Origin of the sequence: Leptotrichia sp. oral taxon 223 (genome assembly GCF_013394795.1) — a bacterium.
Taxonomy (GTDB): Bacteria; Fusobacteriota; Fusobacteriia; order Fusobacteriales; family Leptotrichiaceae; genus Leptotrichia.
In genome coordinates this window covers 922742-1845487 of record NZ_JABXYU010000001.1, presented here as the reverse complement: position 1 = coordinate 1845487, position 922746 = coordinate 922742, and the positions used below count along the sequence as shown (strand labels likewise).

Sequence of the window (922746 nt, the reverse complement as noted above, 5' to 3'; positions counted from 1 at the left end):
TTCCACTATTATCAACTGTCAAATTTTCTTTTCCATTTGATGAAGAATTTTTAGCATATATTCCAACTGATTCTTTCATACCGACATTTACCGCTGAACCAGCTGAATTTGTAATAACAAGTGTTTTTGTCGCTTTAGATTCTAATTCACCATAAATCCCTGCACTTCCTTTTTCAGAACTGCTTGTTGCTAAAGTAATTGTTCCATAATTTGTAATTGTATGATCTTTATCATTCTTAAATTTACCATAAATTCCTGCTGATTCACTTTTATTTACAGTAAGTGTCTTATTTGCATTATTTACAACATCACTGTCACTTATATAAATTCCTGCTGACTTCTTATCTTTTGCAATAATATCTGCATTGTTAGTAACATAAGAATTATCAATTGCATAAATTCCTGCTGATTCTTCTTTTTCTAAATTAATTGTCCCGTCATTTTGAACAGTTGCTGTGTCTGCCATTATTCCTACTGATTTAGACTTTTCTACATTGATTGTTCCTGTATCTTTATTATTCATTACAGCTTTTGTTCTATCATCTAACTCATTTTTTATATACATTCCTACTGAAGATTCATCTTTTAAATCAATAGTTCCGCTGTTATTCATTGTAGTTATTCCTGGTATAACAGCTGGTGTATTTTTATCTTTAACAACATTCGCATACATTCCAATGCTGCTATCTTTTTCAGCAGTAATAGTTCCTGAATTAGAAAGGGTATAGTTGTTTGCAGAAGTATTCTGTGCATAAATTCCAGCAGATTTATCTTCTTTTAAACTAATCTGACCATTATTCTTAACATTACTATTTTGCGTGTAAATTCCTGCTGAACCTGTTTTTTCCATTGTAATCGTTCCAGCTGCATCGTTTATTATTTCAGCATCATTTATTCCCATCATTCCAGCTGAACTTCCACCTGACATTTTTATAGTCTTTTTATTAGTTGCTTTTCCGCCATCTGACAATATTCCTACTGAAGCTGAAGCAGTACTAAGTGGTGGAGTTAAACTCTCAACATCGGTATTTGTAGCTAAAATATCTCCGTTATTTTCAATTTCAGAATCAGTTTTACCAAATATTCCTACAGATCCTTTTCCTTCTATTTTAATATTTCCAGTAGATTCATTTGTTACTTTCGCTGTTTCAGCTAAAATACCCACTGAGGAATCCTTTTTCATTGTAATTTTATTTTTGTTAGTTACTTCAAGATTTTCTTTAGAAGTTGTTTCATTCTTCCCGTAGATCCCTACTGATTTTGCTGTTTCAACTTCAATTTTTCCAGTTGTATCATTTGTTACCTTTAATTTACCAGTTGCAGTATTTTTTAACTCCGCATAAATTCCAGCACTTTCTTCTTTTCCTGCAGCACCAGTAATTTTAATATCTCCTAAATTTTTAACAGTCTTGTCAGAAGTCGAGGTAGATTTTGAAAATATTCCAGCTGATTTTTCATCCTCTGTAGTTATTGTTCCACTATTTGTTACATTACTATTTTCAGCGTATATTCCAGCTGATGAACCTTTTTCAACCGTAATTTCACCACCTGATGCATTTGTTAATTCAGAATCTGCTAACCCTAATATACCAACAGAACTAGCATCTTTCATTATTATTTTACCAGTAGCTTCATTTTTACCATTACTTGCATTAGCATAAATACCTACTCCAGAAGCTCTTGAAGATTCCAAAGTTCCTGCATTTTCAGCTGTAGAAGCTGTATCCGTTGTATTTTCTCCTTTTGTCGCAACCAATCCAACTTGAGTATTTGTAACTAATTTCACACCACTGTCAATTCCAACTGTTGAACCATTGTTAGCTGATAAAACTGAAGTAGAAGCATTTCCACCATTAGTAATAGTGTAATCTCCATCTAAAAATGCTTTTCCTTGAGTTGCTGCAAAAAAGATAGTTGCACCTGCACCAAAATTTGTTATATTTATTTTATCTGTTGAACCATTATTTAAATATTTTTTCAATGAAGGACTTGTAGAATTTCCACTTAAAAATCCAAATGTTGAATTTTCACCAAGTGATACATCTAATTTTTCTCCAGCTTTTATTCTAAATGTGTTATTAAATTTTCCTGAATCTGATGAATAAAGTCCAACTGCTCCTTTTCCAATTGTTAATAATGAATTTGTTCCAAAATTAACTTCTGCATCTCCATCTGAATAAAATCCAATTGTAGTTCCAGCATCTGCTCCAGTTCCACTTTCTTCTAATGTGATTGGAGCATTAATATTTACCTTCCCTGTAGCACTTTTCACATAAAATCCTGTAGCATTTTTTCCAACTATTATATTAGCATTTGTACCACTATGATTAAACTCATATTTACCTTCCGCATAGATTCCTGTATTTGTGTTACCTATTAAATTCGTATTTGAATTTTGATTAGCATTTACATATATCTTACCAGTATTATTAAATGTAATTTTATTTGTCTTACCATTTAACGCAACAGCTGTGTTTCCTGTATCTTTTGCTGCTGTCACTTCAATAGTTCCTGAATTTGCAAATTCATCCTGTTCCCCATAAAATCCAACAGAATTTGTGGAATCTGCTTTTACATTGATTGTACCACTATTTGAAGATATCCCTCCTTTTATCAATGCAAAGCCTACAGATCTCACTCCCTCTACATTAATTTTCCCTTCATTTACACCTCTACCATATTTTGATTTATCTGTACCTTGTTGCATATCGTCCAATGCACCAGAAAAATTAGAATAATTAGAGAAGTTGTTAACAACAAATCCATAATTAGTTGTACCTTTAACTGTAATAATAGAAGTAGATTCGGCTTTTATATCTCCTGATCTTAAATAATTACGAGTTGTCTCATTATTACCATTTACTTTCCCACCATTTAATTCAACCGAAGTCTCTCCAACATAGGCTCCTACAGCGTTTACAGCCGTATCGTTTATATTTATTTTCCCTTTCAATTCAACAAAATTAGGCGTAGATAATGTTGGAAGCCCGACAGGAACACCAGTAAATACTCCTACTCCTTTGTTTGAATTTATATTTATTACTCCATCAATTTTAGCTTCTTGAATATCATGTAGCAATCCAATAGCAATACTGTTTTTTCCATTTATGTTTATCTCACCTGTACTCTTATTATAAACTCCACTTTCAAATCCAGAAACAGTAGTATTCCCAAATTCCCCACCCGGTCTGACACGTGCTGTAAGAGCTGTCCCATTCATTTGATCAGTAAGTTCTATTTCTGAATTCAAATTTTTGTATATACTTTTGTTATTAAAAAAATCTTTTGGAAGTCCTTCATTATATACTGTTGTAATCCCAAAACTATCATTACCTTCTATATTTATTGTCTTTTCATTAATCGCTTTCATAGCAACTTTTCCACGTCTAGGATCTTCTTTTTTATAATCAATTTTTGTAGGTGCTGCATTCCAGTTATTTGGATTCCAGTTACGTGGATCTTCGGGTTTCAATTGAAAAGCTGCACTTTTATCTGCATTTAATGTAATTTCCCCTCTATTTATCATTTCAGTTAAAGTTTTATTATCCGAAGCATCTGGGTTATTAAATCCAAAAGCAACTTGATTTATTGTATTACCCGTTGTTTTCATACCTATAATTTTACCTTCATTAATTGCTTGAAGGGTTTTTCCATTTCCATGTGTACCTTGAATATCAATAGCAACATTTTGACTTCCTTTAAGGTTTATAGTTGCTTTATTCGTAAATACCTGTCCTCCATTAGCTTCATCTAAGACAAAAGCTCTATTATTATCAACTGTCACATTAAAAGTATATTTTTTATCTACATCTGCACCAGTAATATGCCCTGAACTTAATGTTATATAATCTCTATTTGCTAAGTTGGTAATATCATGTGTAGTTTTACCTCCAGTAGCCCAATCTTTCCATCCGCCATCTTTATACCTTGCATTTCCTGTAGGATCAATAGAAAACTTAATCGGTGATATCACAGGAGCATTTATTGTTGGTAATTCGACTTCATTTGGCTTAACAATCGTTAACGGTTTAATATCTGGCGGAGTTACACTAATATTAATATTTGGTGTTGCTGGTGAATTAATTTTTAATTTAACAGTTGGTTCTCCCAATGTAATATTTATATTTGGCGCTCCAATTACCGTTGGTTCACTTGGGGCAGTTGGGTTTTTTATATCAATATTAATCGGCTTAACATTTGGAAATTTTATACTTGGTGCTGTTATCGGTGTAGTCACACTCAAATTAATCGCAGGACGCACCACTTCTCTTGGCATATCAATTTGCGGATTGATTGAGATTTCTTCCTTTGTAACAGATTTTGGACGCACGTTTGCCATTATTTGAATTTCTACTTCCGGCTCCTGAACATGAAGCAAGGAAGCCAGCCCATAAGTTCTTGAATCAACATTTGAAAAATTTAACGGCGAACTTCCAAATCCTCTACGTCTAGTTGACAAAATTCCATTATCTGCCCAGTTTCCACGGGTAAAAATTCCATTAAACGGATATTTTTCAGCTTTATCCCCTCTGCCTTTATAAGCTCCATTGCTGCTTGACATAAAAGTATTTGCCCCAAATTGCCACGAAGCCCATTTTGATTTTACAACCTGATCCCCTTGTTCCATCAGTTGAATCAATTCTAAATTTAAATCTTCTATTGTTTCCTCATTCGCTTTTTTCCTTTTCTTAATCGCAGTACGTGTCTTGTCAGCTGACATTACCAGCTCTTTGTTCATACGCTCATAAAGTACATTTGAAGATGTGTTCAAACCAATTGAAAACGTTACCATCCCTGTTATTAAATATGAAAACAGCAGTGATTCCGTATACTTTACATTTTTTGCCCTTTTTGCAAAGGCTTTCAAATCTTTTTTTGCTTGTCTTAAATTGTTGCTCATGTTTTCTCCTTTTATTTTAATTTTTTTAGCCATTTGTAAAAGTATAAAAATTCCAATAAACACAGCATTTTTAAATTTTTAGTTCTATTATTTTTCTCCACTCTCTGACAAAGGAATTAAATTTTTTTATATAAACACTGTTATTATCATTTTTTAATTTTGAATCTTTATTACTCTGTAACAATTACAATTTATTTTTTTTACATAATTATAGCCAATCATGTTTAAATTATTTAACAATATATTTAAATTTATTCAAACTGATTGACTTTTTAAATTATATTATTTTAATTTTTAATTATATTTCAAATCCAAATCTAATTTTTTTAGTTTTCGTATTATTATAGCACTTTTTTATTTGTATTACAACAAAAAAATCTCTCTTTTTATATAAATTTTAGAGAGATTTCTTTAATATTATTATTTTTTAATTGTTTTTTGCATTATTTTTCCATTATAAAACTTTATTTTATAATTAATGTACTTCCATCCATTTCAGCCGGTTTTTCCAATCCTAATAAATCAAGCATTGTTGGAGTAATGTCAGCTAGTTTTCCATCTGTTCTCAATTTTGCATCTTTCATATCGTTTGTAATTAAAATGAATGGAACTGGATTTACAGTGTGCGCTGTATGAGGTTCGCCAGTTTCAGGATTTACCAGCAAATCAGCATTTCCATGATCCGCAGTAATTAATACCGCACCATCAAGTTCAAGCACTTTTCTTACAATTTGACCTGTACAGTTATCTACCGCCTGACAAGCTTGAATAACAGCATCAACATTTCCTGTATGTCCAACCATATCAGGATTTGCAAAGTTTAATACAACTGTATCAACTTTTCCAGTATTTAATTCTTCAAGCAATCTTTCCTTAACCTTGTAAGCACTCATTTCAGGCTGCAAGTCATAAGTTGCAACTTTCGGTGAATCAGACAATAATCTGATTTCTCCTGGGTAAGGCTCTTCCTTTCCGCCATTGAAGAAGAATGTAACGTGCGCATATTTTTCAGTTTCTGCAGTTCTTACTTGAATCAATCCAGCTCTTGATACAATTTCTCCAAATCCGTTTATAATTGTTTCAGGCGGATATGCCACAGGTAAACTAAATGTAGCATCATATTGAGCTATTGTTACAAAGTTTACTTTAGGATAAACTTTTCTCTCAAATCCTTTAAACTCAGGATCAATAAATGTTCTAGTCAACTGTCTAGCTCTGTCTGGTCTAAAGTTTGCAAAAATTACGCCATCCCCGTCTTTAATCAATCCATTGTCTTTTGAACCAATTTTTACAGGTTTTACAAATTCATCTGTAATTCCTTCTGCATAAGAATTTCTGATTGCTTCCTCAGCAGTTGCTGCCAAGTTTCCTTCTCCAGAAGTCAAGGCATTGTAGGCAAGTTCCACTCTGTCCCAGTTGTTATCCCTATCCATTGCATAATATCTTCCAACAACTGTAGCGATTTTTCCTACACCAAGTTCATCCAATGCTTTTTGTAATTGTGCCAAGTATTCCACTCCACTTTCAGGAGCAGTATCTCTTCCATCCATAATCGCATGAACATAAACTTCTGTCAATCCTTTTTTCTTAGCCATATCAACTAATCCGATTAAATGCTCAATGTGACAATGAACTCCGCCGTCAGAAGTCAATCCTGTAATATGTAAAGCTTTTCCGTTCGCTTTTGTAGTTTCCATAATATCTGATAGCACTTTATTTTCTAAAATTGTACCTTCTTTAATAGCTTTTGAAATTTTTGGCAACATTTGGTAAACTACTCTTCCTGCACCAATATTTGTATGCCCAACTTCCGAATTTCCAAACTGTCCTTCAGGCAGCCCAACAAACTCTCCATCCGCTCTCAGTTCAGTATGAGGATACTCTTTAAGATAATTGTTAAAATTAACTGGATGAGCCAATTTTACTCCATCAACTTCATTATCATGATGGTTCATCCCCCATCCATCCAAAATTATTAAAACTACTGGTCTTTTCTTCATAAGCATTCTTCCTTCCATTTTTTAAATAACTTTCTTTTTCTATATCTATTATACAGATTTTTTCTAAATTTATCAAGGAATTTGAATAAAAAATTACTTAAAAAACTCTTTTCTAAATTTATTATGTTATAAATTATTTTGATTAATCATTATTTTTTTATATTTTTAATTTATTTTAACGTAAGGGCATCAAACGCCATGCCCTTACAACCCCGCTTTACGCAAAACTTTCTTATAAAGAAAAAATAAAACTCGATTTTGAATAAAGATTATTTTAACACAATTAACTAAATATATCACAGGTTTCATTCCAAAATCTTAAACAGTTGTTTTTTCTTTAACGAAATTTTACTTATTTTAAAATTTACAGAATCTTTTTTTTAATTATAATTTTTAATCAAAATAGTTGTTTATGATTAAATTAAAAATGTCGTGATTTTTTTGGAATGAAAACTACTGTTTGAGCTTTTTCAAAACATTTAAAAAGATAAATATCTAAAGAGTTGGTATAACTTTTATTAAAAAGTGAGTTTAGTTTTCATTTCAAAAAAATGCTTAGACGAGCTGGGTTTGCAAAGGGGATAGCGATTGTTCCCCTTTGCTTTATAAAAAAAGAAAAAACATATAAACAACAAAAAAATATTTATTGATTAAAATAACCTAATATCAAGATAATAGAAAAAAATTTATTCTTTATAGCTTGATTTTTGTTGAAAAAAATGATAATATATTGTGTAATTTGCATATATTAAATTATATAGCATTTTATTTCATAAGTAAAAATTATTGAAAGGAGAAATAAATGGCACACTCAAAATCATCTAAAAAAAGAGTTTTTATCGGTGAAAGAAATGCAGCTAGAAACAAAGCTATTAGAAGCAGAACTAAAACTTTCGTAAAAAAAGTGCTTGCTGCTGTTGAAGCTAAAAATGTCGACGAAGCTAAATCAGCATTAAGCGTAGCATATAAAGAATTAGATAAAGCTGTAACAAAAGGTGTTCTTAAGAAAAACACTGCATCAAGAAAAAAATCTAGATTGACATTAAAAGTTAATTCATTGGCAAATTAATTTTTTTTTGCCACTGATTGATTTTAAAAAAATTTTTTTAAGATTAACAATTACACAGAAAAGACTGTCCTAATATTTTAAGATAGTCTTTTTTATTTTATATTTTAAAATTATTAACTATAAAGTGTTTATTTTTCAATTTTCAACTGTTTTTTCATAATATACTTAAATCCTTTAATATTAAACTGACAAAATTAAATAATCTTGAAATTTGAGCAGAATAATCATAACTTTTACATCTTATTTTCAAATAATTTCATAATATGTTCCCTATGCTTTATCCCCCATTCATGAAGTGCGTCAATAATCGGTTCCAGCTCTTTTCCGTGTTCTGTCAACGAATACTCTACTTTTGGCGGAATTGTCGGATAGGAAAAACGGCTTATCAAATCGTCTTCTTCTAATTCTCTCAGATTTTTCGTGAGCATTTTTTGGGTAATTGCTGGAATTGCACGGGTTAAGTCTGAAAAACGCATTGTTCCATTTTTCATAATGTGCAGTAAAATTGGTAATTTCCATTTTCCTGTTATCGTATCAAGTCCATCGTCTATTTTACATAAATTTGGCTCTATTTTTTCAATTTTTTCCATGTTCAAAACCTCTCTTTTAAATTTCTATACTTTTGTATATTATAGCACTTTTTTGTACGTACTTGTATACTAAAATAACTCGTGTTATAATTCATTCATAAAAATAAAAAAGAAAAAATATAAAATCGAAAAGAGGTTATTAAAATGAAAAATACAGGAATACATCACGTTTCAGTATTAGGAAGCGATATTAGAAAAGCATATAATTTTTATCATAATATTTTAGGATTAAAATTGATTTTGAAAACTGTCAATCAGGATGATTCAAATATGTATCATCTGTTCTTTGGGGATAAAACGGGGCGTGAAGGTACAGAATTTACAGTTTTTGAAATGAAGGGGGCAAGAGAAAATAAATTTGGGACAAATGCGATTGAAAGAACTATGTTTTTGGTTCCGTCTGAAGAATCTTTGTACTTTTGGGAAAAAAGGCTGGATGAGTTCGATGTGCTTCATTATGGAATCGAAGAATACAATAATCAGAAAATTCTGAGATTTGAAGATGAAGATGGACAAAAGCTGGGGTTTGTTTACAGAAATGAAAAAATTGGGGAAATGAATCCTTTTGTTAAGGAAGGAATACCGAAAGAACATGCTATCTTAGGAATTGGAGATGTTTATTTGCGTGTAAGATACACAGAGCCGACTCAAAAAATACTTGAAGATTATTATGGATTCAAAAAATATGGCAAAACAAAATTTTACGACTGGAAAATAAGTCTTTTTAAATCTGAAAACAGTCCATTCAAACATGAAATACATATTATCGAAGATAAGAATTCCGCTGTGGAAAGAAATGGTGTTGGTGGTATTCATCACATTGCGTTCGGTGTGGAAAGTGTGGATGATTTGGAAGAATTACAGCAAAAAATTGACGAAAAAAATTATTTAAATTCAGGAATAAAAAACAGGGAATTTATGGTTTCAAGTTATTTCAGGGAATCAAACCATCTTCTATTTGAAACTGCGACTCCACTTGACAGAAGTTCAAAGGATTTGCCTGAACAAGGACAGGACTTCGATGAAATTCCATTATTTTTACCGGAATTTTTGGAAAGAAAAAGAGAAAGAATTGAAAAAAATCTAAGCCTTAAATTTGAATAAAATTTAAAAAAAAGAAGAAAAGGAGTATTTAAAATGGAACATTTATTAATAAACGGAACAGACAATTTATTTGTCCTATTTCACGGAACTGGCGGAAACGAAAGCAACTTGCTATTTTTGACTGGCGAACTGGACTCCCATGCAAGTGTAATCAGCTTTTTGGGGAATGTGGGGACTGGAAAAAATAGAAGATTCTTTAATCCGCTTGTAAACGGAAAAGTCGATAAAAAGGATTATTCAGAAAGAATCGACGAATTTCTAAAAAACTGGGATTCAATGGATATTTCAAAATATAAAAATATAACATTCATCGGATATTCCAACGGAGCAAACTTTACTCTCGGACTTTTGGAAAAACGCCCGGATATTGCCAATACAACTATACTCTTACATCCATCAAATTTCGATTGGCAATTTACGAAAAAGCCTGAAAAAAATAAAATTATTGCTACAACAGGCGCTTTAGATTTAATGGCTCCAGCCGCAGATGTAGTAAAATTAAAAAATCAGCTTTTAAATATTGGATACGATAATTTTGAAATAATCCTGCTTGACAGCGGACACGAATTAACAGAAATTGAAGTTGAAAAACTAAAAGAAATTTATAAAAAATAAAATATGAAATAAAACAAAAAAAGGAAGTGAATTAATATGTTAGAATTAGAAATTAGCTCATTTGGGGAAACTACACCGCTTGAAGGAAGCCAAAAAGTAATTTCTCACGGCGAACGTATAAGAAATGTGATTGAAGAAATTGAACTTTCTGATAAATTGGGATTAGATATTTATGCAATTGGAGAACATCATCGTCCTGACTTTGCTATATCAGCTCCAGAAATAGTACTTGCCGCAGGAGCAGTCAACACAAAGCACATAAAACTTTCAAGTGCCACAACAAATATTTCCTCCAACGATCCGATAAGAGTTTTTCAAAACTTTGCAACAATAGACGCCATCTCAAACGGACGTGCTGAAATTATGCTTGGAAGAGGCTCTTTTACAGAATCATTCCCGTTATTTGGCTATAATCTTGAGGATTATGAAGAATTATTTGAAGAAAAAAAGGAAATGCTCCTTGAAATAAACGAAAATGAAATTTTGAACTGGAAAGGTGAAAAATTTACCCACGATGTTGATAACAAAGGTGTTTACCCACGCCCTGTCAATGAAAAACTGCCAATTTGGGTAGCAACTGGCGGAAGCATAGATTCCACATTAAAAATCGCCGAAAGGGGACTTCCTATTGTATATGCAATTATCGGAGGAAATCCATTGGCATTCAAAAAATTAATCGAACTTTACAGAACATTCGGAAAGGAAATCGGACATAGTTCTGAAAAATTAAAAGTTGCAGCACATTTTTGGGGATTTGTGTGGGATACAACTGAAGAAGCCATAGAAAAATATTTCTGGCCTACAAAAACTCTTGTGGATCAAATCTCAAAGGAACGTCCACATTGGACTCCATTAAGCAAGGAAAGATACCTAAATTCAGTAGGTCCTGATGGTGCAATGTTCGTAGGCTCTCCAGAAGATGTTGCAAATAAAATGATTAAAGTAATCAAAGAGCTGGGATTAGACAGATTTATGCTACATTTGCCTGTTGGTTCAATGCCTCACGAAGAAGTGCTGAAATCAATAAAACTTTATGGAGAAAAAGTTGTTCCGATTGTTAGGGAATATTTTGAGAAAAAAGAAAAATAATAAAATATATTTAAAAGCCTTCTGGAGAAAAATTTTCAGAAGGTTTTTCTAAAAAGTTCCCTTATTCTCAAATTATTCTTTCTGGCTTTTAAAATCCATGAAATTGAGCCTTGAAAAAAGTATAGACTTTTTAACCAGTTCGGATTTATATAAATATCCTCATCACTTTTTAGAGTTAGAATATTAGTAGAAAATTTATCTAATACCTTACCTAAATTTTTGAGTGGTCCTTGCCCCAGTTTATATTTTTTTAAATACGGCAACAGTTCTCCTGCACCCACACCAATTCCTTGTCCCCAGTTTGCCTTAACTTTCTCGCACCAATTTTTTATCTGCAAAATTGCCAACCGATTTTGTTTACCTTCATAAAATCCATTATTCGCTATGCAATAAATTTTAGTCCCAGATTTTATAACTTTTTCCCTTTCAAATTCTATAAGTAATTTTAACAGATTGGATGGAATCCCATCAACATACAAGGGAAAAAGAAATATTAAAATATCACTGCTATGAATTTCATTTTTAATTTTATCATCTAATTTAACAGAAATTGAATAATATTTTTTTATTTTATTTCCTTTAAGCAAGGATAAGAGATAATTTCCTAATATTTCAGAATTACTTTTGCCTACTTTCGGACTTCCATTTATTATGCTAATTTTCATATTTCATCATTCTCCTAATCTTCTAAAAAAGAAACCTTAAAATTTTTTACGTCTAAATTCACACTGTTAGCCTTTACTATTTCTTTAGCAGCTATCTTTTCATTTTGTGACAAATTTTTTCCATAAAAATATACATTTAAGTCAAATTTTGTTTTATTTCGTGTGATATGGTGCATCTCTTTATTTTTAAACTTGAAAAATGGCAATAAATATGGAATTGTCCTATCTAGCACATTTTTTATAAATGGACTGTAAGAACCATAAACACATCGACTTATAATCACAACTTTGTCCGCTTTTGAATATAATTTTGCTAAATTTTCATATCCATCCCTAATTTTACATTTTCCTGGAGTTTTAATCCAGCATTCAAAACATCCCATGCAGCTTTTAATTTTATTATTATCACAAATTATAGATATATCTTCATCATCGATTATTTTCTTTTGATCTATGCTCTCTTTTATTTTATCCATAATTTTTTCCTTTTTTTCAATTTCCCACTTTAAATTTTCCAATTTTTCATTATCTAAATCGTGTATAATTAATTCCATATTTCTCACCTTCCATAGATATATTAAAATCTATCTAAAATTTAACTGCTAAATGTTAATCAAATTTAAGATTCAAACTCATACAACAACTAGCAACTTTTCAATTCTCTTTTAAGATTACTTTGCTATACAAACTGATTTTATTATCTCCTCTATTTTCTCTTCCCAGCTTTCAGAATACTTTATATCATTTGTAATCATTATTGTTGTTAATCCTTGTACCAACGCCCACATTGCCACAATTTTATCTTGTATAGCCTGATTTGGTACTCCCATTTTTTCAAGTATTTTCATTGCCTCAATTTTTAATATACTAAATGCTTTTTCATTATTATTTTCTATTTTTGAAAACTTTGAGAATAAATCTATTTTCATATTTTTTCTTGAAATTATAAAATGATAATATCTATGATTTCCACAAAAAAACATAACATATGTTTTTCCTAATTTTACCAATAAATCCTCTTGATTTTCATATCTTTTCCTTGTTTTATCCAGTTCCGCTGCCAATATTCCCCAGATATAATCACTCATTGCGTAAAGTAAATCACTTTTTTTCTTAAAATATGTATACGGTGCCGCATTACTTACCCCACACATTTTAGCCACTTTTCTTAAAGATAATTTTTCTTCCCCTACTTCATTTATCATCTCTATCCCTTTTTCAATCAATTCTTCCCGTAAATTTCCATGATGATAACTTTTTTTAGTTTTTTCCATATTTAAATTCCCCCTAACTTTCACTATCTTATCACTGTAAAGATTATACACCCAAATCTTACCACTGTCAAGTTTATTTTAAAATTTTATTACTACTTTTTTACTAGAATTATTATAAATGAATATTTTTATAAAATTTATTGGATAAAAAATTGTTTTAAAAACTCAAATTATATGCAATATAAAAAAAATAACCGCTGTCTTTTACAACAATGGTTATCTAAAAATTCTAACTGTCTTCTTTCAGGTTATATTTCTTTACATAGTCTTCCATCATTTTCACTGCTATCAGTCTATTAGATCTTCTCGCAAATTCAATTACTGTTAATCCCCATTTGTCCTTTGCTAGAAGAGGAAGTCCTGGTTGAGAAAATATCAGTTGATATAGTGGTAACATTTCCATTTCAGGAGTACCGATGTTAAACAACATTTTGAATGAAACTGTTTTCTCTTTCTTATGCATTACTGTTATATCTGCTCCTTTTTCCAATAACGTTTTACATAAAATTGTAGTTTTTACTATATCTTGTCGTCCATAAGAAAATAAAGGAAAAAACATGCTCATTCCATCTTCTGTTATTATTTTAACATCTGCTCCTTTATTTATTAGAAAATTTGCTATTTTATATCTTTCTTTTGATTTTGTATTACATAATGCTGTGAAAAGTAAACTTCGTCCTGATGGACTTATTTCATTTTGATCTCCTTCTTTAAATATTTTTAAAAATTCTTCATATGTTCCTAACATTGCTGCTGTTGATGCCGTTCTGTATTCTGACATTTTGATATCTCCTTCCTATTATTTTGTAGGTATTTTCATTTGTTGTTTTTGAATTATATTTTCTATATTATTTATATAATCTGGCTTATATTCTAATAATGGTACTGTTTTATATTCTTTTCTACACCTTGCTTTAAACCTCCATTTATAAGCAACTTTCACTTTTTCTGTTCAGATTATTAAATATTTCTATAACTATATTTTAACAGACAGATTTCTTTTTAGCCATAACAAAAACCTCCAAATATTATACAGTTATTTTACCATATATTATTTAGAGGTTTACACAAAAATTTTTACACACCCATTCTAATATATACTTTTATAACAATGATTATTAAGTACTCTAATTTTCTTCTTGCAAATTATATTTTTTTACATAATCTTCCATCATTTGTACTGCTATTGGTCTATTAAACCTTCTCGCAAATTCAATTACTGTTAGTCCCCATTTATCTTTTACTAAAAGAGGAAGTCCTGGTTGAGAAAATATCAGTTGGTATAACGGTAACATTTCTATTTCAGGGGTGCCGATATTAAATAATCCTTTGAATGAAACCGTTTTCTCTTTCTTATATATTGTTGTTATATCTGCACCTTTTTCCAATAATGTTTTACACAATATTGTCATTTTTATTATATCTCGTCGTCCGTAATAAAATAATGGAAAGAACAAACTCATCCCATCTTCTGTTACTACTTTAACATCAGCTCCTTTATTTATTAAAAAATTAGTAATTTCATAACGTGCAATGCTATTAGTATTTGCTAATGCATGAAATAATATACTATCTCCTGATGCATCTCCAATTTTTTCATCTCCTTTTTTGAATATTTCTATAACATCTTTTAATGTTCCAAATCTTACTGCTGCCCATATTGTTTTATATTTTGACATTTTGATATCCCCTTCCTATTATTTTATAGGTATTTTCATTTGTTGTTTTTGAATTATATTTTGTATATTATTTATATAATCTGGCTTATATTCTAATAATGGTACTGTTTTGTATTCTAATAGAGGTATTGCTGGCGAATTAAATTGAGGTAATAACGGAGTTGTTATGTTTTCATATGCATGACTTCTATTAGTGTGCGATGTTTCAAATCTATAATTTTTAGGATCATTATACCAGTCTCTAAATTCTTTAGGCGTCATTTTCTCGTTTAGGTGTTCGCTTACTTGTACTGTTACAAATCCAGGATTATAAACAGTAATCGGATATTTTGGTGTTAATACAGACGATTGATTTAATATTGTATTAAAACAATTAGTTGTACTTAATGCTGTTGCATAATGCGTATGATTTTCAATATTTTATGGTAAAGCAGCCTCAGGTTAGTGAAGCCGCTTTGCTATGAAATACTGAAGACAGTTAGCAGAAAACTCAAATTTCTCATAGGTTAGTACAAGAAATTTGAGCTTATCTCTTACTTTAAGTTTTATATCATCTATATTCTATTTGTCAGGACGCCAAGTATTAACTACTTTAGTCAGTTCATTTTGATATTTAGGCAATCCTTCTTGAGAAATATAATAAATATTTCCATTATCCTCGATATAATTTACTATTAACACTCTTCCATCTGGAATTTTTATAGTTACTTGTTTCCCTTTATAGCCATTTATTTCTATATTTTTTTCACTTATATTTTCTAATGATATTCCAAGATTCAAATATCTTTTTTTAGTTAGTAACACTGCTTTCTCAACCGTTGAATTTCCATTCACTCCAACAATATCTAGTGTTATAATATTTACAGGATCTATTGAAAGCTGAACAGCATTTACTGATGAATCTGGATCTTCAAATTCCATCCAATCATTTGGTTTTGTGACATAACCTACCAAATTGCTTCCATATCTGTTCTCTGTACTTTTTTCAGTATTTTCAACATTTTTCTGATTTTCTTCCTGCTTATTTTCTTCTGATTTTGTTTTATTTCCGCAAGATAATAAATATAATCCTAGAAATAAAATGAATAAAATTCTTTTTAAATTCATATACTGCTCTCTTTCTTAAGTTTTCTGTTTTTTACCAAATATAATAAATTCCATAGTCTTTATTTTTTCCATATAATGCTATGATAAAATCTTTTTTATTATAGTATTTAGTAATTTTATTTCTTATTTTTTCTGCATCTTCTCTTGTTAAATTTTCAGGTAAACTAAATACTAATATTGGAGTTATATTATTAAACTTCATAAATTCAAGCCAATCTATTTTCTCCAAATATCTTTCTTGGCTAAAATATTCTTTAAATTTTTTACCATACTTCTCTACTTCTTCTAAAGAATATTTTTCATTATCAGGTTTAGGATTTTTTTCTTCTATGATACATTTTCTATCTTGAACATATATAAAACTTACAGTTTTTTCAATATTTTCATTTTTATCTAAATCCCAGAATCCACATTCCCATTGATTATTTATAGCACTATACCCTATGTCTCGATATTTATCAAATATTTTTTCTATTTTTTCAAAATCATTTCCTTTTGATTTATCATAGATTAAATTATTTAATATATATGGCCTAAGTCCAAGATAATCTATTATCTTAAAGAAATTATAACTGTATTTTTTATTAAAAAAAGGAATCTCAGATCTTTTATCATCATTTTCAAGAGGAAATGTGAATATTCTCATAGTTTCTTCATTCCACAAAGATAAATCCCAATCCTTACCTTCATTTACCCATTCTAAATTTGTAATATTTTTAAAATATTTTGACTTATATTCTATAGATTTTTTTGGTTTCAGAAGAAAAGCTCTACCTTTTGAAAAAGGCTTATAGTAGACTTCCATATTTATATCAAAATCTTCTTTGCTCAATATCAAGTTATATTCTGACTTAAAAAAATTATGTATCCGATTAAATTCTTTTTCTTTTAGATCTTTGTCACTCCTAAGATCAATACAGGAAAGGAGCAGGGAAAAAATGGAAAATACAAAAATAATTTTTGATATTTTCATTACTGAACTATACCAAAAATTTTGAACTACTTTTAAAAACATAAATTATCCTTTCTTAAATATTTTTTACATTCATTTGTACTCATAATATTTAACTTGCTATATATTTTTTTTATTATACCATATTTCTCTATAATTGTATATTTCTGCTTTATGTTTCTAGATTTTCAAACCTTTACTGAAACAGCAATGAGCAATCCTGTGAAAGTAAAAAAGAAAAAATATTTATTAATCAATTATCAAACAACCTTATTATAAAAAATTATTCCTATTTTTAAACGAGATTTAGTATCAAAATTCCTATAAAATGAAAAAGAGAGTGTCTAAATATACCCTCTTTCATTATTTTCTTACAATAATCAGTTTATATTAAAACTTAATTTTACAAAAAACTTTATTTTTTTACTTTTTCCACATCATCTTTTTCTTTAAATCCTTATCTTTTTCCTGTTTTACTCCCCAGGCTTCAGGCTTAGGCACACAAATCGGACGTCCTTCTGGCAGCATATCCCATATTTTTTTTAATATTCCCATTAGAAATACACCTCTTTTATGTTCACTTTTAAATTTTACTCGTATTCTTTAATTTTATTTTGTTGAAATTCTGCCGTATTTTTCATGGAATTGCAGTTAAATCAGCTTTTAAACAATCTAATTATGAATCAATTATTTAAGTATCTCGGTTCAATGTTTAGATTCGTTCATATTTTACAATTTCTCAAATCATTTTTTTCTAAATAATGAGCAAATTTCCATAATTAACATTTCCACTCCTGTTTCCATTTCTATTTTACCAGTCTTTATATCCTTTTCTATTTCCCAGCATCTAAAAACTAATTTTTTTAAACTGGTATTTGTGTAGTTTTGTTCGAGTTCTATTTTTTGAAAATCACATAGGAATTTGGGATTCTGTTATTGGATTTAAAAATTTCCTTTATTTCTTCAAATTCTATTTTAAAAGTGTTGTAATTTTTACTGAATTTTCGCCCTTTCATTTTTAACGAGCTTATTTTGTATATTATTTCGAGTTCATTGTAAAGAGAATACAAGATTCCCATATATTCTTTTTTTTGCTCCAAGTATCTCGTTACATCTGCTGGGTTGTTTAACAATATGTTTCGGGTCATTTCATAAATTTGATAATCTTTTTCAATAGACACAATATTTTTAATTTTTTCAATATCAAACTTTTCTCCATCCAGAAAAATCTTAATTTTTGCAACTTCATTTCTGACCTTAAACGGATTGTTTCCTATCATTTCAAGAAGCATTGCCACATCCCTTGCGTTTATATTCAGTTCATTTACAACATAAGCCCGTATTTCCTCTTCTGTTTCCTTCTGAAATAAAAAAACTTCCATTTGCTTATTTTTACTAAATTCATCCAGCAACTTTTTTAATTTTACTCCAAATTTCCCATCTTCCTTGTCATAATCAATAATAATTTCCTTATTTACTATCTCAAGATTTGCTATGTATTTCAAAATTTCCTCAATATTTTTGAGCTTTTCTGCTCTTTTCAACACAACCAGTTCCTGACTTGAAAATATGGAATTAATATTTATTTTTTCCAAAAATTTTTCATTTTCCTTTAAATCCACATCAAAAAAACTTTCACTAATTCCAATATTTTCTTTCCGAATTTTCTCCAAAAGTTCAAAATACTTAAATTCTCTTTGCTTTTTTCCTCCAATAAAATAAATCATTTATTTCCTCACGTCTATAATTATTTTTTATTTCTTGAGAAAATTATATCAAATTTTTTGTATAATTTGAACTTTAAAACCAAAAACAAATAAAATTTGTAAAAATTATATTCTATATTTTTCTCTTATTTGATTTTTATATGTTTCAGCTTGAGTTCCATATACTACTTGAATTCCTTTTCCAGAACGAATTACACCTTTTGCCTGCAATTCTCTCCATTTTGCATCATCAGCAACTATTGAAGCATCTTTTACAGTAACTCTAAGTCTTGTAATGCAGGCATCTATATTTTCTATATTTTCTGCTCCTCCCAATGAAACCACTATATCATCTATGAGTTCTGTATTTCCTTTAGCTTCGTTATAATCTTTTCTTGTATAAAGTTTATTTTCAGAATCTCCTCTACCTGGTGTAGGAATATTAAATTTCAGAATTAATGTTTTGAATACAAAATAGTACACAAGTGCGTATACAGGCCCTAATATTAATATCCAAAAGTATGAAGTCTTCGCATTTCCTTGTAAAAGTCCAAAGAAAGTAAAATCTATAATTCCTCTTGAGAATGTAATTCCTACTGCTACATTAAGCACATACATCAGCATATACGCTAGTCCTTCAAGCAATGCGTGAATTACATATAGTGCAGGTGCTACAAATAAGAAAGTGAATTCTATTGGTTCAGTTATTCCTGTAAGGAATGATGTCAATGCAGCTGACAATAATATTCCTTTTATAGCCGCCTTATTTTTATCATCTGCAGTTCTGTACATTGCAAGCGCTGCCGCAGGTAATCCAAACATCATAGGTAAAAATCCGCCTGTCATTGTTTTTGTAGCTGTTGCACTAAAATGTTTCACTGTTGGATCTGCAAGCTGTGCAAAGAATATATTTTGCCCTCCTGCTACCATCTGTCCTGCCACTTCCTGATAACCTCCAAGCTGAGTATACCAGAACAGAGGATATATAGCATGGTGTAATCCAAATACATTTAACAATCTCATTGTAAATCCATAAAAGAATGTTCCTATCGCTCCTGTTGCCGCAAACATTTCTCCAGCTTTTACAATTCCCATAAAAATTGTAGGCCAAATAAACGGAAATATTGCCGCCAAAGGAATAAATAAAATTATCGTCATAACTGGCACAAATCTGTTTCCGCTGAAAAATGCCAAATAATCAGGTAATTTTTTATCTGAAAACTTGTTTGTAATTGCCGAAGCCACAATACCACACACGATACCACCAAACACACCTGTCTGTAATGTAAATATTCCAAGTTCCTTCGCATATAATGCTGCTGTTCCTCTTGCCGCAGCTTCACTCAAGCCTTTTCCAACAAGAGCATCATAAGTTACTGAATCAGCAGTTATACCTTGAAAACTCAAAATTGTCCCTATTATAGTGTGAAATAGCAAAAATCCCAAAACAGCTGATAAAGCAGCAGTTTCTTTATTTTTATTTGCAAGCCCTATAGCTACACCAACTGCAAACAGTAAGGGTAAATTTGCAAAAACAAACAATCCTACATTAGAAAACAACTGCATAAGATAATTTAACGGAGTTCCTGGTTCAAGAAAAGTTAAATTATACGTTTTTATAAGGACGGGATTTGTAAAAGAACCTCCCACTCCTAAAAGTATCCCCGCCATTGGCAAAACTGCGATAGGGAGCATAAAAGCCCTACCTATTTTTTGTAATACTGCAAAAATTCCATTGTTTTTCATAGCATGCACCATATTGAAACTATTTAAAGTATGTGATTCTTCCCCCTTCTTATGTTATAAAACAGTTTCAATAATTTCCTTTCTATAATAATATTTATTTTAATTATTGATTTTTTATAATTTTAAAAATTTAATATCACTTTCATATTTTTGAATATTTTTTATTTTATTATAAATTAAAATTTATTTCTCCATTTCCCTAACAAATCTCTGAGCAATCTCAAGAGGCCTAGTTATCGCACCCCCGACAACTACTGCAAACGCACCTAATTCCAGCATTTTTTTCGCCTGTTTTGGCTCATGTATTTTCCCTTCGGCTATTACTGGAATATGAAGCGTTTTAGCAAGATTTTCTACTAATTCAAAGTCAGGACCTTCTGATTTTTTACTGTAGGGAGTATATCCACTAAGCGTTGTTCCTACGAAATCTACACCCACTTTCTCAGCATTTACTCCTTCTTCAAACGTTGAAATATCTGCCATTAATAGCACATCAGGATATTTTTCCTTGATTTTTTTTATAAATTCATTTATTGTTTTTGCTTCAGGACGTTCTCTCATTGTACAGTCCAGTGCAATTATATCAGCTTTAGCTTTTACTAAATCATCTATTTCCTTCATCGTTACAGTTATATGCTGAGGAAATCCTTCATATTGTTTTTTGATTAGTCCTATAACAGGTAAATCTAAATTTTTTTTAATTTCTTCAATATCTCTTACTCCATTAGTTCTTATTCCAGCTGCTCCAGCCTGTGCCGCTGCATTAGCCATAAGATGCATTATAGTCCCATTTTCTATATAAAGAGGCTCTCCCGGTAATGCCTGACATGAAACAATCAGTTTCCCTTTTAATTTTTCCAATAATTTTTCTTTACTCATAATTACACCTTTTTTTACCTTTCAATTAATGTTTCTTACATTCCTATGTTACCCCATTTTTTCAATTTGTCAATAGAAAAGAGGGGTAATTTTTTATTATAAAAAAAATTTATTTTAATCTTTTTTAAATTATAGTCAATCTACTTAAAAATTGAAATAAAAATAACAAATTATACTAAACCCCGTTTAAAAATTAGAATAAATTTTTATAATAGGGTTGTTTAATAGTTAATTCATAATTATTCAATTAAATTGTTTTTTATTATTTTTTAGATATTTTGATTAATAAATATTTTTTCATATTACTATGTTTTTTCTTTTTTGTTTTCGTAGGATTGCTCATTGCCGCAAATCCTACAACCTATGGCTAGTCTACGACATTTTTCTGCACTGACAAAAAACTCGCTATGCTCAAACAGTTTTGCCAGCACAGAAAAATGCTCCGACGGATTAGTTTATAATAAATCCGTTATTTAAATGGGGTTAGTATTAGCTATTTTTACCTCTTAGTTTTATTGCATTTCTATTAAAAATTTTCAAAAAAAAAGACTGAACATCTCGTCCAGTCCCATATAATCTATTTTTGTTCCACATCTTTATCTTTTTTAGCAAGTTCCGAAAATGCTGTAACCATTCCAGCCAGATTTTGCAGCTCGCTTGGAATAATGATTTTTGTTGATTTTCCGTCTGCCACTTTTTCAAATGTTTCCATTCCTTTTAGTGACAATACTGCTTTTGTCGGTGCAGCTTCATTTAATAATTTTAATGCTTCCGCTTGTGCTTTTTGAATTGATAGGATTGCTTCCGCACGTCCTTCTGCTTCTTTTATCTGCTGTTCTTTTTTAGCTTCTGCTCTTAAAATTGCAGCCTGTTTTTCTCCTTCTGCAACCAAGATTGCCGCTTCTCTTTTTGCTTGTGCTTCCAGAATGTTTGCCCTTTTTTCACGTTCTGCCTTCATTTCCTTTTCCATTGCTACACGAATATCAGCTGGTGGCAAGATACTTTTTAATTCCACACGATTTACTTTTATTCCCCAAGGATCTGTGGCATCATCCAATTCTTGACGCATTTTTGTGTTGATAATATCTCTTGAAGTCAATGTCTGATCGACTGTCATATCTCCAATAATATTTCTCAAGGTTGTTGCTGTCAAATTTTCAATTGCTGAAAGTGGACGTTCCACTCCATAAGTGTACAGCTTTGGATCAGTTATCTGAAAATAGACAACTGTATCAATTTGCATTGTGGCGTTATCCTTTGTAATAACAGGCTGAGGCGGAAAATCCACAACTTGTTCCTTTAACGATACACTTCTTGCAACTCTGTCAAAAAACGGATTCAGAAAGCTAAGCCCTGAACTTAGGGATCTGTCATATTTCCCCAATTTTTCAATAATAAGTACACGTGATTCTGGCACAATCTTCACTGATTTAAAAATGTAAATTAATGCAATCACAATTAGAACAACTATCAATGGTAGAGTCCAAAACATAATAATATTACCTCCTATTTTTTATTTTAAAGTTATTATTTTCTTTCCAAAATTATCTTGTTGCCCTTAAAGCCTTTAATTTTAACTATTTCCCCATTTGACAATATTTCATCGCTTACACCTGTCCAAATGGAGCCTTTGAATTTTACTTCATATTCCTTTTCAGTCTTTTTAGTATCCACTACCTTTTCAATTTTTACATCAGTCCCTTTCATGCTCGCATCAAAATTTGTCTTTCTTTGTAATTCAATGTATCTTCTCAAGACTGGACGTGTAAAAATTAGGAAAATTATCGTAAGTACAGCAAATATTAAAAACTGTATTAGTGAATCTTCTATAAAATTTGCAAGAAACATTACAATTAAAGCTGAAAGTGCAAACCAGATTGTTACAAGTCCCGGAATAATTATTTCCAGAATTGCTGCTGTTCCTGACAAAATTGCCCAAAATAATGCTCCCATTTTTCTCTCTCCTTTTTTATCTTATAAAACTTTAACTGCAAAATCCTAAAGTCCTGAAAAACCTACGCCGACATTAATCGAATTTGTTCCTTTTCCCGTACCTGTACTGCTGCAAGCTGTCATCGCAAATAAAATTACAGCTAAAATAGCCAATTTTTTCATTTTACTTCTCACCTCTTTTTCAAAATTTTTTTATTTAAACGGCTTGGAATTTAAAAATACACTCCAACTCCACCGTGCACTCCGCCCGATCCAACACCTACATTGGCTGATACGCACGCACACAAAGCTAAAGCCAGCAAAACCAATATTAGCAACTTTTTCATATTTCCTCCATTTTAAATTTATTTTACTTAATATATTTTACAACATAATTTTAATTTTGCAAATTTTTTTATTCACTAAACTTTTTTATAATTTAAATTTTAATATTATCTATACAAATTCATTGATTCCCTAAACTTGGCAATTTTATTTTCAAGCTCCTCCTTTATTCTTCTTTCTTTTTCCACAGCTTCAGGTTTCGCCTTGTTTACAAAATTTTCATTAGATAATTTTTTTACTACCTTATCCAGTTCAACTTGAGTTTTTTCAATGTTTTTCTCCAATTTTTCAATTTCCTTGTCCAAGTCAATTAATTCTGCCAGTGGAACATAAATCTCAGTTGTGTCAACTAGTCTAAATCCAACAAGTTTTGGAATTTCCACATTAAATTCATATTTTTCAACATTTGCCAGTTTATCTAATATTTTGGCATTATTTTGTAAAATATTCCTTGCATTTTCATCGGCTGTCTTGAAAATAACTTCAATTTTCTTAGATGGCGACACATTTGCTTCTCCACGAATATTTCTAATTGCTGAAATAATTTCCTTCAGATAGTCAAATTCCTTTTCAGCTTCAATATTTACAAACTCTTTTTCTTCTTTTGGAAAGTCTGATAACATAATTGTTTCTTCGCCAGTCTGCAATTTTTGCCAAATTTCCTCAGTAATAAATGGCATAAACGGATGTAGCATTTTCAGCCCTTTGTCAAGAACGTGTCTTAAAACCCACTGTGCCACAACTTTATCGCTGCCTTCCTGTCCATAGACACGTGTTTTGGCAATTTCCACATACCAGTCACAGAAATCCCCTCTGAAAAATTCATAGGCCAATTTTGCAGCAGCGTCCAATTCGTATTTTTCCATATTTTCATTAATTAATTTTGAAGCAGTCTGTAATTTGGATAAAATCCATTTATCTTCCAACTTAAACTCCAAGTTATCCACAGTTGTTGAAATATCAAAATCTTCCAGATTTGACAACACAAATCTTGACGCATTCCACACTTTATTTGCAAAAGCTGAACCCATTTCAAGCAGTTTTTCTGAAAAATGGATGTCCTGCCCTTGTGAAGTATTGTATAAAAAGCTGAATCTTATTGCATCTGCACCGTATTTTGCTATTAAGTCAAGTGGATCAGGTGAATTTCCTAGAGATTTACTCATCTTTCTACCTTTTTCATCTCTTATAATTCCGTGCAAATAAACATAATTAAATGGAATTTCATCTTTTATGTAAAGGCTCATCATTATCATTCTTGCTACCCAGAAGAATAATATGTCCGCCCCTGTAACAAGTGCATCTGTTGGAAAAAATTTTTTCAAGTCCTCAGTTTCGTTTGGCCAGCCCAATGTTGAAAACGGCCACAATGCTGATGAAAACCAAGTATCAAGCACATCCGTTTCTTCCGTCAAGTTCACATCTTTTCCAAATTTTTCACGTGCCTGCGCTTTTGCCTCTTCTAGGCTCTTTGCCACAAAAACTGTTCCGTCTTCTGAATAATAGGCAGGTATTCTATGCCCCCACCAGATTTGACGTGAAATTGTCCAGTCCCTTATGTTTTCCAACCAGTTATAATAAACTTTTTCCCATCTTTTCGGCGTAATTTGAATTTTTCCATTTTTTACAACTTCCAGAGCTCTTTTTGCAAGCGGCTCCATTTTTACAAACCATTGTGTAGAAACTCTTGGCTCAATAACTGAATTACATCTGTAGCAATGCCCCACAGCATTTTTATGATCTTTTACTCCAACTAGCAGTCCCTGCTCTTCCAAATCGGCAAGTATCGCCTTTCTAGCCGCAAATCTTTCTAGCCCCTGATATTTCCCACCATTTTCATTTACATGTGCATCTTCTGTAAAAATATTTAAAAATGCAAGTCCAGTTCTTTTTGCCACTTCAAAGTCGTTAGGATCGTGTGACGGAGTCATTTTAACTACCCCAGTTCCAAATTCCATATCCACATATTCATCTGCCACAATTGGAATTTCCCTGTTCATAAGCGGCAAAATGACAGTTTTTCCAATTAAGTGCTTGTATCTTTCATCATTTGGATTCACTGCAACTCCTGTATCTCCGAGCATTGTTTCAGGACGAGTTGTTGCAATTATCAATTCCTCGTCACTATCCTTGATTGGGTATCTAATTTCCCAGATTTTTCCATTTTTATCCTCATGATTTACCTCGTCATCAGCAAGTGCTGTTTTGTCATGCGGACACCAGTTTACAATGTATTCTCCACGATAAATGAGCCCGTCATTGTAAAGCTTGATGAACACTTCCTTTACAGCTTCTGAAAGCCCTTCATCCATAGTAAATCTTTCTCTTGACCAGTCTAGTGAGACTCCCAATTTTCTAAGCTGCTTTGTAATCAGCCCGCCATGTTTTTCCTTCCATTCCCAAGTTCTTCTCAAAAACTCATCATATCCAATTTCCTCTTTAGAAGTCCCTTCATCAGCCAGCATTCTCTCAACCTTATTTTGCGTAGCAATTCCAGCATGATCCATCCCTGGAATCCAAAGCGTATCAAACCCGCTCATTCTTTTATATCTAATAATCGCATCCTGTATCGAGTTATTAAGCATATGCCCCATATGCAGAATTCCTGTAACATTTGGTGGCGGAATCGCAATTGAATATCCTGGCTTTTCTGCATTGTGCTGTGCATTAAAATATCCTTTTTCTTCCCATATTTTATACCATTTGTCTTCTATCTCATTTGGTGAATAAACTTTGTTCAGTTCATTTGGCATTATTTTTTCCTCCTGTTTTAATTATATATATTTTTATTTAATTTTTTTCATTTCATAAATTATATTGTATATTTTATCACAAAGCTGACTTTTTTTCTACTTTTATAAAAAAATTAACAAAAAAAGCTCACTAAAATGACTAATCATCATTCAAATGAACTTTTTACAATAAATCTTTAAAATTAAACTATTTAAAATGCTGTAATTGTTGCAAGCAGACCAAAGATTACTCCCGGCAAGTTTGCTGCTGACAAGGGATAGTCCTTTTTTTCTTTTAAAAGTCCGTAACTTGTCCATATTGTACAGTTAATCGTCGCTGCCAGCGGCTGCAGGAAAAATGTTTTATTTCCATGCAAATTTCCCATTATTTGTGGAACATAAGACACATACATTATTACAGAAAGTAATGTTCCAAGCCATCCTAAAATTTTTAAATTTTTTTCACTCATTTTGTTCTCTCCCTTCTTTTAAGTTCAATTAACTTGTATGATTTAGTATATCACAAAATTTTAGAAAATCAATACTTAAATTAAAATTTTTTTACCTTAACTACAAATCAAAAACTTATCTTCTCATGCTTCATTCTTAATTTCTTCCGGTAAAATCCAAGCCCAATGTGGATAATTTCCTTAACTCCACGATTTTTCAGCTCTATATCATATTCCTTCTCTTTTATCTGCTCAAATCCTTCTTTTGCATAATTTTCCATTTCCTCTTCATTACCTGCCACTTTAAATTCAAAAATATATGCTGGATTTCCCTTATTTTTAGGCTCAAGTACCAAATCAGCCCTTCCATAACCACTTTCCCTTTCAGAAAGCCTGATATAGTCATTTCCCAGAACTATGAAAATCCCTATTAAAAATACTTTGTAATATTTCTCGTCCTTATCTGTATCAAAATAACTTAGCGACGATAATATCTCATCTTGAAGCCCTTTTGCAAATTCTTCTATTTCCCCCTTTTTCAAGTCTTTTATAATATTTGTAAATTTTTGAGTTTTTCTAATAAATCTGGCAATAAACCTGTTCTCAAAAAACTCCAGTATTTCGTTATTTGGTATCCTTATAGGATACTCATTATCTACTTTTTCCCCACCAATCGTCAAATAGCCCGCATACAGAAATAATTGCCATATATCATCCATATCAAAAGTAAATTCAGAATAATCATTTATTTCCTTATAAATTTTTTCCTTATTAAATAATTTCCCCAAATCATCAAATATTTCCTTATTCCCTTCATCAAGCATTTCATCTATCAATTTATTCCCTGAAACACCAATCCAGTAAGGACGTAATTGCCCAGCTGACAAAAAATTAATAATCGACCAAGGATTATAGATTTCACTATCTCCAAACTGATACCCGTCATACCATTTCTTAACTTCCTCCAGTTCATATTCAAGCTCATAATATTTCACAGCTCTTATGACTTCATTTTCTGTAAGTCCAAAAAACTCAGAATATTTTTCACTAAATATTGTATTTACTTTCAAATTGTTAAGCCCTGAAAAAATTCCCTCTTTTGCAATCCGTAAAATTCCTGTCATAATACCAAATTGCAAATATTCATTATCCTTCAAGGCTTCCCCATAAAATCTTTTGAAAAACGAAATTGCCTTTTTATAGTACCCTGCCTGATATGACTGAATTATCGGAGTATCGTATTCATCAATCAAAACGACAACTTTCTTTTTCCCATAATAATCATACAGATATTTTGTCAAAATTTTTAAAGAATTTTTCCAATCTGCCTCTTTCTGTTTCAGCCATATCTTGTCAAATTCCATTAATTCACTCTGATTCAAGTTTTTTCTTATAAATTCAAAGTCATTATACAATTTATTTATCAAGTTTTTTATTTCAAAATAGCAGTCTTCCCACTCATTTTCCTCAATATTCTTGAAACTCACGAATATTACTGGATATTTCCCCTGTTCACTTGCATATTCACTTTCTGAGATATTAAGATTGTCAAATAATTTTTTATTTTCTTCCCTATTTTCAAAATCAAAAAAATATCTTAACATCGACATATTAAGCGTTTTCCCAAATCTTCTTGGACGAGTGAATAGATTTACATTTGCTCCATCTTTTAAAATGCTGCTAATCAATCCTGTTTTATCAACATAATAGTAACTTTCTTCTATTATTCTTTTAAAATCAGATATTCCTATTGGTAATCGCTTTTTATTTTCCATTTTTCATCCCCTTTCCTTTCTTCATATTTTTTTAATTTAATAATATTTGTTATCATAGTCAATCCACTTAAAATTTGGAGTAAAAATATGTAAAAAACAACGTATTTGCTATAGATACGACTCTTCTACCTTTATTTTAAACCAGGATTGCTACATAAATTTTTAAAATTAATATTTTCTACCAATATTATAAACTAAAAAAGATTACTTTACAATAAGAAAAAAGCCAGTATTTCTACCAGCTTCCTCCACCTCCCCCGCCGGAACCTCCGCCAGAGAAACCGCCTCCACTAAAGAAGCCGCCTCCGCCTGAGCCACTCTTGGATGAACTAAATTTTTCACTCATTATTTGCGATTTTCCACTACTGTAACTTCTTGAAAATGCGTTCGTAAAACTGTAGTTACTATAAGCATACATATGAGTGTGGCTATTTATATAAGATTCATTTATATCAAAGTTATATAATTTTATTGTTTTTTTCATTAATTTTATTGTCTCATTTTTTACTCCAAGCGCTACTGCAAAAGGCAAAATTCCATTAAAATATTCGATTAATTCCTTTACATTGTCAAATTTTCTTATCTGATTCTCTTCCGCTGTTTTTATATACATTTTCATACCTTTCAGGTATTCTTTTTTTCTCAGCCCTTCATTTGTATATTTTCCAATTAATTTTGCATAAATAATAAATAATGCTACAAAATATGTTACAAAAACAAAAATCTCAATTCCCTGATAAAAAGATATACCTAAAATCGCTATAATTATTAGTCCTGTTAACAGTTTTTTACTAACAGTTATCCAAATTCTATGAAAAAATGATCCTAACGCTATAAATACATACAATATTATAAAAGGATTGAAAATCTCAAAATTTGTCTGTGAAAATATAAAAATCATAAAAATAGGAATTGCAAAATAAAATGGAACTAAAAAACTGCCATTGTTTTTATAAATTAATCTATGATATTTTTCCTTCAAAATTTTAATAATACTATTTCCAGTATTATAAAGCTGTTTTTCATTATCAAAAATATTATTCTTTTTTGAAGAAAGAGCATCAAATAGCATTCTTTCCTCTTCCGACAGTTCTGTTTTCTGTGTATACACTGTCTTAGATTCCTTGTTATATTTAATTTCACCATTAATTTTTTTGGCTACTATAAAACCTTTTGACAGTAATGTAAATATTCCTGCATTTAATATTTCCGCTATGTCCCTTTCACCATTTATATATGCTGCAAACATCGGAGAAATGTCTTTCGGCAAATTAAATTCTGGAATTATAGATTTTCCTTGCGGATCCCTTCCAAAAAGATTCCACGTTATGATTGAATAAATTGTAAGAAATAATAACAAAAATGGCAAAATTATTACTGCAGGATTGGAAAGATATACAATTTGCAGCTTATCTGCCAAAGTCGGACTTATCTTATCTGTTTTTAAATTTAGCATAAATGTAAGTCCATTATTAGCCTCCAATTCTCTAGTTCCAATATTTATTTCCCCGTTATTTTCTGAAACGCCGTAATTTTCGCCTTTTTCTCCATAACTTCCAGTATAAACTTCCAATTTTTCAATTTCATTTTTTTTGATTTCCTGTCCATCAGGAAACCTTATAGTAACGTTTGCCTCTTCAATCGGAACATTCCAGAACTGTCCAATTGCATTGTAGTAAATCTGATAAATTCCATCCTTTTCAAACACAGCATTATAAATATCGTAATTCAGCTCATATCTACTCCCAATCCTGTCCAAATTTACAAGCTTTGTTTTGGAACCTATTCTGTACCTTATCCCTTCATAGAAATGATTTTTCGTGTACTCTTCGTCCTCTCCGTCCCTTTTTATCCAATTCATTTTCACAAAAGACTTATGGACATCAAATCCGCCTATTTTTGAGCGCAGAGGAATATCTCTATAAATTCCGTGCTTAGGCTCTTCGCCAAACTGGTAATCAATCACTTCATTTACAGTCAGCGTCCCATTTCTATTAATTTGCACTGTAACTTCATAATTTCTTATTTTTTCACTATGCAATATTACTGCAGCAAGCCTGCTCGAATTTAATAAAAATACCATTAGAAATACAAATAATATTGAAATTTTTTTATTTTGAAAACATGTCATATTTCATCTATCCTTATTTTTAAGTTATTCTCAAACCCCTTTAATAACAAACACATAAAATTTGGTTAGAAATCGGAAAAAGCTGATATTTCTACCAGCTTCCTCCACCTCCCCCGCCGGAACCTCCGCCAGAGAAACCGCCTCCACTTGAGAAGCCTCCGCCGCCAAAACCACTTCCACTTGAACTTCCAGAATCATTCCTCAAGGTACTAAATCTTTCTTCTCTTATTTTATTATACGCATTATTGTATACTCTTGAAACTGTATTTGCCAAAATAAAACTATCGTATGTATTGAAATGCACTCCTCTATTTATATAAGAATATGTGCTTTCATCAAAATTATAGAGCTTTATTGTATTCTTCATAAGTTTTATCGCTTCATTTTTTACTCCAAGAGCTACTGCATACGGTAGTATCCCTTTAAAATAGGCTACTAGCTCGTCTACATCATTAAATTTCATAATTTGATTAGCTTCGGCAGTCTTTATGTACATTTTCATTCCATCCAGATATTCTTTTTTTCTCATCCCGTCAGCTGTATATCTTCCAATTACTTTTGAATAAATAGTGTACATTGCCATAATTATGCCAATTACAATGAAATTTAAAACTCCATATATTGCTGACATAAATAATACTACTAGCCACTTAACAACTTTTAAAAACGTACTTTTACTTCCATAAATATTCTTTAAAACTAAAAATACTCTGTTTAAAATTATTCCAAAAACACAGCCAATCATAACTAAATAAGCCACTTCAAAATTGTTGTCAGCTAAGCCTTCTGTTCCACTATTTGCATTTGTCGAAATTATAAAAACTATGACTATACCGATAATAAATGCAACATTAAAAATACTGTTATCCCTGTAAACTTTCCTTTTATATTCGTTTTCAAACAATTTCAATATTTTATTTGAAGCTTTATAAAGGCTTTTTTCATTTTTGAATATGTTTCCTGTATCAGAAAGCGCATTAAAGACTATCTTTTCTTCCTCTGCTAATTTAGGCTTGCTTCTTTTACTGTCAGACAATGTATATTTTACATTTTTCCCATCGCCTTTTTTGTCGTCAGCTTCAACATAACCTTTAGAAAGTAAAGAGAGCACTCCAATTGTCAATATTTCCTTAGGTTCCCTTACGCCTTTAATGTACGCCGCATACATGGCTGAAATATCCTTAGGTATGTTAAATTCAGGAACAATTGCCTTTTTACCCACATCTCTTCCAAATATATACCATGTTACAAAGCCATAAATTGCTAGAAATATTATTATAACAGGCCCTGCAGCAAGTAAAGGGTGAGCATAATAAAGTGTCTGAAGTTTATCTAAAAATGTTGGACTTATATTATTCGTCTTTAAATTTAAACGGAAACTTAATCCGTTATATGATTGTAAAACCTTGTTTGTTTTAATTTCAATAGTTCCATTATTCAAATTTTCAATATAATCTTTTCCATTTTGACCGTATTCACCTGTAAAAATATCTAGTTTATTAATTTCATTTTCTGTCACAGGCTTCCCATTTCCAAATTTTATATTCACTGTGGCTTTTTCAATAGGAACTTTCCAAAACTGCCCAATCGCATTAAAATATACCTGATAAATTCCATCTTTTTCAAATACTGCGTTATATATCACATAGTTAAACTCATATCTGTTTACGCCATTTTCCACAAATCTGTCTGCAGAACCTACTCTGTATCTTACTCCTTCATTAAAATTTTTCGTTGAATACTCTTCTGAAAGCCCATTTCTCTTTATCGAATTCATTTTTATGTAACATTTGTAAATATCTACCCCATTTTTCTTTGAACGTAACGGAATATCCCTATAAATTCCATGCTTTGCCGCACCGTCAAATTCATAGTCAATTACTTCATTTACTGTCAAAGTCCCATTTTTATTTATCTGAACTGTAACGTCATAATTTGTTATTTTTTCAGCAATTAACGATTTTGTATTTAAGAAAAATAACGTGAAAAATACAAAAATTATTGAAAAAATACTGTTTAATTTTTGTTTGTTAAAACTTTTCATAACAATCCCCCTTCTAAAAATCCATTTAAACAAATTAAAATTTAACTTCTGGAACTTTTTCCGCCTCTTCCACAGCATTAAAGAACTCAGCTTTTTTAAATCCAAAAATTCCTCCAAAAATATTATTTGGAAAAGTTTCCACAAAAGTATTTCTGTCTCTTGCTGTTCCATTGTAATATTTTCTTGAACTTTGAATTTCTGTTTCTATTTGAGTCAATTGAGATTGTAAGTTCAAAAAGTTTTCATTTGCCTTCAAGTCTGGGTAATTTTCCTGTAACATCATTATTGATCTTAATGTTTTTGTCATTTCATTTTCAAGTTTTTGAATTTTTTCAATATTATCAATATCCTTTGTATCAATTGACATCATCTGACTTCTCAATTTTACCACATTTTCCAGAGTTTCCTTTTCATGTGTCGCATACCCTTTAACTGTATTCACAAGATTAGGTATCAAATCCAGTCTTTTTTGCAAATAAACACCTATTCCACTCCAACCTTCCTCATTCAAATTCTTCAATTTGATATATTTATTGTAAATCCCCATTGCCATCAGAACCAAAATTACCAAAATTCCTATAAAAACAAACACAATATTCATAATTCATTCTCCTCTTCTATTTTTTATTTTTATTTATTTTATTTAACATAAATCCAATTAATATTACCACAACAGCTCCTATAAAAACATTATAATAAACCGTGTAATCCCTTGGCTTTGAAACTTTCTTTCCATCTGCTTTTTCCAATTTTCCTACCAAAACTTCATCCCGTTCCTTTATTGAATCGACAAATTCTGCAATATCGTACTCAGGCTTATCTAAACTTTCATCTCCAAAGGTTATTTTATAATCTTCCCCTTCTGTAGCCCTAAACACAATTCTGTCTGGAACATAATTTCCTGTTACCCCTTTTATTTTGAGCGGTGAATTATCTCCATTCCTTATTTCAACGATTATTTCAGACAATTTTGGCACATTTTCTAAATTTATCATCAAATTTGACTTTTCTCCAACTTTAGAAATTATCCCTTCCGCATAAAAATCATCTCCGCTTCTCACAGCATAATTTCTCTGAAATTCATCTTCCACATCCAGAACAATATTTTTTAACGGCAAAAACTTGCTCTTGATTTTCAGAATTGTACTTTTCCCTTCCTGCTCAACTTTATAATCCAATTTTGTCCCTACAGTTTTAAGTTTTCCAGCCTCATTATTTGACAATTTCAAAATTGCTTCACTAAAGATATTTCCTTTATCTAAAGGCGTTACAACTTTATAAAATTCATATCTTTTTTCTGAAAATTCTATTGTCAAGTTTGACTTATCAGGTGTCTTATAAATTTCTCCCGAAGTTATCTGTTCCCAATCTGTACCGTTATTACTTCCAAACAAAATATATTCGGTGTAAAAATTTTTGGAAGAAATCAGCGCAAGCCTGTTTCCAATTATATCCTTTAACGAACTGTCGGAATTAAATTTCACAATAAATTCCATTTTATCCTTTTTCGTCAACACTTCATCTATTTTTGCCCTTGCCACAACTTTTTCGCTGTGCTTTTCCTGCTCTTTTCCAGTTTCGATAACATAAGGAACTTCTTTCCCATTCTTATCAATTATCCGTATATCTCCAAGATTATTTTTACTGTTCTCATAAATATCCTCTGTCAAAAAAAATTGCTTGTATGCCGACTTTCCTGTTATTTTTATAGTTTTAAAATACTGGCTGGAAAAAAGTTGAATAACTGTTATTAAAAATAAAAACAATATTATTTTATTTATTTTCTTCATCTTTCTCACCTTTTCCAAAATCCTTATCCCTCAAACTCTCTTTCACTTCCTGCTCCAATTTCTTCAAAGCTGTCTGATAAATATAGGAAGTTCCAATCAAAATAGCCCCCATACTAAAGTAAGCAATCAACTTATAGGAATTATCAAATCGTAAGAAATCCCATAAAAAACTTTTTGCCACAAAAAATATTCCTATTCCAAGCCCAATTCTTCTAACATTTCTATTTGGCACTTTAAACCCTTTCCAGACTAAATATCCACATAATAGCAGTCCAACTATATCCAAAGCTAGTCCAGCTCCTAAAAACAGCATATTTGACTGTTCGTATATTCGTAAAATAATATTTGCTACAAAAAGAAAATATATTGATTCTCCGAGTATCCACAATGGTTTTTTCTCATTTTTTTTGAAAAAGCATAAATGAATATCATTTTTTGAAACCATAAATAAATATATATTTACAAAAACTAGCAAAATTAGATATATCTGAAAGTTTATTGGCGGATATCTTGAATACAAATTTTCTTCTACCCATTCTCCGCTTCCAAAAATATATTTTACACAATTAAACATATTTATAAATAACAAATAAATTATTTCAATTATTACTAAAAATCTCAAGCTAAAACTGTCCTGCAATTTCTTTATTTTATACGTTACCGTTCTTAAAATAAAAAGTGAAAATAATACACCAAACAATACATCTTTACCATAATTTATCGTTTCAAATGAAGTAACAACATTAAAAACAACTTTATTTATAAAAAATATTGAATAAACAAAAATCAGATATTTAAATATTCCATTTAAAACCCGTACTTCTTTTTTGTAACTTTTCTGCTTAATCATAAAATAAAGTATAAATGAAAAAGATATTATCATCAAATCCTGAATATACACAAGCAAGTATTTTTCTTCCCGCACAATTAAATTACTTACCAGCGAAACTAGATAAATCGCAATTGTTCCATATCGCATTTCTTTGTTTTTATATTTTCTATAAAAGAAATATAATAGTGCAGTTTCAGCACCCCAGGCAACCACAACAAATTTTTCTGGCACAATTAACGGAATAATTAGGATAAAACTTCCTAATGCTACGATATAAAAGATTTTTGCAACTTTGTTGTCCTTGAGTCTGTCGCCAAAAAATCCATAAATTACTCCAACTGTTCCAACTAATACGGCTTTTAGCCAGCTTGGCGTTGTCTTGTCAAACAAGCTGTAAATCAATGAAAATTTTATGATTAGATTTAAACTTAGAAATATATAGTCGATTACGTTGCTTTGACGATTTTCTTTTTTGTGAGAATTTAGGAAAATGAAACTGTATGCCGTTGTAAAAATTACGATGTAGAAAAATGCCGTAATTTTGTCATGAATGCTGTAATTTAAATAATAAACTAGCCCCGTCATATTCACTACACCCGTAACAAATCCAAAAATCTTGCTGTATATCCAGTCCTTTTTCCAAGAAACTCCAAGCACAATTCCCTGCAAAATCAAAGAATATGCCAAAACGTAATAAATCTGGACATTGCTCTTATTCACCCAAATATATGCTCCGTAAGGCAAATATCCACCAATCAGCGACAATACTCCAATTATCTGGCTATCATATCGCAATGAAAGAATCACAACCAGCCCTGTCAGTATTACCGATATAAAAAGTCCCGCTGTCATTGGATAAAGTTTGAGATAAAGCGTAGAAAGAAGCGTAGTCAAATAAAGAATCCCAATTCCACCGCCAATCAGCCCAACTGCAAAATGCTTTTTATTTTTCTGATAAAATTTTTCTCCAGCAAAAAGAAAAAACATCCCAAGCAAATACGATGCCGAACTTTTTACATAATTATTTGTCAGAATTTTTGCAAACTGTGTCCGAAATACTAAAAAAACTCCCAAAAAGATTGATATTATCCCTAAAAAGTTAAAACCCTTCAAACCAATAAGTTTTTCAAATACAAATCTTTTTTTCTCTCTTTCAAAAAGAAATTCCCCTTCTTTCAAAGCCGTTTCTTCTTTTATCTTATTATGAAAAACCGAAGATTCCTCTTGGAGAAATACCTTATTTTCAAAAGTTTTCCTATTACTTTTCTCTAAAAAATCACCAATTTTCCCATTAATTTTTTTGAGTTCATCTCTTAATGAATCAGCTTCATCTGAAAATTCACAAGAAAGATTTCTTTCCAGCATTTTGACTTTTCTCTTCATTTCCTCTGCATAATTAGAAAGCCTTCTAGTCACTCCACTTTCCAATTCCACATTCATCTTCTCAGCCAAAATATTCTGAAACTTATCAATCTCACCATTTCTCCTAACCTTTTTAGCTTCCTTCAATTCCTCAATAAGCACTGCATTACTATTTTTAAGCCTTCCAATTTCTTCTTCCCTAACTTTCATCTTTTCATGAAATACCTTTAAATCCTTTGCCAGCCTTTCATTCTCTTCCAAAAGTTCCTTTTCCCTGCTTATTCCAGCCTCATTTTTTATATTTGTAATTATTGATTCTATCTCCGAATTTATTCTCCCAATTTCCTTATACTTATTCTCAAGATTCTCTAATTCTTTTAGTTTGTCAATCATTGTAAAACCACCTCAAAACTCGCAATATATTATACAATCTATGAAATGTATTTTTAATTTGCAAAATAATTTATAATTTTATACTATTCCCTATTTAAATAGTGAATATTTAATAAATTTTCAACTATTATAAGAATATTTTCTATTTTCTAATGAGATTCTGTATTAGATTATTTTGTTTAATAACAGTTTTTACTATTTTATTATTATATTTTTTATTTTCGTAGGATTACTCATTGCTGTAAATCCTTATCTTGCGTAAAAGTTCGTAACAAATTCTTATTTAAACGAAGTTTAATATAAATTGGATTTAGTATTAACTGTAATTTCTATCAAATTTAACTGCTACTTCTTTTCCAAAAAATGCTATCCCAATTTTCAATACATTCTCAACTCCAGAATTTTTTAATACAGAAGCATATTCTTTCTCTTCAATCTGCTGTAATGCAGTATCACACTCATTCTCCAATTTTTCAAAAATTTTATCTTCCCTCAAATTTTCCATTGCATTTACAACCTTCAATTCCAAAATAATCCCTTCTTTTCTTTTTTCCAGATTTTTAGGCTTCAAAATCAAATCATATCTGCCTTTCCCAGAAAAATTATTTGAAGTTATCTCATATTCATTTTTCAGAATCAAAATTATTCCAAGCATTAAGCCATGATAGAACTGCTCTTTATAAACTCCACTTACATCAAATATTCCAACATTTTCCAATAAAATTTTTCTTAATTCCTTCTTAAAAGTTTCAATATCTCCATTTTTCAAGGAATACACCATATTATAAAAGCTGTTATAATTCTCAAAATATACTTCTATAAACATTTTTGAAAACATTTTTAATATTTCTTCATTCGGAATTTTCAAATAAACTTGTTCCTCATCATCCTGAACTTCTTCTGCCAATGTCAAATAACCGCTGTGAAAAAACAAATTCCATATATTTTCTTCATAATTTGCTTCCAAGTCTGCAAAAGTCATATTCTCATCTATTCTTCTTAAAATAGATTTTTTATTCAAAAGTTTTGAAAAATCATCAAAAATCTCATTTTTCAGTTTTTTTAAATATAATTTTATCAATTCATTTCCACTCGTATTTACCCAGTACGGCTTTAATTTTTCATCATTCAGAAAATTAATAATCGACCACGGATTATAAACTTTTATATCTCCAAACAAATATCCATTGTACCAACGTTGGACATCTTTAAGTTCAAATTCTAAATCAAAATCCTTTAAAGCCTGCTTAACTTCACTTTCTGTAATCCCAAAATATTCTGTAAATCTATTGTCCAGAATTGTATGAACTCTTAGATTATTCAATCCAGAAAATATATTTTCCTTTGCAACTCTTAAAATCCCTGTCATAATTCCCATTTCCAGATAATTATTATCCTTTAGGACAACTCCATAAAATGTTTTAAAAAAGCTAATTGCTTCTTGATAATAGCCTTTCACGTATGAATCAATTATCGGCTGATCATACTCGTCTATTAGCACTACCACTTTTTGTCCATAATATTCATATAGATATTTTGTTAAATCCAGCAAGGATAATTTCCATGTTGCTTCAGTTGCTCTGTTAAATAAAATCGAATCATATTTTTCTTTTTTTCTCGCACTTAAATTTTCCTTTACAAATTCAAATTCATCATATAGATCTGAAATTGTATTTTTTATCATCTCAAACCCATTTTCCCAGTTACTTTCATCATAATTCCTAAATGAAATCGAAATAACTGGAGCGGTTCCCTGCTTTTCAAAATACTCATTTTCAGAAATTTTTAAATTCTCAAACAGCTTTTTATTTTTATCTTTATTTTCTATATCAAAAAAATATTTTATCATCGACATATTAAGTGTTTTTCCAAATCTTCTCGGACGTGTAAACAGCTTAACTTCGCCAGGTTCTCCTATAATGCTTTTTATCAATTCTGTTTTATCAAAATAATAGTAATTTCCGTCTATTATTTTTTTAAAATCTGATATTCCTATTGGCAGTTTTTTCTTCATTTAACATTCCTCCCTTTTTACTTGGTCAGTACCAAACTAGACTATTTATAAATAAACAGCAAAATTTCTCTAAGCAGTTTGCAAGCTAATGCCGTAGATTGCCCAGACTGATCGTATACAGGCGATAATTCATTCATGTCAAGCCCTACAATATTTAATTGTGAAATTTTTTCTATTGCCTCATGAAGTTCCACAAAAGTAACTCCTCCAGCTTCAGGTGTTCCAGTTCCAGGAAATTCCGATGGATCAAGTACATCTAGGTCCAATGTAAAATACACAGGTTTCCCCTTCAATCTTTCCACAGCTTCATCAAGTCCATCAAAATTAAATTTTGTTGTATGAAGATGTTCCTTTGCAAATTTCCATTCATCTCTTTCGCCACTTCTTATTCCAAACTGAAAAATTCTGTCATCTCCAACAATGTCCCAACATCTTCTAATTACAGAAGCATGTGAATAATACTGCCCTAAATACTCATCTCTCAAGTCTGTATGTGCATCAAACTGGATAATGTGCAAATCTGGATATTTCTCAGCAACCGCTCTTACAGCTCCCAATGTAACAGAATGCTCTCCACCAATCATAAACGGAATTTTCCCATCTTTCAAAATTTTCGCCGTTTCATCCTGAATATCCTGCAACGTACTTTCTGAATTTCCAAACGAAAGCTCCAAATCTCCTCCATCAAAAACCTTAATATCCTCCAAATCCTTATCTTGATAAGGGCTATAAGTTTCTATCCCAAAACTCTCATTTCTCATAACCGCCGAAGCAAATCTAGTCCCCGGCCTAAATGAAGTTGTACTGTCAAATGGAGCTCCAAAAATAGCAATTTTGCTCTCATTATATTCATTGTCGCACCCTATAAATGTATGTACATTTTTATTTTTCATATAAACTCTCCTTCTCGTTTTTTATTCTAATTATTTTATTAAATTTTTAACATAATTTGGCAATGCAAACGCCCCTTTATGCAATTCCGTATTATAATATCTCGTTTCTATCCCAAATTTATTCCATTCATCAGCCTTCAAATCTTTCACAGGATTATATTTTTTTGAAGCAAATCCGAACAACCAATGTCCTGATGGATATGTTGGTATATGTAACTGATAAACTGTTGCAAATGGGAAAACCGCCCTTAACTGTTTGTTTGCTCTTGCTGTTGCTTTAGCATCTGCCTCATAATATGGGCTTTCGTGCTGATTTACAAGAATTCCGTCTTCTTTTAATGCGTTAAAGCAATTTCCATAAAATTCCCTTGTGAATAAATCTTCTCCAGGCCCGAATGGATCTGTCGAATCCACAATTACAATATCATATTCATTTGTCTTGGAACGTACAAATTTCAATCCATCCTCATAATAAATATGAACCCTTTCGTCATCCAGTTTATTCGCTGTCCTAGGCAAATATTCACGGCAAAGATCAACAACCATCTTGTCAATTTCCACCATATCAATTCTCTCAATATGTCCATACTTTACAAGCTCACGGACAGTACCGCCATCTCCAGCACCAATCACCAATATTTTCTTAGCCTTCGGATTTACAGCCATAGGAACGTGAGTTATCATTTCATGGTAAATAAACTCATCCTTTTCTGTCAGCATCATAAATCCATCCAATGTCAAAAACCGCCCAAACTCTGGCGACTCAAAAATATCAATCCGCTGAAAATCACTTTTCGCACTAACCAATTGCTTATCAACCTTTATAGAAAATCGAACATTTTTTGTATGTTCTTCTGTGTACCATAATTCCATCTGCTACACTCCTTTCGATTTATATTACCTATTTTTTTATAAAAATCTTACAATAAAAAATATCTAGTATTTTATTTCAATGTTTTTTTCTTTGAAGTTTTTTTTATAAATTTCTCAAATTTTCTATTGTTTATAATTTTATTCTATTTTTTTACCTTAAATTATACATTTCTCAAATAATTTTCCTTAACCTTAACCCTATTTAACCATCCTGTCAAAAAATCATTCTGAGTAGCATCCCTTTTAGCAAGAGATTTATAGTATTCACGCTGCAAACTATGATAAACAGCCAAAAATTTAGCTGAATTAACTTCATTTAAGTATTTCAATGTCTGAGGCCCAATCGCCCCATCCACGCTCACAATATTTTTACCATAAACTTTATTCACAGCTTCCTGTGCTTTCTTAATTCCATATCTTCCAGCATTTACCGAAAAATCAAATATGCTGAGTGCCACTTTATCATTTTTCACTTTATCCAATTTTCTAGCCTTATAATATTTTTCCTCATAAATTTTCTGTGCCATTGCTTTTGTCAAATCTTTCATACTACCTTTGTATCCACATTCTCTGGCTCGTTCCTTAGTAATGCCATATTTAGTTTCTCCACCCTTATCATTCTTATCATTAGAGTAGCTTCCTTCAACTAGCAAAATATAATTAAAAAATTTCAAAAATCTACTATCAGCCATTTTTATTTCCTTCTTTCATTTATTTTATCTATTTTAAGTGGAATTCCGCAGACACTGTCTGCGCTTTTCATATTCAAAATTTTCACTCCAAAACAACATTTATCTTTTCAACATGCATATCTTCAGTTCCCGTAAGCAAACAACCCTTTTCTTTCGCATATTCAATATAACTTATAATTTCCTCTGTAATTCGCTCCCCTGGTGCTAATATCGGTATTCCTGGCGGATAAGCCATAACAAATTCCCCACTTATTTTACCAGCACTTTCCTTTATGGGAATCATTTCCTTTTCTGAGTAAAAGGCTTTTTGCGGTGGAAGCACAACATCAGGATTTATATATTCGTGATCAAACATTCCTGTTGAATCTTTTGAGTAAAGCCGTTTAATTTCTGCAAGCGAAGATATTAGTCTCTCTATTTCCAAGCCTCTGTCCCCCGCCGAAATTATAGCCAAGATATTTCCTAAATCTCCAAATTCAATCTGAATTTCATAATCATCCCGCAAAATATCATAAACTTCAATTCCCGCAAGCCCAATATCCTTTGTATACACAGATAATTTTGTCGTATCAAAGTCATAAACTGAATCCCCGTCAATCAGTTCCTTCCCATACGCATAATATCCACCTAATTTATTAATTTCATTTCTGGCATATTCCGCAAATTTAACCGTCTTTTCAAAAAGTTCTCTTCCATTTATTGCCAAATTTTTTCTTGCCACATCAAGTGAAGTCATAAGTAAATACGATGCACTCGTAGTTTGAGTCAAGTTTATAACTTGCCGTACATAATCAGCATTTATCCGATCTCCACTTAGTAAAATTGAACTTTGTGTAAGAGAACCACCTGTCTTATGCATACTGATTGCCGCCATATCTGCTCCAGCTTCCATCGCTGAAATTGGTAAATTTTCATCAAAATAAAAATGTGCCCCATGTGCCTCATCAACTAACACAAGCATATCATTCTCGTGTGCCAGTTTTACAATGGATTTCAAATCCGAACAAATTCCATAATAAGTGGGATTATTCACTAATATTGCTTTTGCATCAGGATTGCCCTGAATTGCCTTTTTTACATCATTAATTGACATCCCAAGTGATATTCCCAATTTTTTGTTAAGTCCAGGATTGATATAAACTGGAATTGCTCCACAAATTACCATCGCATTAATGGCACTTCTATGCACATTTCTTGGAATAATGATTTTATCCCCAGCCTTGCAAGTCGCCATAATCATAGCCTGCACAGCCCCAGTCGTCCCACTTACCATAAAATAAGCCTCTTTTGCCCCAAAAGCCTCCGCTGCTATATCCTGCGCCTCTTTAATAACCGAAGTCGGATGGCATAAATTATCAAGCGGCTTCATCGAATTAACATCCATCTGCATTGCATCCAGCCCAATAAAATCTCGAAATTCCTTATTTCCACGACCTCCCTTATGCCCTGGCACATCAAATCTCACAACCCTGTTGGAAAGATGATTTTTTAACGCATCAAAAAGAACAGTCTTATTCTGTTTATTTCTATTTATATTTTTCCCCATTTCTTCAACTCCTTCCATATTTTTTTATTTATTCATAATTTTAAATCCCCAAATTTTTTATTAAACATTTAGACAAGTTACATTTACATTTTGATTAGTAACTATTTTTTTATAATTTATATATTTTTTCTTTTTATTAAAGCAAAGGGGAACAATCGCCATCCCCTTTGCAATCCCCGCTCGTCTAAGCATTTTTTGAAAACAAAAATTAAACTCGCTTCGCTCAAACAGTAATTTTTATTTCCAAAAAATCACGACATTTCTGATTCAATTATAATAATTATTTTACTTATTATTTTCATGAATATAATAAAAAATTTTTTATAAATTTCCGAGATTTTAATTTTTCAGTAAAAGACAACATGTTTGAGCTTTTCTGTTATATTTAAATTAAATAACAACCTTATGAAATTAAAATAACTTTTGTTAAAAGCGAGTTTTGTCTTTTGCTGTAAAATTGAAATTCGAGAAGCGGGAGTGCAGAGGTATGGCGTTTGATACCTCTGCTTTAAAAAAATTAATATAAATAAAAATAAGAAAAAAAACTATTATTAATCAAAATACTTTAGAAACCAAAATATAAAAAATATTTTTTTTGATATTTAATTTAAGTGTAGAATGATTTTAATAGATATTCATTCCGCTATAAATTTCTATCATTTCCTTCCTAAGTCTGTCTGTAATTTCCAGCCTTTTTTTTGGTGCAATTTCATAGACATCCTGATTAAAAAGATAATTTTTCAGCTCAATTTCCTTTATAAGCATTTTTGTATGAAAAATATTTGACTGATATACATTTACATCAATAGCATCGTATATTTTCAGCTTTTCAGGATCAATATAGTCCTGAATTGAAGTTATGTTGTGATCTGTAAAAAATTTCTTTCCTGAAATATCTCTTGTAAATCCACGTATTCTGTAATCAATCGTAATTATATCCGAATCAAAGCTGTCTATCAGATAATTTAGTGTATTTAATGGTGAAATTTCCCCGCAAGTTGCAATGTCAATATCCACTCTGAAAGTCGAAATTGAATTATCTGGATGGTATTCTGGAAAAGTATGCACCGTTATATGGCTCTTATCCAAATGAGCGTGAACTGTATCAGTGTCCTGACTTGCACTTGTCTTTTTCATGCTGTGTTTATCCATCCCTATCTCTTTAAAAAATGGCTCTCCTCTATTACAAGATTTATCAATATTTTCTGGATTTATTCTTTCTTCTGCAATCAAAACATTTACAGAAGCTCCCTGCGGTTCATAATCCTGCTTTGAAATATTTAAAACTTGCGCCCCGATCATTTCTGCTACACGAATAAGTATTTTCGTAAGCCTTTCCGAATTATACTGCTCATCTATATACGCAATGTAGTCCTTCTGCTCCCTCTCTGTTTCCGCATAGCAAATATCATAAATATTGAAACTCAACGTTTTTGTCAAATTATTAAATCCATACAACTTAATTTTATTATTTTCCGACTCATTCATCTCTTCACTTCCTCTCCCGTTCCTTCACACTATACTTAAAACCCTTTTAAAAATTAAATAACCCTGTCATTTAGTTAGATTTTAAGGCATTATTACTTCAGTCTTAAAAATTTATTTATTTCTTCCATATTTTTTTCTATTTTTTTGACTTATTTTTTCGCCAAATTATAACATTTATACACAATTTTTACAATTAAAATTACAAAATGAATTTTCAAAAAAATTTAAATCCAAAAAAAAATCACAGCTAAATTAATAACTGCGATTAAATTAAAATATTTTAAACCATCCTATACTTCACTATCCTGTTCTCGCACCCCATTACATAAATCTCATCTTCAATCACACAAATTTTCACAATTCTTTCCTTCAATATTTTTTCCTGTTTTAAAATATTGAATTTCCCGTCTGTAATTACCAATTCTCCGTTTTCCAGACCAATAAAATATTTGCCTTCGAATTCTTCAATGTACGTTATTTTTTTGTTGGAAATTTTTATTGAATTGTAAAGCTCCTGATCTAGAATGTTCCATATTTCTATTTCTCCATCTTCTGTACCTGCGAAATATTGAAGCCCTACTATTTTTGAATAGGTATGATTATTTTCAGTTTTTACTTCAAATATTTTTTTTAATTTATTTTCAAAAATGCTTATGGTGTTTATATGTTTATAGTCTTCCCTGAACTTGATTATAACGTTTTCTCCGCTTGTGAAAATTTTATAATTTCCATTTTTCCTAGATCTTGTAAGCCTTGTGGAAATAAGTTCCTCTGTATCGACATCATAAGAAAAAAGGTAGTTTTTTTCAATATAGACAATCCTGCCGCTCGTTATAAAGTTCATTACTTTTATAGCATTGCTTATATCGAATACAAGTTCTACTATTCTCTTTTTATTTCCGTCACACTTGTATACTTTTCCATTCGGAGTAGAAACAAAAAATATGCTTGAAACAAATAACTGGTTTTTTTCCTTTATATATTTTATAATTTCACAGTTTTTTACTTTCCCGCCACTTTCCTTTTCAAATTTATTTTTGTTAAAATAAATCAGCTTTTCTCCAGTCGTTATAATCCGTTTGTTGACAGGTTCCACGCCAAAGTCGTTTATTCTCGTTTTATATACAATATCTTCTTCTAAAATTAATTCCATTTTTCCCCTTAATTAATATATAATATCTTCAGTCGGGCTGTATCCGCTGTCCTTCAATGTTTTCCGCATCTGTTCACTTGTTTTTGAGAAAATCTCATTATTATAATATGTTTTCCAGTCCCCGTCAATCTTATTTGTATCTAAAATATATTTAAACAGCATAAAAGTATCTTTTTTAGCCGCATCATAGACATAAAGCCTGAAAGTATAGTATCTTGGCTTCTTCTTTTCATCTTTTTTCGGAATATTTGTAGGAATCAATTTGGCAATATCATTTTCAAAATCAATTAATATTTTAAAAATATTTTCATAAGACAATTCCCTTCTTTCACGTATATTATAAACCAATCCTACTTCAAGATTGTCCAGTCCGAGATAATAAGTCATAAAATCACGTTCCACATCACAATAAACATTCCCTTTCAAACGTGAACGGCCTATCAGCTCAATTTCCTTAGTCACATATATATTCGGATCTTTTATCCAATTACAAGTTTTTGAAAATGAAATGCTTGACACCAATAAAATAAGTAGTATTATTAATTTTTTCACTTTTCCTCCTAATGTTTACAATTTTATATTATATTTAAACCTCTGGAAAATCAAGCTGGCAGCAAGCAACATTTTTTGAGTTTGATTTTAAAGAAGTTTGTTACATAAATATTTTATAAAAATATACTTATAAATTAATTTCAAAAAATATAGTTTTATGTTTTAAAATAATGTGTGAATGCTTTTAATATTATTTTTATAAGTTTTATTTTATCTTTTATTTTTATTAACGTATATCACTAATAAAAGTTTACCATATTTTTTTATTAATTTCAAGATATAACAAAAAATCAAGTTTTTACACAAAAAAGAAAATCAAATTAATGATTTTCCAGATTTATATATGTATAATATTTAAAATACTCATCAGAATAGGCACTACTAATATAAATAAAATTGTACTTGTTGTAACTACATTTGTAGAATATCCAATATCTCCATTAGTTTCATTAACCAAAATTGGTAATGCTGCAAACACTGGTGCCGCCGACTGTATCACAAACGTCTTTATTTCCAGGTCATTTAGCTGCACAAAATGTCCAGCAATTTTCAATAACACAATCATGACAATTGATGAAAATACAAATCTTCCAAGTAAAGCCAAGTTCGTATCCAAATCAAACCGGATACTGTGAAGTCCCGCATCTGCCAGCACTATTCCAATATAAAGCAATGCAAGAGGTGTTACAACGCTTCCAAGATATTTTGTAGTTTCCACAATCGGAGTTATTACTTTTATGCCTGACAAAAGTACAATAAAGGCTATTACAAAAGCAATAAGTGGAGGTGATAACAACTTTTTTAGATTAAACCCACTTTTCTCATCTTCATTACCTTCCAACGAATCACCTGCCAGAAGCATATACCCTAAAGTCCAGATTGACACAGTATTTGTAATGTAATACATTAAATAATATTTGGAAGCTGCTTCTCCAAAAAGTGCCATATTTAGCGGAAGTCCAATAAATATTGTATTTGCATTGACTACTGCATTATAAAAGACCCCACGTCGTCCTTCTCTCATCTTCACTAGCTTTATTACAAAAAAAGCTGCAACATATCCGATAATAACCGAAGCAAATGTAAAAATCAAACGGTTTGACACTTCCTTCAAAGCATCCATATTCAAATATTTCAAGACTGAATAGAATATTGAACAAGGCAAAGCCACATTTGTAATAAGTTTTGACACATTTTCACTAAATGTGTGATGAAACCAGTGCCTTTTTTTCAAAATATATCCAATCGCAATCATAACAATAATAGGGAAAATACTTCCCAGTGATTTCAAAAAAATCATTTCTAACATTCCTTTCTTTTACTATGCAATTCTTTAAGACAGACAAAGCAAGGACTTGTCAAAGTCCCTGCACTTTTATCAATATCAATACTATAACTTAAATAGCAAGTCAGTATAAGTCGGGAAACTCCAATATTCCTTATCAATAATTTTTTCCAAATTATCACAAGGAATTCTCAATGCCTCTAGTCCCGTTACTAATTTCTCTTTTGCCAAATCTGTCTGTTTTCCCAGATCTTTTTCATTTTTAACTCTGTTAATTCCCTTTTCAAGTGACTTTACTTCTTTTCTCAAAGTGATAATATTTGTCAGCACTTCCTTTAATATTTCTTCCTGTTCCTTTATAAAAGCCTTTCCATATTTTGAATTTTTTTCAATGTGATCAGCCAGTAAGTTTGCATATTTTAATCCAGATGGCAAAATACTTTTATTTGCAATGTTAATTAATGTTCTTGATTCAATATTTAACTGCGTTACGTATCTTTCTGCATAGGCATTGTATCTTGCGATGGATTCCTGTTCAGAAAGCATTCCAATTTCCTGAGTCAATTCCAGCACATCTTTATCTATCATCTTTCTAAGCGCCGTATTTGAAGCCACTTCGTTTGTAAGTCCTCGTTTTTTAGCCTCTTTTGCCCATTCGTCGCTGTATCCGTTTCCATTGAAAATTATTCTGTGATGTTTTTTATAGGCATTTGCAATGATTTCATTTGCTACTTTCGGCAATGATTTTTCAGTTGCTTTTTCCAATTTATCAGCATATTCAGATAACACTTTTCCTACCATGGCATTTAACACAGCGGCAGAAGTTGCAGGCGTGGAACTTGATCCCGGCATTCTAAATTCAAATTTATTCCCAGTAAATGCAAATGGTGAAGTTCTGTTCCTATCTCCCGCATCCATACTGAATGTCGGTAACACATCAACTGACAAATTTACTTTTGATGATTCTGACACAGGTGCGTCTTTTTTGTATGCAATATTATTAAAAATCGTTGTCAACTCATCACCTAAAAAGATTGAGATGATTGCTGGCGGCGCTTCATGCCCTCCAAGTCTGTGATCATTTGTTGCAGTTGCAGTTGCATATCTTAACATTGGGTAATATCTGTCAACGGCTTCGATTACTGATGCTACAAAAATTAAAAATTGCGTATTTGATTTCATGTCTTTTCCAGGACTGAAAAGATTTTTGCCGTCATCAGTTCCCAGTGACCAGTTATTATGTTTTCCTGAACCGTTTACCCCTGCGAATGGCTTTTCGTGAAGCAATGCTACCAAATCATGCCTTAATGCAGTTTTTTCAATAGTTTCCATTATTATCTGATTTTGATCTGAGGCCAAGTTTGCTACTGAAAATAGCGGCGCTACTTCAAACTGGTTCGGAGCAACTTCATTATGTCTTGTCTTTGATGGAATTCCTAATTTCCACAGCTCAACGTCGACATCACTCATAAAATTAATTACATTTTCCTTAATCTTTCCATAATAATGATCGCTTAATTCCTGTCCTTTCGGTGCAGGCGCTCCAAATAATGTTCTTCCTGTAAGCAGCAAATCGTTTCTTGCTTCAAACAGGTCCTTTTTCACCAGGAAATATTCCTGCTCCACTCCCAAAGTATTAAATACGTGATTAGCTGTAGTATTTCCCAGAGCCCGTAAAACTCTTAACGCTTGTTCACTTATGTATTTCATTGTTCTTAATAAAGGCACTTTTTTGTCCAACGCTTCGCCAGTAAATGAAATAAAGGCGGTAGGAATATATAACGTAACTCCATTTTTATTTTCTCTTATAAACGGATATGAGCTTGTATCCCAAATTGTGTAGCCTCTTGCCTCAAAGGTGCTACGCAGCCCTCCATTCGGAAATGAAGATGCATCAGATTCACCTTTTATCAAATTTTTTCCAGAAAACTTGTAAATAAGTTCCTCATTTTCAGTAGGTTCCAGAAATGATTCATGCTTTTCCGCTGTCAAGTCATTTAATGGCTGAAACCAGTGACAGTAGTGAGTTGCCCCTCTTTTAGTCGCCCAGTCCTTTATAGCATTTGCAATGACTTCAGCTGTTTCCTTCGACAATTCAGTCTTGCCCAGTTGTGACGCCTTAAACTCTTTAAAAACAGCCTTGGAAACTCTTTTTTTCAAATTACTGTCCCTAAAGACATTTTCTCCAAAGCTTTTCATAGCGTTTTCCATAAAATTTAACCTCTTTTCCGTATCAATTTCTTATGGAACAGTGTTTTTCCACTCTCCATTTTTTTAAATATATTTTATTATACAATGCGGGAAAATATAAGTCAAACAAAAATTTCCTCATTCTCTTTTTTTATTTTTATAAAAAAAATATATAATAATTCTAGTTTAAAATAAAAAGAGAAGGTTAGGCTATATCTAATTTTTACATATTTTTACTTCTATTTTAAGTGAACTGACTATACTCACAAAAAAGTATGTTATTCATATCAAATGAAATAAATGTTAAAATATCAATTAACAGGCAGATAAATAAAAACAAGGAGAAAAAATAAAGATGAAAGACTTAACAAAAGGAAACGAATTAAAAACTATAATTTATTTTTCTTTACCAATTTTAATAGGAAATTTATTTCAGCAGATTTATAATATTTCAGACACAATCATTGTGGGAAATTTTTTAGGAAAGGAAAGCCTTGCGGCTGTAGGCTCAAGTTATCAAATTAATGTACTTATAATAGCTGTTTCTATAGGTATTTCATTAGGGACAAGCATTCTAATTTCCCAATATTTTGGTGCAAAAGATATGGAAAATTTGAAAATCACGGCAAATACAGGATTTATTTTTTCCATAGTTTTATCTCTTATTGTTACAACATTAGGTTTTTTACTGTCAAGCAATATCTTAATTTTAATTAATGTCCCACAAAAATTGTTACTGGAGGCAAATATCTATTTAAAAATTATTTTTATTGGAGTTGTTCCAACTTTTGGTTATAACTCCCTCACAAATACGCTAAAAGGCGTAGGTGATTCAAAAACGCCGACTTACATCTTAATTACCGCAGTGATTTTAAATATTATCCTAGATATATTTTTTGTAGCAGTACTAAATTCTGGAGTTGCAGGAGCAGCAATTGCAACTGTTATTTCACAGTTTGTTTCTTTTTTTCTTTGCTTATTTTACATAAAATTTAAATATCCAAATTTAATTTTTCAAAAACATTATTTCAACTTAAATTTTAATATTTTAAAAGAAATACTGATTATTGGAATGCCAGCAATGTTACAGCAAGTTTTAATCAGCCTAGGATTTATTGTCATTCAAATTCTTGTAAATGGATTTGGAACAGACTGTATTGCAGCTTTTATTTCTGCTTCCCGAATTGATTCCTTCGCAGAATTGCCATCCATAAATTTAGGACAGGCGTTGATGACTTTTACAGCCCAAAATTATGGAGCCCAAAAAATAGATAGAATAATTAAAGGTGGAAAAGATAGCCTAATTTTAGGAATCTCATTTTCCATCATAATCTCAATTATTATTTTTATTTTTCCAGCATTCTTTATTTCAATATTTAACCGAAATCCCGAAGTGATTTTTATAGGAAATCAATATTTACGTATAATTTCAGCATTTTACGTAATTTTCTGCACAATGCAAATACTAAATGGATTGCTACTAGGCTATGGAAAATCCTTAGTTCCATTAATAGCCTCCATTACTTCGTTTTGTATGTTTCAAGTACCTCTAGCCATTTTACTTTCCAAAACATCGTTAGGCTACAACGGAATTTGGATTGCCGCACCGATAGGATGGACAGGAGGACTACTAATTCGAGTATGGTATTTTATAAAAATTTCTAAAAAAATATAGAAAAATTAAAAGAATTATAGTAAAATCAAGATTATTTGGTATTTTTTAAAATTTCAAATAATTTCATTGAAAGGAAAATTTATATGGAAGAAAAAATTTACACTTGTCCATTGGAACTAACTCAAAAAATATTATCAAAAAAATGGACAGTCATCATATTATGGCTTTTAAGACACGGAAAAGTCAGAACAAAAGATTTCAAAAATCAAATAAAAGGCAGTAACGAAAAAATGATTATCGAGCATTTAAACTATTTAATCAAAGAAAAACTTATAGAAAAACGGGAATACGATGTTTACCCAAAAAAGACAGAATATATCCTCTCAGAAAAAGGAAAAGATTTATTGCCTATTTTGGAACTTATGCAAAGTTATGGAGAAAAGTATTATGTTAAATAAATTTTTTACTCTCTAAAAAAATACAAAAAAATATGTTAAAATAAACTCACAAACAAAACTACCAAAGGAGTTGATTACCTATGAAAAAACTACTAATTTTTCTATTACTAACACTATCAATCCAGCTATTCTCAGCCAATTACAAAGTTGTCCTAAAAAAAGGCGTTACTTTATCACAGCAGGAAATTGCAAAAAATAACAGTGAAATTGAGATTGCAGCTAAAAGGGATTATGATTCAATTAAACGAGCAGTATCAATTGGGATGAAATCTATAATTTCCAGGATGTTGGATGAACAAATTCAATTACCCGCAATAAGTCAAAAAAATTCTCTTAAATTTCAGAAAAAAATGAACGAATTATATAATGATATGTTTGATTATATAATGGATAAAAACAAAATTGACGTTGAAAAGATAAGATATGTTACAAATGATATTGTTGAAGTAACATTAAATATAAAAACGCCAGATGTAACAACAAATTTACAAAAATATTCAGAATTAATGAATAACAACTTTCTAAACGAAAAAGAAATGAAAAATCTAAATAATTTTTCAGAAGACGAAATCTTTGATAAAATAATAACAAAAATGCTTAGTTCAATGAAACAAGCCTTCCAAAAAACCGATAAGTATGCTTCTATGAAAACAACAATTTATTTAGAAAAAGATAATGGAAAATGGGGAATTGCTGAACTTGATGAAAAACTAAAAAACTTTAGAGAAATATATAAATCTGTAAATTAATAAAAAATTATAAAAGGCTATCCATTTTCAGGTAGCCCTCTTTTTTACAATTATTTAGGTGACACTAAAATCTTAACTTGGCTCTTTTCTTTTACAAGTGCCTCAAATCCTTCATTTACAATGTCTTCTAATTTAATTCTTTTTGTTACTAATAAATCTTTTGAGAAGTATCCCTGTTTCATTAATTCTAGTGTTTTAGGGAATACGTCACGGTATGCAATAACTCCTTTTATTGTTCTTTCCTGAATTACCACTTCGTTAGGCTGAATTGGGGCTTCTGTTTCCCAGATGCTTACAACCATTAATTCTCCGTCTTTTTCAGCGGCTTCCAAAGATTGTTGCAATACAGCGGGTACTCCTGTCACTTCATAAGAAACATTTACTCCGCCATCTGTTTTTTCTTTTATAAATTCAACTGCATTTACTTTTGTAGGATCTACGATTATTGCTCCTAATTTTTTAGCGATTTCCTGTCTTTCAGGCGAAACTTCCACAGCGTAAATTTCTGTTGCTCCAGAAGCTCTCAATGCGTCGATGATAAGAAGCCCGATTGGCCCACAACCAAAGACTGCCGCTGTATCTCCTGTATTGAATTTACTTTGTCTAACTGCGTAAACTGCTACTGCTGCAGGTTCTGTCAATGCTCCCTGTTCGTAGTCAATTTCATCTGGCAATTTATGAGCCTGATCCTCATTTACAACTACAAACTCAGAGAATCCTCCACCTCCGCCAGCAAGTCCAATAAAATTCAAGTTAGGATCTAAGTTATATTTTCCAATCAACCCATTTTTTGCTAAAATTGGTTCAACTGTAACTCTATCTCCAGCTTTAAATTTTGTAATTCCAGTTCCTATTTCTACAACTTCTCCACAAAACTCGTGTCCCATTGTAATTGGAGCTTTTTCATTTGTATATGGATGCGGCTTGTCAGCAGGAATAAAAATTGGCCCTCCTAGATATTCGTGTAAATCACTGCCACAGATTCCTGCATATTTTACTGCAATTTTGATTTGATTTTCTCTCGTGATTTCTGGTACTTCAACTTCTTCCACTCTTACATCTTTTCTATTATGCCATCTTGCAGCTTTCATTGTTGCCATTTCTGCTACCTCCTAAATTAATTATTAATAATATTTTTAAAATTCTTGGTTAATACTTTAATAGTATACCCCATTTTTTCTTAAAATCAATATCTCCTTTTATTTTTTTTCAACTTTTCAGCGAAATTTTTTGAAATCAAATTTAAAGGTTATAGCTGTAATAAAAGCGTTTTAATACTAAACTCATTCAAAATTTAAATAATAAAAAAGGACTATCAATAGTTTATGATAATCCCAAAAATAAATGTTTAAAAATTTTTTATTCCTCAAAGAAATCTCCCATTTTTCTATATTTTTCATATCTTCTCTTTAACAGTTCACGAAGTGAATATTTATCTATTCTCTGAAATTCTTTTACAACTGCTTCTTTCAGGTTTTTGGCTGTTTCTTCAAAGTTTCTATGAGCTCCGCCTAACGGCTCTTTTATAATGTCATCTACTACTCCTAGGCTTTTTAGGCTGATTGCATCCATTTTCAGACTTTTTGCCGCTTCTGCAGCTTTTGTTGAGTCGTTAAACAGGATTGAGGCGCATCCTTCTGGAGAAATAACGGAATATACGCTGTTTTCAAGCATTAAAATTGAGTCTGCCACGCCGATTCCCAAGGCTCCTCCACTTCCACCTTCTCCAATTACAACTGTTACAATTGGCACTCGGAATCCAAACATTTCCGCCAGATTTTTAGCAATGGCTTCTCCTTGTCCCTTTTCTTCGGCTTCTATTCCAGGATATGCTCCAGCCGTATCAATTAATGTTAGAATTGGCAATTTAAACCGCTCTGCCATTCTCATCAGCCTTAATGCCTTTCTATATCCTTCAGGGCTTGCCATGCCAAAGTTTCTGTAAATATTTGACTCAATATCTCTTCCTTTCTGCTGTCCAATTATCATTATCTTATATCCGTCAATTGTCGCAAGTCCACCTACAATGGCATTGTCATCTTTTGAGAGCCTGTCCCCGTGCAGTTCCACAAAATCCTGTGTCAATGCATTTATATAATCCAAAGTGTATGGTCTTTTGGGATTTCTTGAAATTTGAATTCTGTTCCAGGCATCCATTTCATTTTCTTCAAAATCTTTATATTTATTTTCCAAATTTTTTTCCAGTTCCGTTATTTGAGCAGAAAAATCAATACTTCTTTCAGCTGAAAATCTTTTTAACTCGGCTATATTATCTTCCAATTCCTTAATTTCATCTTTTATACTCATAATTTTTATCCTTTCGTTTGAAAAATTTTTAAATTTACACCAATTTTTCCAATACTCTATAAATTGTTGTCTTCAAATCTTTTCTTTCTGAAATTATGTCAATCATTCCGTGTTCCAATAAAAATTCTGCTCTCTGGAACCCTTTTGGCAACTTCTGATTTACAGTCTGCTCAATAACTCTAGGCCCTGCAAAGGCAATCAGCGCATTCGGCTCTGTTATAATTACATCACCAAGCATAGCAAAAGAGGCAGTCACTCCACCAGTAGTAGGATCAACTGGAACCGAGATAAACGGTATTCTTGCTTCATTTAATTTTTTTACCGCTCCTGAAGTTTTTGCCATTTGCATAAGTGACAAAATTCCTTCCTGCATTCTCGCACCGCCAGAACTAGAAACAATTACAACTGGTATTTTCTTTTTAAGCCCCCGTTCCAAAGCCCTCGTAATTCTCTCGCCGACAACAGAACCCATACTTCCGCCCATAAAGTTAAACTCCATTGCCGCAATGCTCACTTCTATTCCATTAATTTTCCCTGTTCCGCTAATTACCCCATCCAGCATTCTGCTTTTTTCACGTGCAACTTCCAATTTTTCTTCATATTGAGGAAAATTTAATACATTTTTAGAATTAAGAGTCATATCCTCCTCCATAAATGTACCTTCATCAATTAAAAGCTCAATCCTCTCAAATGCCGTCAATCTAAAATAAGTCCCACATTTTGGACATATATTTAAATTGTTTTTCAAATCCTCATTATAAATAATTTCGTTACATTGATTACATTTTTTCCACTTGTTATCATCTACAATATCAACTGTCAATTTTGATTTAGATGTTAGCGTTACATATTTATTTTTCGATTTTCTACTTGAAAATAATCCCATTTTATTCACCTCGTGTTTAAAATTAAATAACAGATGTTACAATATTTTATATAATACCTCACTTCTATTAGAAATAACTTTGCTAATTATATACCTTTTAAAAAAATACCTTGTCAAAAATTGAAAACTTGTAATTATCAAAAGAAAGGAAGTAGCAGCAAAGGAAAAATCTGTCACTTCCATCTTTTTTCCCGTACTTTTTATCTCCCACGATAAAAAGCCCTTGATTTGCCAACTGTGCTCTTATCTGATGTTTTCTCCCTGTTATCAGTTCAATATCAAAAAGAGCAATATTTTTATTATTTTTTCCTAATAAATTTAATATTTGCTTTGAATTTTTTAATTTATTAAAATCCAGCTGCTTAAAATGCGTAATGCTTTTTCTTGATTCCTTTGAAACCGGTTTTTCTGAAACTGCCACTTTATTTTCCATCGTTGTCAAATAATTTTCAATCGTAAAATTTTTTAAACTAAAATTCTTATCACTTTCAATCTTATTTTTATTATGGACAATCGCAAAATATTTTTTATGAACCTCATTATCCCGTATCTTCTGAGATATATACCTCAAAAACTTTAAATTTTTACAGCCAATAACAAGCCCTGACGTTTCAAAATCCAGTCTATTTGCAAAATTAATATTTTCACTTGCATAAATTTCCTTAAAAACTTCCGCAAGTCCATATTTATGCCCTGTCCCCTTGTGCATTGGTACTTTTTCTTTTTTATTTACAATAAAAAAATCTTCATTTTCAAAAATAACCATTTTTTTATATTTTTCAAGTTCACTTTTTTGTATTTTAAATTTCCTTACTTTGTCCTTTGCCTTTTCCGTCTGCCCTGAACTTGACTGAAGCAGATTTTTGACAAGAATTTTATCATTTAGCACTAGTCTGTGGCTTTCCTTCGACTTTTTCCCGTTAACTCTTACATCTCCAGCCCTTATTGCTCCAAAAATCCTGCTAAGCGGTTCACCCTTAAAATTTTTTCTCAAATATCTGTCCAGCCGCATCCCTTCCAGCTCAGAATCTACAACAATTTCCTTTTTTTCCAAAAATTTTCTCCTGTTTCTAATTACTATGAATTTTTATGCTTTCTATTATTCCAACCATTATAAATGACGCTAAAAAGGAGCTTCCTCCATAACTCATAAACAAAAGCGGTTTTCCTGTAACAGGTACAAGCCCGATTGTCATTCCCACATTTACAATTACGTGCATAAAGAATACTCCCGAAAATCCATAAAGCATGAGTTTTCCAAAATCGTCCTGTATGATCCGGGCTATCCGCATTATTTCATAAATCAGACCGAAATAAAGAAGCAGCACCAGCGAAGATCCCACAAATCCCAATTCTTCAGATAATACTGAAAAAATAAAATCTGTCTGTGCTTCTGGAAGAAATTCCAATCTACTTTGGCTTCCTTGCAATACTCCTTTCCCCATTATTCCTCCTGCCCCAACAGAAATTTTTGACTGGATTACGTGCCATCCGCTTCCCTTTCTATCAGTTTCAGGATGCAAAAACGTTTCAACACGTGTTCTCTGGTAATCGCTCAGCACAAACCTGTAAACTGGATAAACAGATAGCATAACCACTATCGCTATTATCCAAATCGGCTTCATATTTGCGCCATACAAAAAAATCATAAATAAAAACGCACAAATTGTTATTAATGTTGTTCCCAGATCAGGCTGTATCAAAATTAACAGAATAAGCGGCAATGCAGGTAATATTGCGCCGACAATCTCTGCTAAATTATTAATGCCGCTTTTATATTTTATTACAATCCAATAGGCTATAATTATAATAATGGACACTTTTACAAATTCAGATGGCTGTAACTGAAATGGCCCCAGTGAAATCCATCGCTGTGCCCCTAACGTCTTTTTTCCCGCAAAACGCACAATTAGCAGCAAAGTTGCACCAATTCCATAAATATGCCAAATATATCTTTTTACAATTTTATAGTCAATAGATGCCAAAATAAGCACTAATATTGAACCTACCCCAATCCACAGGATATTTTTTATAACCATTCCATTCTGTCTTGTCGCACTGTAAACAAATACTGTACTGATTGCTACAAGGGCATACACTATTAATAAAATCATCTTATCCATCCGAAAAATACTATTTTTCATCCGTTCAATTAATTTTTGACTTTGAAACATTTTTTTCTCCTAATTTTTATTTTTTATTCAATATACTCAAGCCCCCTCACAGTCAAACTGATAAAAATTAAACAAATCAAGGAGCCAAGCAAAACAGCTGCAACTTCCAAGCTTGCTTTTAAGCAGTCTTACTGTAAGCCAATATTTCCCAGAACCGTAATATTTTCTGTTAAATATTTAGTTTTCGCAAATTCATTCACATCTTCCAGTTTTACTGCATTTACCTGATTTCTTACTTTTTCTGCATCCAGAATTTCATTTTTTCTAATATAGTAATTTCCCAAAATTCCCATTCTTGAACGTGGATTTTCCATTGCAAATGCAATTCTGCTCATATATTTATTTTTTGCCTTCTGAAGTTCAACTTCTGTTACTCCATTTTCCCGTAACTTCTTAAATTCCGAAAGTGTTATTTCTATCGCTTTTTCATAATTTTCCAGATTCGTTCCAATGTATGTCGATGTCAAGCCTCCTGACAAATAGTATTGATTGTATGTGTAAACAGAGTAGGCAAGTCCATTTTTCTCGCGAATTTCCTGAAAAAGCCTTGAACTCATTGAACCGCCAATAACATTTGCTAAAATATCTGTATATATCTTATTTTTACTGTTATAATCTTCACTTTGATGAGAAATACAGATATTAACCTGATTTATCTCCTTTGAAACAGTCTTTTTCCCACTATTGAACGAAAAATCAATTTTTTCATGCCTATTAACCTTTGTATCAGCCAATTTCCCAAAATACTCATTAATTTTCTGTAAAATTTTCTCTTTATCAAAATTTCCAGAAACAACAATCAAAATATTGTCCTTTGTATATCTTTCCTTGTAATATTTTCTGATTTTATCAGCAGTAAAACCTTTCACACTGGCTTCTGTCCCAATAATAGGCTTTCCATACTGCCCATTTATACTGTCTGCATAATTCATTTCAAAAACCAGATCATCCGGCGAGTCCTTATACATCTTGATTTCTTCCACAATTACATCTTTTTCCTTTTCCAGCTCCCTTTCATCAATCGTAGAATTTGTAACAATGTCAAACAAAATATCCACGGATTTTCCTAGAAACTGTGTCAAGGCGTTAATATAAAAAACCGTTTCCTCCTTAGTTGTATGTGCATTCATATTTGCCCCAAGATAGTCAATCTCATCAGAAATTTCAAAATAATTCCTATTAGGAGTCCCTTTAAAGATCATATGCTCCAGCACATGTGAAATACCTTCCTCCGTATCACTTTCATCCCTTGAGCCAGTTTTTACAAATACGCCAACCGAGCAGGTAGAAATGCTTTCAAGTCTGTCAAAAATGACTTCTATTCCGCTATCTGTCTTTATCTTCTCTATCATATCAATCCTTTCTAAATTTTGATATTTATTAATATTCAGAATCCCTAAATAATTTTATTCCAACTATCAAAAATATAATTAACGGAATAAAACAAGCTGCATAAATTGGAACTGTCCCAGTTACTGCCATTGAACGCAAAATCGTGCTGACACCGTAATAGGCATAACCAATTATTACGGACAATCCGATATTTACAGCCGCTCCTCCCCTTACATACCTACTCCCCAGCGAAAGCCCAATTAGGCACATTACGAAAGAAGCCAGTGCAAACGATATTCTGTAATAAAATTCAATTCTCAAATTTAAGGAATCTGCTCCAACTCTTGTAAAATAAACTACTTTTTCACGCAGCTCAGGCATTGTCAGATTTTTGGCCTTGACTGGACTTGCCAGAACATCTTCCATTTTTGCAGTAAACTTAAATTTTTTTGTATCAGCAGGTTTCATTAAATTAGTTTTTTCATCGTACTCCTTTAAGTCCTTAAAAGTCCACTCGTTTGTCTTAGGATTAATTTTTGCAAATGGAGAAGTGTATATTTTACTAATTTGTTTAAATCCCTTTTCAAATTTTAATATTTCGATGTACTCCATTGTTCCAGTTTTTTTATTTGCATATTCACTAAAAAGCACTGTTTTTTTGTCAATTTTTACAAAAATAAATTTTTTCTCCTCCTTGACTGGCTCCTTGTTATCAATTTTTAAAGATTTTAAATTTTCCTTTTTAGTGTTTGATTTTCCTAAAATATCATAATTTAACCAAAATACTCCCATACTTACAAGAAATGAAAAAATCATTGGAAACAGGGCTATTCTTGCGAAACTGATTCCACTTGTCTTCATTGCTGCAACTTCCAATTGCTTTGCCATCTTGCTTATACATAGAAGGCTTCCAAGCAGAACTCCAAGAGGAGCTGTATTTGTTATAATTTCAGGCGTTCCGTATCTCAGATATTTTATGGCATCATGTCCTTTCAGCTTTCCATCCATAATCCATCCTGTAAGACTAATACTTTCAGCTAGCAGAAATATTAGAAAAAACATCATCATTCCCAAAATAAAACTTTTTACATAATTTAGAATTATATATTTATCTAATTTATTCATACTCCTCCTTCCGCTAATTTCCTTTATATTTCTTTATTGAAAAATATATGCACAATATAAATAAAATAAAATTAGGAATCCACATTGCAATGTTTGCAGGCACATTATTTTTTAGCACCATAATTTTTGCATAACTTGCCATTCCTATATAACCAAATATAACGATTAAGCTTATTCCAAAGCTTATTCCTCTTCCGCTTCGTCTATGCCCTACCGAAAGCAATACTCCCAGCCAGCATAAAAACGTACTTGCAAGCGGCCCAATAAGCCTCTGGTAAATTTCCACCTGTGCCTTTAATGCCGTTTCCTTTTCTTCAGGATTTTTTATATTTTGTCTGTAAAATTCTTTTAATTCCTTTATGTTCATTTCCTTACGGCTTTTTTTCACTTCCTGCTTATTCTCCCTGAAAAAAGTAGTAATCGGTATTTCCTGCTCCTGATACTCAGCCGAAACTTGACTGTTACCATCCTTATCAAAGGCATATCCCTTTACTTTCCGTAATCTTATGATTCCTGGATCAAATTTTGCATTTTCTGCAAGAAAGATTATCGGATATTGATTATCTCCACGTTTATTTATAATTAGAAAGTTTTTAGCCGTAGCTTTTTCATTATTTACTTCGTCAATATAAAATCCAAATCCTTTTTCCTCGTTTGTCAAAAATACTTTTTCCTCCGACAGTGAATTTGGCTTTGAAGCTAGAATTTGCTTTGTCTGGGCATTTATATTTTTCAATGCACGCGGATTTACATAAAGCTCAAGTCCAAGCCCAATAAGAGTAAGTATTACTCCAAAAATAAATGCTGGACGAATTATTCTAAACAGCCCTATTCCAGAACCTTCCATCGCAACAATCTCATTTGTTTCAGAAAGCCCTCCATAAACAAGCATTACTCCCAGAAACGCTCCCATCGGAATTGTCTGGACAAGAACACCTGGCATCGCATAAAACAAATAGTCAATTATAGATATAAATGGCAAATCACTTGCAAACAGCCGCTCCATAACTTCCATTACCACATTTAGCATCATGATGAATGTAAATATGCTTATTCCAAACAATGACGGCAATATGAGCGAATTGTAAATATATCTGTCAATTATTTTCATTCTTATCAATTTTCCTTTTTTTATTTTTCCTTTATTCCAAAAACTTTTGAGTCTGATTTAAAATCAGTTTTTAGTAAATTTGTATATTAATTAATGATTTTATTTTTTTCAAATTCATCTGGCTTAAAGTTTTCATAGTTTTTCAATACATCATTAATTACCTGTTTTTCCCGCCTACTTATAACATATCCTTCCACATCGCTTTTTATAAAGTTTGGAAAGGAATCTGCAAATTTTAATGCGTATTTCGTCATAAACTGTATGGAAAAGCTTTTATCTCTTAACTCCCTTATTCTTCTGCTGTTTCCAGAACTTGTAATAATGATTATATACACAATAACTGCAACAAAAAATATCTTCATTATGCCAAACATCATTCCATAAAATTTGTCAAACTTCTTCATTTTTATGCTTTTTAAAAATTTTCCATTACTTATTAAAATAACAGAATAAATAACATATTGGATTACAACCATAATAATAAATATCTTTAATTGATTTTTGTGCTTAATTCTACCCGAGTTTAAAAAAAACTTATAAATATAATTTGTTATAAAAATAATAAAAATAAATTTAAACATATTAAAGAACTCTAAAGAAAATCCCCTTTTATAACCAAGAAGAATAAATATTACTAGCATAATTATAAATCCAATATCCAATATCATTTTTCCTACCTCTATTTTACATAAATTCTAGGCACTCTTTGACTTATTCCGCACATAATTTCATATGAAATCGTATTACACAGATTAGCAACTTCCACAACGCTTATATTTTCTCCAAAAAATTCCACAACATCGCCTTTTTTAGCAATATCCTTCAATTCATCAGGAAGCAAAATTATAAGCTGATCCATACAGACACGCCCTACAATTTCACATTTATGTCCCTTGTAGAAAACATAGCCTTTATTTGACAAATCACGTCTTACCCCGTCAGCATAGCCGATGGAAACAGTTGCGTAAGTTTTCCCGGCCTTTCCTAAATATGTATTCCCATAACTTATAAAACTGTCTTCCTTTAATGTCTTTATATAGCTGATTTTTGCCAGAAGGGACATTACTGGCTTAAATTTATAGGGAGCCGTCTCTTCGTCTGTAACTCCGCCATAAAGTATAATTCCCACTCTTACAAAATCTTCTATGCTGTCCTGAAATTTTAGAGTTCCGAAGCTGTTGTGCAGATGTCTGTATTTTATTGATGGTATCCCACTTGATATTTTTTCACACATTGCTTTAAATTTGCTTTCCTGCGATTTTGTATAGTCTTTGTCGCTGTCTGATGATGAAAAATGCGAGAAAATTCCTATTGGATTAATATGGCTGGAATTTTTAAGAATTTCATTCAGTTTTTCAGCTTCACTTTCCTGAAAGCCTACACGTCCCATTCCAGTATCTATTTTTATAAATACATCCGCAGTTTTCCCTTTTTCTTTCCCAGTTTTTTCCAAATATTCTATTTCCTCAAAATCCGTCACCATAAAATAAATATTTTTATCTGCAATTAAATCCATGTACTCATTTTCCACAGGTCCCAGTATAAGCACCATAATATCATCATGAAGCTCCTTAATTTTAAGCGCCTCATCGCTTGTCGCAACTGCAAAGCTCTTAATTCCTTTTTTTATCAAGGCATCACATATTTCAAGCATCCCATGTCCATAGGCATCTGCCTTTATAACCGCTATTATCTTGTTCTTCAGCACAATTTTTTCAATTTCATCAATATTGCTATATAAATTATTTATGTTTATTTCTGCCCAGCATCGCATTTTTCAATTCACCTTCTAAATTCATCGTTTTATTTGTTTTTTTATATATGTGTTTTCAAATACACCTTTTTCAATTAAACTAAGACTTTATCTCTTTCATCATATCCGTTTACTGTCTTACCAGAACTTTTTATAACATCTTTGGCTTTTGGCTCATTTTTACCTTTTTTCATTATATAAACCAGAGGGCTTGCTAAAAACACTGATGAATAAGTTCCGACAAGCATTCCTACAAACAGAGTCATGCTAAATGTCTTTAATGTGCTTCCACCAAGAATAAGCAGCACAATTACAGAAAACAGCGTAGTTACTGATGTATAAATTGATCTTGTAAATACTTGGTTTATGGATTTTTCTATTACTTCTCCAAACGGCAATGCAGTTTTATTTCTGATTTCCCTGTTCCTTTTAATATTTTCACGAATTCTGTCAAATACGACAATTGTATCGTTAATTGAATATCCTAAAATTGTAAGGATTGCCGCAATAAATGGTGTATTTATCTCATATTTAAGCATCGCAATGACTCCAAAAGCAATGATGACATCATGAACCAGCGCCACAATTCCTGCCACTGCATAAATAAACTCAAATCTTACTGTAATATAAATAATAATTAAAATACTTCCTATTAATAGCGCCTGAATGGCGTTTGCCGTCAATTCCTTCCCAATTACCGCACCTACGGTTTCATTTTTTACAACTTCATATTTTCCAGTTTTTTGACTTAATTTTGACATTATTTTTGTTTTTTGTGCATTGCTCAGCTGTTCAGTTCTTATAATGACTGTGTTATCCGTGTCTGAAAATTGAACTCTTTTCGCTTTCATCTGAGGAATTTCTCCAATTAAACTATTCAATGTGCTGTTTACCGAATTATGATCAATTTTCCCCCCATACTTTAATTGAATTAGTTCCCCACCTTTAAAATCCACTCCTAAATTTAGTTTTATTGAAAATAATGAAATTAATGAAATTACAACCATTGCTGCTGAAATTCCCAAATAAAGTTTTCTATTTTGTATTACTTTTAAATTAATCTTCATTCAAAGCTCCTTTCCAGAACAGATGCTCCCTTTTTATATTAAATGTCTTTATAAGTAATCTTAATATTACTTTTGAAACAAATACTCCTGTAATTACCGTAGCCACTACCCCAAGCGACAATGTTACAGCGAACCCTTTAATTGGCCCAGTTCCAAGAAAAAATAGCACAGCTGCCACAAGCAATGTTGTTATATTTCCATCAATTATCGCAGGAAAGGCATTTTCATATCCCCGTTCCACAGCATCATGCAGCGATTCCCCGAGCCGTAATTCTTCCTTTATTCTTTCATAAGTAATTACATTTGAATCAACTGCCATTCCTAACGTCAAGATAAATCCTGCAATCCCTGGAAGCGTCAAAGCTGCGCCAATACCACTAAGCAGTCCTAAAACTAGAATTCCGTTTATTAAAAGCGCTATGTCTGCAACAATTCCCGGTATCTTATAAATAGCAATCATAAATACTGAAATTACACCTAAGGCAATCAGCCCTGCTATTCCAGTCTGTCTTATCGAATCCACGCCAAGTGTTGCTCCAACTGTCCTATTTTCAACAATTTTAATTTCCACAGGCAATGCTCCTGATTTTAACAGATTTGCAAGATTGTTCGCTTCTTCCATTGAAAATCTTCCAGTTATAATTCCGCTTCCTCCATTAATCTCGCTATTAATTGTAGGAGCTGATTGTTCCTTGTTATCAAGCATTATTGCCAATTGCTTTCCAATATTTTCCCTTGTAATCTTGGCAAAAGTATTTGCTCCTTGTGAATTTAACTCAAAACTTACAGAAGGCATTCCAACCTGATCCCTGGAAACTCCTGCTGATTTTAATGCGGAACCCTCCAATAGAACAGGTCCGTAAGAACCATCCTTATTTTTTATCCTAAATTCCAGCTTTGCTGTCGTACCAATCAGTTCAACAGCCTTTTGAGGATCTTTTATCCCCGCAAGCTCCACTATCAGTTTATCATTTCCGCTAAGCTGAATAACAGGCTCAGCAACTCCAATGCTATTTACCCGTCTTTCAATAATATTTCTAACCTTGCTCATTGTATCAGGCTCAATTTTCCCCTGCGCCTGCAACACAACCGATGTTCCACCACGTAAATCAAGTCCCAGTTTTACTTTATTAAAGTACAAAATAAGGGCTGGAACAAAAATTACCAAAAGTAACCAAACATAATGTGATTTTTTATTCTGCATTTTTCAATCCTTTCTTTTTTATTTTCTATCTAAATTTTTTTCATAAATTTATTCTTTAATTATTTAGATTACTGATTTTTATTTAGTTATTAAAATTTAGTTTTATAAAAAATTTTTAAGCAAAATTTCGTTAAAAGAAATTATTATATAAATAAAAATAATTCTAAGCTAATGTATCTAGATATTTTTGCAAAATGATTGATGCTGCTACCATATCCACAACTTTTCTTCGCTCTTTCCCATTCTTTTTAGAATAATTTTTCAAATAATGTTCTGCTTCTGTCGTCGTATACCTTTCATCCACAAAAATAATCTGAATTCCAGATATTTCTTTTTTCAGATCTTCCACAAATTCTTCAACTTTTTCAACTTGTCTTTTTTTAGTTCCATCCAAACTTTTCGGAAGTCCAACAACGACTTTTTTTGTGCCTTCATCATCCAGTATTTCCTTTATTCTTTCAACGGGATTTGTCTTTGTCCTGTCGATTACTTCGAGAGCAGTCGCTAAAATTCCCAAAGGATCACATTTTGCAACTCCAATTCTGACATCTCCCACATCTAATCCAATAAATTTTTTCATTTTTTATTTCTCATTTCTTAAATATTCCACAGCAATTTTAAAATTCTGCAATTTAAAAATCAAATTTAACTACTATTGCAATTTTTCAGTCACAAACTCAAATGCCTTTTCAACAGCTTCTTTTACAGCACTTCCATTTTTCCCGCCAGCCTGTGCAAAGTCAGGACGTCCTCCACCGTTCCCGCCAGCAACCTGCGCTGCAACTTTTACTATTTCTCCAGCTTTTACTTTTGAAATCAGGTCTTTTGTAACTCCGACTACAAAAATTGCCTTTCCATTGTTATTTGTTCCCAAAATAATGATTCCAGACTGCATTTTTTCTTTTCCCCTGTCTACAATCTCTTTCAGCTCATCAACATTTTTATCTTCAAATGAAGTTTTTAACACTTTTACGTCATTTACTGCTTTAACGTTTTCAAGCATTTCATTAATTTCGTATTTTACAAGTTTTGTCTGCATTTCTTCATGCACTTTCACTGCGGCTCTCATATCTCCAATATATTTTTCTATAATGTCTACGACATTTTTTTCATCTGTTCTGAAAATATCAGATATTTCCTTTATCTTGTCTTCAAGCCTGTTTACATAATTTAAGCTCTTATGTCCAGTTGTGGCTGTAATTCTACGTGTTCCTGAAGCAATCCCGCTTTCAGATTCAATATTGAATAATCCGATTTCTCCAGTCGATTTAACGTGCGTTCCTCCGCAAAGTTCAATGGAATATCCGTCAATTTCAACAACACGGACTATATCTCCGTATTTATCCGAGAAAAGTGCCATTGCTCCTCTTGCTTTTGCATCTTCAATATTTTCATAATTAATTTTTACCTGTAAATTTGATAAAATAATGTCATTTACACCTTTTTCAATTTTTTCAATCATTTCTGGACTAATTGCCTCATAATGTGAAAAGTCAAATCTTAATTTTTCATCATCCACAAGCGATCCAGACTGCTCAACATGTGTTCCAAGATTTTCTCTTAAAACTTTGTGTAAAATATGTGTAGCCGTATGATTTCTCTGAATATCCTTTCTACGATTTACATCAATTTGCATTTTCACTTCCACGCCTACAGCTGGAGCAATTCCCCTTGTGATTTCAACCTGATGAATAAAGACATCGTGTTTTTTAACCACGTTTACAACTCTTCCTTCAAATTCTCCAGAAGTAATAATTCCCGTATCAGCAACTTGCCCTCCAGATTCAGCATAAAACGGCGTTTTGTCAAATATCATCTCATATCCTGAAATTCCTTCACTTTTGGCAATATGTAAAAGCGTGCTTTCTTCCTCAAAATTTTGCAAATATCCAGTAAATTCGGTTTTTCCGTGTTTTTCAAAAAATTCGTCTATAAATTCATCTTTTATCATATCAGAAATTGTTGTTCTGCTGTCCTTTGAACGTTGCACCTGCTCTGCCAGCTTTTTCTCAAATTCTTCTTCCGAGGCTTCAAATCCTTGATTTTCCAAAATCAATTTTGTAAGTTCAAATGGGAATCCAAAAGTGTCGTACAGCTTAAAAGTCAGTTCAGCTGGCAATTCCTTCTGATCTGTTACCTTTAAGTTCTGGATTTCCTCTTCCAGCATTTCAGTTCCATTTTTCAAAGTTGTTGCAAACCTTTCCTCTTCCAGCCTTATAACTTTTTCAATGTATTCCTGTTTTTCAGCCAGTTCTGGATATGCTTCATTCATTGTTTCAAGAACATAAGGCACTAATTTATAGAGAAATATGTCTTCTTTTTCAAAAACCTTCTGTTTTGCGGCACTTCCAGCTCCAAAAGCACGTCTTATAATTTTTCTTAAAATATATCCACGCCCTTCATTTGACGGCAATACTCCATCTCCAATCAAAAATACTGAGGCTCTTACGTGATCGGCAATAATTTTTATTGCTTCCTCATTTTCATTTCCTTGAATTTCAAGTACAGATTTTATCCCTTTTATAATATTTGTAAATAAATCAGTATCAAAGTTGTTATCCTTGTTTTGCACAACAGAAGCAATTCTTTCAAGTCCTGCCCCTGTGTCAATATTCTTTTCTGGAAGTGGCACAAGTGAACCATCTTCAAGTCTGTTCCATTCAGTAAATACCAGATTCCAGATTTCTAAAAATCTATCTCCATCGTCTCCCGGCTTTCTGTCAGCTTCTTCGTTATTTTTCCCCATATTCTGAGTATCGTAATAAATCTCGCTACAAGGCCCGCAAGATCCCACAGGTCCTGCTGCCCACCAGTTATCCTCTTCTCCAAGTTTAACAATTCTTTCTGCCGGCACTCCAATTTCCTTGTTCCAGATCTCATAAGCCTCATCATCTGTTTTATACACAGATACCCAAAGTCTGTCCTCTTCCAATTTCAATACTTTCGTTATATATTCCCAAGACCATTCGATAGCTTCCTTTTTAAAATAATCTCCAAATGAGAAATTACCTAACATTTCAAAAAACGTATGATGTCTAGGCGTTCTCCCAACATTTTCCAAGTCATTAGTCCTGATGCATTTCTGATAAGTGGTAATTCTTTTAAACGGCGCCTCTTTTTCTCCCAGAAAAAACGGCTTAAATGGAACCATCCCCGCTACAGTCAGCAATAAGCTCTTATCATCTGGTATAAGCGACGCACTTTCAAAATGCTTATGCTCCTTCGATTTAAAAAAATCCACAAAACTTTTTCTTATTTCATTTCCTGTCATTATTTATTTGAGATTGTTAAAACAATCCCGCTCCTTTCCTATTGTATCTTTACTTTAATATTGTAAAATTATTATTTTCAACTAATATTGCTTCTTTATTATTAATCAGTTTCAAATCCAATTTATCTTTATATAATTCAACAGTTTTTCTCGAACTTTCCACAAAAGGCTCTTCCTCAAAATGAGGAACTATGTAAAAATCTACTAAATTTAATCCTGCATAATCATCTAATTCTGTTGCTAATGTCTTATCATCAACTATAGAGGCATACTCTATATCAGGAGTAGCTATTACCGAACCTGCCGATTCTCCAATATAAATCAGTCCATCTTCTATTCTTTCTTTCAAATAAGATATTAAATTTTTCTTTTTTAATTCCTGTAATAAATAAAATGTATTTCCACCAGAAATAAAAACTATTTTCGCTTCTGATAATTTCTCTTTTACAATCTCTTCTGAAAAAATAGAAACATCAAAATTTTCCACTTCATAACCAAAATCTTCAAATGCCTTTTGGGTAAGATATATGTATTTTTTATATTCATCCACATTAGTTGCTGTTGGAATAAACAATATTTTCTTACTTTCAGTATTTTTATCTAAAAATTTTTTTACAAGTTCTATACTTTCGTATAAAGACGATGTTAAAATCATATTTTTCAAAAAAATCATCCTCTCTAATCAAGTTTGAAGTTATCCCCTAGATAAACTCTTCTAGCCGTTTCATCATTTGCAATCTGCTGTCCTGTTCCTGCAATCAGAATTGTGCCTTCCGCCATTATATATGCTCTTTCTGTAATTCTCAACGTTTCACGCACGTTATGATCGGTAATTAGTATTCCAAGTCCACGTTCCTTTAGCTGCATTATTATATTCTGGATATCCTCAACTGCAATCGGATCTACTCCCGCAAAAGGTTCATCCAGCAGTATAAAGTCTGGATTTGTAGAAATGGTTCTAGCAATTTCCACACGTCTGCGTTCCCCTCCAGAAAGTGCATATCCCAAGCTTTTTGCAACATGGGATAACTTGAATTCCTCGATTAAATTCTGCATCGTGGCAATTCTTTCTTTTTTGTTCACTCCCCGCATTTCCAGAACCGACACAATATTTTCCTCTACAGTCAAGTTCCTAAAGACAGAGGCCTCCTGCGGCAGATATCCAAGTCCAAGCCTAGCTCTCTTATACATAGGCAAAGTTGTAATTTCCTCTCCATTGTACATTACTCTTCCGTGATTTGGCCTTACAATCCCTGTAATCATATAAAAGGTAGTTGTCTTTCCTGCCCCGTTAGGCCCGAGCAGTCCCACAACTTCGCCCTTTTCCATTGCCAGGCTTACATTTTTTACAACTTCCCTGTTTTTATATATTTTTTTCAAGCTATCGGCTTCTATACTAATTTTTCTAGCCATATCTTCTCCTATTTTAACATTCTCATTCAAATAACCTTACTTTTCACAAGCTGTTACTTCGCTATATTATAAATCATTTTTGCTTTTTTTTCTACTTTTTTTTAAAATTTGCAAATTTCTTCAAATTATTATTTTATCTTTCTATCCATATATTCCACATTCAAATATATTATACAATGTAAAATTACAAAAAATATCATCATAAAAGTATTGAAAAACACTACAATGACTATACCAATTTTTGACGCCAAAAACAACATTTCAATATTCAATCCTTCAAAAATTGGAAATATTTGAATTAAAAAAAGAAACGCTGCCGAAAAATAAAAAAGAAAAAATACAACACCAGGAAATACCAGTTTTAAACGATTTCCTTTCATCAAATGCAAATTATAATCCCAAGATTCCTTTAAATTAAACGGCCTTGCAGAAAATAACGGAATAAAATAAAACATATACAGCCACAAAATTGCCAGCGCTATCAAATATACTGCGAGAAAAACTAAAAGAAATTCATCAAAAAACGCTAATAGATAAGGGAAAAAAGATTCCCCAATATAACTGACTATATAGTATATAAAATATAAAAAGAAAAATTTTGACGCCGGCTGCCCTAATCTTAAATAATTTTTTTCTTCTATTTTGAAAATCACTTTTTGATAAAACAAAAAAAGCGCCAAATAATAACAAAATTTAAAAATTGAAAATAAATTTAACATGGGAGAAAGTGCAGTATTTTGAAAAAGATACACTCCCGTAATTCTGACACAATCTATTAAAAAGAAAAATAATATCCACCACACATCATTCCTGTTCAAAATTAAACTTTTGAAAACAAAAAAACTATATTTTATTTGCTGAAAAATATTTAACTGCTTTTCTGTCAATTTTTCTTGTAATTCTTTCATATTCATACTATTTAATAAGCCCTTTCCTTTTCTAATTTTTTATATTAAAGAAAAGTGAGCATATTTTTACCCACTTTCCCACATTATCTTAAAACTGTTTCTGATAAGAGGCACCGCCGTATCTTAATGTTGCCACATTCCTATCTCCGTTTTTGCTCCATGAAATTGGTACATCTATTGTTCCCCTGCTCACATTTACTCTTACTGATGATGGTAAATTTCCGCCATCTTCTGAAACATAAATATTCTTTGCAGCTCTAACAAGCATTTCGTGCGCTGATTCTGTCGGAACGCTTACGTTAAAGGTTCTTTCGGCTGTGTCCACTCCAGCTTTAGCTATTGCAGTCAAGGTTACGCCTTTTGTTCCTCCACCGTAAAACTGCTTATTGATTCTTCCAGATACTGAAAATAGGCTTGAGTTTGAAGAACGCCATTTTATTGTAACTGGAACTCCATTTGAGGCTGTCATTGATTTTGGCAGGTTAATTCCGCCTCTTGTACTTACTTCCCCTTCTGGAATTGACAATCTGCCTATAACTTCCTGAGTTGCCGCAGCATTTTTAGGATCTGATTTCCCTTGCTCCTCGTTATTCTGGATTTCATATTGCATCTGAATATTTCCTTCATTTTCAAGAATTCTCTTATCCATATCATAAATTGCATTTTTAGACGAAATTTGCGTTTTCCCTTGATAAGTTACTACATTTCCATTTAATTTTATTTTTTTATCCTTCAAGTAAATTTTAGCCTTATCCGCACTTGTGTTAATCGCTCTGAACTGCGGCAATGTACTTACAATTTTTACATTGTTTCTGGCATACCCTTCCTGCTTGTTCATATCCATGTATAGATAATTTGCTGTCATCTTCGTGTTATTTTTAAAGTCAACCATAACCTTGTCCCTTGCAAGAATAAGGTTTCTTCCTGAATCCATTTCATTGTATTGGGAATCAAGCGTAACATCCTTATAAGTCATATGCACATTTTCCTTAATTTCACTCCGTGTAATACTCATATTGCTTCCGTTTTTATGTGAAACAAAATAAACTTTGGCAGTATTTCCAATAAAGTTTACTGCTTCTGATTCCACAAGCGGCCTTGGATCATTCACAAGATCTTTCACATTTCCACGAATTTTACCTTTAACATGTCCGTCAAACCTGAATTCCTTTTTCTCAAAACTTCCACGCCCTGTGTCGGATGTAATTCTATCTCCCTGAACACTCGTCATTTCCATTTTATTTGCAAAAATATCCTTTGAAATTGTGTTCATTGTTCCATTTGCACCATGTACATTGAAGTTTTGCTTTTTCACGTTAAATGGTCCGTTCATTGTGGCGTCTCCAGTTGGGAACACATACACAAGTCCAGTTCCATCCATTTTATAGTCATCATAATTTGCAGTATAATAGTCATTTGTTGTAAGTGTTTCGGTTTTTAAATCATAAACTCCACTTCTATACGTTCCTGTAGTTTTTCTTGGCAGATAGTTGTATGTCCCATTTCCATCACCATTTAATATTCTGGCAATTTCATCGTAGAATACGTGATCTCCTGTTACTATTAAAGTTGGGCTTGTATATTTTACATGTCCTCTTCCGTCAACTTGCTTTTTCTTTACAAAGTATGAAGCGGTATCTGCTGAAATCACGCTGTTTTTACCGGTATAGACAATATTTCCCTGCCCATCTATACGCTCATCCTTCATATAATAGTCAACTTTATTGCCGGTTAGTTTATTTTCAGGATCCGTATAAATTACGTTCCCTTCTGCATTTCCAATTTTATTTATGTCATCATAGCGCATTTTGTCTGCACGCAGTTCCCTTTTTGTCTGCTCTTCCTTGTAAACTGTATGTCCTTCTGCAAATGATACTTTCGTTGGATCATTATAAGTAATTTTATCTGCTGTCAAAGTTTTTTTATCTTTTTTATTATTATAGCTTGCATGCCCAATTGCCACAATTGTTTCAAATTTTGTCGTCGTTTCAACCCTGTCCGCTTCAGAAACTGTGTTGTCAACAGTATTTATCAACTTTGTCCTTACTGGTGAAATTAACGTATCTCCCTGCTTCTTATATTCCACACGTTCTGTGTAAATTTCCCATTTTTTGTCCTTCGTTGTCCCAACAACTTTTTTCATTAATGTAACATCAGATGTCTTGGTATTAACTTCCCCTTCTTTCCCAGAGATTATCATCTGCTTCTTTATCAAATCCACAATTACATTCTTGAATCTGATAACTTCATCTCCCTCAGATCCAATCTGCTCATCCGCATAAATAATCGCATCGTCCTTTAATCTGTACACAACTTTTTTTGCTTTCATATCCTTTTGCATCTGTTCCAGCGGTGTCGGAATTTTTTTAAAGAATACCGCATATATGAAATATATAAGTATTAATACAAGTCCTCCATAAGCTATTTTTTTCCACATCGTTTTTCTCCTATTTTACCAATTTTAATTTCCTTTTTTCATATTTTCCTTCAGTTCAAACAAAAATTTCATCGCATCCATCGGCGTAACATTATTCACATCATAATCTTCTATTTTATTCACAATTTCTTGCAAATTTTCCTTCTCTTCCTCAATTTGCGCTAATTTTTCCTCATAAAACTGATTATTTTCAGCATTTTCAAAATTATTTACAGTTTCATTTTCAAATTCTTCAAAATCACTCTCATCCGCAAATTCCAAATTTTCTCCAAAAAGCGAAAGCTGGTGAACATCCACAGTTTTTTCAATCAGCTCCTTTTTCTGCTCCAGCCGTTTCAGTATTTTCTTGCTTTCAACCAATATTTCCTTAGGAAGTCCAGCCAGTTTTGCCACTTCAATACCATACGACTTATCAGCCCCACCTTTTACAATATTCCGTAAAAACATCACTTTTCCCTGCTTTTCATCCACTTCTATCCGATAATTTACAATATGTGCAAATTTATTTTCCAAATCAGTAAGCTCGTGATAATGTGTTGCAAAAACTGTCTTAGCACCGATTTTATCATGAATATACATTGAAATGGCAGTCGCTATGGAAACTCCATCGGTTGTGGAAGTTCCACGTCCAACTTCATCCAGTATTATCAAGCTTTTCTCAGTTGCATTATTCAGAATGTTGGAAACCTCGCTCATTTCCACCATAAACGTACTCTGCCCAGTCAAAATATCATCAGAAGCCCCAATTCGTGTCAAATATTTATCTATAATCGACAAACTCGCCTTTCTGGCAGGCACGAACGAACCAATCTGAGCCATTATGGAAATTAATGCGATTTGCTTCATATACGTTGATTTTCCCGACATATTAGGCCCTGTCAGCACAACAAAGCTTGCCTTTTCAGTAAAAACTGTATCATTTGAAACATAATCCGTCCTTCCAATCAGTTTTTCCACAACTGGATGCCTTCCACCCTCAATTTCAAAGGAATATTCCTCATTGATTTCAGGCTTTGCATAATCATTTTCAATGGCACTTACAGCAAAAGATACCATTACATCAATGTATGCCAGTCTTTCCGCAAGTTCTGACAAAATTTTCCGATGTTCCTTGATTTTCCCACTAATTTCCTTAAACAAATGGTACTCCAAATCTTCGATTTTCGCTTTGGAATTTATTATTGTGTCCTCATATTTTTTCAGCTCAGGCGTAATATACCGCTCTGAATTTGAAAGCGTCTGCTTTCTTATATAATGCTCCGGCACCATATCCAGATTTGCTTTTGTAATTTCGATAAAATAGCCAAAAACCTTGTTAAACTTTATTTTTATATTTCGGATTCCAGTCGCTTCCCTTTCACGCTGTTCAATATCCAGCAAAAAGTCCTTCCCAGAATTCATGATATTTCTAATTTCATCCAGTTCCGCATTGTATCCAGATTTTATAATTCCACCTTCACGTACTGAAAATGGTGCATCTTCATTTATACTGTCGTCAATTATTTTATAACACTCAAACAAAATATTTGCATCAATATCCTTAAAAAAATCAGTATTTCTCAAAATTTTCATTATTTCAACAGCAGATTTTATCGTTTTTTTCAATGCTGTCAAATCTTTTCCATTTTCACTTCCAAAGATTATTTTCCCCAAAAGCCGCTCTAAATCGTAAATATCCTCAAGTTTTTCCCTCAAATCCTCACGAATCAAGATATTATCAATAAAATACTGTACATCTTCCTGTCTTTTCCGTATTTTTTCAATATTTAAAAGCGGATTATTTATAAATCTTTTTAAAAGTCGTGTTCCCATCGAAGTTTTACATTCGTCCAGCACCCACAAAAGCGAGCCATAAACAGTTTTTTCCCTCTGATTTTTCAAAAGTTCCAAGTTTCTGCTTGTAATCGCATTTATTTCAGCATAATTGGAAATATTCACAAACTCAATCTTCTCCACAGTCAGCTCATGCTCAACCTGCATAGTAGCCGCATAATCAAGTGCAATGGCTGCAGCTCCAATTATCGCCTTTTTATCCTTAATTCCATAACTTTCCAGCGACACAATCTCAAAATAATCCATAAGATACTTTGCACTATCCCGAACCTTATTTACAAAAGTTACAACCGAATCATTCTTTTGTAAAAAATCATCTAACTTTTCCTTTATTTCCCCGTAAAAATCCTCTGTAACAAGCACTTCCTTAGGCTCAATCTTATTAATCTCATTAAATAATTTTACAAAATCATCATCCTTTTCAATTTCCGTTACCTTAAACTCCCCAGTCGTTATATCAATATACGCAATTCCAAGTTTATTCTCAATTTTCAAAATACTCATCAAGTAATTATTGCTCTTGGCATCAAGTGCTTCCACATCCACAACCGTTCCAGGCGTTATAATCTTCACAACTTCTCGTTTTACAATTCCCTTTGCCATCTTCGGATCTTCTGTCTGTTCACAAATCGCAACCTTATACCCTTTTGAAACAAGTTTTGTAATATAGGAATCTGCCGAATGAAACGGAACCCCCGCAAGCGGTACATCTGCATTTTTTTCCTTATTTCTTGAAGTCAATGTGAGCCCCAGTTCTTTTGAAGCCTTCACCGCATCCTCAAAAAACATCTCATAAAAATCACCTAATCTAAAAAACAATATAGAATCCTCAAAATTTGATTTTATCTCCTTATATTGCTTCATAAGCGGTGTATCTGCCATCGTTATTTTACCTCTGTTCTCTTTATTTTTTCGTTTTTAAATTTTATCATAGTTTATTTTCTTTTTCAATTTTTTAAAAAATTAATAAAAATTTTTTCTTTTCCATTTTTATATCAATTTTTTTATTTAATAATTATTGTTATTTACACACTTTATAATCTTTTTTTAACGCAGAGGTATCAAACGCCATACCTCTGCACTCCCGCTCTCGAATTTTAATTTTACAGCAAAAGACAAAACTCGCTTTTAATAAAAGTTGTTTTAATTTCATGAAGTTGTTCTCAATTCAAATAAAATAGAAAAGCTCAAACAAGTTGTCTTTTACCGAAAAATTAAAATCTCGGAAATTTATAATAAATATTTTTTCTTTAACAAAATAAATTTTTTATTTTAAAAACCGACGGAGCTTTTATTTGTTCAACTACGACTGTTTGACGACTGAAAGGAGGAGTTTCGGAGTTGGGCAAATAAAAGTCGTAGTCTAGCCATAGGTTGCAGGATTTGCGGCAATGAGCAATCCTGCGAAAATAAATAAAGAAAAAACTTAATAATACAAAGAAAATGTTTATTAATAACAACATATGTTATAAATCCTTAATAAAAAAATCGAGTCTTAATTTATTCTTTTTGAAATTTCATCATAAACTCTTTTACAATTCTCCTTATCCACATACTTCAAAAACTTTTCTCTCAACTTATCAGACTTTTGCTTCATTTCCTTATCATAATGAAAATTATTTTCGGAGATTTCGATGATTTCTTCAACGCATTTTTCTACAGTTTTGGCTTGTCTTCCGAACAAGTCCTTGTCTAAGTCTACGTAAGAACCGACTTTTTCTTCGTATTCACGTTTATCGAACTGGAAGAAGATAATTGGCTTATTTAGATAATAGAAATCGTAGGCTACGCTTGAATAGTCTGTTATTAATAATTTTGATTTTTGAAGTTCTTCAGTTATGTTTATTTCTTTTGGAAGTATTTTTATATTTTTTCCAAGTTTTATATTTCCAAAGTTTTTTAGATAATCCTGCATTAACTGATGAATGTAAATGTTTAATTTAATGTCATTTTTTTCCAAATAGTTATTTAATTTCTTGTCTGTAATTAAATTGGCAATATTTTGGAAATATTTTGTATCTTCAAATTTTTGATTTTCTGAGTTTTCTGACTTTAGCCAGTTTCTCCATGTTGGCATGAAAAATATTTGTTTTTCAATAACTTGCAAGTTGTATAGTTTATCGTATCTTGGATAGCCTGTTATAACTGCTGTTTCTTTCGGAACTTCCCACCAAACTTCTGTTTTCACTTTTCTTTCAAATTCTGAATCGCAGATGTTTAAATCATAGGATTTTACAAGGGCTTCTGCAACTTTTGCCGTTTTTGGATTCATTGCCTGTCGGACTTTAAAGCCTACTGTTCCATGATTTAGGAATACTTTGAATACTTTTTTGTGAAATTTGTTTATTAATGGCACTACAAACAGGTATGGAACAATGTCTGCAGAAATTGAGTGGGAAAATAATGCAACTTTTGCATTCATAAAATAAAGGTAGCTTTTTACACTTCCTTTTATCAGTTTTTCTCCTGGGATTTTTTTTGCAATCTTGGCATTTCTGTTTATTACCCAGTACACTTCTTCCTGCTGTCTTGACCGTAAATACTCATACATCGCACGTCCATTATCCACAAAAAGCTCTCCTGCGTTTCCACCCACAAGCCATATATTTCTATTTTTAAATTTCCCTTTGTTAAATGGATAAATTAGATAAGCTATTATCATATTTATCAAGCATTTTATCTTATCCATATTCTTCTCCTATTTTTTAAATTTTATATTGTGTATATCCTATTTTTCTCCCCTTCATCACAACCCTATGATATGCCCTGTTTCTTGTAATAATCATTCCAATAAAGCTTCTGAATTGACGTTTCCAGTATTTCAGAATGTAAAATCTGTTTTTTCTGCCTTTTACTTCCTTTTTTACTAATGCTCCAAAACCTAGAGCGTATTTATAGGCACGTTCCAAATCGTTGTAGTTTCCCTTTTTGGCTGGATGATAAATTATATCGTTTGCAAAATATCTTCCCTTGTAGCCTTTGTGAAGCAATGTCAGCACATAGTCAGTTTCTTCGCCACTTCCAAAAGTTGCACCAACTCCTAAATTTTCATCAAATAAAATGATGTCGTCCTTGCCGTAATTCACAAAAAAAGTTATGGATTTCACAGTCGTATCCACACTATCCTTCGTTATTTCCGTGTCTTTTTTCTCCATAACGCCTGTTCCATAGGTTTTTCCTCGTTCAAGCGTGCGGCATGAATAAATCCGGTAATTTTTTTTTCTCTTAAAAAATGCAACGACTTTTTCCAGCGTATCAGGCTGATATTCGCAGTCGTCATCAGGAAATCCGGCAATTTCTCCCTGCATAAGCATAAGTCCCCTGTTTCTATTTAGACTTAGCCCTTTTTCATCACTTTTCACATATTTTATCTTAAATTCCTCTTCATAATCTTTCACAATTTCAAAAACTTCATTTCCTTCATTCTGATCCACCACAATCAGCTCAAAATCCTTATAAGTCTGTGCCTTCAGGCTTTTTAGAAACAAATCAAGTTCTGTTGTAACATTAATTGTTGGCATTACAAGGGAAATTTTCATACTTTACATCTCCTTCTTCTTTTATTTTATATCTAAAATTGTCATATACGGAAGATGATCCGACAGCTTTGTCCAGTCCTGCGTTGCATCATTAATAAAGTAGCTTGCCTTTACCTTCCATTTTTTCGACTGGCTTCCAAAAATATAGTCAATACGTGGATCCGAAAGCGTTCTTACGCCGCTGGCATTGGATTCCATGTAAGTATCTCTCCAGTCTTTTGTAATTTCTCCATAATATTTTGTTGTTGGCAAAAAATTAAAATCTCCGCTCAAAAATTTTATTTCGTCCTTATCAAAAAATTTCGTAAGCAAATCCAGCGATTCCATTTCCTCAGGCTTTATTTGTTGTTTAAAGTCCAAATGCGTATTCATAACAAGCACCTTTTTACCAAAAGTTTTTTTTGCCAGTTCCGCAACTACAAGCTGTCTTCTTTCCGCTCCTTCCGACGGCAACTCATAAGTATATATCTTCTCAAGCGGATATTTTGAAATAAATGAAATCCCGTATTCTCCGCCATCATAATCTCTTGATTTCTTAAAAAAATAATAATCATAACCAAGAACTTTCGCAATATCAGAAGTTATATCCCGAAAATTACTTCTTTTCGTATACTTGTCAACTTCTTGAAGCGACACAAAATCAGGTCCATACGGCTTAATGCTTTCCCCCAGTTTCTGTCCATTTGTAAGTCTTGCTCCATAAATATTATACGTCATTATCTTAAATTCCTTCGCCCAGCTGACAGTCGCTCCCATAATCATCAACGACAATAATATTTTTTTCAATTTACTCATTTTTCTGTTGTTTCTCCTAATCCTTTGTTTATTGTATAAAATTTTCATTCCATTATATCACTTTTTTAAATATCTACCAACTTTATTTTTTTCTCTCTTTTTATTTTTTCTTTTCCTTCAAATAATACCTCGCAATTACCCTCGCCTTTTTAACCAGTTTTTTTATCCCGCTCAAATGCTTAGTTTCCAAGAACAGCCTTGCCTTTAAGCTGCTCCAGCTGTCATTCCACCAATGAATTCCGTATGTTTCAGGTTTTATACAGTCATCTGTATATTTTTCATGAAATCCATAAGGATAAAAATATTCTTTTGGAAAAATAACTATCTCCCCATTTTTCAAAGCATTTTCCCTTTTCTCGCTCAAATTATATTTTTTCTCAAAAGTATACGTAAAAATTTTAGGAATTGTCCAAATCGGTTGTTTCCAAATGTCATTCTCGTAAAAATCTTTAATGTCCTTTAACACTTCATTATGCTTTGTTGTCCCAAAAATCCCAACACTTATGTGTTTTTCATCTTCATAGCCAATAAAAAAATTCATCTTCTCATTTTTAGAAAATTCATCTTTTCCTTCCAAAATCGGTGTCAAATCCTTAATTATTTCCATATCCGTATCCACATAAATTCCAGAATTTTCATACATAAAATGCACTCTCATATAATCTGAAACATACGCCCAAAGCCTTTTTTCATAACATTCACGAAAAAATCTATTTTTCGCAAGATGTTTTTCCATATCAAAATTTTTCTCATTTATCTCTATAATTTCAAAATCAGGCAGATTTTTCTTCCACGATTCCAGACATTTATAGAAAATATCAGGTTTTTTGGCATTTCCAATCCAGACATAATATATTTTTTTTTCTATCATCATTTTCACCTATTTTTCACCTTTTTTCATAATCATCATATACTTTTTCATCGGATTTTCAGTAACATTCACAACTTTAAATCCAACTTTCTCATACAATTTCTTTGCTCCCACATTATAATCGAACACATTTAACGTAATCGAATTCACGTTCTCATCTTGAAAAATTAAATTTATAAACTCTATCAAAGCCCTTTTTCCAAGCCCTTTTCCAGTAAGCTCAGGATTAACCAAAAACCGTCCAATATGAACATTCTCCGTTTCTTCACGTATTTTCTGAATAATCCCAATAAATTCATTTTCACAAAAAATCGAATAAATATTGCTCATATTGTCAATTTGGCTGACTGTAAGCGGAAAATCAAGACTTGCTCCAGCCCATTGCTCAAGAAAGTCCTTCCCTTTTTCATTAGTCCATTTGACTATATCATTTTTATTTTTATCATTTATTCCTTTTATTATTTTCATTTTCATACCAAACTCCTATTCATCGCAACTCGCTTTACGTTCTTTCATATATTTTTCAACTTCCTCAGAAGTCAACTTTCTTACTTCCGTTTTAGAATACTCTTTATATTCTAGTGCTGAAAAAATTGGTGCCATTTGTTTACAAATTTTATCTTTATTCTTTTTTAAAAATAATTTTAATTCTTCATTGTTTGCAAAAATTTTGTAAGATTTTCTCCCATTACTATTTTCTATTTCATAAATCCCGCAGCATTTCTTTACAGTATAATCCGCCGTTCTTAAGTACAATTTTGCAATTTCCAGCGATTTAAAAGGAAAATTCCACCTTTGCAGCTTCCTTTTTGAATCATGTTCAATACATATGCACCTTCCGCAAGTTCCACAAATATATTGGGTATGCTTTTCCAAACATTCCAATGGATTTAATAATGGAGTTGTCCTATTTTCATTTACATAGCATTCTATACACATTTGATGTCACCTTCTATTCAATTTATTTTCATTATGGTACATTTAAAAACTTTAAAAAAATTTAGTAACCTGCTTAGTAAAAATATAACTCAGCTCAAATAATGCTTCACATCCTAAAGCACACAAACTTTTTTTCCTCTTTCATAATATGTCAAAATATTGTCAAAGACTTCAATTTTTTTGTTAAAAACAAAAATAGATAAAATTAAAAATATCGTGATTGAAAGCAGAACAGTTAAAAAGCATTTAAAAAATATTTCATTTATTGAAAAATCCAAAGAAAATCTCCACCCCCAAAAAAACAATACTGGAATATAAATCAATTTAAATACCATTTTTAATTTCTCTACCCAATGAACTTTAAATACTTGTTCTTTCTCATTCAATTCCACTCAACTCCTAAAAAATCAAATCAATTCCTTCTTTTCCTCAATTTTCCTATACATATAGTCAAAACTGAAAATCATCACATAAACTGCTACTAGCATTGCCATATTTTTTATTAGCCCTTCCCCAAAGAATGAGCCTCTTGGAATATAAAATAAATTTGGTATGAAGTAATAGCTTGTTAATAATAAAAATCTATTTTTTACAACATATTTTTCGTATTTTATAATAAAAATTCCAAGTAAAATTGAAATTACAATTAGCCAGAAATAACCTAAATCGTACATTTCTGCAATGTAATTTGAGCCAATTCCCTCACCTTTCAGATAAGCAACCGAATCTAGGTAATACGTTAATTTGTCCGCAATGGAGTTGGTTGTGGCAAGTGTTTCCAGCGACTGTGGCTTAAAGCCGAATATTCCCTGCAAGATGTATGGATAGCTTCCGTTTCCGACAATGCCGTGCTTAAAATTGATTGTGTAGCCAAGTACAAGGTAGCTTACTCCTTGAGAAAATAGAAAATTAAAAATTGAGTTTATCAAATCCAGACTAAATATTTTTTTACTTCGTACAGACACCAGAATTTGTGAAAAAATCACGGTAAATCCTACCAATTTTACCATCGTCTTGGCTTTTATCCTAATTCCATAAACTTTTGCGTAATACCACATTATAAAAAGTAGCTGCGTCAAAAATATTGCTCTTGCCCCCTTGAACGAATCCAGCAGTTTTACCATAAGATAAAGTGAAGAAATTGTCAAAAATTTTCTTTTGGATGGAATTGAAATTAAAAATATCAGAAATCCGATTGTCATTACTGTACCAGAGCCTTTTGTAAATGCGGGATAGTCAACTCCCTTTAAAATTCCAGTATAATAAGCCTCGTATCCAGCCCGCAAAATAACCCTCAGCTGAATAAACATCTTGTAGGCCAAAGCAGGCAGCGAAATTATAAACAAAGCCATTCCAACATTCATAAATAGCCTTCTGCTTTCAAGCGTAACACTGCTTCTAATCTCACTAATCTTCTCATTTGAAATCGCAATGAAAAATCCTAGATGTGTAAACAGCAATACTAGCAGAAAAACATTTATTATCTCATTTCTCACATCATAAAAAAAATAAAAGTTAGCAAACTTCGTAGCCCATCCAAACTCCTTATAATTCACAATATCCAAAAATATCCTTGTAAAATTAAACAAAAACAGCGTATACAAAAAAATCATATACGAATTTAGCCATTCCAAATAAATTTTCGCTGTAAAAAACGTATAAATATAAACACCCATAAGCAGACATTCCAAAAATTTCATCTCCAGCGCCTCATTCTGAAAAGTAACTACACTTTTTAAAAACAGCACAAAAGCAATAAAAAATATATGAAATATCAAAAACCCAATTTTATCTTTTTTCATCAATTTACCTCTATTTTTCAATTTTTTCTTATTATTTCATCTAAAATTTTACCATATCACCATTAAAACTTCAATCAAAAATGTTGTGTCATTATTTAATTTTTTTATTTTGAAATAACTTGATAACTATAACTAATGGTTTTCATTTACTAAATAAAAAATTTTAAATCTAACAATTTTCTAATGAAATCAAAAAACTAACATGCAGTTGCCTTGATAAATTCAAAATAAATGTTGATAATAAGTTACATTTTTTGATATAATATGAGAAGATAAATTTTTAATTGCTAAAATTATATGTGATGAAAGGACAAATTAAGAATGATTAGTGTTTTAAAGGGAATGAAAGATAGATATTCTGACGATGTAAAAAAATACGACTTGATCGTTGATACAGCAAGGAATGTGTTTGAAAAATATGGATTTGAACGAATTATAACGCCTATTCTAGAAGAAACTGAGCTTTTTAGACGTGGTGTCGGGGATGAAACGGATGTTGTTTCAAAGGAAATGTATGAGTTTACAGATAAGGGAAACAGAAACGTTACAATGCGTCCAGAAGGTACTGCTGGAGTCGTACGTGCCTATTTGGAAGCAGGTTTTCACAAATCTTCCCCAATCGTAAAATGGTTCTACAATGGTCCAATGTACCGTTACGAAGCCCCGCAGAAAGGAAGACTCCGAGAATTTCACCAAATGGGAATTGAAATGTTTGGAGTTCGTTCTGCTTACCTTGACGCAGAAATTATCCAGATGGGATGTGAATTTCTTGAAAAGCTGGGAATTACTGGCTTAGTTGTGGAAATAAACAGTCTAGGAAATATTGAATCAAGAAAAAAATATATTGATGATTTAAAAGCATTTATGGAAAAAAGACTGGATAAACTTAGTGACGATTCAAAACGAAGATATAAAACTAATCCTTTAAGAGCATTGGATTCAAAGGATAAGGGTGATCAAGAACAATTTATCAACGCCCCAAAATTATACGACTATCTTGACGAAGAAAGTAAAAATTATTTTGAAGATACAAAGAAATATCTTGAATTAATGAATATTAATTATGTAGTAAACGACAAACTGGTGCGTGGACTTGACTACTATTCAGACACAGTTTTTGAAATAAAATCTAATAAATTAGGCTCACAGGCAACTGTGTTGGCTGGCGGACGTTACGACAGGCTTCTTGAAATACTGGGAAATGCAAAAGTACCAGGAATAGGCTTTGCCGCTGGAATGGAAAGAATCGCAATGCTTATGGATGAAAATTTGATTGCAAAAGAAGAAAAAAAGACTTACGTTATTTATTTTGACGAAACAAAAGAATATTTTGTAAAAATAGTAGAAGAACTACGAAAAAATGGAATAAAAGTCAACTTTGACTACAATCCAAAAAGTTTTGGAGCCCAAATGAAAAAAGCAAATCGTGAAAATGCAGAATATGTATTGATTTTAGGCGAAGATGAACAAAAAGAAAATGTAGTTACAATGAAAAAATTTAGTACAGGGGAACAAGAAAAATATAAATTAGAAGAAATTATTAAACTTTTAAAATAAAAAGAAAAATTGAAAGGAAAAATAAAAATGTACAGAAATTATAAATTAAATGAATTAAGAATGGAAAACGTCGGAGAAGAAGTTATTTTATCTGGATGGGTTTCAAAAGTTAGGGATTTGGGGCATTTCACATTCATTGATTTAAGGGATAGATATGGAATTACTCAAATTTTAGTAAATGAAGAAGTTTCAGGAAAAGAGCTTTTTGAGGAAGCTAGAAAATTGAAAAATGAATGGGTTATAAAAGTTACTGGAAAAGTTGCTGAAAGAAGTAGCAAAAATAAAAATATTCCTACTGGAGATATTGAAGTTGAAGCAAAAAATATTGAGATTTTGAGCCGTTCTAAGCAATTGCCATTTGAAATTGATGAAACAGGAAATCTTAATGAAAATATGCGGCTAACTTACAGATATCTTGATATAAGACGTCCAAGAATGTTAAATAACATTATAAAAAGAAATGATATGCTGTTTTCAATTAGAAAATTTATGAATGAAAGTGGATTTTTAGATATTGACACTCCTATTTTAGCGAAAGCCACTCCCGAAGGAGCAAGAGATTTTGTAGTTCCAAGCCGAATAAACAAAGGCGACTTTTACGCCTTGCCGCAATCTCCACAGCTATTTAAGCAAATACTTATGGTATCGGGTGTTGATAAATATTACCAGCTTGCAAAATGTTTTCGAGATGAGGATTTAAGAGCCGACAGACAGCCTGAATTTACTCAATTGGACTTGGAAATGTCGTTTATTGAGCAAGAAGATATTTTAAATGTGACAGAAGCACTTGCAAAACAAGTATTTAAAGATGTTACAGGCATTGAAATTACTGAAAATTTTGAAAGAATGAGTTATGATGACGCAATGAATCTTTATGGTTCAGACAAGCCTGATTTAAGATTTGACATGAAATTGATTGATTTATCCAAAGAAACAGAAAATTGTGGATTTGGAGTATTTGAAAATACAATAAAAGATGGGGGAAATGTAAAAGCGGTTGTCGCTCCAAATGCTGAAAAATTTTCAAGAAAATACATCAAAGATTTAGAAGACTTTGTAAAAACATATTTCAAGGCAAAAGGGCTGGCTTATATCAAAACTAACGAAAATGGTGAAATTAATTCTCCAATTGCAAAATTTTTTACCAAAGAAAAATTAACTGAAATTACTCAAAAATTAGGAATTAAAAATAATGAGATTGCTTTAATATTGGCTGATAAATACAAAATTGTGCATGATGGGCTAGGAGCATTGAGATTAAAACTGGGAGAAGAGCTGGAATTAATTGACAAAGATTCTTTCAAATTCCTATGGGTAGTTGATTTCCCAATGTTTGAATGGAGCGAAGAGGAAAATAGATACAAGGCTCAACATCATCCATTTACTTCAATAAAGCAGGAAGACAGAAAATATCTTGATTCAAATGAACTTGATAAAATAAAAACAGATTCCTACGATATGGTTCTAAACGGTTATGAAATCGGTGGAGGAAGTATCAGAATTCATGAAGAGGAATTACAGGAAAAAGTATTTGAAAAATTGGGGCTTAGCAAAGAAGAACAGCAGGAAAAATTTGGCTTCTTTCTGGAAGTGCTAAAATACGGAGTACCGCCACACGGAGGACTTGCCTTCGGAATCGACAGATGGCTTATGGCAATGCTAAAGGAAAATTCAATAAAAGAAGTAATCCCATTCCCTAAAACAAATAAAGGACAGGATTTAATGACTGGGGCTCCTGCTGAAATTGAAGAAAATGTACTTGCAGACGACTTAAGGCTAAAATTACTGGAAATTGAAAAAGAAGATTAATAATTTAACCTAAAAACTGAAAGGAGAACTACCTAAAATGATTATAATATTTGGAACAAAAAATAAAATAAAAAATCTAGGCATAGTAGGAAGATACGAATGTTCTCGATGTCACAATGTATCAGATTTAGAGTTTATAAGCACACAGCAATGGTTTACGCTTTTTTGGATACCTGTTTTTCCGATAAGCAAGAAGCAGGAATTTATGCAATGTCCAATTTGTCACCAAGCCTATGAAGTTCCTAAGTAATATTATTTAATAAACATATTTATTCAAAAGCTGTTTCAATGTTGTAAATGAAGCAGTTTTTTTGTTTAGCAAAACAAATTTTTTAGTTTTGATACTAAATCCCATTTAAAAAATAAAAGTAGAATTCTATAATAATTAATTTGATAACTCTGTTAAAAAAATCAAATTTAATTCTTAAGTATCCATCTTAAAGACTTTTATAATTTTATTTATAAATATCATGATTAATAATAGTTTTTTCTATTTTTTTGTCCAAATTAAAAACTCTCTAATTTTTTTCTGCTACATATAGAAGTAATTCAGAATAAAAGATTTTTTGTTTGGAGTAAAAATATATTAAAAGAACTGAAATTAAATAACTATACTTAAACATAAACAAAGGAAGGAGAACAACAAAAATTAGATGAATATTTATTTAATCCTTACAATTTAGAAACACATACAATGACACTTGAGGAAATATTCAATTTATTTAAAGAAGCTTAAAAATATTATTCAAAAGTCTAAAAATCATAATCTGAATACATCAAAAAAGGTAACCAACGCATAAGGTAAATGGTTATTTTCCCAACCTTTTAAAAAAATATAACAAAATATGGTAATGTTTAGCAGTTCAAAAAAATATCTCAAAATACCGTATTATTTGCCTTAGTAGAAAGAATGGCTATAAAAGCAAATAATACAGTATTTTGAAAATAATTACCTATGTAATCTGCGTTTAAACTCTTCCTTATAAGATTTATACGCATATCTTAGCATTATACTTAAAATAAATAATGGAATTGATGAAAATATGCTCCATGTCATTTTTTTACTTATAATTAGCTCCAGAATTAAAAGAAATATTCCAACAAAAAAAATAAAAAAATTCAATATCTTTAGCCTGTCGCTCTTATGCTTGTCCCAGGCATACGAAAAAATAAGACTAATAAGATAAAAGGCAAGGACAATGGGAATCCCAAGTCTTAGACTCCAAGTCAATTTTTTATCTCCAAAATCAAGCAGAAGAAAATAAAAAATTAAGCCGCTTAGCAGTAAAAACAGATTTGTCCTCATTCTGTACGAATCCAGAAAAACAAATAATCCCAGATCAAATATTAAAATAGACGGAATCGCATAGTATCCCCATTCCATTTTTCCATACATTATCAGATTTTGAAAAAGGACTTCCAAAATAGAAATTATTGAAATTGTAAAAAATGATAAAAATACAGCCTTTTTAACTTTCTTCATTTTCATTTCATACAAATTTATATTAATTATCGGATATTCCTTCACAAATTCCTTATCTTCCAGCCCCTTTAGCTCAGGAACAGGCGTTTCACACAGTGGACATCTTTCTGCTCCGTCTTCCAGCTCTACTCCACATTTTATACAATACATATTTATCTCCTTTTTTATAGTAATTCCATTTTAAAACTGAACTCAAAAGTCATGCTATTCTTTTCAAAATGTAATTTTTATCCATTTAATTTTTAAAAAATTCAATTAGACATTTAAAAATAATTTGTAATAATTTTGGATTTTATTCCCCTTTTTCTCAAATAAATAAAAAAATCCCTCTCAATATCATAATTTGCAGTTAGATTTCCAAAATTTACATAAACTTTGTTATAATCGCTTATAACTCCCATCTTAATTTTGCACCTTTTGCTCGGTGGCGGTAAGAATCGGAATCCTTTTAAATATTTTTCATATTTTTTATTAACTTTAAAAATTCCTAAATTTGAAAATCCTGTCGTATAGCCACGTTCTCCGTAATAATCGAATATAAATGGGAAAAATATACGTTTTATCAAATATGGAACGGACTTTATTATTATATTCTGTATTGGATTCATTGCCTTGTATATGCTTTTGTAAAATTCTTTTTTTGTGATTTTTAAGGCAAAATAGTTATCCAGATAAGTTATGATTTCAGAGAGGGAATATGCGCCAAGACTTGCATCCACACTAGGAGTTATGTTTATAAAAAAATTTCTGTATGTAGTTTCTTCAAAAATTTTTCGCAGATCAACCGGTACTCCAATAACAATCGGATTTTTCGCCTGCGAATACCTATCCAGCAGAACCTTGAAATATACGGAAAGAAGATATTTTCCGATAGTCGTCCCGTATTTTTTACTCTCCTCTTTCAGACTTTTTATATTAATTTCTCCAGTCGTAATGTGATACTGCCCCTTTTCCAATATTTTCATTGGTAAGTGAAATGCTGACTTTATCGTAGTTTCCTTGCTCACTTTCCGCATATATTTTTCATAAAGATCGACATACTCATTTTTTTGAGCATTTTTCAATCCACTATCATTTCCCAATATTTCCTTTGTCTTTTCAAAAAAGTTTTTTTCAATTTTTTTATTTTCAAAATCTTTTTCTTTCCCATTTTTATTTATCTTTTTTCCAAAATTGATTATTTTCTTTATTTTTTCAATTTTTACTTCCTTCTTTTTTTCAACCTCATTAGTTAAACTATCCATTTCATCTTTTTCGATATTTTCCAAAAAATACTTTTTCTCCAAATATTCTTCAATCAAATCTTGAAAAAATAACGCCGCACCTTTCCCGTCAGTTAAAAAATGTGCTATTTCTATCGATAATTTATTATTAAAATAAATGATTCTCAGCGGATTATCCTTCTGTATATCCGTACAAGGATAAGTTTTCTCCTCCTCAATCATAAAATGAGCCTTTTTCTGCTGCAAATAATTCCAGAAAATTCCCTTTTTCAGCTCCGAATTATAAAACGGATATTTCTTTTCAAGCGAAATCGCAACTTTTTTTAATATTTCCAAGTCAATATTTTCAGAAAACAATGCTGAAAGCCGAAAGCATGTGGTTCTTCCTTCACTAATTATTGAAGAATAAGTTTTTGCAAAAGCGTCCAGTTCATACCAGATTTTTTCATTTTTCACATTTATCCTCTTTTATTTTATTTATTTTTAACCTTTAAAGCATTATTTAAAAGAACTTGCTCAAAACTTGCTTTCTACAAGTTCAATTCTTATTTACAAATGCTCAAGAACAAGTAATCAAAAAATTATTACCCTTCCAAATATTTTTTCAAATTTTCATAATTTTTTTTCGCTGTTTCATAGCCAATATTGTACACTTCCAAAAGTTTCTTCTTATTTTTCTCAATTCTCCCAAGCGTTAGTTCCACTTCTGGACGAATCACAAAAATCTCCCCTTTTGCCTCCAGCTCATCAATGTAATCAAGCACTTTATTATATCGAATATATCTTGTATTCATAAGTTCTACAAATTTAGGAAACTTTTTATATCTTATCCCAGTAATTTTACCCAATGCACTTTGCTTCTTTCTATAACTTTTATCACGTGTCAAGACAACTACATTTTTTGTATTTCCATTTTCCATGGACTTTTTAATCGGTATTGAATCAGAAACTCCACCATCCAGATAAACATTTCCATTAATATTAACCATTCTGGCAAGTAATGGCAAAGAACTTGAAGCCCTTACATAAACTGTATCCTTGTCAAAATCTTTGACTTCAGGATATTCCGCCTCCCCAGTTTCACAATTTGTAATTACCACCTGAAATTTTGTCTTATTTTTCATAAATGTTTTGTTGTCAATCGGATTCAGTTTATTCGGAATCTCATTATAAACTAAATCCACATCAAATAAATCCCCTGTTTTAAGCAAGCTATAAAGCGTGCAGTATCTTTTGTCATCCAGATAGTCAACAGACACATTAAACGCCCTCTTATGCTGTTTCGCCAAATAGCTGCAGGCATGACAAGCTCCCGCAGACACCCCTATGCAATTATCAAATTCAATATTTTTTTCCAAAAAGAAATCCAGCACCCCTGCCGTAAATATCCCCCGAAGTCCTCCACCTTCCAATACTAACCCAGTTTTTTCCTTCATTAATTTCATCCCTTTCAAATTAATTTTTTGTTTTCTCCTATTATACACCCATTCCTTGTATTTTTCTACTTTTTTAATAAACTATTTCTATCTTTAAAATCAATTAAAAATTTGATATATTGCTGCTATGTCAAGAAAAAAAGAAGTTAAACAGAAGAATATGGTTTTTGAAACTCTATAACATAAAAAATTAAAGAGCGGAAAAATCTCTGCTCTTTTAAAAATACTTTATATTATTTTTATTTTTTCTGCACTTGACCTGACAATATGTCCTATTTTATAATTCAATTTATATTGCTTTCCTAAAAGGCTGCAAAAAAAAGAATACTGACTTTCTAAGATACATTTTTACCTAAGAAAGCCAGTACACTAAAATGAAAACGAAAAATTTAAGGAAGTCTTTATAAATGTTAATTTTGCCTTGTCTTTTTTACCTAATACAGCTTTTCATCCTTTTCTTTATAGTAATTATAAATTCCCTCAAATATCAGCTTGCCAACATAAGAACCTCCATCTATATGCCCTATTGTTTTTTCTCCATGGTATGCCGCTCTTCCATGAACTGCCGTCATATTTTTTGTTGCTTCACTTCCCTTTGACGCAGCATTACTTGCTTCTTTTAAAATTTCTAATACTGTTTTTTTCTCATCTGTATTTTTCTGAAAAGCTTTTGCGGCAGGAGACAATGAATCTAGGATTGTTTTCTCGTTTTCCTTTGAATTTGCTCTTTCCTTTAACTTGCTAATCCCATTTTCCAATGCTATTTTCATATCATTTTTATCCGCATTCTCTTTTCCTTTCAAGCTTCCACCTATTCCTAATAGCCAGAATGAAATAATCGTTCCCAATGACGAAGGAGCTGATTCATTAAAGATCATTCCCATCTTAAAAAATAATTTCCCTAAATCTTTTTCTTTAGAAGTTTCTAAATAATCTTTTAATCCGGAAAATCCTTGAACCATTGATATTCCCAAGTCTCCATCTCCAAATTGGCTGTCCAAATCAAGTAAATAATCTCTATTTTCCTTTACTAACTTGAGTACATTTTCTGTAATTAATTTTACATCATTTATATCCATAACTGCCTGTCCTTCCTGAAATTACTTATTCACATTAGTATAAAACGGTGTAATTGCTTCTTTCAATAATAATCTTTTAGTTTCCTCATTCAATTTAAAAATTGTTATTGATAATCCCGCCATTTCCATAGAAGTAGCAAATTCTCCTATATGTGGTTTTATTATTTTTACATTTTTTTCTTTTAAAATTTTATAAATTCTGTTATATACAATGTAAAGTTCTTCTAAAGGAGTTGCACCCAATCCATTTACAGTTACAGAAACTTCATCTTCTGATTTCAGTTCCAATTCTTCATTTATCTTGGAAAATATTAAATCTGCTATTTCATCTGCCTTTAGCATTTCCCTTACTTCGATACCTTGCTCTCCGTGTATTCCCATGCCTATTTCTATTTTATTGTCTTCTATACTAAAAGTAGGTTTTCCAACTTCAGGAACAATGCATGGGGAAAGAGCCACTCCCATTGTTTTTATATTTTCCAAAGCCTGCTGAGTGATTTGAGCAACCTCTTCCAAATCCAATCCTTCATCTGCAGCCGCTCCTGCGATTTTATAAGCATATAGCATTCCTGCTACGCCTCGTCTTGTATCTTTTTTTTCATAAGGCGCTGAAGCAACATCATCTTTAACTAATACGTTAGCAGTTTTTATATCTTCAAAATCAGCCAGTTCACATGCCATATTAAAATTCATCTTATCTCCGCCATAATTTCCATAAAGACACAAAACCCCTTTTCCAAAATCGCAAGCCTTTATCGTATCAAGCATTTTCTGTGACGAAGGTGAAGCAAATACATTTCCTATTGCACATCCATCAAGCATTCCTTCTCCTACATATCCTAAAAACGTTGGAAGATGTCCGCTACCTCCTGCGGTAACAATTCCCACTTTATTTTTTTTAGGATTATCCTTTCTTACCAGCACTCTAATATCATCATTTAATAACTGTATTTTATCACTATGAGCAGCTACTATTCCTTCTATCATTTCTTTTACAAAATTTTCAGGTTCATTTATTATTTTCTTCATAAGACAATCACCTTCCCTAGTTCTTTTCCAATTTTTCCGGGTATTTCCAATTTTCCAGTTCTTCTGGAGAAAAACTGTCTGGTTCATTGCCTTTATTTATTAATAAAGTGTAATAGTAAACTTCTGCCAGTTCTTCTACATACTGTGCTCTCAAAAAAGCTTCATACATATCTGTACCGCAGGCTACAACCCCATGTTTTTCAAGTAAAAATATATCTGCCCTTTTCACAGGTTCAATTACACTTTTAGCCAGTTCTACAGTTCCAGGCCTTGCATATGGCGCTACCGGCACAACAGCATCCTTTAGCCCAAATGTTGCAACCTCATATATAATCGCCGGTATAGGTTTATTTAATACTGCAAAGGAAGTTGCCATTTTTGAATGAGTGTGAGCAATTGCCATTATATCTTCCCTTGCTTTATATACTTCCAAATGCATCATTGTTTCACTTGATGGTTTTCTGTCATTTTTAACTTCAATTAATTCACCATCTACTGTTAATACACATATATCATCTGCAGTTAATTCCTCTCTGTTTACACCTGATGGAGTGACCACTACATATCCTGTTTTCTTATCCCTTATACTGAAATTTCCTGATTTATGTTTACATAAGTCTAATCTTTGTCCATCCTGCGCCGCTTTTATAACTTCCCTTTTCAAATTTTCCAACATTTACATCACCTCTATCAAAATTTTATTGCTGAATTTGCTTTTTCATATTTTTTATAAATATGTAGAATAATCCAAAAAATAATACTAATGCTATAATTCCTGATATTCTACCTGCTAGACCATTTGCTATAGCCCATCTGAAAAATGGAGCTTCTACGCCAAAATATGTTATCATTTGTCCTGCTGGTATTTCTATCGCTTTTGTCGTTTTTGCAAGCTGAGTAGCAAATGGCGCAAAGCTGCTGGAAACTAATAAATAAATTGGAGTGTACAGAATACTTAGAATTAGCATTTTTAATAAGTTCTTTTTAGAAACAATCATTGCTGGTACGACAACTATAACATTTACTATTCCTGCTAACGGCAACACATTGCTTATTCCCATCTTTGAAAACACGATAGCCAAAAGCAGTTCTATTGGAACTAACAATATTGCTACTACCCATAATTCAGATTGTCCTGCCATAAACGGCCAGTCTAATCCAATATAAATTTCTCTGTCTTTAAATTTATTTTTCATAAATTCTGATGCAGCATCTGCAATTGGAGCCAGAGCCTGCATAAATAATTTAGCCACCATAGGAAATAATACTAGAGCTGTTCCTACTTTTATAGCCACATTTAACGTATCTTTTACAGAATAACCTGCAAGAATCGCTATAAGCCCTCCTATAATGAATCCCATAACGCTGTTATCTCCAAAAATTCCTATTTTATCTTTTAATTTATCTGCATTTGCATTTTCTTTTTTAAATAAAGGAATATAATCCAATAATTTGTTTACAGGTTCCATTATTATACATTGGAGTGTCATATAATGAGTACAAGTAACCCCTGGTATTCCTGTTATTTCCTGAGTTCTTTTTTGAGTAGCTTCTCCTATTTTTAACTCCGCTATAACCTGAATTGCCGCTGCAACAAAACCTAATGCAACATTTCCTGTAATTGCCGCCACCATTGTTGCTGTAAAAATTTTCCCCCACACATTCCACAAATCTACATTTAATACATCTGTTTGTTTAAATATAAGCATTAAAAGATTAATTCCTATCTGTAAAGGAAACATAAACAAGGCATAAGGCCAAGCCCACGCAATCGCAGACATAGGTGACCACCCTACATCGATTATATTTAACTGAATACCCGTTTTTTCAACAAAAGCTGAAGCTACAGGACTTATAGTGTCAAACATAAAGCCTAGCACTACGTTCATTCCCGTAAAAGCAACTCCCAATGTAAGCCCTGAAATTATTGCTCTTTTGAATTTCATTTTTATTATCAATCCTATTATTATCATTATTATAGGTAAAAAGATTGCGGCTCCCAATCCTAAAATATAGTTTAAAATATTTCCAAACATTTTTGGTACCTCCTAAAGTTTATTACCAATATTATTTTAGCAGTTTTTTTAATTTTTCAAATTCTTCCGCCATTCCCATTCCTGTTAAAAATTTAATTCCATTTATCATTGGCTTGTCATAAGTTTGAGAACCTGGAACTATTGTTACATAAACATCAACTTGATCTATTATGCTTTCAAGCGATTTTATATCTACTGCTTCCACTGTTGCTCTTATTCCTTCATCTTCCAGCATACTGTTAATTTTTGAAGCAACTGTCTGTGATGTTGCTACTCCTGATCCACATGCTACAACTATTCTTTTCATATAAATTCCTCCTAATTTTAATATTTTTTATTCTCCAAAATTTGAGTAAAATAAACTTTCCAGTTCTTTTAACACTTCATTTTCGTCTTCTCCATCTATTTCTATTTCAACTTTTGTGCCATATTTAGCTCCTAACTTTAAAAAACCGAGGACGCTTTTATTTTCTACTTTGTTATCACCTACTCTAAATACAGTTTTTGATTTATATTTTGATATTGTCTTTATTATTTGCGAAATAGGCCTTGCATGTAACCCTGTTTTATTTTTAACTTCTAAAATTTTACTTATCACTATAATCACCTTGTCTAAAAATTTTCACTTAATATCTTTAGTATTTCTTTCTTATCTGATGCATTTTTTATGCTGTCATAAACTTCCTTCTGTTCCATTAAAGACATTAACTTTGTCAATAAATTCACTTGCTCTTCTCCCTTTTGTATCAATAGTACAAATATTACTGATACCTCCAAATCATTTTCATTTAATCCCATATCCCTAAAAATAATTGGTTTTTGGGGCTTAACAGCTATAATGCCCTCTTTATTAACAAATTCAGGATTCGTATGAGGTATTGCAATCTTATATTCACCAAAATCCAAACCTGTAGGATAATTTTTTTCTCTTTCAATAATTGAATCGGAAAATCCTTTATTTACATATTTTTTTTCAAATAAAATATTACCTATTTTAGAAAGAAAATCATTTCTGTCATTTGCTTCAAAATCCAAAAAAATATTTTCTTCTTTAAAATAATCTTTCATGCCTCATTCCTTTCTATGCATTTGTATTTTTTGAAAAATATTTTACTATTTTATCTTTATTTTTTGTTTTCATTATTTCAACCAGTTCATCTTTAAAAATTTTATTTATAATTTTACTTACTCTGTTCAATTCTTTTTCTTTATCCTTTATAGCAAAGGTAAAGATGTATTTTATAGTATTGCCATTAAGTTCAAAATTATTTTTTAATTCAAGTAAAATTCCTGAAGTTTTAAATACATTATTTTTATTTTTGGAATGTGGTAAAATTATTCCATTATGTATTATCATGTAGGATGTATGATTTCTCAATACATCTAGAATACTTTTAGTATATGAACTTGATATGTATCCTTTTTTCTCAAGAAGATTGCATGTGTATTCAACTGCCTCTTCAATATTTTTACCATCATAGTTAAAAATAATGCTTTCATCTGTAATTATATCCTTTTCTTCTTCCTCGTCTACGACATCATTTATAATCTTTCCTTTCATTTTATTTTCAAGTTTTTTTATCAATTTTTCTTTATTATGTATTTTTGCCTCCTTTTCTATAATTTGGATTAATTCTGATATTAAAACTTTTTTATTATTTGATACAAAACCAACATCTAACATTTTTTTCCTATCTTCTATTGTAAATACTGGATTTACCTTTAATATTGGTATGTCATATAAAATTTTATCTTCAATATCCATTGTTGTTATTATATAATCTATATTTTTATTATTAAGCAATGTTTCTTTCAGTTTAAAATAAGGAGTTACTGCAACTATTTCAACATTGAACAAGGAAGATATATTGTCTACCAATATTTGGGAAATGCCGTATCCTAGCGTACTGATAATTATTATTCTTTTTACTTTTATGTTATTATTCATAACTCTTTCTATTGAAGCTTGAAAATGAAGTGTCAGCAGAAATATTTCCTTATCAGGTATATCTTTTTTTAATATATTTGTCAAAATATTTAAAGAGTCCTTTATTAAATAGAATAAATTATTTTTTGTAAATTCTAAATCCTGTATAAATTTATCATTTAATGTATATTCATTTTTCACTCTATAGAAAAAAGGATTTAGATGCTGTCTCAAATATTCAAACAATAATTTATCCTTTGATATGTCCACATTTAATCTGCTATTTATATTTTCAATCAAATTTTTTACTAAAATATCTAAATCAATCCAATTTTCATAAAATTGAGAATCTTTATTATAAGAACTTATTTTTACTACTAAATCTGTTATAATAAATATATCCTGTTCTTTAAAAATTTCATTTAATCCATAATTTTTTACTTCTTTTTTTATTGTGTCATATTCATCCCATTCTTTTATTATCCCTCCATCAACACATATGAAATTATTAATTTCTTCATGAAAATTCTCGGATTGCAGTAAAATAATATAGGAAAGCAATGTTTTATAATTTTCATCAGTAGCTGAAAAATTTAACTTAGATAATATTTTTTTCAAAAAATCACTTAAAGTCTTTACTTCTTCTATACCTAAATTTTCTTTAAATATTTCTTCTATTTTTATTCCATAAATAGTCTTGTTTTTAGTATTTTTCAAATAATTCAGGCATTCTGATATTTTTTCAACTCTATATTTTATTAAATTTGATATTCTTCCTTCGAGTATTATCCCTTTTTTTGTACTTAATTTAATCTCCTTTTCTTCAAATTCTTTTTTTATCCTATTTAAATCACTATTAATTGTAATTCTTGATGTATCAAACTTTTCCATTAAATTGGATATATTAAGTTTTTTTACAGTTGTTATTAGCAAAAATTTTATTAAATTTCTTCTTTTTTCAATAGTCACAGGCTCTGCTTCTTTTACTATATCCTTTATTTTATTTATTTTGCTATCGCTATCCAACTTAAAAATCCCTGATTTATTTCTATATATAGGTTTAATATTAAATATCGACAAAACAAAATTAATTTTTTCAATATCATATCTCACCATTCTTTCAGAAATATCAAATTTTTCTTTTAGTTTCTTAATTGAAACTTCTTCGCCAGAAGAAAAAATATCCAACATTTTTATTTCTCTATTATTTAGCATATGCTCTCCTTAATTAAGGTTCTACTTAATATATAACCTATGATTTTAAGTATTTCAATATTAAGCTTCTGAAACTTTTATTGAAAGAAGCATGTTTAATTGGAAATAGGTTTTATCCATTATTTTATAGTACTTAGAAATACTTTGTAACAAAAAATGGAAAAGTTCTTTATTTTAAATAAATTACAAATTATATTACTCCAATTCTAAAATAATATAAAACTAATAACAATTTAGGTTTTAAAAACACATTAAGCCTGTTTAACACAAAATTACAATAATCAAATTAGTTTCTATAATTAAACTAAAAACTATAAATGAACACATAAACTATAAAACATAATTTTAAAAAAAACTATAAAAACGAAGAAGGAAAAAATATGTTGACAATTTATCTATATTTTGGTACAATAAATTTGTAATAAATACAAATATATATAAATTATAAACTGAGGAGTGATAAAAATGTCAAAAACAATTGAAAAATTAAATCTTTACTTAGCTAACTTGAATGTACTTTACAGAAAAGTTCAAAATTACCACTGGAACATTGTTGGTGCTGATTTCTTTACTGTACATGAAAAATTAGAAGAATATTATGATGCGATAAATAAACAGATTGACGATGTTGCAGAAAGAATTTTGTCAATAGGAGGACGTCCTTTAGGAACGCTAAAAGACTATCTGGAAGTTACAACTATTAAGGAAGCCGAAAATAAGGAAATTTCTATTCCAGAAGCGGTAGCTGATGTGAAAAAAGAATTTGAAGCAATGCTAAAATTAGCAAAAGAAGTAAAAGAAGCCGCTGATGAAGAAAATGACTACGGAACATCTGCATTAACTGATGAATATATCAGCACATACGAAAAAGATTTATGGATGTTAAATGCATATTTAAAATAATAGTCATTAAAATTACCTATTATATAAATTTAGGGAAAATCTGTAAAAAGATTTTCTCTTTTTTATTTACAAAATATATAAAAAATGTTATAATTAATTATTAATAAAAAATTAAAAGGGTGAGGTTATGGCAATAAGTTTATTTAGTTGCAGCTATATGGGTGTAGATACTTATGTTGTGGAAGTGGAAGTTGATTTATCCAGAGGGCTGCCTGTGTTTAATATAGTCGGAATGGGGGATCAAGCGATTTCCGAGAGCAAGGAACGGATTAGGAGCTGTTTTAAGAATGTGGGATTTGAGTTTCCTGTCAGACGTGTGCTGGTGAATTTGTCGCCTGCAAATATCAGAAAGAAAGGCAGTCATTTTGACTTGAGCATATTTTTAGGAATACTTGCTAATACAGGGCATATTTCAAATATAGAAATATTAAAAAAATATCTGATTTTAGGGGAAATTTCCCTAAATGGAAAGATAAAATCAATAAATGGAGCAATAAATGCTACAATTCTGGCAAAAGAAACAGATTTTAAAGGCGTTATCGTTCCAGCGGGAAATTATAATGAGGCAAAACTAATTTCAGGCGTGGAAATTATTCCTGTTGATGAAATAACGGAATTGCTGGATTTTCTGGAAGGAAAAACTGATGTGGAAACATTGTGTAAAAAAGCTATTGAAAAGAATACTTCAAAATTGGAAAAAGATGAAAATTTAGATGAAACTATTGATTTTTCAGATGTGAAAGGGCAGCTCCTTGCAAAAAGAGCTTTAGAAATTGCAGCAGCTGGCGGGCATAATGTATTTTTAATAGGCGATCCTGGCTCAGGCAAGTCAATGCTTGCCAAGAGATTTAACACAATTTTACCTGATATGCCTGAAGAAGAAATAATTGAAACAACCAAAATTTACAGCATTTCAGGAATGTTAAGCCAAAATGAGCCAATAATCCGCAAGCGTCCGTTTAGAGCACCCCATTATTCAGCTACACAAGTGGCTCTAGTAGGTGCGCAAACAGAGTCGGAGAAATTACATTAGCACTAAACGGCGTCTTCTTTCTAGATGAAATAGGGGAATTTGAGGGAAAAACTCTGGAAACGTTAAGACAGCCGCTGGAAGATGGAAAAATCGTTATTTCAAGAGCAAATTTCAGTGTAACTTATCCAGTAAAAAACATTACAATAACTGCTTCAAATCCTACTCCAAGCGGTTATTTCCCCGATAATCCATTATGCAACGACAGTTTGTACGAAATAAAGCGTTACCAGAAAAAATTTTCAGGCCCGCTTCTCGACAGAATGGATTTGTATGTGGAAATGCACCAGTTGAAAAAAGACGAAATTTTTGACGAAACTTTATCAGAAAAATCGAAAGATATTCAAGCAAGAGTAATAAAAGCCCGTGAAATTCAAAAACAACGTTTTAATTCAAATACCTTAAACAGGGATATGAACAAGAAGCAGCTGAACAAATATTGTAAAATAGACGAAGAAAGTGAAGAAATTATGAAATCTGCCATTGATAATTTAAAATTGTCAGTCAGAGTGTTTGACAAAATATTGAAAGTATCCAGAACGATAGCAGATCTGGATGGGGAAAAAAACATAAAAAAGGAGCATTTATTGGAGGCACTTAATTATCGAAGAAAATAATAATAAAAATGTGTAATCAGTCAATTTTATTTGATTAACTACACATTTTTTCATAAATTATTATTTTTCAGTAATTCTTTTTCCTATAAAATCCAATAATTCTTCTCTTCCCGTATTTTTTAATGAAGAATAAAAAAACACATCTTCATTTTTAAATACAAGTTTTTTCTTAATTTCCTTCAACTGCTTAAATTTTTCATTATTCGACAATTTATCAGACTTTGTAAAGATTATATAATATTCAATTTCAAAATGTTCCAGCCATTTTAACATTTCCATATCCTCATTTGAGGGGATTCTACGCAAATCAAGCAATAAAAATACTACTTTTTCACGTTTTGACATAAGATAGCTTTCTATCGTTTTTCCCCAGTTTCTTTTCACAGCCTCAGGCACTTTAGCAAACCCATATCCTGGCAAATCCACAAAATGAATTTTGTCATTTATTAAAAAATAATTGATTAGCTGTGTCCTTCCTGGTGTTTTACTTGTTCTTGCCAGATTTTTTCTTTTTGTGAGTGAATTTATAAGTGAAGATTTTCCCACATTTGATCTTCCGATAAAAGAAAATTCCACAATATTATTAAATTTTGGATAATCTTTTTCTAAAACTGCTGATTTCACAAATTCTGACTTGTTTATTTCCATGTTTCACCTCTTCTTTTTTTATTCTTTGCTTTTCTAATTTTTAAATTCTTCCTTTGCATCTTCCAGCGAAGCTTCATCAGGCATAAAATACCAGATTCCATTAATCATTTTTCCATCCCCCGTAATTTCATGCTGCTCAATATCTGAATGATGTATCAGAATTGCTGGTAATGCCGACAGGCTTCTAATGGGATTCACCGCTATGTCCATATGCTGCTTTGCATAACCGTAAACTTGCGGGATGTATTTCCAGCCAGATGGTGCGGCTATTTTCTTGACAATCCCTTGAATAACCTGTCTTTGACGCTCGTCACGCTTAAAGGCTGTGTCGCTTTTTCTATGTCTTGTATATGCAAGCGCCATTCTTCCTTGCAAATTGTAAACTTGCCCTTGATTAAAGTGGAACACCTCCTGATCAAAATAGTCCTGATTAAAAGTGTGGTTTGAAACAACGTCCACTCCGCCGATTAAAGTTGTCAGGTTCATAACATCTTCAAATCTGAATCGCACATGGTAATTAATTTTTGTATCAAGTAAATTCTCCACAGCGTCTATTGTGCATTGGACTCCACCAAAATGGTGGGAATGCGTAATTTTATCCTGTCTATAATTTTCACAAGGAATTTCAGCATAAGTGTCACGCGGTATCGAAATCATTTTTATCTGTGCCAAATACGGTATAACTCTTACAACAATAAGCCCGTCACTTCTCGATCCTTCCGTTGGCTGATTTGCATAGGCGTCTACTCCTATCACAAGAATGTTAAACGGTACAGAGAGCCATCCTATAAGCACTACCAAAAATATTCCCAGTATTATAAATATCTTTTTCATTTTTTCACCTCTAAATTCTTACATTTTTATATTTTTACCAATTTTTCCAAGCAATGTATTTCAAACAAGCTTTCATTATAATTTTTTAATAATATACAATAAATAATATCAGTGCATTGTCAAGTCATGCGCAACAAAAATTAATTTCTATTTTTACTTTCAAATACTATTTCTTTTAGGAACTTGTCAATTTTTTCTTCCAAATCCTGAATATTTCCATCATTTTCAATAATAAAATCACTTCTTTTCTTCTTTTCATCCAAGGACATCTGCGAATTAATAATATTCAAGGCTTCCTCATGCGTTCTGTTATCCCGCTTTAAAACACGCTGAATTTGTGTATCCATACTTGCACTGACTAACAGGATGTAATCAAATTCCTTCTCCCACTGGACTTCAAAAAGAAGCTGAATTTCCACAAAAATAATGCCGCTTTCTTCCTTAGACTCCAAAATTTTTCCCCGCATGAAATGTAAAATCTCTGGATGCATAATCGCATTTAAAGCAAGTCTTTTTTCCTTATTTTTAAAAATAACTTTCCCCAGCTTTTCACGTGAAACAGCATAATTTCCAAAATTATCCTTTTCCAGAACTTCCTTCCCAAAGTTTTCCGCAATTTTTTCTATAACCTGCGGAAATGTGATAACCTCGTGAGAAATCACGTCCAGATCAATAACCTTATATCCTTTTTCCCGTAAAATCTGACTAACCGTACTTTTTCCAGTCCCAATTCCACCCGTGAGTCCAATAACCATTTCTCTTTCTCTCAAACTTCCTTTCCACAGTAAAACCTTTTTCAAAATTTTTTAATGTTCTAAACTGTTTTTTTTACAAACTCGTTATTTCAAATTTCAAAACATAATGTATTTTATAACTTTTTTCATTTATTTGCAACAATTTTTATCTTGCCGTCTAAAATTGATTTTTTATGTTCACTTGCTTACTAAAAGATAAAATTTTGAAAAATTTTAAAGGAAATAATAAAATTTTAAAGGAAAATATGATATAATAAAGGTAAGATTTAAAAAAAGAAAAAATTGAAAAAATGCTTACAATATGATAAAATTACGTATACAAAAAAGATTTTTATAGTAACGAAAGATTTAATTTATAAAATAAAAATGAGGAGGGAACATGGAACTTAAGGATATCCAGGAATTAATGCAAGTTCTAAAAAAGGAAGATTTAGCAGAAATTAAAGTAAGATATGGAAAAGTAAAACTTACATTAACAAATTCTGAAACAGTAAATACTGTAAATAATCTGGCACCGGCAGCAAAAAAAGAAGAAAAAAAAGTTACAAAACCCGCATTACCAGTAGAAGAAATCATAAAATCACGCAATGTAGGTAAAATAAAGTTACTAAGCTCAAAAACAGGAACAGTTGTAAAAAAAGGGCAAATTCTTGCAAAGATTAACACAATGGGAATCGATAACGAGATAAAATCGACTGTAAACGGCATTTTAACAGAAATTCTTGTTGCAGACGGTTCAGCTGTGGATTTTGCAAAGGAATTATTTAAAATTGAAGTATAATTTACAGTTTTTCTGTTAAATACGAATCTAGTAATTCGTTCAGAATACTTTTGGGATTCGTTTTTAAAAAGTTTAACTGTAATATGTAAAATAGAAAATCTTTTAGGAGGATAGGTATTAATGTTCAAAAAAATATTAATAGCAAACAGAGGAGAAATCGCTGTTAGGATAATCAGAGCAGCGAGAGAGCTGGGAATAGCGACTGTTGCAGTCTATTCAGAAGCTGACAAGGAATCACTTCACGTAAAACTGGCTGATGAGGCTATCTGTATCGGAACTGCCAGCAGTGCGGACTCATACTTAAAAATACCCAATATTATTTCGGCGGCACAAATGACAGGAAGTGAAGCCATTCACCCTGGATACGGATTTTTGGCAGAAAATCAAAGATTTGCTGAAATATGTGACAAAAACGAGATTGTCTTTATTGGCCCAAAACCTGAATTAATCAATATGATGGGAGATAAGGCAACAGCAAGGGAAACTGCCATCAAGCATAAAGTTCCTATAACGAAAGGTTCAGACGGAATTGTGCCAAATGTGGAAGAAGCTAAAAAAGTTGCAGAATGGATAACTTATCCAGTTATGATAAAAGCCACTGCCGGCGGCGGCGGTAAAGGAATGAGAATCGCCCACGATGAAAAGGAACTTGTGGAAAATTACATCGCTGCGCAAAATGAAGCAAAGGCGGCATTCGGAAATCCAGATGTCTATATTGAAAAGTATGTGGAAGAACCAAGGCACGTGGAAATACAAGTTGTTGGAGATAAATTTGGAAATGTGGTTCATTTAGGTGAAAGAGACTGCTCCATTCAAAGACGGCATCAAAAATTAATAGAGGAATCGCCATCAGCGGGAATTGATGCCAAGACACGTGAAAAAATGGGAAAATTCGCCGCAAAACTGGCAAAAGGCATCGGTTACGACAGCGTTGGAACATTGGAATTTCTAGTTGATAAAAACATGAACTTTTATTTTATGGAAATGAATACAAGAATTCAGGTGGAACATACAGTAAGCGAGGAAATCACTGGAGTTGACCTGATAAAAGAGCAGATAAGAGTAGCCGCAGGAGAAAAATTAAGTGTTTCTCAAAAAGATATAAATATTAATGGACACGTAATAGAATGCAGAATTAACGCAGAAGATTCTGAAAATGGATTCCTGCCCTCGTCTGGAATACTGGAAAAATACATTCCATCTGGAGGGATTGGAGTAAGAATCGACTCACATTCTTATCAGAACTATGAAATCCCGCCTTATTATGACTCAATGATAGCAAAACTTATTGTAAAAGGCAAAAACAGGGAAGAAGCTATCACAAGAATGAAACGCGCCTTAAAGGAATTTATTATAGAAGGTGTTGACACAACTATACCATTTCACTTGAAGGTGCTTGATAATCAGGACTTTAAGAATGGAACTATCTATACAAACTTTATTGAAACACATTTTAAAGAAGCGCTTGGCAAGTAATTTAAAAAGCCAGTTAAAAATTTTATAAATCAATAAAAAATCAAATTATTAAATAATTTGGTTGATATTTGATAAAAACAAAAATTAGGAGGAATTAAAATGAACGAATTAGGAAATGTAAATATATCACAGGAAGTGGTAGCAACAATCGCAGAATCAGTAGTATCAGAAATCGAAGGAGTAAACAGCCTTGTTGGTGGAACTTCTAAAAATGAAATTGTCAAATTTTTCCAAAATGTATCTTCAGGCGGAAAAGGGATTGAAGTGGAAGTTGGAGAAACTGAATGCACGCTAGATTTATACATCGTGGCAAAAATGGGATACAAATTACCTGCATTGGCTGGAGAAATTCAAACAAGAGTAGTAAAGGCAATTACTGAAATGACAGGATTAAAGGTTCAGGAAGTTAATGTCTACATTCAAAAAATTGTAAAAGAAGATAAAAAAGAAGTTGTTCCAGCAACTGTAGCAGAAACAGCAGAAATTGAAGAATAATAAAAATCATAATATGCTCAGGCTCCGTTAATTTCAAATTTGTAAACAAATTCGGAGTTTGAGCACAATCTAAAAGAAAGGAGAAGCTGGCAAGAGCATACTATTTTTACTATTAATTCTCATATTAATAAAAATATGGTATATTTCTGACAGTACATATTAATGATTGCAATATTAGGATTTTTGGCAAAATTATCTATTATACTTGGATTTATTAGCATTGCATTTTCAAGCGTATCAGATATGCTGTTTAGGACTGACTATTTAGGGCAGCTCGACAGTTTTGTTGATTTAAACAGCCTAAATTTTAAAATTCTGGTTGGAATATTATCAATTATCTATTTAGTTATATTTTCACTTTCATACATTAATAAATTAACAAAATATTCTCAAAATAGAAAAGTTAAAAATAAAAATGGAGAAATTGAAGTTTCCATCAAAACAATAAATGAAACATCAAAAGACTTTTTAAGCGGGCTTGAAATTATAAAAAATTCAAAAGTAAAGTCATATCCAAGCGGAAAGGCTGTCGTCATAGAAGCCACTGTAGACACTTATAACGTCGATAACCTAAATGAAAAATTGGCAGATATTCAAAACAAATTATCTGACTACATTTTTCAGGCAACTGGAATTACCGTAAAAAAAAGTAAAGTAAAATTGAAAAAAGTTTTAGGTGAAACAATCATTGAAAAGAAAATCATTGATTCCCCAACTGTTCAAAAGGAAGAAAACAGTAATGGCGAAAATACAAATCTAAAAAACGAAAATGATGCACAAAACGATACTTCCCCATCTGGAAAGGAAAACTAATGACACGAAGAGGAATTAGAGAAGAAATATTTAAACTTCTTTTTGAATACGAATTAATTGACAACAATATTGACAAAAGAATAAATGATGTAATTAGTGAAGAAAATTTAAAAAAAGATGAAGAAATTGACTTTTTAAGAAGTTATGTTACAGAAATAATTGAAAATCAGAATATTCTAATTGAAAGAATACGGGAAGTGCTGGACGGTTGGACTTATGAGCGTTTGGGAACAATAGAAAAAGTTTTGCTGAAAATATCTTTTTATGAAATCACTATAAAAGATGTAGGATACGAAATAGCAATTAATGAAGTTCTTGAAATTGCAAAAAAATATTCCTACAATGATACAAAAGACTTTTTAAACGGAATTCTTGCAAAATTAGTACAAAATATTAAAGAAGAAAAAAAATAAATGGAAGAATATTCTAAACGAAACAAATAACAGACAAAAAGACTTCTATATTTACATATGGAAGTTTTTTTACATATAATTTTGGAGCAAAACCATTAAAACTAAACTAGAAAAGGAAACAAAACCAATGAAAAAAATAGGAATAATTATCGGAAAGTTTTTCCCGCTTCACATCGGACATGTAAACTTCATTCAAAGAGCCAGCGGAATTGTAGACAGATTATACGTCGTTATCTCATATTCTGATGATGCTGACGATTTGCTTACTTCCAATTCCCGTTTTGTAAAAGAAATCACACCAAAGGACAGACTGCGTTTCGTTAAACAGACATTTAAAAATCAGCCCAATATTTCATCCTTTTTACTGGATGAAAACAACTATTCCCAACAAGGCGACAACTGGGAAGAATGGGCGACAGCCTTAAGAAATGAAATCGAAAAAAGAGAAAAGCTGGAAAATAAAGAAGAAATAGACTGGAAAAATGATGTGATTTTCATAAGCAACCGAGATGGAGATAAGGAATACAATTTAAAGCATTTTGGTTCTGAAACGAAATCAATTGACAAAAACTATATTGAATACAACGTAAATTCAAAGCAGATACGGGAAAATCCAAGCAAATACTGGGAATTTCTGCCACGTGAAGTAAGGGAGCATCTAATCCCTATTATTACAATCTGCGGCGGGGAAAGCAGTGGAAAAAGCGTAATGATAGACAAACTTGCAAATGTTTTCAATACAACTTCCGCTTGGGAATACGGACGTGAATATGTTTTTGAAAAACTGGGCGGGGATGAAGAATCATTGCAATATTCTGACTATGAAAAAATCGTTTTTGGACATCAGTCAAATGTTCTGTATGCTGCGAGAAATGCCAATAAATTTGCATTAATTGATACAGACTATATAGCCACCCTAGCCTTTTGCCTAACTTATGAGAAGCGGGACAATCCTATAGTTCGTGAATTTGTGCAAAATTACAGATTTGACTTGACAATTTTACTTGAAAATAATGTTGCCTGGGTAAACGATGGGCTGCGTTCAATTGGGGATGATGACAGACGTGGAAAATTTCAGAATTTACTGAAGGAACTGTATAAGGAATACGGCATTCAATACATTACAGTAAAGTCAAGCAGCTATGAAAAAAGATATCTGGCTTGTAAACATATTATAAAGGCATATTTGGATGGCGCTGATAACTCTGAGCTTCAGAAAATAGCAGATACTTTTATATAAAAAAATAACCTATTGCTAAAGTTTATTTTAATTCTTAGTAAATAGGTTTTTTTCTTTTACTTTTGTCAATTTTAAAATTTTTTAGAGTTTTGAAAAAACAGCTAAATACTTTTATCATGCCCTCCTCAAATCGTGCATACTTAGCCATTTTTGAAAAACCACTTTATATTATATAATTGCCAAATTATACGCCTGCTTATTCTCTTGTTCCCATTTCCTTGTCTAATAAATATAATGTAGCACTATTATTATCAACATTAAGCGAAACAATTTTATCAATTAATTTTTGAACTTGTTCCTCCTCTTCTTCCTGTTCTTCGGCAAATTCATTCAAGAACACTTCTGCTCCATAATCTCCCAGTTCTCTTGCAAGTTTGTGAATGTTTTCGATAGAGGCTGTTACAGCTTCCTCATGTGCAAGAGCAGCTTCAAATACTTCCTTCACTGATGTAAAATCCATTTTAGGTTTATCCAGTCCAAAAAATTCAATTTTTCCATTTCTTTTTAAAACATAACTGTAAAATTTTCTTGAATGTTCAACTTCCTCTTTTGCCTGGTTATCCATCCATTTGGCAAATCCTTCCAATGCTCTGTCATCAAAATATGCAGCCATAGCCTGATATTGATACGATGCCGCTAGCTCCATATTTATTTGATTATTTAACAAGATTTCTAATTCTTTGTTTAGTTTCATATTCTCTTCACTTCCAAATTCTATTTTAATAATTATTTTCTAATCTTAGTTTTTCTTTTCTAAACATTTTTCACAAGTACCTTTTATGTAGAAATGTATTTCATCAATTTCCACATTGCCCAATTTTGACAAATCAAATTCTGATAAATTTACATCAAAGTCAATTATTTCTCCACAAGATTTACACTTGAAATGTCCATGATCCTCTGTAACTACATCATATCTCACTTCATTTTCCTCTATTATGATTTCTTGAATAATATTATTACTGACGAATATGTTTAATGTATTATATACTGTAGTTTTTGATAAAGTCGGCATTTCAGGAGATAAACTTTGGAAAATATCATCAACCGTTGGATGTGTATGATGATCTAGTAGATATTGAAATATCTTCATTCTTTGTACTGAAGGTTTTATTCCATTCTTCTTCAAATATTCACCAACGTTTTCTATATGCATTTTTCCTCCTAATTATCATTTATTATTTATATTTTAATTTCAATTGAACAGTAAAAATAAATATATTGCTTGAGTAAAATAATTAACTTTTACATTTACTTCTCTCTTTGTACCCATTATAATTTTATACCTTTTTCTAAATTTTGTCAATACATTTATTTATTTTTAATACCAAAATTTATTTTTTTGCTATATTTACTTTAAGATAACTCACCAAAAGGAATCAAAAAAGTAAAGACAGTTTGTACATCTGGCTTACTTGCCACCAAAATTTCAATGTTATGCCGTATCGCAATTTCCTTTGCAATTGCAAGTCCCAGTCCCATTCCATTTTTATTTTCCTCAGTATTTGACTTATGATAACGGTTAAAAATTTTGCCAATATTTTCAGGATTTATCCCCTTCCCGTTATCACAAATTTTAAGTTCATATCCTTTGTCCGCTTTCTTTAAAAAGATGTCAATTTTCTGATTTTCATTGGAAAATTTTATAGCGTTATCCAGCACAATTATTATCATTTGCCGAATTCTCTGATAATCTCCTGTAAAAAGATAACTTTCAGTTTCAGCACTATTCTTAGCCGTAAAATTAATTTTTATATTTTTTTTAGTCGAAATCTGCTTCATGCTCCTTACGGCATCATTTATAATTTCAAATAAATTTATTGTACTTTTGTCAATAGAAAAATCTGTATTCTGAAGTTTTGTCAAATCTATCAAGTCATTAACAAGCCTTTGCAAATGGATACTGTCTGACAAAATCTGCTTATTATACTCCTTTAATTGCTCAGGCTCGCTAATAATTCCATCACAAATCGCTTCCATCGAACCTCGGATTACAGTTATCGGCGTTCGCAGCTCATGAGAAATATTTGCAATAAAATTTTGACGCATTTTTTCAAAACGTTCACTTTCCTTGGAACTTTTATCCAACTGAAGTGCCAGTTTATCAATACTTTTTGCAAGCTCTCCAATTTCATCGCTCTGATTTACATTTGTCATTACTTCATAATTTCCCTTTGCCAATTCTGTTGTTGTATCACGAATTTTATTAAGTGGCTTTGTAAAGCTGATGGAAAGCCAGACGGCACTGATACTCGCAAGGATGAGAGCTGCTAGAATACTGAAAATGAGCGTATAAATTCCACTTTCAAGAGCCGATGACATATATTTTACTGGTGAATGCAGCAAAACCACTCCTTCAATTGTGTTCCCATTTTTTATTGGAACCGTTACTGTAATCGAATTTTCATTTAACAAATCATTAAAATTTTCTGTTGTAGTCGTTATCCCATTTAATGCCTTTTTTATTGTTTCTTCTGCATTTGGTGGCAATTTTAAATATGAAAATGGCTCCTCTTTGTCACTTCTTCCTTGCACAATATTTCCAGTCTTTGCATCCACAATCCATACTTCCCCCATTGCAATGTCTTCTATCATTCTCATACTTTTAAAAATTTTTATATTGTTATCTTTTTCATCAACTAGCCTATGTTTGTGAAAATGATTGTTTTCATTATTTTCGTTTTGATTTTTTTTATCTTCCCGTATATTTTCTATAATATTAGTTTCAAAAACTTTTCCATTTATATTTCCTATAATTTTAGCTGTTTCACGTCTAAATGGCTTATTGAGATTGGCTCCCTTTGGCGGGGGCATATCTTGTTTTCGCCTGTCTTTATTCTCAGAATTCCCATTTTCGTGTTCAAACCACATTTTTGAAAGAGTCGTTGAAATCTTGTAAGCCCTTTCCTCCAAGTTTTTCTTATGAAGGCTGACAGTATTCTGAATATAAATATATCCAAAAATACTTCCAATTACGATCGAAAACAAAAAAAGAGATGCTCCAAAATATGAAAGCAGTTTTATGAATATTTTATTTTTAATTTTTATACCTTTTATCCTCACACTATCTTCCTTCTGCTACAACTTTGTCCATCCATTTGAATAGTTCTGTCAAATCATAGTCTCCTGAATGTGGAGTTGCCCAAGGCGACGCAAAATCAACTTTTTTCCCAAGATTTTCCAATTTTATGGCAAGTATCGCAGGTATTGCAAGCGAAGTATCCTTATCAATTGCTCCGTGTCTTATTCTCCAGTATCTTACTTTTGAACTTGCAATATAATTCATCGGATTCATCATTTTTATTATTTTCTTATCCGCCATCGTTCCGTTCACTGTCGAATGTTCCAGCATATATTCTGTAAAATGCTTATTATTCGTAGTTTCATCTCCAAACTCATTATTTTCTCCTGTTGACAAATCCACATTATCAAAGGCTCCAGGCGTTTTTTGTCTACCCATATAGGCAATATATTTATCATAATCCAAATCTATGACTTTTCCATTTTTTATCGTCAAAAAATCAAATTTCGATAAATCAGTTCCTTTTTTCAAAGCCGCATTTGCTGAATCAATATAATACTGTTTAATCTGATTTTTAAAACTTCCATTTCCATCTTTATCCAATGTCAAAAGTTTACCATTTTTGTCCTTCAATTTCAAACTATTCACATAATCAGGAAACATTTTTTTCAAGTCATTTGAACGTGAAATTTCATCATCAGTCAATGTACCTTCAGTGTATTTTCTTTCCACATTGTAATCTAACATTGTAATATCAATTTTTTTATATGTTTTCACATCGTTAAACATCCATTCGTAAGCCGTATTTGCATTTTCTAAATTAGTTATTGGACAATAGGCTGAAACTGCGAAAATATCATCTCTAGCCTTCAATGCACCAATTTCCTTTAAATAAGGCTCGTAATCCTTGCTATTTCCAGTTGCACCTAACAGAGCTGAAACTGCTCCTCCAGCGCTTGTCCCATTAGAAATAATTCTGTCAGCTCTACCAGGCATTTTATTATCATTATAATGCAAATATCTTACAGCTGCTTTCAAATCTACAATTACAGCAGGTGCTTTTCCAATATATTTCCCATCCTTTTCCAAAGTTCTACCTCTAGCTCCAGGACTTGCCACAACATACCCATTTGACAGTGCAACTAATGAAGCATCAGGATTTCCGTCTCTCCCGTTTCCAGGAATTCCAGCGGCTCCAGGCATATATCCTCCAACTGTATTTGGGAAAAATATTGGTGCAGTTTTTGCATTGTATTTTCCAACTGATTTATTTTTAAAATATTCTTCTGGAATATAGATATTTATAGTTTGATACGCAATATCAATTGGTTTTGCTACATAAACTATATTTTCATAGGCACGATAAGTAACAGTTTTTCCATTAACAGTAGCTGTTTTTGTTGTATAATTTTTATTTGCATCAAAATTTAAGTTGTAACCATTTTCTGTTTTATTTGTTATCATATCTTCGGTTATTACTTTTTTATTCATAGGTACTCCCATTTGTGATTTTTTATCTTCATTCTTTTCTACACTTTTTTGAGTTTTGCTAAAATCTAAACTTTTCATAGTACATATCTCAGTAGCCATAACTGCTACTGAAATTAATAAACTCATTACAATCAATTTTTTCTTCATAATTTCTCCTTCTATTTTTTAAAAATATTGATAAGATTCTACAAATCTGATTAATTCTATATTTTTACTACATTTTATTTTTTAACAAAAATTTTATAATATTTCACATTAGAGTACTAGATTTATTATAAATCCTATTTAATAAGAAATTTTAACCCTTTGCCAGAAAATAAATAAAATATCTTTTCAACTTTTTAAATGAAAATTACTATAAACACAAAATAAAAAAAGGACATAAGTATAAAACCTATGCCTTTTAACTATTATAATTATTATACTAATTCAATAATTGCCAATTCAGCTGAATCTCCACGTCTTACAGCAGTTTTGATGATTCTTGTATAACCACCATTTCTTTCAGCATATTTAGGTGCAATTTCATTAAAGATTTTTGCAACTGCTCCTTCATTTCTTAAAAATGCAAAGGCTTGTCTTCTTAAATGTACTCTTCTTGCTGTATCAGTTGAATTATTATATTTTTTCCCTAAAGTAATTGCTTTTTCAGCAAATTTTCTTAATTCTTTAGCACGAGTTACTGTTGTTTCAATTTGCTCATGTTCTACTAAAGAAATTGTCATATTTTTAAGCATAGCTAATCTATGATCTGTTCTTCTACCCAGTTTTCTATATGATTTATTATGATTCATTTTCCCTCCTCGTTTGAGATTTTATTCTAAATTCTGGTTTAATTTTTTATATGATTACTCATCATTACTTGGATTATCACCTAAATCGTAACCAAGTTCCTTCATTTTATCGATAATTTCATTTAGTGATTTCTTTCCTAAATTCTTAATTTTCAATAATTCATTATATGTCATTGAAGTTAAATCTGAAATTGTATTTACTCCTGCTTTCTTCAAGCAATTATAAGAACGTACTGTAAAGTCAAGCTCTTCGATTTTCATATCTTCAATGTTATTTTCATTTTCAGCATCAGTTTCTGTCAATTCATCTTCGCTATCTCTATATTTGCTCATACCGTTTCCAATATTTGTAAATGGTTCCAAATGCCAAGTTAGTAATTCAACTGCATAAGACAAGGCATCTTTAATTTCAATGCTTCCATCTGTCGCAATTTCCAAAATTAACTTGTCATAATTTGTAACACGTCCAACCATAGTATCCTCAACACTATAATTTACTCTCTTGATAGGCGTATAAATCGCATCAACTGCCAAATATCCTATTGGCCATCCATCAGTATTAATTTCATCAGAAACTACAAACCCTTCTCCAGAATCCACAAGAAACTCTATGTCAATCTGTTTATCAGTTGTTACTGTCATAATAACCTGCTCAGGATTTATAACTCTTAATCCAGGTTCTACATGGATATCTGCCGCTGTAATTACAGCTGGTCCTTTCACAGAAAGTGTCATTTTCTTTTCACCAGGCTCATCAGCTTCAACTACTATTTCTTTTATATTCAAAATAATATCTGTGACTGCTTCTTTTACACCTTCAATTGTTGAAAATTCATTTAATACACCTTCAATTTTAATTCCTTTTATTGCAGTTCCTGGAATTGATGATAGCAATATTCTTCTAAGTGCATTTCCAATAGTATTTCCGTATCCTCTATACAGAGGCTCCAGTGTGTACTTTGCTGTATAATTATCTTCTTTTTCTTCAGTTAATCTTACATTTTTAGCTATTTTTTCAATATTTAACAAGCTAATTCATCTCCTCCGATTAAAATATTATTATCTAGAGTAGAACTCGATAATCATCGCTTCGTCAACCTCAAAGTCAACTGCGTCTCTTCCTGGATTTTCAAGCACTTGAGCTTTTAAAGTATTTTCTTCAAGTGATAACCACCCTGGAATTGCCTTTTGCCCAATAGATTCCTTAATTAAAGCTAATTCCTTAGAATCTTCCTTAACTGTAATTACATCACCTTGTTTTACTCTATATGATGCAATGTTTACTCTTTTTCCATTGATTAAAATATGCCCGTGACTTACGATTTGTCTTGCTTGTCTTCTTGTAGCACCAAATCCTAATCTGTAAATTACGTTATCTAATCTTCTTTCAAGATATTGAAGTAAAAGTTCCCCTGTTACTCCTTCTTTTCTTGTTGCTTCTTCATATAATTTATAAAATTGTTTTTCCATTACTCCGTAAACAAATTTTACTTTTTGTTTTTCTCTTTGTTGTGTTCCATATTCAGTTAATTTTCTATTTGCATTTGGTCTAATATTTCTATTTGATTTTTTGTTTACCCCTAAAACAATAGGATCTAAACCAAGATTTCTACATCTTTTTAACACAGGCTGTCTATCTCTTGCCATTTATCTTTTTCCTCCTTAGTTTATAAAATTACGGTCTTCTCTTTTTAGGTGGTCTTGCACCATTATGAGGTACTGGAGTTATGTCAACTATTCTTGTTACTTCTAATCCAGTAGCCTGTATTGATCTTATAGAAGCTTCTCTTCCAGATCCAGGTCCTTTTATTTTGATTTCAATTTGTTTCATCCCGTTTTCAATTGCTATTTGAGCCGCTTGTTCAGCTGCTATTTGAGCTGCAAACGGAGTTCCTTTTTTAGTTCCTTTGAACCCTGAAGTTCCTCCTGATTTCCAGATTACTACTTTACCTTCTGAATCTGTTATAGTAACAACAGTATTGTTGAAAGTAGAATGTATATATGCGATTCCGTTAGGAATATTTTTTAATTTTTTCTTTTTTGAAGTTGCTGGTCTTTTTGCCACTTATGGTTTCCTCCTTTAACTTAATAGTTTATTATTTTTTCTTAGCAATTGCCATTCTAACTGGCCCTTTTCTAGTTCTTGCATTTGTTTTAGTTTTTTGTCCTCTTACAGGCAATCCATTTCTATGTCTTAATCCTCTGTAGCTCTTAATGTCAAGCAGACGTTTGATGTTAAGTCTGATTTCTTTTCTTAACTCTCCTTCAATTTTGTACTCTTCCACAGCAGCTCTTATTTTTGCCACTTGTTCTTCTGTCAAGTCTTTCACTTTTGTATCTCTGTCGATACCAGTTGCTCCTAAAATTTTGTTTGAAGTGCTTCTACCGATTCCAAAAATATATGTTAAAGAAACTTCTACTCTTTTATTTCTTGGAATATCTACTCCTGCTATTCTAGCCAAATTTTTTCCTCCTCGTTTTGATATTTTTAATCTTCTTCAATATGCCCTCACATACACAATATAAGGAATAAGCCCTACAGCTAAACATACCTTTACAATCTTTATTTCAATATCCATAGTAATTTTGTTTTTTATTTAATCTATATATATTTTAATAAAAATGTTATTAGGTTTATTAATCTGTTTTTTAAAATAAAAAATATTTTAAAACTATCCTTGTATTTGTTTATGTTTAGGGTTTTCGCATATTACTCTTACTTTTCCGTGACGTTTAACAATTTTACATTTGTCACAAATAGGTTTTACTGAAGCTTTTACTTTCACTAAAAACCCTCCTTCCAACTGTTATTTTTTTCTATATACAATTCTACCTCTTGATAAGTCATACGGAGAAACTTCAACCGTAACCTTATCTCCTGGCAAAATTTTTATATAGTTCATTCTCATTTTTCCTGAGATATGTCCTAAAACTTCGTGTCCATTTTCGAGCCTTACTTGAAACATCGCATTTGGCAACGCCTCGATTATTTCGCCTTCCAGCTCAAGAACATCCTGTTTTGCCATAAATAATCACCTCGGATCCTTTCTATTATAACAAAAAAGTAAATAAATGTCCAGTTTTTTTACATTTATTTTTTGATATTTAATTTTACATAGAAATCAAAAAAATGACTGATATTTTTTATTTACCTTATCATAATACAGTATTTATCCCATTTTGTCAATTATTTTTATTTTACAACTTTTCTTACAGTTTTTTTCTATTTCTTAACACTTCTAAAAATTCTATACCCTGCATCAATTTCTAACGTTTCACAATTCCCAAAGACTTCTTCCAGCTTTTTCTGCGTACTTTTTGCTCCGTGCTTTGTCTGAATTACACAATAAAATTCCCCATTTTCATTCAAATGCTCAAAACTTTTTTCATAAATCTGAAAAATAGTCTGCTTTCCAGCCCGAATTGGCGGATTAGACAAAATCACATCAAACTTTTCAGAAATATTATCAAATGCAAAAGATTTTCTTACTCCAAACTCATCATTTTCATCCTTTACAACTTCATTTTTTAAAAGATTTTCTGCTGTAAGCTCCAAAGCCCTTTCATTCACATCTGAAGAAACAGTTTTAATTTTTTGGAAAAATGCTTTCATTACAACCGATACAACCCCGTATCCACAGCCAATATCAAGCACATCAAATTTTTGATTTTTTTTGTTCATATTTTCTCTCAAAAAAACTTTTAACATAACATCTGTTCCAAAATCCACCTTTATCTTTGAAAATACTCCATTATCTGTCACAAATTCAAATTTTTTATTTTCTATTTCGTATTTTATTATTTTCCTATCTGACTTCACTTCCTGCTTTTCTGAAAAGTAATGGCTCATTACCAGTTTCCTCCTAATTTTTCTATTTTTTATTTTAAGTTTATTTTATCACTGAATCTCAATTATTCATAATACTCCCCTGCTGTATTATCAAAATCACTTTTACCTTTCAATACTTTTACTATATCCAAGAATAAATCTGTAAACGATGAATCAGTATACTGTACATTTTCTCTTATATATCTTATTTTTATAACGCCATTTTTAATTTCATATACTCTTATTGGCTTATAATACGCATATCTATCAGTTATATAAATTCTTGTTGTCTTTTTTTCATCTCCAACCAACTTCAAATAATTTTTAACTTGTTTAACTAGACTGTTTAACCCTTCGCCGTTAACTGAATATTTTACTGAAATATCAATCACTTGATCAATTTCACCAGAAAATTCCTTTACATCAAAATCATCATCATACTGTTTTGGTTTTTTAAATTCTGTAATACTTACCGAATCTATCATAGGTAACTTTTTTATTATTTTTTTCATTTCTTCCTTATCTTTTATCTTGGAAAAATATGAACTATATACAATATTACGTGGTTCCCAGTAATAAATTGTCATAAAATTGACAAACTTTACAGATTGAAAAAATATTAATATCATAAAAAAAATAGATTTCCACTTTCTTCTTTTTATTTCCTGAAAAATTAGTATTGCCATCTGCACTGCTAACAATAAAATCAAATAAGTTATAACAGCTATATTAAATCTTTTATTCAAATCCCTATAACTCGAATATTTTATAAAAAACATCGTAAAACCGGCAATAAAACTTGTTATGTACTTATTGCCTTCCATTTTTATGCCATCTACGCAAATTAGAAAAAATATCCCTGTAATAATTACCAGCAGATATATTCCTGTAAGTTTTCCCGATTCCCCATTATTCAACAACATAAAGAGTTTTCCCATTAATAACAAATATCCCAAATACCAGTATGAAATACTTATTTTATTCATTATGAAATTCTCCCATTTTCTTCATTTTTACTATTATAACATATTTTTCACAATTACATATCCATTTTTTGTCTTACAAATATTTTTTCAAAATTATTGCATATACAAAATTTCTTGCATTCTTATAAATTTTTTTATATAATAAACTTAACACAAAACTATTAATTTAAAATTTTGTGTATAAATAAAAATAAAATTTTATGGAGGTTTTGAAATGATTAAAAAACTTGTTGAAATAGAAGGAATGCACTGCGAAAACTGTGCTAAAAAAGTAGAAGATGTTTTATACGGATTGCCAGAAGTGGAAAATGTGGAAGTAAATCTTTCTGACAAAAATGTAAAAGTTACTTTAAATGAAGAAGTTGACGATTTACTGATAGCGGATATAATTAATGGTGCTGGACATTATAAAGTGAAAGATGTTACAGAAATTTCTTAATCTTTTTATTAATTATTTATTTGCAAAAAATTAAAAAAAATATTTTAAATTAAGTTGAATTTTTTATTATAAAATGTTATAATAAGAATGTAAAAGAATAAAAATTCTCATTGTAATGTACAAATCAAAAGAGAGCTAACCGGGTAAGTAAGCTCTCTTTTTTAGTTATTTCCAAAATTCTTGAATTAAAATTATTACTATCTGTAATAAAATTACAATTAAGATTTTTATCAATAACATTCTCATCGTAATGCACCTCCTTTCTCAAGGATTGCTAAAATTATATCATTTTTTGAAATGTTTGTATATCTATTTTTTAATTTTTTTAATAAATTACAAATTTTTATAAATAAAAAAAGATGATATTGAACAATTTTACTGCTCTTTATCATCTCTTTTAAAAAATTATTCTCTAACCTGCCCTTCTCCTCTAATCACATACTTCGTCGTTGTCAACTCCCTAATTCCCATAGGCCCACGAGCATGCAGTTTTTGTGTGGAAATTCCAATTTCTCCACCAAAGCCGAATTCTCCTCCGTCAGAAAATCTTGTTGAGGCATTTAAATAAACGTTGGCTGAATCTACTTCGTTTAGGAATTTTTCAGCATTTTCGATGGATTTTGTCAGGATTGAATCAGAATGGTGTGTTCCGTGATTGTTTATATATTCAATTGCTTCATCTACGTTTTTTACCAGTTTTAATGACATAATCAAATCAAGGTATTCTGCTCCAAAATCTTCTTCTGTTGCTAATTTTACATCACTTCTGTTTCCAACAATTTCCAATGCTTCTTCGCTGTATCTTAACTCTACACCGTCTTTTAAAAGCATTTCTGTTAATTCTGGCAAGATTGCTTTTGCAATATTTTCGTGGATAAGTGTTGTTTCGATTGCGTTACATACACTTGGACGTTGGACTTTGGCATTTTCTATGATTGGTAATGCCTGTTTTATGTCAGCTGTTTCGTCCACAAAGATGTGACAGATTCCTGCACCTGTTTCTATCATTGGGATTGTTGCGTTTTCTACGATAAATCTTTTTAACCCTTTTCCTCCTCTTGGAATAATTACGTCAATATATTTGTCTGCACGGATTAAATCCCTTACAAGTTCCCTTTCTGGCTTTTCCACAAGCTGAACTGTATTTTTTGGCAATCCGTGAGCATCTGCAACTCTATTTAACAAATTATTCAAATAAATATTCGAATTTAGGGCGTCTTCTGACCCACGTAAAATTATCGCATTTGAAGATTTTATTGCAAGTCCTGCCGCATCTACTGTAACGTTTGGACGAGATTCGTAAATCATTCCGATTACTCCGAGCGGAACTCTTTTTTTAGCAATACTCATTCCATTTTTGTGATTCCAGCCTGTAACAACCTCTCCAATTGGATCTAGAAACATAGCCATTTCACGCAGACTTTGAGCCATCCCTTCGATTCTACTGTCTGTAAGCTCCATTCTATCTAATAAGGAAAATGCCATTCCATTTTTTTTACCATTTTCCATATCTATTCTGTTTGCAGCCTTTATTTCTTCTTTTTTATTTATCAGTTCATCCGCTATTGCCAATAATGCTTCATTTTTAGTTTTTGTACCTATTTTCAAAAGTTCCCTTGAAGCAGCTTTTGCTTTTTTCCCAAGTTCTTCTATATAATTCATATTTTCCCTCATTTTCTTTTTATCTTTAATTTTTATAAATATATCCTAAAACATTCAATTTCACAGTTTTATTTTCTTATGACAACATTATCAATATGAATCACAGCGTCATCATATTTGTACCCCAATACTTCCTCTATATTTTCACTTTTTACGCCTTTTATAAGATTTATTTCCTCTGATGAATAGTTTGAAATTCCTGTTGCAACAACTTTTCCTTCCAAATCCTCTATTTCGACAACTGCCCCTTTATCAAAATTTCCTTCAATAGATTTTATTCCAACTGACAATAAGCTGTTTCCACTTTTTAATGCCGCTTTTGCACCATTGTCAATTGTCAAGGCGCCTTCCTTATTAGGCCCATATGCAAGCCAGTATTTTCTTAGGCTGATTTTTTTATTTTTTTTCACAAAAAGCGTTCCTATATTTTCCTTTTCTACGATTCTAGTTATATTTTTCGGATCATCTCCGCTGGCAATTACAAGGCTTGTCCCGATTTTTGTTACCATTTCCGCAGCAATGATTTTTGTTATCATTCCGCCAGTTCCAAATTTTGAGCCTTCAGCACCCGCCATCTGCTTTATATCCTCATTAATATCCCCAACCATATGAATCAGGTTCGCATCCTCATATTTCCTAGGATTTTTATTATAAAGTCCATCAATATCTGATAAAATAATTAATAAATCAGCATCAATCAATCCCGAAACAAGCGCTGACATCGTATCATTGTCCCCAACCTTTATTTTCAGCGCATTAGACACGATTGCATCATTTTCATTTATAATCGGAATAATTTTCCTTTTCAGAAAGGCATTACAGACGTTTCTCATGTTCAAGTATCTTTTTCTATTTGAAAATTCCTCTTTTGTCAATAAGAGCTGCCCAATTATCTTATCGTGCTCCTTAAAAAGCGTCTGATAAATTTGCATAAGCGAAACCTGTCCAACTGCTGACAACATCTGCTTTTCCGCCAGAGTCTTAGGCTTTTCACTTATATTAAGAAGCCCCATTCCAGCACCAACCGCACCGGAACTCACAAGAATCACATCATATCCCTTATCCTGCAAATTGCTCAGCTCCAGCACAATTTCCTTTATTTTTTCAATATCCAGATGCCCGTTTTCAGTAGTAAGCGTAGAAGTTCCCACCTTTACAACTATCCTCTGTATATTTTCCAAAATTTCTTCTCTTGCGTTACTATTTCTCATATTTTTCCCATTCTCCTGTTTAACATTTTATGTATTTCAATTTTTTAACGTAAGGGCATAAAACCCTATGCCCCTACAATTTTGACTGTTTACTTTTTCAATTTATTACAAAGATTTGTATTCAAGCAGGTATATCCTCCAGCAACTGCTCCCGCTCCTAACGCTACTGCCGTACAAGAACTTAAACTCATCATTAATGCAATTATTGCTCCTGTAATTTTAATTTTTCTCATTTTTCTTACCTCTCAATCTGGTTTTTATCTAAATTAACCTAAAAAATTTTTCTATATTTTAACTTTTTAATTTTATTTATTCCTTTACAATAATAAATAATTTCGGTATTTTAATCTTAACTTTTACGTATCCATACAGAAATTTTTTCACCTTCAACCTTAAAACTGGCATTTCCTTCCTCGTCTACTGTAACATCTTCGTATCCGCTGCCTGTAACTTCCTGCCAAACCTGTCCAGCCCGTTCCTTTCCAACTTCCACTTGGATTTCACCTTCCTCGTCAGAATTTGAAAGCACAGCTACACAGCCAGTCCATTCATCTCGCCCAGTCCTTTGAATTGCAATTATATTTGGATTGTCCATATGATTTATCTGTTCACCATAAGCATGCACTCTTCTTACTTCTAAAAGTTTATCAATTATCCATTGATGCGGGCTTTTTTCTCCGCCTACTCCATAATAATCTCCATAAAATAGACATGGATAGCCGTCTTTTGACAATAATATTATAGCATATGAATGAGGAATAAACCAGCTGTCAACTTGTGATTCTAAAGCGCTTCCCTTCTGGGAATCATGATTGTCTACAAATGTTACGGCTGCCATCGGATTTGTTGCTACTATTGTATGTTCAAAAATTTCTCTTAAATCATAATCTTGTTTCTTTTTGGAAGCATCGTACATATTAAAGTGAAGTCCGACATCGAACAAATCAGTCTTATAACCGACATTATCCAGATATTCCTTCAATTTTTCCAAGTCGTTTCGCCAGTATTCACCGACAGAATAAAACTGTTCTCCATATACTGCTCTTACTTGTGTCAAGAATTCCGCTATAAATTCATCTTTTATATGTTTTACCGCATCCATCCTGAATCCATCAATTTTCAGTTCATTTACAACCCATTTTCCCCATCTGATTACTTCCTCTCTCACTTCAGGATGTGAAAAATCAACATCTGCATTCATCAGGTAGTCATAATTTCCAAGCTCCGAATCGACTCCCTCGTCCCAATCCTTATTTTCTCCGACAATTTTATAAATCGCCGTTCTACCAGTTTTATTGTCAAAATCTATACCGTCAAAAAAATTGTAATTCCACTTAAATGCAGAATATTTGTCATTTCTTCCTGGAAAGGTGAATTTTGTCCAGCCTTCTATTTCAAAAGGCTCTGATATTTCCACAGTCCTGTCTTCCGGATCAACTTCTATCGCCAAAAAATTCTCTGTTTCATCAGCTCCTCCCTTATGATTCAAAACTGCATCCAGATATACATTTATATTGTATTTATGAAGTTCCTCTATCGCTTCAATCAGTTCTTGCTTTGTCCCGTATTTCGTTCTGACAGTGCCCTTCTGATCAAATTCCCCCAAATCCCACAAATCATAGGCACCATATCCCACATCAAATTGTGAAGTTCCTTTATATGCTGGCGGAATCCACACTCCACTTACACCAATTTCACTTAGATGTTTTGCATCATCCTTTAATCTTTGCCAATGTTTCCCATCATTCGGCAAGTTCCATTCAAAATACTGTATCATTACTCCATTTTCCATAAAAATTTTCTCCTTTTTATAACATTTTTATTTATTCAATGTTATTCCATTTTCTGTTATAAATTTAACAACTTCCCTCAAATCCTCTTGTGTATCCACACCTATCACATTTGAATCAGTTTCCAAAACCTTTATTTTATAGCCATTTTCAATAAATCTAAGCTGCTCAAGCGACTCTATCTTTTCCAAAACGCCTTCCCTTAAACTTTTCAGTTCATTTAAAAACTTCGCTGTATAGCCATAAATTCCAACATGTTTAAAATACTTGATATTTCCACTGCTATTTTTATCACGCTCATACGGAATTACCGAACGGCTAAAATAAATGGCATTGTCATTAAAGTCTGTAACAACTTTTACATGATTTGGATTTTCAATTTCCTTTCGGGATTTCATTTCCTGCTTCAATGTAACGATTTCTGATTTTTCATTTCTGTAATTATTTGCCAGAATATTGATTGACTCAATGTCAATTAGCGGCTCATCTCCCTGAATATTTATTATAAAATCATAGTTTTTATACTCATCTTTATTTATAACTTCTATTATCCTGGAAGTTCCATTCTGATGATTTTCAGCCGTCATAACCACATTCCCGCCAAACTTTTTTACCACCTCAAAAATTCTCTTGTTATCAGTAGCCACGACAATCTCATCAATATCAGCATTTCTTGCCCTTTTATAAACCCACTCGATCATAGCATGTCCGCAAATATCCTTAAGCGGCTTTCCCTCAAACCTGCTGGACGCATATCTTGCCGGTATAACACCCAATATTTTCATAAATATATTTCTCCTCTTTTAACAATTTTAGCCATACAGATTCCAGTAATACCATTTAAAACTAAATTTAAAGGGTATGCTGCGCAAATCTAGATTCGCTTAATTTTTTTCCAGTTCAATTTTAAACTGATTCGTGTATATTCTACCATATTTTTATTTAAATTACATTATAATTATGTCAGATAAATAAAAAAAGAACCATTTAATTTTTCTAAACAGTTCAATTTTTTATTTTTATAAATTTCTATACCAGTCCAAAAGTTATAAATCTCAAAATTTTTCCAAACAGCGATAACTGCTTGTAATCATTTTGCGCTACAATATCAACTGTTCCTACGACTTTGTCATCATTTGACAGCACTTCCAGCTTGCCAATCACATCACCTTTGGCAATTCCTTCTTTTTCAGCGGTAACTTGTAAATCTTTTATCTTAAATTTATAATTTGTATTGTCCAGTTGATATACATTGCTTGATAAAACGCCTTTTATTTCTTTTTTCTCTGCATTTCTGACTTTAAATGTATTTCCGATTTCCTGCCCTTCTTTATAAACTGGTATCATTCGTTCTTCCAGCTTGGTAAATTCCTGTTTTTGATCTTCAGTTCTTGCATCATCGCTTTTATTTCCAAGTGTAACGGAAATAATTTCCAGATTCCCAATTTTACTTGAAACAATCATATTGTACCCAGCCTCTGCGTGAAATCCTGTCTTCAATCCATAAATTCCAAATTTATCAAGCAAATGGTTTCTGTTGTTATAAACCACATCTTCACCTTCTGAATTTTGCAATACAAGTTCAGATTCTTTCATCCATGCCCTCAATCTTTCATCCCTTATGGCTCTTCTTCCAAGCAGATACATATCATAAGCTGTTGAAATATCCATGTTCTTATGGGTCATCGAAGTTGGAAGTCCCGCTGGAGTATAATAATGCGTATCATTCATTCCAAGTTCTCTTGCCTTGTCGTTCATCAATTTTACAAAGTTATCCATATTCCCTTTTGAAATATGATGTGCCACCAGGTACGCCGCATTGTTTGCCGAATAAATAATCTCTGCACGAAGCAAGTCTTTTAATGTGTAGCAATCTCCCGCCTTGGCGTTTAGCCAACTTCCGCCCATATTTACTATTTCAGGCGTAAAACACACTTTGTCATCCAGCCTTGCATTTCCTCTGTCAACTTGATCGAGTGCCACAAGAATGTTCATAACTTTTGTAAGTGAGGCAATCGGATGTTTCTGTCTTGACATTTTATCCTTTAAAACTTTTCCGTCTGTAGTTGCAATAAACTTTATAACTTCGCCATAATAATGGGAAACTCCTTCATGTTCATGCTCCACTGCCTGTACAAGCTTTTTCTTTGGCGTTGCTTTATTATCTTTTTTTGCCGTCTTGTTTTTACTGTCGTCTTTTCCCTTAGGATTTTTTAAATCTGCCTGATTCCCAGCATTTTCACCATTTTCCTCAAACTGTGAATGTTTTCTTTTTTTACCATGTCTAGAATGCTTTTCATGTCCCCTTCTTGTCGCCTGCTCAATCTCATCATACCCGCTATTTTCTTTTGAAGCCGAACTTTTAGACTTTTCTTCCCTGACGGTAACATGACTTTCCTTCGGTGCGGCACCTGTTTCCTGCTCCCCTTCCGCATAAACTAAAGCTGCAAATAATGCCAGCACTCCCAAAACCAAAACTCTTTTTACTTTCTTATACATTTTTTTCCTTTCTATAATATTTATATTTTAAAAATTTATCGTAATTATTTTTATTAATTATTCATTCCCTTTTTTTTAAATTATCAAGATTATATTTACAATAATCCCGAATTTCACATATATCGCATTTAGGCCTTCTAGCAATACACTTATCCCGCCCATGCAAAATCATGTAATGCGAATATACAAACCAATGCTTTTTTGGAATCAGTTTCATTAATTCCCGCTCGATAATTTCAGGATTGTCATTTTTTACAAAACCTATCCTGTTTGATAATCTTTTGACATGCGTATCAACAACTATTCCTTCACGAATGTTCCAAAGCTCGCCTAGAACCACATTTGCCGTTTTTCGCCCTACTCCTGGCAGTTCTACCAGTTTTTCAAGCTCTTTCGGAATCACATCGCCATATTTTTCAAGCATCATTTCAGCATTCAATTTTATATTTTTGGCTTTATTTTTATAAAAACCTGTTGATTTTATGTACTTTTCCAGCGTTGCCAAATCCATTTTCCTAATGTCCTTCGGCTCTTTCACAACTTTAAACAGCTCCTTTGTAACAATGTTTACACGTGCATCAGTGCACTGAGCCGACAGAATCACCGCAACCATCAGCTGATAAGGCGTTTCAAACTCCAGTGCGGCTCTTGGAACCCCAAATTTTTTTTCTAATATTGGAAATACTTTTTTCAACCTTTCCTTTTTTGTCATTTTCCCTCTCCAAAAATTTATATAGTCAAACGTATCCTTCCACATTTAAAGTTATCATTTCTTTTCTAAAAAAAAATTTTATTATTCCTAAAATAAAAAAATGTACTGGATAAAACAAATAAAAAAAGTATTTCATACTTCTTCCCTTTTTTCCATTATACATAAAAATAAAAATCAATGAAATTAGTGAAAACATCTGCATATCAGGAACTTGAAAAACATTTGGAAAAATTATATCCAAAACATTTAATATAAGAAAATTCATTAATATTTTAAATTTATCATTTCTAAAAATATTAAAAATCATTATTAATAAAATCCCATAAGCGCCGTAGTCCATTTGAAACTTTTGAGCCAAATATAATACAGCTGCAGTTAAAATGGCCTTTATAATCTTCATGAAAGGCTCTTTTACCCAATTTTTTCTCAAATTCAAAATATAAATCGCAACAAGCCCAAGAGACAATGTAAAAAATACATTGACAGCATAGCCGTACCCAAATAGCGTAAAAAGCACTTGAATGCCCACCGCAAAACCAAATATCCTAAGAAAGTAATTTTTCAAATTCCGTGTATGAACATACCCTTCACTAAGCGTAAATGCAAATATTGGAAAGGCAATCCTTCCAATAACCCTCAATATCTCACTTCCACCAATTATAAACTGATAATGATCCAAAAACATTGTGATTAACCCAATTATTTTTAAAACAAATAAGCTCAATTTATCTCCTAAATCTAATCATATGTTTTTTATTTTTTAACTTTTAAAATTTATAAATTAACATTTTCCAAAAAAACGTTTTTTTATTATTTCTAAAAGTCTTTATTTAAACAAACTTTATATAATTTATTATATTTAATCATATCATTTTTTCAATTTAATTTCAAGGATTTTTTTGTATAAACTTTGATATTCTCTATTTTTTTATTTTATAATAAAACCGCTTTAAAACCAAACTAAAAAATTGCAGTTGTTCCGATTAAATCCTAAAATTATTTAATTTTTCCAAAAATTTGAATATGTAATATTTCTTATTTATTTTCGTAACACACATTACACTTTTATAATTTTTTTTATGCTATAATCTATTGCGCTGGACAATTTTACAAAACTTATTAAAAAGAGTCAGAAAATATTTTTATTTTCCCAAACAAGACTCTTTTTTTAATATTTAAGATCAAGGAGAAAAATTAATATGTTTAGTTTAGACGATACACTTTATGAAATTATAAATAAATATCCTGAAGCTTTGGATTTTTTTATTGCAAATGGATTTGAACAATTGAAAAATAAACAGATGCTTGAGGTTATGGGGAAAAATATTAAGTTAAGAATGGCACTTATGTCAAAAAAAATTAATCAGAAACTGTTTGTTGAAAAGCTGGAAACATTTTTAAAAAAAGATGCAGATATTGATGTTTCACTGGATGAAAGCAAAGCTGATGAAAATAGTGACTTGATAATTGAAGGAGTTCTGCCTTGCCCTATCAGAATACCACTTTTAGAAGGTATAAAAGACTGGGTAAATGAGCAAAATGAAAAAAATGATTATACTATTTCGTATACTCTGAAATCAGCAAATTTAGGACTCGACTGGGTTGTAGAAAAAGTTAAGACAGGTAATCCTGATAAAGTTTCGGATATATTGCTTTCGGCTGGATTTGAGCTGTTTTTTGATAAGAATTTGATGGGACAATATATGGAAAATGGTATTTTTGAAACACACCTTGAAAATATGAATAAAGATTTCTGCAACGAAACTATTGACTTGCGGGATCCTAAAAAGCGTTACGCAATAATGGGAGTCGTGCCAGCAATATTTTTAGTAAACAAAACTTCTTTAGGTGACAGAAAAGTACCAGAAACTTGGGCAGACTTGTTAAATGAAGAATTTGAAGACTCAGTTGCATTGCCAATGGCTGATTTGGACTTGTTTAATGCCCTTCTTGCAAATCTTTACAAAGATTTCGGAATGGATGGGATACATAAACTGGCACGTTCATACAAAAAGAGCCTGCATCCAGCTCAAATGGTAAAAGCCAGAACTCGAACACCAGAAGCCCCTGCTGTCAGCATTATTCCATACTTCTTTTCGCAGATGATTGACAGAACAGGAGATTTGGAGGCTGTATGGCCAAAAGATGGAGCTTTACTAAGCCCAATATTTATGATTACAAAAAAATCTAAGGCAGATAAAATCAAGCCATTTATGGACTTATTTATGTCAAATGAAATTGGAACAATTTTTTCTGCAAATGGAAAATTCCCGTCAACAAATCCAAATGTGGATAACCATTTAGAAGAACATCAGAATTTTAAATGGATTGGCTGGGATTATATCTATAGCCATGATATTGGGAAAATTATTCGTGAATGTGAAGAAGAATTTAATAATGATGTACAAAAAAGCCTTGCACAATAAAATTTAAAAGAATAAAAAAGGAGATCAACTATGAATTTAATAATATTTTCAGGCCCACCATCATCAGGAAAAACAAGCGTTATTCTAAAAACAGTAGAAGCCTTAAAATCACAAGGAATGTCAGTTGGAGTAGTAAAATTTGACTGTCTTTACACAGATGATGACAAATTGTACGCAAAAGCAGGAATCCCAGTAAAAAAAGGAATTTCAGGAGCTTTATGCCCAGACCATTTCTTCGTATCAAATATCGAGGAAGTCGTGCAATGGGGAAACAGCCTCGAGCTTTCAATTTTAATTACAGAATCGGCAGGACTTTGCAACAGATGTTCGCCATATATCAAGGACATTAAGGGAGTCTGTGTAATCGACAATTTATCAGGAATTAATACGCCTAAAAAGATTGGGCCATTATTAAAAGCCGCTGATATTGTGATTATTACAAAAGGAGATATTGTTTCACAAGCTGAACGTGAAGTTTTTGCCTCACGTGTGAACTCTGTAAATCCAAAAGCTGTAACAATGCACGTTAACGGGCTTACTGGACAGGGAGCGTACGAATTAAGTACACTTCTTTATGAGAAAGAACTGGAAATAGACAGCGTTCAAGGAATGGAACTTAGATTTCCAATGCCATCAGCCCTTTGTTCTTACTGCTTAGGAGAAAAGAGAATTGGTGAAAAATACCAAATGGGTAATGTTCGAAAAATGAATTTACAGCAATAAAAAAATAGATAAAAATAATAAAAAAAGGAAAAAATATGAAAAATAACGATTTAATAAATAAATTGACTATTAGTGAACTTAGCAATAAATATCCCTTTGCAGAAAACTTTTTTACTGAAAACCACTTGCCTGTGGAAACTTTTCAGGATAAGACATTTCACGAATTTATCGTAACTTTTGCAGAAGATAAAATCGAAGACTTTGCACTGGATGTGGAAAAAATTGAAGAAAGCCTTGTTGACTACATTGAACAGATGAAACTTTTTTTGGGAATGGAAGAGGAAAATTCGATTGATATGCTTACAATTGTCGCTGGGCAAGATAAATCTGGGAATAAAGAGGGATTTGAGCGACTTGATATTCATAAATCAGAAATTATTTCCATTGTTGGGCCTACAGGCTCTGGAAAATCAAGACTTCTTGCCGACATCGAATGGACTGCCCAGAAAGATACTCCAACACAGCGTCAAATACTTATAAACGGTGAACTTCCAGACAAAAAATGGCGTTATTCCTCAAACAACAAACTAGTTGCACAATTATCACAAAACATGAATTTCGTTATGGACTTATCAGTAAAGGAATTTCTGGAACTGCACGCTCAAAGCCGAATGATTGAAAACATTGACGAAACTGTGGAAAAAATCATTACTGCTGCAAACAATCTGGCTGGAGAGCAATTTGACTTAACTACTGCAATCACAGCCCTAAGCGGTGGACAATCCCGTGCTTTGATGATTGCCGACACAGCTATTTTAAGTTCATCTCCAATTGTCCTAATTGACGAAATCGAAAATGCAGGAATTGACAGGAAAAAAGCCTTGGAATTACTTGTTTCATCTGACAAAATCGTATTAATGGCAACACACGACCCAACATTGGCACTAATAGCAGACAAACGAATTATAATAAAAAATGGAGGAATCAGTAAAATTATTACAACAAGCCCTGAAGAAAAGAAAATTTTGAAAAAACTGGATGAAATGGATGATATTATTCAAAAAATGAGAAGTGATTTGAGAAAAGGGGAAATTTTAAAAAGTGATTTTTAATCAAGAAATTTGTTTTTAAAAATTAATAATAAAAGTAAATTAGGGAGAAATGTTATTAAACTTTTTAATTTTCTCCCAGTTTTATTTACTTATTAATCTCTTATTTTTCATATATCCAAAATAATCTATAATCTTTTTATCATAGTTAATATCTTGGTTACTATCTTAAATCAGTTGTACTAAAACCTTATATAAGAAGAACAAAATGACATCTATTGTTTTTCAAAAAAATAATCATACATACACAATATTAATTCTTTCATTTCTTTTTTACTTTCATTATTTTTAAAGTCTCCATTTTCTTTTAGTAATCCTTCTTTTGATCCTAAAGCTTCTAATCTTCTTCTTTTGTTCTCATCTTTTTCTGAATTAAATATTCCAAAAATTATTTCTATCTCTTTTTTTTTAAGCTTTCCTTTTTTATCTCTAATATCATCTTTTGAAATTGTTGTAAATCTATACTCAGGATATTCTTTTTTTAATTCTTCCATTTTGTCTTTTTTATCACCATCTAATATACAGAATATTTTTTTATACCCAAATTCTCTAAACATTTCTAACATATTTCTTGCATTTTCAGCACCTCCACAACCCCATCCAAAAAGAAAGTTCTTTACTTTTTCAGTTTTTTCTTTTAAATCATTTTCTGTATTTACATTTATAAACGTATCAAATATTTTTTTATAATAAACTACATCTTCTTGACCTTCTACTAAAATTATTTTATCTCCAGAGAAAAATATTTCTTTCGCTACCAATCCTAAAATATGTGGATTTGAAAAATTTTCCGTACTTTTTTTAAAAATCTCTACATTATTTAAACTATAACATTCTATTCCTTCCTCTTCTTTAACAATTCTAATTAATTTTGCACCATTGATAATTGCTTTACTATCAATAAAATAAGGAGAATGGGTTGAAATTATTATTTGTCTATCTTTAGAAAATTTCAATAATTTTTTTAAAACATTTTTCTGCAAACTAGGATGTAAAGATAGTTCTGGCTCATCTATAACTATTAAATCTCCCTTTTCAGACTCGAATAATTTTTCTGCTAAAAAAAATACATTTATAATACCATCTCCAATTCCTTCACTATTATGATTTTCTTTTTCATTTATTTTATATTTTATATAATTTTGTTCCGCATCATTGACTTCTAATACCCACTCTAATTTTTTCCCTATTATTGCATCAATTAATTCTGAATATTCTTTTTTCTTGTTCTTTTTTTCTATATCTTTTAATCTTGACCAAAACATCTCTCTTACCCTATTAGAATGACTATCTCTATCTAAACTATATTCTCTAATTTGTTTCTTACTTAAAGGACCATTACTAGTATAATCAAAAGTTGACATTTCACGTTTAGATTTTAAAGCGTATATGTTGTTTTTATTCATTTTTTCTTTTTCAAATTTTAATTTTGCACTTGGGGAATCATCTTCAGTTGTAAGAACTATTTCTTCTTCTTCTTCGGTTATCAAAGTTATTTTTACTGAACTTCCATTTATCCTATTCCTTTTCCCTTCAGATATTTCAATTTGGTTTCCATTACTTTTCGCAATGTCAATCATTCTTAGAGCTTCTAATATGCTTGTTTTACCACTATTATTTTCTCCCATCAGTATTGTTAATCCGCTTCCTTCTTCTTTTTCATTTGGAATTGCAAACTCTATTTTACCTTCTTGACTAAATCCTCTAAATCCCAATATTTTTAATTCTTTATAATAACTCATTTTTATATTTTCTCCTAAACTTTTTATTTCAATTCATAAATTTTATCTTTGTTCTGTGTTGTTAAAAATTTTCCTAATTTTATATAATTTCCTTGATTTCTAGAAATTATTAATTTATCTTTAGTCATGTCAAAATCATACATGTATATTTTATTATTTTCTATGTCACGCATCACTAAAAAATTATTACATTCTTCTATTTGTGTTTTATTCCAAAATATACTTTGTTTTATACCTAAAAACGAATTTTTAATTTTTTTATTATTTAAATTAATACTTACAATATCGATTCTTTTATTTATATAGAATATTAAATAAATAATATTTAAATATTCTCCTATTTTTAAAATTTTATATTTATTATTAAGCCAATCTTTTTTTTCAAATTCCAAAGAATAATCTTCCATAAATTCTGTTTCAATATTAAATCTTTTTAATTTCCATGTTTTATCATCTGCAGATAAAAAATATATATCTTTATTTTTTATTATAAAAAAATGGTTTTTTTCTATTGATTTACAAATATAATTTTCTTTATAATATTTCACATAATATTCTTTTGGACTTGAAATACCCGAAACAATGTTATTAGGATAACTAGATAGTATATCAAATTTTTCTATTCCCGCACATCCTACAAAAAAGGGAAGAGAATTAATTTTTTCAGTTATACTAAAATGTTTATAATACTTTCCTGTATCCATTAAAAATATATTTGAACAATTATTCAAGTAACATAAAATATTTTTATCAACTTTTATATTAAATTTTTTATACTTTGATTTTGGAAGTTCAATTTTACCAGTTTTGTTTTTAACTATATTATGAAAATGAACTTCGTTATTTTCAGCTATTATATACAGTATATCATTATATGAAGTTATCTTTTTATTTCTAAAAAGTTCATTAGTCATATACTGTTTTGATATTTCAAAATTTAACACAATATCTGTTTTTTCTTTTGTTTCTTTATTCAATGAAATTAATTTATCATTTTTAGGATAAACTATAAAATTTGTAGTTTCTACATATATATCATAACTTATAATTTCATAATATTTATTTTTTGCAGTATTATCATTGTAATCCTTTAAATATAATTCAAAAATTTCTTTTGTTATTTCTGTTTTTTCTTTTTCTTCTGTTTCTATGTAGTAATCTTTTATATTGATTTTTTCTTCAACTGAATTATTTTTTTTTGTATTTTCAAAATTATAACTATATTTTGAAAATTGCTGATACAAAATTTCTTTACCAAAAATAATAACTTTAAACTCAACTTCATTTTCTATATTTTTATTATCTGCAAATCCATATACAAATAATGATAAATATTCATCATATTTATTTCCATAATTATTAGTATTATTTTCTAAATATAAATATTCCTTTATAATTTTATACATTATTTTTTCTGATTTTTTGCTATCAATATTATCTATTGCTTTTTTAAAGTTATTTTCCTTTAACAAATCTTCAAAATTAATCTCAAAATAAAGTGTTAAATTTCTTAAAAATTCTTTTTGATTACTATTACTTCCATATCTTTTTGAAATATTTACTAAAATTTGTAATAATATTATTTTTTCTTCTTCTAAATCATTTGGACTTGATGTTTTCACTATGCCAAATAATTTTTCTATTTCTGAGTTTTCTAGACTTTTTATAACCTCTTCAAAGGTTTCCTTTAATTCTCTTGTATCTCCCGTTATATTTTTAAGTATTTCATACAGTTTGTTTATTGCTCTTGTATCTCTTTTAACAATTTCTTCTGAAAGTCTTATTCCACTTTTCATTCCTTCATTAAAACTTTTTTTATTTCCAAACATTACCTTATTCCTCCTCTAAAAAACTATAATTTTCTCCTAAAAATTTATCATATAATTTATTTTCCAAATACTCTCTTCTTATTTTTTCTTGTACCAAAGAACTTTTCACAATTTGATGAACTGCAACTATGTAACCTCCTAAATCGATTCTTTTTACTCCCTCTTTTATTGATGCAGGATTTCCTTTATACATTCCTATTCCTATATTAGCACCAACATATACTATATTTAGAGCTTTAGCGATTATGTTAGAAACTTTTACTATTTTCTGTGTTCTTACATTATATAAATCTCTTGAAGTATCATCATTTTCATCATATAACAAATTATGAAGTATACTAATTATAAAATTTATAACTATTGCTATAATTACTGAAGAAGTAACTTTTATTATATTTCCTGTATTTATATATCTTGTCAAATTTTCTGCATTTTTTTTAGATAAAACTAAATTAGCACCTGGAATTTGAATACCTTTTGGTGTATACAAATCTGTTCCTATGTGTATTATCTGTTTAATTACTGCTAAAGCCACTGCTATTTTATCTTCTTTTATTCTTTCTCCTACTTTTGAAAACATTAATATTGTTGAAGCCAATTCAGTAATTTGAGGATTTCCATATATCTCATTATATTTAATATGATATGTTGATATTAAAGGAATTTGAATAGTCGTTATAGTATTTGTTAATATATTTGCAGTTCCAAATATGTATCCTAAAATTGGATCATGGCCAAGCGTAGCAAATCTATGATTCGCTCCTTTAAAAATTTCAAATTTCCTCCCTCCTTTTGTAGCATCATATGGTACTTTGTCTGTTAAAATTTGTTTTAATGAAGCTCTATATTCTTGATTTATTTTATCGTTTTTATTTTCAAAATTTTTAAATATTTCTTTTTGAAAATTTTTTAAAGATTTTTCAAGTTTTCCTTCTCCCGCTTTTTCTATCTTAGTTATTTCGCTTATTATATAAATTCTTGATATATGTAAAGCAACTGCAGTCCATAAAAACATTTGATCTTTTTTGTTGAAAATTCCTGTTTTTTCAGCAAATTCTCTATCAATATCTTCTACAACTTTATCCAAATTTTCAAAATTATCAAGCATTTTATTATTTATTTCAATAAATTCTTCCATATTTTTACTAACTTCATCTGATTTACTAATTATATTTTCAAACTGTTTATTTACTTTTTCTTTTAATTTCTTATATTTTCTCATTTTTGCTCCTAGTCAATAATAAAAAATAATATTATTTTGAGATAACATTATGTATATTAAATTTACCTACTTATTTTACCATATTTTCAAAAAAATACAAATTTTTTTCTAAGTTTGTTTTGACCATTTTAATTAAGTTTTTTAAAATCAAAAATAATAAATATTGATTTTATTATAATTTTTATAATTTATAAAATAATCAAATTTAAAAAATACAATAGATTTTAAATTTTCAAATATATTATAATATTTTTACAATCTCTATCTTTTAAATAGTTTCTTTAAAATATTATCACAAGTGTCAGAATTGATAATATACAATAAATTAACAATAAAGTTATACTTGATATTTCAGTTAAAACTATACAAAAAAATTCTCTCATCAAAAAAAATATCCGACCATGTATGATTAACCTAGTCGCTATCCTAGTCGGTTACATTTTCTTTTTATTCATATTGCTTAATTTTTACTTGCAAATATCAGTTTATTAATTCTAAAAATTAAATACATAACCACAAAAATAACAACTGTAACATTTATCACAAATAAATTAACAACACTAATTTTTCTTAATAATAAGCTGGAAATAAATAACGTTCCGAATGAAAAAATCCTTGAAAAAAATGATTTTTTTTTCCTTTGACAGGATTTTATTAAAGTGAAATTCAAAATAATAGTTAATTATGAAAAAAATTGTACATAATATTAGGTATATCCCTGTAAATATTAGATTATTTTTTAATATTATTACAGTTATTGCCATTAAAAATATTAAAATTAACAATAAATACAATTTCTTCGTATTTATAAGCAGAATATTTGTATTGTATGCAATAATTACAATTATTTGAAACAGCACATACATTACAAAAAAATTCTTTTCTCCAATTCCTTTATCTAAAAAAAGTTTTTGCCACAATTGAAAATGGCTCTGGATAAAAATTTGTATAATTCCAAAAAATATAAAATAATATTTCATCACTTTTTTTTCTTTCAATTCAGAAATGCACTCGGCTATATGCCTTTTAAAAATTTGAAAGTTTATATTTTCATTTGCTTTTTTATTCTCAGCTGAAAAAAATAAGGCTATTAGAAACATATTGAAAAATATTAAAACAATGGAAATAAAATAAATATTTACACCTATCTTAAAATAAAGTAAAAATCCTATTCCTGAACCTAAAATAGAAGAAAAAGTCGAAATCTGCTTTTGATATTTTAAAAATTTTTGCAATCCAGTTTCATTATTTTTCAAACTATTTATTAAAACTACATCAATTGTTCCAGTTTCCAGTGCATTTGCCAATCCATATATTGTATATGCGACTGATAACCAAAACAGGCTTTTAGAAAATATAATTAGGAAAAAAGTTATAATCAATGTAAGCAATGATAAAATATAGACTTTTTTTCGTGAATATAAATCCGACATTACTCCACTTGGAATCTCAAAAATAATCATTGAAAGGTTAAAAAAAGACTGCATTAGCACAATCTGCGACATTAACAAGCCTTTTTTCAGAAAAAGTACAGTCAAAATAGAATGTGGCATTGTGGAAGCTAAAAATAGTAAAAAGGTGCTTATACAGTAAACTTTGGTATTTTTATCTATAAGATTCATTATTTTTACCGCCTTTCCAATCCCTTTTATCTTTTAATAATTTTTTCTGATTTCCTGTATTTCTGATTTTTACTGTTAGGTTTGTCGGGAATTGTCCTTTCAATCAATTTTGCCTCTAAGGCAGGATTTAAATAATTTTTTCTAAAAGTAGGTTTATGTACTAAATTTAATTTTTTCATAATTTCTGTTGCTGATAAAACATTATCTCCAAGGACACTAAGTAATTTTTCAACTGGATTTTTATCCTGGTCACTATCTTGTACGGTTACTTGGTCGTTATCTTGGTCGGTTATTCTTTCAGAAGTTTTAATTTCTTTTAAACTATCGTTTATAATTTTAAGCATGAACTCTACAAATATTGTACTCTCACCTTCTTTATCAGCTATTGCAAGAGTATCATAATATTCTTTCTGTTCTTTTTTTATCAATTCCTCTATTGGAAGCCAAAAAAATATTTTTTTCCATTTCCCAAGCAGTAAAGTATGCCACATTCTTCCAATACGACCATTTCCATCTGAAAATGGATGGATAAATTCAAATTCATAATGAAAAACAGCACCTTTAATCAATGGATGTACAGAAGAAGTCTTGTACCATGAAATTAAACTGCTTATATGCTTAGGCACTAAATCTGCTGGCGGAGCAATATGTACTACTTTTCTTCCAGCAAAAATACCAACCCCTTGAGAACGAAATTTACCGTTTTCCTTAACCAGCCCATTCATCATCAATCTGTGAGCATTCAATAAATCCTTTACTGAAAATGGATTTAACTTAGTTAATAGTTCATACGCTTCATAAGCATTCTTTACTTCTTTTATTTCATTAGGATTTCCTAAAACTCTTTTTCCGTCTAATATGGCTGTAACTTGTTCCAGCGAGAGAGAATTATGTTCAATAGCAAGTGAAGAATGAATTGTTTTTATTCTGTTTTCTCTCCTTAAATGTGGATTTGAAATTTTTTCCTGAAAAATAGACATTCTCCCTATTTCTTCACTTATTTCACCTATTAATACTGTCATTTTTTCAGTTATTTGAAAAGGCGGATTGTAATTATTCAATTTTAAATACCTCCTATTTTTCTAGAATTTTTTCCAATTAAATTACAACAACAAATCAAATCTTCTTACCCACAATATAAAATCTATGAATCCTTCCTTCCACTGCTCCATTTGACTCAATTATTTCCTGTACTTTATACAAATTGTCAAGATGACTTTCGACTGAAAAATTTGGAAATTCCCATTCGATAATTTTCGCAAACCATACAAGAGCTCCTGTATCAAAAAACTTTATTGGTTGAAATGTTTCCCCACTTTCTAATATTTCAAATCCTTGTTCAGAAATTTCCTGCTGTTTAATATTGAGATAATGCTCAGCGTACGGTAAATCTTTATATTTAGGTAGTAATATTTCAACAAGTTCCCTATCATTTTCTGCCCCTACCTGCTGTGTAATAAAAATTCCATCTTTTTTCAAGACTCTTTTTAATTCTGTAACATTATAAGCCCCATGCCGATTGGTAATTATGTCAAAATATTCATTTTCAAAAGGGAGTTTTTCATCTCCATCCGCTTCTTTAAAATCTATTCCCAATGGAAGCAATACTTTTTTACACAGTTCAACATTTGGCTGATAACCTTCAATTGCTGATGTGTTATGTTTTGGATGATTTAATGAAAGCAAAAACTCTCCACCGCCTGTTTCCATATCCAGCAATTTCATATTATCTTTCAAATACTTATTTATGATTGTTCTAAAATCCCAAGGTAAATTTTCCTCTTCTGAATAACGTCCATAAATATGAGAAAAATCCCAGCCGTGTATATGTGCCATTTTTTCTTCTTTCAGCCACTCTTCTTTTAATTTATTTTTATCCATATATTTCCTTTTAATAAATTTTCTAAATAGTTTCCTTAAACATTATCGCAAATACAAAAACTAATAAAATACAGCAAACTAGCAGAGAGGTTATTCCAAATATATTTACTAAAATTACGCAAAGTAATGATCCGATAAGGAAGAAGCCGTCTAATCCTAAATATATCCAGAAACTTTCTAAATGTGATTTGTCCTCAGTTTTGATATATTTAACTAAATTATCCATTCCGCTTCGCAAATTTCCTGTACACATTGTTGTCGCTCCTGCTAATCCTCTAATTTTTCTAAAGCACTGATATTGAATTGCAGCAATAAAGGACATAATTATATTTACAACGATGTTCCAGTTTCCGCTTGGAACAAAAGAAATAAAAAACATTATTATGATTTGATAAATTATTACAATTTGCTGCCATCTAAAAATTTTATGCTTTTCAAATCTTGTTTTGATAAGTTCAGTAAACAGTATTCCCAACGCAAAAAATAAAATTGGCATAAAATAATAGAAGGATTTTCCAAGCTCCCCTTTTCCTAAATTTATCGCTAAATAAACAATGTTCCCAGTCTGTGCATTAGCAAGGACTTTTCCACGGGTAATAAATGTGTATGCGTCCATAAATCCTCCAACCATGCACAGCATCATTCCCAACCGAAATGTTTCTGGCGGATACTCCTCTCCATTAAACAGAATTTTTCTAATTTTTTTACTCATCTAAAAAATTCACTCCCTTTTTTTATTTTTCCAAAATATCAAATTTGTAGCCAACTCCCCAAATTGTCTTAATATTCCAGTTCTCGTGCTTATAATTGTCCAGTTTTGCACGAAGCCTTTTTATATGTGTATCAACAGTACGGCTTTCTCCAAAATAGTCAAATCCCCAAATTAAATCCAGCAAATTTTCTCTTGTAAAAACTTTGTTCTGATTTGTTGCAAGAGTCCATAAAATCTCTATTTCTTTCTTAGTTAACGAAATTATTTCATCATTTATCTTTACCGTAAAATTATTTAAATCGATCTCAAGATTGTCAAATGTGAAAGTTTTTGCACTTTCATCATTTTTAGGTGTTATTCTACGTAAAATTGCATTTATTCTAGCTATAATCTCTCCTGGTGAAAACGGCTTCACAATGTAGTCATCTGCCCCTATTTCCAGCCCCATTATTTTCTCATAGTCCTCTCCCCGTGCCGTAATCATTATAATCGGAACATTTGAAAAAGTACGCACTTCCCTGCATACATCAAAACCGTCCTTTTTTGGCATCATTACATCCAGCAGCACTATATCAAACTCATTTTCCTTAATTTCCTTCAAAGCATCTTCCCCATTAAAAACAGTATTCACAATAAATTTATTTTTCTTGCAATATTCCGCCAGTATTGACGCAATTTGCTTATTATCGTCAGCAATTAATACTTTATACATATTTATTCTCCCTTTTTTCTATTATCATAAAATCTTTTTTAAATTAAAATTATATATTTTCCAATGTGCCTCGAATTTTAATAGCCTTAAATACATAATAAAATTTTATCACAATTTCTTTGAAATATAAATATAAATTTTATTTGACAAAATAATTTTTTATGGTATAATGTAACCAAGAAATATTTGTAATCATTTCAAATTAAAAATAATAATATTATTAAATTAGGAGGAAATTATGTCTTTAATAGGAAAAAAAATTGAAAATTTTACAGCTCAGGCTTATCAAAACAAAGAATTCAGAGAAGTGAACTTTGAAAAGGATATGTTAGGGAAATGGAATATTTTCGTATTTTATCCAGCTGATTTTACATTTGTGTGCCCAACTGAATTGGAAGATCTGGAAGATCACAGGGAAGAATTGGAAAAATTAGGATTTAACGTTTATTCAGTAAGTACAGATACTCATTTTACCCACAAAGCGTGGCACGATCACTCAGAAGCAATCGGAAAAGTTAAATACACAATGATTGGAGATCCAACAAAAGCTATTTCAAGAGAATTTGAAGTATTGAATGAAGAAAGCGGGCTAGCTTACAGAGGGACTTTCGTTGTAAATCCTGAAGGAAAAATTGTTGCTTACGAAGTAAATGACGAAGGAATCGGAAGAGATGCATCAGAATTAGTAAGAAGAGCAAAAGCTGCAAAATTCGTAGCTGACAATCCAGGATTAGTTTGTCCGGCAAAATGGAAAGAAGGAGAAGCTACTTTAAAACCAGGATTAGATTTAGTAGGTAAAATCTAATAATTTTAAACTTAATAAATCAGAAGGAGGGAAAATGGCTTTATTAGATAACAATATTGTAGAACAGTTAAAAGGTTATTTTGATAAAATTAATGGAAACATTGAATTAGTTGCATTTTTGAATAATAGCGAAAAATCAGCTGAATTAGATAGCTTTTTACAAGAAGTTGATGCAATTTCTGGAAAAGTGAACTATGTAAAAAAATCATTTGACAATGATAAGGCTGATTTGGAAAAAGCAAATCTTACTCGTCCAACATCTTTTACAATTTTAAAAGATGGAGAAAATACTGGAATTAATTTTTCAGGTATTCCTGGAGGACATGAATTTAACAGCTTTATTCTAGCAGTTTTAGGACTTGCGGGACTTGGAAAAAAACTGGAAGGGGAACAGCTTTCAAAAGTTGAATCAGTTAATAAGCCTGTAAATATCGAAACGTTTGTTTCGTTATCTTGCACACATTGTCCAGACGTAGTTCAAGCCTTAAATCTAATTTCAACAAATAATAAAAACATCACAGCAACAATGGTAGACAGTGCAGTATTTTTTGAAGAAGCAAAAGAAAAAGATATTCAGGCAGTACCAGTTGTATTTATAAATGGAGAGCAAAAATCAGTTGGTGCAAAAACTATTGAAGAATTAATAACGCTTGTTACCAACGCATAATTATGCAAAATATAAAAATAAAATAAAGAAACTTGATTTATCTAAAAATTTGAAAGAAAAAATAAAACTTGTGAATGAAGAAAAGAGAATATTTAGGAATTTGTCCTTTATACTCTCTTTTTTATTTAAAATACTGATTTTCTACTATAGTTTGTTACATCGCTGTTTAATTTTTCATATAATTCTTTAACAGTTGTCTCTTTATTTTGAATTGCTTTCAGTTCATTATCAGTTACTCCGATAAATTGTATAAATTCCACTTTTCCGTTAACTGTATCAATTATTCCAGCTTTTTCATCAGGAATAGTAATAAATCCTGTAATATTTGATTTTTTATTTACATCCATTCCTTCCGTTTGCCCTGTGTATAAATATTCATACGGTCTAAATATTTCTCCACTAGAAAATGTCGCTCTTGCAATTGTTTGCAAAATTCCACAAATTCCCTTTAATTCAGCTTCCTCATCAGCATAATTATCTTTTTTTAATTTTAATGTAAATTCCATTCCATAACCGCTATATTCTGCATTTTCACTTACTTTTTCATGCAGTTCAGACAATCCATAAGTAACAAAGTGCCAATAATCTCCTCCATCATAAATACTAATACCATCCAAAGGATCATTTCCACCAAATCTCCATTTTATCATTGCCGCATAATGCAATGGATTTTTCTGGTCTGGATAAAGTTTATTAAAAGTTTCTGTAATAGCATCCCAGCCATCTATATTTATTTCTTCAGAAACTGTTTCAGCATCATTCTCTTTTTCATTTTCTTTCTTAAATAATTTATTAAATAATTCCATAAAAATTTCCTCCTAAGTGTCATCATTGCTAATTAAAAAAATTATTTTTTTCTAATTTTCTTACTTTTTAAATTGCCAACTTTATTCATATTTTTTCCCATCTTACTTCCATCTGGATTCTCCTTTTTTTCTACAAATATGCTCTTATCTCTAAAGCCGGCATCATAGCCCTTTGTTTCAAACCACTCTGTTTTAGCCGCTTCAGTTTGAGCTTTTATCTCTTGTTTCGTCATTTTATCCCCATTTTTTATTTTAAAGTACATTTCTGGATCAACTCTGTTTATAAGTCCTTTTCCTCTCATTTCAAAAGCTATCTCAAAATGTAGATGAGGAGCATGTGTTCCACTTGCATTTCCAGTTGTACCTGATTTAGCTATTACTTGTCCAGCCTTTACTGTATCTCCGATTTTTACATTCACTTCACTTAAATGGCAATATCTGATGTATTTTATTTGCATTGTATTCGGATCATAATTTGGGCTGTATGCCCATTCTCTTGCACTTTCTTTAGGCTTGTAATTTTTTCTTTTTATTTTTTCAAGTTCCTTTGGATTAACTTCCAAGTAAAAATTTAATCCATACCCTGTTTTATCCACATACATATCCACAATTTTCCCATCCAGCACAGCATAAACATCCGTTCCTGGCAACGCAAAAATATCAATTCCTTGATGACCTCTCGCTCCATTGCTTCGAGTCAGCCCAAATTTAGCCCAGTCAGGATAAACTTCCCCACGAAAATTATAATAGGTAACTTGCGGATTCTTTATCGGATCAATCCTGAAAATCTTATCATCCTCTTCTTCATTCACGACATTATTTCCAGAATTAACATTTTTCCTGTTAAATATCATTCCAAAAATTATAATTCCTAAAATTAATAAAGCCGTTATCCCCAAAATTACCCCTGTTTTCTTGCCAGATTTTGGATTTTCCTTTCCTGCTTTTTCTTCTTTTTTTTCATCCAAAATCTCATCTACGTTTTTATTTTCATTTTCCATAATAATCAATTTGCTAAATTTGTATAGCCTCTCCTTCTTTTATTTATTTTTTTCTTCATCCAAAATATATTCTTCAATGTAAAAATTAGAAATATGTGAAGAAAATCCTTCTATTTTCTGATATTCCTTTATTTTCTTCCTAGCTTCTAATTTTGACAAACATACTGATAAAATTCGATGTTTTTCTTTTATTTTATCTTTATCAGTATAATAAAAATGAGAAAGTACATATAATTTTTGATTTTTTGAATTATCAATTTTTACCTCATCTTCTTTATAATAAGTAACATAACCACCTTCCCATCCAGTATATTTATCCAAATGATGCTTTTCTAGCCAGAACCCATCCAAATGTGAACAAAATCCTTTGATTTTTTTATATTTTTCCAGTGCTTTCAATCCTTCTTCCTTTGTATAATAGGCACCTAAAAACCTTGCTTCGTCATTCCACTTATATTTATCATAGACATCTCCATAATCATATCCATGTGATAAAATCCATATTTCCATAGTTTCTCCTAATTATTTAAGGCTTTTAGATTTAAACCCTTTTGTGTAGTAATCTTTCCCAATTATCATGGTTCTAATTTTAAATCCTTCAGGAAAATCCCTAAAACCTTTCATTTCTTTCCATTTATCAACAATTTCCAATGCCTTTTCCTTTGTTGAAAAAAATCCTATTAATTTATCGTCATCCTTTTCATCTCTATGATACAGCATGTATACTTTTTTTATCTTTTGTTTTTCAGATTTCATAATTTATTCTCCCTTTTACAAAATCAATGAACTTATAAAAATCAACACATTCATAATTTCAAAAAACTTTATCTCTTTTTCAACTCAAAAATAACTTCTCTCAAAATATCATAAGCCAGCTCCACCTTACTTTTCTGACTAATTTCCACCGAAGTCCTATCTTTTTTAATAATCTCAATCACATTTTCATCGCTGCCCATTACAGACGCATTATTTGCCACTATAATATCCAAATTTTTCTTTTCCAGCTTTTTCAAGGCATTTTCCCTTATATCGTTAGTTTCTGCCGCAAATCCAACTAATAGCTGTTTTTCCTTCTTCCTGCTCATCTCTAGCAAAATATCAGGGTTTCTAACTAATTCTATAACCAAATCTGAATCAGATTTCTTTATTTTTTCGTTTTTGTATCCCTTCGCTCTATAATCAGCAACTGCGGCACAAGCTATAAAAATATCAGTATCTTCAAAATATTCTTTCACTTTTTCATACATTTCAAGTGCTGATTCTACAGAAATAAAGTTTTCAAGCCCATTTGGAACTTTCAAATCCGTAGGCCCGCTAATTAATGTTACTTCTGCTCCTAAATCAGCAGCTGCCTGAGCAAGTGAATACCCCATTTTCCCACTTGAATTATTTGACAAATATCTGACAGGATCAATATTTTCCTTTGTTCGTCCGCTTGTTATAAGAATTTGTTTGCCTTTTAATGCAGTATCAAAATTTTCTATTTTTGAAAAAATACTGTATCTTTCTATTTCATCGACAATATCTTCTGGCTCGCTCATTCTCCCCTTCGCACTATAATTGCAGGCAAGCAAGCCTTCTTCTGCATCAATAAACCTATATCCAAAAGATTTCAGCTTATTAATATTTTCTTTTAAAATCGGATTTTCATACATATTCACATTCATTGCCAAAGCAAAAAATACTGGCTTTCTTACCGAAACAGCAGAAAGGATCGTCGTAAGCATATCATCTGCAATCCCATTTGCCACTTTCCCAATTATATTATAAGTCGCAGGTGCAATCAAAACCACATCCGCCCAATTCGCAAGTGAAATATGCTCCACCTCATAATGCGGATTACTATCCCACATATCCACATAAATCCTATTTCTTGATAAAGTTTCAAGAGTCAAAGGTCCAATGATTTTTGTAGCATTTTCAGTCATCACAACTTTCACATTATATCCTTTCTTTTTCAAAAGCGATACAATCCCAGCTGATTTATATGCCGCAATTCCCCCTGTAACTCCTACTAAAATATTTTTCATTTTTTCCCTCTTTTTAAATCAAAAATTACAATAAATTATAATCTGTACTTCCATCCTTATTATCCTTAATTTCTACCCCAAGTGCCTTCAATTCATCCCGAATTTCATCAGATAACTTGAAATTTTTCTCGCTTCTTGCCTCACTTCGTAATTTTATCAACAATTCAATTAATTTTTTTGTCAATTCCATATTCTCTCCATCTTCCTCCTTCACAGCATTTTCCGCTTCAAGTGCTATTCCAAATACATTTTCTATTTTCTTCTTCAAAGAATCGTAAGATTTTTTTATTTCATAATAAATTGTGGAAAACTCATTTTCATTTGTGGAAATAAATTTATTTGTTTCCCTAATCTGATCAAAAATAGTCGCTAGTGCTTGCGGTGTGTTCATATCCTCATCCATTGCCTCTTCAAATTTTTTATTAAATTCATCAATTCTTTGAGAAAATTCTGAAATTTTAACATTTTCTATTTTTTCATTTTTATATTTTTCAACAATATTCTCAAATTTATTCATTGATTTTATAATATTTTGCAACGCTTTTTTCGTATCCTCCATATTCTCAAATGAAAAGTTAATTGGCTTTCTGTAATGCGTACTTAGAATAAAAAGCCTTACTACATTCCCAGAGAATTTTTCAAGTATTTCACGAAGCAAAAAGAAATTTCCTAGCGATTTTGACATCTTGTCACCATTTATCTGAATAAATCCGTTGTGAAGCCAGTAATTTGCAAAGTTTCCGTGATAAGCACACTTGCTTTGGGCAATCTCATTTTCGTGATGCGGAAAAACTAAATCCTGTCCACCGCCGTGAATATCAAATGTATCCCCAAGATATTTTTTTGCCATGGCACTACATTCTATATGCCATCCAGGACGCCCCTGTCCCCAAGGCGATTCCCAAAACGGCTCTCCATCCTTCTTTTTCTTCCAAAGTGCAAAGTCTACTGGATTTTTCTTAATTTCTGACACATCAATCCTAGCCCCAAGTTCCAGCTCCTCAATTTTCTGATTTGACAATTTCCCATAATCCTTATATTTTTTCACCTCAAAATAAACATCCCCGTCTTTCTCATAAGCAAACCCATTATCAATTAATTTTTGAATAATCTCAATAATTTCTGCCATATTCTCAGTAACCTTAGGTCTTTTCACACTCTCAAGAATATTTAGCCTGTTAATATCTTCAAAAAAACACTTTATATATTTTTCTGAAACTTCACTTGCAGAAATTCCTTCTTCAATTGATTTATTTATAATCTTATCATCCACATCCGTAAAATTCTGTACGTAATTAACTTCCATCCCTTTATATTTAAAATATCGTGCCAACGTATCAAAAACCACAATCGGACGTGCATTTCCCAAATGTATGTAGTTATAAACCGTAGGCCCACAAACATACATTTTTACCTTATTTTCTTCTATTGTCTTAAATTCTTCGACTTTATTCGTCATTGTGTTGTAAAGTTTCATTTTTTATTCTCCCTACTTTTGAAAACTTTTAATTTATTTTGGTTCATTTAATTTTAGTTATTCCAATTTTTCTTTTATTAAACCACTAGGATAAAAAATAATAGCTGGATCAAATGTCATTATCAAATTTTTCCTTTTATATTTCTTACCTTTTCGCTCAAAAAAATATGCTCTTCTTATACCTTTTACATTTTTTAATATTAATTGAATATTATCTTTTTTCTCACCATAACTGACAATTAACGATATTTTTTTATTTTCCTTATAAAAATATCGATTTTTATAATAATTAATATATTCATCTTCTAAATAGCATTCTCTAAGAGTATCGTCATCTATTTCCCTAAACTCCCCATATCGTTCCCCATTTTCATCCAAATGCCCAATAAAAGACTGTCCATTTAATTCCCATCCAATTTTCCTTACTTTTTTATCAGGAATACATTCATATTTTTCATTTTTTTCGATAATTCGTATTATTTTTTCTTTTGGATAATTTGCTGAAAAAAGCAATGTTCCAAATAATAAAAATATTATAGTTACTTTTCCCATAATTAAACCTCGATTTTTACATTATTTAAAACTCTCAATTAAAAAATTTCTCAATGTTGGAAAATCTAAATCTTCAGATATTTCTCTCAATATTTCATCATCGTAAGTTTTTTGATAATTCTCAATCATTTTTATTACACTTTTTCTTCCCTTTAACAATCTTTTATCACCATTCAAATTCAATATTTTAATCGTGTACTCAACTTTTTCCAATTCTTTTTCTGAAATATCTTTTCTTGGAATTATTTCTCCCGTCATTCTGTTATATGAAAAATATTTCTCTGGATTGTCAATTACTGGATTTATAAACAAATCGCTCCATTTGTTGCTTTTCTTTGAGCCACAGCTCTCAATATTAAGACATCCTGTAATAAAATTTTTATAATCCAAAAATAATTCTGGAAATCTATCTTTAGGTTTAATATGTTCTATCTGACTATTTTTACTTGCAATTATTTTTCTTTCACAATAAGGACAATAACTATTATTTCCGATTTTCTGTTCATTTTCCAACATATAATTTTTTAATTCTTTTTTTATTTCAAAATCAAAATCTTTCCAATTTTTTGGTTTTTCTTTTTTCTTAAATTCTTTCAAAAAGTTTGGCTCTGAAGTTTTATTTATTTTTAACATTCTTCAACCCTTTCCTTCTGATTTGAATTTCCATATCTATAAGCATAATGTCCTCGTCCATTGTCCCCAATATTTCCTTTAAATCACCATATTCTTTTTTAAAATCATCAGTTTCATACTTATCCTCATTAACCATTTCTCTAATTTTTTCCAATTTATCAAATATTTCCTGATTTCTAGTTGTTTTAAGCCCCATTATATCTTCTAATATTCTCTCTGTCGGCTGTCCATAAGAATCATACAATTCATCCCCAGTTTTAACCACAATTTTCCCTTCATCATCCTTATCCAGCAACATAATATTTTCTTTTTTCACACTTCCTAAAATATGTGGCGAATGTGTTGCAATAATTATCTGATTGTTTTTTCCAATTTTTCTATAAACATCGACAATTCTTTGCTGCCATCTCGGATGCAATGAAAGTTCTGGCTCATCGATCAAAATAATTGAATTTTCAGGATTTAACATTTTTATAGCCAAAGTCCGTAAAAATAACTGTTTTTCACCAGACGATAATTCGTTTATATCAAATTCATCTCCTGAAGAATTTGTGAAAAGTGTAATATTTCTACCATCTTGTGAAATATCTTCAACTTTTACATCTATACTTAAATTTTCAAATATTTCATTTATTTCATTAAAAACTTTTTTTTGTACGTCTCCAACTTTTTCATTTTTATTTTTGAGCATTGCTGAAATCATTTTTGTAGCTATGTAAGACGGAATATCTTTTATTAAATTTGTATTCACAATATTAATAAATTTATATTCTTGAACTAAAGTAGTCGAAGCTACATTCATTTTTTGAAAATTTATTTCTGTTGGAACATAAATTATTTTAGGTAAAATATCTAATTTATTTTTTATTTCAATATGTATTTCATATAATGGATTATTAACTTCATGATAACTAAAATTTTTTAATCCGTAAAAAAAATTTTGAACATTACTTATACAATTTTTTTCTTTTTCTTCATAAAATATTCCTACTTCAATATTATTCTGTTTATAATCAAGATAATCTTGAAAATATTTTAAAATACTTTCCAAAACTCTAGTTTTTCCACTTCCATTTGAACCTGCTAAAACTAATAAATCTAACAGTTCATCATTTTTTTCAAAATTTATAGATATATCTCTCAATCCTTTAAATTCTTTTATATGAAGATTTTTTATTTTCATAAATTTTCATTCTCCTTTAAATCAAATGTCCTACTTCAAAGTAGCCACCGTACACCCAATTCCACCTTCATTCTGATTGGCATCCTTAAATTCTGTTACATATTTTGAAGTTCTTAAGTATTCGTGGATTTTTTTTCTTAGAACCATTGTTCCTTTTCCGTGAATTATGTAGATTTCGTGGTAGCCTGTGAGCATTGCTCTGTCCATGTATGTTTCAAGTTCAGCGATTGCTTCATCGGCGTTCATTCCACGCAAGTCGATTTCTCCTCGTACTTGGGAAGTTCGTTTTAATGAGGCGAAGTTTTTGAATTTATTTGTTTTTCTCTTCTGAATTTTTACAATATCGTCAGTTGATACAACCAGCTTTAATATTCCAGTTTGGACTTGGATACGGTTGTTTGACATTATTTTCAAAATTTTTCCATTTTGGTTCATTGTTTTTACAAGCACTTCTTCTCCAACGGAAAAATCCGTATTTTGAGTAACAACTTTCTTTTCCTTTACATTTTTCTTTTTATCCGTAATAAATGATTCACGTAGCATATTCAGGCTTCTTTGAGCATTTTTTGCATCTTCTTTCTTAGATTCCTCGCTGTTAATTTTGTCAATCAGGTTTTTGGCTTTTGCCTGCATATTTTTCAAGTAATTATCGGCTTCCTCGTAGGCACGTTTTATAATTTCATTTTTTTCATTTTCAAGTTTTATCATTTTTTCTTCATAAATAGTCTTTTGCTTGTCAAGTTCCGTTCTTGTTGCTTCCAATTGTGCCTGCATTGTTTCCAGCTCGTCATTTTTTTCCTTTATTGATTTTAGCATTTCTTCAACACGCTGATTGTCTTCACTTATGTAACTTTTTGCATTTTCAATTACTTCTTCACTAATCCCATATTTTCTTGCAATTATAAGGGCGTTACTTTCCCCTGGTATTCCTTCCAGCAGTCTGTACGTTGGAGATAACGTTTCTACGTTAAATTCCATTGAAGCACTTTTAATTCCTGTTGTATTAAAGGCGTATGCTTTTACTTCGCTGTAATGGGTTGTAATTATTGAAGTTACGTGCTTTTTATTTAGATAATCAATAATTGCCATTGCAAAAGCCGCTCCTTCCATCGGATCAGTTCCACTTCCTAATTCGTCCATTAATACAAGTGATTTACCGTTTGCATGTTCAATTATATCTTTTATCTTGCTAACATGCCCTGAAAATGAGGATAAATTTTGTTCCAGACTTTGTTCGTCCCCAATATCAGCCAATACATTGTGAAAATATCCAATTTCAGTTTTTTCATTCGCAGGAATTGGGATACCAGATAAAGCCATAATTGTAAGAAGTCCAGCCACTTTCAATGTTACCGTTTTCCCACCAGTATTAGGCCCTGTAATAAGCATTATATTCTCAGGATTCCCAAGTTCAAAGTTAATCGGCACAACCGCATTTTCATCAATCAATGGATGTCTTGCTTCAACCAGTTTCAAATATTCCTTGTTAATAATTTTTGGAACAATACATTTCTTATTAACCGAATAAGTCGTTTTCGCATCAATGAAGTCCAGTCTTTCCAAAATTTCCTTAATTTCCAGAATTTCTTCCTTTTTCGTTTTTACAAGTTCTGTAATTCTAAGCAGTATTTTTCTAATTTCCTCACGCTCACGAGCCTCATATTCACGTAATTTGTTATTTAATGAAACAACATTTAAAGGCTCAATGTAAACCGTACTTCCTGTTGCAGACCTGTCATGTTCTATTCCTTTTATAAGCCCTTTAAAATCAGTCTTTACAGCAATTACATATCTGTCATTTCTCTGAGTTATTATTCTTTCCTGAATGGCATTTTGCGTACTTTTATTAGAAATCAGCTCATCAAATTTCTCTTTAATATTTGCATTAATATTCTGCTTCTGCCTTCTCACATCTCTCAGTCCAATTGAAGCATCATCCTTTAACACTCCTTCATCGTTAATCGCTTCTGAAATAAAATTCTCAATATCCTTAACTTCTTCAACATCACTAAACAAATTCCAAATTGTTCTATATTTATCCCTGACATTCTTAGCTCTGCTCTTAGAAATCCTAAAAATTGTCAAATTTTTCTTCAAAACCGCCAAATCCTCAGCACTCAAATAAGATCCAATAATATCAATAGAATTCATCATCTTAGTAATATCCGCAAGCCCCACAAGTTCCAGTCCGTCATCATATTTATAAAAGTCAATCATCTCTTTCATGAGCATAAGCTCCCTGTCCAAAACCGACTTTTCCTTTATAATATCAATATCCAGAAACTTTTCTTTCGTCTTTTCCAATCTTGATAAATCAATAAGTTCGTTAATTATCTTATAAAATTCCAATACATCATAATTTTTTTCCATTTTCTTTCCCTCAACATTCTTTTTTTCTTTTATTTAATATTTTAAAAATCCTATATTCTTATTTAAATTATATGAAACAAATTATTGTTAATAAAGATTTTTCCTGATAATTTTATGCTTTTTCTTTTTTATAAAGCAAAGGGGAACAGTCGCCATCCCCTTTGCAATCCCCGCTCGTCTAAGCATTTTTTTGAAATAAAAATGAAACTCGCTACGTAAAACTTCGCTCAAACAATCATTTTCATTACAAAAAAATCACGACAATTTTAATTTAATTACAACAGTTAATTTAACTAAAACAAATAATAAGCAAAATTTCGTTAGAAGAAAAATAGCTGTTTGAGCTTCTAAAATAAATTTTGAATTATATATAGTTATTTATGATGAAATAATCTATATTCAAAAGCAAGTTCTATTTTTTCTATAAGAAAGTTTTACGTAAAGCGTGGGTAGTTCGTAGAACTTTCGCAAACATTATTAAGTGTTAACTAGTTAATTATGCTAAAATAACTGTTATTGCGAAACAGGAAAGATGGCATCTGATCTCCCTGCTTAAAATAATTTAAATAATAAAAATTAAAAAAATTCACTATGTAAATAAGTCCACTTTAAGTTAACTAAAATAAAAAATTTATTTTTAAAAAATATTTTTTGTAAATTTTTTATATTTTGTTAAAATTATAGCACATTTTGTAATAATTTAAAATCGCTATTTAATACGAAACGTTTTTGTGATATAATTTAAAAGGTAAAATACTTAAATAAATAATATAAACAATAAATACAATTACCATAAAAGAAAGAGAGCGTGAAATAAATGGATTTAAAAAATTTACCGATAACTCCCTTGCCGTCAGTGAAACTTGATGAGCATCAGGAGGATTTGCTCGTTCATAATGAACTTTTTGCAACTCTTCTGGGAGAAACAATTTTTAGATATGCGGGCTTACATATTTATGAGGTTACTGAAAAATTGAAGGCGGCTTCAAGCAAATATTATAAGACGCAAAAACAGGAAGCCAGAAAAAATTTATCGTCTTTCTGTTCAGAACTTACTGATGCGGAAATTCTACGTGTGATAAGAGGCTTTTCGATTTTTTCGGCACTTGCGAATATTGCTGAAGATGTGTATCAAACTCATGAGCAGCGATATGCAAAAATTTCAAACAAGCTGCAGATTGGATCTCTCGAAAAATCGTTAAAAAATTTAAAGAAAAAGGGAATTAGCCAGGAAAAAATATTGAAGGCTATGGAAAGGGTTTCAATTGTTCCAGTTTTGACAGCACATCCGACACAGGTTCAAAGAAAAAGTATTCTGGACTTGACAAAGAAATTAACTGATATTCTGGATAAATATGAAAATGTAAAATCTCATCAGATTGATGAAAACGAATGGCTGAATGACTTGAACCGCGGTATTCAGATCTGGTGGCAAACTGCAATGCTGCGGGCTGCAAAATTGCGTGTGACAGATGAAATTAGCAATGCCTTAAGTTACTATAACATTACATTTTTCAATGAAATCCCAAGACTTATGAATAAATTTCAGGAAATTTCAAAAACATTGGGAAATTCTGAATTAAAATCCCAGGCTCTGCTTCCGCTTACAATGGGAATGTGGATTGGTGGAGATAGGGACGGAAACCCTTATGTTACGGTAAATACGCTGGAGCAGTCGGCACAGGAGCAGGCTATAAAATTATTTCAGCACTATTTGGACGTAGTCCGTGAAATTTACAGGGACTTGTCAATGTCAATCTCTATGACAAACGTGACTGAGGAACTACAAAAACTGGCTGATGCCTCTGGAGAAGTTTCGCCGCACCGTACACATGAGCCATACCGCCGTGCATTGACAACAATAACAGACAGGCTACTTGCCACAGCCTACAATCTATGTGATTATAACCGTGATCTGCTGCCACCAAAAAGAAAAAATGGGATTGACATTCCCTACAAATCAGCCAGTGAATTTACATATGATCTTGTAATCGTGGCAGAATCTCTTAAAAAGAATAACAGCGAATTTCTGGCACAAGGAACATTAAACAATTTAATCAGTGCCACAAAAATATTTGGATTCCATCTTGCGACAATTGATTTAAGACAGGATTCCAGCGTTCATGAAGTATGTGTTGCAGAACTTCTGAAAAGTGCAAATATTCTAGGAGATTACCTGAGCCTGTCAGAAGATGCAAGATGTGAAATTTTACTGCGTGAACTGGAACATGATCCTAGAATTTTAAGCGATCCGACAATTCCACAAAGTGAAACATTAGCCTCAGAACTTGCAATTTACAGAAAGGCAAAATCTTTAAGGGAACGTTTTGGAGATAAAATTATTGAAAAAAATCTGATTTCTCACGCAACAAGCGTTTCAGATATGCTAGAAATAGCCATTTTACTAAAGGAAGCCAACCTTGCGAAAGGAAATGAAGGAAATGAATTCTGCGATCTGCAGATTGTGCCGCTTTTTGAAACGGTGGAAGATTTAATTGCAGCTCCTGATATTTTGAGAAAATGGTTTAACTTGCCATTAGTGAAAAAATGGATGGATAAAAAAGGGCGAAAACAGGAAGTTATGCTAGGATATTCAGACAGTAACAAAGACGGCGGATACCTAAGTTCAAGCTGGTCCTTATACAAGGCGCAAAAGGAGCTGACTGCAATAGGACGGGAATTTGACGTGGAAATTTCATTCTTCCATGGACGTGGCGGAACAGTCGGACGTGGTGGAGGGCCAAGCTATGAAGCCATTTTGGCACAGCCTGAAGGAAGTACAGACGGAACTATAAGGCTTACAGAGCAAGGGGAAGTAATCGGCGCTAAATACGGAAATCCAGATTTAGGGCTGAAAAACTTGGAAGCATTGGTTTCAGCGGCTCTTGAGTCGAGCGCATTGACAGTAGAAGATGTAAACTGGGAAGAATATGAAAAAATAATAGAAAGCGTTTCAGAATTAAGTTATTATGCCTACCGTAACTTAGTTTACAATACAGAGGGATTTTCAGACTTCTTCTTTGAAGTTACGCCAATAAACTTTATTGCAGGGCTAAATATCGGTTCAAGGCCATCTTCACGTAAAAAGACGCAGTCGCTGGAAAGCTTAAGAGCAATCCCGTGGGTATTCTCATGGTCTCAGGCCAGAATAATGCTGCCAGGCTGGTACGGTGTCGGAACAGCATTTACAAAATGGATTGACAATGACGGTAAAAAGCTTGAAATTCTGCAAAATATGTACAAGCAATGGCCATTCTTCCGTTCAACAATTTCAAATGTTGACATGGTTCTGTCAAAAACAGATTTATCAATTTTCGCTGAATATGTAAAACTGGCAAGCGATCAGGAAACAGCCCAGAAAATTTTTAACGAAATTGAAAAGGAATGGGTTTTAACAATTGATATTTTGAAAAAAATTACAGGAAGCAATGTCCTGCTGGCGGACAATCCAGAACTGGCAAGCAGCTTACGAAACCGTCTGCCGTATTTCGACTCAATGAACTATTTGCAAATTGAATTAATTAAACGTTCAAGAGCCGGAGATGATTCAGAAGAACTGAAAAAAGCCATTCATATTTCAATAAACGGACTGGCAACTGGACTTCGTAACAGTGGATAATATAAATTTAAAGGAATATTTCTAATTAAAATTAGGACTGTTCCTTTTTTTCTAAAAAATTTTTCTTCATTCATTTTATATTCATAAAACTGTTCTATAATGTATTCAAGATAAAGGATAACGAAAAATGAATATTAAAGGAGAAAAGCCATGAAAAAGAAAATTTTAAGTATCACACTATTATCAATTATGATACTAGGAGTATCAGCAAACGCAAAAAGCACACACAAACATGAACATAAACATAGCAGACACATTTCCTCGAACAGCTACATTGGCGTAAATAGGGCAAAGAACATTGCATTGAAAAAAGTTTCAGGAGCGAACAGTTCCCACGTGAAGGAAATCCACTTGGACAGAGAAAATGGAAGAATGGTTTATGAAGGAGAAATTTACTACAACGGATGGGAATACGAATTTGACATTGATGCTGTAACTGGCGCTATTGTAAAATGGAAAGCAGACAGAGATTAATAAAACTATGTTAAAAAATGTCTTTAGAGGGTTAATTGGAAATTTATTATTTTTCAGTTTACTCTCTTTTTTATTTATTAAATTTATGATATACTCAAAAAATACAGTTGAAAGGAATATTTAAAATGAAAATTTTGCTGGCAGAGGATGAGATAGACTTGAATAATATTGTTACAAAATATCTTAAAAAAAATGGTTACAGTGTAGACAGTGTTTTTGATGGAGAAGAAACCTTGGATTATTTAAAATACAGCGAATACGATCTGGTAATTCTGGATATTATGATGCCGAAAGTAAATGGCTTTGAAGTTATAAAAAAACTTAGAGATAAAGGAAATAATACCGCTATTCTTGTACTTACTGCGAGAAACAGCTCAGATGACAAGGTAACAGGGCTAGATTTGGGAGCGGACGACTATATTGTGAAACCATTTGACTTTAATGAGCTTATGGCAAGAATCAGAGCAGTTATGAGAAGAAAATACGGCAACAGTTCGAATAAACTTGTGACAGGAGATTTAGTTCTTGATATTTCTGAAAAGTCAGTAACAAGGGATGGAAAGCAGATAGAATTAACAGGAAAGGAATATGAGGTTCTGGAATATCTTATGCAGAATAAAAACAGGGTTTTGAGCAGGGAGCAGATTAAGCAGCATGTTTGGAGCTATGATTATGAAGGGGATTCTAATATAATTGACGTTCTGATAAAAAATATTAGAAAAAAAATAAATATAGCAGATGGAAAACAGATAATTTTTACAAAAAGAGGGCTTGGCTATGTTATAAAAGATGAAAATTAAATTTTAAAATGTTAAATGAAAGGAATAGCTGAAAACATTGAAAAATAAGACAAATAAAATTTGGGAAAATTTCCCTGTAACTGTAAAAATAACCCTCTGGTACACCGCTTTTATCGTAATTTTAATATCGGTTATGCTAGCCGTGTCTTTTACTATTGCAGACAAAATGACTGGGGACTTGAATCAAAGGGAGCTTATGGATTCAGTAGTTGAGATGGCTTCTGAGATGGTTTCCAATCCTGATGAGTTTGATGACTTTGATGACGGGATTTATTTTGTGAAGTATAATAGTGCCGGGATAGAAATGGCTGGAATGTCGCCAAGAGGCTTTGACTTGACGTTAAATTTTGCAGAAAACACAGTCAGAATTTATGAAAAAAATGGAGGGAAATACTATTATTTTGATAAAAAAATAAATGCTCCCGGAGGGGAATGGATCAGGGGAATTATCCCAGTAAGCAAGTTGACAAATGAAGTAAATAGAATGCTTTTAATAATTTTAATTTCAAGTCCGTTATTACTGCTAATAATAATTTATGGCGGATATAAAATTATAAAAAAAGCCTTAAATCCCGTAGCCAAAATATCAGATACAGCCTCAGAAATTCAAAAAAACGGCGATTTTTCCAAAAGAATTGAAATTGATGAAGGAAAAGATGAAATACACAAGATGGCAAATGCCTTTAATGAAATGCTAAACTCGCTTGAAAATTCCTACATACGTGAAAAACAGTTCAGTTCAGACGTTTCACATGAACTTCGGACACCTGTGAGCGTTATACTTACAGAAAGCCAATATTCGCTGGAATATGCAGATACTTTAGAAGAGGCAAAAGACTCTTTTTCTGTTATTCAGCGTCAAGCCAAAAGAATCTCAGAGCTAATAAATCAAATAATGGAACTTTCCAAAATAGAAAAGCAGACAGCAGTTGAATTACAAAAAATAAATTTTTCAGAAACAATGGAAAAAATACTGGAAGACTGTAAAAATCTGCTGGGTGAAAAAAATATAAAAATTTCAAAAGCTGTTGAACAAGACATATTTATAAACGCTGATAAAGTAATGATGGAAAGGCTGCTTGACAATTTGCTTAATAATGCAATGAAATTTACGAAGGACAAAATAAGTGTAAAGCTATATTCAGAAAATAAAAGCTGTATTTTGGAAATTGAAGACAACGGAATTGGAATGTCCGAAGATGATAAAAAACTTATCTGGGGCAGATTTTACCAAGTAAACAGCTCACGAAACAAAAAGATAAACAAAGGTTTTGGGCTAGGACTTTTCCTAGTTTCTAAAATTATTGAGCAGCATAACGCAAGTATTGAAGTTGAAAGTGAACTGAATGAAGGGACAAAATTTGTCGTTAAATTTATAAGAATTAATTAATTTTAAAAGGGATAATCTCTATTTTGAGAAAATCCCTTATTTTTTCACTTTATTTTATAGTAAAACTGTTTTAAACCCGAACTAAAAAGTTATGATTTTACTCAAACCCTAAATTTATATAATTTTTAGCAGTTTAATTTTAAATAGGTGAGTATATTTCAGAAACTTAGATTAAAAACCTAAAATTTTTGCCACTCTTTCCTTTTCATTTTCCCATTCTTTTCCATAGTAAGATTTCAAGTAAATTTCTCTTAATTCTTCCATTAGCGGATATCTTGGGTTAGCTGGCGTACATTGGTCATCGAAGGCATCTAGCGACATTTCGTCTACTGCTTCCAGGAAGTCTTTTTCAGGCACTCCCCATTCCTTAATGCTTGCTGGAATTCCAATTCTTCTATTTAATTCATTAATTCCCTTAATTAAATTTTCCACTTTTTCTTCCTTAGTGTTTCCGCCAAATCCTAGATAATCATTCATTTCAGCATATCTTTGCATTGCGTCAGGATATCTGTATTGAGGGAACAGTCCCATCTTTGTTGGCGCCTCAACTGCGTTGAAACGGATAACTTCTTCAAGAAGCATCGCATTTGCGATACCATGCGGAACGTGGAATTTTCCTCCAAGTTTATGTGCAAGCGAGTGATTTATTCCTAAGAATGCGTTTGCGAAAGCCATTCCTGCAAGACAAGAGGCATTTGCCATTTTTTCTTTTGCCTTGATTGCTTTTGAACCTAAATCTACTGAGTCTGGCAAATATTTAAATACAAGTCTTGCCGCTTCCTTTGAATATGGTTTTGTATATTCTGTTGCCATAATTGAAACATAAGATTCAAGCGCATGCGTAAATACGTCAATTCCAGATGCTATTGTAAGCCCTTTTGGCATTGTAAGCATAAGTTCAGGATCATTAATTGCCACGTGCGGCGTCAATGCGTAATCTGCAAGAGGATATTTAATTCCAGTTTCATCATCTGTAATTACAGAAAATGGCGTTACTTCCGAACCAGTTCCAGATGATGTCGCAACCGCAATAAATTTAGCCTTTTTACCCATTTCAGGAAATTCGACGATTCTCTTTCTGATATCCATAAATCTCATTGCCAAATCTCTAAATTTCAATTCAGGATGTTCATACAGAACCCACATAATTTTAGCGGCATCCATTGCAGATCCTCCACCAAGAGCGATAACAACGTCAGGATTGTATTCAAGCATTGCTTTTGCCCCAGCCTGAGCCGAACTCAATGTTGGATCTTCCTTTACTTCCGAGAATATTCTGTAATCAATATTTATATTCTCTAACACTTTTGTAATGTGTTCTGCATATCCTAATTCTGCCAACACTTTATCTGTCACAATAAACGCTTTTTTGTGGATTCCTTTTAACTCTTCTAAAGCTGTCGGAAGTGATCCGTATTTAAAATAAATTTTCCCAGGAACTTTGAACCATAACATATTTTCTCTTCTTTCTGCAATTGTTTTTACATTTAATAAATGTTTTACTCCTACATTTTCTGACACAGAATTTCCTCCCCATGAACCACATCCAAGTGTTAATGATGGCTCTAATTTAAAGTTAAATACATCTCCGATTGCCCCAAGCGATGCCGGCATATTGATTAGTGTACGTCCTGTTTTCATCAGTCTTCCAAATTTATCTATTTTTTCTTTTTCCGCTAAATTAATGTATAGTGATGAAGTATGTCCCAATCCTCCAAGTCTTACCAACTCATCAGCTTTTTTCAGTGCATCTTCAAAATTTTCAGCTTTGTACATTGCAAGCACTGGTGATAATTTTTCATGTGCAAAAGGTTCTTCTGTTCCAGTAGATTCCACTTCCCCGATTAACACTTTTGAACTTTTTGGAATTTCAAATCCTGCCATGCCTGCAATAACATATGCACTTTTTCCAACTACTTCAGCATTCAGGTTTCCATTTATAAACAATATTTCCCTTACCTTGTTTAATTCCTCTTCGTTAAGAATGTAAGCACCTCTATTTAAAAACTCATTTTTAACTCTGTCATAAATTTCCTTATCTATAATTACAGACTGCTCTGTTGCACAAATTACCCCATTGTCAAACGTTTTTGACATCAAAATATAGTTTGCAGTCATTTTTATATCTGCCGATTTGTCAATTACAACTGGCGTATTTCCAGCTCCAACCCCAATTGCAGGAGTTCCTGATGAATATGCAGCCTTAACCATTCCCGGCCCTCCTGTCGCAAGTATCAAGTCAGCGCTTGCCATAAGTTCTCTTGACAATTCCACACTCGGCTCGTCAATCCATCCGATTATGTCCTTTGGCGCTCCGTATTTTACCGCTGTTTCCAATGCAATTTTAGCTGTTTCAATTGTTGCCTGTTTTGCTCTTGGGTGTGGTGAAAATATTATTGCGTTTCTTGTTTTTAATGATATTAATGTTTTGAACATTGCTGTTGACGTTGGGTTTGTTGTTGGTACAATCCCTGCAATAATCCCAATTGGAGTTGCAATTTTTTTAACTCCATAAGATCTGTCGTCTTCCAGCACTCCACAAGTTTTTTCGTCTTTGTATTTATTGTAAATGTATTCAGAAGCAAAGTGATTTTTTATTACTTTATCTTCCACAATCCCCATTCCAGTTTCTGCCACTGCCAGATTTGCCAATGTAATTCTTTCATCATTCATTTTTTGAGCCACTTTTCTAAAAATCTTGTCGACTCTTTCCTGATCAAATGTCGCAAATTCTTCCTGAGCCTTTTTAACTCTTTGAATAAGTTCCTTCAAACTTTCCAAATCTTTAACTACTGCCATTTTTCCTCCTATAAATAAAGCATAATTTTGTTACATTCCTTACAAATTATATAATACTCTATTTTGTTAAAAAACTCAAGTTTTTTTTTTCACTTTCTCATTTTAATTTATATTTGTATAACAAAGTAAGATAATTTTTTATTTTAATTTCCATGCTGTTGGGGAAAATAATATTAACATCGGGAAAATTTCCAGCCTTCCTGCCAGCATTCCAAAACTTAAGATTACTTTTGAAAAATTGTTCAGTTCAGCAAAGCTGAATGCTGGACCTACTTTTCCTAGTCCTGGACCGATATTGTTGAATGTGGCTGCAACGGCACTGAATGCTGTCATAAAATCATCCACTGAATAGGAGATCATTAGTAAAATTCCTCCAAATACAAGCGCATATACTAAAAAATATACCGCGATGCTTTTTTGCATTTTCACATTTACTGCCTTATCGTCGTATTTTACTGTAACTACACGGTTTGGGCTTATCATTTGGACTATTTCTGCAAAGTAGATTTTTACCATCAGCACTACTCTTGATATTTTCAGCCCTCCAGCTGTAGAACCTGCACAGCCTCCAAAAAACATTAAAATTAGCAATATGGCTTGTGAAAATAACGGCCATTTTCCAAAGTCAGCTGTAGAATATCCCGTTGTCGTTATAACTGATGAAACAGAAAAAAATACATCTCTTATGCAGTTCCAGATTGAGCCATATGTTTGATATATATTAAAAACTATTAATGCAATTGCTCCAAAAACTATTAGCAAATAATATTTTAGTTCTTCATTTTTAAAGACATCTTTTACTTTTCCAATTAAAATAAAATAATAAATATTGAAGTTTACTCCAAAAACTAGCATTCCAATTCCTAAAACAATTTCAACATATGGATTATTGTATGGCAATATACTTCCATTTCTTACTCCAAAGCCACCTGTTCCAGCCGTACCAAATGCAAGAAGCGAAGATTCAAACAAATCCAGCCCTCCAAACATTAATAAAATTATTACAGCAATTGTCATTACAATATAAATTTTATAAAGCATTCTCGCCGTTGTTGATAATTTTGAGACCAATTTCCCAAATGTTGGCCCCGGGACTTCGGCTTTCATTACGTGAACTGAAGTCGCAGAGCTTGGGAAAATTGCAAGCGCCAGAACCAGCACCCCCATTCCTCCTACAAAATGGGTAAAACTCCGCCAAAATAAATTAGAATGGCTAATTTTGCTAAGATCTGTTATTATACTTGAACCTGTTGTTGTAAAGCCGCTTACAATCTCAAAAAAAGCATCTATAAATGAAGGTATTTCCTTTGTAATTACAAATGGCAATGCTCCAAACATGGACATCAGAATCCAGGACAATGAAACGATGATATAGCCTTCTCTCCCCTGAATACGTTCGTCTCTGGGAAGTTTCATTGAAAGCAGAAAACCAGTTGCCAAAAGAAGTAATATTACAGAACCATAAGCAATTTTATATTTTGTACTTTCATTGTATAAAAAACTTATGATTAGGGGTAAAACCATTAATCCAGCTTCAAGTATAAGTATTTTTCCAATTATGTAACCTATCATTTTTTTATTCATTTTTACTCCTTAAATTCGCTCAAGTATGTCGTCAAAATCTTCTATTGAAGGAATTGTTGAAACTATCATCACACTATCGCTAATTTTTATCATGTCATTTCCGCCTGGGAAAATCATTTTCCCATTTCTCAATATGCTTGCAATCAATGTTCCTTTTTTTATTTTCAATTCCTTTAGCGGCACATCAATGGCAGCGCTGTTTTCATTAATTTCAAAAGTGATAAATTCCACCTGATTTTCAAGCCTGTATAGCAAACTCATTGTAGAGCCTCGCATATCAGTCCTTGATCTTACAACGCTGATTATCATGTCAGAAATAACTTTTTTCGGCACGACGGTTGATGTACCAGTGCTTTTTTCCAATATTGGGAGCAGCAATGTCCTGTTCATCTTTGTAATCAGCTTGGCATCTGTTATGGAATTTGCAAACATTGAAATAACGGCATTCTCCTCATCACTGTCTGTAAGAACCACAACAGCGTCATAATTTTTTATGCCTTCCTGAATCAAAAATTCCTGATCCGCTTCATCCCCTTTTATTACAATGGCTTTTGAATATGCCTCGCTTAATTTTTCAGCCCGTTCCCATTCATTTTCAATAACCTTGACTTTATTTTTATTTTCCAGTAATTTTCCAATCAGATAATGAGTAATTGTTCCGCCGCCAATAAGCATTGTTGACTTTATTTTTAAATTACTTTGTTCAACTTTATCATAAAATTTACGTACTGCGTCAATAGATCCGGCAATATAGATAATATCATCTTCCAGGATTGTAAAATCTCCGCTTGGTATAAATATCTCCTTGCCTCTTTTAACAGTGCAGATTATTATTTTGTCCTGTGAATCAAATTCCAAATTTTTTAACTGTGTCCCATTCAAAAAACTATGTTTTTCGACTCTTATTGAAATAAAATTCGCTTTTTGCCCAAAAAAGTTTTCTACACTCAGTGCTACTGGAAACATCAGTTTATTTGCGATATTTTTCGCCGATTCAAATTCAGGATTCAGCATAAGCGAAATTCCCAGATCTTTCCTTACAAACTGCATATTTGAACTGTACTCAGGATTTCTTACCCTTGCTATCGTAAATTTTGCTCCAATTTTTTTTGCAATAATTGAGGAAATTATATTTAACTCATCCGACTCTGTTGCTGCAATAAAAATATCGGCACTGTCTGCGCCAGCTTCAAGCAAAGTTGCATACGAAGCCCCATTTCCAACCATTCCCGTTATATCATAGGTTTCCATAATCTTATTTAATACTTTTTCTTCCTTTTCAATTAAGATGACATCGTTCCCTTCTTCTGATAATTCACTGCAAAGCGATTCACCAACGACACCAGCTCCCGCTATAACTATTTTCATACTCTATACTCTCTCTTTTTTTATTTTTTATTTTTCCAGGTATTTCGCAACTTTTTTTGCATAATAAGTAATAATGGCATCCGCTCCAGCCCTTTTCATCGCATACATCTGTTCCATTACAATTTTCATTTCGTCAATCCAGCCGTTCTGAGCCGCCGCCTTTACCATCGAATACTCGCCTGAAACACTGTAAGCTACAATCGGAACTTCAAATTTATCACTTACCTTTTTTATTACATCAAGATATGCCATCGCAGGCTTTACAATTATAATATCTGCCCCTGTCGTAAATCTTCGGCAACTTCATCTATTGCGTCCTTTGAATACTGAAAGTTCATCTGATAAGATTTTCTGTCGCCAAACTGAGGAGCCGAGTCCGCTGCATCTCTGAAAGGCCCGTAAAATGCTGACGAATACTTTACTGAATACGCCATTACTGGAACAGTTTCAAAATTATTTTCAGCCAGAACTTCACAAATTTTTTCCACACGTCCGTCCATCATATCAGAAGGCGCCACAATGTCAGCTCCCGCTTCTGCATATGAAAGTGCTATTTTTGCCAAGACTTCCAATGTTTCATCATTTTTAACATATCCATTCTCGTCAAGTATTCCGCAGTGTCCGTGATTTGTGTACTCGCAGCAGCAAATATCGCAGATTACAAGAAAATTATCATAATTTTCCTTTATAAACCGGACTGCATTCTGAATCACACCATTCTCATTATACGCCTCTGTCGCACAGGCATCCTTGTTTTTCGGAATTCCAAAAAGTAAAATCGAATTTATCCCTAATTTTACCAGTTCATCTAATTCCTCTGAAAGCCTATCAATCGAATATCTAAAAATCCCCGGCATTGACGGAATTTCACTTTTAATATTTTCCCCTTCCTCAATAAAAATCGGATAAATCAAGTCCTCCTTTGTAACATACACATCTTTCACAAGATTTCTTATAACTTCATTTTTTCGTAAATTTCTATGTCTTTTAAACATTTTTCCTTCACCTTTTTTCATTTTATTATTTCCAGCTATCATTTCTAAATTTGAATACTTATTTTTCTATTTTATCAAGAATCTTCTGAATCTCACTTTTCATAGCACGTGAACGCTTGCAGTTTTTCCCGCCTGTAGAAACTGCAATCTGAAACTCATCATTTTTCACAATTCCTCCAAACATTGCATTCATCTTAATCTTTGAAGATACATTATTAATCAGTATCCCATTGGAATCACAGATTCTTGCCACATTTTCGTTCAATTCTTCATCGTCTGTAGCCGCAATCACCAAAAAATACCCCTTTACAAGTTTTTCAATTTTGCTTTTATCATTTTCGATTTTCCTATTACTTTCAATTTTAATATTTTCCAGCTGTAACAGCCCCTTTTCCGCAACATCCTCAGTCACAACCGTAATATCCGCTCCATATTCCAAAATTTTCCTGATTTTCTTGGCTGCAATTTTCCCTCCGCCAATTACAAGAACTTTTTTATTTTCCAAATTTATAAACAATGGAAACCACATTTTAATGCTCCTTTCACTTTCTGTCTGATGACAATAGAATACCATATTATAACTATAAAAACAAGAGATTTAAGACATAATATTTTTTTCGCTAAAAATATAAAAATTGCGTGATTTTTTTTTACAAAAATGATAAAATATAGAAAATTTTATAAAAAACAAAAAATGGAGAGCCTTATGAAATACATAAAAAATTTTTTTGAACAATTTATTATTCTAATCCAATTTATGACTCGTATCCCAATCCCACTAAAAGTTGACTACAGCGAAAAAAAATTGGGAAAATCAATTAAATTTTTCCCTCTTGTTGGATTGATTATTGGATTAATTCTATACTGTACACACGTTTTAATTGCAGCATATTTAAAAGACATTCTTTACAGCAAGACAATAATTGCTATATTCTTAACAATTGTAGAAATTCTGACTGTCGGAATAATTCATATTGACGGGCTAGCCGACACTTTTGACGGTCTTTTCAGCTATGCTAAGAAAGAAAGGATGCTGGAAATTATGAAAGATTCAAGAATCGGTGCAAACGGAACTGTCGCTCTAATTCTATATTTCATCACAAAAATCATGCTTATTTCAGAAATAATTACAGTAAACCCAAAATATCTCATAATTTCTCCAATTATCGCCAGACTTTCAACTTCCATAAACGCTGGACTTTCCGACTATGCCAGAAAATCTGGGATGAGCAACGACATAATTTCTGAAAATGGTATTTTTGAAGCAGTTTTTTCACTTGTTTTAACAAATATCCTAGTATTTCTTATAATTGGCGCAAAAGGAACCATCACTGTATTTATTGCGCTTCTATTTATAATTCTGCTTATGTTAAACGTACGGAAAAAAATTGGAGGGATAACTGGCGACACAATGGGAGCCTCTCTAGAATTAACTTCAATTTTAGTGCTGTTCCTAGGAATTATTCTGAGATAGCCAAATAAAATAAAACGAGACTTGAAACAAAAAGGAAAGGGTAAATAAATGACAGAAATTTTATTTATAAGGCACGGTGAGACAGATTGCAACAAAAAACATCTATACTACGGACATTTAAATCCAAGTTTAAATAAAACTGGAATAAGCCAGCTAAAAAATACGAAAAAAAAACTTGAAAAAATGAATGAAAAAATTGACATAGTATTTTCAAGCGACTTGAAAAGATGTCGGGAAAGTCTGGAACTTTTAGGAATTGACAAAAATATAAAACAGCATTTTTCTGAAAACCTGAGAGAACTGAATTTTGGGATACTTGAAGGAAAAACTTACAAAGAAATTGAAAACCAGTTTCCACATTATGTCAATGAAATGAAAAATAACTGGAGAAATTTTAAGGCAGAAGGTGGAGAAAGCCTTTCTGATTTGCAAAAACGAAGTGTAACAGAAATTAATAAAATAAAGAATGAACATAAAAATAAAAAAATACTTGTCGTAGTTCATGCTGGTGTTATTCAATCCTTAATCAGTTATTATTTATTCAATAATCTTGACGGCTATTGGCAATTCAAGCTGGATAATGGGAGCATTACAAAGATGACGGTTATGAGTGATGGCTTTATTTATTTTAATTATATTAATAAATAAAATATTGTTTTCATATATTTTTAATATTTATAATTTTTTATTAAAAATATATTTTAAATGATTAAAATTTATGTTATAATATATTATCCTTCAATGTTGGGAGGTGAAATTTAATGAGAGTAAGAGAAACTATCAAAATTCTTTTACTAATTTTACTGGAAGTATTAAGATACTTAATTGAAAAATTCCTGTAAAAGGAAAAGAGAGTGTAGCACCACTCTCTTTTTTTATCCCTCAATGTTAGTTAGTTTTACAAATTCATTATATCACATAACTTACTTTAAATCAACTAAATTTTTTTAATTAAAAAGTATGTTTAAATCCAATTGTTCCTCTGAATCCAGAACGTCTTGAATTACCAAACGACTGCTCATATCTTGTGTCGATGTATAAATTGCTTTTTTGTCCTAATGGCGCTTGTGCTCCCAAACCGATTTCTCCCCAGGTTGTGCCAAGTTTCTCAGTTACTTTGTCAGAACCTATGTTTGTGTATTTATTTTCATATTTTGTAAAGTCATGCCAGACATTTGCTACAGCATAATATGTATTTGTTCGCCCTTCATCTGAATTTCCATTATAAGAAAGTTTGATTCCTGTTCTTCCACGTAATCCATTTCTGTTATCCTGGCTTACCTTTCTCAACCCGTCATTAAATGATTTTGTGTTCAAATATTGATATATTAACTGTGCCTGCGGCTTAATTGCCAATGTCCCAGCTTTTCCAATTCCAATTGATTTTCCAATTTCCCCTGAAAATAATAGTCCATATCCTCTTTGTTTTGCATCATAGTCATCTCTTGATTTATATTTATTTTGTAAATATGAAACTTGTCCCACCAAATCATAATATGAACCATTTTCTGTGTATTTTGTTTTTGTGATTCCTAATGAGATGCTTTCCGCTTTTCCTTTCCCTGTATATTTATCATCGGAAATTCTTCCATTTTCCGCACGGTATCTGTCAAAAAAATCTGAACTTGCCCTGTTATATGAAATATATCCGCCTAATAAATGGTTGTTTCCATTTTTATCCTTATTTATTTTAAAGTCATGCCCCAGTTGCACTCCATAAAGATTACTTTCACGCTCAAATCTTTCCTTGCCTTTTTCATTCACACCGCTGCCATAAACTCTTGTCCACAACTGCCCTTTATCAGCCGTCATATTTTCCAGATCTAATATTCGATTCTCTCCTCTTCTTTCATGTAAAGTTCCAACAGAAGAATACCCCATTTCCATATTCACCTTCGGCATTAACACATAAGCTGACACCGGCTGTGCCATAATATAGATTGGATGACTCGAACCTGAACCACCAGCACCAACAGCGCTTCCAGCCCCGCCAATCACTCCAGCAGTGGCTCCAGATCTACCAAGAGGTGCAATAGTCCAATAATATTCCCAAATACCATTGACTTGTCTGCTGGTAAGTTGAGCCTCTGCCGCTCCAGCCGTTCTTGCAGTTCCAATAAATGTAGTCGGTGTAGAATTTCCAGCTACTTTTACAACTGGTACACTGTTTATCCTTTGTGATAATTGCTGTACATTTCCAGGAATATAATTTTCAAATTCATTTTCTTGTGGAGTATCGTCAATATAAAGTGGTACTACTTTTGTTGTTCCAGTTGCATTTCCTGTAATGTAAACTAAATCTGATTCTGAATTTGATCCATTTTCATCTCCTGGAGCATTCCAGACGGTATTCATTTCAATAGTACCGTTATTTCCATGATAATTTCCTTCTATAAATAAGTTTATCTTTACTGGAATCGTTTGTTAGCTGAATTAATCCACTGTTATTTAAAGTTCCATCATTAGTAATTCCGTCAGATGTCAATTTTATGTAATAAATTGAAGTTACTCCGTCACTTTCTGTCACATTATTTTCATCAAATGATATAAAGGACTTATTACCTATATTTAATGAATTAAGTGTTGTTCTTTGTTCAGAAAGTGAATTATTTTTACTTAATCCCCAGTATGCTCCGCCTATTAAATTTACATTTAAAACAGATTTTCCATGTTTTGTCATCAAACCTAATATTTGTGTTCCACCATCACCTTCAGTGCCATTATCTATTCCATTAACTGTTAATTCTGAATAAACGCCGTTTGTTTCATCGACTTCAACTTCAACTACCCATCCATTATTATTTGAATGAATTTGCGATTTAAAACCATTACTGCCAATTAAATTAAGTTCCGCATTTTTTATGCCGTGCCCATTTCTTGCTTCAACTTTCACAGTGGATTCTGCTGAATTTCTTGGTGCCCATATAAATACATCTTTTAAAGTTACTTTCTGATTTGCAGCACTGGAACTTGCACCAGTAATCGGATCTGTTACTGTATATAAAATTGCTTCTTTTGATGGAAGAACAGATATTTCAACGGAATCCCCTCCTAAACCTGTACCTGTTGCCTCAAATTCTGTATTTGAATTTGTAACTGTTATTGCAGTTCTAGGTGTAAACAATGGTGCCTGTGTCGTCGAATCAATATCTCCATATCCTTTTAAAGTAAATTTTTTACCTTCACTAATCCTAAATACTCCATGTGAATTGTATGAATTAGAAAAGTCTAAAATTTCTCCATCTCCTGTACCTGAATTTACAATGTATTCTCCATTTGCATTTGGGGTTATTGGCACTGCCATTCCCAGTCCACCTGTCATTAAAAATGTTATTAACAGCATTTTTGTATATTTGTATTTTTTCTTTAAGATTCTTTTTAAAAATCTTTCCGTTTCTTTAAACAGTATGCTCTCTCTCCTTATTTATTTTTTTTTGAAGTATTAAATTATGTTTATAAAATTTACAACATAATAACATTTTTTATTTTTTTTGTCAATTTTTACTTTCATAATATGTTAAAAATACTTACATATATTTCATAGTTTTTATTTGAATATAGTTAATAAACAACCTTCAAATATGAAAAAAATAAAATTAGTTGATTAAAAAAATTTAACATTTTTATTCAGCCAAATAACAAATAAACACTTCAAATTTTATTAAATTTATTATATAATATGCAAGGAAATATTTTTTAGAAAAAAAGGATTATGCGTTATCCCTTAATTAACGTAAATTTTGTGAAAGGAAAGGATAAAAACTTTAAAATAATGGAATTATTGACAATTAAATTAAAAAAATTGTTTTCAAAAAATATAAATAATATTTTTGGTGCTGATTATGCGCAAAAAGTTGATATTCAGAATTCCACGAAAAAGGAATTTGGAGATTTTCAGACGAATTTTGCGATGGTCAGTTCAAAATTAATTGGAAAAAATCCACGAGAGATTGCAAATACACTTGTAGATAATTTTGCAGAAAATGATATTATCGAAAAGCTGGAAATTGCAGGTCCAGGATTTATTAATATTTATTTGAAAAATAACTTTTTAAATGAAGAAATAAAAAAAGTGGAAAACGAAAAATATGATTTTTCCTTCTTGAATACAGATAAAACTGTAATTATCGACTATTCCTCTCCCAATATTGCCAAGAGAATGCACATTGGACATTTGAGGAGCACGATTATTGGGGATTCCATAAAAAGAATTTTACAGTTTTTGGGATTTCATACGCTTGCTGATAACCATATTGGGGATTGGGGGACGCAGTTTGGAAAGCTTATTGTGGCCTATAAGAATTGGCTGAACAAAAAAGCTTATGCAGAAGATCCGATTGGAGAACTGGAAAGAATTTATGTGCTGTTTTCTGAAGAATCGAAAAAAAATCCTGCTTTGGAGGATGAAGCACGTGAAGAGCTGAAAAAATTGCAGCTGGGAAATGAGCATAATCAAAAATTGTGGAAGGAATTTATTGATATTTCACTGAAGGAATATAATAAAATCTACAGCAGGCTTGGCGTGAACTTTGACTACTATTACGGCGAATCATTTTATAATAATCTGATGCCATCTGTACTGGAAGAATTAAAGAAAAAAGGTATTGCACGTGAAGATCAAGGAGCATTGGTTGTGTTTTTTGAAAATGACAAGCTGCCGCCTGCGATTGTGCAGAAAAAAGACGGAAGTTTCTTGTACACAACTTCTGATCTGGCTACAATGAAATTCAGAAGGGATGAATTAAATGTAGACGAAGCTGTTTATCTGACTGATGACAGGCAGCAGAATCACTTCAAGCAAATTTTTGAAATTGGAGAATTGCTGGGTGAACCTTATAATTACAAAAAAACTCACGTCGTGTTTGGAATTATGAGATTTGGTGACGGAATGATTTTTTCTTCCAGAAGCGGGAATATAATAAGGCTTGTTGACTTGCTGGATGAGGCAAAAACTCAAGTTAAAAAGGTAATCGATGAAAAAAATCCTGATATTCCTGAAGACGAAAAAGAAGAAATTGCTGAAATTGTGGGAAGTGGAGCTATAAAATACTTTGATTTGAGCCAGAACAGGACTTCTGATATAACGTTCACCTGGGACAAGGTACTTAGCTTTGAAGGCAACACAGGTCCCTACTTACAATATACTTACGTGCGGATTATGTCTATTTTCAGAAAATTAAAGAAAGAAAATATTAATGTGGAAAATAAAGACATTATTCTGGAAAATATGAACGGCATTGAGCGTGAACTGGCAGTTGAGCTTTTGAGATTTCCGCAGGCAGTAATAAAATCTTACGAAAGCTATCGTCCAAACATAATTGCCGATTATTTATTTGACACAGCCAAATTATTTAATAACTTCTATAATTCAAACTCTATTTTGAAGGAAGAAGATAAAAAAGTTATGGACGCACGAATTTTACTGGCGGAAAAAACTGCATTTATATTAAAGCAAGGGCTTGGACTTCTTGGAATAAATACGGTAGACAGGATGTAAAATTATAGTTTAACCCTTTAAAAATCAGAAATAAAACTATATTGACTAAAAAAGAGAAACAAATTAATCAAAAAACAATTTTGATTTAATGGTGGTTTAATGATTATAGTGTATACTATATTCAGATCGATTAAAAGATCTGAAACCTCAATTAACCCCCCCTTTTATGGCCCTCTTTTTTAAGAGGGCTTTTATATTTTATATCTTAATTTAAAAAAATGAATAAAATAAATTAGTAAATTTAAAAAAAATAAATTATAGAAAAGAGGAGAACAATGGCAAAGAAAGAACAACAATTTCTTTATGATCACAGAAATGATCATAGTGGTGAAAATGGCAAAAAATTAGCAAAAACTGCATTTATTCTGTTTATTATTTCGGCATTGCTTGTGGCGCTTTCACATTTTGTCCTAGTTGAAAAAAAGGCACAATTTGAAAAAAATATACCAGCGCTCAAGGAAAATAAACAAAAGCTGGAAAAGGAAGTGGATGCTCTTAACGGCAACATTAAACACAGCGAGGACACTTACAAAAAAACAGAAGCACTAGTAAACAAATACAAATAATAATAAATGAGAGGTAAAAAAATGAAAAAAGTATTATCAATTATCGGTATATTACTTGCTATGGCAGGATTTTTATACTCAGGAATACAAATTTTTGGAACAACTGCAAAATTTATGGAACATCACAGCTTGCAGTCAAGTATAAAAAAATTAACTGATGAAAAAACAAAAAAAACTGAAGGACTTGCTGCTCTTACGAAAAAGAATGCAGATATAAAAGCTCAATATGAAAAACTTAAAGCTGACAAGAAAATAAAAACAGTTTATTTAACATTTGATGACGGGCCTTCAGGACATACTGATCAAATTCTTGAAATTTTGAAAAAGAATAATATAAAAGCAACATTTTTTGTAATTGGAATCGGAAAAAATTATAACGACTATAAAAAAATAATTGATCATGGGCATGCGCTTGGGTTGCATACCTATTCACACATATATAAAGAAGTTTATGCAAACGAGGAAAGTTTCTTTAAAGATCTTTATAAAATAAGAGATGCTGTAAAATCGACAACAGGATTAGATGTAAAAATCACAAGATTTCCAGGCGGTTCAAGCAATGCGATAGCATCTAAGGCTTTAAAAACGGCTATAATTAACAGAATGACAAAAGAAGGATATGTGTATTTTGACTGGAACTGTGATTCTACTGACGCTTCCGGAAATAATGTGCCTGTGGAAAAACTGGTTAAATACGGCGTCTGCACAACTCACCCTGATATTAATGTCCTAATGCACGATACAAATGCCAAAAAAACAACAGTCCAAGCTTTACAAAGAATTATTGACGGATATAGAAAAGCTGGATATACATTTGAAACACTAGATGTAAATAGTCCAAAAATTCAACATGTTAAGCAGCCTGAACTGAAATAACTAAGTAAAAAATAAGCAATTAAACATTAAAAATATGCTATAATGTAGAAGTGTTTAAGCTTTCAAAATTAATCTTTTTAAGTGTAAACACCATAACAGAACTATTCAGTTCAGTTTTAATGTTATGAAAATTTTATTATTTAAGGAGAAAATTAATGAAAAAAATAGTTACTATGTTTGCAGGCTTGGTAGTATCGCTATCGTTAGTTGCAGAAAATACTAATAATATAATTTACATAAAAAATGAAATGATGAAAGCCGTTGATAGCGGGACTGACTTATATGTTGCAAAATCAAACAAAACTTCTACAAAAGAAAAAACTTCAAATTCAGGAAATTCTAAACATTCACAAAGCGGAGTGGCTTCATATTATGGCAAAGGATTGCACGGAAGCAGAACAGCCAGCGGAGAAAGACATAATAGGAATGAAATGGTAGCAGCGCACAGATCTCTTCCATTTGGTACAAAAGTAAAAGTTACAAATTTGAGCAATGGAAAGGAAGTTGTTGTAAAAATCAACGATAGAGGGCCTTTTACAAAAGGGCGTGTAATTGATTTAAGTTATGGAGCTTTTTCAAAAATTGAAAATCCTGGAAAAGGGATTACAAAAGTAAAACTTGAAGTTTTAAATTCTTTAAAATAATTATTTAATTGTTTTAGAATTATGATTATAAATTTTGAAATAAAAAAACGAAAGGTGGAAAATATAGTGTTAAACGGTAAAATTGCATTAATTACAGGCGGTTCAAGAGGTATCGGTAAGGAAATTGCGTTAAAATTTGCAGAAAATGGGGCTACAGTTATTTCTGGAGATTTGATTGATCCTGATTATAGCCACGCAAATATTTCACATGTAAAATTAAATGTTACTGATAGAGATAACATAAAGGAAATTGCGAGTGAAATCAAGGAAAAATACGGAAGATTGGATATTCTTGTAAATAATGCAGGAATTACAAGAGACTCATTGCTTCAAAGAATGAAGGAAGCTGACTGGGATTTAGTAATTGATATTAACTTAAAAGGTGTTTACAATGTAATGCAGGGATTCGTTTCACTACTGTTAAAAAGTAAAGCCTCAAGCGTAATTAATATGGCTTCTGTTGTAGGAATTGATGGAAATGCAGGGCAGACTAACTATGCCGCTACAAAAGGCGGGGTAATCGCCATGGCAAAAACTTGGGCAAAGGAATTTGGTAGAAAAAATCTTAGATCAAATGCAATTGCACCAGGATTCATTGAAACAAATATGACTCATGTGCTACCTGAAAAAGTTGTAGAAACTGTACTTGCAAACACTCCACTTAGAAAAATGGGAGATGCTCAAGATGTTGCAAATGCCGCATTGTATCTGGCAAGCGATATGTCTAAATTTGTTACAGGGCAAGTTTTAAGAGTTGACGGAGGATTAAACTTATAATTTAAAATGGCAAAAAATAAAAAATTCTATGCCTATTTCATTATAGATACAAATGAAAACGGAATACTTGAAAACTGGACGGATTGCCAAAAAAAAGTAAGCGGTAAAAAAGCCCGCTACAAATCATTTAAAACTCTTTTGCAAGCACAGGAATGGTTAAACTCTGGAGCAAATTATGAGAAAAAGGAAAAACTTGATTTGACTGAACTGTATTCCGAGCTGGAACGTGACGCAATTTACTTTGATGCGGGAACAGGACGTGGTAACGGCGTGGAAGTCAGATTAACTGATTTTGACGGTAATTCGCTGCTTTATAAAATTATGAATGAAAAAAATATAAATGAATTTGGAAATTATTATGTCGCTGACACCAGAACAAATAACTTTGGTGAATTAGTTGGGATTTACACAGCTTTTGTCTATGCTAAGAAATACGATACAAAGGTTATTTGTGGAGATAGTTCGCTAATTATTGAATACTGGTCAAAAGGACGATATAATAGTTCTAATTTGGAAAATGATACAATTGAACTTATAAAAAAAGTAACTTTAATGAGAAATGAATTTGAGAAAAAAGGTGGAGCCGTAAAGAAAATCTCTGGAGATGTCAATCCCGCTGATTTAGGTTTTCACAGATAATATTAAATAAAGGAGGATTTTTATGAAAAAAATATTATTAGTAATAATGATGTTAATAACGTCTGTTATTGGATTATCTAAATCTAAAATTACAGACAAAACTTTTAAAGGCGAATATGCAAGAGCAACAAATACATTTACCTATATAAAAGATAATTTGGTATTTCCAAACAAAACTCTTACTTTCACAGTGAAAGATAACTCTGGATTACTAGACAAAATTTATGATTTTATGGGAAAAAAATATGGTGTAGGTGATTCTGATATTGTCACTTTTGATGTTAAAGGAACTGTGTCTAAAAACGGCGTTTTGACAATAAGAAAAATAGTTAATTATCAAATACCTGAATATAGATTACATGCATCAGATTTTGGCACTACACCAGCAAGTACGAGCACGACTCAAGAAAATTCTGAAACAAACACTACTAACGATTCTTCAAATTTAAATAATCCTGGTACTTTCTTTAATCAAGAAACTGGAAATTAATTTTAATAAATTGTAAAAAATTAAAAGCAAGGGGCTAAAACAATTCACCTCTTGCTTATTTTTTACTAATAAATTTTTTACAGCTCCTCCTCAATTTCCTTTTTTAATATCTTAAAATGTTCTTTTGAAACCGAACATATAATTTTTTTATTATCGTAACATACAAGATAGCCTAACGCAAAAGGAATCGGGATAAAAAATACTGAAATCATCTTTGCACACACTCTTATTTTTTCATTATATACTGTAAAAGTTCTCACTGTGTAAAAGCCCGTTCCGCACCCATTAAGCCTGTAGGAAGAATATAAATTCTCATCGCCATTATCATATTCAATAAATCTTTTTAAAATCCGTTCTTTCTGGTAATCATCCAGCATCTTAAAACTTGGCAGAGTTCTCATAATTTTTACCGCAATAAGTATAACGATAGCAATAACAGCTATTATTAATGCAATAGTTTCAGCCAGAACACCTTTATATTCCATGCCATTATCATAAAACGTCTTTTTTAAAACTTTTCCATTTTCAGAATACTGAATATGATGCCCATTAATAACGCCATTGGTATAAGGTATTTCCTCTTTCAGCTTTCCATTTTCATAAAATTTCTGTACAATTCCAGTAAATGGCTCATTCTCCCCAGCAACATACAAAACTTCATTTTTCACTTCTGTCTGTTCAATATTAATATTCCTTACCGTAGCCGCTAAAACCACATTGGAAATAAAAAAGATAAAAAATAAAACGAATAAATTTTTTTTATACATATGAACTCCCTTAAATTAAATAGTTATTTTTATAATCCACGTTTTTTACTTTCCAAAACCCTATCCAAAATTACAATCGCCGTAGCCGCCTCCAGTACTGGCACCGCTCTCGGCACTATTATTGGATCATGTCTTCCATGAACTTCCAAAATATCATTTTTCTTAGTTTCAAGATTTACAGTTTTCTGAGCCTTTTCAATCGAAGCCGTCGGTTTTATCGCCACTTTAAATGAAATTGGCATTCCAGTCGTTATTCCGCCTATAATTCCACCATTATTATTTGTAAATGATTTTATTTCTCCATTTTCATCAAAATACATCTCATCATTTGCTTCATATCCAGTCATTTCTGTAATTCCAAAACCTGCCCCAAACTCTATTCCCTTTGTAGCCGGCACCGAGAAAATCATTCTCGAAAGCTCGCTTTCCATAGATTCAAAATACGGATCTCCTATTCCCGCAGGAAGTCCTGTAACCATAAGTTCTACAATTCCACCAAGTGAATTCTTTTCTTCCCTAGTTTTTTCCACAGCCTTTTCAATTTTTTCCACAATTTCCTCATTCAAGACAGGCAAAGTCATATTTCTAAGTTTCTCAATATTTTCCTCCGTAACATCGCTTTCCACAAAGTCCCTGTCTTCAATATTCTTTACCGATTTGATATGTGCTGCAATTAAAATCCCCTGCTCCTTCAAAATCTGTTTTGCAATCGCTCCAGCAAATACCAATGAAGCCGTTATTCTCCCAGAAAAATGTCCGCTTCCACGAATATCATTAAACCCGCTATATCTGTTAAATCCGCTCCAGTCTGCATGCCCTGGTCTTGGCTTTATTTTTAATTCGCTGTAATCCTTTGAACGCTGATTTGAATTTCTGATAATCATCGCAAGTGGCGTTCCAGTAGTTTTTCCATCAAAAAATCCGCTCAAAATCTCAAATTCGTCCTTCTCCACTCTAGGTGTTGTCAATTTTGATCTTCCAGGTGCTCTTCTTCTCATTTCCTGCGAAATAAACTCCAAATCTAGCTCCGTTCCTGCTGGAATTCCATCAATATTTACTCCCAATGCACTACCATGTGATTCACCAAAAATTGATATTTTATAGTTTTTTCCAAAATTTGCTGCCATTTTTTTTCCTTTCTATTTCCCCACATTTTTATTTATCAACATTTTTTACAACAAAATCTTTTCCATTTACAAAAACTGCCTCACTATTGCTTATTGGAAGCAAATTTAATTTATTTTCATAAATTTTTAGAGTTTCTTTTGTACTTTCGACAAATGGAAATTCATTATTATGTGGCAAAATATAAAAATCTGTAATATTCATTGCTTCATAATTATCTAAATCAGAAGCAATATCCTTATTATCCATTATCTGATTGTATTCTATATTTTTAGAAGTAATAATCGCTCCAGCTGATTCTCCTATATAAAGCATTCCATTTGAAATTTTGTCTTTAATAGTATCTAAAATTTTTTTACGTTTTAGCTCCTGCAATAGATAAAATGTATTCCCTCCTGATACATACAAAATTTTTGTATCCTTTAATATATTTTCTATTTCTTGTTTTTCTGTTTTTGAAATATCTAAAATATTTATTGAAAATCCCAATTCCAAAAATGCCTGCTTAGCTTCATCTACATATCTTTTATAATCTTCAGTATTTGAAGCAGTAGGAACAAACGTAATTTCTTTTTCTGGTACATCTTTTAAAAATTCTTTCACTAAATTTTTTGTTCCTGCTAAATATGATGTCAAAAATAATTTACTCATATAAATTCCCTTTCCTAACGGTTTTAACAATATTTAATTAAATTTCACATTCGCATATTCAATTAATTCTCTATTTCTATTTTAAAAAATTTTATTTTAAATTTTACCATTTTTAACTTATTTTTCTATTACAAATAACCTTTATCTTTCTAGAAAATCTTTTTAACAATCTTTCTCAATTTCTCCACCCATTTTCACAAAATCATCCCAAAAATGCGGATAAGATTTTCTAACACTTTCAGCCTCTTCCAGAATTATTTCCTTTTCGCATCTCGTTGAAGCGATTGCAAGCGACATTGCAATTCTATGGTCATTCCATGAATTTACTGTAACTCCACCTTTAAATCCTTCTACACCTTGAATTATTAAACTGTCCCCTTCCTCAGCCACATTCGCACCAAGTTTATTCAGTTCCGTCTTTATCGAAGTTATTCTATCCGACTCCTTTATTCTAAGCCTTTCTCCATTAATAATCCTAGTTTCCCCTTCACTCAAGGCTCCTAATACTGTCAAAATCGGCCCAATATCAGGACATTGCGAAATATCAATTACTGTTCCTTTAGTTTTAGATGGCTTAACAATCACATAATTATCGAAAATTTCAATATTTGCACCCATTCTTTCAACAATTTCTATTATTTCCCTGTCGCCCTGCAACGAGTTCTTATTCACATGCAGACATTTCACTTCATTATCACGATTTGCCGAAATTATCCCCGCAACAATCCAAAACGCCACTTGTGAATAATCCCCCTCAACAGTATAATCAAACGGCTTATAAATCTGATTTCCCCTTATATCAAAACTCTTATAGTCATTGTTCACAATTACAATTCCTGCCAGTTCCAATATTTCCAATGTCAAATCAATATATCCTTTAGATTCCAGATTCTTATTAATAGTCAGCTTTGAATCTCCGTCCAAGAGTGGCAAGGCATACAAAAGTCCCGTAATAAACTGTGAACTTATATTCCCGTCAATTTCATAATTTCCTGCCTTCAATTTTCCATTCACTGTAAGTGGCAATTTCCCATTCTCATTTTTATAAAAAATTCCCTGCTTATCAAAAATCCTATAATACGAGTCAAGCGGTCTGTCCACCAATTTACCTTTTCCGTCGAAAATCAGTTCATTTTCACTTGTAATCCCAATCGGTATCAAAAACCTGATTGTAGATCCCGACTCATTGCATTGCACATATTTATCTTTCGGAACAACTTTTCCGCCATTTCCAATAATTTCAAGAGAACTTTGCTCTCGATTGATTTTCGCTCCCCAGTTTTCCATAATATTTGTTGTTGTTGTAATATCCACAGAAAACTTTAAATTATCAATCGTTGACTTTTTCCCGCCTTCAGCTAATGCAGCCGCAATTACCGCCCTGTGTGAATAACTTTTTGATGGTGGTATTTCTATTGTACCGTTTAAGGTGCTTGGTTTTATTTTTATTTTCATACATCTTTCTCCTTTTTCTATTTATTTTTTTCTCTTCATTTTAGGTCTAAAAGAAGCCTTTAAATCAAAACCTTTACTCAGAATCTTATCCTTATCTGAAATCTCTAGGATAATTTCTTTTTCACTTCTCTTATTTGATAAAAATTCAACTAGACTTTGCCAGATAAAATCTTCATCAAGATATACTCCTAACTTTGATAAATATGGATTATAAGTAAATTTATAAATATAAACATATCGGTTATTGTGAAGTCTACCAATAAGTTCTATAAAAATCATTGGTTCATTTAATATAATATCCTCTTTATTTATATTAAGCTTCATAAATCTTTTGCTATTATAAGATAACAAATAGTCCCAATCATCTCCAAATCTACTGAAAATATTAAATGTCTTTCCATCTTTAAAAGTAAGTCTTTTTTTATATCCAAGCTTAGAAAACTTTCCCAAAATTTCTATATTCTTTATATCAAAATGAGTATATACACCATTTTCAGTAAAAAATAAATGTATTAGTTTTTCTCCAATAAAAAGAACTTTATGAATGTTTTTTTCATCAATAACTTTTATATCTTCTTTTAAATTTTTATTGAAATCATCTTCTGAAATTCTGTAATCTGTATCAATATTTATATTGTCTATATTCCCAATCAAAGCTTGAAAATATTCACAATAAGTTTTTCTATTAAAAACTAATTTTTCATCTACCCCATATTTTGACACTTTGTAATCATAAAAATCTTTAAATTTACTAATTATTTTCATATCTCTCCTTCAATCTTTTAGGAGATTTTAGTATGAAATTATTATTTTACTTTATCTCCTAATTTTTTCTGTAATTCCAAATTTTTTTCCTCTATATTTTTTATTATTTTTGTATAATTCATTTTTATCACTCCGATCTTTTAATTTCTGTATATCAAATTTTTTTCAACACCCAAAACTAAATTTATCCTACAATATCCGCTTCATAACTAAATTCTCCACTAACATTTCCCATAAGTTCAATTTCATGCCCCGCAAAAAACACTTCATCATCATAATAGTACACCGCAAAATCTCCATCAGAAGTTATATTCAAACCTTCAAGATAAATCCCATTTTTAAAAACTTCTTTTGAAACTTTTTGATCTTTTAACTCTTTCTTTTCTTTTTCAGTAAATTTAGAATTTGAATTTTTTTCAAGTACAGCTATCATTTCATCTAAATCTTCTTCATTTATAGATGCAAACCAATCTTCTGCCACTTCCATCAAATCTTCCACAATTCTATTTCTCATTCTTTCATCCCATTCTTTTTGATTGAAATACATAACCTTAAATTGTTCTATTGCCCCTTTAACTTCCTCTAGTTTTTTCTCTTCATTCCAATCATGTTCAATTCCACCATCAAAACTCACACTTATTTTTCTCCCAAGCCACTCAACTTCAGTTTCAAAATTTTTTATTTCTCCAAAAATTTCATCTTTTATAGCATTACTCATATTAGTCCTCCATTTTATTATTCTTCCTCAAGAATTTTAATAAATTCCTCTTTACTTGGCAAAACCGTCTTATACGTACTTGCAAAAATTCGCTCATTATCTTCTGGCAACGTGTACTCCACCAAAGACTGATTTTTTTCCTGACACAATACTATTCCAATTGTTTTATTTTCATCATCTAATTTCATTTCTCTGTCATAATAATTTACATACATCTGCATTTGTCCTATATCCTGATGTTTTAATTTCCCAATTTTCAAATCAATTAGGACAAAGCATTTCAAAAGTCTGTTATAAAAAACTAAATCAATGTAAAAATGCTGTTCATCAAAAGAAATTCGTTTTTGTCTACCTACAAATGTAAAGCCATTCCCAAGTTCCAACAAAAAATTTTCCAACTTATTTATTAACTTTTCCTCCAGCTCACTTTCTGAATAACTAGACTGTTCTGGCAATCCTATAAATTCAAGTATATAAGGATCCTTTATCAAATCCTTTGGTTTTTCTATAATCTGCCCTTTTTGTGATAATTCCAGAACTTTATCTTTATTCCTACTTAAACTCAATCTCGTATACAACGCACTATCAAACTGTCTTTCTAGTTCTCTTAAACTCCAATTATTTTTAACAGCCTCAATTTCATAAAATTTCCTTTCATCAGGATTTGAAATTCTACTTAATTTCACGTAATGCGACCAGCTCAGTTTGAATTGGTCAGACACTGTCTGACCTTTTTCAGAATAAACTAAATAAAAACTCCTTATTTGCTTCAAATTTGTTAATGAAAATCCTTTTTTATATTTTTCAGTCAACTTTTTAGATAATATTTTCAAAATTTTCTTTCCATATTCCGCCCTATTTTCACCTTTCTGCTCTTCCTCAACTATCATTCTTCCTATCTCAAAATACGTCAAAACCATCGTCTGATTAACAGTTGTAACAACTTTTTTCCTTGCATTTTCCAACAAATCAATTACATTTTTTACTATTTCCATATTTTCAATTTCTCTCTTTTTCATTATTTCTCCCCCTTTTATAAATCCCTTTTTAAATTCATCAGACACTGTCTGCTAAATTTCCAAGAAACTGTCTCAAAAATCTCGTTTTCCAGTTAATTCCCTTTACTCATCTGTTCCCTTTTCTCAGCTTTTATAAAAGCAACTACAGATACAATTGCAACTAAAATTATCCAAGCCCAATCCTTATATATTTCACTACTTATTTTAAAAACTCCCATCCACGAATAAGATAAACCTTCTAAAAATGGTAATTTTTCCTCTTTTTTCAAATAATAAGCTACCAAAACTACATCAACAAAGTATACTGCAATCATGGAAAAAATTGTAATTACAGGAATTCCTTTTGTAATATCCCTCATTGGCAAAGCTTCATATTTTGGATTTAGTAAATTTTCATTTTTAGCATTTGCTCCAAATTTACTTTGACGCACAGGTTTGGCAATATTTTTACTCTCTGTCTTTGTCTTTTTAATTTTTATTCCAAATATCCAGCCAAAAAAAACTATAAAAAATATAATTATAGAAATTATTTTATATCCTAAAAAAATCATCGAAAACCCTAAGCAAATCATAGCTGCAACAATAGAACTTAACCCTGCAAATAAAATTCCATTTAAATATCTCTTCATAAATAATCCCTTTCATTTAATTTTTATTCAGTTTTTTTATTAAAAAAACTAACAGATTTTCACAGAAAATCTCCATTTCATTTCCAAAAGCTAAGATAATAGCATCTTTTAAATCTTTCACATAAATTACACCATCTGTCACTCCAACCTTATAATTTTCCCATTCATAAACTTCATCATCAAATGTAATATTTTCTTTTGAAATTTTTATTTTCTTTAAATTCTCAAAATTCTCAATTTGCTTCTTGTCTGAGAAAAAACTGAAACTTAATTTATGTGATTTTCTAAATGGAAACTCCTCACTTCTTCCATTTTCAATCTTTTCTAACGCACTCGGGTAATTCTGTTTTACAAAATCTTCTTGAAATAAATCAAAAGCATCTTTTTTATACCCGCCTGCATTAATTTTTTCCCACTTTCCTTCGTTAGATTTGAAAAAGATGGCTGTAAATGTATTTCCCACCATGTATACTTCCTTTGAAAGAAAATATTGCAAATTTTTATAATAATTTTTTTCATTTTTTCCTACGCTAAAACCATCATCATAAAAATAAACATTTGGATATTTCTTTTTATAGTACGAAAACACAAAGAAATCCACTATACCTAGTATAATTAATAAAATTATAAAAATCACAACAGTAGAAACATAAAAATTTCTGCTAATTTCAACAGCAAATAATAAAACTACTCCTATATTTAATACCAGCAAAGAAATTAAGAATTTTGCAGAATTAAAAATTATTTTTAACCAGTTCGCCTTTTCCACTTTTTTTAAATTTTCCTGTAACATTTTTTCACTCCTTCACTATTTCAAATGATTCATACAGTATCTGAATTTTTTAATTACTCACAATCCCAAGTCTAAAACATATCTTCGCTCCTATTTTTCAAAATCATTTTCGTTTGCTCCAAATCCTCTTGTCGTGATTTCACATTATAGAATGATTTTATATCTTTTATTTTTTGCAAAATCTCTACTTTATCTTTATACGGAAAATTTGTCTGCATAAGTAAAAGTTTAATAGAAACTTCAAAACTTCTAACTGACTTTCTTGTAAATAATTTTTTTCTAAAAAATAGTGGATCTTTTATCATTTCATCAAAATCAATAATCACATATCTTTTATCACTTTTATTTTTATCAATCATTATATTTCCTAAATGAAAGTCCAAATAGTAGTATCCTTTTTTGATAAAATTTTTTTCCACTTCAGACCATCTGTTTATTGCATACAAAATTTTTTCCTTATCGCCTGACTTTGCAAGATAGTCAAAAAAATGTTCATAATGTCCATGATAAGTTTTATCTATATCTTCTGTTATTAATTTAGTTTTGATGCTCATAGGAGAAAATTCTATTTTTTCATAATCCAAAATTTTCATAAAATTTAATTTTGAAAAATCTTCTTTTATTATATTATAGACTTTGAAAGAATTTTCAGCCCTTTCTGTTTCAAATAAAAAAAATCTCTTCATTGCATCCATATTTTTATATTCATATATTTTTTCATAAATATGTTTTGATTCTATTTTTTTTACTTTCTTAGTTTTCATTGTTCAAACACTTCACTTTCTGCCATTTTAACAATTTCCACTTTCCCAATTTCTACCAAAAATACAAAATTAATCCCATCACTCGTACTTTTCTTATCTCTTTTCATAATTTCAGAAATCTTATCTTCTGGATATTTAATCTCAACTGGCAAATTCAACGCTTTTAACAATTTTTCAATTCGCACAAATTCATTCTTTTTAGTAATCCCTTTTCTTTCCCCAATTTTTGTAATATCTACCATTCCAGCAGAAATTGCTTCTCCATGTGAATATTTCTCATAATTTGTAAACTGTTCTATCGCATGCCCAATCGTATGCCCAAAATTCAATATCATTCTCAAATTGTTTTCCTTCTCATCTTTTTCCACAACTTCCTTTTTTATCTCACAGGAACGGTAAACAAGCTCATTCACATACTTCATCAGATGTTCACGTAATTTCTGTTTATAATTTTCATCAGTTTTTGAAAACCCAGCTGACTTTACAATATTTTCCAGCTTTTCAAAAAAATTCTTATCGTAAATGCAGCCATATTTTACAATTTCAGCAAATCCATCATAAAAATATCTGTTTGTCAATGTATTCAAAAAATAATTGTCAATTAAAACAAGTTTGGGCTGATGAAATGCCCCAATAAGATTTTTCCCTTCAGGCAAGTCAACTCCGACTTTTCCACCAACACTGCTGTCAACTTGTGAAACTATCGTTGTAGGAATTTGAATAAAATCAATGCCACGCATATAACTCGCCGCTGCAAATCCGGCAATATCTCCAACAACTCCGCCACCAAATGCAACAACCATATCCTTTCTCGTAAGCCCTGCATTTACCATCGCCGAATAAATCGCAGGCATTATCCCAATATGCTTATTTTTTTCTCCCGCTTTCAGCACATAAATTGTATAATTAAAGCCTTTAAACATCTTCTCGTACTCATTGTTATAAATCCTGTCTACATTAGAGTCTGTAATAACAAACAATTTTTTCCCGCCATAAACTTTTCTAATATATTCAGGAAATCTTTCAAAAAAATTCTCCCCAATGACAATATCATAAGAATTTCCCCCCAATCCAACATTCAATATTTCCATAGTTTTCTCCATCCTCTCTTCTGATAAATAATTACTAATCAAAATATATTAAATAAACTTTTAAAATAAGTTATTTGTATATTAAAATATAGCAAAACCATTAAATTTAAGCATTTAAAATGATTTTACTATAAATAAATTTTATTTCAAATTGTATCTTTTTTCAAGTTCTCTCTTTATATAAAACGACTGAAATTCTTCTTTTAACATGTCCATTATAATCACATCATAAGTTTTTCCCATAATCTCAACTGCTTTACGCAATCTTCCTGCTTCCTTAAATCCAGCTTTTTTGTACAAGTTATAAGCTGCCTCATTATATTCAAATACATTTAGTGATATATTTCTCAAATTTAAAAATGAAAAGCCATAATCAAGTATCAATTTTATAGCTTCCATTCCATAACCTTTTCGCTGATATTTCGGATTTCCAAGCATAATTCCCATTTCAGCTGTTCTATGTATATCTCCTATTGATTTAAAACCTACATTTCCCAAAAGTTCATCATTTTCCAATAATCTGACAGCAAATATTTTCTCTTTTTTGATTGAATTTAATAATTCTTTTTCACTTTCAAAGTCCATAATATTTGTATAAACAACACAGCCTAGTCCTGCTGAAACTTCTATATTATTCACCATTTCAGTATATTTGTCAACATCATCAAGAGAAATTGGCGAAAGATAAACATTATCGCCAGTCAATGTTTTTAAATATTTTTTCTTTTCAAAATTATTTTCCATTTTATTCCTCCTAAATTAATTTTCCTTAGTCAATTTTCTCTCGCCGTTTTGTTGAAATTATGAACTTTTCCTTTAAAGTTCCTAAATCATTATCATTCAATGCATCTTTAATTATATCCAGTTCCCGTTCAAACTGCTGTATCATTTTCAAAAGATTTTTTTTATTTCCCATAAAAAGTTCTGCCCACAAATCTTCATTTATCTTTGCAATTCTTGTCAAATCTCGGTAAGAATCCCCAATAAACCGGTTTGTATCGTACTTTTCACTATCGCTGTTTACGAGCGAAACTGCAATTGCGTGAGTAAGCTGGCTCGTAAATGCAATAATTTCATCATGTTCCTGTGCTGTAAGAAAACTGACTTTCTTAAAACCCATGCATTTCACAATTTGCGAAAGCAATTCCAAATTTTCTTTTTTATTTTTTTTATTCTTAATAATTATATAGTTTGCATCTTTAAACACTCTGTTGTCTGCAAAGTCAATTCCACGTTTTTCACGTCCAGCCATAGGGTGTCCAAAAATAAAATCAATATTTCTTCCGCTTTTTTCAATAATTGGATCAATGTCTTTGATAATTTTTTCTTTAATTCCAACAACATCAGTAATTATCGCATTTTCCTTAAAATAATCAATATTATTCACAAAAAACGACTTCATCAGGTTCGGATAAAGAGTAATCACCACAAAATCTGACTTTTCTAAAGGCTCCCTAGTCTCGAGAAATCCTTTATTTATCATATTTTTCTCTTCCGCCTTCTTTATCGTTTCCTCATCAATATCAATCCCGTAAACAGTCTTCATGCTCATTTCCTTAAAACTTTGTGCAAAAGCTGCTCCAATTACTCCTAGTCCTACTATTGTTACCGTTAAATTTTCTATTTTTTCCTTGAAATGATTACTTATCATCTTACCACTCTCTTTATCACTTTTTCAAATAAAAATTACTATTTAAAACTCTTCCCCAATACATTTGCAATCTTCTCCACATCCTGCATTAAATTATCAAACACTTCAAATTTCAATGACTGCGGCCCATCTGACAATGCCTTGTCTGGTTCAGGATGCACTTCTACCATAAGTCCATCTGCTCCAGCGGCAATTCCTGCCATCGCAAGAGGTTTTACCATCCAGTATTTTCCAGTTGCATGAGCTGAATCTACAATGATTGGCAAATGTGTCAATCTTTTAATCATCGGAACTGCGTTCAAGTCCAGTACATTTCTGTAAGCTGTTTCATAAGTTCTGATTCCTCTTTCACAAAGAACTACATTTTCATTTCCGCCAGCCAAAATGTATTCCGCCGACATCAGCCATTCTTCGATTGTTGCGCTCAATCCTCTTTTTAACAATACTGGAATATTTGTTTTCCCAACCTCTTTCAGCAAATCAAAATTCTGCATATTTCTCGCTCCAAGCTGAATCATATCAAGATGTGGCCCAAATTCGTGCAATTGAGCAATTGACATAACTTCACATATTATTGGAAGCCCTGTTTCCTCTTTCGCTTTCTTCATAAGTTCAATACCTTCCATTCCTAATCCTTGGAAAGCATAAGGCGATGTTCTCGGTTTTACAACTCCTCCTCTCAATATATTTGCTCCAGCGGCTTTTACAGCTCTTGCCGTATCAATTATCTGCTTCTCATTTTCCACAGAACAAGGCCCTGCCATCATCACAAGGCTATTTCCACCAATTTCCACATTTCCCACTTTTACAATAGTGTTTTCTGGCTTAAATTTTCTGCTCGCCCTCTTATAAGGCTCTTGCACCCTTTGCACATCCAGCACATAATCCAGCGCCTGAATATGCTTTATGTCAATTGTGCTAATATCCCCAACTAATCCCAAAATCGAATATTCTTTTCCAGCAATCAGTTTAACGCTTACGTTATTTTCCGTTTCCAGTCTATTTATCAATTTTTCCAATATTTTTTCATTTATTCCGCCATCTACTTTAATAATCATCATTTTTTCTCCTATTCCATTTTTATTACTTATTACAAAACGATTTCACTGTACAATTTCAAATTAACCTGTAACTACAGCCGTTCCGCTGCAAGTTACCATAAGCATCCCATTATCTGCTCCCAACACTTCATAATCCATTTTCACGCCAATAATAGCATTTGCTCCCAAAGCTGCAGCTCTCATCTTCATTTCCTCCAGAGCATTTGTTCTCGCTGTCAAAAGCTCATCTTCATAGCCTTTAGATCTTCCACCAAAGATATTTCTCAAGCTTGCCCCCATATCCTTAAACATATTTACTCCTGAAATAACCTCTCCAAATACAATGCCTTTGTATTCTATAACTTTTTTGTCTTGAATTTCATTTGTAGTTGTAATAATCATTTTTCTTACCTCTTTCCCTTATTTTCTTTCTTTAGATAAATTTTTGTAAAAAAAAACTCTCTTAAAATAATTTTAGGAGAGGATAAATCTAAATATTTACATATGACATTTATTTCTATATTTTACGATACTTTAATAGTTTATTTACTACAGCCAAAATTTATAAAATTTACCTAAACAAATTAAAATTACAAAAACACTTTTAATCATTATAAGCAATTATTATATTTCAAACCTCTACATCCAGCAATTACACTTAATCAACCTCAAATCTCTCATTTTTCAAAAATTATTCAAAATTAATTAACTATAAATCTCTATTCTTTTGTAAATCCTGCAAATCTTCAATACTACCAATTTCTAAACTACTAAACTACCATCTTTGTTTTTCAATAAAATCAAATTTCCTACTATCCTACTATCCTACTAATTATTTCATATATAATAACAAATATTGGATGTATTGTCAACTATTAAAATTAGGTTAATATAAAATTTAGTTAAATAAAAAACAGAGAATAAACCATCCCTGTTTCCAATATCTTCAAGATTATAAGTTGTATTTTTTCTTAAATTTGTCAACTCTTCCAGTTTCATCAACAAATTTAGATTTTCCAGTATAGAATGGGTGAGAAGTTGAACTTGTTGCAACTTTTATTACTGGATATTCTTTCCCTTCAAAAGTTGTTGTTTCTTTAGAAGTTTTAGTTGATTTTCCTAAGAATCTTTCTCCGTTACTTGTATCTTCAAATACTACAAATCCGTATGATGGATGTAAATCTTTTTTCATGTATCTATGCTCCTTTCTATTTATAACTATGATTATTTTCAATATTTCATATAATAATACCATATTTTTCTTTAATTTTCAAGTATCGATATAGTAAAAATTTAGAGGAAATATTAATATTCTATTTTTTTTATTTTGAATTCATTCAAATACATCTTCAAACATTTACATTACATCTTTTCAATTTCACAATTAATCAACTCTCTTCTATTTGTCCCAAAATAATTCATCTATTTTATTTTTTATCTCCATTATCTTGCTAATTTCTACCAAAACTTCCTTATTTTCTGGCAATATATCTTCATAAGGTAAACTTATCATTATATCATCCATCACTTTTTTACTCCCAAATTTTTCAAAAAATATATGAATATTTCCATCATCAAATAAATACTCCCCAAAAAATTTATCTTCTTCATATTCAAAATTCAAATTTTTATTGTTTCTTTTAAGATATTTCCTTATTTTAGGAAGAACTGTCTTTATTTCATCTCCCACTTTTATACTTTCCCGATTATTCAAATACAATTTTTCCATACAAAAAGTCAAAGATTGATTCTCTGGTTTTTTAAGATTTTCAACAAAAAAATATAACGAATAGTATATTTTCAATCCTTTATATATCAAATCTATTGATATTGTTATTTTATCATCACTCAATTTCATTTCTATTTCTTCAGGAACAGAAAAAATTTTCATTATTTCTTTTAAAGATATTTTTCCTAGCCCATTAATTCCATAAGTATTATTTAAAATATATTTTTGCTTTTCCATTAAAATTCTCTCCTATCAAACATTTTTTATTAATTATTTGTAAAAGTCTAAAACTTCTAATAAATACAATATTTTTATATTTTTATTTTTCTTACTTTTCTCTATCCTCTGCCAAAGAATCTTGACCTCTTATTATTATAAACACTTTTTTTATCGGAATTTTATAACTTTTACTTTTATATTAACTAACTTTTTTCAATGAGAAAATTCCAAATTTTACTATTTCGACATTTCTGCCAATATTATCCCCCCAGCCACAGATACATTCAGCGAGTTTATTTGCCCCTTCAAGTGTATTTTTATAATTTTATCACAATGCTCCTTGACTTTTTTTCGCATTCCATTTCCTTCACTTCCAAGCACAAGACATGCTTTTTCTGGATAATTTTCTTCATAATAGTAATTTTGCCCGTCAGCTTCTGCACCGTAAACTGTGTATCCATATTTTTTTAATTTGTCAATCGTATCAGAAATATTTGTAACTTTTACAATATCCACATGCTCAATTGCTCCTGTCGATGATTTTACAACTGTTTCCGTAACTTTCACACTATTTCTGTCCTGAATAATAATTCCGTCTACTCCAAAGCACTCCGCACTTCTTATAATCGCCCCAAAATTTCTCGGATCCTGAACCTGATCCAGCACAACAACTATAGATTTTTCCTTTTTCAAAAGTTTTTCCAAAAATGCAGTAAAATCAATATAATAATCAAATTTCGAAATAAGTGCCACGACTCCCTGTGAATTTTCAGTCCGTCTACCAGTATAAAAAATCTTTATATTCCTTCTGCTCGCCAAATTCAATATTTCCTTAATTGTTTCCTTCTTTATCTTCTTATAAACTTCCAGTTTCTCAATATTCTTATCCGATTTCAATACTTCAATCACTGGATTTATCCCTATTATCTTCTCCATTCTTTTTTCTCTCTCTTTCTATTATTAATATTAAAATAAATAATTTTTTCTAATATTGTTTTTCTATTTATTACTTTTTTATTTATTACTTTTTTATTTCAAAATTATTTTGATTAACAATTATTTTTCTTATTTGTATTTATATGTTTTTTCTTTAACGAAATTTTGCTTGATTTTTTGTACTTTTCAAAATACATTCTAATTTCATAAAACCGCTGTAAATTATAAAACTTAAAAAATTTGTCGTGATTTTTTTGGAATGAAAACTACTGTCTGAGCTTTTTCAAAATATTGAAATTGCTATTATTTAAAGAGTTGATAAAAACTCTTATTAAAAAGCGAGTTTAGTTTTTATTTCAAAAAAATGCTTAGACGAGCCAGGATTGTAAAGGGGATGGCAACTGATCCTCTTTACGTTAAAAAAAAAATATTTAAAATAAATAAAAAACAATTATTAACTAAAATAACCTAAGTAAATTTAAATAAAATAATTTAGATAAATATTTAAACTTTTGAATATATTTTATAATAATTTTCATTTAAAAGCAACAAACAAAAAATATTTACCAATTTAATTAATATTAAAAAGGAATGTTCTTATAAAAATTATAAAAAACACTCCTTAAGTTATATTAATTTTTATTACTTAAATTATAGCCAGTCACTTCTGTACATTCTATATTCGATTTCAGGGAAAATATTATCTCTGCTTTCAATTTCATTTAGCCAGCTTTCATCTAAATTGCCGTTTTTGAAGTCTTCGTAAATTTTGAATAATCTATGAACATGATCGCTTATTTTTTTATGAGCATATCCAACCATTGTTCCTGTGTACATTATAAATTCCCAACAAGATGTCTGTGCCATTAACAACTCTCTTGCGGCTTGATTTAATGCTCTGTATTCCAGTTCGTTGTATGGTTCTCTTCCGTTTGCCAATTCTATCATTTTTTGCGCAGCTTTATGTAAATGTCTGTATGCGTAATCATTTGAACCGTCTATCCAAACGTCGTAATAACCATTTGCTCCCCAGCTTGACATACTTACGTCAACTATTTGGTTTGTAGGGTATTTTTGTAAATATTTGTATGGTGTTATTGTAGAAAAATCAGATTCAGCTATTGCTCTGAATACCCATTCTAGGAATATAGGCCCTTCATACCACCAGTGTCCATATAATTCAGCATCGTAAGGCGATACTACGATAGGTTTTCTATATTTCATTTTTGAAGCAAGAAATTCAATTTGTTTTGAACGATTGAATACAAAGTTATACGCATGTTCTTTTGCCCTGTCTGCTGCTGCCTGTGGATTATAAACTGCTTTATAGCTTCCTTTCTTATCTGTTATTGCGTGATATTTTATTCCTATGTTTCTTCTTACTCCATCACTGTGCAAGTAAGGTTTTACAAGTTCATAGTCAAGTTCGTATCCTGCATCCTTATGGAATTCACGGTAAAGTCCATCTCCTGGATACCCTGATTCAGAACTCCAAACTTGTTCTGATGATTCCAAATCTCTGGCAAATGCAGCCACATAATTCTTAGTATAAACTGGTGAATAAATACCATAAACTGGACGTGGATCACTGTGCATAATTCCATGCGCATCAACTAGGAAATATCTTATTCCGTGTTTTTCCAAGAATTTATCTTGTCCTGGATAATAAGCACATTCAGCTAGCCAAATTCCCTTTGGATCCCTTCCAAAATTTTTAATATAATCTTTTTTTGCCATAAGCACTTGAGCGTTTACTGCTTCAGGATAATCTTTCATAACTGGTAAAAATCCATGTGTTGCTGTAACTGGAATGATTTCTAAGTTCCCCTGATCTTGAAATTTTCTAAATGCCCCCACTAAATCTTTGCTGTACTTTTCTTCAAATACTTGTCTTGCTCTCGTATTGAACCATAAATTATGTTTTGCAACATTTAGCATGTCAGGATATGGACTTAGTCTTTCCACTTCATTTTCACAGAATTCAATTAATTTATTTATATGACGAAGATATCTTTCACGCAATAAACCATCATTTAGCATATTTACAAGCGTTCCAGACATTGTAATAGTTATATTCCAAGGAATGTTATCTCTTGTTAAATTTTCAAACATTTCCAGTAAAGGGATATACGTTTCCGTAATCGCTTCATATAACCAATCTTCTTCTAAAAATTCTTCATACTCTGGATGTCTTACATACGGCAAATGTGCATGTAAAACAAGACTAAAATATCCATTCATAATTTTTCCTCCATACTTTATAAATTTTTATATACTATATTTATACCATATTTTCCACAAAATTCAAAATTTTTTTATGCAATGTTTACTGAAAATTTAAACTTTCTTTTTTTATTACTATCTAAGTATTAACCTATTTTACTTTTTTATATAAAAATATATAAAATCAATTTTTTAGATATTTTGAGTAATAATGTTTTTCTTTAAATTTATTTATAGCCAGAGTCTAGCCATAGGTATTGCGTAGCAATCTTGCCACAATTTTAATTATCAGGATAAATCTTTACTGCAAAATAAAGATTTGTAACAACGAGCAATCCTGCAAAAAAAGAAGCATAATCCAAAAAATTCCATTTCATTAAAACCTGCCAGCAAAGTTCAACTGGCAGGCAAAAGGTGAGGACAATAAGACAAGAATTCAATTGCTATTTTTGACTGCTAAAAATCAAAAACAATATGATTATAACTGTCAAAACAGTCAAATCCCAATTTGCCATTATTACCACCCCCTGTTCAAGAAAGTGTAATCAAGGTTGCGTTCCTTGACAGACAATTATATCACAAAAAAAAGCCCTATTCAATAAAGAATAAAGCCTTTTTCTCGCATTTTTAATTTTACACTAACCTGAACAGGTTTTTTATACTAAATTAGTATATCATTTTTTCTAAAAAAATTCAATCCCAAAATTTTCAAAAAATAAAAAGGAAACATAATTCCAAAAATTCCACTTCATTAAAACCTGCCAGCTAAATTCAACTGGCAGGCAAAAGGTGAGAACAATAAGACAAGAATTCAACTGCTATTTTTGACTGCTAAAAATCAAAAACAATATGATTATAACTGCCAAAACAGTCAAATCCCAGTTCATCATTGAGACCACCCCCAGTCTGTTTTATGTAGTTGTCAAGGTTGCGAGCCTTAACGGTTAAAATTATAACATAAAAAAAGATCCCATTCAATAAGAACAGAACCTCTTTTTCGCATTTTTACTACATAACCCAGACAGGTTTTTTATTCAAAATTATTATATCATTTTTTTTCAAAAAACTCAATCCCTAAATTTCTGAAAAATAAAAAAATCTTTAATTAAAGTTTTCTTATATTGCAAATTTTTTTAACAAAAAACTTTTAATTTTCCACTAATAAACTCAATTGCTACATCCATATTTTCCCCTTCTTCCCCATCGATACTTACGTCAATTTCTTCAGCAACTTTTTTTATTTCGCATTTTTTGGCTTGTAAAGTTCGGATGTAATCGTTGTTTGTTAGATTGCTATTCATTAAGTCGATTAGGATTTTTGGAATATCTAGTGGATTGTCAATGTTTTTTACGATTAGAATATCCATAAATCCGTCATTCATGCTAGCTTCATCAATTACATTTTCAAATCCGCCGACACTTTTTCCATTCAGAATTGCGTACAAAATAGCCTTTTTCTTCACTTTCTCATTTCCATCCAGCACAATATCCAAGTCAAAAGTCTTTATATTTGTAAGTTCTCCAAGTCCATTTATGTAATAGGCAACTTTTCCAAACGTCTTTTTCAGTGTCTTGTCCGTATTGTAGGAAATTTTGGTAAACAGCCCACCAGCATACGAAGACAAGAATACAGTTTTCCCATTAATTAACCCAAAATCAATATTTTTGGCAGTTTTATCTGTAATTTTCTCTATCCAGTTTTCGATGTTTTCTTCAATTTTCAATGCTTTTGCAAAGTCGTTTGATGTTCCTGTCGGAAATATTGCAACTTCTGGAAATTCGATATTTTTACAATAAAGCTCGCTTAAACAACGGCTTAACGTTCCATCTCCGCCTGATAAAATCAAAATATCATATTTTTCATTTTTTAAAATTTCTGTAAGCAAATCATAATTCTGATTTATGCTATAAAGTGTCAATGTAATCCCTTTTTCTAGCAGTTTTGTCGTGATTAAATCAAAATTGCTTAAAATTATATTGGCATTTCCAGATTTTGGATTGTAAACCAAAATAGCCTTTTTTAATTTTTCCATAAATTCTCCTATTTTTTTTATTCATTATTTGAAAGGATTCATAAAATCTTATTAATATTATATTTTTTATATTCTTGTCGCATAGATATTATCTCACATCACTTTTTTTCTAATTTTTTAACAACAAATCAAGATTTTTTGCTACTCAAATATTTATATCATTATTTACTTTTATAAAATCTCATTAATCGAATAATCAGAATAAATCTTTTCTCCATCAGTAAGCAACTTTTTCAATTTAATTTTTTCTTCAATCGGTAAATATTCTACAAAAATATTTTTTGCATTTTTTCTCTCCTTCTTCGTTGAATTTTCTAAAAATATTATATTTTCTGGCATTTTAATTTTCGTATCTATCTCTTCAATATTATTTTTGTCCAAATCATCTGTTTTTACCATAAAATCTTCAGAATTTATTATTATGCAAAATCTTTTCTCCACTTCCTGTTTTCCATTTTCACTTAACTTTTCAGTATTTTCCTGCTGTTTTTCCACAATATTCTCAGAGTTTTCCACATTTTCATTATTTTTAAACTCTATTTTTTCAACTTTTTTATACTCCAGTTGCTTTGAATCTTCGTTAATTTCACTTTCCATAGCGTTTTTATCTTCTGTATCATAAAAAATTTCATTTTGCATTGAAAAATCTGTTTTTATAATATTTTCCAGCTTTTCTGTATCCTTATAGTTATAAAACAATGTAAATGGATAGCCATTTTCAGAATATTTTTCATTTATGTCAAAATACGATTTTATAAAATTGTTAAAAGCTGGCTTTTTATCTGAACTTATTACAATTTGACTTTTTTTATCAGTCATTTTTTTATAATAAATTCCAACTGTCAGTAAAAAATTTTCAAAATTTGACATTTTGTATTTATATTTTTCATTTTCATCAAAAATATTTTTTATAATCAAGTTTTTGTTTTGCTTAAAAAACTGTGCCAGCAATTCTTTAGTCTGTGAATTATACTCCATTTTCCCAATCAAAAATTCTTTTATTTTCTTAAAAATACCAATTTGCGTGTGATCATAACATTTAAAATTATAATCTCTTTTTATCAGTATATTTACAATATTATGATTTGAAGCCTGCTTCACATCCTCCATTTTCACGATAAAATTCCAGTTATAATACTGATTTAAAAGTATTAATAAGTTAGAAATGCTGTAATCAAGCCGTCCGATGAACTTTCTTCCTTGAAAAAGCGAAACCTGATCAAATTCCATTTTCATTGTAATTTTCTTTTCCGTTTCCAGCTCAATATTTGTATAAAATACCGACTTCATCGGGAAAGATGTGTTAAAAAGCGAATGATAATAAGATAAAGTATCATCCTTCAACTGCGACACTTTCACATCCTCAATATACACTTTCGTATAATATCTCTCCTGAAACATTTCCGTCTTTAATTTATAAACAATATCGTAAAACAAGTTTTCGTTCAGTTCCTTAAAATACTCGCCAGAATTAAACCAGACAGCATTTCTATTAAAAAATCCCTTTTGCTTTATATCAAACATTATATGATTTTTATTTTCCCCAATGAACTTTATATTTTCAAAAAGTACGTTATTTGTCCTAAAAGTCGGCATTGGATTTCCAAAGCCAAATGGCTTTAACAGTTCTATTATTTGGAAAAATTCGTAGGAAACCTTTTGAATTGGGATTTGCTTGTCAATTTCTATTATTTTTACAAAATCCTCTTCCTTTAATTTTGTTTTTGCAAATTTATTTATTTTTTTCTTAAATAATTCCAAATTTTTTATTCCAATCGTAAATCCAGCTGCTCCAGAATGTCCCCCAAACTTCACAAAAAGCTCAGGCATCGACTGCAACGCCTCCAAAATATTAAAATTCCCAATACTTCGGCATGATCCAACCGCTATTCCTTCATCTTCCTTCACTTCAATGATAATCGCAGGCTTGTAATATTTATCCACAATTTTGGAAGCCGCTATACCAATTACACCGTGATGATATTCAGGCGAATAGTCCACAATCACATAATCTTCCTTCAAATCGCTTTCTTCAATATGTTTTTCTACTTTTTCCACGATTTCATTCTGCAATTCTTTCCGCTCAAAATTTTTATTAATCAATTCCTTTACGATTATCTCAATTTCCCTGTCATTATCCGAAATTAGTAATTTTACCACCATTTTTGCATCTTTAAGCCTTCCAGCCGCATTAAAGACAGGTGCTATGATAAAGCCCACATCATACGAATTATATTCAGTTTTCTCATTAAAATCCGAATTTTGCGTACTAAACAATTTATACAGTAAAAATCTAAGTCCCTTATTTTTAGAACGGCTAAGTTGCTCCAGCCCAAATTTTGTCAAAATCCTGTTTTCTTCCACCAGCGGCACAATATCGGCAACCGTACCAATTGCTACCAGATCGAGATACTTATATGCTTTTGCCTTTTTCCCAATTCTTTCATAAAGACAAAGAATTACCATAAAAATAGTTCCAACTCCCGCTAGAAACTCAAAGGAAAATTCATTTTCAGGACATTTGGGATTCACAACTGTGATAGCGTCTGGAACTTTATCCCCATGCAAATTGTGATGATCCGTAATAATTATCGGCAAGTCTATAGAATTTGCAAACTCTACTTCAGGAAATGCCGTGATTCCACAATCCACAGTAATTACCAAGTCCGCCCCAGATTCCTTTATTTTCTTCAATGCAGCATTATTCAGCCCATACCCTTCATCCCGAATCGGAATGTAATAATTCACATTTTCCGCCCCAAGCTCCTTTAACGCCATATACAAAATAGATGTCGAAGTAATTCCATCCACATCATAATCTCCATATATCCAAATATTCTTCTGTTCCTTTATCGCCTTTTCAATTTCCAAAACTGTCTTTTCCATATCCTGCAGTCCATAAGGATTCTGAATGTTTTCAAGTTTTGGATTCAAAAACTCCCTTACTTCTTTCTCTGTCGTTATCCCCCGTGAATAAAGTATTTTCAAAATATCATTATCAATTACCGAACTTAAATTCGTATTTTCAAAATTCTGTTTTTCAGTCTTACTTTTTTTCAATTTTTTTGTTTTTTCATCATTTTTCTGCTTGTTGTCTCTTTCAATGTATTCCCTCTCCTGTCGTGGATTAGGAATAGTTTTTGCAGCCCATTTAGTATTTCTCATAATTTTTCCCCTCTTAATTAAACTTTTTTGTAACTCTCCCCCAATATTCAAATAATTTATTTAAATATCTACATAATTTTACCACATTTTTTTATCAAAATAAATGCCAACTATTCTAATTTTTTTCTAAAAAACAAGAAAAACCCCTAAAATAAAGGGGAATTTCTTTTTATAAAAATTAAATTTTATTTTAATTTTAAATTATAATTCTATTCTTCTACTGAATAATCCATTGCTGCCATTCGTTTATAATAATTCCAGTTGTCTTTGGCATTCTTTAGGTTTGCTTCCAGTAATTCTTTTGCTTTTTCAGGGAACTCTGCAGCTAGAGTTGCATATCTTCGTTCTCCCAGCAGGAAATCTTCGTATTTGTCCCAAGCGGGATTTCGTGTATCTAACTGCAGTGGATTTTTCCCTTTTTCAGCGAGTCTTGGATCATATCTGAAAATTGGCCAGTATCCTACTTCTGTTGCCAGTTTTTCTTCTGTCTGGAATTTACCCATGCCAGCTTTTATTCCGTGTTCTATACAAGGTGAATAAGCGATTATTATTGATGGCCCTGGATAAGCCTCGGCTTCTCTTATTGCTTTTAGTGTCTGGTTCTGATTTGCACCCATTGACACTTTGGCAACATAGATATTTCCGTAAGTCATCAGTATTGCGGCTAAGTCTTTTTTCTTTGCTGGTTTTCCTGATGCTGCAAATTTTGCAACTGCTCCTAATCTCGAAGATTTTGAAGCCTGTCCTCCTGTATTTGAGTACACTTCGGTATCAAGTACAAGAATATTCACATCATCTCCAGAAGCCAGTACGTGATCAAGCCCTCCAAATCCAATGTCGTAAGCCCAACCATCTCCACCAAACATCCAGATAGATTTTTTGATTAGATACTGTTTCAATTCCAATATTTCAGCTATATTACTTTTTACTTTTTCGTTTGTATTCCCAGAATTTTCCTTTTCCATTAAAGCTACCAGTTCATCACGTATTTCTGTTGTTTTGTCCCCATCATCAAAGTTTTCTGCAAATAAAGTGAACAAATCAGAAAGCTCTATTGAAACATCAGATTTTATTTCATTCATTCTTTTTAAAATTCTGTGTCGAATTGTGTTTACAGCCTGAAACATCCCGTATCCATATTCAGCATTGTCTTCAAACAATGAAGAAGCCCATGCAGGCCCACAGCCATTTTCAGCAGTTGTATAAGGTGTCGATGGTGCAGAAGCTCCGTAAATAGAAGAACATCCTGTCGCATTTGCCACAATCATACGTTCCCCAAATAACTGTGTCACCAATTTAATATAAGGCGTTTCTCCACAGCCTGCACACGCTCCCGAAAATTCAAACAGTGGTTTTGCAAATTGTGAGCCTTTTACAGTATTTTTCCCTAAAATTTTATCTTTGTATGAAACATTGTTAAATAAGTAATCTGTGTATTCAATTTCATTTTTTTCAATTTGAGATTGAATTGGTTTCATAACAATGGCTTTTCCACGAGGAGCAGGACACACATCTACACAGGCACTACATCCTGTACAGTCCAGAGGCGACACCTGAATTTTATAGTTCAAGTCGTTCATTCCACGTCCCAATGCCTTTATTGTCGGCATTCCTTCTGGAGCTTTTGCCATTTCTTCCTCGTCAATCAAGAAAGGACGAATTACAGCGTGCGGGCACACATAAGCACATTGGTTACACTGAATACACATATCAGGCTGCCATTCCGGCACTTCATCCGCTATTCCTCTTTTTTCATAATTTGCCGTTCCATGTTCAAATGTTCCGTCTTCACGCCCTAAAAATGTAGAAACAGGCAATTCATTCCCCTTCATTTCATTAATTGGATCTGCAACTCTTTTTACAAATTCAGGCTTTGCATCATCTATAATTTTTTCATCGACTTCAAGATCTGCCCATTCAGGCAATACTTCCACTTCGTCCAACCCTTCAATTCCTCTGTCAATTGCATCCCAGTTTTTCTGAACAATATCCTGCCCTTTTCTTCCATAACTTTTTTTGGCATATTCCTTCATATATTCCTTTGCCTCTTCGTGAGGAATCACTTCCGAAAGATAGAAAAATGCCGACTGCATAATCGTGTTTGTCCTGTTTCCAAGTCCAATTTCCTTTGCAATTTCCGTTGCATTTATCAAGTAAAATCTGGCTTTTTTACGTGCAAGTGCTCTTTTTATCTCATTTGGAACATATTTTAGCATTTTTTCCTTATCCCAAATTGTATTCAGTAAAAATATTCCTCCTTCACGCAGTCCTGAAATCATATCGTATTTTCCCAGATAGGCAGGTGCAGAGCAAGCGACAAAACTGGGCTTTGTAACTAAGTACGTCGAACGAATCGGATTTTTGCTGAATCGTAAATGCGAACGTGTTACTCCGCCAGATTTTTTTGAATCATATGCAAAATATCCTTGTGCATACAAGTCTGTCTTATCTCCAATAATTTTTATCGAATTTTTATTCGCCCCAACCGTTCCATCCGAACCAAGCCCATAAAATAAACATGCTTTCACATCCTCATTTCCAGTAAACACTTCATCTTCCAGTGCCAGAGATGTAAATGTAACATCATCAATAATTCCGATTGTAAAGTTGTTTTTAGGTTCCTTTTGTGCAAGATTTTTGAATACTGCCACAATTTGTTCAGGCGTTGTATCCTTTGATGAAAGCCCGTATCTCCCGCCAACAATTTCAGGTGCATTTTCACGTCCATAGTAAAGTGCCTTCACATCCATATATAGCGGTTCTCCCAATGCCCCAGGCTCCTTTGTCCTGTCAAGCACAGCAATTTTTTTCACGTTTTTCGGCATTGCATCAAAAAAATACTTGCTGGAAAATGGACGATATAAATGAACATTCAATGCTCCCACATTTTCCCCATTTTTATTGAGATAATCCACAACTTCCTTAATCGTTTCGTTTACAGAACCCATCGCAATAATAACTCTTTCAGCATTTTCTGAGCCATAGTAAACAAAAGGAGCATAGTTCCGTCCAGTCTTTTCACTAATTTTTTTCATATAATCATTTACAATATCAGGCACAGCTTCATAAAATCTATTTTGAGCTTCCCTTGCCTGAAAATAAATATCATCATTCTGAGCCGTTCCTCTTGTTACAGGCTTTTCTGGATTTAACGCTCTTTCCCTAAATTCCTGCACAGCTTTTTTATCAAGCAGGCTTTCAAGAAATTCATAATCCATAACTTCTATTTTATTTATCTCATGCGAAGTCCTAAATCCATCAAAAAAGTGCATAACAGGCACTCTTGCCTTAATTGCCGTCAAATGTGCAATTCCAGCCAGATCCATAACTTCCTGAACCGAGCTTGTTACAAGCATTGCCCATCCTGTCATTCTAGCCGCATAAATATCCTGATGATCTCCAAATATTGATAACGCCTGTGCAGAAATAGCCCTTGCCGCAACGTGTATTACCCCTGGAAGCAATTCCCCAGCTATTTTATACATATTAGGTATTTTTAGCAACAATCCTTGAGAAGCAGTAAACGTCGTAGTCAAAGCCCCAGTCTGAAGCGATCCATGTACAATCCCCGCAGCCCCGGCTTCTGATTGCATTTCCACAACCTTTACTGGCATTCCAAATAAATTTTCCTTTCCGTATGATGCCCATTGGTCCACAAGCTCTGACATAGTTGACGACGGAGTAATCGGATAAATTCCGGCAACTTCCGTAAATGCGTAAGCTATGTGAGCTGCAGCCTGGTTACCATCCATTGTTTTCATATTTTTTGTCATTTTTCCCTCCAAGTTATGAAATCTTATAATTTTTTCATTTCATTATAAAATTTTCAATTACATATATATAATTATATATTTTCTAGCCCGATTTTGCAATTACTTTTTAATTTTTCTTACTATTCTTTTTTATTTTTATCTGCCTCCCTTCTTTTACATAAACTATTTTATACTCCAATTTAATATTTTTTCTTTATTATTAATTTCTTTTAACGCAAGGGCATTCAGAAAAAACTAAAATATATGGAGAAAAAAGTTTGATTATTTATCAAATATAGTATATAATATATTGAAAAAACTTCAAAATTGAGATTAGAAATAAAATTCAATTTTTTAGTAAAAAAATAAAAAACAAAATTTCTGAGGTGATTATAAAAATGAGAAAATTGACATTGCTTTTTATGACATTGATTTTATTTAATCTGTCATTTTCAAAAGAAAAAATTGACACAACTTTTACGTTTCAAGGATTCTCCCCAACATCTAAAAGTATTGTGAGAACTGCCCAAAGAACAAAAGTTTTAGGAAAATCAAGAATTTCCTATCCAACATTTTTAGGTGGAAATTCAGATGTTATTAAAAATATGAATGCAACTATGAACAAGTTTATTTCAGGCTATAAATCTACAAAACACATTAGCTATACTACCACTTATGAAGTTACAGCCAGCAACAGCACATACTTAAGCGTTTTATTCACAATCAATCTTACAGACACTGATACAGGGCAAAAATCAAGACTTTATAACGCAATTTCGTATAACTTAAAAAATGGAAAACCATTACAGCTTAAAGATTTATTCACAAATGGATTCAATGACGAATTAAAAGGAGTTATTAATAACAGATTCAAGCAATTTGGATTGCCGCAAGTGGATAACTTTGACGCTATTGCAAAAAATCAGAATTTCTATTTACAAAATGATTCTTTGGTTCTATTCTACAATAAAGGTGAGGCTTCAAATTTTGCCGATGGTGAAGTGTTTATTCCATTTCTGTTAACAGATTTAATTGGAATCTTAAAATAATTTAAGTCAAAAAATAATAATAAAAAATACACTAAAAAATAAATTTCACTTTATTAGATAGTGTATTTTTATTTTTCCTATTTTGTAGCCTTTTCTATCATAATCTCACGCTTGTAAGTATCCATTACTGCCTTTGCCCCAATCGGCACAGTAATAAATGGACGCACATGTCCAGATTTGAAATTTTTTACAATCGGAACATTTAATTTCCCAAAATTGTCATAAAAAACTTCATCAATTGTCATGTCTGTCGGATCAGACTGTTTTGGATTTTTAAAATCCCCCAGTATGATTCCTTGTAATTTATCAAATTTCCCAGCCAGCTTTAACTGCTTCAACATTCTGTCCACACGATAGCTTGCCTCATTTGTTTCTTCAAGAAACAGTATCTTTCCATCTGTATTAATTTCGTGATCCGTTCCAAGCGTTGCAACCACCAGCGATAAATTTCCACCAGTAATTTTCCCGCTCCCACGTCCGCTTTTCATAATCGTATAAGTATCATCAAATCCTAGCAGATTATATGACTCATTACTTGTAAAGGCTTTATTGAAAGCGTTTTCTGTAACTAACGGAATATCTTTTAAATTGTCTGCCATAGGTCCGTGAAAAGTTACAAGTCCTGTTTTTTCGTTAATTGCCAGTAATAATGTCGTGTTGTCACTAAATCCTGAAATAATTTTTGGATTTTTTTTGATTACATCATAGTTTAATTTATCTACAATTCTAATTCCACCGTACCCGCCACGCACAGCGAAAATTGCATTAATCTTTGGATTTGCAAACATATCATTTATGTCTTTTGCCCTGACACTGTCAGTCCCTCCAAATCCATACCATCTAGAATAAAATGACTGCCCATATACAACATTATATCCACGGCTTGTCAAATATTCGATTTCCGCATTGCTGTTCTCATTAGTATAATTTGCAGGTGCAATCAGTCCAATTGTATCTCCTGGTTTTAAGCCTTTTGGAATAATAATTTCATTTACTGTGCCAGTTTTTGTATTTTGAGTATTTGATGATTTTGCAGGAGTATTGGCTTTTACAGCTTCTCTTACTGTTTTATAAGTTGCCGCATTTACTGCTATACTGCTTATTATTAAGCCTAATAGTATTATTTTTTTATTTATTGTTCTCACTTCCTTTTTTTCATTTAATTTTTTTTTATACAGTTTCCAAAAAAATAGGCAATTTACCTTAACATTAAAAGTCAAGATTCCTTGCCTAATTATATCAAATAATTTTGTAGTTTACAATTTCTTATTTTATTTATTTCATTGCCTGAACTTGTTTCAAGATTTCTGATGCTCCGTTTACTTTGTTATTTACAGCTTCCTGTAAAATTTTAACTGCTTCAGCTTTTTTACCTTGTCCTGCATAAACTTGTCCTAAAATAACTTTTGCACTGTTATCTTTATCTTCAGTTATTGCTTTTTGCAGATATTTTTCAGATAATGCCGCTGCCCCTACGCTTCCAAAGTAAGTTCCAATTTGCTTATTGGCACCTTTTGGTATAGCTGATTTTATTTGGCTATAAATTGAGTTTACCTTTGCAGTGTTGTTTTGTACTTCATAAATTCCTAGCAATAAAATCTTTGCACTTATATTTTTAGGCTCTGCAGCCACTGTTTTTGATAAATATTCTTCTGCTTTTTTAGGGTTATTTTGCTGCAAGTAATAAGTTCCCAGCATTCCTAAGATTTGTCCATTTTTACCTTTTGCGGCTGTATTCATGTCTAGTAAATATTTTTCAGCTTCTGCTGGTTTTTTTTCATTTATAGCGATTTCTGCTAATAAAATTCCTGCTCCATTTACACGGTCAGTTGCTCCAGTGTATGCTTTTTGTAAATATGACTTAGCTTGGGATATATTATTTTTTGTTAAGTAGTATTGCCCAATGTTGTAATTTACTTCTGCTACGAAATCTTTATTTGCAGATTGCACTGCCTTATTGTATCTTGCAGTTCCTTTTGATTGTTCATTGTTATCAAAGTAGAAAATAATTAGACTTGATACGATGTCTGCATTTTTTCCGCCTGATTTTTCATCTGTCCAAAGAATGTATTTTTCAGCCTCTGCTTTATTTTTTTGTTGAATTCCTACTAAGTACAATAATCTAGCGGCTTCTACAGCTTCAGCACTTGTAGATTGTCCATTTCCCCACGCTGCTTGTAAATAAGGTTTTGCCTTAGTTATATTATTATTTTGTAAATAATATGCTCCTAATTCTAAGTTTGCTTTTTGCGCATATCCTGCATCATTGCTTTTTGCAACACCTTCCAGCACTTTTACAGCTTCTGTAACTTTCTTTTGCCCTGCTAATTTTACTGCATTTTCGTAATCTGATTTTGCATCAGCGAATGAAATTGCTCCCGTTACTAAAATTGCTCCTATTAGTAATAATTTCTTCATTTTTCCTCCTATAATTATTTTTTATAAACTACATCTAAAACAATAGTAAATTTCTTTAAAGCTGAATATTTTCAATTCTAAAATTAAAATTCAATTTTAAAGTCATATCATACAGATATTTATTATTTCAAAGTCATTTTACCACTTTCAAATTTGTTTTTGCTTATAAAGCTGTGTAAAAAAATTTAATAAAACCTTTTTTATATTTATTTTTCTAAAAAAATACTAAATATTTCTCAAGGCATCAACCAATTCTGTCTTTGAAGCAGTCTTCGCATCCACACCTTTTATGATTCTAGCAGGTGTTCCAGCCACAACTACACCTTCCGGCACATTTTCCGTAACAATAGCCCCAGCCGCAACAACTGAACCTTTTCCTACTCTCACGCCTTCCAGCACAACTGCATTTGCTCCAACAACGACATCATCTTCAATAACCACCGGATCCGATGAAGGCGGCTCAATAACTCCTGCAAGCACCGCTCCTGCTCCAATATGGCAATTTCTTCCGACTTTTGCACGTCCGCCAAGCACAACGTTCATATCAATCATTGTTCCTTCGCCAATTTCAGCACCAATATTTATAACTGCCCCCATCATAACGACAGCTCTGTCCCCGATGCTTACCTTATCACGTATAAAAACTCCTGGTTCAATTCTGGCATTAATATTTTTAATATCAAGCATAGGCACGCCGGAATTTCTTCTGTCATTTTTCAAATAATAATTTGACAAATTATTCTCATTAATAATTTTCTCAATTTCTTCCCAATCTCCAAAAACTGCCTTTAACCCTTCTTTTCCGATTACTTTACAAGAATAAGAATTTTTTATTTCTTCATCTGTGTAAAGCTCCACAGGCGTCGTCTTTTTGGCATCAGCAATGTATTGAATAATCGCCTTTGATTTTTCCAATTCTGTCATTCTGCTCCTCCGTTTTTATTTTAGTTTTATAACAAATTATCTATGTAGTTACAATGATTAGTTTATTTTTAGTATTTACTGAAATTAATCAGCATGCTTTTTGTATTTTATCATTTTTTTATAATTTTTACAACTATAACTTTAGTTTTTATCCGAAAAAAGAACTTTTATAATAAAAGTTCCCTAAATTAAAAAAATTTTCCTCAAAATTAAATAAAAAAATCCTCTTTTTTAATAATTCTCTGATTGCTGCTCCCTCTAAATTTCAGCTTCGGATCATACAGCTCCTTCACAAACCGCCCATCCACCAAGACATCCACATACTCAAGGCATTTTCTCCTAAGTTCATCTTCACGTACCTGTTCAAGTGTGTAGCCTGTATAAAGCCATATATTCTTTTTTGTCTTTTTCTTCAGGAATTTCAGCACTTTTAGCATATCCACTGGATTAAAAAGCGGATCTCCTCCACTTATCGTGATTCCGTCAAGCAATGTGTTTTCATTTATTTCCTTGGCAATTTCTTCTAATTTTTCATAAGTCAGCACATTTCCATGATTCGGATTCCATGAATATTCATTATGGCAGCCGGGGCAGGCATGAGAACAGCCGGCAAAATAAAGCGAATATCGAAGTCCGACACCATCAACGATTGTTTCTTTATAAGTCATTAATAGCCTTAATGTAAAATCATTTTTCAAATTTTTTTCTAGTGCCTTGACTTTGACTTTGTTCACTTTAATTTACCTCTTTCCCGCAAATCTCAAAATTATCCTATCTTATCCCGTGTTTTACTCTGTCATGCTCCTCAGCCTGCTTTGCACTGTTCCAGCTATCCAGATCTCCAGTTAGATAACCTGTTATTCTTCTGATTCTAGAAATATTATGGCTTCCGCAAATCGGGCATTTATCATAAATTATCGCTTCCGTTCCGCAATCCCTGCATCTGTCGACAGGGTGATTTATCGAACCGTAGCCAATTCCAGTATCTTTCATCACTTTTACAATTTTTAGCATAACGCCCATGTTTTTACGTGCTTCCCCGTCCAGTTCCACATAAGTGATATGACCACCTCTTGTTAATTTATGAAATGGCGCCTCTTTTCTTATTTTGTCAAAAAGACTGATTTCCTTTTTTACGTCAATATGGAATGAATTTACGTAATAATCCCTGTCCGTCACGTTTTTAATTACTCCAAACTCATTTTTATCTATACGTAAAAATCTTCCCGCCAGACTTTCTGCCGGAGTTGCCAAAATCGAATAGTTCAAATGATATTTGTCCCTAAACTCATCTGCAACTGTCCCCATCTTTTCAATTGTATCATAAAGCACCTTGTAAGCAACTTCGCTTGTTCCATGTTCTGCATCAAACAGAGCATACATTGCGTTTGCTCCACCTACAAAGCCTATCGAAAGCGAACCTGAATTTATCGCTTCCCCCACTTCCTCATTTCCATCTTTCGCACCAAGCCCTTTCCACAAGTTATTACTTCTCATAAATGGAAATTGCTTTGCCAAAGCTGTTTTTTGGAAATTATAGCGTTCATAAAGCTGTTCTCCTGCGAGATAAGTTAATTCCAGCACTCTTTTTTGAAATTCCTCTGTCAGCAGTTCAATTTTTTTATTATTTTTTTCTTCCTCATTTGCAAATTTACCAGCCTTTTCCATTTCCGCAATTTCATTTTCCACATTTTTTCTTGTTAGAATTGCAACTCTAGGAAAATTTATGCTCGTAAACGACAAATTTCCACGTCCGAGACTGCTTTTGTCACCATTTATATTTTCAAAGACACGTGTACGGCATCCCATTGTCGCAATTTCATATTTATATTTTTCAGGATCGTCCATTCTCCATTTTTCATGTTTATTAAATTCTGAATCTAAAAATACAAAGTTCGGAAACAGTCTTCTGCTCGAAGTTTCACAAGATAACAATAATAAATCAAAATTTGGCGCTTCAAACTTTATTTTTTTATCTTTCACTTCATTTTCATAAGAAATTTTTTGATTTTTTATACTTTCCAATGCCGCATCAAAATCGTTTTGAGCCAAATTATAGTCATTTTCAGTGTAATTAAGCCCTTCCTTCACTTTAAAAATCTGTATTGGGAAAATTGGAGTTTCATTTTTTCCAAGCCCGCTGGATGTTGCCTTTAGTAATTCACGAATTACCATTCGCCCTTCTTCTGAAGTGTCTGTTCCATAGTTTATGGAAGAAAATACGACTTGATTCCCTCCACGTGAGTGCATTGTGTTCAGATTGTGCAAAAATCCTTCCATTGCCTGATAAGTTTCATTTCTAGTGTCATCATATGCTTCCATCAGCAATTTTATCAAGTCATTCTTATTTATTTTAAAATGTTCTTCAAGCAAGTTTATTTCATTTTCATTACACTTAATTGATGAAATATTTTTCAGCAGAAATTCTTTTGCATTTTTGTCATATTCCTGTGTAATTTCCACTCCATTTTTAATTTCCACAAAACTCAAGATCCTTCTTCTCAGGTGCCGTCTAAATGATTTTAGCACACCCTTTGCCATATAAAAGTCAAATGCTGGTATTGCCTGTCCACCGTGCTGCTCGTTCTGGTTTGTCTGAAAAATAATGGTAGCAAGCGTCGCATAAGTGGAAATACTCTGTGCTTCCCGAATATATCCGTGCTTTGTATAAAATCCCTTTTCAAACATATCCGCCAAGTCATACTGCAGACAAGTCGTAGTCTTGCTGGAATAAAAATCCAAATCGTGAATATGAATAAAACCTTTTTCATGAGCCTCCTTAAATCTTGGCGACACCAAATTTTCCAAAGCGTAAATCTTTGACACTTCACTTGCAAACTTCATCATCTGTCCCGCCGGAGTCATTGAAGACATATTGGCATTCTCATTGCACGTATCATTGCTCTCAACATTCACTATCCCCGCTATTATATTTCTCAAATTTTCTGTCAATTGTGGTTGCATTTTTATTCCTCCCTCATTTTCTACACTCGTTCTCTCATTCCTAAAAATTTACAAACCATCAATCCCCCAGTTCCCTTCTCATTATCAATAATCCAAACATCATTTTAACAAAAAACACTATATATAGTTTCGATAACATAATGATAACACAATATTTTGTGTTTTTCAAGTTTCATAAAAAATATATATAATCCCATAAAAAGCCAATTTTACAAAATTTTTCCATTTTTTACCCCATTATTTTTGATAAAAAAAATTTATTTATTTTCCTTTAATCATATATTTTGTAAATTTTTCAATCCCAATCTTCCTGCTTTTTCAAATACAATCTAAAAATTAAACAAATTACCTAACTAAAATAATCTAATATTAAATTTTATAAAAATATATAGAAAAAACTCAAAAATAATGCTAAAATATTTACATAAAATTATGTTTTATGAAAAAAAAATTTAATAGATAGAGGTGGAAAGTGAAAGAAAAAATTATTATTATCGATTTTGGTTCACAATATAGCCAGTTAATTGCCCGAAGAATTAGAGAAATGGAAGTTTATTGTGAAATTATGCCTTTAATTGATATTGAAAAAATAAAAAATGGAGAAGAAAAGGTAAAAGGGATTATCTTTTCAGGAGGCCCTGCTTCAGTTTATGAAAAAGACGCTCCAACTGTGAATCGCGAAGTATTTAACTTAAACCTTCCTATTTTGGGAATTTGCTACGGAATGCAACTTATTACGCATTTAAACGGCGGAAAAGTTGAAAAGGCCGATTCAAGGGAATTTGGAAAAGCTGTATTAGAAATAGAAAATAACGATAATCCTTTGTTTGCAGGAATAAAAAAATCTTCCAACATCTGGATGAGCCACAACGATCACATCACAGAACTGCCAACAGATTTTGAAATAATCGCAAAAACAGATTCCTCAATCGCCGCAATTACAAACAACAACGGAATTTACGCACTGCAATTCCATCCAGAAGTAGTCCATTCAGAATGTGGAACACAAATTTTGGAAAACTTCGTATTTAACATCTGTAAATGCGAGAGAAACTGGAAAATTTCAAGCTTTATTGCTGAAAAAACAAAATTTATCAAAGAAACTGTCAAAAATGAACATGTACTGCTTGCCCTTTCTGGAGGAGTGGACTCATCAGTTGCCGCAGTTTTAATTAACAATGCAATCGGGCACCAACTTACTTGCATGTTTGTAGATACTGGACTTTTGAGAAAAGATGAAGGAAAAAAAGTTCTCGAATATTACAAGGAGCATTTTGACTTAAACATCGTTTTCGTTGACGCAAAAGACAGATTTCTAAACAAATTAAAAGGCGTAGACGAGCCTGAAGCCAAGAGAAAAATCATTGGAAACGAATTTATCGAAGTATTTAACGAGAAAATCAGAAAACTTAAAGGACAGGAAGGTGCAAAATTCCTGGCGCAAGGAACAATTTACCCAGATGTAATTGAATCCCAGTCCATAAAAGGCCCTTCACACACAATAAAATCTCACCATAACGTAGGAGGATTGCCAGAAGATTTACAATTTGAACTGTTAGAGCCTTTAAAAGAATTATTTAAAGATGAAGTAAGAAAAGTAGGACACGAACTTGGACTTCCCGACACAATTATAAAAAGACACCCATTCCCAGGACCAGGACTTGGAATCAGAGTAATTGGAGAAGTAACCCCTGACAAAGTGAAAATTCTTCAGGAAGCTGATGATATTTTCATTAATGAATTGATGGAAAAAGGACTTTACGATAAAGTAAACCAGGCATTCGTAACATTATTACCTGTAAAAACTGTCGGAGTTATGGGCGATCAAAGAACCTACGAATACGTAGCCGCCATCCGTTCAGTAAACACAATCGACTTCATGACAGCCACTTGGAGCAAACTTCCTTACGAATTTCTTGAAGAAGTGTCAAATAAGATTATAAACAAAGTAAATGGAATTAATAGAATTGTGTATGATATTTCTTCTAAGCCACCAGGAACAATTGAGTGGGAATAATGTAAATATATTCCTTCAATAAAAACTTTTGAAAAAGCAATGTTTCAGAGATTCACAGTGCAAAAACTCTTTGATAACACTATTTTGATATTAAAAAGTTGAAAAAGCTGATTTGAAAATGATATAAAGTTTCCTAATACGGCTACATATATTTGACTGATAATTTAGATGAATTTGTAATACGCATGAATAAAATATTACCATTTCATGCGTAGAAATATTACTTGGGATACCATGAAGAAAGTTCCATAGACGAGGATAAAATAATGTTTTTTAATTTTGGAGGTCATACGTATAAATTGGAGATTGGATATGAACATGAGCTGACATTTCAAAATAAAATGAATCAGACATAGCTTAGAGATTTTGCAAAAGCATTGTTTACTGATTTTGGAAAATATGCTGACTAATAAAATGATGTTAGAGGTGTAAGTATGAATAAACAGGAAATGGCAGAATGTATAGTTAATACATTTCAAAATTATAGAAAATATTATAAAGAACACATGACAGATTATGGAACTATTTTACCTCATGTTTTCGCAGCTGAAACCATAAATGATCCTATGAAAACTGAATTTGAACTTAATGCTAAGAGCAAACTTTTTAATAAGTATTGTAAATTTATTCAATATCTTTGGAAAAATGAGAATGAAGAAGTTAGAAATGTCGTTGATGTTACAATTCTTGAAGGAATTTCAGATAATCGTCTTATGTGGAAAGCTTTCGGTGAAAATATTTCGCTTAAATTTAAGGAATATATTAATAATGAGCTTTTGAAAGAAAATATAGCCATGAAGCATGTTGACAGATTAAATGAAAAAAATGATGAAGTGAGTCCCTATTCAGAAAAAGAAATTCAAATCGTAAAATCCGGTTCAGATGCTATACAATCTGTACTGCTTGGAAATGATACGGAGGCAAAACGACGTTTACTTTGTTGTCTCGATTGGTTTATGGATCCTTACTATGGGAATGATAATTTCATAATAAAGGATGATTTAAAAAACATATTGGAAACAGTAGTAATATCCGCAAATGAGTATGATGTCATTGATGAGGCATTAAGTCTTCTGGAATACACTGATTACCCATACTCTATACTTGAAACATATTTTAGCGAATTGAGTGAAAGAGTTAAACCAAGGGTGTGCTATCTGCTTAATCATGAATTAAACGAAGAGATAGAATTTCTTTATAACAGATATTGGGATGAAGAACTGTCTGAAGATGAGCAATATAAATTAGAGGATTTTGCTGAAAAAGTTACAGAAAAATATGACTGGGCTAAAGTACATCATGCTGCATATAATTATTTATGCACAAATTGTACAAGCCCTGAATTAGTAATAAATTTTGCACATCTTTATTGGGTATATGGCTGGTATAAATATCCACTTTCAAAGCCATATGAATTTCTCGCCTATTTCTACTTCCAAATTGATATGAATACTGTAAAATATGATGAAATGAATATTTTAGATAGCCTGGCAACAAGTATTCTGCCAAAGTCTGGTTATGCAGAAGCTGATTTATATAATAATCCGTATTATTGTCCCGAAACAGATCCCTTACTTCTAGATGCTGTTGAAGCGTATAAAACTCATCAGTAAAGCACTGCTGGAAATTCATTCTTTTCTTACAGCAGTTCTGCCTTATATCATATCTTATTCCATATACATGGCAGGCGCCAGAGATAAACTCCATTTTTTTATTTCTTTTCACCCCACGCTTGACAAGAAGTCTTAAAATAGAAAATAAAGAATATTAAGTTGCTGAACAAATCTAATAAATGGCAAAACATAGTCCTTGTATTTTCTATTTTAAGATAGCCTCATCTCTTTTTGATTATTATTTTATTAGTAAATAGCCCTGAATCCTATTCCACCTCTTACATTCTTACCTTTAGTGTCATAGCCTCCATTTACCGTCACTCCGAATCTTGTATTGTCAACTCCGATATTCAAGTCAAACTTGCCATTTCCTCGTCTATCTTCCTTTTCCCCTCTTATTCCAAACCAGTGCGCATCTGTAAATCTTACTCTTGCCCTGTTGTTTACATCTCCTGCTTTTCCCAGTTCATTTTCATAAGCGGCTGTAAACCCTACTGTCAAGTTTGTTCTTAATGCTAACGGCTGAACATATTTAAATTCCATTCCTGCTTCCGGCTTAACTGAAAAGTAATCATTTCCTTTTATTTCCAGTCTCATTTCTCCAGAATTCTCTTTTATGCCGTTAAATCTTCCATACTCCATTTTTAAAGCTCCGTATGGACGGAAATGTGTTCTCTCGCTCATTCTTATGTCATATCCCAAGTCTGTCTTTAATGCCGCTCCGTAAGAATGATAGTCAGATTTAGCCTGGAATATGTCATCTACAACCAGGTATCTACGTTTCATATCGTTAATACCTACGAATACATCTCCTCCAATTGTCCATTGTAATGCTCCATTGTAATCTTTCTTAGGTGACATTGTCTTAAAGATTCCTGCTTTAAGTATAGTCTGATTTTCTTTCGATTTTCCAATATCTTTAAACTTAAATCTGTTTGTTACGGCTCCAGCGTACCATCCGCTTGAATTGCCCATCTTGATTTTTTCATCTTCGTGAACGTAAGCCACACCGTAGGCGTTACTTGTATAGTCAATGATTCCTGCCGTATTTGTTCTGTATTCATTTTTCATACCAAATACTTTAATTTTGTTATTGTCTTTTGTAGGAGTTCTCCATTCATTACGCAAATGTTTGAATTCCTTATCCAGCAATCCTCCTGTTTCATTGATTCTCTGCTGTACATTTGCATACTGGTGTCCCATCATTTCATCAAAAGCTTGATACAGTAGCACTTCTTCATTGTTTCCAATGCTGTTTAATTTCTGAAATAATTGATTTTCTCTGCTTCCAAGTGCTTCCACTCCATATCTCTGTTCCAATCCATCTGCAAAATTATAAGTATCCGTTTTATTTACAGGTGTTTCATCTGATCCCGCCCATTGAGTATATGGAATTTTTGCCATATAGGCATTTTGTATTGTTCCATCTGTCTGATTTTGTGCAACGCTTGCTATCCAAGTTAGTGAACCTGAGTAAATACTCCACTTTTCTATTTGAGGATTAGTTAAAATCATCTGATTGTATGGTGCGAGTATTTGAGGACTTACTTGAATATATTTACCTGTTGTATTTTGAGCAGCCTCATTTCCTATAATTAAATCAGCCTTTCTCAATGAACTTAACTCACTTAACCCTGTTATAGGTTTTGTAAATCTTCTATTTGAAGTATCTATGTACATTCCAATTGTTGAAACTTCCATTTCTTTATATTCTTCTGCTGAACTTGTGGCTAATTCAGGAATTACTGGAGTTCCATTAACACTTATTGTAGCTGTGGATGCTCCTGCTGGTGCATGTATTTTTACACCACCCATATCTTTAGCTAAAGCCTGTCCTTCACTCGGAATTACCTTGTCTCTAGCTCCAACTCCTGTTATATTCAATGTCCCATAGTTTTTAATTATTCCTATATTTCTGCCTGCTGCATTTCCTTTAGCAACTAATCCTGCCGCTTCTTCTGCATTAATTTGAATAATTCCATTATTTTCTATTGTTGAACCATTTTTAACTACTACTCCTATGATTCTTTTTAATCCTGAACCACTTGACTGGATAGTTCCGTTATTTATTCCGTAAGCTCCATTATCAAGATACATTCCTACTGTGTTACTTGCACTAAGATTAATAACTCCATTATTTGTTACTGTTGTTCCGCTTTCTGTACCATACATTCCAATACTGTTTTCTCCAGTTACATTAATTGTTCCTGAATTTAATATATTTCCTGTATAAGCTGGTGATAAAGCATCTCCATAATATCCTGCCGCCATTCCTATCGCATAGTAATTGTCTGACGGATCAGGATTTCCAATACTCGAAGTTCCTACTGTTATTGATGCACCACTGCTATTTGAAGCAGTTCCTCCATTTATACTGTAAATTCCAACATTTCCTACTCCTGAACCATAATTAATATTACCGTTGTTTATTACAGTTCCTGCTGAGTAAAGTCCATAGTTTTTTGAACCTGTTGACGTTAACTGGCTATTGTTTATCACAGTTCCTGCCGCATCTTTTGAGAATACGAAAACAGTGTTATCTCCAACATTTGAAACAGTGGCATTACTTATTACTGTATTTCCAGTTCCTTCATTAATAAATCCATACGAACTGTTACCAATTGTCATTTGAGAACCTGCATCAGCTTTTATTAGATTACCTGTTCCTCTTGTATAAACACCAATAGCTTCATTTTCTCCCACTGTAATTACAGAAGTTCCTGTAAGAGTTACATCTCCACCTGTACTGAGTACTCCCTTACCTTTGTCTCCCATAGTCAATGTTCCACTATTAATAACATTTGCACCATCAGAATAAATTCCATAGGCTTTTCCACTTCTATCTGTTATTGTTCCTGTATTTGTAAGTGTTCCTCCTGTTGTGTAAATTCCAACTATTCCTTTATCACTGCTAGTATTTACTATATCTATATCAGTTATATTTGTAGCTGTGCTATCATAAAAAATACCTGCTCCAGATGCATTTGGTGAACCTGTATATTTTATTTCAAATTTATTCCCGTTCGGATTTATGACAGAACCGTTTGCAACATAAATTCCTACTCCTTTATCCTTGATTTCCACTCCAGTGTTTGAAGTGAAATTCACTTTACTTTGGGTTCCACTTGCATAAACTCCTATTCCATTAGTTCCTACTGTAATATCTGAACTTCCAGTTCCTCCAAGATTAACGATATTTCCAGCTCCCTCTGATACAATTCCAACAGCTTTATCTCCTGTCATTACTATTTTTCCATTATTTGTAATAACTCCATTTTCTGTTGTCAGCAGTCCTGTTCCTGCAAGATCATTTGGATTTCCATACAATCCGATAGAACCGTCCCCTGCAACTGTTACAGTACCGTTATTAGTTACTTCTAAAACTTTATCAGCTGTTGTCAATGTACCATTTGAAATTTTAGCATCTGTTCCATAAGTTTTTAACGCTGAAGCTGAGGCAAATCCTGCCATACCTACTCCGCTTGAAGTAATATTTATAGCACTATTATTTGTAAGACTACTTCCATTTATTCCATACGCTCCAATTCCTTTATCCACATTGATAGTTCCTTTATTATCAACATATCCAAAACTTGTAGACAATGCTGTTGTATTTGAAGGCGTACCTCCTGTTATATTAATTGTTCCGTTATTTGTGTATCCTGTAGTTGTGTTAGTTGTAACACCATCATGAGAAGCCATTGACAAACCTTTTCCAGTTGCAGAACTCACAGTAACTCCACTTGCTATTGTAAATTTTTCATTTGAAAGTCTTATTTTTGTGTTAAATTCATCTGTATTGTCATCTAAATCCTGATTAACATTAAGATTAAATATACCATCTGTATAATATATCTTATATTTTTTACCATTTGTATTCAAAGCAGCAAGTTTCATATCATTTTTTATAGCATTTGAACCTGCAGTTCCTCCTGTCCAGTTAGTTGTAGCTCCAGTGTATGTACGAAGTACCACATTATCCCCTGTCAAATTTACAGTCACATTATTCATTCCAAGATATTTAGCTGTAGCCGAAGTATTTCCACCGTCATAGTTAGTTGCATCTGTTCCTGGCATCAGTATTCCGTCTGCCATATTTATTGTAGTTGCCCCTTTAAATTCAATTTTTGAAGAATCGTCAGCATAAAATGGTGTAGATTTTGCATGGTTGACAGTTGTCGTCCCGGCTGCTACTACATCTGAACTCGTTGCTTTGTCTTCATGATAAATTGTTCCTCCGCTGAAGTTAACTTTTCCTCCATCAACTGCCGCCAATGCCCCATTTTCCCCAGTTTGAATCTTATTAGCCGTACCGTTGTTTACATTTACAACTGAACCAGTTCCAGAGGCAAATCCTGCCATACCGCTTATTTTAATACTTCCATCTTCTATATTAACAGTTCCACCTGATGCTCCTGCTGCTGTTTTTGTAGCCAGTCCTGCAATATTCTCAAACTTATTCTGAGTAGCATTTTTGTCTATTGCTTCAATATCTCCATGAATATTAACTACACCTTCATCTCTTGCAAATCCTATTATTGATTTGTAGTTTACTGCTGTTGTAGTTGTAGTATTTCCTGATGTTCCTGCATTTACAACCCCTTTATTATCACCCATATAGGCAATTCCTTCTTTTGAAGCCAGCACTACATTAGGATAAACATTTACTTCAGAAGGCAATCCCTGTAATTTTGCCGCTGTTGTAGCAGTTGCATCTGTTAATGCCTTTCTTGCTGCACCATTATTTATAGCAGTTGCATCTGCATCATTTTGAGCTATTCTTGTGTCATCATTTCCATATCTATGTTTTAATTGATCCCAAGTTCCTTCTGCATAAGCTACTATAGTTCCAGTTGAAGCATCTGCTTCAAGAGTATTAGCACCATTGATACCATCAGTTATATCTGAACTTGTTCCAGTAATATGAAGATTAGAAGTATTCTTTCCTACATCAATTACAGTTCCTTGCTTTGCTAGAACCATAATTCCATTTTTAGAATATTTTCCAAATCTAATATCAAGTTTTGCAACTTCTAAATTATGTATAGGGTCTTTTGAAAAATCATTAGCTAATGCATATCCATATGAACTTCCAACTTTTGTATAATCCACTGGCAATAATTCTTGAGTCCCTGGATTCCAAGGATGAAGAAACCATTTTTTATATTTTAGATCTGCTGCATTAGCTAATATTGTTGCTTGAGATGGTGGAGTTTCTTCCATTATATCTCCTCTTGCAACTATTCCAACTCTTTGACCACTTTCTGAGAAAATTCCTACAGCACCATCAACTGTTTCATTAGTATAGCCTACATTATTTAAATTTCCTTCAGTTGTTTGTTTATTTTGATTATCTATTGTTAATCTTTCCCCAATTTTTGCAGAAAAATCTATTTCTCCTTGATATATACCTATATGTGCTGCTTTATTATTAAAACCATATACTCCTTCTAATTCATTTCCCCATTCTCTATGTACTTTAGCAATATCTCCTTTGATTCTACTACCAAAATACATACCTATATTTTCATCCCCATACAGCTTAACATTTGCTAATTTTACTGTGTTTGTATACTTAGAATAGTCAACTGAAGCTGGATTTACAAGTTTAGATAAAGTTGGAGCATAAGAAAAACTTGAATATACTATATTTGAAGCTCCATCTGATTGTATCAAACCTTCATTTTCCCAATGTTTAATATATGACATTCCTGTTGTTAAGTAAACAGAATTATTTCTTCCATACATATTTACATTAGCTTTTCCAGAAAATCCTCCAACTGAAGTACGCCATTCTTTTCCAGCTCTGAAATATTTATAAGTATATCTAGCAATTGGCATATTATAGAATCCCATATTATCGCTATTATACATATTTACAGTTACATCATCAAAATCCAGTATTCCATGTCTCCATGTTTCATTTGTTACTGCTCCTGCTCTTCCATATAGATTAAATACTAAATGTTTAATATTTAAATCTCCCAATGCATGAACACCAACAACACCTTCATCTGGGATACCATTTCCATGAGCATCTTTATAGATTTTATGCCCATTATTAGATATTCCTAAATGTGCTCTAGTATTACTATCATCATAGGTATCAGTAGTGTAATGTCCTCTTAAATAGAAAGTACTATTAGCGATTTTATCTATATTAGCCTGACTATTTAAGTAGTAAGTATTAGTGTATCTGTTGTTTTCATTCCTTATAAGAGTTCCTTGAAATTCTCTACCGTTATATGAACCAGTCATTGCTGCTGGAGTAGGTTTTGTATTATTTATATTTCCTATTAAAGAATTAGGATCTATTCCTGAATAGATAGCAATATTATCTTTTAACTCTCTATGACTCCATGTTCCATCAAAATAATATCCTGTAAATGGTTCTGCATTAGGTTTTGCAATGCTGACTGTTTTAGTAGGAGTATTTGGTGTTGGTACTTTTATTGACGGCACTTCTATTCCATTAACCGTCATTACCTGTAATTGAGGTGCTCTTATTCCTAAATCTGGAATTTCTATCTGTACAGTCTTTGGTTTTATTGAAGCCTCAACATTTATTTCCAGAATTGATTCCTGTGCCCTAGTATTACTCGTAAGTCCATAATCTAATCCCAGTCCATTCCTTTCATTTGTTGCTGCTTTATTTACATTTTGACTTAATGCTAGAAGACTGTAATTTTTGCTTAACGGTGATGTGTATCTTTCGAATGTATTTGAGCTTCTTTCATAAATTCCTTCATAAGGATATTTCTCCTTTTTATCCCCTTTTCCTTTAAAAGTTCCATTCCAGCTGCTGTACATGTAGTTAGCCCCAAATTGCCAGCTGCTCCAAGGTGCTTTTACTACATGCTCCCCCTGTTCCATAAGCTGTATAAGTTCAAGATTTGCTTTCTTCAGCAGTTTGTCATTTTCTTTTCTTGTTTCCTTAACCAGAACATTAAAGTCTTTCATACTTGCAGAAATAATCTTTTTCTGATTTTCAATATTTCCATCTTTTTCAGCTGAAAACAGATTACTTGAAATACTTACTGCCCCTGTAATTAAAAATGTAATCAATGCCGAATCTGTGTATTTAAATTTCTTACATTTTTTTGCAAATGAACATAAGCTTTTTCTAATTTCCCTTAAATTATTTGTCATTTTCAGTTTCTCTCCTTTTCATAGACCTTAGAATCTTTAAACTTATATAGCTTAAGTGTCTCTGACAACTTTATTGTTATCCTATGTATTCTGTATTAAATATAATTTTAAAATTCTCTTAGTTTAATCATTCAATTTCTTTATAATTATAACTTAAAAATAAAAAATTTTCAAATATTATTATAAAAATTTAACCTTTAATAAAAAACATAACCTCCAAACTTAAATCCCCATTCCCAGTTTGTCAGATTATGTTTTTATTTTTTATTATGATGTTAATATATTATGTTAATTTTAATACAGAAAATTAGAAATTAGAAGCATAGTCGTAGAAATATTCCACAGCTCTACTGTTTCTGGCACCAGTCTGATTATATGTAACACAGTTTGATCTGTACCATGCCATTACATTTTCTTCAGCTGAATAGCCAGAATAACCACGATAGCCTGGATTTGCTTTTCCTATAAGGTTAAAAAGAGCTCGTGATAAATCTTGTCTTTTTCCGTCATAAATTTCTGGGAAATTGACATGGTTTCTTCCTATATTTTGACAAGCTTCTCTTTTTCCAAATAGAATTCTTAAATTATCTCTTATGTATACTCCCTGCTGCTTTGATACATCTATTCCTCTAGGATAGGCGTAAATTGTTGCACACGCACACATAAACATAAAAACCAATAACAATTTTTTCATAATAAATCCTCCCTTTAATATTATTTAATTAATTACAAATTTTAATATGTTATTAATACCTGTTATTATAATAATAACTCATTTAATGCGGTTGTCAAGTTGTTTTTAAATTTATTTTTAAATTTTTCAAATGAAATTATTAATATATTGTTTATTTTTTAATATTAAGTGTTTTTATTAAACAGTATTTTATTTACTGCTAAAAACTTCTTGACATATCTAAAAAAATATTATATAATCTTAATACAATAAAACGGAAATTCATTTACTTTAAAAATTTAAGATTTGGAGGGATTATATATGAAAAAAATTTTTCTGCTTATAACAATACTAGCTATGGGCGTACTATCTTGCGCAAATAACAGCAATGAAAATTCAGCTGCTGCATCTGAAAATAATACGCAAAATGTTCAAAATGTGGAACAGCCACAACAAACTGAAAATAAAAAAGCAGACGGCAATGAGAATTCAAGTTCAGAGGGAGAAGGCACTTATGCAAAAGGGAACGATGAGGAATATACGACGGATGGAAAATTGCATGAAGAAAAGTTTTTGAATAAAATATTTAGCTACACAGATACATCTGAGAGCTTTAAAATTCAAAAGGACAATAAAGGATATTTTTTGACAAGATATGTTGACGAATCTCCAGAACAGGATAATTCTGGTTCAAGAAGAGAAGAAATAGTAAGATTGAAACTGGAAAGAGGGACAATTCTTCAAGAAGTAAGCAATGAGCCTTTGGCTTATGCTTATGATACAAAATTAAAAAAAATGGTGTTTTTAAACCCAGAGAATGATTACAGAATAATACTCACAACTGATTAGATTGAAATTTTTCCCAAAGATTTTTTACTTAAAAAATTAATTAAAAAAAATTTGACAAAAGAAAAATAATGTCTTATAATGATGTGTTTAAAAGATTTTTTGATAAAAAAGTTTTTTAGACAAAAAATTATAGTAAAAAATACAAAAGGGAGAAAAATTATGAAAAAATTATTTTTTGTTTTAGTAATATTAGTTTTTGGTTCCGGAATTATTATCGCCAAAGAGATGTTTATTGGAAAAGTACCTGATAATATTGTGTTTGTTGGAGATTCGATAATGAATAGCAGCAAGCAGTACATTGCACCTAATTTTAAAAATCCTTATTTTGACACAAAAATATCACGTCAATTTTCAACACTTCCAGGGATTGTTACAAAATTAGTGGAAGATGGAAAATTAAAAACTGCATTAGTTGTGCATCTTGGAACAAATGGGAAATTTACAGATAAAGATTTTGATTATGTTATGGAAATGGCAAAAGGGAAAGATGTATTCTTTATGAACACTGCACACAAGGATCCCTGGGAACAGGAAGTAAACAGAAAATTAAAGGAAAAAGTTGCACAATATGACAATGCTTACCTGATTGACTGGTATTCTTATGCAAAAGGGAAAAATCAATATTTTTATAAAGATAGAACTCATTTGAACGATAAAGGGCAAAGATATTATGCAGACTTTATAACTAATGAAATTAAAAAACATTATCTTGGAGAAAATGAAAAAACTGAACCTGTAAAAGAAAAATCTTCAGATTCTTCCAGTACCAAAAATGTTCAATTGAATAAAATAACAAATTTAAATAAATAATTTTTATAAAAACTACTTTAATTTCAAACTAAAAAAGTTAAGCTATACCATAAAACATAGTATTTTATGCAATTTAAACAGTTTGTTTTGGAGTAGTTTTTTTTATTAAATTTTATCTTTAAATATTTTAAATAAGACAAATATTAAAATAAAATAAAAAATAATTATTAATAATCAAATAAAAATCTATAAAATTAAATTATCATATAAATATATTTTTAAAAGAAAGGAATTTTTTTATTTATGAAAAAGGAAAGAATACAAAGCCTTGACATACTTAGAACAGTTGCACTTGTTCTTATCTGTGTTTATCACTGGTTTTCCTACAGGGGAACTTACATCGGTGTTATTATATTTTTTGCATTAAGTGGCTATCTGGTTACGACTGGACTGCTTTCCAGAGATTTTTCAGTTTTTTCAGTCATTAACCGTAGGCTGAGAAAAGTTTATCCAAGCCTGCTAATTGTAATATTAATTTCAACCATTGCATTATATTTTGTAAACAACGGACTTGAAATGAAATACAAATACAGTGCATTATTTTCAATATTGGGACTAAACAATATTTATCAGATTTTTTCAAAAATGTCCTATTTTGACAATTTTGGAATTATCTTGCCCCTGACACATATTTGGGCGCTATCGTTTCTGATACAGATGTATATATTTTTCCCGCCTTTATTACAGGGGCTTAAAAAACTGAAATTAAAAAACAATGCCATCGGAATTATTTTTTTTGGAATTGGGATAATCTCTGCATTAATAATGGCTTATGTATTCTATATAACTTCAAAATCTCCAGAGGGAGCGGATTTTTCCAGAATATATTATGGAACTGACACAAGAGCTTTTGCATTTTTCTGCCCTGCCGCAATAGCGTGTTTTTATACAAATAGAGAAATAAAAAAAGATAGTGAGAAAAAAATTGTATACATTTTAGGAATTTTAGGGCTATTTTCATTAATTTTCTTTTGTTTTGGAATAGATTACAGAAGTGCCTATAATTACTATGGGCTGATGTTCTTATCAAGTGTTTTGATAGGATTTACACTTGTTTTATTTTCAAAACCTGAATTAAAAAAATTCGATCTTTCAAAATATCCCAAAATTTTTAACCCAATAATAAGATTAGGGCAACATCAATATCAATACTATTTGTGGCAATATCCGATTATGATATTCGCACGGGAATATTTTAAATGGACAAAACTTTCAAATATTCAGCAATTTTTTATTCAAATTATTGTTTTAGTGGCAATTTCAGAATTGAGTTACTTCTTATTTGAGAAAAAAAGTATAAAATACATAAGTTATCCTGTTTTAATTTCTATTTTTGTAATTTTAATATATTCTCCAATTTATGAAAATAAAGATTTGGAGGAAATGAAGGCAGCACAGGCAGCAGCGGCTAATGCAACCACAGAGGAACCTGAACCTACTCCTACCGCTACTCCAACAACAAATACACTAAATGGAAACTTGACAATGGACGAACTTCTCACAGCGATAAATTCTCCATCTAAAGGAATAGAAGAGGAAACAAAAATTCAAAATGAAATTCTGAAAAAATACCCAAATGATGAACGGAATATTTTGTTTATCGGAGATTCTGTGCTGGATATGACAAAAATTGACTTGAAGAAAAAATATCCAAATTCCATCATTGAAACAAAAGTTGGACGTCAATTTTATGAATTGCCAAATATGTTAAAAAATTATGCTCAGAATGGTAAATTAAGAAAAATTATCGTAATTGCACTTGGAACAAATGGAACAATTTACGAAAAGGATATGAAATCTGTTTTGGAAACATTGAAAGGACACGATATTTACTTTATAAATACAGTTATGCCTGATCCGTGGCAAGACAGTGTCAATGCGGAAATCAAGAAGGCAAGTGCCGAAAACCCAAATATAAAGGTAATCGACTGGTATTCATATTCCAAAGGTAAACAGGAATATTTCTATAAGGACGGAACACATCCAAAACCTCATGCAGCCAAAAGATACATTAACCTGCTATATTCTGTCCTAAGTAAAGACATTCTAAATTCAAATACCAATGCAGATACAAATAAATAATTTAACAAAAGCTATCTTGAAATATTTTTTGAGATAGTTTTTTTAAAAATTAATTATTCTTATTTTTAAACGGAGTTTAGCAAAAAGGAGATTGAATTGAATGTTATAACATAAGACAAAAAAAGCCAAATTAATAAATCTGGCTTTTCACAAATATATAAAATTTATAATGCATAGTAAAATTACTCTTTAATACTGAAAAGATTCGAATATATAACAAAATTACAGTTAGTCTCAAAAATTTGAGGAAATCTATATAATTTTCACTTCAAATTTATCAAAAATTTTTTTATAGCTTTCCAAAAAATCTTTTTTATCTTTTTCACAAATAAATACATCAAAATCTGACAAATTACTGAATTTATAATTTCCAAGAATACCTAATTTTCTGTATTCTGTTGCTAAAAATATTTTTTTTGAAATATTCATTATTTCTTTTTTTGTGTTTCCGTCATTTGCTTCAAAATTCATCACTTTTCCAGCTTCTAGGTCTATTCCAGCACTTCCGATAAAGGCTTTATCTACATTGTATTTTTTTATATAGTTAATCGCCTCTATTCCGACATTTCCACCAATTTCCTTATTGTACTCTCCACCTATCATAATAATGCTAACTTTTGAGCTTTTGTTAAAATGTGTGGTTATGCTGGGCATATTTGTAATAAGGGTTATTTCCTTTTGAGAATTTGCAAGATATTCTGCTGCGATGTAGTTTATACTTGTAATATCAAAAAATATTGTTTCTCCGCTTTCGATATTTTCTATTATTTTTCTTGCGATAATTTCCTTTGGCCTTGTCCTATTTATGACTCTTTCTTCAAGCGTGCTGGAATGTGCCAGCTCTTTTAGCAAAATTGCGCCTCCATGAGTTCTTTTCAGCTTTCCTTCCTGCTCCAGCCTTTTTAAGTTTTTTCTTATAATAACTTCCGAAACATTAAATTTTTCCGCTAAATCAGTAACTTTTACTTTTTTCTCATTTTTCAGAATTTCCAGTATTTTTTCCAGTCTTTCATCCAAAAACATATCAAATCTCCAATGCTTTTTTATAGTTACCTAGATTATACCAAAATTCATTTAATATTTCAAAATTTTATAAAAAAATTGAAAGAATAAAAATTATAACAAGTCAAGCAGTGTTTTTTTGCCATAAACTTTTTCCCAGTCAGAATTAAACGTATCCATGCTCCAGTCTGTGTAAGGATGATAAATTAATTTTTCAAAGACATCTGGAGCTACTGTTACAGATTTTGATCCAGCCAAAATTGTTTCGTGAACCTGTCTTACATTCTTAAACGAAGCACCTAATATTTTTGGCTCAAATATTCTTTTGTACCGTTCCAATTTTTCCTCATCAGTTTTTTTAGTCATTTCAAGAATTTTATAGGCATCCTTTACAATTTCAATCCCATTTTCGCCAATATTGTCAGAACGGTTAATGTATGGAGCCATATATTCTGCCCCTGCTTCTGCCGCCATAATTATCTGCTGTGGTGATAAAATACCTGTTGCAGTTATTTTATGACCATCTCTTGCCAAAATTTTTATGGCTTTTATCCCTTCAGGCGTTACAGGAATTTTTGTATAAAAATTTTCTCCAAAAGTGTCACGCAAAAGCTGTACTTCTTTTACCATTATTTCAGATGTACTCCCAACAGCCTGTGCATGCACAATCTTATCTTTTCCAATAATATCAAAAATATCGTTTATAACCTCTTTAAAATCCCTTTTTTCCTTCGCAATAATAGTAGGATTTGTAGTAACTCCCGCTATTGGAAAAATATCGCTAATTTTTTTTATACTCTCCAAATTCGCCGTATCAATAAAATATTGCATTCTTATCATCCTTTCTTTTTTTATTTTTTGAAATAATAATTCCATATTTTAATTAGTTTCGTTTTATTTCGATATTATTTTAATACATAATTTAAGAAAAGTCAATGCTTTTTTTCGACTTTTTCAAAAATTTTAATTGAATAATTACTTTCTTTATGTTATAATTAACATGTAAAGAAACAATCATAATATGAAAAAAACAACGACAAGGGCTAGTTCAAATTGAACTAGCTTTTTGTATTAAGTTTTGCTATAATATTTTTGGGTTCGTTACCTAATTCATATTATGATTGGGGGTGATGTCCAAATGGAACGGGATATAGTTTTTATATTAGTTCAACTTGTGGTTATTTACTACATCCTAAGTAGAAGATAACACCCCAAAATGAAAAAATAATTTTTTCCCTGCAATTATTATTTATTGCAGGTTTTTTTATAAATTTTTTTACAAAATTAAATAAAACTCTTGACAAATTTTCAAAAATAATGTAAAATCGAAATATAAAGAAACAAAATGAAACTTAATAAGTATTTTTCAAAAAGAAAAGAGGTGTAACGGATATGAGAGCTTTGGTTACAGATATTGAAAGAGGAGCCACATTTGATGGACCAGGGGTTAGGACAGTTGTTTATTTTAAAGGATGTCCGCTTAGATGCCTGTGGTGTTCTAACCCTGAAACCCAAAAAATTGAAAACCAATTTTACTGGGATTCAAGAAAATGTACAAAATGTGGAGACTGCACAAAGGTAGAAAACAGTTCCATCACTATAAATAAAGATAACTTCTGGAATTATAACCGTTTTTTATGTGAAGATTTTGATACTCCCTGCCGTGTATGTCCAGTTGCTGGTGCGTTAAAAAAAGTTGCACAGGATATGACGGTTGAAGATGTATTTAAAATTGTGATGAAGGATGAAAAATTTTATAGAAACTCTGGAGGAGGAGTTACATTAAGTGGCGGAGAAATACTTGTAAATGCAGCATTTGGAACAGAATTATTTGAAAGATTGAAAGATGAATACATAAATACTGCTATTGAAACAACTGGATTTGGAAGTTACAAGGAACTTGAAAGACTTGCAAAATTAACCGACACTGTATTATTTGATATAAAACATATGGACAGTGAAAAGCATAAACAATATACTTCCGTTACAAATGGACTAATTTTGGAAAATCTTACAAAACTTTCAAAATGGCATAAAAAGATTATTATGAGATTTCCCTTTATAAAAGGAATAAACGATGATGAGAAGAATATTCACGAAACAGCAAAATTTTTGAAAAAATTAAATTTACTGGAAGTAAATATACTGCCTTATCACACAATGGGACTTGAAAAATATAGAAAATTAAGAATGCCGTATCCGATGAAAACACTCGAAAAACATACACAAGAAGAACTCGATAATGCTTTACAAATAATGAAAGGTTATGGATTAAAGGCAAGATTGAATGGATAAAAAATTGAAAATAAAGATAGGATATTAAAATAAAAAATGGAGGAAAAAGCAATGAGAGAATTTGTTTTAAAAAGTGAAAGAGTAAAAAAATTAAGAGAATCGGCTTTATCAAAATTTCCTGGTGTCAGTGTCGAAAGAGGCAGACTTTTGACAAAAGCATACAAAGAACATGAAGGAAAATCAAAATACATTGTTCGTGCTTATGCAGTTAAAGAAATTTTAGAAAACATGACAATATACATAAAAGACGGAGAACTTATTGTAGGAAATCAGTCTGTTGACGAAAGAACAGCTCCGCTTTTTCCAGAATATGCAGTAGATTGGATTGTTGATGAAATCAAGGCAAAAGGAAACTTTGACCATAGAGATGGAGATAAATTCAGAATTCCTGAAGAAGAAATCCCAGAACTTTTGGAAATTTGTGAATGGTGGCGTGGAAAAACACTGAAAGACAAGGCTCATGCTCAAATGCCTCAGGAAATAAAAGAAGCTGGAACTGTAAAAATTATTCATGGTGAAGGAAATATGACTTCTGGTGACGGACATATTGTACCTGATTTTAAAAAGGTTTTGACAAAAGGACTAAAGGGAGTAATAGAAGAGGCTAAGGCTTCTATGGAAAAAGTGGATATTACAGTTTATGGCGGATACAATAAAATTGATTTTTTAAAGGCTGTACAAATTGTGGCACAGGCAACTATTGACTTTGCTCATAGATTTGCAAATTTGGCTAAAGAACTGGCTGAAAAGGAAACTGATCCTCAAAGAAAAGAAGAATTGCTTCGGATTCAGAAAAACTGTCTAAACGTACCTGAAAATCCTACTCAAACATTCTGGGAAGGAGTACAGGCAATCTGGTTCATTCATTTAGTAATTCAGATTGAAAGTAATGGACATTCGGCTTCTCTTGGAAGAGTGGATCAATATTTATACCCACTTTATAAAAAAGATGTTTTGGAAGGAAATTTAGACAGGGAATTTGCAAAGGAAATGCTGCAATGCCTATGGATAAAATTATATTCTGTAATAAAAGTCCGTTCAACTTCGCATTCTGGTTACGGCGCAGGTTATCCAACTTATCAGAATGTTACAATAGGAGGATCAACTCCAAGCGGAAAAGATTCTACAAATGAATTAAGCTATTTAATTCTGGAAAGTGTTGGAGAAAATAAGCTTACACAGCCAAATTTATCTGCAAGATTTCATATAAATTCTCCAGAAAAATTCATCAGAAAATGTGCAGAAGTGGCTGCGACAGGTTATGGAATGCCTGCAATGCATACAGATGAAATAATAGTTCCCGCATTGTTAAACAAAGGTGTAAAAATTGAAGATGCCTATAATTATTCAATGGTAGGATGTGTGGAAGTTGCTGTTCCTGGAAAATGGGGTTACAGATGTACAGGAATGACTTTTTTAAACTTTGTAAAAGCAACCGAGCTTGTGTTAAACGACGGTTATGATGCCAGAACTGGACTTCAATTACTAAAAGCAGGGAAACTGACTGACTATGAAACTTATGAGGATTTATGGGAAGCATGGAAAAAATATATGAAACACTATACAAAACTATCTGTTGCACTTGATGCATTGGCTGATACACATTTAGAAGAATTTCCTGACATCTTATTGTCAAGTCTTATTGATGACTGTATTGGAAGAGGACTTTCCGCAAAAGAAGGTGGAGCAGTTTATGATATTATTTCAGGACTTCAAGTGGGAATTGCAAATGCCGCAAATTCATTATATGCTTTAAAAACAACAGTTTTTGATAACAAAATTTTAACAAGGGAAGAAGTTTACAATGCCCTTCAAACAAACTATGAAGGCGAAAATGGAGAAAGAATCAGAAAAATATTGCTGGAAGTACCTAAATATGGAAATGATATCGATGAAGTGGATGAATTTGCTACAAACATCTACTGGACATATATTGATGAAATTCAAAAATATCACAATACAAGATATGGAAGAGGCCCAATTAACGGCGGTTATGGAGTTTCAACATCTGGAATTTCTTCAAATGTACCAATGGGAACAGTAAGTGGTGCCACTCCAGACGGAAGATACGCTTATACACCAGCAGCCGAAGGAGGTTCTCCAACTCAGGGAACTGACACAAACGGCCCGACAGCAGTATTAAATTCTGTAAATAAATTGCCAACTCTGATGATTACAGGTGGACAGTTGCTAAATCAAAAATATTCTCCTGAACTGGTAAATACTCCAGAACAATTCGAAAAATTTGTAAATGTAATAAAATCATTTATAAGTTCAAAAGGATGGCATATCCAATTTAACATTATTTCAGGAAAAACATTGAAACAGGCACAGGTTGAACCTGAAAAACATAGAGATATTATCGTAAGAGTAGCTGGATACTGTGCACAATTTGTTACACTTGACAGAACTACACAAAATGATATTATTTCAAGAACGGAACAAAGAATATAAATATTTATCCTTTTAGATAAACTTCTAAAATAAATTTTCTCTTTACTGCAAGGGGCTGGTAATTTTAAGCTCCTTGTATTTTTATAGTTTTTCAGTAGTTTCAAGACAAAAAAAGAGGCATTTGCCCCCTTCCTTGCTCAAATACATTCAATTCCTATTTTTTCATACTCTTCCAGTATCTCCGCTGATACACTCTTATCTGTTATAATAGTTGTAACATCTGTCATATCACACACTTTATAAGGCATTATTACATTAAATTTATTTGGTATAATTAACGTCACAACTCTGCTTGAAGACTTTATAAACTGACGTTTTACACTTACTTCCTTTTCATAAGGGCTTGTTATCCCCATTAACGGATGAATTGCATAAGCTCCCATAAAACAAATATCTGGATAATATTCTTTTACTTGCTCTACTGCCAAATTTCCCACATTAGTCATAATTTTTTGAAACAGATTTCCACCAACCATTATTATCTCTATATTTTTGTGATTGCAAAGCTCACTTGCTATAGCTAGGCTATTGGTAATTACCGTTAGTGACAAATTAACTGGAATAGCTTTTGCTAATTGAAGATTTGTTGTACTTCCGTCTATCGCAACTAACTGCCCATCCTTTAGTAAATTTACACCTTTTAATGCCAGTTCGTATTTTAGTTCAGGCTCAAAATTCTGTCTTTCCGTATAATTTAAAGCATATCTGTTTAAAGGCAATGCCCCACCAAAAACTCTTTTTAGAAGTCCCTTTGTATCCATTTCAGCGAGATCTCTTCTTATCGTATCTTCAGAAACGGACAAATCAATCGCAAGTTCTCCGACTACAACTTTACCTTTATTATTAAGTTTCATTAAAATTATATCCTGTCTTTCATTTTTAAGCATTTTTATCATATCCAATCTTTATATTATTTTTTTTATTCTATCGAATATTAGAAAAATTTTCAAGAAAAACTTTTTATAAATTCTAATTAATATCTATTAAAATTATTATATATTTTAATTTAATAATGTATATAAAAACCCCTATATAATTATAGAGGCTTTATTATGTTAATTATTTTTTTGTTATAAATATAATTGTTTCTTCCCCAGCTTCCACATTTCCAGTTTTTTCAACTTTTATACCATATTTTGCCTTGTCTACATTTAAGAAAGTTACAGGTGAAATTAACGAAATTCCTGCTTTTGTTATCGCATTTCTATCTAATGCACCAATTTTTTCGCCTTTTTTAACTGTATCTCCTATTTTCTTAAATAATTTTATACCTTCTCCATTTAATCCCGCTGTTCCAAGTCCAACGTGTATCAGAATATTATGTCCAAATTTATCCTGAATGATAAAGGCATGTTCTGTTGTATAAACATTTACTACTGTTCCGTCAGTTGGAGCAATTATTTCATCACCTTCAATTTCAATTGCAAAACCATCTCCAAGAACCTTTGTATTAAATATTTTATCACTAATGTTTTCAATATCGTAAATTTTACCTTTATACGGAGCAATTATCTGATTTATTGCCTCTAGCGATTCATAATTTTCATTTACACTATCTTCACTCAAGTTCAACACATTCAAATCTATATTTCTTGCTGGTTTTTCTTCTGCAAATGAGGCTTCCATGCCGTGTTCTTTTATTTTTTCGATATATTCTGTCAAGTTACTTTTAATAACTGACACAGTAGGCCCATATACAACTTGAATTCCACTTCCTTTTTTGATAACTCCCATTGCTCCTGTACGCTTTAATGCTGCTTCATTTACTAAATCCATATTATTTACACGCATTCTCAGTCTAGTTGCACAGCACGTAACATCACCAAAATTATCAAGTCCTCCAAGTCCATCTATAATTGCCTGTGAAACTGTATCTTCTGTTATTGCTCCCTGTTTTCTGCTATCTCTCATAGTATTGTAATCATCTTTTGTGTATAATTTTGTATCTTCATCATCATCTTCCCTTCCTGGAGTTTTCAAGTTCCATTTTTGTATAACAAATTTAAAGAAGAAATAGTAAAGTACAAAATATATTACAAATATTGGCAATAATCTAAGCCAATGTGTTTTTGAATTTCCTGGTAATATTCCGTATAATGTGAAATCTATCAGTCCACAAGAAAAAGTAGTTCCTATCGCTATATCAAGTATTCTCATAAGTGCAAATGAAATTCCTGCAAAAATACAGTGAACAACAAATACGAAAGGCGCTACGAATAAGAATGTAAATTCAATAGGCTCTGTAATCCCTGTAAGAAAACTTGTTAAAGCCGCCGAAAGTAACAATCCTCCAACTATTTTCTTTTTATTTGGTTTTGCACAATGATACATTGCAAGAGCTGCTCCTGGAAGTCCACCCATCATAAATGAATATTTTCCTGTCATAAATTTCGCCGCATCAATGCTAAAACGTGTAGTATTTGGCGATACTAATTCTGCAAAGAATATGTTTTGTGCCCCTGAAACCATTGTTCCGTCTATCATTGCACTTCCACCCAGTCCTGTTTGCCAGAATGGAATATACCAGATGTGATGAAGTCCAAAAGGTATCAATATTCTTTCCATAAATCCAAAAATAAATATTCCAATGTCCCCTGAACCTGTTACAACTCTTCCAATCGAGAATATTCCCTGTTGAATAACTGGCCAAATCGCAAAGGAAATAAATCCTACAACAATATAAGCAAACGTACATATAATTGGCACAAATCTAACTCCTGAAAAAAATGATATTGCCGCAGGAAGTTTTGTCTTGTAAAATCTATTATGCAAAAATGCAACTCCAAGTCCTACTATAATTCCCCCAAACACTCCCATTTCAAGCGTTTGTATACCAAGAACGGAACTTATCGCACCATCCAGCACTTTTTCAGAAACAGTCCCATCAGGTAAAATTTTTCCGCTAAATACCAATAACGTTTTAATAGTTGTATGCATTATTATAAACGAAAGTCCAGAAGACAGCACCGCAACCCCTTTTTCCTTTTTCGCCATTCCCAATGCTACCGCCATCGCAAATATCAAAGGCAAATTAGCAAATACTGCAAGTCCAACGTTATTCATTACAGTAAGGACATAATTCATAGGTGTCCCTTGTGCAAGTAATCCATCTAAATGATAAAATGCTATTGTCTTAGGATTTGTAAACGAAGCCCCTAAACCTAATAACAATCCAGCAACCGGCAAAATTGAAACTGGCAGGAAGAACGCCCTTCCTATTGTCTGCAACGTAAGAAAAATCTGATTTTCTTTTTTGTTCTTTTTCATAACATCCTCCAAATAAAATTATAATATTAAATTTTTTCAAACTGTCCTAAAATTTAATTTTTAAAAATTAGTCAACTCCTGCATTTTGAGCTGCACAATTAAAATTTTATATTTATAGTCAATCCACTAAAAAATTGGAGTAAAAATATGTAAAAATCAATGGATTGATTACAGATACAGCCTAACCTTCTACTCTCATTTTAAACTGGAATTGCTATATTTTAAAACAATTTGATTTTATTTCTAATTTAATCTTTATTTTCTAACTAAGTATTATTTTTAGTTTCACTTAGTTTCATATTATTCCTCTTTAATATTATAACTTTAATTTCTATAAAGTCAAGCGTTTTTTTGCATTTTTTTGCAAATATTTCATAAAAATAATAAAACATTTTAAATTTTAAATTATTTTATGCTGTTTTTTGCCATTTTAAAATTATTAAACTAAAAAAACATTCCTGCTTTGAAACGTATACTTTAAATTATATTTTAAATATAGTTTTAAAATTTAAAAAAATTAATGTGCATTTTTTTAAAATCAGGTTATAATATAGTAGTGATGTCATTTTAAAACTAAATTCAAAAGTTGTGAATATATTAATACAGAATTCTATTTTTGAATACGTTGAATATAGTTTTTAGTTTTTAGAATAAAAAGAAAGGATGGTTGTTTATGAAAAAAGTGGCAATATATTTATTTTTGATGATGAATATAATTTCGTTTGGAAATATAAAAGATCCCTTTAAAGATAAAAAATTTGATGATACTTTTAAAAACGTGCAGGAAATATTTCCGGGGGACTTTCGATGCAGATTTATTATAAAGCAGGTTTTGCTCCGTTCATTTCACGAAGATAACAAAAATATGGAAATGATAGATACATTTAATTCTTCTTTAAGCACTTATGGAAGAATAATACAGGAGGAAGGATTATTCGGGAATGAAAAAAATCCCGTAAATGTTACCACAAAATATTATTCCAAATACTGCACAATTCCAAAACAGGAATGGTTAAATAACTTTGGTTCCCCGTCATTAAATAAATATTTTGATTTAATAAAAGAAAATCGTTTGGATAAATAAATTACAATAAAACTACTTTAAAACAGAATTTAAAAGTTATGATTTACTCAAATTTTAAGTCTCTTTAATTTTTAATGATTTGATTTTAAAGAAGTTTAAGTATATTTGAAAAATATTAAATTATTCTTGATTTTTAAAAAAGTCAGGATATAATCATATTGAAAAAATAAAAACTTATAAGGAGGAAACATGAAAAAATTAATTTTATTGGGCTTAGCGGCAGCTATAAGCATATCAGCTATGGGAGCAACTAGAAAAAAAACAGCTTCAAAAAACAAACTTTCTGCTAAAACATTGGAGTTGAATTTAATCCACATTAACGATCACCATTCACATCTTGAAGAAGAAAAAATGGACTTAGTTCTTAATGGGAAAAAAGTTACTGTCAATGTTGGTGGAATGCCAAGAATGATTCAAAGAATAGCAGATTTAAAAAAATCTAGTAAAAATAATCTGGTATTGCATGCAGGAGATGCTCTTTCTGGAACATTGTATTACACTTTGTTTAAAGGAAAAGCTGATGCGGCACTTATGAATGTAGGACATTTTGACTTGTTCACTTTAGGAAATCATGAATTTGATGATGGTAATACTGTCTTAAAAAATTTCCTTGATGAATTAAAGATACCTGTAGTTTCAGCTAATGTTATTCCTGATAAGGGAAGTATTTTGGAGGGAAAATGGACTCCTTACGTAATTAAAAAAATAGATGGACAGGATGTTGCCATTGTGGGATTAGATGTAGTAGGAAAAACCATTGAATCTTCAAGTCCTGGAAAAGATATAAAATTTCACGATGAAGTTGAAACAGCCAAAAAAATGGTAGCAGAACTTCAGGCAAAAGGAATCAACAAGATAATTTTCCTATCACATGCAGGATATGAAAAAAATCTTGAAATCGCCGAAAAAGTTTCGGGAATAGACGTGATTATTACAGGAGATACTCACTATCTATTGGGAGAAAACTATAAAGAATATGGATTAAAACCTGTTGCAGAATATCCTAAAAAAATAATGTCACCAGCAGGAGAACCTGTGTATGTTGCAGAAGCATGGTGTTACTCACATATGGTTGGAAATATGAAAGTTAAATTTGATGATAAAGGTGTAATAACTGAACTAAAAGCAGAGCCTACAATAGTTATTGGTGACAGCTCATTTGAAGTTAAAAATGATAAAGGTGAAAAAAGCGAGCTTCAAGGAAAAGAAAGAGAAGATATTATCAAATATATAAACAGCCGTAAAGATATAAAATTTGTTAAGGAAGACCCTACTGCTCAAAAAGTGCTTGCAAGATATAAAGCAGAAAAAAATGAACTTGGTAAAAAGGAAATAGGAAATATAACACAGGAAATTCCTGGTGGATCAGCAAACAGAATACCTAATGATAAAAATCCTGAGGGATCACTTGCTACAACACTTGTATCTGAAACAGTTCTGCATATGCTTAAAAATATGGGAACAGGTAACGTTGACATGGTAATAATGAATTCAGGGGGAATCAGAATTTCATTGGTACCTGGAAAAATTTCATATGATGATGCCTATACATTGCTTCCGTTTACTTCAAATACAATCTATATTCTGAAAATGAATGGTGCAGAAATAAAACAGGTAATAGAAGATGCACTGAATTTTGCACTTGACGGAGGATCTTCAGGAGCATTCCCATATGGAGCAGGAATAAGATTTGAGGCAACTAAGGCAGGAACTCTTGGAACAAGAGTTAAAAAAGTGGAGGTGCTTGATGCAAAAACAAATAAATGGGTTCCAATTGATGCAGGAAAAACTTATACTGTAGGAACAAACTCATATATTGCTGCAGGAAAAGATGGATATGCAACGTTTGGTAAAATTACTTCAACTCCTGGAAGAGAAGGGGTAAATACACATTTAGGTGTTGAAACATCTTTTATAAACTACGTTAAAGAGAAAAAATCAGTTGGAAGACCTGAATCTTCAAATGTAAAATTCAAATATTAAAAAAATAGAGGCTGTCTCAAAAGTTTTTTGAAATAGTCTCTTTATTATTTTTACAATCAAACTCAAAAATTATCATATTTTTGCCAATCATAATAACTTTGATTCAGGCTGTAAGCATGAAATCCATTGTCATTCAAGAGTTTGGAAGCAAGATTTGCATAGGCGCAGTTCCGTCCTCTGCAATAAACGATTATTTCCTTATCTTTTGGTAATTTCTTTAAATTTTTTTCAAGATTTTTCATTGGAATATTTATTGCGTTTTCTATATGACTTGAATTAAATTCATCTTCCGGACGTAAATCTATTATTAAAGCTTCTCTGTCTTTTGCCATTTCGTAAGCCTGCTCCAAAGTAATTGGACGGATTTTCATGCAGCTATCATTAAACTCATTGTGTATTCGCTGAATATCTGCCAGTTGCTGCTCTCCTACCCCAATTAAAAGATACACCAAATCAATTATTTGCGTATTTGCGATTTCATAAACAACATAATTTCCCTTTTTTTCACTAATAACCAAATTTCCATCCTTTAAAACCTGCAAGTGCCTTGAAGTGTTGGCAATACTCATCCCTGTTTCATTTGAAATACTTTCCACAGTTTTTGAGCCCTGTACAAGTAAATCCAGTATTTCGATTCTTTTTTCGCTGGACAGGCATTTTCCAATTTTTGACAATCCTGAATACAGGCTATTTTTATAGTTTTCACATATTTTATCCATTTAATTAAGCTCCTTTCTATTTTCCACATCTATACTAAATCTCATTAAATTCAAAAGTTATGATTATTTTAAGCCCCAAGTTCATTTGACCTTAACCAATTTAATATTGAAGCAGTTTGAGCACATTTTTAAAATTTTGTAATAAAAATATTGACAATTTATTTTAAATATGATACTATTCAATTAGTTAATTGAATAGTTGATTTTCTAAAGATAGTATAACATAATTATTTTAAAAAATAAACTATAAATTACAAACTTAACAAAAATGACTAAAGAAAGAGGTTGATGTAAAATGGCATTAAGTTTAAATAAAGATAATTTTGAACAAAGCATTGCAAATGGGGTGGCTCTAGTGGATTTCTGGGCAGAATGGTGTGGACCTTGTAAAATGCAGCTTCCTATTATTGAAGAATTTTCAAGTGAAATGGAAGGAAAAGCTACAATTGGAAAAGTAAACGTGGACGAACAATTGGAACTAGCACAATCTTTTGGAATCCAAAGCATTCCTACATTAATTTTATTCAAGGATGGAAAGCCTGTTAAAAAATTAGTTGGTTTACACTCAAAAGAATCACTTTACGAAGAAATAAACCAAGTATTGTAAGATAAAAATACGTTATTTAAAGATATATTTATTTATAAAAGAAGTCTAGCGGTTGTTTTTTTCAATTTTGCTAGACTTTAATGTTAAAAAAGAAACTTTGTGATTATGATCTCTTATCATAATTTATAAAAATAAAAATCACTAAAAAAGGAATGATGAAAAAATATGTATGATTCAGTAATTATCGGTTCAGGGCCGGCAGGACTGACAGCCGCAATTTATTTAAGCCGTGCAGGATTAAAAAATATAATTATAAATGGAATGGAGCCAGGTGGGCAATTGACAACAACAACCGAAGTTGAAAACTTTCCAGGATTTCCACAGGGAATTTCAGGCCCGCAGCTAATAGAAGACATAAAGGCTCAATCCAAAAATTTTGGAACTGAATTTTTACAGGCTGTTGTAAAGGACATTGAAGATATTGAAAATAATGGGAAAAAAACATTTAAATTACATTTGGATAATGGAAATATTATAAAAACAAAAACGGTAATTTTATCAACAGGGGCAAGTGCAAAATATCTTGGAATTGAAAACGAAAAGGAAAATATCGGAAAAGGAGTTAGTGCATGTGCCACTTGTGATGGATTTTTCTACCGTGGAAAAGATGTCGTTGTAATCGGTGGTGGCGATACTGCGATGGAAGAAGCTGTCTTTTTAACAAAATTTGCCAACAAAGTTACAGTTATTCACAGAAGAGATACGTTACGTGCTTCAGCAATTATGCAAAAAAGAGCAAAAGACAACAGCAAAATCGAATGGAAACTAGACTACACTCCCAAAAAAGTGCTAGCCGATGAAAAAGTTACAGGAATAGAGCTCATAAATAACAAGACAGGCGAAACTGAAACTCTAGCAGCAGATGGAATTTTTGTAGCAATTGGAAGAACTCCAAACACAAAATTCCTTGAAGGAAAAATCGAAATTGACGACAGAGGCTACATTGTAACAAAAGGAAAATCCTCCAAAACAAGTGCTACTGGAATTTTCGCAGCAGGTGATGTTCAGGACAACAGATACCAGCAGGCAATAATTGCGGCAGGAAGCGGAGCAATTGCAGGACTTGACGTGGAAGAATATTTAAGGGAAAACAGCTTATAATTTTAAAGCTCTAAAAAAACAAAATATTAAGCAAAAAGAATATGTACCAATAAACTGGTTAATGAAAATTAAAAAGTTTTGAGGTGCATTTTTTATTTATATAATTTACCTTATTAAGAATGTATTTTAAAATCATCAAAATAATAAATTATGCAACTGTTTTGAATAAAGTTTATTAACTAAAAATCTAAAATTATAAAAAATTATTTAAAAATTTTTTTATTTTTCTGAAATAATATGACAAATATAAAAAAATATAGTATAATATAATAATGTAATAATTTTAAATTTAAACTCCAAACTTTGAATAATAAATTTGGAGAAAAAAAATAAATATTGAAAAACAGGAGGTTTATTTTATGGAAAATATCGAATTTGAAAGTTTCGATAATATGGAAAACGATAATTCAGGGCGATTGTATGAAATGGGAAAAAGTTACTATGACAGCGGTTCTGACATCTTGGCTGAAAAATATTTGAAGGAAGCGGCAAAAAGTGGAAGCAGAAAGGCTTTTCTCATACTTGCGGACATTTATCTTAAATATGATAAACTGAATCTGGCCGAAAAATACTTAAAAAAAATTGCTGACGGTGGAGATTTTGAACTGCAGGACAAACTCGGGACGGTTTACAAAAGAAAATCCAACTTTGAAATGGCAGAATATTATTACAAACTGGCAATAAATAATGGGAATCAGAAAGCTCAATATAATCTGGGAAAATTGTATTATCTATATAAAAAGAAAAATCTGGCAATAGATTATTTAAAACCTGTTGCTGATGAGAGAGACCAGGAAGCTCAGGTGCTGCTTGCCAAAATTTATTATGACAACGGACAGGTTGATCTGGCTGAAGAATATTTACATAAAGCCAAAGATAATGGTGAATCGTATTATTTACTTGGAAAACTGTATGGAGAAAAACAGGATATTGAAACTGCCGAAAGACATCTCAAAACAGCGGCGGATGATTTTGATAACAAAAGAGCGCAGGAAGTTCTTTCAAAACTCTATACCGACAAAAATAACATGACTCTTGCAAAACACTATTTGACATTGCTTGCAGACGAAAATCATTTGGAAGCCTTTGCACTGCTTGGAAATATATTTGCTGATGAAAAGAACTATAATCTTGCCTACACAAATTATAACCATTTTTTTGAAGGAAAAACACGTGAAAATGCAAAAGTTGATATGAGAAAAATTGACGACGCAAAACTTAAATTCAATTTTGGAAAATGCTGTATAAAACTTGGAAAATTCGATGTGGCTGAGCAAAACTTGAAAGGCAGCGAATATCTTAAAATTTCCGACAATGTCATCGAAGTTGCAAAACTTTACGAAGAAGCGGATCAGTTAAAATTAGCTATCCAATACTACAAGTCAGCTTTACATCTGTAATTTAAATAAAAATAAAATAATAAATTTTAGGAGGAAAAATGGCAACTACAAAAACACACATTGGCAACTTTGAATTTGAAAACTGCTTTATGAATGCGGCGGGAGTTTGCTGCTATGACAGAAATGAACTGGAACAAGTGATAAATTCACAGGCTGGAACATTTGTCACAAAAACTGCTACATTACAGCCACGTCCTGGAAATCCTGAGCCTAGATACCACGACACAGCTTTAGGAAGTATAAATTCAATGGGGCTTCCAAATTTGGGATTTGACTACTATCTAGATTATTTACTGGAATTACAGAAAACACATCCTAACAGAACTTTCTTTTTCTCATTAGTTGGAATGTCAACAGAAGATACTCACGCATTACTAAAAAAAGTTCAGGAAAGTAATTTTAACGGGATAACAGAACTTAACCTGTCTTGTCCAAATGTGCCAGGAAAACCACAAATTGCCTATGATCTGGAAACTACTGAAAAATTATTAACAGATATTTTTTCATATTTTAAAAAGCCGCTTGGAGTAAAATTGCCTCCTTACTTCGACATTGTCCACTTCGATCAGGCAGCCGCAGTATTCAATAAATTTCCATTGACATTCATAAACTGTGTAAACAGCATTGGAAACGGGCTTGTAATTGAAGATGAAAGCGTTGTAATAAAACCTAAAAATGGATTTGGAGGAATTGGCGGAAAATATATAAAACCAACCGCTCTTGCCAATGTTCACGCATTTTACAAAAGATTGAATCCATCTATTAAAATTATTGGAACAGGCGGAGTTCTTACAGGGCAGGATGCTTTTGAGCATATTCTATGTGGAGCTAGCATGGTTCAAATTGGTACAACTTTGCACAAGGAAGGGCCTGCTGCTTTTGAGAGAATAACTAACGAATTAAAAGCTATTATGGATAAAAAAGGATACAAAACTATTGAAGATTTTAGAGGAAAATTGAAATATTTATAATTTTTTTACAATAAATTTTTTAAAAAAGCCCTCTATTTCAATGGTGGGTTTAATAATAACAATAATAGAAAAATAAAGTAAAAAAAGCAAGGTGATAAAAATGGATAAAATAAGTTTACTTCAAAAAATAATTGATGAAAGCAAAAGAATCGTCTTTTTTGGAGGTGCAGGTGTTTCCACAGAATCTGGCATTCCTGATTTTAGAAGTGCAGACGGAGTCTACAATCTAAAACTTGATAGGAATTTTTCTCCAGAAGAACTTGTTTCCCACACAATGTACGAAAAATATCCAGAAGAATTTTATGACTTTTATAAAAAACATCTTGTTTATCCCGATGCAAAACCAAATTTTGCTCATAAATATTTGGCAGGGCTGGAACAAGATGGAAAATTGACGGCTGTTATTACTCAAAATATCGACTGTCTGCATGAAATGGCTGGAAGTAAAAATGTCTTGAAGCTGCACGGAACTGTTGACAGCAATACTTGTGTTATTTGCGGTAAAAAATACAATCTGGAAGAATTTTTAGAAATCTGTGACACTGAAAACATCCCTCATTGTTCAAAATGTGGCGGAATTATAAAACCAGATGTTACTTTGTATGAAGAAGTTCCTGATCCAGATACTTTTAGAAAAGCAATAAACGAAATATCCAAAGCTGATACGCTAATTATTGGCGGAACTTCCCTTATTGTGTATCCAGCTGCTTCCCTTATACATTATTTTCAAGGAAAAAATCTCGTGTTAATAAATAAATCTAAGACTGAACAAGACAATTTTGCAAATTTAGTTATACACGAAAACATAGGAGAAGTTTTTAAAAAATTAAAATAATTAGAATTAAAATAAATAAAGAGGTGAAAATGGTAAAAGTGTTATTTGTCTGTCTAGGCAATATATGCCGTTCCCCAATGGCAGAAGCAGTCTTTCGGGAAATGGTAAAAAAAGAAAGCCTTTCTGACAAAATCATTATTGATTCAGCAGCGACAAGTTCATGGGAACACGGAAATCCAGTCCATAATGGTACTAAAACCAGGCTTGCCAAAGAAGGAATTGATGTCGCAGGAATGTATTCGAGAATTTTGAATAATGATGACTTAAATGCCGATTATATTATTGGGATGGATAAAAGCAATATAGAAAGCATAAATTTTTTTGCAGACAATAAAAATAAAGGCGAAATAAAAATGCTGCTGGAATACGCAGGAGAAAAACGAGAAATTAAAGATCCTTGGTTTACTGGCGATTTTGATACAACTTATGATGATGTTGTGAAAGGTTGCAGTGCATTACTAGAGTTTATTAAAAAGAATGATTTGAATATTTAAATTTATAAATAAAAAGAGAGATGATTTTAATTAACCATCTCTCTTCCCAAATTTTACATTATTATTTAATTTCCCAAGAAACACCAATCTTGTTCTCATCTTTATGTGCCTTTCGGTAATTCTCAATTATTTTTCTTTCCCATCTTTCAATTATATTTTACTCTCAATTTTCTTCAAATACAAGTTTTTTTTTCAAATAATAAAAAAATTATTACTAATAATAAATTCTGCTTAAAGCTAATATTTATTCCGTTTTAAATAAGATTCAAATATAAAAAGTACACCTTCAATGCCTTTTTCAAACATTTCCGGTGCACTTCTATTTTATTCTACAATAAATAACCATTCAGAAGACAATTCATGTTCTCCATTGATTACTTTTTCATATTCTGATTTTAACAATTTATGAAATTTACCTGCTTTTGGTTTTGCATTAAAGTCCAGTTGCCCGATAGGACGTCTGTCTAATGTTTCTGCATAAGTAATTTTCATTGCTGTTCCTGTTACCAATAACTCATCAGCTGAGAAAACCATTGATCTGTCAATTTTTCCACGAGTTATTTTATATCCATTGTGTTCAAGCAATTCCAATGCTGATCTTACTGTAATTCCTTCAAGAGCCGCATTTCCAGTATCAGGAATTATTATCTGATCTCTGTAAACAAGGATTATATTTGCAACTGACACTTCTACCACATTTCCTGCATCATCAAACATCAATGCGTCATCATAACCATTTCTTTGAGCGTCACTTGTTGCAAGGAATGAGTTAATGTATGAACCTCCTGCTTTTGCCTTTGTAGGAATTGATGAATCATTGTACTTTCTGTAAGTTGAGCTCATCAGGTTCAATCCACCTTCTGAACTTACATAATCTGCAAGCGGCAACATGTAAATTGCCAAATCAAAGTCTAGCCCTGCCTTTTTAGGCGACAATCTAGGCTCCTTGCAGAAAACGAATGGACGCATGTAAAAATCTTCCTTTACATCATTTTTTTTAACTAATTCTGTAACAATATCCTTAAATTCATCCCAAGTAATGAAATATTCAAATCCTAGCATTTTTGATGCATTCATTAATCTAATGTAGTGATCTTTCAGTCTAAAAATTGCTACTTTCCCATTTCTGTAATATCCTCTGATTCCACCAAAACAAGTTGTTCCATATTGTAAACTATGTGTTGCAATACTAACTGTCGCTTTTTCAAATTCCACTATTTCCTTATCGAAATATGCAAATTTCATAAATTCTGTTTTTGCCATCTAACTTTACCTCCATATATTTCAGTATTCTAATATTTACTTTTATATTTTAGCACTTTTTTAAAATTATGTAAAATTTATTTTTTATACTCAGCTATATATATTATATATGTTTAAATGCTAAAATCACATTTTTTTATTTACTAATAAAATTAGACTCCATAAACTTTCATAAGTTCATCCATCTCTTTTTTCTCTGCCATTTCCTGAACTTTTTTTACAGACAATGCAATTGATTTTCTCTTTTCATTAATATCTGTAATTACAGCCTCAACTTTATCTCCAACTGAGAATTTTTCAGAAATATCCTTCAAAAATTCCTCTGTCAATTCACGTTTTGGTATAATTCCGTTAAATCTGTCTGTCAGTTTAACAAGCACAAAGTTTTCCTGAATTTCCACAATTTCAGTATTTACAGTATTTCCTTTCTTATATTGCTCAATTGCTTCCTTCCAAGGTGATTTTTGCAGCTGCTTAATACTTCCAGACAATTTTTTATCCAGTTTGTCAACCACGATTACCTTAAATTCCACTTCGTCGCCAACTTTGTATTCCTTATGTTCTTTTCTGTCCCATGAAAATTCATTTTTGTGAATAAATACTTCAATCCCTTTTTCCAGTTCTACAAAAATTCCATAATCCTGAACATTCATAACTTTTCCAGTAAAAGATTTATCAAAGTCATAAATTTCCTCAAGAACTTCCCATCTGTCATCAAGCAACGCCTTGGCACTCAACGTGATTCTATTTTTTTCATCATTAAAGTCAACTATTTTAAATTTAATCAAATCTCCTGCCTTATATTTTGAAGATAAATTCGCTTCTCTCTTGTAGGACAAGTCAGATACATGTAAAAGTCCATCAATGTCCTTTTCCAGTGAGATTAAAAATCCAAAATCAAACACTTCTGTTATCGGTTTTTCTATAATATCTCCAATATGGTATTTTTCCTTAACTGTGTCCCACGGATTTTCTGACAACTGTTTTACACTTAGCTTGACATTTTTCTTTCCATCTTCAACTTGAATAATTTTTGCAGAAAATTTATCCCCTTCCTTGTAATTTTTAAGTTCCTTAGCCCCATTATGCCAAGCAAGCTCTGAAACATGTACAAATCCAGAAATACCGTCAACAGTTACAACCAGCCCAAAATCAAGCACATCTTTTACAACCGCTTCCACTATATCTCCTACCTTATGACTTGCTGCAAATGGAATCCAAGGATCTTCCGACAATTGTTTTATGCTTAATTTTAATCTGTTTTTTTCAGCATCCTTTTCGATAATTTTTGCACTTATTTCATCACCAGCTTTGTATCTTTCAGTCAAATTATCAACTTGATTCCAAGAAACTTCCGATATATGAATAAATCCGCTAGTTGCCCCTAAGTCTAAAATAATTCCAAAATCAAATATTTCCTTAACTTTTCCAGTAACAACATCCCCAATATTTACATTTTCAAAATATTTTTCCTCTTCAATTTTTATTAAATCGCTTCTTGAAACTGTTATATTGCTTTTATTTTTTTCTTTTATTAAAAATTTAAATTTTTGCCCTGTATAGTCCTTATTTTTGTCAAATCTGGCAAGTGAAAATGGTAGAAATGCCTCATTTTTTCCAATTCTCACAGTATATCCACCTTTAATTTTCTTAATAATTTCTCCAGTTACAATGTCATCTACATTAAATGAAGCAAGTTCCTTTGCCTTATCTAATAAAAATTTTGAAACAATAATGTTCTCATCATCTTCCCTTAAAACTTTTACTTCAATTTTATCTCCTATTTCAAAATCTTTAACTTCGCTTGCATAAATTCTTCCTTCTTTTTTTGCATTCAAATCAAGAAATCCAAAATCCAGCTCTTTTCTAGTAATTATTCCTTCCACTACATCTCCAGATTTTTTTTCCTCTGGCAAATAATCTTCCAACAATACTTCAAATTCTTTTTCGTTCATTTTGCACTCCAGAACTGTCTATAAAAGTCAGTTCTTTCTCCCTTCTTTATATTTTGTTTATAAAATTATTTTTCAAAAAACTTATCAATTTCAATTATTTGTCTTAATTCCTCCAATAGTCTGTTTTCTTCCTCAATATTTTCCATATTTTCTGAAACTGCCCTAAGTTTTAATTTCTCTCCTTTCGCAGCTCCAAGAGTCATTATTCCAAACACATTTTTCCCATCGACAATTTCATTTTCCCCAACTTTCTCTATTTCCAAAGCTGCTTTGTATCGTTTTGCAATTTTCACAATTTGCCCTGCTGGACGTACATGAACTCCCTGCTCATTTTTTATTTCCACAATAATTTCCTTCATAATTGCCCTTCCTCAAATTATAACTCTGCTACTCAAACTGTAGATTTATTTAATTTTTACCAGTTTGATTTTAGACAGCCTCAAGTATATGTAAATAATATCATTTATTGCATTAAAAATCAATGTTTATATAAATTTTTTATAAACTTTTTAATAAAATTAATATAAACAAAAAAAGAGAAACATAATTAAATGTTTCTCTAAATACTTATAAATTTTTAGTTTAATTTATAAAGATTATTGGTTAATGAATCTTACGTTACTAAAGTCAACGTTTTGGAAGAATAATTCAACTCTTCTGTTATTGTATCTTCCTTGAACAGTGTCATTAGTATCAGCTGGGTTGCTTTCTCCTTGTCCAGTGATTGCTCCATAAGAAATAGAGTTCTTCAATCCATAATCTCTTAACAATCTAGCAACGTTTTGCGCTCTTGCTACTGATAATTTTTGGTTATAAGCATCTGATCCAGTTGAATCTGTATGTCCAACAAAGTCAATTGATCCACCATCAGCGAATTGGTTAATTACACCTGCGATAGTTCTCAAGTCAGCAGCTTCGTTTTCGTTAGGTACTCTACCGTCAACTTTAAATCCTCTAATTACACATTTCTTTTCTTCTACTGAACAGCTAAATGGTAATGTAGCAGTATTTGGTTGTTTAATATCATTAGTTGGTGCTGGTGCTGGTACTGGAGTTGGTACAGGTACTTCAACTGTTTGAGTTATGATTTTAGGAGATCTGTCATTTTTCAATTGTCCAAATCTATATCCTACTCTAACTCCTGCTGAATCAATATGATCTCTTTCTCTAAGATTTCCTAATTTATACTTAACATTTGATCTTTCATAAATAGCTTCTAATGAAACTGGCCCAAATTCAGTTCCTAATCCTGCTGCTACGTACAATCCACCTTTTAAATCTCCACTGAATTGTTTAGATTCTTTAGCAAAGTTGTACCCTGCTCTTCCTAATACGTATAAAGCATCATTTCCGCTGTTAGTAGTGATTAAGTTGAATTTACCTAAAGCATAAACTGGTGCACTTCTACCAATTTTTGTGTTTGTGTCTTTAACTTTTAATTTTCCAGAGTTAGCTGATAATTTGTATTCTGCTCCTAACCCCCATTCAAATTCACCTTGGTTGTCAACAATGTATTCTAAACCAGCTGTTGGTCCTTTTTTAACTGTAAAATCGTTACCAAGATCATTACTTCCATTTTTGTATTTTCTGTAGAAATCGTATCCACCTTTAATTTGGACTTCAGATGCTACAGCATTTAAAGCTAATAAAGCTGTTCCTAAAATAACTAATTTTTTCATTTCAATTCCTCCTGAATTTCATTTTGTTTTCTCTAACTTTTAAAATTAGTACTGCTTTCTCCTAATCCTCTTAATAAATTATACAATATTTTAGGTGAAAAATCAATACTTTAGCTTTTATATAAAAACATTCTTTAGCTAAAACTTTTTTGTTTTACAAACATATCATACCATTTTTTTAATAAAAAGTCAATAAAAAAATTCAAGTTATACTTTGCTTTAACCTTTATACCAAGCACTTTCTCTTGCGAAAAACGCCTAATTCCCTTGACTTGCCAGTCATTAAATAATTTTATTTTTTTTTAGTTTTTTCAATTTTTTTACATCTGGCAGAACTTCTTAATTCTAAGCTGAATTTTATATATTTATCATTTTATCAATCGAAAGTTCCAATTTTTTCAACAATGCAATTCTATTATTTTTTAATTTTTCATCATCTGTATTAATAATTACATTATCAAAAAACTGATTAATTGTAGCTGCATTATTCAGCAATGTTCCAATATAATTGGAAAAATCTGTATTTTCAATGCTTTCCAATTGACTAGCAAAATTATACAATGCCTTTTCTTCTTCTGATTCAAACAATGCAGCGTCAATACTTAAATTTTCAGTTTTTTCATCTTTCACAATATTTTTTACACGTTTTAAAAGATTTATCAAAATTTCAAAGTTTTCAGTTTGTGATAATTTCAGCAACTCAGATAATTTTTTATCAAGTTCCACAACATTGCTTTCAAGATTTATCTCATAGTTTATAAGATCTTTTTTATATTTTTCAGAAAGTACGTTAATTATTCTTTGCTTAAAGAATTCTGTCACATTCTTCACAACGTCTTTTTCCAGCACTTTTTTATCAGCCGAAAAAATTTCATAAGCCTTTTCAATTAATTTTTTGTAGTCAAAGGATAATTTTGAATTTAATATAACTTGGATAATTCCTTGTGTCGCACGTCTTAATGCGTAAGGATCTTTAGAACTTGTTGGTTTTAATCCAACTGAAAAACATCCAATTATTGTATCCATCTTATCAGCAATTCCAGCAATGGCACCTTCCACAGTTGTTGGCAGTTCATCTCCCTGATAACGTGGCAAGTAATGCTCAAAAATCCCAAGTGCTACATCCTTATCTTCTCCCTGCTTTTCAGCGTAAACCGAACCCATAAATCCTTGCAATTTTGTAAATTCCTTTTCTCCAATTACATTTGAAACAAGATCCGCTTTTGCCAAATCTACTGTTCTTATAATATTTTCTTTCTTATCAGTCAAATTTAACTCTGAAATCAGATATTCAGCAATTTTCTCACTTCTTTTAACTTTTTCAAAAATTGTTCCCATATCCTTTTGGAAAGTAACTTCTTTTAATTTTTCGATATTGTCTGCAAATTTATTTTTCAAATCTTCATCAAAGAAGAATTTTGCGTCAGCAAGCCTCGGCTCTACAACCTTTTCATTCCCTTTTTTTACAGTTTCCGAATATTCAGGTGCATTTCTTATAACAATAAATTTATTAGATAATTTACCGTCTTTATCTTTTACTGGAAAATATCTTTGGTGAGTTTCCAGTGTAATCGTAATAATATCTTCAGGAAGCTGCAAATAATCCTTGCTAAATTCACCTTTTATTGCATAAGGATACTCTACCACATTAACCACTTCATCCAATAAATATTTATTGATTATCGCTGTATCGCCATCTTTTTCACCATTTTCCTTTATACTTTTTAAAATTTCTTCTCTTCTTTTTTCACCATCTACGATAACAAAATTTTCAAGCAATATTTTTTCATAGTCAAGCGGATTATTAATCTCAATGTCCTGAGAAGCAAAATATCTCATTCCACGAGTCTTATTCCCGCCTTTTAACCCTTCAAACTCAAAAGGCAAAATTTCACCATTATCAAACAAAGTTACAAACCATTTAATCGGTCTTACAAATCTAAATGTTCTATCCGCCCATTTCATTGATTTTTCAAACTCTATTTTTTTTATCGCATTTTTCAATATTTCAGGCAAAATCTCCTTAGTATTCTTTCCTGCAATAAATTTTTCAATCGAAATATATTTTCCTTTTTCATTTTCAATAATCTTTATGTCATCAATCGTAGCACCTTGCGACTTCACAAACCCTTCTCCAGCTTTCGTAAGCTGCCCATCCTTATAAGCAATCTCAACCGAAGGCCCTACGCTTTTTTTATCCAAATCATCCTGTTTTTCAGCTAAATCCTTTATAATCGCAGTAACCCTTCTAGGCGTACTAAACGATTCAATTTCTGAAAACTTGATTCTTTCAGCCTTTAACTCATTTTCTATTATTTTTTTCAGATCTTTCTCCGCCTTATCCACATATCGTGCAGGCAATTCTTCCAATCCTATTTCAAAAAGAAAATTCATAATTAATTCTCTCCTTTACAAATTTACATTTTTATTTCTTTTAACTATTTTTTCTCTAAATAATATCTATAATATTACATTTTTTAAGAAATTCTTCTTTAGTAATTAAATATTTGTTTTACTGAAAAAATATTCCCCATTTATTTTTTATTCAACAATGGGAATCCCAATCTCTCCCTTGCCTCCACAAATTTCTCTGCACACTTCTTAGCCAAATCCCTGATTCTTAAAATATAGGACATTCTTTCTGTGGTACTGATTGCTCCTCTTGCGTCAAGATTATTGAATGTGTGCGAGCATTTTAGAACGTATTCGTAGGCTGGGAATACTAAGTCGTTGTTTAGGCAATTTTGAGCTTCTTTTTCGTACATATCAAAAAGTTGAAAGTGCATTGGAACGTCTGCCACTTCAAAGCTGTATTTTGATAATTCGTATTCAAACTGGAATCTTCTTTCTCCGTATTTTACGCCTTTTGTCCATTCCAAATCTTTTACATCGTCCTTATTTTGCAAGTAAAGTGCTATTCTTTCAAGTCCGTAAGTTATTTCTGATGGAACTATGTCAACTTCCAGTCCTCCAACCTGCTGGAAATATGTAAACTGTGTAATTTCCATTCCATCCAGCCAAACTTCCCATCCTAATCCCCACGCTCCAAGTGTAGGACTTTCCCAGTTATCTTCCACAAATCTTATGTCGTGTTCCTTAGGATTAATTCCTAATGCCACTAAACTTTCTAAGTAAAGTTCCTGAATATTTTCTGGCGATGGTTTCATAATTACCTGAAACTGATGATGTTGGTACACTCTGTTGGGATTTTCACCGTATCTTCCATCTTTTGGACGACGTGATGGCTCAACATAGGCAACATTCCAAGGCTCAGGACCTAACGACATTAAAAAAGTATCTGGATTAAACGTTCCCGCACCTGTTTCAATATCATACGGATTTGATATTATACACCCTTTATCTCCCCAGAACTTTTGAAGAGTTAATATAATTTCCTGAAAAGTCATTTCTCTCTATCCTTTCTTTATTTTTCCTATTTTTATATCTAAAATATCTTTAATAAATTAAATCTATGAATTACATAACAACTTTATATTTATCAAATTTATTAAATATTTTTCTTTTTCATATTTATTTTTAACGTAAGGGCATCAAACGCCATGCCCTTACAACCCCGCTTTACGCAAAACTTTCTTATAAAAGAAAAATAGAACTCGCTTTTGAATAAAAGTTATTTTAATCTAAACAACTTTGTCTAATTTAAAGTGTTTTCCAAAAGCTCAAACAACTATTTTTCTTCTAACGAAATTTTGCTTCGAAATTCATTTAACCAAATTGCTTTTGTATAATTAAATAAAAATTGTCGTGATTTTTTGGAAATGAAAACGATTGTTTGAGCGAAGTTTTACGTAGCGAGTTTCGTTTTTGTTTTCAAAAAATGCTTAGACAAGCCAGGGTTGCAAGGGAAATGGCGATTGATTTCCCTTGCTTTCAAAAAAATAAAAAATACAGAATAACATTTATTAACAAAATTCATTTTATAAAATTACTCTTTATTTTTTAAAATATTTTCTTACTAAATAATCAATTATAATAATATAAATACCAATATGTACATACATATCTGCTACATTGAATACGAAAGCCCAGATTCCTCGAAAATCTATCATGTCAATTACGTATCCACGAAGAATTCTGTCAATCATATTTCCTGTGGCTCCAGCGGCAATTACTGCTACTCCTATTTTTGTCCATTTGCTGTAGTTCTTAAAGTTTTCGTACTCTACAGCGATTACATATATAATTAGAACTGCACTTGCTATTGTAAATAAATTGATTTTTCCTTGCAATAGACCGAAAACTCCGCCGTGATTTTCAACATAAGTCAAATGAAAGAATTTATCTATTATTGGTATAGAAAAACCTTGAGCTCCACCTGATACATTGAACATCAGCTGCTTTGTAATCTGATCTAATGCAGCTAAAACCAAAATAATAATTATATAAGGCATTCTTTTCTCCTCACATTTTTTATTAACACATATTTGTAAAAAACGAACTAAATAAGTTATTTTTATTTACCTGTATTTAGTCCTCTTTTACAAAATAAATTTTATGTTACATTTTTTCCAGAACGCTTGCACATCTTGGGCATACATCTGGATGGTTGTGGTTGTGTCCAACTTCTTCGTCGTATTTCCAGCATCTTTCACACTTTTCTCCAGACGCTTTTTCCACAGCGATGTTGATTCCTTCGATTTCGCTTTCTGATAAATTATCATTTACAAATTTAACTTGTGATACGATAAACAAGTCAGAAACTTCATTTTCTGTATAATCTTTTATAAATGAATATTCATCATTAGCAATGTTTAAAAGGACTCTTGCATCAAGAGAATGCCCTATTAATCCAGTTTGTCTTTCTGCTTCCAGCTTTTTGTTCACTTCTCTTCTTAAACGTGCGAGTTTATCCCATTTTTGTGCTAATTCTTTATTTAAGTATTCAGGTCTTGCTTCAATCCATTTTGATAAATGTACACTTTCTTCTTCTTTTAATGCTTCTGGTATTCTTTCCCAAATTTCATCAGCTGTGAATGACAATACTGGGGAAATTATTCTTACTAGCACTTTCAGAACTTCTGTCAATACAGTTTGTGCACTTCTTCTTTCAATTGAAGTTGTTCCTTCACAGTAAAGCCTGTCTTTTACTATGTCCAGATAGAATGAAGACATTTCCATTGAGCAGAAATATGTAATTTCCTGGAATAGACTGTAAAATTCGTATTTATCGTAAAATTCTGTTGTTTTAGCTTTCAATTCTTCCAGTTTGTGCATTGCCCACTTGTCAATTTCAAACATATCATTGTAGTCAACTTTATCATTTGTATAATCAAAGTCATTTAAGTTACCCATCAAAAATCTGGCTGTATTTCTAATTCTTCTATAAGCATCAGACATTTGCTGCAAGATATTTTCCGAAATTCTTACATCTTCTCTATAATCCACTGAAGATACCCACAATCTTAAAATATCTGCTCCGTATTTTTCTGTAATATCTTTTGGAAGTATTGTGTTTCCTAAAGATTTAGACATTTTTCTTCCTTGACCGTCCATTGTGAATCCATGAGTTAGGATTCTCTTGTAAGGTGCATCTTTTGTACTTGCGATTGATGTCAATAATGAAGATTGGAACCAACCTCTATGCTGGTCACTTCCTTCAAGGTACAAGTCTGCTGGTCTTGGCAAGTTTCTTGGCACTAGCACACTTCTATGTGAAACTCCTGAGTCAAACCAGACGTCCATTATACTTCTTTCTTTTCTAATATCCACATCTTTCAAGTTATATTTTTCCAAAAGTTCATCCCCAATAATTTCTTTGGCTTCATATTTCCACCAAATGTCAGTCCCTTCTTTTTTAACCATTTCAATTACTCTGTCCATAATTTCTGGCTCATAAATAACTTCATCAGTCGCTCTGTTGTAAAACAATGGTATTGGTACTCCCCATACTCTTTGTCTTGAAATAGTCCAGTCTGGACGAGTTTCTAACATTGAACCAATTCTATTTTTACCCCAAGATGGTACAAATTCCACATCATCTAGTGCTTTTATCGCATTTTCCCTAATATCGCTTTCATCAACGCTAATGAACCATTGCTCAGTCGCTCTGAAAATTACAGGTTTTTTACTTCTCCAGTCATGCGGATATGAGTGAACAAATTTGCTGTGATGCAGTAAATGTCCACTTTCTGTCAAATCCTGCACAATTACATTGCTTGCTTTTGCATAAAACATTCCTTCGTATTTTCCAGCTTCCTTTGTCATATGCCCTCTGTCATCAACTGGCGACAATACTCCAAGTTCATATTTTCGTGAATAATTGTAATCGTCCGCTCCGTGTCCAGGTGCCGAGTGTACTGCTCCAGTCCCTGCATCAGCTGTAACATAATCTCCAAGCATTACCAGCCCTTCTCTATCCAAGAACGGATGTCTATAATGAGTTTTCTCAAGTTCAGTACCTTTAAACTCCTTCAATAATTCATAAGAAATTCCAAGTGTATTAAATACTGTTTCAGCCAATTCTTTTGCAACTACAAGATTACCTTTTTCTGTTTTGTATAATCCGTAGTCAAATTCAGGGTGTAAAAATACTCCCAAGTTTGCAGGCAATGTCCAAGGTGTTGTTGTCCAAATAAGAATACTTGCCTCTTCCACTCCTAATTTATCCAGTAAATCCTGCGTCCCTTCAAATTTTACATAAATTGAATGAGATTCTACATCTTTATACTCAATTTCCGCTTCAGCCAAAGCTGTTTCAGTCGTAGGTGACCAGTAAACTGGTTTTAAACCTTTATAAACATAACCGTTTTCATAAATTTCCTTAAATACTTTTAACTGTTCTGCTTCATACTCAGGCATTAAAGTAATATAGGGATTATCCCAGTTTCCTAAAATTCCAAGTCTTTTGAATCCCTCTTTTTGTTTTTCTATCCATTTTAAAGCATATTTTTTACATTCCTGCCTAATTTGCAGTGGCGTCATATTTTTTGCCTTTTCTCCAAGTTCTTCCATTATTTTCCACTCGATAGGAAGCCCATGCGTATCCCATCCTGGAATATATGGTGCATTATAACCTCTTAATCTTTTATATTTTAAGATAATATCCTTCAATATTTTATTTAACGCATGCCCAATGTGAATATCTCCATTTGCATACGGAGGCCCATCGTGCAGCACAAAAAATGGTGCCCCTTCATTCAATGATTTTTCATAAATTGCAGCTTTTTTCCAGTCCCTTAATGTTAAAGGTTCTTTTTGTGCCAAATTAGCTTTCATTTTAAAGCTCGTCTTTGGTAAATTTAGCGTCTTTGCATAATCTGCTTTTTCAACATTTTGATTTTCTGACATTACTTCCTCCTATTTTTTCTTTAAATTAGCTCTTTTTTATGTCTTTCATTATATCACAATTTTATACATTTTTAAATAACTCAGTCTTTGTATCCTCAAATATACAAATAAGGAGATACCAAAATTTACTAACTTCAGTATTCTCCTTTTCTTTAACTATTGCATTTAATTTCCTTGCATTTCATAATTTTTAGTTTTTAATATCAGCTACCCAAGCATTCCTGCTCCGATAAATGTTAAAATTCCTAAAATAGCCGCATAAGCTATCGAATATTTCACAGTAAATTTAAGCATATCTCCTTCTTTTCCCATCAATCCTACTGTTGAAGCGGCAATTGCGATATTTTGCGGAGAAATCATTTTTCCTCCTGTTGCTCCACCTGTACCAGCGCCGATATACAACGACTTCAAAGCCTCGTTCGCTCCTGCTATATTTACTTGAACTCCACCAAACAGCAAGTTAGATGCCAAGTCGCTTCCCGTTACAAATGTACCGATTGTTCCTAAGAATGGTGAAATAACCGGGAAGAATTTACCTGTTGCAGCAAACCCTTTTGCTATACTGTCAATCATTCCGCTATGCTTCATTACTACTGATAATGCTACAATTCCCATAATTACCACAACTGAAGGTAATTTGCTAAGGATTGTCTCTTTCAAAGTTTCCACCATAACGCCAGGTTTTACTCCTTGAATAAATCCTGCAATAACTGTTGCCGCAAATAATGGTGCAGCTGGCGCTAAAATCCACTTGAATATTACATTTGGATCTCCTTTATCTTTAAACCAGGCTGCCTCATGTCCTAAGGCAAAATTGAAATGTGTTGTTGTTGGTTCTAACGCCTTATGAACAGCTTCTACAACTGGACTTGTTCCAATTATTAAAATTATCATTAAAATATATGGAATCCAAGCTAAAAATGCATCTTTTCCAGTAACGGCCTGCCCTTTGTTCGCAGATTGACCTTGCTTGTCTTCTTTAATGAATATTTTAGTAGCTACAATCATCAAAATCATTGCAAATAGACTTGATAAAATTGTTGGCAATTCTGCACCCATCGCTTTTGCGATAAAAGGCTGAGTTAAATAACCTATGACTGAAGCAATAATTACAGGCATAATTCCTCTTCCAAAAGCTGCGTTTTTTCCACCGTCAATTTCTTTATTAGCCATTATTACTAATATAAATGGTATGATGCATGTCAATAATAATAATAATAATGATGTGAAGAATGCTGTTGTTCCTGCATCTAATTTAAAGTTTGAAATCATTGTTGTAACAGGCAGTCCTACTGTACCAAATGCTGTTGGCGTAGAGTTTGCAATCAAACAAATTAATGCAGCGCCTAAAGGAGAAAAACCAAGTGAAACCATTATTGCCGCCGGAATTGCAACTGCTGTCCCGTATCCTGCAATACCTTCTATAAATCCACCAAATCCCCAGGCTAATATCAATGCCTGAGCCCTTTTATCCGATGAAATGCTTCCTAACATTGATTTGATTGTTTCAATTCTACCAGTTTTTACTGATAAATCATAAGCAAACAGTGCTGCGAACACTACAAAACCAATAGGCATCCACGCTGTTGCAAATCCTTCAATAATTGAAGCAATAACTCCTTGGATTGGCATTTGCCATCCAGGCACAATAAAGTTTAAAATAATTGCCACCGCTAAACTGGCATACGCACTAAACATAGCTGATTTTTTCAAAAATGTCAGTAATATCAAAAATACAACTATTGGCACTAATCCGATTAAAAATAATCCCATTTCCGAACCTTCCTTCTCTTTTATATTTTTAAAAAAAGTTTAAAAAGAAAAATTTCTTTCAAAAATTAAAATAAATAGACTACTTTATTTTTCAAAATCAATTTAGTTTTTTAAAAATTCTTTAATTTTTTAGGTTAAAATTTATAATTTTAAAATAGCGCTTTATAAAAACCCAAACTTTCTTACTGTGTATATATTACCAAATTTTTCAAAAAAGTACAAATATTTTTTAAAAATTTTTATTTAATAGTATTTGCACTTTTTTTGATACCTCTTAAACTTTTCTTATAATCCTTTTCTCGTAAGCCCCACTCTTCCTCTTTCCTTATCCAGCGACAATATTTTAACTTTTATAATTTGTCCCACAGAAAGTTCCTTTGTAGGATCTGAAACAAATTTTTCTGCTATTTCAGAAATATGTATCAAAGCATCATTTTTTAACCCTATATCAACAAATGCCCCAAATTTTGCCACATTTCTTACAGTCCCTTCCAGAACCATCCCTTCCGTCAAATCATCCATGTTCAAAATATCTGAACGTAAAAGTGGCTTTTCAAATTCATCACGGGGATCACGTCTGTCCTTTAACAGCGCCTCATACACATCCTTCGCAGTTTCCCTTCCAAAATCATTTTCCTTAATAATTTTTTCCAAGTCTATTTTCTGCAATTTTTGCCTTACAACATCCAAGTCCTCTTTTAAGTCCTCAACTTTACAACCAGCTTCCTTCAAGATAATTTCTGCAATGTGATATGATTCCGGATGGATAATCGTGTTATCAAGCGGATTTTCACTGTCAGGCACAACAACAAATCCTGCCATCTGCTCAAACGCCTTATCTCCTAGCCCTTTTACCTTTTTAAGCTGTTTCCTGTCTTTAAAATCACCATTTTCGTGTCTATAGTCCACAAGATTTTTGGCTACATTCTTCTTAATTCCAGAAACAAAACTTAATAATGCCCACGAAGCTGTATTGATATTGACTCCTACGTTATTTACCACATGCTCAATTGTTTGTTCCAAAGTTTCATTTAATTTTTTCTGATTTACATCATGCTGATACATTCCCACTCCAATTGATTTTGGATCAATTTTTACAAGTTCTGCCATCGGATCCTGAATCCTTCTCGCAATGGAAATCGCACCTCTTGCCGTAACATCCAAATCAGGAAACTCCTCAATAGCAATTTTGGAAGCAGAATAAATTGAAGCCCCAGCCTCATTTGCAATCAGATATGAAACCTTTTTCTTAGAGTCCTTTATCACATCTGCAACGAAAGCCTCTGTTTCCCTCGAAGCTGTTCCATTTCCAATTGCAATAATATCCACGTCATATTTTGCGATATAGTCCAATATTTTTTTCTTTGCAGTCGCAAGCTGTCTTTCATTATGCACACCATCCACAAGGAAAAGTACGTCATTTGTTTCATAAAATCCGTCTTTATTGATAATTACCATCTTGCATCCCGTTCTGTATCCTGGATCCAGTCCCATAAGCGTTTTTTTCGATAAAGGCGGTTGTAGCAACAGTTTTTCCAGATTTTCAGAAAAAATATTGATTGCTTCTTCTTCCGCTTTTTCCGTATAAATATTTCTCACTTCATTTTTTATGGATGGATAAGCCAGTCTATCCAGCGAATCTTTTATAACTTCCTTAAAAAATTCAGTTAAATTTTTATTTTCAAAAGTATTCAGAATAAAGTTTGTTATAACTTCTTCTGTTTTTTCATCAATATCAATATCGACTTTCAATATTTTTTCCTTTTCTCCACGATTTAACGCAAGAATCCTATTTGAAGCACTTCTACCAATCTGCTCCGAATATTCATAATAATCCTGATAAACACCTTTTTCATCATTTTCTTTATTTTTCTCAATAACTTTAGAAGTCAAAATCCCAAATTTTGAAATTTTATCTCTTAAAAACTCTCTGATTTTAATATTTTCTGAAATATCTTGAGCAATAATCAAGTGAACTCCTTCAATTGCAGCCTTCACATCCGCTACTTCTTCTATAACATATTTCTCAGCTTCTTTTTCCAGCTGCTCCATCGTAGTCCCTTTGGCTAATGCAAACTCTGAAAGAGGCTCCAATCCTTGCTCTTTTGCAATATCCGCCTTTGTTTTTTTCTTTTTCTTATAAGGCAGGTACAAATCTTCCACTTCCTGCAGTTTCATCGCATTTACAATACTTTTGTGCAATTCCTCAGTCAGTTTTCCCTGCTCCTCAATCAGCCTTATAACTTCCTCTTTCCTCTTTTCCAAATTCCTGTAATACGTAATTTTCTCAATTACATCCCGAATCTGCTCCTCATCCAGATTCCCAGTAACTTCCTTCCGATACCTAGCAATAAACGGTACAGTCGCCCCTTCATCAAAAAGTTTTATCGTATTTTCCACTTGCGGCACTTTAAAGTTCAGTTCCTTTGCCACACTAGCTACAATATCCAATGTCTTTCCTCCATTTACAGTTTGATTTTTTTATTTAAATTTGTCAACATCTATTTTAGCATAATTTATAAAAAATAACCAGTTGAATAATTTTACCATTTGTGATATAATTTTTTTGTAAAATAAAGACAAAATTTAATGTCTGTATTAGTAAAAAATGGTGAAAAAAATACTCTATATCTTAAATTGATTAGGGTATTTTTTTATGTTATAATATTTTTGGGTTTCACCACCCTATACTGATACAGACTGGAGGTGAAATTATGATTCATCAGGATTTCATCATGTTTATCATCGCTGTTGTGATATTATATCTGATTTTCAGTAGATAAACATAAGACATAATTCCTCCAAATTTTGTTTTGCCCGCAGATTTATAGTGTCTGCGGGTTTTCAACTATAAAAAATTAATTTTAACAGTTAAACAAGAAATAATTTTATAAATTATACTAATCCCCATTTAAATAACAGATTTATTATAAACTTCTCTAATAAAGGATATAAACCCAATATTTTCAAATGATTTAAGATATAATTTTTATTTTTTAAACAGAATTTAGTATAAATTAATCCGTCGGAGAATTTTTCTGTGCCGGCAAAACTGTTTGAGCATAGCGAGTTTTTTGTCAGTGCAGGAAAATGTCGTAGACTAACCATAGGTTGTAGGATTTGCGGCAATGAACAATCCTACGAAAATAAAATAGAAAAAAATTGAATGATTATGAATTAACTATTGAAAATCCCATTATAAAAATTTATTCTCATTTTTAAACGGGGTTTAGTATTAGAAAGTAAGCTTATATTTTGTATAAAATTTTCTTTTTCTTTAAAAAAATCTCAAAATATGTATTGACTTACGGTAAATTATATTATATACTTATTTCAATTAAATTAAAAGGCAATATAAAAAAATTACTATTTTGAAAACAAATAAAAAGGAGAATTTATCATGAAGAAAAATTTTAAAAAATTATGTTTACTAATGGGAATATTAACAATGGGAGCAGTATCTTATGCAAATGGAAGTGTTGTTGCTGGAAATAATGCACAAAGCATTCAACAAAATGAAGAATTTCCAGGTGGATTAGCAAAAGGAATAGATCAAAAATTTACTACAGATGGAAAATTGCATGCAGAAAAGTTTTTGAATAAAACACTTAGTTATACAGACACAGCTGATACTTTTAAAATTCAAAAAGACAGCAAAGGGTATTTTTTGACAAAATACATCGACGAATCTGCAGAACAAGACGGTTCTGGTTCAATAAAAGAAGAAAAAGTAAGATTAAAATTAGAAAAGAAAGTATTTCTTAGAGAAGTAGCCAAAGATGGGGATTACGCTTATGCTTATGACACAAAACTTAAAAAAGTAGTAATAGTAAACCCATATAACAATTATAAAATAATGACTGTAGTTGATTAAAAATCTGATTTTGAGATTTTATTCAGAAATTTATAACTTAATTTAGTAAAAACAAGGAGAAAATTGATTTTAAAACAAATTTGTTTATAAAGTTGATTTTCTCTTTTTTTAGGTTGTTTTTTTCTTCAAAAGTTATTCTATCAATTTTAAAAATTTTTCAAGCATTATTTCTGCTTTAATTTTCCACTTTTAAAAAAATTATACAATATCCCTAAAATTACACTTATTCCAACTGTCATCACTGATTTGAAAACCATCTCATCGCTTATTTTTATTATGAAATGAAGCACAATAAGATGAATTAGAAATGCAAAATATGTGGAATTTGCAATTATTTTGGTAATGTCGTTTCTTTTGGTAAAATTAAATTTGCAACAGAATGCGAAAAAGGAAATTGTCATTATGAAAGTTCCAAGTGAATTTTTATCGAAAAAATCAGATACACGAATTCCTGTTGTGATTAAAACGTATTTTGTGGAGAAAAAACTTATGAAAAAACCTATAAAATAGATAATTATTATCCAGACAAATGAAAAGTCTTTTATTTTTTTATCATATTTTTTAACAAAATAGCCCAGAATGTAATAACCAATAAAGCCAGTTAACGGAAAATTTGAAAATGGGATTTCGGCAAGGTTGAAATATTGCAAGTAAGGATTTAAAATGTTACACAAAAACCAGAGGGAAACTACAAAAAATGTTTCTTTTTCAGCATATTTAAGAACCTTTTGAAGCCAAGGCGTAAGAAAATACAGCCCCAGAATCATATAAATATACCAAAAATGTGGTGCCGCAAACGCTTTTCCCTTTAAAATCGGCACAATCGGAACTTTAAAAAAATAAATATAAATCACGTTAAAAACAATAAAAAGCGGTAAAATGTTTAAAATTCTCTTTTTAAAAAATAATGCTGCATTTTCTGATTTATCCAACAGCAAATATCCGCTAATCATCACAAAAAGATTAACTCCGATTGAAATAACCGCATATCCTCCCATCCAGACATTTATCCCAAACTGCCTGTTCAATGTGTGCAAAAGCACAATAAAAATAAACGCAAAAATTCTTATAATATCAATAGCCATTAATTTTAAAACTCCTAACCTTTGTAATAATCATAGCTTAAAATTGCATTTTCCTAGTACTTCCTAGCAATTATCAGTAAAATTGCACAAGTTAGAAACAATATCGAAAATTCCATAATCATCAAATTTTGTCTAAAAATAAAAATTGCTGCAAATGAAATAGTTAAAATTCCTAAAATTTTTGAAAAATCCTTTTTGTTCAGACGCTTTTCTTTGCCCAGGTAAATACCATTTGCGAATAACATTAAGTAAAAACCTGTATATCCAAGAATGTAAAAAAATGCCAAAAAAGTTTTATTCGGTTCTTGCCCAATTAAATTCCAAGCAGAAATTATAATTCCTAAACTAATTAGCAGAAAAAAATGTGAATACATCAGTACCAGTCCTCGTGTTACCTGATGGTGATTTATCATTTTGTTTATCAAGCTTGTATATGTTCCAAATAGTGAAAATATTGCAATTAAAGCGATAAATGGATAAATTGTAAAACGCTTTATGTCAAAATATTTAATTTTGAGAAATAAGTCCCAAAGATTTTTCCATTTCAATTGTTCTGTCAACATCTTTTTTGTAAGTAACACCTAACTTATAGTAATGATTTTCTTTCATTTTCAAAAAACTCCATCCGTAATCTTTTTTCTCAATTACTAGATACTGTCCTTTATCATTGGATAAAATTGCCTTTATTTTAGGCTCTTCTATATTAGCTGTCCTCTTATAATCCCACAAAATCTCAAAATAATTTGTAGAATCCCAAATCCACTTTTTTACATCTTCTGTATTTTCAAGTTTTTTCCCATTTACATAAAGTTCCTTGCTATTTGAAATAATTTTCCTAATTTCTTTTAAATCCCTAACATAACTTGGCAACTGAAATATATTTATGCTAATTTCAATTATCACAATTAGACAAACTGATACACAGCCCATCTTTAAATAAAAAATTTTCTTTTTTAACTTCTTTATTTCGCAAAATTTCCTCAAAATCTCCAGTTTCTTCATCTTCTTTTTCATAATCATTTACAAAATCCTTTTTTGTTTCCAAATAAAACTTCAAAATTCCAAAAATAATTATTAACCAAATAGATATAATATTTTTATTAATTTCCAAAAATCCTATTATAATCGGAATAATTACATATATTAAGCTATTCATCAAAATAAATAGTCGTCTTTTTCTCTTTTCTTTTTCAATTTTCTGCTCATCATAAACATACATATTCTTTAACCTCTTAACATAAAAAATCGTCTTTTAAACATTTTACAATATTAACAAAATTTTTTCAAATTAATTGATAAAAAACTTTTTTTATGGTATAATTATTTTGTAAAAAGCAATCATGTGTATATTAAAAATTTGACGACAGAAGCCAGTTTGATTTAAGCTGGCTTTTTGTATTATAATTTGATATAATTATTTGGGTTTTCGTCAAAAACCTTAATATACCATGATTGGGGGTGAAACTGTCATGGAGTGTGATATAATTTATATCATAATTCAAATTGTAGTTGTCTACTATTTTTTAAGTAGAGGATAACACCCCAAAAATGAAAAAATATTTTTCCCCTGCAGACATTATTTGCAGGTTTTTTTGTAAAATTTCTTCATTATGTTATTGTAAAATTTAATTCAAAATGTTATCATAAAATAAAGAAATTATTGAAAATTAATTATATTAAATAAAGGAGAGATTTTTTATGTTATATCCAATGAAGTTTAAAAAATTTTTTGTGGAAAAAGTGTGGGGTGGACGTGAATTTGAAACAAAATTAGGAATGAAGCTGCCTGCAGGAAAAAAAATAGGAGAATCCTGGGAAGTGTCGGCACATCCTCATGGAATGGGTATTGTGGAAAATGGCGCTTTGGCTGGACAAAGGCTGGATGATATTTACAAGGAATATAAAGGGGAGCTTACAGGAAAAAAGGTTTATGAAAAATATCCAAATAAATTTCCGCTTCTTATAAAATATCTGGACGTAAACGATAGACTTTCTATTCAAGTGCATCCAAGCAATGAAGTCGCTTTAAAAAAACACAACGAATTTGGAAAAAGCGAATCTTGGTACATAATGGAAGCAAGTGATGACGCTACTTTGATTTTGGGAATGAAGCCTGGAATTACAAAGGAAATATTTTTGGAAAAGGTGAAAAAAAATGATTTTGATGGGCTGTTTGAAGAAAAAAAAGTAAAAAAAGGCGATTTTATTGATATCACACCAGGAACAGTCCACGCCTCGCTAAAAGGAAGCGTACTTTTTGCAGAAGTTCAGCAAAACTCGGATGTAACTTACAGAATCTATGATTTTGACAGAATTGATAAAAATGGTAAAAAAAGAGAACTGCACTTGCAGGATTCGGCTGATGTAATAGATTTTGGAAAAGAAGTGGAAATTAAAAATACTGATTTTGACGGCTCTGACAATGGAAAAGATATTTTGAGAAAACATATCATAGAAAAAGAATACTACTCAATCGATAAAATAAAATTCACTGATTCTTTTGAAGATGTAAACAATGAAAGCATGACAATTTATTCAATTCTGGAAGGAGAAGGAAAAATTGCATGGGGAAAAAACGAAGAGCTTTCAGTTAAAAAAGGCGAAACAGTTTTAATCCCTGTCGGAATTAACACAAAAACTACTGGAAGCTTTGAAATTTTAAGAACAATAATTTAAATAAATGCAGGCAATGATTCTAGTTTATTTTTTGGGCAAATTAGATGATTTGCCTTGTTTTTTTAGTGGGAATATGATATTCTAATGTTATACTAATATCGTTTTATAATCATATATTGTATAATATACCAAATTTTATAAAAATGTATTATTGTTAATAAATAAAAATAATCTAAAAAATTGAGAAGAATTACTAAATTTAAGTATTTAAAATTACAACACAAATTTTATAAAAAATAAAAAAAAGGAATAGGAATTAAGAAAAGTGAAAAAAAGGATTTTATTGATTGGAATAATGTTTGGGACTTCATCTTGTGGAATTATTGGTGGAGTTGGAAGTGTAGTCGGAGGGACTATAAAAGCTGCCGGTGGAGTTACCGGAGCGGTTATCGGGACAACAGGGAAACTGATTGGAGGTATTATTGGCGGAAAAGATGGAGAAATAAAAGCCAAAAATACAAAATATAAATTTGCAAATGCAGAAGTGGAAATAACTGGTGGAAAAACCATTGTTACAGGGATTTTGACACATAATGGAGTGGGAAAAAGAAATTTAACGATAGAGATTCCATGCTTTGATGAAAATGGAGCCAAAATTGGAGATGCCGTTGATAGTATAAGTTCACTTGGAAAAAATGAAAAATGGGAATTTCAGGCGGTTCTTAATACAAATGAAACAAAAACTTGTAAACTTAAGGACACTTATATTTACGAAGGAAGCGTAAATACTACTATCGAAAATGAAAATAATAACAGCAATATGGAAAATACTAATAATGAAAATACTAATAATAATATCGAAAGCGAAAAATAAAAACTGGAGGGAATAAATGATAGGAATTATTGGAGCAGTAGTTGAAGAAGCTGAAGCGATAAAAAAGGAAATAAAAGATATTAAAGAAAATGTGATAAACGGAATATCATTCTTTACTGGAAAATTTAACAATAAGGATGTTGTTTTTGTGCAATCTGGGATTGGAAAAGTAAATGCTGCAGTTACAGCCACTTTATTAATTGAGAAATTTGATGTGAATGAAGTAATTTTTTCGGGAGTGGCAGGTTCGCTTGATGAAAGATTAAAAGTTGGAGATGTTGTTATCGGGAGGGATGTTGTTCAGCACGATGTCGATGCCACAGCGTTCGGCTATAAGATGGGGCAGATTCCGCAAATGAAGGAATGGGCATTTGAGTCGGATAAAGGGCTGATTGAAAAAACTGGAAATATAACTGATTTTGAACATCAGATACTGCTCGGAAGAATTTTAACTGGAGATCAGTTTGTAAGCAAAAAAGATGTGAAAATTCAGCTTGGTAAGGATTTTGAGGCACTTTGCGTAGATATGGAAAGCGGGGCCGTGGCTCAGGTTTGCACAAGATTAGGTGTGAAATTTTTAATAATCCGTTCGATTTCAGATTCACTTACGGATGATTCTGGAATGGAGTACACAAGTTTTGTAAAACTTGCGGCAGAAAATTCTAAAAAAATATTAAAAGAAATTATTTAATAAAAATAAAAAAGTAAAAGAAGGGAGCAAAAATGAGTTTTCGATTAAATCCGTTTAAAGTGATGAGAGCTGTTGGAATTGTTGCAATTATTGTTTATGGCACAGTGCTGGTAACTGGATACAAAAAGTCAAAGCAGACTACAACAGAAAGCGTTACTAAGAACATGAAAGTACGAAATAAGGATTTTTATAATTCTAAAGATTACAAGAATAATCTGACATTGCCAAATCAGGTTGTGGAAAATAATAATGAAACGGTTGCACAGGAACTGGAACAAACAAAATCCGCACAAGCAATAGATTTACAAAAAGATCCTACGGCAAATGCCCAGCAGACGCAGCAGCAAAACGATCCAAAAGCAGCCATTGAAGCCAAGAAAAAAGAAGAACAGGAAAAACTAGAAGCAAAAAAAATGGAGCAGAAAAGACAGAAGGAAGAAAAAAAGCGGGCTGAACAAAAACGTCAGGAAGAGGCTAAAGCTGAAGCAAGACAGGCTGAAATAAGAAAACAGCAGCAGGAAGCAGCAGCTAGAAAAGAACAGGCGGCAGCACAGGCAAGGGCAGAAGCGGCTAGACAGCACGCAAGAGAAGAGGCGGCTAGAAAGGCTAAAGAGGACGCAGCTAGAAAAGCCAGGGAAGACGCCAAAAAACGTCAAGCTAAAGGCGGAACTAAAAAATACATTCAAGTAGCATCAGTAGGCACAGAAAGCGCAGCAAAGGAAATAGCAAAAAAACTGGGCGGAAATTTCTACTACAAAAAAACATCAGTAAACGGCAGAACAGTCTACGTAGTAATGTCAAATATGACTGATAACCCAAACACCTTAAAAGCAATGGAAAATCAGGCTAAAAAAGTTAGAAGCGGCTATATGATCCGTTCTGTTGGAAAATAGAAATAACAGTTGAAAATTAAAATTTAAGAATAGGAATAACAAAAATTTATGAATAAAAATTACAGGGGAAATATTCTTCCAGATGAAATAGCAGATAAAATAAAATCGTCTAAAAATATTGTCCTGACAGCGCATATTAATCCCGATGGAGATGCACTCGGCTCACTTTTGGCATTTTATTTTATGATAAATGAATACTGCAAAAAAAATAATACAAAAAAAATGGTAAAAATCATTGTTGATGATAAATTGCCTAAATATATGCGACATTTCAAAGATACAGAACTAATCTGGAGTTATGAAAAATTTAGTGAGGAATTTAAGCAAAATTTTCAAAATGATGAAAAGCTTGACTTGTTTATAAGTTTAGATTGCGCAAATGAGGAAAGATATGGAAAATCTATTAAAATAAAAAAAATGAGCAAGAAGTCAATAAATATCGATCATCATATCAGCAATACCGAACATGCGGATTTTAACTACGTGGAAGACATTTGCAGTACAGGGGAACTTTTGTATCAGTTTTTGAAGATTTTTGATATTGAACTGACAAAGAAAATTGCTGAATATATATATCTCGGGATAATTAATGATACTGGGAATTTCAGGCATGATAATGTTACACCGCACACATTTCTTGTATGTTCCAAATTAATTGAGGCGGGTGTGAATAATCACAAAATTGCCAATATTATTTTTGCAGTAAGTGAAAAACAAGTTGATTTTATCGGTGAAGTCTATAAAAATAAAAAAATTGATGAAAAGTATAAATTTGTCAGCTATTATCTAACACAGGAAAAAATGAAGGAACTAGGCATTGAAAAGGATGACACAAACAGTATATCAGAAATGCTTTTAAAAATTGAAGGAATGGAGATTTCACTTTTTGTACGGGAACAGGAAGACGGTTTATTAAAAGGGAGTTTCCGGGCAAATGATAAGTACAATGTAAATAAGATAGCCTCCATTTTTGGAGGCGGCGGGCATATAAAAGCCGCTGGATTCAAGACGGATTTATCTTTTGAGGAGATTTTAGAAAAAACGTATGAGGAACTAAAAAAATAAGTTTAATAAAATTTTTTAGCTGTAATTTAAAATTATGACTATTTTACTTAGATTCCAGATGCATTTAACTTTTGCCGGTTTGATATTAATGGAATCTGAGTATTATAGAAAGGGGAATTTTATGTTTGACACATTTAATATGTTTAATTATCTAAAAATGAAAGGGTTTTCAAATGCTGAACTAGCAAATAATTTTCAAAATATTGAAAAGGCAAATCAGAATATTAACGAAATTCTGGGCAATAATCCAAATGCCGTTTTAAGAAAAATAAAATACACGTATTTAGATAAGGAAAAAAAACATTTACAATTTGATATTAAGATAGAGGTAGTGAATAGTTAGTGGATAGAAAAATAAAAAAAATAATAATGATTTTATGCTTTGGAGCATTAATAGGCTGTTCATCTGTTGGAAAACGGGTTGTGCCAAATTCAGCAGTCGTATCAAGAGATGTTGTTATGAACAACAGCATTGCAGAAGTGAAAAGAAAATTTAATGAAGAAATAGGAACACAGCATGTTGGGCTATATAAAAAAGGTTTTAGAAACTGGAAAGTGATTTTGTATGGGGAACAGGCATACTACCAGGTAATTGTAACAGAAGACGGAAAGATATTCTCAAGTGAAAAACTTGAATACAAATAGAATAAAATTAAAAAAGGGAGTTTTTTCATTCTCCCTAAATTTTTTTATTCATCATCACTATTTTCATTTTTTTGATAGTTTTCCAAATCATCAAAAACATTAATTAAGCTGTCTGAATCAAGTTCGTAGTACATACTGTCATCAGCATCACTTTTTTCGTATTCAGAAGTCTGAATTTCTTCTGTTTTGCAATAATTTTTGGCAGTTTCATTATTTAAGCCATTTTGCGACGCTTCAGCATTATTCAGTTTATTAATACCTGATTTTCCGGCACCTGATTCAATGATTTCGCTTTGGATAGAATCAGGAATATATATTTTTCCCGTTTCAGAAGAGTCCTGTGCTGTTTCATTATCCTGAGTTTCTGCTTCTTTCTTGTCAACAAGTTTGAAAAGGCTATCAAAAAAGACAAAAAAGTCGTTAATTGCGGAACTTTCCTTTTCAGTTTTTAACATAAGAATAGTGCCTTCCAGCAAAGCTATTAAAAGTCTTGCTGTCGTTTCGGGAACAATGTCGTCATATTTTTCAGGAAAGGCGTATTTTAAAGTTGTTATAAAAAAAGAAAATCTAAGTTCTATTTTTTTATATGATTTTACAAGCTCTTCACGTATATTTCTATTTAAATCAGCCAGTTCCAGAGCCAAATTGCCAAGCGGGCTTCCACCGTGGAACTTGTTATTTTCAATATTTTCAAAATATTTTTCAAAAAAATAGTGAAATTTATGAATTGATAAATCGTCTACGTTATTATTAAAGAAATTTATCAGGTTTTCAGTATGATATTTGATTACAAAAATAAGCAGTTCTTCCTTGCTTGAAAAAAATTTATAAAAAATGTCATTGGGCATGTTACATGCCTTGAAAATGTCAGTTAATTCAGTATTTTTGTAGCCTTTATAATAAAAAAGTTTTGCACTTTGCTGAACTATAAAGTTTTTACTATATTCTTTAGTCATTAAATTTACCTCTTTAAAAGTATTTTGAATATATTTTATAATTTAATTTGAAGATTGTCAACAAAAAATAATTAAAAAACATAAATAAAAGGATGTGATTTTATGAAATACAATTTTGATGAAATTATTGACAGAAAAAATAATCATTCTGTGAAGTATAAAGAGCTAATGAGAAAATTTGGAGTGGATGACGTCATACCGCTTTGGATTGCCGATATGGATTTTAAGACAGCGCAGCCTATAATTGACGCTCTTGAAAAAAAAGTTCAGCATGGAATTTTTGGCTATGTATACCGTCCAGATGAGTATTTTGAGTCGGTTATAAACTGGCAGAAGAGAAGATTTGGCTGGGAGCCAAAAAAGGAACTGCTTAGCTTTAGCATTGGGATTGTGCCAAGTCTTGGGGCATTAGTGCAGATTTTCTCTGAAAAGGGTGACAAAGTATTGATTCAGACACCTGTTTATTCAGAATTTTACGATATTAACGAAGATAATGCGAGAGTTGTCATTGAAAACAGATTTATTGAAAAAAATGGAGAATACTCGCTTGATTTGGAAGACTTGGAAAATAAACTGAAGGAAAATCCAAAATTATTTATTTTGTGCAATCCCCACAATCCATTAGGGCATGTATGGACTCATAATGAATTGGAAGCAATCGGAAACTTATGCGTAAAATACAAAGTCCCTGTAATATCCGATGAAATTCACGCCGACTTGACGTTGTGGGACAATAAGCACATCCCAATGGCAAGCATTTCAGAAGAAATCAGACAAAATACCATAACTTGCACTTCCACTGGAAAAGCTTTTAATCTTGCAGGACTTCAAAGTGCAACAATTATTTTCAATAATTTAGAAGTGAAGAAAAAATTTGACAGATTTTGGAAAGATCTGGAAGTTCACAGAAACAATCCCTTTAATTTAGTTGCTACAATCGCCGCATATTCTGACGGTGGAGAAGAATACTTAAAACAGTTAAAGGAATATCTGGAAAACAATATTTTATTTTTAAGCAGCTTTTTCAAGGAATATATTCCAGAAATTACGCCAAACATTCCGCAGGCAACATATCTGGTATGGTTAGACTGCCGAAAACTATGCCAAAAATTTGGATTTAATCAGGAGAAGCTGGAAAAATTCATGCTTACAAAAGCAAAACTGGGATTGAATGAAGGACGTGTGTATCAAAAAGGGCTTGAAGGATTCATGAGGTTAAATGCTGCTTGTCCAAGAGCTGTCCTGGAAAAAGCTGTAAATCAGTTAAAAGAGGCTATTTTAAAAGAAAAGATTTAAAATATACTCAAATATTGAATTGAAAAAACCAAACGATACTGAAAGCATGGTATCTGCTGCCCTTACATTTTCAACTATATAAAAAACTTACAAAAAAATAATATAATTAAAAGAAATTGTTAAATAATTTCTATTTATAGATTTGTATAATAATAACATAAAATCATAAAGAATATGATTGAAAATTATACTTAAATAGTTACAAAAATAAATTGTTTAGAAGATTGTTATTATACAAAAGTGACAAGTATTGGAGTTTTGAAATTTAAATAAAATAATCATAATTATCTATATAAACTTTGTTTAAGTAAATTTTTAGTAGAAGTATAATTTTAAAGTTATAATAAAATTGCTTTGAAACGGACTTAAAAGTCATAACTAATCTACCCAAACCCTAGTTTTGCCTAATTTAATTCAGTTCGATTTTAAAAAAGCTCGAGTATATTAAAAAAATTAAAGGAGGTGTAATTTTATGGCAGATATTAAAGAAATTTATCTGGCTGGAGGATGTTTCTGGGGCGTCGAAAAGTTTTTTAAAATGGCTCCAGGCATTGTTGAAACAACAGTCGGCTATGCTAATGGACAAACTCTTGATACAAACTATGATATTTTGAAAATGACTGATCATGTCGAAACAGTACATATAAAATATGATAATGAGATAGTTTCTCTAAATAAACTTCTAGACTACTATTTTTCGATAATTGATCCTACAAGCATCAATAGGCAGGGGCTTGACGAAGGAAGACAGTATCGGACAGGAATTTATTATGTAGATAAAGATGAGATAGATATGATAAAATCAAGAATTGAAAATGAACAAAATAAATATTCACGGGAAATTCAAGTGGAAGTACGGCCGTTAAAACATTACATCAAGGCTGAAGACTACCATCAGAACTACTTGGATAAGAATCCTAATGGATACTGTCATATTGATCTAGACAGTGCAAAAAAAGTCTTCCAAAAATAATATAAAAATTAATAATTCATTAGAAAGTCGGGCAATTCCGACTTTTTTATTTATTAGCTTTAATCAACTATGCGAAACATAAAACTGCCCACTGTGAAGATGTGAAATGCAAGTTTTAAATAAAGGACATTTTGAAAAATGATTTTGACTATGTTACTCAAATATCATTTTCTCAAAATTTATTTATAAAATTTTTAAAAAACACTATGAAAATTAAAAAAAATATGTTACAATTAATAAAAGAAAGTATAATTTAAATATAATGGTAAAAAAAATAAATAAAAAAGGAAAGAGGTTAAAATATGGAGAAAAAATCAAAAATTACAGCAATGTTATCTGTATTATTAGTTTCTGCTCCGACTACAGCTAAAAAAATTACAACTTCAAACTTACGTGATAATGCAATGAGAACAACTGCAGTCGAAGTTGACGGAACAAATATAGAACAATTAGATATTGCTGAAGAAGAGAAAAGTGCTGACAATGCTGACATCATAGTATTGGATACAAACAAATTAAAATTTGACTTTAACAGTGCTACAATAAAAGAAGAGTACACTCCAATACTAGAGAAATTAAAAAACTACATAGAAGCTAAAAATGAAAAAATCTCAATTATTGGATATACCGATTCCAAAGGTACTAAAGAATACAATAAGGAATTATCTCTACGAAGAGCAGAAAGTCTGGAAGAAAAACTGATAGACTTAGGGCTTTCACCTGATAAAATTATTGAAACAAAAGGAAATGGAGATAATAACCCAATCGCTTCAAATGACACAGAAGAAGGAAGAGCAATAAATAGACGTATTGAAGTTCAATTTGTTCGGTAATAAAATAAATTAGAAAGCCAGATATATTAAATTTGGCTTTTTTGTTATCTATAAATTTCGTAAATAATCAGTCATTTCTTTTACCAGCCTTTCGTCTGCTTCTAAAATTTCAAACTCATTAAATTCTTTTAGTCCCATATTTACATCTTGTTTTTTGTATTCCATTTTACTTTGCTTTATTTTTTTGGCGGAAAAATGAAAATTGGTTGCCCCTGTAAAATTTATTATTTCACCAATATTTCCAATATTTAATCCTGCCCCGACAAGTATTTCAGTTTTACTTTTGTTATTTTTATTTGAAAGCTCAACTAATTCCTTCAATAATTTTTTGCCTTTTAAACAATTTTGCGCTTGCCCGGATGTTAATATATTTTGAATTCCCAGTTCCTGCAGCTGATAAAATGCCTCTATTGGATTTTTGCACACGTCAAAGGCTCTATGAAATGTTATTGGGGTATCTTGAGCTTCGTCTACAAATTTTTTCATATTATATAAATCGATTTCCCCATTTTTAGTCAAAATTCCTGCAACTATGCCATCTGTTCCCAATTCCTTAAACATTTTTATTTCATTTCTTATAATATTTACCTCATAATCTGAGTACAAAAAATCTCCAAACCGAGGACGTATTAATACGTTTACTGGTATATCCACATTTTTCTTTACTTCTTCAAATAGGCTTTTTGTAGGCGTAGTTCCTCCAATTATTAAGTTGCTGCATAATTCTAGCCTTGCAGCTCCGCCTCTTTGAGCATTTATTGCTGATTCCACGCTATCCACGCATATTTCGAGGATATAATTTCTCATTTTTCTCATCTCCTGTAATAATTCGTTTTTTTAGAATACTTGAATACGAAAAAACATTAGAAAATATCAGTTTCCTAATATCCCTAATGTTTGTTTCATTATTAATACTTTATAATCCTGCTCCAAATTCAAATCCTTTTCCAGAATATTTAAACTGTGCATTTTTTTCTGGGAATGGTGTTACTCCGAATTTTAATGAAACTACTGGATAGTAACCTAACTTTTTGCTGCTTGGCTTATCCCATTTCAGTCCTGCTCCAATTTCCCATTCCACATTTTCAAATCTATGAGTCAAAGTTGCCATTCCTAAAGTTAGTTTATTAACTTTTCTTGCATACCATGAACTTTCATAAATTTCTGGATCGGAAGATTTTGGCGCTCCATTTTGCACATACTGGATTTTACCGCCAATCCACCATGGCTTATCGGGATCATTTGAAAACATGTACTTTCCTTCAAATTCATGCTTTCTAAAGTCATATGTACTGTTACGGGTAGGATTTTTTCTATAGATTCTATCAGGCCGCTCCATTATAAAAGCATATCTGACAAACATTTTTTCCAAATATCCAGCCTCAACTTTGAATGTTAAATCATTAATTCTGGAAAACCCTTTCATTCCGCTTGGATTAACTGCATCGGAGCCATCTAGCTGCATGTCCATTCCAATTTGAAAATATTTTTTATGACTTCTTAGGTTTTGCAGTTTTGCATTAAAGTCATTTAGGCTAAATTTATTTTGACGATAATTTTCTTCTTCCACATAGCTCTTATACGCCTCTTCTTCTTCACTGCTTAAAAATAACCTGTCATCACTGTTTATCAGAATCTTGTCAATTGAAGATTTGCTAGCATTATTAATAGAAAATTCCTGAGTATTTGAATTTCTTACCATAGCTGTATTTGTTATTTGATTTTCAGTTGTATCAATTTCAGCTTCTCGAGCCTTTTCTTTTTCTTTTTTATCTAAATCAGCTGCGTATCTAGGTTTTGCATTATTTTCATATTTATATAGAAAGCCTATCGTTGTGTAGTCATTTCCACGAATATATTTGTCATCTGAAGTAACAATCGGAGTGCTGTTCAGATCCCTGTATATCTTTTTACCAAATCCAAAATTTATTCTAAAATAGTGATCTGATTCAAATTTTTTATTTTTCATTTTTGATGTATCATAAACAAATCCCAGTTTATGATAGTTAGTTTTTAACTTTAAGGCAGGTAATCCAAAGGTAGCTGTATTTCCATAAATATCATTGGTCTTATTTATTAGATTTGTATATTCAAATCCCCACTCATTGAAGTTAATTCCAAAAGTTCTTTCCTTCAAGGATTCCTTATAAACTTTCTGATTCCATCCAAGGCTTGTATTATATGGGAATAGCTGCTTATTCTTTTCATTAAACCTGTATAAAAAGTTATCTCCAGCGTCAGACAGGTATCCGTATTGAATTTCCCTGTTAAAATCCCTTTCAGATTTGAAGTTTTCAAATTCATACTGCTCGTTATTGGAAAAATCAAAACTTACAAATCTTTTATTGGCAATGTCAGCCTTAAAATAGTTTCTAATGTATCTATTCTTCAACCAGTCATCCTGAAAATGCCTGTCGTCTCTCATAGTTAAATTATAGTTAAACGTTACATTTCCAATTTGATATCTAAAATCATCTCTAAGCCCCAGTGCATTCGTTGGAATTTCCACAATGTCAAAACCGTTATACATTGCGCTTCCTGCTGTTGTCTTCTGGAAAGTGACGGTTGCATCATTTGTAACTTTTACATCATATTTATTATTCTTTTTCGATGTATTATCGAAAAACGTTGTAAATAATCTTGTATCAAGAGTGAAAATTCTCATTGATGGACTTTGCCGTATAATTTCTCCGCTTGCGTCCCTTGCCACTTTGTAGCCTGTTTCTGAAGAGGAGTCTTCCACTTTTCTTCCGTTTCTAAATTCAGGCACTCCTAAACTGCTGTAATCACGATTTTCAAAAGCCAAGTTATACCCGATAAATGAATTTTTTATAGGAATGTCAATTCTGTCGTTTCCTACGTTAAATCTTTGCGATCTATATTTTTCATAAATAATCTTTTTAGGACGGCGAATTGTTTCATTATCTTGAAACACTTTATAAATTCGGCTTTCATCAGTAGTTGCAGAATTTAAGAATAATGAGTTGTAATTTTCATTATCCCTTGTGTAGTCATATTCATATTCTTTTTTTTGGACATTAACTTGTTTCACCTGTGCTCCAAAATATAATGTATTTGTCAAATTCTGATATGCAGTTTTAGGCTTATACCCGAAGAAATCGCTTTCTCTGAACGGATAATAGTTCCCAAAAGTTAAGCCCCATTCCTTCCTTTTATCATACGCAATATTCTGTACCCAATGAATCGTCTTATCATCACCACGATCACGCATTCCAAGCAGTTCTCCATATTCATCCTTGTCAGAATTCAAATAGTCAAACTTTATTTTAGGCCCTCTAAAATCAATTCCATAACTTCGTTTCTTTCTGTAAGAGTTCAAATCGCCGACATATCCTGGATTTATATCACGAAAATCTTCATTGTCAACTGTTATTGCAACATTTGTATTTCCATTTGTATATTTTATGCTCTTATATAAATCAACATCAGTTCTACGTGGATCCAGATTGTCGTCTTCCATAATTTTATCATTTATTTCAGTCAAGGCTTTAAGGGCATGCTTATCTTGCGTCCAGTAATATTTTGCATTAAATTCGCCATTTTGCCCAAGTTCCTGATTAATATTAAAATCCCAGAATCCAATATGGCTATATTTGTCCACAAAATCTGTATAGTCATCTTTTAATTCATTTCCGTTAATGGCATACATCAGATTTGTTGTAATGTTTTGATAATTCAAGTTCCAGATTCCATAGCCGGCATCATAAAATTTTCTATCTTCCTTAGCTTTTTTAGGAATATTTTTAACCTTGTGATTCCATTTGAAGTCCCATTCTTTTTTATGATTTCCAATTGGAACGACAACCCTGTTTACAAATATATTTCCTGAATTGTTTCCCCAGAAAGCATAATCATTTGAGAATTTTAATGCCAACTTTTTCTTTGTGCTTAGCTCAAAATCCACAAATCCCTGTGCAAGAGGTCCTAAATCATAGTCAAACCCCATAATTCCAAAAAGTCCCCTGTCACTGTCCATCCCAACGTATGGAAATAATGTTGCCCTTTGTGACGCCGGCTTTAATGAAGTTACATAATACGGTAATTTAAACCAGGTTTTTCCTCCTGCAAAAAATCCTATGTTTCTTGCAATGGCTTTTCTGTTTGGATAAATTTCCAGCTCATCTGCATTTATTTTATAGCTTGGATTTTCATAAGGGCTGGTTGTAAACCATCCATTTTTTATAAAAATTAATTTATTTCCTTCAGCCAGCGTTTCTTCCCCGCCATAACGCAACTTCACATTTGAATCGTAGCTTTCTGAATTAAATATTTTTGCTAATTTTGTATCCATATCAAAAATAAGGTTATCAGCTTTTATAATTTGAGAACCTTGAATAAACTCAACATTTCCAGATCCTGAAAGAATGTTTTTATTGGCAATTTTCTTTAGTTTATCCGCATTTATTGTATAATCTCCGTATTTTACGGTAACATTACCTTCGGTATTTATTTCTTCTGTTTCCAGATTGATTGTAGATTTTTCTGTTTCCAGTTCTATAACTTGTCCAGCAGCGTTCATCTTGCCAAAAAGTATAATATAAAACAGTAAAATAAACAATACTTTATATCTCATTCTTTTCATTTTTTCAACCTTTTATTTTATTAGAGTTTTGCTAAATTATACCATACTTTTATACTTATAACAATTTATTTTACATTTGAAAGGCTTTAATTAAGCTTTTTATTATAAAACATATTTTTTTCCAAATAATGTCATTTTCTCTATGTTTGCGATAACTAACAGTACATTATTCTCTCTTATTATAGTATTTGGAAGCGGCATAATATTTAATTCTTTTTCATCTTTTATTCCAATAATATTCATTTCATATTTATTTCTCAAATTTAATTCTATAAGATTTTTTCCATTAAAATCCTTCGGCGCTTTTATTTCAAATACTCTATATTTTTCTGAAAATTTAAAATGTTCCGTTATATTGGGCCTTATTACCCCAAGTGCTGTTTCCTTGGCCATCGTTTCTTCTGGATAAACAACGGAAGTTGCACCAATCTTTTTTAAAATTTTCCCCTGTAATTCATTTTTTGCCTTACAAATGATAGTTTTTATTCCCATTTCCTTTAAAATCACAGTAACAAATACACTGGACTGGGTATTGTCTCCAATGCAGACAAAAGCAGTGTCAAAGTCATCATTTATCACTTTCTTGATTGAATTTTCATCTGTTACATCCAATGTGATTGCATCGCTTACGATTTCATCATCAATTACCTTTTGTACACGTTCATCCCTTTGATCTATTGCCAGAACCATTTTACCATTTTCATATAATGTCTGAGCTACACTTCTGCCGAATGTTCCAAGTCCGATTACTAAATATCCTGCCATTTTTCACCTCTTCCTTATCCTATCAGAATATCTTCTTTTGGATAAACATATCTGCCTTTCGTATTTTTACTTCTGGACAATGCCAGTGTTATTGTCAGAGGGCCAACTCTTCCAACAAACATTGTAATCATGATCAACAGTTTAGAAATGCTCGATAATTGCGGTGTTAAATCCCGTGACAGTCCCACCGTTCCAAAAGCAGACACCAGTTCAAATCCTAATTCTATCACCCTTCTGTCTTCCAGCCAGATTAATAGAAATAATATTACAACAACATACATAATTGATATAAAAACAATAACCATAGCCTTATTGTATATTTTCCAGCTAATTCTTCTCTTTTTGTATTCCAAATATTCTTTATTTTTAATAGTTGCAGCTATTCCCAAAAGTATCAGTCCAGCTGTAGTAGTCTTTATTCCACCACCTGTTGAGCCAGGTGAAGCTCCAATAAACATTAGCACTACAAACAAAAAAACTGTAGGTTCCCGCAATTCAGCTATGGAAATTGTATTGAAACCAGCTGTTCTTGTTGTTACGCTTTGAAAAAAGGCTGCTCCTATTTTTTCAAAAAATGGCAATGTACCTAATGTTTTACTGTTTGAATACTCTAGAATAAATGTTAGAACTGTCCCGAATATTATTAGAAAGATTGACATTTTTACAGCTATTCTTGTTGTTGCGGTAAGCCTTTTGTCTTTTTTTAGAAAATATTGATAAATATTAAGAATTGCTGCAAAACCTATTCCACCTAAAAAAATTAAGATAGGAATTACAGTGTTTATTATTATGCTGTTTTTAAAATCACTTAAATTATTTGAAAATAATGCAAACCCGGCATTACAAAATGCAGAAATAGAATGAAATATAGCATAATAAGCCGCTGTCTTATAATCAAATATTTTTATAAATTTTAAAAATAATATTGCAGCCCCGATAATTTCTATTATAAAAACTGTAATCAGGACTTTTTTTACAAATTTTTGTATTTCAAATGTTGTATTTGTATTTATGTCTTCCTGTATCAGCTTTTTAGCAAAATATCCAACTTTTTTTGAAATCATTGCTACAACTACTGTTGAGAACGTGATAATTCCAATCCCGCCAAGCTGAATTAATACCATAATAACTGTTTTGCCAAATAAATTATAAACCTTGCTTACGTCATTTACTGTAAGTCCTGTTACACAGACAGCCGATGTCGCTGTAAACATGCCTTCAAGTAAATTTGTCCTTTGTCCATTTTCTATTGCAATTGGCGAAGAAAGCAAAAAGCCGCCTATTAATATAATTATTATAAATGATACTAAGATTATGGTATAAGGGGAAATTTTCTTTCGTTTTACTAACATCAGAATCGCCTAACTTTCTGTTTATATAAAATTATTTTTAATTTTTAAATGATCCAAAAGTCAAAATCCTCACAAACTTGATCATATTTCTTATCTTTTCCTATTACGTCCGCAAACTCTTTAAAATCTTCTCCTGTTTTTCTCAAATATTCGTCATTTCCCACAATTTCTGCAATTTTTTCTGAAATTCCGTGCCATGCCTTATAAATGTCAGGTATAATTTTTAAACCTTCCTCAGTTATTTTTGTAAAGGAATTTTTCCCAGCCTTTTCCCTTTTTACATACCCTTTTGAAATTAATTTGTCGACAAACCTTGTAACTGTTGAAGGAGCTATTGCCAGAGTTTCTGATATTTCGTTTACTGTAAGCCCTTTTTTCTCCTCTTTCAGTATAATCATAAGAAACCCATGCGTTGGATAAATATCCATTTTTTCAAACGATTCTTCTGCTATTTTATTAACCATCCTAAACATTTTTGAAATTGTAAAGTAAATACATTTTTGAATTTCCATTTTCCCTTTATTCATATTTTTCACTTCCTTACTTTTTAAATTTGCTATTTATCTTTTGTTATATATTTTTCCCAGCAAAATAGCCATGTGAGTTTAATAATAATATACACAGGAATAGCGACAAAAGCACCTCCAATTCCAAATAACGCCCCTCCAACGAGAACTACCAGAAGAGTCGTAATCGGGTGCATTTCCACAGATTTTCCTGTAAGCCACGGTTTTACGATGTTTGCTTCTACCGTCTGTACAATGGTAATCATGACTACTATTAAAATCACAAGCTTGAACGACTTTGTAAAAGCATACAGTATCGCTGGAATCAGCCCAATAAAGGGCCCTATAAACGGAATCACGTTTCCAAACCCTACAATTACTGAAAAAAGAAGGCTGTAATCCATTTTCAGAAAATAAAAAATTATAAACGATACAACTCCAACTATCATACTGTCCAGAGCTGTTACAAGGATATATTTCCCAATAGTTTCATCCATATGCTTTATAAGGACTATCAAATCCTCCCTGTCCATATTCCGCAAAATCCGTTTAACCCCATTTTCAATGTTATCATAACTGAAAATCAGCATTATTGTGAAAATAGGTGTCATAAACAATAAGCTGAATGTGCTGCTTATTAATGAAAAACTTGAACCTAGCACTTTTATTACATTCGTTACAATTATGTCCTTAGAACTCATTATGGAACTTCTCAAATCAATGCTATTACTTTCAAGAAATCCAAAAAAGTTGTTTTGAAGTTTTTCCTGATTTTTTAGCAGAAAGTCGATAAGGCTTGATACCTGCTTTGTAAATATCGGCACAATTGTCAAGACTATATAAAGAAAAATCACAAAGAATATAGACAGTACAAGCAAAATTGCAAATGTGCGGTTCAGATAAAATCCTTTTTTCTTATCTTTATGTGAAATTTCATTAAACAGCTCTATTTTTTTTCTTCGTTCAGAATTACTTATGTTCATTTTTTCCACTCTTTCCAGCTCGTCAAGCTTGCTGCTCTTTAAAAAGCTCCTGTTTCTATCCTTTTCACTTATCATATCGATAAAAGGCATAAGGCAATACACAATTATAAACGAGAGAATAAATGGAAAAATGGTACTTGTCACAAGCCTTATGGGTTTTGCAAAATTGTCATAAACTCTAAAAAACAGCAAAATTGTCAAAAGCATCAGCACTGCCACAATTAAAATATTTCTTAATTTTAACAGCTTTTCCTCATCATAAAATTTCATTTGATTAATCTCCCTTTTTATATCTATTTTCTACTCTATCCAAAGGATTTTTCATTTTTCCTGTTAAACACAATATTAATCGGACATCCTTCAAATCCAAAATATTCCCTTAATTTATTTTCAATATATCTTTGGTAAGAAAAATGTATCAATTCTGGATTGTTGGCAAAAAATACAAATTTTGGCGGTGCCTGACTTACCTGCGTTGCATAGTTTATTTTTACTGCCCGCCCTTTTCTTGTAGGCACTGGATTCTGTGCTGTCATTTCTGCCAAAATCTGATTCAATAGTCCAGTTGTTATCTTTTTATGGTATTCCTCGTTAATAAATTTAGCCTGCTCCAGTATATTTAGTGTTCTTTTTCCAGTCAATGCGGAAATTGTAACAATCGGAGCGTAGTCCAGAAATGCCAAGTCCGCCTTTACTAGAGCCGTAAATTCCTTCACGCTGTTATTATTCTTTTCAATCAGATCCCATTTGTTCACAGCAATGATAATAGGCTTTCTTTCCTCATAAATCATTCCTGCGATTCTCTTATCCTGATCTGTTAAAAGTTCTGTTGCATCTAGCATCAGCACGCACACATCTGCTCTTTTTATCGCCTTTATCGCACGCAGCACGCTGTAATACTCAACATCGTCATCCACTTTTGATTTTCTACGTATTCCCGCTGTGTCAATTAATGTATAAGTTTCCCCGTTATATTTCAAGTTTGAATCAATCGTATCCCTAGTTGTTCCCGCAATATCGCTTACGATTGAACGCTCTTCATTCAGAAGTTTATTTACAAGCGAAGATTTCCCTGCGTTTGGCCTTCCAAGAATTGCAATGTTAAGCCCATTTTCAGTTTGCTTTATTTTCTTGTCCTCAAATTTATTAATTACAGCGTCCAGCAAATCCCCCAGATTTGTCTTATGTTCTCCAGAAATTCCAATAACTTCCTCAAATCCTAGTCCGTAAAACTCAAAAATATTTTCCTGATCACGCATATAATTGTCAATCTTGTTTACAGCCACGACAACCTTTTTATCCTGCCTTCTAAGCACCGTTGCCACATCCTCGTCAAGTCCAGTAATCCCAGCTTTTCCATCCACCAGAAATATAATTACGTCCGCCTCATCAATTGCAACCTGCGCCTGCTGCTTAATCTTTCCCATCATAAAATCTTCTGTTCTCGGCTCAAGTCCTCCTGTATCCACTAAGATGAACTCTTTTCCGCTCCACTCCATCTCACGGTATAGCCTGTCCCTTGTAACTCCTGGCTCATCCTTTACGATAGACAGCCTGTCGCCCACTAGCTTATTAAATAATGTTGATTTCCCTACATTAGGCCTACCAACAATTGCTACTGTATGTTTCATATTTTCCTCCGTTTTTATTTATTAAATTAGTCAGTTTTTTAACTGACTATATTATTTGCTGCTTTTATTTCAAAGACATGCAATATATTATTTTACCATACAACATTACAATATATTTTATCACATTTTTTGTATTTTTATTAGTCTTTTTTAATGATATTGCAGAAAAAGTGTAAATAAAACAAAGACTGGAGTATTATTTTATTTTTTTTATAAATATTTCAAAAAAAACACCTAAAACCTTCAAAATCCGATTCTCCAGTTTAGGCATCTCTTTAAAATCTAATCAAGCTTATGAAACTATTAATGGCAATAATAACGAAATAACAGCCATCAAAGCAGGTAATCCCTGCACTAAAAATATTTTTTTGGAAACTGTGACAGAACCGTAAATAGCCGCACAGATAATACAAATCAGGAAGAAAACTGCAATTTGAATTTGAAATTCTCCAGTTTCGATTAAACTCCATATTAATCCTGAGGCAAGAAAGCTGTTGTATAATCCTTGATTTGCCATCATTTTTTTTACACGTTCATCTTTTAAGAATTTTGAATCAAGTCCAAAATTTCGTTGTACAGTTTCGCTTTCATTGAAATACATTTCAAGAATTAATATGTAGTAATGCTCAATTGCCACGAATAATATTAATATGAATGCCAGTATGCTCAATATAATTCTCTCCCTTCTTTATATTTTTTATGTTCTTTATTTTTATCTTAATCCCTTACACTCAAGATTACAGGCTTCCCGTCAATAATGGCAAGGCTATGTTCATATTGTGCTGAACGTTTTCCATCTTTAGTAACCGCAGTCCACATATCAGATAAGATTTTAACTTTATAAGTTCCGACATTTACCATCGGTTCAACTGTAATTACCATTCCATCTTCGATTTTAGCCCCTGTTCCAGCTTTTCCATAATTTGGAATAATCGGATCTTCGTGCATTTCCTTTCCTACTCCATGTCCTGCAAAATCCCTTACAAGCGAGAATCCAAAACTTTCGACATATTCCTGAATGGCATGCCCAATATCACCAATTCTGTTTCCGGCATGTGCCGCCTCAATTCCTATATCTCTTGCCTTTTCAGTAACTTCCATCAATTTTTTAGAAGTTTCATCAATTTCCCCCACAGCATAAGTAATTGCTGCATCACCAAAATATCCGTCAAGCACTGTAACTGTATCGACTGTCAAAATATCCCCTTCTTTTAGTATTTGCTTTTTACTTGGAATGCCGTGTACTACGACTTCATTTACAGAGATACAAGTTGCAGCCGGGTAAGGAGGATACGGACGTCCTACATCGTAACCTTTTGTACCAGGGATGGCACCTTGGCTTCTAATGTAATCTTCAGCAATTTTATCCAGTTCGTATGTGCTAACTCCAGCTTTTACATGCTTTGGCAATACATCTTCAAAAAGTCTTGCAATTATTTCATTAGCTTTTTTTATTTTCTTTATTTCATCCAATGTTTTATAAATTATCATTTTTTGTACTTCTTCTTTCTAAATTTCTTCTTTTTTTATTTTTTATAGTGATAGCAATTTAAAATCATTTTATTGATCCAAATTCATTTCCTATTTTTCCAAAATATTAATTATATCTTTTGTAATTTCTTCCAGTTTTTTTGCACCGTCTACACTGTAAACTTTATTCTGTTTTTTGTAAAAGTCCAATACTGGCGCTGTCTGCTCGTTATAAACTGCCAAACGTTTTTTCACTGTTTCTTCATTATCGTCTGCCCTTTGCTCCAGATCTTCTGGATTTTCGTCAACTGGCGGATTGTATTTTATATGATAAATTTTACCAGTTTTTTTCGACACTCTTCTTCCTGTGATTCTTTCAATAATTTCTTCATCACTAACTTCAAGCGCAACAACTTTTTCAATTTTTCTGTTTGATTTTGCCAAAATTTTGTCAAGTTCCTCGGCTTGAGCCACAGTTCTTGGAAATCCATCCAGAATAAACCCTTTTTTACAGTCATCTTCCTGCAATCTTGCTTCCACAAGTCCATTTACGATGTCATCAGAAACTAATTTCCCTTCATCCATCAATTTTTTTGCTTCCAATCCTAGCGGAGTCTTATTTGTAATTGCCGCTCTTAAAATATCTCCTGTTGAAATTTGAGGAATTTTATATTTTTGAATCAATTCCTTTGCCTGAGTTCCTTTCCCTGCTCCCGGCGCTCCAAATAACACTATGTTCATAATTATTTATCCGATATTTAAAATTAAATACCGCTCCTTTCCAAATTTATTTTTTCATATCTAATTTTAACATTTTAACAGCCATTTTTCAATTTTCTTTTTCAAATTTTCAAAAAAATAACAAGAAAAGAAAAAAAACTGAATTGAATCCAGTTTTTTCTGCTAAAGAATTTTAGCTAATTTTAGTTAGAGCGGGTAATAAACCCTTCTATATTTTACCACATTTATATATTTTATCAATACCTTTTTTAAATTTTTTATTTTTTTTTAAATTTCCATTTTTTCATATTTTTTAAAATAATATTTCAATTCTTCTAAAATATCATTTCCCATTCCTTCTTTTTCCGTTTCTATATTAACGCACAAAAGTGGTTCATGCAGTGACAATCTGATTAAAAACCAGCTTTTCTGCCCCACATTTACTCTTACACCTTCATAGTTAGGCATTTCTAAGCTCCAACCTTCTTTTTTTCCAGCATATTCCCTAAAGTTTTCCACGATTTTTTCTCCACAAACTCTAAAATCTTTACCCTTTATAGGAATTCTTATTTCTATTTCCTCAGCAGGCTCAGACAGCTCATTTAGAACATCTGTAAATTCAATGCCTTTTTCTCTGCTCTCCACAAGCTGAATCAAAAGCCTTGCAGCCATGTATGCTCCGTCATCAAGAAAATAGTTTTCTTTAAATGCCGAATGTCCTGACGTTTCTATCGCAAGAGGGGAGTATTTCCCTTCGCCGTTCAGTCTTATGGCTTCATTTATAACGTTCTTATATCCTCTCTGGAATCTGTGGTGAATACCTCCACGGCTTTCTATAAACTCCTTTAGCCCTGCCGATGTAACCGAATCCGTCACAATTATCCCGCCGGAATGCTTTTTTAACAATATTTCACTAAGCAGCGCAATAAGCTTGTTTCTGTTAATTTCACGGCCATTCTTGTCTATAAAGGCGCTTCTGTCCCCATCCGCATCAAATATTATTCCAAAATCTGCATTGTTATCAAGAACAGCTTTTTTTATTGATTCTATCGCTTCTTTTGCTTCAGGATTTGGAATGTGATTTGGAAAGTCGCCATCAGGATTTAAAAACTGGCTTCCAGTCGTATCTCCGCCTAGAACCTCTATTACCTTTTCAGCAAAAAATCCCGCAGCCCCATTTCCTGCATCTATCACTATCCGTAAGTTTTTTAGAGGTTTATTCCCTTTCCCAATTTTATTTTTTATCAGTTCGCATATATATGAAGCATAGTCATCTGCCAAATTTTTTACAATTTCTACACCTTTTTCTTCTTTAATCAAAATTTTTTCTTGTTTTTCGGCCATTTCCAGAAATTCAGCAACATCGCTTTTTTGAAGTCCTCCGTTTTTTGTAAAGAATTTAATCCCGTTGTAGTAGCTTGGCAAATGGCTTGCAGTTATCATCATTGCGCCATCAGCTTTATAATCCTCAAATATCGTAGCCATAAAAAGCGACGGTGTTATCGACATTCCACAGTCGTATACATCAATTCCCATTTCCACCAAGGTTTTTCTTATAACTTCTGAAAATTTAGGTCCTGTATGCCTTGCATCGTATCCAACTGCCACTTTAACCTTTCTGTTTTCAGCCTTTGCGGTTTCATCGCATTTTTCAGTTATCCAAAGCCCAAACCCTTTTGCTATGAATTCAACTTCCTTTTCAGATAAATTGATGTCTTTGTCCTCATATTTTGAAACTATTCCCCGAATGTCAGTTCCGCTTATCATATTTTTCAAATCCATAAAAATACCTCTCCTTTCAAGTAAAGCCATACCTATTCTCCTCATTATGAAAATTAGTATGGCTTTTCTATCATTGCTCACTTATTTACTATTTTAAATTATTTAGTACTATTTCTATAATATCCTTCGCTCTAAGCCCATAATTCGTAAGCATAGTTTCTCCATCTGCACTTTGTCCAAAAATATCCTGTATTCCGTGTTTTATCACTTTTGTAGGGTGAACTTCTGACAAGTATTCTGAAACTGCGCTTCCAAGTCCTCCAATTACAGAATGTTCTTCACTTGTTACAATAAATTTACATTCTTTTGCAGCTTTTAGAACTGTTTCTTTATCTAGCGGCTTTATCGTAGAAACATTAACCACTCTTGCCTTTACACCTTTTTCTTCCAGTAATTTCGCCGCCTCAAGAGCTTCTGAAACCATAAGTCCTGTCGCTAAAATTGCCACATCGTTTCCTTCTGTCAAAGTTGCGGCTTTCCCTATTTCAAATTTATAGTTTTCATCAAATAATACTGGAATATTCAGTCTTCCCAATCTTACGTAAACAGGCCCTTTGTATTCGGCTGCTGCAAAAATCATTTTTTCTGTTTCAACCGCATCTGCTGGCGATAGCACCACCATTCCTGGAATTGCACGCATCAAAGCCATATCCTCAACTGACTGGTGCGAACCTCCATCCTCTCCCAGCGAAACTCCTGCATGAGTTGGACAAATCTTAACATTTAACTGCGGATATGCCACCGAGTTTCTAATCTGATCAAATGCACGTCCTGCCGCAAAATGTGCAAAAGTTGAGGCAAACGGTATTTTCCCAGTCGTTGCAATACCTGCCGCTGTTCCAATCATATCAGCTTCTGCAATCCCGACATTTATATGTCTTTCTGGAAACTCTTTTTTAAAATATGCAGTCATTGTTGACTTTGACAAGTCTGCTTCCAGCACTACCACATCTTTATTTACTTTTCCCAATTTAACTAACGCTTCTCCATAAGCTACTCTAGTTGATTTTTTTTCCATTCTCATATTCTCCTATTTTTATATTGATATTTGGTCTTTTCTAAAAGTTTATAATTCCTGTTTACACAGTAGACCTGTTCGATAACATGAGTTCTTTTATTTACACAAGGTGTCAAGACCCCTTGCTTCAGAACACTTATTTTATCAAATCTTAAATATGTATAGTTTCCGAGCAAGCCTAGTAATTTCAATCTTAGATCAACTCTTCCATTGCCTTATTGTATTCTTCATCACTTGGAGCGGCTCCATGGAATCCTGCATTATTTTCCATAAATGAAACACCTTTTCCTTTTACAGTGTTTGCAACTATTACTGTTGGCTGTCCTTTCACAGTTCTTGCTGTCTCAAAAGCATTTATGATTTCTTCATAATTGTGTCCATCAATCTCAATTACATTCCATTTGAAAGCCTTGAATTTTTCTCCAACTGGAGCGACATCCATTACATCCGAAACTTTTCCGTCAATCTGCAAGTTGTTATAGTCAACTATCGCAACTAAATTGTCAAGCTTGTAATGTGCAGCTGTCATAGCCGCTTCCCAAACTTGCCCTTCCTGCAATTCTCCATCTCCTAAGATTGTATAAACTCTGTAATCGTTATTGTAAATTTTTGCACTTAAAGCCATTCCGTTTGCTGCAGATAGTCCTTGTCCAAGTGAACCTGTTGACATTTCAACTCCAGCCAGCTTTTTCATATCAGGATGCCCCTGAAGCGGAGAGTGCCATTTTCTAAGTGTTGGAATAAGATTCTTTCCTTCATCTCCTAAAAATCCTTTTTCAATCAAAGCCGCATACAGTGCAGGAGCAGCATGCCCTTTACTAAGAACTAATCTATCCCTGTTTTCCATTTTTGGATTTTCTGGGTCAATGTTCATTTCCTTCCAGTAAAGCACAGCCAGAATATCAGCAATCGAAAGTGAACCTCCTGGATGTCCTGATTTTGCCCTGTAAATCATTTCAATAATGTCTTTTCTCAATGTTTTTGCCTTTTTTTTCAAATCTTCAATTCTCATAAAAGCCTCCTAAAATTAATATTAAAAAGAGAGCGGCCATAAAACTGGGAACTCTCTTTATTTTTAAAAAAAGCAGTATCTACTTGTTTAACAGTTCTATATACTGCTTAACTAACTCTATCTTTTCTGAACTCATCTCCATCAGATTTCTGATTATTTCTCCAATATTTATATCAGAAAACTCCTCGATTATCTCATTAGTCAGCTCTTTTTTCAAATCTGACATATCTTTATCTGTATAGCCTATTATTTTAAACAGTGTAAGATGATCTATCTTCAAAATTTTGGCAATTTTTTTGAGTAAAAGAGGGTTTGTCATATTATGTTTGCCTGATTCCAGATTGGATAAATAAGCCGGACTGATTTTTAGCATTTCTGCCATTTCTCTTAGTCCTATCTTTTTTTGCAGTCTTTTATTTTTTATATAGTATCCTAATGCTTCCACAAGATTGGAGTTAGTTTTTATACTGTCATTTTCAGCCATTTCTTCACCTTATTAATTTATTGTACATAATATAATATCATAATTTTATGATTTTGTGAACTGCTGAAACCTTACTGTATAATAAATGCAGTTTTATAGTTTATTTTTTCTTTTGTCCGTAATAGGCATTAGCCCCATGTTTTCTCAAAAAATGTTTGTCCAGTAATTCCTGTTGCATTGGTTTGATGTCTTTATTTACTATTTCAGTAAACATTGCCATTTTTGCAACTTCTTCCAGAACAACTGAATTGTAGACAGCTTCATCAGGGTTTTTCCCCCAAGTGAAAGGTCCGTGACTATTTACAAGAACTCCTGGAATATACTGAGGGTTTAGTTTCCTTTTTTCAAAAGTTTCTATAATCACTGTCCCTGTTTCCTTTTCATATTCGCCGGCAATTTCTTCAGGCGTCATTTTTCTTGTACAAGGTACTGAACCATAAAAATAGTCAGCATTTGTTGTTCCGTAGGCAGGTATGTCTCTTCTACTTTGAGCCCATATTGTGGCATTTGTTGAATGAGTATGAACAATTCCTCCTATTGAAGGAAACTTTTTATAAAGTTCAATATGTGTAGGAGTATCTGATGAAGGGTTTAAATCACCTTCCACAACATTTCCATCCAGATCCACCACTACCATATCTTCCACTTTCATTGTTTCATAGTCCACACCGCTAGGTTTTATAACAATTAGATTTTTTCCCCTGTCAATTCCGCTCACATTTCCCCAAGTAAATAATACTAGCCCTTTTTTTGGCAATTCTAAATTTGCCTTAAATACTTGCTCCTTTAATTTTTCCAGCATTAGATAAATCCACCTTCCTTCATTTTATCCAGCATCCATTGCTTTGCCTTTTTTACTTCCTCAATTGGATTATCCGATTTTTCAGTCCACATTTCTATCAAAAAAGGTCCTTTATAATTTAATTCCTTTAATTTTTTAAATACTTTTGGAAAATCTACACATCCTTCTCCAAAAGGCACTTCCTTAAATTTCCCTTCAAAAGTGTCAGTTACTGCTAAAGTGTCTTTCAAATGGATTCCTGTTATTTCTCCATTTTTTATTCCAAGTTCCAATTCTTTCAGCGTGTCATTTTCAGGCCATGCCGTCAAATTTCCTACATCAGGATAAACCTTTAACCATGGAGATTTAATTATATTGGCATATTCCATATATTTTGAAATGGAATTTATAAATGGATGATCCATAATTTCTATTGACAATGTTACATTATATGAAGAAGCCCATTCTACTGCTTTTTTCAAGTTTTCAGTAAAATATTTTTTAGTCTGCTCGTTGCCTGTTTCGTAATAAACATCGTATCCAGCCATCTGAATCGTTCTAATTCCCATTTTATCTGTAAAGATTATTGCCTTTTGCATAAGCTCCATAGCCTTTTCCCTAATCTTTTCATCCATGCTTCCCATTGGAAATCTTCTATGTCCACTAAAGCACATTGACGGAATTCTAACTCCTGTATCTATTAACGCCTTATGAATCCTGTTTATTTCATCATTAGTCCAGTCCAGCCTTGCAAGCCTTTCGTCAGTTTCATCTATCGAAATTTCCACAAAATCATAACCACATTCCTTAACCAGCTTTATTCTTTCCACCCAGTCAATATCCTTAGGAAGAGCCTTTTCATATATTCCCAAATTTAATTTGTTTAAATTTTTCATATTACTCCTCTATTTTATTTAAATTGTTCAGCAATCTTTAAAAACTCTACCCTCAAGTATCCAGATTAACCATTTCTATTTAAAATTTATAAAATGAATACTTAAGGGTAAAAATGTTTAATTTTAAAATTTTTCAAGATTATTTCCAATATTTATCAATTTCTGCTTTAAATGCTCTTGCCGCCGCTGCCGGATCATCCGCTTCAGTAATTCCACGTCCTGCAATAAATGTAAATACATCAACACCTTCAAATAATTTAAGCGTATCTGTATTTAACCCTCCTGTTACAGAAACCTTGAATCCCATTTCAATTAATTTCTTGACTTTAGTCAAGTCTTTTTCTCCCCAAGTTTCTCCAGCCAGCAAGGCATCTCTGCTTTGATGGTAAATAGCCTGATTAATTCCCGCATCTAGCCAAAGCTGAGCTTGTTCATAAGTCCAGTCGCCATACAGTTCCACTTGAATTTCTCCTCGTTCTCCACGCACTTCCTTTATAGCTTTTAACGCCGCTTTCATTGTAGGAATTGTAGCAGAACAGATACATGTCATCCAGTCCGCTCCACGAACTGCATTATTTTTAGCAACTGTTCCTCCTGCATCTGCGCATTTTGTATCTGCCACTATTATTTTTTCAGGAAACAAGTTTCTCAGTACTTCCACTAATTCGCTCCCAACTTGTAATAAACACACAGTTCCAGCTTCTATCACATCAACTTCTTTTCCAACTGATACTGCCGCTTTTATTGCACCTTTTAAGTCAGAATGATCTAATGCTACTTGTAATAATGGTTTTGCCATTTGTTTTCTCCTCCTATTTTATACTTTTTCTTCTATCAATTTATAAATGTCTTCCGGTTTTTTTGCTTTTCTAATTTTATCAAAAATTTCCTCGTCATCAAAAAGCATCACTATTTGAGGAATAGCTTCACCTGCGTGAACTTCTGCATTTTCAGCGGCCAGTCCAATTAATATGTCAACTTCCTGTCCATCTGGAAATGACACTGGTTCCTTTAATGTTATAAAACTGAAAGAACTCTTATTTACTCCCATTTCAGGTCTTTCATGCGGCATTGCTAATCCTGGTGCCAATATATAAAATGGCCCCAGTTCTTTTGTTCTTTCTATTATGCTTTCAATATATTTTTGTTCTATTGAATTATTTGCTGCAAGTGGAGCCATGCACGTTTTTATAGCCTCTTCCCAGCTATCTGCCTCCTGCTGCAGCACAACAGAATTATTTTCCTTCAAGGAATCCAATAAATTCATAAAAAGTTTTCCTCCTTATTTAATATACAGTTTTTCTTATGCAATTCCAGCTTCTTTTAATTTACTTTCAAGCTCTTTTTCATCAAGTAAATTTAAAAGTCCAACTATTTTTGTATTTGGTCCGCCTTTTAATTCAGGCGCAATATGAGTTGAGGCAATAACCAAGTCATAATTTGAAAGTCCTGATTTAGCTTCTCCCAGGCTGCATGAATTTACATCTGCCTGTACTCCCAATTTTTGCAATACTTTTCCAACTTTTAATTTCATAATCATACTTGTTCCCATTCCGCTTCCGCAAACTGCTAATACTTTAATCATTTATGATCACTTCTTTCTTTATTTTTATTTTTTTATTAAAATTCTTAATTTTCTTCCAAATCTACAGTTCCTTCATAATACTGCTCTTTATTTTTAGATTTTGCATATTGAATTTGAGGAATTATTAGCATTGTAACAATTACTAGCACATATCCTATTATTCCTAAATATTTCATTATAAATCCTTGTCCAAGCCACAGTGTACTTTGATCTATATTTCCATGCCATCCTCCAAAATCGGATAATCCGAACAATATTACTGCCGCCGCTCCTAAGAATACCTGCAATACTCCTGATAATGCTGATAAAATAAATGCCGCCCTTGCACCGCCACGTTTATCTGCAAATACTGCGATTGTCGCATTGTCAAAGAATACTGGAACGAATCCTGTTATAATGAATATTGGAGATTTAAATATCAGTAACAGCGCTATTGAAATAAATTGAGCCACTGTTCCTACTAAAAATCCAAACAATACCGCGCTTGGTGATCCGAATCCATATGTTGCCGCACAGTCAACCGCTGGGAATGATCCTGGTAAAATTTTATTTGAGATTCCTTGGAATGACACTGTAAGTTCTGATACGAACATTCTAACACCTGTTTTCAATATTGTTAAATAAACTGCAAATGACAATGTTGTCGATATGACGTAAGTTCCGAACCATAGTTTTTTAGGATCGTATGCGCTTACTATATCTCCACCTTTTATAGATGTAAAATGGTTAGGCCCTAAAACTAGCATTATTCCGCCAAAGAATATCATCATTATTAACCCTGTTGAAATAATATCGTCATGCAGCATTGAAAGCCAATTTGGCAATTTCAAATCATCTAAACGTTTTTTAGGATTTCCCAATTTTGGCGCCAATTTATCAGCTGCCCATACTGCGAACATTTGCTGATGCCCTATCGCAAATCCTGCATTTTCAGTCAATCTTTGAGTAGGCTCTACTGACAAGTTAGATCCTACAGCCCAGTAAATTCCAACAAATATACCGATTAACACTACTCCCGTAACATTTCTGAACTGCGGGAATAAAAAGAATAACATCCAAGTAGCTGTTTGTGCTTGCTGCTGCATAATATGCCCTGTTATGAATAATGTTCTGATTTTAGTTATTTTTCTAAACAATACTAGCAGTATATTTAAAATAAACCCTATTAATAAAGCCGTCATAACCGAAGCTGTTGTCTGCCCTATTGTTTTTAACGCCGCTTCTACTGCCTGCAATCCAAAATATGGATCAATAACCGCCGCTTTTAACTGAAATTCTTTTCCCAGCGCTTCCAGTATAGGTCTAAAAGTTACAACTAGCCCTTTAGCCCCTACATTTAATATCATATATCCAACTGTCGCTTTAATAAATCCTCCGATTGCTTCATAGATTTTTTTCCCCATGAACAAGTATCCGAAGAAAACTAACAAACCTACAAAAAACTCAGGCTTTGTCAAAATATTTTGTGCAAACCACTTTCCAATTAACATTAAGAACTCCATGATTTCCTTCTCCTTCTAAATTGTAATTTCTATATTTAAATATTAGTTTTTATGTGATATGATTTTTATATCATTATTATAAGAATGATTTAAATGGCAAATCAGGCTCTATTGTGAATGCGTCTTCAAATCCTCTTCTGTACATATATTCCATATCGTCTTTATTATCAGGGAATACAAATTTCCCTCCAGGCTGCCATATGTATGGCTTAAATTCATATTTCATTCTGTCTTTTCTGTAATTCCACAATAAAGTGATTTCTTTCGGATCAGCCATAAAATTAGACCAGATGTCATGGTGTAATGGAATAACTACTTGTGTCTTTAATTCTTCTGCCACTCTTAGCACATCTGAAGAAGTCAATTTATCTGTCATTCCTCTAGGGTTTTCTCCATACCCTACAAATGCCACGTCCACTTTGTTTTCATTTCCATGTTTTACAAAATAGTTTGAATGGTGCGAATCTCCTGCATTGTAAATATTTCCGCCAGTTGTTTCAACTAGATAGTTTACTGCCATTTCATCCATTTCAGGCGGTAAATTTCCTTTTAATGTTACATCTTCAGCAACTGTTAAAAGCATAGTTCTGTCAAATGATTCCAATGCTTTTATTTTCGCATCTTTGATTACTATTTCATCTCCTGGTTTCATTTGTACAAGTCTGTCTTCAGGCACTCCCCATTTTCTCCAAATTTCAATACATGTTTTTGGCCCTATGAATTTTGCTTCTGGACAATTTTTTACAACTGCCGCCGCAACATTTACATCTATATGATCACTGTGGGAATGTGTTGCAAGCAATGCATCCAGCCCTTCTATCGCAAAAGGATCTATAACACAAGGAGTAAGTCTTAAATTAGGCTGCAAAGCTACACATCCAACTGCTCTTTGATGTTGATGTTTAGGCTTCATAAGTTTATTCTTTTGACTTCTTTTACCTGTTGCTACCCAGATATCCATTGCAATATTTGCATTTCCTTCTGTCTTTATCCAAAGTCCCATGTTTCCAAGCCACCACATTGCTACAGTATTTGGTTTTACTACTGTTTCAGCTATTTCCTCATTTAACCAAGTTCCCCATTCAGGGAATGTTCCCAAAATCCAAGATTCTCTTGTAACTTCATCTACTTTTGACATAATTGTCCCTCCTAAAATTATTTTGTTATTAAATTGTTTAAAGTGTTTTCTTTTTGCTAACAATAGTATACCTTGTTTTTTTAAAAAGTCAATAGCATAAAAAAAGTTTTTTTGTCAAAAGCTCCTTTATACTAAATCCCATTTAAAAAATAGAAGTAAAGTTCTATAATAATTAATTTGATAACTTTGTTAAAAAAATCAAATTTAATTCTTAAGTATCCATCTTAAAGACTTTTATAATTTTATTTATAAATATTATGATTAATAATAGTTTTATCTATTTTTTTATAACGTAAGGGCATCAGACGCCATGCCCTTACAACCCCGCTTACGCAAAACTTTCTTATAAAGAAAAAATAAAACTCGCTTCGTAAAAACTACGCTCAGACAGTTATTTTTCCTTTAACGAAATTTTGCTTATTTAATATTTTTAAAATGTAAAAGCCTAAAACTTAAATATAATAATCTTTATAATTTAATATATAATGTCGTGATTTTTTTGGAATGAAAACGACTGTTTGAGCGTTAGCGAGTTTCGTTTTTATTTTAAAAAAATGCTTAGACAAGCCAGGGTTGCAAGGGAAATGGCGATTGATTTCCCTTGCTTTATAAAAAAAACATAAAAACTATAGGAAAGATATTTATTATAAGCAGTTTTTTTAAACAAAAATCCCTTATATGGATACTAAACGATTAAATTTAATTAAAGGATATTTTAATAGCTATAACTAGAAGTGCCTGTTTCAAAATTTATAGACAGTTCACTTAAAAATTGGGTAAAAATAAAAAACCATCTCAAAAAGCCAAAAAAACTTTTCAAGACAGTTTTCAAAAACAAATATTCTAATTTCTTAATTTTATCCTCCTAGATAAGCCTTCTTAATCTCAGGATTTGTAAGCAGTTCCTTTCCTGTTCCTTCCAGAATAATTTTTCCAGTTTCCAGAACATAGCCCCTGTCTGCAATTGAAAGCGCCATATTGGCATTTTGCTCTACTAACAGCACAGTTACGTTCTCTTCTTTATTAATTTTTACAATAATGTTGAAAATTTCCTGCACTAATAATGGTGCCAGTCCCATTGACGGCTCATCCAGTAATAGCAACGAAGGGCTTGACATCAAGGCTCTTGCCATTGCCAGCATTTGCTGTTCTCCTCCACTCATTGTTCCTGCCAGTTGTTTTTTACGTTCGGCAAGTCTTGGGAACAGCGAGAACATATGTTCCATGTCTTTTTTTATTTGCTCTGTATCATTTCTTGTGAATGCTCCCATTTCCAGGTTTTCCAGTACAGTCAGTTCTGTAAAGATTCTACGTCCTTCTGGCACGTGTGCCATTCCACGGCTGACAAGCTTGTACGCATCAATATTGGTTACATTTTCTCCATTTAAGGAAATTTCTCCCGATTTTATTGGTACAAGCCCTGAAATAGCGTGAAGTGTGGATGTTTTCCCCGCACCATTTGCACCAATTAGAGAAACGATTTCACCTTTTTTTATCTGAAATGAAATGCTTTTTATAGCGTGAATCCCGCCGTAATACACATTTAGATCATTTACATTTAAAATATTCACATTTCCTCCTTTTTGCTAATTTTATTAATTTTCCAAGTTAAATTTATTCTCCCAGATAAGCTGCAATAACTTCCTTATTATTCTGAATCTCATCAGGCAGCCCTGAAGCAATAATTTTTCCAAAATTTAGCACATAAAGTCTTTCACAAATTCCCATTACCAAGTCCATATCATGCTCGATTAGCAGGATTGCAATTTTAAATTTATTTCTTATAAAACTGATTGTGTTCATTAATTCCTTAGTTTCATTCGGGTTCATTCCCGCCGCAGGCTCATCCAGCAGCAATAATTTCGGATTTGTAGCCAAAGCCCTTGCTATCTCCAGTTTTCTCTGCTGCCCGTAAGACAAGTTTCCAGCTGTAATATTTGCCATTTCAGCCATATCAAAAATATCAAGTAAATCAAGTGCCTTATCTGTTATTTCCTTTTCTTCCTTCCAAAATCTGGGAAGCCTGAAAATTGCTTCAAAAGTGTTGTAGCTCATGCTACTGTTAAGTGCCATCTTTACATTGTCAAGCACCGTCAGTTCCTTAAACAGCCTTATATTCTGAAATGTTCTGGCAACTCCTAAAGCAACTATCTGTGGAGTAGTTTTTTTATTTATACTAATCTGATTTATAGAAATATCTCCGTCAGTAGGCTTGTAAACACCTGTCAGCAAATTAAATATTGTCGTTTTCCCAGCTCCATTTGGTCCAATTAGCCCAACCAGTTCACCTTCCTTTATTTCAATATTTACATCGTCAACGGCTCTTAGCCCGCCAAAAGATATTCCTAAATCTGTCGTTTTTAATAGTGACATATTTTTCTCCTATTTTACTTCTTTTTTATATTTTATTAAAAATTTGTTTTTAATCCTCTTTTTTTTCATTCTTGCTATTTCTATAATTTCTAATCCGATTAATTCTTCTCTTTGTTCCTGCAAATGTAAATTCCTTTGTTCCAAAAATCCCTTTTGGACGGAAAATCATTAACGAAATCAATATAATTGCATAAATTAGATATCTGAACTGCGAAACATCTCTTAACCTTTCATTTAGTAAAGTCAAAATCATCGCAGCAACAATCGCTCCTGTGATACTTCCAAGCCCTCCAAGCACCACCATAACAAGTATTTCTATCGAGAACAAAAAGCCAAATTTATCAGGTGTTAAAATTCCTACATTATGTGCAAATAATGATCCGCCCACTCCAGCAAAAAATGCTGAAAAAGCAAATCCATAAAGCTTTACACGATTTAACCCGATTCCAATATTTTCTGCCGCAATTTCATCTTCCCTTATTGACAAAATTTCTTTTCCTTTTCGTGAAGTCATTGCCATTGTAATTATAACAATAGAAATAATTACAATAAAATACGTATTTGAAAAATCTAGAATTGTCGGAATATTGTTAAGTCCAGTTGCTCCGCCTAAAAAATCCAGATTCTGAATGATGTATTTTATGATTTCCCCAAAGGCAAGCGTAATAATCGCAAGATAGTCTCCTCTTAGCCTAAGCGTGCTTCCGCCAACTAAAAATCCGAATACAGCCGCAACAAGCCCTCCAAATAATGATACTAAAACTAATTGTATAATTGGAGGCAAATTGTAATTTGCCAGTATTTTTGAAATAAATGCCGCTGAATATCCACCTATCGCTATAAATCCAGCCTGCCCCAGATTAAGCTGCCCCATAAGCCCTACTGTTATATTCAGGCTTACTGCAAATAATACATAAATTAATACGTTTATATAAATTCCTTTTGTATAGCTGAAAGCATCATTTGGATCAAAGGTAAAACTCAAAATAATATAAAGCGCAATTATTGAAATAAATGTGACTACATAATTTTTTACATTCAGCCTGTTAAAGTAATTTAAGCTCTGCCATTTATATTCTTTTGTTTCTTTATTATTGTTATTCTGTTCATTTTGCTTTTTTTCCGTACTGTTTACATTTTTTATTTTTATATCTTTATTATCTTTTTCCATATTTCCCATTTCCTCCTTTCCAATTATACTTTTTCCTTCATATTCTTTCCAAATAGTCCATTTGGTTTAAAAATCAATATCAATATTAACACGCCAAACACAATAGGATTTGCCCAAGTTGTAAGCGATGAACCTTTTACATACGCTTCAAGAAGCCCTAAGACATATCCTCCAACCATAGCTCCCGGAATACTTCCAATTCCTCCAAATACAGCCGCAATAAACGCCTTTAATCCTGGCAGCATTCCCATGTACGGCTCAATTTGCGGATAAACAATTGCATATAATGCTCCACCTAATGCACCAAGTCCAGATCCAATTGCAAATGTTATAGCAATAGTCCTGTTCACATTAATTCCCATAAGCTGTGCCGCCCCCGTATCCTGAGAAACCGCCCTTGTCGCTTTTCCTAGTTTTGTATTTTTAATAAACAGGTTTAAAGCAATCATGCAAATTGATGTAACCGCTATTACAAATATTGTAAGCATGCTGATATGCAAAAATCCTAGACTGATTTTATTATTATTTGATAAAAATGCCGGTATGTACTTCTGATCAATAACTTTTGGATTTGCGCCAAATATTATAAGCGCTAGACTTTCCAATAAAAAGCTCATTCCAATAGCTGTTATAAGTGCCGAAATTTTAGGTGCATTCCTAATCGGACGGTATGCAAAAAAGTCGATTACAACTCCCAGAATGGCACACAAAACAATTGACAAAATAATAGCCACAATTAGCGGCATCCCGTGTGACACGGCAATTAAAGTTGCATAAGCCCCCACCATAAGTATATCCCCATGTGCAAAATTTATAAGCTTAACGATACCGTAAACCATTGTATATCCCAACGCAATCAAGGCATAAATACTTCCAGTCTGCAGTCCGTTAATAGTCTGTTCAATAAAACTCTTTAACATATTTAAAAACTCCTCATACTTTTTTACTTAATACGCTCTATTTTTCATTCATATACTTAAGCAACTTTAAAATCATACTTTTTCCATATAATTAAATATAATCTTAAAGCTGCTTACATATATTTACCCAAATCAATTTCTTATTTCTAGACAAAAAAAGTTTCAGACTGTTAGAAGAAAAAAACTTTCTCCTAACAACCGAACTTTATTAAATAATTATCTTAAATTATTTGTTTATTTATTTTTAGAATTTTTCCTTCAATGCAAGTTTTCCATCTTTTACTTCAATAAACGTAACTTTTTTCTCAGGATTTCTTTCTGCGTCGTATTTTAACGAACCTGTAACCAAAGTCCCGTTAAAGTTTTTGATTGCTTCTTTTATTGCATCTTTTGAAGATAAATCAGAAACATTTTTTAATGCTGTTTCCAAAATAGTTCCTGTGTCATATCCTAAAGCGGCAAAGATGATTGGATCTATTTTATATTCATTTCTGTATGCGGCAATGAATTTCTGAACATTTGGATCAGGATCGTCTGGTGCAAACTGGCTTGCAAAAACTGCTCCATTTGCAACTTGTCCAAAGTTAGTCTGGATTCCATCCCATCCATCTCCACCCATAAATTGAGCGTTTATTCCAAGTTCTTTTGCCTGTGTCAAAATAAGTCCAATTGTATTGTAGTAATCTGGTACGAAAATTACGTCAGAATTGTATCCTTTTACTTTTGTAAGCAATGCTCTAAAGTCCTTGTCATCAGCAGTATACTGCCCTTCTTTCACTTGAATCCCTTCTTTTTTAGCCTGTTCCTTAAATGCGTTGGCAAGCCCGACAGAATAGTCGCTTCCTGTATTAGTTAAAACTGTAATATTTTTATAGCCTTTTGCTTTTGAATACTTTGCAACAACGACACCTTGATAAGGATCTGTAAATGTAGTTCTATAAACAAAATCTTTTCCCTTTGTGATGTCAAATGCAGTTCCAGTCGCTGTAATCATAGGAATTTTAGCCTGCTGTGCAAGCGGTGCAATTGCAAGAGATGGCCCAGATGTTACTTCTCCTACAAAAATGTCAATTTTATCCTGTGAAACCATTTTTTTAAAGGCATTAATAGCTTCCTGCACATCACCTTTACTGTCCGCTTCCACAATTTCAATTTTTTTACCGTTAATCCCACCAGCAGCGTTTATTTCCTTTACTTTCAATTTAAATCCGTTTATTGTACTTGTTCCATATTGTGCCACGTTTCCAGTCAATGCTCCTATAACACCAACTTTTATAACATTTTTGTCCTTAGATGCCTTTGCTCCGCAGCTTAATACGAACAATGCCAATAATGAAACTAAAAATAATATTTTTTTCATTGTTATTTTCTCCCTCACTATGTTTATTTTTTTTGTAGATATTTTTTTTATTAAAATTTTTCTTTCAATGTAAGCTTTCCGCCTTTTACTTCAATAAATGTAACCGCTTTTTCAGGGTTTCTATCAGCATCAAATTTTAATTTTCCAGTAATTAAATCAATACCGCTAACTCCATTCATAGCTTCCTTTATAGATGTCCCTGACAAATCTTTTGCAGATTTTAGCGCAGCTTCTATAATTTCCACTGTGTCATATCCAAGCGCAGCAAACATTATTGGTTCCTTATTAAATTTAGCTTGATAAGCCTTCATAAATTTCTGAACATTTTCAGCCTTATCCTCTGGAGAAAATTGGCTTGCGAAAATTGCACCTTCTGCAACTGCTCCAAAGTTAGTCTGAATTCCATCCCATCCATCTCCGCCAAAATACTGAGCATTGATTCCCAGATCTTTTGCCTGAGAAATAATCAATCCGATTGTATTGTAATAATCAGGTATAAAAATAGCCTGTGGATTTTGTCCTTTCACTTTTGTCAAAATCGCTTTAAAATCTTTGTCGTCATTTGTATACTTTTCTTCAGTAATAATTATTCCATCTTTTTTAGCCTGCTCCTTAAACGCATTTGCAATTCCTACAGAATAATCATTCGAAGAATTAGTCAAGATTGCAATTGACTTTACACCTTTAGATTTTGCATATTTTGCAGTGGAAGTCCCTTGATAAGGATCTGTAAATGTCGTTCTGAATACAAAATCTTTTCCTTTTGTAACATCAAGGCTTGTAGCAGTCGCTGAAATTAAAGGAACTTTTGCACTTTGAGCAAGCCCTGAAATAGCCTGTGAAGTAGAAGACATAACTTCTCCAATTACAACATTCACCTTATCTTGCGAAACCATTTTCTTAAACGCATTCACTGACTCCTGCACATCACCTTTACTATCCGCAATGACAAGCTCGATTTTTTTCCCATTAATCCCGCCTGCATTGTTAATAGCTTCAACTTTCAGTTCAACGCCTTCTTTTACAGCAGTCCCGTACTGTGCATAATTTCCTGTAAGCGGTGCAATAACACCTATTTTTATAACATTGCTGTTGGCAGCTTTTTTCCCGCAGCTAATAATAAAAACGGTGACTAGCAACATCATCATAAATAATTTTCTCATCTCGTTAACATCCTTTCCCTATTTTTAAATATCAAAGCATAACCAAAACCAAAACATGCTCAAACTTCTCAAAAATCAGATTTATAGGAACAAAATAAAACAAAATTTAATTGAAATATCCTAAACTTTTAAGTTTGGTTTTAAAATAATCTCATTATTATATCTCATAATTTTTTATTGATTAAATATAGGCTATAACTTTATTATATGTTTATTATTATACCATAAAAGGCTAAAGAAATGAAATTATTTTTAAAAAACTTCCAAAAAAAAACTACCACAAATGTGATAGTAAAAAATATTTTAATTATAAATATTTATTTTTTTATATCCGATTAAAAATCAACTTAATATTAGTATCCTAAATTGAAGTCATAACCTACACCAAGAGATACTCTTTTGTAGTTAGCATTATATTTAGATTTAACACCTAAAGGTCCTTCATAGTCATATTTACCTTTGTTTTCTTTGTACATAAGTTCTACGTTTACGTTGTTGAAGTTAACTCCTCCACCTACAGCGTAGTATGCTCCACCTTTAGCTTTATATTTTCCTAAAGTACCGTAATCATGATTTCCATTATTGAATGAATATCCTAAATCACCTTTAACATAAGGTTTAACAACTGTTTGTGTGTCAAAAGTATATTTTGCAGTTCCATACACAGGGAATGAATTATAATTTTTCAAATTTTGTCCAGAAACTTTATCTTTTAAGTCTTTATGGAATTGGAAAGCTGTACCTCCACCTAATTCTAATCCAGGTGTTACTTCGTATCTGTATTCAGCACCAATTTCTCCTGAACTGTTTTTAACTTTTTGATTTTTATAATTTTTTCCATAGTGATATTTTCCACCAAAATCTATTCCACCTTTGGCTTCAATTTTTCCAGCATCTGCAAATGAAGCTGCACCCAAAACTAAAAATAAACCAATTAATGTTTTTTTCATAATCAATCACCTTTCTTTTTTCAGAAATCTCCTTCGATTTTTATTTTTTTGTTTTTACACCAAAAAATACTTTCATTTCTGATGTTAATCAATTATACCTCATAGTTCTTATAAATCGATTTTTATAAATTTATATTTACCTTTGAATGAAAATAATTTTAAATCCAATTTTGTTTCTAAAATCTTTTCCTGCTGCATCATATCCTACATTTACTGCAATCTTGTTTTTTTATTCCTCTCAGCGCTTCCAAAAAATTTCACTATCAATTTCATCACAGTTCCCCTTTTCTTGCCTGCTTATCATAATATGAACTTTTTAAGTAAATGCCTGTACTTCCTGCTTCTCCACTTTTTATTCTAACATATAGGTATACTTTGTTTCCAGATTCATCTTATTTAGACTTATATCTAAACTTTTTTAGATTTCTTATTTTTTATCAATGAACATAAAAGTTGTATTTGTAAAAAGTATATTTTCTTCTATTTGTTCTTTTTCAAAAAAATTATTTCTATAATATAAATCTTTTAAATTTATTTTCTTATTTTTCTTTATATCAACCAATTCCAGCTCTGTATCATCTACATCAAATTCAATTTTTATAAATTTAGGAACTAGTTTCACAAACAAATATAAATCATCAGTTATTTTTTCTGGTTTTCCTCCTATTTTTATATCACTTCCAAGAGTATAAAGTTTCTCTTTTTGATTATTTTTTTCTGATATTTTAATTAAATTGTTTTGTTTATCCATATAATAAAGGTAATTATTATCATAGGCAAAAGGTTTTATTCCCTCACATAAATATTTTATTTCTTTTGTATTTTTATCAAAAATATATATTTTAGCGTCTTTAGAATAATATATTCTTTCTTTCATTATTAAAGGTAATCCTTCTCCATTATAGTTTAATATTTTTCTTATATTTTTAGTTTTTAAATTATATTCATATAACTCATTTTCTATTTCACTTCCTATAAAGTAAAAATCTTTTGAAAAATATAGATTATCATCTACTTTAATCATATTTTTTAAGCTATAATCAGTATTATGAAAAGGAAAACTATTAATTATTTTTTTATTTTTTAAATCATATTCAACAATCTCTCTTTTTGAAGTTCCAAATTCTTTATAATAAAAGATTTTTTTATCTTCAAACGATAAGATCGAATCTATTTTTTCTGTGTTTGCATAAACTTTTTTCTCTTTTCCATCGTAACCAATTATTTTATTTTTTCTTTTATCAGGATCTTTAATTTTTTCGTCTACTATTGTGATAAAATATTTTTTATCTAATTTTGAAAGAAAATACTGTTTTTGTAAAAATTTTTGAATTTTTAATATTCCTATTAATGATAAAAATATTATGCAAAATATTAATAATAATTTTTTCATAATTACCTCTATTTATTTTTTCTTTTTATGAGTTTTAATAATTTTTCTGATGTATGGCTATACTATGTTTCTAGTTGTATTTTTATTACTCTTTTCAGCATCATATCTTGTATTAAGATAACTTCTCAATTCAGCTGGAGATACCATAAGGAATATGTATATTTTTAGCTGAATCATTTAATGAAACTATAGTCATTGCTGTACAATTTCTCCCTTATTTCTCCTGAATTTGCTTCTCTATGTTCATGTATTGCACTGAATATTCCTAAAAAAATCAGTGGAGACAACAAAATTAAGTTAAAACCTATAAAAAGTAATAAAATAAAACCTATTTTTTTCATTTTATTTCACTGCTCCTTTGACATCATGAATGAATCCATTTCTTTATCATTTTTCCGTTTCAATTCATTATAATTTGGCTCATGACCAAATGAACCAGGTTCAGCACCTATATTATCGTATACTGCAAGTTTACCATTTGCTCCTTTTCCAACTCCTACAATATTAGGAACAATAGATGATAGGAATTCTTTTTGATTATTTTTTATTGGTAAATTTTTAATAAAATCTGTTCCTGGAGAAAATCTATATGCTTCTTTGCCATCTACTAGAATATTTTGATTCAATAACCCACATCCATACGGAACTACGAATATCCTGTTATTGTTTATATATGGGGCTAGATTGCTTGCAAGAACATAATCTACTGCTATCACTTGAAGATTTAAATGTGAACCAACATATTTTTTTGCCAGATTTTCACTGAAATATTTTCTTAACATCACTTTTTCCTCCAAATTATATTAAGTTCATTTCAACCGCAGTCGAAACACATTTTTCAATATTTTATGATAAAGCAGCCTTAGGTTATTAGTAAAGCTGCTTTGCTATGAAATATTGCAGAAAACTCAAATTTCTCATAGGTTAGTACAAGAAATTTGAGTCAATCTTTAACTTTAAATCTTAAATTATCAAAAGTTATTTTCTTATATGATTTAATAAATTATTATATCCAGTATTTTCTTATTATAATAAGGTTCTATCTCTTTTCGCAGCTTTTCCCTTTCTTCTTTTGTTCCATCAAAATAAAACTCTATTATCGGATATATTTCATGTATTTTCATATATTCTTCCCAGTTTATTGTTTCAAGACTTCTCGGAGTACTAAAATATTTTTCATATCTTTTCCCGTATTCTTCCATCACTTCTGAATTATAAGCATTGTAATACTCAGAACCTCCATACTTTTCTCTACAGTTTATATTATTTACATAGTTTAGATTATAAAATTGTTCAAACTGGCTTTCTATACCTCCACATTCCCAAATGTTACTTTTTATTTGATAAGTAATTTTCCCCTCATATTTTTTAAATATCTGCTCTATTTTTTCAAAATTATTTCCTTTCGTCTTATCATATATCAGAGTATTTAATATATATGGTTGTAATCCAAAATCAGCTACTATTTTCAATAGCCATCTTCCACGATCAAAACCTATTAATGTACCATAACCTGTTATTTCATAATACCTATCTTCCAATTCTTTAAAATACTCTGATTTATAACTTATTCCTTTTTTCTTTACGCCATAAATAGGAGGAGGGGATTTAAATACATAACCACCTTGATGTCCTATTACTTCAATTTCATAATCATTCTTATTCATAGTGAAATTGTACTTAGTTTTTGCTTCCTTTATTAAACTTATAAACTTTTTCTTTCCTTCTTCGGCTTCTTCCATTTGGCTTATAATGCTATATCCTAAAAACAAACCTATAATTAAAACAAAAAACGTAGATATTGATATAACTAATATTTTTACTGTCTTCATTACTTATTCCACCCCTCTGGTCTTACAAGCAGTTTATCTATAATCTCTATTTCTTCACATATCTTGTTAAAGTCTTTGCTCATTTTATGGCCTTTATTTTTATTTTCAACATCAAAAAAATATTTAATCATTGACATATTAAGTGTTTTTCCAAATCTTCTTGGTCTTGTAAAAAATGTTACAGGTGTCTGGTTTTCAAGTATTTCTTCTATTAATAACGATTTATCCACATAATAATGTCCATCTTTTATTATTTTTTCAAAATTTTCAATCCCTACAGTAATTGCTTTTTCATCCATAAAATTCCTTCCTTTCTTACAAACAAAAACTTTAATGATATGATTAAATAAAAAAAGATAATTAATAAAGAATATTGTAATATAGTATACAACAAAAAAAAGAAAAGGGCAACATCTGAAAAATGAATCATTTTCTGTGCTACTCTTACTCTAAAAATATAAATTTAAATATTTTTAATTACATTCAATTAGACATACATTCATAACTAAAATGCGACGTTTAAAAAATGAATCAGCTTCAAAAACAAAAAAAATTGTTGGACATAGGGAAAAAGACATTACAGACGGTGTATACACTCATTGGACTATCAAAGAATTAAGAGATGTTATAAATAAATTAGTCTAGTGAACTACTCCCGCTTTTAGAAGCGGGAGCTTCTTGGGAAGTATCTGCGTATGACTAGCCAAATATATTTACCAAGCTCTTCGGGTAGTTCCTACCCTGTCTTCTTTTATTTTCTTAATATTCCAACATTGCTTTTCCAATGTTTTTTATATTCAATGCCGCATTGTAATCTCTATCAATTTCAATTCCACAGCACTCACATTTATAACTTCTTTCTGATAATTTCAGCTCCTCTTTAATGTTTCCACATTTACTACAAGTTTTCGACGATGGAAACCACTTATCTATCTTCAAAAATTGTTTCCCTAAAAATATCAGTTTATACTCAAGCATTCTCAAAAACATTCCCCATCCATTATCTCCTACACTTTTCCCAAAATTTAATGCCTGGCTCATCCCTTTCATATTCAAATCCTCGATAATCACAGCATTATACATTTCAGATAATTTTTTTGATAATTTATGTAAAAAATCTCTTCGACAATTTTTAATATACTCATGTAATTTTGATATTTTTTCTTTTTGTTTATACCAATTTTTAGAAAATTTCACTTTTCTCGACAATGACTTTTGTAATTTTTTCAATTTTTTCTCCAACATCCTAAAATATCTTGGATAATCAGCTCTTTGGTTTTCAGAACTGACAAATAATTCAGACATTGAAAAATCAAGTCCAATCACTTTATCATTACTTGGTATTTTTTGAATTTCTTTTTCAAATTCTGTCAAAACAGAAACATAGTAATTTCCATTACTGTTTGTCAATGTTACTGACTTTATTTTATAATCCTTTGGTATTTCTCTATGATATTTCAATTTTACTCTTTTCAATTTTGGCAAAACCAAATATTTGTTTTCCTCTATTCGTATCGAATTGTTCACACAATTTGTCGTATAACTTTTAACATTATTCTTTTTAGATTTGAACCTTGGAAACTTTGCTCTCTTCTGGAAAAAATTCGTAAACGAGCGTTTTACATTTAATTGAGCATTTGAAAGTGCCAAACTATCTACTTCTTTCAAAAATTGATTTTCACTTTTCAAACTGGCAGGTGTAATTATTTTATTTTTTCCAGTTTCTTCATAAATTTTATTCGCAGTGTACAAAATTGTATTGTAAACAAAACGAACACATCCAAAAGTCTTGTTTATCAATAATTCTTGATCTTTATTTGGATAAATTCTGTATTTGAATGCTAAATTATATTTCATAAAATTACACCTACTTTTGATTTTGAGTATTATTTTTAATTATTCCTTTAGAAATTTATCATTAAGATTTCTCTTCAATATTTTATACAAAAATTGTATCATAGACGTATCCTTTTTTCAATTTTTTTACAAAAAAAGCAATTCATCTCCTACTTGTAGAAGTCGGAGACTTCTTGCTGTCTTTTTGTTAAAATAGTTGTCAATAAGTTGCCAGTAAGTTGCCAATAAATTTTTAATATATTGAAATAAATAGAAACAGATTAAGACAGGATAAAACCGCAAAGTACCATAAATAAAAGAAAAAAGTGCATTTCAGCATAAACACTGACTTGCACTATATATCACATTTTTAGCTATTCTAATGGTGCCCAGACGCGGAATCGAACCACGGACACAGGGATTTTCAGTCCCTTGCTCTACCGACTGAGCTATCTGGGCATACTATATATGGCGGGTGAACTGGGATTCGAACCCAGACATCTTGCGATTTCGCCGGTTTTCAAGACCGGTCCCTTAGCCGTTCGGACATCCACCCATAACTTTACTAAAATATTAAATACTATAAATTTTTTAAAAAAAATACCACAATTTCAAATTATGGTCCTAAAAAAATAAATGGTACGGCCTAGGGGGATCGAACCCCTGTTACCGGGATGAAAACCCGAGGTCCTAACCACTAGACGAAGGCCGCACAAGTTTTTCAATGGTGGATCCAGCTGGACTTGAACCAGCGACCGCTCGGTTATGAGCCGAGTGCTCTAACCAGCTGAGCTATGGATCCATATGGCGTGCCTGAAGAGATTCGAACTCCTGGCCCACGGCTTAGAAGGCCGTTGCTCTATCCAACTGAGCTACAGGCACATATGGTTATATTGAATGGTGAGCCATACTGGAATCGAACCAGTGACACCTTGATTAAAAGTCAAGTGCTCTACCGACTGAGCTAATGGCTCATATTTTGGAGCGGGAGACGAGGGTCGAACTCGCGACATTCAGCTTGGAAGGCTGACGCTCTACCAACTGAGCTACTCCCGCATAATATGATTTTTTATGGTGCCTCGGGCCGGACTTGAACCGGCACGGGATAAATTTCCCACAGGATTTTAAGTCCTGTGCGTCTACCGATTTCGCCACCAAGGCATTTGTAAATGTTCATTTTCTCAATTCACAACTACCCAATCAGTATATCATAATTAATTTTCATTGTCAACACTTTTTTTGAAAATTTTCTCAGTAGTAAATTGCAAGTGTAAATGTCACTTTTTATATCTATTGATGCAAGGGCATTTATAAATGTTATGCCCTTACAGTTCAGTTATTAATTTTCAACATATTTTCTTATAATGTTTTCTGCTTTTTGTGCAATTTCATCGTAGCTTCCTTCTGGCGAGAATTTTTCCAGCACTGCCACTTCGATTTTTTTCGGCTTTGGAAACTTCATGTATCTCGAATACGCTTCAAAACCTCCTTTTATTCCAAGACATTGAACATCTACGTTTAGTTCCTTTGCGATTATGGCAAACACTTTTTTAAACTGGGCAACCTTTCCATCCTTTGTTCTCGCTCCTTCTGGGAAAATTACTATACTTTTTCCGCCTTTTAGGTATCCAACGATTTCCTCGACGCTTTTTCTGATATTTTTATTAATGTCAATTAACACAACATTTCCATTTGAAACAAACAGTTTCATTACACCTTTTTTAAAATACCAGTCAATTGCCAGAAATAATGTATTAAAAATAATTTTTCTTGGAAATAATGAGCCTAAAATTAATGAATCTGCAAAACTTTGATGGTTTGACACAAAGATTTGCGGGTTATCTGTTAATTTTTTCCTGTCAACTTTTTTTACTCTGAAATATAAGTCAACTATCGGCTGGAATACTTTTAGCAATTTTGTTACCCATCGGTTCTTATTATCTTGTATAGGTTTTGTTTCACTAATAATCTGTTTCCAGTCCACATCGCTGTCTTCAAATTTTGTAGCTTTTTGATTGATATATTCTGATAGCAGTTTCAGGTTTGGCATTTCAGCAAATTTTTCTTCATCTAGATGAATTCCAAAGCTGTTTTCTATAAATGCAAAAAATTCCACAATATCAAGTGAATCCATTCCAATTTCAAGTTCCAGATTTTCTTCTGGCTGTGGCTCAATTCCTTTATTTTTCTTGACATATTCCTTTAATATTTTATATGCTTCGTCTGTTGGCTCGGGTGTTTTTTCTTTTTTTACGATTTCATTTTTTTCATATAAGTCCGGCAACATAAATCTACGGATTTTTCCAACCCGAGTTTTTGGCAGCTCTTCTTCAAACAGCTTGTAATCAAGCACTTTTTCATAGTTATGCGCCTTCAGGTTATAATCTTCCACAATATTTCTGATATAAGCCTTTATATTTGTAATTCCACGTTTTCTAAATTCCAGTAATTCAGGGACAATTATTGCAGCTAACTTATTCTTGTAATTAAAAATTCCAATTTCCTTGACTAATCCGCCACTTTGGGCAATTATTCTATTTTCAAGCGTTTCTGGATCAATATTCTTACCATTTGAAAGAACTATCATTGTATTTTTTCTTCCACGAATTGTAACATAGCCTTCTTCATCAATTGTCGCCAAATCCCCTGTCTTGAACCATCCGTCCTCAGTAATTACTTCCGCCGTCTTATCAGGCTTATTGTAATAGCCTTTCATAACAATTGGACCTTTAACCCATAATTCTTCATCCACAATCTTTATTTCAATGTTATGAAGCTTTTTCCCAACTGTTCCGATTTTTCTTTCTTTTTTTGAATTTACAGCGATAACTGGCGCAGTTTCGGTAAGCCCATAACCTTCAAGGGCGTAAAATCCCAATGTTTCATAGAACTTTGAAATTTCAGGATCCATTTTTGCTCCACCGACAACAATAAAGTCAAGGTGCCCACCAAATTTTTTATGAACTTTTGCAAAGACTTTTCTTTTTATTTTCAGTGATTTGACATTGCTCATCATTTTGTAAATAAACCGTGTAATGAATTTTGCGTCAATTTGCTGCTTTATTCCATCATAAAATAGTTTGAATACTCTTGGAACTCCTATTATTGCAGTTACTCTATTTTTTTCAAGTGCGTCAAATATTTCCTTGCTTGCAATTTTTTTTACAAATACAATTGAAGTCTGATATTTTAACATCAAAAGAACGCTCGCCGTCAAAGGTAGAACATGATGAAATGGCAGTATCGCCAAAATCTCATCCCTGTAATCGAATATCCCTTTTTCGTAAAGTCCTTCCATTTCAGTATTTAAATTATTGAAAGACAGCATTACACCTTTTGGACTGCCAGTTGTTCCTGAAGTATAAAGCATAGCCGCTGTTTCATCTCCAGTTGGATTTTCAAGCTCAAACTGCATATTTTTTATAACATTCATTTTTCCCTGTTCAACTGTAATTTTATCCACATTTATTACTTTTACAGTATTTTTTGAACTATATTTTTCAACTGCTTCCAAAATAGTTCCTTCTGTTTCATTTGAGCAGAAAATTACATTTGGATGAGAATCTTCCAGCACGTATAAAATCTCGCCAGAATTACTGTTGGCGTCAATGGCAATCACAGCCGATCTTTTATCCCATACAGAAAAAAAACTGTAAATCCACTCTGGACGATTTTCCATAACAATCAGCCCAAACTTCTCTTTTTCCATTTCAAGTACATACTCAGAAAAATACTTTATATTATTTATCAAATCAATATAATTAATATGCTTATTCTCAAAGTCAACTAATGCCAGCCGCTCCGTTCTCTCTAAAAACATATTTTTGCCTCCTTTTTTTTGCATATCCCAAATTTAATTAAGTATATCATAATCACAGACAAAATTCAATTTTACAATATTTTGCTCGTCTTATTTTGTGTATTAAAAATTTTCATTGCAAAATAGAATTTTAGAATAATAAAATTATTTTTATTATAGTTTTATTAACAAATTAAATCTTTTTATTGATTATTCTAAAATATATTGTACAATACTAGTATAGCGTGAAAAAAATAATTTGGGAAAGGAAAATAAATTTATGAACTCAATTTTTATTGTATCTACAACTTATACAAAATCGTTAGAAGAAGTAGGGAAATTTAGACAGGAACATTTTAAGTTTATTCAAAAAAATATTGATGCTGGAAAATTTATCGCAGGAGGACGGCAAAATCCTCCAACTGGCGGACTTATTTTGGCATATAGCGTAACAAAAGCAGAACTTGAGGAAATATTAAAAGATGATCCTTATTATAAAAATAATCTGATAGAAACTGTAATAACTGAATTTACACCTGCACTGCTTGATAAGGATTTTAAAAAATTACAAGAAAAATAATTATTATTTAGATAGTCAATCATAGAATTTAAATTATCTAAATACATTAATTTAATAAAAAAAAGAACCTGCTCTACAATTATTTAGTAAAAAATAGAAACAGGTTCTTTCTTTTTATATTTAACTTAAATCAAGAATTTAAAAAATTAATACCATCCTCTTAATTTCATTGCTTTTGAAATTCTTTCTATACTCTTCATGTAAGCGGCATTTCTTAAATCCACTTTGTATTCGTCTGCTAAAGCCCATACATCTTCAAATGCTCCTGACAACAGCGCATCTTCTTTTTGTTGAACTTCTTCAAATGACCAGTAGTAACTTTGCAGGTTTTGTACCCATTCAAAGTATGAAACTACAACTCCACCTGAATTTGCCAGAATGTCAGGGATAACTACGATTCCTTTTTTGAATAAGATTTCATCAGCTTCTGGAGTAGTTGGCCCGTTTGCTCCTTCTGCAACTACTTTTGCTTTAATTCTGTCAGCATTTTCAGAAGTAATTTGGTTTTCCAAGGCACATGGAGCCAGAACGTCAACTTCTAATTCCAATAATTCAGCATTTGTAATGTCTTTTCCGTAACCTTTGTTTTCTGTAATACGTCCATTTTCTTCAAAGTCTTTTATTACAGCTTCCATGTCAATTCCGTTTTCATTGTAAATTGCAACATCTGTATTTGAGAAAGCTATAATTTTTGCTCCGTCTTTATGTGCATAATATGCTGTGTAAAATCCAACATTTCCAAATCCCTGTACAGCATATGTTGCTCCTTTAACATCAATGTTTAATTTTGCCAATGCTTTTTTAGCTGTTAAATTAACTCCGTATCCAGTTGCTTCTGTTCTTGCAAGAGAGCCTCCAAATTCTAAAGGTTTTCCTGTAAATACACCTTTTGTTGATTTTCCTGCAACTTCTTCATAAGCGTCAACCATCCATGACATGATTTGTCCGTTTGTATTAACATCTGGAGCTGGTATGTCAACTTTTTCTCCAATAATTGGTGAAATCGCTTTTGCAAAACCTTTAGAGATTCTTTCTAATTCAGCTTTAGAATAATCTTTAGGGTTAATTGCCATTCCACCTTTTCCACCACCATAAGGGATTCCTGCTACTGAACATTTGAATGTCATCCAAGTTGATAATGCTTTTACTTCGTCTCTTGTTACATCTGGATGGAATCTAAGTCCACCTTTAAAAGGCCCTACTGCATTGTTATGTTGAGATCTGTATCCTGTAAATGTTTTAACTGTTCCGTTGTCCAGTTTTACCGGAAACGATACTTCCATCACTCTCATAGGATTTTTTAGGATTTCATAAACAGCCGGATCTGCGTTTAATTTATCACAAGCTGATTTGATTTGTTTTTGAGCAATCTCAAATGGATTTAATGTTTCTTTTGCCATCGTTTCTACCTCACTTTTCTCTAGTCTGTTCTGATTTTTAAACTTCCTGTTAAAAATCTTCTCTACCGTTACATCATACTACAATTTTATATAAAATTGCAAGCATTTTTTGCAGAACACCTGTTATTTTTTATTCGTTTTCTTCTGAAAATTCATCCATTGAAATACATTTTCAAATGTTTTTCCATTAACTTTAGCCTTTTCACTCCCGCCTTTTCCAGCGTTACTTGGCTCAAATCCGAAAGTTTCGGTGTCTTTGGAATTTTTTATTTTATCCCTGTTCTGCACACCTTCCACTTGATTATTCAAAAAATATATCCACGAAAAATGTCCAGGAAATCTTGAATTTGGCACATCTGTCCCAACTACATTTTCATAATATGAGTACCACGCATTGTCTGCTCCAGCCCTTAATAAATCCCTATACGTTGGAAGCGAGAATTTTTTCGGTGTAACAATCCCGTCATCTGCTGCGGCAATAAACCATACTGGCGTTTTTTTCATCTTCTGAATTTTTTCTTTTGTTACCCACAGTTTTTTAGTTTCCACAAATCTTGAAACCGCACTGTTTTTACCGCCTGCCGAAACTTCAATATTATTTGTCTTATAAGTTCCATCGCTATTTCTTGCATATTCGTGATAAGCATACGCCTCGCAAATTGGCACTGCCGCCGCAAAGTAATCTGGATAAGTAATTATCATATTTACAGTCATGTATCCGCCGTTTGAATCTCCAGCAAGGTAAATTCTGTTTGTATCAACATACGGATTATGTTTTACATATTCCTTGATTGTATCCATCAAAATTTGAGTGTATCTCGAATTTCCACTTCCATTTCCATTAGTTCCATCACCCTCATCCATCCAGTAAGTTGGTGACTGAACCGCTAGAACAAATGCTCCTTTTGTATCAGTTCCTCCTGCAATAAAATATTTCTGAATTTCCTCTTTCGCAAGTGCCGAAGTTTCTGTTCCCAAAATATCAATATCAGGATCCGTTCCACCTTCCCCTTGTCCGTGAAGCCAAACGATTAACGGTTTTTTCTCACCTTTTTTCAAATTTTCAGGCTCATACGCCGCCATTTCCAGTTTTAAATTTTCTATTTTTTTAGTAATTGGGTTTTTATAATTTCCACTAAATGAGTTTCTATAATTAAACAATTCTGTATCTGGCGAAACTCTATTATTAATCACATCTTCTTTTTTACTAACCAAATAATCTTTCCCATTAACTGTAACTTTCCCCTCAATTTCCACAACATATTCTTTTACCCATTCATTAAAAAACTTTTTAATGTTATACGAAAATGGAGTTCCTTCATATTTCAAAGTTTTCTGATTAAATACATTTTCTAATTCAATCGTAATAATACCCGTGTCAAAGGCTTTTTCCCCCTTATTATCTGAAATATACACATTAGTTACTTTTCTCTCAATTCCATTAGTCTTTACCTTCCAGTTATTTTTATCAAGTCCTGTAATTCGATAGTCATCCATTTGCAAAATAACTTTGCTCACAGCAGGCCCGCTCTCAAAACCTTGTACAAAAATACTAATTTTCTTTACTCCATCATAATTCGATAAACTCACAGCTTTCTCACTCACCTTCTCTTCATCATTTCTCGTCCTGTCTGGTTTCTTCCTATTTTTACGTACTGCTCCATTTACAATTACTCCAGCAATTAGCATAATAAACAAAATCATTACTATATTTTTTTTCATAATCCGTCACTCTCCTTATTTTTTTATTCTTCAAAAAAAGCAGGAGTTAAAAAAACCTGCTATTTTTATAATTTATAAATACACTTATTTGTTTTCCTTATTCAATTTTGTTTTTGAAAATACGAATGTTAAAACAAATGGAACTACAAACGCTACAATCGAAGCAATCCAAAAACCTAACTGATAAATTCCTCCATTAGTAAATTTAATTGATAGAAATGCTAATGCTAGTCCTCCTACACCAATTCCATTTGATAATACTCCAAATCCTGTTGAAATTAAAGCCGCTAGAACTGAACCACACAATGCTGCATAAAATGGATACATGAATTTCAAGTTTGCTCCAAATAATGCTGGTTCAGTAATTCCAAAACAAGCTGATACTGTTGAAGATAATGAAACTGATTCTTGTTTCTTATCTTTTTTATAAATAAAGTAAGTTGCAAATACTGCTCCTGACTGAGCAATATTAGATAGGGCAATTAATGGCCAAATAAATGTTCCTCCCAAAGTTGCCTGCAACTGAAAATCTATTGCCATGAATGTATGATGTAATCCTGTAATAACAAGAGGTGCATAAGTTGCTCCAAATATTATTGCTCCAAAATATTTTAATCCTGGTGTTTGGAATAAGAATTTAAACAATCCAGTTAATCCTTCTCCAATCATTCTTGCAAAAGGACCTATAAATAATATAGTCAAGAAACCAGTTACAACTAATGTTATAAATGGCACCCAAACTAATTTTAAAACTTCTGGAGTTCGTTTATTAAAGAATTTCTCTATATAACACATTGCAATTCCTGCAAACATTGCTGGTAATACCTGTGCTTGATATCCTATCATTAAAATCTTATAAAATCCTAAATCAATAACATATTCTCCTGCTTTTATTCCATATTCTGCAGATCCGTTAATCAACATTTCTCTTATATTATGCCCTTTTGCTACAATATCCCCATAAGTATAAGCATTTAACATTGTTCCTGCTAAAACTAGCATAAGCCCCAATACAATTCCTAGTGCTTCGTTACCTTTAAATTTACGAACTGTTGACCACGAAACTAAAACTGGCAACATTCCAAATACAGCTACCCCTATCCAATTTATAAATTTAGATAAATTAGCTGCTAAAGGATATAGTTGATTTAATGACTTATTATGTAAAAACGGCAACTCTGCCCCTAAGAAATTTGTTAACCCAAGCATAAGCCCTCCAGCTACCAATGCTGGAATTAATGGTACAAAAATTTCTGCCAGATGTGCGACCATTCTTTGTAATAATGGCTGTTTTTGCATAGCGGCTTTTTTTACATCTTCTTTTGAAGCTGTCTGAATGCCCGATACATTTATAAATTCCTTATAAAAATCTGCAACATCATTTCCTACGATTACTTGGAACTGTCCCGCATTAGTAAATGTTCCTTTAACAGAGTCAAGCTGTCCTATCTCTTTTGGATTTGCTTTTTTCTCATCTGCAAGAGAAAATCTCATTCTAGTCGCACAGTGAGTAACCGCCACAACATTTTCTTTTCCACCAACAAGTTCTAATAACTTAACAGCATCATCATGATACTTTTTCATAAAAAAATTCCTCCTAAAACAAATTACAATTCACAATTTTTTAAACAATAATGTTAATTATACAGTATTTTTTTTTAAAGTCAATACCGATTTGAAAAAAACTATAACCTTATTTGATTTACAACTGTATATTAATTTAAAAATTATTTCTTTTTAATTTTTCGTTGATTTTTAAGAAAATAAAAACTACCATATTATATAAATACGGCAGTTTTCTTAAATTATATTTTTAGTTCATTTCAAATTCGATGTAGACAGTTTTTGAAATATTTAATTTTTTTGGAGAAATTACGATGTTTCTTCTTGCGGATTCATCAAGAAGCTCCCTGTCGCTTTTTTTCACTTGCACTAAGTTAGTTGCGTAACTGGCTTCGTTGTAATAATTGTAGTTGTAATCGTAGTATGGTTGGATAACTCCATATGATTTATCTGTTATTGTAACAGGATTTTTTAGGTTTAAATCAGTTTTTCCAAGAATAACTTGCGCTTTTTTCAAGGCTTCCTTGTAGGCATTTTCGTAAAGTTCATTTTCCAGCTGCTGCTTATTGTCAATGTCGTATTCGATTTGTCCAGTTGTACCGATTCCTAATGCGCTTGCTACATTTATGATGTTTCCAAGATTTTTTAAATCTCTTGTTTCAACTTCTATTTGATGTGAAACGACTTGGATATTTTTTTTGTTGCTTGTTCTTTTTTCAAGGCTCACTTCCTTATTGTCGTATCCTGAAATTTTTACTGTACTTGCGGGAATTCCTGCTTTGCTCAATTTTTGCTGAATATCATTAAATTTTGACATTGCATTCTGGTATGCCTGTTTATTTGTCGCATTTTGGGATTCAATAGTAAAAATATATGTACCGTTTTTGCTTCTGTTCAACGAATAAATTTTTTCCACCGCAAGCACGCTCATAAAGTTTTTTAATGTATCAAGAGAAATTCTGTCAACTTCTACTGAAAGTTTTGTTTTATATTCCTTTTTTCCTTTGTTTTCAATTACCGTATCCCAGTTATATGTTTCATAAGTGGAATATCCTGTCGAATTAATCTTATTATATTTTGTCCCAGTCTGAGCAAGCAATCTTTTATATCTTTCTAAAATTTGTGAATTTTCCGCACTTGCCTTATCCAGACTTTCATTCTCAGTTTGAATCGTAAGAGCAATTTTTGCCGAATTTGGCATAATTTCTTTTTTTGAAACTCCTCTAACCTGTATTCTTTTTCCAGTAACTTCACCATCTGCAAATGATATTACCGAAAAAATCATTATAAGTAACGCTATTATTTTTTTCATTTTAAAATTCCTTTCTCAATTTCAATTTTTATAAAAATTAAAATATTACTTTTACTGGCTTTATAATTATTCACATATAAAGCTGAACATTTTTACCTTAAATTATTTCATTTCATACATAACTGATATATTTTGTACAAGTTTTAATGGTTTTGGAGTATAGTCAACTCTTGGCTTTTTGCTATCCATTCGTGAAGACGTTGATACTGAATAAGCTGAAACTTTAGCATTTGAATATTCTGCCATCGGTGCTGGTGCTGCTTCATATGTCACTTCCCAATCCTGATCAATCCTGTCAATCATCTTTTGCTGAAATTCCACATCTTCACTCACAATAATTGGTGTTCCCAATTTCATCTTACTAGAACGTAAAATGCTTTCTGCCTTCTGTTTTGTCTGATTGTAGGCATCTTTATACATTTCTGACTCGATTCTGTCTTTGTCTGACAAGTCAAAGTTAATTGATCCGTTTATATTTATTCCGTTATTATCAGCAATTGAAATTATAGTATTAAGTTCCTTTATATTTTTTGTCGTAAGCACAAACTCATTTGTAACATAGTAGACATCTTTTCTCGAATTTTTATTATCTGTTGTATAATTTTCTTTTATCGTATAATCACTCAAAATAATATCATTTTCAGGGATTCCAGCCGAAATCAACTTTCTTCTTGAAGTATTAAGTTTGTTAAATACTTTATTTAAAGCTTGATCAACAGTTGTTCCGTTTTCATTTATATTAAAAGCAAATGTATTTTCATCAAAATTTTTCTGAATGCTTTGTAAATTATTCCCATCTTCCAAGTCAATCAATGCTGAAATTTTGTTAAAATCTGTATTTTTTACTAGCATTGACATTTTTACATCATAAGAAGTTGGCTTTTTATCAGTCTTTTTGACAGTTTTATTTGGAACAGTTTTCACATCCAGAATATCTTCATCATTCTGATATTCGGTCCCTTTCCTATTGTAAAACGCTTTTGTTTCCAAATTCTCAAGCGATATTTTCCTAGCTCTCAATTCACTTTTAAACTTCTCAATCTTCTTGGTAACCTCATTAGTCGTCTGGCTTAAATTACTCCCCTTTTCCTCAATCTTAAAATTAATCTTCGCCAAATCAGGCATAACTTCCCTTTCTGCATTCCCCGTAACACTTATCTTTCTCACAATATTCTCATTCGCACCAAATGAAAGTATGCTCATCAAGGAAAATAGTGCAATCGCTATCTTTTTCATCTTTTTCCTCCATTTTTTATTTATTATTTTTAAAATTTTCTATCTTTTATATAAGTATAACATACGTATATTAAAAGTAAATGAGGGTTTTTATTTTTATTTTAAAATTCTTTTAATTTGCAGATTATCGGATATATTATGAAAAATTTATTAGATAATTCCTGTTAATAAATATTTCTCTGTAATTTTTAAATTTCTTATTTATTTTCGCAGGATTGCTCATTGCCGTCAATTTACAAAATAATAACTATTAATCAGAATAACTTAAAGTAGGAATTAAATAAAATATCTACCGTGTGTTTAAAAATAAATTTATATCATTTTTTCAATATTTATGATATTATATAAAGTAAAGAATTAACAATAAAAATAACGAGGTGAAAAATGGCCACAAAATATAAATTTAATTATGGTAAGTTTTTTAGAACTATTATTGTACTGCTTTGTTTAGTGGCATTAATAAGATTTGGGAAAGATGTTTTTGAACGTCACTTTTTTAACACTAGGCTTACAGTTATTCCTGATGTTATGAATCTTGACAAGAAGGATGCTGTAAAATATTTGAAAAAAGCCGGGTTAAAAGTCAAAGTTATTAATTCCAAGACAGAAAAAGTACCACTGGATACAGTTTACAATCAAGATCCACGTCCAGGAAAGGAAGTCAAGGTAAACAGAGTTATAAGAATCTGGGTAAATAATGGGGAAGATGTAAAAGTACCTAATATTATTGGACTGGAACTGCTTGAAGCAAGATCCCGGCTGAAAGGACAAAATATTCAGATTGAAACGATTGACTATTACCCATCCAATCAGAAATATAACACGATTTTGGGAGTTTATCCAAAACCAGGTACAAAACTTGAGATTAACCAGAAAATTTCAATACTGGTTTCTTCACAGCAAATGGTAGATCCATCAGTTATGCCTAATATAACAGGGCTTGACTTGAATGATGCGAGAGAATTGCTAAAACAGATTGGGCTTGATATTGGAAATATTTCACGTACAAGCGATCCAACATTGCCTGTAAATACAATTATTTCAACAAATCCTGCAGCTGGAACGAAAATTCAGAGAGGACAGAAGGTATCAATTGTATTAAATACTGGAGCCGCTCCGAAGAAACGTGAAAGATCGACTGAGGAAATTATTAATAAATCTCAGGAAGAGATAGATAATCAGGAAATTGAAAAGATCATTGACAACACTATCAACAAAATGGATCAGCAAGGTAACGAGCAGAAGAATAACGGAAACACACAATCTCCTCCACGTAACAACACACAAGGCGGTGGCGGAAATAATAATGATTCCAGCGGCGGAGATAATGATGGTGAATAGCTAAAATAGGAAAAAATTTAGAAAGGAGATGGGAGTTATTTTGAATTTTTATTTTAAAATTTCTCCCAAATATTTTTATCAAAGGAAAAGTTATTAGAAAAATAAAAGGATTTTACTATGTTTTGGATGAAAATTCCAAAACTTTAAATGAAGAAAATATTTATGAATGTAAACTACGTGGAACATTAAAAGTAAAAAATGATAAAATGAACTGTATTATCGGGGATATTGTAGAATTTGACGAAAAGGAAAAAATTATTGAAAAAATTGAAAAAAGAAAAAACTTTTTATATCGTCCACTTATTGCAAACATCGATTTTATCGGTATTCTATTTGCAATAAAAAGTCCAAATTTTGATTTTACAAATTTCCAGAAAATGCTGTTAAATGCAAATTCTCAAAATATTCCAGTTGTACTGATATTATCAAAAATTGACTTAGTTTCAAAAGAAGAGTTATCAGAATTTTTTAATAAATTTAAACAAATTTTTAAAGATACAATTTCCGTTTTTCCAATTTCTACGCAGACAAATACTGGACTTACCAAATTAAAGCAATACATAAACGAAAAGTCCGTTGTAGTTTCAGGGCCATCAGGAACTGGAAAATCCACGCTTATTAACACTCTAATTGGCGAAGAAGTATTAGCCACAAATGATGTCAGCCAAAAAACAAAAAAAGGACGGCATACAACAATAGAAAGCCGATTTTTTATGTCAGCGCCACATTCATACATAATAGACACTCCAGGATTTTCAACGCTTGATTTTCCGAAGCTGGAAGAAAAAAAGGAACTGGAAAAATTATTTCCAGAATTTCTGGAATTTATTCCCACCTGCAAATTTCGAGACTGCATTCACGTGAACGAGCCAAACTGTGCAATAAAGGAAAACGTGGAAAATAATAATATTTCACAAGAACGATATGATTTTTATCTATATTCATTACAAAATATAAAATTTAATAAATAATTTAAAAATAAAGAAAAGAGTTGATTTTTATGACTAAAGAAAAAAAAATAATAATTGCTCCTTCACTTCTAGCTGCAGATTTCAGCAAATTAAAGGAAGAAATTACGAAAGTGGAAAAACTGGGAGCGGAATATCTGCATTTAGACGTCATGGATGGAAACTTTGTACCAAACATCAGCTTTGGAGCTCCTGTTATTGCATCTTTACGAAAACATAGCAGCCTTGTATTTGATGTACATCTTATGGTAAACGAACCAGATTACTTAATAGAAGATTTTGCACAATTTTCAGACATAATCACAGTCCATGCTGAAGCTACAAAGCACTTGAACAGAACAATCCAGCTAATAAAATCTTTTGGAAAAAAAGCAGGAGTGGCATTAAACCCTTCTACTCCACTGGATGTCATAAAATATGATCTGAATAACATTGATATGGTGTTAATTATGACAGTAAATCCAGGGTTTGGGGGACAGAAATTCATTCCTGAAATGCTTCAGAAAATAAAAGACTTGCGAAAAATTAATGAAAATATTGATATTGAAGTGGACGGCGGAATCAACGCTGAAACTGCGAAACTGGTAAAAGAAGCCGGAGCAAATGTGCTAGTTGCGGGTTCATATATTTTCAGCGGAAACTATAAAGAAAAAATTGAATCTTTAAAATAATACATTTTGAAAAATAAGCAAAGTTATGAAAAAGTCTGAAATAAAGCGAGAAAGGAACAGTTAAAATGTATGAAAAAATAGAAACTCTATTAGACAAATTCTATAAAACATATTATAAAATTGAAGAAATAAATTTAAATCAGGTAATTAAATGTCTGACTACATCTGAACTTCATATTATTGAAGCGATTGGGGAAAATGAAATCACAATGAATGAACTATCTGACAAACTGGGCATTACAATGGGAACCGCCTCAGTCGCCGTAAACAAGCTGACTGACAAGCAATTTCTGGAACGCTCCCGGTCGGATATTGACAGACGTAAAGTTTTTGTAAAACTGACTCCAAAAGGAAAAGTCGCATTAAACTATCATGGAAATTTTCACTCAAATATTCTTGAAAAAATTACAGATAATATTCCACAAAAAAAACTGGACACATTCATCGAAGTTTTTGAAACAATCGTAAAAAATCTGGATAAAGTCAAAAAGGACATTCAGCCTGAATCAATACTAAACTTTGAAAAAGATGATTTAGTACAGGTTTCCTCAATAAAAGGAAGCGTTGCGATCAGAAAATATTTAAATGAAAAAGGCGTTATGATAAAATCTCTTATAAAAATCCTGAATATTGACAAATATTTGATAACTTTGCTTGTAGATGGGGATGAGAAAGTGTTGAATATTGAAGATGCGGAAAATATTATGGTGAGGAAAAATACGCTTTAAGAAAATCCACTATTACAAAATCATTAAATAAGATAATAATAAAACAACATAAGAACAATGGCAACTAAATATAGTAACTGTAATAAAATTTTTTGATTTTTTATTGACAATTTTATAAAAATAGAGTAAAATTAATTATATCAAACCCCCTGCAGTATTTTAAATAATACAAGGTTAGTATACCTACGCAGGGCTTTTTTTTAGGAGAATTTAAAATGATTATGGCAAGAGATGAATTTCTGACTTTTAAAGAACAAGTAAAACTCTTTAAAGATAGGGGAATGATTATCACTGATGAAGAAAAAGCTGAAAAAGTATTGCAATTTATAAATTACTATAAATTAAAAGAATGCTCGTTACCTTATTTTAAAAATGGACAATATATACAAGACATTACTTTTGATGAAATATTAACTAGATTTTATGAAAATAAGAATTTAAGAATTAATTTATTAAGATTAACTGAAAAAGTCGAAATTTCATTAAAAACTAAATTTTCTTATTTAATAGGTGAAAAATTTGGAGCTTATGGATACCTTGATTTTTATAAGTGGGTAGATAAAACAGAATATTGTAGACATTTCAGAGCATTTAAAGAAAAAGATTTTAAAAAAAGAATAGATAGAAGTTTGGGAAATAGTAAAAACGAATTGCTCGAAATGTATAAACAAAATCACAATAAAATACCAATATGGCTAGTAACAGATATTTTGACATTTGGGGAAATACTGGATTTATATAAATAAACTACTATATAAAAAATATCAGAATAAAATAGCTAAAGAACATAATTTATCTGGAATTATATATTTATCTTGGTTAGAAAATATCAATTTAATTAGAAACTTGTCAGCTCATAACTCAAATATTGTAGATATAAAATTTTCCACAAAGCCCAAGATATTAGATGAATTTAAAAACAAATTATATTTTATTAATGGTAAAATATCAGATAGGATAGCAGTATCAGTTTTAATATTAGAATCTTTAGTTTTTGTAATTAATTTAAAATATCCAGGTGGAGCCATTAGAAAAAGTTTAAAAAAGTTGTGTCGTAACAGAACAGATGAAGACGCTCAAAAATTAGGTTTTAAAGATTTTGAAACAATTAAAAATTTAAAGATATAATCACAGTTATTAGTTTAATTGTGATTTTTTTGATAAAAATAAAATATATCAAGGAGGGAATATGCTTTATTTAGATGGAATTGGAATTTCATTTTTGATAAAAGAGATAAAAGAAAAAATATTACGGTATAAATTGACAAAAATTTTTCAATATGACAGAGTTTCATTTTCACTTTTTTTTGGAAAGAATAACTTAATTTTTCAAGTAAAGGACAACTCAACGATTTTTTACTTAAAGGACGAAAAGGATCCGAATACTGATTTTCAGTCAAAATTTCTATTGTCATTAAAAAAGCATCTGCAAAATTCAATTTTGATAAATATTAGGCAGGAAGGTTTTGACAGGATTGTATATTTTGACTTTGAAAAGTTAAATCAGTTTGGGGATGTGGAAAAATATACGTTAATTATTGAAATTATGGGAAAAGCGAGCAATATTTTCTTGACTAGCAAAGATAAAATCCTCTCTGCACTTTATTTTGCTTCGATTGATGTTGGGAACCGTGTTATTATGACAGGTGCAAGATATACTTTGCCATTTGAGGAAAAAAAGATTTCGCCACTTTATCTGGAATCCGAAAATTTTCCATTTAAAACTGAAACTTTTATAGAAAAAATCGAAGGTGTGGGGCGTGCTTTTGCACTGGAGTGTTCACAAGATTATGATACTTTCAAAAAATATTTATCCAGCTATAAGCCAGTAATGTATGAAATCTTAAATCGTGGAAAAATCCAGAAAGTGCTAACTTACAATGAATTTTCCGAATTTAGTCAAAAGGAAAACAAACGTTTAGAAAATGGAAGAAAATATTTTGAAACCTTAAACGATGGCTTAAATACCTATTTTAAAGCAACTATTACTTCCAACGTTATTAGCGAAAAAAAGAAAAATTTATTAAAATATGTTGATTCACAAATAAAAAAATTCAAAAAAATTGAGAAAAATATAAAAGTTGACTTGAAGAAAAATGAAAACTTTGAAAAATATAAAAATATCGGGGATATTCTGGCGGCAAATATGCATCAGATAAAATATGGAATGAAAAAAATTACAGCTTTTGATTTTTACAATAATCAGGAAATTACGATAAATCTGGATCCGCTTTTATCTCCAAATGATAATTTGAATTTTTATTACAATAGGTATAACAAGGGAAAACGTACAATTTCAGCCTTAAATTCCAGATTTTTAGACATTCAGAATGAAATAAGATATTTTGAGGAAATAAAAATGTTTATTGAAAAGGAAAATGATTTTATTAGAATCGAGGAAATTGAAAACGAGCTGAACTTATCAAATAACGGAAATAAAATAAAAAATAAAATAAAATTGAACAAGTCAAAAAAACGTGAACTGCTGTCATTTGACTATAAAGGCTTTCAAATCTTTGTTGGAAGGAACAACAAGGAAAATGAGGAAATATCTTTTTCCAAAGGCCAGCCCAACGACATCTGGATGCACGTAAAAGACATTCCTGGAAGCCACGTCCTTATTCTACGAAATAATCAGGAAGTGCCTGATGACGTTCTGACACACGCCGCAAACCTTGCCTGCGAATACTCTAAAGCCAAAAAAGGCAATAAAGTTACCGTTGACTACTGTGAAAGAAAATTTGTAAAAAAAATTAAAAATAGTAAACCGGGAAACGTGATTTACAAAAATTTCCATTCCCTATTAATCGAAGTTCAGTAAAACTTTTTAAAAACAAAAAATATAATTTGATTGACTAACAGAAAAAATGTTTTTCACGCTTATTGACAAATATCAAAAACTGTTGTAAAATTAAGATAGAGATATAATTAAGGAGGATAAATAAATGGCAAGTAAAACAATTACTATGACAAATCCTACAGGATTACATACAAGACCAGGTGGAGTATTTGTTGCTAAAGCAAAAGAATTTGAAAGTTCAGTAGAAGTGGAAAATGAAGGGAAAAAAGTAAACGGAAAATCTTTATTGAAATTATTATCAATTGGAATTAAAAACGGTTCAAAAGTTACAGTTCATGCTGAAGGGCCTGATGCTGACCAAGCAGTTGAAGTATTAGGAGAATTATTAGCAACTATCAGAGACTAATAAATTGTAGTAATTAAGTGAAATAAAAATGTTGTTTTTTATAGATTTGTTATAGAAAATATGTTTTATTAAACTAAAAAATAAAAAGACTTTCTTATTTTTAAGATTGTCTTTTTTTAATTTACAAAAAAAGCAGAAAAACTCCTAATTAATAAACATTTTCCTGCTTAAATTATTTTTCAATTAATTTCTATTACTTTTCGCTTCGTTTCTTTAATGCCGCTTTTATCCAGCCTGTGAACAATGGATGTGGACGGTTTGGACGGCTTTTGAATTCTGGATGGTATTGTGTGGCTATGAAGTATGGGTGATTTTTTATTTCGATTACTTCCACGTAATTTCCGTCTGGAGATAATCCTACAATATCCATTCCAGCTTTTTCAAATTCTTCTCTGAAAGCGTTGTTAAATTCGTATCTATGTCTGTGTCTTTCAGCAATTTGAGTTCTTCCATAAACTCTTGCAGCCAAACTGTCGTCTTTTAATATACATGGATATGCCCCAAGACGCATCGTTCCTCCCATATCTTTCAGCCCTTTTTGCTCTTCCATAAGGCTTATAATTGGATATGGAGTGTCCTTTTCAAATTCTGTTGAAGTCGCATCTTTGTAGCCTAGTACATTTCTTGCAAACTCTACACACGCCATTTGCATTCCAAGGCAAATTCCAAAAAATGGGATGTTATTTTCCCTTGCAAATTTAATCGCTTCAACTTTTCCATCCACTCCTCTGTCACCAAATCCGCCTGGCACTAAAATTCCATCATAATCAGCCAGTTTTCTCACATCAAATTCCCCAGCTTTAAAATAGTCAATCTCAACTTTTGTATCAAGATTAAAACCTGCATGTTCTATCGATTCGTGAATACTGATATAGGCATCTTTTAATTCAACATATTTCCCGACAATTGCCACTTTTACAAGTTTTTTAGGATTTTTGAATTTTTCCACCATTTTAGTCCATTCTGTCAGTAACGGCTTTTCATTTTTTATTTTAAAATGCTTGCAAATTACATCGGCAAGTCCTAATTTTTCCATAGTTAACGGAATTTCATAAAGACTTTTTGCATCAAGCGATTCAATAACTGCCTCTTCATCAATATCGCAGAAAAGCGAGATTTTTTTCTTAATATTTTCATCAACAGGATGTTCACTTCTCACTACAATAACATCTGGCGAGATTCCAAGCCCCTGAAGCATTTTTACACTGTGCTGTGTAGGTTTAGTCTTAAGCTCTCCTGCAGCTTTCAAATACGGCAATAACGTTACGTGAATATAGGCAATGTTCTCTCTGCCAACTTCTCTTTTCAACTGACGAATCGCCTCGATAAACGGATCACTTTCAATATCCCCAATTGTCCCGCCAATCTCAGTAATTACAATATCCGAATTATTTTCCTCAGCCGCTTTTATAACATTGTACTTAATTTCATCTGTCATGTGAGGCACAGTTTGCACAGTTCCTCCTAAAAATTCCCCTCGACGCTCTTTCGCAATAATTTTTGACATAATTTTCCCAGTTGTCAAATTATTATACTTTGTCAGATTCTCATTGATAAATCTCTCATAATGCCCTAAATCCAAGTCAGTTTCTGCTCCATCCTCTGTAACAAAAACTTCTCCATGCTGATAAGGGCTCATAGTTCCTGGATCCACATTTATATACGGATCAAACTTCTGAATTGTAACTTTATAACCTCTCTCTTTTAGCAATCTTCCCAGTGAAGAAGCAACAATTCCTTTTCCAAGCGATGAAACAACTCCACCTGTAACAAATATATATTTTGTTGAATTATTATGTATATTCATTTTTCCTCCTATTTTCTATTCCTATTTATTCAATTTTAAATATTTTGGCAAATTTATAAAATATCACTTAATTTAATAGATTATTTCTTTAACTATTCAATCAAATCTTTTTTTCTGTTTTAGTTATTATGATTAACACTAATCCCCATTTAAATAACGAATTTATTATAAACTTTTCTAGTAAAGGATATAATCTAATATTTTCAAATAATTTAAGATATAATTTTCGTTTTTTAAACAGAATCTGGCATGAACTAATCCGTCGGAGCATTTTTCTGTGATGGCAAAACTGTCTGAGCATAGCGAGTTTTTTGTCAGTGCAGAAAAATGTCGTAGACTAGTCATAGGTTGTAGGATTTGCGGCAATGAGCAATCCTACGAAAATAAAAAAGAAAAAATTTGAATAATTATAAATTAGCTATTGAACAACCCTATTATAAAAATTTACTCTCATTTTTAAACGGGGTTTAGTATAATAACTATTTTTCTATTTATATTTTTAAATAATTATGTTGTTTTTTCCACAAAAAAAGAGGAAAAAAAAAATTTTCACCTCTTTCAAACAAATTTTATTTATGTAAAACTTAAAAGGAATATCCCAAGTTTCAAAATAAACTTGAGATAGTTCCAAATTTAATTTTCTTTTTTATTTGTTATTTTCTTGCAGCTCCAGCTTTGTAAGCTCCATTTGATCCGAATACGTTTCTGATTTTATCTTTGTAGTATTCTTTCATGTAGTCTTTTGCAGGACCTACATATTTTCTAGGATCAAATTCTCCTGGTTTTTTAGCGAATACTTCTCTGATTCCTGCTGTGAAAGCTAATCTTCCGTCAGTATCTACGTTAATTTTAGCTACTGCTGATTTAGCGGCTTTTCTTAATTCTGAATCAGGGATACCGATTGCATCTGCAATTTTTCCGCCGTATTGGTTAATCATTTCTACAAATTGTTTTGGTACAGCTGATGAACCGTGTAATACAATTGGGAATCCAGGTATTCTTTTTTCAATTTCTGCCAAAATGTCCAATCTTAATTTAGGATCATCCCCTGGTTTGAATTTATGAGCTCCGTGAGATGTTCCGATTGCGATTGCCAATGAATCAACTCCTGTTTTTGATACGAAGTCTTCAACTTCATCAGGTTGAGTGTAAACATGTTCTGCTGCTTCCACATCGTCTTCAATTCCAGCTAAAACTCCTAGTTCAGCTTCAACTGTAACATCGTGCTGATGAGCGAAATCAGCAACTTGTTTTGCTTCTGCAACATTTTCATCATAAGGGTTGTGAGATCCGTCATACATTACTGAAGAGAATCCATATTCGATACAGTCTTTTGCTTCAGCAAAATTTGGACCATGATCCAAGTGCAATGCTACTGGAATGTCAGATCCAGATGCTTCTACATAAGCTGTTGCAGCTTTTGCAAGCCAAGGCAGCATTTCCTTACCGATATACTTTCTTGCACCTGTTGAAACTTGAAGAATTACTGGTGAACCTTCTTCAACACATGCTTCAATAATTCCTTGTAATTGTTCCATGTTGTTAAAGTTAAAGGCAGGTACTGCATAACCTTCTTTGTTTGCTTTAGCAAACATTTCTTTAGTGTTTACTAATCCTAAATCTTTGTAATGATATTTCATTTTACGCCTCCTAATATTTATTAATTAGATTAACTTCTTTAATTATATGTTACCAAATTTTTGTATAAAAATCAATAGAAAACAAAAAATAATAGTTAAAAATAAAATATTTTTTTAAATATATCTTAAAGCCTTTTAATTAGCATTCAACTAAATAGCCGTATTTTTGTTTTTAAGTATATTTATTTAATTTATTTTACTTTGATTTATCAGCTCTTCCACCGTCATTCCTTTTCTAAGCACATTTTTATCCGTGAATCCTGGAATTCCCTCTATTCTGCCACGTTTTGACACTTGCCAAATTGCCCATCTGTCATCTTCTTCTATTTTGGGAAAATATTTGTAGTCTGTAATCCAAATTCTATTTTCAGGAAATTCACCTTTTATATATGCATTATAAGTTTTATAGTTCACATAGAAAATTACTCTTTTTCTGTAATGTTTTTCCAGCTTGTCAACCATATCTTTCAAATGCTTTATTACTTCCGTCTTTTTATATTTTTTTGTAGATATTTCCAGATCAATCATTGGCGGCAATGTCTTGTCGGAATCAGGGACTTTACTTATGTAAAAGTCAGCTTGTGCTTCCCCACTGCTAGTCATTGTGAAAAAATGATATGCTCCGACTACAAAGCCATTTAATCTGGCGTTATTCCAGTTATATAAAAAATCTGTATCAAGAAAATTCTGCCCTTCTGTCGCCTTCAAAATAATAAATTTATATTTTTTATCCACAAGAGTCCAGTTCACTTTTTCCTGATGATGTGAAATATCAAGTCCCTGAGTCTTGTAGCCTGCCAGCTGTGCCAAAATATCATTATGGTACAAATATCCGCTAAATTCAAGAACTCCCGCTATACCTGCAATAATTATCATAATTATAAAAAATTTTACAAATTTTTCCATATCCTCTCCATTCAGTTTATTTAATAACAAAATTATTTTCAAAATACTTAAAATTTTTTAAATAACTTATTTTTTATTGAACTTAATTTTTGAGCAGCTTTTGACAGTTTAGAAAAATCAGTAATATGATAATTAAGGTTACAGCGATTGTTATTTTATAACTGTCATTCCGCCCATATAAGGCACTAATACTTCTGGAACTTTTATAGTTCCGTCATCCTGCTGATAATTTTCCATAATGGCAAGCAATGTTCTTCCCACTGCCAGCCCTGATCCATTCAGAGTATGTACAAAATGGCTCTTTCCTGTTTCTTTTTCCCTGTATTTAATCATTGCACGTCTAGCCTGAAAGTCCTCTGTATTTGAGCAGGAAGAAATTTCCCTGTATTTCCCTTGACTTGGCACCCAGACTTCTAGATCATAAGTTTTTGCCGCACTAAATCCTAAATCTCCGCTGCAAAGTGCCAAAACTCTATATGGCAGCTCTAATTTCTGCAATATTTTCTCCGCACAGTTTACCATTTTTTCAAGTTCATCATAAGAAGTTTCGGGTTTTACAATTTTTACCATTTCCACTTTATTAAACTGGTGCTGTCTTATAAGCCCTTTTAAGTCACGTCCTCCAGAACCCGCTTCCTTTCTGAAACAAGCTGTATATCCGCAGTAATATTTAGGCAGTTCCTCTTCATCCAGAATTTCGCTATTATGTAAATTTGTAAGTGTAACTTCTGCCGTTGGAATCAAGTACATCTCTTCACCATCGATTTTATAGGCGTCATCGGCAAATTTTGGAAGCTGCCCTGTTCCCACCATCATTTCTCTTTTTACCAACTGCGGTGTAAAAATCTCCTCAAATCCATGTTCCCCAGTATGAACATCAATCATAAACGCAATCAATGCTCTTTCCAGTCTTGCCGCTGCATTTTTATAAACTGTAAACCTCGAACCACTAAGTTTTGCCCCTCTTTCAAAGTCCAAAATCCCAAGTTCCACTCCCAGTTCATCATGTGATTTTATTTCAAAGTCGAATTCTCTTGGAGTTCCCCATTTTCTAACTTCCACATTATCATCTTCATCTTTTCCAACTGGAGTCGTATCACTTAATTTGTTTGGAATCGTATAAGCAAGTTCCAGCTGCTTTTCATCAATTTCTGCTACCTTTTGATCAAGTTCCTTAATCTTTGCACTGACAGTCTGCATTCTCGCAAGCAATTCAGCAGGATCTTTTCCTTCCTGTTTATATTTTCCTATCAATGCACTTGACTCATTTCTTTCTTTCTTCAGCATTTCCACTTCCTGAAGTAAATTTCTTCTATCCTCATCAAATTTCAGCAATGAATTCAAATCAAAGTCACTATTTCTATTTTTTAAATATTCTCTGACTTTATCAGCATTTTCCCTTATGTATCTCATTTCCAACATAATTTTTTTATTTCCTTTCCTATATATATTTTTTATCTAAATTTATTGAATTATTAAAGTGTTTTAATTTATCATAAATTGTAATATTAATGAATATTTTTTCTTTTTTTTAGTTATAACAATTAATTTAACTAAAACAAAAAACATAAAAAAAGAGAAAAAACAATTATTAACTAAAATAAGTTAAAATAAAAATTAAATATTTTCAAGATATTTATACAATACTTTTTTACTTCCACTTAAATTTTTAAAATCATAATTTTTACTAAATTCTATTTTTTTCACATTTTGAATATTATACTTTTCCACAATTTTATCGTAATTTTCCACATAAATTTTTTTATAAAGTTCATCAGCTTGGTTTTCCACAAAATAGTTTAAGTTTTCCGCATTTTCAAAATTTAGGAAAGTTGAATCAGATTTTGTGAAGTAATTTATTATATTTTTTATTATCTCGTCTATTTTATCACGAATTTCGCTAAATTTCGAACCGTTTTCAGTTTCAATTTTTTCTATCATTTTTTCTGCAAAAAAAGTTTTTACAAGTTTATTTGTATCTGCTGAAATTAATGAATAGTTGTATAAAATTTCAAAAAATTTATTTTTATCCCGATACAGCAGTTCATTTCCCAATTTTACAGCATAAATTTTTTCTTTGTTAAAAATGCTTCTTCTAAATCCGTCTATTAATTTTGGAAGTTCAACCTTACTTAACCGTTCTATTTTTTTGTCTTTTTCTTTAAATGTTTCCAAAAATTGTTCATTTATGATTTGTTTTATATTTTCATTTTTTTCGTTTTCACTAAAATAAATGTATCCCAATTCTAGTATAAATGATGGTTCTTTAACTGTTATCTTAAAATTTTTGTCAAGCTGGAAATATTTTCGTTTTTCAAAATTATTTTTATATTTTAGAATAAATTGTGAAAAATTTTCTGTATTTAAAAATACGTTTTCACTTTCCAGCTTTTTATTTTCAGTCAAACTTTAATTCCTCCCTCCTGCTTTAGTTTTATTTGCACTTTATAAAAATATAACTCTATTTCATTTTCTCAATAATTTTAAATTCCATTTTCAAAATCATTAAATTTTCTATATTTTCATCAATTTTCACAATATCCTTTTCCGTTGTCAAAACATAATCATAACTTTTTGCTTTTTCCTTTATTTCCAAAATTTCTTCATTTGCGTAAACGTGATGATCTGTAAATTTTATTTCATCAATATTACTTGGATTTAATTTTTTTATTGTCTGATAAAATACAGCTGGATTTGCTATTGAAGAAAAAATTAGTACATTTTTATTTTTAATAGTTTCCAATGGAAATTTTTCATTCCCTATTTTGTTTTCATTATTTATTTTACCAAACTTTTTCCCATTTTCAAAATTTAATTTGTAAAAATAACTTTCCTCAAAAATAGCGACAGAAATCGGCTTTTCATATTTTTCCAGTCTTTCCTTAATTTTCGCAATTTCTTCTTCCGAAGCATAGTTACTTTTTGTAATAATAATTTCATCAGCCCGTTTCAAAGCGTCAAGTGATTCCCGCAATCGTCCCTTTGGCAAGTAATCGTCCATTCCAAAAGGATTTGTTGCATCAATTAGAATTATATTTTTATCTTTTTTCAGTTTTCTATGCTGAAAGCCATCATCCATAATAATTGTTTCCACATCGCATTTTTCCTTTAGAAAAGTTGCACCTTCGTAACGATTTTTACAAACTACGACAGGAATTTGAAAATTTAAGGCATGCAAATAGGCTTCATCTCCTGATTCCTTTGAAGTGGCATAAATCTTTTTTTCATCTCGTACAAGCAGTAAATCAGTTTCCCGTTTTCCCTTGTAGCCTCGACTCAGAATTCCAACTTTCTTATTTCTTTCTAAATATTTTTGCACAAAATACTGCACAGCTGGTGTTTTCCCTGTTCCACCTGCCACAATATTTCCAATGCAAATTATTTCCACTCCATCAACCTTTTTTTCTTTAAAAATATTCAAATCATAAAGTTTATTTCGTAAAAATACGATAAATCCATATATAATCGACAATAATTTCATTAATTTTTCCTCAGCTTAACTTTCTTAATTAGTTTTCTACCAGTCCTTTATAAATTGTTTCCAGCCGTCTAAATCGGTTTTTTATTCCAGATTTGGAAATTTCCATTAAGTCTGCCAGTTCCTGTAGGGACATTTCTTGATTTTCCAGTCGGACTCTTGCTGTTTCACTTAATACGTCTGTCAATTCTGAAAGCCCCATTTTTTCATCAATTACTTTTATCATGTGAATCTGCTTTTCAGAAGCGGACAGTTTTTTAGTTTCATTTGCTATTTCCCAGTTCATGTTTCTATTAATTTTATTCCGAATTTCCTTATTTATCGTAACTTCCTCAAATTCAAAAAACGAATTTATTCCGCCAATCAAAAAAATTATATCCAAAATGTCTTCTGAATTTCGTAAATAAACAAGGCTCTTATTTTTTTTCTCCGTCTGAAAAACCTTTTTCCCCATCTGTTTAAACAAGTAATACAAATAAGTGGCAGAATCTTCAGTATCCACAAAAAAATCCATCGCATAAGCTTTTTCTGGAGACTTTATATATCCGCAGCTAAGAAAAAAACCTCTAATTATGCCAGCTAGCTGTTTTTCATCTTCCACAACTGAAAAATTTTTGTGAAAATATATTTTTTTTAAAAATGATTTGTATTCCTGCTGGTTGTGCTGAGTGGGAAAAAGTATCACTTCATACATTTTGTGTGTTCCAAGGCGTTTACTAATAACGTATTTTAGCTGAATTGGGATATTTGTTACTGCCCGTAAATTTGAATAAATTCTTTTAGCAAGCGAGACATTTTCAGTGCTGAAATAAATTCCATGTTCTGTAATTACATTCTTTGCAATAAAAATTCCGAAAAGCTCTGCATAAACAGTATCCTTATCTGAATTTTCCAAATTGAAAATCTCTCTTTTTACATTTGCTGAATACGACATTTTCCCCCTCCTTTTTCACTACAATAAACTTCTAATAATTTACTTTTCTAGGATTTCCTGATTTATCATAATAAGTCCAAGTTCCTGTTCTTCTTCTGCCTCTAATACTTCCCTCAAATCCTAGGCTTCCATCTGTATGATATCCTCTTACAGTTCCAGTTTCCCCATTCATATTTGCTTCATACAAAGGTCTTCCACTTTCGTAGTAAACATTCATTTTCCCGTTTATTTCATCATTTACATAATTAATTTCAGATTTTTTACCTCCGTTAGTGTTCCATTCACTAAATAATCCATTTTTCTGTCCATTTGAATAGTTTCCTTGTGATTTTCTTGAGCCATTTTCATAATATTCAGTCCAAGTTCCTGTCATTTTTCCATTTTCATAGTTCCCAACTGTTTCCTGAGCCCCTGTTTTTCCATAATACGAAGAATAACGTCCATTTAACTGATCATCTTTATATTGATATTTTTTCCAGACTTTTCCATTTTCAGTATAAACCGTCCATTCTCCTTCCTTTTTACCATTTTTATAATTTCCTATTGTAAATCTATTTCCGTTTGCATAAAATTCATCATATTTCCCATTAAGCGTCCCATTGCTCAAATTAACAACAAGCCGTCTTCCGCCTTCTTCCATAATTCTGTACTCTCCACTTCCTGTCAATTCATAAGTATTAGAATCAATTCTTTTTACATCATCCATACTCGAAGAACTAAGTTTCGACAACCTAACCTTCCCAAAATTTGTTCCATAATTTGCAAACACATCTTTTCCGTATGCAACTGCTGATAATATCATCATTCCAGCGATAAAAAATATTTTTTTACTATTATTTCTTTTCATTTTCTCATCTCCTATTATTTTATAAAGTTTGTTTTTTTATTTTATCAATTCACCTTTTTACATTATAACAAATTTTTCTCATTTTTTAAACTAAATTATTGATTTTTCTCGTTCCAATTTACATTATAAGCAAACTAGGCTTGATCAACATTATTAATCCTAAAATTATCATTAAAATTCCACCAAACAAATTTACCCATTTTGAATATTTTGTAGTTAATTGCAGTTTATTTATGCTCATTAGGGCAAAACCGAAAACTATTATGTCGTCTACCATATATCCAATTATATAAATAAATGTATAAAATTGTCTTATCCAGAAAGGAACTTCATTTATTTGAAGAATTTTTGTATATGTTTGTGGTATTCCAATTGAGCAGGCAAACTCTATCACATTTACTGAAAGTGCCAAACCAATTATTCCAAGCGCTGTCAGCAATGTAAATGGTTTATTGGCTATATCTTTTACTTTTCTTGAAATTTTTGCCCTTTGCTCCAAATCTGTCACTTCACATTCTAGTGTGTCACCTTTTTTCAAATAATTTTTAATAAAGAAAATTCCGCCAGCAATTCCGACAATCCCGACAATTGGAGTTACCCATTTATCTAGCCCTACAAAATCCCATGTATAAATCCACGCATTTAAAATCAAAAAATACATAACAGCTTCGGCTAAAATAAACAGTCCTGCCACTCTAAACATTTTCACTTTATTTCCAACCGCAATCAGAGCTGTCAGAAATAAAACTAAAACCCACATAGCGCAAGGATTAAATCCGTCAATTGTTCCTAAAATTATTGACATCGTAAATAAAGAGTAATTTGTCAAGTCAATCGTTTTATTAATAATTGGAATATTTACAAGCACCTGATTTTTAACGCCTTTCGTAAGTCCCGGCACCTCACATACAGTATCTCCTGTACAAACTGCGCCATTACTGCTTACATTTCCGTTCTGCCCACTTTCCACGTATTCCTTCAAAGTCAAAATTTTATCTTTAGCCTTTGCTGAATTTATCAAACTTTCAATTTCTTTTCCAGTTGTATCTGCCGTATTAAAACCTTGAATAATATGTCCATCAATATAAATAATTGGAGTCCCTTTCACAAGTTTTAACTTTGATGTAGTTTCATCAAAAAATGCCTTGTTTTCCTCATTTTCATCAATTTTATGCTCCACATATTCAAAATCATCCCTTTTAGTCGACAGTTCCTTCAAAAATTTCTCCAGATTTGCACAATTTTTACAGTCTTTTCTCCCGAAATATTCAATTTTTACTTTCTTTCCCTGACTATTTCCAGCAGAATAATTAATCTGATTCACCAAAAACATACTAAAAATCAAAATTATCAATGCAAACACTCTACTTTTATCTAACCTAGCCTTAAAATCTTTTCTCCAAAACATCTTTTTTCCACCTTTCTTTTTTTATTTTTTATAAATAATTACCGTACTGACCGCATACTCCCTGCTATGTGAAATGCTAATCTGTATCGTAAGTCCCTGAACCTTTTCCTTTATTGCATTATAAAACACCACATAAGGCTTTCCCAGCTTATCATTCAAAATCTCAATATCACTTAGCGAAAACCCATGCACCCCAGTCCCAAACGCCTTGGAAACCGCCTCTTTCGCAGCAAATCTGCCCGCAAAGCTGGCATATGGATTCTTTTTTTTCTCAATATGCTCAATTTCTTTTTCAGTATAAACTTTCCTTTTAAAAAGGCTTGTCTGATTAATTGCCTTTTCAATTCGGGATATTTCAATAATATCTGTCCCGATACCGTATATTTCCATATTTCTCATCTTCCTTCATTTTCTATTTATTTAAAAACTAATTTTATGAATAATTATTTTTTTATTTATATAGCTATCTTTCTTTTTAATAAAATTATTTGTTATAATCAAATAAAAATGTCGTGATTTTTTGGAAATAAAATCGACTGTTTGAGCGAAGTTTTACGTAGCGAGTTTCGATTTTGTTTTCAAAAAATGCTTAGACAAGCGGGGATTAGTGCGTAGCACTTTCGCCAAAATCTTCAGATGTTATAATTTGAAGAAATTGAAATAACTAATATTGCGAAATAAAAGGGGATGGCGACTGTTCCCCTTTGCTTTATAAAAAAATAAAAGAATTAACTATTAATAACAAAAAATTTATGTTTTGCTATTGTTAGATTATACTACAAATTTTTAAAAATACAAAATTTATAATAAAACTCATTTAAAAATAGAAATTAATTCTTATAATAGCATTGTTTGATACCTAATTCAAAATTATTCAACTAAATTGTTTTTTATTATTTTTCGCTCATTTTGATTAATAAATATTTTTCCATATTACTATATTTTTTCTTTTTTATTTTTTAAAAGATGAAAATTATATCTTAAATTACTTGAAATATTAGGTTTTTATCCTTTACTATAAAAGTTTATAATAAATTCGTTATTTAAACAGAGTTTAGTATTAATATTTATTAAAAAAAAACTCTACATAAGAAAGAACTATTCCTAAATAGAGATTTTTTATTTTAAAATTTACTATTTCACTTTCACAATTTTCTTTTTCCCAGCCCTAATAATCATTCCGCTTTCGACATTTACATTTGCCTTAATATCTTTTATCGCCTCATCATTTATTTTAAATCCACCTTGTGAAATTAGCCTTCTTGCCTCACTTGTTCCTCCAAGTAATTTTGCTTCTTTTACAAGCAAGTCAATTACATTAATTTCTCCATAAGGAACTTCCACTTCTGGCAAATCTACGTCAAGATTTCTTTTACTGAATACGTTTTCAAACCAGTTTCTTGCTTCCTTAGCTGCTTCTTCACCGTAATAAATTTTTACAACTTCTGCTCCTAATTGTTTTTTGGCTTCCATCGGATGTAAACTTCCATTTGCGATTTGAGCTTTAATTTCGTTAATTCTTTCAAAAGGAACCTCTGTTATCATTGTGTAGTAATTTTCCATTAGTTCATCTGAAATTGACATAACCTTACCAAACATATCATTTGGAGTGTCTTTTACGCCAATGTAGTTTCCAAGTGATTTAGACATCTTTTCCACTCCGTCAAGCCCTACCAGAATTGGCATTATCATACAGACTTGCTGCTCCTGCCCAAAGTTTTTCTGTAAATCTCTTCCTCTTAGTAAATTAAATTTTTGTTCTGTTGCTCCCAATTCCACATCAGCTCTCAGCTCAACCGAATCATACCCTTGTAAAATTGGATACATAAACTCGATTAACGAAACTGGTTTGTTTTCAGCCAGTCTTTTTGAAAAATCCTCTCTAGAAATCATTTGCGACACAGTAAACTGCGATAGTAAATTTAAAGCATCCGAAAGCGATAATTTTTCAAACCAGTCAGCATTATAGACAACTTTTATTTTATCCAAGTCCAATATCAATTTTACTTGATCCAAGTATGTTTTGATATTCTCACTTACTTGCTCCTCCGACAACATCTTCCTAGTTTCAGATTTTCCAGTTGGATCCCCAATTCTCCCTGTAAAAGTTCCAATCAAAAACAGCACCTCATGTCCCAAATCTTGAAATTGCTTCAATTTTCTTAAAGGTACAGCATGTCCCAAATGCAGCTCCGAACCTGTCGGATCTATCCCCAATTTAACCCGTAGCGGAGTATTAGTTGAAATTGATTTTTCCAACTTTTTCTTAAATTCATTCTCATTAATTATTTCATCGCACCCACGGCTCAAAATATTAAATTGTCTTTCTACTTCGTTTTTTACTTCTGTTTCATTATTTCTATCTATGCTCATTTTTATTTTTTCTCCTTCTTCTGTTTTATTTTTTTATCTATTCAATAACTTGATTTTATAAATACGCTACGTATTTCATAAAATAATACACAATTGGCAATACAAATAATGCACTGTCAAATCTATCCAAAAATCCACCGTGTCCCAAAAGCAAATTCCCAGAATCCTTTACTCCCAATTCTCTTTTTATTTTTGATTCTACCAGATCTCCCAGTTCGGCAAAAATGCCTATTGCAAGTGCAAGGATAAAGGCTTTTAAGCCGCCAATGGCAACGTAATCGTAATTTACGGAACAGCTTTTTGAGAGAAATGAGATTCCGCATACAAAATTTGCTATAAATAAATATATTTTGTCAAATGATAAAATTACTAAAAATACTCCCAAAATCCCTGCTATCGCACCTTCAATTGATTTTTTAGGGCTGATTTTTGGTGCAAGCCTATGTTTGAATACTTTTCCACCGATGGCCATTCCGACAAGGTAGGCAGAAATGTCGCATGCCCAGATTAACATAAATGTCATTACAACTAGAATATTCCCATTTAAAAATTCGTATTTTATCAGCAAAATATGTGAAAATAAATATGAAACATAGATTATTCCAAACAATGTGTAGGAAATTTCTGCCATTGCATTTTGAATTTTTACCTTTAAAACCTGCCTTAGAGACAGAAGAATTATTGCAAATACGATAAATCCGCCCATATCAAAGTTTATCTGCTTGAAAAGGGCAAATTTGAAATATGAAAAAATATTTTTTGAATTTTCCTGAAAATATATTGCAACTGGCAAAAACAGTCCAAGCCCCATTCCAATCCTGCTTGCCACCTCAAAGCCCTTGTCCTTTAACATTTTATAAAATTCAAACAGCGACATTCCAATTATTACAAGCGTAAATACTAGAAACATCACATTTCCCTTTAAAAATATCCACAAAAGGAAAGGTACAAATAACAAAATAATAAATAATCTACTTAACATTCAGTCCTCCGTATCTTCTATCTCTTTTATTAAAGGATAAAATAGCTTTATCTAATTCTTTTTCATCAAAATCGGGCCAGTAAACATCTGTTATGTAAAACTCTGAATAGGCAACTTCCCAAAGCAGAAAATTACTTATTCTAAATTCTCCGCTTGTTCTAATTACAAGCTCTGGATCTGGAATTTCTGGACGGTACATAAATTTAGAAAACTCTTCTTCTGTAATCCTCAAATTTTCATTTTTATCCACAAATCCATTCAGCTCTTTTTCCGTAACATTCAGCCCGTTATTTTCATTATCAAACTGCCCTTCTGCTGTTCTGCCTGATTTGTCCATAAACTTAGTCTGCAAAACCTTGTTCACGGCATCAACAATTTCTCGGCGCCCGCCATAATTAAATGCTATATTAAAAATAATCTTATCACAATCTGCCAGATAATTTTCAGTTTCTTCAATTTTCTTTAATAATTTTTGTGAAATATTTTCCTTTGCCCCTGTAACAAGCAATCTAACGCCCTGTTTTTTCAAATTTTTCTTCTCTTTATCGAGATATTTCGCAAACAAGTCCATAAGCCCATTTACTTCCTTTTCAGGCCTCTTCCAGTTTTCAGTCGAAAACGCATACACAGTTAAATATTTCACGCCAATGTTCCCGGCATACTTTAATATCTTCTCAAGACTGCTAGCTCCAGCCCTATGCCCTTCCAGCCGAATCTTTCCACGCTCCTTAGCCCAGCGCCCGTTCCCATCCATAATAATGGCAATGTGCTCAGGAATCACCAATTCATCTCTATCCATATTATCCCTTTCAAGAATAAAAATATTATTGCTTTAATTATAACAGTCAAATCATTATTTTTCAAGGTGTTTGTAAAATTATTACATAAAAAAGAAGCAGAATCCAAAAAATCCCACTTCAAAATATACTCAAACCTATTTAAAATTAAACTATTAAAAATTATATAAATTTATGGTTTGAGTAAAATAGTCATAACTTTTGAGTTCAGTTTTAAAATAGTTTTACTATACATTAAGTTTTTTAAAAAAAATCACATCATATTTACAGGATCCACATCAATCGTTACCCTAACTTTCTTTTCCCTTTCCCGAAATTTGCCTGCACATTTTTTTATAATTTTCTTAATTTTCAAGATATTTTCTCTTTCAAATTTAAAAAATATCTGGTATCGGTATCTTCCGTTTATTTTGTAAATTGGGGATTTAAAAGCATCTGAGATAAAATCATTTTGAGTTAAATTCATAGCTGCATTTACATTTCTTATAATTTCTTCACGCAAAATTTTGGCTTTTTCCATTACCAAATTTTCTTCAGTTGCCGAAATTACCAAAATTATAATTCGTCCAAAAGGCGGATAATTTAACATTTTTCGCATAATCATCTCGTTTTTGTAATATCCTTCATAATCACTTTCGATTGTTTTTTTTATTACATCATTTTCACTATTAAAAGTCTGAATAATTACTTCTCCATCCTTTTCTCCACGTCCTGCACGCCCTGAAGCCTGTGTCAACAACTGAAAAGTCTTTTCTGAGGCTCGAAAGTCTGGAAAATTTAAGATTATATCAGCATTAATTATTCCAACTAATGTTACGTTTGAAAAATGCAGTCCCTTTGCGATAATCTGTGTTCCGAGCATTATGTCATATTTGTGATTTTTAAAATCATTGTAGGCTTTTTCATAATTTTGCTTTGTCTTTATGCTTTCAGAGTCCACTCTCACAATTCTCGCTGATGGAAATGCTATTGCCAGTTCCTCTTCAATTTTTTCCGTTCCAGCCCCAATTTGCCTCATTTTATGTCCGCCACATTCATCACACGTGTTGTCAAAACGTTTTTCATAGCCGCAGTAATGGCATTTGAGGCGATTGTCATATTTGTAATAGTTTAAGGAAATGCTGCAATTAGGACAAGTTGGAATATTTCCACAATCCTTGCATTTCAGCAAGTTTGAAAATGCCTTTCTGTTCAAAATCAAGATAACCTGCTCATTTTTTTGCAATGTCTGCGAAATCTTATCCAGCAGTTCTTCCGAAAAATTTTCCGTTGTTTCATTCAAATCCACAATTTCAAATTTTGGCAGTTTAGCATTTTTATACCGTTTTGTCAGCTCAATTAATTCAATATCGCCCTGCTGTGCCTGATAATACGTTTCAAAAGACGGTGTTGCCGAGCCTAGAATCACTTTTATCTTTTCGCTTTTTACAATTTCAGATTCTTCCAAATTATCGTTTTTCTCTAATTCACTATTTTTTTCAATTTTTTTATCTTTTTTTAAATTCTCATTTTGCAAAAATGCCCTTTTTATCGCCACATTTTTTACGTGATAACGTGGGTTATTCTCCTGCTTATACGTATTTTCGTGCTCCTCATCCACAATAATATATTTCAAGTTCTGAACAGGTGCAAAAACCGCCGATCTTGCCCCAATCACAATTTTCTTTTCGCCATTTCGTATGAAAGTCCACTCTTCCCGCTTTTCCCTGTCAGTAAGTTTGCTGTGAAGAATAGCCACTTCATTGTAAAATTCCTCCTCAAGCCTTTGTATCATCTGAACTGTAAGCGAAATTTCAGGCACTAGAAAGATACTCCCAAACCCTTGTTTTAAGGCTTCCTTTATCAAGTTAATATAAATTTCCGTTTTCCCTGAGCCAGTTATCCCCTTTAACAGAAAAATCTGTTTTTCACTATTTTTTATCGCATCCACAGCCTTCTGCTGCTCATCATTCAAAATAATTTCCTTTTCTACAATTTCACTTTTTTCCTTTTCGCTTTTTGAAATTTTAGAATTTAAAATCACTTTCTTTTCAATGGAAATAACCTTTTCATTTACCGCCTGTTCCACAATCTCGCTAGAAAAATTCTTTTTCAAAGTTGCGACGGTAACTTCCTGCCGTTTTTTCATATATTCATTAAATTTTTTCATTTCCTCAATTTTTTCCATTTCCAAAGTTTCATCATTTTCAGAAAATTCTTTTTGGAAAATGGCTTTTTTGGAATAATTTAACTTCAATGCTCCTGGATAAACCGCCTTTATTACGCTGTAATAATCACTTATGTAATAATTTTTTATCCATCTTATAAGCTGCATAATATCGGATGGAATGGACAAAACTGGGGCAACATCCTTAATTTTCTTCACTTTTGAAATATCAAACTGAATCTGATTTTCATTGGTAATTGCTACAATAAGCCCCATTTTATCCTTATTTATAAAATTAACAATGCACCATTGCCCAATTTCATATTTTTCTTCCGATTTATACGTGTATATTCCCTGATTATTCTCCACATAAATTTCATAATAATACATTTTTACCCCCTAAAATTGCTCCCTCAATTAATTTTATAAAAAATACTTTTATTCCAGCATTATCTGTATCTTTGTATGCTTATCAAGTTTAGTCCCTTTTTCAGGAAACTGCGACACAACCGCTCCACTTCCTGTAATCTCATACTGAGCAAACTTCCCTTGCGGATAAATCGACAAAAACTCCCTCAGACTGATTCCAGTTAAATCAGGCATAATATTTTTATCAAAATCCTGCTTTATCTTTCCTAAGTCCTTTTTCTTTTCTTCCTGCACAAATCCAATGTTCTTGTCAGGAGTTTTAACCTTTCCAATTGGCTGTATTCTCTTGTACTCAATTAATTTTTCCAATACTCTTTTTACTGATGGCAAGGCAACTTGAGCTCCATAATATTTCCCGCCTTTAGGTTCGCCAATAGTTATCAGTATAGCGTATTTAGGCTTATCTGCTGGAAAAAATGCAAAAAATGAACTGACATAGCTATTTTTATATCCATCCTTTCCTGCTTTCTGAGCAGTCCCTGTTTTCCCGCCGACACGGTAGCCAGGTATGTATGCCCCTTCACCAGTTCCACGATTTACGCTCGCTTCCATATACCTTCTATTTAGTCTTGACGCTTCATCACTAAACACTTTTTTTACCATAACAGGCTTATTCTGTTTCAATATGTTCCCCTTGCTGTCTTCTATCCTTTCCACCAGATAGGGCTTCATCAATTTACCATCATTAATAACTGTATTTAATGCCATTATCATTTGAATCTGCGTTATTGCAATTCCCTGTCCAAAAGCTATGTTGGCTCTTCTTACTTCATCTTTCAAAGTCTTAAACTCACGAAGCTTCTGCATTGATTCAAAATACGTATCTATGCCTGTTTTCCCGCTTAATCCAACATCAACTAAATAACGATAAAAAGTATTCTTGTTAATATCATTCTGTATCTTTACCATCGCTACATTTCCAGAATGTGCGACTATATCTGCTAAACCTAAACTTCCAGTCGTTGAGCTGTCGTGATCTCTTATTATTCTGTCATATACCCGGATTGAACCTGATGAATAAATTTTTGAATATTCATTAATTGCTTTTGAATCCAAACCTATAGCAACTGTTATAGGCTTAAATATTGACCCTGGTTCAAAAAAATCAGTAATTGGCCTGTTTTTTATGGTTGCCTTGTCTTCCGCCTTTGGATACGATGACATCGCCAATATTTTCCCGGTTTCCACTTCTATTAAAATTCCCATTGCCGAACTTGCGTTATTATCTACAAACGCCTTCTGCAACTCCTCATCAAGATTGTACTGCATAACACTGTCAAGTGTAAGTACAAGATTATTTCCTTCAACAGCAGTTTTTGCTTCATTTTTATTTTTCACTTTTACAATTTCCAAAAATGGCTTTGGTATTCTAAGCCGTGGCTCAACTCCCATTTCTCCTGCAAGCTGTTTATCATAATATTTTTCAATCCCGTAAACACCTTTATTTTCATTATTTACAAACCCAAGCGTTTCCTGAAAAGCATCATTTTGCACATAATTTCTTGTAAAAACCGTTTCAAAGACTATCCCTTTAAACCGTCTTTTATATTTTTCCTTTTTACGCTTCATTGCCTCATTTTTATCATTATCAATTTCCGACTCAATTTCAATTTTTGTTCTATACGAAATTTTATTATCTATCTTTAAATATTGACGGCCAGCCTTCTTTTTTTCCAGATATTCAAGTTTATATTTTTGAATATCCAAGGACTCAATATATCTTTTTAACATTTCCAGCAGTGTATCAATATTTTCCTCATCAATCAAAGTCGGATCAAGTATAACAAAATAGTCTTCATTGTCATATGCCAGAACTTGCCCGTCGCTCGTAGAAATTTTACCTCTTTTAGCTTTTTTATAGGTTTTGTAGGAATATTTTTTTTCTGAATCTTCCCTTATTTTTTCTCCACCTTTTGTCTGAAGATAGTAAACTCTTCCGATTAACGCTGCAAATCCTATAACTGTAAAAAGAAATATCAATACAAAACGCCCGTTAAATGTATTAAAATATTTAAACAACTTTTTTAAAATTTTTTTCAGCTTCTGTTTTTTTCTATTTTTTTCCATATTTGACTTTGCTCTGTCAATAATACTGCTTTTTTTATTACCCTTTTTCATTTTTCTCCTAATTTAACCAATATTAACCTTCAAGTCTTGCTAAAATCATTTCATTAATCATTTGCGGATTGGCCTTACCTTTAGAAAGCCTCATTGACTGTCCCATAAGATATTTTAGTGCATTGCTTTTTCCAGCCTTATAATCTTCCACAGATTGAGGATTTTCAACCAGTACCTGCTCTACAATCTTTTCAATTTCGCTGTTGTCTGTAATTTGCACAAGCCCTTTTTCCTTTACGATAATTTCAGGATCTTTATTTTCTGAAAGCAAAATTTCAAACACATCTTTTGCTATTTTTGAACTAATCGTATTCGCTTTTATCAATTTAATTAATTTTCCAATATTTTCAGGCTCAACAGAAAATTCCTCAATAGAGATATTTTTTTCTTTTAACACACGTAAAATTTCTGTTAATACCCAGTTTGCCGCAAGTCTTGCATCATCTGACACTTTTACAACTTGCTCATAATATTCAGCCAGTTCCTGCTCTGATGAAAGAGTCGCCGCTTCCATTTCATTCAATTTATACTCATTAATAAATCTTTTTGCCTTCTCATCTGCAAATTCAGGCATTTCATCTTTTACATTTGAAAGTCTTGATTCAGTAATGATAATCGCTGGCAAGTCAGGCTCTGGAAAATATCTGTAATCCATTGCTTCCTCTTTACTTCTCATCGGCTTTGTAACTGCATTTTCCTCATCCCAGAGTCTTGTTTCCTGAACTACACGCCCACCACTTTCAAGCACTTCAATTTGTCTGTTTGTTTCATACTCAATCGCCTTCACAACCGCCTTAAACGAGTTCAAATTCTTTGTTTCGGTTCTAGTCCCAAGTTTTGTTTCGCCTTTTTTTCTAACAGAAACATTAGCATCGCATCTAAGTGATCCAAGTTCCATACTTACATCACTGACTTTCGTATATTTCAGCCTATCCTTCAATGTATTCAAATAAGCATACGCTTCCTCAGCATTTTTTATCTCAGGCTTTGAAATAATCTCAATTAACGGCACAGAGGCTCTGTTATAATTCAGTAAAGTTTCAGAAGCCGTATGAATACTTTTCGCCGTATCTTCCTCAATCTGTATTCTTTCAATCCCGACACTTGCTTCCTTCCCACTATTTGTAGTAATTTTCAAAACTCCATTTTCAGCATAAGGCTTAAAAAACTGTGTTATTTGATAATTTTTTGGTGAATCAGGATAAAAATAATTTTTTCTATCAAAATAACTCTCCCTGTTTATCTCACACCCAAGTGCAAGTGCCGCCTTTATTGCATAATCCAATACTTTCTCATTCAACTTCGGCAAAGCCCCAGGCTGCCCTGTACAAATAGGACATACCGCAGTATTAGGCTCCTTATTATCATAATCCGCATCACAAGAACACCATACCTTCGTATTCGTTTTCAATTGACAATGCACTTCCAGTCCGATGACTGTTTCATATTCCATACTCATTTTTTATTTATTCCCTTTCTTTCATAAAATTTATTTTATCAAAATTCCTTTTCAAGACTTTTTTACAACTCAGGATATTCTATCTCTCCACGTTCCTTCTCAAATTTATTCGCCACATTGAACAGCAAGTCTTCCCTAAAGTAATTTCCAATCAGCTGTATTCCCACAGGAAGTCCATCTACAAAACCGCCTGGCACTGATATTGCAGGTAATCCAGCCATATTTATTGATACAGTAAAAATATCTCCCAAATACATCTGAACTGGATTAGTAACTTTTTCACCTTTTTTAAACGCTGTTGTTGGAGAAACTGGTGTCAAAATTAAATCAACTTCTGAAAGAACTCGCAAAAAATCATCTCTTATTAATCTTCTAACTTGCGAAGCCTTTTTATAATAAGCATCATAAAATCCAGAACTTAACACGTAATTTCCAATCATAATTCTACGTTTTACTTCATCTCCAAAACCTTCTGTTCGTGATTTTACATACATTTCTTCAATATTTTCATCACTTTTTCTAACTCCATATCTCACTCCGTCATATCTTGACAAGTTTGAAGCCGCCTCAGCCGATGAAATTATATAATAAGTGGAAATTGCGTATTTTGTGTAAGGCAACGATACTTCCTTCACTTCTGCTCCAAGTTTTTTCAATGTTTCCACAGTTTTATCCACAACTTCCTTTATTGATTTATCCAGTTCATCTGAAAAATATTCTTTTGGAAGCCCAATTTTTAATCCTTTTATATCTTTTTCAAGCAAAGATAAATAATCTGGCACTTCCACATCCGCAGTTGTCGGATCATTTTCATCATATCCTGAAATTATCTGCATAACTCTTGCCAAATCTTGCGAACTTTTTGCCAAAGCCCCAATCTGATCCAGCGAAGAACCAAATGCCATAAGCCCGTATCTTGAAACTCTTCCATAAGTTGGCTTTATCCCCACAGTTCCAGTCAAGCTCGCAGGCTGTCTAATACTTCCACCAGTATCTGTTCCCAAAGCAACAGGTATTTCACTAGCCGCAACCGCAGCAGCCGATCCTCCACTGCTTCCTCCTGGCACTCTTTCCAAATCCCAAGGATTAGATGCTGACTTTATAGACGAATTTTCATTTGAAGATCCCATCGCAAATTCATCCATATTAGCCTTTCCAACTAGTACTACTCCAGCTTCCTTCAACTTTTTCACAACAGTTGCATCATAAACTCCCACATAATTTTTCAAAATTTGCGAAGCCGCCGTTGTCAAATCCCCTTTTGAAACAATATTATCCTTCAACGCCACAGGCACTCCAAAAAGTCCTGTATTTTCATAATTTTTTCTTCCTTCTTCATTATTTTCTTCATCAATTTTTCGAGCCTGTTCCAATGCCTTCTCCTCAAAAATATTAGAAAAAGCCCCAATCTTATCTTCAACCGATTTTATCCTATCTAAAAAATTTCTTGTAACTTCTTCTGAAGTAATCTCTTTATTTTTTATCATTTCAGCCAGTTCACTAGCCGTTTTTTTGTATAAATTCATTTTTCCACCTTTCCAATTTTTCTAATTATCCGCATTTTCTCCAACAACTTTTGGCACAATTATAAATTCTTCATCCTTACTAGGCGAATTTTCTAAAATTTCCTTCTTAATTCCAGCATCCCTAACTTTATCTTCTCTCAATTTATCTTTTAAGTCCAACACATTAAAAAGTGGCTCTACATCAGTCGTATCAACACCATTCAACTCTTCCATATGCTCAAATATTTTATTCAAATCCACCCTAAATTTCTCAATTTCACTTTCTGAAAATTCCAATTTAGAAAGTGCTGCTATTTTTAAAACATCTTCTTTACTTAACATTTCTTCTCCTTATCTTAACTTAATTTATTGTATTTTCCATCCATTCTGGCAAATCATCTGATATTTTTATCACTTTTTTATCAATAATTCGCAATAATGTCCTAAATCTCACACTATTGTCATAAACTACAACATTATCAAATTTTTCCAGAATTTTCTCAAAATTCTTCAATGATTCCTCGTATCTTTTATCAACAACTTCATTTGGAATATGATGTCCGCCATCCGCCACTCTCTTTTTTATTCTCTCTTTTGAAATATCAGGACTTCCAACACCAACATAAAATAAATGCAACTTATAATTTTTTTCTCTTGCTTTATCAATCAACTTTAAAATTGTTTTACCAGTCAAAGTAGTTTCTTCATTAAAGGAATTTCCTTTTTCCATACATTCATTTCTCAGTCCAACCGCAATTTTAGCCGCCTTTACCTGATCAATTTCACTATTCCATTTACCAATTTCTCTTACAATTTCATCACTATTTATTCTGAATGATTTTTTTACATTTCCATTCATTGCGTTAAACAGCGTAGTTTTCCCCACCCCATTCACACCTGCAAACAAATAGAAACTTTTATTCTCCATCAAAACACACCCTTTTCAATCAATTCTTTCTGTTTTTCTTGTATCAGAAAATCTTGCAAGTTCACATAAAAATCAATATTTTTAGAATTTTCAGTGTTTTTCAGCAATTTATTAAAATCTTCATAATTTAGTGATTCAAGTAATTCTTTTAATTCCATATTGTCAATATTTTGATTTTTAAACAGTTCTTTTAATTTCATAAATACACCATTTCCTAATTTTAAAATATCAAATCTTCAAAATCAATATCTGAGACCCACCTGTTATCTTTTCTAACCATTGTAATATTTTTAGATATATTTTTTTTAGGTATTTTTGATATAGAAATTTTTGATATTTCTTTTACTCTGTCTTTTTCTTTGTTAGTAAATAAACGATTACTTTCCAGTCTATTCTCACCAAATTCTTTTACAAATATCTTTCCAAATTCATTAAATGCCTTTTCATTTTCTTCTTCATCTAAAAAGGTTAAATTTAATGTAACTTCTATTTTATCTTTTGTAATATAAGATACATTTTCAATCGTATATTTAAAATCCATTGCGGCTTCTTTACTAAAAATATACAAAGCCGTATAGTAATTATTTTTACTATTTTCCATTTCGTAAAAATCAATAATTTTTTCTCCTAATTCATCCAGAGATTTTTTCCTTTTACTTTCTATTTCCTGCATTATTAAATTTCTATCATTTTTTTGTTCAATTTCAGACACAGTTATATTTTTAGTTAAATTATTATCCAAACTTTTAGCAATTCCTAAATTAAAAATTATTATTGATAAAATTAGTATTTTTTTCATAAATTTTAACCACCTGTATTTGGTATTTCTAATATTTTTTAATAAGAAGTATTATTTCTCCACTCCAAAATCTCATTAAAATTCTCAAACTCAAAAAACTCAATTCCATTCTCTTTACAAAACTTAATCGCCCTAGTCCCTTTTCTCACAAAAGCAAAATCAGCCACTTCCAATGCCTTGTAATCAGATGGACCGTCGCCCACAAAATAAGTTATGTAACCCTGCTTCTGATAATTTTCCACAGCTTCCTTCTTATCAACACCGTAATAGCCTTCCCTGTCTAAAAATGGATTTTCCACAGTAATTTCGTTTTTATCAGCTCCGTTAAATTTTAAATCATTCGAGATAACTTCGCTGTCTGGCAAGTTTATTCCATATTTTGACAGAGTTCCCTGCACATTCAGCCTTGCACCTGCACTCACAATTTTAAATTTAATTCCACTTTTTGCAAAATTTATAAAAGTTTCGTCGATTGGCACATTTTCCTGCAAAGTCTTAATATACTGCTCTTTTGTAATATTTAGGGAACCTAGCCCATTTTTTATAAATTCTCTTATGGAAAACTCTCCGGCTCTGTATCTTTTTCGCAGTTCTTTTTTAAATTCAGGCTGGTGTGTTTCAAGTAAGACGTCTGTTGAGTCCTTTTTGCTGATTGTTATGTCAAAATCTATTAAAAATATTGATTTTTTATTACTTTCCAATTTTTTCCCTCCTGCCAGAAAATTTTATAAATTTTTCAGATATTTGATTTCATCTTCATTCAAGGCACGATATTCTCCCACTTGCAAATGTCCAAGCGTAAGTTCTCCCACTTTAATCCGTTTCAATGAATTAACCGTGTATCCTAATGTTTCCAGCATTTTTCTTATCTGTCTGTTTCTTCCCTCAAAAATCGCAATTCTAAGTTCCTTTTTATCAATTTTCTTAACTTTCGCAGGTGCAGTCCTTTTTCCATCAATCACAACTCCATACTGTAGTGCCTCAATATCCTTATCTTCAAGTTCACGACTCACTTTTGCAATATAGCTTTTGTATAATTTTTTTCGTGGGTGCATTACATGATTGTATATATCCCCATCATTACTGATTATGATTAACCCTTCCGTCATAAAGTCCAGCCTTCCATAAGTAAAAAGTCTGGCACGTGATTTTATAAAGTCCACTGCAAGTTTACGTCCGAATTTGTCCTCATTTGAACAAAGCACTCTTTTTGGCTTGTTTAAAATATAGTATTCATATCTTGTGTTAAGTCTTACTCTTTCTCCGTCAATTCTGACAACATCCTCAGGTTTCACATCCATCCCGATAATTGCTTCGTGCTTATTTACTGTAACTCTTCCTTCATTTATCAGCTCATCAGCCTTCCTACGTGAACAAAATCCCGTTTCAGCTATAAATTTATTTAATCTCATTCTATTTACCTCATATCTTTATTTTTTAATTTTTATTTCAGATTTATTCATTTAACTACTTTTTTTATTTGTTTTTATTCTAACGAAATTTTGCTTAATAACTCTTTATCAAAAAAACCATTACAATTAAATCCAAATTTACTCTTTATTTTCTGCCTTCTCATCTTCCCTGTAAAGCAGCTCAATTTTTTGAAACTGCTCACTTCCTGGCAGTTCCTGTTTCCCATGAATATTCAGATAACTGTAAAAATCATCTGTCACTTCGTATAAATTCGGTGTTCCAGCCGTCTTTTTCCGTCCAGAAATATAAATTAGTTTTCTTTCCAGCAGGTTTGACATGGTTGTATCCACACCGACACTTCGGATTTGCTCTATTTCAGCTTTTGTTATAGGCCCTTTGTATGCAATGATTGCCAATGTTTCCATTGCTGAACGGGATAGTTTCTTTAATTTCATTTCTGGATTAAAAAATTTTTTTACATCAAAGCCAAAAAGCGGATTTGACACTAGACATGCAATTCCATTTTCAATTTTTAAATTTATTCCAGTATTTTTTCTTTTTTCCCTTAAATTATTCAGCACTTCTTCCATCTCAAAGCTTTCCATCCCATAAAACTGCGCCAGTTCTTTAATTGTTATCATTTCCTTTGACAAAAAGATTATCGCTTCCACCTTTTCTTCAATATCAGCAATTTTATTTCCTACTTCAGGCACAGCTTCCTTATTTTTTTTTTCTTCAATTTCTTTATTTTCAAACTTTTCCATATTCTACCATTTATCTTTATTATTTTCTTTTTATTAATAAACTTGCTATTTTGCGTTAATAGGGGAATTCTCCTTTAACTGTAACTTCAGAAAATTCCCCTAAATTTCTATATTATTCAATTAATATTCGTATGTTGGTGAAATAATAATATTTTTATATTTGTTAAAATCAGTCAATACTTCAGCAATTCCTGTTACTACAGCATGAATCGCATCATCTCCAACTGTAACCTGTAATAATAGCTCCTCCTCTATTCTCTCTTTCAAGATTCTTATTCCAGCTCCACCACCAGATAGAAAAATTCCTGTTTCATAAATATCTGCTGCTACTTCAGGCTCAATTTCCTCTATTGTAAGTCTTACTTCATCAATAATCGCATCAATATGTCTTTTTATTGCTCCATCAATTTCAGATGCTTTTATTTTCAGACTTTTCGGTAATCCAACACCTAATTCACGCCCTCTGATTTCATACTCATAATCAGGATCATCCTGACTTATCGTATTCATTTTTAATTCTTCCGCTGTTCTCTCACCAATTAACAGATTATGTGCATCCTTTACATATTCCATAATATCTTCATTCAAATGATCTCCAGCAATTTTAATTGATTTTGATAATGCCGCTCCGCCAGATACAATAAATGCAATTTCCGTAGTTCCTCCACCTATATCGACAATCAGATGCCCTTTCGGTTCAAACAAGTCAATTCCAACACCAATTGCAGCCGCTATCGGTTCCTCAATCAAGTAAACCTCTTTTGCTCCTGCATCTTTTACAACTTCAATTACAGCTCTTCTTTCCACTTGTGTAACTCCACTTGGAACACAGATTATAACTCTTGAACTTTGAAACTTATCTTTTTTTATTCTATGTAAAAATTCTTCAAGCATTCTTTCAGTAACTTCATAATTTGAAATTACTCCATTTTTTAACGGACGGATAATTTCAGTATGTTTTGCAGTTCTTCCAATGATTTCCTTAGCTTTTTCACCAATATGCTCCAATTCTTCAGTTTTTTTGTTAATTGCAACATAAGTTGGCTCATCTACTTGGATTCCCTCACCTTTTACATATACAACCGTATTTGCCGTTCCCAGATCAATAGCTATATCTCGTGTAGCTTTTGGCGCTATGTTTGCCTTAAAAATATCAAAAAATTTCATCTATTCTATCTCCTTCATTTTATTTTTTACTTTAAAGTAGCTTTATTGAATTATTTTAATTTCATTATTAAATCTATTTTACCATTTTTTTCAAATATACTCAAGCAACTTTAATATCGAATTTTTATAATCTCAAATATTATTGTAAAATTTATTTATTTTTTAATCAAGTTCATCAATATTATCTCCTATTAACTGATTGTCATAATTGATAATCCCATGTTCCTTCAACTGGTCGTAAATTCGTGAAGCCCTGTTAAATCCTATCTTCAATTTACGCTGTAACATTGAAATAGATACTTTCTCCTCCTGTTTCACAATATTTACTGCATTTTCAAAAAATGGATCAATATCAATTGTTTCATCTTCAACTTCTTCCAGAATTTCATTTCTATATTTCACCTTTTTAGCAGATTTTAGCGTATCCGTCAAATTTTTAACTTCCTCATCTGAAATATATGCCCCCTGTATTCTCTGCAATTTTGATGAACCGTTAGCAAGAAGCAGCATATCTCCCTGTCCTAGCAGCTTTTCAGCTCCTGCGGTGTCAAGTATTGTTCTTGAGTCAACTTGCGATCTTAAGGCAAATGAAATTCTGCTTGGCAGGTTGGCCTTTATCATTCCTGTGATAACATCGGTGGATGGACGCTGTGTCGCTACAACCAGATGTATTCCAACGGCTCTTGCCTTTTGCGCAATTCTCGCTATGGATTCTTCCACGCTTCCAGACGCAACCATCATAAGATCTGCCAATTCATCAATTATTATGACAATATATGGCATTTTTTCTACATAACTCAGATTATTGTAACCTTTTATATTTCTCACGCCATTTTCCATAAGTTTCTTGTATCTGTTTTCCATCTCATTCACTGCCCATTTCAATGCTATTGCAGCTTGATGAGGATCTATAATTACAGGTACAAGCAAATGTGGAATGTCGTTATATGGCATAAGTTCCACCATTTTCGGATCCACCATTATAAATTTTACTTCATTTTCAGACTTTTTAGAAATCAATGTTGAAATCAGTGTATTTACAGCAACCGACTTCCCCGAACCTGTCTGTCCTGCAATCAGTAAATGCGGCATTTTCGCAATATCTATAAATTTATCCCGTCCAACAATATCTTTTCCTAATATTACCTTTAATTCTCCGCTGTCCAGTTCCTTATTCTTTATAATATTTGAAAAATGAACAGGCTCCTTTATTTTATTTGGAGTTTCAATCCCAATAGTATTTTTCCCTGGAATCGGTGCTTCTATACGAATGCTTTCCGCCGCCAGATTCATTGCTATGTCATCTGAAAGTCCAGTAACTTTACTTACCTTCACACCTTTTGGAATAATAATTTCATATCTCGTAATGGTAGGCCCGTATTCATAATTCACAACCTTCGCTTCCACTCCAAATTCCTTTAGCACATTTTCCAGATGACTCACATTTTCCCTTATACTTTTTTCAATCTGCTCCTTCTTTTTCAAATCCATCGGTTTTGATTTAAAAATTTCAGAAATTGATTTTTTCACAACATCATCATATCCTTGATTATTGTCAAACATAGCATTCACTTTTTTCAGCTCTTCCTCAAATCCCTTTTCTACAGCCTCCGTATTCTCAAATGCCTCAAGTTTTGGAAACTCCTGAAAGTTCGGATCCATATGTGCAGAATTAGCGGTCGCTTCCCGTCTTAACGGTGTCACGATTTCCAATTTAGGTTCCCTCTTGCCTTCTTTATTTTCTTTGTCCACTTCTTCTGTTCTTGCTTTTTCATCTTCAGCTTTTTCAGAATCTGATGATTTTACCTTTTGATTTTCTGAATTTTCAGGATTTTTTATATTTTCCGATTTAATTTCTAGTTCTTTTGCATCATCTTTCTGTTCATCTGAATTTTTTTTAGGATTTGAATTTTGTAAATTTTTCTGTTTTTCCCTTTCCTTTTCTTCAAAAAGTTCAATCCATTCCTTTTCCTTTTCAGCAAGCTCTTCCTTTGAATAAACTTCCGTTTTTTGCAAAAAATTGTCCTTCGGTTTTTTAGCAATTTCAAAACTTAATTTTTCATTTCTTGACTGTATGATTTTTGCCTTTAACATTTCCCGCTGATAACGCTTATAATCTGTTTTTTTTAAGTTTTCTGCATATTTTTTGGCTGCCAGTTTTCTCTTTTTCTCTTTATATTCATCGCTCTTATAATATTTTATAACTTCCTTTAAAAGTTCATATCCCAGCTCAATCACATCCTTGACTAGCAGGCCTAAGAAAACTATTACTAAAACTGTTAATCCTATCAGCATAGCCTGCAAATGCAAAACGCTGTAAAACGGCATTGACAGCAGCGCTCCAGGTATTCCGCCACTTTCACGGTTAAATCCTATTTCCAGCAGTTTTCTCCCCGCTTCAGTAAAAGTGTTTGCCAGTGGAGTTCCCTTAACAACGGAACCTCTTATCAAAATCACTGACCAGCTTAAAAATAATCCGATGAGTGCGGCTATTTTTCCTTGTGTAACATGAATTCCAATTTTTTCATAAAAAAATATTATTATTCCGTACAGCATTGAAGCTATCGCTATAAACCACGTCATTTTCCCAAAAAACAGCGTAATTCCACTCAATATAAGCGAAAAAATATTTTCCCCAGCATTATCATTTAACATGCTGGATTTATTTGCCAACAGCAAAACCAGTATAAATCCCACAATAAACCAAATTATGCCCTCGATTTTTCTTTTATCCATTTCGTCATCCTTTCTACAAATTTTTAGTTCCCTATTATACAGCCAACAAACTTAAGTTGCAGCTTTTATAATAAATTTCCATCAAAAGCCGAACTTCAAAAGCTATGATCAAACTCCAAACCTATTCAATTTTTAGTTTTATTTAAAGAAAGTTCAAGTATATCTATAAATTTTACCAAACCTTTTACACAATATCATACATTATACTATATTTTTTCAATTTTGTCATTTTTTTTGTAGCAATATCATTCAAAATAAAACTTATAAATTCTAACTATTTGACTCAATTTTCAGGTTTATTCTGTCCACATTCCCCTATTTTTAAGCATTTCAAACAACTTATCCAATTCTTCTAATTCGCTTAGAATTTTACTTGCTTTTACCTAAAATTTCTATTTTTAACAAAAATAAAAAGAGCTATCCTGAACTGAAATAACCCTTTTTTTATAATTTCCAAATTTTAATTAAATTTTCGTAATTCTGTCATAAATTTAGAATACGGACAATATCCTTCTTTATCAATTTTACAATTTTTCATTTCTAAAACTGTATGTTTAGGTGGATTTTCCCTTGTCAATTTTTGTGTTTCCCTTATTTGGCTCAATGTCTGATACAAATATTCAACTTTTACTTTTTTTTCTCCTGTTTTTTTATCTTTCCAAATTTCAAAGAATACTTTTCCACCAATTGGAGTTTTTTCAACTTGCTCTTCCAATTTATAATCTTTAAAACCTAAAGCGGCAAGCATGGCAACTATATTAGAATCATGCCCCACCAGCACTGTTACTTTGTGATTTGACGAATTTATATCGTTATAAATGTATTTTATCAACGGTGCAGCCACGTTTTTGGCTACTTTATCTGTTGCAAATAACAAATCTTCATATCCATTTTTTATATCTGTTATTTTTTGCCATTTTTCCCTTGTATTTATATTATTTCCAACAATTTTATCCAGCGGATATCCTTCATAATATTGCAATAACAGGGCATCTCCAAGCTGTGTTCCCAATTTTAACGGTCCATCTACTCCTGGTTCCTTATCTTTTTCAATTTTCAATGTCCCTTCCTCATTAAAAAATTTACATTTTCCTTCCTTTAAGCATTCTTCAGATTTCGTATAGTTAATTACATCACTTAACAAGGAATATGAACCTTTTAATTCCTGATTCTGTTTCTTCAAATTCATCCCTTTTAACGCTTCTTCCTTAAATCTGGCATTATCAGTTGTAATTACTGGATTAAACACAGGATCCATTTTCCCTATTTCCATTTTATGCTCTGTTTTAATATCACATCCTGGAAATATCCCAGTTGTAAGTGATTGCCCAGTTGCGATTGTTCTTTGCAGGCTATTTGTATAAATTTGAGCATTATCAGGACTCAGGCATTCTCCTCTTTTTATAACTTCATTTTGTATTAACCAGTCATTTATATACTGTCCAAAATAAGTTTCCAGAATAGCGCCTTTTTTTGTCAAATGACTTGCAGGCACATCCCAGTTCTCCCATTCATACGGAGTTACCTTCGACAATCTGCTCCCTGGCGACGTTAAAGGTGAACGCAGACCATGTCTGCTAAAAATCACAACCTTTTCCAGCTGCAAATTTTCACTGGAAAACATCATCAAACTACAAAAAACAAACATCAAAAATATCACAATTTTTCTTATTTTTGACATAATACCATCTCCCTATAAAAAATTTTCTTAATTAATTATAAATATTTACAACATTTTTTATTATCTTTAATTTTAATATTTGCTTAATTTCATTATTTATTATACCTTGAAATAGTGTTTTGTCAATTTTATATTTAAAAAAAATACAACCCATTATTTCTAACAGATTGCATCTATATATTATGAAAAGCATATTTAAAGCCAATTATGGTGCCCAGACGCGGAATCGAACCACGGACACAGGGATTTTCAGTCCCTTGCTCTACCGACTGAGCTATCTGGGCAAATGGCGGAAGTGACGAGACTTGAACTCGCGACATCTTGCGTGACAGGCAAGCACTCTAACCAGCTGAGCTACACCTCCATAAAAATGGTGGTCACAATTGGGCTCGAACCAATGACCCCCTGCTTGTAAGGCAGGTGCTCTCCCAACTGAGCTATGCGACCACGAAATTTTTTATTACTCAATAAGTATAGCACATTTTATTCAATATTTCAACTACTTTTTTCAAAAAAATTTCCTAAGCTATGAATTTTAATTTAAAATATCTCTTTATTATTTCAAGTTTACCAGTAAATTTCCCGTCCATATTTCCCAAATGCTGACAATATCCGTCCTTCATCGTTTGTTTTAATCTGATAAAATTCCACTCTTTTCTTGAATGTTCTGTTTACTTCCTTCACAAGCTCCCTAAAGTCAAGCCTGTTGTTCGCTGTAAAATAAAATATAAGTTTGCTTTCGTCAAATGTGTATTCTCCGATAACAAGGTTCATTTCCGGCAACAGATATTTTACTATTTTTTTACACTTGAAATAGGCTTCGTCTGCCTTTTTGTCCAGTTCCTTCAACTTTTCAATTTCCTTATTTGACAGTTTTCTTTTCACTTCCCTGATTTTCAAGTCATCCTGCTCGCCTTGCTCCTTATTTAAGGCAAGCCCCAGAACTATTCCAATCTGTTCACCACGAATTGTGTCCACAAGCACGTGATCTCCCTTTTTATAATCTTCCGTGTCGTTTATCATAAATGGATAAACTTTTTTTGTCTTTCTAAATTTAATATTTATTATTTTCATAAAATCCCACCTTCTAAAAAACTAAAATATCCCTTTTCACTTATTATTAAATGATCAATCAGGCGTATTTCCATATTTTCAAATACTTCCTTCACTTTTTTTGTCAATGTAATATCAGATTCTGACGGTTTTAACGAACCTGCTGGATGATTATGCACCAGAATTACGCCCTTTGCATTATATTCCAATATTTTTTTTATTAATTCCCGAATATAAACTGTACTTTTATCAATCGTTCCATAAAACAGTTCCTCTTCCTTGAGAAGCTCATTCTGCGTATTTAAAAATAGCACTTTAAACACTTCCACATCCCTTTTCAAAAGGGAATATTCCAAATAATTCAATAACTTGACATTGCTTGATATATTAATTTTTTTATTATGTATTTTTTTATAAAGTCCCTTTTCTATAATTTCAAACAGAAGTTTAAAAAAAACAACTGTTCTTTCCGTCACATACTTATTTTTCTGCAATTCTTCCTCAGGCTGCTGTAAAATCGTGTACAAATCACCATATTTCTTTAACAAATTTTTAGCAATTCCCCTGCAATTTTTCCTAATAATCGTATATGTCAGCAAAAGCTCTAAAAGTTCATAATCCAGAAAGCCTTTTACCCCCACAGACAAAAATCTCTGCCTTAGTCTTTCCCGATGCCCTTTTTCCTGCTCCTCAGCCAACTTTTGCTTAAAAGCCAATATTTCTCTATTATCCCCCATCATTTTCCCCCAAAAAATGTTTTCTTAAAATTTATGCAACCTAATAAAATCTCGTAAAAATCAAACCCCACAATTATTTAATTTCTCTTCTCTGATTTTAAAAAATTTGAACTGAGTATAGTTTATCACAAAATGAAAAAAATAACAATATTAAGAAAAACAAACTGGAACAGCAAATTTTACTTCCTAAATCTCCTGAAAATTAAAATTTAATCTCAATCTACCCTCCGTTAAAGTATATTCCTAAATAAATTAACTCTATTCCGTTATTTCTATCAAATTCCCCTCACAATCCTCCACAACGCTTTCATAATATCCATCTCCAGTCGTTCTAAGCCCGCTTAAACATCTAAATCCGTCATTTACAAGTCTTTTTGTCAATTTATCAGCATTCTCTTTGTTTCCAGTGCTAAAAGCAAAATGAATAAAGCCTTCATTCATTATTTTATCGTTTCTTTCTGAAAGTTCAAGACGTGCCGTTATTCCAAGCCTTCCATTTCCTTCTCAATTTGACTTTTTCCATCAACTAAATTCCATTTTTCATAAAGTTTTTCAATTCTTGGCATAAACATTCCAAGTAAAGGTCCAAATAGAACCATGCTAATTATTGTTCCTTCACGCAAACTCCATTCTATAGGAAATACAAGTGTCAGAACAATAACAAGCCCAACGCAGAAAAAATCTATCCATTGCCTAAATTTTGCAAACGGAATCCCAGTTTTTACATGAATCGCACTGCAAAAACCTTCCAAAGCAAATGTCGGCAATCCCAAAACTACTATCGCTCCCATTGTAAAAGCAACTGATACAAGTACTATAACATTAGTTGTTATTCTGAAAATATAGTTACTAAATGTCATATTTTTAAAAACTACATATACAAAAAAATTAATTGAATATCCCAGCAACATAGAAATAGGTATTTGTAAAAAATTTATCTTTTTAAATTCTTTTTTTAGTAAAATAATTTGCCCCAATACACATAAAAAATTACATATTATCGCTACTGTTCCCATTTTTATTCCTGTCAAAAACGAAAAAGATAATGCCATCGCATCCCAAGGCGCAACTCCTACGTTCATCTTTACCAAAAGTGCTAATTCCATCCCTGCCAATATTGTAAGTAATACAAGCAATCCATACGCTCTTATCATTCTATTCATTTTCTCTCCATTTCTCCATTCTAAATTCTTATTTTAAAATACATCCTCAACAACCCCAAAATATCAAATATCGCTCACATATCTTAAAAATCCATTTTCTGTTAACAAAGGATACATCAAAACCTTATTCACGTGATCAATTAACATTGATAAAAAAGCGATATATTTTAATTGTGCTCCTGAAAATACTCTTATCTTGTTCAAGTTATTATGCCTATAAGTTGTGCTCATAATAACAATTCTCCCTTTATATTTTTATTTTTTCTAAAATTCTGATTTTATTTAAGTTTCTCAGTTTCATTTTAAAAAGTTTCATACAAAAGTAAAGGGAATTCGCTATTTTAAAAATCCCCTTATTTTTTTACTAATTTTTTCAATAAATAATTTCAAATGCTAATCCAAAGCTTCCCCATTACTTGCGATAACCTTTTTATACCAGTCAAATGATTTTTTCTTACTTCTCTTTAACGTACCATTTCCATCGTTATCTCTATCTACATAGATAAATCCGTAACGTTTTTTCATTTCTCCAGTTCCCGCACTTACTAAGTCGATAGGCCCCCAAGTTGTATATCCTAAAAGTTCCACTCCATCCAGTTCAACCGCTTCCTTCATTGCCTTTATATGATCTCTCAAATAGTCAATTCTATAATCATCTTCCACGTATCCATCTGCATCTGGAACATCCACAGCTCCAAGCCCGTTTTCCACAACAAACAACGGTTTTTGGTATCTGTCATAAATTTCGTTTATTGTAGTTCTAAATCCTAACGGATCTAGCCCCCAGCCCCAGTCTGTCACTTCAATATACGGATTTCTCATTGTTTTTAATAAGTTTCCTTCTCCAAGTCTATCAGCTTCAGCAGAGATACAACGAGTTGTATAATATGAAAAACTAACAAAATCAACTGGATTTTCCCTCAAAATTTTCTCATCTTCACTTGTAATTCCAATATTTATATTTTCTCTTTCAAAAAATTTCTTAGCATAATTAGGATAATATCCACGAGCCTGTACATCTATGAAAAAATAATTTTCCCTGTCTTTTTCAAGTGCAGTCCATACATCTTCAGGCTTTGAAGTCAATGGATAAAATTTTCCAGCCGCAAGCATACATCCAATTTTGTTTTCTGGATCAATTTCATGCCCAATTTTTGTAGCCCAAGCACTTGCCACTAATTCGTTGTGTGCCGCAGTATACAAAACTTGATTTTTATTTTCCCCTTCTTCAAAAACGATTCCTGCTCCCATAAATGGTGCGTGTAATAAAATATTAATTTCATTAAATGTAAGCCAGTATTTTACAAGTCCTTTATATCTAGTGAAAATTACAGTACACAATCTTTTATAAAAATCAATAACTTTTCTGTTTCTCCATCCACCATATTCCTTGATTAAATGAATAGGAAAATCAAAGTGAGTTATTGTAACTAATGGCTCAATACCGTATTTTCTACATTCCTTAAATACATTTTCATAAAATTCAAGCCCTTTTTCATTCGGAGTTTCTTCATCTCCATTTGGGAAAATACGAGTCCATGCTATCGACATTCTATAAGTCTTAAATCCCATTTCAGCAAATAACGCAATATCTTCCTTGTATCTATGATAAAAATCAATCGCCCCTTTAGCAGGATAAAAATGCTCATCGTCAAATTCCAGCATTTTTCGCTCCCCAGTAATCACAGCAAGCCTATCTTCCCCAACTGGCGACAAATCTACATTGGCAAGCCCTCTTCCATCCACATTATAAGCTCCTTCAAGCTGATTTGCAGCAGTAGCTCCACCCCATAAAAAGTCTTTTCTAAATCCCATTTCCATCTCCTCCTAAAAAATTTTCGTATTTAATATTTTTTATAATTTCCTTTACATTAAAAATATAACACTAAAATCTTATAAAAACAAGAACATTTCTCAATTTTTTAATTTTACCCTTCCCATTATTCGTAAAATTTTCTTCCCTTTCAAGTTTACCAATATACATCCTTTATTTTTTTATTAAACAATGTTTTTTCTTTAGCAAAATTTTAACAATCTGAAAATAAAAAAGGCAAAACCAAAGGTGGGAAAACATTTATCAGAAGCATTTCCCGCCATTTCAGTTTTGTCTAATCCAAATAGTAATAACTTAAATTTATAAACTTCATATATTCTTTACATAACCATTATACCCTAACTTTCTTATTTGTCAATAGCAACTTATTTTTTATTTTTATTTTTTTGAATCGTAAAATTATTCTGTATAATCAAAATCTTCTATTATTTTTTCCAGATTCTCCATAGTGAAATTTTTTCTCAAATATTCAAGTTTCCCCTTCAATTCCTTTTCTTTTTCAAATATTCCAAGTTTACTCTCATATTCATCCAGCTTCTGGACACCTTTTTTTATATTGTCAAAAACTGCCTGTCTTGTAACTCCACATTGTTCCGCAATTTCTGAAAGAGAGCTATTTTCTTCCAGATAAAGTTCCAAATATTGCCTTTTCTTTTTGGGAAAAAGTTCGCCATAATATGAAAACAGCACCGAATATTTCAAAAAATCCTCTAGTTTATCCATAAATCTAACTTCCTTTTTATTTTTACTTTTAACCTTGCTTCTCAAATCAAATTGTATACAAAATTCAAAAATTATGACTATTCTACTCAAATCCTAGTTTTTTATAAGTTAAATTCTGAAAGAAATTTGAGTACATATTAAATAAAAATTTGTATATTTTTTAATTTTTCAATTTTTTCACAACCTGATTTTTCCACACATACTGCTCCATTCTATTTTTAGCGATTCTCTGTTTTGCAATTAAAATTTTTTCCAAAATACTTTGATAAATTTCACTTTCAATTCCAAAAGCGGCTTCACACAGTTTTTCGCATTTTTCCAGCAAAACAGCCGATTTTTTGTAGCTTTTGTTTTCAAAATAGACATTTGCCAAATTATGTAAAATGTTAAAATATAGATTACTATTTTCCCCCACTTCGTTTTGCAACGCTTCAAGTGCCATATTCATAGATTTTTCCGCCAATTTTTTTTCATCAATTTTTAAATACGAATTTACCATATTGCTTCGAATGATTGCTCCTTGTACTTTGCTATTTTCCAAATCTTCCAATATTTTCAGGCTTTTTTTCTGCCACTTTACTGAATCCTTATATCTCCCAGTTTCTTCAAAAAAAAGTCCCAGATTATTACATATTCCCGCAAATATATATCCGTCCCTAAAATTATTTTTTTTGTAAGTTTTTATCGCCTTAAAATATTTCTCCTCAACTTTTTCATATTTTTTCATAATTCTGTAAACTTCCGCTAAATTTGCATTGCAAGTCACAAAAGCCATCGTATTTTCTCCATAATTCTTTAACACAATTTTTTCCGCTTTGGTTAAAAGCCTTATCGACTCCTCAAATTTTCCAACATATTTCAAGGCATTCCCCAATTCAGTCAGCACTTTTACACTTTCGTCACTTTCCCCTCCATACAGCCTTCTAAACAGCACCTTTAGTTCTCGCAAAACCCCTATTTCCTTCTCAATTTCACCATTATTCACATATTCTTCCCTTTTTACAAGTAATTCTCGTATTCTCTTCTCTTTTACTTCCTTCTCTCTCCCAGTCATTTACAAATTTCCTCTTTTAAAAAATTTTATTTTTTAACCTATTATTTATTTATAATACCACAAATTCCTCAATAAATCTAATTTTTTTCAAAAAAAATCAGTCAAAATTCCATCATTCCTCTATTCTATAATTAATATATAGAAAAAATAATACAATAATGCTATAATAACAAAACAAAATTTACCAGCAAGGGAGGCAACATATTTTATGAAAGAACTATTTAAAAGCAAAATAGAAATTATCGAATTTTTCAAAAAATTTTTTATACAAAAAAGAAAAAAAGAACTGGAAAATGAACCAAAATTATTAAATGAACTAAATAAAAAATCAATCTTGCTAAACAATCAGCTAAAATTAAAAAATACAAATAAAACTAAAATAAATAAACAATTGGAAAAAATTCAAAATATAAAAAATGGCAAAATACAAATTATAAATGTAAACAGATATGTTTTAAGGTTTCTACTAATAGTCCTATTTTATATTTCATTTTTAAATCTTGCCTTAAATCTAAAAGGCTACAACTACTTTATATACGCTTCAGCTGTTATTATAATAATACTGTCATTTTTGTCAATGCTTATAACTTTTATTATAAAAAAGAAAATTTTTACTGCCTATTTTTACGACTATAATATTAAAAAAATTTTTCTAATGGCTGTAATTTTCTTTGGAGTAGGCTACTTCCTTAATTCTTACAAAAACGAACTTGAAATATTAAATAAAAAATCCATTCTAATAAAAAACGCAGAAATAAATTCAATAGACGAGTTAAAAAACAGCACTCTCGAAATTGTAAACAAAGATGGAAAAACAAAATGGAAAGTAGATAAAAATTTAAAAATTCTTACTTATGAAAACTCTCAAAAGGGAAATATAAACATCACAGACACAGTAATTGACGACAATAACAATGTAAATTTATCTTTTATAAATGAAAAAAATGAAACAATATGGCTAAAAGGAAAGATAATTTATTTCAACTGGGATACCGTAAAAATAAAACTAAAAAATAAAAAAATTATTGAAGGAGAAGTATATGGAAAAATAATTAAGCTGGAAACAGGTGAAACTTTAATATTAAACAATAATTTTGAATTACGGGATGAAAGTAAAAAAATTAGCGACTTTGGTGTGATGGGAACTAGTTTAAATATCAAAAAAATTATAAATAATTTTTTGTTTACATTTTTAATAATTTTTATTTTGATAGAATACGAATACTACAATTTCCCATTTGAAGAAAAAGAAAAAATAGTATCCAAATTAATGCTAAATGAAAAAAATACTCTAACAATAAAAAAATCTGTTTTTTCAATCCTCAGAACAATAAAACTGCTAATGTTCCCAATAGCTTTAATTCAAACGCTACTAATAAGAGATTTTATCTTTAGTCTATTTTTTGACAAAAATCTAAAAAAAGGTTACGACATAATAAACGTCCTCGTATCCTATTTTTCAAAATCCTACTTGCTAATTTTTATAATACTCCTGCTCCCGATACTCACAGAATTATTTAATATTCTAAAATTAATTAAACGCTACATAATATTAAATAAAATAGACAGATTTTCTTACGTAAAGAAAAAAAGAAATTATTCTCGAACAATGATTTATAATAGCAGAAAAAATAACAGCTATCTAAACTCTTTTATAAACAGAACTTCCAAAAAAAAGTAATTTTACTAAAAATTTTGCTATATTAAAATCTAAACCCGATTGTATAAATAATATACAAAATATAATTTGAAAATACGAATAAAATAAAGAAAAGAGATCAACTATGAATAAATTTTTTAAATTATTATTGTTATTTACTTTTATAATTGCTATTGGTCTATTTTATAAAAATCATTTAAAAAAAGCAAAAATAAATGTATCGGATTGTCTAAATAATCGCTATATGGCAAATAGAAAAGAATATTATGAAAAAAATTATAAGATTTTTAAAGAAAGGCAAATAAAATTTTATATAGATGATAAAAATGGAAAAATGCGAGAAATTGCTAATCAAGATGAATTTTTTGCTTCATTAAGAGAAGCTACAGATTATACTTATGAAATAGTTGGAAAAAAATGGTTCTGTACAAAAAGAAAGTTATTTGGAATAGCATTTGGAATTGATAAGGAAGCAAAAATAAAATATATTTCAGTACCAGAAAAAGAAAAGAAAAATATATTAAAAAATATAGACAAGTATCCTGAAAAGAATATAGAGAATAGATGTGTGCTAATAGAAGTGCTGAAAGGCAATTATTAAGAATACTAGAATAAAAATAAAAACAACTTTGCATTTTAAATATTTTTAAAAACAAAAATGAAGCATTAAAATAAAAAAAGGAGATGAAAATGTCAGAATATACAACAATATGGGAAGCAGTAAGATTTGGAACATTAAAGGATGTTATAGAAATATTCAAAAAAGGAGATGAAAAAATTGGAGATGCATCAGGAGATAGTATATTATTTGATGCATTATCAAATAATGATAGTACTGCACGTTATGAAATTGCTAATTTTTTAATAAATAAAGGGGCAGATGTTAAAATAGTAAGAGAAGACGGGATGAGTTTGTTCTTTCCATTATTTTATCATGGACGACGAGATATAATAAAAATGACAATATTGTGTAAAACATTATTGGAAAAAGGCGCAGATATAACAACAATATATAAGAAAGAGAAAACGGTTTCATTCAAAGGATTATTTAATATCGGCACTCCTGAAATAGAAATGTTACCACTATATCAACTGATATTTTCTCAACCAGGACTTCCTCTTTTAGTAAAAGATAAATGGGGACTAACAGTAATTGAATTTGCGAGAAGGTTTAATAGACCAATAGCAGTGAAAATGATGGAAGATTATGTAAAAAAAAATATAATTTGCAAGAAGAAAATTAGAATTTTTAGATAACCGTTGTTGCGAAAGACAGCGGTTATTTTTTAGAATTAATACTACTTCTCATTTAAATAGTAGAAATCAGAAAATTCATCGAATTAAAGCCTTTTGTACAAGATTGTACTATTTACAATCTATGTACTTATAAAATATCCTATAATTAAATTTAATCATTAAGTATTCGTCTTAAAGACTTTTGTAATTTTATTTATTAATAATAAGCAGTTTTTCAAAATCTGAATAAAAATCCCCTATACAAATACTTAAAAATTAGATTTGATTTTTTTTACAAGGCTATCAAACTAATCATTATAAAATTTTATTACTATTTTTTAAATAGGGTTTAGTATAAGTTACTTTATTTCAATATTTAAAAAATAGACTGTGTTTGAAAACTTAAAATCTATATTATTTTTAATATTTTTTTGATTTTAGAAATTGTACAAAGCACGATAAAATCAGTATTTATTATTTTTAATCTTAGAAAATTTGTTAAAAATTCATCATTTTACGAGTTTTCAGACATGCTCGAATCTAAATTCTAAATTTTAATCCTATAATCAGTTTAATAACCAAAAACTACATTTTAATTTCTTGTTAAAAATGTTTTTAATAAATTAATTATTTCAATAAAGTTTAGTAACAAGTATACTAAATACACTCTGTTTCAACACTTTCCAAAAGTCCTGAATTCATACTAAATTTCTATGCTAAGTACGTGTATTCTAAAACTTCATTCTTCTTTTCCCCCTTTACTTTTATCAGCAGACAAATTCTATTATCCCAAATCTTCATTTCTCCATAATATAAATCAGGACTACACAAATACTCTTTCTTCATCATAAATTCCCCATCACAAAATAGAAACTCAAATATCTTCTCATAATCACCATTTCTAAGCCTATAAAATCCAATATAATTTTCCTTAAATTCCCATAATTTTCTATCATTATACCGAATATCACTATCAAGAATAATTTCTTCAATAAAATACAACCTATCTCCTTCTTCTCTAACCACAACATTCCCCTTACCAACATAATTCCAACCTGTCGAAGACCCTTCCAAACTCTCCGCCTTAAAAGAAATCCTTCTAACATTTCTCATCATTTCATAAATACCCATAATCCTATCCATACTATTTCCACCCATAATTTTAAACATCTCTAAACACATTTACTACAGTATACCAAAAATAAAATACAAAATAAAGAAAACAAATACTATTTATCCATTTTTATAATAAAAATTATCACATCACAGGCATCAAATACTCTCTAAAACCCATATATAAAAATAAACAAATTTATTTTACAACTACTAGTACTATTTCCGCCTTTTAAATAGAAAATGTTTAATAAATTTTAAATTATTATATACTATACACAAACCTGCAAATAAAAAGCATAAATTTACTTTCCTGAAAACAAAAAAAGACAAAAAACCTTTTTAAACAAAGTTTTCTTGTCTAGTTAACAATATTCTTGCAGTAATTTACTATCTTGATATTTACAACAGTTCTATTCATTAATATACTACTGTACAATACTTTATGTCTTTTTTCTTTAAATCCTCATGGAATTTTCACAAAAAAAAGTGGCGTCCCCGGTTGGACTCGAACCAACGACCCTCTGATTAACAGTCAGATGCTCTAACCGGCTGAGCTACGGAGACACACAAAAGAAAAAAAGTTTGGCAACTGCCTATTTTCCCGGGACGAATCCAAGTATCGTAGGCGTAAGCAGACTTAACTGCCGGGTTCGAAATGTGACCGGGTGTATCCCTGCTGCTAGCATCACCAAACTTAATTAAATTGTCAAGTTAAGACAATGAGAAATAAATAGTAGCAGTAAAAGATCAACTAAAAAGCGGATGTAATATTAGTACCAGTCAGCTGAATGCATTGCTGCACTTACACCCCTGGCCTATCAGCCATGTGTTCTCCATGGATACTGCGAACACTCATCTCAAAGCCGGCTTCCCGCTTAGATGCTTTCAGCGGTTATCCGTTCCAGACGTGACTACCCAGCCATGCCACTGGCGTGACAACTGGTACATCAGAGGTCTGTCCAACCCGGTCCTCTCGTACTAAGGTCAGAACTTTTCAGTATTCAGGCGCCTGCAGTGGATAGGGACCGAACTGTCTCACGACGTTCTGAACCCAGCTCGCGTGCCTCTTTAATGGGCGAACAGCCCAACCCTTGGGACCTTCTCCAGCCCCAGGATGAGACGAGCCGACATCGAGGTGCCAAACACTTCCGTCGATATGGACTCTTGGGAAGTATCAGCCTGTTATCCCCGGGGTAGCTTTTATCCGTTGAGCGACGGTCCTTCCATACGGGACCGCCGGATCACTAACTCCCACTTTCGTGCCTGCTCGACCCGTCAGTCTTGCAGTCAAGCTCCCTTATGCGTTTGCACTCTTAGGCTGATTTCCATCCAGCCTGAGGGAACCTTTGAACGCCTCCGTTACTCTTTTGGAGGCGACCGCCCCAGTCAAACTGCCCATCTAGCACTGTCTCCGTCACCAGATTAGAATTCCGGCGGCATATGGTTGGTATTCCAACGGCGACTCAGCCAAGACTGACGCCTAGGCTTCACAGTCTCCCAACTATCCTATACACACACAGCCAGAACCCAATGCCAGACTACAGTAAAGCTCCACGGGGTCTTTCCGTCCTACTGCAGGTAGCCGGTATCTTCACCGGCATTACAACTTCACCAGGTCTCCAGCCAAGACAGCTCCCAAATCATTTCACCATTCGTGCAGGTCGGAACTTACCCGACAAGGAATTTCGCTACCTTAGGACCGTTATAGTTACGGCCGCCGTTCACCGGGGCTTCAAATCGGATCTCTCAATCCTCCTCTTAACCTTCCGGCACTGGGCAGGTGTCAGCCCATATACGTCGCCTTCCGGCTTAGCATAGACCTGTGTTTTTGGTAAACAGTTGCTTGGGACTCTTCACTGCGGCCTGTTTCCCCTTGAGGTGTTTCTCCCCTCAGGTATGTCAGGCACCCCTTCTCCCGAAGTTACGGGGCTATTTTGCAGAGTTCCTTAGCTAGAGTTATCCTGTCGGCCTCAAGTTTCTCACTCTGTCCACCTGTGTCGGTTTACAGTACGGGCACTATTTCTCATCGATAGAAGTTTTTCTCGGCAGTGTAGGATCTGTGGCTTATGCCAATGCACTTCCCCATCAGGTCTCACATTTAGACACGCGGATTTGCCTGCGTGTCCATGCTGCGCCCTTGGAAAGGCTATTCCGTCAGCCTTCCCACATACCTTCCTGCGTCACTCCGTCTCTCGGGCGATAATAGTGGTACAGGAATATTAACCTGTTTTCCATTCGCCATCACAGTTTTGCTTATGCTTAGGTCCCGACTTCCCCAGGGCGGACAAACCTTCCCCTGGAAACCTTGGACTTCCGGCCGGCGGGATTCTCGCCCGCCTTCTCGCTACTCATTCCTGCATTCTCGCTTCTGATGCCTCCAGGAAGCCTTGCGGCGTCCCTTCGACGGCCTACAGAACGCTCTCCTACCAGGCGTGTGGACACGCCTCCGCAGCTTCGGTTTATGTCTTAGCCCCGTTACATCTTCGGCGCAGATGCTCTCGACCAGTGAGCTGTTACGCACTCTTTCAAGGCATGGCTGCTTCTAAGCCAACCTCCTGGTTGTCTGTGAACATCCACCTCCTTTCCCACTTAGACATAATTAGGGACCTTAGCTGGCGGTCTGGGCTGTTCCCCTCTCGTCCATGGACCTTGTCATCCATGGACTCACTCCTGACGATCAATATACGGTATTCGAAGTTTGCTTGGTTTCGGTAAGCAGTACGCCCCCTAGACCATACAGTGCTCTACCCCCGCATATCTTGGCGTCAAGGCTACACCTAAATGCATTTCGGAGAGAACGAGCTATCTCCTAGTTCGATTGGCTTTTCACCCCTAGACCTGCCTCATCTCCCAACTTTTCAACGGCGGTGAGTTCGGCCCTCCACTGAGTCTTACCTCAGCTTCAGCCTGGACAGGCCTAGATCACTAGGTTTCGCGTCTATGACTGGCGACTTAACGCCCTATTGAGACTCGGTTTCCCTTCGGCTCCGCTTTATTAACCTTGCCACCAATCATAACTCGCAGGATGATTAACCAAAATCCACGCAGTCACACATAAAGTGCTCCTACCGTTTGTAGGCACACGGTTTCAAATTCTGTTTCACTCCCTTGCTCAGGGTTCTTTTCACCTTTCCCTCACGGTACTCTCCACTATCGGTCAACAGCAGTATTTAGCCTTGCGTGACATGGTCCACGCTGATTCACGCCAGATTCCTCGTGCCTGACGCTACTCGGGTGCTTCCAGTCGCCATATGCGCTTCACGCCCTACAGGACTTTCACCTTCTTTGGTTCAGCTTCCCAGCTGATTCCGCTTACATGCATATGGCTTAAACATTATGACAATCCGTTAATGGAAGTCCCACGACCCCGTGCCAGCAACGCTGTCCGCTTGGCGCTGGCACGGTTTAGGCTTCTCCCCGTTCGCTCGCCGCTACTCAGGGAATCGTTTTTACTTTCCTTTCCTCCCGCTACTTAGATGTTTCAGTTCGCGGGCTTACCGTTTTCACGCATATCCTCCAGATATGCAGGTTTGCCCATTCGGAAATCCGGGGATTAACGACTATGTGCGTCTACTCCCGGCTTATCGCAGCTTATCACGTCCTTCATCGGCTGCTGTTGCCTAGGCATCCTCCGTGTGCCCTTGTTAGCTTTTTCTCCAGAATAACTTTTACTCCAGTTCATTGTAATCTTTTACCTACTATTCATTTCCCATTGTCCTGAACAGAGACATAAGAAGAAGCAGCTAGTGAACTGGCTCCTTAGAAAGGAGGTGATCCATCCGCACCTTCCGGTACGGATACCTTGTTACGACTTCACCCCAATCACTGTCCACACCTTAGACGCCTTCCCCCTTGCGGTTGGACCGGCGGCTTCAGGTGCAGACAGCTCTCGTGGTGTGACGGGCGGTGTGTACAAGACCCGAGAACGTATTCACCGCAGCATTGCTGATCTGCGATTACTAGCGATTCCAGCTTCATGAAGCCGAGTTGCAGGCTTCAATCCGAACTTGGACCGGCTTTGCAGGTTCGCTTGGCGTCGCCGCCTCGCAGCTCTCTGTACCGGCCATTGTAGCACGTGTGTAGCCCAGATCATAAGGGGCATGATGACTTGACGTCATCCCCACCTTCCTCCTGCTCTTCGCAGGCAGTCTCGCCAGAGTCCCCAACCTAATGATGGCAACTGGCGATAGGGGTTGCGCTCGTTGCGGGACTTAACCCAACATCTCACGACACGAGCTGTCGACAGCCATGCACCACCTGTCTCTGCGTTCCCGAGGGCACTGCCCGCTCTCGCGGGCATCCGCAGGATGTCAAGATCTGGTAAGGTTCCTCGCGTTGCGTCGAATTAAACCACATGCTCCACCGCTTGTGCGGGTCCCCGTCAATTCCTTTGAGTTTCAGCCTTGCGGCCGTACTCCCCAGGCGGATTACTTATCGCATTAGCTTCGGCACGGACACTCTTCATGCCCACACCCAGTAATCATCGTTTACGGCCGGGACTACCAGGGTATCTAATCCTGTTCGCTCCCCCGGCTTTCGCACTTCAGCGTCAGTTGCCGTCCAGTGAACTATCTTCATCATCGGCATTCCTGCACATATCTACGAATTTCACCTCTACTCGTGCAGTTCCGTCCACCTCTCCAGCACTCTAGCCACGCAGTTTCCAGGGCAGGCCTGCGGTTGAGCCGCAGGTTTTCACCCCAGACTTGCCTGGCCGCCTAGATGCCCTTTATGCCCAATAATTCCGGATAACGCTTGCGACATACGTATTACCGCGGCTGCTGGCACGTATTTAGCCGTCGCTTCTTCTGCAGGTACCGTCACTTGCTTCTTCCCTGCTGAAAGCACTTTACAGCCCGAAAGCCTTCTTCGTGCACACAGAATTGCTGGATCAGGGTTGCCCCCATTGTCCAATATTCCCCACTGCTGCCTCCCGTAGGAGTAAGGGCCGTATCTCAGTCCCCTTGTGGCCGTTCACCCTCTCAGGCCGGCTACCTATCGTCGCCTTGGTGAGCCGTTACCTCACCAACAAGCTAATAGGACGCAAAGCTCTCCTGCAGCATCGCTTTTCATTGCCTGGCACATGCGTGCCGGCAACCGTATCAGGTGTTGTCAGTCGTTTCCGTCTGTTATCCCTGTCTGCAGGGCAAGTTCTTTACGCGCTACTCACCCGTCCGCCTTGGCTAGCCTGCGCAAGCGCAGATTCGCCAAAGACTTGCATGTGTTAAGCATTCTGTCAGCGTTCATCCTGAGCCAGGATCAAACTCTTCATTCAATATATCTTCATATATTTAATTTCACCTTTGTCTTGACGAGAATCTTATTTGCATAAGCATTCTTGACTTTTATCTATCTTTTACACATTGTTGCTTCTTCTATTCTTATCTCAATTGTCCTTCGACACAGTTTTGTATCGACAAGATATATATTATCATAATTGGATTTCTTTGTCAACTACTTTTTTCAAAAAAATTTCCTAGGTGTATTGTATAATCAAGTGCAGCACTAAAATATATAATAAAAACTCTAAGTTTTATACGAATCTAGAGTTTTTTTATTTATCTTAAAAATTATAATTCAATATCTTCTTTTCTTAAAGTTGGGAATAAAATAACGTCCCTTATTGAAGCAGAATTTGTCTGCAACATAACTAATCTGTCAATTCCTATTCCAAGCCCTCCTGCTGGTGGCATTCCGTATTCTAAGGCACGGATATAGTCTAAGTCCATCCCTTGGGCTTCATCATCTCCAGCTTCTTTTAATTTCACCTGTTCTTCAAATCTTTCCTTCTGATCTCTTGGATCATTTAATTCTGAATAGGCATTGGCAAATTCTCTTCCTGAAATGAATAACTCAAATCTGTCTACCCATTCAGTTTCACCTTTCTGATTTTTTGAAAGCGGAGAAATTTCTTTTGGATATTCAGTAATAAATGTTGGATTTAATAAAGTTTCCTCTACTTTTTCCTCAAATATCAAGTTTAAGATTCCATATTTTGTATAAGTTCTGTCCTTTTCTAGTGGAATATTCATTTCTTTAGCTTTACTTATTGCATCTTCATCACTGCTAACTGTGTCAAAATCAAATCCAGTTGTCTCTTTTACAATATCTTTCATTGTAACACGTCGCCAAGGTTTTGCCATGTTAATGTCCCTATCTTCGTATTCAATTTCATATTTACCGTGTAATTCAAATGTCAAACTCGAAATTAAATCTTCTGTCAAGTCCATCATATCGTTAAAATCAGCATAAGCCTGATACAGCTCCATCATTGTAAATTCTGGATTGTGCTTTATTGAAATTCCTTCATTCCTAAAACTTCTGTTTATTTCAAACACTTTTTCAAATCCACCTACAAGCAGCCTTTTTAAATACAATTCAGGCGCTATTCTTAAGAACAGATCCATATCAAGCGCATTATGATGTGTTACAAATGGTCTTGCTGTAGCTCCTCCAGCAACTGGGTGCATCATTGGAGTTTCCACTTCTGTAAATCCGTGCTTTTCAAGATAGTTTCTAAAAAATCTTATAATCTGGAATCTTTTTTTCATAGTTTCCATAACTTCCCTGTTCATTACAAGATCCACGTATCTTTGTCTGTAACGGGTTTCTATATTAGTCAGTCCATGGAACTTTTCTGGAAGCGGACGAATATTTTTTGACAGGACTTTAAACGAAATAACTCTTAGAGTCAATTCTCCAGTATTAGTTCTAAAAAGTTTCCCTTCAATCCCGATAAAATCTCCAAGTCCCATTTTTTTATAAATTTCATACTGTTCTTCTCCAACTTCATCTTTTTTTACATAGTATTGAATTTTTCCAGTTGGATCCTGAATTTGCCCAAATCCATTTTTCCCCATTCTTCTGAAGGCAACGATTCTTCCCGCTGTTTTGAATACTTTGTCACAAGTTTCATCATATTGATTTATTTCTGCAATATCATTTAATTTTTCATATTTTCGTCCATATGGCTCAATGCCTATTTCTTTTAGTTCTTCTACTTTTTTTAATTTTTCTTTTATAATACCATTGTCATTGCGGTTTTGATTACTCATTCACTTTTCCTTTCTGCTTTTTTAAATATCTATAAATTGTATTTCTAAATTTATGCTGTTTATTATTTCATTACGATGTATTATATCATATTCCAGCATTATTTTTCCATTTTCTTTTTCAAATTTTTTTGTAAAAATCTCATATTTTCCATGAAACTGCTTTGTAATATAGGTAAATAAAGTATTTTTATTGTTCTTGAATATTTGCTTGGAATTGATTTGTCCATAGCGATAAATCTCTATAGAATCATTTTTATCAATAATTTTGCAGTTTCCGTATTCATCTTTATAATGATATTCTTTTTTTTCTTCAAGATTTATTATTTTTTCCAGATTAAATAATTTTTCATAATTTTGTTTAAAGTTATCTAAACTCTTTATTTTTATTTTCATTTTATTCCTTTATTTTTTATTTATTCATCTTCATCATCAAAGAAATCATCTAGAAATTCTGATAAATCCTCGTCATCTTCGTCCTCATCATCAAAAAAATCAGTATTGTCATCGTCATCCAATGCGTCAAAGTTGCCTTCGTCATACTCTCCATCCGAATTTTCATCTTTATCGTATTCCCCAAAATCCTCATTCCAGTACATATAGTCTTTGTCAGCACCGTAATATTCGTCATTCCATATTTCCAGCACCTGATCTTCCTCATCTTCATCTAAATCATACAGTTCCTCTTCAATACTGTCATAATAAAATACTTTCTTTTCTCCAGTTTCATCATCACAAACCAAATATTCCTTATCTCCTACCGTAACATTGGAAAGGCAAGTATATCCTTCTACATCTCCTTCGTTATTAATTCTTTCAAATTCTTCCCCAGCAGAATACATATTTTTCCTCCATTATTTATGATATTTTATATTATTATTAATTGAAATCCATCTGTATATTTGCTCTGTCAAAATTAACCGCATAAGCTGATGCGGAAATGTCATTGGTGAAAAGCATAGCCTAAAGTCTACGATTTTTCGCAAGTTATCATTTACACCATTGGATCCGCCAATTATGAAACTAATTTCACTGCTTGTCATGGAAATTTTTTCGATTTTTTCTGCCATTTCTTCAGAAGTTAGCATTTTTCCATTTAAGTCAAGCAAAATATTGTATGAATAATTTCTTTTTGAAATAGCATTTATTATTCTCTCAGTTTCGGAATTTATTGCATTTTCAATTCCCTTGTTATCATCTTCTTCAGCCAGTTCAACTATATCCAATTTTACGTATTTTGACAACCTCTTTGAAAACTCTGCTATTCCCTCTTTTATGTATCTGTCTTTAATTTTTCCAATACATACTACATTAATTCTTATCATATTTTTTCCTTATTGTCAAAAGTTTTTTTGATTTTTCCTGTTTTTCCCCCTATTTTTTTCTGCCAAACATTTTGTCCAAGTCATTTTTACTCAATTTCACAATAATTGGACGCCCGTGCGGACACGTATATTTCCCCACTTCATGAATCCTTCGCACCATATTCTGCATTTCAAACATATCAAGCCTTTGTCCAGCCTTTACAGCCCCCTTACATGACATCGAAATAATAATATTTTCCCGTAAATCCTTTATTTCCACTTCATTTTTCAAATCCATGAGCAACTGTAAAAACACATTTTCAATGCTATCCCGAAAGTCAAATGCAGGCACAGCACGAATTACAATTTCATCTTCTGAAAACTCATCAATATCAAATCCAAAATCTCTAAAAATTTCGATATTCTCAAAAATAATATTTTTTTCAATTTGTGTAACTTCCATTTTTAGAGGCAATAATAAATGCTGCGATTCAATTTTCTTATTATAGAATTTATCCTTTAGCTCTTCATACAAAATTCTCTCGTGAATAATATGCTGATCATAAATTTCCAGTTCGTCATCTCTACGAACGAGAATATATGTGTCAAAAATCTGCCCTAGAATATCATAATAAAACTGCTTTCCAACATGCTTTTCAAACGTTCCGACTTTATAATGGGATTCATCTGTAGTATTTTCATTTATAATATCAAAATTTCTGTGTTCACCAGAATTTTTGTAATTTTCAAAATTGCTATTATGTTCCCATTTTTTTGTCTGAAATTTATCTTCAGTTTCAAAATTTTCCATATTATTTTCCACAATTTTATTTGAATTTTTATTCATTTTATTCCAAATTTCATCAAGTTTTGAGTTGTTTTCGTTTTTACTATTTACAAAATTTTCATCATTTGAAAAATTATTATATGTAATATTTTCAGAATTATCAAAAAACTCAGAATTTCTATCATTTTTATTAAAATCATCTGCTAAAAAATTATCTTTCTCATTTGAATTTTTAGTATTTTCTAAAATCTTTCCATCAAAAGTTTCCAAACTTACAACTTTTTGGTTTTCCCCTTTTAAAATATCGTCAGAAAACAAGTCATCGTTTTCCACAGCGACATTCTCATTAATGTTAATATTTTTCTTTATTAAGTCAATATTTGGCTGCCAGTTTTCCCTGTCGTTATAATAAAAAAAGTCATCAATTGCTGATTTTATTTCATTATAAACAATTCTATCATTTGAGAATTTTATTATTTTTTTGGATGGATGAACATTTACATCAATTTCCTTTGGATCAGTATTGTAAAAAATAATGGCAAACGGGTATTTCCCCTTCATTAATTTAGTATAATAGCCGTCTATAACAGCACGTTCAATAGTTGCTGACTTGACATATCGGTTATTTACAAAAGTAAACATAAAGTCCTTTGAACTTCGCAAAATTTCCACATTTCCTAAATATCCGTATTCAAATTTTTTCAAATTTTTCAAAACTGACTTTCCAAACAATTCAAGAATTGTGTTTTCAATACCTTTTCCACTTGTTTTTATCGTGCTTTTCCCATCCAGTTCCAGTGAAAATGCCACATTACTGTTTGAAAGTGCTTCCTTTAGTACAATATCCCTGATTTTACCATATTCTGTTGACATTTTTCGCAAAAATTTCCGTCTGGCAGGCGTATTGTAAAATAAATCCCTGACTTCCATTTCTGTCCCAACATTTCTCGAAACTTCCTCAAATTTTCTCACAACTCCGCCATAACAGCCAATTTTATATCCCACAAGGCTATTTTCAGAACGTGTAGTAATCGTAAGCTTAGACACCGCCGCAATAGATGATAAAGCCTCTCCACGAAAGCCATAAGTGTTTAAATTAAAAACATCTTCCTTTTCCTTAATTTTAGAAGTAGCATGCCGCTCCACTGACAAAAGCGTATCGTCCTTATCCATCCCAATTCCATTATCACTTACTTTAACATCCGTTCCAGCTTTAAAAACCTCAATTTTTATCATCGTAGCCTTTGCATCCAGCGAGTTCTCAATCATTTCCTTAATCATTGAAGCAGGATTTTCAACGACTTCCCCAGCAGCAATAATATTTGACACTTTTTCATCTAGTATTTTTATATATCCCACAATTTATCCTCCTTTTTCATCAGTTTTTCTTTTTTAAACAAAATACAACTATCACACAAATAATTAATCCAGTAACTGCAGGCTTTAACATTGACAATGCACTCTTGCCAGTTAAAAGGTAGCTGTTAAATATTTTAAGAATTGCAGTTGCTATTAAAATTAATAAAAGTAATTTCCAGTTTTTTGTCCAAGTTGAAACTATTATAAAAACAAAAAAAATTATAACAGTAAAAAGCAGGACAATTTTATCTATTGTCCATCCACTTTTCAAATAATTTGCTTCAAAATTTAAAAATTTTACAATTTCAGGATTAGTTGCATTTGGCTTCGGAAACCAGAACATACTCGTAAATAGACCAAAAATAGAAATTGAAATTCCTGAAAACATCTTTTTGTATGCACTCCAAATTATTGGAATAATAAATAGTGGTCTAATATACCAGCTTAGTATATTACGGTGTCGCTGAAATGCCCACATAAAAAATATGTTATTACTAAAAAATAAATAAATTAAAATTATTGTCGTAATTCCAAATAATATGCCTATAACTATGTCAAATTTTCTTAATTTATCCATTATTCAAAATCCTTTCCAAAATATATCTTAACTCTTTCAATATTAAACTGATAAAATCAAACAATTTTCGGAATTATCATAATTTTTTATTTTCAATTTCAAATTAATTTTCACAATTACAATTTCACAGTTTTACTCACAATAATCTTATACTTTTCTCCAAAAATCCCTGCTAATTTCTCCAAGTCCTCTTCCAAACAAAGTACCTTCACATTAGGCCCCGCATCCATCGTAAAATAGCATTTTTCCCCATTATTTCTCAAATTTTTTATAAAATCCATTGTTTCATAAGTTTTTTCATTAAAATATGAAAACGGGGGATTTGCAGTTTCAGTTGTCTTGTGCATTCTAAGAGCATTCTCTTCTGTCAAAGTTCCTACTTTTTCAAAATCATTTTCAGCAAGATATTTTTTCATATTTATAAAGTCAATTTCAGATTGTTTTACCCACTCATCAAAATATGTTGAAGTTTTGGCACAAAGCTCCATTCCATTTCGACTTGAAATTTTCTTTTTATTTTCATTCAGCACAAGCACAATCATCGCCAGTTTCAAATTTGTCTTTACCTCATAAATCTCTCCAGTATCCTTATCCCAAGCCGCAATTGGTCCAAAAAAACTTCTCGAAGATGAACCAGAACCAAATTTTGAAATCTGTGCAAGTTCAGATTGTGTATAGTTTTTTTCAAAAAGTTCATTGCAAGCCTTTATTACAGCCGATAAACCGCTCGAACTGGAAGAAAGTCCCGCAGCTGTTGGCATATTATTTGTTGTAGAAATCTTTACTTTCTGATTCCTATTTTCCCTGAACAAATCCACAACTTTGCTAATCTTTTCCGTATGCACACTATCCTGCAATTCTCCATTCAAATAAAACAAGTCTGTCATACCCAAAAATTTATCTTCACAATTTCTATTTTTTTTTATCTCTTTTTCAACTGCAATTTTAATATCCTCATCATTTATGAATTCCATCTCTGTTTCCGTAAACATATCGTTAAGAGTAAGGGAAATACTGCTTGTGGCAGGTATCATTTTTTCCGCATCTTTTTTCCCCCAGTATTTTACAATCGCAATATTAGCATAAGATTTGACTTTTACCATTTTTTCTCCTTCATTTTTTTATTAAATTTTCTCCACCCAAATATTCTCTGCTCCACATTTTATCAGTCCTTTTTTTATCTTTTCTACAATATCCAAATTTTTTGCAAGTGCAATTACACAGCCTCCTAATCCGCCACCAGAAATTTTTGCACCGCTTGCTCCTTTTTCAATCGCTGTTTTTACAAATAAATCTGTTTTTTCAATGGTTATATGCAAGTTTTCGAGTTCTGTGTTTGCCTTTGTCATAATTTTTCCTATTTTATCGACTTTTTCTTCTTTGGATTCAGCAGTTTCAGTTAAAATTTTAGCCGTTTCATCTGTCAATTCGCCTAATTTTTTTAAAAAAATATCAGCTTTGCTTCCTAAACTTTTTACATTCTGAATCGCTTCGCCAGTATTTCCATAAATACCTGTATCTGCAATTACAAGATACGCGTCAAGATTTAAGTCAATGTAGGAAAATCCCTTATTTTTTATAAATTTTATGGCTTTATCGCTAAGGCACGTTTTGGCGTCTAGCCCGCTTGGTGTGTTGTGAGCTACAATTTCTGCCGTGTGAACCAGTTTTTCCAGCAATTCATCTTCCAAACTTTTTCCAAAGTAATCAAATACAGCACGAATTGCCGCAATGCTCACAGCCGCTGAAGAACCCATTCCACGTTTTGGCGGAATTTGAGAGGTTACTTTATATTTTATTCTTGCGTTTTCTTTTTTTAAATGCTTTAATGCAGTAAAAACTGCAACCGAGAGAGTGTCCGTCTTGTTATGAAAAAAACTAGTTTTGGCTTCTTCTACTAGACATTCAATTTCAATCTTTTTTAGAGGAATAGCAATGGCAGGATAGCCATAAACGACAGAATGTTCTCCAATTAATATGATTTTACTATGTGATTTTCCGATACCTTTTTTCATTGAATTTTTCCTTTTTTATACTAGAATTATATAAATTTATTATACTAGAAAAGTTAAAATAATCCAATAATTTTTTATATATTTTCAAAACCCAAAAAATTAATAAAACATCATATTTATATAAAATAGTATAATTTTTTGACTTGTTTTTCTAAAAACAAAAAAACTCTAGGTTTCTAAAAAACTTAGAGTTTTTCTTACACACTTGTTAAAAAGATGATGAATTTTTAATAATCTCCTTAATATGCCTCATCAGGATCATCTTCAGAAGCAATAAGAATAGCTTTAGTTAAACGTAACCCTCTGTATCCGTTTCCTTCAAAATAAATTTTGTAAATAGATCCTTTTGAAATTGAAGATAGTTTACCACTTGTAAATTGGAATGTTTTTCCAGATTCCAAACTTTCACAAGTTGCTCTTCCTTTTGACTTACTGATAACTTGGCATTCATTTACAAATCTTGAAAATCCTAATGCTCCAAATGCTAAAAATCCTACTAAAATTAACTTTTTCATGCTGATCAGCTCCCTTTTTTATTTATATAATACCGTTTTCAATCATAGTATACCATATAATTTAAAAAAATCAAGTATTATTTTTGCTTTTTATTCAAAAGTTTTAAAATTTACAGTAAAATTATATAAAATCATTTTATATCCATACTAAACTTCATTTAAAAATAGAAATTAGATTTTATAATATTTACACTATATTCTGTAAAAAATGGTTTTATCCGATTTCTACTATTTAAATGGGAAATAGTATTATTTAAAAAATTTGAATATATTATGTGTGCTTAAAAAAGACAGAAGTAAGAATTTCCCTCTGCCTAAAAATTTTAAAAATTAAATCTAACTCCAGTCGTAAACACATTGTTATTCCCTTTACCTTTTCCACTGTCAATAGAGCCGTCATAGTTTACGTACCATCCAAATCCAGAATTTACTTCCGTCAATGCTCCAACTCCTACCCAAGTTTTATTTTTAGAAAGTCCTATACCTTTAACCTTGAATGTTGCTCCTGGCAGTCCAGTATATCTTGCGTCAAAGCTTAGGTCCTGATCATTGAAGGCTCTCTGATGTGTTACGTAACCTTGGAATGTAGTCTTGCTTCCACCGTTCCAGTTTACAGCTTTTCCAACTCTAAGCCCAAGTAATGCCGCTGTCTGATTGTAGTTCTTCTTATCAGCAGTCAGTCCAAACTGGCTCTTTTCTTCCGAGAATGAACCTCTTACAACTGTATCGTGAGTTAATCCCACAAATGGTGTTACAACAAAGTCGCCATTACCATTCTTAATATCATATCCTGTTTCCAAATATCCAGAATATACTTTGTCATTATGATTAATCTTTGCTCTTGTAAAGTCATTGTTACTTAAAATAATATCTCTTTCAACATCACTGTCAACAAATCCTATTCCAAAACGTCCTTGCAAGTAGAACGGAACATTTTTGTTTCCTAATCTTCCATATAGTGAAACTCCGAAGTTGTTTGCATCAGATTTTCCACCATATCTGTCAAATTTAACGTCAGCTTTTGAATAAGATAACGCAGTACCTAAAATCAAGTTTTCACCAAACTGCTTATCAACTCCAACTTGTCCACCAGCAACTTTAGTATCTCCTTTACCGTATCCATCCTGTTTTAACTTACCATTAGCGCCAAATCCAGAAATCCACAGTCCAAAATTATCTCCAACGTTGTCAAGTGTTCCCAGCATAACTAGTCTGTTTGACAAGTCCTTGTTTACAGTATGTGAGTGCTGGAATGTAAGTGCCTGTGCAGAAGCGTAAATTTGTCCAGATAGACTGTCCAAAACTGCTGCCCTGTTTGAAGAAGTAAGTGCTTGAAGTTTTGCGGCTTTTCTTTCAAATTGGGCTACATTTCCAGCAGTTCCATCTTCAATGTTTTGATCTAATTTTTGGAATGCAGTTTCCAAGTTTTCGGCAGTAGTTTTTTGCATTTCGTCAGATTCCGCTATTTTTTCCACATAATCCACCATATTTTTTCTGCTTAGTTTTACATTTACCTTATTCTCAGCAGTTTCCACATTCCCGTTTATCAATTCAGGAGTTTCCACTTTATTAAAACTTCCATTAATTCCCTTTTCAGCTTCAATTACAGTAGATGATACTGGTTTTGCTGTAACATATCTATTACTTAATGTTTGCAAAGTGTTATTTCCATTCAAATTCACAGTTCCATTAACTTTAAGTTTTGTTCCTATTTCTGCCTTTGTTACTGCTCCATTTCCTGCGATATAATCTCCTGTTATGACAGCACCCGAACCTCTATTTTCAAAAGTTCCACCATCATTTTGTACATTTACTTTTGAAATGGTTCCATTGCCATTTCTTAAACCAATCATTGTTGTTGGATAAGTTATCAATGTACCGTTTTGGCTTATATCAATATTTGAGCCATTTTCTCCATATATTTCCAAAGTTCCACCAATTATATCAGTACTTCCATGATAAGTATTATTTCCTGTCAAAACTAAAGTTCCGTTTCCAGATTTCTTTAATCCGCCTTCACCATCAATATCATTTTCAAATATAGAAGTCCCATCCGTAACATTTGCATTAAATTGTCCTCTTAATCCACCTAATGCAGCTCTTTCACCCACAAGCAATTCACTGCTAAATTTAGCAGGCCCTTTTAATGCCTTTGCTTCATCCAGAAGTCCCCATCCAAATATACTGTCTACTCCTGGTTGTCCTAAATCCTTTGCTGTTGTAAGTATTGTCTGTTTTAATTCATGTCCTGTCATCCAAGGGAATTTTTCCTTTACTTTAACTGCCGTTGCTGTTACTCTCGGTGCTGCAAAGGAAGAACCATAAGCCGAACATCTAGGTAATTCACAATCTCCACTTGCAGAAATTGTCCACCATTTTGCCTTTCCTGCTCTTGCAAGATGCACTGGATATTCCCTTCCATCAGGTTGTACTCCAACTACCGCAATCCACCCTCTATAAAGCTCAGGTATGTAATGAGGCATTCCAGCTTGAATTGTTGGTGCATTATATGTTTTTGTTCTACCATTTCTATCTGTTGTTGTATTTCCTGCAGCCCATACAAATAAAGAGCCATTATTTACTGCTTTTTTATAAAAATTATTTAACTCATCTATCCTTCTATCAAGAATTCTGCTATCATTAACCTGACTTTCTCTCATAACAGAGGGGTATAAATGTGGTTTATAATTTGAAAAGTTATAATCAGAAAATTCCAAAGCTGTACCAAAAGATTGGTTAAATATCCTTACTCCACGATTATACAAATCTTCATATTTTTCCTTATCTGTTATTAAATGGCCTCCTCTTTCCCCAAAACTAACCCCATACACAGAAGCTCCCTTTGCCCCTTTACCACTTTTTCCAGCTAAAATGGTAGCAACCATCAACCCATGATCATCTTCACTCAATGTACTGTAAGTGTCTAAAGTCTTTTGAATAGCAGTAAATCTATCTCCAAATTCTTCAGTTAATACCTTACCAAATTCTGTTCCCGAGTTGAGAAGTCCACCTCGATAAAAGCTATCTGTATAAGCATTGTTACTTAAAAAATCACTATCCAAAACTCCAACTTTAACACCCGCTCCAGTTATATTCCGTCTATCTGTAGGTTTCGGAAATCTAGTGTCTTTTTCTGATACCTGTGGTTTTATTTCTGGAATAGAAGGATTATTTGTTTTGTTTTCTTCTGTTGGCAATATTGGTTTTGGTAAATTTTGGTTATTTTCTCCAATTATATTGGTTGTCCCACTATTATTTTCCTTTTTTCCAGTTCCACCAGTTTCAGCTGTATTTCCCGGTAATGAAGGTACTGTTGGTGTTGGTGCCGTTCCTGCTGTCTGAGTAACAGAACTGCCACCGCCTCCACCTCCGCCACAGCTTGACAAAATCGCTATTAAACTTATTAATATTATTCCTTTTTTCATTCTTTCATCTTTCTCCTTTATTATCAAATTTAAAGCCCCATAATTAATTTTCCCAAACCCTAAGATTTTCTTATTAAGTTAATCAAGGGTTCGGGCGTGTTAAAAACCGAACTAAATATTAAAACTGCATTCTCAAAGTCAAAACACTTTTAATATTTATTATTCGATTTTGAGAGAGTTTGAGTATGCTTTGTTTCCTGCATTGATAATTTTATCATAACAAATGAGAAAAATCTTTCTAATATAATCATTTTTTATATCAATTTTATTATAAAAAAAAGAAAATTATATATTTTTTATAAAAAAATTAAGGAAAGAAAAAAAGACGCCCTAATGAACGTCTTTTTAATTTTTGGAGAGAAAATCAACTTGTGAAAATTGATTTATCTTAGTTATATTTAAAATATAGCTAAAATCATATTTAATTTGTCTTTTGTGAAAATTTTTTATTAATAAATTTGTTCACAGACATAGCTTTTTATTAAAATTCTTTTTTTATTTGCTCAACCCATGCGTCAATTCTTTCATCTGTCAATTCAGACTGATTAACTTCATCTAAGGCAAGTCCTAAAAATTCACCATTTTTTGCTGCTCTTGATTCGTTAAATTCGTATCCTTCTGTTGAAGTTTTTCCAATGATTGTCGCACCAGTTTTTTGGATTTCTTCATCAATGATGGCAATTCCATCCATAAATGTATCAGAGAATGTTCCCTGATCCCCACTTCCAAAATATCCTACTTTCTTACCGCTGAAGTCTTTGCCTGCCAAGTCGTCAACAACTGCCGCCCAGTCATCCTGCAAATCTCCAAATCCCCATGTAGAAGTTCCCAAAAGCAATACATCAAAATCTTCCAGCTTATCTTCATTCCCATCAATATTAAAAACTTCCGCCCCTTCAATCTTTTCTCCAATTTTATGAGCTATATCTTCTGTTACACCTGTTGTTGATCCGAAAAAAATTCCTACTTTTGCCATATTAAACCTCCACATTTATTTAATTATTTAATACAATAGATTCTCTTTTTATTAAATTTTTATACAGAGAATATACCATATTTTACTTTGATTGTCAAATTTTTTTGATTTTTGAGTCTATGCGGCTATTTTTCCAAAAAATTCTTGAAGCACAGCCATATATTTTTGCTAAATATACCACATGTAATAATCTTCTTCCGTTTTTGGAATAATTCTGGCAGGAATGCCCACCGCAACCGCTCCATCAGGCACGTCTCGTAAAACAACCGAATTTGCTCCAACTCTCACATTTTTTCCAATTACTATGTTTCCCAAAAGTTTTGCTCCAGTTCCAACTGTTACATTTTCCTTTAAAGTGGGGTGTCTTTTAGTTTTTGAGGCGCTTACCCCTCCAAGGGTTACGCCGTGGTAGATGACACAGTTATCCCCTATTTCCGCTGTTTCTCCAATTACAATTCCCATTCCATGATCAAAAAATATTTTATTTCCTAATTTTGCTCCTGGATGAATTTCTATTCCAGTAAAAAAACGGGAAATCTGTGAAATTAATCTTGCAAAAAAATATAATTTATGATTCTGAAAAAAATGTGCAATTTTATGATTAATAACCGCATGTAATGAGGGATAAAGGAAAACTTCCATTTTATACCTCACTGCCGGATCTTTTTCTGCGATATTATTTATTTCATTTCGTAACCATTTAAAAATAATAATCACACTCCTTAAAAATTATATCTTATTATATACTAAAACCATTTCAAAAACAACTTTTTTATACACATTAATGTAAGGAAATTTTTTAAGGATTATAAAAAGGCAATTCATCTTAAATATATTTAATATCAAAGAATTCTTGCCATATATTTTTTATAAACTATTTCTAAATGCTTCAACTGATAAGTATTTTTCACCGCCATCAGGTAAAATTGCTAAAACTTTTTTCCCTTTTCCTAACTTTTTAGCCACTTTGTAAGCTGCCGCAATTGCAGTTCCAGAAGAAATTCCAACAAACAGTCCATTTTCCTTTGAGGCTCTTGCCGCAAACTCAATAGCCTCATCATTTTCTATTTTTATAATTCCATCTACAATTTCAGGATCATAATTTCCAGGAATAAATCCGGCACCAAGCCCCTGCTGTGAATGTTTTCCAGGCTGCTCTCCAGATAGCACGGCAGATGTTGCAGGCTCTATCGCAAACACTTGTACTCCAGGACGTTCCTCCTTTAATCTTTTCCCAATTCCTGATAAAGTTCCCGCAGTTCCAACTCCTGAAACAAAGGCATCAATTTGTGGAAAATCATCCAAAATTTCTTTTGCAGTAGTTTCATAATGTTTTGCAGGATTTGCAGGGTTTTCAAATTGCTGAGGCAAGAAGTATCCGTTTTCAGCCGCCAGTTTTTCAGCTTCGGCAATTGCACCTTTCATTCCCTTTGCCCCTTCAGTTAAAATTAATTCAGCTCCATATGCTGCCAAAATGCTTCTTCTTTCCACACTCATCGAATCAGGCATAACAATTACCACTTTATATCCTTTTGCTTTCCCAATTAATGCCAACGCAATTCCAGTATTTCCCGAAGTAGGCTCAACAATTGTCCCTCCCGGTTTTAATTTCCCTTCTTTTCAGCCGCCTCTATCATTCCAAGTGCCGCTCTATCCTTTACACTTCCACCAATATTATATTTTTCCAGTTTTACATAAATATCAGCAATATTTTCTTCATTTAAAAATTTTAGTTTTACCACAGGTGTATTTCCAATTAAGTCTAAGATATTTTCATAAATCATTATAAATTACCTCCATATTTAGTGTATTGTTTTTTCTAAATTTGTATCTACAATTATTATATCACTAATTTTTTTCAAAATCAATAGAAAAACATAAATATTTTCAAATTTTTATTTTTACCCTGACTTAAATTATAAATTCATATCGTCAACACTATCCAAATATTCCTTAATTTTTGGAATTACAGCCGCCAATGTCCCTTCCTCAAATGGATTCTTGAGATTAGCAGACTTCATAAGCTCAAAGAACGATTTGCTTCCTCCAAGTTTACACAGATTCAAATAATCCTGCCATGCCTTTTCCCTGTCTTCCCTTGATTTTATCCAAAATTGGAAAGCACACACCTGAGCTAAAGTGTAATCAATGTAGTAAAATGGCGAGCTGAAAATATGCCCCTGTCTAAACCAGAAAATTCCATTTTTCAATTCTTCAATTTCTCCATAATCTCTAGTTGGCAAATATTTTTTTTCAATTTCAAGCCATTTTTCACGACGTTCTTGTGGTGTAACTTCTGGATTTTCATACACCCAGTGCTGAAATTCATCGACAGTTACTCCATAAGGAATGAATAAAAGAGCTTCTGACAAATGAATAAATTTGTACTTATCAGTATCATTTTCAAAGAATAATTTCATCCACGGCCAAGTCAAAAATTCCATGCTCATTGAATGAATCTCGCAGGCCTCATAAGTTGGCCACAGATATTCAGGCACATCAAAACCTCGGCTTTGGTAAACTTGAAAAGCATGCCCGGCTTCGTGTGTCAAGACATCAATATCATGTGATGTCCCATTAAAATTAGCAAAAATAAACGGTGCCTTGTATTCTGGAATATAAGTGCAGTATCCTCCGCTCACTTTCCCTTTTTTAGAAAGTAAGTCAAGCAAATTATTTTCAGTCATAAATGTAAAAAATTCATCAGTTTCCTTCGACAATTCCTTATACATTGTTTTCCCATGATTTAAAATCCACTCAGACGAACCGTGCGGATCAGCATTCCCAGAATTAAACTTTATAGCCTCGTCATAAAATCTAAGTTTTTCAACACTGAGCCTTTTTTCCTGTCTTTTACGAAGTTCAGTATGCAGTGGCACAATGTTTTCAAGTACCTGCTTTCTGTAACTTTCTACCATTTTGGCATCATATTCAAGTCTTGAAAGCTGTTTATATCCAAATTCAACATAATTTTTATATCCCATTTTCTGTGCCATTTTAGTTCTCACTTTTACAAGTGAATCATAAATATTATCAAATTCTTCCTGATTTTCAGCAAAAAATTGAGCTACTTTCCTTGCCGCTTCAATTCTCACATTTCTATCCTTAGATTGAGTATAAGGAACCATTTGCGATAAATTAAGCTCTTTTCCGTCAAAATCAATTTTTGCACTGGCAATCAGTTTTGAATACTTGCTTGATAATCTATTTTCCTCCTGTGCATCTGGAATAATCTCGTTCGAGAAAACTTTCAATGTATTTTCCGCTAGGTCAAACAGCAATTTCCCGTATTTCTTAATAAGTTCATTTTTAAATTTTGAATTGATAAGCGCTTTGTAAAAATCATTAGTAAATCCAAACAAAATCGGACTAATTTCATCCATATACTCATTTTCCTTATCATAAAACTCATCATTCGTATCAATGCTATGTCGAATCGAAACAAGCGTCTGCATAGTTTCAATATGATTTCTCAGCTTTATAATCTTATCAAACGCCTCAATCTGCCCCTCCACATTCTCTGCCTTTTCAAAACTATCTATCAGCTCTGAAAATTCTCCTTTTATTTTTTCCAAGTCCAAATGTTCATATTTGTAATCATTAAAATTCATAATTTTCTCCTTCCATTTTTTCATAATACACTCAAAACTAATTTGACAAAACTTATCAATTCAATTTTACTAAAGTTTTAGTATATTTTTTGATTTTAGTATATCAAATTTTGGATGAAATAACAATTTGAATATGAAATTTATAAATAAAGTCATAACTTTTTAATACAGTAATTATTTGCTGTATCAATAAAAAAATGGGAATTAAAGCATATTTTATACTCTTTCCCATTCTTTTGTTTCAAAATTATATTTTTTTATTACTTTTGCAGGATTTCCAACGGCAATGCTGTTTTCTGGCACATCTTTAGAAACAACAGCATTTGCGCCAATTATAGAATTTTTTCCAATAACTGTACCTGGCAAAACTGCAACATTTTCTCCCAGCCAGACATTCCTACAAATTTTCACTGGTTTTGTAAAAATCTTTCTCTCTTTCACAATCTCATTTGGATATGAATGTCCTAAATCCTTTAAAGACGAATAATTTCCATGATTTAAATCCGAAATATAAACCTTACTGGCAATCAATACATTATCTTCAATAATAACTGACTCTGCACAGGATAAATGAACGTAGTCATTAATTTGAACATTATTTCCAATAATTAATTGAGGATTTTTCCCACTTGAAATCCCATTATTAAAATTATAAGCCTCTATTCGGCATCCGGCACCCGTAGTAAAATTTCTTCCATATTTTATATATTTTTTCCCTCTTATATCAAACGGAAAACGAATTAATCTGGCTTTTGGAAAAAATATCTTTGTTTTAATCAAATTAATTCCCAATTTCCACAATTCATAAAATGACTTTTCCATACTTTACCTTTCTATATCTATTTGTTACATTTTTTCATAAACTTTTTCAAGAACTTCTACAGATTTTTTCCATTGGAAATTTTTTGCTTGTTCTAAACCTTTTTCTATCATCTCTTTTTGTAATTTTTTATCTGACAAAATTTGTTTATATGCTTCAAAAATTTCATTTTCATTAAAAGGATCTACCAATATTCCAGCATCTCCTGCAACTTCTGGCATTGACGAAATATTTGATGTAACTACTGGAGTTCCCGATGCCATAGCTTCCAAAACTGGCATTCCAAATCCTTCATACAAAGAAGGAAATACAAATATCTGTGCAAGTTTATAAATAGGGATTTTATCCTCTTCATCGATATATCCTGTAATTATAATATCTGTCCCCATTGATTCTATTAATTTCATAATATCGTCATATTTCCAGCCTTTTTTCCCCACAATTACAAGTTTTAAATCATCATTAACTTCTTTTTTATAGTTTTTAAAAGCTTTAACAATTCTTTCAATATTTTTTCGGGGTTCAATTGTCCCTAAGTATAAAATATAGCTTTTTGGCAAATCGTATTTTTTTCTAATATTTTCAAGTTCTATATCAGTATAATTATATGAATATTTCTGTAAGTCAATCCCTGGTGTTACAATCTGTATTTTTTTCTCATCTACATTAAAATGTTTAATAATATCTGATTTTGCACTTTCTGAAATAGTTATAATCAAATCTGATCTCTCAGCTGCATATTTATATTCACTAATAGCTTTCATATCACCCATGGTTTCTGGAGCTGAAAAAAATACAGTATCATAAATTGTAATTATTACTTTCCCCTTAATATTTTTAGGAATTGTAAAATTGAAAAAATGATAAATATCCGATTTTGTACCCATCAAAAAGTTATGACTTATTTTTAATTTTTGAGTTAAAATATTATAGACTTTATATGGAATAAATTTGTTTTGCTTTATTTTTATATCATAGTTGATTTGTTCCTTCACGTTATGTCTATTCATAAAATTTATAAATTCAGCAGTATAGTCATTTTTATTATTTTGAACTAACCCTTTTACAATATTAAAAATATACCATCCTACTCCTGTTTTTGGTCCTACGGCCCACTGAATTTCAAGAGAAATTTTTTTTCTTTTCATATTCCATATAACTCCTTTTTTAATTATATTCTAATAATTTTCAAGCATAATTCTGTTATACTTTGATTTTCAATAAACCTATTCGATAACTGTATAACTTTGAAAATATAATGAAAATAAGTATTACTCGTAAGGGGGTAAAACCCTTTGTTAAAGATAAAGAATATTCAGCTGCCAGACAAGTTCAATTTAAAAAACTGATTATACAATTCAATATACTTTTGTCTTATTACATCATTTCCAAAATTATCATAATAATATTTCTCAAAATTACAGCTCATCCCCCTCTTCAAATAATTCTGAATTTTATTTTCTAAATCCTTAACAGTATTATTTACCAAAAACTTTTTATCAATAATAATCTCAGGAATTGCTGAAACATTTGAAGCAAAAACGGGCTTGTTATGCAAATATCCTTCAATAATAGGAAGTCCAAATCCTTCACCATATTTAGCCAGAACTGTTACAATATCACAGCTATTATAATACTGCCTTATTTTCTCATCTTCAAGAAATCCCATTAATTCAATATTATCCAATTTCTTTTCTTTTATTTCTTTTCTATACTTTTCAAGTAAAGGCCCTTTTCCAGAAATTTTTATTTCAAGATTACTATTCTTTTGGGCAAGTTCAATAAGTAATTCTATATTTACCCGCTCCTCAATGCTTCTTACTGTAAATATTTTTACTTTTTTTGAACTCCAAAATTCTTTTTCAAATTTAAGTTTTATTTGTTCAAGTGGAGTAGTGTTATTAACAATAATAAAATTATTTTCATCATAAAGTGATTCTTTTTTTGAAAAATTTGATATAAAATGTACTAATTTACTTTTTCTATAAACAGCTTTTTCAATAAATTTAAAAACATTTTTAAACTTATGACTGGTTTGGGATGATAAATAAAAAAGTCCGTCATGAACAGTAAATACATCTGTTTTTCTCAAAAGAAAAAAACTCATTAGATAATTATGAGAATGAATAACACATTCAGCATTTTTATATAATTTATTTATAAGTTTATTTAATTTAACAAAACGAAATAAATTATGTCTTATTGATATACATTTTATGTCATTCCAAAAAAAATCCTCATCTTTTTCTCCAAAAAATACATAATATTTTTTTATATTCTGTGGCAATGCCCCAGACTGAGATAATATAACATTTTCTACTCCACGTTTATATATAATCGGATTATTAAACCCAAAATATATAACAATTTTATCTTTTCCCATATTTTTTTTAAACTTCTTTCTATTTTTATATTTCAAAATAACTTTTTGATAATTTAAATGTACTATTTATTATCTGAAAGCAAAATATCGAATAATTCTTTCCAATTCCTACAAAATGGTTTTTCAATAGTTTTCTCTATATTTCCATCAAATTTTACATTTTTCCCATTTATTAAAATTTCCATTTTCTTAGCTAATTCTTTAGCATCATCAGGTTCAAAAAATATTACATTTTCATAATTCCCTAACGTTTCATGAGCATATTCCAAATTTACTAAAAGTATATTTTTACCAAATGCTTTCGCTTCTGAGATTGGCAATCCCCAAGTTTCAAGTTTAGATGGGAAAATAATATTTTCTGAAATTCCATAATATTTCATAAGCTCATTTCTTTTTAGCAAACCTAAAAACTTTATATTCCTTAAATCTTTATACTTTTTAAATAATTTTTTTGAATATAGATTCTCACTGCCATCAACTGTTAGATAAACTGTAAAATCTGTAACATTCTTTTCTTCCAATATTTTCACAGCCTCACAAATAACCTCAAAATTTTTAAAAATTCTAGGAAATGCTGGATATAAAAAACTATTCCTTACTATTTTTATATTATTTTGTCTATTCTTTTCTAAATCCAAATCATCAATAGCAACATTAGGATGAGCTACAATTACATTCTTAATTTTAAAAATCTGTTTAAATCTTTTCCGAAGCCAATCCTGTTGCACCACAACAAAATCATTTTTTTGAATATTAATTCTATAAATATATTTATAAAACTTAGAAAATATAAACATTTTAAATTCATTAACTATATCCTTTTTATTCACATCATAAAAAATAATGGGATTATGGCAATAAACCGCTCTTTTAGCTGCAACTACATTAGGTGTCATATCATGCAACGAAAGCCATAAATATGGTTTCAATTCTTTCGACAGCTTCTTAAAATAAAAATATTCATAATACATTCTTTTTAAGTAACTTTTTTTAGAATCCTTAAATTCAATAAATTCTATTTTTGCTTCATACTCGGAAAATAAATTTCTATCGTGAACCAGTGCCACTATTCTATATTCTTCCAGAAAGTTTTCTTCAAGGTATTTAAGGCATTCTTTATAGATTGTTAAGGGACCGCCTTCATTAAAATTGATAGCAGATATTATTATTTTTTTTTTGTCCATGTTTTTTATTCTCACTTTTTATTATTTAAAATTATTTTCTATTTCTTCTATCAATGCAGTTATATTTTCACCTTCAATTTATTTCACCAACTTTTTCAAATACATTTCCAATGCTGACTCATTTAAATTTAATGGTGTAATATTATCTTCGCTGATAGCCTGTGATCTGATATATTTTTGCCGCAAATTTGTTGTTTTACTTACATTTTTTAAATAACTATAGTTTACTTTATCCTTTTCGATTGAAGTTATTTACTATGTTTTCCTTTTCTAATCTTTCCAGAGGTGATAAATTATGTGCAGTAAAGATTAATTGCCCTTTTGCAATTTCTGATATATTTTTTAAAATAATTGCCAGTAAATATTCAAATATATGTGTATTTAGTTCATCTATTACAACTAAGGCTTCTTCTTTAACATAATAAACTAGTACCGATAAAATTGAAATTATCTTTTTTATTCCTGATGATTCATTTTCAATATATATTTCTTTATCATCTATTTTTTTATATACAGATTTAATGCTTTTTCTTTTACTCCGTTTTCCCTTATTTTTTCTCCTTCTTCTTTACAATAAAGTTTTGAATCAGATACTACTGTTTCAAAAATACCGTTTACCTGTTCTATTGTATTTATAATTATATCTGCAATTTCTTCAGGATAGTAATTTGTTTCAGAATTTAAAAACATTGGTAATTCTCCATGTGCATTTTCTTCTTTATATACCACCTTATCCGCATGGATATTCATTTTTATTAAACTTCCTATATTAAACATTATCTGATTCTGAAAGGTAATCAAAAATATCTCGCAAATATAATTTCTTAATAAATTTATCTTTTTGAATATTTTTGTAAAATACTCAAGAACTTTATTTTTTCTCATTTCTAATTTTTGAACTTGATTCAACATTAAATTCAGATAGCTATTCATTCTGTATTTTCAGTGTACAATGTTTGCTTTTTTATATTCTGAGCTGCTAAAATTTCATTGATTATTTTATTGCATTCAGAATTTTTTCCCTTAAAAATTAATTGTGGTAATTCAGATTCTTGAGAATTATCGAATAAAATTAAACTTCTGTATTTTTTTCTATTATTATCTATTTCCTTTTCCTTAAATTCTTTCTACAATACGAATTTATCGAATACATCTCTTTCAAAAGAAACTGAAAATTGATATCTATATTTTTCTCCTTCCAGTTCAATCTGAATTGATAGTACATCCTCTCCTATTTTCATTACTTTTTTTATTTGCCTTATTAATTCTTTTTCTTCTAAAGGCTCTTTTTCTATTCTAAAATATCTTTGAAGTATTTGTAAAGATTCAACAATAGAAATTTTTCCAGTTCTATTAAGTCCGTATATTCCTGATAAATTATTACTTTTAAATTCTATTTTTAAATCACTTATATTTTTGAAATTCTTTAATTCTATAGACTTTAATTTCATATTTTATATTCCTATTTTTTATTTGCATTATACATTATTTTCAATACATATTCAATAAAAAATGTAAAAATGCGATAATATAATTTTTTATCGCATTTTTTTGAATTTTTCTATAAAAACTTAAGTATATCTTCTACGATTTGTTCTTTTGTAAGTCTATTATCTATAAAAAATTCATCATAAGGTACTTCGTTTGTAAATTCTTTTTTAGCTCCTACATTTAAAACTTTCATCTCAGAAGTTGAATAGAATGCAGATATTTTTTGTCCAAATCCACCTTCTTTTTGTCCACTTTCTAATGTTACAACAAGTTTATGATTTTCTTTTAAATCTTCTAACATTTTGTCATCAAGTCCTGTTATAAATCTTGGATTTATTAATGTTGCTTTTATTCCTGATTTTTCTTTCAAAAGCTCTTCTACTTCTTTTCCTAAATAGAAAAATTCTCCTAATGCTACTATTGCTACTTCACCACCATTTTCTTCTATTTTAAAAGTATTCAAATTTGAATAATCTTTATCTGGTTCTTTTTCAGAATGTCTTACTGTCCAACTTGGTACTTTAATTACTACTGGATTATCATTTTGTTCTATTCCCCAATCTAACATCGCTAAATACTCTTCTTTTGTAGTTGGAGCAAGATACACTACATTTGGAATATTAGAAATCATTGGTATATCAAAATATCCTAAATGTGTTATAGCATCCATTCCTTTTAATGAACCAGCAAAAACAAGTAGTACAGCAGGATTCTTATTAATTGCTAAATCATGCAAAATTTGATCATAAGTTCTCTGTAAAAATGTACTCATTACACAAAATACTGGTTTACCGCCATTTTTAGCTATTCCTGATGAAAATGTAGTAGCACATTCTTCTGCTATTCCTACATCAATATATTGTCTTTGTAAATTAAAACTTTTCAATTCTTCTCTTTGTAATTGCCCAAATCCTGCTGTTGAAGGTGTTCCAGCAGTGATAAAAAAAACCATCTTATCTTTTTTCATTTTTTCAACTAAATAATCATGAGTAATTGCTGCATAGTTTTCTGGTATAGGTGAAATTGACTTTGGTTTTCCTGTTTCTGGATTAAAATTCCCAAAAACATGCCAATTTTCAACATCTTTTTCTGCATAAGGAAGACCTTTTCCTTTTATAGTTTTTATATGTAAAACTATAGGGTGATCAATATCTTTAACACTTTCAAATAATTCTATAAGTTTTTTAATATCATGTCCTTCATCTAAATATTTATAATCCAATCCTAAAGATTTAAAATAGTTATTTTTAGCTTGTCCGTTATTTTCTCTAAGTTCTTTTAGATTTTTATAAAGCCCACCATGATTTTCTGCTATAGATTGATTATTATCATTTACTATTATAATTAAATTTGTACCCTGTTCTGCTACACTATTTAAACCTTCAAAGGCAAGTCCTCCACCTAAAGCTCCATCTCCAATAAGAGCAATTATATTTTCATTTTCTCCTTTTAAATCTCTTGCTCTAGCCATTCCAGCAGCAAGGCTTATGGAAGTTGAACTATGCCCTACTTTAAAAAAATCATGTTCACTTTCATCTTGATCAGTATATCCACCTATTGTTTTAAATTTTTCTTCATAAATAAAACCATCTTTTCTTCCCGTAAGTATTTTATGTGTATAGCACTGGTGAGATACATCAAATAAAATTTTATCAATAGGAGAATTAAAAACATAATGAAGAGCTATTGTTAATTCAACTACCCCCATATTAGAACCCACATGCCCTTTTTTAGAATAATTTGTCATTCTATTTAGTAATGCTTTTCTTATTTCTATTGCTAAAATTTCTAATTCTTCTTTTTTTAATTTTTTTAAATCCTTAGGATTATTTATTCGTTCTAATAACATTCTACCACTCTTTTCTTTTAAATTTATACTACTGTTTATTTTTGAATACCCAACATTTATTCATTAAATAATTTATAGGAGTTGTTATAAAAACATTTATAACTGGAGCTATTATATCAGAAATTCCTAACAGTTCAATCCATATATATAATAAAATAGCACTTAAAAGCCAAGTAGTTAAATAAGATAGATAAAATTTTATAATAGAAGAAAAACTTTTCGAAGAATTTTTAAATACCCATATTTTATTCCAAATATACCCATTTATAGTTCCTGTTATAAAACCTCCTATATTAGCAATTTGATAATTTACATGAAAATATACAAGGATATAGTAAGTCAATAAAGAAACAAATAAATTCCCAAATCCGACTATAGCAAATTTAAAAAAATTACTATACCTTTTTATATTTTTTTTGATTAATTCGAGCATTTTTTCCCCTTTTTATAATCTATATTTAAATTCAATTTTTCATAAATTTCTTTACTTAGTTTAGGCTCCATATCTTTACAACTATTTCCTATAGGTAAAGATATTTCCAGATCTATGTTTTCATCAACTATAAAATTAATAAATAATGGTTTTGTATAGTCACAATCTATTAATTTATTATCAATATCTTCTATTGATTCTACTTGAATATAGCTAAAATCATATACATTAGAAAGTTTTTCTAAATTAACTACACTATAACCTGTTTCTTCTGTTGTTAATAAAAATTCTGAATTATATCTTCTAATCTGTCTTGATTTAATCATTCCTGAAGAATTATTATTAATAACTACAATCCATATAGGTAATTTATTATTAGAAATAAACTGTAATTCTTGCGGATTCATTTGAAGTGCCTGATCACCTATAAAACAAACAATATTTTTTTTCAAAGAATAATATGCACCAATTGCTTTTCCAATTGAACATCCCATTGTTCCAAGCGATCTTGAAAACAATATCTTATTACTATTTTTAGAAAATTCATAAGCCCTTGATAACCAAAATTCATTATTTCCAACATCTCCAACAATAGCTCCTGTATCTCTAAGACTATCTAATAAATGCGCTATTTCGTTTACAGGCGTATTAGTATCACTATCCCAAAGAATTTCTTTTATTCTATTACAGGTATTTAACCATTCGGATATATTATTATTTTCTATATTTTTATTAAGAAGTTCTTTCAAAACATCTTTTACATTACATTGGAAGTTTTTACTATTTGGAATTTCTCGTATGAATTCATTTTCATCTATATCACATCTAATCAATTTACATTTATTAAAAATATCTAGAAAGCTTTTTGATTTTATAGGAAAAGATAATCTATTTCCAAGACTAATTAACAAGTCTGCTTCTGATAATATATAATTCGTATATCTAATGCCATGACTTCCTACATAACCAAAAGCCATCTTTGAACCTGACATAATATCTTGACACCCTCTACTATAGATAACTGGAATTTTATTTTTTTCAGAAAATTCAATAACTTCTTTTTCAATTCCTGCCTGCCTTATTCCATCACCTATAAGTAATAATGGTCTTTTTGATTCATTAAGATTTTTTTCAATTGATAAAACAGCATCTTCAAAAGTATTTTTGGAATCATTCACATTTTCTAAAACTTCTTTTTCTAATTCTGTTTCTAAAACTTCACTACTCCAAATTTTTGAAGATATATCAATTACAACTGGTCCTTTCCTTCCTGAATTAGCTAAATAGATAGATTTTTTCAATTCATCAATAAAAGAATCTGCATTATTTACTCTAACACAATACTTTGTAATAGATTCAAAAATAGGAATTATATTTATTTCCTGATCTTCAATAAATCTCATCTTATCACTCGTATCATCAAGTGAGTGTGCTGTTATAAACAACGAAGGAATAGAATCAGAATAAGCTTCTGCTATGGAACTTGTTAAATTTAAAATTCCAGGACCTTTTGTTCCAAACGCTACCCCCATCTTTTGAGTAGATTGTGCATATCCAAGAGCTGCAAAACCAGCATTTTGTTCATGATGTAAAAGGTGCGTTTTTATATTTTCTGTTCTTTTATTTAAAGCGTATACAAATTCAAGAACAACTCCGCCAGGTATACCAAAAACATCTGTAATTCCCATCTTTATTAGACTTCCAACTAAATAATCGGCAACTTTCATATTATTCGCCCTTCTTCAATAAATTCAAAAGTTTCTCTAAATTTTCCTGTGTATACCTGTGTCTTAAATTTTCTGGAATATTTTTTAATAAATAATTTATTTTTATATAAGATAAGCCATACCGTTCTCTTAAATTAATAGAATATTTGTACGCTACTTTATGAAGAGCCGGCAATAAAGTAGTTACGGTATAACCCCATAAAGGTTTTGGAGAAAATTTCTCAATTAATTCACAAATTTCCAATATCATTTCATAATTATAATTCTTATCATGATATCTATTTAAATAATCTGCAATAATCTCCGTTTGTAAATTTCCTGCTCCTTGCCCCATTCCTAATACGCAGGAATCTATTATAATATCTCTATTAGTTTCATAATTAATAAAAGCCTTTACATTTGAAAATGCTAAATTTAAATTATTATGACTATGAAATCCTATTTTTATTTTTGAATTTAAGCTACCGTCATATTTTTTTAAAAAATAAATTACATCTTGTTCAGTCATATATCCATAACTGTCTACAAAATATAAAACGTAGGCCTTCATCTCATTAGAGGCTTTGATAATTAAATCCAATTCTTCCTCAGTATATCTCATTGTAAGCATTGGCTGTACAAAAACTTTATAACCTTTTTTAGACAACGCTTTGCAGAAATCAAGAGATTTTTGTAATTCTGAATATCTAATAATAACTCTAATTCCTCTGCAATAATTTTCATTCCAATCTGGTATATTTTCAATAGGCGTATCTGGTCCTCTAAATAAGGCTACATACATCTGATTTTTAGAATGGTTTAATGGTATTTTTTGGGAAATATCTTCTATAGACTTATAAATGCAATATTTAGTCATGTCATTATTTGTTATTTCAATCGAACCTAATTCTATAATATCTAAATCAGTTTGGCTAAAAGATAAGATTACTTTATTAATTATATTTTTATCAAAAATCTCTGTTTTTATTCCTGTTTTATTAGCATCTTCTAAGCCTAGTCCACCATCTCTTAATGTACAATCAAGAATTTTTATCTTTTTCATCTAGTTCTCCTGTTCATCTTTTTTATTTTCGTCAAAATTTATTCTTTCTTCCTCGATTACCAGTGGTCTATTCATAATTCGCAAATTCATATTCATAATATATTCTCCAAGCAGTCCTATAAAAAACAATTGAAGTCCTCCTAAAAAAAATACACCTATCAATATAGGAGCTGTTCCTATAACAAATTTATTCCAGAACAAAATTTTTAAAACAAAGTATACTATAGAAATTAAAATACTGATTAAAGATACTGCAAATCCAAAAAAAGTTGCTATTCTAAGACCACTTTTGGTGTAGCTAGTAAAACTAAGCATCGCTAAGTCAAATAGAGTGAAAAAATTATTTGAACTTTTTCCACTCTTTCTAAGTTGGTGCTCATATTCTATTGATTTATGATCAGGAGCATACTCAGCTACTAATCCTCTTAAAAGAGGCATAGGTTCATTTAAATTTTTTAATATACTAATAAAGCTTTTATCGTATAATCCAAAACCAGTAAAATGTTCTATCATTTCTTCTTTACTCATTGCTTTAATTAGTTTGTAATATACCGTTCTCAAAAAATACATAAACTTATTTTCTTTAGTTCCTGTTCTTATTGTTGTAATAACTTTATGTCCTTTTTCCCATTCATGTACCATAACAGGTATCATTTCAATAGGATCTTGAAAATCAGCAGAACAAAATACTGTACAATCTCCTGAACTTTGAAATAATGCATAAAAAGGACTGTTGCTTTGTCCAAAATTCTTTATATTAAAAATAGCTTTTACACGTAAATCTTCTTTACACAATAAACGAAGTCTCTCTCTTGTGTTATCTTTTGATTTATTGTCTATAAATATTAATTCATATTCATATTTTGGGAGATCTTTGGCAAACATCTCCTTTAAAGCGTGACATATAGGTATCACATTATCTTCTTCATTATAACAGGGTATAACTATTGATATTTTCATATAAATAACCTCTATTTTCCTAATTTTTTATTTAACTTTCAATAAATTCCCTAATCTGTTTCACACATAACTCATAAACATCTTCAGTATTATATTTTTTATACCATTCAACTGTTTTCTCTATTGTTTTATCTATATTCCATCTAGATTTCCAGTTCAATCTGAATTTAGCTTTAGTAACATCTAAAGCAAGAAGCTGAGCTTCATGAATTTCATTTAGATTTGAAACATCTTTCAACGAACCTTTCCCATAATTTTCTATTATTTTTTTGCCTATTTCCCACACTGGAACAATCCCTTCAATATTTGGACCAAAATTCCATGCTTCTGAATATTTATTTGGTTCTTCATACATTTTTTGGCCTAATGACAGGTAACCATTCAATGGCTCTAAAACATGCTCCCATGGTCTTATAGCTTTTGGGTTTCTTATATTTATTGGTTCGCCTTTTTCAAGAGCTCTTATACAGTCAGGAATTACACGATCTAATGACCAGTCTCCACCACCAATAACATTTCCTGCCCTGACACTTGCAATAGACTTTCCATGCTTATCATAATCTTTTGGATTAAAGTAGGAACTTCTCCAGGAACCTATTGCTATTTCAGCTGCACCTTTTGAAGATGAATACGGATCATATCCACCTAAAGGATCTGTTTCTCTATACCCCCATATCTGTTCTTTATTTTCATAACATTTATCAGTTGTTATCATTATTCCTATTTTAACCTCTGGTGTTTCTCTAATACATTCCAATACATTTATAGTTCCCATAACATTTGTTTCGTATGTTTCAACAGGGTTGTCATAAGATAGCCTTACTAATGGTTGTGCAGCTAAATGAAATACAAATTCCGGCTTGTATTTATCGAAAACTTCTTTTAAATGTTTTTTATCTCTTATGTCTCCTCTAATGTCAACTATTTTATTTTCTAGACCCGAAAAAACAAAGTTATCTTTTTGAGTATACGGATCCAGTGCATACCCAATAACATTTGCCCCTAATTCCTTTAACCATATTGATAACCAAGAACCCTTAAAACCAGTATGTCCTGTTACTAAAACCATTTTTCCTTTATAGACTCCATTAAAATATTCCATATTTCCTCCTAAAATTATTCCCATACTTTCCATGGAGCTTCATTTTTGTCCCACATAGCATTTAATTCCTTGTTGTCTCTTAATATATCCATAGGTTTCCAAAATCCTGAATGTTTAAACGCATTCATATTACCGTCTTTGGCTAATTCTTCAAGAGGCCTTTTTTCAAAAACAGTTTGATCGCCGTCTTTTATATAATCAAATACTTCAGGTTGACAAACAAAATATCCTGCATTAATCCACATATTATCTCCTGCAGGTTTTTCAAGAAAACTTTTAACGTCATCTTTTTCATCTAAATCCAATGCTCCAAATCTTCCTTGTGGCTTATAAGCTGTCACAGTTAATAATTTACCAGTTTTTTCATGATATTCTACTAAATCTTTTATATTTACATCTGATACGCCATCACCGTAAGTCAATAAAAAAGGTTCATTTTCAACATATTTCTGAATTCTTTTTATACGTCCACCTGTCATTGTTTCTAAACCTGTATCCACAAGTGTTATTTTCCATGGTTCAGATTTTGTATTATGAACTTCAATATTATTATTTTTTATATCTATTGTGACATCGCTGGCATGCAAAAAATAATTGGCAAAATATTCTTTAATTACATACCCTTTATATCCACAACAAATGATAAATTCATTGAACCCATAATAGGAATATATTTTCATTATGTGCCATAATACAGGCCTACCTCCTATTTCCAACATAGGTTTAGGAATTGCATAAGTTTCTTCACTTAATCTAGTGCCGAATCCTCCCGCAAGTAAAACAACTTTCATTTTAAATAACCTCCTACTTCTTATTAGTCTATATTTTCTTTAATATTTTCAAATCTTAAGTACAGCTCTCTCGTATCAAGACCTGAATTTACACGTTTAGTATTAGTATAAAATTTTATTGTATTTTTCCCTTTTTTCATATTAAACGATAAATCTAATGTTTTTCCTTTATTATTGATTATATACTCTTCTTTTTTTCCATCAAATTCAATTATTAATTTTGAATTTTCAGGATACTCCGAAAAAACATCCACTTTTAAATTATAATTTACATCCGCAGATGTATTATTTTCTAATGTTATTATAGCTTTATTCTTCATCCATTTCCATTTTCTATTTTTTAACTGCTCATTTCCATAAAATCCCTCTGAGGCTATTAAAACTTTTAATACTTTGGTCTTTTCTTTTTCTAGCTGTTCTTTGGAATATTTATTTTTCAAGTTATTACTATAATTTGTTAAATTAAAAAAAACTAAATCTTTATTATTACTAATATATGCCTTTTCTTTTATGATACTACTTATTTCATTTTCTAACTTCATATATTCATCCTTAGTATAAGCCTTTCGATCAATATATATTCCATTAAATCCTGCTATTGAAATTTTTTCCAGCATTTCGTCAATGGATAAAGAAGTTATGTATCTATTCCATAAATCTGACTCACGTCCTCTATAACCTCCATAACTCCATTTTAAGTTTTCGGAAAATAAATATCCCTTAAACATTTCATAATCACCCAAGTTTTTAATATTTCCCATTTCAGGAAATTTATAATATGGAAGTTGAAAAACCATTCCATTTTTTCCTAATATTTTTTCTATTTGTAAAATAAAAATTTTATCACTATCAAATTTTTTTCTATATTTTTTCGTCGAATTAGAATAAGTTATTCCTGAACAGAATGGAATCTGCTCCCAAATCGAAAATAAAAATAATATTGACAATAATGGATACCAAAGTCTTTTATTTTTTCCTTTTATTAAATCATTTATTTTCATAGCTATTGCTAATATACAAAAATATGCAATAAATACAGATATTCTGTTATAAGCTCTTATTTGAGCTGATACAAGTATTGCAAAAATAGTACCAAATCCTGAGGCAACTGCCAATAATACTCCTGTTATATTCAATAATGCTAATAAATTTATTAGATTATTGTCTGTTTTTTCTTTTTTTAAAGTTATCCATAATAAATAAATGAATCCCATTATTGCTATTATTCCTAAGTATTCCATTCCTTCTGTGTCTTTAAAAAAATTAAAATAATTTATTATACCTTTTTGAATTTTTTCAAAATAACCTCCCTTTAAATAAAATATTTTCTGAGAAATAAATAATTTTGATATTCTAAAAGCATATAATTCTGTTTCATAAACATGTCTTTGAGGACTTTCTATGTTCGCTCCTACTTTTAATTTATATAATATTCCAGGAATATATGCTAAAAAACCTGTATTAAAAATCGTAATAAATATTAATCCGAATTTTTTAGAAATTTTAACTATATTATTTTTATTTATTTTTATCAAATAAATAACCATAAAAAAGAAACACGAAAAAAAAGCATAATATATACCTGATAAAGATAATAAAACTAGTAATATAATTGAAAATATGTTCTTTTTATTCTTAAAAAACCCTTTTTTTATCTCTAGTATATCACAATCTGTATATAACCAATAAAATAATAATGTTATAAGAGGAATCAAATAATACGTTGATAAAAATAAATGTGATGTTCCTCTTAAAAATCTATACTGTAAAAATGTAAAATACATCGAAGATAACATTGATATATAAAAATTTATTTTTAATTTTCTCATTGTGTAATGACTTGTTAACGCTGTAACTGGAAATAAAAATATATAGAAAGTATTAATTGCTTTTCCCCAGTTTTTAACAAACAATACTATTATTTTAAATATAAAAAAATTGAAACTATCAAAATAAAAAGCTGAAAAATCATATGTTGTACCTCCAAATGGAGCTCCTACTCTACTATTTTGAAACCACCATCCAGATTCCTTTATTGTCTCAACTAAATATGCTGTTGCTAGCCCATCTCCCTGATAAGACAATGGTATACTAAACTTCATATCCCAAATCTGTAAAATTATAAATGTAAGTAATAAAGTCACAATACTTACTACAATAAACTCTTTCCATATACCTTTTTTTATCATTTTAACTCCTTATATTATTTTTTTATATATCTTCAATAGCATTTTTTAATTTCTTCATTACAACATCCCATTTATAATTATTTCCAACATATTTTATTCCATTTTCTCCCATTTTTCTCATTATTTTAGAATGACTAATCATAAAATTCAGTGCTTCAATAAATTCATATTTGCTTTCAAAATATAATCCTGCATTACTTTGTATAGCATGCATTTTTAAAACTTCACATTTCCCATTTAATAAAACGGGAACTTTTAAATACATTGCTTCTAAAGTAGATAATGATAAACTTTCAAATTTTGAAGGTAACACCAATAATTTAGATTTTCTGATCAAATTAACTTTTTCTTCTTCAGATACAAAACCTAGAGCAATTATATCCTTATTTTTAGGTATTTTCATAACACCTTTACCTGCTAATATCAATTTTAAATTATTATTGTATATTTTTTTATATTCTAAAAAATCTTCAAACATTTCTTTACAACCTTTAGATTCATCAATTCTACCTATATAAACAATGTAATCATCTTTTATACCAAATACTTTTTCTAAATCTATATCTGCTGCATTTTCATCAATATCTACACCCAAACCGACTATATCACTTTTTATATAATCATTTTTAAATTTTTTATTTACAAAGTTTCTTTCTGCTGTAGTTGAATATAATATTGTGTTCGGCAAGTTAAAAGTATCGTTAAAAATACTGTAATATATCGGTGGTTCATCATGAGCTGTAGGAATTAATATACTCTTTTCTGGTGCAATTTGTAATCCAAAATAAGTTGTATAATACAAGTATGTAAGAAAAATAATAACGTCATAATTTTTTTTATAATCTTTAAGATATTTTATTAATTCTGATGAATGAGGACCTTGAGCTTTTTGCCATTCTATTCCTAAATCTTTATTCTCCTTATCATTATTTATTTTTTCAGATATTTTATTAAATTTATTTTGATTCCTTTCAAAATCAACTTTTTTTCTTATAACTTTTACACCATTTATATACTCTGTTCCCGCTTCATATTCATTTTTCCATGTAACATAATCTATTGCACAAGTAGTTAAAACTGATACATCATAATCCCCTATAAGCCTTTCAGCTAATTGTCTACAATGTAATTCTGCTCCACCATTAACTTCCAAACCATATCTTTGAACAACAAATAAAATTTTTTTTTTCATATTATCCACCTATTCGCTTGATAAATTCTAACAATTTTTTTTCTACTTTTTCCAACTGAAAATCCTCAAGTCTTTTATTTTGATTCTTTATAATTTCTTTTTTAATGTTTTCATCTGAAAGAATAAGATTCATCAATTCTGATATTAAAAAATAATCTTTTTTATTTACAATTATTCCACTATTTCCCAAAGTACCTTTTATTGCACTACTGTTATATGCTAAAATTGGAACTTCAAAAAACATGCTTTCTACCAATGGTACACAAAATCCTTCATGTTCACTCATACATAAAAATAAATCTGCCACTCTATAGAAAGCCAATATCTCTTCAAATTTTATATGTCCAGGAAACACAACATCACTTTCCAATCCCAATTCTTTAATTAATTTTTTCAATAAATCTGAATAGTTTTCAAATCCGCTGTCATTTCCAACTAAAATTAACCTTGAATCTTTATTTACATACTTTTTGTAGTAATAAAAAGATTTTATTATATCTTCTTGTGCCTTATTTGGAGTAATTCTTCCTACAAATAATATATTTTTTTTACTATCTGAATATTTTTTTATAACTTTTTTATCAGGTTCTTTCTTGTAGTCTTCAAAAGGAATTAATACAGGTAATGTCATTGTATTTTTATATCTTAATTCATCAAGTTCATTTTTATTATAATCTGAGACTGCCAAACTATAATTGAAATATTTGCTTGCATATTCTAAACCTTTTCTACCATATTCCACTAAATTATACAGATATTTATTATATTTCTCTAAATATTTTCCTGGGGTAATATTATGGTATCTCATTATCTTTTTACATTTGTATTTTTCCAGCCAAAAACTTAAATCTGTTCCAGTTGACTTATGATAAATTAAAATATCATTTTTATTTACTTTTTTTAATTTACTTATTTTAAAAACTTTATCTTTTAATTTTTTGTCTATATTTTCTGCATAAAGCTCTGTTTCATATCCATTTTTTTTTAAAATTTTATCAATATTTATTGCATCATTGCTAACTGCATCTCCATAGCTAATCGTTGGTAAAACTTGTATTATTTTAATTTTTCTCACCTACTAACTCTTTAAAGAAATCTATATATTTTTTTGTAACAATTTCTTTATCGAAATTTTTTAAAACATATTCTTTACCATTTTGTCCCATCTTATTTACTATATCTGGATTATTAATATAAAATTTTAAAATTTCTTCAAACTCAAAATAATTATTAAAATATAATCCACCATTTGATTCCATTGCAAAATTTTTTGTTACTTCACAATTATTATTTACAATCACTGGTCTTCCTGTCAGCCAAGATTCCATTATAACTATTGAAAAACTTTCATTTACTGATGGCTGAACAAGTGTTACTGCATTTGCATAGGCTTTATATTTATCTTCTATATTAATAAAGCCTAAATCATGAACACAACCTTTTATTTCTTTTGGAATTTCAAGTTGTCCACCTCCAATTAAAACCAAGTCTAAGTTGTCACTATTTTTTTCTTTAAATTTTTTAAAATATTCTATTAATAAGTCAATATTTTTACCCTTATCTTTTCTTCCTGCATATAAAACATACGGATTTTTTAAGTTGTACTTTTCTTTAAATCCACTAAAATCCTCTGAAATATTTATATCTAATCCGCCACCTATAACTTTCTTTTTAGTCCCTTTTAACCCAAATAATTTTTCTGCTAATTCTTTTTCAGGCTTAGCTAAAAAAATGCAGCCTAAAGATAATTTAAAAATTTCTTTTAAACTTTCCATATATGCATAGGCTTCATCATGTAAACAAGGAATTAACACAGATTTATTTTTCACTTTTTTCACACCCCAATATGTCGTTCCAAACATATATGGAATAAAACAAAATAATGAGTAACTATCTATATTTTTTTCAATATAATTCTCTAAATCTGTACTTCTAATCATTTCTTGAAAAAATATCTGTTCTTCTTCAAAATTTATTCTTTTTCCTTGCATAAGTAAAGCATTCACATTATCGAATTTCTTATTATCTCTTTTTCTAATTTTAAATCTTTTTATTTTTATTCCACTTTCTTCATAATTACCTTCTTTGTAATAATTTTTATTCCAATCCGAAGAAAACTTTTCTACACAAGTTGTAAGTATTTCTATTTCTATTCCTTTTTTAGTCAAATTTTTAACTATATTTCTCGTTTCAGTTTCAGCTCCACCTGGTATTTTATCTCCGTACCACGGAACTATAAATGCTATTTTTTTCATACCAATCACTTCCATGCAATTACCGCATAATCTTGATATCCAAATAATATTTCATGCATTCTTCTAATTTTTTCATTATATTTTTTTAATTCTTTTTGATCCATATCATTATCTTTAAGTACAGGAGCTTCTGTATCAACAGGAGAACTGTAAATAAATTCTACTTTTTTAAATCCATGTTCCTTTAACAGCATTTCAATTGTAAACGGATGAACATACTGTCTATGTGTCAAATCCAGTGTATATGCCATAGTTTGTGTCACCAATGCCATTGGATTTATTGTTTCAAGAATTAGAGGACTTCCTTCTTGAAGATTTTTATATGCTCCTTTTATTAATTTTACTATTTGTGATGGTTTCAAATGCTCTATAACTTGTGATGAAAATATTCCTCCTAAATTTAGATTATCATTGTCATATAAATAATTTACCCCATCTTTTAATTCAACTGATAACCCATCTTTTTTACATTTTTCAACCATTTGCGGATTAATATCCATACCAAAAACATATTGTTTTCCAGCATTTAGCAGAGTTTTCATAAACTCTCCTCTTCCACAACCTATATCCAGTATATTATCTTTTCCGACATATAACCTTACAAATTTTTCCTGTAATTTTTGTATACTTTCTTCAGAACCTCTATATTTATCTTCAAAAGCAAGATAATCCATATCAAAATTATTTTCTTTTTCTATTTTTTCTAATTTTTTTATTCTTTCATCTTTTTCATCTAATAATCTTTTTATTCCTTCATCCCTTTCGTTTAATAGCTTTATTATTTCTTCATTTTTCTTATCTAATTGCTTATTCAAATTATTTATAGCTCTAACAGCATATGAATTAAATGTTATTTGATCCTGTAGCATCGGAACTATATACCATCTTGTCAATTTTCTAATTACTTTTTTTAAAAATGAAAATAATTTATTCCTAGACAAAACTTCTCTTTCTAAATTAATATTCCAAACTTGGTTTAATATATCTAAATCATATCTAAAATTATCTTCTTCACTTATTTTAGGAGTGAAATCAAAATTATTTATTTTTTCTTCTTCCAAGTATCCTTTATCTTTTATATTTTGTCTTATTTTATTCATTATTTCTTCAACATTAATATTGTCTATATTTATTTCAAAGTCATTTTCTTTTATTTCCATACTTTTAATATATTCCTTTCTATAAGTGACTAAACTTATGATTTATTCTAAATATTCCAGTATCTTTTAAAATACTATATACGGTAAAAAAATTTGCTTTTCTTATATAGTCATATGGCTTTCCATATTCATCATGAAAAGCAATATCCAAATAATACTTACCCTCTAATAATTGAATACTTTCTATGTCTACTTCAACAATTCCTTCATCCTGAATTTTAATTTTCTCAAAATTATCAATAAACGTATTTGTACCATAACAATTCAGTCCATCATTCCTAAAAATTCCAAATCCGAAAACAGAATCTTTTAGTTTTTCATTATTCTTTTTATATTTAACTTTTATTTTTAATTTGTCTTCTGAATTATAAGTATCACTTACTTCATTTTTTTCATTCAATAACTTTATATTGATAATTTCAATATCTTTATTTCCAGTTCGATTTTTATCTTTTTTCTTTTTTTCTTCTTTTTCAATATTTTTTTCTTCGAATACCTCTTTCTTCTTTTCCTGATCATTTACTTTACTTTGATCTTTTATTTTAATTTTTTCATTCTTATCTTTATTCATAATGTCATCTAAATATTCTGCAACAATATCGTGCGGTATACCTTCATCTTTTATTTTGCCATTTTCAATCCATACAGCTCTATTGCACAATCTTTCTATAGAACCTAAATCATGTGACACTATTACAATTGTAATTCCTCTTTTTTTCAATTCCAGCATTTTATTAAAACATTTAGCCTGAAACCTAGCATCACCAACCGCCAAAATTTCATCAATCAATAAAATATCAGCATCAACATTTATCGCAACAGAAAAAGCTAATCTCATATACATTCCTGAAGAATATGTTCTAACTGGACTGTCTATAAACTCTTCTAACTCAGAAAATTCTATTATCTCATCTAGCCTGCCATCTATTTCCTTTTTAGTAAGCCCAAATATAGAAGCATTTGTATAAATATTTTCCCTTCCAGTCATATCGGGATGAAATCCTGCTCCTAGTTCCAAAAGACTTGAAATTTTCCCATTTATCTCTATTTTCCCCTTATCCGAGTATATTATCTTTGTCATTAATTTTAATAATGTACTTTTTCCACATCCATTATGTCCAACTAACCCTACAACTTCTCCTTTTTCTATTTCCAAAGTTACACCTTTTAAAACTTCATGTCTTGTATAGCTGTTTCTTTGTTTAAAAAAAAGTAACCTTTCTTTTAAGGTATGCCCTTTATCACTATATATTTTAAAACTTTTTTCTACATTTTTTACGCTTATTACAACATCTTTCGCCATTATAGTTCCTCCGCAAAGTTTTTCTGTAATTTTTCAAATACAAAATATCCAATGACAATCATAATTATTCCATAAATTAATATTCCACCAAATGAATTAAAACTTGGCATTCTTTTATAATATAAAATATTTCTATAAAAATTTATTATACCTGTCATTGGATTTAAATAAAACCAAAAACGATATTTTTCTGGTATCATTTCAATTTCATAAATTATCGGAGTTAAATAAAACCATATCATTACTATAATGTTTAGAATGTATTCCAAATCTCTAAAATATACATTTAAAGCTGAAAATATAAAAGTCATTCCTAATACTAAAATATATTGCATAATCATAGCGAGCGGTAAAAGTAATATATATTTACTAAATCCAATGCCACTGACTAATATTGTTAATAATACAACTATCATGCTGTAAAACATATTCATAAAAGCAGAATTTACTGTTGAAATAGGTAATATAATTCTTGGGAAATATATTTTTTTTATCAAATCTTTATTCATCAAAATACTTGTTGAACCAGCTTGAATGCAAGTAGCAAAAAATAGCCAAGGAATTAATCCTATGAATAAATAAATATAAAATTTATCTATATTTACTTTCATAATTGTAGAAAAGACTATCGTATAAACGACCAATTGTAAAAGAGGGTTCAGAAATGTCCACAAAAAACCCAATACTGAACCCTTGTATCTTACTTTTAAATCTTTTTTTACTAAATTTGAAAGCATTTCACGATAATCATATAATTCTTTTATAATTCTCATAATTTATTTCCATCTCCAATATTCTAAAACATCTTTCAATGTTTCATTAATAGAAATTTCTGGCTTCCATCCTGTATCTTTTTTAATCTTTGTATTGTCACATTGCACTACTGGTATATCAACTGGACGGAATTTTTCTTTATCTATTTCTATTTTTATTTCTTTATTTGATAAATTCACTAATTTTTCTAAAATTTCCTTTACCCTCACAACATTTCCTGAACCTATATTATATGATTCTCCTATTTTCCCATTCTCAAGTAACATTACATACCCTCTGACAATATCTCTTACATCAGTAAAATCTCTCAAAGTATCTAAATTCCCAACTTTTAATACTGGAATCGCACCTTTTTCAATTTTTACAATTTTACTTGCAAAATCAGGAACTACAAAATTTTCACCTTGTCCAGCACCAATGTGATTAAAGGCTCTTACAAATATAATATTCATCTTGTAGGCTTTTACATATAACTTGCCAAGTTCTTCTTGTGTTTTTTTGCTAATTCCATATGGGCTTTGAGGAATTTGCATTTGTGTTTCTTTTATTGGGCAATCCTCAGGTTTTATAATTCCATACTGGTCACTTGAGCCAATAATTAATATTTTAGGATTTATATTATTATTTTTCACAGCTTCTAATAAATTTAAAGTCCCATTTACATTGACATCTATTGTTAAAACCGGTTTTTGCCATGAAAGCCCTACTGCACTTTGTCCAGCCAAATGAAAAATCATATCTGGTTTTATATTTTTTATTACATTATTAACATTTTCTGCATTTAACAGATTCATTTTAAATATCTTTATCTTATCATTTTTATATGTTTCATTTATTGTTGTTCCGTAAACATCATAACCACTTTTTAAAAGATAATCATACAAATATCTTGCAACGAAACCATCAATTCCAGTTACCAATACTTTTTTCATTAAGAATCTCCCTCGTTTAAAGTGATTTTAATTTCATTTCCTTTTGAACTTTTTCCATATCATTTTTAACCATTCTTTCAACTAATTCTGTAAATGAAATTTCTCTTTTCCATCCTAATGTTTTTTCAGCTTTTGCAGGATTTCCAATTAAAATATCAACTTCTGCAGGTCTAAAGAACTCAGGATTTACTCTAACAACAATCTCCCCTGTTTTAGAATCCTTGCCTACTTCATTAACCTCTTTACCTTCCCAAACTATATCTATACCCACATATTTAAAAGCTTTTTCAACAAACTCTCTGACTGTTCTCGTTTCATTCGTTGCAACTACGTAGTCATCTGCTTTATCTTGCTGCAACATTAACCACATTGCCCTAACGTAATCCTTTGCATGTCCCCAATCACGTTTAACATCTAAATTCCCTAATTCTAAAACATCTTGAACACCTAATTTTATTCTCGCTACAGCATCTGTTATTTTTCTAGTAACAAATTCCTTTCCTCTTCTTTCAGATTCATGATTAAATAAAATTCCTGAGCATGCATATATATCATAGCTTTCTCTATAATTTTTTGTTATCCAATGTCCGTATAATTTTGCTACTCCATATGGACTTCTAGGATAAAAAGGTGTTTCCTCGCTTTGAGGTATCGCTTGAACCAATCCAAACATTTCACTCGTAGAAGCTTGATAAAATTTTGCTTTAGGCTTTACTGTTTTTATAGCTTCCAGCATATTCAAAACTCCAATTCCATCAATTTCCGCAGTTGTAACAGGTTGTTCCCACGATGTCCCAACAAATGACTGAGCTGCTAGATTATACACTTCATCTGCCTGAGAAATTTGCATTGCATTTATTAATGAAACTAAATCTGTCATATCAGCATATATAAATTTTATCTCATCTTTTCTATGTTCTATATTTCCAAAAGTAGTTACACTTTTTCTTCTCATAAGTCCATAAACTTCGTATCCTTTTTCTAATAACAATTCTGCTAGATATGAACCATCCTGACCATTTATCCCAGTAATTAAAGCTTTTTTCATTTATATTCTCCTATCTTTTTATTTTTATAAATATTCATTTCTATTACAAATTTTTAGATTGCTGATAATTTCCTTAACTTCCTGCGTATTGTCTTTATGACAAATCAATGTCACATCGTCAGTATCCACAATTACTATATCTTCTAATCCAATAGTTGCAATAAGTTTTTCATTACCTTGAATTATTGAATTTCTTGTTCTTATGCTTATAACATTTCCATTTATAACATTTCCATCTTGATTTGTTTTATTAATTCTTTCAAGTGACAGCCAGCTTCCTACATCATCCCAGCCGAAATTTCCTGGAATAACATAAATATTTTTGGCTTTTTCCATTATTCCATAATCTATGGATTCTGACGGAAGATTTGAAAATTCTTTTTTTAATACTTCTTCATATTTTTCTGTACCTATTGATTCTCCAATTTTTTGCAGACCTTCATAGATTTCTGGCAAATATTCCTTAAAATTTTTTAAAATAGTCGATGCCTTCCATACAAACATTCCACTATTCCATAAATATTGTCCACTTGTCAAGTATTCCTTAGCTTTTTCCAAATTTGGCTTTTCTACAAAACGTAAAACTTCATAAACATTTGCACTGTCTTTAAAACTTTCACCTTTTGTAAAATTAATATATCCGTATCCTGTTTCAGGGTAATTTGGCGTGATTCCTATTGTTACCAGATTATCGCCTTTTTCAACTACATCTAAAGCTGTTTTTAGTGTGTCAATAAAAATTTCATTAAATTTAATTAGATGATCAGACGGTAAAATTATCATTTTTGAATTTATATCCTTTTTGGCAATATGCATTGCAGCAAGTCCGATACAAGGTGCAGTATTTTTGGCAACTGGTTCGATGATAATATTCTCGTCCGGTATATCAGGAACATGTTCTAAAACCAAATTTTTATACATTTCATTTGTTACCACGTAAACATTTTCAATGTTTACTAAACTTTTTGCCCTTTCAACAGTGTGTTGTATCATAGATTTCCCGTCATCTGTTAAAGATAAAAATTGCTTTGGTAGATTTATTCGGCTTTTAGGCCAGAATCTTTCACCTTTTCCTCCAGCCATTATTACTATTGAAGTCAATGCAGCTCCTCCTTTTTTATTTAAAATTTTATTAGCGTGTTTTAAAATAAATAAAACAGCAACTATATATAAATTATTTTTTTAATAAACTTTCTAAATACTTTTTATAGTCACAAATTTTTAACTTATTTATTATTTCAATAAGCATTTCTTTATTTATCCATCCTTTTGTATAGGCAATTTCTTCAAGACAGGCAATATAAAAACCTTGTCTATTTTGCACAGCCTCTACAAAATTTGAGGCTTCCAGCAAACCTTTTGGTGTTCCCGTATCAAACCAGTTCATGCCTCGTCCAAGAGTTTTTACTTTCAATCTTTTTTCAAGTAAATAAAATTCATTAATTGAGGTTATTTCTAATTCCTTACGTTCTGACGGTTTTAATGCTTTAGCTTTTTTTATAACTGTATTATCATAAAAATACAATCCCGGAATTGCAAAATTTGATTTGGCTGCTTGCGGTTTTTCTTCTAGGGAAATAACATTTCCATGTTTATCAAATTCAACAACGCCATAATCGCTGGGATTTTTCACTGGATAGCCAAATATCATCGCACCATTGCTATTTAATTCATTTCCTTTACAATTTTCAAAATAGTTAACCGCATCTTCAAGAGTTTTCGAAAATCCATTTCCATAAAATATATTATCTCCTAAAATCAACGTAACATTATCACGATTAATAAAATCTTCTCCAATCAAAAAACATTCAGCAATCCCATTTGGTTTATTTTGAATCTTATATTCAATATTTATTCCCAATTGCTTCCCATTTCCAAGAAGCCCCTCAAATAAAAAAATGTCCCTTGGAGTGGAAATTATTAAGATGTCCTTTATATTTGCGAGCATAAGAACAGATATGGGATAATAAATCATAGGTTTGTCATAAACTGGCAATATTTGTTTGGAAATAGATTTTGTTAACGGAAAAAGCCTTGTACCAGAACCGCCAGCCAAAACAATTCCTTTCATTTAAATACCTGCTTTCATTTAATTATTTTTTTTCTTAAATCTAAAAACAACAAATTATCACTTATTATTTTCAGAATAACATAAACATTGGCATCATTTTCTCTTATAACTAACTTAGTTTCCAACCTTTATTTCAATTTCGTCTTTTAATTCTTTACTTAGTCTTTCTCTTACTTCTGCTGGCATTTCATCTGTTTCTTTCATTATTTTATCAAAAAAAATCAATGTTTTTTGCTTATTCATCTATAATCATCTTTTTCCTTGAATTATACAGGCGCTATTACATTATAAATAACTTTTAGTGTAGAACTCGATTTTATTTGTTATTTTTTATTTCCCTTTTCCAAATAAAACAGCCTTAGCCGTTTTTGCAACAATCAGTACATCCAGTATCAAGTCCTGATGTTTTAAATAATACAGATCATATTCAAGTTTTTTTCTTGCATCATCTAAACTTTCGCCATATGGGAACATTACTTGAGCCCATCCTGTTATTCCAGGCTTTATAAGATGTCTTAAGTTGTAATAATTTATTTGCTCTGCATATTCCTTAGCAAGTATATTCCATTCTGGCCGTGGGCCAACAAAACTCATTGTACCTTTTAAAATATTCCAGAGTTGCGGCAATTCGTCAATTCTTGTTTTTCTCATAAATTTTCCAAACTTTGTAACTCTTGCGTCATTATCTAAAGTGTATTTCGAATATTTGTTAGGATCATGCAGCCTCATACTTCTAAATTTATAGACTTTAAAAGGCTTCATATTTTCACCTATTCTTGTCTGTTTAAATATAACCGGTCCTTTAGATTCAAATTTAATAATTATTGCAGTAATTAGTGCCAGAGGAGAAAGAATAACCATCAAAATTAATGCCAGTATCAAGTCCATTCCCCGTTTTATATTTCTTTGCATTTCATTGTTTAGAATATCAAACCCGTTTGATTCCAAAAGCCATTCTTCATTTATTTGATTTATATCAATTTTTTTTTGGATATCTTCGTTGAATTCTTCATAAGTCATTATTTTTAGCCCGTTAATTTTTAAATCAAAAATACGCTTTAAATATTTTTTGAAATCAGGACTTTTTATATTTTTTACAATTACTAGAATATCAACATTATTTTTAGCAATGATTGTTTCCATTTCATCGTATCTTCCAATTAGATATTTTGTCGCCCTGCTTTTATTGTTTGAAATATATCCGATGTAATTGTAGTCAAGCGTGTTTATAATATCTTCCTGAATGTTGTTTTTTATATGATTTGAGCCAAATATTAATACATTTTGCTTTTTCATATAAATTGAACATACAATTTTTCTAAAAGCCACTTGAAATACAAATATCAATCCGAACATATAAAATACATCAAAACGTTTCCAAAAGGCATATAATATAACAGAAAAAGCAATGTCGATTCCCAAATTTATAAAAACATCCTTGAGCCTGAAACGTTCTGCGTAAAAGTCCAGCTGTCCAAATACAAATTTTACAAAAATAAATAAAATGAATATAAAACTTGTTAAATATTTTATTACATAGTCATATTTATCTAATAAAAGACTATAAATCATATACAAAATAAAAATATATAATATACGTATGCGTATATCTTTATTTAGTTTCATAATTATTCATCCTCACTTAACAAATCATTTATATGAACTTTAATATAAGAAATATTTATTAAAGTCTTTTATCTTAATTTTCTGCTAATTTTAAGCAAAGAATAATATTTTCTAAGACAAAAAATTATAACTTGTATTAAATAATTTCAAATGAGAAAAAAGATGAAAAAATTTATCTAAATTTTTGTGTAAATAGAAGCTTATTCTCGATTTTTTATAAATAATTACAATATGAGTATAACATATTTTATTTTGAAATTCAAGTGGCAATAAATCAAGAAAAATATGGCTTAGAACTAGTTTTGAAAGTTGTATTACTATACTTTAAAAATGATTTTTTGTTTATATTTTTTTTAATTTATTATTATTATTTGCAGCTATATCTGATATTTTACTAAAAATTATATTCATGCATTTTTTCTTATATTCTAAATTTGGATGTATGTACAAATTTAAGGTTGTATTAACAGAAGAATGTCCAAGTATTTCAGAAACAGTCTTGTAATCTATATTATTTTCTATTGCCTGAGTAGCAAAGGTATGCCTTAATGAATGAAATTTTAATTTTGATATATTTAAAACAGTTAATATTTTTTTAAAAAATTTTCGATATGTTCTAGGCTCAATATATTTTTTATTTCCAGAAATAACATAAAAATTTTTATCCATTTGGAATTTTTCTAGAAGCACAACCAAGCTGGATGCAATTGGAATTGTACGTCTGGAATTTTCCGTTTTTGGAGAAGAAATAATTATTCTGCTTTTCTTTACTGTGCTTGCGTAAATTCTCTGAATCGTGTGATTTATATTAACAAATCCATTTTTTAAATCTATATCTTCCCATTTTAATGCACATATTTCACCTATTCTAAGACCCGTACATAAACATATTAAGATTCCCAATGTTCGGCTGTTTAAATTATTTTCTATATACTTAAATATTTTCAATCTTTCTTCAGAGGTGAACACTTCTACTTTTTTTAATATTTTCTCCTGGGGAATTTTATAATCAAAATCTTTTCTTTTTATTATTTTTTGCTTCATTGCAAAATTTAGAACGGCTTTCAGGATAATTACCATATCTTTTACAGTTTTTCTTGACAAGCCTCCTTTCCCGTCTAGCCTTCCGTACTTCAATTTATTTAATATGAAAGACTCGAAATCCTTATTGGAAATTGTACCAGCTTTTCTATTCTTAAAATAAACTTTTAAATGTTTTTCAATAATTGTCAAATATAAGGCATAGGTGGATTCCTTTATATAGTTATGTTCGTTTTTTATCCAGATATCCATACATTTGGCTATAGTCATCTGTTTTTTATCCATTTTATTATCCTCCTGAATGTTAAATAAAATCTTTTTAGTCCCATGTATTAAACAACTTCATATTTTTTTATAATTTTAAAATTAAAATTTTATATTTGCAAGATAATTAATATTTTGATAAAATATTTAATAATACTAGTTTATTATATAAAAATTTAAGTTAAATATTACGATTTAAGGATAAAACAATGAAAATACTATTAACTGGCTCCAATGGCCAACTAGGACATGATTTCCAAAAGCTGTTTGACAATCTGAATATAAAATATATAGCAACTGATTATCAGGATTTAGATATAGCTGACAGTAAAAATTTGAAAAAATTTTTTGATAAGAACAACGACTTCACACACATAATAAACTGTGCCGCTTATAACGATGTAGACAAAGCTCAAAATGATGATAAAGTTTTTTTATTAAATGAACAGGCACCAAAAAAATTGGCAGAACTTTCTAAAAAATTAGGCGCAATTTTTATAACTTATTCAACTGATTTCGTATTTGATGGAAAAAAAGGAAAAAACTATACAGAAGATGATATTCCTGCTCCTTTATCTAATTATGGGCTTTCAAAAGCAAATGGGGAAAAATTGACTTTAAATGCTTATGAAAAATCTTTTGTAATACGAACCTCGTGGGTTTTTGGAAAAGCTAATAATAATTTTAATACGCAAGTCATCAACTGGAGTAAGACAAGAAATGAATTGAATATTGTTGATGATCAGGTTTCTGTACCTACATACTCAAAAGATTTGGCAGAATTTTCATGGAAATTGATACAGACAGGGAAATTTGGATTGTATCATATTACAAATAACGGGACTGCAAGCAAGTATGAGCAGGCAAAATATGTACTGGAAAAAATAGGATGGCAAGGAAAAATTAAACCTGCAAAAACAGAAGATTTTAACCTTTCAGCCAAAAGGCCTCATTTTTCAAAGTTATCTTCTAAAAAAATTGAAAAGCTGTTAGGGGAAAAAATTCCAGATTGGAAAAGCGGGATTGACAGATATTTGATAGAAATGGGGATAATAAAAAAATAGCACTAAAAAAGGAATATTACTCTATAGCTTAGAAATAAATATTCCTTTTATTTTTTTATACAATTTTAAATTCTAGTGAAGCAAATTTTAACTCATCTCTATCTCCTTTAGAAATCAGTGAAATTTTACCTTTTCTATCTACACGGAGAAATCTGTATTCCTTTTCTGAAAATTTTCCATTTCGCTGTTTTATTCTTATTTTTCTACCTTTTAAATAGTTATTTTCATTTATAACTTTTAATATATGTTCCCAATCTTTATTTAAGCTGTGAAATTGATTTTCAAAATTTGATACGACTTCTTCTATTATTTGCTGCACTGGATGAATTTTTCCAGTGATTTCCACAAGGGAAATGGCTTTTTTGCGAAACATTCCAAAATCGGTGTTGTTAATATTTATTCCGATTCCTATTATTATGTGCTTTCTTACCTTTTCGCATACAATTCCGCATATCTTTTTATCTTCGTAATAAATATCGTTTGGCCATTTGAAAGTCAGTTTATCCTGATTGCCTATATATTTTTTTAATACTTCATAGACAATGTAGCCTGTAAAAATTGTTATTTTCTCATCCAGCTCAGTATTATCTTCAACAGCAAAGGAGAACAGCGCCGCCCCCTCATTTGAAACCCATACGCTATCCCTCCTACCTTTTCCATCCGTTTGTTTTTTTGCAACTATAACTTCAAATTCTTCTAATTTCAATTGCCTTCTTAAATATGTATTTGTTGAATTTATTTCATCAAAAAATTTAAATTTCAAAGATGTACCTCTTTCTGCCTGATAACTTTAAAATAAAATTTAATTTCATCAATTCATTAACTTAATCTTGGAAATATGAATACTCCGTAAACAGGCCCTGTATGAGCCCCAATTACTGCTCCAATTTCTCTGTTTAATATTAGCGAATTTATTTTTGGATTATTTTCCACTTCTGAATAAATTCTCACTACATTTTCAAGCTCTGTTGGTGTTCCGCCCCAGCCGCTCATAAGAACGACGCTTTGTTTCTTGCTTTCACGCTCAATGTATTTTTCAATGTATTTTTGCGCATTACGTTCACCCAGAACTTTTTTCTCAACTGTAACTTCCCCCTGATTTACAGTTAGAATAGGTTTCATATTTAATGCCCCCGCTATTGTCGAACTTGCCTTTCCAATTCTTCCGCCTTTTTCAAGATACTTCAAATCTGGAATAATCATAAGCAGTTTGCCTTTTGTCCTAAAGTTGTTTACCCAGTTGATAATTTCTGTAAAACTTTCACCTCTTACTGATTTTCCTGCCGCTCCCAGCACAAGGAACCCTTGTGATAACGAAGCTCCTAAACTATCAATCAGCTCAATATCGTTTTCCCTGTTTGTCAAGCTTCTTCCAACTTTTGCAGCTTGTATTGTTCCACTTAGTTTTGATGATGGATGAATAGAAATTATTTTTTTGTATCCTTTTTCAAATAATTTATTGTAGGCATTCAAAAAGTCCTGTGGTGATGGCTGAGATGTTTTTATTGTCGCATCATTGTCAAGCATTTCATGCCAGAATTCTGATTTTGTAATTTCCACTCCATCTTTGTAAAGCTCTCCATTTATATCAATTCTTAAAGGTACTATTCTTATTGGAAGCCCTTCAATGTCTTCACTTGTCAAATCTGATACGGAATCAGTTAAAATAGCAACTTCAGGCATATTCGGATCTTTATTTTCAATGTATAAATAATAGTAGTAATTTTCTTGATTTCCGTTAATAATTGCAGTTTTCACTCCTGCCAATCTGTCTTCAATGGTTTTTTGCGAAGTTTCATCTTTTTCATTTCCACTTACAACAACTGCGGTTATCGTATTTTTAGTAACCAGATCTCTTAGCACAGCGTCTGCAATTTCTGTCAATGATTTTTTTGCATATTTTATTTTTCCATTCACAAGCCCGATAAAGTCATCTTTTTCTATTGACAGGTCTTCAACTTTTGTATCTCTTACAGCCTTTGTAATTTCCACAGAATAATTTCTTGCAGCGGCTTCCTTAAGTTCATCAATGTCAGCATCCTTATTTTTTAGAAAATAGTATCCATCAAGCATTGTTCTTGTATTCAGAACTACTACGGTTTTTTGAGATTTTTCGGCTGCCATTTTTGCTGTTGTAATAACATTTTTATTATTTGGAAGGATATAAATATCTTCTTTTTCAGTTTTTCCAATGGCATTCAATATTTCCTGAACGCTCGGATTTTTACTTTGCCCTCCCAGAATTACCACATCTGCGCCAAGTTTTAAAAACTCATCCTTTAAGTTTTCAGAGTCTGCCAAAATTACAAATGCTGATCTTGTCTTGTCAATTTTTTTGTTTGCAAAAATTTTTGCTTCGTCCTTTTCACTGAAAATTTGTAAATTGTCGTGCTGCAATCTCATATTTTCTATTTTCATTTTTTCAAGCGGCCCGTATTCCAAAGCAATTTCTATTGCCTTTCCAGGATGGTTTGTATGAATATGTGTCTTGAACTTTTTGGAAGTTTGGGCAAATACTGCTGAATCTCCCAGCTCAAGTACACGCTTTTTGTATTCTTCCATATCAAAATCCCCATTTAAAATGATATATTCTGTACAATATTGGAAATGTATGCTTTCAGGATCGTGATTAATATTTGCGATCGTCTTATCAAATTCATTTTCCTTTACTTGAGCCTTTTGCAGTTCAGCCAGCAGGTTCAGTTCCGTTGTAACTTTATAGAATCCCTCAAAAAAGAAAAACAGCCCTTTTCCGCCAGCGTCAACTACTCCAGCTTCCTTTAATTTCGGCAGCAGTTCAGGCGTTTCCTCCACCGCTTTTTCTCCAGCCTTAACAATTTCTCTCAGGAATTCAACTAAATCATCGAATTTATCTGCACATTCTTCAGCTTTTTCAGAAATCTTCCTGATAACTGTCAAAATTGTCCCCTCTATCGGCTCGCTTACAGCGCTGTAAGCAGTTTCCTTGGCACTTAAAAGAGCTTGGGCAACATCTTTTGGCAGAAGCTTAACTTTTTCACCAATACCTTTTAAAAATCCTGTAATCACTTGGGACAAAATTGTGCCAGAATTTCCTCTAGCACCCATTAATACAGCTTCCTCAACTACTTCTATTAATTCAGGCATTTTTATTTTATCGTCTGTTTTTTCTTCCAAATCATTTATCATCGAATTTAATGTCATTGACATATTGCTCCCAGTATCTCCATCAGGCACCGGGTAAACATTTAATTCATTTAATAGGTCCTCGTGTTTTGTAACCCATTTTCCTCCGCCAATGAATACCAATTTTAGCCTTTTGGCGTCTAAATATTTTATTGCCATTATTTCCTCCTAAAAAACAATTTTATATTTTTTTATTTTTTTTATTAATTTTTCATTTCTGTTATTTAACATTTGTCAAAAATTTTTGAAACAAGTTATCTTTTTTTAAGACAGCTTCTATAAATTCTCGCACCGCTCCTTCTCCGCCGTTTTTAGCGGAAATAAAGTCAGCAATTATTTTTACTTCATTTGCTCCATCTAGAGGCGTCCCAGAAAATCCTAATTTTTTCATGATTTTTATATCATTCAGATCATCGCCCATATAGGCAATTTCTTCCTTCTGTAAGCCGGTAATTCTCATTATTTCGTCTAAAATAACGATTTTTTCAGATATGCCCTGATACAGATACTTTATGTTCAGTTCATTTGCACGAGTTCTTACAAGTTCAGATTCCCTTCCTGTAATTATTCCAAATTCAATGCCCAATTTTTGTGCATTTACAATGGCATAGCCATCCTTTACGTTAAACTTTTTCAGTTCCTCACCATTATTCCCACGGTAAATTCCACCATCGGTAAGCGTTCCATCTACATCCAGTAAAATTAATTTTATCATTTTCTCTCCATTTTTTATTTACAGCTTATCATTATTATACCATAACATAGCCTTATTGTTCAAATTTATTTTATAATGAAGTTTTGAAAAAACTAAAAAATATGATATATTTTAGTAACACCGCTTAAAAATAAAATTGAAAAGTTGTAATTATTGCAGTCAAGCCTGGTATTTTCCTAGTTTTTACCAGTTCTCTTCTTGAATGGATAAGTGTGATATGAAATGCTTAAATATATTTAATTTTGAAAAAATGACAGCAATAAAAATAATTAATTAAATGAAATTCAAATAAAACTCATAAGGATAATAAATTTTTATTTTCTAAAATAAGTACAATCAAAAAATAGGAAGAATCGAGGTAATAGATATGAAAAAAATAAATTTAAAAAAGGGAAATAAAAAATTTGCTTTATTTTCAATGTTGTTCCTGCTTTTAAGCTGTTCCAATAAAACTGAAAATAATTCAGGCAATGCAAACAATACTGCAAATGTTGAGCAGCAAAAAAGCATTTCTCAGGAGGATTTGCAAAAATATACTAAAAATGCGGTACAAACGCAAGATGCCTTTGTGAGTGTGCATAACAGCGTTAAGGATTCAATTGTAAATATAAGGACTAAAAAGACTGTTACAGTAAATACTTACAATCCGCTGGAGGAACTGTTATATGGACGTTCTGGCGGGCAGGAAAAGCGTGAGTCAGGTTCACTTGGATCTGGATTTGTTGTTTCAAAGGATGGATATATTGTTACAAATAACCACGTTATTGACGGTGCAGATGAAATTTATGTAAAATTCTCAAATGGACGTGAATACCGCACAAAACTTGTGGGAACATCACCTGAAGTTGACATCGCTGTATTAAAAATTGACTCAAACGAAACTTTCAAACCACTGGAATTTGCAAACTCAGATCAAGTCCAAATCGGACAATGGTCAATCGCCTTTGGAAATCCATTAGGACTAAATGACTCAATGACAGTGGGAATTGTAAGTGCCGCTGGACGTAGCTCATTAGGAATTGAAGAAATAGAAAACTTTATCCAGACTGACGCCGCTATCAATCAGGGAAACAGCGGAGGTCCGCTAATTGACATAACAGGTAAAGTTATTGGGGTAAATACTGCGATTTATTCACAAAGTGGAGGAAGCGTAGGAATCGGATTTGCAATCCCGGCAAACTTGACAATGACTGTAAAAGATTCAATTATTGCAAACGGTAAATTTGAAAAACCATATATTGGTGTATATTTAAACAATTTAGACGAAAATAAAGTAAAAGCACTTAACCTAAAATCTTCAAACGGAGTGTTCATAGCCGATGTTGTGCCAAATGGCCCAGCCGCAGTGGCAGGAATAGCCAAAAATGACGTTATAACAGCCGTTGACGGAAAGGAAGTAAATTCTGCCGGTGCATTCGTTGGAGAAATTGCAGCGAAAAAAGTCGGACAAACTGTAAAATTGACTGTATATAGAAACGGAAAGCCGTCAGAAGTGACAACAACCCTTGTAAAAACTCCTAGCGCCATTGAACAGCAACGTATTATACAGCAAAGACAGCAACAGCTTGGAAGATAGGCTCTCGTTAATTTGTTATAAATTTTGAAAATACAAATATTTATATTGAAAATAAGAAAAATACTCTAAATTTATGTTAGGGTATTTTTATTTTTGAAATTTAGTATTAGGTTATTTTGTTTAATAGCAGTTTTTACTATTTTTATTATGTTTTTTCTTTTTATATTTTTGCAGGATTTCTCATTGCCGCAAATTATTATCTTGCAGTAAAGGTTTATCCTGATAATTAAAATTGAAATTCGAGAAGCGTGGGTGCAGGGAAATGGCGTCTAATCTCTCTATTTAAAATAAATTTTGAATATAAATAAAATTAAGAAAAAACAATTATTAAACAAAATAATCCAAAATATAAACTTAAAAGAATGATTTAATTAAATGATTAAATAATATTTATAAAATATGGGGTATAATTTATATTAATTGTGTAGAATGTTTAAATTTTTATCAAAATTAATTTGATTTTACTATAAAGAAAAAAGGAGTTTTTAGTGATGGAATGTAAGGTTTTTGCTGTAAAAGATATAAAAAATAATAATAATATTGTGGAAAATATGTTTTTACTTATGAAAAAACATTATGAAAATATGAAAAAAGATAAATTTTTAAAAGATTTGTATGATAAAAATGATGTCTTTCTGTTGTTTGAAAATAATGAATTAAAGGGATTTTCTACAATAAAAAAAATGGAGCTAAATATTGAGAATAAAAAAGAGGATGAGGAAAAAACAGTTAGCAAGAAAATAGTCGGATTTTTTTCTGGGGACACTATTATTGAAAAGGGATTTTCGTGGGGACTTGAATTTCAGAAGGAATGGATAAAATACTGTCTTCTGGAAAGTGAAAAAAATATGAGAAATGGTGTGAAAACTTATTGGTTCTTGATTTCTAAAGGGATAAAAACGTATATGTATTTACCGACATATTTTAAAAATTTTTGCCCAAAAGCGGATTATATTGAAAATGAGATGGAGAAAAAAATAAAAGATATTTATGCTGAAAAAATATACGGCAGCAGATACTGCAAGGAAAGCGGAATTGTAAAAAATGATGGAACAAATGACTTTTTGCGGGAAAATGTCGTTGTACTGTCAGAAAAACAGTTTAAAAATAAAAATATACAGTTTTTTTTAGAAAAAAATCCCAACTATCAGAAAGGCGATGAGCTGGTGTGCCTTGCCGAAATTTCTTTTGATAATTTAACAAATTTGGGAAAACGGGTTTTGAAGGAAATTTTTTAATTTTTGAAATTAAATAGTTTGATTGAAAAAGTAAAATTTGATTTTTTAAAAAAATAAATTTCAATGATTTTTATGATAAAATATTGGAAGCTAAATAAATAAAAAAGGTGAATTTTATGAAGATGTTGTTTGTTTATCCTGGATTTGGGAAGAAAAAGGGACAGAAATATATTTTTCAGTTGAGGACGTTTGAGCCGCTTACGTTTGCTTATTTGCGGGCATTGACTCCTTATGACATTGAGTGCGAGCTGATTGATGAGAGGATTGAGGCGATTGATTATGATAATGATGCAGATGTTGTTGTAATTACTTTGGAAACTTATACGGCACGGCACGGATATGAGATTGCTAAAAGATTTAGGGAAAAAGGAAAAAAGGTTATTGTTGGGGGAACACATGCTTCGCTTGTACCAGATGAGGCTATGAAGTATGCAGATTCTGTAGTTACAGGATATGCTGATGATATTTGGAGCAAAATTATTGAAGATTATAGGAATGGAACGGAAAAGGAACTGTATATTGGGGGACTTAGCAACAAATTTTTAATACCAGACAGAAGTATTTTTAAGAAAAAATATTTAATTTCAGTTGTGGAAACTGGGCGTGGGTGTCCTCATCACTGTGAATTTTGTGCAATTTCGGCAGTTAATAAGAAACGGTATGCTAAAAGACCCGTTGATAGTGTAATTGAGGAATTGAAGCATATAAAGTCAAAATATATATTTTTTGCTGATGATAACTTTGTTGCAGATCCGAAATATGCGTTGGAGCTTTGTGAGAAAATAAAGCCGTTAAAGAAAAAATGGATTTCGCAAGGGGCGATAACGATGGCAAAAAATGAGAAACTGCTTGCGACTATGCGAGATAGTGGATGTCTTTTTATTTTAATCGGATATGAGTCAATAAATAAAGAGGCTCTTGACAATATGAAAAAGGAATGGAGCTACAAGCTGGGAGATATTGAGGAATCAACACGGATTATACATAAATATAACATTGGAATTTATGCCACATTCGTTTTTGGGTTTGAGGAAAAAATCGGTACTACGTTTGAAGATACTGTAAAATTTGCACAGAAAAACCATCTGGAATTTGTCCAGTTTAACTATCTTGTACCTTTCCCAAATACCGAACTTTATTTTAAAATGGAAAAGGAAGGAAGGCTTTTGTACAAAAAGTGGTGGCTGGAGCCGCAAAAATATTCATATTTATTTTTTGAACCTTATGATATTTCTGCAAATGAGTTTCGTGACAGGTGTATTGCAGTAAGATATGCATATCATTCTGTAAAAAATATTTTGGGAAGAACTTTTGATGTGTTAAAAAGGACAAAAAATATACCATTTTCCATTATGTATTTGTTTTTGAGCTTTGGGCAGAAAGCTGTTATAAAGAAATTTCAGGATTTGCCAATTGGAGATAATTTAGATGAAAAAATTCGGTAAAAAAAGTAAATTTTATGAAGTAAAAAATTTAAAATATGTGATTTTGAATAAATTATTTATATTTTTTTGTAAAAAATCCTACAAAAATTTTGTTTCCAACATAAAAAGCAAAAGTAAAATTCGGGAAACGCAAGTAAAAATACTTTTGGAAATATTGAAAACTAATAAAAATACAGAATATTTAAAAATTTTTGAAACAGGAAGCCAAATTTTAAATGCAGAAAATGAAAAAGAATTAATAGAAAAGTTTCAGAATAAAATTCTGATTGTGAATTATGAGGATATTAAGGAGTTTGTGGAAAAGGAGAAAAGTGGGGAAAACAATGTTCTTTTGAGTGATAAAATCAAGCTATTTGAACTTACGAGCGGGAGTACATCCGATGTGAAATATATTCCATACACAGAGAAATTTTTGAAAAGCTATATGAATGGCGTTTTTGCATGGATTTACAATTTATATAAAAATAATAAAAGACTTTTTCTTGGAAGTTCCTACTGGTCTGTTTCTCCAATTTTAAAGCGAGAAGCTGTAACTAGTGGAGGAATCCGTGTGGGAATCGAAGATGATACTTCATATTTTGATAAAGTTTCTGCATTTTTTTTAAATAAACTGTTTACAGTTCCGAAAGAAATAAAAAATATCCAGAATATGGAGGATTTTTTGCTGATTACAGCGGTGTTTCTGCTTTTGTCAGAAAATCTTGCGATGATTTCTGTCTGGAGTCCATCGTTTCTTATGATTTTGCTTGATTTTATTGAAAAAAATCATAAAGTGATTTGTCAAATTGTAAAAAGCGAGGATTTAGGTGCTGAGTTTTTTGTTGATAAAAATTTGGGAAATAAAAAGTATTTTCAGATCATTAAGAAAAAATATAGGAAATTGTGGGAAAAAAATAGAAGTAAATTTTTGATAAATTATTTTGAGAAATATGAAAAAAATATTTTAAGTAAAAATGATAAAACTCAGAATTTGGAAATTACGGAAAAAAATAACGAGAATGAAATCGTAGCTGAAAATAAGAATTTGGAAACTAAATTAGGAAATAAAATTGTGGAAAACTTTGTGGATTACTCTATGATTTGGGAAAAGCTTTCGCTTGTGAGCTGCTGGGCGGATAGTGATTCCTATGAAATTTTTATAAAATTGAAGGAAAAATTGAATCCCAATAAAAAAAACATAAATTTGAAATTTCAGGGAAAAGGACTTATGTCAACAGAATGTATCGCAAGTTTTCCACTGGAAAATGTGAAAAATGGGAGCGTTGCTGCCCATAACTCATTTTTTTATGAATTTATTCAGGTTTCTGATGATAAGCTGGAAAACAGCAGTCCAAAACTTTTGGATGAATTGGAGATGGGAGAGCGTTATTGCGTTGTTGTTACGACAAATGCTGGGCTTTACAGGTATAATACGAATGATATTGTGGAAGTTACAGGATTTTATCATAAAATTCCAATTGTAAAATTTGTTGGAAGAATAAACAATTTTTCTGACATTGTGGGGGAAAAATTAAAAAATTCGTTTGTGGAAAAACAGGTTTTAACAACATTGGAAAAAAATAATATAGAGGGAGAATTTTTGCTGTTTGCACCAGTAAAAAATGAAACAGGGGAAATTTTTTATACTTTATTTTTAGAAATCAAAAAAGATGGCAGAAAATTTAATTGGAAACAAATTGAAAATGAAATTAATAGCAGTTTATGCAAGGCATTTCATTATGAATATGCGTATAAATTGGGGCAGTTGGGGAAAGTAAGAGTATTTTTAATAGAAAAGAATGGATTAAAGACTTATACGGCTGAAAAATCGAAAAAGCAGAAAATAGGCGATATAAAATATCGGCTGCTAGATAAAAATTTTGGCTGGGAAAATAAATTTGCAGGAGGATTTGGAGAATGAAAGTGGCATTACTGGCACCAGCAGGGGCAATGTACAGGTTTAACGGAACATTTAAGAAGGCGATTCACTATGCACCGCTCACATTATCGACACTTGCGGCATATATTCCAGAAGACATCGAAGTTGTAATTCATGATGAAACAATTGAAAAAATACCGCTTGAACTGGATGCGGATATTGTGGTTATGACTTCGATTACAGGAACCTCCGAAAGAGTATATAAATACGCAAGATACTTTAAAAGTAAAGGAAAAAAAGTAATTTTGGGAGGGCCTCATCCCACACTTTGTCCAGAAGAGGCGATACAGCATTGTGATTCTGTTGTAATTGGGCGTTCTGAATGGCTTTTTACGGAAATAATGGAAGATGCGAGAAATAACAGGTTAAAGAAATTTTATGTCCAGAAGGAAAATAGTCTTGAAAATTTAAAATTACCAAAAAGGGAACTTCTGAAAAAGGAAAGATATGTTTCGATAAACAGCATTGAGGCAACCAAAGGCTGCTCTTTTGACTGTTCTTTCTGCGTTGGAAAGGCTTTATATCCAACATTTTTAAAAAGACCGATTAATGAAATTATTGCGGAAATTGAGACTTTTAAAAAAAAGGAAGTTTTGTTTATAGACTTAAATTTGATTGCTGACAAAAATTATGCGAAAAAACTGTTTATTGAATTAACACCATTAAAAAAATGGTGGTTTGGACTGGCAACTTCCAACCTTGTTCACGATGACGAAATGATAAGGCTAATGGCAAAAAGTGGCTGTAAAGGCTTGCTTATTGGATTTGAAGCTGTTTCGAAGGAATCATTGCGGGCTATGAATAAAGGTGTAAATGTTATGGCTGATTACCATTTGCTTATGAAAAAGCTGCATCATTATGATATTGCTGTAAACGGAACTTTTACATTCGGTGCAGATGGCGATGACAAGGATATATTCAAGCGAACTGTGGAGGAAGTAATAAAAATGAAAGTTGACTTGCCAAGATATTCTATATTAACTCCATTTCCTAAAACAAAACTTTACAATGATTTGCAAAAGCAAGGCAGAATTTTTGAAAAAAACTGGACAATGTATGACGTTCAGCACGCTGTATTCCATCCCAAAAAAATGACAGCACAGGAACTTCAGGAAGGTGGAATTTACGCTTGGAGGGAAACTTATAAAGTAAGCTCAATTTTAAAAAGAATTGCAAGATTTAGCATTATTGCACCAATTCTTCTAAATACAAATTTGGGATACAGGCATTATGCCGATAAATTGGAGGAATTTACTTTTGAAAAAATGACAGATAATTCTGATATTCCAAATGTGGATTAATTAGTTAATTTTAAATAAATAATCATATAAATTATTTTTTTATTAAGAAATTTTGATTAATAATAGTTTTTTCATTTATATTTATGATATAAAGCAAAGGGGAACAGTCGCCATCCCCTTTGCAAACCCGGCTTGTCTAAGCATTTTTTGAAAACAAAAATTAAACTCGCTTCGCTCAGACAGTAATTTTTATTTCCAAAAAATCACGACATTTTAATTCAATAATACCAATTGTGATACAAAAAAAATAGTTAAAAAACTTTATATAAATAAGATTTTAAATTTAATTATAATGTTTAAGATAATAAATTAAATTATGATAAGGAGAAGAAAAATGAAAATAGCTTTTTTACGTCCAAATATGGGGGGAAAACGTTCCAATGATGCGATAGAGCCGCTTGCTTTTGCGGTGCTTTCGGGGCTTACGGATAAGACTAGACATGAGCTTATGCTGTTTGATGACAGGATTGAGGATATTCCGATGGATCTTGAGGTTGATTTAATTGTAATTTCTACGTTTACAATGACGGCTAGACGGGCTTATGAACTGGCGGATAATTATAGGAAACGTGGGGTTTATGTGATGATTGGAGGGTATCACGCTTCGCTTATGCCTGATGAGGTGCAGGAACATGCTGATACGGTTTGTGTGGGAAGTGGTGAGATTACCTGGAATGAATTTTTGCGTGATTTGGAAAATGGAGTAGCAAAAAAGAGATATGGGTGCACAAAGTTACCTGATATTAATGATGTTGTCTACGACAGAAGTATTTACAAGGGGAAAAAATATTCTTTTGTTGTGCCAGTTCAGTTTGGGCGAGGGTGTATGCATCAATGTGAATTTTGTACAATTGGAGCGGTTCACAAAGGAGATTTTCAGCATAGGAGCATTGAAAATGTGATAAACGAGGTAAAGGAAATCTTTAGAACGAATAAAAGGGCGAAAATTGTTTATTTTGTGGATGATAATATTTTTGCCAATAAGAAAAAGGCTTTGCAGCTGTTTGAAGATTTGAAGAAACTGAAAATAAAATGGGCTTGTCAAGGCAGCATTGATATTGCAAGAGATGAGAAATTGATAAAATTGATGTCAGAAGCGGGGTGCATTGAAATGCTTCTGGGATTTGAAAATATAAATATAAAAAATATTAAGAAGATGAAAAAGGTTGCAAATTATAAGTTTGACTATGAAAAAATCATTGATATCTATAAAAAATACAGGATACTTGTACACGCAAGCTATGTAATTGGGTATGATTATGATGATAAAAACTGCTTTGATGAGATTCTGGAATTTTCTAAAAAGCATAAATTTTTCCTTGCAGGCTTTAACCCGGCATTGCCGATACCAGGAACTCCTTTTTATGAAAGATTAAAAAAAGAAGGAAGACTTCTTTATGAAAGATGGTGGCTGGATGAGAACTTTCGTTATGGGAAAGCGTGCTTTGAGCCATATAATATGACGATTGAGGAATTTGAGGCGGGAATTTTGAAGTGCAAGGTGGAATATAACAGACATTCGAGTATCTGGAAAAGGCTGCTTGACGGTGCTGCCAATTTTAAACATGCCCTTGTATTTCTTGCTGTAAATTACATCAACCGAAAAGAAGTTTATAACAAAAAAGGAATAAAATTATGAGAATAATGCTTGTTTTAGCAAAGGATAACATTTACAAATACAACTCGATTCACAAAAGAAAATATTATCCGCAAATCACGTTAATAACGCTGGAATCACTAATTGACAGAAAGTATAACGCTGATGTTGTTATTGTCGACGAAGGTGTGGAAAAATGGGATGCTACTTCTAAAAAATATGAAAATGAAAAATTTGACTTAATTTGTATTTCTTCGGTAATTTCAGGATCGAAAAGGGCAAAAGAAATTGCCAAGTTTTGGAAAAGTAAAGGAGCGTATACATTAATTGGCGGGCATTATGCGACAGCTTTGAAAGAAGAGGCGTTACAATATTTTGACACAGTAATTACGGGAGCTGCTGAAATTTCATTTCCGATGTTTCTTGAAGATTTTACAAATGGAACTCCAAAAAGAGAATATTTTAACCTCGTTGGAAATGATTATGAACCGAAGCCATTAAACCGAAAACTTTTGAAAAATAAAAAATATTTCAAAAATTATGGCACAATCGTCGCAAACAACGGCTGTCCCAATAAATGCTCCTACTGCTCCATCACAAAGATGTATTCTGGAAAAAATCAGATAAAAAACATAGACTACGTGATAAATGAAATAAAAACGAATAAGCCCAAAAAATGGATATTCCTTGATCCAAACTTTTTAGGCAACAGAAATTACGCCATTCAGCTAATGGAAGAATTGAAAAAATTAAAAATAAAATGGACTGCTTCTGCAACAATAAATATTGGTAATGATAAAAAAATTTTGCAATTAATGAAAGAATCTGGCTGTATAGGCTTGGTTATTGGCTTAGAAAGTTTTGTTCAGGAAAATCTTGACGGAGTAAATAAAAAATTTAACAATGTCGCAGAATACAAAAAACTCGTAAAAACGATTCAATCTTATGGAATATCAGTCCTTTCCACACTTATGATAGGAATGGAAACTGACACAGTGGAGTCAATTCGCCAAATTCCTGATATTATTGAGGAAATTGGGGTAGATGTACCAAGATATAACATAATTACTCCGTATCCAGGAACACCTTTTTTTAATCAGTTAAAAGAAGAAGGCAGATTGCTTACAGAGGACTGGTATTACTACGACACCGAAACAGTTGTATTCAAGCCTAAAAATATGAGTTACGACACATTACAAAAGGAATTTTATAAATTGTGGCTTGATACTTTCACTTTCAAGCGAATTTTAAGAAGAGTGAAAACTTCTAGGAATAAGGGGCTGAAATTTATTTTGGAGGTGTTTTCTAGGCAGCATGCACGGAAATTTAGGAAGTATGGGAAGATTAAATTTGATAAATAGACGTTGAGAAAAAAGGAGAAAAACAGTGAAAATAACATTTATACTGCCTGCCATTGGGAAGAAAAAAGGGCAGAAATATATAAAAACATGGAAAAATATGGAGCCACTTATGATTGCAGTTTTAAAATCTTTAACTCCTGAGGATATTGAAACGAATTTTATGGATGACAGGAATGAGTTTATAAATTATGAGGAAAATACAGATTTGGTTGTGATTTCTGTGGAAACTTATACTGCCAAAAGAGCTTACGAAATAGCAAAAAAATTTCAGAAAAGAGGGATAAAGGTACTTGCAGGGGGGTATCATCCAACTGTAGAGCCTGACGAGTGTCTGGAACATTTTGATTCGATTATTTTGGGAAATGCGGAAAGCGTGTGGACAAAGATGTTGAACGATTTGAGCAAGAATAAGCTGGAAAAACGGTATTATGGTGTAACTACGTCTTTTGCAATGCCTGACAGGAGTATTTACAAAGATAGGAAATATTCACCGCTTGCACTGATTGAAACAGGGCGTGGGTGTAATTTTGGGTGTGATTTCTGTGCGATTCATTCCTATTATAAGAAAAAGTATTTTAGGCGTCCTATTGAGGAAATTGTGCAGGATATAAAAAATTCTGGGAAGAAGTATGTTTTTTTTATTGATGATAATTTTGTGGCGGATCATAAACATGCAATTGAGATTTGCAAAGCGATTGCTCCATTAAATATAAAATGGGTAACGCAAGGAGCTATTACCATTGCGAAAAATGATGAATTGCTTTACTGGATGAAAAAAAGCGGATGTAAAATGATTTTGATTGGGTACGAGTCGATGAATCCAAATATTTTAAAGGATATGGGGAAAGGCTGGAGAAGTGGCGTTGGGGAAATAAATGAACTGACGGAAAAAATTCATAGTTATGGAATCGGAATTTATGCTACTTTTGTATTCGGTTATGGAAATGATACGAAGGAAACTTTTGATGAAACGGTAAAATTTGCCAAAAAACATGGATTTTACTTTGCGGCCTTTAACCATCTCGTACCATTCCCAAAAACAGGCGTTTACAGAAAATTAAGAGAAGAAAAGCGGCTTCTTAGTGAAAAATGGTGGCTAGATGAAAATTATCCTTATGGACGGATTTCCTTTCTTCCAACCGATCAAACTCCCGATGAACTTTCCAAAAAATGTGCCAATGCAAGAAAAAGTTTTTTTGGATGGGCTTCAATATTTAAAAGGGGATTTATGCAGCTAAAACGAAACCATGATTTGGGAATGTTTGCAATATTTTTTGCACAAAACTTTAATTTAAAAAAAGAAGTTATGGGAAAATATGATTTGCCGTATGCACAAAACTTGGATGAAGCTCCAAAATAATTTTCAGTAAAATAAGTCGTAAGTATTGTGATAATTTCAAAGATACAGTAAAACTGCTTTAAAACCGAAATAAAAAGTTATAACTATTTTACTCAAATACTAAATTTATATAATTTTTAACAGTTTAGTTTTAAACGGGTTCGACTATATTTAGAATTTGATAAAACAAATGTTCTGAAGCAAGGGGTATTGACCCCTTGTGAAAATAAAAAAATCTTATTTTATTTAACAGATTCAGTAAGTTTATAAAAGATATATTGAAAATCAAGGACAGGAAAAATAAAAGTTAGATTCCATCCTGCCATCTGTCCTGAAACCAGAACCATTGTTCCGGCAGTTTTAAGATAATTTTTTCGTATTCAGCTAAAATAGATTTCATTATTTCGTGTCTATTTTTGTAATTTTCAGGATGGATAACTTTGTCTATAAAAATGTGGCAAATATTGTTTTTATCAACTTCATTGTGAATAATAACAATCGGAATATTCTCTTTCTTGGAAAAATAGGCAGGAAAGCCTGAATTAGTGGTAGGTAAGCCAAAAAATTTGATTTTATCGCCACCTGGTTTTCTTACATCACTTAAAAGCACAAAAACGCCCTTTGAATTTTTATTTTTCAAAAAAGACTTGTAGTTCTGCTCCGGAAAATAAGTCATATTGTTTCTAAAACGAATTTTATCCATATAGGATTCAATAAATTTATTTGGAATAATTCTAATTGGGATAAACATCCTATCATTTCCCGTTGGAAAAAGGCTGGCGTGAAAAAATCCAAAATGTGAAGTAACAAGAATAATCCGTTCATTTTCACTCTTTAATTTTTCCAGTAATTCAGAATTATATATTTTTGGCGGAAAATTCTCAAAATATTCATAAATCCAGAAGGGCAGTAAAAACGACTTTGCTGTATTTTTATAAGATTTTATCGCAATTGACTTGATTTCTTTTTTTGAGTAATTAAACCCATTTTGCTCATTTAAAATCAAATTTAAGTTACGATACGACAATTTTCTCCCTTTTGGAATGAGATAAAAAAGCAGAACTCCAATAAATTCAGATATTTTTAGACGAATTTTCGGTGGAAAAAAGTTAAAGATTTTTATAAAAATATAAAAAATTGAGAATATTATAAAATCTATGGTTGTTTTCATAAAATGCTCCTTTAAACATAATCTATTTAATAAATTATACCACAAAAAATAAAAAAATTAATTTTTAATATTGAAATTTATCTTTAGAAATGTTATAATATTTACGGATAAAAACCTAACGGTTATAATATGGCAAATTGTGAAAAAAAAAGTCTTGTTCATTATTGAATGGGGCTTTTTTTTATGTTATAATCATTTGTCAAGGCTTCACAAACCTTGATGCCATGTTATAAAGTTAGGAGGTGGTCTCAATGATGAACTGGGATTTGACTGTTTTAGCAGTTATAATCGCTGCTTTTTTATTTTTTAGCAGTCAAAAATAATTAAGTAAATTCCCATTGTTCTTCCCACCTTATGCCTGTCAGTTCTATTTACTGGACTGGCAGGTTTTTCATTAAAATATCAAGGAGCTTTCTAAAAATGATAGAAAAAATAAAAATTGGGTTAAATAATTTGTATTTATTTAAAAATAAAAATGATGAATATTTATTGCTAGATACGGGGGTACATGTAAAAAAGAAAAAAATTTTGAAGAGAATAATTCAGAAAATTGGAGAGGTAAAAAAGATAAAAGTGATAGTTCTAAGCCATTCTCACGCTGATCATGTGGGAAATTTGAAAATTCTTATTGATGCAATTGGAGATGTTAGAGTTATTGCACATAAAAATTCTGAAAATGTATTAGAAACAGGAAGAAGTGTTATTCCAAATGGATTTTATCCATTTACAGAAAAGGTTTCTAAAAAATTGAAAAGTAAAAAGAATTTTAGTAAAAATATCTTTCCAAAATTGGAGAAAACTGATATGGAAAAAGTGATTTTTATTGATTTTTTACAACAGAAAAGGATTTTGCTTTCAGAATGTGGTTTTGGAAATATGGAAATTATTGAAACAAAGGGACATTCAGATGATTCGGTTTCTCTTGCAGTTTTTGATGAAAAAAATAATGAGAAATATTTGTTTTGTGGGGATATGGTTCAGAACTTATGTTTTAAATTTCCATTAATTCCGCTATTTGGGGAGAATAAGGAAGAGTTGATTGAAAATTGGAAAAAGATTATTCTGAATGGCTATGATAAAATTTTTCCTGCGACGGGAAAAGAGATTATGGCACCAGATTTGATTAGGAGACTGGGGAAAGATGAAAAAAATAGAATTTAAAATTATTCAAAATAGTGATTACAGCGATGAAATAAGAAATATTCTGGATGAAGAGGAAATGGAATCGCTTATACAGGTAAAATATGAGAAAGTGCCGAATTTATTTGAATCATTGCAAAAAGATAGTGAAAAGACACCGATTATCGTGGTAGGAATTGATACTGAAAATGACAATCTTGTAGGTGTTGGAGCTTGTTCTATTTTTAAAAATAATATTGGGTATTTAAATTCATTTAGAATAAAAAAAGAATATAGAAATAAAGTCAATTTTGGCAAGGCTTACAAAATGTTAATAACAGAAGCCAAAAAATGTGGAGTAAAAACCGTAATTACGACTATTCTTGAAGAAAATAAAATAGCACAAAGAATCTTGACAAAAAGGCGAAAAAGTATGCCAATTTATGAATTTTATAAAAACATTGTATTTTTTAGTTTGAAAAATAATAGAAAAGGTGATTTGGCAGTAAACGATGAAGAAATTTTAAATTATGGAAATTTTGAAATTCACTTGAAAAATAAGGCCAATAAAAAATATGTTGTGATGGACTATAAAAAAATTTATAAATTTTTGTATAAATTTAGAAAAGTGATAGCATTTTTTGGATATCCAGAAATGCCTGAAATTAATAAAATTTCAAATTTTTTGTATGCAAATTTTGTTTTAAAGGATAAAAATGTAGATATGGAAAAAAATAAAAAAAAGTTTAGAAAAGCTGTAAAATTTATTCAAAATAAAGGTTATAGCTGTGATTTTTTTATGATTGGGAGTTATGAAAACTCGTTTTTGGAGAAAAATTTGAATAAAATGAAGGTTTTTAAGTACAAGAGCAAGATGTATAGGGTTTTTTATGAGAAAATTTGTAATTGTAAAAATAATGAAGAAACTAAGGATGAGGATTGGGAATTTTTGCTTTGGAATTTGTAATATGGATTTTATAATCAAAATGCAACACCTAAATATATTAAAATAATGTGCTTATTTTTTCAAATATAAAAATTTTATATTTATTAGTTCAATTTTTTAAAAATATTTTATTTATTTTTAATAATAAAGATTATTTTATATAAAATATTATAAATTTATCTGATAAAAGTGTTATAATTTTTTACAAAAATAATATTTTAGGAGGATTTTATGAAAAAATTAAATACAAATCAGTTGAAATATATTGCTTTATTTTTTATGTTTTTAGACTCAGTATTTTTTGCATTTTCAGGATTTTTACCATCTTGGATTCATTTAATCACAAGATTTGTGGCACCATTATTTGCATTTTTTACAGTGGAAGGCTTTTATCATACAAGAAATCGTAAAAAATATATGGCAAGATTGTGGATAGCCGCTATTTTGATGCAATTTGGAAATGTAATTTCATTTATTATACTAGGAGAAAGATATCAAATAGTAGATAATATTTTTTTAAGTCTTGCGATTGGATTTACAATAATTTATTTCTTGCAAAAAGGGAGAAGTAGTAAAAAAGTAATTTATAATATTTTAGGAATTTTTCTTTTTATTTTGGGATTGGCATTTTCTTTTGTTCCAATTGTGATTGGAAATTATATCATGGGGCTTGAAGGTGGAATACAGACTTTGTTTACAATGATTAGTTTTTGGGCATTTTATGGAAATAGAAAAAAGCAAGTAATAACATTTTTAATTTTGAATATGTTATACATTCCATTATTTACGCCATCGTTAAATCCTGCCAAATACCCTAATTTAAGAGCATGGTTTGATAGTTTTTGCTATAACAGCGACGGTTTAACATTTTTATTTTTACCATTCATATTTTTGTACAATGGAAAAAAAGGAAGCAAGGCACCAATTCACAAATGGTTTTTCTATATTTTTTACCCTTTACAATTTTGGATTTTGAATATTCTTGCATTCTTTTTGAAAATAAGAAGTTAAAGTTAAGTTACAATAATTTTTATTTATTTAGCTTTTATCGGCTTGACTTTGAAAAAGGGGAAGTCTATAAAATAAAGCAAGGAAAAAAATGTAAAAAATTCTTATTCCCTGCTTTTTATTTTTTTATTTTATAAAGAAGTTAAATAGTCAACCAGTTCCTTTTCAATTTGTGCATTAAATTTTCCAATTCTGAAATTGTACTTAATGTCTTCAAAATTTTCTGGATTTTTATCCATTTCATTTTTTACTACAGCTGGAAATTCATTCCAAAAAGTATTATATTTTCCATCAACATACGAAATTAATGTAGGTATTTTTATTTTTTCATCTATATTTGGAAAAAATTCTTTGGCAGTTTCTCTTGAACGGTAGTCGATTTTTATTTTATTATTCAAGTCGCTGAATTTTTTTAGGAAAGGGACAGTTGCACGGCAATCTGGACAATAAACTTGTGCTACGGCGATAATTGTAATATCCTTGTCTATACCTTTTATAGCCTTTTCAGTTTCTTCTGATAAAGAAATTTTTTCTATAATTCTTAGCTGCTTTTTGTCTTCTTGTGCTTCAGTCACTTCAAATTTTAAATAATCTTCAAATGTTCCCATTGCTTTCACCTCATAAATTTTATTTCTCTTTTTGATATTGTATCATTATTAGGCAAGTTTTTGCAAGTTTAAAAAATTTTTAATTCAAATTTTGGGGGTAATGTGCTAAAATCATTGTAGGAGGAAATTTTATGTATAAGGCTGTTGTAAGTGATCTGGACGGGACGCTTTTAAATGAAGAGCATAAAGTTAGTCCATTCACAAAGGAAACAATTGAATTGCTGCTAGAAAAAGGGATAAAATTTTATATTGCGACTGGACGGGGTTATGTTGGAGCAAAGGAAATAATGGACGAAATTGGATTGAAGATTCCTTTGATTACGTCAAACGGTGCCAGAATTGTAGATGAAAATGGAGTAGAAATTTACGTCAACAATATTGAGCAGAAATATGTGGATAAAATTTTTTCAATTAATTACAAATCATTCGATAAAGAAATAATTTTAAATGGATTCTCAGGTAATCATTGGTACGTAACAGAAGATGCCAGAGATTATTTTTATACACAAAAGCCAAACAGAAAGCAGTATCCGGAGCAAATTGAGTGGAATGACTTTGAAAAACTTGCTTTTACAAAAATATTTTTTCTGGGTGAACACGAAAAATTACTGGAAATAGAAAAGGAAGTCCGAAAAGTTACGAATGGAGAAGTTAATATCGTATTTGTAAATGAAAGAAGTCTGGAAATTTTTTCAAAAGACTGCGATAAGGCTGTGGCTGCAGGTTTTTTACTGCTAAGAGATGGACTTGCATTAAAAGATGCTGTTTCATTTGGAGATGGATTTAACGATTATGACTTAATAACTCAGACAGGACTTGGATTTGCAATGAAAAATTCGATTTACAGGTTGCTTGAAAAACTGACGGATACTGAAATTATCGAAAGTAATGCAAATGATGGGATGGCAAAGAAAGTGCGAGAACTATTTAATTTATAAAACCACTTTAAAACTAAACTTCAAAGCTATGACTATTTTACTTAAACTCTAATTTTGTTTAATTTAAATTAGTTCAATTTTGAAAGGGTTTGAGTATATTTAAAAAAATTAAATCTTTAAAATATAAATATTAGAAAGTGAAGGGAAATAATGAGTAAAATTGCATTGGTTGTAGACGATACGCCATATATTAGGGACGATATAAAGGACATTCTGGAAGATCAAGGATACAAGGTATATGAGGCAAGTGATGGCTTGGAGGCAGTGGAAATGTATAAAAAGGTAAAACCCACAATTGTTACAATGGACATAAATATGCCAAGAATGCACGGGCTAAAAGCCACACAAGTCATTACTGATTTTGACAAGGACGCTAAAATTATGATTTGCAGTACAATGGTTATGTTCCCAAACTATATGAAAATGGGAAAGGAAGCTGGAGCAAAGGCATTTTTATCAAAACCTTTTAATGAACAGGAATTTATGAATGAATTTTCAAAATTATTTTTATAAAAATTATCAAAACAGTAAAAGAAGGGGATAAATCAGATGTTTAAAGCTGTTGTAACTGATCTGGATGGCACACTTCTAAATGCAGAGCATAAAGTAAGTGAATTTACTAGGGAAACAGTGGAGCTATTATTGCAAAAGGGCATAAAATTTTATATTGCAACTGGAAGAAATTATTCAGGAGCAAAGGAGGCTATGAATGAGCTTGGCGTAAAAATCCCTTTAATTACATCAAATGGTGCCAGAATTATAGATGAAAATGGGAATGAAATTTTTTCAAACAACCTGAAAAGGGAATATTTGGATAAAATTCTAGATATTGATTACAAGTCATTTGGACAAAATATTATTATAACTGGATATTCTGGCTCAAACTGGTTTGTTACTGAAGATCTGAGAGAATATTTTTATAATAAGAAGCCTGACAGAACTAGATATCCGAAACAGATTACTTTTGAAGAGTTTAAGAGAAATGATTTTACAAAAATATTTTTTATTGGAGAAAAGCACGATGAATTGCTGAACTTGGAAAATGAAATAAAAAAAGCAGTCGGAGAGAAAAATATAAGTATTTTATTTGCAAGTGAAGGAAGTCTGGAAATTTTTCCTGTGGATTGCAGCAAAGTAAAGGCGGCAAAAATAGTACTGGAAAGAGATGGATTGACACTGAAGGAGGCTGTTTCATTTGGAGATGGATTGAATGACTATGGCTTGATAGCAGAAACTGGGCTTGGATTTGCAATGGGAAATTCGATTTATTTATTGCTTGAAAAATTGACAGATACGGAAGTTATTGACAGCAATGCAAATGATGGGATGGCAAAAAAAGTAAGAGAATTATTTGATTTATAAAAATAAAGGAACAGGAAAGGAAAAATTTATGTATAAAGCAGTTATCAGCGATTTGGACGGAACTTTGCTAAGCAGAGGGCATCACGTTACTAAATTTACTAAGAATGTAATAAAAAAAATAATAAAAAACGGAATAAAGTTTTATATCGCCTCAGGCAGAAGTTACGATCAGATTGGATACGTAACTGAGCAGCTTGAAGTAAAAATTCCGATTATAGCGGCAAATGGGGCAAGAATTTTTGATGCAGACGGAAATATGATTTATGAAAAAGGATTATCAAGCAAAGCGGCAAAAGCAATATTGGGACTGGATTACGAACATATTGCCGAAGGTTCACATCTAAACATTTTTTCAGGAAATGACTGGATTATCACAAAGGGAACGGCTCAAAAAGTGTATGACAGAATTCCAAGAGATGTAAAAGTCAATTTTAAGGAAGTTCCAAAAAATGAACTAAAAAATTTGGATATATTAAAAATATTTTATATCGGAGAGCATGAACAGCTTACAAACTTGGAAAAAGCCATCCTAAAAATAACAGACGATGTAAATGTCATCTTTGTCAGCGATTATTGTATGGAAGTTATGGCAAAAGGTGCAAACAAAGGAGCGGCGGCAAAATTCCTGCTAGAAAGGGAAGGCTTGGAATTAAAGGATGCAGTAGCCTTTGGCGATGGTGAAAATGACTTTGAAATGCTTACAATGGTTGGAAAAGGCTATGCAATGGGAAATTCCATCGACAGACTAAGAAAACTGCTGCCAAAAGATTTTGAATTTGTTGGAGAAAATACGGAAGATGGGGAAGCTGTGAAATTGCAGGAATTGTTTTTGGAAAGAGCAAAAAATATTTGATTTTTAAATGAGGTTGTTTCATAAGTCATGAATAACTTTACTTACGAAAATATTATATATTTTTAGAAATTTTATAAAGAAATATATAATATTTATGATTTGATAAACTTATTACTTTGTGACTACAACCTCTTTATTTTAATTATTTAAACATTTAATTTTTATTAACCATAAAGACAGTATATAAAATATTAGATATCTTAAATTTTTAGACATATCTTAAAATAAGATATAAAAATAGTTATTAATGCAATAATAAAAAATGTTAATGAAAATTTAAATAAAGTATATTTGTTAGTAGTTATTTTTGAATTTATTAATATTTCTTCTGAAAGATCAAAATTATATTTACTTATGTTATCTAAATTTTTACTAAGGAAATATTTTAACATAACAGCAGATAAATATTCTTCTTTAGTTGTAAAATTAGCTATATCTGAATAAAAACACAAATTATTATTTCTAGTATTCATTTGTAATTTAGGCATGAATCTAATTATGGGAAAAAAAGAAATTAATGAAATTATTAAGGATAAGCCTAACCCTATTATCACAAAATTATTATGAGGTATGTCTTTTAAACAAGAAATCAAAACTAATATTCCTCCAATTAAAACTCCATGTTTCGCTTCAGCAAATAATAACCAACTATTTATATTTTCAAATATTTTTTCTAATTTATTTGTCAATTTTTCGTCCATTATTCATTTTCTCCTTTCTTTTTTATGTAATCGAATCCTTTTTGTAATGAGTTTTTAAAATCTTTAACTTTTTTACCACTTATTGAATCTATCTCACTTTCTTTAACAAACTTAGCATCTGAAAATTTTGAATGATCATAATTAAAATCTTTATCATTTTTTATTTTTGCTATAAAAATTATCCCTTGATGATAATCTCCTCTTTTATTTACTGTGTATATTGTTAATGGTTTAGGTTGCTGATCTTCTCTATCAGTTTCAAGTTCTAGTTCTATGTCAATATTAAAATCCTTTTTGTACTCATCTTTAATTTTGTCACTCAATTTTTGTGTAATTTCTGCTTTAGCACATCCAAATTCCCATTTTTCAGGTTCGTATTCTCTATCCTTACTTCTTTTGGCTATTAAAATCTCAGGTTCTTCTTTATTTTTATAACACATAACTGCACAATGTAATTCTAACTTTGTTGGAGTATTAACCAATTCATTCTTTGGAGTGTCTATTATATTTTTTTCTATTTCGTTAATTTTTTTAGATAAATTGTTATCATTAATTATCTTTTCAAAAAAATAATCATTAATTGTAAACATTTCTTTTTTTATTCCATTTATAATTTTAGACTTTTCTAATTTATCTCGATTGTCTATAAATTCTTTTATTATTTCATTATTTAAATAATCGTTATAATGAAAATTTTCTTCAAGTTTTTCTGCTTTACCCTTATAATACCAAATTACAGGATATAATTTTTCATCCCAAATGCCTTTAAATTTTTTATACGTAATTACATGCATTAAATTATTATTTTCTTTAGTGATATCTTTTTCTAATTTTTGCTCACTTATATTTTTCATATATTTATATAAAAAGTAAGCGAGTTCAAAACTTATAACAAAATTCTGAGACGTAACAGCTTTAGATATCCTAAATCCTGCATCTATATCATTACCTAAAAACTCATAAATTTGATAATTTTCTCCTAATTTTTGGCTTTTATAAATTATTTCAATATTTCCATAGGGATGAGAAAAATAATCATTTTTTTTAGTTTGATCGATAATTAAACCTATCCAAGCAGCTGATTTCAATGAAAGAGTATTATTTAAATGCATTGATTTTTTTAAGTTTTCATTATTTATTATATCTAAATCTTTTTCAAAAAAATTTCCATTTTTCAAAGAATTTATAATAAAATCTTTTCTATCATTTATTATCTTTATATCATTCCACAATTCTTCTAAACTACTTACCTGCTTTATAAAAATTATTTCATCGCCTAAAATTCTCCATAATTGACATTCTTCTAAATTTTCTAATACTTCTCTTTCTATATATTTAAGAAGTCTATTAATTATTATTGGCCAGTATAGGTAATTCATAGTTTTATATTTTGATGAATCAGTAATGTCAAAAGAAAAAAATAAAACAGCACTTTGTTTCAAATTTTTTATTTCTTTTTGCTCTTTTTTAGTTTTTTCATATTCATTTATTAATTCTTCTGTAGCTTCATTTATTTTCATTACCATTTTAAATATCCTAACCATTTCCCTCTATTTGATGCAGCCTCTCTTGAAACTTCAAAATGTTCTGCAATTATACGAGTATCAATTATGTTATTATTATCTACATTTTTATACAAAATATTTCTATATTCTTCTTTAGGCATCAAAAAAGCAGCTGCAAATTGATTTGCTTCCATTTCTATTTCATCATAATTTCCATTTCTATTAAAAATTTTTCCAACTGGAGTATTTTCCCATCTTTCAGTACCAAATCCCATATGTAAAAATAAATGTCCTAATTCATGTGCAATTGTAAAATTTTCTCTTTCTAATGTTGCATTACCATTATAAAGTAAGATTCTAAAATTATTGTTTGGTAACTTTTCAATAGAGCCATCTGACAATTCAAATATATTACTTGTATCTAAAATTTCACCGCCAATATTCGTAATTAAATTTCTCATAGTCATTCCTCTATCTGGTCTAATTTGTTCTGCAATTGATTCTGCTATATCCCATATCAATTCTTTTTCCATTTATTAACACCTCTTTTATATAATTAAAACTACACTAATATTATAACATAATTTATTAGTTTATACTATAAATTAAAATTAAATATAGCTTATATTAATTTTTAGTAGAAATCGCATCCACATCATACTGTTTTCCCAGCTCAAGTTGAGAATTATTCTTTAAGTCATAATAAGCCGCAACGCCTATCATTGCTGCATTATCAGTGCAATATTCCATTTTTGGAAAATGAACTTTGATTTGTTCACCTTCATTAGTCTGAATATTTTTAAATTCTGAAAATTTCTCACGAAGCCGTCTGTTAGCAGAAACGCCACCTGCAACAAGTATCGTTTTCACATCCTTTTCCTTCACAGCCGTCAATATTTTATCATACAAAACATTTACAATAATTTCCTGAAGAGATTTTGCAATATCTTCTTTTGAAATAGCATTGCCTTTCATCTTTTGGTTATTTACATAATTAGTTATAAAAGTCTTTATCCCACTAAAACTGAAATTATAGCCGTCAACTTTTGGTTTTTTTATTTTTAAAATATCTTCTCCGTTTACTGATAGTCTATCAATATGTGGTCCTCCTGGATATTCCAGCCCCAATATTCTTGCAATTTTGTCATAAGTTTCTCCAACAGCATCATCCAATGTTTCGCCAAGCAAATCAGTTATTATTTTCCCATTTTCTTCATAAATATAATACAAGTTTGTATGTCCACCTGATACAACTAGCGATATTGCGGGTAATTTTACATCGTTATCAATGAAACTTGAGAAGATATGCCCATTAATGTGATTTACTGGAATTAATGGAATGTTGTTGGCATAACTCAAGGATTTTGCGAACATTAAGCCTACAAGCAGGGAACCGATAAGCCCAGGAGTATTTGTTACAGCGATATAATCAATATCGCTTAATTGACAGTTTGCTTTTTCCAGAGCTTCGGTAAATACTGGTAAAATGTTCTCAATGTGGTGCCGTGAGGCTATTTCAGGCACTACGCCGCCAAATTCCTTGTGAATGTCAATCTGAGTGGAAATAATATTGCTTAAAATCTTTTTCCCATCTTCAACAACTGCAACGGATGTTTCATCACAGGATGTTTCAAATGCAAGTATTTTCATAGTTTTTCTCTCTTTCTTCTTTTCGTTTTTCATTTTTTCTTTAATTTTTAATTGTCATATTCCTTAACAATTTTGTCAAATACAGTTTCTACCGAAATCCCAGTCATACAATCTGCATATTTCTTAGGAAATTTGTCTTCTCCATAAAGTGAATGTGGCGGACAGCTTGGATTATTTAGCAAAAATGTGCTTTTTTCAAAGGAAAATAATTTTGGATCAGTTGGTCCAAAAAATACAAAAGTTTTGGCTTTTACGGCTCTAGCTATATGGAAAGGGCCTGAATCATTTACAATTGCTGCTTTGGCATATTTTAGCAATATTCCGCTTTCCTTAAAAGATATTTTTCCACACAAATCAATTAATCGTCCATCTCCATCGGCTTTTACAACATTTGCATCTTCTTTTCCACCTATCACAAAAATTCTCAATTTTTCATTATTTTTTACAAACTTACTTTCATTTTCCAGAATTTTTTTTGCCAGTTCATCATAATAAGGCCATTTTTTCGTAAATTTGGAGGCTCCTGGAGCTAGCACAAAATAATTTCTATCTTTCAAATCATATTTTTGTACAAATTCTTCTTCCATTTCTTTATCAATATAAAATTCTAGATTATCTCCAAATCCATTTTTCATATTTTTATCAGAAAAACTTATTCCCAGTTTTTTCAATGCTGTAAAATAACTCTCAACAATTGTACAATCTGCATTATATGTAATAAGTTTCGCTTTTACAAGTATAGTTTTCCACCATTTTCTCTTTTTATACCGGAAATACTGAGTGTGTCTAGCTTCAAGACTTTTTCCAATAATTCTGGACAAAAATTTAGAATGTAAATCAATAACATAATCATAATTCTCTGTTTTCAGCCTATTTACCATATTTTTTATATAATTTCTATCCTTGCTCTTCTTTTTATCAAAAATTATCAAATTCCTAATTTCAGGATTCAATGAAATTGCCTCAGAAAAAGTATTGTAAACTATAAAATCTATCACAGCCTCTGGATACCTTTCCTTAATCGCTCTTATCACCGGAGTTGTAAGCACCACATCTCCAAATGAACTAAATCTTATTATTAATATCTTCATATTTTTCCTCTTCTAAAATAAAATCTCTTTTTTTGATAACAACACTTTAAAACCAAACTTAAAAATTTTGACTATTTTACTTAAACTTTATCTTTTTTTATTTTTATCAGTTCAATTTTATAAGAATTCAAACGTATTCTATAATTTAAAACTATTATAAGTCAAACACTTTGATTTATGAATAAAAAAGAGCATTCATAAAAATCCTGCCCTCTTTAAATCGTAACTAGCCTATTTTAACGCCGCTTTTGCCTTTTGGAATAAATCCTGTATAAATTCTCCCTTGTCAGTATCAGTTCCTGAAATTGTTACAGTTCCCGGTATCCCGCTTGTATAAGGATAGATGTTGTAAGTCCAGCCGTTTTTTGTGGTGATTTGACGAATATTCTTGTTTTCTGATGCGGCTACTTCTGTAACTTCCACCTGCCCTTTGTATTTATTTTTTTCAAATACTTTTAAAAGGCTCAAAAGTGCAGACTCATCGTGTTTTTCAATAATAAACTCAACTTTATTTGCATCTGAAAGATTTTTATACATCTGTTTTGCAAAATCTCCATCCTTTTTCAGCTTAGAAAGAAGATTTGCAAGCCCTCCACGATTTGCTGTTCCGCTTATTATCGGATTTTCATAATTGTCATTAACAACTCCGATTACAACTTTGTCTAAAGCTGAAAACGAAAGAGTTCCAAAAATAATAAATAATACTAAAATTAATTTTTTCATCTGTATTCCTCCTTTTTTATCTTTTACTATTTTCAAAAGTTTAAATTTTTTATTAATTACAATATTTTTAAAACTTTCATTCTTACTATTTTTCCAGTATTTACAAAAAATTATAATTAACTACAATATTAATTAATATATCCCTATCTTCTTCTTCCCTTCATAAATCCTCCACTAAGTCCTGGAATACCGCCACTGTTAAACATTTTCATCATTTGTTTCATTTGCTCAAACTGTTTTATCAATTTATTTACGTCATTTACCTGAACTCCGCTTCCTTTGGCAATTCTCATTTTACGGCTTCCATTTTTTAGAAGTTTCGGATCACGTCTTTCCTGAACTGTCATTGAAAAAATAATCGCTTCAACTTTTTTCATTTCCTTTTCAGCCATTCCCATGTCAATCATGCTTGTGTCAACTCCTGGTATCATTTTCATAATTCCCGCAATTGATCCCATTTTTCTTATCATTTTAAACTGCTTTAAAAAATCTTCAAAGTCAAACTGGTTTTTTCTAAATTTTTCCTCCATTTTCTTGGCTTCTTTTTCATCAATAGCTTCCTGCGCCTTTTCCACAAGTGAAACAACGTCCCCCATTCCAAGAATACGTGAAGCAAGCCTGTCAGGGTGAAATGGTGCTATATCGTCCAGTTTTTCCCCTTCACTTATGAATTTAATTGGCTTTCCTGCAACTTCCTTTACCGAAAGGGCAGCTCCTCCACGAGTATCCCCATCCAGCTTTGTAAGCACAACCCCAGTAATATCAAGCTGCTCATTAAACTCTTTTGCCACATTAACCGCATCCTGTCCAGTCATTCCATCAACCACAAGCAAAATCTCATTTGGATTAAAACTGTCCTTTATATCTTGAAGCTCCCCCATAAGCTGCTCATCGATATGCAGTCTTCCCGCCGTGTCAATAATCACATAAGTCGCATGTTCCACCTTTGAAGCCTCAATCCCCTGCTTTACAATTTCCAGCGGATCTGTGCTCTCGTCAATCGTAAACACTGGAACTTTCACTTGCTCTCCTAATACCTTCAATTGCTTTTTCGCAGCAGGCCTGTAAACATCCGCCCCAATCAGAAACGGCTTTTCCCCTTTCGATTTTAGATGCTTTGCCAATTTCCCGGCAAACGTAGTCTTCCCAGCCCCTTGAAGCCCAGAAAGCATTACAACAGTAGGATTTTTATCAGCCTTGACAATCGAAACATTTGAACCTCCAAGTACCTCCACCAGTTCATCATTTACAATCTTAACAAATTGCTGCGTAGGATTAACCCCGCTAATAACCTGCTCTCCCAACGCCTTTTCCCGAATCTTTGCCACAAAGTTCTTAGCCACGCTATAATTTACATCCGCCTCAAGCAGTGCCAGCCTCACTTCCCTCAAAGCATCCTTCATATTGCTCTCAGTCAATTTCCCCTGTCCACTGACTTTTTTAAATATATCCTTAAATCTGTCTCCTAAATTATTAAACATTATTGATTTTTCTCCTTATTTTATATATTTTTACTTGTATATTTTTTTAATTTTCGTGATTATAGGATAACATATTATGGGGGAAAAAACAAGATGATTGGAAAGATTTGGTTACCTGCCTTTAAGATTTTGGTAAATTAAGTCAAGACATTTACGTTTATGTTCGGTTTTGGGATGGACGTATAAATTTAAAGTGGTGTTTACGCTGGAATGCCCTAAAATTTCTGAAACAGTCTTGCAGTCGATTCCAAGTTCGATGGCTTGAGTGGCAAAAGTGTGGCGAAGGCTGTGAAATGTAAGTTTCGGGAGAGTCAGGAAATGGAGGAGTTTTTGATAATAATATCGATAACAGTGAGGTTTTAGATAATTTTTGCCGTTCGTTATAAAATAGTAATTTTCGTTTTGCTGAAATGATTTTATTAAATTTATAAATTCGTTACTAAGAGGGATTTGACGATTTGAATATTTAGTTTTTGGCGTGCTAATAATGACTTTTGAACAGGATTTATCTTTTTTCTTTATATAAATTTTTTGTAAAGTTCTGCAAACTGTCAGGGTACGCTTTTCAAAATCTATGTCCTTCCACTGTAACCCGCATATTTCCCCTAGCCGTAACCCTGTCTGCAAACAGAGTAAGATTCCTAGATTCTTTGAATTCTGATGGGAAATAAGATAATTAAAAAGTATTTTCTGTTCAGAATTAGTAAAAGTCTTTAAATATAATTTTGTGGAAGAAACAGGAAATTTATAGTGAAAATTCTGAAATGGTATTAATTTATTTTGAATTGCCGCATTTAAGGTGCTTTTTGCAAGCGACGCCATATCCTTGACCGTTTTTAGCGCAAGTCCTTTTTCTAAATCTTTTTTATTGGCATTTAATTTTAAAAGAATAAAATTTTGTAAATCTTCATTTGTAATATCACCAATTCTCCTTTTCCCAAATACAGGCTTTAAATGATTTTCAATAATATTTGTATAAGCCGCATAAGTTGACTCCTTAATAAAACTTTTTTCTCTTTCAAGCCAAACATCCAGCCATTCCCCGTACTTCAAATTCTTGTTTAAATGTTTTTTTGCAGTCATATTTTCCTCCTAAATTTAGTTTTTTATATTTTACTAAATTATTGGAAAAATGTTTAGTAAATTTAACAAAGTTTGTTACTTAATTCATAAAATTTATTTCACTAAGTATTATACCATAAAATCATATATTTTTGTTATTTTTTTCATACTATACAAATGAAATTAATAGTCTTTTCTACTAAATCTTATTTTTTATTGTTAATAAATATTCTTCCTATAATTTTTATATTTTTTCTTTTTTATAAAGTAAAGGGGATCAATCGCCATCCCCTTTACAATCCCCGCTTGTCTAAGCATTTTTTGAAAACAAAATTGAAACTCGCTACGTTAAACTTCGCTCAAACAGTCAATTTTATTTCCAAAAAATCACGACGTTCCTAAAAAATAATTTAATAAAAACAAATATTAAACAAAATTGTAAAAGTCTAGTAATTGAATATCCTTACATAAAGAATTAAGTAACAAACTTTGTTGAAAATTAATAATCTGAAAGGATAAAAATGAGAAAAAAAGAATATAGTGCAGGAATTGTAAGTAAGGGATTTTGGTTTTTGGAATTTAAGAAATTTTTGGAACTTTTGATAGAGGGAAAAAGCGAAAGTGAAATTAAAGAATTACAAGATGAAGAAAATATTTTTTCTGCACCGTCAAAAGATTATGGAAAAAGAATTATAAGCGAGATAAATAAAAGAATAAAAGTACTTCCAAAAGAAATAAAGGAACTATTTTTTGAAAGTGATACGGGAACTCAAAAAGTAATAAATCTTTTATCTATAATGGGAACTGATAAATTATTTTTTGAATATGTATACAATTCATACAGAAATGAACTGTTGCTTGGAACAAAGGAATATAATCCGGGTATCGTTATGAAGTTTCTGAAGGAAAAAGCAGAGCAAAATGAAGACGTAGCAAAGTTTAGTGAAAAAACACTGAAAAGAATGCAAGGCACATATGGAAATTATTTAAAAGAAGCAGGTTTACTTGAGGAAAAAAACAAAGAGATATTATATAGAAAAGTTTATTTGGATTATGAGCTGGAAAAATTATTAAGGGAAAATAATATGGAAATGTACATAAAAACATTAAAAGGAGAAGTGTAATGACAAAAACAGAAATAGATTTAGGGAAAATAGAAAGTGAAATAGGAAAGACTTCTTTTTTAAATGGTAAAGGACTTGGAAATGAAGTTGCATATTATGTTTTCGATTATGATCCTAAAGATGAAATTCTTGTAAGGGAATATATAGATAAGTTAGTAAAAAAGGATAAGGAATTTGGAGATGGATATAAACTGAAAGTTTATGATGTGTATGACCTGATGATTGAACTGCTGGAATCTGAATGCTATCTGGAAGACTGCTTTGAAATGGAAAAAAATGATGGAATGAACTATCTTTTGGAGTCTGTAAATGATTTACTTCGAATGAATGATGATAGCAATTACTTTGCAGAATATATAGAAGAAAATACACCTGAAAAAGCTATTGTCTTTTTAACAGGAGTTGGAAAAATATTTCCATTTGTGCGTTCGCATAAAATATTAAATAATCTGCATCAAATTTTTGACAGAGCTCCAGTAGTGATGTTTTATCCAGGAAAATATGATGGACAGTCACTGGAATTATTTGGAGAATTTAAAGATGATAATTATTACAGGGCTTTTCCATTGATAAAGTAATCTGAGAAAATAATTTAGGATAGGAAAATAGGTTGGGGGTTAAACAATTTTATAAAAATCATAAAACGATAATATATGAATAGAGAGGAGTGTATGGAGCTTTTTAAAATATAGCTTCAGAAGAGTTTATGAAAATAAGAGAGATGTTTAAAAAACCTATTGACAGAGATATTAAAGGAGTAATAAAAGTAGGACAGAAGGAAGAGGAAAATATAAAGCAGGAACTGGAAGAATATGTAGTAACAAATGAATTGCAGAAACATTTTAGGGATTTTTTTTCAGCATATGGTAAGGGAATTAGTGGAAATACAGATGATATGGGAGTTTGGATAAGCGGTTTTTTTGGAAGCGGGAAGTCACATTTGTTGAAAATACTATCTTATCTGCTTTCAAATAAAGAAATTAATGGGAAAAAAGCAATTGATTATTTTTTGGAAGATAATAAAGTAAAAGATGAAATGGTTATTGCAGATATGAAAAGAGCTTGTCAAACTTCGACAGACTCTATTTTATTTAATATTGATTCTAAAAGTGAAAGTACTGGAAATAAAGGGAAAGATGATATTCTGAAAGTATTTTTGAAAGTATTTAATGAAATGCAGGGATTCTCTCCAAAACCACATGTGGCAGATTTAGAGAGGGAACTGGTTTCAGCTGGAAAATATGAGGAGTTTAAAGAAAAATTTGAAGAAATTTCCAGAAAAAATTGGGAAGAGAGAAGAAATAATTTTAACTTTGAAACTTCCAAAGTTAAAAAAGCCTTGGCAGAAATAGGATTTATGACAGAAGAAGAAGCAAATAACTGGATTGAATCTTCTAGAAAGGACTATTCCATTTCGATAGAAGATTTTGCAAAAATGATTGATAAATATATTAAGAAAAAAGGAAATAATCATCATGTAATATTTTTTGTAGATGAAGTTGGACAGTATATAGGAGAAAATACTGATTTGATGCTGAATCTGCAAACTGTAACAGAAGATTTAGGAGTATATTGTAAAGGAAAAGCATGGGTAGTAGTAACATCTCAGCAGGCTATAGACTCTATTACAAAAGTAAAAGGAAATGATTTTTCTAAAATACAGGGTAGATTTAAAACTAGAATCAGCTTAACGTCTACAGATGTGTCAGAAGTTATAAAAAAGAGAATTTTAGAAAAAAATGAATATGCTGAAAAGGAACTTTCTTTAGTTTATTCTGAAAAGGAATCAGTAATAAGAAATCTTATTCTATTTGATGATACAGTTGAAAAGAAGATTTATTCAGATATAAAAGATTTTCAGAAAGTTTATCCTTTTATTCCTTATCAGTTTAAGATACTTTCACATGTTCTGACTTCTATTCGTGAACATAGCTCAAGCGGAAAACATTTATCTGAAGGAGAGCGTTCGATGCTTGCGATGTTTAAGGAAGGAGCAGAAAAATATAAGGAAGATGAAACAGGAGTACTTGTTTCCTTCGATAAATTTTATGATGGACTTCAAAGTTTTCTGGATCACTCACATTCGGTTATCATAACAGGAGCTATGAAAAACAGCTATATCAATTCTGAAAATAAAGAAAACTGCTTTAATGTGAATGTACTTAAAGTTCTTTTTATGATTAAGTATGTTAAGGAAATAAAGGGGACACTGGAAAATATTACTACATTAATGGTTGAAGATATAAATGAAGATAGAATAGTGTTAAAGGAAAAGGTTAAGGAAGCACTAGATGTACTTATAAAACAGACACTTGTACAAAAATCTGGAGATGTGTATATATTCCTGACAAATGAAGAGCAGGAAGTAGAGAAAATGATTGATAAAATTGATGTGGATATGAATGAAATATTGAGAAAAATTTCAGAAAAAATATTTGATAAATTCTATTCAGAGAAAAAATATCAGTCACCTAAATTTAAAGATTATACTTTCTCCTTTAATCAGAAAGTTGATGACAATGCAAGAGGGAAAGATACATATGATATAGGAATAAATATAGTTACTCCAAATTCTGATTACAGTGGAAATGAAAGTTCCCTGTTAATGAAAAGTACACAGGAAAATTCAGTATTTATTGATTTAGGAGAAAATAGTTTCTATATAAATGCAATAGAGATGGATATAAAAATAGAGAAATTCTTAAAATCAGGAGAGGCTGATGATTTACCGCAAGGAAGTATCATAAAGGAAAAAAAGAGTACAGAGCGTAAGGAACATATAGAACGTTCAGAAAGAATGCTGGAAGAGGCCCTTAGAAATGCGAAATACTATGTAGGAGGAAATAACCTCTCTCTTAATGCAAAGGACTATAAAACCAAGATAACAGAAGCATTAGGGAAATTAGTAAACAAAGTATATAACAAACTGGACTATATTACAAAGTCTATGGGAGAAAGCGATATAAGGGAAATTTTTGAAGATAGGGAAGATACGTTAATTACTGCTGAAAGAAAAAAAGATAATGTAAATGCAATACAGGAAGTTGTAAATCATATAAAACTTAAAAAGGACAAGGGACTGAAAATAAATATAAAGGAAGTAAAGGATTACTTTTCAAAAGCTCCTTTTGGTTGGAATGATAGAGACATTGAATGGATAGTTGCAAGAGCATTTAAAGATGGAGAAATAGAGCTTAAAAGAAATGGAAATAACTTAAGCCTGTTAAATGAAACTTCTGAGAATATTATAGAAAGTATTGTAAAAAAAGACAGTGGAGAAAGAGTTTATCTTGAAATAAAGGAAAAGATAGATAACAAGAGCATAAGAGCAATGAAAACTGTAGCAGATGAACTGTTTGGAAAAAGTATTGATTCAGAAGACACAGATAAAATGGTGAGGGATTTTAAAGAGCTGACAAGGGCAAAACTTACTGAAATAGAAGATTTGGAAAGAAATTATAAGAATAAAAATTATCCAGGCAAGGATGTATTGGAAAATGGAGAAAGACTTTTAAAAAGAATACTTGTATTGAAAGATACAAGAGAAATATTCGATGAGATTTTAGGTCATGAAGATGACTACTGTGATTATGTTGAAGATGTGGAACCTATAGATAAGTTTTTTGCCGGAGAACAGAAAAATATATGGGATGAGTCTGTTAAACTGTATGAAAAGTATACTGTTTCTAAAAATTATTTTTCAGATGAAGAGATTGAACAAATTGTAAGAGATATAAATAAAATATTGAATGATAAAAAGCCATACAATAAAATTAAGGATTTGAATGAATTAAATAAAAAATTTACTGAAAATTATAATCAGATTTTATCTGAAAGAAGAAATCCCATTTTAGAGAAAATAAAAGAGACAAAAGAAATAACATTGGATAGACTGTATACGGAAAATGAAGAATTAAAAGAAAAGTTTACTAAAAAAGTTGAAGAAAGCTTTTCTGAAATTTTGAGAAATGCTGAAAAGTCAGAAAATATAAGGGAAATAGAAACTTTTGACAAAGAAGCTTCAAATTTGAAAAGTAAACTTCTTGATGAATTTGAAAAACAGGAAGAGGAAATAAGAGTAAACTTAAAAACAGATGATGCAGTAGAAGAAAGTCCAGCAATTCCAATAAGAATAAAGAAACCAAAAGTAATAGGAATTGCTAAAATAAATAAAGATAGAGTATGGAAAATACAAAGCAAAGAAGATATAGAAAGTTATCTTGAAAAATTGAGAAAAAAACTGGAAAAAGAACTGGAAGAGAGTGAGATTGTGGAAGTGGAATTTTAGTTAAATAAGGTGGGGGGTTATTTTAATAAAGTGAACTTAGGCTAGCAGAGCTAGGGTTAGCAAGTAATGATATAGTATTTTTATGTACATTATTGTTTTTAATACTTATTGTAAAAGTTTTTGAATACTTTTTTCATAAGACAGGAGTGATGTGTATGGACAAAATAAAAGAAAAATATTTGGAAATAGTTATTGATTTAATAGTAGAAAAAACTATTCTGCTAACCTAAGTTCATTTTGAAAATAATAACAAGGAGGAAAAATTGTAGTTTTTTATTTTACTACAATATATAAAATATATGGACAAAGTCGCATTAAGAAATTTTGCAGTAAATGCAAAAGAAAAAATGGAAGATGATATAAAAAGAAAATTGGAATTGATGGGGATTACTGAAAAAGGGACAGGAGAAGAAACTGTAAAAGAAGACGACTATCTGAAGATTAATGGACAGGAATTTAATGAAAAGGAAGTCAAACAGAGGGAAAAAATAATTGAGGTATTAAAAGCAAGAGAGAAAGATGAAGATTTTAAGAAATGTTTTGATGAATTGGTTGAGGAAATAGCATATACCTGGTTTAACAGAATTATTGCTATTAGATTTATGGAAGTGAATGATTATATTCCTGATGGAATAAGAATTTTATCTTCTGACAGGGAAAATGACAGGGAACCTCAAATAATAAGGGAAGTATTTGATACAGACCTGGAATTTTCAAATGATGAAAAAAATTATGTATATAAGTTAAAAGAAGAGAACAAAATAGAAGAGCTTTTCAAATTTTTATTTATAAAAAAATGTAATAAACTTAATGAAATATTGCCTGAATTATTTGAAGAAACTGAAGATTATTCAGAGTTGCTTTTGCCAATTTCGATAAATGATGAAGAGGGGATTTTGAGAAAGTTAGTGGATGAAGTACCTGAAGAGAGCTTTGATGTGGAAAAAGAGGGACAGATTGAGGTTATTGGGTGGCTTTATCAGTATTATAATGAAGAAAAGAAAAAGGAAGTAGACCAAAAAACTAAAAAAGGAAAAAAAGTGGAACAGGATGATATCCCTGCAAAGACACAGTTATTTACACCAAAATGGATAGTAAAATATATGGTGGAAAATAGTTTAGGGAATTTATGGCTGGAAGGACATCCAAATGAAAATTTAGAGGAAAAATGGAAATTTCTTGTAAAAAGAGAAAAACAGGAAGAAGAAATTGAAAGTAAACTGGAAAAACTGAATGAAAATTATAAGAAAATGAAATTAGAAGAAATAAAAATAATAGATCCATGTATGGGAAGTGGACATATACTTGTCTACGCTTTTGATGTATTAATGGATATTTATTCAAATTTAGGTTATTCCAACAGAGATGCTGTTCAGTCAATACTGGAAAATAATATTTATGGTCTTGATATAGATAAAAGAGCATATCAGTTGGCATATTTTGCTTTAATGATGAAGGCAAGAGAATATTATAAAAGAATTTTTTCTAAAAAATTGGAATTAAATATCTGTTATACAAAAGAAAGTAAGGATATTAATAAAGAAATAATAGATTTTATTTCAAATGGAAATAATAAAATAAAAGAAGAACTTGATTTAATTTATAATTCATTTTTAGATGCAAGAGAATATGGGAGCTTAATAGAAGCACCAAAAATAGATTATAATGAAATAAAAAATAGATTATCAGAAATAGAAAATACAGATTTCTATAATTTATTTGATGAATTAAAAAAAGAAGAAATAAAAAATAAATTTTATTATGTAATAAAAACATCAGAAATACTATCAAAAAAATATGAAGTAGTTGCAACAAATCCACCATATATGGGGAGTTCAATAATGGACTCCAAGCTATCAAAGTATACAAAAAAGAATTATCCAGATAGTAAGATGGATATGTTTGCTGTGTTTATTGAGAAATGTAATAGTTTAACTGATAAAAATGGATTTTGTTCAATGATTACAATGCATGGGTGGATGTTTTTATCAAGTTATGAGAAACTAAGGGAAAAAATGACATTAATAGAAACACTGAATATGGTACATCTAGGAACAAGAGCTTTCGATGAAATAAGCGGTGAAGTAGTACAGACAACTATATGGATTCAAAGAAAAAATAAAATAAATAACTTCAAGGGAAGCTATATAAGATTAGTTGATTTTCCAGGAGAAAAAAATAAAAGAAATAAGTTTTTAGAAACGATAGAAAATAAAGATAAAAAATATTATTTTAGAAAAGCAAAAGAAAACTTTGAAAAAATACCAGGAATGCCAATAGGATATTGGGCTAGTGAAAATTTGTTGGAAGATTTTGAAAAAGGAATAAAAACTTCTGAACTAATAGAGCCAAAACAAGGATTAGCGACAGCAGATAATGATAGATTTTTAAGACAGTGGTATGAAGTGGAAGAAGAGAAAATAAGCTATAATACAAAATCAATAACTGAAACAGAAAATAATGAATATAAATGGTATCCATATAATAAAGGTGGAGAAAGACGACAATGGTATGGAAACTACGATTATTTAGTGAATTGGAAAAATAATGGTAATGAAATAAGGAATTTTAAGGATGGTAATGGGAAGTTAAGATCAAGACCACAAAATACAGAATATTATTTTAAAGAAGCAGTTACTTGGTCTGATATAACAAGTGGAGGATTTGCAATACGATACAGAGAAGAAGGAAGTATACATGATGTAACAGGAATGTCAGCATTTTCAGATAGTACTTTTAAACTAAAATATGTATTGGGATTATTGTCTACAAAAATTTCAGATTACATATTTAAAATTTTAAATCCAACTATTCATTTACAAATTGGTAATTTTTCTAATTTCCCAGTTATAGAAAACGAAAAAATAAAACCAAAAGTAATTTCAATAGTTGATGACTGTATCAAAATCTCAAAATATGACTGGAATACATTTGAGACGGCATGGGATTTTAAAGTAAGTCCATTGGTTAATATTGAAAGATATGTGGAAGAATTTGATAATGTAAAAATAGGAGAAAATGGGAATGTTGAAAATAAGAAAATTGATAAAACACAAATAACATTAATAGAAGAAGCATATAGTCAATATAAAGAATTTACAAATAATCAGTTTTTAAAATTGAAGGAAAATGAAGAGGAATTAAATAGAATTTTTATTGATATTTATAGACTGCAGGATGAACTGACTTCAGATGTAAGTGATAAAGATATAACAATAGCTAAAATATTTGATACAGATGATGAAATAAATGATGAAATTAAAGGGAATAACTATGTTCTGACAAAAGCAGATGTTGTAAAACAATTTATTTCCTATGCTTTTGGATGTATGTTCGGGCGTTATTCACCTGATGAGGAAGGACTTGCATTTGCAGGAGGAGAATTTGATAAAAATAAATATATCAAATTTATCCCTGATGAAGATAACTGTATTCCAATTACAGACAGTGAATATTTTAGTGATGATATTGTTACAAGATTTGTAGAATTTGTAAAAACAGTCTATGGAGAAGAAACGCTTGAAGAAAATCTTAAATTTATCGCACAGGCCTTGTCTAATAAAAATGATGTTCCAAAAGATATTATAAGAGAATATTTCTTGAAAAGTTTTTATGACGATCATCTGAAAAGATACAAAAAAAGACCAATTTACTGGCTTTATGATGCAGGGAAGAAAAATGGATTTAAGGCATTGATTTATATGCACCGTTATAATGAACAGACTACAGCAAAAGTTAGAATTGGATATTTACATGAGCTACAGAAACATTATGAAAGAAGGGCAAGTTTTCTGAAGGATGAAATTGAAAGTAATAACAACAGAAAAAAAGCTGAGCAGGAGCTGAAAAAGATAAAATTACAGCTTGATGAATGTAAACAATTTGATGAGAAGATGAATCACTTGTCTTCAGAATATATTTCGATTGATTTGGATGACGGAGTGAAGGTCAATTATGAAAAAGTGCAGACTGGCCGTGATGGGAAGAAGTATGAGATATTGGGGAAGGTAAAATAAAATTATAGGAGGATTAATAAATGACAGTAAGTGAAGCATTTGATAAATTCATGAAAGAAAAAGTTAATTTAGATTCTGAATTGGTAAAAAAAGCTAGAAAGAGTAGAGATAATTTATTGGATAATATACAAGAATTTAGTGGAAATAATTTTTTTGATTTATACAAAGATATAAATATACAATTCGGTTCTTTTGCAAGAAAAACGAAATGTAGAGAATTAGATGATATTGATTTAATGATAGGTTTAATGGGAGCAGGAGCAACTTATTATTCAAATGATAATTGGGATAATGTTAAAATAAATGCAAATATGTCTTATGAATATCAAAAAGAATGCAGTAATCTTGATGGAACTCTAAATAGTATAAAAGTTATAGAAAAATTTAAAACCAAATTAAAAGATGTTAGAGAGTATAAAAAATCAGAAATAAATAGACGTTCTGAAGCTGTAGTATTGAATTTAATATCGAAAGATTGGTCTTTTGATATAGTTCCATGTTTTATTACAGTAGAAGAAAGTAATGGAAAAAATTATTATTTAATTCCAAATGGAGGTGGAAATTGGAAAAAAACAGATCCAAGAAAAGATAAGGAAAAAGTTACGGAAGTTAATCAGAAGTTTAATGGGAAAGTTCTTGAATTAATAAGATTAGCTAAAAAATGGAATAAGGAAAATGGTCATAAAATATCCTCGTATCTTTTAGAAACTATGATTATTAATTTTTGTGAAAAACAAGGAAGATTAGAAGGTTTTGTTGATTTAGATTTTAGGAATTTGTTACAATATATTTCAAACAATATTTTTTTTATAGTTAAAGATATGAAAGAAATACAAGAAGATATAAATACTTTATCAAATGATGAAAAAGAGATAATTAAAGAGAAAACTTTAAAACATTATGAAAAAGCTACAGAAGCAATAGAATATGAACGGAATAAAGAATATGAAAAATCAATAAAAAAATGGAAAGAGATTTTTGGAGAGGATTTTCCTGATTATGAATAATAAAAGTATATATGAATTACAAAATGAAGGTGAAATATTAAAATGTTTGGTTAGACAAAGAGAGTTGTATGGTATATCAGAACAATGGGGAATGGTAAAATTTATATTTACAATCATACTTATTCCTTTATTTAGTATATTTAAAAATAATATAATTATGTTTAAACTATACGTTGTTTTGGTATTATCTATACCGCTTATTAATAGTTTTATAAATAATATGTCAAATAAATTAAAAAATAGAGCTGCAGAAATACAACAATATATTGATGTAAAATTATATAGTACTGTAACAAATGAGAATTTAAAAAAATGGGGAAAACTTTTAGGAAAAACTGAAATATCAAAAGAAATTAGTAAAATAGACAAAAAAAAAATCGAAAAAGAAAAAGTAAAAAATTGGTATAGTGATTATTCTAAAAAAGAGGCTATTTTACAAATATTTTATTCTCAAAAAGAAAATATTAGTTGGAATTTAGAGCAAATAAAAAATTATAAAATGCTTTGTAATATAGCACTTTATGGCGTATATATAATTCTGATTTTAATAGCAATATTTATAAATAATTTATTAGATGAGAATTTTTTAAAGCTGATTCTTTGGATTCCAAGTTTTTTAAATTATTTACATAGCATTGTAAATAACTTAAATGATGATATACAAAAAATTGAAATCATAAATAAAATGAGTAGAATAATAGAAGAAGAGCTAATAGAAATAAAAAATTATGATAAATTAATAGATTTACAAAATAAAATTTTTGAATTAAGAAAAAAAATATATAAAATTCCAAATTGGTTTTATAAAATAAATCATATAAAAAATCAAGAAAGAGAAGATAATGTTGCCAAAAATATAAATCAATGATTAGTACTTAAAAATTTATCTAAGAAATTATGCAACATTGGAGATAAAAAGGACAATGGCAATTAAATAAAAGAGACATAAAAAAATATTAAATTATTATTAAAGAAAAGGAAATTAAAAATGATTATAAATTTAATTATGGGATTAATTTTAATGGCTTCTGTATTTCTTACAGGTGGTCTGGGTTTAGGCATAATTTATATTATGGAATACTTTAGAAAGAAAACGAAAGAGGATACAGGAAAAGAAAATGAGATGTTGTTTCTTACTTTAGGTTTAATAATTTATATGATATATCAGTTTTGGTTTTACATAATGCTTGAATCGGAAGGAATTATTTCTTTTTACTGGTCAACATTAGGTAGCTGGATTTATTTTGAATTTTCTAAAATTGGAATGTCAGAAAATATAAAGAAAACAGGTGGAGATACGAGATTTTTTGATAAAAATAGATTTTTACTTTATTTAATATTAGTGATATTTTGTATTATTAATGTTATTGTGTATAAGTGTATTAAATAAGAGGTTATTTGGAAAAAAATTGAAATCTAATTGACACTCTAAAATAGATATGGTATCATAAAAATGAAAATAGAGTTAAAAAAGGGAGAGTGGTAATTATGGCTACAGAAAGTATATTACTTGATGCTTTGAGAATTCCTGCAAGATATGCAGATGAAGTACTGGAAGCAATGGAGAGTAAAAAGAAAGTTAAAAAACTTGATGTTGATTTTGAAATTGTAGATGACCCAGAAGAAATTTTGAGGATAGCAAAGAATTTTGGATATAAGGAAAAAGAGTGAAACTATATCGTTGCAGAAATTAAGAGAAAAATTGAAAGACGATGACTTTATAAAAGAAAAAATTTTAAAGACTTTTAAAAGTAGAAATAGAAATAGTATTGAGGATTTTCTACATAATAAAGCTATAGATTTTGAGAAAAAATCACTTTCTGCGACACATATTATTTACAATAAAGAGGGAACGGAAATATTGGAGTATTTTACATTTGCAAATAAAAGTTTAATTATTGAAAAAGAAAATTTTCTTAATCTTAGTAAGACACAACAGAAAAGATTTTCACAGAGTGGAAGAAGATTGAAAGATGGAAGTTATGTTGTGAATAGTTTTTTGCTGGCACAAATAGGGAAAAATTATAATATTTCTGATAAAAATATGATAACAGGTAATGAAATAATATCATTGGCACATGAATTATTATTAATTGTGAAAAAAATTATAAATACGAAATATTTATGGTTAGAATGTGAAGACAATAGTTCACTAATAAGATTTTATTCAAATTATGGATTTAATCTGATAAAAGAATTTAGTTCAGAAAATAAATTAAGAACAATGATACTAAGGTTAGATAATTTTTAAAAATAAAGGTTTTATAAGTCTCTTTTATCAAAAAAGATAATTGAGGCTTTTTTATTTAAAAATATAAAAATTATGGAGTGAGAAAATTGAATTTAGAACAAATTACAGATACACTTAACAGTGAATTTAAGAAAGAAGGAAGGAGACTTGTCTTCTGGTATGATGAAAAACAGGAATTTCTGTCAGAAATTGAAGAATTGCAGCTGGAAAATGCAAAACTGCTTGTATTACGTCAGGATGAGCTTTTCAAAACAAAAATGCTTCTTGAAAGACAGGAAAAGGAAACAAATTATTTAATATATGCTCCATTTAAACGAAGTGAAAATAGGGAAAATCATCTTGCTGATACAATAATGTATTCAAAGGTGTTTTTAACAGACTGGATTTCCATAATGGCTCAGAATTTTCAAATAGACGATGAACTCAAGGGAGTAATGGAAGAGCATAGAAAGTTTTTTGAAGCGAAGGACCGAAGGGAAAAGTTTGAAAAACTGGTTAATGACAGTAAACCATCAATAAGAGAAGATATGGAAATCATCCTAATGAGGGCAATTACTGGTTCAAAAGCTGAAATATTTGACGGTTTTGAAGATATTACAAGAATTTTAATTACAGATGCCAACAGAAAGGAAAACAAATATCTTGCAGAATTTAGAAAATATAATCTTGAAGAAAAATTCTGGGATATGTGCAGATTGCAGTTTGGATACATTGATGATGAACCTAATTTAACTAAACTGTTACTTGGAATATTTTTGACTTATACATTTGAAAAAATTACGAAGGAAATGCCAAAAAAATATAATAAATTAAATGTAAAAAGTACAGTTATAATATTTTTGAACAAGTTACGAAAAATTTCTGAATATAAAAATGATTTTGAAAATCTTGTTTCAGAAGTATATTCACACATAAAACAGGATAAATATTTTAAAAATATTTTACCTGAACATATTCTTGAGCTTGATATTTTTGATTTTCCTGATGAAAAGATAACAGAATGGATAGCTGAAAGAATATGTGATGAAAATTTTTCAGCAAAATTGCAGGATAAATCCATCATGGAGATAATAAAATTACGACAGGAAAATAATAATGGCAATGACAAGCTAAAAATAGAATATAAAGTATTAAAATATGCATATAACAGTATAAAAAATACAGGATTTAATTTTTCTGGGAATCTACACGAATTAATAAAAACATATGACAATGAATATTATTGGATTGATACATATTACAGAAAGTTTTATTATTACTATGATAAGCTGGTAGAAAAAAGTGAAAAATATGAAAAACTGGCAAAAATAATTGAACTGAAATATACAGATAATTTTCTGAATCCATTAAATATAAAGTTTAATGAGCTTCTAGATTATAATAATCTTCCAGAAGAAATAAAATTACAGAAAAATTTTTATAAGAATTATGTGGAAACAAATAAAAATAGAATTGTAGTAATAATTTCAGATGCTTTTAGATATGAAATAGCAAAAGAATTAGTCGGAAAAATGAACAAAGATGAAAAAATGAGTGCTGAGTTGGAAAGTCAGATAAGCATACTTCCTTCAATTACGAAGTTAGGTATGGCTTCACTGCTCCCACATGAAAAAATTGAAATAAAAACAGCTGAAAAGGATTTTACAGTACTTGTAGATGGAAAAGCATGTAACGATAGAGTAAAAAGGGAAAAGATACTGAAGGAATATGATGAAGATTCGGTAGCACTTGATTTTGATAAAGTTTTTAAAGCTACAAAAGATGAAGTAAGGGAAATGTTCAGGAATAAAAAGAAGGTATATATATATCATAATCAGATAGATGCCAGAGGTGATAAGGCAAATACTGAAGATGAAGTGTTTGATGCATGTCATGAGGCTTTGGATGGAATTATGAACCTCATAAAAAAATTGAGAGTAGAATCAATTAACAATATAATAGTTACTTCAGATCATGGGTTTATTTATAAAAGAAGAAAAATAGAGGAATTTGATAAAATAGAAAATTCTTTCGATGAAAATGACATTATAAATAAGAGGTATGTAATTACTGAAAAGGATTATGATATTATAGGAGTAAATGAAATTGGTCTTTCCGAAATTTTAAACGATGAAAAAGAAACTTTAAAAGTACTTTCTCCTAATACTTCAAATATATTTAAAGTAAGCGGTGGCGGACAGAACTACTATCACGGAGGAATTTCATTGCAGGAAATGTTAGTTCCTGTTGTAAAAGTTAGAACTGCCAAAGGAGCGGTAGATACTGAAAAGGTGAAGGTAAGTCTAATATCTGAAGTAAGAAAAATAACAAGTCTTGCAATTTCATTGGAATTTTTACAGAAGGAAGCTGTTACAGATATTATAAAACCTTCAGAATTTGCAATTTTCTTTACTGATGGCAATGATAATATAATTTCAAATATAGAAAGCTATAAGGCAGACAGTGAAGAAGGAGAGACTAAAAAAAGAATAAAGAAGTTTAAATTTACCTTGAAAAATCAGAAATATAATAAAAATGAAGACTATTATCTAATTGTAAAGGATAAAGAATCTGAAATTGAAGAAATCAGGGAAAATATGATAATAGATGTATTATTTGCAGATGATTTTGGCTTTTAGCATATAATTTTCTGAGAATTTCTATAAGGAGAAAAATAAAAGATGGAAGATCTAAATAATAGAAAAGTGACAGATGAAAAACAAAATGAAAACATAGAGGAAATAAATACAAAATTATATAAATATTTTTCTGGAAAAATTGTCAGAAAGGATTTGACAAAGAAAATAAAAGAAGGAGCAAATGTTCCAGTTTATGTATTGGAATATCTGCTAGGGATGTACTGTTCTTCTACAAATGATGAAGATATAGAAGAGGGATTGAAGACAGTTAAAAAAATACTGGCTGAAAATTATGTCAGACCAGATGAATCAGAAAAAATAAAATCAAAATTAAGAGAAAATGCATCTTATACTGTAATAGACAAAGTTACGGTAAAACTTAACTTAAGAGAGAATAGATACGAAGCGGAATTTTCAAATCTGGCATTAAAAGGGATACCAATATCTGATGCTTATCCATCAAAATATGAAAGACTGCTTGGAGGAGGTATCTGGAGTATAGTCCAGATGGAATATTTTTATGATGAAGGAGACAAGAATAGAAATCCAGTCACAATAAGAAAATTAACACCAGTACAGATGCCTGAAATTGACTTTGAAGAATTTAAGCAGATGAGGGAAAACTTTACTGATGAGGAATGGATAGACATTATTTTAAGAAGTACAGGAATGGAACCTGATAAATTCAATGAAAGGGTTAAATGGCTTCACTTGGCAAGATTAATTCCATTAGTAGAAAATAATTATAACTTTTGTGAATTAGGGCCTCGTGGAACTGGAAAATCACATGTATATAAGGAAATAAGCCCTAATAGTATACTTGTATCTGGAGGACAGACAACGGTAGCAAATTTATTCTATAATATGGGAAAAGGAACAATGGGTCTGGTAGGATTGTGGGATTGTGTTGCATTTGATGAAGTTGCTGGAATAAAATTCAAGGATCAGGATGGAGTTCAGATAATGAAGGATTATATGGCTTCAGGTTCATTTGCCAGAGGAAAGGAAGAAAAGAATGCTACTGCAGGAATGGTTTTTGTTGGAAATATAAATCAGCGTGTAGATATTCTTTTAAAAACTTCCCATTTATTTGATCCATTTCCAGATGTAATGGGACAAGATATGGCATTTTTAGACAGAATGCATTGCTACTTACCAGGATGGGAAATTCCAAAATACCGACCTGAATTTTTTACTGACAATTATGGATTTATAACAGACTACTATGCTGAAATAATGCGGGAATTACGTAAAATTTCATATTCAGATGCTCATGATAAATATTTTAGACTTGGAAATCAGTTAAATCAGAGGGATGTTATAGCTGTAAAAAGAACAGTTTCAGGAATGATAAAATTAATTTATCCTCATGGAAAATTTGAAAAGAGAGATGTTGAGAAAATTTTAAGATTTTCGCTTGAAATGAGAAGAAGAGTAAAAGAGCAGCTTAAAAAAATAGGAGGAATGGAATTTTATGATGTAAATTTCTCCTATATCAGTAATGATAACTTTAATGAAGAATATGTATCTGTTCCTGAACAGAGCAGTGGAAGCCTTATTCCGGAAGGAATTGGAAAGGCAGGACACCTATATACTGTTTCTCATGGAAAAAATGGGATGATAGGAGTGTTTAAAATTGAAACACAGATAACAAAAGGAACAGGAAAATTTGAAAAAACAGGATTGGGAAATAATAGGGATGCTAAAGAATCGGCTGAAACAGCATTTAAATATTTAAAAGCTAATGGAAGATCCATAAGCGGAAGTATAAGCACAGTGAATAATGACTATGTGGTTAACTATCAAGACATGAAAGGTATAGGAATGACTTCAGATTTAACATTAGCTACTTTAGTTGCCATCTGTTCAGCTGCATTGAATAAACCTGTTGTTTCAAGTGCAGTAATTTTAGGAAATTTAAGTATAGGTGGAACGATAATAAAAGTATCTGAACTTGCAAATATATTACAGGTATGTCTGGATTCAGGAGCAAAAAAGATACTGCTACCAATAACTTCAGCATCAGATTTGGCATCTGTACCATCAGATTTAATCGTAGCTTTCAACCTGATATTCTATTCCACGGCAGAAGATGCTGTATTTAAAGCTTTAGGAGTAGAATAATCAGTTTTTAAAGAATTAACAATAGATGTTGTTTAATAACCTAAGTTTTTTATTTCCGCAAGAGGTCAAGATCCTTTTCTTCAAAATATTTGTTTTATTAAGTTCTAATTACACATAGTTATCGAACATACCTAATAAGTTTCCAAATACTTATTTACACTGTTTTAAATTTTTAGGTTGAAAAAAAGCAAGAATTATACTATAATAAATAATTATGCGACTAGGCTTGCTAGCCTAATTTTATTTGACAAAAGAGAGAAAGAAGGAATCGAAATGATAGAAATGATTTTGCCTGATGGTAGTAAAAGACAGTTGGAAAATCCTATGACTGTTGTAGAATTTGCAAAAAGTATTGGGAGCAGTCTTGGAAAGGCAACCGTTGGGGCGATAATTGACGGTGTGCAAGTTGATCCATCTCATATTATTGATAAATCTGGAACAATTGAAATAATTACTAATACAAGTGAAAAAGGGATAGAAATTATAAGACATAGTGCGGCACATATTATGGCTCAGGCTGTGCAAAGACTTTTCCCAAATACAAAGGTTACGATAGGGCCTGTTATTGAAAATGGATTTTTTTATGATTTTGACCCTGAAAAACCGTTTACTGAGGAAGATTTAGCAAAAATTGAAGAGGAAATGACAAAAATTGTAAAAGAAAACTATGAATTTAAAAGAAGTGAAATGACTGCCGAAGAAGCAAAAAAATTCTTTGCTGAAAAAGGTGAAACTTACAAAGTTGAAATAATTGAAGATTTGGGTGCAGATAAAGTTAGCATCTATCAGCAAGGTGAATTTATAGACTTATGCCGTGGAACACACATTCCATCTACTGGCTACCTAAAAGCATTTAAGTTAATGTCAACTGCTGGAGCTTACTGGCGTGGAGATTCAAACAATAAAATGCTTCAAAGAATTTACGGAGTGGCTTTTGCGACAAAAAAAGAGCTGGATGACTATTTGACAATGATGGAAGAGGCTGAAAAGAGAGACCACAGAAAATTAGGAAAACAGCTTGACTTGTTCTTTGTGGACGAACATGGACCAGGATTCCCGTTCTTTATGCCAAAAGGTGTGGAATTATTTAATAAATTGCAGGAAATCTGGAGAATTGAGCATAAAAAAAGAGGTTATCAGGAAATAAAAACTCCTATTATGTTAGATAAGGAACTGTGGGAAATTTCTGGACACTGGTTCAATTACCGTGAAAATATGTATACATCGACAATTGATGAAAAAGAATACGCAATAAAGCCTATGAACTGTCCGGGTTCAATAATTGCCTACAAGAATAATTTACATTCATACAAGGATTTGCCATTGAAATATGGAGAAATGGGACTTGTTCACAGACACGAATTTAGTGGAGCTTTACATGGACTCATGAGAGTTAGAGCATTTACACAGGATGATGCCCATGTTTTCTGTACGAAAGAACAAATTGAGGAACAAATTATCGAAATTATTGATTTATATGATAAATTCTATACTGTATTCGGATTTGAATACCACATTGAATTGTCAACAAAACCTGATAAAGCAATAGGTTCAGACGAAATATGGGAAATGGCTGAAGCAAACTTGAAATCAGCTTTGGAACATAAAGGAATTAATTACAAGCTAAATCCTGGAGATGGAGCATTCTACGGACCAAAAATCGACTTTAAGATGAAAGACTCAATCGGAAGAATCTGGCAATGTGGAACAATCCAGTTAGACTTTAACCTTCCAGCAAGATTTGAAATGAGCTATATCGGTGCAGACGGGGAAAAACACGAGCCAGTAATGATTCACAGGGCAATGTATGGAAGTATGGAAAGATTTATCGGAATCTTAATCGAGCATTACGCAGGGGCATTCCCAACTTGGCTGGCACCAGTACAAGCGAGAATCTTGACAATCTCTGACGAGCAGGCACCTTTCGCAAAAGAATTGTTTACAAAACTTCAAGACGCAGGAATCAGAGTGGAACTTGACACAAGAGTGGAAAAAATCGGATACAAAATTAGGGAAGCAAACGGAGATCAGAAAATACCAGTTCAATTAATAATCGGTAAAAATGAAGTTGCAAACAACGAAGTAAATGTAAGAAGATTTGGTTCACAAGACAGTAAAAATATATCAGTTAACGAAATTATCGAAACATTGAAACAGGAATCAGTTGTTCCGTTTTCAAAATAAAAATATATAAATGTTAAATTTAGATTTATGTTTTTAAACAAACAAAAAAACGAAAATAAGCGATTTAACTGATAAATAAAAGTCTTTTTTAAAATTTTATTGTTATAATACTATGATAGCTTGGATATAAAATTTTAATCTGAAATATTACAAAAATTGATAACAAATTATTCAAGTTGCTTGAAATAAAACAGTTTTTAGAAATTTAATTTTTAAAAATAAAAAAGATTAAACTAATGAGGTGATTTTTATGAGAAATGATTATGATGAATTGGAAACTTATAATCACAACAATGACGATTACAACGAATATAACGGACAAATGACGATGACTTATGATGATTTAAACAAACTTGTAAGTTCAAAGGTTCGTGGAAGCATGTTGTGGATGGTGCTGGGACTTCTTCTGACAGGAGGGGCAGGTTTTCTCGTTTACAGCGGACTGGAATCAGGAAGCCCGATTGCTTATGGAATTTTGAATATGTATTGGGTATTTGCTGTTCTGGAAGTAGTTATGGTATTCGGATTTACAGCATTGCTTTACAGAGCTAATTCAGGCACATTAAGAATGATGTTTGTTGCATATTCGATATTAAATGGACTGACACTTTCAGTTATTGGGCTTATTTATGCTCCGGAAATTATATTTTCAGCATTTTTAGGAACATTGACATTATTTGTCGTTTTAGCAGTTTATGGTTATTTTACTAAAGAAAATTTGACAAAATTTACACCAATATTAATTGCTGGGTTAATAACATTAATTTTAGTTAGTATTATAAATATTTTCCTTCAAAGTAGCGGAGTTGATTTGTTTATATCAGTAATAGGTGTAATTATCTTTACAATTTTCATTGCAGTTGATGTAAACAGAATAAGAAATAACATCATCACTTACGCAGTTCAGGAAGATTCAGAAATTTTGAACAAAATCGAAATTGTCGGTGCATTAAATTTATATCTGGACTTTATAAATTTATTCCTATACATTTTAAGAATTTTAGGAAGAAGAAGATAATAACAAATATTATAATTTAATAAAAATATAAAGGGTTATTTTTGGATTATTGACATTAAAACTGTTCACACAATCCTGAAATAACTCTTATTCTATTTATTAAAGGGGAAAACTTTGAAAACTAATAAAAAAATTGACAATAAAACAGCAAAAGAAATACAAGATTTTATAAGTGACGAAATCTTAGCAGGCAGAATATGGATATTTTCAGGAATAGCAATTTCGATTTTATTGTGCACGCTACTAAAGGACTACATGATTTTTGAACTGGATAATATAGTTCAGCCCATAAGAAAATTAGAACTGCCCGATGTAAAAGGAATATTCCTGATCGTCCTCTTTGCATTGGAAATCCTGTTCTCATTCATCTTTCCAAAAATACTGATAAACAAACCAAAGAAAAATATGAAATCTGCCTTAACAGTCCTGTCGCTAATAATGGGACTAATCCTAGCAATTTTTTATAGCAAACTTTCATTTTTTGTCAGGCAAAAACCTGTTATCGCTGGAATAATGCTTGTATTGACACTAATATTGGCAGTTTTCCTAATAAAAAAAGACATAAGAAATATACAGGTAAAAATATTTGAAAAAGTAGAATCAGACGATACAGAAATTCTGGAAAAAACAAGATTCCTTTCAGTAGTTATGCTGTATTCTGATATTGTAAAAGTCGTGGTTTTATATCTTTTATTGATATTGATAATAAAATAGACTAATTTTTTATTAATAGATATTTTTCTATGCTTTATATTTTCTCTCTTTTTTTTATACGTAAAGCGGGAGGCAAAGATACGGCGTTTGGTACTTCTGCGTTAAAAAAACTAAAAATTATAAAAGGAAAAATAATTATTAATCAAAATAATTTAGAATTTAAGAATAAAAAATTTAAATATTTAGAAAGGAAGAAATTGATGAAAAGAAAAATAGAATGTGTCGAGGAATTTCATAGAATTTATAAACTTGGAAATTCTGACAAGCCAATCGGAAAATTGGAAAATGGGCTGGAAAAATTAAGATTTGACTTGATGAAGGAAGAGAACGAGGAATATCTGGAAGCGGCTAAAAAAGGGGATATTGTGGAAGTTGCGGATGCTCTCGGGGACATGCTTTATATCCTTTGCGGGACGATAATTGAGCATGGGATGCAGGATGTTATTGAGGATGTGTTTGAGGAGATTCATAGAAGCAATTTGAGTAAACTGGATGAAAACGGGAAGCCAATTTACCGTGAAGATGGGAAGGTAATAAAAGGGCCAAATTATTTTCCACCAAATTTAAAACAATTTTTTCAAAAATAAAAATATTGCAATACTTGTTTATTTTTTTTATTAGACTTGCCTGATAACTATATAAATTTAAAATTTAAGTAAAATAATCACAATTTTTGAGTTTACTTTTAAAGTTTTTTTATTAGAAAGGAAAAAATGCTGATAATAACTTGTAAAAATTTGCAAAATATGATAAAATAAATTTCGATATGTAAAAATAATTTTAACTGAATAACGATTTTTCTAAAATAGTTAAGTTAATATATTATAATAAAAAACAGTAAATGGCTGTTTAAAAAAATAAAGATGAAAGGAGAACTACTAAGATTATTTAGTAGAGGTGAATAAAATGCAAAGATGTGAAGTTTTTGGAAAAACAGTAAGCCATGGAAATAGAGTAAGTCACTCTCATAAAGCTACAAAAAGAATTTGGAGACCTAATTTACAAACAATGCTTTTAACTATCAACAACGAAGAAGTTAGAGTAAGAGTTTGTACAAAAGCAATGAAAACATTAAAAGGGAAAAATAACGATCAAGTTAAAAAAATCTTGTTAAAAAACAAGGAAACATTAAGCCCTAAAATATTAAAAGCATTAGCAAAGTAAGTTTTTATAACTTACTTTTTTGTGTGTACCCGTAGCTCAACTGGATAGAGCGTCTGACTTCGGATCAGAAGGCTTGGGGTTCGATTCCTCACGGGTACGCCATTCTTATAAAAATTATTCAACTAAATAAAAAAACATAAGGACATCACATTTGATGCCCTTTTTTAATTCCTGTTCAATTTAAATTTATTTTAAAAATATCTTTTTATAACAAGACATTTTTACAAGTTAAGAAATATTTTTTTTATTTCTATGCTATCTTCTTTTGCTTAATCTTTGAAATTCTGCTTTTGCCTTAGCTAGCTGGGCGTTAAATTCACTGTTTGAATGAAGTGTTGCAACAACTGTACTTGCTACTACACGGGCTGCATCGACGTCGCTTTGCCAGTGGTAACCGCAAATTACACGGCTTTGCCCCATTTCATAACCACGTTTTATAATTTCACTTTGTCTTGCAGGATTTACTTCAGCCAGAACTAATGCAGTAGCCCAACCAATCGAAGTATGCCCTGATGGGTAAGAACCGTTTGTTGAAAGAGTTGCTTCGTCTTCTGGACGACAAGTTGACTCTTTAAAGTATGCAAATGGACGTATTCTCATATATGTCTGTTTTGCAGATCTTGTTGCCAAATCTCCTGCATCTTCACGTAATTTTGTAACCAATTTGAAAATTTCAGGTGTTGTCTGAGCTGAAATTGTGTATCCAAATGCTTCAGAAAAGGCACGAGGCACTCCATCCCCCTCTACTTGCGCATCATTATATGCCTGTTTTCCTCTTTCAGTATTTCTAAGCAATTTTCCTTTTTCATACTGAGCCTTGTCATTTAAAAAAGCAATACTGTCAACTGCTGGTGGAGGCGGCAATAAATCATAGCTGCTTACAACTTGTGAACTTTTCAAAAAATAGACAGCCGGTTTTGTCGTTACATCATTTCCTTTTCCTGCAGAAAATGAAACTAAATTTGCAAATAAAAATGCACTAATTAATAATGTTTTTTTCATATCTGAACCTCCTTTTCCCATAATAAATATTTCTTAATAAAATTATACCGTGTTTTTAATACATGTCAAGAGCAAATAAAAAATCTATTTTATTGAAACTAATCTGAAAAAGTGTTAATATATTTCATGTAACTGTAAAAAAATTATAATTAATCATAAAAAATTCAAAAAAAAAGCTGAAAATATTGAGGTGTTAAAAATGAAATTAAAAAAAGAGAGGCTGATTTTTAGATTTGCAGGTATAGAAGATGCCAGCAAAATTTTAAAAATTTATAAGCCATATATTGAAAATACTACGATTACATTTGAGTATGAAGTGCCTTCGGTTGAGGAATTTAAAGAAAGAATAAGTGAAATTTTAAAGGAATATCCATATATTGTGTGTGAATATGAAAATGAGATTGCTGGGTATGCCTATGCCCATAGGATCTGGACTAGAGCTGCTTATCAGTGGGATGCGGAGCTTTCGGTTTATACAGATGGGAAGTTTGCCGGAAATGGAATCGGGAAACACCTGTATAAAATCTTAATTGAAATATTGAAATTGCAGAATATTGTAAATGTTTATGGACTCGTAACTTATCCTAACGAGAATAGCGAAAATCTTCATAATTATTTTGGATTTAAAAAGGTTGCGTTTTTTGAGAAAACTGGATATAAATTTGGACAATGGATTGGCGTTACCTGGTTTGAAAAGGACATAAATCTTTATTCCAAAAATCCTGAGCCAGTTAAAAAAATATCAGAAATTGACAAATTAAAAATAAAGAAGATTTTAGAATCACAAAAAAATTAAAACTATTTTAAAAATTATGACTATTCTGCCCAAAAAATTAAATAAATTAATTTTTTTTGAAAGAACTCAAATGTACAGCCAAATTAAGGTTTGTCTATAATTAAAATATAAATTTAAAAGGTTGTTTATGGCTTATTTCAGGGGATTTGAGAATATTTTAAGTTTGTATATTAAATAACTTGAAAATCAGCTTAAAGAGTGGTATAATTCAAGTAGAAAGAAATGATTTTTAATTAATAAATTTAGGAGGATATAACGGAATGGCTAAAAAAACTTTAAAAGACTTGGATGTAAAAGGAAAAAAAGTATTAGTAAGAGTTGACTTCAATGTACCAATAAAAGATGGAGTTATTACAAATGATAATAGAATTACAGCAGCGCTTCCAACTTTAAAATATATTTTGGAAAATGGCGGAAGAGTAATCGCATTTTCTCACTTAGGAAAAGTTAAGGAAGAAGCAGACAAAGCCTCAAAAACTTTAGCACCAGTTGCAAAAAGATTGGAAGAACTTTTAGGAAAGCCTGTTAAATTCGTTCCTGAAACAAGAGGAGCAGCATTAGAAAAAGCAGTTGCTGAATTAAAAGACGGAGAAATCTTAATGTTTGAAAACACTAGATTTGAAGACTTGGACGGTAAAAAAGAATCTAAAAATGATCCTGAATTAGGAAAATACTGGGCATCACTTGGAGATGTTTTCGTAAATGACGCATTTGGAACTGCACATAGAGCGCACGCTTCAAACGTAGGAATTGCTTCAAACATCAAAGAATCAGCAGTAGGATTCCTTGTAGAAAAAGAAATCAAATTTATCGGCGGAGCAGTTGACAATCCTGAAAGACCATTAGTCGCTATTTTAGGTGGAGCAAAAGTTTCTGATAAAATTGGTGTAATCGAAAACTTATTGGATAAAGCTGATAAAGTAATTATCGGTGGAGGAATGATGTTCACTTTCTTAAAAGCTGAAGGTAAAAACACAGGTTCTTCATTACTAGAAGCTGACAAAGTGGAATTAGCCGCTTCATTAATCAAAAAAGCTAAAGAAAAAAATGTTGAACTGTTATTGCCAATTGATACAGTTGTAGCAAAAGAATTCAAAAATGATACAGAATTTAAAACAGTTTCTGTAGATAATATTGAAGATGGATGGATGGGATTAGACATAGGTGAAAAATCTGTAGAATTATTCAAAAAAGCTTTAAAAGGTGCTAAAACTGTAGTATGGAATGGACCAATGGGAGTATTCGAAATGGAAAACTTCGCAAAAGGGACAATCGGTGTATGTAAAGCAATCGCAGAATTATCTGGAGCTAAAACAATCATCGGTGGTGGAGATTCAGCAGCAGCAGCTATCCAGTTAGGATTTGCAGACAAATTCTCACATATCTCAACTGGAGGAGGAGCATCACTTGAATACTTGGAAGGAAAAGTATTGCCAGGAGTAGATGCAATTTCAGAAAAATAATAACTAACTTAAAATAACTATTAACTTAGTTAACTAAAAATAATTTTTTCATTTTAATCACGAAATGGCTGTCTTGAAATTAATTTTTTGAGGCAGCTATTTTTTTTAGGTTTAATTTTAGAAAAGTTTTTCTATAATTTCAAAAAAAACTAAAAAATAATTTTTTTAAAAATTGAAACATAACTTAAATTATGCTATAATTAAAATTGATTTTAAAATTAAAGAAGGAGGAAAGTATAAAGTTAAATTTGTAATTTCAAAAATTATAAATTTCATTATACAAAATAAAGATGGACAAAAATGCAATAGGAGTAATATTAATTTATGTGGCATTTATGGCAGTACTAATCTTACCAACGTATTTTTCAAACAAGAAAAAGAAGCAGCAGAAGGCGGCATTGCTGGAAAGTTTGAAAGTTGGAGATAAGATAATAACAGTTGGAGGTATTAAAGGCAGCATTACAAATATCTATGAGCAGTCGGTGGAAATGAAAATAGATAAAAATGCCAGAATGGAAGTTTTAAAATCTGCAATTGACAGATTAGAAAAAAAATAAAATATGGTATTAGATAATAATTTTAAGCAAAAAAATTAGGAGGAAAAAATGAAAAAAATATTATTATTTTTGTTACTTTTCATAAGTGCAGTTACATTTTCTGACACTTTAAAAAATGTATCATACAGCAATGGAAAAGTTATAGGGACATTTAGAGAAAATAAGCAAATTATGCCAAATGCATCAGTTACAAAACTAGAAAACGAAGACATACTGATGTTAAGCTTTCCAAACAGTGAGATGGAAAACGGTGTGCCTACCCTTATCAATAAAGATGATCAGTATATAAGCAAAGTTTATACAGTTCAAAGCAATGGAATGGTAGTAGTATATGTGTACTTAAAACCATCTGTAACTTATCAAGTCGTAAGTAAAAATGGAGAATTCCAAGTAACACTCGGTGGTGGACAATCAACATCAAGACAAGTATCAAGAAACACAGCGACACAAAGACAATCAAATAACAATGCACAAGTAACACAAACACAAACTCAAAGACAGCCAAGCAGTTCCACAAGAGGAAATAAAAAATATACGATAATTGTAGATCCAGGACATGGCGGACATGATTCAGGAGCAAGAGGAAACGGGTATAACGAAAAAGATATAGCATTACAGGTAGCAACAAGACTGGCTAACAATTTAAGACGAGATTATAACGTTATCATGACAAGAGATTCAGATTTCTTTGTACCATTGGATACAAGAGCTAAAATTGGAAATGACGCAAATGCAGATTTCTTTATAAGTATTCACTTAAATTCAAGTTCAAGCTCATCAGCAAACGGAACAGAAGTATTTTACTTTAGTAAAAAGGATCAGGGAAGTTATGCTGCACAAGTAGCTAAATTTGAAAATAAAGTTGATGGAAGCTATGGAGATGTACCATTCTCAGACTTTATTTTAAATGATATTTTTTATAGAAAAAATCAAAAAACAAGTCAAGCTATAGCAGAATCTGTATTAGACGGACTTATAAACTTAACAGGACTTAGAAGAAGAGGGGTTTTTGGAGCAAATTTTGCGGTGCTTCGTGGAAGTAATTCACCATCAATACTTGTAGAATTAGGATTTATGAATAATTATTCCGATTTATCGCAATACTTGACACCCGAAGGACAGGAAAGAGCAGCAAGCACTATTGGGGATGCAATAAGAAAATTCTTTAAATAACTTATAAAACACTTTAAAATCAAACTAAAATGTTCTGATTTTTTATTCAATCCCTAATATTTTAATTTTATTAGTTAGAATTAAGGGGATTGGGTATATTATCCAAATTAGGAGAAATTTATGCAAAAACAAGAAAAATTAAATGAGGAAAAAACTAAAAAGAAAAAAAGTAACTTTAAAAAAAATCTTTTTGTAGCATTGCTTTTTTTTGTAACAGTGGCAGTGGTTCTTGTAAACCGCTATGACAGAAAGCATAGAAGCATGATTCATGTAGAGGTGGACAAGAACCTGGTGCAAGAAACAACTCAGGATGAAGAAACTCAAAATAGAATTTCCATATTTGTTTACGATCCCTCTACAAAAACAGTAAATGAACGGGAAATCGTAGTCCCTCGTCAAATAAACCTGATAGAAGGTGATTTTATAAATGGAATTATCAGAAATTCTGACTACATTTCAGAAGATATGAAATTTAGAAGCGCATACAATCTTAGAATTGATAATGTAAATACGACAGTTGTCAAATTAAATGCACAATTTGCAAATCTAAAGAAAAATCCTGAACTGTTTAATGGATTTTCTCTGGCTGTAACAAATACTATATTAAAAAATTTCCCTAATATTCAGAGCGTTGTAATTCAGATAGACGGGGAAACAAATACAAGATAAAAAAATATTAGTAGAAATAGCAGTTAAATACTAAAAAAAAATTGAGTTGCTTAAATGTTAATAAAAATTTTATTGATATTAAAGCAGCTTTTATTTTTTGGATCAACCGGCTTTTCTTCAAAAAATAATAGAAAAATAGTATTTTATGTGCTATAATGTTAAAATGACTAAAGACAATAGAAAGGAAGATAAATAATGGGATTTAGAGAGCATAAAAAGGCAATTCAGATTGCTTCTGCAATTATAATAGGAATATTTGGCATATCTATGCTTATTACAGGGATATTATTTTTAAAAAATAATGTTTTTGGCGCAGCAGGAGGCAACAGGGAAGTAATTGCAACTGTCAATGGAACAAAGATTTACCGGGATGATTTTGAAAGAGAAAGTCTTGGACTGAAAAATCAATTATATAACTTAAATCAGCAAAAAATGCAGCAGTTATCACAAGCAGGAATACCCGCTGAAAATTTGAAAAATGTTCCAGATAATATTATTAATGAATATGTTTTACAGCTTATGATAAATAAGGAAATTTTGCTTTCATCGGCAAAAAATTTAGGAATAAAAATAAGTGGGGCAACTGTGAGTAAGGAATTTGAAACTTATCAAAAACAGTCAGGTTTGGGAAAACAGGAGTTTGCTCAATATTTAAGATCTGTCGGATATAATGTCACTTCATTTAAAAAGATGATAAAAGATCAAAAAATGATTGAAAAAATGAGAGAAAAATTATTTTCAAATGATAAAATTACAGATGAAGAAATAAAAAAAGCATATGAGAGAAATAAATATACTCAGGCATTTTTAAATCAGGATTTTGAAGATGTGAAAGATCAAATTAAAGAAAATATGACTCAGGATAAAGATATCATGATTTTAAATTCATATCTTGCAAAAGCCAAGGAAAAGGCTAAAATTGTATTTAAAAACAAAGATTTTGAAAAAATGTACACTAATATGACAGCTGTTGTGGCACAAAATGGAGAATATAAATATACAAACGAATCACTAAATGAACAGCTTATAAATGCAGTTTCACAAACACAGCAAGGATATTCAGACAAGCTGGTTAATGATTTAAAAGCTACATTAAAGGTAAACTTGGACAAATTTGTAAAAATTGCTAATAAGGCTAAAACAGCTGGAATAAAAGCTGATGCCGATTTAGTGGGAGTAGATCAGTTAAGAGATTATTCGCAAAAATACTATAATTATCTAATAGATACCTATAAACCTGATGATGCGACATTACAAGCCAGATTTAACGCTAAAAAGGACAGCTACAATACTCCAAACAGCATTGGGGGATATGTAATCGGAGAAGAATATCAGGCTAGCGAAAATGACTTTGAAGCGGCTAAAAAACAGGCTGAAAACATTATGAAGACAACAACAAAAGATAATTTTGCAGCTAAAGCCAAAGAATTTTCAAAAGATCCCGGTTCTGCGAACAATGGTGGAAGTCTAGGAGAAACAGCCGATTTATCACAGCTTGTTCCAGAATTTGCAAATGCAGTTAAAAAAGGTAAGGCTGGAGATATTGTGGGACCCATCAGAACGCAATTTGGATACCACATTATTTACATTCAAAGTAAAGATGCAAACAATGACAATGTTGCAAAAGTTAGCCATATTTTAATAACACCAGTTATTTCCGAAGCCTCTAAACAGGAAGTTGTTAAAAAAGTTCAGGCTTTAAAAGCTGAAATTGAAAGTAAAAAAACAACTTTTGAAAATGTGGAAAAACAGGACAAATATAAATTCAGCGTTAAGGAAAGATTCAAAAAAATGGTTAAATCGGATGCAATTCCTGGAATTGGTAAAAATGATGAATTAATGAATCAGATATTTGCGCTGCAAATAAACGGAATTCTTGACAGAAACGATGCAACAGGATACTATTTAATAACTAAGACATCTGAAATACCATTTACACAAGCTACGTTTGAAAATTCAAAAGAGCGTGTAAGACTGGAACTTGCACACGAATATGCAGATAAACAATTAGAAATTATATAAAATATAAATTTTGGAAACTGTTTCAAATACTAAAAAAGTTTGGAGCAGTTTTTATTTTAAAAACATCAATAAAAAGGAGTTACAGTGAGTTATATTGAAAATCTGAAAAGTGTCAATAAAAAGATGATTGTAAAGGAAAAAGGGCTGAAAATAACACAGGACGCCATTTTACTGTCTGAGTTTATAAAAAAATATTTTAATGTAGAATATAAAAATATAAAAGAGAAAAAAACATTTCTGGAAATTGGGGCAGGACAGGGTATAATTTCCCTATTGCTTTCTGAAATGAATATTATTTCAAAAATTTTTGCAGCAGAAATACAGAAAGATATTTTTAAAATATTGGAAAAAAATATAGAAATAAATAATTTAGAAGAAAAAATAATGCTAATTAATAAAAATATAAAAAATGTTAATGGAGAATATGATTTTATTTTTTCAAATCCTCCATATAAAAAAATAAATTCTGGAAAAATGCCGGAAGATGAAGCGGAGAAACTCAGTAAATACGAAATTTTATTGACATTGGAAGAACTTTTTCAGGAAATAAGAAGGCTCTTAAAAAATTATGGGGAATTTTTTGTAATTGTGCCGAATGACAGGCTAAATGATGTTTTTAGGTATATCTACAAGAATAACATGAATATTTTGACAATAGAAGTTAGTAAATATAAAAAAATAGATTTAGTAGTTGTACATGGGAGAAAAGGAGGAAAGGTAAATTCTGGAATTGAAATTAATAACCAAATATAAAAAATATTTACCAAGAAGCTAGACAATAATAAAAAGGAATTATTTCTAATTTGATTAGTCCTAATTCCTTAAATAAAATCTGTTGTTTAGTTTTTTTATATTTTTCCAGTTTAAAATAAAAAATCTATTTAGTCAATTCTTTTATTACTTCCAACACTTTTTCATAATCTTCTTTACTTTTCTGTAATTATATCATATCTAATATTATTTGCCTTACAAATTATTTTTTTTCCAGAATATGTGTCATTCCCTGCTCTACAATATGCTTTATATGCTCATCTTCCAGCGAATAATAGACAATTTTCCCTTCTTTTCGATGTTTTACAAATCTGCCCTGCTTCAATACCCGAAGCTGATGTGAAATAGCGGACTGTGTCATTTTCAGAAGATTTGCAATATCGTAAACACACATTTCCTCATGAAATAAGGCACTTAATATCCTCATTCTTGTAGTATCCCCCAGTATCTTAAAAAAATCTGCCAAATCATATATAACTTCTTCTTCTGGCATTAATTTTTCCACTTTTTCCACGATTTCCTTATGAATAGCCTTTGTTTCATAATTTATATTTTCTTCTTCCATTATTTTAGCCATTTTCACTCCCAATTTTTGAAATATATGTTAGTATTATATCACGTATTTGAATTACTGCAAAATTAGATTTTTTACTCCATCTTTTTTCTTTTGCCATCTAAGATAAAAAAAAGTGAAAAACTGTTAAAAAGTTGTTATAATATAATAAAATTACTTTTGTATTTTTACTAAAAAAGCTAAATATTTTAAAACAATAATTTTAATAAAAAAGGAGCGGACTTTATGAAAAGAAACAAATGTAAATTATTAATTTTAGCCAGCATTATGGCAATTTCAATGGCGTCATTTGGGCTTTCCAATAAAAATGTGGCAAAAATGCCTTCAAAGCCTGATGCCATGGATACGAATAAGAAGGCTGGACTTACAATTTCAAAGGCGGAACTGGATGTTGTGGCTGAGAAGATTTTTAAGAATGAAGCTGGCGGGAAAAGGGAAGATCTTGTTTACTGGAATACGGGGGAAGATTTCCCATCGCTGGGAATCGGGCATTTTATATGGTACAAACAAGGGCAGCGAGGAAGATTTGAAGAAAGTTTTCCGCAGCTTGTTGCGTATTACAGGAAGCATGACATAAAATTGCCTAGGATTGTTGAAGAAAACAGTTATTCCCCTTGGGAAAGCCGTGAGGAACTTTTTAAACTTAGAAGCGTTGGAAATAAGGATATTGTCGAATTGACAAATTTTCTTTATAATACAAAGGCTATTCAAGTTTCATTTATTTTTGAGCGGCTCGAAAACTCTTTAGAAAAAATGCTGGAAATAGCAGATAACCCAGAAAATGTAAAAAAACAGTTTTACCGTGTTGCACACTCTCCAAACGGGCTATATCCATTGATTGATTACGTGAATTTCAAAGGTGAAGGGACTTCCCGGACTGAAACTTACAACGGGGATGGCTGGGGACTTCTGCAAGTCTTGGAAAATATGAAAGGTACCGACAGTGGGAAAGCGGCTCTTGAAGAATTTAGCGACTCTGCAAAATTCGTTCTTGAAAGACGGGTAAAAAATTCCGATCCCGCAAGAAACGAGAGAAAATGGCTGGCAGGTTGGCTAAACCGTTGCAATACATATAAAAACTAAATTTTAAGAAATTTAAAAATAATATTTTATAAATAAACAGGCAGTCTAAGTTTTCATATTTAATTTTAATAAAAATTTAGGCTGCTTTTTATATTGCTTGAAATTCCGTAAATATATTATATTTAGAGAACTATTATTTATCCATAAAAAAATTAATAGTAAAAAAATATTCATTATAAACAAAATTGCTTGCAAATCTTACTAAATATAAGATATAATATAGATATATAAAAATTTTAGCGAAAGGAAGCGAGTATGAAAAATATTTTAAAGTTTTTAATTAAAAGAATCGCAATGGGGCTTGTAACGTTGTGGCTAGTTATTACTATTACATTCTTTCTGATACATATGTTACCTGGTGATCCGTTTCAAAGTGAAAAAGCGATTCCACCTAAAGTAAAGGAAAATCTAATGGCAAAATACCATTTGGACCGTCCGCTTGGGGAACAGTATGTTGAATATCTAAAAAACATAGCAAAAGGAGATCTGGGGGCATCCATGAAAGTTCGTGGGAGAACTGTTAACGATGTTATTAAGAAGAGTTTTCTGACATCGGCAGATTTAGGAGCCAGATCTATTATCTTTGCACTGGCTTTGGGAATTCCGCTGGGAATTGTCGCAGCTCTGAAAAGAGGAAAATATCAGGACAGATTAGCAATGGTTGTGGCAATAATTGGAATATCCGTACCGAGTTTTGTATTGGCGGGACTGATGCAGAAGTATTTTGTCGACATACATAACGGTATCTTAATCGATGAATATAACTTGCCGCTTATAAGGATTTTGCTGTCAGGATGGGACAGGCCTGAGAAAAAAATACTGCCGGTTGTTGCACTTGGGCTTTACACAGTGGCATTGATTGCACGGTTATTAAGAGATAAAATGATCGAGGTAATGGGGCAGGATTATATAAGATTGGCAATTGCAAAAGGGGTAAAGCCAAAAAATATCGTTTTTAAACATGCTTTAAGAAATGCGATTTTGCCAATCATCACAATAATGGGGCCGACAATTGCTGCGGTTCTGACAGGTTCATTTGTAATTGAAAAGATGTTTTCGATTCCAGGATTAGGAAAATACTTTGTAGACAGCATCAATGACAGGGATTACACGATGGTACTTGGAGTTACTGTGTTTTATGCGATATTCCTTATTATAATGATGATACTTGTCGACATTGTATATGTCATGGTTGATCCTAAAATTAAGCTTGGAAAAGGAGATGAAGTATAGTGGCAGAAAACATAAAAAAAATTATAACTGAAGATGATTATACCCCTACACCTGAAGATTTTGAAATCGTAGGTGCGAATACCACTCAAAGCGAAGTAATCTACAAACCAAGTTTAACATTCTGGCAGGACGGCTGGAGAAGATTCAAGAAAAATAAATTGGCTTTATCGTTTTTGGGAATAACGCTTATTTTCTTATTTTTAGCAATTTTTGGGCAAAGTTTGACAAAATATTCTTATAGGGCTCAGGATTTATCAGCTAAATTTTTAAGTCCGGCAAAAGGATTTGCAAAAGGACATTACTTAGGAACGGATAATCTCGGACGTGACTTGTTTGCAAGGCTTTCGCAAGGGATAAGAATTTCAATGCAACTATCATTGATAACAGCTGCAATTTGTGTTGTTTTCGGAACAATTTACGGGGCTGTATCAGCATATTTTGGCGGAATTATTGACACAATAATGACTAGAATTGTGGAAATCTTATTAATCATTCCATCAATGATTTACATAATTTTATTAATGGTTGTAATGGGAAACAGTGTAAAAACAATAATTATTGCAATGTCATTGACTAGATGGCTGAACTATTCGCTGTTAGTACGTGGAGAAGTCCTAAAAATAAAGGAAAATGAGTTTGTATTAGCTTCAAAATCACTTGGTGGAAACTTTTTATGGATAACTCTAAAACACTTAATTCCAAATACATTAAGTGTAATAATAATAAGACTTACAACAGATATACCAAACATTATCTTTACAGAAGCATTTTTAAGTTTCATCGGACTTGGAGTTCCAATTCCACAGGCATCACTTGGAAACTTGGTATTTGATGGTTTCGTAAATATGACTTCATATCCATATTTATTCATTATTCCATCAGTTGTAATTTCATTGATTACATTGGCATTTAATATTGTTGGAGATGCTTTAAATGACGCATTAAATCCAAAATTAAGAGATTAAAAAAAAATCCATATTAATACAGAGAGGATTATAGAATGGGAAAAATATTATTAGAAGTAAAGGACTTGAGTGTTTCTTTTAACACGTATGCCGGGGAAGTTCAGGCTCTTAGGAAAATCAACTTTTCCGTGGATCGTGGGGAAACGCTTGCAATCGTTGGAGAGTCTGGTTCAGGGAAATCAGTTTCCGTGCAAACAATTATGAAATTAATACCAATGCCGCCAGGGGAAATAAAAAATGGGGAAATCCTTTTTGAAGGGGAAGATTTGGTAAAGGCTTCGCCAGAGAGAATGAGACAGCTTCGTGGTGGAAAAATCGGAATGATATTTCAAGATCCTATGACATCTCTTAATCCGACAATTAAAGTTGGAAAGCAAATTATGGAAGGGATTCTAATTCATAAGGACGTAACAAAGGAAGAGGCAAAGCAGCAGGCCATTGAAATGCTTAGAAAAGTTGGCATTCCTAAACCAGAAGAAAGATTTCATCAGTATCCGCATGAATTTTCTGGAGGAATGCGACAAAGGGCGGTTATAGCCATTGCTCTTTCGTGCGAGCCGGACTTATTAATCTGTGACGAGCCGACAACAGCTCTGGACGTTACTATTCAGGCACAGATTCTAGATTTAATAAACGAATTAAAAAAAGAATTAAATATCGCTGTAATACTTATAACGCATGATTTGGGAGTGGTTGCTGAAACTGCTGACAGAGTGGTTGTCATGTATGCTGGAGAAAAGCTGGAAGAGGCTCCTGTAAGGGAACTTTTCAAAAATCCGAAACACCCATATACTTGGGGACTTTTGAAATCATTGCCAAGGCTGGATATGAAAATTGGAGAAAAACTGTCTTCTATTCCAGGAACTCCTCCAGATTTGTTAAAGCCGCCTGTAGGAGATCCATTTGCACCACGTTCTGAATATGCAATGAAAATTGACTATGAAAGAAAACCTCCGATGATTGACTTGGGAAATGGGCACCTTGTAAAATCATGGCTTTATGTCGATGGCGCTCCAAAAATAAAATCTCCTTTTGAATCAGAGGAATCTGATGAATCAGAAAATAAAGGAACGGAGGGGAAATAATGGCAGTTAACGAAAACAAAAAAGAAAAACTAATAGAAATGAAAAACTTAAAAAAATATTTTCCGATGAAAAAAAGACAAGTCTTAAAGGCTGTGGAAAATGTTACAATGGACATCTACAAAGGTGAAATTCTAAGTCTTGTAGGAGAATCAGGTTCTGGAAAAACTACACTTGGAAGAACTGTCAGCAGACTTTATGCAAAGACAAATGGTGATATTTTATTTAACGGAAAACCAGTGGAATCTTATGGAAGAAAGGAATTTACAAAAAAAGTCCAAATGATATTTCAAGATCCACAGGCTTCACTTAATCCAAGAATGACTGTTGGAGATATTATTGCCGAAGGAATTGATATTCACAAACTGGCAGCTTCAAAACAGGAGAGAATGGAAAGAGTTTATAAATTACTAGAAATTGTTGGCCTAAATAGAGAACATGCCAGCCGTTTCCCACATGAATTTTCTGGAGGGCAAAGACAGAGAATCGGGATTGCAAGGGCACTTGCAGTCAGTCCAGAAGTGCTAGTGTGTGATGAGCCAATTTCGGCTCTGGACGTGTCGATCCAGGCACAAGTCGTAAATTTGCTAAAGGATCTTCAAAAGGAAAGAAACTTGACTTTGCTATTTATTGCACATGATTTATCGATGGTAAAATATATTTCAGACAGAGTAGCGGTTATGTATCGTGGAAAAGTGGTGGAACTGGGAACTCCGGAAGTTGTTTACAGTAATCCTGTCCACAGCTACACGAAATCACTTATTTCTGCCGTACCAATAGCAGATCCTGATTACAAGAAAACAACAAAAATTGATATGGAGGAATCATATTTAAGAAGTCCAATGGGAGATGCCTCTGAAATAGGGATTATCCCCGAAACTCCTGAATTAACAGAATACCAGCCTGGACATTTTGTAGAAACTTCTTTCTTAAAGGAAAAGGGACTTATTTAAAAATCAAGTATTTTAAATATTTTAATGTTTCGAAATAATTTATTTATAAAAAACCAAAATTTTAGAAAGGAATTGTCGGGATATGAAAAAAATTTTTTTAGTATTTTGCTTAACGTTATCGATGTTTATTATTTCCTGCGGAAAAGGGAAAAAAGCATCGGGAAATTCAGTATCATTTAATATGGAAGCCGAGCCAACTTCGTTAGATCCTCAGATTTTGACTGATATGAGTGGAATTTTTATTACAAGCATGACTTATGAAAGTCTTGTAAGATTAAATGATAAAAATGAAATTGTCCCTGCCGGAGCCGAAAGCTGGACCAAGTCAGACGACGGAAAAGTATGGACATTTAAAATCAGACAAGGAATGAAATGGAGCAACGGAGATCCACTTACCGCCAAAGATTATTTTAACGGTATCAAAAGAGGCCTTGAACCTAAGACAGCTTCTGAATATGCGTTTCTTGCATACTATATTGAAAATGCGGAAAAATATAACACTGGTGCTTTAAAGGATTTTGGACAAGTTGGAATAAAGTTAAAAGACGACTACACGCTTGAATTTACTTTATCACAGCCTGCGCCATTTTTCCTGAAAATATTAATCATGCCAATTTATTTCCCAGTTAATGAAAAAGCATTGGCTGACAATGGTGAAAGCTATGCGACTGAAGCTAATAAATCTATTTACTGTGGACCTTTCACAATGGAAGAATGGGTACATGACAATAAGGTTGTTATGAAAAAAAATCCTAACTACTGGAATGCGCAAAATATAAAACTTGATACACTTACAGGTTTAATCGTAACTGACTTTGAAGCCGCCACAAATCTTTTTGAGAATAAAGAACTGGACTTGACAAAAATTTCAGTTGAAAAAATGGCAAACTATGAAGGAAAACCTGAATTACATAAGTTCCCTGACGGAAGAGTCTATTACTTAGGATTTAATACATCAAATCCTGTACTAAAAAATCTAAAAATTAGACAGGCATTATCACTTGCGATAAATAGGAAAGAATTAGTAAACAGTATCTTAAATGGTGCTGGAATTACTGCTTCTGGAATTGTTTCAAATGGGACAGCCGGTGAAAAAGGCGACTTCAGGGAAGAAGCCGGGGATTTATTTGCAGAATATGCAAATATTAATGTAAAACAGCTGTTTGAAGAAGGGTTGAAAGAGCTGAATATGACTCCTGCGCAAGTTAAACTGCATCTATTAGTAGATGAAAACGGAACTGGTAAAAAAGAAGCTGAATTTTACCAATCTCAATGGAAGGATAAATTAGGAATTGACGTGGAAGTGGAAGTTCTTACTAAAAAAGAAAGAATTGCACGTGCGAAAGCTGGGGAATTTGAGATTGTAAGATATGCCTGGGGACCTGACTATGCGGATCCAATGACTTACCTGGAAATGTTCCACTCAAAAGTAAAAGATCTTAACTTTGCAAAACATTCAAATCCTAAATATGATGAACTGATTGACTTAGCTACAGTTAATCAAGACAACAAAACAAGAATGGATGCAATGAAACAGGCTGAAAAATTATTAGCTGATGACTTCAGATATTCCGCACTTTATTATGAAGTGGGAGTTTATTTGATAAATCCTAAGTTAAAAGGCGTTGTAATACGTTCTGTCGGAGATTCTATTGATTTTTACAATGCATCCATAACAAAATAATTTTTATTTTTCCCGCTCAAATAAAAATTGTCTGGGCGGATAACTAAAATTAACAGCAAAACAATTTTTACTAAATTTAATTTAGACAAAAAGAAAGGGTGAGTGCGGATATGAAGAAAATATTACTAATCTTTACAATATTACTGGCTTTCGTAATTTCATGCGGAAAAAGCAGTGATTCAGAAACATTGAAACTCAACTTAAAGGAAGAGGGAAAATCTTATGATCCGCAGCTTGCAAATGATTCGACAGGAGAATTTGTTGACTCGCTTGTTACTGAAACATTGACAAGACAGGCAGAAGACGGAAAATCCCTTCCTGGTGTGGCAGAAACGTGGGAACACAATGAAAATTCAACAGTATGGACATTCCACTTGAGAAAAAATGCAAAATGGAGCAATGGTGACCCGATTACGGCAAAAGACTTTAGAGATGGCTGGGTTAGAGCATTAAAGCCTGAAACTGCAGGAGAATATGCAGACAAATTATTTTACATAAAAAATGCCGAACAATTCAATGCAGGAAAAATTAAAGATGAAGACCAGCTTGGCATAAAAGTCGTTGATGATTACACATTGGAAGTTACATTGAACAATCCGCTTACATACTTTGACTCAATTGTAAGAATACAGACTTATGCTCCTCTTAATAAAAAATTCTACGATAAAGTTGGAGAAAAGTATATGACATCTCCTGAAACATCAATTTCATCAGGTGTCTACACAATAAAATCCTGGACAAGGGATTCAGAAATTGTATTTGAAAAAAATGAAAATTACTGGAATAAAGACAATATCAAGTTGAAATTCGTAAAAATATTATTCATAAATGATGCAAATGCCAGTGTAAATGCCTTTAAAAATAAAGAAATTGATTCTACAAACATCTCTATTGAGCAGGCAAAGGAATTTAAGGATGACAAACGTAAACTGCTTACAAAGGATGGCTCTGTCTGGTATATGACATACAATATGAAAAATAAAGTTCTTGCCAACAAAAAAATCAGGCAGGCATTGTCACTCGCAGTTGACAGGGAAAAATTAATTACGGATGTGCTTGACAACACTGGGGAAGCCGCTTATACCTACACAACAAAAGGAGTAGGAATTATCGGCGTTTCAAAAGATTTCTCTGAAGAAGCGGGAAAAGTCTTTCCAGGTTACAATCCGCAAAAAGCAAAACAATTGCTGGCTGAAGGCCTAAAGGAGCTAGGATTACAAAAATTGCCTGAATTGACAATGATTTTCAATGATTCTGGAAACAACAAGGTAATTTCTGAGTATATTCAGGAAAGTTTAAGAACAAACTTAGGAGTAAACCTTGAAATTGAAGGAATGACATTCCAGTCAAGACTGGATAAAATGCAGCATAGAGATTATGAAATCGCCCTTGCAGGCTACAACGGAGATTATAACGACGCAATCACTTACTTAGATAGATTCCTGACAAAAGATGGAAACAACTATTCAGACTACTCAAACCCACGTTACGATGAGCTTGTGAAAAAAGTTAAAAGTTCCGGGAATCAGGAAGAAAGAGTAAAAGATATGATTGAAATGGAAAAAATAATCGCCCAGGATATGCCAGTGGGACTGCTTTACTACAGACAAAATACAAAATTGTTGAATCCAAAAGTTCATAATATTGTATTCAGTCCAATAGGAAAAGATTTCGTGCTTGACAATACTTACATAAAATAATTAAATTAAAGAATAAAGGCAGGTTTAGCATATTGCTTAAACGTATATTTCTAAACTTGCCTATGAGATAATTTTGTTTATAAAAAAATATAATAATATAGAGGGAGAATTTTTATGAAAAAGATGTTATTTTTATTGATGATGCTAGTTTTCGTCATGTCCTGCGGAAAAGGTGGAGGAAGCAGCAAAACATTCACATTAAACTTGTCGGATGAGCCAAAATCTATCGATCCGCAATTATCAACAGACATTTTAGGCGGAACAGTTGATGATCTTATAACGGAAGGACTAACTAGAAAAGGCAAAGACGGAACGTTTGTGCCAGGACTTGCTGAAAAATGGGATAAATCTGCTGACGGACTTGTATGGACATTTCATTTAAGAGACGGGATAAAATGGAGCAATGGTGATCCAATTACTGCAAACGACTTTAAAAATGGATGGCTTCGTGCATTAAAACCTGAAACAGCTTCAGAATACGCTTATATGCTTTATGCAATAAAGAATGCTGAAAATTACAACAAGAAAAAAGGAACTGCTGAACAAGTTGGAATAAAAGTTATTGATGATAAAACTCTGGAAGTAACATTGGAAGCTCCAGTTCCATATTTTGACAGTCTAGTGGCATTTAAGACATATGCACCTCTAAATCAGAAATTCTTTGATGAAACAGGTGACAAATATTTTACAGAAGCTGATAAGACTGTATCTTCAGGAGCATACACTATGGAAAGCTGGACACACGGATCAGAAATGACATTCAAAAAAAATCCTAACTACTGGGATAATAGCAATGTAAATCTTGAAACTGTCGTATATAAAATAATTCCTGATAATAATTCAGCATTAAACGCATTTAATAACAAGGAAGTAGATGTAACTGCCATTACATCCGAACAGGCAAAAGGATTTAAGGACAATCCGAAAATGGTTTCTAAAAATGATGGTTCAGTATGGTATCTGCTATTTAACTTTAATAACAAGACATTGGCAAACTTGAAAATCAGAAAAGCACTTCTTATGGCAATCGACAGGGAAGGACTTGTAAACAATGTATTAAATGGATATGGAACAGCAGCAAAGACATTTGTTCCAAAAGGAATTGGAATAAAGGGGCTTAATGACAAGGACTTTACAGAAGGTGTTCCAACTTCAATTCTTGCATACAATCCTCAGGAAGCCAAAAAATTGCTTGAAGAAGGGCTGAAAGAAACAGGAGCAACTAAATTCCCTAGTATGTCTATGCTAATTAATGAAAGCGGAAATAACAAAGTTATCGCTGAATATATTCAGGAGCAATTAAGAAAAAATTTAGGTATTGAACTAAGTTTGGAAGCAATGACTGCTCAAGAAAGATTTTCAAGAATGAGCCAAAAGAATTTTGATATGGTATTTGCAGGATGGTCTGGAGATTACCCTGACGCAATTACATACCTTGACTTATTTGAATCGTCAGGCGGAAATAATCACGGTTCATACAAAAATCCTCAATATGACGCATTAGTTAAAACTGTAAGAAGTACAGCTGATCAGAATGTAAGAATTCCTGCACTTATACAAATTGAAAAAATAATCGCAGAAGATGTACCAGTTGGCGTGCTTTTCCACAGAGAAAAACAATATCTAGTTGATAAAAAAGTGAACGGGCTTGGATTTACTCCAATTGGCGGAGAATTCTACTTTGGAAGCCTATCATTGAAATAACAGCTATTTAGGGGCGTAACAGCCCCCTTGGCTAATTATTCTTGAAAAAAGAGGAGGAAACATATTAATGAAAAAATTGTTCTTTGTATTGACATTACTGATGTTTGTATTTTCATGTGGAAATAAAAATGGAGGTAATGGCAGCACATTCACATTAAATATTGTTACAGAGCCAACTTCGATTGATCCTCAAATAACTACGGATATTCCTGGCGGGACTGTTGATGAATTGATTTTGGAAGGACTTTTGAGAAAAGATAAAGATGGAAAATCGGTGGCTGGAATCGCTGAAAAATGGGAAAAGTCAGAAGACGGGCTTGTGTGGACATTTCATTTAAGAGATGGAGTAAAATGGAGCAACGGCGATCCTGTTACTGCAAACGACTTTAAAGCGGGATGGCTTCGTGGATTAAATCCTGATACAGCGGCAGGTAACGCAAGTATGCTATTCGTAATAAAAAATGGAGAAAACTATAATTCTAAAAAAGTTTCAGAAAATGAGGTTGGAATAAAAGTTATTGACGATAAAACTTTACAAGTAACTTTGGAAGCACCTACTCCATATTTTGATGACTTAGTTACATTCAAATCATTCATGCCGTTAAATCAGAAATATTACAATGAGGTAAAGGATAAATACTTTACAGAAGCTGAATACACAATTGCAAACGGCCCTTATACATTGGAAAGCTGGACTCACGATTCAGAACTGAAGTTCAAGAAAAATCCTAATTACTGGGATGCCAGCAATGTAAAGACAGACAATGTCATATTAAAAATGATTGCTACAGATTCAGCTGTAAACGCCTTTAAAAATAAAGAAGTTGACGTAACTTCCGTTACATTTGAGCAGGCAAAGGAATTTATTGGAAAAAAAGAACTTGTAAAAGCAGATGATGGCGGAATTTACTATTTACTATTCAACACAGGCGAAAATGTGTTTAAGAATGCAAAAGTAAGACGGGCATTAACTATGGCAATAAACAGGGAAGAACTTGTAAATAAAGTTCTTGAAGGTTCCGAAAAAACTACTAAGGCATTCACCCCAAGTGGAATTGGATTAAATGGACTTGAGAAAGACTTTGCTTCTGAAGTTACAACTGACCAGCCTAAATTTAACGCAGAAGAAGCCAAGAAACTACTAGCCGAAGGACTTAGGGAAGAAGGGCTGTCAGAACTTCCAAGATTTGAAATTTTATTTAACGATACAGGAAGCAGAAAAGCCATTGCTGAATATATTCAGGAAAATTTAAGAAACAACTTAGGTGCAAATGTTGAATTAGACGTTGTAACTGGTAAGGAACGTATTGAAAGAACTAAAAAACGTGATTATCAGATTGCACTTATGAACTGGACTGGCGATTTCCTAGATCCAATTACATATTTAGATTTATTTGAAAGCAAAAACGCAAACAATCGTGGAGATTTCAAAAATGCAAGATATGATGAGCTAACAAAAATTGTAAAAGGCTCTGCTGATCCAAAAGTAAGAGTTCCAGCAATGATAGAAATGGAAAAACTTATCTCTGAAGAGCAGCCTGTTACAATCTTGTTCCAGAAACAAAAACTTTACTTAGTAAATCCAAAAGTTAAAAATTTAGGATTCGTATCAATTGGTGGAGAGTTCTTTATAAGAGATGTTGTAATGAATTAACTTAACGTAATGTTTTATTAAATACATTTTACTATTTACAAAATTTAACAGAAAATTTTTCTAGTAAATTTTTTATAAATTTTAGTTATTTTAAGCACTACAATTAATATGACTAAATTAAAAATATAAAAAATAAGAGGAAATATAATTTTATGAAAAATAAATTTATCCTGCTGGATAGAGATGGTGTAATAAATGTGGAAAAATCATATTTATATAAAATCGAAGATTTTGAATATGAAAAAAATGTAATCGAAGGACTTAGGAAATTACGCGATTTAGGCTATAAATTTGCGATTATAACAAATCAGTCGGGAATTGCGAGAGGCTATTACACGGAAGTGGATTATTTAAAACTACAGGATTTTGTTGAAAAAGATTTGCTGAAAAATGGCATAAAAATTGAAAAATCATATTTTTGTCCACATCACCCAAATGCGGCTGGAAAATATGGCATTGAATGTAATTGTCGAAAACCAAATACCGGCAATTTTGAATTGGCAATAGATGAATTTAATATTGATACAGAAAAGTCCTTTATGATAGGCGACAAGATAACTGATTTAATTCCTGCGGAAAAGTTGGGAATCACACCAGTTCTAGTAAAAACAGGCTATGGACTAAAAAGTCTTGAAAAATTAAAGAATACCAACTTAAATCCAATTATTGCAAATGATATCCTGGATTTTGCAAAAATTCTAAAAAATAGAAAATAAATTTAAAAAGGGCATTATTCAAATTGTAATGTCCTTTTTAATGTACTAAACCTCATTAAAAAATAAAAATTGTACTAATTACAAGAAATTTCAAATACTTACTAAATCATATATAATTCAAAATTTATAAAATATCTACTATTTAAATAAGGAACAGTATTATTTATTATATAATTTTGCTTTTTCTTCCAAAAGTAAAAAATTCACAGTTCGATTTACATATCCAATGGAAAAATTTTTAATTTTTTGTCTATATAACGTATTTGCATATTTAATTATTAATTTTTTATTTGAATTTATAAAATTTAATTGATCAAAAACTAAATTTTTATATTTTGTATCAATCTCATGATTTATGTCGTATTTCTTAATAACTGATTTATCATACACAGGAACCATACTGCTCAACTTTATTTTTCCAAGTAAAGTTATTTCTCCTGATTTTGATTTAACAATTCTCACTATCGGAATAATAGATTTTCTTATAGCTCCATTTAAATAATCCGTTTGACTAGGTGATGACAAAGGTGCTATATAATCACAATCGTTAATTTTTAATAAAATTCCCAAATACTTTCTTGTATGTCTATATTTTTCCCCTAATCTATTTAATACCCTGTCATCAAAGGACTTTAAATAATCAAGGTAACTATCACTTATTTCATATAATTTCATTTTTCCCCCCTATATTTACAGAAAAAGCTACCATAAACGGTAGCTTGAATTTACAACTCCTCACTTCTTGGTGGCGGATCACCTGAATTTACAACTCCTCACTTCTTGGTGGTGGATCACCTGAATTTACAACTCCTCACTTCTTGGTGGTGGATCACCTGAATTTAATTATTTATCTCTTTAATTAATATTATCATTTTTTCAATAAAGATGTCAAGATTTTTTCTATATTTAAAATTTTTATAAACGTAATTCTTTTATAAAATCACACTTATGCCTTTATAATAAATTTAATCTTTCATAGAATAATCTTTTAATTAAAAGTTTATGAAAACCATTGACTTTTTGAAAAAATGTGGGATAATATTAGTGTAGGGAAAAAATAATGTTGAATATAATTATAAACAATTGTATAGTTAAAATGATAAGGGACATGTATATTGAAGGTATGACCACATAGACTTTCAAAATACATTTTTAAAAAATATTCACTATAAAATTGTAATTTTTTGATACATACTCATATAAACCGTAATTTATTTTGAGTAAATCATTAAAATCTTTTTAGATTAATTTTTAAAATAAAATTATTATAAATTTAACATCACCCAAAAAATTCAAAATCAAAATATTTAAAATTAAAGTTTTAAAAATTAATATTATTTTGTCTTTCCCTACATAGTGTAGGGATTTTTATTATCTGAGTTTATAAAAAAATTGACAAATAAAAATACAAAAATATTATTAAAATTTTAAAATCTAAAATTTCTAAAATATGGAGGAAAGATCATGAAAAAATTAACAAAAGACTTGGAAAAATTAGGAATTGTAAATGTGGCACAAATTTATAGAAACTTGACACCGGCAGAATTAATTGAGCATGCCTTAAAAAGAGGGGAAGGAACATTATCAGATACTGGAGCCTTGGTTATAACAACAGGAAAATATACTGGACGTTCACCTAAAGACAAATATATTGTTGATACTCCAGGTATTCATGAAAGCATAGCTTGGGGAAATGTAAATAAGCCAATTGAAAAAGAAAAATTTGATTCTATTTATAGTAAATTAATTGCATATTTGCAAAATCGGGAAATATTCATATTTGACGGGATGGCAGGTGCAGATCCAGCTTGCAGACGGAAATTCAGAATAATAAATGAGCAGGCAAGCCAAAACCTATTTATCCATCAATTACTGATACGTCCAACAGAAGAAGAGCTGAATGATTATGGACATGCCGACTTTACAATCATTGCAGCACCTGGATTTAAATGCAATGCCAAAATCGATGGAATAAACTCATCAGCCACAATAATTATTGATTATGAAGCGAAAGTTGGAATTATATGTGGAACAGGATATTCAGGAGAAATTAAAAAAAGCGTATTTTCAATAATGAACTTGTTAATGCCTAAAATTGACGTGTTGCCTATGCACTGTTCTGCCAATATGGATCCAAAAACTGGACAAACTGCGATATTTTTTGGATTGTCAGGAACTGGGAAAACCACTCTTTCAACAGATCCTAACCGTAAATTAATCGGAGATGACGAACATGGCTGGTCTGATCACAGTATTTTCAATTTTGAAGGAGGATGTTATGCAAAATGTATAAATCTTGATCCAAAACATGAGCCAGATATTTTCAATGCAATAAAATTTGGAAGTTTAGTTGAAAATGTTATAATGAATCCTAAAACACGGGAACTTGACTTTTATGATAAAAGCTTGACGGAAAATACAAGGGTTGGTTATCCAATTAATCATATAAAAAATGCGCAAATTCCAGGAATTGGCGGAATCCCTAGCGTTATAATATTCCTGACAGCAGATGCTTTTGGAGTTTTGCCTCCTATTTCCAGACTTTCAAGAGATGCGGCAATCTATCATTTTGTAACAGGATTTACATCTAAGCTGGCTGGAACGGAACGTGGAATTACAGAGCCGCAGCCTACATTCTCAACTTGCTTTGGAGAGCCGTTTATGCCATTAGATCCATCAGTCTATGCGGAAATGCTAGGTAAAAAAATAGAACTTCATAACACAAGAGTATTCCTGATAAATACAGGATGGTCCGGCGGTCCCTACGGTGTCGGAACCCGTATGAATTTAAAATATACAAGAGCAATGGTTACAGCGGCGTTAAACGGCGAACTGGATGAAGTGGAATATAGACACGACGACATTTTCAACGTGGAAATCCCGCAATATTGCCCAAACGTTCCAAGCGAACTGTTAAACCCAATAGACACTTGGGCAAATAAGGAAGCATATGATGCAGCGGCAAAAAAATTGGCTAAAATGTTCAGGGAAAACTTTGCAGCAAAATATCCAAATATGCCAGAACATATTGTAAATGCAGGGCCAGTATTTTTTGAATAGCAATTTTTAAATGTTTACTAAACAATGGAGGAATTTATGGAGAAAGTAAAAATAACGGAAACATCATTAAGGGACGGACATCAGTCACTTATGGCAACGAGAATGACTACTGCCGAAATGCTTCCAATAATAGAAACTATGGATAAAGTCGGATATCACGCAATGGAAGTCTGGGGCGGCGCAACTTATGATGCGGCAATCAGATTTTTGCATGAAGATCCTTGGGAAAGATTAAGAGAAATTAGAAAACGGGCTAAAAATACAAAATTGCAGATGCTGCTGAGAGGGCAGAACTTGTTAGGATATCGGCATTATGCAGATGATATTGTAGATAAGTTTGTGGAGCTTTCAATAAAAAATGGTATTGATATTATTAGGACATTTGATGCTTTAAATGATACGAGAAATATAAGGAAAGCATCAGAAAGTACGAAAAAATATGGAGGACACAGCCAGCTTGCAATTTGTTACACAATAAGCCCTGTTCACACAATAGAATATTACAAAAAGCTGGCGCTCGAAATGCAGAGCATGGGTGCAGATTCCATCGCTATAAAGGATATGTCAGGAATTTTATTGCCTAATGCGGCATATATATTGGTCACTGAACTAAAAAGCATTTTGAATATTCCGCTTGAACTGCATACACATTCTACCGCAGGACTTGCTGAAATGAGCATAATAGAAGCCATTGATGCAGGAGTGGATATTGTAGATACCGCCATTTCTCCATTTGGCGGAGGAACTTCGCAGCCATGTACAGAGCCGCTTGTAAGAACGTTGCAGGGTACAGAATACGACACTGGCCTAAATTTGGAACTTTTAAAGGAAGTAGCAGAATATTTCAAACCAATAAGAAAAAAATATATTGATAACGGAACATTAAACCCGAAGGCTTTGGGAGTAGAGCCGAATATCGTGGAATATCAGTTGCCAGGGGGAATGCTTTCGAACTTGCTGTCGCAACTGAAATCACAGGGAGCAGAAGACAAATATGAAGCGGTGCTTCGTGAAATCCCAAGAGTCCGAAAAGATATGGGCTATCCGCCTCTCGTAACTCCAATGAGCCAAATGGTTGGAACTCAGTCAGTTATGAATATTTTAACCGGGAAAAAATATCATATGATTCCTAAAGAAATAAAGGATTATGTAAAAGGAATGTATGGAAAATCTCCCGTTCCAATTTCTGAAAAAATTAAAAAAACTGTAATTGGAGATGAAGAAGTGTTTACCGGGCGTCCTGCCGATCTGCTAAAGGATGAGTATGATACGATGAAAGCTGAAATTGGAGATTTGGCAAAATCTGATGAGGATGTACTGACTTATGCGTGCTTTCCACAAATTGCCAAAGGTTATTTAAAAGAAAAATATTCTGAAAAAAAAGATAAGGAAGGTAAAATAAATAATAAAGAGGAGGTGAAAATTCAAAACATTAATGTAATTTTTTAAAAAATTTTTAAGTAAAAATAAATTTTTATGGGTATTGCTTATTTAGGATAGTCAAAAACTAAAGCAAAAGTTTAGGCTATGCAGCTCAAATTTAGCGTTTGAGTCTGTTCAAAAGAGAGGTGAAAAGATGAATTTAGATATTGAATATTTCAAAAACAAATTAAAGGATGTATCAGAATGGTATGAAAATACTAGTTGGAATAAAAAAACACTACTCGAAAAAATATCAGAACTGGAAATAGAAATCAATAAGACACGTGATGAAGAACACTTGATAGACTGGGATAAATTAACACGTCTGGAAGAACAAATTATAACTGATATGGTTCATTTAAGAAATAAAATGAAACTTTCCCACAAGGAAAAATTTGACAGTTATTACAAGATAAAATGAACAATAGTAAAACCAAGCTTAGAAGTTATGACTATACTGCTCAAATTCCAAGATTATTTAATTTTATCAGCTTGGCATTAAAGAGGGCAAGCATAAAATAAAACATAAAACTTTATAGGTTTGAGTTTAAAAACTTGAAAGGAATAATTAAAATATGAAAAGTATTTTATTTGGCAATTCGGCTGTATCAATCGGAGATGCTGTTTATATTACTGTTGTAAGTATGTTAATCGTCTTTTTCATATTGTTTTTAATTTCATTTGTACTGTCGTTTTTTAAATATTTTCCAAATTCTGAGCAAATAAATCAGAATACTGTAAATAAAAAAATAAATGACAGCAGAACTTTTCAAAATTCAGAAAAAGCTGACTCAAAAAGAACTGCTAATGAAAAAAAATTCAGTATAGAAAAAATAAAAGATGAAACTATGATGGCAGCAATGATGGCGGCTCTGATTGAAGCGGCTGGAGAAAATGAGAACTGCTTTATAAGAGTAAAAAACGTAAGAGAAATCAAGTAAACTTTGATAAACAAGGAGTAGACAAATATGATTAAATTATACAAAATTAGAATTGGAGAGAAAGTTTATGAAGTGGAAGTGGAAGCCGTTTCAGAAAAAGAGGGTTCTATTGCAACTTCAAAGGATGTAAAAAATGAACCAGAGGAAAAAAGGAATGAACATAATTCAGTACAGGACAATATTAGCAATTCCAGTGAAAATGGTGAAGCCATAAATGCACCTATGCAGGGACTTATTGTTGATGTAAAAGTTGAACCTGGACAAAAAATAAAAACTGGAGACGAAGTTGTCATTCTGGAAGCCATGAAAATGGAAAATCCCATTGTGGCACCAAAGGACGGTACAGTCCTTGCAGTTAAAGTATCAAAGGGAAGCACTGTAAACACTGGTGATACTTTAGTAATATTATCATAAGAACATTTTTAATTCATCTTTATATTCTCAAAAACAACAATCGATTTTATAGTAACACCACTTTAAATTTAAGTACAGCAATTTATGGTACTACATCACTATAAAACCTGAAAGAAAGGAATGGTTTTGAAATGGAATTGCTAAAAATTCTTTACGGAACAACAGGATTGTCAATGATAACTGCAAAACAGATTATTATGATAATAATAGCCTTAACTCTATTATACCTGGCAATAAAAAAACAATATGAACCATATTTACTGCTTCCAATTTCTTTTGGAATGCTGCTGGCAAACTTGCCTGCCGTGGCAAATGAAGGACTTATGGAAAAAGGCGGACTTTTATATTATCTTTATCAGGGGGTAAAGCTTGGAATTTATCCGCCACTGATATTTCTAGCAATAGGAGCAAGTACAGATTTTGGACCGCTTATCGCAAATCCAAAAAGTTTGCTGTTAGGAGCCGCTGCGCAATTTGGAATTTTTGTGGCATTTATAGGGGCAATTTTACTTGGATTAACTGGAAGGGAAGCCGGTTCAATTGGAATCATAGGGGGAGCTGACGGACCAACTGCCATTTACACCACAACAAAATTAGCTCCTCATTTGCTAGGTTCCATAGCTATTGCAGCCTATTCCTACATGGCTCTCGTCCCTGTTATCCAGCCACCGATTATAAAACTTTTGACAACAAAAAAGGAAAGAATGGTGGAAATGACACAACTGCGATTTGTAAGCCAGCGTGAAAAGATTATTTTCCCAATAGCGGTAACAATTATCGTAATTCTTTTAGTTCCATCATCAGCACCGTTAATTGGAATGCTAATGCTGGGAAATCTTATAAAGGAAGCCGGAATTGTTTCAAATCTGGTTGAGCATGTGCGAGGGGCATTGCTTTACTGTATAACAATTGTATTGGGAATGACAGTTGGAGCAACAGCCAATGCAGAAACTTTCTTAAGTTTTAAGACAATAAATATCATTATTTTAGGATTAATCGCATTTTCCTTTGGAACAGTAGGAGGAGTAATATTTGGAAAAATAATGTATAAGTTTACAAAAGGAAAAGTAAATCCAATGATTGGAGCGGCAGGAGTTTCCGCAGTACCAATGGCAGCAAGAGTTGTACAAAAAATAGGACAACAGGAAAATCCAAAAAATTTTCTGCTAATGCACGCAATGGGACCAAATATAGCCGGAGTAATCGGCTCAGCAGTTGCAGCAGGGGTTCTTTTAATCATATTCAAATAAAAAATTATTGCTCTCATTTAGTATAATTAGTATAATTAGAAGGACTAAAATTATTTAATTATATTTAATGAGAGGTTTTTTATTTTATTAAATTTTGGAGGCTCTATTTTAAACAGGCTTATACGCATAATAAATAATCGGTAAAAAACATATTTTTTGAAAATTATGATATAAAATTATTTAAAATGTGATATAATAACTCTGTATACTAAAAACTTCATAACATTTATGTAAAAGATGTAAAAATCCTTTATTTATAAGGATTTTGGAAACAAATTGTTACTTATAAAAGGGAGAGCGAATGAAAATATTGATAATACATACGGCATTTATAGGAGATATCGTACTGTCCACACCGCTCATACAAAGGCTAAAGGACATGTACCCAAGTTCTAAAATAGATTATCTGACACTGCCGGCTAATCAAAGCGTGATAAGCAATAATCCTAACTTACACGAAATACTGCTTTATGATAAAAAGGGAAAAGACAAGGGAATAAAGGGTTTTTTGAGAGTATTAAAAATATTGAAGCAAAAAAAATATGACTATGCTGTGATACCGCATAGATTTATAAAATCAATATTGCTTGCAAAACTGGCAAAAATTCCTAATATTGCTGGATTTGACGTAGCGACAGGCTCCTTTCTGCTAAATAAAAAGATTCATTATGATATGAAAAAGCATGAAGTGGAAAGATTGCTTGATTTGGTGGAATATAAAGGGGAAAAAATTCCAATTAGAATTTATCCTGCAAAGGAAAACTTTGTTAAAATCGATAAAATCCTGGAAAATCATGGATATTTTGGAAATGAAGGACAAAAATTAATACTGGTTGCACCAGGCAGCCAAAGGCCTGAAAAAATGTGGCCGATAGAAAAATACCACGAAGTCATCGAAAGATTGAAAAAAAATAAAAATTATTTTATTGGAATAACTGGCTCAAAATCTGAAAAGAAACTGCCTTTAAATTTTCCAGATGATAAAAATGTGATTGATTTTCGTGGAGAAATTAACCTTGTGGAATTTGGAGCATTGATTTCAAAGGCTGATATTGTTGCAGGAAATGACAGTTCTCCAGTTCATATTGCTAGCGGATTTGAAAAGCCTTTTGTAATTGGGATTTTTGGGCCGGGAAAACGGGATTTGGGATTTTTTCCCTGGACTGAAAAAAGCAATGTTATCGAGGACAACGAATTTTATGAAAATAATATTGTATCAATTCCTAAAAATCAGCATAAATATAAAAAGGACTATTATAAAGGGATACCTTTAATTAGCGCAGATAGAATTTATAAAGAAATTATGAAGCGAATTTAGAAAAATATAAAATTATAAAAAGGATGAAAATAATTAAATATGAAAAATAAATTTAACTTGACTATAAATATAATGGGATATGTCGTGAGTTTGTTAGTTGGAATATCTCTGTTCCTATCAGAAAAATTTGAAAATAATGTTTTAATTCCTCTGTTACTGCTAGTATTTGTAATTGCTATGTTTTCAAAGGAAAATCGAAAAAAATTTTTGAAAAATATAGATATGAAATTTTCATTATTATTAATTATATTTGTGGTTATGTCGTTTATGATTGCAGCGTTTGATGGCGGCATAGAATCACGGCTGGACAATTATAATTTAAGATACTTGATTTTTTTCCCGTTAGTATATTTTGTAAATAACGACAAAAAGATTTTTGATTTTCTAAAGTCATTTTTATTTGGCGGAACAATAATTTTGATTTTGGCAATTTTTAATTTTATTAAAAATTATAACAAATGGGCAAATCCTGTGGGATTTGATTATCCAAGAGTTACTGCCATTTTAACTGTTCAGGATTTTGCAAATATTATGTGTATAATATTTTTATATTTATTGTCTTTTTTACTTTTTTATAAAAACGATGATAATAAAAAAAATAAAATAATAAAAATTTATCTGGCAATAATGTCAATGCTCACTTTGTTCATAGTTATCGTAAATAGATCGAAAATGGTTTACATCTGCTTAATTCCTACAATCTTGTATATTATCTACAAAAAGAGAAAAAAATATGTATTGGTGGCTATTCTGATGTGCTTTGCAGGTTACTTTATGCTGCCAGTTTCGATATCAAGCAGACTCCAATACATAGTCAAGTATAAAAATGATCCTTCAAGCAATTTAAGGATAATTTTCTGGAAAACCGGAGCAGAAGCTTTTAAGCAGAAACCGCTATACGGGTGGAAAGCTGAAGAAAGAAAAAAATTTAATTTGGATTATTACAAAAAAATAGGAGTCAGTGATTATGTTTACAAATATTTTCTTACTGGAAATAAACTTCGTACACAGCATTACGTAGCTTCACATAATTCATATTTGCAGTATTTGCTAGATTTTGGAATTTTAGGTTTTATGTTTTTTATTTTAATAATTATAGATTTATTAATAAAATTAATTAAGATGAATTTTTATAAACAACATAAAAACGGGAAAACAACTGCATTTGAAATAGCTACAAAAGCTTCTTTTCTAGCCTGGATAATTCAAGGGATGACAGATGACAACCTAAATGATAAGCATCTGGTAATAACTTTGACAGTATTAATATTTTTTATTGATTATCTATATAGAAATCTAAAAAACCAGGAAAATTTAAATTTAGAAAATGACGAATCTAAATTTTAAATTACATATTACTACAAAGGAACAAATAGAATACTGTTAAGCAGAAACTAGTGTAAAATGTTTTTATTATATTAATACAGGAGTGTGAAATGGAAAAATATAAGTTTTCTAACAGCAGAATTTACGAAATCAATGAAAAGTTGAACAAAAAGCCTTATAAATACATATATAAGGAATTACTGCCTAAAAAAGTATATGATAAATTGCAAAGTAAAATATATCTTTTGAATCAAAAAACAATTGCAAAGGATTGGGATAATATCTTAAAGGATTATTTTGAAAATAAAGTGAAAGGAAAGGAAATCAGGGCAAAAAAAAAATTAGCAGACGAGAAGATAATATGGCAGTTCTGGGGGCAAGGCTGGGATTATGAGAAGCTGCCTAGTGTTGTAAAAATATGTCACAGCTCTATAGACAGATATACGAAAGGTTACACTGTAATCCGCCTGGATATTGACAACATAAAGGAATATCTTGATATCCCGGAGTATGTTTTGGAAAAGTTAAATAATAAAAAAATGGGATACGCTCATTTTTCAGATATATTAAGGCTTGCATTGCTAAGTAATTATGGCGGTGTATGGTTGGATGCAACTGTACTTTTAACAGATTACTTATCAGAAAAATATTTCAAAATGGACTATTTTTTATTTCAAAGGGATGAAAATTTAGAAAATAAAAAGGAATGGGAAGATTATGACTCAATTTATTTTTCATGGAATAAAAAGTCGAAAGTAAAAATGTTAAGCAGTATTATCTTTTCTCATAAAAATAACAAAGTAATTCATACATTGTTAAATATGTTAATGATTTTTTGGGAAAATAACAGTACAGTTCCGAATTATTTTATTTTACAAATACTCTATGATGAATTAATAGAAAATTATTATAAAAAGGAGCAATGCCAGATTGTATCTGATACTTTTCCGCACGAAATGTTTAGAGTATGGTTTAGTGATTATTCCGAAAATAAATTACTGGAAATAACAAAAAAAATAAACATTCATAAACTATCTTTTAAAATAGAAAATATCAAAAGAAAAACAGACAGAACTTTTTTTGAGCATTTTAAAAAGATGTATGAAATAGACTAAAAATTTTTACTAAAATTACATCAAATATTTTGTATACTTTATAAATAATTAAGAATGGGGAAAAAATGAAAGTATTAGTATTACACGGCCATCTTAGTATGGGCGGAGAAGAAAGAGTCTTGCTGAATGTTTTAAAAAATTTAGTAGAGCTGAATTATGATGTTGATTTGCTTATAACTTGGAACCACGGGAAAAATAACTTATTTGAAAACGAGATTCCAAAAAAAGTAAATTATAAATTTTTATTTGATAATTATGACGGTAAAAGCAAGATTATCAAAGAAATTTATAGATTACGGGCAAAAGCGGCTTATCTGAAAAAAGTTGAAAAAATAATAAAAGAAAAAAAATATGATGTTGTTATAGATTATTCCTCAAATTTATTGAAATATAATAATCTTGATATAAAAGCACCTGTATTTGCATGGATTCATTTTTCACTTACTTTTGGAGAACAGTTAAGTACAGACAAAATAGAAAAATATAAAAAACAATATAAAAAATATGACAAAATACTGGCAATATGTGATACAATGAAAGATGAATTTATAGAAATTCTAGGAATGAATAAAAACAAGGTGGAATTGGTTTATAATCCAATAAATCTTGAAATAATCAAGGAAAAAGCAGAAAATATAAACCCTGAGTACGAAAATTATTTAAAAGAGGATTATTTTTTGCAAGTATCACGACTGACACAGCAAAAGCAACCTGAACATCTGGTTGACATCTATTACAAATTAAAGCAGCGGGGAATAAAGGAAAAACTTTATTTCATTGGAGATGGTGAAAAAGTAGAACTGATTAAGCAGAAAATCAAGGAATATAATTTGGAAAATGATGTAATTCTGCTTGGACAAATTGAAAATCCATATCCATTCTTTAAAAATGCAAAATTATTTGTACATACTGGAAGGTATGAGGGATTGCCAACTGTACTGCTGGAAAGCCTTGCTTTTGGAACGCCTATCGTGGCTTATGACTGTCCTACAGGGCCAAAGGATATACTTGGGAAAAATAGTGAATATGGGGAGCTAATTCCATTAAATGATAAAGATACATTCGTAGAAAAAGTTTATGAATTAATGAACAATAACAAAAAATATGAAAATTATAAAAAGCAGTCGCTTGCAAGGGCTAATGACTTTTCAATGGAAAGTAATAAAGCAAAACTGAAGGAATTAATAGAAAATATAAAGTCCTAATATAAATAGCTGTTTAGAATAATGTAAAGAAAGGTTACACATGAATATAGTAAATGGAATAAAATCCAAGATAATAATATGGCTGTTTGGTACTAAAAAGAAACATAAAAATATTGATTTAAAAAATGTAAAAACAATACTTTTAAATCCTAAAGACTCTATTGGTGATACTTTAATGTCTTTTTGCTACGCAAGACAATTAAAAAAAATGTATCCTAACGTTAAATTAGGGATGGTAGTAACAAATAGAAATATGGAATTTACGAAATTATGCAATGAAAATGAAAAAATAATAGATACTGTCGTAAAACGGAATGATGTGCTTAAAAATCATAAAAAATGGGATGTGCTGCTTGATTTTTTAAGTAAGGAAAATACAAAGCGGATGATCTGGAAAAAGGTGTTAAGTCCGAAAATTACAATAATTTTTGGAGAAGGTGACAAAGGGCATTACTATAACAAAAAAAATGTGAAAAATTATGATTTTGACTGTACTCCGCCTATTGAAACCCACATTATAGATTATTTGATAAATTCTGAGTTTTCTAAATATTTTAAAATAGAAAAACAGAAACCGCATATTGAACTTTTGGAAAAAGATATTGTTAAAATGGAAAAATTCTGGAAATCTGATTCTGAAAAATTGGAAGAAAAGACAAAAGCAGTAAAAATTTTATTAATACCACAAGGCAGTGACAGGGAAATGAAGCCCAAAGAAATTGCTGATTTATTGAACAGCATTGAAAAAGAAAAAAGAAAAAATGTGAAAATTATTATGGGCAAAACTGTTGGAAGTGAAGAATACTATAAAAAGCTAATGACTTATGTAAATAAAGATTTGAATATTGCTTTGTCTAAAAAATTTAATATTAAAGAGTATGTCTTATTTATGGCGGCAGCTGACTTGGTAATCGGAGTCGATGGAGGAGGTATCCATATAGCTTCTTCATTAAATAAACCCCTTTTGAGCTTCTATGCAAACGACAAGTACAATTTGTGCAGATGGTCACCTAAAACAACAGCTGACAGCCTACAAGCAATCTCAAAAACCATCGGAAACCACAATCAGACATATAATTTTTCACTGTCTGAACCAATAAAATGGTTAAATGGCAAAATAGAAGAAATATTAAAAAACTAATTACAGTAAAGGATTATACGTTATCCACAAACTAACGTAAATAAACGTATCTATAAAAGGAATAAATAATAAATGAAAAAAATAAACTGGAAATTTTACAGGCCTTATAGAGATAGACTGGTTGATAAAAAAAATGAAATGTTAAGCCGTATATTTGATAAAAATAAAAAAAATATCAATTTAGAGCCTATAAAAATGAATCGAATCTTATTTTTAAGAACCGACGGAAAAATCGGAGATTTTATAATAAGTTCATTTATTTTTAGAGAAATAAAAAAATATTATCCTAATATAAAAATAGAGGTTGTTGCTGACAAATCTTTGGAAAATTTATTGAAATTAAGCAAAAATATAGATAAATACTACATTTTTGATAGAAAGAAGATGCATGAATGGAGAAATATTGTAAAAATATTAAGAAAAAATAAATACGATGCCCTGCTTGATTCAACCGAAGGGCTGAAATATAAGCAGGTTTACCTTTTGAACAGGGTAAATGCCACTGTTAATGTTGGATACAACAAGGACGATTATAAAATATATAATAAAAATATAAAACAGAATAATACCTTGAAAATGACTGAAATTTATAAGCAAATGATGAAAAGTATAAATATTGAGATAAAAGATACAAAATATGATGTTCCAGTTTCTAAGGAATCTGAAAAAAATGTGGAAATGTTTTTAAAGGAAAATAATGTGAAGGAAAAAATAATTGCCCTAAATTTTTTTGGAGCTTCCAGAAGCAGAAAAATAAATGAGGAAAACGCTCTCATTATAATAAGAAGATTAAGTGAAATATATAAAAATTATAAAATTATAATACTGGACTCTCCAAATGACAGGGAAACAATTTACAACATACTTGCAAAAGCAGATAATAAAAATGTATTATTTTTTGAAAACTCTAAAACTATTTTAGATTCAATATCCATAATTAAAAAAAGCGATCTAGTAGTGTCTCTCGACACTTCAATTTTACACATTGCCGAAGGGCTAAATAAGAAGGTAATGGCTTTTTATGGACCTAAAATCAATAAGAATAAATGGCGGATAAAGGAAGAAAACAATATATTGATTGATTATCCTGAAAATCGGATTAATGACGTGGATTTTGAAAAAATGTTTGATAAATTATGCAGCCAGACTGGCTTGCCTGTTACTTAAAGAATAAAAAATATGAAATAGGAGAAATGCTGATGAAATTATCGGTAGGAATAATAACTTTTAACGAAGAAAATAGAATTGGAAAAACTTTGGATTCAGTAAGGGGAATAGCTGATGAAATAATAGTTGTGGACAGCGAAAGCAGTGACAGAACCGTAGAAATCGCCCTTTCAAAAGGGGCAAAAGTATTTTCTGAAAAATGGAAGGGCTACGGACCTCAAAAAAATTTCGTGCTTGAAAAATGCAAAGGTGAATGGATTTTGTTAATAGATGCTGATGAAGTAATTTCGCAGCAATTAAAAGAAAAAATAAAATCCATTATAAATAGCGAGAATCCATCAAAAGATGTTTTCAAAATAAAATTAAGAAATATTGCATTCAAGAAAGAAATAAAATTTGGCGGATGGGATGACTATGTAATCAGGCTTTGGAAAAATGGAAAAGTTAAAATTAGTGACAGGGAAGTCCACGAGCAATACCAGACTGAAAGTAAAATAGGAAAAATAAACGAAATGATAATACATTATACATACGACAGCATCGAAGAATTTTTGGAAAAATTGAACCGGTATACTTCACAAAGTGCAAAAGAATATATAAAAAAAGGAAAAAATCCAAGTTTTATAAAAATATATTCCAAAATGCTGTTCAGGTTTATAAAGATGTATATTTTACAGCTGGGCTTTCTGGACGGTTACGAAGGCTATTTGCTCGCTAAATACAGCTCAATTTACACAATGACAAAATATACGAAATTACGTGAAGAATATTATAACAATCTGGGAAATGACACTTCCCTCGTCATTACCACATACAACTGGCCAAAGGCTCTGGAAGTCTGCCTAAACAGTGCACTAGAACAAACCGCCCCTCCAAAGGAGATTATAATTGCCGATGATGGCTCAAAGCAGGAAACTAGTAACTTGGTAAAAAGATTTCAGCAAAGCTATCCAAATAATAATATTATTCACTCGTGGCAGGAGGACAAGGGATTTCGGGCTGGAATGTCTCGAAACAGAGCTATAAGCAAGGCGACTGGAAACTATATAATAATAATAGACGGCGATTTAATATTAAATAGGCATTTTGTTGAAGATCATATAAAAAATATGGAAAGAGGATGCTTTATTCAAGGCTCAAGGGTAATAACTTCGCCGACTGTCGCAAAAAAAATGATGGAAGGCAAAAAAATAAATCTTTTTACCAAAGGGCTTAAAAACAATATGAATATGGTGAGAAGCAAGCTCCTTTCTAAAATTTTTACAAAAGTGGATAAAAACTTACGTGGAATCCGTTCCTGCAACATGTCATTCTTCAAGGAGGACTTAATTAGGGTAAACGGCTTTGAAGAGGAAATAGAAGGCTGGGGAAGGGAAGACAGTGAACTTGCTGTAAGGCTGTTTAATATTGGCTGCAAAAAGAAAAAATTAAAATTTGAGGCTTTGACTTGCCATTTGTATCATAATGAAAACGACAGAAGTAGACTGAAAAAAAATGATGAATACTTGGCAAATGCGATAAAAAATAAAAAAACGAAAGCTAAGAAAGGGCTTGATAGATATGAAGGAAGTAACGCTGGTAATAACTAGCTGCGGAAGATTCGACTTGCTGGAGGAAACGCTTGACAGTTTTTTCGAATACAATACTTATCCGATTAAAAAAATTATAATAACCGAGGACAGCACAGAAGGGAAAAAGCTGGAAAAGCTGATTTCCAAATACGACAGTAAAAATCAGAACTTTAGGCTTATAGTGAATGAAACACGGCTGGGGCAGTTAAAGTCCATTGACAAGGCTTATCATGAAATTGACACCAAGTACATCTTTCACTGTGAAGATGACTGGAAATTTTTAAAGAAGGGATTTATTGAAAAATCAATGAAATTGCTTGAAGAAGATGAAAAAATTCTAGTTGTCGGCTTACGTGATAAAAAAGATTTTGCAGAAGATTTTTTCTATGATGAGGATTATATTTCCAAAACTGGTGAGAAATATTACAGTGTGAAAGGGGAAATATTTACCTATAATCCAGCTTTGAGAAGAAAAAAGGATATGGATTTATTTGGGCTCCATGAAAAACTGGAAAACCAGCGATATGAGGAAGTATTGTCGGATTTTTACAAGGAGCGTGGATTTAAGACAATATTTTTTAAAGAACCATATGTGACTCACATTGGAAATAAAAGGCATGTGCATTTTAGTAAAAACAGAAAGAATACTGTACTTAGCTTTAAAATTGACAGGTTAATAAAAAAAATACGAGCTAAAATTTTGAAAATAAAAGGAAAAATCTAATCGTTTTTTAATTAATATTTTTTCAATTTTTAGTTGTTATTTTTTTATATTTCGTATAAAATATAAGTGTAAAAATTAAAATTATTTTATTTAAATTTCTAATTAATTTAACACTATTTATATAACTGTAATTTAAGCATACTTTTTAATCAAAATGAATAAATTAAGAAGCTGTATTTTATAAATTTTTAACAAGAGAAAATAACTTCAAGTAAAACAATAATAATTCCTAATGGAAAAAGGAAGGAAAAAATGTTACATATATATTTATTTTTAATAACAGTTCTGCTATTTTTAATATTTATTATTTATAACAGGACTAGAAAAAATTTCGTTTTGTGCCTTATGTATCACAGTGTTGACAGCGAGAAGGGAAAAGGCGGGATTTTTGTAGATGAATTTGAAGAGCATATAAAATGGATAAAAGATAAAAAAACTTTTAAAATGGAAGAATTAAGGAATTTAAATTATACATTGCCAAAAAATTCCATATTAATAACTTTTGATGACGGATATAAAAATAATTATACTTTAGCTTTTCCAATTTTGAAAAAGTACAATATGAAGGCTACGATTTTTTTAAATACAAAATTCATTGAAAAAGACGAGGCTTATCTCAATTGGGATGAAATTAAGGAAATGTATGAAAGTGGCCTTATTGATTTTCAGCTTCATACACATTCACATCAATTGACAATCAAAGACATTAATGTGCTTGCTTTTTATAATGAGGAAAGTTCTCCGTATTTTAAAAGGGAAAGCTACAGCTTGTTTTTTGAAGGAAATTATGATGAAAAAAAGGATAAGGAAAAATTAAACGGGCTTCCTGTTTTTAAATTAAGAAGCAAAATTTCAATTCCTGGATACAAACCAAAGAAAGATTTTGTAAAAAAATATCGAAATGTCGCAGAACTTCAAAAAAATAATAAATCAGAAAAAGAAAAAAAAGAATTTTTGAATAAATTATTTAAAGAAAGACAAAATGAATTTTTTGACAAAGTTAGTGAAGAAGAATTTAAAAAAATTGTGGATTTTGAAATTTTGGAAAATAAAAAGATTATTAAAGAAAAACTAGGGAAAACTCCAAATTGCCTAGCTTATCCTTGGGGGCACCGATACAAAGGGAACCGTGAAGATATAAGAAAACTAGGTGTCGATGTATTTATTACCACTAGAAAAGGCGTAAATTCGCAAAAACTTAATAAAAACTGGATTTACCGTGTGAGCGGTGATGATTTTGAAAATTTTGAAGAATTTAAGAGGGAATTGACTGACGGTAGCGGTGTATATTATAGAAAATTACGAAATTTTTTTGTAAAAAAACATTAACTGGATAATGAATAAAAAATAATTTAAAATTTATTCAAATCTAAAAAAATCGAACTAACCAAGAATACAAGTAAAGAATGAAAGGCAAACTAAACATATGAAAAAAATAAAATTAGATTTTGGAGGAATTCAAAAACTGAAAAAATATATAAAAAAATACTATATATTAATTATACTGAATATCCTGCTGGCAACAATGTCGTCTCTTGTTTCCTCCGCTCCGATAGTCCTTGTAAAAAGATTATTTGACAAGGGAATTTCCGGAAGGAGCGAAAAGGATATACTTTATGCGGCTGGCGCAATGATAATGCTTGCTGTAATCGGCGCAATACTGATGTACTGGAATACTATTTTCTCAACAGTGATTTCGTCATCTATTTATAAAGATATTGTTACTGATATTTACAATAAGATACAAACTTTGGATATGGAATATTTTGCAGGAAAAAAAATAGGCGATATGATGACACGTGTAATGACGGATCCCAGCAATATAAATTCCATTATACTGGAAGTTTTCAATATGATACCTGAAGTAATAAAAGTGATAATTTGCATGGGTATAGCATTTTATGTAGATTTTGACTTGACACTTGGAGTAATGATTGTAACTCCAATTTTAATAGTAACAGTCAGAAAGTATGCCAAAAAGCTGAAACATTCCGGTAAAAATAGACAGGAAGCAATAGACAGCTTAAATTCAAAGCTGCAGGAAACATTGGCTGGAATTCGGATTATAAGAGCATTTGCTACAGAAAAGTCTGAAATAAAGGATTTTAATAAAAAAAATATAAATCTGAAACGGATTGCCATCAGAACCGCTCGGTACAATGCAAAAGCCAATGCAATAATGGAAGCCTTAAATTATATAATTGTAGCGCTGCTGTTATTATTTGGAGGTTATAGGGTTTTAAGAGCTCACAACTTTACTGCGGGAGATTTTATTACAATAGTAGGCGCAATTTCATCAATGTACACGCCTGCAAGACGTGCTGTAACCAGATTTAACGGAATAAGTGTAAATTTATCTTCTATCACAAGGGTTTCTGAAATTCTGGAAGAAATGCCGTCTATCATAAATCATTCAAATTGTGTGAAATTTGAGAACTTTTCACATGACATAAATTTTGAAAATATTGACTTTAAATATAAGGACAATCCTGAAAAAATATTAAAAAATATTAACTTAAATGTCAAAAAAGGGGAAACAGTTGCATTTGTTGGAAATTCCGGAGGCGGAAAATCCACGCTTGTCAATTTAATACCAAGATTTTTTGATGTATCCCGTGGTTCATTAAAAATTGACGGAACTGATATTAGGGATTATGATATTAAAAGTTTAAGAAAGGGTATAGGCATTGTACCGCAGGAAACATTTCTATTTTCAGGAACAATACTTACTAATATAAAATATAGCCGTCAAGATGCTTCCTTTGAAGAAATCGTGGAAGCTGCAAAGCAAGCTAATGCACATGAATTTATCCAAAACCTTCCTGACGGATATGACACAGAAATTGGGGAACGTGGTGTAAAATTATCTGGCGGGCAAAAACAGAGAATTGCAATTGCACGTGCAATCTTAGAAAATCCTCAAATATTAATTTTGGATGAGGCTACATCAGCCCTTGACAATGAGTCTGAAAAGCTGGTTCAGGATGCGCTGGAAAAACTTATGAAAGGAAAAACTACATTTGTTATCGCTCATAGGTTGACAACAATCGAAAATAGTAATAAAATAGTAGTAATACAGAAAGGTGAAATAAAAGAAATAGGAAGTCATAATGAATTATTAAGCAAAGAGGGAATTTACAAAGCATTATATAATAAAAATTTTGATATATCTAACAAAAGTTAATAAAAAAACGGCGATTAGTATATTTAAAATTATATTTTGCTAAAAGAATTAAAAAAGAAGGAGAAGAAAAATGAAACAGATTAAAGGAATTATCTTATTTTTAATGTCAATTGTATTAGTAGCATTTGGAAGCCAAGATTCAAAAAGTTCTAAAAATTTAGTAAAAAAGCTTGAAGATGAAACTAGAAAAGTAGGAGATAAACTAAAAGACGTAAAAGAAGAAAAAGCCGCAAAAGCTGAAACTAAGAAGGCTGAACAAAAGCAAGCAGAACAGCCTGTACAGCAAAAACAAACAGCTGCGACACCTGCACAGCCGCCTCAGCCAACACCTGCACAGCAACCTGCAGCGCCGGCAAATCCTGCGCAATCTGCACAAGTAACAGCAGATCCAGCAAACCCTGCATTTGCAATTAATGAAACTGATAAAACAAATGGTAAGAAAGAAAACAGAAAAAATAGAAGAAATAGCAAAAATGGTTTCAAATCACCAAAACATAGCCGTTTAAAAGATAATTCTTCATCTGCCGGACATGAAAAACCATCTAAATCACAAGATTCTGCTCCAAAATCATCTGGAAGTTCAAGTTCTGGCAGCAGTGGAACTGGAAGTTCAGGATCCTCTTCATCAGGTGGTGGAGATTCAAGTTCATCAGAATAATTTTATATCGGCAAAATTAAGCAAAACACAAAATACAGATAAGAAAGGTAGTGAAATTTTAATATGTTTAGAAGTAAGAAAAGAGAGTTGCAGGAAAATATAACAAAAATAAATATAGACATTTTAATATCTCTGATTCCGATGTTGCTTGTAGCATTTTTTGTTTATGAAGTAACCCCTGTTTTAGTGATTTTATCATCAGTAATTGCAGCTGAACTGGCAGAAGTAATATTTTCATTTTTTATACAAAAAAATAAAGAAACTTTGAAGGATCTTTCAGGAGTTACAATTGGTGCCTTGACAGGACTTGTACTTGCACCGTTTACGCCACTTTACGTGGCTGCCTTTGCTGGAGCAATGGCAACAACATTTGGAAAAATTATATATAAAGAAATTGATAAAAAAATTTTTAATCCAGTAATTTTAGGAAAATTATTTGTATTAACTTTTTTTCCAGCTGTACTTGCACCAGAGTCTGCAGCCTGGACTGATGCAGAAGGGCTGAGAGTTGCCAGTGACAACATTTCAGGATTAGCTTCATTAGTTTTGATAAATAAAGGGATAATTGGGGAACTTTCAATAGCTGCAATGGTTATCGGGGCAATTTATTTGCTTTATAGAACAAAAATAACTTGGCATATACCAGTATCATTCTTTGTTACTATTTTCTTTGGATATTACATTACTTCAAATTACAATATAAGTGTATCAACTACTCTTGGAGAAATTGTCTTTATGGGTATTTTTGTTCTGACAGACAGTTTCACTACCCCACAACATGGGCTTGGAAAAATATTTTTTGGATTTTTAGCTGGACTTTCTACAATCATATTTTGGTTCTTAGGAATTCAAGCTGAAGCAATAATTTATTCCGTATTAATTTTGAATCCTTTTACAAGGCCAATAAACACAATATTCAAACCAAACGTATTTGGCGATGAAGCAGTTTCATTCGCAGAAATAATACAGGGGCTTGGTTTCGCCATTATTATAGTTTTACTTGCTTTTGCTGTTTCATATTTACATAAATTTGGATTTGTTCCATATATTGTTTATATTTATGTAGTTTATGGAATATGGCGATTGTATAACAATAGATAAAAATAGGGAAGGTTTTTTATGAACTTTAATTTAAGTTTTTTAAATAAAATAGAAAAATTAAAAGATAAAAAAATAGATATTTTACAATCTGAGAATAATTTTTACCGCGGTGCAATTCCGTGGTTTTTATTATGTTCAGAAAAGAAAAAAATAATTTATATTTCCACATCCAACAGAAATTTGGAAAATTATCACGCAATGCTGGAAAATTACTATGAAATGTCAGAAAAACAAAAGGATATTTTAATGGAAAAATCTAAAACTGGCAAAAAAAATAGTAAAGAAAGTAAAAATAAGCTGGAAGATAAAAAAATAACTGATATTTTTGAAAACATCTCACAAAATAAGGAAGATATTACAGGGATAAATATAAGGCTGCTAGATATTTTAAAAAATCAGGAAAAATTTATTTTATTTGTAAATTTGCAAATTACTTTGGATATATTTTTTGAAAAGGTTAAGTTTTTTTCCTTTGAAATTGGAAAAGAATATATTTTTTCAAAAATTGTGGAATTCCTTGTGGAAAATGGATATGAAAATTCATATTTGATTGAAAAAAAGGGGCAATACAGCAGACGTGGAGATATTCTTGATATTTTCCCGCCAGATTTGGAAAATCCTGTCAGACTGGAGTTTTTTGGAGATGAGCTGGAAAGTATAAGGATTTTTGATATTGATAGCCAGATTTCTGTGGAAAAGATGGAAGAAATAAAAATTTTTGGAAATTTGCTTTCTGGAAATAATTATGAACTGATTGAGCTGATTGATGAATTAAGGGCGGAAGATGTAACGATTGTTATTGAAAATGAGGAATTGCTGGACTATAAAATGGAAGAGTTTATTTTACTTGACAGAAGTCGTGAGGAAACTTACCGAAAAAGGTATGAAAATCTGAAGAAAAAAAGTATTTTTGTTCAGACTAAAAATTTCTCGCAGGAGCAGATTGAGACTTTTAGGAATAAAAATAGGCTTGAAAAATTGTCAAAAATTGAAGATGTTTATATTTTTACGAATAACTATGAGAAGAAAATGGCTAAATTTGGACAAATTCTAACTGACAAGGAAAACAATCTGGAAATTGAAAAATATGAGCTGTTTGAAGGATTTATCTTTAATGACAATTCAGAAAATCCAGATAATAAAAATAGAAAAAATAATTTTATTGTACTCACAGACAGGGAGCTTGATGGATATATTTACGAACGGAAGAAAAAAACGGCAAAAGCTATAAAATATAAAAAAGTCAATCAGATAGTCGAAGGTGACTATGTAATCCACGTTCAGTACGGTGTTGGAATTTACAAGGGTATTCAGACAATGGAAGAGCGGGATTATTTGAAAATCAAGTATGCTGATGAGGATATTCTGTATATTCCTGTAGAAAAGCTGGATAGGCTGGAAAAATATGTGTCAAATGATACAGAACCTCAGTTATTCAGGCTGGGGACACGTGGATTTAAACGAAAAAGGAAAAAACTCGAAGAAGATATTCAGAAATTTGCGGCAGAACTTATCAAAATACAGGCACGAAGACAAAGCCAGAACGGTTTTGTCTATCAGAAGGATACTGTGTGGCAGGAGGAATTTGAGGCAAATTTTCCATTTGAGGAAACAGAAGATCAGAGAAATGCCATAAATGATGTGAAAAGGGATATGGAAAGTCCACAAATAATGGACAGGATTGTCTGTGGAGATGTTGGATATGGGAAAACGGAAGTTGCGATGAGAGCCGCATTTAAAGCGATTGACAATGGAAAGCAAGTTGTTATGGTGGCTCCAACTACGGTGCTTGCAGAACAGCATTTTGAACGGTTTAAAAGAAGATTTGAAAATTATCCGATTACAATTGAGAATTTATCACGGCTTACGAAAAGCAAATCAAAGGACATTTTAAAAAATCTGAAAAGCGGAATTATTGACTTGGTTATTGGAACTCACAGGCTTCTAAGCGATGATGTGCAGTTTAATAATCTAGGGCTTTTAATTATTGACGAGGAGCAGAAATTTGGCGTAAAGGCTAAAGAGAAGCTGAAATCCCAAAGGGAAAAGCTGGATGTGCTGACATTAACTGCTACTCCGATCCCACGTACATTAAACCTTGCGATGCTTGGAATCCGTGAAATTTCCATAATTGACACTCCGCCAACAAACAGGCTTCCCATTATAACAGAAATTCTCGATTGGGATGAGGAAACAATAAAAATGGCAATACTGCGTGAACTGTCACGTGATGGGCAGGTTTTCTATATTTATAACGATGTAAAAAATATGAAGGAAAAATTGAAGGAACTGAAAGAAATGCTTCCAGACTTTGTAAAAATCGAATTTATAAATGGACAGCTTCCGCCAAAGGAAATTAAGGATAAGTTATTACGTTTTGAAAACGGGCAGTTTGACATTCTGATTGCTTCAACAATCATTGAAAATGGAATTGATGTGGGAAATGCCAATACCATTCTGATTGAAAACTTTACTGGTTTAGGGTTATCTCAGGTGTATCAGCTAAAAGGTCGTGTAGGGCGTAGCAACAGACAAGGTTACTGTTATTTATTAAAAACGAGAAATATTACAAAGCAGGGGCGGCAAAAGGAAGAAAGCATGCTAAAGGTGGAAGGGATAAAATCAGGAGGTTTTCAAATTTCGATGGAAGACTTGAAAATACGTGGTGCTGGGGAAATTTTAGGCAATAAGCAGCACGGAACAATTGAAACTTTTGGATATGACTTGTATATAAAAATGCTAAATGAGGAAATTCGCAAGCAAAAAGGTGAATTTATCGAAAAAATTGAAAATGTAGAAATCATACTAAATGAAAGAGGATTTATTCCAGAAACATATATTCAAAAAGACGAAAGGCTGAATATCTATAAACGTTTTGCAATGCTGGAAACAGACGGCGAATTGAATGACTTGGCTGATGAAATAAGGGATAGATTTGGAAAAATTCCAGAGCAGATGAAAAAATTTATTTTAAGCATTAAATTAAAATTATTTGCTGAAAAACATAAAATTCAGAGAATTTTTGAAACAAGAAATCATTTTGAGCTGTACTTTTTGAAAAATTCACAAGTAGAACAAGCTGCGTTAAACGAAAGAATTGAAATGAAAAAAGTTATAAAAATTATTGAGGCGGTAAGTCCAAAGGGGAAAAATAAGAGTGAGGATGTAATTGAGAATTTGGTTGTAATGAAGGTTAAAAAAGCAGATTTTTTAAAAATTGTAAAAGTCCTTAAGATGGATACTTAAAAATTAGATTTGATTTTTTTAATTTAAAATATCTGAAATTAACTTGCTTAAAAAGTAGTATTCAGAATAGTGGAAAAATAGAAAAAAGTGTGGTAAAATTTAACAAAGGCTTTTAATTATTGAGGATTAAGAAATAATAAAAAATAGAAAAGGAGAATTGCCTATGAAAAGAGTATTATTATTTTTGACAATATTTGGAATGTTGTTATCAACAGTTGGATTTTCAGCGGAAACTACTACGTTGAAAATGGAAAAAATAAAATATCCTAAAGGTATCAGAAACGTAACATCTGTAACGGAAGTGTTTGGAACTGGACAGCAGATTACACATATCATTGTGGAATTTAATGAAAAAGTTATAAATTCCCAGCTGACTAAAAATACTTTTACAGTGGCTGGAAGAAATGTGGAAAATGTTTATTCAAACACACGTCCAGAAAGAACCAACATTGTAAAAGACGGGAAATATGTAATTATTGAATTAAATCCTAAAGATACAGGAGCCTCTCTTCGTATTGAAGGAGGACAAGGGTCTGGATTCCAAATGAAAAAAGCCACATCGAGCATTACACAAAAGGAAGATATTCTATTTGCAAATGGTAAAAAAATGGAAAAAAATATTGCAATACTTGAAAATAACAAAACAAAAAATTTAGTTGTAGAAAATTTTAAGCAATTTGAATATAAAGATTCAAAAACAGGGACAACAGTAAAATATAATTTGTATATTCCAAAAAATTATGACAGAAATAAAAAATACCCGCTTGTACTGTTTATGCATGATATGGGTGTCTTGAGCGAAGATACGAAGGCCACTTTGCTTCAAGGAAATGGCGCCGTTTCATTTGCAACTCCTGAAGAGCAGGCAAAACATGAAGCGTTTGTACTGGCTCCCCAATACTCAAGACAAGTAGTGGACGATAACGGGGATATTACAAGCGATTTGGAAGCGACAGTCAATCTTATAAAAGACCATCTGCTTTCAAAATACAGCATTGACGAAAAGAAATTGTATGCAACAGGGCAGTCTATGGGCGGAATGATGGCAATTGTCATGAACTTTAAGTATCCAGATTTATTTGCCGCTTCATATCTGGTAGCTTGCCAGTGGAATGAAAAGGAAGTTGCTCCTATGGCAAAAAATAATCTTTGGATTATGGTTTCAACTGGAGATGCAAAGGCTTATCCAGGAATGAACGCCATTACAAGCGAACTTATTAAAAGAGGAGCGGTTGTAGCAAGGGATAGCTGGAGAGCAGATTATACAAATGAACAATTTCTGGAAGGCGCAAGAAAAGTTATATCCCAAAAATCAAATATTAAATATACAACGCTTGAAAAAGGAACAAATCCATATTTATCAAAAGATGCCAACCCTGGCTCAGAGCACACAGGAACTTGGAAAGTGGCCTACAGCATTCCAGGAGTAAAAGACTGGATATTTTCGCAGACAAAACGATGAGCAGCATTGAAAAATTTTAAGTAAAAATTTGACGTAAAAAATAAAATATAAAAAAATTATAATAAAAAATAGAAAAGAGGTAAAAATGAAAGAAATAAACGAATCATTAAAAAATAAAAATTTGACACAAAAAGAATATTTTATAAAATCCTTTGCAGTTTTAAAGGAAATGTTTAGTAAAGACAGAAAATATTTACCTTCAATCATAGCATTATTTGCACTTAGCGGGTATACAATGTATAATTCATTCGAGGCTATGATAAGAGCTTCTATTGCTAAACAGCCTTTCCCTAAATTACCGTTACCTGCTATGTTAATCAATCTTTTAATTGTAATTGTGATAGAATATGCCTTAAATTTGTTTCAAAATGACGTTATCAGTAGAATTGATGAAAAAAATGAACTGACAAGAAAAGATGTATTATTAAGATCCATAACTTTGGCTATAATTATGACATTTATAAGCAATTTTATAAAACCTTTAGGAATAATAGGTGTTGCAGTTATATTTGTACTTGCATACTTTGCGGCATTTTTCAGACAAATATATTTATCAAGAAATGTGAGCCTAACAATTGCATTTGAAAAAAATGCAAGGCTGCTAGAAGGCAACAGAGTGACTATCATTCTTCCTTTATTTTTGATAAATGTAATCTCGGCTATTGTATCATCTGTCTTGATGTCATATGCCTCAGTAACTGTATTGCAGTCACCAAATCCAGCTGTGCCGGTAACAGTTATTCTTATTGTTTCTAGAATTTTAATCGGAATATTTGAAATTTACAAAAAAATTCTGGCAAGCGTGATTTTCTTGAATGTAGAAAATAATAAATAATCAATTTTTTAAATAAAAATTCAAAATACTAACTTATTGAAATTTTTAGACTTTTATAAATGACTAAAAATGAAAATTTAGAAAGGAGAAACTTTGACTTTTAGCTATTTTAGCCCTATTCATATAGAAACTTTTGCTGTATCCGTTTTATTTTGCATATTTTTATTTTATGTTCCTAAATTTGTTAAAAATATGGATATAAATAAATATTCAACTTTTTTAGGATATTTTTTGCTAATATTTAAATTAATTGATTCGATTTACAGGTTAATGTATCAAAATGAACCCATAACTAACGTTACACCTGTACATCTTTGCAATTTTGCAGCAATTTTTGCAGGGCTGTATCTGATTTTAAAAACGAAATTTTTGTATAATGCTGTGTATTATTTGACTTTTGGCCCGATATTGGCGTTAATTTTGCCGGGAATAATATATTATCATGACAATTACTATGTCTATCTTTTCATGATAATGCATGCGCTTATTGTTTTTACAGTCTTTTTTGGATATGAATATTTGGATAGTAAGCCAACACGAAAAGGATTTTTTCAGTCAGTAGTTACACTGCTTCTGATATTCCTTTACGCATTCATTTATAACTCAATATTTAAGGAAATAAATGCAATGTTTTTAAAAAGTCATATTATTCCGCAAGTAAAATTTATACGTCCAATTTGGCTGTATGATATTGTTTTGATTCTAACAATGATATTTTTACAGTTTTTGCTATATTTGCCAGTTATGAAAAGGAATAAAAAAGATAAAGCCACTTAGAAAAGTTAAGTAATATGAATTGATTTTAAAATATAAAAAAAGTACACCACTGATATTAGTATTAATGTATATATATTTTAGTATTTTTAGGTGTACTTTTAATTTACGAATTTTTTACTCTGCTTCAGCCTGAGCTGCACTTTCTTGTTCAAATTTTTCTAAAATAACTTGTGTTATTTCAGCTCTTAATTCAGGTTTTATGGGATGAACAATATCCTTAAATTCTCCATTTGGCATTCTTCTTGAAGGCATTGCCACAAAAAGCCCGTTTTGTCCATCAATTATCTTTAACCCGTGAATAACAAAACTTTCGTCAAATGTAATATCGGCATACGCCCGTAGCCTTTCGTTGTTTTCCGTCTGTTTTCCAATTCTAATACGAATATCAGTAACTTTCATAAGTCTTCTCCTTGTTTTGTAATTTATATTTTCCATTATAATTATACCTCATTTGTTAAAAAAAACAAGTGAAAACCTCAATAAAAATACAATATTTACTGTATTTTTATGTAGCTTACAAAGCTAATTTGTAATCAAACTTTTTGACAATGAAATTTTTTAAAATTTAAGTAAAATAGTTAAAACCTTTAAGTTTAATTTGAACATTTAATGCAAAAATTCCAATTATTTTATTACAAGCAAGAAAAATAATTAGTCAATTATTTGGATATATTCGTCAATAAATTCCTTTTTCAGGTTTTCAGGCGGTAAATCCAGCACTTTTACCTTTATATTCTTGTTAAAATACTTTATTTCAAAAATATCGCCTTTTTTTACATCATAGGAAGATTTCTTTACATCTCCGTTTACGACGATATTTCCATTGTCAGCCAGCTCCTTTGCCACTGTTCTTCTTTTTATAATTCTTGTTACTTTTAAAAATTTATCTAAACGCATTTTTCCCCTCGATTTTTATTATTTTATATCTTTCATTCCTTCATACCAGGCTGTATTTGTTTCCACAAATCCAACATTTGGGTTTTCTTTTAAGAAAAGTCCTCTTATTTTACTTTTCTTGTCACTGAAAATATGTGGATTGTCAGTTGTTGATTTAGCTAAAAGTGCCTTTTTGATTTTTTCCTGATCCTCTTTTGCTAAAGTTTTTGTATTAAACACGATTGGTCCATTGTAAACAGGTATTGATTTTATAACTGTAAAACTTTTTCCTGCATAATCCCCAAATGGTGCTACTGCCCCTTTTCTCACTTTATATGTAGCCCCTGAATTAAAGTCCTTTCCAGCAGTCAGCTCATAAATTGTAAATGATTTCGGAATGGCAAATGTTGCAACGTCAACATCCCCTTTAAATAATAAAACTTGTGCTCCAGGATGTGAATTTCCAAACATAACTTTTGAAAATACTTTATTTCCAAGCACTTCATCTGTACTTTTCAATCCAAACTCTTTTACAATGTAATTAGCAGGTATTTTAAATCCTGATGTAGAGCTGTTTGTAACAAATCCTATAGACTTGCCTTTTAACTTTTTCAAGTCAAATCCATCTCCAGAACGGTACTGATTGGCATCTTCTGCTCTAACTGCAATAAAACTGTAATAACGTGCATCTTCCAACGTTCCGCTTTCCCCAGCATTTGTAAGCACCGCCTCAATATCTTTCGTTCTCTGTCTGGCATTCAAATACGCCTCAGCTCCGATATACGCAATCTGTGACTGTCCAGAAATAATATTCTCAACTGTAATATTATAATCTGTAGTTGTAACAATTTCAACCTTTTTCCCAGTCGCCTCCTGTACAACCCGTGCAAATTCTTCCCTTGATTTTTTCAACGAATCATTGGTTTCATTAGGTAAAAATACAATTTTAATTGTATCATTCTTCTTGCCGCAGCTAACTGCAAATAGCAAAATTGCCAATAACAATAAACTTCTTAAAATATTTTTTCTCATAATACCTCCCAGATAATATAAATAAATATAATTTATTATAACATTTGTTATTTGCATAGTCAATTCTATAAATTTTTATTTTTTGTGGTATACTTGTAATAGATAAGTTTTACAAAACTAAAAAATTATATTTTAATAATTTGTAAATATTAGATTTTTAGCCTTTGTTGGAAAAATTTTTAATAAATTCGTTATTTAAACGGGGTTTAGTATTATACCAAAAATCTTAAAAAAATTATGAAGAATAAACTATCTTTTCAAAAACCTCCCCAACCGAAAAACTCCTAACCTCAGGCTTTCCATTATCTGCTTTTTCAATCAAAATCTCAAGTTCCCCATTTTCATCAATATTCTGAGCAGTTCCTGAAACAGTTTCATTTCCAAGTTTTAATTCAATTTTTTTACCTTTCAAATAATTTATCTGATTAATTTCCTTTAAAATATCCTTCCAGAATCCATTTTCCAAATTTTCACACAATGTTTGAAATTCTAAAACAATATTTTTTATAACTTCATCAATTTCATATTTTTTATTTGTTAATTGTGTCAATGATGTTGCCTTATTTTGTAAGTTTTCTGGCAATATGTTATTCACATTTATACCAATTCCCACGATATAGGCATTTTCTGTTTTTTCCATTAAAATACCGCATAATTTCATATTTTCCACATAAACATCGTTAGTCCATTTGAATTTATATTCTAAATTTTCAATTTTTCTAAGCCCCTTTATAACTGCAAGCCCAGCAATCAACGGCAATTTCAGATAATCCTCAATTTTCCAGCTATTTCTCTCATTCAAAAAGAAGCTGAAAAGAGCCATTCCATCCATGGAAACCCAGTCATTCTGCCTGCGTGCCTTCCCATGTGTCTGAGTTCTGGCACAAATAACATCAAATTCCTCGTAATGTTTATGATTCTTTCGTAAATATTCATTTGTTGAATCAATTTCATTAAATTTATATAATTTTATATTTTTTTTCATTTTCCTTGTCTCCATTCTTATCGCTTTATAGTAAAACTTCCTTAAAACCGAACCCAAAAGTTATGACTATTTTACTCAAACCCTAAATTCATATAATTTTTAATAGTTCTATTTTAAATGGGTTTGAGTATATTTTACGCCTGTTAATCATAAAAAGTCAATATATTTTGGATAGAAATTTTTTACCCTGTCATTTAATTTTTCATTATTGAAATAAAAAATAGAATATGTTAAAATTATATTATACTTGAACCCAGTTAAAATCAAACTAATAAAATTAAACAATTCTAAGTCTAGTAACATAGTCACCTATAAATTCTGTTTTAAAACGGCTTTACTATGAAAAGAATAAAAAATAAAGGAAAAATGATAAAAATGCAAGAAAATAAAAATTTAAATATAGATAATGAAAAAAATTTTTTTTACAAAACTTATGAATATAAAAGCAAGAAGGCTTTGAAGATTTTTTTTGGATTTACACGGGAAAAGGGGAAAAATTCTTTTGAGATTGCAAAGTATCTGGAAAAGGATTTTCCAGAATTGAATTTTATGAAAATTACAGAATATAAGGTTATAAAATATACGCCTTTGCACATAAAGATAGAAACTATTTTGGAAAATATAAATAAAACGTTTAAAGGGGATTTTATATCTTATTATAATTATTTAGTTGAAAAGAATGATTTTGAGCTTGCATATAAAACTGTTGACTTGTGGTTTGATTTTGAAACAAAGTTTTTTGAAAAGGGATATTATCATATGGATTTTAGCTTAGGTAATTTTTTTATAGATAAGAATAGCGGGAAAATAGCCTTTATTGATTTTGACGATATTGTGAGAAAGCCGCCTTTTTTTAGAAAACGTCTTTTTTTAACAAAGTCTATCAGAAGTTTTGAAGGTTCAATGAAATTTTTTTTATCGGTAAAAAACTTTTCAAAAGAAGAGAATCAGAAGATTATTGATAAGCTGGAGGAAATTAAGAAAAAGTATGGTGTTGCTTCGAGAGAAAAAGATTTGAAGCAGACTGAAAAAATTTTGAATAGATAAATTTTAAGTCCATTTAATAAACAAAAAAACTCTAAATTGAACTAACTGTACATCAGTTTTCTTTAGAGTTTTTTATTTATTTAAAATTATTCCAAATTTAGCTTATTTTTTAACAAATAATTTACCACAAAAAATAAGATAACTGAAAATACTATACTTGTGAAAAGCATTCCCAGATTAGTATTAAATACATTTTCAAATGTTCTTAAAACTTCCCATTCTGAATTATCATAATTACCATAATTTTTATCAAAAATATATGTAAAAGTTAATATAACTTGTTTTATTAAACCTATAATCCCTCCAAGAATTATATATGCTCCAATTCCAGTCAAAATTCTGTAAGACTTTACCATATTTGCAATACTTACACAAAGAAATAAAAATAATATTTTTTCAATTGTCATAACTAGCATTGAAATAATACCGATAATCAGAGCTGTCCCTACAGAATGACGTAAAAACATTTCTATTTCACGCAAAACTTCAGGCCTGAATATATTTGCCTTAAATATTCCCTCCACGGGAATAATAAACCAGAAAGTAAAAAATATTATAATCCCGTTTACAACAAACCAGCTAAGAAATGTTAATAATTTTGCCAAAATTATTTCATACGTTTCAATTGGAAGAGTATTTGTCAAATATCCCTCATTTCCATAAATAGAACGGTAATAACGGATTATTACCGCATAATAAGTCATCAAGATTATCCCAATAATTGCAATTGCATAGCCAAAATACGACATAACCTGAAAAACTCCTGTAGAAATTCTTACTCTTTCGTCAATTTTCTCATTTAATAAAACAAACCAGAATATCCTTATAACGATTCCCATTACTCCCATTCCGATATAAAACGGTATTATCAGTTTGCTCACATCCATAAAATCATATTTGATTAATTTGCCTAGATTCTTCAATATTTAAACACCTCCCTAAAGTATTCGTCAACTGTTTTATTATGCTCACTTATTATACTTTTTACATCCTGATAAAGCAAAATTTCACCTTTACTTATAAAAATCACCTCATCCAGCACCTTTTCCACATCTGCTATTAAATGTGTGGAAATAATAACCGTTGCATCTCTATTATAATTTTTTATAACGGTATTTAAAATATAATCCCTTGCCGCAGGATCGACTCCCGCTATTGGTTCATCCAATAGATACAACTTGGCACGTCTGCACATAACCAGTATTAACTGAACCTTTTCCTTCATCCCTTTTGAAAGCAGCTTAAACCTTCTTGTAATGTCAATTCCTAGATCCTTTAACATATTTTGTGCCTTTTCCAAGTCAAAATCATCGTAAAAATCTGCAAACAACTGTAAAATTGCCTTTACCGTCTTGGAATTATCCAAATAATTCTTATCAGGCAAATATGCAACTATTTTTTTTGTTTCCACACCAGGATTTTGCCCGTCTATAAAAATTTCACCTTCAGTCGGTTTAAGAAGCCCATTTAACAGCTTTATAAAAGTTGTTTTCCCGCTTCCGTTCGGCCCTAATAATCCAATAATTTTGCCACTTTCTATTGATAAATTTACGTTATTTAACGCATTATCAAAATCGTAAGTTTTGGATAAATTAGTGCATTTTAAAATAATATTACCCATTAAACCATTCCTTTCTTTTTTTATTTAGTGTTATATTTATTCATCAGCCTTGAAATCGTCATATCGTCTTTTATGTCGTCAATCAAATTAAATATTTTCTCCCTTGAATCTTTCACAACTTCCTTTTCCTCAGGCGAAAATTTTCCCAGCACGAATCCCAGTGTTTCTTCCTTCGTCTTTGGCTTTCCAATTCCAAATTTTATTCGCACAAATTCACTTCCAACATGTGAAATAATTGATTTTATTCCATTATGCCCTCCTGCGCTTCCATTCTGCTTAATTTTCAGCTTTCCAAACTGCATATCCATGTCGTCATAAATTACAAAAAGCTCAGTTTTGGGATCAATCTTAAAAAATCTTACGGCCTCATCAATCGCTTCCCCGCTCAAATTCATAAACGTAATCGGCTTTTGATAAAAAACCTTGTCCCCGTTGTAATTAGTCTGCACAAATAGTGACTTAAACTTTTCCCTCACATCATTTATATTGTTTTTCTTCAAATATTCGTCAATAAATATAAATCCAATATTATGCCTTGTTAATTTATACTCTTCTCCAGGATTTCCAAGCCCCACTATTAACTTCATTAAATTCTTTTCTCCTTTATTTCAATCTTTTTTAATCAGCCTCATCTATTTTCGGAATCTTTTTCATTTCCTTTTTCAAAATAATTACCGATACAATAAATGCCACCAGATCCGCTACTGGAAATGCGAACATAATCCCGTCAACTCCCATAAAGTACGGTAAAATTATGAGCAGAGGCAAAAGTGATATAATTTGTCTTACAAGGGACAAAAAAGCCCCTTGAAATGCTCTTCCAATTGATGTTAAAAACATTGTAATGGCACTTTGTACACCGTTCAGGAATATGAAAAATAAAAATATTCTCATATATTTTGTTCCATATTTAAAATAGAGCTCGCTTCCGCTGCCAAAAATGGAGATTATCTGAACTGGGAAAAACTGGAATACCGCAAATGCCACTAATGAAATGACAAATGCCACTTTTAACGTTAATTTCAATATTTCCCAAACTCTTCCATATTTTTTGGCACCATAGTTATATCCTGCAATAGGCTGTGCCCCCTGTGTCAGCCCCAATACAATTGCTATAAATATGACATTTATTTTCATAACAATTCCAGCAACCGCAATAGGAATTTCACTTCCATAAATAGATTTTGCTCCATATATCTTTAGCAGATTATTTGTTACAATTTGAATAATTAAAGCGGAACATTGGAAAATAAAAGGCGAAGTTCCTAATGCAAATAAAATCCCTATTTCCCGTATTCTTATCTTAAAATCCCTTAATTCAAATTTTACGCTTTTAAACCTGAAAAAATACAAAGCAAGCATAACTGCCGACACAAACTGCCCAATTACTGTTGCCCAGGCCGCTCCATCCATTCCCATATCAAATCCAAACATAAACAGTGGATCCAGTATCGTATTCACAAGTGATCCGACAACTATCGCAAGCATTGAATAAAAGGCATTTCCATCAGCCCTTACCAAAGGATTCGCCCCTATTGCAAATAATAAAAACGGTATTCCTAAAGATGTAATCTGAGTGTATTCAATCGCATAGTCAAAAATCTGATTTGTCGCACCAAATGCTGTCAGCATTGGCCTTAAAAAAATATTAATCAATATGCACAGGACAATTCCGCCTAAAAGAAGCATTGTTACCGCTGTTCCTGCCACACTTTTCGCCCTTTTAGGACGTTTTCTCCCCAATTCCAGATTAAAGTTAGTCGCAGCTCCAACTCCCGTCATAAGCCCAATCGCAAGGCAAATCGTCGTAAGCGGGAAAGCCACATTCGTAGCCGCATTTCCCAAAAATCCGATTTTCTGCCCGATAAAAACTTGATCCACAATATTATAAAGCGCATTCACAAGATTGGCAATAATTGCTGGTATTGCAAGTGAAATCAGAAGTTTTGGGATTGATTCCGTTCCAAACCTTGTTTTTTTGTTATTTGCTAAACTGTTTTTTTCTTTTATACTTTCTTCCATTCTTTTCCTTCCTAAATTTTCAAATATCATAATAAAATTAATTAAAACTGAACTTGAAAACCATAACTATGCTATTCAAACTCCAGTATTATTTAACTTTATACATCAATTCTTCAAAATCGCAATTAAAAGTGAAATATCATTATAAGTAACTCCACTAATTCTGCTAGCCTGTCCAATCGTTTCAGGCTGTCCGTACATAAGCCCCGAAATAGCAATATTACTAAGCCCCTTTACGCTTTCATAGTCAAAATCCTTTGGAATTATCATTTTTTCCAGTTTCTTAAATTTCTCAATCTGCGCCTTTTCCCTTTCGATAAACACATTGTATTTCGCATTTATTTCCACTTGTTCCTTCGCTAAATCCGACAATTCCACAGTTTCCACAAATTCACTTAAATTATCATAATTTATTTCTTTTCTCGCAAGAAATTCAAAGGCTGAAACAGGGCTGTTCATACTATTTTTACTATTTTTTTCAATTTTTTCACTTTCAGATTGATTTTGTTTTTCTACAATTTCAAGTAATTTTTCATTATTTTCCTTAGTTGGATAAACTGTAATGCTCTTCAGTCTTTCAATTTCATTTTCAATTTCCTGACACGCATTTTCCAGTTCCGCTAATTTTTCAGCATTTAATAGCCCTATTTCCTTTGCTTTTTCCAAAAGTCTTATAAAGATGTTGTCTTGACGCAAAGTCAGTCTATATTCAGCTCTTGAAGGCAGTACACGATAAGGCTCTGGCGTTTTTTTATTTATTATATCATCAATCAAAACCCCAATATATCCTTCGCTTCTGTCAATCACAATTTCCTTTTTCCCTAAAATTTTTCTCGCAGCATTCACTCCCGCCATAAATCCTTGACAGGCAGCCTCTTCATATCCACTCGTTCCATTAATCGTTCCCGCTGTGTAAAGTCCATCCAGAACTTTTGTTTCAAGAGTTAATTTTAACTGGTATGCAGGTACAAAGTTATATTCCACCGCATACCCGTAACGCACAATTTTGGCATTTTCAAGCCCACTAATCGTCTTTAACATTGCTTCTTGTGCAAATGGCGGCATTGCTGTTGTAAATCCATTTATATAGATTTCGTCCGATTCCACAGATTCCTGCTCCAGAAATATCTGATGATTTGTCTTTTCTGGAAAATTCATAATCTTTCTGTCAAGAGAAGGGCAATGCCGTGGACCTTTCGTACTTACAATTCCTGTAACAATCGGTGAATATTTAAGCATTTCCTGTCCCACTTTTATTGTTTCAGGTGTTGTGAATGTAAGCCAAGTTGGTAAAGTCGAATTATATTCTTTTTTTGTTTCGTAAGAAAAATATCGTGGCTTGTCCTCTCCCTTTAATTCCTCTGTTTTTGAAAAATCAATTGAAGATTTGGCAATTCTCGGAGGAGTGGCTGTCTGGTATCTATCCAGCTCAAAGCCATATTCCACAAGCCTATCAGGCAAATCCACACTCGCAGGCTCTCCTTGCCGTCCTGATGAATATTTTACATCCCCCATAACATATTCTCCGCCTAAGAACGTTCCTGTACATAAAACAACAGCCTTTGCCCCATATTTTATCCCAAGATTGTCTTCAACTCCCATAACCTTTTTATTTTTCACAATCAAATCCACAACAATTCCCTGCACCAAATCTAAATTTTCCTGCTTTTCAATAATTTCCCTCATTTTAATCCTGTACCAGTATTTATCAGCTTGAGCCCTTGTAATTCGGGAAGCCAACCCCTTTGTATGATTCAAGTTCTTTAACTGCAAGTTGTATTTGTCAATGTGTCTTGCCATTTCTCCGCCAAGCATTCCAAGTTCCGACACCAGATGGCTTTTTCCCGGACCTCCAACCGACGGATTGCACGACATCATCGCAATATTGTCAAGATATATTGTAAATAACGCTGTTTTCAGTCCATGTCTTGCCGCAGCAAGTGCAGCTTCCACCCCAGCATGTCCCGCTCCAACAACAATTATGTCATAATTTTTCATTTTTTAAATTTTCCTTTCAATTTAATCTATTTTTTTACTGTTCTTATTTGATAACCTTATCAAAAAATTTAATTTTAATTCTAAATATTTATATTAATGATTTTATTTTTTTAAACGTAAAGGGGATCAGTCGCCATCCCCTTTACAATCCCGGCTCGTCTAAGCATTTTTTTGAAATAAAATTGAAACTCGCTTTTTAACAAAAGTTATTGTCAACTCTTTAAACTAATCAAAATTTAAAAAGTCTGAAAAAGCTCAAACAGTCAATTTCATTCCAAAAAAATCACGACAATTTTAGTTTAATTATAATAGATTGTTTGACTAATAATAAACCCCATTTAAATAACAAATTTATTACAAATTTTTCTAATAAAGGATTATAAACCTAATGTTTTCAAGTAATTTTAAGATATAATTTTCATTTTTTAAACAGAGCCTAGTATAAACTAATCCGTCGGAGCATTTTTCTGTGCTGGCAAAACTGTTTGAGCATAGCGAGTTTTTTGTCAGTTCAGAAAAATGTCGTAGACTAGCCATAGGTTGTAGGATTTGCGGCAATGAGCAATCCTACGAAAATAAAAAAGAAAAAAGTTGAATGATTATGAATTAACTATCGAACAACCCTATTATAAAAATTTATTCTTATTTTTAAACAGGGTTTAGCATTAGATAAATTTTAAAATTATTAAACAAATTTACTTCTTCTTTTTAAAAACATTCCTTACTGGACGAGTAATATCCTTAAAATACACATATCTCTTATGTTTCCTAATATAATATCTCAAATATCTAAAAACCAGCTCTTCCCTCTGTTTATAATACTTTGCGTATTCATTAGCAAAAATGCTGGCTAGTTTTTCATCTTCCATCATTCTTGAAATATTTTTCATTCGTTTGTCCAAATTCAGTTTCACTCCGAATTTCATTCGATTTAAATCCACAAGATAAAATTCGCAATTTCCGCTTTTGTCCTTAATCAATACATTTCCTGGTGAATAATCCTCAAATTCCACACCATTTTCGTGCAAGTCAAAAGAAAATTTTGCAAACTGCCTTATGATTTTTTCACGATTTTTTTCAACTTTTGCAAGCATTCTTTCCGTTTCTTCGCTTATCTTATAATTTTCCCCCTGTTCAGCCTTGTCCCGCTCAATATCTTCAGGCCAGAAAACTTCCCGGCAGGTAAAATCATATTTTAATTCCTCGCTTATATAATAACTGTTCTTTTTATTGTTTTCGTTTACAAAATCATCAAAATATGCAATTGGTTCTGGCGTTTTTATTTTGCATTCCAGCAATTTTTTGGCATATTCGTAAGAACGTTTTGCTTTTGAGCCTTTAAATTTGTAAAAAAAGTTTGTAATGAAATCCTTTTGCCTAAATTTTTTTACATTTATCATTTTTTTTGTTTCAATATTTTCAATTTTATTATGTTTTTTCTTTTTTGGACTCACTTTTTTCAAATTATTTTCAAGATTAATTTCAAACTTTTTTATTTCATTTCTTCCTGGTTCCACAACATATTCCCCAGTTTTATCAAAATTTTTCAGTACATTTATCAGTATTTTTTCATCATATTTTTTATTAACTTCATAATTTTTTTCTTCCATTTAAAATCCTCATAATTTCTAAATTTTTTACTTTTCTTTATTTTCTAAACTTTTTTCATTTTCCTTTTCAAATTTTCTCTTATTTTTTCTCAATCTTTTCCTCAGTTCCTTCAAAAAGTCCTTATCTTCTGTAAATTTAGCCATTTTAGCCACATATTCAAGTGCTTCGTCATATTTATGCTGTAATTCCAACACATATACCAAATTCACATAATGGCGAATATTTTCAGGTTCTAAAATAATCATTTTATCGCAAACCTTCTGTGCATTTTCATAGTCTTCCGTTTTCACAAAAAACCTTCCCTGCAAATTCAGCATTTTTATTCTAGAAAGCCCTTTATTTTCGTTCGTCGCATTCTCATAATTTAAAAGCAGAAGTTTTATTTCCTCAAACTCCTCTGCCCTGAACAATATTTCAAAATAATCCTCAAATATGTAATCTTCCACATTATCACAATTTATGGCGATATTATAATATTTCACAACTCCCTTTATATTGTTTGAATAAGCCATTGTGTCGCCCATCCGTGCGTAAAGTGAAAATTCCTCCACCTCGTTAAATTTTGCATTTAAAAGTCTTGTATATTCACAAATTGCCTCATCATATTTGCCCATCATTGTAAGGCAGTCGCCTTTTTCCACATACGCTTCTGAGCTTTCAGGCTCCATTTCTATCGCCTTGTCAATGTTTTCTATCGCCTTTCTATAATACTTTAACAAAGCATAGGACATTCCCATATTCAGATACACAAAATAATTTTTTTCTATTTCCAGAAATTTTTTATAAAGCGAAATCGCCTTTTTCAGTCTTCCGAGTGACTGATAAACAAATCCCAACGTAAAAAGCGTATCCCTGCTATCAGGATACTTTTTCTGCAATTTTTCCGCATATTCCTTCGCCTGTTCAAACATTCCAAAGTCTGAATAAAGTTTGGAAAGTGCCATCAGTGCCGAATAGTTATTCTCGTCAATTTCAAGTACCGACTTCAAATATACAAGCGCATCTTCATACTTGTAATTTTCCATTGATTTATCCGCTTCTTTTAATAATTCTTCTATATACATTTTTTCTCCATTTATATTTATATATTTTTCAATCAACCGATAAAAACCAGATAACTTTAAGATTTGAATAATATAAAATTAATTATTAATCATATTTACCATTTCTATAAATTTAGACGGCTTCCTGTCATACGGATTCGGCATAACATCATCCGTTATCATCAGCCATCCCGCATTTCTTTCTCTTGACAGCCTTACAATCTCAGCATATTCCTTAGGAGTGGCACTATGTACAATATGCCAGATATGTTTTGCATTTGACTGATTATTTTCAAAATTAGAATGCGGCTTTTCAAACTTGTTAATATACGTATTTGCGCTTACCTCACTTGTCACAAAAATATCCGCATACGGCGAAATTGCATCTGTAATCGGTGCTCCAGGATTGGCAATTACAAGATTATTTTTTGACTTGCTTTTTACATAATCAAAAATTTCCTTCATGTAGCTTACCTGCTGAGGAGTGCTTGAAGCAATTTCATCAAAAAAGAACCCATTTATATTATCCTTGCCATAAAATTCAAAATATCTGTCAACTTCCGCCTTTACTTTCTTAATATTTCTCTTCTGATAAGTTGTCGGAATATAGGCAATATTTTTAATCCCAGCCTCCTTATTTTTCTTAATCTGAGCCGCATAGTTCATTTCAATCTTTTTCCCTGCTCCATTATTCGGATTTATCAACACATAAGGAACCTTATCTTTCCCAAGCGTCAAAATGTCATTCCAAAATGGGTTTTTCCCATCTGGATAAGTGTACGTAGTTGCTATTACAGACTGCTTTATCTTAACATTATTTTTATTAATATTCTTATCTGAAAATCCATTAATTCCCAAGAGCATTCCAATCATTAAAAATATTTTCTTCATTTCCTTTTTTATCCTCTTTCAAATTTTTAAAATTAAATAGTTAAGATATATTATTTTAACATATTTTTAGAAATTATTGTAATTTTTTAACTGAAATGACAAAACAAAAATTAATATCTCCTATTATTTTCAAGCCTAAATTTCATATCCTTTCTTAACCTTCTCAAAGCCCACTTTCTCTCAACCTTAAAAACTTCCTCATTGTCGCTCCCAATTTTATAATCCACATAATTTTTTATAAATTTTTCAACATCTTCCCTAGATTCACTCCGAATTTCAAACTCATAATCTTCACTTAAAGAAATTTCCCTGTTTTTTTCAAGGCAGTAATAAAGCATATCATTGTAAGTCTGCTGTGCCAATATATCCCGTGCCTTGTAATATGTGGCTTTATCAGTATTTGTTATTCTGACTGCCTGTTTTTCAGATATATACGGCTTATTTCTTATCAGATCCGCCATTTTTTGAAATTTTCGATTTTTCTCATTCATTCTGCATTCAAAGCACACTTTCTCCTTATTTTCCTGTAAAAATAAAAGTTTACAGTTTTCACATTCAATATATCCATTATTTTTTAGATACTTTTCCCTTTTTTTCAGATTTATCGCAATTTTTTCCAGCCTTCTGGCAATATCTTCATACTTTTTATCAATTTTATCAATATTCTCGTGAATTTCTTTAATTTCTTGTGCAGAAAGCACAATATCTTTCACTTTTTCTGTAATTTTATTTTCTGAACCAGCATTTTCACTTTTTTCCACAACATTCCCTCTAGGGATTTCCCCAGCCCGAATTGTCCCTCTTTTCTCCTCATTTTCAATAAGCTCATCCAGCAAATCACGCTTTATTTTGTAATTTACCTTCACAAATTCAATGCTTTCCAAAAATTTCCCATTTAAAAATGTATTTATTTTATCCTTTATATTTTCCGCATACATTATCGTCGTATGATAAATAATTCCATCATTAATCACTACAGCCAGATTTCCGTTAAATAGGCTCTTTGGATATGTTTTTTCGCCAATAGGGCCATTTATAATCTGCTTCCAGTTCTTCTTGATTTTCCACAAAATATATTTTTCATTTTTCAAAAGAGAACTTTTTTTCTCAATTGCTTCCAGCGCCAAATTCTTTAAATCCTTAATTCCTTCCATTTTTCAACCCCTTTTTATTCATTAATTATTTTCCCCTTTTCCACAATAAATTTTTTCCCCTCTATTCCCAAATCCTCTGTCGAAGTTATAAAACATTGGATTTTTTTATTTATAAAATAACTTAAAATGCTTTTTTTTCTCACTTCATCAAAATATGAAGCAATATCGTCCATTATAAATATCGGATACTCCTTTTTTTCTTTTATTAAAATATCAATTTCTGAAATTTTTAGCGAAAATATTATAGATTTTTTCTCCCCTTGCGAAGAATACGCCTTTGCATTTTTTCCATTCAGCTCAAAGATAAAATCATCTTTTTGAGGGCCAAGCAGGCTGTATCCAAGAAATTTTTCCCTCTCACTTTTCCTTTTGCACAACATTTCAAATTTTTCCTTCAACTCTTCCCTAGTTTTCTTTTCCACATCCCCAAGAAAACAGTCGTATTTTAATTTCAGCTCCGAATTTTCATCAAATAATTTACGATAATTCAAGTTTAATAAAATTGATATTTTTTTTATAAATTCCTGCCGATTTAAAACAATATTTAGTCCCTCCTCTATAAATTTTTCATTATAGATCTTATAAATTTCCTCGCCAGTCTTTTTTTCCTTTATAAGCTTGTTCCGCACCTTCAATATTTTCTCAAAATTCACAATCGACTGCAAATACTCCTTTTTTGCCTGCGAAATCTCATAATTAAAAAAGTTTCTTCTAACCCCAGGATTCCCAATAATCAGCTCAATATCCTCAGGAATAAATGAAATAATGTTAAGTAACCCGACATAATTTATATATTTATTTTTTTCCCTGTCAATATAAAAGTCCTTCTTATCCTCATTCACATCAATAGCAATAACATTTTCCGACAAATCCTTATGTCTGTACTTCCCAAACACAATCAGCCTGTTCAAGTTATACTTGCGAATCTCCTTAACCTTCTTAGTCCTAAAACTTTTTCCCGTAGCCAAAAAATGGACAGCCTCAATAAGCGATGTCTTCCCCTGTCCATTCTTTCCGTATATTAAATTAAAATACCTATCAAACTTCAACTTCCCATCCACAAGGCACCGAAAGTTATTAAAACTAATCTGATCCAAATACATCGCTATTTCTTTCCCTTTCTAATCTCTATAATAATTCTTTACAATTTTAAATTTATCTATGTTTTTAAATATTTTAATTTTTTCTTATTTTATATCCTTTTAACGAAATTTTGCTAAAAAATTTTTTTAATAGATTATATTGTAATAAAAATTTATAGAAAAGATATTAATTAATAAATCCACAAGAAATATTTGATAAAATATAGTTATACTGATTATCTGTAAGTAACTTTAACTATTTTCCCACAAAAAGCAACCCCAACAAAAGTAACATCCTTAACACCTCTATCTTTTAACCCAACATCATACTTCTTCTCCATTATCTGCTCTATCGCCTCTTCCGAGACTTTCTCCAAATCATCTTCATTTTTCACAACTTTAAACTCCAGAATAAACCCCCTATTGTTCTTATTCTTTGGCTCAATTACAACATCATACCTTCCAAGACCACTTTCTTCATTAGATTTTACATAATAATGATTATCCAGATAAAACACCATTCCTAAGACTAATCCATGATAAAGGTCCTACTATCCATTTTGTTTTGTCAATGTAGTAACAATTCTCTTTTATTACTTCACTAAAATCTTCTATTCCAATTCCTATACCTTTTTTCATAACAATCTCCCCTTAAATTCTCTACAGCCTGCTTTCACTATTATTTATCTTTTCATTAAATCAGCAAACTATTTAATGTTTTGCCCTTACAAGAACTTTTTCTCCAGCAAACTCCACAACATCTCCATCATAAATTTTTTTCCCACGTCTAGTTTCCACAGCATCATTCACTTTCACTTCTCCATTCAAAATAAACATTTTCGCTTCCACTCCAGAACCTGTAAAATTTGCCCACTTCAAAAGCTGATCCAATTTTATAAATTCTGTATTTATCATAACTTCTTCAATTTCATTATCTATATTTTTCATTAATCTCCCTCCATAATTTATTTTCATATTTTTTGTAAATTCCCACTGTTACTCCACTCAATCATTAACCAAACTAATCATTAATTTCCCTGTGGAAAATTCCATTTATCCGTGGAAAACTTTTCCCACAAATATTTCCACATCTTTTCCACAATTACAATATGTTCTTATTTTTAGTAATTTCTTTTGTAAATTCTTTTCCACATTAAATTGTGGAGTTAATTTTTACTTATGTGGAGAAAATTTATATGTTTTTATTTTTATTATTTTATCACAGTTATTCTTTAATTTAAAATTAAATATTTTTGAGTTATCAACAAATGTGGAAAATTTTGTTTATATTTATGGATATTATGATTTTAGTTTTACACAGTAAAATTTTATTTTTCCACAAACTTTGTTTTAACATAATATTTTTACTTATTTTTTTCCACAATTTTTGTGGAGAAATTTTCAACATATAGTGGAAATTAATTTTTATTTTCCCACATCGATATTTTCTAATTTATTTTATTAAATGAAATTTAATTATTTTATTAAAACTTTTTTATCGAAATTATTTATGTAGAAAACTTTTTCCACTGTGGATAATTTTTTAAATATTATTATTATTTTCCACAAAATTTTCAACATTCTTTCCACATTTTCCACAATTTTCTAAGCTCTAAAAATTTTCTTGTTCAAAGCCTCAATTTCTTTTTTGAATGCAACATCTTCCTTTGTTTTCTTATCAATTTTTCTGATGCTGCTTATAACCGTGCTGTGATCTTTTCCTCCAAAAAGCCCTCCTATTGCTGTTAGGCTTAGATCCAGCTCATCGTTGTTCTTTAACAAATACATAGCGATCTGTCTTGTTTCCACTATTTTTTTCTGGCGCTTTTTGGACTTCATGTCAGTTACGCTGACGCCGTACTGTGTGGAAATCATTTCTATTACTTTTTTTGCTGTTACCTTGGATTTTTCCCGTTTTACGTTGTGCATAAGCATTTCCTGAACCAGTTCCAATGTTATCTGTTCATTTAGCAGCTTTGCACGTGCATTTAAGTTTGTGAGCGTCCCCTCCAGTTCCCTTACATTGGTGTCCAGAGAGTCTGAAATGTATTCAAGAATGCTGTCATCTATCTCAATTCCTTGCGCCTTTGCCATATTTTTCAGAATCATCATACGGGTTTCGTAGCCCGGGCTTTGAATTTCCACCGTCAAGCCTGACAAAAATCTTGATTCCAGACGTTTTGACAGATTCTTTATTTCCTTTGGCGACTTGTCGCTTATCATTATTATCTGCTTGCCAAGCTCCTGCAATTTGTTGAATGTGTGAAAAAACTCCTCCTCCACAGTTCCTTCCCCACGTCCAAATACTTTTTCAAAAAACTGTATATCATCCAGAAGAAGCACGTCCAAAGCACGGAAAGTATCACGGAAATGCTGGATCCGCCCACTGTTCAGAACTTTAAAAAATTCATTTGCAAATTCCTCTGAAGTGGAATAATAGACACGCTTGCTCGGATTATTTTCCACAATTGCGTTTCCCACAGCCTGCATCAAATGGGTTTTTCCGAGCCCTGAACTTCCGTAAATGAAAAGCGGGTTATAAACGGGTGTTGGATTGTTGACAACTGCAAGGCAGGCGTTGTATGCAAGTTTGCTGTTTTCTCCTACAACAAAGTTGTCCAGCCTATGCTTGGGGTTTAAGCCTGTGTGGAAAACTTGAGCCTTTTCCTTCGTGTCTTTTGAAAACCTGTGCGTTTCAGGCTTGTATGCCATTACATCCTGCTGCTTTACTTCAAAGTTTATTGTAACTTCCTCGTCTGTTACGATTTCCACAATGTCTTCCATCTGGCTCCTATGCTTTTCCATGTTCTGCCGTATTAATTTTGAATTGCATACAAGTGTAAGTTTTCCACCTTCCAGCTTCGTTGCTTCCACATTGCTAAAAAATGCCTCAAATTCTGCTTCGTTTACTCTTTTTTTCATTATTTTCTTTATTTTTTCCCACAATTTCGCAACATCCATTTATTTTTCTCTCCTTTTTCGTCAATTTTTCTTATAAATAAAAATTTTATATTTTTTCACATCTTGCCTGGCAAATTTATTTAGTGATTTTCCCCTTAATTTGTACTCTTATTTGATTTTACTATAACATAAATAAAATAAATAATCAAGATTTTAAGTAAAAGTTTTCCACAGCCTTTTCCACATAAAAAATTTTATTTTTTTCTGCTGTCTGTCAAGGTATTTCCACTTTTCAAATTTTTATCCACAAAAATTGCATATGTCCAATTTTAGAGTCTTTACACACATTATCCACACGCTTTCCACTTTTCCACAAAGCATGTTGGTAATTATGTTTACAATTTTGTTGATAATATTTTTCCACAAATCCGCCAAAAGTTTTCCACAGCCTTTTCTCTGACAATCCTTTTATTTATCAATGTTCCCACATTTCCACAGTGCATAATAATAATATATTTAATTATATATACTATTAAATATTATAGAGCTGTGGATAAAATATACTGTATAAAATTTACCCATGAAAAAATTAAATAAAATTTGCTTTTGAATAGAGCATTAAACTTGACTTTTTTTTGAATATTGTATATAATGTTGATAAAAGACGAAGAAATTTTTTTAAAATAAAACAGAAAGGAAAAAAGATGACTAAAAGAACATATCAACCAAATAAAAGAAAAAGAAAAAAGATCATGGATTTAGAAAGAGAATGCAAAATAAAAGCGGAAGAAATGTTTTGAAAAGAAGAAGAGCTAAAGGAAGAGCTAAACTATCAGCATAACCCGGTGTTAAATTCAGCACTGGGTTTTTAAAAGCATTAACCTAAATTAAAAGGGAGCTTTCTTATAACGGAACCTCTTTAAAACTGGACACAAAAATCTTACACCAAATCCGTGTTTTTTTAATTTTTCTGTCTAATTTCAAAAAAGTTCAATATATTAAGCTCTCGCTCATTTTAAATAAAAGAAGAGAAAGATGTCTATTAACAAGATAAAAAAAACAAAGGATTTTTCATTAATATATAACAAATCAAAAAAGATGCATACAAAGTATGCTATTATTTTTATAAAGGAAAATATAAATAACGAACAGCGGTTTGGCTTTGTGGCAAGCAAAAAAACTGGAAATGCAGTTCAGCGAAACAGAATAAAAAGAATTTTTAAGGAATTTGTAAAAGCGCATAAGGAAAAATTTAAAAAAAATACTGATTATATATTTGTCGGCAAATCTATTTTAAAAGAGAATATAAAAACTTTGAAATACAAGGATATTGAAAAAGATATAAGTAAGGTAATAAAATGATGAAGAAAATATTACTATTTTTAATAAAAATTTACCAGAAGGGCATTTCACCATATTTTGGCAGAAGATGCAGATTTTATCCGACTTGTTCGGAATATTCAAGGCAGGCAATTACAAAGTATGGAGCAATAAAAGGAAGTTATCTGGCAGTAAAAAGAATATTAAAATGCCATCCTTTTCATAAGGGCGGATATGATCCGTTAAAATAAAAAAGTGGAGGAAATAATATATGTTTAAAATACAGGCACTTGTCGATTTTGTCGTACATGTTTTAAATGCGATATATAGTGTTGTAGGAAATTATGGTATAGCAATAATAATTGTTACAATTTTAATGAGAATAATTGTATTTCCATTGACATTAAAACAGGAAAAGTCAATGAAAAAAATGAGGGAATTACAGCCTGAACTTGAAAAAATAAAAGAAAAATACAAGGATGATCCACAAGAATATCAACGAAAAACAGCAGAACTTTATAGAGAAAGCGGAGTAAACCCACTAGGAGGATGCCTGCCGATACTAATCCAAATGCCAATATTTGTGGCATTATACTGGGCTTTCAGCGGGAACGCAATTCCAGCAGACGCCAAATTTTTGTGGTTTACACTAAAACAGCCAGACAGACTGTTTATGATGGGAAAATTTGCATTTAATTTATTGCCAATTTTAAATGTAGGTGTGACATATATCCAGCAAAAAATAATGACGAGTGCAACTGGTGGACAGGAAAATGCTCAGCAGATGCAGACAATGATGTACATGCTGCCTCTTATGATGCTGTTCATATTTTACAACATGCCATCAGGGGTAACGTTGTATTATCTAGTTTCAGGGGCTTTGTCATTGGTTCAGCAGTATTTCATTTTGAAAGGAAGAAGTGATGATGGAAAAGATAGTATTAAAGGCGCAAAATGAGGAAGAGCTAAAAAATATGGTAAGCCGTTCATTGACGCTGAAGGAAGATGAAACTTACCGAGTAAAAGTTTTGAAATATCCTAAGAAGATATTGTTCATCAGCATAAAAGGTGAATATGAAATCGAAATTATTAAAAAATCAGAACTAAAAACTGATGAAATTAAAGCAGAAGGCGAAAAACCGAAAGCGCAAAATGAATACAGAAATGCCAAAAAAGATAAAAGGGAAGCAAGAGGGGAAAATAGAAATAATTTTCAAAAGGATAACGGCAAGAAAAATTACAGAAATGAAAATGAAGAAAAATCTGCAGCTAATCAGCCTGATTTAAATATAGATAAAATCAGGGCATTTTTTAAGGAATTTATTGTAAGTGTAAAATTGGATGTGCGGATTGTCAGCATAAAAAAAGAAAACAATAACAAATATTTAGTTATTCTTGATGGAAAAGACATGAGATTTTTAATCGGAGAAAAGGGGAATACACTAAACAGCTTTGAATACTTGCTCAGCACTACAAAGCAGTTTAAACATTTGAAAATATCTGTAGATTCTAACAATTATAAGGAAAAACGCGAAAGATCATTAAGGGATTTAGCAAGAAAAAAAGGCAAGGCGGTCCTTGCAACAGGAAATGCCATAAAATTAAACCCGATGTCGGCACGTGAGCGTAAAATCATTCACGAGGAAGTTTCCTTCATGAGAGGGCTAAAAACTGAAAGCATGGGGGAAGAGCCAAAAAGATATCTAGTTATTAAAAAGTTAGATGAAAAATTTTAAAAAATTGAACTGGATTGTTTAAATAAAGTTTTTTTAAACAGTTTAGTGCAACATGAATTAAAAATGATTTTAGAAAATAGAGGGATAAATAAGATGTTGTTTGATACAATTGCGGCTATTTCCACTCCAAAAGGGGAAGGTGGAATTGCCATAATAAGAATATCCGGCGATAAATCATTTGAAATACTGGACAAAATATTTATTAAAAAGAACCCAAATGCTGATTTGGGTTTTTATAAATTAAATTACGGATTTATCAAGGATGGGGAAAAAACAGTAGATGAAGTAATGGCTGTAAGACTAAAAGCCCCTAAAAGCTATACTTGTGAAGACATTGTGGAAATAAACTGTCACGGCGGTACGCTTGTTTCAGAAAAAGTGCTTGAACTTGTGCTAAGAAATGGGGCAAGACATGCTGAAAGCGGCGAATTTACAAAAAGAGCGTTCATGAATGGACGTATAGACTTGTCGCAGGCTGAGGCGGTTATGGACATTATTCAGGGGAAAACGGAAAAGAGCGTGTCGTTGTCGCTGGATCAGTTAAGAGGGGATCTGCGTGACAAAGTAAACGAATTTAAGAAGGCGCTGCTTGATATTGCGGCACATGTAAATGTGGTGCTGGATTATCCTGAAGAAGGAATTGACGATCCATTGCCAGCAGAGCTTCGGAATAATCTGGAAAAAGTCTATGAGGAGGCAAACCGTCTAATTGACTCGTATGATACAGGGAAAAAAATTAAAGAGGGAATAAAGACGGTTATTGTGGGAAAACCAAATGTTGGGAAATCTACATTGCTAAATGCCCTGCTTCATGAGGAACGTGCGATTGTAACGCACATTGCAGGAACCACAAGAGACATTATTGAGGAAATAATCAATATAAAAGGGATTCCATTGGTTCTGGTGGATACGGCGGGAATTAGACGGACTGACGACATTGTGGAAAATATCGGTGTAGAAAAGTCAAAGCAGTTTATCGAGAAGGCTGATCTGGTGCTGCTTGTACTGGATGCTTCAAAGGAGCTGGAAGCCGAAGACATGGAAGTTATAACTAAAATTAAAGAAAATAACAAGAAAGTTATAGTATTATTAAATAAGATTGATTTAAATAAAAAAATTAATCTTGAAGGGTACAGCTTGGAAAATATTGTTGAAATTTCTGCAAAGGACAATATTGGAATTGAAGACATGCAGGAAAAAATCTATTCATACATTGTGGAAGAAGATGTGGAAAACTCGTCAGAAAAACTAATAATTACAAATATTCGGCATAAAACTGCACTTGAAAAAACAAAAGACGCAATAAGAAATATTTTTGAAACAATAGACATGGGACTTCCTATGGACTTAATTTCTGTGGATTTGAAGGAAGCGCTTGATTCGCTTTCGGAAATTACAGGAGAAATTTCATCTGAGGATATTTTGGATCATGTGTTTGGGAATTTTTGTGTTGGGAAATAGATATAGAATTTTATATTTTGTGTAAAATATATGGAAAAGTTTTGAAAAAAATGGAGGAAATAAATAATGGCTAACAATTATGGAGCAGACTCGATTACGGTTCTGGAGGGGCTGGAAGCGGTTAGAAAGCGTCCAGGGATGTATATCGGATCAACTTCCTCACGTGGACTTCACCATCTGGTGTGGGAAATTGTGGATAACAGCGTGGATGAGGCGCTTGCAGGAGTTTGTGATAAAATTACTGTGAGAATACTTGAGGGGAATATTATTGAAGTAACGGATAATGGACGTGGAATCCCCGTTGCAATGCATAAGACAGGAAAATCTACATTAGAAGTGGTTATGACTGTGCTTCACGCTGGAGGAAAATTTGATAACGACAACTACAAAGTATCGGGAGGACTACACGGGGTAGGAATTTCGGTTGTCAATGCTCTATCTGAATGGGTGGAAGCAACTGTTACAAGAGATGGACAGATAGTAAGACAAACATTTGAGAGAGGAGTGCCGATTTCATCTCCTGAAAAAATTGGAGATGCACCGCTTGATGCGCATGGAACGGTCATTAGATTTAAAGCGGACGATGAAATCTTTGAGACAACAGTTTATGACTATTCTGTTTTGGAGTCGAGATTAAAAGAGCTGTCATACTTAAATAAAGGGCTTAAAATAAAATTGATTGACGAAAGAAAAAAAGATGAAATAAAAGAGGAGGAATTTCATTTTGAGGGCGGAATAAAAGATTTTCTGAATGAAATAACGGATGATGAAAAAATTGTAAATGACGTCATTTATATGGCGGATTCGTTTGAAACTCAGCCTGCCAAAGAAGTGGAAGCTGTGGATGAAAATGGAAACGTTTATTTAAAAAAAGTTGGAGCAAAAGTAGTCGAAGTGGAAATTGCGATGAATTACACAACCGCTCAAAGAGAAATTGTCTATTCATTTGTAAATAATATAAATACTCACGAAGGTGGGACTCATGTCAGTGGATTTAGGACAGCGCTTACTAGAACAATTAACGACATAGCAAAACAGATGAATTTGATAAAGGAAAAAAGTGGCACATTTCAAGGAACAGATGTGAGAGAAGGGCTTGTCTGCATAATAAGCGTAAAAATTCCCGAACCGCAATTTGAAGGACAAACAAAAACTAAGCTTGGAAACAGTGAAGTTACAGGAATTGTTTCAAATATTGTCGGAAGCAATTTAAAATTTTATTTGGAAGATCATCCGAAAGCGGCTGAAAAAATAATAGAAAAGATGACAATGTCGAAAAAGGCAAGAGAAGCGGCTAAAAAGGCAAGGGAACTTGTGCTAAGAAAAAGTAATCTGGAAGTGGGATCGCTTCCTGGAAAACTAGCTGACTGCTCTTCAAAAGATCCTGCTGAATCAGAAATATTCATAGTCGAAGGAAACTCAGCGGGAGGTTCTGCAAAACAGGGAAGAGATAGAAGATTTCAGGCAATCCTGCCGCTTCGTGGAAAAATATTGAATGTGGAAAAGGCAAGTGTTCACCGTACGCTTGAAAATGCTGAAATACGTGATATGATAACTGCATTTGGAGCTGGATTTGGCGATGATATGAACCTTGAAAAATTGAGATACCACAAAATCGTAATAATGACGGATGCCGATGTCGATGGGGCTCACATAAGAACATTGATGCTGACATTCTTTTACAGACATTTAAGAGAATTGATAAACGAAGGGTATATTTACATAGCGCAGCCGCCTTTATACAAAATTCAGGCTGGAAAAGCAATCAGATACGCCTATTCAGACGATCAGCTAAAACAAGTGACAAAAGTCTTGGAAAATGACGGAAGAAAATACACAATCCAGCGTTACAAAGGGCTGGGAGAAATGAATCCAGAACAACTTTGGGAAACAACCCTTGATCCGGAAGTGAGAACATTGTTAAAAGTATCAATGGAAGACGCTTCATATGCGGATAAAATGTTTAATATTCTAATGGGGGATAAAGTTGAGCCGAGAAGGAAGTTTATTGAAGATAATGCGAATTATGTAAGGAACTTAGATATATAATTTTTGATTAAAATTGAGAAAAGTTATTTTTATTAATAGATATTTTTCTATAATATTTATGTTTTTTCTTTTTTTAAAAGCAAAGGGGAACAATCGCCATCCCCTTTGCAATCCCGGCTTGTCTAAGCATTTTTTGAAATATTCCCAAATTTTATTTGGGAAAGTAGTCTAAACATTTATTATTTGGATAAACCTGGATTACTACGAAATTGAAACTCGCTTTTAACAAAAGTTATTATCAACTCTATAAATTAATCACGATTTAAAGAAAATGAAAAAGCTCAAACAGTCAATTTCATTCCAAAAAAATCACGACATTTTTAGTTTAATTATAAATAGATATGTTAATAGAAAATAAGCAAAATTTCGTTAAAGAAAAAATAACTGTTTGAGATTTTGAAACAAATTTTAAATTATATTTAGTTAATTATGTTAAAATAATCTTGATTCAAAATCGAGTTTTATTTTTTCTTTATTAAGAAAGTTTTGCGTAAGCGGGAGTGCAGAGGTATGGCGTCTGATACCTCTGCGTTAAAAGAGTTAATATAAAAAAGGAAAAACAATTACTAATTAAGATAACTTGTAATAAAAATTTAGGAAATAGCTTAATTAATAGTTCACTTGTTGTAAAGAAAGAGAAGAAAAGAGGTGCAGGATGTCAGACGATATCAGAGATGACGATAAAAGAGAAGAAGAGATAACGGAAATGGATGAGAATGATGATAGGGAGATAGTTGTAGAAGGGCTGCCTAAGGCTACAGATTTGTCGAATGAATCTAATGTTTATATCGAGGATGAGATAAAGGCGGCTTATCTGGATTATTCGATGAGTGTAATTGTGAGCCGTGCGCTGCCTGATGTGCGTGACGGATTAAAGCCCGTGCATAGAAGAATTCTGTTTTCCATGAGTGAAATGGGTATGAGCCATAAGACTCCATTTAAGAAATCGGCAAGAATTGTCGGGGATGTACTGGGGAAATACCATCCACACGGGGATTCTTCAGTTTATGGCGCAATGGTTAGAATGGCGCAGGACTTTAATATGAGATATGAACTTGTTGACGGACATGGAAACTTTGGTTCGATTGACGGGGATGAAGCGGCGGCAATGCGGTATACGGAAGCTAGAATGGCTAAAATTACTGAGGAGCTGCTTGCAGATATTGGAAAAGATACGATTGACTACAGAAAGAACTTTGATGAAAGTCTGGATGAGCCAGTTGTGTTGCCTGCAAAACTGCCTAATTTGCTACTAAATGGGGCAAATGGGATTGCAGTCGGAATGGCTACAAATATTCCGCCGCATAATTTAGGAGAAGTAGTTGATGGAATTATTGCATTGATTGATAATCCTGAAATTTCGATTGATGAACTGATTACTTATGTAAAAGGGCCGGATTTTCCAACTGGCGGTATAATTAATGGGAAACAGGGAATTTATGATGCGTACAGGACTGGACGCGGAAAACTGCGGGTTGCAGGACGTGTGGAAGTTGAAGCTTCTAAAACTGGAAAAGAGTCGATTATTGTTACAGAATTGCCGTATCAGGTAAATAAAGCCAGACTTATTGAAAAAATTGCTGATTTAGTAAGACAGAAGAAAATTACTGGAATATCAGACTTGCGGGATGAAACTGATAGGGACGGTATCAGAATTGTAATTGAATTGAAAAAAGGTGAAGAAAGTGAATTAATTCTGAACAGTCTTTACAAGTTTACCGATTTGCAAAATACATTTGGTGTAATTATGCTTGCACTTGTGGATAATGCACCGAGAGTATTAAATTTAAAGCAGGTTCTTCAGAAATATCTGGAACATAGGTTTGAAGTAATTACAAGAAGAACTGAATTTGAGCTGAAAAAGGCTAAAAATAGAGCTCATATTTTGGAAGGATTCAAAATTGCACTTGATAACATTGAGGAAGTAATTAGAATTATACGTGCTTCAAAGGATGTAAATGTTGCACGGGTTGAATTAATTGCAAAATTTGGATTTTCGGAAATTCAGGCGAAAGCTATTCTGGATATGAGATTGCAGAGGCTTACTGGACTTGAAAGAGATAAGATTAATCAGGAATATAATGAACTTATGCTATTAATTGAAGAATTAACTGGAATTTTGTCCGATGATTCAAAAATATATGGTATAATTAAAGAAGAAGCGCTTAAATTAAAAGAAGATTTTGGAGATGAACGTAGAACTGAAATCAGAAATGCAAGAGCCGAAATCAGCATAGAAGACTTGATTAAGGATGAGGAAGTTGTTGTAACACTTACAGAAAAGGGTTATGTAAAACGTATGGCAATTGATACTTACCGTTCTCAAAAACGTGGAGGAATCGGAGTAAACGCTACAAATACAATAGAAGACGATGTCGTAAAAGACATGTATATAGCAAAGACTCTTGACACATTGCTTATTTTCACAACGAAAGGAAAAGTATTCAGCATAAAAGTGTACGAAATCCCTGAAACTGGAAAACAGGCACGTGGAAAACTGATAGGAAATATCATAAATCTAGATGATGATGAAAAAGTTAGCACAATAATAAAAGTCCGTGAATTTGAAAAAAATAAAAATCTATTCTTTGTCACACGGAATGGAGTTGTGAAAAAATCTGAGCTGACATTGTTTGACAATATCAAAAAAGCTGGAAAAAGAGCTATAAGGCTGAATGAAGATGATGAAGTGATGTTTATCGGGCTTACAAGCGGAAGTGGGGAAGATGAGATTTTTGCGGCTACAAGAAACGGCATTGCCATTAGATTTTCTGAAAAAGACGTAAGAAGCATGGGAACTGGAGCTGCTGGAGTGAGAGGAATAACTCTTCGGGATAAGGACAGAATTGTAGGTGCGGCAATCATTAATTCAGAAATGGATGACGCCGAAGTAAGAATCCTTACAATTACTGAGGAAGGATATGGAAAACGTACTAAGTTATTAGAATACAGACTGACATCTCGAGGCGGAAAGGGAATTATCAATGCAAAACTTAATGATAAAACTGGAAAAATCGTGGATGTAAAAATTGTCAAGGAAAATGATGAAATTATGCTTATTACATCAGAAGGTACATTAATCAGAACGAGCGTCAATAACGTATCAGTAATAGGGCGTTCGGCATATGGTGTGCGAATAATGAAAGTCAGAAATAATGAAAAAATTGCTTCGGTGGTAAAAATTACGGAAGAGCCTGGATTGGACGAAGATAAACAATAAATTAAGATAACAAAACTATCATATAGAAGGAAGTGGTTAAAATGTTACAAAAAAAAGCATTATTTTTAGTTACGGCAGAAAATGAAGCCCAGCCATTGGTTAATTTTGCGAAAATTTTTAAGCAAAAATATAACGCTGATATTGACGTTATTTACATCAAGGATGTCCTGAAATATGAGGTATTCCCTGTAAGCATAGAAGGAATGGGACTAAATATCGGAGCAAACTATGCCTTTAAGGAATACAGGGAACTGGAGGAAAAAACTGTAAAAAAACTAAAGGAAAAAATGACTTCTGATATTGCAAACTTTTATACAAAAGACGGAGAAACATCTGAAATTGTACTGGAAGAGCTAAAAAAATATGATTTGCTTGTACTTGTGAAAAATGACAAAGTAACTCCCGTACTAAAGGAAATATTAAGAAGTATCTTTAAACCGTTAATTATATTGCCAAATGCAGAAAATTTCAAGTTAGATAATTTGATGCTGCTTGATGATGGCGCTTACAATGCAAATAAAACATTATTTACTTTCTTCCATATATTTGGTGAGCAAAAAGTTGACGTATTGCGTGTAAATGTTGAAGAAGAGGATGAAAACAGCTTGGCTGAAAGATTTGGAGATAATTACAACCTTATTCATAAAAAGGGGGATACATTCAAGACAATTATGAATGAAGCCCAAAATTATGATCTGGTTCTAATGGGAGATTTGAGATACACAGTAATGGTGGAAAGAATTACCGGCAAACTAGGAGTCAGAATATTGGAAAATCTTCAAAAGCCAATATTTATCGTATAATTTAAATCCTTACTATAGCAGTTCCAGTTTAAAACGAGAGCAGAAAGTTAGGATTATCTATAGCCAATCCCATCGCTTTTTACATATTTTTGCTCCAGTTTTCAAGGAATCGGCTATAATTAAGAAATTTTAAGCTAAAACTGGATTCTAAATTATCTGTCATAAATTGATTTTAATAGATTTTGCTCAAACAGTTTTTATAAAAAATATAATTTCTGTTTGGGTAAATCTGATTTTTAAACAAAAATTATTTTTTTAATAATAATTATTTAAAAGGGTTTTGAAAAAAATAAAAAAACATATTTTAAAATATTAATTTTTTTTAGGTAAAAATTTTCTTATAATAATTTCATTTTTAGAACAAAATAATTCGTAATTTAAAATAGTTATAAAATTAATATGAATAATTATGCTATATTTCACAAGCAAAATACCCATAAATAACCGTAAAGTAGTATTTTTTTGCAGTAATTGTAATTTTGACTTTTTAGAAATTCTTAAAAATAAAGAAAATTATAATAAAAATAATATACTTTATAAAATTTTTTGGATTATAATAGATTTGGCATTAACGTAAATGTTGTTTCTTATATATAATATAGAAAATTAGGAATAAATTAAAAAGTGTGCTATAATGATAAATAAAATTACTTACTAAAGTGTATTTGGAGTTTAAGATATTTTGTTAAAAAGATAATATATACCAAAAACTCTTTCAAATTGAACTGAAAATAAATAAGTTTTGAAGACTGAATTTAATGTATTTAAATTTTAATTTTAAAATAAATTTATTGAAGATTGATTTTGATTTTAAGTATGTAAAAAGTTTTTTTCAATGGAGAAATAAACAAAAAGGAATATGGAGAGAGGAGATTTAATGAAGGTATTGATTTGTTCCGATAGTCACGGAAGGCTTGATTATTTTCAGCAAGTAATGGATCTGGAGCAGCCAGAAATTGTAATTTTTGCAGGAGATCACAGCACAGATGCAATTGATATGTCGTTAGTCTACAGAGATGTACTTTTTGCTATTGTAAAGGGAAATACTGATATAGATGATTATGAGTCTAGAGAAACTAAAATATTTGATTTGATGGGAAAAAAGGTACTATTGACACACGGGCATCTATACAGCGTAAAAACTACACTTGAAGAATTAGAAAAAAAAGCGCATTTAGAAAAGGCTGAAATTTGTGTTTTTGGGCATACACATAAGGAATTTATGGCAGAAAAAAATGGAGTAATATTTGTAAATCCGGGGGCATTACAAGATAAGAAATACATAATTTACTATGGTGGTAAAAAATTTGAACAAAAAACATTGAAATAATTTGAACCGTTACTGGCTTTAGTTTGGAATAGAGAAAAGACATAATTACTGAGTGAAATCAGGATTATGTCTTTTTTTTCGCAGGATTCTCATTGTCACAAATCTTGCACCTAGGCTAGACTCCATTTAAAAAATAGAAATAAAATTCTATAATAATTAATTTGACAGCCTTGATGAAAAAAATCAAACCTAATTTTTAAGTATCCATATAAGGGATTTTTACTTAAATTTTGAAAAACTGCTCATTGTTAATAAATATTTTTTATAATTCATGTTTTTTCTTTTTATATAAGCAAGAGAAATCAATCGTTATTTTCCTTTATTTCGCATTCAATTTTTTTTAAAATTATATAAACTTAAATATAATTTTAAATTTTTTTTTTAAAACTATTGACAAAATGAAAAATCATAGTATACTCAAAATAGAAGTTATAATAATTTCATTTTGAAATTGAATTTAAAAACTATAATTATTTTACTTAAACCTCAGTATTATTTGATTCATTAGTTCAATAATAAGAGGTTTGCACACATATTACAACGGAGTAATGTGAATTTATGAAATAACGGTATAAAATTACAAATAAAAATAAAAATATAAAGAACAATAATATTTTGGAGCAAAGGAGCTTGAGAAATTATTTAAATTTTTTAGTTCCTTTTTTATTTTTCAATGATTAATAATTTGTATATATAAATTTATTAATTAATAAAGCGAGGAGGTGAATTTGGGATTAAATTATTTATTGAATAAAAAAAATAATTTCAGGAGGAAAGACATGGCAACATTAAATGCATTAGGAATGATAGAAACAAAAGGGCTAGTGGCTGCGATAGAAGCTGCAGATGCAATGGTTAAAGCTGCAAATGTGACATTAATTGGGAAAGAGCATGTAGGAGGAGGACTTGTAACAGTTCTTGTAAGAGGAGATGTTGGGGCTGTAAAGGCTGCGACAGATGCGGGAGCTGCGGCTGCTGAAAGAGTTGGGGAACTGATTTCAATTCATGTAATTCCACGTCCGCATGCGGAAGTAGAAACTATTTTGCCAAAAGGAAGAGAATAGTAAATAATTTTAGGAGGTAATGGCTATGGCAACATTAAATGCGTTAGGAATGATAGAAACAAAAGGGCTGGTGGCTGCGATAGAAGCTGCAGATGCGATGGTTAAAGCCGCAAATGTGACATTAATTGGGAAAGAGCATGTAGGAGGAGGACTTGTAACAGTTCTTGTAAGAGGAGATGTTGGGGCTGTAAAGGCTGCGACAGATGCGGGAGCTGCGGCTGCTGAAAGAGTTGGGGAACTGATTTCAGTTCACGTAATTCCACGTCCACATGCGGAAGTAGAAACTATTTTGCCTAGATAAAATAAATTTTAGAAAGGATTTGTCAAATGGAAGAAGAAAAAAAACAGAGAATGATTCAGGAATACGTACCTGGCAGACAGTTGACTCTGGCTCATATAATTGCAAATCCGCAAAGAGATTTATCAAAAAAAATAGGACTTTCTGAAAATAAGACAAATGCAATAGGAATACTCACAATAACTCCAGGAGAAGCAGCAATCATTGCGGCGGATCTGGCTACGAAAAGTGCCGAAGTGGAAATAGGATTTGTAGACAGGTTTACAGGATCGGTTGTAATAAGCGGAGATGTGGGAAGTATAGAAGCCGCTGTAAATGAGGTGGTTTCATATTTTGAAAATGTCCTGAGATTTAGCATAACTCAGATAACGAGGTCATAAAATTGAAAAAGATACTTTTGATAGGAAAATCCATGTGCGGTAAAACAACATTAACCCAGAGAATACATGGACTTGACATAAAATATGAAAAAACGCAGATGCTGACATATTCCAATGACATACTTGACACTCCAGGCGAATACATGGAAAACAGGATGCTTTACAAGGCGCTGATTGTAAGCTCGTATGACTGTGATGTTATTGGGATGGTGCAGGCGTGTGACGAGGAGCATAATGTGTTTCCGCCAGGGTTTTCAACAGCTTTTACAAAGCCTGTAATCGGAATTGTAACTAAGACTGATTTGGGTAAAGATGTGAAAAGGGCTCGTGAAATATTGGAAAATGCAGGAGCTGAGCGAGTTTTTGCTGTAAGTTCCTATGAGAATGAAGGGATTGAGGAACTTGTGAAATATTTGGAAGATGATTCCGAGCAGATTAGAAGGTGATAGATAGATGGATTCGTACGGATATGTGGAAACACGGGGGCTTGTGACTGCAATAGAAGCTGCAGATGCTGCCTTGAAGGCAGCTGATGTAACACTTACAAACTGCTACTATGTAAAAGGTGGAATTGTGACCATTGAAGTAGCGGGAGATGTGGCTGCTGTAAATGCCGCTGTGGATGCCGCAAGTGAAAGTGCCAGAAGGCTTGGAAATTTCCTGAGCAGTAACGTTATTGCAAGAGTGGCTTCTGAAACAAAGAAAATTCTGATAAGTGACATTGGAAAAAAATCTGATGAAAAAACTGCCGATGTGCAAAACGATGAAGACATTATTGAAAAATCGGACAATGATAATGAAAAAACTGAAGTGCAAATAATGACAGAAGAAGTGATTGAGCAGGCAGTAAATGAAAATGCAGATATTGAAAATGAAAATGAAAACCAATTTATCAAAGAGCAGCCTGAAGATATTGCAGAAACGGAAACAGAAGGAATAATAGAAGAATCAGTTCAGGAAATAACGGAAAATGCAGAAACAGGGAACCAAAATAATATTATTCAGGAAAATGAAGAAGTTTCAATAACAGAAACTTTAAAAAAAAAAGATGAGGAAACAAAAAAGGTAAAAAAACAGTATCAGGACATGAAAGTAGTGGATTTAAAGACAAAGGTCAACAACCTTAAAATTGGCTACACATGGAATCAAATAAAGACGATGCCTAAGAAAAAATTGATAGAAATTTTAGTAAGAAATAATAAGGAGGAATAACGATGGCAACATTAAATGCGTTAGGAATGATTGAAACTAAAGGGCTTGTAGCTGCAATAGAAGCTGCAGATGCGATGGTGAAAGCTGCCAATGTAACTTTGATTGGAAAGGAACACGTTGGTGGAGGACTGGTAACAGTGCTAGTAAGAGGAGATGTCGGGGCTGTAAAGGCTGCGACAGATGCAGGGGCTGCGGCTGCTGAAAGAGTTGGAGAATTAATTTCAATTCATGTAATACCACGTCCTCATAATGAAATTGAAGGCATACTGCCTAAGCCAAGAATAGCTGAGGCTGAATAAGAGAACTAAAAATAACCAGTAAACAGCGGTTATTTGCAGAAAGGACAGACTATGGATAAAGATTTGCAATCAATACAGGAAGTAAGGGATTTATTAAATGATGCAAGCAGGGCATTTGAAGAATACAGTCAGTTCTCGCAAGCTCAAATTGATGAAATAGTAAGGGAAATATGTGAAGAAGCCCAAAAACATGAAGTGGAACTGGCAAAACTGGCCAATGAAGAAACAGGGTTTGGACGCTGGGAAGACAAAGTTTTGAAAAATAGACTGGCTTCAGCTGGCGTGTATGAAACTATAAAGGATTTGAAAACAAAAGGGATAATTTGTGAAGATAAGGAAAAGGGAATAACAGAAATAGGGGTTCCAATGGGAATAATCGCAGCGTTAATCCCTTCAACAAACCCTACTTCCACAACAATATACAAAATAATGATTTCATTAAAGGCAGGAAATGCGGTAATCGTAAGTCCTCACCCGAATGCGAAGAACTGCATAATAAAAACTGCTGAATACCTAATAAGAGCTGCTGAAAGAAAAGGGGCTCCAAAAGGATTAATCGGAGTTATAAAGACGCCTACATTGCAAGCAACGCAGGAACTTATGAAGCACAAGAAAACTTCATTGATTCTTGCGACAGGCGGGGAAGCGATGGTAAGAGCCGCTTACAGCTCTGGAACACCTGCGATAGGAGTAGGACCGGGAAACGGGCCTTCATTCATTGAAAGAAGCGCAGACATCAGAAAGGCGGTTAAGAGAATAATAGACAGTAAAACTTTCGACAACGGAGTAATTTGCGCATCAGAGCAGTCAATTGTTACGGAAGAAGTAATAAAACATCAGGTTGTGGACGAATTGAAGCGGCAAGGTGCATATTTCTTGAACAAGGACGAAAGGGAAAAAGTTGGAAAAATCCTTATGAGGGCCAACAATACAATGAATCCGAAAATAGTAGGAAAAACAGCTTTGTATATAGCTGCAATGGCGGGAATAACAGTTCCTGTAACTACAAAAGTTCTAATTTCAGAAGAAACGGAAGTTTCACACTTAAATCCTTATTCAAGGGAAAAATTATGTCCAGTATTGGGATTTTTCATAGAGGAAACTTGGGAAAAAGCGTGTGAAAAATGCATAGAAATCCTCCAAAATGAAGGAATCGGACATACAATGTCAATGCACACAAACAACGAAAATATCATAAGGGAATTTTCTTTGAAAAAACCGGTTTCAAGACTGCTTGTAAACACACCTGCGGCACTTGGAGGAGTTGGAGCTACAACTAACCTTATACCTGCATTCACATTAGGATGCGGAACAGTTGGAGGAAGTGCAACTTCTGACAATATAGGGCCTTTAAATCTTATAAATATTAGAAGGGTGGCTTACGGGACAAAGGAACTGGAAGCATTGAAAAATGAAGGCAACTGTACAGACAAGTGTGGACTGAATACTGGAAGCAGTTCACAAATTAGTGAGAGTGATATAGAAAGTATCATAAGAAAAGTATTGGACGGAATTTATAAAAAATAGATAGGGTGTGATAAAAAATGCCTGTTATAACAGAAGGAATGCTTAGAAAATTAGATAAGGAAGGGCAGCTTGAAAAAATACATATAACTGAAAAGGACATCCTTACACCGTCAGCAAGAGAATTTTTAAATGTAAAAAAAATTGATTTCAGGATAAAGAAGTCACAGGAAAAATTTGTCAATAATGAGAAGACTGCTGAAAACAAAGTTAAAGATTCTCCGGCTAATGCTTCCGAAGAAAAAGTTATTAAAAAACGGCAGTACAGGGATTATATAACAGGAGCGGTTTACGATAAGAAGCCTGAATTTATGACTCAGCTGTTTGGAGATAATTTAGTCGTGAAAAATCATAAAAGAATCGTTTTAAGAGGAAAATTTGATATTTTGCAGGCTGAAATAATAAAATATTGGAAAAAATATGAGAAAAATAAAAAGCTGGAAAGCGACTTTGCACAGACATATAGATTCGTGAGGGATCTGTTTATAAGCGAAATGACTGATATGGAATTTCAGGAAAGGGATGTGCTGGGATACGATATTGACACATTAAAGGACATAACTCATAATACGGTAAAATATTTTAAAACAGGGCATCTGTTTGAAATAAACATAGATTTTGATGAATCAGTTATTGATATAAATTATTTGAGAGCTTTGTCGAGGGAATGTGAAGTTGCCGCAGTTGACGCTTTTTACAAGGAAGGAAAAGTGGAAAGGGTGGATATGCTAAAGGCATTGAACCGTCTGAGCAGTATATTGTACTTAATGATGCTAAAGGCAAATAACGGAGATTATAAATAATCTCAAATTTCGGGAGATGCTATGGACAGAAATGAATTGGAGAGAATAATAAGAGAAAAATTACAGGAAATCCTAGGTGCAGAAAAGGACGACACCTTTATGGTTGAGGCTTCGGGACGGCATGTACATCTTACAAAAGAACATGTGGAAGCGCTTTTTGGGAAAGGTTACGAGCTGACGCCTGTAAAGGAATTGTCACAGCCGGGACAGTTTGCGGCAAAGGAAAGAGTCAGAGTAATCGGGCCGAAAGGAGAGTTTTCAAACGTTGCAATATTGGGGCCGTGCAGAAATTTTTCACAAGTGGAATTATCGCTTACCGACTGCCGTGAAATAGGAGTCAAAGGAGTGATAAGGGAAAGCGGAAAAATCGAAGGGACGCCTGGAATACTGCTAGGTGTAGGCGATAAGTACGTGCAGCTGGATAAAGGCGTCATCGTTGCCAAAAGACATATTCATATGACAAGTGAAGATGCAAAAAGATTTTCTGTAAAGGACGGTGAAGCTGTAAAAGTAAAAATTCATAGCGACAGGCCGTTAATATTTGATGATGTCTTAATAAGAGTAAAGGATAATTTCAGACTGAGCATGCACATTGACTTTGATGAAGCCAATTCCTGCGGGTATACTTCAGGAGTGGTCGGAAGTATTGAAAAATAGATGTAAAAAGCATTGTGAGGAGATAAAATGGATACTCAGAAATTAATAGAAGTGCTTGCAAGGGAAGTGTTAAAGGAAATTGCCAAAAGGGAAAATGAAAATTTGTCTGAAAATAATGAGATTATTTCTAAAAAATCAATAATAGTGGCTTTTTTGGGAAATGATGAAATTTTAAAGGACGAATTAAAAAAAGAAACATCATTCGTAGAAAATGTAAAGTTAGACAGCACATGGGAAGCCATTGGACAATGTGAAAATAAAAAAATACTTGTCGTATCAACACTTGGAATAAATGAACTGATTGAACTTTCACAAGGGAGAAAAAGCATTATAACAGAATTTCTTTTTAACGATGGCAAAATCGTGATCGTGGAAGAAGGGCTGGAATATAAAAAATATACTAAGCCTGCCGCATTAATAAATCTTTATGATGAATATGTTAAAAAAGTTCAGGAATTTGGAATAAAGGTTGTAAAAAGAACGGAAGTTAAAAATATTTTTAATGCCAAGGAAAAAGTATATTTGAAAGGCCTGATAACAGAAAGAAGGCTTAGAGATTCAGGGCTTCGAAATCAGATGATTGTAGTTGATGGCAAAGGTAAAATAACTTCCCTTGCGATGGATTATATAAAAGAAAATAGCATTGAATTATGCTATGAAAGAGGAAAATGATATGTTAATTGGAAAAGTTGTAGATAATGTCTGGGCAACAAGGAAAGATGAAAAACTGAAAGGGCTGAAACTTATGGTAGTTGAAGTGGAAGGGACAGATGAAGGACGTGGGAGCAGAAAAATGGTGGCGGCTGACTACATTGGCGCTGGACAAGGTGACAAAGTGATAATTGTTACAGGAAGCTCTGCAAGACATATATTTGATGCTGAAACTCCAGTGGACGCAACTATTGTAGGAATAATAGACAGTTTGGAATCAGAAAAGGAGTAAAAAAAATGAGAAAAAGATTGATAACGGTAAAAAATCTTTTTGAATATGTTCAAGATAAGGAACTGGTGGTTCAGGCTGATATGATTATTACTCCCGGGGCAAAGGACATGATTAGGGAACAGGGAGTTGAAGTAAGATATGAAAAATCTTGCTGCAAATCAAACTGTGAATCGGGAAATAACATCAGAAAAGATGTGAGAAAGGATTGTGAGGATTTGGAAAAGAAAGCGATTGAAATACTCGTAAAAGATTACAAAATAACAGATCCTGAAACAGTCCGGAAAATATTATCCAAATTAAAGGAACTACAGTAGAACTGCTTTAGAACTAAATTTAAAAGTTATGACTATTTTGCTCATCCCTGGAATTATTTACTTTTAAGCTGGACATTAAAGGGGCTTGAGCATGCAATAGAAAGGAAGTGGATTTGATGGGTTTATTTCAGATAAAACCGGATATTCATTATGGCGCTAATTCTTTGGATATATTAAGAACATTGGAAATGGAGAAAGTATTTTTAGTTACAGATGGGAATATGGTAAAGCTGAAAGTTGTAAACAGAATAACAAATATCTTAAAATCAAGAGGAATAGATGCCAAAATATATTCGGATGTTAAGCCGGATCCTACAGATGAAGAAATTATAAAAGGAATGCTTGAACTTAGTGCATTTGATCCTGACTGCATAATAGCGCTGGGAGGAGGTTCACCGATAGACGCCTGCAAATCAATGATTTACTTTACAAATCAGATAAAAAGGGCAATGGGTGAACATAGAAAGCCTAAATTCATTGCAGTACCGACAACAAGCGGAACTGGCTCAGAAGTAACATCTTATGCAGTTGTTACTACTCAAGGTAAAAAAATACCTTTAAGCGACAGCGAAATGCTGCCTGACATAGCAATCTTAAATCCAGAATTTATAAAAACTCTTCCGCCATCAATAATTGCAGACACAGGAATGGATGTGCTGACACACGCTATAGAGGCATATGTTTCAAAATCAAGAAACCTGTTTACAAATACGCTTGCGATAGGGGCGATAAAGACAGTATTTGCTGATTTGGTAAGCAATTTTGAAAATCCGCAACTGGAAAGGGAAAGAATTGACTTGCAGATTGCGTCTTGCATGGCAGGGGTGGCTTTTAGCAATGCGGGACTGGGAATAAACCACAGCATAGCACATTCGCTGGGAGCAAGATTTCACAAGCCACATGGAAGGCTTAATGCAATAATAATGCCAAAAGTTATACAGTTTAACGCACAAAATAAGGATGCGGCAAGATATTACCGTGAAATTGCTGAAGCGTTGGGATTTGACCCTAAGGAAGATGCACAAGGCGTGGAAATTCTGGCAAAGGCTATTAAAATGAGAGCGGTTAAAATGGGAATACCAAACAGCCTGAGGGAACTTGGAATTTCTGAAGATCAGTATTTTTCTGAAATGGAAAGTGTGATTGATCAGATAGAAAACGATATGTGTACAGGAGAAAATCCAAGAAGATTTAGCAGAATTGAAATGAAACAATTATTGGCAGATTTGTATTAAATTTGGAGGAAAAGGGGAAAAGATGAGAAAAATAATAGTTGTAGACGATGAACCGATAACGAGAATGGACATATGCGAGATACTTAAGGAAGCGAATTACGATGTAGTTGCTGAGGCGGGAGATGGATTTGATGCAATAGAGCAAAGCAGAAAATATAAGCCGGATTTTGTAATAATGGATATTAAAATGCCTATACTGGATGGACTGAAAGCGGCGAAAGTAATAACGAAGGAGAAATTGTCTAGAGGTGTTGTTTTACTTACGGCCTATTCCAACAAGGAATTTATAGAAGAAGCAAAAAATATAGGAATAATAGGATATATAGTGAAGCCCATCGACGAAAAGTCCTTTATTCCTAATTTGGAAATCATATTTAACAAGCAGGAAGAGTTTGAAGAACTGGAAAAGAAGTATTTAAAAACAAGTCAGAAGCTGGAGGACAGGAAAAAAATTGACATTGCTAAAAGCATTCTGATGAAAACAAGGAATTTTACTGAAAATGAAGCATATGAGTACATAAGGACACTTAGCATGAACAAAAGGTGCGATATGGGAAAAATAGCCGATATTATAATTTTATCTGGAGATGAAAATGCTTAGAACAATATGTAAACAATATACGAAGCTTTCAAATAAGGATATTGAAAAGCTGGAAAAAATATGTGAGGGGCTGCCTGTTATGAGCAAGCTGCTAAAAGCGGATGTATTTATCGACTGTTCAACAGAACACAGAGATACGGCGATTGTGGTTGCTGAGGCAAATCCAAGAAGAGGCTCAAGTTACACTCAAAGCGTTGTAGGAAAATTTGCCTATAGAAAAAATGAGCCGGCGGTATTAAGAACGCTGGAAACTGGACATCCATCACGAGACTACAAGGCATTGACGCAGGAAAATAAAAGTGTTACGCAAAATGTGGTGCCTATAAGAAGCGATAAAACAGATGGTGCAGTGATAGCCGTTCTTATAGTCGAGGAAGGCGTGAATGAGGAAAGCATCAATAAGGAGCTAAGTTTTTTAAACAATGCTACTGATGAAATTCTTATGAGTTCCGTTGGAATGCTGCGGGAGAGAAAAATAATTGACTATATTAATGATGGAATTATAATTTTTAATGAAGAAGGAGTGTGCATATATGCCAATTCCAGAGCAAAATATGTGTACAGGAAGATAGGCTATAAGGATTTTTTCCTTGGAGAAAAGTTTGACAATATTGTAATTGATGATGTTGAATTTGAGGATGTGCTAAGCGGAAAAGTAAAAGAAAAGTCCGATGTAAACATATCAAATATGGTTTTGAGCCTGGAATACATTTTAATAAGGGAAACAAAAAATGTCAAAAATGTAGTTCTGTTTATCAAGGACATTACTGAAATTAAAATCAAGGAAAAAGAGCTTGTCTTAAAATCAGTTGTAATCAAGGAAATACATCATAGAGTGAAAAATAATTTGCAGACAATAGCAAGCTTGCTTAGGATACAGGCAAGAAAAACAGATGATAAGGCTGTAAAGGCTGCATTCAGCGATAGCATAAACAGGATTTTGAGTATTTCGGTAACTCACGAGCTGCTTGCTCAGAATGGACTTGATGAGCTTAAAATCAAGGAAGTCATAAATAAAATTCTGAAAAATTCGGTGAGAGAAAATCTGGAGGGACACTTAAAACTAAAAATAGATGTAATTGGAGATAACTTTGAAATTAATTCAGATAAGGCTACAACCATTGCCCTTATAGTGAATGAACTTGTGGAAAATTGTATAAAGCACGCTTTTAAGGAACGGAGCAGAGGACATATAATAATTAAAGTGAAAAGAGGAGAGATGAAATCTTATGTTTCTATAAGCGATGATGGAATTGGAATGGATGAAAAGGATTTTGAAAAGGGAAGCATTGGGCTAAGGATAGTTAAAAGCCTTGTGAAGGAAAAACTTTATGGGAATCTGGATATAAAGACTGGAGAGAAAGGAACAGAAATCAGCTTTGGTTTTGAAAATTGATTTATCTTGTAAGGTAAATATTAATAAAGACAAAGGAGTCTTATGCAATGATAGAAGAAATATTAAGTGTGGGAATAGATATTGGGACTTCTACGACACAGCTTATTTTTTCAAAAATTTACATTGAAAACAGAGGGACTGCATTTACAGCGCCTCAGCTTAAAATAATAGGAAAAGAAGTTATATATAGAAGTGACATTTATATTACTCCACTGGAAACTGAAACAAAAATAGATGCAAAAAAAGTTAAGGAAATAATAGAATCTGAATACAGAAAAGCCAATATACAATACAAGGATGTTTCAACGGGGGCTGTAATAATAACAGGAGATACGGCAAGAAAGGAAAATGCGAAGGAAGTGCTGCAAATTCTTAGCGGAATGGCAGGAGATTTCGTTGTTGCGACAGCAGGGCCCGATCTGGAAAGTATTATCGCCGGAAAAGGTTCAGGAGCTTATGGATATTCTGAGCAGAAAAATACGAGCATCGTAAACTTTGACATTGGAGGAGGAACTACAAACATTGCAGTTTTCAACAGAGGGGAAGTGGAAGACACTACCTGTCTTGACATCGGAGGACGGCTCATAAAATTTGATGAAAACGGGAACACACGTTATATTTTCAAAAAAATGTACGATATTGCCGATGATGTGAATGTAAAACTGGAGTTAGGCAGAAAAGTAAGCGAGCAGGACTTGAGAAAAATAACGAGAAGAATGGCGCAGCTTATTTTTGAAAGCGTTGAACTTTTGCCAAAGACTGATTTATATCGTAAAATAGTAACTTATAAGGATTTTAGAAAACATAACGGCAACATCGAGCATTATTCGTTTACTGGAGGAATTGCGGATTTTGTTTATGGAAGAACTGAAAAGGACTTGTACAAGTATAACGATGTAGGAGTAATTTTTGGAGAGGAAATGGTAAAAGTCCTGAAAGAGTTAAATATAGAGCCCCTGAAATTAAGCGAAACAATTGGAGCGACAGTGGTTGGGGCAGGAAGCCATACTACAGAAATAAGCGGCAGCACAATAACTTATACTGAAGGAATTTTCCCGGTAAAAAATATTCCTGTGTTGAAACTGTCAGAATCGGATGAGAGTTTGCCGTATAGCCAATTAGGAAAGGTTATTGAAGATAAGCTGAACTGGTTTAACTCTGAAAATGAAATTGAAAATGTGGCGCTTGCCTTTAAAGGTAAGCATAATATGGCATATACTGACATAATGGAGCTCTCTTCGGTAATTTCAGACGTTATAAAAAGAAAACATGACAAAACTCATCCTGTAATCGTCATAGTTGAAAACGATATGGCAAAAGTATTGGGACAATGTATGAAACTTGCGCTTGATGGCTATGATATAATCTGCATAGATAGTGTAAAAGTGAGGGATGGAGATTATATTGACATAGGAGCGCCACTGGGAAATGGAAATGTTTTACCTGTTGTAATAAAAACATTGGTATTCAGTTATTAAATAAAAAAATTTAGAGAGGTGGCATGTAACAATGGTATTAAAAACTAAATTATTCGGACATACGTATGAATTTAAATCTGTAAAAGATGTACAGAATAAGGCAAGTGAATTTAGATCAGGAGATGAACTTGCGGGAGTAAGTGCAAGCACAGCGGAAGAAAGAGTTGCTGCAAAAGCTGTACTGGCTGAATTAACATTGAGAGATTTGAGAAATAATCCTGCAGTGCCTTATGAGGAAGACGAAGTTACAAGAATTATACAGGACGCTGTAAATGAAAAAATTTATGGAGAAATAAAGAACTGGACTGTAAGTGAATTAAGGGAATGGATTTTGGACTCGCATACAACAGGAGCCGATATAAAGAGAATCAGCAAAGGGCTTACAAGTGAAATGGTGGCGGCGGTTGCCAAGCTTATGAGCAATATGGATCTTATTCAAGGAGCAAGCAAAATAAGAATTAAAAAATTCTGTAATACTGAAATAGGTGGAGAAGGAATACTTGCAACAAGATTGCAACCTAACCACACTACTGATGATCCAGATGGAATTATGCTTTCTACTTATGAAGGGCTTAGTTTTGGACAAGGAGATGCATTACTAGGATTAAACCCAGTTGATGATAGTGTTGACAGTGTTATGAGAGTGTTGCACAGATTCCACGAAATCAAGACTAAATGGCAAATTCCTACACAAATCTGCGTATTGGCTCACGTAACTACACAAATGGAAGCAGTTAGAAGAGGAGCACCTACAGACTTGATTTTCCAAAGTATTGCAGGATCTGAAAAAGGAAATGAAGCATTTGGTATAACTGGAGATATGCTTCAGGAAGCAAGGGAACTGGCATTAAAGCATGGAACAGCGACAGGGCCTAACGTAATGTACTTTGAAACAGGACAAGGTTCAGAACTGTCGTCGGATGCGCACCACGGATGCGATCAGGTTACAATGGAAGCAAGATGTTACGGATTTGCTAAAAAATTTGATCCGTTTATCGTAAATACAGTTGTTGGATTTATCGGACCGGAATATCTTTATAACAGCAAACAGGTAATAAGGGCTGGACTTGAAGATCATTTCATGGGTAAACTTACAGGAATTTCAATGGGAGTTGACGCTTGCTATACTAACCATATGAAAGCAGATCAAAATGATATTGAAAATTTGAAAATATTATTGACAGTTGCAGGATGTAACTATTTTATGGCTATTCCTGCGGGAGACGACATCATGCTTAACTATCAAACATCTTCTTATCACGATGATGCTACATTAAGAGACATATGTAACAGAAGACCTATAAAACCTTTTGAAAAATGGCTAGAAAAAATGGGAATAATGAAAGATGGAAAACTTACAGATAGAGCCGGAGATGCTTCAATTTTCTTAAAATAGGGAGGAAAAATCAATGTTATCAGAAAGAGAACTAAAAGACGTAATTGAAAAAATAATAAATGAAATAAAAACAGAGGAAACGCCAGCAAAAGAAACATCTGTCACAGTTATGGAAGAAAAAGCGCCAGTTGTCAGCACAAGTTCCACTTATGACCAAGATGAAAATCCACGTGAAAATCCACACATTGTAAATGGAGAAGTAAGAGATATTGGAAAAATAAATATAAAAGAGCAGATGCTTGTGGATAATCCTGAAGACAGGGAAGAATATATGAAATTAAAACAGAAAACATCTGCAAGGCTGGGAATCGGAAGAGCTGGAACAAGAATGAAAACGGAAGTTCTGTTAAGATTAAGAGCGGATCATGCCGCTGCGCAAGATGCCGTATTTAATGACGTTCCTACAGAATTTCTCGATGAACTTGGATTATTTGAAGTTACTACTGAGTGTGAAAGCAGAGATCAGTATATAACTCGTCCTGACTTGGGAAGAAAAATTTCACAAGAAGGAATAAAAATCATAGAAGAAAAATGTAAAAAAAATCCAACAGTGCAAATAGTAGTGTCAGACGGGCTAAGTTCAACTGCGATTGAAGCGAATGCTAAAAATATAATACCTGCAATGTTAAATGGGCTTAAAGGATATGGAATTGATACTGGTACGCCATTCTTTATCAAATATGGAAGAGTTGGAGCGGGAGATCACGTCGGAGAAATCCTGAACGCTGATGTTGTGTGCATATTAATTGGAGAGCGTCCAGGACTTACAACTGCGGAAAGTATGAGCGCCTACATTACTTACAAGGCTCGTCCAGGAATTTCTGAAGCAAAAAGAACAGTTGTGTCAAATATTCACAAGGACGGAACTCCATCATCAGAAGCGGGGGCGCACGTTGCAACATTGATTAAGAAAATAATTGACGCAAAAGCAAGTGGACAGGACTTGAAATTGTAAAAATAACTTAAATAAACCGAACTTTGAGAATAAAAATAAAATTAACATTTTTAGGAGGAACAATGAAAGGCGATAGACTAAAGGCTAATGTATTAGCTGTGAGATTAATTCCGAATGTGGACAGAGATATGGCTAAAGAGCTGGAATTACCTGATGAGCATAGAAGTATAGGTATTATAACTGCAGACTGCGATGACGTTACTTACACAGCGCTGGACGAAGCTACGAAAAAAGCCGTTGTTGACGTGGCTTATGGAAAATCATTCTATGGTGGGGCTGCAAATGCAAATACAAAACTGGCTGGAGAAGTAATAGGAATCTTGTCGGGACCTACTCCTGCGGAAGTAAAAAGCGGACTTGCCGCTGCAGTTGACTTTATTGAAAATGAAGGGGCATTTATAAGCGCAAATGATGATGACAGCATTGCATATTATGCACATTGCATATCAAGAACAGGAACTTATTTATCAAAAACAGCAGGAATCCAAGAAGGTGAATCGCTGGCTTACTTAATAGCGCCGCCGCTGGAAGCAATGTATGCTCTGGATGTTGCATTAAAAGCTGCCGATGTGAGATTGGTTGCATTTTATGGACCGCCTTCAGAAACAAACTTTGGTGGAGGGCTTTTGACAGGAAGTCAATCTGCATGCAAGGCTGCGTGTGATGCGTTTGCAGAAGCTGTAAAATCTGTGGCAGACAATCCATTGACTTATTAATGAACAAATCATTAATTATGGTAAAATCACTTTAAAACCAGGCTTGAAAAAGTTATGACTGTTTGATTTTGAAAAGGATTGAGCAATAAATAGAATTGCCTTGTAAATTTATAATACTATTTTCATTAGGTAAAAAATTATTTTGGTTAGGCAATTCTATATTTTTCTAAAATATTTGGGAAAAGGCTCCTATAAATATAACTTTACTTGTATTTTTATTATTAGAACTTCTGCATAATTGGGAGATAATGCAACTAAAAGATATTTTATGTGAAGTAATCTTGTATAAACATAATTTTGAGTATTTTCATTTAAAACAAAATAATTAAATGAAAATTTGGGAGGAATATAAAATGGGAATAGATAAAATAATAATTATTATTATGACTATCTTTATGGCAATAGGTGGAATAGATAAAATATTTGGAAATAAACTGGGATATGGTGAAAAATTTGAAGAAGGAATAATGGCTATGGGTTCACTTGCGGTTGCTATGGTTGGGATTATTTCTTTAGCACCAGTTTTAAAAAATCTTTTAACGCCAATAGTAGGACCAATTTATTCAGCATTAGGAGCAGATCCGGCTATGTTTGCAACAACACTTCTTGCAAATGATATGGGAGGAGCTCCACTTGCATTAGAAATGGCTAAAAATCCAGAAGCTGGAAGATTAGCGGCATTTATATTAGGTTCGATGATGGGACCAACTATCGTGTTTACAATACCAGTAGCATTAGGAATTATTGAAAAAGATGACAAGCCATTTTTGGCAAAAGGAATTTTAGCTGGAATTACTACAATACCGTTAGGAGTACTTGCAGGTGGATTAGTGGCTGGATACCCAATAGGATTAATTTTAGTGAATTTGATACCAATAATAATTGTTGCTGCATTAATTATTTTAGGTTTAATTTTTATGCCTGAAAAAATGACAAAAGGATTTGAAGTTTTTGGTCAAGCTGTGGTAATTATAATTACAATAGGGTTAGTGGCTGCAATTATTCAAAAATTAACAGGTTTTGTTGTAATTCCAGGGATGAAATCAATTGATGTAGGATTGGAAACAGTTGGAGGAATTGCAATAGTTTTAGCTGGAGCATATCCATTGGTACATTTTATTACAAAAGTATTTGGAAAACCACTTGAAGTATTAGGAAAAGGACTTGGAATGAATGAAGTTGGTGCGGCTGGATTAGTTGCAACTTTGGCTAATAATATTCCAATGTTTGGAATTTTAAAAGATATGGATGCGAATGGAAAAGTTATGAATATTGCTTTTGCAGTAAGTGCGGCATTCGTCTTTGGAGACCATTTAGGATTTACAGCTGGATTTGAAGGTGGAAAGTATACTCAAATGATTTTCCCAATGATAGTTGGAAAATTAGTGGCAGGAGTAACAGCGATAGTTGTAGCAAAAATATTATTCTGCAAAAAAGAGACTGCAAAATAAAAATGTGAAAAAATGATTATCTGAGGAGATGAAATATGAAACTTAATGTGAAAAAATTGATTGGATTATTGGTATTTTTAGTTATGGCATCTGTTTTATCGGCTGCTAATTTAGATGAATTAAGGTGGGTTCCCAAAAATAGGGCAGCCTTGTCAAAACTTATAGATGAAAATAAGAATAAAGGAAACTATGTTGTTTTTGACTGGGATTATACATCAATTTATCAAGATACTCAAGAAAATCTGTTTAGATACCAGATAGATAATTTAAGATTTAAAATGACGCCTGCTGCCTTCTCAAAGGCAATTAGAAAAGATATTCCATTAGATAATTTTGACAAGGAATATTCAAATGTGAAGGGGCAAGCTATTAATATTACAAAAATAGCAAATGATTTAGATAAAAGATATACTTTCCTTTATAATAATTATATAAAAGATAAAAAAATGTCTTTGGAAAAAATAAAAGCTACAGAAGAATTTAAAGACTTTAGAGGGAAATTGGCATTTCTTTATGAAGCAATAGGTGGAAGTTTTTCTCATGATATTGCTTATCCATGGGTTCTTTACCTGTTTGACAATATGACTGTAGAAGAAGTGCAAAAATTGGCAAAAGAAGCTAATGATTTTGGAATAGGAAATAAACTTGGAAAATATGTTCTTGAATCAAGTGATAAGCTGACAGGTGAAGCTGGAAAAGTTAGATATGAATATAAGAGTGGATTAAGAACTCAGCCTGAAACAGCTAATTTATTTCATGAATTTGAGAAAAATGGTATAAAAGTGTATATAGTTTCAGCGTCTCTTGAAGATATAGTAAAAGTTTTCGCAAATGATAAATCTTATGGGTATAATTTGAGTGCTGACAGTGTTTACGGAATGCGTCTTGAGATGAATGGAAATAAATATAGAGCTGAGTACAAACATGGTTATCCACAAACACAAACTAAAGGAAAAGTTGAAGTAATAAATAAATACATAAAATCAAAACATGGTGGAAAAGATCCTATTTTAGTTGCAGGTGACAGTATAGGAGATGCTAATATGCTTTCTGAATATAAAGGTACAAAAATTTTACTTCTTATGAAAAGAAAAGGAAAACTTGACGACTTAGCAAAAGATCCAAGAGCATTAATTCAAATAAGAAGCGAACAAACAGGATTATTCGTTCCTGAAAATTAATATAATAATTTGGAGGAAGAACAATGGATTTAAAAAATTTAGACAGAGAAACATTGGAAAAAATACTTAGAAAAGTAGTACAAGAAGAGTTAAACAGAAAAGTCGGCGGATTTGAAAAGCATATTGATAAAAGTGGAGTCGGGGTTGTGAAAATTCCTACTGTAAAACCTGAAAGATTTGATACAGGAAAGCCGAATGATAAGGTATTTTTGACGGATGTGTTTACAATAGAGGAAAGCGGAAGATTAAGCTGCGGAGTTATGGAAATGGAAGAATCTGCATTTGACTGGGAACTGAATTATGATGAAATAGACTATGTAATAGATGGAACGCTGGAAATTATAGTTGACGGAAATAAAGTTACAGGAAACAGGGGAGATGCCATTTTAATTCCTAAAGGTTCAAAAATCAAATTTAGCGCTCCTAACTTTGCGAGATTTTTATATGTGATTTATCCTGCAAACTGGGAAGAAACTATAAAAAGATAGAATTAAACAATAAATAAAAATAGAGGCTGTTAGTCAAAAAGTGGCAACAGCCTTTGTATTATTATTTATTTAAACGGGAAATAGTAAAAAGATAAGTTTATTGAACAGTTTCAATAAAATTTACAGCTTTTCCCAAAATACGTTTTATCCGTTCATTTTTTACTATGATTGGAGAATCAAGATTTTCAATAGTATCAGCTATTTCTCCATTTTCTATTATAGCTATTTTGTCGCATAGGTAATAGCAAGCTTCAAAATCATGAGAAATAAAAATGTATGTTAAATTCATAGTTTCTTTTAGTGACCCGAGCAGTTCAAGTATTTGTTCCTGAATGACAGGATCAAGCCCGCTGACAGATTCATCAAATATGATTATTTCAGGTTCCAGTATCAAGGCTCTTGCAATACATACTCTTTGTAGTTGTCCTCCACTTAGTTGAATGGCTTTTTGTGACATAAATTCAGAATCAAGTCCTACTTTTTCTAAAAAATTTTCTGCACATTTTTTCATTTCCTCGTATGAAATTTCTTTTTTATAGTGTATTTTTAGAGGTTCAGTCAAAACTTCCTCTACTGTATATTTTGGATTTACTGCACCAAAAGCATTTTGAAAAACTAGCTGAATTTTACGATGAATTAAGGATAATTGATTTTTATTGATATTTTTGTATGATATTTTGTTAAATATGATATTTCCTTCATCAAAGGGTTCCAGTCCTACAATCAATTTTGCTAGTGTACTTTTTCCCGAACCGCTTTCCCCCATAATACCAAGACATTCATTTTGTGAAACAGATAAATTTATTTTGGACAAAATGGCTTTCTTATCATAGTATTTGCTTACATTTTCAATTACTAATTTTTTCATATCAAATTCCTTCTTTTTTGTATCTTGTGTAGCGTTTTCTCAATATTAATGATTTTCCGTAGTCACTTTGAGGATTTTTTAACATATCAGAAGTATTACCTTTTTCAATCAAATTTCCATTTTTCATAATAATTATTTTTCCGTCAAGTTCTTTTGCGAGATTGTAATCGTGAGTAATTACTATAAGTGAAGTATTTTGGGATTGCAGATTTTTTAGTAATTCAGTAACTTTTTCGGTATTATAGTAATCAAGGGCAGAAGTAGGCTCATCGGCTATCAGCAGTTCAGGCTCCAGCTGAATCATCATGGAAAACATTATTCTTTGTAACATTCCGCCACTTAACTGGAATGGATATTTTTTCATTAATGCTTCTGGATTTGGAAGATTTAATTTTTTCATTTCCTCAATCATTTTGTCTATACATTCTTTTCTTGACAAGCCAAGCCTGCTTTGAAACAGCTCCACAGCGTGAGATTCCACATTCTGAAAAGGATTAAACACAGCCATAGGATTTTGGGAAATATATGAAATTTTTTTACCTCTGTATTCATTCCATTCTTTTTCTGATATTTTTAATAAATCTTTTCCATCAAAAAATATATTCCCGTTTATACTGGCATTATCAGGTTTTATTCCTATTAATAATCTGGAAAGCATTGTTTTTCCTGAACCGCTTTCACCAATGATAATGAGAGTTTCTCCTTTTGGTAATGTAAATGAAATGTCATTTAGTATCGTTTTGTTATCAATACTGACTTTTAGTGCATTTATATCTAATTTTTCCATAATTTTTTAATTCCTTTATTATCAAAAGTTTCACCTAACAGGTTAAATGTTAAAACTGTTATGAAGATAGCAAGTCCTGGATACAGCACCAGGCCTGGAATTCGTCTGAAGTAAGGTTTTGCGTCATTTAGCATCATTCCCCATTCGGATATGTTTGGCTGTACTCCTATTCCTAAAAAGGAAAATCCTGAAATCATTAAAATTATATTTCCAATATTCATTAGGGCTGCAATTAAGACAGGCTTAAAAACAAAAGGAAGAATATGTTTTCTTATTATGAAAAAGGGTGAAGCCCCGATTGCCTGTGCTGCCTGAACATACTCCTGCTGTTTGACGCTAGAAACTGTATTTCTTAAAATTCTTGCATAGTAAATCCATTCAACAGCGCTTACAGCAATTATAATATTTCCTATTCCTTGTCCTAAAATGCCGACAAATGCCATTGACAAAAGAAAACTCGGGAAAGCCATGAAGACATTTACAATCCATAAAAATATTTTATCCAGCTTCCCTCCAAACCAACCTGCCAAAATTCCCACAGGAAAGCTTATGCATAATGTAACACCTGTAATTAGGGCTGAAATCATAAGTGACAGTCTTGTTCCATAGATTAGTCTTGAAAGAACATCCCTTCCCATATGATCTGTTCCCAGCTTATGAATTTTGCTTGGAAGCTGAAGTTTTTGTGAAATATCAGTAAACTGTGGATCATAAGGAGCAAGTAAAGGTGCAAAAATAGCAATGAAAATCAATACAGTAAGTAATGATAGTGAAAAATAAAATAATTTTCTTTTTTTCATAATTACAATACACCTCCAGCTTTGGATTTTTCTTTTATTCTTAATCTTGGATCCATATATTTTACAAGTGTTTGAGTAAATTCATTTACAATAATAGACATTACTCCAAAAAATAAAAGCAGTATCTGAATTAGTGGAAAATCTCCAGTTTTTACAGCCGTTGTGAACAACTTTCCGATACCTGGCCAAGCAAAAATTTCTTCAATTAACACACTTCCTGTCAGTAAATACATAATATTTGAACTTAGAACTGTAATAATTGGAATAGATGTATTTCTTAGTAAGTGGTTGAGAATTATTCTTTTTTTGGAAACACCTCGAATAATCGCATTCTCAACGTGAGCTTTTTCCATTTCTTCAAGTATATTTTTTCTTATAAAAAAAGTTGTCTGTGCAATTAAAGGCAGTACAAGCGTTATGCAGGGCAGTATAAAATTTTTCCAATCGCCTCTTCCTGAAACAGGCAGGATTTTTAGTGAAACTGAAAAGCAGATAATCAGTATATAGCCTAGCCAGAAAGTAGGAAGAGATACTCCTGTGTAGGATAAAACTTGAATTATGTAGTCAAAAGCTGTATTTTTTTTAATTGCACTTAGGACTCCCAATAAAGGGGATAATATAATCAAAATTATAAATGAGAAAGTCCCAAGCTGAAAAGTTGGAACAATAGCTTCGGTTACAAGTTCTGTAACAGGGGCTTTTTTTGTATATGATGTTCCAAAATCACCTTTTAATATGTTTGCAAGCCAGTTAAAATACTGAATGTGCAAAGGTTTGTCCAGTCCCAGATTTTTTCTGGCTGCTGTTAATGTTTCTGTGGTTATGCTTACATGTGATGCCCTTAAATAATTTTGGGCAGGATCTCCTGGCGACAGTTTTACAAGAAAAAATGTAATAATTGATATTGCCAGAAAGATTGAAAATAATGATATTAATTTTTTTATCACAAAATCATCCCTTAAAATTGAATATATATTCAACCTCTTTAAAATCGCCGCCTAAAAATTATTCAAGTAAAGCAGTTACAATTTCTAAATTCAGTTTTAAAGAGGTCTTACTGTGTCAATATTTGTAATTTATTTTACTTTTACTGTTGTCCATACAGGGAGCCTGTTTTCTTCAGGCATAAATTTCACGCCTTCCAGTTCTCCTGTTCTGTAAACGCTTAGTAAAGCCTGATAACTGATTGGAATATATACGGCCTGCTCTTGTAAAGTAGTTAATACGTATTTATACATTTCATTTAATTTATTTTCATCAGGTTCAACTAGCAGTGCTTTAATCGTTTTGTCCAGTTCAGCTTTCATAGGTAAGCCTAGCTGTGCGGCATAAGCTGGATTTGTTCCATTAACTGAATCATCAGCCATTGCAGCCAGGTAAGCGTGCGGATCCCAAGGAGCACCCCATGAATAGTCAGACATTAAGTCATAATTTTTTGCAGTTGCATTTTCCCAGTATGCTTTTTCTTCCATTGCCTTTAAGTCAACTTGGATACCAATTTTTTTCCATTCTCCTTGAATGTATTCTCCTACGTTTTTATCTGTAACTTTAGAACTGATGTAAGGGAAAGATAAAATCATTTTTTTACCATCTTTTTCTCTCATACCGTCAGCACCTTTTTTCCATCCTGCTTCATCAAGCAATGCCTGCGCTTTTGCCAAGTCAAAATTATATTTTGTAAGCTCTATATTTGTGTGAGGCACATTTGGTGCAAAAATCGTATCAGCAGGCTTTTCAATACCGCCAAATATATTTTTTGCTATGCTTTGCTTATCTACGGCGTGACTTAATGCCTGTCTTACCTTAAGATCTTTTAAAATAGGGCTTGTAGTATTTAAAAGTATCATTCTTGTAGACATTGGTTCAGAAGTGGCTGTAGTGTATTTCTTATCTTGTCTGTATGCTTCAAATCTATCTAGGCTGATTAATCCGTTCCCATAAATTAGATCAATATCACCTGATTCAAATTGAAGTGCAAGTGTTTCACTGTCAGGAATAGCTTTTATTACAACTTCTGAGGCGGCAGGTTTTTCTCCCCAGTAATATTCATTTCTTACAAAAACTGCATATTCATTGTTTTTATGTTCTTTTAATACCCAGGCACCTGTTCCTATAGGTTTTTTAATCCCTTTGGAAGTATCTCCGTTTTCAGGAAATCCAGCATCTCCCAGAAAACGTATAGGACGTATCATTGCCAAGTCATACAGCGTTGCAGTGTAAGGTGTGTCTAGAACTATTTCAAATGTGTAGTCATCAATTGCCCTATATGATTTTAAGTGGTTGGTAAATGCAAACCATGAGTGATTTGACTTGTTTTGCTTAGAAAAGACAGTGTCAAAGTTTTTTACAACATTTTTTGCATTAAAATCTGAACCGTCTGAAAATTTTACATTTTTTCTTAATTTGAAAGTATAAGTTTTACCATCTTTGGAAATATTCCAAGATTCTGCCAGCATCGGTTTAATTTCCCCGTTTTCTCCATAATATACAAGACCATCGTAAACCATATCCTGTGTGATAAACTGGCTTGGCAAGTATTCGTGCGGATTTAAATTTCCAACAGGATCCTGATTAAATGCCAATGTAATTTTTCCGGATTTTTCCGTTTTTCCTTTTGCTGCATCTTTCTGTTTTGGCTGGCAAGCAAAAATAATTCCCATTATCAACATAATGATAATCGTTTTGAATGAATTTTTCATCTTTTCTCTCCTTCTATTTTATATTTTTATTATTTTTATATTACATCCAAAAAATAAAAAAACCGTTTTTTGAGACAAACGGTTAAAAAATACTGATATATTAAAAAATAAAATAATTTCAGGAATTTAAATTTCATCTAACCATCTGCCGTAGTCAATTAATGAATAATTATTATGGATAGTTATCCGACTTGAAAACTGTAAAATACAGTTTTTTCACGGTTGCGGGACAGTGTAAGAATCGCACTTACTTCCCTATCTTTCGATTTTTTCAAATCATTCATAATAATATTTAAGTTTATGTTCAATGTGTTTTCAAACTTTTTAATATCCAACTATAAAAAAAAAATTTAAAATTTGTATAAAATAGTTATAATTTTGAAGTTCGGTTTTAAAGTGGTTTTACTATAAAAACAATAATCTTGTAATTTATACAAATTTTAACACATTATATGTATTTTTTCAACACATTTATTCTGAAAAAATAGAGTAAAAATTATTTGCTTTTAAATAAAGCTAAAATATGAGATAATATAGAAAAATATAAAATGAGGTTATTTTATGGAGAAATTTTTTAAATTTTTAAATTCAGACAGGTATCAATATACAGAAAGTGAGATTTATCTAAAAAATAATATGCAAAATGAAATTGCAGCTTTTGACATATTTTTGCGTACAAAAAAGGAAAATGACTATGCTGTGGTGTATGGAATATCAGATGTCCTTGAACTTATCGAGATACTTAATGAAACTTCTTATGAAAATAAGAAGAAATATTTGTCAAAAATATTTGATAATGCTGATTTTATCGAATATATTGCCAATATGAAGTTTACAGGTACAATAAAAGGCGTAAGAGATGGAGAGATTGTATTTTCAAATGAGCCGATATTAACAGTTACTGCTCCGCTTATACAAGGTAAAATTCTTGAAACTCCTATTTTGAATATTCTTCATTATCAGACGCTTGCGGCAACAGTCACTTCCAAAATTGTGCTGGCGGCTGAGGGTAGGGGAGTGCTTTCGTTTGGGACAAGAAGGACGGCAGGATTTGAAGCGGCGATGACAATGACAAAGGTCAGCTATGTGGCAGGCTGTATATCCCACTCAAATCTTGCGGCAGAATATTTTTATGATTTGAAAAGCACAGGAACGATGACGCATGGCTTTATCCAGACTTTTGGAATGGGAGAAAATGCTGAATATAAGGCCTTTGATGCTTTTATAAAGATGTACAGAAACAAAAATCAGGCACTTATAATGCTAATTGACACTTATAACACCCTTGAGAGCGGAATAATCAGTGCTGTGAGGGCATTTAAGGACAATGGCATAAATGATGAATATGAAGGAATGTATGGGATAAGGATAGATTCAGGGAATTTGGAGAAACTGTCGAAGGAATGTAGAAGAATCCTTGATAAAAATGGGCTTTACAAAGCAAAGATTGTATTAACGAGTGGACTTGATGAAAAAAAAATAAGAACATTGATAAAAAATAATGCAAAAGTAGATATATTTGGAGTGGGAGATGCCATAGCATTACCTGAAAGAGCAATAAGCACAGTTTACAAAATGGCTAAAATCAATGAAAATAACGTAATGAAAATTTCCGATGAAAGCGGGAAAACATCATTACCGGGAAATAAGGATTTATATAGAGTTTACGAAAATAATGATTTTTACGATATTATAGCACTAGAAGACGAAAAGCTGGAAGATACAGGAAATGTTAAAAAATTAACAATAGATTATATTTCAGAGGGTAAAAAAATTGTAGAAAATTATGAATTGCTGGACTTGAAAAAGGCAAAGGAGTATTATGACAGTAATTTGTCCTTTGTGAAAAAAGTATATGGTGAGAAGTTAAAAGTGGAGAGAGTGAAATTGTCAGAAAAATTGGAAAATTTAAAAAATGAGCTTTTGAAAGTAGAGAAAGATGCATAAAAAAATTAATTAAAAATTATAGAAAGGTATTTTTAATGACAAAGGGGGAAAAATCCCCCCTTATAATACTCCATAATTCAAAATTTCATATCATAAAAATTTTCCAGAATCAGTAAAATTTCTTCCCCATAATCCCTAACTTTCCGTTTTCCCATTCCCTTTAACTGGGAAAGTTCTTCAATGTTTTTAGGATTAGTTTTTGCAATATTCGCCAAAAGCTGATTTGAAGCAATGATATATGGTGGATAGCCCAAAAGCTGTGCTTCTCCTGCCCGCCATTCCTTTAATATCTTATACAGCTCCATTTCATCTTCCGTCAAATATTCTATGTAATTTTTATTAGCCTCTTTAAATTCTTTCACATCTTGTGTAAAATTATCTTTTCCAGAATTTTTATTAACCTTCTCAATTTTTTCACACTCAACAAAAACCGTCCAGTAATATTTCCCCTCAATTTTTACCAGTTCAGCCTGATACTTCACAATTTGAACATCCCTCAGCACCCTTTCCAGTTTTTCCTGCTCAAATTCCTCCATTTTCTCATCAAATGGCAATGTTACTATTTTTAACACCTCAATTTCCCCCTCTTTTTTAAAATTTGTAACTTTTATTCATTCAAATATTTTACAAATTCCTTTTTATTCATCCCAATTTCTTTAGTATTTTTATTCACTTCAGCCTTCAAGTAATTATCAATTTCATCTCTCGTAAATTCGGCTATAATTTTATTATTTGAAACATCTTCATATTTCACAAATGATAAATTTTCAATTAAAGCAAATAGCACAGCTGAATTTTTAAGAAACTCATTTTTTTCAGGAATTTTTCTAGAATTTATATTTAATTTCACAAGTATTCCATAAGGCTCCTTTTCCGACAAAATTTGTACAGAATTATAGCTTGTTTCCTTGGGATATTTTAAATTTGATAAAATATTTATTACTTTAGAATTGTCGCCTACATATTTTGTTTTGTATTCATAAATATTTTTATTAGAATTTTGTGATTTACCACATGCTGTAAAAATAACACAGACAATTAATGAAATTATTATTTTTAATTTTTTGTTTTTCATAGCAATCACCTCATAAATTCATAATAATTTTTATTGTCTTAAAACTGCACCATAGTCCTTCTCAACCTTAGCCACAATTTTATTGGAAATATCAATAATTTCCTTTTCTTCCAGCGTTTTATTCTTATCTCTTAACACCACGCTGATTGCCACACTCTTCATTCCTGGAACCACTCCTGCACCTTGATAAATGTCAAACAGTTCCACTTTTTCAATTTTCTTGTCAATTTTCTGAATTGTTTTTAATACATCTCCAACTAGGATTTCTTCCTTCATAACGAATGCAAAATCTCTTGGCACTGCCGGATATTTTACAATTCCTTGATAATTTACCTTTTTACCAATATATTTCTGAAGCAAGTCAATGTTAAATTCTCCAACTAGAACAGATGTTTTCCCTAAGTCAAAGTTTTCCAACACATCTGGATGAATTTCTCCAAAGCTTCCAATTAATTCACGTCCCACAAACACATCAACTGAACGTCCAGGGTGGAACTGGCTTTGTTCAGAACGTTTTATCATATAGTTATTGAATTTAAGCTGTGTAAAGATTTCTTCTACAATTCCTTTCAAATCGTAAAAATCGTAAGGAACAGGTTTTGGATTCCACAATGTCTTGTCGTTTTCTCCAGCCAGAATTATTCCCAATTTCACTTCTTCTTTTGCCAATTCTTCGGCTTTTTCAAAAGTTCTGCTCACTTCAAAGAATCTGATATTTGAAACATTTCTATTGATATTGTCCTTTGCATTTTTGATAAGGCTGTAAAGCAATGTCGGACGCAATGTTACAAAATCCTCTGTAATTGGTTTTAGCACGTCAATCAATTTTTCTTGTACAACTGTATATTTTATTTTTTCCATCGCATCTTTTGGAACAAAGCTGTAGTTGATAACTTCCTTAAGTCCTGCATTTGCTGCAATAAGTTTTACCTGCGTAGAAAGTTTTGTTGTGTCAATAACTGGCTGTTCACTAATATCCAGTTTTGGTAAAATGTTTTCGATGTTGTCAAAACCATACATTCTGATAATTTCTTCAAAGTAATCCTGCTCATTTTCCAAATCATCTCGGTAACTTGGTGCAGTCAATGTCAAAGTTTCTCCATTATCTACAACTTCGATTTCAAGTCTAGTCAAAATTCCAATAACAGTTTCACGAGGAATTACTTTCCCAACAAAACGGTTCAGTCTTTCAAAATTAAGTTCAGCAGATTTTTTCTCATAAGGGACAGGATAATTGTCAACAGCTCCAGCCAATATTTCTCCACCTGCTACTTCCTGAATCAAATTTGCAAGTCTATTTATCACATTAACCGCATTTTCCTCATCCACTCTTCTTTCAAATCTGTATGAAGAATCACTTGATAAAGTCAATCTTCTTGAAGTTTTTCTCACATTTTGCGAGTTAAAGTTTGCCACTTCCAGAAGGATATTTTTTGTATTTTCAGTAATTTGTGAATTTTCTCCGCCCATTACACCACCAAGTGCCACAGCTTTTACTCCATCCGAAATTACAATATCATCACTATTTAACTCTCTTTCCTGTTCATCAAGCGTAACCAGTTTTTCATTTTCAAGCCCCGCTCTCACAACAATCTTTCCACCTTCAATTTTATCCAGATCAAAAGCGTGATTAGGCTGATTAAGTTCCATCATAACAAAATTTGAAGCATCTACAATATTGTTAATACTTCTGATTCCGATAGATTCCACTCTTTCCTTAAGCCATTTTGGACTTTCCTTAACCGTTACATTTTTAATAATTCTAGCCACATATCTTTTTGCCAAATTGCTGTCTGCAATTTCAACTGAAATATTGTCAGCTGTTTTTTCGCTACTTTCAGTATTTATCACAAAATTAGGATATTTAACTTCCTTCCCGTAATAAGCCCCCAGTTCTCTTGCAATTCCAATATGCGACAGACAATCAGGACGATTTGGCGTAATTTCCAGTTCGAACACAGTATCATTAATTCCCAAATATTCCTTCATTGGTATTCCGGCAGGTGTATCTTGAGGTAAAATCATAATCCCATCAGAATCCTTGCCAATATTCAGTTCTTCTTCTGAACAAATCATTCCATTTGATTCCACACCTCTTATCTTCCCTTTTTTAATAACAAAGTCTTCAGCCAGTTTTGCTCCAACCTGTGCTAAAACAACCTTATCCCCAGCCTTATGATTAGATGCACCACATACAACCTGCAAAATTTCCTTCCCATTATCCACTTTACAAATCGTCAAATGATCCGAATCAGGATGCATCTCCTTTTCAACAATATGTGCCGTTACAACATTTTCCAAGTTTTCCCCCAGCACCTCGATTTTTTCCACTTCCTGCCCAATCATAGTAAGGGCATTCTCCATTTCATTTATTTCTATTCCATCTAAATCTATATACTGCTTTAACCAGTTCAACGAAATCAGCATTCTTTTTTCTCCTTATTTTTCTTTTTTTATTTCAAATATATTATACAATCTATCTTATTAATAAATGGTAATCCAAGTTTTTTGATTAGTAATTATTTTTTCTTTTTTTTATTTATCATAAGTTTTTCTAAGCAGGGAGATCAAACGCCATCTCCCTGCACCCACGCTTTACGCAAAACTTTCTTATAAAAGAAAAAGAAAACTCGATTTTTAATAAAGATTATTTCATTTCTTTAAGTAATTACAATTTAAATTACACTCAAAAATCTCAAACAGTTCTTTTTCTTTTAACGAAATTTTGCTTGATTTTTGTTTTAATCAAACAATCATTGTAATTGAATTAAAATGTCGTGATTTTTTTGGAATAAAATTGATTGTCTGAGCTTTTTCAAGATTTTTAAATTGCTAAAATTTAGAGAGTTTATAATAACTTTTATTAAAAAGCGAGTTTCAATTTTATTTCCAAAAAATGCTTAGACAAGCTGGGATTAGTGCGTAGCACTTTCGCCAAAATCTTCAGATGTTATAATTTGAAGAAATTGAAATAACTAATATTGCGAAATAAAAGGGGATAGCGACTGTTCCCCTTTGCTTTATAAAAAAGAAAAACATATAAATTATAGAAAAAATATTTATTAATAGTTATTTATTTATAAAATTTAAAAATATTTTTTGTTATTTTTATAAATAATTCAGGTTTTTCTATATACTTCATATTTTTTGAAAAAATTACTTCTCCATTTTCACTTTCAATTTGTATATCTTCATTTTTCTCTTTTTCTAAAACCGAAATTTTTACAATCTCTTTCCAAAAATAATTTTCCAAAATCTTGCCTTTTTGATTTTCCACTCTAATTCCATTTTTATCTAAAAAAATATATTCAGAAATTTTGACTTTTTCCAAATTTTTATCCATATTCAAGCTAAAAATCTTATCTTTCGCAGAATCAATTTCTTCAATAATTCCAAACTTAAATTCAAAATCATCTTGATTATTAACTTTTTTATCAAATTCATTTTTCAAAACAAATTCAACATAATTTTTTACAAATAATTTTGAAGCCAATTTGTTTAATTTTAAATTTATTGTAATTTTTTCTAATTTTTCTTGATTTTCTATTTCAATAACGATAAATTCAACATCATCAGAACCATTTTTCAAATTCAAGTAAAAATAATTTTTTACATCTTTAAAAAATATTTTTTTCTTTTTCAAGACATCTTCAAAGCCATTTTCATAAAAAATATATTTTCCAACTGAATTTTCTTCCATTTTTAGCCATAAAAACTGAATTGGTGCAAGTGATATAATGAATATTCCAATCCAGAATAAAAACTCAAAATAACTTTTTCCCCAGTTCACAAGTGACGAAATTATAAGGAAAAATCCCAAAATAATACAAATTGCCATAATAAATGTAGTTTTTATAATTAGAACTTGTGAAATTCCAGCTTTTCCAACTGTTTTTCCTAATATTTTTTCTTTCATTTTCAAAAATTATCTCACTTTATCTTTTCTAAATTTTTCCATTCTTACAATTCCTTCATCATCTGCTTTGTTTACTCCATTTTTGTAGCTATATCCCATTTTCTTATAAAACGGGACAGCTGTAATGGATGCAGGTACCTCGATTCTTTTGGCTCTTAAAAAATATTCATCTTTTTCCAATGTTTCAATAATTTTTCGTCCTATTCCCTTTCCCTGATATTCAGCCGAGATAAAAATAGTAAATAAAGAACTTTCATCAATTTTATCCCAATATGGTGCAATTGCTCCACATCCAATAATATTGCTCTTTTCTTCGACAACGTAAAAATGTGTCCACGAGGCTCTTTTAAGAATATTTTCAGGCTGGAAATTATTTACATAATTTTCTATTGAATCAGCAGAATAATCTTTTATATTTGTTTTCCGCAGTGTATCAATAATCAATTCAGATACTTTTTTAGCGTCTTTTTCTTCAAATCTGCGTATTTTCATATTTTTCTCCTGAATTACACTAATTAGATCCTAAAATTGATTCAAAAATCTCTCATCATTTTCAAAAAACGCTCTCAAATCATCAATTCCGTATTTAAGCATTGTAATTCTTTCAAGCCCTAGTCCGAATGCAAAACCTTGATATTTTTTCGGATCAATTCCAACACCTTCCAGTACTTTCGGATTTACCATTCCGCTTCCTAAAATTTCAAGCCATCCAGTCCCTTTACAAACTCTGCATCCTTCTCCTTTACAAACTCCACATTCTACGTCCATTTCAGCTGATGGTTCTGTAAATGGGAAAAAGTGCGGACGGAATCTTACTTTTCTGTCTTCCCCAAATATTTTTTTTACAATATTTTCCAAAATCGCCTTAAAATTAGCAAAAGAAACATCTTCTCCAACCATAAGCCCCTCCATCTGATGGAACATTGGCGTATGTGACACATCGTAGTCTGGACGGTAAACTTTCCCAATCGAAATCATTCTAAATGGAGGTTTTCTGTCTTCCATATATCTAATTTGCATACCAGAAGTCTGTGTTCTTAATACAACGTTTTCTTCTTCGATGTAAAATGTATCTGAAATTTCACGTGAAGGATGTGTTTTTGGAATGTTTAATGCGTCAAAATTGTATTTAACATATTCCACTTCTGGTCCATCCACAATGTCAAATCCCATTGTAGAAACGATGTCCTTTATTTCCATAACTGTCTTTGTAAGCGGATGAAGCGAACCCACGTTAGCCTTTCTCCCTGGCAAAGTCACGTCTATAGTTTCATTTTTCAGTCTTTGTTGTTTTGCAATTTCCTTCAAGTCAGTATTTACTTCATCAAATCTATTTTGCAGTACATTTTTTATTTCATTCGTAACTTTCCCAAATTCAGCCCTCTTTTCAGCCGCAATATCAGCCATTCCCTTCATAATAGCTGTAAATTCCCCTTTTTTCCCCAATATCTTAACTCTTAGGTCATTCAGCTCCTCAAGATTTTCCACCTCTTTAAGTTTTGCTAACACTTCTTCTTTCAAGTGTGCCAATTTGTCTAACATTTTTCCTCCTGTTTGCTTCACTTTTCTATATTTTATACTATAAAATTTATGTTTTTATTATATCACACTTTAAATATATTAAAAAGTTTAAATTTTCCAAAATGAAAATAGGTATTGAATAAAATTGAAAAAAATGCTATAATAATTTTATATAAAAAACAATCACGAGGTTTTTAAAAAATGCGAGAAGAAAGTTCTAATCTTTATTGACTAGAACTTTTTTTTTGTGATATACTTTTAAAGTTAATCAAGATTCGCAACCTTGATTGATAAATCCTCGTGATTGGAGGTGGTAACGATGATTAATCAAGACTGGGCTATTTTGCTGGTTATAATCGTTCTATTTTTGATTTTTAGCCGTCAAGGATAGTCGGCACTTGATAATCTCCTTTCTACCTTATGCCCACTGGTTTATCTGCTAGCCAGTGGGTTTTATTATTTACTTTTAAAAAAAATACAATAGATTTTAATGTTTCTCAATTTTTTCAAAAAAGAAGCAGAATTCCAAAAATTCCACTTCCAGACACAGTAATCTATTTCACTAAATTTACAATTAATGAACTCAATTTTCGTACTTATCCTTACAATAGACATTTCCAATAGGAGACTTATAACATTTCACACCTCTTTCATTGTCTGATAAACTTCATCTTTATATTTCTTTTGTCTAGTATAAAAAGGTGTTCCTTATCCTCTTGCTGTCTGTTTTAAAATTTCATCAAATAATCCTTCCTCAGTATAATTCTTTGGTTCTATCTCTACTTTCAATCCATATTTTTCAATAGTTCTCGTAGTGACAGGGCCAATTGAAGCTATAATTTTATTTTTCAGAATTTCTTTTATTTCCTCATTTTCACTCAAGTTTATGCTGTCAGCAAAGGCTTTAAAGGTTGATGAACTTAAAAACATTAAAATGTCACTTTCTTTTACGTATTTTTCAGCTTTTTCCTTTTCCACTTCAACTTTCTGAGTTTTATACACTACAAGTTTTTCATAATTTCGATTGTATAACTCTGAATATTTTTTTTCATTTACTGGAGAAATGTCAGATACTATAAACAGTATTTTTTCTCCTTCCTTAGTAAAATTCACACTTTCGCTAGCCAGTCTTTCTACCGTGTATTCTTTTGGATAAAAATCTGGAATTATTTTGTATTTTTCAATTTCTTTGGCAGTTTTTTCTCCCACTACACCTATTTTAACATTTCCCAAAGCACGAATATCTTTTACTTTTTTCATAAATCCAATAACAGAATTTACACTGTTAAATAGAAGGGTGCCATATTCCTTCAAATCAGGCATTTCAAAATCGACATATTCTATATTAATAAATGGAAGGCTCAAAGCCTGTCCGCCAAGCTCATTTATTTTATTTGATATATTTCCTTGTTTTTCCCTATTTCTTGTAATAAGAATATTTTTCCCAAATAACGGCTTATTCTCAAACCATTTCATTTTTTCCCGTAAATTCACTACTTCTCCAATTAAAATAATGGCAGGCGATTTTACATTATGTTCTTTTACTATATTTACTATTGTTTCCAATGTTCCTGTGTAAGTTTTCTGTCTTGTTGTTGTTCCATCTTTTATTATTGCGACAGGTATTTTCGGATTTTTTCCGTTATTTATCAAGTTTTCTGCTATTTTTTCAAGATTGCTTAATCCCATTAAAAAGACCAAAGTTCCTTCCAATTTTGCAATAACTGGAAAATCAAGTTCTATTCCATTAAATTGGGTATGTCCAGTAAACACATGAAAAGAAGTGTTGATTCCTCTGTGAGTAACAGGAATTCCAGCATAAGCTGGCACAGCAATTGAAGAAGTTATCCCTGGAATTACCTCAAAATCTATATTTTCAGCAACTAAAGCCTCTATTTCCTCTCCTCCTCGTCCAAATACAAAAGGATCTCCTCCTTTTAGTCTTAGAACCGCAAGTCCTTCTTTACTTTTTTCCACTAATTTTTTATTTATCTCTGCCTGCAATTTTCCTCCAGCAGTGTTTTCTTTCCCCATATAAATCATTTCTACATTAGACTTTGCATACTGTAAGATATTTTCATTTACAAGCCTGTCGTAAACAATGCAGTCCGCTTTTTCTATCACGTTTTTCAATTTTAAAGTTATAAGTCCCTCGTCTCCACAGCCTGCTCCTGCGATATAAACTTTACCTTTTCTCATTTTTCATCTCCTCTTTTTTTATTTCTTCAGCCAATTTTTGTGCAATTTCCTTTGGATTTTCCCTATTTCCTTCAACTTCTTTAAATATTCTGATTCCGTTATCATTAAACATTCCCTTTAATTTCAATATATTTCCCTCAATAATTGATGAACAGCCTATCGGAGTATGGCAACCTCCATCAAAAATTTTTGAAAATTCTCTTTCAGCTTTACACATTATTGTAACTTCATCATCATTTATAATTTTCAGAAGATGTCGTATTTTATTATCATTTTCCCTGCATTGGATACACAAAATCCCTTGTCCTGGTGCTGGCATAAATGAATCTGTATCAAAATATTCAGTAATTCTGTTTTCCAGCCCAACTCTTTTTAATCCAGCCGCAGCCAGCACAATTGCATCATATTCCTCATCATCAAGTTTTTTCAGCCTTGTGTGAATATTACCTCGAATTGCTTTTATCTTTACATCATTTCGCAAATTTAGAAGCTCCTTTTCCCGTCTTATGCTCCCTGTCCCAATTACAGAATTTTTATCAAGTTCTTTTAATTTCTTTCCATTTTTTGAAACAAGCACATCACGGTTGTCTTCCCTCATTGGAAAACACGCATTCAAAAGCCCTTCTGGAGTGTTTTGTGGCATATCCTTTAACGAATGCACCGCCAAATCTATTTTATTTTCCAGCATTTCCTTTTCAATTTCCTTCACAAACAAGTCCTTTTGCGTAGTTCCTTTTATTTTTGTAAAGTCCCTTAAATCCTTATCTCCCTTTGTAACTATAACTTTCAGTTCTATTTCCAGTGGATTTTTTTTCTCAAATCCTTCAATTTCGCAAAAATTCTCATTTTCTCTTAATTCGTCATATTTTTTAATAAGCATTTTCTTCACTTTTTCCGCTTGTGCAAGTGCCAAAATGCTTCCTCTTGTTCCAATAATTATTTTATTTGATTTCATTCATTTTCACCTAACTCAATATTTTTCTGATTTGTATATTTTTTTCTTTTTTCAAGTTTTTCCGCTATTTTTTTTAACTGCTCCTCAATAATGTAAGAATATTTTTCTACAATTTCATCCCGTTTTTCCACATTTTTATTATATTCATCCCAAATATCCTCCAAATGATAAAGTGAAGTATTTTCAAACTCCCCTATACTTGCCTCAATATCTCTCGGAACTGCTAAATCAAGGAAAAACCGTTTTTTTCCATCATTCAGAATATTTTGAATTTTCGCTGTTTCAAGAATCAAATGTGGTGCAGAAGTGGCACTTATTACAATATCCATATTTTTTATAACATTATATTTCTCGTTAAATTCTGCTGTCTGAACGTCTGGATACACTTTCTGCAATTCAATTGATCGTCGTAAACTTCTATTTGTCATTGTCAAATGGCAATTGTTCATTTTGTGAAAAAGTGCAAGAATTGACTGGCTCAAATCTCCCACTCCAATTACAAATATTTTTTTATTTTCAAGGCTCTCAAATTTTGTTCTTATAAATTTTACAGCTATCGAATCAAGTGAAATATTTTTTTCATTTATTTTACTTTCCGCCCTAAATCTTTTCCCAGTTTCTATCGCCTGATTAAACATTATATTCAAAAAAGAAGATGTAATATTTTTGTCAAGAGCATCAAAATATGCCTTTTTAAGCTGTACAAGAATCTGATCTTCTCCCTTTATTATCGAATCCAGCCCACAAATCACCCGCAATAAATAATGCACAGCTTCAGCCCCATTATAGTCCTTCATCTTCTCAATCCTAAAATCCCTCTTTAACCTCTCAATTTCAAATTCCTTGCTAACATCCAAATAAAGCTCTATCCTAAGGCAAGTTTCAACAGCCACATACCCCTTTATAATCCTTTTTTCCAAATACTCCCTCAAAACATGTCTATACCCCTCTTTTACAAACTTTTCCCTTTCTTCCAAACTCAAATTTTTATAACTAAAACTTAGAATATAAAAATTCTTTACTAAATTTTCCTTCATTTTTTTTCTCTCCAATTTTTATTTTATATAATTTTGTAATTTTTTAAAATAATTTTTCTTAATTTCTATCTCCAAAATGAATATTACTAAATTTAATTTATTATATGAAATGATGCATAAATTTTAGTATTTTGATTTTTTTATTTTTACTCTTTCTCCTTACAGACGATTATCTATATTCTATTAATTTTTCCATTTTTTGTCAATTCAATTTAATAATAAGATACTCAAACATTCTAATCGTAAATTTATAACAAAATATATTCAAACCTATTTAAAATTAAACTACTAAAAATTATATAAATTTAGGGTTTGAGTAAAATAGTCATAACTTTTGAGTTTAGTTTTAAAGCAATTTTACTATAAAATAATAGGGAATATCTTATAAATCATAAGAATCCCCATTTAAAATACTAATAAACATAATTCTACCAATTATAACTTTCAATACCAAATTCTTCCTCGTTTCCAGAATTTCTCATATATGAATTGTTGTCAAATCTGATAAGTTCAAATTTTTTATTCTAAAATTTCTTTCAAAGCGCTAACAACCCTATCATTACTCTTTCTATCCTTAATTGCCAGCCTAAAAAATCTTTCATCCAAAAATTTAAAATTGGATGCATCCCTTATCAAAATTCCTTCTTCCATCATTTTTTCCCGTAATTTTTTCACATTCAGTCCTTTAGAAATCAGCTCATCTTTTATTTTTACGCAAATAAAGTTTACTTCACTCTCATAAGGCTTTATTCCTGAAATTTCATTCAGTCTTTCATACATGTATTTTTTTTCTTCTGTTATCCAGTTTAATGTCTTTTCTATGTATTCTGTATCATCAAGCACCGTTATTCCAGCCATTTCAGCGATATTGTTCACGCTCCACGGCTCTTTTTTTTCAGCAATTTTCTTTTCTAAACTTTTGTCAAAATAAATTCCATATCCCAATCGTAATCCTGGAATAGCAAAAAATTTTGTAAATGCACGAGTTACAAACAAATTTTTCTTATTTTCCCCACTATTTACAATGCTTTCCTTTAGTCCATCCTTTAAAAATTCGATAAATGCCTCATCAATAAACAACTTTGTATCATATCTATTGCATTCTTTCAAAATTTCCTCTGTTTCAGCCATTTTCAAAAATTTTCCAGTCGGATTATTCGGATTGCAAATTATTACCAAATCGTATTTTTTCTCAAGTTCCTTTTTTAATTTCCCAATATTAAGTCTAAACTCGTCTTTTTCTTCTAATTCAAAATATTTAATTTCAATTTTTTGACTTTCAGAATTTTTACACGCTCTTACTGCCCTTTCATATTCCCCAAAAGTAGGCGACACAATCAATACTTTTTCGGGCTTTATCACTTTTATGAACAAAAATATAGCTTCTGTTGCACCATTTCCCAGCACAATATTTTCCAGTTCAACTTTATTCAGTTGAGCCAATTTTTCACGTAATTCCACATAATCAGGGTCAGGATATCTCTCAAGAATCCCAATATTTTCCGTAATCTTCTGCTTTAGGCTCTCAGGCACTCCGTAAGGATTTATATTTGAGCTGTAATCTAGTATTTCTGTTATATTTTTTTCCCTGAATATTTTATAAATATTACCACCATGAAAATCCATTTTCCTCTCCTTGTACAAAACTTATACTGATAAAATATATTAACTGTTTTGTCTAAATTTTCTTTAAAATCAAATTCATTTTTATTTCAATCTCTTATTTTTTAATTTCAATATTTTTTAAATTACCGTTCAATAAATCAAATGTAAATATATTTTCTTCTAATCTTCCAATAATTTCTTTATTTTTAATATCTATTTCTATTTCTCCAAAATTATATAATGAATGGTAAATATCTTCTATTTTTTTGGCTTTTAAAGTATCTTTAACATTATTTTCTGAAGGAGTTTCTACATATATGGAAAAAGTTATTTTATTTATTTTTGATATAACATCTTCAGGGTTTACACAAAATTCTGCGTGCATAAACCCTTTTTCAGGATAATAATATATTTCCCCTGTATCTACATCATCTACATCTAAAAGATCGTATTTTTCACATAATTCAGTTGTCATCTCACTTCCAACTTTAAATTCGCCTAATAAATAATTTTCATCATAGATTTCTATCTCCACTACTTTTCTTGAATATATGTCTATGTGAATATATGAATTTTCTATTTCCATTATTAAGTTATATCTTTCTCTTCTGTCATTTTTACGATACTCTGTATGATAAATTTTCATAAGAGGATAAATTTTTTCTATGCTATCCCCTAATGTTATTCCTTTATAATTATAAATTTCTAAATTTTCGTTTTTATATCTTTCTACTAATTCATCATCATTTTTATCATATTCACTCTGCATTTTTTCTAAATCTCCTAAAAATTAATTATATAGTTTTTTTATTTCGATGTCTTTAATTTCAGCAAAACATTTTTGAAAATTTTTAATTATATATTTTCTGATTTCATTTGTCACCATATCCAGAGATAAAGCACATGGGCAATCTAAATTTTTATTACAAATGTCAATTTATTCCATCCCCATTATTTCATAAACCTTATCAATATCGACATTTTCTCTCAAAATTTGTGCTAATTTATCGTATTCCCTGTTTTTATATTCTTTGAAACTAAAATCTTCATCGACTTTGTCTAGTCCTTTAAGTTTTCTTACTTTGTTCAGAAAATGATTTGTAAATTCAGAATTGTCAAATATTCCGTGAATATAGGTTCCGACAACATTTCCTTTTACAGCACCTTTTAGCTTTTCATCGTCAAAGATACATTTTATCTCAGTTTTTTCCTCATTTACAGGATAACTGTAGCCTTGATGTATTTCATAGCCTTTTATTTCAATGCCTTCCATTCCAGCGAGTATCCCATCTGCATTTTTTATTTTATTTTCATACTGTGTTGTTGTTTTTGCTGTTTCCATAACTGTTTCTATGTCTAGTAAATCTAAGCCTGAAATTTCTTTTAGATTAGATTCAATATTTTGAGGATCCATTATTTTTTGTCCCATTATTTGAAAACCGCCACAAATTCCAAATACTATCGTTCCTCTTTTTGCAAGCCTTATAATTTCCCTGCTTATATTTTTATCAATCAAGTCCTTCATGTCTTCCACAGTATTTTTAGAGCCAGGAATAATAATAATGTCCTCATCTCCAAGTTCAGAGCTTTTTGTAACATATTTCAAGGAAACATCGTTATAATGGCTAAGTGGGTCAATATCTGTAAAATTCGATATATGTTTTAGTTTAATAACCGAAATCCGAATTTTCCCTTCTTTTTTCACATTATACTTGTCAATTCCCAGACTGTCTTCCTCCTCGATTCCTAGTCGCACAAACGGCACTACTCCCAGAACAGTTACATTTGTCAACTCTTCAATCATCTCAATTCCAGGAGTCAAAAGGCTCTTATCTCCTCTAAATTTATTTATAATTACACCTTTTATACGTTTTCTCTCACTTTCCTCAAGAAGCATAATTGTCCCATAAATTGCCGCAAAAACACCGCCTCTGTCAATATCAGCAACTAAAATAACAGGCGAATCAGCCATTTCCGCCATTCCTGTATTTACAATATCGTCTTCCTTCAAATTAATTTCCGCAGGGCTTCCTGCCCCTTCCAGCACGCAAATATCAAAGTTATCCCTTATGTGATTGTACGCCGCCATTATATCCTTTTTTAAATTATGCTTATAGGCAAAATATTCTCTAGCATCCATATTTTTGTAAACTTTTCCATTCACAATAACCTGTGATTTTCTGTCTGTTGTAGGCTTTAATAATATCGGATTCATAAATGCCTGAGGCTCGATATTAGCCGCTTCAGCCTGCACCACCTGAGCTCTCCCCATCTCTTTTCCATCCTTCGTAATAAACGAATTTAAAGCCATATTCTGTGACTTGAACGGCACCACACTATACCCGTCTTGATAAAATATTCTGCAAAACCCTGCATTGATTATGCTTTTTCCCACATTAGAACCTGTCCCCAGCAACATTATATTTTTGTGTTTTCTTTCCATAAATTTTGCTCCTATTTTAAATTTATCTAAAAAATTTATTTATTCCCATTAAAATAAGTATAACAGATAAAAATGCCATAAGCAAATTGGATTTGGAAAAAAATTTATTTTCTTTTGAATTTTATTTTATCTAATATTTTCTTAACTTTGTCGCTATAAAATACTCCAATTGTATAAAAAATATGTGATGCTGTACAGAAAATATGTATTTCCCGTGCTGATGGTGAAAACATTGTTGTATTTTCATCTGTTTCTGTGAAAACTTTATACAAAAAATAGATTAAAATCGCTATCATTACACTACCTAACAAAGTTTTATTAATTTTTTTCAAAAATTTACTGCATAAATATCCCAAGTAAAATACAAACATAAGCACTGTTAGCAAAGCAATTCCCGTAATCACAATATCAATAATACTTATGGTTCCTTTTGAAAGATTTAAAAATTCTAAAGCATTAAAAATTATTTCTTCTATCCGCATTGTAAAAATTAACCAAAACAAAAATGCCAATGCTGGATATATTGTTTTCTGAAAGAACAAATAGATTATTGTAAATAAAATCAATACTAAAAAGTCTTTTGGTTTTAATGTAAATTTATTTTCATTTTTTTCCATCCTTTTTCCTCCTTCTAATCTTTATTACTTTTTGTAATTTTTCTATTTTTTATAAACAGATAAATAATTTCTATAAGCAACATTACACTCCAAAACATCAAATAGAATGCTCTGTCTTTTTTATACTTTGTTTCCAATTTCTTGCTTAATTCTGAATTTAAAGAAATATTTTCATCTAAATCTCCTGTTTTATCTAATTGATATTGATACATAATTTCTTTTTTACTTCCAAATTTATCAACAAAGTGCTCTGCATCCTGTAATTTTATTTCTTTTAGATTTAATCGTTTTTCTAAAGTTTTCTCATCTAAGTTATACTCAACATTATTACTATTAATTAAAAAATATGTTTCTGGTTTGATACCGTATTTTCCTTCATAAGAATCTGTTTCCTCAATATAGCCAATCCAATTATTATTAATTTTAGATAATCCATCTAAATACAAGATTAAATCCTCAGGTTTTGTCTTATCTACAAGTTTATAAACTTCATGTTCCGAATCCGAGCTTAAAGCTCTCTTTATCAAAAAATTTTTTGATATTTCAAGTTCGCTGTTACGATTAACTGTGTCATAAGGAAAACGAAGATACCTAACAAATAATAATGATAAAATTGTAAATGCGATAAGAAAATTAAACTTTCGTTTTGAAACAAAAAACCAAACAGTTAATAAAATTAATACTGGAATTATAAAAGGTGATAACAAGGCAAATCCCCAAGTTATATTTGTATTTGTAAGCATATTTACTCCTAAATTTCTATATATTTATAACCCTTTTATTTTTCAGAAATACTTTTTAAATAATTCTCATAAATTTCAAGTTTATCGTCAAGATTTTGTAAATATTTTTGCCACTTTTCAATTTCTATGTTTACATATTTTTTATGGTTTGTCAAAATTTCCATTCTTTCTTTTATCGTTTCGTTCCCCTCATACCGTAAATCTGAATATTTCTTAATTTCACTCAATTTCATTCCCATATCTTTTAATCTTTTTAACATTTTTATCCATTCAATATCGGTTTCATCGTATATTCTTCTATTCTTTTCGTCTCTTTTTACACGAAACAGCTCCTTTTTTTCATAAAATCTTATTGTGTATGGAGTTAAACCTGTTTTTTCTGAAAATTCCTTTATTTGCATTATTTTTACTTCCTCTTTCAAAAACAATTTATAAAACTATTATACAACAAAAAAAATAAAAGAACAATGATACAAAAAAGAAGTTACCTTTCTCGTGATAACTTCAATTTTTTATGATTTTATTAATCCAAATAAAATTCTGCTTTTACATTTCCATTTCCAAGTATTTTTTTCAGTTCATCTTTACTGACATTTTTTATTTTCCCAATTTTTGTTAAACTCCAGCTATTTTTATCATAATAAATTGCTAAAGATTTTCCTTGATACAAAGTTATATCTCCTGCATCGGTAGACATTTGCTTATTGTTAGTTGGGAGCGGTTTTTCAAAATCGCCGACTTTTTCCATATTTCCATAATCTTTCATATTTAAAGTTATCGAGCCTTTAGATAATCTTTTTTTCAATTCATCAGTTGTCGAATTTTCAGCTAGTTCAACTGCCAATATATACCCATTTATCTTTATTTTCATATTATTTTCTCCTTTTCCAAAAATTTGATTAGCAAATAATAAAATAAATGCAATTACTATTAGTATAAATTTTTTCATATTCCCTCCATCGCTTAAAAATAAAAGGCTACCACAAAGTTTGAGCAGTAGCCTGAAATTGTAAAATTATTTTAAATTCGCTTTAAAGAAACTTTCAAATTTATCAAATGGAATTACATGATTTTTTCCACCATCATATAAATCTGTATGCACTGCACCTTTTACAATGTATAATTCCTTATTTTTATTTCCCAATGCTTTATAGGCATCTTCTGAGAAATATCTTGAATGTGCATTTTCACCAGCAACTATTAAAGTTGGTGTTCTCATTTCAGAAGCATATTCTAATATAGGCATATTAATTAATGGTAACATTCCAGTTGTAGTCCAAGAACCATTTGGGTTAGAATTTACTGCACGAGGATGATATCCTCTTTTTGTTGTATAGAAATCAGAGTATTCTGCAACAAATTTTGGTGTATCTTTTGTAATTTGTTCTTTTCTCAGATTATTTGCCGGTAATAAATCAGCATAGCCATCTTCAACTGCTTTCCATCTAGCTTCGTTCAATTGTTTTTTCAAATTATATCTTCCTTCTGCATCAACCGAATCGTTGTAACCTTTTGCAGAAACTCTTGTCATATCGTACATTGTTGAAGTTGCTACTGCTTTTATACGAGTATCTGAAATTCCTGCATTTAAAGCAAATCCTCCCCAACCGCAAATTCCTAAAATTCCGATTTTATCTCTATCAATAAATGATTGTGTTCCTAAGAAATCAACTGCCGCACTAAAATCTTCTGTATTAATTTCAGGTGATGGAACATTTCTTGGCTGTCCTCCACTTTCTCCTGTATATGAACCATCAAACGCTAATGTTACAAATCCTCTTTCTGCCAATGTCTGAGCATATAGTCCTGATGATTGCTCTTTAACTGCTCCAAATGGACCTGAAATTGCTATTGCGGATAGTTTTTGATTTCCAATATTTTTTGGAACATACAAATCCCCAACCAGAGTTATTCCATAACGATTTTTAAACATAACTTTTGTATGCTCAACTTTATTGCTTTCAGGGAAAACTTTATCCCATTTTTGTTCTAATTTTATACTCGAATCTTTCACTTGCTTAATTGCTGGTATTGCCATAATATTTCCTCCTATAGTCATCATTCCTAATATTGCTCCTACTAATAATCTTTTTTTCAATATTTTTATCACATTCCTTTTCTTTAATTTATTTTTTGTTTTCTTATCTCGTTTTCATAAATGAATTATACATCAATTTTTAAATTATTACAAATATATATAAGTTATATTCTATTATAACTTATAATTATACTTGTGAGATAGAATTTTTTAAATTTTCTAAAAATTTTTTCGCAATATTTGATAAAGTTTGATTCTTTTTCCAAATAATACTCATTTCTGTTTCAAGCTCTGGTTTTAATGGAATAAATTTCAAATTGCTTTCACTCGTATTTATTATTCCATCAAAGCATAGAACGCTTCCAATATTTTGCTTTGCCATTAATGATGCATTATAAAGTAAGTTAAAAGTACCTACAACATTAAAATTTTCTATACTTTTTCCTATCCAGCCAGCTAAAAAATTATCCACATTTGTTTGTTTTGAAATAATTAAAGGAATGTTTTCTAAATCTTTGGACAAAATATAGTCTTTTTTTGCAAGAAAATTATCCTTTCTCACAAGCAATCCCCATTTATCACACCAGGGCAAACTCAAATGCTCATATTTACTTTTATCCACAAACCCAAATGTAATTGCAAAATCTAAAGTTCCATTATCCAGTTTTAAAAGCATTTCGTCTGCATTTCCACTAGTAACATTTGTTTTTATATTTGGATAATCAATCATCATATCATTAATAATCTTAAAAATATGTCCCATTTGAGCACTTTCTCCTGCACCAATATTTATCTCTCCTCCAACAATATCTTCTTGTGTCAAGTTGGCAACTGCCGTATCAACTAATGCTAAAATTTCTTTTGCTTTTGTTAAAAAATAAACACCATCTTCTGTTAAAGTAATATTCCGATTCCCTCTTTTAAAAAGAATAACACCCAACTCTTCTTCCAAATTTTTTAATTGTTTTGAAAGTGCTGGCTGTGAAACATAAAGAATTTTAGCCGCATTAGAAATATTTCTTTCTGTTGCCACAACTAAAAAATATTTTAAAGCTCTTAATTCCATTTTTTCTCCTTTTTTACTATAACTAAAACTAATAGATGAATATTAGTTATAAGTATTAGATATTTTTATTGTTTTATATTATACTAAATATGTAAGATAAAAACAACTTAAAGAAAAAATTTTGGAGGAAAAAATGGAAACTTTATTAGAAAAAATTAAAAAAGTAAATGAAATTTTGAAAGATGATGAACTTTTTAAAGAAATTCATATCGCCAAAGGGGAAAATGAAAAATTGATTGCTGAAATGAATAATGGATATAAAACAAATGAAGAAAAATTAGAGTATCTTGAAAAAATAACTGGTAAATCAATTAATAAATCTGTTACAGTTTCTTTACCATTTCAAACTGACTTTGGAAAACATATTTCTTTTGGAAAAAATATTTTTGTGAATAAAGAAGCAATATTTGTTGATTTAGGAGGAATTACAATTGAAGATGATGTGCTTATTGGACCTAAAGTTTCACTGCTCACTGTAAATCATATTTTAGAACCAAGCAAAAGAAGAGGACTTACGACTGGAGAAATTATTATAAAGAAAAATGCTTGGATTGGAGCTGGATCTACAGTTTTAGCGGGAGTAACTATTGGAGAAAATTCAGTCGTTGCAGCAAATTCAACTGTTACAAAAAATGTGCCTGATAATGTGATTGTAGCTGGGACACCTGCAAAAATTATTAAAAAACTTTAATTTGGGAAAATTTTTCAAAAAACTCTTGACTTATACTATACTCTAACTGTTATCCTTTATTTATCAAATTTATGGAGGTAATAACTATGAAAACCAAATATACTGTTATAACAGGAGCAAGTTCGGGAATAGGAAAGGCTGTGGCTCTAAAATTTGCAGAAAGAAATAAAAATCTTATTCTGATTGCACGAAGAAAGAATTTACTAGAAGACTTAAAAAGCGAAATTTTAAAGAAAAATCCTAATTTGGACATTCTTGTAATAGATTTTGACTTAACAGATGTCTATAAAATTCCTGAACTATATTCAAAATTAAACAACTATCATATTGAAACTTTAATAAACAATGCAGGTTTTGGAATGTATGGCGATGTAAAAGAGCAACCCTTAAACAAAATTTCAGATATGCTTCATCTTAATGTAGAGGCATTAACTTTGCTATCTTCTTTATACGTCCAAGATTACCACAACGAAAAAGGCTCTCAATTAATCAATATCTCCTCAGCAGGAGGCTACACAATCGTTCCAAACGCAATTATCTACTGTGCCACAAAATTTTACGTAAACGCCTTCACAGAAGGACTCGCACTAGAATTAAAGCAAAACAACACACAATTAAAAGCAAAAGTCCTAGCACCCGCCGCAACCAAAACTAACTTTGGAAATATCGCAACTGGTAAAACTAATTTTGATTATGATAAATCTTATCCAAACTATCATACATCCGAAGAAATGGCAAATTTTCTCATTCAACTTTACGAAAGCGACAAAACTGTCGGTTACATCAGCCGTGAAACTTTCGAATTTAACTTATCCGATGGATTTTTTCAAAATGCATTTAGTTCTAAAAATAATGTAAAATTTTAAATATTAGTTTTTATTATTGATTTTCCTAAAAAAATATTATAAAATATAAAAAAATTATTATTTGGGAGTGATTTTATGAAAAAAATTATATTTTTATTTTCTTTGTTAATTTGCAGTTTAAGTTTTTCTGACACTAATATCGACCAAATATCTTCTGAAGTTTGGAGATGCCCTTATTCTGTTGACAGAACTTTTAAGGGACTTACTTATATAAAATTCTTGAATGAAAATGGCAAGCCGTCTATTTCAGTTAGCATATTGGATAATCGTGCAGCACTAAAAACAGGAAAAGTTTCGCTTGAACTTTCACAATTAGATTACGAAGTAAAAGAAAATGAAAATTCTATCTATTTTACAAACTTGAGTGACAAAACACAAGTTTTTTCAAATTACAAATTATCTTATTCGTTTGATAAAAAAAATAGACCTAAAATGGATTTATATCGTATTTCAGATAACAAAAAACTTTGCAGTCTTATAATAAATTAAATTATCACAAATACAAAAGATAATTAATAATTTTTAAGCAACGATTTCTTAGTGATTTTCGTTGCTTAATTTTTTTCCGACGGTTTTTATATATCTGATATTTCTAGTTACTCCTATTTTTTGTAACATATTATTTTTCACCAAATATCTTAACAAATCTCTAGCACGACTTTCTTTTATATCCAAAAGTTTTTCTAATTAGAATTATATAAGTTCATCATTAAATTTTATATTATCCAAATTTTTAAATTTATTATTTAACTCATTATATTTTGGGTTTTTAGACAACACAACTTCAAAATTTTTACCTTCTTCTTTTAGCAATTTTAATAATTCTTTTTCATCATTTTCTATAAAAATATTTTCAAAATATTTGTATCTTTCAATGTCTTCTTTTGTTAAATGAAAAATTGATTTGTCAAATTTAAATACATTTTCAAAAATAGTATTTATTAATTCATTTTTTCTTTTAATAATATTAAATTCATCGTTATCAATATATTTGGATAAATTTTGATTTTCTTTTATTGATGATTTATCTTTTAATATTTCAATTTTTTCTAAAATAGGCTTGTTTTTAAGTATATTAGAATTAATTTCTTCATTTGTTAAAGTAATATTCCATATTGAAGAATTTTCTAACGTTCCGTCATCACTTTTCAAATGCTCCAATGTTACTTCATTTGATATTATAGAAGTATCATTTTGAGTGTATGAATAAATCAATTCTAGTACATATTTAACCAATCTTGAATTTCTTTTTAAATTTTTATCTTTATTAGAGTATTTAAAAGACTGATTAGTTTCAAAAAATAATTTATAATCTTTATTTTCAATATATTGATATAAGGTATTCATAAAATCAGTAAAAAGTATTTTAAATTCATTCTGTGTTTCACAATTATAAACTTTATAAGATATTGTACTTATTAACTTATCAGTTTTGTTACTAGTTTGTTGTGTTGTATTAAATATAAAGAAAAAATTTCTTATTTGAAGTAAAGATTGATTTTTTACTTGTTCGTCTATAATATTTTTATTATATAATCCATAAATTGCACATAATAATGATCTTATTTGTTGGTTTCTTTTTATATTAAAGTATCTTATCACACTATCGTTATTATCTCTTTGTGATATTTCTTTATATATTTTAGAAAAAAATTCTAATTCATTTAGAAAATTACTTAAATCTTCTATTTTAATTTCTTCTTTTATCAGTCTGTAAATTGAATTTTGATTTTCTGCATCTTTTTCTATATAACATTTAGTAAAATGTTGTATTAGAGCATCAGGATCATTCAAATGATTAATATTTTCTTGAATGATTCTCCATTTGCTTTTCGCATTGTCAATAAATTCACGTTCTCTAGGTTGAACATACTTCATTATATGATTTTTAAGTAATTCAATTTGTTTTAATTTTTGTCCTCTTGCATTTAACACTTCAAAAATATTATATATTTCCTCATCTTCTCCTGAAATGATTTCAACAATATTGACAGATAATAATTTATCTAAAAATTTATCTAAATAATCAAAATTTTTATTTTTTAATAAGTTATCAAAATAACTATATAATTTATATAACTTATTATCTTTACTAATTGTTGTAATTCTTGATGCTGAATCTATCGCTAATTTAATTTCATTATCATATAAATCATTACTAATAACCAATTCTCTTTCTGATTCCATATTTAAAGAGGTTATGAAAGTATCATAAATATATGTACCTCTTTTTTTAGAACTTTCTGTACCCAATTTATTGAAATTTTTGTATAAAACAATTAATAATAAATAAACTGTCATCATTCTTTGTTGACCATCAATTATTTCATAAATATCTATGCCCTTTGTCTTATTTAATCTCTGATTTAACACTATCGTTCCTAAAAAATGAGACCAAGGTATTTCTTTATTATTTTGTTTAAGAGTAAATTGTAAATCAATCCATAACTCTTTCCAATTTATCTCTTTCCAAACGTAATCTCTTTGATATCTTGGAACTTCATAAATTGAAGCTCTCTGAAATATATCTCGTATTTTTCTATTTTCCGTTGTAAATGCCATAAATATTCCTTTCTGAAACTATTTTTTATTAATTATACAATTATTTTTTAAGCCTGTCTATTATTAATACTCTTATTTCTCCCTCACATACCCATTCCCATAAAACGCAATTCCCAATTGCCCCGTCATCACAATCCAAATCAGTGGCTCACAAATCATCACACCAAAATAACCCAATTTTGGCACGATAAAAATTACAAAGGTTATTTTCCCAAAAAATTCTATTACGCTGGAAACAAGAGGGATTAATTTCTCTCCGAGAGCCTGTAAAGCGTATCGCAAGTTAAAGAGAATTCCTAGTATTGTGAAAAATGGGGAGGCGATTTTTAGGTAGGTTGAGCCGTTGTGAAGTACGATTTCAGATTCGGAGCCTGACATCAGATGAATCATATTTTTGGAAAATAAATATACAAAAATTGTGATTCCGATTGCAAAAATTATATCCATCATATTAGCGTAAAATACACCTTTTCGGATTCTGTCTACTTTATTTGCACCTTTATTTTGGGAAACGAAAGTTGCAAGTGCGAGTGCTATTGTAGTTAGTGGAATGTTACAAAATCCCATAAGTTTTCTTGCCGAAGTATGCCCGGCGATAATCAAGTACCCAAACCCATTTATCGCATACTGTAAAATCAGCGTTCCCATAAGTACAATCGCAATCATAAATCCCATAGAAAGTCCCTGTCCAAGCAGTTCCTTGTACAATTTTTTATCAAATCTGAAATGTTTTTTTCTAGGGATTAAAATCGGCTCTTTTACATAAATGTAGATAATACTCAAGATAACCGAAATTGCCTGTGCAATAACTGTTGCAATCGCAGCTCCGCCAATTCCCATTTTAAGGGAAGTTATGAAATAAATATCAAGGAAAATGTTTAAAATTGAGGCAATTACCAAAAATACGAGCGACATAAAGCTGTTTCCGATTGCACGTAAAAGTCCTGACGACAAGTTATAGGAAAAAGTTACGCCAATAAACATTGTTATTATATTTATGTACTCAAATGCTTCATTTATAATATTTTCAGGTGTATGCAATATTTTTAGCAATGGCATAAGAATAAACCGTGATAAAATCATTACTCCCACAGTAATCCAAATTCCAATAACAATCGAGCCAGCCACAGACTTTTTCAAAAGATTCTTGTTATTTGCCCCATAATTTCTAGCCGTAACCATACTAAGCCCATTTCCAATTCCCAACGCAAATCCAAAAATCAGCTCAAAAATAGCTGCCGAAGCCCCAATAGCCGCAAGCGAATTATCTCCCAAAGTATGCCCCACAATAGCAATATCCGCCATATTGTAAAGCTGCTGAAAAATATTCGACACAAGTATCGGTATCGAAAAAATCAGAAGCGACTTCAAAATATTATCATTTATCAAATCAACAGAAAAATCAAATTTTTTCATTTTTTGTCCTTTCTTTTTGTTTTTTAAATCGTAAGTTTTTATTCTTATTTTAAAAATAGTTTTTTGTAAAAAATATAATTTTTCTATTTTTCCAAAAATTCTTTCATATCCGAAAAAATTGGTATTTCCAGTTCAACTTCCTTTTTTGTTGCAGGATGTGTAAATTTTACCTTGTAAGCGTGCAAAAATTGTCTATTTATTCCAAGTTCTTTGTTTAAACCATTTCCGTAAAGTTCGTCTCCTATAATTGTGTGTCCGACGGATTTCAGGTGAACTCGAATTTGATGTGTTCTCCCTGTAAAAAGTTCACATTCTACTAATGTCACATTTTTTTCAGGATAAGTTTTCAAGACTTTTACAGCCGTTTTTGTGTATTGCCCCCGCTCATCAATTATTCTTTCCAAATTATCCCCATCCCGAAAAATCCGTCTTTCAATAACTATTTTATTTATTCCATTTTTTTCCAAAATTTCATTATTAAAATCATTTTTATTTTTCAAATTTAAATTATCTTTTGTATTTTTGCTGTTAAAATCCATATTTTCATTTATTTTAAAATTTATATTTTCAAAATTACTTTTATTTTCAAAATTTAAATTATTATTTTCTTTTTTACTGTTAAAACCTGTATTTTCTCCAATTTTACTATCTTTGTTTTCAAGAATTAAATTGTTTTCTATTTTCTCCATTTCATCATATTTTTTCATTTCTCCAAAATTAACTTTTTCAATTTCAGGTTTCAAATTTTCCTTTTCCAAATCCTGAATCCTATGTTTTTCCCCATCTTTTGCCAGTTCTTCGTTGATTCTAGCAATTTCCTTATCATCAATAATTCCGTTAACAATCGCCAGATATTTTTTCTCAAAAATCGAAAAATTTTGTAAAAATGCCTGTGCAAAACTGTTTTTGGCAATAATAATCAGTCCAGATGTATTCATATCGAGTCTGTTATAAAATCGCGGAACTCTCACTTCCCCATATTTTTCCAAAAAATGATTTACGATTCCATTTGCAAGTGTAAAATCAGCTTTTTTCTGTGTCGGATGTGTCAGTAAAAATGGCTCTTTATTCACAACCAAAATATCTTCATCTTCAAAAATAATATCAAGTGGCAGTTTAATGGGCTTGATGTCCGTTCCCTTTTTCTTCTCAACAACTTTCAAGTTTCCGTGTGACGGCAATTTTTTGGTCAATTTTACCTGCTTCCCATTCAAAAAAACTTCTACATTTCTCAAACTTCTCCCCGAATAATTCTGCACTTCCCTCAAATATTGCGAGATTTTCATCCTCTGATGTTCCTTTTCAATCCTAAATTTTTTCAATATTTATACACTTCCTTTTTTTTATTATTATTTTTCAAAACAATTATCAGTTTCCCGTTTTCAAATTCCACACTAGCCTCATTTTCAAGAATAACATTGCTCACAAGTCTGGAACTTTCCCTTTTCACATCAATTTTATCCGTTTCAAACTTAAAGCCCTTCAAGGTTAATTTTTCAACTTTTTCACTAATTGGAATGATTGAAAATTCATATTCCTTTTTGTTTTTTAGTATAAAAGACTTTTCTGCATAAAAAATTTCTTCATTTTCCTGCAAAAAAACGAGATTTTTATACTTTTCCATTATGAATAGGTTACTCAAAGTCATGTCAATTCGTTTCCCAAGTCCACCAACAACAAATACTTGTTGCAAATAATTGTTATCTTTTTTAATTTTATGGATTTCCTCCAAAATTAACTCAAAGTCTGTAAAATCCTTATCCTTTGGAAACTTTTTTATTAAAACATTTTTACTTTTATAATATTCCAAAACATTTTTCTCAATCGAATCCAGATCTCCAACAATCGCTTTCGGTATTTTCCCATATTTAAATGCAAAATTTGCCCCGCCATCCGCACAAAAGCAAACTGCATTTTCTGAAACTAATTTATCCATAAATTCTTGTGAATATTTATATTCACCATTTAAAAAAATCACATATTTTTTCTCCATTTTTCTCCCTTCAGTTCAAGAAATGCAATAATATTTACATTATACTTCGTTATCAGGTTATTTACAAGACAGTGACTGTAATTATTATTTTAAGATTGTGAACTGTAAATTTATTATAAAAATATGAAAATAAAGATTAAAAAGAGATGTTGTTGATAAATAAGGGGGATGTTTTAAAAATTATATTTTTATAGTTAAATAAAAAACTATTAAAATTAATGTAAAAAAATAGTTGCAAAAAAAACAAATAATTATTATAATGTGGATATGAGTAAAAAATAGTTTGAGAATCAAATTTAAAATAATGCAAATGTTATTAGTTGCGGATTTGGCTGAACTTGATGAGGTTCAAATGTGACTGGGAGCGTAGAGCAATTATGTAAAGATTATCATAAGATTATAGAAGGGAGGTAAGAAGTTTAGTTTTATTAGATGAAACAGGAAATAGAAAGTAGTAAATTTCTATAAATTTAGAATGTAGAATGAGAGGAAATGTCTATGGAAAAAGCAGTTTTAGTAACGAGTTTTGGAACGTCGCACAAGGATACGAGGGAAAAGTGCCTTGATTCGATTGAAAATAAGGTAAAAGCTAAATATGGAAGTGAAAGAGTGGAAAGAGCCTATACATCGGGAGTTATAAGACGAATAGTGGAAAGAAAGGAAGGAATTCACATATTTGATCAGAATGAAGGACTGGAGGCTTTGAAAAATAAAGGGTATGATGAGATTGTAACGATGTCGCTGCATATTCTGGGTGGAATTGAGTATGCAAAACTTAGTGATAAATACGGGAAAATAACAAAACCTCTGCTTGCGGCAGACGAAGATTACAAAAGAATTGTGAACAATGAAGAGTTTAACAGCCTTGATGGAAATGATGCCATCGTGTTTATGGGACATGGTTCCGAAAGTGCCGCAGACAGCACATATCAAAGACTTCAGGAGGAATATCTGAAAGCTGGAAAAGATAATATTTTTATAGCGACAGTCGAAGGCAAAGTAACGCTTGAGGATGTTATTGGCAAATTGAAGGGAAGAGGATTTAAGAAAATATTGTTAAAGCCATTTATGATAGTGGCTGGAGATCACGCCAAAAATGATATGGCTTCTGATGAGGAAGATTCGTGGAAGACAATTCTTCAAAATGAAGGATATGAAGTAACGCCTTTATTAAAGGGAATGGGAGAATATGAGTTTATTCATCAAATGTTCATGGATAAACTGGAAGAGGTTTATTAAAAATTTTAAATAAAATAATAAAATTTAAGATTTATAATTTGCAGGTGTTTTACAAACTTAATAAGGAAATCGGTTGGAATCCGATACAGCCCCCTCTACTGTGATACTGACGAAAGTACGAAAAAGCCACTGAAATATCATTATATTTTGGGAAGGGTACGAGTAGGATGAAGTTAGTCAGGAGACTTGCCTATATAATAAAGTTACATTTTTCGGGAAGGGAAAAATTTAATATATAAAGACTGCTGGAAATTTACATAGATACTTTTCATCTGTTTTAATATATAAAATTTGATTCAACTTTCTGAGTTGGATTTTTTTTGGTAAAAAATAAAAAAGAAAAATTTGTAAAGGAGGAAAGTGATAAATATCACTATTTTGGAGTGATGGTACAAAACAAAAAAATAATAAGATATGCTATACAGATACTGATTGTACTTTTTGGAGTAAGTTTTCTGACTTTCTGCCTAATCTATATAGCTCCAGGAGATCCTGCACAAGTTATGCTGACAGAATGTGGACTTATTCCAACTCCTGAACTTTTAGCCCATACACGGGCTGAGCTTGGTATAGATAAGCCGTTTTATATTCAATACTGGAAATGGCTTTTTGGAGTTCTGCAAGGTAATTTTGGAAAATCATATTCATTAAGAATACCGGTGATTCAGAAGATAGGACAGGCATTTATACCTACATGCTGCTTATCTTTTTTATCACTATTTTTAATGTGCGTTATTTCTATACCTGCTGGGATATTGGCAGCAGTAAAAGAGAATAAATGGCAGGACTATTTAATAAGAATGATAACTTTTATGGGAATGTCCATACCAAGTTTCTGGCTAGGGCTGATATTTTTAAGTATTTTTGGAGTACAGCTTGGACTTGTATCAGTTTCAGGGGGACAAGCGGATTTCAGATCTGTAATTTTACCTGCTTTCACATTAGCAATAGCGATGTCTGCCAAGTATATACGGCAAATAAGGCATGTGTTTCTGGAAGAGCTGGGAAAAAGTTATGTAACGGGAGCAAGAATGAGGGGAATAAGAGAGCGGGATATTTTGTGGAAACATGTACTGCCTAATGCAATGCTGCCAATAATAACACTTTTAGGAATTTCTCTCGGAAGCCTTCTGGGAGGAACGGCAATTGTGGAATTTGTTTATAATTGGCCAGGGATGGGAAGAATGGCTGTAAAGGCGATAGCGGCTCAAGATTATCCGTTAATACAGGCTTATGTCCTGATAATTGCATTTCTGTACCTGATAATAAATATAGCAGTAGACATTTCGTATAAATATCTTGATCCGAGAGTTGGGGAGGTTGACTGATTTTGGAAAAATTTAGATTAAAAAGGAAAAATATTCAGCTGGCAGTGTTTTTGATATTGGCGATTATGGTAATTCTGATAGCGATTTTTGCCCCTGCTATAGTACCTAGAGATCCTTTTAAAATGATTGCCCCAAGTTTGCGACGGCCATCAAGGCAGTATATTTTTGGGACAGATCACCTTGGCAGGGATTTGTTTTCTAGAATTATATATGGTTCAAGATATTCGGTATTTATGACTTTGGCCTTAATTTTTATAGTTTTTTTAGTGGGAACGGTACTTGGAGTGATAGCAGGATATTTTGGCGGAATAGCGGATACTGTGATAATGAGGTTCGGAGATATGATGATTGCGTTTCCAGGATTAATTTTTGCCATAGCAATAGCTGGACTCTTGAATCCAAGCGTTAAAAATTCAATTATAGCAATAGCGGCAGTTACTTGGACAAAATATGCAAGGCTTGCAAGAAGCATGGTTCTTAAAATAAAGCAGGAACTGTATGTAAAAGCTGCAAAATTAACGGGAAGCAAAGATTATTCGGTAATATTCAAATATATCATTCCCAATATGATTACAACGATGATAGTAACGGCAGTTTCAGATATGGGAACATTAATGCTGGAAATAGCGGCACTTTCATTCTTAGGATTTGGAGCACAGCCACCGACACCCGAATGGGGAGCAATGCTTAATGAAGGGAGAACAACCCTTAGCAGTGCACCGTGGATGATGTTATATCCAGGGCTGGCAATAGTGATAGTTGTAACCATATTTAATATGCTGGGGGATTCGGTAAGGGATTTAGTCGATATAAAAAGTGAGTAGTTTATAAAAATAAAAAAATATATAAGGAGAAGACAAATGTTAAAAAATCGTAAAAGTAAATTTTTAGTTTTAATTTTAGCTTTATTCACGTTGTTAGTAGCGTGTGGAGGGAAAAGTGCAAAAAGTAAAAGTAATCCAGATGAATTGGTAGTAGGAGTTACTACGTTTGCGGATACCCTTGAGCCAACAGATCAGTATTTTGGCTGGGTTATAACTCGTTATGGTGTAGGGGAAAATTTGACAAAATTTGATGAAAAAGGGGATCTGCAGCCATTGCTTGCTGAAAGCTGGAAATTAAGCGATGATAAATTGGAATGGACTTTTAAAATAAGAGATGGCGTAACTTTTTCAAATGGACATCCATTAACAGCGGAAGCAGTAAAAAAATCAATTGAAAGAGTTTTTGAAAAAAATAAAAGAGCTGAAACATATTTTAAATATGCCGCAATAGAAGCCAATGGACAAACTTTGAAAATAAAAACAAGGGAACCTGTGGCAATATTGCCTCAAACATTGGCAGATCCGTTATTTCTTGTTGTAGATACATCTGTTAATACAGATGAATTTGCTCAAAAAGGGCCAATAGGAACAGGACCGTTTGTAGTACAGGAATTTAAATCTGGTGAACAGACAGTAGTTGTAAGAAATGAAAAATATTGGAATGGAAAAGCAAAATTGGCAAAAGTAACATTTAAAGACATAAATGATCAAAATACAAGAGCATTGGCACTAAAATCTGGAGAAATTGATGTGGCATACAACTTGAAAGTTACTAACAAAGCTGATTTTGAAGGGGATAAAAATATTGTAATAAATGAATTAAAATCGCTAAGATCAACTTATGCCTTTATGAACCAGACTAAAGGATTGAAGGACAAAGCGTTAAGAGAAGCAATAATAAGAGGTTCAAATAGACAAAACTATACGCAGAACTTGTTACAAGGTGGAGCAACTCCTGGAAAAGCGCCAGTTCCGCCAACATTGGACTACGGATTTAATGAATTAAAGGATGAAAATGCGTATAATCCTGAGAGTGCTAAAAAAATACTGGCAGATGCAGGATACAAGGATACAAATGGAGATGGATATCTGGAACGTCCTGACGGATCAAAACTTGACTTGAACTTTGTAATTTATACAAGTAGGGAAGAATTGGGGATTTATGCTCAGGCATTTCAGGCTGATATGAAGGAAATTGGAATAAAAGTAACATTAAAACCTGTAAGCTATGAAACTCTTTTAACTATGAGAGATGATTCCAACTTTGATTTAATGATTTGGAATGTACTTGCCGCAAATACAGGAGATCCTGAAAAATACCTAGATGAAAACTGGGACAGCACAGCAAAAACAAATCAGACTGGGTATGCAAATCCAGAAGTCGATAAATTGTTAAAAGAATTATCAAAAGAATTTGACAAGGCTAAGAGAAAAGATCTGATTGTAAAAATACAGCAATTAATAATGAATGATGCGGCTACATTGTTCTTTGGATATGAAACTACATTCCTTTACAGCAATAAATCGGTAACAGGACTTAAAATGTATCCGATGGATTATTACTGGATAACAAAAGATGTGGCAAAAGTTAATTAAGGAGAATTTATGTTAGAAATAAAAAATTTGACAATCCAGTATGGAGAAAAGCCTCCAGTGGTTGAAGATTTTTCTCTTTCATTGAAAAAAGGTGAAATAATAGCAATTGTAGGGGAAAGCGGTAGTGGAAAATCTACCGTTCTTTCTTCTATTTTAGGACTTTTACCAAATACTGGGAAAATAATTTCAGGCGATATAGCTTATAACGGTAAATCAATGCTTAAAAATACCCTTAGTCAATGGAGGGAACTGCGAGGAACTGAAATAACTATGATTTCACAGGATTCAGGAGGAACTCTTAATCCAATAAGAAAAATAGGAAAACAGTTTGTCGAATACATTCAGACACATTCCAAAATATCAACAAAAGAAGCTGAAGAAAAAGCAAAAGATATGTTTTCTAAAGTAAACTTGCCAGATCCTGAAATCATTATGAAAAGCTATCCGCACCAGCTATCAGGTGGAATGAAACAGCGTGTAGGAATAGCAATGGCACTTACTTTTCATCCAAAAATTATTCTGGCGGATGAGCCAACGAGTGCATTGGATGTGATAACGCAGGCTCAGATAGTGAAGGAAATAATGGAATTAAGAAAAGCATTTGACACTTCAATAATAATGGTAACTCATAATTTAGGAGTTGCAGCATATATTTCTGATAAAATAATTGTCATGCAAAATGGAAAAATAGCCGATGCAGGCGATAAAAATACAATTATAAACAATCCAAAAAGTGACTACACAAAAAAACTGTTGGCATCTGTTCCTGAAATTGGAGGTGAAAGGCTTGTCTAATATTAACGATGTAATTCTTGAAACAAAAAATCTTACAAAAATTTATGAAAAATCAAATAATAAAAAAGTTATAGCTTGTAACAATATAAATTTAAAAATCCGAAAAGGTAAAACATTGGGAATAGTTGGAGAATCAGGATCAGGGAAAACAACACTTGTAAATATGCTTATGGATTTGGAAAAACCAGCTTCTGGAGAAATTCTGTATCACGGAAGGGATATGAGCAAGTTTACAAAAAAAGAAATATGGGAAAATAGACAAAATATCCAGATAGTCTTTCAAGATCCATGGACAGCCTTCAATCCCAAAATGAACGTTATGCAAATCCTTACAGAACCATTAATGAATTATGGAAGGTTAAAAAAATCAAAAAGACGGCAAAAAGCAGTAGAACTTCTTAAAATGGTTGATTTACCAGCAGAATTTGTAACAAAGTATCCACAAAATATGAGCGGTGGGCAAAGGCAAAGGCTTGGAATCGCAAGAGCAATTTCGCTTGAGCCAGAGATACTTATATGCGATGAGGCAACTTCCGCCCTTGATGTTTCCATTCAAAAAAACATAGTCGAACTTCTCGTAAAGCTACAAAAAGAAAAAAACATAACAATGATTTTTATATGCCACGACATTGCACTCATAGAATCTTTTGCACACGAAATCGTAGTAATGTATCACGGAGAAATGGTGGAAGTAATAGAAGGCGGACAAATTTCTGAAAAAGCAAAACATCCATATACGAAGTCATTATTGAATGCAATTTTTCCTGTGCGTGGAGAAATGATGGAATTTACATAGTTTTTTATTAAAAGAAAAATTCCTTGCATTTTTTTAAATTTTTGATAATATAATTATAGGAAGAATCTGTTTATAGTACAGCGAAACAGGGTAATATAAAGAAATGTACACTAAGAAGATATAAAAATTTGAGGAGCAAAAAATTGCTCTTCTTTTTTTTGGGAAAATTTTTTATAAATTTATTATTTAAAAGAGATATAGTATAAAAAATCCTTTATTTACTGTAATTTTTACAGTTTTTAAAAAGGAAAAAATAAATTTGAAAAACACTATTTTATTTGTTAAAATTATTTTGAAAAAAATAAATGTAAATATCCGTTTAAAAATTCAAAATCATATTTTATTTAAATGGAGGTTAGTATCAGAAAGGAATATAAATGAAATTTACACTAAACCCCATTTAAATAACGAATTTATTACAAATTTTCTAATTAAGGGATAAAACTTAATATTTTCAAATGATTAAAACATAATTTTTTCTTTTTAAACAGATTCTAGTATAAATTAATCCGTCGGAGCATTTTTCTGTGCTGGCAAAACTGTTTGAGCATAGCGAGTTTTTTGTCATTGCAGAAAAATGTCGTAGACTAGCCATAGGTTATTGCGTAGCAATCTTGCCACAATTTTGATTATTAGGATAAACCTTTACTGCAAGATAAGGTTTTGCGGCAATGAGCAATCCTACGAAAATAAAAAATATAGTAATATGAAAAAATATTTATTAATAAAATGTCCGAAAAATAATTTAGTTGAATGATTATGAATTAATTATCAAACAACTCTATTATAAAAATTTATTCTTATTTTTAAAAGGGGTTTAGTATTAGATTTTTAACAGATGACTTTTTTATGGAATATTCACGATGTAGTGAAATAGAAATGAAAAAAGGGCGTCCTTATGCAATTTTGTGTATTATCAATTATGAAGAACCACCTTTGCTATTCCGATAAGACATAATATAAAGCACCCTTTTAAAGTGCAAACTATTGAAAATCAAGGATTGAATCTTTCAAAACTTAAATAAAAATCACTTAGATGAATATTTAATTTAATATTACAGAAAACCCTATAAAAAATATTTTGAAGAATATTTTTATAAATTATTAAAATAAAATTTTTTATACAGGGTTGACAAATATAAAAAAGAGAGTATACTAATAGTAAAGAATTATAGGTGTTTTACAAACTTAATAAGGAAATCGGTTAAAATCCGATACAGCCCCCACTACTGTGAAACTGACGAAAGTACACAAAACCACTGAAATATTATAGATATTTTGGGAAGGGTACGAGTAGGATGAAGTTAGTCAGGAGACTTACCTAATAATTTTTTATATAAAATTTTCTGGGAAGGGAAGATTTAATATACATCAATGTAAAAATAAATCAACGGTGATTTGTTCCATAAATATACTATGCGATGATGATATAGTTATTGTTGTGGAAGTTTTGACGTGTATTGGCTTCAGCTTTGGCTGATTTTTTTTTGGAACTTGCCGAAGGTTAAATTAAATTTGGAGAAGGAGAGAAAATGAAAAAGAGAACATTATTGTTTTTAGTTTTAACTGGCATGCTGTTAATAGGCATAAATGGTTATTCAATGCACATTATGGAAGGTTTTTTACCTTTAAACTGGGTTATAGTATGGTTTGTGGTTTGTATTCCGTTCTGGATTATAGGGATAAAGAAACTTCAGACTGTTTCTAAAGGAAGCGTGCAGGATAAGATGACACTTGCATTAGCAGGAGCATTTATATTTGTGTTATCCGCACTAAAAATTCCGTCAGTTACAGGAAGTTCATCACATCCAACAGGAGTAGGGCTTTCGGCTATATTATACGGACCTTTTGTAACTTCCATTCTTGGAACAATCGTATTGATATTTCAGGCAGGATTACTTGCTCACGGAGGATTTACAACTCTTGGGGCAAATACTGTTTCGATGGCGATAGCAGGGCCAATTGTTTCATATTTGATTTATAAGAGCCTTGCTAAGAAGAATAGGGCAGTTGCAATATTTCTGGCTGCGGCAATAGGAGATCTTGCCACATATGTGGTTACATCTTTACAGCTTGCGCTTGCATATCCATCTGCTGAAGGCGGAGTAGTTGCTTCGTTTATCAAATTTGGCATGGTGTTTGCAGTAACTCAGATTCCTCTTGCTATCATCGAAGGGCTGCTTACAAATGTAGTAATGAATATACTTGAAAAATATAATGTAAAAGGGGTGGAAGCATAATGTCAGAAAATAAAAACAAAAGTGTATTTAAAAAGAATATTATTTTAATAATTGCAATAATTTTAATAGGTGTTATTCCTTTGCTTCTCGTAAAATCTGAATTTGGAGGATCTGATGACAAGGGAGAAGAAGTAATAAAAACTATAAAACCTGATTATGAGCCATGGGCTAAAAATTTAATAGAATTACCAGGAGATGAAACTGAAAGTCTGCTGTTTGCATTACAGGCGGCATTAGGTGCAGGAATTGTAGGATATGTATTAGGCTATTTCAAAGGTGAAAGAAAAAATGCTAATAGATAAAGTATCTTACACAAATCCCATAAAAAATATAAATCCCGGAGTAAAGTTTATATTGTCAATGACGACATTAGTATTTTTGCTTTATACAGGAAGTAAAACAGTATTTATTTTTAATTTTATATTGTTTAATTTACTTCTCTTATTTGTTGTAAAAGTAAAAATAAGCGACTTATTAAAGCTGAACTTTGTTCCGGCTTTATTTATTTTGACGACTGTAATTTCGCTGCTACTTATAAAGGCGGATATATGGACATTCTTACTTCGTTCATTTTCTTCGATAACAGTAATTTATTTCCTTATCTGCTCAACGCCTGTTATAGATCTGGATTATATATTTGAAAAAATGAGATTTCCTAAAATATTTAGGGAAATGTTTCTGTTAATTTACAGATATATATTTTTATTATTTGATAATAAAGAAAAGTTGCAGAATGCACAGGAAGTAAGGCTGGGATACAGCAGCTTTAAAAATGGGATGAAGTCATTTCCGATGCTGGTAGTCGCCATATTAAAAAAAACATACTACTATAATCTGAATTCTATAAAGGCTGTGGAATCACGGATGGGAAAAGAGTTTATCTTTTCTCATAGAAAATATAAAAAAATTGGGTTTGAAATAATTTTCGTAATAATAATATTTGCAATAAACTTATATCTGGTGGTAAAATACAATGCTTAGACTTGAAAATATAACCTTTTCGTATGATAAAGAAACAGAGGCTCTGAAAGATATAACTTTGAATATTGAAAAAGGTAGAAAAACATTATTTCTTGGGGAAAATGGCTCAGGAAAATCAACTTTATTTTTAATAATGAACGGACTTTTGCAGGCGCAAAAGGGCAGTATCTATTTTGAAGGGGAAAAAATAAAACATAAAAAAAAGGATTTGGAAGATCTGAGAAGAAAAGTTGGGATAATTTTTCAAGATCCCGAAATACAGATTTTTGCTCCTTTAGTATTTCAGGAAGTAGCCTATGGGCCTGAAAATCTTGGCTATTCCAGTGAAAAAGTGGAAGAAAATGTAAACAGGGCAATGAAAGAAATCAATATAACAGATTTAAAAGATAGACCTTGTCATCATCTGAGCTACGGACAGAAAAAAAGAGTCTCAATAGCCGCAATTACAGCAATGGAGCCAGAACTGCTCATTCTGGATGAACCAACTGCGTGGCTTGATTCTAGAAATACAAAAAGAGTATCAGAAATTTTGGATAACTTTTCCAAAGCAGGGAAAACGATGGTAGTATCGACGCATGATACCGATTTTGCCTATGAATTTGCTGATTATATCTATGTGCTTGAAAAAGGGAGAATTGTACGGCAAGGGAGCAGGGACGAGGTTTTTGAGGATTTTGAATTTTTGAAGAAATTAAATTTGAATATTCCAAATGTACTGAAAATAAAAAGCTATCTCAAGTATAAAAATCTTGATGAAAATGATTACTATAAATTCTTGGAGGAAAAAAACTTGTTATGAAAAAAATACTTATATCAGGAGCAATGAGTGGTAGCGGAAAGACTACGGTAAGCAGCATATTAATGTCGGCTTTTGAAAACGTGGCACCTTTTAAGGTTGGTCCTGACTACATTGATCCTGGCTATCATGAACTTTTTACAGGGAACAAGTCTTATAATCTGGATGCATTTATGTTTGATGAAAACACATTAAGGCATATATTTGAAACAGGGGCAAAAGAGGGCAATATCGCTATAGTCGAGGGAGTTATGGGACTTTATGATGGAATCGGGCATGACAAGGATAATTTTAGTACAGCTCATGTATCAAGAATACTTGATATTCCAGTAATTCTCGTAGTTAACGCAAAAGGAATCTCCACAAGTATAGCTGCCGAAGTTTTGGGTTTCAAGCTGTTTGATAAAAATGTTAAAATAAAGGGCATTATTTTAAATAATGTTTCTTCTGAAAAGCTGTATTTAAACTTGAAGGAAGCGGTAGAAAGATTTACTGGAATAGAGTGCGTAGGATATTTGCCGAAAAATGAGAAATTATCGGTGGAAAGTAGACATTTGGGATTGAAACAGGCTTTTGAACTGAAAGGTTCAAAAGAACTTGATGAAAAGAAACAGCTGTTTAAGGAAATTGCACAAAATTGCTTGAATTTAGAAAGAATTTATGAAATAGCAGAAGAATTTCAAGTTAAGGGAGATATGGACTGTTTTGAGCCAATAAAAGGCTTGAAGGGCAAGTATAAAGGAAAACGTGTGGGAATTGCCAAAGATAGGGCATTTTCCTTTTACTATGAGTCAAATCTTTCGCTTATGAAATTCTCAGGCTTGGAAATAGTCGAATTCAGTCCTATAAAAGATGAAAAAATACCGGAAAACCTGGATATGATCTATCTTGGCGGAGGCTATCCTGAACTTTACTGGAAAGAATTGTCTGAAAATGTTTCCATGAAGAAAAGCATAAGGCAGGCTTATGAAAATGGAGTAAAAATCTATGGAGAATGTGGTGGATTTATCTATTTGACGAATAAGCTGAACTTGCTAGATGGAAATAGCGGGAATTTCTGCGGAATTATAGATGTGGAAATTTCCATGAAAAACAGGTTAAATATCGGAAGATTTGGATACATAAATATAAAAACTGAGAATGGAATCTGTACAAAGGGACACGAATTTCATTATTCAGAAATTTCTGTAGACAATGAAAAGAAAAAATTTTACAAAATAGAAAAAAACGATGGAAGAAACTGGACTTGTGGATATAGGAAAAGTAGCCTACTGGCAGGCTATCCGCATATTTCTTTTTATTCAAATATAGAATTTTTCAAATATTTAATTGAAAAATTGTAAAAAAAACTATCTAAAATTTAAAAAATAATATATAATTGCATAGTAAAACTATTTAAAAATCGAACTAATCAAAGTTATAGCCAATCCGCTTAAAAATTGGATTAAAAATATATAAAAAGCAATGGACTGGCTATAGATATGGCATAAATTTCCACTTTAGTTTTAAACTGGAATTGCTATATTTAAAATCTAAACTTAAATATTGTTTGATTTTTTTTAGTTTATACTCAAACCTATTTAAAATTAAACTACTAAAAATTATATAAATTTAGAGATTGAGTAAAATAGTCATAGCTTTTGAGTTCGGTTTTAAAGCAGTTTTACTATAAAAACATAAAAATATTGGAGGGAATCAATTTATGTCGTATATTAAGGATCCGAAAGGGATAGAAGTAAGAAGTTTTGAGATAATTACGGAAGGGTTAGGAAACAAGGCAGATCATTTTGCTGAAAATGAAAATCCGATTGTGAAAAGGCTTGTGCATACTACTGGGGATTTTGGGTATGCGGAAATTACAGAGTTTTATAATGATGCTGTAAATTCGGCTATGGAAGCTATAAAATCAGGGTGCAAGATATATTGTGATACAAATATGATTGTTACTGGGCTAAACAAAGCAGGTCTTGCGAAATTTGGATGTTCGGCATACTGCCTTGTAAATGACGAGAAAGTGGCAAAAGAAGCTAAGGAAAGAGGAATTACAAGATCAATGGTTGGAATTGAAAGAGCAGTGAAAGATAAGGATACAAAAATATTTCTGATTGGAAATGCTCCAACAGCATTATTTAAACTTCTTGAAGAGATAGATAAGGATGGAGCAGAAAAACCTAAACTGATTGCAGGAGTGCCAGTAGGCTTTGTAGGATGCCCTGAATCAAAGGCGGCACTTTCAGGTTACGATGTGCCGTTTATAAGAACTAACGGTACAAAAGGCGGAAGCACAGTGGCTGTGGCAGTATTGCACGGAATACTGTATCAGATGTTTGAAAGAGATAGATATTAAATACAGAATTTAAAATAAAAAGGGGAAGTGAAAATGGAAGAATATGTATATTTTAATGGCAAGAAGCTAAGATATGGCTATACAACGGGAAGTTCTGCAACCGCAGCTGCGAAAGCCGCACTTATGTATCTTCTGGACAGCGGAGAAAACGACATACCCGAAGTAACAATCGGACTTCCCTCAGGAAAACCCTTGACAATAAAAGTAAACTCATTGAAAAGAAAGGATAATTACGCTTTGGCATCAGTTTTAAAGGATGGTGGAGATGATCCTGATGTTACTCATGGTTTGGAAATTTTTTCAAAAGTAAATTTGAGAAATGATGCAAAAATAAATATTTTTGGTGGAATAGGAGTTGGAAAAGTTACTAAAAAAGGGCTTCCTATTGCTCCTGGAAATTCCGCAATAAATCCGGTACCCTTAAAAATGATAAGACAGGCTGTGGAAAGCGTATTGCCGCAAGGTATGGGGGCAGATGTGGAAATATTTGTTCCAAAAGGTGAAGAAACTGCTAAAAAGACATTGAATGCAAAACTTGGAATTATTGGTGGAATCTCGATCCTTGGGACGACTGGGATAGTAAAGCCAATGTCGGAAGAAGCGTGGAAGGCATCACTTGCCATTGAGTTAAAAATGGCTCTTGAAAATTCAGAAAATGGAGAAGTTATTTTTTTATTTGGAAATAGAGGAAAAAAATATTTGAGTGACAACTTTGAGGATAACACTTCTCAATCGGTTGTAATAAGCAACTTTGTGGGCTATATGTTTGACAGGGCATGTGAATTTGAAGCAAGAAAAATTTACTTTATTGGTGAACTTGGAAAATTTGTGAAAGTTGCAGGCGGAATATTTCATACACACAGCAGAGTTTCTGACGCAAAAATGGAAATTCTCACAGCGAATGCGTTGCTTGTTGGCGAAAGCATGGAAAACTTAAAAAAGATAATGGCTTCCAACACAACCGAAGAAGCTACAAAATACATTGAAAAAACAGAAGTTTACGATCTTCTGGCAAAAAAAGCCAAACAGAAATGCGAAGAATATTGCCGAAGAAACGGCTGGGATCTGGAAGTGGAAACGCTTATTATTTCTGCTGAAAGAAAAGAACTGGGAAGTAGTAAGCATTTTTTTGATAATTTTAAAAGAAAAGGGCTTTGAGGATATAGAAGTTGTTCTATCAAATTCTAAATGCAAGTTTAATTAAATTTACGAAAAAATAAAAGCTGGTAAAACCTCATTGATAATTTTTAAATTATAGGATTACATTCCTTAAAAAATTAAAAATTCTAAAATTTACGGAATGCATTCCTTAAATTCTATTAATTCATAGAAAAATAGGATTACATTCCGTAAAAATTGATTTTTGAATAAAAAAGGGATATAATTTAAAAGGAAATGAGGTGTTAAAATGATAAGAATAGATAGAAAAGAATATTTAGATATTTTAGTAAAATCAAAAGACAGACAGATAATAAAGGTTGTGTCTGGTGTAAGAAGATGTGGAAAATCCACTCTTTTTGAGATATATAAAGATTTTCTGCTTGAAAATGGAGTTGCAAAAAATCAGATTATATCCATAAATTTTGAAGATATGGATTATGAAGAACTTACAGATTATAAAAAACTTTACGAATATATAAAATCTAAATTGATTGAAGATAAAAGGAATTATATATTTTTAGATGAAATTCAGCATGTGGATAAATTTGAAAAAGTTGTAGACAGCCTTTTTATAAAAGAAAATACAGACCTGTATATAACAGGCTCTAATGCCTATTTTATGTCTAGCGAATTGGCAACCCTTTTAAGTGGACGTTATATAGAACTGAAAATGCTGCCTTTATCATTTAAGGAGTATTATCAGGCTAAATTAGAATATGAAAAACTGGAGCAAAAGGAAAATAGAATATCAAAAACACTTATACAATATTATAATGAATATATAGTAAACAGTTCGTTTCCTTATACTTTACAGTTGGACAGTGATTTGAAAAATATACATGAATATTTAAGTGGAATATATAATTCTGTGCTTTTAAAAGATATAGTTGCAAGATTGAAAATTTCAGATGTGATGAGACTTGAAAGTGTCGTTAAATATATATTTGATAATATCGGTAACTTGACTTCGCTTTCAAAAATAGGGAATACCCTAACTTCAATGGGAAGAAAAACAGATGTAAAAACCATTGAAAAGTATATTAGAGGACTTACTGACAGTTTACTTGTGCATGAAGTTAGCAGATATAATATAAAAGGGAAAGAATTTCTATCTACATTATCAACATATTATGTTGCAGATTTAGGGCTTAGACAGATGATTTTAGGTAACAGAAATATAGATATGGGGCATATACTGGAAAATATAATTTATCTTGAACTGCTTAGAAGAAAAGGCAATGTATATGTTGGGCAGTTTGATAAAAATGAAATTGATTTTGTTGTTATTAATTCAAATGAAATTGAGTATTATCAGGTCGCTTTGACTGTCTTAGATGAAAATACTTTAAAAAGAGAACTGGATACCTTTAAAAATATTAAGGATAACTATCCGAAGTATCTTATAACTTTAGATGATGTAATGGTGAATACTGACTATGATGGAATAAAGGTTATAAATGCTTTGGAATGGTTGTTGTGGAATTAGGTAAAACCGTAAAATTAAAGAAAATTTTCTTTGTTTACGATAACTTTAGTCTTAACATTATGTTTTAAAAATCAATCAATAGAGAAAATAGAAGTTTCTAATATTGAAAAACAAATTGATTGTTAAGTATAGAAAAATTTTCAAAAAGTAAACTTAATATATTTTTTGTAAATTTTAATTGAGAGGATGAATTTATTGGAATTAGAAATTATGGAATTAAAAAGTAGTGAAAATTATGATGCTAAGTTAAAAGAAATTGAATTTTATAAAAATTCAAAAATACATCAATGTATGTTACCTTATGTTGGCTTTAAATATGAAGAATATAGAGTATTATTAGTTGCTGAAAGTCATTACCTTGAAAATGAAGAAGATAGAAAAAAAGTAGATAATTTTGAAAAATGGTATGGGGATAAAGGAAATATTTCTTTATCTTGTCCTAAATATATATACACAAGAGGAGTAGTAGATGAATGTTTTTCTAGAGGAAATGTTTTTTTTCAAAGAATAAAAAAAGAAATTGAAAAAGCAAATATTGATATAAAACATTTTTGGGAAAGAGTTTCATTCATGAATTTTTTTGTAGTTCCTTCAACAAATGGAAGTAGAGGAATAATAGCTACAAAAGAAATGGAAGAAAAGTCTTTAAATAATTTTGAAGAAGTAATTAAAGTGTTGAAACCGAATTATATATTATTTCTTAGTAAAAAAAGTTATTGTATTTTTGAAAAACAGAATTCAGAATCCTTAAAAAATACTTACACTTTTTGTCACCCTGCTTCAGCATGGTGGTATAGAAAAAGAAAAGATGGGGGAAAATCAAGCGATGAATTCAGAGAAAAAATAGAAACAATTTTCAAAATTTAATGATGTAAAAAAGGAAGATATAGTATAAAATTATTGGAAAAAAGTTTTTGAAACTAAAAAATTTGGAATGAATAAAAATTAGAGGAGAAAAAATGGCTAGTAAATTAGGTAAATTCTATGGAATAGGAGTAGGAGTAGGAGATCCTGAAAATATAACAGTTAAAGCAGTAAAAAGACTGCATGAAGTAGATGTGATTGTACTGCCTGAGGCGAAAAGTGGAGAAGGAAGTACAGCTTTTAATATTGTAAAAGAGTATGTAAAACCTGATGTGGAGCAGCTATTTTTGGAGTTTCCGATGATAAAAGATGTGGAAGCGAGAAAAGTTTTTAGAAAAAATAATGCTGACAAAATAAGTGAGGAGCTTAAAAAAGGGAAAAATGTGGCATTTTTAACAATAGGAGATCCGATGACTTATAGCACTTACACTTACGTCTTGGAACATATTTCAGATGATGTGGAAGTTGAAACTATTGCGGGAATAACTTCATTTAACAGTATTGCGGCAAGGCTTAACATACCGCTAATGATTGGAGATGAAGATTTAAAAGTAGTTTCTGTCAATAGAAAAACTGATATTTATAAAGAAATTGAAAACAATCAAAATTTAGTGTTAATGAAAATTAGCCGAGATTTTGAGAAAATAAAAAAAGCGATAATTGAAACTGGGAATAAAGAAAATGCTGTAATTGTTTCAAACTGTGGAAAAGAAAATGAAGAAATTATTACAGATATTGAAAATGTTGAAAGTGTACACTATTTTTCTACATTGATTCTTAAAAAACAGGGAATAGGACAATGGAAGAGATTTCTAAAAATGTAAATTAAAATAATGAATAGTAGAAATATTTAATTTTATTACAGTAATTTATTAATTAAGAGATTCAAGTATATTTTAAGAAAGTGAGAACAGTTATGAAAAAAATATTATTTATTTTGTTACTTGGAGTAGCAATTCAAGGACTAGCAGAAACGATTGTAAAAGGAACTTATGATACGAAGAAAAAAAGATACATAGAATTGAGTCAAATTTTTGAAAAGGAAATAAATTTGAGTTATGTATTGCCGAGTGATAAAAAGAATACAGTAACGTATAAAACTGAAAATTATGATATTTTAGTGAGAAAAAGTGATCTATTGGAATTATACAATAAAAATAGAGATAAAAAAGAAAAGAATATAAAAAATAGTATTTCAGATAAAGATAAAAAATTGGATTATGTTCGTAATTACATTGCTGAATTGGTGGAAAACAACAAAGCAGTTATTTATGAAAGAAAAACAAAAAAAGAAATAAAAAATATTGTAAAAGTAAAATACAATAACAATATTTACTATGATGCGGGAAGAGGTTCAAATTATGATGGTTATAAATTTTATACAGATAAAAGTTTGTCGCAGGAAATCATGAAATTTGATATTATAACCCAATTTGGAGTTGCACTTCACAGCAGTTTGGGAGATAATCCGTATAATAGGGAATTGACAGAAAAGGAAAAGGAATATAGAGAAAAAAATGGAAATCATTTTGAAGAATTAAAGGAACTGTATAAGAAAGCAATTCAAAATCCGAATGTTGAACAAAAAATTAGTTATTAGTTAAATATGTTTGATAAATTATTTTTAGAATTTAATATAAATAGGGGGAGAAAAATAAATAAAATTGAAAAAGGAATTGAAAGTAATATGGTTTATTTGCAAATCAAAGAATTGATGGAAAATGCAAGGAAACAGGTGTCTGTAAAGATTAATAATATTCTTGTGCAGACTTATTGGAAAATTGGGAAAATTATTATAGAAGATGAACAGAAAAATAATGAGAGGGCGGAATACAGGAAAAAACTTTTAAAAGAATTGTCGAAAAAATTGACAAAAGAGTATGGAAAAGGATTTTCGAGATCTAATTTACAAAATATGAGGCAATTTTATTTGAAGTATCCAATTTGCCAGACACTGTCTGGCAAATTAAGCTGGTCTCATTATTGTGAGATTTTGAGTATATCTGATGATAAAGAAAGAGCATTTTATGAAAGAGATACGCACTAGGTGGACTTTCTAATCAGATTTTTGCTTCAAAATACACATTGTATATTCCTAATAAAGAAGTGCTTGAAAATGAGGTGGAAAAAGTTTTGAGGGAGTATGATAAGAAAATAAAATTAAAAGGAATAGAAAATGATAATTATGAATAGAAAAGAATTACCGAAGTGTTCAGTTGAAATAACACTTTCTTTAATTTCTAATAAATGGAAAATACTTATAATAAGAGATTTACTCGATGGAACAAAAAGATTTGGAGAGTTGAGAAAATCTATAAATGGAATTTCTAATAAAGTTTTGACATACAATTTAAGAGAAATGGAGGAGGACAATCTTCTTGTAAGAAAAATTTATCCTGAAGTTCCTCCAAAAGTTGAATATTCTCTTACTGAAACAGGTTACAGCTTAAAGCCGATACTGGAAAGTATGGATAAATGGGGTATAAATTACAGAGAAAAAACAAAATATGAATAACTATAATTGTATCGAATTAATTATGGTTTTTCTATTTTAAAATTTTCATTGGTATAAGTTTTTAAATCAAAAGTTCTGATTTCTTCTACATTAATATAAAAAAGTTCAAAAATAGGATTGTCAGGAGTTTTAAAAAGTTCCTTTATTGCTGGATATTCGTTTAAAACTTTTGTTTTCAGGTTAATATCATTAGTAAAATGAATATTTCCATTTACGGATACAAAAGATAAATAGTCTTCTGAATGAGAGAGAAAAGAAACATAAGGACATTTTTTTAACTGTTTGTAAACGTTTTTATTATTTGTAGTTGCAAGATATACTTTGTTTTTCTCAGAAAACAGATACTGAAAAATTCTTGTTTTAGGTTTATTATCGTCAAGTGTAGCTAAAACTCCGTAAGAGTTTTCTTTTAATATTGTATTGTAATCAATCATTTTATTTTCCTCCAGATATATTTTTTTGAGTTAGCTAACTATGTTAATTATAGCTTAAAATAGAAAAATTGTGAAGAAGGCACAATTTTATTACAAGGTAACAAGATGGTAACCTAAAAAAAATAGTTTATCTTGAAAATGGGAAAGTCTGGGAAGCGTTTTTTAAGAAAAATGAAAAAATATATTTGAATACAGAAATATCAGTAAGTTTTCAAATAAATGAAATATTATAAAAATAAAAAAATTAAAAAAGAAAGAGGTAATTTTATGAAAAAAGTATACTTCATAGGAGCAGGACCAGGAGATCCTGAATTGATTACAGTAAAAGGGCAAAAAATTGTAAAGGAAGCAGATGTAATAATTTATGCTGGTTCATTGGTTCCAAAAGAGGTTATTGATTGTCATAAGGATGGAGCTGAAATTTATAATTCCGCTTCAATGAATTTGGATGAAGTGATGGAAGTTATGATAAAGGCACAGAAAAAAGGGAAACTGGTAGCAAGGGTGCATACTGGAGATCCAAGTATTTTTGGAGCAATAAGGGAACAAATGGATATTTTGGATGAATATGGGATTGAATATGAAGTAATTCCAGGGGTAAGTTCATTTGTAGCTGCCGCTGCTGCAATAAAAAAAGAGTTTACATTGCCTGATGTGAGTCAGACAATAATTTGTACAAGACTGGAAGGAAGAACTCCAGTACCAGAAACAGAAAGCCTAGAAAGCCTGGCTTCACATAAATGTTCGATGGCAATATTCCTATCTGTACAAATGATTGATGAAGTTGTAAAAAGATTATTAAAGCATTATGATAAAACAACACCAATTGCAATTGTCCAAAGAGCAACTTGGGAAGATCAGAAAATCATTATGGGAACATTGGAAAACATTGCTCAAAAAGTGAAAGATGAAAAAATTACGAAAACTGCACAAATTTTGGTTGGAAACTTTATAGGAAATGAGTATTCTAAATCTAAACTTTATGATAAGACATTTTCGCATGAGTTTAGGAAAGGGATTGAGGAATAATGAAAAAACTAATAACAATAATTCTATTTACATTTTCCATGCAAATTTTTGCACAGCAATATCAAGTAACAAAGCAAAAAAATGTTACTTTGTCAAAAGAGCAGATTGATTTGGAGAATAAGAAAATTGAAGAAACAAAGAAAGAAAAATCAAGAGCTTATCATAGGGCATATTCCAAAGAATACCGAGCAAAAAACATTGAAAAGTTTAGAGAGTACGAACGGATAAAAGCAAGGGAATATCGAGCAAGAAATAAGCTACAAGCCACAACTTAAAAACAATACCCAAAATTAAATATCAATCAATATGAAAAGAGGTTTCCTAATTACAGGAAATCTTTTTTTGTGCAAGTCGAAAGGAGGACTAAATGGTAGAAAATGAAAAAGCACAAAGCAGTGAAATACAGACCAACAAAGAACGAGCCACACCCCAAAAACCGAACGGTATTATGATAAAAAAGATTAGAGGGAAGACCTTTGTAACGGAGATATATTTTAATAAAAACAGCAAAGAAACATTTCAAGATAAGCTGTTAAAGGTAGTGAAATCGGAACAGAAATAATAAGGTGAAATAGCCCCCTTAATAACGATATTCCCATTCTTTTCATATCTGTTTTTGTGGAAGTCCTGAAAGCAAGTAGGAAATCTGACGGTAGAAAAAATGGCTTAAAAATGGTATAATATATAACAAATTTGAGGAGAGATATATTGGTTAGGAGGACTAAACTATGTCAAATATATATGAGAATGTTCCTAAATTTGAAAGTGAAAAATTTTTACTCCGATTTGTAGATAAAGATGATGTAGAAGATTTATTCGCAGTTTATAGTGACAAAAATTCATTGCCATTTTTTAATAGTGATAATTGTGATGGTGATAATTTCTACTATCCAACAAAAGATAAGATGGAACAGGCTATTGATTTTTGGCTAAAATCATATCAGACAAAATGGTTCGTTCGTTGGGTTATCATTGATAAGATTTCACTAAAAGTAATTGGAACTATTGAACTGTTTAATAGAACATCAGAAGATAAGTTTAATGGAATGGGCGTACTTAGACTGGATTTGAAAAGCGAATATGAAAAAGAAGAAGTTATTAAAGAAATTTTGGAGCTTATAGTTTCTCCGACTTTTGAACTATTTGATTGCGAAGAAGTTATTACTAAAGTTCCTAATTATGCCATTGAAAGAATGTCCGCAGCATCGGGTATTGGTTTTACAAAATCGGATAATTTTTTAGTAGGAACACATGATGGATATTCATATAAAGACTATTGGATAATTCATAAATAAAAAGGATAGATTAAAAAATATAGTTAAAATTCAAGGAAACAGTCAATCAAAAAATACAAAAAATTATAGAGAAAGAAGTCTTATTCATCGTCACATCAAAGTATAAAAAAACGAAAAGATATAATGAATGAAATGTTAAGAGAAGGAGTGCGAAATCCTAAAAATTATATGATAGATAAAGTGACAAATGAATTAAATAAAATCGGGAATGAGTGGAAGTTTAAAGATGTTGAAAAATTTGAAGAGATGTTAAATAAAATTAAGTAATAAAATGTTATTTATTGCGTAAGGATTTAAAAAAATATGAAAATTATAAAACTTGAAAATCAGAAAAATGATTCTTTTTTTGAGGCGGAATGTTTTTTGCATATTGGGGAAGCAAAAGAAGATAAAAATTATGTGGCATTTGATTTGAGAAGGGAAGATGATCCGCTGTATAGCTGTTCTTATTATGATTTTGAGAAAGAAAAGGGAGATAAAATATTTCATTGTTTTGATGGGCAGGATTATTCGTGGAAATGTTATGAAAATGAAGTTACGAATGATGAAAAATTGAAAAATGAAATTTTAGGAAATTATGATATTTTGAGAAACAGCACAATTAGATATTTGAAAGAAATAATTCATAAAAATAAGGTTGATTTTTCAAAAAAATTAATTGAACTTCTTGAGAAAATAAAAGTGGGAGAAAAAATAAACAAGAAGGAATTTCGGATAGAACTGAAAAAAGTTGGGCTGTATAAATCAATTTGGAAAGAAAAAATAGAAATTTCTGATGATGTTGTAACACGGGAAATTGGTTTTGAGAAGATAATGGAATTTATTGAAGAAAATAATGTGAATAGGATTGTCTTTGAGAATGGCGAGTTTTTGGAAAAGAAAGAAATGGAAAAATTTATTAGAGAATACACAATTGTAGAATTTCGTGATTTTAAGCCGATTAAAGATTTTGATATGATAAAAATGACTTTGGAAGAATGGAATAATCTAAAGAAATGGAAAAAATTGGAAGTAGAAAATAATATTATTGAAATTGAAGAAAAAGATTTTGAAAAAGATGTTTCGATTTACAGGTTAAATGGGAGAAAAATAAATGCAAAAATAGAAATTACAGATTTTGTGGAAATAAAAAATAATTTTCTTCGTTATTTCAATAAATGGTTTAGTAAGGGAAAAGACGATAATTTGAGAGAAAAGGCAGTTATAAAAGGTGTTATACGAGATGGGAGAAAGTTTTATAACTGGATTTTTTTTGATGAAAATAGTGAGAGTGTTGCAAGAGAAGAATATGATGAGTTTGGTAAAAGATGTGATTAAAAAAGGAGTGCAGATTATGAAAAGACAGTTTTTCAAAATATTTGTTTTATTATTTTTTATAGGAAATTTATCATTTACGGGGAATGTTAGTAATAAATGGAAAGTTTTTGGAAATAAAGAGTATGATATAGAAATAAGCAAAGGAAGAAGAAGATTAAATGATGAAATTTCAGTAGACGATGAAGGTGTTTATTATTTAGGTATAAAAGTAAAAAATGCAGAAAATCTTGTAAATATTAAACAAGAAAAATTAAAAATAAATTTTAAAAATCTTGAATTGATTAAACCAAATGTAAAAAATATAGTAGAGAAAAAATATTTTTTGAAAGATGGGGAAAGAATATTTGCTATTTATGGAACATTAATTAATGAACTAAAAGGAGTGGATTATAATACATTTAAGTTAATATCTGAAGACGTTGCAATAGATAAGGACAAAATTTATATATTTGGAACAGGGGAAATTATTGTTGAACAAGGTTATCATGGCCCATATTTTTCTATGAAAAAAATAACAGGAACACCTCCTGCTAAAGATTTTAAGTTTATAAATGAAAATTTGAAACATAACAAAATATTTTTTGAGAATAATAAAAAATTATATTTTTTGTCTGATGGATGGCTAAATGAATACAGAGCGAAGGAATTAAAAAATATTGATAAAAAAACGTTTAAACCTTTGGAGTATGAATTTATAAAAGATAAGAAAAGTATCTATTACTATAATTCAGAAATAGATGATTTTGTAAAATTAGAAGGTGCAGATACAAAAACGTTTGAAGTTATAGGAAATGGTTATGCGAAAGATAGGAATAATATTTATTTTTATGATATTTTTAGAATAAATAAATACCCAATTAAAGTTTTTGCAGATAAAAATTCGTTTACAATATTTGAGAATATGGATGCAGAGGGATTTTCTTACGCAAAAGATAAAGACCATGTTTATTGTAATGGGAAAATATTAAAGGGTGCAGATTATGAAAGTTTTAAAACTTCAAGAGACGAGAGATATAGCATAAATAAAGGAACAGTAAAAGATAAAAATCACGAATATTTAAAATGTACAATCAAAACTTTTTAAGAGAGTGTCCATAATTTTGTGTAATCTCAATTTTCCAACAAGAGCCAAATTATAGGCACTCATTCAGCAAACCATTAAAAAACACATTGTAATTCCAAAAATAATTCCTTCTTTCTTGTTTCTAGGCATTAAATCCCTCCTTCTAAATCATAAATTTCCTGTATTGTATCACATAAATTATTTTTTCGTAAGTTTTTGTGTTTTAAAATAATTTTTAATTTTAATATTTTATAAAAATATGTTATACTTTTATAAGAAAACTAAAAGATATAGTGAGGAGAATTTATGAAAAAAGTATTATTTGCACTAATGCTGGCGGTAATGGGAAATACATTTGCGGCACCAGCATCACAGAAGGGTAAAAGTGCTAGAACGACAGCGTCAAGCAGAATATCCGAAAGTGAAAGAAAGGAAATCGAAGATGCTGTTCAAGTTGGAATGCAGCCATTTATGAACACAGTTAGGAATGCTGTGCTAACAGAAATTAATAAGCAGTCTTCAAAAATTCCGATAGACAGCCTGTTTCCAAAGGAATACGTTATAAGCGATGCTGCGAGAAAAGAAATTGGGAAAAAATATACAGATGAAATAATAAAAATTGTAATCAATGGAATGAAACCAAGAATTGCAGTTAAAAAAATTAATTATATTTCTCAAAATGAAGTTCAGGTAAATTGTGATATGAAAGTGAAAAATTTAGACAAAGTTTGGGATTTGCTGGACTTTGATGAAAAGATGGAAAGACAATTTTTGACAAAGATAGGACTCAAAGATATGGATGCAGCAGAAAAGATCATGAGAAACAAAGGAAATGAAGAATTAAAGAAAAAATATTATTATGTAATGCTGGAAGAAGTGGTAAATTTCCTTAATGAAGAAATAAGAAAGACAAAAGAGGAAGAAAACATGGTAGAGAATATACCAGTTACAGTTAAAAAAGTGAATGGGAAATGGCAAGTGGATTTAAATCAATAATTAAAAGGTTTTAAAAATTAGGTTATAATTTTAGTGGAAATAAAAATAAATATAAAATGGAGGAGATCTTATGAGAAAAATATTGTTTTTAATTATGCTGGTGATAGCAGGAAACAGCTTTACAGCACCTACATCACGAAGTAGTAAAAATACTGGAACGGTAAGTCAGGTATCGGAAAGTGAGAAGACAGAATTTGAAAGAGCGATAAAAAATGATGTGGAACAGCCGATAAATGATTCTATAAAGGCAGAGCTTTCTAAAAGTGAAGAATTGAAAAAAATAGCATATGAGAACTTATTTAATGAAGGTTATAATGTCAGTGAATCTTTGAAAAAAGAAATGGCACAAAAATTTTTGAAAACTTTGATAGATTTGTCCTTAAAAGGATTGGATCTTAAAATTGTAGTGAAAAAAGTTAATCGGATTTCAGAAAATGAAGTTGAAATTTTATATGATACAAAAGCAAAAAATACAGAAAATATTTTGAGTATAAGCGGTAAAGAGGGCATTTTGGGAGAAAGAGTTTTAAAAAGAATGGGATACAGTATGGATAAAATGGAAAGTATCTTAAAAAATAAAGGAAATGATGAAATAAAACGTAAATTTTATAATATAGCAATAGAGGAAACAGCAAAAATTATTAATCAAAATATCCGTGAAGTTAAAGATGAAGAGGTTTTGGTAGAAGATATACCAGCTACACTTAAAAAAGTAAACGGTAAATGGCAAGTTCAAGATACAGACAATTAGAAACAGGTTTAACAGAAATAAATTAAAAAATAAGGAGAATAAAGATGAAAAAAATATTATTTTTAATTATGGTGGCAGTGATGGGAAATACATTTGCGGCAAATAGTCGAGTGCAGCAAAATGTGCCGGCAAGAACAGTGGAAGAAGAAAACATGGAAATTAAGAAGGCGCTTATAAGCAGATTGCAATCGTTTTTTTTCACAATTGTAAATGCCGGGATACAAGATAATGAAAGAAAATTGGAAAAGGAAGCTTACAATAGGCTGTTTAAAAAGGATTATATTATAAGCAATGCATTGAAACACGAAATTGTAGATAAATATGTAAGATCAATTTCAAGAATTACAGCAAGGGAAACACCGTTAAGATTTGATGTAAAGCAGATAGATCATCTTTCTGACGATGAAGTGGAAGTCGTTTACGATATAAAGTCTAAAAATTTGAAAGATGTTCCAGATATGTTAGATATAGATGATGAAACAGAAAAACAAATTATGGAAAAGGCTAAAATTGGCAGTGTAAGCGAACTGGAAGAACTTATGAAAACTAAAGGAAATGAGCCGTTAAAACGAAATTACTACAGTATCGCAATAACTAAAAGAATAAAAATGTTTGAAGCAGAAGCGAAAAAAATTAAAGAAGAAGAGATTCTAATTGAAAATGTGCCAGCAACATTGAAAAAAGTGAATGGGAAATGGGAAGTGGATAGTTTAGAAAAAACATTGAAGGGTATTAAATAAAAAGTAGGTTTAAAAAGAGTTTTTTAGTATGCTATGCATGTAAGATACTGTTTTGTTTATAAGTTACAGGACAGTATCTTATTTACATTTTCGGTGTTACATATTACTTGACTTGACAATACACCCCCAAAAAATAATTTTGAAAATTGTAAAATAAAGTGTTGACAAAATGGAAATTTTTTTGTATAATAATTCTTGTCTTAGGAAATGTTGTTGGGCTGTCGCCAAGCGGTAAGGCACTGGACTTTGACTCCAGCATGCAATGGTTCGAATCCATTCAGCCCAGCCATTTTAATATAAATTATGTAATGTATAGCTGCTGTTTTTTGGCAGTTTTTTTTGTATTTAGAAAATATAAAACTTATATAATTTTTTAATAATCACAATATAAAATTTTATTAATTTCTGACTGTTGAAAATTCAAAAAAAATATGGTATACTCAAATTGTAAGAAACAATATATTATTAATATATATTAAAATTTTTAGGAGGTATTATTAAAATGGCAGTTAAAGTAGCAATTAATGGATTTGGAAGAATCGGGAGATTAGCATTGAGATTAATGTCTGAACAAACAGATAAATTTGAAGTTGTAGCAATTAATGACTTAACAGATGCTAAAATGTTAGCACACTTATTCAAATATGATTCATCTCAAGGAAGATTCAATGGAACTATTGAAGTTAAAGAAGGAGCTTTCGTAGTAAACGGAAATGAAATTAAAGTTTTCGCAGAAGCTGATCCTGAAAAATTACCTTGGGGAAAATTAGGAGTAGACGTAGTATTAGAAGCAACAGGTTTCTTTGCAACTAAAGAAAAAGCTGAAAAACACGTAAAAGCAGGAGCTAAAAAAGTAGTTATTACTGCACCTGGTGGAAATGATGTTAAAACTGTAGTTTACAATGTAAACCACGAAATCTTGGATGGTTCAGAAACAGTTATTTCAGGAGCTTCTTGTACAACTAACTGTTTAGCACCAATGGCTAAAGCATTAAATGATAAATTTGGAATCGTAACTGGAACAATGACAACTATCCACGCTTACACAGGAGACCAAAACACATTAGATGCACCTCACAGAAAAGGTGACTTAAGAAGAGCAAGAGCTGCTGCAGTAAATATCGTACCTAACTCAACAGGAGCCGCAAAAGCAATTGGATTAGTAGTACCTGAATTAAACGGAAAATTAGATGGAGCTGCTCAAAGAGTACCTGTTCCAACTGGTTCATTAACTGAATTAGTATCTATCTTAAACAAAAAAGTAACTGTTGATGAAGTAAATGCAGCAATGAAAGCAGCAGCTAATGAATCATTCGGATACACTGAAGAACCATTAGTATCTTCTGACATTGTTGGAATTCACTTTGGATCATTATTTGATGCAACTCAAACTAAAATTGTTCAAAATGGAGATGCTCAATTAGTTAAAACAGTATCTTGGTATGACAACGAAATGTCTTATACTTCTCAATTAATCAGAACTTTAGGATACTTCGCAAGCAAAATTGCTAAATAATTGATTTAAACAGAAATCTTAAAAATTAACTTTGAAAATCGGCTAGGAATAGTCGGTTTTCTTTTTATTTTTATTTCTAATTTTTCTTTTCATCATTTCAGATTTTCTTGAAAAAAAAATTAATTTATATTTTGTAAAATATATGTTATACTATAACAAAATTATTTAGAAACTATTTTAAAGCAACAAAGGAGAGATTTATGGTTAAAATAGAAATGGCAAAACCGATAAATTTTAATGAACTTATCACATCTAAGGAAGCTGAAGTTGTAAGCATGAGAATTTTAAATCAGCCAAACAGCTATATTTCTTTATTTTCTTTGGCAAAAGATGAGGAAATAACAGCAGAAACCATGCTTGGAAACAGATATTATTACTGTTTTAACGGCAACGGAGAGATTTTTATTGAAAATAGTAAAAAAATGATTTCTAGAGGAGATTTTTTGGAAATAGCGGCAAATCATAATTATTCGATTGAGGCAAGAAATAATTTGAAATTAATTGAAGTTGGAGAAAAGATAGGAGATAAAAATATGGAAAATACGACATTAAAAATGCTGGAAAGTGCAAGTGCATTTAATCTTTCTGAAATTGTTGACTATCAGGAGGGAAAAATTGTAAGCAAAAATTTGGTGGCAAAACCAAATTTGGTAATGACAGTTATGTCTTTTTGGAAAGGTGAGAGCCTTGATCCACACAAAGCTCCAGGAGATGCTTTAGTTACTGTACTTGATGGAGAGGGGAAATATTATGTTGATGGGAAACCGTTTGTTGTGAAAAAAGGTGAAAGTGCGGTTCTTCCAGCAAATATACCTCATGCTGTAGAAGCTGAAACAGAAAATTTTAAAATGTTATTAATACTTGTTAAAGAATAAAAACTTGTAACTTTATTTTTTATAAGATGATAATTTTATTGAAAAAAATTACATATTAAATGAAAAGCTGTATAGATATAGTGAAGTCCTTTTATACAGCTTTTTATACGAAAATTTATTTTGACAAAAAGATTATACGTTATCTCAAATCAACGTAAATAAACTATAAGGGAGAAATTGAAAAATAAAAATGATGGAATCTTTTAAAAATTTTATAAAGGTAACTTTAATTGGAGCTCCACTTTTAAACAAAGTGATTGGAATATTTCTTATATCAATGCTGCCTATAATTGAGCTTCGTGGTGCAATACCGATTGGAGCGGCTATTGGATTGCCCTGGTACTTAAATATGATTGTTTCGATTATTGGAAATATGCTTCCTGTACCATTTATTCTGCTGTTTTCAGTAAAAGCCTTTGAATTTATGAAAAAACATAATATTATGGTAAAATTTGTTGAAAAAATAGAAAATCGTGCGAAAAAACGGAGTGAAGGGTTAGCAACTGGGGAATTTATTGGATTAATGCTGTTTGTGGCAATTCCGTTTCCAGGAACAGGTGCTTGGACAGGTGCATTAATTGCGGCATTGCTTCAGTTTGAGAGAAAAAAATCGTTTTTTTATATTGTGCTGGGAGTAATAATAGCCGCAGTAATAATGACTTTAGCATCTTATGGTGTAATAAGCCTTTTTGCACCAAAACATTAAAAGAATTTAAAATTGCTGTTGAAAAATAAATGTTTTTGTGGTAGAATGACTTGAAAGTTAAAAAATGAATAATTAAGGGAATGTTTTGGTTTCGACAGGATAAAAAGATTATTATTGGCAAGTAAGCGGGAGCTTTAAAATCCAACTTAAAAATAATCGGAAACGATAATTACGCATTAGCTGCCTAAGATAGCGGCTCATCTCTTTTGGAAACGCCATTTTTCCATTAGATGATGTCATTTTTAATGGCTTACTCAAATGTATGATTATGTCATTTGAGGAAATCTTATAATCTCGCCTTTAGACTTTTGTCTGTTTAATATCTAACGGTTAAAGCGTTAAATAGACTAAACTTGTAGAAGATAGTAAGGACTTTTATTTTGGACACGGGTTCGATTCCCGTCATTTCCACCAAAACAGAAAATAAAATATAATTAATTAAATAAATAAGAACGGGTTGTATGACTCGTTTTTTCTTTTTTGAAAAATACTTTATTGAAAAAAACAAAATATTAATATATAATGGATTTATAAAAAGAACTGGAATTGAAAGGAGAATGTAATTTTAAGTCAAAGTATTATTTTGAAAATAAAAAATTACAATTTATAAATAAAATGAGAAATTATGATGTAATTGTAGTTGGTGCTGGGCACGCAGGGATTGAAGCGGCATTGGCATCAGCAAGATTAGGGCTGAATACAGCCATTTTTACAATAACGCTAGATAATATAGGTGTTATGTCCTGTAATCCATCAGTTGGAGGGCCTGCAAAAAGCCATTTGGCTAAGGAAGTTGATGCGCTAGGCGGAGAAATTGGACGAAATATGGACAAAAGCTTTGTACAAATGAGAATTCTGAATACGAAAAAAGGACCGGCAGTTCGTTCATTAAGGGCTCAGGCGGATAGAAAAATTTATGCAAGGGAGATGAAGAAAACAATAGAAAGTCAGCAAAATTTAGATGCTGTTCAAGATATTGTCACAGAATTAATCGTTGAAGAAGTTGAAATTTTTGAAAGTGATTCTAGAAGAACTGAAAAAGTTATAAAAGGGATAAGAACTAAGACAGGAATGGAATTTTTTGCCAAAGCGGTTGTACTTGCAACAGGAACATTCTTGAGAGGACTTTTATACATTGGAGATAAAAGGGTGAAAGGTGGAAGAATGGGAGAGTTATCAGCAGATGACCTTACAGATTCCTTAAAATCGTTAGGATTTAAAATGGATAGATTCAAGACAGGGACACCGCCTAGACTTGATATTAGAACATTAAATCTGGAAAAATTGGAAAAACAGCCAGGAATAACAGGTATTCCATTAAAATTTTCAATGAGAACTCCAAATAGTGAAGTTTTAGAAAAACCTCAATTATCCTGCTATTTAACACGGACAAATGAAACAACGCATAAAATAATACTTGATAATCTGGACAAAGCACCAATGTATAATGGAAGCATAAGTAGCACAGGGCCAAGATACTGCCCGTCAATTGAAGATAAAGTTGTAAAATTTAATGATAAGGATAGCCATCATCTATTTTTGGAGCCAGAAGGATTTGCCACGGCGGAAGTCTACATAAGTGGACTTTCCACAAGTTATCCCGCTAGTTTGCAGCAGAAGATAGTAAATACAATTGATGGACTGGAAAACGCCCATATAATGCGATATGGGTATGCTGTGGAATATGATATTGTAAACCCTAGCGAACTTGACTACACTCTTGAAACTCGTAAAGTAAAGGGGCTTTATTTGGCTGGACAGTTAAATGGTACAAGCGGTTATGAAGAAGCGGCTGCTCAGGGAATTATCGCTGGAATTAATGCCTCTTTAAAGATAAAAGGACAAGAACCGTTTATTTTAGACAGGGAAAGTTCATACATTGGGACAATGATAGACGATTTAATAAATAAGGAATTGTTTGAGCCATACAGAATGTTTACCGCAAGATCTGAGTTCCGCCTTATTTTACGTGAAGACAATGCTGATATAAGACTTTCTGAAAAGGCTTTTAAAATCGGACTTCTTGATAAAAAATATTATGATATTGTACAGAAAAAGAAAAAAAATGTTAAGGAAACAATAGAAAACCTTGAAAATATAAAACTAGGAAGCAGTAATCAAAGACTAATGGAAATTCTTGATAAATACGGTGAAAGCCTAAAAAGCGGAACTACTTTAAAGGAAATCTTACGCCGTCCAAAAGTTACGTATCAGGATATAAAATATATCGCTGAAAGCATTGAAAATGTACCAAATTTAAGTTTTGACGATGAAACAGAATATCAAATCGAAGTTCAGATAAAATATGAGGGCTACATCGCCAAAGCCACGCAAATTATGGAAAAACAAAAAAAAATGGACGACAAAAGAATTCCCAAGAACTTTGACTATGATAACATGAAAGGAATTACAAGAGAAGCAAAACAGAGATTAAAGGAAAACCAGCCATATAATGTGGGGCAGGCTTCCAGAATGTCTGGAGTAACACCGGCAGATATTTCAGTACTATTAATGTATCTGGACGGAGTTTTAAAATAGGTGATTGCAAAGTAATAATGCAAAACTTGACTGAATACAGTGTTTTTATCTAAAATATTAAACTTTTGTTACAAAAACACTGTAGAAAATGATAGAACTTAGAACTGTAAAAACGTTGTAATTATTAGGCATTCTAAACTTTTACAAATTATGAAAATATTTTAAAAAATAAGGAGAAAAAGTGAAAAATTTAAATGAAGGAAATGATTTAAGAGAATATTTCTTGAATTTACTTTTAAAATCAGAAATTAAAGTGGAAGATAAAAAAATAACCCAAATGCTAGAATTCTTGGAGCTTTTATATAAAAAAAATCAAGTCATGAATCTGACAGCAATTCGGGATAAAAAAGGAATGCTGGAAAAACACTTTATAGATTCATTACTTTTAACAAAAGTTATAAAAAATAATGATGAAAAATCTTTTATCGATGTGGGAACAGGCGCTGGATTTCCTGGATTTGTACTTGCCATTTACTATCCAGAGAAAAAATTTTTGTTAGTAGATTCAGTAAGGAAAAAAATAGAATTCATAAATGAAGTCATAAAAGAATTAAATTTACAGAATGTAACCACAAGTTTTGAACGTGCTGAAGAACTGATAAAAGATAAAAGAGAAAGTTTTGATGTTGCACTTTGCCGAGGAGTAGCAAATTTAAGGATAATACTGGAATACATGATTCCGTTCATAAAGGTAAATGGACGCTTTTTACCGCAAAAATTAAATCTAAATGAAATAGAAGAATCAAAAAATGCTTTAAAGATTCTAAATTCAAAAATAAACAAAACATTTGAATTTAAACTTCCAGAAAGCAAAGATCCAAGAATAATATTGGAAATTATAAAACTTCAAAAAACAAACGAAAAATATCCTAGAAAAGTAGGAATACCAGTAAAGAAACCTTTATAATTACAAAAAATGCAAATTTTTTGAAAAAAAGTAGTTGACAAAGAAATCCAATTATGGTAATATATATCTTGTCGATACAAAACTGTGTCGAAGGACAATTGAGATAAGAATAGAAGAAGCAATAATGTGTAAAAGATAGATAAAAGTCAAGAATGCTTATGCAAATAAGATTCTCGTCAAGACAAAGGTGAAATTAAATATATGAAGATATATTGAATGAAGAGTTTGATCCTGGCTCAGGATGAACGCTGACAGAATGCTTAACACATGCAAGTCTTTGGCGAATCTGCGCTTGCGCAGGCTAGCCAAGGCGGACGGGTGAGTAGCGCGTAAAGAACTTGCCCTGCAGACAGGGATAACAGACGGAAACGACTGACAACACCTGATACGGTTGCCGGCACGCATGTGCCAGGCAATGAAAAGCGATGCTGCAGGAGAGCTTTGCGTCCTATTAGCTTGTTGGTGAGGTAACGGCTCACCAAGGCGACGATAGGTAGCCGGCCTGAGAGGGTGAACGGCCACAAGGGGACTGAGATACGGCCCTTACTCCTACGGGAGGCAGCAGTGGGGAATATTGGACAATGGGGGCAACCCTGATCCAGCAATTCTGTGTGCACGAAGAAGGCTTTCGGGCTGTAAAGTGCTTTCAGCAGGGAAGAAGCAAGTGACGGTACCTGCAGAAGAAGCGACGGCTAAATACGTGCCAGCAGCCGCGGTAATACGTATGTCGCAAGCGTTATCCGGAATTATTGGGCATAAAGGGCATCTAGGCGGCCAGGCAAGTCTGGGGTGAAAACCTGCGGCTCAACCGCAGGCCTGCCCTGGAAACTGCGTGGCTAGAGTGCTGGAGAGGTGGACGGAACTGCACGAGTAGAGGTGAAATTCGTAGATATGTGCAGGAATGCCGATGATGAAGATAGTTCACTGGACGGCAACTGACGCTGAAGTGCGAAAGCCGGGGGAGCGAACAGGATTAGATACCCTGGTAGTCCCGGCCGTAAACGATGATTACTGGGTGTGGGCATGAAGAGTGTCCGTGCCGAAGCTAATGCGATAAGTAATCCGCCTGGGGAGTACGGCCGCAAGGCTGAAACTCAAAGGAATTGACGGGGACCCGCACAAGCGGTGGAGCATGTGGTTTAATTCGACGCAACGCGAGGAACCTTACCAGATCTTGACATCCTGCGGATGCCCGCGAGAGCGGGCAGTGCCCTCGGGAACGCAGAGACAGGTGGTGCATGGCTGTCGACAGCTCGTGTCGTGAGATGTTGGGTTAAGTCCCGCAACGAGCGCAACCCCTATCGCCAGTTGCCATCATTAGGTTGGGGACTCTGGCGAGACTGCCTGCGAAGAGCAGGAGGAAGGTGGGGATGACGTCAAGTCATCATGCCCCTTATGATCTGGGCTACACACGTGCTACAATGGCCGGTACAGAGAGCTGCGAGGCGGCGACGCCAAGCGAACCTGCAAAGCCGGTCCAAGTTCGGATTGAAGCCTGCAACTCGGCTTCATGAAGCTGGAATCGCTAGTAATCGCAGATCAGCAATGCTGCGGTGAATACGTTCTCGGGTCTTGTACACACCGCCCGTCACACCACGAGAGCTGTCTGCACCTGAAGCCGCCGGTCCAACCGCAAGGGGGAAGGCGTCTAAGGTGTGGACAGTGATTGGGGTGAAGTCGTAACAAGGTATCCGTACCGGAAGGTGCGGATGGATCACCTCCTTTCTAAGGAGCCAGTTCACTAGCTGCTTCTTCTTATGTCTCTGTTCAGGACAATGGGAAATGAATAGTAGGTAAAAGATTACAATGAACTGGAGTAAAAGTTATTCTGGAGAAAAAGCTAACAAGGGCACACGGAGGATGCCTAGGCAACAGCAGCCGATGAAGGACGTGATAAGCTGCGATAAGCCGGGAGTAGACGCACATAGTCGTTAATCCCCGGATTTCCGAATGGGCAAACCTGCATATCTGGAGGATATGCGTGAAAACGGTAAGCCCGCGAACTGAAACATCTAAGTAGCGGGAGGAAAGGAAAGTAAAAACGATTCCCTGAGTAGCGGCGAGCGAACGGGGAGAAGCCTAAACCGTGCCAGCGCCAAGCGGACAGCGTTGCTGGCACGGGGTCGTGGGACTTCCATTAACGGATTGTCATAATGTTTAAGCCATATGCATGTAAGCGGAATCAGCTGGGAAGCTGAACCAAAGAAGGTGAAAGTCCTGTAGGGCGTGAAGCGCATATGGCGACTGGAAGCACCCGAGTAGCGTCAGGCACGAGGAATCTGGCGTGAATCAGCGTGGACCATGTCACGCAAGGCTAAATACTGCTGTTGACCGATAGTGGAGAGTACCGTGAGGGAAAGGTGAAAAGAACCCTGAGCAAGGGAGTGAAACAGAATTTGAAACCGTGTGCCTACAAACGGTAGGAGCACTTTATGTGTGACTGCGTGGATTTTGGTTAATCATCCTGCGAGTTATGATTGGTGGCAAGGTTAATAAAGCGGAGCCGAAGGGAAACCGAGTCTCAATAGGGCGTTAAGTCGCCAGTCATAGACGCGAAACCTAGTGATCTAGGCCTGTCCAGGCTGAAGCTGAGGTAAGACTCAGTGGAGGGCCGAACTCACCGCCGTTGAAAAGTTGGGAGATGAGGCAGGTCTAGGGGTGAAAAGCCAATCGAACTAGGAGATAGCTCGTTCTCTCCGAAATGCATTTAGGTGTAGCCTTGACGCCAAGATATGCGGGGGTAGAGCACTGTATGGTCTAGGGGGCGTACTGCTTACCGAAACCAAGCAAACTTCGAATACCGTATATTGATCGTCAGGAGTGAGTCCATGGATGACAAGGTCCATGGACGAGAGGGGAACAGCCCAGACCGCCAGCTAAGGTCCCTAATTATGTCTAAGTGGGAAAGGAGGTGGATGTTCACAGACAACCAGGAGGTTGGCTTAGAAGCAGCCATGCCTTGAAAGAGTGCGTAACAGCTCACTGGTCGAGAGCATCTGCGCCGAAGATGTAACGGGGCTAAGACATAAACCGAAGCTGCGGAGGCGTGTCCACACGCCTGGTAGGAGAGCGTTCTGTAGGCCGTCGAAGGGACGCCGCAAGGCTTCCTGGAGGCATCAGAAGCGAGAATGCAGGAATGAGTAGCGAGAAGGCGGGCGAGAATCCCGCCGGCCGGAAGTCCAAGGTTTCCAGGGGAAGGTTTGTCCGCCCTGGGGAAGTCGGGACCTAAGCATAAGCAAAACTGTGATGGCGAATGGAAAACAGGTTAATATTCCTGTACCACTATTATCGCCCGAGAGACGGAGTGACGCAGGAAGGTATGTGGGAAGGCTGACGGAATAGCCTTTCCAAGGGCGCAGCATGGACACGCAGGCAAATCCGCGTGTCTAAATGTGAGACCTGATGGGGAAGTGCATTGGCATAAGCCACAGATCCTACACTGCCGAGAAAAACTTCTATCGATGAGAAATAGTGCCCGTACTGTAAACCGACACAGGTGGACAGAGTGAGAAACTTGAGGCCGACAGGATAACTCTAGCTAAGGAACTCTGCAAAATAGCCCCGTAACTTCGGGAGAAGGGGTGCCTGACATACCTGAGGGGAGAAACACCTCAAGGGGAAACAGGCCGCAGTGAAGAGTCCCAAGCAACTGTTTACCAAAAACACAGGTCTATGCTAAGCCGGAAGGCGACGTATATGGGCTGACACCTGCCCAGTGCCGGAAGGTTAAGAGGAGGATTGAGAGATCCGATTTGAAGCCCCGGTGAACGGCGGCCGTAACTATAACGGTCCTAAGGTAGCGAAATTCCTTGTCGGGTAAGTTCCGACCTGCACGAATGGTGAAATGATTTGGGAGCTGTCTTGGCTGGAGACCTGGTGAAGTTGTAATGCCGGTGAAGATACCGGCTACCTGCAGTAGGACGGAAAGACCCCGTGGAGCTTTACTGTAGTCTGGCATTGGGTTCTGGCTGTGTGTGTATAGGATAGTTGGGAGACTGTGAAGCCTAGGCGTCAGTCTTGGCTGAGTCGCCGTTGGAATACCAACCATATGCCGCCGGAATTCTAATCTGGTGACGGAGACAGTGCTAGATGGGCAGTTTGACTGGGGCGGTCGCCTCCAAAAGAGTAACGGAGGCGTTCAAAGGTTCCCTCAGGCTGGATGGAAATCAGCCTAAGAGTGCAAACGCATAAGGGAGCTTGACTGCAAGACTGACGGGTCGAGCAGGCACGAAAGTGGGAGTTAGTGATCCGGCGGTCCCGTATGGAAGGACCGTCGCTCAACGGATAAAAGCTACCCCGGGGATAACAGGCTGATACTTCCCAAGAGTCCATATCGACGGAAGTGTTTGGCACCTCGATGTCGGCTCGTCTCATCCTGGGGCTGGAGAAGGTCCCAAGGGTTGGGCTGTTCGCCCATTAAAGAGGCACGCGAGCTGGGTTCAGAACGTCGTGAGACAGTTCGGTCCCTATCCACTGCAGGCGCCTGAATACTGAAAAGTTCTGACCTTAGTACGAGAGGACCGGGTTGGACAGACCTCTGATGTACCAGTTGTCACGCCAGTGGCATGGCTGGGTAGTCACGTCTGGAACGGATAACCGCTGAAAGCATCTAAGCGGGAAGCCGGCTTTGAGATGAGTGTTCGCAGTATCCATGGAGAACACATGGCTGATAGGCCAGGGGTGTAAGTGCAGCAATGCATTCAGCTGACTGGTACTAATATTACATCCGCTTTTTAATTAATCTTTTACTACTACTATTTATTTCTCATTGTCTTAACTTGACAATTTAATTTTTAAAGTTTGGTGATGTTAGCAGCAGGGATACACCCGGTCACATTTCGAACCCGGCAGTTAAGTCTGCTTACGCCTACGATACTTGGATTCGTCCTGGGAAAATAGGCAGTTGCCAAACTTTTTTTCTTTTGTGTGTCTCCGTAGCTCAGCCGGTTAGAGCATCTGACTGTTAATCAGAGGGTCGTTGGTTCGAGTCCAACCGGGGACGCCACTTTTTTTTTGTGAAAATATCATAAAGATTTAAAGAAAAAAGACATAGAGTATTGGACAGTATATTAATAAATGATACTATTCTAAATATCAAGATAGTAAATTACTGCAAGAATATTGTTAACTAGACAAGAAAACTTTGTTTAAAAAGGTTTTTTGTCTTTTTTTGTTTTCAGGAAAGGAAATTCGTACTTTTTAATGGTGTTTTAAATTTAATAGTTTTACTATAGAAAACATATTACGAGTAAAAAGTTTTAATTTCTTTTTAAATATTATGTAATTCAGAATTTATTAAACATTCGTTTTTTTATGGAGAATAATATTAGTAAAAAATTTAGTTGTTTGAAATAGAGGAAAATGGTATAATTTTGTGAATAAAAAATATGGATAGAGGTTAGTTTATGTATGATTTTACAGCTTGTATTGTTACTTATAATACGGGACAGGAAGAATTGAGGAAAATTATCGGGTGTTTTCAGAAAATAAGGCTTAGATTTAAGCTGTGGATCTCTGATAATTCTGAAAAGGATGAATTGAGAGAGTTAATAGAAGGGTTTTTAGATGATAGGATTGAGTATATTTTTAATAATTCGAATGATGGGTTTGGAACGGGGCATAATGTTGTTATTAAGAAATTAATCGAGGGGGAGGTGGAGTCGGAATTTCATTTGATGGTGAATGCGGATGTTTTTTTTGAGGAAAATACTATTGAAAAAATTGTTGACTATATGAGGGGAAATAGGAATATTGGGCAAATTGGCCCGAAAATATATGGACTTGATGGGAAAGTGACAAAGTCTTGCAGGTTATTGCCGTCACCTGTGAATTTGATATTTAGGAGATTTTTACCACTGAAGTGGATTGTTGAGAAGTTGGATTATGATTATGAGATGAAATGGTATGATTATAAGGAAATAATTGATGTTCCGATTTTGTCGGGGTGTTTTATTTTTGTACGGACAGATGTTTTGAAAGAAATTGGCGGGTTTGACAAGAGGTACTTTATGTATATGGAGGATTATGATTTGTGCAGGCGGATTGGGCAGAAGCATAGGACTGTTTTTTATCCGAAGGCAGAAATAATTCATGAGCATGGGAAAGCCTCTTATAAATCTCGAAAAATGATGATGTTGCACGTAAATTCAGCTATAAAGTATTTTAATAAGTGGGGATGGTTTTTTGATAAGGAGAGAAAAGAGAAAAACAGGGAATGTATGATAAAATATAAAAAATAAATTATAATAAAAATTATTTTGTATTTATTTGAAATAAAGGTGATTTAGACAGGGAGACTTTTGAGAAGGAGTTTTTTGTCTTTTTTGTCAATTTGATTTTATAGAAGTTAGAGAATGTTTTGGAATTTTTTTGAATAAAAAAAATTGGTTGATTTTATATGAAAATTAGTATAAAATATTTGAGTATATGTTGTAAAATTGTTTTAAATTTTTACAAATGGAAGGGATAATTTGAAAAAGGAGAAAAAATTATGAAAAAAAAGATTTTTTTAAGTGCAGTTTTGTTTGTGCTGGCTGGAAATATCGTATTTGCTGCAGGGGGAAATCAAGAAATACCAGGTACTCAGCAAGTTGAGGTTACAGCGAGTGAAATTCGGCAAAAGAAAGGAGATATAGAGGGTAAAGCTGAGGTTGAGGTGAAAAGTTCTAGAAGGGGGAAATTAAACAGATTTATTTCTAAGGTAAGAGGAAAAAGCTGGAAACTGGTTTGGGATGATGAATTTAATGGAAATCAGCTGGATGGTACGAAATGGGCTTACTGGGAAAATGGAAATCCTTGGAATGCAGGAAATTATTTGGATGAAAATGGGAATTTAGTTAATCAGTATGGATTTAATGCAAAGCAGTATTATTTGAGAGATAATGTTAAAATTGAAAATGGGAATATGATTATCACATTGAAAAAGGAAACAGATAAAAAAGTAAAAATAGATGGTGTAGATAGAAAGATTTTATATAGTTCTGGAGCAATTCACACAAGAAACCTCTATAATGTGCAGTATGGGAAAATTGAAATGAGGGCGGCTATGCCTAAAGGGATTGGGACTTGGCCTGCGTTTTGGCTGTGGCCTGAAGGATATTCTCAAGCTACGGGAGGGCCAGCAGTTGGAGAGATTGATATAGTTGAAACTGATGGTGGTGAGATGAACCGTGTTACAGGGACAGTTCATGTTCTAAAAAGTGACAATACTTATGAATCCTTTGAGGGTAATGACTATAAAATAGGTAAATGGTCTAAGGAAAAATTGACTAACTTCAACACTTATGCAGTAGAATGGGATGACAAGGAAATAAAATGGCTATTTAACAACAAAGTATATAAGAAATTCTCTTACAAGGAACTGGAAAGAAAAGGGCTGCAAAATCCATTTAAACAGCCTTATTATATAATGATAAATGTGGCATTGAGTGAGAAAACAGGAGGAGACGGGGATGTGGATTTTCCGACAGAAATGAAAGTTGATTATGTAAGAGTTTATCAGAAAAAATAATTTAATTTGATTGGTACAGATAGAAGTGATTTAGGCAGGAAGGCTTTTGAAGAGAAGTTTTTTTCTGCCTTTTTTTGTAAAAGAAAAAAGCTATCTCAGTTAAGAAATAGCTAATTTTTAGATTATTTTTATTATTCAAAATTTATTCAAAATAATTTTTGTTTTTATCAAATTTCTGCTGAACTTTGTCTTTTTCAGAAATTGTCAGTTCATCAGGATTTATTCCAAATTCTTCAAATTTCCAGTCGATGTTTAAAGTTTTGTCACTCCATAAAAGCCCGCTGTCGTATTCTGGAGCATATAAGTCAGTACATCTGTAGACGAACTCTGTTTCATCTTCTAGAGTTAGAAAGCCGTGTGCAAAGCCTTCTGGAACGTAGAACATCAATTTATTTTCGGCAGATAGTTTTACTGCATACCATTTTCCAAAAGTTTCGCTGCCTTTTCTTAAGTCAATTGCCACATCGTAGACACTTCCTTTTATTACTCGTACTAATTTTCCCTGAGTGTGCTTTGTCTGGAAATGAAGTCCACGTAAAACGCCTTTTTTGGATTTTGAGTGGTTGTCTTGGACAAAGTTCATTGTAAGTCCTAATTCTTCAAAGGATTTCTGGTTGTAAGTTTCCATAAAAAATCCTCTTTCGTCACCAAAAACTTTTGGTTCAATTATTACTAAACCTTTTATTGGGGTTTCCTTTATTGTAAAATTATTCATTGATTTTCTCCTTTTTTAAAAAATATAAATTTGATTATTTGTTTTTGTACATTTTTTCATAATATTTTTGATAATCTCCTGAAACTACTTCATTTACCCAGTCCTGATGTTCCAAATACCATTTTACAGTTTTTCTGATACCTGTTTCAAAGTCTGTTTCTGGATACCATCCCAAATCCCTTGCGATTTTTGAAGGGTCGATGGCATATCTCATATCGTGTCCAAGCCTATCTTGAACATAGGTAATTAAATCATAATTTATATTTTGCAAGTCAGTTTTTAAAACTTTTTTGTATTCATCGTTATTTTCTATTTCTTCTTTTAAAATGTCGATAACCAGTTTTACAATGTTAATATTTTGCTCCTCGTTGAAGCCTCCGATATTATAAATTTCGTAAACATCAGCATTTCTTAAAACTAAGTCGATTCCTTTGCAGTGATCTTCCACATAAAGCCAGTCCCTTACATTGTCCCCTTTTCCATAAACTGGCAATTTCTTGCCTTCCAGCACGTTTTTAATCATAAGCGGGATTAATTTTTCCGGGAAGTGGTAAGGGCCGTAGTTGTTTGAACATCTTGTGATGTTTATTGGCATTTTGTAAGTTTCACCGTAGGCGATTACGATGTGATCTGCGCTCGCTTTGGAAGCTGAATATGGACTTCTTGGATCAAGTGCAGTTTTTTCTGTGAAGAAATTTTTTCCATAAGTCTTTAAATTTGTTCTGTTTTTTACAACTTTTTTTACTTCTTCATCGTTAATTACCAGGTCAATCGCTGTGCCATAGTCTTTTGACAAGCTTCCGTAAACTTCATCTGTGGAAACTTGTAAATATTTTACGCCATCTTTGTAAATTGGATAACCATTTTCATCTTTTGCAACAGTCCATGCTCTTTTAGCATTTTCCAAAAGATTTTGTGTACCAAGAATATTTGTTTCCAAAAAGATTTGTGGATTTTCGATGGAACGGTCAACGTGTGATTCGGCTGCAAAGTTTACAACAAAATCAATTTCATTTTCAGAAAAAATTCTAGCAATTTCCTTTTGGTCACGAATATCAACTTTTTCAAATTTTACTCTTTCATCTTTAATTTCGTGGGCAATCGTGCCTAAATTTCCCGCATAAGTTAGCACATCCACAACAATTACCCTAATCTCTTCATTCCTGTATTTTCTTAAAATGTACTTTAAATAGTTGGCGCCGATAAAGCCTGCGGCACCTGTCACTAAATACGTCTTCATTTTTCCTCCTAATTAATTTACTGTAAAATTTACAGTTTTTTTATTTATCATCACCAATTAAATTATACAATTTTTTTTGATTTTTTCCAATAAAAATTACTAAGATTTTATCAAAAGTAAAAGTTGGAGCAAAAATAGACTTGACATAATTAAAAATGACTATATAATTATAGTAATAAGTGTTTTAATCAAAATTTAAAAAATATTAAGGGATGTGAAAAAATGCGTGTAATTATTTTGAAGAATGCTGATGAAGTTGCAAAGTGGAGTGCATACCAAATAGCTAAGAAAATATTGAAATTTAAGCCTTCAAAGGATAAGCCTTTTGTGCTGGGGCTTCCTACTGGCTCTACACCGCTTGCGACTTATAAGGAATTAATAAATTTATATAATGAAAAAATATTGTCATTTGAAAATGTCGTAACTTTCAATATGGATGAATATGTGGGGCTAAAGCCGGAAGATCCGCAAAGCTATCATTATTTTATGAATGAAAACTTTTTTAAGCATATTAATATAAAAAAAGAAAATATAAATATTCTAGATGGATGTGCCGAAGATTTGGAAAGGGAATGTCAGGATTATGAGGAAAAAATAAAAAAGGTTGGCGGTATCCAACTGTTTTTAGGTGGAGTTGGAGAAGATGGGCATATAGCATTTAATGAGCCAGGTTCGTCGCTTTCTTCGCATACACGTGACAAGGATCTTACTTACGACACAATTTTGGCAAATTCCAGATTTTTTGGCAATAACATTGAAAAAGTGCCAAAGCTGGCCTTGACAATAGGCGTAGGAACACTGATGGAATCAAAGGAAGTTATGATTCTTGCAAATGGCTATAAAAAGGCTCGTGCAGTTTATCACGGGGTAGAAGGCGGAGTAAACCATCTCTGGACAATTTCAGCTTTGCAGCTGCATAGAAGAGCTGTTCTAGTAATTGATGAAATGGCAGTTTCCGATATAAAGGTTAAGACGTATAGGTATTTTAAGGAAATTGAGGCTAAGAACTTGGATTTGGAAAAATATAAAAAATATTTAATAGAATTAGCAAAGTAGAAAGGAATTGTTGAGATGATTATAAAAAATGCAAAGATATTTGATGGGGAAAAGTTTATTGATGAAAATGCTGTTGTTTTGGATGGAAAATTTATAAAGAAAGTAACGGATTTTTCATTGATTGATGAAAAAGAATTAGAAAATCAGGAAGTGATTGATACCAAAGGGATGATGCTGTCGCCGGGGTTTATTGATTTGCAGATTAATGGATGTGGAGGAGTGCTGTTTAATGATGATATTTCGAGAAAGACGCTTGAGATAATGAATGAAACTAACAAGAGATATGGATGCACTTCATTTCTGCCTACACTTATAACTTCGCCTGATGAGAAAATTGAAAGGGCTCTGAATCTTATGAAGGAAATGAAAGATAAGGAGGAAATTGGAGTTTTGGGACTTCATATTGAAGGACCTTATATAAGCGTTGAAAAAAAGGGGATTCATCGTCCTGAATACATAAGAGTTTTATCTGGTGAAATGATAGAAAAAATAGCGGATGCAGGAACTGAAGTTACAAAAATAATAACAATTGCACCTGAAAAGGCTAAAATTGAACATCTCGAAAAATTGAAGAAAGCAGGGATTAATATTGCTGTAGGGCATACAAATGCGACTTATAAGGAGTGTATGGAAAAAAAGGAATATTATAACTGTGGAACTCATTTGTATAATGCAATGAGAGGGCTGGGGTCAAGAGAGCCTGGAGTAGTAGGATTTTTGTTTAACAATGATACGACAAACTGCGGAATAATAGTTGACGGGCTTCATATGGATTTTGCTTCTGTGGAAATTGCTAAGAAAATCTTGAAGGACAGACTTTATCTTGTGACGGATGCGGTTAGTCCTGCTGGAACTGATAATATGACGGAATTTATGTTTGAAGGGAATCGAGTTTTGTATAAAAATGGAAAATGTGTTTCGCCAGAAGGTACTTTGGGAGGTTCAGCGCTTGTTATGATTGAGGGGATAAAAAATCTTGTGGAAAAGGTGCATGTTTCGCTTGAGGAAGCACTTAGAATGGCTACTTCCTATCCTGCTGAAGCTGTGGCTGTGGATGAAAAATACGGATTTATAAAGGAAGGATATTTTGCGGATTTGACATATTTTGATGATAATTTTAATGTCAAGGGAACTGTAAGCAAGGGAAATTTAACAAGATATGAATAAATTAAATTTAAAGTTGTGACTATTTTATTAAAATCTTAAATTTATTTAGCCTTAATTAGTTCAATATAAAAAATGCAAGCACAGCAGAACGATTTTAAAGCTGAGATTAAAAGTCTTGAATTTATCCAACTGGAACAAGTCCGATTTTGAATATAATACAGGGCGTATGTGATAAAATTTAAAATTTTTAGAAAAAATTTTTAAAAATCTAAAAATATGATAGAAAAATTTGAAAAAAAATACTTTTTTTGTTATACTTTAATTGAAAAAAAGATTTAAGTTTTTAAATTTATAATTTTGTTCAATTTTAAAGTTGGATTACTATGTGTAAAATGGCAGAGATTTTCTGATTTTAAGAAAATCTGAAAAATAAAATATTTATATTAAGGAGAAAAAAATGGGAAAATTGAATTTTAATTATCAATTTGCAAAAAATTTTTTTAACGAAAACGAATTAAAACAGATTAAACCGTATGTAGAGCTGGCAAATGAGGTGCTGACTTCAAAGACAGGAGCAGGAAATGATTTTTTAGGATGGGTTGACTTGCCTGAAAATTATGACAAGGATGAATTTGCCAGAATAAAAAAGGCAGCTGAAAAAATTAAAAGTGATTCAGATGTCTTAGTTGTAATTGGAATTGGAGGATCGTATTTAGGGGCAAAGGCTGCAATCGAGTTTTTATCGCACAGCTTTTACAACAACTTGCCAAAAGATAAAAGAAAGACTCCTGAAATTTACTTTGCAGGGACAAATATGAGCGGTGTTTATTTGCAGCACTTAATCGAAGTTGTTGGAGACAGGGATTTTTCAGTAAACGTAATTTCAAAATCAGGAACTACGACTGAACCTGCGATTGCATTCAGAGTGTTCAAAAAAATGCTGGAAGAAAAATATGGAAAAGAGGAAGCTGCAAAAAGAATTTATGCTACAACAGACAAAAAGCGTGGAGCATTAAAAACGCTTGCTATAGCTGAAGGATACGAAACTTTTGTTGTACCTGACAATGTTGGAGGAAGATTCTCTGTATTGACTGCAGTGGGACTTTTACCAATCGCTGCGGCTGGAATTAACATTGATGACTTGATGGCCGGGGCAAAAGATGCAATGAATGACTTTGCAAACAAAAATATGGATGAAAATCAGGCTTTACAGTATGCGGCTGTTAGAAATATTTTACACAGAAAAGGTAAGCACTTGGAACTAATGGTAAATTATGAGCCAAGAGTTCATTATTTGGCAGAATGGTGGAAACAGCTGTTTGGAGAATCTGAAGGAAAAGACGGGAAAGGATTGTATCCAGCTTCGGCAGATTTTTCGGCAGACTTGCATTCATTGGGGCAATATATTCAGCAAGGGCAAAGATTATTCTTTGAAACAGTAGTTTCTATCGGAAAACCTGAAGTGGAATTTGTCATTGAGAGTGACAAGGATAATCTTGACGGACTAAACTTTATCGCTGGAAAAACATTGGATTACGTAAACAAAAAAGCTACTGATGGAGTAATACTGGCACACGTTGACGGAAATGTACCTAATTTGGGAGTAAACATTCCTGAAGTAACTCCTTACCATTTGGGATACACATTCTACTTCTTTGAAAAAGCGTGCGGAGTAAGCGGATACCTTTTAGGTGTAAATCCGTTTGATCAGCCTGGAGTGGAAGCATATAAGAAAAATATGTTTGCGTTATTAGGAAAACCAGGATATGAAGAAGCTGGAAAAGAATTGGAAAAAAAATTAAATGAAGTAAAATAATTGTAGCAGGGGGGTATTTTTGGAATGCCTTGTCTTGTGATTTTATTTTGGCTTGATTTTACATAAGTTTGAAAAGATTTTAATAAAAATAGATAAATTGAAAAATTAATTTAGTTGAGAAAGAAGGTGGCTGATTTGGGATATTTTTTCAAGTCGCCATCTTTTATTGTTTATTTTGTGAACTTTGGAAAGGATGTAGAGAATGACAAAGGAAAATTTGTGGAAAAATTATAACGATGAACAAAAGAAAATAATTTTTGATTTCGCTGAAGGCTATAAGAAATATTTGGATTCTGCAAAAACAGAGCGGGAATTTGTAGATATAACAGAAAAAGAGCTGAAAAAAAATGGCTTTGTCAGTATTAATGAAAAAAGTGAATTGAAAAAAGGGGATAAGATTTATTTTAATAACAGAAATAAAAATATCATTGCAGTAATTGTTGGAAATGATATAAAAAGCGGAATTAATATGATAGTTTCCCATGTGGATTCCCCAAGACTGGACTTAAAGCCTAATCCAATAATGGAGGATGAGGAATTTGCGCTGTTAAATACGCATTATTATGGTGGAATAAAAAAATATCAATGGGCAGCAACTCCGCTAGCGTTGCATGGTGTTGTCTTCTTGAAAAATGGAGAAAAAGTTACACTTTCAATTGGGGAAAAAGATGACGAACCTGTATTCAGTGTGCCTGATATATTGCCGCATCTGGCGTATAATGTTCAGGATGACAGAAAAGCAAGGGAAGTTATTAAAGGCGAAGAATTAAAACTGCTATTTGGAAATATGCCTTTAAATGATGAGAATGTGAATAAAAAAATAAAGCAGTTTGTGCTTGATAAACTGGAAAAGGATTACGGAATAAAGGAAGATGACTTCTTTACCGCAGAGCTGGAAGTAGTACCTGCTGGAAAATTAAGGGATGTGGGGCTTGATAAAAGCATGATTGGAGGATATGGGCAGGATGACAGAATTTGTGCATATACTTCGCTTAGAGCCTTGTTTGATGTGAAGGAAACTGAAAAAACTGTTATGATTTATTTGACAGACAAGGAAGAAATCGGAAGTGAAGGTTCTACGAGCTTGAAGTCAACATTGCCTGAATATATTGTTGGGAAAATGCTCCTGCTTACGGAAAAGAATTACAATGACCAGATATTGAGGGAAACCTTGTGGAATTCCAAGGCATTGTCATCAGACGTTACGGCTGCATTAAATCCTGTATTTAAGTCGGTTCACGATATGGAAAATGTGGCACGGCTATCTTATGGGTTGGCATTTGCAAAATATACGGGAAGCCGTGGAAAAGTCATGGCAAATGATGCTGATGCGGAAATTATTCAGGAAATAAGACAAATATTTGACAAAAATGATATTAAGTACCAATCTGGAGGATTTGGAAAGGTAGACGAAGGCGGGGGAGGAACAGTTGCTAAGTTCTTGGCTTACTATGGAATCAGAACGATAGACGCAGGGCCTGCACTTATATCAATGCATTCCTTGTTTGAAATTTCATCAAAAGCTGACTTGTATGAAACATATAGGGCTTACAAAGTATTTTTTGAGTTAGATTAAAGAATGAGTAGATAATTAGGAGAAAAAAATGGGCTATAAAATTGTAATTTATAAGGACAACAAATTTTATAAGGAAGAGAACTTAAAACAGAATTGGGAAAATTTTATATACAAATGGGGAAATGTTGAATCAGGAAGCTATTTTTTTGAAATAAAAAATGAGGAGACAGACGTTATAAGCGGTGTAACTTATAGCCATACTGCTCCATTTGCAAAAAGGTTTGAAGCTGTAGTGGATGAAAACTTGCCGCCGAAATCAATAACTGGATTTCAAAAGGGAATAGATATTTACGTGGAGTATTGCCCGTCGAAAAGGACGATTTCATTGACAAAAATGAAATTTTACAGAATGAACTTGAATATTGCTGATTTTGGACTAGAAAAAGCGGATAAAGTTGAAATTGCCGGAAATTTTAATAACTGGAAGCCTGATACTGAGCCGATTCATCATTTTGAGGGGACAAATTATGAAGTAATACTGGCTTCACCTGAAGGCGTTTATGAATACAAATATCTGATTGACGGGAAATGGTATCCTGAAAATGAAAATAAAAAATTGATAATTGGAGAGAATGGGGCGTTGTTTCCGCAAGGGGATTTGGGAACTGGAAAATTTGTATATGAAGCAATTGATAAAAATACGAATTTGAAGGCTATCGTGCATAATTATGATAGCTTGCAATATTTTAACAAGCTTTCAGATAATGAATATGAGTTTAAAATAAGAACTCAGATGAATGATGTGGAACGAGCTTATATTAGTGTTGTTTTACATGAAGAAGATAATTATGAGATGATTTATGAGCTGGAAAGGTATCAGGATAAGACAAACGGATTTGATTATTTTGAAAGAATAATAAATTTTGGTAAAGAGGCAAAAAAACTTTTGTATTATTTTATTCTTGAAGATAACGGCTCAAGAGCGTATTTTAACGGAAAAACATTGAGTTACAGCAAGCCAAAAAGATTAATTGTAAATACAACTTCTAAGGATATACAGCTATTTGATGTACCAAACTGGGCAAAAGAGGCAATTTGGTACAATATTTTCCCAGACAGATTTTACAATGGAAATCATTACAATGATCCAATTTTCAATGAATTTGGGCCGGAAGCATTTAAGCCGAACAGGCTTCACGAACAGAACTTCATAGAGGACTACAAATGGGAAAAAAGCAACAATGTAATCAGCCAGTTTGACAGAAACCGATGGACTGCCGATTTTAGGGAGCAGGTAGTCTGGGAAAAGCTGGGAGAGCGTGAAATTGACTACAGCTTGAAATATGCCAGAATGTATGGTGGAGATTTGCAGGGAATAAAAGAAAAAATACCATACATGAAGGAACTCGGAATTAATGCCGTATGGCTAAATCCAGTGTTTTTCTCATATCAGAACCATAAATACGGGGCAAATGACTTTAGGCATATTTCACCAGACTTCGGGACGATAAAGACAAGTGGAAAAACTCATGATGTGGAAATTAATAAAAATAATAAATACGGGAATAAATCGTATGTGGATGTACTGGGAAACAAGGCTTCGACAAGTAGCGAGCTAAAACTTCTGGAAGTAAACCTGAATGGTGAAAATCGTGGAAAAAATGGCTATGGGGAAACAGAAGATCCATCAACTTGGGTGTGGACGGAGTCAGACTTGATAATGGTGGATTTGATAAAGGAATTTCATAAAAATGGTATCCGTGTAATATTTGACGGGGTTTTCAATCATAGCAGCAGTGAACATTGGACATTTAATATGGTGCTTGCTGATGGGGAAAATTCTAAATATAAGGACTGGTATAAATTTACGGATTTTGGCCAGCATGTGCCAATAACTGATGAAATGAGCAAGGAGCAGGCATACGAAACTCTTATTGCAAATAGAAAGAGGACTATTTACAACGCTTGGGGAGGATTTGACTCGTTGCCTGAATTTAACTCGTTTAATCAGGAATATAAAGAATATATTTTTAATATTACGAGAAAATGGATGTATGGGCCTGACGGAAAAGAAAGTGAAAACTGGATGGAAGATGACGGGATAGACGGATGGCGTCTTGATGTGCCAAATTGCCTTGAAAATCAGAACTTCTGGAATGAATGGCGTGAAGTTGTAAAAGGCAGCAAGACAGATTCCTATATAACTGCCGAACTTTGGGGAAATGCCGCAGGCGATATTAACGGGGGAAATAAATTTGACACTGTAATGAATTATGAATGGTTAAAAACAGTTATTGGATTTTTCATTAACCAAAGCCGTGAAGGTGGCGTAAGATATAAATTGAAGGCACAGGACTTTTTCAACGAGCTTCGAGAAAAACGAACTTGGTATCCGTATCAGGCATTGCAGGCGAGCCAGAACTTAAACGGTTCACATGATACCGACAGACTTTATTCAAGAATTGTAAATGATGTGATTGGAAGAAATCTGGAGGAAGGAAAACAGCTGGAAAAAGGCTATAACGGAATTCGTCCAGACTTGGCTTCAAACTATCATCCAAACACAACAATAGACTGGCGAAACAGCCCAATTAAGCCAAAAGATATATTAAAATTAATCTCAGTATTCCAAATGACATATATTGGAGCACCAATGCTGTTTTACGGTGATGAAGTAGGAATGTGGGGAGCAACAGATCCATATTGCCGAAAACCGATGTTATGGAAGGAATTTATGTACGATGATGAGAAAAATCCGTCACACATTAACCAGAATGAAGTTTACCAGCAAAAAGTTGACAGCGATTTATTTGAATGGTACAAAAAGTTAATAAGAATAAGACTGGAAAATAAAACTCTTGTTTATGGTAAATTCAGGGAAATATTCGCTGATAATGACAGGGAAATAATTGTATACGAAAGAGTAATTGAAGATCATACAATTATTGTTATAATAAATAATTCATTTAACAGCTGGGAAAACGTGGAATTTGAAACAAATTATCAAGATGAGAGATTTATCGACCTGGTAACGGAAGGCAGAACATTCAGAACAAGTTCAACTGGAAAAATCAAGCTGAGCTTGAAAGCCAAGGAAGGAATGATTTTGCGAAAAGTTAGGATAGATGGAGATTACGAATAAGTAACATTGTAATGTGAAAAATATATATAAAAAATTAAGGAGCTGAATTTATCGGCTCCTTGTTTTGTATATATAATTGAAAAAATGGAAAATAAAAAAACAGTCCACGAGAAAGAGGTATATGGACTGCCTTTTATGACCAATTTTTTTCTTCGATTGTGATATATGAAAAGATTAATAATAATATTAACAATGTAATTATAACAAATTTTTTTTGAAAAATCAATACGTTGAGAATAAATTTTTTGCTGCACTTGATTTGACAATACCCCTTTATCTAACAAAAAAATGATTTGGGAAATAAAAGGAAAGTGTGATAAAATGAATATAGAAGATAGAAGGTTAGGAAGGGAAAATAGGATAACCGAAAAGGAAAAAATAAATAAATTTATTAAAGAAAGAAGAATTTCTATGGAAAAAAAGGATTTTAGGAAAATAAAGATAGTTATGTGTGATATAGATGGGACACTTTTGACAGATAATGGGATTGTTTCACCAAAAACATTGGAAGTGATTAGAAAAGTTACAGAAAAAGGGATTTTATTTGGGCTTTGCACGGGAAGAGATATGCATAGTGTAAAGGAGCTTGTGAAAAAATGGGGAATTGCGAAATATGTGGATGTGATTGTGGGAACTGGAGGTTCTGAAATTTGCGATTTTACAAAAAATGTTGAGAAAATTGCCTATCCGCTGGCTGGGGAGTTTATAAAGGACATTATAAAGCATTATGAAGATTTGGATGTGAATTTTGTTGTGCCGGATAAGGGAGTTTTGTGTGTTCCTAAGGATGATGAGCATATTAGTCTTTTGGCGGAGCTGGATGGAGTGAAATACAAAGTGCTTGATTTTGAGGAATTTTTAAAAGAGCCACGTCAAAAACTGATGATAATGACAAATTCTGAAACAATGAAAGATGTAATTGAAAGAAGCAAAACCTTTAAAAATGAAAAATATAAATCAGCTTCATTAAAAACGGCAAGTGTGCTTTATGAATACATGGATCCAAGAGTTTCAAAAACTTATGGATTGCAGCAAATCCTTGATTTACATGACTTGTCAATGGAAAATTTATGTGTATTCGGTGATGAAGATAACGACTATGACATGGTAAAAAACGCTGGAATTGGAGTCGTTATGGGAAATGGAAGCAAACTTACGAAAAGTGTGGCAGATTTTATTACGGAGGATAATAATAGTGATGGGATTGGGGTGTTTTTGGAAAGATATATTTTATGAGAGATTCAAAATTGTTTTAATATTTAATTTTATGATAAGGACAAGTTGGAATGGAAGATGAATGTAAACAATTAGAGCAACTGAAGAAGATTGTTCAAAAATATTATAAAAAAGAGGATTTTCAAGATTTTATTATGAAATTAAATCAAGAAATAGTTGATGAATTGGTAAAAAAGAATTTGATGGAGGCTTGACTTTTTAATTTTTAGAAGGTATAATGAAAATATAAAGGATCGTTCTATATTATGCTTATAAAATTGGGTTTATATAGACTGTATTAAAAGCCTCTTTGTTGAGGCTTTTTTACATATATAAGGGGAGGATTTTATGGATAAGCCATTTAAAACATTTGATGAACAGGTTGCGATTCTTAATGGTTTAGATGAACCTAATAAAAGAAAAAGGATGAATACAGACAGCAATACAAAATTTTATTTGATGAGAGATAACTATTACTCTATTATTAACTTTTATAAGGAGCCTTTTGTAATTGGAAAGGATGGAAATAATGAAGATATTTATTTTCCAAATGTACATTTTAATGAATTAAAAGCTCTTCATGATTTCGATGGGGAACTTAGAATATTATTTTTTAATTTTCTTACAAAAATAGAAAAATACTTTAAAACAGCCATTGCTTATTATTTTTCAGATTATTATGATAAAAATATCAAAGAAACATATTTAGATCCATCTAATTATATAGAAAGATTAAATGAGAAGGGAAAATCTGTACTTATTAAATTATATGGACATAAAATAAATAAAAGTAAAGAAATAATAAAGCATTATTCAATAAAAGACAATATTCCTTTTTGGATAACAATACATTTTTTAACATTAGGAAATATTTCAATATTATTTGATATTTTAGAACTTGATGTCAAGCAAAATGTAATGGAACATTTTAAAAAACTTTATAAGAATGATTATAATAGTTATCTGAATTTAAATATAAAAATTATAAGCACTTTTTTAAATGCTTGTTCATTGTTTAGAAATGTTGCGGCTCATAATGAAAGATTTTATAATTTTACTTTAAGAGGACATATTGCTGGACAAAAACCTTTGATAAATGGACGTGTTTTGAATAATCAGAAATTATTTACTTTGTATAGTGTTTTAAAAATTTTTTTGTCAAAAAATGATTATGAATATCTTACTTCTTCTTTAAAATATTTAGTAACAAAATTAGAAGATAAGTTAAATTCTATTAGTGTAAATGATATTTTGGATAGAATGGATTTTCCAGTGGATTGGCATAAACAATAAAATTCAAAAATAAAGAGGATTATTAGGAGGAATTGAAAAAGATGAAAAATTATAAAGAATTAGAAAAAATATTATTTTCAATGGATGGAAAAAGTTATTCGGCGTATAAGTCGCTTAAAGGGGAATATAGGTTTGAAAAGTATGTTCTTGCGATTGATCATGTGCAGTCAGATCCTTATGCTCCACCTTCAAAAATGAGAGTTATAATGGATAGGAAAATTTGCGGGATTCCTTATGAGCTGACAGATACGAAGGATAAGAATATTGCAGTTTCGGATTTTCTTACTAGAAATTTTTACAGGGAAATTCAGAAAAGTGGGAATGATAGTACAGGAACTGGGGAAAGTGGAAGAATTTTTATTGACAGATGCGGACAGGAAATTTTGGAAAGAACTTCAGTTCTCATAAAGGGAGATAAAGTTGAAGTGAGGTTTGAAATGGGGATGCCTGCCAGAGGAAGACGGATAATGGGAAAAGCCGCACAGAAAATTATTTTTGAGCAGCTGCCTGAAATTGTAGAGAAATCCATTATTTATGATAATTTGAATAAAAGAGCGCTAAATGAGCAGGTAATTCTAGTGCTGGATCAGGAATATGCAAGAAAAATATTGAAGGAAAAAGGGCTTGTTGCGTTTGTGGCTAATGATTCTGTGCTTCCACGTGAAAGTGGAGTTTCAGACAAGCCTATGAAAAATGCAGTTAAGTTTAAAAGTCCAGAAAAATTTGAGATTACGTTAAAACTTCCAAGTGGTAAAGAAGTAAGTGGAATGGGGATTCCAAAAGGAATTACGCTAATTGTGGGTGGAGGTTATCACGGAAAATCCACGTTACTTGCAGCACTTGAAAGAGGGGTTTACAATCACATTGCTCAAGATGGGCGAGAACTTATAATTTCTGAATCGGATGCGGTAAAAATACGTGCGGAAGATGGAAGAAATGTCGAAAAGGTGAATATAAGCGGATTTATCAATAACTTGCCACAAAATAAGGATACAAGGGCTTTTTCGACTGAAAATGCGAGTGGAAGCACATCGCAGGCGGCAAATGTGGCAGAAGCTCTGGAATATGGAACTTCTTTACTTCTGATAGATGAGGACACTTCGGCTACAAATTTTATGATCCGTGACGGAAGAATGCAAAAACTTGTGGCAAAGGAGAAAGAGCCGATAACACCGTTTATTGACAGGGTAAAGGAACTTTATGACAATTTTGGAGTTTCTACGATATTGATTGTTGGTGGATCTGGAGATTATTTTGATGTGGCAAATCACATTATAATGATGTATGAATATGTGCCAAAAGATGTGACAGAAAAAGCAAAAGAGATTGCAAAATCGGATGAAAATAAAAGGGAATTTTCTTCAAACGATAAATTTCAAGGAGTTACACAGCGAATTCCACTCAAAAAAAGTTTTTCGCAGTCAGGAAAACTGGATAAAACAAAAGCTAAAGGGAAATACAGCATTTTGTATGGAAAGGACTTAATCGACATTTCGGGGCTGGAGCAGCTTGTGGATGACAGCCAGACAAATTGCATTGCTGTAATGATTGACTATTTTAAAAATAAGGTGCTGGATGAAAAATTGACACTTTCGCAAGCGGCTGATAGGATTTATAAAAAGATTGAAAAGGACGGGCTTGATTCGATTTCTTCGTACACAGGGCATCCAGGAAATTTGGCATTGCCTAGAAAGCAGGAATTTTGTGGAGCGGTGAATAGGTATAGGAAGTTGAAAATAAAATAGTTTACTTTTAAATTTTTACTTTATTTAATAATTTTATCAATTAAATTTGAAATAAAAAATATTGTAGAGGAAGTGATGGCTATGAGAACGAAGGTATTGGTGTTTGTAGGTTTGTTTTTGGTAAGTGTGTTGGGAATTTCAGCTGAAATTACATTTAGGGATCAGGAAATGTATCATTCGTTTAGTGATCAATATTCATTAAATGCAAAAATTTTTGATTATGGGCAAAATATTGTTTCCATTGAAATTAATACTGAAGGAAAAGGGAAAAATATTCAAAATAAACAAATTGCTAAAGATACATTTAAAGTTTTTGCTAAAGGAACTTTGCCAAAGGACGCTGGAATTGTGCTAGACGATAAGACTAAATCATCGGGGACATTTGAAGTTGAGAGGGAAATTGAGAATATTTATGTGAATGACAAGGGAAATATTGTTATTAACTTGAAATATGGGAAAGATGTGGCTGGAGCGAATACTTTGAGTTATGTTACTGGGAATGTTTCACGGAATGTACTGATGGATTTGGAATATAAAGTGGAGCAAAAAAAGGAGATAAAGGGTTATAAAACAGGATTTTATAGACAAGGGAAAATTGTTGATGAGGAAGCTGATAAGTTTGTAGCGGCGAAGTCTAAAAGTGGAGTGAATTATCAATATTTTAAACCTGTTAATAAAGATGATGGGAAGAAACATCCGCTTATAATCTGGTTTCATGGGAATGGTGAAGGCGGATACAAGAATTATCGAAATAATGTTTCACAAAAATTGGCAAATCGTGGTGCAGTGGCTTTTGCAGAAGATAAAACACAAAAGATATTTGGCGGGGCTTATGTTGTGGCACCGCAGGCTGATGACACTTGGTACAATAATTATACCAAAGGGTACATAAAATCAGTGAAGGCTATGATTGATGAATTTGCTTCTGAAAATAATGTTGATAAAAATAGAATTTATGTTTTTGGAGCTTCTGCTGGTGGATATATGTCATTTAGAATGATGATTGAATATCCAGATTATTTTGCGGCATTTAGTACAAGTGCAGCTGCTCTTGATAAAGCGGCTACTTCTGGTGGAGTTGCAACTACTACACAGGATTTGATGAAAATAAGAAATAAACCGCTTTGGATGGTTCACGCACAAAATGATCCGACTATTTCCTACGAAAATACAAGTAAAAGAGTTTACGATGTTCTTTCAAAATATGGAGCAATACTTTCCTCTTATCCAAATGTAAAAATTCATGAAACTGAGTACAATGGACACTGGAGCTGGATTTATAGTCTTAGAAATATGCCTGTGAATAATAAAGGGGAACATTTGTTTGAGTGGATGGCAAAGCAACATTTGAAAAAATAAAAATTTTAGCTTACTAGAGATGTTAAAATGAAATGAAAAAGACTTGCTTGGAATAGTAAATTCTGAGTTTAGTCTTTTTTGTTTATAACTTTATTTTTGTACTATTTTCCGTTTAAATAGTAGAAATCAAAAAATTTATGAAATTAAAGTCATTTTTTTATAGGGCTATGCTATTGTATAATCTATGTAGCTATTAAAATATCCTTTAATTAAATTTAATTATTAATACTAAACCCCTTTTGAAAATAGGAATAAATTTTTATAATAGAATTGTTTAATAATTAATTCGTAATCTTTTAACTAAATTATTTTTTGGACATTTTATTAATAAATATTTTTTCATATTACTATGTTTTTTCTTTTTTGTTTTCGTAGGATTGCTCATTGCCGCAAATCCTACAACCTATGGCTAGTCTACGACATTTTTCTGCACTGACAAAAAACTCGCTATGCTCAGACAGTTTTGTTAGCACAGAAAAATGCTCCGACGGATTAACTTATACTAAAATCTGTTTAAAAAGTAAAAATTATGTTTTAATTATTTGAAAATATTAGGTTTATATCCTTTATTGAAAAAGTTTGTAATAAATTCGTTACTTAAATGGGGAATAGTATAAAATTATTCTCAATAATAATATTCGGTAAAAATTAATTTCTTGTATTTTAATAAAAAAAGCTTGATTCTAAAAAAATAACCATTGATTTTTACAACAACGGTTATCTAAAAATTCTAACTGTCTTCTTTTAGGTTATATTTTTTTACATAATCTTCCATCATTTTCACTGCTATTGGTCTATTAAACCTTCTCGCAAATTCAATTACTGTTAGTCCCCATTTATCTTTTACTAAAAGAGGAAGCCCTGGTTGAGAAAATATCAGTTGATACAATGGTAACATTTTCATTTCAGGAGTACCAGTGTTAAATAATTCTTTGAATGAAACTGTCTTTTCTCTTTTATGCATTACTGTTATATCCGCTCCTTTTTCCAATAATGTTTTACATAGTATCGTTGTTTTAACTATATCTTTACAGCAACGTGAAAATAGTGGAAAAAACAAGCTCATTCCATCTTCCGTCACTATTTTAACATCTGCTCCTTTATTTATAAGAAAATTTGCTATTCTATATCTTTCTTCTAATTTTGGATTGCATAATGCTGTGAAAAGTAAACTTCGTCCTGATGGACTTATTTCATTTTGATCTCCTTCTTTAAATATTTTTAAAAATTCTTCATATGTTCCCATATCTGCTGCTGAATAAATTGTCATAGCTTTGTCCTTTCTCTATTTTGTAGGTATTTTCATTTGTTGTTTTTGAATTATATTTTGTATATTATTTATATAATCTGGCTTATATTCTAATAATGGTACTGTTTTGTATTCTTTTCTACATCTTGCTTTAAACCTCCATTTATAAGCAACTTTCACTTTTTCTGTTCAGATTATTAAATATTTCTATAACTATATTTTAACAAACAGATTTCTTTTTAGCCATAACAAAAACCTCCAAATATTATACAGTTATTTTACCATATATTATTTAGAGGTTTACACAAAAATTTTTACACACCCATTCTAATATATACTTTTATAACAATGATTATTAAGTACTTTAATTTTCTTCTTCCAAATTATATTTCTTTACATAGTCTTCCATCATTTGTACTGCTATCGGTCTATTAGATCTTCTCGCAAATTCAATTACTGTTAATCCCCATTTATCCTTTACTAAGAGAGGAAGTCCTGGTTGAGAAAATATTAGCTGATATAGTGGTAACATTTCCATTTCAGGAGCACCAATATTAAATAATTCCTTGAAAGCAACCGTTTTCTCTTTCTTATATATTGTTGTTATATCCGCGCCTTTTTCCAATAATGTTTTACACAATATTGTTGTTTTTACTATATCTGTCCAACCATATGAGAATAATGGAAAAAATAAACTTATCCCATCTTCTGTTACTGCTTTAACATCAGCTCCTTTATTTATTAAAAAATTAGTAATTTCATAACGTGCAATGCTATTAGTATTTGCTAATGCATCAAATAAGATACTATCTCCTGATGCATCTCCAATTTTTTCATCTCCTTTTTTGAATATTTCTATAACATCTTTTAATGTTCCAAATCTTACTGCTGCCCATATTGTTTTATATTTTGACATTTTGATATCCCCTTCCTATTATTTTATAGGTATTTTCATTTGTTGTTTTTGAATTATATTTTCTGTATTATTTATATAATCGGGTTTAGATTCTAATATAGCAAAATTTTTCTAAAAATTTGATAATTTCTATTTTGCTTTTAAATAGTTTTTTCATAATTTATTCCTCTTGCTAGGAGATTTTGTTTTGTTATTATAGCATTATTGTATTATTTTTTCTATATATTCATTATAGAATAAGGAAATTGTTTTTATAGTCTTTTTAATATAAAAGATATATCTTTTAAAAATAAAGACTTGACTTTTATTAAAAATGAAAATATAATAATATTGAAAATAAGGAAAAGATATAGATAATTAGATATATGGAGGGATAGTAATGGCAAAATTGAAATTTCCAGATAATTTCTGGTGGGGATCGGCTACTTCGGGGCCACAGAGTGAGGGGAGATTTAATAAGAAGAGCAGAAATATATTTGACTACTGGTTTGATACGGATAAGAAGGCGTTTTTTGATGGTGTAGGGCCTGATGTGGCTTCAAATTTTTATAACAGTTTTAGGGAAGATATAAGACTTTATAAGGAGATTGGGCTTAATTCATTAAGAACGTCGATTCAATGGACACGGCTCATAAAGGATTTTGAAACTGGGGAAGTTGATGAGGATGGAGTGAGATTTTATACAGAGGTTATAGAGGAATTTGAGAAAAATGGGATTACTCTTGTACTGAATTTGTTCCATTTTGATATGCCAATAGAATTGCAGGAAAAATATGGTGGCTGGGAATCAAAGCATGTGGTTGAATTGTTTGTAAAATATGCCAGAAAAGCATTTGAACTGTTTGGGAACAAGGTAAAATACTGGACAACATTTAATGAGCCTATAGTGCCTGTGGAGGCACAATATATGTATCAATTCCATTATCCGCTGATTGTGGATGGAAAAAAAGCTATGCAGGTTTTGTATAATACGGCACTTGCTTCGGCAAAGGTAATTGGGGAATTTAGGAAAATAGAATCGTTGAAAAAAGATGGGAAAATAGGAGTAATTTTGAATTTGACGCCATCGTATCCAAGAAGTGAAAATGAAGAGGATGTAAAGGCTGCGAAAATATCAGATGCATTTTTTAACAATTCATTTTTAGATCCTGCGATTTATGGTAAATTTCCTGAATTGCTGACAGATATATTGGAAAAGGATGGAGTTTTGTGGGAAAGTACAGAAGAGGAACTAAAAATTATTGCAGAAAATACAGTTGACTTTCTGGGAGTGAATTATTATCAGCCTAGAAGAATAAAGACAAGAGAAACAGAGTTTGATATTTCTAAAAATGGGTGGCTGCCTGATAAATATTTTGAAAATTATGATATGCCAGGGAAAAGAATGAATATTTACAGAGGATGGGAAATTTATCCGCAGGCGATTTATGATATTGCTAAAAATATTCAGGATAACTATAAAAATATAAAATGGTTTATTTCAGAAAATGGAATGGGTGTCGAAGGTGAAGAAAAATTTAAGAATGAACAGGGGATAATTGAAGATGACTATAGAATAGATTTTTTTAGGGAACATCTGACACATCTTCATAGAGCAATAGAAGAAGGCTCAAACTGCTTTGGCTACCACACTTGGACACCGATAGACTGCTGGTCTTGGACAAATGCCTACAAGAACAGATACGGATTTATCTCGGTAGATTTGCCAACACAAATAAAAACGATAAAAAAATCAGGATACTGGATAAAGAAAGTTTCTGAAACTAACGAAATTGATAGTTGGGATATTTAAATTTAAGTAAAATATCTATAACTTCTGAGTTTTAGCTTTAAAGTGTTTTTACTATAAATTTATACGATTTTGAAAAATAATAAAAAATAGAAATTATATTTGAGGTGAAAAAATGGAAAGAACTTTTAAGGAAAAATTATCTGAAAAATTAATGAGTTTTGCGGGAATTATTGGGAAAAATATTTATTTGCTTAGTTTAAGGGATGCTTTTATGCTTTCATTTCCGCTTACAATGTTTGGTTCAATTTTGCTTGTTGTAACAAACTTTCCCGGGTTTAGCGAAAAGGCTAGGGAAGGGCTTGGAGCTCTGATGGGACATTCGATAGAAAGCTCAATGCTGCTTATGTCGATATTTGTAAGCATAGGGATTGGTTATTATCTGTACTTGTATAAAAATCCGAAGAGAACGCAGGATGCAATATATTCTGGGGCTGTAGCGCTCGTATCATTTTTTATAGTAACGCCTTTTTCAGTCATTATTTGGACTTCCTGTAATATTGAATCCTATACTTGCAATACCGTGGATACTGGGATCACCAATAACAATTTCAATTGCCTATTTTGCAACAAAAATTGGATTAATGCCTAGAACAACGGGAGTGGCGGTACCATGGACTATGCCTCTTGGAATAAGCGGAACGCTTGCAACAAATTCAATTATGGGGGGAGTAGTGCAAATAGTGGGATTTGTTGTAATGGTGCTTTTATGGATACCGTTTATACTGTATTCCCAAAAGCAGTATGAAGAAGAAAAAAGAAAAAATGAAAATGAAGCGAAAGAGAAAGAATAGTTATTAAAAATTATGGGCTATGTTATTTGAACAAATATAGTCCATTTTTTCTCCGTTCCACTTTTTTACAATATTGACTTTAAAGGATAAATATCTTATAATGAAAAAAATTACTCAAGGAGATGAAAGACAATGTTAAAATACAGGGAAATTGCTCAGGAATTAAGAAATAAAATAATAAATGGAGATTATATTCCAAATGAAAAGCTTCCAAATGAAAAGGAAATGTGTGAAAAATACAAGGCAAGCAGGATTACCGTAAAAAAGCCATGGATTTACTGGTTTCAGAAGGGCTGATAATAAAAAGGAGAGGTTCTGGAACATTTGTAAAGGACATGAGGGATGACGATGCAATAGAAATCGCCATGAAAAAGCAGTTTATGGGATTTAAGGCAACTCATGGAAGTAAAAAGGTTACATCTGACATTATAAAGTTCAAAGTTATCCCGGCTTCAGCCGAAATAGCCGAAAAATTAAAAATAGAAAGAAATGATTTTGTCTATTATATTGAAAGAGTGCGTTACTTAAACGACGAACCTTGTGTTATCGAATACACCTATATGCCAATATCTACAATCAAAGGGTTAAAAGAGAATGTGTTAAAGGATTCTATTTATGAATATATAGAAAACACATTAAATTTAAGCATTCAAAGTGCACATAGGGTAATAAAGGCGGATTTACCAACGGATCTGGAAAAAAAGTATTTAAGAATCAAGGAGCCGATTCCTATTCTGGAAGTTGAACAAGTCGCTTTTCTATCAAACGGACAAATTTTTGAATATTCAAAATCGCGACATAGAGGGGATAAAACAGAAATAAAAATGATAGAAGTGAGATAATTATAAAAATTAAATTATGTATAATAAAAATCTTTTAAAATTAAGTTTAAAAGTTGTGAATATGCTGCTTAAAATTTAGGTTTATATAATTTTTACCGGTTCATTTTTAAATAGAGCTGGGTATAAGATAAATTCTTTTAGAAAAATTTGAAAAAAAAATAAAAATATATTGAAAAAATGCTCTTCAAATGATATAATTTTATAATGTAAACAATTATGAAAAAAATGTTAAATTAGATAGGAATTTGGAGAAATTTTATGAATAAGAGCGAAGTGTTTCAAAGCTTCTTTAACAAGGAAAAAATATCGGATTTTGAGATAAATAAAGTTTCGATTAATTCGAAGGAACTTGATAAAAATGATGTTTTTGTCGCTATCAGGGGCGGGAACAATTTTGTTAATGAAGCATTGGAAAAAGGGGCTTTGGCTGTTTATGACAGTGAAGCTGTGCAAATTGATGAAAAATATGCCAATCGTGCATTTTTTGTAAAGGACAGTGTTGAATTTTTGCAGAATTTTGCTAGGGAGTGGCGAAAGAATTTAGATATAAAAGTAATAGGAATTACGGGGAGCAACGGGAAAACGACTGTAAAGGACATGATTTACCACTTGCTTTCACAAAAATATAAAGGGAAAAAGACTGAAGGGAATTACAATAATCATATTGGACTGCCCTTCACTTTGTTGCGTGCTGAAAAAGATGATGAGTTTATCATTCTGGAAATGGGAATGAGCGGCTTTGGGGAAATTGATCTGTTGGGTCAGATTGCGTTGCCTGATATTAATGTCATTACCAACATTGGTGAATCACATCTGGAATTTTTGAAAACGAAGGAAAATGTTTTTCTAGCAAAGACGGAGATTATTCCGTATATCAAAAATACGCTTGTAATCAATGGCGACGATGAGTATTTAAAAAATATCAAAGCCGAAAATATTGAAGTTGTAAGAGCCTTGAATCTGGAAAGTAATGAGTTTAAGGAGAAAACGTCTGATTTTTATTATGGGGACGTTCATTTTAACGAAAGCGGAACTGAATTTTTTCTAAAATATTTTGGAAAAATTTGTCAAAGCACGGTTGAAAGAAATTATAAGACGAATGTTCTGGGAGAACATAATGTATTAAACTTAGTTATGGCAATTGCTGTGGCTAAACAGTTCGGAATGGAAGATAAAGTAATCGGTGAAGCTGTGAAAAATATTGGCTTGACTGGAATGCGGTTTCAAATAATTGAAAGCGGCAGTACAACATATATTAATGACGCCTATAATGCAAGTCCAATGTCTATGGAGAAGTCACTTGAAACATTTTCCCAAATATATAACGACAGGTTAAAAGTCGTGGTTCTGGGGGATATGCTGGAACTGGGAGAAAACGAGCTTGAACTTCATAGCGACATTTTTAATACAATAAAAAATATAAAATTTGACAAGCTTTATTTGTTTGGAAAAAGAATGAAAAGTCTATTTGAAAAAATAAAGGAAAATGTGGACAATGGGAATTCAGAAAATGAAAATTTGAAAAATAAGGAATTTGGACATTTTGATGAAAAGGAAGAGATAAAAGAAAAAATAAGACAGATTTCAAAAGAAAAGGTAGTGCTGTTAAAAGCATCACGGGGAATGAGATTAGAAGAAATCATAGAAAAATAAATATTTTAAATGAAGAAAGGAGAAGAGTTTTTTATTACTGCATAATTTGTTTGAGTATGGATTATTGAGTAAAAAAATTCTACAATAAGGAATGTTATATTTACTGCAAGAGTTATTTATAAATAACTGGAGAGTTTTACGTGTTTTTAAATCAATAATGTTGAGGGCATCTGTGGCGTTTATGATCGGGTTTTTGTTTATGCTGATTTTGGGTAAGCCGTTCATTGCCTGGCTTAAAAAGAAAAAATATGGAGATACAGCAAGGGAGGAAGGGCCTAAATCACATTTTGACAAGTCGGGAACGCCTACAATGGGAGGGCTTTTAATAATTGGCGCAATTTTATTTGCAACTGCCATCGCTGGTAATTTCACAAATAAATTTATTGTATTTCTGTTTATAATTACAATTTTATTTACGACAATTGGGTTTTATGATGATTATTTGAAATTAACAAGACATAAAAGCGGACTTTCTGGAAAGAAAAAAATATTGGGACAGCTTATCATTACAGCATTGACATTTTTGTTTGTATATAAATTTGGACTGGTTAATAAAACGGTTGATTTTTCAATAGTAAATCCATTATTTAAAAATTCATATTTATATATAACGCCTATTTTATTTTTCATATTTATGGGATTTGTAATTATTGGCTCTTCAAATGCGGTAAACTTGACAGACGGGCTGGACGGACTTGTAAGTGGGCCAATAATTGTAGTAAGTATTACGCTTCTTATAATAACATATTTGACAGGACACCATAATTATGCAAAATATTTAAATCTGTATCATATTCCAGAAGTATCAGAAATAACAGTTTACCTAGCTTCGGTAATAGGTGCGTTAATTGGTTTTTTATGGTACAATTTTTATCCGGCGCAAGTATTTATGGGAGATACTGGCTCTCTGACACTGGGAGGAATTTTAGGAATTATCGTTATTTTCATAAAACAGGAATTGTTATTGCCAATTGCTGGATTTATATTTATTATGGAGGCCTTGTCAGTTATGATTCAAGTCTGGCATTTTAAAACTTTTGGAAAACGGGTATTCAAGATGGCTCCAATTCACCATCACTTTGAACTACTAGGGCTTCCTGAAACAAAAGTTACAATAAGATTCTGGATTGTTTCAATAATGACATGTCTATTAACATTTGTAATTTTGAAATTAAGATAAATAATAAAGCAGGGGATTTTTCCCCTGCAAACTAATTTTAAATTTTATCTTTGAGTATTTAACTAAGTAATTTTTCTAACGTAAGGGCATCAAACGCCATGCCCTCTTTCGCAATAACGGTTATTTTAACATTGTATAATTGACTACTGCTTAGACAAGCGGGGATTAGTGCGTAGCACTTTCGCCAAAATCTTCAGATGCTATAATTTGAAGAAATTGAAATAACTAATATTGCGAAATAAAAGGGGATGGCGACTGTTCCCCTTTGCGTTGAAATAAAAAATAACATAAAAAATAAAAGAAATAATATTTATTAACAATAATTTACTTTTATAAAAAATAATTTAGTTGAGTACTTAAGAATTTGGAATTTAGAAATATAAAATAAATAATAGAAAGAGGAAAAAATCACATGGATAAAAAGGGAATTGTATTTGGTGCTGGGTTAAGCGGGCTTGGCGCTAAGGAACTGCTGGAAAAAAATGGATATGAAGTATATTTGATAGATGACAAGGCTGCGATGCCGTCAGCAGAGGGAATTAGACTTTTGAATGAGGAAAAAATTGAATTTATAGTAAAAAGTCCAGGGATTCCTTGGAAGGCGGAACTTCTGAAAGTTGCAAAGGAAAAGGGTATTAAGATTATTTCAGAAATTGATCTGGCTTATAAATATGTGGATAAAAATATAAAAATTATTTCGTTTACTGGGACAAATGGAAAAACTACAACATCTACTAAAATGGCAGAATTACTTAACTTTGCTGGATTTCGTGCAAAACTTGCTGGAAATGCAGGTTTTTCATTTGCAAAACTGGTGGCTGATGAGGAAGAGCTGGATTATATTGTGTTGGAGCTTAGCAGCTACCAATTGGAAAATAATCCGCAAATTCATTCAAATATCGCCGGGATAATTAATTTGACGCCAGATCATCTGACACGGTATGATACGGTGGAAGATTACTATATTACAAAGTTTGCGATTTTTGATAAGCAGACAGAAAATGATTTTGCGCTGATTAATCTGGATGATGAAGTTTTTGCAAAGCTATATGAACGAAGCGGGATAAAGGAGAAAATAAAGGCTCAAAAGGTGTATTTGAGTACAGAGGCAAAGGGAACAGTTTTTGTTTATGAAAATAATATCCGTGTAATGAAGGATTTGAATAAACGGATTGATGAAATTCAGAATTTTGGTGAAAAAATTGATGAAATTTCAGAAATTTTGTTAAAAACTGAAGAATTGTCATTAAAGGGTAGACATAATTTGGAAAATATGTTATTTTTGATAAGTTCGGCGAAAATATTGAATGTGGAAAATGAAAAATTAGTGAAATTTTTAAAATCGACAACTGCGCTTGAGCATAGACTGGAAAACTTTTTTGTAAAAGAAAATACGACGTTTATCAATGACTCTAAGGGTACAAATGTAGAATCAACATTAAAGGCGATTGATTCGTTTAATAATTCTATTATTATGATTTTAGGAGGAGATGATAAGAAAATTGATAATATGCCTCTGATTGAGAGAGTTAAGGAAAAAGTTGACTTTGTTTACCTGATTGGGGATAATGCTCAGATTTTGATTAATGATATGGAAAAAATTGGGTATAAAAATTATAAGAATTTGGAAACAGTTGAAAATGTGCTGAATTGTCTGAAGGGAAATTTAGATTTTTCAAAAAACCAGACAGTGCTGTTTTCACCTGCGACATCAAGTTTTTGCCAATTTAAAAGCTTTGAGCATAGAGGAAAAGTGTTTAAGGAATTGACACAAAAAATTATAGGAAAATAATTTTTATTTTTTGGAAAAATGTAATTTAGGAGAAAAAAGTGAATAGTAAAAAAATATTGGGAACGAGTTTTATAATTATAATTATAATGCTTTCAGCATTGAGTCTTATAACGATAGCAAGTCTCAGTTTTCCAAAAGGGCAAAAGGAATATGGAAAAAGCTATTATTTTTTAATGCGTCAGGCAATGTGGCTAGTTGTAGGATGGGGGCTGTTTGCATTTACAGCCAATGTAAATTATAAGAAGTATAAGGATATAGCGAAGTATTTATACGTTATAGGGGCTTTCGGGCTTATATTGGTGCTGCTGGCGGGAAAAACGGTAAATGGAGCAAAACGCTGGATTGATCTGCAAATAATACTGCTTCAGCCTTCAGAATTTGCTAAATTATTTTTAATTATTACGTTATCAACGCTTGCTTATATATTTAAGACACGAAATAAAATAAAAAAATTTCCTAAGATAACAAGTGGAATTATGATGATAAGTTCATTTATATATATGTTTCTTATTTTATTTGAAAAGGCATTTAGCAGTACGGCGCAAATTACAATAATAGCATTGACTTATTTATTCATTGCGGAAGTAAAATTTTCAATAATTTCGACTTATTCAGCAATAATTGGAATCGGAGGATGGCTTGCGATAACAAAGGTTGGATATAGGGTAAACAGGCTTGTTGAATATAAATCTAAAGACGGCGGAGGGCAGACCGCAGAATCGCTGATTGCCATAGCGAATGGAAAAGTTAGCGGAAGATTTTATGGAAATGGGCTGCAGAAATATAATTTTTTGCCGGAAATACATACAGATTATGTTTTTTCAGGATTTGCTGAGGAAAATGGATTTTTGGGAGTCTTGTTTTTATTGGGATTATATGCGGCCTTGTTAATTATAATAGGGATTGCATTGAGAAAAATAAAGGATTTGTATGCAAAATATCTATTAAGCGGCATTTTTATAATGTTTGCCACCCAGATAATTGGAAATGTAGCGGTTGCAAGCCAGCTGATACCTTCTACAGGGATTCCTCTTCCGATGATGAGTTACGGCGGAAGCACAATGATAGTAGTTATGATGACTTTAGGAATTGTTTATAATATATTGCGGGCGCTATACAGGCAGGAAATGGGAAGAAACCTTGATAAACTGCGGGAAATGGATTATATGATGTAGAAATAAAATAAATTTTGAATAATAAATAAAAACGAGAGGGAAAATAAAAAATGGAAAAGGTAGTATTTACTACAGGAGGAACAGGCGGACATATTTATCCAGCCTTGTCAATCGCAAAAAAAGTTAGGAAAAAGGGCATAGATACGCTATTTATCGGAACAAAGCACAGAATGGAAAAGGATATTGTCCCAAATGAAAATTTTAGGTTTGTTGGGCTGGATATACTGCCGTTAAGAAGTATAAAATCAGGATTTAAAATGATAACTGCAACGGCAGGCGCAATAAAACTGTTAAAAAAGGAAAAGCCTGCAAAAATTATAGCGTTTGGAAACTATATAACAATACCGGTGCTAATAGCGGCTAATGTGCTACGAATACCGTATTATTTACAGGAACAGAATCACACAATGGGGCAGGCCAACAAATGGTTTTACAAAGGTGCAAAAAAGGTATTTATCGCTTTTGAAAATACACTTGAAGGCATCAAGGAAAAATATAAAAGAAAATTTGTTGTGACTGGAAATCCGCTGAGGGAAGAGTTTTACGGGAAAAATAAACAGGAGGAAAGACGAAAGCTTGGAATAAAGGATGATGAAAGAGTCGTTCTTGTAATTGGTGGAAGTCTTGGTGCTAAGAATATAAACGAGGCAATTTTGAAAAAATGGAAAACGATAATGGAAGACAAGAGAATACGATTGTTCTGGGCGACAGGAAAAGATAACTATGAAGCATCAACTTACAGAATAAGAGATTTTGGAACAGCGGTGGTTGAGCCATATTTTGAAAATGTTCCAGAATTGATGGCAGCTTCCGATATTGTAATCTGCCGTGCGGGAGCTTTGACTATTTCTGAACTTATCCAGCTTGAAAAACCGTCAGTATTGATTCCATACGACTTTGTCGGACAAAAGGAAAATGCAGATGTGCTGGAGTATGCAAATGGTGCAAAAATATTTACAAACGAAACAGCAGAAAAAGCGATAGACGAAGCATTATCAATAGTGCGACAGGCATCAATGCTGGAATTTATGAGTGAAAATGTAAAAACCTTGAAAAAAGGCAATTCAGCAGAAATAATAGTAAAAGAAATGGGAATTTGAATAAATAAACTAACAACAAGAAAAGAAAATTTGGAGGAGAAATGCTAACAAAAGTAAATAACGTATATTTTAGCGGAATAAACGGAATTGGAATGAGCGGACTTGCAAAAATTCTGGCATCGGACGGATTTAATGTGGCAGGTTCAGATTTGGAAAGAAAGCCTGTAACTAAAGATATGGAAGATATGGGAATAAAAGTTTACATAGGGCAAGTGGAAGAAAATGTAAAGGATAAAGGGATAGATTTATTTGTATATTCAACTGCAATAAGAGAAACAAACCCTGAATACAAATATATTGTTGATAATAATATAAAAAAAATAAAAAGAGGGGAGCTGCTTGCTGAAATAATGAATAGATTTGATGGAATCGCTGTGGCAGGAACTCACGGAAAGACTACTACAAGTTCAATGATGAGCGTGGCACTTTTGGAAAAGGAGCCGTTTATAGTGGTAGGAGGAATTATTCCAGAAATAAGCAGTAACAGTCAGATTGGGAACTCAGAATATTTTATTGCCGAAGCTGATGAAAGTGACAATTCATTTTTATACATAAAACCAAAATATTCTGTTGTAACAAATGTGGAGGCTGATCATTTGGATCATCACGGAACTTTTGAAAATATAAAGAAATCATTTGAGCAGTTTATCGACAGTACCGAAAAAATTGCTGTTCTTTGCATGGATACTGTTGGAAAAGTTGGGCTTAATATAAAAAATAAAAATGTGGTCTGGTATAGCATAAAAGATGAAACGGCTGATATTTACGCCAAAAATATAAGAGTGGAGGATGGAATAACAAGTTTTGAAGTTGTGAAAAAAGGTGAAGATTTGGGCACATTCAGCTTGAGCATTCCAGGAGATCATAATGTTTCAAATTCACTTCCGGTAATTTATTTTGCCCATGAATTTAACTGCAATATGAAAAAAGTAAAGGAAAGAATCTTAAAATTTAAAGGCGCAAACAGAAGATACCAAGTTATTTACGATAATAATTTGAGATTAATTGACGACTATGCACATCATCCAACAGAAGTGAAAGTAACAATCAATGCGGCACATAATACTGAAAAAGGCAAAGTAACTGTAATTTTCCAGCCTCACAGATACAGCCGCACAAAATTTTTCTTTGATGATTTCGTAACTTCATTAAAAGACGCTGATGACTTGATTTTACTTCCAATATATGCAGCAAGCGAGGATAACACTTACGGTGTAACTTCAGAATTGCTTGCAGAAAAAATCGGAGGAAATGTCAGGGTGCAAACTCAGGAAGAAATAGAAGACATTATAAAAAATGATAGAAATAGTGGAAATACTTATGTATTTATGGGAGCTGGAAGCGTATCAAGAGTGGCTCATGAGATTGCAAATGACTTGAAAAAGATGGAAATTGATGGTTAGAATAAATAATATTGTAGAATAACTGATACAATAACGCTTATACAAAGATTCATAGAAAGTGAGAGTAAAATAAAAAATGGAAATAATAAAAAATGCCAAGATGAAGGAATATTCAAATATGAAAGTTGGCGGAACGGCAAAAGAGCTTATTTTCATAGATGACAAAAATGAATTAAAAGAAGTTTTACAAACCAGAAATAATATTTTCCTTTTAGGAAATGGAACAAATACCCTTATTAATGACGGAAATTTGGATATAAGCTTTTTGTCATTGAAAAGGTTAAAAAATATAACAGTTGAGGAAAAAGTTGAAAACGGGGAAAAAGAGGACAGCTATGATTTGGTAAGAGTGGAAGCTGGACTGGATCTGGACGATTTAATAGATTTTATGGAAAAACATAATTATTCAGGACTGGAAAATATTACGGGCATTCCAGGATCTGTTGGCGGACTTGTAAATATGAATGGTGGAGCTTACGGAACAGAAATTTTTGACTGCATTGAAGAAGTGGAAGTCTGTAAAAATAACGGAGAAATTGTAAAAATTAGGACAGCAGACTTGAACTTTAAATACAGAACTACTGAGATAAAGGAAAACAAATGGATTGTAGTTTCTGCCCTTTTCAAATTTGGGTTCGGATTTGACAAGGCTGCTTCAGAAGATAAGAGGGAACAGAGAAAAGCAAAGCATCCGCTAGACTTGCCTAATTTAGGAAGTACATTTAAAAATCCAGAAGGGACATTTGCGGCAAGACTTATTTCTGATGCTGGTTTAAAGGGGTATAGAGTTGGAGATGCGGCAGTTTCGCCAAAACATCCAAATTTTATAACAAATTTAGGAAATGCCACTTTTAATGACGTTATTTCTGTTATTGAACATGTAAAGGAAACTGTCTTTGAAAAATCTGGAGCAAAGCTGGAAACAGAAATAGTAATACTGAAAGGTTGATTTCAAATCAGATATCAATGAACAAGCCTAAGCATTTGAACTTAGTTTTTGATTAATTTTATCATAAATTTAAATAAATTTATTTAATATGTTGAATAAAATCAAAAAAAAGTGTATAATAATAGAAAAAACGGAGTTTGAATATGAAAAAGTCAGTTAAGGTATTAATTTTATTATTTTTATTGGCGGGAATGATGTTTTTTGGTAAAAGATTTGTAGATACGGATTATTTTAAAATTCAGGAAGTTCTAATAGAAGGGCATTCAAAATTGTTAAAGCAGGATATAGCTGTTCAGTTGGAACAGATGAAAGGTAAAAATATTGTGTATCTAAACACCAATGAAATTGAAAATCTTATAAAAACCGATGTGAGAGTAAAAAAAGTATCGGTAAAAAAACTTTTTCCAAGCAAAATAAAGGTAATTCTGGAAGAAAGGGAGCCTTATGCGTATGTGAAAAAGGGAGATAAAACACTTTTAGCAGATAAAGATTTAAATATATACGGTGATATTTTAGAAGATCCTTCAAAAAATATTCCTGTAATAGATTACACAAGTGATGAAAGTTTAAATCAAATAAAAACAATACTTTCTAAAATAAAAAATAAAGACTTTTATGCTATGATTTCAGAAATACGGCAATCTGAAAAAAATTATGAAATAATACTTAATAATAATGTAAAAATTATAACAGATACTTTAGTAACGGAAAAAAAATATAATGATGCATATAAACTGTACGAAAAGATAAAAAAAGAAAGACCCGTAACTTCTATGGATTTGAGATTTATAGATATTGTTGTGAAATAATACTGTGTGTTAAAATAAGAGAAAGGAGAAGCTACTTTAATTAAGTTATAGTAATCTTAAGTAGCAAAGAAAAAATGGATAACTTTAGTAATGCAGCGAAACTGAAAGTAGTGGGAGTAGGTGGAGCTGGTGGAAATGCAATAAACGATATGATTGAAAGTAATATAACGACTGTTGATTTTATAGCGATAAATACAGATCAGCAGGATTTAGATAGATCAAAAGCACCTATAAAAGTTCTTTTAGGGCGAGGAATGGGGGCTGGAGCGGATCCTGAAAAAGGGAGGATTGCGGCAAAGGAATCAGAAGAAAAAATAAAAGAAGTGCTAGAAGGAACAGATATGCTGTTCATAACTGCTGGAATGGGTGGTGGAACAGGTACAGGAGCATCTCCAATAATTGCTGAAGTTGCAAAAGCAATGGGAATTTTAACTGTAGCAATTGTTACAAAGCCATTTGGATTTGAAGGGCCATTAAAGAAAAATAATGCTGCAGTTGGAATTGATAATTTAAGAGAAAATGTGGACACATTAATTGCCATTCCAAATGACAGGCTTTTTGAAATACCAGGAATGAATATTTCATTGATGAATGCCTTTAAAGAAGCGAATAGCGTTTTGAAAATGGGAATAAAAGGGATTTCTGACTTGATTACAAAACAAGGGATTGTAAACTTGGATTTTGCAGATGTAAAATCCATTATGCAAAACTCAGGAATTGCAATGTTAGGATTTGGAGAGGCAAATGGCGATGAAAAAGCTAAGAGTGCAACAGCACAGGCATTAAACAGCCCATTGCTGGAAAAATCCATTGAAGGAGCAAGAAAAATCTTGATAAACGTTACAGCTGGGCCGGATATTGGGTTACAGGAAATACAGGAAGTTGCTCAGACAATCGCAGAAAAAGCAGGGCATGATAAGGCTAACTTATTATGGGGATACATTATGGAGCCTGAACTGGAAGGCACAATAAGCGTGTCACTGGTAGCGACAGATTTTCAGGAAGAATTTTTAACAACTAATCCAGAAGAAGCTTCAAGAACAATTAGGTTTGCACCGGAAGAAGAAAAAGCAGACGTAGAAAATAAAGTGGAAGAAGCTGATGAAGAAAATAATTATCAAAATGAAGAAGATGGTTACGAAGAAGACAAAGAAGAGGATGATAATTTTGTATTGCCGCCATTTTTTGAAGAGTAATCAAAAAACAAGCCTAATGCAAAGAAAGTTATTTTAAAACAATTTATTATAAAAATACAAACTATTTAGCGGATAATCTTAAATAGTTTTATTTTTGTCTATTCAAATTTTGAAAAAAAGAAGACGGTATAAATAATTTTGAAAATGGCTTGATTTTGTTAGTTTTTTTTGTTATAATTATATAACCTGCTCTATTTATGGAAGTAGGGCTAAAAAGCCATAGGAAAGGAGAAAGAAATGAGAAATTACGAAATTATGTTTATTTTGTCTACACAATTGACAGATGAAGAAAAACAGGCTGGAGTTGCATTTGTAGAAAATACATTGACAGCCGCTGGAGCAACTGAAGTTAAGACAGAAATCTGGGGAGATAGAAAATTAGCTTACCCAATCAAGAAAAAAGAAAATGGATATTATGTTTTAACAACATTCCAGGCAGATGGGACTAAGTTTACTGAAATTGAAGCAAAATTAAACATTAACGAATCACTTTTGAAATACATGATTGTTAAAAATGATTAATTTTAAATAACTTAAGTTATAAGAGGGTTAATGCTTATAAATTAAATTTGAGGTTTTGTTATTTTAAATTTTAAAAATAAATATAAAAATTAGGGGGAAAAATTATGAATGTAGTAATACTGATGGGAAGAATGACAAGAGATCCTGAGTTAAAATATACTTCAGGAGGAAAGGCGTTTGCAAATTTTTCATTAGCTGTGCAAAAAACAAGAGATGAAGTGGAGTTTATTGACTGTACTGTCTGGGAGAAAACCGCAGAAACAATTGCCGAATATTTTAGAAAAGGTAACAGAATTCTTGTACAGGGACGTTTGAGCGTAAGCAGTTACGAACAGAACGGTGAAAAAAGAAGAATGACAAGAGTTGTTGTAAACAGCTTTGAATTTGTTGAAAGTGCAGGAAGTTCTGGAAATAGTGGAGGTTACCAGCAAAACAAATCTTTTAGCAGCAATAACAGCAAACCGGTACAAAATGATACTTTTGATAACGATAATGATGACATGGATGACGATGAAGAGTTTCCATTTTAATAACAGTTAAGTAAATTTTATAATAAAAAATAAAATTTGCTATAAAAGTTTTAGGAGGTGCAAATTAATGAGAGCTAAACCAGTTACAGAATTTAAAAGAAGAAAAAGACGTCCAAAAGTTAAATTTAAAGTAGAAGATATTAATTATAAAAACGTTGAACTGTTAAAAAACTTTATGAATGATAAAGGAAAAATCTCTCCAGCGAGAGTAACAGGATTAGAAGCTAAAGTTCAAAGAAAAATTGCCAAAGCAATCAAAAGAGCTAGACAAATCGCTTTAATGCCTTACACAAAAATTGAAAAATAATAAGTTTTTGTTTTTATAAATTTTTAAGACTATTTAAGATGAGTATAACTTATTTTTAGATAGTCTTTTTTTTTGAAAAAATATGGAAAAATTAAGAATAATATTGTATAATGTATAAAATTGCTTCAAAATTGTATTGCTACAAATAAAGAATTGATTACTGTAATAAATTTTAGGCTGATTCGGTTTTGGAGAAGTTTAAGTATATAAAATTAGGTGGTAGTAAAAATGTTGAATAAAAGTAGAGTTGTATTTTTGCTTTTTTTATTTATTTTTATGATGAGTTGTGACAAAAAGGAGAGTCAGGAGAAAAAGAAAAATTCAGAAAATATACAGAATAAAGCTGCACAGGAAAATATTTTTTCAAATAATTCAATTGAAAAAATAATTGAAACTTTTTCTAAAAAGTCTAAAGATAATAAAATAAGTATTGGAGATTTTGAAAAATTGGCGTATGAAAACAAGAACTACTATTATGCTAAAATCCATTCAAAGGGAGATGCTATTTATGCGTTGGATTACAGCGGAATAAGTGCTACAAGCATATTTTTAAAGGTAGGAAAGGTGGATGGGGCTAATCTTGCAATAATTGAAAATATGGTAATTAATCTGATACAAGTATCTGATGAAAACATCAAGGAAGCTGAAGCAAGAGCAATTTATACAAAAATCTTGGCGAATTTGGGAGATAAGGAACTGTCAAGCTTACTGACATATACAAATGGGATAACTTATGGAATCCAGATAGACTCTGTAACAAGTGAATTTATATTTTATGCAAGGGAATCAGAAACTGAAAATACTGTAACAAGTATTCAAAATTTAAATTTTAAAAATAATGATGAAAAAAATACTAAAGTGGCAGTAAACTTGAAATAAAAGCAATAATTTAAGAAATAAAAAACAGGAGGGAAGATGAATTTAGAAGCATTATTTGGACTTTTACAAGGACAGGATTTAGGAAAATTGACAGAACAGATAGGAGGAAGCAGCACGCAAGTAAAAAATGGAGTAGCGGCAGCCTTGCCTGCAATATTGGCAGCAGTCAATAAAAATGCAAACAACAGTGAAAAAGCGGAAGGATTGAACAATGCGTTAAATCAGCACGACGGTTCTTCAGTATTAAATAATCTTGGAAGTTATTTGCAAAATCCTGATTTAAAGGATGGTGCAGGAATTTTAGGACATTTGTTTGGAAATAATACACAAAATGTAGCAAACGCCGTTTCACAGTCAAGCGGACTTGATAACCAAGGAAGCATGAAAATCTTACAAACATTGGCTCCACTTGTATTAGGAGCATTGGGACAGCAAAAAAAAGAAAATAATCTGGATGCACAAGGAATCGGAAACTTAACTTCAAACCTTGCATCAAACTTCACAGGTGAAGGTGGAATTATGAGCACAATTACAAACATGCTCGATGCAAATAAAGATGGAAACGTAGTGGACGATGTAATGGGATTAGTTGGGAAATTTTTTGGCGGTAAAAAATAGAAAGTGTAAAAAATAAGTATGAAATTAGGCAAAGGGACTATTTTATTTTTAAAGTTATCTCATAAAAGCCTAATTTTTTTTGATTTTTATATAAATTTTTAGTTATTAAGGATGGTAAATAATGAAATTTTTGATGATTGGAATTGGTGGGGGAATTGGGGCGATTCTTCGGTATTTGATTAGTGCTGTGCCTCTGAAAGTGAGTTTTCCTGTACAGACTTTTGTTACGAATGTTTTGGGCGCAATTTTGATTGGGGTTGTTGTTGAGGTGGTGGCTGGGAAGCAGGTTTCACAGAATTGGAGTTTATTCTGGAGAGTGGGGATTTGTGGAGGATTTACGACGTTTTCTACATTTTCGCTGGAAACGTATAACTTGATTGAGAAGGGGAACACTTGGATTGCATTGGGATATGCGGTTTTGAGCGTTGTGCTGTCAGTTGTGGGGGTTTTTATTGGAAGAGGGGTTGTTAGAGCGGCATAAAAAGTGTAATGTAAAAAATTGGAATATTTTTATTAATTTTTGGTATGAAAAAACTTGAATATTTAGTGAAGGAGTTAATATGGATAAGGAGCATTCAATAGAAAATACGAAAAAATATGCGATACTGGAGGTTATGTTCTTTAACGGATATTCAGTAGGGATGCAGAGTTTTGTGCTTTTGAGCTTGGCGATTTATTTTAATATGAGTTCTTTTTTTATATCAATTGTATCATCATTGCCAACAGCAGGATATTTGCTGCAGATATTTACTAAGCGGGTAAATCTTCTGCTTGGAAGCAGGAAAAGGACGATGGTAATAGCGGCGACTGTTTCAAGGCTGGTTATTTGTGTTATGCCTTTTGCTGTTCTTTTTGATATAAGAAGGCAGGAAGTCTATTTTGCGGTAATGCTTATTTACGCTCTTGTTTCGCCTTTTTCAAATAACGTCTGGACAGCTGTGATGACGAAGATTATTGATAAAAAGGAAAGGGGGAAATATTTTGGGAAACGTAATTTGTTTTCATCGTTATCTACTGTGGTTTACACTTTGTTTTATGGATATGTCTTATCAATGCCAGACAGGAAAAATGCAATGCTTATCTTGACAACGGCAATGTCACTTTCGGCAATAGGTTCAGCAATATTTATGTGTCTTCATTATGTTCCTGATTCAGAAAGCAATATAAAAAAAGTGAGCATAAAGACAGCATTTAAAAATAAAAATTTTGTCGTTTATTTAAAATTTGCTTCTGTGTGGCTGTTTACATGGGAATTTCTAAAGCCAATGACAGAATATTATAGAATCAAAGTGCTTGGAGTAAATACAATGTTTATTTCCCAAATGGGAGTTCTAACAGCGATATTGTCAAGCATACTTTATCTAGTTTATGGAAAATTGTCTGATAAATACGGAAACAAGACAATGTTAAGAATGGGAATATTTTTTACAACATATTACGTGCTTACCTATTTTTCAATGACTCAGGACAATAAAATGTCAATGCTTTTTGCAGCCGCAGTAATTGATGCGATAGGATTTACAGCGATAACATTAAGTTTACTGAATCTGATGATGGAAGTTTCAGGCGAGCCTGCTGATGCTTATGTGGGAGCTTATGCGATGGTTTCAGGGCTTTCAGCAATATTGGCAGGATTGTTTGGTGGAATACTGGGAAAATTTATAAATAATGGGGTAATTTATATTTTCGGAGAACAATTTTACACAATAAGATTTGCCTTTGTTATAGGATTTATTTTAAGATTGTTTTCATTGCTGGAATTGACGAGAGTTTATTCGTTTGAGAAAACATTTGTGTACGCTGGGGGAAGCAGCCGTATAAAAAGCATGTTTTCAAAAATAATGTTCTCAGGCTCAAGATACGTTATTCATTCTAATAAAGGAAAAAATGAGGATTTTGATGAACAAAATGTGGATAAGGAAGAGAATGTTAATGGTAAATCTGATGAAAGTAGGGAAGAGTTATAATTAATTTGTAGACAGTTATAGGAGTAAAAAGTTGTAGAAATTGAGTAGCATAGTAAGGAGTCAAGACCCCCTTGTCAAAGAGTGTAGAAAAACAAGGAAATTAAATATTAAAAAATATTGTGTTTATCGGAATTTTCAGACTTTTACAAATGAGTAAAAGTTTTGTGGAATAGGAGAATTTTATGAAAAAGATTTTAGAAAAAATTGGGAAAGATGAGTTGTTGGAGTATTCACGTTTAGGAGATAAATTTTCTGTTGGAAATTATATTGGAAGTAGTAATGATTTTCATATTTTTACATCAATTAATCCATATGGAAAATACGAAGGTTATAAATTTTTAAAAGAAGAAGAAGAATTGAAAAGATTAGGAAGAAATAAGTGGTATTTAGAATTAATGAAGGAGAAAATACGAGAAAGAACTTTAAATAAAGGGAAAACTGTTATTTTAAGAAAAGATAATTTTTTTGAACATTTATTTGAATATTTTATAAAAAATAAAATAAGATTGCAAATTTCTTATGATAGAGATTGGAATAACAATGGCTATTTAATTAAAAATTCAGATGAATTTTTTTGGTTTCATTTTTGTGATGAAAAAGATGAAAACGAAGAAGAAATTATAAAAAAATATGGAGTAAAAATTATAAGAGCAGGAAAAAACGTTATAAAAGATATTATTGTAGAAGATAGCGAAATTAAAAAAAATAAATTGATAAAAGTTTATGATTTGGACGATGTTTTAGGTGATATTATTTTTCAAGATAATAATTATATTTTGATTTATGAGAAGGATTTATTTTTTGGCGATTATAAATTTACGATATTAAAAATGTCTGATATTGAAGAAATTAACGATAGAATGAATTTAATAGAAACAAAAGATATAAATTTAGAAGAAATTTTTCCAAATATTGTAAAAATGAAAATAGAAGAAGTTTTGAAAAAGTGCTTTGAAAATAAAATATTAGTGCATTTTGAGTATGAGAAATCATATTCTGAAAAATTTGGGATAATTGAAAGATTTGATAATGAGAAAATAATTTTAAAAGAAATAGATAAAATGACGGGAATTTTTATTTCTAAATCGGAAATATTGGTTGAAGATGTTTCATTTTTGTTTGTGAGAAATTGCAAAGTTTTGGGAATTGAGAAGTAAAATTTATGAAAAAAGGCTTTGTTCTTTATTGAATGGAGTCTTCTTTTATTTTTGTTATGTTTTATATGATTTCAAAAATTTCAGAAACGTTGTAAACAAATATCAAAAATGATATAATTTAAAAATAAATTTAAATAAAAATAATTTGATAAATAATGGAGAAAAGGAAAGGAAATTTAATGAGTTTAGTTCAGTTTAATAAGGTATATAAGCAATTTGCAGGGGAATATATTTTGAGAGATGTTAATTTTACGATTGAAGAAAGAGATAAGATTGGGCTTGTGGGGGTAAATGGAGCTGGGAAGTCTACAATTATCAGGATGCTTTTGGGGGAAGAGCGGATTGATGGGAATGAGAATAATCTTAATGAGTTTGGGGAAATTGTGAAAAGTGGGGCTACAAAAATTGGGTATTTGGCACAGAATACGGAGTTTTCGGATGAAAAAAATACGATTTACGAGGAAATGATGACTATTTTTGAGGAAGAGAGAAAAATCTGGGACGAGATTCAGAAGGTTAATATGCTTTTGGGAACAGCGAACGAAGATGAAATGGAAAAGCTGATTAATAAATCTGCTGAACTTTCTTCTATTTACGAGGCAAAAAATGGTTATGAGATTGAATACAAGATTAAACAGGTGCTTACAGGGCTTGAGCTTACTGGAGAATATGAGAATTTGTTATTGCAGGATTTGAGTGGTGGAGAAAGAACACGTGTTTCACTTGCAAAACTGCTTTTGTCTGAACCTGACTTGCTGATTCTTGACGAGCCGACAAACCATCTGGACTTGATTTCGATTGAGTGGCTTGAGGATTATTTGAAAAAGTATAATAAGGCGTTTTTGCTTGTTTCTCACGATAGAATATTTTTGGATAATGTCTGTACAAAAATTTTTGAGTTGGAAAATAAAAAATTGCATAAGTATGACGGAAATTTTTCGTCGTTTATTCTTCAAAAAGAGATGATTTTGAAGGGCGAAATTAAGCGGTATGAGAAGGAGCAGGAAAAAATTAAGAAAATGGAGGAATATATTGACAGATTTCGAGCTGGAATAAAGGCAAGACAGGCGAAAGGACGACAAAAAATACTGGATAGAATCGAGAGAATGGAAGATCCTGTATTTAATCCGCAAAGAATGAGGCTAAAATTTGAAGCGGCTAAAATGAGCGGAGAAAATGTATTGAAAGTTAGAAATTTGTCTAAAAGCTTTGACGGGAAAAAAGTTTTGAATAATATAAATTTTGAGCTTTTCCGTGGAGAAAGAGTTGGAATTATTGGAAAAAATGGAATTGGGAAATCTACACTTCTAAAAATACTTTTGGATAAGTTGCCAAAGGATACAGGGGAAATTGAATTTGGAACAAGGCTAAAAATCGGATATTATGATCAGAATCATCAGGAATTTTCACAGGAAAGCACAATTTTACAGGAAATAAATAATTCACTTGATTTGACGGAAGAATACTTGCGAACACTTGCAGGTGGATTTTTGTTTTCAGGAGATGATGTGCAGAAAAAAATCAGTATGCTAAGCGGTGGAGAAAGAGTTCGTGTGGCATTTTTGAAACTTTATATGGAAAAAGCCAACTTTTTGATTTTAGATGAACCGACGAACCATCTGGATGTTTATTCCATCGAAGTGCTGGAGGACGCTTTAGAGGATTTTGACGGAACAATGCTTGTTGTTTCCCACAACAGACACTTTTTAGACACAATCTGCAACACAATTTACTGCCTTGACGAAAACGGACTTACAAAATTCAAAGGAAATTACGAAGACTACAAAGAAAGCCTAAAAACAGCAAAATCAGCTTCTCAAGGAACAGACCTCGAAACGAAGGAAGAGAAAAAACTTTCATATCAGGAGCAAAAGGAACAGTCAAGAAAAATCGCAAAATTGAAACGTGATATTGAAAAACTGGAAAAGGAAATGGAAAAAATTACAGAAATGAGAGAAAACTTGAATACAGAATATGAAAAGGCTGGAAAAGAAAACAATATGGAAAAACTGATGGAAGTGCAGGAAAAGCTGGACAAACTGGAAGAAGAAGAGATGGAGAAGATGGAAGAGTGGGATGTGAAGAGTGGGGAGTTGGAAAATTTAGAATAAATTTTAATTGATATAAAATAAAAAATTGTAAAAAATAAAGTATTAATCGGAGTTTATAAATTTTTATCGATGGTTAAAAAACGAGAGGAGAAAAGTGAATTATATAGGATCAAAATATTCTCTAATAGATTTTTTAGTTCAGTCAGTAGAAGATTTTACAAAATTTAAGACATTTGAAGATAAGAAATTTTGTGATATTTTTTCTGGAACTTCTATTGTGGGAATGGAATTTAAAAAAAGAGGATGTAAAGTTATAGCAAATGATATTCAGTATTATAGTTATGTTTTGGCAAAACACTTTATTGAAAATAATTGTAAAATACAGGACAAATATTCAAAAGAATTTAATGAACTTAAAGGAAAAGAAGGATTTATATTTCAAAATTACTGTATGGGTTCAGGAAGTGAAAGAAATTATTTTTCAGATATTAATGGAAAAAAGTGTGATGAAATAAGGGAGAGAATTGAAAATTTAAAAGTTAAAAATTTAATAAAAGAAGAAGAATATTATTTTTATTTAGCAAGTTTGATAAATTCTATTGATAAGTATGCAAATACAGCTTCTGTTTATGGTGCATTTTTGAAACATATAAAAAAATCTGCACAAAAAGAATTAATTTTTGAGTGTTTGCCAACAATAATTGGAAAACGTAAAGGCAAAGCATATAACGAAGATGCTAATTTATTAATAAAAAAAATAAAAGGTGATATTTTGTATTTAGATCCACCGTATAATAGCAGACAATATTCTGCTAATTATCATATTTTAGAAACTGTTGCGAAAAATGATAATCCAGAAATAAAAGGAAAAACAGGACTTAGAGTAGATAATGTTAAATCAAAATGGTGTTCTAAGAGAACAGTAAAAGAAGTATTTGATGATTTAATAAAAAATTCAAAGTTTAAGTATATTTTTTTGAGCTATAATAATGAAGGACTTATGTCATTTGATGAAATTGAGCAAATTTTAGGAAAATATGGCAAGTATAAATTGTATTCGCAGGAATATAAGAGATTTAGAGCTGACAAGGCACATTTAAGAAATCATAAAGCGGATAAAACAATAGAATACTTACATTGTTTAGAAAAAAAATAAAAGGTTTGGGGGAGAAAAATGAGTGAATATAATGATTTAGATATGAAAAAATGGAAAGAATATGAAGAAATAAATACAGATTCCTTGTGGATAATAAAAAAGAGGGATAATACAGGTACTCATAGTGGAGATTATCATGGAAATTTTGTACCACAGATACCAAGACAATTAATGTTGAGATATACAAAAAAAGGAGATTATATTTTAGATCCTTTTTTGGGAAGTGGAACGACACTTATTGAGGCAAATAGAATGGGTAGAAATGGTATAGGAATTGAATTACAAAAAGAAGTTTTAGAAAATACAAAAAATAAATTGATTTTAGAAAAAGATGATAATACAAAAATGTTTATTAAGGTAGGAGACAGTGAAAATGTAAATATCAATAAAATATTGCAAAAATGTAAAATAGAAAAAGTACAATTTGTAATATTTCATCCGCCTTATTGGGATATAATAAAATTTTCAGAAGATAAAAGAGATTTATCAAATTCAAAAACTTTAGAAATTTTTTTGGAAAAAATGTCAAAAATAATTGATAATACTTGTAAATATCTTGAGAAAGATAGATATTGTGCAGTTGTTATTGGAGATAAATATCAAAATGGAGAAATAATTCCGATTGGCTTTAAAGTTATGAATTTATTTTTAGAAAAAAATTTCAAAATGAAAGCAATTATTGTAAAAAATTTTGAAGAAACAAAAGGTAAATTTAATCAAAAGGCAATTTGGCGATATAGAGCATTGGCAAATGATTTTTATATTTTTAAGCATGAGTATATAATGGTATTTAAAAAGATAAAATAAAAATTATCTTTTTGCAATTAAACCAGCTTTTAAAAGTCCATTAAAATTGAATCGAAATTTAAAATTATCTCTATTATTGTGTATTTGAAATTCACCTATTGAAATTTTTTTGTATTTTATTGTATTGCTTTCATTCCAATTTTCAATAGTTCGTGTAAAGGAAAAATCATTTTTATCCAAAGGTGGTAAGCTTTCTTTAGTTAGACATATACTTTCAGGATTATCAGTAATATTATTATTTTTATCTAGGATATTAAAAAAACAAATTAAATAGTCAGCTTCAAAAAGATGTTCCCAGTAGATTTTTATTAATTTTTCTGGTGAGAAAAAAACTAAATTTTTGAATAATGTTTTTCGATATTCTAAATTTTTAAAATTGTTGTTACAAAAAATTGAATTAGTTATTCCAATATTATATTACGATATTTTTTCAAAAAATGTTCTACTGGAAGGTTGTCCTATTACTTGTGGGGCTGCTTTTCCTAGTTCTTTTTTATTAGATTTCACAGATAATGTTTGATTATTTTCTAATTTAATATCTATTTTATTTTGTTTGGCTGATATTAATTTTACGGGTTTTGGAATAGAATTAATGTTAAAAGTATGTTTGATAATTGAAATTAAACTTTTTTCAATTTCTTCATTTCCACGTTTTCTATAATTTTTATCTACTTTTATTCCAAAATAATCAGAAATAGCAATTTCACAGCAAATTCCAATAGTTTCATTATTTATTCTCATTTTTATCACACTCCAAAAATAATTTATAAGTTTCAATTTCTAGTGCGTCTGCAATTCTCTGTATATTTTCAAGAGAAATACTTCTTTTGTAACATTCTATAGCACTAATATAAGTTCTATGTAAATGAGCTTTTTCTGCAAGTTTTTCTTGAGACAATTGTAATTTTTTTCTGTAAATTTTTACATTGTCTCCAAATACTTTTACAATATCCATAGACACCTCCATTAAAATTTATTATATCAAATTTTTTGTTCTAATTTTGAATACAATAAGTTACTAAAACAAAATATTGTTTAAATGATTTTGTTATGATAAAATAAAAAAGAAATGTTGAAATTAAAAAAAATTATTTATAAAAATAAAAAACAATTTTATGAAAGCAGGAAAAGCAAATGGTAAATAATAAATACATTTGGGAAAATGAAAGTGACAAAATTTTAAAAAGGTTAGTTTCACAAGATAATGAAGAATTTTTGAGTAAAAAAAGGGCAAAAGAGTTATTTGATAATGGGATATTGAAAAAAATTCAAGTGGGAACTTTTGAAGGCTTGAAGGAAATACATAGGTATTTGTTTCAGGAATGTTATGGAACTGCAGGAAAAATACGGGAACATGATATTCGGAAAGGCGATACTGTGTTTTGTCGTGCGATGTATCTTGAAGATAATTTAAAGACAGTTTCTAAAATGCCTGAAAATACTTTTGAAGAAATAATTGAAAAATATGTTGAGATGAATATAATGCATCCGTTTTATGAGGGAAATGGAAGAACGACTAGGATTTGGCTGGATCAGATGTTGATAAGAAGTCTTGGAATGTGTGTAAATTGGCAAAATATCAGTAGAAATAATTATTTATCAGCAATGAAAAGAAGTGTGGTTAATGATTTGGAACTAAAGATGCTTTTGAAAGAGAATTTGACGGAAGATGTGGAAAGTAGAGATATATTTATGAATGGTATTAATCAGTCTTATGAATATGAGAATATGAGGAAATATGATGTGATAAATATATGAGTAAATGTTTGAAACTATACTGATTTGCAAAAGGAGGTTTGAATGAAAAAGCGGTTATTGAAAATATTAATGCTATTATTTTTAATTAGGAATTTAACATTTTCAGAATATGTTGTGAAAGACGGGAAAGTTTTTTATGATGGTAAGGAAGTTTTGAGAGCAGATATAGGAAGTTTTAGGATTTTGAATAATAAAATTGCTGTTGATAGTCAGAATATATATTTTTTAGGAAGCAGAACGATAAAATCTGAAAAAAATGCTTATGATACATCAGAACCTGTTTACAAACTTTCAAGTGATTCAGGAAAATTGAAAATAGATAAAGAAGAATACGATATAAAAAAATTTAAATTAATTTCAAGTAATGTAAAAAATAGTAATTTTTATTTTCTAAAATATGATAAAAAAATATATGTTGTATATGGGTATAATCATAGCGTTTTTTTTAGTGAAATATTAAATGTAGATTATGAAACTTTTGAGAGCGTGTCTAAAAATTTAGTAAAGGATAAAAATAAAGTTTATTTTGTTAACTCGTTTACAGCAGATTCACATAATAGATATTTAATTGATTTTGGAATAAAAGAAATAAAGGGAATTACTCCTAAAAATTTTAAAGTTATTGCAGATAATTTAAGATATAATTTAATATTTACTGAAAATAATGGGAAATTATATTTTTTAAATCTTTATCCGTTAGTTAAATACGAATTTACATTTGAAGAATTATCCCAAATGGACAATAAAACGTTTAAACCTTTTGATTACAAATTTATAAAAGATAAAAACAATGTTTATTATTTATATGGATATGATAAATTTATAAAATTTGAAGAGGCAGATGCAAAGACATTTGAAGTTATTGGGAACGGCTATGCAAGGGATAAAAGCAATATTTATTTTTTGTATCCAAATTTGGAATATATAATGCCAATAAAAATGGAGGCAGATAGAAAGTCGTTTAATTTGATTAAAGTTGGAGAAGATTATACATTTTATGCGAGAGATAAGAAAAACATTTATTGTGATGGCAGAATATTAGAAGGTGCAGATTACAAGACATTCAGAATTTTTAAAGAAAAAGATGAAAATGGAAAAGAAGTTGTGAAAATAAAAGATAAAAATCATGAATATGATGAAAATTGTCGGATAAAAGATAAAAATAAGTTTTAGAAAAATATAACATAGATTGTATAATATATTGCGACAAACTAAAAAAATAATGAGCGTTATATTGGACATATTTACATTGAATGATAAAAATAGATTTTGAATTGATAATGTTTAAGATAATGGATAAAATCGTAAATATAACAGCGAGTGCAGGAGAAAAGAGAAATAATAAGTTGAGATGGCAGGAGTAGAAGATAAAATATGGAAATATTAATATCGGTATTAATCGTAGTTATTGGAATTGTAATTTTGATAATAATGAATTTTAGAAATCGTAAAAAAATGTATGAATTTGATGATTTTTCGAGAAAAGAAGAAAACAGGGAAAATGAAGAGGAATCAGATAATGTGGATAGATTTGGGCATAGGGTTGTTTCAATAGATGATATTGTTGAAGTGGATTATTCACAAAATTATGAAGGAAATGAAGAAGAAAGAAATGAAGAGTATCAGAAAAGTATTTTTTTTGCACATCAAAGTATAATTCTGGGAAATTTTGAGAGGGCGAAGAAAGAGCTGGAAAGAGCAGCAGGATTGAAGATGAGAGGGAATTATGAGCTGGGTAAATTTTATTATTATTGTAAAAAGGATATACAAAATGCGATTAATATGTTCAATTTTGCGTATAATGATGGAGTAAAAGAAGCAGCTTATTATCTTGGAATGATTGAAGAGGGAGCGGAAAATGATGGACTTGCACAGGACTGGTATAACGAGGGTGCAAAAAATGGCGAAATTAATTCGATAATTAGGCTAGGAAAAATTGCTGAAGAAAAGAAGGATTATGAAGAAGCAGAAAGTATTTATTTAAAAATTGCTGATACAAAAAATGCTGAATTAATATACAATCTTGTAAGAATTTACTTTAAGCAGAATAAAAGAGAAAAAATACTAGAATGGCAGGAAAAATTGTTAAATGAAAAGCAAATTATGGGATTGAATTCTGAAATAATCAAGAATATTGAATTTATGCTCGGAAATGAAAAAGACAGAAAATACGTGGAACTGATTAATCAGGGAAATGAACTTTTGGAAAAGAAAGATTATGGAAATGCTCAAAAATTGTTTCTTGAAGCAACACAGTATAATGAAAGAGGATATTTGTTACTTGCAAAATCATATTATGTTGCAGGTAATGGAGAAAAAGCCAAAGATATGTATGGAAAGGCATACTCTCTGGGAGTGAAAGAGGCGGCTTATGAACTTGGGAAATATTTTGATACGGTTGAAGAAAATGAGAAAGAAGCTGAAAAATGGTATAAAATTGGGCAGGAACTGGGAAATGCAAAATCTATTTATGAACTTGGGATACTTTATGAATGCAGTAAAGAATTTGGAAAAAGTGAAGAGGAAGCATACAAGATATATGAAAAAGCTGCTAATATGAAATATGCTTCTGCAATTAGTGATATGATATATTACAATAATAGACAGGAAAATGGAAACAAATCAAAGGAATGGGCATTTAAAATATTAAATGAAACAGGATTGATTGAACTTAGGAGAGAAGCAATAAGAGATGCACAGGATTTTCTGGAAGAAATGGGAGAATATACGGGCAATAAAATTTCAGAAAAAAATTATGAAATTGAATACGATAACGATTTGATATATTTTATAGAAAAAAATTCTAAAGGCAGAAATATAAAGGAAGAAACTTATAAAAGAAAAAAGTCAAATTTCTGGATGATATTTGGAATTGTAATTTTTATACTGCGGCTGATTATAAAATGTTCAGAGTATTAATTTATGAAAAATAAAGTGGGAATTGTAGTCAATCCACTTAAAAATGAGAATAAAAATATGTAAAAAGAAACTTTCTAGTTATGTTTTAAACTAAAATTGCCATATTTTTTTAAAATAGGAAAGGAGGTATCGAAATGAAAAAAATAAATTTAATAATTTTATTGATAAATTTTGGAATTGTGATTATTTCAAATGCTGCAACAAATAGCAAAAAAGGCTGTTATATTCCGAAGGGTGAACTGACTTGCGTAACGGATATAACAACTGAAACTGGAAAGAAAAAATTAAATGAGATGAAAAAACAAAAATCAGAACTTTTTGAAAAATCACAAGAAAGTTTGAAAAATGGCAGATTTGGAAATAAAACTGTTGGATTTATTGATTTTCCAAGAGGATGGAAAATGTTTGTAGATGCAGATTCAGGTAAAACAACTATGCAAATTACAAGAGATGGATTTGATATTTACACGCTTGATATAATTTATTTGAATAATAAAAATAATAATTTGATAGATTTAGTAGATGAAGTGACAAAAAACCAATATAATGGACTTTTGAATGCTGGGCATACAAGAGATAACCTTGAAATGAGGAATATTATAATAAATGGGTATAAAGGTAAACAGGTAAAAGTTAAAAGAATTTCTGGAAAGAGTTGGATAAGTAACTATATTGGATATAATGGAAAGATTTATTTAATAAGTGTTGAAGGTTCGCCTCAAAATGTAAATGAAATGCAAAAAAACGTTGAAAGAAGCTGGAATCCCTTGAAATAATAGACAATATAAAAAAACAGTCAAACAAAGAATCCTGAATAAAACTTTGTTTGACTGAATTTTTTTACTTAGCCTATTCATTTTGCAACGTTTAAACGTTCAGCATGGTGAGAATTTTCATGTAAATGATGCTTGTAGTTAAATAATAATGCTGTACAGATAATAGTAACAACACTTGCGATTAAAATACCATAAAATTCAATAGTGTGAACAGGCACATTCTTAAAAAATCTTACAAAGCCTTCTGGAGCAATTACAATATAGGTTGTAACAACCATTGTCATAAACATTGAAGGAATTAATGCGAATAAGAATGATTTTCCTTTTTTAACAAGCCATACTGTTGCAGTCCATAATGAAACCGCCGCCAAAGTTTGATTTGCCCATGCAAAATATCTCCAAATAACGTTAAAGTCGATAGTTGTTAAATAAATACCAATGATAAATAAAGGTATTGCGATTAAAAATCTATTTTTTATTGGACTTTGCTTAATTTTGAAAATGTCGGCAATAATTAACCGTGAACCTCTAAAGGCAGTATCTCCCGAAGTAATAGGACAAGCAACAACACCTAGTACAGCTAGAAACGCCCCAAATACACCAAGCAACTGAATAGATGCCTTATTTACAACAACCGCAGGAGTTCCGGCAGCGGCAAGTTCTTTAATTCCACCAAACACAGTCATCGCAGCGGCAGCCCATACCAACGCAACAACACCTTCTGCAATCATAGCGCCATAAAAAACTTTTCTTCCTTCAGTTTCATTTTTTAAGCAACGTGCAACCATTGGGGATTGAGTAGCGTGGAACCCGCTTACTGCACCGCAGGCTATTGAAATAAATAAGTAGGGAAACATTGAAGTTCCTTTAGGATGCGGATTTCCTTTAAAAATTTCAGTAATTTCAGGAATTGCAAAAGCACCTTTAAATTGTCCGTAAATTAACATTGTCCCAATACCAATCGCCATAAATAATAATGCAAAACCAAAGATTGGGTAAATTTTGGCAATGATTTTATCAAGTGGGAGAATTGTCGCCAAAATGTAATAAGCAATTATAATAATTGTAAAAGTCATGGCGCTTACGCCTGGAATCAAATTATGAAGAATGTCGGCAGGCGATTTTATAAATACTACTCCAACTAAAAGAAGCAATACAATTGAAAAAACTCTCATAATCTGCTGCATTACAACGCCCAGATTTTGTCCTACGAGTTCACCAATGCTGCTCCCCTTGTCTCTAAGTGAAAGCATTCCAATCAAGAAATCGTGAACTGCCCCTCCAAATATACATCCAAAAACAATCCACAAAAATGCGGCTGGCCCCCACAAAGCCCCTGCGATAGCTCCAAAAATTGGTCCTGTTCCCGCAATATTCAGAAATTGAATCAAAAATGCTTTTGGAGTGCTAACTTGCACATAGTCAACACCATCGTAGTATTCGATTGAAGGCGGTATTCTGTCAGGTTCTATTCCAAAAACTTTTTCTACAAATTTACTGTAAAATGCATAACCTAAAATAAGAGCAACTATTGCTAAAATGAAAGAAATCATAATGAAAACCTCCTATAAATTTAAATGTTTATTTACTGTATAAAAATTTTTAAAATCATTCTGTTAATAATATGATAGCCTGATTTTGAAAAAAAACAAGTGTATTTTTTAAAAATTTAATTAAAATATAATTGCCAATTACAAAATTATATGCTAAACTTGAAATGAAAAAGAAATGTTAGGAGGAAAATTATGACAGAAGGAATGATCAATATAATGAAAAAAGTAATGTCAATGCTGATAATAAGTGCAGCGGCAGTTGTTCCAGTAAAAGCTGAGGCTGGCAGCGGGAGTGCAGCTAGAAGTAATAGTGGAGAATTAATCTGCATAGATCCAGGACATCAGCTTAAAGGAAATCCAGGGCTTGAAGAAGTTGCACCAGGTTCATCAAAGAAAAAGCCAAAAGTTTCATCTGGGACAAGAGGAGTAGCAACAAAAAAATATGAATATCAGCTTACACTTGAAGTTGGATTGAAATTAAGAAAAGCATTGCAAGATAAAGGTTACAAGGTATTTATGGTACGTGAAACACATGATGTGAATATCAGTAATAAGGAGCGTGCAATCAAGACAAATAACGCAGGATGTACTCTTTATATAAGACTTCACGCTGATGGAATCAACAATTCCTCAACACAGGGAGCCACAGTTTTGACTTCTTCACCAAAAAATCCATACACAAAAAGTGTCCAAAAATCCAGCGACAAATTTTCACGTGACATATTATCAGAATACGTAAAAGCGACAGGAGCCAAAAACCGTGGAGTATCCTACCGTGACGACTTGACAGGAACAAACTGGTCCAAAGTTACAAATACGCTGATTGAATTTGGATTTATGTCAAATCCAGAAGAGGACAGAAAAATGTCAACACCGGAATATCAGGAAAAGATGGTAAATGGAATGGTAAACGGTATTGAAAAATATTTAAGAGAAAAATAATTTTAATGATTTGAAATAGAATTATAAAATAAAGTGCCTTGAAAATTTAGATGGGTACTTTATTTTTTTATTGAAGAGGTTGGATGAATATTATATAATAGAAAAAATGTAGTAAAATTAAAGAAGGAATTTTATACTATTTCTCATTTTAAATAGTAGAAATCAGAAAATTTACGGGATTAAAACTTTTTTTACAAGATTATACTATTATACAATCTATTAACTATTAAAATATCCTTTAATTAAATTTTATCGTCAAGTATCCATCTTAAAGACTTTTATAATTTTATTTATAAGTATTATGATTAATAATAGTTTTTTATATTTTTTATTCAATTTTTTTGTAACGTAAGGGCATCAGACGCCATGCCCTTACAACCCCGCTTACGCAAAACTTTCTTATAAAGAAAAAATAAAACTCGCTTCGTAAAACTACGCTCAGACAGTTATTTTTCCTTTAACGAAATTTTGCTTATTTAGTATTTTTAAAATGTAAAAGCCTAAAACTTAAATATGATAATCTTTATGATTTAATATAGAATGTCGTGATTTTTTTGGAATGAAAACGATTGTCTGAGCGTCAGCGAGTTTCGTTTTTGTTTCAAAAAAATGCTTAGACGAGCCAGGGTTGCAAGGGAAATGGCGACTGATTTCCCTTGCTTATATAAAAAGAAAAAACATAAAATTATGAAAAACATATATTAACAATAAGCAGTTTTTCAAATTCTGAATAAGAATCTCTTATATGGATACTTAAGAATTAAATTTGATTTTTTTTAATAAGGCTATCAAATTAATTGTTATAGAATTTTATTTCTATTTTTTAAATAGGGTTTAGTATGAATTTATCCCTTTTGAAAATGATTTTAGAGTTAATATTTATAGAAAAGGTTATAATACTGTTAAAACTACCCAAGGTAGTACCCAAGATAAAACTAACACTATCCAAGCTATTTCCGAAAAAGAAAAATTAGATATAAAAAATCTTACAGAAACAGATAAAACGATAATAAACACAATAATAAATAATCCTGAAATGTCTCAGAAACAGATAGCTGATAATCTAAACTGGACAGTAAATAAAGTAAAATATTACATGAAAAAGTTTAAGCAAAAGAATATTTTAAGGTATGAAGGAACAAGCCAGAATGGAAAATGGGAAATTCAGGAAGAGAATTTAAAATATTTTTTGAAATGAAAACCGCTTTGAAAATTATCGAATAAAAATCTTTTTATAGCCCTTGACAAAAGGGCTTTTATAGTATAAAATAGTTAGGTTAGAACTCATAACTAAATTTTGAAAAATATATTATTTATAAAATAATGTATTTTGAAGTGAATTTTAGAGTAAATCGATATACTTAAAATAAGTATGCGCTTATGTTTGATAAGGTAATTTGCAAAAAAGCAAAAAATTAGGAAAATTAAGAACTTTGTCAAATGCAGCTTTATCAAATGTAGATTGAAGAAATGAGCTTTATAAAAAGTTTTAGTTTTGAAATATAACGCGAGAATAAATATATAAATCAAAGAAATTTGAGAGGAGGAAAACAGATGCCTACTATTAATCAATTAGTAAGATTTGGTAGAAGTACAACTGAGAAAAAGAAAAAATCACCTGCATTAAAAGGTAATCCACAAAAAAGAGGGGTTTGTGTAAGAGTATATACAACTACACCTAAAAAACCTAACTCAGCCTTAAGAAAGGTAGCAAGGGTTAAATTAGTAAATGGAATCGAAGTTACTGCTTATATTCCAGGAATCGGACACAACTTGCAAGAACATAGTATCGTTCTTTTAAGAGGAGGAAGAACAAAAGATTTGCCAGGGGTTAGATATAAAATAATCAGAGGAGCATTGGATACAGCAGGAGTTGTAAACAGAAAACAAGGTAGATCAAGATACGGAGCGAAAAAAGGGTAATTAATTTTTAAAAAAGTAAGGAGGACAATTAAGTGTCAAGAAGAAGAAGAGCGGAAAGAAGAGATGTATTACCAGATTCTCAATTTAACGATAAAGTAGTAACTAAATTCATTAACGGATTAATGAAAGATGGGAAAAAATCATTAGCTGAGCATATTTTTTATTCAGCATTGCAACAAATAACTGAAGAAACTCAAGAAGAAGGAATTGAAGTATTCAGAAGAGCAATGGAAAACGTAAGACCTCAATTGGAAGTAAGATCTAGAAGAATCGGAGGGGCAACTTACCAAGTACCAGTTGAAGTAAGAAAAGAAAGACAGCAAACTCTAGCAATCAGATGGCTAGTTAGATATACAAGAGAAAGAAAAGAATACGGAATGGTAAACAAATTGAAAAAAGAATTGATTGCAGCTGCCAACAATGAAGGTGGATCAATTAAGAAAAAAGAAGATACATATAAAATGGCTGAAGCAAACAGAGCATTCGCACATTATAAATGGTAATCTGATTTATTTGAAAACAATTATCGAGTATTTAATAAAGTTTATATTTTTACAAAATTCATTTTTTCAGAACTGGATTTATAAAAATATTGTTTCAAATTTTAAACATACTTCTTAAACAGGAAGTAGCTTACAAAAACAAGGAGGAAAAATTAAATGGCAAGAAAAGTTGCTTTGAAAGATACTAGAAACATTGGTATCATGGCACATATAGACGCCGGAAAAACAACTACAACTGAAAGAATCTTGTTTTATACAGGAGTAAACCATAAAATCGGAGAAGTTCACGAAGGAGCTGCTACGATGGACTATATGGAACAGGAACAGGAAAGAGGAATCACAATTACATCAGCTGCAACAACAGCATTCTGGAACGGACACAGAATTAATATAATAGATACACCAGGCCACGTTGACTTTACAGTTGAAGTAGAAAGATCGCTAAGGGTACTAGATGGGTCTGTTGCAGTGTTTTCAGCAGTTGACGGAGTTCAGCCGCAATCAGAAACTGTTTGGAGACAGGCAGATAAGTATAATGTACCAAGAATGGCATTTTTAAATAAAATGGACAGAGTCGGAGCAGACTTTAACATGTGTGTAAACGACATTAAAGAAAAATTAGGCGGGAATGGCGTGCCAATCCAATTGCCTATTGGTGCAGAAGATAATTTTGAAGGAATTATCGACTTGGTAACAATGAAAGAATACTTATTTAAAGATGAAACTATGGGGGCAGACTATGAAGTTGTTGATGTTAGAGCTGAATTGTTAGATGATGCTCAAGCAGCAAGAGAACATATGATTGAATCTGTAGTTGAAACTGATGATGACTTGATGGAAAAATACTTTGGTGGAGAAGAAATCACTGAAGAAGAAATCAAAAAAGCATTAAGAGTTGCTACAATCGCAGGGACAATTGTACCTGTGCTATGTGGAACAGCATTCAAAAATAAAGGGATTCAACCATTGCTTGATGCAGTAGTTGCCTACATGCCATCACCACTAGACATTAACGGTGGAAAAATTAATGGAACGGACCCTAAAACTGAAGAACCTATTCAAAGAGAAATGGGAGATGAAGCGCCATTCTCAGCATTGGCGTTCAAAATTATTACAGATCCGTTTGTTGGAAGATTATCATTCTTCAGAGTTTATTCAGGGGTGCTAGAAAAAGGATCTTATGTATTAAACTCTACTAAAGGTAAAAAAGAAAGAATGGGAAGATTGCTTCAAATGCACGCTAACAAAAGAGAAGAACTTGATATAGTTTACTCTGGAGATATAGCTGCGGCAGTTGGATTAAAAGATACTACAACAGGAGATACATTGTGTGCTGAAAATGCTCCGATTATCCTAGAAAAAATGGAATTCCCTGATACAGTTATCCAAATCGCAGTAGAACCAAAAACTAAAGCCGATCAGGAAAAAATGGGAACAGCCCTTGCAAAACTTGCAGAAGAAGATCCTACATTCAAAGTATCAACTAACCAGGAAACTGGACAAACATTGATTTCAGGAATGGGAGAACTGCACTTGGAAATCATTGTAGACAGAATGAAACGTGAATTTAAAGTGGAGGCAAATGTAGGTAAACCACAAGTTGCTTATAGAGAAACAATCAATGGTGCAACAGATGTTGAAGAAAAATATGCTAAACAATCTGGAGGACGTGGACAATATGGACATGTTAAGATGAAAGTTGAAGCTAATCATGGAAAAGGATATGAATTTGTTAACCAAATTACTGGAGGAGCTATTCCAAGAGAATATATTCCAGCGGTAGACAAAGGAATTCAGGAAGCATTGGAAGCAGGAGTGGTTGCAGGATATCCTGTTCAAGATATAAAAGTTACATTGTATGACGGATCTTACCATGAAGTCGATTCATCAGAAATGGCATTTAAAATAGCAGGTTCAATGGCAGTTAAAAAAGGGCTTAGAGCGGCTAATCCAGTATTGTTGGAACCAATCTTCAAAGTAGAAGTTACTACACCGGAAGAATACATGGGAGACGTAATTGGAGATTTGAATGCAAGACGTGGACAAGTTTCGGGAATGACTGACAGAAACAATGCAAAAATTATTAATGCAGAAGTGCCTTTATCGCAAATGTTCGGTTACGCAACTGATTTGAGATCGAAAACACAAGGAAGAGCATCTTATTCAATGGAATTTGAAAAATATGTAGAAGTTCCAAAAAATATTGCTCAGCAAGTAATTGATGAAAGACAAGGAAAATAGTAAAAACTTAAAAGAATAAAATTTAAGCAACAATAAAAAATTTAAAAAATAAAGAAATAACGGAGGAATTATAAAAATGGCAAAAGCTAAATTTGAAAGAAATAAACCACATGTAAACATAGGAACAATCGGACACGTAGATCACGGAAAAACTACTTTGACAGCGGCAATCTCAAAAGTGCTGTCTGACAAGGGGCTGGCTGAAAAAGTTGATTTTGAAAACATCGATCAGGCTCCTGAAGAAAGAGAAAGAGGAATTACAATCAACACAGCGCACATTGAGTATGAAACAGACAAAAGACACTATGCCCACGTTGACTGCCCAGGCCATGCGGACTATGTAAAGAACATGATTACAGGGGCAGCGCAAATGGACGGAGCAATCCTGGTAGTATCAGCGGCTGACGGGCCAATGCCTCAGACAAGAGAACATATCCTGCTTGCAAGACAAGTAGGGGTGCCTTACATTGTAGTATTCTTAAACAAAGTTGACATGGTAGACGATGACGAGTTATTAGAGCTGGTTGAAATGGAAGTAAGGGAACTGCTTAATGAATATGATTTCCCAGGAGATGACGTTCCAATAATAGCTGGATCAGCATTAGGGGCATTAAATGGTGAAGCAAAATGGGTAGAAAAGATTATGGAATTGATGGATGCAGTTGACGAATATATCCCGACACCAGAAAGACCGGTTGACCAACCATTCCTTATGCCAATTGAAGATGTATTTACAATTACAGGAAGAGGGACAGTAGTAACAGGAAGAGTGGAAAGAGGAGTAATCAAGGTTGGTGAAGAAGTGGAAATCGTAGGAATCAAACCGACTTCAAGAACAACTGTAACAGGAGTGGAAATGTTCAGAAAACTGTTGGATTCAGGACAGGCTGGAGACAATATCGGAGCATTGTTAAGAGGAACTAAGAAAGAAGAAGTGGAAAGAGGACAAGTGCTTGCTAAGCCAGGAACAATCACTCCACATACAGGATTTAAGTCAGAAGTATACGTACTTACAAAAGACGAAGGTGGAAGACATACACCATTCTTTACAGGATACAAACCACAATTCTATTTCAGAACTACTGACATCACAGGAGAAGTAAACTTGCCGGAAGGTGTGGAAATGGTAATGCCTGGAGATAACATCGAAATGACAGTGGAATTAATTCACCCAATCGCAATGGAAGAAGGATTGAGATTTGCGATAAGAGAAGGTGGAAGAACAGTAGCTTCAGGAGTAGTAGCAACTATTACTAAATAGTTTTCTGTAAAAACTTCCTTAAAATAAAAATAATTATTGCAGACAAGTAAAATATTTGTTATAATATTTAGAAATGTAATAGAAAATAGTTCACAAATGTTAAGTAAAGGAGAGATTAGATTTTAATAATCTAATTTCTCTGTTTACTAAGATAAACAAAGAAATAAACAGGAGGAAAGACTTTGGATAAAATAAGAATATATTTACAATCTTATGATCACAAGCTGTTGGATCAATCTGCTAAAAAAATTGCAGAAGTAGCTAAGAAAAATGGTTCAGAATTAGCAGGGCCGCTTCCGTTGCCTACAAAAACTAAAAAATATACAGTTTTAAGATCAGTTCACGTAAATAAAGATTCAAGAGAACAATTTGAAATGAGAATTCACAGAAGATTTGTCGAAATCAAAAATTCAAATCAACAAATCGTAAATGCATTAGCATCATTAAACTTGCCATCAGGTGTGGGAGTTGAAATTAAGCAATCGTAAGGCTTAGTACAAGTTGGCATTTATAAAGCTGTCAACCAATATATTAAGGAGGAAAAATAAAAAATGATATTAGGTAAAAAAATCGGAATGACTCAAATTTTCGAAAATGAAAAATTAATTCCAGTTACAGTAATCGAAGCAGGAACTAACTTCATTACACAAATTAAAACTGAGGAAAAAGAAGGATATAACGCTATTACATTAGCATATGGAGATAAAAAAGAAAAAAACACTACTAAACCATTATTAGGTGTATTTAAAAAAGCAGGAGTTACTCCAAAAAGATTTCTTAAGGAATTTAAGGTGGCTAATCCAGCTGACTTTACATTAGGACAAGAAATCAAGGTAGACGTATTGGAAGGTATCGAATTTGTTGATATTTCTGGAACTTCAAAAGGTAAAGGGACTGCAGGGGTTATGAAAAGACATAACTTTGGTGGAAACAGAGCTTCACACGGGGTTTCAAGAAACCATAGACTTGGAGGTTCTAACGCAGGAGGAGCCGCATCAAACAGTAACGTGCCAAAAGGTAAAAAAATGGCTGGAAGACTTGGAGCTGAAAAAGTGACAGTTCAAAACTTGCAAGTTATTAAATTTGATGTGGAAAACAGTCTTTTATTAGTAAAAGGTGCTGTTCCAGGACCAAAAAATGGTTACTTAGTTATCAAAAAATCGGTAAAGAAATATTAATAGGAAAGAGAGGAGGATAACATGCCAGTTTTAAATATATATAAATTAGACGGTTCACAAGCAGGAACTATTGAAGTAAATAACGACATATTTGGAATCGAGCCAAATAAACACGTAATGCACGAAGTTTTAGTAGCAGAATTAGCTGAAGCCAGACAAGGATCTGCCTCAACAAAAACAAGAGCAGAAGTAAGAGGTGGAGGAAGAAAACCTTTTAGACAAAAAGGAACAGGAAGAGCTAGACAAGGATCTACAAGAGCGCCACACATGGTAGGTGGAGGAGTAGTTCACGGACCAAAACCAAGAAGCTATGCTAAAAAAGTAAATAAAAAAGTTAGAAAATTAGCTTTAAAATCAGCTTTAGCAACAAAAATTAGCGAAGGAAATGTAATCGTATTAGATGATTTTACATTGGAAACACCAAAAACAAAAACATTTATTAATTTTGCAAAAGCATTGAACTTTGACGGAGTAAAACAATTATATGTAACAAATGACGATGCTGATAATATAGATAGAGATTATTTCTTATATTTATCAACTAGAAATATTGAAAAAGTTGCGGCAATTAATACAAGAGATTTAAGCATCTACTGGTTAATCAAACAAGACAAAGTGATCTTGACTAAAGAAGCTCTTGCAACTATCGAGGAGGTGCTAGCATAATGCATATTACTGATATTATCAAAAAACCTGTAATTAATACAGAAAAAGCAAGAAATTTACTGGAAAATAATGAATACGTTTTCATAGTAGACAGAAGAGCAAACAAGCTTCAAATTAAAGATGCAATTGAAAAACTGTTTAATGTAAAAGTTCAAGGTGTAAATACTTTGAACATTAAATCAAAAAACAAAAGATTCAGAATGTCAATGTATAAAACAGCTGCTATCAAAAAAGCAATTGTTAAGTTGAAAGATGGAGAAACTATCGCAGCTTATGAAGGATAAGACGAATCACAAAAACCATAACATCTATTTCTCGGGGATTTCCCCGAAAAATAATTTTTAGAAAAAGTAAAAATAACTGTATTTTTTTGTAGAAATTATTTAGTAAAAATGCTATAATAGATAAGTTATGTAAAATTATAGAGATTATTTGAAAATTTTTTTGAATAATTGTGCAAATAAAGAGAAATAGGAAGAGAGGGAACATAAGTTATGCCAATAAAAAAATTAAAACCGATGACTAGTGGGACACGGCATATGTCGATATTAGTTAATAAGGACTTAGATAAGGTTAGACCTGAAAAATCTTTAGTTGAACCATTAAATTCATCTTATGGAATTGACAACTATGGACATAGAACAGGCAGAAACAGACATAAAGGACACAAAAGACTATACAGGGTAATTGACTGGAAACGAAATAAAATCGGAGTGCCTGCAAAAGTTGCAACTCTTGAATATGATCCAAACAGAACTGCAAACATCGCATTGCTACACTATGCTGATGGAGAAAAAAGATATATCCTAGCTCCAAACGGACTTAAAAAAGGTGATACTGTAATAGCGGGAGAAAATGCAGACATCAAACCAGGAAATGCTCTAAAATTAAAAGACTTGCCAATAGGGACAGTTATTCACAATGTAGAACTTATGCCTGGTAAAGGTGGACAGTTGGCAAGATCGGCAGGAACAGCTGCAAGACTTATTGCAAAAGAAGGAACTTACTGCCACGTGGAATTACCATCTGGAGAATTAAGACTTATTCATAAGGAATGTATGGCTACAATCGGAACAGTAGGAAATTCTGAACATTCACTAGTGTCGTTAGGAAAAGCTGGAAGAAATAGACACTTAGGAAGAAAACCTCATGTTAGAGGATCTGTAATGAACCCTGTGGATCACCCACATGGAGGAGGAGAAGGAAGATCTCCAATTGGTAGAAAATCACCAGTTACACCTTGGGGTAAACCTACACTTGGTAAGAAAACTAGAGGTAAAAAGCTTAGTGATAAATTCATCGTTAGAAGAAGAAAAAAATAGTAGTTTAAAAATAAAGGAAATATCAATTTTGATAATACAATTTTTAGATGAAAAACGCAGAAATGGACTGTGCCAGTTAAGCAGCCTGATAAAATATCTGAACAGAAGCTTGACTGAATATAAAAATATTGCTTGATACATTGAATTAAATAATTAAGGATTTAGGCAATAACTAATTAAGATGAGATGTATTAAGTAACATTTCTCGATTTAAAAAATGAAATAAGGAGGAAAGAATGGCTCGTTCATTAAAAAAAGGACCTTTTGTTGATGCATATTTATTAAAAAAAATAGAAGCATTGGGAGGTAAAAAACAAGTTATTAAAACATGGTCTAGAAGATCAACTATATTCCCTCAATTTATTGGACATACTTTTGCCGTATATAATGGTAAAAAACATATACCCGTATATGTGACTGAGGAAATGGTTGGACATAAATTAGGTGAATTTGCACCAACTAGAACTTTCTACGGACATGGAAAAGACGCTAAAAAAGTTAAAAAATAATTAGAATAACCGATAGACATACATTGATGAAAGGAGAGGACTTTGAATGGCAGTAGTAGCTAAATTGAAATACCAAAGATTAAGCCCTCAAAAAGCAAGATTAGTTGCTGATATTGTAAGAGGGAAAAATGCGTTGCAAGCATTGAACATTTTAAAATTTACAAACAAAAAAGCGGCATTATATATAGAAAAAACATTAAGATCAGCAATTGCAAACGCTGAACATAACAACAATATGGATCCTGACAAGCTATTCATATCAAGAATATTAATTGATAAAGGACCAGTGTTAAAAAGAATCAGCCCAAGAGCAATGGGAAGAGCTGACATTATTAGAAAACCAACAGCTCATATCACAGTAGAAGTTGATGAAAGAGAAGATTAGTTTAGACAAATAAGGAGGTAAGTCTGTGGGACAAAAAGTAGATCCTAGGGGGATAAGATTAGGAATCACAAGAACTTGGGATTCAAAATGGTTCGCTGAGGGGAAAGAATACGTAAACAATTTTCATGAAGATTTAAAAATAAAAAAATATATTAAGAAAAACTATTACCACGCAGGGATTTCTTCTATTCAAATAGAAAGAACATCACCTACAGAAGTGGCAGTTATTATAGAAACTGGAAAAGCTGGAATCCTAATCGGAAGAAAAGGACAAGAAATTGAAGCTTTAAAAGTAAAATTAGAAAAATTAACTGGTAAAAGAGTGCAAATTAAAGTACAAGAAATCAAAAATCCTAATAAAGATGCTCAATTAGTAGCAGAAAGCATTGCAACTGCAATTGAAAAAAGGGTTGCCTATAAAAGAGCAGTTCAGCAAGCTATTCAAAGAGCAGAAAAAGCTGGGATTAAAGGAATTAAAGTTATGGTATCGGGAAGATTGAATGGTGCCGAAATTGCAAGAAGTGAATGGACACTTTCAGGAAGAGTACCACTACATACTTTAAGAGCAGATGTTGATTATGCAACAGCTACTGCACACACTACATACGGTGCTTTAGGATTAAAAGTATGGATATTTAATGGTGAAGTTCTTTCTACTACAAAGGAAGGAGAAAACGAATAATATGTTAATACCTAAAAGAACGAAATATAGAAAACAGTTCAGAGGAAAAATGGGTGGCGTAGCGACTAAAGGAAACAAAGTTGATTTTGGTGAATTTGGACTTGCCGCTAAAGAATTTGGTTGGATTACTTCAAGACAAATTGAGGCTTGCAGGGTAACAATCAACAGAACATTTAAAAGAGAAGGTAAAATCTGGATAAGAATATTCCCTGATAAACCTTATACAAAAAGACCCGAAGGAACAAGAATGGGTAAAGGTAAAGGTAATGCAGAAGGTTGGGTAGCAGTAGTTAAAAAGGATAAAATAATGTTTGAAGTTGGCGGAGTATCAGAAGAGAAAGCCAAGGAAGCATTAAGAAAAGCTGGACATAAACTACCTATAAAAGTTAAATTTGTTAGAAAAGAAGAAGTAGGTGGTGATAAGTAATGACAATTAACGAAATTAGAGAATTATCATTGGAAGAATTGGAAGTTAAAGTAAATGAATTGAAACAAGAATTATTTAATTTAAAATTTCAAAAAACTCTTGGACAATTACAAAACACTGCTAAAATACGAGATGTTAAAAGAACAATAGCAAGACTAAAAACTGTTGTAACTGAAAAAACTGGTAAATAGGAGGATCAAGAGTGGAAAATAAAAGACACGAAAGAAAAGTAAGAGAAGGAATTGTTGTTTCTAATAAAATGGATAAAACTGTAGTTGTTCTTGAAGAAACAATGAAATTACATAAACTTTATAAAAAGAGAGTAAAAACTTCTAAAAAATATAAAGCGCACGATGAAAACAATGACTGTGGAATCGGAGATAAAGTGCAAATTATGGAAACTAGACCATTAAGTAAAGATAAAAGATGGAGAGTTGTTACAATCTTAGAAAGAGCTAAATAATTTAATCTTATTAAAAAAATTGCTTGATGTTTTATTTTCAATATTAAAATAAGAAGAAATAGTGTGAGTTAATATTTGAGAGGAGGAAATTTTAAATGGTTCAACAACAATCGATGCTTAATGTTGCTGATAACACTGGAGCTAAAAAAATCATGGTTATTAGAGTATTAGGTGGATCAAGAAGAAGATTCGGTAAAATCGGAGACATCGTAGTAGCAACTGTAAAAGAAGCTATACCAAACGGAAACGTTAAAAAAGGTGATGTAGTAAAAGCCGTAATCGTTAGAACAAGAAAAGAATTAAAAAGAGCAGACGGTTCATATATAAAATTTGATGATAATGCGGCAGTTATATTAAATACGGCATTAGAAGTAAGAGGGACAAGAATTTTTGGACCTGTAGCAAGAGAATTAAGAGCGAAAAACTTTATGAAAATAGTTTCTCTAGCACCAGAAGTATTATAGGAAGGAGAGTTAAACGTGGCTAAACCAAATTTAAAATCAGTACCTAAAAGATTGCATGTTAAAACTGGAGATACAGTTGTTGTAATTAGCGGTAGATCAAAAGATTTGTTACGTAATGAAAAGAGTACGCAAACTGGAGATAAAGGAAAAATTGGAAAAGTATTAAAAGTATTCCCTAAAACTGGAAAAATAATTGTTGAGGGTGTAAATATCAAAAAAAGACATATTAAACCTAACGCAATGAACCCACAAGGCGAAGTTGTAGAAAGAGAAATGCCGATCTTCTCGTCTAAAGTAATGCTTTGGGATGAAGGAGCAGGGAAACCTACAAGAGTAAGAAAAGAAATAAGAGATGGAAAAAAAGTAAGAATATCAGTTGTATCTGGTAACGAAATATAATATTTTAGAGAGGAGGATGTAATAAATGGCTGAAAAATATATTCCAAGATTACAGAAATTATACAAAGATGAAATAGTTTCATCATTATTGAAAGAATTAAATTTATCTAACGTTATGCAAGTGCCAAAACTTGATAAAATAGTAGTGAATATGGGGATTGGAGAAGCAGCAAGCAATCCTAAGCTAATAGATGCTGCTCTTGTTGAACTAGCACAAATTACAGGACAACAGCCTGTGGCAAGAGCTGCTAGAAAATCAGAAGCTGGATTTAAATTAAGAGAAGGACAAAAAATTGGAGCAAAAGTTACATTAAGAAAAGAAAAAATGTATGAATTCCTAGACAGATTAATCAGTATCACATTACCAAGGGTAAGAGATTTTGAAGGTGTTTCACCTAAAGGATTTGATGGAAGAGGAAACTATACATTAGGATTAAGAGAACAAATCGTATTCCCTGAAATTGAAATTGATAAAGTGGATAAAATCTTTGGAGTAGGAATCACAATTGTATCTACAGCACAAAATGATGAGCAGGGAAGAGCTTTATTAAAAGCATTCGGAATGCCGTTTGCAAAATAGTATTATTTTGAAGGAGGTGTAATTTAATCAATGGCTAAAAAAGCAATGGTTGAAAGAAATTTAAAAAGACAAAAAACAGTTGATAAATATGCGGCTAAAAGAGCTGAATTAAAAGCAAGAGCTAAAAAAGGTGATAGAGAAGCAATTTTAGAATTATCTAAATTACCAAGAAACGCTTCGCCTACAAGAGTTAGAAATAGATGTCAAATTAACGGAAGACCAAGAGGGTATATGAGAGAATTTGGTATTTCAAGAGTTATGTTCAGACAATTAGCAGGAGAGGGAGTTATTCCTGGAGTAAAAAAATCAAGTTGGTAATTTTGAGAGGAGGAAGAATTAATGTATTTAACAGATCCTATTGCTGATATGCTTACTAGAATCAGAAATGGAAACATGGCTAAACATGCACAAGTTGCAATACCATTTTCAAAAATTAAGGAAAGTATAGCAAATATATTAAAAAATGAAGGATATATAAACGGTTACGAAATTAAAGAAGAAGGAGCTATAAAGAATATAGTTGTTTCTTTAAAAACTGTAGATGGAGAAGCTGTAATCAAAGGTTTAAAAAGAATATCAAAACCTGGAAGAAGAGTTCATACATCTGTAGAAAATTTACCTAAAGTATTGGGTGGATTAGGAATTGCCATTGTCTCAACACCACAAGGTGTTATTACAGACAAGGAATGCAGAAAGCATAACGTTGGCGGAGAAGTTCTTTGCTACGTGTGGTAATTTACGCATTTTATAAATTAGGAGGATAAACAATGTCAAGAATAGGTAAAAAACCTATAACTATACCTGCTGGCGTTGAGGTTAAGCAGGATGGAAATACTTTTACTGTAAAAGGGCCAAAAGGGCAGTTAGTAAAAGAATTAAGCAGTGAAATTAAAGTAAATATTGATGGTAATGAAATTACATTTGAAAGATCAAGTGATTTACCAAATATCAGAGCTCTTCATGGAACTACAAGAGCAAATTTCAACAATATGATTGTTGGAGTAAGTGAAGGATTTACTAGAGGACTGGAATTGGTCGGAGTAGGATATAGAGTACAGGCTAGCGGTAAGGGATTAACATTATCTTTAGGATATTCACATCCAGTTGAAATTGAAGCAGTAGAAGGAATCACTTTCAAAGTTGAAGGAAATACTAAAATTTCTGTTGAAGGAATTGACAAGCAGTTAGTTGGACAAGTTGCTGCAAACATCAGGGCTAAACGTCCACCTGAACCATATAAAGGAAAAGGTGTTAAATACGCTGATGAAGTAATTAGAAGAAAAGAAGGTAAGAAAGGATAGGAGGTAGATTTTAATGGTAAAAAAACTTGATAGAAATAAATTAAGACAAAAAAAACATAGAAGTATTAGAAAAAAAATCGTTGGAACTGCTGAAAGACCTAGACTTGCTGTGTATAGAAGTTTACAAAATATTTTTGTTCAAGTAATTGATGATACAACAGGAAACACTTTAGTTTCTGCATCAACTATTGAAAAAGGTGCAAAAATTGAAAATGGTTCAAATATCGAAGCAGCTAAACAAATAGGAGAAAGAATTGCTAAAAAAGCATTAGATAAAGGAATTACTGCTGTTGTATTCGACAGAGGAGGATACGTGTACACAGGAAGAGTTAAAGCTGTGGCAGATGCTGCGAGAGAAGCAGGATTAAAATTCTAAAGATAAGGAGGATTTATTTTGGCTAGAGATAGAGATAACAGAGAAAGAGAAAGTGAATACAAAGAAAGACTTTTAAGAATAAGCAGAGTTTCTAAAACTGTTAAAGGAGGAAGAAGAATTTCGTTCTCAGTATTAGCAGCTGTTGGAGATGAAAAAGGAAAAGTAGGTATCGGTTTAGGAAAAGCTAACGGTGTACCTGATGCAATTAGAAAAGCCATTGCGAACGCTAAGAAAAACTTAGTAAATGTTTCATTAAAAGGTGGAACTTTACCACATGAGCAAATTGGTAAATATAATGCAACTTCTGTATTATTGAAACCAGCTTCAAAAGGGACAGGAGTTATCGCCGGTTCAGCAACTAGGGAATTACTCGAGTTAGCAGGTGTAAAGGATGTGCTTACAAAAATTAGAGGTTCAAAAACTAAAGATAACGTTGCAAGAGCAACTTTGGAAGGTTTAAAACAATTACGTTCTCTTGAAAACGTAGCAAGACTTAGAGGAAAATCAGTTGAAGAAATTTTAGGATAATAAGGTTAGGAGGTAAAATTAATGTCTAAAGTAAAAGTAACGCTTGTAAAAGGAATTAATGGAAGAAAACCTAATCATGTTGCGACTGTAAAATCACTTGGATTAAGAAAAATCAGTCAAAGTGCAGTTCATAACAAAACTGCTGATATTGAAGGAAAAATTAAATTAGTTTCTTATTTACTTAAAGTAGAGGAGGTTTAGAATAGATGAATCTTAATGAATTAAGACCTGCTGCTGGATCGAAAAGAGAAAGAAGAAGAGTAGGAAGAGGACATGGAACTGGCTGGGGGAAAACAGCTGGTAAAGGTCACAATGGACAAAAACAAAGATCAGGTTCATATGTATCACCTGTATTTGAAGGTGGGCAAATGCCTATTATTAGAAGAATTCCTAAAAGAGGATTTTCTAATGCGCCGTTTAAAAAAGACATAATAGTAATTACATTGGCTGATATTGTTGGAAGATTTAATGATGGAGATGTAGTTAGCTTACAAACATTAGTTGAAAATGGAATAGTTAAAAACCCTAAATTTATAACAAAATATTCTGATGAGGCTTTAAGAAATACAAAAGGCAGAAGAGCTGTAAGGGAATATTTAAATGTAAACATTGAGTCATATGTAAAAGAAAAAGATTTTACAAGCTTGTTAAAAATCATAGGGAATGCAGAAGTTAATAAAAAATTAACTGTAAAAGCACACAAAATTTCTAAAACAGCTAAAGAATTAATTGAAAAGGCTGGAGGAAATGTAGAATTATTAGAAGTAAGATCATATTCAGCTAAAGCAGGAAATAATAAAAAAGAAGATGGGAATAAGTAAGATTTAATATCTTGCTTTTTCTTCATATACTAAAGGAGTGATAGAATTGACTCTAGCTGAAGCAGTAACAAGCAGGGTAAAAGCTATTTTTAATATACCCGAACTAGAAAAAAGAGTAACATTTACATTACTTATGATAATGGTTGCAAGAGTTGGAATTCATATAGCAGTTCCGGGAATTAATACAGAGGCTTTTAAAAATTTCCAGCAGGGAAATGCAATTGCTCAATTTTTAAATTTATTTTCGGGTGGAGCTGTTGAAAGAGCTTCAATTTTTGCATTGGGAATCGTCCCGTATATTAATGCTTCCATCGTATTTCAATTATTAGGAGTAATTTTCCCTAAAATAGATGAAATGCAAAAGGAAGGCGGAAAAGAAAGAGATAAAATAACTCAATGGTCAAGATATGTAACAATCGTGCTGGCAATAATTCAGTCATTTGGAATTGCAGTCTTAATGCAAAATCAAGGATTGGTATTGGAGCCAGGACCAAAATTCATACTTAGTACAGTAGTTCTAATTACAGGTGGAACTTCGTTTTTGATGTGGATTTCTGAAAGAATTTCAATAAGAGGTATTGGAAATGGTACATCAATGTTAATTTTCTTAAATATTGTTGCAGGATTGCCATCTGTTATTAGTGCTATGCTTACAGGATTGCCTAGTGGAATGGGAAGAGTTTTATTAGGCTTATCAATTGTAGTATTCATAGTATTCATTGCATTAATGGTAATTGTACAGCTGGCTGAAAGAAGAATTCCTATCCAATATGCAGGTAAAGGAAGTCTTGGATTTGGAGGAGGGCAAAGTACAGTTGGAAAAAGAACATATTTGCCATTAAAAATAAATATGTCTGGAGTAATGCCAATAATCTTTGCGTCAGTATTAATGGCAGCGCCGTCATTTTTGGTTTCAATGATGAAAAGTGGAAACTTGAAAAACTTTTTAGCAGCTCAGTTTGAGCCAAAAGGTGTATTTTATCTGTTACTGTTTGCAATATTAATTACAGTATTCTCATTTTTCTATACGCTTACTATCGCTTTTGATCCAGACAAAGTGTCTGATGATTTGAAACAGAGCGGAGGAACAATTCCAACAGTAAGGGCTGGAAAGGAAACGGCTGACTATTTGGAAAAAGTTGCCACAAGAGTAACATTTGGAAGTGCGATATTTTTATCACTATTGGGAATTATGCCAAATATCTGGTTTGGATATGTCTTAAAGCTTCCAGTTATGCTTGGAGGAACGAGTTTGCTAATCTTAGTCGGAACAGCTGTAGAACTGTTATTGCAAATAGATTCTTATTTAGCAGTTAAACAGATGAAGAGTTTTGTAAATAGAAGAAAGCGTTAAAAAATAAAAATTTAACAATTGAAATATAATTTTAAAGAGGGTGTCTCATAAGTCAAAAATAATTTTAATAACATAAATGTTATATATTTTTAAAAATCAACAGATATTATTTTTATTGATTTTATAAATATAGTAAAATATATAAAATTTATGATTTAGTAATTTTATTTACTTTATGATACAGCCCCTTTTTTATTGACTTTATTAATTTTAATCAGTTAATTTTCTTCTTCATTAAAGTAGTAAGGTTCGGTTCTTCTTGACAGCAAATAAATATAATAATTTTTATTTTTAGTAATTTAGTATAAGTAAATAAAGTATATAAAAATCTAACTTATTAATAATATTTGTGAATATCATAAAATTATTTATTTTAGTTCAGTTTCTATCTGTTTTTTATGTATGTATCCTGTACCGGCAGGATATGCAAAAATAATATAATACCAATCACCATATTTGTTTATTACCATAAATTCTTCTCCTTTTTCAGTTTTTCCTATAATAGATGCATTAATTTCAGGTAATTTTTTTACCTCTGCATTTTCTTTAGGTCTTATTTTTTTCATTTTTGTTTTATATTTTTTATCTTCCAAATCATTTAAATTTTTTAAAAATATGGCTTTTGTATTTTTTAATTTTGTGACACTGGAAATTTTTGCATAGTATACAGGAAAACCTGCCCCACAAGTCAATCTTACTCCAATGTTTGAAACGTTAATAATTACTGGTTGAACAGCATAATCTATTTTTTTTGCAAGAAGTTTATTTGCTTCATTAAAATTTTCTTTTAAAAATTTTTCTTTATCTTTGCGGGATAATTCAATTTCTAACGTTTTTCCGTTGTAACTATTTTTATCTTTGGGAATTAAATCAAAAATTATTGAATCATCTTCATCATTGTCATCATAGCAATCTTCATCAATAGATGCAACAAGCAATCCCTCTATATTTACTGGTTTAAATGTAGCTTTGTGATTTTTGTCAGTATCACTTTTTCCAATAAAACAGAATAACAAAACAAGAAAAAATATAAAAAATATTCCTTTGTTTATTTTACTTTTCATAAAAATTATCTCCTCACTTTTATTAATATTATTCTTTTATACATTATAATTAAAATCATAAATATTTTTTAAATGTATAGCTAATTTCTTAAATTTATTTTTTTCTTTTTTTCAATATTTCATCTATTATTTTTACCCTGTTCTCATAAATGTATTCAGGTATATAAACCTGTTTATTTGGTTCATACCAGAAAAACTGGCTAAAATAATTTTTCAGATCTTTTTTAGAAAAATCATATCCAAATTTTGCAAAAGGGTAGTTTCTTAGTACCTCAAGCTGAAAAGTGCTTAATTTATCCAATTCTTTTATTGCTTTATCGCCTGCAGGCCACCCCTTTAATGTAAGATTACTTCCTATTTCGTCTTCGAGCGGATCTCTAAATTTATATCCATTTATTTTTATGTCAGATTTTACGCCTAAAATATAACGATCCATTGGTATGTGGGAATAAAAGTCTTTGTCTGGAGCAAAATTTTTGGATTTATATCTTACATATCCATTTTTTAATTTTGCATATACTATTTCAGAATACCCTTTTTCCAGTTTACTTTTATCCAGAAATACAATATCTCCATCCCCAACTATTTCCCATTTTATTGGTTTTCCATCATTCCAAAATGTATATGGCAGAGAAAATAGTTCATTTTTTTTCATATTTATGATAATTTCAAAATCATCAACTTTTTTGTTTTTCCATTTTGAAATAGTTGTCAATACGTATCGGTATTCCCCTCTATTATACGTTGAAATTGCTCCTCTATATGAATAGCTGTGATTTATGGTATTTTCTCCCTTTTTTAAATCAGCTTTAAAGTAATAGACAGATGCTCTGCTGTATTTATTTTTATATTCTTTTTCTTCTTCTGGCGTAAAAAAACCTTTATTTAAAAATTCATTCATTTTTCCAATACGGATTTTTACTTCTTGTCCATTTACAACAGTTTTAAAATTTTCTATGCTTGCAGAATCATATCCTGTGCCACTTGGAGCATTATCGGCATCATTATATTCATCAGGCGGTGTTATAAATCCTATTGTTCTAGTTCCTGCAGACGAACTGTCAAATACAAAATTTACTGATACATCCATAAACCCGTCATCTCTTAGGTTAAATTCTATTTTTTCTTTTTTTATAGTCATATCAGAAATTTGAAGTGGAATAAGATGTTCCCCCTGCGACATAAATTCCCAGTCATTTCCAAAAGAAAATATGCAAGTTATTAGAAATATTATTATACTGACTAGTTTTTTCATAATAATCTACTTCCTTTCTTATAAATATTTATATTTTAATATATAACATTTTTGTTTAAATTTTGAAAGTTTTTTGAATAATATGTTTCTTACATGATTGAAGTAATCAGGGTTTGAATAAAATCAGAAAAATTAAAAAAGTGTATAATATTTTTTTTGAGCTTGGTAAATAATTCACATAATTTTGTATATTTTTATTGTATTTTTCAGTAACTGGAGAAGTAAGCTGACTGAAATTTCTTATATATCGTTGTGTCTAGTGTTAAGTTGATTTATTTATTAGTGTTGATATGAATATATGTTTGTAAAAATTTAAGTTTTTGTGTTAATAATTAACAGACTTTATTTATAAAATTAGTATAGCATAAGAAGATTAAAGAAAAATGAGAATTTCAAGAAAAAAATCCCTAAAAAAGAGATTATCTTGACTTAGAGATTTTTTATTAAAATTTATTCGTTAATTTTTTAAATATTTTCTTTTCAACAAATATGAAATAAGTTCCAATATAATTGCTACTCCAAATATTAGATATACAAAGACTCCTATTTCTCTTATATCAAAATACATGCTTCCTGACATAAACATATCGTATCCAATTCCACCTGCTCCAGCCGCCGCTCCCACTAATACAGCATTTGTAAAATTTATTTCAAAACGGATAAATGTCCACGATAAAAGGGATGTAATAGTGCTTGGCAATACAGCCTGAAATATTATTTTCCAGAATGAAGCGCCTGTTGCCATAAGAGCTTCTATTATTCCGCTGTCAATTTCTTCAATGCTTTCGGAGTAGGCTTTTACAAGGTAGGCAACGCTGTGAAAAGTCATTCCAATAATTGCCGCTTCTACGCCGACATTTGCCACGACTGAAAAAACCATAACCCATAATATTGTTGGGATGGCACGGATAAACGATATGCCTAGCTTTATAGTTCTGGAAATGTATCTGCCTGATAAATTTTGCGCTGCAAAGAAAGATAGAAATAGTGCTATAAATGAACCTATAATTGTTGTAAGTGCAGCTAAGGCAATTGTTACCGCAAGACTAAACAAAATTTGATTAAAGGTATTTCTTTCAGATAGCTTGGGAGAAAAGAACATTGTTCCTAAATCTTTAAAAAAATGCCCGGTCGCTTCACCAATGTTTACACCGCCAAAATCCATTGTGACTAATGTATAAATCGTAATAATTGACAATAGGGACAAGGTTATGTATAAATAAATTTTTGATTTTGTGAGTTTTTTAATTCTTATTTTTTCCAAAAGAAAATTCACCTTCCTTCTGTTAATTTGTTTTACATCATTTCTTTTCTAAGTTTGTTAGACAGAATTTCGATTCCGATTACAATAACTGTAACTATTAAAATTACAAGTCCGGCGGCATCATACCTAAAACTTTTGTAATACAGGCTAAATGTGAATCCAATTCCAGTTCCTGTCAAAATACCAACTAGTGTAGATTCCCGAACACCTGTTTCGATAAAAAACAGAAGCCACGACAAGAGCTGTGAGGAAACGCTTGGAATAACTCCACAGAATATTATCTGAAAATAGGAAGCTCCAACTGATTTCAGTGCTTCAATCACATCACCTGCAACATCGTCAATTGTTTCGGAAAAGGCACGTGTCAAGTAACCAAATGTTATTAGAAATAATGCGAGAAAACCTGTAAATTGGCTCTGCTTGAAGGAAAATACCAGTATTAAAGCCCATGCGACAATTGGAATATTTCTAAAAAATGAAGCAATTACTTTTGTTGTAATTTTTGTAAAAATATTGATTCCAGTTGAGTTTGAGCCAATTATTGCGAGAAATAACGCAAAAGTTGCAGAAATCATTGTGGAAGTTATGGCAAGCAGAACGGTTTTTATTGCCGAATTCATAATTTCTGGAAAATATTGCAAAGCATTCTGTGTAGGTATAAACTTTTGTAACAGCCAAAAAATGCCAGCTGGAATTGAGGAAAAAGCCATTCCATTCTGAAAGCCTGAAATAATGGAGGATATTGCATAAATCAGGATAATTATTGATAAAAATATAATTTTGGAATAAAATCTCCGTTTAAAAACATCTTTTTTATTTAAATTCATAAAGCCTCCTTATTGTATCTGCTCTTCATCTTTGTAAATAAATTCAATCATATCGTCTGTAAGGTGTTCTGTTTTATCGTCAAAAATTTTTTCACCTTTATTCAAGGCAATAATCCTGTCAGAATACTTTTTGGCAATATCAACCTGATGAAGATTCACAATGCACGTAATTTTCAGCTCAGAAACAATTTTTTCTAGATAGTCCATTATATTTTCAGCAGTCTTGGGATCAAGTGAAGCGATTGGCTCGTCGCAAAGTAAAAGTTTTGGCTTTTGCATAATTGCCCTTGCAATTCCTACACGCTGTTTTTGCCCTCCAGACAGTTCATTACACTTCTGGTAAGCATACTTAGTCATATTTACCTTTTCAAGAAAGCTAAAAGCCTCTTTTTTCTCCTCTTCTGAATAAATGCCTAATATTCCAGCAATTATCGACTTATACCCAAGTCGTCCATGAAGCACGTTTTCAATAACGGTAAGCCTTTCCACAAGGTTATAATTTTGAAAAATCATTCCAATTTCCCGTCTGACAAGCTCTATTTCTCCCTTTTTCAAGTTTTCAATATTTTTATCTTCAAATAAAATTGAACCTTCTGAAATATCAATCATTTTATTAATACTTCTGAGAAGTGTCGATTTTCCCGAACCTGATGGCCCAATAACCGATATAAATTCACCCTTTTCCACATCAAATGAAACGTTTTTCAAGGCAATTGTCCCATTGTCATATTTTTTTGAAACATTTTTTATACTTAATAACATAAATATTTCCTTTCTCTGAACTTTTGATAGCGAAAGCTGTGAGTCTTAAAATGGTTTCGCTATACAAACAAAAGTTTAAAAAATAAGGCATATCAGTTGTGGTATGCCTATAATTTCCAAAAAATTTATCTGTTTCCGATATTAATTTTGCTGGAATTCTGATTTTCATTTTGGTTCTTGTTATTGTCAGGATTATTATTTGAATTATTTAAAATATTAATGGTGGAGTTATTATTCTGGCTGTTATTTTCGGAAGCTGTGTTGCTAGCTGGCTGTTCAAATGTAACAATAGTTCCTAGTGATAATAAATCCTTTTGCAGTTTGTCAAGTTTAGTTTTTTGCGCATAGACACTGTCAATTAATGTTTCGATATTTTTATTGTCTTCTTCATATTTAGCCATAATTTGCTGATAATTGTTATTTCTCAAATTTTCAATTTTCTGAGTCAGCAATGTTTTTTCTTCATCAGTCAGCACAGTGTGGTTTAAGTTTTTAAAGTTATTATTTTCAAGAACAAGTTCTGAAGCAAGTTTTACAACTTTTCCTTCAAGTAAGTCATTTTTTGCATATTCAATAATGGAACTTATTTTATTGGCTGCAAATAATGTCTTGGAAGTGAAATTATCCTTGTTATAAATAATTTCATAACCATTGTTCTGCCCTTTTATTAATGCTTTTGCACTGTTTTCCAATAAGACTTCTCCAGTCACTTTTGTATTGCTTCCATTCAGACCTCTAGCTATGATTTTTCCATCGTTAATATTAATGTCTGATATTCTCATATTCAAGTCTTTTATTTCTTTTATAAGGGCAGCTGATTTTAAGGCAGTGTTTAATGAAGTTTCCAAGTCTTTCCCTTTATCCAAAAATATATACAGGTTCATATTTTGGGTGCTGTTGCTGGAATTAATGTTATTGAAGTCATTTAACGAAATTTCCTTTTCCAGCTTGGTTAGATTATCTGAAACGTTTGTAAGTGCAATGTTCCGCTCCATTTCAATTTCAGAAATATTTTTTTCAATATTTTCCTTTTCCGCATCGATAGCCTTTGTTAAAGGCTTTATTTCGTTGTTAAGTTCTACAATCTTCTGAGCCTTGCTTTTTAAGTCTGTAAGTCCTACATAATCCTGTTTCAGCACGTTAACTTTTTCAATGTTCTCACGTAATTTGCTATTAATAAAATTGTCGGTATTAGTTGTCAAAGCTGTAACTTTATCTGTAGTTTCCTTAATAAAATCAGCTGTTGATTTATCTGCCTTCTCCTGAGCGGTAAGCGAATTTATTTTATCAGTAAAAGTATCAATTTGAGCATTTCTTTCCTTATAAATTCCATCCAAATTAACGTCTTCCAGCTTCAGGTTAGACAATGTCAGTTTTGGTACGAGTTTGAACAGCCCGGTTCTAATAACTCCGACAGTAGCCCGCCCTTTTCCCAGGCTTTTTCCATTAACTACAAAATTATCAAAAACCATTTCGCTGTTCTTTATGGAAAATTTTACATTTTCAAATTCCGAATGTTTGGTTTTTGTCATGTATGAAACAATATTGCTGGAAAATATTACACCAGAAAGCAGGATAACTAGAACTATTAATACAAGGCTTAACAAATATTTCAATATTTTCACAAAATAACCTCCTTTTCAGCATTTAGTATTCTTTTACATTAAATAAGCTGTTAAAAATAGATGCTATAAATTTTATATCTATTTAAAACAGCTCCTTTCTATTTTAAAGCCCTTTTGAAATAAAACTTAGGGACTTAAGTAACATAGCCAAAACTTTTAAGTTAGTTTTAAAGCAGTCTTACTGCATAGTTAAATTTTAAACTTGGAAATTGTTTCCTAATTTAAGTTTCGCATGTAATAAATTATTTGATATTTTTTACTGCTTCATCAATATTTGATAATTTATATTCATCAGTTACGGATTTTATAAATTTTTGCTGTTCGGCTTGTCTTTTTTGATTTCTTAATTGAGTTTTTATAGCGTCCTTAACTTTTTCAAAAGGAATCAGTCCTTTAGTATTTTTTTCCAAAACTTTTACAATGTACAAGTCATTTCCAACAGTAACGACGCTATTTACGATTTTTCCAGGCGCTACATTTTTAATAGCTTCATTTAAAGGGCCAAAACGGCTTTCCAGCTGACTTAATGGAATTTCCTGAGTTTCACCGTTTTCAGTAACTCCTTGAATGCTTGCGTTATATTTTTGTGCATAAGCAGTAAAATTGGCTGGATTTGCAACGGCTTCCTTTAATACTTGATTTGCCTTTGCTGAATCTGAAGTATTAAATACGATAAGCTGCAGTCTTACAGTATCTTCCTGACGTGTAAAATTAGCCGCATTTGCATCATAAATATTTTTTGCATCTTCATCGCTAACTTTTGCCTTGTCATTAAGTTCATTAAATATAGCTAAATTGGCCAATAGTTGTTCCTGCAAGATATTTTGGCTTTCAGTGTATTTTTTGTCCTTGTTAAGTTTTTCCTCTTTTCCTTTCAAGGCGATTGCCCTATTTATAGCGATATTTTTTATAATAGACTGTCTCATTTGTGTAATTTGCTCAGGAGTGAGATCTTTTTCAGTCAGTCCATTGGAAAATAATCCTTTTTCCAATTCATTATTAACTTCGCTTTCGTATACTTTTATTTTTTTATCTGACGACTCAAATAAAACCTTTCCACTTTGTCCTCCATTATTTCCGCAAGACATTGCAAATATGCATAATAGAGTTAAGACACCTATTTTAATTTTATTTTTCATTATATTTGCCCTCCAAACTAATTTTTAGATTTAATTTATGTTTTTAGTATATCATAACATTACAAACATTTCAAATTTTTAATTTTATTTGGACAGAGTAAAAAATTTAAAATAATATGCCTATTTTAAAATAAGAATTTGATAAATGACAAAAATTTTCTCTATTTTTCAATAAAATATTTTTTAATAAAAAAATGCAGTCAAATAAGCTGCATTCTGATAACTTTTAAATTATTCTGTTAAATGTCTGAATAACTGGAGCATTTTCACACATTTCTACTAATAGTGGTATAATTCTGGTAAAATGTTCACTTGAATTATGTTTTTTAATAGCTTCATTGGATTTCCATTCCTCAACAAATACAAATTGATTTTCTTTTTCTGAATTTTGCTGTAAATGGTAGGAAACACATCCTTCTTCCTTACGGCTTTCTTCTATAAGTTCATTACAAAGTTTGATAAAGTCAGATAATTTATCGTTTTTCACTTGAAAACTTGCCAGTATATGAATCATGCTTATTCTCTCCTTAAAATTTTTTATTTAGTAAATATTTGTAAAAAAAAATACCTACAATAATCGCAAGTACAAATTAACTAGTATAATTAATGGTGCCTAGAAGAAGATTCGAACTTCCGACCCTACGGGTATGAACCGTATGCTCTAGCCAACTGAGCTATCTAGGCATTTGGTGGCGGGAGCTGGATTTGAACCAACGACCTTCGGGTTATGAGCCCGACGAGCTACCATGCTGCTCTATCCCGCGACAATAATGTAGTTTCTATTAAGTGGTGCCTCGGGCCGGACTTGAACCGGCACGGGATAAATTCCCACAGGATTTTAAGTCCTGTGCGTCTACCGATTTCGCCACCAAGGCATTTAAAAAGCAAACTTACAAATAACATTATATAGTATTTTTTTGAATTTGTCAACAACTTTTTTTCTAGATTTTTTTTGAGTAAAGTGATAGAATAAAGTATAAGATAAATTTGAGAATCCTGAGATTCTTTAGAAAAGGGAGAGAATGTGTAAAATGTATAAAATATTTAAAGATGTAGAGCATAGAGTGCTTAAAGAGGGAAAAAACTTTGAAATAAAGGGTATTGAGTATGATTCACGAAAAATCGAGAAAGACTTCGTATTTGTGGCAATGGCTGGAAGTGTGGCAGATGGGCATGATTTTATTCAGAAGGCAATTGACAGCGGAGCCAAGATGATTATTGTGGAAAAAAATGTGACTATGGCTGAGTATGAGAATGCTGATGATGTAACTTTTGTTTTAGTGGAAGACATAAGAAAAAAACTAGGGACAATAGCATCAAATTATTATGATTATCCGCAAGATAAAATAAAAATTATTGGAATTACGGGAACAAACGGGAAAACTACATCAAGTTTTATTTTAGAAAACATTTTGGAAAATACAGCTAGAATAGGGACAACAGGAAACCGTATTTTAGACGAGGAATTTGAAACATTAAATACGACTCCTGAATCGCTGGAACTAATAAAATTAATTGATAAAAGTGTAAAAAGAGGAGCAGATTACTTTATAATGGAAGTCAGCTCGCACGCATTGGAAATTGGACGTGTGGATATGCTGCAATTTGATTCTGCAATATTTACGAATTTGACACAGGATCATCTGGATTTTCATAAGACAATGGAAAATTATTTTAATGCCAAGAAAAAATTATTCTCAATGTTGAGAAATGACAAAAAAAATAACGGGACAGGCGTAATTAACATTGATGATGAATATGGATCAAAAATTTATTCTGAAAAAAAATCCAGCAACTATATTTCGATAGGTGTGAGAAATGAAGAAGCTGACATCTGGGGAGATATTGTAAATTATACAAATAACGGAATGAAAGTGAAAATAGACTTAAAAAATTATTTAGAAAAAACAAATCCTCGTTTAAAGGATATAAATGAAGAGCAAAAGGAAGAATACAAATTTGAAGTCGATTTAGTCGGAGAATATAATTTATATAATATTCTTGGCTGTGTGGCTTCTGCATTGTCACTTGGCATTGAAATGAGCTATATTGTGAAAAAACTGGAAAAAATGCCGCCTGTACCAGGAAGATTTGAAACAATAAAAAATGATTTGGAAGTACGGATTGTAGTTGACTTTGCACATACAGACGACGGGCTTTTAAATGTCGGAAAAACTTTAAAGCAAATCACAGATAATCAGGTAATAACAATATTTGGCGCAGGTGGTGACAGAGATCACGAAAAACGTCCAAAAATGGCAAAAGCAGCCGCAAAATTCAGCGATTACATCATTCTGACTTCAGACAATCCCCGTACAGAAAACCCGGTAAAAATTTTAGCGGATATAGAAAAAGGGCTTATTGAAGAAAAATATCCATTTGACAAATATTTAATTATCGCTGACAGAAAAAGAGCAATAAAACACGGTATGAAATTACTTCAAAAAGGCGACAGCCTGTTAATCGCAGGAAAAGGGCATGAAACTTATCAAATAATCGGAACTGAAAAAACGCATTTTGATGATAGGGAAGTTGTGAGAGATATTTTGGAAGAGATGGAGTAATTTTGGGCAGTAAAATGATACGCCTGAACTAGAGACTTCTAAAATAATTGAATTTAACGAAAAAAAATAAAAAATCCGACAATTTATGAAAAAACGTACAGAGGTTATATATTTAAATTAGTTGGAGATAAGAAACTTTATTAAAATTAGGAAACAAAGGATTTTATAAAATATCTGAAGAATTTAGAGATTTATATGTAAAAGACAATTTTATTGTGAGAGTACTAATAAAAATATTAGAAATAATTTTAAATAATCGCTACATAAAAATAGCGGTTATTTTTTTGTACATATACAAAGAATCATACAAAAAATAACGGGGCCGCATATTGAAAAAATATAAAAAATTTGATATAATCACTTTAACTGGAAAATAAAAGTTAAAAAGCGCCAGCCCTTTTGGAATAATCAATGTAAACGATGATATTTCAGAAGGTGACGAGGGAAGGAGTTATCGAAATAATCGGCGGATGCTCTTTAGGTGGTTACAACCTTAATAATATACAAAAATTTCGAGTAATTGGGATTACAAAGGTATTATAGTAGCATTTTTTAGTAATTTTATATTATGAAGGAGAAGTATTATGTGTGGAATTGTAGGTTACATTGGAGCGAAAAATGCTCAGGAATTTGTTATTGATGGGTTGGAAAAATTGGAGTACAGAGGGTATGATTCGGCTGGGATTGCTGTTAATACTGGAAATGAAAAATTTGAGATTGTGAAAAAAGTTGGAAAATTGCAGAATTTGGCTGATGAGCTGAAAAAACATCCGCTTTCAGGGACAGTTGCGATAGGGCATACAAGATGGGCGACTCATGGTAAGCCATCTGATGAAAATTCACATCCTCATTTTAACAAGGATAAGACATTAGTCGTTGTTCACAATGGAATTATTGAAAATTATCTGGAACTAAAAAAAGATTTAATTGCCAAAGGATATGAGTTTGTTTCTGAAACTGATACGGAAGTTGTGGCACATTTGCTAGATAGCCTTTATGAAGGTGATTTATTAGAAGCTGTAAAAAAATTGTTAAAAATTATTAAAGGTGCGTATGCGCTAGGAATGATGTCAATTTCAGAGCCTGACAGAATTATCGCTGCGAGAAAAGAAAGTCCGTTAATAGTAGGTTTAGGGAAAGGTGAGAATTTTATTGCTTCTGACATTCCAGCAATTTTGAAATATACAAGAGATGTATATTTGATTGAAAATAATGAAATCGTGGAAATAAAAAAAGATTCTGTAAAAATTATGGATACTGAAGGAAATGAGATAAAAAGAGATGTAACACACGTTGAGTGGGATTTGGAAGCAGCTTCAAAAGGTGGGTATGAATATTTTATGGAAAAAGAAATTCATGAGCAGCCAGAAGTGCTTGTAAAAACTTTAAACAGCAGAGTTGATGAAAATTATAATATTAATTTTGATAATACGGGGCTTACAAAGGAATATTTGAGCGGAATCAATGATATTTATATCGTGGCTTGCGGAACTGCTTATCACGCCGGGCTTGCCGGAAAGCATATTATTGAGAAAAAAACAAGAATCCGTGTGGATGTTGACATTGCGTCAGAATTTAGATATAGAAACCCTGTGATTGATGATAAAGCATTGGTTATTGTGTTAAGCCAGTCTGGAGAAACTTTAGATACGCTTGAGGCTATGAAAGAAGCGAAAAGACATGGGGCAAGAGTTGTTGCAATTACAAATGTAGTTGGCTCTTCGATAGCAAGAGAAGCGGATCACGTTATTTACACTTGGGCAGGGCCTGAAATCGCTGTTGCTTCTACAAAGGCGTACACTACTCAAATGGTAATTTTAAATTTGATGGCAATTGATTTTGCATATAAATTTGGAAAAATTACAAAAGATGAAGCAGTTGAAGATATTAAGAAATTGTATGATGTGGAGCAAAGTATTCAGAAAATGCTGGAATATGACGAAAAAATAAAAAATGTCGCAGACAAGATTAAAGATAGCGAAAGCATGTTCTATCTTGGACGTGGGCTTGACTATGTAATCGCTGTGGAAGGGGCGTTAAAATCCAAGGAAATTTCGTATATTCATTCAGAGGCTTTTGCTTCAGGGGAATTAAAACATGGTACAATTGCACTTATTACAGATGGAGTGCCAGTTGTTGTAAACGTTACACAGTCTGATTTGTTTGAAAAATCAGTATCAAATATAAAGGAAGTTACTTCAAGAGGAGCCTACGTTATCGCAATTGCAAAAGAAGGAAATACAGTTGTGGAAGAAGTGGCGGATGAAGTGTTCTATATTCCAGATGTGGCAGATGATTACGCAGGATTTCCAACAATCGTGATTCATCAGCTATTAGCATACTATTTATCAAAGTTAAAAGGAAATGATGTTGATAAGCCAAGAAACTTGGCAAAATCAGTAACTGTGGAATAAGATAATTATCTAATAATTATAAATAATGATGAAAATGGAGGAGAAGATTATGAAATTTGATGATTTGAAAAAAGGTGCAGAAGATGCTTTGAAAAAAACTGTAGATGGAGCAAAAGACTTGGCTGACAAGGCTGCTGACAAAACAAAGGAAATTGCAGGGAGCGAAGTTGCTCAGAATATTAAAAAAGGAACAGAAGAAGTTTTTGAAAAAACTGTGGAAGGCGCAAAAGATTTAGCAGAAAAAGCTTCAAATAATAAAATTGTTCAAGATGTGAAAAAAGGCACTGAGGAAGCAGTAGACAAAACAGTAGAAGGGGCTAAGGGCTTAGCAAATAAAGTTACTGGAATGTTTAAGAAATAGTAAAAGGAAAAAAGTAATAAAAAATGTTAGTTGGAGTATCAGTTTTGGTGCTCCATATTTTTTTGATAATTTTTTAAAATGCTTTGTTATTTTTTATGAAATTTGGTATAATTAACTTAAATAAAAATAAATTGGGGTGATGTATTTGGGAAAAAATGAGGAATCAGAAAAAAAGAAAAATTTACCAGTTGGAATTGATAATTTTGAAGTAATGATACAAAATGATTACTATTATTTTGACAAGACTGGACTAATTGAAGAAATTCTGAAAACTGGAATGACGCATTAATGCTTTTGTCTAAGTATTTGTATGATTATTATGGTAAAAAAGTAATTCTGCTTATAGATGAGTATGACAATCCAATAATAAAGGCACATGAAAATGGACATTATAATAAGGCAATTAATTTTTTCAAAGGCTTTTACAAAAGTACAGTTAAGGGAAATGACTATGTTGAAATGGTTGTAATGACTGGAGTTTTGAGAGTTGCAAAAGAAGGGATTTTTTCTGAATTGAATAATATGGAAGTACATACAGTTTTGGAAGAAGGATGTAGAAGTGGGGATTGAAGAGGGGTAAAAGTAAAATGAAGCAGGAAACGCATTAGAAACATGCGGTTTTGGAAAGGAAGTTTTGTGAAAATAGTAAAAAATTATTATGACAGGTTTAAGGTTTTAAATCCTCGGTATTCAGAAGTAAAACTGGGGATTATCGCTGCAATTATTATTTATTTTATTGCAAGGATTTTTTTTACAACAAAAATTTCAAGGGATATGATAATTTCATTTGCGGTTTTTGTAATATCAATGACTCTTCACGAAGTGGCACACGGATATGTGGCTTATAAATTTGGTGACGATACGGCAAAAAGAAAAGGAAGAATAACATTAAATCCTTTAAAGCATATTGATTTGACGGGAATAATACTGCCGATTCTCATTCTTTTGAGCGGATTTAAATTTTTGGTAGGCTGGGCAAAGCCTGTTCCAGTTAATTTTTATAATTTAAGGCCGCATCGGCTTGGATTATTTTGTGTTGCAATCGCTGGAATAGTGGTAAACTTCACTCTTGCGCTAATTTCGCTTGTGCTGTTGAAATTTTTAGGAAAGCATCTGGATATTGAGAATATTTTTATGACGATTCTGCTTTACATATATTTAATAAATCTTTTGCTTGGATTGTTTAACTTGATACCAATAACGCCGCTGGATGGAGGGAGAATAGTTTATTCTTTTTCAGGGGAGAAAGTTAGGGAGTTTTATAATAAAATTGAAAGATACGGGATTTTAATTATTTTTGTAATTGTTTATTTTGGAAGTTCATTTTTAACACACGGCTTTTTGGAAATTGTGGAATTTTTTTTACGACTGGCAGGAATAAATATCAGCTTGTTTCTTTAAAAAAATATAAGAAAATTCAATAAAAATTTTTGAAAATCGAAAATATGGGATATAATATAGTGTTGTAATTTTAGACATGAACAGTAAGTGTATAAAATGTTTTTATCAAAATTTTAAGGACGTGGTAAAGATGAGAAAATTATTTTTGATTTTAGGAATATTTTTAATGATGAATTTTGGATCGTATGGTTTTTCACAAAAGGAGAAAATTCAGGAAACGCTGTCGAAACTTGGGGTTAAGCAGGCATTAATTGATGAAACGGTGGCACTGGACTATGAGATAAGGGATACGCAGTATTTTGAAAATGATGAGAAAATTATTCGGGAAAGGATTGAAAAGCTGGAAAAATTGCTTCAGAAAGATGAGAGGAACTACATAGCGGCACAGGCTCTAATTACAATTTTTGAGTCAAAAATAAGTGGAGATTACAAAAAGTACCTTGATTTGTTTGTAAAATACACGCCATACGAATATGAAAAGACTTTTTCAAAAATGATGTATGCTCTGGACAAGGGGGATATACCAAGTTTTGAAAAATATATGGATGAAATTCCCCAAAAATATAACGATACAGTTGTCATTACGCTAGCAAAAATTTTTGTGGCAAAAGATTTTGAGGAAAAACAGATGCTTACGGAAAAAGTGCTAAAATTATTAAAAAACGAGAGTGAACGTCGAAAAGTGGGAGTTTCTGACGAGGAATACTATTTTATGAAATTGACTTATTACTTGAATAAGATTCGCAATCTTTTTGACAAGGGAGAAGTGAAGCAGGCTGTTGCAGAATATTTAAATAATATTGTAAATGAAAATGTGAGCGAGGAAATACAAAATTATAATTTACGTGCGGAAGTTATACTTTATTTTAATGTTGTAATAATGAATGAGGAAATAAAGGAAGACTTATTAAAAATAAGTAATGGCGCAAAACTGGAAGATACTTGGATTGCTAAGAAAATTCAGACTGAAACTGAAAAGGACAAGGATTTCTTGTCAAAAATGGTAAATTAGGAAAAAGGAGAAAGTTTATGAAAAAAATTTTTATATCGTTATCATTGCCATTCTTTTTAACGCTGGGATGTGAACTGTCAGCATACACTAGAGCTGAACTCATACAGGACAGGCTTTCCAAAATTGGGATAAAGCAGGATGTAATTGATGAAACGATAAAATTTGAATATGAGATCAAAGATGAAAAAAATTTTTTTACAGAAGATGGGCAGGAAAATGATAATCTCTTAAAATTAAAGAAAATTTATGAAAAAGATGAAAGAAATGAAACATTGGGTGCAGTTCTTGTAGGAGCCTACATAGTGGGAGAAAAAAAGGACTTTAGAAAAGCAAGGGAATATATGGATAAAATTGCTCCGTATTCAACACGATTTGATAAACTTTCAAACGAATTTACCTACTATAAGCTGAAAGGCGATGAAAAAAAAGCAAAATTTTATTACAACCTTATAAAACGCCGTTATAAAAATTCTGTAGCAATGGAACTTGTTGATACACTAAGTGAAAATCTGGATATGATAATGTTCATTGAAACATTGGGCGATTATTTGACTGACGATGAGGAAGAAACTAATAATGAGGCAAATGACCTGCCTGATGGATTTTCTTATGACAATAAAAAAGGGATTATACAAAATAAGGATGCTGATGATGATTCTGATAAAGACGCTGAAAATGTCTTAGAGGATACAAGGACTTACGGTGAAAGCGTAAAGGAAATTCTGGACAGCGGGAAAGAAAATTTGGAAAATCAGAAGCAGGAAATAAATAAATATCAGCGTATAATTGACTACTTTAAAATTGGAAAAAATCAGAAGGAGTTTGGTGTTCCAGATGACTATGTAAGAGGTTTTAAGTTAAAAATTGCTGAAATTAAAATAGCTAAAAACATGATGAATTATGGAATAGAAAATGCAGTAAAATATTATTTGGACAATGTTTCAACAAAGGATGTAAGCTATGAAGATGTTTATTTTAATGAGCAGTCTGAACTGGCGCTCTATCTTGCAGTTGCACAAATGCTTTCCATTGCAGATGAAAGTGTAATAAGCAGATACAGAAAAGAGTTTGAAAATACAAGAGTAATTAAGCTGCTGGATGAAATTTTAAAAGATGAGAGAGAAAAGGAAAAAGAGAAGGCTGGGAAGACTCAAAATAAAAATCATATAAAAAGCTAATTTTGGAAGTATTCAGAACTGCTAAAGCGGCAATATTTATAAAAAGTTACACTCAGTGGTATTGAAACTAAAAAATTATAGAAACTCAGATAAACTTAATTATAAAAATAGGTTGTCTGAGTTTTATTTTTATGATAACATAATAATATCATTTTAAATTTATAAAATGAAAGGAGGAGAAGCGTGAAAACTGTAGCAAAGGAAACGGTAATTGAATTTGAAGAAAAGAAGTCAAAGTTTATTGGGTATATTAAACCAGTTTCGACAGTAGTTGAAGCTGAAAAGTTTATTGATTCAATAAGAAAAATGCATCCAAATGCAACTCACAATGTTCCGCTTTACAGAGTGGTGGAAAATGGACAGGAATACTTTAAATACAATGATGACGGAGAGCCAAGCAGTACAGCGGGAAAACCGATGGCAGAAATACTTAATATTCTGGATGTATATAATGTGGCGATAGTTGCGACGAGATATTTTGGAGGAATAAAACTAGGGGCAGGCGGACTTATAAGAAATTATGCGAAAACTGCGAAATTAGCTATCAATGAGGCAGAAATTGTAGAATATGTGGAAAAATCCATTTTCATCCTAGATTATGATTATGAATATACTTCAGAAATAGAAACTTTTTTAAATGCAAATACACTAAAATTTGGAATAGAAATACTTGAAAAGAATTATTCAAACAGAGTTACTGTGAAAATATCAGCAAATGATGAAATTGAGCATGAACTAAATGGTTTGCAGAAAATAATAGTAATAAAAATGTAAAAAATAATAAATTTTAAAGAAACTCAAAATTTTTTATAAAAGTTGTTGACAAATAAAATTAAATATGATATTATATTTCTTGTCTGTGAGTAATGGGAAAGCAGATTAGGGAATGGTGCGCGGCCTTCGTCTAGTGGTTAGGACCTCGGGTTTTCATCCCGGTAACAGGGGTTCGATCCCCCTAGGCCGTACCAATTTAAAAATTGAATATTAGTTAAATGGTGATTGTTTTATGGTCGCATAGCTCAGCTGGGAGAGCACCTGCCTTACAAGCAGGGGGTCATTGGTTCGAGCCCAATTGTGACCACCATTATGGAGGTGTAGCTCAGCTGGTTAGAGTGCTTGCCTGTCACGCAAGATGTCGCGAGTTCAAGTCTCGTCACTTCCGCCATTTAATGCCGCTTTAGCTCATCTGGTAGAGCAACTGACTTGTAATCAGTAGGTGGTTGGTTCGAGTCCGACAAGCGGCACCACTATTTAAAATTTAGAATGTTGTGGAGAGGTTCCCGAGTGGCCAAAGGGATCAGACTGTAAATCTGCCGGCTCAGCCTTCGAAGGTTCGAATCCTTCCCTCTCCACCATTTTTTTTTATAAAAATAAAATTTGTTATAAATATTAAATCATAATTCGTAGGAGGAATTATCAGCTATGGTTAGAAAAATAAAAGGAGCTGGAAGCAAATCTGGTGGAAATCAGCAGGATATAATTAAACAAGCTCAAGTAATGCAACAAGAAATGTTAAAAATTCAAGAAGGCTTAAAGGACAAATTTGTAGAAACATCTGTTGCTGGTGGAGGAATCACTGTAAAAGCAAATGGACAGAAAAAATTGTAGACTTATCAATTTCGTTGGATGTATTAAAAGATGCAATTGAGGAAAATGATGCAACAATAGTTTCTGACTTAATTGTAAACGCAGTAAACGAAATCTTGGATAAAGCTGAAGAAATGGCTGAAAAGGAAATGGAAGTAGTTACTGGCGGAGTAAGTATTCCAGGATTATTCTAAAAAATTAAAAATTATGTTTATATATAAATATATTTTAAGGAGGACTTATTATGTCAGAAACTAATTTGCCTGAAAATATAGAAAATGAAAAACCTAAATACAATAAAGTAATTTATTGCTTATTAGCCTGGTTTTTTGGAGCTTTCGGAATCCATTCATTTTATGCGGGTAGAAAACAGGAAGGAATATATTTTTTAATTGCAGGAATAATAGGAGTATTAACATATATTCTTTTGGTTGGAATGGTAATTCTTTTTGTAGAATTTGTAATATGTGTTATTCAAATAATAAAAGCAGTACAAAAGCCAGCTGATGAATTTGGTAGAATATCAGATTAGTAAGGTTTAAGAATATTTAAAAATGGGAAATCAATAAATAATTTTTATTGATTTTTTTTTAATCAAAAATAATTAATAAACAAGCATAATAGGATAATCTTTTAAAAAAATGACTTTAATTTTATGATTTTTTTGATTTTTGCTATTTAAAGAGGAAATAGTATTAGAATTAACAGAAATATTTAAAAGGAAAGGAGATGGAAAAATGAAAAAAAATATAGATAGGATGATAATACTGATGTTTTTATGTATTATTGTTTATAATTTAGGGCATCCTGCAACGCCTGCACTAATTGAACTGAGAGGATGGAAGAAAAGTATTTCGGGGGAATTACTGGCGTTTATGAGTATGGCGATGTTTATTTCTTCGCCTTATTTGGGGGCTTTGGCAGATAGAGTTGGGATGAAGAGGATATTTGTGTTTATGCCATTTTGTTATGGAATGTCGCAGCTTATTTTTGGATTTGGGACGAATTTGCCGCTTATATTTCTGGCACGGATGATTTCGGGATTTGCTTCAGGGGGAACATTTGCTGTGGCATTTGGATATGTGAGTCAGCTTTCTGAAAAAGAAGAAAAGGCGAAGAATATTGCCAAAGTCAGCTCTGCCACTGTAATTGGCGGGGCGATTGGGCAGAAAATAGGGGGATATACGGCAACTGCCATGAATGATCCGCGATTCTCCTTTGCGTTGCAGTTTGTTGGCGGAAGTATTGTTTCGGTAATTATTTTGCTGATTATGAAGGAAATTGTGCAAAAAGATAATAATTTTGGGAAAGAAAAAAATAAAAAGGACTTGAATCCGTTTGCAACTTTTAGATATATTAAGGAATTGGATGGATATTCCAAATTTTTCTGCCTTATAATACTGCTTTCAGGAATAGGAATTTATTCTTACGGGAGCGCTTTAAACTATTTTTTAAAATTTTATGAAAAAGTTTCTTCCGATGCAATCGGGACTTTTGTAATGTGCTCGTCATTGCTTGCTTTTTTTGGAACTGCATTTTTGCTGGGGAAATTATTAAAAAAATTTAAGGAGAAAAGTGTTTATAAATTTTTGATTTTTGTTGGGATAATATTGATGGCGGGAATTTTTTTCAAAGTAAAATTTGGTGTAACTCCGTACATTCTGATGGCTGTTTATACGATGACTTATGAGATTGTACGTTCGCTCGGAAATACGATTATTGCTCAGAGATATAGGGAAAATCAGGGGAAAATACTGGGAGTGGCTTCTGCGGTAGGTTCACTTGGAACTGCAATTGGTTCGCTGGTTTCTGGGCATTTATTAAATTTTAATCCTTTTTTTCCATTTGTTGTGAATATTATTGTAATGTCTTTTGTGCTAGTTTTAATTTTAGTAAAAAAATTGTAATTTTTTTCATTTAGGTACTTGTTAAATCAAATAAATGTGGTAAAATTAATATAGAATAGAGAAATTTTTGGAGATAATTAGTTTAAAAGAAGCTAGTAAAATAATTAAAATCGTTTAAATAAAAAAATTTTAGGAGGCGTACCATGGAATATATGAAAAAATATGAATACTGGTTAAATTCAGAAGCTGTTGATGAAAAAGACAAGGAAGAATTAAGAAGTCTGGCTGGAAATGATAAGGAAATTGAAGACAGATTCTTTAAGGACTTGAGCTTTGGAACTGGTGGAATTAGAGGCGTTCGTGGAATTGGAACTAACAGAATTAATAAATACGTAATTAGAAAAGCGACTCAAGGGCTTGCAAATTATATGTTAGGTTTTGATGAAAAATTGGCAAAGGAAAAAGGTATTATTATTGCCCACGACTGCAGAATCGGTTCAAGAGAATACGCCCTGAATACAGCGAGAGTTATGGCTGCTAATGGAATTAAGGCCTACATTTATGAAGATTTGCGTTCCACTCCTGAATTATCGTTTGGAGTAAGATATAAAGGGACTATGGCTGGAATCGTCGTAACTGCTTCTCATAACCCTGTGGAATACAATGGATACAAGGTTTACTGGGATGACGGAGCTCAAGTTGTAGATCCTCATGCACCTGCGATTGTTGCTGAAGTTAATAAAATTCAAACTCTTGAAGAAATTAAAGTAATTTCTGAAGCAGAAGGAAGAGAAAAAGGATTAATTATTCAACTGGATGGAAAAATTGATGATGATTATTTAGATGCAATTAAAACACAAACTTTAAAAACAAATGTTCCAGGAAAAGAAAATTTCAAAATAGTTTATACTCCGCTTCACGGAACTGGTGGACGTCCAATGAAACGAATCTTATCTGATTTTGGATACAGCTATGAAGTTGTAAAGGAACAAATTGAGCCAGATGGAAACTTTCCAACTGTAACTTATGCAAATCCTGAAGAAAAAGCGGCATTTAAACTTGGCGTAAAATTAGCTGATGAAATTGGTGCAAAATTAGTTATGGCAAACGATCCTGATGCGGATAGAATCGGTATTGCTGTAAAAGATGACAAAAATGAATGGTATTATCCAAATGGAAACCAAGTTGGATTATTATTGCTGCAATATTTATTAAACAACAAGAAAGATATTCCTGCAAATGCAAAAGTTATAACAACAGTTGTTTCTACACCGATGATCGATGTAGTTGCACCTTCAAAAAATGTTGGAGTTATGAAAACGTTGACAGGATTCAAGTATATCGGAGAAAAAATTAGACAATTTGAAAATAAGGAATTGGATGGAACATATTTATTTGGATTTGAGGAAAGTTACGGATATTTGATTGGAACACACGCAAGAGATAAGGATGCGCTGGTAACTTCAATGGTAATCGCTGAAATGGCCACTTACTATGATTCAATAGGAAGTTCAATTTATGAAGAATTGCAAAAATTATATAAAGAATTTGGATATTACCTGGAAGGAATAAAATCTGTAACTCTTAAAGGTAAAGATGGAATCGAACAAATGGCAGCGCTTATGTCTAACTTGAGAGAAAATATAAAAGACGAACTGCTTGGTAAAAAAATAAAAATTAAACGTGATTTTTTCTCACATAAAGAATACAATCTGGAAACAGGAGCTGAAACTGAAATAAAATTACCAAAGGAAAACGTTTTACAATTTGTTCTTGAAGACGACACTTACATTACAGCCCGTCCATCTGGAACAGAGCCAAAAATCAAATTCTACTTTAGCGTAAATGCAGATTCAAACGAAAATGTAAAAGCAAAACTTGATAAAACAATGGAAGAATTTTCAAAATTTTTAGGATTATAATTTTTTAAAGAGATCAGAAGATTACTTAAACTAAATATCCAATTTTTTGGAGGAAGTTCAGTTTTTTCTGATCTTTTTTGTTTCAGGTCTGCTTTTGTATATAAAAAAGATTTGCCAACATAAAATAAAAAAATATAATAAAATTTTTAGAGAGAACTTGTGAAAAAAATAAAGTATGGAAAAGATAGAAATAAAAGAAAAAGATATTGATGCAATATATATTCATATTCCATTTTGTAATAAAAAGTGTGAATATTGTGATTTTTGCACGTTTGTGAGAATGGAAAAAGAGTATAGGAGATACGTGGATTATTTGATTAAGGAGATTAGGATGTATCCGAAACTTAAGTATGATACGATTTATTTTGGAGGAGGAACGCCTTCGGTATTGCCAGTTGAGATGATAAGGGAAATAATGGATGAATTGGACTGGACTGGGAATGCGGAAATTACTTTGGAATTGAATCCGACAGATATGACTTTGGGAAAATTGGAGGAAATTCGGAAAATTGGGATAAATCGTTTGAGTATTGGGATACAGAGCTTTCAGAATCATGTACTGAAATTTATTGGAAGGCAGCATAGTTCAGATGATGCGGTAAATGTGTACAAAATGGCTAGAGAAGCTGGATTTGAGAATATAACTGTAGATTTGATGTTTGGGATTCCTAATCAAAGCATTGAAGATTTGCAGAAGGATTTGGAAATTTTGAAAAAATTGAAGCCTGAAAATGTGTCGATTTATTCGCTTATATGGGAGGAAGGGACTGTTTTCTGGAGCAAGTTGCAAAAGGGTATTCTGTCGGAAATTGATCAGGATGTGGAAGCTCAGATGTATGAGATGATTATTGAATTTTTTAATGAAAATGGGTACTGTCATTATGAAATATCGAATTTTGCACGAATTGATGGAAATTTTGAGGGAAATATAAGTATTAACGAAAATTTTAAAAGTCAAAAATTAGAAAATAAATTTTTGGAAAATATAGAAGATTTTGAGATGATTGAGAAAAGGCAGAAAAATGGCGGAAGGCATAACCTGAAATATTGGAGAAATAAGAAATTTATTGGTGTCGGAATGAGTGCGGCAGCTTATTATGGTGAAAACCGGCATAGCAATGTGCGGACATTTAATAAATATTATAAATTTCTAGATAGTGAAAAATTACCGATTGACGAGAATACAGTGGAAATTGTGGATGAAGCTGAAAGTGAAAAATTGAAGAAAATACTGGGGTTAAGGCTGATTCAGGAAGGAATTGGGTATTTTGAGGACAAGAAAGTTGAAAAACTTATAAAAAATGGATTGCTGAAAAAATTTGCTGTAAAAAAAGTGGATTTTTCTGAAAAAAAATTTGAAAAAATTGAAAAATTTATTGCCGCAAAAGAAAAAGAAATAAAAAATAAAGTCAAAAATAATGAATATTTTGATGGGAAAATAGCGGGAAATGCCTATGAAATAAGGCTTCGGCTGACAAAAAAAGGAATGCTGCTGGCAAATGATGTATTTGTTGAATTTATTTGAAAAAAAGGTTATAATAGTTGTAACTGTAAAAATATCATATATAAAGCAAGTCAAAAATAATAAGGAGCAAAAATGGAACTTGATAGCATAAAAATTCAGCAGAATTATAAAAAAATTTTGGAAGATATAAAAAAATATTCTCCGTATCCTGAAAAAGTGAAAATTTTATTTGTAAGTAAATATTTGAATGTGGAGGAGCATAAGGCTCTGATTGAGATGGGCTATGATTATTTTGGTGAAAATCGGGCTCAGCTTTATCGGGACAAGCTGAATGAATTTTCAGATGAAAAATATAAAAATATCAAATGGGATTTTATTGGAAGGTTGCAAAAAAATAAAATAAAGTATATAATTAATAGTGTGAATTTAATACATTCGATTGATTCTTATGAACTTTTAGAGGAAATAAATAAAAAAGCTATTGAAAATGACAGAATTATAAATGGATTAGTTCAAATTAATGTTTCAAAGGAAGAATCCAAAACAGGAGTTTATATTGAAGATTTTAAAAAAAATAGCGAAAAGTATTTTTCTATGAGTAATGTAAAAATAGCTGGTTTTATGACTATGGCTCCACTTGAAGCGTCTGAGGATGAAATAAATGATTATTTTTCAAATATGAGAAAACTGAAAGAAGAATACCAGAAGCAATATGATTATGTTACGGAAATTTCTATGGGAATGTCGAATGATTATATGGAAGCCCTGAAAAATGGGGCGACTATAATTAGAATAGGAAGTAAGTTATTTGAATAGGAGGTTTATGCTTTGGGACTTAAAAGAAAATTAATGGAATTTTTTGGCGATGATATTGAAGATGATGACGATGAGTTATCTGAAGAGTTGTCAAATGATGAAAGAAAAGAAGCGGCAGCAGAACAGCCGTCACAAAATCAGCAAGCAAAAGTTCAACCAAAACCGACAGTAAACCGAGTTGAACAGGAAAAACAACCAGAAGAGAAAAAAGGCATTGGAAGTCTTTTTGGAGTAGGAAAAAAGGAGGAAAGTACAAAAATGGCGTCGTCAAAAGTAAGTTATGTTTCGATTATCAGACCAAAAGTTTTTGAAGATTCGAGATTAATTGCGGATGCAATAAAAGAAAATAAAGTTGTAACATTCAGTTTGGAATTTTTAGAGTATGAAGTGGGACAAAGGGTAATAGATTTTGTGAGTGGAGCTGCCTATGCAATGAATGCGCACCTTTCAAAAGTTACTGACAAAGTTTTGACTTCTATTCCAGTTGGAATCGACTATGAAGATATTGATGCTTCATTGGGAGAAGAATCAAGAGATAGTAACTTATTATAATACTAAAATATTAAGTTAAGTTTTGGAATTTGGCTGCTTTTTATGGGTTTTTCTCATTTAAAGCAGTATTTTTTAATAATTTATTTTAATACTAAATCCTATTTAAAAAATAGAAATAAAATTCTACAATAATTAATTTGATAGCTTTGTTAAAAAAATCAAATTTAATTCTTAAGTATCCTACGTTACAAAAAAATTCAATAAAAAATAGAAAAAACTATTATTAATCATAATATTTATAAACTAAAATTATAAAAGTCCTTAAGATGGATACTTAATGATTAAATTTAATTAAAGGATATTTTAATAGTTACACAGGTTGTATAATAGCATAGTAAAAATAATGACTTTAATTTTATGAATTTTTGATTTTTACTCTTTAAATGGGAAATAGTATAGATATAAAAATAAAAGAAAATTAGGAGAACAGATAAATGGGAATAATTTTTACGATAGTAATTTTGGGATTAATTGTATTTTTGCATGAATTGGGGCATTTTGCCACTGCTAAGTATTTTGGGATGCCTGTTTCGGAGTTTGCTATTGGAATGGGGCCTAAGATTTTTTCAGCGAGGAAAGGGGAAACGGTGTATTCGATTAGGGCGCTTCCACTTGGGGGATTTGTCAATATCGAGGGTATGCAGCCTGAAAAATTTGATTTGAAGGGATTTAAGAAGGAAAAGACTGATGAGATTATTGAGGAACTGAAAAGAGAACAGAAGTTAAAGAATATGGAAGGTGAAACAAGGGAAACTGAAGATGAAGAATTTGTCAATGAAGTGTCGAAACGGCTGGATAAGGCTGTGGAAGAGGAATTGAAAAAGCAGGAAAATATTCAGAAGAACGGATTTTTTACAAAGCCGCCGTTTAGCCGATTTGTTGTGCTGATTGCAGGAGTTATGATGAACTTTATCTCAGCATTGATTGCATTGTTTGTGCTGCTTTCTATAACGGGAATTATGCCTATAAAATATACGGCGCCAGTTGTCGGGGAAATTCAGGCAAATTCAAGGGCAAAGGGAAAATTGCAAGTAAATGACAGAATTTTGGCGGTTAATGGTGAAAATGTGTCAAACTGGGTGGAAATGTCAGAAAAAGTTGCGAAAATTAGTAAGAATTATAAAAATGAAGATGTAAGCTTGAAAATTTTGAGAAATAACAAGGAAATTACAGAAAATGTGAAATTGACTTACTACGGTGAGGCGAAGGCAAATCTGCTTGGAATACAGGTTTTGCCACAAAAAACTAATGTCGGTGAAAGAATAAAAATGAGTTTTATAATGTTTGGAGATTATTTTAAGTTGACTCTGGATGGCGTGAGAATGCTTGTAACTGGGAAAGTGGCAATGAAGGAAATGACAGGGCCTGTCGGGCTGCCAAAAATTATTGGGCAGGCTTATGGGCAAGGTGGATTTTTTGCACTGCTTGGGATATTTATTCTTATTTCAATAAACATTGGAATTATGAATTTACTGCCTATTCCGGCACTTGACGGGGGAAGGCTGATATTCGTCATTCCTGAATTTTTTGGAATAAAGGTAAATAAAAAAATAGAAGAAAGAATACATATGATTGGAATGATATTTTTACTTGTATTAATGCTGGTTATTGTATTTTTTGATGTTACTAAGTATTTTTAGGAAAAAGGAAGTAGAATAAATGGCAATATTTAATCAGAATATAAAAAGAATGCTTGAACTTCCGAGAGTCATTATTAAATATGGATTTGAGGAATTTTTTAAGCAGGGAGATCTGGAAAGGTTTGTTCCAAAAAGGGTAAAAAAAGAGTACAGCGAGCGGATAAGGGAGATAAACTCATACACTTTCTATGAAAGAGTGAGGATGGCGCTTGAAGAGCTGGGGCCTGTGTATGTGAAATTTGGACAGATGTTAAGCAACAGAAAGGATATTTTGCCAGAGGAGCTCATTGTAGAACTGCAGAAATTGCAGGATAATGTGGAAGTCGAGAAAGTTAATATAAGCCAGAAATTAAATTTGGAGCTTGGAATTGACGTAGATGATTATTTTAGCGGGATAGAAGAATATCCAATGGCATCAGCTTCAATAGGACAGGTATTTAGAGCGAAATTAAAAACTGGGGAAAAAGTTGTTATAAAGGTGCAGCGGGAAAATATACGCCCTGTTGTTGAGGCAGATTTGGGTATTATGAAAAACCTTTCAAAAACGCTTGAGCGATATTACGATTATTTGAAAAGAATGAATATTAGCGAGATTGTTGAAAGTTTTGAAAAAATGCTGAATGAAGAGCTTTCGTTAAATAATGAGCTGAATAATATACTCCGTTTCGCAAATAACTTTAAGGATGATAAGAGAATTCACGTTCCTGCCGTGTATAAGGAGCTTTCCAACGATCGTATTCTGACTATGGAAATGATTGAGGGATTTAAGATTACAGATATTGAAAATATCATAAAAATTGGGCAGAAACCGGAAAAGGTTGCAAGAACCGGACTTGATTTATATTTGACACAATTTTTAAAACATGGATTTTTTCATGCCGATCCTCATCCCGGCAATATATTTATAAAGGAAAATGAACAAATTGTATTTATTGATTTTGGTGCAATGGGAAGGCTTTACCCAAATGAGCGGGAACTTTTAATCAGCTTAATTCTTTATTCGTTGAAAAAAGATGTAAAAAAAATGATTGAAGTGATACGGGAACTGGCGATAAAGTTTGAAGTTGCAGATGAAAAAAAGCTGGAACGGGAACTTTACGGGCTGATGGAAATGATAGACGGAAATTCGCTGGAAACTCTGGATGTGGTTGTGCTTTTTGAAAAGGCAAGAAAGATATTCAGCGACAATCAGATTCTGCTTTCTGAAGACATTTACCTGCTAGTAAAGGGAATTGGGCAAATTGAAGGAATAGGACGGCATCTGGATCCAAATCTTAATATAACGAAGGTCATGTATCCGTATATGGATAAAATAGCCAGAGAGCGAATGAATCCAATAAATATTTTAAAGCAAAATGCTTTTAAACTAGAAACCTTTTCTGACAACTGGCTAACTTTGCCGACAGATTTAAAAATGATTCTAGAAAAAATTCAAAAAAATGAATTAAAGCATAAGCATGAAATAATTGGTTTTGAAAAATTTCAAAAGACTTTTGAGGAGTTAGTTCTGGCAATTATTATTTCATCATTGTTTGTCGGCTCTTCAATACTGGCTTTGGCAAATATCCCGCCAAAAATCTTTGGAATTTCTGGACTAGGACTGCTAGGGTTTGTTATTGCAGGAATAATGGGGATGAATTTGTTTTTAAAAAGTAAAAAATAAGTGACGGCACAATAAAAACTATTTTTGGAAGAGTATAATAAGATAATTTAAATGATGTATAAAATCTTTGAAACTAAATTCAAAAATTATGGGCATTTTATTTAAAGTTTAGGACTATACGGGTTTTAAAAGTTCATAATTAGAGAAGGTTAATATAATTTTATAAAAATAAAGAAATATGAAAGGGTTGATGATTATGGAAAACAATGTACTGCTTGCAACATTTAAGAATCAGCTAAGCGCATTTGAGGCATTGGCGGATATAAAAGCAAAATATTTAGGAGAAAATTATGTAATCACTCAGGCGGCTGTTGTGAAAAAAGAAAATGACAGCTTGTCTTTTAAAGATGGATTTGAAGTAAATGCAAATGGGAATATAGGATTTTTGAACGGCGGGCTGCTTGGAGGATTAATTGGAATTATCGGAGGGCCACTAGGTGTTATCTTTGGTGGAACTATTGGGGCTTTGTTAGGAGAAAGCCATGGAGAAAAAGCAGATAAAAAAGTAGTTGGCATCTTTGAAGATGTGTCAAAATATTTGGTGAATGATCATTATGCCTTGATTTTGCTGACATCGGAATCAGATACTTCTGAACTCGACAACTTTTTAAATAAATATGAAGCGGAAACTATTTTAAGAAAAGATGCCTCAATTGTAAGAAAAGACTTGGAACTGGCAGAAGAATATGAAAGAAAATTAAAAACAGATGTTGAATACAAAGAGTTAAAGCAAAAATTTGAAAATAAATCTAAAGAAATAAAAAGCAATTTAGATAATTTTTCAGAAAAGGTAAAAGCTAATGCAGAAGCGTTTACAGAAGATTTGACAAAATTTGTACTGGATTTGAAAAATAAATTTAAAAAGTAAAAAAAGACAGGGGTAAAAAATCTTATCCCTGTTTTTTGTTCAAAATGGCTGCTATAACATTTCCAAAAGATTTTTAAAATAATTATTTTCCTCTCTTTTTCACATCTTCTTCTATTTTATCCTTCCAGCTGTCATTAACTTTGTTGTTTAGTCGAAACTCTTCTACTGCGTTATTTATTGAGTCGTAGTTTAGCTGAGTTCCTATGCTGTCAGATTTGTATTGGGCGGCTCTGGATTTTTCTATTCCAAAGCTTTCGGCTGTTTTTATAGCATCTATATTTGCTCCTAAAAATAAAAATTCCCAGTTTTCTTTTTCTTTTTGTTCACTGATTAGTTTTTTTACTGCGTTTACTGTGTATTCCTTGCTTGCGTTTTCCATTCCGTCGGTAATGATGACAAATAGTATTTTTTCAGATCGTTCCTTGGAATTTAATTTATTTTGTTCAGCCTTTACTTGGGAAATAGTTTTTCCAATTGCATCCAGAAGGGCAGTGCTGCCTCTTACAAAATATTCTTTTTCAGTTAGGGGCTTTACTTGCTGTATCGGAATTTTGCTGTGCAGTAATTCATATTCGTTGTCAAACAGAACAGTTGTTACATTTACTTGTCCGTTCTTGTCTTTTCTTTGTTTTTCCAGAACTGAATTAAAGCCTCCGATGGTGTCTGATTCCAGCCCGCCCATTGAACCGCTTCTATCTAAAATAAATACCAATTCCATTTTTTTTGGATCTGCTTTTTTTCCAAAAGTAACTTTTTTAGTTTTTGAAGCTGGAAAAATAACTAGGCTTACCAAAAGAAAAAAACATAAATTAAAAATTTTTTTCATCAAAATCACATCCTTGTCTTTTTAATAAAATTAATTCTTCCTAATTAAAGTATATCCGATTAAACAGAAAAGTCAATAAAATATATTTCACATTTTTGAGAATAATGTTGCTATTATCGTCAATAACGGCTATTATTCAAATAATAAAGAAGGTTTTTTGACAGTATCGGATAAAAGCGGAAGGAATGGCTGAAAAAAATTTTATTTTTATATTATTTTTACTTTTTGTTGCACTTGACTTGACAATACACCGAAAATAAAAAATAAATTTTCAAATACAAAAATAATTGACAAAATGGAAAAAACGTTATATTATATTAAAATGACTTACAAGTCAATTTTATTTGTTAGGTGGTAAGCGGTTGGAAAGAAAGAAAAATGTAAAAAGCCAGAAAAGGAAGAAAATCGTCGATAAGGCGTGGGAACTGTTTGCAAAAAACGGATACGAGGAAACAAAGGTGGAGGATATTACAAAGGATTTAGGAATATCTAAAGGGAGTTTTTATACGTATTTTGCAACTAAGGATGAGCTGCTTTATGAAGTTTTAGAAAAAATAAAAAAGGAAGCAATTGGAAATCTTGAAAATATAAATGTTGATCAAATGCCAGAAAAGGTTCTAGAAGATTACGCAAAAGCTAAAATGAATCATGCTGTTAAAATTTTGAATAATATGAAACTAAAAGCGGTTGAGAAATATTCGATTGATCCAAAATTAAGAAGTTTTTTTGAAGAACTGCGGGGAAAATCAATTGATTTTATAAAAACAAATATTGTTGAAAAATTTAACAGGGAAAATGGGAATAAATACAAGGCACAGATTATATCAGAATTTATATTAACTTCAATAGAGGAATTTCTGTATGATGAATTTGTCTTAAAAAGTTTTAGGAATATGAAGGATGATGAGCTGATTAATATAAAAAATACAGATAAAATTGAAAATTCGCTGAAGGAAATAATAAAGTTTATAAATAATGCATTAAGATAAGTTCAGGAAGGAAGAAGGGAAAATGGAAAAAAACAGAAATAAAATAGTAGTATCAATATTGCTATTGTTAATGGCAATTCCCAATTTTGCACAAAAGATAACGATTCAGGAAGCTGCTGAAATGGCGGTGAAAAATAACAAGGATATAAAAGTGGGAATGCTAGAAGTGGACAGAGGACAGATAGATGTAAGCAGAACGTGGAAACAGAGATTTTTTACAGTGAGCTACAACGCTTCGGCAAACGCCTACTTTAAAAATGTCATGTCGCAAAAGACTGGGGAAGCATATCAACAATATCTGTCATTATCACAGCCGCTTTTTACAGGCGGAAAATTGAAGCTAGGAAATGAAATAAGCAAGGATAACTTGAAATTAGCTGAGCTGAAATTAGATAAGACAAAAAAAGATACGGTTTTAAGTACGGTTCAGGCATATATTGACGTATATGATGCGATTAGTACGCTTGGCGTGCTGCAAAAGTCGAAGGAAGCATTGGAAGAAAATTATAAAATTCAGACTGAGAAATATAACTTGAGAATGGTTACAAAGCCTGAATACAGGGAGGCCGAAAGAAGCCTGAAGGCTATGGAGGCACAGATTGTAGAACAGCAGGGAAATATCGAGATTGCAAAAGAGTCTTTGGGAATACTGATTGGAGTGCCGAACCCAAGCAGCATTGAAATAGTGCCATTTGGAGTGGAGGACAATTTTACCAAAACGATTGACTTGGAAAAGGATATGGAAAAATTGACAACACAGAATACTGAGTATAAAATCGCACAGAAACAGATTGATCTAAGCAAAAAAAATACAAAGCTGGAAAGGGCAAGTTTTTTCCCAGTAATTAATGGAGTAGTAAATTATGGAGCATTAAGTTCAAAAAATAAGTTAAAGGATGCATTTGAAGTGAAGGATTTTTCATCGGCAGCAGGAGTAAAATTCACTTGGGACATTTTTGACTGGGGAAAAAGAAAAGATGATGTGAAATATGCCAAGAAAACTGAGGAAATTGCAGCGGTGAAATCAGAACAGACATTGGAACAGGTTAAGGCAAATATGAGAAAAACATATTACAAGCTGCAGGCGCTGGAAAAAAGTCTGGAAGCGTTGAGAGTTGCGGTGGAAAGTGCGGAAGAAACATATGAATTGGAAAAGGAAAGATATAACTATAATTTGATAACAATGAACAACTTGCTTGATGCAGAGGCAAAATTAAGACAAAGCCGTGTAAATTATGCAAATTCAAGACTTCAATATTATTATCTTGTATCACAGTATGGAGCTTTTCTTGATTAATCAGGTTTGATAAAATATGAAAACAGGAGGAGATAAACAATGAAATTATATAATAAAAAAATCATAGTAGGCTTGGCAATACTTGCGATGTTTGCCATATCTTGTGGAAAGAAAAAACAGGCTGTAACAAATAACGCAAGGCCGGTAAAAGTGCAGGTTATTGGACAAAATTCAATTTCCTTGGGATATACAGCGAGCGGAACCTTGAAAGGGATTGAGGAAGTACCTTACACAGCGACTTCTTCTGGAGAGATAGTTGTAATAAATGCAAAAAATGGGGACAGCGTAAATGCGGGACAGGTAATTGTATCAATTGATAATCAGGCTGCCAGATCAAATGTAAGAAGTGCAGCTTCAAATGTAAACACAGCTTCGTCAAATATCAACTCAGCTGCGGCTGCACTTGAAGAAGCGAGAATCAATTACGAAAAATATAATATGCTTTACAACAAAAGACTGGTAACTGAAACAGACTATCTAAAGGCAAAAACTAACTATGATGCTGCAAGAGCGCAGTTAAATGCCTCAAGAAACAGTTTAAGTTCGGCACGGGCAGAGCTAGATTCTGCAAACGACACAAATAGAAAATCTGTAATAAAAACGAATACAACAGGAACGATTGCAAATATGAATTTGGAACTTCACCAGCAGACATCAGCAGGAAGCGCCTTGTTTACTGTGGTAAATGAATCGGAAATGCAGCTGGAAGTGGGAGTTTCATCAGAAGTAATAAATAAAATCCATGTAGGAACGCAGGCAAAGGTAAAAGTTGATGAGCTGCAAGGGGAAGAGCTGGTAGGAACTGTATATGAAGTATCAGCTGCGGCAAGTTCAGCGACAAGACAATTTGTTGTGAAAATAAAAATTCCTAATCCTGACAGAAAGCTGAAAAGCGGAATGTATGGAACTGCAAGTATAGACACTGGAGCTGAAAATGGACTAGTTATCCCTAAAAAAGCTATTGTTGTAAAGGGAGTAGAACAGGTAGTCTATATAGTTCAAAATGGCAAAGCGGTTGCGATACCGATAAAAGTTACAAATCAGAATCAGGAAATGGCAGCAGTTACTGGAAATGGGCTTACTGCAGGTGTAGAGCTTATAGTAGATGGGCAAAATGTTGTACAGGCTAATGAAGCAGTGAGAAAAGTGCAGTAAATTGTTGATTTTAACTTAAAATGCATATAAAAACGGAAAATTAATATTTTAATGGAGTCAGTCAGGCAAATTTTGAAAACTTTATATTTTCTGAATTTGTTTGGCTGTTTTATAAAAAAAGATAAAAAATATGTGCAGTTAGACGAAAGCAAAAAAGATTAAGGAGAAATAAAAAATGACAGTAGCAGATTTTGCAACGAAAAGAGTCGTTTCTACAACTATGATACTGATATTCATGGTTTTTTCAGGCGTTGTAGCTATGCGATCAATGAAGCAGGAGTTGATACCGGACTTTAACTTTCCGATGGTAGCCGTTAATACAACATGGACTGGAGCGGCTTCGGAAGACGTTAAGACTCAGATTTCAAAAAAGATAGAAGATGCGGCATTAAATGTTGATGGAATTAAGAATATTTCAACAACTTCAACTTATGGAACTTCGAGCGTTATGGTAGAATTTAACTTTGGTACAGATACGGATATAAAGCAGGTGCAGATACAGTCTGAAATAGATAAAATAAAAAAAGATCTGCCATCTGATGCTGATGATCCGATAGTTTCAAAATTGAATGTAACTGGCGGAAGTTCAGATATGGCAATGATGATTTCAATAAGAGGGGCAGACGAAGCAGTAATTACTTCATTTATAGAAGAAACGCTGGAGCCAAGACTTAAAAGAAACAGAGGGGTTGGAAACATATCAGTATTTGGTAATGCCACAAGGCAGGTAAAGGTAAGGCTGGATCCATATAGATTGCAGGCATACAATTTATCTCCGAGTGAAATATATTCTAAAATTAAGGCGGCTCATACAATTGTTCCTGGAGGTACAGTAAAAGATGGTTCAAAAGAGTTTATCCTAAGAGTTGACGGAGAATTGAAGCAGCTGGATCAGATACAGAATATTATAATTTCCAATAATAATAATCAGACAGTAAGGCTAAGCGATGTGGCAATTGTTGAATATGGAAATAAAGACAAGACATCTTATGCAAAATATGATGGACAGGATATGGTTGCCGTTGTAATTCAGAAAAGTAAGGACGGGAATCTGGTTGAAATTGCCAATATTGCTAAAAAAGAGCTGGAAAATATGAAGCCGTTATTCCCGGCGGGTTCAAAGTATGAAATAGTAGTCGATAACAGCATAAAGGTAAAAGACGCAATTTCTAACGTAACGAATAATGGTTTGCAGGCGTTAGTTATAACAATAATTGTATTATTTGTATTTTTGAAAGATTTAAGGGCATCGCTTGTGGTAGGAATGTCTATTCCGATATCGGCCGCATTTACTTTTTTCCTTTTAAATACGCAAGGAATCACGTTAAACTTAATTTCGCTTATGGGACTTGCGCTTGCTATCGGATCACTGGTGGATAATGCGGTGGTTACACTAGATAATATATTCGATCATATACAGCTTAACAAGGAACCTGCACTGGTTGCGGCAGTACGTGGAACGAATGAGGTAATAGTTCCAATGATAGCTTCAACAGCGACATCAGTCTGCGTATTTTTACCAATCGTATTGTTTCCAGGATTTGCAAAGGAAGTATTTGCGGGAATTTCGCTCTCAATGATGTTTGCGCTGTCAACTTCGATTGTTGTGGCAATGCTGTTTATTCCAATGGCATCAAGCGTATTTTTAAATATTGAGAAAATATCAGGAGCGTCAGGGAAAGCGTACAGGTTTAACGCTTTTAGAGATAAATATAAGAACCTTGTAAGACAGGCGCTGGAACATAGAAAAGCGGTTATAATTGGTGTAATAGTTTTGTTTATTGTTGTTGTTTTTGGACTTGGAAAAACTGTAAAAACAGCATTTTTCCCGACAATTGACAATGACGAGTATTCAGTAGTCGCACAGCTTTCAACAGGACTTGACGTGGAAGTTGCGCATGATATTTCCAAAAGAATGGAAGAAATAGTAAAAAAAGATCCTGTTACCAAAAGCTATACTACGATAGTAAATGCTCAAGCGGCAATAGTCAATGTTGATGTAAAAAAAGATACAATGAAGGCCATGGAGCGAATGCGTGAACAAATGAGCAATATCCCAAATGTTACAATTGCAGTTTCTCCATCAAAAGCTGGAGGACGTTCAGTTTCAAAAGATTATTCTTTCCAGATAGAAGGAGATAATTCGGAAGAAATTAACAGAATTGCCAATGCAATTATAGCGGATATGAAACAGCAGACTTGGTTTAAGGACGTAAAATCTTCATCAGAAGGTGGATATCCTCAGGCACAACTGGAAGTAAACAGGGTAAAGGCAGAAAGTTATGGGCTAAGCGTTACAGATATAACTAGAATGTTAAATCAGACAGTGCTAGGAGTGGCTCCGATAGAAATAACTGACAATACAGAAACATTAAAAGTTCAGATGGAATTTGAAGATGAATATAAAAATTCACTTGACAAAATACTGAATATAATGATAAAAACAAGTGGGGGACAATTTGTAAGATTAGGAGATATAGCTACAATGAAACAAGTGGAAGGAGCAGCTTCGATAGAAACTTACAATGGTTCTCAAATTGTAACAGTAGGTACAAATTTGGATAAATCCAAAGGGCTAAATGATGCGGCGAAATTTGTAAATGAGTCGTTCCAGAAAACCAATCCTGCTGCAGGATATAAGATTGCTCCAGCAGGAAATGCTCAAAGCCAGAAGGAAATGGGTGGAGAAATTATGAATGCCCTTATGATTTCGGTAGCACTTATTTATATCGTACTGGCAGTACAGTTGGAATCGTTTGTTCTACCGATAATAATGATGCTGGCATTGCCATTGTCAATGATTGGAGTAATGTTTGGGCTGGCTGTAACAAGAATACAGCTTAGCATGTTCGTTATGATTGGTATTCTGATGCTGTTCGGTATGGCGGTTAATAACGCGATTGTATTATTGGATTTCGTATCGAGTCTGCGGCAAAAGGGTATGGAAATTAGGGAGGCCCTTGTAGAAGCGGCAGGTTCACGGCTTCGTCCAATACTTATGACAACTCTTACAACGGTGCTTGGATGGATTCCGATGGTATTTTCAAGCAAGGGAAGTTCGGGTTATTATCAAGGAATGGCGGTAGCGGTTATGTTTGGACTTTCATTCTGTACGCTATTGACATTATTCTTTATACCTGTGGCTTATTCGATAGTTGAGGAAAGAAAAGAAAGAAGACAAAAGGAAAAAGAGGAAGCAAGAAAAGCTAAAAAAATGGCTGAAAGATCGCAATAAATAGATAATAGTAAATAAAATTTAAAGAAAAGGAGGTGCTTTCTTGAAGAGGATAGAAATATATTTTGATTCCTACTTTATGGATAAAATGAAAGAGGAAATGCGTGAATATGGAATTGAGCAGTATGCAATAATTCCACAGGTTTACAGCCGCTGGAGCAAAACCTTAAAGCATTTTAACAGTCATGTATGGCCAGGAACAGACAGTGTCTTAGTAACTTATCTGGAAGATGATCAGGCAAAGGAAATTATGCGGCTTATAAAAATGATGAAAATAGATTTAGGTAAGTCCATTTCAATGGGTGCTGCTGTTTTGCCTGTAGATGATATTATTTTTTAAAAAATTAATATTGTGATTTTTGAAAGAGTTTGAGTATAAAAAGAACGGAGTGATTATTAATGGCAGTTTTTGAATTGAAACATCCACTAATTGAACATAAGCTTACAAATTTGAGAAATAAGAATACAGATACTAAACTTTTTAGGGAAAGTCTGAACGAGATAGCAGGACTTATGGTTTATGAAGCGACAAAGCATTTGCCTCTAAAGGAGATTGAAACAGAAACTCCTATTCAGAAAACTACTACAAAAGTTCTGGATGAACCAATAACCTTGGTTCCCATCCTGAGAGCAGGACTTGGAATGATAGATGGAATATTGCAGCTTCTTCCAAACGCAAAAGTAGGACATCTGGGAGTTTACAGAAACGAAGAAACCTTAGAGCCTGTCTACTATTACGCAAAAATGCCCGCAAACGTTGTCGAAAGTCAAGTTTTCGTAGTAGATCCAATGCTTGCAACAGGTGGTTCAATGATTTACACGCTTGATTATCTAAAGGATAGAGGTGTAAAGAACATTACGGTACTTTGTATTATTGGTGCTCCTGAAGGAATAAAGAAATTTTGTGAAAAGCATCCTGATGTAGATCTGTACATTGCCTCAATTGATGACGGACTTACTGAAAATGCATATATCTATCCAGGATTAGGAGATGCGGGAGATAGAATATTTGGAACAAAATAAAATTTTTTAATAAAAAAAATAGGACATTCTTTAGTGGGTGTCCTATTTTTGTATTGGTTATTTCTAGCTAATGAGTTTTAAAATAATGTATTATTACTGGATTGAAGCGGAATTTTTATAATTACTTCTGCTCCTTCGGTTTTGTTCTCTTTATTTATAAATACACCATAATTTTTTCCGTAATAGAATTTTATTCTTTTATCGACATTTTGGGTTCCAACTCCGCCAGTCTTGCTTTTTTTGAACTGTTTAGCCTTTTCAAAGCCTATTCCGTTGTCTTTAACTGAGATATTGACTGTGCTGTTTTGTCTGTAAACGTCGATTGTGATGATTCCGTTTCCGGAAAGGTTTTTTATTCCGTGATAGATGGAGTTTTCTACAATTGGCTGGATTATGATTTTTGGAACTTCGATGGAAAGCAGGCTTTCATCTTCTATGTTGAAAAAATAGGAAAGTTTGTCTTCGTATCTCTGTTTTTGTATGAATAAATATTCTTTAGTGTGCATAATTTCATCTTTTAACGGTATTTTTTCGTATCCGTTGCTAAGGGAGAGCCTAAAATAGTTTGCAAGTGATTTTGTAATACTGATTACTTTTTCATTGTCTTCAAATTCTGCCATCCAAATGATAGTATCTAGCGTATTATACAGAAAATGCGGATTAATTTGGCTGTGGAGAGCCTTTATTTCATATTCCCGCAAATATTTAATCTTTTCAACCATTATATTAAAATGTTCCACAAGGTTCTGAATTTCATAGCCTGTTTTTTCACTTAAATGAAATTCCCGTAGATTATTTTCAAAGTTTTGCATATGATTTTCCAGTTTTATTAAAGGCTTTAGAATCTTTGTTATTACGATAAATGTAATAATGGAGGAAAAAGCTAGTGAAACTAGGAAAATGATGATAACTATGTGAGAAAAATTTTTCTTTAAGGTAACTAAGTCATTTGTGTTTGCAAGGCTTCTTAAATTCCAGTTTGTATTTTCAATCTGTGTTTCGTATAAATATGTATCTTTATTTTTATTCTTTTCTGAAAATTTTGCAAGACATTTTTTATCAGCAAAACATTTCACATCTTTGTAATAAATAATATTGTTGTTTTTGTCTACTATAATATTGTCGATTTGTTTTCCGAAAGAAATAGAATTTAAATATCTTTCAAGAATTCCATATTTAATGTCAAAAACGATAACACCAAGATTTTCCCCTTTTGAATTTTTTATGTCCCGACTGATTGACAGAAACCAGAGAGCTGAGTTCATAGAAGAGGCGGAATCTTTTCTGCTGGGGTTAAAAACGGGCATATCTGAATTGTTTATCGCATCGACATACCATTTTTCCTTCATCATATTTTCTGATATTTTCATATCATTATTTTTATCACTGGATACAATGTTACCATTTTTTCCGATTACAGTAATACTTTTAATTCCTTTATTATTCCCAAGAATTGAATATATCATTTTTTTAATGCTCTTTTTTGAATCTTCATTTCCTGATATTAAAAAATTTCTAACATCGGCATCAACAGACAAAAGATTAATCATATTTTTCAATTTATCAGCATAAAGAGTAATATAACGGGATGTACTTATAACATTTTCGTTAGTATACTCAATTTCCTTATTCATTATGATGTATTTTGAAGTATAGTAAAAAATACTGCTTAAAAACAGGATGAATAATAAGTTTCCAATCAGATAGTAAAAAAATAGCTGAAGCAGCATCGAGTTTTTCATAGTTCTTTTTAATTTCATAGTTTCTCCAATACACTTTTTTTAAACTCTTTTGGAGTCATTCCAAAAGTTTTTTTAAATTTTGAATTGAAGTAGTTAAAATTTTCTATTCCCACGAGTTCTCCAATTTCATAATTTTTCAGATCCGTTGTCAAAAGCAGTAGCTTTGCCTTTTCCATCCGCATATTATTTAAATAGTCCTGAAAAGGAATACCAAATAAATTTTTAAAAAGCGAACTTAAATATCCTGAGGATAAGTTCATTTCATCCGCCAGTGAATTTAAGTTAAAGGAAATTTCGCTGTATTTGTCTTCAATTTTTTTTGTTAAAATATCCTTATACTTGCTGTAGGAAACATCTTTGGCAGTTTTTTCAGTGTGACTGATTTTATTAATAATTTTTCTGGCTTCGTTGTATTTTTTAGTTTCTTCCAGTCTGTAAATCAGTTTTGAGATTATTTCATTTATATCAGTCTTTGAAACAGGTTTTAAAATATAATCTTCAACTCCGATTTTTAGAGCCTTTTGAGCGTATTCAAAGTAGTCATATCCTGAAATGATGGCTATTTTTACATCGTTTTTCAGCTCTTTCATTTCCTGTGCAAGAGTCAGCCCATTTTTAAAGGGAATATTTATATCAAGCAAGACAAGATCAGGCAAAACTTCAGAAAAAGTCTTTAAGGCAGAATTACCATCTTCTGCCTCATAAATATCATTTATCTTATATTTTTCAAAATCAATAAAGGTTTTAATACCTCTTCTTATAATCGGTTCATCATCAATTATTAAAATACTATACACTTATTTAACAGCTCCTTTGATTTGTGCAGCAGTCAGATGTCCCGGCAAAGTTTTAATAATATTCAAGTTTCCATCCAGTACAATGTTTGATGGATACCCCAAAACTTTTGCCCTTTTTAGTACTTCTCCCTTTTCATCCAGCAATACAGTAGTATTTTTGTAATTGAGCCCTTTATACCACTGAATAAATTTAGCTGTAGGTTTTTCTCCCTTTTGTCCTGGAGAAGCAATTGTTATAACTGTAAAATTCTTACTTTTATCTGCACTTAAAGAATTAATTTCACTTAACCCTGAAAGACAGATAGGACACCATGAAGCCCACATTTTAATATATATTTTCTTACCTTTATACTTGTTAAGGGAAACAGGTTTATTATTAATATCCTTTAACTGAACTCCCTGCAATGTATTTCCAAATGAAATCGCTCCAAAACTTAATAAAGTTGCAATTGCTGCAATTAATTTTTTCATAAAAATTACTTCCTTTCTGTATTATAGCAAATTTAAAATATTTTTTGTAATTATTTTTGTAAATTATTTTGATTACTAATTGTTTTAAAAAATTTAAAAAATTATTACTTTTAAAAAATAAAATCATTAAAATTTATTTATTATTAGTAAAATTCCCATAAATATAATTAGAAATCCACCAAAGATTTTAAAATAGTTTGTGTATTGATTTAAAGCTCGTACTTTTTTTAGCAATTCCTGAGAGAAAAAGGAAAATAGAATAAATGGAGTGGCAAGACCTAAGACGTATATAAACATCATTAGCCCTCCATAGACTGCAGATCCTTTTTCTCCTGCAAGAGCAAGCACTGAGGCAAGAATAGGGCCTACACATGGAGTCCACCCCAGACTAAATGTCAGTCCTAACAAAAAAGCCTGCAATGAAGAATTTTTTCCAATTAAATCAAAGTTTAGAGTTTTATTTTTTTCTAAAAGGCTAAATTTTAGTATACCTGTCTGGTGTAGTCCCAATATTATTACAATTATTCCTGCCATAAGTTTTATAGTATCATTAAAGAATATTCCTGTAAGAAAACTAAAGCTAAAACCTATGCTCACGAAAGTAAGCGAAAGGCCTAGAATGAATAGAAAGGTATTAAGCACTGTTTTTTTCCCTTTGCTTAGAATACCTAAATATACAGGAACAATGGGAAGAATGCATGGAGATAGAAAACTAGCTACTCCTCCTAAAAACACGCTTCCTACTAATAATGGCTGATTAAACATAAATTCTCTCCTATCCTGTTCATTTTACTGAACTAATTTTATTAAATATCCATAATGTTCTTTTTCCATATCTTTTAATGGGATAAATTTGATTGAAGCACTATTTATGCAATAACGAAGCCCGCCTTTGTCTTTAGGTCCATCATCAAAAACATGTCCCAAGTGGGCTTTTCCGCTTCGACTAAGCACTTCTGTTCTTACCATATTAAAACTTGTATCATTTGCATAAGTTACAACATCTTTTGAAATAGGTTTTGTAAAACTTGGCCAGCCACAGCCTGAATCGTATTTATCTTTTGAGGAAAATAATGGCTCTCCTGTTGTTATGTCCACATAAATTCCAGCTTCATGATTGTCCCAGTACTCGTTTGAAAAAGAATGTTCAGTATTTTTTTTCTGTGTAACGCTGTATTGCAGTGGAGTAAGCCGTTTTTTCAATTCTTCGTCACTCGGTTTTGGATAATCTTTTGGATCAATGATAACTTCATCTGCCTTACTGACATCAATGTGACAATATCCGTTAGGATTTTTTCTTAAATAGTCCTGATGGTATTCTTCTGCTAATATGTAATTTTTCAAAGGCAGGACTTCAACTTGAATTTTGTCTTTATATTTTTTTTGCTCTTCTTCAATTTCTTGTGAAATAATGTCCTTGTCTTTAGGGTTGGTATAGTAAATTCCTGTTCTGTATTGTCTACCTCTATCATTTCCCTGCTGATTAATGCTAGTAGGATCTACAACTTGAAAGTAATATTTAAGCAGTTTGCTCAAAGAAATTTTGTTTGCGTCATATTTTACGTGAACTGTTTCTGCGTGATCTGTTGCCCCGATGATATTATAGCTGGTTTTTTCAGTTTTACCATTCGCATAACCAACCGTGGCATCCTTTACCCCGTCAATTCTTTCCATATATGCTTCAAGTCCCCAGAAGCAGCCGCCGGCAAGATAAATTTCTCTAATGTCTTCATTTCCTGTCTGAATCATATTTTCTTTTTTCGGTTTATTTTCATTTCTGTTCTTTCGATTTTTGTTTTTATTTGACAATACTACTGAAAATAAAGCTAAAGATAGTATTAAGAATAATAGTAAACTTCTAGATTTCATAAAACCGCCTCCCGATTTATATTTAAATATTTTTTGTATCTACAAGAATAGTATAAACTAAAAATTGATAAAAAAAAATGAAATATAGTAATATTTTTCTATAATTTTATAATATATATTCGAACCCATTTAAAATAGAACTATTAAAAATTTAGGGTTTGAGCAAAATAGTCATAGCTTTTGGGTTCGGTTTTAAGGCAGTTTTACTATATACTCAATCCATTCAAAATTGAAGTAAAAATATGTAAAAAACTAACCTATTATTCTCGTTTTAAACTAGAATTGCTATATATTAGAATTTTTTTAGCAATAGACTGATAAAATTGTTATTACTATTGTTACAAGATAGTTTTTGTATGTTTTTAAAGCAGTTTTAAAGTAAAAAATAAAAACAACTTTTTTTGAAAGGTAAAACAAAGATTTGTGTGATATACTTCAAAGCTGCATATAATAAAAAAAATGATTTTGTAGTAAGATTATTTGGGAGGATAGGACAATGTGGGACATTGCCGAAGATGTTGAAGAAAAAAGGAATATCAGTAAAAAAACATTAAATGGAGTAAAAATAAAAATTATAGGGATAGGGAAAACAGGGAGCAATGTGATAAATAAAATGGTAGTAGGAAAGGATATAAGAGCTGATTTTATAGCCGTGGATACCGAAAGAATCAATTTAAACAATTCAAAAGCTGATACAAAAATATTTGTATCTTCAATAATTTCTTATGAAGCCGTAGAAGGGTTAAAGATGCAAGTCAAAAAAGAGCTGGAAAAGGCAGACATGGCATTTATTATGGCTGAAATGGGTGAAAGAACCGGCACATTCGCCTCATCTATTATCGCAGAAATTGCAAAATCAATGGATATATTAACAGTTGCAGTTGTATCAAAGCCCTTTAAATTTGAGGCTCCTAATAAAATAAAGCTTGCTAAGAAAGGAAAGCGAAGATTAAAACATTTTGCTGATACTGTAATAGTCATTCCATATCAAAAATTAAATGATTTATACCCAGACATTCCAATGGCAAATATCTATGAAAAAGGGGAAAAATCCTTTGTAATAATTGTAAAAGGGATATTGGATTTAATAAAGAAACAAGGAATTGTAAATTTGGACTTTGCAGACATTAAATCTATACTACGAAATTCAGGCAAAACAGTACTAGGATTTGGAAAAACAGATGGAGAGGACAGAGCAAAAAAGGCAGTAGAACAGGCACTGAATACACCGCTTCTGGAACACTCAATAAAAGGCGCTGGAAAAATACTAATGAACATAACCTCAGGAAAAGACATACGCCTCGAAGAAATCAGCCAAATCGCCACAGCAGTAGCCAAAAGTTCAGAAAATCCAGACTTATTTCTCGCATGGGGAACAGTCTTTGAAGAATCTAAATTTGAAAATTTTGAAGATTTTGAGCAAAAAGGAAGCTGTGTAAAAGTATATTTGATTGCAACAGATTTTTGCGATTAATAAAAATAATTTAAAAATTTATAAATAAAAAAAGAAAAAAACATTGACTAATTAACTAAATATGATATAATTATATTGAAAGAAAAATTTAAAAACAGGTGTTCCACTACCTTAAAATGAAGGACAGATAAAAACGGGTGTTCCGCTACCCTAAAATGAAGGACAGATAAAAACAGGTGTTGCACTACCTTAAAATGAAGCAACTTTAAATGCAAAGCTACCAATTATGGTGGCTTTTTTTCGAGGGGGAATTTATGAGGTTATATGAAGTAGATGAAAGCTATATAAATTATTTGAAACTTTTTGAAGGTAGAGTTTTAAATTATTCAGGAGATAATTATACGAAAACACGAAAATATATTGGAGTGCTTTTAAGAGTGAATAATTGTGATTATTTAGCACCGTTATCATCTCCAAATAAAAAAAGAGATTATAATAATGGAAAAATACGAAAGTCAAATAATTTTATTATTAGAATTACCGATAAACAAAGAAATATTTTACTGGGAACTATAAAAATAAGTAATATGATTCCAATTTTTGATAAAACGGTAATTAAATATTATGATGTTCACAAGGAATCAGATGAAGGCTACAAAAAATTAATTTTAAAGGAATTAAGATTTATTTATGCTAATAAAGAAAAAATTAAAAAAACAGCAATAAAATTATACAATCAAAAAATAAATAATATGTCAATGGATTATATAAAGCATACGATTGATTTTTTATTATTGGAAAAAAAGGCAAAATTGTATGAAAAATAGTAAAAAAATTTAACTATATTTTGAGAAAGTATGTTAAAATATAGAAAATTTTACAACTAAAGGAGAAAAAATATGGACGGTATCGGAATAAAAGTTGTCGGAATTGGTACGGTGGGAAATGGTGTCTTGAATAAAATGGTGGAAAAAGAGATTGCAGAAGTTGAATTTGTGGGAATTGATACAAATCAGGAGAATTTGGATAAATTGAATGTAGAATCAAAAATATTGGTTTCTGAGGATTTAAGAGAGAAAGTGCAGGATGCATTGAAAAATACTGATTTAGTATTTATTTTGACGGAAATGTCGGAAAAGAAGAATAATGAGATAGCCTATGTTGTTTCAGAAGTTGCAAAAACAATGGGAATATTGACAGTGATTGTAGTTGCTACATCAATTAATTCAAATGGAGAAAATGAGGAAATCAAGAAATTAGAAGAAGTTTCTGATACTGTTATAGTTTTGCCTCTTAAAAAATTAGTGGAAGCAGATTCTAGTGTAACTTTTGATAAATTATTTAAAAAAAGAGATGAAATTTTTATAAAAAACGTAGAATTTATAACAAATCTAATAAAAAAACAAGGGGTAGTGAATCTTGATTTTGATGATGTAAAAATAATGCTAGGAAATTCAGGGGAAGGCATAATAGCATTTGGTAAAGGTAAAGGACAGGATAAGGTAAAACTTGCTACAGAACAAATAATAAACAGCCCTTTTATAAAAAATCTTCAAAAAGCGAGAAAGATACTGTTAAGCATTACAGCAGGACCAGACATTGGATTAACGGATTTACAGGAAGTAACTATGATTATAAATGAAAAATTTGGAGCAGACCAAACAAATATGCTATGGGGATACATTATGGATACTGAGCTTGAAGATAAAATTGAAGTGGAAATGCTGATAACGGATTTTTCTAAATAAATAAATAAAATAAAAGAAAAATGCTAGCAAAAATGTTAGCTGAAGAGAGGGAGAACAATGAATAAAATAACTTGTATTTGTTTGGGTGTAAAAAATATGGAAAAAGCATTAAAGTTTTACAGGGATGGTTTGGGATATAAAACAGAATGTAAAGTAGACAATCCTCCGGTATGCTTTTTTGATACGCCTGGAACAAAATTTGAATTATTTCCTTTAGATTTACTTGCAAAAGATATTAATGAAATTAATCCTCCGACAGGTAACGGATTTTCAGGAATTACTTTAACATACAATGTAAAAAATAAGGATGATGTAGATAAAATTGTTGAATTGGTAAAAAAAGCAGGAGGGATTATTGTAAAAGAACCTCAAGATGTATTTTGGGGTGGTTACCATGCGTATTTTTGTGATTTAGATGGATACTATTGGGAAGTGGTTTGGGGACCAGATTTTAAATTTGATGAAAATGGATTATTACAATTTTAGTAAATTTGTTTTAATTTGTAAAATATATAAAAATTTTATAAATATTGGGAGAAGTAAAAGCAGCAAGCTTATGCTTCTTTTTCTTTTTTGATAAAAAATGTGAGAATATACTTAAACCTTTTTAAAATTAAATTGTTGAAATTAGAAAAAATAAAAGTTGAAAAAAAATAGAAAAATTTTCTTTTTTTGTAAAAAATGTGGTATAATTTGATGTATGCTCAAACCTTTTTAAAATTAAATAAATTTAGGGATTGAGTAAATTATGAATTAAATATGTTATAATTATAAATAGATAAATATATTGGAGAGAGAATTGGGAAAAAGTTTTAAGGATAATTTACTGACTATTGATAAAATGAGAGATGAAATAGTGAGATTGCAGAAGGCTGGGAAAAAGGTAGTTTTTACTAACGGAGTTTTTGATATTTTACATGTTGGGCATTTAACTTATCTAGAGGAAGCTAGAAATTTAGGCGATATTTTGGTTGTTGGTATAAATAGCGATGCTTCGGTTAAAGTGAATAAGGGAGATAAAAGGCCGATAAATAATGAAATAAATAGAGCTTTTGTGCTTTTGGGTACAAAGTTTGTAGATTATACAGTAATTTTTAACGAAAAAACACCAGAAAAACTGCTGGATATTTTAAAGCCAGACATTCACGTAAAAGGTGGAGATTATAAAAAAGAAGACTTGCCAGAAACAAAAGTTGTTGAAAAAAATGGTGGAGAAGTAAAGATTTTATCCTTTGTGGATAACATTTCCACAACGGAAATTATTAATAAAATTATTGAAGTGTATAAAAAATAAAAAATTTTAAAAATTATAGAAGAAATATTTGTTAATGAAATATATTTTTATTTAATACTAAATTTCATTTAAAAATAAAAATAAATTTTTATAATAAGGTTGTTTAATAACTAATTTATAATCATTCAACTAAATTGTTTTTTATTATTTTTAGATATTTTGATTAATAGATATTTTTTTTCATATTACTATGTTTTTTCTTTTTTATTTTTGTAGGATTGCTCATTGCCGCAAAACCTTATCTTGCAGTAAAGGTTTATCCTAATAATCAAAATTGTGGCAAGATTGCTACGCAATAACCTATGGCTAGTCTACGACATTTTTCTGCACTGACAAAAAACTCGCTATGCTCAAACAGTTTTGCCAGCACAGAAAAATGCTCCGACGGATTAGCTTAAATTAGACTATATTAAAAAAATGAAAATTATATTTTAATTATTTGAAAATATTAGGTTTATATCCTTTAATTAGAAAAGTTTGTAATAAATTCGTTATTTAAATGGACTTTAGTATAAAAATAGAATTTAATTGATATTTAGAAGTGAGAAAAATTATGAAAAATAAAATATTAACATTTAATGAGATAGATAAATTAGCAAAAAATTTAGCAGAAAAATTAAAAAACGGAGGCTGTCTAGGACTTATTGGAGATTTGGGAGCAGGGAAGACTACGTTTACTAAGAAGATTTGTGAATATTATAATATTACGGAGAATGTGAAAAGTCCGACGTTTACTTATGTGATTGAATATAATTCTGGGGATGTACCAGTGTATCATTTTGATGTGTATAGGATTAATGATTCTGAGGAGATTTATGAGATTGGGTTTGAGGATTATATTGGGGAAGATGGAAGTGTTGTGATTATTGAGTGGGCGGATAAGATTTTGGATGAGATGCCTGAGGATGCGGTATTTGTTGAGATAAATCATTATTCGGATGTGGCTCGTGAAGTGTCAGTTTATAAGATTGAAAATGGGAAAAAAGTAGATTTTGAAATTGAATAATTTAATTTTTAATGTTTGGGTTTAATATTAAATTGATTACTGGATTAAGCAAAATTAGTTTTTGAGAGGGATATTGATTATCAGATTTGATTTTAAAGAAGTTTTATTGTAAAAGTGAAGAAAAATGAAAAATGGAGAAAAATATGTTGATATTTGCGATAACGACTACGACTAGACTAGCTGGATTGTCACTTTATGAGAAAGATAAACTGCTGGGGGAAATTCATGTGGAAATGGCAAAAACACATTCTACTACGATTTTGGATCAGATTGACAGCCTTTTGAAATGGACTGGGAAAAAGTTGGACGAAATTGAAAATGTGATTGTTTCGATAGGGCCGGGTTCGTTTACGGGTGTTCGGATAGCAATTTCGGTTGTTAAGGGATTGTTTTTTGGACGGAATGTAAATTTTTATGAGGTGAATGAACTGGATGCACTTGGGTTTCAGGGGTATTATAATTTGAAAACAAGTTTGGAAAATGATGAAAATGTAAAAATATATTCGCTGATTGATTCACGAAAGGAAAAGATTTATTGTGCGGCTTATGAAACTTCGAGCGAAAATAGGCTAAAATTGGTAAAAAATTATGAGGTTGCAAAGTTGGATAATGTAATTGAGGAAATAATTGAAAATAAGAAAAATAATAAAAAAGTTTATCTGATTGGAGATGCAGTTTTTAATTATAAGACTAAAATATTGGATAAATTGGTAAACTGTGTGAAAATATTTGAAGATAAGAATTTGACAATTAATACAATGACTTTTGTACAGATGTTTTTGGATAAAAATTTGGAAAATGCTGGTGTGGTAAGAAAAACAGATATTTTTAACTTGAAACCGGATTATCTGGAAAAATCACAGGCGGAAAGGGATAAGAAATAATGCTGAAGAATTTTTTTAAATTTGGGAAAAAGAAAAGAGATGAAAAAGAACAGAAAAACACATTGGAAAATCAAGTGGAAAAAGAAATTGAAAACAGCCAAAACGAAATAAGCAAGCTTAAAGATGAAACTGAAAAGGAAATAAGACAAACAGCTGAGGAAATTTTAGGAAAAAGTGTTAAAAAATCTGAAAATAATGAAAAAAATTCTGAAACTGAAAGAGAAAAAATTGAAAACGCAAAAATAGAAGAAACAGAAGAGAAATCAAATGAAAAAACAAAGGGCAAACCTAAATTAAAGCCATTAAAAGATAGATTGGCGACTCCTAAGAAGGGATTTTTTGGAAGATTGAAGGAAATGCTTCTGGGAAAAGCGATAGACGATGATTTATACGAGGAACTGGAGGAACTTTTGATTCAGTCGGATATTGGAATGAATATGACAATGCAGCTTGTGGAGGAGCTGGAAAAATCAGTTTTACGAAAAAAATTGAAAACATCGGAGCAAATTTATGATGAATTAAAGGAATTGCTTAAAGCAAAACTTGTTTATAACGATGAAAATAGCACGAAATTAAAATTGCAGGATGGGAAACTGAATATTTTGTTAATTGTAGGAGTGAACGGAGTTGGAAAGACTACTTCCATTGGGAAAATAGCAAAAAAATTGAAGGATAGCGGGAAAAAGGTTATTATTGGAGCTGGAGATACGTTTAGAGCCGCTGCGATTGAACAAGTTGAGGAATGGGGAAAACGGACTGGCGTGGAAGTTGTAAAACAGGCGCATGGGAGCGATCCTGCCGCTGTAATCTTTGATACGGTGAAAACTGCTAAAAATCGTGGATTTGATGTGGCAATACTGGATACGGCTGGAAGACTGCACAATAAACGTGATTTGATGAAGGAACTTGAAAAAATAAATAAAATTATATGTGAACAGTCTGGGGAAACCGACTTTGAAACTTTGCTTGTGATTGACAGCACGACTGGGCAGAATGGATTGGAACAGGCTAGAATATTTAATGAAATCGTGGATTTGACAGGAATTATTTTGACAAAATTTGACGGGACGGCAAAAGGAGGGATTATTTTCCCAATTACAGAAGAGCTGAAAAAACCGATTAAATTTATAGGTGTCGGAGAAGGAATTGAGGATTTGCGGGAATTTGATACAAAGGAATTTGTTGAAGCTATGTTTGATTAATAAAAAAAGAAAATTGAAAAGGAGAGAAAATTATGAACACATTGACAGACGAATTAAAAGAAAAGGCTAAAAAACTGAACAAAACTATTATTTTACCGGAAACAGAGGATGAAAGAGTTTTGCGGGCTACAGAAAAAATTATTAGTGAAGGAATTGCAAAAATAGCTTTAGTCGGAGATGAAAAAAAAATAAAGGCAAAAGCAGACAAAATTGGAGTTTCATTGGAAGGAGCGATATTTTACAATCCTGATTCATGTGCAACAATTGACAATATGTCAGAGCTCTTGAAAAAAAGAAGAGAGAAAAAAGGAATGACATTTGAAACGGCAAAAGCGATACTCATGTCAGATCCAAGATATTTTGCGGCAATGCTTGTACATCAGGGCAGAGTCGACGGAATGGTAGCAGGTTCAGCTTCACCAACAGCGCATGTTTTAAGAGCGGCAATTCACATAATTGGGCCAAAGGAAGGGCTAAAGACAGTATCGAGTTCTTTTATCATGATAACAAATACGCCTGAATTTGGATATAACGGAACCTTTGTATATTCAGATGGAGGAGTAATTCCTGATCCTACAGCCATGCAGCTTGCCGACATTGCTATTTCTGCAGCGGAAAAAGCTAGATTTACTGCCGGAATAAAAGAACCGAAAGTGGCATTTTTATCATATTCTACAAAGGGAAGTGCCGATGGGGTATCTGTAAGCAAAGTTAGGGAAGCTATTGAAATTTTAAAAGTTAGAAATGTTGATTTTGACTTTGACGGGGAATTACAGCTGGATGCTGCAATTATTCCAGAAGTGGCTGCTGCAAAAGCACCTGACTCAAAAGTGGCAGGACAGGCAAACGTATTGATTTTCCCTGACTTGGATTCAGGAAATATCGGTTACAAATTGACACAGAGATTGGCTAAGGCAAAAGCGCTAGGACCGTTAATCCAAGGGTTGGCACGTCCAGTTCACGATCTTTCGAGAGGATGCAGCGTGGAGGATATAGTTGAGGTTGTAGCAATTACAGCTGTGGAATCTGAAATGTAGCTTTTATGTAAAATCAGTTTAAACATAAGATAAAAAATAGAACTATTTTGTCAAAACATTGAAAGTGATTAACTTTAATAGTTTGATATTGGAAGGTAAAAATAAAAATATAAATTTGGAGGGAAAAATGAAAGTTTTGGTAATAAATTGCGGGAGTTCATCTGCAAAATTTGAACTTATTGACATGACTAATGAGCAATCGATGGCTAAAGGAAATTGTGAAAGGATAGGGATTGCTAATCCTATTTTCAGCTATAAAAATCTGTTAACTGGAGAAAAAATTGATAAAATGGAAGTTCCTATGGAAAATCATACAGTTGCGGTGGAACTTATATTAAAGACACTTCAGGATGAGAAAATAGGGGTAATATCAAGCGTGGATGAAATTGACTCGATAGGACATAGAATTGTCCATGGGGGAGAATATTATGAAAAATCTGTAATTGTAGACGATGAAGTTATAAAAAATCTTGAAGAAATTGCGCCGCTTGCCCCTTTGCACAACCCAGCACACATAATGGGAATAAAGGTTATCCAAAAATTGCTTCCTGGTAAAAAGAATGTAGTTGTATTTGATACAGCTTTCCATCAGACAATGCCAGCAAAGGCGTACATGTATCCTTATCCTTACGAAGACTATACTGATTTGAAAGTAAGAAAATATGGATTTCATGGAACTTCTCACAGATATGTAAGTGAAGTGGCAAGAGAAATGTTGGGAAAAGAGGACTCAAAAATTATAGTTTGCCATCTTGGGAATGGAGCGAGCATTTCAGCAGTTCAAAATGGTAAAGTTGTAGATACATCAATGGGAATGACACCGCTTGCAGGAGTTATGATGGGAACTAGAACAGGAGATGTAGATCCTGCTTCTGTTATTTATATTATGAGAAAAAGAGGACTATCTTTGGATGAAATGAATAACAGAATGAACAAGAAGTCTGGGATTTTGGGAATGATAGGAACAAGTTCAGATTTTCGTGATTTAGATACAGCTAAAAAAGCTGGGGATGAAAAAGCTATTTTAGCTTATGAAATGTTCTGCTACAGAATACAGCTTTATATTGGAGCTTACGTTGCAGCAATGAACGGTATTGACGCAATCGCCTTTACAGGTGGAATTGGGGAAAATTCAGTTGGAGCGAAACAGTATATCTGTGATGCGCTTTCATATTTTGGAATTGAACTGGACAAAGAAAAGAATGCACAGAGATTGCCAGGAAATGTGGAATTATCAACAAAAAATTCAAAAGTTAAAATTTACAAGATTGAAACGGCAGAAGAGCTTGTAATAGCAAGAGACACTTACAAATTAACGAAATAAGAAAATAGCCAGACTTTAGAGTTTGGCTTTAAATAATTTTTTAAATTATAAAGAAAAGAGGGAAATAATGGCAACATTAAATATAATTTATTACACAGGTACTGGAAATACTGCAGATATGGCAAAATACATTGGCGAAGGTGCAGAAAATGCTGGAGCCACTGTAAGACTGATAAATGTGGAAGAAGCTGATGAAAGTGCAGTTAATGCTGATTTTATAGCATTCGGATCGCCTGCTGGAGGAGCAGAAGAAGTTGCGCCTGAAATGGTAGAATTTATTGAAGGGATAAAAGACAAGATTTTTGGAAAAACAGTTGGGCTTTTTGGCTCCTATGACTGGGGACAAGGCGGCTGGATGGAGACTTGGCGTGAAGAAATGATAAATGAAGGATTTTCTATTGTAAATGACGGACTTATCATTCATCTGGCTGTTGACGATGATGAAAAAATTGAAAAATGTAGAGAATATGGAAGGGCAATTGCTGGATAATGCAAAAACAAAATATTATAATTTTTGAGTAAAAATTTATAATAAAATTGCTCGTTAGCTATAAATTTGGAGGAAAAATTGGGAAATTTATTAATACAGCTTGCCATAATGGTTTTTGTCGGAATAATTATAGGATGGTTTACAAATTATCTGGCAATAAAGCTGCTATTCAGGCCTTATAAGGAAATAAACCTGCTATTTTTTAAAATACAGGGACTAATCCCTAAAAATCGGGACAGAATTTCAGTAAACATTGCTGAAACAATAGAAAAGGAACTTATCTCAGTGGAATACATTACTGAAAAACTAAAAAATGGCAATGCTTTTAACGATGATATTCTGGATAAACTGCTTGACAAAATTATAGGCGAAAAGCTGAAAAATAGTGTATTAGAAAAAAATCCGCTATTAAAAATGTTTTTAAATGATTCATTAATAGAAAAAATAAAATCATATTTTAAAAAGTCAATTTTAGAAAACAAAGAGGAAATAGTGGAAGAAATAATAAAAATCGCAAAAGATAAAATAAACTTTAAAGAAATAATGTTGGAAAAAATGAAAAACTTTTCACTGGAAGAAATGGAACAAATTATTTTATCCGTATCTAAAAATGAATTGAAGCATATTGAAATTATTGGCGGAGTATTGGGAGGAGTAATTGCATTATTTCAATTTTTTATAATGCTATTACTAAAACAGATATAAAAAATATTTTAAAATTTTATTTTAGAGTATTTTAGTTAATAAATGTTTTTTCTATAATTTTTTGTTATTTCTTTTTTATAAAGCAAAGGGAAACAGTCGCCATTAGTGTTAATTTATAAATAGTAAAAGTTTAAGTAAATAAAGAAAAAATATTGAGGAGAAATGATGAATGAGGAAAGAATATTGGAACCTAAGGAATTAGGGGAAGACAATATTCAAAGAAGTTTACGGCCAAGAACTTTTAAGGAATATATTGGCCAGCAGGATTTGAAAGAGAAAATGAATATATTTATAAAGGCTGCTAAAATGAGGAATGAATCGCTTGATCATATTTTATTATATGGACCGCCAGGACTGGGGAAAACTACCCTTGCGGGAGTTATTGCCACAGAAATGGGAGTGAACTTGAAGATAACAACTGGGCCTGTACTGGAGAAAGCGGGAGATTTAGCGGCTATTTTGACGTCTTTGGAGGAAAATGATATTTTGTTTATTGATGAGATTCATAGATTGAATACATCGGTGGAGGAAATTTTATATCCTGCAATGGAAGACGGGGAACTGGATATTCTTATTGGGAAAGGACCATCTGCGAGAAGTATTCGTGTGGAATTGCCACGATTTACGCTAATTGGGGCGACTACGAGGGCAGGACAGCTAAGTACACCGCTTCGTGATAGATTTGGAGTTACTCATAGGATGGAATACTATCAATTAGAAGAATTGAAGGAAATTATACGACGAGGGGCAAATATTCTTAATATTTCATATGATGAGGACGGAATTACGGAAATTGCCAAAAGAAGCCGAGGAACACCTAGAATTGCAAATAGGCTATTGAAAAGGGCAAGGGACTTTGCGTTGGTGGAAGGTTCAGGTGTTTTGGAAAAGGAAAGCGTTGATGGTATTCTAAGGCTTCTGGGAGTGGATGATAATGGACTTGATGAATTAGATAGGAATATTTTGCTTTCAATTATAAATGTGTACAATGGTGGGCCTGTCGGAATCGAAACATTGTCGCTTTTACTCGGGGAAGACAGACGGACGATAGAGGAAGTTTATGAGCCGTATTTAGTGAAAATAGGGTTTATAAAAAGAACTCCACGTGGAAGAGTTGTAACGGAGTTTGGATATAGACATTTGGGAATTGAAAAAATATTTGGTGAAAAAGGAAAATAATGTAAAAATTTAAATAAAAAAATGAGGTGAAAAGCTATTGTTGACTGTAATAGCGGAAAAAGAAAATATTGATGAAAATAATGGGAAAATTTTGATAAAGGAAAAGTCAGACTGTAATCACATTCAGAATGTTTATCGTCTAAATATAGGCGATGAATTGCGGATAATTGATGGAGAATATGAATATTTTACGAAAATTGCCGAAATTTCAAAAAAGGAAGTCGCTGTAAAAATATTGGGAAAAAAAGAAGACAAATACTCCTTAAATGTAAATATTGATGTTGCAATGGGAATTTTGAAGAATGATAAAATGAATATGGCAATACAGAAACTGACAGAAATTGGAGTAAATAGGATAATTCCCTTAAAAACCGAAAGAGTTGTCGTAAAAATTAGTGAAAAAAAGGAAAAGTGGGATGTAGTTGTAAGGGAATCCCTGAAACAATGCAGGGGGGTAAAATTTACTGAAATTACACCTGTAAAAAAACTGACAGAAATTGATTATCAGAAATATGATAAAATAATATTTGCTTATGAAAATAGTGGTGAATCAAAATCATTGTCAGAAATAATAAAAAAAGAAGATAAAAATATTTTATACATAATTGGCCCGGAAGGTGGAATCACACAAGAGGAAGTTGATTTTTTAAAAAATAATAAGGCGATAGAAATCAGTTTGGGAAAACGTATTTTGAGGGCAGAAACTGCGGCAATTGTGGTGTGTGGAGTTATTGCCAATTTTTATATGTAATTTTTTATTTTGATAAAATTGAGAAATAAATTGAAAATTAGTCAAATATATAATATAATATAATATACTTTAGTAGTGGCATTATAATAATTTTTTTGTAAAATTTTGATAAATAAAAAAGTTTAAAATAAAAAGTTGAAATAGAATTAATAAAAAATAATGTAAAAAAAGAAAGGAAATTTTTGAGAATGAGCGAAGTAAATAATAATTATGAAAAAGAAGTTCAAGAGATAATTAATATTATGGAAGATAAAAAGGCACAGGATATAAAGGTGTATGACATGAGAGGGAAATCACCATTTTTTGATTATTCGATTTTGTGTACTGGGAGTTCTTCCAGAAATATTGAAGCGATAGCGACTGATATAAAGAAGAGCCTTGATAATGTGAAAAGCGTGGAAGGACTTGAAGAGGCAAACTGGGTTCTTATTGACGCAGGGGATTTAATTGTCAGCGTGTTTAGCAAGGATGCAAGGGAATATTACAGATTAGATGATTTTTATAATGGCGTGAATGAAGAAAATGATGGAGAATAGCCATTTTTTAAAATAATTTGTTAAAATAATCAATGTATTGGAAATGAAGAGGGAATTTATGAGAGAATTAGATAAAGAAGAAAAAAATATACGGTTTATAGTTTTTCTTGTTCTTGTGGGAACAGTTTTTTTACTATTGGTAGCACGATTATTTATATTACAGGTATTAGATGCGTCTGAGTATGCAGAACAGGCGTTACAAAACAGAATTAGAACCAATGTAATAAAAGCTACACGTGGAGAAATCTATGACAGGGAAGGGAAATTACTTGCGAAAAATACAACAGGTTATCAAGTAATTCATTTGCATACACAACCGTTGAGTCCAAAAGACGTGGCGTTATTAAAAGAAATAAAGAATATGACGGAAGAACAGATAGATGCAAGACTTTCGCAAGAACGAAAAGCAGTTGCAGAGCGTATAAAGGAAACGATAACTGATATAAACAAAATAAGTCAGATTACAGGTTATCAAGTTGATTATTTGATTGACAGATTTTTTAAGCAGCAAAGAATGGGAACGGATAAAAGGATTCTTGTTATCGAAGATTTGGAAAAACAAGTTGCATTAAGGGCAATTGAAAAAATTGATAATGACAGAATTGATATAGTTGAGTATAACAAGAGATATTATCCTGAAGACTCTCTAGCTTCACACGTGATTGGATATGTAAAGCCAATCAGTGAAAAGGAATTTAAGGATTTGGAAAAAGAAGGTTACAGAAATAGTGACTTGATTGGGAAAAAAGGTGTGGAACGTTCTTATGACAAGGAAATGAAAGGACAAGATGGAAAGGAAAATGTCGAAGTTGACGCCAAGGGAAATGTTATAAGACAAATGGAAACAACTGAAAGTGTCGCAGGGAAAAACGTCTATTTATCACTTGATATGGAGTTGCAAAAATATATGACAGACGCTTTTTCAGGAAAAAGCGGAGCTTTTATTGCAATGGAGGCAAAAACTGGGAAAATTATTACATTTGTCAGCAATCCTGAAATCAGTTTAAATTTATTAAGTTCAAGAATACCCGATAATCAGTGGAGTGAACTAGTAAATTCAAAGGCAAAGCCACTTGTAAATAAAGGTATTGCTGGACTTTATCCTCCAGGATCTACTTTTAAGGCAATAACTGGGACAGGGATTCTGGAATCAGGAATTTCGCCATATGCAACAGTAAATTCAACAGGGCAATATCGATATGGAAAGCTGATATTCAGAGATTCACATAAACATGGGAGCGGGATAACTAACTTTGCAAAATCTATTGAGCAATCTGTAAATACGTATTATTATGTTTTTTCCCAGAAAGCCGGAGTGCAAAATATAGTAAAATACGCCAAAGAATTTGGAATTGGATCTAAAACTGGAATTGATATTCCAGGAGAATTGTCTGGGACTTTGCCAAGCCCTGAATGGAAGAAAAAAAGATTTAAGAAAAAACAGGATCAGCGATGGCTGCCTGGGGATTTGATAAATATGTCAATAGGGCAAGGGTATGTATTGGTAACTCCTATTCAAATCGCTTCTGCCTATCAGGCTATTGCGAATAATGGGGTTCAGTTAAAACCTACAGTTGTGGACAGATTTGTAACTTATTCAGGAAAAGTTGAAAATAATGCTCCAAAAGTTGTAAGAAAATTAAATATCAGCCCCAAAAATCTGAAATTATTGCAGAATGCTTTAAGATTGCCTGTAAGCGGTTATGGAGGGACTGCAAAACTGTTAAGGATTGGCGGTTATCCAGTTTCTGCAAAAACAGGGACGGCACAAAACTCGGGTTTTGGAGATAATCACTCATGGATTGCAGGATATTTTCCATCAGACAACCCTCAAATTGTATTTGTATCCATTGTAGAAGGTGGAGGATACGGGGGAGTAGCTTCTGGAAATGTGGCACTTAAATTTATACTGAAATACAGAGATAAATACGTTATTAAGAAAACTCAGCAAGAAATGCTGAAAAAGAAAGAAGCCGAAGAAAAGAAAAAACAGCAGGAAGCAAATAATAATAAAAAACTGGCAAACAGATAAAATATGGAGATTAAATAAATATAAAAAATTAAAAGAAGGAGGTGCTTGCTAAATGTCAGAAAAAGAAAAAGCTGAGTTCGGAAATCAAACTTTTAAAAGAAATTTTTCAAAAAAGGAAGATATTAATAAAATAAAATCAGGAATGAAAAGATTTAGAAGGAAAAGTACGAACCGAAGACATTTAGATGAAAAAAATGAAATACGTTATATTCCAAGAGTGAACGACAGGAATAGACACATAGACAGAAAAGTTGACGGAAAAGAAAAAGAAGAGAAAATGTACGTAATCCCGCTTGGAGGAATTGAGGAAGTCGGGAAAAATATGACAGCTTTTCAATATAAGGATGAAATTATTGTGGTGGACGCAGGGCTCACTTTCCCTGAAGATGAGCATTTGGGAATAGATGTCATCATTCCAGACTTTTCATATCTGGAGTCAAATAGACACAAAATAAAAGGCTTGCTTTTGACACACGGACACGAAGATCATATAGGGGCAATCCCTTATTTCTACCAAAAATTAGGGACAGAAAATATTCCTATGTACGGGGGAAGACTGACACTTGCACTTGCGAAGGCAAAATTTGAGAAAAAAGATGCAAAACTTCCAAAAGAAAAAGTAATTAGCGGCAGAACGATTTTAAAAGTATCAAAATACTTTACAGTGGAATTTATAAGCGTAACGCACAGTATCGCAGACTGTTATGCAATTTGTATAAAAACTCCTGCGGCAACAATTTTGCACTCTGGAGATTTTAAAGTTGACTTGACACCAGTTGATGGGGAAGGATTTGACTTTGGAAGATTGGCCCAGCTAGGTGAGGAAGGTGTAGATTTACTGCTTTCAGACAGTACAAATGCACAAATTCCTGGATTTACGCCATCGGAGAGAACAGTTGGGGAAAGTTTGAAGGATGAATTTTCAAAAGCTGATGGAAGAATTATTTTGGCTGCATTTGCCTCACACGTGCATAGATTACAGCAAATCGTAAATATTGCGACAAAACATGGAAGAAAAATCGCAATTGACGGAAGAAGCATGGTAAAAATCTTTGAAATCTGCTCAAACCTTGGATATTTGAAAATACCAAAAGATATAATGATTGATATTGATAAAGTTGAAACATATCCAGCTGACAAGGTGCTTATTTTATGTACTGGAACACAAGGGGAACCGCTTGCAGCACTTTCAAGAATAGCAAACGGAACGCATAAATATATTTCGCTAAGGGAAGGGGACACAGTTGTAATTTCGGCAACGCCTATTCCAGGAAATGAGAAGGCTGCGACTAAAAATATAAATCAGCTTATGAAACGTGATGCAAGTGTTGTATTTGAAAAAGGAATCGGGATACACGTATCAGGGCATGGCTGTCAGGAAGAGCAGAAGCTGATGATAAATCTTGTAAAACCTAAGTTCTTTTTGCCGGTGCATGGCGAATATGCAATGATAAAGAAACATAAGGAACTGGCAATGGCTGTTGGAGTTCCTGAAAAAAATGTTATTTTGTCAGAAAATGGAGCAAAGCTGGAATTATCCAAAAGTCAATTTAGAAACGTGGGAAAAGTGCCTAGCGGCGCAACGTTCATTGATGGATTTGGAATTGGGGATATTGGGAATGCCGTATTGAAAGACAGACAAAATCTGGCTGATGATGGGATAGTTATTATTTCGATTTCTCAATATAGAAATGGAAAGTTCAATAAACAGGTGGAACTTGTAACTCGTGGATTTGTGTACAATAAAGATGCTGAAAAACTGTTGTCCGAGACAAAAGAGCTAGTCAGACTGGAACTTAGCAGTATGGAAAACGAAGGAATAAAAGAAATAGGCAAAATTAAACAGAGAATAAGGGCAAAAGTAGGAGAGTTCCTAAACAAGGAAACAGACAGGGAGCCTATAATTTTACCGATTATAATGGAGGTTTAGAAAATGATACAGCTTTCAAGCAAGGAGAGAGCTTTTTTAAAGAAATTGGCACATAATCTGGATCCGATTGTAAGAATCGGAAAAGATGGAATTGATGAGAATGTTCTAAAGTCAATTGCCGAAGTTGTGAAAAAAAGAGAATTGATAAAAGTCAAAATTCTGCAAAATTCATCAGTTGAATTTGACAGGGAGATGGCAGCGGAAGTTGCTCAAAAAACAAAATCAGTATTTGTAGATAAAATAGGAAATGTGTTAATATTTTTCAAGCCTAAGACTACAAAGGATGCAAAAATTACGCCTGAATTTAATGAATTTAGAAAAAGTAAAGGAAATAAAAGATAAATTTTAAGGAAAATAGAGAGGAAAAAATAAATGAGTGGAGGAATACTGTTTGGTAACAGGCTTCTTGATGTTGCGGCTATTTCATGCTTTTCAGCACAGTTTTATAAAGTTTTTTTTCCTGTATTCAAGGGACAGAAACCTCAGTGGGCAAGACTTATCCAGACTGGCGGAATGCCAAGTTCCCATGCTTCGACAGTTGTTTCCCTTGTAACAGGTGTATTTTTGCTAAAAGGATTCAGTTCAATCGAATTTGCAATTTCGATGGTATTTGCAGGAATTGTTTTATATGATGCGACAGGAGTAAGACAGCAGGCCGGGAAACATGCAAAAGCCTTGAATACATTAGTGGAAGCCATTGAACATCACGACGGTATAGAAATAATTAATGAAAAATTTAAGGAGCTTCTTGGACATACGCCGTTGGAAGTATTTTGGGGAAGCGTTCTTGGAGTTGTCATAGGGTTTTTATTCAAAGGATACATATTAGGTTAAAAAATATTTTCAGGATTAATCGCAGTTATATCTGGCTGTGATTTTTTCTTTTTGCTCTGTCCATCTTTGCTTAAAAATTTGAAAAATGGCTTAAAATATGGTAAAATAAATAAGTTTATGAATTATTTTTTGTAAATATGATTTTAGTAATAAAAAATAAATAGAAAAATAAGGGATATGATTTATTATAAGTTATCTTTTATTTATTACAAACTGGAAAGAGAAAGCAATGAAAAAAAGACTGGATTTAATCCTGGTAGAGCGGGAGTTTTTTGAAACAAGGGAAAAAGCCAAGCGGGAAATAATGGCTGGAAACGTTATTATAAATGAGCAGGTTGTAACAAAGGCTGGAACAATGTTTAAGGACAATGATGAGCTGAATATTCGTATTAAAGACAAATTAAAATATGTCAGCCGTGGTGGATTAAAGCTGGAAAAAGCTATAAAGGCATGGAATTTGGATTTTAGTGATAAATTGGTGCTTGATATTGGGGCATCTACAGGCGGATTTACAGACTGTGCATTGCAGAATGGGGCAAGGCGTGTATATAGCGTTGATGTTGGAAAAAATCAGCTTGACTGGAAATTGAGGAATAATGAAAAAGTTGTTTCATTGGAGGAAATACACATAAAGGATTTGAAGGAAGAGGATATTGGGAATGAAAAGGTGGATTTCATTGTAATTGATGTTTCTTTTATTTCCTTGACAAAGGTTATTCCATATTTTGAGAAATTTCTTGACAGAAATGGAAAAATTGTAATGTTAGTTAAGCCTCAATTTGAAGTTGGAAGAGAAAAAATTGGCAAAAATGGTGTTGTGGAAAATGAAGAATATCATGATGAAGCCATAAAAAAAATAATTTCCTTTTCAAAGGAATGTGGATATGAACTGGCTGGTGTAGAAGATTCGCCAATAAAAGGTGCAAAGGGAAATAAAGAATTTTTAATGTTATTAAGATATCCATAAAATTAAAGTAATATTTAAAAGAGTTTATTTAAATACAATGGTTAATTGTAAAATCTTGCAGTTGACTGTTTAAGTATATTTTAGGAGGAGAAATGAAAAAGAACAAAATAGTGCAGGCAGTGTTGGGATTAGTATTGGTAGGTATGCCTTTATTTGCGGCAACTACTATAATAAAGACAGCAAGAAATGACAAAAATACAAGTGCCGGATATTCAAAAGATGCAACAGAATTGAACAGAATTGTGGATGTAATAAATATTATTGAAAATAATTATGTTGGAAAGGAAGCTACTCCAAGTAAAAAGGAGCTTTATGAAGGGGCTGTTGCAGGAGTTGTAAACAGGCTTAAGGATCCTTATTCTGAATACTTGTCCAAAGAGGATCTGGCAGATTTTTCTGAAGACATGGAAGGGGAATATGTTGGAGTTGGAATGAGCATCAGCAAGAAAAAAGGAGAAGCTCTTGAAGTTATTTCGCCATTTATTGGAAGCCCGGCAGAAAAAGTAGGAATTAAAATAAAAGATAAAGTTATAAAAGTCGATGGAAAGGATATCCTACCTCTTACAGCAAATGAAACTGTAAAGCTTTTGAAGGGCAAGGAAGGTACAAAAGTTGATTTAGAAGTAGTTAGGGAAGGCAAAAAGGATCCAATGAAATTCACATTGACAAGAGCGAAAATTAAGCTGGAAATGGTAGAAAGCAAGATGCTTGAAAACAATATCGGTTATGTGAGCTTGTTAAGATTTGGAAATCATGTTGGAGCTGAAGTTGAGAAAGCCATTAAAGATTTACAGGCTAAAGGAATGAAGGGATTAATCTTGGATTTGCGTTCTAATCCGGGAGGATCACTGCAAGAAGCGCAAGATATAGCTTCACTTTTTGTAAAAGAAGATTTAATTGTTTACTTGAAGTATAAAAATGGACAGCAGAGAAACTATAACAGAACTTCAAAAAATCTAGGTAATTTCCCATTAATCGTATTGACAAACAAAGCAAGCGCAAGTGCGTCAGAAATTGTTACAGGTGCAATTAAAGACTACAAACGTGGTACAATCATTGGAGAAAAGACATTTGGAAAAGGAATCGTTCAGCAAGTTATACCTTTAAGAACGGAAGATGCCATAAAACTTACTATTGCCCAATACTTTACACCAAAAGGGAACTACATTCATGAAAAAGGAATTGAACCGGATATAGAAGTGAAAATGGAAGAACTGCTTGCATTGAAAGGATACGCAAATGACAGTGAGCAGGCTAGAAAAAACAGGGAAAAAGAAATTGAAGATATTATTATAAAAGATAAAGGTGCAGAAGAAGCTAAAAAGATTATTTCGGCAGGAGATGTTCAGTTAAAAAGAGCAATTGAAGAAATGAATAAAAAAATAGCAGGAACAGGAAAAAGAAAAAAATAATAGGAAGCAGAAAAATTAAGAAAAGAAATTAAAAATTAGGAGAAATATATGTTTTATGTTGTTGGTACACCAATTGGAAATTTAGAGGACATAACTTTTAGAGCGGTAAAAGTTTTGAAGGAAGTTGATTATATTTTTGCGGAGGATACAAGAGTTACAAAAAAACTTCTTTCCCACTACGAAATCCAGAAAACAGTGTACCAATACCATGAGCATAATAAGCTTCATCAAATCACAAACATTATTAATCTTCTAAAAGATGGGAAAACAATTGCGCTTGTAACAGACGCTGGAACGCCATGTATTTCAGATCCTGGCTTTGAGCTGGTAAATGAGATTCTGAAGGTTGGGATAAAAGTTGTCGGAATACCAGGAGCCTCGTCAATTGTAACAGGTGCAAGCATTTCAGGACTGGATATGCGAAGAATGGCATACGAAGGCTTTTTACCAAAAAAAAAAGGCAGACAGACACTTTTCAATAAATTAAAGGAAGAAGAGCGGACAATCGTAATTTTGGAATCACCCAACAGAATTTTGAAAACCCTAAAGGATATAAAGGAATATCTGGGAGAACGTTACGTCGTAATCACAAGGGAACTTACCAAAATTTACGAAGAAATAATCCGTGGAAATGTTTCTGAAATTATAGAAAAGCTGGAAGAAAAGCCAATTAAGGGAGAGATTGTTTTATTTATAAGGGCAATAAATGATGATGGTATTTATTTAAAAAATCAATAAGAATATATTTTTTTAACGAATGGTCGTTAATAAATATTTTTTTTGTAATTTATATATTTTTTCTTTTTTATAAAGCAAAGGGGAACAGTCGCCATTCCCTTTGCAAATCTGGCTTGTCTAAGCATTTTTTTGAAACAAAAACTAAACTCGCTTTTTAATAGAGGTTATTACTTTAACTTTAATATTTTGAAAAAGCTCAGACAGTAGTTTTTATTTCAAAAAAATCACGATATTTTTAATTTAATTATAAAAAATAATTTAATTAAATGAATTCTCAAGCAAAATTTCGTTAATAAAAAAAGAATTGTTTGAGATTTTTGAATACAATTTGAATTGTAATTATTTAAAGAAATAAGAGGTATGGCGTCTGATACCTCTGCGTTAAAAAAACTAATATAAATAAAATAAGAAAATAATTATTAATAAAAATAAATTGAAATAAAAATAAACTGAGAAATAGATAGAAAAGGTTGAGAATATTGAGTTTTTATCTTTAATTTTAAAATTAACCTTAATTTTAGGATTAAAAATAAAAATTTAGATAATATTTTTTATAAAAAATAGATAGAAAATGGAGAGAATGAAAGAATGAATATAAACTGGTATCCAGGGCATATGAAAAAGACGAAGGATTTAATTGTCGAAAATCTTAAGATAATTGATATTGTGATTGAGATTTTGGATGCAAGGATTCCGATTTCGAGTAAAAATCCAGATATTTCAAAATTGGCAAATAACAAGAAAAAAATTATTGTGCTGAATAAGGTGGATTTAATTGACAATAGGGAATTGAAGGTTTGGGAAGATTATTTTCTGGAAAATAATTTGTCTGATTATTTTGTAGCTTTGAGTGTGGAAAAAGGGACTAATTTTAATGAGCTGCGAAAAATTACGGATAAAATTTATGCGGAAAAATTGGAAAAGATGAAAAAAAAGGGACTTCGTAAAACTGAAGTAAGAGCCATGATTGTTGGGATCCCTAATGTTGGGAAGTCTAAATTTATTAATAAATTTGTGAATAAAAATAAAGCAAGAGTGGGGAATACTCCAGGATTTACACGTGGAAAGCAATGGATAAAAATTGATGAAAAATTGGAACTGCTGGATACACCAGGAGTATTATGGCCAAAGTTTGAAGATGATGAAGTGGCTTATAATTTAGCAATTACTGGTTCAATAAAGGATAATGTATTGCAGTTAGAACAAGTTGCTATGAAATTTTTGGATAAATTAAAGGATTTGGGAAAAATTCAGAATCTAGTAAAAGTGTATAATCTGGAAGAATATACAACTGATGAGGAAATTTTTGGAATGGAAAATCATAAGATACTGGAAATTCTGGAAAAGAGATTAGGAGTATCTAAAAATGATGAACATAATTATGAGATTATTTCAAGAAGAATATTGAAAGATTATAGAATAGGAAAAATAGGAAGATTCTTTTTGGAAATTCCTAAAAATTAGCGTAATTGAGAAGTTTTTTTATTTAAATTTTATAAAGTAAATACAGTAAACCTACTTTAAAATTGTAGTTATATTGTGTTTTTATTTCAATGTTTTTCAAAATTTTTTGCTCTAAAATTGAAATAGAATTACTGTATTTAAAAAAAATGATACAGGTAAAATATAATAAGATAATTATTTATGTGAAAATTTATAATAACCTAAAAAAATTTTCAAAAGGGGAAAAATAGAATTGGAAGTGATTTTATTATAGAAGGAGAAGTGTAAAAATGAGAATTGGGATATTTACAGATACATACAGACCTCAGGTAAATGGGGTTGTGAGTTCGATTATGACACTTGAAAAGGAGCTTAGAAAGCTGGGGCATAAGGTGTATATTATTACTACGACTGATCCTGATGCGCCACAAGTCGAGCCTAATGTCTTGCGAATACCGAGTGTGGAATTTAAGCCGTTGCCACAGTACCGGCTAGGAATGATTTATTCTTCAAAAATAATAAAAAAAATAAAAAGACTGGAGCTTGATATTATTCATTCCCAGACAGAATGGGGTGTAGGGACATTTTCACGATTTGCTGCGGTTAATTTGGAAATACCGCTTGTTCATACATACCATACACTATATGAATATTATACACATTATATTTTTGGTTCAAGATTTGTTTCGGCTGGGAAAAAGATTGCGGCTGCAATTAGTAAGTTTTATTGTGAGAAATGCAACGCTCTAATTGTGCCTACACGAAAAGTCGAAGATATTTTGTATTCTTATGGCGTTGATCAGATAATGAATGTTATTCCAACTGGACTGGAGCTGGATAAGTTTTATCGTGGAAATTATTCTGATGAAGATTTGGAATTTATGAGGGAAAATTTTGGGATAGAAAAGAGTGATTTTCTTTGTGTGTATATTGGACGGATTGCCGAAGAGAAAAGTATTGATATATTAATTGATATGTTTTCCAAAATTAAAGATGAAAATTTTAAATTTATGATTGTCGGGCGTGGAAGAATTTTGGATGACTTGAAGAAACAGGCTGAAAAACTTGGTATTTCAGATAGGGTTATTTTTACTGGGGAAGTGCCGCATGATAAGGTGGCAGCTTATTATCAGATGGGGGATGTATTTTTGAATGCGAGCATATCGGAAACACAGGGGCTTACATTTGTAGAGGCAATGGCTGCAAAAACACCTGTTGTGGCAAGATATGACTTGAATTTGGAAGACTTGCTTGTAAAAAATGAGGCGGGACTTGTTTACAGAACAGAAGAGGAATTTATTAATTCTATAATGCTTTTAAAGGAAGATAAGGAATTTCGGGAAAAAATTATCGAAAATGCTTTTGTCGCTTCACAGGATTATACAGCACAAAAATTTGGGGAAAGAGTGGAAGCGGTTTATAAAAAAACAATAGAGGAGTATGATAGTCGTGAAAGTTTTACTATATTCAGAGGGGAAAAGTTCCTTCAGCAAATCCGGCGTTGGACAAGCCTTAAATCATCAGGTAGAAGCCCTTGGAGCAAATAATGTTGAAATTACACAGGATCCAGAAGATGATTACGATTTAGCACATATAAATACAGTTGCATTAAAGTCGTACGAAGTATTAAAACAGGCCAAGAAAAAAGGCAAGCCTGTGATTTATCATACACATACGACATATGAAGATTTTCGTGGGAGCATAAAGGGAAGTTACGTTTTGTCACCAATTATAAAATTCTGGACGAAAAAATTATATAATGAAGCAGATTATTTAATTTCTCCGTCAGAATATACGAAAAACCTGATAAAATCAAAATATCTGGAAAAGGAAAAGGAAATTAGGGTAATTTCAAACGGCGTAAATATAAATAAATTTAATAAAAATGAGGCTTTAAAAGAAAAATTTTTAAATGAGTACAAATCAGTGTATGACATAAATAAACCATTAATTATAACGGCTGGACTGCCTTTTGAGAGAAAAGGGATAAAAGATTTTGTAAAAGTGGCAGAAAAATGCAGTGATTACCAGTTCCTTTGGTTCGGTTCATCAAGTGTAAAATCAATGCTGCCTGACAAAATACAGAAAATTATCGAAACTCCTCCAGAAAATCTGATTTTTCCAGGGTATGTTGACAAAGATATTCTAATTGGGGCGTTCAGTGCCGCCAAAGCCTTTTTATTTATGACTTATGAAGAAAATGAGGGAATTGTGGTGCTGGAAGCACTTTCAGCAAAATTACCGCTTGTAGTGAGAGATATTCCTGTGTACGAAGACTGGCTGGAAGATGGAAAAACTTGCTTTAAGGCTAGGACTAACGAAGAATTTTGTGAAAAAATAAGAAATATTGTGGAAAATAATGTGAAAAACTTGGATGAAATTACAGAAAATGCTTATAATATCGCTGCAGAAAGAGATTTGTCAAATATAGGAAAAAAATATAAGGAATATTATGAGTATATATTAACTCAAAAAAATAGATAACTTTTCAAAAAAACTAGAAAAAACAATTTCAATAAATTAAGAAGAGAAAACCAGCAATAATAAAAAATGGTTTTCTCTCCAAATTGTAAACATTTCAACTTATTAAATAGAATAAAACTGCCTTAACATTGACTTAAAAATAACAAATGATTATATTTTCAGAACTCTAAGTTCACTTAATTTTTATTATTTTATTTATTTTTTCTGACATTGCTTAGTATGCTTTCAAGTACGGGAGTCATATTGTTTAAGTGCTTAGTTTTTATTATGAAATTCCAGAAAGGTTCAAATTTTTTCCAGCCAGCAGTATAAAAAAAGTGTTTTAACTTATGTTTGGATATTTCATGATTTCCGCTTGCTTTAAATATATTTGACCATTTGTAGAATTCCTTGTATGCCCAGTTATAGCCCTGTTCAATTTCATCGGCAGTCATATTTCTAGTTTTGTAGACAACATGTCTTGTATCGTATAAATCCCAATTTCTTGTTATTATTCGGCCTTCATCTTCCATCCGCTTGAACAGCCTTGTTCCTGGATAAGGAGTTAGGATGTGGTAAGTAGAAGTTGTTATGGCGTTTTTTACTCCCCATTCAACAGTTCTTTTAAAGACGTCCTTGTCATCGTAATCCAATCCAAATACAAAGCTCCCGTTTATCATAATTCCCAACGAATGAAGCCTCTTTACTGCGTTTTCATAGTTTCTTTTTAAATTCTGGTTTTTATTGCTGGATTTCAGATTTTCTGGGGAAAATGTTTCAAATCCTACAAAAAGACTTCTTAATCCAGCTTGAGCGGCCTTTTCTATTAAATCTCCCGTAAGTATTGAGTCAACTGTTGCCGCGCCTTGAAACAGCCTGTTCATTCCTTTCATTCCTTCAAAAAGTTCCGTGGCAAATTTAGGATTTCCTAATAAATGGTCATCTAAAAAGTACAGGTGTCTTCCCGGCAGCCTGTCAATTTCTTTTAGCGCATCATCGACAAGCTGAGTATAAAATGATTTTCCATTCTGGTAAAAAGCGTCTTTGTAGCAAAAATCACAATGATGAGGGCAGCCTCTAGTTACAACGATAGAATTTGGTACAAGATATTTATTCCTTTTAATCAAGTCTCTTCGTGCAGGAGGGGCTCCAATTAACGTCCTGTGTGTAGAAATATACATTTTTTGCGGATTTTTGTTTTTAAAGTCCTGTAAAAACTTAGGAAAAATATCTTCTCCCGGGCCAATCATTATAGTGTCGGCATGTTCCAGCGCCTCTTCAGGCAATGAAGTCACATGAAGTCCTCCTAATACTACGTAACTGCCCTTCTTTCTGTAATAATCGGCTAATTTATAAGCTCTGTAAGCATTTGTAATATACACTTGAATAATAACCAGATCAGGATTATCTTCTAAATTTAACTTTTCTACATGCTGATCCTGCAAATCTATTTCATCCTCTTCTGAAAAATACCCTGCAAGTGTCGCCAGTCCCAATGGGGGAAACAATGAGTATTTGACAGGGCGCCAAAATGGGCTTTCAGCTTCTGTAAGAGCAGGGAGTATCATTTTTACTTTCATATCGTAACACCTCATTTTTATTATTTGTATAGTAAACTTCTTCAAAATTAAGTTAAATTAGACAAAACTAAGATTTGAGCAAAGCAGTCATAATTTCTGAATTTAGTATTAAAGTAGTTTTGCTATGATTATAGCAAGAAAAAAAACCAATTTCAATAAGAAAATTAACTTTGTGTTTAATTATATAATGCTGCTGTATTATTTTTTTTCTTGAAAAAACCTAAAAAATCTAGTAAAATGTATTTAGTAAGAAAGGTATATTTTAGTCAAAATATAATAATTTTTATTTTTTTATAATTTTTTTTAAATTTTAGGGCATAAAATTATAAAAAAGAGATTTGTAAAATTAAGGAGAAGAAAAATTATGAAAAAATTACGTATTTTAAGCACAATGATGCTGTCAGCAACTGCTGCAATGGCTCAAGAAATTAAAATAAGTGGAGGCTGGGACTTTGACAGGGCATATAAAAATGATTTGACCAAACATCAGAAAGGGCTTTCAAATGTCAATTATGACTACAAATTCAAAAATGGCCCTGTTGCAGGAATCGAATGGCTGTTTGATAATCAGGGAAGAATTGAGCTAGGAATCGGTGCGGAACATAAATTTTCTGTAAAATCTTCGGCGTTAAAAGATAAAAATGAGATGAAAATGTATGAAATAACACCGATGTATCTGACTGGTAAGTATAATTTAATAACTTCTAAAGCGGGAAATGATTTGCTCTATATTATTGGAAGAGGAGGATATGCTTATGCTAAAGCCGGGAAGGACAACAAAGAAGATTTAAAGGATAAAAATTTTCGTGGCGGACTTTATTATGCAGGAGGTTTAGGTACTCAAGTCGGCCCTATTTCTATTGAAGCTTTGTATGAAAGATCAAATTTGCGGTACGATAAAGTAAATTTAGGTAACATAAACAGAAACAATATAAGTACCATAAATAATTTTAAAAAAACTAAAGATAACATAAATACGATTGGCGTAAGAATAGGATACAGTATTGGAAACATAAAAAATTTACCAAAGAAAAAGAATAAAACTGTGCCTTTTGATCCTTTCAGGACAGATATTTTTGCTAAAACGGGAGATATGCAATATACTACTGATAAAATTCAAAAAAGAAAATGGAATGGTGGAGAGCTTAGAATAAATGCAGGATATAATTTCAAAAACAGATACAATGTCCAGCCAGAGCAATTTTGGGGAACAGGAATGAAAAATAATAAATGGCAGTCTGCAAAATCAGATTTTGATATTAAAAAAATGCCTGTTGTCGGATTGGAGTATTTATTTGATAATCAGGGAGTTGTTGAGCTGGGGCTGGGTGTAGAGCAAAAATTCCTTGATATTACTGCCTTTTTTAATGATAAAGAGCAAAAACACGTTTTAAGAACCTATCCCGCTTATGCTACAACAAAGATTAACTTAGTAAACAGCAAGGGAAATAATCTTGTTTATGCCGTTGGACGGATAGGATATGTGCATGGTGAAATAAAGGAGGAAAATTTTAACAGGAAAGATCTTCATGGCGGACTTTATTATGCTGGAGGATTAGGTACGGAATTAGGGCCAGTTTCTATAGAAGCTCTTTATGAAAGGGCAAATTTTAAATATCAGCCGAAAGATATAGTCAATCCTATCAAAACTAAAGGTAAAATCGATACATTCGGTATAAGAGTGGGATACAGAATAGGAAGCATTAAAAATAAGCCAAAAATAAAAGAAGTTAGAACAGCAGCCTATGGTTACAATGATATACCAGAAGAAGACAGGATAGACATAGCTGGCAATCTGAACAAAACAAATAAAAAAATTTCAACTTTAAAAAAGAACACTGCAAAAAATAAAAAATATATTGAAGATGAAATAAGAGAAGCAAGGGCGGCGGCTTATACCTATTATGATATACCGGAAGAAGACAGAATAGATATAGCTGCTAATCTAAAAGAAAACAGCAACAAGGTTTCGACTTTAAGAACCAATGCTGTAAAAAATAATAGATATTCTGAAGATGAAATAAAAAAAGATAACAACAAAACTATATCTGAAAAGGATGCTATAGATATAATCAATAATTTAAATTTCGATAGATTATAAAATTATGTTTATTAATTTTATAAAGTATTTTAGATATATAAGGAGAAAAAATTAAGTATATGTTGAAAAAGTGCTGAAAAATTCAGGCTTTTTTGGCTTTTATAAATGACAATTTTAGAAAGGAGATACAGAATGAAAAGATTTATAGTTGAGGTTTTGCTCTTTATTTTTACAAGTTTTTCAATAATGGCTGAAAATGCAGGAAATGTAACGTCTTCAGCAAGTGAAATAAAAAATAACAGCGAAATATTATTAAAATGTTCAAATATGGCAGGAGAAACTGCACAGGGAATGGGAACAGCTGTAAATAATGGCAATAATATATTTTTAAAATGTCTAAATTCTGAAAACAGCAGTGAGAATCTGATTGGAACAAATAAAGTTAATTCCAAAGATATACTGCTGGAATGCTTAAATACAAGTGAAAATACAGCAGGTGAAGCAGAAAAAAATGGAAATTCTGATGAAAAAATACTGAAATGTTCAAATATAGTTAGAATAATTAATGCAAATGAATTATTTCAAACGGATAAAACTGGAAGCATTAAGGGAATACAGCTGAAATGTTCAAATACAGTAAAAAATGTAAATAAAGCTGAAATACCGTTATCAGACAGTGGCGGTTCAAATGATATAATATTAAAATGTTCCAGTGTATCTGAAAATCTGCCAAAAAATGAAACAGCGATAAATAACGGCGGAACAGCTAATTCAAATGAAATAACTTTAAAATGTTCAAATATAGTTAGAGTTGTTGACGGGAATAAAGTATTTCCAGATAATCCAGAAAATAGCGATGCGGTAATATTGAACTGTTCAGATACAGCGGAAAAAGCCGGTAATATTATTGGAAATATAGGACAGCCAAAAGGAAATATAGGATCTTTAGGAGGCAATATAGGAGGGAAAGTTCCTGTTGGGCCTATTATCGGCGGAGTAGCGGGAGCTTCTGCTGTCGGAGCAATTGTTGGCGGAATTGGACACCACGGTGGAGGTGGAAGTGGCAGTTCTAGGCCTCCAAAAGCTGGAGGTGGAAAAGACGGTAATTCTAAGCCTCCAAAAGCTGGTGGCGGAAAAGATGATGCCTCCAATCCTAAAAAGCAGAAGAAAGACGATTCAAAAATACATAATGTGAGAGGAATTGGAATACAACCTGTTAATCCATTTTGGAGAAGTAATCTTCAAGAAGCGGAAGACTCTTATTCAAAAGCAGCAAGAGTGGGATTTCAATGGGTAAGAATCACAGCTTCGTGGAATAGAATTCAATCTCAGAAAAATGGAGGATATGACTGGCAGGATGTAGATGACGCCATTGCTCTTGCAAGAAAATATAACTTAAAAGTTTTAATGCAGATAAGTGGTGCTCCAGAATGGGCGACAGGAGCGGACAGTCTTTCAGCTGCTCAAAAAAATGCATTAAATGCAAGAAAAATGTGGGTTGCTTCGTTTGCACCGCTTCCACAGTATAATAATGAGTTCTCAAATTTTGTAAGCGCATTAGTAAAAAGATATGCTCCAAAGGGAGTAATAGACTATGAATTTTGGAATGAACCAGGAAATCCAGAATTTTGGCATGACACTATTCAAAATCCTAGACCGAATCCTGAACATTATACTGATTTACTAAAAATAGCGTATACAGCAGCACATGATGCTCATAATGATGTAAATGTTATGGCGGGTGGAATGACGGTAGGTGCTAGTAATAGTGCAACAGGATATGTTGGACCTATGGAATTTTTAGAAAGAATGTATAGAGCTGGTGCAAAAGGCTATTTTGATGGTTTGTCGCACCATCCTTACGGGATTTATGCCAGAACTTTTCGAGATAATGGATGGGCAAACATGATAGGCGACGTTGTAGCACCTGGAGGAGGAGAAAAAACATTATATCAGATAATGTCAGAACACGGTGATGGAAATAAAAAAATATGGATAACAGAAGTAGGAATAGATGCTGCTTACTCTGGTGTTGAAGAAACAAAACAAGCTAATGTGATAAGTAAAATTTTAGATCAATATCAAAAATCAAATATATATGGACCTCTTATTTTTTATCAGGCAAAAGACAGAAAACCTTACATTACTTCAGGAATATTAGATAGGGACAGTAATGGCGATGGCTGGCTTGACGTAAATATTGATACAAATGGAGATGGCGTTCCTGATGCGAACATTGATACTGATCATAATGGACGTCCTGATATACTGGATGCAGCAGATCCTGAAAATTATTTTGGAATTTGGAAATCAGATGGCACTGAAAAAAAAGCAGTGGATGTAATCCGAAGATTCATTAATAATAATCATCCAGCACCAGCACCTACTCCAGCTCCACTTACAAATGGATGTGATAGTGCAACTGATGCTTCAGGACAATGGAAGAGTGTAAAATGTTGGGAATTTAAAGACAGAAATATTCCTTCTGACTGGGTAGGTAAAAGAATTATCAATCATTTGGATAGCCATTTGACTTATTTGCCAAGCAGTATCAGTTTAGATGGTGATCACGCAATACTTACTACGCGACGTCATTGTGTTAACAGAAAAGGTGATCCTTTAACCGATGCAAATGCCACTACAGGTGTATGTCCTGCAGGTAAAGTTACTCAATATTCAAGTGGTAGACTAGAATCTGGTAATATTGTGGATGCCTCTAAACCATTCCGTGCAGAAATACGAGCTAAAATGAATTGGAATCATTTGCAAGGAATGCGTACAGCTCTTTGGATGCAGAAACAGCGAAACGATGTGGACACACCTGCCTGCAAAGTTCCTGGTGGAAATGCTCCCTATGGTTCACTATTGATTTTGGAATGGTTTGCGTCTACACCTGATTATGGATGGCCTGCATCTAACATCAGCTGTTATTATAGCCAAACTAATCATGAATGGACTCCTCGTGGATTTACGCATCGTTTAGAAAACCGTGTTGGTTCGGGTTCTAAACCGTTAACAGATGAATGGCACGTTTGGACAATTGAGTATGATGGAACCAAAGTACGTTATTATATGGATGGAAGATTGGCTCCTGTAGTTCATTATCGTATTCAAGATGCTAGACGTATCAGTGTAGTTGACAGTACTCGATACGATCAGTATGGAAGTTATCTTTCAACTATGCCAGATGAAGATTATAGTAAGTTAAATATTCCTTCTTCTTTGGTTAAACAAGGATTCGAAAATGATAGATGGCATTTCATTATTAATGACTATGTAGAATGGGAACCTGGCTTAAATCCGCCTTCTGATGCAGCTCCATTCCCAGTTCAAACCACAGAGATTGATTATGTGCGTTTGTATCAAAAATAGTGATGCCACTCTATTTCGGGTTGCTTAAACGTGCTTGATTTCATGTACTTTTAGGCAACTTGAAGATCAGCTTAAATTGCTAATGATGTATACAGGATGGCGATGGCTAGAGTAAATAAAGTAAGAAAAATATCATTAGTAAAAAAAATACATGTATATACAAAAATAAAACTTTACAAATTAAAATTTTTATAGTATAATATTTTTACATACAAATATAATTAAGAAAGAGAGTTATAAAAATGAAAAATATTATGAAAAAAATAGACATGATGATGTGTATGAATTTGTAGAGTTTATTTTAAAATTAACTGAAAAATAGTTTTAGATGTAAGCTCATTTTAAAGTGAATAAATTGAAAAAATGAGATTGCATGCCAGAAAGCCGGATAATCTTATTCGGCTTTTTTCTTTACAAGATAAATTTTTTAATAGGATTTAGTATAAATTAATATAAATAAAAAATATAAAAATTTTGGGAGGAAAAACATGAGAAAAATTTTGAAAATAACAGGAATTTTATTACTAGGACTGATTCTTATCAGCTGTGGTGGAAAGCAGGAAAACGGTAAAAGTGGGAACGATGAAAGAAAACAAAAAGTGAAAGTTGGAACAGAAGGAGTTTATGCACCGTTTACGTTTACTGATGGAAGTGGCAAATTAACTGGATACGATGTGGAAGTTGTGGAAGAAATTGGGAAAAGAGCAAATTTAGATATAGAGTTTGTGCCTACACCTTGGGATAGTATGTTTTTAGGACTGGAATCGAAAAAATTTGACTTTATTGCAAATGAAATTGCTAAAAATCCTGAAAGAGAGAAAAAATATACTTTCTCTGATGATTATTTAGTATCAGCTGCTCAAATTATCGTTAAAAAAGGAAGAACTGATATTAAGACACTTGAGGATTTAAAAGGTAAAAAGGTTATGACTGGAGTAGGAAGCAATTATAACAAGACTTTGACTGATTTTGACAAAAATAAGGAAATAAATTATGCTTATTTTGATGGAAATGTTTCAATTGCGCTTGAGGAAATTGCACAAGGAAAAGCAGATGCTACTTTAAATGACAGATTGACAGTAGGATATTTCACAAAACAAAGAGGAAATCTTGTAGAAATCGTAGGAGAGCCTGTAACGAAAACACCTGTATATTTCACATTTAGAAAAGATAGCGAAGAATTGAAAAATAAAGTAAATAAAGCACTAGCTGAAATGAAAGCTGATGGAACGCTTGCCAAAATATCAGAAAAATGGTTTGGTGGAGATTATACAAAATAATTTATAAACAGGAGAAAAGTAATGAATAATAATGTACCTTTTTTAAACTGGGGATTTATGGTAAGAGCTATTCCAGAAATACTGAAAGCATTGCCGATGACTTTGAATATTGCAATTGTTACGATGATATTTTCACTAATACTTAGTTTTTTTATCGCACTTGTGAGAATAAATAAAATTCCTGTGCTGACAAGGCTTGCTACAATTTATGTGTCCTTTATAAGAGGGACACCTCTTTTAGTTCAAATTTACCTTGCCTATTATGGATTGCCTAAAATATTAGATTATATACATTTAAAGTATGGATTTAATATAGATGTGAATAATATTCCTGCGATTATCTTTGTTTACGTGGCATTTATTTTAAACATATCAGGTTATCTGTCGGAAACATTCAGGGCGGCAATTCAGTCGGTGGATAAAGGGCAAGTTGAAGCTGCATTGTCTATTGGAATGACAAAATGGCAGGCAATGAGAAGAATTGTGCTTCCACAGGCGATTATAATAACTTTTCCTAATTTTGGAAATACTTTTATAAGTCTGATAAAGGATTCCTCACTTGCTTTTACAGTTTCAATTGTGGAAATGATGGGAAAAGCAAAAATAATATCAGCTTCAGGACTGGACATTTTTGAGGCATATATCGTTGTCGCTGGAATTTACTGGGTTGTTTGCATAATTGTGGAAAAAGTCATGGGAATTGTGGAAAAGAAATTGAGAGTAGGTGGACTGTAGAATGATAAAGGTTGAAAATCTAAAATTGTCTTTTGGAAAAAACGAAGTTTTGAAAGGAATAAACTTTAAAATAGAAAAAGGACAGGTAATAAGCATTATAGGACCGAGTGGATCTGGAAAATCAACATTTTTACGAAGCCTTAACTTTCTTGAAACAGCTTCATCGGGAACAATAACTTTTGGAAATGAAACTTTTGACTTGAGCAAAATAAATAAAAAAGATATAAACAGGCTTAGAAAAAATACGACAATGGTTTTTCAGAATTATAATTTATTCAAAAACAAAACTGCTTTGGAAAATGTAATTGAAGGTCTTTTAATTATAAAAAAAATAAATAGAGACGAAGCGATAGAAATCGGATTGAAAATGCTTGAAAAAGTGGGGTTAAAAGATAAAGCCGAATTTTATCCAAATCAGCTTTCTGGAGGGCAGCAGCAAAGAGTGGGAATCGCAAGGGCGGCTGCAATGAGTCCAGAAGTAATTTTACTTGATGAGCCAACTTCGGCACTTGATCCTGAACTTATCGGAGAAGTTCTGAAAGTTATAAAGGATATGGTAAAAGAAAATATGACAATGATAATTGTTACCCATGAAATGCAGTTTGCAAGGGAGGTTTCAGATTATATAGTATTTATGGATGCTGGAACAATTATAATAGAAGGGAAGCCAGAAGAAATTTTTAAAAATTCTGGAAGTGAAAGATTGCAAAACTTCCTAAGAAGATACTATGAGAATGAAACGGATGTTTATTCAATATGAATATTTAAACATGTTTAAAGCAAAGCGAATAAAAATTATATAAACTTAGGATTTGATTATCCAGATACATCGGATAGTTTCAAAATCTAGAAAGATAGCAAGAGGTATTACATAACACGGTATACTGATGAAATCATCTGAACAAGATAGTTCTGGTTCAGTAAAAGAAGAAAAAGTAAGATTAAAGATGGAAAAGAAAGTATTTCTTAGAGAAGTGGGAGATGATACAGATTTGCCTATGCTTATGACACAAAACTTAAAAAAGTAGTAATTGTAAATCCGCACAATAAGTGTAGAACAATGGCTGTAGCTAATTAATTGCAATAATTTTAATTTTTTTAGATTTTTCAATTTTAAAATATAAAAATAATAATAAATACACAAAAATCAAATTTTTTTATGTTATAGTGTCAGTAAAGAAAAGCAAAAAAGGAGAATAAAAATGAAAAAATTAAAAGTGATTGGAATTACACTTATGCTGGCTATATCTATTACTGGAATGGCTGCAAATTTCAAAATGTTTAGAAAGAAAAAGAAAGATAGCGGTACTTCTACAGCAAAAACTGTTCCTGCTACAAGAAAGGCAAATCCTGCTTCAGTTTATTGTGAAAAACAAGGTGGAAAGTCCATTATTGTAAAAGGCAGCAAAGGTGAATACGGAGTTTGTCAATTAAGAGATGGAACAACTGTTGAAGAATGGGAATATTATAAACAACATAACACTCCACAAAGCCTCGAATCTGAAATAATCAAAGGGACACCAAATCCTGCTGCAAAATTCTGTGTAGATAAAGGTGGACAATCTGTTACTGTTAAAGATAGAAAAGGTAATGAAAGAGGTGTATGTAAATTTAAAAATGGTACACAAATTGACGAATGGGATTATTACAGACAAAACAATTAATAATCAAAGTTTAATTTAAATTTTATAATACTCTTTGTTAAAGATGGCAAATTTTTTGTTTGCCATTTTTTGTTGCTAATATTTTAGAAAAAGTATCAATATTTTAAGAAAATATGATAAAATTGATATAAAAAATGCTTATATTTTAAATATTTTTCTCATTTTATATGATATAATTATAATGAATGAAAAATTAATTTTAAACAAATAATATACAAAGGAGAAAAATACATATGAAAAAAATTTTGTTATTAATCAGCCTTATCACTGCTTTATCAAGCTGTGGTGGTGGTGGCGGAGGAGGTGGAAATAATTCAAGTTCACCAACGCCTTTACCTTCACCATCTAATCCAAGAGATGAAAGTGGTTCTCAAAATCCAAATAATCCAACTAATCCGAACCATTCTAGTAAAATACAACCTGGATCATCAAATAATGGTGGGAATCTATCACCACAAAATCCTCAAGATGTCAACTTTACTGGAAGAGGAGTAGATGTTGCTGTACTGGATAGTGATTTTTTATCATCAGATGTTCATACTAACCAATTGTATAATAAACAAAGTTATATTGATGAGATAATAGATAAAGAATTTAAAGATAGATTTGTTAAGGAACCAATGGCGAATACGACTTATTTAAGTAAAAACGATCATGGAATACTTGTTGCGACTATTTTGGGTGGAAATAGCGGGACTGGTGCAACAGGTGCAAAAATTCATGGTGTAAGTGTTAGTCAAGGAAGTGGATTTTATTTAGATGTAAATAAATATCAGGAACTTCAAAATAGAGGAATTAGAATATATAGCCATTCTTTTGGAACACAAGAAGGATTTAGGACATACAGTAATTATAAAGAGCCGTATAGAATATATTTAAGAAAACTTGGCGAAACGATTACTATACCAGAAAATGACAATAGAGTTGATGCCTTAACAAACTTTTATAGAAATGCAGTAAATCAAGGTTCATTATTTATATGGGCTGCTGGAAATAGAAAAGTTGGCGGGCAAACTATGGATGAAGTAAGTATTCAAGCAGGGTTACCTCATTACATTCCATCATTATATAAAGGATGGATTGCCGTAATGGGAGTACGTCCAGATGGAAGTGAATATAATCCTCATCTTCCGAGAGCAGGAGGGGCTAAATGGTGGACTGTAGCTGCAAGTGGAGAATGTGGATTGCCAGGATGTACAGAATATGGTTCATCTTTTGCTACTCCAAAAGTATCTGCAACAGCAGCCAAATTAAAAGAGAAATTTCCATGGATGACTGGACATGAAATACAGCAGACAATATTAACAACTGCAACAGATTTAGGTGATCCAGGAGTAGATACTAAATTTGGATGGGGACTTTTAAATGAAGAAAAAGCATTAAAAGGGCCTGCTGCATTTAGCAGTGAATTACTTGTTGGCGAATCTGCTGCAAGCCATGGTGCAAGAGGAGAATTTAATGCAAATATTGGAAATAATATAACTTCAAAATTTGAAAATGATATTACAGGTTTAGGTGGTTTAAAAAAATCTGGTAATGGTACATTAATATTGGCTGGAAATAATGATTATCAAGGTGCCACTACTATAGAAGGTGGAACTTTAGGAATACAAAAGGAAAATGGATCACCAATAACTATAAAATCAGGTGGGACTTTAGTAACTACTTCTACAACTGTAATAGGATTAAGAAATTATAGCGGAAATTTTTCGCCAGTAAATGTAAAAAATGAAGGTGGAACTTTAGAAAATAGAGGTTCTGGAGCAGTTATAACTGGAAACTATGAAGCAACTGCAGGTTCTGTGACAAAAGCTCAAATAGGATCAAAACTTATAGTAAAAGGAACTGTAAACTTAAATGGTGGTAATGCAACTTTACAGACATTAAGCAATGGAAGATATATTACCGCAAAACCTTTGTCTTCAACTGTAATTGAAGCTGAAAAAGGAATTAATGGAAGTTTTGATAAGGTGGAAACTCCTGAATTGATAAATGGGGCTGTGGAAACTGTCGATAATAAGGTAAATGTAAAATTAATCAGAAAAAATATGGTGGATTATGTAGAAAAAATAGCGGAATCTGACGAAATGCAAAAAACTACTGCACAAAACTTGGAAACTGCATTCCAAAAGTTAGATCAAAACATTGAAGATGGAACGGCTGGAAATGTAGCCCAATTTGAAAGAAAAGCCGCAAAACTTCAAGCACTTACTTCTTCAAACAGGGCAGCAGTTTTGGACAGTCTATCTGGACAAATTTACGCTTCTGCACAGGCACTTACATTCCAGCACTCACATACTGTAAACAAGGACTTGTCAAACAGATTGGTTATGCTGGGAACACTTGACAACGTCGGAGATAATTTTGGACTGTGGATTTCTGGATTTGGCGCTAATGGTAAGTTAAAACAGGATGGATACGGTAAAGGAGATACTAAAGTTGCTGGTGGACAAGTTGGAGTTGATAAGCAGTTTGGTGAAAACTTGATTTTAGGTACTGCGTTATCTTATTCAAAAGCTGACGTTAAATTTGACAGATATGGTGGAAAATCTGATGCAAACAACTTCGGAGTTTCACTATATGGAAGATTAGGCAACAAAAATGTTCCGTTCTACTTGCAAGGACGTTTTGGAATAGGATTTGTTGACAGTGATGTTGAAAGAGATATTATTTTAAGTAACAATGACTTTACAAGAGCAAAGATTAATCATAATGACAAAGTATATTCTGGATATTTGGAAACAGGATATGATATTAAAAATGGTAATGGCGACTTTGTTGTAACACCATTTGTGGGATTAACTCACGATACAGTTGTAAGAGGTTCATTCTCAGAAGAAAAGAGCCAGTTTGGATTGACTGCCGACAAGAAGAACTACAATCAGACAGCGGCATTACTTGGGCTTAGAATTGGAAAGGCTGTAAACTGGAACGGTGGAAGCAAGACTACATTCCAAGGTTACGTAACACATCAGAGAGCCTTCAATGATCAGGATTTGAGCTTTGATGCAAGATATACTGGACTACCAGGAGCAACATTCAAGGTAAAAGGTATAGGACTTTCCAAGAATAGAACTTGGGTAGGAGTTGGAGCATTGACAGAAGTAAATTCTGGATTTGGATGGTACGTAAACTATGACGGCTCTATTGACAGCGGAAAAGGTAAAGGAAATAACAATGTGTTTACGACTGGAGTTAGATTTAATTTTTAAATTATAGCTAGTCCACTTAAAATTATAAAAAATATGTAAAAAGCAATGGATTGGCTTAACTTCCTGCTCTCGTTTCAAACTGGAATTGCTATAATTTAAACAAATAAAAGAGGACTGACTTAAAAATTTAGGTACAGTCCTTGTTTTTATATTATTCTTTTATAAGATTGCAGGAAATATCTTTATCATCTCGATTAAGTAAGGCTTCATTGCCTTTTATGTGAATTTCAATTTTTCCGTTGCTGTATCGTGAACCACTTGCAGATACAACTTGATCCAATTGAAATTTGGCGTTTGATGCAACATCTACCAATTGAACCTTGTCGATTGTAATATAGTTTACAACATATTGCTTTCCGTCGCAGTTAAATTTTTGTGAAATAATAGCTTTCCGTCTGTCATTTATTACTGGATGTTTTCTTTTTATTTTTATTTGTCCATTTGCTGCAACTCCATTTAACGAACTTCCTAATAATAAAGCTCCTACTATTATTGTCATTAGTTTTCCAGTTAATTTCATAAAATTCCTACTTTCTTTTTAGGCATTGTGAACTCTTACCCCATATTTAAAATATTTTCTCCAATAAGGGCTTTTTAGCGAGGACATAACCACGCCTTTTGAAGACGAAGCATTTATAAACAGCGAATTTCCAACATAAACAGCTGTATGGCTTGTTCTATTTCCTGGTGTAAAGTAAACAATGTCCCCTGATTTCAAATTCTTTGCTGAAACTCTCGTACCTTTTTTTATCTGTTGCTGTGAAACTCTAGGAAGCTCCTTGTTAAAAGCTTCACGGTAAACTCTACGTGTTAAGGCTGAACAGTCAATTCCATTTTTAGAATCTCCGCCCAATGCGTATTTCGTACCTCTCCATCTGCTGTAAGATGTCAAAAGTTTTCTTTCAACGGCTGCCCTTTTTCTTTCCTGAGCAGTACCTGAAGCCATAGCTTTAGCATGTCTTTGCCGTAATTCCGTCATTTTTGTTTCAATAAGAGCGTTTTTATTATTTGACGAAATACCGTAAATTCCAGTATTGCTGCCGCTATGGCTTTTCTTATTATTTACAGGTTTGTGAGATGTTTTAAGCTTGCTAGTTTTTTTAGTTTTTGCTGTTTTTGCATGTAGATTTGAACCTACAAAAGCTGATAACATGCATACTGCTGTTAAAAACTTGTTTTTTCTCATATATTTTTTATTCCTTTCAAAATTAGTTTTTTATGTGGTATTTTTATGCATACTCGAACTTTTTTATATCGAACTATTAAAATTAAGTAATATTGAATTTAAATAGAATAGACATAACTTTTGAGTTCGGTTTTAAAGTAATTTGCTATGTATTAATTGTATCATTAATTTTGAAAAAAGTAAATTAATAAAAAATAAATTATTTTTGAAAAAACAAGAATCTTTTATAAATTATATTTTTTCAAATGTTAAAGTCTTTCTTTTATCTGTCGTTAACACTAAAGATGTTTTGTTTATTAATTCAATTTTTTTAGCATTCTGTAAAAGTTCTATGTATTGTCTTTCAGTTTTCATTAGACTGTCAGAACCAGCCATTTCTGTACTTCCAACAGTTCCTATTGTGATATTTCCCGCTGTTATTATATAATCAGAAAAATAACTGTTAATTCCTGAATTACCATTTATTTTATTTCCTGAAAATGAAATTGTAATTCCAATATTTCTTACGTCTTTTCCATTCATATTAACAAGCTTCCAATTTGTTCCAGATAGTTCTTTAGTTAAACGTGACAAGGAATTTTCATCTGACTGGTTACTTGAATTTGAACTTCTCTTAAAAGTCAAAGTATCACCGTTTCTATTTTTTAAAGTAAGCATGCTTTTACTGTAAGTTATTTTTGGAGAAGATTGCAAAATATCCAAGAATGCCATTTCAAAGTTCATTAATTCGTCAGAACCACCCATTAATGTTGTACTTATATCAGTTGACAAGGACTTGTTTCCAATTCGATAAGTCCCATTGTATCTGTTTATTCCTGAAAATCCACTTATCTTATTTCCTGAAAAACTAACTGTTATTTTAGAATTTCCTGGAATCTGTAAATTTAAACCATTCTGCTTAATTCCTGATAATTCCCATGAAGTACCATTTAAATTGACAGTTTGAGCTGCACTTAAAATAAAAGAATTAACCATAAACATTGTAAAAATTCCGATTAAGACAAATACTTTTTTCATTTTAAATACCTCTTTTCATTTTTGTTAATTAATAATATCACATTTACATTAAAGAAAAATGAGAAAATTTAAAAAATTATAGAAAATTTTTCAAAATTTTATAATCTTTTTTCTAAAATAAATATTGAAATAAAAACTAGAACAAAACCAACTATTTCAATAAAAGAAAATTTTAATCCAAAAATAATAACCGATAGTATTGCTGCAAGTACAGGCTCAAAGGCTGTTAAAATTCCTGCAAGGGAAGATGAGATGTAATTCAGGCTTGCAATGTAAATTAGGTAAGCTATGGAAGTTCCTAGAATTACGACAATTATCACTTGAATAATGGATTTTGTATTCACATTGCCTTCAATTTTCCAAATTGGATGAATAATATTTGAAATGATGCTTCCGATTATCATTCCCCAGCCAACTACCGTAATACTTCCATATTTTTTTAGAAGTTTTTTTGGGTATGTTGAATAGAAGGCTATCATAATAGCTGAAATAATTCCTAGTAATAATGCTTGTGCTGAAACTGATAAATTTGAAAAGTTTCCTTTTGTTGCAATAAATACGACTCCTAAAATTGTCATAAATAATAAGATGACTGTTGTAAAAGATGGTACTTTTTTATTTTTTATAGATTCATAAATAAATATAAAAAATGGAGCAATAAATTGTAAAATTGTAGCAAATGAAACATTACTTAACTCAATTGTCTTAAAATACGTATATTGAACCAGGTACATTCCTGCTGTTCCAAATAACATTATTCCAATGCAATCCTTTTTGTTTTTTAATGGCTTTAAGATAGATTTTTTTTCAATAAAAATAACAATTGCAAACAGCAATACCCCCGAAATCAATGTTCTTGTTGAAACAAGCCAATCTGATGAAAAATTAAATTTTTTAAAGAGAATTTCTCCAGAAATTCCTGAAACAGCCCATAGGCTGGAAGCTAAACTAGCCAATACCACTCCATGTAATTTTTTTTGTATTTGCATACACATATCTCCTTTTAGTTTAACTGGTAAATAGTTATATTATTTTTTTAGTACAAATATAGTAAAATCCATTTAAAAATGGAATTCTGTATCTTTAAAGCCTTAGATTTATTTAATTTGCTTTTTCTTCTTGAGAACTTTGAGCATATCTCAAAAAATAAAAATCAGACATAAAAAAAATGCCTTTCCAAGTAACTTGTAAAAGCACCTTTTTTATATTAACTTTAATTATTATCTTAAAGATTTAATTAATTCAAAGTTATCAAGAACTTGTTGCTCTCTAGCGATTTCTTTGTCTAATTGGTTTCTTAAGTTTTTGTATTCAGTAATTTTTGCTTTAAATTCTTTTCCGAAAATACTAGTATCTGCATTTGCTTCGATTTCAGCAATTCTTTCGTCAATTTTAGCTTGCATTGCTGTATAGTTGCTTAATCTTTGAGCTGCTGCGTTTGCTTGAGCTTCTTGTTCTTTGAATTTTGCATCTTCCATTTGTTGTAATTTGATTAATTGATTTTCCAAATTGTTTAAGCTGCTTTCAATTGATCCACCCGCAGGTTTAGCTGCCGCTTTTGTTTTTGGAGCTGCGAATGAAACGCTGCTTAATACTAAAACTCCTAATAATACTGCTAATTTCTTTTTCATTTTTTATACACGAGAACCAAATAAAATTTTTTGCATTTTATTTTTTATTTCCCGTATCTCCTTTCATTAATTTGATTTTGATTAATTACCTTTTAATGCTTCTATAGCTGCAAAGTTTTCAACTGTTGTGTTTAAAGATTTGATTTCTGAATCTAATGCTTTAACTACAGTCTTGTATTGTTTTGCTAACTCAGAATATTGAGCTTTAAATGCTTTTGAATCTGCTGCTGCTTCGATTTTAGCAATTCTTTCTTCAATTTGAGCTTTTTGAGCTTCTTTTTCTGCTAATTTGTTAGCTGCTGCTTCAGCATTTGCTTTTAATTTATTATACTCTTGATTTTCCATATTTACTAATCTTTCATATTCTGCTTCAAGTTGATTAAATCTACCAGTTACTGTTTGGTTTGCTGTTGTTTTTGAAGATTTTGAAGAAGCAGCTGAGAATGATAAAGCACTCAAAAGTACAAATAAAATTCCAACTTTTTTCATTATTTTGCCTCCTAAATTAGTTATTAGTTTTAATTATCTTTTATATTATATATCATTTGTTAATAATTGTCAATTTTTATTTAAAAATATCTCTTCTAAATGTAATTTATTACCTTCAAAAGAGACATTTTTAACTTTTATGTACTATTATTTAATGTTGATGTTGTAGAACGCTTTTTTACCTTCGTAAACAGCTTCTTCTGCCAAGTCATCTTCGATTCTTAATAATTGGTTATATTTAGCCATTCTGTCTGTTCTTGATGCAGATCCTGTTTTAATTTGTCCTGCGTTTGTAGCAACTGCGATGTCAGCAATTGTATCGTCTTCAGTTTCTCCTGATCTGTGAGATACTACTGCAGTATATCCAGCTTTTTTAGCCATTTCAATTGCATCTAAAGTTTCTGTTAAAGTACCGATTTGGTTTACTTTAATTAAGATTGAGTTGGCAATTCCTTTTTTTATTCCGTCTGCTAATCTTTGAGTGTTAGTAACGAACAAGTCATCTCCGACTAATTGAACGTCTTTACCAATTGCATCAGTTAATTTTTTGAATCCGTCCCAGTCATCTTCGGCAAGTCCATCTTCAATTGAAACAATTGGATATTTAGAAGTTAAGTGTTTGTACCATTCTATCATTTCATCAGAATTTCTTACAACTCCACCTTCTCTTTTGAAAGTATAAGTATAAGTTCCATCAGCATTTTGAGTTGCAAATTCTGATGAGGCGGCATCCATTGCGAATGTTACTTCTTCACCTAATTTATATCCAGCAGCTTCTACAGCTTGAGAAATTACATCTAAAGCTCCTTCAGTCCCGTTAATGTTAGATGGCGCATATCCACCTTCGTTTCCTACGTTAGTAGAATCTCCGTTTGCTTTTAAGATTTTTCCTAAGTGATGGAAGATTTCAGATCCCATTCTTAATGCTTCTTTATATGTTTTTGCTCCTACTGGCTGAACCATGAATTCTTGAACATCTACTGCTGAATCAGCGTGTGATCCACCGTTTAAGATGTTCATCATTGGCACTGGTAATTCTTTAGCGTTTACTCCACCTAAATATCTATATAAAGGTATACCTAACTGGTTAGCTGCTGCTTTTGCCACTGCCAGTGATACGCCTAAGATTGCGTTAGCCCCTAATTTACCTTTATTAGGTGTTCCGTCTAACTCAATCATAGCTTTATCAATAGCTACTTGATCTAAAGCATCAAATCCGATTAAGTGTTCAGCAATAACTTTGTTTACGTTTTCTACAGCTTGTAATACACCTTGTCCTAAATATCTGGATTTGTCACCATCTCTTAATTCAACTGCTTCGTGTACTCCAGTTGATGCTCCAGATGGTACAGAAGCTCTTCCCATTGCTCCACCTTCTAAGTAAACTTCAACTTCCACAGTTGGATTTCCCCTTGAATCAAGTATCTCTCTTGCATAGATATCTTCAATTCTAGTCATTTCTAATTACCTCCATAAATTTATTTAATTGTATATTTCTTGTGTTAATTATACCACAATGTTTGCTTATTTTCAAAACAAAATTTTTATTTTTTAAAAATTTTTTATCAAATTCCGTTAAGTTTACATAAATTTGCTGTTTTTTGTAATTTTTATTTAAAAAATCTAAATAAGCCAGACTTGGCTTTTATATTCTTGGATGTTGCAGGCTGTATAATAATATAGGTGTAGCCCATAATTCTGTAAACTTCTATCATTTTTTTACTATTGTATAAAAAAAGGCTTTTCTGTTTTTCTATTTTTTTCATTTTCTTGTTAGATAATTTATCCCGATTTTCTGAATATGCTTTTATGATTTGTCTATGCTCATCTTCTGTTGTTTTTGTGCTGAAAACCGAGGAAGTAACTTTATTGTCAGTTAAAGTGAAAGTAGCGGCAGTTCTTGATATGCCAATAGGATCTTCCACTTCTGAATAGTAAAAAATTGAATACCTTCCATCTTCCTTAGATTTTGGCAAAGGTGTTTTTTGTATTGCGTTTTGAAGCTCCTCCTTTGTCATTCCAAACTTTACTTTTTCTGTAATGCTTTCCCCATAACTTTTGCTTATATTATTACCAAACGCAAATGTCGAAAAAATCAACATCATTAAAATAAAAACTTTTTTCATAAAAACTCACTTTCTTATTTTTTTGCTTTTTCTAATTCTTTCAATAATTTCTCATGATTTTCTCCAAACAAATTATCCAATATTTTATAAAAGTCCTTATTTTCAACATTTGAATCAAAAGAATAATATTTATTTTTGTCATAAATTATAATCTTGCTTTTTGGATAATAGTCATTAATTACTACATTTTCATTTGGATTTTTCATCCCATTTATTATTTTCTTAATTATATTATTTTTTTGTTTGTAATCTTTTAAAACTAAAGCAACTTTGTTTGAATAGTTTTTTTCTTTATTTAAATAGGAAATACTGCAATTTAATTCTACGCATTCAAGATTCCATTCATAATATACTGAACTTGCTTCCCCCATAAAAGATTCCTTATGCTTAAAATCATAATTTTTATTAAAATCTATATTTTTAAAATCTTTTTTACTGTATTTTTTTCTGTCAGATTTCCCACAGGAAATAAACATCAAGATTAAGCATATAAATAAAAATCTTTTTTTCATATTCAATTTTCCTAACTACATCTCATTCAAATATTTATTTAAATAATCTGCATCCTTTGCAGTTGCTTTCTTTATTTCCTTAGAAATATAAGTGCTTTCCAACTTTTGCTTATTTTGTTCACGTAACTTTTTATTTGTAATTTCTTCATTAACCATCAAAGCGTTTAATAGCAGCAATGTTTCTTTCCGGCGGTTATATTCACGGACTTCATTTGATGCATTGGCATTTACGACGTTGTTTATGTATTCTGAAACTGCTTTTTCGATTTTGCCGTCGTTATAGTATTTTCTCACTTCTGCTAATGTGTAAGTCAAATTCATTGAATGAACTTCTTCATCTGTCATTCCAATCTGTCTTTTTACATCTTCACTTTTTAATAAATTTAAAACTTTCTTTATTTGAATCTGCCTATTATTTTCGTTTGCAATGTTAAATATTTTTACAATTTCCATAGCAGGAGTATTGTTATATTTTTTTTCTATTTCTTTGTAATAGCTGTCGCTTTTGTCTTTTTGCCCAGTTCCACGATAATACACCATTTTTGCAAATAATTTTTCATACTCGTAAGGAGTGTATTTTGTGAATAAATCCAAGTATTTTTCATAGTCTTTTCCGATTTTAGACTCATAAATTGTGATAATATCTTCTGATACAATGTAATTCCGCTCATCTTTTTTCAAGATGGCAAGAAGTTTATTCAATTTTTTGCCAATTACAGTTTCATCATTTTCAAAAGCCACAATATCTCTTATTTCATAATCAATTTTTTGCGTTTCATCAATTATTGACTGCTTTATCCCAATTTTTGAGAGATTTTCCTGAATTTGATCTTTTCTTGTGTAAGCAAAGCTCAGACTGCTCAATAGTAAAAATATTATTATTAATTTTTTCATAAGCTATTCTCCATTTTTGTATTTTTAATTTTAAAATTTTAATTTCTTTACATTGATTTAAAATTATAATCCGATTATTTCCCAGTTATTATGGCTCTTTCCTTCAATTACGCCATTTTTTACATTTCGGATATAATCAATCATCATATTCTGGATAGTTCCCTTTATATTTCCAATTGCTTCTTTAGATGCCCACAGTGCTGGAATTTTTTGCCCATCAAAAATACCGCCTTTTCTAGCCAGCTGTTCAAATCTGTAAGCGTTCATTCCAACTTTTAGTTTCATTTCAGGCGTTATTTTAGTTCCGTTGACTAGCATCAGATTGGTAATTTTATTGCCTTTTTCGTTTCTTAGATCAATTTTGTATTTCACTCCGCCAAAAATATCAAATGTTACATATTTTGCGTTGGAACGTTCTGGATTATAACGGTATTCAGTATCTCCAGGCTGAATTGTGTCAAAATAGTCGGCAGCCCATTCCATATAGTCTTTTAGCTGTCTTCCAGTCATTTCGTAAATTGTAACATCTCCGCCTGTGTAACGGTAGTTATAAACTATGTCTTTTCTCTTGATTTCCCCTTTATCCAGTTTTACAGTTTCATAATTATATGCAAATGAAACAACGTCGGCACCGCTGTAATAAAGCTCTACATCCGTTATGAACGAGGACATTCCTGTGTCTTTTCCAAATGCAGCCGATACGCCGTGATGTTTTTCCTCTGGAACCATATCATTTAACGTTTCACCAATTTTTTCATCTGCAATTACACAAAGCCTATGATGGAACGGTTTATAAATTTCTTCAATTTTTTTGTCAGATTTTTCATTTTTAACGGGAATAGTCGTAGAATCCTTGCTTATCAATTTTATGTTTTCGCCAATAACTTCAAATTTTAAGTCTACTTCTGAAATAACAGTTCCATATCTGTGAGGCTCTGTAATAAGAACTCCGTTAATTATTTCCTTTGGTATGTTCTGGTGCATATGTCCTGCGACAATCACATCAATTTCAGGCACAGCATTTGCCAAGTCCTTAACTCCAGTTTCAGGAATACCATTCTCATTTTCAATTCCCATATGAGCCACGACAACAATGGCATTTGCACCTTCTTCTTTCAGTTTTTTTATTTGTCTTTGAGTTTCTTTTACAGGTGATACAAAATAAAAATCGTTCAGATAGCCAGTATCTTCTTCAAACTGTGCTGACATTGGGGTAGATAGCCCGATAATCCCTATTTTTACGCCATCTTTTTCAATAATTGCAGCTGCATCCAGATATCTGCTTTTATCTTTTGAAAAATTAGTATCATTTTCAGCATTTTTGCGGTAATACAAATTGGCGGTTAATTTCTTGAATTTCATATCCCGCAAGATATTCGATAAAGTCGGCATTCCAAAGTTAAACTCATGATTTCCTGGAACAAAAATATCATAGCCCATGTAATTTAATATTTCTGGAATAGGATGTTTTGGTACCATTGCAAATTTTTCTATCCAGTTGTCCTGAATCGCATCCCCGACTTCAACCAAGATCACATTTTTATTTTTTTTCCTGATTTTTTTCACCAATGTCGAAATCTGTGCATAAGAACCTGACTTATCCTCTTCATCAGCCGCATAGTTCCATGCAAGTACCCTTCCATGAACATCGCTTGTTCCCAATATTTTTATACTTACTTCCTTTTTTTTAAAAGAAGTATTCGTATTTTTTGCTGTCATTTTATATTTCCTTTTCTTTTTTAATTTTCCATATTTAAAATTTTTTTACCATATTCAAATTTTTTCAAAAAAAATAGATAAAATGTTTATTTAAACAGATATTCCTGTTTCATAAAATTATTTTTTCATACTTTTCCATTTGTCCCTAGCTTCATAAATCGAAAATTCCCTATCATATTTTATTTCATTCAATTCGTCTTTTATATAAAAAATTTTTTCCAAGTCAATTTCATAATCATTTGCAATCGCAATAATATAATAAAAAACGTCAAATACTTCCTCTTCAATTGTCCCCTTTATATTTTTTCCATCGTATCTGACATTTTTTCTAATATTTTCAGCAAGTTCTCCAAATTCCTCAATAAGTTTTAAAACAAGCCTTTGTCCATTTTCTCTTTTCTGCTGAGGACTCTTATCGTCTTTTGTTTCATCCAGAGTTCCTTTTTCTATTCTTTTTATTAAATATTGTACTTCTTTAAGAGTCATATCATCACTGTTATTATTTTTTTTATTCATAAAACTACCTCCTTCTTTTCTAAATTCTTTGGTATAAATACTTAAAATTAATGTTTTTATTTTACACAATATACTGTTATTAATGAATTTTTTTTATAATTTTTATGTTTTTAGTTTATTTACAACAAGATAGTTTTACTAAAACATGAATCAAGCAAAATTTCGTTAAAGAAAAAATAACTGTTTGAGATTTTGAAATATGTTTTAAATTATACACAGTTATTTCAGTTAAAATAATCTTGGTTCAAAATCGAGTTTTATTTCTTCTTTATAAGAAAGTTTTGCGTAAAGCGGGAGTGCAGAGGTATGGCGTTTGATACCTCTGCATTAAAAAAACTAATATTAAATAAAATAAAAAATATTTATTAATCAAAAAAAATCTGTAATAAAAGTATCATTTATTTTCAAATTTTTTAAAAAATTAATATTTGAAGATTACGTTTGTGGATTTTGGTTTTCCTATTTCTTTTTTCTCTTTCAAATAATCAATAAATATTTTTGTATCACTTAAATGAGTGTCTGTTCCACGTTTTTGAGCTGTGATTTTTCCTAATGTTGTGTAACCGTCTTTTCCTTTGGCGATGTAGGAGTTTACAGCTAGCATGTAGGTTTTTTTAGCATCGATTGGTACCCATTTGTTTGCTTTAAAGTCAAATACTTCTATTTTTTTGACTCTTGTTCCAAGTTTTCCTTCTTTTGTGGCTTCATATCTGATTCCTGCACCGTAAGGGAATGCTCCGCTTGAACCTCCATTTAGTACGTAGTCAATTGCATCTTCCAATGTCTGTTTCACTTCGGCTCCTGTAATATCTGTTATGAATACTGTGTTTGATGTAAATGGCAATAGCGAGTAGGCTTGATCATAAGTGAAATTTCCAGGATTTAGCGTAATTCTTACATTTCCTGCATTTCCTATTACAAAGTCAATATTTCCTGTTCCTGTATTTCTTAATTTATGTAAAACTGATTCGGCTACAAGCGTTGTTGCAAAAGAGCCGTCTTTGTTATGAGGACCTGGAACCCTGTTGTCTGATCCTCCTGGAATTTCTTCTGTAATTTTACCAACTGTCCGTTTTCCTAATTCTGTTTTTTCTTTTTGGTATCTTTCAAGAAGTTTTGATAAAGTTGGATCATTTTTGATGGCAACTATGTTTTTATTATTTTTTATTGAATTTAAAATTTCATTTTTTTCTTTTGCATTTAGTTGAACTGATTTTCCTTCAGCATTTTTCACTTCAAAAAAGTCATCTCCAATTAGAACTTTTGGTGTGGGAATTAATTCTGTAATTACTCCATTCTTGTCAAATTTTACTTTCATTTGCCCTAATAAATATGAATAATTCCATGCTTCCGCAATGTAAACGGGATTTCCGTTAGGTGAGTTTACTTTTCTAGGATAATCCTCTTTTTCTGGAACTAGTCCAAATTGCTTAAATTCTTTTCCTAACAAATAATGTGTATCTCCAGATATAATTAAATCAATTCCGTCGACTTTTTCTCCAATTTCAACATTTTTTTCATATCCTGCATGAGATAGCAGTATTATTTTGTTTATTCCCTGATCCTGTAATTCTTTTGTATATTTTCTGGCTGTTTCGACTTCATCTGTAAATTTTATATCATCTCCAGGACTGGAAGATTCTTTCGTTTTTTTCACAACATCAATTCCGATAATTCCGACTTTCTGACCGCCAATAGTTTTGATAATGTAAGGTTTCCATTTCCCTTCTAGAATGCTTCCCTTGTCAGGCACAACATTTGCTGAAATTATAGGTATAGTTAAAGCATCCAGAAATGATTTCAAAAATTTGTTTCCATCATCAAATTCATGGTTTCCCAGTGTGTAAACGTCAAAATTTATTGCATTCATAAGCTTAGCATCGGCTTTCCCTTCAAATAATGTGTAATATAGCGTTCCTGTTACAGCATCTCCTGCATGAAGCACCAGAGTGTTTTTGTTATTCTGTCTAAAATTTTTGATTTCCTGTCCCACTCTTGGCAATCCTCCAATATGCACTGTAACAGTCTTTCCATTCAGTTTTAAAGGCATTGTTTCCTCTTCCAGATGTGAATGGTGATCGTTAATATGGGCGACATTTAGTTCGAATGAACTGCTTGATGAGCCTTGTTTATTTGTTTTTCGAGCAGGTTTTGCTTCCAAACTTACTACAGAAAATAATGAGGCTGCCAGTCCCAATAATAGTAATTTTTTCATAATATTTCCTCCTTAAAAAATTTATTTGTCTAAAATCAATCGGATAAAAGTTAATTAAACTCAGGGTTTAAGCAAAATAGTCATAACTTTTAAGTTTGATTTAAGTATTATTACTATAATTATAACTTGATTTTTAAAAAAAGCACTAAAAAAATAAAATTTTATAAAAAAATAAATTTCAAATAAATTTTACAATATTTTAAAATAAAGCAATGCTATAATCTACTTAATATGATTTTTTGGGAAAATAATCCTCCAAGCAAATCTGTATTAAATTAAAAAGAAGGAGATAATACAATGAATGTCAGAAACTTTATGAAAAAATTGATTTTAGTATTAGGAATACTCGGAATCTCAATTACTTCCTTTGCGGTGACTAGAAGACACAATAGAATCGTATATGTAAAAAGGGAGCCAAGAAGAATAATAAGAAGAAGATACATCTTTATAAGAGTTCCAAGAAGAAAAAAAACCGTATATGTGAAAAGAGAACCATCTCACAGACAAAGACGTGCAAGAATAGCTGCTGGAAGAAGAAGAGCCACTAGAAGAAGATAATTTTTTGTTTAATAAAAAGCTTTAGTTCATTCGATTTTTCAGCTTTTATAAAAGTTAAATATAGTAAAGACAAGGGATTTTGATTGTATCTCTTGTTTTTTTATTATTAAATTTAGTAAAATTAAAGAAATTTATGAAAAAACAATAATAGAGAAGAGAACTGAAATTTTTCCCAGTCCTAAAATTTATAACCGTTTTATTTCATCAGTAAACAGAAATGTTTTGAAAGTTTCTGATATTATAGGCAATTCACTTAAAAATTGGAATAAAAATATGTAAAAAGCAATGAATCGGCTTCTGCTCTCGTTTTAGGCTAGAATTGCTATAAAATTTAATTAGCATGGTGAAATATCCAATCTAGAAATACTTTTGTATTTTTTCCATGTAGCATCTTCTCCATTCCCATCAGTTGGATACATTCCATAAAACCAGTCTTTCTGAATTACTAATATTGCATTTTTTCTATTTCCGTTTATATGGACTTTTTCCCTTATTTCCTGTATAATATCAATATAAAGTGCCAGTTTTGCAGGAAGGGGAAATTTATGCTGTATTTTGCAAATGATTATACGCAAGGGGCTTGTCAGGAGATTTTGGATGCGATTGTTAAGACTAATTTTGAGAATTTGTCTGGATATGGGGCTGATAAATATTGTGAAAGTGCAAAAGTAAAAATTAGGAGAGCTTGTGAAGTGGAAAATGCAGATGTTTATTTTTTAGTTGGTGGAACACAAACTAATGCAGTTGTGATAAATTCGATACTGCAGTCTTATGAAGGGGTAATTGCGGCTGAAACAGGGCATATTAGCGTGCATGAAGCCGGAGCAATTGAATTAACTGGGCATAAAGTTTTGACTTTGCCACATCATAATGGAAAAATCAATGTTAATGAATTAAAGGGATATTTACAGACATTTTATACAGATGAAAATCACGAACATATGGTTTTTCCTGGAATGGTTTATATTTCACATCCAACAGAATATGGAACTTTGTATACCAAAAACGAATTAACAGAAATTTCAGAAATTTGTAAAAAATATAAGATTCCGTTATTTTTAGATGGAGCAAGGTTGGCATACGGGCTTATGGCAAAGGATACGGATGTTACACTTCCAGATGTTGCACGGCTTTGTGATGTTTTTTATTTTGGAGGGACAAAAGCTGGAGCATTGCTTGGGGAAGCGGTTGTTTTTACAAAAAATAATACACCAAAGAATTTTGTAACAAGAATAAAACAACATGGGGCATTGCTCGCAAAGGGAAGGCTGCTTGGAGTACAGTTTGACACATTATTTTCAGATGACTTGTACAAAAGGATTGGAAAACATGCAATAGATTTAGCTGAAAAATTAAAAAATATTCTGCACAAAAAAAATTACAGATTTTATCTAGAATCACCTACAAATCAACAGTTTATCATAATTAAAAATACAAAAATGGAAGAACTGGCAAAAAACGTAAGTTTTTCATTCTGGGAAAAATATGATGAAAACTATACAGTGATAAGGCTAGCAACAAGCTGGGCAACTACGAAAAAAGATTTGAATGAATTAGTAAAATTATTATAAATAGAGAAAGCGAGAGGATTTTATGAATTATAAATTGATTGCGACTGATATGGATGGGACATTGCTTGATGAGGAGCATGGGATAACAAAGGAAAATGTTGAGGCGATTATTAAAGTTCAGAAGGAAAAAGGAGTTAAGTTTGTGCTTGCGAGCGGTAGACCTAGTTATGCGATGTTTGAATATGCAAAAGAGCTTCAAATGGATAAGTATGAAGGTTATGTTTTGGCATTTAACGGTGGAGAATTAATTGATATGAAGACAAATGAAGTAATTTTTCACGAGGGACTGGGGAAAAAGGATATTGAAAATGTTTATAAAGTTTCAAAAGAAATAAATGTTCCGATGATTTTGTACGTTGGGGATACGATTTATGGGACAGAAGCGACAGATGGGGTAATGTACGAAACAAATCAATGTAAAATGAAATTCCAAAAATTTGATTCACTTGAAGATTTAGAAAAAAAAGGAATAGACAAAACTACAAAATGTATGATTATTGGAACACCAGAAGAAGTATTAATGGCAGAAGAACATATGAATAAAGTTCATGGGAACGATTATTTTATCGCCATTTCAAAACCAATCTTCCTAGAAATTGCTAACAAAAATGTGGATAAAGGGAAAACATTAAAAAAATTGGGAGAAATTGAAAATATAAAACCTGAGGAAATGATTGCGGTTGGTGATAGTGCCAACGATAAGCCGTTGCTGGAGTACGTGGGAATGCCTGTGGCTGTGGAAAATGCAATTCCTGAAATTAAGGAAATAGCTAAATTTGTTTCGACATCGAATGTGGAGCATGGGCTGAAAACTACGATTGAGGAGTTTTTTGAATTTTAAAACTATAAAATTTGTACAGGAATTATCGGGAAAAAAGTCGAAAAATCATATATACTTTTAGTGTAAGGAGGGAAAATATATGATTAAGGCATTTAATGAAACGATGAAATATATCGAAGAAACCTTGACTGACAGAATTGACGAGAGAAAGATTGCATTGCTTTCTGGGTATTCGTATCCGCTGTTTAGCAGAATGTTTTCAATTATGGTGGATTATCCGTTAAGTGAGTATGTTCGCTTTAGAAAGTTGAGCTGTGCTGCGATAGATTTACGTGAAAGTGATGAAAAGATAATAGAAATAGCCTTTAAATACGGTTATGAATCTCAAGATTCATTTTCCTTGGCATTCAAAAAATTTCATGGGCACACGCCAAAGGAAGTCAGAAAAGGAAGTGCATTTCAAATTTTTTCTCCTATAAGATTATCTTTAAGTATTGAAGGAGGAAAAAATATGGACATCAAAGTTATGAAAAAATCGGCTTTTAAAATTGCAGGATTGGTGGAAAGAGTTGAAGAAGGTGGTGATTTTCCTAATGTCTGGAATAAACTTTTTAAAAAAGTATCTCCAGAAAAATTAGAAAATTTAGGAAATGGACAAAGTTATGGAGCTTGCTATGAAATTGAGAAAAATGAAAATTGTGAAAGCAAGTTTACTGTAAACTATATGGCTGGATACGATATTCAAAATGTTACCGAAGCAAACGATTTGGGACTTAATATACTTGAAGTTCCAGAAGCTGAATATGCTGTAGTAAAATTGAAGGGAATTGTTCCAAATTGCATTCATGAAGGCTGGAAATATGTGACAGGGACATTTTTCCCAGAACAAGGTTACAGACACGCTGGAACACCTGATTTTGAAGTTTATGGTGAAGGGGATATGTATAGTTCTGACTATGAAATGGAACTTTGGGTTCCGATAGTAAAAGATAAAAATTAAATTTATAATATTTTCTCTAAATCTTTTAAAAAATTATTTTAACTGATTTCTGCTATTTAAATGTTATAAAAAAATGGGAGATATTCTGAATACACAGTTTATTTCCCATTTTATCTTTATTATACTAAACCCCATTTAAATAATAGAAATAAAATTTTACAATAAGTAATTCGATAGCTTTATTAAAAAAATCAAATTTAATTCTTAAGTATCCATATAAGGGATTTTTATTTAGATTATGAAAAACTGTTTATTATTAATAAATATTTTTTCATAATCTTATGTTTTTTCTTTTCATAAAGCAAGGGAAATCAGTCGCCATTTCCCTTGCAACCCTGGCTCGTCTAAGCATTTTTTTGAAATAAAAACGAAACTCGCTAACGCTCAGACAGTCGTTTTCATTCCAAAAAAATCACGACATTCTGTACTAAATTATATAGATTATTATATTTAAATTCTAGGCTTTTGCATTTGGAAAATATTAAATAAGCAAAATTTCTTTAAAGGAAAAATAACTGTCTGAGCGTAGTTTTACGAAGCGAGTTTTATTTTTTCTTTATAAGAAAGTTTTGCGTTAAGCGGGGTTGTAAGGGCATGGCGTCTGATGCCCTTACGTTAAAAAAAATTGAATAAAAAAATAGAAAAAACTATTATGAATCATAATACTTATAAATAAAATTATAAAAGCCTTTAAGATGGATACTTAATGATAAAATTTAATTAAAGGATATTTTAATATTTACATAGATTGTATAATAGCATAATATTGTAAAAAATGACTTTAATTTCATGAATTTTTGATATTTGGTCTTTAAATGAGAAATAGTGTTAATTTATTCTTTTTAAGAATTTTGTAAAATATCAAAAAAGTTAAAAATCACACTTTTTACGTTTACATTGCTTCTAATGCTATTTTTCAAATTTATCAGTTTTTTTAATTCATTTGATTCCACAGAATACTTCACGTTTATAATGATTTTTGAAAGAAAATTTATCAGAAATTCTTTCTCCTTTTTCAGTTCGCTTTCGATTTCATTTATAAAAAAATATACATTTTCGATATCCCAAAAACGTATTCGATGTGCCAGCAACTCAATACTTTTATTATATTTTATCGTCAAATCCAGATTATTTTTTATAACCAGCTCTCCAGTTGCATAATTTTTCATCTCAAAAATAATTTGTAAAATATCTTCTACAGTATTAATTTTAAATTCAATATCATCAAGTGAGAGATTTTGTTTTTTAAATTCCAAAATATCATTTTCATTTCCGTCAAAAAAATAATAAATTTCTTTGCTGACTCCCAGTTCATCATTGTTCATTCCAGACAGATGAAATTTGATTGTGCGGGATTTTATTGTGGAAATGATGTTTAATGTTCTTGATAAAAGTATGAAGTATACATTTTGTGGGGGTTCTTCCAAAATTTTTAAAAGAGCGTTTGAAGATTCTTTTCGCAAGTTTTCGATTCCGCACAGGATAAATATTTTTTTTGGCGAATTAAAGGAAGATTCTATTGATGAGTAGATGATTTCCCGAACTTCGTCAATTTTTATGTTTTCATTGCTTTTATTTATTATTTCAATGTCAGGATGCTGGAAATTATTAATAAGCCGTTCTATTTTCTCTTTTTCAGAGTCATTCTGCACATCCTTTGTCATAATCATTTTTGAAAACATTAGTGCATAAGAAAGCAAGTCAACTCTCTTATCACCATAAAAGAGATAACTTGCACTTATTTTATCCTGATTTATTTCATTGTTAAATTTTTCAGTTATTTCCTGTAATTTCATTTTTTCTCATTTTCTCTTTTTTAGATTAACAACAGATATTATTAATTTTCTTTCATTTGAAGAGTTCTTAATAATTTTTTGTTGTCAAATGCAGCTCCTCCACCTAAAACTACTGAATCAAGTGGATTTGGAGATAAGAACACTTTGATTCCAACTTCTTTTTCCATCATGTCAACAAAGTTTTTGATTAATGAACCTCCACCAGTCATTACAATTCCATTATCTAGAATATCTGCGGCAAGCTCAGGCGGGCATTTTTCAAGAACTTCTTTTGTTGAGTTCACTACCTGGTATAATGAATCTTCAATTGCTTCATAAATTTCATTTGCGTTAATTTCTACTGTGTTAGGAATACCGGATTCCAAATCCCTACCTTTTATTTCCATAATTTCAGGTGACTGAACTTTTAATGCTGTAGCCATTTCCTTTTTAATTTTTTCAGCAGTTCTATCCCCGATTAATAAGTTGTATTTTCTTTTTACATATCTTACAATATCTTCGTCAAATCTGTTTCCAGCGATTCTGATTGACTTGCTTGCGATAATTTCATCAAGTGAAAGAATTGCAATATCAGTAGAACCTCCACCTATATCAATTACCATGCTTCCTTCAGGTTGTGAAATATTTACACCTGAACCGATGATGGCAGCTCTCCCTTCTTCAATAATATATGTCTTTTTAGCACCTTTTACTGCATCAAACAAGGCTTTTCTTTCCACACTTGTAACTTCGATTGGCACACAGATCATTACTTCCGGTTTGAATAATGAATTTCCATAAATTTTATGAATAAAGTATGTAATCATTTCCTTTGTTGAGTCAATATCTGCGATAACTCCATCTTGCAGAGGCTTGATAGCTTGAATGCTGTCAGGAGTTTTTCCTAACATTTCCCTAGCTTCTCTTCCAACTGCGATTAATTTTCCAGTTTTTCTATCTCTTGCAACCACAGATGGCTCATTTAATACTATTTTTTTTCTTTGCTTATCATAAATTAATATGTTTGCAGTTCCCAAATCTATTGAGATACTTTTATTTACTCTAAATATTTTTACAAAATCAAATGCTCCCATTTTTCCTCCTATTAAAATTAACTTTCTTAATTATATCATACTTTTCGATAAAAATTTATTATTTTTTGCAATTTTTTTAAATTTTTTGTTTATATTATTATTTTTTGTAAAATATATTAACTAAAGTATTTAAATTTATTAAAAATATAAGTTAAAAATCCTTTGCATTTAGCCATTTTAAAATTTCATCATAAATTTCGTGCTTATTTGTTTCATTAAGGGATTCATGTCGTCCGTTCTTATTTTCAAGAATATTTATTCTTCTTTTTTTCTTTCTTAGCATATTAAAAATTTTACTGATATACGGAATGTTGATCACTTTATCGTCAGTTCCGTAAACGGCTAATATTTTTGCACGCTTGTCTAATTTTTTGTAATTTCTGTTGACAAATTCCATTGTGGCAAAAATTCCGGAATAAAATTTTGGTGTGACAGGATATCCGCAAAGTTTGCTGCCTTCGTATTTTTTATTTTCAGTTTCATCTCTTGTCAGCCAGTCAAATTTGGTTTTATTTGGCTCAAAATTTGCGTTGCATTTTTCCATAAATTTATTAAATACAGAAACTTTTTTGAAAATCATTCTTTCCAGAAGAGTGACAAAATGTCCGCCTAAGGCTACCAGCTGATTTTTCAATGGAAACCCTGATAAAATAAAATATTTATATTTATTTTTAATTCCCCATCGTGTTCCAATAAGAGAACCCATGCTATGTCCAAAAATCGTTGTGTTGCTTGGAGTTGCTCCAACTTTGCTCAAAATTTTTGCAAAAAAGTTATCGATATCCTTAAATACGGATTTTATCCCGCCTTTTCCAAAATCTCCGATTTCATCCTTTTTCAGTTCACCGTGCCCTCGAATTTCCATAACAAACACATTGTATCCGTTGGAAGCCAAAAATTCCCCAAATTCGGCATATCTGTCGACAGGCTCTGTCATCCCATGAAATATCACGACATTATTTTTATATTTTTCTCTTTTTGACTCAAAAAATAAATAAGGGATTTTTTTATTATCAAAACTTTCAAAATATTGCTTTTCCATTATGTTCCTTTCTGAAAAAATATTATCAAATATTCAGTCTTTCACTAATTTTAAATAAGTACACATATTCATTATAATATAATATTATTTTTTTTGCAATTACAAATTTTTTTCTTGTAGATAAGCAGGAAGTGAAAACGTCTTTAGGTGTCAATAAGTAAAAAACCACAGATTACTATATCTGTGGGCAAACGGAGATTGGAGGATAAAATTATTATTTGCTAAAATAGAAATAGAAAATTATGGCTATAATAGCAACAAAGATGAAATCTCCGCTTATCACAATCTCACCTCTATCCTGTATCAACTGGGCGGTGAAGCCCAAAGTATTATAACATAAAAAATACTCTAATCAATTATGAGTAGAGCATTTTTTTCACCTTTTTGTTAATACAGAATGTTTTTCTCCGTTTTTTACGTACATTTGTTATATCACATTCTATTTTATCAGTCAATCAAATTTCTATTACTTTTTCAGAAAATGGAAAATATGAAAAATATGTGAAAAAACTATATTAATTATGAAAAATATATGCTAAAATATAAAATATAGAAAAATGAAAATAAGGAGGCATTTTGATGAATTATCAAAATTTAGTGAATGGAGAATGGAAAAACTCTAAAAATACAATAATTATTTATTCGCCTATAAATGGGGAAGAGCTTGGAACTGTGCCAGCCATGTCAAGAGAAGAAGTTGATTATGCTATGGAATCTGCCAGAAAGGCTTTGCCTGCCTGGAGAGCATTGTCGGCTGTGGAAAGAGCGTCTTATTTGAATAAGGCTGCAGATATTCTTGAAAGAGATAAGGATAAAATCGGGGAAAATTTGGCAAAGGAAGTAGCAAAAGGGATTAAGGCCGCTATTTCAGAAGTTGTGAGAACTGCGGATTTGATTAGATACGCTGCGGAAGAAGGGCTTAGAATCACAGGCGAATTTGTAAATGGCGGTGGATTTGAAGCTGGAAGCAAGAGAAAATATGGGGCAGTAAAAAGAGAGCCAGTTGGTGTTGTGCTTGCAATTGCGCCATTTAACTATCCAGTAAACTTGTCGGCATCTAAAATCGCACCAGCGTTAATAGGAGGAAACGTAGTAATTTTCAAGCCACCTACACAAGGTTCAATTAGTGGACTATTATTGACACAAGTGTTTGCAGAAGCTGGAATTCCGGCAGGAGTGTTTAACTCTGTAACTGGAAAAGGTTCTGAAATTGGAGATTATCTGATTGAACATAAGGAAGTGAACTTTATAAACTTTACAGGAAGCACGCCAATTGGCAAAAAAATTGGAAAACTTGCTGGAATGCGTCCAATTATGCTTGAATTAGGTGGAAAAGACGCTGGAATCGTATTGGAGGACGCTGATTTGGAAAAAGCCGCAAAAAATATAGTGGCAGGAGCATTCAGCTATTCTGGACAAAGATGTACTGCAATTAAAAGAGTGCTTGTAATGGACTCTGTTGCAGATAAATTGGCTAACTTGATAAAAGCGGAAGTTGAAAAATTAACTGTGGGAGATCCCTTTGACAACGCTGATATTACAACAGTAATTGACACTCCGTCAGCAGACTTTATTGAAGGACTGATAAAAGATGCTCAGGAAAAAGGTGCAAAAGCATTGACAACAGTAAAAAGAGAGAAAAACTTAATATGGCCAGTAGTTTTTGACAATGTGACAACTGATATGAGAATTGCGTGGGAAGAGCCATTTGGACCAGTATTGCCAATTATCAGAGTAAAATCTGTGGATGAAGCAGTAGAAATTGCAAATAAATCAGAATATGGACTGCAGTCAGCAGTATTTACAAAAAATTTCCCATTGGCATTTGAAATCGCTGAAAAACTGGAAGTAGGAACAGTACATATAAATAATAAAACTCAAAGAGGGCCTGACAGTTTTCCGTTCTTAGGAATTAAAGGTTCAGGAGCAGGAGTTCAAGGGATAAAATATAGCATAGAAAGCATGACAAGAGTTAAATCTATTGTATTTGATATATAAGAATTGGAAAGATGTTTTCTTTTGGGAGAACATCTTTTTTTTGAAAAATTTAGATAAAAAAGCTATTTTACAGGAGGTTTTTCCATGAAAAAGGTAAGAATGTTTTTAATATTGGTTTTATCTGCATTAGCAGCTGTAAGTTGTTCCTATTTTAAAATTCCCAAAAAAACTGGAAGAAAAGCAGGGAATATATGCACTTATACAGCAAAGGGAGAGTTTATAGGGTGTGAACCTATAAAATAGCAAAAAAATAATTTTTTAAAAACAGAATAAAATTATATCTAAAAAAATAAAAAAATATATAGGAGGAAATGTTATGAAAAAAGCATTATTATTTTTATTTGCTGCATCTGTAGTATTTGCAGCAGGGCCAAAAGTTCCTTACACTCATGAGGGATTTTATTCGACAGATAAAGTTCAGAAGGCTGTTCATTTTGTGTCTGTTGACGACATTAAGAAAAGTCTAGAGGGAAAAGGGCCGATTAATGTAAGTTTTGACATTGATGACACATTGCTTCATTCAAGCGGATACTTTATCTACGGACAGCATTATTTCCAAATTCCAGGAGATAAGAGAGGTGCCGTAAGTTACCTGTATAATCAGAAATTCTGGGACTATGTAGCTGAAAACGGAGATGAACATTCAATTCCAAAACAATCTGCAAAAGATCTGATCAAAATGCACTTGGAAAGAGGAGACAACGTATTTTTCATCACAGGAAGAACAAAACATTCAAAAGCCAAAAACTACACTTCTACAAAACTTTCCAAAACATTGCAAAGATACTTTGAACTGCCAAAAGAAGTTTACGTAGAATACACAGCTGACACTCCAACAGGTGGCTACAAATACGATAAGTCATTCTACATCAAGAAACACAACGTTTCAATCCACTACGGTGACAGTGACGACGATATCCTAGCCGCAAGAGAGTTAGGAATCAGAGGAATAAGAGTCCAAAGAGCTTATAACTCAACAAATCCACAAAAAATGAACGGTGGCTATGGAGAAGAAGTTCTAATAAATTCTGCATGGTAAAAAAAATTATAACATATATTTTCAGAAGTATAAAAAGATACTTCTGATTTTTATTTTGGAAAAAGTATAGAAATATATGACTACAATATATATACAAATAGTATATCTTTTCTACTATTTTTATTTAATACTAAACCCCATTTAAATAACGGATTTATTACAAACTTTTCCAACAAAGGATAAAAACCTAGTATTTCAAAATAATTAAAATATAATTATAGACCGACGGAGCTTTTATTTGTTCAACTACGACTGTTTGACGACTGGAAGAAGGAGTTTCGGAGTTGGGCAAATAAAAGTCGTAGTCTAGCCATAGGTGCAGGATTTGCGGCAATGAGCAATCCTGCGAAAAAAAGAAAAAAACGAATAACAATAGTAAAAAACTGATATTAAATAAAATAATCCAATACTAAACCCCATTAGAAAATAGAAACTTTGTTAAGAAAATTTTATTCTATTAAGAAAGTTTTGCCTCGAGAGGAAGTAATTAGTAGAACTTTCGCCATTATTAAGTAATAATCAATTAAAGATATTAAAATAACTGTTATTGCGAAAAGAGATGTTGTCTGATCTTACTCCTTAAAATAAACTTATATGTGAAAATAACCAAAATAAAAATCCAGATAAATATTTAAAAGATAAATTTAATATAATTGTTAAAAAAATAACAAAACTTTCCTCCAAAGGTTGAAATATTGAAAAATATGTTTTAAAATATAGTAAATAAAATTTTAAGGAGGCAGAAAAATGAAAAGTTTAAAAGAGGATTTTTCTTTAATGTCAAGTTTGTTGATACCAGTAGCAGTGGCTATTAATTTTACAGGATTTGGGATTGCAAAATTTTTACAGTTGCCTATATTTCTTGATTCAATTGGATCGGTGTTTATTAGTCTTATTGCAGGGCCTTGGGTGGGGACAGTAACAGCAGTTATTACGAGTCTGATTACAGGAAGTTTTTCTCCAGAATATTTTGCATTTATACCTGTAGCAATATGTAATGCCTTGGTTGTAGGAATTCTTGCAAAAATGAGAACTAAGAATTTAGTAATAAAAACAATTATAGTAAGTTTGGCACTGGCTTCGGCTTCAATAATTGTATCTATTCCTATAATTATTAAAGTTTATGGAGGATTTACAGGAAACGCTTCATCTACAGTGGTAGTATTATTTAAAAGCATAGGATTTAGTTTGGAACAAGCAGTTGCGATAGCCACTATGCTTACAGAAGCGGCTGATAAAATTGTAACAACAGTAATTTCTATATTAATTATAAAAAGCATGTCAGATAGATATTTAATAAAATTTAAATATGGAGAAAATTATATCTATAAGAAAAATGGAGAATAGGAAGTTATGATTAAAAATTTTTTTAGAAACTTGTATCCTCTTACGAAGTTCTATTTAGCTGCAGTATTGTTAATATCAGCATTTATATTGCCAAACTATACTTATGGATATTTATTGATAGCAATTTGCGGAATTGTTGCCTATTTTTATGAAAAGTTGGGAATATACTTGAAAAGAGTGTTTTTTAGCCTGTTTTTTCTAACTTTGATTATATTTGCTGTACAGGGGCTGATGATTCCTTCTAATGATATTATGGCAAAATTTGGTTTTATTACAGTATATAAGACTGGGATAATAACTGCGGTAAGATTGACTTCCAAAATTGCAGCTCTAGTTTCTACTATAACAATGTTGACACTAATATCAAAAGCTAAAGAGTTCACAGTGGCTCTTGAAAAAAAAGGACTTAATCCTAAAGCGGCATTTATCTTGCTTTTATCACTTCAAATGATTCCTGAAATGAAAAAACAGTCAGATATAATTATGGATTCACAAAAGGCAAGGGGAGTAGAAATGGAAGGAAATGTATTCGTAAGATTTAAGGCACTTATTCCAATATTTATTCCAATGGTGTTGTCATCCATAATAAATACCGAAGAGCGTGCGATTACACTTGAGTCGAGAGGATTTTCCATTGGGGAAAAGCGAACAATATTGCACGATATAGAAGAAACAAAAAATGATAAGATTATGAAAATTATGCTGGCTATTTTTGTAGTGCTGTGTATTGTGTGGAGGGTGTTATGGGTTATTTTAAAATAGAAAATGTGAACTATAAATATCCGCTTGAAAACAAACAAGTCTTGAAAAATATTAATATCGAGATAAAAAAAGGCGAATTTTGGGCTGTAATTGGAAAAAATGGGAGCGGGAAAACGACGTTTTGTAATATGTTAAGGCGGTTTGTACCTGATTTTTATAAAGGGGAACTGACAGGGGAAATAACGCTGGAAGATAAAGAACTAAAAGATTATTCTCAAAAGGAACTTGTGCAGAAAATTGGGTTTGTATTTCAGAATCCGTTTACACAAATTAGCGGAGTAAAAGATACTGTTTTTGAGGAAATTGCTTATGGACTTGAAAATTTAGGTTTAGAAAAAGAGGAGATAATTTCCAAAGTTGAAAAAATATTGAAACTGCTTGAAATTGAAAAGCTGCGTGATAGAAATCCATATGACTTGTCTGGCGGACAAAAGCAAAGAGTGGCACTTGCCTCAATTATCGCAATGGATCCTGATATTCTAGTTATTGACGAGCCAACTTCACAGCTTGATCCAAAAGGAACAGAAGATATTTTCAAAATTATAAATTTAATGGCAAATGAAGGAAAAACAATAATTTTGGTTGAGCATAAACTTGAACTTATTGCAGAATATGCCGAAAATATCCTTGTCCTTGATGAAGGGGAAATAATTTTGAGTGGAAAAGCGGAAGAAGTTTTAAATAATAAAATTTTGCTAGAAAAGGAAATTGGAATGACACAGTATTCAATGCTTGCCTATGAACTTGAAAAAGCGAGAAAAGCTGAGTTTGAAGAAATTCCTATAACCAAGGAAAAGATAGTGGAATTATTGAAAAAATAAAAATTGTTAAGCAAATCTTAAAAATATTTATTTAAAAGGAAAAATTATGAAACCAAAAAATTTGAAAAATAGAATTGTTCTTGTAAAAGGCGATATTACCGAATATCCTGCTGATGTGATTGTCAATGCCGCAAATTCTTCTTTACTAGGAGGCAGTGGTGTTGATGGTGCAATTCATAGAAAAGGCGGAAAAGAAATAACAGAAGATTGTATGAAAATACGTGCTTCTCAAGGGAAATGCAATGTTGGGGAAGCTGTTATTACAAGAGCAGGAAATATGCCATTTAAAAATGTAATTCATACAGTTGGGCCTGTCTGGCAGTCAGGAAAAAATAATGAAGTAAAATTATTTGCAGAAAAATTGTTAAAAAATGCCTATATTTCAAGTTTAGAATTGGCTGAAAAAAATAAACTGAAAAATATTTCCTTTCCAAATATCTCGACAGGAGTTTATAGATTTCCAAAAGATTTAGCTGCAAAAACGGCTATTAACGCTGTGATAGAATATTTGGAGAAAAATGATTTTATAGAAAAAGTAAATTTTGTATGTTTTGAAAATGAAAATTTTGAGATTTATCAAAAATTACTGAAAGAGAAAGGGATTTTATGAAGGAAGGGAAACTGAAAAAAATTATAAAAATAGACTGGACTATATTTTATTCCAAACCAAGAATACAAATTTTAGGAATTTTGATATTTTTGGATATAATGTTGCTTTTCTCAGTAACAAAAAAAATGGAAAAAGGCTTTAGCGTATCTTCTGTTTCAACTTCAATAGTTTTATTTATATTATTTATCTTATTAAATGGATTGTTTATTTTTTATTATAAAAATAAATTTCCTAATATAGAATTTTATGATGATTATTTTATTTTCAAAAAAGAGAAAGTGTATTATGAAAAATTAAAATATTTTTTCTTTAAGGACAATAGATTATTTCAAATGAAGAAGTTTTCTAAAATTTTGTATAAACCCGATGGCGGTAATTGGAAAAAGATAGATGGAAGCGGGTATGATTATGATTTATTTTCAGTATTTCAAAAATGTTTTTTAGAAAAGAATTTTTCAAAAGCAGTAGAAAATATTGAAAATGGCGGAGTTGAGATTTTTCCATTTCAAAATCAAGGTTTTGTGAAAAATAAATTTTTATTTTCAAGTGAAGAAGGATTGCAGGAATTGACTCAGATTTTTGAAGGTTCACCCAAAATACAAGTATCGAATAAATCTGTAACATTTGATAATGAGATTTATGATTGGAAAAATTATAATATTGAATTTGAAATTGGCACAATTACAGTAAGTGATCTGAAAAAGAATACGATTCTTGAAATTGAAGCTAAAAATACAGTAATTTGTCAGGAAATTTTATTAAAAAACTTAATAGAAAATTTTGATAAAAAATATCCTAAATTCTATTAGAAAATAAGAAAATTTGGAAAGTAAGAAAGGGAAATTTTGATGAAAAGATGCTTGTCAGGCTTATTAGGAATTATTTTGTTATTTTTTGTGATGACAATTGTTTATTGCCTATATTGCCTTTTTAAAATATTTGTTAATAAATACATACCTTTTTTTGAAGCACTGATTTTTTTAGGAATATGTAGTGGCTGGACATACGGACTAAATAGATATGATAAAAAAAATTTTGAAAATGAAAAGGATAAGAATAGAAGCAGATTTGAACCAAAAGAAAAGAAAGAGCCGTTAAATAAAGAATTACTGTCAGCCCTTTTTCTCGCATATATTCCAGCAATTATAACAATTTATCTTGGAAATGTGACTGAACTGGCATATTTTATAAGTTCATCTGAGAAAACAAAATTTACAGCAGAGTTTTTTTATTCGGTAAATGAAGTTTTCAATCAACGTTTTTTTTATAAAAATTTATTAATAGTATCAGTAACTTTTATAATATTTGGGACTTTTTTTAGTTTTAGAGCAGTTACAGAATATATGAAGAAGAAAAAAGAAGAGCTGGAACAATAAAATAATTATTAAAGATAATTATTTAATAAAATTTTTAAAGGAGACAAAACTATGAGTTTTATTACTGTAAAAAATTTGAGTTTTAAATATCCGAGCGGAACTGAAAATGTGCTTAATGATGTTTCTCTTGAAGTTAAAAAAGGGGAAAAAGTCGCAATTATTGGGCAAAATGGCGCTGGGAAAACAACGATGGTAAAAATGTTGAATGGATTGTTAAAGCCAGTAAGCGGAGATGTTGTTGTAGATGACTGGAATACAAAGAAATATACCGTTGCCAAAATGAGCCGAAAAGTCGGATATGTCTTTCAAAATCCAATGGATCAGATATTTCATAACAATGTTTACGATGAAATAGCCTTTGGAGCAAAAAAATTAAAATATTCTCCTGATGAAACAAAAAAAATGGTAGAAAATGCCATAAAATTAACGGAACTTGAAAAATATCAAAAGGAAAATCCGTACAATTTACCGTATTCCTTGAGAAAATTTGTTACAATTGCCGCAGTAATTGCAATGGGTTCAGACGTTATTGTAATGGATGAGCCAACAGCAGGGCAGGATTTTAGAGGAATAAGAGTTTTGCATAACTTGATTGACGAACTTCAAAAGCAGGGGAAGACAATTATTACAATAACTCATGATATGGAATTTGTAGTAAAAAATTTTGACAGGGTAATTGTGATGACAAATGGAAAAGTTATCGTTGATGGAGATAAACGTGATATTTTCTGGCAATTTGACACATTGGAGAAAAGCATGGTGAAACAGCCGTATATCAGTGATCTGGCTAAGGAAATGGAAATGGATGGAAAGGTTTTGTCTGTGGAGGAATTTGTGGGAAATTATGAAAATATGCGTTAGTTGTCTTGAGTAAAATAAAAAATGATACAAATTAAAATAGTTAAGATTTTAATTCTAAAGTAACAGATAGAGAAAAAATAGGGTTAAGTAGGAAACAATCTCAAATTTCTTGTATTAATACGATTCTCCATTTAAATAACGAAATTTAATTACTTAGAAATATTGAATTTTCTATTTCTTGTTGAAAAAGTTTTTAAAAAATTTGTTATTTAAATGCAGTTTAACATAATCTATGAGAAATTTGAGTTGCTCCTAAAATGTTTATTTTATTAATTTGTTGGTTTTATCACTTTAGTAAACAGCTTTCTTTTTGATTAAAATTTTTATAATTCAATTTCCCTGTTTCTATCAATTTTTTTAAAAATATCAGTATTTTTGAGCTTTTCTACATTTCTTTTCTTTTGACTTTTGTTTTCAATATTATTATTTATTGTAGTTATCATCATAAATAAAAATTTTTCCTGCCCCAAGTTGTAGTTTTTCACCTCATTACTTGCAGAAAGTGTTGCAATATTATTTAAATAATAGTCAATTCCCTTTTGAAATTCATTTTTTTCAACAAAATTCCGAATATTTAAAAAATGTAAACTTAACTTGTAGGAGTAGATTTCTTCATCTGACATTGTAAATTTGTCAGTTTCATTTTTATTGCTCAAAAGTTTTAGAGTTTCATCTATTTCATGCTTTAAGTTTTTCACGCCATTATCATTGGATTCTTCCTGTAATTTTATAAGTTTTAAAAATAAAGAATTTGGATATTTTTTATTTATTTGATTAATAATTTTGTTTTTCTCGTCTATATCTTCAATATTCCCATAATAACTGACTTTCATGCTCCAAATTTCATAATCTGCTGGATTAGCCTTTTCAAAAATGTCCATATATTTTTTTCCATTTCTTATATTTTTCAAGTAAAGGCTTGCCAAATAAGTTTCAGCGATTTTCCCAGCCACAATATAATTATTTCTATCCTTTTCAAGCAATTTTTCCAGTTTTTTCAAATATTCCGCTCCATCAATATCCGAAGTTTCAAAAAGCAGTCCATCGCCAATTTCTTCATCAAGTTTAATAGTTTCTTCAATAATTTCACGTTTAATCCCTTTTGCACTCAGTTTTTTATAGATAATATCACTTATGCTTTCTGCATTTCCAAAAATTCCAAATGTTAAAAATAATAAAATAGCAGTTAATTTTTTCATCTTGTTTATTTCCTTTCAATTTTTTGTTTATTATAAACATGCATATTTTTTCTCTTAAAGTCAAAAATACATTTCTTAATTTTTAAGAATTTTTACTATATTTTACATTATTGACAAAATTTTTTCAAATTAATTAATAAATTTTTTTGATATAATTCTTTTGCGAAAAAAAGATGCTTATAAATGAAAAAATTAGTTAAACTGTCTTAAAACTTAGAGCAGTTTTTATTTTTCAAAATATGGAAAATTTCCATAAATTGTGGTATTATTATTAGTAATGATATAGAAGAAACAGTAATAAAAAACACAAACATTGAAAAATATTATTAAAATTCAAACATAAAAATTATGTTATTTATTAATTGTTTTTTGTTTGGAGATATTAAAATAAGGCGGAAATGGATATGAAGACATATAACTTGCTTTATGAAAATTTAGAAAATGTGAAAATAAAAGGAGTTACAAAAGCAAACATTTCAAAATTTAGGAAATTGGGAGTTTTTACACTATATGACTTGCTTTATTTTTTCCCAAGGGCTTATGAGAATAGGAGCAATCATAAGAAAATTTCGGAAATTCTGGCGGATGAATTTGTGATTTTGCAGGGGACAATTGTGAATGTGGTTAATCAGTATATAAAGGCTGGGAGAACTATGTTTCGTGCGGTTTTGAGTGATGATAGCGGGATGATTGAGCTTGTGTGGTTTAATAACAGGTTTGTGAAAAATGGGATTCATATTGGCGATGAGATTATGGTTTATGGGAAAGTGAGAAAGGCTGTAAAATTTCAGCTTGTAAATCCTGAATATAAAAAAATCAATCAAGCTAGTTTTGATATGCAGGAACAAAAGCAGATATTACCCATTTATCCGTCTACAGAGTCGCTCAGACAGCAGGCAATCAGAAAAGTTATGGAAAATGCCTTGATGGATTACGGATATTTGTTGCAGGAAAATCTACCAAAGGAATTTTTGCAGAAGGAGAAGCTGCTCGGAAGAAAAGAGGCGGTTTTAAATATTCATTTTCCAGAAAATGAGGAAAAACAAAGCAAAGCACGTAAAAGATTTATGCTGGAGGAAATTTTACTTCTGGAAATGGGAATTTTGCAAAATCGTTTTAGTGTTGACAAGGCAAATAAGAATATTTATAAACTTGAGGACAACAAAAGTCTTGTGAGCAAATTTATAAAGGGTTTGGATTATGAATTGACAAAAGCCCAGAAACGTGTGATAAAGGAGATTTATTCTGAATTAAAGGCTGGAAAGATTGTAAATAGGCTTATTCAGGGGGATGTTGGTTCTGGAAAGACGATTGTTTCGTTTATAATGCTTCTTTATATGGTGGAAAACAATTATCAAGGTGTAATTATGGCACCGACAGAAATTCTTGCAACACAGCATTATCTAGGAATTGTAGATGAATTTATGAATCTTGACATACGAGTGGAGCTTTTGACTGGAAGTGTGAAGGGAAAGAAAAAGGAAAAACTGTTAAATGAGATAAAAGAAGGGCTTGTTGATATTGTGATTGGAACACATTCTCTAATAGAGGACAATGTAATTTTCAAAAATCTTGGGCTGATTGTAATTGATGAACAGCACAGGTTTGGGGTAACACAGCGAAAACTTTTACGTGACAAGGGAAATCTTGCCAATTTAATTGTTATGAGTGCCACTCCGATTCCACGTTCGCTTGCACTTACAATTTATGGAGATTTGGATGTATCGATTATTGATGAGTTGCCTGCTGGAAGAAGTCCGATTAAGACAAAATGGATACAAAATGAAATTGACAGACAAAAAATGTATAACTTTATGGAAAAGAAAATGAAAGATGGACGGCAAGTGTACATAGTGTCGCCATTAATTGAGGAAAGTGAGAGCCTGAATGTAAAATCGGCACAGGAAACATACGAAGAATACATTTCAATTTTTCCAAATAGAAAAGTAGGACTTATGCACGGACGGCAAACTTACAAGGAAAAGCAGAAAGTTATGGAACAGTTTAAAAATCACGAACTTGACATTCTAGTTTCCACAACAGTAATCGAAGTCGGAGTAAATGTTCCAAATGCCTCAATTATGGTAATCCGTGACGCCCAAAGATTCGGACTTTCTTCACTTCATCAGCTGCGAGGAAGAGTTGGTCGTGGAAAATACCAGTCCTACTGCTTTTTAGAATCCGAAACAACAAATGAAATTTCAGCAAAAAGATTGGAAGTTATGGAAGAAACAACAGATGGATTTAAAATTGCCGAAGAAGACTTGAAATTACGTAATTCAGGAGAAATTTTGGGAACAAGGCAAAGTGGAGTATCTGATATGCTTTTTACGGACATTGTAAAAAATGTGAAGGAAATCAAACTTGTGCATGATTTTGTAATGGAATATTTGGAAAAGAATGATGGAAAAATAAAAAATGAGTTTTTGAAAATGGATATTTATAGGAAGTTTTTTAATAATGCAGATTAAAGTACAGTAAGGAGAGAATTTTGTGAAACAGTATTTAGCAGATTTTGGACTACTTTTTGTGGGGATATTTTGGGGACTTGGGTTTGTATTTGTGAAGCTTGGGCTGAATACAGGAGTTGATCCGTTTTATTTATCAGCGGTTAGATTTCTTGTGGGAGGGCTTATTCTTTATGGAATTTTCTTTAGAAAAGTTGGTAAATTTACGAAAAAGGATATTTTGGCTGGAGTAATTGTTGGAATTTTTCAATTTTTTGGATATGCTTTCCAGACTTATGGGGCAATGCTCACAACTGCCAGTAAAAATGCCTTTTTTACATCGATTAACGTTGTAATTGTTCCCTATATTTTTTGGTTTTTGCATAAAAAGCGTCCTGATATTTTTGCATTTTTGGCTTCAGTTATTTGTGTAATGGGAGTTGCTGTGATAAGTTTTGACAGGAAGCTGAATATTGCAAATCTTAATTTTGGGGATATTCTGACGATTATAAGTGCAGTATTTTTTGCAGGACAGATTGCTACAAATGGATATTTCAGCAAAAAAGTTGAGCCGTTAAAGCTTGTTGTTATACAGATGTTTGCGGCTGGAATATTGTTTGCTGTAAATCTTTTTATTTTTTCAGATGTGAGTAAAATTCAAAAGCCTGCCGGAATGACACTAATTGCAATAATTTATTTAACAATCTTTTCAACAGCGATACCAACAGTGTTGCAGACATTTTGCCAAAAATACACAACTTCCACAAGAGCCTCGATATTAATGTCAACGGAATCGCTCTTTGCGCCACTTTTTGCATTTTTTATACTAAGTGAGAGATTATCGCTTAGAGTGGCAGTTGGGGCTGGACTGGTTCTTTTTGCGGTGCTTGTGTCGGAAACGAAATTGGGACTTAAGAAAATTGAGGAATAATAAATAAAAAATTAATTGATGTTTTGTATTAAAATTTATCAAATAATATGATAAAATAAAATGGATACTAATGAGTTTAATAAGGAGAGAAAAAACAAAAATGAAAATAGTTTTATATGGACATCCAACTTTACGTGAAAAATCAGAAAAAGTTGATGCAGTTGACGACAATGTAAGGGAAACTCTGGATGAAATGGTTGCCCTTATGAGAAAGGCTAATGGCGTGGGGCTTGCTGCAAATCAGGTGGACATTGCCAAAAGATTTTTTGTGCTGGAACATGATGGAGTTGTGAAAAAGGTTGTTAATCCGGAAATTTTGGAGTTTTCTGAGGAAATTACAGATATGGAGGAAGGATGCTTGAGCATTCCAGGAGTTTTTAAGAAAGTAAACCGTCCTGCGAAAATCAAAGTGAAATATTTGAATGAAAATGGAGAAGAAGTTGTTGAAGAACTGGACGAAATGTGGGCTAGAGCATTTCAGCACGAATTTGATCACATAGAAGGGATTCTGTTTACAGACAAACTTTCGATTATGAATAAAAGATTAGTTGCAAAAAAATTAGATGTCTTGAAAAAAGATTTTGCAAAAGGCAGAATTTACAGGGAGTTGGATTAGGATATTATTTTTATTTAAATATAGATTATTAAGTTATTGAATGGATTTTGAAAAAAGTCAGGAAAGTGGGAAAATTAAATGAAAACAATATTTATGGGAACGCCAGAATTTGCAATACCAAGTCTGGAAGTTGTGTTTAAAAATACTGACTTGCGGCTTATTTTCACAAAAGAGGATAAAATAAATGCTAGAGGAAATAAAATTATATTTTCCCCTGTGAAGCAGTTTGGAATTGACAATGATGTTGAAATTATTCAGCCCCAAAAAATGAAGGATGAAGAAGTTATAAACAAAATTAAGGAAATAAATCCTGATTTAATTGTGGTTGTAGCTTATGGGAAAATTTTGCCAAAAGAAATAATTGATATTCCAAAATATGGGATAATAAATGTACATTCCTCGCTTTTACCAAAATATAGAGGAGCTTCGCCTATCCATTCTGCCATTTTAAACGGTGATGTTGAAACAGGCGTGAGCATAATGTACATTGAGGAAGGGCTTGATTCTGGAGATGTGATTTTAAAGGAATATTGTGAAATTACAGAAGATGATACGCTTGGAACTCTGCACGATAAATTAAAGGATTTGGGAGCAGCTGGACTTAAAAAGGCGTTAAAATTGATTGAAAATGGGGAAGTTCAGGCAGAAAAGCAGGATGATAGCAAAGCCACTTTAGTAAAGCCTATTACAAAGGAGCAGGCAAAAATCAACTGGGATAACACAAAAGAAGTTATTTACAATCAGATTCGTGGATTAAATCCATTTCCAGCGGCACATACTTCCAATGAAAAAGGCGAAAACATAAAAATTTACAAAAGCGAAAAAATTGAAAAAAAATATGAAGATGAAACAGAAAATGGTACAATTGTCGAAATTATCAATAAAAAAGGGCCTGTTGTAAAAGTTGCAAATGGAGGATTATTGATTTTGGAGGCAAAATTTGAAGGGAAAAAACTTCAAAAGGGAGTAGATATTATTAATGGGCGTAAAATGGTAATTGGAGAAAAATTATTGTATAGCAGTTCTAGTTTAAAACAAGAGTAGAAAGTTAGGCTGTATTAGCCAATTCATTGCTTTTTACATATTTTTGCTATAATTTTTAAATGGATTGACTATAATTTTCTAATTTTCATAGGAGGAAATATGAAATTAAAAAAATTGGAAATTTCTGAAAGAGTTGTACAAAGATTGACAGAATATTTATCTATTCTAAAAGAAGCTCAAAAGCAGTATAACGAAATAAATTCCATTGAGCTTGCTAAAATTATGAACACCACTTCCGCTCAGGTACGTAAAGATTTATCGACATTTGGCGAGTTTGGTGTGCGAGGGAAGGGTTATGATATTGATAATTTGATAGAAATTATTACAAAAATTCTTGGAATTGATAAAATTAACCATGTTATAATTGTAGGACATGGTAAAATGGGAGAAATGATTTCCTCAAATCTTGATGTTCTAGGTGAAGGATTTAAAATTGTTGGAATATTTGATAAGGATAAGAATAAAATTGGAAAAATAACAGCAAACAATTTAATCGTTCAGGATATACAAAATGTTGATGAATTTATAAAAAATATGAAAAATGATTTTGACATAAGAATTGATACGGCTATTTTGGCAGTTGTGAAGGAACAGGCGCAAATTGCGGCAGAAGGGCTTGTAAGAAGTGGTATCTGTGCGATTCTTAACATGACTACTTACAAGCTGGAATTGGCTGAAAATGTAAAAGTTGTAGATATGGATATTTCTGCAAAGTTACAGGAACTAAATTTTTGGCGGTTAAATAATGCAAATCAGAAAATATAAAAAACGAAAGGAGATACTGCTAGAACTGATTTAGTGGTAAAAGCTATGACTATAATTGATGGAAAGGCGCTTTCAGAAAAAGTTTTGAAAGAAATTGAAAAAGAGCATAGTGAACTGGAAAAAAAAGCTGGCAGAAAAGCTGGACTTGCAGTAATTATGGCAGGAGAAAATCCCGCTTCACAAATTTATGTAAGAAATAAAATAAGAGCTTGTGAGAGAGTTGGATTTCATTCTGAAACAATTAGGTTTGATGAAAATATTTCAGAAGAAAGTTTGCTTTTAGAAATTGAAAAATTAAATAATAATAGCAATATAGACGGGATTTTGGTACAATTACCAATTCCAAAGCATATTGATGATTTGAAGGTTATAAATGCAATTTCAGCCGAAAAGGATGTTGACGGTTTTCACACAACAAACATTGGTAAAATGATGATTGGAGATGAAACAGGATTTTTATCTTGCACACCGGCTGGAGTGATTCAGATGTTTGAAGAATACAATATTGACTTGGAAGGAAAGGATGTCCTTGTAATTGGGCAAAGCAATATCGTAGGAAAGCCAATGACACTTTTGCTTATAAAAAAACGTGCAACGGTTCAGGTATGTAATTCAAAAACAAAAAATCTATCTGAAAAATTACAGAAAGCTGATATAGTGATAGCCGCCGCAGGTTCTCCAAAATTAGTGAAGGCAGCCGATGTAAAGGAAGGCGCCGTTGTAATTGATGTCGGAATAAACCGTGTGGGTGGAAAACTGTGCGGAGATGTGGATTTTGAGGAAGTTTCTAAAAAAGCCTCTTTTATTACTCCAGTTCCCGGCGGTGTTGGCCCAATGACAATTGCAATGCTGATAAAAAATACATTTAAGTCTTATAAACAGAAAATAGACAATTAAATTTTTGAAAATAAATAAAAAAGAAAGTGAGAAAACTAATGAGAGATAAAATTAAATTTATTGAAAAATTAGCTGAAAGTATGAATGAAAATAAGATTGAGTCAGTAAGGTATGAAGATAACAATTTTGAAGTTTCATTAACAAAAAAAAGAAAAGAAAGAAATGTTATTTTTAGCAGTCCAATGGCTCAACCTGTAGCGGCAGCAAATATCCAGAAAGAAGCACAAACTCAGGAACCAGAGGCATCAGTTGAAACAGTGGCCATTCCCGAAGAAATTTCAGGGACAAAAATTACTTCCCCTATGGTTGGAACTTTTTATGCCTCGCCATCTCCAACAGCTGGTCCCTTCGTAAAAGAAGGGGATTCTGTAACAGAAGGGCAGACACTTTGTATCGTAGAGGCAATGAAACTTATGAATGAAGTAAAATCAACAGTTTCGGGGAAAGTGAAAAAAATATTGGTAAATGACAAAGATAGTATAAAAAAAGGGCAGACATTGATGATTATTGAGTAAAATTTTAAAAATAAAAAAAGTAAAATCTTATTAAGATTATTTGAGTTTGGTTTTAAAGTTATTTTACCACTAAGTTATAAATTTAAAAAATAAAGAAGGGATAAATTTGGAAGAGAAGAGGATTTTGTTAAATGTTATTCTATTATTGGTTTTATTGTTTCTTACATCGTTTCTATCCGCTGCTGAATCAGCATTGTCATCATTAAAGCAGATTCATTTGAAAAGTGACTCAAAGGAAAAGGAAAAAACTAAGGAAAGTGAGCTTTTAAAATTTTGGCTTGAAAATCCAAATGAATTACTTACGACACTGTTATTTATAAAGACAATTTCATATTCATCAATGGTTTTTTCAGGAGTTTATTTAATAAAAAAAATTTATACAGAAAATCTTTATGTTGCAATTTCATTTTTTGTGTTAATTATTTTTATTCTTTTATTTTCTGAAATGATTCCAAGACTAATAGCCAGAAATAATATTTATGGAGTTTCCAAAACTTTAATAATACCGCTAAACACAGTACGGATTGTATTAAAGCCGCTGATTAAGTTATTTATACATATTTCAAGAGTTATTGTCGGAATATTCAGGATAAAAGTAAAAGATCAGATGTTTGAAATAACAGAAGATGAAATTTTGACATTTTTAAAGGCTGGAACAGAAAGCGGCGTGTTTGAAGAAGGCGAAGAGGAAATGATTACCAGCATTTTTGAATTTTCAGAAACGACAGTCAAGGAGATACTTACACCTCGAAGAGATGTATTTGCATTGGAAGCAGAAAGCAAAATTGACGATGTGTGGAATGAGATTTTGGATCAAGGATTCACACGTATCCCGATTTATACTGAAACAATTGACAAAATTGTAGGAACAGTACATATGAAGGACTTACTCCGTTACGATAAGCAGACTGGGGAAAATCCGCCAATAAAGGACTTTATGAAAGAAGCCTATTTTGTTCCAATCACAAAGCCGTTAGTTGAATTATTGGAAGAATTTAAATTAAAGCAGCTTCATATGGCAATAGTTATTGATGAATACGGCGGAACACAGGGAATTGTAACGATTGAAGACTTGCTGGAGGAAATTGTTGGGGAAATAAGGGATGAATTTGATCAGGAAGAGGAAAACATTCAGCAAATTCGTGAAAAAATATTTGATATAAAAGGGGACACGCCTATCGAAGAAGTCAATGACAAGCTGGGAATAGAAATACCGTTATCTGAAGAATACGACACTATTTCAGGGTATATTCAAGACAAGCTGGGAAAAGTTGCCGATGTCTTTGATCAGGTAAAAGACAATAATTTTGTATTAAAAGTTACTGACGTCGATAATAAGCGTGTTGAGAGAGTAAGGGCGATCATTATTGAACAGCAGGAAGAAGAAAAAGAAAAATAAGGAGAAAAAATGGAAGAAATAAGACCACGAATACGTGTGGCAGGAATTCTCATAGAAGATGATAAAATTCTGTTAATTCAGCATCACAAAAATAATAAAAAATACTGGCTTATCCCTGGTGGCGGAAATGACTGGGGTGAAACTTCTAAAGAAGCCCTTGTACGGGAATATAAGGAAGAAACAAATATGGATATAGAAGTTGATGAATTTTTGTTTTTTTCAGAAACAATTTTTCCAGACAAGGAGCGGCATATTTTAAATTTATTTTTTAGAATACACCGTAACAATAAAAACAATGACATCATCAAATTAGGAGAAGAAGCAGTTCTCGCAGATTTAAGATTTGTAACAAAAGAAGAATTGAAAACAATGACAATTTACCCAGATATTAAAGAAAATTTATTGAGGCTAATGGATGGAGAAAAAGTTGAAACTTATTTGGGAAGTCTATGGAATGAATGATTAAAAATATTTAGACTTAAAATTTATACATAATTTATAATTTATTGTAATTAAGAAGTTTAATTATATATTTGAATTTTTTGAAAATTGAACTGATACAAACTAAGTAAATTTAGGATTTTAAGAAAAGTAATAACTTTTAAGTTTAGTTTTAGTGGAGTTGCTATTAATTATATAATTTTAGAAAAGAGGAAAAATAAAAAATGAAAATAGAAGAAAAAGAAAAAATAGAAAAATTAGTCCGTTCAGTAGAAGATTTTCCAGAAAAAGGAGTAATATTCAGAGATATTACAACAGCGTTAAAAGATAAGGAAGGACTAAAAATTATTATAAAAGATTTTACAGACAGGTATAAAGATAAAGGAATAGATTATGTAGTAGGGGCTGACGCAAGAGGTTTTATTTTTGGAGCCGCAATAGCCTACAATATTGGAGCAGGATTTGTTCCCGCAAGAAAACCTGGTAAATTGCCTGCAGAAGTAGAAAGTGTAGAATATTCATTAGAATATGGAAAAAATAGTATTGAAATTCACAAAGATGCCTTTGGAAAAGGTTCAACAATATTAATAGTGGATGATTTGCTAGCCACAGGAGGAACTGCCAAAGCAATGGTTCAATTAGTCGAAAAACTAGAAGCAAAAGTGTATGAATTAGCATTCATGATAGAATTATCCGATTTAAAAGGACGGGAATTTCTTGAAGGTTATGAAGTTTACTCACAATTAAAATATTAATTTTAAATACCTGGTTCAATATTTAAGAAAATTTAACCATAAAAAATAGACCTGAGAAATTTAAAAATAAAAACTGGAAATTTCAAAGGTCTTTTTTATTTTTAGGAAGAAATTCTAGTTTCTTTAGAATTTATTTTTTTTAAATATTATTTTTTGGAATCACGTATTCCAGATATTAACAATGCAAGTCCTATCAATGCTATTAACAACATAAAGCCGAAAGTAAGAAAAGTAGATGATTCTCCTTTTTTTACCATCTCTTTATATGTAACCTTTTTTTCAAAAAAAGAATAGGATATTTTGTCGCTGTATTCAAGAACCCCATTTTTCTGAATTCCTGCCAATGTCATAATAAGAGGTCCATCATGAACTGACGAATAGCGCATACGGATATCTCCTATACTATTTCCATTTGTTATGTAGAACTCAAATATTGGCGTATCTACATGAAATCCTGAAGGGAGATTTTTCAGTTCATTTGGATTAAAATCTTTTTTATCTAGATTCTTTCCACTATTGGAAAGACGTTTTAAAAATTCGTTTGAGATTTTAAAATCACCTAATTTTATAATTCCAAAAAACTTAGTATAGCCTTCTGGCGCCAACTCCCATTTTATTTCCACTTTGTCGTCTACACGTTTTTCTTTACGGATTTCTTTTCTTCTGAAAACAACAGGATATTTAAAATGTAATCCCATTTCGTTATCATATGCATTTTCTACAATATCTGCTTTTCCTGAAATGATTACAACTTTTCCTTCATTTTCAGGTTTTATTTTAGGCTCTTCCAGATAGATTGCCCCTTTTAAGCCGCCGTCATTCTTACTCTCGTTAAATAAACCAGGTAATAATACAAAAAAGAACACAATCATCAAAATTCCAAAAAAGATTCTTTTTTTACCCATGATTTTCCTCCTCAATTTTTAAATTATAAATCAGATTAATCAGTAAATATTTTTAATGTTTCCTTTAATTAAATTATACCCTCATTTTATTATAAGTCAATTTAAAGTATAAAATTATTTTCTAAAAATGAATAGAATATTGTCAAGTTTAGTAAATTTTTTTATTCGAGTAAAATGATATTTATAATAATTTTTTACGCAAAATTGTGCTGCTATAATCCAAAATAGCAAGAATAATTCTTTCTAATTTTGTGGAAGATATTAGTATATCATTTTTACTATGTTTTTTTAATATATTTTAGTGCTGCACTTGATTATACAGTACACCATTACAAAAAATGCAAATTTTTTGAAAAAAAGTAGTTGACAAAGAAATCCAATTATGGTAATATATATCTTGTCGATACAAAATTGTGTCGAAGGACAATTGAGATAAGAATAGAAGAAGCAACAATGTGTAAAAGATAGATAAAAGTCAAGAATGCTTATGCAAATAAGATTCTCGTCAAGACAAAGGTGAAATTAAATATATGAAGATATATTGAATGAAGAGTTTGATCCTGGCTCAGGATGAACGCTGACAGAATGCTTAACACATGCAAGTCTTTGGCGAATCTGCGCTTGCGCAGGCTAGCCAAGGCGGACGGGTGAGTAGCGCGTAAAGAACTTGCCCTGCAGACAGGGATAACAGACGGAAACGACTGACAACACCTGATACGGTTGCCGGCACGCATGTGCCAGGCAATGAAAAGCGATGCTGCAGGAGAGCTTTGCGTCCTATTAGCTTGTTGGTGAGGTAACGGCTCACCAAGGCGACGATAGGTAGCCGGCCTGAGAGGGTGAACGGCCACAAGGGGACTGAGATACGGCCCTTACTCCTACGGGAGGCAGCAGTGGGGAATATTGGACAATGGGGGCAACCCTGATCCAGCAATTCTGTGTGCACGAAGAAGGCTTTCGGGCTGTAAAGTGCTTTCAGCAGGGAAGAAGCAAGTGACGGTACCTGCAGAAGAAGCGACGGCTAAATACGTGCCAGCAGCCGCGGTAATACGTATGTCGCAAGCGTTATCCGGAATTATTGGGCATAAAGGGCATCTAGGCGGCCAGGCAAGTCTGGGGTGAAAACCTGCGGCTCAACCGCAGGCCTGCCCTGGAAACTGCGTGGCTAGAGTGCTGGAGAGGTGGACGGAACTGCACGAGTAGAGGTGAAATTCGTAGATATGTGCAGGAATGCCGATGATGAAGATAGTTCACTGGACGGCAACTGACGCTGAAGTGCGAAAGCCGGGGGAGCGAACAGGATTAGATACCCTGGTAGTCCCGGCCGTAAACGATGATTACTGGGTGTGGGCATGAAGAGTGTCCGTGCCGAAGCTAATGCGATAAGTAATCCGCCTGGGGAGTACGGCCGCAAGGCTGAAACTCAAAGGAATTGACGGGGACCCGCACAAGCGGTGGAGCATGTGGTTTAATTCGACGCAACGCGAGGAACCTTACCAGATCTTGACATCCTGCGGATGCCCGCGAGAGCGGGCAGTGCCCTCGGGAACGCAGAGACAGGTGGTGCATGGCTGTCGACAGCTCGTGTCGTGAGATGTTGGGTTAAGTCCCGCAACGAGCGCAACCCCTATCGCCAGTTGCCATCATTAGGTTGGGGACTCTGGCGAGACTGCCTGCGAAGAGCAGGAGGAAGGTGGGGATGACGTCAAGTCATCATGCCCCTTATGATCTGGGCTACACACGTGCTACAATGGCCGGTACAGAGAGCTGCGAGGCGGCGACGCCAAGCGAACCTGCAAAGCCGGTCCAAGTTCGGATTGAAGCCTGCAACTCGGCTTCATGAAGCTGGAATCGCTAGTAATCGCAGATCAGCAATGCTGCGGTGAATACGTTCTCGGGTCTTGTACACACCGCCCGTCACACCACGAGAGCTGTCTGCACCTGAAGCCGCCGGTCCAACCGCAAGGGGGAAGGCGTCTAAGGTGTGGACAGTGATTGGGGTGAAGTCGTAACAAGGTATCCGTACCGGAAGGTGCGGATGGATCACCTCCTTTCTAAGGAGCCAGTTCACTAGCTGCTTCTTCTTATATGTCTTATGGGCGTGTAGCTCAGGTGGTTAGAGCACTGTGCTGATAACGCAGGGGTCGCTGGTTCGAGTCCAGCCATGCCCACCATATTTAAGTCTTGGGGATATAGCTCAGTTGGGAGAGCGCTGCCCTTGCAAGGCAGAGGTCAGCGGTTCGAACCCGCTTATCTCCACCAATTATGTTCAGGACAATGGGAAATGAATAGTAGGTAAAAGATTACAATGAACTGGAGTAAAAGTTATTCTGGAGAAAAAGCTAACAAGGGCACACGGAGGATGCCTAGGCAACAGCAGCCGATGAAGGACGTGATAAGCTGCGATAAGCCGGGAGTAGACGCACATAGTCGTTAATCCCCGGATTTCCGAATGGGCAAACCTGCATATCTGGAGGATATGCGTGAAAACGGTAAGCCCGCGAACTGAAACATCTAAGTAGCGGGAGGAAAGGAAAGTAAAAACGATTCCCTGAGTAGCGGCGAGCGAACGGGGAGAAGCCTAAACCGTGCCAGCGCCAAGCGGACAGCGTTGCTGGCACGGGGTCGTGGGACTTCCATTAACGGATTGTCATAATGTTTAAGCCATATGCATGTAAGCGGAATCAGCTGGGAAGCTGAACCAAAGAAGGTGAAAGTCCTGTAGGGCGTGAAGCGCATATGGCGACTGGAAGCACCCGAGTAGCGTCAGGCACGAGGAATCTGGCGTGAATCAGCGTGGACCATGTCACGCAAGGCTAAATACTGCTGTTGACCGATAGTGGAGAGTACCGTGAGGGAAAGGTGAAAAGAACCCTGAGCAAGGGAGTGAAACAGAATTTGAAACCGTGTGCCTACAAACGGTAGGAGCACTTTATGTGTGACTGCGTGGATTTTGGTTAATCATCCTGCGAGTTATGATTGGTGGCAAGGTTAATAAAGCGGAGCCGAAGGGAAACCGAGTCTCAATAGGGCGTTAAGTCGCCAGTCATAGACGCGAAACCTAGTGATCTAGGCCTGTCCAGGCTGAAGCTGAGGTAAGACTCAGTGGAGGGCCGAACTCACCGCCGTTGAAAAGTTGGGAGATGAGGCAGGTCTAGGGGTGAAAAGCCAATCGAACTAGGAGATAGCTCGTTCTCTCCGAAATGCATTTAGGTGTAGCCTTGACGCCAAGATATGCGGGGGTAGAGCACTGTATGGTCTAGGGGGCGTACTGCTTACCGAAACCAAGCAAACTTCGAATACCGTATATTGATCGTCAGGAGTGAGTCCATGGATGACAAGGTCCATGGACGAGAGGGGAACAGCCCAGACCGCCAGCTAAGGTCCCTAATTATGTCTAAGTGGGAAAGGAGGTGGATGTTCACAGACAACCAGGAGGTTGGCTTAGAAGCAGCCATGCCTTGAAAGAGTGCGTAACAGCTCACTGGTCGAGAGCATCTGCGCCGAAGATGTAACGGGGCTAAGACATAAACCGAAGCTGCGGAGGCGTGTCCACACGCCTGGTAGGAGAGCGTTCTGTAGGCCGTCGAAGGGACGCCGCAAGGCTTCCTGGAGGCATCAGAAGCGAGAATGCAGGAATGAGTAGCGAGAAGGCGGGCGAGAATCCCGCCGGCCGGAAGTCCAAGGTTTCCAGGGGAAGGTTTGTCCGCCCTGGGGAAGTCGGGACCTAAGCATAAGCAAAACTGTGATGGCGAATGGAAAACAGGTTAATATTCCTGTACCACTATTATCGCCCGAGAGACGGAGTGACGCAGGAAGGTATGTGGGAAGGCTGACGGAATAGCCTTTCCAAGGGCGCAGCATGGACACGCAGGCAAATCCGCGTGTCTAAATGTGAGACCTGATGGGGAAGTGCATTGGCATAAGCCACAGATCCTACACTGCCGAGAAAAACTTCTATCGATGAGAAATAGTGCCCGTACTGTAAACCGACACAGGTGGACAGAGTGAGAAACTTGAGGCCGACAGGATAACTCTAGCTAAGGAACTCTGCAAAATAGCCCCGTAACTTCGGGAGAAGGGGTGCCTGACATACCTGAGGGGAGAAACACCTCAAGGGGAAACAGGCCGCAGTGAAGAGTCCCAAGCAACTGTTTACCAAAAACACAGGTCTATGCTAAGCCGGAAGGCGACGTATATGGGCTGACACCTGCCCAGTGCCGGAAGGTTAAGAGGAGGATTGAGAGATCCGATTTGAAGCCCCGGTGAACGGCGGCCGTAACTATAACGGTCCTAAGGTAGCGAAATTCCTTGTCGGGTAAGTTCCGACCTGCACGAATGGTGAAATGATTTGGGAGCTGTCTTGGCTGGAGACCTGGTGAAGTTGTAATGCCGGTGAAGATACCGGCTACCTGCAGTAGGACGGAAAGACCCCGTGGAGCTTTACTGTAGTCTGGCATTGGGTTCTGGCTGTGTGTGTATAGGATAGTTGGGAGACTGTGAAGCCTAGGCGTCAGTCTTGGCTGAGTCGCCGTTGGAATACCAACCATATGCCGCCGGAATTCTAATCTGGTGACGGAGACAGTGCTAGATGGGCAGTTTGACTGGGGCGGTCGCCTCCAAAAGAGTAACGGAGGCGTTCAAAGGTTCCCTCAGGCTGGATGGAAATCAGCCTAAGAGTGCAAACGCATAAGGGAGCTTGACTGCAAGACTGACGGGTCGAGCAGGCACGAAAGTGGGAGTTAGTGATCCGGCGGTCCCGTATGGAAGGACCGTCGCTCAACGGATAAAAGCTACCCCGGGGATAACAGGCTGATACTTCCCAAGAGTCCATATCGACGGAAGTGTTTGGCACCTCGATGTCGGCTCGTCTCATCCTGGGGCTGGAGAAGGTCCCAAGGGTTGGGCTGTTCGCCCATTAAAGAGGCACGCGAGCTGGGTTCAGAACGTCGTGAGACAGTTCGGTCCCTATCCACTGCAGGCGCCTGAATACTGAAAAGTTCTGACCTTAGTACGAGAGGACCGGGTTGGACAGACCTCTGATGTACCAGTTGTCACGCCAGTGGCATGGCTGGGTAGTCACGTCTGGAACGGATAACCGCTGAAAGCATCTAAGCGGGAAGCCGGCTTTGAGATGAGTGTTCGCAGTATCCATGGAGAACACATGGCTGATAGGCCAGGGGTGTAAGTGCAGCAATGCATTCAGCTGACTGGTACTAATATTACATCCGCTTTTTAGTTGATCTTTTACTGCTACTATTTATTTCTCATTGTCTTAACTTGACAATTTAATTAAGTTTGGTGATGCTAGCAGCAGGGATACACCCGGTCACATTTCGAACCCGGCAGTTAAGTCTGCTTACGCCTACGATACTTGGATTCGTCCCGGGAAAATAGGCAGTTGCCAAACTTTTTTTCTTTTGTGTGTCTCCGTAGCTCAGCCGGTTAGAGCATCTGACTGTTAATCAGAGGGTCGTTGGTTCGAGTCCAACCGGGGACGCCACTTTTTTTTGTGAAAATTCCATGAGGATTTAAAGAAAAAAGGCATAAAGTATTGTACAGTAGTGTATTAATGAATAGAACTGTTGTAAATATCAAGATAGTAAATTACTGCAAGAATATTGTTAACTAGACAAGAAAACTTTGTTTAAAAAGGTTTTTTGTCTTTTTTTGTTTTATAAGGAAATTAAATTCATATTTTTTAGGCATTTACTGATATATTTGATAATTTTAAAAGAGGCATCAGCCTCTTTTCCTCTTCTTTTGTCAAATAAATATATAAATGTCTACGACAAAATATCCAACCTAGTTGGATTAATAAAATATTAATAGTATTTTTTGAGAGGCGGATATCTGTAATGATAAAATTCCCATACAATCATTTTAACCTTGCATACTGGACAGTAAAAAGGATTCATCCCGAAAGTCTTGTACATCTGCCTCTGATAAAATGAATATCTTGACACGGCAATGTTTTTCCTGAAAGCATCAATTGTCTCTTTAAGACTGTCAGAAATATGCCTTGAATAAAATCCGTAGCGGTTTACCATCTTAAAGTTTTTAGGGGGCAGATGAATTAAAATATGGGAAATAAATCTCTCAGAAGGCAATGTAAGTTTTCTTTTTATCATTAGCCAGGTCGTTAAAAAAGAAAGTGACCTCCTTGTCAGTAATGTCAGTAATCTTGTATTCAGCAATGGGAGAACGTGCAAGGTATCGTCCAAGATATTTGATAATACCTTTTGTGCTGTTAATATCACCATTGCCAACGTTAAAGAAAAAACAAAAGGTTTTTCTTTTTCTTTTCCTGCTGATATTGTGAAAGATGAACTTGAATACTTGGTTAACAGCGGCAGAAAGTTTTGACAGAAGGGATCTGTCATAAAAGAAGAACTTTCTACATTTTTCAGGGATAGTAAAAAGGACATGGCGATGTTCAATATTGAGAATATGCTTTTGAATCTTTTCAGTCCATGTCATAGAATACCTGTAACCGCAAGAAGGACAGAGCTTAGACTTGCAAGTAATAGGGAACAGGTGTGTAACAGGACAGTGAGGACATTTGAACTTGACAAAACCTTTTGAAATATCCCTGCAGGCAAGGAATTTATCAATAGAAAGCTTAATATATTCAAGGTGACTGTTGGCGATATTATTTTTCTTGCAAAATTTTAAGGAATTTAGTAAAATATTGTTGTTACTGAAAATATATTTCAGTTTATCTTGTATAATGTATGTCATAAATATATTATACAAAAAAATCGAGGGTGTCTAATAAGTCAAAAATAATTTTATTAACATAAATGTTATATATTTTTAAAAATCAACAGATATTATTTTTATTGATTTTATAAATATAGTAAAATATATAAAATTTATGATTTAGTAATTTTATTTACTTTATGAGACAGCCCCTTTTTTATTGTTAAAAAATTTTATTTATAAAGAATGAAATTAAATTACTCTTAAGATTATTTTTTGTAATACTATAGTTGAAAATAAGAAATAGAAAAGAGTTGAAAAAGTTTATTTGATGTGATATAAAGTATTCAGAAATTAAAAATTAAGTTAATTTTTAGGGAATAATAATTTAAATTATTTGAGACTTTTTAAGATTGAAATATTAAAGCTGAAATTTTGAATAAAACGATTTTAACTTATGAATTGATTTTAAAATAGAGTTAAGTTATTATAAAATAAGAAAAGTACGGAAAGGAGAGTGCGGCTAAGAAAATCGGAGCAGTATGTTTTTTTAGGGAATAAAAATTTAAGAAAAGTTTACTGTAGTTGTTAAACCGTAAAAAGAGAAATGAAAGAGAAATTGAAATTGTATATTGTTAGGCATGGGCAGACTGAGTGGAATGTGCAAGAAAAGTTTCAAGGGCAATTAAACTCGCCGCTTACAGAGGAAGGAAAAGTTAAAATCAGGAAAACGGCAACTGAGCTTGCAGATATTGAATTTGAGGCTGTTTATACAAGTAAGTTGGGAAGAACAGTTGGAACAGCTGAAATTATTTTGGAAAGTAATAATAATGAGAAAAGAAAAAATGATAATGAAAAATTGAAATTGCAGAAACTGAGTGAATTAAATGAGATTTATTTTGGGGAATGGCAAGGAATGACATTTGCAGAAATTTTTGTAAAATTTCCAGAAGAAGCTCATAATTATTTTTATGATGTAAAAAATTATTGTGCAGGGAATGTGAAGGGGGAAGAATTGCAAGATGGGCTGAAGCGATTTTTACGGGGACTGAATAAAATTGTGGAAGAAAATAATAGTGGAAATGTGTTAGTAGTTACGCATGGTACTGTCTTAGAGCTATTTTTTAATTATATTGAAAATAAGGAGGCTAACGATCTGGATGAAAGAAAATTAATTGGAAACGGGGAATATAAAGTATTTACGTATGAAAATGGGAAATATTTCATAAATAGTAAGTGATAATTAGAAAACTAAGGAGAATAATTAAATGAAAATCTGGATAATTGGCGGAACGAAAGATTCAAGGAATATTTTAGATAAAATTTTAAAAATTGGGGGAAATAAAATTATTGTTAGCACGGCTACTGAGTATGGCGGGAAATTACTTGGGAATGTAGCTAAGAATGAGAATGTGCATGTGATTTCAGAAAGATTGAGTATTTTGCAAATTGAAGAGATGATTTTAGAAGAAAATATTGATTTGATTATTGATGCGAGTCATCCGTATGCGAAGAATATCAGTAATACTGTTATTTCGCTGGTAAGTTACTTGAATGAGAAAATTATTCAGGAGAAAGAATTAAAATATATAAGATTTGAGAGAAAAATGGTTGATTACGGAAATAAAAATATATTTAAGTTTCAGAATTTGCAGGAAATAATCAAGTTTTTACGGCAATTTGAAAATAAAAATGTACTTAGTACGCTGGGTTCAAATACTTTGGCTGAAATAAAGGAAATCAGTGAAAAAAACAATTTGTTTGTGAGAATTTTGCCAACAGTTTCTTCGATACAAAGTGCAGAAGAGTTGGGATATTTGCCTAAAAATATAATTGCTATGCAAGGGCCATTTTCAAAAAATATGAATGTTGTGATGTTGCAGGATTTGAAAATTGATTATTTGATTACAAAGGAAAGTGGTGAAACTGGAGGGGAATTGCAAAAGATAGAGGCTTGTCAGGAATGTGGCGTTACAATTTTGGCAATTAAGCGTCCTGTTTTGGATTATGGTACAGTTTTTAACACGATTGAAGAATTAATGGGATACCTGATTAAACTTTAATAGAATATTATTATTTTTCATTTAAATAGCAGAAATCAGTTAAAACCATTTTTTAAAGGATTTGTCAAAATGATAGAATATAATTTAAATGAGATTTAGCACAAAATATTTAGGGGCAATTGGATTAGCTAGCGATTCTTTTTTAGAATATAGAAAGTAAAAAAGAAGAAACTAATTTTGAAATAGCCCCTTCTTTTTTATTTTTGTGAAATAAATTTACCTAGTAAAATTCTTCTGAATTTTCTTCATATCCCTGTCAATATCTTTTCTTTTCAGCGATTCCCTCTTATCATGCATTTTCTTACCTTTTGCAAGCCCTATTTCCATTTTTACAAGCCTTTGCTTTGTATAAACTGAAATTGGGACAATGGTATATCCCTGTTCCTTAATTTTTTCGCTCCATTTTTTTATTTCACGTCTATTCAAAAGCAATTTTCTCACACGAGATTCTGCTACATTGTTGATATTTCCAAATTCATAAGGCGTAATGTGCATATTCATTACGAAAACCTCATCCCGTATAATTCTTATAAAACTTTCTTTTATGCTGACTTTTCCAGCTTTTACCGATTTTACTTCCGTTCCCACAAGCTCAATTCCAGCTTCTAGCTTATCTTCTATGAAATAATCGTGAAAAGCCTTTTTATTCCTAGCTAATACTGGCATCTTCCCTCCTTTTGCTATTTTGTTTTTTATTCTTCTTCGGTTTCGTCAATTTTTACTTTCTCTTCCACATAAGGTATAACCTCAATTTCCATTTTTGCATAACTTGCACTTACAATGCTTACTTTCATTGTGCTTCCCATGGTGTACGACTCGTTATTTCTTTTATCCACGATTTTAAAGTTTTCCTCATCATAAATAAAGTTATCACGTGCTGTTGTAACATTGTAAATCACTTCCACGTGATTTTCCAGCTCCATAAATATTTTATTTTTATTCATCCCGCTAAGTCTGGCAGTATAAACTTGTCCAATTTTATCTTGCATATATTCAATTAACTTGATTTTTACGCTGTCTTCTTCCAGTTTATCCGCTACTCTTTCAGTTCTTGAAATACTTGAGGCGATTGCTTCAAAATTGGATGCATATTTTGCTTTTTCCTTTTCACTCATAAACTTTTCAATTGAACGTCCAAGCATTCTGTGAACAATTAAGTCAGAATAACGACGTATCGGTGATGTAAAGTGCAAATAGTATTTGGAAGCTAGACCAAAATGTCCTAGATTTTTGTTGGCGTATCTTGCACGCTGCATTGCCCGTAAAATTAATTTATGAATCAGGTAGCCTTCTGGCAGTCCTGTCGTTCTTTCTATTATGTTCTGGAATTTTCCGGGATGTATTTCTTCCAGTCCCTTTAGGGAATATCCAAATTTTATAAGAGTTTCATTCAATGCCTGAACCTTTGCCTTGTCAGGGTCTTCATGGACTCTGTAAATTGCAGGAATTTCTTCCCAAAATAATTTTTCAGCCACAGTTTCATTTGCGATAACCATAAAGTCTTCGATAATTCTTTCAGCTTCCCCTCTAGAACGCAATACAATGTCCTTCACGGCTTTATTTTCATCTAAGTCTACCTTTATCTCAGGCAATTCAAAATCAATGCTCCCACGCCTCTTTTTGTTGTTTCTGATGATTTTAGAAAGTTCCAGCATGTTTTTTAGCATTTCATCAACTTTTCTGTATTTATCGTAAAGGTTTCTGTATTCTTCCGATTCTTCATCTTTTTCCAGAATTGTATTTACATTTTCATAAGTCATTCTGTATTTTGATCTTATAACTGATTTATAAAAATCATTTTTCACAACTTTACCTCTTTTGTCCAAATCCATTTCTACTGTAAAAGTTAGTTTATCCTCGTTCGGATTAAGTGAACAAAGATTGTTTGATAATTTTTGTGGCAGCATAGGGATTACCCTGTCTACAAGATAAATTGAGTTTCCACGTTTTAATGCTTCTGTATCAAGTTCGGTATTTTCCCGCACATAGTAAGATACATCGGCAATGCTTACAAAAAGTTTATACCCTTCTTCTGTTTTTTCTACATAAACCGCATCATCCAAATCTTTTGCATCAGAGCCGTCAATTGTAATAATATCAAGGTGCCGCAAATCTTTACGATTTTTTAGTTCATCTGAAATATCCTCATCAATTTTATCCAGTTCCTGCAAGACTTCATTTGGAAATTTCTCCTCAATCCCTTCATTTAAAAGCAACGATGAAATTAATGCTTCCGTATCTTTTGGGCTCCCCAGTACACTTACAATCTCTCCTTCAGGCTTTCTTTCTTCATCTCCCCAGAAATCCACCTTTACAGCCACTAAATCTCCAGTTTTTGCGCCTTTTATCAATTTTTTCGGAATGTAAATGTCCTTTGGTGAGTTTCTTGGACGTACAAAGCCAAAACTTAAACTATGTTCAAAAACTCCAACAATGACATTGCGATTTCTTTTTACAACCTTGCAAACTTCACCTTCACGCTTCTTTCCATCAGAACTTTCCTTCAAAATACGCACTAAAACAGTATCGCTATTCATAGCCGTATTTAGGTAAGATCCAGGGATAAAAACGCTGGTTTCTCCGTCAATATCAAGAAATCCAAAATTCCCGCTAGAAATGGAAATTTCTCCCTTCACAAAACCTTCCTTCTCAGGCAAGGTATATTTTCCATTTCTTTTTAAATAAATATCGCCGCTTTCTTCCCACGCATTCAAGAGCTGCTTATACATTTTCCGCTTTTTCTGGCTCCATTCCAACAGCTGCAATATTTCCTGAAAAGTAAACTCATATTCTGCCAGCACTTGTCGCAAATATTTTAATTCACGCTCTTCCCTAAGTTCCATCTTATGAGTTTTCTGATTTTCTTTTTTATTATTAAATTTATTCCCCTTATGAAAATTTTTCTCATTATTTTCAATATTTTTATTTTTATGTTTTTCTTTCTTTTTTTTATTTCCCATATTTTCCCTCTGTCTTGTTCAATGTATCAAATTGTACTATTTCTCATTTAAATAACAAGTATTTGAAATTTCTTGTGATTATTATAATTTATTATTTTTAATGAAGTTTAGTATTAATCTAAATTATAAAATTCTAGTAAAATATACCTATAAATTGACAAAGCAATGAATTTTCAGATGTATTCTAAAGTAATTTTTATTTTTTAGATTAAATCTGATTTTTTTTAATTTTAGAGCTGATTCGCTATTATTGAATTTCTAAATTTTATAATATTGGGATGAATAATCGAATCCTTTGAAAGTAAATATTTTAATTTTTCTTCTATTTCAAATTTTATTGCCTTATCTAAATCAGTTTTTGCGAGTTCTCTAGCTGTTTCCACACCTTCCCAGCTTCTGCCTTCCTCAATTGCATCTGAAAGATAAATAATCTTGGCAAGCGTATTCATATTTTCCTTTCCAATTGTATGATATTTTATTCCATCCAAAATTTCCTCGTCGTCAATTCCAAACAGTTCATAATTTTGCCGTACAAACTCAGCTCCTGCAAATCCATGCAGTACAGCCGTAGATTTCGACAACTTATCCTCAATCTCAGGATATTTTCCCCTTGTCAAGTCAATCATAACCGACAAGTCAAAAAATTTTGCCACATCATGCAGCCAGGCTGAAGCTTCTGTTTTTTCCACATCGGCATTATAAATTTTTGCCAGTTTCACAGCACATTTTGCAACTCTTTCCACATGATTGTATCTTTTTTCATCCAAATACTTTTTCACATTTTTTTTGATTTTATTTATATCTATCATATCTTATCCCCTCGCTTGCAAATAATTTTATACATAAATATGCATATTAATATTATTATACTACACGACAAAGAAAAAAACAACAAATCTGCTATATTTAGACAGGAGGAAAAAGTCGTAAAATTAAAATAAATAGATTTTTTTTGGCAATTTAGCCGCTCAAAAGAAAAATAATTAATAATATTCACACTTTATAATGGATTTTTTTTTAAATGTATAGTAAAATAATTTTAAGAAAAAGTGATTGAATAAAAAAATTGGGGAAGGTTTTATTTGATACTGAGAGGATGGGATGCGAGATGGAAGAGAGAAAAGTGCTGAAAAATGACTGGAAGATGACGGATGATGAAATTGAAGATATGAGAGTGCCTGTAATTGTAAATAAAAGTTATGACGAACTGTTTAAGCAGCTGGCGGACAGGATTAGAGAAAATAAACTGGATGTGGATATGGAGAAGATTGCACATGCTTTTATGCTTGCTTATGAGTCGCATGTGGGACAGAAGAGAAAAAGCGGGGAGGATTATATTTTACATCCTGTGGAAGTGGCGGAAATACTGGCTGACATGAAAATGGATACGGATACGATTGTGGCTGGGCTTTTGCACGATGTGGTGGAAGATACGCTTATAACTTTGCCGGATATAGAGTACAGTTTTGGAGAAGATGCAAAAAAGCTTGTAGATGGGGTTACAAAGCTTAGAAATTTGCCAAGAACGGACAGTAAAAAATTGGAAAATATAAGAAAAATGGTAGTGGCAATGTCGGAGGACATTCGGGTTGTAATTATAAAGCTGGCGGACAGGCTTCACAATATGCGGACACTAAAGTATATGAAACCTGAGAAGCAGCAGGAAAAATCAAAGGAAACAATTGAAATTTATGCGCCGATTGCTCATAGGATAGGAATGGCTAGGATAAAATGGGAACTGGAAGACATAAGTTTCAGATTTTTGTATCCAAAGGATTATTATGAGATTAAAGAGCTTGTAAATTCAAAAAGACGTGAGCGTGAGGAATATACGGCAAAATTTATTGAAAAAATAAAGGCGGAACTTGAAAAAAATAATATAAAGGGTGAAGTTACAGGACGTCCAAAACATCTGTACAGCATTTATCGTAAAATGATTGAAAAAGAAAAAAGATTTATAGATCTGTATGATTTGATTGCAATAAGGATTATTGTCGGTAAAAAGAATGAATGCTACAATGTGCTGGGAATAATTCACGATTTGTTCGTGCCTGTTTTTAACAGGTTCAAGGATTATATTTCACAGCCGAAGCCGAATGGCTACCAGTCAATTCATACAACAGTAAAGGGCCCTAATAATCAGAATGTGGAAATTCAAATCAGAACGCAGAAAATGCACGAAATAGCGGAAGAAGGGGTTGCGGCGCACTGGAAATACAAAGAAAAGAAATCAAAATCCAAAAATGAAAAATTTTATGCAGACGTAAAAAAACTGAAAGATTCTGTTCAAAATAAGAAAGATAATGAAAAACAGATGGAATTTGCGCAGGAAGTTACAGGAGATGTATTAAAACAGACGATATTTGTGTTTACACCAAAGGATGATATTGTAGAAATGCCGCGAAATTCTACTGCACTTGACTTTGCATTTCAGGTTCATACTCAAATTGGGTACAGAACGATTGGGGCAAAAGTCAATGGACGGATTACTCAGCTTAATCAGGTATTAAAAACTGGGGATAAAGTCGAAGTGATAACTTCCAAGAATATGAAAGGGCCTGGAAAAGACTGGATTGAAATGGTAAATAACCATAGTTCCCGTGTGAAGATAAGAAAATGGTTCAAGGACAAGGAATTTGAGGAAAAGTCGAAGGAAGGGGAACAGATTTTAGAAAAGGAATTTGAGCGGCTTGGCCTTAAATTGAAGGATATGATGGAAGATGAGCGTGTTTTCCTTTATATGAAAAAGTACAATATTGCTGATGATAAAACATTATTTTATAGATTTGGAAACGGAGATTTGTCGCTTGACGGCTTTTTGAACAAGTTTGAGAAAAAAGAAGAAAAGGCATTGGAAAAGGTGCTTGAAGAGGAAACTGAAAAAGGGAATCGTCAAAAGGAACGGAATCAGGGCGGTGTAAAAATTTCTGGAACAGAAAACACAATGTACCGTTTTGCAAAATGCTGCAGTCCGCTTCCCGGCGATGAAATATGTGGCTATGTGACACGTGGACGTGGAATCGCAATTCACCGTGCTGACTGTGATAATTTTATCTCCCTCATGGAAAAAGAGCCAGAAAGGGAAGTTGATGTCTATTGGGATGAATCTGCAATCTCAGCCAACAGTTCATACGAATTTAATTTCACAGTAAAAGCCTCAGACAGAAATGGACTGCTACTTGACATTATCCGAATCTTAAACGAATACAAAATGAACTTGATAACTGTAAATACAAATAACTTTAAAGAAAATGGAAACAAGCGGATTTTTATCCATCTAAGAATAACTATCCGAAGCAGGGAAGATTTTGACAGATTGGCAAACAGCCTAAAATCAATGCCGGAAGTGATAGATGTCATAAAGAAATAAAAAATTAATTTTAAAAGGGAGAGTTGAAAATGGAACTAAAAGTAATAATTGGTTTAATCGTATTTATATTTTTATTGAAGATACTTATAAAAATTACTAAAAAAATATTGTTTTTCTTTTTTGTGATTATTATTTTTATGGTTATTATAAACTATTTGAAATTGTAATTTTTACGGATTAAAGTTGATGTGGCCAGTGATTATTATTTTTTTTTCTATCTTATCAATTTTTATGGCAGATTTGAAGATAAGTAGAAATTTTGGCAGCAGAAAGCATTGAAAATGGTATTATATTTAATAGATTTACAAAATCGGATAATCTTTTGATAGGAACACATGATGGATACTCATACAAAGATTATTGGATAATTCATAAATAAAAATTTTCAAGTGGATTAACAGGAAAAAGAATAACACAGAAATTTATTGAACAGTAAATCAAAAGGGTTTGCTGTTTTTCTTTTGTTTATATTTATTTTTTTATAAAAAAAAACTGCCTTAATTCAAGACAGTCAATTTTATAAATTTTTAATTATTTTAAAAAGCCCAATTGCCCTTTCTAAATACGGGAACTCTTGTCCCATCCTCCAGAATCCCGTCAATATCCATTTCTGCGTCACCAATCATAAAGTCAACGTGTGAAATTGACTGGTTAATATGAGCTTTTTCCAATTCTTTTTCAGTCATTTTGGTACCGTTTTTTACGTTAGTTGGATATGCGGCACCCAATGCCAGATGGTTTGAGGCGTTTTCGTCAAATAATGTTTGATAGTAAAGAAGTCCTGAGTTGGAAATAGGCGAGTCATTCGGCACAAGAGCAACTTCTCCTATTCTTCTTGAACCTTCATCAGTATCAAGCAGCTGTTTCAAAATTTCATATCCTTGCTCCGCTTCAAAATCCACAACTTTTCCGTCCTCAAAAGTCAATTTAAAGTTGTCAATAATATTTCCTTGATAAGAAAGCGGTTTTTTATTTGAAACATATCCATCGACACGATCCCTGTCTCCAGCTGTAAACACTTCTTCTGTCGGCATATTTGGCAAGAAATCTACTCCTTTTGCATTTTTACTTCCAGCTGCCACCCAGATGTGATTTTTAGGAAGTCCCACTGTCAAGTCAGTACCCTTTGAAGTATAGTGAAGTGCTACAAATTTTTTATCATTCAAAAAATCAGCTTTTTCAGTCAAGTTCTTTCTATGTTCTTCCCAAGCTTTTACAGGATCGGCTTTATCGACTCTTACAGTCTTTAATATTGCGTCAAGCAGCTTTTCCTGTGCAATGTCAGCATCTGTTTCATCTGGGAATACAAGTTTTGCCCAGTCTGCCGAAGGATAGCTTGCGATTGTCCAGGAATTTACATCTGTCATAATGCATGTTCTGTAATGTTTATAGGCTTCTCCAGCATTTTTTGTCAATGCTCCCAATTTTTCAGCGTCAATTCCAGCAAATAAATTTGGGGAACTGCTTAAAATATGGATAAATACGACATTGTTGTCAAGATAGTCATTTCTTTCGTCAATTACCCATTGCGGGATGTGTGAATAGATTTCTTTTGACTGATATTCAGCGTGAAATCTTGATAATTTGTCATCAGTCAATTTTACGTGAACATCACTTGCTCCCACTTGATAAGCTAATTCTGTAACTTTATAGACTAGCGGCAAAGCATCGGTTGTACAGTTTACCCAAACTTTCTGTCCTTTCTGTACATTTGCCCCAATTTTTACAATTACTTCTGCGTATTTACTTAATTTTTCTTCAAAGTTGTTCATTTTATTTTTTCCTTTCAAAATTTGTTATTATTCATGTTTAAGAGCATACTCAAATTCAAATGATATTAGAGTATCTGAAAATGTATCTTTGTATTTTTTAGTAGGGCTAGAATGTTTCCTTTATTACTGGTAAAATACTTTCATTTTCTCATTTTTTTCATTATCTTGATAAAACTGCAAATCATTGTATTTTTCATTTTCAAAAATAACAAGTTCATCATCGTCAGAATTTGAATTCTTCTTTTTTAATTTTTTAAGTCCTTTGCAAAATTTTTTTACAGATTTTTTGGCTTCTTTTACATAAGTTCTATATTTCTCAACATCCATTTTTTCTTTTTCAATTTCTGAATTTTTTACTTTCTCGGCTTGAGAAATTGCTAATTTAAAATCTTTTCCCAGTATTTCCAGTTGATTTAAAAAATTATCGTTTTTTTCATCTGCAAAGTCAATATCATAAAATTTTTTATTAATTAGAGAAATAATGAATTTTATTCGATAAATATTGTATGCGGCGATTTGCCCGCTAGTTTTTAAATTATTTAGTAAATATTTAGCTGATAGGGACTCTAAATTTTGAAATTTTGATTCAATGTCATAAGAATCGTATGATATACAGATTTCTTCGTATTCTTTATCTAAAATTCTGCCTTTTTGAAAATTATCTTTCTTATATTCGTTACTTTTATAATAATTCTCAATTTCTTTCATTTTTGAAATTTTCTTTTCAGCATATTCAAAATATTCATTTAATGGTTTTTCAAAATCTTTTAAAACACTATTATTTTGAATCATATTTTTGAAATATTTCTTTGTTTTTAAATATTCTTTTTCTATTGGATTTACTGGATATTTTGCTACAAATTCCCGTATGTTCATTTCTGAAGGAATAAAAAATTCTTCTTTTTTCCCTTTTTTTATCCTAAAATACATGTCATATCTTAATTCATATTCAAAAAATAGATCTTCAAATTGCCTAACATCTTTTAATGAACTTAAAGTTCTTAATTCATTTAACGGCATATTTTGAAATTTTTCAAATTTTATTTTTTCTTCTTTAGTCATTTTATCAGATTGCGTTTCTTTTAAATTAGAACCATTATTACAGCTAAAAATAAGAATAATAGTCAAAATTAACAAAAAAATTTTTTTCATAGTGCCTCCGTAAGAAGAAATTAATCTTCAAATCCATTTGGATTTTTTTTCTGCCAGTTCCAGGAATCTCTGCACATATCCTCAATAGTGTATTTTGCTTCCCAGTTTAATAATTTTTTGGCTTTTGAGGCATCGGCATAGCAGATGGCAATATCTCCCGCTCTTCGGCCTTCAATTACATAAGGGATTGGTTTTCCGACAGCCTTTTCAAAATTATGCAGGATTTCAAGAACGCTGTAACCTTTTTCACTTCCCAGATTTATTGCCTCAAATCCTACATTTCCGTTAAATAAGTAATTTATTGCGGCTGAATGTCCTGCAGCTAAATCGTTTATATGAATAAAATCTCTTATGCAAGTTCCGTCAGGAGTGTCGTAGTCATTTCCAAAAACGTGCAGCTTTTCCAGTTTTCCTACTGCAACTTGAGTTATGTAAGGTGAAAGATTGTTTGGGATTCCATTTGGATCTTCCCCGATTCTTCCACTTTCATGGGCACCTAATGGATTAAAGTATCTAAGTGCGATGATGTTCCAAGTCTTGTCGGATTTTGCCAAGTCCATTAAAATATGTTCGATTATTACTTTTGTGCGTCCGTAAGGATTTGTAGCTTCTCCCATTGGATCAGTTTCCACAAAAGGCACTTTATCAGAAATTCCATAAACAGTGGCAGAAGAACTGAACACAATGTTTTTTATATCAAATTCCTTCATCACTTCAAGCAAAGTAATCATTCCAAATAGATTATTCTCATAGTACATAAGAGGTTTTTCCACGGATTCCCCAACTGCCTTGAATCCTGCAAAATTAATTACAGCATCAATTTTATTTTCGCTGAAGATTTTTCTCAAGCCTTCCTTATTTTTCACATCAAGCTCATAAAAAGATATTTTTGTTCCAGAAAGTTCTTCTAAAATTGGAATAACCTTTCTGCTTGAATTGCTGAAATCATCAACTATAATTGGATGAAATCCTTTCTTTATCAAGTCTAAAACTGTGTGAGAGCCGATATATCCCGCTCCTCCAGGCACTAAAATTGTTTTCATAAAGACATCCTTCCCTTCTAAAATTTTCTGTTTTCATATTTAAGCAAATTTTAAAATTATCAAACTAACTGTGTAAATTAATTTTTTCCATAATTTCATCAAAAGTTTGAAACCCGTTCAAAGTTTCTGCAATTTTACCGTCTTTAAAAAGTAAAAGCATAGGCAGACCCCGTATTTTAAATTTTGCCCCAAACTCTGGATAATCATCAACATCAACTCTGACAATCTTGCAATCTGAACTATTAGCCACTTCAGCAAGAACCTTTTCAAGCATTTGACAAGGTCCGCACCAGATAGCATAAAAATCCACAAGAGTAAGCCCGGTTTGTGAAACTGTTTCATTTTCAAAGTCTTCTCCAGCATAATTGATGATATTGCTCATATAACTTCACCTCGATTTTTAAATTTATATTTTCTAATATTATACCAATTTTAGTTCATTTCTGCAATTTTAATTATTTGGAAATACCAGATTTTTATCCTTTGTTGGAAAAGTTTGTAATAAATTCGTTATTTAAACGAGATTTAGTATTAACATAAAAATAGAATAAAAAATTGATTTTCATTATTTGATAAGGTATTCTTGGGAAGAAAATTGAAAAAATTAATCATAAAAATATTTTGGTTATCAAAATAAAAATATTTAATTGTAAAAAGTTCAAAAACATTATATAATTAAATAAAAATAACGTGTGTTACAAGTTTTTGGAATATTTTTTTAATTAAAAAAATCAAGCTAAAAATTTAAAAATGCTGTGTTTACTGGAATTTTTATATTTTTATAAATGGCTAATATATGAATTAATAAAGGAGGTTTTATGTTTGAAAAATTTCGGGTGAAGAAGTTATCGAAAGTTGTGCAAACAGTTGTTACACACTTTTTTGAGCAAGTTACAAAAAAAGATTATTTTTCAACTTTTTCTAAAATAAGTTTTTTGAATATTGAAAACGTTGCTTTATTATATGAGAAAAATAAAAAAATTGTAATAAATAAAAGTGATGAATTTTTGAAAATGCTGGATAGACATATTTCAAATTCGGGGATTGATTTATCATTTTTGGAAAATGTTGATTTAAAAAGGCTGGTAGAAAATTTTGAGCGGCTTTGTGCCAACGGGTACATAAATTTTATTGAAAATGATATTAGAAAAAAAATAATTGAAAAAATAACAAAATTGATATATATATTGCCGAAGTTACATTTTTGCAATGTAATTCTGAATTATACTTCGGTAAGTGAAAAAAAGAAGATTAGCAGGGCTCCGCCGTATAATTTTTAAAGATAATCGCAGTTAATTATTTATAAAAATTATAAAATCGGAGGAAATTAAAGTGAATGAAATAAAGGAAATTAAAGAGGAAAATTCAGAAATTTCAAATAAAAAAAACAAAATAGAGGTAAAAGGGATAAAAATAGGGAAATATTTTATTGAAAAACCAATAGTTCAAGGCGGAATGGGTGTTGGAATAAGCTGGGACAGGCTTGCTGGGAATGTCGCAAAAAACGGATGTCTTGGAACAATAAGTGCAATTTGCACTGGGTACTACCAAAATATGAAATTTGTTAAAAAGGCTGTAAATGGGCGGCCTCTTGGAACGGAAAACACCTATAGCCGTGAAGCACTTTTTGAAATATTTAAAAATGCAAGAAAAATTTGTGGGGACAAGCCGCTTGCTTGCAATATTCTGCATGCGATAAATGATTATGGAAGAGTGGTGCAGGATGCACTTGAAGCAGGGGCAAATATTATTGTTACAGGAGCGGGACTTCCGCTGGAACTTCCGAAACTTGTAAAAGATTACCCAGATGTGGAAATCGTGCCAATAGTTTCATCAGCCAGAGCCTTGAAAATAATCTGTAAAAAATGGAAGGCGGCTGGGAAAATGCCGGGAGCAGTAATTGTGGAAGGACCAAAAAGCGGAGGACACCAAGGTGCCAAATACGAAGAACTGTTTGCTCCAGAGCATCAGCTGGAAGCAATTTTACCGCCTATTAAAGAGGAACGTGATAAATGGGGGGATTTTCCCATTATTGCGGCAGGAGGAATCTGGGATAGTAACGATATAAAAAATGTTATGGCGCTTGGAGCGGATGCTGTTCAGATGGGAACAAGGTTTATCGGTACTTACGAATGTGATGCAAGTGATGTGCTGAAACAAGTCCTGCTTGACTCAAAGGAAGAGGATATTGTAATTGTAAGTTCGCCAGTCGGCTATCCGGGGCGTGCCGTAAAAACAAACTTAATTCAAACATTGGAGCCTAATACAAAAAAAATACAATGTATAAGCAACTGCATATTCCCGTGTGAACGTGGAAAAGGTGCAAGAGCAGTAGGATATTGTATTGCCGACAGTCTTGGAGATGCTTATTTAGGCAGACTTCAAAGCGGATTGTTTTTCTCGGGAGCCAACGGCTGGAGATTGAAAGAACTTGTGCCTGTAAAGGATTTAATAGATGAACTTATGGCAGGAATTAGTTAGGATTACAGTGGATGATCAGGAACAAGGGGTAAATTCAAGTCCCCTTGTTTTCTACTTTTATTTGCATTCTAAGATTAAAAAGGAAATTAAAGTTTAAATAAGGCAATCGAAATGTTTTAATTGTTAAATTTAAGTTTTTTAGTAAAAGTCAAAATTTATTATAGGAAAAATTGTCTTTTATTAAAGAATTGAGATTATAAATTAAAAAATTGAGAATAAAAAATGGAGAGAGAAATGGCTAGAAATATAAGCATAAGGAGAGTAATAGATATTCTCCTGGATAAAAATGTCGATGAAACAGAGAAAAAGAAGAAAAAGTCAGCAAAAAAGCATCAGTCAATGAAGCCGATGACAAAAAATACTAAATTAAAGGAACTTAACGATTCAAGTCTTTTGTATGTTCCGCTTTTACAGCATATAGGAAGCCCGTCGATTCCAGTAGTGGAAATTGGTGATTACGTAAAAAAATATGAGAAAATAGGAGAAATTTCAGGCAGCATATCGGCTAATATACATTCGCCAGTGTCTGGGGATGTTGTTGATGTTGTTGAGCATTTTATTGCAAATGGAAATAAAGTAAAAACCGTTATTATTGCAAATGATTTTAAGAATAGTGAAGAAAGCCTTGTAAAAAGGGAACTTAGAGATTTGAAGCTAATAAAAAAAGATGAAATTTTTAAGATAATAAAAGAGGCTGGAATAGTCGGGCTTGGAGGGGTACAGTTTCCAACCCATATAAAATATGATATAAAATTTAGGAAAGTGGAAACGCTTATAATAAATGGGGCGGAATGTGAGCCGTATCTGACTTCTGATTATTCAGTTATGAAAAATTACACGAAGGAAATTTTCCGTGGGCTGAAAGTTATACAGAAATTGCTGAGCCCGAAGGAAATAGTAATTGGAATAGAAGAGGAAAATAGCGAGTTAGTCAAAGTATTTGAAGAAATGGGAGAAGAGGAAGAATTTGACTTGAAAATTCAGCTGTTACCGACAATTTATCCACAGGGGAGCGAACTGCAGCTGATAAACACCGTTACAGGCAAAAAAATCCGAAAAGGAGAACTGCCGCTGGAAAAAGGCGTAGTTGTGAGCAATGTAAGTACAGTAAAAGCGATTTATGATGCGTTTTTTGAAGGTAAACCGCTTATAGAGAGAGTTGTTACAGTTTCTGGGGAAGAAGCGAGAAATATAGGTAATTACAAAATAAAATTCGGGACGCCGCTTTATCATATTGTAAAAGAATTGGATATTCGGAATGAAGAAAAGGTTATTTTTGGCGGGCCTATGATGGGAATGGAAATTTTTGATTCACGAGTGCCTGTGATTAAAGGGACTTCTGGAATATTGTTTTTAAGCGCAGAAGAAATTGAAAGGAAAAACTGTATTTCTTGTGGTTATTGTGTGGAAGCCTGTCCAATGAACCTTATGCCTTTTGAGTTTGCAGATTATTATGAAAAGGGGAAATACGAACAGATGGTCGCAGCAAATATTCAGAACTGCATTGAATGCGGAGCGTGCGAATTTGTGTGTCCGTCCAGAGTTCCGCTAATAGAAAGCATAAAAACAGGAAAAGCAATCTTGTCGGAAATGGAGGAGAGTAAGTGATGACAGATGAAAAATCGTTGCTGGAAGAAATACTGGATGTAAAAAACAAGAAAATTAAAAATGGGCTTTTAGAGAGTGATGATACAGTTTCAAATTCAGAAAATGAAAGATTATGGGGAAAAAGAAAGATTAGCCAGTCAAGTTTGAATAATAGCGGAAAAATAATAAAACTGGAAAAAACACGGAATGAGAAATTAAAAAGAGGAACAATTGAAAAAGAAGAAAATAAAAAAGTAAAAAATGAGGAAAAGCAAAATATAAAGGCAATCGTAAGTGCAAATACAAGTAAATCAAAATTACAGGAAAAATCAAATGCAACGAATGAAAAAAATTTAGAGAAACAGGATGAAAAGCTTAAACGAAAAAAAATAATAAGAAACTTTTTTAAAAAAAGACAAAAGACAAAAATTTCATTTACTCCATTCGTGCGAACAGATGTTGAAGTGAGAGACGTTATGAAAGATGTAATTATAGCCTTATTTCCAGCTATAATTGCGGCTGGGATCGTTTATGGGCTAACAGCCCTCCTAGTAATAGCGGTTTCGGTTTTATCAGCAGCAGTAACTGAAAAGCTGTTTTCAGGAATATTTTTGAATGACAAGAATTCCACACACGATTTATCGGCAGTTATAACTGGAATTTTGCTGGCTTTGACGTTAGCGCCGCTGACTCCATTGCCAGTTGCCGCTTTTGGGGCGAGCATGGCTATAATTTTTGGGAAGCTGATGTATGGGGGGATTGGGAAAAATGTGCTTAATCCGGCGGTAGTAGGACGTGAATTTATGATAGTTTTTTTTCCAGCGGTAATGTCCTCTGGAACAATCTGGTTTAGTCAGGAAGCACTAAGATTATCAAAAATAAATTTCTTTGTAAATTTTCAGAAAACACCGCTTATGAGCTATTTAGATGAACTATTGCTAACTTCTTCAGGTTCGTTAGGTTCATATTCTGTATTTGCATTAGTTCTGGGAGGGTTGTACTTATTACTAAAGAACCGCATTTCATGGCACATTCCAGTAACTTTGCTTGTTACATCGTTTATTGCTACAATGTTTTTAAAAGGTGGAATTTCTGTTTCAACGGGAGGACTTTTGCTAACAGGAATATTTATGGCGACTGATATGCCGACAAGTCCAGCATTTGCAGGCGGAAAGATTTATTATGGAATAATGATGGGTATTGTAATTGCGCTTCTGTCAGTGCTTGGAATAAAAAATGAAACGTTATCGTATGTACTGTTAATCCTAAATCCATTTACGAGATTTATAAATAAGGTGTTCCGTCCAGTTGTATTTGGGTACGATGTGAAAGAAGAAGCGGGGAAACAGATTGGAAAAGGAATATTGCTTACGCTGGGAATACTTGCTTTTGCACTAATTTTTATAGGATTACATAAAATAGGAGCTATTCCATATCTAGTTTATTTATATATTTTAGTATTAACACTGAGATTAATAAGAAACGACAGAAATAAAAACAGAAAATTCAAATAAAAAAAGGAAATTAGTCAAATAACTGGCTTAATTTCCTGAAAAATAAATTTGTGCAAGGATAATAAAAATAAAAATCCTTGCATTTTTTTAAAAAATAATACTTGTCTTTTCCTTTTCAAAAATCAAATTTTTTTCAATTTTCTCATCCGCATCTTCCATAAAATCAATAAAGCATTTCTGATTTTCATATTTATGATTCAATATTTTCAATTTATCCTTAGTTTCAGATCCAAGATGGTTGTCCTCCTTTAAAATATTCCGTACATCCTGATTCAGCACAAGCACTTCATTTATTGAAATTCTGCCGCTGTATCCGCTGGAACATTCATCACAGCCTTTTCCCATACATTTCTGGCATTTTTTACCAACGAGCCGCTGTCCAATTACCCCAATTAATGAATCTAGTATCAAATATTTCGGAATGCCCATATCCATTAGCCTAATTAATGTGGAAACTGCATCGTTTGTGTGAATTGTGGAAATTACGAGATGTCCTGTTAATGCTGCCCTTACAGCGATTTCTGCAGTAACTTCGTCCCTGATTTCTGAAATTACGATAATATCAGGATCATTTCTTAATGTGGCTTTCAGCACTTCGGCAAATGTTACTCCGATATTCTGGTTTACCTGTATCTGAACAATTCCGTCGATTTTGCTTTCAACAGGATCTTCCACAGTTATAATTTTTTTTCTTCCGTCATTTAACATATTTATTAAGGATTTTAAAGTCGTAGATTTTCCAGAGCCTGTTGGTCCGCTCACGAGTATCATTCCGTATTTCCTAGTTAAAATTTCATCTAACATTGCTATGCTTTGATTTGAAAATCCCAGTGTTTCAAGGCTTATATCTTCCAGATAGTTTTCCAGAATACGTAAAACTACGCTTTCTCCACCAATTGTCGGCATATAGGCGGCTCTTATGTCGTAACGCTTGTTAAGATTTTTTATATTCAATAAAAAAGAAAAGCTGCCATCTTGCGGCTTTCTTTTCTCTGCAACATTCATTCCCGCCAAAATTTTTATTCTGGCAATAATTTCTGTAATATTTTTTTCAAGAATCTTTTTATTTACAGATTCATATAATTTCTGGCTTTCTTTAAGGTATCCGTCAACACGGTATTTTATTTCCATTCCTTCCAGCAAGTCAAATTTTATGTGAATATCGCTGGCACGCTCCCTAAATCCTGTTTTTACAATTTCATTTAGATAAGAAACTGTGTCGTTTGATAACATATTATTTTTTTTATTATCAGAAATATCCTTCAGTTTTACTTTTTCAGTTATTTTTTCATTCATTGTCCTCAATTTTCCTTCCCAATTTTATATTTTTTAGTGTATTTATTTTTAATTATTTCTTTTTTACGCTTCCGGCATTAAATTCTTCCAGCACTAATTCTGTCTGTTTTTTCAATGTTTTAAACAATGCCTTCTTAATTAAATTGTACCATTTCAAAGTGGCACGTTGAGCGTCAATCCCCTTTAATGTTTCCTTTAGCTGCAATTTAAAAAAGTCAACTTCTTCATAAGAAAGTTTTACGTTTTTAGTTTTTTCCTTTTTATTTGCCTTTGTTATTTTTACTTCATTTTCCAAATATTTGAAGAAACTAAATACATTTGGCAGCTGTTTTTCATACTGGATCATCATTTTTCTCATTTCCTCGATCATTCTTGTCAAATAACTTCTTGACATTTTAGAAAATGTAACATTGACTTTTCTTTTTCCCTTTCCAATTTTCTGTACAATCTGCTGCATTTTAGCCTGCGATTTTGCATTTATTAAATCCATGTTGCTTACTGTGTTAGGATTTACCATTTTTGCCATAAAAGCTCCTTTCTGTTTTATTATTTCTATATTTATAGCAATTTATCTTAAAACTAAAATAAAAAACTATTTTTTACTTGCTCATATTAAAATTGTTTAACTTTAATAGTTTAATTCAGTGTAGTTATTTAAAATTTTCCATTATTTCTGTAAATGAAACATTACCTTCCCTCAATAACGAGAATTTTCCATTTTCATATTTCACAATTGTAGAGGGGTTGCCTGTCAATTCCGTATTTTCATTTTGAACGACGGCATCCACATTTTTTAACAGTTCTTTACTCAGGCTTTTAGCCTTGGTAACAGCATTTTCACCTGAGATATTTGCACTTGTGGTTAATAAAACGCCTCCAGATTTTTTTATTATTTCCAGGGCAGTTTTGTTTTTTGGAATGCGAATTCCGATTGTTTCCATATTTTTGTCAAAATTTTTTGTGAAATTCTGATTTGCCTGAAAGATGACAGTTAGTTCTCCTGGCCAGTATTTTTCAAGGATATTTTCAATTTTTTTCATATTTTCATCGGTTTCATCTATTAATTCTGACAAAATTTTTTTATCGCTGATTAATGCAATTATTTTTTTTGAAAAATCCCTTTTTTTTATTTTATAAATTTTTTCCACATATTTTTTTTCTGGAAGAGTGCCTATCCCGTAAACAGTGTCCGTTGGAAATATGGCAACTCCTCCCTTTTTTAAAATATTTACTGCATTTTGAATTTTAGTCATCGTTACCATCATCAACCGGCATTTCAAATAAGTCGCTTATTGGATTATTTGTAGCAATTCTTTTTATTATTTCCGCCAACATTTTACTTGTTGATAAAATTTTCAATTTGTCGAATTTTCTGTCTTCAGGCAATTGGATTGTGTCAGTTACCACAACTTCTGTAAAGGCTGAGTTTTTTAATCTTTCGATTGCAGGATCTGAGAATACGGCGTGTGTAGCACATGCGTAAACTTCCGATGCTCCTTTGTCAATCAGAGCCTGCGCCGCATTGCAAATTGTTCCTGCCGTGTCAATCATGTCGTCAATTAAAATGGCTTTTTTCCCTTTTATATCTCCAATAATGTTCATAACTTCCGAAACATTTGCCTTCGCACGTCTTTTGTCAATTATTGCAAGCGGTGTATGAAGCCAGTTTGCAAGCCCTCTTGCTCTTTTTACGCCTCCAACGTCAGGTGAAACAACAACAGTATCTTCCGGGTGGAATCCATATTTTATAAAGTGTTTAGCCAAAATTGGCAATGCTTCCATATGATCCACTGGAATGTCAAAAAATCCTTGAATTTGTCTTGCATGTAAATCCATTGTAACTACTCTTGTAGCTCCTGCAACAGTAAGCAGGTTTGCAACAAGTTTTGATGTGATTGGCTCACGCGGACTTGCCTTTCTGTCCTGCCTTGCATATCCGTAATAAGGAATTATCGCAATAATTTCTCTGGCTGATGATCTTTTAATCGCATCAATAAAAACTAAAAGCTCCATAATACTTTCATTTACAGGTTTTGAAGTAGATTGGATGATAAACACCTTGCATCCACGTACACTTTCATTTGACTTTGCAAAAGTTTCTCCATCAGCAAATCTTACAATTTCAGCAGATGATAAATCCATATCCAAATATTTTGCAATTTTTTGCGCTAAAACTTCACTTGATGTTCCTGCAAATATTCTTATTCTGCTCTTGTCTTCCTTGGTTAATGTTATCATTTCATTTCCCTTTCTCTCTATATTTTGAATTTTTATTAAAGCATTTTTATTTTCCATTAAATTATAAGGTATTAAATTTACATAATAAATGTTTTATAACATTTTCTGATTTTTTGACATTTTTCCAAATGTTTTACTTGTTTTTTTCTTTATTTACTTGTCTTGCCCTTCCAAATGCAAGCGTTTCATCAGGAATATCCTTTGTGATGACAGAACCTGCAGCTGTTAAGACTTTAGCCCCGATTTCCACAGGTGCTACAATTATTGAATTGCTTCCAATAAAGGCATTTTTTCCAATTTTTGTCTTATGTTTATTTTTTCCGTCATAGTTGCAAGTAATTGTCCCTGCGCCAATATTTGTATCTTCCCCGATTTCAGCATCTCCGATATAAGTCAAATGCCCTGTTTTTACACCTTTTTCAAGCGTAGCATTTTTTATTTCCACAAAGTTTCCCACATGTACAGTCTGTTTTAAATGCGCCTTTGGACGTAAATGTGCAAACGGCCCAACAGTTACTCCTTCTTCAAGAGTAGATTTTTCGACAACAGAAGCCTCTATTTTCACATTATCAGCAATTACAGAATTTTCAATTCTTGTATTTCCCAGGATTTCACAGTTTTTTCCGATTTTTGTATTTCCTTGAATTGTAACATTTGGATAAATTATAGTATCTTGCCCAATTTCAACGCTATCTTCAATATAAGTTGCATCTGGATCAATTAGAATTACGCCATTGTCCATAAGTTCAGTATTTTTTCTATTTCTTGAAATTTTACTTGCCTGTGCCAACTGGGCTTTTGAGTTTACTCCTAAGATTTCATCTTCATCTTCAATTTGAAAGCTGTCAACTTTATAGCCTTCTGTTGATAAAATTTTTATGGCGTCTGTTAAATAATACTCACCTTTTGAGTTATTATTGTCAATTTTTTCAATTGCATAGAGCAAACTTTCTTTCTTAAAGATATATACGCCTGTATTAATTTCATCTATCTTTCTCTCGTCTTCATTCGCTTCCTTTTCTTCGACAATATTTGAAATTGTGCCATTTTCTTTAACAATTCGTCCGTATCCGAATGGGTTTTTAACTTTACATGAAAGCACAATGCAGTCAAGATTTTTTTCCTTAAATACTTTTTTCAGTTCTTCCAATGTTTTTTCTTTTAATAATGGTGTATCACCATAAGTGATAAGGACATCTTCATCATATTCCTTAATTTTATCCTTTGCAATCAAAATTGCATGACCTGTCCCAAGTTGCTGTTCCTGCGTAACATAAGCGATATTTCCCATTTCAGCCAGAACATCCTCTTTTTTATGCCCTAGAATAAAAATATTTTTTTCATTCCCAATATTTTCAAGCACGCTCACAACTCTTTTAATCATCGGAATACCATTCACCTTGTGTAAAACCTTTGATTGATCGGACTTCATACGAGTCCCTTTTCCCGCCGCCAAAATTAACGAAATCATCATTCCTCCTTCAATTCAATAATCAACAATAAAACATTTGTCTTTAATTTACTCAAGCTATAAAAAAATATAGTGTTTAAAAAAACTCAAATTTTTGAGCCTAACATTAAAATTATTTTACAAGTTAATTATATCAATTTTTTCTGATTTATTCAAATATTATGGAAAAGTTTTTTATTTGTTAAAATGTATTGCAAAAAACTTTAAATTTAACGAGATGTAACCTTATGCATAACAATAATCTGTTATATATAAAATATGAATATCTAAATAATTTATATTCAACGTTTTAATAAATTGTAAATTTTTATCCAATACTTTTAATTGTAGTCTTTTATTTTCCAATTTTGTTACTATCCCAACTTTACTGTCTTCAAAATCTTCATTGTCAATAAAAATAAATAACTTATTTTTCTGACAAATTTTTAAAATTGAAAGATAATCTAGTTTGTTAATGTTTTCAAAATATTTATTTAAGTTTATTTTTTCAATATACTTAATCTCAGTAAATGGTTTAGATATTTCTTCAATAAATTCTTTTTGGATAACTGTTACAAATTTTTCAGCTGCAAAATCAGGAATTTCTTTTAAAACTAAAAAATTTTCGTTTTCCATAACAATATTTCCAATATAAGTTTTTCCAGCAAATAATTTAATTTTATGAATCTCAAAATTTTTATTTATCTTTTTTCTATCAAAAAATTTTATCAGCCGAATATAGTCTTTAAAAATAATTTCTTTAGAAGTTACATTCAAATTGTAATCCAATATTTCCAAAAAATATTTTTCGCCAACTTTTTTAGTAATATAGCAAATTTCTGTTGTTTCATCTTTTAAATGCAGAAAAACTAATGTTTTATTTTTTATAATATTTTCTAAAATATCATCAATGAAGTTTAAATTCTCTTTATACAACCATTTATAGCTGCTTTCTGTCTTATCTAATAAGTTAGTTCCTAAATTTTTTATATAGTCTGAATCAAAAATAATTCTTTGAATTTTATTAATTTGATAAATTTTCATTCCATCTTCATTATTTTGAGTATCATAAGACTTTAAAAGCAAGTAATTGTCCCAAATTTTTAGAATATTTCCAACAGAAAATCCATCAGTATCAAATCTGTAAATTCCAATTTTATCTTTATTTTTTAAATTTAATAAAAATTCTTTCATTTTTTCTCCATCAAAATATTTATTATTTATATATGTTCAATAATTTGAGTTTTTTATTTATTTTATTGTAATTTTAAATACATACAGTTTTTAGACAAATCAATTATTTATTTTTTTCCTCAATTTCAGTATCACTCTCATTATAATTCAAATGAATCCTTAAAGCCTCGAGAGAAATCTGTATTTCCAGAAGAGAAAACAGCAGTGAAATTATAAGCAACACCAGACTTGCTGCAAAACTGATTTTCCCAACAAAATCTACCTGAAAAAATAGAAATAACATCGAAATAGCACACATTAATAAACTTGAAACTCCGAAATACTGCATCTTCTTAATATAATTCAATCTTTTTCTCAAATTTTTAACCTGATAAAATTCATGCTCCACTTCCCCACTCGAATCCATCTGTCTTACAATCGCTGTAAGAGCCAGAAATCTGTTAGTGTATGCCAGCAAAAGAAGAGATACCGTAGGAAAAAGAACTGCAGGCGTAGTTATTTCCAAAGTCATATTTTTCACCATCCTTTTAAATTTTTATAGTAAATTTGTTTAATAATTAAAATTTCAATATTGTGTTTTATTTTAATTATAATTGAAATTATTAAAAAATGTAAAATAAAAACGCAAGGACTGTAAGTCTGCCCTTGCTTAAAATAATTTTATTTATTAAGATTAAAAGGAATCTGGTGACGATAATACATTTAAGTCCTTGTCTATTTCAAATATTAAAGGTTTTCCTGTTGTTAAGTTCAGTTTTAAAATATCATCATCGGAAATATTTAATAAATATTTTATCAAAGCTCGTAAACTGTTTCCGTGAGCTGCCACAATAACGTTCTTTCCTTCCTGCAAACTTTTAGAAATATGTGAATGCCAATATGGTAAAACTCTTGCAATTGTATCTTTCAGGCTTTCTCCTAGCGGCGCTTCGGAATCAGACAAGCCAGCATATCTTCTGTCCGCCTTTGGATAATATTCACTTGATTTGTCTATTGCAGGCGGAGCAACGTCAAAACTTCTTCTCCAGATAAGGACTTGCTCGTCACCGTATTTCTTGGCAGTTTCAGCTTTGTTTAAGCCTTGTAATGCTCCATAATGACGCTCATTCAATCTCCAAGATTTGTAGACTGGAATGTACAGCTCATCCAGTTCTTCCAGAACATAGTTTAAAGTTTTAATAGCTCTCTTTAAATAAGACGTATAGGCGACATCAAAAACTAATCCCATTTCCTTTAATGCTTTACCGCCAGCCTTTGCCTCTTCAATTCCTTTTGGACTTAAATCCACATCTTTCCATCCTGTAAATTTGTTTTCTAGATTCCATTGGCTTTCACCATGTCGAATTAATACTAGTTTCATTGTTTCCTCCTCCTGATAAAGCCCCAGTTGAACTAATAAAAAGCGGCTTTATTTTACTATTTTGTTTCAGTTTCTATAACTGTTTCTGTAACAGCTGTAGTTGTAGATAGCTCTTTTTCAGCGATTAAATCTTCAAGATGTTCTTTTGTTGCCATTAATTCTTCAAGATTCATGTTATCATAAGTCGCTTCCGAAGATGTTTTTATGTTTATCCCTTGTTTTCTTAAAAAACTGTCAACTTTATTTTGATTTTTTTTATACAGGTAGTAGCCTGCTGCCACAGTTCCTACTCCAATTGCTGCGCCTACCAAGTGTTCCTTTTTAATGTTTCCGAATTTTATCATTTTTTTATACCTCCAAATTTTCATTTATTATTATTTTTATTTACTGTAAATCTATATATTTATCATCCGATTCATTACCCATCCTGTTGTTAAAAAATATATGATCTATCAAGTCGCTTAAGTTTTCAATAGAATTATCGTTTTTTACGTCAACGACATAATGAAATTTTCCATTATTGGCTTTTAGACGATAAATTCTCACTTCCTTGTTTGAAAAGTTATTCAGTACGAGATGCCGTCCAAAAGTTGTAAGCCACATAAGCGCTATCGCTGTAACCGATCTGTTTGCCATGTAAGATTTGAGCAAGTACAATGCAGGCAGTATTTCAATGTCAAAAAATCCTTTGCGCTGTGTTTCCCTGTAAGCATGCTCTATAATTGCTGCGGTTGTCAGTCCTGCTGTAAAGTTGTTTATGTCTATCTGTAATTTTTCAACTTTGCTTTTGCCAAGCCCATACAGGAAAGAGAGCAATATTGCGGCTCCAGAATAAACAGACAGTGAATCTACTGATTTTTCCTCAAAATCTTCGACAAGTCTTACTGAAATCATATTATGCTCAACCGACAGGGCGGTTGCAGTTCGGTAAATTATTTCATCTATTGAAATTTCCTCGGGTTCAAATGTAATAAGTAAAGTATTTATAATTTTGTTATATCGCAAGGCTGTATTTTTTGTTTCTACTTCTATCGTTTCAAAAAATTTTTTCTGGTTAATAATGCCATGTGAGATTTTGAATCTGACACGGTTTGGTAATTTATGCAGTATTGTTAAGGTTAGTTTTTTCATAATTTATTCAAACTCCTTCAAAATTATACTAAAAAATACAAAAATTCCTATTTATTAACATCATATTTTAATAGACGCAATGAATTTCCAACTACTAAAATCGTTATTGAATTATGTAAGATTGAGCTGTATATTGCAGGCAGAAGCCCTGTTGCGCCTAACACAAGGGCAAAGCTGTTTATCCCTATTGCCATTGCAAAATTCTGTTTTATTATTTTTACAGTGCTTTTGGCTAAACCTACCACACCCGGTATTAGTAGCGGATCATCAGAAGTTATTGTAACATCGGCAGCTTCCATTGCAATATCTGTTCGTGAACTTCCCAGAGCTATTCCCACATTTGCGTAGGAAAGGGCAGGAGCATCGTTTATTCCGTCACCTATCATAATAACTTTTGAACCGATTGAACGGAATTTTAAAATATCTTTAGCCTTGTCCTCAGGCAGCAGTTCAGATTCGTATCTGTCCATCGACATTCTTGAAGCAATGGTTTCAGCCTGCTGTCTTAAATCTCCTGTTAGCAGCACAATATCGTCTATTCCTTGATTTCTTAGTCGATTCATTGCCTTTTTTATATTTTCCCTAGGAGGATCTGAAACGCCGATAACACCTATTAAATCACTGTTTTTAGCCACATAAATTACAATTTCCCCGCGATTTTGCATTCCTTTGACTATATCACCTGCCATTTTAAGTGAAATATCATTTTCTTCCATATATTTCTGGCTTCCCACACGGATAATATCCTTATTTACAAAAGTTTCTATTCCTCTTGCCACTTTGACAACGGATTCCTTATGTTTTGGGATTTTTAATCCTCTATTTTTAATTTCATTCAAAATTGCGCTTGCCAATGGATGTGATGAAGTTTCTTCAGCTGCGGAAGCCAGTGCGAGCATTCTGTTATCCTTCATATTTTTTCCAAAAGTTTTTAACGTTTGAATTTTAGGTTTTCCTTCTGTAATTGTACCTGTTTTGTCAAATATCACTGTGTCAGATTTTGAAAGTTCTTCCAGATAGTTGCTTCCTTTGATTAGGATACCATTTTTAGCCGCTGTATTAATTGAAGCTGAAAATGCTGTTGCCGTTGATAGCCTTATTCCGCATGAATAGTCGATCACAAGCATGCTGAGGGCTTTTTGCAAGTTTCTGGTTGAAACGTAGACAATTCCAGCAAGTAAGAAGTTTAGCGGGATTAACTGTGCGGAAAATGTATCGGCATAAGATTGAATGTCAGCTTTATTAAAGGAGGCATCTTCCACTAATTTTATAATTCTGGAAGCTGTCCTGTCATCTCCGACTTTTTCAGCTTTTACAGTAATATTTCCGTTTTTTAAAAGTGTTCCTGCAAAAACTTCTTCCCCAATCCTTTTGGTGACAGGCATATATTCCCCTGTAATTGGTGACTGATCAATTATTGCCTCGCCTTTTTCAATTATTCCGTCTACACTTATTTTTTCCCCAGTCTGAACAAGTATCAAATCTCCCTTGCTAATTTCTTCAATTGGAACTTTTCTGGCTGTTTCCGCATCATCAGACTGTTTCCAGACATAGCTTTCCCCAACGCTTAACATATCTTTAATTACGCCACGTGTTTTTTTCATTGTATAAACAGTCAGCAGTTCCGCAAATCTTTCTAAAATCATAATTGTCAAAGCTGTGCGTTCGCTTCCTAAGATAATGCTGCTGACAATAGCTGTGGAGCTTAGTGTATCTGCATTAGGACGCTTATTCTGAATCAAGGAGTAAATTCCATTTTTTAAAACAGGCAGGGCTAAGGAAACTGTTGACAAAGTCTTGTAGTTGAATAGCCTTCTAATTCCTGTTAATTTTGTCTTTGGATTTGGCAGCAGAAGTAACAGCGCAGCGGCGCCAATGTTTTTTATAATTTTCCTTGGAGATTCTTCCTGCAGGCGTCTTTCAATCACGTATTTGTTTGATACCTGTCTTTTCTCATTTTTATATATGTCTACCAGATATGTATTTAATGTATTTTGAATCAAGGATATCAGATTTTCGCCAGTTAATGAGAAATTGTCAAAATAAACAAGAATAGTACCTGTGATATTTGAAATTTCGACACTTTGGATATAATGAACCTGCATCAGCTGCTTTGTTATTTCTTCCTTATGAACTCCAAGATATTTCAAAGCCCTTGATTTTATTCTGATTCTTCCACGAATTTCGTGTAGAATCTCGCAATCCAGCAAATAGTTCTTATTTAACATAGAATTCCCTTTCTTTTCTTTTATTTTTGCAATAATTAAAGTTCTTTAATTATGTTATAAAAAGTATCCAAGTTATCTTCTATTTCCTTCAAGGATTTATTTTCATATAATTCGGAATGATTAATCACCGTTTTCCAGACTTTATTCAGCCAGTCCAGTATCTGTTTTTCTGAAATCAGCCTTATATCATAATAAAGCAGAATTTTATTTGTTATATATGAATACTCAATACTTTTTATACCTTTTTTTGATAAAATAAGTTCTGTAACCTGATAATCATATTTTTTTAATTCTTCCGGAATATCTGATAAATTTGGGACAGAAAGCCTTAATCTGCCAGGAATACTGTGTACAACCTTTATTTGGTTAAACATCAGATATGTAGCCTTAAATAAATTTTCCAACATTATTTTCTTTTCCCTTCTGATAAAAAAATAAAAGCCCACCACAATAAAGTGGCTCCTGCAGGCAATTCTGGAATTTTTCTTAATTTTTTAATTCCATAAAAAGCAAAAATCCCTGCAACTGCTGTCTTTAAGTCCAGATAACCTTTACTTTTATTGTAAATAGCCATATCCACCGCTTCAAATGTTTGTTTTAACAATATTTTTATTTTTCCAGGTTTATTTTTTAAAGCTTCTTTTTCCAGATGGAGTAATTTTATAACAATTAAATATAAAAACGAACTCTCGATAATTTTTTCATCAAAATAAATCAAGATGCTTCCAGTAATAGTATTGACTTTCACTGAATATATCCCAGGTAATTGCCGTGTATTATTTAAAAATTCCTGCTCCAGTTCCAGGTTCTCCTTTAACGCATCTGTTTGAAGCCTCAAACGTCCATTCTGGTAATGCTTTACCTGAATAACGCCATAAAAATTTTGCAGCATAACTGACTCCTTAAATATTTTTATAATTTATTATATACCTTTTTATTTTAAATTACAAGAATATAATCAAATTAAATAAAATGAATGTTAAAAAATAGTTTTACCAAAAAAATAAGGGCATTTTGGCACGCCCTTATTTTATGAAAAATGGAAATTTTAAAATTCATATTCCCCGTTCCACGTAATGAACAGTTTAACAAGCTCTTCCGCTACTTTTTTGTTTCTAATGTTAATGTCTTCAAAAGTCCAGTCAGTCTTATCTGCTGGAATCAATTCCCTTACATATTTAATTTTAGATTTTTTATAACTTGCTTTCTTTTTGTCAAAAAAGTTTTCTGAAGCCTTAATTGACAGTTTTTTCTCAAAAGGAATCTTATTTCCAATGTAGTTTATATACTCTTTAACCTGCTTGTTTTCTATGCTTTCTGAGAAACGGTTGCTCCATTTTTGTGGTAAAATGTATTCAATTTCCCATTTTTCAGGCAAAAGTTCATCCTGATTATTATAGACAACCATTTTCAAGATCATACGCACAAGATTTTTGTTAGGCGTTTTTACTTTTTCCTGAAGTACAGAAATTGGAATGTTTTTGAATGCGATTTTTGGTGAAATATTATCGATTATGTCTACATTTAATTTTAGAATATCAGATTTTACAGCTGAAACGCTTGGTGTTACAAGATAATTTGCAGTTAATTCCAAAAACAGCTTTCGCAAAAATTTCAAGAAATATGTTTCAAAGTTTTCTTTATCGCCATGAGCCAGATAGTATACAACAACAGGATATTTCCAAGATTCATTCGGATAAGCCGACAAAGTGTCTAAAATTTTAATAATCTGGATATTTTCCGTCCAAGGTTTTTCGTCAATTGACTCACGTCTGTTCATAACAACCCATAAATCCAGAATTTGATCCAAATTTTTTAATAAATTTGATTTATAAAGTCGTGCAAATCCGCCTTTCGAATAAAAACGCCTCAGTCCAAGAGTCATAGTCGCCATATCCTTTTCCGCAGCCCTTAAATAGAACATGTAATAATAAAACAGCTGCTTTACATTTTCTTTGGCATAAATTGCCCGTTCACTCAGATTTTTCCATTGCTTTATAAACATTTTCTTGTATTCTTTTTTTATTCGGTTATACATTTTTGCCTTAAAAATGTCGGCTTCAGAAAGAGGCAGCCCTCTGTCATTCAATGTTGAAAATACACTTAAGGCATCGTCCTGCGAATCTGTCTTTATCGGGAAAATAACTGCCCTGTTTAAAGTGTAGTAAATAAACTCCAGCATTAATGTCGGACTTAATTCACAAAGCTTGTCGAATAGCTTTTGAAATAAAATGTAGTTTTTGGAATAATTGTCAGTGGCTTTAGGATCAGCAGCGCCTGTTTCCAAAATATTCTGTAAAATTTTATTCCCTTCATTGTCAATAACTCTTGAATTAATTAGTACACTTGTGTAGTCAACTTCTCCAGTAAGTTTTTCCTGCTTCCATAATGCTGGCTGAATCTGTCTTATAAAATTTTCCTGTTCCACAGTTTTTTTCTCATAGGAAGTCAATTTTGTATAAATTGCCCGCAAAAGCAGGAAGAGGGAAGTTATTCTCTGCTGCCCGTCAATAATTTCCTGCTCCCCATCTTCATTTTCATAAGAAACAATACTTCCCAAAAAATATGTTCCTTCTATGTTATTGCTTTTTTTAGTTTCACTTTCTGTAAATTCCAGTAAATCATAAAATAACGTCTTAGTTTCATTTTCAGTCCAGGAATATGGCCTTTGATATTCAGGTATTAAGAACGTCTGATCTTTACCGCTTTCGAGCAGCTGCTTTATACTTTGCTTATTTACTTGTATTGTTGCAACCATAACGCCGTTGCCAAAAATCTATAAAAACATGTTTTCAAGTTTTTCTATATTCTTAGTTTTTATATATTGGCAACTTCCTCCTTTCACAATTTTATTTTTTTCGTATTTATTGCTTGCTTTAGTTTTTTCTCTTGAGTTTCTGTCGGATAAATTCTAATTTTTTTGGACAATATCATCTTCCATCAACTCCTTAATTTATATGATATTCTGTTCTATAATATATATTTCAATAGCCCCTCCTCATTTCTTTATTTCTTTATTTACAAATTATACACTATTTTCAGGCTATTTTTCAACTATAAAATTTTTTCCCATAGTAATAATACATAAAATAGGGCTTAAAAGTTATAGTAAGTGATTTTGTCCTTGTTTAGTTTGGTTTTTAAGGAGTTAATGGCTATAATTTCAGTGCTTGCAATTATTTTTTAAATATGTTATAATCAAAATGATAAAAATTCATATAAAAAATAAAAAAATAAAATAATGGAGGAAAAATTAAAATGGCAAAAGCTAAATTTGAAAGAAGCAAACCACACGTAAACGTAGGAACAATCGGACACGTAGATCACGGAAAAACTACTTTGACAGCGGCGATCTCAAAAGTGCTGTCTGACAAGGGGCTGGCTGAAAAAGTTGATTTTGAAAATATCGATCAGGCTCCTGAAGAAAGAGAAAGAGGAATTACAATCAACACAGCGCACATTGAGTACGAAACAGATAAAAGACACTATGCCCACGTTGACTGCCCAGGCCATGCGGACTATGTAAAGAACATGATTACAGGGGCGGCGCAAATGGACGGAGCAATCCTGGTAGTATCAGCGGCTGACGGGCCAATGCCTCAAACAAGAGAACATATCCTGCTTGCAAGACAAGTAGGGGTGCCTTACATTGTAGTATTCTTAAACAAAGTTGACATGGTAGACGATGACGAGTTATTAGAGCTGGTTGAAATGGAAGTAAGGGAACTGCTTAATGAATATGATTTCCCAGGAGATGACGTTCCAATAATAGCTGGATCAGCATTAGGGGCATTAAATGGTGAAGCAAAATGGGTAGAAAAGATTATGGAATTGATGGATGCAGTTGACGAATATATCCCGACACCAGAAAGACCGGTTGACCAACCATTCCTTATGCCAATTGAAGATGTATTTACAATTACAGGAAGAGGGACAGTAGTAACAGGAAGAGTGGAAAGAGGAGTAATCAAGGTTGGTGAAGAAGTGGAAATCGTAGGAATCAAGCCGACTTCAAGAACAACTGTAACAGGAGTGGAAATGTTCAGAAAACTGTTGGATTCAGGACAGGCTGGAGACAATATTGGAGCATTGTTAAGAGGAACTAAGAAAGAAGAAGTAGAAAGAGGACAAGTGCTTGCTAAACCAGGAACAATCACTCCACATACAGGATTCAAGTCAGAAGTATACGTGCTTACAAAAGATGAAGGAGGAAGACATACACCATTCTTTACAGGATACAAGCCACAATTCTATTTCAGAACTACTGACATCACAGGAGAAGTAAACTTGCCAGAAGGTGTGGAAATGGTAATGCCTGGAGATAACATTGAAATGACAGTGGAATTAATTCACCCAATCGCAATGGAAGAAGGATTGAGATTTGCGATAAGAGAAGGTGGAAGAACAGTAGCTTCAGGAGTAGTAGCAACTATTATTAAATAGTTTTCTGTAAAAAACTTTCCTGAAATATAAAAGTAAAAATATATATTTTATAGTTTTATAATTTTTTAAAAAAATAAGATGTTTATAATTAAAATATAACTAATGATAGCACTTAATTAAATTATTAAAATTTTTTTTGGATTTATTTATGGTGCTATTGTTTTTTTTCAGTTTATAAGGTATAATATTTATGAGAATTTATAGAAATATTACGCTTTATGTTATCTATAAATATTTGATATTGAAAATATTTATATATCTTAGATTAAGGTGCATTTTGAAAGAAGTGTTTCAGTACTAAAGTTGTATTTGTTTTTATTGAAATTTTTGCTTAATTTAAAGTAGATATACTGTGATACCAAAGTATTTAATTTGATTTTTAAATTTTTTTTGACTTTATTATTGAATAAATTGCCTTTTTTTAAAAAAAACTTTACAAATTCATATTATTGTGCTAAAATTAACTGTGAATTGTTAAGATATATTTGTTAAAATTATTTTTAGGAGGAAAAACAATGAAAAAAGTATTAGGAGTATTAGCATTAGCATTAAGCGTATCTAATCTTGCCTTAGCTGATCAAGATCAAGATACATTAAAAGAAATTCATTTCTCTAGTGAACTTAGACAAAGTTATACAGACAAAAAATCAAATACAGGAAATGGATTAGGAATTGCAGGATTCAAAGGGGACAACAAAGAAAGAACTAGATGGAGAAACATTTTTGGTGGAGATTTACATTTAGTAGATGAAGGAGACTTAGGATTAAGATTTGAGTTCCAAAATGATCAAGACAGATCTAAAAATAAATTTGATTATGAAAATAAAGTAGGAACAAAAGGAACTTATGACAAAGCTCAAACTTGGGAAAATGATATTGCATTATACAGAGATATTACATTAGGTTCTTGGACTAATAAATGGGATTTAGGATGGAAATATAAATCTACAAGTGGAAGAGGAAGATATTCTGGACACAGAGGAACATCAAATGAAATTTATGTAGGACCTACATTTGGAATTGATTTCTTTGGACAAAGCTTCAAAGGAAAAGCTCAATTCGTATATTTTGATGAATCAGGAAACAAAGATGCTGATAATGCATGGTCTGGAAAAGAATTCAGAAGAGGAAAAACAAGTGGTGTAGGAGCTAACTTTGATTTAGCAACTGATGGTAAAGTTTTTGATAATGGAGCAGGAAACTTAGGATACTATGTTACATTAAACAACCATTTAAGAGATGCAAAAGGTGAATTAACTGAAACTGGAAAAGATGCTAAATCTAGCGTATACTTAGACTACGTAGTAGGAGCAACTTATAAAACACCTGAATTTGGTGGATTCTACGGATTAGTAAATACTGAAAATGAATGGGAAAAACAAACAGCTAGACATGGATTCTCAAATAACTTCTCAGTGTGGACTGGATTAGGATATAAGGCAGGAATCGACTTGCCAGTAGGAACATTGACATTAAATCCTGTAGTTAAATATAAAGTTGTTCATAAAGAAACTGTTAAAGGATATGCTAATGATGGACGTTATAAAAATTCTGATAAATATACAAGAGAATATAATGAATTAAGAGCAGGATTAAACGTTGGTTTAGAAGTTAAATAGTTTTTAATTATTCTGTTTTTATAACAAAAAGAGATGGGAGATTTTTTCATCTCTTTTTTAACTTTTTTCTATAATATAAATTAACAAAAAAGTATCAAAAAAATTTTTTAAAATGAGTTGACAAAATCAAAAAAATATATTATACTAAGTAAGTAATTTAAAAAATGCGCCCGAGTGGTGAAATTGGTAGACGCAACGGACTCAAAATCCGTCGATTTTATATCGTGCCGGTTCGACTCCGGCCTCGGGCACCAATAATATAATTAAATTTTTTCATAATAAATTGCACTCTACATTTTTAGGGTGTTTTTTATTATATTAAATTTTTCCTTAAGTTTAATACTATTTCTATTTAAAAAAATTTCAATAAAAAATAGAAAAAACTATTATTAATCATAACGCTTATAAATAAAATTATAAAAGTCTTTAAGGTGGACAATTAAGGATAAATTTTTAAAATAAGTTAATGAAAAAAGCTATTATAGAATAACTGTCAATAAAAAAAAGAATAAAAAATTCTTGAAATTCCAAAATAGAAATGATACTATTATGATAAGAAAAAATAAACTTGAAAACTAAGGATTTATACTTGGATAGTGAGGGCTATTTAAGTGGCAGGAAATATCAATTTAGGCAATTCAAAAGCTATTCGAGAGGAAATAATAAATTTTAAAAAAAGTAGAACAGAATTTGGAGGAAAAACATTGGAAAAGAGAGCAGCAATAATAACTTATGGATGTCAGATGAATGTAAATGAAAGTGCAAAAATGAAACATATGTTGCAGACAATGGGATACAGCATGACGGAAGATATTGAAAAAGCGGATTTAGTGTTTTTGAATACATGTACAGTAAGAGAAGGTGCAGCTGTTAAAGTTTATGGAAAACTTGGAGATTTGAAAAGGATAAAGGAAGAAAAAGATGGGAAAATGATTATTGGAGTTACAGGATGTCTTGCTCAGGAAGTACGGGATGAGTTTATTAAAAAGACACCTTATGTGGATTTGGTGCTCGGAAATCAGAACATTGGGAGAATACCTGACATTTTGGAAAGAATTGAAGGAGGGGAAGAAACGCATATTGTCATGGTGGATGATGAGGATGAATTGCCAGCTAGAGTTGATGCTGACTTTGGGGATGATATTGTGGCTTCGATTTCTATAACTTATGGGTGCAATAATTACTGTACATTCTGCATTGTGCCATATGTACGAGGAATGGAGCGTTCTGTACCGCTTAATGAAGTGGTTAGGGATGTTGAGCAGTATACAAAAAAAGGATATAAGGAAATATTGTTTTTAGGGCAGAATGTAAATTCATACGGAAGCGATTTTGCAAACGGGCAGGATAATTTTGCAGAATTATTAGAAAAGAGTGCAAATGTGGAAGGGGATTTCTGGATAAAATACGTTTCGCCTCATCCAAAGGACTTTAGTGATGAAGTAATAGATACAATCGCAAGAAATCCTAAAATAGCTAGAATGCTTCATTTGCCGTTGCAATCTGGTTCTACAAAAATTCTGGACGCAATGAACAGAGGATACACAAAAGAGGAGTTTATAGCGCTTGCTAGAAAAATTAAGGAAAGAGTGCCTGATATTGGACTTACAACGGATATTATCGTAGGCTTTCCAGGAGAAACAGATGAAGATTTTCAAGATACGATGGATGTTGTAAACGAAGTTGGATTTGAAAATGCGTTTATGTTTATGTATTCTAAACGGGCAGGAACTCCTGCGGCCGCAATGGGTGAGCAAGTTGACGAGCAGGTAAAAAACGAGAGATTGCAGCAACTTATGAGATTGCAGAATATGAAGGCGAAAGAGGAAAGTCAGAAATATCTTGGAAAGATTGTCAAGGTGCTTGTTGAAGGGCCCAGCAGAAAAAATCCTGAAATGCTGACTGGAAGAAGTTCTACACATAAAATAGTTTTATTTAAAAGTGACAGAAAAGATTTGAAAGGACAATTTGTAAATACAAAAATTTATGATGCAAAAACATGGACATTATATGGAGAGTTGGTGGAGGAATAAATGGAGAAGAAAGAAAAGGATGCAGAAATAGAAATGGGAAAAAAACAGCAGGAGCAGACAGAGCCTGCAAAAAAGAAAAGGGGACGTCCAAAAGCGTCTGAATCAAAGGAGGTTCTGGAAATTAGCAAAAATTTAGACGAAAAAAAACAAAGTGAAAAGGAAGAGGAAACAGAGAAAAAAAATAATGTAGAAAATTTAAGCGCTGAAGAGGAGATGATAAAGGATATTCTTTCCCAAAATGTGACTAAATTAAAAAAAATGGCAAAAGAATATAAAATTGAAAATTTTTCGGGAATGTCAAAACTTGAATTAATAAATGCAATTTTGATTGAAAAAGGGAAAGAAAGAGGGAAAACTTATGGGTTTGGGAAACTGGATGTAATCGGCGACGGAAATTATGGATTTTTGAGAGATACTTCGATTGGCCCTGATGTTTACGTTTCAATTTCACAAATAAAAAGATTTTTTTTAAGAAATGAAGATATTGTATTTGGAGAACTAAGAATTCCGATTGGGACAGAAAAAAATTACGGAATTTTAAAAGTTTTGCTAGTAAATGGGGATTTGCCTGAAAAATCATTGGAGCGTCCATATTTTGACGATTTGATTCCATCGTATCCAGATGAAAAGTTAAATTTAGGAGGTGGGGAAATCTCTTCAAGAATTATTGATCTGATTTCACCGATTGGAAAAGGGCAGAGAGGGCTTATAGTTGCACCGCCAAAGGCTGGGAAAACCGTACTTCTTTCAACACTCGCAAATGATATTATAAAATATAACCCAGAAATTGATGTGTGGATACTGCTGATTGACGAGCGTCCTGAGGAAGTTACAGACATTAAGGAAAATGTAAAGGATGCAGAAGTATATTCAGCGACTTTTGATGAAGATCCGAGAGTACACACGGAAGTTACTGAAAATGTGCTGCAAATGGCAAAAAGACAAGTGGAACGAGGAAAAGACATACTGATTTTGATGGACAGCCTGACAAGATTGGCACGTTCATACAACATAACTATTCCATCAAGTGGAAAATTGATTTCAGGGGGAATTGATCCGAATGCCCTTTATTATCCAAAAAGATTTTTAGGAGCGGCCAGAAATATAAAAAAAGGCGGAAGCTTGACAATTATCGCAACTGCTCTTATTGAAACAGGAAGCAGAATGGATGAAGTAATTTTTGAAGAATTTAAAGGAACAGGAAATATGGAAATTATTTTAAGCCGTACGCTTGAGCAGCTAAGAATATTTCCAGCAATTGACGTACTAAAAAGTGGCACAAGACGTGAAGATCTTTTAATCCCTAAAGAAAAGCTGGAAAAAATCTGGAAGTTACGAAGAGAACTGAGTGAAATGTCAGAAGTTGAAGGGATGAGAAACTTAATTGAGCTTATAAAAAGATACAGAAGCAATGATGAACTGTTAGAAAATTTATATAAAATCAAAAAAGCTAAGTAAAATATAAATGGGTGAAAAATGCTTGGAAATATAAAAAATGAGGCAGGATTGCTGTTTACTTAAGAATATTTTAAATTAGTAAAAAAATAATAAGACAAATAGGGGTATGTTTAATATACCCTTATTTTAGCTGAAAATATGTATAAACAAAACCAAAAGACTGTATTTGGGCAAAAATCCAAGAAAAATTGAAATTATCGGAAAAAAAGTGTTGACATTTATTTTGATTTATGATATTATATTTCTTGTCTGAGAGTAATTGAAAGATAAAAATTGTTCTTTAGAACGGTGTATAGCGCAGTTCGGTAGCGCACCTGCCTTGGGAGCAGGGGGTCGTAGGTTCAAATCCTACTACACCGACCATTTATAGATTTTGCGGGAGTAGCTCAGTTGGTAGAGCGTCAGCCTTCCAAGCTGAATGTCGCGAGTTCGACCCTCGTCTCCCGCTCCATTTTATTTATAAGGATAAATTTTTTATAGATATATGGTGACCGTAGTTCAGTTGGTAGAGCGCCAGTTTGTGGCACTGGTTGTCGCGGGTTCAAATCCCGTCGGTCACCCCATTGAGCCATTAGCTCAGTCGGTAGAGCACTTGACTTTTAATCAAGGTGTCACTGGTTCGATCCCAGTATGGCTCACCATTTGAAAATTTAATATAAATTTGCGAGAGTGGCGAAATTGGTATACGCACTAGACTTAGGATCTAGCGTCTTCGACATGTGGGTTCGAGTCCCACCTTTCGCACCATAAAAGCCCACACGAAATGGTGGATTAGTTCAGTAATATCAGCACTTCTAAAGGTTGATATTTTTTTATTTTCACCCTTTTTATTAGCATTCTGAACATCAAAAACAAATTATATCTATCTGTTTCATCCATATTTTCTAACACTTCTTTTAAGATTTTTATATTGTCCAATTTTTCTTCGCTTATTGTTTTATCTTTTATTATTCTATCAATATCATTCAAGGAATCTTCAAATACTCGTTTTCTATTTTTCAGTTCCTCAAGTTTATCATTTAATTCAAATTCATTTATCAATTCTTTAGTAAATAATTCTAAATACTTAGTTCTTTCTCTATCTATTTTTTTGATTTGCTTGTCTATATTTTCTCTATCTTTTTTATACTTTTCTAAATTAGGCTTTTCATTTAAAAATTCTAATTCTTTTAAATTTAACAGTTTATGTATTATAAATTTTTCAGCCTTTTTCATAGAGATTGCCTTTTTACATTTATCACATCTGTAATTAACGCCATTTTTAAACATTTTACCGCCACAGGTACACTCTAATATGCCTGTGAATAAAAATTTGCCTTCTTTGCGTATTACACGTTGCTTAAATAACATTTGCCGTTGCGCTTCCCTAAACACTTCTTCGCTTATTAATGCTTCGTGATTTCCTTTGAATATTGTTATTTCTTTGTTTATCTTAACTTCTCCAGTATTAATATTGTTTTCTTTTCTACCATACATAAGATTGCCGATATAAAACTCATTTTGTAGAATCCATTTAATGGATGATATATTTCTATTAAAGATATTTGCAGTTTCGGACAAACTTTTAGTATTTAAGTATGTATTGAAAATACTTATTACATCTTCAGAAGTTTCAGGATCTATTACAATATTATTGTGTTCGTCTTTTTTATAGCCAATTGGAATATTTCCACCTTGCCATATTCCAGCTTTAGCTCTAGCCCATTTATTTGATTTTACCCTCATTGATATTTGTTTTCTTTCGTAATCTGCTAGCACGGCAAATATTTGAAAGAATAACATACCGGTAGGGGTTGTTGTGTTTATTTCAGATTGTGAAATAGATACAAACTTTATATTGCTTTTTTGTAATTCTAAAACAAAATTCAGCATAGTTAAAGTTATACGGGAGATACGGGAACTCTCATAAACTACAAGTACATCAAATGATTTCTTTTTGATTTCCTGCTGTAATTTAAGAAAGCCCTCACGGTTGTCATTACCTCCGCTTTCTACGTCCTGTATAACTTCTTTTAACTTATAACCGCTCATTTTACAAAAGTCTTCACATTTTTTTATCTGGAACTCAAGTGAACGCCCCTCTTCTTGCATTTCTGTACTAACTCTTGCATATATAATCGCTTTCATCTATGCTCTCCTTTTGTCCTGTTCTGCTTTGATTTTGTATAATAGTTTTAATATTTCTTCTTTGTTTTTCATCACTATTCCTCCATTTCCGTCATATCAACATAACTTGATATAACACAATCTTTCAAAACGTGTTTAGCAGTCTCTTCAAAAGTTGGACTGCTGAAACTCTCATCTTCTATTTCTTCTCTTTCAATATACATTTTTGCTATATATCTTATTTCATTTTCAATTTTAATTTTGTGTATTTCGGCGTACTTTATCAATTGTTTTCCGCTTTTTTCAGCTCTCCAACGTTTCTTAATACCGTATTTTTCGTTTATCGCTCTTACTTTTTCTTCTATTAATTCTTTTTCTTCTGATGTACAAAACTGAATATCCTCATCTTCTTTTTTAGAAGAACCTCTTATAAATAATTTATCCTGAATTGTATAAAATTCTGGAGAACGAAAAGATTCAACATTCAATTCTTTATCTATGAATTCATTTCTTCTCAATATTTCTTCGTTCTGTTTTGTAATTTTCCAAGCCCATTTATCCCAAACAGGCTTAAATTCTATTTTTAACACACTTTCTCTTTCCATTTTTATTCTCCCTTATTTTATTTTTAATTTATAACATTCTTCTTTTTCAAAATCCCCAAACACTTCCTGAAAAGGATTTTTATCAATGCTCACTTCACTTATTTGCAATTTTTTCTTTAAGTTATCAGGCAGTTGGGAATATTCTTCAAAACTAAGCTGAAAAGGCTTAAATTTATATATTTGATATTCGCTAGGCACATCCTCTGGATTTGGTTTTATTTCCCTGGTACTTTTTCTTAAAAAAATTATTCTTCCGCTTTCTGTTTGTACTCCATTCGACTGTCCTGATTCAATCCCACAGCTTCGCATTACGTCGACGACATTTTTTGAAAATCTTTCAAACCCTTTTATATAAAATTGTTTTAAATTTTTCAGCCTTTCAATTTCCTTGTCAATTGCTCCAACAATCTTGTTTTCTCCTGTTCCTTGTCCTAGATAATTTATAAATTTATTATAAATTTGAACAATTGCCTCTCCTTCGTCCTCAATTTCCGTTACCAACATCTCTCTTGTATCTTTTAATGTCTGCTCGTCAATTTCGTCTTCTAAAAATGCTCTTTCAATATTTTTTCCTGCTGCACTCAACGGATATAAATTTAATTCTTTACTCATTTTATTTTCTCCTATCTCATTTTTAATATTTTTTTGTTTTATATTTTTCTACAATTATTTTTTATCAAAAAGGAAATCCTTCGTCCTCATCAGAATCATAATTATTTCTGTTGCTGTTTTGACTGTTTCCAGAATTTTTACTATCAACAAATTCAAAACTATTCACTAAAACTCTTGTAAATTTCCTTTTTTCTCCGTTCTGTTCGTAACTGCTTACATTCAGACGTCCCTGTATCAATATTCTGTTGCCTTTTCTAAAATATTCAGCTATATTCTCAGCCGTCTTTTCCCAAGCCACACAGTCGATAAATTCAGCTTCATCTCTTGTTTTCTGTACAGCTAACGTGAAATTGGCATATGCTTTCCCTCCTGTTGTGTATTTTAATTCAGGATCTCGTGTTAGTCTTCCCATTAATATTGCTATATTCATAATCTATGCTCCTTTCTTTTGCTTATTGTTTTTTATATAGTTACATAATTTTTCTAAATCTTTAATTGGAACTTTGCTTAAATTGTCTGTCGAATTAGCGAGTAAATATTTGTCTATTTCTTTTTCATTTCCTTTTAAATGTTCATTTATATATTTAACTGCTTTTTGGATTTTCTCCTCTTCTGTCAAATATTCTTTAGGTTTATTTTGTTGCTTATCTTTGTCAATTGTTGCATTAATCATATCGTCTTCCACTATTTCTAAAGCGTTTAGATAACAGTAACGTTTTAAATAAGTGTGTGTACTTCCTATCATTTGTAATCCATTCTGTCCTTTTAAAACTATTTCAGCCTTTGGAGTTACAAAAGTGATTGTTTCGTCTGTTTTCTCTGTATTAATTACAGTTAATACACCTTCGTTTTCTAGCAAATCAAATTTTGAAAAAAGTTTTAAGTTTTCAAATATTTCATTCACTTTTGGCAAGAAGTCTTTTAGTTCAAAATATTTAAAGTCAACAAATTTATTATATCCTCCCATTTTTAATCCTAAACTTTGCAATTCAACTCTAGCCTTTTGTAATTTTTCGTAAATATTCATCGTTCTTTTCCTCCCATTTATCATTGTCTTGTTTCAATTCCTTGTTAAGTTCCTGCAAACTCTTAACAGCGTTCTTAAAAAAGTTAAGACTTGCATTTTGCTTTTTTATATAATCATCAAACATTTTAAATCAATCCTTTCTTGGTTTTAAAATATCCTTAAAATCTCTAATTCTGTTTGGCACATACCATAATAGCAATGCCATTAAAAACGGAAAAGCTATATTACCTCCTGCTATCCAATGCCCTTTAACTCTGATTGCTTCAATCTGAATCCAAATTGATGTCAGTATCAAAATCATCCATTTCATCATATCCTTTGTTGTCATCAATGCTGTTTTCCTCCAGTTCCTTAATTTCTTCTTGATCCATTTCAGCTTCAAGCTGTTCTCTTATTGTCATTATTCCTCCTTAATTTCATAATTTACTATTTTAAATTTATTTTTATTTGTTACCTTTTTAAATTTAACTTTGATTATATTTCTACCTTTTGTTTCCAGCTCTAATATTCTTTTATTCCTGTCAAGTGTATAAGACTCAACAGAATAATATTTTCTGAAAATTGATTTTACTTTTTTGCAATCTGTATTAATTCAGCTGATTCCAAGCTGTTCAATTCTTTTGTTATTTTTTCGTCCATTTCAATCATCCTCCTAAAATAAATTTAATTGCTTTAATTCGTCCTCTCTTAACATTTCTGTAGTTGCTTTTTTATAAAACTCTTTTTCTACTTCAAATCCGTAGCTATTTCTATTCAGTTCTCTCGCTGCTCTTAATGTGCTTCCACTTCCGGCGACTGGATCAATTACAGTATCTCCAGGATCTGTAAATATTCTTATTAATGTTTTTAACAAGTTTATCGGCTTTTGTGTTGGGTGCACTTTTGGATATATTGATTTTGAATCCGGCTTCCACTCAAACCAGTTCTTAATCATTTTGCCATTGTTATTGAATTTCGGTAATTTATCCCTGTAAAATACTAAAGCATATTCTGTCGCCCCTACTATTTTCATATTAGCTTTTAACACTTGTGAGCTGCTATGTTTTATGAAAACTAGTGGATAATAATTATTAAATCCGTGCTTTTTAGCGTACTTCACTAATGTTTCAATTTGCTGGAATGCACAGAATATTATCATTGCTGGTGCTTTGCCTTTTTCTTTCGGCTCTTTTATTAATAGTTTTGAGCAGAAGTGCATATATTCGGCAAGGTTGAAGTTTACATCAGTCTTGAAAAAACTTGAGTTTGCCTTTTTGCTTTCGCCTTTTCTGTTGTCGCCATCCACATACCATTCTGGACTGCTTGCAAAGGCATTGTTCCCCAAATTGTAAGGAATATCTGCAATTACAAGCTGCGCTTTTTTAGGTATGTGATACTTTTTGTAGTTCTGAAAGTTATCGTTAAATAACTCGCATTTTATTTTCTTGACATATTTATTTTTATTATCCATATTCCTCCTAAAATAAAATTTTAAATTTTTGTATTAACTTAATTGTGCTATCTATCTGTAAAGAAATATATAAAAATTAATAAACTAGGAAAGGAGCTGGTAATGAAAAATACCAGTTTTTTTCTGCATACCTCAAGTAGTGTACTGTGTGTACGATATGCAGGGTAATAGATAGCACGATTAAATTAACACTTTGGGTTATTTAAGTTACAATATAGTGTGGGCTTATTGAAAAGAAAGAAATATCAAATGTTGATATAAAAATTCTTAATAATCCAGCAGACGAAATATTTGTTTTGTCTCTCGAAATTGAAAATTTAAGAGTGCTTTCTTCGTCTGAAGATCTGCAAACAGCTTATAACGAATTATTTGCTAAAGCAGTAATGTATTTATAAAATTAGTTAATAAGCCCACGTTATATTATTTAATTAATTTTTGTAATTCATCGACAAGTTCAAGCGATTGTTTTACACTTGAAATGTTGAAAATAGCTTTTTCCAAAGTTTCAATATATTCTTTTAATTCGTTAAAGCTCATATCTTCTAAGAATTTGCTTTTTCGTTTTTCAACAATTTTTTGAATATCCATAATTTTTCCTCCCGAAATTTATTTAAGATAATTAATATCTTATCCAAACCCACTGCAATATTTACAATGAGCTTGGTAAAACATCAATTCAACGTTCCAGAGAAGTTCGCCTCAAGCTCTGAAATCTGTTTTGCAATTTCGTGAGCTTCTAGGATTGTTAAGCCTTTGATAACATCATTGGTGATAGGTGTTTCATCACACCATTCAAAGTTGTCTTCTGTACCTTTCAGCACAGCAACTTCGTAAAAACTGGAGTTATCAATATCAGGAATGATTGAAACCCCATATCCATTTGGATAGAATTCTCTATATCTGTTATTCAGAGAATATTCAATTCTTTTTTCTAATTCCTTATCGTTAAATACTTCTGTAATCATTTTTGTAACCTTTGACATTCCAATCATCTCCTTAAAAGTTTATTTTTTGAATAATTTTTTGATTCTATTTACTAATTTCTTAGCTTCTCTTTCTTTTAAAACCTTTTTGTTGTTTTCATTTACAATTGTTAATGCTTCAAATTTCATTTTACATTCCTCCTAAATTAAATTTTCTTTTTTTCCTATGATTACACATTTTATTTTTGATACGTTGTGAATCATATCCGATTTTTTCATAATCTTTGCCAAATCTTCGTTTCCGTATTCGGAAGGTGTCATTTCATATTCATCATATATTCCATCATATTCAAAGCCCTTTATTTCTTTTTCTGTTATACTGGGAATTTTCTTTTTTAATTTTTCAAATCCCCAATCGTAGTATTCCATTTTTGCAATGCCTTGTTGTGGGTAACCAAAGCAATTTTCTTTTGTCCATTCTCTTATTATCTTTTGTTTTTCAACCATTTTTTATCATCTCCTAAAATATTTCTATGCTTCCGTCATCTTTTTCAATTTTTAATTTTCCGAAATTTCTGTTAAATTTTTTCTCTGCGTTATTGTATGTGAACATTATGCTCAATGTGTTCTTTTTAAATTCTTTGTCAAAAATAAAACTTGTTTCATTTCTCAAGTTAAACTCATCTTTTAATTCATATCCTCTTTTTTTCATTTTGTTAATTAATTCTTTTCTCATTTTATTCAACTCCTATTTATTGATCTTTTGTAACTTTAAATTGGTTCTGTATCTATATTTTGGTTACATAATTGTGTAAAAAAAATAAAGGAATATATATTTTTCTCATTTACAAACATATTGTAACTTATTTTTAGTTACAAGTCAAGTGTTTTTTTGAAATTTTTTAAACTTTTTCTAAAAAGTGTGAAAAAATGTGGTAAAATATAGTGTAAATAAATGAAAGGAAGTTAAATCCATGAGTTATCAAATAGAGAAATTCTTAACAGAATTTTTGAATAAAAAGAATATGACATTAACAGATTTTTCCAAAAAGATGGAAGTTACACACGTTTATGTATCTAATATAAAAAATGGAAAAAAGACAGCTTCCAAAAAATTTGTCGAAAATTTGGTAAAAAAATTTCCAGAATGTGCCAAAAAAGAATCAGAATTAATGGGAATGTTGGAAAAAGATAAAAAAATTGAAAAGTTAAAGAAGTTAGAAAAACAAAGAAGAGAAACTATCGGAAAAAATGAAGAACTTGACAGGATTTCACGTCTAAACAAGCGCGAAAGAGTTCAATTGGATGAAGTTATGAATAGTGCAGCTTATTTTTTTAATGATGCCAGCGTGAGTGATGAAGACAAGAAAAGGTTACATGATACTTTGCAAGAACTTTTTTTTGACGCTAAAATGAAAAATAAAAGAAAATAGAGGTTTATATGAGAAAATGCAGAAATATGAAACTCAGAGTAAAAAACTTGATAGAAAAATACAATACGAGTAATCCATATGTGTTGTGCGAAAGATTGGGCATTGAGATTAAATACGTTTATTACAAAGATGTAAAAGGTTTTTTTAGTAGAGTGTTAAAAAGAAAATATATAGTTATAAACGAGAAATTAGACGAATATTCGCAATTAGTTGTTTTGTGTCACGAATTAGGACATGCTCTTTATCATAGTTCAAAAAATAAACTTCTTATGAAAACAAATTTTTTTAATTATAGTTTAGAATTGGAAAATGAAGCCAACGAATTTGCGGCAGAATTAATGAAGTATCAGGAAGAAGTTAGTTATGAAGTTGCTAGAAATTGTGATTTAGGATTGCAAGTATTAGAAGAAATGAAAAGATATATAAAATATTAGGATATTTGTGCAAAAAAGCATTGATGAGGCTGGTGGAGTTGAGAAGTAGGTTTGAGAAATAAAGAGAAAAAACAAATATAATATTATTTGAAATTTTAAGAAAGATAAGGTAAAATATGGATATAACGCAAGAAGAAATAGCAAAACTTTTGGAGATTGAAAAAATCGAAAAAGACAATAAAGATTTAATAATAACGTGTATTAGAAAACAGACGTTTGAATTGAAATCATCAGAAAATAATAAAATAAAATTTAAGCTAAATACATTTTTTTCTGAAAATATAAAAGATAAATATACGTTGAATTTAAATTATTCTCTATACGGACTTAATTTATGCAGAATAGATATAAATGGATTTGAACACAAAAATCCTAATTACTTTACAGGTAATCCATTGCTAGACGAATATAAGGGTGCTATAATTTCAGAAAGCCATATTCACATAGCACAAGTTGGAGATAAAAAAGTAGAAAATTGGGCAATTCCTTTAGAAAGAATTTTTAATAAAGAGGATATAAATAAAATTGAAAAGGTTGCCGCTTTTTTTAAAAACAAAATAAATTTAAAAAGCAATATAACTTTTTATAAAAAAAACAAAACACAAGAATACAAAAATCAAAGTTTATTTTGAACAAAGGAGGTAAAATGATGGAAATAAATAATATAGTTGACGAATATTTCAAATGGATAAAGAGTAATACTAAAATAAAAAATAAAAATGGCGTAAATATAATTACTACCCCTTTTGCACTTTCAAATAATGATTTGATTGATATAATTGTAAAAAAAACTGAGAACGAAATCATTTTATCTGACGACGGGGAAACTTTGTTTAATCTAGAAATTTCAGGAGTGAATATTACCAAAAGAAAAAAAATTTTCGAAAAATTTTTAAGATCTTATGGATTGAGTAGAACATCTAAAGACGAGATAATCAGAAAAAGCAGTTATCAAAACATAGGTAGAGATATTAATGATTTTATACAAGGTATATTATCAATAGATGATATGTTTCTAACATCTTCCATTAATGTAAAACATTTTTTTAAAGAAGATGTTGCTTTATTTTTTGAAAAAAATGATTTTTTTCCTAGTCCTGATATAAAATTGATCGGGAAAAATAATTTAGAATATAATATTGATTACATTATTAATAGAACGAAAACTAAAAAAGAAAAATTGATAAGAATTATTAATTCTAACAACAGAGATAAAATTATTTCTGCAATATTTGCTTTTGAAGATTTAGAAGAAAGAAATTCAGAAAATATAATAATTTTTAATAACACCGAGCGAAAATTAAGCAGTGAATTAGAAAATGTTTTAAAGAATAAAAAAATAGAATTATTAAACTGGACACAAAAAGAAAAATGGATTAAAGAAATGATCGCATAAGAAAACTGAAAAGAAAGTAATAATCAAAAAAGAATAAAAATTATGAATTTATAGGGTTAATTTTGGTTTAAAAATATAAAAAAAACGGAGGAAACCAAAATGAAAAAAATTTTTATGATTTTGACATTAGTATTTGTTAGTGTTAACACATTTTCAGAAACGTTGTATTTCAAAAACTGTAAAGAAGCACGTGCGAAAGGGTATAAAAATATTAAGAAAGGCGAGCCTGGATATGCTAAACATTTGGATAGAGATAAAGACGGTATAGCCTGTGAAAGTAAATAAACTTAACATAGAGTTGTTTCATAATTGAAATGGTTCTTTTTTTATACTTTTATTTTTCTTTGAAATATGCTATAATTTAGTAAAATTTTATAAGAGGTAAAAAGAAATTGAAAAAAGTGATTTTGCATGTAATTTTACCAATTTTTATTGGGTCAATGATATACATATTATTCAGAGAAAAGACTTTATTAATGTTTGATTGGTTCAGTTATTTAAAATTGGATTTTATAATAGATTTTTTGAGAAATAATTTTTATGGGTATAGAATGTATATTTCAAAAAGTATATTATTTTCATTGCCTGATGCATTGTGGGTATATTCTTTCACAATGTTTTTGAGCATTTATTTTAAAAATAGAATACTTCTATCAGTAATTTTTATTGGAAGTATAATAACTGAAATATCACAACTTTGGTTTGTGGTTGGAACTTTTGATATATATGATGTTATATATATGTTTGCGTTGTATTTAATTGCAATGTACTTTATAAAAAAATTTGAGGAGGAAAAGAAATTATGAAAAAGAGAGTAGGATTGATTTTAGGGTGTGTCTTGTTTGTTATTTCAGCTGTAGGAAGTGTATCAGGAGATAAGAAAGACAATGCGAGCGTTTCTGAAAAAGGGAATGCAACTAAGCAAGAAACAAAGGAAAATGCAAAAGAGGCAAAAAAAGAATACGAAATTGAAAATGTCGATATTGAAAAAGATGAATTTTCAACTTATGTAACAGGAGTTCTAAAAAATAACGGTGGTAAAAAAGGATATGTCCAAATAACAGTTCCTTGTTACGATAAAAATGGTGCTAAGTTAGGGGACGCTTTAGCAAATGTCAACGACATTGAAGCTAATGGAAAATGGAAATTCAAAGCCATATATATGGGTAGTGAAACTCCAGCAAGTTGCGATGTGAACAAATTAGAAGTCTCAGGATTTTAAAGCAATAAAAAGAGGAAGCTGTAAAAGGCTTCTTTTTTTATTGAGTTTTTTGTAAAAATTTCAAAAAAATACTTGACTTGTAACTAAAAATAAATTACAATGTATAGGAGGTGAGGATAATGACAATGAGTGAATATCATAGAAACGTTTATGCCAATATAGAACTCGCAAGAAATAGAAAAGGATTAACAAAAGGAGAATTAGCCGAAGAAATAGGAATTTCAAAGTCGGCACTATCTTTTGTTTTAAATAGATTAAAAAATGGCAAAACCATAAATACTAAAACTCTCGAGAAATGGGCAGATGCTTTAAATGTGCCTTTTTCATTTTTTTTTGAAGTCAAGCGTAACTAAATTAAAATTACAAAAAAAACAAAACCTGAAAAGAAAAGGAAGGAGGTGTGAGATGAAAATAAATTGGAAAAAAATAAAGTTAAGATAAAAAAAGGAGTGAATAAAATGGATTTAGAAACAAAAGAAAAAAATGCCCAACAAAGCCAAACAAATTTGTTGGACATCAAGATTGGTAAGTTGATTAATCTTCTTGAGAATCAACTAAAAATCCAATCTTACGTCTTGGTTTCTCAGGGTGTGGACGTTTTGAAGCTATTAGACAAAGATTTAGTTGACTTGTGTGTTGAAGCACTTGAACATACATTCCGTCGGCTAATTTAGAAGATATTTTGAAGTTAGGGAAATCTTTTAAAAAATCTTTTGGATCCATAGGGTATACCTCCTTTCGATTTTAATATGTTTGGCGATATTATTATAACTCAAAAGGGGGTAAAAATGAAATAAGGGAGGTGCGAAATGGTATTTATTATTTCAGAAACGTTAATAATATTTTTACTTATACGTTTTATTGCAAAACTAACAAAAGAGAATAAGGAATTGAAGGAAGATATATTTAGTCTAAAAGTTCAAGCAGAATTAGAAGATTTTTATTCAGATAGAAATAAAAAAAAGTGAAAACGTTTAGATATAAAAATTATCAAGTTAAAAAGTAGGAGATATACAAAATGGATGAGAAAAAATTTGAAGAAGGGATAAATTGTTTTGCACAATTGCTCGGATCTTTTCTTGAGTTACGGAAAATGGGATATATGCAGGAAGAGATAAACTGGGCATACAATACGATGACTGGAAATTTTGTGCCAAATTTTAATATAAAGAATTTATCCAATTTAATTGAAAATATTAAAAAAAGTTAAAAAAGTAAACAAAAAAGCACTTCCAATGAAGTGCATACAAATATTTTCATAATTTGATTATATCAAATTTAATTAGTTAAGTAAAGAGGTGTAGAAATGAAAACTGTAATAAAAAAGACAGAAAACTTTACAATGGTACATAATAATCTGATATTTGACGAGAGTATCAGCTGGAAGGCAAAAGGAATACTACTTTATATGCTTTCGAGACCGAGCAACTGGAGATACAATGCAAAGGAAATTGCCAAAAACTCTAAAGACGGGCTGGATTCAGTTTATTCAGGGCTAAAAGAATTGGTAAAAGAAAGATATGTAAGCAGAAAGAAAAACGCTGACGGAACAATAAATTATTATATTTTTGAGGACAAGTCAGAAAACAATATAAGAGATTATCAGGATAAGGAAGAAATTGAGGGAAAAGAGAATGAAGAAAAGGAGCCTGATACCGAAAACCCAAACTTGGATAACCCAAATCTGGAAAAGCCTGATATGGAAAACCCAAACTTGGATTTTCCCCACCATAATAATATAGATAATACTAATATAGAATATAATAATATAGATTCTATATATTTATATAAGGGCAAGGAATTTCAAAAAGCATTTTCAGATTTTAAAATCATGAGAATTGGTAAAAAAGAGCCATTATCGAAACCAGCAGAGGATTTAATTCTTATGAAGCTGCATAGATTAGCAGGGAATAATGAGCAATTAGCAATAGAAATATTAAACAAATCGACTATAAACAGCTGGAAAGATATTTTTCCGCTAGATAAAAAACAGGGAGGAAATAAAAATGGAAACACAGGGAATAAGAGAAGCTATACAGGAAATGCTGAGAAAAAGGGGTTTGACAAGCACAATGATTATAAGCCGGACTACTCAAAGGGATTCGATGACTGGAATTAGTGCCCCAACTGTGTCAGCTAGTATTTTTAAAGAACAAGATATTGAAAAATATATGAGTTTATCAAAATTGACGGAACAGGATTGGCACAAAAGATTTGAGAATGCAGAAGCTAAAACGCCTGAAGAAATTAAATATAAAAAGTCGTTTGAGAAATATTGCAAAAACTTTGAAGTAATCAAACAAAAAGGACTTGGAATATTAATGAGCGGTAATCCTGGAACTGGGAAGACTTATTATACAACCTGCATAATGAATGCTTTGAATCAAAAATACCTTGTTTACAAGACAACTTTATCCGATTTGCTGGAAGAAATCAGAAAAAGCTATAAAAGTTTTGAAAACGAAAATGATGATTTTTTATTCAGAAGATTATCTAAAGCAGAATTGATAATTTTTGATGACCTGGGAAACGAATTTTTAAGTGACTGGGGAAAAGAAAAAATGTTTATGATCCTGAATTTTATTTATGAGAACAATAAGCCGTTAATAATAAACACAAATTTAGATGCTGAGCAATTATCAAGTTTTTTCAACATAAACGGCAGTGATAAATTATTAGACAGAATCCGCAGCAAATGCAAAACATATATTTTTAACTGGGAAAGCCGAAGAAAAGATTTATATAAAAAAGATTTTGAGGAATTATATTAGGAGGATAAATGCAAAAAATCAAAGTCATAGAACTTTTTGCCGGCATAGGAAGTCAAGCTATGGCTTTACGGAATATCGGAATCGATTATGAAATCATAGGAATTTCCGAAATAGACAAGTTTGCTTACAAGTCTTATGAAGCAATACACGGAAAAGTTAAAAATTTCGGAGATATAACCAAAATCGATAAACTTCCATACTGCGACCTGCTCACGTATTCGTTTCCTTGCCAGGATTTAAGCATTGCCGGGCAGCAGAAGGGGATAAGCAAGGATACAAGAAGCGGACTTTTACTGGAAGTTGAAAGATTGCTTCTGAAAGCAAAAGAAAACGGAACATTGCCAAAGCACTTGCTATTAGAGAATGTCAAGAATTTAGTAGGCAAGAAGTTCATCAAAGATTTTGAAAGATGGCTGAATTTTCTAAACAGTCTAGGATATTACAGCAACTGGGAAGTGTTGAATGCGAAAGACTACGGGATACCACAGAATAGGGAAAGAGTATTTGTGGTAAGTAGTCTTGAGAATATGCACTATAAATTTCCAAAGCCAGTTGAACTGAAATCTAAAATGAAAGACTTGCTAGAGGAAAAGGTAGATGACAAGTATTATTTATCTGAGAAATATCTGAAATGTTTTTCTGACTTGAAAAATAGAAACGGATTTACAAGGGGCGAAAAATTTAATCCTAGAAAATTTGAAGATTGTAATACTGCGTTTGCTATAACAACAAGAGCAGGGCAAAGGGCAACTGACAATTTCATAATTCAAAAAGGACACGGTTTTAACAAAGGTGGAATAAAAGAAAATATAGTTCCAGTCTTAACCAAGAGTTCGTGGCAGGAAAATAATTTTTTAAGCAACAACACGAGAATAAGAAAATTAACTCCACTTGAATGTTGGCGATTAATGGGATTCAGAGATACGGACTATTATGCCGCAAAGTCTGTGGGGATTTCGGATACGCAATTATACAAGCAGGCAGGAAACAGCATAGTGGCAACAGTTTTGGAAGCTATATTCAGAAACTTATTTTTCAAGAAGCATAGAAGAAAACAAAGGATTATAGCGGAACAGATTAGAATATTTTAGGAGGACGAATGAAAACAGTAAGAATAAATGATCTAGTAAAAAGAAACAAACAAATCTTAAAAAGAAGAAAGGTTATTGAAAAGAAATTAACAGAGTTGCAACAAGAAGACAGCGAACTTCTGCAGGAGTTGGAACGAAACAACAACTTCTTTGCAAAGCGAGGAATGGAACAGATTAAATGAAAATAAAACTCATTTGTATAAGGATAGACAACAACGAACTAAAAACAACAGATAAAAACGAATGGCTTAAATTCATAAAAAGGCATCGTGGTAATGTAAAAAGCATAGAACAATTTAATTGGGAGATTCCACAAAATAAATTGCAGAAGGCTTTGGAATATTCATTTGATGAACTTTATAAATTTAAGCTGGAAGAAGGGAGAAAAAAGTAAAAATGAGAATTTTTATATCTGGAAATGTGCCAAGTTCCAAAAACAGCAAACGCTGGACAGGGAAAAGGCTGATAAATTCAGAAACTGTAATGAAATACAAGAAAAATACGGCTGATGAATGGTGGCAGGAAGGCATAAAATTCAAGGAAATACTAAAAGGCAAAGAAAAGCCTTACAAGATTGGATTTTATTTTATACGTGATAGCAAAAGGTCATTTGACTATGTGAACGTTGCACAGCTTCCATTAGATTTAATGCAGGAAAACGGATGGATAGAGAATGACAATATGGAAAACATAATACCTGTATTTCTAGGATATGAAGTGGATAAGGAAAATGCAGGAGTAAGAATAGAAATTTTATAAGCAGGAGGAGTTGAAATAGATGGAAGCATTGAAAAAGTTTGATATGGATGAACTACTAAAAAGACAAGCGATGTTGGATAAGAAATTTGATGAAAAGAAAACTTTAAGGGAAAGAACACAAATAAGAACGTTTGTCGCTTTTATTGCTGAATTAGGAGAACTAACTCAAGAACTCAAAAGTGAATGGAATTATTGGAAAAATAACACAGAAAAAATAAACAAAAGGAAAGTTTTGGAAGAGTTGTCAGATTGCCTTCATTTTTACTTGAGTTTTATTAATCAAGGATTGTTTAGAAATTCTGGAGGCAAAAATGTTAAATTTTATAAAAGGTGTATAGAGAACTTAGAGATTGCTTTAATATTTTTATCAAAATTTTCTCAAGAAAGAGAAAACAAAATAATAGCAGCAATTTTAATTGTGGCTGAATACGTAGGAGCAACTGAAAAGGAATTTTTACAAGTTCATCACGAAAAATGGCTTAAAAATATGAACGAGAGAACGAAAGAAAATTATTAACTTATGCATACACAAGTAAAAATGCATAAGAAAAAACTAGGAGGAATATTAATGAACGAATTAATAAATGTAAAAAGCAGAGACACATTGACAAGTTTGGAAGTGGCACAAATAGCAGAAAAAGAACACAAAAATATTTTAGCTGATATTAGGGATGAAATCAGTAAATTAGGAGAAGAAAGAGGTCGGCTAATTTTTCAGCCAACCACCTATATAGATAATTTTAACAGAAGTCAACCAATGTTTCTTTTGAATTACAAAGGTGTCTTGCAGCTTGGAGCAAGATACAGTGCTGAAACTAGATTTAAACTTATTGAAAAAATAGAAGAATTAAAAAAGCCAATGGCAATCGAAGACATGATCATATTGCAGGCAAATGAAATGAAAAGTGTCAAGCATAGAATTGACATCGTAGAAAACAAAGTTGACAACGAGATAAGAATAGACCACACAGAACAAAGAAAATTACAAAAAGCGGTTTCGATAAGAGTTTACCAAAGGCTGGATGTGATAGACGCTGACAGAAATTTAATGTTCCCTGCAATTTACAGGGATTTAAAGGACAGGTTTGGAGTTGCAAGCTATCGTGATATTAAGAGAAAGGACTTAACTGAAGCATTGGCGTATGTACAGAACTGGATAGAAAAAGCAGAATTGAGGAACTGATATGGATGAGCAAGAGAAAACAGTCAAAAGAATAAAAGCAAGTATATTATGCAATACAGAAATGAGTAGACGTGATTTTGAGTTTGCAAAACTTAATGCTAATTTGTTCAAGGATATTAAATTTATTAAGAAAAGGAAGGCTAAAAAGAAATGGCAAAGAGGATGAGCAGAGAAAACCAAAAATTAATTTACTGGTTTATAGACTGCTACGCCTATCATTTGAAAGGAGTAGACATTAACTGGAAAAGTAGCAAGGAAAAACCAAATATTTCTGATTATTTTCTTTATAAGGCAAAAGAAGATTTGAAAAAACTTTATATCAGGCATAGTGGAATTAATTTGAAAGGGTACAAGCCTTTTAAAAATATAGAAGAAAAATTAAGAATCAGGCTGAGTGAAGTTTTAGATAAAAATTATACTAAGGAAACTAAGGTGAATATTGTAACAAATGATTTAATAGATTTTGTCCGGGAAGAAATGCAAAGATTTTTATTAACTCTTACAGGCACATTCAGTCTAAAACTTGATATGATGAGTAATAATGGAGCAATAGCCTTTACTAATTATTTATTTGATTATTTTCTCCAAAATGATATAGCAATGTGGGAAGAAATGCAAATGCTATATAAACAGCAGAATGAAGAAAAATATATTTATGCGAAATTAAAATATAAACGTTGTGCGGTATGCAATAGAACTCCAGTTGACTTTGAACATTGGCAGTCGGCTGGAAGTTTGGGAGGTTATGCGAATGATAAAGGACAAGGAAGATATATTTCACTTTGTAGACAACATCATACTGAAAAGCACGATATTGGAGTGGAAGCATTTGAAAGAAAGTATAATGTGAGGGGTATTTATTTGGATTATGAACAGATAAAAGAATTGAAAAAGATTTACAAAAATCATTTTAAGGCGTTTAAGGAGGATAAAGAATGACTGATAAAGAAAGACAAGATTATGAAAGAATTTTTTTAGAAGTTTGGGATAATAATTTGTTGGAAAAAGGACTTCTGATTGAAATGTGTCAACTGCTTGAATCAGATGAGAAAAAAGAAGATAGCGATGGATTTACATTATTCTATTACAAAACTACAAATAGTAGAATGTTTGTAATCGAAGATGACGAAATTCAAGGAACTTTGGAAATTTACGAGGAAAAATAAAGTTCAGTCGCAGAAAGTCTTTTTATTAGAGAAAGGTTAGGAGTAGAAATGGAATATAGAATTTTAGAAGATCATAATGTATGTAAATTTGTTTTTACTAAACAAGACATGGTAGCAGAAAGTGTTTTGTACAAATATGAAAGTTATAAAAAAAGAACAGTAATTTGTTGCTCTGTCCAAAGTGGTTGCAAGGTGGGCTGTACTTTTTGTGGAACAGGAAAAAGATTTATTAGAAGTTTAACATCAGATGAAATTGTTGAACAAGTAAAAATAGTTATAAATAATAAAGTATTAAATGAAATTAAAAATACAAATGAAATTGAAAAATTTCAAATTATGTTTATGAGTATGGGAGAGCCTTTCGATAATTATTATCAAGTTAAAGAAGCTATTGTTAAATTAAATAAATTATTTCCAAATGCTCAATTATTAATTTCAACAGTAGGTTTAAGAAAATATAAAGAATTAAATGATTTTATGAAATTATCAATAGAAATTAATAAAATTGGTTTACAATTTTCTATACATCAAGCAAATGAAGAAAAAAGAAACAAATTAATACCATATAAAAATAAATTAACATTAAGAGAAATTAGGGATTACGGAATCGAATGGTCTGAAAATACAGGACGTCCAGTTTATTTGAATTATTGCATAGACGGTAATAATATTTCAGATGAAGAAATAAAAGGTTACAATACTAGAATATTTGATCCAGCAGGACAAGATACAATTGGTGGCGGTTGCGGGCAATTGTGGTTTGTTCAAGATTGGATGAAAAGTTATAAAAAGAAATAGGAGGAATCAGTATGAGAAAAGTAGTATCAGCAATAATAACGATATTATATGTAACAATTATTTTAGGAAGTTTAGGATTATTAGTATATAAAACAATAAATGATATTTCAAATGTAAAAACATTATTAGAATTTGCAAAATTAATGTTAATAGATTTTATATTATATGTTTTTTGGGGTGTAGGAGTTCAGATTTTAACTTTTGTATTCGGATTGTTCAAGATTAAGGAGGATTAAATGCTAGAAATAATAATGAGAATTTTAAGTGCAGCAGTTACAATATTTTTAGTTTTCTTTTTAGTCAGCTATCTGTATGCTTTAGTTGAAGATGTAAAGAAGAAATTAAGAGGAATAACTAAAATTGATTACACACATTACAATGTAGCGTATTTTTTAGTATTTTGGTTTTTAAATATCCTGCTGATTTATGCAACAATAAATTTGATTGTATTTTTTGCAATTAGAGTGTAAAATGGTATAATTAATCATATTTAAAAAAGGAGACAAAAATGGAAAAGAAATTTAAAGTTGTCGAAACACTTTTTCGATGTGGCAAGTGTGGGAACTATATCAAAGCGATAAGACAATACAATGGTATGAAAATTATTGATGACGGATGTTTAGAATTTAGAATTTTTAAAAAGAAAATGCCTGACTATGAGTACTTTTTTTGTTGTGAAAAGTGCGAAATAGAAAGCGATTCTTTGGGAGCTTTTAGAAAAATTATTCCACCTAAAGAACGGGCAGACTTCTGGTTTGTTAAAGGATACAAAGAACAAAAGACTAAACAAATGATAGAAAACACTCTAGACAATACGAGATCATATATAGAAAAAGCGAAAAAGGAACATAAAACCTATGGTGGAGTTCTTAATTATGGTCGATTAGGAAATTATTATTCAAAACATAAAAGCGTTGAAAAAGGTTTGGATGAATTACAAAACGAAATAACTAAAGCAATTAAATTATTTAAAAAGGGTGAAAATATAGAAGAGTTATTAGATTTTATTGGATTTTTATCAAATGATACTTTAAATAATCATAAAGTTTATATGTCGTATTTTATGCAAGCACGATTTCAATTTGAACGAAGAGCAAGTAATATAGTCTATCATAATTTGAAACATGTGAAAAGTTGTTTGAAAGGCATAAAGGAAGTAATGGAAAAATCAAAAAAAATTATTGTTTAAAATTTTAAATTTTTTCAAGAAAAAACAAAGCTCAAACACTTGAAAAAAACAATAAAATAAGGTATAATTAGGAGGTAAAATTGAACACAAAAAAAGAACTCAAAGAAATTAAAGATTTTTTAGAAAGTGAAAAAATAGGAAAAATCTTTATTGACAAAAGACCCAACGGGATTATATTAATAGAAACAACAGAAACTAAGAAATATCAAAGCAGAGTATGCAAAAAAGTAACCTGATTTCAAAAGTTTCAAACAACAATTGAATAAAGTATAAATATCGACGTACACAAAATGATGACCGTATTTATAAATTTAAGGAACTGAAAAGCCTTGATTTTATACATACGGTCTTTTTTTGTCTAAAAATCAAAGAAAGGGGGCAAAAATGAAGATTGAGAAAATAAATATCAATGAAATAATTGAGTATTCAGGAAATGCAAAAGAACATCCTGAATGGCAAATTGAACAGATTAAAAACAGTATTCGAGAATTTGGATTCAATGATCCGATTGCAATTGATGAAAAAGGCATAATAATCGAAGGGCACGGAAGATATTTAGCATTAAAAGAACTTGGATATGCAGAAGTTGAAGTAATCAGGTTAAATCATTTAACAGAGGAGCAGAAAACAGCTTATGCTATTGCTCATAATAAACTTACAATGAATACTGAATTTGATATTGAAAAGTTACAGTATGAATTGAATAAGTTGGAGGTAAACGGCTTTGATTTAGATTTATTAGGTTTTAATGAAGCGGAATTAGAAAATATTTTAGAAATTGAAAATGTAGACATTAACGATTTTTTTGCAGAAGAAGAAAAAGAGCAAAAAGAAGAAAAGAAAAAACTTTGTCCACATTGTGGGAAGGAAATATAAAAATGGGAGCAAAAATATTTTTAGCTGCGTTAAAAGGATATGAAAAAGAAGGAGTCAAGCCTAAAAGACTCCTTGAAAGTTATTTTTATTTGAGAGGAAATAAAAATGATTATATGAAATTTGTTGAACAAAAAATAAAATTAGAAAATTTTTTGTTAGATTCAGGCGCATTCACTTTTATGAATTCTAAAAAAACGAAAATAAATTTTGAAACATATATTAATGAGTATATAGAATTTATTAAAAAATGGAATGTCAAATATTTTTTTGAACTAGATGTGGACAGTATTTTAGGATACGAAAAAGTAAAAGAAATAAGGGAATATATAGAAAAAAGCACAAATAAAAAAAGCATACCTGTTTGGCACAAGAGCAGAGGGCTTGAAGAATTTGTGAATTTATCTAAAGGATATGATTTTATTGCTATCGGAGGTTTAGCGATAAAACACATAAAAAAAACAGAATACAAATATCTTAATCCTTTGATAAAAATAGCACACAGCAATAATTGTAAAGTTCACGGATTAGGTTTTACTCCTAAAGATATATTGAAATATCGTTTTGACACAACTGACAGCACTAGTTGGAAAGTTCCAGGAAGAACAGGACAGATAATCAAATTTAACGGAAAAGAAATTGTTGAAGTTAAAAAACCAAAAAATAAATTGAATAAAAAAATAGATACAAGAGTAGTAATAAAACATTCTTTAAAAGAATGGAATAAGTACGTAGATTACATCGAAAGGAGTTGAAAATGATTGAAATTATAGGAATACTTGCAACTTTGTTTGTATTGCTTTCTTTTTCGTTTTCTGAAGAAAAACACATAAGGATAATTAATGTGATAGGAGCTTTATTATTTGTTGTTTACGGTTTGGTAACAAATGCTTTGAGTGTTTGGTTATTAAATTCGATATTAATAATCATACATATTTATAAATTATATAACAACGGAGGTAAAAATGTTAATAAATAAAAAGTTTAAATTTGATGCAGCACATTTATTGCCGAATCATAAAGGGCAATGCAAAAATTTGCACGGACATACATACAAATTAATAGTAACTTGTAAAGGTACAATGCAAAATATAGGAACATCAGAAGGAATGATAATGGATTTTTCTGATTTAAAAAAGATAATAGAAGATGAAATCATAAAAAAATTCGATCACGCCTTTATAGTAGGGACAGATTCAGAGACAGAGAAAGATATATTAAGAGTATTAAAAAAACACAATTTAAAAATATTAGAATTAAAAAACAGGAGCACTGCTGAAAATATAAGTAAATATATTTTTAAAAAATTAAAAGAAGTTTTATTGAAAAAGAATATAAAACTTATAGAAGTTACGTTATATGAAACAGAAACATCGTTTGTAAGATATGCGGAGGAGTAAATGAAAGTAGTAGAAATATTCAAAAGTATTCAAGGAGAAGGATTTAACTTTGGGAAAGAAGTTGTGTTTTTAAGATTAGGGAAATGCAATTTAAAATGCCCTTGGTGTGATACAGATTGGAATAAATATAAAAAAATAGAATTGGAAAATATAATTTATGAGATAGAAAAAGAAAATTGTAAAAGTGTGATTATAACAGGTGGAGAACCTACGATGCAGGATTTAAAACCTTTATGTAAAAAGCTCAAAGAAAAAGGATTTTGGATAGGAATCGAAACAAACGGAACAAATGATGTTGGTTACGAATTTATAGATTATATAGCAACAAGTCCCAAATTCTTTTATAAAGATTTAGTAAAATTAAATTTGAAAAAAGCTAACGAAATAAGAATTGTAGTAGACAATGATGATGTTGAAGAATACGTTAAGTTTTGTAAAAAAATAGAGAATGAAATAGAAGCAGATAGATTTTTTCTATCTCCTGTCGAAGAATCAGAAACTGCTAATTTTTTAAATTTAGAAACTTTAGCAAAAGTTAGGCAACAGTTAAACGAAAGAGAGGAAAAAGAATGGCAAGTGTCGATACAATTGCACAAATTGATGAAAGTGAAATAGAAGCGAAAGAAGGAATAAAAAAATTATTACTTTTTTTAGGTGAAGATGCAAATAGAGAAGGTTTATTAGATACTCCGAAAAGAGTTGTGAAAGCATTTAAAGAAATGACGAAAGGATATAATGAAGAAGTTTCAGAAATTTTAAAAGTTACTTTTGAAAGCAATAACTCAAACGAAATAGCGATAGAATCCATACCTTTCAATTCTTTGTGCGAACACCATATGTTGCCTTTTTATGGAACTGTAAATATCAAATACAAACCTAAAAATGGTAGAGTTGTTGGATTATCTAAAATACCTAGAGTTGTTGAAGTGTTTGCAAAAAGATTGCAAATTCAAGAAAAATTAACAAAAGAAATAGCAGATGCGATACAGCAAAATTTAGATTGTTTAGGTGTAGAAGTTGAAATAATCGCAAAGCATATGTGTATGGAATTGAGAGGAATCAAATGTGTAGGAAGTGATACCAGAACAATTTACAGAACAGGCTGTTATGAAAATCTGCATAATAGAAATAAAAGTTAAAGGAAAAGGTGGAAATGAATGAAAACATAAAAGAATTAATCAGATACAAATATGAGAATGGAACAAGTATAAGAGTTTTGTCAGAAAAATATAATCAAAAAGTAGGAACTATTAAGAGCTGGATCAGCAGAGAAAAATGGATTAAAAAAAAAGAAAATACTGCAACCAGCAAGAGAAAAAATGCAACCACTAATTGCAACCAGTTGCAAAAGGCTGTAGACAATAAAGAAATACAAATACAAAAGGATATTTTGGAAGGCAAAAGCAAACAAGAAATAATGTCCGAGTATGGCATTTCAGAACGTACTTATAGCAGAAAAACAAAAAATGCAAGAGATTTGAGAAAAGAACGTACAGAAAAATATCTTGAAAAAATCGTCGAAGAAGTTTACAAAGGCGAATTATACAGGATACTAAAAGGGACAGAAACTGCAAAAGCAAATTTAGTAGTAAGAGCAACTAAAGAGATAAATTCGCAAGAAATGGATACTAAAAAAGTACAAGAATATGACAAAGCATACACAACTATTAAAAAAATGGGAAATGATTTAATGAGGACTGGAAAAATGCTTACTGCTTATGAGGTGCTTGAAATTGATAAACAGCTTGCCGAGGAAGCGTTACAAAAAGAAAAATTAGAAATCGAAAAGGCTAAAATCAAAAAAGATGATGCCAAGGATTCAGAAAAAGAAAAAGAAGTGATTCAGCTGTTAAGAAACATAACTAAAAAGGTGGAAAATAATGAATGATTTAACTCCAAAACAGTATGAAGTATTGAAAATATTTAATAAAGAACAGCCAAGAATAACAATTTTAACAGGAGCAAAAAGAAGCGGAAAAACGTTTTTAAATAATTTTCTGATGCTATCACATATTGCAAAATTAGCCAATCAAAATCTTAACTTCATCATAATTGGAGCAACTAGCGGAAGTATTTGGAGGAACGTTTTAAACGACTGGGAAACAATGTTAGGAAAGCAATTTAAGCCCAAAAAAGACGGAAGTTTTAAGTTATTTGGAAACAATGTTTATTTATTCGGTGGAGAAAAGGCAGACAGTTGGAGGAAGATGAGAGGGATGACTTCTCACGGTACTTATATAAATGAGGCAACAGCATTGCATCAAACTTTTATAACAGAAGCGTTTTCAAGAACATCAGGAGAAGGTGCAAAAATATTTATTGATACCAATCCTGATAATCCAGCTCATTTTGTAAAAAAAGATTATATCGACAATGCTGGAGATAGATTAGAAAATGGCAGATTAAATATTTTAGTCAGTAATTTCAAGTTAGATGATAACGTTTTTCTCAATAAAGAGTATGTGGATTCTATCAAAAAGACAACTCCACGAGGAGCAACTTACGATAGAGATGTTTTAGGATTGTGGGTTGCGCAGGAAGGTGTTGTGTTTGCTGATTTTTCTGAAAAAGAAAATGTGATTAATAATATAGAAAATATCGAAATAAAAGAGTATTACATCGGAGTTGACTGGGGATTTGAGCATTATGGGACATTGGTAGTTATTGGAGTGGATTTTGAAGATAATTATTATATCGTTGAAGTTATAGCGAAACAGCATAAGTATTTTGATTACTGGAAAATGCTGATTTTACAAAAATATAAGGAACATCAAGTATCAAGAGTATTTTGCGATAGTGCTAGAACTGAATATGTACAAGGGTTATTAGATTTTGGAATAAATGCTGAAAACGCAAAAAAAGATGTAAAAGAAGGAATTGATTTGGTTGGTGCAATGTATAAAAGAAATGCTTTAAAAATTACAGAAAAAGCGTTTAAAGGGAAATTTGAAGATGAGATTTATTCTTATGTCTGGGGGAAGAATGATGAGCCAGTTAAGGAAAATGATGATGTAATGGATGCGATAAGATATGTTTTATATAGCTTAAAAAAAGATGAAGGTGGAATTGCTTATTTATATTAGGAAGGAGGGTTAATGACTAGAGAAGAAAGAACAAGAATTAAAACTTATTATGATAGGGAACAATATAGTAAATCAAATTTAAGTAAGAATATGCCAGGACTGTTTGACGGAACTGTGGAAATATTTAATCCGATTCGAGATATTGTAAAGGCTCTATCAAATACAGCTTTAAAAGATTTAGGAATAGAAAATGAGAAATTAAAAGAAATTTGGGAAATTAACCAAATGACTACTTTCAGCAAAAAAATTGCTAAAGAGATGTATTTGAATGAAGAAGTATTTGTTGAAGTTATATTAACTCCTGATGATCAAATTAGATATATTTTACATAATGTGGATGATGTTGAATACACAGAAGTGTTTGGAGAGATTAAGAAGTTCAAAGTTGAAGGGGAGCAAGTTTATTTTGATGATAACGGAGAAGAACAAGGCAGAGAGTATTCGAGGGAATATATAAAACTTGATACTGGAACTGTTAAAAGAATTGAAAAAATAGATGACGATACAGTTGAAAGTCCTTTTATTTTGGATAAAATCCCTGTTTCAAAATTTAAAAACGACAGTAATATAATTGAGGCATTAAATATTATAGATAAAATTAACGAAACCGAATGTTATATCGGGAGAATATTTGGAATACACGGAGACCCTTGGCTGCACGCAAACGGAGTAAAACAATTTGCAGATGTTAATTCTAGTAATTCAAAAATTAAAAAGAACGCACAGCTTTTGGAAGAGGCTAGATACAAAAACAAAAGAATTATCAATACTCAGAATTCGAAAGAAATGGAAGCTAGTTTCAAATATATTGAATTAACAAATCCGTTAATTAGCGAAATGCAAAATGATATAGCGAGATTAGAAAAAAGATTATCAAATTTATTTCCTGAATATTTACTCGTAGATACAGCGACGCAAAATGTTAGTGAGGAAACTTATTTATTAAAGAATAATGGACTTAAAACGAAAGTGGCAAGTTTTAGAGAGGATTTTATAAAAAGTTTGTTAGAAACAGATAAAATTGCATTGGAATTGTCAGGAAGTTCAGATGAATTAACTGAAAATGATTATACATATTTTGATACATTTATGGAAAATGAAAAGAGCTCTAAATTAACAACTTTATCATTAGCTCTTGATGTAATAAGCAAGGCGAAAGATATTGATGAAGAATATAAACTTAAAAAATTAATAGAAAAAGTGACAGATGACACTTTGCAAGATTTGAGTGGTTTGTATGATTAAGATAGATTTTAAATGGGAACATAAAGTGGAGAAAAGGTTGTTTAATTTTTTTAGAAGAACAGCATTTTCGATATTTAGCGGCAAAAAAACAGATATTGATTATTCAAATTTAACGAAAATATTTGTTAATTATAGCATTTCTTGTGAGAAAAAATTTAAGAAAATAAAGAATATAGATGTAAAAAAGCATATAGAAATAGCAATAAAACAAATAAAAGAGATAAAAGAATGGCAAAACAATCTAAATAATTATGTTGAAGAAAATAAAGAAAAAGATAATTTAAAAGATAAATTGAGAAATAACGCTAAATTCAGATCTAGAAACATGCTAGGCAATTATTATAAGGATTTTTTGAAAGAAATAATTGCAAGCGAAAGTGAATATTTTGAGTGGAACACGATGGGGGATGAACGTGTTAGACCAACACACGAAGCAAGAGATGGACAAATTTATAACTGGGATAATGCCGAGATAGTCCCTGGAGAAGAACCAGGTTGCAGATGTTGGGCTACTGTTTATTTCCCCGATTCACAAGAGGAAATCAACGACATAAATCAAAATTCTTGAGAGTTGAAAGATTACAAATCATTCATGAGTTGTTTGATGTCAAATCTCAAAAATTTATAGAGTATCAATACTGTAAATCATTTATGAGTTACAGCAAATAATCTAAAAAGCAAGGAGAAATAAAAATGAGAAATTTTAAACAAATGGAATTGTATTACGATGAGCCTGGAGAAGGGAAAGGTAACGGAGAAGGAGTTGGTACAGGCAGAAACGAGCCAACGCTTGACGACTTAAAAGCTGAAATCGAGAATTTTAAAAAGGCACAGGCTGAAAAAGATAAGGAAATTAATTCTTTAAAATCACAGCTTGGACATAGCAATAAACAGCTTGAAGAGCTTCAGAAAAATGGGAAAAGTGCAGAAGAGCTGGCAAATATGGAAAAAGAAAAGTTAGAAAAAGAGTTAGCTGAAATAAAGAATAAATATAATTTGACAACACTGGAAACTAAGAAAAACTCTTTAATAACAGAGTTAAAAATTAGTCCACAGTTTGCTGATTTAGTACAAATTACACCAGAAATGACAATTGAAAGTCTTGAGTTGGCGGTTAAGAATGTAGCAGCTAAAGAAAAAGAGTTCACAACAGATTTCTTGAAAAAGAACTCTATAACAAACGGAGGATTCAATCCAAAGGATAAAAAGAAAGATGAAAAAGATTTTGTTGACAGAATGATTGAGAAAAACAAAAACAACGAAACAGATCTTACAAAATTTTAGGAGGTTGAAATGTTAAAAAGAACAGTAATGCACAAAGAAAAACTAAATGTGCAAGTGAAAATATTAAAATCAGATTTTGCTAATTACATTTACAAAGACAAAAATACCAATAAAGAGTATTTGTTAGCCGGAACGCTGGTTAAAGCAAAAAATGGAGAAGATTTAAGAGAAACAGGAGCATTTGTAACTCCAATAGGGACAGGAACACAGGCGGAAGCTGTATTGTTGCATGACGTTGAGTTTAAATATTATAACGACAACGAACAAGCAACAGTCTCACTTGAAGGAGTTGCATATTTAGATAAATTAATTGCAGTAGGGAAAGAACATCCTACACCAATTACAGTTACAAAAGCGGAGTTACCAGCAGGGATAACTTACATTTATAAGGATAGAAAATAGGAGGTTAAGAAATGCCAATGAATTTAACAGATTTATTAAATGCAAAGAGTTTAAATAAGTATTATGCAGGAGTAAAAGGAACTACGTTAGTAGAAGCAATGTTTCCAGCTGTATTTTCAAACACGTTTGACATAAATACATTTGGAAGTCTAGACGGTGGAGCAGTTGAGGTATTACAAAGCAGCCAACTGGATGCGGATGTAATGTTTAGAGACTGGGATTTGAAAACAACAACAAAAGGGGATAAACAATTTTTTAGGGAAGGTATGAAGCTTGATGAAAAACGTAGAAAAGAATTACTAGAAATTTTGAATACAAATAATCAGTCAATAATTGCTAGTTATTCAGAAAATATTTTTAATAAATTCGCAGGGAAAAACGGTTTTTTAGGAAGTGCAAGAGCAATTGCAGCTTATACAGCTTCACAATTTTTGTCAACAGCCAAGGTAACGTTTGTCGATGAAAATGGCGGAGGACAGACAATTAATTATAAACTTGCTGATAAATATAAAGAAACGTTAGCGGGAACTAATATTTGGAGTACCGCAACAGCAAAACCGCTTGAAGATTTAGAAAGATGGAAAGAAACCGTTGAAGAAGGTGGTGGAAACGTAGAAATAGCTTTAATGTCAAAATCCACATATAATACGCTAAAAAAACACGATACTGTAAAAGCATTGTTTAAGAATATCATTGTTACGGTTACTCCAGCACTTATTAAATCTACTATTGAAGACGTAATCGGAATGACAATATTGATCTGGGATGAAAAAATAAAAGCTGGAAAAACGACTAAAAATGTATTTCCAGATAATGTTGTTACACTAATTCCGAATGGACAATTAGGAACAATGGAATATGGGCCAACTCCAACCAAAACTGATGAATTACTTGGATATTTAGGAGATAGAGAAGTTGTAGATATAGCAGGAACATTTGCAACTGTGGAAGTTGTGCCTGAATCAAAATCAGCGGGAGTTGTGAATAATGTAAACGTTGTAATCGAGGATTTAGTTGCTCCAAATCCATCAATAATAAACAGTATGTTCATAGCGACAGTTGGGTAGGTGAATTGAATGGCAAAAGAGAATAAAAAGGAAGAGGTGAAAGCTATTGTTGAAGCAGTAGCTTTAACGCCTTTGAGACACAACGATGTTAGATATGAAATTGGCGATAAGCTGGAATTAACTGAGGAAGAATTTGAAGTTTTGTCAGAAAATAAACTTGTCGGCGAAAGAGTTGATGAGTAATGACGGATGAAACTTTGGAAGAACTGAAAAAATATATTCCTGAAACTTCAGATTTTGATGTAGAGGTTGTTGAGCAGTTTTATAAAGTCGCTGAAGAAAAACATAGCAGCGAAAAAGAAAAATTGCTCAAAATATATCTTTTTGGATATTTACTCACTTCATTAGATGATTTTGATTTTACGAAAGTTCAAGTATCTAATATTGTAATCGAAGAAACAGGTGGGAATAATCAGTATTTAATGATGTATAAACAATTGTTAAAAGCATTTGGAATTGATGAGAATGAAACAACTGTATCAATAATTTAGGGAGGAAGTAATGGTTATTTTAAAAAACAAGGAAAAGGGAAAGATCCTGCTTGTTGAATTAAATCATATATTGCTTAAAGAAGGCGATAATGAATTAGATTTGACGCCTCGAAGGCTGAATATTGCAAAAGAGGAAATTGAGAAAAGAAAACTTAATATTGAAATTATAGAATTAGGTGATGAAAATGCCGTGCAAGTTGACGATAAAACAAAAACCAAAGACAAAAAATCTAGAGACAGTACTAGCAATGAATCCACAGAAGATAGAAGTGGGGACAGTAACTAATTATGGCATTAAAGGCGAATTTGATGCTAACGAATTATCAAATGTACTAGAATTTGGAGCAAACGCAGGAAAAGATAAAGAATCAAAGATTCCAGGATGGAAATATAATGATAAAGCTTTTAAAAAAGCCAAAAGAAAAACGAAGAAAAAATTTTTGCAAGGAATATCAGGGATAATAAATGGGAATCTTACAATTGACGCTATGATAAATAAAATTGGAATTGAAGCGAGTACGGAATACAAAGAAATGATTGAAAAAATTAAAAGCCCTGCGAATAGCCCTGCAACAATCAAGAAAAAAGGATTTGATAATCCAATGATTGAAACTGGACATTTTAAAAGCAATATTGCTGCCAAAATTAATAAAGGAAGAATTGTCGGGAGAGGTGGTGGATAGTGGATAGAAAAGTTCAGGTAGCTATTAGAAAAGTTTTGAAAGTTATAAGGAAGTTTTCCGATGATGTAACTGTGTATTTGGAAGATTCTGAAGCTGAATTTGATGATTTAGGAAATCCAATTCAAAACAAAATAGAAAAGACTATAAAAATGGCTGTATTAACACCAAAACATAATTCATCGTTTCCACAAAGTATGGACGGAAGTTTTTTATCAGATAAAAAAGAAGGATACTATATTCTGAATGATACAGACGGCTTCAAAATTTCGGAAAATATGAAACTGAAACACAACGGCGTGATTTATAGAATAGTCAATATTGAAGAAAATTATGGAGAGTTTTTAAGAATGGAGCTGAATATAGATGACAAGCGAAATTAGAAAAGAAGTCGTGAATGATATTAAAGAATTTTGTAAAAAGTTTGGCATAAATCAAGTTATCAATGAAGAAAAACGTGATGAAATTTCGGCTGAACAGTATGAAAAACTTAAATTTCCACTTGTTTTCTATAATCTGTATATTGAAGATGCGGGAAGTCCTATTCCTTTTGGAAACGATAAATATTGTTATGATGAGGAAATACAGGCACTTTTGACTTTGGAATCACGAGAGAAACATAATGATTTTGATATGCTTTATATGTTTTTGGCAAATACAAACGCAACAAATGATTACTTTGATGACAGAAAACATCAAAGGAAGATACGGAAAGTATACAAGATACAGGAAACGCCTTTTAATTTTATGGGCAGAAAATATTACAAACAAGTTCTGCAATTTAGCTATTTTGCAGAGCATTATATAAATAAAGATTTTAGGGAGGAATAATGAAAATATTTATAAGCCAACCAATGAGAAATAAGAGCCACGCTAACATAGAGCAGGAAAGAGAAGAGATAGTTAGCCGTTTGAAAGAAGAATATGGGGAAATAGAGATTATAGACTCAGTTTTTCCGGTAATAGCAAATAAAAGAAATATTTCTTTACGATATTTAGCAAAGTCGCTGGAATTAATGTGCAATGCAGATATAGTAGTTTTTGCACAAGGCTATGAATATGCTAGAGGGTGTAAAATTGAATATGAATGTGCTGTTAAGTATGGATTGGCGGTAAAAATTTTATAAAAAATTCACTTTCTAAGATTTACAGGCGCAAAGGAGCAAACAAAAAAAACATTGACGCACAGTATAAAATAAATACGAATAATAGATTAAAGATAAAAAAGGAATTGTTAAGACAAATAAGTTTATACAAAAAAATTAAGGAGGAATAATGGCAATACAGAGAAATGATTTAAATACTTTGAATAATGTACAAATTAAGTCAGAAAATAACAGAGCATTTTATGCCGATGTCAGAAGTTTAATGTTTTTTACAAAAGACTTCGCAATATCGCCAACTTATATTACAGAGCCACAGGATTTATTGGAGCTGAATGTGAGTGGACTAGATGAAAATCATATTTTTTATAAGTTAATCGCAAGTGCTTATTCACAATCATACACTCCATTAAACGTTGTAGTGTATGGAAATAACACGGCAACTACATTTACAGAACTTATGAAAACTTACGTGGATCATGAGGATGCTTTCGAGGTTACTAACTGGATTACTAATATGGATATAGTTGCAGAGAAAAATTATATAGACAGCATTATAACTTATGCAAAAACTGATAAGGATAAACAGTTCTTTATAGCTGTAAATTATGAAAAATTAGGAAATTCAGCCAAAGCCGTAGCACTACAGACGGATAATAATATTGATAATGTAGCGTTTGTTATTGAAGGGGCTAAGAACTTGGCAAAAGGAAACTGGCTTACTGGGGCATTAGCTGGTGGAACGATAGGTTACAAGGGTTTAGGGAGTTATATTGTGCATTCTACACAGATTAATGGATTTGTGCAAGAGAATTTCACAAAGACGGAACAAAAGGCATTTTGGGACGCTGGATTGAATTATTTATCTAAACCAACAAGAGGATATTATCATATTGTGAACGGGATTAATTCAGATAATAAAAAATTCATTGAATTGAAATTAATCGAAATTTGGTTAAGAGACGGATTAAAGAAAGATTTGACAATTTTCCAAGTGAGAAAAGACAAAATACCAGGAAACGATACAGGGAAAATGATGGTTTACTCAATCATTAAGGAACGTTGCAGACAAGGTGCTAGTGCTGGAATGTTCATGGTAGATAGTGCTGGAAGCTATTTTGGAACGATAACGCAAAAGGATAAAAACGGCAACGAACTAGAGATTAGTTTGGGACATTTAACAGTGAGCGATTTTACCCAAGAATCACTTATAGAAGGAAAATTTGATTTCGATTTAAGAGTCACTTATTTAAATGGTGCCAGAAAAGTGAATTTGACTGGAGCCGTTACAACAGATGGAGAAATTATTTTTAATAAATAAGGAGGTAAAGAAATATGGCAACGAAACAATACAATGTAGATAATGTCAAAATCATACTAACTGCAGCAGGAATTCCTTATGCGATTACTTGCAGACACGAAGATGGTTTTGAAGATGATCCGAATACAGAAAGTTCAAGCTCTACGATTGCGAGCTGTGGGCAGAAAGTAGTAAATGTATCAGTAGACGAAAGCGTCTCTATTACGTTGAGTTTGCTTTATGGAAGTGATGAACACAAAACAATGGAAAGACTGCACAAACTTTGGAAAGCGAATAAAGGGTTGTTTCCGATGTTTATGGTAATTAGTGACACAAATACAAACGAAACTTACATTTATAACAGTGTTTCATTCAAGAAAAAGGCTGGATTGAAGTATGCAAATGAGAGCGGTACTGAAGCCAGAGCTTGGGAATTTGAGGCAGAGAGTAGAGAATTTGTAGGATAATTAAAACAAAAATAACTGTGGTAAAAAACTATCACAGTTATTAAATTGATATATCAAAAGACAAGGAGAAAATAAAATGAATTTAGAAAAAAGAAAATATACAGAAGAAGAGCTAGAGGCGATTAATATGTCAAGGGAAATGGCTGGGTTGCCGCCTATCGCACAAGAAAATGAGAATATAACAGTTCAAAATAAAGAAGTTAAGAATGAAATGAAAGCGGTTGAAGCTATCACAACAGAAGAAACGGTGGAGGAAATAAAAGAAAGAAAAAATGAAGCTGAAAGAAATAGACTTAAACAGCAAGGCGGATTAAGACCTAACCAATTATTTAGTTATACTTTGATTAACTGGGACAGGAAAACCCAAGAAGTGATTTGTAAATATCCGACAACAAAAAAAGCATCGAAATATTCTAAAATGGAACTTGATCCAGGAACTGGTAAAGGAGTATTTTTATTTGCTGATGTAGTCAACGATTTTTATAATGATGAATTACTTCCAAAATTTGAAATTGAAGATTTTCCTTCGAGTGAAATTGCAGAATTAGCTGCTTTCCTATCGGAAGTGGTAAGAAATCCCTTCTTTAAATAAAAGTCCAGCTTTTTTTTACGAAGGTAAGTTGTATATTAACAAAGATGAAATGCTAAGAAATATAACAGAAATCGAAAACTTGGCATTTCAGCTTGAATTAAATGATAACTTTAAAAGTTTTAATTCATTTGAATTTTTAGAAAGATATAACAAAAATGATATTCCTGAAAAGGAATTTGAAACATTTTTAAAAATGTGTTTCTACGATACGGAAATACAGAAAATAAAAGAGCGAGAACAGAAGAAAATGAGGAAAGGAAGATAAAATGGCTAGCGGAGTAGGAGTTACATACGAGTTAGAGTTTGTCATAAAAGACAAGAATGCAAAACGTTGGATAGAATCTATGCGAAAAGAAGCCGAAAGGTTAGCCAAAGCATTAGATAAAGTTACTTTAAATAATTTTAACAAACAGATTCAGCACATGCAGAAACATTTACAATCTCAAGGGAATCAATTAAAATCACAACTTAAAATGGCACAAGAAATGATGAAGTCTCTTGGAACAGGTAAAAATATAAAAAGTGGACTGGATAACGTCAAAAAAGATACACAGGCGGCTAAAAAGAAAATGGATGAATTGAACAAGGCAAAGGAAGCTGTCGGAAAATCAGTCAAAGATCCTTTAAAAAATGTTGCAAAAGGTGCTGACAATGCAATGAAAAGAGTTAAAGGGCTTTTGAATAAAGTTCGTGATGGAGCATTGTATAAGGCTGGGAGTTTTATTACACAGGCTGGAATGGAAGCGTTACAGGAATATGGACAGACTGATTATGAGTTACGTGGGGCTTCTGCCAAAACAGGTGGGTATGGAACTGACTTAAAAGAGTACAGAAAACTTGCAAAGCAAGTTGGTGGAGCAACCAAATTTAATAATCTGGATGTTGCACAAGCTATAAATGCAGGGGCAACTTTAGGGATAAAAAAAGATGAAATGAAAGAAATTATCCCCGCTGCTTCAAATTTGGCACAAGCATTTAATTCAGACATCACGCCAGCACTCGAAATGGTAAAAATGCACATGAATTCTTATCAATTATCCGCAAAAGAGGCACAGAAAGTAACTGACATGATAGCTGTTACATCTAAAAATACTGCCGCAGATTTGCCAAGACTTGCCGAAGGGTTTAAATATGTTGGGGCTTCTGGAAAAGCATTAGGAGTCCCAATGGAAACAGTTTATGCAATGCTTGGTAAAATGAATGATAACGGGTTGTTGGGTTCTACAGCTGGAACAGGATTGAATCAAATGTTTGAAAGTATGAAAGATTTTAAAAAGCGTGGAAAACTGGAAGGTTTAATTGGTAAAGTTACTGATGAAAAAGGAAATTTACAGGATATGACTTCTATTCTGGAAAGGCTAAAAGGTGTAACTGACAAAATGGGAAACGCTGACAAAGCTGGAGTTTTAAAATCTATTTTTGGAGTACAAGGTGGAAGAGCAGTAAACACTTTATTAAATGGAAGCATCGAAGACTTAAAAAAACTTCAAAACGAAATAAAAAATAGTAGTGGAGCGGCTGAAAAATTAAGCAAGTTTATGATGCAAGGAAGTGCTGGAGCAGTTGAAACTTTAATGGGAACAATGTCAAGTACGTTTGCGTCGGTATTTGATTCATTAGAGCCTTTATTAGTCCCAGTTGCAGGACTATTTATGGGAATTGCTGAGGCGATAGGACAAGTTGCTGAAAAAGCTCCTTGGTTATTACAATTAGTTTCTGTTTTAGGAGCTTTGGTTGTTGGAGAATTAGTTTTTCAGAAGCTGAAAGCGAGCATTGGACCGTTTATAACTGGAATAAAAGAAGCAATTGCGAAAGTAAGTTTATTTAAATTAGTTCTATATGGATTGCTGGCAGTTGGATTAGTTGTGATATTTAATCTGTTTAAGCAATGGCAGGATTATTTGCAGGAAAATGAAGCAGTCAGTAAAGAGTGGGAAGGTGTGCTATTAAATTTAACTTATGCCCTAAGTGCTTTAGGTGATGTAATAATGTCAATTCTAGGTGCTTTATTTGGATTTAATACAAGACAACAGGATGCAGCGGATAAAACTAAATTTATGGGAATGACTGCCGAAGAAGTTGCAAGGAAATTAAAAGATTTTCAAAAAAATATTTTTGACTTAACTATAAAGCTTCAAGAAATGAGAAGATGGGTAGAAGAAAACAAAGAAAAAATAAGATTATTTGGAACAGTATTTTTAGTTTTAGCTGCAGGAGTTGGAATTTTGTGGGCATTGGTTACAGCACAATCTGCGTTTAATGCAGTGGCAGCGTTGAATCCGTATGTTTTAATTGCGGCAGCTATAATTGCAGCGATAATAGCAGTAGTGGCAGTCGTTAAATATTTTTGGGATACAAATGAAGGTTTTAGAAATGCGATGATGTCTATTTGGAACACAATCAGTCAATGTTGGGCTATAGTAGGTTTTATTTTTGGAGGGGTTGTCGGAGCAATAATCGGAGGCTTATTGCAATTATGGACACAAAATGAGACATTTAGGCAATTCGTGACTACCGTTTGGAATTTTATAGCCTCGGTATTTCAATTAGTTGGAGCGATAATTAGCGGTATTGTAATGGCAATTGTTAATGTTGTATCAATTCTTGTTAATGGGATAGTAAATCTTTATAACACAAATTCAACATTTCGTGCAATTGTAACAGCTGCTTGGAATGCTATAGGTGTAGTAATTCCAGCTGTTATTGGAATGATAGTTGGTGGACCATTTGGAATGTTTATCGGAGCATTAGTAAGTTTATATACTCATAATCAAACGGCAAGAAATATAATAAATGCTGCTTGGAACGCAATCAAATCAGCTGTGTCATCAGCTATATCTGCAATAATAAGTAGGATTCAAGCAGCAATTTCTGCGGTACACGGATTAATAAACGCTTTTCAATCAGCAGGAAGATTAGATTGGGGCGGAATCAAAGCTGGCGGAGCACAATTTGTAAACGGAGTTAAAGGTGTTGTAACAGGGCAACACAAAGCGGTTGGAACTAACAACTTCCAGGCTCAAGGCGGTGGTGGAATGACCACTATTGATGAACACGGAGATGAAGCTATTT

The 922746-nt window shown here is 31.6% G+C and carries 851 protein-coding genes, 32 tRNA genes, 9 rRNA genes, 1 other RNA gene, 9 pseudogenes and 3 riboswitches (2 of these 905 only partly in view); of the genes and pseudogenes, 457 read left to right on the top strand and 445 right to left on the bottom strand.

From position 1 onward, the window contains the following. Window positions 1-4900: the beginning of an autotransporter-associated N-terminal domain-containing protein gene (locus tag HW275_RS08860; RefSeq protein ID WP_178936179.1), read on the bottom strand. The gene continues 5726 nt to the left of window position 1, outside the view; the window shows 4900 of its 10626 coding nt (coding positions 1-4900); the start codon lies at window positions 4898-4900; its stop codon lies off the left edge, out of view. Between the two features lie 464 nt (window positions 4901-5364). Beyond that, window positions 5365-6900, bottom strand: a complete 1536-nt coding sequence (gpmI, locus tag HW275_RS08855; RefSeq protein ID WP_178936178.1) for a 2,3-bisphosphoglycerate-independent phosphoglycerate mutase — start codon at window positions 6898-6900, stop codon at window positions 5365-5367. Between the two features lie 802 nt (window positions 6901-7702). Between gpmI and rpsT the strand changes: the two genes are divergently transcribed. After that, complete coding sequence (gene rpsT, locus HW275_RS08850; protein WP_178936177.1) at window positions 7703-7969, top strand: 30S ribosomal protein S20; 267 nt, start codon at window positions 7703-7705, stop codon at window positions 7967-7969. 233 nt (window positions 7970-8202) lie between these two features. On the opposite strand, the gene HW275_RS08845 is transcribed toward rpsT, so the two are convergent. Next, window positions 8203-8559 (bottom strand): helix-turn-helix domain-containing protein, encoded by a 357-nt coding sequence (locus tag HW275_RS08845; protein WP_178936176.1) that lies wholly within the window; start codon window positions 8557-8559, stop codon window positions 8203-8205. A gap of 144 nt (window positions 8560-8703) precedes the next feature. Here HW275_RS08845 and HW275_RS08840 point away from each other — a divergent pair, with 144 nt between their 5' ends. The 3 genes from HW275_RS08840 to HW275_RS08830 are packed head-to-tail and all read left to right on the top strand — an operon-like array spanning window position 8704 to window position 11367. Next, a complete protein-coding gene (locus tag HW275_RS08840) occupies window positions 8704-9663 on the top strand; it encodes a VOC family protein (RefSeq protein WP_178936175.1) in 960 nt (319 codons plus the stop codon). Window positions 9664-9696: 33 nt separating this feature from the next. Next, window positions 9697-10278, top strand: coding sequence for an alpha/beta hydrolase (locus HW275_RS08835; RefSeq protein WP_178936174.1), 582 nt, complete (start codon window positions 9697-9699; stop codon window positions 10276-10278). 36 nt (window positions 10279-10314) lie between these two features. After that, window positions 10315-11367 (top strand): LLM class flavin-dependent oxidoreductase, encoded by a 1053-nt coding sequence (locus tag HW275_RS08830; RefSeq protein ID WP_178936173.1) that lies wholly within the window; start codon window positions 10315-10317, stop codon window positions 11365-11367. Window positions 11368-11402: 35 nt separating this feature from the next. Here HW275_RS08830 and HW275_RS08825 read toward each other — a convergent pair whose 3' ends face one another. The 33 genes from HW275_RS08825 to HW275_RS08675 form a co-directional block, all read right to left on the bottom strand. Continuing rightward, window positions 11403-12032: a hypothetical protein gene (locus HW275_RS08825; RefSeq protein ID WP_178936172.1), complete on the bottom strand. Its 630-nt coding sequence runs from the start codon at window positions 12030-12032 to the stop codon at window positions 11403-11405. Window positions 12033-12046: 14 nt separating this feature from the next. After that, window positions 12047-12586, bottom strand: a complete 540-nt coding sequence (locus tag HW275_RS08820) for an NAD(P)H-dependent oxidoreductase (RefSeq protein WP_178936171.1) — start codon at window positions 12584-12586, stop codon at window positions 12047-12049. A 117-nt stretch (window positions 12587-12703) separates the two neighbouring features. After that, window positions 12704-13306: a TetR/AcrR family transcriptional regulator gene (locus HW275_RS08815; protein ID WP_178936170.1), complete on the bottom strand. Its 603-nt coding sequence runs from the start codon at window positions 13304-13306 to the stop codon at window positions 12704-12706. A gap of 229 nt (window positions 13307-13535) precedes the next feature. Further along, entirely contained in the window at window positions 13536-14087 is a 552-nt protein-coding gene (locus HW275_RS08810) for an ankyrin repeat domain-containing protein (protein ID WP_178936169.1), read from the bottom strand. 346 nt (window positions 14088-14433) lie between these two features. Beyond that, window positions 14434-14985: an ankyrin repeat domain-containing protein gene (locus HW275_RS08805; protein WP_178936168.1), complete on the bottom strand. Its 552-nt coding sequence runs from the start codon at window positions 14983-14985 to the stop codon at window positions 14434-14436. 18 nt (window positions 14986-15003) lie between these two features. Then, entirely contained in the window at window positions 15004-15246 is a 243-nt protein-coding gene (locus HW275_RS12595; RefSeq protein ID WP_178936167.1) for a GH-E family nuclease, read from the bottom strand. A gap of 300 nt (window positions 15247-15546) precedes the next feature. Next, on the bottom strand, window positions 15547-16092 hold the full coding sequence (locus HW275_RS08795; protein ID WP_178936166.1) for a hypothetical protein: 546 nt from the start codon (window positions 16090-16092) through the stop codon (window positions 15547-15549). 31 nt (window positions 16093-16123) lie between these two features. Next, on the bottom strand, window positions 16124-17107 hold the full coding sequence (locus HW275_RS08790; RefSeq protein ID WP_178936165.1) for a hypothetical protein: 984 nt from the start codon (window positions 17105-17107) through the stop codon (window positions 16124-16126). Window positions 17108-17467: 360 nt separating this feature from the next. Then, on the bottom strand, window positions 17468-17599 hold the full coding sequence (locus HW275_RS12430) for a hypothetical protein (protein ID WP_255460052.1): 132 nt from the start codon (window positions 17597-17599) through the stop codon (window positions 17468-17470). A 189-nt stretch (window positions 17600-17788) separates the two neighbouring features. Then, on the bottom strand, window positions 17789-17881 hold the full coding sequence (locus tag HW275_RS12590; RefSeq protein WP_370464351.1) for a hypothetical protein: 93 nt from the start codon (window positions 17879-17881) through the stop codon (window positions 17789-17791). Window positions 17882-17940: 59 nt separating this feature from the next. After that, window positions 17941-18771 carry a DNA polymerase III subunit delta gene (locus HW275_RS08785; RefSeq protein ID WP_255460051.1) on the bottom strand — a complete coding sequence of 277 codons (831 nt, stop codon included), beginning with the start codon at window positions 18769-18771 and terminating at the stop codon, window positions 17941-17943. A 105-nt stretch (window positions 18772-18876) separates the two neighbouring features. Then, the gene (locus tag HW275_RS08780; RefSeq protein WP_178936164.1) at window positions 18877-20496 is read right to left on the bottom strand and encodes a PTS transporter subunit EIIC; all 1620 of its coding nucleotides are present in this window, start codon (window positions 20494-20496) and stop codon (window positions 18877-18879) included. 183 nt (window positions 20497-20679) lie between these two features. Further along, complete coding sequence (locus HW275_RS08775) at window positions 20680-21375, bottom strand: N-acetylmannosamine-6-phosphate 2-epimerase (protein WP_178936163.1); 696 nt, start codon at window positions 21373-21375, stop codon at window positions 20680-20682. 577 nt (window positions 21376-21952) lie between these two features. Then, window positions 21953-22867 carry an SPFH domain-containing protein gene (locus tag HW275_RS08770; protein ID WP_178936162.1) on the bottom strand — a complete coding sequence of 305 codons (915 nt, stop codon included), beginning with the start codon at window positions 22865-22867 and terminating at the stop codon, window positions 21953-21955. A gap of 35 nt (window positions 22868-22902) precedes the next feature. Continuing rightward, a complete protein-coding gene (locus HW275_RS08765; RefSeq protein WP_178936161.1) occupies window positions 22903-23328 on the bottom strand; it encodes an NfeD family protein in 426 nt (141 codons plus the stop codon). 431 nt (window positions 23329-23759) lie between these two features. Beyond that, window positions 23760-26405 (bottom strand): valine--tRNA ligase, encoded by a 2646-nt coding sequence (locus HW275_RS08760; RefSeq protein ID WP_178936160.1) that lies wholly within the window; start codon window positions 26403-26405, stop codon window positions 23760-23762. 191 nt (window positions 26406-26596) lie between these two features. Next, window positions 26597-26854 carry a SemiSWEET family transporter gene (locus tag HW275_RS08755; RefSeq protein ID WP_026748257.1) on the bottom strand — a complete coding sequence of 86 codons (258 nt, stop codon included), beginning with the start codon at window positions 26852-26854 and terminating at the stop codon, window positions 26597-26599. A 107-nt stretch (window positions 26855-26961) separates the two neighbouring features. Next, window positions 26962-28608: an AAA family ATPase gene (locus HW275_RS08750; protein WP_178936159.1), complete on the bottom strand. Its 1647-nt coding sequence runs from the start codon at window positions 28606-28608 to the stop codon at window positions 26962-26964. Window positions 28609-28843: 235 nt separating this feature from the next. Then, window positions 28844-30739 (bottom strand): DUF2207 domain-containing protein, encoded by a 1896-nt coding sequence (locus tag HW275_RS08745; protein ID WP_178936158.1) that lies wholly within the window; start codon window positions 30737-30739, stop codon window positions 28844-28846. A 91-nt stretch (window positions 30740-30830) separates the two neighbouring features. After that, window positions 30831-32783: a DUF2207 domain-containing protein gene (locus tag HW275_RS08740; RefSeq protein ID WP_178936157.1), complete on the bottom strand. Its 1953-nt coding sequence runs from the start codon at window positions 32781-32783 to the stop codon at window positions 30831-30833. A 34-nt stretch (window positions 32784-32817) separates the two neighbouring features. Then, the gene (locus HW275_RS08735; protein ID WP_178936156.1) at window positions 32818-33384 is read right to left on the bottom strand and encodes a LemA family protein; all 567 of its coding nucleotides are present in this window, start codon (window positions 33382-33384) and stop codon (window positions 32818-32820) included. A 16-nt stretch (window positions 33385-33400) separates the two neighbouring features. Next, complete coding sequence (locus HW275_RS08730; protein ID WP_178936155.1) at window positions 33401-34573, bottom strand: hypothetical protein; 1173 nt, start codon at window positions 34571-34573, stop codon at window positions 33401-33403. Then, window positions 34557-37160, bottom strand: a complete 2604-nt coding sequence (locus HW275_RS08725) for a DUF2339 domain-containing protein (protein WP_178936154.1) — start codon at window positions 37158-37160, stop codon at window positions 34557-34559. The genes HW275_RS08730 and HW275_RS08725 overlap by 17 nt, the downstream gene beginning before the upstream one ends. 316 nt (window positions 37161-37476) lie before the next feature. Next, on the bottom strand, window positions 37477-39174 hold the full coding sequence (locus tag HW275_RS08720) for an AAA family ATPase (protein ID WP_178936153.1): 1698 nt from the start codon (window positions 39172-39174) through the stop codon (window positions 37477-37479). A 41-nt stretch (window positions 39175-39215) separates the two neighbouring features. Further along, window positions 39216-40067, bottom strand: coding sequence for an agmatinase (gene speB, locus HW275_RS08715; protein WP_178936152.1), 852 nt, complete (start codon window positions 40065-40067; stop codon window positions 39216-39218). Between the two features lie 30 nt (window positions 40068-40097). Further along, window positions 40098-40940 (bottom strand): polyamine aminopropyltransferase, encoded by an 843-nt coding sequence (gene speE / locus HW275_RS08710; protein ID WP_178936151.1) that lies wholly within the window; start codon window positions 40938-40940, stop codon window positions 40098-40100. 161 nt (window positions 40941-41101) lie between these two features. Further along, window positions 41102-41632: a glycoside hydrolase family 108 protein gene (locus HW275_RS08705; protein WP_178936150.1), complete on the bottom strand. Its 531-nt coding sequence runs from the start codon at window positions 41630-41632 to the stop codon at window positions 41102-41104. A gap of 82 nt (window positions 41633-41714) precedes the next feature. After that, window positions 41715-43178 carry an aminotransferase class I/II-fold pyridoxal phosphate-dependent enzyme gene (locus HW275_RS08700; RefSeq protein ID WP_178936149.1) on the bottom strand — a complete coding sequence of 488 codons (1464 nt, stop codon included), beginning with the start codon at window positions 43176-43178 and terminating at the stop codon, window positions 41715-41717. A 624-nt stretch (window positions 43179-43802) separates the two neighbouring features. Beyond that, window positions 43803-44666 carry an adenosylmethionine decarboxylase gene (gene speD / locus HW275_RS08695; protein ID WP_178936148.1) on the bottom strand — a complete coding sequence of 288 codons (864 nt, stop codon included), beginning with the start codon at window positions 44664-44666 and terminating at the stop codon, window positions 43803-43805. Between the two features lie 280 nt (window positions 44667-44946). Then, on the bottom strand, window positions 44947-45819 hold the full coding sequence (locus HW275_RS08690) for a hypothetical protein (RefSeq protein ID WP_178936147.1): 873 nt from the start codon (window positions 45817-45819) through the stop codon (window positions 44947-44949). 12 nt (window positions 45820-45831) lie between these two features. Then, window positions 45832-46371 (bottom strand): hypothetical protein, encoded by a 540-nt coding sequence (locus HW275_RS08685; protein ID WP_178936146.1) that lies wholly within the window; start codon window positions 46369-46371, stop codon window positions 45832-45834. Between the two features lie 337 nt (window positions 46372-46708). Further along, window positions 46709-47671, bottom strand: a complete 963-nt coding sequence (locus HW275_RS08680) for an AEC family transporter (protein ID WP_178936145.1) — start codon at window positions 47669-47671, stop codon at window positions 46709-46711. 90 nt (window positions 47672-47761) lie between these two features. Continuing rightward, complete coding sequence (locus tag HW275_RS08675) at window positions 47762-49867, bottom strand: glutamine synthetase III (protein WP_178936144.1); 2106 nt, start codon at window positions 49865-49867, stop codon at window positions 47762-47764. Between the two features lie 334 nt (window positions 49868-50201). Between HW275_RS08675 and HW275_RS08670 the strand changes: the two genes are divergently transcribed. The 3 genes from HW275_RS08670 to HW275_RS08660 all read left to right on the top strand — a co-directional run bounded on the left by HW275_RS08670 (window position 50202) and on the right by HW275_RS08660 (window position 52668). Beyond that, a complete protein-coding gene (locus HW275_RS08670; RefSeq protein WP_178936143.1) occupies window positions 50202-51521 on the top strand; it encodes an MATE family efflux transporter in 1320 nt (439 codons plus the stop codon). An 83-nt stretch (window positions 51522-51604) separates the two neighbouring features. After that, a complete protein-coding gene (locus HW275_RS08665; protein WP_178936142.1) occupies window positions 51605-51919 on the top strand; it encodes a helix-turn-helix domain-containing protein in 315 nt (104 codons plus the stop codon). Between the two features lie 80 nt (window positions 51920-51999). Next, a complete protein-coding gene (locus HW275_RS08660) occupies window positions 52000-52668 on the top strand; it encodes a hypothetical protein (protein ID WP_178936141.1) in 669 nt (222 codons plus the stop codon). 50 nt (window positions 52669-52718) lie between these two features. On the opposite strand, the gene HW275_RS08655 is transcribed toward HW275_RS08660, so the two are convergent. The 6 genes from HW275_RS08655 to HW275_RS08630 form a co-directional block, all read right to left on the bottom strand. After that, complete coding sequence (locus tag HW275_RS08655; protein WP_304599213.1) at window positions 52719-53768, bottom strand: 2,3-butanediol dehydrogenase; 1050 nt, start codon at window positions 53766-53768, stop codon at window positions 52719-52721. A 259-nt stretch (window positions 53769-54027) separates the two neighbouring features. Then, a complete protein-coding gene (locus HW275_RS08650; protein WP_178936140.1) occupies window positions 54028-54975 on the bottom strand; it encodes an acetyl-CoA carboxylase carboxyltransferase subunit alpha in 948 nt (315 codons plus the stop codon). Window positions 54976-55009: 34 nt separating this feature from the next. After that, on the bottom strand, window positions 55010-55861 hold the full coding sequence (gene accD / locus HW275_RS08645; protein ID WP_178936139.1) for an acetyl-CoA carboxylase, carboxyltransferase subunit beta: 852 nt from the start codon (window positions 55859-55861) through the stop codon (window positions 55010-55012). A 97-nt stretch (window positions 55862-55958) separates the two neighbouring features. Next, window positions 55959-56915 (bottom strand): RluA family pseudouridine synthase, encoded by a 957-nt coding sequence (locus HW275_RS08640; RefSeq protein WP_178936138.1) that lies wholly within the window; start codon window positions 56913-56915, stop codon window positions 55959-55961. Window positions 56916-56931: 16 nt separating this feature from the next. After that, window positions 56932-58035, bottom strand: a complete 1104-nt coding sequence (rodA, locus tag HW275_RS08635; protein WP_178936137.1) for a rod shape-determining protein RodA — start codon at window positions 58033-58035, stop codon at window positions 56932-56934. A gap of 128 nt (window positions 58036-58163) precedes the next feature. Continuing rightward, window positions 58164-59327, bottom strand: coding sequence for a M16 family metallopeptidase (locus tag HW275_RS08630; protein ID WP_370464350.1), 1164 nt, complete (start codon window positions 59325-59327; stop codon window positions 58164-58166). Between HW275_RS08630 and HW275_RS12585 the strand changes: the two genes are divergently transcribed. Next, entirely contained in the window at window positions 59326-59409 is an 84-nt protein-coding gene (locus HW275_RS12585) for a hypothetical protein (protein WP_370464349.1), read from the top strand. The genes HW275_RS08630 and HW275_RS12585 overlap by 2 nt on opposite strands. Window positions 59410-59415: 6 nt before the next feature. Here HW275_RS12585 and HW275_RS08625 read toward each other — a convergent pair whose 3' ends face one another. From HW275_RS08625 to wzy, 19 genes are all read right to left on the bottom strand, one after another. Next, window positions 59416-60492: an LptF/LptG family permease gene (locus tag HW275_RS08625; protein ID WP_178936135.1), complete on the bottom strand. Its 1077-nt coding sequence runs from the start codon at window positions 60490-60492 to the stop codon at window positions 59416-59418. 13 nt (window positions 60493-60505) lie between these two features. After that, window positions 60506-61603 (bottom strand): LptF/LptG family permease, encoded by a 1098-nt coding sequence (locus tag HW275_RS08620; RefSeq protein WP_178936134.1) that lies wholly within the window; start codon window positions 61601-61603, stop codon window positions 60506-60508. 86 nt (window positions 61604-61689) lie between these two features. Next, window positions 61690-62271, bottom strand: a complete 582-nt coding sequence (locus tag HW275_RS08615) for a CvpA family protein (RefSeq protein ID WP_178936133.1) — start codon at window positions 62269-62271, stop codon at window positions 61690-61692. Between the two features lie 11 nt (window positions 62272-62282). After that, the gene (alr, locus tag HW275_RS08610; RefSeq protein ID WP_178936132.1) at window positions 62283-63377 is read right to left on the bottom strand and encodes an alanine racemase; all 1095 of its coding nucleotides are present in this window, start codon (window positions 63375-63377) and stop codon (window positions 62283-62285) included. 74 nt (window positions 63378-63451) lie between these two features. Continuing rightward, window positions 63452-64423, bottom strand: a complete 972-nt coding sequence (gene secF / locus HW275_RS08605) for a protein translocase subunit SecF (protein WP_178936131.1) — start codon at window positions 64421-64423, stop codon at window positions 63452-63454. Further along, complete coding sequence (secD, locus tag HW275_RS08600; RefSeq protein WP_178936130.1) at window positions 64413-65627, bottom strand: protein translocase subunit SecD; 1215 nt, start codon at window positions 65625-65627, stop codon at window positions 64413-64415. Before secD ends, secF begins: the two co-directional genes overlap by 11 nt. 163 nt (window positions 65628-65790) lie before the next feature. After that, window positions 65791-66207, bottom strand: a complete 417-nt coding sequence (ruvX, locus tag HW275_RS08595; protein ID WP_178936129.1) for a Holliday junction resolvase RuvX — start codon at window positions 66205-66207, stop codon at window positions 65791-65793. A 72-nt stretch (window positions 66208-66279) separates the two neighbouring features. Beyond that, the gene (gene alaS / locus HW275_RS08590; RefSeq protein ID WP_178936128.1) at window positions 66280-68898 is read right to left on the bottom strand and encodes an alanine--tRNA ligase; all 2619 of its coding nucleotides are present in this window, start codon (window positions 68896-68898) and stop codon (window positions 66280-66282) included. A gap of 49 nt (window positions 68899-68947) precedes the next feature. Continuing rightward, a complete protein-coding gene (locus HW275_RS08585; RefSeq protein ID WP_370464335.1) occupies window positions 68948-69562 on the bottom strand; it encodes a Type 1 glutamine amidotransferase-like domain-containing protein in 615 nt (204 codons plus the stop codon). A 14-nt stretch (window positions 69563-69576) separates the two neighbouring features. Next, window positions 69577-70311 carry an LPS export ABC transporter ATP-binding protein gene (gene lptB, locus HW275_RS08580; RefSeq protein WP_178936126.1) on the bottom strand — a complete coding sequence of 245 codons (735 nt, stop codon included), beginning with the start codon at window positions 70309-70311 and terminating at the stop codon, window positions 69577-69579. A gap of 996 nt (window positions 70312-71307) precedes the next feature. Then, complete coding sequence (locus tag HW275_RS08575; RefSeq protein WP_178936125.1) at window positions 71308-73656, bottom strand: LptA/OstA family protein; 2349 nt, start codon at window positions 73654-73656, stop codon at window positions 71308-71310. Between the two features lie 24 nt (window positions 73657-73680). Further along, window positions 73681-76371, bottom strand: a complete 2691-nt coding sequence (mutS, locus tag HW275_RS08570) for a DNA mismatch repair protein MutS (protein ID WP_178936124.1) — start codon at window positions 76369-76371, stop codon at window positions 73681-73683. Window positions 76372-76984: 613 nt separating this feature from the next. Next, complete coding sequence (locus tag HW275_RS08565; RefSeq protein WP_178936123.1) at window positions 76985-78178, bottom strand: CDP-glycerol glycerophosphotransferase family protein; 1194 nt, start codon at window positions 78176-78178, stop codon at window positions 76985-76987. A 16-nt stretch (window positions 78179-78194) separates the two neighbouring features. Continuing rightward, entirely contained in the window at window positions 78195-79028 is an 834-nt protein-coding gene (locus HW275_RS08560) for a glycosyltransferase family 2 protein (protein WP_178936122.1), read from the bottom strand. A 21-nt stretch (window positions 79029-79049) separates the two neighbouring features. Further along, entirely contained in the window at window positions 79050-79823 is a 774-nt protein-coding gene (locus tag HW275_RS08555; protein WP_178936121.1) for an endonuclease/exonuclease/phosphatase family protein, read from the bottom strand. Between the two features lie 100 nt (window positions 79824-79923). Continuing rightward, window positions 79924-80694, bottom strand: coding sequence for a glycosyltransferase (locus HW275_RS08550; protein ID WP_178936120.1), 771 nt, complete (start codon window positions 80692-80694; stop codon window positions 79924-79926). 9 nt (window positions 80695-80703) lie between these two features. Next, window positions 80704-81162 carry a GNAT family N-acetyltransferase gene (locus tag HW275_RS08545; protein WP_178936119.1) on the bottom strand — a complete coding sequence of 153 codons (459 nt, stop codon included), beginning with the start codon at window positions 81160-81162 and terminating at the stop codon, window positions 80704-80706. Window positions 81163-81177: 15 nt separating this feature from the next. Beyond that, a complete protein-coding gene (locus HW275_RS08540) occupies window positions 81178-81633 on the bottom strand; it encodes a hypothetical protein (RefSeq protein WP_178936118.1) in 456 nt (151 codons plus the stop codon). A 407-nt stretch (window positions 81634-82040) separates the two neighbouring features. Continuing rightward, on the bottom strand, window positions 82041-83435 hold the full coding sequence (gene wzy, locus HW275_RS08535) for an O-antigen polysaccharide polymerase Wzy (RefSeq protein ID WP_178936117.1): 1395 nt from the start codon (window positions 83433-83435) through the stop codon (window positions 82041-82043). Window positions 83436-83756: 321 nt separating this feature from the next. On the opposite strand from wzy, the gene hisS reads away from it, so the two are divergent. Genes hisS through HW275_RS08520 form a run of 3 tightly spaced genes read left to right on the top strand, consistent with a single transcriptional unit; the run spans window position 83757 to window position 87051 of the window. After that, window positions 83757-84992 (top strand): histidine--tRNA ligase, encoded by a 1236-nt coding sequence (gene hisS / locus HW275_RS08530; RefSeq protein WP_178936116.1) that lies wholly within the window; start codon window positions 83757-83759, stop codon window positions 84990-84992. Window positions 84993-85019: 27 nt separating this feature from the next. After that, the gene (gene aspS / locus HW275_RS08525) at window positions 85020-86801 is read left to right on the top strand and encodes an aspartate--tRNA ligase (protein ID WP_178936115.1); all 1782 of its coding nucleotides are present in this window, start codon (window positions 85020-85022) and stop codon (window positions 86799-86801) included. Window positions 86802-86838: 37 nt separating this feature from the next. After that, window positions 86839-87051, top strand: a complete 213-nt coding sequence (locus HW275_RS08520; RefSeq protein ID WP_178936114.1) for a zinc ribbon domain-containing protein — start codon at window positions 86839-86841, stop codon at window positions 87049-87051. A gap of 699 nt (window positions 87052-87750) precedes the next feature. On the opposite strand, the gene HW275_RS08515 is transcribed toward HW275_RS08520, so the two are convergent. The 11 genes from HW275_RS08515 to HW275_RS08465 all read right to left on the bottom strand — a co-directional run bounded on the left by HW275_RS08515 (window position 87751) and on the right by HW275_RS08465 (window position 98229). Further along, the gene (locus HW275_RS08515) at window positions 87751-88434 is read right to left on the bottom strand and encodes a DUF6320 domain-containing protein (RefSeq protein ID WP_178936113.1); all 684 of its coding nucleotides are present in this window, start codon (window positions 88432-88434) and stop codon (window positions 87751-87753) included. 113 nt (window positions 88435-88547) lie between these two features. Then, window positions 88548-89963, bottom strand: coding sequence for an alcohol acetyltransferase (locus HW275_RS08510; protein WP_178936112.1), 1416 nt, complete (start codon window positions 89961-89963; stop codon window positions 88548-88550). Between the two features lie 128 nt (window positions 89964-90091). After that, complete coding sequence (locus tag HW275_RS08505; RefSeq protein WP_178936111.1) at window positions 90092-90943, bottom strand: patatin family protein; 852 nt, start codon at window positions 90941-90943, stop codon at window positions 90092-90094. A 434-nt stretch (window positions 90944-91377) separates the two neighbouring features. Further along, window positions 91378-92022 carry a dihydroxyacetone kinase subunit L gene (locus tag HW275_RS08500; protein WP_178936110.1) on the bottom strand — a complete coding sequence of 215 codons (645 nt, stop codon included), beginning with the start codon at window positions 92020-92022 and terminating at the stop codon, window positions 91378-91380. Window positions 92023-92043: 21 nt separating this feature from the next. Next, on the bottom strand, window positions 92044-93051 hold the full coding sequence (locus HW275_RS08495; RefSeq protein ID WP_178936109.1) for a dihydroxyacetone kinase subunit DhaK: 1008 nt from the start codon (window positions 93049-93051) through the stop codon (window positions 92044-92046). A gap of 16 nt (window positions 93052-93067) precedes the next feature. Next, window positions 93068-93727 carry a class II aldolase/adducin family protein gene (locus HW275_RS08490; RefSeq protein ID WP_178936108.1) on the bottom strand — a complete coding sequence of 220 codons (660 nt, stop codon included), beginning with the start codon at window positions 93725-93727 and terminating at the stop codon, window positions 93068-93070. A gap of 22 nt (window positions 93728-93749) precedes the next feature. Next, window positions 93750-95087, bottom strand: coding sequence for a PTS galactitol transporter subunit IIC (locus tag HW275_RS08485; RefSeq protein ID WP_178936107.1), 1338 nt, complete (start codon window positions 95085-95087; stop codon window positions 93750-93752). A gap of 31 nt (window positions 95088-95118) precedes the next feature. Then, on the bottom strand, window positions 95119-95394 hold the full coding sequence (locus tag HW275_RS08480) for a PTS sugar transporter subunit IIB (protein WP_178936106.1): 276 nt from the start codon (window positions 95392-95394) through the stop codon (window positions 95119-95121). A gap of 27 nt (window positions 95395-95421) precedes the next feature. Then, a complete protein-coding gene (locus tag HW275_RS08475) occupies window positions 95422-95685 on the bottom strand; it encodes an HPr family phosphocarrier protein (protein ID WP_178936105.1) in 264 nt (87 codons plus the stop codon). Between the two features lie 14 nt (window positions 95686-95699). After that, entirely contained in the window at window positions 95700-96155 is a 456-nt protein-coding gene (locus HW275_RS08470) for a PTS sugar transporter subunit IIA (RefSeq protein WP_178936104.1), read from the bottom strand. Between the two features lie 13 nt (window positions 96156-96168). After that, window positions 96169-98229 carry a PTS sugar transporter subunit IIA gene (locus tag HW275_RS08465; RefSeq protein WP_178936103.1) on the bottom strand — a complete coding sequence of 687 codons (2061 nt, stop codon included), beginning with the start codon at window positions 98227-98229 and terminating at the stop codon, window positions 96169-96171. 465 nt (window positions 98230-98694) lie between these two features. On the opposite strand from HW275_RS08465, the gene HW275_RS08460 reads away from it, so the two are divergent. Together HW275_RS08460 and HW275_RS08455 are read left to right on the top strand one after the other, a co-directional pair. Then, window positions 98695-99132, top strand: coding sequence for a Dps family protein (locus tag HW275_RS08460; protein WP_178936102.1), 438 nt, complete (start codon window positions 98695-98697; stop codon window positions 99130-99132). Window positions 99133-99259: 127 nt separating this feature from the next. Then, window positions 99260-100779: pseudogene (locus tag HW275_RS08455) on the top strand (YifB family Mg chelatase-like AAA ATPase). A 60-nt stretch (window positions 100780-100839) separates the two neighbouring features. On the opposite strand, the gene yihA reads toward HW275_RS08455, so the two are convergent. The 3 genes from yihA to coaE form a co-directional block, all read right to left on the bottom strand. Next, on the bottom strand, window positions 100840-101427 hold the full coding sequence (yihA, locus tag HW275_RS08450) for a ribosome biogenesis GTP-binding protein YihA/YsxC (protein ID WP_178936101.1): 588 nt from the start codon (window positions 101425-101427) through the stop codon (window positions 100840-100842). Between the two features lie 33 nt (window positions 101428-101460). Then, the gene (locus tag HW275_RS08445; protein ID WP_178936100.1) at window positions 101461-102261 is read right to left on the bottom strand and encodes an LCP family protein; all 801 of its coding nucleotides are present in this window, start codon (window positions 102259-102261) and stop codon (window positions 101461-101463) included. A 140-nt stretch (window positions 102262-102401) separates the two neighbouring features. Beyond that, complete coding sequence (gene coaE, locus HW275_RS08440; protein WP_255460049.1) at window positions 102402-103031, bottom strand: dephospho-CoA kinase; 630 nt, start codon at window positions 103029-103031, stop codon at window positions 102402-102404. A 364-nt stretch (window positions 103032-103395) separates the two neighbouring features. Between coaE and HW275_RS08435 the strand changes: the two genes are divergently transcribed. From HW275_RS08435 to nadR, 6 genes are all read left to right on the top strand, one after another. Then, window positions 103396-103797: a biotin/lipoyl-containing protein gene (locus HW275_RS08435; protein WP_178936099.1), complete on the top strand. Its 402-nt coding sequence runs from the start codon at window positions 103396-103398 to the stop codon at window positions 103795-103797. 120 nt (window positions 103798-103917) lie between these two features. Continuing rightward, window positions 103918-105273 (top strand): acetyl-CoA carboxylase biotin carboxylase subunit, encoded by a 1356-nt coding sequence (gene accC, locus HW275_RS08430; RefSeq protein WP_178936098.1) that lies wholly within the window; start codon window positions 103918-103920, stop codon window positions 105271-105273. 99 nt (window positions 105274-105372) lie between these two features. Next, entirely contained in the window at window positions 105373-105768 is a 396-nt protein-coding gene (locus HW275_RS08425) for an Asp23/Gls24 family envelope stress response protein (RefSeq protein WP_178936097.1), read from the top strand. A gap of 162 nt (window positions 105769-105930) precedes the next feature. Further along, window positions 105931-106581: an alkaline shock response membrane anchor protein AmaP gene (gene amaP, locus HW275_RS08420; protein ID WP_178936096.1), complete on the top strand. Its 651-nt coding sequence runs from the start codon at window positions 105931-105933 to the stop codon at window positions 106579-106581. Next, window positions 106581-106994: a transcription antitermination factor NusB gene (gene nusB / locus HW275_RS08415; RefSeq protein WP_178936095.1), complete on the top strand. Its 414-nt coding sequence runs from the start codon at window positions 106581-106583 to the stop codon at window positions 106992-106994. The genes amaP and nusB overlap by 1 nt, the downstream gene beginning before the upstream one ends. A 127-nt stretch (window positions 106995-107121) precedes the next feature. Then, window positions 107122-108234 carry a multifunctional transcriptional regulator/nicotinamide-nucleotide adenylyltransferase/ribosylnicotinamide kinase NadR gene (gene nadR / locus HW275_RS08410; protein WP_178936094.1) on the top strand — a complete coding sequence of 371 codons (1113 nt, stop codon included), beginning with the start codon at window positions 107122-107124 and terminating at the stop codon, window positions 108232-108234. A 196-nt stretch (window positions 108235-108430) separates the two neighbouring features. Here nadR and HW275_RS08405 read toward each other — a convergent pair whose 3' ends face one another. From HW275_RS08405 to HW275_RS08345, 13 genes are all read right to left on the bottom strand, one after another. After that, window positions 108431-108928, bottom strand: a complete 498-nt coding sequence (locus HW275_RS08405; RefSeq protein ID WP_178936093.1) for a ferritin — start codon at window positions 108926-108928, stop codon at window positions 108431-108433. Window positions 108929-108973: 45 nt separating this feature from the next. Continuing rightward, window positions 108974-109390 carry a Fur family transcriptional regulator gene (locus HW275_RS08400; protein WP_178936092.1) on the bottom strand — a complete coding sequence of 139 codons (417 nt, stop codon included), beginning with the start codon at window positions 109388-109390 and terminating at the stop codon, window positions 108974-108976. 200 nt (window positions 109391-109590) lie between these two features. Then, complete coding sequence (locus HW275_RS08395; RefSeq protein WP_255460048.1) at window positions 109591-111222, bottom strand: cell wall metabolism sensor histidine kinase WalK; 1632 nt, start codon at window positions 111220-111222, stop codon at window positions 109591-109593. A gap of 76 nt (window positions 111223-111298) precedes the next feature. Next, on the bottom strand, window positions 111299-112894 hold the full coding sequence (locus HW275_RS08390) for a subtype B tannase (RefSeq protein ID WP_178936090.1): 1596 nt from the start codon (window positions 112892-112894) through the stop codon (window positions 111299-111301). Between the two features lie 272 nt (window positions 112895-113166). Further along, entirely contained in the window at window positions 113167-113541 is a 375-nt protein-coding gene (rplQ, locus tag HW275_RS08385; RefSeq protein ID WP_178936089.1) for a 50S ribosomal protein L17, read from the bottom strand. Between the two features lie 54 nt (window positions 113542-113595). Then, window positions 113596-114570, bottom strand: a complete 975-nt coding sequence (locus HW275_RS08380; protein ID WP_178936088.1) for a DNA-directed RNA polymerase subunit alpha — start codon at window positions 114568-114570, stop codon at window positions 113596-113598. A gap of 30 nt (window positions 114571-114600) precedes the next feature. After that, window positions 114601-115188: a 30S ribosomal protein S4 gene (gene rpsD / locus HW275_RS08375; RefSeq protein ID WP_178936087.1), complete on the bottom strand. Its 588-nt coding sequence runs from the start codon at window positions 115186-115188 to the stop codon at window positions 114601-114603. 28 nt (window positions 115189-115216) lie between these two features. Beyond that, a complete protein-coding gene (gene rpsK / locus HW275_RS08370; RefSeq protein ID WP_178936086.1) occupies window positions 115217-115606 on the bottom strand; it encodes a 30S ribosomal protein S11 in 390 nt (129 codons plus the stop codon). Window positions 115607-115637: 31 nt separating this feature from the next. Then, window positions 115638-116003: a 30S ribosomal protein S13 gene (rpsM, locus tag HW275_RS08365; RefSeq protein WP_026747749.1), complete on the bottom strand. Its 366-nt coding sequence runs from the start codon at window positions 116001-116003 to the stop codon at window positions 115638-115640. A 210-nt stretch (window positions 116004-116213) separates the two neighbouring features. Continuing rightward, window positions 116214-116327, bottom strand: a complete 114-nt coding sequence (gene rpmJ / locus HW275_RS08360) for a 50S ribosomal protein L36 (protein WP_015770204.1) — start codon at window positions 116325-116327, stop codon at window positions 116214-116216. Between the two features lie 21 nt (window positions 116328-116348). After that, entirely contained in the window at window positions 116349-116567 is a 219-nt protein-coding gene (gene infA, locus HW275_RS08355) for a translation initiation factor IF-1 (RefSeq protein WP_006805851.1), read from the bottom strand. A 197-nt stretch (window positions 116568-116764) separates the two neighbouring features. Then, complete coding sequence (locus HW275_RS08350) at window positions 116765-117391, bottom strand: class I SAM-dependent methyltransferase (RefSeq protein ID WP_178936085.1); 627 nt, start codon at window positions 117389-117391, stop codon at window positions 116765-116767. A gap of 62 nt (window positions 117392-117453) precedes the next feature. Continuing rightward, window positions 117454-118356: a hypothetical protein gene (locus HW275_RS08345; RefSeq protein ID WP_178936084.1), complete on the bottom strand. Its 903-nt coding sequence runs from the start codon at window positions 118354-118356 to the stop codon at window positions 117454-117456. Window positions 118357-118570: 214 nt separating this feature from the next. On the opposite strand from HW275_RS08345, the gene HW275_RS08340 reads away from it, so the two are divergent. Continuing rightward, on the top strand, window positions 118571-118795 hold the full coding sequence (locus HW275_RS08340) for a heavy-metal-associated domain-containing protein (protein WP_178936083.1): 225 nt from the start codon (window positions 118571-118573) through the stop codon (window positions 118793-118795). A 405-nt stretch (window positions 118796-119200) separates the two neighbouring features. On the opposite strand, the gene HW275_RS08335 is transcribed toward HW275_RS08340, so the two are convergent. The 8 genes from HW275_RS08335 to HW275_RS08300 all read right to left on the bottom strand — a co-directional run bounded on the left by HW275_RS08335 (window position 119201) and on the right by HW275_RS08300 (window position 127393). Next, entirely contained in the window at window positions 119201-120457 is a 1257-nt protein-coding gene (locus tag HW275_RS08335) for a glutamate-5-semialdehyde dehydrogenase (RefSeq protein WP_178936082.1), read from the bottom strand. Window positions 120458-120525: 68 nt separating this feature from the next. Continuing rightward, a complete protein-coding gene (gene proB, locus HW275_RS08330) occupies window positions 120526-121668 on the bottom strand; it encodes a glutamate 5-kinase (RefSeq protein WP_178936081.1) in 1143 nt (380 codons plus the stop codon). Window positions 121669-121757: 89 nt separating this feature from the next. Next, window positions 121758-121901, bottom strand: coding sequence for a hypothetical protein (locus HW275_RS08325; RefSeq protein WP_178936080.1), 144 nt, complete (start codon window positions 121899-121901; stop codon window positions 121758-121760). A 116-nt stretch (window positions 121902-122017) separates the two neighbouring features. Beyond that, window positions 122018-123460, bottom strand: a complete 1443-nt coding sequence (locus HW275_RS08320; protein ID WP_178936079.1) for an alpha-amylase — start codon at window positions 123458-123460, stop codon at window positions 122018-122020. Between the two features lie 27 nt (window positions 123461-123487). Further along, the gene (gene kdsB, locus HW275_RS08315; protein ID WP_178936078.1) at window positions 123488-124243 is read right to left on the bottom strand and encodes a 3-deoxy-manno-octulosonate cytidylyltransferase; all 756 of its coding nucleotides are present in this window, start codon (window positions 124241-124243) and stop codon (window positions 123488-123490) included. Between the two features lie 244 nt (window positions 124244-124487). Then, window positions 124488-125957: a D-alanyl-D-alanine carboxypeptidase family protein gene (locus tag HW275_RS08310; RefSeq protein ID WP_178936077.1), complete on the bottom strand. Its 1470-nt coding sequence runs from the start codon at window positions 125955-125957 to the stop codon at window positions 124488-124490. A gap of 61 nt (window positions 125958-126018) precedes the next feature. Then, entirely contained in the window at window positions 126019-126669 is a 651-nt protein-coding gene (nth, locus tag HW275_RS08305) for an endonuclease III (protein ID WP_178936076.1), read from the bottom strand. 25 nt (window positions 126670-126694) lie between these two features. Then, window positions 126695-127393 carry a TraX family protein gene (locus HW275_RS08300; RefSeq protein ID WP_178936075.1) on the bottom strand — a complete coding sequence of 233 codons (699 nt, stop codon included), beginning with the start codon at window positions 127391-127393 and terminating at the stop codon, window positions 126695-126697. A 475-nt stretch (window positions 127394-127868) separates the two neighbouring features. On the opposite strand from HW275_RS08300, the gene HW275_RS08295 reads away from it, so the two are divergent. Genes HW275_RS08295 through HW275_RS08285 form a run of 3 tightly spaced genes read left to right on the top strand, consistent with a single transcriptional unit; the run spans window position 127869 to window position 130870 of the window. Continuing rightward, window positions 127869-129095: an ABC transporter substrate-binding protein gene (locus HW275_RS08295; protein ID WP_178936074.1), complete on the top strand. Its 1227-nt coding sequence runs from the start codon at window positions 127869-127871 to the stop codon at window positions 129093-129095. A 30-nt stretch (window positions 129096-129125) separates the two neighbouring features. Then, window positions 129126-129818: a GTP-binding protein gene (locus tag HW275_RS08290; RefSeq protein WP_178936073.1), complete on the top strand. Its 693-nt coding sequence runs from the start codon at window positions 129126-129128 to the stop codon at window positions 129816-129818. A 35-nt stretch (window positions 129819-129853) separates the two neighbouring features. Then, window positions 129854-130870: an ATP-binding cassette domain-containing protein gene (locus HW275_RS08285; RefSeq protein WP_178936072.1), complete on the top strand. Its 1017-nt coding sequence runs from the start codon at window positions 129854-129856 to the stop codon at window positions 130868-130870. Window positions 130871-131082: 212 nt separating this feature from the next. Here the strand turns inward: HW275_RS08285 and HW275_RS08280 are convergent, their stop codons facing one another. The 8 genes from HW275_RS08280 to HW275_RS08245 form a co-directional block, all read right to left on the bottom strand. Continuing rightward, complete coding sequence (locus HW275_RS08280; RefSeq protein WP_178936071.1) at window positions 131083-132609, bottom strand: ATP-dependent endonuclease; 1527 nt, start codon at window positions 132607-132609, stop codon at window positions 131083-131085. 23 nt (window positions 132610-132632) lie between these two features. After that, window positions 132633-134438: a hypothetical protein gene (locus tag HW275_RS08275; RefSeq protein ID WP_178936070.1), complete on the bottom strand. Its 1806-nt coding sequence runs from the start codon at window positions 134436-134438 to the stop codon at window positions 132633-132635. A gap of 4 nt (window positions 134439-134442) precedes the next feature. Then, the gene (locus HW275_RS08270; protein ID WP_178936069.1) at window positions 134443-135660 is read right to left on the bottom strand and encodes a hypothetical protein; all 1218 of its coding nucleotides are present in this window, start codon (window positions 135658-135660) and stop codon (window positions 134443-134445) included. 560 nt (window positions 135661-136220) lie between these two features. After that, window positions 136221-137282: an MFS transporter gene (locus tag HW275_RS08265; protein WP_255460047.1), complete on the bottom strand. Its 1062-nt coding sequence runs from the start codon at window positions 137280-137282 to the stop codon at window positions 136221-136223. Window positions 137283-137308: 26 nt separating this feature from the next. After that, entirely contained in the window at window positions 137309-138343 is a 1035-nt protein-coding gene (locus HW275_RS08260; RefSeq protein WP_255460046.1) for a Fic family protein, read from the bottom strand. 55 nt (window positions 138344-138398) lie between these two features. After that, window positions 138399-139163 (bottom strand): class I SAM-dependent methyltransferase, encoded by a 765-nt coding sequence (locus HW275_RS08255; RefSeq protein WP_178936068.1) that lies wholly within the window; start codon window positions 139161-139163, stop codon window positions 138399-138401. Between the two features lie 22 nt (window positions 139164-139185). Then, entirely contained in the window at window positions 139186-139875 is a 690-nt protein-coding gene (locus HW275_RS08250) for a YoaK family protein (RefSeq protein ID WP_178936067.1), read from the bottom strand. A gap of 22 nt (window positions 139876-139897) precedes the next feature. Beyond that, window positions 139898-140587 (bottom strand): response regulator transcription factor, encoded by a 690-nt coding sequence (locus HW275_RS08245; RefSeq protein ID WP_178936066.1) that lies wholly within the window; start codon window positions 140585-140587, stop codon window positions 139898-139900. 238 nt (window positions 140588-140825) lie between these two features. Between HW275_RS08245 and ahpC the strand changes: the two genes are divergently transcribed. After that, on the top strand, window positions 140826-141392 hold the full coding sequence (gene ahpC, locus HW275_RS08240; RefSeq protein WP_178936065.1) for an alkyl hydroperoxide reductase subunit C: 567 nt from the start codon (window positions 140826-140828) through the stop codon (window positions 141390-141392). 34 nt (window positions 141393-141426) lie between these two features. Further along, window positions 141427-142059 carry a thioredoxin family protein gene (locus tag HW275_RS08235; protein WP_178936064.1) on the top strand — a complete coding sequence of 211 codons (633 nt, stop codon included), beginning with the start codon at window positions 141427-141429 and terminating at the stop codon, window positions 142057-142059. A gap of 125 nt (window positions 142060-142184) precedes the next feature. Here HW275_RS08235 and HW275_RS08230 read toward each other — a convergent pair whose 3' ends face one another. From HW275_RS08230 to HW275_RS08185, 10 genes are all read right to left on the bottom strand, one after another. Further along, on the bottom strand, window positions 142185-142865 hold the full coding sequence (locus HW275_RS08230) for a suppressor of fused domain protein (RefSeq protein WP_178936063.1): 681 nt from the start codon (window positions 142863-142865) through the stop codon (window positions 142185-142187). A 41-nt stretch (window positions 142866-142906) separates the two neighbouring features. Beyond that, window positions 142907-143866 carry a M23 family metallopeptidase gene (locus tag HW275_RS08225; protein ID WP_178936062.1) on the bottom strand — a complete coding sequence of 320 codons (960 nt, stop codon included), beginning with the start codon at window positions 143864-143866 and terminating at the stop codon, window positions 142907-142909. A gap of 39 nt (window positions 143867-143905) precedes the next feature. Beyond that, a complete protein-coding gene (locus tag HW275_RS08220; RefSeq protein WP_178936061.1) occupies window positions 143906-144376 on the bottom strand; it encodes a hypothetical protein in 471 nt (156 codons plus the stop codon). 12 nt (window positions 144377-144388) lie between these two features. Next, window positions 144389-144622 carry a hypothetical protein gene (locus HW275_RS08215; protein WP_021746997.1) on the bottom strand — a complete coding sequence of 78 codons (234 nt, stop codon included), beginning with the start codon at window positions 144620-144622 and terminating at the stop codon, window positions 144389-144391. 68 nt (window positions 144623-144690) lie between these two features. Continuing rightward, a complete protein-coding gene (gene coaBC, locus HW275_RS08210) occupies window positions 144691-145896 on the bottom strand; it encodes a bifunctional phosphopantothenoylcysteine decarboxylase/phosphopantothenate--cysteine ligase CoaBC (protein WP_178936060.1) in 1206 nt (401 codons plus the stop codon). Window positions 145897-145921: 25 nt separating this feature from the next. After that, window positions 145922-147373: a cysteine--tRNA ligase gene (gene cysS, locus HW275_RS08205; RefSeq protein ID WP_178936059.1), complete on the bottom strand. Its 1452-nt coding sequence runs from the start codon at window positions 147371-147373 to the stop codon at window positions 145922-145924. 57 nt (window positions 147374-147430) lie between these two features. Further along, window positions 147431-147925 carry a hypothetical protein gene (locus HW275_RS08200; RefSeq protein WP_178936058.1) on the bottom strand — a complete coding sequence of 165 codons (495 nt, stop codon included), beginning with the start codon at window positions 147923-147925 and terminating at the stop codon, window positions 147431-147433. 21 nt (window positions 147926-147946) lie between these two features. Next, window positions 147947-148558 carry a retron system putative HNH endonuclease gene (locus HW275_RS08195; RefSeq protein ID WP_178936057.1) on the bottom strand — a complete coding sequence of 204 codons (612 nt, stop codon included), beginning with the start codon at window positions 148556-148558 and terminating at the stop codon, window positions 147947-147949. Beyond that, window positions 148542-149741 (bottom strand): AAA family ATPase, encoded by a 1200-nt coding sequence (locus tag HW275_RS08190; RefSeq protein ID WP_178936056.1) that lies wholly within the window; start codon window positions 149739-149741, stop codon window positions 148542-148544. The genes HW275_RS08195 and HW275_RS08190 overlap by 17 nt, the downstream gene beginning before the upstream one ends. Before the next feature lie 30 nt (window positions 149742-149771). After that, entirely contained in the window at window positions 149772-152111 is a 2340-nt protein-coding gene (locus tag HW275_RS08185; RefSeq protein ID WP_178936055.1) for an endonuclease MutS2, read from the bottom strand. Between the two features lie 817 nt (window positions 152112-152928). Here HW275_RS08185 and ppc point away from each other — a divergent pair. The 4 genes from ppc (at window position 152929) to HW275_RS08165 (ending at window position 158394) form a co-directional block, all read left to right on the top strand. Further along, window positions 152929-155730, top strand: a complete 2802-nt coding sequence (ppc, locus tag HW275_RS08180; RefSeq protein WP_178936054.1) for a phosphoenolpyruvate carboxylase — start codon at window positions 152929-152931, stop codon at window positions 155728-155730. Between the two features lie 150 nt (window positions 155731-155880). Beyond that, window positions 155881-156204, top strand: coding sequence for a PepSY domain-containing protein (locus HW275_RS08175; protein WP_178936053.1), 324 nt, complete (start codon window positions 155881-155883; stop codon window positions 156202-156204). A 125-nt stretch (window positions 156205-156329) separates the two neighbouring features. After that, a complete protein-coding gene (locus HW275_RS08170; protein ID WP_178936052.1) occupies window positions 156330-157004 on the top strand; it encodes a response regulator transcription factor in 675 nt (224 codons plus the stop codon). 37 nt (window positions 157005-157041) lie between these two features. After that, window positions 157042-158394 carry a HAMP domain-containing sensor histidine kinase gene (locus tag HW275_RS08165; RefSeq protein ID WP_178936051.1) on the top strand — a complete coding sequence of 451 codons (1353 nt, stop codon included), beginning with the start codon at window positions 157042-157044 and terminating at the stop codon, window positions 158392-158394. A 171-nt stretch (window positions 158395-158565) separates the two neighbouring features. On the opposite strand, the gene adhE is transcribed toward HW275_RS08165, so the two are convergent. From adhE to HW275_RS08140, 5 genes and pseudogenes are all read right to left on the bottom strand, one after another. Then, on the bottom strand, window positions 158566-161193 hold the full coding sequence (adhE, locus tag HW275_RS08160) for a bifunctional acetaldehyde-CoA/alcohol dehydrogenase (protein ID WP_178936050.1): 2628 nt from the start codon (window positions 161191-161193) through the stop codon (window positions 158566-158568). A 138-nt stretch (window positions 161194-161331) separates the two neighbouring features. Further along, window positions 161332-162777 (bottom strand): TrkH family potassium uptake protein, encoded by a 1446-nt coding sequence (locus tag HW275_RS08155; protein WP_178936049.1) that lies wholly within the window; start codon window positions 162775-162777, stop codon window positions 161332-161334. A 9-nt stretch (window positions 162778-162786) separates the two neighbouring features. Beyond that, a complete protein-coding gene (trkA, locus tag HW275_RS08150) occupies window positions 162787-164145 on the bottom strand; it encodes a Trk system potassium transporter TrkA (protein ID WP_178936048.1) in 1359 nt (452 codons plus the stop codon). Between the two features lie 27 nt (window positions 164146-164172). Further along, window positions 164173-165140, bottom strand: a pseudogene (gene hemB, locus HW275_RS08145) (porphobilinogen synthase). 58 nt (window positions 165141-165198) lie between these two features. Next, window positions 165199-165669, bottom strand: coding sequence for a bifunctional precorrin-2 dehydrogenase/sirohydrochlorin ferrochelatase (locus HW275_RS08140; protein WP_178936047.1), 471 nt, complete (start codon window positions 165667-165669; stop codon window positions 165199-165201). A 177-nt stretch (window positions 165670-165846) separates the two neighbouring features. On the opposite strand from HW275_RS08140, the gene cobS reads away from it, so the two are divergent. Together cobS and HW275_RS08130 are read left to right on the top strand one after the other, a co-directional pair. Continuing rightward, window positions 165847-166614: an adenosylcobinamide-GDP ribazoletransferase gene (gene cobS / locus HW275_RS08135; protein WP_178936046.1), complete on the top strand. Its 768-nt coding sequence runs from the start codon at window positions 165847-165849 to the stop codon at window positions 166612-166614. 48 nt (window positions 166615-166662) lie between these two features. Further along, a complete protein-coding gene (locus tag HW275_RS08130) occupies window positions 166663-167262 on the top strand; it encodes a histidine phosphatase family protein (protein ID WP_178936045.1) in 600 nt (199 codons plus the stop codon). 303 nt (window positions 167263-167565) lie between these two features. On the opposite strand, the gene HW275_RS08125 is transcribed toward HW275_RS08130, so the two are convergent. After that, window positions 167566-168969, bottom strand: a complete 1404-nt coding sequence (locus tag HW275_RS08125) for an autotransporter outer membrane beta-barrel domain-containing protein (protein ID WP_178936438.1) — start codon at window positions 168967-168969, stop codon at window positions 167566-167568. 13 nt (window positions 168970-168982) lie between these two features. Then, window positions 168983-169918 (bottom strand): hypothetical protein, encoded by a 936-nt coding sequence (locus tag HW275_RS08120; protein WP_178936044.1) that lies wholly within the window; start codon window positions 169916-169918, stop codon window positions 168983-168985. Between the two features lie 468 nt (window positions 169919-170386). Here HW275_RS08120 and argS point away from each other — a divergent pair, with 468 nt between their 5' ends. The 7 genes from argS (at window position 170387) to HW275_RS08085 (ending at window position 176103) form a co-directional block, all read left to right on the top strand. Then, window positions 170387-172111, top strand: coding sequence for an arginine--tRNA ligase (gene argS / locus HW275_RS08115; RefSeq protein ID WP_178936043.1), 1725 nt, complete (start codon window positions 170387-170389; stop codon window positions 172109-172111). A gap of 275 nt (window positions 172112-172386) precedes the next feature. Further along, window positions 172387-172677 (top strand): serine/threonine protein phosphatase, encoded by a 291-nt coding sequence (locus HW275_RS08110; protein WP_178936042.1) that lies wholly within the window; start codon window positions 172387-172389, stop codon window positions 172675-172677. 21 nt (window positions 172678-172698) lie between these two features. Further along, complete coding sequence (locus HW275_RS08105; RefSeq protein WP_178936041.1) at window positions 172699-173553, top strand: polysaccharide deacetylase family protein; 855 nt, start codon at window positions 172699-172701, stop codon at window positions 173551-173553. 155 nt (window positions 173554-173708) lie between these two features. Beyond that, on the top strand, window positions 173709-174197 hold the full coding sequence (locus HW275_RS08100) for a septal ring lytic transglycosylase RlpA family protein (RefSeq protein WP_255460044.1): 489 nt from the start codon (window positions 173709-173711) through the stop codon (window positions 174195-174197). 21 nt (window positions 174198-174218) lie between these two features. After that, complete coding sequence (gene fabG, locus HW275_RS08095) at window positions 174219-174974, top strand: 3-oxoacyl-ACP reductase FabG (RefSeq protein WP_178936040.1); 756 nt, start codon at window positions 174219-174221, stop codon at window positions 174972-174974. A gap of 6 nt (window positions 174975-174980) precedes the next feature. Continuing rightward, window positions 174981-175613, top strand: a complete 633-nt coding sequence (locus tag HW275_RS08090; protein WP_178936039.1) for an RNase H1/viroplasmin domain-containing protein — start codon at window positions 174981-174983, stop codon at window positions 175611-175613. Between the two features lie 22 nt (window positions 175614-175635). After that, window positions 175636-176103 (top strand): hypothetical protein, encoded by a 468-nt coding sequence (locus HW275_RS08085; protein ID WP_178936038.1) that lies wholly within the window; start codon window positions 175636-175638, stop codon window positions 176101-176103. Window positions 176104-176180: 77 nt separating this feature from the next. On the opposite strand, the gene HW275_RS08080 is transcribed toward HW275_RS08085, so the two are convergent. The 22 genes from HW275_RS08080 to nifJ all read right to left on the bottom strand — a co-directional run bounded on the left by HW275_RS08080 (window position 176181) and on the right by nifJ (window position 202649). Continuing rightward, window positions 176181-176870, bottom strand: a complete 690-nt coding sequence (locus HW275_RS08080; RefSeq protein ID WP_178936037.1) for a toxin-antitoxin system YwqK family antitoxin — start codon at window positions 176868-176870, stop codon at window positions 176181-176183. A 29-nt stretch (window positions 176871-176899) separates the two neighbouring features. Then, window positions 176900-177997 carry a chorismate synthase gene (aroC, locus tag HW275_RS08075; protein WP_178936036.1) on the bottom strand — a complete coding sequence of 366 codons (1098 nt, stop codon included), beginning with the start codon at window positions 177995-177997 and terminating at the stop codon, window positions 176900-176902. Window positions 177998-178025: 28 nt separating this feature from the next. Beyond that, window positions 178026-178646, bottom strand: a complete 621-nt coding sequence (locus tag HW275_RS08070) for a Type 1 glutamine amidotransferase-like domain-containing protein (protein ID WP_178936035.1) — start codon at window positions 178644-178646, stop codon at window positions 178026-178028. 162 nt (window positions 178647-178808) lie between these two features. Beyond that, entirely contained in the window at window positions 178809-180101 is a 1293-nt protein-coding gene (aroA, locus tag HW275_RS08065) for a 3-phosphoshikimate 1-carboxyvinyltransferase (RefSeq protein WP_178936034.1), read from the bottom strand. A gap of 21 nt (window positions 180102-180122) precedes the next feature. Next, a complete protein-coding gene (locus tag HW275_RS08060) occupies window positions 180123-180866 on the bottom strand; it encodes a hypothetical protein (RefSeq protein ID WP_178936033.1) in 744 nt (247 codons plus the stop codon). A gap of 184 nt (window positions 180867-181050) precedes the next feature. After that, window positions 181051-181584 carry a DUF2262 domain-containing protein gene (locus tag HW275_RS08055; RefSeq protein WP_178936032.1) on the bottom strand — a complete coding sequence of 178 codons (534 nt, stop codon included), beginning with the start codon at window positions 181582-181584 and terminating at the stop codon, window positions 181051-181053. A gap of 17 nt (window positions 181585-181601) precedes the next feature. Beyond that, entirely contained in the window at window positions 181602-182603 is a 1002-nt protein-coding gene (locus HW275_RS08050; RefSeq protein WP_178936031.1) for a YhcG family protein, read from the bottom strand. 92 nt (window positions 182604-182695) lie between these two features. Next, complete coding sequence (locus HW275_RS08045) at window positions 182696-183232, bottom strand: hypothetical protein (protein ID WP_178936030.1); 537 nt, start codon at window positions 183230-183232, stop codon at window positions 182696-182698. Window positions 183233-183248: 16 nt separating this feature from the next. Further along, window positions 183249-184025, bottom strand: coding sequence for a hypothetical protein (locus tag HW275_RS08040; RefSeq protein WP_178936029.1), 777 nt, complete (start codon window positions 184023-184025; stop codon window positions 183249-183251). Between the two features lie 71 nt (window positions 184026-184096). Beyond that, complete coding sequence (locus HW275_RS08035; RefSeq protein WP_178936028.1) at window positions 184097-184789, bottom strand: hypothetical protein; 693 nt, start codon at window positions 184787-184789, stop codon at window positions 184097-184099. Continuing rightward, window positions 184786-185880 (bottom strand): 3-dehydroquinate synthase, encoded by a 1095-nt coding sequence (gene aroB, locus HW275_RS08030; protein ID WP_178936027.1) that lies wholly within the window; start codon window positions 185878-185880, stop codon window positions 184786-184788. Before aroB ends, HW275_RS08035 begins: the two co-directional genes overlap by 4 nt. 141 nt (window positions 185881-186021) lie before the next feature. After that, window positions 186022-186624, bottom strand: coding sequence for a GNAT family N-acetyltransferase (locus tag HW275_RS08025; RefSeq protein WP_178936026.1), 603 nt, complete (start codon window positions 186622-186624; stop codon window positions 186022-186024). A 25-nt stretch (window positions 186625-186649) separates the two neighbouring features. Then, window positions 186650-187531 carry a prephenate dehydrogenase gene (locus HW275_RS08020; protein ID WP_178936025.1) on the bottom strand — a complete coding sequence of 294 codons (882 nt, stop codon included), beginning with the start codon at window positions 187529-187531 and terminating at the stop codon, window positions 186650-186652. Between the two features lie 38 nt (window positions 187532-187569). Beyond that, the gene (aroF, locus tag HW275_RS08015) at window positions 187570-188589 is read right to left on the bottom strand and encodes a 3-deoxy-7-phosphoheptulonate synthase (protein ID WP_178936024.1); all 1020 of its coding nucleotides are present in this window, start codon (window positions 188587-188589) and stop codon (window positions 187570-187572) included. A gap of 63 nt (window positions 188590-188652) precedes the next feature. Then, window positions 188653-188973: a putative heavy metal-binding protein gene (locus HW275_RS08010; protein ID WP_178936023.1), complete on the bottom strand. Its 321-nt coding sequence runs from the start codon at window positions 188971-188973 to the stop codon at window positions 188653-188655. A gap of 550 nt (window positions 188974-189523) precedes the next feature. Further along, window positions 189524-189763: a type B 50S ribosomal protein L31 gene (locus tag HW275_RS08005; RefSeq protein ID WP_178936022.1), complete on the bottom strand. Its 240-nt coding sequence runs from the start codon at window positions 189761-189763 to the stop codon at window positions 189524-189526. Between the two features lie 207 nt (window positions 189764-189970). Next, window positions 189971-190537, bottom strand: coding sequence for a hypothetical protein (locus HW275_RS08000; RefSeq protein ID WP_178936021.1), 567 nt, complete (start codon window positions 190535-190537; stop codon window positions 189971-189973). Between the two features lie 219 nt (window positions 190538-190756). Then, window positions 190757-191455, bottom strand: a complete 699-nt coding sequence (gene rlmB / locus HW275_RS07995) for a 23S rRNA (guanosine(2251)-2'-O)-methyltransferase RlmB (protein ID WP_178936020.1) — start codon at window positions 191453-191455, stop codon at window positions 190757-190759. Window positions 191456-192106: 651 nt separating this feature from the next. After that, on the bottom strand, window positions 192107-193696 hold the full coding sequence (locus HW275_RS07990) for a glycoside hydrolase family 57 protein (protein ID WP_178936019.1): 1590 nt from the start codon (window positions 193694-193696) through the stop codon (window positions 192107-192109). A 1115-nt stretch (window positions 193697-194811) separates the two neighbouring features. Continuing rightward, window positions 194812-195711: a diacylglycerol kinase family protein gene (locus HW275_RS07985; protein ID WP_178936018.1), complete on the bottom strand. Its 900-nt coding sequence runs from the start codon at window positions 195709-195711 to the stop codon at window positions 194812-194814. Window positions 195712-195882: 171 nt separating this feature from the next. Beyond that, window positions 195883-198876 (bottom strand): single-stranded-DNA-specific exonuclease RecJ, encoded by a 2994-nt coding sequence (gene recJ, locus HW275_RS07980; RefSeq protein WP_178936017.1) that lies wholly within the window; start codon window positions 198874-198876, stop codon window positions 195883-195885. A 209-nt stretch (window positions 198877-199085) separates the two neighbouring features. Beyond that, window positions 199086-202649 carry a pyruvate:ferredoxin (flavodoxin) oxidoreductase gene (nifJ, locus tag HW275_RS07975; RefSeq protein ID WP_178936016.1) on the bottom strand — a complete coding sequence of 1188 codons (3564 nt, stop codon included), beginning with the start codon at window positions 202647-202649 and terminating at the stop codon, window positions 199086-199088. Between the two features lie 377 nt (window positions 202650-203026). Here nifJ and HW275_RS07970 point away from each other — a divergent pair, with 377 nt between their 5' ends. After that, window positions 203027-203677 carry an RsiV family protein gene (locus tag HW275_RS07970; protein WP_178936015.1) on the top strand — a complete coding sequence of 217 codons (651 nt, stop codon included), beginning with the start codon at window positions 203027-203029 and terminating at the stop codon, window positions 203675-203677. A 77-nt stretch (window positions 203678-203754) separates the two neighbouring features. Here the strand turns inward: HW275_RS07970 and HW275_RS07965 are convergent, their stop codons facing one another. From HW275_RS07965 to HW275_RS07945, 5 genes are all read right to left on the bottom strand, one after another. Further along, the gene (locus HW275_RS07965) at window positions 203755-204822 is read right to left on the bottom strand and encodes an LD-carboxypeptidase (RefSeq protein ID WP_178936014.1); all 1068 of its coding nucleotides are present in this window, start codon (window positions 204820-204822) and stop codon (window positions 203755-203757) included. A gap of 130 nt (window positions 204823-204952) precedes the next feature. After that, the gene (locus HW275_RS07960) at window positions 204953-206095 is read right to left on the bottom strand and encodes a lipopolysaccharide assembly protein LapB (RefSeq protein WP_178936013.1); all 1143 of its coding nucleotides are present in this window, start codon (window positions 206093-206095) and stop codon (window positions 204953-204955) included. Window positions 206096-206320: 225 nt separating this feature from the next. Beyond that, window positions 206321-207019, bottom strand: coding sequence for a 2,3,4,5-tetrahydropyridine-2,6-dicarboxylate N-acetyltransferase (gene dapD / locus HW275_RS07955; protein WP_178936012.1), 699 nt, complete (start codon window positions 207017-207019; stop codon window positions 206321-206323). Window positions 207020-207228: 209 nt separating this feature from the next. After that, window positions 207229-207753, bottom strand: coding sequence for an anaerobic ribonucleoside-triphosphate reductase activating protein (gene nrdG, locus HW275_RS07950; protein ID WP_178936011.1), 525 nt, complete (start codon window positions 207751-207753; stop codon window positions 207229-207231). 37 nt (window positions 207754-207790) lie between these two features. Then, a complete protein-coding gene (locus tag HW275_RS07945; protein WP_178936010.1) occupies window positions 207791-209983 on the bottom strand; it encodes an anaerobic ribonucleoside triphosphate reductase in 2193 nt (730 codons plus the stop codon). Between the two features lie 472 nt (window positions 209984-210455). Between HW275_RS07945 and guaA the strand changes: the two genes are divergently transcribed. Then, on the top strand, window positions 210456-212000 hold the full coding sequence (gene guaA / locus HW275_RS07940) for a glutamine-hydrolyzing GMP synthase (protein WP_178936009.1): 1545 nt from the start codon (window positions 210456-210458) through the stop codon (window positions 211998-212000). Window positions 212001-212434: 434 nt separating this feature from the next. Continuing rightward, on the top strand, window positions 212435-213613 hold the full coding sequence (locus HW275_RS07935) for a hypothetical protein (RefSeq protein ID WP_178936008.1): 1179 nt from the start codon (window positions 212435-212437) through the stop codon (window positions 213611-213613). Window positions 213614-213859: 246 nt separating this feature from the next. On the opposite strand, the gene HW275_RS07930 is transcribed toward HW275_RS07935, so the two are convergent. Together HW275_RS07930 and HW275_RS07925 are read right to left on the bottom strand one after the other, a co-directional pair. Further along, complete coding sequence (locus HW275_RS07930; RefSeq protein WP_178936007.1) at window positions 213860-220762, bottom strand: autotransporter-associated N-terminal domain-containing protein; 6903 nt, start codon at window positions 220760-220762, stop codon at window positions 213860-213862. 307 nt (window positions 220763-221069) lie between these two features. Next, on the bottom strand, window positions 221070-221456 hold the full coding sequence (locus HW275_RS07925; protein WP_178936006.1) for a hypothetical protein: 387 nt from the start codon (window positions 221454-221456) through the stop codon (window positions 221070-221072). Window positions 221457-221756: 300 nt separating this feature from the next. On the opposite strand from HW275_RS07925, the gene HW275_RS07920 reads away from it, so the two are divergent. The 3 genes from HW275_RS07920 to HW275_RS07910 all read left to right on the top strand — a co-directional run bounded on the left by HW275_RS07920 (window position 221757) and on the right by HW275_RS07910 (window position 225176). Beyond that, on the top strand, window positions 221757-222284 hold the full coding sequence (locus HW275_RS07920) for a pantothenate kinase (protein ID WP_178936005.1): 528 nt from the start codon (window positions 221757-221759) through the stop codon (window positions 222282-222284). A gap of 159 nt (window positions 222285-222443) precedes the next feature. After that, window positions 222444-223094: an acetylase gene (locus HW275_RS07915; protein WP_178936004.1), complete on the top strand. Its 651-nt coding sequence runs from the start codon at window positions 222444-222446 to the stop codon at window positions 223092-223094. 243 nt (window positions 223095-223337) lie between these two features. Further along, complete coding sequence (locus tag HW275_RS07910) at window positions 223338-225176, top strand: acyltransferase family protein (RefSeq protein ID WP_178936003.1); 1839 nt, start codon at window positions 223338-223340, stop codon at window positions 225174-225176. 252 nt (window positions 225177-225428) lie between these two features. Here HW275_RS07910 and HW275_RS07905 read toward each other — a convergent pair whose 3' ends face one another. After that, complete coding sequence (locus tag HW275_RS07905) at window positions 225429-226199, bottom strand: DeoR/GlpR family DNA-binding transcription regulator (RefSeq protein ID WP_178936002.1); 771 nt, start codon at window positions 226197-226199, stop codon at window positions 225429-225431. 93 nt (window positions 226200-226292) lie between these two features. After that, on the bottom strand, window positions 226293-227018 hold the full coding sequence (locus tag HW275_RS07900) for a transaldolase family protein (RefSeq protein ID WP_218975113.1): 726 nt from the start codon (window positions 227016-227018) through the stop codon (window positions 226293-226295). Between the two features lie 552 nt (window positions 227019-227570). Between HW275_RS07900 and HW275_RS07895 the strand changes: the two genes are divergently transcribed. Then, the gene (locus HW275_RS07895) at window positions 227571-228473 is read left to right on the top strand and encodes a glycyl-radical enzyme activating protein (RefSeq protein WP_178936000.1); all 903 of its coding nucleotides are present in this window, start codon (window positions 227571-227573) and stop codon (window positions 228471-228473) included. Window positions 228474-228524: 51 nt separating this feature from the next. Then, window positions 228525-230927: a glycyl radical protein gene (locus HW275_RS07890; RefSeq protein ID WP_178935999.1), complete on the top strand. Its 2403-nt coding sequence runs from the start codon at window positions 228525-228527 to the stop codon at window positions 230925-230927. Window positions 230928-231064: 137 nt separating this feature from the next. On the opposite strand, the gene HW275_RS07885 is transcribed toward HW275_RS07890, so the two are convergent. Further along, the gene (locus HW275_RS07885; protein ID WP_026747828.1) at window positions 231065-231814 is read right to left on the bottom strand and encodes a DeoR/GlpR family DNA-binding transcription regulator; all 750 of its coding nucleotides are present in this window, start codon (window positions 231812-231814) and stop codon (window positions 231065-231067) included. A gap of 172 nt (window positions 231815-231986) precedes the next feature. Further along, complete coding sequence (locus HW275_RS07880; protein WP_178935998.1) at window positions 231987-234194, bottom strand: glucose PTS transporter subunit IIA; 2208 nt, start codon at window positions 234192-234194, stop codon at window positions 231987-231989. A 673-nt stretch (window positions 234195-234867) separates the two neighbouring features. Here HW275_RS07880 and HW275_RS07875 point away from each other — a divergent pair. Both HW275_RS07875 and nadN (HW275_RS07870) read left to right on the top strand, forming a co-directional pair. Then, complete coding sequence (locus HW275_RS07875) at window positions 234868-235278, top strand: hypothetical protein (protein ID WP_026747826.1); 411 nt, start codon at window positions 234868-234870, stop codon at window positions 235276-235278. Between the two features lie 189 nt (window positions 235279-235467). Continuing rightward, window positions 235468-237261, top strand: coding sequence for an NAD nucleotidase (gene nadN / locus HW275_RS07870; RefSeq protein ID WP_178935997.1), 1794 nt, complete (start codon window positions 235468-235470; stop codon window positions 237259-237261). A gap of 62 nt (window positions 237262-237323) precedes the next feature. Here nadN (HW275_RS07870) and HW275_RS07865 read toward each other — a convergent pair whose 3' ends face one another. Then, complete coding sequence (locus HW275_RS07865) at window positions 237324-237980, bottom strand: metalloregulator ArsR/SmtB family transcription factor (protein ID WP_178935996.1); 657 nt, start codon at window positions 237978-237980, stop codon at window positions 237324-237326. A 295-nt stretch (window positions 237981-238275) separates the two neighbouring features. Here HW275_RS07865 and trxA point away from each other — a divergent pair, with 295 nt between their 5' ends. From trxA to HW275_RS07835, 6 genes are all read left to right on the top strand, one after another. Continuing rightward, window positions 238276-238587 carry a thioredoxin gene (gene trxA, locus HW275_RS07860; protein WP_178935995.1) on the top strand — a complete coding sequence of 104 codons (312 nt, stop codon included), beginning with the start codon at window positions 238276-238278 and terminating at the stop codon, window positions 238585-238587. Between the two features lie 165 nt (window positions 238588-238752). Continuing rightward, window positions 238753-239688, top strand: coding sequence for a thioredoxin-disulfide reductase (trxB, locus tag HW275_RS07855; protein ID WP_178935994.1), 936 nt, complete (start codon window positions 238753-238755; stop codon window positions 239686-239688). A gap of 359 nt (window positions 239689-240047) precedes the next feature. Then, entirely contained in the window at window positions 240048-241088 is a 1041-nt protein-coding gene (locus HW275_RS07850) for a lipopolysaccharide assembly protein LapB (RefSeq protein ID WP_178935993.1), read from the top strand. A gap of 38 nt (window positions 241089-241126) precedes the next feature. Further along, entirely contained in the window at window positions 241127-242059 is a 933-nt protein-coding gene (locus HW275_RS07845; protein WP_178935992.1) for a dihydroorotate oxidase, read from the top strand. A 100-nt stretch (window positions 242060-242159) separates the two neighbouring features. Continuing rightward, entirely contained in the window at window positions 242160-242894 is a 735-nt protein-coding gene (locus tag HW275_RS07840; protein ID WP_178935991.1) for an NAD-dependent protein deacylase, read from the top strand. A gap of 29 nt (window positions 242895-242923) precedes the next feature. Continuing rightward, the gene (locus HW275_RS07835) at window positions 242924-243388 is read left to right on the top strand and encodes a low molecular weight protein-tyrosine-phosphatase (protein ID WP_178935990.1); all 465 of its coding nucleotides are present in this window, start codon (window positions 242924-242926) and stop codon (window positions 243386-243388) included. Window positions 243389-243712: 324 nt separating this feature from the next. On the opposite strand, the gene HW275_RS07830 is transcribed toward HW275_RS07835, so the two are convergent. From HW275_RS07830 to HW275_RS07785, 10 genes are all read right to left on the bottom strand, one after another. After that, entirely contained in the window at window positions 243713-244651 is a 939-nt protein-coding gene (locus HW275_RS07830; protein WP_178935989.1) for a branched-chain amino acid transaminase, read from the bottom strand. A 152-nt stretch (window positions 244652-244803) separates the two neighbouring features. Further along, window positions 244804-246606, bottom strand: coding sequence for a S1 RNA-binding domain-containing protein (locus tag HW275_RS07825; RefSeq protein WP_178935988.1), 1803 nt, complete (start codon window positions 246604-246606; stop codon window positions 244804-244806). 65 nt (window positions 246607-246671) lie between these two features. After that, on the bottom strand, window positions 246672-246965 hold the full coding sequence (locus tag HW275_RS07820) for an HPr family phosphocarrier protein (protein ID WP_178935987.1): 294 nt from the start codon (window positions 246963-246965) through the stop codon (window positions 246672-246674). 237 nt (window positions 246966-247202) lie between these two features. Continuing rightward, window positions 247203-248285 carry an OmpA family protein gene (locus HW275_RS07815; RefSeq protein WP_178935986.1) on the bottom strand — a complete coding sequence of 361 codons (1083 nt, stop codon included), beginning with the start codon at window positions 248283-248285 and terminating at the stop codon, window positions 247203-247205. 357 nt (window positions 248286-248642) lie between these two features. After that, window positions 248643-250679 (bottom strand): glycine--tRNA ligase subunit beta, encoded by a 2037-nt coding sequence (gene glyS / locus HW275_RS07810; protein ID WP_178935985.1) that lies wholly within the window; start codon window positions 250677-250679, stop codon window positions 248643-248645. A gap of 140 nt (window positions 250680-250819) precedes the next feature. Then, window positions 250820-251692, bottom strand: a complete 873-nt coding sequence (gene glyQ, locus HW275_RS07805; protein ID WP_071123992.1) for a glycine--tRNA ligase subunit alpha — start codon at window positions 251690-251692, stop codon at window positions 250820-250822. A gap of 546 nt (window positions 251693-252238) precedes the next feature. After that, complete coding sequence (gene lspA / locus HW275_RS07800) at window positions 252239-252730, bottom strand: signal peptidase II (protein WP_370464348.1); 492 nt, start codon at window positions 252728-252730, stop codon at window positions 252239-252241. Window positions 252731-252803: 73 nt separating this feature from the next. After that, the gene (gene ileS / locus HW275_RS07795) at window positions 252804-255593 is read right to left on the bottom strand and encodes an isoleucine--tRNA ligase (RefSeq protein WP_178935983.1); all 2790 of its coding nucleotides are present in this window, start codon (window positions 255591-255593) and stop codon (window positions 252804-252806) included. Window positions 255594-255800: 207 nt separating this feature from the next. After that, complete coding sequence (locus tag HW275_RS07790) at window positions 255801-257366, bottom strand: L-lactate permease (protein WP_178935982.1); 1566 nt, start codon at window positions 257364-257366, stop codon at window positions 255801-255803. Between the two features lie 285 nt (window positions 257367-257651). Beyond that, entirely contained in the window at window positions 257652-259817 is a 2166-nt protein-coding gene (locus HW275_RS07785; protein ID WP_178935981.1) for a Tex family protein, read from the bottom strand. A 949-nt stretch (window positions 259818-260766) separates the two neighbouring features. Between HW275_RS07785 and HW275_RS07780 the strand changes: the two genes are divergently transcribed. Continuing rightward, window positions 260767-261240, top strand: a complete 474-nt coding sequence (locus HW275_RS07780) for a pantothenate kinase (RefSeq protein WP_178935980.1) — start codon at window positions 260767-260769, stop codon at window positions 261238-261240. A 164-nt stretch (window positions 261241-261404) separates the two neighbouring features. Here HW275_RS07780 and HW275_RS07775 read toward each other — a convergent pair whose 3' ends face one another. From HW275_RS07775 to HW275_RS12420, 4 genes are read right to left on the bottom strand one after another with little or no spacing between them, the layout of a single operon-like run. Further along, entirely contained in the window at window positions 261405-262325 is a 921-nt protein-coding gene (locus tag HW275_RS07775; protein WP_178935979.1) for an acyltransferase, read from the bottom strand. A gap of 53 nt (window positions 262326-262378) precedes the next feature. Then, window positions 262379-262888 carry a hypothetical protein gene (locus HW275_RS07770; RefSeq protein WP_255460042.1) on the bottom strand — a complete coding sequence of 170 codons (510 nt, stop codon included), beginning with the start codon at window positions 262886-262888 and terminating at the stop codon, window positions 262379-262381. Next, window positions 262833-263228, bottom strand: coding sequence for a hypothetical protein (locus HW275_RS12425; protein WP_255460041.1), 396 nt, complete (start codon window positions 263226-263228; stop codon window positions 262833-262835). The genes HW275_RS07770 and HW275_RS12425 overlap by 56 nt, the downstream gene beginning before the upstream one ends. Next, window positions 263218-263544 (bottom strand): hypothetical protein, encoded by a 327-nt coding sequence (locus HW275_RS12420; RefSeq protein ID WP_255460040.1) that lies wholly within the window; start codon window positions 263542-263544, stop codon window positions 263218-263220. The genes HW275_RS12425 and HW275_RS12420 overlap by 11 nt, the downstream gene beginning before the upstream one ends. A 479-nt stretch (window positions 263545-264023) precedes the next feature. Here HW275_RS12420 and HW275_RS07760 point away from each other — a divergent pair, with 479 nt between their 5' ends. The 7 genes from HW275_RS07760 to HW275_RS07730 all read left to right on the top strand — a co-directional run bounded on the left by HW275_RS07760 (window position 264024) and on the right by HW275_RS07730 (window position 269109). Continuing rightward, window positions 264024-265001, top strand: coding sequence for a type I phosphomannose isomerase catalytic subunit (locus HW275_RS07760; RefSeq protein ID WP_178935978.1), 978 nt, complete (start codon window positions 264024-264026; stop codon window positions 264999-265001). 265 nt (window positions 265002-265266) lie between these two features. Beyond that, window positions 265267-265815, top strand: a complete 549-nt coding sequence (locus tag HW275_RS07755; RefSeq protein ID WP_178935977.1) for an FxLYD domain-containing protein — start codon at window positions 265267-265269, stop codon at window positions 265813-265815. A 16-nt stretch (window positions 265816-265831) separates the two neighbouring features. Beyond that, complete coding sequence (locus tag HW275_RS07750; protein ID WP_178935976.1) at window positions 265832-266506, top strand: 5'-methylthioadenosine/adenosylhomocysteine nucleosidase; 675 nt, start codon at window positions 265832-265834, stop codon at window positions 266504-266506. A gap of 32 nt (window positions 266507-266538) precedes the next feature. Beyond that, window positions 266539-267399, top strand: a complete 861-nt coding sequence (locus tag HW275_RS07745; protein ID WP_178935975.1) for an SPOR domain-containing protein — start codon at window positions 266539-266541, stop codon at window positions 267397-267399. A 48-nt stretch (window positions 267400-267447) separates the two neighbouring features. Next, window positions 267448-268464 carry a bifunctional oligoribonuclease/PAP phosphatase NrnA gene (locus tag HW275_RS07740; protein ID WP_178935974.1) on the top strand — a complete coding sequence of 339 codons (1017 nt, stop codon included), beginning with the start codon at window positions 267448-267450 and terminating at the stop codon, window positions 268462-268464. 121 nt (window positions 268465-268585) lie between these two features. Next, entirely contained in the window at window positions 268586-268807 is a 222-nt protein-coding gene (locus HW275_RS07735) for a hypothetical protein (protein WP_178935973.1), read from the top strand. After that, entirely contained in the window at window positions 268807-269109 is a 303-nt protein-coding gene (locus tag HW275_RS07730; protein ID WP_178935972.1) for a hypothetical protein, read from the top strand. Before HW275_RS07735 ends, HW275_RS07730 begins: the two co-directional genes overlap by 1 nt. 44 nt (window positions 269110-269153) lie before the next feature. Here HW275_RS07730 and HW275_RS07725 read toward each other — a convergent pair whose 3' ends face one another. Continuing rightward, window positions 269154-270065: a TetR/AcrR family transcriptional regulator gene (locus tag HW275_RS07725; protein WP_178935971.1), complete on the bottom strand. Its 912-nt coding sequence runs from the start codon at window positions 270063-270065 to the stop codon at window positions 269154-269156. Window positions 270066-270167: 102 nt separating this feature from the next. Here HW275_RS07725 and HW275_RS07720 point away from each other — a divergent pair, with 102 nt between their 5' ends. The 3 genes from HW275_RS07720 (at window position 270168) to HW275_RS07710 (ending at window position 273167) form a co-directional block, all read left to right on the top strand. Next, a complete protein-coding gene (locus tag HW275_RS07720; RefSeq protein WP_178935970.1) occupies window positions 270168-271361 on the top strand; it encodes a MalY/PatB family protein in 1194 nt (397 codons plus the stop codon). Between the two features lie 472 nt (window positions 271362-271833). After that, window positions 271834-272334, top strand: a complete 501-nt coding sequence (gene msrA, locus HW275_RS07715) for a peptide-methionine (S)-S-oxide reductase MsrA (RefSeq protein WP_178935969.1) — start codon at window positions 271834-271836, stop codon at window positions 272332-272334. Between the two features lie 302 nt (window positions 272335-272636). Further along, on the top strand, window positions 272637-273167 hold the full coding sequence (locus tag HW275_RS07710; RefSeq protein ID WP_178935968.1) for an OmpA family protein: 531 nt from the start codon (window positions 272637-272639) through the stop codon (window positions 273165-273167). Window positions 273168-273215: 48 nt separating this feature from the next. Here HW275_RS07710 and HW275_RS07705 read toward each other — a convergent pair whose 3' ends face one another. The 42 genes from HW275_RS07705 to HW275_RS07500 all read right to left on the bottom strand — a co-directional run bounded on the left by HW275_RS07705 (window position 273216) and on the right by HW275_RS07500 (window position 312213). Next, window positions 273216-273974 carry a copper homeostasis protein CutC gene (locus HW275_RS07705; RefSeq protein WP_178935967.1) on the bottom strand — a complete coding sequence of 253 codons (759 nt, stop codon included), beginning with the start codon at window positions 273972-273974 and terminating at the stop codon, window positions 273216-273218. Window positions 273975-274083: 109 nt separating this feature from the next. After that, complete coding sequence (locus tag HW275_RS07700) at window positions 274084-277770, bottom strand: LPS-assembly protein LptD (RefSeq protein ID WP_178935966.1); 3687 nt, start codon at window positions 277768-277770, stop codon at window positions 274084-274086. Between the two features lie 102 nt (window positions 277771-277872). Continuing rightward, window positions 277873-278535: a TrkA family potassium uptake protein gene (locus HW275_RS07695; RefSeq protein WP_178935965.1), complete on the bottom strand. Its 663-nt coding sequence runs from the start codon at window positions 278533-278535 to the stop codon at window positions 277873-277875. Window positions 278536-278549: 14 nt separating this feature from the next. Further along, window positions 278550-279887 carry a TrkH family potassium uptake protein gene (locus tag HW275_RS07690; protein WP_178935964.1) on the bottom strand — a complete coding sequence of 446 codons (1338 nt, stop codon included), beginning with the start codon at window positions 279885-279887 and terminating at the stop codon, window positions 278550-278552. Between the two features lie 44 nt (window positions 279888-279931). After that, entirely contained in the window at window positions 279932-280414 is a 483-nt protein-coding gene (locus HW275_RS07685; protein ID WP_178935963.1) for a MarR family winged helix-turn-helix transcriptional regulator, read from the bottom strand. A 29-nt stretch (window positions 280415-280443) separates the two neighbouring features. Beyond that, on the bottom strand, window positions 280444-281646 hold the full coding sequence (locus tag HW275_RS07680; protein WP_178935962.1) for an AI-2E family transporter: 1203 nt from the start codon (window positions 281644-281646) through the stop codon (window positions 280444-280446). Between the two features lie 35 nt (window positions 281647-281681). Next, the gene (der, locus tag HW275_RS07675) at window positions 281682-283007 is read right to left on the bottom strand and encodes a ribosome biogenesis GTPase Der (protein ID WP_178935961.1); all 1326 of its coding nucleotides are present in this window, start codon (window positions 283005-283007) and stop codon (window positions 281682-281684) included. 292 nt (window positions 283008-283299) lie between these two features. Continuing rightward, window positions 283300-283677: a DUF1304 domain-containing protein gene (locus tag HW275_RS07670; RefSeq protein WP_178935960.1), complete on the bottom strand. Its 378-nt coding sequence runs from the start codon at window positions 283675-283677 to the stop codon at window positions 283300-283302. A 47-nt stretch (window positions 283678-283724) separates the two neighbouring features. Beyond that, window positions 283725-284498, bottom strand: a complete 774-nt coding sequence (gene map / locus HW275_RS07665) for a type I methionyl aminopeptidase (RefSeq protein WP_178935959.1) — start codon at window positions 284496-284498, stop codon at window positions 283725-283727. Between the two features lie 90 nt (window positions 284499-284588). After that, a complete protein-coding gene (locus HW275_RS07660) occupies window positions 284589-285218 on the bottom strand; it encodes an adenylate kinase (protein ID WP_178935958.1) in 630 nt (209 codons plus the stop codon). Between the two features lie 267 nt (window positions 285219-285485). Next, entirely contained in the window at window positions 285486-287009 is a 1524-nt protein-coding gene (locus HW275_RS07655) for a phosphomannomutase/phosphoglucomutase (RefSeq protein WP_255460039.1), read from the bottom strand. Between the two features lie 58 nt (window positions 287010-287067). Next, entirely contained in the window at window positions 287068-287997 is a 930-nt protein-coding gene (locus tag HW275_RS07650; protein ID WP_178935957.1) for a transketolase family protein, read from the bottom strand. A gap of 193 nt (window positions 287998-288190) precedes the next feature. Continuing rightward, on the bottom strand, window positions 288191-289009 hold the full coding sequence (locus HW275_RS07645) for a transketolase (RefSeq protein WP_178935956.1): 819 nt from the start codon (window positions 289007-289009) through the stop codon (window positions 288191-288193). 79 nt (window positions 289010-289088) lie between these two features. Further along, the gene (locus HW275_RS07640; RefSeq protein ID WP_172618855.1) at window positions 289089-289493 is read right to left on the bottom strand and encodes a helix-turn-helix domain-containing protein; all 405 of its coding nucleotides are present in this window, start codon (window positions 289491-289493) and stop codon (window positions 289089-289091) included. Window positions 289494-289593: 100 nt separating this feature from the next. Beyond that, entirely contained in the window at window positions 289594-290295 is a 702-nt protein-coding gene (gene araD, locus HW275_RS07635; protein WP_304599212.1) for an L-ribulose-5-phosphate 4-epimerase, read from the bottom strand. Beyond that, window positions 290295-291170, bottom strand: coding sequence for an L-ribulose-5-phosphate 3-epimerase (locus tag HW275_RS07630; RefSeq protein WP_178935955.1), 876 nt, complete (start codon window positions 291168-291170; stop codon window positions 290295-290297). Before HW275_RS07630 ends, araD begins: the two co-directional genes overlap by 1 nt. A gap of 139 nt (window positions 291171-291309) precedes the next feature. Beyond that, on the bottom strand, window positions 291310-291969 hold the full coding sequence (locus HW275_RS07625; protein WP_178935954.1) for a 3-keto-L-gulonate-6-phosphate decarboxylase UlaD: 660 nt from the start codon (window positions 291967-291969) through the stop codon (window positions 291310-291312). 18 nt (window positions 291970-291987) lie between these two features. After that, complete coding sequence (locus HW275_RS07620; protein ID WP_178935953.1) at window positions 291988-292437, bottom strand: PTS sugar transporter subunit IIA; 450 nt, start codon at window positions 292435-292437, stop codon at window positions 291988-291990. A gap of 36 nt (window positions 292438-292473) precedes the next feature. Then, window positions 292474-292755: a PTS sugar transporter subunit IIB gene (locus HW275_RS07615; protein WP_178935952.1), complete on the bottom strand. Its 282-nt coding sequence runs from the start codon at window positions 292753-292755 to the stop codon at window positions 292474-292476. Between the two features lie 44 nt (window positions 292756-292799). After that, the gene (locus tag HW275_RS07610; RefSeq protein WP_178935951.1) at window positions 292800-294257 is read right to left on the bottom strand and encodes a PTS ascorbate transporter subunit IIC; all 1458 of its coding nucleotides are present in this window, start codon (window positions 294255-294257) and stop codon (window positions 292800-292802) included. A 76-nt stretch (window positions 294258-294333) separates the two neighbouring features. Further along, window positions 294334-295395, bottom strand: a complete 1062-nt coding sequence (ulaG, locus tag HW275_RS07605) for an L-ascorbate 6-phosphate lactonase (protein WP_178935950.1) — start codon at window positions 295393-295395, stop codon at window positions 294334-294336. An 857-nt stretch (window positions 295396-296252) separates the two neighbouring features. Further along, the gene (locus tag HW275_RS07600) at window positions 296253-296960 is read right to left on the bottom strand and encodes an ABC transporter ATP-binding protein (protein ID WP_369682622.1); all 708 of its coding nucleotides are present in this window, start codon (window positions 296958-296960) and stop codon (window positions 296253-296255) included. A 49-nt stretch (window positions 296961-297009) separates the two neighbouring features. After that, window positions 297010-297768, bottom strand: coding sequence for an ABC transporter ATP-binding protein (locus HW275_RS07595; protein WP_178935948.1), 759 nt, complete (start codon window positions 297766-297768; stop codon window positions 297010-297012). Window positions 297769-297817: 49 nt separating this feature from the next. Next, window positions 297818-298939: a branched-chain amino acid ABC transporter permease gene (locus tag HW275_RS07590; protein WP_178935947.1), complete on the bottom strand. Its 1122-nt coding sequence runs from the start codon at window positions 298937-298939 to the stop codon at window positions 297818-297820. 23 nt (window positions 298940-298962) lie between these two features. After that, window positions 298963-299859: a branched-chain amino acid ABC transporter permease gene (locus HW275_RS07585; RefSeq protein ID WP_146998022.1), complete on the bottom strand. Its 897-nt coding sequence runs from the start codon at window positions 299857-299859 to the stop codon at window positions 298963-298965. 244 nt (window positions 299860-300103) lie between these two features. Then, entirely contained in the window at window positions 300104-301219 is a 1116-nt protein-coding gene (locus HW275_RS07580) for an ABC transporter substrate-binding protein (RefSeq protein ID WP_178935946.1), read from the bottom strand. A 50-nt stretch (window positions 301220-301269) separates the two neighbouring features. Beyond that, the gene (locus tag HW275_RS07575) at window positions 301270-302382 is read right to left on the bottom strand and encodes an ABC transporter substrate-binding protein (protein ID WP_178935945.1); all 1113 of its coding nucleotides are present in this window, start codon (window positions 302380-302382) and stop codon (window positions 301270-301272) included. 353 nt (window positions 302383-302735) lie between these two features. Then, window positions 302736-303332 carry an outer membrane beta-barrel protein gene (locus HW275_RS07570; RefSeq protein WP_178935944.1) on the bottom strand — a complete coding sequence of 199 codons (597 nt, stop codon included), beginning with the start codon at window positions 303330-303332 and terminating at the stop codon, window positions 302736-302738. A 427-nt stretch (window positions 303333-303759) separates the two neighbouring features. Further along, a complete protein-coding gene (locus tag HW275_RS07565; protein WP_178935943.1) occupies window positions 303760-304725 on the bottom strand; it encodes a hypothetical protein in 966 nt (321 codons plus the stop codon). A 347-nt stretch (window positions 304726-305072) separates the two neighbouring features. Next, window positions 305073-305507 carry a hypothetical protein gene (locus HW275_RS07560; RefSeq protein ID WP_178935942.1) on the bottom strand — a complete coding sequence of 145 codons (435 nt, stop codon included), beginning with the start codon at window positions 305505-305507 and terminating at the stop codon, window positions 305073-305075. Window positions 305508-305720: 213 nt separating this feature from the next. Next, window positions 305721-306557, bottom strand: coding sequence for a hypothetical protein (locus HW275_RS07555; RefSeq protein WP_178935941.1), 837 nt, complete (start codon window positions 306555-306557; stop codon window positions 305721-305723). Next, window positions 306557-306856 (bottom strand): AAA family ATPase, encoded by a 300-nt coding sequence (locus HW275_RS07550; RefSeq protein ID WP_255460038.1) that lies wholly within the window; start codon window positions 306854-306856, stop codon window positions 306557-306559. The genes HW275_RS07555 and HW275_RS07550 overlap by 1 nt, the downstream gene beginning before the upstream one ends. A 460-nt stretch (window positions 306857-307316) precedes the next feature. After that, window positions 307317-308414, bottom strand: a complete 1098-nt coding sequence (locus tag HW275_RS07545; RefSeq protein ID WP_178935940.1) for an RNA-guided endonuclease TnpB family protein — start codon at window positions 308412-308414, stop codon at window positions 307317-307319. Window positions 308415-308776: 362 nt separating this feature from the next. Beyond that, a tRNA-Phe gene (locus HW275_RS07540) sits at window positions 308777-308852 on the bottom strand. Window positions 308853-308862: 10 nt separating this feature from the next. Next, window positions 308863-308949 (bottom strand) — tRNA-Ser (locus HW275_RS07535). Between the two features lie 81 nt (window positions 308950-309030). Then, window positions 309031-309105: transfer RNA gene (locus HW275_RS07530), tRNA-Glu, on the bottom strand. A 13-nt stretch (window positions 309106-309118) separates the two neighbouring features. Beyond that, window positions 309119-309195, bottom strand: a tRNA-Ile gene (locus HW275_RS07525). 3 nt (window positions 309196-309198) lie between these two features. Then, a tRNA-Arg gene (locus HW275_RS07520) sits at window positions 309199-309275 on the bottom strand. A gap of 16 nt (window positions 309276-309291) precedes the next feature. Next, window positions 309292-309367, bottom strand: a tRNA-Lys gene (locus HW275_RS07515). Window positions 309368-309373: 6 nt separating this feature from the next. After that, window positions 309374-309449, bottom strand: a tRNA-Gly gene (locus HW275_RS07510). Between the two features lie 16 nt (window positions 309450-309465). Continuing rightward, window positions 309466-309554: transfer RNA gene (locus HW275_RS07505), tRNA-Leu, on the bottom strand. 178 nt (window positions 309555-309732) lie between these two features. Further along, window positions 309733-312213, bottom strand: a complete 2481-nt coding sequence (locus HW275_RS07500) for an AMP-binding protein (protein ID WP_178935939.1) — start codon at window positions 312211-312213, stop codon at window positions 309733-309735. A gap of 259 nt (window positions 312214-312472) precedes the next feature. On the opposite strand from HW275_RS07500, the gene HW275_RS07495 reads away from it, so the two are divergent. Further along, window positions 312473-312772, top strand: coding sequence for a YciI family protein (locus HW275_RS07495; protein ID WP_178935938.1), 300 nt, complete (start codon window positions 312473-312475; stop codon window positions 312770-312772). Window positions 312773-312918: 146 nt separating this feature from the next. Here the strand turns inward: HW275_RS07495 and HW275_RS07490 are convergent, their stop codons facing one another. The 5 genes from HW275_RS07490 to HW275_RS07470 all read right to left on the bottom strand — a co-directional run bounded on the left by HW275_RS07490 (window position 312919) and on the right by HW275_RS07470 (window position 320005). Beyond that, window positions 312919-314172 carry a Glu/Leu/Phe/Val dehydrogenase gene (locus HW275_RS07490; protein WP_178935937.1) on the bottom strand — a complete coding sequence of 418 codons (1254 nt, stop codon included), beginning with the start codon at window positions 314170-314172 and terminating at the stop codon, window positions 312919-312921. 123 nt (window positions 314173-314295) lie between these two features. Further along, window positions 314296-315894 (bottom strand): prolyl oligopeptidase family serine peptidase, encoded by a 1599-nt coding sequence (locus HW275_RS07485; protein WP_178935936.1) that lies wholly within the window; start codon window positions 315892-315894, stop codon window positions 314296-314298. A gap of 84 nt (window positions 315895-315978) precedes the next feature. Further along, window positions 315979-317478, bottom strand: coding sequence for a PTS trehalose transporter subunit IIBC (gene treB, locus HW275_RS07480; RefSeq protein ID WP_178935935.1), 1500 nt, complete (start codon window positions 317476-317478; stop codon window positions 315979-315981). 229 nt (window positions 317479-317707) lie between these two features. Further along, the gene (locus tag HW275_RS07475; RefSeq protein WP_178935934.1) at window positions 317708-318769 is read right to left on the bottom strand and encodes an SIMPL domain-containing protein; all 1062 of its coding nucleotides are present in this window, start codon (window positions 318767-318769) and stop codon (window positions 317708-317710) included. Between the two features lie 102 nt (window positions 318770-318871). Beyond that, window positions 318872-320005, bottom strand: coding sequence for an SIMPL domain-containing protein (locus HW275_RS07470; protein WP_178935933.1), 1134 nt, complete (start codon window positions 320003-320005; stop codon window positions 318872-318874). A gap of 384 nt (window positions 320006-320389) precedes the next feature. On the opposite strand from HW275_RS07470, the gene HW275_RS07465 reads away from it, so the two are divergent. From HW275_RS07465 to HW275_RS07430, 8 genes are all read left to right on the top strand, one after another. Next, window positions 320390-321346, top strand: a complete 957-nt coding sequence (locus HW275_RS07465) for a PASTA domain-containing protein (RefSeq protein ID WP_178935932.1) — start codon at window positions 320390-320392, stop codon at window positions 321344-321346. Window positions 321347-321468: 122 nt separating this feature from the next. Next, window positions 321469-322317: a ribosome small subunit-dependent GTPase A gene (gene rsgA / locus HW275_RS07460; protein ID WP_218975112.1), complete on the top strand. Its 849-nt coding sequence runs from the start codon at window positions 321469-321471 to the stop codon at window positions 322315-322317. Window positions 322318-322346: 29 nt separating this feature from the next. Beyond that, window positions 322347-322985, top strand: a complete 639-nt coding sequence (gene rpe, locus HW275_RS07455) for a ribulose-phosphate 3-epimerase (protein WP_178935931.1) — start codon at window positions 322347-322349, stop codon at window positions 322983-322985. Window positions 322986-323050: 65 nt separating this feature from the next. Further along, entirely contained in the window at window positions 323051-323713 is a 663-nt protein-coding gene (locus HW275_RS07450) for a MarR family winged helix-turn-helix transcriptional regulator (RefSeq protein ID WP_178935930.1), read from the top strand. A gap of 215 nt (window positions 323714-323928) precedes the next feature. Then, complete coding sequence (locus tag HW275_RS07445) at window positions 323929-324459, top strand: Abi family protein (RefSeq protein WP_178935929.1); 531 nt, start codon at window positions 323929-323931, stop codon at window positions 324457-324459. After that, window positions 324431-324841 carry an Abi family protein gene (locus HW275_RS07440; RefSeq protein ID WP_218975111.1) on the top strand — a complete coding sequence of 137 codons (411 nt, stop codon included), beginning with the start codon at window positions 324431-324433 and terminating at the stop codon, window positions 324839-324841. The genes HW275_RS07445 and HW275_RS07440 overlap by 29 nt, the downstream gene beginning before the upstream one ends. A gap of 61 nt (window positions 324842-324902) precedes the next feature. Then, window positions 324903-326534, top strand: a complete 1632-nt coding sequence (locus HW275_RS07435; protein WP_178935928.1) for an NFACT family protein — start codon at window positions 324903-324905, stop codon at window positions 326532-326534. 124 nt (window positions 326535-326658) lie between these two features. Continuing rightward, the gene (locus HW275_RS07430) at window positions 326659-326919 is read left to right on the top strand and encodes an HPr family phosphocarrier protein (protein WP_178935927.1); all 261 of its coding nucleotides are present in this window, start codon (window positions 326659-326661) and stop codon (window positions 326917-326919) included. Between the two features lie 193 nt (window positions 326920-327112). Here HW275_RS07430 and HW275_RS07425 read toward each other — a convergent pair whose 3' ends face one another. The 38 genes from HW275_RS07425 to HW275_RS07240 form a co-directional block, all read right to left on the bottom strand. Continuing rightward, window positions 327113-328726 carry a CTP synthase gene (locus HW275_RS07425; protein ID WP_178935926.1) on the bottom strand — a complete coding sequence of 538 codons (1614 nt, stop codon included), beginning with the start codon at window positions 328724-328726 and terminating at the stop codon, window positions 327113-327115. A gap of 653 nt (window positions 328727-329379) precedes the next feature. Further along, the gene (locus HW275_RS07420; RefSeq protein ID WP_178935925.1) at window positions 329380-330366 is read right to left on the bottom strand and encodes a class II fructose-bisphosphate aldolase; all 987 of its coding nucleotides are present in this window, start codon (window positions 330364-330366) and stop codon (window positions 329380-329382) included. Between the two features lie 186 nt (window positions 330367-330552). Further along, a complete protein-coding gene (locus HW275_RS07415; protein ID WP_178935924.1) occupies window positions 330553-331272 on the bottom strand; it encodes a GH25 family lysozyme in 720 nt (239 codons plus the stop codon). A 150-nt stretch (window positions 331273-331422) separates the two neighbouring features. Continuing rightward, window positions 331423-332694 (bottom strand): serine--tRNA ligase, encoded by a 1272-nt coding sequence (gene serS, locus HW275_RS07410; RefSeq protein ID WP_178935923.1) that lies wholly within the window; start codon window positions 332692-332694, stop codon window positions 331423-331425. 195 nt (window positions 332695-332889) lie between these two features. Then, complete coding sequence (locus HW275_RS07405) at window positions 332890-333678, bottom strand: hypothetical protein (protein WP_178935922.1); 789 nt, start codon at window positions 333676-333678, stop codon at window positions 332890-332892. A 55-nt stretch (window positions 333679-333733) separates the two neighbouring features. Beyond that, on the bottom strand, window positions 333734-334753 hold the full coding sequence (gene lpxK / locus HW275_RS07400) for a tetraacyldisaccharide 4'-kinase (RefSeq protein WP_178935921.1): 1020 nt from the start codon (window positions 334751-334753) through the stop codon (window positions 333734-333736). Between the two features lie 28 nt (window positions 334754-334781). Further along, window positions 334782-335684 (bottom strand): DNA-binding protein WhiA, encoded by a 903-nt coding sequence (whiA, locus tag HW275_RS07395; protein ID WP_178935920.1) that lies wholly within the window; start codon window positions 335682-335684, stop codon window positions 334782-334784. A 31-nt stretch (window positions 335685-335715) separates the two neighbouring features. Continuing rightward, a complete protein-coding gene (locus HW275_RS07390; protein ID WP_178935919.1) occupies window positions 335716-336531 on the bottom strand; it encodes a toxin-antitoxin system YwqK family antitoxin in 816 nt (271 codons plus the stop codon). 118 nt (window positions 336532-336649) lie between these two features. Continuing rightward, window positions 336650-337939 carry a glutaredoxin domain-containing protein gene (locus HW275_RS07385; protein ID WP_178935918.1) on the bottom strand — a complete coding sequence of 430 codons (1290 nt, stop codon included), beginning with the start codon at window positions 337937-337939 and terminating at the stop codon, window positions 336650-336652. Window positions 337940-337960: 21 nt separating this feature from the next. Beyond that, window positions 337961-338329, bottom strand: coding sequence for a holo-ACP synthase (acpS, locus tag HW275_RS07380; protein ID WP_178935917.1), 369 nt, complete (start codon window positions 338327-338329; stop codon window positions 337961-337963). A 744-nt stretch (window positions 338330-339073) separates the two neighbouring features. After that, entirely contained in the window at window positions 339074-340312 is a 1239-nt protein-coding gene (gene tyrS, locus HW275_RS07375; RefSeq protein ID WP_178935916.1) for a tyrosine--tRNA ligase, read from the bottom strand. A gap of 55 nt (window positions 340313-340367) precedes the next feature. Next, window positions 340368-341294 (bottom strand): phosphatidate cytidylyltransferase, encoded by a 927-nt coding sequence (locus HW275_RS07370; protein WP_178935915.1) that lies wholly within the window; start codon window positions 341292-341294, stop codon window positions 340368-340370. Continuing rightward, complete coding sequence (gene uppS / locus HW275_RS07365; protein ID WP_178935914.1) at window positions 341284-342093, bottom strand: polyprenyl diphosphate synthase; 810 nt, start codon at window positions 342091-342093, stop codon at window positions 341284-341286. The genes HW275_RS07370 and uppS overlap by 11 nt, the downstream gene beginning before the upstream one ends. Before the next feature lie 251 nt (window positions 342094-342344). Continuing rightward, window positions 342345-344627, bottom strand: coding sequence for a primosomal protein N' (priA, locus tag HW275_RS07360; RefSeq protein ID WP_178935913.1), 2283 nt, complete (start codon window positions 344625-344627; stop codon window positions 342345-342347). Between the two features lie 48 nt (window positions 344628-344675). Continuing rightward, window positions 344676-346784 (bottom strand): penicillin-binding transpeptidase domain-containing protein, encoded by a 2109-nt coding sequence (locus tag HW275_RS07355; protein WP_178935912.1) that lies wholly within the window; start codon window positions 346782-346784, stop codon window positions 344676-344678. 22 nt (window positions 346785-346806) lie between these two features. Further along, complete coding sequence (gatB, locus tag HW275_RS07350; RefSeq protein ID WP_178935911.1) at window positions 346807-348243, bottom strand: Asp-tRNA(Asn)/Glu-tRNA(Gln) amidotransferase subunit GatB; 1437 nt, start codon at window positions 348241-348243, stop codon at window positions 346807-346809. Window positions 348244-348305: 62 nt separating this feature from the next. Beyond that, window positions 348306-349769, bottom strand: a complete 1464-nt coding sequence (gatA, locus tag HW275_RS07345; protein ID WP_178935910.1) for an Asp-tRNA(Asn)/Glu-tRNA(Gln) amidotransferase subunit GatA — start codon at window positions 349767-349769, stop codon at window positions 348306-348308. Between the two features lie 21 nt (window positions 349770-349790). Continuing rightward, on the bottom strand, window positions 349791-350090 hold the full coding sequence (gene gatC / locus HW275_RS07340; protein WP_178935909.1) for an Asp-tRNA(Asn)/Glu-tRNA(Gln) amidotransferase subunit GatC: 300 nt from the start codon (window positions 350088-350090) through the stop codon (window positions 349791-349793). A gap of 19 nt (window positions 350091-350109) precedes the next feature. Next, entirely contained in the window at window positions 350110-350676 is a 567-nt protein-coding gene (locus tag HW275_RS07335; RefSeq protein ID WP_178935908.1) for a zeta toxin family protein, read from the bottom strand. After that, window positions 350676-350876, bottom strand: a complete 201-nt coding sequence (locus HW275_RS07330; protein ID WP_178935907.1) for a hypothetical protein — start codon at window positions 350874-350876, stop codon at window positions 350676-350678. Before HW275_RS07330 ends, HW275_RS07335 begins: the two co-directional genes overlap by 1 nt. A 20-nt stretch (window positions 350877-350896) precedes the next feature. Further along, window positions 350897-351475, bottom strand: a complete 579-nt coding sequence (locus HW275_RS07325; RefSeq protein ID WP_178935906.1) for a hypothetical protein — start codon at window positions 351473-351475, stop codon at window positions 350897-350899. Window positions 351476-351513: 38 nt separating this feature from the next. Next, window positions 351514-352176 (bottom strand): HAD-IB family phosphatase, encoded by a 663-nt coding sequence (locus HW275_RS07320; RefSeq protein WP_178935905.1) that lies wholly within the window; start codon window positions 352174-352176, stop codon window positions 351514-351516. A gap of 24 nt (window positions 352177-352200) precedes the next feature. After that, window positions 352201-352887, bottom strand: a complete 687-nt coding sequence (locus tag HW275_RS07315; protein WP_178935904.1) for a pseudouridine synthase — start codon at window positions 352885-352887, stop codon at window positions 352201-352203. A 138-nt stretch (window positions 352888-353025) separates the two neighbouring features. Next, complete coding sequence (gene scpB, locus HW275_RS07310; protein ID WP_178935903.1) at window positions 353026-353652, bottom strand: SMC-Scp complex subunit ScpB; 627 nt, start codon at window positions 353650-353652, stop codon at window positions 353026-353028. Window positions 353653-353772: 120 nt separating this feature from the next. Beyond that, window positions 353773-354819: a rod shape-determining protein gene (locus HW275_RS07305; protein ID WP_178935902.1), complete on the bottom strand. Its 1047-nt coding sequence runs from the start codon at window positions 354817-354819 to the stop codon at window positions 353773-353775. A gap of 162 nt (window positions 354820-354981) precedes the next feature. Then, window positions 354982-357555 (bottom strand): DNA translocase FtsK, encoded by a 2574-nt coding sequence (locus tag HW275_RS07300; RefSeq protein ID WP_178935901.1) that lies wholly within the window; start codon window positions 357553-357555, stop codon window positions 354982-354984. Window positions 357556-358015: 460 nt separating this feature from the next. Next, entirely contained in the window at window positions 358016-359236 is a 1221-nt protein-coding gene (gene agp / locus HW275_RS07295; protein ID WP_178935900.1) for a bifunctional glucose-1-phosphatase/inositol phosphatase, read from the bottom strand. A 208-nt stretch (window positions 359237-359444) separates the two neighbouring features. Then, window positions 359445-359520 (bottom strand) — tRNA-Phe (locus HW275_RS07290). Window positions 359521-359523: 3 nt separating this feature from the next. Further along, window positions 359524-359600 (bottom strand) — tRNA-Asp (locus HW275_RS07285). A 7-nt stretch (window positions 359601-359607) separates the two neighbouring features. After that, window positions 359608-359683 (bottom strand) — tRNA-Val (locus HW275_RS07280). A gap of 120 nt (window positions 359684-359803) precedes the next feature. After that, entirely contained in the window at window positions 359804-360310 is a 507-nt protein-coding gene (gene ricT / locus HW275_RS07275) for a PSP1 domain-containing protein (protein WP_178935899.1), read from the bottom strand. After that, window positions 360307-361026 carry a DNA repair protein RadC gene (gene radC, locus HW275_RS07270; RefSeq protein ID WP_255460037.1) on the bottom strand — a complete coding sequence of 240 codons (720 nt, stop codon included), beginning with the start codon at window positions 361024-361026 and terminating at the stop codon, window positions 360307-360309. The genes ricT and radC overlap by 4 nt, the downstream gene beginning before the upstream one ends. A gap of 258 nt (window positions 361027-361284) precedes the next feature. Continuing rightward, window positions 361285-361509, bottom strand: a complete 225-nt coding sequence (locus HW275_RS07265; RefSeq protein ID WP_178936432.1) for a VOC family protein — start codon at window positions 361507-361509, stop codon at window positions 361285-361287. Then, window positions 361506-362189, bottom strand: coding sequence for a YitT family protein (locus tag HW275_RS07260; protein WP_178935897.1), 684 nt, complete (start codon window positions 362187-362189; stop codon window positions 361506-361508). Before HW275_RS07260 ends, HW275_RS07265 begins: the two co-directional genes overlap by 4 nt. Window positions 362190-362252: 63 nt before the next feature. Next, window positions 362253-362420, bottom strand: a complete 168-nt coding sequence (locus tag HW275_RS07255; protein ID WP_255460034.1) for a conjugal transfer protein TraX — start codon at window positions 362418-362420, stop codon at window positions 362253-362255. A 162-nt stretch (window positions 362421-362582) separates the two neighbouring features. Further along, the gene (locus HW275_RS07250; RefSeq protein WP_304599211.1) at window positions 362583-364004 is read right to left on the bottom strand and encodes a 6-phospho-beta-glucosidase; all 1422 of its coding nucleotides are present in this window, start codon (window positions 364002-364004) and stop codon (window positions 362583-362585) included. A gap of 418 nt (window positions 364005-364422) precedes the next feature. Continuing rightward, a complete protein-coding gene (ylxM, locus tag HW275_RS07245) occupies window positions 364423-364746 on the bottom strand; it encodes a YlxM family DNA-binding protein (RefSeq protein WP_026748420.1) in 324 nt (107 codons plus the stop codon). A 160-nt stretch (window positions 364747-364906) separates the two neighbouring features. Then, complete coding sequence (locus tag HW275_RS07240; RefSeq protein ID WP_178935895.1) at window positions 364907-365800, bottom strand: tetratricopeptide repeat protein; 894 nt, start codon at window positions 365798-365800, stop codon at window positions 364907-364909. A gap of 208 nt (window positions 365801-366008) precedes the next feature. Here HW275_RS07240 and HW275_RS07235 point away from each other — a divergent pair, with 208 nt between their 5' ends. The 3 genes from HW275_RS07235 to HW275_RS07225 all read left to right on the top strand — a co-directional run bounded on the left by HW275_RS07235 (window position 366009) and on the right by HW275_RS07225 (window position 368717). Beyond that, window positions 366009-367481 carry a hypothetical protein gene (locus HW275_RS07235; RefSeq protein ID WP_178935894.1) on the top strand — a complete coding sequence of 491 codons (1473 nt, stop codon included), beginning with the start codon at window positions 366009-366011 and terminating at the stop codon, window positions 367479-367481. 103 nt (window positions 367482-367584) lie between these two features. Then, window positions 367585-368061: a phage head-tail adapter protein gene (locus HW275_RS07230; RefSeq protein WP_178935893.1), complete on the top strand. Its 477-nt coding sequence runs from the start codon at window positions 367585-367587 to the stop codon at window positions 368059-368061. Window positions 368062-368150: 89 nt separating this feature from the next. Then, window positions 368151-368717, top strand: coding sequence for an ankyrin repeat domain-containing protein (locus tag HW275_RS07225; RefSeq protein ID WP_178935892.1), 567 nt, complete (start codon window positions 368151-368153; stop codon window positions 368715-368717). 690 nt (window positions 368718-369407) lie between these two features. Here HW275_RS07225 and HW275_RS07220 read toward each other — a convergent pair. The 47 genes and pseudogenes from HW275_RS07220 to HW275_RS06995 form a co-directional block, all read right to left on the bottom strand. Further along, window positions 369408-369839, bottom strand: a complete 432-nt coding sequence (locus HW275_RS07220; protein WP_255460033.1) for a DUF6314 family protein — start codon at window positions 369837-369839, stop codon at window positions 369408-369410. Between the two features lie 460 nt (window positions 369840-370299). Beyond that, window positions 370300-370376, bottom strand: a tRNA-Asn gene (locus HW275_RS07215). Window positions 370377-370392: 16 nt separating this feature from the next. Next, window positions 370393-370505: ribosomal RNA gene (gene rrf, locus HW275_RS07210) — 5S ribosomal RNA — on the bottom strand. Between the two features lie 57 nt (window positions 370506-370562). Further along, a 23S ribosomal RNA gene (locus HW275_RS07205) occupies window positions 370563-373467 on the bottom strand. Between the two features lie 108 nt (window positions 373468-373575). Further along, window positions 373576-375087: ribosomal RNA gene (locus HW275_RS07200) — 16S ribosomal RNA — on the bottom strand. A 295-nt stretch (window positions 375088-375382) separates the two neighbouring features. After that, window positions 375383-376867, bottom strand: a complete 1485-nt coding sequence (gene lysS / locus HW275_RS07195) for a lysine--tRNA ligase (RefSeq protein WP_178935891.1) — start codon at window positions 376865-376867, stop codon at window positions 375383-375385. Window positions 376868-376888: 21 nt separating this feature from the next. Continuing rightward, window positions 376889-377260: a DUF1934 family protein gene (locus HW275_RS07190; RefSeq protein WP_178935890.1), complete on the bottom strand. Its 372-nt coding sequence runs from the start codon at window positions 377258-377260 to the stop codon at window positions 376889-376891. Between the two features lie 20 nt (window positions 377261-377280). Beyond that, window positions 377281-377706 carry a hypothetical protein gene (locus HW275_RS07185; RefSeq protein ID WP_178935889.1) on the bottom strand — a complete coding sequence of 142 codons (426 nt, stop codon included), beginning with the start codon at window positions 377704-377706 and terminating at the stop codon, window positions 377281-377283. 12 nt (window positions 377707-377718) lie between these two features. Then, complete coding sequence (locus HW275_RS07180) at window positions 377719-378189, bottom strand: 23S rRNA (pseudouridine(1915)-N(3))-methyltransferase RlmH (protein WP_178935888.1); 471 nt, start codon at window positions 378187-378189, stop codon at window positions 377719-377721. A 49-nt stretch (window positions 378190-378238) separates the two neighbouring features. Beyond that, window positions 378239-380314 carry a DNA mismatch repair endonuclease MutL gene (gene mutL / locus HW275_RS07175; protein WP_178935887.1) on the bottom strand — a complete coding sequence of 692 codons (2076 nt, stop codon included), beginning with the start codon at window positions 380312-380314 and terminating at the stop codon, window positions 378239-378241. A gap of 19 nt (window positions 380315-380333) precedes the next feature. Then, the gene (locus HW275_RS07170; RefSeq protein ID WP_178935886.1) at window positions 380334-380891 is read right to left on the bottom strand and encodes a hypothetical protein; all 558 of its coding nucleotides are present in this window, start codon (window positions 380889-380891) and stop codon (window positions 380334-380336) included. 116 nt (window positions 380892-381007) lie between these two features. Further along, the gene (gene mvaD / locus HW275_RS07165; protein WP_178935885.1) at window positions 381008-381994 is read right to left on the bottom strand and encodes a diphosphomevalonate decarboxylase; all 987 of its coding nucleotides are present in this window, start codon (window positions 381992-381994) and stop codon (window positions 381008-381010) included. Window positions 381995-382015: 21 nt separating this feature from the next. Beyond that, the gene (mvk, locus tag HW275_RS07160) at window positions 382016-382906 is read right to left on the bottom strand and encodes a mevalonate kinase (RefSeq protein ID WP_178935884.1); all 891 of its coding nucleotides are present in this window, start codon (window positions 382904-382906) and stop codon (window positions 382016-382018) included. A gap of 239 nt (window positions 382907-383145) precedes the next feature. Further along, window positions 383146-383421 carry a hypothetical protein gene (locus HW275_RS07155; protein WP_178935883.1) on the bottom strand — a complete coding sequence of 92 codons (276 nt, stop codon included), beginning with the start codon at window positions 383419-383421 and terminating at the stop codon, window positions 383146-383148. Window positions 383422-383744: 323 nt separating this feature from the next. Then, window positions 383745-386846, bottom strand: a complete 3102-nt coding sequence (locus HW275_RS07150) for an autotransporter domain-containing protein (protein WP_178935882.1) — start codon at window positions 386844-386846, stop codon at window positions 383745-383747. A 481-nt stretch (window positions 386847-387327) separates the two neighbouring features. Next, window positions 387328-387822, bottom strand: a complete 495-nt coding sequence (locus HW275_RS07145) for a flavodoxin (RefSeq protein WP_178935881.1) — start codon at window positions 387820-387822, stop codon at window positions 387328-387330. Between the two features lie 168 nt (window positions 387823-387990). Further along, window positions 387991-388539 (bottom strand): serine O-acetyltransferase EpsC, encoded by a 549-nt coding sequence (gene epsC, locus HW275_RS07140; protein ID WP_178935880.1) that lies wholly within the window; start codon window positions 388537-388539, stop codon window positions 387991-387993. A gap of 150 nt (window positions 388540-388689) precedes the next feature. Further along, a pseudogene (gene cysK, locus HW275_RS07135) lies at window positions 388690-389606 on the bottom strand (cysteine synthase A). A 132-nt stretch (window positions 389607-389738) separates the two neighbouring features. Next, window positions 389739-391433 carry a M3 family oligoendopeptidase gene (locus HW275_RS07130; RefSeq protein ID WP_178935879.1) on the bottom strand — a complete coding sequence of 565 codons (1695 nt, stop codon included), beginning with the start codon at window positions 391431-391433 and terminating at the stop codon, window positions 389739-389741. A 216-nt stretch (window positions 391434-391649) separates the two neighbouring features. Next, a complete protein-coding gene (locus tag HW275_RS12580) occupies window positions 391650-392255 on the bottom strand; it encodes an acetyltransferase (protein ID WP_178935878.1) in 606 nt (201 codons plus the stop codon). A gap of 24 nt (window positions 392256-392279) precedes the next feature. Next, a complete protein-coding gene (locus tag HW275_RS07120; RefSeq protein WP_178935877.1) occupies window positions 392280-393401 on the bottom strand; it encodes a glycosyltransferase family 1 protein in 1122 nt (373 codons plus the stop codon). 167 nt (window positions 393402-393568) lie between these two features. After that, window positions 393569-394636, bottom strand: coding sequence for a glycosyltransferase family 4 protein (locus HW275_RS07115; protein ID WP_178935876.1), 1068 nt, complete (start codon window positions 394634-394636; stop codon window positions 393569-393571). Window positions 394637-394698: 62 nt separating this feature from the next. Further along, the gene (locus HW275_RS07110) at window positions 394699-395820 is read right to left on the bottom strand and encodes a glycosyltransferase (RefSeq protein WP_178935875.1); all 1122 of its coding nucleotides are present in this window, start codon (window positions 395818-395820) and stop codon (window positions 394699-394701) included. Between the two features lie 229 nt (window positions 395821-396049). Next, on the bottom strand, window positions 396050-396307 hold the full coding sequence (locus tag HW275_RS12575; protein WP_370464347.1) for a hypothetical protein: 258 nt from the start codon (window positions 396305-396307) through the stop codon (window positions 396050-396052). Window positions 396308-396318: 11 nt separating this feature from the next. Next, on the bottom strand, window positions 396319-396570 hold the full coding sequence (locus HW275_RS07100; RefSeq protein WP_178935874.1) for a hypothetical protein: 252 nt from the start codon (window positions 396568-396570) through the stop codon (window positions 396319-396321). A gap of 377 nt (window positions 396571-396947) precedes the next feature. Then, the gene (locus HW275_RS07095) at window positions 396948-397271 is read right to left on the bottom strand and encodes an AAA family ATPase (RefSeq protein WP_178935873.1); all 324 of its coding nucleotides are present in this window, start codon (window positions 397269-397271) and stop codon (window positions 396948-396950) included. A gap of 110 nt (window positions 397272-397381) precedes the next feature. Further along, window positions 397382-399160: a 1-deoxy-D-xylulose-5-phosphate synthase gene (locus HW275_RS07090; protein WP_178935872.1), complete on the bottom strand. Its 1779-nt coding sequence runs from the start codon at window positions 399158-399160 to the stop codon at window positions 397382-397384. A gap of 28 nt (window positions 399161-399188) precedes the next feature. Beyond that, a complete protein-coding gene (locus HW275_RS12570; RefSeq protein ID WP_178935871.1) occupies window positions 399189-399593 on the bottom strand; it encodes a GtrA family protein in 405 nt (134 codons plus the stop codon). Continuing rightward, window positions 399581-401320 (bottom strand): thiamine pyrophosphate-binding protein, encoded by a 1740-nt coding sequence (locus HW275_RS07080; protein ID WP_178935870.1) that lies wholly within the window; start codon window positions 401318-401320, stop codon window positions 399581-399583. The genes HW275_RS12570 and HW275_RS07080 overlap by 13 nt, the downstream gene beginning before the upstream one ends. A 1-nt stretch (window position 401321) precedes the next feature. Beyond that, window positions 401322-402362 carry a hypothetical protein gene (locus tag HW275_RS07075; protein WP_178935869.1) on the bottom strand — a complete coding sequence of 347 codons (1041 nt, stop codon included), beginning with the start codon at window positions 402360-402362 and terminating at the stop codon, window positions 401322-401324. Then, a complete protein-coding gene (locus HW275_RS07070) occupies window positions 402363-403322 on the bottom strand; it encodes a glycosyltransferase family 2 protein (protein ID WP_178935868.1) in 960 nt (319 codons plus the stop codon). A 31-nt stretch (window positions 403323-403353) separates the two neighbouring features. Beyond that, a complete protein-coding gene (rfbG, locus tag HW275_RS07065) occupies window positions 403354-404424 on the bottom strand; it encodes a CDP-glucose 4,6-dehydratase (protein ID WP_255460031.1) in 1071 nt (356 codons plus the stop codon). Between the two features lie 14 nt (window positions 404425-404438). Next, complete coding sequence (rfbF, locus tag HW275_RS07060) at window positions 404439-405215, bottom strand: glucose-1-phosphate cytidylyltransferase (RefSeq protein ID WP_178935866.1); 777 nt, start codon at window positions 405213-405215, stop codon at window positions 404439-404441. A 23-nt stretch (window positions 405216-405238) separates the two neighbouring features. Next, window positions 405239-407404: a hypothetical protein gene (locus HW275_RS07055; RefSeq protein WP_178935865.1), complete on the bottom strand. Its 2166-nt coding sequence runs from the start codon at window positions 407402-407404 to the stop codon at window positions 405239-405241. Between the two features lie 22 nt (window positions 407405-407426). After that, window positions 407427-408596, bottom strand: a complete 1170-nt coding sequence (locus HW275_RS07050) for a glycosyltransferase family 4 protein (protein ID WP_178935864.1) — start codon at window positions 408594-408596, stop codon at window positions 407427-407429. 1 nt (window position 408597) lies between these two features. After that, the gene (locus HW275_RS12565) at window positions 408598-409671 is read right to left on the bottom strand and encodes a glycosyltransferase (RefSeq protein WP_218975110.1); all 1074 of its coding nucleotides are present in this window, start codon (window positions 409669-409671) and stop codon (window positions 408598-408600) included. After that, a complete protein-coding gene (locus tag HW275_RS07040) occupies window positions 409658-410851 on the bottom strand; it encodes a glycosyltransferase family 4 protein (protein WP_178935863.1) in 1194 nt (397 codons plus the stop codon). The genes HW275_RS12565 and HW275_RS07040 overlap by 14 nt, the downstream gene beginning before the upstream one ends. Before the next feature lie 5 nt (window positions 410852-410856). Next, on the bottom strand, window positions 410857-412011 hold the full coding sequence (locus HW275_RS07035; RefSeq protein ID WP_178935862.1) for a bifunctional 2-polyprenyl-6-hydroxyphenol methylase/3-demethylubiquinol 3-O-methyltransferase UbiG: 1155 nt from the start codon (window positions 412009-412011) through the stop codon (window positions 410857-410859). Window positions 412012-412030: 19 nt separating this feature from the next. After that, entirely contained in the window at window positions 412031-413314 is a 1284-nt protein-coding gene (locus tag HW275_RS07030; protein ID WP_178935861.1) for an ABC transporter ATP-binding protein, read from the bottom strand. Next, window positions 413314-414087: an ABC transporter permease gene (locus tag HW275_RS07025; RefSeq protein ID WP_178935860.1), complete on the bottom strand. Its 774-nt coding sequence runs from the start codon at window positions 414085-414087 to the stop codon at window positions 413314-413316. The genes HW275_RS07030 and HW275_RS07025 overlap by 1 nt, the downstream gene beginning before the upstream one ends. A gap of 3 nt (window positions 414088-414090) precedes the next feature. Next, on the bottom strand, window positions 414091-415020 hold the full coding sequence (locus tag HW275_RS07020; RefSeq protein WP_178935859.1) for a GDP-mannose 4,6-dehydratase: 930 nt from the start codon (window positions 415018-415020) through the stop codon (window positions 414091-414093). A gap of 16 nt (window positions 415021-415036) precedes the next feature. Then, complete coding sequence (gmd, locus tag HW275_RS07015; RefSeq protein ID WP_178935858.1) at window positions 415037-416068, bottom strand: GDP-mannose 4,6-dehydratase; 1032 nt, start codon at window positions 416066-416068, stop codon at window positions 415037-415039. Window positions 416069-416092: 24 nt separating this feature from the next. Next, on the bottom strand, window positions 416093-417169 hold the full coding sequence (locus HW275_RS07010) for a mannose-1-phosphate guanylyltransferase (RefSeq protein WP_218975109.1): 1077 nt from the start codon (window positions 417167-417169) through the stop codon (window positions 416093-416095). Window positions 417170-417242: 73 nt separating this feature from the next. After that, entirely contained in the window at window positions 417243-418139 is an 897-nt protein-coding gene (gene rfbA / locus HW275_RS07005; protein ID WP_178935857.1) for a glucose-1-phosphate thymidylyltransferase RfbA, read from the bottom strand. A gap of 114 nt (window positions 418140-418253) precedes the next feature. Then, complete coding sequence (locus tag HW275_RS12405) at window positions 418254-418382, bottom strand: hypothetical protein (RefSeq protein ID WP_255460030.1); 129 nt, start codon at window positions 418380-418382, stop codon at window positions 418254-418256. 87 nt (window positions 418383-418469) lie between these two features. Next, window positions 418470-419765, bottom strand: coding sequence for a sugar transferase (locus tag HW275_RS07000; protein ID WP_178935856.1), 1296 nt, complete (start codon window positions 419763-419765; stop codon window positions 418470-418472). A gap of 342 nt (window positions 419766-420107) precedes the next feature. Continuing rightward, window positions 420108-421091, bottom strand: coding sequence for a site-specific integrase (locus HW275_RS06995; RefSeq protein ID WP_178935855.1), 984 nt, complete (start codon window positions 421089-421091; stop codon window positions 420108-420110). 188 nt (window positions 421092-421279) lie between these two features. Between HW275_RS06995 and rfbD the strand changes: the two genes are divergently transcribed. Beyond that, entirely contained in the window at window positions 421280-422134 is an 855-nt protein-coding gene (rfbD, locus tag HW275_RS06990; protein WP_178935854.1) for a dTDP-4-dehydrorhamnose reductase, read from the top strand. A 55-nt stretch (window positions 422135-422189) separates the two neighbouring features. On the opposite strand, the gene HW275_RS06985 is transcribed toward rfbD, so the two are convergent. The 3 genes from HW275_RS06985 to HW275_RS06975 form a co-directional block, all read right to left on the bottom strand. Then, window positions 422190-422897, bottom strand: a complete 708-nt coding sequence (locus HW275_RS06985) for a biotin--[acetyl-CoA-carboxylase] ligase (protein WP_178935853.1) — start codon at window positions 422895-422897, stop codon at window positions 422190-422192. Between the two features lie 56 nt (window positions 422898-422953). Next, window positions 422954-425458 (bottom strand): DegV family protein, encoded by a 2505-nt coding sequence (locus HW275_RS06980; RefSeq protein ID WP_178935852.1) that lies wholly within the window; start codon window positions 425456-425458, stop codon window positions 422954-422956. Window positions 425459-425519: 61 nt separating this feature from the next. After that, window positions 425520-426014 (bottom strand): HAD family hydrolase, encoded by a 495-nt coding sequence (locus HW275_RS06975; RefSeq protein ID WP_178935851.1) that lies wholly within the window; start codon window positions 426012-426014, stop codon window positions 425520-425522. Between the two features lie 367 nt (window positions 426015-426381). On the opposite strand from HW275_RS06975, the gene HW275_RS06970 reads away from it, so the two are divergent. From HW275_RS06970 to HW275_RS06935, 8 genes are all read left to right on the top strand, one after another. Next, window positions 426382-427590 carry a S1C family serine protease gene (locus tag HW275_RS06970; RefSeq protein WP_178935850.1) on the top strand — a complete coding sequence of 403 codons (1209 nt, stop codon included), beginning with the start codon at window positions 426382-426384 and terminating at the stop codon, window positions 427588-427590. 491 nt (window positions 427591-428081) lie between these two features. Next, a complete protein-coding gene (locus tag HW275_RS06965; protein ID WP_178935849.1) occupies window positions 428082-428828 on the top strand; it encodes a hypothetical protein in 747 nt (248 codons plus the stop codon). A 116-nt stretch (window positions 428829-428944) separates the two neighbouring features. Next, window positions 428945-430273 (top strand): B12-binding domain-containing radical SAM protein, encoded by a 1329-nt coding sequence (locus HW275_RS06960; RefSeq protein ID WP_178935848.1) that lies wholly within the window; start codon window positions 428945-428947, stop codon window positions 430271-430273. Further along, window positions 430257-432173 carry a GH3 auxin-responsive promoter family protein gene (locus tag HW275_RS06955; protein ID WP_178935847.1) on the top strand — a complete coding sequence of 639 codons (1917 nt, stop codon included), beginning with the start codon at window positions 430257-430259 and terminating at the stop codon, window positions 432171-432173. Before HW275_RS06960 ends, HW275_RS06955 begins: the two co-directional genes overlap by 17 nt. Further along, on the top strand, window positions 432170-433492 hold the full coding sequence (locus HW275_RS06950) for a B12-binding domain-containing radical SAM protein (protein ID WP_178935846.1): 1323 nt from the start codon (window positions 432170-432172) through the stop codon (window positions 433490-433492). Before HW275_RS06955 ends, HW275_RS06950 begins: the two co-directional genes overlap by 4 nt. 334 nt (window positions 433493-433826) lie before the next feature. Further along, window positions 433827-435131, top strand: coding sequence for a B12-binding domain-containing radical SAM protein (locus HW275_RS06945; protein ID WP_178935845.1), 1305 nt, complete (start codon window positions 433827-433829; stop codon window positions 435129-435131). Beyond that, the gene (locus HW275_RS06940; RefSeq protein WP_178935844.1) at window positions 435128-436450 is read left to right on the top strand and encodes a radical SAM protein; all 1323 of its coding nucleotides are present in this window, start codon (window positions 435128-435130) and stop codon (window positions 436448-436450) included. The genes HW275_RS06945 and HW275_RS06940 overlap by 4 nt, the downstream gene beginning before the upstream one ends. 25 nt (window positions 436451-436475) lie before the next feature. Continuing rightward, window positions 436476-437810, top strand: a complete 1335-nt coding sequence (locus HW275_RS06935) for a radical SAM protein (protein ID WP_178935843.1) — start codon at window positions 436476-436478, stop codon at window positions 437808-437810. A 286-nt stretch (window positions 437811-438096) separates the two neighbouring features. Here HW275_RS06935 and HW275_RS06930 read toward each other — a convergent pair whose 3' ends face one another. After that, complete coding sequence (locus tag HW275_RS06930; protein WP_178935842.1) at window positions 438097-438960, bottom strand: lysophospholipid acyltransferase family protein; 864 nt, start codon at window positions 438958-438960, stop codon at window positions 438097-438099. A 420-nt stretch (window positions 438961-439380) separates the two neighbouring features. Here HW275_RS06930 and HW275_RS06925 point away from each other — a divergent pair, with 420 nt between their 5' ends. The 3 genes from HW275_RS06925 to HW275_RS06915 all read left to right on the top strand — a co-directional run bounded on the left by HW275_RS06925 (window position 439381) and on the right by HW275_RS06915 (window position 442036). Beyond that, a complete protein-coding gene (locus tag HW275_RS06925; protein ID WP_178935841.1) occupies window positions 439381-440121 on the top strand; it encodes an MBL fold metallo-hydrolase in 741 nt (246 codons plus the stop codon). Further along, a complete protein-coding gene (locus HW275_RS06920; RefSeq protein ID WP_178935840.1) occupies window positions 440102-441046 on the top strand; it encodes a GNAT family N-acetyltransferase in 945 nt (314 codons plus the stop codon). Before HW275_RS06925 ends, HW275_RS06920 begins: the two co-directional genes overlap by 20 nt. Before the next feature lie 210 nt (window positions 441047-441256). Next, window positions 441257-442036, top strand: coding sequence for a TraX family protein (locus tag HW275_RS06915; RefSeq protein WP_178935839.1), 780 nt, complete (start codon window positions 441257-441259; stop codon window positions 442034-442036). 128 nt (window positions 442037-442164) lie between these two features. On the opposite strand, the gene HW275_RS06910 is transcribed toward HW275_RS06915, so the two are convergent. Further along, window positions 442165-442641, bottom strand: coding sequence for a thioredoxin family protein (locus tag HW275_RS06910; RefSeq protein ID WP_178935838.1), 477 nt, complete (start codon window positions 442639-442641; stop codon window positions 442165-442167). Window positions 442642-442772: 131 nt separating this feature from the next. Between HW275_RS06910 and HW275_RS06905 the strand changes: the two genes are divergently transcribed. The 4 genes from HW275_RS06905 (at window position 442773) to HW275_RS06890 (ending at window position 445794) form a co-directional block, all read left to right on the top strand. Then, window positions 442773-443579: an HAD family hydrolase gene (locus tag HW275_RS06905; protein ID WP_178935837.1), complete on the top strand. Its 807-nt coding sequence runs from the start codon at window positions 442773-442775 to the stop codon at window positions 443577-443579. Between the two features lie 150 nt (window positions 443580-443729). Further along, a complete protein-coding gene (locus tag HW275_RS06900) occupies window positions 443730-444092 on the top strand; it encodes a response regulator (RefSeq protein ID WP_178935836.1) in 363 nt (120 codons plus the stop codon). Window positions 444093-444128: 36 nt separating this feature from the next. Then, window positions 444129-444941: an HAD family hydrolase gene (locus tag HW275_RS06895; RefSeq protein WP_178935835.1), complete on the top strand. Its 813-nt coding sequence runs from the start codon at window positions 444129-444131 to the stop codon at window positions 444939-444941. A 28-nt stretch (window positions 444942-444969) separates the two neighbouring features. Then, complete coding sequence (locus HW275_RS06890) at window positions 444970-445794, top strand: HAD family hydrolase (protein ID WP_178935834.1); 825 nt, start codon at window positions 444970-444972, stop codon at window positions 445792-445794. Between the two features lie 200 nt (window positions 445795-445994). On the opposite strand, the gene HW275_RS06885 is transcribed toward HW275_RS06890, so the two are convergent. The 8 genes from HW275_RS06885 to HW275_RS06850 form a co-directional block, all read right to left on the bottom strand. Beyond that, entirely contained in the window at window positions 445995-446495 is a 501-nt protein-coding gene (locus HW275_RS06885) for a hypothetical protein (RefSeq protein WP_178935833.1), read from the bottom strand. After that, window positions 446495-448015, bottom strand: coding sequence for a hypothetical protein (locus HW275_RS06880; protein ID WP_178935832.1), 1521 nt, complete (start codon window positions 448013-448015; stop codon window positions 446495-446497). Before HW275_RS06880 ends, HW275_RS06885 begins: the two co-directional genes overlap by 1 nt. Beyond that, entirely contained in the window at window positions 448015-448533 is a 519-nt protein-coding gene (locus tag HW275_RS06875; RefSeq protein ID WP_178935831.1) for an ImmA/IrrE family metallo-endopeptidase, read from the bottom strand. Before HW275_RS06875 ends, HW275_RS06880 begins: the two co-directional genes overlap by 1 nt. A 94-nt stretch (window positions 448534-448627) precedes the next feature. Continuing rightward, window positions 448628-449650 (bottom strand): tRNA (adenosine(37)-N6)-threonylcarbamoyltransferase complex transferase subunit TsaD, encoded by a 1023-nt coding sequence (tsaD, locus tag HW275_RS06870; RefSeq protein WP_178935830.1) that lies wholly within the window; start codon window positions 449648-449650, stop codon window positions 448628-448630. 47 nt (window positions 449651-449697) lie between these two features. After that, on the bottom strand, window positions 449698-450741 hold the full coding sequence (locus HW275_RS06865; RefSeq protein ID WP_178935829.1) for a glycosyltransferase family 9 protein: 1044 nt from the start codon (window positions 450739-450741) through the stop codon (window positions 449698-449700). Window positions 450742-450972: 231 nt separating this feature from the next. Continuing rightward, entirely contained in the window at window positions 450973-451464 is a 492-nt protein-coding gene (locus HW275_RS06860; RefSeq protein ID WP_178935828.1) for a hypothetical protein, read from the bottom strand. 143 nt (window positions 451465-451607) lie between these two features. Continuing rightward, a complete protein-coding gene (gene ffh, locus HW275_RS06855) occupies window positions 451608-452945 on the bottom strand; it encodes a signal recognition particle protein (protein WP_178935827.1) in 1338 nt (445 codons plus the stop codon). A gap of 111 nt (window positions 452946-453056) precedes the next feature. Next, on the bottom strand, window positions 453057-454028 hold the full coding sequence (locus HW275_RS06850) for a site-specific integrase (RefSeq protein WP_178935826.1): 972 nt from the start codon (window positions 454026-454028) through the stop codon (window positions 453057-453059). A gap of 500 nt (window positions 454029-454528) precedes the next feature. Between HW275_RS06850 and HW275_RS06845 the strand changes: the two genes are divergently transcribed. The 17 genes from HW275_RS06845 to HW275_RS06765 all read left to right on the top strand — a co-directional run bounded on the left by HW275_RS06845 (window position 454529) and on the right by HW275_RS06765 (window position 476617). Then, window positions 454529-455131 (top strand): DUF1819 family protein, encoded by a 603-nt coding sequence (locus tag HW275_RS06845; RefSeq protein ID WP_178935825.1) that lies wholly within the window; start codon window positions 454529-454531, stop codon window positions 455129-455131. Further along, on the top strand, window positions 455131-455709 hold the full coding sequence (locus HW275_RS06840; protein ID WP_178935824.1) for a DUF1788 domain-containing protein: 579 nt from the start codon (window positions 455131-455133) through the stop codon (window positions 455707-455709). The genes HW275_RS06845 and HW275_RS06840 overlap by 1 nt, the downstream gene beginning before the upstream one ends. A 128-nt stretch (window positions 455710-455837) precedes the next feature. Continuing rightward, window positions 455838-459419 carry a BREX system P-loop protein BrxC gene (brxC, locus tag HW275_RS06835; RefSeq protein WP_178935823.1) on the top strand — a complete coding sequence of 1194 codons (3582 nt, stop codon included), beginning with the start codon at window positions 455838-455840 and terminating at the stop codon, window positions 459417-459419. A gap of 299 nt (window positions 459420-459718) precedes the next feature. After that, window positions 459719-463435, top strand: a complete 3717-nt coding sequence (gene pglX, locus HW275_RS06830) for a BREX-1 system adenine-specific DNA-methyltransferase PglX (RefSeq protein ID WP_178935822.1) — start codon at window positions 459719-459721, stop codon at window positions 463433-463435. A gap of 20 nt (window positions 463436-463455) precedes the next feature. After that, a complete protein-coding gene (locus HW275_RS06825; protein WP_178935821.1) occupies window positions 463456-464442 on the top strand; it encodes a nucleotidyltransferase in 987 nt (328 codons plus the stop codon). Next, the gene (locus HW275_RS06820; protein ID WP_178935820.1) at window positions 464435-465310 is read left to right on the top strand and encodes an S-4TM family putative pore-forming effector; all 876 of its coding nucleotides are present in this window, start codon (window positions 464435-464437) and stop codon (window positions 465308-465310) included. Before HW275_RS06825 ends, HW275_RS06820 begins: the two co-directional genes overlap by 8 nt. A 120-nt stretch (window positions 465311-465430) precedes the next feature. Beyond that, window positions 465431-465832 (top strand): hypothetical protein, encoded by a 402-nt coding sequence (locus HW275_RS06815; protein WP_178935819.1) that lies wholly within the window; start codon window positions 465431-465433, stop codon window positions 465830-465832. 98 nt (window positions 465833-465930) lie between these two features. Continuing rightward, a complete protein-coding gene (locus HW275_RS06810; protein ID WP_006805581.1) occupies window positions 465931-466113 on the top strand; it encodes a hypothetical protein in 183 nt (60 codons plus the stop codon). Further along, a complete protein-coding gene (locus HW275_RS06805; RefSeq protein ID WP_178935818.1) occupies window positions 466091-466693 on the top strand; it encodes a GNAT family N-acetyltransferase in 603 nt (200 codons plus the stop codon). The genes HW275_RS06810 and HW275_RS06805 overlap by 23 nt, the downstream gene beginning before the upstream one ends. An 86-nt stretch (window positions 466694-466779) precedes the next feature. After that, complete coding sequence (gene pglZ, locus HW275_RS06800; RefSeq protein WP_178935817.1) at window positions 466780-469311, top strand: BREX-1 system phosphatase PglZ type A; 2532 nt, start codon at window positions 466780-466782, stop codon at window positions 469309-469311. Window positions 469312-469353: 42 nt separating this feature from the next. Then, window positions 469354-471435, top strand: coding sequence for a protease Lon-related BREX system protein BrxL (gene brxL, locus HW275_RS06795; RefSeq protein WP_178935816.1), 2082 nt, complete (start codon window positions 469354-469356; stop codon window positions 471433-471435). Window positions 471436-471708: 273 nt separating this feature from the next. Then, complete coding sequence (thrS, locus tag HW275_RS06790) at window positions 471709-473619, top strand: threonine--tRNA ligase (protein ID WP_178935815.1); 1911 nt, start codon at window positions 471709-471711, stop codon at window positions 473617-473619. 250 nt (window positions 473620-473869) lie between these two features. Further along, complete coding sequence (locus HW275_RS06785; protein ID WP_178935814.1) at window positions 473870-474637, top strand: Bax inhibitor-1/YccA family protein; 768 nt, start codon at window positions 473870-473872, stop codon at window positions 474635-474637. A gap of 114 nt (window positions 474638-474751) precedes the next feature. Further along, window positions 474752-475351 carry a hypothetical protein gene (locus HW275_RS06780; protein WP_178935813.1) on the top strand — a complete coding sequence of 200 codons (600 nt, stop codon included), beginning with the start codon at window positions 474752-474754 and terminating at the stop codon, window positions 475349-475351. A gap of 200 nt (window positions 475352-475551) precedes the next feature. Next, on the top strand, window positions 475552-475938 hold the full coding sequence (locus HW275_RS06775) for a nucleoside triphosphate pyrophosphohydrolase family protein (RefSeq protein WP_178935812.1): 387 nt from the start codon (window positions 475552-475554) through the stop codon (window positions 475936-475938). Window positions 475939-476257: 319 nt separating this feature from the next. Next, complete coding sequence (gene rpmB, locus HW275_RS06770) at window positions 476258-476515, top strand: 50S ribosomal protein L28 (RefSeq protein ID WP_178935811.1); 258 nt, start codon at window positions 476258-476260, stop codon at window positions 476513-476515. Between the two features lie 25 nt (window positions 476516-476540). Beyond that, window positions 476541-476617 (top strand) — tRNA-Arg (locus tag HW275_RS06765). Window positions 476618-476770: 153 nt separating this feature from the next. On the opposite strand, the gene HW275_RS06760 is transcribed toward HW275_RS06765, so the two are convergent. Further along, complete coding sequence (locus HW275_RS06760) at window positions 476771-477517, bottom strand: phosphatase PAP2 family protein (protein WP_178935810.1); 747 nt, start codon at window positions 477515-477517, stop codon at window positions 476771-476773. Window positions 477518-477716: 199 nt separating this feature from the next. Here HW275_RS06760 and HW275_RS06755 point away from each other — a divergent pair, with 199 nt between their 5' ends. The 7 genes from HW275_RS06755 (at window position 477717) to HW275_RS06725 (ending at window position 484950) form a co-directional block, all read left to right on the top strand. Next, window positions 477717-478313, top strand: a complete 597-nt coding sequence (locus tag HW275_RS06755) for a GNAT family N-acetyltransferase (protein ID WP_178935809.1) — start codon at window positions 477717-477719, stop codon at window positions 478311-478313. Window positions 478314-478573: 260 nt separating this feature from the next. Continuing rightward, entirely contained in the window at window positions 478574-479776 is a 1203-nt protein-coding gene (gene pgk / locus HW275_RS06750; RefSeq protein ID WP_178935808.1) for a phosphoglycerate kinase, read from the top strand. A 290-nt stretch (window positions 479777-480066) separates the two neighbouring features. Further along, window positions 480067-480333 (top strand): preprotein translocase subunit YajC, encoded by a 267-nt coding sequence (gene yajC, locus HW275_RS06745; RefSeq protein ID WP_178935807.1) that lies wholly within the window; start codon window positions 480067-480069, stop codon window positions 480331-480333. Window positions 480334-480381: 48 nt separating this feature from the next. Continuing rightward, the gene (locus HW275_RS06740; protein WP_178935806.1) at window positions 480382-481506 is read left to right on the top strand and encodes an N-acetylmuramoyl-L-alanine amidase; all 1125 of its coding nucleotides are present in this window, start codon (window positions 480382-480384) and stop codon (window positions 481504-481506) included. Window positions 481507-481626: 120 nt separating this feature from the next. Further along, window positions 481627-482175, top strand: coding sequence for a GerMN domain-containing protein (locus HW275_RS06735; RefSeq protein WP_178935805.1), 549 nt, complete (start codon window positions 481627-481629; stop codon window positions 482173-482175). Window positions 482176-482370: 195 nt separating this feature from the next. After that, window positions 482371-484197 carry a peptidylprolyl isomerase gene (locus HW275_RS06730; RefSeq protein WP_178935804.1) on the top strand — a complete coding sequence of 609 codons (1827 nt, stop codon included), beginning with the start codon at window positions 482371-482373 and terminating at the stop codon, window positions 484195-484197. An 84-nt stretch (window positions 484198-484281) separates the two neighbouring features. Continuing rightward, window positions 484282-484950 (top strand): methyltransferase, encoded by a 669-nt coding sequence (locus tag HW275_RS06725; protein WP_178935803.1) that lies wholly within the window; start codon window positions 484282-484284, stop codon window positions 484948-484950. A 220-nt stretch (window positions 484951-485170) separates the two neighbouring features. Here HW275_RS06725 and HW275_RS06720 read toward each other — a convergent pair whose 3' ends face one another. Beyond that, on the bottom strand, window positions 485171-485545 hold the full coding sequence (locus HW275_RS06720; RefSeq protein ID WP_178935802.1) for a metalloregulator ArsR/SmtB family transcription factor: 375 nt from the start codon (window positions 485543-485545) through the stop codon (window positions 485171-485173). A 222-nt stretch (window positions 485546-485767) separates the two neighbouring features. Between HW275_RS06720 and HW275_RS06715 the strand changes: the two genes are divergently transcribed. The 10 genes from HW275_RS06715 (at window position 485768) to HW275_RS06670 (ending at window position 498316) form a co-directional block, all read left to right on the top strand. Next, window positions 485768-486625 (top strand): hypothetical protein, encoded by an 858-nt coding sequence (locus HW275_RS06715; RefSeq protein ID WP_178935801.1) that lies wholly within the window; start codon window positions 485768-485770, stop codon window positions 486623-486625. A gap of 255 nt (window positions 486626-486880) precedes the next feature. After that, window positions 486881-487858, top strand: a complete 978-nt coding sequence (locus HW275_RS06710) for an ABC transporter permease (protein ID WP_178935800.1) — start codon at window positions 486881-486883, stop codon at window positions 487856-487858. Further along, window positions 487858-488823, top strand: a complete 966-nt coding sequence (locus tag HW275_RS12560; RefSeq protein ID WP_178935799.1) for an ABC transporter permease — start codon at window positions 487858-487860, stop codon at window positions 488821-488823. Before HW275_RS06710 ends, HW275_RS12560 begins: the two co-directional genes overlap by 1 nt. A 35-nt stretch (window positions 488824-488858) precedes the next feature. Beyond that, window positions 488859-489908, top strand: coding sequence for an ABC transporter ATP-binding protein (locus tag HW275_RS06700; RefSeq protein ID WP_178935798.1), 1050 nt, complete (start codon window positions 488859-488861; stop codon window positions 489906-489908). Continuing rightward, window positions 489908-490858, top strand: a complete 951-nt coding sequence (locus tag HW275_RS06695) for an ABC transporter ATP-binding protein (protein WP_178935797.1) — start codon at window positions 489908-489910, stop codon at window positions 490856-490858. Before HW275_RS06700 ends, HW275_RS06695 begins: the two co-directional genes overlap by 1 nt. An 82-nt stretch (window positions 490859-490940) precedes the next feature. Beyond that, window positions 490941-492542 (top strand): peptide ABC transporter substrate-binding protein, encoded by a 1602-nt coding sequence (locus HW275_RS06690; protein ID WP_178935796.1) that lies wholly within the window; start codon window positions 490941-490943, stop codon window positions 492540-492542. A 110-nt stretch (window positions 492543-492652) separates the two neighbouring features. Beyond that, on the top strand, window positions 492653-494242 hold the full coding sequence (locus HW275_RS06685; RefSeq protein ID WP_178935795.1) for an ABC transporter substrate-binding protein: 1590 nt from the start codon (window positions 492653-492655) through the stop codon (window positions 494240-494242). 114 nt (window positions 494243-494356) lie between these two features. Next, complete coding sequence (locus tag HW275_RS06680; protein WP_178935794.1) at window positions 494357-495946, top strand: peptide ABC transporter substrate-binding protein; 1590 nt, start codon at window positions 494357-494359, stop codon at window positions 495944-495946. Window positions 495947-496013: 67 nt separating this feature from the next. After that, window positions 496014-497600, top strand: a complete 1587-nt coding sequence (locus HW275_RS06675; RefSeq protein WP_178935793.1) for a peptide ABC transporter substrate-binding protein — start codon at window positions 496014-496016, stop codon at window positions 497598-497600. 152 nt (window positions 497601-497752) lie between these two features. Next, window positions 497753-498316, top strand: a complete 564-nt coding sequence (locus tag HW275_RS06670) for a D-glycero-beta-D-manno-heptose 1,7-bisphosphate 7-phosphatase (protein WP_178935792.1) — start codon at window positions 497753-497755, stop codon at window positions 498314-498316. Window positions 498317-498475: 159 nt separating this feature from the next. Here HW275_RS06670 and HW275_RS06665 read toward each other — a convergent pair whose 3' ends face one another. Continuing rightward, complete coding sequence (locus tag HW275_RS06665) at window positions 498476-498991, bottom strand: type III toxin-antitoxin system ToxN/AbiQ family toxin (RefSeq protein WP_178935791.1); 516 nt, start codon at window positions 498989-498991, stop codon at window positions 498476-498478. Window positions 498992-499780: 789 nt separating this feature from the next. Between HW275_RS06665 and pckA the strand changes: the two genes are divergently transcribed. From pckA to HW275_RS06555, 22 genes are all read left to right on the top strand, one after another. Further along, window positions 499781-501376 (top strand): phosphoenolpyruvate carboxykinase (ATP), encoded by a 1596-nt coding sequence (gene pckA, locus HW275_RS06660; protein WP_178935790.1) that lies wholly within the window; start codon window positions 499781-499783, stop codon window positions 501374-501376. A gap of 36 nt (window positions 501377-501412) precedes the next feature. Continuing rightward, window positions 501413-502825 (top strand): oxaloacetate decarboxylase subunit alpha, encoded by a 1413-nt coding sequence (locus HW275_RS06655; protein WP_178935789.1) that lies wholly within the window; start codon window positions 501413-501415, stop codon window positions 502823-502825. Window positions 502826-502952: 127 nt separating this feature from the next. Next, window positions 502953-503219, top strand: coding sequence for a hypothetical protein (locus tag HW275_RS06650; protein ID WP_178935788.1), 267 nt, complete (start codon window positions 502953-502955; stop codon window positions 503217-503219). Between the two features lie 154 nt (window positions 503220-503373). Beyond that, the gene (locus HW275_RS06645) at window positions 503374-503739 is read left to right on the top strand and encodes an OadG family protein (protein ID WP_178935787.1); all 366 of its coding nucleotides are present in this window, start codon (window positions 503374-503376) and stop codon (window positions 503737-503739) included. Between the two features lie 27 nt (window positions 503740-503766). Next, complete coding sequence (locus HW275_RS06640) at window positions 503767-504153, top strand: biotin/lipoyl-containing protein (protein WP_178935786.1); 387 nt, start codon at window positions 503767-503769, stop codon at window positions 504151-504153. 131 nt (window positions 504154-504284) lie between these two features. After that, window positions 504285-505403: a sodium ion-translocating decarboxylase subunit beta gene (locus HW275_RS06635; RefSeq protein WP_178935785.1), complete on the top strand. Its 1119-nt coding sequence runs from the start codon at window positions 504285-504287 to the stop codon at window positions 505401-505403. A gap of 301 nt (window positions 505404-505704) precedes the next feature. Continuing rightward, complete coding sequence (locus HW275_RS06630) at window positions 505705-506721, top strand: glycosyltransferase family 9 protein (protein ID WP_178935784.1); 1017 nt, start codon at window positions 505705-505707, stop codon at window positions 506719-506721. Between the two features lie 39 nt (window positions 506722-506760). Then, on the top strand, window positions 506761-508068 hold the full coding sequence (locus tag HW275_RS06625; protein WP_178935783.1) for an O-antigen ligase: 1308 nt from the start codon (window positions 506761-506763) through the stop codon (window positions 508066-508068). Window positions 508069-508157: 89 nt separating this feature from the next. Next, on the top strand, window positions 508158-509162 hold the full coding sequence (locus tag HW275_RS06620; RefSeq protein WP_178935782.1) for a capsular polysaccharide synthesis protein: 1005 nt from the start codon (window positions 508158-508160) through the stop codon (window positions 509160-509162). A gap of 65 nt (window positions 509163-509227) precedes the next feature. Further along, on the top strand, window positions 509228-510367 hold the full coding sequence (locus tag HW275_RS06615; protein WP_178935781.1) for a glycosyltransferase: 1140 nt from the start codon (window positions 509228-509230) through the stop codon (window positions 510365-510367). Window positions 510368-510407: 40 nt separating this feature from the next. Beyond that, window positions 510408-511508, top strand: coding sequence for a glycosyltransferase family 9 protein (locus tag HW275_RS06610; RefSeq protein ID WP_178935780.1), 1101 nt, complete (start codon window positions 510408-510410; stop codon window positions 511506-511508). Window positions 511509-511580: 72 nt separating this feature from the next. Beyond that, on the top strand, window positions 511581-512675 hold the full coding sequence (locus HW275_RS06605; protein WP_178935779.1) for a glycosyltransferase family 9 protein: 1095 nt from the start codon (window positions 511581-511583) through the stop codon (window positions 512673-512675). 32 nt (window positions 512676-512707) lie between these two features. Next, window positions 512708-514264: a glycosyltransferase gene (locus HW275_RS06600; RefSeq protein WP_178935778.1), complete on the top strand. Its 1557-nt coding sequence runs from the start codon at window positions 512708-512710 to the stop codon at window positions 514262-514264. Beyond that, on the top strand, window positions 514236-514970 hold the full coding sequence (locus tag HW275_RS06595) for a glycosyltransferase (protein WP_178935777.1): 735 nt from the start codon (window positions 514236-514238) through the stop codon (window positions 514968-514970). Before HW275_RS06600 ends, HW275_RS06595 begins: the two co-directional genes overlap by 29 nt. A 252-nt stretch (window positions 514971-515222) precedes the next feature. Next, window positions 515223-516299 (top strand): polysaccharide deacetylase family protein, encoded by a 1077-nt coding sequence (locus HW275_RS06590; RefSeq protein WP_178935776.1) that lies wholly within the window; start codon window positions 515223-515225, stop codon window positions 516297-516299. Between the two features lie 97 nt (window positions 516300-516396). Then, window positions 516397-518154 carry an ABC transporter ATP-binding protein gene (locus tag HW275_RS06585; protein WP_178935775.1) on the top strand — a complete coding sequence of 586 codons (1758 nt, stop codon included), beginning with the start codon at window positions 516397-516399 and terminating at the stop codon, window positions 518152-518154. A 70-nt stretch (window positions 518155-518224) separates the two neighbouring features. Then, window positions 518225-518812, top strand: a complete 588-nt coding sequence (locus HW275_RS06580) for a hypothetical protein (RefSeq protein WP_178935774.1) — start codon at window positions 518225-518227, stop codon at window positions 518810-518812. A 63-nt stretch (window positions 518813-518875) separates the two neighbouring features. Beyond that, the gene (locus HW275_RS06575) at window positions 518876-519913 is read left to right on the top strand and encodes an RnfABCDGE type electron transport complex subunit D (RefSeq protein WP_178935773.1); all 1038 of its coding nucleotides are present in this window, start codon (window positions 518876-518878) and stop codon (window positions 519911-519913) included. Between the two features lie 18 nt (window positions 519914-519931). Further along, a complete protein-coding gene (mfd, locus tag HW275_RS06570; protein ID WP_178935772.1) occupies window positions 519932-523159 on the top strand; it encodes a transcription-repair coupling factor in 3228 nt (1075 codons plus the stop codon). Between the two features lie 163 nt (window positions 523160-523322). Next, a complete protein-coding gene (locus HW275_RS06565) occupies window positions 523323-524621 on the top strand; it encodes an alpha/beta hydrolase-fold protein (RefSeq protein ID WP_178935771.1) in 1299 nt (432 codons plus the stop codon). An 85-nt stretch (window positions 524622-524706) separates the two neighbouring features. Further along, on the top strand, window positions 524707-525456 hold the full coding sequence (locus HW275_RS06560) for a hypothetical protein (protein WP_178935770.1): 750 nt from the start codon (window positions 524707-524709) through the stop codon (window positions 525454-525456). 93 nt (window positions 525457-525549) lie between these two features. After that, on the top strand, window positions 525550-526233 hold the full coding sequence (locus HW275_RS06555; RefSeq protein ID WP_178935769.1) for a TIGR02206 family membrane protein: 684 nt from the start codon (window positions 525550-525552) through the stop codon (window positions 526231-526233). A gap of 114 nt (window positions 526234-526347) precedes the next feature. On the opposite strand, the gene spoVG is transcribed toward HW275_RS06555, so the two are convergent. The 4 genes from spoVG to HW275_RS06535 form a co-directional block, all read right to left on the bottom strand. After that, window positions 526348-526632, bottom strand: coding sequence for a septation regulator SpoVG (gene spoVG, locus HW275_RS06550; protein ID WP_026747577.1), 285 nt, complete (start codon window positions 526630-526632; stop codon window positions 526348-526350). Between the two features lie 252 nt (window positions 526633-526884). Next, window positions 526885-527130: an RNA-binding S4 domain-containing protein gene (locus HW275_RS06545; RefSeq protein WP_178935768.1), complete on the bottom strand. Its 246-nt coding sequence runs from the start codon at window positions 527128-527130 to the stop codon at window positions 526885-526887. A gap of 18 nt (window positions 527131-527148) precedes the next feature. After that, window positions 527149-528141 carry a phosphate/phosphite/phosphonate ABC transporter substrate-binding protein gene (locus tag HW275_RS06540; protein ID WP_178935767.1) on the bottom strand — a complete coding sequence of 331 codons (993 nt, stop codon included), beginning with the start codon at window positions 528139-528141 and terminating at the stop codon, window positions 527149-527151. A 235-nt stretch (window positions 528142-528376) separates the two neighbouring features. Next, complete coding sequence (locus tag HW275_RS06535) at window positions 528377-529126, bottom strand: biotin--[acetyl-CoA-carboxylase] ligase (protein ID WP_178935766.1); 750 nt, start codon at window positions 529124-529126, stop codon at window positions 528377-528379. A 375-nt stretch (window positions 529127-529501) separates the two neighbouring features. Between HW275_RS06535 and HW275_RS06530 the strand changes: the two genes are divergently transcribed. After that, window positions 529502-530173: a hypothetical protein gene (locus HW275_RS06530; RefSeq protein ID WP_178935765.1), complete on the top strand. Its 672-nt coding sequence runs from the start codon at window positions 529502-529504 to the stop codon at window positions 530171-530173. A gap of 86 nt (window positions 530174-530259) precedes the next feature. Here HW275_RS06530 and HW275_RS06525 read toward each other — a convergent pair whose 3' ends face one another. The 14 genes and pseudogenes from HW275_RS06525 to dnaA all read right to left on the bottom strand — a co-directional run bounded on the left by HW275_RS06525 (window position 530260) and on the right by dnaA (window position 544556). Then, window positions 530260-531096 (bottom strand): hypothetical protein, encoded by an 837-nt coding sequence (locus HW275_RS06525; protein WP_178935764.1) that lies wholly within the window; start codon window positions 531094-531096, stop codon window positions 530260-530262. After that, a complete protein-coding gene (locus HW275_RS06520) occupies window positions 531093-531794 on the bottom strand; it encodes an ABC transporter ATP-binding protein (RefSeq protein ID WP_178935763.1) in 702 nt (233 codons plus the stop codon). Before HW275_RS06520 ends, HW275_RS06525 begins: the two co-directional genes overlap by 4 nt. Window positions 531795-531814: 20 nt before the next feature. After that, complete coding sequence (gene pth / locus HW275_RS06515; protein ID WP_178935762.1) at window positions 531815-532381, bottom strand: aminoacyl-tRNA hydrolase; 567 nt, start codon at window positions 532379-532381, stop codon at window positions 531815-531817. Between the two features lie 31 nt (window positions 532382-532412). Beyond that, on the bottom strand, window positions 532413-533816 hold the full coding sequence (locus HW275_RS06510; RefSeq protein ID WP_178935761.1) for an MATE family efflux transporter: 1404 nt from the start codon (window positions 533814-533816) through the stop codon (window positions 532413-532415). A gap of 105 nt (window positions 533817-533921) precedes the next feature. Continuing rightward, a complete protein-coding gene (gene mnmG, locus HW275_RS06505) occupies window positions 533922-535814 on the bottom strand; it encodes a tRNA uridine-5-carboxymethylaminomethyl(34) synthesis enzyme MnmG (RefSeq protein WP_178935760.1) in 1893 nt (630 codons plus the stop codon). Between the two features lie 695 nt (window positions 535815-536509). Then, window positions 536510-537424 carry a hypothetical protein gene (locus tag HW275_RS06500; protein ID WP_178935759.1) on the bottom strand — a complete coding sequence of 305 codons (915 nt, stop codon included), beginning with the start codon at window positions 537422-537424 and terminating at the stop codon, window positions 536510-536512. A gap of 27 nt (window positions 537425-537451) precedes the next feature. After that, a complete protein-coding gene (locus HW275_RS06495; RefSeq protein WP_178935758.1) occupies window positions 537452-538489 on the bottom strand; it encodes a tetratricopeptide repeat protein in 1038 nt (345 codons plus the stop codon). Between the two features lie 78 nt (window positions 538490-538567). Then, window positions 538568-539359 (bottom strand): spherulation-specific family 4 protein, encoded by a 792-nt coding sequence (locus HW275_RS06490; protein ID WP_178935757.1) that lies wholly within the window; start codon window positions 539357-539359, stop codon window positions 538568-538570. 110 nt (window positions 539360-539469) lie between these two features. Continuing rightward, window positions 539470-540513 carry a DciA family protein gene (locus HW275_RS06485; protein ID WP_178935756.1) on the bottom strand — a complete coding sequence of 348 codons (1044 nt, stop codon included), beginning with the start codon at window positions 540511-540513 and terminating at the stop codon, window positions 539470-539472. Window positions 540514-540527: 14 nt separating this feature from the next. Further along, entirely contained in the window at window positions 540528-541616 is a 1089-nt protein-coding gene (locus tag HW275_RS06480) for a DNA replication/repair protein RecF (RefSeq protein WP_178935755.1), read from the bottom strand. 215 nt (window positions 541617-541831) lie between these two features. Further along, window positions 541832-542143, bottom strand: a pseudogene (locus tag HW275_RS06475) (PD-(D/E)XK nuclease domain-containing protein); the annotation flags it as partial. Next, entirely contained in the window at window positions 542097-542234 is a 138-nt protein-coding gene (locus HW275_RS06470) for an AAA family ATPase (protein WP_178935754.1), read from the bottom strand. The gene HW275_RS06470 and the pseudogene HW275_RS06475, both read right to left, overlap by 47 nt. 72 nt (window positions 542235-542306) lie before the next feature. After that, on the bottom strand, window positions 542307-542543 hold the full coding sequence (gene yaaA / locus HW275_RS06465) for a S4 domain-containing protein YaaA (RefSeq protein ID WP_178935753.1): 237 nt from the start codon (window positions 542541-542543) through the stop codon (window positions 542307-542309). Between the two features lie 657 nt (window positions 542544-543200). Further along, window positions 543201-544556: a chromosomal replication initiator protein DnaA gene (gene dnaA / locus HW275_RS06460; protein ID WP_178935752.1), complete on the bottom strand. Its 1356-nt coding sequence runs from the start codon at window positions 544554-544556 to the stop codon at window positions 543201-543203. A gap of 644 nt (window positions 544557-545200) precedes the next feature. Between dnaA and rpmH the strand changes: the two are divergent. The 32 genes and pseudogenes from rpmH to HW275_RS06300 all read left to right on the top strand — a co-directional run bounded on the left by rpmH (window position 545201) and on the right by HW275_RS06300 (window position 574806). Beyond that, a pseudogene (rpmH, locus tag HW275_RS06455) lies at window positions 545201-545337 on the top strand (50S ribosomal protein L34). A 194-nt stretch (window positions 545338-545531) separates the two neighbouring features. Continuing rightward, window positions 545532-545858: a ribonuclease P protein component gene (gene rnpA / locus HW275_RS06450; protein ID WP_178935751.1), complete on the top strand. Its 327-nt coding sequence runs from the start codon at window positions 545532-545534 to the stop codon at window positions 545856-545858. Beyond that, a complete protein-coding gene (gene yidD / locus HW275_RS06445) occupies window positions 545858-546067 on the top strand; it encodes a membrane protein insertion efficiency factor YidD (protein ID WP_178935750.1) in 210 nt (69 codons plus the stop codon). Before rnpA ends, yidD begins: the two co-directional genes overlap by 1 nt. A 20-nt stretch (window positions 546068-546087) precedes the next feature. Continuing rightward, window positions 546088-546774, top strand: a complete 687-nt coding sequence (locus HW275_RS06440; RefSeq protein WP_178935749.1) for a YidC/Oxa1 family membrane protein insertase — start codon at window positions 546088-546090, stop codon at window positions 546772-546774. After that, window positions 546743-547552 carry a R3H domain-containing nucleic acid-binding protein gene (locus HW275_RS06435; protein ID WP_178935748.1) on the top strand — a complete coding sequence of 270 codons (810 nt, stop codon included), beginning with the start codon at window positions 546743-546745 and terminating at the stop codon, window positions 547550-547552. The genes HW275_RS06440 and HW275_RS06435 overlap by 32 nt, the downstream gene beginning before the upstream one ends. 93 nt (window positions 547553-547645) lie before the next feature. Next, window positions 547646-549013: a tRNA uridine-5-carboxymethylaminomethyl(34) synthesis GTPase MnmE gene (mnmE, locus tag HW275_RS06430; RefSeq protein ID WP_178936427.1), complete on the top strand. Its 1368-nt coding sequence runs from the start codon at window positions 547646-547648 to the stop codon at window positions 549011-549013. A gap of 66 nt (window positions 549014-549079) precedes the next feature. After that, entirely contained in the window at window positions 549080-551062 is a 1983-nt protein-coding gene (gene gyrB, locus HW275_RS06425) for a DNA topoisomerase (ATP-hydrolyzing) subunit B (RefSeq protein WP_178935747.1), read from the top strand. Window positions 551063-551717: 655 nt separating this feature from the next. Beyond that, window positions 551718-554282, top strand: coding sequence for a DNA gyrase subunit A (gene gyrA / locus HW275_RS06420; protein ID WP_178935746.1), 2565 nt, complete (start codon window positions 551718-551720; stop codon window positions 554280-554282). Between the two features lie 41 nt (window positions 554283-554323). Continuing rightward, window positions 554324-555085: a GntR family transcriptional regulator gene (locus tag HW275_RS06415; protein WP_178935745.1), complete on the top strand. Its 762-nt coding sequence runs from the start codon at window positions 554324-554326 to the stop codon at window positions 555083-555085. A gap of 877 nt (window positions 555086-555962) precedes the next feature. Beyond that, entirely contained in the window at window positions 555963-556415 is a 453-nt protein-coding gene (locus HW275_RS06410) for a YfcE family phosphodiesterase (RefSeq protein WP_178935744.1), read from the top strand. Between the two features lie 779 nt (window positions 556416-557194). Next, the gene (locus HW275_RS06405; RefSeq protein WP_021770241.1) at window positions 557195-557479 is read left to right on the top strand and encodes a BMC domain-containing protein; all 285 of its coding nucleotides are present in this window, start codon (window positions 557195-557197) and stop codon (window positions 557477-557479) included. Window positions 557480-557504: 25 nt separating this feature from the next. Beyond that, entirely contained in the window at window positions 557505-557780 is a 276-nt protein-coding gene (locus tag HW275_RS06400) for a BMC domain-containing protein (RefSeq protein WP_178935743.1), read from the top strand. 26 nt (window positions 557781-557806) lie between these two features. Next, window positions 557807-558157 carry an ethanolamine utilization microcompartment protein EutS gene (gene eutS, locus HW275_RS06395; RefSeq protein WP_178935742.1) on the top strand — a complete coding sequence of 117 codons (351 nt, stop codon included), beginning with the start codon at window positions 557807-557809 and terminating at the stop codon, window positions 558155-558157. 2 nt (window positions 558158-558159) lie between these two features. Next, window positions 558160-558603 (top strand): EutP/PduV family microcompartment system protein, encoded by a 444-nt coding sequence (locus HW275_RS06390; protein ID WP_178935741.1) that lies wholly within the window; start codon window positions 558160-558162, stop codon window positions 558601-558603. A gap of 7 nt (window positions 558604-558610) precedes the next feature. After that, on the top strand, window positions 558611-559369 hold the full coding sequence (locus HW275_RS06385; RefSeq protein WP_178935740.1) for a BMC domain-containing protein: 759 nt from the start codon (window positions 558611-558613) through the stop codon (window positions 559367-559369). 2 nt (window positions 559370-559371) lie between these two features. Further along, the gene (locus HW275_RS06380) at window positions 559372-559668 is read left to right on the top strand and encodes a BMC domain-containing protein (RefSeq protein ID WP_178935739.1); all 297 of its coding nucleotides are present in this window, start codon (window positions 559372-559374) and stop codon (window positions 559666-559668) included. A gap of 51 nt (window positions 559669-559719) precedes the next feature. Beyond that, complete coding sequence (locus HW275_RS06375; RefSeq protein WP_178935738.1) at window positions 559720-561195, top strand: acetaldehyde dehydrogenase (acetylating); 1476 nt, start codon at window positions 559720-559722, stop codon at window positions 561193-561195. Window positions 561196-561212: 17 nt separating this feature from the next. Continuing rightward, a complete protein-coding gene (locus HW275_RS06370; RefSeq protein WP_155283240.1) occupies window positions 561213-561995 on the top strand; it encodes a cobalamin adenosyltransferase in 783 nt (260 codons plus the stop codon). Between the two features lie 21 nt (window positions 561996-562016). Beyond that, window positions 562017-562652 (top strand): ethanolamine utilization phosphate acetyltransferase EutD, encoded by a 636-nt coding sequence (gene eutD, locus HW275_RS06365; RefSeq protein WP_178935737.1) that lies wholly within the window; start codon window positions 562017-562019, stop codon window positions 562650-562652. 27 nt (window positions 562653-562679) lie between these two features. Beyond that, a complete protein-coding gene (locus tag HW275_RS06360; protein ID WP_178935736.1) occupies window positions 562680-563324 on the top strand; it encodes an ethanolamine utilization protein in 645 nt (214 codons plus the stop codon). A gap of 1 nt (window position 563325) precedes the next feature. Next, window positions 563326-563595 carry a EutN/CcmL family microcompartment protein gene (locus HW275_RS06355; RefSeq protein WP_155283279.1) on the top strand — a complete coding sequence of 90 codons (270 nt, stop codon included), beginning with the start codon at window positions 563326-563328 and terminating at the stop codon, window positions 563593-563595. Between the two features lie 5 nt (window positions 563596-563600). Continuing rightward, a complete protein-coding gene (locus HW275_RS06350) occupies window positions 563601-563909 on the top strand; it encodes a hypothetical protein (RefSeq protein WP_178935735.1) in 309 nt (102 codons plus the stop codon). Between the two features lie 116 nt (window positions 563910-564025). Then, entirely contained in the window at window positions 564026-565144 is a 1119-nt protein-coding gene (locus HW275_RS06345; RefSeq protein WP_178935734.1) for a 1-propanol dehydrogenase PduQ, read from the top strand. A gap of 22 nt (window positions 565145-565166) precedes the next feature. Next, window positions 565167-565745 carry an ANTAR domain-containing response regulator gene (locus tag HW275_RS06340; protein WP_178935733.1) on the top strand — a complete coding sequence of 193 codons (579 nt, stop codon included), beginning with the start codon at window positions 565167-565169 and terminating at the stop codon, window positions 565743-565745. After that, on the top strand, window positions 565738-567141 hold the full coding sequence (locus HW275_RS06335; RefSeq protein WP_178935732.1) for a sensor histidine kinase: 1404 nt from the start codon (window positions 565738-565740) through the stop codon (window positions 567139-567141). The genes HW275_RS06340 and HW275_RS06335 overlap by 8 nt, the downstream gene beginning before the upstream one ends. A gap of 47 nt (window positions 567142-567188) precedes the next feature. After that, entirely contained in the window at window positions 567189-568619 is a 1431-nt protein-coding gene (gene eutA, locus HW275_RS06330; RefSeq protein ID WP_178935731.1) for an ethanolamine ammonia-lyase reactivating factor EutA, read from the top strand. 31 nt (window positions 568620-568650) lie between these two features. Continuing rightward, complete coding sequence (locus HW275_RS06325; RefSeq protein ID WP_178935730.1) at window positions 568651-570015, top strand: ethanolamine ammonia-lyase subunit EutB; 1365 nt, start codon at window positions 568651-568653, stop codon at window positions 570013-570015. 13 nt (window positions 570016-570028) lie between these two features. Next, entirely contained in the window at window positions 570029-570970 is a 942-nt protein-coding gene (gene eutC / locus HW275_RS06320) for an ethanolamine ammonia-lyase subunit EutC (RefSeq protein ID WP_178935729.1), read from the top strand. A gap of 62 nt (window positions 570971-571032) precedes the next feature. Then, window positions 571033-571686: an ethanolamine utilization microcompartment protein EutL gene (gene eutL / locus HW275_RS06315; RefSeq protein WP_178935728.1), complete on the top strand. Its 654-nt coding sequence runs from the start codon at window positions 571033-571035 to the stop codon at window positions 571684-571686. 353 nt (window positions 571687-572039) lie between these two features. After that, a complete protein-coding gene (gene eutH / locus HW275_RS06310) occupies window positions 572040-573137 on the top strand; it encodes an ethanolamine utilization protein EutH (protein ID WP_178935727.1) in 1098 nt (365 codons plus the stop codon). Between the two features lie 83 nt (window positions 573138-573220). Beyond that, a complete protein-coding gene (locus HW275_RS06305) occupies window positions 573221-574318 on the top strand; it encodes an HAD family hydrolase (RefSeq protein ID WP_026745893.1) in 1098 nt (365 codons plus the stop codon). Window positions 574319-574341: 23 nt separating this feature from the next. Further along, window positions 574342-574806 (top strand): cupin domain-containing protein, encoded by a 465-nt coding sequence (locus HW275_RS06300; RefSeq protein ID WP_178935726.1) that lies wholly within the window; start codon window positions 574342-574344, stop codon window positions 574804-574806. A 97-nt stretch (window positions 574807-574903) separates the two neighbouring features. Here HW275_RS06300 and HW275_RS06295 read toward each other — a convergent pair whose 3' ends face one another. The 5 genes from HW275_RS06295 to nikA all read right to left on the bottom strand — a co-directional run bounded on the left by HW275_RS06295 (window position 574904) and on the right by nikA (window position 579960). Continuing rightward, the gene (locus tag HW275_RS06295; protein ID WP_178935725.1) at window positions 574904-575674 is read right to left on the bottom strand and encodes an ABC transporter ATP-binding protein; all 771 of its coding nucleotides are present in this window, start codon (window positions 575672-575674) and stop codon (window positions 574904-574906) included. A 1-nt stretch (window position 575675) separates the two neighbouring features. Further along, on the bottom strand, window positions 575676-576461 hold the full coding sequence (locus HW275_RS06290; protein ID WP_178935724.1) for an ABC transporter ATP-binding protein: 786 nt from the start codon (window positions 576459-576461) through the stop codon (window positions 575676-575678). Beyond that, the gene (locus HW275_RS06285; protein WP_178935723.1) at window positions 576449-577261 is read right to left on the bottom strand and encodes an ABC transporter permease; all 813 of its coding nucleotides are present in this window, start codon (window positions 577259-577261) and stop codon (window positions 576449-576451) included. Before HW275_RS06285 ends, HW275_RS06290 begins: the two co-directional genes overlap by 13 nt. A gap of 2 nt (window positions 577262-577263) precedes the next feature. Beyond that, a complete protein-coding gene (locus HW275_RS06280) occupies window positions 577264-578208 on the bottom strand; it encodes an ABC transporter permease (RefSeq protein WP_370464334.1) in 945 nt (314 codons plus the stop codon). Between the two features lie 129 nt (window positions 578209-578337). After that, window positions 578338-579960 (bottom strand): nickel ABC transporter substrate-binding protein, encoded by a 1623-nt coding sequence (gene nikA / locus HW275_RS06275; RefSeq protein WP_178935722.1) that lies wholly within the window; start codon window positions 579958-579960, stop codon window positions 578338-578340. A 158-nt stretch (window positions 579961-580118) separates the two neighbouring features. Further along, window positions 580119-580260: riboswitch (cobalamin riboswitch) on the bottom strand. A gap of 261 nt (window positions 580261-580521) precedes the next feature. On the opposite strand from nikA, the gene pncB reads away from it, so the two are divergent. Continuing rightward, entirely contained in the window at window positions 580522-581907 is a 1386-nt protein-coding gene (gene pncB / locus HW275_RS06270) for a nicotinate phosphoribosyltransferase (RefSeq protein WP_178935721.1), read from the top strand. A gap of 77 nt (window positions 581908-581984) precedes the next feature. Here pncB and HW275_RS06265 read toward each other — a convergent pair whose 3' ends face one another. The 18 genes from HW275_RS06265 to HW275_RS06180 all read right to left on the bottom strand — a co-directional run bounded on the left by HW275_RS06265 (window position 581985) and on the right by HW275_RS06180 (window position 601122). Further along, window positions 581985-582479 carry an HRDC domain-containing protein gene (locus HW275_RS06265; protein ID WP_178935720.1) on the bottom strand — a complete coding sequence of 165 codons (495 nt, stop codon included), beginning with the start codon at window positions 582477-582479 and terminating at the stop codon, window positions 581985-581987. Between the two features lie 35 nt (window positions 582480-582514). Further along, on the bottom strand, window positions 582515-582982 hold the full coding sequence (locus HW275_RS06260; protein ID WP_178935719.1) for a DUF4825 domain-containing protein: 468 nt from the start codon (window positions 582980-582982) through the stop codon (window positions 582515-582517). 30 nt (window positions 582983-583012) lie between these two features. Beyond that, a complete protein-coding gene (gene pheT / locus HW275_RS06255; RefSeq protein ID WP_178935718.1) occupies window positions 583013-585409 on the bottom strand; it encodes a phenylalanine--tRNA ligase subunit beta in 2397 nt (798 codons plus the stop codon). Between the two features lie 646 nt (window positions 585410-586055). Then, window positions 586056-586898: a hypothetical protein gene (locus HW275_RS06250; protein WP_178935717.1), complete on the bottom strand. Its 843-nt coding sequence runs from the start codon at window positions 586896-586898 to the stop codon at window positions 586056-586058. A gap of 9 nt (window positions 586899-586907) precedes the next feature. Then, window positions 586908-587390: a GNAT family N-acetyltransferase gene (locus tag HW275_RS06245; RefSeq protein WP_178935716.1), complete on the bottom strand. Its 483-nt coding sequence runs from the start codon at window positions 587388-587390 to the stop codon at window positions 586908-586910. Between the two features lie 30 nt (window positions 587391-587420). Beyond that, window positions 587421-588440 (bottom strand): phenylalanine--tRNA ligase subunit alpha, encoded by a 1020-nt coding sequence (gene pheS / locus HW275_RS06240; RefSeq protein WP_178935715.1) that lies wholly within the window; start codon window positions 588438-588440, stop codon window positions 587421-587423. 687 nt (window positions 588441-589127) lie between these two features. Beyond that, window positions 589128-590618, bottom strand: coding sequence for a uroporphyrinogen-III C-methyltransferase (gene cobA, locus HW275_RS06235; protein WP_178935714.1), 1491 nt, complete (start codon window positions 590616-590618; stop codon window positions 589128-589130). Continuing rightward, window positions 590605-591573 (bottom strand): hydroxymethylbilane synthase, encoded by a 969-nt coding sequence (gene hemC / locus HW275_RS06230; protein ID WP_178935713.1) that lies wholly within the window; start codon window positions 591571-591573, stop codon window positions 590605-590607. The genes cobA and hemC overlap by 14 nt, the downstream gene beginning before the upstream one ends. Beyond that, a complete protein-coding gene (hemA, locus tag HW275_RS06225; RefSeq protein WP_178935712.1) occupies window positions 591570-592610 on the bottom strand; it encodes a glutamyl-tRNA reductase in 1041 nt (346 codons plus the stop codon). The genes hemC and hemA overlap by 4 nt, the downstream gene beginning before the upstream one ends. Window positions 592611-593129: 519 nt before the next feature. Continuing rightward, a complete protein-coding gene (gene cobD, locus HW275_RS06220) occupies window positions 593130-594236 on the bottom strand; it encodes a threonine-phosphate decarboxylase CobD (RefSeq protein ID WP_178935711.1) in 1107 nt (368 codons plus the stop codon). Window positions 594237-594330: 94 nt separating this feature from the next. Then, on the bottom strand, window positions 594331-594984 hold the full coding sequence (locus HW275_RS06215; protein ID WP_178935710.1) for a hypothetical protein: 654 nt from the start codon (window positions 594982-594984) through the stop codon (window positions 594331-594333). A 168-nt stretch (window positions 594985-595152) separates the two neighbouring features. Then, the gene (locus HW275_RS06210; RefSeq protein WP_178935709.1) at window positions 595153-596658 is read right to left on the bottom strand and encodes a cobyric acid synthase; all 1506 of its coding nucleotides are present in this window, start codon (window positions 596656-596658) and stop codon (window positions 595153-595155) included. A gap of 104 nt (window positions 596659-596762) precedes the next feature. Next, the gene (locus tag HW275_RS06205; protein WP_178935708.1) at window positions 596763-597275 is read right to left on the bottom strand and encodes a MerT protein; all 513 of its coding nucleotides are present in this window, start codon (window positions 597273-597275) and stop codon (window positions 596763-596765) included. A gap of 14 nt (window positions 597276-597289) precedes the next feature. Beyond that, on the bottom strand, window positions 597290-598018 hold the full coding sequence (locus HW275_RS06200; protein WP_178935707.1) for an endonuclease: 729 nt from the start codon (window positions 598016-598018) through the stop codon (window positions 597290-597292). Window positions 598019-598053: 35 nt separating this feature from the next. Then, on the bottom strand, window positions 598054-598419 hold the full coding sequence (locus HW275_RS06195; protein WP_178935706.1) for a MerR family transcriptional regulator: 366 nt from the start codon (window positions 598417-598419) through the stop codon (window positions 598054-598056). Between the two features lie 122 nt (window positions 598420-598541). Continuing rightward, window positions 598542-598967: a cyclophilin-like fold protein gene (locus HW275_RS06190; RefSeq protein WP_218975107.1), complete on the bottom strand. Its 426-nt coding sequence runs from the start codon at window positions 598965-598967 to the stop codon at window positions 598542-598544. A 66-nt stretch (window positions 598968-599033) separates the two neighbouring features. Beyond that, complete coding sequence (locus HW275_RS06185) at window positions 599034-600056, bottom strand: alpha/beta hydrolase (RefSeq protein WP_218975106.1); 1023 nt, start codon at window positions 600054-600056, stop codon at window positions 599034-599036. 187 nt (window positions 600057-600243) lie between these two features. Then, window positions 600244-601122, bottom strand: coding sequence for a LysR family transcriptional regulator (locus HW275_RS06180; protein WP_178935705.1), 879 nt, complete (start codon window positions 601120-601122; stop codon window positions 600244-600246). Window positions 601123-601255: 133 nt separating this feature from the next. Here HW275_RS06180 and HW275_RS06175 point away from each other — a divergent pair, with 133 nt between their 5' ends. The 3 genes from HW275_RS06175 (at window position 601256) to HW275_RS06165 (ending at window position 603168) form a co-directional block, all read left to right on the top strand. Next, the gene (locus HW275_RS06175) at window positions 601256-601813 is read left to right on the top strand and encodes a DapH/DapD/GlmU-related protein (protein WP_178935704.1); all 558 of its coding nucleotides are present in this window, start codon (window positions 601256-601258) and stop codon (window positions 601811-601813) included. Window positions 601814-601899: 86 nt separating this feature from the next. Next, window positions 601900-602679, top strand: a complete 780-nt coding sequence (locus HW275_RS06170) for an SDR family oxidoreductase (protein WP_178935703.1) — start codon at window positions 601900-601902, stop codon at window positions 602677-602679. 75 nt (window positions 602680-602754) lie between these two features. Further along, window positions 602755-603168: a hypothetical protein gene (locus tag HW275_RS06165; RefSeq protein WP_178935702.1), complete on the top strand. Its 414-nt coding sequence runs from the start codon at window positions 602755-602757 to the stop codon at window positions 603166-603168. Window positions 603169-603372: 204 nt separating this feature from the next. Here the strand turns inward: HW275_RS06165 and HW275_RS06160 are convergent, their stop codons facing one another. From HW275_RS06160 to HW275_RS06145, 4 genes are all read right to left on the bottom strand, one after another. Next, window positions 603373-605241 (bottom strand): DUF262 domain-containing protein, encoded by a 1869-nt coding sequence (locus tag HW275_RS06160; RefSeq protein ID WP_178935701.1) that lies wholly within the window; start codon window positions 605239-605241, stop codon window positions 603373-603375. A 72-nt stretch (window positions 605242-605313) separates the two neighbouring features. Next, complete coding sequence (locus tag HW275_RS06155) at window positions 605314-606657, bottom strand: MATE family efflux transporter (protein WP_178935700.1); 1344 nt, start codon at window positions 606655-606657, stop codon at window positions 605314-605316. 83 nt (window positions 606658-606740) lie between these two features. Continuing rightward, window positions 606741-607979, bottom strand: a complete 1239-nt coding sequence (locus tag HW275_RS06150; protein ID WP_178935699.1) for an RluA family pseudouridine synthase — start codon at window positions 607977-607979, stop codon at window positions 606741-606743. Next, on the bottom strand, window positions 607976-608650 hold the full coding sequence (locus HW275_RS06145) for a thiamine diphosphokinase (protein ID WP_178935698.1): 675 nt from the start codon (window positions 608648-608650) through the stop codon (window positions 607976-607978). Before HW275_RS06145 ends, HW275_RS06150 begins: the two co-directional genes overlap by 4 nt. Window positions 608651-609148: 498 nt before the next feature. Here HW275_RS06145 and HW275_RS06140 point away from each other — a divergent pair, with 498 nt between their 5' ends. From HW275_RS06140 to HW275_RS06050, 20 genes and pseudogenes are all read left to right on the top strand, one after another. Beyond that, entirely contained in the window at window positions 609149-609889 is a 741-nt protein-coding gene (locus tag HW275_RS06140; RefSeq protein ID WP_178935697.1) for a sirohydrochlorin cobaltochelatase, read from the top strand. 25 nt (window positions 609890-609914) lie between these two features. Next, a riboswitch (cobalamin riboswitch) is annotated at window positions 609915-610098 on the top strand. 177 nt (window positions 610099-610275) lie between these two features. After that, on the top strand, window positions 610276-611217 hold the full coding sequence (gene nikB, locus HW275_RS06135; protein ID WP_178936423.1) for a nickel ABC transporter permease: 942 nt from the start codon (window positions 610276-610278) through the stop codon (window positions 611215-611217). 65 nt (window positions 611218-611282) lie between these two features. Next, a complete protein-coding gene (nikC, locus tag HW275_RS06130; RefSeq protein WP_178936422.1) occupies window positions 611283-612041 on the top strand; it encodes a nickel transporter permease in 759 nt (252 codons plus the stop codon). A gap of 36 nt (window positions 612042-612077) precedes the next feature. Then, window positions 612078-613637: an ABC transporter substrate-binding protein gene (locus tag HW275_RS06125; RefSeq protein WP_178935696.1), complete on the top strand. Its 1560-nt coding sequence runs from the start codon at window positions 612078-612080 to the stop codon at window positions 613635-613637. Between the two features lie 9 nt (window positions 613638-613646). Then, window positions 613647-614432, top strand: coding sequence for an ABC transporter ATP-binding protein (locus tag HW275_RS06120; protein ID WP_178935695.1), 786 nt, complete (start codon window positions 613647-613649; stop codon window positions 614430-614432). After that, a complete protein-coding gene (locus HW275_RS06115) occupies window positions 614425-615228 on the top strand; it encodes an ABC transporter ATP-binding protein (RefSeq protein ID WP_178935694.1) in 804 nt (267 codons plus the stop codon). The genes HW275_RS06120 and HW275_RS06115 overlap by 8 nt, the downstream gene beginning before the upstream one ends. 527 nt (window positions 615229-615755) lie before the next feature. Beyond that, window positions 615756-615985 (top strand): annotated as a pseudogene (locus tag HW275_RS12555) (hypothetical protein). Between the two features lie 399 nt (window positions 615986-616384). Next, window positions 616385-616568: riboswitch (cobalamin riboswitch) on the top strand. A gap of 192 nt (window positions 616569-616760) precedes the next feature. Further along, window positions 616761-617468 carry an energy-coupling factor ABC transporter permease gene (locus tag HW275_RS06110; protein WP_178935693.1) on the top strand — a complete coding sequence of 236 codons (708 nt, stop codon included), beginning with the start codon at window positions 616761-616763 and terminating at the stop codon, window positions 617466-617468. Beyond that, the gene (locus tag HW275_RS06105; protein WP_006805277.1) at window positions 617468-617770 is read left to right on the top strand and encodes an energy-coupling factor ABC transporter substrate-binding protein; all 303 of its coding nucleotides are present in this window, start codon (window positions 617468-617470) and stop codon (window positions 617768-617770) included. The genes HW275_RS06110 and HW275_RS06105 overlap by 1 nt, the downstream gene beginning before the upstream one ends. Next, window positions 617757-618449, top strand: coding sequence for a CbiQ family ECF transporter T component (locus tag HW275_RS06100; RefSeq protein WP_178935692.1), 693 nt, complete (start codon window positions 617757-617759; stop codon window positions 618447-618449). The genes HW275_RS06105 and HW275_RS06100 overlap by 14 nt, the downstream gene beginning before the upstream one ends. Further along, entirely contained in the window at window positions 618442-619248 is an 807-nt protein-coding gene (locus HW275_RS06095; RefSeq protein ID WP_178935691.1) for an energy-coupling factor ABC transporter ATP-binding protein, read from the top strand. Before HW275_RS06100 ends, HW275_RS06095 begins: the two co-directional genes overlap by 8 nt. Beyond that, the gene (locus tag HW275_RS06090) at window positions 619245-620588 is read left to right on the top strand and encodes a cobyrinate a,c-diamide synthase (protein ID WP_178935690.1); all 1344 of its coding nucleotides are present in this window, start codon (window positions 619245-619247) and stop codon (window positions 620586-620588) included. Before HW275_RS06095 ends, HW275_RS06090 begins: the two co-directional genes overlap by 4 nt. A gap of 359 nt (window positions 620589-620947) precedes the next feature. Continuing rightward, window positions 620948-621592: a precorrin-8X methylmutase gene (locus HW275_RS06085; protein ID WP_178935689.1), complete on the top strand. Its 645-nt coding sequence runs from the start codon at window positions 620948-620950 to the stop codon at window positions 621590-621592. A gap of 33 nt (window positions 621593-621625) precedes the next feature. Next, on the top strand, window positions 621626-622750 hold the full coding sequence (gene cbiD, locus HW275_RS06080; protein ID WP_178935688.1) for a cobalt-precorrin-5B (C(1))-methyltransferase CbiD: 1125 nt from the start codon (window positions 621626-621628) through the stop codon (window positions 622748-622750). A gap of 250 nt (window positions 622751-623000) precedes the next feature. Beyond that, window positions 623001-624239: an ATP-binding protein gene (locus tag HW275_RS06075; protein WP_178935687.1), complete on the top strand. Its 1239-nt coding sequence runs from the start codon at window positions 623001-623003 to the stop codon at window positions 624237-624239. A 195-nt stretch (window positions 624240-624434) separates the two neighbouring features. Further along, a complete protein-coding gene (locus HW275_RS06070; protein WP_255460027.1) occupies window positions 624435-625106 on the top strand; it encodes a hypothetical protein in 672 nt (223 codons plus the stop codon). 92 nt (window positions 625107-625198) lie between these two features. After that, window positions 625199-625927 carry a precorrin-2 C(20)-methyltransferase gene (cobI, locus tag HW275_RS06065; protein WP_178935686.1) on the top strand — a complete coding sequence of 243 codons (729 nt, stop codon included), beginning with the start codon at window positions 625199-625201 and terminating at the stop codon, window positions 625925-625927. 92 nt (window positions 625928-626019) lie between these two features. After that, a complete protein-coding gene (locus HW275_RS06060; RefSeq protein WP_178935685.1) occupies window positions 626020-626703 on the top strand; it encodes a hypothetical protein in 684 nt (227 codons plus the stop codon). 87 nt (window positions 626704-626790) lie between these two features. After that, window positions 626791-627144: pseudogene (locus HW275_RS06055) on the top strand (DUF1016 N-terminal domain-containing protein); the annotation flags it as partial. Between the two features lie 144 nt (window positions 627145-627288). Beyond that, window positions 627289-627618 (top strand): helix-turn-helix domain-containing protein, encoded by a 330-nt coding sequence (locus tag HW275_RS06050; protein WP_178936420.1) that lies wholly within the window; start codon window positions 627289-627291, stop codon window positions 627616-627618. Window positions 627619-627638: 20 nt separating this feature from the next. On the opposite strand, the gene HW275_RS06045 is transcribed toward HW275_RS06050, so the two are convergent. Continuing rightward, entirely contained in the window at window positions 627639-628052 is a 414-nt protein-coding gene (locus HW275_RS06045; protein ID WP_178935683.1) for a pyridoxamine 5'-phosphate oxidase family protein, read from the bottom strand. Between the two features lie 267 nt (window positions 628053-628319). Between HW275_RS06045 and cobM the strand changes: the two genes are divergently transcribed. The 23 genes from cobM (at window position 628320) to HW275_RS05925 (ending at window position 649295) form a co-directional block, all read left to right on the top strand. After that, complete coding sequence (cobM, locus tag HW275_RS06040) at window positions 628320-629081, top strand: precorrin-4 C(11)-methyltransferase (RefSeq protein WP_178935682.1); 762 nt, start codon at window positions 628320-628322, stop codon at window positions 629079-629081. Then, on the top strand, window positions 629081-629356 hold the full coding sequence (locus HW275_RS06035) for a hypothetical protein (protein ID WP_218975149.1): 276 nt from the start codon (window positions 629081-629083) through the stop codon (window positions 629354-629356). Before cobM ends, HW275_RS06035 begins: the two co-directional genes overlap by 1 nt. A gap of 92 nt (window positions 629357-629448) precedes the next feature. Next, complete coding sequence (locus HW275_RS12275; RefSeq protein WP_218975105.1) at window positions 629449-629643, top strand: transposon-encoded TnpW family protein; 195 nt, start codon at window positions 629449-629451, stop codon at window positions 629641-629643. 166 nt (window positions 629644-629809) lie between these two features. Then, window positions 629810-630376 carry a GNAT family N-acetyltransferase gene (locus tag HW275_RS06025; protein ID WP_021674951.1) on the top strand — a complete coding sequence of 189 codons (567 nt, stop codon included), beginning with the start codon at window positions 629810-629812 and terminating at the stop codon, window positions 630374-630376. A gap of 123 nt (window positions 630377-630499) precedes the next feature. Continuing rightward, window positions 630500-630643, top strand: coding sequence for a hypothetical protein (locus HW275_RS06020; protein ID WP_178935681.1), 144 nt, complete (start codon window positions 630500-630502; stop codon window positions 630641-630643). Window positions 630644-630679: 36 nt separating this feature from the next. Then, a complete protein-coding gene (locus HW275_RS06015; protein ID WP_178935680.1) occupies window positions 630680-631693 on the top strand; it encodes a hypothetical protein in 1014 nt (337 codons plus the stop codon). Further along, on the top strand, window positions 631632-632777 hold the full coding sequence (locus HW275_RS06010) for a DKNYY domain-containing protein (protein ID WP_178935679.1): 1146 nt from the start codon (window positions 631632-631634) through the stop codon (window positions 632775-632777). Before HW275_RS06015 ends, HW275_RS06010 begins: the two co-directional genes overlap by 62 nt. A gap of 285 nt (window positions 632778-633062) precedes the next feature. Continuing rightward, complete coding sequence (locus HW275_RS06000; protein ID WP_178935678.1) at window positions 633063-633752, top strand: hypothetical protein; 690 nt, start codon at window positions 633063-633065, stop codon at window positions 633750-633752. 70 nt (window positions 633753-633822) lie between these two features. After that, complete coding sequence (locus HW275_RS05995; RefSeq protein ID WP_178935677.1) at window positions 633823-634503, top strand: hypothetical protein; 681 nt, start codon at window positions 633823-633825, stop codon at window positions 634501-634503. 44 nt (window positions 634504-634547) lie between these two features. Then, window positions 634548-635243: a hypothetical protein gene (locus HW275_RS05990; protein WP_178935676.1), complete on the top strand. Its 696-nt coding sequence runs from the start codon at window positions 634548-634550 to the stop codon at window positions 635241-635243. 214 nt (window positions 635244-635457) lie between these two features. After that, window positions 635458-635532, top strand: a tRNA-Gln gene (locus tag HW275_RS05985). Window positions 635533-635745: 213 nt separating this feature from the next. Continuing rightward, window positions 635746-636759, top strand: coding sequence for a type I glyceraldehyde-3-phosphate dehydrogenase (gene gap / locus HW275_RS05980; RefSeq protein WP_178935675.1), 1014 nt, complete (start codon window positions 635746-635748; stop codon window positions 636757-636759). A 200-nt stretch (window positions 636760-636959) separates the two neighbouring features. Next, window positions 636960-637634 (top strand): cupin domain-containing protein, encoded by a 675-nt coding sequence (locus HW275_RS05975; RefSeq protein ID WP_178935674.1) that lies wholly within the window; start codon window positions 636960-636962, stop codon window positions 637632-637634. A 190-nt stretch (window positions 637635-637824) separates the two neighbouring features. After that, entirely contained in the window at window positions 637825-638340 is a 516-nt protein-coding gene (locus HW275_RS05970) for a small multi-drug export protein (RefSeq protein WP_178935673.1), read from the top strand. A 76-nt stretch (window positions 638341-638416) separates the two neighbouring features. Then, window positions 638417-638754: a transfer-messenger RNA gene (gene ssrA / locus HW275_RS05965) on the top strand. A 201-nt stretch (window positions 638755-638955) separates the two neighbouring features. Further along, window positions 638956-640878, top strand: coding sequence for a tRNA uridine-5-carboxymethylaminomethyl(34) synthesis enzyme MnmG (mnmG, locus tag HW275_RS05960; protein ID WP_178936419.1), 1923 nt, complete (start codon window positions 638956-638958; stop codon window positions 640876-640878). 181 nt (window positions 640879-641059) lie between these two features. After that, on the top strand, window positions 641060-641785 hold the full coding sequence (gene rsmG / locus HW275_RS05955) for a 16S rRNA (guanine(527)-N(7))-methyltransferase RsmG (protein ID WP_178935672.1): 726 nt from the start codon (window positions 641060-641062) through the stop codon (window positions 641783-641785). Between the two features lie 213 nt (window positions 641786-641998). After that, a 16S ribosomal RNA gene (locus HW275_RS05950) occupies window positions 641999-643510 on the top strand. A 108-nt stretch (window positions 643511-643618) separates the two neighbouring features. Beyond that, window positions 643619-646523 (top strand): 23S ribosomal RNA (locus tag HW275_RS05945). 61 nt (window positions 646524-646584) lie between these two features. Next, a 5S ribosomal RNA gene (gene rrf, locus HW275_RS05940) occupies window positions 646585-646697 on the top strand. Window positions 646698-646713: 16 nt separating this feature from the next. Then, a tRNA-Asn gene (locus HW275_RS05935) sits at window positions 646714-646790 on the top strand. A 400-nt stretch (window positions 646791-647190) separates the two neighbouring features. Beyond that, a complete protein-coding gene (locus tag HW275_RS05930; RefSeq protein ID WP_178935671.1) occupies window positions 647191-648024 on the top strand; it encodes a glycosyltransferase family 2 protein in 834 nt (277 codons plus the stop codon). 251 nt (window positions 648025-648275) lie between these two features. After that, window positions 648276-649295, top strand: coding sequence for a family 16 glycosylhydrolase (locus tag HW275_RS05925; RefSeq protein ID WP_178935670.1), 1020 nt, complete (start codon window positions 648276-648278; stop codon window positions 649293-649295). A 142-nt stretch (window positions 649296-649437) separates the two neighbouring features. Here HW275_RS05925 and rfbC read toward each other — a convergent pair whose 3' ends face one another. Both rfbC and HW275_RS05915 read right to left on the bottom strand, forming a co-directional pair. Then, the gene (rfbC, locus tag HW275_RS05920) at window positions 649438-650010 is read right to left on the bottom strand and encodes a dTDP-4-dehydrorhamnose 3,5-epimerase (RefSeq protein ID WP_178935669.1); all 573 of its coding nucleotides are present in this window, start codon (window positions 650008-650010) and stop codon (window positions 649438-649440) included. Window positions 650011-650044: 34 nt separating this feature from the next. Beyond that, on the bottom strand, window positions 650045-651250 hold the full coding sequence (locus tag HW275_RS05915; protein WP_178935668.1) for a dTDP-glucose 4,6-dehydratase: 1206 nt from the start codon (window positions 651248-651250) through the stop codon (window positions 650045-650047). Between the two features lie 222 nt (window positions 651251-651472). Here HW275_RS05915 and nagB point away from each other — a divergent pair, with 222 nt between their 5' ends. From nagB to HW275_RS05865, 10 genes are all read left to right on the top strand, one after another. Beyond that, entirely contained in the window at window positions 651473-652306 is an 834-nt protein-coding gene (gene nagB / locus HW275_RS05910; RefSeq protein ID WP_178935667.1) for a glucosamine-6-phosphate deaminase, read from the top strand. Window positions 652307-652321: 15 nt separating this feature from the next. Further along, window positions 652322-653473 carry an N-acetylglucosamine-6-phosphate deacetylase gene (gene nagA, locus HW275_RS05905; protein WP_178935666.1) on the top strand — a complete coding sequence of 384 codons (1152 nt, stop codon included), beginning with the start codon at window positions 652322-652324 and terminating at the stop codon, window positions 653471-653473. A 397-nt stretch (window positions 653474-653870) separates the two neighbouring features. After that, entirely contained in the window at window positions 653871-655229 is a 1359-nt protein-coding gene (locus HW275_RS05900) for a glucose-6-phosphate isomerase (RefSeq protein WP_178935665.1), read from the top strand. 202 nt (window positions 655230-655431) lie between these two features. Continuing rightward, on the top strand, window positions 655432-656805 hold the full coding sequence (locus tag HW275_RS05895; protein WP_178935664.1) for an aminopeptidase: 1374 nt from the start codon (window positions 655432-655434) through the stop codon (window positions 656803-656805). A 28-nt stretch (window positions 656806-656833) separates the two neighbouring features. Next, a complete protein-coding gene (locus HW275_RS05890; RefSeq protein WP_178935663.1) occupies window positions 656834-659887 on the top strand; it encodes an alpha amylase N-terminal ig-like domain-containing protein in 3054 nt (1017 codons plus the stop codon). Window positions 659888-660208: 321 nt separating this feature from the next. Beyond that, window positions 660209-661123, top strand: coding sequence for an HAD family hydrolase (locus HW275_RS05885; protein ID WP_218975104.1), 915 nt, complete (start codon window positions 660209-660211; stop codon window positions 661121-661123). 50 nt (window positions 661124-661173) lie between these two features. Next, window positions 661174-661317 (top strand): hypothetical protein, encoded by a 144-nt coding sequence (locus HW275_RS05880; RefSeq protein WP_178935662.1) that lies wholly within the window; start codon window positions 661174-661176, stop codon window positions 661315-661317. A 133-nt stretch (window positions 661318-661450) separates the two neighbouring features. Beyond that, a complete protein-coding gene (locus HW275_RS05875) occupies window positions 661451-662395 on the top strand; it encodes an Abi family protein (protein ID WP_178935661.1) in 945 nt (314 codons plus the stop codon). A gap of 41 nt (window positions 662396-662436) precedes the next feature. Beyond that, window positions 662437-664140 (top strand): ABC-ATPase domain-containing protein, encoded by a 1704-nt coding sequence (locus tag HW275_RS05870; RefSeq protein WP_178935660.1) that lies wholly within the window; start codon window positions 662437-662439, stop codon window positions 664138-664140. A gap of 81 nt (window positions 664141-664221) precedes the next feature. After that, the gene (locus HW275_RS05865) at window positions 664222-665499 is read left to right on the top strand and encodes a prolyl oligopeptidase family serine peptidase (RefSeq protein WP_255460025.1); all 1278 of its coding nucleotides are present in this window, start codon (window positions 664222-664224) and stop codon (window positions 665497-665499) included. Between the two features lie 730 nt (window positions 665500-666229). Here HW275_RS05865 and HW275_RS05860 read toward each other — a convergent pair. Both HW275_RS05860 and HW275_RS05855 read right to left on the bottom strand, forming a co-directional pair. Next, window positions 666230-666769 carry an ankyrin repeat domain-containing protein gene (locus HW275_RS05860; protein ID WP_178935658.1) on the bottom strand — a complete coding sequence of 180 codons (540 nt, stop codon included), beginning with the start codon at window positions 666767-666769 and terminating at the stop codon, window positions 666230-666232. Window positions 666770-667112: 343 nt separating this feature from the next. Continuing rightward, window positions 667113-667664, bottom strand: coding sequence for an ankyrin repeat domain-containing protein (locus HW275_RS05855; RefSeq protein ID WP_178935657.1), 552 nt, complete (start codon window positions 667662-667664; stop codon window positions 667113-667115). 379 nt (window positions 667665-668043) lie between these two features. Here HW275_RS05855 and HW275_RS05850 point away from each other — a divergent pair, with 379 nt between their 5' ends. The 25 genes from HW275_RS05850 (at window position 668044) to HW275_RS05740 (ending at window position 692340) form a co-directional block, all read left to right on the top strand. Beyond that, window positions 668044-669456, top strand: coding sequence for a glycoside hydrolase family 1 protein (locus HW275_RS05850; protein WP_178935656.1), 1413 nt, complete (start codon window positions 668044-668046; stop codon window positions 669454-669456). A gap of 112 nt (window positions 669457-669568) precedes the next feature. Continuing rightward, complete coding sequence (locus tag HW275_RS05845) at window positions 669569-670045, top strand: PTS transporter subunit EIIC (protein WP_218975103.1); 477 nt, start codon at window positions 669569-669571, stop codon at window positions 670043-670045. Then, complete coding sequence (locus HW275_RS12270) at window positions 670038-670247, top strand: hypothetical protein (RefSeq protein ID WP_218975102.1); 210 nt, start codon at window positions 670038-670040, stop codon at window positions 670245-670247. The genes HW275_RS05845 and HW275_RS12270 overlap by 8 nt, the downstream gene beginning before the upstream one ends. Window positions 670248-670379: 132 nt before the next feature. Then, window positions 670380-670544 (top strand): GntR family transcriptional regulator, encoded by a 165-nt coding sequence (locus HW275_RS12265; RefSeq protein ID WP_021747195.1) that lies wholly within the window; start codon window positions 670380-670382, stop codon window positions 670542-670544. Beyond that, window positions 670517-671089 carry a GntR family transcriptional regulator gene (locus HW275_RS05840; RefSeq protein ID WP_218975101.1) on the top strand — a complete coding sequence of 191 codons (573 nt, stop codon included), beginning with the start codon at window positions 670517-670519 and terminating at the stop codon, window positions 671087-671089. Before HW275_RS12265 ends, HW275_RS05840 begins: the two co-directional genes overlap by 28 nt. 258 nt (window positions 671090-671347) lie before the next feature. Next, a complete protein-coding gene (gene murF, locus HW275_RS05835) occupies window positions 671348-672742 on the top strand; it encodes a UDP-N-acetylmuramoyl-tripeptide--D-alanyl-D-alanine ligase (protein WP_178935655.1) in 1395 nt (464 codons plus the stop codon). A 91-nt stretch (window positions 672743-672833) separates the two neighbouring features. Continuing rightward, a complete protein-coding gene (mraY, locus tag HW275_RS05830) occupies window positions 672834-673922 on the top strand; it encodes a phospho-N-acetylmuramoyl-pentapeptide-transferase (protein WP_178935654.1) in 1089 nt (362 codons plus the stop codon). Window positions 673923-674334: 412 nt separating this feature from the next. Beyond that, entirely contained in the window at window positions 674335-675714 is a 1380-nt protein-coding gene (gene murD / locus HW275_RS05825) for a UDP-N-acetylmuramoyl-L-alanine--D-glutamate ligase (RefSeq protein ID WP_178935653.1), read from the top strand. Window positions 675715-675752: 38 nt separating this feature from the next. Next, the gene (locus HW275_RS05820) at window positions 675753-676889 is read left to right on the top strand and encodes an FtsW/RodA/SpoVE family cell cycle protein (RefSeq protein WP_178935652.1); all 1137 of its coding nucleotides are present in this window, start codon (window positions 675753-675755) and stop codon (window positions 676887-676889) included. 50 nt (window positions 676890-676939) lie between these two features. After that, window positions 676940-677989 (top strand): undecaprenyldiphospho-muramoylpentapeptide beta-N-acetylglucosaminyltransferase, encoded by a 1050-nt coding sequence (gene murG, locus HW275_RS05815; protein WP_178935651.1) that lies wholly within the window; start codon window positions 676940-676942, stop codon window positions 677987-677989. Between the two features lie 41 nt (window positions 677990-678030). Continuing rightward, complete coding sequence (gene murC / locus HW275_RS05810) at window positions 678031-679392, top strand: UDP-N-acetylmuramate--L-alanine ligase (protein ID WP_178935650.1); 1362 nt, start codon at window positions 678031-678033, stop codon at window positions 679390-679392. A 76-nt stretch (window positions 679393-679468) separates the two neighbouring features. Continuing rightward, window positions 679469-680341, top strand: coding sequence for a UDP-N-acetylmuramate dehydrogenase (gene murB / locus HW275_RS05805; protein ID WP_178935649.1), 873 nt, complete (start codon window positions 679469-679471; stop codon window positions 680339-680341). Between the two features lie 143 nt (window positions 680342-680484). Beyond that, entirely contained in the window at window positions 680485-681150 is a 666-nt protein-coding gene (locus tag HW275_RS05800) for a cell division protein FtsQ/DivIB (protein WP_178935648.1), read from the top strand. 74 nt (window positions 681151-681224) lie between these two features. Further along, window positions 681225-682346, top strand: coding sequence for a cell division protein FtsZ (gene ftsZ, locus HW275_RS05795; protein ID WP_178935647.1), 1122 nt, complete (start codon window positions 681225-681227; stop codon window positions 682344-682346). A gap of 237 nt (window positions 682347-682583) precedes the next feature. Beyond that, on the top strand, window positions 682584-682868 hold the full coding sequence (gene rpsF / locus HW275_RS05790) for a 30S ribosomal protein S6 (RefSeq protein WP_178935646.1): 285 nt from the start codon (window positions 682584-682586) through the stop codon (window positions 682866-682868). A gap of 104 nt (window positions 682869-682972) precedes the next feature. Next, a complete protein-coding gene (locus tag HW275_RS05785; RefSeq protein ID WP_178935645.1) occupies window positions 682973-683398 on the top strand; it encodes a single-stranded DNA-binding protein in 426 nt (141 codons plus the stop codon). A gap of 67 nt (window positions 683399-683465) precedes the next feature. Beyond that, a complete protein-coding gene (gene rpsR, locus HW275_RS05780) occupies window positions 683466-683705 on the top strand; it encodes a 30S ribosomal protein S18 (protein ID WP_006806119.1) in 240 nt (79 codons plus the stop codon). A 228-nt stretch (window positions 683706-683933) separates the two neighbouring features. Next, entirely contained in the window at window positions 683934-684584 is a 651-nt protein-coding gene (locus HW275_RS05775; RefSeq protein ID WP_178935644.1) for a lipoprotein, read from the top strand. Window positions 684585-684620: 36 nt separating this feature from the next. Then, entirely contained in the window at window positions 684621-685202 is a 582-nt protein-coding gene (locus HW275_RS05770) for a DUF937 domain-containing protein (RefSeq protein ID WP_178935643.1), read from the top strand. 121 nt (window positions 685203-685323) lie between these two features. Continuing rightward, window positions 685324-685683 carry a fluoride efflux transporter CrcB gene (gene crcB, locus HW275_RS05765; RefSeq protein WP_178935642.1) on the top strand — a complete coding sequence of 120 codons (360 nt, stop codon included), beginning with the start codon at window positions 685324-685326 and terminating at the stop codon, window positions 685681-685683. 79 nt (window positions 685684-685762) lie between these two features. After that, the gene (locus HW275_RS05760; protein ID WP_178935641.1) at window positions 685763-687169 is read left to right on the top strand and encodes an MFS transporter; all 1407 of its coding nucleotides are present in this window, start codon (window positions 685763-685765) and stop codon (window positions 687167-687169) included. 182 nt (window positions 687170-687351) lie between these two features. Beyond that, window positions 687352-688326: a transposase gene (locus HW275_RS05755; RefSeq protein ID WP_178935640.1), complete on the top strand. Its 975-nt coding sequence runs from the start codon at window positions 687352-687354 to the stop codon at window positions 688324-688326. A 179-nt stretch (window positions 688327-688505) separates the two neighbouring features. Beyond that, on the top strand, window positions 688506-690437 hold the full coding sequence (locus HW275_RS05750; RefSeq protein ID WP_178935639.1) for an ABC-F family ATP-binding cassette domain-containing protein: 1932 nt from the start codon (window positions 688506-688508) through the stop codon (window positions 690435-690437). Window positions 690438-690531: 94 nt separating this feature from the next. Beyond that, window positions 690532-691533 carry a DNA adenine methylase gene (locus HW275_RS05745; RefSeq protein WP_178935638.1) on the top strand — a complete coding sequence of 334 codons (1002 nt, stop codon included), beginning with the start codon at window positions 690532-690534 and terminating at the stop codon, window positions 691531-691533. 18 nt (window positions 691534-691551) lie between these two features. Next, a complete protein-coding gene (locus tag HW275_RS05740; RefSeq protein WP_178935637.1) occupies window positions 691552-692340 on the top strand; it encodes a TRM11 family methyltransferase in 789 nt (262 codons plus the stop codon). A 417-nt stretch (window positions 692341-692757) separates the two neighbouring features. Here the strand turns inward: HW275_RS05740 and HW275_RS05735 are convergent, their stop codons facing one another. Continuing rightward, window positions 692758-693081: a hypothetical protein gene (locus tag HW275_RS05735; RefSeq protein ID WP_178935636.1), complete on the bottom strand. Its 324-nt coding sequence runs from the start codon at window positions 693079-693081 to the stop codon at window positions 692758-692760. Beyond that, a complete protein-coding gene (locus HW275_RS05730) occupies window positions 693068-693295 on the bottom strand; it encodes a helix-turn-helix domain-containing protein (RefSeq protein WP_178935635.1) in 228 nt (75 codons plus the stop codon). The genes HW275_RS05735 and HW275_RS05730 overlap by 14 nt, the downstream gene beginning before the upstream one ends. A gap of 179 nt (window positions 693296-693474) precedes the next feature. Between HW275_RS05730 and fic the strand changes: the two genes are divergently transcribed. From fic to HW275_RS05710, 4 genes are all read left to right on the top strand, one after another. After that, window positions 693475-694098, top strand: coding sequence for a protein adenylyltransferase Fic (gene fic / locus HW275_RS05725; protein WP_178935634.1), 624 nt, complete (start codon window positions 693475-693477; stop codon window positions 694096-694098). A 42-nt stretch (window positions 694099-694140) separates the two neighbouring features. Further along, window positions 694141-695271 carry a DKNYY domain-containing protein gene (locus tag HW275_RS05720; protein WP_178935633.1) on the top strand — a complete coding sequence of 377 codons (1131 nt, stop codon included), beginning with the start codon at window positions 694141-694143 and terminating at the stop codon, window positions 695269-695271. Between the two features lie 201 nt (window positions 695272-695472). Continuing rightward, window positions 695473-697017: a sel1 repeat family protein gene (locus HW275_RS05715; protein WP_178935632.1), complete on the top strand. Its 1545-nt coding sequence runs from the start codon at window positions 695473-695475 to the stop codon at window positions 697015-697017. 134 nt (window positions 697018-697151) lie between these two features. Continuing rightward, window positions 697152-697793 carry a hypothetical protein gene (locus HW275_RS05710; protein WP_178935631.1) on the top strand — a complete coding sequence of 214 codons (642 nt, stop codon included), beginning with the start codon at window positions 697152-697154 and terminating at the stop codon, window positions 697791-697793. Between the two features lie 77 nt (window positions 697794-697870). Here HW275_RS05710 and HW275_RS05705 read toward each other — a convergent pair whose 3' ends face one another. Beyond that, window positions 697871-699346 (bottom strand): carbon starvation protein A, encoded by a 1476-nt coding sequence (locus tag HW275_RS05705; RefSeq protein WP_178935630.1) that lies wholly within the window; start codon window positions 699344-699346, stop codon window positions 697871-697873. 216 nt (window positions 699347-699562) lie between these two features. Here HW275_RS05705 and HW275_RS05700 point away from each other — a divergent pair, with 216 nt between their 5' ends. The 28 genes from HW275_RS05700 (at window position 699563) to secY (ending at window position 717671) form a co-directional block, all read left to right on the top strand. Continuing rightward, the gene (locus tag HW275_RS05700) at window positions 699563-700288 is read left to right on the top strand and encodes an N-acetylmuramoyl-L-alanine amidase (RefSeq protein ID WP_178936417.1); all 726 of its coding nucleotides are present in this window, start codon (window positions 699563-699565) and stop codon (window positions 700286-700288) included. Window positions 700289-701135: 847 nt separating this feature from the next. Further along, entirely contained in the window at window positions 701136-701486 is a 351-nt protein-coding gene (locus HW275_RS12550; protein ID WP_370464346.1) for a winged helix-turn-helix domain-containing protein, read from the top strand. 356 nt (window positions 701487-701842) lie between these two features. Then, on the top strand, window positions 701843-702211 hold the full coding sequence (gene rpsL, locus HW275_RS05690; RefSeq protein WP_006806098.1) for a 30S ribosomal protein S12: 369 nt from the start codon (window positions 701843-701845) through the stop codon (window positions 702209-702211). 32 nt (window positions 702212-702243) lie between these two features. Beyond that, window positions 702244-702714 carry a 30S ribosomal protein S7 gene (gene rpsG, locus HW275_RS05685; RefSeq protein ID WP_012806346.1) on the top strand — a complete coding sequence of 157 codons (471 nt, stop codon included), beginning with the start codon at window positions 702244-702246 and terminating at the stop codon, window positions 702712-702714. 156 nt (window positions 702715-702870) lie between these two features. Then, entirely contained in the window at window positions 702871-704955 is a 2085-nt protein-coding gene (gene fusA, locus HW275_RS05680) for an elongation factor G (RefSeq protein ID WP_178935629.1), read from the top strand. Between the two features lie 76 nt (window positions 704956-705031). Next, on the top strand, window positions 705032-706216 hold the full coding sequence (gene tuf / locus HW275_RS05675) for an elongation factor Tu (RefSeq protein WP_178935628.1): 1185 nt from the start codon (window positions 705032-705034) through the stop codon (window positions 706214-706216). 182 nt (window positions 706217-706398) lie between these two features. Further along, entirely contained in the window at window positions 706399-706704 is a 306-nt protein-coding gene (rpsJ, locus tag HW275_RS05670; RefSeq protein WP_012806349.1) for a 30S ribosomal protein S10, read from the top strand. Window positions 706705-706767: 63 nt separating this feature from the next. Next, window positions 706768-707394, top strand: coding sequence for a 50S ribosomal protein L3 (gene rplC, locus HW275_RS05665; RefSeq protein ID WP_178935627.1), 627 nt, complete (start codon window positions 706768-706770; stop codon window positions 707392-707394). 21 nt (window positions 707395-707415) lie between these two features. Beyond that, window positions 707416-708060, top strand: a complete 645-nt coding sequence (rplD, locus tag HW275_RS05660) for a 50S ribosomal protein L4 (RefSeq protein WP_178935626.1) — start codon at window positions 707416-707418, stop codon at window positions 708058-708060. Next, complete coding sequence (rplW, locus tag HW275_RS05655) at window positions 708060-708344, top strand: 50S ribosomal protein L23 (RefSeq protein ID WP_178935625.1); 285 nt, start codon at window positions 708060-708062, stop codon at window positions 708342-708344. Before rplD ends, rplW begins: the two co-directional genes overlap by 1 nt. A 210-nt stretch (window positions 708345-708554) precedes the next feature. Continuing rightward, complete coding sequence (rplB, locus tag HW275_RS05650; RefSeq protein ID WP_178935624.1) at window positions 708555-709382, top strand: 50S ribosomal protein L2; 828 nt, start codon at window positions 708555-708557, stop codon at window positions 709380-709382. A gap of 236 nt (window positions 709383-709618) precedes the next feature. Next, entirely contained in the window at window positions 709619-709891 is a 273-nt protein-coding gene (gene rpsS / locus HW275_RS05645) for a 30S ribosomal protein S19 (RefSeq protein WP_178935623.1), read from the top strand. A 46-nt stretch (window positions 709892-709937) separates the two neighbouring features. Further along, entirely contained in the window at window positions 709938-710276 is a 339-nt protein-coding gene (gene rplV, locus HW275_RS05640; protein ID WP_178935622.1) for a 50S ribosomal protein L22, read from the top strand. Between the two features lie 25 nt (window positions 710277-710301). Next, a complete protein-coding gene (rpsC, locus tag HW275_RS05635) occupies window positions 710302-710958 on the top strand; it encodes a 30S ribosomal protein S3 (RefSeq protein WP_021744154.1) in 657 nt (218 codons plus the stop codon). A 1-nt stretch (window position 710959) separates the two neighbouring features. Beyond that, the gene (rplP, locus tag HW275_RS05630; RefSeq protein WP_178935621.1) at window positions 710960-711385 is read left to right on the top strand and encodes a 50S ribosomal protein L16; all 426 of its coding nucleotides are present in this window, start codon (window positions 710960-710962) and stop codon (window positions 711383-711385) included. After that, window positions 711385-711576 (top strand): 50S ribosomal protein L29, encoded by a 192-nt coding sequence (gene rpmC, locus HW275_RS05625; RefSeq protein ID WP_006806082.1) that lies wholly within the window; start codon window positions 711385-711387, stop codon window positions 711574-711576. Before rplP ends, rpmC begins: the two co-directional genes overlap by 1 nt. Before the next feature lie 11 nt (window positions 711577-711587). Further along, on the top strand, window positions 711588-711848 hold the full coding sequence (rpsQ, locus tag HW275_RS05620; protein ID WP_178935620.1) for a 30S ribosomal protein S17: 261 nt from the start codon (window positions 711588-711590) through the stop codon (window positions 711846-711848). Window positions 711849-711943: 95 nt separating this feature from the next. Then, window positions 711944-712312 (top strand): 50S ribosomal protein L14, encoded by a 369-nt coding sequence (rplN, locus tag HW275_RS05615; protein ID WP_012806357.1) that lies wholly within the window; start codon window positions 711944-711946, stop codon window positions 712310-712312. Between the two features lie 15 nt (window positions 712313-712327). Further along, a complete protein-coding gene (rplX, locus tag HW275_RS05610; protein WP_369682576.1) occupies window positions 712328-712711 on the top strand; it encodes a 50S ribosomal protein L24 in 384 nt (127 codons plus the stop codon). Window positions 712712-712736: 25 nt separating this feature from the next. Further along, the gene (gene rplE, locus HW275_RS05605; RefSeq protein WP_178935619.1) at window positions 712737-713291 is read left to right on the top strand and encodes a 50S ribosomal protein L5; all 555 of its coding nucleotides are present in this window, start codon (window positions 712737-712739) and stop codon (window positions 713289-713291) included. Between the two features lie 30 nt (window positions 713292-713321). Next, window positions 713322-713609: a 30S ribosomal protein S14 gene (gene rpsN, locus HW275_RS05600; protein WP_178935618.1), complete on the top strand. Its 288-nt coding sequence runs from the start codon at window positions 713322-713324 to the stop codon at window positions 713607-713609. Between the two features lie 21 nt (window positions 713610-713630). Continuing rightward, entirely contained in the window at window positions 713631-714026 is a 396-nt protein-coding gene (gene rpsH, locus HW275_RS05595; protein ID WP_178935617.1) for a 30S ribosomal protein S8, read from the top strand. Between the two features lie 32 nt (window positions 714027-714058). Then, on the top strand, window positions 714059-714592 hold the full coding sequence (gene rplF / locus HW275_RS05590; protein WP_178935616.1) for a 50S ribosomal protein L6: 534 nt from the start codon (window positions 714059-714061) through the stop codon (window positions 714590-714592). 13 nt (window positions 714593-714605) lie between these two features. Beyond that, window positions 714606-714968, top strand: a complete 363-nt coding sequence (gene rplR, locus HW275_RS05585) for a 50S ribosomal protein L18 (protein WP_178935615.1) — start codon at window positions 714606-714608, stop codon at window positions 714966-714968. A gap of 18 nt (window positions 714969-714986) precedes the next feature. Further along, the gene (gene rpsE, locus HW275_RS05580; protein ID WP_178935614.1) at window positions 714987-715496 is read left to right on the top strand and encodes a 30S ribosomal protein S5; all 510 of its coding nucleotides are present in this window, start codon (window positions 714987-714989) and stop codon (window positions 715494-715496) included. Window positions 715497-715517: 21 nt separating this feature from the next. After that, the gene (gene rpmD / locus HW275_RS05575) at window positions 715518-715697 is read left to right on the top strand and encodes a 50S ribosomal protein L30 (RefSeq protein WP_006806072.1); all 180 of its coding nucleotides are present in this window, start codon (window positions 715518-715520) and stop codon (window positions 715695-715697) included. Between the two features lie 5 nt (window positions 715698-715702). After that, window positions 715703-716317 (top strand): 50S ribosomal protein L15, encoded by a 615-nt coding sequence (gene rplO / locus HW275_RS05570; RefSeq protein WP_178935613.1) that lies wholly within the window; start codon window positions 715703-715705, stop codon window positions 716315-716317. A 46-nt stretch (window positions 716318-716363) separates the two neighbouring features. After that, window positions 716364-717671 (top strand): preprotein translocase subunit SecY, encoded by a 1308-nt coding sequence (gene secY / locus HW275_RS05565; RefSeq protein WP_178935612.1) that lies wholly within the window; start codon window positions 716364-716366, stop codon window positions 717669-717671. Between the two features lie 368 nt (window positions 717672-718039). Here secY and HW275_RS05560 read toward each other — a convergent pair whose 3' ends face one another. The 11 genes from HW275_RS05560 to HW275_RS05510 form a co-directional block, all read right to left on the bottom strand. Next, complete coding sequence (locus HW275_RS05560) at window positions 718040-718735, bottom strand: SH3 domain-containing protein (RefSeq protein WP_178935611.1); 696 nt, start codon at window positions 718733-718735, stop codon at window positions 718040-718042. Window positions 718736-718829: 94 nt separating this feature from the next. Next, a complete protein-coding gene (locus HW275_RS05555) occupies window positions 718830-719990 on the bottom strand; it encodes a YARHG domain-containing protein (RefSeq protein ID WP_178935610.1) in 1161 nt (386 codons plus the stop codon). Window positions 719991-720447: 457 nt separating this feature from the next. Beyond that, window positions 720448-721254, bottom strand: a complete 807-nt coding sequence (locus HW275_RS05550; protein WP_218975099.1) for an ABC transporter permease — start codon at window positions 721252-721254, stop codon at window positions 720448-720450. A 32-nt stretch (window positions 721255-721286) separates the two neighbouring features. Beyond that, window positions 721287-722081: an ABC transporter permease gene (locus HW275_RS05545; protein WP_178935608.1), complete on the bottom strand. Its 795-nt coding sequence runs from the start codon at window positions 722079-722081 to the stop codon at window positions 721287-721289. Between the two features lie 9 nt (window positions 722082-722090). Continuing rightward, the gene (phnC, locus tag HW275_RS05540) at window positions 722091-722843 is read right to left on the bottom strand and encodes a phosphonate ABC transporter ATP-binding protein (protein ID WP_178935607.1); all 753 of its coding nucleotides are present in this window, start codon (window positions 722841-722843) and stop codon (window positions 722091-722093) included. 125 nt (window positions 722844-722968) lie between these two features. Further along, a complete protein-coding gene (locus tag HW275_RS05535) occupies window positions 722969-724468 on the bottom strand; it encodes a hypothetical protein (RefSeq protein ID WP_178935606.1) in 1500 nt (499 codons plus the stop codon). A gap of 242 nt (window positions 724469-724710) precedes the next feature. Then, window positions 724711-725607, bottom strand: a complete 897-nt coding sequence (locus HW275_RS05530) for a peptidyl-prolyl cis-trans isomerase (RefSeq protein ID WP_178935605.1) — start codon at window positions 725605-725607, stop codon at window positions 724711-724713. A gap of 226 nt (window positions 725608-725833) precedes the next feature. Continuing rightward, entirely contained in the window at window positions 725834-726121 is a 288-nt protein-coding gene (locus HW275_RS05525) for a putative quinol monooxygenase (RefSeq protein ID WP_178935604.1), read from the bottom strand. 93 nt (window positions 726122-726214) lie between these two features. Continuing rightward, window positions 726215-726291 (bottom strand) — tRNA-Met (locus HW275_RS05520). 3 nt (window positions 726292-726294) lie between these two features. After that, window positions 726295-726371, bottom strand: a tRNA-Met gene (locus HW275_RS05515). 23 nt (window positions 726372-726394) lie between these two features. Then, window positions 726395-726482: transfer RNA gene (locus HW275_RS05510), tRNA-Leu, on the bottom strand. Between the two features lie 156 nt (window positions 726483-726638). On the opposite strand from HW275_RS05510, the gene HW275_RS05505 reads away from it, so the two are divergent. The 24 genes and pseudogenes from HW275_RS05505 to HW275_RS05390 all read left to right on the top strand — a co-directional run bounded on the left by HW275_RS05505 (window position 726639) and on the right by HW275_RS05390 (window position 746897). Further along, a complete protein-coding gene (locus tag HW275_RS05505) occupies window positions 726639-728171 on the top strand; it encodes a UDP-N-acetylmuramoyl-L-alanyl-D-glutamate--2,6-diaminopimelate ligase (protein WP_178935603.1) in 1533 nt (510 codons plus the stop codon). A gap of 584 nt (window positions 728172-728755) precedes the next feature. Beyond that, window positions 728756-730585, top strand: coding sequence for a glutamine--fructose-6-phosphate transaminase (isomerizing) (gene glmS, locus HW275_RS05500; RefSeq protein WP_178935602.1), 1830 nt, complete (start codon window positions 728756-728758; stop codon window positions 730583-730585). Between the two features lie 49 nt (window positions 730586-730634). After that, a complete protein-coding gene (locus HW275_RS05495; RefSeq protein WP_178935601.1) occupies window positions 730635-730946 on the top strand; it encodes a hypothetical protein in 312 nt (103 codons plus the stop codon). A 145-nt stretch (window positions 730947-731091) separates the two neighbouring features. Then, a complete protein-coding gene (locus tag HW275_RS05490) occupies window positions 731092-731235 on the top strand; it encodes an AAA family ATPase (protein ID WP_218975098.1) in 144 nt (47 codons plus the stop codon). Continuing rightward, entirely contained in the window at window positions 731235-731516 is a 282-nt protein-coding gene (locus tag HW275_RS05485; protein ID WP_178936415.1) for an AAA family ATPase, read from the top strand. The genes HW275_RS05490 and HW275_RS05485 overlap by 1 nt, the downstream gene beginning before the upstream one ends. Before the next feature lie 66 nt (window positions 731517-731582). Then, the gene (locus tag HW275_RS05480) at window positions 731583-732347 is read left to right on the top strand and encodes a site-2 protease family protein (RefSeq protein ID WP_178935600.1); all 765 of its coding nucleotides are present in this window, start codon (window positions 731583-731585) and stop codon (window positions 732345-732347) included. Window positions 732348-732477: 130 nt separating this feature from the next. Beyond that, complete coding sequence (locus tag HW275_RS05475; RefSeq protein WP_178935599.1) at window positions 732478-733359, top strand: hypothetical protein; 882 nt, start codon at window positions 732478-732480, stop codon at window positions 733357-733359. 17 nt (window positions 733360-733376) lie between these two features. Next, window positions 733377-734537, top strand: a complete 1161-nt coding sequence (locus HW275_RS05470; RefSeq protein WP_178935598.1) for a hypothetical protein — start codon at window positions 733377-733379, stop codon at window positions 734535-734537. Window positions 734538-734720: 183 nt separating this feature from the next. Further along, the gene (locus tag HW275_RS05465) at window positions 734721-735311 is read left to right on the top strand and encodes a YigZ family protein (RefSeq protein ID WP_178935597.1); all 591 of its coding nucleotides are present in this window, start codon (window positions 734721-734723) and stop codon (window positions 735309-735311) included. Between the two features lie 119 nt (window positions 735312-735430). Further along, a tRNA-Glu gene (locus HW275_RS05460) sits at window positions 735431-735505 on the top strand. A gap of 40 nt (window positions 735506-735545) precedes the next feature. After that, a tRNA-Val gene (locus HW275_RS05455) sits at window positions 735546-735621 on the top strand. Window positions 735622-735625: 4 nt separating this feature from the next. Beyond that, window positions 735626-735702: transfer RNA gene (locus tag HW275_RS05450), tRNA-Asp, on the top strand. A gap of 6 nt (window positions 735703-735708) precedes the next feature. After that, window positions 735709-735784: transfer RNA gene (locus HW275_RS05445), tRNA-Thr, on the top strand. A gap of 23 nt (window positions 735785-735807) precedes the next feature. Further along, a tRNA-Tyr gene (locus HW275_RS05440) sits at window positions 735808-735892 on the top strand. A 67-nt stretch (window positions 735893-735959) separates the two neighbouring features. After that, window positions 735960-736318 (top strand): annotated as a pseudogene (locus HW275_RS05435) (YbaB/EbfC family nucleoid-associated protein). Between the two features lie 50 nt (window positions 736319-736368). Beyond that, window positions 736369-736656 carry a TM2 domain-containing protein gene (locus HW275_RS05430; protein WP_051354388.1) on the top strand — a complete coding sequence of 96 codons (288 nt, stop codon included), beginning with the start codon at window positions 736369-736371 and terminating at the stop codon, window positions 736654-736656. Window positions 736657-736861: 205 nt separating this feature from the next. Further along, a complete protein-coding gene (locus HW275_RS05425) occupies window positions 736862-738031 on the top strand; it encodes an MFS transporter (RefSeq protein ID WP_178935596.1) in 1170 nt (389 codons plus the stop codon). A gap of 143 nt (window positions 738032-738174) precedes the next feature. Then, window positions 738175-739893 (top strand): phospho-sugar mutase, encoded by a 1719-nt coding sequence (locus HW275_RS05420; RefSeq protein WP_178935595.1) that lies wholly within the window; start codon window positions 738175-738177, stop codon window positions 739891-739893. 175 nt (window positions 739894-740068) lie between these two features. Beyond that, a complete protein-coding gene (hemW, locus tag HW275_RS05415; RefSeq protein ID WP_178935594.1) occupies window positions 740069-741418 on the top strand; it encodes a radical SAM family heme chaperone HemW in 1350 nt (449 codons plus the stop codon). Window positions 741419-741490: 72 nt separating this feature from the next. Beyond that, window positions 741491-742174 carry a YggS family pyridoxal phosphate-dependent enzyme gene (locus tag HW275_RS05410; protein WP_178935593.1) on the top strand — a complete coding sequence of 228 codons (684 nt, stop codon included), beginning with the start codon at window positions 741491-741493 and terminating at the stop codon, window positions 742172-742174. A gap of 12 nt (window positions 742175-742186) precedes the next feature. Further along, on the top strand, window positions 742187-742726 hold the full coding sequence (locus HW275_RS05405) for a cell division protein SepF (protein WP_255460023.1): 540 nt from the start codon (window positions 742187-742189) through the stop codon (window positions 742724-742726). Window positions 742727-743160: 434 nt separating this feature from the next. Continuing rightward, entirely contained in the window at window positions 743161-744366 is a 1206-nt protein-coding gene (locus HW275_RS05400; protein ID WP_178935592.1) for an RIP metalloprotease, read from the top strand. Window positions 744367-744385: 19 nt separating this feature from the next. Then, complete coding sequence (locus HW275_RS05395; protein ID WP_178935591.1) at window positions 744386-746029, top strand: AarF/ABC1/UbiB kinase family protein; 1644 nt, start codon at window positions 744386-744388, stop codon at window positions 746027-746029. Between the two features lie 196 nt (window positions 746030-746225). Beyond that, the gene (locus tag HW275_RS05390) at window positions 746226-746897 is read left to right on the top strand and encodes a DUF1269 domain-containing protein (protein ID WP_255460022.1); all 672 of its coding nucleotides are present in this window, start codon (window positions 746226-746228) and stop codon (window positions 746895-746897) included. An 82-nt stretch (window positions 746898-746979) separates the two neighbouring features. Here HW275_RS05390 and HW275_RS05385 read toward each other — a convergent pair whose 3' ends face one another. After that, window positions 746980-747723, bottom strand: a complete 744-nt coding sequence (locus HW275_RS05385) for a vWA domain-containing protein (RefSeq protein ID WP_178935589.1) — start codon at window positions 747721-747723, stop codon at window positions 746980-746982. 362 nt (window positions 747724-748085) lie between these two features. Here HW275_RS05385 and HW275_RS05380 point away from each other — a divergent pair, with 362 nt between their 5' ends. From HW275_RS05380 to upp, 6 genes are all read left to right on the top strand, one after another. Continuing rightward, window positions 748086-748712: a TetR/AcrR family transcriptional regulator gene (locus HW275_RS05380; protein WP_178935588.1), complete on the top strand. Its 627-nt coding sequence runs from the start codon at window positions 748086-748088 to the stop codon at window positions 748710-748712. Window positions 748713-748734: 22 nt separating this feature from the next. Next, window positions 748735-750009 (top strand): TolC family protein, encoded by a 1275-nt coding sequence (locus HW275_RS05375; RefSeq protein ID WP_178935587.1) that lies wholly within the window; start codon window positions 748735-748737, stop codon window positions 750007-750009. 39 nt (window positions 750010-750048) lie between these two features. Further along, window positions 750049-751164 (top strand): efflux RND transporter periplasmic adaptor subunit, encoded by a 1116-nt coding sequence (locus HW275_RS05370; RefSeq protein WP_178935586.1) that lies wholly within the window; start codon window positions 750049-750051, stop codon window positions 751162-751164. A gap of 175 nt (window positions 751165-751339) precedes the next feature. Then, window positions 751340-754399, top strand: a complete 3060-nt coding sequence (locus tag HW275_RS05365; RefSeq protein ID WP_178935585.1) for an efflux RND transporter permease subunit — start codon at window positions 751340-751342, stop codon at window positions 754397-754399. Between the two features lie 43 nt (window positions 754400-754442). Beyond that, window positions 754443-754739 carry a PG0541 family transporter-associated protein gene (locus HW275_RS05360; protein ID WP_178935584.1) on the top strand — a complete coding sequence of 99 codons (297 nt, stop codon included), beginning with the start codon at window positions 754443-754445 and terminating at the stop codon, window positions 754737-754739. Window positions 754740-754798: 59 nt separating this feature from the next. Continuing rightward, window positions 754799-755422, top strand: a complete 624-nt coding sequence (upp, locus tag HW275_RS05355; protein ID WP_178935583.1) for a uracil phosphoribosyltransferase — start codon at window positions 754799-754801, stop codon at window positions 755420-755422. A gap of 77 nt (window positions 755423-755499) precedes the next feature. Here the strand turns inward: upp and HW275_RS05350 are convergent, their stop codons facing one another. The 5 genes from HW275_RS05350 to msrB all read right to left on the bottom strand — a co-directional run bounded on the left by HW275_RS05350 (window position 755500) and on the right by msrB (window position 760301). Continuing rightward, window positions 755500-757182, bottom strand: a complete 1683-nt coding sequence (locus HW275_RS05350; RefSeq protein WP_178935582.1) for a sensor histidine kinase — start codon at window positions 757180-757182, stop codon at window positions 755500-755502. Beyond that, window positions 757179-757961 carry a response regulator gene (locus tag HW275_RS05345; RefSeq protein ID WP_178935581.1) on the bottom strand — a complete coding sequence of 261 codons (783 nt, stop codon included), beginning with the start codon at window positions 757959-757961 and terminating at the stop codon, window positions 757179-757181. The genes HW275_RS05350 and HW275_RS05345 overlap by 4 nt, the downstream gene beginning before the upstream one ends. Then, complete coding sequence (locus HW275_RS05340) at window positions 757962-758432, bottom strand: redoxin family protein (RefSeq protein ID WP_178935580.1); 471 nt, start codon at window positions 758430-758432, stop codon at window positions 757962-757964. It abuts the gene before it with no gap. Between the two features lie 126 nt (window positions 758433-758558). Beyond that, window positions 758559-759197, bottom strand: a complete 639-nt coding sequence (locus HW275_RS05335) for a cytochrome c biogenesis protein CcdA (RefSeq protein WP_178935579.1) — start codon at window positions 759195-759197, stop codon at window positions 758559-758561. Between the two features lie 24 nt (window positions 759198-759221). Next, window positions 759222-760301, bottom strand: coding sequence for a peptide-methionine (R)-S-oxide reductase MsrB (gene msrB, locus HW275_RS05330; RefSeq protein ID WP_178935578.1), 1080 nt, complete (start codon window positions 760299-760301; stop codon window positions 759222-759224). Window positions 760302-760797: 496 nt separating this feature from the next. Here msrB and HW275_RS05325 point away from each other — a divergent pair, with 496 nt between their 5' ends. The 25 genes from HW275_RS05325 (at window position 760798) to HW275_RS05205 (ending at window position 785711) form a co-directional block, all read left to right on the top strand. Then, window positions 760798-761775 carry a cell division protein FtsZ gene (locus HW275_RS05325; RefSeq protein ID WP_178935577.1) on the top strand — a complete coding sequence of 326 codons (978 nt, stop codon included), beginning with the start codon at window positions 760798-760800 and terminating at the stop codon, window positions 761773-761775. Window positions 761776-762029: 254 nt separating this feature from the next. Then, entirely contained in the window at window positions 762030-762542 is a 513-nt protein-coding gene (locus HW275_RS05320) for a type III toxin-antitoxin system ToxN/AbiQ family toxin (protein WP_178935576.1), read from the top strand. A 72-nt stretch (window positions 762543-762614) separates the two neighbouring features. Then, window positions 762615-763463 carry a cell division protein FtsZ gene (locus tag HW275_RS05315; protein WP_178935575.1) on the top strand — a complete coding sequence of 283 codons (849 nt, stop codon included), beginning with the start codon at window positions 762615-762617 and terminating at the stop codon, window positions 763461-763463. A 57-nt stretch (window positions 763464-763520) separates the two neighbouring features. Continuing rightward, on the top strand, window positions 763521-763949 hold the full coding sequence (locus HW275_RS05310; protein ID WP_178935574.1) for a VOC family protein: 429 nt from the start codon (window positions 763521-763523) through the stop codon (window positions 763947-763949). A gap of 340 nt (window positions 763950-764289) precedes the next feature. Beyond that, window positions 764290-764757 (top strand): D-glycero-beta-D-manno-heptose 1-phosphate adenylyltransferase, encoded by a 468-nt coding sequence (gene rfaE2 / locus HW275_RS05305; protein WP_178936413.1) that lies wholly within the window; start codon window positions 764290-764292, stop codon window positions 764755-764757. 553 nt (window positions 764758-765310) lie between these two features. Further along, the gene (gene tsaE, locus HW275_RS05300; RefSeq protein WP_178935573.1) at window positions 765311-765763 is read left to right on the top strand and encodes a tRNA (adenosine(37)-N6)-threonylcarbamoyltransferase complex ATPase subunit type 1 TsaE; all 453 of its coding nucleotides are present in this window, start codon (window positions 765311-765313) and stop codon (window positions 765761-765763) included. 131 nt (window positions 765764-765894) lie between these two features. Continuing rightward, complete coding sequence (gene tsaB / locus HW275_RS05295) at window positions 765895-766647, top strand: tRNA (adenosine(37)-N6)-threonylcarbamoyltransferase complex dimerization subunit type 1 TsaB (protein WP_255460021.1); 753 nt, start codon at window positions 765895-765897, stop codon at window positions 766645-766647. Further along, window positions 766647-767849 (top strand): signal recognition particle-docking protein FtsY, encoded by a 1203-nt coding sequence (ftsY, locus tag HW275_RS05290; protein ID WP_178935572.1) that lies wholly within the window; start codon window positions 766647-766649, stop codon window positions 767847-767849. Before tsaB ends, ftsY begins: the two co-directional genes overlap by 1 nt. Before the next feature lie 32 nt (window positions 767850-767881). Beyond that, window positions 767882-768886 carry a phosphate acetyltransferase gene (gene pta, locus HW275_RS05285; protein ID WP_178935571.1) on the top strand — a complete coding sequence of 335 codons (1005 nt, stop codon included), beginning with the start codon at window positions 767882-767884 and terminating at the stop codon, window positions 768884-768886. A 127-nt stretch (window positions 768887-769013) separates the two neighbouring features. Next, window positions 769014-770210: an acetate/propionate family kinase gene (locus tag HW275_RS05280; RefSeq protein WP_178935570.1), complete on the top strand. Its 1197-nt coding sequence runs from the start codon at window positions 769014-769016 to the stop codon at window positions 770208-770210. 67 nt (window positions 770211-770277) lie between these two features. Next, window positions 770278-770700 carry a flavodoxin domain-containing protein gene (locus tag HW275_RS05275; protein ID WP_178935569.1) on the top strand — a complete coding sequence of 141 codons (423 nt, stop codon included), beginning with the start codon at window positions 770278-770280 and terminating at the stop codon, window positions 770698-770700. Window positions 770701-770778: 78 nt separating this feature from the next. Further along, on the top strand, window positions 770779-771405 hold the full coding sequence (locus tag HW275_RS05270) for a DUF445 domain-containing protein (RefSeq protein ID WP_178935568.1): 627 nt from the start codon (window positions 770779-770781) through the stop codon (window positions 771403-771405). 165 nt (window positions 771406-771570) lie between these two features. After that, entirely contained in the window at window positions 771571-772584 is a 1014-nt protein-coding gene (gene ruvB / locus HW275_RS05265) for a Holliday junction branch migration DNA helicase RuvB (protein ID WP_012806435.1), read from the top strand. Between the two features lie 37 nt (window positions 772585-772621). Further along, window positions 772622-773335 (top strand): 16S rRNA (uracil(1498)-N(3))-methyltransferase, encoded by a 714-nt coding sequence (locus HW275_RS05260; RefSeq protein WP_178935567.1) that lies wholly within the window; start codon window positions 772622-772624, stop codon window positions 773333-773335. Between the two features lie 188 nt (window positions 773336-773523). Beyond that, window positions 773524-773871: a ribosome silencing factor gene (gene rsfS / locus HW275_RS05255; protein ID WP_146999252.1), complete on the top strand. Its 348-nt coding sequence runs from the start codon at window positions 773524-773526 to the stop codon at window positions 773869-773871. Between the two features lie 58 nt (window positions 773872-773929). Then, on the top strand, window positions 773930-775903 hold the full coding sequence (gene mrdA / locus HW275_RS05250; RefSeq protein WP_178935566.1) for a penicillin-binding protein 2: 1974 nt from the start codon (window positions 773930-773932) through the stop codon (window positions 775901-775903). Between the two features lie 52 nt (window positions 775904-775955). Then, the gene (locus tag HW275_RS05245; protein ID WP_178935565.1) at window positions 775956-777833 is read left to right on the top strand and encodes a ribonuclease J; all 1878 of its coding nucleotides are present in this window, start codon (window positions 775956-775958) and stop codon (window positions 777831-777833) included. A 3-nt stretch (window positions 777834-777836) separates the two neighbouring features. Beyond that, window positions 777837-778175 (top strand): ribosome assembly RNA-binding protein YhbY, encoded by a 339-nt coding sequence (gene yhbY / locus HW275_RS05240; protein WP_178935564.1) that lies wholly within the window; start codon window positions 777837-777839, stop codon window positions 778173-778175. A 30-nt stretch (window positions 778176-778205) separates the two neighbouring features. After that, window positions 778206-778667 carry a divergent PAP2 family protein gene (locus HW275_RS05235; RefSeq protein ID WP_178935563.1) on the top strand — a complete coding sequence of 154 codons (462 nt, stop codon included), beginning with the start codon at window positions 778206-778208 and terminating at the stop codon, window positions 778665-778667. Between the two features lie 229 nt (window positions 778668-778896). Next, on the top strand, window positions 778897-779634 hold the full coding sequence (locus tag HW275_RS05230) for a TlyA family RNA methyltransferase (RefSeq protein WP_178935562.1): 738 nt from the start codon (window positions 778897-778899) through the stop codon (window positions 779632-779634). A gap of 92 nt (window positions 779635-779726) precedes the next feature. Further along, window positions 779727-781046, top strand: coding sequence for a S41 family peptidase (locus HW275_RS05225; protein ID WP_178935561.1), 1320 nt, complete (start codon window positions 779727-779729; stop codon window positions 781044-781046). Between the two features lie 48 nt (window positions 781047-781094). Further along, on the top strand, window positions 781095-781784 hold the full coding sequence (rsmI, locus tag HW275_RS05220) for a 16S rRNA (cytidine(1402)-2'-O)-methyltransferase (protein ID WP_178935560.1): 690 nt from the start codon (window positions 781095-781097) through the stop codon (window positions 781782-781784). Between the two features lie 588 nt (window positions 781785-782372). After that, window positions 782373-783248 (top strand): ribosome biogenesis GTPase YlqF, encoded by an 876-nt coding sequence (gene ylqF / locus HW275_RS05215; protein ID WP_178935559.1) that lies wholly within the window; start codon window positions 782373-782375, stop codon window positions 783246-783248. Between the two features lie 269 nt (window positions 783249-783517). Beyond that, a complete protein-coding gene (locus HW275_RS05210; protein ID WP_178935558.1) occupies window positions 783518-784774 on the top strand; it encodes a glycosyltransferase family 4 protein in 1257 nt (418 codons plus the stop codon). Beyond that, window positions 784668-785711 carry a glycosyltransferase family 4 protein gene (locus HW275_RS05205; RefSeq protein ID WP_218975096.1) on the top strand — a complete coding sequence of 348 codons (1044 nt, stop codon included), beginning with the start codon at window positions 784668-784670 and terminating at the stop codon, window positions 785709-785711. Before HW275_RS05210 ends, HW275_RS05205 begins: the two co-directional genes overlap by 107 nt. Window positions 785712-785902: 191 nt before the next feature. Here the strand turns inward: HW275_RS05205 and HW275_RS05200 are convergent, their stop codons facing one another. Next, a complete protein-coding gene (locus HW275_RS05200) occupies window positions 785903-787270 on the bottom strand; it encodes a B12-binding domain-containing radical SAM protein (protein WP_178935556.1) in 1368 nt (455 codons plus the stop codon). A 364-nt stretch (window positions 787271-787634) separates the two neighbouring features. Here HW275_RS05200 and HW275_RS05195 point away from each other — a divergent pair, with 364 nt between their 5' ends. From HW275_RS05195 to HW275_RS05160, 8 genes are all read left to right on the top strand, one after another. Beyond that, a complete protein-coding gene (locus tag HW275_RS05195) occupies window positions 787635-789371 on the top strand; it encodes a hypothetical protein (protein WP_178935555.1) in 1737 nt (578 codons plus the stop codon). Window positions 789372-789503: 132 nt separating this feature from the next. Continuing rightward, window positions 789504-792683 carry a cellulase family glycosylhydrolase gene (locus HW275_RS05190; RefSeq protein ID WP_178935554.1) on the top strand — a complete coding sequence of 1060 codons (3180 nt, stop codon included), beginning with the start codon at window positions 789504-789506 and terminating at the stop codon, window positions 792681-792683. A gap of 488 nt (window positions 792684-793171) precedes the next feature. Beyond that, window positions 793172-793963: a transporter substrate-binding domain-containing protein gene (locus HW275_RS05185; RefSeq protein WP_178935553.1), complete on the top strand. Its 792-nt coding sequence runs from the start codon at window positions 793172-793174 to the stop codon at window positions 793961-793963. A 21-nt stretch (window positions 793964-793984) separates the two neighbouring features. Beyond that, complete coding sequence (locus HW275_RS05180; protein ID WP_178935552.1) at window positions 793985-794698, top strand: amino acid ABC transporter permease; 714 nt, start codon at window positions 793985-793987, stop codon at window positions 794696-794698. 1 nt (window position 794699) lies between these two features. Beyond that, window positions 794700-795458, top strand: a complete 759-nt coding sequence (locus tag HW275_RS05175; RefSeq protein ID WP_178935551.1) for an amino acid ABC transporter ATP-binding protein — start codon at window positions 794700-794702, stop codon at window positions 795456-795458. 127 nt (window positions 795459-795585) lie between these two features. Continuing rightward, window positions 795586-795726, top strand: a complete 141-nt coding sequence (locus HW275_RS05170; protein WP_178935550.1) for a hypothetical protein — start codon at window positions 795586-795588, stop codon at window positions 795724-795726. 174 nt (window positions 795727-795900) lie between these two features. After that, on the top strand, window positions 795901-796362 hold the full coding sequence (locus tag HW275_RS05165) for a DUF333 domain-containing protein (RefSeq protein WP_178935549.1): 462 nt from the start codon (window positions 795901-795903) through the stop codon (window positions 796360-796362). A 233-nt stretch (window positions 796363-796595) separates the two neighbouring features. Continuing rightward, window positions 796596-799574: an autotransporter domain-containing protein gene (locus HW275_RS05160; protein ID WP_178935548.1), complete on the top strand. Its 2979-nt coding sequence runs from the start codon at window positions 796596-796598 to the stop codon at window positions 799572-799574. A gap of 151 nt (window positions 799575-799725) precedes the next feature. On the opposite strand, the gene HW275_RS05155 is transcribed toward HW275_RS05160, so the two are convergent. From HW275_RS05155 to nadN (HW275_RS05095), 13 genes are all read right to left on the bottom strand, one after another. Beyond that, complete coding sequence (locus HW275_RS05155) at window positions 799726-800073, bottom strand: MliC family protein (protein ID WP_178935547.1); 348 nt, start codon at window positions 800071-800073, stop codon at window positions 799726-799728. A 39-nt stretch (window positions 800074-800112) separates the two neighbouring features. Beyond that, entirely contained in the window at window positions 800113-800760 is a 648-nt protein-coding gene (locus HW275_RS05150) for a C40 family peptidase (RefSeq protein ID WP_178935546.1), read from the bottom strand. A 231-nt stretch (window positions 800761-800991) separates the two neighbouring features. Next, on the bottom strand, window positions 800992-801777 hold the full coding sequence (locus HW275_RS05145) for an META domain-containing protein (RefSeq protein ID WP_178935545.1): 786 nt from the start codon (window positions 801775-801777) through the stop codon (window positions 800992-800994). A 98-nt stretch (window positions 801778-801875) separates the two neighbouring features. Continuing rightward, the gene (locus HW275_RS05140; RefSeq protein ID WP_178935544.1) at window positions 801876-802766 is read right to left on the bottom strand and encodes a DMT family transporter; all 891 of its coding nucleotides are present in this window, start codon (window positions 802764-802766) and stop codon (window positions 801876-801878) included. 231 nt (window positions 802767-802997) lie between these two features. Further along, the gene (locus HW275_RS05135) at window positions 802998-803408 is read right to left on the bottom strand and encodes an adhesion protein FadA (RefSeq protein WP_178935543.1); all 411 of its coding nucleotides are present in this window, start codon (window positions 803406-803408) and stop codon (window positions 802998-803000) included. Window positions 803409-803489: 81 nt separating this feature from the next. Then, window positions 803490-803897, bottom strand: coding sequence for an adhesion protein FadA (locus tag HW275_RS05130; RefSeq protein ID WP_178935542.1), 408 nt, complete (start codon window positions 803895-803897; stop codon window positions 803490-803492). A gap of 147 nt (window positions 803898-804044) precedes the next feature. Next, entirely contained in the window at window positions 804045-805355 is a 1311-nt protein-coding gene (gene eno, locus HW275_RS05125) for a phosphopyruvate hydratase (protein WP_178935541.1), read from the bottom strand. 152 nt (window positions 805356-805507) lie between these two features. Next, entirely contained in the window at window positions 805508-806023 is a 516-nt protein-coding gene (locus HW275_RS05120) for a hypothetical protein (RefSeq protein WP_178935540.1), read from the bottom strand. 14 nt (window positions 806024-806037) lie between these two features. Further along, complete coding sequence (locus tag HW275_RS05115; RefSeq protein WP_178935539.1) at window positions 806038-806535, bottom strand: hypothetical protein; 498 nt, start codon at window positions 806533-806535, stop codon at window positions 806038-806040. 15 nt (window positions 806536-806550) lie between these two features. Next, a complete protein-coding gene (locus HW275_RS05110; RefSeq protein ID WP_218975095.1) occupies window positions 806551-807429 on the bottom strand; it encodes a hypothetical protein in 879 nt (292 codons plus the stop codon). Between the two features lie 63 nt (window positions 807430-807492). Beyond that, entirely contained in the window at window positions 807493-809148 is a 1656-nt protein-coding gene (locus HW275_RS05105) for a bifunctional UDP-sugar hydrolase/5'-nucleotidase (RefSeq protein WP_178935538.1), read from the bottom strand. Window positions 809149-809265: 117 nt separating this feature from the next. Next, entirely contained in the window at window positions 809266-809664 is a 399-nt protein-coding gene (locus tag HW275_RS05100; RefSeq protein ID WP_218975094.1) for a MazG nucleotide pyrophosphohydrolase domain-containing protein, read from the bottom strand. 421 nt (window positions 809665-810085) lie between these two features. Next, entirely contained in the window at window positions 810086-811879 is a 1794-nt protein-coding gene (gene nadN, locus HW275_RS05095) for an NAD nucleotidase (RefSeq protein WP_178935537.1), read from the bottom strand. A 297-nt stretch (window positions 811880-812176) separates the two neighbouring features. Here nadN (HW275_RS05095) and HW275_RS05090 point away from each other — a divergent pair, with 297 nt between their 5' ends. Beyond that, on the top strand, window positions 812177-812437 hold the full coding sequence (locus tag HW275_RS05090) for a hypothetical protein (protein WP_178935536.1): 261 nt from the start codon (window positions 812177-812179) through the stop codon (window positions 812435-812437). Between the two features lie 335 nt (window positions 812438-812772). Here HW275_RS05090 and HW275_RS05085 read toward each other — a convergent pair whose 3' ends face one another. Continuing rightward, the gene (locus HW275_RS05085; protein ID WP_178935535.1) at window positions 812773-813012 is read right to left on the bottom strand and encodes a hypothetical protein; all 240 of its coding nucleotides are present in this window, start codon (window positions 813010-813012) and stop codon (window positions 812773-812775) included. On the opposite strand from HW275_RS05085, the gene HW275_RS05080 reads away from it, so the two are divergent. The 3 genes from HW275_RS05080 (at window position 812983) to HW275_RS05070 (ending at window position 815789) form a co-directional block, all read left to right on the top strand. After that, a complete protein-coding gene (locus HW275_RS05080; protein ID WP_178935534.1) occupies window positions 812983-814008 on the top strand; it encodes a low specificity L-threonine aldolase in 1026 nt (341 codons plus the stop codon). The genes HW275_RS05085 and HW275_RS05080 overlap by 30 nt on opposite strands. A 22-nt stretch (window positions 814009-814030) precedes the next feature. After that, complete coding sequence (locus HW275_RS05075; RefSeq protein ID WP_178935533.1) at window positions 814031-814849, top strand: Cof-type HAD-IIB family hydrolase; 819 nt, start codon at window positions 814031-814033, stop codon at window positions 814847-814849. A gap of 79 nt (window positions 814850-814928) precedes the next feature. Beyond that, entirely contained in the window at window positions 814929-815789 is an 861-nt protein-coding gene (locus HW275_RS05070; RefSeq protein WP_178935532.1) for an AraC family transcriptional regulator, read from the top strand. An 842-nt stretch (window positions 815790-816631) separates the two neighbouring features. Here HW275_RS05070 and HW275_RS05065 read toward each other — a convergent pair. The 3 genes from HW275_RS05065 to HW275_RS05055 form a co-directional block, all read right to left on the bottom strand. Beyond that, window positions 816632-817585 carry an ATPase gene (locus HW275_RS05065; RefSeq protein ID WP_178935531.1) on the bottom strand — a complete coding sequence of 318 codons (954 nt, stop codon included), beginning with the start codon at window positions 817583-817585 and terminating at the stop codon, window positions 816632-816634. Window positions 817586-817626: 41 nt separating this feature from the next. Then, window positions 817627-818658 (bottom strand): rod shape-determining protein, encoded by a 1032-nt coding sequence (locus tag HW275_RS05060; protein WP_178935530.1) that lies wholly within the window; start codon window positions 818656-818658, stop codon window positions 817627-817629. A 151-nt stretch (window positions 818659-818809) separates the two neighbouring features. Continuing rightward, the gene (locus HW275_RS05055) at window positions 818810-819700 is read right to left on the bottom strand and encodes an alpha/beta fold hydrolase (RefSeq protein WP_178935529.1); all 891 of its coding nucleotides are present in this window, start codon (window positions 819698-819700) and stop codon (window positions 818810-818812) included. 579 nt (window positions 819701-820279) lie between these two features. On the opposite strand from HW275_RS05055, the gene HW275_RS05050 reads away from it, so the two are divergent. The 10 genes from HW275_RS05050 to HW275_RS05005 all read left to right on the top strand — a co-directional run bounded on the left by HW275_RS05050 (window position 820280) and on the right by HW275_RS05005 (window position 828514). Continuing rightward, window positions 820280-821698 carry an NADP-dependent glyceraldehyde-3-phosphate dehydrogenase gene (locus HW275_RS05050; protein ID WP_218975093.1) on the top strand — a complete coding sequence of 473 codons (1419 nt, stop codon included), beginning with the start codon at window positions 820280-820282 and terminating at the stop codon, window positions 821696-821698. 84 nt (window positions 821699-821782) lie between these two features. Next, window positions 821783-821941: a hypothetical protein gene (locus HW275_RS05045; protein WP_172619120.1), complete on the top strand. Its 159-nt coding sequence runs from the start codon at window positions 821783-821785 to the stop codon at window positions 821939-821941. A 73-nt stretch (window positions 821942-822014) separates the two neighbouring features. Then, entirely contained in the window at window positions 822015-822737 is a 723-nt protein-coding gene (aphA, locus tag HW275_RS05040) for an acid phosphatase AphA (RefSeq protein ID WP_039889035.1), read from the top strand. 747 nt (window positions 822738-823484) lie between these two features. After that, entirely contained in the window at window positions 823485-824084 is a 600-nt protein-coding gene (locus HW275_RS05035) for a hypothetical protein (RefSeq protein ID WP_021769470.1), read from the top strand. 6 nt (window positions 824085-824090) lie between these two features. Further along, complete coding sequence (locus HW275_RS05030) at window positions 824091-824846, top strand: energy-coupling factor transporter transmembrane component T (RefSeq protein ID WP_178935527.1); 756 nt, start codon at window positions 824091-824093, stop codon at window positions 824844-824846. Beyond that, complete coding sequence (locus HW275_RS05025; protein WP_178935526.1) at window positions 824828-825667, top strand: energy-coupling factor ABC transporter ATP-binding protein; 840 nt, start codon at window positions 824828-824830, stop codon at window positions 825665-825667. The genes HW275_RS05030 and HW275_RS05025 overlap by 19 nt, the downstream gene beginning before the upstream one ends. A gap of 46 nt (window positions 825668-825713) precedes the next feature. Further along, a complete protein-coding gene (locus tag HW275_RS05020; protein ID WP_218975092.1) occupies window positions 825714-826277 on the top strand; it encodes a macro domain-containing protein in 564 nt (187 codons plus the stop codon). Then, a complete protein-coding gene (locus HW275_RS05015; protein ID WP_178935525.1) occupies window positions 826274-827086 on the top strand; it encodes a hypothetical protein in 813 nt (270 codons plus the stop codon). The genes HW275_RS05020 and HW275_RS05015 overlap by 4 nt, the downstream gene beginning before the upstream one ends. Before the next feature lie 39 nt (window positions 827087-827125). Next, window positions 827126-827653: a hypothetical protein gene (locus HW275_RS05010; protein ID WP_178935524.1), complete on the top strand. Its 528-nt coding sequence runs from the start codon at window positions 827126-827128 to the stop codon at window positions 827651-827653. Between the two features lie 51 nt (window positions 827654-827704). Then, window positions 827705-828514 carry an energy-coupling factor ABC transporter ATP-binding protein gene (locus HW275_RS05005; protein ID WP_178935523.1) on the top strand — a complete coding sequence of 270 codons (810 nt, stop codon included), beginning with the start codon at window positions 827705-827707 and terminating at the stop codon, window positions 828512-828514. A gap of 323 nt (window positions 828515-828837) precedes the next feature. Here HW275_RS05005 and HW275_RS05000 read toward each other — a convergent pair whose 3' ends face one another. Beyond that, window positions 828838-829713, bottom strand: a complete 876-nt coding sequence (locus HW275_RS05000; RefSeq protein WP_178935522.1) for a hypothetical protein — start codon at window positions 829711-829713, stop codon at window positions 828838-828840. A 404-nt stretch (window positions 829714-830117) separates the two neighbouring features. Between HW275_RS05000 and recG the strand changes: the two genes are divergently transcribed. The 10 genes from recG to HW275_RS04950 all read left to right on the top strand — a co-directional run bounded on the left by recG (window position 830118) and on the right by HW275_RS04950 (window position 839523). Next, window positions 830118-832184, top strand: a complete 2067-nt coding sequence (gene recG, locus HW275_RS04995) for an ATP-dependent DNA helicase RecG (protein WP_178935521.1) — start codon at window positions 830118-830120, stop codon at window positions 832182-832184. A gap of 22 nt (window positions 832185-832206) precedes the next feature. Further along, entirely contained in the window at window positions 832207-833091 is an 885-nt protein-coding gene (locus HW275_RS04990; RefSeq protein WP_178935520.1) for a DMT family transporter, read from the top strand. A gap of 100 nt (window positions 833092-833191) precedes the next feature. Next, window positions 833192-833707: a peptide deformylase gene (gene def / locus HW275_RS04985; protein WP_178935519.1), complete on the top strand. Its 516-nt coding sequence runs from the start codon at window positions 833192-833194 to the stop codon at window positions 833705-833707. Between the two features lie 78 nt (window positions 833708-833785). After that, window positions 833786-834751: a methionyl-tRNA formyltransferase gene (gene fmt / locus HW275_RS04980; RefSeq protein WP_178935518.1), complete on the top strand. Its 966-nt coding sequence runs from the start codon at window positions 833786-833788 to the stop codon at window positions 834749-834751. 99 nt (window positions 834752-834850) lie between these two features. After that, on the top strand, window positions 834851-835516 hold the full coding sequence (locus tag HW275_RS04975; RefSeq protein ID WP_178935517.1) for a redox-sensing transcriptional repressor Rex: 666 nt from the start codon (window positions 834851-834853) through the stop codon (window positions 835514-835516). A gap of 45 nt (window positions 835517-835561) precedes the next feature. Continuing rightward, a complete protein-coding gene (folD, locus tag HW275_RS04970; protein WP_178935516.1) occupies window positions 835562-836413 on the top strand; it encodes a bifunctional methylenetetrahydrofolate dehydrogenase/methenyltetrahydrofolate cyclohydrolase FolD in 852 nt (283 codons plus the stop codon). Between the two features lie 38 nt (window positions 836414-836451). Continuing rightward, window positions 836452-836928 (top strand): acetyl-CoA carboxylase biotin carboxyl carrier protein, encoded by a 477-nt coding sequence (gene accB, locus HW275_RS04965; protein ID WP_178935515.1) that lies wholly within the window; start codon window positions 836452-836454, stop codon window positions 836926-836928. 106 nt (window positions 836929-837034) lie between these two features. After that, window positions 837035-838327: a hemolysin family protein gene (locus HW275_RS04960; RefSeq protein WP_178935514.1), complete on the top strand. Its 1293-nt coding sequence runs from the start codon at window positions 837035-837037 to the stop codon at window positions 838325-838327. Between the two features lie 9 nt (window positions 838328-838336). After that, window positions 838337-838789 carry an NUDIX domain-containing protein gene (locus HW275_RS04955; protein ID WP_178935513.1) on the top strand — a complete coding sequence of 151 codons (453 nt, stop codon included), beginning with the start codon at window positions 838337-838339 and terminating at the stop codon, window positions 838787-838789. 203 nt (window positions 838790-838992) lie between these two features. After that, window positions 838993-839523, top strand: a complete 531-nt coding sequence (locus HW275_RS04950) for an adenine phosphoribosyltransferase (RefSeq protein WP_178935512.1) — start codon at window positions 838993-838995, stop codon at window positions 839521-839523. A 146-nt stretch (window positions 839524-839669) separates the two neighbouring features. On the opposite strand, the gene HW275_RS04945 is transcribed toward HW275_RS04950, so the two are convergent. Next, a complete protein-coding gene (locus tag HW275_RS04945) occupies window positions 839670-840428 on the bottom strand; it encodes a TMEM43 family protein (RefSeq protein ID WP_178935511.1) in 759 nt (252 codons plus the stop codon). Between the two features lie 542 nt (window positions 840429-840970). Here HW275_RS04945 and HW275_RS04940 point away from each other — a divergent pair. The 6 genes from HW275_RS04940 to HW275_RS04915 all read left to right on the top strand — a co-directional run bounded on the left by HW275_RS04940 (window position 840971) and on the right by HW275_RS04915 (window position 845931). Next, window positions 840971-842482 (top strand): 16S ribosomal RNA (locus tag HW275_RS04940). 43 nt (window positions 842483-842525) lie between these two features. After that, window positions 842526-842602 (top strand) — tRNA-Ile (locus HW275_RS04935). A gap of 12 nt (window positions 842603-842614) precedes the next feature. After that, window positions 842615-842690, top strand: a tRNA-Ala gene (locus HW275_RS04930). A gap of 73 nt (window positions 842691-842763) precedes the next feature. Beyond that, window positions 842764-845668, top strand: a 23S ribosomal RNA gene (locus tag HW275_RS04925). A gap of 57 nt (window positions 845669-845725) precedes the next feature. Beyond that, a 5S ribosomal RNA gene (rrf, locus tag HW275_RS04920) occupies window positions 845726-845838 on the top strand. Window positions 845839-845854: 16 nt separating this feature from the next. Beyond that, window positions 845855-845931 (top strand) — tRNA-Asn (locus tag HW275_RS04915). A gap of 322 nt (window positions 845932-846253) precedes the next feature. Here HW275_RS04915 and HW275_RS12545 read toward each other — a convergent pair. Further along, window positions 846254-847169 (bottom strand): annotated as a pseudogene (locus tag HW275_RS12545) (transposase zinc-binding domain-containing protein). Between the two features lie 568 nt (window positions 847170-847737). On the opposite strand from HW275_RS12545, the gene HW275_RS04900 reads away from it, so the two are divergent. Then, the gene (locus tag HW275_RS04900) at window positions 847738-848370 is read left to right on the top strand and encodes a histidine phosphatase family protein (RefSeq protein WP_178935508.1); all 633 of its coding nucleotides are present in this window, start codon (window positions 847738-847740) and stop codon (window positions 848368-848370) included. Window positions 848371-848398: 28 nt separating this feature from the next. Further along, on the top strand, window positions 848399-849193 hold the full coding sequence (gene cobK, locus HW275_RS04895; protein ID WP_178935507.1) for a precorrin-6A reductase: 795 nt from the start codon (window positions 848399-848401) through the stop codon (window positions 849191-849193). 216 nt (window positions 849194-849409) lie between these two features. Here the strand turns inward: cobK and smpB are convergent, their stop codons facing one another. The 3 genes from smpB to yqeK form a co-directional block, all read right to left on the bottom strand. After that, a complete protein-coding gene (smpB, locus tag HW275_RS04890; RefSeq protein WP_218975091.1) occupies window positions 849410-849859 on the bottom strand; it encodes an SsrA-binding protein SmpB in 450 nt (149 codons plus the stop codon). A 26-nt stretch (window positions 849860-849885) separates the two neighbouring features. Next, entirely contained in the window at window positions 849886-852153 is a 2268-nt protein-coding gene (rnr, locus tag HW275_RS04885; RefSeq protein ID WP_178935506.1) for a ribonuclease R, read from the bottom strand. Window positions 852154-852383: 230 nt separating this feature from the next. Further along, window positions 852384-852962 (bottom strand): bis(5'-nucleosyl)-tetraphosphatase (symmetrical) YqeK, encoded by a 579-nt coding sequence (gene yqeK, locus HW275_RS04880; protein WP_218975090.1) that lies wholly within the window; start codon window positions 852960-852962, stop codon window positions 852384-852386. Between the two features lie 299 nt (window positions 852963-853261). Between yqeK and HW275_RS04875 the strand changes: the two genes are divergently transcribed. Then, entirely contained in the window at window positions 853262-855523 is a 2262-nt protein-coding gene (locus HW275_RS04875) for a bifunctional (p)ppGpp synthetase/guanosine-3',5'-bis(diphosphate) 3'-pyrophosphohydrolase (protein ID WP_255460018.1), read from the top strand. Window positions 855524-856059: 536 nt separating this feature from the next. Here the strand turns inward: HW275_RS04875 and HW275_RS04870 are convergent. The 4 genes from HW275_RS04870 to HW275_RS04855 all read right to left on the bottom strand — a co-directional run bounded on the left by HW275_RS04870 (window position 856060) and on the right by HW275_RS04855 (window position 859872). Next, on the bottom strand, window positions 856060-857295 hold the full coding sequence (locus HW275_RS04870; RefSeq protein ID WP_178935504.1) for an aminopeptidase: 1236 nt from the start codon (window positions 857293-857295) through the stop codon (window positions 856060-856062). Between the two features lie 123 nt (window positions 857296-857418). Then, window positions 857419-858447, bottom strand: coding sequence for a DUF3829 domain-containing protein (locus tag HW275_RS04865; protein ID WP_178935503.1), 1029 nt, complete (start codon window positions 858445-858447; stop codon window positions 857419-857421). Window positions 858448-858467: 20 nt separating this feature from the next. Further along, window positions 858468-859490, bottom strand: coding sequence for a UDP-glucose 4-epimerase GalE (gene galE, locus HW275_RS04860; protein ID WP_178935502.1), 1023 nt, complete (start codon window positions 859488-859490; stop codon window positions 858468-858470). Between the two features lie 64 nt (window positions 859491-859554). Then, complete coding sequence (locus HW275_RS04855) at window positions 859555-859872, bottom strand: co-chaperone YbbN (RefSeq protein WP_178935501.1); 318 nt, start codon at window positions 859870-859872, stop codon at window positions 859555-859557. 436 nt (window positions 859873-860308) lie between these two features. Here HW275_RS04855 and HW275_RS04850 point away from each other — a divergent pair, with 436 nt between their 5' ends. From HW275_RS04850 to HW275_RS04835, 4 genes are all read left to right on the top strand, one after another. After that, window positions 860309-860770 carry a hypothetical protein gene (locus HW275_RS04850; protein ID WP_178935500.1) on the top strand — a complete coding sequence of 154 codons (462 nt, stop codon included), beginning with the start codon at window positions 860309-860311 and terminating at the stop codon, window positions 860768-860770. Between the two features lie 61 nt (window positions 860771-860831). Further along, entirely contained in the window at window positions 860832-861971 is a 1140-nt protein-coding gene (locus HW275_RS04845; protein WP_370464345.1) for a nitronate monooxygenase, read from the top strand. Between the two features lie 234 nt (window positions 861972-862205). Continuing rightward, window positions 862206-863579 carry an electron transport complex subunit RsxC gene (rsxC, locus tag HW275_RS04840; RefSeq protein ID WP_178935499.1) on the top strand — a complete coding sequence of 458 codons (1374 nt, stop codon included), beginning with the start codon at window positions 862206-862208 and terminating at the stop codon, window positions 863577-863579. Continuing rightward, window positions 863579-865072 (top strand): RnfABCDGE type electron transport complex subunit D, encoded by a 1494-nt coding sequence (locus HW275_RS04835; RefSeq protein WP_218975089.1) that lies wholly within the window; start codon window positions 863579-863581, stop codon window positions 865070-865072. The genes rsxC and HW275_RS04835 overlap by 1 nt, the downstream gene beginning before the upstream one ends. A gap of 87 nt (window positions 865073-865159) precedes the next feature. Here the strand turns inward: HW275_RS04835 and HW275_RS04830 are convergent, their stop codons facing one another. The 15 genes from HW275_RS04830 to HW275_RS12540 form a co-directional block, all read right to left on the bottom strand. Beyond that, window positions 865160-866368 (bottom strand): GspE/PulE family protein, encoded by a 1209-nt coding sequence (locus HW275_RS04830; RefSeq protein WP_178935498.1) that lies wholly within the window; start codon window positions 866366-866368, stop codon window positions 865160-865162. A gap of 52 nt (window positions 866369-866420) precedes the next feature. After that, window positions 866421-866894 carry a viral A-type inclusion protein gene (locus HW275_RS04825; protein WP_178935497.1) on the bottom strand — a complete coding sequence of 158 codons (474 nt, stop codon included), beginning with the start codon at window positions 866892-866894 and terminating at the stop codon, window positions 866421-866423. Window positions 866895-867018: 124 nt separating this feature from the next. Then, window positions 867019-867621 (bottom strand): L-threonylcarbamoyladenylate synthase, encoded by a 603-nt coding sequence (locus tag HW275_RS04820; RefSeq protein WP_255460017.1) that lies wholly within the window; start codon window positions 867619-867621, stop codon window positions 867019-867021. Then, a complete protein-coding gene (locus HW275_RS04815; RefSeq protein WP_178935496.1) occupies window positions 867614-868606 on the bottom strand; it encodes a ribose-phosphate pyrophosphokinase in 993 nt (330 codons plus the stop codon). The genes HW275_RS04820 and HW275_RS04815 overlap by 8 nt, the downstream gene beginning before the upstream one ends. A 133-nt stretch (window positions 868607-868739) precedes the next feature. Continuing rightward, complete coding sequence (gene glmU, locus HW275_RS04810) at window positions 868740-870077, bottom strand: bifunctional UDP-N-acetylglucosamine diphosphorylase/glucosamine-1-phosphate N-acetyltransferase GlmU (protein WP_178935495.1); 1338 nt, start codon at window positions 870075-870077, stop codon at window positions 868740-868742. Window positions 870078-870302: 225 nt separating this feature from the next. Further along, window positions 870303-871250 (bottom strand): hypothetical protein, encoded by a 948-nt coding sequence (locus HW275_RS04805; protein ID WP_178935494.1) that lies wholly within the window; start codon window positions 871248-871250, stop codon window positions 870303-870305. 103 nt (window positions 871251-871353) lie between these two features. After that, a complete protein-coding gene (locus HW275_RS04800; RefSeq protein ID WP_178935493.1) occupies window positions 871354-871761 on the bottom strand; it encodes a DUF2721 domain-containing protein in 408 nt (135 codons plus the stop codon). A gap of 162 nt (window positions 871762-871923) precedes the next feature. Continuing rightward, window positions 871924-872610 (bottom strand): 2,3-diphosphoglycerate-dependent phosphoglycerate mutase, encoded by a 687-nt coding sequence (gpmA, locus tag HW275_RS04795; protein WP_178935492.1) that lies wholly within the window; start codon window positions 872608-872610, stop codon window positions 871924-871926. A gap of 56 nt (window positions 872611-872666) precedes the next feature. Continuing rightward, window positions 872667-872954 carry a hypothetical protein gene (locus tag HW275_RS04790; RefSeq protein WP_178935491.1) on the bottom strand — a complete coding sequence of 96 codons (288 nt, stop codon included), beginning with the start codon at window positions 872952-872954 and terminating at the stop codon, window positions 872667-872669. Window positions 872955-872994: 40 nt separating this feature from the next. After that, the gene (locus HW275_RS04785) at window positions 872995-873741 is read right to left on the bottom strand and encodes a hypothetical protein (RefSeq protein WP_178935490.1); all 747 of its coding nucleotides are present in this window, start codon (window positions 873739-873741) and stop codon (window positions 872995-872997) included. Window positions 873742-873788: 47 nt separating this feature from the next. Next, window positions 873789-875969: a heavy metal translocating P-type ATPase gene (locus HW275_RS04780; RefSeq protein WP_178935489.1), complete on the bottom strand. Its 2181-nt coding sequence runs from the start codon at window positions 875967-875969 to the stop codon at window positions 873789-873791. A 35-nt stretch (window positions 875970-876004) separates the two neighbouring features. Continuing rightward, window positions 876005-876376: an HMA2 domain-containing protein gene (locus tag HW275_RS04775; protein WP_178935488.1), complete on the bottom strand. Its 372-nt coding sequence runs from the start codon at window positions 876374-876376 to the stop codon at window positions 876005-876007. Continuing rightward, window positions 876376-876861 carry an HMA2 domain-containing protein gene (locus tag HW275_RS04770; protein WP_178935487.1) on the bottom strand — a complete coding sequence of 162 codons (486 nt, stop codon included), beginning with the start codon at window positions 876859-876861 and terminating at the stop codon, window positions 876376-876378. The genes HW275_RS04775 and HW275_RS04770 overlap by 1 nt, the downstream gene beginning before the upstream one ends. Window positions 876862-877017: 156 nt before the next feature. Then, window positions 877018-878727: a DUF262 domain-containing protein gene (locus HW275_RS04765; protein ID WP_178935486.1), complete on the bottom strand. Its 1710-nt coding sequence runs from the start codon at window positions 878725-878727 to the stop codon at window positions 877018-877020. Between the two features lie 83 nt (window positions 878728-878810). After that, window positions 878811-878903: a helix-turn-helix domain-containing protein gene (locus HW275_RS12540; RefSeq protein ID WP_178935485.1), complete on the bottom strand. Its 93-nt coding sequence runs from the start codon at window positions 878901-878903 to the stop codon at window positions 878811-878813. A 324-nt stretch (window positions 878904-879227) separates the two neighbouring features. Here HW275_RS12540 and tuf (HW275_RS04755) point away from each other — a divergent pair, with 324 nt between their 5' ends. The 10 genes from tuf (HW275_RS04755) (at window position 879228) to HW275_RS04710 (ending at window position 886269) form a co-directional block, all read left to right on the top strand. Then, window positions 879228-880412: an elongation factor Tu gene (tuf, locus tag HW275_RS04755; RefSeq protein WP_178935484.1), complete on the top strand. Its 1185-nt coding sequence runs from the start codon at window positions 879228-879230 to the stop codon at window positions 880410-880412. Between the two features lie 515 nt (window positions 880413-880927). After that, window positions 880928-882031, top strand: coding sequence for a hypothetical protein (locus tag HW275_RS04750; RefSeq protein ID WP_178935483.1), 1104 nt, complete (start codon window positions 880928-880930; stop codon window positions 882029-882031). Window positions 882032-882199: 168 nt separating this feature from the next. Further along, window positions 882200-882285 (top strand) — tRNA-Leu (locus tag HW275_RS04745). A gap of 450 nt (window positions 882286-882735) precedes the next feature. Continuing rightward, a complete protein-coding gene (miaB, locus tag HW275_RS04740; RefSeq protein ID WP_178935482.1) occupies window positions 882736-884064 on the top strand; it encodes a tRNA (N6-isopentenyl adenosine(37)-C2)-methylthiotransferase MiaB in 1329 nt (442 codons plus the stop codon). A gap of 213 nt (window positions 884065-884277) precedes the next feature. After that, entirely contained in the window at window positions 884278-885522 is a 1245-nt protein-coding gene (rho, locus tag HW275_RS04735; RefSeq protein WP_178936403.1) for a transcription termination factor Rho, read from the top strand. 286 nt (window positions 885523-885808) lie between these two features. Then, window positions 885809-885885 (top strand) — tRNA-Pro (locus tag HW275_RS04730). 12 nt (window positions 885886-885897) lie between these two features. Then, a tRNA-Gly gene (locus tag HW275_RS04725) sits at window positions 885898-885973 on the top strand. A gap of 36 nt (window positions 885974-886009) precedes the next feature. Beyond that, window positions 886010-886085, top strand: a tRNA-His gene (locus tag HW275_RS04720). A gap of 2 nt (window positions 886086-886087) precedes the next feature. Further along, a tRNA-Lys gene (locus HW275_RS04715) sits at window positions 886088-886163 on the top strand. A gap of 22 nt (window positions 886164-886185) precedes the next feature. Continuing rightward, a tRNA-Leu gene (locus HW275_RS04710) sits at window positions 886186-886269 on the top strand. 24 nt (window positions 886270-886293) lie between these two features. On the opposite strand, the gene HW275_RS04705 is transcribed toward HW275_RS04710, so the two are convergent. The 13 genes from HW275_RS04705 to HW275_RS04645 form a co-directional block, all read right to left on the bottom strand. Next, window positions 886294-887649: a recombinase family protein gene (locus HW275_RS04705; protein WP_178935481.1), complete on the bottom strand. Its 1356-nt coding sequence runs from the start codon at window positions 887647-887649 to the stop codon at window positions 886294-886296. A gap of 74 nt (window positions 887650-887723) precedes the next feature. Further along, on the bottom strand, window positions 887724-888233 hold the full coding sequence (locus HW275_RS04700; RefSeq protein ID WP_178935480.1) for a hypothetical protein: 510 nt from the start codon (window positions 888231-888233) through the stop codon (window positions 887724-887726). A gap of 12 nt (window positions 888234-888245) precedes the next feature. Beyond that, window positions 888246-888845 carry a hypothetical protein gene (locus tag HW275_RS04695; RefSeq protein ID WP_178935479.1) on the bottom strand — a complete coding sequence of 200 codons (600 nt, stop codon included), beginning with the start codon at window positions 888843-888845 and terminating at the stop codon, window positions 888246-888248. Between the two features lie 64 nt (window positions 888846-888909). After that, window positions 888910-889275 carry a single-stranded DNA-binding protein gene (locus tag HW275_RS04690; RefSeq protein ID WP_178935478.1) on the bottom strand — a complete coding sequence of 122 codons (366 nt, stop codon included), beginning with the start codon at window positions 889273-889275 and terminating at the stop codon, window positions 888910-888912. A 3-nt stretch (window positions 889276-889278) separates the two neighbouring features. Continuing rightward, complete coding sequence (locus HW275_RS04685; protein WP_178935477.1) at window positions 889279-889872, bottom strand: ERF family protein; 594 nt, start codon at window positions 889870-889872, stop codon at window positions 889279-889281. Next, window positions 889841-889996: an enterotoxin type A gene (locus HW275_RS04680; protein WP_178935476.1), complete on the bottom strand. Its 156-nt coding sequence runs from the start codon at window positions 889994-889996 to the stop codon at window positions 889841-889843. The genes HW275_RS04685 and HW275_RS04680 overlap by 32 nt, the downstream gene beginning before the upstream one ends. Window positions 889997-890002: 6 nt before the next feature. Continuing rightward, window positions 890003-890200, bottom strand: a complete 198-nt coding sequence (locus HW275_RS04675; RefSeq protein WP_178935475.1) for a hypothetical protein — start codon at window positions 890198-890200, stop codon at window positions 890003-890005. Next, a complete protein-coding gene (locus HW275_RS04670; RefSeq protein WP_178935474.1) occupies window positions 890136-890273 on the bottom strand; it encodes a hypothetical protein in 138 nt (45 codons plus the stop codon). Before HW275_RS04670 ends, HW275_RS04675 begins: the two co-directional genes overlap by 65 nt. Window positions 890274-890524: 251 nt before the next feature. Further along, window positions 890525-891322, bottom strand: a complete 798-nt coding sequence (locus HW275_RS04665; protein ID WP_178935473.1) for a site-specific DNA-methyltransferase — start codon at window positions 891320-891322, stop codon at window positions 890525-890527. Between the two features lie 420 nt (window positions 891323-891742). Next, window positions 891743-891910 (bottom strand): hypothetical protein, encoded by a 168-nt coding sequence (locus HW275_RS04660; RefSeq protein WP_178935472.1) that lies wholly within the window; start codon window positions 891908-891910, stop codon window positions 891743-891745. 83 nt (window positions 891911-891993) lie between these two features. Next, window positions 891994-892305 carry a hypothetical protein gene (locus tag HW275_RS04655; protein WP_178935471.1) on the bottom strand — a complete coding sequence of 104 codons (312 nt, stop codon included), beginning with the start codon at window positions 892303-892305 and terminating at the stop codon, window positions 891994-891996. Window positions 892306-892446: 141 nt separating this feature from the next. Next, window positions 892447-892752, bottom strand: a complete 306-nt coding sequence (locus HW275_RS04650) for a hypothetical protein (protein ID WP_178935470.1) — start codon at window positions 892750-892752, stop codon at window positions 892447-892449. A 13-nt stretch (window positions 892753-892765) separates the two neighbouring features. Further along, window positions 892766-892981: a hypothetical protein gene (locus tag HW275_RS04645; protein ID WP_178935469.1), complete on the bottom strand. Its 216-nt coding sequence runs from the start codon at window positions 892979-892981 to the stop codon at window positions 892766-892768. A gap of 238 nt (window positions 892982-893219) precedes the next feature. Between HW275_RS04645 and HW275_RS04640 the strand changes: the two genes are divergently transcribed. From HW275_RS04640 to HW275_RS04605, 8 genes are all read left to right on the top strand, one after another. Then, entirely contained in the window at window positions 893220-893678 is a 459-nt protein-coding gene (locus tag HW275_RS04640) for a helix-turn-helix transcriptional regulator (protein WP_178935468.1), read from the top strand. A gap of 8 nt (window positions 893679-893686) precedes the next feature. Further along, a complete protein-coding gene (locus HW275_RS04635) occupies window positions 893687-894112 on the top strand; it encodes an ImmA/IrrE family metallo-endopeptidase (RefSeq protein ID WP_178935467.1) in 426 nt (141 codons plus the stop codon). 116 nt (window positions 894113-894228) lie between these two features. Continuing rightward, on the top strand, window positions 894229-894744 hold the full coding sequence (locus HW275_RS04630; RefSeq protein ID WP_178935466.1) for a hypothetical protein: 516 nt from the start codon (window positions 894229-894231) through the stop codon (window positions 894742-894744). Between the two features lie 17 nt (window positions 894745-894761). Continuing rightward, the gene (locus HW275_RS04625; protein ID WP_178935465.1) at window positions 894762-895508 is read left to right on the top strand and encodes a DUF1828 domain-containing protein; all 747 of its coding nucleotides are present in this window, start codon (window positions 894762-894764) and stop codon (window positions 895506-895508) included. Window positions 895509-895607: 99 nt separating this feature from the next. Beyond that, window positions 895608-895793 (top strand): excalibur calcium-binding domain-containing protein, encoded by a 186-nt coding sequence (locus HW275_RS04620; protein WP_036095424.1) that lies wholly within the window; start codon window positions 895608-895610, stop codon window positions 895791-895793. Between the two features lie 107 nt (window positions 895794-895900). Next, window positions 895901-896314, top strand: a complete 414-nt coding sequence (locus HW275_RS04615) for a hypothetical protein (protein ID WP_178935464.1) — start codon at window positions 895901-895903, stop codon at window positions 896312-896314. Next, the gene (locus tag HW275_RS04610) at window positions 896311-896730 is read left to right on the top strand and encodes an FxLYD domain-containing protein (RefSeq protein ID WP_178935463.1); all 420 of its coding nucleotides are present in this window, start codon (window positions 896311-896313) and stop codon (window positions 896728-896730) included. Before HW275_RS04615 ends, HW275_RS04610 begins: the two co-directional genes overlap by 4 nt. Window positions 896731-896849: 119 nt before the next feature. Further along, the gene (locus HW275_RS04605; RefSeq protein WP_178935462.1) at window positions 896850-897083 is read left to right on the top strand and encodes a helix-turn-helix domain-containing protein; all 234 of its coding nucleotides are present in this window, start codon (window positions 896850-896852) and stop codon (window positions 897081-897083) included. 181 nt (window positions 897084-897264) lie between these two features. On the opposite strand, the gene HW275_RS12535 is transcribed toward HW275_RS04605, so the two are convergent. Next, window positions 897265-897387 (bottom strand): DUF6173 family protein, encoded by a 123-nt coding sequence (locus tag HW275_RS12535; protein WP_370464344.1) that lies wholly within the window; start codon window positions 897385-897387, stop codon window positions 897265-897267. 152 nt (window positions 897388-897539) lie between these two features. Here HW275_RS12535 and HW275_RS04595 point away from each other — a divergent pair, with 152 nt between their 5' ends. The 43 genes from HW275_RS04595 to HW275_RS04385 all read left to right on the top strand — a co-directional run. Then, the gene (locus tag HW275_RS04595; protein WP_178935460.1) at window positions 897540-897698 is read left to right on the top strand and encodes a hypothetical protein; all 159 of its coding nucleotides are present in this window, start codon (window positions 897540-897542) and stop codon (window positions 897696-897698) included. A 50-nt stretch (window positions 897699-897748) separates the two neighbouring features. Beyond that, entirely contained in the window at window positions 897749-897940 is a 192-nt protein-coding gene (locus HW275_RS04590; RefSeq protein ID WP_178935459.1) for a hypothetical protein, read from the top strand. Window positions 897941-898036: 96 nt separating this feature from the next. Further along, the gene (locus tag HW275_RS04585; protein WP_178935458.1) at window positions 898037-898849 is read left to right on the top strand and encodes a helix-turn-helix domain-containing protein; all 813 of its coding nucleotides are present in this window, start codon (window positions 898037-898039) and stop codon (window positions 898847-898849) included. Then, the gene (locus HW275_RS04580; protein WP_178935457.1) at window positions 898836-899501 is read left to right on the top strand and encodes an ATP-binding protein; all 666 of its coding nucleotides are present in this window, start codon (window positions 898836-898838) and stop codon (window positions 899499-899501) included. The genes HW275_RS04585 and HW275_RS04580 overlap by 14 nt, the downstream gene beginning before the upstream one ends. Window positions 899502-899509: 8 nt before the next feature. After that, complete coding sequence (gene dcm, locus HW275_RS04575) at window positions 899510-900592, top strand: DNA (cytosine-5-)-methyltransferase (protein ID WP_178935456.1); 1083 nt, start codon at window positions 899510-899512, stop codon at window positions 900590-900592. A gap of 8 nt (window positions 900593-900600) precedes the next feature. Beyond that, entirely contained in the window at window positions 900601-900774 is a 174-nt protein-coding gene (locus HW275_RS04570) for a hypothetical protein (RefSeq protein WP_178935455.1), read from the top strand. After that, a complete protein-coding gene (locus HW275_RS04565) occupies window positions 900771-900986 on the top strand; it encodes a hypothetical protein (RefSeq protein ID WP_178935454.1) in 216 nt (71 codons plus the stop codon). The genes HW275_RS04570 and HW275_RS04565 overlap by 4 nt, the downstream gene beginning before the upstream one ends. Before the next feature lie 2 nt (window positions 900987-900988). Next, entirely contained in the window at window positions 900989-901351 is a 363-nt protein-coding gene (locus HW275_RS04560) for a hypothetical protein (protein WP_178935453.1), read from the top strand. 19 nt (window positions 901352-901370) lie between these two features. Beyond that, complete coding sequence (locus tag HW275_RS04555; RefSeq protein WP_178935452.1) at window positions 901371-901868, top strand: dUTP diphosphatase; 498 nt, start codon at window positions 901371-901373, stop codon at window positions 901866-901868. 51 nt (window positions 901869-901919) lie between these two features. After that, the gene (locus tag HW275_RS04550) at window positions 901920-902534 is read left to right on the top strand and encodes a Rha family transcriptional regulator (RefSeq protein ID WP_178935451.1); all 615 of its coding nucleotides are present in this window, start codon (window positions 901920-901922) and stop codon (window positions 902532-902534) included. A 1-nt stretch (window position 902535) separates the two neighbouring features. After that, on the top strand, window positions 902536-902700 hold the full coding sequence (locus HW275_RS04545; protein WP_178935450.1) for a hypothetical protein: 165 nt from the start codon (window positions 902536-902538) through the stop codon (window positions 902698-902700). Next, complete coding sequence (locus HW275_RS04540; RefSeq protein WP_178935449.1) at window positions 902685-903473, top strand: putative HNHc nuclease; 789 nt, start codon at window positions 902685-902687, stop codon at window positions 903471-903473. The genes HW275_RS04545 and HW275_RS04540 overlap by 16 nt, the downstream gene beginning before the upstream one ends. Beyond that, window positions 903470-903700: a hypothetical protein gene (locus tag HW275_RS04535; protein ID WP_178935448.1), complete on the top strand. Its 231-nt coding sequence runs from the start codon at window positions 903470-903472 to the stop codon at window positions 903698-903700. Before HW275_RS04540 ends, HW275_RS04535 begins: the two co-directional genes overlap by 4 nt. Window positions 903701-903748: 48 nt before the next feature. Next, window positions 903749-904498, top strand: coding sequence for a radical SAM protein (locus tag HW275_RS04530; protein ID WP_178935447.1), 750 nt, complete (start codon window positions 903749-903751; stop codon window positions 904496-904498). A gap of 11 nt (window positions 904499-904509) precedes the next feature. Then, window positions 904510-904734, top strand: coding sequence for a hypothetical protein (locus HW275_RS04525; protein ID WP_178935446.1), 225 nt, complete (start codon window positions 904510-904512; stop codon window positions 904732-904734). Beyond that, window positions 904735-904968: a hypothetical protein gene (locus tag HW275_RS04520; protein ID WP_178935445.1), complete on the top strand. Its 234-nt coding sequence runs from the start codon at window positions 904735-904737 to the stop codon at window positions 904966-904968. It begins immediately after the preceding gene. A 38-nt stretch (window positions 904969-905006) separates the two neighbouring features. Next, complete coding sequence (locus HW275_RS04515; RefSeq protein WP_178935444.1) at window positions 905007-905687, top strand: hypothetical protein; 681 nt, start codon at window positions 905007-905009, stop codon at window positions 905685-905687. An 80-nt stretch (window positions 905688-905767) separates the two neighbouring features. Beyond that, window positions 905768-905923 (top strand): hypothetical protein, encoded by a 156-nt coding sequence (locus tag HW275_RS04510; protein ID WP_178935443.1) that lies wholly within the window; start codon window positions 905768-905770, stop codon window positions 905921-905923. Window positions 905924-906071: 148 nt separating this feature from the next. Then, entirely contained in the window at window positions 906072-906563 is a 492-nt protein-coding gene (locus HW275_RS04505) for a ParB/Srx family N-terminal domain-containing protein (RefSeq protein ID WP_178935442.1), read from the top strand. A gap of 2 nt (window positions 906564-906565) precedes the next feature. Beyond that, a complete protein-coding gene (locus HW275_RS04500) occupies window positions 906566-907315 on the top strand; it encodes a hypothetical protein (RefSeq protein WP_178935441.1) in 750 nt (249 codons plus the stop codon). A 2-nt stretch (window positions 907316-907317) separates the two neighbouring features. Further along, a complete protein-coding gene (locus HW275_RS04495) occupies window positions 907318-907539 on the top strand; it encodes a YgjV family protein (RefSeq protein WP_178935440.1) in 222 nt (73 codons plus the stop codon). After that, window positions 907526-907960 (top strand): 6-carboxytetrahydropterin synthase QueD, encoded by a 435-nt coding sequence (gene queD, locus HW275_RS04490; RefSeq protein ID WP_178935439.1) that lies wholly within the window; start codon window positions 907526-907528, stop codon window positions 907958-907960. Before HW275_RS04495 ends, queD begins: the two co-directional genes overlap by 14 nt. Next, on the top strand, window positions 907961-908575 hold the full coding sequence (locus HW275_RS04485) for a 7-carboxy-7-deazaguanine synthase QueE (RefSeq protein ID WP_178935438.1): 615 nt from the start codon (window positions 907961-907963) through the stop codon (window positions 908573-908575). After that, window positions 908530-909099 carry a GTP cyclohydrolase I FolE gene (gene folE / locus HW275_RS04480; RefSeq protein WP_178935437.1) on the top strand — a complete coding sequence of 190 codons (570 nt, stop codon included), beginning with the start codon at window positions 908530-908532 and terminating at the stop codon, window positions 909097-909099. Before HW275_RS04485 ends, folE begins: the two co-directional genes overlap by 46 nt. Window positions 909100-909113: 14 nt before the next feature. Beyond that, window positions 909114-909848, top strand: a complete 735-nt coding sequence (locus HW275_RS04475; RefSeq protein ID WP_178935436.1) for a hypothetical protein — start codon at window positions 909114-909116, stop codon at window positions 909846-909848. Beyond that, window positions 909841-911043 (top strand): PBSX family phage terminase large subunit, encoded by a 1203-nt coding sequence (locus HW275_RS04470; protein WP_178935435.1) that lies wholly within the window; start codon window positions 909841-909843, stop codon window positions 911041-911043. The genes HW275_RS04475 and HW275_RS04470 overlap by 8 nt, the downstream gene beginning before the upstream one ends. Before the next feature lie 12 nt (window positions 911044-911055). Then, entirely contained in the window at window positions 911056-912288 is a 1233-nt protein-coding gene (locus HW275_RS04465; protein WP_178935434.1) for a hypothetical protein, read from the top strand. After that, a complete protein-coding gene (locus tag HW275_RS04460; RefSeq protein WP_178935433.1) occupies window positions 912281-912856 on the top strand; it encodes a minor capsid protein in 576 nt (191 codons plus the stop codon). The genes HW275_RS04465 and HW275_RS04460 overlap by 8 nt, the downstream gene beginning before the upstream one ends. 125 nt (window positions 912857-912981) lie before the next feature. Beyond that, window positions 912982-913572 (top strand): hypothetical protein, encoded by a 591-nt coding sequence (locus HW275_RS04455; RefSeq protein ID WP_178935432.1) that lies wholly within the window; start codon window positions 912982-912984, stop codon window positions 913570-913572. A gap of 9 nt (window positions 913573-913581) precedes the next feature. Further along, entirely contained in the window at window positions 913582-913974 is a 393-nt protein-coding gene (locus HW275_RS04450) for a hypothetical protein (protein ID WP_178935431.1), read from the top strand. 11 nt (window positions 913975-913985) lie between these two features. Continuing rightward, on the top strand, window positions 913986-915041 hold the full coding sequence (locus HW275_RS04445) for a major capsid protein (protein WP_178935430.1): 1056 nt from the start codon (window positions 913986-913988) through the stop codon (window positions 915039-915041). A gap of 9 nt (window positions 915042-915050) precedes the next feature. Next, on the top strand, window positions 915051-915224 hold the full coding sequence (locus HW275_RS04440; protein WP_178935429.1) for a hypothetical protein: 174 nt from the start codon (window positions 915051-915053) through the stop codon (window positions 915222-915224). Continuing rightward, window positions 915224-915532: a hypothetical protein gene (locus tag HW275_RS04435; protein ID WP_178935428.1), complete on the top strand. Its 309-nt coding sequence runs from the start codon at window positions 915224-915226 to the stop codon at window positions 915530-915532. Before HW275_RS04440 ends, HW275_RS04435 begins: the two co-directional genes overlap by 1 nt. A 10-nt stretch (window positions 915533-915542) precedes the next feature. Beyond that, window positions 915543-915818 carry a hypothetical protein gene (locus HW275_RS04430; protein ID WP_178935427.1) on the top strand — a complete coding sequence of 92 codons (276 nt, stop codon included), beginning with the start codon at window positions 915543-915545 and terminating at the stop codon, window positions 915816-915818. Then, a complete protein-coding gene (locus tag HW275_RS04425; RefSeq protein WP_178935426.1) occupies window positions 915802-916215 on the top strand; it encodes a hypothetical protein in 414 nt (137 codons plus the stop codon). The genes HW275_RS04430 and HW275_RS04425 overlap by 17 nt, the downstream gene beginning before the upstream one ends. After that, window positions 916215-916595 carry a hypothetical protein gene (locus HW275_RS04420; RefSeq protein WP_178935425.1) on the top strand — a complete coding sequence of 127 codons (381 nt, stop codon included), beginning with the start codon at window positions 916215-916217 and terminating at the stop codon, window positions 916593-916595. Before HW275_RS04425 ends, HW275_RS04420 begins: the two co-directional genes overlap by 1 nt. Then, entirely contained in the window at window positions 916579-917043 is a 465-nt protein-coding gene (locus tag HW275_RS04415) for a hypothetical protein (protein WP_178935424.1), read from the top strand. Before HW275_RS04420 ends, HW275_RS04415 begins: the two co-directional genes overlap by 17 nt. Further along, entirely contained in the window at window positions 917043-917339 is a 297-nt protein-coding gene (locus tag HW275_RS04410) for a DUF4406 domain-containing protein (RefSeq protein WP_218975088.1), read from the top strand. The genes HW275_RS04415 and HW275_RS04410 overlap by 1 nt, the downstream gene beginning before the upstream one ends. A gap of 148 nt (window positions 917340-917487) precedes the next feature. Continuing rightward, complete coding sequence (locus tag HW275_RS04405) at window positions 917488-918636, top strand: DUF3383 family protein (protein WP_178935423.1); 1149 nt, start codon at window positions 917488-917490, stop codon at window positions 918634-918636. A 14-nt stretch (window positions 918637-918650) separates the two neighbouring features. Continuing rightward, window positions 918651-919082 (top strand): phage protein, encoded by a 432-nt coding sequence (locus tag HW275_RS04400; RefSeq protein ID WP_178935422.1) that lies wholly within the window; start codon window positions 918651-918653, stop codon window positions 919080-919082. A gap of 76 nt (window positions 919083-919158) precedes the next feature. Next, window positions 919159-919674, top strand: a complete 516-nt coding sequence (locus HW275_RS04395; RefSeq protein ID WP_178935421.1) for a hypothetical protein — start codon at window positions 919159-919161, stop codon at window positions 919672-919674. A 28-nt stretch (window positions 919675-919702) separates the two neighbouring features. Then, on the top strand, window positions 919703-919939 hold the full coding sequence (locus tag HW275_RS04390) for a hypothetical protein (RefSeq protein WP_146997481.1): 237 nt from the start codon (window positions 919703-919705) through the stop codon (window positions 919937-919939). A gap of 1 nt (window position 919940) precedes the next feature. After that, window positions 919941-922746 carry the 5' portion of a phage tail tape measure protein gene (locus tag HW275_RS04385; protein ID WP_178935420.1) on the top strand. Its footprint extends 209 nt past the window's final position, so only the first 2806 of its 3015 coding nucleotides appear in the window; the start codon lies at window positions 919941-919943; its stop codon lies beyond the right edge, outside the window.

Excerpts from the sequence above, each read along its gene's own strand:
- gpmI (WP_178936178.1), bottom strand. The coding sequence starts at position 6,900 with ATGAAGAAAAGACCAGTAGTTTTAATAATTTTGGATGGATGGGGGATG.
- rpsT (WP_178936177.1), top strand. The coding sequence starts at position 7,703 with ATGGCACACTCAAAATCATCTAAAAAAAGAGTTTTTATCGGTGAAAGA.
- HW275_RS08845 (WP_178936176.1), bottom strand. The coding sequence starts at position 8,559 with ATGGAAAAAATTGAAAAAATAGAGCCAAATTTATGTAAAATAGACGAT.
- HW275_RS08840 (WP_178936175.1), top strand. The coding sequence starts at position 8,704 with ATGAAAAATACAGGAATACATCACGTTTCAGTATTAGGAAGCGATATT.
- HW275_RS08835 (WP_178936174.1), top strand. The coding sequence starts at position 9,697 with ATGGAACATTTATTAATAAACGGAACAGACAATTTATTTGTCCTATTT.
- HW275_RS08830 (WP_178936173.1), top strand. The coding sequence starts at position 10,315 with ATGTTAGAATTAGAAATTAGCTCATTTGGGGAAACTACACCGCTTGAA.
- HW275_RS08825 (WP_178936172.1), bottom strand. The coding sequence starts at position 12,032 with ATGAAAATTAGCATAATAAATGGAAGTCCGAAAGTAGGCAAAAGTAAT.
- HW275_RS08820 (WP_178936171.1), bottom strand. The coding sequence starts at position 12,586 with ATGGAATTAATTATACACGATTTAGATAATGAAAAATTGGAAAATTTA.
- HW275_RS08815 (WP_178936170.1), bottom strand. The coding sequence starts at position 13,306 with ATGGAAAAAACTAAAAAAAGTTATCATCATGGAAATTTACGGGAAGAA.
- HW275_RS08810 (WP_178936169.1), bottom strand. The coding sequence starts at position 14,087 with ATGTCAGAATACAGAACGGCATCAACAGCAGCAATGTTAGGAACATAT.
- HW275_RS08805 (WP_178936168.1), bottom strand. The coding sequence starts at position 14,985 with ATGTCAAAATATAAAACAATATGGGCAGCAGTAAGATTTGGAACATTA.
- HW275_RS12595 (WP_178936167.1), bottom strand. The coding sequence starts at position 15,246 with ATGACGCCTAAAGAATTTAGAGACTGGTATAATGATCCTAAAAATTAT.
- HW275_RS08795 (WP_178936166.1), bottom strand. The coding sequence starts at position 16,092 with ATGAATTTAAAAAGAATTTTATTCATTTTATTTCTAGGATTATATTTA.
- HW275_RS08790 (WP_178936165.1), bottom strand. The coding sequence starts at position 17,107 with ATGTTTTTAAAAGTAGTTCAAAATTTTTGGTATAGTTCAGTAATGAAA.
- HW275_RS12430 (WP_255460052.1), bottom strand. The coding sequence starts at position 17,599 with ATGGGAATATTAAAAAAAATATGGGATATGCTGCCAGAAGGACGTCCG.
- HW275_RS08785 (WP_255460051.1), bottom strand. The coding sequence starts at position 18,771 with ATGATTTATTTTATTGGAGGAAAAAAGCAAAGAGAATTTAAGTATTTT.
- HW275_RS08780 (WP_178936164.1), bottom strand. The coding sequence starts at position 20,496 with ATGAAAAACAATGGAATTTTTGCAGTATTACAAAAAATAGGTAGGGCT.
- HW275_RS08775 (WP_178936163.1), bottom strand. The coding sequence starts at position 21,375 with ATGAGTAAAGAAAAATTATTGGAAAAATTAAAAGGGAAACTGATTGTT.
- HW275_RS08770 (WP_178936162.1), bottom strand. The coding sequence starts at position 22,867 with ATGTTTTGGACTCTACCATTGATAGTTGTTCTAATTGTGATTGCATTA.
- HW275_RS08765 (WP_178936161.1), bottom strand. The coding sequence starts at position 23,328 with ATGGGAGCATTATTTTGGGCAATTTTGTCAGGAACAGCAGCAATTCTG.
- HW275_RS08760 (WP_178936160.1), bottom strand. The coding sequence starts at position 26,405 with ATGCCAAATGAACTGAACAAAGTTTATTCACCAAATGAGATAGAAGAC.
- HW275_RS08755 (WP_026748257.1), bottom strand. The coding sequence starts at position 26,854 with ATGAGTGAAAAAAATTTAAAAATTTTAGGATGGCTTGGAACATTACTT.
- HW275_RS08750 (WP_178936159.1), bottom strand. The coding sequence starts at position 28,608 with ATGGAAAATAAAAAGCGATTACCAATAGGAATATCTGATTTTAAAAGA.
- HW275_RS08745 (WP_178936158.1), bottom strand. The coding sequence starts at position 30,739 with ATGACATGTTTTCAAAATAAAAAAATTTCAATATTATTTGTATTTCTA.
- HW275_RS08740 (WP_178936157.1), bottom strand. The coding sequence starts at position 32,783 with ATGAAAAGTTTTAACAAACAAAAATTAAACAGTATTTTTTCAATAATT.
- HW275_RS08735 (WP_178936156.1), bottom strand. The coding sequence starts at position 33,384 with ATGAATATTGTGTTTGTTTTTATAGGAATTTTGGTAATTTTGGTTCTG.
- HW275_RS08730 (WP_178936155.1), bottom strand. The coding sequence starts at position 34,573 with ATGAAGAAAATAAATAAAATAATATTGTTTTTATTTTTAATAACAGTT.
- HW275_RS08725 (WP_178936154.1), bottom strand. The coding sequence starts at position 37,160 with ATGATTGACAAACTAAAAGAATTAGAGAATCTTGAGAATAAGTATAAG.
- HW275_RS08720 (WP_178936153.1), bottom strand. The coding sequence starts at position 39,174 with ATGAAGAAAAAACTGCCAATAGGAATATCAGATTTTAAAAAAATAATA.
- speB (WP_178936152.1), bottom strand. The coding sequence starts at position 40,067 with ATGAAAAATAAAAATGTACATACATTTATAGGGTGCGACAATGAATAT.
- speE (WP_178936151.1), bottom strand. The coding sequence starts at position 40,940 with ATGGAATTATGGTACACAGAAGAACATACAAAAAATGTTCGATTTTCT.
- HW275_RS08705 (WP_178936150.1), bottom strand. The coding sequence starts at position 41,632 with ATGGCTGATAGTAGATTTTTGAAATTTTTTAATTATATTTTGCTAGTT.
- HW275_RS08700 (WP_178936149.1), bottom strand. The coding sequence starts at position 43,178 with ATGGGGAAAAATATAAATAGAAATAAACAGAATAAGACTGTTCTTTTT.
- speD (WP_178936148.1), bottom strand. The coding sequence starts at position 44,666 with ATGAATGAGTCGGAAAATAATAAAATTAAGTTGTATGGATTTAATAAT.
- HW275_RS08690 (WP_178936147.1), bottom strand. The coding sequence starts at position 45,819 with ATGGAATTAATTTTAGAAGAAGATATTGTATATAAAACGAGAATAAAC.
- HW275_RS08680 (WP_178936145.1), bottom strand. The coding sequence starts at position 47,671 with ATGATTTTTTTGAAATCACTGGGAAGTATTTTCCCTATTATTGTTATG.
- HW275_RS08675 (WP_178936144.1), bottom strand. The coding sequence starts at position 49,867 with ATGGAAAACGCTATGAAAAGCTTTGGAGAAAATGTCTTTAGGGACAGT.
- HW275_RS08670 (WP_178936143.1), top strand. The coding sequence starts at position 50,202 with ATGAAAGACTTAACAAAAGGAAACGAATTAAAAACTATAATTTATTTT.
- HW275_RS08665 (WP_178936142.1), top strand. The coding sequence starts at position 51,605 with ATGGAAGAAAAAATTTACACTTGTCCATTGGAACTAACTCAAAAAATA.
- HW275_RS08660 (WP_178936141.1), top strand. The coding sequence starts at position 52,000 with ATGAAAAAACTACTAATTTTTCTATTACTAACACTATCAATCCAGCTA.
- HW275_RS08655 (WP_304599213.1), bottom strand. The coding sequence starts at position 53,768 with ATGGCAACAATGAAAGCTGCAAGATGGCATAATAGAAAAGATGTAAGA.
- HW275_RS08650 (WP_178936140.1), bottom strand. The coding sequence starts at position 54,975 with ATGAGTATAAAAGATGAAATTAAGGAATTGGAAGATAATATAGCCGAG.
- accD (WP_178936139.1), bottom strand. The coding sequence starts at position 55,861 with ATGGGATTATTTTCAAGTAGAAAATCGAAAAATAAATATGTAACGCTA.
- rodA (WP_178936137.1), bottom strand. The coding sequence starts at position 58,035 with ATGTTTCAAAGTCAAAAATTAATTGAACGGATGAAAAATAGTATTTTT.
- HW275_RS12585 (WP_370464349.1), top strand. The coding sequence starts at position 59,326 with ATGCTTTCAAGTCTGTCAAAAATGACTTCTATTCCGCTATCTGTCTTT.
- HW275_RS08625 (WP_178936135.1), bottom strand. The coding sequence starts at position 60,492 with ATGAATAAATTAGATAAATATATAATTCTAAATTATGTAAAAAGTTTT.
- HW275_RS08620 (WP_178936134.1), bottom strand. The coding sequence starts at position 61,603 with ATGAAAATAATTGACAGATATATTTACAATTCGCTCATATTGCCGTCA.
- HW275_RS08615 (WP_178936133.1), bottom strand. The coding sequence starts at position 62,271 with ATGATATTGGATATTGGATTTATAATTATGCTAGTAATATTTATTCTT.
- alr (WP_178936132.1), bottom strand. The coding sequence starts at position 63,377 with ATGCGATGCTGGGCAGAAATAAACATAAATAATTTATATAGCAATATT.
- secF (WP_178936131.1), bottom strand. The coding sequence starts at position 64,423 with ATGAAGATTAATTTAAAAGTAATACAAAATAGAAAACTTTATTTGGGA.
- secD (WP_178936130.1), bottom strand. The coding sequence starts at position 65,627 with ATGCAGAATAAAAAATCACATTATGTTTGGTTACTTTTGGTAATTTTT.
- ruvX (WP_178936129.1), bottom strand. The coding sequence starts at position 66,207 with ATGAAAAAATTTATTGGATTAGATGTGGGAGATGTCAGAATTGGAGTT.
- alaS (WP_178936128.1), bottom strand. The coding sequence starts at position 68,898 with ATGACAGGAAATGAAATAAGAAAAAGTTTTGTGGATTTTTTTAAATCG.
- lptB (WP_178936126.1), bottom strand. The coding sequence starts at position 70,311 with ATGGCTAGAAAAATTAGTATAGAAGCCGATAGCTTGAAAAAAATATAT.
- HW275_RS08575 (WP_178936125.1), bottom strand. The coding sequence starts at position 73,656 with ATGTGGAAAAAAATAGCTTATGGAGGACTTGTATTAATACTTATATAT.
- mutS (WP_178936124.1), bottom strand. The coding sequence starts at position 76,371 with ATGGCAGATACACCGCTTATGAAGCAATATAAGGAGATAAAATCAAAT.
- HW275_RS08565 (WP_178936123.1), bottom strand. The coding sequence starts at position 78,178 with ATGGATAAGATAAAATGCTTGATAAATATGATAATAGCTTATCTAATT.
- HW275_RS08560 (WP_178936122.1), bottom strand. The coding sequence starts at position 79,028 with ATGAAAATTTCCCTTGTAATGCCAACAATTAATGTTACAACAGAACTT.
- HW275_RS08555 (WP_178936121.1), bottom strand. The coding sequence starts at position 79,823 with ATGAGTAAATTGAAAAAAATATTATTGTCGTTGATGATTATGGGAGCG.
- HW275_RS08550 (WP_178936120.1), bottom strand. The coding sequence starts at position 80,694 with ATGATAGAAAAAAAAATATATTATGTCTGGATTGGAAATGCCAAAAAA.
- HW275_RS08545 (WP_178936119.1), bottom strand. The coding sequence starts at position 81,162 with ATGAAAATAATAAAAGGAATAAATGATAAAAATAAAAATGATATAGTC.
- HW275_RS08540 (WP_178936118.1), bottom strand. The coding sequence starts at position 81,633 with ATGTGTATAGAATGCTATGTAAATGAAAATAGGACAACTCCATTATTA.
- wzy (WP_178936117.1), bottom strand. The coding sequence starts at position 83,435 with ATGAAAAAAGATAAAATTGGGTTTTTGATATTTCATATATTTTTTATT.
- hisS (WP_178936116.1), top strand. The coding sequence starts at position 83,757 with ATGATTAGTGTTTTAAAGGGAATGAAAGATAGATATTCTGACGATGTA.
- aspS (WP_178936115.1), top strand. The coding sequence starts at position 85,020 with ATGTACAGAAATTATAAATTAAATGAATTAAGAATGGAAAACGTCGGA.
- HW275_RS08520 (WP_178936114.1), top strand. The coding sequence starts at position 86,839 with ATGATTATAATATTTGGAACAAAAAATAAAATAAAAAATCTAGGCATA.
- HW275_RS08515 (WP_178936113.1), bottom strand. The coding sequence starts at position 88,434 with ATGTATTGTATAAAATGTGGAGTAGAGCTGGAAGACGGAGCAGAAAGA.
- HW275_RS08505 (WP_178936111.1), bottom strand. The coding sequence starts at position 90,943 with ATGAAGGAAAAAACTGGGTTAGTATTGGAAGGTGGAGGACTTCGGGGG.
- HW275_RS08500 (WP_178936110.1), bottom strand. The coding sequence starts at position 92,022 with ATGGATATAAATGATGTAAAATTAATTACAGAAAATGTACTCAAGTTA.
- HW275_RS08495 (WP_178936109.1), bottom strand. The coding sequence starts at position 93,051 with ATGAAGAAAATAATAAATGAACCTGAAAATTTTGTAAAAGAAATGATA.
- HW275_RS08490 (WP_178936108.1), bottom strand. The coding sequence starts at position 93,727 with ATGTTGGAAAATTTGAAAAGGGAAGTTATAAAAGCGGCGCAGGATGGA.
- HW275_RS08485 (WP_178936107.1), bottom strand. The coding sequence starts at position 95,087 with ATGTTTGGAAATATTTTAAACTATATTTTAGGATTGGGAGCCGCAATC.
- HW275_RS08480 (WP_178936106.1), bottom strand. The coding sequence starts at position 95,394 with ATGAAAAGAATAGTTGTAGCATGTGGATCAGGAGTAGCAACATCACAG.
- HW275_RS08470 (WP_178936104.1), bottom strand. The coding sequence starts at position 96,155 with ATGAAAGATTATTTTAAAGAAGAAAATATTTTTTTGGATTTTGAAGCA.
- HW275_RS08465 (WP_178936103.1), bottom strand. The coding sequence starts at position 98,229 with ATGCTAAATAATAGAGAAATAAAAATGTTGGATATTTTTTCTTCTGGC.
- HW275_RS08460 (WP_178936102.1), top strand. The coding sequence starts at position 98,695 with ATGTCAAAAACAATTGAAAAATTAAATCTTTACTTAGCTAACTTGAAT.
- yihA (WP_178936101.1), bottom strand. The coding sequence starts at position 101,427 with ATGGAAATAAACAAGTCAGAATTTGTGAAATCAGCAGTTTTAGAAAAA.
- HW275_RS08445 (WP_178936100.1), bottom strand. The coding sequence starts at position 102,261 with ATGAAAAAGATATTTATAATACTGGGAATATTTTTGGTAGTGCTTATA.
- HW275_RS08435 (WP_178936099.1), top strand. The coding sequence starts at position 103,396 with ATGGAACTTAAGGATATCCAGGAATTAATGCAAGTTCTAAAAAAGGAA.
- accC (WP_178936098.1), top strand. The coding sequence starts at position 103,918 with ATGTTCAAAAAAATATTAATAGCAAACAGAGGAGAAATCGCTGTTAGG.
- HW275_RS08425 (WP_178936097.1), top strand. The coding sequence starts at position 105,373 with ATGAACGAATTAGGAAATGTAAATATATCACAGGAAGTGGTAGCAACA.
- amaP (WP_178936096.1), top strand. The coding sequence starts at position 105,931 with ATGATTGCAATATTAGGATTTTTGGCAAAATTATCTATTATACTTGGA.
- nusB (WP_178936095.1), top strand. The coding sequence starts at position 106,581 with ATGACACGAAGAGGAATTAGAGAAGAAATATTTAAACTTCTTTTTGAA.
- nadR (WP_178936094.1), top strand. The coding sequence starts at position 107,122 with ATGAAAAAAATAGGAATAATTATCGGAAAGTTTTTCCCGCTTCACATC.
- HW275_RS08405 (WP_178936093.1), bottom strand. The coding sequence starts at position 108,928 with ATGAAACTAAACAAAGAATTAGAAATCTTGTTAAATAATCAAATAAAT.
- HW275_RS08400 (WP_178936092.1), bottom strand. The coding sequence starts at position 109,390 with ATGCATATAGAAAACGTTGGTGAATATTTGAAGAAGAATGGAATAAAA.
- HW275_RS08390 (WP_178936090.1), bottom strand. The coding sequence starts at position 112,894 with ATGAAGAAAAAATTGATTGTAATGAGTTTATTAATTTCAGTAGCAGTT.
- rplQ (WP_178936089.1), bottom strand. The coding sequence starts at position 113,541 with ATGAATCATAATAAATCATATAGAAAACTGGGTAGAAGAACAGATCAT.
- rpsD (WP_178936087.1), bottom strand. The coding sequence starts at position 115,188 with ATGGCAAGAGATAGACAGCCTGTGTTAAAAAGATGTAGAAATCTTGGT.
- infA (WP_006805851.1), bottom strand. The coding sequence starts at position 116,567 with ATGGCAAAACAGGATGTTCTTGAGCTGGAAGGCGAAATAATCGAGGCG.
- HW275_RS08350 (WP_178936085.1), bottom strand. The coding sequence starts at position 117,391 with ATGAGCCATTACTTTTCAGAAAAGCAGGAAGTGAAGTCAGATAGGAAA.
- HW275_RS08345 (WP_178936084.1), bottom strand. The coding sequence starts at position 118,356 with ATGAATAAAATAAGTATTTCATACTGGTATTTGGGATATTTGTTATTA.
- HW275_RS08340 (WP_178936083.1), top strand. The coding sequence starts at position 118,571 with ATGATTAAAAAACTTGTTGAAATAGAAGGAATGCACTGCGAAAACTGT.
- HW275_RS08335 (WP_178936082.1), bottom strand. The coding sequence starts at position 120,457 with ATGAATTATATAGAAGAACTTGGGAAAAAAGCAAAAGCTGCTTCAAGG.
- proB (WP_178936081.1), bottom strand. The coding sequence starts at position 121,668 with ATGAGAAATAGTAACGCAAGAGAAGAAATTTTGGAAAATATACAGAGG.
- HW275_RS08325 (WP_178936080.1), bottom strand. The coding sequence starts at position 121,901 with ATGAGAAAAATTAAAATTACAGGAGCAATAATTGCATTAATGATGAGT.
- HW275_RS08320 (WP_178936079.1), bottom strand. The coding sequence starts at position 123,460 with ATGGAAAATGGAGTAATGATACAGTATTTTGAATGGAACTTGCCGAAT.
- kdsB (WP_178936078.1), bottom strand. The coding sequence starts at position 124,243 with ATGAAAATATTGGGTGTTATACCGGCAAGATATGCGTCCAGCAGGTTT.
- HW275_RS08310 (WP_178936077.1), bottom strand. The coding sequence starts at position 125,957 with ATGTATAAGAAAGTAAAAAGAGTTTTGGTTTTGGGAGTGCTGGCATTA.
- nth (WP_178936076.1), bottom strand. The coding sequence starts at position 126,669 with ATGACAAAAAAGGAAAGGTTGAAAAAAGTATTTCCAATATTAGAAAAA.
- HW275_RS08295 (WP_178936074.1), top strand. The coding sequence starts at position 127,869 with ATGTTTAGTTTAGACGATACACTTTATGAAATTATAAATAAATATCCT.
- HW275_RS08290 (WP_178936073.1), top strand. The coding sequence starts at position 129,126 with ATGAATTTAATAATATTTTCAGGCCCACCATCATCAGGAAAAACAAGC.
- HW275_RS08285 (WP_178936072.1), top strand. The coding sequence starts at position 129,854 with ATGAAAAATAACGATTTAATAAATAAATTGACTATTAGTGAACTTAGC.
- HW275_RS08280 (WP_178936071.1), bottom strand. The coding sequence starts at position 132,609 with ATGAGTTATTATAAAGAATTAAAAATATTGGGATTTAGAGGATTTAGT.
- HW275_RS08275 (WP_178936070.1), bottom strand. The coding sequence starts at position 134,438 with ATGTTTGGAAATAAAAAAAGTTTTAATGAAGGAATGAAAAGTGGAATA.
- HW275_RS08270 (WP_178936069.1), bottom strand. The coding sequence starts at position 135,660 with ATGAGAAAATATAAGAAATTAAAAGAAAAAGTAAATAAACAGTTTGAA.
- HW275_RS08265 (WP_255460047.1), bottom strand. The coding sequence starts at position 137,282 with ATGAATCTTATAGATAAAAATACCAAAGTTTACTGTATAAGCACCTTT.
- HW275_RS08255 (WP_178936068.1), bottom strand. The coding sequence starts at position 139,163 with ATGGATAAAAATAAATTAAAAGAAGAGTGGCTGAAAGAAGAAAAAATG.
- HW275_RS08250 (WP_178936067.1), bottom strand. The coding sequence starts at position 139,875 with ATGAGTAAAAAAATTAGAAAAATTCTGTTTAATGGAGAGGAGTATCCG.
- HW275_RS08245 (WP_178936066.1), bottom strand. The coding sequence starts at position 140,587 with ATGTATAAAGTATTAATTGCTGACGATAATAAGCAAATTGCGTCAATA.
- ahpC (WP_178936065.1), top strand. The coding sequence starts at position 140,826 with ATGTCTTTAATAGGAAAAAAAATTGAAAATTTTACAGCTCAGGCTTAT.
- HW275_RS08235 (WP_178936064.1), top strand. The coding sequence starts at position 141,427 with ATGGCTTTATTAGATAACAATATTGTAGAACAGTTAAAAGGTTATTTT.
- HW275_RS08230 (WP_178936063.1), bottom strand. The coding sequence starts at position 142,865 with ATGGAATTATTTAATAAATTATTTAAGAAAGAAAATGAAAAAGAGAAT.
- HW275_RS08225 (WP_178936062.1), bottom strand. The coding sequence starts at position 143,866 with ATGGAAAATGAAAATAAAAACGTAGATGAGATTTTGGATGAAAAAAAA.
- HW275_RS08220 (WP_178936061.1), bottom strand. The coding sequence starts at position 144,376 with ATGGAAATATGGATTTTATCACATGGATATGATTATGGAGATGTCTAT.
- HW275_RS08215 (WP_021746997.1), bottom strand. The coding sequence starts at position 144,622 with ATGAAATCTGAAAAACAAAAGATAAAAAAAGTATACATGCTGTATCAT.
- coaBC (WP_178936060.1), bottom strand. The coding sequence starts at position 145,896 with ATGAAAAATATTTTAGTAGGAGTTACAGGGGGAATTGCGGCATATAAA.
- cysS (WP_178936059.1), bottom strand. The coding sequence starts at position 147,373 with ATGAAACTTTACAACACAATGACGAATAAAGTCGAAGAATTTAAGACA.
- HW275_RS08200 (WP_178936058.1), bottom strand. The coding sequence starts at position 147,925 with ATGGGAAAAGTAACTATAATATTTTTATTATTTGGAACATTGCTTTTT.
- HW275_RS08195 (WP_178936057.1), bottom strand. The coding sequence starts at position 148,558 with ATGTTAAAAATAAATAAAACTTCAGAGCCAAACTTTTTGAAAGAATTT.
- HW275_RS08190 (WP_178936056.1), bottom strand. The coding sequence starts at position 149,741 with ATGAAAATAAAAAATCTTCATATAAAAGAATTTAAAGGATTGAGAGAT.
- HW275_RS08185 (WP_178936055.1), bottom strand. The coding sequence starts at position 152,111 with ATGGAAAAAAATTATGATGTATTGGAATTTTATAAGATAATTAACGAA.
- ppc (WP_178936054.1), top strand. The coding sequence starts at position 152,929 with ATGGATTTAAAAAATTTACCGATAACTCCCTTGCCGTCAGTGAAACTT.
- HW275_RS08175 (WP_178936053.1), top strand. The coding sequence starts at position 155,881 with ATGAAAAAGAAAATTTTAAGTATCACACTATTATCAATTATGATACTA.
- HW275_RS08170 (WP_178936052.1), top strand. The coding sequence starts at position 156,330 with ATGAAAATTTTGCTGGCAGAGGATGAGATAGACTTGAATAATATTGTT.
- adhE (WP_178936050.1), bottom strand. The coding sequence starts at position 161,193 with ATGGCAGTAGTTAAAGATTTGGAAAGTTTGAAGGAACTTATTCAAAGA.
- HW275_RS08155 (WP_178936049.1), bottom strand. The coding sequence starts at position 162,777 with ATGAATAAAAAAATGATAGGTTACATAATTGGAAAAATACTTATACTT.
- trkA (WP_178936048.1), bottom strand. The coding sequence starts at position 164,145 with ATGAAAATAGTTATAGCGGGAGCTGGTGTCGTTGGTGAATCGCTTTGC.
- HW275_RS08140 (WP_178936047.1), bottom strand. The coding sequence starts at position 165,669 with ATGTGGTTTCCATTGTTTATAAATTTGGAAAATAAAAAAGTTCTTGTA.
- cobS (WP_178936046.1), top strand. The coding sequence starts at position 165,847 with ATGAAATACATAAAAAATTTTTTTGAACAATTTATTATTCTAATCCAA.
- HW275_RS08130 (WP_178936045.1), top strand. The coding sequence starts at position 166,663 with ATGACAGAAATTTTATTTATAAGGCACGGTGAGACAGATTGCAACAAA.
- HW275_RS08125 (WP_178936438.1), bottom strand. The coding sequence starts at position 168,969 with ATGAATACCGTCTGGAATGCTCCAGGAGATGAAAATGGATCAAATTCA.
- HW275_RS08120 (WP_178936044.1), bottom strand. The coding sequence starts at position 169,918 with ATGGCAGTGCCAATAACCCCAAATGCAAATGGAGAATACATTGTAAAT.
- argS (WP_178936043.1), top strand. The coding sequence starts at position 170,387 with ATGGAATTATTGACAATTAAATTAAAAAAATTGTTTTCAAAAAATATA.
- HW275_RS08110 (WP_178936042.1), top strand. The coding sequence starts at position 172,387 with ATGGCAAAGAAAGAACAACAATTTCTTTATGATCACAGAAATGATCAT.
- HW275_RS08105 (WP_178936041.1), top strand. The coding sequence starts at position 172,699 with ATGAAAAAAGTATTATCAATTATCGGTATATTACTTGCTATGGCAGGA.
- HW275_RS08100 (WP_255460044.1), top strand. The coding sequence starts at position 173,709 with ATGAAAAAAATAGTTACTATGTTTGCAGGCTTGGTAGTATCGCTATCG.
- fabG (WP_178936040.1), top strand. The coding sequence starts at position 174,219 with ATGATTATAAATTTTGAAATAAAAAAACGAAAGGTGGAAAATATAGTG.
- HW275_RS08090 (WP_178936039.1), top strand. The coding sequence starts at position 174,981 with ATGGCAAAAAATAAAAAATTCTATGCCTATTTCATTATAGATACAAAT.
- HW275_RS08085 (WP_178936038.1), top strand. The coding sequence starts at position 175,636 with ATGAAAAAAATATTATTAGTAATAATGATGTTAATAACGTCTGTTATT.
- HW275_RS08080 (WP_178936037.1), bottom strand. The coding sequence starts at position 176,870 with ATGTATAAAAAAAATTTATTCGTTTTATTTTTTATCTTTTTTATTTCC.
- aroC (WP_178936036.1), bottom strand. The coding sequence starts at position 177,997 with ATGGCAGCAAATTTTGGAAAAAACTATAAAATATCAATTTTTGGTGAA.
- HW275_RS08070 (WP_178936035.1), bottom strand. The coding sequence starts at position 178,646 with ATGAGTAAATTATTTTTGACATCATATTTAGCAGGAACAAAAAATTTA.
- aroA (WP_178936034.1), bottom strand. The coding sequence starts at position 180,101 with ATGAAAATAAAAATAAAACCAAGCACCTTAAACGGTACAATAGAAATA.
- HW275_RS08060 (WP_178936033.1), bottom strand. The coding sequence starts at position 180,866 with ATGAAAATAATTAGTAAATTTAAAGATTTTTATGATTACAAAGTGTCA.
- HW275_RS08055 (WP_178936032.1), bottom strand. The coding sequence starts at position 181,584 with ATGAGTAATGCTATAAAAGATGAAATTTTTGGAGAAATAAAAAATTTT.
- HW275_RS08050 (WP_178936031.1), bottom strand. The coding sequence starts at position 182,603 with ATGAAAAAGAGAGAAATTGAAAATATGGAAATAGTAAAAAATGTAATT.
- HW275_RS08045 (WP_178936030.1), bottom strand. The coding sequence starts at position 183,232 with ATGAAGAGATATTTAAATGGAATTTTATTTGCAGGGTTAAGTTCTATT.
- HW275_RS08040 (WP_178936029.1), bottom strand. The coding sequence starts at position 184,025 with ATGTTACAGGAAAATTTAAAAAAAGTGGAAAAGGCGAACTGGTTAAAA.
- HW275_RS08035 (WP_178936028.1), bottom strand. The coding sequence starts at position 184,789 with ATGAAAACTAAGAAAGTAAAAAAAATAGAATCAAAACATATTTATGAA.
- aroB (WP_178936027.1), bottom strand. The coding sequence starts at position 185,880 with ATGGAAATATTGAATGTTGGATTGGGGGGAAATTCTTATGATATTGTC.
- HW275_RS08025 (WP_178936026.1), bottom strand. The coding sequence starts at position 186,624 with ATGGAAAATAATTTTGAAAAGAAAAAATATTTAAAAACATTGACTGGC.
- HW275_RS08020 (WP_178936025.1), bottom strand. The coding sequence starts at position 187,531 with ATGATAAGTAATCATTTCAAGGAAAAAATAGAAAATTTAACGGTAACA.
- aroF (WP_178936024.1), bottom strand. The coding sequence starts at position 188,589 with ATGATTATTAAAGTAGATGGCGGAATAAATGAAAAAATATTGGAAAAA.
- HW275_RS08010 (WP_178936023.1), bottom strand. The coding sequence starts at position 188,973 with ATGATTATTACAACTACAAATGAAATTCAAGACAAAAAAGTTATAGAA.
- HW275_RS08005 (WP_178936022.1), bottom strand. The coding sequence starts at position 189,763 with ATGAAAAAAGATTTACATCCATCATACGGATTTGTAGTATTTGAAGAT.
- HW275_RS08000 (WP_178936021.1), bottom strand. The coding sequence starts at position 190,537 with ATGGAAAAGCAAAAATATATTTTAAATAATACTTATGGAATTAATGGG.
- rlmB (WP_178936020.1), bottom strand. The coding sequence starts at position 191,455 with ATGGAGAAGATAATAGGGATAAATCCAGTGATTGAAGTATTGAAATCG.
- HW275_RS07990 (WP_178936019.1), bottom strand. The coding sequence starts at position 193,696 with ATGAATGGATATTTTAGTCTTGTTTTACATGCACATTTGCCGTATGTA.
- HW275_RS07985 (WP_178936018.1), bottom strand. The coding sequence starts at position 195,711 with ATGGAAAAATTAAAAAAGGCTATTTTGGTTTACAATCCAAAATCTGGA.
- recJ (WP_178936017.1), bottom strand. The coding sequence starts at position 198,876 with ATGAGAAATACTAAATGGGCTGCAAAAACTATTCCTAATCCACGACAG.
- nifJ (WP_178936016.1), bottom strand. The coding sequence starts at position 202,649 with ATGACAAAAAATATGAAAACAATGGATGGTAACCAGGCTGCAGCTCAC.
- HW275_RS07970 (WP_178936015.1), top strand. The coding sequence starts at position 203,027 with ATGAGAAAATTGACATTGCTTTTTATGACATTGATTTTATTTAATCTG.
- HW275_RS07960 (WP_178936013.1), bottom strand. The coding sequence starts at position 206,095 with ATGAAGAAATTATTACTAATAGGAGCAATTTTAGTAACGGGAGCAATT.
- dapD (WP_178936012.1), bottom strand. The coding sequence starts at position 207,019 with ATGACAGAATTGGAAAAATCAAAGGCGATTATTCAATACATTGCTGAT.
- HW275_RS07945 (WP_178936010.1), bottom strand. The coding sequence starts at position 209,983 with ATGCAACCACAATTGACAGAAAATTTGAGAAATATAATAGCGGGGATA.
- HW275_RS07935 (WP_178936008.1), top strand. The coding sequence starts at position 212,435 with ATGAATAAACAGGAAATGGCAGAATGTATAGTTAATACATTTCAAAAT.
- HW275_RS07930 (WP_178936007.1), bottom strand. The coding sequence starts at position 220,762 with ATGACAAATAATTTAAGGGAAATTAGAAAAAGCTTATGTTCATTTGCA.
- HW275_RS07925 (WP_178936006.1), bottom strand. The coding sequence starts at position 221,456 with ATGAAAAAATTGTTATTGGTTTTTATGTTTATGTGTGCGTGTGCAACA.
- HW275_RS07920 (WP_178936005.1), top strand. The coding sequence starts at position 221,757 with ATGAAAAAAATTTTTCTGCTTATAACAATACTAGCTATGGGCGTACTA.
- HW275_RS07915 (WP_178936004.1), top strand. The coding sequence starts at position 222,444 with ATGAAAAAATTATTTTTTGTTTTAGTAATATTAGTTTTTGGTTCCGGA.
- HW275_RS07910 (WP_178936003.1), top strand. The coding sequence starts at position 223,338 with ATGAAAAAGGAAAGAATACAAAGCCTTGACATACTTAGAACAGTTGCA.
- HW275_RS07905 (WP_178936002.1), bottom strand. The coding sequence starts at position 226,199 with ATGTTTTTGGATGAAAGACTGGAAAAAATACTGGAAATTCTGAAAAAT.
- HW275_RS07900 (WP_218975113.1), bottom strand. The coding sequence starts at position 227,018 with ATGATAAGAATGCAATATTTTATTGATACGGCGAATTTGGAGAGTATA.
- HW275_RS07895 (WP_178936000.1), top strand. The coding sequence starts at position 227,571 with ATGAGAGCTTTGGTTACAGATATTGAAAGAGGAGCCACATTTGATGGA.
- HW275_RS07890 (WP_178935999.1), top strand. The coding sequence starts at position 228,525 with ATGAGAGAATTTGTTTTAAAAAGTGAAAGAGTAAAAAAATTAAGAGAA.
- HW275_RS07885 (WP_026747828.1), bottom strand. The coding sequence starts at position 231,814 with ATGCTTAAAAATGAAAGACAGGATATAATTTTAATGAAACTTAATAAT.
- HW275_RS07880 (WP_178935998.1), bottom strand. The coding sequence starts at position 234,194 with ATGAAAAAGAACAAAAAAGAAAATCAGATTTTTCTTACGTTGCAGACA.
- HW275_RS07875 (WP_026747826.1), top strand. The coding sequence starts at position 234,868 with ATGAAAAAAGTGGCAATATATTTATTTTTGATGATGAATATAATTTCG.
- nadN (WP_178935997.1), top strand. The coding sequence starts at position 235,468 with ATGAAAAAATTAATTTTATTGGGCTTAGCGGCAGCTATAAGCATATCA.
- HW275_RS07865 (WP_178935996.1), bottom strand. The coding sequence starts at position 237,980 with ATGGATAAAATATGTGAAAACTATAAAAATAGCCTGTATTCAGGATTG.
- trxA (WP_178935995.1), top strand. The coding sequence starts at position 238,276 with ATGGCATTAAGTTTAAATAAAGATAATTTTGAACAAAGCATTGCAAAT.
- trxB (WP_178935994.1), top strand. The coding sequence starts at position 238,753 with ATGTATGATTCAGTAATTATCGGTTCAGGGCCGGCAGGACTGACAGCC.
- HW275_RS07850 (WP_178935993.1), top strand. The coding sequence starts at position 240,048 with ATGGAAAATATCGAATTTGAAAGTTTCGATAATATGGAAAACGATAAT.
- HW275_RS07845 (WP_178935992.1), top strand. The coding sequence starts at position 241,127 with ATGGCAACTACAAAAACACACATTGGCAACTTTGAATTTGAAAACTGC.
- HW275_RS07840 (WP_178935991.1), top strand. The coding sequence starts at position 242,160 with ATGGATAAAATAAGTTTACTTCAAAAAATAATTGATGAAAGCAAAAGA.
- HW275_RS07835 (WP_178935990.1), top strand. The coding sequence starts at position 242,924 with ATGGTAAAAGTGTTATTTGTCTGTCTAGGCAATATATGCCGTTCCCCA.
- HW275_RS07830 (WP_178935989.1), bottom strand. The coding sequence starts at position 244,651 with ATGGCAAAAACAGAATTTATGAAATTTGCATATTTCGATAAGGAAATA.
- HW275_RS07825 (WP_178935988.1), bottom strand. The coding sequence starts at position 246,606 with ATGAACGAAAAAGAATTTGAAGTATTGTTGGAAGATTATTTGCCAGAG.
- HW275_RS07820 (WP_178935987.1), bottom strand. The coding sequence starts at position 246,965 with ATGAAGGAAATTATTGTGGAAATAAAAAATGAGCAGGGAGTTCATGTA.
- HW275_RS07815 (WP_178935986.1), bottom strand. The coding sequence starts at position 248,285 with ATGAAAAAATTAGTTATTTTAGGAACAGCTTTATTAGCTTTAAATGCT.
- glyS (WP_178935985.1), bottom strand. The coding sequence starts at position 250,679 with ATGAATTTTCTTTTTGAAATAGGATTGGAAGAATTGCCTGCACGATAT.
- glyQ (WP_071123992.1), bottom strand. The coding sequence starts at position 251,692 with ATGACTTTTCAGGAAATTATATTAACTCTTCAAAAGTTCTGGGGAGAT.
- ileS (WP_178935983.1), bottom strand. The coding sequence starts at position 255,593 with ATGTCAGAAAATCAAAATGTTGAAAAAGCAGATTATGCAAAGACGCTA.
- HW275_RS07790 (WP_178935982.1), bottom strand. The coding sequence starts at position 257,366 with ATGGGATTATTTTTAATCGGATTAGTGCCAATAGTTGTATTTTTGATA.
- HW275_RS07780 (WP_178935980.1), top strand. The coding sequence starts at position 260,767 with ATGAAGAAAAATTTTAAAAAATTATGTTTACTAATGGGAATATTAACA.
- HW275_RS07775 (WP_178935979.1), bottom strand. The coding sequence starts at position 262,325 with ATGGCTATTGATATTATAAGAATTTTTGCGTTTATTTTTATTGTGCTT.
- HW275_RS07770 (WP_255460042.1), bottom strand. The coding sequence starts at position 262,888 with ATGTTGACAGAACAATTGAAATGGAAAAATCTTTGGGACTTATTTCTC.
- HW275_RS12420 (WP_255460040.1), bottom strand. The coding sequence starts at position 263,544 with ATGTATGTTTATGATGAGCAGAAAATTGAAAAAGAAAAGAGAAAAAGA.
- HW275_RS07760 (WP_178935978.1), top strand. The coding sequence starts at position 264,024 with ATGTTATATCCAATGAAGTTTAAAAAATTTTTTGTGGAAAAAGTGTGG.
- HW275_RS07750 (WP_178935976.1), top strand. The coding sequence starts at position 265,832 with ATGATAGGAATTATTGGAGCAGTAGTTGAAGAAGCTGAAGCGATAAAA.
- HW275_RS07745 (WP_178935975.1), top strand. The coding sequence starts at position 266,539 with ATGAGTTTTCGATTAAATCCGTTTAAAGTGATGAGAGCTGTTGGAATT.
- HW275_RS07740 (WP_178935974.1), top strand. The coding sequence starts at position 267,448 with ATGAATAAAAATTACAGGGGAAATATTCTTCCAGATGAAATAGCAGAT.
- HW275_RS07735 (WP_178935973.1), top strand. The coding sequence starts at position 268,586 with ATGTTTGACACATTTAATATGTTTAATTATCTAAAAATGAAAGGGTTT.
- HW275_RS07725 (WP_178935971.1), bottom strand. The coding sequence starts at position 270,065 with ATGACTAAAGAATATAGTAAAAACTTTATAGTTCAGCAAAGTGCAAAA.
- HW275_RS07720 (WP_178935970.1), top strand. The coding sequence starts at position 270,168 with ATGAAATACAATTTTGATGAAATTATTGACAGAAAAAATAATCATTCT.
- msrA (WP_178935969.1), top strand. The coding sequence starts at position 271,834 with ATGGCAGATATTAAAGAAATTTATCTGGCTGGAGGATGTTTCTGGGGC.
- HW275_RS07710 (WP_178935968.1), top strand. The coding sequence starts at position 272,637 with ATGGAGAAAAAATCAAAAATTACAGCAATGTTATCTGTATTATTAGTT.
- HW275_RS07705 (WP_178935967.1), bottom strand. The coding sequence starts at position 273,974 with ATGAGAAATTATATCCTCGAAATATGCGTGGATAGCGTGGAATCAGCA.
- HW275_RS07700 (WP_178935966.1), bottom strand. The coding sequence starts at position 277,770 with ATGAAAAGAATGAGATATAAAGTATTGTTTATTTTACTGTTTTATATT.
- HW275_RS07695 (WP_178935965.1), bottom strand. The coding sequence starts at position 278,535 with ATGGCAGGATATTTAGTAATCGGACTTGGAACATTCGGCAGAAGTGTA.
- HW275_RS07690 (WP_178935964.1), bottom strand. The coding sequence starts at position 279,887 with ATGTTAGTAAAACGAAAGAAAATTTCCCCTTATACCATAATCTTAGTA.
- HW275_RS07685 (WP_178935963.1), bottom strand. The coding sequence starts at position 280,414 with ATGAATAAAGGGAAAATGGAAATTCAAAAATGTATTTACTTTACAATT.
- HW275_RS07680 (WP_178935962.1), bottom strand. The coding sequence starts at position 281,646 with ATGAAATTTTATGATGAGGAAAAGCTGTTAAAATTAAGAAATATTTTA.
- der (WP_178935961.1), bottom strand. The coding sequence starts at position 283,007 with ATGAAACATACAGTAGCAATTGTTGGTAGGCCTAATGTAGGGAAATCA.
- map (WP_178935959.1), bottom strand. The coding sequence starts at position 284,498 with ATGATAATTTATAAAACATTGGATGAAATAAAGAAAATAAAAAAAGCT.
- HW275_RS07660 (WP_178935958.1), bottom strand. The coding sequence starts at position 285,218 with ATGAACATAGTGTTATTTGGAGCGCCGGGAGCAGGGAAAGGAACTCAG.
- HW275_RS07655 (WP_255460039.1), bottom strand. The coding sequence starts at position 287,009 with ATGGCTTTACTTGAAAGGAGAGGTATTTTTATGGATTTGAAAAATATG.
- HW275_RS07650 (WP_178935957.1), bottom strand. The coding sequence starts at position 287,997 with ATGGAAAAAAAATCAACTAGAGTAGCTTATGGAGAAGCGTTAGTTAAA.
- HW275_RS07645 (WP_178935956.1), bottom strand. The coding sequence starts at position 289,009 with ATGAGAATTGAAGATTTGAAAAAAAAGGCAAAAACATTGAGAAAAGAC.
- HW275_RS07640 (WP_172618855.1), bottom strand. The coding sequence starts at position 289,493 with ATGGCTGAAAATGACAGTATAAAAACTAACTCCAATCTTGTGGAAGCA.
- araD (WP_304599212.1), bottom strand. The coding sequence starts at position 290,295 with ATGCTGGAAAAATTAAAGGAGCAAGTATTTAAGGCAAATTTAGAATTG.
- HW275_RS07630 (WP_178935955.1), bottom strand. The coding sequence starts at position 291,170 with ATGAAAAATTTAAACAAATTAAATTTGGGAATATATGAAAAGGCTCTT.
- HW275_RS07625 (WP_178935954.1), bottom strand. The coding sequence starts at position 291,969 with ATGGCAAAACCATTATTACAAGTAGCATTAGATCATTCTGACTTAAAA.
- HW275_RS07620 (WP_178935953.1), bottom strand. The coding sequence starts at position 292,437 with ATGAATTTATTGGATTCCTTGAAGGAAAATAATTCTGTTGTGCTGCAG.
- HW275_RS07615 (WP_178935952.1), bottom strand. The coding sequence starts at position 292,755 with ATGATTAAAGTATTAGCAGTTTGCGGAAGCGGAATGGGAACAAGTATG.
- HW275_RS07610 (WP_178935951.1), bottom strand. The coding sequence starts at position 294,257 with ATGGAGTTCTTAATGTTAATTGGAAAGTGGTTTGCACAAAATATTTTG.
- ulaG (WP_178935950.1), bottom strand. The coding sequence starts at position 295,395 with ATGTCAAAAGTAGATGAAGTTACAAGAGAATCTTGGATTTTGGGAACA.
- HW275_RS07595 (WP_178935948.1), bottom strand. The coding sequence starts at position 297,768 with ATGTCACTATTAAAAACGACAGATTTAGGAATATCTTTTGGCGGGCTA.
- HW275_RS07590 (WP_178935947.1), bottom strand. The coding sequence starts at position 298,939 with ATGGAAAAAGATAATAAAGATATAAAAATAAAAAATGTAAACAGTACG.
- HW275_RS07585 (WP_146998022.1), bottom strand. The coding sequence starts at position 299,859 with ATGTTAAAGAGTTTTATTGAACAGACTATTAACGGACTGCAGACTGGA.
- HW275_RS07580 (WP_178935946.1), bottom strand. The coding sequence starts at position 301,219 with ATGAAAAAAATATTATTTTTAGTTTCATTATTGGCATTGTTCGTATTA.
- HW275_RS07575 (WP_178935945.1), bottom strand. The coding sequence starts at position 302,382 with ATGAGAAAATTATTTATGATGATGTTGCTAGTCACCGTTTTTATTATT.
- HW275_RS07570 (WP_178935944.1), bottom strand. The coding sequence starts at position 303,332 with ATGAAAAAAACATTAATTGGTTTATTTTTAGTTTTGGGTGCAGCTTCA.
- HW275_RS07565 (WP_178935943.1), bottom strand. The coding sequence starts at position 304,725 with ATGAAAAAATTATTATTAATATTTTGCATAATATTTTTATCATTAATA.
- HW275_RS07560 (WP_178935942.1), bottom strand. The coding sequence starts at position 305,507 with ATGTTAAGAAAATATTTCAGTGAAAATCTGGCAAAAAAATATGTTGGT.
- HW275_RS07555 (WP_178935941.1), bottom strand. The coding sequence starts at position 306,557 with ATGAAGACAGTAAAAATATTAGTTATATCAATATCTACGTTTTTTGTT.
- HW275_RS07550 (WP_255460038.1), bottom strand. The coding sequence starts at position 306,856 with ATGGATGAAAAAGCAATTACTGTAGGGATTGAAAATTTTGAAAAAATA.
- HW275_RS07545 (WP_178935940.1), bottom strand. The coding sequence starts at position 308,414 with ATGAAATATAATTTAGCATTCAAATACAGAATTTATCCAAATAAAGAT.
- HW275_RS07500 (WP_178935939.1), bottom strand. The coding sequence starts at position 312,213 with ATGTTTTTAGAGAGAACGGAGCGGCTGGCATTAGTTGACTTTGAGAAT.
- HW275_RS07495 (WP_178935938.1), top strand. The coding sequence starts at position 312,473 with ATGAACTCAATTTTTATTGTATCTACAACTTATACAAAATCGTTAGAA.
- HW275_RS07490 (WP_178935937.1), bottom strand. The coding sequence starts at position 314,172 with ATGGCAAAAGAAACATTAAATCCATTTGAGATTGCTCAAAAACAAATC.
- HW275_RS07485 (WP_178935936.1), bottom strand. The coding sequence starts at position 315,894 with ATGAAAAAAAATATAGTAATGATTTTGTTTATTATGCTAATTGCTGGA.
- treB (WP_178935935.1), bottom strand. The coding sequence starts at position 317,478 with ATGAAAAAGTATCATGATGATGCTGTTAAGTTATTAGAACTTGTTGGT.
- HW275_RS07475 (WP_178935934.1), bottom strand. The coding sequence starts at position 318,769 with ATGAAAAAAATAATAGCGTTACTTATAATGATTTTTTCGGTAATATCA.
- HW275_RS07470 (WP_178935933.1), bottom strand. The coding sequence starts at position 320,005 with ATGAAAAAGATAGCGATTGCACTATTTTCCTTGATGAGCATACTTTCA.
- HW275_RS07465 (WP_178935932.1), top strand. The coding sequence starts at position 320,390 with ATGGCCACAAAATATAAATTTAATTATGGTAAGTTTTTTAGAACTATT.
- rpe (WP_178935931.1), top strand. The coding sequence starts at position 322,347 with ATGACTAAAGAAAAAAAAATAATAATTGCTCCTTCACTTCTAGCTGCA.
- HW275_RS07450 (WP_178935930.1), top strand. The coding sequence starts at position 323,051 with ATGTATGAAAAAATAGAAACTCTATTAGACAAATTCTATAAAACATAT.
- HW275_RS07445 (WP_178935929.1), top strand. The coding sequence starts at position 323,929 with ATGATTATGGCAAGAGATGAATTTCTGACTTTTAAAGAACAAGTAAAA.
- HW275_RS07435 (WP_178935928.1), top strand. The coding sequence starts at position 324,903 with ATGCTTTATTTAGATGGAATTGGAATTTCATTTTTGATAAAAGAGATA.
- HW275_RS07430 (WP_178935927.1), top strand. The coding sequence starts at position 326,659 with ATGGCAAGTAAAACAATTACTATGACAAATCCTACAGGATTACATACA.
- HW275_RS07425 (WP_178935926.1), bottom strand. The coding sequence starts at position 328,726 with ATGAATATACATAATAATTCAACAAAATATATATTTGTTACAGGTGGA.
- HW275_RS07420 (WP_178935925.1), bottom strand. The coding sequence starts at position 330,366 with ATGAAATATCATTACAAAGATTTAGGATTAGTAAACACTAAAGAAATG.
- HW275_RS07415 (WP_178935924.1), bottom strand. The coding sequence starts at position 331,272 with ATGGAAAAATTTGTAAAATTTTTTATAATTATGATAATTATTGCAGGT.
- serS (WP_178935923.1), bottom strand. The coding sequence starts at position 332,694 with ATGTTGGAAATGAGATACATAAGGGAAAATGCTGATAAAGTCAGAGAA.
- lpxK (WP_178935921.1), bottom strand. The coding sequence starts at position 334,753 with ATGAAATTATTGTCGATTATATATGGATTTATCGTATTTTTACGAAAT.
- whiA (WP_178935920.1), bottom strand. The coding sequence starts at position 335,684 with ATGTCGTATTCAGCAAATGTAAAAAGAGAGATTTTCAATTTGGAAAAT.
- HW275_RS07390 (WP_178935919.1), bottom strand. The coding sequence starts at position 336,531 with ATGAAAAGAAATAATAGTAAAAAAATATTTTTTATCGCTGGAATGATG.
- HW275_RS07385 (WP_178935918.1), bottom strand. The coding sequence starts at position 337,939 with ATGTTTTGGAGAAAAGATTTTAAGGCTAGGTTAGATAAAAGTAGAGTG.
- acpS (WP_178935917.1), bottom strand. The coding sequence starts at position 338,329 with ATGGAAATATACGGTATCGGGACAGATATTATTGAAATATCCCGAATT.
- tyrS (WP_178935916.1), bottom strand. The coding sequence starts at position 340,312 with ATGAGCATAGATAGAAATAATGAAACAGAAGTAAAAAACGAAGTAGAA.
- HW275_RS07370 (WP_178935915.1), bottom strand. The coding sequence starts at position 341,294 with ATGTTAAGTAGATTATTTATTATTTTGTTATTTGTACCTTTCCTTTTG.
- uppS (WP_178935914.1), bottom strand. The coding sequence starts at position 342,093 with ATGGATAGAGATGAATTGGTGATTCCTGAGCACATTGCCATTATTATG.
- priA (WP_178935913.1), bottom strand. The coding sequence starts at position 344,627 with ATGTATTATTATGAAATTTATGTGGAGAATAATCAGGGAATATACACG.
- HW275_RS07355 (WP_178935912.1), bottom strand. The coding sequence starts at position 346,784 with ATGAAAAAGGGTAATAAAAAAAGCAGTATTATTGACAGAGCAAAGTCA.
- gatB (WP_178935911.1), bottom strand. The coding sequence starts at position 348,243 with ATGAGTATGGAATATGAAACAGTCATCGGACTGGAAGTGCATTGTCAA.
- gatA (WP_178935910.1), bottom strand. The coding sequence starts at position 349,769 with ATGAATTTATACAAAAAAACGGCTAGTGAACTGGCTGAAATGATAAAA.
- gatC (WP_178935909.1), bottom strand. The coding sequence starts at position 350,090 with ATGTTAAGTAAAGAAGATGTTTTAAAAATAGCAGCACTTTCTAAATTG.
- HW275_RS07335 (WP_178935908.1), bottom strand. The coding sequence starts at position 350,676 with ATGGAGAATAAAAGTTTCTATTTGTTTGCAGGTGTGAATGGGGTGGGG.
- HW275_RS07330 (WP_178935907.1), bottom strand. The coding sequence starts at position 350,876 with ATGAAATTAAAAGAACTGTTTAAAAATCAAAATATTGACAATATGGAA.
- HW275_RS07325 (WP_178935906.1), bottom strand. The coding sequence starts at position 351,475 with ATGAAAAAAATACTAATTTTATCAATAATAATTTTTAATTTAGGAATT.
- HW275_RS07315 (WP_178935904.1), bottom strand. The coding sequence starts at position 352,887 with ATGAGATTAAATAAATTTATAGCTGAAACGGGATTTTGTTCACGTAGG.
- scpB (WP_178935903.1), bottom strand. The coding sequence starts at position 353,652 with ATGGAAAAGTTTGAAAATAAAGAAATTGAAGAAAAAAAAAATAAGGAA.
- HW275_RS07305 (WP_178935902.1), bottom strand. The coding sequence starts at position 354,819 with ATGAAATTTTTTGATATTTTTAAGGCAAACATAGCGCCAAAAGCTACA.
- HW275_RS07300 (WP_178935901.1), bottom strand. The coding sequence starts at position 357,555 with ATGGATAAAAGAAAAATCGAGGGCATAATTTGGTTTATTGTGGGATTT.
- agp (WP_178935900.1), bottom strand. The coding sequence starts at position 359,236 with ATGTCAAAAATAAGAAAAATTGTGATATTTTTGATGTTTGTTTTTTGT.
- ricT (WP_178935899.1), bottom strand. The coding sequence starts at position 360,310 with ATGAAAATAATAAATATTAAATTTAGAAAGACAAAAAAAGTTTATCCA.
- radC (WP_255460037.1), bottom strand. The coding sequence starts at position 361,026 with ATGGGGGATAATAGAGAAATATTGGCTTTTAAGCAAAAGTTGGCTGAG.
- HW275_RS07260 (WP_178935897.1), bottom strand. The coding sequence starts at position 362,189 with ATGAATAGAATGATAAGAGCGTATGGATTGCTTGTATTACTTACAATA.
- HW275_RS07255 (WP_255460034.1), bottom strand. The coding sequence starts at position 362,420 with ATGAGCACAACTTATAGGCATAATAACTTGAACAAGATAAGAGTATTT.
- HW275_RS07250 (WP_304599211.1), bottom strand. The coding sequence starts at position 364,004 with ATGGGATTTAGAAAAGACTTTTTATGGGGTGGAGCTACTGCTGCAAAT.
- ylxM (WP_026748420.1), bottom strand. The coding sequence starts at position 364,746 with ATGGATAAACTAGAGGATTTTTTGAAATATTCGGTGCTGTTTTCATAT.
- HW275_RS07240 (WP_178935895.1), bottom strand. The coding sequence starts at position 365,800 with ATGACTGGGAGAGAGAAGGAAGTAAAAGAGAAGAGAATACGAGAATTA.
- HW275_RS07235 (WP_178935894.1), top strand. The coding sequence starts at position 366,009 with ATGAAAGAACTATTTAAAAGCAAAATAGAAATTATCGAATTTTTCAAA.
- HW275_RS07230 (WP_178935893.1), top strand. The coding sequence starts at position 367,585 with ATGAATAAATTTTTTAAATTATTATTGTTATTTACTTTTATAATTGCT.
- HW275_RS07225 (WP_178935892.1), top strand. The coding sequence starts at position 368,151 with ATGTCAGAATATACAACAATATGGGAAGCAGTAAGATTTGGAACATTA.
- HW275_RS07220 (WP_255460033.1), bottom strand. The coding sequence starts at position 369,839 with ATGGATAGGATTATGGGTATTTATGAAATGATGAGAAATGTTAGAAGG.
- lysS (WP_178935891.1), bottom strand. The coding sequence starts at position 376,867 with ATGAGTAATCAAAACCGCAATGACAATGGTATTATAAAAGAAAAATTA.
- HW275_RS07190 (WP_178935890.1), bottom strand. The coding sequence starts at position 377,260 with ATGAAAATAAAAATAAAGAGTTTAGATAACTTTAAACAAAATTATGAA.
- HW275_RS07185 (WP_178935889.1), bottom strand. The coding sequence starts at position 377,706 with ATGTATTCTGCTGGGGAAGAATTTGAAAGAATTAATAACGAAGGAGAT.
- HW275_RS07180 (WP_178935888.1), bottom strand. The coding sequence starts at position 378,189 with ATGATAAGAATTAATGTAGTATGTATTGGAAAAATTAAAGACAGATAC.
- HW275_RS07170 (WP_178935886.1), bottom strand. The coding sequence starts at position 380,891 with ATGGATAAATTAAGAAAATTTGACATAGTTATAGGCATATTATTTGGA.
- mvaD (WP_178935885.1), bottom strand. The coding sequence starts at position 381,994 with ATGGTAAAAGTCAAATCTTATGCTAATATTGCGATTGTAAAATACTGG.
- mvk (WP_178935884.1), bottom strand. The coding sequence starts at position 382,906 with ATGAAAAAAGGTATCGGAAAATCACATAGTAAAATCATATTAATTGGA.
- HW275_RS07155 (WP_178935883.1), bottom strand. The coding sequence starts at position 383,421 with ATGAAAAAGTTAATTTTAGTAGGATTTTTAGCATTTGGAGCATTAGGA.
- HW275_RS07150 (WP_178935882.1), bottom strand. The coding sequence starts at position 386,846 with ATGAAAAAAGGAATAATATTAATAAGTTTAATAGCGATTTTGTCAAGC.
- HW275_RS07145 (WP_178935881.1), bottom strand. The coding sequence starts at position 387,822 with ATGGCAAAAGTAGGAATTTTTTTCGGATCAACAACAGGTGTAACAGAA.
- HW275_RS07130 (WP_178935879.1), bottom strand. The coding sequence starts at position 391,433 with ATGAATTTTAATGATTACAAATATGAACATTTGGACTTGGAAAAAATA.
- HW275_RS12580 (WP_178935878.1), bottom strand. The coding sequence starts at position 392,255 with ATGGAAAAGTCATTTTATGAATTGTGGAAATTGGGAATTAATTTGATT.
- HW275_RS07120 (WP_178935877.1), bottom strand. The coding sequence starts at position 393,401 with ATGAAAAGAAAAAAAATTTCTCTTGAAATTCAGTGGGCCGTAGGACCA.
- HW275_RS07115 (WP_178935876.1), bottom strand. The coding sequence starts at position 394,636 with ATGGGAAAAGATAAAATTGTTATATATTTTGGGTTTAATAATCCGATT.
- HW275_RS07110 (WP_178935875.1), bottom strand. The coding sequence starts at position 395,820 with ATGGACAAAAAAAAAATAATAATATCTGCTATCAATTTTAATGAAGGC.
- HW275_RS07100 (WP_178935874.1), bottom strand. The coding sequence starts at position 396,570 with ATGAATATCCATGCGGATAAGGTGGTATATAAAGAAGAAAATGCACAT.
- HW275_RS07095 (WP_178935873.1), bottom strand. The coding sequence starts at position 397,271 with ATGAAATTAAAGTCTATAGAATTAAAGAATTTCAAAAATATAAGTGAT.
- HW275_RS07090 (WP_178935872.1), bottom strand. The coding sequence starts at position 399,160 with ATGTTATTAGAACGAATAAATAATCCTAAGGATTTAAAAAAATTAAAA.
- HW275_RS12570 (WP_178935871.1), bottom strand. The coding sequence starts at position 399,593 with ATGCTCGAATTAATCAAAAAAAATATAAAAAGGTATAGTAATTTTTTT.
- HW275_RS07080 (WP_178935870.1), bottom strand. The coding sequence starts at position 401,320 with ATGAAAGTTGCCGATTATTTAGTTGGAAGTCTAATAAAGATGGGAATT.
- HW275_RS07075 (WP_178935869.1), bottom strand. The coding sequence starts at position 402,362 with ATGAAAAAGATAAAAATTCTTGATTGTACATTAAGAGATGGTGGACTA.
- HW275_RS07070 (WP_178935868.1), bottom strand. The coding sequence starts at position 403,322 with ATGAAAATATCAATAGTTATACCCTGTTATAATGAAGAAGATAATGTG.
- rfbG (WP_255460031.1), bottom strand. The coding sequence starts at position 404,424 with ATGGAATATTTTAATGGAGTCTATAAAGGAAAAATGGTTTTAGTAACA.
- rfbF (WP_178935866.1), bottom strand. The coding sequence starts at position 405,215 with ATGAAAGTTGTTTTACTTGCGGGAGGATTCGGCACTAGATTAAGTGAA.
- HW275_RS07055 (WP_178935865.1), bottom strand. The coding sequence starts at position 407,404 with ATGATAAAAAAAGGTATATGGAAAGAGTTTATTGTAGTAAGTATTGTG.
- HW275_RS07050 (WP_178935864.1), bottom strand. The coding sequence starts at position 408,596 with ATGAAAAAAAAAATTTTATTTGTTGTTCAAAGATATGGTTTGGAAGTT.
- HW275_RS07040 (WP_178935863.1), bottom strand. The coding sequence starts at position 410,851 with ATGAAAAAAATAGCATTTATAGTTCCGTGGTACGGAGATAAAATACCA.
- HW275_RS07035 (WP_178935862.1), bottom strand. The coding sequence starts at position 412,011 with ATGGAAATAAAAGAAAATGACTTTGAAATAAATATAGACAATATTAAT.
- HW275_RS07030 (WP_178935861.1), bottom strand. The coding sequence starts at position 413,314 with ATGGCGAAAGATGTTGTAATAAGCGTAAAAAATGTAGAAAAAAGTTTT.
- HW275_RS07025 (WP_178935860.1), bottom strand. The coding sequence starts at position 414,087 with ATGAGAATTATAAAAGAATTATATGATTATCGTGAAATGCTTTCAAAT.
- HW275_RS07020 (WP_178935859.1), bottom strand. The coding sequence starts at position 415,020 with ATGAAAAAAGTATTGGTAACTGGAATTGATGGTTTCGTTGCAAGATAT.
- gmd (WP_178935858.1), bottom strand. The coding sequence starts at position 416,068 with ATGAAAAAAGCTTTAATTACTGGGATAAATGGTCAGGATGGTTCATAT.
- rfbA (WP_178935857.1), bottom strand. The coding sequence starts at position 418,139 with ATGAAAGGAATTGTTTTGGCTGGCGGTTCTGGTACAAGGCTTTTTCCG.
- HW275_RS12405 (WP_255460030.1), bottom strand. The coding sequence starts at position 418,382 with ATGAATAAGCAAAAAACATTGATTTTTTTTGATAAAATAATGAAAGAA.
- HW275_RS07000 (WP_178935856.1), bottom strand. The coding sequence starts at position 419,765 with ATGAAACTAAATAAAGATATACGCATACGTATATTATATATTTTTATT.
- HW275_RS06995 (WP_178935855.1), bottom strand. The coding sequence starts at position 421,091 with ATGGATAAAAAACAGATGACTATAGCCAAATGTATGGATATCTGGATA.
- rfbD (WP_178935854.1), top strand. The coding sequence starts at position 421,280 with ATGAAAATACTATTAACTGGCTCCAATGGCCAACTAGGACATGATTTC.
- HW275_RS06980 (WP_178935852.1), bottom strand. The coding sequence starts at position 425,458 with ATGGCAATAAAATATTTAGACGCCAAAAGGCTAAAATTGGTATTCATT.
- HW275_RS06975 (WP_178935851.1), bottom strand. The coding sequence starts at position 426,014 with ATGATAAAATTAATTTTACTGGATGTAGATGGAACGCTTACCGATGGT.
- HW275_RS06970 (WP_178935850.1), top strand. The coding sequence starts at position 426,382 with ATGAAAAAAATAAATTTAAAAAAGGGAAATAAAAAATTTGCTTTATTT.
- HW275_RS06965 (WP_178935849.1), top strand. The coding sequence starts at position 428,082 with ATGGAATGTAAGGTTTTTGCTGTAAAAGATATAAAAAATAATAATAAT.
- HW275_RS06960 (WP_178935848.1), top strand. The coding sequence starts at position 428,945 with ATGAAGATGTTGTTTGTTTATCCTGGATTTGGGAAGAAAAAGGGACAG.
- HW275_RS06955 (WP_178935847.1), top strand. The coding sequence starts at position 430,257 with ATGAAAAAATTCGGTAAAAAAAGTAAATTTTATGAAGTAAAAAATTTA.
- HW275_RS06950 (WP_178935846.1), top strand. The coding sequence starts at position 432,170 with ATGAAAGTGGCATTACTGGCACCAGCAGGGGCAATGTACAGGTTTAAC.
- HW275_RS06945 (WP_178935845.1), top strand. The coding sequence starts at position 433,827 with ATGAAAATAGCTTTTTTACGTCCAAATATGGGGGGAAAACGTTCCAAT.
- HW275_RS06940 (WP_178935844.1), top strand. The coding sequence starts at position 435,128 with ATGAGAATAATGCTTGTTTTAGCAAAGGATAACATTTACAAATACAAC.
- HW275_RS06930 (WP_178935842.1), bottom strand. The coding sequence starts at position 438,960 with ATGAAAACAACCATAGATTTTATAATATTCTCAATTTTTTATATTTTT.
- HW275_RS06925 (WP_178935841.1), top strand. The coding sequence starts at position 439,381 with ATGATAGAAAAAATAAAAATTGGGTTAAATAATTTGTATTTATTTAAA.
- HW275_RS06920 (WP_178935840.1), top strand. The coding sequence starts at position 440,102 with ATGAAAAAAATAGAATTTAAAATTATTCAAAATAGTGATTACAGCGAT.
- HW275_RS06915 (WP_178935839.1), top strand. The coding sequence starts at position 441,257 with ATGAAAAAATTAAATACAAATCAGTTGAAATATATTGCTTTATTTTTT.
- HW275_RS06910 (WP_178935838.1), bottom strand. The coding sequence starts at position 442,641 with ATGGGAACATTTGAAGATTATTTAAAATTTGAAGTGACTGAAGCACAA.
- HW275_RS06905 (WP_178935837.1), top strand. The coding sequence starts at position 442,773 with ATGTATAAGGCTGTTGTAAGTGATCTGGACGGGACGCTTTTAAATGAA.
- HW275_RS06900 (WP_178935836.1), top strand. The coding sequence starts at position 443,730 with ATGAGTAAAATTGCATTGGTTGTAGACGATACGCCATATATTAGGGAC.
- HW275_RS06895 (WP_178935835.1), top strand. The coding sequence starts at position 444,129 with ATGTTTAAAGCTGTTGTAACTGATCTGGATGGCACACTTCTAAATGCA.
- HW275_RS06890 (WP_178935834.1), top strand. The coding sequence starts at position 444,970 with ATGTATAAAGCAGTTATCAGCGATTTGGACGGAACTTTGCTAAGCAGA.
- HW275_RS06885 (WP_178935833.1), bottom strand. The coding sequence starts at position 446,495 with ATGGACGAAAAATTGACAAATAAATTAGAAAAAATATTTGAAAATATA.
- HW275_RS06880 (WP_178935832.1), bottom strand. The coding sequence starts at position 448,015 with ATGAAAATAAATGAAGCTACAGAAGAATTAATAAATGAATATGAAAAA.
- HW275_RS06875 (WP_178935831.1), bottom strand. The coding sequence starts at position 448,533 with ATGGAAAAAGAATTGATATGGGATATAGCAGAATCAATTGCAGAACAA.
- tsaD (WP_178935830.1), bottom strand. The coding sequence starts at position 449,650 with ATGAAAATACTTGCATTTGAAACATCCTGTGATGAAACATCCGTTGCA.
- HW275_RS06865 (WP_178935829.1), bottom strand. The coding sequence starts at position 450,741 with ATGAAGATATTAATAATAAGATTTAGTTCATTTGGAGATGTGGTGCTT.
- HW275_RS06860 (WP_178935828.1), bottom strand. The coding sequence starts at position 451,464 with ATGAAAAAATTAATTTTAGTATTATTTATTATTTTTGGAACTCTTTCG.
- ffh (WP_178935827.1), bottom strand. The coding sequence starts at position 452,945 with ATGTTTAATAATTTAGGAGACAGATTTAAGGATATATTTAAAAAAGTC.
- HW275_RS06850 (WP_178935826.1), bottom strand. The coding sequence starts at position 454,028 with ATGACTGCAAAAAAACATTTAAACAAGAATTTGAAGTACGGGGAATGG.
- HW275_RS06845 (WP_178935825.1), top strand. The coding sequence starts at position 454,529 with ATGAGAAAAAAAGAATATAGTGCAGGAATTGTAAGTAAGGGATTTTGG.
- HW275_RS06840 (WP_178935824.1), top strand. The coding sequence starts at position 455,131 with ATGACAAAAACAGAAATAGATTTAGGGAAAATAGAAAGTGAAATAGGA.
- brxC (WP_178935823.1), top strand. The coding sequence starts at position 455,838 with ATGAAAATAAGAGAGATGTTTAAAAAACCTATTGACAGAGATATTAAA.
- pglX (WP_178935822.1), top strand. The coding sequence starts at position 459,719 with ATGGACAAAGTCGCATTAAGAAATTTTGCAGTAAATGCAAAAGAAAAA.
- HW275_RS06825 (WP_178935821.1), top strand. The coding sequence starts at position 463,456 with ATGACAGTAAGTGAAGCATTTGATAAATTCATGAAAGAAAAAGTTAAT.
- HW275_RS06820 (WP_178935820.1), top strand. The coding sequence starts at position 464,435 with ATGAATAATAAAAGTATATATGAATTACAAAATGAAGGTGAAATATTA.
- HW275_RS06815 (WP_178935819.1), top strand. The coding sequence starts at position 465,431 with ATGATTATAAATTTAATTATGGGATTAATTTTAATGGCTTCTGTATTT.
- HW275_RS06810 (WP_006805581.1), top strand. The coding sequence starts at position 465,931 with ATGGCTACAGAAAGTATATTACTTGATGCTTTGAGAATTCCTGCAAGA.
- brxL (WP_178935816.1), top strand. The coding sequence starts at position 469,354 with ATGGAAGATCTAAATAATAGAAAAGTGACAGATGAAAAACAAAATGAA.
- thrS (WP_178935815.1), top strand. The coding sequence starts at position 471,709 with ATGATAGAAATGATTTTGCCTGATGGTAGTAAAAGACAGTTGGAAAAT.
- HW275_RS06785 (WP_178935814.1), top strand. The coding sequence starts at position 473,870 with ATGAGAAATGATTATGATGAATTGGAAACTTATAATCACAACAATGAC.
- HW275_RS06775 (WP_178935812.1), top strand. The coding sequence starts at position 475,552 with ATGAAAAGAAAAATAGAATGTGTCGAGGAATTTCATAGAATTTATAAA.
- rpmB (WP_178935811.1), top strand. The coding sequence starts at position 476,258 with ATGCAAAGATGTGAAGTTTTTGGAAAAACAGTAAGCCATGGAAATAGA.
- HW275_RS06760 (WP_178935810.1), bottom strand. The coding sequence starts at position 477,517 with ATGAAAAAAACATTATTAATTAGTGCATTTTTATTTGCAAATTTAGTT.
- HW275_RS06755 (WP_178935809.1), top strand. The coding sequence starts at position 477,717 with ATGAAATTAAAAAAAGAGAGGCTGATTTTTAGATTTGCAGGTATAGAA.
- pgk (WP_178935808.1), top strand. The coding sequence starts at position 478,574 with ATGGCTAAAAAAACTTTAAAAGACTTGGATGTAAAAGGAAAAAAAGTA.
- yajC (WP_178935807.1), top strand. The coding sequence starts at position 480,067 with ATGGACAAAAATGCAATAGGAGTAATATTAATTTATGTGGCATTTATG.
- HW275_RS06740 (WP_178935806.1), top strand. The coding sequence starts at position 480,382 with ATGAAAAAAATATTATTATTTTTGTTACTTTTCATAAGTGCAGTTACA.
- HW275_RS06735 (WP_178935805.1), top strand. The coding sequence starts at position 481,627 with ATGCAAAAACAAGAAAAATTAAATGAGGAAAAAACTAAAAAGAAAAAA.
- HW275_RS06730 (WP_178935804.1), top strand. The coding sequence starts at position 482,371 with ATGGGATTTAGAGAGCATAAAAAGGCAATTCAGATTGCTTCTGCAATT.
- HW275_RS06720 (WP_178935802.1), bottom strand. The coding sequence starts at position 485,545 with ATGGCTAAAATAATGGAAGAAGAAAATATAAATTATGAAACAAAGGCT.
- HW275_RS06715 (WP_178935801.1), top strand. The coding sequence starts at position 485,768 with ATGAAAAGAAACAAATGTAAATTATTAATTTTAGCCAGCATTATGGCA.
- HW275_RS06710 (WP_178935800.1), top strand. The coding sequence starts at position 486,881 with ATGAAAAATATTTTAAAGTTTTTAATTAAAAGAATCGCAATGGGGCTT.
- HW275_RS06700 (WP_178935798.1), top strand. The coding sequence starts at position 488,859 with ATGGGAAAAATATTATTAGAAGTAAAGGACTTGAGTGTTTCTTTTAAC.
- HW275_RS06695 (WP_178935797.1), top strand. The coding sequence starts at position 489,908 with ATGGCAGTTAACGAAAACAAAAAAGAAAAACTAATAGAAATGAAAAAC.
- HW275_RS06690 (WP_178935796.1), top strand. The coding sequence starts at position 490,941 with ATGAAAAAAATTTTTTTAGTATTTTGCTTAACGTTATCGATGTTTATT.
- HW275_RS06685 (WP_178935795.1), top strand. The coding sequence starts at position 492,653 with ATGAAGAAAATATTACTAATCTTTACAATATTACTGGCTTTCGTAATT.
- HW275_RS06680 (WP_178935794.1), top strand. The coding sequence starts at position 494,357 with ATGAAAAAGATGTTATTTTTATTGATGATGCTAGTTTTCGTCATGTCC.
- HW275_RS06675 (WP_178935793.1), top strand. The coding sequence starts at position 496,014 with ATGAAAAAATTGTTCTTTGTATTGACATTACTGATGTTTGTATTTTCA.
- HW275_RS06670 (WP_178935792.1), top strand. The coding sequence starts at position 497,753 with ATGAAAAATAAATTTATCCTGCTGGATAGAGATGGTGTAATAAATGTG.
- HW275_RS06665 (WP_178935791.1), bottom strand. The coding sequence starts at position 498,991 with ATGAAATTATATGAAATAAGTGATAGTTACCTTGATTATTTAAAGTCC.
- pckA (WP_178935790.1), top strand. The coding sequence starts at position 499,781 with ATGAAAAAATTAACAAAAGACTTGGAAAAATTAGGAATTGTAAATGTG.
- HW275_RS06655 (WP_178935789.1), top strand. The coding sequence starts at position 501,413 with ATGGAGAAAGTAAAAATAACGGAAACATCATTAAGGGACGGACATCAG.
- HW275_RS06650 (WP_178935788.1), top strand. The coding sequence starts at position 502,953 with ATGAATTTAGATATTGAATATTTCAAAAACAAATTAAAGGATGTATCA.
- HW275_RS06645 (WP_178935787.1), top strand. The coding sequence starts at position 503,374 with ATGAAAAGTATTTTATTTGGCAATTCGGCTGTATCAATCGGAGATGCT.
- HW275_RS06640 (WP_178935786.1), top strand. The coding sequence starts at position 503,767 with ATGATTAAATTATACAAAATTAGAATTGGAGAGAAAGTTTATGAAGTG.
- HW275_RS06635 (WP_178935785.1), top strand. The coding sequence starts at position 504,285 with ATGGAATTGCTAAAAATTCTTTACGGAACAACAGGATTGTCAATGATA.
- HW275_RS06630 (WP_178935784.1), top strand. The coding sequence starts at position 505,705 with ATGAAAATATTGATAATACATACGGCATTTATAGGAGATATCGTACTG.
- HW275_RS06625 (WP_178935783.1), top strand. The coding sequence starts at position 506,761 with ATGAAAAATAAATTTAACTTGACTATAAATATAATGGGATATGTCGTG.
- HW275_RS06620 (WP_178935782.1), top strand. The coding sequence starts at position 508,158 with ATGGAAAAATATAAGTTTTCTAACAGCAGAATTTACGAAATCAATGAA.
- HW275_RS06615 (WP_178935781.1), top strand. The coding sequence starts at position 509,228 with ATGAAAGTATTAGTATTACACGGCCATCTTAGTATGGGCGGAGAAGAA.
- HW275_RS06610 (WP_178935780.1), top strand. The coding sequence starts at position 510,408 with ATGAATATAGTAAATGGAATAAAATCCAAGATAATAATATGGCTGTTT.
- HW275_RS06605 (WP_178935779.1), top strand. The coding sequence starts at position 511,581 with ATGAAAAAAATAAACTGGAAATTTTACAGGCCTTATAGAGATAGACTG.
- HW275_RS06600 (WP_178935778.1), top strand. The coding sequence starts at position 512,708 with ATGAAATTATCGGTAGGAATAATAACTTTTAACGAAGAAAATAGAATT.
- HW275_RS06595 (WP_178935777.1), top strand. The coding sequence starts at position 514,236 with ATGAAGGAAGTAACGCTGGTAATAACTAGCTGCGGAAGATTCGACTTG.
- HW275_RS06590 (WP_178935776.1), top strand. The coding sequence starts at position 515,223 with ATGTTACATATATATTTATTTTTAATAACAGTTCTGCTATTTTTAATA.
- HW275_RS06585 (WP_178935775.1), top strand. The coding sequence starts at position 516,397 with ATGAAAAAAATAAAATTAGATTTTGGAGGAATTCAAAAACTGAAAAAA.
- HW275_RS06580 (WP_178935774.1), top strand. The coding sequence starts at position 518,225 with ATGAAACAGATTAAAGGAATTATCTTATTTTTAATGTCAATTGTATTA.
- HW275_RS06575 (WP_178935773.1), top strand. The coding sequence starts at position 518,876 with ATGTTTAGAAGTAAGAAAAGAGAGTTGCAGGAAAATATAACAAAAATA.
- mfd (WP_178935772.1), top strand. The coding sequence starts at position 519,932 with ATGAACTTTAATTTAAGTTTTTTAAATAAAATAGAAAAATTAAAAGAT.
- HW275_RS06565 (WP_178935771.1), top strand. The coding sequence starts at position 523,323 with ATGAAAAGAGTATTATTATTTTTGACAATATTTGGAATGTTGTTATCA.
- HW275_RS06560 (WP_178935770.1), top strand. The coding sequence starts at position 524,707 with ATGAAAGAAATAAACGAATCATTAAAAAATAAAAATTTGACACAAAAA.
- spoVG (WP_026747577.1), bottom strand. The coding sequence starts at position 526,632 with ATGAAAGTTACTGATATTCGTATTAGAATTGGAAAACAGACGGAAAAC.
- HW275_RS06545 (WP_178935768.1), bottom strand. The coding sequence starts at position 527,130 with ATGCGTTTAGATAAATTTTTAAAAGTAACAAGAATTATAAAAAGAAGA.
- HW275_RS06540 (WP_178935767.1), bottom strand. The coding sequence starts at position 528,141 with ATGAGAAAAAATATTTTAAGAAGTTTATTGTTATTGGCAATTTTGCTA.
- HW275_RS06535 (WP_178935766.1), bottom strand. The coding sequence starts at position 529,126 with ATGAAAAAAAATATAAAATTATATAAATTTAATGAAATTGATTCAACA.
- HW275_RS06530 (WP_178935765.1), top strand. The coding sequence starts at position 529,502 with ATGCAAGAAAATAAAAATTTAAATATAGATAATGAAAAAAATTTTTTT.
- HW275_RS06520 (WP_178935763.1), bottom strand. The coding sequence starts at position 531,794 with ATGGGTAATATTATTTTAAAATGCACTAATTTATCCAAAACTTACGAT.
- pth (WP_178935762.1), bottom strand. The coding sequence starts at position 532,381 with ATGAAGTTAATAGTGGGGCTTGGAAATCCTGGAGAAGAGTATAAATTA.
- HW275_RS06510 (WP_178935761.1), bottom strand. The coding sequence starts at position 533,816 with ATGGAAGAAAGTATAAAAGAAAAAAACAGTTTAGCAAATAACAAAAAA.
- mnmG (WP_178935760.1), bottom strand. The coding sequence starts at position 535,814 with ATGAAAAATTATGACATAATTGTTGTTGGAGCGGGACATGCTGGGGTG.
- HW275_RS06500 (WP_178935759.1), bottom strand. The coding sequence starts at position 537,424 with ATGGAAGAAAAAAATTATGAAGTTAATAAAAAATATGATGAAAAAATA.
- HW275_RS06495 (WP_178935758.1), bottom strand. The coding sequence starts at position 538,489 with ATGTATATAGAAGAATTATTAAAAGAAGCGGATAAATCAATGGAAAAT.
- HW275_RS06490 (WP_178935757.1), bottom strand. The coding sequence starts at position 539,359 with ATGAAGAAAATATTTTTAATGATTGGAATGCTCTTGGGAATTAATGGA.
- HW275_RS06485 (WP_178935756.1), bottom strand. The coding sequence starts at position 540,513 with ATGGAAGGAATTAAGGATTTAAAGAATTTGGCGCTGGAAGCAATTGAG.
- HW275_RS06480 (WP_178935755.1), bottom strand. The coding sequence starts at position 541,616 with ATGTATTTGGATCAGATTAGTTTTAATAACTTTCGGTGCCTTGTGGAT.
- HW275_RS06470 (WP_178935754.1), bottom strand. The coding sequence starts at position 542,234 with ATGAAAAAAGGTATAGGAATTGGAATAGAAGATTTTAGTGAAGTAATA.
- yaaA (WP_178935753.1), bottom strand. The coding sequence starts at position 542,543 with ATGAAAAATATAGATAATGAAATTGAAGAAGTTATGATAAATACAGAA.
- dnaA (WP_178935752.1), bottom strand. The coding sequence starts at position 544,556 with ATGGATGTTGCGAAATTGTGGGAAAAAATAAAGAAAATAATGAAAAAA.
- rnpA (WP_178935751.1), top strand. The coding sequence starts at position 545,532 with ATGTCTATTAACAAGATAAAAAAAACAAAGGATTTTTCATTAATATAT.
- yidD (WP_178935750.1), top strand. The coding sequence starts at position 545,858 with ATGAAGAAAATATTACTATTTTTAATAAAAATTTACCAGAAGGGCATT.
- HW275_RS06440 (WP_178935749.1), top strand. The coding sequence starts at position 546,088 with ATGTTTAAAATACAGGCACTTGTCGATTTTGTCGTACATGTTTTAAAT.
- HW275_RS06435 (WP_178935748.1), top strand. The coding sequence starts at position 546,743 with ATGGAAAAGATAGTATTAAAGGCGCAAAATGAGGAAGAGCTAAAAAAT.
- mnmE (WP_178936427.1), top strand. The coding sequence starts at position 547,646 with ATGTTGTTTGATACAATTGCGGCTATTTCCACTCCAAAAGGGGAAGGT.
- gyrB (WP_178935747.1), top strand. The coding sequence starts at position 549,080 with ATGGCTAACAATTATGGAGCAGACTCGATTACGGTTCTGGAGGGGCTG.
- gyrA (WP_178935746.1), top strand. The coding sequence starts at position 551,718 with ATGTCAGACGATATCAGAGATGACGATAAAAGAGAAGAAGAGATAACG.
- HW275_RS06415 (WP_178935745.1), top strand. The coding sequence starts at position 554,324 with ATGTTACAAAAAAAAGCATTATTTTTAGTTACGGCAGAAAATGAAGCC.
- HW275_RS06410 (WP_178935744.1), top strand. The coding sequence starts at position 555,963 with ATGAAGGTATTGATTTGTTCCGATAGTCACGGAAGGCTTGATTATTTT.
- HW275_RS06405 (WP_021770241.1), top strand. The coding sequence starts at position 557,195 with ATGGCAACATTAAATGCATTAGGAATGATAGAAACAAAAGGGCTAGTG.
- HW275_RS06400 (WP_178935743.1), top strand. The coding sequence starts at position 557,505 with ATGGCAACATTAAATGCGTTAGGAATGATAGAAACAAAAGGGCTGGTG.
- eutS (WP_178935742.1), top strand. The coding sequence starts at position 557,807 with ATGGAAGAAGAAAAAAAACAGAGAATGATTCAGGAATACGTACCTGGC.
- HW275_RS06385 (WP_178935740.1), top strand. The coding sequence starts at position 558,611 with ATGGATTCGTACGGATATGTGGAAACACGGGGGCTTGTGACTGCAATA.
- HW275_RS06380 (WP_178935739.1), top strand. The coding sequence starts at position 559,372 with ATGGCAACATTAAATGCGTTAGGAATGATTGAAACTAAAGGGCTTGTA.
- HW275_RS06375 (WP_178935738.1), top strand. The coding sequence starts at position 559,720 with ATGGATAAAGATTTGCAATCAATACAGGAAGTAAGGGATTTATTAAAT.
- HW275_RS06370 (WP_155283240.1), top strand. The coding sequence starts at position 561,213 with ATGCCTGTTATAACAGAAGGAATGCTTAGAAAATTAGATAAGGAAGGG.
- eutD (WP_178935737.1), top strand. The coding sequence starts at position 562,017 with ATGGACAGAAATGAATTGGAGAGAATAATAAGAGAAAAATTACAGGAA.
- HW275_RS06360 (WP_178935736.1), top strand. The coding sequence starts at position 562,680 with ATGGATACTCAGAAATTAATAGAAGTGCTTGCAAGGGAAGTGTTAAAG.
- HW275_RS06355 (WP_155283279.1), top strand. The coding sequence starts at position 563,326 with ATGTTAATTGGAAAAGTTGTAGATAATGTCTGGGCAACAAGGAAAGAT.
- HW275_RS06350 (WP_178935735.1), top strand. The coding sequence starts at position 563,601 with ATGAGAAAAAGATTGATAACGGTAAAAAATCTTTTTGAATATGTTCAA.
- HW275_RS06345 (WP_178935734.1), top strand. The coding sequence starts at position 564,026 with ATGGGTTTATTTCAGATAAAACCGGATATTCATTATGGCGCTAATTCT.
- HW275_RS06340 (WP_178935733.1), top strand. The coding sequence starts at position 565,167 with ATGAGAAAAATAATAGTTGTAGACGATGAACCGATAACGAGAATGGAC.
- HW275_RS06335 (WP_178935732.1), top strand. The coding sequence starts at position 565,738 with ATGCTTAGAACAATATGTAAACAATATACGAAGCTTTCAAATAAGGAT.
- eutA (WP_178935731.1), top strand. The coding sequence starts at position 567,189 with ATGATAGAAGAAATATTAAGTGTGGGAATAGATATTGGGACTTCTACG.
- HW275_RS06325 (WP_178935730.1), top strand. The coding sequence starts at position 568,651 with ATGGTATTAAAAACTAAATTATTCGGACATACGTATGAATTTAAATCT.
- eutC (WP_178935729.1), top strand. The coding sequence starts at position 570,029 with ATGTTATCAGAAAGAGAACTAAAAGACGTAATTGAAAAAATAATAAAT.
- eutL (WP_178935728.1), top strand. The coding sequence starts at position 571,033 with ATGAAAGGCGATAGACTAAAGGCTAATGTATTAGCTGTGAGATTAATT.
- eutH (WP_178935727.1), top strand. The coding sequence starts at position 572,040 with ATGGGAATAGATAAAATAATAATTATTATTATGACTATCTTTATGGCA.
- HW275_RS06305 (WP_026745893.1), top strand. The coding sequence starts at position 573,221 with ATGGCATCTGTTTTATCGGCTGCTAATTTAGATGAATTAAGGTGGGTT.
- HW275_RS06300 (WP_178935726.1), top strand. The coding sequence starts at position 574,342 with ATGGATTTAAAAAATTTAGACAGAGAAACATTGGAAAAAATACTTAGA.
- HW275_RS06295 (WP_178935725.1), bottom strand. The coding sequence starts at position 575,674 with ATGAAAAAATTAGTAATTGAAAATGTAAGCAAATACTATGATAAGAAA.
- HW275_RS06290 (WP_178935724.1), bottom strand. The coding sequence starts at position 576,461 with ATGGAAAAATTAGATATAAATGCACTAAAAGTCAGTATTGATAACAAA.
- HW275_RS06285 (WP_178935723.1), bottom strand. The coding sequence starts at position 577,261 with ATGAAAAAAAGAAAATTATTTTATTTTTCACTATCATTACTTACTGTA.
- nikA (WP_178935722.1), bottom strand. The coding sequence starts at position 579,960 with ATGAAAAATTCATTCAAAACGATTATCATTATGTTGATAATGGGAATT.
- pncB (WP_178935721.1), top strand. The coding sequence starts at position 580,522 with ATGGAGAAATTTTTTAAATTTTTAAATTCAGACAGGTATCAATATACA.
- HW275_RS06260 (WP_178935719.1), bottom strand. The coding sequence starts at position 582,982 with ATGAAAAACAAAAAATTAAAAATAATAATTTCATTAATTGTCTGTGTT.
- pheT (WP_178935718.1), bottom strand. The coding sequence starts at position 585,409 with ATGCTGATTTCGTTGAACTGGTTAAAGCAGTATATAGATTTAGATGGA.
- HW275_RS06250 (WP_178935717.1), bottom strand. The coding sequence starts at position 586,898 with ATGAAAGAAAAAATATTAGGAAAAACAGTTGGAAAAGCTGGAATTTCA.
- HW275_RS06245 (WP_178935716.1), bottom strand. The coding sequence starts at position 587,390 with ATGAAAATACGCAGATTTGAAGAAAAAGACGCTAAAAAAGTATCTGAA.
- pheS (WP_178935715.1), bottom strand. The coding sequence starts at position 588,440 with ATGTTAGACAAATTGGCACACTTGAAAGAAGAAGTGTTAGCAAAACTT.
- cobA (WP_178935714.1), bottom strand. The coding sequence starts at position 590,618 with ATGAGAAAAGGTAAAGTTTATATCGCAGGAGCAGGCTGTGGAGACGAG.
- hemC (WP_178935713.1), bottom strand. The coding sequence starts at position 591,573 with ATGAAATCAAATAAAATAATTATTGGAACAAGAGGAAGCATTTTGGCA.
- hemA (WP_178935712.1), bottom strand. The coding sequence starts at position 592,610 with ATGAAGGAAAATTTAGTAAAGAATTTTTATATTCTAAGTTTTAGTTAT.
- cobD (WP_178935711.1), bottom strand. The coding sequence starts at position 594,236 with ATGGATTTTCATGGTGGTAATATTTATAAAATATTCAGGGAAAAAAAT.
- HW275_RS06215 (WP_178935710.1), bottom strand. The coding sequence starts at position 594,984 with ATGCAGAGTGAATATGATAAAAATGATGATGAATTAGTAGAAAGATAT.
- HW275_RS06210 (WP_178935709.1), bottom strand. The coding sequence starts at position 596,658 with ATGGAAAGAAAACACAAAAATATAATGTTGCTGGGGACAGGTTCTAAT.
- HW275_RS06205 (WP_178935708.1), bottom strand. The coding sequence starts at position 597,275 with ATGGAAAAAAATGAAAATAAATTTACATTAAAACCAAAAGACTTTTTA.
- HW275_RS06200 (WP_178935707.1), bottom strand. The coding sequence starts at position 598,018 with ATGCTTACAAATACAAATATAACTTGGGGATTTGCCTTGTTATCACCT.
- HW275_RS06195 (WP_178935706.1), bottom strand. The coding sequence starts at position 598,419 with ATGCAAATAAAGGAATTTTCAGAAAAAACAGGTTTAACTCCATACACA.
- HW275_RS06190 (WP_218975107.1), bottom strand. The coding sequence starts at position 598,967 with ATGAAAAAATTTATACTAATAGTAATTGCATTTATTTTATTATTTGCT.
- HW275_RS06185 (WP_218975106.1), bottom strand. The coding sequence starts at position 600,056 with ATGGCAATACCAGCAATTAAGCAAGTGAAAGATTCGAGTATAAAATTA.
- HW275_RS06180 (WP_178935705.1), bottom strand. The coding sequence starts at position 601,122 with ATGGAATTAAGAGCTTTAAAATATTTTTTAGTTGTGGCAACAGAAAGA.
- HW275_RS06175 (WP_178935704.1), top strand. The coding sequence starts at position 601,256 with ATGGAAACTTTATTAGAAAAAATTAAAAAAGTAAATGAAATTTTGAAA.
- HW275_RS06170 (WP_178935703.1), top strand. The coding sequence starts at position 601,900 with ATGAAAACCAAATATACTGTTATAACAGGAGCAAGTTCGGGAATAGGA.
- HW275_RS06165 (WP_178935702.1), top strand. The coding sequence starts at position 602,755 with ATGAAAAAAATTATATTTTTATTTTCTTTGTTAATTTGCAGTTTAAGT.
- HW275_RS06160 (WP_178935701.1), bottom strand. The coding sequence starts at position 605,241 with ATGGCATTTACAACGGAAAATAGAAAAATACGAGATATATTTCAGAGA.
- HW275_RS06155 (WP_178935700.1), bottom strand. The coding sequence starts at position 606,657 with ATGAAAAAATTTGATTTTTCTGTTGATTTGATAAATGATAATATTTTG.
- HW275_RS06145 (WP_178935698.1), bottom strand. The coding sequence starts at position 608,650 with ATGGAGAAAAAATATGTGATTTTTTTAAATGGTGAATATAAATATTCA.
- HW275_RS06140 (WP_178935697.1), top strand. The coding sequence starts at position 609,149 with ATGGAAAAAGCAGTTTTAGTAACGAGTTTTGGAACGTCGCACAAGGAT.
- nikB (WP_178936423.1), top strand. The coding sequence starts at position 610,276 with ATGGTACAAAACAAAAAAATAATAAGATATGCTATACAGATACTGATT.
- nikC (WP_178936422.1), top strand. The coding sequence starts at position 611,283 with ATGGTAATTCTGATAGCGATTTTTGCCCCTGCTATAGTACCTAGAGAT.
- HW275_RS06125 (WP_178935696.1), top strand. The coding sequence starts at position 612,078 with ATGTTAAAAAATCGTAAAAGTAAATTTTTAGTTTTAATTTTAGCTTTA.
- HW275_RS06120 (WP_178935695.1), top strand. The coding sequence starts at position 613,647 with ATGTTAGAAATAAAAAATTTGACAATCCAGTATGGAGAAAAGCCTCCA.
- HW275_RS06110 (WP_178935693.1), top strand. The coding sequence starts at position 616,761 with ATGAAAAAGAGAACATTATTGTTTTTAGTTTTAACTGGCATGCTGTTA.
- HW275_RS06105 (WP_006805277.1), top strand. The coding sequence starts at position 617,468 with ATGTCAGAAAATAAAAACAAAAGTGTATTTAAAAAGAATATTATTTTA.
- HW275_RS06100 (WP_178935692.1), top strand. The coding sequence starts at position 617,757 with ATGCTAATAGATAAAGTATCTTACACAAATCCCATAAAAAATATAAAT.
- HW275_RS06095 (WP_178935691.1), top strand. The coding sequence starts at position 618,442 with ATGCTTAGACTTGAAAATATAACCTTTTCGTATGATAAAGAAACAGAG.
- HW275_RS06090 (WP_178935690.1), top strand. The coding sequence starts at position 619,245 with ATGAAAAAAATACTTATATCAGGAGCAATGAGTGGTAGCGGAAAGACT.
- HW275_RS06085 (WP_178935689.1), top strand. The coding sequence starts at position 620,948 with ATGTCGTATATTAAGGATCCGAAAGGGATAGAAGTAAGAAGTTTTGAG.
- cbiD (WP_178935688.1), top strand. The coding sequence starts at position 621,626 with ATGGAAGAATATGTATATTTTAATGGCAAGAAGCTAAGATATGGCTAT.
- HW275_RS06075 (WP_178935687.1), top strand. The coding sequence starts at position 623,001 with ATGATAAGAATAGATAGAAAAGAATATTTAGATATTTTAGTAAAATCA.
- cobI (WP_178935686.1), top strand. The coding sequence starts at position 625,199 with ATGGCTAGTAAATTAGGTAAATTCTATGGAATAGGAGTAGGAGTAGGA.
- HW275_RS06060 (WP_178935685.1), top strand. The coding sequence starts at position 626,020 with ATGAAAAAAATATTATTTATTTTGTTACTTGGAGTAGCAATTCAAGGA.
- HW275_RS06050 (WP_178936420.1), top strand. The coding sequence starts at position 627,289 with ATGAATAGAAAAGAATTACCGAAGTGTTCAGTTGAAATAACACTTTCT.
- HW275_RS06045 (WP_178935683.1), bottom strand. The coding sequence starts at position 628,052 with ATGATTGATTACAATACAATATTAAAAGAAAACTCTTACGGAGTTTTA.
- cobM (WP_178935682.1), top strand. The coding sequence starts at position 628,320 with ATGAAAAAAGTATACTTCATAGGAGCAGGACCAGGAGATCCTGAATTG.
- HW275_RS06035 (WP_218975149.1), top strand. The coding sequence starts at position 629,081 with ATGAAAAAACTAATAACAATAATTCTATTTACATTTTCCATGCAAATT.
- HW275_RS12275 (WP_218975105.1), top strand. The coding sequence starts at position 629,449 with ATGGTAGAAAATGAAAAAGCACAAAGCAGTGAAATACAGACCAACAAA.
- HW275_RS06025 (WP_021674951.1), top strand. The coding sequence starts at position 629,810 with ATGTCAAATATATATGAGAATGTTCCTAAATTTGAAAGTGAAAAATTT.
- HW275_RS06020 (WP_178935681.1), top strand. The coding sequence starts at position 630,500 with ATGAATGAAATGTTAAGAGAAGGAGTGCGAAATCCTAAAAATTATATG.
- HW275_RS06015 (WP_178935680.1), top strand. The coding sequence starts at position 630,680 with ATGAAAATTATAAAACTTGAAAATCAGAAAAATGATTCTTTTTTTGAG.
- HW275_RS06010 (WP_178935679.1), top strand. The coding sequence starts at position 631,632 with ATGAAAATAGTGAGAGTGTTGCAAGAGAAGAATATGATGAGTTTGGTA.
- HW275_RS06000 (WP_178935678.1), top strand. The coding sequence starts at position 633,063 with ATGAAAAAAGTATTATTTGCACTAATGCTGGCGGTAATGGGAAATACA.
- HW275_RS05995 (WP_178935677.1), top strand. The coding sequence starts at position 633,823 with ATGAGAAAAATATTGTTTTTAATTATGCTGGTGATAGCAGGAAACAGC.
- HW275_RS05990 (WP_178935676.1), top strand. The coding sequence starts at position 634,548 with ATGAAAAAAATATTATTTTTAATTATGGTGGCAGTGATGGGAAATACA.
- gap (WP_178935675.1), top strand. The coding sequence starts at position 635,746 with ATGGCAGTTAAAGTAGCAATTAATGGATTTGGAAGAATCGGGAGATTA.
- HW275_RS05975 (WP_178935674.1), top strand. The coding sequence starts at position 636,960 with ATGGTTAAAATAGAAATGGCAAAACCGATAAATTTTAATGAACTTATC.
- HW275_RS05970 (WP_178935673.1), top strand. The coding sequence starts at position 637,825 with ATGATGGAATCTTTTAAAAATTTTATAAAGGTAACTTTAATTGGAGCT.
- mnmG (WP_178936419.1), top strand. The coding sequence starts at position 638,956 with ATGAGAAATTATGATGTAATTGTAGTTGGTGCTGGGCACGCAGGGATT.
- HW275_RS05930 (WP_178935671.1), top strand. The coding sequence starts at position 647,191 with ATGTATGATTTTACAGCTTGTATTGTTACTTATAATACGGGACAGGAA.
- HW275_RS05925 (WP_178935670.1), top strand. The coding sequence starts at position 648,276 with ATGAAAAAAAAGATTTTTTTAAGTGCAGTTTTGTTTGTGCTGGCTGGA.
- rfbC (WP_178935669.1), bottom strand. The coding sequence starts at position 650,010 with ATGAATAATTTTACAATAAAGGAAACCCCAATAAAAGGTTTAGTAATA.
- HW275_RS05915 (WP_178935668.1), bottom strand. The coding sequence starts at position 651,250 with ATGAAGACGTATTTAGTGACAGGTGCCGCAGGCTTTATCGGCGCCAAC.
- nagB (WP_178935667.1), top strand. The coding sequence starts at position 651,473 with ATGCGTGTAATTATTTTGAAGAATGCTGATGAAGTTGCAAAGTGGAGT.
- nagA (WP_178935666.1), top strand. The coding sequence starts at position 652,322 with ATGATTATAAAAAATGCAAAGATATTTGATGGGGAAAAGTTTATTGAT.
- HW275_RS05900 (WP_178935665.1), top strand. The coding sequence starts at position 653,871 with ATGGGAAAATTGAATTTTAATTATCAATTTGCAAAAAATTTTTTTAAC.
- HW275_RS05895 (WP_178935664.1), top strand. The coding sequence starts at position 655,432 with ATGACAAAGGAAAATTTGTGGAAAAATTATAACGATGAACAAAAGAAA.
- HW275_RS05890 (WP_178935663.1), top strand. The coding sequence starts at position 656,834 with ATGGGCTATAAAATTGTAATTTATAAGGACAACAAATTTTATAAGGAA.
- HW275_RS05885 (WP_218975104.1), top strand. The coding sequence starts at position 660,209 with ATGAATATAGAAGATAGAAGGTTAGGAAGGGAAAATAGGATAACCGAA.
- HW275_RS05880 (WP_178935662.1), top strand. The coding sequence starts at position 661,174 with ATGGAAGATGAATGTAAACAATTAGAGCAACTGAAGAAGATTGTTCAA.
- HW275_RS05875 (WP_178935661.1), top strand. The coding sequence starts at position 661,451 with ATGGATAAGCCATTTAAAACATTTGATGAACAGGTTGCGATTCTTAAT.
- HW275_RS05870 (WP_178935660.1), top strand. The coding sequence starts at position 662,437 with ATGAAAAATTATAAAGAATTAGAAAAAATATTATTTTCAATGGATGGA.
- HW275_RS05865 (WP_255460025.1), top strand. The coding sequence starts at position 664,222 with ATGAGAACGAAGGTATTGGTGTTTGTAGGTTTGTTTTTGGTAAGTGTG.
- HW275_RS05860 (WP_178935658.1), bottom strand. The coding sequence starts at position 666,769 with ATGACAATTTATTCAGCAGCAGATATGGGAACATATGAAGAATTTTTA.
- HW275_RS05855 (WP_178935657.1), bottom strand. The coding sequence starts at position 667,664 with ATGTCAAAATATAAAACAATATGGGCAGCAGTAAGATTTGGAACATTA.
- HW275_RS05850 (WP_178935656.1), top strand. The coding sequence starts at position 668,044 with ATGGCAAAATTGAAATTTCCAGATAATTTCTGGTGGGGATCGGCTACT.
- HW275_RS05845 (WP_218975103.1), top strand. The coding sequence starts at position 669,569 with ATGGAAAGAACTTTTAAGGAAAAATTATCTGAAAAATTAATGAGTTTT.
- HW275_RS12270 (WP_218975102.1), top strand. The coding sequence starts at position 670,038 with ATGCCTAGAACAACGGGAGTGGCGGTACCATGGACTATGCCTCTTGGA.
- HW275_RS12265 (WP_021747195.1), top strand. The coding sequence starts at position 670,380 with ATGTTAAAATACAGGGAAATTGCTCAGGAATTAAGAAATAAAATAATA.
- HW275_RS05840 (WP_218975101.1), top strand. The coding sequence starts at position 670,517 with ATGGATTTACTGGTTTCAGAAGGGCTGATAATAAAAAGGAGAGGTTCT.
- murF (WP_178935655.1), top strand. The coding sequence starts at position 671,348 with ATGAATAAGAGCGAAGTGTTTCAAAGCTTCTTTAACAAGGAAAAAATA.
- mraY (WP_178935654.1), top strand. The coding sequence starts at position 672,834 with ATGTTATATTTACTGCAAGAGTTATTTATAAATAACTGGAGAGTTTTA.
- murD (WP_178935653.1), top strand. The coding sequence starts at position 674,335 with ATGGATAAAAAGGGAATTGTATTTGGTGCTGGGTTAAGCGGGCTTGGC.
- murG (WP_178935651.1), top strand. The coding sequence starts at position 676,940 with ATGGAAAAGGTAGTATTTACTACAGGAGGAACAGGCGGACATATTTAT.
- murC (WP_178935650.1), top strand. The coding sequence starts at position 678,031 with ATGCTAACAAAAGTAAATAACGTATATTTTAGCGGAATAAACGGAATT.
- murB (WP_178935649.1), top strand. The coding sequence starts at position 679,469 with ATGGAAATAATAAAAAATGCCAAGATGAAGGAATATTCAAATATGAAA.
- HW275_RS05800 (WP_178935648.1), top strand. The coding sequence starts at position 680,485 with ATGAAAAAGTCAGTTAAGGTATTAATTTTATTATTTTTATTGGCGGGA.
- ftsZ (WP_178935647.1), top strand. The coding sequence starts at position 681,225 with ATGGATAACTTTAGTAATGCAGCGAAACTGAAAGTAGTGGGAGTAGGT.
- rpsF (WP_178935646.1), top strand. The coding sequence starts at position 682,584 with ATGAGAAATTACGAAATTATGTTTATTTTGTCTACACAATTGACAGAT.
- HW275_RS05785 (WP_178935645.1), top strand. The coding sequence starts at position 682,973 with ATGAATGTAGTAATACTGATGGGAAGAATGACAAGAGATCCTGAGTTA.
- rpsR (WP_006806119.1), top strand. The coding sequence starts at position 683,466 with ATGAGAGCTAAACCAGTTACAGAATTTAAAAGAAGAAAAAGACGTCCA.
- HW275_RS05775 (WP_178935644.1), top strand. The coding sequence starts at position 683,934 with ATGTTGAATAAAAGTAGAGTTGTATTTTTGCTTTTTTTATTTATTTTT.
- HW275_RS05770 (WP_178935643.1), top strand. The coding sequence starts at position 684,621 with ATGAATTTAGAAGCATTATTTGGACTTTTACAAGGACAGGATTTAGGA.
- crcB (WP_178935642.1), top strand. The coding sequence starts at position 685,324 with ATGAAATTTTTGATGATTGGAATTGGTGGGGGAATTGGGGCGATTCTT.
- HW275_RS05760 (WP_178935641.1), top strand. The coding sequence starts at position 685,763 with ATGGATAAGGAGCATTCAATAGAAAATACGAAAAAATATGCGATACTG.
- HW275_RS05755 (WP_178935640.1), top strand. The coding sequence starts at position 687,352 with ATGAAAAAGATTTTAGAAAAAATTGGGAAAGATGAGTTGTTGGAGTAT.
- HW275_RS05750 (WP_178935639.1), top strand. The coding sequence starts at position 688,506 with ATGAGTTTAGTTCAGTTTAATAAGGTATATAAGCAATTTGCAGGGGAA.
- HW275_RS05740 (WP_178935637.1), top strand. The coding sequence starts at position 691,552 with ATGAGTGAATATAATGATTTAGATATGAAAAAATGGAAAGAATATGAA.
- HW275_RS05735 (WP_178935636.1), bottom strand. The coding sequence starts at position 693,081 with ATGAGAATAAATAATGAAACTATTGGAATTTGCTGTGAAATTGCTATT.
- HW275_RS05730 (WP_178935635.1), bottom strand. The coding sequence starts at position 693,295 with ATGGATATTGTAAAAGTATTTGGAGACAATGTAAAAATTTACAGAAAA.
- fic (WP_178935634.1), top strand. The coding sequence starts at position 693,475 with ATGGTAAATAATAAATACATTTGGGAAAATGAAAGTGACAAAATTTTA.
- HW275_RS05720 (WP_178935633.1), top strand. The coding sequence starts at position 694,141 with ATGAAAAAGCGGTTATTGAAAATATTAATGCTATTATTTTTAATTAGG.
- HW275_RS05715 (WP_178935632.1), top strand. The coding sequence starts at position 695,473 with ATGGAAATATTAATATCGGTATTAATCGTAGTTATTGGAATTGTAATT.
- HW275_RS05710 (WP_178935631.1), top strand. The coding sequence starts at position 697,152 with ATGAAAAAAATAAATTTAATAATTTTATTGATAAATTTTGGAATTGTG.
- HW275_RS05705 (WP_178935630.1), bottom strand. The coding sequence starts at position 699,346 with ATGATTTCTTTCATTTTAGCAATAGTTGCTCTTATTTTAGGTTATGCA.
- HW275_RS05700 (WP_178936417.1), top strand. The coding sequence starts at position 699,563 with ATGAAAAAAGTAATGTCAATGCTGATAATAAGTGCAGCGGCAGTTGTT.
- rpsL (WP_006806098.1), top strand. The coding sequence starts at position 701,843 with ATGCCTACTATTAATCAATTAGTAAGATTTGGTAGAAGTACAACTGAG.
- fusA (WP_178935629.1), top strand. The coding sequence starts at position 702,871 with ATGGCAAGAAAAGTTGCTTTGAAAGATACTAGAAACATTGGTATCATG.
- tuf (WP_178935628.1), top strand. The coding sequence starts at position 705,032 with ATGGCAAAAGCTAAATTTGAAAGAAATAAACCACATGTAAACATAGGA.
- rplC (WP_178935627.1), top strand. The coding sequence starts at position 706,768 with ATGATATTAGGTAAAAAAATCGGAATGACTCAAATTTTCGAAAATGAA.
- rplD (WP_178935626.1), top strand. The coding sequence starts at position 707,416 with ATGCCAGTTTTAAATATATATAAATTAGACGGTTCACAAGCAGGAACT.
- rplW (WP_178935625.1), top strand. The coding sequence starts at position 708,060 with ATGCATATTACTGATATTATCAAAAAACCTGTAATTAATACAGAAAAA.
- rplB (WP_178935624.1), top strand. The coding sequence starts at position 708,555 with ATGCCAATAAAAAAATTAAAACCGATGACTAGTGGGACACGGCATATG.
- rpsS (WP_178935623.1), top strand. The coding sequence starts at position 709,619 with ATGGCTCGTTCATTAAAAAAAGGACCTTTTGTTGATGCATATTTATTA.
- rplV (WP_178935622.1), top strand. The coding sequence starts at position 709,938 with ATGGCAGTAGTAGCTAAATTGAAATACCAAAGATTAAGCCCTCAAAAA.
- rplP (WP_178935621.1), top strand. The coding sequence starts at position 710,960 with ATGTTAATACCTAAAAGAACGAAATATAGAAAACAGTTCAGAGGAAAA.
- rpmC (WP_006806082.1), top strand. The coding sequence starts at position 711,385 with ATGACAATTAACGAAATTAGAGAATTATCATTGGAAGAATTGGAAGTT.
- rplN (WP_012806357.1), top strand. The coding sequence starts at position 711,944 with ATGGTTCAACAACAATCGATGCTTAATGTTGCTGATAACACTGGAGCT.
- rplE (WP_178935619.1), top strand. The coding sequence starts at position 712,737 with ATGGCTGAAAAATATATTCCAAGATTACAGAAATTATACAAAGATGAA.
- rpsN (WP_178935618.1), top strand. The coding sequence starts at position 713,322 with ATGGCTAAAAAAGCAATGGTTGAAAGAAATTTAAAAAGACAAAAAACA.
- rpsH (WP_178935617.1), top strand. The coding sequence starts at position 713,631 with ATGTATTTAACAGATCCTATTGCTGATATGCTTACTAGAATCAGAAAT.
- rplF (WP_178935616.1), top strand. The coding sequence starts at position 714,059 with ATGTCAAGAATAGGTAAAAAACCTATAACTATACCTGCTGGCGTTGAG.
- rplR (WP_178935615.1), top strand. The coding sequence starts at position 714,606 with ATGGTAAAAAAACTTGATAGAAATAAATTAAGACAAAAAAAACATAGA.
- rpmD (WP_006806072.1), top strand. The coding sequence starts at position 715,518 with ATGTCTAAAGTAAAAGTAACGCTTGTAAAAGGAATTAATGGAAGAAAA.
- rplO (WP_178935613.1), top strand. The coding sequence starts at position 715,703 with ATGAATCTTAATGAATTAAGACCTGCTGCTGGATCGAAAAGAGAAAGA.
- HW275_RS05560 (WP_178935611.1), bottom strand. The coding sequence starts at position 718,735 with ATGAAAAGTAAAATAAACAAAGGAATATTTTTTATATTTTTTCTTGTT.
- HW275_RS05555 (WP_178935610.1), bottom strand. The coding sequence starts at position 719,990 with ATGAAAAAACTAGTCAGTATAATAATATTTCTAATAACTTGCATATTT.
- HW275_RS05545 (WP_178935608.1), bottom strand. The coding sequence starts at position 722,081 with ATGAATTTAAATAAAAAAGATGTTTTTAAACGGAGATTTTATTCCAAA.
- phnC (WP_178935607.1), bottom strand. The coding sequence starts at position 722,843 with ATGTTATTAAGTATAAAAAATGTTTCAAAAAAATATGACAATGGGACA.
- HW275_RS05530 (WP_178935605.1), bottom strand. The coding sequence starts at position 725,607 with ATGAAAAATAAAATTAAAATAGGTGTCTTAACTCTATTATGCATATTT.
- HW275_RS05525 (WP_178935604.1), bottom strand. The coding sequence starts at position 726,121 with ATGATTCATATACTGGCAAGTTTTCAAGTGAAAAACGATAAATTATCT.
- HW275_RS05505 (WP_178935603.1), top strand. The coding sequence starts at position 726,639 with ATGTATAAAATATTTAAAGATGTAGAGCATAGAGTGCTTAAAGAGGGA.
- glmS (WP_178935602.1), top strand. The coding sequence starts at position 728,756 with ATGTGTGGAATTGTAGGTTACATTGGAGCGAAAAATGCTCAGGAATTT.
- HW275_RS05495 (WP_178935601.1), top strand. The coding sequence starts at position 730,635 with ATGAAATTTGATGATTTGAAAAAAGGTGCAGAAGATGCTTTGAAAAAA.
- HW275_RS05485 (WP_178936415.1), top strand. The coding sequence starts at position 731,235 with ATGCTTTTGTCTAAGTATTTGTATGATTATTATGGTAAAAAAGTAATT.
- HW275_RS05475 (WP_178935599.1), top strand. The coding sequence starts at position 732,478 with ATGAGAAAATTATTTTTGATTTTAGGAATATTTTTAATGATGAATTTT.
- HW275_RS05470 (WP_178935598.1), top strand. The coding sequence starts at position 733,377 with ATGAAAAAAATTTTTATATCGTTATCATTGCCATTCTTTTTAACGCTG.
- HW275_RS05430 (WP_051354388.1), top strand. The coding sequence starts at position 736,369 with ATGTCAGAAACTAATTTGCCTGAAAATATAGAAAATGAAAAACCTAAA.
- HW275_RS05425 (WP_178935596.1), top strand. The coding sequence starts at position 736,862 with ATGAAAAAAAATATAGATAGGATGATAATACTGATGTTTTTATGTATT.
- HW275_RS05420 (WP_178935595.1), top strand. The coding sequence starts at position 738,175 with ATGGAATATATGAAAAAATATGAATACTGGTTAAATTCAGAAGCTGTT.
- hemW (WP_178935594.1), top strand. The coding sequence starts at position 740,069 with ATGGAAAAGATAGAAATAAAAGAAAAAGATATTGATGCAATATATATT.
- HW275_RS05410 (WP_178935593.1), top strand. The coding sequence starts at position 741,491 with ATGGAACTTGATAGCATAAAAATTCAGCAGAATTATAAAAAAATTTTG.
- HW275_RS05400 (WP_178935592.1), top strand. The coding sequence starts at position 743,161 with ATGGGAATAATTTTTACGATAGTAATTTTGGGATTAATTGTATTTTTG.
- HW275_RS05395 (WP_178935591.1), top strand. The coding sequence starts at position 744,386 with ATGGCAATATTTAATCAGAATATAAAAAGAATGCTTGAACTTCCGAGA.
- HW275_RS05390 (WP_255460022.1), top strand. The coding sequence starts at position 746,226 with ATGGAAAACAATGTACTGCTTGCAACATTTAAGAATCAGCTAAGCGCA.
- HW275_RS05385 (WP_178935589.1), bottom strand. The coding sequence starts at position 747,723 with ATGAAAAAAATTTTTAATTTATGTTTTTTTCTTTTGGTAAGCCTAGTT.
- HW275_RS05375 (WP_178935587.1), top strand. The coding sequence starts at position 748,735 with ATGGAAAAAAACAGAAATAAAATAGTAGTATCAATATTGCTATTGTTA.
- HW275_RS05370 (WP_178935586.1), top strand. The coding sequence starts at position 750,049 with ATGAAATTATATAATAAAAAAATCATAGTAGGCTTGGCAATACTTGCG.
- HW275_RS05365 (WP_178935585.1), top strand. The coding sequence starts at position 751,340 with ATGACAGTAGCAGATTTTGCAACGAAAAGAGTCGTTTCTACAACTATG.
- upp (WP_178935583.1), top strand. The coding sequence starts at position 754,799 with ATGGCAGTTTTTGAATTGAAACATCCACTAATTGAACATAAGCTTACA.
- HW275_RS05350 (WP_178935582.1), bottom strand. The coding sequence starts at position 757,182 with ATGAAATTAAAAAGAACTATGAAAAACTCGATGCTGCTTCAGCTATTT.
- HW275_RS05340 (WP_178935580.1), bottom strand. The coding sequence starts at position 758,432 with ATGAAAAAATTAATTGCAGCAATTGCAACTTTATTAAGTTTTGGAGCG.
- HW275_RS05335 (WP_178935579.1), bottom strand. The coding sequence starts at position 759,197 with ATGTTTAATCAGCCATTATTAGTAGGAAGCGTGTTTTTAGGAGGAGTA.
- msrB (WP_178935578.1), bottom strand. The coding sequence starts at position 760,301 with ATGAAATCTAGAAGTTTACTATTATTCTTAATACTATCTTTAGCTTTA.
- HW275_RS05325 (WP_178935577.1), top strand. The coding sequence starts at position 760,798 with ATGTGGGACATTGCCGAAGATGTTGAAGAAAAAAGGAATATCAGTAAA.
- HW275_RS05320 (WP_178935576.1), top strand. The coding sequence starts at position 762,030 with ATGAGGTTATATGAAGTAGATGAAAGCTATATAAATTATTTGAAACTT.
- HW275_RS05315 (WP_178935575.1), top strand. The coding sequence starts at position 762,615 with ATGGACGGTATCGGAATAAAAGTTGTCGGAATTGGTACGGTGGGAAAT.
- HW275_RS05310 (WP_178935574.1), top strand. The coding sequence starts at position 763,521 with ATGAATAAAATAACTTGTATTTGTTTGGGTGTAAAAAATATGGAAAAA.
- tsaE (WP_178935573.1), top strand. The coding sequence starts at position 765,311 with ATGAAAAATAAAATATTAACATTTAATGAGATAGATAAATTAGCAAAA.
- tsaB (WP_255460021.1), top strand. The coding sequence starts at position 765,895 with ATGGAGAAAAATATGTTGATATTTGCGATAACGACTACGACTAGACTA.
- ftsY (WP_178935572.1), top strand. The coding sequence starts at position 766,647 with ATGCTGAAGAATTTTTTTAAATTTGGGAAAAAGAAAAGAGATGAAAAA.
- pta (WP_178935571.1), top strand. The coding sequence starts at position 767,882 with ATGAACACATTGACAGACGAATTAAAAGAAAAGGCTAAAAAACTGAAC.
- HW275_RS05280 (WP_178935570.1), top strand. The coding sequence starts at position 769,014 with ATGAAAGTTTTGGTAATAAATTGCGGGAGTTCATCTGCAAAATTTGAA.
- HW275_RS05275 (WP_178935569.1), top strand. The coding sequence starts at position 770,278 with ATGGCAACATTAAATATAATTTATTACACAGGTACTGGAAATACTGCA.
- ruvB (WP_012806435.1), top strand. The coding sequence starts at position 771,571 with ATGAATGAGGAAAGAATATTGGAACCTAAGGAATTAGGGGAAGACAAT.
- rsfS (WP_146999252.1), top strand. The coding sequence starts at position 773,524 with ATGAGCGAAGTAAATAATAATTATGAAAAAGAAGTTCAAGAGATAATT.
- mrdA (WP_178935566.1), top strand. The coding sequence starts at position 773,930 with ATGAGAGAATTAGATAAAGAAGAAAAAAATATACGGTTTATAGTTTTT.
- HW275_RS05245 (WP_178935565.1), top strand. The coding sequence starts at position 775,956 with ATGTCAGAAAAAGAAAAAGCTGAGTTCGGAAATCAAACTTTTAAAAGA.
- yhbY (WP_178935564.1), top strand. The coding sequence starts at position 777,837 with ATGATACAGCTTTCAAGCAAGGAGAGAGCTTTTTTAAAGAAATTGGCA.
- HW275_RS05235 (WP_178935563.1), top strand. The coding sequence starts at position 778,206 with ATGAGTGGAGGAATACTGTTTGGTAACAGGCTTCTTGATGTTGCGGCT.
- HW275_RS05230 (WP_178935562.1), top strand. The coding sequence starts at position 778,897 with ATGAAAAAAAGACTGGATTTAATCCTGGTAGAGCGGGAGTTTTTTGAA.
- HW275_RS05225 (WP_178935561.1), top strand. The coding sequence starts at position 779,727 with ATGAAAAAGAACAAAATAGTGCAGGCAGTGTTGGGATTAGTATTGGTA.
- rsmI (WP_178935560.1), top strand. The coding sequence starts at position 781,095 with ATGTTTTATGTTGTTGGTACACCAATTGGAAATTTAGAGGACATAACT.
- ylqF (WP_178935559.1), top strand. The coding sequence starts at position 782,373 with ATGAATATAAACTGGTATCCAGGGCATATGAAAAAGACGAAGGATTTA.
- HW275_RS05210 (WP_178935558.1), top strand. The coding sequence starts at position 783,518 with ATGAGAATTGGGATATTTACAGATACATACAGACCTCAGGTAAATGGG.
- HW275_RS05205 (WP_218975096.1), top strand. The coding sequence starts at position 784,668 with ATGATAGTCGTGAAAGTTTTACTATATTCAGAGGGGAAAAGTTCCTTC.
- HW275_RS05200 (WP_178935556.1), bottom strand. The coding sequence starts at position 787,270 with ATGAAAGTAAAAATGATACTCCCTGCTCTTACAGAAGCTGAAAGCCCA.
- HW275_RS05195 (WP_178935555.1), top strand. The coding sequence starts at position 787,635 with ATGAAAAAATTACGTATTTTAAGCACAATGATGCTGTCAGCAACTGCT.
- HW275_RS05190 (WP_178935554.1), top strand. The coding sequence starts at position 789,504 with ATGAAAAGATTTATAGTTGAGGTTTTGCTCTTTATTTTTACAAGTTTT.
- HW275_RS05185 (WP_178935553.1), top strand. The coding sequence starts at position 793,172 with ATGAGAAAAATTTTGAAAATAACAGGAATTTTATTACTAGGACTGATT.
- HW275_RS05180 (WP_178935552.1), top strand. The coding sequence starts at position 793,985 with ATGAATAATAATGTACCTTTTTTAAACTGGGGATTTATGGTAAGAGCT.
- HW275_RS05175 (WP_178935551.1), top strand. The coding sequence starts at position 794,700 with ATGATAAAGGTTGAAAATCTAAAATTGTCTTTTGGAAAAAACGAAGTT.
- HW275_RS05170 (WP_178935550.1), top strand. The coding sequence starts at position 795,586 with ATGAAATCATCTGAACAAGATAGTTCTGGTTCAGTAAAAGAAGAAAAA.
- HW275_RS05165 (WP_178935549.1), top strand. The coding sequence starts at position 795,901 with ATGAAAAAATTAAAAGTGATTGGAATTACACTTATGCTGGCTATATCT.
- HW275_RS05160 (WP_178935548.1), top strand. The coding sequence starts at position 796,596 with ATGAAAAAAATTTTGTTATTAATCAGCCTTATCACTGCTTTATCAAGC.
- HW275_RS05155 (WP_178935547.1), bottom strand. The coding sequence starts at position 800,073 with ATGACAATAATAGTAGGAGCTTTATTATTAGGAAGTTCGTTAAATGGA.
- HW275_RS05150 (WP_178935546.1), bottom strand. The coding sequence starts at position 800,760 with ATGAGAAAAAACAAGTTTTTAACAGCAGTATGCATGTTATCAGCTTTT.
- HW275_RS05145 (WP_178935545.1), bottom strand. The coding sequence starts at position 801,777 with ATGAAAAAAGTATTTGTCTTAATCGGAATTTTTACAATGTTTATGGTT.
- HW275_RS05140 (WP_178935544.1), bottom strand. The coding sequence starts at position 802,766 with ATGCAAATACAAAAAAAATTACATGGAGTGGTATTGGCTAGTTTAGCT.
- HW275_RS05135 (WP_178935543.1), bottom strand. The coding sequence starts at position 803,408 with ATGAAAAAGAAATTAGCAGTATTATTAGGAGTTTTAGTATTAAGCAGC.
- HW275_RS05130 (WP_178935542.1), bottom strand. The coding sequence starts at position 803,897 with ATGAAAAAAGTTGGAATTTTATTTGTACTTTTGAGTGCTTTATCATTC.
- eno (WP_178935541.1), bottom strand. The coding sequence starts at position 805,355 with ATGACTAGAATTGAAGATATCTATGCAAGAGAGATACTTGATTCAAGG.
- HW275_RS05120 (WP_178935540.1), bottom strand. The coding sequence starts at position 806,023 with ATGAAAAAAGTTTTTATTTTAATGATGTTGATTTTTTCGACATTTGCG.
- HW275_RS05115 (WP_178935539.1), bottom strand. The coding sequence starts at position 806,535 with ATGAAAAAAAGATTTTTATTTATATGCTTAATCTTGATGTTTATTTCC.
- HW275_RS05110 (WP_218975095.1), bottom strand. The coding sequence starts at position 807,429 with ATGAAAAAATTAATAATAATATTTTTACTATTGAGCAGTCTGAGCTTT.
- HW275_RS05105 (WP_178935538.1), bottom strand. The coding sequence starts at position 809,148 with ATGACAGCAAAAAATACGAATACTTCTTTTAAAAAAAAGGAAGTAAGT.
- HW275_RS05100 (WP_218975094.1), bottom strand. The coding sequence starts at position 809,664 with ATGAATAAAAAAAATAATAACAGTGATGATATGACTCTTAAAGAAGTA.
- nadN (WP_178935537.1), bottom strand. The coding sequence starts at position 811,879 with ATGAAAAAATTACTATTATTGGGACTGGCAGCCTCATTATTTTCTGTA.
- HW275_RS05090 (WP_178935536.1), top strand. The coding sequence starts at position 812,177 with ATGAATGTCAGAAACTTTATGAAAAAATTGATTTTAGTATTAGGAATA.
- HW275_RS05080 (WP_178935534.1), top strand. The coding sequence starts at position 812,983 with ATGCTGTATTTTGCAAATGATTATACGCAAGGGGCTTGTCAGGAGATT.
- HW275_RS05075 (WP_178935533.1), top strand. The coding sequence starts at position 814,031 with ATGAATTATAAATTGATTGCGACTGATATGGATGGGACATTGCTTGAT.
- HW275_RS05070 (WP_178935532.1), top strand. The coding sequence starts at position 814,929 with ATGATTAAGGCATTTAATGAAACGATGAAATATATCGAAGAAACCTTG.
- HW275_RS05065 (WP_178935531.1), bottom strand. The coding sequence starts at position 817,585 with ATGAAATTACAGGAAATAACTGAAAAATTTAACAATGAAATAAATCAG.
- HW275_RS05060 (WP_178935530.1), bottom strand. The coding sequence starts at position 818,658 with ATGGGAGCATTTGATTTTGTAAAAATATTTAGAGTAAATAAAAGTATC.
- HW275_RS05055 (WP_178935529.1), bottom strand. The coding sequence starts at position 819,700 with ATGGAAAAGCAATATTTTGAAAGTTTTGATAATAAAAAAATCCCTTAT.
- HW275_RS05050 (WP_218975093.1), top strand. The coding sequence starts at position 820,280 with ATGAATTATCAAAATTTAGTGAATGGAGAATGGAAAAACTCTAAAAAT.
- HW275_RS05045 (WP_172619120.1), top strand. The coding sequence starts at position 821,783 with ATGAAAAAGGTAAGAATGTTTTTAATATTGGTTTTATCTGCATTAGCA.
- aphA (WP_039889035.1), top strand. The coding sequence starts at position 822,015 with ATGAAAAAAGCATTATTATTTTTATTTGCTGCATCTGTAGTATTTGCA.
- HW275_RS05035 (WP_021769470.1), top strand. The coding sequence starts at position 823,485 with ATGAAAAGTTTAAAAGAGGATTTTTCTTTAATGTCAAGTTTGTTGATA.
- HW275_RS05030 (WP_178935527.1), top strand. The coding sequence starts at position 824,091 with ATGATTAAAAATTTTTTTAGAAACTTGTATCCTCTTACGAAGTTCTAT.
- HW275_RS05025 (WP_178935526.1), top strand. The coding sequence starts at position 824,828 with ATGGGTTATTTTAAAATAGAAAATGTGAACTATAAATATCCGCTTGAA.
- HW275_RS05020 (WP_218975092.1), top strand. The coding sequence starts at position 825,714 with ATGAAACCAAAAAATTTGAAAAATAGAATTGTTCTTGTAAAAGGCGAT.
- HW275_RS05015 (WP_178935525.1), top strand. The coding sequence starts at position 826,274 with ATGAAGGAAGGGAAACTGAAAAAAATTATAAAAATAGACTGGACTATA.
- HW275_RS05010 (WP_178935524.1), top strand. The coding sequence starts at position 827,126 with ATGAAAAGATGCTTGTCAGGCTTATTAGGAATTATTTTGTTATTTTTT.
- HW275_RS05005 (WP_178935523.1), top strand. The coding sequence starts at position 827,705 with ATGAGTTTTATTACTGTAAAAAATTTGAGTTTTAAATATCCGAGCGGA.
- HW275_RS05000 (WP_178935522.1), bottom strand. The coding sequence starts at position 829,713 with ATGAAAAAATTAACTGCTATTTTATTATTTTTAACATTTGGAATTTTT.
- recG (WP_178935521.1), top strand. The coding sequence starts at position 830,118 with ATGAAGACATATAACTTGCTTTATGAAAATTTAGAAAATGTGAAAATA.
- def (WP_178935519.1), top strand. The coding sequence starts at position 833,192 with ATGAAAATAGTTTTATATGGACATCCAACTTTACGTGAAAAATCAGAA.
- fmt (WP_178935518.1), top strand. The coding sequence starts at position 833,786 with ATGAAAACAATATTTATGGGAACGCCAGAATTTGCAATACCAAGTCTG.
- HW275_RS04975 (WP_178935517.1), top strand. The coding sequence starts at position 834,851 with ATGAAATTAAAAAAATTGGAAATTTCTGAAAGAGTTGTACAAAGATTG.
- folD (WP_178935516.1), top strand. The coding sequence starts at position 835,562 with ATGACTATAATTGATGGAAAGGCGCTTTCAGAAAAAGTTTTGAAAGAA.
- accB (WP_178935515.1), top strand. The coding sequence starts at position 836,452 with ATGAGAGATAAAATTAAATTTATTGAAAAATTAGCTGAAAGTATGAAT.
- HW275_RS04955 (WP_178935513.1), top strand. The coding sequence starts at position 838,337 with ATGGAAGAAATAAGACCACGAATACGTGTGGCAGGAATTCTCATAGAA.
- HW275_RS04950 (WP_178935512.1), top strand. The coding sequence starts at position 838,993 with ATGAAAATAGAAGAAAAAGAAAAAATAGAAAAATTAGTCCGTTCAGTA.
- HW275_RS04945 (WP_178935511.1), bottom strand. The coding sequence starts at position 840,428 with ATGGGTAAAAAAAGAATCTTTTTTGGAATTTTGATGATTGTGTTCTTT.
- HW275_RS04900 (WP_178935508.1), top strand. The coding sequence starts at position 847,738 with ATGAAAGAGAAATTGAAATTGTATATTGTTAGGCATGGGCAGACTGAG.
- cobK (WP_178935507.1), top strand. The coding sequence starts at position 848,399 with ATGAAAATCTGGATAATTGGCGGAACGAAAGATTCAAGGAATATTTTA.
- smpB (WP_218975091.1), bottom strand. The coding sequence starts at position 849,859 with ATGCCAGTATTAGCTAGGAATAAAAAGGCTTTTCACGATTATTTCATA.
- rnr (WP_178935506.1), bottom strand. The coding sequence starts at position 852,153 with ATGGGAAATAAAAAAAAGAAAGAAAAACATAAAAATAAAAATATTGAA.
- yqeK (WP_218975090.1), bottom strand. The coding sequence starts at position 852,962 with ATGATAGATATAAATAAAATCAAAAAAAATGTGAAAAAGTATTTGGAT.
- HW275_RS04875 (WP_255460018.1), top strand. The coding sequence starts at position 853,262 with ATGGAAGAGAGAAAAGTGCTGAAAAATGACTGGAAGATGACGGATGAT.
- HW275_RS04870 (WP_178935504.1), bottom strand. The coding sequence starts at position 857,295 with ATGAACAACTTTGAAGAAAAATTAAGTAAATACGCAGAAGTAATTGTA.
- HW275_RS04865 (WP_178935503.1), bottom strand. The coding sequence starts at position 858,447 with ATGAAAAAAATTTTTTTGTTAATTTTGACTATTATTCTTATTTTTAGC.
- galE (WP_178935502.1), bottom strand. The coding sequence starts at position 859,490 with ATGAAAACAATTTTAGTGCCTGGAGGAGCGGGATATATCGGCTCTCAC.
- HW275_RS04855 (WP_178935501.1), bottom strand. The coding sequence starts at position 859,872 with ATGAGCAATATCATCAATTATGCTGGAGAAGACTTTGAAAATGAAACA.
- HW275_RS04850 (WP_178935500.1), top strand. The coding sequence starts at position 860,309 with ATGTTTGAAAAATTTCGGGTGAAGAAGTTATCGAAAGTTGTGCAAACA.
- rsxC (WP_178935499.1), top strand. The coding sequence starts at position 862,206 with ATGGCTAGAAATATAAGCATAAGGAGAGTAATAGATATTCTCCTGGAT.
- HW275_RS04835 (WP_218975089.1), top strand. The coding sequence starts at position 863,579 with ATGACAGATGAAAAATCGTTGCTGGAAGAAATACTGGATGTAAAAAAC.
- HW275_RS04830 (WP_178935498.1), bottom strand. The coding sequence starts at position 866,368 with ATGAATGAAAAAATAACTGAAAAAGTAAAACTGAAGGATATTTCTGAT.
- HW275_RS04825 (WP_178935497.1), bottom strand. The coding sequence starts at position 866,894 with ATGGCAAAAATGGTAAATCCTAACACAGTAAGCAACATGGATTTAATA.
- HW275_RS04820 (WP_255460017.1), bottom strand. The coding sequence starts at position 867,621 with ATGACTAAAATTCAAAATGCAGTAAATATTTTAAAAAAGGGAGGAGTT.
- HW275_RS04815 (WP_178935496.1), bottom strand. The coding sequence starts at position 868,606 with ATGATAACATTAACCAAGGAAGACAAGAGCAGAATAAGAATATTTGCA.
- glmU (WP_178935495.1), bottom strand. The coding sequence starts at position 870,077 with ATGATTTCGTTAATTTTGGCGGCGGGAAAAGGGACTCGTATGAAGTCC.
- HW275_RS04805 (WP_178935494.1), bottom strand. The coding sequence starts at position 871,250 with ATGAAAGAATTTTTATTAAATTTAAAAAATAAAGATAAAATTGGAATT.
- HW275_RS04800 (WP_178935493.1), bottom strand. The coding sequence starts at position 871,761 with ATGACTTTGGAAATAACTACGCCTGCAGTTCTTTTTCCTACGGTATCT.
- gpmA (WP_178935492.1), bottom strand. The coding sequence starts at position 872,610 with ATGAAACTAGTATTAATTCGACATGGTGAAAGCCAATGGAATCTAGAA.
- HW275_RS04790 (WP_178935491.1), bottom strand. The coding sequence starts at position 872,954 with ATGATAAAATTCGGAAACATTAAAAAGGAACACTTGGTAGGCGCAGCA.
- HW275_RS04785 (WP_178935490.1), bottom strand. The coding sequence starts at position 873,741 with ATGAAAAAACTAACCTTAACAATACTGCATAAATTACCAAACCGTGTC.
- HW275_RS04780 (WP_178935489.1), bottom strand. The coding sequence starts at position 875,969 with ATGTTAAATAAGAACTATTTGCTGGATTGCGAGATTCTACACGAAATT.
- HW275_RS04775 (WP_178935488.1), bottom strand. The coding sequence starts at position 876,376 with ATGTTGGAAAATTTATTTAAGGCTACATATCTGATGTTTAACCAAATA.
- HW275_RS04770 (WP_178935487.1), bottom strand. The coding sequence starts at position 876,861 with ATGCTGCAAAATTTTTATGGCGTTATTCAGGTAAAGCATTACCAGAAT.
- HW275_RS04765 (WP_178935486.1), bottom strand. The coding sequence starts at position 878,727 with ATGGTTGCAACAATACAAGTAAATAAGCAAAGTATAAAGCAGCTGCTC.
- HW275_RS12540 (WP_178935485.1), bottom strand. The coding sequence starts at position 878,903 with ATGATATTGTCCAAAAAAATTAGAATTTATCCGACAGAAACTCAAGAG.
- tuf (WP_178935484.1), top strand. The coding sequence starts at position 879,228 with ATGGCAAAAGCTAAATTTGAAAGAAGCAAACCACACGTAAACGTAGGA.
- HW275_RS04750 (WP_178935483.1), top strand. The coding sequence starts at position 880,928 with ATGAAAAAAGTATTAGGAGTATTAGCATTAGCATTAAGCGTATCTAAT.
- rho (WP_178936403.1), top strand. The coding sequence starts at position 884,278 with ATGATAAAGGATATTCTTTCCCAAAATGTGACTAAATTAAAAAAAATG.
- HW275_RS04705 (WP_178935481.1), bottom strand. The coding sequence starts at position 887,649 with ATGAAAGCGATTATATATGCAAGAGTTAGTACAGAAATGCAAGAAGAG.
- HW275_RS04700 (WP_178935480.1), bottom strand. The coding sequence starts at position 888,233 with ATGGAAAGAGAAAGTGTGTTAAAAATAGAATTTAAGCCTGTTTGGGAT.
- HW275_RS04695 (WP_178935479.1), bottom strand. The coding sequence starts at position 888,845 with ATGAGTAAAGAATTAAATTTATATCCGTTGAGTGCAGCAGGAAAAAAT.
- HW275_RS04690 (WP_178935478.1), bottom strand. The coding sequence starts at position 889,275 with ATGAATATAGCAATATTAATGGGAAGACTAACACGAGATCCTGAATTA.
- HW275_RS04685 (WP_178935477.1), bottom strand. The coding sequence starts at position 889,872 with ATGAATATTTACGAAAAATTACAAAAGGCTAGAGTTGAATTGCAAAGT.
- HW275_RS04680 (WP_178935476.1), bottom strand. The coding sequence starts at position 889,996 with ATGTTTGATGATTATATAAAAAAGCAAAATGCAAGTCTTAACTTTTTT.
- HW275_RS04675 (WP_178935475.1), bottom strand. The coding sequence starts at position 890,200 with ATGACAACAAAGGATATGATGAAATGGATGATTTTGATACTGACATCA.
- HW275_RS04670 (WP_178935474.1), bottom strand. The coding sequence starts at position 890,273 with ATGACAATAAGAGAACAGCTTGAAGCTGAAATGGATCAAGAAGAAATT.
- HW275_RS04665 (WP_178935473.1), bottom strand. The coding sequence starts at position 891,322 with ATGGATAATAAAAATAAATATGTCAAGAAAATAAAATGCGAGTTATTT.
- HW275_RS04660 (WP_178935472.1), bottom strand. The coding sequence starts at position 891,910 with ATGGATATTCAAAAAATTGTTGAAAAACGAAAAAGCAAATTCTTAGAA.
- HW275_RS04655 (WP_178935471.1), bottom strand. The coding sequence starts at position 892,305 with ATGTCAAAGGTTACAAAAATGATTACAGAAGTATTTAACGATAAGGAA.
- HW275_RS04650 (WP_178935470.1), bottom strand. The coding sequence starts at position 892,752 with ATGGTTGAAAAACAAAAGATAATAAGAGAATGGACAAAAGAAAATTGC.
- HW275_RS04645 (WP_178935469.1), bottom strand. The coding sequence starts at position 892,981 with ATGAGAAAAGAATTAATTAACAAAATGAAAAAAAGAGGATATGAATTA.
- HW275_RS04640 (WP_178935468.1), top strand. The coding sequence starts at position 893,220 with ATGAGTTATCAAATAGAGAAATTCTTAACAGAATTTTTGAATAAAAAG.
- HW275_RS04635 (WP_178935467.1), top strand. The coding sequence starts at position 893,687 with ATGAGAAAATGCAGAAATATGAAACTCAGAGTAAAAAACTTGATAGAA.
- HW275_RS04630 (WP_178935466.1), top strand. The coding sequence starts at position 894,229 with ATGGATATAACGCAAGAAGAAATAGCAAAACTTTTGGAGATTGAAAAA.
- HW275_RS04625 (WP_178935465.1), top strand. The coding sequence starts at position 894,762 with ATGGAAATAAATAATATAGTTGACGAATATTTCAAATGGATAAAGAGT.
- HW275_RS04620 (WP_036095424.1), top strand. The coding sequence starts at position 895,608 with ATGAAAAAAATTTTTATGATTTTGACATTAGTATTTGTTAGTGTTAAC.
- HW275_RS04610 (WP_178935463.1), top strand. The coding sequence starts at position 896,311 with ATGAAAAAGAGAGTAGGATTGATTTTAGGGTGTGTCTTGTTTGTTATT.
- HW275_RS04605 (WP_178935462.1), top strand. The coding sequence starts at position 896,850 with ATGACAATGAGTGAATATCATAGAAACGTTTATGCCAATATAGAACTC.
- HW275_RS12535 (WP_370464344.1), bottom strand. The coding sequence starts at position 897,387 with ATGTATGTTCAAGTGCTTCAACACACAAGTCAACTAAATCTTTGTCTA.
- HW275_RS04595 (WP_178935460.1), top strand. The coding sequence starts at position 897,540 with ATGGTATTTATTATTTCAGAAACGTTAATAATATTTTTACTTATACGT.
- HW275_RS04590 (WP_178935459.1), top strand. The coding sequence starts at position 897,749 with ATGGATGAGAAAAAATTTGAAGAAGGGATAAATTGTTTTGCACAATTG.
- HW275_RS04585 (WP_178935458.1), top strand. The coding sequence starts at position 898,037 with ATGAAAACTGTAATAAAAAAGACAGAAAACTTTACAATGGTACATAAT.
- HW275_RS04580 (WP_178935457.1), top strand. The coding sequence starts at position 898,836 with ATGACTGGAATTAGTGCCCCAACTGTGTCAGCTAGTATTTTTAAAGAA.
- dcm (WP_178935456.1), top strand. The coding sequence starts at position 899,510 with ATGCAAAAAATCAAAGTCATAGAACTTTTTGCCGGCATAGGAAGTCAA.
- HW275_RS04570 (WP_178935455.1), top strand. The coding sequence starts at position 900,601 with ATGAAAACAGTAAGAATAAATGATCTAGTAAAAAGAAACAAACAAATC.
- HW275_RS04565 (WP_178935454.1), top strand. The coding sequence starts at position 900,771 with ATGAAAATAAAACTCATTTGTATAAGGATAGACAACAACGAACTAAAA.
- HW275_RS04560 (WP_178935453.1), top strand. The coding sequence starts at position 900,989 with ATGAGAATTTTTATATCTGGAAATGTGCCAAGTTCCAAAAACAGCAAA.
- HW275_RS04555 (WP_178935452.1), top strand. The coding sequence starts at position 901,371 with ATGGAAGCATTGAAAAAGTTTGATATGGATGAACTACTAAAAAGACAA.
- HW275_RS04550 (WP_178935451.1), top strand. The coding sequence starts at position 901,920 with ATGAACGAATTAATAAATGTAAAAAGCAGAGACACATTGACAAGTTTG.
- HW275_RS04545 (WP_178935450.1), top strand. The coding sequence starts at position 902,536 with ATGGATGAGCAAGAGAAAACAGTCAAAAGAATAAAAGCAAGTATATTA.
- HW275_RS04540 (WP_178935449.1), top strand. The coding sequence starts at position 902,685 with ATGGCAAAGAGGATGAGCAGAGAAAACCAAAAATTAATTTACTGGTTT.
- HW275_RS04535 (WP_178935448.1), top strand. The coding sequence starts at position 903,470 with ATGACTGATAAAGAAAGACAAGATTATGAAAGAATTTTTTTAGAAGTT.
- HW275_RS04530 (WP_178935447.1), top strand. The coding sequence starts at position 903,749 with ATGGAATATAGAATTTTAGAAGATCATAATGTATGTAAATTTGTTTTT.
- HW275_RS04525 (WP_178935446.1), top strand. The coding sequence starts at position 904,510 with ATGAGAAAAGTAGTATCAGCAATAATAACGATATTATATGTAACAATT.
- HW275_RS04520 (WP_178935445.1), top strand. The coding sequence starts at position 904,735 with ATGCTAGAAATAATAATGAGAATTTTAAGTGCAGCAGTTACAATATTT.
- HW275_RS04515 (WP_178935444.1), top strand. The coding sequence starts at position 905,007 with ATGGAAAAGAAATTTAAAGTTGTCGAAACACTTTTTCGATGTGGCAAG.
- HW275_RS04505 (WP_178935442.1), top strand. The coding sequence starts at position 906,072 with ATGAAGATTGAGAAAATAAATATCAATGAAATAATTGAGTATTCAGGA.
- HW275_RS04500 (WP_178935441.1), top strand. The coding sequence starts at position 906,566 with ATGGGAGCAAAAATATTTTTAGCTGCGTTAAAAGGATATGAAAAAGAA.
- HW275_RS04495 (WP_178935440.1), top strand. The coding sequence starts at position 907,318 with ATGATTGAAATTATAGGAATACTTGCAACTTTGTTTGTATTGCTTTCT.
- queD (WP_178935439.1), top strand. The coding sequence starts at position 907,526 with ATGTTAATAAATAAAAAGTTTAAATTTGATGCAGCACATTTATTGCCG.
- HW275_RS04485 (WP_178935438.1), top strand. The coding sequence starts at position 907,961 with ATGAAAGTAGTAGAAATATTCAAAAGTATTCAAGGAGAAGGATTTAAC.
- folE (WP_178935437.1), top strand. The coding sequence starts at position 908,530 with ATGGCAAGTGTCGATACAATTGCACAAATTGATGAAAGTGAAATAGAA.
- HW275_RS04475 (WP_178935436.1), top strand. The coding sequence starts at position 909,114 with ATGAATGAAAACATAAAAGAATTAATCAGATACAAATATGAGAATGGA.
- HW275_RS04470 (WP_178935435.1), top strand. The coding sequence starts at position 909,841 with ATGAATGATTTAACTCCAAAACAGTATGAAGTATTGAAAATATTTAAT.
- HW275_RS04465 (WP_178935434.1), top strand. The coding sequence starts at position 911,056 with ATGACTAGAGAAGAAAGAACAAGAATTAAAACTTATTATGATAGGGAA.
- HW275_RS04460 (WP_178935433.1), top strand. The coding sequence starts at position 912,281 with ATGATTAAGATAGATTTTAAATGGGAACATAAAGTGGAGAAAAGGTTG.
- HW275_RS04455 (WP_178935432.1), top strand. The coding sequence starts at position 912,982 with ATGAGAAATTTTAAACAAATGGAATTGTATTACGATGAGCCTGGAGAA.
- HW275_RS04450 (WP_178935431.1), top strand. The coding sequence starts at position 913,582 with ATGTTAAAAAGAACAGTAATGCACAAAGAAAAACTAAATGTGCAAGTG.
- HW275_RS04445 (WP_178935430.1), top strand. The coding sequence starts at position 913,986 with ATGCCAATGAATTTAACAGATTTATTAAATGCAAAGAGTTTAAATAAG.
- HW275_RS04440 (WP_178935429.1), top strand. The coding sequence starts at position 915,051 with ATGGCAAAAGAGAATAAAAAGGAAGAGGTGAAAGCTATTGTTGAAGCA.
- HW275_RS04435 (WP_178935428.1), top strand. The coding sequence starts at position 915,224 with ATGACGGATGAAACTTTGGAAGAACTGAAAAAATATATTCCTGAAACT.
- HW275_RS04430 (WP_178935427.1), top strand. The coding sequence starts at position 915,543 with ATGGTTATTTTAAAAAACAAGGAAAAGGGAAAGATCCTGCTTGTTGAA.
- HW275_RS04415 (WP_178935424.1), top strand. The coding sequence starts at position 916,579 with ATGACAAGCGAAATTAGAAAAGAAGTCGTGAATGATATTAAAGAATTT.
- HW275_RS04410 (WP_218975088.1), top strand. The coding sequence starts at position 917,043 with ATGAAAATATTTATAAGCCAACCAATGAGAAATAAGAGCCACGCTAAC.
- HW275_RS04405 (WP_178935423.1), top strand. The coding sequence starts at position 917,488 with ATGGCAATACAGAGAAATGATTTAAATACTTTGAATAATGTACAAATT.
- HW275_RS04400 (WP_178935422.1), top strand. The coding sequence starts at position 918,651 with ATGGCAACGAAACAATACAATGTAGATAATGTCAAAATCATACTAACT.
- HW275_RS04395 (WP_178935421.1), top strand. The coding sequence starts at position 919,159 with ATGAATTTAGAAAAAAGAAAATATACAGAAGAAGAGCTAGAGGCGATT.